The following is a 713,909-nucleotide window of genomic DNA, read 5'->3' as shown; positions in this document are numbered from 1 at the left end:
GTTGTGAATTGCTTTCAAAAATTATTATCTTCGTGATTAATCACAGCCTCAAAAAACAATCTACTGATTCTCAGTAGATTGTTTTTGTTTTTAGGATTCAAAATTTAGAATAACTCAAGCTGTTGAAAGGTTGGAGGTGGATCTTCTTTATTTCTGGCAAAGAATATTTCAATATCTCCAAACTGCTTGTCAGTGATGCACATAATAGCAACCTTACCTGCTTTTGGGAGCATAAATTTTACTCTTTTAATGTGAACTTCAGCATTTTCACGACTTGGACAATGCCTTACATACATTGAAAACTGAAATAATGTAAAACCATCATCAAGCAAAGATTTACGAAAGCGGTTGGCGTCTTTCATATTGGCTTTAGTTTCTGTCGGTAAATCATATAATACTAAAACCCACATAATTCGGTAAGCGTTAAACCTTTCGGCATTCATATCAGTTCAGGATAAGAGATCAGGCGTTTTTCCCCCGTATAACATTTATACAGTGACGTAGCAGTTGTTTTTACAGCAACCAATAATGGCCTGGTTTTATCATCTATTTTTACATCTTTGGTTGCAATTTGTAAAATAAAAGCTTTAAATTCTTTCGTTAATTCTTCAGTCTCAGGATTAACTGCCAACCATTGCATTACTAATAAGTCGACAAAAGGACGATAAGGCTCCATCAGATCATCAGCCAGACAATAAGGATTATATTTATTTTTATGAAAAATTCCGAGAACAGGAAGTAATCCAGTTTCAACAATAGCTCTTGCGACAATACTTCTGAGAACAGAATACCCAAAATTGAAAAACTGATTGGGTGAATCTCCAAAACGTTGTCTCAAAAAATCCAGACTGATAAGATACTTCCAGTAATGTTGTGCTGCAATGCCTTCCATATTGGTAATATCACCGCTTTTCACATTATTTTGGTAATCAATCATCGGTTCGTAATAATTTCCTAACCGTTTTAAAACTTCTTTTTGGTTTTCAATTTTACATTCGACCGTTTGTTTCCAAAGTTGTTTTTTGAGGGGTTCACTGGCTTCTAACTGGTCTTTGATCCGATCGGAATGTTCAGTGTGGCCATACAACGGAAGCATAATTCCGTGCGGTAAATGATGACCGTCACAACTTACCACCACCACATTATTTCCCATCATTTTTTGAATTAACTGATGTGAAATAGTAATCCGAAAATGATCCAACATCAGCAACCCCAAATCTTCCACCGGAACTTTACCTTTCATTTCTTTGGTGGAGGGTTCTAAAATATACATTTGATCATCTTTGAGTTTAAGATAAGCTGGATTACCAATATATATGGAGCGGGTGATCATAAAAAAGGATTTATGATTTTTAATTTTTTATCGACAATCATTCCATTACACATATCTTCTGAAAGTAAAATAGTACAGTCATTAAGTATTGAATCTGAAAGTATAAAAATATCACTCAATCCATAATTATATTTTAAGGTCAAAAAATAGGCATAATTATACATATCGCTATGCTGTGACAGTGGAAATACCAATTCATTAAGTATTTTAATAGTAAGTTTTGTAACTTCTTTCTTATCTTTTTTCCATTTCCTTTCAAGAATTTTTATAAATTCAAAAAGAACTAAATGAGTAACAAATGGTCTTTTAAGCAATATCTCTACCGCCTTATCTTGTTTTTTAATATCTTTATTATCAAAAGCATATAAAAGAACATTTGTATCAATCGCAATATTATCTATATTCATCAAACATTTTTTTAATTTTTTCTTTTGTTAGAATATTTATATCACCTAGTCTATCACAATCAATTTTAAGGCAAACATCGGCAATTTTGGTTCTATCCTCTGACATTGTGACTTGAAGTTTATTCTGGCTTTCCAATTCTCCAATTTTGGTTTTTGCATCGTATTGCTTTATTAGAAAAGCAATATCTTGACGAACGAAGTAACATTCAGTACCTGAAGTTTTTTCAACTTTATAAATTCTTTTAATTTGTTCTTTATTTAAATCATTCAAATTAAAAACTCTTCCTATAAATTCACCCTCTTCGGGAACATAAACTAAATCATTGGGAGATAAATGAAATAATAGTTTATGTCCCTTTTTATTTTCTAATGGGACTGAATTTAATCCTTGTTTTTGTCTTTCAATGACTTCATTCAAAGGAATTGTTTCATAACTTCTTTTTCCGTTTTTATCTTCATAAATTGCAAAAAATAAGTTAGTTCCTTTAGCCGCTTCTACATATTTATTTTTCTTATTACCTAACTGTCCAACCGAAAATCTTCCAGATCCTTTTTCAAACACTCTTACTTTAAAAATTGGCTGATGAAATACTCCTTTATTTAGCTCAATAATGTTTTTATTCATCTCTTCTATGGCTTCTGGTGTAAACGCAAGTATTTCAGGAGCGATTTCTTTCCCTTTATCATCTAAAATTCCTTTATATTTTTCTAAATGTGCTAAAAGTATTTTTTGTATACCAGTATCCGTTATTGAGTTGCTAATTTTTTTCTCATCGAAACTTATATCCAACGGTTTTCTAATTGCAGTTAATATCTCTTTACCACTAACTTTTACCCAAGGTAAATTCACTTTTGCATAAACAAATTCTTTATGCATTGACTTTCTTATCGCCCAATTCGTACCAGTCTGCTCTACTCTTTCTTTCACCTTCACGCCATCTTTTTCAACATATTTTTCATAATGATTAGTAGCTTTATTGATGACACGAAGATTTTGTTTAAAGCTTACAATGATTTTCTCTAAACTATTTTTAACTTCAACCGTAAAGTTTTCCCAAGGCTTCAAAAACTGCTTCGGAACTTCCCGTTCTACTCTTTCTCCGGTTTGAGAATGTTTGTAGACTACTTTCTCAAATTTCATCAGTTTCTTTTTCAAGTCATATCGTTTCGTGTCTGATTTAGCCGATTGATTATTAAGTAAATTCACGTGATCTTTCGTAGCACAAGCAATAACCAAAGCATCTAAAGCATGATGGCGATGATCAATTCTTTTCTTTGAAAACCCTTTTGAGAATTCTACCGGAACCGTTGGCAAATATTTCTGATGATTTTCATTCCAGGCTGTGAAATCTGTTGAGTTAGTCAATTGATTCATCCTTTCAAAACGTGGCAAGATCAATTCATTCCAAACATCATTCAGACCCCAATCTTGTTTTAATTGAGATGTTATTTTCCCATTTCCGGGTACAACATTTTTGGAATTCACTCCTTCATCTGTACCATCTTCTTCTCTCACAATATTGGAAAGAACCCTTGAAATATATTTACTGATGTGACGTGTATCATTAAGCTGACGTTGAATCATTTCTTCTGGAATATCTTCTAAAAGTAGCTTATTCCTTTTCCCTCTATTATTGGCATAATGCTTTTTAACAAAATCTTCATATTCTCCGGCTTCAAAAACTTTTACATTTTTTCCAAAACCACATTCAACGATCGTTCCTCCAAAATGTTTAATAAATCCTAAACCGATATAATTATCCTTTAGTTTATTAACCGCCGATTCGCAAATAATTTTATTGCTAAAGCTGTCATCAAAATATCGGCTTTGTGGAATAATATGTTCAATTTCATATTCTGGTGTAAATAATTTATTTAATGGGATAATCTGCCCTGTATAAGGGGACTTATACCTCTGTTCAAGCCAAAGTTTGTATCGTTTTAAATCAGATGGAGAAGGTTGTGCTGTTTTGCTGATTTTCAGAATATCATCCTCAATTTCGATATCAGATTTTAAAATTCCATCTTCATAAATTTTTAAAATCTCTTGCTGCATCGGAGAATAAGGACGGACATTTTCAACAGAATGGTCATACATCATTTCGGCCAATAAAGCTTTGATGCGAAGATTGGTATTTTCATTTTCCGTTATTCTTTTTGTGGCATCTGCTCTTTCACTTTTTGTTTGTTTCATTTCTCTTCCTAACTCAATATGAATTTCATTGAAGAAGTCTTTAGCTCCGTTTCCGTATTTCAACCAGATATCTTTTACCACACGAAGCGTTTCTGTAATCACCTGTTCTACAATCGGGTTGCGAAGCGAATGTTGTTTAAATTCTTTTAGGAATTCTTCTAAATCATCTACGGAATTCCATTTTCCAATCATTGATGCTTCTGAATGTCTTCCGTAGACAATGTATTGAGCCAACCATAATTGCAAGCCTTGGAAATCATTTTCAGCCTTAAGATGAATTGCCTTTTCTCTCACTTTATCTTTGATATTTTCATCAAATTCGCCGGTAATAATTTTCTGAACCCTATCTTTTGAATGCTCATTGATATTTTCGTAATTCCAATATTTTCCTAGTCTCATTAAAGGCAACAATTTCTTAATGGCTTTTTCCGAAAAGGAACCGTATTCACTTTTAAAAGGAGGAATTTTTTTGAATGCTTCAAAGAAAGAATTTTCATCCAGATTATTTTTCCCTGCAAAAGATTTTAATGCTTTTTCGTATTCTGTTTTGTCATTTACAGAATAGATGATGTGCCAAATTTTCTGTTCTATTTCTCTAGTTAAAAAGTCATCAGAAATACTTTCCACTTTCTTCAATCTTTCGGAAATCATTGTTTTCGTTTCGTTGCCAGGGTATTTTTTATCCTCTACAAAATTCCAACGATAGTTTTTTTCATTCAGTTTAAAATGTTTCAACAATGTTTTTTGATCAACTTCTTTCCTGTTATTTAAAAACTCAAACAGATTTTCAAAATCGTCGATTGTACTTAAAAAATCTTCGGTGACCTTAAAATCATCATCTTTTTTATAAATACTCAGATTAAAAATCCACTGCCAGATTCGGAATTCCTGATAATGCGGATTGGATTTCGGAATGGCTTTTAAAAATTGTGTATGCTCTACTCCATTTTCATCTTTATACTTCCTGAACTCCAAAGTACAGTTAGAAATAGATGACTTCTGGCTTCTCAAAGGTCTTTGGTAAAAAATAATATCCTCCATAAAGAGATGAACGAATTCTTTTTTGCTTAAAGTCAATTGATGTGATTGATTATTCCCATATAACTCCCGAATGCAATCGCTGTAGAAATCATCATTCCGTAATTCACTGTGAAATTCCTTCTGTTTTTCTAAAATCTTTTTGAGCTCTTCTTTATAAAACTTTCTTTCGATGGTACGAACCATTTTTCCTTTGATTTTTTGTTTAGGATCTTTAAGAAGAGTTTCGTAAATATATACTCCAACGGTTTTGTGAGATCTATCTATCTCCTGTTCAGTTTTAGTTTTTATTGCAATCCAATCTTTCTCTGAATCTACAGTTTTAAAAGTTCTTTTTATATCTCCATTTTTTAAAATAGATTCTGTAACAATAAATTCTTTCGTGCGCCCGATCCAATCTTCAGTTTTTACAATTTGCTTTTCATATTTCCACCCATTTTCAAAATACACATCATAAAGAGTTTTTCCTTTGACACTTTCTCCAGAATCAACAACCTTATCTACTTTTAACGTTACAAAAACTTTATCTTTTTCTTCCTCAATATCTTCACCGCGCAATTGATAATATCCACGTTTTTGATTAAAATTCAAAAGAATCCAGGCCAGTTCTTCTTTTCCTATTTTTTGAGAAAGTGCTTTTTTACGGAGATAATAAATTGTCCAGTCGTAGGGAACTTTTAAATCCTGTTCATTTGCCTTGAAATCTTCAAGCATCTCGTTGAAAGAGGTTTGAAATAGAAATGAAAATTTTCCTTCAATATTTTTCCAAGCAAGTTTGGGTTCGGTTTCAACTTTGAATTTTCCGAATCGTTTCACAAAATCAATCTGCGAAGCATAATGCTCTGGAAGGAAGTTCAAAACGTTTAAAACTCTATGAAGTCTTTCTCTTCGCAATAAAAATCTTTCACGCAATCTTCTCACTCCTCTGTAATCAGTTCTTGCAGCAGTTTGTGAAACAGAATTTCCTTTTCCGAATTCGCCTAAAATGTCCTGCGACATTGGGATAATCCGGCTTCCCATTCCAAGAATTTCACCATGTTTATTTTCAAAATCTTGTTTTATCAATGCCCAACCAATAGAATTAGTTCCTAAATCTAAACCAAGTATATTTTTAATCATCATTATTATTTTTTTAGATACCATATAAAAATAGAAATAAAAAAAATATTCGAATTACGGATTTCCATAATTATAGTAAAGATTTTTCTCCTATATTTGTCTTAATAATTTTGAAAGCAATTCACAATAAGGATTATTCCGTTGTGAAAACATTTAAGCCCCTCGTCTTCCAATACGGGGGATTTTTATTTTATCCCATACAGCTTCAGTTGTCACAGCTCTCAAAATTCACTATCTTAGTAAACAGTTACAACACATATTATTTTTAACAGTTCAGGATTCAGATTTTGAGAACATTTCTGTTTTTCGCGCCCAATTGAGTCTTTAAATGTATCCCTTTTGGGCTCAAATAAATAGTAGTAAATCCTCCTCTGTTACAATAATCAATCACTAGAATTCAATTATTAATTTAAGAAAAATGAATCAGCAATTATTCGAAAAAGTAGATCAGTACATCAGCAATCTGGTAGCCCCTGAAGATGCCGTTCTTCAGGAAACTATTCAATCACTAGATGATGCTTCAATGCCACAAATCAGTGTAACTCCAACTCAGGGTAAATTTCTCCAGGTGATGCTTCTTACCTGTAAAGCTAAGCGTGTATTAGAATTGGGAACTTTGGGAGCCTACAGTACCATTTGGATGACCAGAGCACTTCCTGCAGACGGTAAAGTGATTACCGTAGAATTTGATCCTCATCATGCTCATATTGCCTGTCAGAATATTGAAAAAGCAGGACTTTCTGATCAAATTGATTTACGAATCGGTAAAGCAATGGATGTTTTAAAAGAACTCATTGCTCACGGTGAAGAAGCTTTCGATTTTATTTTTATAGATGCTGACAAACCTCCATATACTGAATATTTTGAATTGGCATTACAGCTTTCACACCCAGGAACGGTCATCATTTGTGATAATGTCATTCGGGAGGGTAAAGTTTTGGAGGAGAATACTCATGATGAAAAAGTGAAAGGTGTACAACGTTTTAATAAAATGCTGGCTAATAACCCAAAAGTTACAGCTACTATTATGCAAACGGTAGGCGCAAAAGAATATGATGGAATGGCAATAGCAATTGTTAACTAAAATAGAAAGCACCCTACTATTTCTCATCCCAAAACCTTATTTTAGCCATCCGAAAACAGAACAATGACGACCGTAGAATTTATACAGAAACAGCTCAATATTTCCGAAAAGAGCATCAACAATACCTTACAATTATTAGCAGAAGACTGTACCATTCCTTTTATTTCCCGCTACCGAAAAGATAAAACCGGAAATCTGGATGAAACACAGATTGAGCAGATTTCAAAGATTAGCAAGCAGTTTGAAGAGATTGTTAAGAGAAAAGAATCTATTTTAAAATCTATAGAGGAACAGGACGCTTTGACCCCTGAACTTAGACAAAGAATTGAAGAAAGCTTTGATATACAGGAATTGGAAGACTTATATCTTCCTTTTAAAAAACGTAGAAAAACCAAAGCTGACACTGCCAAGGAAAAAGGACTGGAACCTTTAGCCAAAATTATAATGAGCCAAAAGAGTAATGATATTCAGTTTTTGGCTTCAAAATATTTAAATAATGAGGTCCCGTCTGAAGAAGAAGCTCTTCAGGGAGCCAGAGATATCATGGCAGAATGGATCAATGAAAATATGTATGTTCGTAAGAATCTTCGTAGATTATATCAACGTAAGGCTATTATCACCTCAAAAGTTGTAAAGGCAAAAAAAGAGGAAGAGGATGCCCAGAAGTTCTCCCAATATTTTGAATGGGAGGAAAGTCTCTCAAGAACTCCTTCCCACAGACTTTTAGCAATGTTAAGAGCTGAAACAGAAGGGTTTGTAAAGGTGAACATTGGTATTGATAAGGAAGAAGCCATTGACTTTATTGAAAAGGCCATTATCAAATCTAACAACGAGAGTTCGGAACAGATTGCCCTGGCCATAAAAGACAGCTACAAAAGACTTCTGGAGCCTGCCATTTCTAATGAAACATTACAGGAAGCCAAAGAAAAAGCTGATAAAAAAGCCATTGAAATTTTTTCTGAAAACCTGGGACAATTGCTTTTGGCCCCCCCGTTGGGAGAAAAAAGAATTCTAGCTATAGATCCTGGTTACAGAAGTGGATGCAAAGTAGTTTGCCTTGATGAAAAGGGAGATCTTCTTCATAATGAAACCCTCTACCCTCACGCTCCCCAGAATGAAACAGGAATGGCCATGAAAAAAATCCGCTCTATGGTGAATGCTTATAATATTGAAGCCATCTCCATTGGAAACGGAACTGCAAGCCGTGAAACTGAATTTTTTATAAAAAAGATTGCCTTCGATAAGCCATTGCAGGTTTTTGTAGTTTCTGAGGCTGGTGCATCCGTTTATTCGGCAAGTAAAATTGCCAGAGATGAGTTCCCAACTTATGACGTTACTGTGCGTGGCGCAGTGTCTATTGGAAGAAGACTTTCTGATCCATTGGCAGAGCTGGTAAAAATTGATCCAAAATCTATTGGTGTTGGGCAGTATCAGCATGATGTGGATCAAACCCAACTGAAGAATGAGCTGGATTCTACTGTGATGAAATGTGTAAACTCTGTGGGAATTAACATCAATACGGCCAGTAAATCTTTATTAAGCTATGTTTCAGGGATTGGAGAGAAGATGGCAGAAAACATCGTTAATTATAGAGCTGAAAATGGGGCCTTTGAAGATAGAAAGCAACTTAAAAAAGTTCCAAGGCTGGGAGAAAAAGCATTCCAGCAGGCAGCCGCTTTTGTAAGAATCTCCAATTCTAAAAATCCTTTAGATAATTCTGCCGTACATCCTGAAGCCTATGGAATCGTAGAAAAAATAGCCAAAGATTTAGGAATTAAAACCGATGAGCTAATTGCCAATAAAGAAAAAATAGCGTTGGTAAAACCTGAAAGCTATGTTACAGAAGAAATTGGAATTCTGGGAATTAAGGATATTTTAAAGGAGCTTGAAAAGCCGGGATTAGATCCAAGAAAGGCAGCCAAGGTATTTGAATTTGATCCTCATGTAAAAAGCATTAAAGATTTAAAGGCAGGGATGATTTTACCGGGAATAGTTAATAACATTACCGCTTTTGGATGCTTTGTGGATCTAGGAATTAAGGAAAGCGGACTGGTTCACATTTCACAATTGAAGGAAGGCTTTGTATCAGATGTGAATGAAGTGGTAAAGCTTCATCAACATGTCAGGGTAAAAGTAACAGAGGTGGACGAGGCAAGAAAAAGAGTTCAACTGAGTATGATTTTATAATCTATCAATTTTAAAATCAACACATTAAATATAAAACAATAGTATTGAGTACAAAAAATTTAATCTTCGATCTGGATGGGACATTGTGGGACCCAAGAGGCACTATCATTGGAATATGGAATGACGTTTTAGGCAAGCATCAGTTGATAAAACAAGAATTAAAGCCTGAAGACATGGATCAATACATGGGTTTATTGGCTCATTATATTGTCAAGGATATTGTTCCCGGAATTTCAGATGCAAGAGCTAAAGAAGTTCTTTCTGAGATTGTAGCTCAGGAAAACAAGGTGCTTCGTGTGCAGGGTGGAATCCTTTATAATGATGTTGAAGCTACTTTAAAAAGCCTAGCCAATACACACAACCTATTTATCGTCAGCAACTGTCAGGATGGTTATATTGAATCTTTTTTAGAATATTATCAATTCAATGATCTCTTTGTAGATTTTGAATCTCACGGACGAACGCAAAGGCCAAAATCCGAAAATATTCAACTCGTGATGGAACGAAATCATTTATCTATTGAAAATTCTGTATACATTGGCGATACGCAAACAGATTATGATTCTGCAACTTCCAACGGATTACCTTTTATCTTCTGTGAATACGGCTTTGGTCAACTAGACGCGCCACATTCGCCCTCCATTTCAAAATTTTCAGACCTGAAACGTTATGTTTAATTACAATCGAAAGGTTTCTTTAATAAAAAAAGGCTGCCTCCATGGAGACAGCCTTTTGTATTTGTAAGTTTTAACGTTTTTTATTTATAATCCTTAGAACTTCTTCTTGGTTCTCTTGCTTCCGGCCATTGTACCGTACCGCCTTTTTCATCCCTAGGCATTACTCTTTTTTCTCTGTTGGTAAATTCCGGATCCTCAGAAGCCATATATGCTAATGCAGCTGTTAGGATAACATTATTTTTCACCTCATCGAAGACAATTTTGTCATAGGTATCCTTTGTGGTATGCCAGGTATATCCAAAATATCCCCAGTTCAATGAACTTAGAGAAAAACCAGGTACACCCGCTGCTACAAATGAAGCATGGTCTGAACCTCCACCTCCAGGCATTCCCGGGAAGTCGGTTTTTATATGGCTTCTTACCGCCTTCGGAACTCCATCAAGCCATTTCCCTATGTAGTCATATGCTTTCACAAAACCCTGACCACTGATATTGATTACACGCCCTGTTCCATTATCTTGGTTGAAAGCAGCCTGTACTCCTTTTATAATCTGCGGATTGTCTGCTACAAAGCCTCTGGAACCATTTAATCCTTGTTCTTCACTTCCCCAGAGTCCTATAACGATTGTTCTTTTATTATTTGGATAATATTTTTTTAGAATTCTCATGGTTTCAAGCATGGTAAGAGTTCCGGTACCATTATCTGTAGCTCCCTGAGCACCATCCCAAGAATCAAGGTGAGCAGAAAGGATTACATATTCCTCAGGTTTTTCCTTACCCTTAATCATTCCAATGGTATTGAAATTTTTGGCATCAGGAAGAACTTTGGATTGTGCATCAATCTTAATTTTAGGCTGAGCTCCCTTTTCCGCCATTCTGTAAAGCATTCCATAGTCCTCTACATCAATGTCAATCATTGGAATCTTCGATGTTTTTGCTCCAAAGATTCTGTTAGCCCCCATAATACCTGTCCAGTTTGAAATAGCAATTCCTGCCGCTCCTGCTTTTTCCAATGCTTCCGGAAGGGTATTGTTATCGTAGCCGATATTTTTTACATAAGCGGTAAAATCCTTGGCAGCCTGATCTTTTTCTGCTTTTAGTTTTTCATAAAGCTCCGGGGTTGCAAATTCTTTGATCTGTTCATCGGAACGTCCGATTTTCTGATACTGAGCCATCAGTACTATTTTTCCTTTTACAGAGGGAAGCCATTTATCAAATTCAGCCTTAGAAGACACTTTTGGCAGAACAACTACCTCTGCCTCAATAGCTTTTTTAGTTGCAGGACTCCATGCCAATTGCGTTGCTGCCAACGACTTTACACGTGGAAATACCATATCAACATGGGTAGTTCCCCTTTGCCATCCTTTCCATGTTCCAAACTGCTGAAGATTAGCCTCAATTCCCCATGAACGAAGCTTTTCTGCGCTCCATTCGTTAGCTGCAAGCATTTCCGGAGTTCCTACAAGACGTGGTCCTATACCATCCAGAAGTTCGTAAGCCATACCCTCTAGCTGAGAATTATTATTTACTTCATCTACAAAACTTTTTACGATAGGGTTAAGGTTTTCTTTTGAATCCACCTTTACCTGAGCCCATGAAAATTGGGCAGCCAACACTACAGCTGGTACTGCAAAAAATCTATTTATCCTCATAATATTTATTGATTGGTTTAAAGATAAAAGAAATTGCGGAGATGGTAAAGGAATAGGGTTAAAATTTGCTTTATCTGCAAGAGATTTCGCCTTTAGCAGGAAGCCATAAGAACATAAATACAAATATCTCCTTAGAATTTACAGATAAGGAATTACACTTTAATTTAAAAGGAAATTTAAGGATACACCATTTTATCTGAAGAACTTCCGTAGTTCTCATTCACAAACGCTTGTTCCTGCTCCGAAAGCAAAATGGTATTGTTTTTATTCTCTTTTACCTGAACATTATCCCAGATGTTTTTGCTAAAATCCACTTTGGGGTTAAGCCCCTCTGCATCAGATTTTTTAAAGGTATTATAAATAAGTTCTCTACTGATTTTCTTCTCGTGTTTTACCCCTTTATAGTAAGCAATATACTTGTTCCCTTCAAGACGGGTTAACGCAGGTACATAGACCCCTTTATTCTTATAGAAATCAAAAATAAGTACAGCATTTCCCAACTGATAATCATATTCCTCTCCGGCAGCCGTTTTTCTCTTAACCATGGGGACATTTTCCTGTAAATAGTGTATTTCAAAATAGGTAATTACCTTATCAGTCTTATTAAACTTAAATTCCCCTTTTACGTCAATTCCCTCCAATGATTTAATCTTAAAAGTAATCAACTGCTCATCTCCTTCTTCAAAGATCATCCACCCCGAATACTTTGTTCCTTTATTCTTTAAATGAAATAAAACCCGGTTCAGTTCAAAATTGAAAAAATAATTCCCCATGTATTCGTGTGAAAATTCATTGGTACCAGGAGTAAAAATATCGTCTGATTTTATGTTTTTTAAATATTTTACATTGTTCAGCTGCATTTGCAGAATTCTGTCATAATCCTTTTGATATCCATCCTTATAATTGTAATAATTACTTTTACTCCATAGCTTAGCCTCAGCAATCGTCAGAAAATAAAGCTTATTATTATCACTTTTTTTCTCTTTATACACTACATCATAAACGGACGGCTCCCTGTAATATCTTTTCTTATAGTTTTTATTTACATCTTCAAAGATTTCCTTAATGTCTACGCTTGCCATTTTTACTTCATCAATATTTTTATAAGTTCTTTTCAGCTTTATTGAGGAATTAAACTTAGGAAATGTTGTATTTTGGAAGCCTGAAGCCGAGATTTCAAAATTGACAGCGTCCTGATTTACCGGAGCGTATCCATCTTCGTTTGTATAAACAATTTGATCTTGCGAAATAACTCTTGCATTCGGAACCGGAATTCCTGTTTCCGAATCCACTACTCTAATTTTTTGAGCAGAAAAAAAGCCAAAACACAGAACCAAAAAGAAATAATAATGTTTCATAATAACCTATACCATTGATGTTCCTAAAATACAAATTATCTACAACGTTTTCACAACAGGGTGTAAAAATTAATATACAGTAAATCGAAAATACTAAAGATACATGGCTTGGAATAGAAGAAAGGGCCAAGAAAGAGCAAGGCAAAAAGACACCGGTAGCATCCGAAACTCCTTGCGACTTAAAAGCTTTTAGAAAAGAATAAATCTGTGCTTTTATGATTTCTTAAAAATAAAGATATTCTTACCATGTACAGAAAAAAACTACTTTATCTGTAATGCTGGCGAAGATCAAACAGGGCATAAAAAAACCGGCTACAAAAGCCGGCTAAAGGAGAATTACTTCTTAGCTTCTTCTACAGAAACTTTTCTGAAATCCTTGAACAATTTGCTTAGTTCTAAAGCTGATTTACGAGCTCTTGTTCCAGCAGCCTTGTTTCCTTTTTCCGCTTGTTGGTTTGCCTCAGTTGTGAACGCTTCAAATTCTGCGTTGATTTTTTCAATTAGTTCTTTCATTTATTTAAAAATTTAGGCTGCAAATATAGGTTTTATGGTGATTCGAGCCTAGCTACAGTGAAAAAAATTTAGGGTAAAAAGCTATTTTTTCAACATATTTCTATCGGAAAGTCGATTTTTCTCTAGTTAACCCTCTCAAAATCTTAAAAAAAGCTGATTTTATCACCTGAGAGCAGGTTCCTGAGAGATTTGAAATCTTTTGTGACTTTTGGGTTTAAGCTTAAATAGCTTTAATATTAAATAAGAAGATCTTGTGATTTTTTGCCTATTTTTTTCAGTAAAATAATACTTTCCGGAGTGATTCTTTCTGCAAAAACAATCCTAAAATGATGACTATATTGATTTGTAAGCGAGAATGTTTCTCCTGGAGTAAACAGAACCTTATGATCTTCACAATACCTGTAGAATTTCTGCATATCTATATTTTCAGGCATTTTTCCCCAAATGCTGTATCCTCCTTGTGGCTGAGAAAAGGATGAATCCTTGGGAAAGGCCCCTCTTAAAGCCTCCAAAATCTGAGCTGCCTGCTGATGTAGTTTTTTCCTGAATGAATGCAAGTGCCTTTCATATCTGTTTTCCTGCAAAAGCCTAAGAACGAGCTCCTGATAAATTGGGGAAACGGTTCTTCCCAGAGCAAACTTTACCCTCTCAGCCCTCGAATAATGGTGCCCTGCATAAAGCCAGCCCAAGCGGATCCCGGGTGCCAGTGTCTTTGAAAATGACGAATAAATCATTACCATACCTTTCCTATCGAAGCTTTTAATAGTGGATGGTCTTTCTTTCTCAAAATAAAGATCAGAATAAATATCGTTCTCAATAATGCACAGCTGATGAACTTCCGCTATTCTTAGCAATTCCTTTTTAACCTTATCACTCATCATAATTCCTGTAGGATTATGAAAATTAGGAGTAACAATAAGAGCCCGCACGTCATTTTCAGCACAAGCTTTTTGAAAATACTCCAAATCAAAACCATTGTGATTATTCACTGGAACTTCAATTACCTTAAGTCCAAGATTAGCGATGACTTCCAATACTGAAAACACGCATGGACTATCTACTGCAACAATATCACCAGCTTTCGTTACAGAACTTAACGCAATTGTTAATGCTTGTAAAGCTCCATCTGTAATGATCAGTTCTTCAGGATTTAGCGTACAGCCGTAAATTCCCATCCGTTGAGCAATCTGTTTCCTCAGTGGTTCAAGTCCGTTGGAGGGATAATATCTGAGCAGGGATGCTCCTTTTTCCCGAATAACTTCCTGCATTGTTCTGAGGATCAGCTTTTGTGGGATCAGAAGATCTCCCGGCACCGCATTATTAAAGGAAGTTGCCTCGGCAGCATGCTTGGTTGTAAGCATCACATTCTTCATGAATACCTCATCCCTTACTACCGGACTAAGCCTTGTTCTTATATCCGAAATACCAATTTCTTTCACCTCAGCCACAAAATACCCTGAACGGGGATGACTCTCAATTAATCCTTTAATCATAAGAGATTCAAAACCGCTTTGTACGGAACTTGTGCTTAGATTATATCTTTTCTTTACTTCGCGCACGGAAGGTAAGCGGTCTTTAGTCCTCAAAATTCCTCTGCGAATTTGTTCTTCAATACCTGTCGTAAAAACTTCATATTTATAAGACTTCATCATGCTATTTCAATCTGTACTGAACAAATTTACAAAATACGCATCTGTATCGGTCATATTTTAACCATCTGTACCTATTTTGAATAAATTAATCTCATAATTTTGATAAAAAAAAGAATGGAAATCATTTCAAAATTCACCATAGGTTCAGACGAGGGAGTTGATAATCTTTTTACAATCATCAAATCTTCGGTCAGCAATACCTATAAAAATCTTATTTCAGAGGAAGACATCAAAAAATATACTGAGGAGTGGGACCCCAGAAAAATGATCAATGAACTTAATAACCTATCTAATCAACTTATCATTACCTATGCAGATCAAAAACCGGTAGGATATGGAATTTTGAAAAGCGGCTCAGGGTATCCCGGCTTTTCGGAAGAGAAAAGAATGACAGAACTCAATTTTGTTATCCTTAAGGAATATAATTCTTCGGAAATCAGAGAATCTCTTTGGAAAAAATGCAGATCCACAGTATCATTTACAGATATTTTATGGGCGAATATTCTTACAGAAGATCCTTTGCTGGAATTTTTCAAAGAAACAGGCTTTGTTATTAAGGAAAACTCAAAAATAGACCCATTCCTACTGCCATCTTATATCATAGAATTACCAATCACTAAAAATTAGAAAAAAACTCAAAAATAATCCGGATCATATAAAACTTATTCCAAGGCAAATCTAAAGACAAAAGATTTGCCTATCTTTGATTTTCATAATTTTAAAACAATGAGCGATCAACTGGAAACCATAGAAGATTATTACAAGCGTACCCGAAAGGACTTGCTGGAAATGTCATATTCAGAGCTTGAAAAAGGAAAGTCACATTTCAATATATTTCCACGAAAGTATTGTGGCTTTAAAAGCCCTTACAACCGCCGCGATTATTACAAAATCTGTTTCATGATAGGAAAAGGAACTGTGCATTATGGTGCACACAAACTTTTTATTGATCGTCCGGTTCTTTTTTTCCCGTCTCCTAATATTCCTTATTCCTGGGAGTGTGGAGATCATTTTCAGGAAGGGTATTTTTGTTTGTTCAATCAGGAGTTTTTTAATGGTAATTCAGAGTTTAATTTATTTAAAAAGACTTCCTTGTTTAAGGAATGGAGCAAGCCTTTTATCTTTCTGAATGAGGAGCAGACGCAGTTGGCCAATATGTATTTTGAACAGATGCACAAGCTGAACCATTCTGCTTATCCGTTTCGCTGCAGTGGTATTAAAAGCAATCTTGCTTCCGTATTGCATCTTGCTTTAGAAAGCCGTGTAGAAGACGTAAGCCTTGGTGAACTACCGGCCAATGTTCGCCTTTACAGATTGTTTGATGAACTGCTCAATAAACAGTTTCCCCTGGATTCTCCAGCTTATCCATTGGCATTAAAAACGCCTTCTGATTTTGCTGATCATTTGAATGTACATGTCAATCACTTAAATTCATCAGTAAAATCAGTAACCCATCTTACTACCACACAGATTATTAAGGAAAAAATGTTTGAAGAATCCAAAAACCTGCTGAAATATACCAATTGGGATATTGCCCAAATTGGCTATACTCTTGGTTTTGAACAACCTTCACACTTTAATAATTTCTTCAAAAAGCACGCTCAGGTTTCTCCTTTAAAATTCAAGAACGCTATTTAAATATTTGAATTTCGTAATTTTTACTTTGTCTTTTAAAATTGGTTTTTCTATTTCTTGAACTATTTTTGCATTGTAAAAAAAGAATGAATATGTTGAGAGAAGCATCTGAACAACGCATCAGATTAATAACCATTATGGCCTTCGTATCTATTCCCCTTTCGGGGTTTGTCACGGATATCTACCTACCCTCTTTTCCCTCCATGGCCAAGGAGATGATGGTTTCGGAAAAAGATATCCAGATTACTTTAACGTCTTACCTGCTGAGCTATGGGATTTCCCAATTATTTGTGGGTGGAATTCTGGACAGTATTGGGCGTTATCGTCCTAAGCTGGTTGCTTTATTTATTTTGATACTGAGTAGTCTTTTCATTACAATGACTAGCAGTATTTTTATAATATGTCTGCTCCGTATTCTTCAGGGAGCTGCAGTTTCTGTTCTTGTGGTGGCTACCCGTGCTATCTTTGTAGACCTCTATGATTCAGAAAAGGTAAAGCATTACCTGAGTTACTTTACTATTGTGTGGTCCTGTGGCCCTATTCTGGCGCCTTTTCTTGGTGGATATCTTGAAAAACTGTTTAACTGGCATGCTAACTTTTATTTTCTTGCCTTTTATGCAGGATTTTTATTCCTTTTTGAATGGTTCTTCAGTGGGGAAAGTCTTCCACAGAAAAAGAAACTGGATCTTTCTGAAAATATCAGCCTTTATAAGATGATGCTTAAAAATAGAATATTCATGCTGGGAATCTTCATTTTAGGATTAAGCTATTCTATCGTAATGCTGTTCAATATTACAGGACCGTTTATTATTGAAAACACCTTTCACTTTACCCCTGTTGTGATTGGGTATTGCACCCTGATTCTTGGATTCTCATGGATGATTGGTGGTTTTATTGGAAAGCGCAGACTAACTTTAGATTTTAAACCCAGAATCTTACAGCCTATTTTGCTTCAATTGATTCTGATTGCAGGTTTAATTATCACCAGTTACTTTGAAGAAAGTCTTTTCATTATGATTCCTTTTGCCTTTTTTATCCATATCTGCTCCGGAATTTTATTTACCTCATTTTTTACAACAAGTATGCTATACTTCCCTAAAAATGCTGGAACGGCAGGTGGTTTAATGGGTGGATTGGTGTATGTAATCACTTCAATAACCAGCTTTATTATCTCCATCAGCGGAACTGTGACTGAGCAAAAGGATCTTTCCTGGCGATACCTCATCATTGCAGGCTTACTCCTCGGGATTATTCTTGTCATGCACCAGGCCGTAAAAAAAGAAAAAGCAGAGAATTAATCTCTGCTTTTTTATTTGAAAAACTTGTTACTTAATGCTTTCCAGATATTTTTTCAAAATAATGGGATGACAGTGTTCCTCGTCCTTTGCTGCATAAACCAGCGTTATTTTTTCCTGATCTTTATGACGGTTTAAAAAATCTTTTCCTAGATTATTGTCATAAAGTTCTTTTCTATATTTCTCAGAGAAATCATTCCATAATTCAGGATCATGATGAAACCATTTTCTCAATTCCGAAGATGGTGCCAGATCCTTATCCCAATCATCAATCATAGCCTCTTCCTTGGTTAGCCCGCGGGGCCATAAGCGATCTACAAGAACACGATACCCATCTGTGGGGGAATAGGTTTCATAAACTCTTTTTAATGTAATTACAGACATTCTGTGGTTTTTACTAATAAAAGCAAATTTTATTCCTCACTCCTGATTTTCAATGGTCTATTTTTAAATCAATGGGTATATTCTATTTTGGAAAATACTGAATCTTTATGATTTTTCGATAGGGGTTTCAATGCTTTGTTATTTAAAATAATTCTAAACTAAGTGAAAACAAAGACACTCCAATCTCTTTCCTACAAAGGCTTTCTTAAGATTATTTTTAAAATTTAAATAAAAATTACGTAGAAATACTGAATCCAATGCAAGCGTATCTGATTATTTTTGAGTAAACAAAACTGATAGTAATGGATAGCTTAAAAAACAAACAATCATTTCTAAAAAAAGAGATGAATTCTGTAATAGTATTCCAAATGGTTTGACAGACCTGTCTTAATCAACAAGGTTACTCCTTATGACAGGAGTTGAAAATACTTTAACATCAAATTTTTACGAAATGATTATTAACAAAATCCTCAACGTCGACGATTACTATTTCGACGTGTTTATGTCGATCTCGGAAGCGCTCACCGGCTTTTCTGCCAGCGAACTACAGTCTACTGGTTTGGCAGAAACCTACTACACTCACATTTTAAAAAGTCTGGAGGGAGCTACATTCGTAGAGTTTCTCACTGTTTCCAAAAATGTTCTCGAGAAATCCCTTACCGGCGATGACCTGAGAAATACGATTAACTCAGAAATCATGGCTGATTCCGGACTGGATGAAATGGCGGGAAAAGTGATCACTGTATGGTATCTGGGAACCTGGGAAAACGCTTATGTCAATGATCTTTCTTACAAGGAAGGCCTTGTATGGAATGTCATGCATGCCCATCCGCCAGGAGCTAAGCAGCCGGGCTACAAATCTTGGAATATTAAACCTGTAAACACGAACTCATGAGCCAGACCAATAACAAAAAAGATGTGATCATTGTAGGAACAGGGATCGCAGGATCATTGATTGCAAAACTGTTGAGTGATCATGTATTTGACACCCAAAAAGGAAAAATGATCCACCGTGCAGATGCCCAAAAGTCTGACAATACCCGGAAATTATCCATTCTTATGTTTGAAGCGGGCCTGGAAGCCGGTCTGGAACTGGATTCTGTATCATCCATGACCACTTATAACGAGTATGTACGTACTTTTTACAGCAAGGAAGCCAAGGTTCCCAATTCACCTTATCCCAACTTAAAGCAGGCTCCCTCACCGGATGTTTTGGATATGGAAAAGATTATACCTCCGTTTCCTGATAAAAAAGGATATCTGGTTCAATTTGGTCCAATGCCCTTTGCAAGTGATGCCATCAGAGTGGGAGGAGGAACAACGCTTCACTGGCTGGGAACTACTCCAAGAATGCTTCCCAATGACTTCAAACTTACAGAAAAGTATGGAATTAAAATAGATCATCCGGTTTCAAAGGAAAAAACGCCGATTAACTGGCCTTTAAGTTATGATGATTTAAAACCTTATTATGAAATGGCGGAATTTGAAATTGGTGTTTCGGGAGATGTCTCCAAACAAAAATATCCTATTTCAGAAGGTCTGGATGAGTATTATGGTGATTATGTTTTTCCGATGGAAGAAATCCCTCAGAGCTATATGGATCAAAAAATCATTGATGGCCTTGCGGGAACAAGTGTTCAGCTGAATTCTGAAAACATCCCCTTATTATTGATTCCGTCTCCACAGGGAAGAAATTCTATACCCAATCCAAGGTACGGAAACACCAAAATCATTAAAGCAGAAAGCACAAACGCCGGCTACAAACTTGTTTTAGACAGCTCTGAAAAAGAAGAGTACAAAGCCCTTGGCTCTGTTTGGAATCCTTATATGGGTGAACGATGTGAAGGAAATGCTTCCTGTGTTCCAATATGTCCGGTTCAGGCAAAGTATAACGCCTTGAAAACATTGAAAAAGGCTCTCTACAAATACAATGAAAATGACAATCTTAAGCGTAATCCATATCTTGAGATCAAGGCCCAGAGTGTTGTTTATAAATTGAGTGTTGATCAGGATGACATGGAGAAAATTTCAAAGATTCATCTTAGACGATATACATCTAGGGAGAAAACAGATTTCATTGAAGAAGTTGTAGACACTTCGGATTCCATAGTAATTCTGGCAGCCAATGCTCTTGAAAATCCTAAAATTTTATTGAATTCAAAATATATTAGTAACAACCAAAACCAGAAGATTGAAAAAACCGTTGCCAACCGCAGTGATCAGGTAGGAAGAAACTTAATGGATCATATGGTAATGTTAACCTGGGGATTATTTCCGGAGCCCATTTATCCATACAGAGGCCCCGGTTCTACCACCAATATTTCGTCTTTCCGTGATGGTGACTTCAGAGGCGGTTTTTCAGCATGGATCTCTCCATTGGACAATTGGGGATGGGGATGGCCGGCATTTTCTCCGGGATCCGATGTTTCAGAATTCATTGGAAAAGGCCTTTTTGGAGAAGAGTTAAAAGCTGCATTAACGGATAGGCTTTCCAGACAGGTTTTATTCCATTTTGAGATTGAACAATTGCCACATCCGGAAAACAGAGTAACCATAAACGATCAATACATGGATGCTTTGGGCATTCCACGTCCTGTTATTCATTATGAACTCACAGATTACGAAAAGAAAGGTATGGAACAGGCTAAACTGGCTTCAGATCAAATGTTTGAAAGATTAGGAATTCAGGATTTCACCACCTATTCAGAAACAGACAAAAATACAGTCATTTATAACAAAAAAAGGTATTCCTACAACGGAGCAGGCCATATTGTAGGTACTCACAGAATGGGTTCTTCACCAGACGATTCTGTCACTAATAGCTTTTGCAAATCCTGGGACCATCCGAATTTATACATCGTAGGCGCAGGAAATATGACCACTTTGGGAACATCAAATCCTACTTTAACCTTATCAGCATTCACAATCCGTTCAGTAGAATCTATCCTGAACGATTTGGAAACTCAACTTAAAAAATAGAACCATGAGACAAAGACTTATCAATAAAACAGAACCTCAGGAAGCTTCGTTACAAGGAGCAAGAATATCAGGAAGAAATGCAGTAGTTGCAGACGCCTCCGTTTCGCTACAATCTTTATTATTCGATTCAAAAATAAGCAAGGAAGACTGGATTGACGGATTAAAACATCATAGTAAAACGTTTACTAACCTTTTGCTAAATGACCAGATTGAAGAGTTCAATCAATATTTACGTTCTCAATTTGGTACAACCATTTCAGAGTTATCCGATAAAGCTTCTTTTAATGCTAAAAAAGGACTGACAGATATTGATTACCTCCCTATTCTACAGGATCTTTTACAGACCGCTGTACTCATTGAACACTCTACTATTCCGCCTTATCTTACCGCTTTGTATTCTATTCAAGATGGAACAAATGCGCTGGCTTCGCAGATCATCAGAAGTGTGGCTGTGGAAGAAATGCTTCACTTGATTATGGTTTGCAATGTTTTAAATGCGGTGAATATTCAACCCTCAGTCAACCAGTCGCAGAACTACCCTACTTACCCAATGAAATTACCTATGAATGTTGATTTCTATGTAGGTTTAGAAACATTCTCAAGCAATAGTATTGCAACATTTATCGCCATCGAAAGCCCAAGCAATCCTTTGGTAAAAGCTCCTGTATATGAGCAGGAAACTGAAGAGAGCGCATTATTTACCCAAAGAGTTGCTGTACATGAAAACAATTTCTGGACTCTTGAAAACATGAAAGCCTTCATTATGGAAAATGTACATACCATTGGTGAATATTATGATGTTTTATTCTTTTATATTGTTGTTTTCCAAATCATGGCCTATTACAAAGAGCATGGAAGTCTTCCTCAAAGTTTCGAGGATTTAAATACAGGTGGAATATTTACAGGTGATCCGGAAAAACAGATTCGTCCTGAGCAATATTACGGAAGTGGCGGAAAATTACATTCTGTGGAGGGATTGGATGGAGTAATCGCTGTTTTTCAAGAGATTAAAGGACAGGGTGAAGGGGCAGATGACTCGATCTTTGATGTTGATCCGTCTCAGTTTGAGGAAGGGGCGGAACTGGCACATTATTTCAGATTCAAGGAAATCTTCCATGAGCACTTCTATGTAGGAGGAAATTATAAGGCTTTCATGGATGAAAACGGCATGATGCCTGTAACAACTCCACCCAATGGAAAAGAGCTGAAAGTGGACTGGGATGCAGCATATCCTATGAAGCAAAATCCTAAGTTAAGTGATTATAAAGACAACAGCGAACTCTATGCACAAGGGCTCGAATTTAATAAAACATATAAACGATTATTGGATGCCATTCAAAGCGCTGTAGAGGGCAATCAGAGAGAGCTTGAAAAATCCATCATGTACATGTATGCATTAAAGGAACAGGCTGTAGGCTTACTGAAACAACCTCTGAATTCTCAAACCAATGCAGGCCCAACCTTTGAATACACCGAATTATAATTATAAAACGAATATATCATGCTAAAACGAATAAAAGAAAATCCTGAAGCAAGGGAGCAAATGTTCCTCAAAAGTACAGGTGAAAACCAGAAAGGAGTTCTGGAGAATTTAATGACCGGATATTCAAAACTGCTGATTGATGATCCCGTAAGGCCATTTAAAGAAGAAAACCTACAGGATATTGAAAACAATGTAGATTATGGAATCCTTGCGGCATTGAATGGAACATGGGTAAGCTATAACGTTAATTATAATAAAAATGTTGCTAATCCGTCGTTAGCAAGCGGAGTACACACTACCATCATGCCCTCTCCTGGTACAAATCCAGGCACCATTCCGGGTAAGTTTAGTTTTGACTGTGAAGAGTATATTGAAAAGCTGACATTTGACCTCGTTCCTGGTGGTGTTCGTAATCGTGGTGGGGCAAGTGAATTATTTTGTGGAGCTGTGAAATATGAACAAAGCATTAAAAGCGTAAATACGATAGAAGGGCAGTCTAATTTAAAATATACTCCTATTCATGAAGAAAATGGAATGTTTTTGTGGTTAAGTGATGTATACAATCATGCTGCAACCCAAGAATCCATTGAAAGAGACCGTGGTATTCATGCTTTTTCTGAGCAGGATTTTAAAGATTATGGTTATAAGGGAGAATACAGAAATGAACCTCTTGTTCAGATCTCAAAAGATGAGAATAATAAAAAGTATATTCTGTTAAGTGAACTCCAGGAAGGACAGGAATACTACGAAATTATTCCGGCCAAGGAATTAAAACCGAGAGCAGGGATTAACGGACCTTATTTCATCCCCGACTACTCTATCTCCCGAAGCGGCGTTATTCCCCACGGCAGTACTATTACCCTATTGGGCGATATCATCACAAAAAATGGACAATATCTCGTGAATGGTTTTCCCGAGTTCCCTTATGGAGACGCAGCCTGGGAAACCGACCACCTTGCTATCTCACGTACAATGGGTGGTGCCGGAGCAAGCTCGTGTAATCCTATTGACCTTGATCAACCTGCACCTGCCTGGGTACATGAGAAACTGAATGACATAAATGACCCTGGTGAAAATAAAATCTACACCCAGCGCATTATGGCAGATGACCTTTATCCTTATTCTGTACGCCCAGACCTCCGTCTTCGTGATACTTTAAGAGGACAAGAGGTGAAAAACTATGTTCATGTTAAAATGTCCTCAAAGATGAAGACAGGGGCACAAGGAGGTATTTTAAATGTCCCGTTTGTCAACCGTTTCGTTCCTACTGTTGAAGTGGATATGCACATGTGGATTGAAACCGTGGTGGAAGATGGCAAAGAGATTCTTCAGCTTCAATATGAACAAATTGTGTTCTTCGAATTTGATTTTGGTGATGATGGCGGTACTACAAGCTGGCCTCACATCCAGGTCAATACACTTCGTAAGCTTGAGGACATTCCTGAAGATCAAAGAAAGGTCATAGAAGAGCAATTCTTTGATAAAAAGCCAGACCTGACCGTTGTTGGAGATGCAACAAATCCGCCCGCCGGATGTCCTTATCATAAAGATTAAAAATCATCACGAATAATATAAAATTAAGAGGCAGCTACTTGCCTCTTATTTGATTTTTAAAGACTATTGACTCGCATTAGAGAGGTAGTTTTATGTAGAAACAATACAGATCATCTTTCTTTTAATATTTTTCACCCTCTATTTTTTTATGCGAAAAGCTTCCAATAATTAAATTATTACCCTGATAAACAACTGAATAGAAAAATACTGCAAAATTTTTTATTATTTTTAGACACTTAGTAGTGTCTTATTTTATATATTTGCACAAACTAAAAACCATTCTATATATTTTAACACTCGGTTGAGAAAAAAATTTTCGAATACTAAGGTAAAAGCACTAAATGTAGCAGCATCACTAGAAGTCTAATGATGCTGTTTTTAATTATCAAAAAAATACTCCTTACAAATACGAACAAGACACATTCAATAGTTGTTGTATTTCAATATTACAAATGGTCATAAGCCTGATCGATAAAAAAAGACACCGCTTTTTTGATACTGTTTCGTCCATCATCAGACGTGATATCCACACCACAAAAAATATTGCTATCCACAGAAGATCTTAAATTCAAATAATAAAGTCCCGAAACGATGATAGCCATAATCGCCCGAAAATCTTTTGAATTCTCTTTAAAATAAGGATCCATCATCAATTTGAATATATATTCTCCATTTTCTTCCTGAGTATCTGTCAGTTTTTTTAATGATTTTCTAGCTTCGGATAATCTCCAGAGTAATAGTTTTTGAGCCTCTTTGTTTTTATAGATATAATCAAATTGCGCATGCAGCATTTCTTCCATAAATAATTTCCCTCCGTCATCAATCCTAGGATTTATTTTTCCAACTTCTTCGGTTGTAATCTTACTCCAGTAATCTTTGGAACGAATATATTCATCCATAAGGCCATCCATCCCCCCAAAATAAGTATAAATCATTTTTTTATCAACCCCTGCTGTAGAAGCAATATCATTGATTTTTAGCCCTGCATGACCTTTGGTTTTTAGAATTTTTCCAACAGCATCCAAAAATTTTTTTTTACTGCGTTCCGTGTTCCGAATACTGCCTGCCGTTGATTTTCTTTCCATGGTGATACATTCAATTGTACAAGTTTAAGAAAATTTAATCATTTTAAACACTAGTTAGTGTCTTATTTTGTATATTTGCATCAACTAAGAACCATTCTATATATTTTTGAACACTATCTGGGTGAAAAAAAAATTTAAAAGAATTTCGAAACACTAAGGTAAAAACACTAAAAGCAACAGCATCACTAGATTTCTAATGATGCTGTTTTATTATTTAAAATAAGAGTCTTTTCCTTAATCTTCCTGCGAATTCAGGTTCTCATAGGTTTGTTCCACCATAAAAGATATTGCTCTTTTAACCCTTTCACGTCCTTCAGGGCTATTCATGTCCAGACCACAAAAAACACTTCCATTTACAGAAGCAAACATATTCAGATAATAAAGTCCGGAAACCATGATCGCCATAATGGCCCGAAAATCTGCTGAATTTCCTTTAAAATAGGGATGAAAAATATATTTAAAAATATGTTCTCCGTTTTCTTCCTGGGTATCAATTAATTTTTTTAATGACTTTCGGGGTTCAGATAAACTCCACAGCAATAACTTCTGGGCCTCCTTATTGGTGTAAACATAATCAAACTGAGAGAGCAGCATTTCTTTGATAAATGCTTCTCCACCGTCTTTTATATCCGGTAATAACTTGTCTGTTTTATCTGTTGTTGCATTAATCCAATAATCCTGTGACCTAATATACTCGTCTATGAGGCCATCCATCCCGCCAAAATAGGTATAGATCATCTTTTTATCTACCCCTGCTGTAGTAGCAATATCATTCACTTTTAATCCTGCATAACCCTTTGTTTTCAGAATTTTCCCAACCGCATCCAAGAATTTCTTTTTACTGCGTTCCTTGTTTCGGATACTGCCTGCTGCTGATTTTCTTTCCATGATTAAACATTCAATTATACAAGTTTATGAAATTTTTACTTATTTTAGACACTAAGGAGTGTCCTATTTCATATATTTGCACTAACTAAACCATTCTATCCATATAAAACACTATTTAGATTGAAAAAAACTATGACTAATTTTGATGATGACATGGTCTGTTTTAGATCCAAAAAATGCAGACATAAGAAAAGTGATAACCATTGAAATTTCCACTCCAAAGGGTATACAAATACTGAGATGAAAGCATTAATGAGCTTGTATTTCGTGTAGGAACAGCAACAATCTTAACATTGTATGAGTACTCTTTCGTTAAAAGGCTTCTAATATTAACATTCTTATTATAGAAACTAGTTATTAAAAATAATTCGGTTTATATATTTCAATATCAATATTTTTATCCTTATTCGATATTATAAAAACTAACAATCAATTTAAACAAATTAAATCATGAAGAAAATTTTGCTATTATGTGGTCTGGTATTCCTGACTGCATGCTCAAACCCAACAAGCAAAAAGTATAATGAGGCTACCTTGGCTGAAGACCTAAAAGAAATTGGGGAAAGCAAAAAGTGGAACGAACAGGATGCAGGATTATTTGCAGGATGGATGATAAGAGCTAAACTGAAAGGTGAATCTTTAGAAAACAAGACCTATCAGGGTATCCTAGATGAGGCGAAAAAATTTAAGGCTGAAGAAGAAGCGTTGGCAGCTAAGGCAAAAAAAGAAGCTGAAGTAAGAAAGCAAAAAATGAAAGAAGCTCTTATTGTGACCATCTTTGATAAAGAATATGTTCCAAGTAACTTTGAGGCCGGAAGATTAGATGATTACAACCTATTCAAATATGCCATTCAAAATAAATCTACAAAAGAAATAAAGGCAGCTAAAATCAGCTTCAAGATTTTTAATTCTTTGGGGGAACAGATTGGAGACTCTTATAGCATGGATTTTACAGATGACAGAATTGCAGGGAATGCAACTTTTAAGGGAGATGCTGCTTTTGACTATAATCAATTCTCTAATGAAGATAAAAAAATAGCTGCTGCAAAGCTGGAAGACTTAAGTTTTGACTTTGATGTTCAGAAAATTGTATATTCTGATGGTTCGATACTTGAATAACCGTTTTAATTAGGTTAGAACCAGCTTTATCAGTTTCAAATAAATTAATAATGAATAAGTTATGATTTTTAGAATTAATTTCCTTAATTTTGCACCCCGAAAATAGGGATTCAAATTATGAAAAGAGTTGGTGAGCACAGAAAGCTTCTTGGGGTTGACAAAAATGTAACTTTAAAAGAATTAAAGGTAATTTACAGAAATACGATGAAAGATTCGCATCCTGATAAATTTGTTAATGATGAAACTGGAAAACTGGAAGCTGAAGAAAAAAGCAAGGCTGTTATTGAAGCCTATCATTTTTTGGTAAGTATTAACCAGGAAACTCAGGAAAAATACAAGGAAGAATACACTGAGACGATAACAAAATCTAATATTCATGATTTCTATTTTGAAAAGCAGATTTTGAACATTCAGCATTTGAATGGAAAAATGTATGAATATCTGGGTGTACCAAGAAATACATATATAAAAATGGTCAATGCAGATTCCCCAAGCCGTTTTGCAAGAAGACATATCTATGGAAATTTTATCTACAGAAAGGCTGGTGAAGCTATGGAAGATTAATTTTTCATTCAAAAAACAAATAAAAAGACTTTCGGTTCACCCTGAAAGTCTTTTTTTATATAAAAATAAAGGCCAGAAAAAGCTGTTCCATTTCTTTCTTTCCATTTAGCTGAAAAAATATTATTTCTTATAATATTTTAAGTCATCATCTAAACTATTATATGAATTCAATTAGAATCCTATATTTCAATTAATTATCATTAAAAATTTTATTTTTAAAATACCTTATGGATGATGTATTGAATAAAATTCAATCATTATGATGGGAACCTTCTATTAAAATACGCTGATAATTGTTATAATTAAGCCTATATTTACCAAAATTTAAAATAATGAATTATAAGCTTGAGCTCAATACTCAAGAGCCTAACTCTAAAATTGTTTTTCACAACATCTTATTTGATGCATTCAAGATTAATGTTGTTGAAAGATTTATTGGGTCTATGAAGTCTCGTCCAACACTATGTGAAGTATTATTTAAAGTCAGAACTATAGACAATGAGCTCATTAAAAGAAAGGATGACAACATCAGGGTGAAGATTAAAGGAGATGATTTTGAAACCTATCAAAAATTAGCAAGGGTTTTGAGCTCTTATGAGTACAAAAATAAGCTAATCAATAGAAAAGATGCTGAGCAGAATTACGTTCATTTCATTTTGAGCCTGGTTATTGCTAATTATAATCTGAATTAATTTTCAGTAATTAAATTCTATGGCACGGGCTCAACGCTCGTGTCCCTCTTTTTATTTATTTTCTGTTTTCGTTTTATGATCCCCTGATTATTACATAATTTTCGGGATATTTTATTATGCTCTGCTCTTGAATTCATTTTATCGGAATATATTCACCCTTTGAAAACTGAAATTTTCAATTCATACAAATGAAATTGTTGAAGCATTCAAAACAATTATGGTAAGGGAACGTTCATGAATTCAAGGTAAAAACATGTTCCTACATTCATTGTACTCTCAACAGACACTTTCGCCCCTAAACGATCCGCTATTCTTTTTACAATAGACAAACCAATCCCGGCCCCTTCAAACGCTACCGTATTAGGCATTCTTCTGAAAATCTCAAAGATATCGGTTCCATTACTCAAATCTATCCCAATACCGTTATCACGGATTTCATAGATAACCGATAAATCTTTTCTATAGCCTTTAACTTCTACAAGGGGATTTTCTTTTTTGGAACTATATTTAACGGCGTTTCCAATAAGGTTTAAAAATATTTGATAAAGTAAGGTTCTCTCCCCTGGAATTTCTATTATTTCGCCAACAATATATTTAAGATTTTCACATCCATATTGCTTCTTCGTGTTTTCTAAAATATCAATGATTTTTCTTTGTGGATTAATCATTTCAAGCTCAAAATGAATATAGGTAGACTGAGAGAGTTCATACACCTTATCCATCATCTGTGTCATAAGTTGAGTTGAGTTAAGTATATTAACTGCCAGCCTATGGAATAGCTTGTTTTTATCGTCCTCACGATTAAGAATCATATCTGCTGACAGGTTAATCATTGCCAAAGGATTTTTAAGATCATGAGTCAGGATGTAACCAAAGGTATCCAGGGCACTATTCGAACGAATAAGTTCTCTGTTCAATTTGAAGATTTCGCCTCCTCTTTGGGCAATTGCCTGCTGTATAACGTATGCTATTTTTTCAAGAAAAGCAATTTCTCGTATTTTCCAGTTAATAGACTGGCCCTTGGTCATTTTTTTCCAGCTTTCAAAAGATGTTCTTGGGCTAGGATAAGAAATGTGGCTTCCCTCAGGTTTAACAAATAGTTTTTCCGGCTTTCCGGCCCACACTTCCTCAACAATATTTTCTTTTCGAAAAAGGTAAAGAAACCACTTATTACCAGGAAGTAAATTAACCCTAATCACTCCAGGAAAGCAAATATCATTATGATACTCTGGCGGCAAAGAATTAAATTGGTTTGTAGAGAATAGACTTTCTTCTTCCTTATCCAAAAGATAATGGTCTATTATTTCTATTCTATTTTTATCGGGCGTATCCCCTATATAACTTAGCCCTCCATTATACTTCACAACAATTCCGTCAGCAGCAACAATATCCATTATCTTAGGGGCATATTTTTTCAGAACTCCCTCAAAATCATGTTGCACTAAAAGCTCAGCTTTAAGATCACGCTCCACTGCTCCCATAATCTTATGGGCACTAATCAATTCTTTTTGATGTTCCAAAAGATGATAATTTACAGCATATTGCGTTAAGAAAGTACATAAATTTCTCTGTTCGAGATCAACATGTTTAGGTTCTGTATTTTGACAGGTTACCAACCCCCAAAGTTTTTCTTCAATTATAATTGAGAAACTGGCACTCGCATTGGTATTGGTATTTCGAAGATACTGCAGGTGTATAGGCGAAAAAGCCCTAAGACTACAATAAGTTAAGTCCAGTTGCTCAGGAGAGACTCCAAGGATATCAAATATTTCTCCATCTATATCTGCGGCATTTCGGGCAGGAAATTTTAAATACAACTCACGCGCCTGTACCGGAATATCAAATTCGGGATATCGATACGATAGAAAAGAAGGGAGGTTGTCATTTTTTGATTCCGCAATCACCTGTCCACTATTATCTTCAAGAAATTGATAAACCATTGCACGATCAAAACCTGTTATTTCTTTGATCAGATGGGTCAACGTCTGCCAACAATCTTCACTTCGCTCAAGTTCTTTGGCATAGGTATTCAAATCTGTTGATTTTACAACATATTCATTACGAATCTCAATTTCAAAAAATATTTTTTCATCAAATTGATAGATGCAGAGATCATATTCTTGATTGTGAATAGAAATCCTTTGTGTAAACCTTTTAAGCGGAACAGCTGTATGCTTCCTTATTTCAGTCATCATCCATTCGCCATCATCAACCATCAAACTCAGTAACTGATCTATTGTAAGTCCTAATATTTTATCAAATGAAAGCGTCGTAATTTCAGCCGAATTCCTGCTGACTGCAATACACATATCATCCTCAAAAACAAATAAATAACCAAAATACTGGATTTTTCCGCAAAGATGTATTTGCTCTTCATGACATCCAACCTGAAGCATAAATTTCCTATTTAAAAATAAAACTGTAATATTCAAAAATCTTTAAGAAAGCTATCATTAAGAACACCGATAAACACCCTGAATAAAAGATATCGAATATATTTACTAAAATACTAACTATAGCTAAAATACAGAAATTTATTTCTTCAATTGAAATCTTAACATCATTATCAGTAAAACTCAAGATGAATTTGAAAGCTTGATTGTTTATCGTTTTCAATTCTATTTCTATAAAATCACAAACAAAGTTGTAATAAAAAGATTCATTAATTCATTTTGCTTCAACATTATAATTTTCCATTTTTCTTTCAAAAACAACTATACACTTAAATCACTTAATTTTGATTTTTTAACAAAGAAAATTTAATAAAAAAGAATTTATCTAGTGAAATTTACACTTATTATCCACTTAATTTTATTCAATTTACATTGAAACAATACAAATATGAGACAGTATAACATTGAAATTATATGATCCCCAAGTTTGGAATTCCTTTATAGAAAGGCAATTCAGTTAATGTAGTATCTGTGTCGATATACCTAAATCTTAATTTACAAAAGAAAAAAAGTGAGAGCATCATTTTTTATCATAATTTTAATTCACACATGATAGATTATTTATTTTCTTAATCATTAAAAAAATTAATCAACATAAAACACCAACATTATGGAATTACACAAGAAAATTTTATTAGGATCATTTATTTCAATGGCTATAGTATCATGTAATACTACCAATGATACTATAGATGAAAAAATCCCACAGGACCAACAATTACTTTCAGCGCTACAAGCTACTCCTCAAGCAGACATCCCGGCGGGTTTCGAAAACACCCAAATGTGTAAAGATGTTTATCTTCCAGGTGAGGATTATATTCCCGGAACAACTTCAAAAGGCGCTGTTGTTACTAATAAAAAATGGACAAATGGCAGCGTTATCACTGTAGGTCTTTACGGAGGTAGTACTTACGTTCGCAACAAGGTGATACAATATGCCAAGGAATGGTCCAAATATGCCAATATTACTTTTAATTTTGTTACCACTGGAACGCCACAGATTCGCGTAACGTTCACATCTGGTGCCGGATCTTATTCATATATAGGTAAAGATGCTCTTAGTATAGCATCCAATAAAGAAACCATGAACTTTGGCTGGTTTACTGATAGTACAAGTGACACCGAATTCAGCAGAACAGTCATTCATGAATTTGGCCATGCTCTTGGGATGATTCATGAGCACCAGCACCCTTTAGCAGCTATTCCATGGGATAAGCCAAAAGTATATGCCTATTATGCAGGTGCTCCAAATTACTGGACTCAAGCCCAGGTAGATAATAACCTTTTTGCAAAATATTCAACTTCACAGACTCAATATAGTGCTTACGATAAGCAATCCATTATGCATTATAGCATCAGCTCAACGCTGACCACAAACGGATTCAGTGTTGGTAACAATACCGCTTTATCTGCAACAGACAAACAATTTATCGCCACAGTATATCCAAAATAAGAAATCCACTTATCTCAATAAGAGTCTACCCTGTGTTAAATCGGGGTAGACTTTGCTTTTGTTTATAATTGAACAAGATATATTTCCTGACTTATGTTCTTATCTTTACATCCAATGAATCGAGAAATATATAGAACTATATATCCTCTACACCAAATTAAAAAATGGAAATAAAATTATCATTGGCTAAGCTAAAAACAATCCCAATGAATGGTTAGAAATAAAAAAGCCCCTGAAAAGGAGCTAAAAGTGACCGCAGAAGGATTCGAACCCTCACTGTCGGAGCCGAAATCCGAAGTTCTATCCATTAAACTATGCAGCCGATGTATGAGTAATAAATGATAAGCAATCTATAGGATCACTTATCATTTATTATTTTATTCTGATGATTTAGAATGTGATCTTCACTCCTCCCAGAATTTGAGCACCAAGAACTTTATATCCTTTGTACGTCTGGTATTTTGAGCTTAGAAGATTATTTCCGAGTGCGAAAATACTGAAATTTTTGTGAATTTTATACTCTGCAGAAAGATTTAAATCAGCATAGCCACCAACTTTATCGTTGGTATTCTCTGTAGATTGGAAAATCATACCCGGATTCCCCACACCCTCTATTGCATAAGAGTTTGTTGTTCTGTCACTTGCAAAAATCCCTTTGAATCCTAACAACAATTTCTTGTCTAGCATAGTATATTTTGCACCAATGCTGGCATTCACTAACGGAACGTTATAAATATTGTCATAATTCTTTAAATTATACTTGGTGAACCTTACTTCCCCGTCAATAACTAAATTTTCAAGTGGGAAATACTGTACACTTCCTTTGATATCGCTCACATTTCCATCATCATATACTGCAGAAAATGTATTGGCAAAATCATAAGCAGAACGGTTCAGGGTATAGTTATTATCGAAAATATTATTTGCCTTAAAGAACATAATATCTCTCATCTTTCCAAAACCTGCAGAGAAGTCATATTTCAGAGTTTCATCGATGTCCCCTCTCAATCCTACATAAAAATGATATTTCGTTTCTGTTGGCTTTAAATACTGGTCAGATAGCGCATATGGATTTACTTGTAAAAGATCTCCGTAGGTATTAAGCTTCAAACCTCCATCTACCCCACCATAGAACTTGAATTCTTTAGCTGCAGCAACCTGAAACTCAGCTTGCGGAAACCAGTAGGTCTTATTGTTCTTCATTTGCTCCATCTGAATATTTGAGTTTTTAGCATTCAGGAATGAGAATGAAGACCCAAGCATCAAGTAAGATTCTCCTTTTCTAAAGGTCACCTTTGGAGCCAAATTGGTATTAAAGAAATTGGATGAGTTCTTATTTCCAATTTCAAAATCTGTCTTCACAGCTTCTAAACCTACTCCTAAATCAGCATTCAGATTGATACCTGATTTACCTAGTTCAACAGCATGTTTAGAGAGATTTGCAAGAATGGAAACTTGATTTTCCTGAGCATCAAAATGATCTTTTAGGAATGATGATTTTACTCTTACGTCATTTAAAATTTCATTGGAATAAAAATCATAGTACCCATTTACCTTAAACTGATTTACTTTTTGCTTCAAATCTACATCAGCAGCCGGTTCAAGGGCATAAATACCATAATAATTATAATTATTTAATCCATATTCAGCATTCAAATTGAATTTACCTTTTTCTCCATAAGAATTAAGGAAAGCCCCGATAGTTGCTGAAGTCTGCTTTGATTTCCAATCGTAATCTTTTTTAAGACCACTGGTTGAAAGCAAGTGAACATCTGCTCCTACTTCAATTTTGTTATCAAGCACCTTAGAAACATTTCCGTCTAACAAAATTTTCCCATAGTTACCCATTCCAAACTGAACATAGTTATTCTGCGCTGTTCCGTCGAATTTTGGAGCCACGTCCTCGCCCTGGATGGTAGAAGTTTTAAAGTCTGAAACCGCTGGAACATCCGTAATGGTATATTTCACAGGGTTCTGGGACTTCTCTTCCGGCGGATAGTTTTTAATGGTTTCCACAGAAGTCTTCTTCTTCTCGATCTTCTTCACTTCCGGTTCCCTCTTTTTATTAAGAACCAGTTTTTCCTCCTTGATCTGGGAAAACGCGAACTGCGAAACCCCTAAAAATAATATGGATAATAATTGAATTTTCTTGTTCATATTTTCTTTATTTGAAAAATATAACGGGATCTATTTATTGGAAGCTATATAATTTCCCAACAAAGCCTTCCCTGACTGTTTTGAAAAAGTTTTGCCTAATCTGAATATATTAAACAGCCAAAGGCTCTGATAAACTTTTAAATTGTATTGATAATTTTTCTTTGTATTCTTTTCGGCAATATCATAGCTGTAAGAAATATCATACGGAAACCCCGAGGGCATCAATCCTAGTGTAATCATACTTCCAATCATTGGATTTCCACAGAAAGGAGTACGGGTTGTCATAGGGTGTAATGTTATTTTTGCAGCGTTGGTACTGTCATCTACAATTTCATAAATTTTGGAATGTTTTAAAATATCAAACTCTTTCTTAAGATCCTTATTGGCAACAAAAGCTTTTTGCTTCGGGAAGTCTGCCTTTGCATTTCTATACTCTTTATCAGAAACAGTATAGGCAGGTATGCAGCTCCAAAGCGAAGCAGAAACTAAAAAAGAGTATATTGTTATTTTAAACACTTTCAATTCTTATTTCTTAATCTGTTTTTTAACTTCTTTTGCTTCTGCAATAATTTCAGGGAAATCCTTGTAGTTTGCAATGATCTGGTCACAGGTATAACTTGCTTGATAATTATCTTTCAACCCAATATAATTCTTAGCCATTAGCACCAATGCCTTAGCTCCCCAATATTCTTCTGAAGCATAATTATTCGCCAGCTTAAAGATGGTCTCATTAGAAGACTTGAATGCCTTTCCTTTATTCTGATAATAAGCCTTTGCATAGAATGCTTCTGCTGCTACAGAGGTATTGGACGATTTTTCAAGGGAAGTATAAGCAGACTGAGCGTCTTTATCCTTTCCTGAATTCATTAAGCTTCTTGCCTTGATCACTTTCGCCGTTTCAATTACAGCAGCCGAATTTTTAGAATTAGCGATTACCGCATTGGCTAATTTTTCAGCTTCAGAGAAGTTCTTTTCATCTGCATACAGCTTCATTAGCTCAACATTCGCGTAGTTCTTAATACTGATATTGGAAGAGTTTTTAATACCCTCCAGATACTTTTTCGCTTCAGTGGTATTTCCTTGCGTAATGAAGATTTGAGCTAAACGAGTTTGTGCGTCATCCTGGTAATCATTCTGAATTCCAGCAACTTCCTGCAAAACAAGTAAAGCTTTAGTTGAATTATTTGTTTGATAATAACTTTCTCCTAATTCATATTTAGCCTGATATAATCCCTCACCTGTTGGATTCTGTGTCAGATACTTTTCGTAGTAAGAAATAGCATTTTTATAATCTTTCTTCGCGAAATATTGTTTTCCGGTAGATAGGTTGATCTCATCAATTTCAGAAGCATCTACATTCACTCCGATATTTCTTGCAAAGTTTTCATATCCTGAAACATCACCGTTCTTCGTAAAGATTGGTTTTGCCGCCTGAACTATTTTGGTAGCGTAGGCTGTATTTTTATATTGTTCACCCAAGGACTTCAACTCAGAAAGAGCTTTATCATTCTGGTTTTGATCAATATAATTTTGAGCTCTGTAAATAGAAGCATTGGCAATCAAATCCTTATCTGAAGATGTTTTAATTACCTTTCCAAAATAATCATTGGAATTGGTAAAATCATCCTGAGCTGCATAGGCGGTTCCAATCTCGTATTGTGCATCATCATAATACTCGGAATCCGGATATTTCGATAAAAGATTTTTTAAGTTGTTGATTTTCGCCTGAGTATCTCCTTTAAATCCTAGGGCCATTGCTTTTTGATATACAGTATAATCTGTAGCATCCTCATTTTTGTCGTAGATGGCAATTGCTTCATTCAGATCATTATTGGCGTAGTGAATATCTGCGAGACGAAGCTCTGCATCATTTTTAAATTCAGGTTTCGGATTCGTCAGATACTGCTTGAAAAACGTTTGTGCCTGATCAAATTTCTTAGATTTAAAATAAGCATATCCTAAGTCATAGGGCAATTGCTGTTTTTCAGGGAAAGTCTCATTAAGAAGCTTTTCGTAACGAACAATGGCAGACGGATAGTTTCCTTTCTGGTAATATACCTGAGCAAGCCAATATAAGGCCCTGCTGTTAAACTCTTTATTGATATTAAATCCTAAACTTCTCAGGAAATATTTCTCAGCTTCATCATAATTCCCTTTATTGAATTCTTCCGTCCCTAATAAATACGAAACTTCCTGATCTACTTTATTGATCTCAGGAGTAGAGCCCTGCAGCTTGTCAATGGCATTCAATGTTTCTTTATAGTTTCCGGAATACAGGTATGATTTCACCAATAGCGATCTCATTTCTGAAGCATTGGATCCATTCTGATTATCGTTGATATAACTTTGAATAACAGTAGACGGATTTTCAAACGGGTTACCTATATCATATCCTAATTTGGCGTACTGCTCATGAGCCAGTTTTTTCACTTTCGCATCATAATCCATCTGGTAAGAAGAACGGAATGCAGAAAGAGCCTCCTGCTTTTTATCAACAGCTAAATAGGCATTTCCTAATTGATAATAAGCATTTTGTGATAATGCAGAATTGCTGTTAAGAAGCTGGTTATAATAAGAAACAGCTTCATCATACTTTTTAAGCTGTGCTGCAACGAATCCCATTTCATACAGATCATTTTCAGATGGATTCTGCTGTACATTCAGATAATCTTTCAGATGTGGATAGGCAGAAGTATAATCCCCTTTCATGAAGTAACTTTCTCCAATGATCTTGTGAACCTCTGCTTTATAGGATTCTGAAATATTTTCGTTCAATAATGTATTCCCTTCAGAAATAGCTTTGTCATAATTCTTGTCATTATAGTACATCTGTACATAATAAGGACGCACCAGTTTTGAAAACTTATCCTGATCCTTAACGGAATCAAAATACTGGAAAGCCTTATCATTTTGTCTGTTGCTGTAATACAAATGCCCAAGCATATAGGCAATGTCACCTTTTTGAGACTGATCAGCTGTTTTATAGGCCTCTTCAAGGGCATCGGTAGCACCTTTAGAATCTCCCATCATGAATTTTGCATATCCAAGCTTTAGGATGTACTGTGTATTCTCCTCTTTCGAAAGTTGATACTGGTTCACCTTTTTCAGGGTTTCCAGTGCTTTCTCAAAATCCTTTTTCGCCAGATAATAATCTGCCAAAGGAAGATTAGCCTGAGCAAAATAAGCAGAGTTTGGATATTCTTTCATGAAAGCAGTCAACCCATCCTCAGCATGATTTTTCTGAAGAATTACCCCTATCACATTGTCAAAAAACTGAGCCGCTTCCTTTTTCGAACGAGACAAATTCTGGTTATAGAAATATTGTCTTGCGTATTCGTATTGGGAAGCGTTGTATATTTTGGTCTGATAAAGGTTTTCAGCTAGATTGAATCTATAATTTTCTTTCTGTGTAAAATATTGTGACTGTTGAGCATCGGAAATTCCGAAGTATATGACCGCAGCCGCTAAAAGTATTTTTTTTGATTTCATTCTTCTCGTATAAGAAAATTAGTCTAAATAAGTTAACGAAAATATTAAAAACTTATTGTTTAAGCAAGTTTTAACAGATTTAATACCCTAAGATAAATATTTAACAATAATAAAAACATTTCACTATTGTTTGATAAATTTTATTAATTTCGTCTGATAAAATGTAAACAATTTTAGTAAACAGCTATCAAAAATATATTTTGACCTGATACTTTTTCAACAGCAGCTAAAAACATACCATAAACATACTGTAATATGAAATTTAAGATACTTTTAGCATTAATTTTTGTAAACCTGATGCAGGCACAAAAATTAAACTTTCCCCAAACAGCTGTAACAGACTCTACTATCATGGAACAGCAAATGCCCGGTCTTGCATTACAGGTGATCTCTCAACTTCAGTCCCAAAAGTACAGGCCTGAAAATAACGTAGATTTTTTAGACAATCTTTTCCGGCTACAAATTATTGCGAAAGACTATAAAGCATCAGCAATAACCCTCGCCCAATTCCGTAATGAATTTGCAGATCATAATATGGCTGGTTATAAATTTATAGAATATGAAGTATACAGCATGGCTAAATTATATGAAGCAGAGACTAAAACCTCTTTTCCTAATGCTATTCAAACTGCATTTAATGAAAAGTATGCAAGTCTTAATGAAAAACAGATTCCCAGAATCGACTTGTCACTTAACGGAGATGTTGTCAATTACAGAAAACTTTTCAAAAAGGCACTTGACAAACAAAAAGGAAAAGAGAGTATAGATTATGGTTCTGCCCTTGCTTTATGTAAAAGCTATCTCAACTATAAAACGTTTGCCAGCATTAAACCAACGATTATAAACCTGCTTAGAGTAAAAGATAAAGAAAGGTTTATTATTGAAAACAAAGATTTCAAGACAAAAAACGGAAATACCTTAACGATAACCGTTATTAGAAAAAAGGAAAACAAATCTCCTCTTCCGGTTATTCTTACCAATAATATTTATGCCGGAGCTAATGATAGTTTTTTCGGAAAAAGAGCAGCAATCTATAATTATGTAGGAGCAGTAGTGAACACCCGTGGCAAAAGAAACAGTAATGATGAGAACAATCCGTTTGAGCATGAATCTCAGGATATCTATGAAGTGATAGATTGGGTAAGCAAACAGCCATGGAGCAATGGAAAGGTAGGAATGATTGGTGGCAGCTATCTGGGATTCAGCCAATGGGCTGCTGTAAAAAATCTTCATCCTGCACTAAAAACAATTGTGCCACAGGTTGCAGTGGGAATCGGGATTGATTATCCTGCTCAGAACAATGTCTTTATGAGCTATATGCTAAGATGGATTCAATATGTTACCAATAATAAATATACGGATGAAGCTGACTTTAGTGATTTTCCAAAGTGGGATTCTATTAATACAAAATGGTATAAAAGTGGAAAATCATTCAGGTCATTAGATACCATCAGTGGTAAGCCCAGCAAGATATTCCAAAGATGGCTGGATCATCCCGGATATGATCAATATTGGCAAAAAATGGTTCCTTATAAAGAGGAATTTGCTAAAATAAACATCCCGATCTTAACGACAACGGGATATTATGATGATGACCAGATAGGTGCATTATATTACTTTAAGGAGCATCATAAATACAATAAAAATGCTGAGCACTATATGGTCATTGGCCCCTATAATCATGGCGGGGCACAAAGCTTTGGATTCACCTATGTAAATAACAGCCCCATTGATAAGGTTGCCAGAATAAGCATTGATGATCTTGCTTTTTCATGGTTTGATTATATTCTTAAAAATGGTAAAAAACCTGAAATTTTAAAAGATAAAATCAATTTTCAGGTAATGAATACCAATACATGGAAACATGTTCCTGTTCTAGACAAAATGCATACGTCTAATCTTAAATTTTATCTTCAGGATCACAAAAGCAATCCTTCGGTATTCAAAAAACCATCTCATGTAAGTTTTACCAAGCAAATTGTTGACTTCAAAGACCGAAGCTCTAAAGATTCTTATTATGTCATCAGTAAAAAAGACAGTATTAAAACAACCAATCTGGTCTATTTTGAGAGTGAAGTATTGGATAAGGATATTATTTTTAGTGGAAATCTTGCGGGATACTTCAATGTTTCCATTAATAAAAGGGATTTTGACACAGACACTTCCTTATATGAAATTCAACCAGATGGAAAGTCTTTTTTATTATCCAACCATTTGGTAAGGGCCAGCTATTCTAAAAATAATGAAGTACGCCAACTTCTTGAACCTAATAAAATTGAGCAGATTCCAATCAAGCAATCGATATTTATGAGTAAGAAGATCAAAAAGGGAAGCAAACTCCTTTTATTGGTGGGTGTCAACAAAAATTCGGCATGGCAGATCAATTATGGGACGGGCAAAGATGTAAGTGAAGAAACCATACAAGATTCCGGAGAACCTTTGGAAGTAAAATGGTATAATGACAGCTATGTGGAAATACCTGTTTATGAAGACTAAAGGCTTTTCGTTAAGTATTTTTACCTAAATGTTCTTAACGACTGTTAACATCAAAATAAAAAATCATTACATTTGTTTTTTTCAAATCAAATATAGTTATTGAATGAGTCAACTTTTTAGAAGAAAAATCTATTCGGATACAGACACATCGACAGGGCTTTTAAGAGTTTTAGGTGTATGGGACATTGTATTTTTTGGTATTGCGGCGATTATAGGAGCTGGAAGTTTCAGTAGTTTGGGAGAAGCCGTTTTTAGAGGTGGTCCCGGTGTTATCCTTCTATATTTGATTTGTGGTTTTGCCTGTGGGTTCACCGCTTTATGCTATGCAGAATTTGCCAGCAGAATTCCTACTGCAGGTTCTGCCTACACATATGCCTATGCCAGTTTTGGGGAGCTTATCGCCTGGGTAATCGGTTGGGCTCTGATTATGGAATATTCTTTCGGGAATATATACGTAGCCTTTTCCTGGTCGGATTATTTCACTAGTTTTTTAGGCCGTCTTGGAATGCATATTCCCGATTATCTGACCTGCAGCTATACTGAGGCAAGAAAAGCTTTTCAATATGGTTCCGAAAACAAAGAACTGCTAAGTGCATGGAATACAGCTCCGTTAATCGGAAGTTTGAAATTCATTGTAGATATTCCGGCATTGGTGATCAATGGTTTGATTACGTGGCTTTGCTTTGTAGGAGTAAAAGAAAGCAAAAACTTCAATAACTCTCTGGTTATCTTAAAATTAGGAGTAATTTTATTGGTTATTTTGGTTGGTTTTGCTTACATCAACACTGAAAACTGGACACCAATAAGTCCTACAACAGGAACACCCTCATTCATGCCAAATGGTTTTGCAGGTGTAATGAGTGCTGTGTCCGGAGTATTCTTCGCTTATATAGGATTTGATGCTTTAAGTGTACTTTCTGAGGAGACCAAAGATCCACAGAAGACCCTGCCCAAAGGAATGATCATCTCTCTTGTATTGTGTACAGTGATCTATATTGCTCTGACATTGGTATTAACAGGAATGGTAGATTATAAGAAATTTGACGGCGTGGGAGACCCGCTTTCGTTCATATTTGAAAAAACGAATGCTAATGTAGCCTGGATGGAGCTTGTAGTTTCCTTTGTTGCAATTGTGGCCATTACCACCGTATTATTGGTTTTCCAGATGGGACAGCCAAGAATCTGGTATGCAATGAGCCGTGACGGGCTGATGCCTCAGAGATTTCAGAAAGTACACCCAAAATATAAAACACCATCGTATGCGACTATTGTTACAGGGATTGTGGTAGGTATTCCTATCCTGTTTACAGATAAAACTTTTATCCTTGATTTTACAAGTATCGGAACTATTTTCGCATTTGTATTGGTGTGCGCCGGGGTACTTCTTCTTCCTGCCAAGGAAAAAATTAAAGGCAGATTCCACCTTCCTTATGTAAATGGTAAAATTATTTTTCCTGTTATTTTTATTGGGGGGCTAATTGCTTTTTATTATTGGCAACCGGAATTTTTCCAGACTCTTATGAACTGGGGAGATCCTAAAGAAGGAGAATTCAGAGCTTCTATTTTCTTCTTCATTATCATCAATCTGATCTTATGCGTTGTAACTTTCATTAAGAACTTATCATTAATTCCATTGATTGGATTAAGTTCATGTCTGTATCTTCTTACAGGAATGAGTCACGAGAATTGGTTCTGGTTCGGAATGTGGTTCCTGATCGGTATGGTAATTTACTTCTGTTACGGATACAAAAACAGTAAATTGGGAAAAGAATTAAAAAACAGCTAAATAAGTAGCAAATATAATTGCGGAAAGGCAAAATAGCAAAGAGGTTAAATCCGATGGAGAAACCGATTGGCTATTTTGCCTTTTTGCTTTTTTATCCTTTCGTAAAAATCGGCAGAATTATTGCTTTAACTTCAATAGAATCAATAAACTAGACCATCATGACTGAAAGAATCAAAACATACAGAGAATTTTATCAGTTTTATCTTACTGAGCACAGTAAAACAGGAACCCGAATTTTTCACTTTATCGGAACCCTGCTCATATTTTTTGTTATAGGCTATGTTATCAGCTCCGGAAAGGAAAGGTTTCTGTGGTACATCCCGATTGTAGGGTACGGATTTGCATGGTTTAGTCATGCGGTTATTGAAAAAAACAAACCTGCCACCTTCAAGTATCCCATATGGTCTTTAATCTCAGATTTCAAGCTATTTTTTGAGCTTTTAATCGGGAAACAGAAATTTATTACGAAGACTGGTAGCCAGCCTCATTAAACTTAAATTTTTCAACAACTTACAGGATTGCAAAAAGGAAAACTTTATTGCCAATGAATCCTATGCCGTTAAAACATCCATACATAAAAAAACAGGAGCTTCTAAGTTCTAGCTTCTATTTTGAGAGTGCATTTTCACTCCTATTAAATATCCTAAAGACGGAAGGATAAAGGATAACAGCAATGGTACAACTAAGGAAAAGCCACTCCCTTCCAGCACTACAATTAAAGGAAATGCAAATGCATTATAGGCAATCAGTGCCAGAGTAAACATAAAACTATTACCACCTGCTGTTGAAAAAAGATTAAAATCATTTCCAAACTGATCAAACAATCCAGACATTATAAACAATAAAACATTTACAAAGAACACCCATAGGACAGACCTGTACGTCATTTTTTTCTTTGCATTCACATATCCCGCAAGAATTAAAAGAAGTGACATGATTCCAGAGATCGTGTAATCTACACCAGACATATCTACTTCACTCCCACTCTTTCCAAAGAAATAAATGGTATACAACAACACATTGATGATATAGATTACTGTAACAAAATTCATAGGTTAAAACTTAATATTTATAATTAATATAGTTTTTCGAGAATACTGTAATGAACGGTATTCAATATCGCTTCTACTTTTGCATCGCTGTTCTTCGCCAAAACGGGAATATAGCTAGAGAAAAGCATTGTCTTATCATTGTTAAAAGTTACAACCACTTCCTCAAGAATATTTTTATCATCCACAAAAAACTGAATTCTGTTATCTACAATTCTCCAAAAAGATAATCTCGGCTCAGAGGGTGTACAGTCGCCTACACTTCCTCCTACATAATTATAAACAGCAAAACCATCCTCCCTGAGAGCATAGTTCCTCATCAAACGGCAGTTATCAAAATCCTTTTTAACTTTCGTTTTACCCTCATAAAAGCCTGCTTCTTTCAATTTCCAGAATCCCAGGACATCTTCTCTCTTTAATTTCTGTGCATTCACAAGAGAGGAAAAAACAAAAACAAAGGCTGAGGCCAGTATCATTCTTATCATTATTTCTTATTTTTCTTTTTGTTTATTTTCTTATGATCCGAGCTTTCAGTTTGTTTATCCATATTTTCTCCAAGATCAATAAGTCCCATGGAAAGCATTGAGGCAGGATCTCCATTTTTTTCACCTTCTCTCCAGGTTTCAAAAGCCTTATCCTGAAGCCCCAAAAGATGATAATAAGCTCCCAAAATATTATATCCTTCTGTTTCACCAAGGCTTATTATTTTTTTGGAAAGTTCGATCAATTCCGGGTGAGGCTTAATTTTTTGAGCCTTAAGTTTTTCATGATCTCCTAAAAAACCTGGAGTATATTCCATCATTTTTAATCCAAAGGTATTGAGGCAAGCCTTAGCCAAACCTTGATTACAAAAACTTTCACTAATTGTGGTAAAATCATTGGAAAACAAGGCATCCAGCCCAGACATATCTTTCGTTTTATCATAATATGCAGCCAATAAAGCTGCTCTTTTCTGAGACTCTTCGGAATTTATTCTGTTATTAACCTCTGTACTGTCTTTTTTACGAGCCCATACTCCATTTTTAACCCAGTCAGAAATCCCAATAAGCTTATCTTTTTTAATTTTAAAAATAAAAACACTTTTATCAGGAATTATCACCAAGCTGTCATTTCTGGTAAAGTAATAGCTGCTAATCATTCCGCCAATTACCTTTCCGTTTCCATCAAAATTGAATCCCTTATAAAAGGTTTCATTTCCCTTCTCTTCAAAATATCCCTGTAAGGCATTATCGGCCTTTTGAGCTGAAATAATGGTTATAAAAAAAGTAGAAGTCAGTACGAATAATTTTCTCATCTGTTATTTTCTTAATAGCAATATAATGGTTTCGTTATAGGCTGCAAAGCAGCCCATAACGAAACCTCTTTAATCATTAAATTAATGTTTTATTTAAATCTCTTTTTAAAGCTGAACTTAAGTCTGTTCATCAATCCAGGTTCTATGATATCAACTCCCAGTCCAAAATTACTGTCAGCTACCGTATGATGGTCATTTCGGAACTTTTCAAATTCACTTTGGGGAATTTCAATATTAACCAATGGATCACACTCAATAGTAACTGTAGCTCCGTTTTTACTTACTTTCTTCCTGCTTTTATAATCAAAATAAGGATTATTTATGGTGCTTTCCTGAACTGTATATTTTTCTTCTGTATCAATTTTTTGATCGGTATACAGGTTAATCTCATACTTCTCTCTGTCAAAGTTATGCCAGAACGGTAAATCTTTATGCATAAAATCCCTTGCACTGGCTTTTACTACACTTCTATCGAAGTACATCAGAAAACGATTATTTTGCGGATCCATATAGTAAGGATTTTCTACGGTAGCAGAGTATTGAATCTTTATTTCATTTAACTTTTTATCATCACCAACTACGTCTATAGCAGCGTCCTTAAAGATATTTCTTATATCGGTTCCGTTTCTGTCATTAGAATAATTAAGACCATAAAAAAGAAAATTGTTCCAGCTGTCTATGATTTCCCTTTTATTAGTAATTTTAAAATATCTCCTCATCGCATTGGCACGATTCCCTTTATAAGTAGTCTCCAGATTCAGTTTTCCTGTTGATCCCTGCACATTGAAGTCTATTTTTTCATTAAGGCAGAAATAGGGAAACCTAAATGGTTTTCTTACCTGAAGTTCCTGATCTCTTTTCACTTCAAGATAATGCATAAAATAGATAAACCCTCTGTTCTCAATCAATCCGAATTCATCTCTGATAGTAGCATCAATAAAATATTCCTCACCTTTGTAGTTTACCTTTACCACCACATGATTGAAGTTCAGCAATGAGGGTAGGTAATATTTAATATAGTAATCTGTATTGAAATTCACCAGTACAACAGAAGCATCCACTCCTATATAATTAAGGATAACCTTTAGCAAAACACATTTTGCCTTACAGTCTCCCTGCTTGTTTTCATAGGTTATGGCAGGTTCCTGAGGCTTATGGCCATTCATTTCATCTGCATTGAAGATATAATAGATATGATTCTGAACATACTCTATAGCAAACCGAAGTTTTTCATCCAGATCATGAATCTCATCCAGTTTTTCCACTAAATTGGGAGCAAAATCCTTTAGGGAAGATTTATTGAAAATTTCTTCATAAAAAGGAACTATATAATTGGAAAGATCCTTCCAGTTATTGTCTGTTGCAAAGTCTATATAAGGAAAAATTTCACGGCCGGCATCTACGGGATTGATGTAATTCTGCTCTTCAATAACGAAGCGTTCACCTTTCTTTAATTGATTAATTTCCGGTTCCAGCACATTTCCTTGTTCATCTCTGAAAAACGTTTTTTTATAGGCAATGGTCTGCTCACGTTCATTAATAAATGTAAACTTAAAGCTCCCGTATGCCCAGTAATTATCCGGGCTAACCCAAACATATTTTGAAAATTCCTTTCTCAGGAAATCACGATCTGTAAAAGGCTTAACTCTTGAGTCCTCCAGCACCAGTACATCATACAATCTAAGATCTTTGATGGTAATATTAATCTTTTTATTACTGCTCAGAACTCCTCCACTACTTTGATTTTCGCTGTCGAGAACCTTAATTTTAGTATCCGGAATCTTATCTATCAGGACTCCGTCTCTCAAAACACTAATCCTATGAAGCTGATATATCTCATTTTCTTCCACAATAACATCAGAAACAGAGGCTCTTTCTAAGTTTCCAGGCTCGTTTAAGGTATAGGCCATGCAGGCATACTCACTATTTTCGTTATTGCTTGTGTAATATTTTTTGTCTAAAAAGTAACAGTAATCGCGGCCTTCATCAGTTTGTTTTCTGGCAAATTCGGAATCTTTGATGCGGTCCATAATCTCCTGGTCCCCAATATTCCCCGCCCACATTTCAGGCTTCTGTATCCTGTAGTTTTCAACTTGAATTTGATTATCCATATTTATATTTACGTATTATGTTCTTTGGTTATGATCATTAAGAACCTCAAATTAAATGATTAAAAAACTAAAAAACAATAGAAGAACTGCGACAATTCCCGAAAAAGTTCGGCATGGTAATTGCCAAGTAAGGTTTAAAATCAAGTTTATGAAAAGTATAGCAACAATTCTAAAAGGGGCAGCACCCGCATTAGCATTATTCGCAATGACACAATGTACAACTACCGCAGGAGCATCCTCAGCTGATGAAAAAACTTTCATCGTAGGACCACAAACTGCAGATTGTACAGGAGTAGCTCCTATGAAATGTCTGCAGGTAAAGGAAAAGGCATCAGAAAACTGGACTAATTTCTACACGAATATCGATGGATTTACCTATGAACCCGGATATGAATATGTTTTGAAGGTAAAAACAGAAAAAATAGCAAATCCACCAGCTGATGGTTCTTCCATCAAATACACTTTGGTAAAGCAGGTTTCCAAAACTAAAAAAGAAGCTGCAGCCAATGAAAAAACACTTATTATAGGATCACAAACTGTAGATTGTTCTGCAGGAGCCGGGCGTATGAAATGTATGCAGGTAAAAGAAAACGCTTCTGAAAGCTGGAGTAACTTCTACAGCAATATTGAAGGATTTACTTATGAGCCAGGATATGAATATGTTTTGAAAGTAAAAACGGAAAAAATTGCCAATCCACCGGCAGATGCATCTTCAATTAAATATACATTGATAGAGCAGGTTTCTAAAACCAAGAAATAATAAAAAAAACTCCGAAGAAATTTCTTCGGAGTTTTTTTTGTCTGTAAATCTGAGAAAAGAAACTTTTATCAAATAATGATGTTTCTCTTATTCAGTCTTTCTATTCTTTATTAATATCCCTGTTCTTTTTGAGGGGGTTCAGGATATTTTCCTTTGCTCACTTCTCCTACCGTGTTGGCAGTAGTCATAGCTACAACAAGATCATTCAACATATTGCTGGCTGCAGTAGGCGAATTGGGAAGAAGTACAAGATTGCTTCGGGTACTTGCTCCTACAGAATGTAAAGTATCATAATGCTGGGTAACTACAATAAGCGCAGATGCCTCGTGGGAATTGATATCCACATTGTTCAGCATTCTTACAGATTCTTCAAGACCTTTTGCAATTTCTCTTCTTTGATCTGCAATCCCCTGCCCTTGTAGCTTTTTAGATTCTGCCTCTGCTTTTGCTACAGCAACAATTCTGATTCTTTGTGCTTCAGATTCATATTCTGCAGCTGTTTTTTCTCTTTCGGCAGCGTTGATCCTGTTCATGGCATGTTTTACCTGTTCGTCCGGATCTATATCTGTTACCAGCGCCTTGATAATATCATATCCGTAGCTGTTCATTGCTTCCTGAAGTTCACCTTTTACGGCTACTGCAATATCATCTTTTCTTACGAAAACATCGTCAAGTTTCATTTTAGGAACTTCTGCACGTACGACATCAAATACAAAGGATGTAATTTGATTTTCAGGATTTTCCAAACGATAATACGCATCTCCCACCTGATTTCTTATTACCTGATACTGAACAGAAATTTTCATTTTAATAAACACATTGTCCAATGTTTTGGTATCAATCATTACATCTAATTGTTGAATTCTAAGATTCAGTCTTTTAGCAATTTGATCAATGATAGGAAGCTTAAGGTGTAAGCCGGAGTGTTTTACTCCCTGAAATTTTCCAAAACGTTCAATAATTACAGCTGTTTCTTGCTTCACAACAAAAAATGATGCAAATAAAATAATTAACCCCAATAAAATAACGGGTGCTAGAAAAATTCCCATAGTTTAAATTTTTATGATAAGTAGTTATAATCGTGTTTTTGTTAAACTATCCAAGCTCACATTAACGAGTTGAAACAGTTTTTTATAAATATACTACTTATTTTCAAACTAAACTGTCATTCCGATGTCTATTCCTTTAATTTTTCTATATAAATCTGTAGCGTAGTTATCTGTCATTCCTGAAACGAAATCGATAATTCCTAGGACTTTCTGATAATCTGTTCCGTTATCATATACAAACTGTCTTGGAAGAAGTTTTAATGCTTTTTTATCGTAGGATTTCCTTTCATCTTCAGGTTTCAGAATGGAAGGAATAAAGTGATCCAGCAATTCGTACATTACGTTATATCCTGCATTTTCAATTTCCACAACCGCCTTATGATTGTAAATTTTTTCAATGGAAAATGATTCTATGTCCTGCAAGGCACTGTTTTCAGATTTATAGATATCCAAAAGTCCTTTATCCAGATTACCCTCCAAAATTGTTTCAAAGTTCTGCTTATAGATTTCGAGGGATTTATTGATTAGGGCATTAATGGCTTTGGCTCTTAAATAAGAGATTTTTTCATTTTCATTGGAAATAGAAGCCAGTTTATTTTTAACCCTGTCTATATCATTGCTTTCGGATTTTACCAGTTCAAAGAAAAGGTTTTCACAATCTGAAGTGGATACAATTCCTAATCTGTGGGCATCCTCCATATCTATAATATTGTAGCAGATATCATCCGCTGCTTCTACCAGCCATACAAATGGGTGCCTTTTGAAGATATGAGGTTCTTCACTTTCAGAAATAAGCTGGGTTCCTTTTGCTATTTCAAGGAAGATATCTTTCTCATTTTGAAAGAACCCAAATTTTTTACGATGAATAATTCCTTTTTGCTTTGCTACAGCTTCACACGGATATTTTGCAATACTTGCCAATGTAGAAAAGGTAAGCTGAATTCCTCCCGCATCTTTTCCCTGCTGTTGCTGAGCCAATACCCTGATTGCATTTGCATTTCCTTCAAAATTGACCAAATCAGCCCATTCCTTTTCATTGAATTTTGATTTCAAATCCTTTTCATTTCTTTCAAAATAGCTTGCAATGGCATCTTCTCCGGAATGTCCGAAAGCAGGATTCCCCACATCATGGCAAAGACATGCGGCAGCAATTACATTTCCTAAATTGTATAGATAAAAATTCTTTGAATCTTCAGTAAGGTCATTTTTATAATCCTCAACAATAAATTCACCAATAATACTTCCTAAACTTCTTCCTACAGAGGATACTTCCAGGGAATGCGTAAGTCTGTTATGTACAAAAACACTTCCGGGAAGAGGAAAAACCTGAGTTTTATTCTGCAGTCTTCTGAAAGCTGAAGAGAAGATTATTCTGTCGAAATCTCTTTGAAAATCAGTTCTTGAAACCTTGGTCTGTGGATTGTTTCCTGTACGTTGATTGGTGAAAATCTGGTTTAAATTCATCATTTTTCAAAATTACTCCAAATTTTAATTTTATGGAATAGTATTTAGATTTTTATTAAAGAGATCTTTCATTCAAAAAATCTATTGCAGCAAATGTTTTTCATGGTCAAAATCCAGAAGAAAATAGCCTACATTTGGTGTACTGAAGCAGAATGAGGAAGATTCTTTTATTTCTGAAAAATAATTTAAGCATATCATTAAAATTCTTTTGTAAATGACAGACAATACATGGCTCAACAGATGGGATGATAGATACGACAGCGAACAGTTTGCGTATGGAACAGATCCTAATCATTATCTGAAGGAACAACTGAACAAATTAATCCCCGGTAGTATCCTTTTTCCCGCAGAAGGGGAAGGACGAAATGCCGTTTTTGCAGCTACCAAAGGATGGGATGTTTCTGCATTTGACATCAGTGGAAATGGTCAGAAGAAAGCTTTTCAGCTTGCTGAGCAAAACAAGGTAGGTATTGATTATCAGGTAGGAGAATTATCCACGTTGAATTACAGCAAAGAGCAGTTTGATGTCATTGCCCTTATTTATGCCCATTTTCCGGCATCTGTTAAATCTTCAATACACCAAATGCTGAATCAGTATCTGCGCAAGGGTGGTTTTATTATTTTTGAGGCTTTCAGTAAAAACCATCTTGAATATATTGCCAAAGATGAAAAAGTAGGAGGTCCAAAAGATATTGAATCTCTGTTTTCCATAGATGAAATTAAAGTTGATTTTCCAAATTATAATACAGTGGAACTTACGGAAACAGAAATTGAACTTAATGAAGGTATATTTCATAACGGAACAGGTTCTGTTATTCGTTTTGTAGGGCAGAAAATCTAGATTTATAAAAGTCTTTATTGGGGATTTTACAGATCCGAATTGAGAAACCCACCGGCATATTTTGCAAAAAAATTAGCTCTGTACACTTCTCCAATTGGGATCTCAGCATCTTCTATATATATATTATGATTATCAAATGAATCAATATATTCTGTATTAACTACATATGACTTACTCACCCGAATAAAATTTTCTCCGGACATTTTCTGATGGATTGTTTTCAGGTTCATTGCTGTGATGAGTTTCTGCTGCCTAGTATGCATTACAACATAATCCTTTAAGCCTTCTATAAACTTAATATCCGAAAAACTGATCTTGTAGAACCGTCGGTCTGCCTTGATGAATAAAAAATCTGTAGTATTGGACTCTACTGTATTTTTTATGGTATCTATAGACAAAAGCTCTGTATATAAGATTGCTTTATCTATTGCCTTTTCTAATCTTTGAGGATCAATGGGCTTCAGGAGATAGTCTACGGCTTCAAGTTCATAACTTTTCAATGCATATTGAGAATAGGCTGTGGTAAAGATAATCAGGGATCTTTTGGGAAGCATTTCAGCAAACTCCAGTCCTGTTACCATCGGCATTTCAATATCCAGAAAGATAAGATCTACGTCATTGTCCTTAAGAAATTCCAGCGCTGATGGTGCGTTGGAGAATTCACCGAGAATATCAATTTTCGAGGATTCTTCAATCAACGACCGCATTTCTGCTCTTGCCAAAGGTTCATCATCTACTATAATACAGTTCATCATACAGGAATTTTTAAATTAACGGTATATTCTTTCTCTTCAGAATTGATATTGAGTTCAAAGGTATCATTATAAAGAAGTTCCAACCTTCTGGTAATATTAGCAAGCCCAAGGCCTCCGTTTTTCTTGTCTGATACAACATAATCCGGATTTCTGGAGTTTACACATTTAAAATGAAGAAACTTATCTTCAATACTGATCTCTATTTTCACATAGGATTCTGTTCCACTGATATCGACGCTATGTTTTACGGCATTTTCCACAAAGGTGGTAAATAAATTGGGCGGTATAAAAGTCGTATTGATTATTCTTTTATCAGTTTCTGTATGAATATCAAAGGAAAAATGTTCACGTCTAATTTTTTCAAGGTTTAAAAAATTGGACAGAAAATCAATTTCTGAAGTCAATAGAGTTTTCTCTTCACTGTTTTCATACAGCTGATATCTTAGAAATTCTGAAAGTTTAACAATAACCACGGATGCTTTTGCTGGATCTGTCCTTATCAAAGCCTTTACATTATTCAGCATATTGAACAGAAAATGGGGATTAATCTGGTTTCTAAGCTCATTCAGCTCCATATTAAGGGTAAGATTACTCAGTTCATTGATTCTTTTATTATCATTGATCCACTTTTGCAAAAGTTTAATTGTGGTGGTGGTCAGAATAATGGGAATACACATCAACACTCCCTCATAGATTCCTCCTTTTTCATTCTCCCTCTGAATATGATCAATCCTGAAATCAGAAAAAAGGGTTCTTAGGCCATATCCGATAATATTAAGCCCCACAACTCCCAATACAACAAGCAATACAAGATAACTGAGGTATCGTGTTTTAAAGAAAAGCCGGGGAACAAGTATATAGGTATTAATGTACACCATGATAATAAGTGCTACATATACAAAGAATAATACATAATACTGGGCGCTTCCCGAGTAAGCATGCCAAAATCGGGCACTATACAGCAAAAAGAAAAAGAAAACAAGGAATAACAGATGTCTTCGCAATCTATATTTTCTCTCCACCAGAAAGTCCATTACAAATGTTTCTTTAAATTTCCAAGGGCTGTATTTCATAGTAGGAAGCTCGCTTTATCATTAACAAAAATAGTCATTAACGTAAATTACAACTATTTTATTATACAAAACCTTGGTTTTATTATACTAATTATGAACATCCTGGATTTTGTATAAAATACCGGCCATTTTGTATAAAAACAAATTCTCCGTTTGGTTTTCTGTATTTCTTTGTACTGTTTAAAAAATGCGCATGGAATTAACGACTTTTCACGAACTAACAAAGGAAATATCATTGGAATGTTTTTTTATGACAGAATCTCAAAAGGAAGAAAAAGTAATACAGCTTATTGATTTGCACCACTTTGTAGAATGTTTTGATCCGAAGATAAAAATACTGAACTACATTCACCATTCTATTAATATTGTAGAACAAAACGGTGAGAAAAAAGGAATCCTATTCTGTGACCTGAACCACTCTCCTGTGCCCGACAGCAATACTTCAGAAGAATTCAGAAGAAGATATGAACTTTCAGAAATCTGGTTTGTTTTTGTAGAAGAAACCTCTGCTTCTAACATGGCAAGCTATACTGATGCTATTATTGAAAACAGTCTGGATATTTTCTATGATAGAATTTTTTCATTCAATTTTTTCCAATCGATAATAAAGAGGTTGAAATAACTGGTGGATAATATCCCTCAGTGTATGCTTCCATTAATGTGTTCCCATTTTTGAAAATACATTAATAACCACTACACCAATAACGATAAGAGCAATGCCAATAATGGCCGGTAAATCCGGAACCTGCTTGAATGCTATAATCCCGATCATTGTTATAAATACAATCCCTACTCCTGACCAAATAGCATAGGTAATCCCTACAGGAATCTGACGAAGGGTTAAACTCAGGCAATAAAAAGCACAGGCATACCCTACTACGGTAACAACAGATGGCCACAGTTTAGAAAATTCTTCCGACTTTTTCAAAAAGGTAGTGGCAATAATTTCACATATAATAGCTAAAGCAAGAAAAATATAACTGCGTCCCATATGATGTATTCTTTTATGCAAAAGTACTAAAACCTACTTCCTTTTTCTCCTTTCCATCAATAAAGAATCTGTGAAAAGCTAATTGATATTTTTGCATTTGCACCCTACTCAAGGCTCTAGTGTGAGACTACACGCCACTCAAAAACCACACAAAAACATATTAGCCAAGACGTTAGCCTTAAAAAGGTTAGTATTATATCATATAATCTATCAAGGTTTCCAGATTAATACCGGAGAGAAAAGTCACTTTTTTTCCGATTTTGGCACAAATAGACAGGTCAAAATCTGTCATGGAATCTGACAACTGTCAAAAGGATCAACGTAAAAAATCACCAATAAAATAAATTTCGTTAACACAGAAATCTATTTCTCGATAAAATTTCACATCCCATTAAAACATTTTACAGTGATATTATGCATCGCATTATTTATTATTTGTTTTATCAAGTCTAATATAGAAGTCTGCAAACCGTTAACACTTTTATATTTTTTTAAAGGCAGAACAATAAATATATTAATAAATTCACAATAATACATTAACACATTGTAAACAAAAAACCAACGTAAAATTAATTAAAACACCCCTAACACACTGACATACATCATAGTATTTTACTTTGGCACGTGATTTGAAAGCTGTAATATTGCAATTGAAAGATTGATAAAATAAAGTCAAATAATTAAAAATAATACAAAATGATAACTTATATCGGTATCGCAACATGTTTAGTAGTATTCTCATCATATTTCATGACAGTAAGAAGAGAAAGAAACTAATTATTAAAACAAAAAGCCTATAGCAAAACTATACTAATTATATTGTTTTATGTTTTTACTCTGAGAAATCAGATCGCTCTTTTACCATTGAGGTAAAAGGGCCCAAAAACATAGCAAAAAGATCTTAGTTTCATAACAAATTTTAATATCCAAATGAGTAAAGCCGGACATCTGTCTGGCTTTACTTTTTATTTACAAATACCACCCCGTAGCCGTCTCTCCTCCTCTATTTTCTCGCTGGCCCAGGTATTTATTATCAATCAGGATTTTAGATCGCATTCAATAAAGCTTTATCTTTGTTAATCCAAGAATTATTTAATCGCCATCATGAATCTTTACAATCTCATTATTCAAGACAAAGAACAAGTAAACCTTAATGAAGTATTTCTTGATAAGCATAACAGGGATCACCTTGTACAGCTTATCAAGGAAAATACCTACAGCAAGGAACTGCTGGAATACGGCCTTCCGGTGAATAACAAGATCTTGCTTCAGGGAAGTTCAGGATGTGGAAAAACAATGACCGCAAAGGCTATTGCCAATGCTCTGGGGAAAAATATCATCATTTTAAATTTGAGCAATATTGTTTCATCCCGTATTGGCGAAACCTCCCAGAATATTAAGATGATATTTGATAAAGCAGCAAGAGAAAGATCTGTTCTTTTTCTGGATGAACTGGATCAAATTGGAAAAGCAAGAGGCAGTGATGATAAGGATGTGGGCGAAATGAGAAGACTGGTGAACACTTTAATCCAACTGATTGATTATTACCCCGAAGATGCTCTTCTTCTTTGTGCGACCAATCATCCTGAGATCATTGATACAGCTTTATTAAGACGTTTTCAGCTGAAGATTAATTACGAAATGCCCTCCGAGGATTTTTTAAATACCTTCTATGATAAACTGCTTGGTCAGTTTCCTGAAGAGATGAGGAATATCGAAAGAAAATACTCCGTTTCTTTTGCAGAGGCTAAGGACCATGCTTTGACCTCCGTAAAAGCAGCCTTAATAAAAAAACTGGAAGCCAAAGAAACCCTTAAGTCATGAAAGAAGACATTCTCCATAACCTCGAAATCATCAATAACCGGATAAAAAGAGCATGTGAGAAAGCAGGCAGAAATTCTCATGAGGTAAAATTATTACTGGCCACCAAAACTGTTTCCGCAGAACGTATTAAAATAGCTTTGGAAAACGGACAAACCCTGATTGCTGAGAATAAAGTTCAGGAGCTGAAAGAAAAGTATGAAGATTTAAGAGTAACCCCTCATGAAAATCACTTTATCGGGCATCTTCAGACCAATAAAATTAAGGATATTTTAAGATATGAGGTATCTTGTATTCAGTCTCTTGATCGTCTGGAATTGGCAGAAAAGCTTCATCAAAAACTAGTGACTGAAAACAAGACACTGGAAGTTCTTATTCAGGTCAATACCTCCAATGAGCAAAGCAAATTTGGGGTAGATCCTGATAAAGCCATTGAACTGATTAAAAAAGTTTCTGAATTTTCTACTTTAAAAATAAAAGGATTAATGACCATCGGGCTTTTCAGTGCTGAAACAGAAAAGGTGAGATTATGTTTTAAGATCCTAAAAAACCTACAGCTAAAAATCATCCAAGAAAATATTCCTAATATTGAAATGGATGAGCTTTCTATGGGGATGAGCGGAGATTTGGAAACTGCCATTGAGGAAGGAGCAACAATTGTACGTGTGGGAACGGCTGTTTTTGGACCAAGAATCTATCCGGACAGCTATTATTGGGATGAGGGAACAACTAAAGACAAAGGAATTTTACCGTAAAAAATCACGATGCCATTCTACTATACATTTGAAAGAGAAATAAAGGAAAGAAAAACATTAAAAGATGTTACTGATGCTGTACAGAATTCTTTTATGGAAAGAGAGGTAGATCATATAAACATTGACGGCAACATCATAACAGGAAAAGACAGTCTCGTGAAACTGGACTTTTCAAACAGATCCCCACTTGTCCTATCTCCGGGTAAGGAATATTTTATCTATAATGAGGATACAAATATTTTGACTTACAAAATAGAGTCTCTTTATCCTATCCTGTTTAATTTGATATATGCTGTCATTCTTTTCTTAATTTTACACTTCCTAGTCGGTCATTTGATGATAGAGCTTGTCATTCCGACCTTGTTTTTTATTCTTATCACCTTTGTCAACTACTTTCAACATCAATCTGTGATTGACAAAGTCTCCAAAAACCTGAATAAAAGGGCTTAAAACAGGCTTAAACTTAGTCTACAAATTCGGTATACTTTTTGATCATAAAAGTTTAATAACCAAACAAATGCATTTATGATTAAAAAATTACTCTCGGGCTGTCTATTGATGACAGTATTATTCTTTTTTTCATGTGAAAAAGAAAACACACAGATGAAAAGTGGAATTTCAATTGAAACTATTTCAATGATTACAGTACTCATTATGGGTGTAGCAATTCTGGTTGCTTACAGCTATAAGAGAAGATAGCAAAATAAAATATAACAAAAGAATCACTTTCCAGTTTTTGGGAGGTGATTTTCTTTTTATACAAAAGGATTTGTCTTTATAGAACCAGGGTTTGGAAAAAAGCCATTGGTTACACTTTATAATGAATTAATCCATACTCGTTGAGAATTATTTTGTTAAAGATTTTTATTTTTAATAGAATATGATTTAATTTTGAGATGAAATGCTTCCCTTATTATAAAGGCATTCTGATTTATGACCAATACAAATATTCTTGAAAAATGTCTGCCTGATTTTGGAAAAGAACTTATAACTGAAATTGAAAAATTCGGAATAATAAAAATATTCTCAACCAATGAGTTCATCGTAAAACAAGGGCAGTTGATTCGCTATTTACCGATTGTTTTGGAGGGGAATGTAAAAGCATACAGTGAAGAAGACGGGACACAGTTTTTATTGTATTTTATTCAGCCCGGTTCTTCCTGTATTTTTAGTTTTGTACATCTTTTTAATCAAAATCCTATTGATTTTTCAGCTATTCCTGAGGATAAATCAACCATTTTGCTTATCCCCATTGATAAAGCAAAGGAATGGCTTATCCGCTATCCATCCTTTAATAATTTAATTATCGCTGAATTTCAAAAACATTACAATGATCTGCTCCATACTACCAAACAGATTATTTGCTACAAGCTTGAAGACAGGCTTTGGGATTATTTAAAAACAAAGGCAAAGATTTCCGGAACATCTGAACTTGCAATATCCCATCAAAGCATTGCTGATGACCTGGCCACTACAAGGGAAGTAATATCAAGATTGATGAAAAAGATTGAACTGGATAAAAAATTGATACAAAATAATAGAAAAATAAAATTATTGATCAGTGACTTTTGATACTCATACTGAGAATGATGTCTTCTATATTTGTGGTATAATTTAATCAGAAACATTAATCTTAAAAACAACAACACGATGAGTGAACCAATTCAATTAGTCCCAAACAATTCTTTACTGACAAAAACACCTGAAGAAGGACGACAACTAGCCGTAAAAATGGCACGATTGATTATCAAAGTAACACAACCTGATGCTGCAATTCGTGAAAAGCTACGCCCAGTATATGCGGAAGATGCATCTATGTTGATTGCTATAGGACAAACCGTTGCCACCGAATTTGCAACCATTGCTGCTGCAAATAATTATTGGAAAGAAACCAAAGAATAAGTAGGAAGCGGCTTCACTTTGCCCGCAATGACCTACAAAAACATAAATCCCTCTCATTACTGAAAGGGATTTATTATATATTGCAAGAACCATTAACTATCCAAACTTGGGATTTATATCAATACTATTCACTACTTTTACAAGTGACATGAAGCTGAAACATCCAACAACTGAAGTTTTATGCGATCTAAATCCATTTAATTAGATGATCAAAACTAATAATCAAAATTACCTCTTAGTATTCCTTTTATTGATTCCAAATTTCCTTTTAGCTAATGCAGGTTCTCCTATGATTTGGTTTAGTTTTTTGCATTTGATCTGGATCAATTTTATAATCGGAACATTTGAAAGTAAGCTTCTTGTAGAAAAATTTAATCTTCAAAACAGAAAATGGCTGATCATTGCAGCCAACTACATTTCTATGTTTGCAGGATATTACTTCATTGCACCTTATTTTTCTTTACTCAATGGTTATCAGGATTTTTGGGGTATGAAATCAAGAGTAGGAGAATATGAACTCGGTGGTTTCTTTACCGGATTTCTATGCAGCTTTGGAGCAACCTTAATCATTGAATTTCCATTTTATTGGCTTTCATTGAAAACAAAACAGAGTGGGTGGAAGTTATTAAAACCATTCTTCTTGATCAATCTTTTTACCAATATTATCATGCTCGTTATTTATTTTGTGATAGTTGCCTTTAGTGCAAAATGGGACTAATTTCCGCTATCATCTTTTTGAAATACTGAAATATATAATACTTACAAATTATTACTTTTAATATAGTTAATTACAATACAAAAGCTCCTCCCAGAATTCTGAGAGGAGCTTTATTTATGTTAGAAAAACTCTAATTACATATAAGCTTCAATAGGCTCACAAGTACATACTAAGTTTCTGTCTCCGTAAGCTTCATCTACTCTTGATACAGAAGCGAAGAATTTGTGGTCTCTTACCCATTGTAGCGGATAAGCTGCCTTTTCTCTGCTGTATGGTTTATCCCAAGAATCAGAGATAACCAATTGTTCTGTGTGAGGAGCATTTTTCAATACGTTGTTTGCCGGATCAGCCTGTCCGTTTGCAATCTCATCAATTTCATGTTTGATGGCAATTAAAGCTTCAGCAAAACGATCAATTTCAGATTTGCTTTCAGATTCTGTAGGCTCAATCATCAATGTTCCAGCAACAGGGAAAGAAACTGTAGGAGCATGGAAACCATAATCCATCAATCTCTTCGCTACATCAGCCACTTCAATTCCTAAAGACTTGAATTGACGGAAATCTACGATACATTCGTGAGCTACTCTTCCATTCTCGTTTGAATATAAGATTGGGAAATGCTCAGCTAAAATTTCTTTTAGGTAGTTTGCATTCATGATAGCATGTCCTGTAGCTTTTTTCAGACCGTCTGTACCTAACATTTTAATGTAAGCATAAGAAATGTTAAGGATCAATCCTGACCCGTAAGGTGCTGCAGAAATACCTTCAATAGCTTCTTTAGTTCCGATTCTGATGTTTGCATTGGAAGGCAAGAATGGTACCAGGTGCTTCGCTACACAAATTGGACCTACTCCAGGACCTCCACCTCCGTGAGGGATTGCAAAAGTCTTGTGAAGGTTAAGGTGACAAACGTCTGCTCCAATATTTCCAGGACTAGTAAATCCAACTTGGGCATTCATGTTGGCGCCATCCATGTATACCTGTCCACCATGTTCGTGGATTAGGTTGGTAATTTCCTTGATGTTAGCATCAAAAAATCCGTAAGTAGATGGATATGTAATCATTACAGCTGATAAATTAGCTGAATGTTGTTCTGTTTTAGCTTTAAGATCCTCAAAGTCGATTTCCCCGTTTTCAAGGTTTTTAACAACAACGATCTTCATCCCTGCCATTGCAGCAGAAGCCGGGTTAGTTCCGTGTGCAGACTGAGGAATCAATACTACATTTCTGTGGTGATCTCCTCTTGAGATATGGTATTCTCTGATTACCATTAATCCTGCATATTCTCCCTGAGCTCCGGAGTTAGGTTGTAATGAAGTTCCTGCGAAACCAGTAATTTCAGCTAGGTCTTTTTCAAGTTCTGCAATCATTTGCTGATAACCACCAGCCTGATCTACCGGTACAAACGGGTGTACACTACCCCAATCTGCCCATGAAAGCGGTAACATTTCAGTTGCTGCGTTAAGCTTCATTGTACAAGATCCAAGAGAAATCATAGAGTGTGTCAATGACAAATCTTTTCTCTCAAGACGCTTGATATAACGCATCAATTCTGTTTCCGTATGGTATTTGTTGAATACTTCTTCTGTAAGAATTTCATCCTTTCTAAGGTTTTCTTCCGGAATACTGTATCCTTCTTTTATTTCTAATTTGAAAGTCTGCTTGTCTTTAAACTGAGCGAAAGAAGCCATTAGATAGTTTAATTTCTCCAATGTTGTACTTTCATTGATCGCAATACTTACAACTCCTTCTGTAAAATAGTTAAGGTTAAGTCTGTGGTCAAGCATCAATCTTACCAATCTTGCTTTTTCATCCTCAGCCATTACAATTTTCACTGTATCGAAGATAGGCTCTTCTACAGTCTGATATCCTAATGCTTTAAGACCATTCTTTAATGCATTTGCTTTAAAGTGAATCTGATCCGCAATATAGTTTAATCCTTTTGGACCATGGTAAACAGCATACATACCAGCCATTACAGCCAATAGAACCTGAGCGGTACAAATGTTAGATGTTGCTCTCTCTCTCTTAATGTGCTGCTCTCTTGTCTGTAGAGCCATTCTTAATGCACGCTTTCCGTACATATCCTGAGAAACTCCAATGATTCTTCCAGGAATATCTCTTTTATAGTCTTCTCTACAAGCAAAGAATGCTGCGTGAGGACCTCCGTAACCTAATGGAATACCAAATCTCTGTGAAGTTCCCACCGCACAGTCAGCACCCATTTCAGCCGGTGACTTTAATTTCACCAAAGCCATCGGATCACAAGCAACAGCTACCTGAAGATCAAGTTTCTTATATTCTACAATGTTTTCAGTATAGTCAAGAACAATACCGTTTTTCCCTGGATATTGTAACAGCACTCCATAGTAAGATGCATCAAATGCATGAGTCTTATGATCTCCTACTACAACTTCAATTCCAAGTCCTTCAGCCTTAGTATTCAAAACAGAGATTGTTTGAGGCAATACAAGGTCCGAGATAAAGAATTTATTAGCATCTGCTTTTTTCTGATCTTTAGTTCTGTTGTTGAAGAACATATGCATTGCTTCAGCAGCAGCAGTTGACTCATCCAATAGAGAGGCGTTTGCCAGTCCGAAACCTGTAAGATCACATACTACAGTTTGGAAATTAAGAAGCGCTTCCAGTCTTCCTTGTGCAATTTCTGCCTGATAAGGAGTATATGCAGTATACCAGCTAGGATTTTCAAAGATATTTCTCTGAATAGCTGATGGTAAAAGTGTATTATGGTATCCGAAACCGATATAACTTGTATAATCAGTATTTTTTGATGCCAACTCTTTAGAATGGTTCAGCATTTCGTATTCCGAAAGCGGTTCTGAGATCTCTAGATCTTTTTCTAAACGGATAGAAGAAGGGATGGTCTGAGAAATTAACTCTTCAATACTAGAAACGCCAAGTTTTTCCAACATCGCCTGTTTATCGGCTTCATTAAGAGAAATGTGACGGCTCACAAACTGTTCTGTATTCATTTTTATTTATTAGATTTTGTTTGTAAAAAGATGCGTAAAATTACAATTTTTTACACGATTGTACAACATCATAAAACCCTATATAATTCACCATGTCGTTCAGTTATTTTACATCAATTTGTTTTTAATAGCCATCAGATAGGGTTTTGTTTATTTTAAACAGCAATTATATAGATTATATAAATAATACTTAATAATACTACCTATTTGTTATCAATAAAATAGTGAAATATTCATCAAAAAACTTTAAATGATTTTCATTGATTTTTAATAAATAGGGAAATATATTAATTTCATCATTTTACAGTAAATAATGTCTTTAAATGATTAAATATGGAGGATTTAAGTTCGAATTATGTTAAATTTTCAAAGTATTTCAAAGGTCTAAAATACCATCCACACTGCTATTGATCAGGTTTTAAGATTTTTATGAAATTTTATTAATTATATTTATTCTAAATTAATATATTTGCAACATGAATATGATTGTCCCGTTTAAAGTTCAGCCTTTGGCTCCTGCGTATGCATTCAATAATGAAGAAATGTTCTGTGAAAAGAAATCTTGCTGTAAAAAATTCAAGAAAGGGAAAAGATGTAAAAAGTGCCCGGGAAGAAAGAAAATGGCCTAGGCTAGATAAACTCTTTTATTAGGACATATAAAGCAATTGCTAAAATTACAATTCCCCAGAATAACATTATAATTTTAGGTTGTCCACCTTTGTTCACAGCTGTTTTCGGCTGAGATTTAAACATATCCTCTACCGTGTTTTTGAATTTCTCAGTATCATTTTCAAAAACCTCCGTAATGGTAATTCCCTGAACTACAGTTTTATGCAGAAGTGAATTTGTTGCATGAAGCAAAAGCTGGAATTTTCCATCCTTAAATTCTGTAATCTTAAAGATTCTCTCACCATAGGGCTTCTCCAATCCGAAAGGTAGTACCTTCACTACATCGGCATTACTGGTTTGCCAGTTGATAATAATCTCCTCTCCTTTTTTCGCATGAATTTTATTGGCTGTAAAGGTCTTTATTACAGGCGGAATATTATATCTGAAACTTCTCTGATGACTTTCTAAGTTTTGGTCATAGGAATGTCTTCTGCTTTGATCACTCAACGTTTCATAAGCCTCCTGAATTTCACGAAAACGGTCTGCAAAGAAATCATCATTTTCATTCTTGTCGGGATGGTATTTTAAAGACAGCTTTCGATAAGCTTTTTTGATGTCTTCTTCTGAAGCATCCTGTGATATACCGAGAAAATAATAGTAATCTTTCATTGAGCAATACAAAAATAAGGATTTATTTTTCTTTGTGTTTGATATTTACAGTAAAAATTTTCTGGGAAAAGAGGAATAAAGAGTGGCTATGAGTTACGGTAAAATCCCCAATATAGTTGATAAACTCCCGATTGGAAAACGCAAAGACGCTAAAAGTTTTATATGGTCATTACTTTTAAGGCACGAGGATTTTATCTCCGATAAAATTTCAACGATAGCTTTTTCATTTCTAGTATGGCAAGAAATCTAAACCTAGTATTAAAATAATATTCCGCAGATTTTGCAGATGACAGAGATGATTATGTATCACTATAATCTGTGAGAAAGTAGAATCTATTCAGGAAATAAGGGGCTATTTACGATAAATCCAATCATTCACCGGAGCAATCCAATCATTGAGATCTTTAAAAAGAAACCCATGACCCAATCCCGTGCTAAGCTCTATTTCTTTAAAATCTTTAATCCCGGATCTGATAAACCGTTGTTCCTTCGATAACGGAACATGTCCTTCATCCAATTTCTCCGTAATGGAAAGAATCCTTCCATACAATCTGAAATTTTTATCTTTTTCCAAAGAATCATCTTTAAAGGTAGCCCCGATAAATACAAATTTCAATTGCGCATTCTTCTCATAAAAAGATACATACTGTGCAATATAGCCTCCCTGAGAAGTCCCCACTACTGTTATTCTTTCGGCAGGAATGCCTTTTTCCATAAGACTGTCAATCTGGTTCCTGATTTTCTCTGCATAAACCAATGGGTCCGTATTGGCTTTTCTTTTCTCAGAAATAACAATGGTATTCTGATTTTTTAGTTTGCGGAGTATTTTTTCGTATTCTGCCACACCATATTTTGGATGTTTTTCTTCAAAAGAATGGTCTTCCAGAAATTTATTATGTAAAAAGAAAATGTATTGTTTTTGTTGGGAGTTTTGAGCCAATAAGACCATCGAAAAAAATAACAGTCCTGCCACAGCCATGTTCTTGAAATTCATCATACCTGGAAATAGCTTTTAATGATAATAAAGAAACAAATTTAGTATTTAAAAGTGTTTTCAACACCTTTCTAAATAAAAAAATTCCGGCGCGGGAAGCAGAGCTTCCCGCGCCGGAATTAAACAATTTCAATTTAGTCTTTTACGAATTATGCTTCGCAGGTATTATCCTTTCTGCAGCATTTTGAAGCAAATTCTTTCTTGAATTTTCCTTTCAATGCCTCATACTCTTCATTATCCATTTCTCTGATCTTGTCAGCTAATCCAAATGGAGATTTTTCCTTGATTCCGTATTCATCAAAAATCCCCTTGATAAATCTTTTTCTTTGTATTGCTTTTTTAGCGATTAAAGCTACGCCCACAACGGCTAATGCTCCAAGAGCACCTTTTAATGCTGAATTTTTCATTTTTTCAAAATTTTAAATTTTACTACTTCTTGTTTTTTATATAGACGAATGAATTTTAATTTTACTTTACTACTTCTTTAAAATTTTCAAATTATTCGTTGTTTCTATTGAAGAATCCTCCGGAGCATTTATTTTTCCATACTTCCTTGAATTTTTCTTTTTCTTCAGGCGACCATCCCGCCATGCTCTGTCTCATTTTTCTTTCCTTGAAGTCTCTCATTCCTTTTCCAAAATGAAAACCTCCGAAAAGTATCTTACTTAAGATCAGTATTCCCATCGACTGCCAGAATGTAATGGCTTTTACTCCTAAAATTTCCGGAAGCAGACAATTCCATAGCATCATTACAATCCATGTAACGGCTAATAAAATTAATGGCGGACATAAGAATAAAAAAATCCAGCCTTTCTTGTGTTTATGATTCATAATTTCTTTTTCTAACTTTTTAAATCTTCGTATAGTCTTCTCAACCTGTTTCTCAAATGCTTCACAGCATAGTTTTTTCTACTGATGATGGTTTTGATGTTTTCTCCGTGTTCATCAGCGATCTCCTGGAGGGTTTTGTCGTTTAGTTCATTTTCTACATAAACAAGTCTTTGTTTCTCAGGAAGTTCATCCAGTGCTTCAAACAGTTTTTTCCAGATCTCATCCTGAAACATTTTCACTTCAGGACCTGCGCTATCATCCATCAATAAAATATCCTTGATGGAAAAACTTCCGTCTTCATCTTCATAAACAAAATCTTCAAGATTTTCTGTTTTCTTTTTACGATAACGGTCCGTAATTTTATTCGCGGTGACCCTGTAAAGCCAGCCTCCCACATTCACAATCTCGGAAAGATTGGTAATGCTGCTGAACTGATACCACACTTCCTGCAGAATATCTTCCGCATCCTCTGTGTTTTTCACTTTGGGACGAATATAGGACATCAGCTTTCCTCCGTAGTTGGAAACGGTCTGCGAGATGATGCTTTCTTTCTCTTTCTGTGGCATTGTTATTTTTTCGACAACCTCCATATTGCTATGACGACTGTCTTCTTGGTTTTACTTTAATAAATTTATAATATTTTTCTTAGAATTCAATTTTCCTTTTATCCATCGGCTTTCTATTTAATAAAATATATTTGTAGTCTTTACAGACTTAGGCTTCTTCTTATTTTTAGACATCTACTTTCAATCATAATAAAAAAGAAACGGAAGACCTGATATCTTCCGTTTCCCATCATTATAAAAATTTTAAACTTACTTGGCCTTATTGAAATTCTCTGCAAAGAATCCTAACATCGATTTATAAAATTCGATTCTGTTGGGCTCTTTTCCGAACCCGTGTCCCTCATCATATTTTACCATATAAGGTACTTCAAATCCTTTGGCGCGCATTGCTTTCACAATTTGATCAGACTCATTGATATTTACTCTAGGATCGTTCGCTCCCTGAACTACAAACAATGGTTTTTTAATCTTATCAATCTGGAAAACCGGTGATACTTCCTTGGCAATTTTAGCTTCTTCAGGGTTATCTAAATCATACCAGATTTGTTTTACCATTTCCTTGTAAGGTTTCCAGTATTCCGGGAATGATTCAAAGAATGTAAAGATGTTGGATACTCCTACATAATCTACTCCACAAGCATATAAATCTGGTGTTTTGATCAATCCCATCAAGGTAGCATAACCTCCATGACTTCCTCCGTAGATTGCGATTTTATCTTTATCTATCCATCCCTGGCTGATCGCATATTTTATTCCATCTTCCACATCATCCATTGCTTTTCTTCCAATCTGCTTATACCCTGCTTTTTGGAATTCTTTTCCATAGCCTCCTGAGATTCTAAAGTTCACCTGAAGTGTAGCATAACCTCTGCTTGCAAACAGCTGGCTTTCCGGATTGAACCCCCAATCATCTCTGATTCCCTGCGGGCCACCATGTGGATTCACAATTAAAGGGACTTTTTTGCCTTCCAATGCAGCTTTTGGCAGGGTTATATAACCACGAATAGTAAGGCCATCTCTACTTTTGAATTCGATAGGTCTCATTTCTGCCATATCTTCTTCTTTTAACTGTGGCATTAGGTTATAAAGAAGCTTTGTTTGCTTAGTTTTTGTATCATACTCGTAGTAAGTTCCATACAGCTTATCGCTGCCAACCACCACAAGAAGTTTATTATTATTGTCATCTGAAGAAACGATAGCAAATTCTTTATCTCCAAATTGAGATTTTAGCTTATCATCAATTTCTTTATAGAATTTACTTACCGGAACGGTTTCTCCTTTTACACCGTTATAACTAACGTAATCCAATTCATAATTTCTGTTCTTACCGGAAACGCTTATTGAACTTACGTCATATACCGGATTGGAGTAAACCTCTTTAATTACTGCATTTTTCTTTAGATCATATAAAACAATCTTTGCTTTATCACCATCAAGATTAGTAACTACATAAGCCTCGTCTTTGTTTTTTGAATTATCATTAAATCTGATAATACTGAATGTATCAGACCAATCGGTAGATTTAATCAGATTAAATTTCCCTGTTTGCAGATCTTTATAATAGGTCTTTGTTGTTAATCCGTTTTCAAGAATGGTATATCCTCTTAAATTTCCGTCTTTATCAAAAATATAGTCGTCAATAGGGCTATTGGCATCTTTATTTTCATATAATTGGGTTATTTCTCCGGTTACAAAGTTAACTTTATAGGGTTCAAAGATTTGCTTATTGTTCTTATTCATTGTAACTACAACGAAGTCTGTATCTTTTATGGGAATAATTGAACCTAGTGTAATTCCGTCAAACGGGGTTAAATCCTTAAGATTACCACCATCCGTATCAGCTGCATAAAGGTGTATATTTTCATTACCTCCTTTGTCCTGTGTATAGAATAAACGGTTTTTATTCAGCCACCCATAGGCTTTTATCAAATCGTCTTTTTCCACAATGGCTTTGGTAACTTTTCCTGTACTTAGTTCTTTAACATAGACATGATTTTTACTGTCTTTGTCTTTTTCTTTATAGGAAAGGAATTTACCATCCGGTGATATTTTAAATTGGGAAGCCTTTGGTCTTGCAAAGTAATCTTCAACTTTATACTTGAAATTTCCTTTATCATAGGAAACAAGTTTTTCAAGATTAGCTTTGGTAGACGGAAGCGTAGGATCTCCCGGAAGTTTGGATGCAGAACTCTGCGCATTAATCATAATAGCAGAAAGTACAATATAAGCTGTACCGAAAATTTTGGAATTTAGATTCATAACTTATGTTTTAAAGTTAAAACTATTCATTTAATCTTTTAATTGAAAAAAATTAAATCTTTTATATATAAGACAACCTAAACCTCAAAACGTTACATGATTTTATCAATATTTTCTAAAAAAATCAAATAAATAAAAAAAGACAGCTCTAAAAGCTGCCTTATATCTAATGTAAATAAATTCCAAAATACCAGGTCCAGACTATTAAAATAATCTGCATGGGAATCCTTTGAACGTAAAGATAATGCATCCCGGGTCCTGTATAGTCTGCCTTAAAAATATTAATCTTCTTTTTGGACGAATTGATATTAGCAACAAAAACCAATACATAAAAAACAATTAATAATATTGCCGTTATTTCCCGAATAGAAGGAATCATTAAGCCTATTCCGGCAGCAATTTCTAAAATTCCGGTACAATACACCCAAAACATTTTGCCGGGAATATATTCCGGAATCATCATGGCCATTCCTTTTTGAAACTTAAAATGTGAGAAACCTGTAAATATGATGAATACCGCCATACCAAGGTTTCCTGAGAATAAAAAGTCAGGTTTCCCCTGAAACAAGGTGGTTCCAAGCAAAGCCAATATAAATGTACCGAATAGGATTACTAATAATTTCATAGGTATTACATTCAAATAATAAGAAATCTAATTTATACTGAAGTAAGATTAACTCCCTCAGCCAGGCTTTTCACAACTATCAACCCTTTTGTAAAACCTGTATTCATATGGTCACGCCATTGTTTTTCAACCTGAACCTCCGTATGAAGTTTTGTTTTTCCCTCATAGTCGATTAGAAAATATTTTTCAAAGCACCCGTTCCACTCCATTACTTCTTTGCTTTGGGTATCTTCTATTCCATTTTCTATCATTCCCAGATGTTTAAAAACAATCTGGTTAGGCTCATCCAGACTGTCTATGGTAGAGACCATTCCATCGCCTTTATCATTGAGAAAGTAAGTCTTACCACCCACTTTCCAATCAGATTTCATAATTCCTGAGCCAAAATACTGCGTCCATACACTATATGTTTCAGTACTCCAGAGGATGTCCCAGACTTTTTGCAGGGGAGCATCAATTATTGTTTCATAAGATAGGGTTTCCATATTTTAAAATTTAAAAATTGATTACAATATTCCCCAATCCACCTTACTTACTTTTAGCTAATTAAAGCTGATTTTCCGAAAGATGCTTAATAATCATCTGAGCTTTGGGGAATTTTTCTTCAAAAAATGCTTTAAATTCTTCCGGAGAGTGAATTTCTGTTCTCAATAAGGTTCCGTTTTCATTTTCTATCAGGAAGTAGGTTTCTGTAGCATCTCCCCAATTCTGTGGAACCTCAATTCCATCATAAATTTCACCCAGATGCAGAAATTTTATTTCCTCATTAGGTATAATTTTTTCAATTCTGCTATACATCCCATTATGTTTGGGATCAAAAAACTTAATGATATTATTCTCTTCGAGAGTTCCCTCATAAAACGAACCTTCTGTAAAAGCAGTGGCCCATTGTCTGTAGGTGATATCTCCCCAGAGAACACTCCATACTTTTTCAGGTTCTGCATTGATCTCTATTTCATATGATAATATCTCCATAGGTGTAAATTTTGATTTTAATTTTGATTTAATAATAAATGATAACTCGCCGAAGTCTACCCACCGACAAAATCACCACCATTGATATGAATAACTTCTCCCGTAATATAACTGGCATCTTTAGAGGCAAGAAAAACATAAGCAGGAGCCACTTCAGACGGCTGACCTGCGCGCTTCAGTGGAGTATCTTTCCCAAATGTTGAAAGATCATTGAAGGCTTCTTTTACAAGCGGGGTCCAAATAGGTCCGGGAGCAATTCCGTTGACCAAAATATTCTTTTCCGCAAGATTATCTGCCAATGATCGGATAAAGGATAAAACAGCTCCTTTTGTAGCAGCATAATCAATCAGATGATTACTTCCCCGATAGGCTGTAACAGATGTGGTACAGATAATTCGTCCTCCTTTTCCCATCATGGGAAGAAAGTTTCTGGTGAACGATATCATAGAAATGATATTGGTATCAAATGTATCCTGAACCTGCTCATCCGAAATTTTTTCCAGACTGTTTTTTGAGGTATGAATACCTGCATTATTAACAAGAATATCAAGGTTCTTCCATACTGATTTGATCTTTTCTGCACATTTATTTCTAAATGCTTTCTTTGTAAGATCTCCTTTAATTAAAAGACATTTTTGACCTTCTTTTTCAACAAGCTTCCTGGTTTCTTTGGCATCGTTATCACTTTCCTTATAGATAATGGCTAGATCTGCCCCTTCTCTTGCAAAATGAACCGCAACTGCCTGCCCTATCCCACTATCTCCTCCTGAAATAACCGCTTTTTTGCCTTGCAGTTTTCTGCTTCCCTGATAGTCATCCCGAATGATCTCCGGAAATTGCCCATCCTTGGGAACTTTTGACTTAGATTTTGATTTGTTCTGTGTCTTCATAAGCAAACCTTTTTCTAAATAGCATCAAACAGTAAGCCGAAGTTTTTAGGAATTGTAGGCGTCTTCCAAATCCTGAATAATTATTCTCTGCATTTTCATCATGGCCTGCACTACATTATAAGCTTTTTCGTGATTGGGGTCATTCATTAATTGGATGAGTCTTTTAGGGACAATCTGCCAGCTTACTCCATATTTATCTTTCAACCATCCACACATACTTTCTCTTCCTCCGTTTGCCGTTAAGGTATTCCAATAATGGTCGGTTTGCTTCTGGTCATCGGTCATTACAACCAGTGAGATTCCCTCATTAAAGTCAAATTGATGATCGTAGGAATTATCCATACAGAATAAAGTATAGTTGTCAATTATAAAATTGGCATGCTGAACATTTTCTGCTGGTTCTGTAATGGGATGTCCTTCACTTCCATCCCCATATTTTAAGATATTTCCAATGCTTGAATTTGGGAAAGTCTGGGTATAAAGTTCCATTGCTTCTTTGGCCTTACCGTTGTTTTGGTGAATGAACATCATGGTAGGAACTATCTTTTGATCACCAGATTTTTCTCCCAGGAATAATTGCCACGTCACCCCATATTGATCCTGAACCCATCCGTATTTTTTGCTCCAAGAATAAGAGCCCAGCTCCATCAGTGCCGTCCCTCCTTTCATCAACTGATCCCAATATTTTTGAACCTCATCTTCTGTATCGCAGATTACCATGAAAGAAATGGAAGCGTTCTTTTTAAATTGTGGACCTCCATTCAATAGCATTATTCTTTGCCCGAACAGATCAATGTTCATCACAACCGGAGTGTCTGCTGTAATCTCTCCTCCAAAGACTTTACAGTAAAATTCTGCAGATTGTTTGGCATCACCATCATACCAGAGACATGGGAAAATATCTTTATTCATAATCTTAAATTTTAAAATTGGCTTTATATAGTTTAATTATTTTTTCATTGATTGATAGGTTCAGCAGACCCATATTGATGATAAATCTGCGTAATCCGTAAAAACTGCGTACAAGAATAGAAATTGTATCGCAGATAAACCTATACATGTTGGAAGTATTCATATTTTTTTATGAAAACATTAAGCAAGAAAAATCTTATGCCTTTGCCCTTAAAGAAATACTTTTCTTTATTTACAATGACACGATAAAAAATTTGACTTTACTTTTTACGCTTCTTTTAAAAAAAAATGATTCTCCTTCATATGGTCTTTTAATCTCATCATTGCGTTTTTTCCAAAACCATGAAGCTGCAGAAGTTCTTTTTCAGAATAATCTGACAGTTTTTCCAAAGAATCTATTTTTTCTTTTTTCAAGGCTTTTCTTGCCGGGATTGCAATTACACCATGAAGAAAATCCTCTTGGGGATCATAGTTTATAGCATAAATGGAATTCAAACTCTTTGACATGATAACTAAATTGATCATGGCTACAAAAAATATTTTTAGTGATTCTCTACATATTTATGGAAATTATTAAGAATAGCATACCAGCCATCTCTTTGCATTTCCACAGAATTTTGTTTTTCGGGATCGAAAACTTCAATAACCTTTGTTGTATTTTCATCTATTTTATCAAAGATCACCTCAACTTTTCGTCCATCCTCCATATGATATTTAATTTTCTCATGAGGAACAATTTCGTCGTATACTCCTTCAAAGTCAAACGCGAAGCTTTTATCTTTGGCTTCCATCCTGTTTTTGAATTTGCCTCCTACTTTCAGATCATTCTCTGAGCTGGGACACTGCCAGGTTTCATGGGCAAAGTTCCATTTTGTAATATGCTTAGGTTCATTGAAATAATTCCATACTTTCTCAACAGGAGCTAAAATTGTAATGTCTATTTTAATTGGATCCATTGTTTTACTTTTTAGTGATTTGAATAAAAGAGCTGCCCACAACAGGCACCTCTTTTATCGTTAGTTAAATATAGTAAATATAAGGTTATTTTGTATACTCTTCATTATAATTCACCATCCAATGAACACCATATTTATCCTGAAAGCTGCCAAAATAGTCACCCCAAAACTGATCTTCAAGGGGCATTTCTACATTTCCGCCCTCAGAAAGTCCTTTAAAAATTCTTTCCGCATCGGTTCTTGAGTCAGGAAAAATAGAAACATAATTGTTATTTCCTACCGTCAGCGTTTGTCCAAAGCCCGGAACAATGTCCGAAGCCATTAAAAGGTCATTTCCTATAGGTAATGCAATATGCATTACTCTGTTCTTTTCCTCGTCTGATAGATTTTCAGTGCCGGGAGCATTTCCCATTTTATGAACTTCTCCTACGAACTCGCCTCCAAAAACAGATTTGTAAAAATTGAAAGCTTCTTCAGCTGTTCCATCGAAATTTAGGTACGGATTTAATTTTGCCATGATTTTAATTTTAAATGTTATTATTTATTTGAAAATAGGTGACAAGGATTATTTATTCATCATATCAATGTCTGTAGTTTATTACGATTTTAATTGGTTAAAAAATGTTCTACTTCTTTCACCGTAAAGTTGATTAAGTTTTCATTGATGCTTTCATCAAAGTCGGCCATCATATACGTTCCATGAGTTGCAGGAAGTATCATTAACCTGGAATCTTTCACTAACCGCCCCATTGCTACCGTATGCTCCGGCTTCATTACATCTTTATCTCCACAAATGAACAATACAGGTGATTGTATGGATGTAAGGACTTCATCTTCCCAGTCTTCAAAGGTTTGCATCCTTTTGCAATCCTTATCAAAAAGGTTTTCAAGTTTTGAAAAATCAGGATTGAGATTTAAAAAATTTATTTTAAATGGTTCAGGCATTGATTCAAAGGTGGCTTCCTGCATAGCCTCAAAGAAACCATCCATCATGCCTTCTTTTTTATAAAATGCGGATGCAACAACCAATTTTTCTACACTATTGGGATGACGGTGAGCGATCTGCATCACAGTGTTTCCACCATTGCTGAATCCCCAAAACGAGGCTTTATGGACGTTTATTTCTGCTAAAAGTGCAGCAACATCATCTGCATCCTGTTCAAATGTTTCGGAAATATCGCGATGCCCACTTCGTCCATGATTTTGAAGATCAATTCCAATAAGCTGAAACTTATCTTTCAGCCTTGTAATGACTTCTTTAAAATCATACAAAATAGAAGAACCACCACCATGAATAAGCACTAATGGTTTTCCAGCTCCATAGATCTCATAATACAGCTGTATTCCATGAACGCTTTTATACCCTTTTTCTACTGGATCCATAGATTAATAATTAAGATTTTCATCCACATCATACTTCATTCCCGGATAGTTTAAGATTCTACGCATTAATCCTATCTGTCCGCAGAGATAGTCTTCACGCCCAATGCACATGCCTGCAAAATTGAGCTTTGTTTCTTTTATAAAAGGAATGTTCATTCCTATTTCAAAGATCTCATCCAGTTCTTCATCAGTTACTTCCCATAATTTCTGATATACTTTTGGAGAAATCTCATGAAAATTCTTCTTCAGATCTGCCAGACTAGGATATTGAATGTTTTCATCCAATGCTTTACCCTGAAAGAAAAGATCGTTATTAGGATCCTGTTCCTGCAGTCCAAGCACCCAGCCCAAGCCATAGCGCATATTCACAAAGTTTCCTGCCATCCATACAATGTGGTTGGTTTTGTTTTCAATTCTTTTCAAGCCATCTTCTTCCGAAATACCATCCAAAACATTCATAAAGCCTTGGGTATGCATTCTGTAAGCCGGAATGATGAGTTCTATTTTTTTTGATTTTGGGGTGTCCATTTTATTATTTTTTAAAGATTTAAAATTAGATATTGCAAAATGTAAAGGCACAGGATCTAATTTCTTATAAAACTTACTGTCTTATTCTGTTGTAGGTTTCACGGATTTAATAATATCATCTTATTGCTCCGGGCCTTCCAAGAATTCTTCGGAGATACCCCAGCTGCCCGCCATGATAAATCTCGTGGAGACAAAGGGTTGAAATATCTTTAATATTTTCTTCCTTAAAGCTTTCAAGGTTGTTCAGTTTTGTGTCCAACTTATCTTGTGATTGTTGGAGATAGGATTTGAGTTCATCAAAATTTATAAACTCTGCTTTTCTGTCCCAGGCAATTTCTCCTCTATTGTAAAATGAGAATTTTTCACTGTCCCAAACGGACTCTTCTCCCAAGATATTTAATAAGCTGTTTCTGATGTAGATTAAATGTCCCAGAATCCAGTTCATGCAATTGGCTTCATCATTAGGGAAAATCATTGATTCTTCATGGCTAATTCCCTCTGTATTTAAAGAAATTATTTTGAGGCTGCTGAATATTTGGTTTTTCACCAATTCGATCTCATTTGAAGCTGTTTCCATATTTCTAATGTGATGTTTAGGTTGATCTATTATTCTGTAGGAATCTGAGAAGCATCTGCATGCATTACTTCCCACTGATGGCCGTCAATATCTGCAAAAGCGCTTTGGTACATCCATCCATGATCCATGGATTCACTATATTTTGAGCCTCCGTTTTCAATAGCGGTCTTCACAATCTGATCTACTTCTTCACGGCTGTCTACTCCAATGGCAAGAAGAACCTGTGTGGTATCTCCTTTAGCATAAGGTCTGTTGGTAAAGGTTTGGAAAAATTCTTCTTTCAGAAACATGGTGTAGATATAATCTTCTTTCATTACTACACATATTGCTTTATCATCTGAAAACTGCTCATTAATGGAAAACCCAAGCTTTGTCCAGAATTCTCTGGTTTTTTGTACGTCCTTTATGGGTAAATTGACATAGATTTGGTTGACTTTCATTTTTGTAATTTTTGGTGTTAAACTTTAAACCAAAATTACCAAGGTGCAATGAAAATCTACTTGCCATAGGGCAAGATTTAAATTTTCTTGGGATGTGAGACCAATTCTTTACGTATTCTGCTCAGGGAAGTATCTGTAACTCCCAGATATGAGGCTATCTGCTTCAATGGGGCAAACTGTATTACTCTGGACTTTTGTTCCAGCAGATTCAGGTATCTTTTGGTAGCGGAAAGGGTAAACATTTCTACGGACCGCTGTTTGTAAGCAAAGAGTTCCTTGGACATCCATGATCTGCCCCATTCCCTTAGATTTGGAATTTTATGGAATAGTTCCTGAAAGGTATCATAATCCAGCTTCCAGCATTCGCAATCTGTAATGCAGACAATGTTTTCTTGAGAGGGAATTCTTTGAAACATAGATAAAACCTCAATAATCACTTCGTTTTCCACAAAAAAGTGAGTGGTAACCTCATTTCCATTGAAATCATTAACAAATGAGCGAGCCAATCCGCTATCCAGAATATAGTATTCATTGGCTGTTTTTCCTTCTTCAAGAATAAATTCACCTTTTTGAAACGATGTCTTTTCATGTGCCTTGAATATTTCCTCAAGTTCTTCCTGAAAGAAAAATGGGAAATCATAGCATATTTCTAAGGATTTATTAGTCATCAGCTTGTTTTTTTAAGACTTTAAAAATAGAATTTTTAATTGAATGAAGATAATAAATATTAAACAAAATAATTTTACTCTTCTTTTAAACCACATACTGTGCTGAAAATAAAATATTTTTATAAATCAAAATAATTAAACAGATGTTTTGTTTTTTGTAAAAGTATCGTAACCGTTAAATTTGAATTATCCTTTAAGATTCGTGATTTGCCATGCTCCCAGAGAAAGGGAATAATTATAGGCCTTTTTTATTTTATTGAAAATATTATCACTAAAACAAGGATAGCTGAATGCCATTGGAAGAATTAGGTTTCTTCGCATCTCCGAATACCGTCTTACCTCCAAAACGCCATGAGTTCTGTCTTTCGTCCTCAATAACTTCCTGAATATCGAAATCTGGAGTAAAATCTTTCTCGGCTGTGGTTATTATTTGATGAAGCTTATTTAAAGTATTCAGTTTATCAGAATTCCCAAGTTTAGATTTTTCTATTCCCTTTCTTAGGATACTAATACTTTCATCATAGGTATTAATTGGAACCGGAAAAGGATGACCATCCTTGCCCCCATGAGCAAAGGAAAACCTTGCCGGATCAGCAAATCTTGCCGGCCCGCCATGAATTACTTCACTCACCAAAGCCAATGATTGCATTGTTCTTGGACCTACTCCCTCCAACATCAACAGATCCTCAAAGTTCTGAGGCTGTTGTTCACGGGTAACATATAAAAGGGCCCCCAGCCGTTTAAGATCAACATCTGAAGCCCGAACATCATGATGAGCAGGAAGAATAAGCCTTGAAAAGTCTTTCATGACATCTACAGAGTCTGTATGAGAGATATCCAAAATTCCTTTTCGATTTTCTGAGGCTTCCGAATCGGTAAGGTTTAAAATATGTCCTCTGGAAATCCCACTGATTCCTGTGTGGGGTTCTTCTACAAATGAAGTTATGTTTTCAGAATGCCAGTGATATCTTCTTGCAGTTCCATCAGACTCATGCATTCCCTGCTGAATAACACTCCAGTTTCCGTTATCTGACAAAACAAAATTATGCAAATACAATTGATAGCCATCCTGAATAGCTGTATTATCCACCTTGGCAGAAAGCTTACTGGCTCTTACCAATTCGGTACCGTTGAGACCTGTCTTTTCAGCAATCTGAATAAGCTCTGACGGGGTTTCTCTGGAGAATTTTCCTTTTCCACCACAAATGTAGAGCCCCAGTGATTGCGAGTTGGGATTGATGGAACGCTTCAAGGCTCCCATAACAGAGGTGGTAATTCCTGAAGAATGCCAGTCCATCCCCATTACGGCTCCAAAACTCTGAAACCAAAACGGATCAGCTAATCGGCGCAATACCTCATCTTTACCATAATCCATGAGAATTACTTCAATAATAGAGAGTCCCAGAACAGACATACGCTCATACAGCCACGGCGGTACTTTGCCATAGTGAAGAGGTAAATCTGCTGTTCCTGAACGTTTCATTCTATTTTTAAAGTGTAAAGGTAGGTTTTATTCATCTTACTGTTTAATGATCCGGATCATTAATTATGTTATTGCTTCAGGAACTATTGAATGAGGCTTGTAAAAGAAAAACTGACATCACGCATTTCCATTTCATTTTTACCGGATTCAAGTTGTGCTTCTTTAGCATAGATCAGCATTTTTTGTTCGTAAGCATGAATGGCTTCCCATAGGGTTGGATATTTTCCTTCTGTTAAATTTTCTGATAAAATTAAAGCATCCATCAATCCGGTATTGACTCCTTGTCCTGCAAAAGGAGGCATAAGATGAGCAGCGTCTCCAATAAGTGTTACAGGTAGTGGGCGATTATTTTTCCAGGGGTGATCTAATGGAATTTTTCTTGTTGGTAATCCTACAAAAAAGGAAGTTGATGAAAATAGCTGTTGATAAATTTCATTCCATGAAGAGAATCTTTCGGAAAGAAACTGACGGATCTGTTCTGTATTGTTAAAGTCCAGTGTACAGCCATCTTTCCACTCTTCAGGTTTTTTGAATATAACCCCATAAGTCAAGGAACCGTTATTATAAGGGTTGGCTACCAATAAATTTCCCTCATAAGCTGCCATTGGTCTTTTCCCGTCACACCATTCGAAGAATTCGGGACATATGTTCTCAGGATGCGGAATATCTCCCTGAATAATAAAAGTTCCGGTTTCTTCCACTTCAGCATCAGTCACATATTTTCTTACCTTGGACATTCCTCCGTTGGCACCAATAACCAGATCCGCTGTTACATCGGGCTTGTCTTTGAAGTGAAGCAGCCATTTCCCGTCACTTTCTTCCATTTCGGTAAAATTCATATCCCAAACAACGGTATTATCATCCAGACTATTCAGCAATATTTCTCTTAAATGATTTCTGTTGATTTCAGGATTGTCATGTTGATTTTCAGGTGTAATATTTTTTGTAAACAATATATTCCCTTGTTCATCAGCAATATTGATCCCCATTGGTAATGCTATAGCGTAATATTGGTCAAGCAATCCTGCTTTTTTCATGGCTTTCTGCCCTGATTCCTGATGAAGATCCAATGTACCGCCCCAAACTCTTGTCTGTGCGTCCCTGTCTCTTTCATAGACCCTTACTTCAATTCCTTTTTGCTGTAATAAAAGAGCCATTGTTAAGCCAACCGGGCCTGCTCCAATGATGGCTATTTTTTTATGATTCAGTACCATAATTTTGTAATGTATTATTGTACTACAAAATTCCGGAATGCAATTGTATCATGCTTGTACAAATGCGACAAAATCATTGCTTAGGGTTTGTTTTCTTTTTTTGGCTTCCCTCGCAAAAACAGCGGGTGTAGTACCGCTATATCTTTTAAACTCTCTGCTCAAATGAGATTGGTCTGTATATCCAAATTCCTGTGCAAGGGCAGCAATAGAAGTCTCGGGAGCATGCCACAAACGGTTTCTTATCTGTTCAAAACGCATAATTCCGGATACATCTTTCACAGTGTGTCCGGAAGACTGTTTAAATTTTCTTTCTAACGTTCGGGCTGTTGTGTGAGCAGAATCAGCCACTTGATTTACAGGAATAGCACCATAATTTTTTCTCATAGCTGCTCCTGCTTTGAAAAGGAGACTATCTACAGTAATCTGTTCGTGTAATTTTATAAAGTATTGCTCTACCAAAGAAATAGCTTCCTCAATTTGCCCTTGGGTAATAAGATGATGCAATGCAGGGTGAAGCTGCACCACAGGGTGTTCAAATATATGAGTACCGTTTTCAGTTTTTTCTGAGGGAAGCTCCAGAAGATCAAAAACCGCCCAAGGGAAACATCTGATCCCGATAATTTCCAGTTGGTTCTGAGCATGAAAAATAGCAGGCTGATTAAGCAGTCCCATGATAAACGGAGAAGGTAAAGTCTGTAGTATTCCCTGATGAGAAATACTACATCCATTTCCAAAATGAAAGATAATTTCAACATAACCATCCGGAAGTACTGTAAATACGGATGATTCCTTTCCATAATCTCTTCTGTTATACCAAAAGCATTTTATGGTATCCCGAAGTTCTTCCGGAGCTTCAAATTCCTGATGTATATTGCAGAGCATAGTATATATATGAGCAGAATCAACCCTGTGAGTCTAGTTCCAGGTCTTTATGCTTTGCTTCCTCAAACTTTTCATTGAAAATAATTTTATTTCCAAAAGGATCATTTACAGTGAAAGAAACTGCGTCATAAAATGTTTTTTCAAATCCAGGACGGTTGTATTTGTAGTTTTTACCAATAAGCTCTTTATGGTATTCTACAACCCCCTCTCCCCATATAAAGATACTGCTTCCGGGGCTTGCATCACCATGATGCTCACTCAGGTGAAAAACCATGTTCTCTTTTTTCACCTCAATGTAAACGGGAAAATTTTCTTCAAACCGGTGTTCCCAAACGATTTCAAATCCTAACCAGTCAACATAAAATTCAAGTGCTTTCTGATAATCAAAAATTCTGAGTACAGGAATAATCTGTTCTGCTTTCATGCGATGATGTATTTATAAATGAGAAAGAATATTAATTAATTTTCCAAACGGATCTTTTACAAAAAACCGGCGAACGCCCCAATCTTCTTTGGTGATTTCATAAGTGATTTCGAAGCCTGCATTTTTCATTTTATCATAGAGTTCATCTACATTATCCACTTCAATGGAAAGATCAGGAACTTCCGTATCATTTCCCCCCTGTTCTGCAAAACTGATTTGAATTTTGGCTTCTTCATTGTTTCCTAAGGTTTTGATCCAGCCATGATCCATCAAAACATCCAGTTCCAGAATGTCCTGATAAAATTGATTTGCTTTGGAAAGATCATCCGTTTTAATATTAGCTACAATTCTTTTTACCATTTTGCACTTGTTTTTCCATTAAAAAAGGTCTTGTGAAATTACATAAAATTTCACAAGACCTAATAAATTATTGTACTGTATATTGTATTAAATTGAAGCAGCAGCTTCTAAAATCAACTGAGTAACTTCTTCAGGATGTGATGCCAATGAAGCATGTCCTGCCTCTAAAGAGATTATTTTCTTAGGCTCAAGACGTTCTGCCATTTCTTTTTCTGTTTCCGCAGGAATCATACGGTCCTGCAATGATATTTGATACCAACTTGGGCGTATTTTCCAGGCAGGTTCACCCGCTACATCTCCAAAACACTGTCCGTGAATAGGTTTTTGGGATAGTGACATCACCAATGCTTTTTCATCATCTAAATCCTGGCAGAAAGCAGATTTAAATTCATCATATTTAATCCATAAAAAACCTTTGTTATCAGGATAAATACTTGCTCCACCAGGTGACTCACGTCTTCCTAAAAGAGCTCCCAAACTGTCTCCTGCATCAGGTGCAAAGGCTGCAATATAAACCAATCCTGCAACTTTTTCATGATGTCCTGCTCCTGAGATAACGGCACCTCCATAAGAATGCCCTACTAAAAGCACTTTCCCATCTTGGGCATCAATAAGATCCTTAGTCTTATTAATATCGTCCTGTAGTGAAGTTAATGGGTTCTGAACACTTCTTACTTTATATCCTGCTTTAGTAAGTGAAGGAATAACGTATTGCCAGTGTGATCCGTCTCCCCATGCTCCGTGAACCAAAATAATGGTTAAATCTTTTTGTTCCATAATGATTGTGTTAAAATTTGATAATGATAAAGCTACGGTTAAAAATATCAGCGGACGTTAACTTAAGTTAATTAACAATCCGGCTTCTTATACGGCTGAGTGACTGCTCTGTTACACCAAGGTAACTGGCAATATGTTTCTGGGCTATTTTCTGAAAAAGAAGAGGTTGTTGTTTTAAAAGATTTAGATATCTGTTTTCCGGAGACAGGCATAATAGATCATCAATTCTTTTTTTTGCATCCAGATAAATTTTTTCACTCATCACTCTTCCGAATTGCTGCCAGTAGGCTTCTTTTTTATATAAAGCCTGCAGATGGTCTTTGCTTAGCAGCAAAATTTCACAGTTTTCAAGAGCCTGAATATTCATGTTGGAGACGGTATCACAAAGGATGCTTTCATAATCGGTAAAAAATTCATTTTCAAAATAGAATCCGAAGTTGATTTCGCGCCCCTGATCATTGATATAGAAAGATCTGATGGTTCCTTTTTTGATAAATCCCAGATATTTGCATTTTTCTCCCTGTTTCAGAAAGAAATCAGATTTTAAAAGTTTTGTGTCATGAAGCAATGCATAAAATTCTTCGAAATGATCTGAGTCAACCTGGAAAAGTTCTCCATATTTCTTATAATTGTCTGACATCATTTGGTGTTATTTAATTAGGTTTTATTTTCAAAAAAAGCCTTGCAAAAATTGAATTCACAAGGCTTTTTTACAAAAATTATTTTTATTATTGATTCAATGCTGTAAGCGCTGCATCATAGTTAGGCTCATTTGCAATTTCTGAAACCTGTTCTGTATAAATTACTTTATTGTTTTCGTCTGTAACAATTACGGCACGGCTTAGTAAACCTTTTAAAGGAGAATCTGTGATTACCACTTCATAATCATCCCCAAAGCTGCTTCTGAAATCAGAAAGCGTCTCTACATTGTTCAATCCTTCTGCTGCACAAAATCTTCCTAATGCAAACGGAAGGTCTTTGGAAACATTAATAACCACTGTATTATTCAGTTTTGAAGCTTCTTCATTAAACTTTCTGCTGGAAGCGGCACAAGTTGGCGTATCGATACTTGGGAAGATATTGAATACTTTTTTCTTTCCTGCAAAAGTATCAAGAGTCTTTACGTTTAGCCCAGAATCTACTAAGGCAAAATCTTTAACTTTAGCTCCTATTGATGGTAATGATCCTATTGTGTGTACTTCGTTTCCTTTTAAAGTGATTGTCGTTGACATAATATTTATTTTTTTAGTTTTTCAAATGTAATCAAAAATAGATTTTTTTTCTGTGTAATTAAGGTTAAATTAATCTTAAAGTGAAAATTAAAAGTCTTCCACCTGGCAATCGGTTTTTCAGACAAAACCCTTTAGCTACAGTACTGAAAAACCAATATCTATGTGATAAAAAATCCTAGTATCTAAAAATTGTAGAATTATTTAAAAAATAAATGTCAATATGTCTGTAGCTTATTCAATTATACCGATATAAACCAATATGAAATATAAAGAGGTAAAAGCCTCTTTTTTTTATGTAAAAACTCCAAATAAAACAATCATATTTAGTAAATTTGTGGGACTTAAAATTTCAAATAACAAATAACAGTATAATGTCAGAAAAATCAAAAATTTACTACACGTTAACGGATGAAGCACCAATGCTGGCTACACACTCGTTTTTACCTATTGTAAAAGCTTTCACTAAATCAGCAAATATTGAGATCGCTGTTCCGGATATTTCTTTGGCAGGAAGAATTTTAGCTAACTTTCCTGAGTTTTTAAAGGATGACCAAAAAATTGGTGATGCTTTAGCAGAATTAGGAGAATTGGCAACTAAGCCTGAAGCTAATATCATCAAATTACCAAATATTTCTGCTTCTGTTCCTCAGCTTGACGCTGCTATCGCTGAACTACAGGCTAAAGGTTTCGCAGTTCCAAATTACCCTGCAGAGCCTAAAAATGACGAAGAAAAAGCAATTAAGGCTAAATATGCAAAGGTTTTGGGTAGTGCTGTAAACCCTGTACTAAGAGAGGGAAATTCTGACAGACGTGCTCCAAAAGCTGTTAAAAATTATGCTAAAACAAACCCTCACAGAATGGGTAATTGGGCATCTGACAGCAAAACTGACGTAGCTCACATGAACAATGGTGATTTCTACGGAACAGAGAATTCTACTACATTAGAAAATGCTACAAAATACAAAATCGTATTCAAAGGGAATGACGGTGCTGAAACTTTACTAAAGGACTTCGCAGGTCTTCAGGCTGGTGAAGTAATTGATTCTTCTGTAATGAACCTGAATGCATTAAAAGTATTCGTTCAGGAAGCTATCGAGGAAGCTAAGAAAAGAAATGTACTTCTTTCTGCTCACCTTAAGGCTACGATGATGAAGATCTCTGATCCAATCATTTTCGGAGCTATTGTAGAAACTTTCTTCAAGGAGGTATTTACTAAATATGCTGAGACTTTCAAATCTTTAGATATCAATCCTAATAATGGTCTTGCTGATCTTTTTGAAAAAATCAAAGGAAATGCTCAGGAGGCTGACATCAAGGCTGACATTGAAAAAGCTCTTGCTGACGGACCTAGAGTGGCAATGGTAAATTCTGACAAAGGAATTACTAACTTCCACGTGCCTTCTGACATCATTGTAGACGCATCTATGGCTGCCCTTGTAAGAGGTGGAGGTAAAATGTGGAACAAGGAAGGAAATGAAGAAGACACTGTTTGTATCATCCCAGATCGTTCTTATGCAGGTTTCTACCAGTCTGTAATTGATGATATGAAAGCGCACGGAAAATTAGATCCAACTACAATAGGATCTGTTCCAAACGTTGGATTAATGGCTCAAAAAGCTGAGGAATATGGTTCTCACGACAAGACTTTCCAATTATCTGCTGACGGAACTGTAGAAGTTCAGGATGAAGCTGGAAATGTTCTTCTTTCTCAAAAAGTAGAAAAGAATGACATCTTCAGAATGTGTCAAACTAAGGATGCTCCTATTCAGGACTGGGTAAAACTGGCTGTAAACAGATCAAGACTTTCCGATACTCCTGCTATCTTCTGGTTAGACAAAGGTAGAGCTCACGACAGAGAGATCATCAAAAAAGTAGAAAAATATCTTGCTGACCACGATACAACAGGTCTAGACATCAGAATTCTTGATGTAAAAGATGCAATGACTGAAACTTTAAAAAGAGCAAGAGAAGGTAAGGATACAATTTCTGTTTCAGGAAACGTATTGAGAGATTACTTAACTGACCTTTTCCCAATCCTTGAACTTGGTACTTCTGCAAAAATGCTTTCTATTGTTCCATTAATGAACGGTGGTGGTTTATTTGAAACAGGTGCCGGAGGTTCTGCTCCAAAACACGTTGAGCAATTCCTTGAAGAAGGATACCTAAGATGGGATTCTCTAGGTGAGTTCTTGGCGTTACAGGCTTCTTTAGAGCATTTAGCTCAAACTCAAGGAAATACAAAATCTCAGGTTTTAGCTGATGCATTGGATGAAGCTAATGCTAAGTTCTTGGCAACCGATAAGTCTCCTGCAAGAAAAGTAGGTCAGATTGATAACAGAGGTTCTCACTTCTATTTAGCAATGTATTGGGCTGAGGCTTTGGCTAACCAAACTGCTGATGCTGAATTGGCTGCTCAGTTTGCTCCGGTTGCACAAGCAATGAAAGAAAACGAAGAAGTGATTAATGCAGAATTAATTGGTGCTCAGGGTAAACCTCAAAACATTGATGGTTACTACAAGACTGATACTTATAAAACGTATTCAGCAATGAGACCAAGTACTGTTTTAAATGAAATTGTTGACGGAATTTAATTTCTGATACTCATATACATAAAAAGCTCCTTTTTTAAGGAGCTTTTTTATTTTAAAAATAAAGCATCAAACTATTCATTACATCCCTACTCTCTGATCTGCTACCTAATTCATAAAAATTTCCGGAATCCATTCAAACCCTGTGTCTTTTTTCTTTGTAAAGCCTAGACCGGGCCAAGGCAAATGACAGGCAAATGCTCTGGTTTTGGTATCTGCCAATTGTAGGAGAAGCTTTTTTCTTGAAGCAGTAGCAATATCCAGGTCCGTATCACCGAAAAATCCCCATTCAGGATGAGGAAAAAGAATAACATCAGAATGAATGAGATCCGCAATATATATGAGTTTTTCATTCCCCGAAGATATTGTAGTCACCGTTAAACCGGGAGTATGCCCCGGAGCCAGCTGAAAACTGAAACAATCATACAATGGATTGTTAAAGTCATAGAACTTCAACTTGGGCTTAATGGTTTTTAGTATATTTTGAAGCGCGGAAATAATCTGACCGAGCAATTCCGGTTTAGCTTTCAAAGCACTATTGTTAAAATCTTTAATGGATGCATTCATCCAGAAATCATGTTCAGTTTTTGAAATGAAAATGTCGGCATTCGGGAAAACAAGAGAATTTTGCTTATCCAGCACTCCTCCAATATGATCAGGATGGGCATGAGAAATAAAAATATCAGTAATATCTTTTGTAGAGAAACCTGCCTTTTGGAGGCTTTTCAACAAAAATCCAGATCTTTCATCCGCAAAAATCCCCATTCCTGTATCCATTAAAATAAGTCTGTTCTTTGTTTTAATCAACAGAAAATTCAGAGCCATATCAATATAGTCTTCTGATCTAAAATGATCTTTAAGAATGGTTTTCAATTCTGAGACGTTCCCTCGTGGAGCAAATGAATTCATATCTGTTTCATGGATATATCCGCCTGTAAGAACAAACAGCTCCAACTCTCCCAATTTTATTTTTTTAAAACCGGATAAATCATCTTCAAGGGTTTCTGAAGTTGTCTTTGTCTCTGCAAAAACATTAGAAAAGGGAACTAAACTTAATGCTCCCGCCAATAATCCATTTTTTAATAAGTCTCTTCTATTCATATTGTAATGTGGTGTTTTTCAATTTTTATATCCAACAAAAAACTGAGCTTCTGTAATTCAGAAACTCAGTTTGAGTATAGTCTTTAATTGTTTACTAATTTCATAGAACCCTCACTGTACCTTTCTCCTACATTCGGGTATTTTTTCAGAATAGCATCAATGGTATCCAGATCGGATTGGGAAAGATCAATAGTAACGGTGGCAATATTTTCTTCCAGATACTTGATTCGCTTGGTACCCGGAATTGGAATAATATCATCTCCCTGGTTCAGTACCCACGCCAGTGCCAATTGAGTTCCTTTTACGCCCTTGGAAGCTGCAAATTCATTAATCTCATTAGCCAGTTTAGTATTATTCTCCAGATATTCCTGCTGATAGCGAGGTAATGATTTTCTGAAATCATCGTCACCAAGATTTTGGACCTCACTGATATTGGCAAAAAGTCCCCTTGCCAGTGGCGAATAAGGAACCAGGGAAATCCCTAATTCTCTGATCGTTGGTAGGATCTCATTCTCAACATCTTTCGTAAGGATAGAATATTCTGATTGTAAAGCAGTAATAGGATGAATTTTGTTGGCTTTTCTTATTGATTCTGCGGAAGCTTCCGACAGCCCGATGTATTTTACTTTTCCGGCTTTTACCAATTCAGCCATTGCTCCTACTGTTTCTTCTACTGGGACATTTGGATCAACTCTGTGGGCATAATACAAGTCTATGGTATCTATTTTTAATCTTTGAAGACTTAAATCCACAGCCTTTTTAATCCATTCCGGTGAGCCATCAAAATAGGTCCCCGGAGCACCGCTATGACTGGCTTTTCCATCCTTAAACCTGAACCCGAATTTAGTTGCAATAAAAATTTTATCTCTATTGGGAACTAAAACCTTGGAGATCAGCTTTTCATTTTCTCCGTTGGCATACATATCTGCAGTATCCCAAAAGTTAACTCCTAAATCTAAGGCTTTATGTAAAGTATTGATACTTTCCTGTTCGTCTGCAGGTCCGTAAGCAAAGCTCATTCCCATACAACCTAAGCCAATAGCAGAAAGCTGCTCACCTGTGTTTCCTAATTTTCTAAATTTCATGATGGTTTTGATTTTAATTTTATAGGACAAAATTAGAACATGAAAGATCCATATCTAGTATAGAATTCAAACTAAGAATTATAAAATTCAAACAAGGTTCATTCTTAGGGCATTTGGGGTTACTCCAGTTTGCTTTTTAAAGTAATTGGTAAAATAGGCAGGTTCTTCAAAGCCCAACCCATAGGCTATTTCCGCAATATTCCAGTCTGTATGAGTCAACAGGGCATTGGCTTCCTGAATAACTCGTCCTGTAATCTGCTGACTGGTAGTTTTCCCCGTAATCTCCTTCACAGAGCGGTTTAAAGAGTTCACATGAATAGAAAGGCTCTGTGCATAATCATTCGGGGTTTTTAGCTTTAAAAATGCCTCGGGGCTATCAATGGGGAATTGTCTTTCCAACAGTTCCATGAATAAAGAAGCCACTCTTTGTGACGCATTTTGGTAAGGTTCAAAGGTTTCTGCAGGATGCATTCTCATTGTTTCATGAATCATCAGATGAAGATAGGCCCTAAGCATATCATATTTATGAATGTAATCCGATTGAATTTCCGTCATCATTTTGGTATACAAATCCGAAAGTATTTCCTGCTGTTCTTTCTCTACAAAGAAAACCGGAGTTCCTCCAATCTTAAAAAGCGGAGAGTCCTGAAGATTGCCCAAACGGCTTCCATTCTGCAAAAATTGCTCTGTAAAAAGACAAAACCAGCCTTTCTGATCTTCATCATCAGCCTCCCAGGAGTAAGGAACAATAGGGTTTGAGAACAATAACGCCGGACGATCTACCTGAATCCATTTATCAGCATAATGAAGCTTTCCTTTTCCTATGATTAATGAAATTTTATAGTAATCTCTTCTGCTATAGGGAGACAACAGGGAACAAAATTCCCTTGAAAAAACATTAAAATGTCCCATCCCATTTGTTCCGATACACTGCAATCCCTGATCAGGAGCATTTCTTTCATAAAAACCGCTTAATGATTCTGTTGATTCCATCTATCAAAGTTATAAAATTCAAACAAATTAATTCATGAAATTACTTTATTTGAATGCAAAAAATTATTTTATTACATGGATATCTCCATCATGATTTTATCCATAAAAAAAGACCAACACGAATGCCGGCCTATTAAATAGTGAATATATATAGTTGATAATGGTCTAATCCCAATCACCATGATGCCCATGATGCTTATTTTGTTTTTTATAGTATTTTGAACGTTCCTTATAGTATTTTTCCTGCTGCTTACGATATTTCTTATAATCGTTCTTATTTCTTCCGTATACAATTACAGGATTTTGTCCTTTATAATATCTCTTTTTAAAGATGATGTATTTTTCTCGTCCAAGAATTCTTTCCAGTTCTGAATATCGGTCCCCTCTCCATCTTCCCGGGTCTACAACGTAAGCTCTGTTCCATGAATCATAATCGCGATATCTGTCATTCAGTACATAAATTTGTTTAGTCTGCACACTGGAGAGCACTAAATCTGTGATTACATTTTGCCAGTTAACATCCGTAATGCTTCTCCTGTAATCATTATAATAATCCGATTGGGCGTAGCTCATACTGAACGTACCCATCAAAAATAAGGTTAACAATAACTTTTTCATTTCATTCCTCTTTTAAATTAAACATCATGACATAGTCAATTAAAGTGCCAATAATTAAAAGGAATTGCCAATAATTGTTAATAAAAAACATAAATAACTGATTATCTTTTAAATAATTTTATAACTTATTTAAAATTATTTATTTTATTCATTGAATATATTTCGATTATATTCCTTTTGATTTTTTAAACAGCCAAGAAAGAGATGCTGCGTCTTGGACGATTAAGATGTTAATTTTGAAACATTTAGGCATTATTCATTTTTAATAATAAGTCTGTTTAAACTTAACCGCAAAAGTCACAAAAGGTTTTATTTTTTTAACACTTTAGTACACTTTAGAAAGTGTAAGGAAATACGGCACAATTAAGTTCACATAAGATGAAAATCTTTGATTTTCAACAAAACTTGAGTGTCCTTCTTTGTACACAAAGTATATCACTTAAATAGCTTAAGTATTTAAAAAGCTTTTGTATATCTTTTGTGGTTTAATAAAAAAGTTTAAACAGCTTTAATAAAAAATTCGGCTTTAACCTTCTTCTTAAATCTTTGATGATTCATCATTGTATTTATAAAATTCGTTAAGGTTTCCAAAAACTATCATTTCATATCAATTAATTTTGTAATTTTAATGGAGAGAATGCTTTCGGGAGTTCTTTATGTTATTTTTTTATCAACCAAATCTCAATAATTATGGAAAATATAAAATTTATGGTATCTCCATATCAGGATGAATTGCAGCTACTCATTGATGGGCAAAAAGCAGGTTATATGTCCATAGAGATTGACGGAAGACTGCTCGTTGTGTTTTACACCAAGCTTGACGAGGAGCGCGAGGGAAAAGGATATGCCAAGCTGCTGCTGGATGAATTGGTACGCTATGCGGAGGAAAAAGATTTGCTTGTAGATCCGGAATGTGATTTTGTCCGTCAACAGTTTGAAAATCATCCCACAAGATATAAAGACATTTGGCATGCCTAATCAGTCTTACCACCAGACTGTAAATTGTTGACTCGAATTATTTAGTTCAACGACCTCTCCAATCATTGGAGTAAGGATGTCCAGATTTTTTTCTTTTCCAAGGTTTGTTATTTTTTGTAAAGGCTCATTCCAGGGGTGAAGAGCCAGTGCAAATTTTGCAGCATGAACCGGAATTATTTTTTTTGCATTAATATCTATACTTGCCTGAATAACATCTTCCGGCAATGCATGAATATATCTCCATGCCTCCCCATATTGTCCGTTTTCAAGAATGGCATAATCAAAAGGACCATATTTTTCCCCAATCATCTTGAAATGGGAATCATAACCGCTATCCCCACCCAGAAATATTTTCTTTGTTGGGGTTTCCAGTACATAGGAAGTCCAAAGAGTGTCATTCTGCCTTAATCTTCTTCCTGAAAAATGTCTTGCAGGTGTAAAGGCAATCTTTATGTTATTCTTCAAGTCTACTTCTGTTCCCCACTCTTCTTCAATAAGCTGGTTTTCTTGATATCCCCATCTTTCCAGATGCACCCCAACCCCCAATGGAACAATAGCTTTATGGGTTCGATCCCTGATAGATTGTACTGTAGGATAGTCCAAATGGTCAAAATGATCATGTGTAATGATCAAATAATCCAGTTCCGGAATATCCTCAGGCTTATAAATATCTGAACCTTTAAATGCCTTATTAAAATATTTAAACGGTGATCCGTATAGGCTCAATACCGGGTCTATAAGAAAAGATACTCCATCAGTCTGTAAATAATAGGATGAATGCCCTAGCCAAATGAAGACATCAGTATTTTTATCAAGGGTTTTTAAATCTGTTTGAATAGACGGAATGCCTTTCAAGGGTTTCAGTAACGGATGCTTTTTACCTAAAAAGAAATCATAGGTCACTTTTGACATTTTGTAGCCCTCCGCAATAGAGGGGGTATGGCTTATATTCTGAAACTGTTTATTTCTATATAATTTTGACTGCTTTATACGTTGCAGCCTCTTTCCTTTTGGCACTCCGCCAAATGGTTTTCCGTTTATCACAATAAAATAGGTTACTATCAATAGTGCTACAATCGCAATAATCCAATAATACATCATTAGTAAAAAAATAATCATCAAAGGTATCAACTTTTATATTTACATAAAAACATGGGGTGTTTGGCATTATTTTTTTAACTAAATTTATCATGTGTTTCGGAAAATTTATTATTCATTTAAGTGATGATTAATTTTAATCTCTCTATTTTAGCAGCTTAAAAAAACTCAAAGGTATATTGAAAAATTATTCGGCAATATTCATTCTGGCTATGCTTTCGTCATGTGCATCCATTAGAAGGCACAATGAACAGCGGGCTTCCTGTATTCCTCCTGACCAGCTTAAAGAGGATGTAGACTATGCGTATGCAAAGCTGCAGCAAATGCATCCTCAACTGTACTGGTATATTCCCAAGCAGGAATTGGAACGTAAATTTGACAGTCTTAAACAAACTCTTAATGAGCCTCTTACTCCGCTTCAGTTTTATTTTAAATTTCAGCCGGTAATTGCAGGTATTCGTGAGGGGCATCTTTCGCTAAGAATTCCAAGAAAAAAGTTTACCAAAAGGGAAATCAAAAAACTAGAGCATAAAAAGGGTTTGTTCAGCCGCTTTGAATATTACATTTCTAATGATCAGATGTATATTATTCAAAACAATGACTCTATAGAAAACATACAACCGGGAACTGAGATTTTATCCATCAATAATATTCCGGTTTCAGACTATATAAAAAAATACAGAAGCCTGATCAGCAGTGATGGTTATAATACTACGTTTCAACCTTATTTTTTAAAGGATTTGTTTTTTAATTATTACACCGCAGAAAACGGACTTTCTGATAAGGCAACCATTGAGACGCTTTATAAAGGAGAAAAGCAAACCTATACCCTAAGCAGGGAGTTTAAATCCGATACCGACGTTGAAAAGGATAAGGAAATGAAGAAACGCACCGAGGATAAAAAGCTGAATGACTATGTGGCTGCCAGCAATTCTTATAACCGAAGTTTTAGATTTTTGGATAAGGACAGTACCATTGCTTATATTAAAGTGAAAAGTTTTTCAAGAGAATATTCTGAGGAATTTTATAAAAAGACATTTTCAAAGATCAAAAGCGCGAAAGCAAGTTACCTCATCATTGATGTTCGAAACAATTATGGAGGATCTCTGTATGAAATTAATAACCTGTACTCCTATTTGGCTGATAAGCCCTTCACCTTGATAAAACCATCTCAGGTTACCTCTAGGGATGTTCCTCTGAGAACCAATTATTTCAGAAAAAGTACTCCTCTGGAATTTGCATTTAAAAGCATAGCCTACCCGAGTTACTTTTTTGCTCAGGCATTCAGTACTTATACAAAAGACGGAAAGGTTTTCTATAAAATGAAAGCTGATAAACCTACAAAACCTAATAAGGAGGCTTTCAACGGAAAAGTTTTTGTACTCATCAACGGTGGTAGTTTCTCTGCTTCATCCATTATTACGGCAAAGCTTAAAAATGATAAAAGAGCAACCCTTGTGGGTGAAGAAACGGGAGGCGCCAATGATGGGACAGTTGCCGGTTTTTATTCTTATCAGAAACTGCCTAATTCCGAAATAAGGTTTCCTATAGGACTCCTCCTTGTACAGCCCGACATTAATTTTTCGGATTCTAAAAAGGGAGTGGTTCCGGATGTAGTAATTCATGAAAGTATGCAGGACATTATTGATAAAAAAGATCCGCAGCTTGACTGGATCAGGAATGAAATTTCCAGAGAAAAGATAAATTGATGATTTGTATTTATCTATTGTATTGGGACGGGCTTAGATTCAAAGTTAAATTATAAACTATATAAATACCCGGCGGGCTTTCAGCCCGCCGGGTATTTTATGCTTTCAACTCTTCCAAAAGGCTTTCAATATGCTTAATATATCTTCCATAGTAGCGGTAAAACCAAAATCTCCCACAAACAAAGAGCAAGAATAGTCCTCCTATCACACAACCGATCAGGATGAGCGCTATCTTGATCTCTCCCAGGGGCTTGGGCCAGGGTATAAATTCTAGTACAATAAGCATTTCGCACACAATGAACGGGGCAAAGCTAATGTAATAAGACAGATAATACTGTTTATTCAGATTGAGCTGATTAACCAGATCTTTTAAAGATTCATACGTTTTAAGCTCTGTATTGCTGATATCCTTATATAGTTTAAAAAACTTACTAAAAAAGAAAATCGTAACAATAAGCATTGAGGCAACTAAAACTGTTATGTACAGCTGGAATTTAAAGGGTTTACATATTGAGCAAACCATAAATGCAAAAACAAAGATAGCAATGACCCACCAAAATTCTGCACGCATATTCTTACGTACTTTTTCAAGAGGCAGATTAATTTTATTCTTTTGCTCTATGCTGATTTCCGGAGTTTCATCTACAATATCTTCGTTCCAGGCATTTTTCAATTCATCTATATTCATTGGATTACTGATTTAATGTTGGTTAATTTTATGTTGGTTTAAGATATCTTTAAGTTTATTTTTTGCACGGTTCATTTTCACCCTTACATTTCCTTCAGAGATTCCCATTTCCTCTGCAATCTCCCTTCCTGAAAAATCCTCGAGATAATAAAATATGAAAGCCTTGTCAATTGGATTCAGTTGATGAATAGCCTTATACATTTCTGCCAGACGCTCTTCCTTATCATAGTCATAATCTTCCTGAGAGATTACATAATTGGAGAGATCTTCATTAGCTATAAAGCTTCTTCTTTTATCTGTTTTAAGGAAAATAATAGCCGTATTTAGCGCAATCCTGTATAACCAGGTAGAAAACTCACTCTGCCCCTTGAAGCTTGAATATGCTTTCCAAATCTGATAAGTGATCTCTTGAAAAAGATCGTCCTGATCATCTTTTTCAGACATATACATTTTGGAAATCTTAAAAATGATTCCCTTATGTTTTTTAATCTTCTGGATAAACTCTTGCTCTAATGAGGTCATAGCTTGTTACTCTATAGAGTTAGTTTATGTTTAAAAAAATTGTTACAAAAAATAGTAAGAAAAATAAAAAACCCCAACATAAAGGTCTGTGGGGTTTGTATTTTCAATGGGTAATATTGTTATTTTTAATTCAATCTGTTTAATGCTCTTTGCAGCATTGTAATATTGATTAAGTCTAATTTGGCACCAATAATAATGATAATTAAAAGAACCAATGTCAGAAACAGGATAATAAAAATGTAAACGGATACAAACCATATCACTGTATTCAGAATATTTCCTTTAATTCCTAACTTGTTCATAAAAAACTTTTGGGATCGTTCAAACCAGGTCTTTTTCTTTTCGGTCCTGGGCTGTACTTCCACTCCATTAAGCTCATCTATCAAATGCACTACGTCATCTATATATCTTCCGTACATATAATAGATCCAGTATTTTATAATAAAGCAAACCAGCAATAACGTAATCAGAAAACTAATTCCGAAAATTGCCAGATTATAATCCATATCAAAATGAAAATTAATCTTAATCAGAGATAAGAGAAAAGCAAGCGGGATATAGGAAATATAATAGGAAATGTAGATTTCTTTCGATATAAGCAATTGGGTTTTAAGGTTAAACAGATCATAATTTGTATTAATACTGTTTTTTTGAAGCAATTTATAAAGCTTAAGAAATCGAGAATAAAAATAAACTATAAAAACAATGGTCAGAACCGTGACAAATGTTGAGATGGTCGTAATATTAGAATCTGTGGAAGCAAATGGAAAACTGGTAAGAAGCAACGGCAATGTGATCACCATAAGCCAAAACTCGGTTTTCATATTTATTTTCAGCATCTGAAGCGGAGAATGGATCTCGCGTTGTTTTTCCAGGGAAATTTCAGGAGGATCCTGTCCTGTATCTTTATTCCAAAGTTCTTTAAAGTTGTCTAACTCCATAGTGTAATCTATTAATTTGAACCCATACCTTGCTTAGCAATGATCTCCTTTAGCCTTTCTTTTGCTCTTTTAAGCTTCACTCTTGCATTCACTTCGGTAATTCCTAACTGACGGGCAATTTCTCTTCCGGGAAAGTCTTCTAAAAAGAAAAAGATCAAAGCCTTATCAATAGGACTTAGTTGATGAATAGCCTCATACATCATCTTCATATTCTTATCATCCGTATCATTATAAGGTTCCTGTCTGGCATTCAGTCCATCTATATTTTGATTTTGTATAAAACTACGTTTTTTTTCACTTCGCAAAAATACAATTGCCGTGTTGAGCGCAGTTCTGTACAGCCATGTTGAGAAATCACTCCTCTTTTGAAAATCTCCATATGATTTCCAGGCTTGGTAAATAATCTCCTGATAGAGATCATTTTGGTCGTCCTTATTATCCATATACATTTTAGAGATCTTGAAAACAACACCTTTGTGCTTTTCAATTTTCTCTAAAAATTCTTTTTCGGGTGAAGACATGATTTACACACTAATCCATAAGCAACGTTAAAAAACGCCGCCTTATTATAACACAATACTCTATTTCCAGCCATTAAGTTAAAAAAATCCTTAACAAACACAGAGATTTATTAAGGATTTTTATTTTATGTTAAATACAACTTGAGATATGGACTAGAAAATATAGTCAGTACTTAAGAAGTTGGAATCATGTTCTCTTACAATGGTATTTAATAATGTTTTGTTGGATTCTGTCAGTTTTGCTGCCACTAAAGATCTGATTGAAAATGAACGGAGTGCATCAAAAACAGAAAGTGTTCCCTCTGCACTGTCCTTTCTGCCCGTAAACGGGAATACATCCGGACCACGCTGTGCCTGACAGTTGATATTAACACGGCTTACCAGATTCACAAAAGGATCAATGAGCTTAGCCACCTCATGCGGATCTTCACTGAAAATACTCACTTGCATTCCATGGGAAGCATTCACCTGATAATCTATAGGTTCATCAATATCTTCAAACGGCACAACAGGAATTACAGGACCGAATTGCTCTTCATGATACAGCTTCATATCATTGTTCACAGGATATACCACTGCCGGAAACACAAAAGATTCTTCCGTGTAGCCTCCGTCTTTATTCAAAACTGTGGCTCCTTTAGACAATGCATCCTCAATACATTCTTTCAGATAAGGGGGCTTATTCACCTCCGGAAGCGGGGTTACTTTTACATCTTTTTCCCATGGCAATCCCGCTTTCAGTGAAGAAACAGCTTCACTTAACTTCTTGGTAAATTCTCCTGCAATCTCTTTCTGAACAAAGATTAGCTTTAGGGCTGTACAACGTTGTCCGTTAAAAGAAAGTGCGCCCAAAATACATTCACTCACTGCCACATCAAGATTGGCGTTTTTAGTTACAATCGCTGCATTTTTAGCATCAAGACTTAAAATTGCTCTTAAGCGGTTAACTTTTGGATGCAGCTTTTTCAGTCCGTTAGCCACTTTACTTGATCCGATAAAGGCCAGTACGTTGACTTTTCCGCTTTCCATGATTGGAGTAATAATTTCTGAACCTTTTCCATATAGAGTATTCACTGTTCCTTTAGGAAAAGCTTCCTTAAAGGCATTTAATAAAGGATAATGAGCCAATACCCCATGTTTTGGAAGTTTAAATAAAATTGTATTTCCCATGATCAGCGCTGGAATCAATGTTGTAAAGATCTCATTTAATGGATAATTGAATGGTCCCATACTCAACACAACTCCAAGTGGTGCTCTTCTGATTTGAGCGATGGTTCCCTCAGCTTCCTGAAAACGGGAGGATTCTCTATCCAGATCTTTAAGCGCATCTATTGTCTGATTGATGTAATCTACGGTACGATCAAATTCCTTGGTAGAATCCGCCAGTGTTTTTCCGATCTCCCACATTAATAGTTTAATGATCAGATCTCGCTGCTGAATCATCAGGTAGACAAACTTCTGCATGCATTTAATTCTTCCCTCCACGGACATCGTAGGCCATTCACCAAGACCATTATCATAGGCTTTTACACAGGCTTCAAGAACTTCCATTGCTTCATTAGGGCCAATATTCGGAATACTCCCCAATAGTTTCCTTTCCAATCCATTTTCTGTCGGAATACAAACGGGAGAGTAAATATTTTGGGTTTCGCCTTTCCACTCTACCAATTCACCATTAAGAAGATAGACTTTCTGATGGATTTCAGGAACCTTAAATTCTTCGGGAATTTCGTTTTCACTTTTAAAAATATCTTGAAATGACGCACTGTTTACTGAACTCATATTTTTAGTATTTAATAATTTGAATCTGAATTTTTGAAGAATAAAGGTAGACGTAAAAATTGATTTTAAGAATAATGATTCAATAGATTTGCTCTATTTAAAAGCTATTTGAATGAAAATTAACTCAGCTAACTAAAAAAAAGAATAATTTTGCTAAAAATAAATTTCAATGTTTTCAAAAATAATTTTCAGTACATTATTTTTCTTATCAGCAGTTGGTTTCGCTCAAAATACAAAATCAAGCAATACCATTTTGATGGGTGGAAAACCTGTACATACCTATGCTAAATTACCGGCAGTCAATAAACCGGCTCCTAAGTTTGTCCTTACGGATGTTACTATGAATGACCAGACTTTAGATTCCTACAAAGGGAAATATGTCATTCTAAATATCTTCCCAAGTGTAGACACTGGAGTCTGCTCTGCATCTGTTCATCATTTCAATGAGGAGGCAGGTAATCTGCCTAACACGGTGGTTCTTTGTATTTCTAAGGATCTGCCATTTGCCCAAAAGAGATTTTGTGGAGCAGAAGGAATCAAAAATGTGGTTATGCTTTCTGACTTTCGTTCTGATTTCGGATGGAACTATGGGGTAGAAATGATTGATTCTCCAATGAAAGGTCTTCTCAGTAGAGCTGTAGTAGTGATTGACCCATCAGGAAACATTATTTATGAAGAGCAGGTACCAGATATTTCACAAGAACCTAATTATGAAGCGGCTATTAATGCTGTAAAGGGATAAATTTCTTTTTTTTAAATAATTTAAAACCTCTGATAATATGAATGATCAGGGGTTTTGTTTTTCTTATTTGTTATATAAGGTTGGAAAATCGCAAGGATGCAAAGGTTTTTAATCTTGAAACACCTTTTTAAGGCGCAAGAAAATCTTAGATTTTCGGCAAGCTATGAGTAGAATTTATTGGCTCGCTGATATAACAGATTAGGCGGATTTTTTCCTTAAACATATGCTTAATCTCCAAAATCTGCGGGAGGTTTAAAAAAATGCAGTGAGTAAAGGAACCGGTTATTTACTTTATTTGTTGGAAATCGCAAGGACGCAAAGGTTTTTAATCTTAAAAAATCTTTATTAAGGCGCAAGAAAATCTTAGATTTTCGGCAAGCTATGAGTAGAATTTATTGGCTCGCTGATATAACAGATTAGGCGGATTTTTTCCTTAAACATCTGCTTAATCTCCAAAATCTGCGGGAGGTTTTAAAAATGAAGTGAATATAAGGAACCTGTTATTTATTTTATTTGTTGGAAATCGCAAGGATGCAAAGGTTTTTAGTCTTGAAACATCTTTATTAAGGCGCAAGAAAATCTTAGATTTTCGGCAAGCTATGAGTAGAATTTATTGGCTCGCTGATATAACAGATTGAGCGGATTTTTTCACAAGCATCTGCTTAATCTCCAAAATCTGCGGGAGGTTTAAAAAAATACACATTGTTCGATTTTATAACAAATAAAATCTCTACTCCTTATAGCAACCTCTTCTTTATTATTATTTTGCGCCTTTGCGATTCTAACTATAAAAGCTTTGTAGTTCAAGAAAAAACATTTAAGGTTCTATCAGCATATCCCCATCTTTCAAAGTTAAATACTCCTGCCCCACTTCCTCCGAGACCCTTTTCAAATCATAGTCATCGAATATCTGAGGGATATAAAATTTCTCATGAGCAAATAATCCGTAATGGATAGGAACCAGTTTTTTAGCATGTAATAAATGAGCTGCTGTAAAGGCTTCTTTTAGATTGAGGGAAGCAGGAACGGCACTATATTCCAATCCGATGACTTCAAAATTGACAACGACTCCGTTCACCGGCAGAAATGCATAATCTATGTTCTGGTTTTCTTTTCCAAGCTTCCAGAATTGGTTGTGCCATATGGTATCTCCGCCATGAAAGATTTTTGTAGTTGGGTCTTCCACAATCCATGAAGATTGAATCTCTCCCACTCCATCCATTGCAAACACCGGTTTAAAAGTAATATTATTTTCTGTAAATGTTTCATCAAGATTTAATACAATCATTTGAACATCATCAACAAGTTTTCTTACAAAGGGTTCTAATCCTGAGTAGATAATCAGCTTTCCGTCCTTCTTTAAGCATTTTCTGATAATACCTTTGTCAAAATGATCTAAATGTAAATGGGTAAACAGGATGTAATCTGCCTGTACATGATCTGAGAATTTCAGCAATTCTTCTACAGCATCTCCCAAAACAGGTTTATAGTAGGAAAAATCTTCAACGGCGTCTATCAGAATGGTTTTGTTTTGAGAGACGAGCTTTATTCCAGCCCAGTTTAACTTTTGTATTTCCATATTTCTTTTTTCACAAAGGAAGAGACTTACGGAAAGCTAAACAATAAACAAAAGTTAATTAATTCTCTTTCGGATTCTGCTTAATGAGATAGGTGTAATCCCGATGTAGGAAGCCAGATATTTTAATGGAATATTCTGAATATAGTGTGGTTTATTTTCCAGCAGATATTCGTAGAGATCCTGTGGGGTATTTTTCAGCAGAAGCATTTCCCGCTTCATGGCAGCATTCAGTTTTCTGCTCAGATAGTAGTTTTGTACGAAGCGACATTGGGGGTTAACGATAAACATTTTTTTTACCTCCTCGAGGGTAATTTCCCATGCCAGCCCTTTATTGATGGATTCATAAATAGCATCAGATCCTTTTTCTTCCACTGTAAAAATATCACCGGGAAAGTAAAACTCTGCACAGATTTCTGTATCTAGGTCTGATGTGCTATTGATATAATATTTTCGGACAAGCCCATCTTCTACAAGATAGGCTTTGTTGTCCGAGAATCTGTTTTTTCTTGAAAATTCAACTTCAGCAAATTTTTCCCAAACAGGATCACTATCCTCTACATTCAGGTGTGAAAACAATGTTTTATTAATACTTGCCAATGCTGAATCAATTATAATTTACAGTAAATTTTCATCTACAAGGTTTGGAAGGGTAACCTTTAAGTTTGGTTCAGCCTCCATTGCTCTTTTAATAGCGAAGATAGCCCCTTCATTTCTTGCCCAGCTTCTTCTGGAGATTCCGTTGTTAACGTCCCAGAAAAGCATAGACTTTAATCTTCTGTCTGCATCATCACTTCCGTCCAACAACATTCCGAAACCTCCGTTGATTACTTCTCCCCAGCCTACTCCGCCTCCATTGTGAATAGAAACCCAGGTTGCCCCACGGAAACTGTCACCAATAACATTGTGAATGGCCATATCTGCAGTAAATCTGGATCCGTCATAGATATTGGAGGTTTCTCTGTAAGGAGAATCTGTTCCTGAAACATCATGGTGATCTCTACCCAGCACTACAGGTCCTATTTCTCCATTTTTAATAGCTTTATTGAATGCTTCTGCAATCTTCATTCTTCCTTCTGCATCTGCATAAAGGATTCTCGCCTGAGACCCTACAACCAGTTTATTTTCCTGTGCTCCTTTAATCCACTGAATATTATCCTTCATCTGCTGTTGGATTTCTTCAGGGGAGTTTTTAATCATTTCTTCCAATACTGTGCATGCAATATGGTCCGTTTTCTGTAAATCTTCAGGATTTCCACTTGCACATACCCAACGGAATGGTCCAAAGCCGTAATCGAAGCACATAGGCCCCATGATATCCTGAACATAGCTAGGATATTTGAACTCTCTTCCCAAAGTCGGATTTTCTGACATTACATCTGCTCCTGCTCTGGAAGCCTCCAATAGGAAAGCATTTCCGTAATCGAAGAAGTATGTTCCCTTTTGGGTATGCTTGTTGATTGCTACTGCGTGTCTTCTTAATGTTTCCTGAACTTTTTCCTTGAATAATTCAGGGTTTTCAGCCATCATTGCATTGGATTCTTCAAAGCTTTGTCCCGCTGGATAATATCCTCCGGCCCAAGGATTATGAAGAGAGGTCTGATCTGAACCGATATCAATTCTTAAATCTTCCTGATCGAATTTTTCCCAAACTTCAACAATATTTCCAAGGTAAGCCAGGGAAACTGTTTCTTTATTCTGTTGTGCTTCTCTTACTCTTTTCACCAAATCATCAAGATTCTCATGGATTTCATTGACCCATTTCTGTTCGTGTCGAATTTTTGTGATTTTTGGATTAACTTCTGCACATACGGTAACACATCCTGCAATATTTCCTGCTTTAGGCTGAGCTCCACTCATTCCTCCAAGACCAGACGTTACGAAAAGACCTCCTTTTGGTTCTTTATTGATCTTTCTGAATGCATTTAAAACGGTAATCGTAGTTCCATGAACAATTCCCTGAGGGCCAATATACATATAACTTCCCGCCGTCATTTGTCCATATTGAGTAACCCCAAGAGCGTTAAATTTCTCCCAGTCATCCGGTTGTGAGTAATTTGGAATCATCATTCCGTTCGTTACCACTACTCTTGGTGCATCTTTATGAGAAGGGAATAATCCCATCGGATGTCCGGAATACATCACCAATGTCTGTTCATTGGTCATTTCAGACAGATATTTCATTGTCAACAGATACTGTGCCCAGTTGGAGAATACAGCTCCATTTCCACCGTAAGTGATCAACTCGTGAGGGTGTTGTGCTACTGCATAATCCAAATTGTTCTGGATCATCAGCATAATCGCTTTAGCCTGCTCAGATTTCCCGGGATAATCTGCAATAGATCTCGCTTTCATTTCATAATCTGGACGGAATCGATACATATAAATTCTTCCATAGTCTTCCAGTTCCTGTTTAAATTCAGGAATTAATTCTGCATGAAATTTTGGATCGAAGTAACGTAAAGCATTCTTTAATGCCAGCTTTTTCTCCTCTTCTCCTAAGATTTCCTTACGCTTTGGAGCATGGTTTATATTAGTCTCGTATGATTTTGGTTGTGGCAGCTGATTGGGTATCCCCTGCTGTATCTGTTCTTGGAATGTCATATTGCTATTTAAAGTTCTATGTTTAAACAATGTTTGAAGTTTTAAAGATATTCAAATTAGGAAATATAGGCAAGTAAACAAGGGAAAATGATTGATGATAAAGCCTTAGCATTACGGTTTATTTACCATTTTTGAATTTAATGTTGCATTTGAATAGATGCACCTTAATTTCCCTCCCCCGAAAGGAAAATTTTGTACTTACGAATAAGATCATTAATTAAAACAAAAAAACCTCACTGAAAATCAGCAAGGCATATATTGTAGTCGTTTAGAATCTAAGTTAAGACATCATCATTTTCTTCTTCGTGATCGTCTTGGTTATCGCTGAGGCTCCAATAATTATTTTCTTCATCTTCCTCACCTATCTCTTCCATTTTATCATCATCTTCTGCACCAGGAATATCCAGTCCTTTATCTATTTTATCGTCATCTGCATATTCATCAAAAATAGGGTTTCCATCGCCGTCAAGCGAAATATGTTTTTCTTTTTTAAATATATCTTCGTTGGGATCATAATCCATACGCTCCAACCTTTTGTTCTGTTCATTCATATTGTTTTCCGGTGCCATAATTTTTAGGTTTTAAGGTTTATATATTAAGAACAAAAATAATTCCAAGTTGCTATGAACGGTCAGAATAAACTTCCGGATTGGCACAATGGGGCATTTTTTCACCATTTAAAAAGGCTATCAAATTCTCTGCAGCTAGCCTGGCCATTCCGTTTCTGGCCTCAATGGTAGCAGAGCCAATGTGTGGAAGAACACATACGCTTGACAGCTCCAGAATTGGGTCATCTGCTGACATTGGTTCAGGATTGGTTACATCAAGCCCTGCTCCCCAGATCTTTTTTTCCACCAAAGCCTTATATAAATCCTGCTGGTGATGAAAACCTCCTCTTGCCGTATTGATAAAAATAGAATTGGGCTTCATCTTTTGAAATACTGAATAATTAAAAAGGTTGGCATGTTCAGGTATAAAATTAGCATGAATGCTCAATACATCAGAATTTTCAATTAATTCATCAAATGAAACATAAGTTGCTCCCAGTTCTTTTTCCGCTTGTACATTATGATTTCTGTTGTGATAAATAATCTTCATATCAAAGGCCTTTTGGGCTTTTTCAGCCATTTCAAAACCAATTCTGCCCAGTCCGAAAATCCCCAGTGTTTTCCCGTAGAGTTCTTGTCCTAAGGCGTGTAAAGGATCAAATGTATTCCAATTTCCATCCTTAACTTTCTGAAAGTTATAACTAGCTCTTCTGGCCACCGACTGCATCAGTAGGAAAGCAACATCTGAAGTAGCCCTGCTCAACACATCCGGTGTATTTCCAATGGGAATATTTCTTTGGGAAGCTTCTTTAATATCAACATGATCAAAACCTACAGAATATAATGCAATGGCTTTAATATTCGGACAAGTCTCAAAAAATGTTTTATCGTATTTAAAATCACCGCCTACATTTAAAATAACATCTGCATTTTGACAGTACTTCAACCATTCTTCACGAGACAGGTTCTCATTTTCAGGAACTATAATCTGTACTCCTTCTTCTTCCAACATTTTGATTCCAATTTCAGGAATCATTTTATTTATAAAGACTTTCATTGTTAATTGATTAATAGATTTAAATAAAAAACCTCACTCGCAAAAAGTAAGGTTATTCAACTTTAATATTAAAAAAATTATTTATTTTCATCCGAATGTTTTTCAGCAATTATTTTATTTTTTCCTGATGAGGAATTTCAAGATCGAGGGGTTTAATTCCATCAATTTTCATTCCGAAATGGGGTTAAAATATTTTAAATTTTGGATAAAGCTTGTAAGTTTGGATTTATGAAAAGCGAACTACAATCTGTTATATTGATAGAATTATTGATTGGTATTTCCCAACATAGGAACAAACTTGTAAGCTCCAAATTCTTCTTTTTCGAATTCTGTAGGGCCTATCTTTGTAAATCTGAATAAAACCTGTTCATCTGTAGGGCCTAATGGAATGACCATTTTTCCTCCTACTTTCAATTGTTTCAGAAGCTCTGTAGGCAAGGTTGAGGCTCCACAGGTTACAATAATTTTATCAAAGGGAGCAAATGTAGGAAGTCCGGCAAAACCGTCTCCAAAACTTTGAAATTTTGGGTATAAATGAAGTTCTCTAAGCTTATTTTTTGAGAAATCAAATAAATCTTTCTGTCTTTCCACAGTATATACATGGGCTTTCATTGCCAATAAAACTGCAGTTTGGTAACCACATCCCGTTCCTATTTCCAGTACTTTTTCTCCGGCTGTTATCTGTAATAACTCAGATTGTTCTGCAACCGTGGAGGGATGTGAGATGGTTTGATGCGCCAGAATTGGGAAAGCCCTGTCTTCATAGGCAAAGTCTTCAAAAATACTTTCGATGAAAAGGTGTCTCGGAACTTGATTCATTGCCGAAAGTACACTCTCATCTGAAATACCAATTCTGTATCTAAGATATTCTACTAAATTCTTTCTTTTTCCTTTATGTACAAACGAATCCTGCATCATTATTTAAATAATAGTTATTACGGTTACCGCTATTAGTGTTACAAAAGTAACAAAACAAACTGTACTAATCAACCTAGGCATAGTCCTTTTCTCCTATTATTTCCGCAAAAAAATAAAGCAATCAAAAAATGACTGCTTTATTTTTATTTTTTAATTCCACCTTATTGGATAAGGTCCATAAAAATCGCTGAAGGTATTATCAGCACATCTTTTTCTCACAAAAAAGTTATAATTCATTGTTTTACTTAACCCTACATAAATGGCTTTTTGACCTGTAAAAACCAAATCTCCACTTGCCGGAGGTGCTGAACTTGTTGTCAAAACCGTTTCATATGCAGAAACTCCATCATTTTCCCAGGATACTGTAGCATCAAAAAAAGAAGAATTCTCAGAAGAAGTTGTTTTTGAATATGTTGCATACCCCGGTTTTACACAAGTTGTTGTACTGCTGGCCAAAACGGTAACAGGCCCCGCCCAGTTGCTCCAGCCAATGTCTATTCCGCAGTTTTTTCTCACGTAAAGGTCATATTTATTATCTTTATATAGAGGGAGATTATAGGAATTCTTATTGGTGACAACGGTGATTCCCTTTCCTAAAGAAAAACCATGTTCCCCATACTGCACTTCATAATATCCCTCGCCCTGACTAATAATGCTCCAGGAAAGCTGGTTATTGCCTTTTTCAAATATCAAATTTGTTGGAGTTCCACATTTAGCCTGCGGGTCATACGGACTATCTCCTATACATCCTGCAGTACATAATCCACAGGAGATTACAATCGAAATTAGTCTTTTCATAGTTATTTTTGAGACCATGAATTTACTGTAATTTCTTTAATGCCTGAATATATTCCATCTTGAATATCTCCAAGTGAAAAGTCATGTATTTTATAAATGTACATTCACTATATTTACAAAAATTTAATACAGCTATGTTAAAAGCAGGTTTGGTAGGTGCCGGACACTTGGGAAAAATACATTTAAAACTTCTTAATCAATCAGATAGATATGAGTTTGTAGGTTTCCACGATAAAGATGTTGAAAACGGAAAAAAATTAGAAGCCGAATTCGGATATAAATATTTTGAAAATTTTGATGAATTGCTGGAGCAGATTGATATGCTGGATATTGTCACCCCGACAATTTACCATTATGATTATGCTTTAAAGGCAATTGAAAAAAAGCTTCATTTCTTTATTGAAAAACCGGTAACCCAAACTCTTGAACAGGCAGAGGAAATCCTGCACCTATGTCAGGAAAACGGTATTAAAGCACAGGTAGGACATGTTGAGAGGTACAATCCTGCTTTTATTGCCACTAAGGAATATATCAACAATCCAATGTTTATTGAAATTCACCGTTTGGCGGAGTTCAATCCTCGTGGAACTGATGTTTCTGTGGTATTGGACCTTATGATTCACGATTTAGATATTTTATTAAGCATCGCTAAATCTAAGGTAAAAAACATCCATGCAAGCGGAGTTTGTGTGGTAAGCAAGACACCGGATATTGCCAATGCAAGAATAGAGTTTGAAAACGGATGTGTTGCAAATCTTACCACTTCCAGAATTTCTATGAAAGCCATGAGGAAAAGCAGATTCTTCCAGAAAGATGCGTACGTGTCTGTTGATTTTTTGGAGAAAAAGGCAGAGGTTATCAAAATGAAGGATGCACCTGAAAATCCTACTCCATTTGATATGATTATTGAAAATGCTGATGGAGAGAAAAATCAAATTTTGTTTGAATATCCAAACATTCAGCCCAACAATGCGATTCTTGATGAACTGAATTCGTTTGCAGATGCTATTACAGATGATAAAAATGTGGAGGTCTCTCTTGAGGACGGAACTGAAGCATTAAAGATTGCTTTACAGATTATGAAATTGATTTCTTAATTAGTAGGTTAAAAAAGTATATAAAAGGCTGTCTTTCTGAGACAGCCTTTCTCTTTGCAATTGATTACAATAATGAAATTTTATCATTCTAAAAATGATATTTCCAACCGCTTGCAATCCCTTATGGCAAAAGGATATATTAATTTTAATTATTTGAAATAGAATCACAATAATTATCTTAAATTGCAATTCCATTTTTAATTTTAAACAGGAGGACTTTAACCTTAGCCCTATGAAAAAAACAGCATTTCTTTTTCTTTTAATTTCGGCATTTGCATCATCACAAAAACCTGAATTGGAACACAAAATAAGTGCTATTACAAAAGGTAAATATGCTATTGCCCTACTTGTAGATAATTCTAAAGAATCTGAGACTGTAAACTACAGGATCATTTCTGATATTTCCAAAGTGTTTTGGGACCATTTTAATAAGTAAAATAATAAGCTTAATTTTAGAGCGGAGAATTAGATCAATTCTTTGAATTCATCAGTATGAAAAAAGTAATATTAGCGGCGGGTTTATTTTGTTTTACATTCATCTTTTCGCAGAAGAATCAAAACTATTTAGAGATCAGCTATGGAAGTGTTTGCTGTGGCCCTCTTTCTGAAAAACCGGTTGTCAGTTTCTTAAAAGAATTTAAGAAAAAAAATCAAATAAGAAGTTTGGAAATCCTTATGCGTAAAGGGATGGGAAGAGAAGGAGAATTTAACCTGTATGTAGGTACGGATTTTCTTACAACCAATCAGAGAAGTCGCCTTGTAAGGGGAATTACGGCAGCTGTTTCCAATCAAAACAACAACAGAAAAAATGAAAACAATGGCACAGTAAATTTTGATCCGGCAGCCATTGTACGTCAACAGGATCTTATCAATGAGAAAAATTTAACTATCTATAAAAAATAAAGGAAAATGATCAAAAACATTGTAGTTATCGGAGCTGGAACCATGGGAAATGGTATTGCACACACTTTCGCACAAAGCGGTTTTAAGGTAAATCTTGTAGATGTATCTCAGGATGCCTTAGACAGAGGGTTGAAAACCATTACTACGAACCTTGACAGAATAATTGCAAAGGGAAACCTTACGGAAGACCAAAAAGCAGAAACACTAGGAAATATTACTACTTTCACAGCACTTAATGATGCAGTGGGAGCGGCTGATCTTATTGTGGAGGCTGCTACAGAGAATATGGATCTTAAATTAAAGATCTTCGGTCAAATGGATGAATTGGCTCCTGCCGGTTGTATCCTTGCAACAAATACATCTTCAATTTCCATTACTAAAATTGCTGCAGCTACGAAAAGGGCTGATAAAGTAATCGGAATGCACTTTATGAATCCTGTACCTATCATGAAGCTTGTAGAGATCATTAAAGGATACTCCACTTCTAAGGAGACTTTTGATGCCATCTATGAAATGAGCAAAACGTTAGGTAAGGTTCCTGTAGAAGTGAATGATTATCCTGGTTTTGTGGCTAACAGAATTCTTATGCCAATGATTAATGAGTCTATCGAGACACTTTACAACGGTGTGGCCGGAGTGGAAGAAATTGATACGGTAATGAAATTAGGAATGGCTCATCCAATGGGACCTCTTCAATTGGCAGACTTCATTGGCCTTGATGTATGCCTTGCCATCCTTAATGTGATGTATGATGGTTTCAAGAATCCTAAATATGCTCCAAACCCATTGCTTGTAAACATGGTAACTGCTGGAAAACTGGGTGTAAAATCAGGGGAAGGCTTTTACGATTATTCTGAAAGTAAAAAAGCTGAAAAAGTTTCAAAAATGTTTTTGAAATAATTTTAAGTCAATAATTTTATTTATCTTTGAGAAAGTTAAAACATTAAAAAAATGAAATTACCAAAGTTTTTATTGGCAGATAATTCGGAATTTCCAGAAGATCTATTCGTAGTCCACACAGAATATCCAAGATTTATCCTAAACGTTGAGGAAGAGGAAGTTGAGTGGTTAGATGATCTAGAAGGAGATGATGAAGAGACTATGGCAGACGAAGCTACGAAAGTAGTAGAAGCAGCATTCAAATGGTGTGATGAAGAGTTGGCTAAGTACGACGAAGAAGAGGAAGATTAATTAAATAACACTCTAAACATAAAAAAGGAACTCAAATTGAGTTCCTTTTGTTTTATTCTGATTTATTGAATTTCAATAATAAAAGATTGTCTTTATAAAGTTCCAGGGTATTTCCGGAAATCACATATTTGTTTGCTTTTCCCATCATATCCATAAAGTTCTGTTCTACTCCAATGTTGTTACACATCATTTTTGTAGATCCTATCTGGCCGGCAGAGAAGCTTCCTGAAGCAGGATCTATTTGGGCAGTTCCAAAATAGTTATTACAACCTGCATTTCCTGTTATCTTTTCTCCTTCAATATTCAATGTTGGAATTTTCCCTTTCACGTTGTCAGCCAAAGTCCATTTTGTATTGGCAAGAGCTGCCTGAGCTTTTCCTACTTTAGAGGCAGATGCACTGGTCATAGTTCCACATGAAGCTAATACCGCTGCTGTACATATACTTAAAAAAAGATTTTTCATTTTTTTCTTTTTGAATTAATCCAAATTTACGGATTTTATATTATTTAAACGGTTTCTATAGAATTTTATTGTTATTTAACAGTGGGTATTTCTCCTTTATTTTTCGGAAAAATACAAGTCTGGCTTCCTACATCGCATTTCTGTATTCTTACTTTCAGACCCAACCTAATAAAAGTATCACAAAAAAAACGGACTTAAAAAAGTCCGCTTTTATCTATTTTTTATCTCTTACAATTAAGATCTCAATTCTGCATTGAATTCTTTCTGGAAAGACTTAATCAGGGAATCCATTACTTCTGTGATTTCCTTTTCTTCCAATGTTTTTTCTTCGTTTAATAGCTCGAAGCTCATTGCATAGGATTTCTTGCCTTCAGGAAGATTTTTACCCTCATATACATCGAATAGGTTGATACTCTTAATGAAAGGAGATTTGTTTTTCTTCGCTGTCTGGTATAGTTCCTGGTAGTTTACATTCTTATCAATTAATAAGGCAAGGTCTCTTCTGATCTTGTTGAATTTAGGGATGTCCTTAAACTTCAATTCGTTTTTAGAACGTAATTCCTGAGCAAACTCAAGTTCAATTTCTGCATAGAAACAATCCTGATCAATATCGAAATCCTTTAAAAGTGCCGGAGCAACTTTTCCGATTCTTACCAATGCTTTTCCGTCTGCTTCATAAGTAAGGGCATCAGAGAATCTGTCATCAGATAAAGCTACTTCTTTGTAGTTGATCCCTAACCTTTCTAATAAAACTTTAACATAAGCTTTCAGATTGTAAAAGCTTACTGCTGATTTAGGCTGTAACCAGTTCTCTGCAACATCTCTTCCGGAAACAATAATCGCTAATTGTTTTCTTTCTTCGTATTTATCTTTTTTGTGATAGATCTTTCCGAATTCGAAGAACTTGATATCCTGATTCTTTCTGTTGATGTTATATACTGTATTCTGAAGAAGTCCTTCTAATAAGGATTTTCTCATGAATGCAAGATCACCACTTAGAGGGTTTAATAATTTCACAGCATCCGTTTCATCCTTTACTGAAGTCAATGAGTTATTCATTACTTCATTGAAACCAAGGCTTTGTAAAGTTCTTGCCCAGCTGTTTTCCAATTCATCCTGATCGTTGGCGCTTAGCTTAACAGGGGTAAATGAAATTTTTTGCGGGGCATCAATTTTATTGTAACCGTAAATTCTTAAAATCTCCTCAATCACATCAATTTCTCTTGTTACATCTGCTCTGTAAGCAGGAACAGAGATTTCAAAACCGTTGGGAATTTCATTTAAAACCTGAATTTCCAATGCCTTTAAAATTTCCTTTACTTTCTCTCTGTGAATTTTTGTTCCTAAAATCTGCTCAATTTTAGAGAATCTAAGGATCACATAGCTATCCTCAATTTTTTTAGGATATTCTTCCAACAATTCTCCAACTAGTTTCCCTTCTGCTATCTCCTGAATCATTTTAATAGCGTGAGTAATTGCTGTTCTTGTAATATTTGGATCTACACCTCTCTCAAATCTGAAAGATGCATCTGTATTTAAGCTGTGAAGTTTGGCTCCTTTTCTTACTGCAATTGGATTGAAGTAAGCACTTTCAAGGAATATTGTTTTTGTAGTTTCAGATACTCCTGAATTTTCTCCTCCGAAAACACCTGCAATACACATTGGATTATCTTTACCATCCTTGATCATGATTTCAGAACCGTTCAATGTTCTTTCCACACCATCCAGTGTAGTAAACTTTGTTCCGGGTTTTACAACTCCTACTTTCACTTTTTTATCTGCAATTTTATCTGCATCAAATGCGTGAAGCGGCTGTCCGTATCCGTGAAGAATATAGTTGGTAATATCTACTACGTTATTAATTGGGCTTAATCCGATTGCTTTTAGCCTGTCTTTTAACCAAGCCGGAGATTCTGCAACTTTTACATTCTCAATAACAGCTCCGATATATCTTGGACATAGCTCTGCGTCTTCAATTTCCAGTTTGAAATCATGAGTTCCCTCTCCGTTCAAAACTTCTGAAGCCACTTTGTTAAACTTCGACTTCAATTGGTTTGTAGAAAGATAAGCATTCAGATCTCTTGCAACACCATAGTGAGACATAGCATCTGTTCTGTTTGGCGTTAAACCAATTTCAAAAACCTCATCATTCGTCAATTCAAAATAGTCTGCAAAGTTCTTTCCTACTTCATATTTGGTTTCATCCAATACCATGATTCCGCCATGATCTTCGCTAAGGCCAAGTTCGTCTTCTGCACAGATCATTCCCTGAGAAACCTCACCTCTGATTTTTGCTTCCTTAATTTCAAAAAAGTTTCCAGTTTTGTCATAGATTTTTGTTCCAACAACTGCTACAGGAACAGTTTGTCCTGCATCTACATTAGGAGCTCCGCAAACGATATTCAATACCTTTCCGTTTCCTACATCTACTGTTGTTTTCTTCAGTTTATCAGCATTAGGATGTTTTTCGCAGGTCAAAACCCTACCTACAACAATACCTTCCAGACTACCTCTTACACTTTCAAATTTATCTATCCCTTCAACCTCAAGACCTATATCTGTAAGGAATTCACCGATTCTTTCAGTTTTCAATTCCGTTGTCACAAAGTCCTTCAGCCAGTTGTTTGATATTTTCATTTGTTTATCTATCTACTTTTTTAATTGGTCAGATGAAACCGAAAGGTTCGCCTGCTTTATTTTGAAACTTTTATTTGAAACATCACGCAGTTTTTACGTAATTTTTCGAGGTACAAATGTCGTGTTTTTTTGAGAAATACAGAAATTTAGAAACAACTTTAAGACAAATAATTTTGATTCATTTCTCTTCGGAAGATTAGATAAATCACTATTTTATTGGCTTCATCTTAAAAATTCTTAATTGGCAGATGGCTTAACCACTTTCTTTACACTATCGGAAAACAATACAAGTCCGGCCGACATCATGATAATATCCTTCAATACAAGACGTCCCGCTCCCGACAAATAGGGAAATCCAAACTGAGGAGTCGGATAATCTCCCCCAAGATTAGGGACATAGACTTCAGGAGTGGTAACTAGAAATGAAAGTGTAACCAATGACATTAAAAACGTTAAAGCTCCTCCTATGGCGCCTATTTTAGGAAACCAGATTCCCAATAGCATTAAAAATCCTATGATTAGAATCATTGTTCCGAGTCCGTATGAAAACACATACGTTCCATTTTCCGTATGCCAGTCAATGTTTTTCTTTACTACTTTTCCTTCCGGATTTTTGTATAGTGTATATTCTGAAACCAGCTTTTGGTCATCATTAAGGACCTTATTTCCTGCATTTTTATAAAAGAAACTCATCAGTGGGCTGTTGGCAACAAAGGGAACAATTCCATCTGCCTCATATTGAAAAGCTTTAAGCCCGCCAATCCAGGCCATAACGATGAATATTGAAATTCTCAGAAAGTTGAAGAAATAAGTATCCAGTCTTAATAAACGGTGATATAGTCTGCTGTTTTGCATATGATTTACTTTTTTTAACAAAGGTATTTACATACACAGCTCCTTAACATAGATATTTCAGGACATTACATGGACATTTTTGCCACTACTGAAATTCCTACTTTCTCTCTATATTTTTTGGGGGAGCAGCCTACAGATTTTTTAAAATACCTGCTGAAGTAAAACTCATCTCCGAATCCTAGTTCCGAGGCAATTTCCTTTATGGAACGATAGGTTAAATGAAGCAATTTTTTAGCCTCCAGAATGATTCTTTCATTAATAAGTTGGGAAGGTGTTTTGGAAAATTCTTTTTTAACGGCCTTACTTAAAGTATTGTTCGTAATACTAAGCTTGTCACTGTAAAATGAAAGTTCCTTTTCATCCTTGAAATGAATTTCCAGCAGTTTTTGAAATTCAACAGCATTTTTATTGGGTAACTTTTCATTGAAAGCAGAACTATGCTCGATACCGCTTTTTTGTTTGCTACACAAAGCAAGAATCAATTGAATATAGGTCTTGATAATGGATTGGGAAAATAAATGATCTTCAGATTCTTCTTTTTTAATATGCCTAAAAAGCTCCAGAATATAATCAAAGCTGTCCTTTGTAAGCTCTATCCCAGGATTCATGTAAATATTATTGAAAAGAAGTCCGTTGCAGGCTACTTCTTCTTTATGATATTCAATGCAGTAATAATCGCCATGAAAGAAAAGAACATTGATATTTTCATCAGATTCTGAGACTAATCTCAATTTTTGATAAGGTGAAAGAAATAGAATGTTATATCCATTATAAGAATAATTGATATCATCCACAGAAAAAACGCCCGACCCCTGCCACAAAACAACACTATAGTTTTCAGTGGTAAAATCTGAAAGAAAATCTGAGGGATGATAAGACTGTATTCTTGCTTCCATGATTTAAGATAAATTTTCTTATTGGGCATAAAAAATAAAAGCCGGAAATTTAATTCCAGCTTTTATCTATTTCTTATTTAATATTATAATCCAATTACAGGCATTGATAACATTAAGATATTTTCGTTTTCTTCAAGACCATCAAGAGGCTCAATAATCCCCGGTCTGTTGGGTTGAGACATTTTCATTGTAATATCGTCAGAACCTAAGATTGTTAACATTTCCGTTAAGAATTTGGAGCTGAATCCGATATTGATATCTTCTCCGTTGTAGTCACAAGGTATCTGCATGTCTGCCTTGTTTGCATATTCAGTATCTTCTGCATGTAAGTGAAGAATGTTTCCTGAAAGCTTAAATCTTACCTGATTGGTAGATTTGTTAGACATGATAGATGCTCTTTTGATTGCTCCCAGCAACAGGTTTCTGTTGATGGTCAATACATTTGGATTTTCCTTAGGAATTACCGCTGTATAGTTTGGATATTTTCCATCAATTAGTCTACAGATCCAGATATGCTTATCAAAAGTAAATTTAGCCATATTCTCATTGAAGTCGATTTTAACGTCTTCATTGGAACTTGCCAGAATATTTTTGAAAATATTCAATGGTTTTTTAGGCATGATAAACTCCATTGGCTCAGCATTCATAAGGTCTGTTCTTTTATAAACAACCAATCTGTGAGAATCTGTAGAAACAAAGTTGGTTTCATTTTCTCCAAACTGGAACAGAACTCCTGTCATTACCGGACGAAGAGAATCGTTACTTGTAGCAAATAATGTATTGGTTAAAGCTTCAGACAAAACACCTGCCGGCATTGTCACACTTTGTGATGCATCAAATTCTGGTAGCTCAGGGTAGTCATCAGCGTTGTCCAATGCTACTGCGAAGTTATCTTTTTCATCTAAAATCTCAAGCTGGCTTCCAGTTCCTTCCGCATTGTCCTTTACAACAAATGTTAAAGGCTGTTCCCCATATGTCTTGATAAAATCCTGAAAAATTTTAGCAGGAACGGCAAATTTACCTGAATCATCAGACTTCACCTCCAAAGAAGTTACAAGAGTCGTCTCGCCATCAGATGCTGTAATGGTAACATTATTTCCGTCTAATTCAAAAAGATAGTTTTCTAAAATCGGTCTCGATTGAGAGCTTGATATTACGCCACTTACAGTTTGCAACGCCTTCTGCAGTTCACCACTTGAAATAATAAATTTCATAGATTTATAAAATAAGTTTCTACAAATATAATAAATACATACAACAAAGAAAAAAATAATATGGAGGAGTTTTGAACAAACATCATCAATCTGTTTTAAGACCTGATATTATGTTCGCATTTCCAGGGGCTTCCACTTTTTTATCAAAAATATAGCTTTTGAAATCACTTCCATTGATTTTTCAATCCTGTATTCCAAATATAGCAGATTAAATTCAACAATCAAAGTACAAAACCTATCTTTGTTGAAAAAAGTAAAAGAGCCATGCAAAAACCGCCACTCCATAAAAGTTTTCTCAATGCTTTCCGCGGTGTTTTGATGATGATAAAAACGGAAAGGAATTTCCGGATTGAGTTTCTGGCTTTTCTTATCAATCTGTTTTTAATTTTTTATTTAAAACTATCCAACATTGATGCAGCTATTATTCTCATTGCCTCAGTTGCTGTTTTAAGTGCTGAAATTTTCAATACTGCCATTGAAAAGATCTGTGACATCGTTCAGCCTGATTTCGACAAAAGAATAGGCTTTATTAAGGATATTTCAGCAGGAGCTGTGATGTTATTGGCTGCTGTTTCTATAGTTATTGGCATCCTTGTTTACGGGAAATATATTTTTTAAGCGGTTCATCCCATCAAATTTTCATAAAATTCATATAAAGTTCCATTCATTTAATAATTTTTATTAAGTTCGCCAAAAATTCACTTTATGAAAAAGATAGTCGCTGGAATTTTAATATTGGGAACACTTTCATCATGCAGCCTTGGTGATGATACTCCAACAGGGAATAACAACAATAATATTTATGACACTAATATTGTTGGACTTTGGAAAATACAAACTGAATATCAGATTTCAGGATCCGATAAGTCAACGGTAATTCATGAAAACACTCCTGATGATTGCAAAAAAAAGGGAACCTATGAATTTCGGAATGATGGAAAGTATTATATGAATGACTATAATACAGTGGGGTCCGCTTGTCAGAAAACAGAATCCACTCTTTCCTATTTTTATGATTCTCCACAAATGAAACTTACTATTAACAATAACAGTGCTGAAGTTTTGGATCTTACCACCAGCAAACTTATCATTTTAACTCCTGCTAATTATGATTATAATGGGGACAATACCAATGACTATATAAAAACTGTTTTTTATAAATAACCCGTTCAATAAAAACGTTAAAGCCTCCTATCATTTTTCAATGGCAGGAGGCTTTTTTATGGTTGAATAGGTAATGAATATTATTATTTGTTATTGCACTGCAATTAAAATATCTACTTCTGCCTCTGCGGGGTTCATCGCTTTTTCTCCATATACTTCAAAGTCGGCTGTAAATGTTCTGCCCAAATCCATGTTCCAGATCTTGATCCACTCGTTAATAATCAGATTTTCTGATAAATTTCCTTTAGGTGTAAATTTTACATAGTCTCCACCATCAAAGGATTTACCCACCATTCCTTCCGGAATATGGTCCAGACTTGCTACTTTGCATCCAAGGATGGTGGTATAGGGTTTTGTGTGGTCCTTCTCATAATCTGTGTAGATGGAATAAACAGCATTGTCTAGCTTATTGGGAATATTCTCCACAATATTTTCTTTCATTAGCTTTTCCCATAATACAGGAATATCCTTTGCGGCCTGATTATTTTCATTGGTGGTTCTTACGGCAATTCCTATTACCTTAAAAGGCTCGACTCTTACGTTATTCATGTTTTAATTTTTCTTTTGTCTTTCACAAAGGTAGAAATGAGTTGTGACAACTGTTTGTCAGTAGGGTTTCTGATCGTATTCAAATAAGCAGGACGGAAATCTTTCGCAGATTTTAAGTTTTGGCTAAAGCCTATGGATTGGTGGTTTAAAAATAAAACGAGCTAAAGCCCGTTTCTATTGATATGATATTGTAATATTTATCGTTCTATACTTTGTCTCAATAAATTCTAAGAGATAGAGATTATACTCCTACATAGATAAACCCTTTTTTCCCGGATTTAAAAATGGTTTCGATTCTTTTGTAATCATCTACTTCGTATTCATCAGCCTGAAGAATTTCATTCTCTGTGACTTCAAAAAGCACTCCCTCTACTTGATCTTGTTCATTTCCTGAGAACTCCAGAACGGGATGATATTTCTGACCGCTTTTCCGTAATACTTCAGGATCTGTAATTTCAAGCATCCTTAGCTTATACCCAGATAGGGCGTCTTTTTTTCCTTGTAAAATTCGTCCAAAGGTTTCAAGTTGAACCTGCTCTTTCTGCAGGGTTCCGTAAGAAAATAAATGGGGCATTATAAATATTTTTCAATGATTGGAATTGCAATTTCAGCCATCGTTCCATACCCTTTTTCATTAGGATGTACTCCGTCTGCAGAAAGCAAAATTTCTTTATCGGCCAAGATTGCTGTATAAAAATCTATGTATATTAAAGAATGATCTTGGGCCACGTCCTTTAGAATTTGGTTGTAGGCAACTACTTCTTCGTTGGTTCTTACCTTTCCTGAACCTACTACTACTCCATCTATATTTTTTGAAACCGGAAGAATACTTACAAGATAAATATCCTTTGAGAACTCTTTTGCATGCTGAACGGCTTTTATCATATTGCTTTTAAATGTTTCCGGTTCTACCACCTGTACCCCTTCTTTTATAGCAAGATCATTGGCCCCATAACTTATAAAAACCAAATTTCCATCTGCTGAATTTCTAGCCTCCAGTTCAGTGGGCATTCTCTTTAATAATCCTTCTGTAGTTTCTCCACCAATTCCCAGATTAAATAAAATTAATTCATCACCATTTCCCTCGTGGAATTTTTGCAGGGCATATCTTTTTAAAATATCAACCCAGCCTCCGAAAACGCCGTCATATTCTCCATACGTTATACTGTCTCCAAAGAACAGTCCATATACAATTTTCTTCATTCAATTCGTTCTTTTATTTATTATTTAAACCAGCTCCATGGCTCAGGCTAAAAGCATTTAAAAATAGTATTCAAAGTAAAATAAAATCTTCTGAATACGCTCCATCTCTGTATGTTTTTTAACATCTTTTTTAGCAAAAACAGACAAATAAGAAGTTATAATTAAATTTCAGGCTTCTTATTTATCAATCTAAGGTGAGGCTAATATTAGAATGAGACTGAATAATTTCAATTAAGATATCAAACAACGTCTGTCCTTTTCCTTCCATCAAATCATTCAATTTTTGCTGAATCAGTTCTATATTAAACGGTTTTCCCTGTCTTATTTTATTCTCATAGAATTCTTGAGTAGTCTTAAACCCCAGATCTTCTTTTGATTTTTGAGATTCTTTCCAGACGATTTCAATTTCTTCATTGTTATCAAAAACACCGAAGCCACCGTAAAGGATATCGTCAAAGCCATCCAAGGTTCCTACTTTCCAGTCTGTATCTTTCATTAAGATATTGGAAATCTCTTCATAGAATCCTGCTAAAGACGAAAAATGACCACCATTGATGACGATCATTTTTCTTGTATTGTTATTTGAAGTATTTAAGTCCATTTGTAATTATTTGTGATGGTTCCTAACATTACTTTTTAAAATATATTTCACTTAAAAAGATGGATCAAATATGCCAGTAAAATCAAACTGTACTTGTAGGTAATAATCCCTAAAAACAGGCAAATTAAACTCTTGACATAATTGATAAGATTCTTTTCTCCAAAAAACTGGCCAATTGCTCCCACAAAATAAACTTGAAGTAATAGCACCCCTATCTGAGTTATCATTAACAGACCTGTTAGCTTTGAAAGCAACAGAAAAAATAAAAGTGCAATAAAAAATACTCCGAAAACATAGGATAGCAATACAAATATTTCAAATATATTATACCCTTTTTTGCAAAAGAATATCTTGGTCCAAATAGCCATAAAAAAACCAATAATCAGGGCAGAATATCCGAGGTGAGAATCTATCCATTTATTGATCACTTCAGTATCTAGATTATGTTCCCATTGCTGTGCTCCACCAAATCCTTTTATATTAAAAATGAGGACTTCAATATGAAATAAATGAATAATAAAAGTATAAAAAACTGCGGCAAAAACCAAAAACACAATTGGTTTTACATATTTTTCACGATTTTCTCTGAGATATTCTCTTACTGCTTTCCCCGGACGTAGCAAAACTTCTTTAAAGGTAAAAGGAAAGCCTTTGTCAAAGTGTAAAAGGTGTTGTATCTCGTGCGAAATGTAACTTGCATCTATTCTTTTGATTTCTTTCTTGGTCTCAGAAGAATTTTCTTGGTTCATTGGTTAAAGTTTTGTTTTTTTAATGTAATGATGCAAAAATATGAACTTATTGATTACATATTAAAAAAAACCTCACAGACATTGAAAATCTGTGAGGCTAATTTTTTATTTGAAGTATTCAACACCGTTTTTGAATATGTTGTGATAATTCGCGGTTGGTATATTCTTCATGAGACCCTCTGCAAAACGCTCCGGGTGGCCCATTCTTCCATAGATCTTTCCACATGGGCTTGTGATTCCTTCAATTCCGAATAATGAATTATTTGGATTGAATGGCATTCCGTGGGCAATGTTTCCATCAAGATCGATATATTGGGTTGCAATCTGCCCGTTTTCATACAACTTCTTGATTTCCTCTTCTGAAGCCATGAAACGTCCTTCACCGTGAGAAATAGGAATGGTGTATGTTTGGCCTTTCATTCCTTTTAACCAAGGGCTTTCGTCATTTACAACCTGTACTGTTACCATCTGAGAGATATGTCTCCTGATAGCATTGTGAGCCAAGGTTGGTGAGTTTTCATCCAGATCCTTGATTCTTCCGTAAGGCAGCAATCCTGATTTAACAAGCGCCTGGAACCCGTTACAAATTCCAACGATCATACCGTCTCTGTCTAGTAATTCATGAACTGCATTTCTCATTTTTTCGTTTTTCAGAACGTTTACAATGAATTTTGCAGAACCATCCGGTTCATCACCGGCTGAGAAACCACCTGAGAATGCTAAGATCTGAGATGTTCTGATCTCTTCTACCCAAGCATCAATACTTTCATCCAGTAACTGGTGATTGATATTGATTAAAGGTAAGCTGCTTACTACAGCACCTTCTTTCTGGAATGCATTCAGCGTGTCATACTCACAGTTTGTTCCTGGGAATACGGGAGCAAAAACTTTAGGCTGTGCAATTCCATGTTTTTTGATAATAATATTTCTTGGATGGATGGAGTTTGACTTTTCGTCAATTTCCACCGTGATTTTTTCTTTTTCTACTGTTGGGAAAAGGCTTTCGAATGTATTGGTGTTGGCAGATTCAAGATCCAGAATACTAGATTCAAGATTGTTAATTTTCAGAACCCCTGAATCTTTTACCTCTCCGATCAACTGAACAGCTGCTGAGCTTAATTCTTCTTTTGATTCAATGATTAAGCTACCGATATTTTTAGCTAATAAAACAGTTTCATCAGCATTAATCTCAGCACCCAATCTGTTTCCGAAGCTCATTTTAGCTGCTGCTACTGCAACTCCACCATCTTTCACTGTTTTTACAGAAACAATTTTTCCTGACTTGATGTTTTCAAAGATGAATTCATATACTTCTTTTAATGCATCATAGTTCGGAAGACCACTTTCCTGAGGAATATGGTTGAAGAAATATAACTTGTTCCCTGCCGTTTTAAATTCAGGTGAAATGATATTTTGTTTGTCTCCGTTAGCACATGCAAAAGAGATCAAAGTTGGAGGAACATTCAGGTCCTGATAGGTTCCACTCATTGAATCTTTACCTCCAATGGCAGCAAGACCAAGGTTGATCTGTGCGTCATAGGCTCCTAAAAGTGAAGCTAAAGGTTTACCCCATTTTTCAGGAGACTGCCCCAGCTTTTCGAAGTATTCCTGAAAGCTTAATCTGATATTTTTGTAATCACCACCCATGGCTACAATCTTCGCAACACTTTCTACCACAGCATAAGATGCTCCTAATAGTGAGTTTTGCTTTGATATCTCAGCATCAAATCCCCAGCTTGCCAAAGAAACGGTTTTAATATCTTTTGCTCCTAAGATCGGTAGTGTCTGCACACTTCCTTCCATTAGCGTCTGCTGGTATTTCCCGCCTAAAGGCATGGCAACAGTTGTTCCTCCTACTGAAGAATCAAACATTTCCAATAATCCTTTTTGGGAAGCTACATTTTTATCTTTTAAAATGGTGATGAAGTTTTCTGCAGTGAACGCTTTCGTTTCTGCTTTTACTTCTCCAAGGTGATTAATTTTTACTTCCTGAGATTTTGAACATCCGTTGGTATCCAAAAATTCTCTTGAAAGGTCTACAATTTTGTCTCCTTTCCAGAACATCTGCATTCTTCCTGAATCTGTTACTTTTGCTACTTCTACAGCAACAATATTTTCAGCTTCACAGAACTTGATGAACTTTTCTTTATCTTTTGGATCTACCACAACTGCCATTCTTTCCTGAGATTCGGAAATGGCAAGTTCTGTTCCGTTTAATCCTTCATATTTTAATGGCAATACATCAAGGTTTACTTCAAGAGAGTCTGCAATCTCACCGATTGCCACAGAAACTCCACCGGCACCAAAGTCATTTGATTTCTTGATTAATCTTGTTACTTCAGGATTTCTGAAAAGTCTTTGAATCTTACGCTCTTCTACGGCATTTCCTTTCTGAACTTCTGAACTCATGGTATGAATAGAGGTTTCGTCCTGTTCTTTTGAACTTCCGCTTGCTCCTCCAACACCGTCTCTACCTGTAGCACCACCTAAAATGATGATTGAATCTCCATTTTCAGGCTTTTCACGTCTTACCCAATCAATAGGAACCGCTCCGGTAACGAAGCCTACCTCCATTCTCTTGGCTTTGTAGCCTTCATCATAGATTTCGGAAACCATTGTAGTGGCTAATCCGATCTGGTTACCATAAGATGAGTATCCGTTGGCAGCTTGTTTTGTAATCGTTTTCTGAGGTAATTTCCCTGGTAAAGTTTTATCTACAGATTCTAAAACGTCAGCAGCACCTGTTAATCTCATCGCCTGAAACACAAAAGATCTTCCGGACAATGGATCTCTGATAGCTCCTCCCAAACATGTTGATGCTCCTCCGAAAGGCTCAATTTCTGTAGGGTGATTATGAGTTTCGTTTTTGAATAATAAATACCAAGGCTCTTTTTTACCATCGTATTCGGCTTCAATCTGGATGGTACATGCATTGATCTCATCAGAAATCACAAGGTTATCCAGATTTCCTGTTTTATGGAAATATTTACCGCATACAGTTGCCAGATCCATTAGGGAAATAGGTTTCAGCTCACGGCCCAAGAATTTTCTTTTTTCGATATAATCATTGAAGATAGTTTCCAATGTATGCTTGAAGTTTCCTTCAAACTGGATGTCTGACAATTCTGTTTCGAAAGTCGTGTGACGACAGTGATCACTCCAATAGGTATCTAATACTTTAAGTTCAGTTTCTGTAGGGTTTCTCTGCTCAGTTTTAAAATATTCCTGAATAAATTTCAGGTCATCTAATCCTAATGCAAAACCGTGATTGTTATAGAAACCTTCAAGCTCAGCATCATTAAAATTGATAAAATTTTCGTGAATCAAAACTTTAGAAGGTGTTTCGTCTGCAGGAATATCCAGAATGGAAAGATCTTTTTCCTGAGATTCTACTTTATTGATCAAAAGGTCCTTGATTTTAACAAGATCTGCTTCAGACACTCCTTCAAATTCGATCAGTTTACCACTTCTTACTTTTGATTTTTCATTTTCCGTCAGCAAAGCGATACACTGTTGTGCAGAGTCTGCTCTCTGATCATACTGACCAGGCAAAAATTCCATACTGAAATGGGTGTTTTTTGCAGGGTTTTCTGTGTGTAAAATATCAGTAACAGGGTCTACGAATGTGTTGTTTACCACTTTTTCAAATTCTCCGTCATTCAAATTGAAGATGTCATACACATTGTAGACCTTTACACTTTGAATAGCCGGAACAACCGCTTTTACTTCATCAAAAATTTTTGGACTTTCAACATCGAAAATTCCTCTTTTTTCTACGAAAATTCTTTTGTTATTAGACATTAGATGTCAGATTTTAATATTAGATTTATTTTTCTTTTTACTTTCTGAGTTCAGAGCATCCGTATCAGATTACGATCTGCATTGGTCGCTCATTTGGGTGTTATCATCCACCTTATAATATTGAGTACAAATTTACTCTTTTTACTTTCTTTTTCCTCAATCTTTTTTTTATAATACCAATGTCAGATTATTATCTTTTGTACCATCATTATTGGATGCATTTTTAGAAGCTCCAATCCATTCTTCTTTATTCAATACAAACTTAAAAGAATAGGGCTTTCCTTTTTCAAATTGAGAGACAGGAACCTCCAATTCATAGAGATTTTTATCCTTTTTGATCATCTGATATTCTTTATTTTCAGAATCCCAATTATTGAAACTTCCTGCTAAAGCTACGGTATTGATCAGGTTTCCGTTCAGGTTTTTCGGATGCGTGTAAGAAAAAACGATTTTATCTCCCTTTACGGAATATCCATACACCTGCTTTTTATCTGAAGTTGAAGTAAGATCGGCTACTAAACCGTCCGTCCCATTATAAAGTGCGGTAAATGTTTCAGGCCCATTGATGTTCACGATTATACAAATTCCAATATTCAGCTCAGGAAATACAGTAAACAAGCTATTTATCCCATAGGATCCACCATGTTTAAATCCTCTTTTACCATGTTCAGTAATCCAGTATTTATCCCAAAAATATCCATACCATCCTTCTTTACTATTGTTAATGTTTCTTTGGGACTCCTGTACTATTTTATCTTGTGGATTCAGTTCTTCTTTTAAAAACTTCACCATATCTCCCATTGTAGATTCGGTTTTGGAACCACCTGAACCCCATAAAAGGCTTTGTCCCACAGGCATCAGACGATAATTTTCATGATATCCATTAGCCTGAGCTTCATTTTTACCAAGTTCGAGTTTGGTATGGTTCATTCCAGCTTTTGAGAAAATATTTTCTTTTAAAAGTGTCTCATAGCTTTTCCCGTAAATATTTTCCAGCATGAGACCGGCCAACTCAAGGCTTAAATTACTGTATTTATAGTCTTTACCTGGTTCCATATCTAATGTAACGGTAGCCAGATCTTTTTTAAAGTCTTCTTTGGTATATCCTTTATTGAGTTTCTCGTAAAGAAATGCGGTTTCATCGTTCATATTTTTCCTTAAATCATCATCAATAGGAAGATTTCTTGGAAGCGCTGTTTCGTAAGAGAGTAAGTTTTTTATTTTTATGGGAACACCATTATATTCTAAATTAGGATAAGATCCTTTAAGGTATTTACGTACATCATCTTCAAGATTTATTTTCCCCTCCAGAACTGCCTGAGCCAATAACTGACCTGTAAAAAGCTTGGTAACGGAAGCTATGGAAAAATAAGTATTATCATCTGCTTTATTTCCTTTTCCTTTATCTATTTCACCAAAGTGCTTGGTGTAGATTTTTCCATCTTTGATGATTCCGACAGAAACAGAATATGCTTTGGACTCTTTTGCCACTTTCTGAGCAGCAGCATCTATGATTGAGTAGACTTTTTTATCACTTTGTGCATGGTTCTTTGCAAATGCCAAAGCAAAAATAAATATAAGTATGCTTTTTCTCATTAAGTTTAATTCGGGTTATTTTTTGAATTTATTAGGGTTATTAGAATGTTTTTTTTGGTATTCTTCTGCTTGTTTGATCTCCTCTTTCAGCCATTTTCCGAAAGGAATCATTTTATCTTCATAATTTATTGTAAAAACGCTTTTCCCATCTTCTGAAACAAAAAATTTCAGATCATCAAATGCTGCTAAGTTTGTTTTCTTATTATCATAGGTATTGATCTGATAGTACGGAAAATTTCCTTGTGGTCTTTCTACAATTTCAAAAAGAAGTTTTTTTTCATCTTCGGACATTTCATTATAAACGTTGACATAATGAACTGCTGAGATTATTTTATTGTATTTTTCAAAGAATTGAAGGATATTTTTTTCTTTTTCACTGTATTGAAATGAATATGGATAATATTTTCCATCGATATCAATATCTTTCTCTGAATGTTTTGTAAGTGGCTGAACAGTTTCTCCTTTAATATTCATCACTCCCCAAGTACCACCTACGATTGCAGGATGCTCATCATCTGTTTTCTCCCAGTCACAACCATCACAGAATACGGCATATCCATAATTAAAAGATGCTGAAAAGTCATGATTAGGCTGAATGATGGTTTTTCCATTTCTGTCTACAAATCCTGTTTTTCCATCTTTTACAAACCTCCTTAGTCCTTCTGAAAAATAGTCTGCTCCGTTATCATACAAATAAGGTTTATACAAAAAATTACCTTTTCTGTCATAAACGTATCCAAAGCTATTTTTTTCATATTTATCGTTTCTTTTCCCACCAGGAAAGAGAATGGTTTCATTGCCAATTCCCTCTTGCAGTAATTCTCCGTCTTTGATTCCGGTATAATCTTTAAATTCTGCAGGAATGATGATTTTTCCAGTCTGGTCTTTAACTCCTATTAAAGAATCTTTGGAAATAAAATACCTCAGTGCTTCTTTCTCTTTCTTCTGAGAGAAAAGCAGTACGGGAATCATTGCAATCAATAAAAGGGTTTTGTTCATGGCAGGTTAGAAATAAAAAATGCAGCCCAAAGAGACTGCATATCATTTTTATACTTTAAGATCAGCTTCCAATCCTATTAAGTCTTTATTCTGATCCAGAATCGGCTGTACTTCATTTTTGATGAACTCTTCCGTCTGAATCGGTGCAAAACCGATAAAGTTCTTCGGATCTAAAACTTCTTTTAATTTTGATTTATCTAATTTTAAAGAATCATCATTTAAAATTCTTTCGATAAGGTCATTTTCTTTTCCTTCCTCTTTTACTTTCTTGGAAGCTTCCATAGAATGAACTCTGATTACCTCGTGAATTTCCTGACGGTCACCACCAGCTTTCACTTCTTCCATGATAATATATTCTGTTGCCATGAAAGGAAGTTCTTCTTCAATGTGCTTGTTGATTCTATTAGGATACACTACAATTCCGTTCATAATGTTGTTCCAGATCAATAAGATGGCATCTACTGCCAGGAACGCCTGTGGAATGGTTAATCTCTTATTTGCAGAATCATCCAGTGTTCTTTCAAACCACTGTGTAGAAGCTACCATTGCAGAACTAGTCGTTAAAGACATTACATATTTTGCCAATGCTCCAATTCTTTCACTTCTCATTGGATTACGCTTGTATGCCATTGCAGATGAACCGATCTGGTTTTTCTCGAATGGTTCTTCAATTTCCTTAAGATTTTGAAGTAAACGTAAGTCGTTCGTGAATTTGTGAGCAGACTGAGCAATATTCCCTAATAAGGCAACAACCTTAGCATCAATTTTTCTGTCGTAGGTTTGTCCGGAAACTCCGAAAACTTTTTCGAAACCGAATCTTTTTGAAAGTTCTTTATCTAAGTGTTTTACTTTAGAATAGTCACCGTTGAAAAGCTCAAGGAAACTTGCAGCAGTTCCTGTAGTTCCTTTTACACCTCTGAAACGAAGGGTTTCAAGGAAGAAATCAAGCTCCTCGATGTCAAGAACCAAACTCTGTAACCAAAGTGTAGCTCTTTTCCCAACCGTTGTTAACTGAGCTGGCTGGAAGTGAGTGAATCCTAAAGTTGGAAGATCTTTATATTGAATGGCAAAATCTGCCAAGTTCTTCATTACGTTAACTAACTTTTTCTTTAGAATTAAAAGTCCGTCACGAATTTGAATTAAGTCTGTATTGTCTCCTACAAAAGCTGAAGTAGCTCCCAAGTGGATAATTCCCTTTGCTGATGGTGCCACATCTCCATAAGTGTGAACGTGAGCCATTACATCATGACGGAATTTTTTTTCGTATTCTGCTGCTTTATCAAAATCGATATTTTCAGCATTAGCCTTTAATTCAGCAATTTGCTCTTCTGTAATTTCAAGACCTAAGTCTTTTTCGATCTCTGCTAAAGCGATCCAAAGCTTTCTCCAGGTACGGAATTTGTTATTATGTGAGAAATTAAACAACATTTCTTCACTGGAATAGCGCTCTTCCAATGGATTTTTGTAGGAATTCATTCTTTCTTTTACTTTTTAGATGTACAAAAATACGATTTTTCGGTGAGAGATGAAAATTAGAATGCTGCTTTTGGATGGATTAAAATTAAATGATTATCTTTTATTTTTCTGGAGTTAGTTCTTTTCTTTAAGGAACACTGGTTTATGTAGTTTTAAACCATTATTATGTTAATCTGACTATCTTGCTGCGAAGTTACTGTTGGCAATATTTTTTTAGTTTCTTTCTACCAAACACAGCCTATAAAGTATTTCTTAATTCTTTCCTTTTTTTCCAGTCAAATTTATCTTTATTGTCATGATTTCGTCTGGCTAAGTCTGACAACATTTTATCAATTTTGTTCCTGGAAACCCATTGACCATTCAAGAAAACATCGGAAATCTTTCTTGTATTCTGTATATTGTCTAAAGGATTTGCATCCAATAAAACAAGATCAGCAAATTTTCCAACTTCCACTGTTCCTATTTTATCATCAATGCCAAGCCACTTTGCAGATAATCTTGTAGAAGAATTGAGTGCTTCTTCAGGAGTGAGTCCTGCTTTTACCAAAAGTTCAATTTCATCATGAAGAGAATACCCCCACACAACACCGGAACATCCTGAATCTGTCCCGGCAAGAAGAGGAATTCCAGCTTCTTTAAAAGCTTTTACCAGACGGTTATTGAATCCTATCATTTTATCCAGATAAGCAATAAATTCAGGGCTTGATTTCTCGTGGTACTGATTTGAAGTCATCCACTTATTCTGCATTAGTGGGTGAATATACTGGAACCCTTCAAGTTTAGGTATAATATCTATAGATCTGGCTTGTTCTTCAATCCGTTTAATAACAATCAAAGTAGGTGAAAGCCAAGTTCCGTTTTCTTTTGCAAGCCTTACAAATTTCTGTATATCTTCATCGCTGTAATTCTCCGATTGCTTGGCAAGTTCTTCTGCGTGCGCAACCAGATTAAAACCGGGAACAAATACCTCTTCAATTTTGCCTTTAAATGCATCAGGAATATGGCCTACTACTTTCATTCCCTGTTTTTTTGCTTCATCGGTAATCGCTTTAAACGTTTCCACATTAAGTTCTGAATATACTTTGATGAATTCGTATCCCTCCGCTTTGGCTATACGAACGGTCTGCCGTCCATCGGAAGGAGTATTGGCTATTCTTCCTGAGCCATTTCCTCCATTAATTAATGCAGCCAGAGCAATTCGGGGTCCAATAATTTTTCCTTTTATGATTTCGTTTCTCTGGGCAAAATTTTCTACTCTCGAATTGAGATCAAATATAGTAGTCACACCATTTGCTATATAGGGCATCATAATATCCTGATTATCCACGAAGAAAGTATCTCCTTCTGTGGGGTATGGTGTCGCAAAATTAATGTCTGCCACTCCGTGAACATGTATATCAATAAGCCCAGGAATAAGCCATTTGCCTTTTCCATCAATCTTTTTTGCCGATTGAGGAATATCTCCATTAATGGAAAATATCTTATTGTTTTTAATAACCAATGTTGCATTTCTAATGATCTTTTTGTCTAAAGTCATTGCAATGATATTAACATTCTTTATAGCAATAATAGCCTGTTCATTATTTTTCTGCGCTTTCAATATGATCATAGAAAACACTGATAAAACTATTAACAAATATTTAAAACATTCCTTATTCATAGTCTGCCTGTATTAAAAATTGTACCTCAAATTCAAATATTGGTAGTTTAAATGATTTAAACAGTCTCTATATTAAGAACGTTATATGCTCCTAAATATTTTAAACCTCTACTATACCGATAAATAACAATATCATCTTTTTTAATAAGCCTGAGAATTAATGTGTTTTTATTACTACTGTGTAAATGCTATCAAATATTCTATGTCAAATACATTTGAAAATACATGAAATTAAAAATCTATAAAAATCAGAATAGGAAAATTCCTACTCATATTTGAGTTATTAAACTAGTTACTTTTTTTAATACTAATCTTTGTCATACGATACAATTGTTCCGTAGCGGAGGGGGGCAAACTGGTAGGGTTCACGGTGCGGTCATTGGAAGATATGAGCGTGAAGAAGTAAAACCTCTATTGAGATGGCGACACAATTGGCGGAAGTTTTGGAGATTTCTTTGGATTATCTCGCAGGTTCTCTCCTTTTGGAAAAAAATATCGTCTCCAAGATCCTCTACATCTAAAAACTAAAAGAGAACGACAAACAACATGTCTTCGCTCCCCTTACTGCGTTTCTCAAAAAAACTAAGTTGCAAAGCATTTTATAAACAACAAAATCACTCGCTTGAGTGACCTTTGTATTACTTAATTACAAAGTAGATTTAAATTATTTCAAGCTCGTATCCTTCTTCAAATTTCATAATATCTTGTAATAAAATGGCATCTAAAGTATCTAAATTAAAGGTAAATGCTATATAAAAATTATCATTAATAAGAACTTCATTAACTTCTGTTATGGGAACTTCTGCATTATTAATTATTAATTTAGTAAACTCTGATATGCTTTTGTCCATGTCATTTACTATTGTACCAGATATAGCTAATTTCTTTATATAGTTTAAAACAACAACTCTTTTTATTTTAAAAACATCCATATTATTTTAATTTTTGTGCATTTTTCTCAGCAAAGTCAAAAGCTGCTTAGATTTCACTAGCTACAGCCTCTTGTTTTACACCTTTCCCCTTTAAAGCACTCTTATTCAATCTATATACTTATCTTAAGTAACGCTTAATTTTATTAATTCGTTATAAAACTATCCATTTTAAGAATACAAAACCAAAAACATAACTCATTTAGAAAGAAAAAAGAGTTTTAGAGACCTATCATAAATTGTAATAATAAAAAAAGTCACCCTTTCGAGTGACTTTAATCTTTTTGAAGATTTGTTTTATTGATAGATGACAACATTGTCCTTTTTAAGCTGATACCCGCTTTTTTTGTAAGGAACCAATACATATCCATCTTTTTTCCAAGCTTTTGCTTTTCCGTTTCCTGCTCTGGTAAGAATTACACTTCCTCCCTCTGCATCTTTAACGAAAACTTCAGCTTTATTTTTGTCTTTACTGAAAATAACCGCAGCAATATAATCTCCTTTTGAAGCTACTTCTTTTAACTTGATTTTTTCTTCAAAAGTTCTTACACAGTCTTTTTTGATCTGAGAGTAAGTATATCCTGCTGACCCAATACATCCGTGAGCATCTTTATCGCCACCTAGTTTGTTTTGTGCGAATACTAAAGTACCAAGGAACATTGCGCTAAGTAAAATTGTTTTTTTCATGTTGTTTTGCATTATTATGATAACTACGCTGAGTATTATTAAAAATCATGCCAAAAAAACATAAAACACATCCCTGTGAATAACTTTCTACTTATTTATTTTGTCCAGTTTATCTTTGAGTGCTTTACCTCATCAGAGCTTGTACCGATCATAATATCAAAGTCTCCTGATTCCCAGTCGTATTTCAAGTCTCCATTGTAAAATTTCAGTTTTTCCGGAGAGATATCAAAGGTTACTTTCTTGGATTCTCCTTTTTTCAAAAATATTTTCTGGAAGCCCTTTAATTCCTTTACTGGTCTTGTAATACTACCAACCATATCTCTTATATACAGCTGAACTACTTCTGCTCCATCATAGTTTCCGGAGTTGGTAACAGTAACAGATGCCTGGATAGTCTGATCTCCTTTTGGATTGGCATTGGAAACACTCATGTCTGAATAATTAAACTTAGTATAGCTTAATCCATATCCAAATGAATATAAAGGCGTATTGCATTCATCCATATAGTTTGAGCGGAACCTTTGATATTCGCATTTATCAACCAGTTTTTGATCTAGTGGACGGCCTGTATTCTTAGCATTATAATAGATAGGAACTTGTCCTAAACTTCTTGGGAATGTCATTGGAAGCTTTCCTGATGGGTTTACTTTTCCGAAAAGAACATCTGCCATAGCATTTCCTGCTTCTGAACCCGGGAACCATGCATTTAGAATGGCATCAGGAGTATCTTTTACATTTGTTAAAGCTAATGGACGTCCTGTGAACAGAATCATAGCAATTGGCTTTCCTGTCTTTTTCAACTCGTTTAGAAGGTCTACCTGAGACTGAGGGATCGTAATTTCAGATCTTGATGAAGATTCACCACTCATTTCTGCTGATTCACCAATAGCCAAAACAATAACATCTGCTTTGTTAGCGATATCAACGGCTTCTTTTAATAATTCTTCTTTTGAACGGTTGTCTCTATCAGTTTTCTTTCCGTGAGCAGCGTAGATTTCTTCTAATTTTGCATTATAATCTATGTTTGCTCCTTTAGCAGAAAGAAATTTCACTTCTTTACCGTAGTTAGCCTGAAGTCCCTGCATTAAATTAACAGAAACGTTGTGCTTGGTAGCTACACTCCATGTTCCGGCCATATTTATCGAATTATTAACCAATGGACCGATTACTGCTACCGTTCCCGATTTCTTCAAAGGCAATACCTGATTTTCATTTTTCAGCAAAACCATTGACTGAGCGGCAACATTTCTTGCAATGCTGCGGTTTTCCATACTATACACTTCTTTTGCCGCCAATTTTGCATCACCATGTTTGTATGGATTATCAAATAATCCTAAGTCATATTTTGCTTCAAGAACTCTCTTTGCTGCGGTGTCTATCTCGGCCTGTGTAACCTTTCCTTCCGATAATGATTTTTTTAATGTTGTTAAAAAACCTTCACCTACCATATCCATATCCACTCCCGCTTTCAGGGCAAGGGCAGAAACTTGCTGCAGATCTCCCATACCGTGGTCAACCATTTCATTGATTCCGGTATAATCAGTCACTACAAATCCTTTAAATTTCCATTGATTTCTCAATACTTCAGTCTGAAGCCATCTGTTTCCAGTTGCGGGAACTCCGTCAACCTCATTGAAAGAAGCCATTACTGAAGCTACCCCTGCATCAACAGCGGCTTTATAAGGTGGAAAATATTCGTTGAACATTCTTACATGGCTCATATCCACGGTATTGTAATCTCTTCCTGATTCACCGGCTCCATACAGTGCAAAATGCTTTACACAAGCTAATATGTTTGTACCATTGGCAAGGTCTTTACCCTGATAACCATACACCATGTTTTTTGAGATTTCACTTCCAAGGTACGGATCTTCACCAGAACCCTCAGAAACTCTTCCCCATCTTGGTTCACGCGAGATATCAACCATTGGAGAGAAAGTCCAGTTAATACCGTCAGAAGCGGCTTCTTTTGCTGCCACTCTTGCAGATTGCTGTACCAGATTCATATCCCATGATGCAGCTAATCCTAATGGAATCGGGAATGTGGTTTCATATCCATGGATAACATCCATTCCGAAGATCATAGGAATTTTTAAACGACTCTTTTCTATCGCTACTTTCTGAACAGCTTTAATTTTATCTGCTCCTTTTATATTAAATAGTCCTCCTACTAATCCTTGCTCTACCTTTTTTCCAATATCTGAACTTTGAGCCATCCCGGTTGTAAAGTCTCCGGAAGTAGGAAGATTCAGCTGACCTATTTTTTCATCCAAGGTCATTTTAGATAAGAGATTATCTACAAAGGCTTTCTTTTTTGCCTGATATTGTGCAGTCTGATATGACTGTACAGGCTTGTCTACCATTTCCTGAGCGGAAAACACTGGCGAAAGTGCAATGGCTGCAAGTATAATTAACTTTTTCATAAATCTATCTTCTTAAATTATTGTTTTATTTTTTGCTAACTAAATGGATATATACCCTTCTATTTTTCTTTCTTTTTAGACATCATCCATTCATACAACTGCGGATTTGAATAAGCTGAATCCCATGAATTATGATTATCATTAGGAAAGATTATTAATTCTGCTGTTGGATTTACAGGATGAAGTTTCTGATAAAATTTGAAAGCATTATCCGGAAGAACAATATCATCCAAACCACCATGAAAGATTTTCATATTCAAATTCTTAAATTGATCGATATTAGCAGTCATAACCTGATCTGTTGGTGCGCAAACTGAAGCTACAGCAGCAAACATTTCGGGATGCTCCATAGCCAGTTTCAAGGTTCCCCATCCTCCCATTGAAAGTCCTGTAAGGTATATTCTGGAGGCATCAATTTTATATTTTTTCTGAATTTCCTTAATCAAATTATAAACAGTGACTGTATCCCACCAAACATCTGCCGGACATTGTGGTGCCAGAATAGCCACGGGTTCCTTAATCAGGTTTTTATAAGTAAAAGGACTATGGGCTTTTACTGCTTCAAGATTATTTCCTCTCTCCCCCGAACCATGAAGAAAGACGATTAAAGGAACATTCCCCTTAGTCTTTTGTGGGTAATCCAGAATGTAGGAGATCTTTTCGGATCTTTTAAATTCTTTGTTTAGCTCTGCTTTTATTTCCTGAGCACTCAGCTGTAGGGAAAATGGTAGAAGCAAAAGGAGGATGTGCTTTAATTTCATACTGCTACTAGGTTTGGGCTTAGTTTTTATTTATTTTAAATGAGCTAAACTTTAATTAAATGTTTGTGGCTCTATTTTTATCTCTCGCAAATCGCATTGATTAAGCAGGTCATTGAATTTAGGTCGTATATCAATTTTACATTATCTACTAAATCAGCTAGCTTTATTATTTGATTCCATATTTGGAGGATTGAAAGCTTAATTTCTTTAATCCTTGTTGAATTTCTGGAGCATTCATAAATAGCTTCCAAAGAAATCCTGTTCTGTAGTTTTCAACCATTGGAGCTATTGTTCCCTGATCGATAGCCAGATATCTTGGGGTAAACCAATTGTTATAGTTGATGGAAGTTGCATCATAAGGTCCTGCTGAACCTATGAACTCTGGTTTTTGAGTATACATAAATCTTAGGAAATCTATTGATTCTTTTGGGGTGTAAGGGAAGCTGCTTAAAGCTGCAGTAGGGGTTATTACTCCATTATCACTTCCTGGCATATGAGCTGTATAACCAGTACTCCCGTCTTCATTTCTGGTATATCCAGCTGTGAGTCCCCAATAGTTAGGTCCATAACCTTTCCACTGCTTTGGATTTTCAACACAGTATTTGTAATCAATAAGGGTTTGATTTTTATTGATATCAAAATAATTTTTCACTAATTTATCTGATAATCCTGTTGGATCAAGACCAATATAGGAGTATTGTGCCCAGAATAATGGGCCGCCATATTCTTCGGCGTAATTGTGTTTTACATACAGAGGTAGCCCGTATTTTGTTTTATCTGTAAGGTAGGTTCCGTTTCTGGTCCAGCCTTTATAATAGGTTTCAGCATCTATAGAATGAGTAGGTGAAGATGCTGCCAGGATATAGGTGATTAAACATTCATTATATCCTTCAAGAGGAAAGTTCATTTCCCATTGATACTCTGGTGACCAATGCCAATAAAGGACTTTTTCGCCACCTTTTGTATACCAGTTCCATTGAATCCCTTTCCAAAGTTCATCACATTTTGCGGCTAAGGCTTTTTCTTCTGCATTTCCGTTTTTAAAATATTCACGGACCATCAGTATTCCTGAGGTAAGAAATGCGGTTTCTACAAGATCTCCTCCATTGTCTTTTTTACCAAAAGGAACAGTTTTCCCGGTCTCTCCATTGATCCAATGTGGCCAAGCTCCTTTGTGACGTTCTGCCTTTCCAAGAAAATCCATAATATGGGTAAGTCTCTTTACCGCTTCTTTCCTTGGAACAAATCCTCTTTCTACGCCGACAAGAATGGTTGCCAATCCAAATCCTGACCCTCCTGTTGTAATAACATGCTTGTCATTATCAGGATAGATATTATCTTCATGATAGCGTTCTCTTCCCAGCATTGAGTTTGGTTCCGCATAGTCCCAGAAATATTTTAATGCATCTTTCTGCACTCTGTCCATCAATTGTTCATCTGTAATATTGCTTTTAACCGTTTTATTTTGGACAGCTTCAGGTTTAGCAACCTGAGCATTTTTACATGAATAGGTAAAAAATAAAGAAGTTACAGCAATTGAAAGTAGGGTCCTTTTCATTGGTATCATTGGTTTACTGGTTAATAAAGTTAGAGGAGAATTTTCACTCTCCTCTAAGCTTATAATAAGTTATTTTAGTATCCAGGGTTTTGTGTAAATACACCGGCACTTTCAGTTATTGCATCAAACGGAATTGGGAACACTTCGTTTTTCCCAACTTTGAATCCATAAGAAGCGAGTACGGTAGCAGCCTGTCCTGTTCTTACTAAGTCTACAAAACGGTCTCCTTCCATAGCCAGCTCTACTCTACGCTCGTTCCAAATTGCAGTTCTAAGAGTACCTTGAGTGGAAGCAGTAGTTCCTGCCAGTTTCGCTCTGGTTCTAACCCTATCAAGATTCGTAACGGCAGCAGCAGTATTACCAAGTTCATTAGCAGCTTCTGCATTAATCAGAAGAATTTCTGCAAATCTTAATATTCTGATATTCTGAATAGATCCATAGCCACAAGCACTCTTATTCAAAGCTTTTGGTACATATACTTTTTGGTTATAAGTAGTTACAGAGTTTGCATCCCCCATCGCAATTAAATCACCCTCCGGAGTAGTTTCCCCATTTCTAAGTATCGTAAGTTCTTTTCTGATGTCACCAGGTTCGAAAGCACTTTCAAGAGCATTTGATGGAGTAAAGAATCCCCAACCAAACTGATCTCTTACTCCCTGTACTTCAGCATACTGACTTCCTTTAAATGGAGGCATACAGTCACAGTTTACTTCAAAAACAGATTCTTTTCCAAATTCTCCTGATGGTCTGAATACATGATTGAAATCTGGATCTAAATCATACCCCATAGCCATCACCTGATTCGAAGTATCATATGCTTTTTTCCAATCTTTTTTATAGAGATATACTTTTGAAAGTAGACCTAATGCCGCTCCTTTCGTTACTCTTCCCAGCTCTGAAGCAGGATAAGTTTGAGGAAGAATTTCTGCTGCACTGGTAAGATCAGAAATAATAAAATTATAGACTTCTTCTACTGAATTTCTAGGAATTTTATAGTTGGACTGAAGCCCATCAAAAATAGGAACTCCACCGTAGATTCTTACTAGATTAAAATAAATGTAAGCTCTCAGCATTTTTGCTTCTGCAACCAATCTCGTTCTTAATGCAGAATCCATTTCAATTTTTGGAACATTCGTAATCACCTGATTACAGCTGTTTACAGCCTGCCACTGTCCAATCCAATATCCTCTTACTCCCTCGTCACTAACAGTATATGTAAAGTTATCATATACATTAATAAAAGAAGCATCTCCGGGGTTAGACCCTTTAACAACGTCATCTGCAGGTACTCCAAATACAAACTGATATGGGAATGCCGAATTTTCCCAACTTCTCAGAAAGCTATAGATAGCATTAGTTGCCTGCATAGCATCCTCTTGCGTTTTGAAAAATTCGGAAGCCTCCGTATACCCTTCTTGCTTTATGTCTAAATAATCATTGCAACTAGCTGCAAGTGATAATAATGCGATTGATAAAAATATCTTTTTCATAACTCTTTCTTATTAAAATGTTAAATTAAGACCAACAGTATAAATTGCCGATATTGGATAAATGTTATTATCCACACCCATTTGTACTCTGTCTGTATTCATGATCTCTGGTGAGAATCCTTTATATTTAAAACTTGTCCAAGGATTCTGAGCACTTACATATAATCTTAATTTTGTAATAGACATAGATTTTGCAAATGATTGAGGTAAATTGTATCCTACCTGAATATTTCTGATTCTGATATAACTTCCATCTTCTACGTAAAAGCTATTTGGTGCAATAATAGCTTGATTATTGGTTGCCATCGGATAAGCATTGGATGTTCCCTCACCATGCCATCTGTTATTATAGAAATCTAAATCCCAGCTTTCATTTCCGTAACGCTGTTCTCTGTTAAAATTGTAAATTTTGTTTCCAAAAACACCTTGAAAGTCAATAGCGAAATCAAAGTCATATACATTCATATTAAAACCAAACCCGTAAGTTCCTTTAGGAATAGGACTTCCTAAAAATGTTTTATCTCTAACATCAATCACACCGTTTCCATCAAGATCTGCAAATTTAAACCCACCAGCTTGTGCTCCATTCTGAGTAGCCCAGGCATCAACTTCTCCCTGATTCTGGAAAATTCCTGCTACCTGATATCCATAATAGGAACCTACTGCCTGACCTTCTTGTAATCTGATGATTGAATTGCCATATAAGCTAGCTCCTGCATTCAAATAAGATCCATTGAAAACAGAAGTAATCTGATTCTTCAAAGTTGTCATATTTCCATACACCCCAATTTTCACATGCTCACTAATATTAGTATCATAACTAACAGAGAATTCTAAACCTTTATTATTAAAAGAGTATGCATTGGTGATATAGTTATTCCAGTTAGCAGCACCGGAAACCATTCCCTGAACAATACCATATACTACATCCTTGGTATCTTTATCAAAATAAGTAGCATCAACTTTCAACTTGTTATTGAACAATGCCATTTCTAATCCAAAATCCTTACCTGTTGTTGTTTCCCAACCAATGTTTGGGTCAATAACATAGTCAATTGTCTGTGCAGGATATCCGGCATTTCCATAATATGCACCGGCTTCTATAATACTTGTATTTAAAGTATATGCTCTCTGAACATCAGGATTTCCAAGTTTACCCCAGCTCGCTCTTAATTTTAAAAGATTAAAAACATTCTGCTCGCTCATGAAGTTTTCTTTGGAAACAACCCATCCGGCACTAACAGCTGGGAATACGCGGTATCTGTCATTCGCTGAATACTTAGAAGTACCATCTCTACGAATAGATGCATTTACCAAGTATTTTCCATCATAGTCATAATTAAGTCTTCCAAAAAGGGATTCAATCCTATCCTGATATGGAATAACATTTCTTTCTTTTGTATCAAAACCAGTTCTATAGATATCAGTTCCGTTAGAAATATCCAGAGAAGAATTGTTACCGTTATAGTTAACATTCAAAGCTTCTGCATAAGCCTGAGAGTAAGAGTTTCTGGTTCTGGAGAAACCTGCCATCAATTCCAGATTATGTTTTCCAAAATCTTTTTTCCAACCTAATGTATTATCCCAGATATAGTTTCTGGTTCTGGAATCTCTTGTTATTAATTTATTTGGTTTTTGATCAGCAACAGGAACATAGCCAAATGTTGGAGTATACTCGTACTTATTTGAATTAATATTATCAGAACTATAGCTGATTCTTAAAGTAAAGTCTTTTAGGAATTTATATTCCCCCCAAATGTTATTCAACAGTCTTTGCTCTCTGGTCTGAGATCTGAAGAGGTCCATTTTTGCTCTGGAGTTAGGGACCTTAGCCAATGTAAAATATTGGTAGTCTCCTGTAGCCGGGTTAATTGGTGCATACACAGGCGGAGATGAGTAAGCATCCAATAATGTATTATGCACATTATCTGTACGCATCTTTGAAAAAGTGAAATTGTTCCCGATTGTGATATTATCGGTTATCTTATAACTAAGATTCACTTTAGTAGTAAACCTGTTAAAGCCACTTCCTGAATTAATACCTTGTCCTGCTGCTAAATTTCCTTCATCCTGAAGATTTCCTGCACTTACGTAATAATTTAGTTTTCCAAGATTACCTGAAGCAGAAATATCGTTAGAGTTAATGATGCTTGTTCTTAAAATCTCTTTGAACCAATCTGTATCTGCTGGAAAAGAAGACCTGCCTAGAAACACAGGATCTTTTACTTTATCATTTATTAGTTTCTCATTATACAATTGTAGATACTGATCCGAATTAACCATTTTAGGAACATTCGTTACCGTTTTAATTCCTAAATAGGAGTTAAAATTGAAAACCGGTTTTTTACCTCTTCCTGTTTTGGTTTTAATAATCACAGCACCGTTAGATGCTCTTGCCCCATAAATTGCCAAACTCGAAGGATCTTTCAGTACACTCATGGATTCAATATCCTGAGGACTTAAGAAAGAGATATCGTCAGTAATCATACCATCAACAATAAAAACAGTTTTACCTGTTAAAGAACTTATCCCTCTGATATCTACCCTGGGTGAAGCTCCCGGCGCTCCGGAATTCAATACCTGTACACCAGATAATCTTCCTTGGATAGAGCTAATGGGATTGGCATTAGGTTTATTTGCTAAATCTTTAGCAGAAACGATCCCGATACTTCCGGTCACATTTTCCTTTTTCTGAGACCCATATCCAATCAAAACTACCTCTTCGATTTTTTGCTCTTTTGCAGCAGTATCTTTAGGGGTTGTCTGGGCATTGACATTCATACCAAAGTATAGAACAGCAATGAGACATGAGTACTTTAAGTTACTTTGTTTCATATAGTTTCAATTTTATTCGTACAATCAATCTTTATTAATGTTTCATTTGGAAGCAATTTATTTTCTCAAAAGAAGACATTAGCCAAAAATATAAAAAAAATCGAATCATGTTAAAATATCTTAAAAATTTAAAAACAACCCTATTTTATTATATAAAAACACATAATAAATCAATATAAATAAATAATAACACAAAATAATTATCAATTCTCAAACATATCATCAATAAAGAAATAAGATTTTTGCCAAAAAAAAGAACCAAATAACACTCCAACATTTAATATTTTGTTAAATAGATAATAGTATTTACCTTTGGTGCAGTTTTTGAAAAAAGCAATAAAAAGATCAATGAAAAAATATATCATTGCAGCCGCTCTTATCATTGGAACCGGTGCTGTTATTACTACTACCGTACAATCCTGCACTACCCTTGCCACTTCGGACATGGGGCTTTCCATTATCAAAAAAATGCTACTCAATGGTATTGATAAAGGAATGGGAGTATATACCAACAAGGAAGCCTTTTTACAGAATAATATGGTAGACAAGGCACTTCCGAAAGAACTTAGGGAGATCAACTCTATGCTGGAAAAAATTGCTCCGTCATTGGTAGCCAAAGAAAGAGATTATATTGCACAGGCAGCAGCCTATACAGTAAATACTTCAAGGCCTATCCTACAAGGTGCTGTAAACAGTTTAAATGCCCAGGATGTCACCAGAATCATTCAGGGAACTACAGCAACGCAAATTCTGAAAGAGAAGACATCTGATCAGCTTATTGCTGCCATTGCTCCAAAAGTGGATGAGAAACTAAATGAATATGGCATTGTGAAAACAATTAACACCGCTTTATCCGGAAGTAATTTTCTGGGTAGTCTTCTGGGAGGAAATAAAAACACTGTAAATGCAGGTGGACTAAGCCAGCTGGCTTCTGAACAACTGGTAAGTGGTCTCTTTAATATTATTGAAGATTACGAGCACGAGAACTCCAAATCCCTATTAGGACCATTTGGAAAATAAGAAAAATTTCGTTATATTTATATTATATTAATAATTGCAGATGGATATATTACAAGGAAATCAACACGCTAGTCCTGAAGATTTCTATAAGTCTTTAAAGGAAAAATTGGAAGATCATCATGATTTTCCGGAGGATTATTTATTTAAATTTATCATCCCTACAGACCAGGCAAAACTTACTGAAATTTATGGAGTTTTTGATGGTATTAAATTTACATTGGGAAACCGCGAAAGCAAAAATGGAAAATATACAGCCTGTAACATCAATGCATTTGTATTGGATGCCAATCAGGTAGTGAATATTTATAAAGAAGTAGCAAAAATAGAAGGCGTTATTCTATTGTAAAATTAAAAGGCTGTCCGGCAACTGACAGTCTTTTTTATTTCAGATTCTGAATTTCAATAGAAATCAATTTTAGCCCGTTAAAATATTGCAAATAATAAAAATGGCCGTTCCAATCTTTGAAACGGCCATTTTTTATCTTTATGTAGCTTTATTATTTTTCAATAAAGAACTTTACATTTTCAATAGGTCTTCCCAGCATTGCCACAGAACCTTTCACAATGATAGGTCTTTGAATCAGAGAGGGGTTTTCTGACAAAATTTTAATCCATTCTTCTTCAGAATAATTTTTATCTGCGTAATGATCGATGTACAGCTTATCTGTCTTACGAATGATATGGAAAACACTTTGATTAAGCTTCTTCAATACCGTTTTAATCTCCAAAACACTCAATGGGTCCTCTACGATATTAATGATCTCAAAAGACACTCCGTTTTCATCAAGATACTCTAATACAGCATTTGATTTTGAACAGCTTCCGTTATGTAAAACCTTAACTACCATTTCTAAATTATTTAAAAAAATTAAACTTGCTTACAACAAATTTAATAAGAATTCAATGGATGTTCTCTTAATAGTCTGATAAAAATTTGTTAAAACAAACCGTGAAGTTCTGCTTCTATCTTTTCAAGAATTAACCCAAAATCTTCAGGCTTTTCAACAAAATCCAGATCATCAACTTCAATAATTAAGAGCTTTCCTTCCGTATAATTGGAAATCCATTTTTCATATTTTTGGTTCAGTTTTGAAAGATATTCAATACTGATTGATGCTTCATACTCTCGCCCTCTTTTGTAGATTTTCTTTACCAGATTGGGAACATCTGATTTTAGATAAATCAAAAGATCAGGAGCTGAAACAAACGTCTTCATCAGATTGAAAACTGACGAGTAATTATTAAAATCCCTGTCAGAAAGAAGATTCATATCATTTAAGTTTTCTGCAAAAATATGTGCATCTTCATAAATGGTACGGTCCTGAATAATGTTCTTACCACTTTCTCTGATTTCTTTTACCTGACGGAATCTGCTTCCCAAGAAATATACCTGCAGTGCAAAACTCCACTTGCTCATATCTGAATAAAAATCCTCCAAATAAGGATTGTGATCTACATCTTCAAATTGTGCGTCCCATCCGTAATGCTTAGAAAGCATAGTGGTTAAAGTTGTTTTTCCTGCTCCAATGTTTCCTGTAACTGCAATGTGCATATTCTTTTTCCTTGTATTTACTGATTAATTGATAAGTTTTTCCACGCCTACAGTTTGAACTTCGGATACCTCTTGAATCAAATTTTCCAACGTATTGTCGGAAGTTTTTCTTTCAGCATCACCCTCATTTGGTTTTTTATCCTTATTTTCTACAGGTATTTCTGTAGATTGCGGAGGTATTTCCGGCTGAGGTTCCTGTTGTTTTTGCTGGCTGGCTGCCTTTACTTTTTCAAGACTGTAAAGATAGAGTTTGTTCCCATTGATTTCAAAATAAGAAAGGATGTTTTTATCCACAATTTGTGCTTCAGGATCTTCAAAAATGGTCACCATCCCTTTTTCAGGAACATATTTGAGGATAGAATTATTGGCAATAACCAAAATGCTATCATTTTCTCTTCTAAAGCGTTTTCCATTATCTATAGGGGCCTCAAACAGCTTTTCAAACTTAAGGCTATAGATTCTGATGTGCTTTTTTGTAAGGATATAAACTTTGGTTTCGTAAACCAGTAGATCCGTTAAATCTTCAAAACTGATATCAAAAGGAAATGAGTTGATCGTAGTTTCATTTCTGAAATTATACTGTATCAAACGTTTTGTGCTGTCATCCAATAGCCAAATCTGCTGCAAATCTTCAACGTAGGCCATTCTGATGAAGCCAAATTTCTGCTTAAAATCAAGCCGCTGGATTTCATTCATATTTTGATCTACAAATTTCATTTCCTGAGCATTTTCAGAAAACAAAGGGACATTCAAAGGATTTTGAACGCTTTGAACTTTATAAGGAACTGTAAGCATCATTTTACCAATCTGCTTCCCAAGGGAGTCATATTTGGTAAAACTGAAGTCCTTATTTTTGTAGATATATAGATTTCCGTAGTCATCGGCAAGCATATCCTTTGCTTCCTTCAGTTTTAAGGTATCTAAAGGGAGTACTTTCTGCGCCGCAGATGAGCAGAAAATAAAAATGCATATCAGATAGAGTAATCTCAAAATTCTTTTTACTAAGATAGCGCTCCTTCTGGAACGCTACCAATTTACATACTTTATTTTATTCGGATAGAAATTGTTATAAAACTTTTCCTATTTAATAGCAACTTCATAAATCTTTGGCCAGTTTTTACCTGTTACCAGCATATTTTCTCCTTTAAATGCAATTCCGTTCAGTACATCATCACTTCCTTTGGTATTTTGCTTTGCGATTTCTGTAAAGTCAAATGTACCTACCACTTCTCCGTTAGCAGGATTAATCTTTAGGATGATTGGCTTTTGCCATACGTTGGCATAAAGAAACCCATTGTGATATTCCAGTTCATTAAGTTGATCATAAGCCTGAGCGCTTCCCGCCACAGCAATGTATTTAATCAGCTTTGAAGGGTCGTTAGGATCAAGAAAATACAATAGTTTGCTTCCGTCAGATGCAATCAGGTTCTTTCCGTCATACGTTAATCCCCAACCTTCACCTAACACATTTGGATAAGCAAATTCTGAAAGAAGCTTTAATGAACTCTTGTCATACACATATCCTTTCTTGCTTTGCCATGTCAGTTGGTATACTTTGTCTCCTACAATAGTGCTTCCCTCAGAGAAATCCTCGGCTGCCTGCTTAGTAGAAGCCAAAGGAGTTGTTGTACCCAGCGTATATTTTAAGATCTGTGAAGAACCGTTTTGTCCGTCACTTTCATAGATTGTATTTCCTTCAGCCTGAAAGCCCTGTACAAAGTTCTTCGGATCATGAGGATATTCCGCTACAATCTGATAGGAAATGTTTTTCTCAGGATTCTTTGCAAATACATTGATGGTTGCATCCTGATTCAGGACTTCTCCTCCTTTTGTTTTGATATTAAAAGTTACAGCATTATCACCCAGTGTAAAAAACTTAGGATCAATGGTTAAATCTGTTGTTTCCTTATCTCCAAAACTAATGGTTACGCTTTCTGCATTCTCTGTTACCTCTTTAGGAAGTTGCAGTTTATCACCAAAGTGATATCCTTTTGTTTCCATTGAATTATTATAGTTATTCAATGTATTAAGAATCTCTTTATCCTTATTACAAGAAGCCAGTAATAAAATCGCTGCGAAACCTGCTATTATATTTTTTCTCATTGATAATCTAAATATTTCCCCAAAAATAGCAAATTTTATTCCGTATTGCCAATATTATCCCCAGGTTCACCAAATTGTAGTATATATCCGTTGTTGTCATATAGGGTAAATTCCCTCATTCATCATTCAAAAGTTTCAATTTCATAGCAAATTTTGGTCTTTGTTTTCAGATCTTCCTATAATTCATCCATTTTATCTGCATTGAAACAAAAACCGAGAGCATGGATATAAAATACTGTTGCTTCATTTAGATTTTCTGCCCAAAGCCTGGGACGAAGTCTGGTAAATTTGCTTATGCTCTTTGCTCTTCAAAGGTGTTTTTATGAATCTTCATATTGAGAGAAACCCAGATTTCATTATCTATTTTGGCTTCATTCTTAATATCCGGATCTGTGGTAAAGCCAACTTTTTTGTAGCATTCAATCGCGCCGGCGTTCCAGTCGTATACATTCAGTTCTGCCAGATCCCTATCGAAATGATTAAACCCGTATTTTAAGAGTTCCTGCATCACTTTTTTTCCGTATCCCTTTCCCCGATTGTTTTCATCCCAAATCAGGATTCTTCCCAGGAGAAATGTTTTTTCCTTTAGAAATATCTGGGCGTGACCAATGATATTATGATTGGTGAGATCAATTATTTTGAATAATGTTCTGTTTTCATCGGCTAAGTCATCCGCAAGCTGGTCTTCCGTGAGAGGAAAATGATACTTAGGTCCTGCAAACTGAAGAAGCGCTTTTTCATTCTTAATTTGTGAAATGAGTGTTGGGGCATCAACTATGGTAAAAGCCTGTAATTCTATCATCTTATTATTTTTCCAGATATTGTTTTAGGCTTTGCCCTAAAATAGAGTTCCAGCCTCCTGTAAAATTTTCTCTCGAAAAGCCATCTCCTAAGTCCTTGAAGTTTTCAATATCTTCATGGGTTAATTTTACTAAAGTTCCACTATCTTCTGGCTGGAGTTCCCAGGTTACCGTTGTTTTAAGATCTGAAAAATCGGGGTAAGCCCAAGTGTTCTTCAATTTTTTATTGGGAATAATTTCAAGAATCTCGCATTGGTGATGGTATTTGTTCTCACCTCCGGGTTCATAGAAATTAAATATATTTCCTACTTTTAATTCAAAATCAAGGATATCAAAATACCAGGATTTCATTTCGTTTTGATCTGTCAATGCACTCCAAATCTTTTCGAATGGAGCACTGATCTTATACTGAACAATGATGGGTGTATTCATATTATTAAAGTATTTTCAACCACAAAAGCCACAAAAGATTTTAATGGCTAAGTTACTTTTAGAGTTAATATTCTTACTATTGAAAAGACCACTTAAGTTTTGAAAATCTATCCACTTTCACTTTGTGAGCCCTATGCAAGTTAACCTTAATTTTAGACTTAGTTAAATCCTTTTGTGACTTTTGTTGTATTTTTTAATAGGTACAAATACCTTTTACAAAAATGTTCAATATATTATCAATGTGAAAAACCAGTGATCTTTGCTTCATCAAAATCCAACTGCATTTCAATGGTTCTCATCACATGATCATCAAATATTTTCTCTCGTTTCATTCTATGCAACTCATTTCTCTGTGCCTGGATAATCTGGCGTAAGACATCTTTATTTTCGTTAATTGCTGACACATAATCTCCTGTGGAAGCCATGCATTGGGCCTTATCTGCCATCAGCATCATTTCATTTTCGAGCTTATGTTTTTGGTGACGTACAAGGCTATTAGATACAGCCAGCTCAGAAAAGTCATTATCTAATTTATGCAAAGCTGTTTCTTTAAGTTTTCGCATCAAGATTACTTCCTGTTTTTCCTCCGGTAATTCACTTCCTGCATCTTGTATGTTTAATAGCTTTAGAATCGGGCTAAGTAATAATCCCTGCCCAACCAGTGTAATCAATATAATAACGAAGGTTACAAATAAAATGATATTTCGGTGTGGAAATGCTTCTCCATTGGGTAAGAAAGCGGGAATAGACAATGCAGCTGCCAATGAAACAACGCCTCGCATTGCTGCAAAACTGATGATAAAAGGTTCTCGCCAGTCCGGTTTGGGAACTTTTAACCTCAGCTCCTTGGAGCAAAGTCTTGGAAAATACATGAGGGCATAACTGTATATGATTCTTGTTCCGATAATAGCTCCTCCAATGACAACACTATAGAAAATTCCTTCTGAAATAGTATAATCTGTAAGTCCTTCAACTACAATTGGCAATTCAAGGCCAATCAGAATAAAGATGATGGTATTCATCAGAAATATAAGGACACTCCATACGTTTCCGGACTGTATTCTTGAGGTATGGCTCAGGTAGCAATGTGAATTGTAGGACATTAATAGCCCTCCTGCAACTACAGCCAATACCCCTGAAAAATGGAAATGTTCTGCTCCAACATACATGATGTAAGGAACAATAAGTGTGATAACAGTATCAATATTGGAGTTGGTAGGAATAATTCTTAACAACGCCCCAAATGAAAATCCTACTGCTACTCCAATGGCAATTCCTCCAACGGCCATGGTAAAGAAATCCTGAACAGCATCTCGCCAGATAAACTGTCCTGAAATAACGGCTGCCAGGGCAAATTTAAATACAATTAAACTGGATGCATCATTAATTAAGCTTTCTCCCTCCAGAATATTGGTGATTTTCTTAGGAATCTTCATATGCTTAAGAACGGAAGTAGCTGCTACAGCATCCGGCGGAGAGTTTACTCCTCCCAGCAGAAATCCCATTGCCAACGTGAGCCCGGGAATAATAGAAGATGAAAGGTAAGCTACTACGATTGATGTTAAAAACACCAACCCAAACGCCATAGAAAAGATCTGTTTTCTCCATTTATGAAAGTCCTGCCATGAAGTAAACCATGCTGCTTCAAACAAAATAGGAGGCAGAAAAATAAGAAATACGAGATCAGGCTCTATCTCAACTCGCGGCATTCCCGGAACAAAGCTAATCAGTAGCCCTGCAATCACAAGAAAGATTGGATAAGCCACCTTAAGTTTTTGTCCAATCATTACCAATATCATTACAGACAGTAATACTACAATGGATATTATAACATAGCTGTGAATCATTTTGATTTAGTTTTTTTAAGTATTATTTTTTTATTGTTAGAACTAAAAATTTCGAAAAAAAATTGGCTAAGGCAAAAACATTTTTTTATTTAAACCTTATAGCTTTCTTTTTTATCTCACGCAGATTTGGCAGATAATGCAGATTTACGTTAGACAATTTTTTTTTTATCTTTTAATTTTAAAGTACAATGTTGTTTTTCGGAGTAATAGCTGGCGGCAGGTCCGTTTCATCCAGCATATCTCTCATATCAATCTCTATGGTACGGCTGATTTGGGTGATAGGAACATCATTCGGGCTTCCTTCAAAAGGGTTAACTGATGCTTCTCCTACGCTGTCTAAAGTATGAAAGCACCATGTTACCAGCAATGAGAAAGGAATATTAAACCAAAGCGTCCACCCTTCTACCATAGTTCCCTCTCCTAGTTTGTCAAATTCTTTTAATAGTCCAAAAGGCACAAAAACAATGAACAATAACAAAAGATAGGTTGTGATGGAAGAAAAGTTTCTTGGATAGGGAAAGTTCTTAATCCTTTCGGCTTTCCCCTGACTATCGGTAAACTTCACCAATTGCTGATTGATCTGTGTCCATTGAAAGTCATTGATTTCTCCTTTTTCATAGGCCTCAGACAATTCTTTGCTTTGGCTGGCCATCAATTGTGTTGCTCTGTTCTTTTTGCTTAAGATATATTGAAGTTCTGGCTCAGAAAGGTATTTTTCCAACTCATCATCGAGCTTTGAAAGACGTTCCGGAATATCATATTTTCTCGCATATTCATCAAACTGAGATGTTCCGGTATTCTCCCAAACTCTTGGTTCTCTAAGCTGAAATCTAAGGGCGGTAAGCCACGCATAATGACGGAGAAACATTGTTTTTACTTTGTTTGAGTCTTTTGCAGCAAGGGAATCTCTCAGAATATATCCAAAGCTACGGCTGTCATTGATAATGGCTCCATAAATTTGTCTGGCTTCCCAAAGCCTGCTGTAACTGGCATTATTTTTAAATCCTACAATAAAAGCGACCGCAGTACCCATGATTGCAATGGGCTGCCAGGGCACAGAAACGAATTTCAGTCCCAAAAAGTACAGAACTGTAGGAATGGCTGCCAGTACAACTAAGGCATAAATGCTTCGCCGAGTCCAGCTGATAAATTCGCGCGCTCCAAATCTTTTTCCTGAATGCATATGTGTTATTTTTTGTGTTAATTATTTAATGATGTTTTTCGAATAATGTTTTTCATCAGGGCATTCAGCGGAAACAGTGGGGATTAGTTTTTAGTAAACGGAATATTGTTGTAAAAACCAATCTGAATCTGTCCTCTATTCCTGTTTTCCTGAATCTGGTTCATATATCCTGCTTCAATTCGCATGTTTTTATTAATGACGTATCCCAGGGCTCCATATACTCTGTTTCTGTCAAAAACAGGGCTATTAAAATGCAGGAAAATCTCGTTGTATACAGATGCATATAGTGTTTTCGGCAGCATTTCTTTTTGGGTGATCGGAATATTCAAACCTAGCATATAACGGAATCTCATTCTGAAATCATCTTCCAGAAAACGTTCTTCCAAGCGATAGCGGTGTTGAATATTAAAACGTCCAAACTTCTGTTTTGTGATATACTGCTGGAAGATCCTGTGCTCTATATTTTCTCTTTTTTCACCGTTTGCATAAGGCTGGCTCAGAATAAATCCATATCCCAACAACACATTATTATTGTTTTCTGTAAGATCATATCCAATTCCTGTGCGGATTAAAAGCTGTTCAAGATCTCCAATACCATCAAAATTTCTATACTGAACCTCATTGTGCCAGTTGAGCTTCTTACTGATCTTATTATTCCCGAAATACATATACCAGGCACCCAGATCACTTTTTTGTGCAAATGTAAAAACGGATCCCAGACCCAATACTGTAAATGCCAACTTCGTAAAAACCTTTCTCATGTTTATCAATTACTATTATCTATCGTTTTTAACAAAATTAATATTTTAAATCAATAATAGCAAGTGATATTTTAGGATGGGGCAGATAGAAGTTTTATATTAAGCCACTTTAAATCTGATACTTTAGATTATTTCATCCGGGAATCTGCTCTATCAGGATATCTTCGCGCTGTTTGTTAAAGTAAGTACAGGTCATTGCTTCCAGATTCATCACCCATCCTTCAATCCCGTTTTCTGCACAGTCATTGCAAAAGGTTATATAATCTGTTCCTCCTTGCTGATGGAGCTTTAATCTTAGTTTAAAATTTTCAAGGTTTACTTTTTCTGAAACAACAAGGGTATCATATTTACTTCCTGTCTGGGCAGACTGATTATCGGTATCAAAATATTCAGTGTTCCCATTATCAACATAGGCTGTATAGTGAGAAACTCCCAGTTCTTTTATTGCTTTAATGTAGTGAGGAAAGTCTGCACCGCTTTTAACCTTTTGATGTTCTGCTTTAATGTCGTTAATTGTAAATTTCATCTTTATATTTTTTTAATTGTTATTTTTTATATCATAAGAATGGAGATGCTTTATGGCAAAAAATCATTCTTAGCTCAAATTTAATTTTTTTTGGAATGCAAATGTATTATCAAATAAAAAACCGACAGTATAACTGCCGGTAAATTGTAACTATATATTACATACAAAATATTAATCTTATGGATGCTGCTGCATTTTAGCAGGATCGTCATAGTTTACCATCCAGTTGATTCCAAATTTATCAGTAAACATTCCAAAGTAAGCTCCCCAGAAAGTATCTGCCATTGGCATGGTCACCTGTCCGCCTTCAGAAAGCCCATTGAATATTGTTCCTGCTTCTTCTTTAGATTCTGCATTTACAGAAATTGAAAAGTTGTTTCCAGCCTGAAAATTGGAAGCCCATTCTCCACCTGTGTCACTTCCCATTAATATTGTTTCTTTAGAAATCGGAAGACTTACGTGCATAATTTTGTCTTTATCTCCCTCAGGAGTTTCTTTCCCTTCCATTGGAGGCATTTCTCCGAAAGTTCCGATGTAAGGATATTCTCCTCCAAAAACTGACTTATAGAAATCGAATGCTTCTCTGCAGTTTCCATTGAATGTTAAATAAACGTTTACTGATGCCATGATTGTTTTTTATTAGTTAAGTTTTAATGAGTATTGCTGTAAGCAGATCTTTATCTGTGCTGGTCTATCAAGATCATGTTGCCATCCGGATCTTTCAGGTAGATATGCTCCGGTCCTGAGGTTGTTTCGTCAGCCTCCTTGTCGATTTCGATGCCATCTTTCTTTAGGCGTTTTTGAATCTCACGTACGTCATCAAAGGATTCAAGATTTTGTGCATTTTGATCCCATCCCGGATTGAAAGTAAGCATATTTCCGTCAAACATTGCCTGAAAAAGACCTATCAGAGTAGACCCGTTTTTCATGATCAGGTAGTTTTGCTCTGTACTTCCCGCCATTGTTGTAAAGCCTAGTTTTTCATAAAAATCCTTGGACTTTTGAAGATCTTTTACACTTAAGCTGATTGAAAATGCTCCTAGTTTCATATGTATTGTTTAAAGTTGAAGTTAACGTTAAGGCTAAAAAGACGATCTCTTTTTAGTAATGATATTGATGGGTAAGGTTATTCAATAAGGATATAGACCTGATAATGCCTTTAGCGAGATGGGTTCTCTTTGTTCCGGTTAATTATTTTTCAAACGAGTTTTGAAGTCCAGGGTTCCATCATAGCTTTTCCAGTCTCCTATAAGTTCTATATATTGTCCTTCGATTTTCTCTGTTTTCCTATTCCATTTGAAATTATAAACAAATCGTCCCTTAAAGGCTCCTGAATGCTTTCCTTTATTCTCTTCAGACAATTCATATTCTCCAAACAAAGTTCCCTGTCTCTTAGAGTCCTTATATTTTAAAATGGTAATTTTCCCTTCAAATTTCACATAATTGGTATCTACGAGAGAATATCCCGAAACAAAATATTCCTGATCATTTTTTTTATTCTGTTCAGAAACATTGATTTTAAGTTTCAGTTCTTGCCCCTTATTCCCAATTGTTCCTATATAAGGTTTGCTGTTGTTCAGCCATGTATTTGAGATATCAGGCATCTGCCCCAAAACAAAATTGGCGGCCAGTAGGAAGATCAATAAAAATTTTTTCATACAGTGTGTTTTTATACTCCAAATTGAGCCAGGTGATGGTTAAGATGCTTTGCAAACATGTTATTCCATTCCTGAGAATTTAATTTTCCGAAAGAGAAAGATTCTTTACCATCAAAAGCTTCTGCTCCTAATTGTTGAGTCTTTTGAATAAAGCCTATCAGTCTTACTTTTTCTTCTTCAAAGTTCTTTCTTCCTGTTACTAAAAACTGAGGTGCAGTTGGAGAATCTCTTGGGTATGCCTTTTCACCTACTACTTTAGGCTTTACGAAGGTCTTTAAAATAAATTTTGCGATGGATCCCGGTTTTTTATGTTTCTCCGGTTCGTATATCATTTCATAGGTTACAGAACAGTGAGCCAGCATCTGATCAACTGTCATTTTCCCCCATAATCCATGCGTGTCTTCTATAAGTCTGTTTATTCTATCAATATAGTTTTGAGCATCTTTTGCGTCAAATACATTTTCCATATACTTTCTAATTAACTATAGACAAATATATCAGTTTTTTTGTTTGATTTTATATTGAGATGAATATTTCGTTACAAGGTTTTCGTTTCATGTTTGAAACTTCGAAAACAAGAGAGGTTTGAGAAATCCAGTAGCCTTTAATGAATAAAAAATAAAGCTTTGATGATGAGCCATAGCTAATATTCTCCGCTTGTTTTTCACAAGGGGAAAATCCTTCGATAAAGATGCTATCCTTTTTTGCAGGTAAAGGCACTTATTCTTCTTCGGAAGTCCTTTCCACGGCAATTTCTTGCGGAGCTGCTTTTTTGAAGATAAACCAAAGCTTGATTTTTAAAGCAATCCATCCTATAATGGCATACACCACCAAAAGAACGCTTAAGTGTTTCAAATACGGGAAAGTAAGTTCTACAGATCCTTTTTGAATCAATAAAATTTTAAAGGCCTGTAAAAAGGGAGTTAACGGAATGATATTGGCGATAAACTGAACAAATGCAGGCATCGCATTTAAAGGCCATGTAAAACCACTGATAATAAAGGCTGGAGATGCTATTACCATAAGGATCTGTGTTGCCTTCAATGCATCCGGAATCAATATACTGATGAATACCCCCAGAAATGAAGCTGAGCCTACAAAAACGGCTGTCAGAAGAATAAAGTTAAGTATTCCCTCCGGCATCGGAACCCTGAAAATCATATGCATAAAGTAATAGATTCCTACAATCAAAATAGAAGATATCCAGATTGGGATCACCTTGATAAGCATGGTTGGGAAAGCCCATTTTTTCATTTTTCTGTATTCCTTCACAAAAGATCCTCTTTCAAATTCAGCGGCAAAACTTACAGCCATTGCCAGCAAAATAACCTGTTGCAGTACCACTGCCAGCATCGCAGGCCACATAAAGATAAGGTAGTTTCCGGTGGTATTGAAAAGAGTAATATAGTTGGCTTTGAAAGGCTCATATTGTGTGGCAGCCTTTGCTGCAGGCATTCCTGCTTTTTGCAAGGCCTTTATGGATGCTCCGGCAGAAAATGTTCCTATGGTAAGTTGTAATGCCTTGGAAGCAAAGTTCGCCGTCAAAACATTTCCTGTATTGATGTAAACATTCAGTTCAGGGTATTTTTTCTGAAGCATATCTCCCTCAAATCGGGATGGAATGATCACAACAGCTGCTGCTTCATGTCTAATGACTTCATCTTTTATGCTCAACGGCTCCTGAACGTATTTGATAATGCTAATGCTTTTATTATCATCCAGCATTTCTGTTAATTGGTTGGACAATGGTGTATTATCCCTGTCAATAACCAGTACAGGTGTATTTTCCACTTTTCCGCTTTTGTAGACAAACCCCAGCAAGGTTGCATAAAAAACCGGTGCCAAAAAGAACACGGTTCTTAAGGTAGAATTGCCGATAAAAAGCTTGAACTCACGTTTTAAAAGACGGAAAAATTCTTTCATCTGTATATTTTAATATTTTAAATGCCAGATGGAGTCTCATTCATATTTTTTTATGAAGCAAAGAACCATCATGTTTCGTTTCAGATTATTTCAGGATTACATTAGCATTCACCAAAAGGCTTTTAGCTTTATTCATATCCTTAGGTTTTACCTTAATTTCGTAGATCGCATCCTGCAGCTGGTAGTCAGGATAAGCAGTGGTAATATCTGCATATCTTGTCAACTGTTTGATATAAACAACGCTTCCCTCCAGATTCTCTTTGTTATAAACCACCCGCATATTAACATTCTGGCCTTTTTTATATTTTGAAATTGCACTTTCAGGAACCGTAAATCTGAAGTAAGTACTTTCAGGAATATACCCGTTGAATAGAGCAAAACCAGCTGTTGCAAGTTCACCAGTATTCAGGCTTATGGTTTCTATATCCATATCATTGGTGGCAATGATATATCTTTCAGAGTATGCTACATTAGCTTCCTGCAAAGCTCCTTTAGCCTGGGAAGCCTGTCCTGCAGCCATTTCTACCTTTTCAAAACGCGTTCCGCGATTCACGTCATCCAATTCTGCTACCACCGCATCGTATTGAGCCTTTGCCCCTTGAAGTTTTGCATACACCTCATCGTGGGCCTGTGGAGACATTAGGCTGTCACGGAACATATTATTGGCTCTTTTGTAGGATTTTTGCGCAAAGTCATATTGCTCTTTCAATCCTTTATATTTTGCCTGAAGCTGTCTCAATTGGTCTGGTGTAGCTCCATTTTTTGCCATTTGTTCTTGGGCTGTAGCAGCATTTACGGCACCTTGGGCCTGTGCTATTTTAGCAGAAACCTCCGGAACGTCAAGTTGTGCCAGTGTATCTCCTTTCTTTACAGTTTGTCCTTCGGAAACATATATTTTTACAATTCTTCCGGTAACCTTTGGGGCAAAAGAAATAACATCCTTTTTGGTCTTTCCTTCCGGTTCCTTTATTTTTTCATTTTTTTTGTCGCAGCTTCCCAATAAAAACAGAGAAGCAATGAGTACAGCTATATTTTTATGCATCATTTTAATTTTTAAGGGATTAAATAAAATTTGGTGATATCCAGCTCCTGAGTAGCCCTCATCAGTTCTATTCCGGCTCTTCTCTGGTTGAAAATTGCGTTCTGGTAATCCAGTTCTGCTGCTTCGAGGTCATTTTCTGCATCAATAAGCTGTGATGATTTACTCATTCCATATCTGAATTCTTTTTCGGCCTGTACCAATGCACTTTTTGCCAATTCTTTTTGCTTGGTCTTTAATGCAATTTGTGCAGTAGCAATATCATAATTGGTTTGATTATTCGCCAGATTCAGGGTTAGCTTTTTCAATGCATCTTCTTTCTGGTTCTGCAATACTTCTTTTCCAACCTTAGCGGTTTCTTCCGCGTGCTTTCCTTCTTTTCCGTCAAAAATTTCCCATTTAAATCCAACTCCTGCGGTAATTAATGGAAAGACATTAATATTGTTAGGGCTCCAATCTAGCTTTCTGCCCTCATATCCCAGTGCGGGCACTGCCGGAACTACATTTTCAGAGCTTTTAATTCGGTTTCCGTATAGCCCGATATAGTAAGCAGAGGCCATGAGCTGAACCTTTGGAATCATCCATGTTTTCTCTGCCTTTATTTTGTAATTTGCAGCATTAATTCCATGTTCCAGAGCACGGATTTCAGCTCTTTGCTCTATTCCTTTTTCTGCGGCAAGTAATTCTACAGGAGACAATATCGGATCTATCATCCTAAGACGATCTTTATTGATTCCCGTTAAAATATAAAGCTGGGTAAGAAGTAGTTCTTTTTTCCCTTCATATTCTACTACTTTTGCATCTAAAGTTGCCTGGGCCAGTTCTATTTTCTTATGATCGTAAGGAGTAATTAAGCCATAGCCTAATGCTTTATCTGCGGTCTTTTTATTGATATCAAGTCTTTTTTTACTTTCGTCAAGAACCCTTTTAGACTGATGGATCAATGCCAGCTGATCATAGGCTCTGGAAATAGTAGCCATAACCTCATCCTTGGTTTTTTCCAAGAGAATATCCTCAGATTTCTTCTTTTCTTCAATTGCTTTTTTAAGGTATTTCACCTTTCCTCCGGAATACAGAAGCATTTTGGCATCTGCTTTGGCAACGCCTGAAAATCCGGATACATTGAAGTTGTTGTTAAAAGTTCCCTCAGGGATATTAATAAAAGGAGCCAGATTAATTTCCGGTGACGTTAGTCTTGCTGTTCCGTTAAGGTATCCTGCCTTACCACTTAATTCCAGTGTAGGAAGAAAGATATCCTTTAGTTTATGTTCGTCGAGATCGGTAAGTTTATTTTGGGTAATCTGCATTTTAAGGTTCGAGTCCCGAACCATAGCACTATCCAGAAGTTCTTTAAAATCCGGCGCCGACTGTGCCCAGCCAAAAGCAGGAAAAGCAAAAAAACTAAACGTAAAAATCAATAAATTGTTTTTCATGGTTTATGTTTATAACAAATATAATGCAAAAATTGTTAAAATGCTTACAGATTAGCAAATATAAACATGTATTTAAAATAAGTTTAAAATGCGTTTAAGTATAAAAGCTTATAAAATAAAGTTTTGCCCGATGTGTTTAAATGTTAATTAAAAACTAAAAAACTTTGAAAAAAAATTAACTCCACTTTTAATCGCTCTCTTTTATATTCTCTCAACCCATAAAACAGAAGCTTTACTGTATAAGATTAAATAAAAACAGAATTACTTATCAAAATTAAAACCTCGAATATCAGAAACGAAAACTCCCCACATCACTGTGAGGAGTTTTCTATAATTATAATAAGCTGATTTTACTTTTGAACTGCTTTTTTCATTGCAGCATCCGGACGCAAAACTCTGTAACGTACTTCTATATCTTTTGGAACATAGAATACCAATGGTAATTTACTGTTGTATCTTACAATTTCCGGTTTTAAGGTTACAAACTTTTTAGTTAGCTTTTTATCAAGACAAGCCATTAGTGTTCCTCCTGTTTCTCCTTTAGATTCTACTTCATAATAGTTGTATCCCCATCCCTGAAGATCCTGAGTTTTCATCTCTCCCATCAGGAAGTAGTTGTTACAATCCAACATTTTCTCAGCCCCTACAAAAACTTCAACTTTTAAATCATTTTCATTTTTTGCTACGGGTAGTTGAATATATACTTGCTTGTATCCTTCTTTAGCTTTTGGGAACATTTCAATTTGCAGTTTTTCAAACTTCTGAGCTTTGGTTTGTCCGAAAGCACTTACTCCTGCCATTAACACCAATCCGGTAATTAAAATTTTTGAAAATTTCATCTTTTAATAATTTTTTTAATTGATACTATTTTAATTCCAAAAACCATTCCAAAACTAAACAATTGTTTGATGTTTTTTTATTTACAATTTTCAAACAAAAAACTGCAGTAAAAAATACTACAGTTTTATGCTTATAAGTTATTCTGAAATTGCGACATTACTTCCTTTTGTATGCGCATTCATTTGCGGTGCGTAGTAATTCTGCATCGTTGTAATTCCGTTTGAGAATTTACCTGATGCATTGACCACCACGTCGTACTCAAATACATATTTTCCTTTTGGCATGTATTGGATATAGAAGTTCGTAGAGGCATCTTTTGTAGACTGATAATACCCAAGATTATTTTTCCATTGATATCCGGACAATGCATCTAATGGTTCAAATCCTGCAGCACGCATATCTTTAATATGAATAAATTCCATAGCGCGGTCTGTATTCAATATCATTCTTACGGTTACCTTATCCCCTACTTTAAGTGGTGTTTCCGGTGAAATCTTCTGAAGCTCTTCCCCGTTTACGGTTTTCACTTTTTTATAAAGCTCCTTGGTTACGGAAATATAATTTTCAGATGATTTAATCTTATCGAGATCTTCATAATACTGCCAGAATAATCCTCCCTGAACAATTCCAGGCTCTGGTTTCGTAATGGTTACTGTTGCCAGGTTTTTGTCCACAGTCTCTGTTTTTACAGCTGATTTCACATAGCCTGTTGCCTGAGTTTGAGGAACCAGTTCTTTTCCACCCCAAACGATTGTTGCTTTATCGCTTTCTGTACCTGTCCATGATTTCCCTGAATTCAGGATGGTAAAGATCACTTCTGAAGTCCCTCTTGAGCTTCCCCATGAATTCACTTCTTTCTGTGTTACCAGCCAGATCTTCATCTCCTCAATAAAGTTCTGATCATTCGATTTCAGTTTATTGAAAGCTTCCAATGCTCCTGCATGGTTGACTACTTTTGAGCCAAACCATCCCCAATCATTCAGATTCTGCTTCCAGTAAATCCCTTGTGTTTTGGTATCTGTAGAAGTTTCTTTTAGGTAGGTCATCAGTTTATCAGATACGTCTTTCACCCCATAATCATTCATTAATAAGGCAGCGCGGTGAAGCCCAAAGAATGTAAAGTCAGTAATCTTAGCCCCTTTTGCTTTTTGTTTCACCATAGATTTTAAGGTAGCTCCTTTTCCTTTTAGCGGATATTGTTTTTCCCAGTAGTTTCGGGTATCAAGATAATCAAGAACCCAATTGCTCCAGACGTTTGTATTTTTAATATCTGAATATTTACTGATTTCAGTATCTACATACTGAATTAATTTCGCTACCAGTTCTTTCTGTTCAGAACCTTGATAATCTGCCACATTATCTTTTAGCCATAAATTGATCTTTCCAAGGCTTTTAAGGATATACAATGACGTTCCGTAAGAACTTGGATATCCCGGATACCATGAGAACCCACCATCCGGATTTTGTAATGTTTTTAACTCATTCCAATCCTGACTGATAGAATTTTTCATCGTATTGGCATCAAACAAGAGCGCCAGTTTCTGCATTTGTTCATTCTCATTTTTACTATCCAATACCCAAGGTGTTTCTTCCAATAACAGCTGTTTCAGTTCCTGGTTTTTTTCAAGGTTTGAATTTAATAATCCTTTGCTTTGATATTCTTCGAAAATAGTTTTCATTTTCGGGTTGGCCTTAAATATTTCTGAAGCCAGTACATCTGCAAACCATTTGTTGAAGATGACATCTGCAGAACTATTTTGATCACTCTTCAAGCTTGGAAGCGCAAACATAATTTCCCAGATTGGGTTGGTGGTCAGCTCCAATGTATTGGAAACGTTTGAAATGGTTGTTGAGGCAGCATCTTTAAGGTTATCCAGCACAAATGTTTTGGTTTCTCCTTCTTTCACAAAAACTGGAACAGCATCAGTTACCAGCATTCTGTTCGGTAATACTGCAACGGCCTGTTGTTCTCCATCAGAATAGGCTCCTGCTTTGGCTACCACTTTTAAAATAATTGATGAGACATTGTTTGGAACTTTCAATTTCCATGTTAATGCTCCGTTCCCGTTTTCAGTCAGATCAAAATTCTGAGTTCCTGAAGCAACCCCAAATTTTGAAGAGATATTTTCGTTTGTGAATGCATCCAGAATCTGTAATTCTGCAGAGCCACTCAATTTTTTATCGGTAAGGTTTGACAATTTTGATTGTAAGTTCAATTCATCCCCTTCTCTTAAGAATCTAGGATAATTTGGCGTTACAGAGAATTCTTTCTGCGTTACCACTTCTTTTTCCTGGGTAGTAGCTCTGGCATCCTTGGTATGAGCAAGGAACATCAGCTTCCATTTGGTAAGAGCTTCCGGTGATGTGAATTCAAAGCTTACATTTCCTTCTGCATCTGTTTTCAGATTCGGGTAGAAGAATGCTGTTTCATTTAAGTTCTGACGTACAGGAACTTTTTCTAAATTCCCCTCTAAATTTCCAGCCCCATCTGCATATTTTTTTCTCTCTTCTTCCGATAACTGTCTTCCTGAATTCAAAATGTCAATTGCATTATCATCCATTCTAATAGATTCTAATCTCATTGTTGGAGGATTTTCTCTCTTCGCTGCCTTTACAGGTGCTGGAACAGCACTAGAGTACCCTCTAATTTTAACCCCAGCTGCTCGCCCTTGTAATGAATATGAAAAATCACCATCAAACCAGTTAAAATCAGGAACTTGAACATAATTTCCGTTATAGTAATCCTGTCTTTTCTGATATCTTTTCTGCAACAGATAATCCTGCATAGTGTAAGATGAAATCATAGTAAATGGTGTATACAACTTCTCCCAGTTATATTCATTTTTAGCAAACTGATCCAGAGACATATCATACATATTGGCCAATACCTCTGCATTTACTTTTTCCTTATCATTTCCGGTAACCTTAATAGTCCATTTTTCTTTTGAATTAGGTTCCAGTTTATCTCTGAAAGTAACCGTTTCTATTTTTAAAGGCTTCTCAGTATCTTTTATTTTCAGGGCTGTGCTCTGCGTCTCCACATCGTTAAATGCAACTAATTGAAACTGAAGATTAAGTTCTGATACATTTTTCTCTTTTGGAATATTGGCAGTATACTCTAAAATTCCATTTTTCAGCTGATGAATTTCTGAAATGGTTTTTCCTGATCCATCCTGAACAAAAACATTGACCCAAGCATCGGGAATTGCAGAATACACATACACTTTCGCTTTCTCTCCTCTTGTTACTTCATCCTTTGGAGCAATTATGGTAAGGAAAGTTTTTTGAGTAGGTTTAAGAGTATTTTTATCCCAAACACTAAAATATTGGGCTGATTTTATGGTGTCTTTTCCTTCAATATTGAACAATTCCAATTGATAATCTCCTGCTTCCAGCTTCCCTAAATCAAGGTTCGTTGAAAGTTGGGTGTTATCTGTTGATGCAGGTTGCTGCTTTTCAATAATTACTTTCTGCGTTTTCCAGTTTTTAATCTCATCATTTTTATCAAACATGTCGTGTGGGAACTTGCTGATAAATTCATCTTTTGAATATTTCGGTAAATTCTGAACCTCAGATTTAAAGTTATTTCTAAAAATTCTATCCGGAGCTGCCAGCTTTGACAACTTTACCTGATATGATTTTTTAAGATTTTGTTCGTTATAGTTTTTTGTTTCTACTTTAAGTTTCACATTCTCGTCACTGAAAGTATTTTTAATATCATCTGCCTTAATGTAATGGGAAACTGAAGCCACACTCAACTGTGTATTGGCAGACTGTGTTTCGCCGTTAATATCTGTAGCAGAAGCATTGATCTCATAATTATCAATCTGTATTCCTTCCAGTTTTTCATCTTTCTTCAGTTCCAAACGAATAACAAACTCTCCTTTTTCATTGGTTTTAGCTTCTCCGAGAATTGAGTTTTCGTTGTCGTCACCTCTTGGATACCACCAGAAGTATCTCCATCTGATATTATGTTTTTTAATTTCATAGTTTACCGTTGTATTGCTTAGCGCAACCCCAGAGAACATCATGGCTTTCCCTTTAAGCTCTATGGTCTGACCATATTTATATTCATCTTTTACAGGTTCAAAGGTTACTTCAAACTTTGGTCTTTTGTATTCCTCTACTCGGATGTCTTTATATCCGTTGCTTGTGCCATCTGTATTCAGATAGAAAACCCCGTTTAATTTTCCTTTTGGCAGGGTGAAACTACCATGATAAGATCCAAATTCATTGGTCTTGAAGCTCTGTGAAGAAACCTCCTGATTATTGGCATCCAATAAAGTTATTTTTTGCTGTAATCCTGAAACTACAGACTCTGTTTCCTTATTCAGCTGCGTGTTTACTACTTTGAAATATACAATCTGCCCTGGTCTGTAGATGGCTCTGTCTGTGAAGATTTGTGCCTTGGTACGAGACTCTCTGTTAGGGTTGTAATCTTCTGTATTGGTTCTGTTTCCATATACCTGCATGATCTGGAAATCATTCGTTTTAGGCTGTTGGATCAAAAAAGTTCTGTAATATTCTTTACTGGCAGTAACAGGAAGTTGGAAAACTCCTTTTTCATTGGTTTTACCCTCAGTTTTGCTAACAGAATTATTTCCTGAAAATTCATGAAAAGTAAGATTTTCACTTATAACAGGTTTTCCGTTTTCACTGGTAACCAATTTCAACTCATCTGAAAGCGAGTTTTTAGAAGACTTGTTTTGGTAAATGATTTTATTTCCGGAAACAATGAAGTAAAAATTCTGTTGAGAATCATCATCACTGGCTTTAGCACTTTCACCGCCTACTGAATATTCTACAACATAGATTCCCGATGGAAGAGGCTTAATCTCCAATGAAGTTTTATGAAGTTTATAGTCCTTAGCATCTGAAAGCTGGTAGTTTTCTTTTCTCACCAGGCTTTTTTTCACCTTTTTGAAATTGGCACTTGCATAAGAATTTTGCATATATTTCATCAATGATGTAAAATCTTCTTTTACTTCATAAATATTTAAAGAAAAATCTGTAACATTTTGAGATTCTGCTACAAAATGAATAGGTAGATTATTTTGAGTTTGCTTTTCATACTTGATGGTCAGCGACGGATTTTTAATCTGGGTTTCCTTACTTTTAATATTTCCGATGAAAGGAGATTTGGGGTACTCACTTTTTGCCTGTTCTGCAATAGCTAGTGCTTCCTTAAATTTATCTTTCATCACAAGTTCAGTCATGATATCTTCCATCACCACCACTTTGTAATCTCCCTCTACATTAGATTTAGCAAGATTCTGAAGCTGCTCAAGTTTATCTTTACATTGATTGAAATTGCAATTCTCAACCAACTTTTCTTTCATGAAATACAACTTGGAATTTCCATTGTTTGAAGCAATCAAATCATCGAAAATGACATTGATTGAAGTTCGGTTTTCTGCAAGCTCATTTTTGGTAAAAAGATTATTTTCTGATAAAAAGCCAATCTTTTTAAGTGCATACCAATCGTAAAGGCTTGGGAAGTAGGCAATATCTTTTGTCTCTGAAAACAACGTCTTATACTTTTCCAAGGAAGCCTTTTTCAGGTCCTGTTTCTGCTGATCCAGATCCTGATAGTTTTTGGTTAAATAATTTTTAAAATCGAGTTTTGACCATGTCTCAATCTGTGAAACATCCTGCGAATTGATATTGGTTCTTCCATTGATCTTCCAATAGTTCTGGTTGTAGTAATCCTGAAAAAAACCGTTCAAAAGAACTTTGTAAACCAATTTCTCTTCTCCTTTCAGTTTTCCCTCCGCACCCTGAAGTTTACTGAAGAATTTTGAAACCGAATCATTCTTTTCATCGTCTACTGTTTGCTGTACAATGCTGAACTCTGCTTTCAGGGAACGGATCAGCTGAATTGTATTATTTTCTTTCATGGCTTTGTTTTCTAGTTCCAAAATAATGGGAAGATTAGATTTATAAGCTCCTTTCTGACTATTTTCTGCTATCTTTTTCCACTGGTCGTCATAATATTTCTGTGCGAAAACCGGTGAAAAGCCCAGTGATAAAAGCGAAAGCATAAATATCTTGGAAAATCTTTTCATATATATTAAATTTGATAAATGAACATTTTAAAAATACTGAAAAAATCCGTTATAGACAGCCAAGTTTACGTATCCTTAATGGGAACTCTTTTTGCAGTATTTTTCATGAAAGAGCAAAACACATTCCGTTTGCCCACTATTCTTTTAATTTTCATCACCTATTTCAGTGGTTATCTTTATACTAAGTATCAATATACCAGGCATTTTTTCAAAATTCTGGTTTTAAATGCAGTTGCAGGAGTTGTCTGTGCCTTTCTCATCATTCACAATCACAATGAAATAAGACTATTGAAATGGTTTGTCATTGTAGTTCTTGGATTGCTATACAACAGTTTTTTTCTTGATGTTTATATCCGAAAAATTCCGTTGCTTAAAGTATTCTATGTAGGGCTAGTCTGGGCATTGGTTAATTGCTGGCTTACTCTTCCGGAATTCAGTTTGCCTATTTTTTTGATCAGTTTTTTCTACATCACAGCATTGGTACTTCCCTTTGACATTCGGGACATGAATAGTGATACCGTAAAGACTTTCCCCATGTTAATAGGCATTCAAAACACAAAGTACATTGCCTATGGTCTTGTGTTTATAAGCAGCCTTATTGGTATTTTCTATCTTAAGCCTATTTATGCTGCATCATTTTTTCTGCCCACTATTATCACCTACATTTTAATCTATTTCTCTGAAAATAAAAGAGATGACACTTATTTTTCATTCGGTGTGGAAACTTGTTCAGCACTTCCTTTTTTATTTTTACTAATAATGGAGTATTTTTGACGAATGATTATCAAGAAGCTTTCCCTTTACAATTTCAAAAACCACTCTGAGAAAAAATTTGAATTTTCACCGCAAATCAACTGTTTTGTGGGTAATAATGGTGCAGGAAAGACCAATATTCTGGATGCCCTTCATTATTTATCCGTAGGCAAAAGCTTTTTGGGAAATACAGATCTGAACAACATCAAAAGAGAAGAAGATTTTTTCACTATTGATGCCGAAATTCAGAATGAAGAAAGTGAAGATATCATTAGAATTACCCAGCCCAAGGAAGCCAAAAAAGTTATTAAAAAAAACGACAAGAGCTATGACAGGCTTGCTGATCATATTGGTTATTTGCCCAGTGTGATGATTTCACCTTATGATTCCAATCTTATTTCAGACTCAGGAGAAAGCAGAAGAAAGTTTCTGGATTCCATGATTTCTCAAACGGATTCAGAATATCTTTTTGACCTGATACAATACCAGAAAACTATTCAGCAAAGAAATGCTTTACTGAAATATTTTGCTAAAAACAGGGTGTGGGACAAAGATTCTCTAGAAATATACGATGAGCCGATCTCTCGATTTGGAACGAAAATTTTTAATAAGAGAAAGGTATTTGTAGAGCAATTAAATCCTATTGTACAGAATTTTTATCAAATTATTTCCGGAGGAAAAGAGACTGTTTCGGTGATCTATGAATCTCATCTTCTGGAAAATTCTTTTGCAGAACTTTTAAAGGAAAGCCTTGAAAAAGACCGTATGCTAACCTATACTTCCAAAGGAATTCACAAGGATGATCTTCTTTTTGAGATGGATCATGTTCTCATCAAGAAAATTGGCTCGCAGGGACAGCAGAAGTCATTCCTTATTTCACTTAAACTTGCTCAAATGAGCCTTGTAAAGGAACTTACCAAGAAAACTCCAATTCTTTTGCTTGATGATATTTTTGACAAGCTTGATGATACAAGAGTTTCTCAATTAATTGAGCTGGTGAACAGAGAAAGCTTTGGACAGATCTTCATTACAGATACACACAGAGAACGAACTGAAAGTGTAGTAAAAAAAATTAATGAGGAAAGTATTATATTTGAGGTATGATCTCAAGGATTTTTATTATTCTATTTTCACTATTATTTACGTTTTCATTCAGCCAAAAAAAGAAGAAAGCGAAAAATTTACTCGCTGAAATTCATAGATATCAGCATGGTGAAACGAATACAAGCTTTAAATCTATTCCTTTAGAGAAAAGGATATCCAGATTTCCGTTTGATAAGTCTGCTAAGGTTAAAATAATTTCCTACAATCTAAGCTATAAAGGAGCAGCGGGCTATACCCCACCGCCACCACCACCGGTAGCCAAGCAGGATTCCATTAATCTGAATACATATTATGAGAACCTTACAAAATATAAATCTGTAGAAATAGAAAATCTTATTAAGGATGTCAATCATAAAGGCATACAGGAGACAAAAACATTAAACTTATCTGAAATTTCAGAACTTAGTGATGTTCTTTATAATACCTGCCACAAATATTATGTTTCCTACACTTCTCAAAGCGGATGCTTTTTCCCAAGAAATGCCATCTTGTTTTATGATGAAAATGATAAGGTTTTTGCTTATTTTGAAATTTGTTTTGAATGCTCCGGAATAGAATCTTTTCCAAAAGACATGATGGATTCTTTCGAGACCTGCGAATTTCTTTATCCTGATCTGGAGAAGTTTTTTAAAAATAAAGGTTTAACAACCGAATACGTACCTTAAAAGTAATATGAAGAAGAAAAAGCGCGAATATCAATCCTCTGAACTTGTAAAATCTTTTGCAAGAATCTATGGTTTTGAAGATAAACTGATAGCCTTTGACATCAAGGACTTCCTTGAGGATTATCTTGATGAAAGTCTTTTCCGTGAGATCAAAAGTGTGAATATTGAAAATAAATGCATTATTATTAAAATTGATTCTCCATTACTTAAAAATGATTTTAAAATGCGTAAGACTTTCTATTTGAAAAAGTTCCAGGACAAATTTGGAACAGAACAATTTCATGATCTTCAGATATTCTAGAATTCTCTCTGTTCATCTATATTGTAAGTAAGTATTATTTCAAATTATATCACCACATGTCGAAATAATATACTATATTTAATTTCAAAATTATTTTATCATGAAAAAAGTACTTACAACAAAAAAATTATCCAGAAACAATTTAAAGGCTATTCAAGGAGCAGGGCAAATGGTGTGTTGTCTTGTAAGCTGTGGAGATACCAGTCAATGTATTTTTTGGGAACAATTACCCGCAGAATGTCCGGAGTTTCCTTATTGTCTTTAAAAAGCTATACAAAAGACTTAAATGAAGCGAGGCGATCTATTATTAAGATCGCCTCGCTTTATTTTTATTAATGTTCTTCTGATTTATTAGAAATCGTACTGCTCATCAGGTCATCAGCTTTCTTATCCAGTCCTGAGCTTAACGGCAGGAAAAACTTCAAAGGATGCTTCGTAAAATATCTAAAAATCTCCTTATAGATCTCACTCACCTGTCCGAAATTCATTTTTCTAGATCTAAAGGCAAGGAACATAGACAAACTGAAACTTACCAGGAAGTTGAAGAAACCGATTAAGAAAACTGTAACAAAAGACATCCAGAATGTATAGGAATCTACTGAGAAGTCTTTTCCGTAAAGCCCCAATGCAAAGTTTCCAGCTGCAAAGGTAATGTGCCTGATATCAAGATCAAGTCCAAAGAACATTCCTACAGGCGCTGTAGCTCCAAGAAAAACTCCGAACCAAAAATTGGAAACAATTCCCGGCCAGTTCTTAGCATAATATTTAGATAAGCCTTTGGCAAATTTTTTCCCGAAGAAACTTCTGATGGAAAGGTTTTTGGCTATCCTCTCCGGAATTTGATAGAAAACAGAGTTGTTTCCGATATTTCCTGAAATAATTCCTGAAATAAACAGGTAAAATCCGGCAATACTGGCATGCAAAATAGCCTTGGATTTAAATGGATCAAGATCCTTTAATAATTTATCTGATCTGTCTACGGCTAAATTTTGTGATAGAAACACATCCAAACCGTAAATAATGGCTAAAGCTACAGGAAAGGCAAGCAATACGTTCCCAACAAAAGCAATAAACTGGCTTCTGAAAAGCTTTGATACAAGATGGGCAAATTCAGTGTTGTTTCTTTTGTTATTGCCCTCTTCAGACAATACCTTAGTCATGGTAGCGGCAGTCATGGCCGGCTGTTTCGTTGCCAATGTAAAACCCATCAGATAAATCATGATGAACCCCATGGCATAGTTCATTGAATAGAGGAATGCATGTGAAAAATCACTCCCCGGAATATAACCGTAGAGCATTTTCAGTACACAAAGCGCTCCAACAATGATTCCTCCTCCACTGGCCTTATAGAACATCGTCATATATTCCTTTCTGGTGGAAGTGATATAGTGTGTTCCGGCTTCTGCGGTATGATTGGTAATAAGGTGAGAAATCAACCTTGTACTGTCATTGATAAGATCTGCAATATTATTCTTATGAGATTTATAGTTCAAAATATTAAAAACCAGTTGCTTGGATTTAATAAGAACATCTTCTTCGTTATCAATAACCAAGAGCTGCACGATCTCATAGATTCTATCGGTCTGCTGTCTGATCTTCAGCAAGGATTGGTTAATCTTCCCTGAAATACCATATTTAGCAGAATTTTTAAAAGCGATATTAACGAATTCCTGACATTGCCCTGCATAGATCTTAATCTGCTTATATCTACTGTCCTTGGAATGAAGCTGTAATTCAGGATCTCTTACCAGGTCTTCTGCCAGAGTTTCAAGCTCATTTTGAAGAGCTAAAAACGGGTTATCCAGATTTCTGTATTGGGGTGCCATTCTCACGACTTCCACTTCCATCGCCATTCCTGTAACCCTCCATGAAAGAATATTCATAGAGAATATCAGTTCTTTTTTTACATTGGGCTTTGTAATAAAATCTGCAGCCCCTAAAAGATTTAAAAATTCATTAACCTCATTTTCAGGAAGGTTGTGGAGAAATTCTAGATCTTTCTTGGGTCTCATACTGACATTGTCAATCATATACCATACCGTCTTTTCATTTTCAACGGGTGGTAAAACCTTATTCAGGATCCTTTTTTTCAGTTCCGGAAAAAAGGCATTTTCAGAAAGAATATTCGCCTCCGTTAATGAAAGGTTGAATGGTCTTCCTTTAAAAATATTATGAATGTAATGTTTAAAGTTTTCCGCAAAATTCGGATTACTTCTAAGAAAATTAAGCACATCAGTAAAGTCTGCCCTTTTAACGCTCTCTAAAAACTCTGCAAAAGGCTCTAAAGAAAGGGTTTCGTTCTTAAAAGAAAAGTATTTTTTAAGAACTGACTCAAAATTTGTGCTGGAATTAAAGAATTTCATTAGTACAAAGATACTATTTCAAACTCACATTCCTCATCTGTCTCATGATCCAATTATGTTTCTTTCTCAAATATGGGGATGGATTCTTTGGATCATACTTCTTTGGATTAGGCAGTACAGCAGCAATCCATGCAGCATCTGAGGCACTTAGATCTTTGGATGATTTTCCAAAATAATATTGTGCTGCTGCTTCTACACCAAATACTCCCTGTCCCATTTCAATGGAATTCAGGTATCTTTCCAGGATAATATCCTTGCTCCATACTTTTTCTATAATGAAAGTGTAAACAGCTTCTAATCCTTTTCTTACCCAGCTTCTACCCTGCCAAAGGAAAACGTTCTTTGCGGTTTGCTGAGAAATGGTACTTCCACCTCTTATTTTTTTACCTTTTTCGTTATACTTCATTGCTTTTTCAATCGCAGTATAATCAAAGCCGTCATGGTCAAAGAATTTTTGATCCTCTGAAGCAATTACCGCTTTCTTTACATTGCTTCCCATGTCATCATAGGAAATATAATCTCTGTGCAGTTTTCCGTATTCAAAAAGGCCTCCTATCTGTGTAAGGGTTATAGGCGGATTAAAAAATCGACCCCAGATAATAAAAACCACGTTCAGAACAAGAACGATGAAAATAAGCTGTTTAATTTTTTTCCACATAACTTTTAAAAAGGAAAGGCAAAAATAAACAAATACTCCGATTTACTGCAATTCTTTCATATACGTAAGCTGATATTCCGGTAAAAGTTCAGGATGAAAGATTTTAATGTAGTCTTTCAGTATCAAATCTGCTCTTACAACTCCACTTTCGAAGAAGTCATTGGCTTTTTGCTTTTCTTTTCCTGCAATAGTATAGATTTTACCTTTATTGAATACATCCAGTTTTCCGTAGAAAGGATTCATCCCCAACATTTCTTTCTTTGAAGTATGGCTTCCGGCATTTACCCAGTACTGAACACCTCCTGCTTTTGCATATACTTCCTCAAAGCTCATGGTAAGGGCTTTTTCTTCTTTATTATCTTTCATGATATAATGAGCATTGGCATCAGCAATATAATGAGCCACAGAGGTGTTTCCCCCTGGAAGATACCACACATCACCGTACATTTCATTGGCCAATACTACAGGTTTATCTTTTGCTTTTAATGCCAATTGCTTCAGATCATTATAGTTTTTTTCAACTTCCTGATATTTGGTTTCAGCTTCTTTTTCTTTTCCGAAAAACTCTCCAAAAAGCTTAATGTAAGCTGTCTTTTGCAATGGTTGCTGTTCCATATACTCATCCAAAAACACCACCTGAATCCCATTGTTTTTCAACAGTTGATATGTATTGTCAAAACTGGCGATATAATTGGTAAAAATAGCATCCGGCTTCATAGAGATGATCTTTTCCACATCATACTTCTGCTCGCTTCCCACATTTTGAATCTTACCTTCTTTAAGCAGGCTCTGAATTTTCTCAGAATAAATATATTCCGGGCTTGAAACCCCGATGATCAGATTTTCTGCTCCTAATTCTGAAATATACCCGGCCATACTTGCATTCAGTAGGATGATTTTCTTGAAAGGAGTTTGATTTTGCTTAAAATTATAAGTAAAATTCCCCGATTTCAACTCCAGATTTCCATCCTGTTCCTTGTATTGGGTGCGATTTGAGATATTTGTCCAATCTGAGGACGAAATTTTTGATTCTCTTTTACAAGCTGTTAGCGCTAAAACTGTAAATAAAAGTAAAATTCTCTGTTTCATCTTCCAAAGAACGGAAAAAAGTGGTATATTTGCAACCGTTAAACAACAAGATAACAAAAGGCCTCGTGGCGCAACTGAATAGCGCATCTGATTACGGCTCAGAAGGTTACAGGTTTGAATCCTGTCGAGGTCACTTCAAGAGACAACTATTTGATAGTTGTCTCTTTTTTTATACCTATAAACACTTATTTATCAATCTTTTAAAATGTGAGGTTTAGTGTTTAAAATTTTAAGCATAAATGCTTAGACTGTTCTAAATAAACAAACTGAAAAGTTTTTCAATAGTACTCTTTGATACAATTTTAAACAAAAAAATCCCGAATGAACGGGATTTTAATTTCTTATATTTAAATTTATTTGATCTCTACAGGAACTGAGATTTTATCCCAATCCATTGTGAATCCATTACTGTTTATTTTATAAACTAAAGCTTCTTGTGTTGTTTGCAAAGCTTTTGTTTTTACATCAACACGTAAAGCATCTTTTGCTTCTTCGTATTTATAAGCACCCCATTGTTTAGGCTCCTTGTTAAAAATCGCAGTCCAGGTTCCGCTTTGTTTAGGGATTAAGAAAAAGCTATATTTACCTGCAGGAAGTTTTTTACCCTGAACGGTAATATCCTTATCCGTTTCGAAGGTTGTTGCTTCATTGGCACCCGCACGCCAAACTTTATCATAAGCTTCTAAACCACCCCAGATTGTACGTCCTTTAACAGAAGGACTGCTATAGGCTATTGTAATGGTTGCATCTTTAATTTTCCCCGTAGCGGTAGCTGGAGGGCTGGCAGGTTTTTTAGTGTCTTGCGCAAAGGCATTTAGGGAGATTGTCATTGTCGCAACAAGTACGGCAGCAGATTTAAGGATAGTTTTCATAATATTTTTATTTGTATGTTTACTGTTGTTCGTTTTTACGAATTTACTGCTTTTCGCTTATAAAACAGCAAACCGATTGCAGAAAATATAATCACTGCTGCTGCCCCTATGACATTAAGCCACAGGAAAGAAACAATATCAAAATTATAAACGGCAATCACCGTAATTTCTGATAAAATTGCAGAAATAAATACATTCGCCCCGTTGATTTTTTTAAAGTAAAATGCAACCAGAAAAATCCCTAGTATTGGACCGTAGAAAAGAGAACCTAATACATTAACCGCTTCAATAAGGGAACCCATTTGAGTGGCAAACATAGCTACACCAATTGAGAAAATTCCCCAGGCTAAAGTATGGAGACGACTATACTTCAATTCGGTTTTCTCATCAGGAATTTCTTTTTTAAATAGTAAATGAACATCTTTTAATGAACAGGCAGCAAGAGAATTCAGTGCTGCCGAAATTGAACCCCAGCTGGCCAAAAAAATGACAGCAAACAGTAAACCGATCATCCCAACAGGCAAGGTGTTTTTTACGAAATACAGGAAAATGTAATTCGTATCCGTTTTCTCCGCATTATAGTTTGAATTATTAATAGCTTCCTCTACCCTGCCGTGAAGTGCTTTTACTTCGGTTTGTGTATTTTTAAAATCCTCAATAGTTTTTTTGAGTTGGGGAGATTGAGTTTCTTTTAACTTTAGAATTTCTTTTGATTCTGCATTAAATTTTATTTGTAAATGCTGATGTTCTTTTTCAAAAACCGCAGCCTGTTCAGGTTTTGTTTCCTTTAAATATTGATAAGAGCGTTCGTTAAAATAAATCGGAGCCGGTTTTAGAGAAAAGAAAGCGAAAAGCAAAGCACCAATCAGCAGAATAGCAAACTGCATCGGAATTTTAACCAATCCATTCAACAGTAAGCCCATTTTTGCATTGGTATTGTCTTTCGCAGTAATATATCTCCCGACCTGACTCTGGTCAGTACCGAAGTAAGAAAGAGCCAGAAAAAAACCACCAATTAAACCGCTCCAAATATTGTATTTATCTTTCCAATCGAAGTCTGTGGTGATTACATTGAGCTTTCCTGATTTCCCCGCCAGATAAAGCGCATCGTTAAAACCAATTCCATTCGGCATATTTTGGATTAGCAAATAACCTGCAAAAGCCATTGTTCCCAGAATAATGAGAAACTGTAATTTTTGGGTGTGAGCTATTGCTTTTGCTCCACCAATATAGGTGTAAATCAACAGAATACCACCTGTTAAGACATTGGTTAAATAGATATTCCAGTTTAAAACGCTTGACAGGATGATGCTCGGAGCGTAAATGCTGATTCCTGTTGATAAACCTCTGGAAAAAAGAAAAAGAAGCGAAGTGAGCACCCTTGTTTTCTTATCAAAACGGTTTTCTAAATATTCATAGGCGGTATAAACATTCAAGCGTTGAAAAATAGGGATGAAAGTAACACAGATAACAATCATCGCTAATGGCAAACCAAAGTAGTACTGAACGAAACGCATTCCGTCTGTATAAGCCTGACCCGGTGCTGAAAGAAAAGTAATTGCACTTGCCTGTGTGGCCATAATACCTATAAGCACTATATACCATGGCATTTTATTATCTGCTTTCAGGTAGGTTTCATTGCTTTTTTGGCCACGACCGATCAACACGCCGTAGACAACCACTGCAACCAGTGTGAAAATAAGAACTGTCCAATCTATATTACTCATGCCCAGAATTTAGTAAACAAATAATAAAATGCGATCTGCAATATTAGTGCAGCCACCAATAATACGTACCAGGTATTCCAATTTTTAAGTTGTTTGTTCATTAGTTTTTCTGTGCAGATAAAAAGTTAAAAAATAAACGGGCCGCCCCCACATTTCCCGCAGGCAGCTGTCTGAAAAACGATAACGGTGTATAAATAAAATTACCCTTTCCGTATTTAGCATATAAGGTTGACCCCTGCAAAGGCTCTTCATCGGTATCGTGCATTTCAAAAAGTGGTTCATACGCTGCATCCCATTGGGCAGGGAAATAAGCCCCACGCTCCTGTATCCAGCCTTTAAAATCATCTGTAGTAATTTTGTTCGGAAAGTTCAGTAACTTATGATTTGGATTTAAAAACGTAACCGCAGCATTTTCTTCGGTCACACGCTTATTAGCAATGCTGAAATTGTACATCCCCAATTTGTCAACTGTTGTATCCTGATTGGTATTATACTGCATCACCAAATTACCTCCGCCTTTTGCATAAGACCATAAAAAAGGCATCCAGCGGCCCAACTTTTTCTCTGTATTGTTTGCACGAACACCCAATACGATGGCATCATATTGCGATAGCTTGTTTTGACTGCCGTTTCCGCCAGACTCATCTATATTACCATAAAAATCCTCGTCTTTCAAAACATCTACCTGAATACCTGCAATGCGTAGAAACTCAGGAATGAAATCGCCCGCACCTTCTACATAACCTACTTTTTTAATCTTTGCCTGAATATCACCTTTCATTATGGCTACACTTGCAGGCGCAAAATATTGTAAGGAGGGTAAATGCGGATACTGAATTAACACTTGTTTTTTATTATAAGTGACTCCATCTGCAACATAATTTGCATCCAGTTGCAAACGAGCCGAATGTATGGAGGCAAGCTTAGTTTTTGGAATAACGTAATCGAAAGTAAAATCTTTCCCATTGAGCGAACTTAAATCAGTACCTCCTAATCGTTCTCCATTATACAACAGGTTTACTTTACCTTTACTGAACTGCCTGTTAGAATTAATCTTAAAATTTAAACTGAGATGTAAATCTTCATTTTCTTTAACCACATAAAGGGGTTGTGTAAATTTCAGTTCCAAAGCAGGAACAATGCGCAAGGCTTCTACCACATCACCACGTACCGGATCTAATTTTTTGAATGATAAAGGAAGTTTAACTTGAAATTTTTCTGAACCGATTTTTAAACCAAGCAAAACATTCAATGATGATTCTGCCTCAGGTAAACCTATTAAAGTATCATTTGGAACGGAGAAAGTGGCTGCATTCGCGGCTGGTTTTGCCAACCAGTAAGGTTCTGTGAGTGCTGCATCTGCAGGAATCTGAATGTCATGCTGAATGGTAATTAAAGAATCTTTTGATAGTTTTCTGTTGAAGCTTTCTGATTGATTTAACCATTTTACATCTTCTAAAACGACAGGATTTGCAGCTCTCGAAATCAGATTTAATCTGAAATTGTAATGATCCCCGGCAACAGCTTCAGCCTGATTGGTAACCACCTCACCCATAAACCCGGCACAGCTTAAAATAATACGGTCTAGAGATTTAATTTTATCCTTTTTCAGGTCTGAATCTTTGAGTCCCGTGACCTTTTTTCGCAAAGCAAGTAAAGCAGGCAAGCTCTGGTCAGGATTATTGAAATTGAAAGTGGAAATAATTTGATCCAATGATTGATCAATATCAGCGTTTCCTTGTGAAGTCCAGGTTTTAACGAGTCCATCGAAAAGTGTTGTTTTTGCGGGCTCACCGATAACATGAGAAAAATATTCAGTTCTGATACCGGCTACAGACTGTGTTCCTGCACCCTGGCTTTTATGTAAGCTTCTGCTTAATCCTGCCAATTCACCATAGCCCATTCCCAGTTGTGCATCATATTGCCCAACGGTAACTTTAAGTTGATTTTCAGCTGTCGTATTAACCCCACCAAATCGGAAAGTATTCCACAATACTCGTTTTGGCTGCCATGTATTCACATATTTTAGTTGATCTGGGAAAGCTGTTTTATCGCCTGCCAGCTTAAAAGCTTTTTCCGCAACTACAGCCGAAGCCGCGTGCTGTCCGTGACCTGCCGCAGCAGTAGGAGGAAAACGACAAATGATAACATCAGGACGGAATGTACGGATTACCCAAACTACATCCGCTGTAATGCTGTCTGCATCCCATTGTTTAAAAGTATCCGTCGTATTTTTTGAGAACCCGAAATCAATCGCGCGGGTAAAAAACTGCTGGGCTCCGTCTAGCTTCCTTGCCTCTAAAAGCTCATGTGTTCTGATTAAACCCAATGCAGCTCCTTGCTCTGTGCCTAATAAATTCTGACCACCATCTCCTCGGGTTAAAGACAAATAACCTGTTTCCACATTTTGGTCGTTGATTAACCAGGAGAGCAATCCTGTATTTTCATCATCGGGATGAGCTGCAAGGTATAAAACTTTAGGCAGCTGTTTAAGTGTTTTGAGTTCACGGTAAATTTCAGATGATTTGGAAGGCCGAACCTGCTGGGCCGAACAAAAAACCGTATAAAAGCCAAGAATAAATACAGTGCTTACTTTTTTGAACATTTGAATTTGCTTTGCAGCGCAAATATAAGTAAATCATCTTTCTTTCAAACTTAAAAGAATTAAACTGTGAATTTCATAAAAAAAGCTGTTTATTTTTTTTATTAAACCACAAAAGTTACAAAAGATTCAAACACTTAAGTGAGCTTAAGAGGATATCCTGGCGCACAATAAGTTCACATAAGTTTTAAAAATCTTTGATTTTTTTCTTCAGTGTACTTTTATGCTGTATTATTTTAAACCTTCTTAAGTATTCTAAAGTTTTAAAAAAATAAAAACTTTTGTGACTTTTGTGGTTAAGTTTAAACAGACTTTTATATACGAATCAGGGTTTTCAAAGAGAATAAAGCTACTTATGTTTTTCTAATTGTATTCTGCGTAAGATAAATATAATTAAACATGCAAAATGTTGCCACTGCCCCAAAGGTATGCCATAAAAAGTGGGTTCCGAAACTAAACCATTCCCATTTATCCGCTATACGGAAAGTGAGTGCAAAAACAAACGACAATAAAGCAAAGCCTACCCATTTACCAGCTTTCCATTGGGTATAGATTAAATAGCTTAATACCGAAAAAAGCGTAAATGAAGCCATGATTGCATAATTTACATTGATAAAAAGAGAAGAGTTATCTACCAAAATCCAATTTCTTAAACCCAACATTAGTACCAGATATACGAGAACCATTACAACAGCATAGTACCATCTGATGCTCTGAGCTAAAAAATAAAATCCGGCAGATAAACAGAGCAACATAATAGGCATCCAATCCATCATAATAAATACCGGCCATTGTCTGAATGAATGGTAAACAGTCCCCCCTATGGCGCCAACATATAATAAAACCAAACAGTAGGTTAAAAAAGGATATTCTTTAAAATTACCCTTCATTTTAATCGTCCAAAAAATGGCTAAGGCTAAAAATAATACAGCAGTTATTGCATTGAATGGCTCAGGGAAAAGCTGAGCCATATCTGTTTCTTTATATAACATGCCTCCGTCCGGAGGTATTGGATTTATTGGCATTGTCTTTTTTTAATATTATATATGTAAACCTATTTTGGAATGCAACATACAAACACAACCCATTTTACTAAACATTAGTAAAACAGATACTAAAATACTTCTTCTAAATATAGAAAAAATTATAGCACTATATACCGGGATCTACCCGATTGTATTTTATGAAAATGTTAATTCTGCTTCTTATACCAATAAATCAGGTTGATTATAAAACAAATATTATTTTATTTTTTGATTCAGTACATTTAAATATGTAGTTTCCTTGATAATAAAGAAATCAATGCTTGAGCTCTGATGTATATATTTTTCCATGATTCATATTTGGAAAATCAACGACAAATACCAAGCTCTTCTAAGTCTTTTGCTCTAGAGCAAGTTTAAAGGAAATGATCTTATTTACCAGCTCAAAGTCAGCAGACTCTCCGCAGCAGAAGGTAATAGTTCTAATTTATTTTTGACTACTGACACACTGTTGTCATGTTTCAGGTGTAAGTTTGTCTCATTAATTAATCTTTAAAAGAATAAAAATGACAAACGAAATTAGCTCAGTGCTTACCCCAACCAGTTTTCCCAACCCCACTCTTATTTCAGTCAATGGTGTAGAACTGGAAGTCTTTGAAGCAGGTAAACAGAATGTTGGAAAACCTATTGTACTCTGCCACGGATTTCCGGAACATGCTTTTTCCTGGCGTCATCAGGTGCCGGCATTGGTTGCAGCTGGTTATCATGTGATCATTCCCAATCAGAGAGGTTATGGTAGCTCATCCAGTCCGGCCGAAGTAACTGAATATGATATTGTACACCTGACAGGTGACTTGGTCGCACTACTCGATTACTTTGGATATGAAGATGCCACTTTTGTGGGTCACGATTGGGGTGCAAATGTCGTTTGGAACCTGGCACTATTGCATCCTGAGCGGGTAAATAAAATAATAAACTTAGCGTTGCCCTATCAGGAGCGTGGAGAACAACCATGGATTGAGTTTATGGAAGCAATATTTGGAGGAGACTTCTATTTTGTTCACTTCAATCGACAAGCAGGAGTAGCAGATGCTATAATGAATGAAAACACATCTCAGTTCCTCGGTAACCTATTCCGCAAAAATGTACCTCCAACACCACCAGAGCCCGGAATGCTAATGATAAATCTTGCAAAAGCAGGACATCCGCTTGGGGAACCCTTAATGGAGGACAACGAATTATCTGTATTTGTTTCTGCTTTCGAAGCATCAGGGTTTACAGGAAGTATAAATTGGTACAGAAACCTTGATAGAAACTAGCACTTAATGGCGGACGTAACCCCAATTATTCATCAACCAACTCTTATGATATATGGTGAACAGGACACGATTCCCAAATCTGAAAACCTAAAAAATATTGTTCCTAATTTGGATATTGTTAGTCTGGATTGTGGTCATTGGATTCAACAAGAAAAGCCAGAAGAAACCACCCAAGCAATTTTAAAATGGTTAGAACAACAGAATGCCTAACAAGAAAGTAGAAATATACTATCTTAAAAATGAACTGGTTGGATTGACAGTACAAAAAAACGATTGACAATTATTCGTTTATAAAGCGAGATTACTTTTATATAGATTTTTGAAATTTTATTTCTTTTTAGAAGTTGTACGCTCGCTTTTTTATTTATTCCTCCACCCTCCGAAGTCTTCTGACTTTGAGCAAGTATAAAGAAAATAACCTTATTTACCACCTCAAAGCCAGAAGACTTTCCACATCACAGCACAATATTTGAAAAATGATTACTACCAATCATTTCTCTTTATGACTTATATCCTATTTTTGTAAAAAAACTAATGGACAAATTAAGTTTTCTGGAAGTCATTGCTGCGATTGCTGTTTTTGTATCGCTGCTGCTTGCCGTATTTTTATTAACGGTAAAAACTGAAAGAAAACTGGAAAACAGATTATTTGCAGCATTCCTTATCATTAATGCCATTGATATCAGCGGACTTTTTATGCACCTTTTTGTGGATAGTTACAATATGAAAGCTTTCAAAATATCTGCCTACTTATTGACAATGCCCCTTTTCTATCTGTACGTTAATGCCGTTTGCTATTCTGATTTTACCTTAAAAAGAAAGCATTTACTGCATCTTATTCCTTTCATTGTTGTCAATTTAATTTTAGTTCCAAGACTTTATCTGGCAGAGGGGGCTGCCAAAGAAGACTTCTTTAAAATCATGTGGTACTCCCCGGAAATGCTTGTTTATCAATTCATCGGGGAACTGCAGTTTTTCTTTTATGTCATTGCCACATTCCTTGTCATTAAAAAATACAAGAAGATTTATCTTGAAAACTATACCAATCCAAACACTTTGCTATACAAATGGCTGTCTCAGCTTACAGTGATTTTTTTGGTCATCCATTTATGTATTATTTTAAAGAATATTGTAAGGTACACTCAGCATAGAGATCTGTTTATCTGGTTGAATATTGTTGCAGGAACGGTATTTTTAATGGCTGCCTGCTGGTTTATATTAAAGGCCTTAAATTATCCCGAGCTTTTTCGCAGAATTGATTCCACCATACAACCAACAAAAGATTTTGCCGAAACACTGGAAACTGAAAATAAAACTGACGAAACAAAAAACATTCAGATCGGACAGCTTAGAAATTTCATGGTTGAAAAAGAACCCTTTTTAAACCCTTCTCTCACCATTCAGGAATTGGCAGATCAGGTGGAAATTCCGGTTCGTGAGTTGTCTGTATTGATTAATCATCATATCAATCAGCACTTTTTTGATTTTGTGAATGAATATCGTATTAAAAAAGCAATGACCATTCTGAAGGACCCTACGAGAAAAGAAGTCACCGTTTTAGAAATCTTATATGAAGTAGGTTTCAACTCGAAATCTTCTTTTCACACTTCATTTAAAAAATACACGAATCAAACACCAACAGCTTTTAGAAATAACTGACAATTAAACAATTGTAAATAATCGGACTCCAGTTTGCAGATAATCGGACTCATTTTAATGAATAAAATGAGTCCGACTTTTTTATGTGGACTTTTTTCAAGATTCTCTATAGCATATTTGCATCAGATTATAAATATCAAATTAAAATTCTGACCATGAAATATTTAATCTCTACTTTATTTTTTGCCTTACTTGGGTGCAAAAGTGTCCATCCAACCAATAACCAAAATATTGAAAATGCGATTACAAAAAATGCTCTTCAGTTATTAGAAGACAATAGATTTCATTCTGTTTCTGTTGCTGTTTTTAAGGATGGAGAATCCACCATAAAGCATTTTGGGGAATTAACCATTGGAAAAGGAAACAAACCCAACGATTCTACCCTTTATGAATTAGCCTCTGTCACTAAAACCTTTACAGGTTATATAGCTGCTAAAGCCGTACTTGATAAAAAAATAAATTTAGAGGATGATATTAGAATCTATCTTAACGAACCTTATCCTAATTTAGAATTTAAAGGAGAACCTATCAAAATCAAACATCTCATCACCCATACGAGTGGATTTCCCAATTTTCCTATAAAAAGCGAAAATAAAAAGGCTTTTTTTGAGGGATTAAAACTCATCAACATTGGAACAAAACCCGGAGAAGTGTATTTCTATTCAAACACAGCTCCAGAATTAACAGCTTATATCCTTGAAAAAGTATATCAAAAATCTTTTGAGGAATTGGTCATTGAATTTGTTTTGAAACCCAATAAAATGAACCAAACCAAGTTTACACTCGATAAAAACGACAGAACAAGATTGGTAAAAGGCTATAATGATAAAAATGAGTTAATGCCTAACTTCAATAGAACCTTATGGGGTGGGATTTCAGGATTGCATTCCACCACTACAGATTTAGTGAAATATATGAAATTGCAACTTGATCCATCCAATCTTATTGTTAATGAATCTCATAAAAAATTATATAAAGAAGGTTCTGATTTTTGGGAAGGTTATCATTGGTACATCATCGAAAATAATAATGAATTAATCTATAGACATCACGGTGGCATCTACGGAATGCAAAATTGGTTTGTAATTTATCCTAAAAAAAATATAGGGATATCGATATTAACAAATACCAGTTTTAATGAAACAGGAGAAATCTTAGAAAAAGTAGTTGATAATCTGTACAATGACATCATTATAAACCAGAAAAATCAACCTACGGCTGTTAAACGGGATCAAAGCGAGGCCAGAAAAACACCATAAACCACTGATTTACATACAAAAAGAATTTATTTTCCGCTCAATAACATACGATCAAAGCTACAAAATATCATTAAGACATAAATCATGTTTTATTTTTAAACCATTTGTAAATTATTTATTTATATTTGGACTAATTATAAATAACACATGAAACTAATTTTTGAGCGTTTAAACTGCAACAAGTTTATAGCAGTATTTTTTTTAACTGCATTTTCAGTCAATAACACTGATGCTCAAACAATTATAAACGTAAAAAACGAATTAAAAGAATCAATTTCAGGAGCAAAGATCACTGTTCAAGGAAATGGAGTTATTTCACAACAGACGACAGATGGGAATGGACAGGTAACAATTTATCAAAAACCAGGCACATATATGGTTTCTATAGAAAATTTGTTATTTAGGAAAAAAGACTTTAAAATTCAGATCAGTGAAGAACGGGAAACCCTGGATGTTACCCTTTTGAAATCTGCTTATGAACTTGAAGAAGTGATTGTGGAAGGAACAAAACTTACTGCATCACAGAAAATACGTGAATCTCTATATACTCCTGAAGTCATTGATTTCAAAGAATTTAAAACAACTTCCAAAACAGTTATTGAAGCCTTAAACCTAGCCTCTGGAATGCGTATACAGCAGCAAGGCGGGATGGGCAGCGATGTAAATATTATCCTTAACGGGATAGATGGAAAGGATGTACGGGTATTTGTAGATGAAATTCCGGTTTATCTTTTGGGCCGCGGTTTTGAGTTGCAAAATCTCACCGCCAATATGATTGACCGTGTTGAAGTTTACAAAGGTCTGATCCCTGTACAGTTTGGCTCTGATGCTTTAGGAGGAGTCATCAACATTGTGACAAGACAGGGAGAAAAGGATTTTCTGGGATTAGGTTATACTTATGGTTCCTGGAATTCTCACGAAGCTACCCTCAACGCTTCCGGACATCCTTTCAAAAACAAAAAATTCTACGCCGGATTTGATGCAGTCTACCGTCATTCTGACAATAATTACTGGATGGATGATGTAGATGTGGTGGTTGATGATCTATATAATACGAAAAAAGGACGTGCCAGAAGATTCAATGATCAATATGATTTTGCATTGGCCAAAGTACAACTAGGCATTAAAGATTTGAGTTGGGCTGATAATCTGAAATTCATTTCTTCTTTTAGCCACACCTATAAAGAATGGCAGCACGGAATTACAGCCTTGCAGCCTTGGGGAGAGCCTTTTTCCAAAGAATATACAGGAGGGGTCGCTCTAAACTGGAAAAAATCTAGTGCAGAAAAAAACAAATGGCAGATTGACGTAACTGCCGGATACAATTTTGAGCAGACTTATTTCGAAGATATCTCCTCCCGAATCTATTTCTGGGATGGCAGCTATGCCCAGGGAACCAATAAGGGAGAAAGTGGCTTATACAGCCAAGGGCGTACACCCAAAATTAATCAGAACACATTCTACGCCAGGGAAAATGCATTTTTCAGACTAGGAGATCACTACAAGCTGAATGTCAATCTATTGACTACAAAAACGGAATTTACCGGAGAGGATAAAGCTGGTACAGCCACTTACAAAGAAGATCCCTTTAAGGTTCCTCAGACTCTTTTCAATAATTTTTTCGGCACCGCACTTGAATCGAAATTTTTACAAGGTCATTTGATTTCCAATACTTCTTTCAAACATTATTACAACGAGGTAAAGGGTGTTAATTTTAAGATTAACAATGAATTTGACAAAATCAATTCTTCTTCTTCTTCCGATATAGGCTTTGGTCAGGTATTCAAATGGATAGCAACACCCAAAATATCGTTCCTGCCCGGCTATGAATATACGGTTCGCCAACCTGACAGCAGAGAAATCTTTGGAGACTATATCACCACCAGCCCGAATCCTAATCTTAAATCGGCCAAAAGTCATAACATCAACTTCAAGGTGCAGTACAAAGCTTTAGACGGAAAAATTTTTACGGGGATCGGAGGTTTCTACAGAAATACAAAAGACCGTATTCTTCTCACCACTTTTTCAAATGCTCTTGCTGCTTATACCAATTTATTAAAAACATCTACTCTTGGAGCTGAATGGTTCATGGAATACAAGCTTAATAATAAAATTCGCTTTAATCTTAATGCTACCTATCTGGATACCAGATTACGGGGCGTGGATGATTCAGGAATTTTTAATGATAAATACATTGGAGCAAGAATTCCTAATACTCCATATTTATTCGGAAATGCTCAGGTTGCTTATACATTGGATCCCGGAAATAAAAGAAACTATTATTTCAGATTTTTATATACCGGATCCTACGTTCATGAGTATTTCCTTACATGGGGCATCAATGGGGTTAAATCTTCCAAAACAATCATCCCCTCACAGTTTGTCAATGATGTTTCCGTTTCTGTTCATTCTAAAAATGAAAAATGGAGCCTTGCCCTTGACTGTAAAAATCTGACCAACGCTAAAGTCTATGATAACTTCTCTGTTCAAAAACCGGGACGGAGTATTTATGCCAAAATAACGTATCAATTTAACTAAACAAAAATCATAAAAAATCAAAACAATGAAGAACAAACTAACTGCTTTAAGTTTTATGCTGCTGGCATTTGTATCTTGTAACAGTAAGGATGATGAACCTGGAAATCAGACATCTGATAACGGATCTGCTAATTTTGCCCTGATTACAAGACCGCAAAATTCCAATGGAATGTCTTTTTCAGCCTATATGCAGAAAATTGAATCTCCGGATGTAACAGGAACTATAGATAATGCAAAAGCACACGAAATCTCAGCGTCTCACTCAGGAGGAATCTACGAATTTAAAAAATCGGTATATGTGAATGATTATCAAAATAAATCAATCACAAAATGGAGTCTGTCCAATTCAAATGCCGGAGAGAAAAGAGGTTCTATTTCAGTTCCTGAGCTTGGATTTCAGGGAAATATTGCATTTAAGGATGAAAATACAGCTTATATAGGAGGATCCGGAAAGATTGTGATCTTTAATCCTTCTACAATGACCAAAACAGGAGTGATCGACTGGACCTCGATGTCAAGAGTTGGACAGGTAACTAACTTCCCTACTTCCGGAGCAAAAATTCAGGCGGATGGTGTTACCGAGATCATCATCAATGGAAATTATATGTATGCTGCATTGTATTATATGAATGATTTTAATACGTTTACTCCGGCTACGACAACTTGTGATATTCTTGTTATAGACCTGACCAAAATCAATAATTCATCCAGCAATAACTCTAATGCATTGGTGAAAATTATCACTGATACAAGAGGATCTTTTACCGGAGCGTGGAATACCGGCGGTGGTGTTTATTACATGAATAAAACGGAAACCGGAGATATTTATGTATTGTGTCATAATGTATTCGGAGGAGCCAGAAATATGATTGGAAAACCAGCTTGTATGCTAAGAATCAAAAATGGAGCTACAGAGTTTGATCAGGACTATTATTTTAATCTGGAAGCGGCATCACAAGGAAATGGTAACCCTGTAACCAATTTCGAATACTATGGGAACGGTAAATTCCTTGCTACAGTACTAGACCCTTCGAAACTGGATCCAGCCAATCCCTATTCATACAATACAGATGCTATTTTCCGTTGGTGGAGCTTTGATCTAAACACCAAAACGGCTACAAAAGTAGATGATGATTACACCATTGGCGGGAAAGTAGCAAGATGCTATTTTGCGAACGGCTTCGCTTATGTTCCCTTTGCCAATAAAACGAGCAACTACATCAATAAAATTAATCTAAGCAACTTAAGCAAAACAAAAACGGTCACTACAACAGGAATGTCTCATATTCTAAAACTAAACTAGGACCTTGTGTTGGATGGAGCATCCGAAATGCACTCAGATGCTCATCCATTACAATTCGTCATTTTAAAATTTTCACACTAAAAAATCAAATATTATGAGAAAAACCATGACCATATTGAGATATGTTTTTGCTGTTATCCTTATACTTTTCGGTATCATAGGAACATATGCCATGATTACAGAAGGTTATAATCCTCAAAGTGAGGGCATTCTTTTATTTGGAAAAACCTTTCGTCAACTGCATGATGCTATTATGATGAGCTATTTGGGGCCTTTTGTCCGTTTAGCTCAATTATTTGCAGGAATACTTCTACTGACCAAAAGATACTGGTGGATAGGTTTATTGTTCTACCTTCCCTTTGCCGTCAATATTTTTTTAATCCATATTATTCACGATATGCCACCTGCTCATCCAGGATTTTTTGCCTCAGGCATGACTGTATCTATCCTGAATTTCATTCTGGTATTCTATGAAAAAGATCGCTTGAAACAACTCGTCGTCACTCCAAAAACCAAGTAAATAAAATGGCCGCCAATCACAGAATTTACGAAGCGTTAATAGTAGGATCAGGATTTTCTGGTATTTCAATGGCAATAAGCTTAAAAAAACGAGGAATTCATTCTTTTCTTATCTTGGAAAAGGCGAACGATATTGGAGGAACATGGAGAGACAATACCTATCCAGGAGCCCAATGCGATGTACCTTCTGCTTTGTACAGCTACTCTTTTGAACCCTTTCCCGGCTGGAAAAAAAAATGGTCAGATCAGCCGCAAATTCTCGAATATCTCAAATTGAATGTAGAAAAGAATGGGCTACAAGACCATATCCTGTATGAGAAAGAGTTTTTATCATCTTCATTTATAGAAAAGGAAGGGTATTGGGAAGTGATATCCAAAGAGGGAGACACGTATGCAGCCCGATCTTTAATTATGGCTATAGGCCAGCTACATCATCCTAAAATCCCCAATTTCAAAGGAACGAATAGCTTCAAAGGAGATACCTGGCATTCTGCAAAATGGAACCACGACATTGATCTGAAAGGAAAACGTGTAGGAGTCATAGGCAACGCTGCAAGTGCTATTCAGTTTATTCCGAAAATTGTTCCACAGGTAGAATCTCTGACTGTTTTTCAGCGGAGTGCAAAATGGTTATTACCAAAGAAAAACTCGTTTTACAATGATAAAAACAGACGTTTGCATCAAAAATATCCCTTCATACTCAATTGGTCCCGCCATTCTAATAATACATTCAATGGAGTGTTTTATCATTTGATGGGACAGAACAAACTCTGGAAAAAGTTTTGGCAGGGAGTAAGCATGAGTCACCTTAAAAAGTCTGTAAAAGATCCGGAACTGTTGAAAAAACTAACACCGGATTATCCCATGGGAGCAGTTCGTGTTCTTTTGTCAGACGAGTATTATCCTGCTCTGGCAAAAGAAAATGTCAACGTTAATATCGAGGGAATCTCTCATTTCACGGAAGATGGTATTGTAACGCTTTCAGGAAGCAAGATTCCATTGGACATAATTATTTATGCGACAGGTTTTGAAAGTAACCCATTTTTGAAAGGATTGAATATCCACGGATTAAACGGAATTTCTATAAGCAATGCATGGGAGCATTCCACAGAAACTTATCTCGGAATCTCTACAACAGGGTTCCCGAACTTCTTTATGATGTTTGGTCCCAATACAAATCTGGCCCACAGTTCCGTCCTGCTTATGGTAGAAAGCCAGGCCCATTACATTACAGAATGCCTCACTCATATTTCAAGAAATAAACTGAAATATATGAACGTAAAGCCGGATTTTCAGAAGAATTTCACCCATCAGGTCAATGAAAGAATGAAAAAAAAGGCCTGGACTCTGGTAAAAGACAGCTGGTATAAAGACGGAGATGTTATCCTCAATAACTGGCCCGGAAAAGCCAAAGAATATCAAAAAATGACAAAAACGATAGACGAATCTGCCTATACTTTTTGTCCATAAAAACAACCATCAATAAACAAATACAACTAACATGGAAAAAAGTCATGTTCAAGTTATGCACCCTATATCAGATCATCAGCCAATTGAAAATAAAGATCAATGTCTGATCGATTTTCTGATGAAGAGAAGTATACAATATCCGAATAAAATAGCATTCAGTGACATAGATATTGATCTTCAGGAAACACCACTTACCTATTCAGAATTTTTATTTCAGGTAAAGAAATATGCGCAGGATTTAAAAAATGAAGAAATAGAAAAAGGAGACCGCTGCCTTTTGATTTTTAATCAGGGTATTGAATTTATTATTGCTTTTTTAGCCTGTCAATGGATTGGAGCAATCCCGGTTCCCCTTAATATTCCTGGACGGTCAAAACCATTGGATAAATGGGAAAATATTGCCAAAGAATGCCTTCCGAAAGCCATTATTACAGGTGAAAAAAGTGCGACAAGACTCAGTCAGTCTTTAAATAAATCTGAACTGCTTGGTAAAATCCCGCTTCTCAAAGTAGAAGTTAGTGATTCAAAACATTTTACAGCAGGCTTTACAGATCAGCCTGATATTCATCCCACTGCATTTTTGCAATACACCTCAGGTTCTACAGGAAATCCTAAAGGAGTTGTGGTAACACAGGATTCACTAATAAAAAATTCCAGAGAGTCTAAAAAGAATATGAATGCCACTCCGGACAGTGTGTTTGTGAGCTGGCTTCCCTTTTACCATGACATGGGGCTCATCCTATTTATCGTTCAGACAATTTATAATGGTAACAGCCTATATCTGATGAAGCCTGAAGATTTTATGAGTAGACCCCTCAACTGGATATATGCGATCAGTAAGTGGAAAGGCACCCATACCGGAGGTCCTAACTTCGCTTATCAACTGGTTGCCGATAAACTCGTACAGCTTCATCATGAGCTTAAAAAAAACAATCAGAAAACAGATATTTCTCTGGAAACTCTTAAAATGTGTGCATCAGGTGCTGAGCCCATCCGTTTTAAAACAATTTGTGATTTTCAAAATGCCATTTCATTGTTTGGCGCCCATGATCATGTCATTTCTCCCGGTTATGGTTTAGCTGAAGCTACTTTAACGGTTGCCTTAAATAAAGAAGGTGAAAAAGTAAAATGGTTAAAAGTGGATAAAGAAGCCCTGAAGAAAAATACAGTGATTCTTCAGCAAAGCGGCTATATGGAAACAGGTAGGGATTTCGATGAAAATGAAAATTCTGTATACCTGGTAGGTAACGGACAAGTCATAGATAACCATGGGATAGATATTATCGCAATTTCTGACCTTGAAAAAACTTTACCGGATTCTATTTCAGGTTTCAATATTCAAGAGCCCTATTCTATCGGTGAACTATGGTATTCAGGACCTTCTGTGACTGATGGATATTATGAAAACAAACAGGCTACTTCCGAAAGCTACTACCACTCCCTAGCCAATGATACGATCTATCTACGGACCGGTGATTTAGCATTCAAAGATGAGGATGGACAGATTTATATTGTTGGTAGAATCAAGGATCTTATTATCATCAGAGGTTTAAATTATTACCCCCAGGATATTGAACGTACTGCCTGTTATTCACATGAGGATCTAAGAATTGATGGAGCTGCTGCTTTCGCAATGAATAAAGATGGAAACGAATGTTGTTATATTGTACAGGAACTGACCCGAAGTGCTGTCCTCTCCCCCCGATTTGATGAATATGCAAAAGCCATACGAAATTCAGTATTACAGGAGCATGGAATCGTAATTGAAACCATTCTTTTTGTTGCTCCGATGCATGTTCCCCGAACAACAAGCGGTAAAATTCAGAGACGACTGGCGAAGAAAACAACCGAACTTAATGAATGGGAAAACATTTTACATATTTCCTCTTTAGGTATAGTAGCCCCTAAAAAGGAAACCTATTTTGTACAACCTAGTCTTCAGGATGATAAATTTAAAAATATCATTCAGGAATTACAGCACTTCCTCCAATCAAGAGTAGACAGCTATACCATTGACGAAAGACGTACCATCCCTCCTTATATCATGACAGAATTTTCCCGAATGGGACTGATGGGACTTTTAATTCCAACAGAAAACGGCGGGCTGGGCTGTAGTCTCAGCCAGGCAAGAATTGTAATCGAAATAATTTCGTCCACAGATTTAACATTGGGGTTATTCGCAAGCCTTCACAACTTACTGGGGCTGCATCCTATTGCAAAATTTGCCAAAGAAGAAATCAGGGATAAAGTAGTACGAGAACTGGCAGCAGGTAAAGGAACCGCCAGCTTTGCCTTGAGTGAACCGGGTGCAGGTAGTAATCCTAATGCTGGTAAAACTTTTGCACAAAAACATAACGACCATTGGATCTTAAATGGCGAAAAATGCTGGGTTGGCTCCTCTTCATGGGCAAGCTACCTGACAGTCATTGCCCATACTCAGGATGAAAATGGTAAATATTTGGGACAATCTGCATTTTTAGTACCGCAGGGAACTCCCGGGTTGAGCCATATTGAAGAGTGTATGACTATGGGAATGCGCGGTACGGTACAAGGACATTTTATAATGAATGATGTACAGATTCAAAATTCACATGTACTGGGAGAGATCGGTAAAGGGGCTGAAGTTCTTCATGAAGTGGTATCAATGGGGCGTATTGGAATCAATTCCATGTGCATTGGAATCCTGAAAACCGTTTTATCCAGATCTAAACGATGGGCCGAAAACAGAAAAGTGAACTCCGGATACCTCATTGATCAGCCTGTTGTTCTTAAACAACTGAACGAACTGTTATGGGTTCTTGAAATCATAGAAACGTATCAATCAAAACTGGTACAATGGAAAGATGAAAGACTCCTGCTTCCTGATATGCTGGTAAGCGCCGGAAAAATTTTCTCTACCGAAGAAACCTGGAAAGGAGTTGATTTTCTGATGCAGATCACAGCTGCCAGAGGCTATTCGGAACCTAATGGCATTGCACAGCTTTTCCGTGATACCCGTGTACTGAGAATATTTGAAGGGCCTACAGAATCATTAATTGCTGATCTGGGAGGACGTACTGATGCAGGAATTATGGAGGTCTTAAACTTTTTAACCTATCAGCATATAGCCATCAACCCTAAAGTTGAAACAGAAAAAATACAGATGATCAAACAGCAATTCGAACACAATATAACGGATTCTGACGGACATCACAGGAAGTTTGCCCGATATGCTTTTGGAGAAGTGCTCACCTATCAGCTGATTGCATGGATATGTCAGGACGACATCTCCTCTCACGCCAAAAACTGGCTGGAGAAAAAAATAACAACCATCATTACAGATAGTCTTGAATTTAATACAAGCCTACTTGCCAAACAACGATTTGAAAAACAGTTTAACCATGTTCTGAAAGATCACCAGACTATTTACACGCAGCCCGTTGCTCATGAAACGTCTATCCGTTCTCCTTTCCGGGATCTGCGCATGATAGAAACCCAAAACACTTCGGAAAAATCAGAAAAACAAAGTACTGCTGAGAAAGTAATATTTTTGGCTACGACAGCAGAATCCAATAGTTCAGAGTCCATCAGACAGCCATTAAACAATAAAAATATTTCAGAAATAGAAACCTGGATCTATAATTGGCTAGAAAAAGAAGCAGGAATTGAGCCGAGTCTCTTCACCCCATTCACTTCTTTTTCAGAATATGGACTTGATTCTTCATTGTCGATACGTTTTATAAGCGATATCAATACCCGATATACCATTCATGTGGAACCATCCATCATATGGAGCTATTCAACAGTCAACGAACTGGCAGCCTATCTGTGTGAGTTTGAAATCAAATCATCCGGACAAATAGCAGCCAATGATAAAGGACTGGACGATGACTTCCTGAAAGGGCTATTAGAAGACGATCAAACCTCATAATCTCAAACAACAACATATGAACACCATCAAAAAAAATAAGATCGCGGTCATTGGTTTGGATTGCAGATTTCCCGGACAATCCAATGGCCCGGATCAGTTTTGGGATGCCCTTTTACATAAAAAAGACGGTATAATCCCCATACCTTCGGATCGTTGGGATCATTCTTTTTACTACGATCCCGAAGGAGGCAAAGGAAAAACCTTTGTTGACCGTGCAGGTTTTATTTCAAACGTATTCGATTTTTCTCCCTCCAGCTTTGGGATTCCCGAAAAAGAAGCCGCTGACATCGATCCTCAGCAGCGTCTACTTATCCAGTCGTCATGGAACAGTATTCAGAATGCAGGCTATAAAATTGACGTCATCAAAGAAAAAACAGGCGTATTCTTTGGTCTGAGTTACCGTGATTATTACGATTTCGACATTGCTCCGAATGGTGTAAACGGTTATACAGCCTCTAATCCATTGGGAAATATTAATGCGATTGCAGCAGGAAGAGTAGCCTATTTATTAGGATTGAACGGGCCTGCGATTCAACTGGACACCATCTGCTCCTCATCGCTGATGACCCTCCATTTAGCGTGCCAGAGTCTGCTGAATAATGAATGTGATTATGCCCTTTCAGGAGGGGTAAACTGTATCTTATCCCCTCATGCTTTGGTGGCATTAGCTCAAATGGGAGCTTTATCAAAATCTGCTCAATGCCAGGCTTTCTCCAAAAATGCGGATGGCTATATTCGTGGCGAGGGTGTAGGAGTTCTTTTACTGAAACGCCTTGAGGATGCCGAAAGAGATGGCGATTATATCTACGGAACTGTAGAAGGAACCACAACCAACCACGATGGACGCAGCAATGGATTAACCGCTCCCAACGGCAAAGCACAAATAAAACTCATAGAAACCTGTCTTAAAAAAGCTGGACTTTCTGCCGAAGATATAGGCTATGTAGAGGCCCATGGAACAGGTACATATCTTGGTGATCCGGTAGAGCTGGAAGCTCTTTATCAGGTATTCGGGAATGCAAAGTCATCCACTGAACCTCTTTTTGTAGGATCCGTGAAATCCAATATAGGACATCTGGAACCTGCAGCCGGAGTTGCTTCATTAATCAAGTCTCTGCTGATTCTAAAAAATAATATGATCCCTGCAGGACTGCATCTGGAAGAGCTTAATCCGGGTTTTAAATGGAACGAAAAACCCATTGTTCCTGTAAAGGAAACTAAAGATTGGGAAAACGATAAAAAATATATTGGGATAAGTGCCTTCAGTATGACCGGAGCCAATGTACATGCCATATTAGGGAAAGCTCCTGAACAAACAGTAGATCATTCTTCAGTTGCATTAGCGAAGTACCCAATTATCATTTCTGCACAAAATGAAAAAACTTTAAATCAATATATTTCTTCCCTTTTATACGGTATAGACAAAAATACACCTATTTCAGATCTGTCCAATACCATGATGAACGGGCGAGAAATGTTTGAAAGGTCTATGTATGCTTATTTTGATAACACGCAAGATTTTATCAGGGAACTTGAAAACTATCAAAATGGTAATCAAAATATTTTCAACACCGTTTCACTGAAAGGAAAGAGAAAAAGAAATCAGCTTGTTTTAAATATTCGAAACTTTAATGACTTCAATCCGGAAGCTCTTCAAATATGGAGAAAAGAGGAATTGTTCAAACCGTCTATTACAAAGGTAGACCTTATTCTGACAAAATTATTCGGTAAATCACTTGCTGATCTTTCAAATAATCCTGCTACAGAAATTGAACACAAAGCGATCCGTTTTGCTCAGGCATTGATATGGACTGACCCAATTATTTCCTTATTAAAAACGGACGCTGAATTAAATACATCTGGCGATGGAGATTATCTGGGTGCTGTTTTCAGCGGATTGTTAAGCATTGAAGAAGCATTATTGCTATTTATTCTGGAAAACGGAACAAAACGGGCTCAATTGCTTGACAGAATTACCTTCCGTACAGGAACTCAACATTGGGAAAAAGCAGAAAAAGCGGCTGATAAAGAATTTTGGATTGAAAAACCAGAAGAGGCTTCGATAAAAGAGATCACAATAAATGTTCTCAATGATGCATCACTTGTTTCCGTTTCACAAACAGATGAAACAGAGCAATTATTTGATTTTTTGCTGTACAGCTATGCAAAAGGAGTTGAAATGGACTGGACACTCGTTTTAGGAAACAAAACTTTAAGAAAAGTACCCCTTCCTCCTGCTCCACTCGCTATGGCAGCCTATATCTCAGAATCGTATAGAATTAACAGCAGGAAAGATCCAAAAGCTTTCGGAAGCATTCAACAGCCCGAAAAAGAGAGCATTATTGCTTCCATTCTTCATCATCAGTTGGATGTCAAACAGAATGACAGAAAAAGCTTTACCTCATCATTTAGCCCTGAACAAGATGTCTTCATTAAAGATCATATCGTCAACGGAACCTATATTTTTCCGGGTTCAGGATATCTTTCTATGATTGTTGAGGCCTTGTTTTATCTTCAAAACAACCATCGGATCACTTTAAGAAATGTACAGATCTTTCAACCAATGAGTTTCCATTCATTACAGGAAAAAAGACAAGTACAACTGGATTTAATCTATGATAACAACGAAAAGCCATTTACAGAAAATGGTTCCTGGGAAATTAAGAGCAGAAAAGATAAGGAAGACTGGACACTCCATATAAAAGGCAGTTTTGGACTTCGCTCTGAAAATAGATTCCCCGAATCACTACTTACAATTAATGAAGCGGTTTTAACCCCTGTAGATACCCTGATGTTTTATGATCAATTAGACAATTGGGGAATAGAATATGGTGCAGAATTCCGCTTGGTTAATCAAGTGAAAGCTGATGAACAGAGCATGAAGGCTGTGATAAAACAGAATGAAATAGCAACAGATTTATTGGCTTCACCGGAACTATTGGATGCCTGTATGCATGCTTTATTTTCAGCCAAAACATTTGAAAAGTTTTCAGAACCTTTTGTGCCCTCCCGTTATGATGAAATCAACTTTTATCAGCCACTCCACGGCCCTATTCATGCTTCAGGGGTATTATTAAAAGCCGATATTGATGCTATGAAAGCACAATTCAGTTTCTGTGACCCGGAAGGAAATCCTGTGATGGAAATTACATCCATGGAAATCCGAAAAATTTTAAATGAATTTTTGAAATCCGAAAAAGACACTGAAATAGTATATGAAGAGAAATGGGAGAAGCTCAACATCAGCTTAGAAAACAATCAGGAAAACATAAATGATGATCTTTCAAAAGATCTATGGATATTCCTGAATGCTCAACAGGCTATGGAGGCATTTTCAGCTTTTGAAAAAAATACGGACAATATTCCTCAAATCAACCTGATTACAGAAAGAAATGATGCAATATTAGATAAAGACATATCAGTGTTCAACAATTTCTCCAGTCTGATGACAGGTCTGAAAGAGGATAATGAACAACTCGTTCTTTTCGCACCTCCTATCAACAACATCAAAGGACTATCCTCAGTGTTTACCACATGTAAAGATCTGCTGTTGAATTTGCCTAAAAACATGAATTTCAGACTATGTACAATTAATGGAATAGCCATCCATCCTGAAGAAGAAGTCAATCCTTTCCAGACAGCACTTTGGGGACTCGCCCGAACCATGCCTATTGAAGCGAAACAAAGATGGAAAGGTGTTATTGATATTGCATCCATACAAGAAATGACACTTTTCTCAAATGCACTGGCAAAAAATCTTTTCACTGAGGATCAGCTAGTAATAAGGGATAAAAATATTTACACTCCTGTACTTACCCGAGAAATTGAAAATCCTTCTCAAAATATTCAGCCGAAAGGTGACTGGAAAAATCCGGTACTCATCACAGGTGGGTTAGGACAAATGGGCCGTGTATTTACCGAACAATTGATAAAACTCGGATGTAAAAACATCTATTTGCTGTCCCGTAATCCATCATGGCTACAGGCAGAAGAAAGCAAGATCAGCAAACTGAACCTCAGCCAATCACAGCTTGATTTCCGAAAATATGTGAAACAATGCAGATCAGAAGGTATTTTTATTTCCGCAGTAGCAGGAAAAGTAGATTCAGCTGAAGATATGCAAGCCATTGCTGCCATGCTAAAAGAACAAGGGATTGAAGAAATCAACCTGATTCATGCAGCCGGAGCCATTACCAGAAATAAAGTTACAGAAGCCAATACGGAAGATCTGGAATCGGAATGGAAAGCAAAATATGAAGGAGCGCTGCAACTGGATCAACAGTTCGGAAGTTTCAGGATAGGATTTACCTTATACACCTCTTCTATTGCATCACTTTGGTCAGGAGAAGGAGTCGCCGGATATTCAAGTGCCAACTTACTATTGGATGGTCTTGCCATTAACAGAAATCTTTCTGGGAAAAGAACACTTTCGGTTCGATTTGGAAGATTTTCCGAAAAAGGATTGATGAAAGACGAAGAAGCAAAGGAACTGGAAATTTCAGGTATTTTGACTGTTCCTATGAGTATTGCGGTTGACCAAGCACTAGAGTTGGCCACTACATCTGCTGTTACCAATCCTGCTATTATGAACATCGACTGGAAACGATTTATTCCGTTATATCAATTGCTAAATCATAATCAGCTTTTATCATTGCTTGATCATAAAGAAACTATATCAGGGGATAAGAGAGAGCAAAATACCAATAAAAATCCTCATAAACCTTTAAGGGAAATCATTCAGGAAATGGTGGCTGGCGAACTTGAAATTGATATTGATGAAGTGGATCCCTCTATTCCTCTTTTTGAATTGGGACTGGATTCTATCCACTCATTGGGTATACGCACCGACCTGGAAGAAATGCTTGGCATCAAACTATCGGTAAGCCTCATTTACGACTTTAATACAGTTGATCTTTTAAGTCAGCATCTTGAAAAATTAACCCAAAAAGTTTCGGATACCTCTGCCGGAGATAAAAAAGAAGAAAGCGAAGAGGATCTTTTAAAGCTTCTAATGCAGGAGCTACAGTAACACCAAAACAATACTTAATGGAAAACACCAATACAGATCGTTCGGATATCCTCAGAAAAGCTCTCGAGGAAATCAGGAGATTGAAGAAACAAATAGAACAAAATCAGGATTCCCTTTTTGAGCCTATTGCTATTGTAGGGATGGCCTGCCGCTTTCCCAAAGGAGCCAGCAGTCCGGCAAAATTCTGGAAAGCTCTGCAATCACAGGAAGACCTTATTGGTCCTATTCCTGAAAAGAGAGCTGAAAATACTTTAGGCGGAACATGGGAAGGAAGCCCTTTTCTAAAAGAGGCCGGCTATTTGGAAGAAGATATTGAAGCCTTCGACCATCGCTTATTCCGTTTCTCCCCAAGAGAAGCAGAACGTACAGATCCTCAGCAGAGACTATTTTTGAAAGTCTGCTGGGAAGCTTTAGAAAATGCAGGATATGCCCCTGATTCATTACGGGGAAGTAAAACCGGAGTGTATGCCGGTGTAATGCTCATGGAATATATGCAGCAGCTCGCTAACGAAAGAAAGCTTACTGCTCAGTTTGAGCCTTATGATGTATCAGGTAATGGATTTTCATTTATGTCCGGCAGAGCAAGCTATTTCTTTGGCTTTCAAGGGCCGGGAATTACTACAGACACCGCCTGTTCCTCATCACTCGTAAGTATTGATCTGGCTTGTAAAGGGTTATGGATGGGCGATTGCAATATGGCACTTGCCGGTGGGGTCAATCTGTTGCTTTTTCAGGAATCCACTGCTTTATTTTCTTCCCTGAATATCCTTTCACCGGAATGCCGCAGCAAATCATTTGATGCAGAAGCAAATGGAACCGTTCGTGGAGAAGGATGTGGTGTTGTAGTTCTTAAAAAACTATCGGATGCTGTAAAAGCTGGTGATCATATTCATGCTGTTATAAAAGCTTCGGGAGTCAATCAGGGTGGATTATCTTCCGGTCCTACTGTTCCTCATGGTCCTTCACAGGAAATGCTGCTGAAAGAAGTCTGGAAGAAAGCCGGAATCAGCGAAAACGGCCCTGACTATATTGAAGCGCACGGTACCGGTACCGAAATTGGTGATCCTATTGAAATGAACTCCATCATCCATTTGCTTCCTAAGGAAAGGCAAACACCAGTCTATGTGGGTACTGTTAAATCCAATCTTGGTCATCTTGAAGCGGCTGCAGGTGTAGCAGGATTCATTAAAACCGTATTGGCACTGGAACACCAAAAGGTTCCCGGAAATCTGCATTTCAATACCCCATCTACCCACATCAACTGGTCTGAATCCTGTATTGAAATTCCACAAAAAACCATAAAATGGAATTCTACGGAAAAACCACGGACAGCAGCTATCAGTTCTTTTGGCTTAAGTGGTACGAATGCTCATATTGTATTAGAAGAATATGAAAATTCAACCATAAATCCTGATGAAATACTAGCGTACAATTCCCGCAAATGGCCGCTTCGTTTCAGTGCCAGAAATCAATCCTGTATCAGAGATCAATGGGAGGCTTTTGCTTCTTTCTTAAAAGAAAACGAAAATCTGAATATGGCTGAACTCTCCTACAGCCAGAACGTATCCAAAGCCGACTTTAAGGAAAAACAGGTCATCTGGGCAACGGATAAAGACGAAGCGCTTCAGATTTTAGAAACTGCCCTTACCGATGAATCCGATAGCATTTCTATAAAAGGTCTTTGGAGAAACAGCAATGATGTTTCTGAAATATCTGAGAAAAGTATGAATGGAATTTCTTTCTCAGATACCCTCACCCATCCTGACCTGGAACAGAATCTTTTTGCAGATTGGATAAAAGGCCACAAAATCGACTGGAAATCCTATTACAAAGGATGTGGCATACGAAAAGAGAATATCCCGAATTATCAGTTTCGGGAAAAAGTATTCGGGTTGAAAACCACCTGATGCTGAGCTACAATATTGAGAAAAAAGATAACATTTAAAACTATTTTGTGATAACTATAGAACAAGAATCTCCACAAGTAACACTAAAAAGTGTGTCAGAAGCTTTTGAATACCTTCAAAAGAACCTGATGGAAGAATTAAAGCTCGATGAAGATGAGCTGGAAGAACTTGAAAACGATGAAAATCTGTTTACCATAGGATTGGACTCTATTGCAATGGCTGACCTTACAGGACGCTGGAAGAAAGAACTGGGAATAGAAGTAAGAAGTACGGACTTTTTGAGAGAACCTACCTTGCAAAGCTGGGCAGAATTTATTTTTGAACAAATCAATGAACAGCAGCTTACTTCCAATGAGAATACAACCTTGAATTTATATAAAAATGATGAAGATTCACGGTATGAAAATTTTAAACTAAGCGATATACAAAACGCTTATGTAGTAGGTCGAAATGCAGAACTACCCTGGGGCGGGATAAGCTGTTACGGATATTTTGAAATGAATACCAAAAATCTGGATACAATTGCCTTACAGCTTGCCGTAAATGACTTGATCAAGAGACATGAAATGCTCCGGGTAAGGGTTGATGAAAACGGTTTCCAGAAAATTATTCCAGAAATGAATTATATCATTCCTCTACACAGAAGCAATGAAAGTAAGGATCTTCAGAAGCACCTTACTGATATCCGTGAACAGATGGAAAGCCAGATTATTCCACTGAATCAGCCTTTATTTGATCTGCAGGTAAGTGAAATGGAAATGGGAGAATGGCGAATTCACTTTGGAATGGACTTTATTGCCAGCGACGCATTGAGTCTGCGCTTGTTCTGGAGAGATTTATCACTCTTATATTCTGAGCGATTAAAAAATTCTGCTCCTCAGGAAGCTCTTCCTGAAATCAAAGCTTCTTTCCGTGATTACCTTCAGTATATCGAATTGAGAAAAAAATCTGACCGATACGAAGAAGACAAGGCCTATTGGCAAAACAGGATGAACAGCTTATCTCCTCCTCCCCAGTTACCGCTAAAAAAGCAGATCAGTGCTTTTGGACATACCGCAAAAGAATTTGCCCACTTTGAACAAACTTTAAAAAAAGAAAAATGGGAAAAATTCTGTAGGCATGCGGCACAGAAGAAACTAACTCCTACGGCAGCCTTAATGAGTATTTTCTCAGAGGTATTATCTGCCTGGGGTGCCGGACAACAATTCGGATTAATGCTTACGGTCTTTGAGCGAGATCCCGTTCATCCGGATATTGATAAAGTCATCGGTGATTTTACCCATTTGTCACTCTTAAGCATCAGCTGCACTCAACGAAGTATAGAAGAGAATGCACAGGCATTACAGTGGCAAATGCAGGAAGACCTGGAACACAAAACGTATTCCGCTGTTGAGGTTGTAAAAGAGCTTAACCGCATGAACCCTTCTGCTGATCTGTTTTATCCTGTTGTATTTACCAGTGCTTTAGGGCTAAACAAAGATGGACATGATTTGGGTGATCCATCCATGTTTGGGGAAGTAGGCTATTCGTCTTCTCAAACTCCACAGGTTTGGCTAGACTCTCAGGTCATGACTAAAAACGGCGATATGGTAGTGGCTTGGGATGCTTTAAACACGATATTCCCAGATGGATTGGTTGCCTCAATGTTTGAAACCTATACCCAAATGATTGAAAATGCAGTGCAGGATATTTCTTTCTGGGAAACAACATTAGGTGATCTGAGAACTCATGATGAGCGTGAAATCCAAAGATCAGCCAACCAAACTCAATATGATTATCCGAAACTTTTACTCCATGAACAAATTCTGGAATATTCTAAAAAAAATCCTGAAAGAGAAGCAATTGTTTTCAAAGAACATACTTATTCTTACAAGGAATTAATTGAAAAAGCCAATCATATTTCGGCATTATTACAGCGTAATCATATTCAAAAAGGAGCCAGAATTGTAGTTCAGATGCAAAAATCCTTTGAATCTATTGCTATTATTCTCGGTATTGTTCAATATGGAGCCTCTTATATTCCGATGTCGCATAACAATCCTGAAATCAGAACCGTTGAAATTATTCAGCAGGCAGAAGCACAGGGTTTTATCACGGATCAGGAATTTGATATCAAAGAACTGCAAACCGATAATTTCTTTCACCTTAAACATCATGACATTACTTGGGACTTTCTTGATTTTGAACAACCTGCTAGCCAACAGGAAGATGTTGCTTATATTATCTTCACATCAGGATCTACAGGAAAACCTAAGGGCGTAGTCATTACCCACGAAGCGGCTGTAAATACTATTTTAGATGTGAACAAGCGCTTTGAAATAAACGAGCATGATACCGTATTGGGACTATCAGCCTATAGCTTTGATTTATCAGTATATGACATCTTTGGAGTATTGGGAACAGGCGGAAAACTAATTGTTCCCACGGAAGAAGAACGTATTGATCCTATCGCATGGAAATCACTCATTGTGAAGCATCAGGTCACCTTATGGAATTCTGTTCCCGCTTTATTCAATATTTTATTGGATGCTGTTTCAGAAAACAATGACATTACCTTAGAAAAAGTCTTCTTATCAGGGGACTGGATTCCGCTTTCTACTTTTGAACGGATGAAAAAACTGCTTCCAAAGGCTAATCTGGTAAGCATGGGTGGTGCTACAGAAGCATCCATCTGGTCGAATTATTATGAAGTGCAAGAGATTAAAGAAGACTGGACCTCCATCCCCTATGGTTATCCCTTATCTAACCAGCAATTTTATGTGTTGGATGAATCAGGCCGCCCATGTCCTGCGTTTGTAAAGGGAAAATTACATATTGCCGGAAAAGGTCTCGCAGTAGAATATTGGAGACGTGAAGACTTAACCCAAAAAGCCTTTTATATACATCCTACCCTGAATATCAGGCTGTACGATACAGGAGACTATGGTCAATATATAGAGGATGGAATGATTGAATTTCTGGGACGAAAAGATGACCAGCTGAAAATCAATGGATACCGTATTGAAATTGCAGAAATTCAAATGGCATTTCAACAATGCAACCCAGTACTAGACCCTGTTATTTTACCCATTGGCGAAAAAGCAGCCCACAAAAAACTGGTAGCTTATGTGAAATCAAGCGAAGATACTTTTTCGGAATCTGAATTGAAAAAACAGCTGGCAAAATATCTCCCACCCTACTTTATTCCGGATAGTATTATTGCTTTACCTCATTATCCCGTAACAGCCAATGGAAAGATTGACCGAAATAAACTTATCCAACAGGCTGCGGAACAAACCTCATCCCGATCCGAAAAACCTGATGCAAGAAAACAGGCAATAAATTCAAAAAACGGAAGCATACATCCTGTACTGAAAGTCGTTCGGGAAGTATTTGATCTGCCGGAATTGAATGAAACGGATCAGTTCAGTGAGCTTGGTGTTTCTTCCATGGATATTATCCGTCTAGCGAACCAGCTGGAAACCCATTTTCTGGATCGTCCTACCGTAGGGGACATGGTAAGATTAAGTTCAGTAGAAGAGCTTATTGGGTATTATCTGGAAAAAAATATTCAGTTTGAAGAATTGGAAGAGACCGGTACCCATTCTGTTCCGCCTCAGTTCCTTCTTTATACCGCTGAACAAATGAAATACCTTAATGATTTGCGTTTCATCGATCAGTTAGAAAAAAGACAATCTTATAAGAAAAGTCGTATCGCACAACGTAAAGATCTTGGTACAGACAATCGTATTTCATTAGCTGATGCCCAAACACAGGATGCATACAGTGTGTGGAGAAAAAGCTATCGAAGTTTCATGGACAGAGCCATTTCGTTCGAAGAATTTAAAAACTATTTAAATCTTTGTTCTGCTCAGGCTATGGATCAAAATGCAAGGTTTAATTATGCTTCTTCAGGAGGAATATATCCTGTACAGATCTACATAACGGTCTTTAAAGATAAAGTAGAAAATATCCGGGAAGGGTATTACTACTTTGATCCATACAGCCAGGAACTGGTATTGATTTCCGATGAAAATGTCATTTCACCAACGCAGCTTAATTTTAACCATGACTGGCTTGATCAGGGAGCTTTTGCAGTACATCTGATCGCAGATATGGAAGCCGTTTATCCTATTTATAATAAAGAATCCCTGCGATTCTCTATGCTGGAAGCTGGCTTCATTTCTCAGCTGCTGGAAGCAGATGGTGCCCGTTATAATATAGGAGCCTGTCAGCTGGGAGGGTATGATTTTGAAAAGATCAGAGCCAACTTAAACCTTTCTGTACAACATTTTTACCTGAATACACTTATTGCCGGAGCCATAGACTTTCAATCCGAAAAAGCAGCAATGCAGACAGAGCGAGAATCATTTGAATGGCAAAAACATACAGATACCCTGCAATCATTAATCAATAGCTGTGATCAAAAAGAAGTAAAACTTTGGGTGGAAGAAGATAAATTAAAGTTCAAAGCCCCTGAAGGAGCACTTTCTCCCGAATTGCTTGAACAATTAAAAGCAAACAAAACTTACCTCATCGCTTATTTACAATCTGAAACCTTTCAACTGCATCAAAAACAATATGAACAATTTGCTCTGACCCCTATTCAGGCCGCATTTTTAATGGGCAGGGATAATACTTTTGAGCTGGGAAATGTTGGATCACATTATTACAGTGAACTGAAATGGGCACACCTTGATGTTGAAAAACTGGAAAAAGTAGTCAATCACGTTATCGGATTGCATGATGCCTTGAGGACGGTCATTTATGAGAATGGTACCCAAGCTGTTTTGCCACAGCAGCCCTATTATCAGATTAAAATATCCGATGAATTGCCAGAAACCATCAGAACAGAACGTTCTCACCACAAATATCCTCTGGGGCAATGGCCAATGTTCCATTTTGAAGTAAGTAAAGCCCATTCTGCAGAAACCATTTTGCACTTAAGCGTTGATCTTCTTTTACTGGATGCCTGGAGTGCCGATCTTCTGATGAAAGAAATTATTAAAGCCTATCAGGGTCAAAAAGTGCAAAAACCAGGGTACACCGTTAAACAATATATCACCGACGAGAAAAAATGGCATCTGGAACATCAACAGTTTATACAAAAGGCAGAAGACTATTGGGAATCTAAACTAAAAGATATTCCTGCGGGACCTGCACTACCCTTTATAAAACCGCTTTCTGAGATTGAAAATCCTCAATTCAGAAGATATACGTTTGCCGTATCAGATAAAGCCATTGAGGCATTAACTAAAAAAGCAGGGCAATACAATCTTAGCGCTACAGCGGTATTCGCAACCATTTTTTCAAAACTCCTGTCTCATTGGAGTGGCGGAAAAGCACTCACTTTAAATATGACTCTTTTCAACCGATTAGGACTTCACCCCGATGTTAACGAAATCATGGGTGACTTTACTAATGTGGCATTAATCTCCTATTTCCCTGAAAATGAAACAAATTTCTTACACGAAGCCAACGCTATTCAGGAGCAAATATGGCAGGCAGTAGAACACAGGGCCAAAAATGGCTTGGAAGTATTACGGGCTTTAAACAAAAACAATCCCGGAAAGGCAGTGATGCCTGTAGTATACACCAGTTTGCTAAGCAGCGAGTCCGCAGACACGGAAAACAATTTCTTCCCGAAAGGAGTGAAAGAAGTGTATGCCGTAAGCCAAACACCACAGGTGGTTATTGACCATCAAATCTATCGCAGAGGAGATGAATACCTGATCAACTGGGATGTGGTGGAAGAAGCTTTTGACCTGAAGCAGCTCGAAGAAATAGTATTACTCTATGAAACATGGGTACATCGGATTGTGAACGCCGAAAACTGGGAAATTCAGCTTAGTATAGATTCATAAAAACAAATTAAAACTACAGATTAAAACTATATGGACATTCTACAAAAATGGTTTCCTTTTAACCATAGAAAAATACGTGAGGAAAATGAAAATAAGAATGCGTTCCACTCTTCAGAAGAGCGCATTCAGGTATTTTGTTTTCCCTCAGCAGGCAGTGGGGCCAGCTTGTACAGAGCTTGGTGTAATACTGCCAATAACAGAGATATAGACTTCATCCCGGTTGAAATTCCGGGACGGGGTAACCACATTACATCACCAGCAGCGGCATCCATTGATGAACTCGTAGATGCGTTTTTATCGATTTTTCCAAAGGTAGTACGCTCTCCTTATATCATTTACGGGCATAGCTTTGGTGCAGCAGTAGCTTTCCAGGTTGCTTATACTTTGCAGGAAAGAGGTTTTCAACTACCTGAAAAACTTATCGTAGCCGGACGCCATGCTCCTCATATGAAAGATCCGAATCCCATGAGCAGTGCCAGCACCGATGCAGATATTATTGAAGAAATCAAAAAAATGGGCGGCACCCCGGACGCTATATTGAACCATCCTGAAATGTTACAGTTTACTCTTTCCCAACTCAGAGGAGACTTACGCACTCATGAATCCTTACGATATACAGGACAAAAACTTCAGATTCCAATTGAAGCCCATTGTGCTACACAGGATGATGCCAATAAAGAAATCGTAGAATATTGGAAAGAAGTCACCGCAGATGAATTTCAGATCAAGGAGTTTGAAGGCCATCACTTTTTTATTCAGGCATTGGGTGACCTCTATCTGAACTCCCTACTGGATACCATTACCCAAACAAAAAAATCACTCTCTTAAATTATTATGATTCATGACAAAGGATTCAATTCACTATAAAACAACATCCCAGATTATCCATGACGCTACTTGGCATATGGAAAATGTTCATATTTCACCGGAAAGATGGAAGATGATTCTGGATCAATCAAAAAAGCATGATTTACAGCCGGAAACCGTATTGGTTTTTGCTGCAGCACTTTCTTTAACAACCTGGCTTGATCTTCCCGATCAGGAAGCAGGCGAACAGATGAATATCATTAGTAAAAATGATTTTACATCTATTTTACTCAATCCCGTTGCCGAAAATATCGAATGGGATCAAAGTTTCCTGAAGTATTGTACCGATCTACGTGATTCTTTGGCTTCAGATCCCAATAAATCGACAGACTTGTTAGGCAATACATTTTCAGTGATTCTTCACAATGATTCATCAGATTTTAATATTCCCACAATAACATCTTCTGTTCTTATCATAATTACAGTTGCTGAAGACATACAAATCAAATGGTATGTTAATTCCGGATTTTTAAGTGAAGAAAAAGTAAAATCTCTGGCAGAAACTCACAATTGCCTGCTGAACTGGTCGTCACAGGAAAACTGGACTCAGCCTTTACCGGATCTTCTGAACCAACAGGAAAGAACAATTAGAAATGAAGTCAATCAGACTTTAACAGAGATTCAACCGAAACTTATTCATCAGGCTTTTTTCCAGCATGCTTCAAAACATCCTGAGGATACTGCCTTGTATTGGGAGGAAGATCAATCTTTCCAGATGAGCTACGGAGAACTCGCCAATAAGGCCTTGAAGCTTTCCGCAATTTTGGGAACCAACGGAACAAAACCGGACTATCGGGCAGCTATTGTATTACCAAAAGGTTCATCTCAAATCATTGCTGTGATGGGGATTCTAGGAAGTGGAGCATTGTATATTCCGGTAGGTGTAGAACAACCCGCAGGCCGTCAGGAAAAAATCTTTAAAAAAGCAGGTGTACAATTTATTGTTACTGACTCTTCAACTCTTTCTGATTTTCCTCATCTTAAAAATTTAGCACAGGAACAGCACATTACCATCATCAATATGGATGAACTCTCTGAGATAATTCCTTTGGAGGCTCCTGTCAATTCAGGTGTAGATCAATTGGCTTACATTATTTTCACTTCTGGATCTACAGGTGAGCCCAAAGGAGTAGAAATCACCCATTCTGCAGCTTGGAATACTATTCAGGATATCAATACAAAATTTAATATTACTGCTTCAGATCGAGCCTTAGCAATATCTGCCCTTGATTTCGACCTGTCTGTTTATGATATTTTCGGATTGCTGGCAGTAGGTGGATCATTAGTATTGATTCGTGAGGAAGAACGAAAAGAAGCTTTACTATGGGTAAATTTAGTTGAAAAATATAAAGTAACAGTCTGGAATTCAGTTCCGGCACTCTTTGACATGTTGCTTTTAAGTTCTTCAGCAGAAAATGACTTATCAAGCCTCCGTCTGGTATTAGTATCAGGAGATTGGGTAGGATTAGATTTAAAAGAGAGAATGCAGGAAAAATCAGAAAACGGTCAACTTGTTGCCCTTGGTGGTGCTACAGAAGCCTCTATTTGGTCTAATTTTTTTCCTGTGAAAGAGATTCAGCCGAACTGGAAATCAATTCCATACGGGAAACCCCTGGCCAACCAGAAATACAGAGTAGTGAACCATTTAGGCATGGATTGTCCGGATGGCATTACCGGAGAATTGTGGATCGGCGGAAAAGGAGTTGCTACAGGCTATACCAACAATGAAGAGCTTACCCATAGCCGTTTTGTTACTGCTCACGGAGAAAAATGGTATCGCACGGGTGATCTCGGACGTTACTGGCCGGATGGTAATCTGGAATTCTTAGGCCGCATTGATCATCAGGTAAAGGTGAACGGTTTCAGAATAGAACTCGGAGAAATAGAATCCGCTCTGAAAAGTTTTCCGGGCGTGACCCAGGCTACAGCAGCAGTGATTTCCATTAACAAGTCTGCTCATTTGGTGGCAGGAATTGTGGGAGAAAAAGTGACTGGAAGTGATGAGACTGATGATCTCCCGACAACCCCCTCTCCTATTGCCCAAACTGAATATGAGCTTCAAAAGCAGGTAGTCGCCAATTTTTTATATGAATTATTAAATCTATCTGACCATACGGTAAAAGCTACCGTCAATGATTCTGACCTTCTACTTTCAAAACAACCATTATCAGATCAGATCACACAATTAAAATCTGTACTCATTAAAGAAACAGGTATTGCTTCTGAACAATCTCCAATATTGGATATGTGGCTGAACTGGTTGCTTGAAGAAAATATTTTAATGGAAAAAGAAGACCAGCTTCTATTTGCTGAACTCAATCCCATCAATTCCGATGATTCTTTCCTGAACACTTTCAGAGAAAAGCTTAATGAACGAAAATCCTTGCTCCGTCAAATCCTTTCGAATGTTATTCCCTCCGTTTCTTTACTGGATGATGAACTTTTATCACCTGAAATACTAAGCACCCATGATAAAAGTACTTTGAAGGGAATTGAATGTATTGCCGAAAAAATAAATCAGGCAGCTGTCCAATCTGAAAAAAAGATGAAAATAGCTATACTGGGAGGACGCACAGGGATTTTAACTGAAAAGTTACTTCATGCCACTCAGAAAAGTGATATTGAATATTCTGTAATTGATGAAGGCCGTGCCATGGTACGCAGCTGTACCGACAGATTGTCTAAAGCAGGATATCAGGTGAACGGAATTGAACTGAAACACAATCAGGTTCCTGAGGAATACTGGTATCATTTTGATTTTGTAGTGGCTATTAATACACTTCACCGCTTCCCTCAACCGGATCAGGGAGTATTTATCAGCAACTTACTTTTAAATAACGGAGGAAGACTTTTAGCTATTGAAGCCGGATTACTGATGCCGATTGCTTTGATAAGCTCAGGAGTTATTGATCGTGGATTCCAACATTTTGATCTGCAACGAAGAGAAATATTCAGTCCGATGTTAAATAAAGCATCCTGGAAGAACTATTTTCTGAAAACAGGCTTTGCAAAAGTGCTTGCCGAAGAAATTGAAGATTCCTTCACCATTGTATATGATAGTTATTGTCCGGAAAACCGGCCTCAATTAAAGGAAACGCAGATACTTTCTCATATTCAGACATTATTGCCCCCCCACATGATCCCCGAAAAACTGGTTATTCTTCCGTGGATGCCATTGAGTACCAATGGAAAAATAGACCGAAAATCATTTACAGAACTGGTAAAAACCATGATAGAAGCAGATGTTCGTAAAAGTGCGGAAGATTTTGAAAAACCAACAGGAACAATGGAAGAAAAAATTGCTGAGATCTGGAAAGAACTTCTCGCATTGGAAGCCATAGGAAGAAATGATGTGTTCTTTGAAATAGGCGGAGACAGCTTATCTGCTACCCGCTTTCTCACAGAAGTGAAGAAAAAATTTGAAGTGAATCTCTCTCTGAGAGAATTATTTGGAGCGACTTTAAAAGATGTTGCCGCTAAAGTGCAAATAGAACACGTAAAGCTGCAACAGGAATTGGAAACCATGGAAATAGGAGAAATTTAATTATGATAGGAATAATAGGAGGATATGGAGAAGTAGGTCATCATGCCTGTCTTACTCTGCAACAATATGGTATTGGCCCTTTAAAAATTGGAGGACGTAACCCCGAAAAAGGAAAAGCAAAACAGTATGATGTATTACCCGAAGCCATCTGGGAAAAGGTAGACGTAGAAAGTGATGAAAGTATTGCCGGCTTTATTGCCGGTTGTGATCTGATATTAAACTGTGCTGCCCCATCCCATCGCTACTCCAGACGTATTGCCAAAATATGTTTACAGCATCATGTCAATATGGTAGATGCAGGAATAGACAATGATTATCACAGCAATCCATTAGATACCGGTGACAATATCATTGTTTATGCGGCTGGCGCTACACCGGGATTTTCAGGGTTGTTTCCGATATGGTTTGGGAAACAGTTTGACAAAGTTCATTCACTGCTTAGCTATTACGGTACTTCAGGGCAACTTTCAAAAGCCGGCGCAGAAGATTATCTGGAAGGCTCATTACATTCCAACAACGTTCCCCGTGCTGCATGGAGAAACGGTATTGTCCCGAATGTTTTATCACGAAAAAGCGGAGTTGAACTTCCTTTCTTCCCCGGAGAAGTCACCTTATTTCCTTTGTTTGATGATGAAACTCAGCTGGTAGCCCAAAGACTTTCCCTAGAAAATGGAGAATGGTATGCCGCCGTGGAGGGAGAAAAATCAATAGCAGCCCTTGACAGTGCCAGCTTTGAGTACAAAGCAAACCCCAAAGCCATGATTGAAAAACTATGCTTTGCGGTAGAAATGGATACCCTAGGCAGAAGCCCCTATTTCATTCTTATGGTTCAGCTAACCGGAGAATCAGAAGGTCGGGAAAAAACACAGACCGCAGTGTATGAGGTAGGAAAAATCATTCCTTTCTGTGGAAAAATGGCAGCGATTATTGTAAAAGCAGTACTGGACGGTAAGATAAAACCAGGATTACATCACGCTGCTTCTATTGATGATATCAATTATGTAATGGATCATCTGGAAAAAACCGATTCCACACACAGTATCCAGATCATTGACCACTCTATCGAAGAACTTTCTGTAGAGGAAGAAGGAACATTATAAAAACTAAAAAAAATGAACACGATCAAAAAATATAAATCAGGGAAAATAAGAACGGTAGTCATAGGCTCTACTTTCGGACAGTTTTATCTGGAAGCGCTCAGTAACCTGTCTGAGGACTTTGAGATCAAAGCTTTGATAGCCGGTGGCAGTGAACGTTCAAAAAAATGTGCAGAGGCATATGGGATACCTCTTTTAAACAATATTTCAGAAATAAATCCTGATGAAGTAGACCTGGCCTGCATTATTCTCCGTTCAGGAGTTATGGGCGGAAAAGGAACCGAATTTGCCCTTTACTGCATGGAAAAAGGAATCCATGTAATACAAGAGCACCCCATTCACCACAATGATCTCGCAACCTGTTTACGGGCAGCTAAATCAAACAATGTACACTTTATTACAGGTAACCTGTATGTTCATCTCCCTGCTTTTAAAAGGTTTTCCAAAGTCGCACAGCATCTTTTTGAAACAAAAAAGGTAGCCTATATCGATATAGCATTGGCCACTCAGGTATCATTTCCGTTGGTGCAGATGATGATTGATCTTCTGCCCAACCCGAGACCTCTGAACATTCATCATGTATTAAAAGATTCAGGCCCATTTCAGGTACTTACCGGTGAATGGGGAGGTTTACCCCTTACCCTTAGGGCCCATAATGAAGTCAATCCAAACGACCCCGATAACCATCAGCATTTATTGCATACCATTTCTATAGGATGTTCCGGAGGGACTTTATCTCTCACCGATACCCACGGACCTGTTGTTTGGAAAGCCCAGCTTCACATTCCGCATAATGAATTGTTGAGAAACGTCTCTGCCGAAAATCATCTGAATGAAAAAAGCACAATGGTTTTAGGACCTGAGTTTCCGCCTACCTATCAGGAAATTCTTCAAAAACAATGGCCAAGAGCTATTGGCAAGGACCTTCAGGCGATGAAAAGCTTCATCACAGGCGACAAAAAACCTGAGCAAAGAGCTCATCTGGAATTATTATGCACCCGATTATGGCATGACCTGACACATGCATTAGGATCCCCAACATTAAGACCGGAAGCATCGTATGAGCAGATTGAAATAAGCAAACTTATAGAGCTTGCAAACCATATTCCAGCCGAACCGGAAGAAATAAGCGTCTCTTAATCGGCTTTAGAATCAAATAATATGAATAACCCTATGACAACTTATATAGAATCCGTTGATGTTCAGGAGCTGATGAACAACATGCGTAAAAAGAAAATTCAGCTTTGGACCGAAGACGGAAAATTAAAATTCAAAGCTCCCAAAGGAGTATTGGAACCTAGCGACCTTGAGCAGCTCAAGGAAAATAAAATTAAAATATTAGACTTTCTTGAATCTGAAAATAAAACCATTACCATTCAGAATGATCTGCCGAACCGCTATAAACCGTTTCCCCTTACCGATGTGCAGTCAGCATATCTTCTGGGAAGAAATCCAGGATTCAGATATGGAGGAGTAGCCTGCCATCTTTATATGGAATTAAAATACAATACATTAGACCATGAGCTTGTAGAAAACATATGGAACAGATTGATTCAAAGGCATGAAATGTTACGGGCTACCGTGAGCAATCAGGGGTTCCAGAGCATTCAACAGGAAACCCCTCCTTTCAAGGTAAGCCATCAGGATGTTTCCTCATTAGCCATTCAGGAACAAGCCTTTGTTTTGGAGGAAGTTCGGGGACAGATGAGCCATCGTGTTTATGATACTGAACAATGGCCTTTATTTGATATTGCTGTAACAACCACACAATCTGAGCAGAAAAAAGAGTCCGTCCTTCATTTTTCGATGGAATTTCTTATTGCGGACTGGATCAGTATGTGGATGCTGATGGCAGAATTTGAAAAGCTTTATTTCAATCCTGATATTCAGCTTTCACCATTCAATCTTAGTTTCAGAGATTATGCCATTGCAGAAAGAGGTATACGGGAAACCCCAGCCTATGCCAAAGACCGAAACTATTGGCTGAACCGTGTAGAAACATTACCAGCAGGCCCTTCTCTGCCTGTGTCCCGCAGAGAAAACACCTCATCCAACCACTTTACAAGAAACAGTACGCTCATCGAAAAAAAGAAATGGGAAAGCTTTAAAGCAACGGCCAATTCGCATGGCATTACTCCTACTTCCGCAGTAGCTGCAGTCTATGCTTCCGTACTGGAACGCTGGAGCGAAACGGCTCATTTCTGTCTCAACCTTACCGTATTAAACCGTATGCCTCTTCATCCTGAGGTTCATCAGATTGTGGGTGACTTTACTTCGGTTAGTTTGCTTGAAGTAGATTACAGAGAACCCCAAATATTCAGTGAAATGGCAAAAAACATGAATATTCAGCTTTTTGACGACCTTGATCATCCTTTGTTTACAGGTGTTGAGGTGCTTCGTGAAATGACAAAAAAACAACAGAACGGAAGAGTACTTTTACCCGTTGTACTAACAAGCGCCATCGGGTTATTGGATACCGGTGAAGAAGCCGGATTAAAAGGACAAATCGGTGATTATAACATCAGCCAGACTCCACAGGTATTCATTGACTGCCAGGTTGTAGATACCGCACAGGGACTTTCTGTTAACTGGGATACCCGTGACGGAATTTTCCCGGAACATATGGTCAACGATATGTTTTCAACCTTTGAAAACCTACTCAACGAGCTATCAGATCATTCTGAATCATGGCATAAAAAAGAGCTTGTCATTTTACCGCCAAGACACCAGCAGGAAAGAGACCAGCTCAATCATGAACCTGCAGCACTGCCGAAAGCATTACTTCATGAACCTGTCATCAGGAATTTCAAAACTTTAGCGGACAAAATCGCCATTGTTGATCAGTATGGTTCATTTACCTATAAAGATATAGAGCAAAAAGCAGCTGCTATTGCTTTACAATTAAAACAACTGGGTTGTGGAGAACAGGATAAAGTAGCCATTACCCTTCCTAAATCCCACCATCAGGTCACCTCAGTATTGGCGGTACTTGCATTAGGAGGGGTATATGTTCCGATAGACCTCAATCAACCTGTTGACAGGCGAACAAAAATTATTAAAAATGCAGGGATCAAGTATGTTCTGACTTCAGATGAAATCACTCAGCAAGGATACGGAGTGGAAAAAAATGTACATATTATTGCTGTAGATACCTTACAAAATAGCAAAGAAGCCCATTTTGAAAAAATTTCTGCAAACATACAGAAAGATCACAATGCACCGGCCTATGTCATCTATACTTCAGGATCTACCGGTGAACCTAAGGGAGTTGTCATTTCCCATTTGGGAGCTATGAATACGATTGAAGACCTCAACAGACGTTTCAACATTCATGAAAAAGACAGCGTTCTTGCTTTATCACAACTCGGTTTTGATCTATCTGTGTATGATATTTTTGGATTGCTTGGGCTTGGCGGAACCATTATCTACCCTCACCCTGATCGTCAGCGAGATCCCTCCCACTGGCTGGAACTGATGCAAAACCATCACATCACAGTATGGAATACCGCTCCTGCCCTTATGCAGATGTTTGTTAATTTTCTGGAAACTGAAAAACAGGAAATCAGCAGTTCTCTAAGTCATTTCAGACTGGCATTATTATCAGGAGACTGGATTCCTTTGAACCTTCCCGATACCCTGAAACAGTTGGTTCCATCTGTACAACTCATAAGCCTGGGTGGTGCTACTGAAGCCTCTATTTGGTCCAATTTCCATATCTACAATGGCCTGCAGCCGGATTGGAACAGTATACCCTACGGAAGGCCGCTTTCCAACCAGGGATTCCGTATTTTGGATGAACAGATGAGAGATTGTCCGGAATGGAAGTCTGGAGATCTATTTATCACAGGTTCAGGGCTTGCACTGGAATATTTCAATGACCTTGATCTTACCCGTGAACGTTTTTTCCCACATCCCTCAGATGGAGAAAGGATGTACAAAACCGGAGATTTGGGCAGATATACTCCTGGAGGTGAAATTGAATTTTTAGGAAGAAAGGACAAACAGATTAAAATAAGAGGTCACCGTATTGAATTAGGAGAAATTGAATCTGCTTTAACCTTGCATCCGAATGTTTCCAATGCAGTGGTGATTGCAAAAAGCAATACCGAAAACAATAAAATTAAAACCTTATTCGGTTTTATCGTTCTCACAGGAAATCGATCTGATACAGACCTCACTTCCGCAATATTACAGTTTTTAGGTAAAAAATTACCATCCTATATGGTTCCTTCCCATCTTCAGGTTCTTGATAAAATTCCGGTAACCGTAAACGGTAAGGTCGATGTCAAAAAGCTGGAAGAGTTGTGTATGATTGATACAGGCAAAACCACCACAGGCATTCAGGATTTCAAAGATGAACTTGAAAAAACGATTCATGATTTATGGTGCAGCTCTCTTGGTCTTGATTATATTGACAAGCAGCAGAACCTTAATGACTTTGGTGCGGATTCTCTGATATCCGCACAAATGGCGGGAAAACTAAGAGATATTTTCGTTGAAAAAGGTCAAAATAATCTGACTTTTGATCTGATTCTAAGACAAATCCTTACTTCTCCTACCATTGCAGATCTTGCAGATTTCTTTAGAGATCAGGAAAACAATGCAGGAGTTCAGAAAAAAACTGAAGAAATTAAAAAAATAACCCGTATTGGAACACTTACCCATTTTGGAGGGGATCCCTCAGGAACACATCGTATCATTCTTCACGCCGGTGGTGGTACTTTGGAAAGGTATAAACATCTGATCCGCGAAATGGTCAATCAAAATTCGGGGGCGGTATATGGAATTTCAGTCGGGGATTTTGATGCCTATTGCGCAATAGACAGCGACCAACTAGTGGAGCGTATTGCCGATGATTATTGCGTATCCATTATTGAGAATGGAGCGAAAAAGGTACAGCTAATTGGTTATTCCATCGGAAGTATGATTGCTGTGGAAATGGCGAGAAGACTTAGCGAAAAAGGCATTGAAGTGGTAGATCTCTGTATTATAGATGCCATCCGTGTTCCGTTCAAGGTATACGATGACCTGTTTGTGGAATTCCGCTTCCTCCCAAATTTAGGGATTACTCCGGCAGATGCAGGTTTTGGGGAGATGAACGGGAAATTATTCATGAACTGGGTAACCCATACCTTGCAGGAAAATAAGAACGAGCTACCTGAAGGAGCTATTTTTAACTTACAGGGCAGCGAAGAGTTAGCTCAGGTAAGTTCAGTTTTCAACAACATGAAAGAAGTCAACCAGTCCGAAAGGTTTGATGCGTATCTTGATGCCATGAAGCGTTTATCCGGACGTGAAATGCCTAAAGAACTACTGGAAAGAACCTACCATACATTTGCCCAAAACTTTAAAGCTTCCCGATTTGTTTCTCCGCCTTATTTTGGGGATATCCGATATTTTAAAGCTAAAGACCAGCGTACAACAACGGCAACAGGCATCAATGATGACATCGTAGAACTGTGGTCTGAAATAAGTCTTGGAACACTTCAGGTTACAGATATTGAAGGAGATCATTTGGGTTGTGTAGGTGAAGAATATGCTCCGGATCTGGCAGCCCATTTAAGTAAATTTTAGAACGATAACAGAATGAAAAACTTACCTGAAAATTTGCATGCTGCCTATTTTGATGTGGATGGCACATTAGCCAAAAGCAATATTGTAGAACCTTTGTTATACATTAAAAAGCAGGTTATGCCTCCTTCCAGATATAATTTTTGGAAAATGATGCTTCCCGCTCGTTTCATGTATTGGACGATCCTTGATAAGATCAGCCGTGAAAGGTCAACAGCTTCCATCTATAGGCAGTACAAAGGTATTTCTGTAGAGAAAATGAATGTATGGAAAACCCAATGTTATCAGGAAAAATATAAGAGTAAACTATTCCCGAATGCGCTTGACACTGTCAGCGCATTGAGGGAACAGGGAGTCCGGATTGTTTTAGTCTCAGGTTCTTTAGATCTATTTTTACAGCCACTAGCCGAAGAATTAGGTGCAGAATTAATGGCATCCCGTCTGGAAACAAAAGACGGAATCTACACAGGAGAACTCGAGGGTATTGCTGTTACCGGAAAACGCAAAGCAGAGCTCATCAACGAGCACGCTCATAGTAATGAGTTCAATCTGGAAAACTGTGCTTCTTTCGGAGATTCAAGTGATGATATTCCCATGCTGTATTCAGTAAAATATCCTGTAGCCATTAACCCGGATAGGAAATTGGCTTCGTTTGCTCAAAAAAATGATTGGAATCTTTTAATATGGTCCTAGCATGCATATCTATTGTATACATATTGACAAAGCATTGAATGAAACTGAATTTCAGGAGCTCACCCGGTATGTTTCGCCTGATAAAAAAGCAAAAATCCACAGATTCCGAAAACCAATTGATGCTGCAAGATCATTATTGGGAGATTTGATCATCCGTACCATTCTATGCAAACACTATGGCTTAAAAAACGATGAAATACAGTATGAATATCAGGAGTTCGGTAAGCCTTTTCTTCCCAACCACCCTCATTTTCATTTTAATATTTCGCATTCCGGAGATTGGGTTGTAGGTGTGGTTTCAAACCATCCGATAGGCATTGATATTGAAAAAATAACGGAGGTAAAAGAAGATCTAACTTCATTAGCATTATGTACAGAAGAGCATCAAAAACTTCAAGCCCTTAATGAAATGGATCAGAACCCATTTTTTTTCAAACTCTGGACCCTGAAAGAGAGCTATGTAAAAGCGATAGGAACAGGCTTATCTGAAGGATTAAACACTTTAGAAATTACAATAAACAATGAGAATATAAGAATGAATAAGAATGAAAAACCTGTTCAGGCTTATTTTGAAACCATGGAATTGCAGCAAGGGCATCAACTCTCATTGTGCTCCCTTTCAAAAAATCTTTATAAAGAGATGCAGCTATTTTTGCTAAATGAATTCACAGAGGAAGTACAAAGCTTTTTGAGAATGTCAAAAGCCGAATTAATACCTTAAAATCGTTTTCCATATCTATGAAAAGGGGCTTGAATAGCATTCTCCCCAGGTCACACAAAGCAAACGGCGCCACTTTAAAACAAACGGCGCCGTTTTTTTAATTATTTCGGATGAAAGAACTATATTTAAACAATAATTCCCGGGGTATACCAAAGCAAATCTTTACAACAACTTTTATAAAAAATTGATCTATACAACACTTTTAAATATTGCGATTTTCCAGGGAATCATCTTAGGCTTAGTTATTTTAAAGTCTTCCCTATTCAATAGTAATTCAAATAAATATTTAGCCTACCTGCTGTTTGCTCTTTCAATGGTTTTATTGAATTATGTTTTTGAAATTGAAGGCGCATTTACATCCTATCCTCTGCTTCGTTTTCTGGACTATATTGAGTGGATATTTTTACTACCCGTCTTCATCTTCCTGTTTATCATAAACCGAATTGATGATACCGTAAAGAACAGACAAAGAACCTATTTGTACTACATTCCGTTTGTCTATTCTTCTACTTTTACTATTATTTACCATCTTAATGATATTTTAGGAATTTATAAAATCACAGGTTCAGGCATTTTTATAATCAATATCCTTAGACTGATTCAGCTTTTATTTGCTTTTATCATCATCCTGTTTCCTCCTTTTTACTCTTATTTCATGATAAGGCACTTAAAAGACCCACAAGAGAAAAAATGGGTAATTACCTTATTAACTACTCTCTATTTATTATTATCTACCTGGCTAATTACGTATATGGTTGGCTTCTTTTTTGGGATAGACATTTCATCTACCATGAGTGGGCTGGCTTTATCGGCAACATTTATCATGCACTGGACAGCCTATATAGGCATTTACAAATACAAGCTAGCCAAAAACAAAGAGGCTGTCTATCAATTTTTAAACAACGATTTGGCTATTATACACCCCAATCTGCAAGTTGCAGAAAACAGTATAACGCAAGAAAATAGCACTGCAGAAGCATACAAAGAATCTATAACGGCTGACAATCTTTATTTTCAAAAACTGGAACTTCTTTGCAAAGATGATCACATTTATACCGATAGTACCTTAAACAGAGAAAAAGTAGCTGAAAAGCTAGGCATAAGTGCGGGATATCTTTCTCAAATTATAAACACGATAACAGCAGACAACTTTGCTCATTATATCAATCAGTATCGAGTGGAGGCGGTCAAAGAAATGATTTCAAATCCGGAATATGAAAACTATACTTTGTTGACAATGGGGTTAGAATCCGGCTTTACTTCGAAGACCACTTTTTATAAAGCCTTTAAAAAAGTTACCGGCCAAACGCCAAATGAATACAAAAACACCCTCAAATAAGTACCATTTTGTCCATTTTTAAGCTTTTGAAACCCGTTCTAATTTTTATTATTTGAATTTTGCCTTTAAATAATTCAAATTACTTTTTTATGAAAAAGAACTTTTTACTGATCCTCTTTTTATTTGCTTTTTATTCTGTTAATGCTCAAAAAAACGAAACTAAAGGAGATCTGTCTGAGAAAAAAAATGAAATTAAACTGAATCTTATCTCGCCTTTATCCGGTGCCGTGGAAGCAGGTTTCGAACGGTATTTAAACAAAAATTCATCATTGGGTATCTCTGCATTTATTGTTTATGATAATACAAGAGAAGAAGATATGAATTACTTCATCTCCCCCTATTACAGATATTATTTTGGGAAGAAATTTGCTTCCGGCTTTTTTGTTGAAGGATTTGGAATGTTCACTTCCATTGATGGAAAAAAGATATACGCAGCAGACCATGTGACTTTCACGGAAAATAAAGATGTTTATGATCTTGCATTAGGTGCGGGACTGGGCTACAAACTGGTTACAAAGAAAGGATTTGTTTTTGAAGCCAATACAGCCTATGGAAGACTTATTTTTAATGCAGACAAAACAGATCACGATCAGGTTATAAAGCTAGGATTGAGCGTTGGTTATCGATTTTAATATCAACTCTAGCCAAAGCATAGCAAAGTAATTGTTTGCGATGAATAAAGTACAAGACTAAAGAATGAATGAAATCCTGACGAGAGTTGGGATTTATTTTCATGAGATAAAAATTCTGCCTATTGCATTCCGTTTTTTATTCTTTTCTTTTTAGTTTTACCAAGCTGCCAATGGTTTTTATTTATATTTGTTATCAACTTAAAATTTCTCAATCATGAAGTTAGAATTATATCAAATAGATGCATTTACAGAAGAAATTTTCCATGGAAATCCTGCATGTGTTGTTCCGTTAAAAAATTGGTTACCCGATGAAACTCTCTTAAAAATAGCCCGTGAAAACGCTGTAGCAGAAACAGCATTCTTTATTGATAATGGAAGCTCCATTCATCTGAGATGGTTTACCCCTGAAATAGAGATGGACCTATGCGGGCATGCTACCCTAGCCACAGCGCATTGCTTAGCTTCCCTCTTAAACTACGAGAAAAGCAGAATTGTTTTTGAAACCAAAAGCGGCGAATTAACCGTTGATATAAAAGACGGATTTTATTATATGGATTTCCCATCAAGAATGCCTGAAACATCTACTCTGCCTGATAATATTGCCCAATCTCTTACTATTCAACCGAAAGAAATTTTTAAATCCAGAGACTATGTTCTAGTATACGAGTCTGAGGAAGACATCAAAAAAATCAAAATCGAAAGATCTCTTTTTGATCTTATCAATCTGGATCCGGGAGGGGTTGTGGTGACTGCAGCAGGTACAGACAGTGATTTTGTTTCAAGATACTTTACGCCACAATCATCAATCCTTGAAGATCCCGTAACCGGTTCTGCACACTGCTCACTCATTCCATTTTGGTCATCTAGATTGGGAAAAGATAGGCTTTTTGCCCGCCAGCTATCAGAAAGAGGCGGCCAACTCTATTGTGAAAACAAAAATGAAAGAGTAATTGTGGCTGGTAAAGCCAGAACCTATTCCACTGGTCACCTATGGATAGAATAGCCTTATTTTGAGTTATTTATATCATAAAAAATAAAATCAGAATAGATGAATTTCTATTCTGATTTCTATTGATTAACAAACGCGCCAATCCTATTTAGGATCCGTTACACGCTCTCTGAAAAGACCTTATTTTTTTCAGACCCCACTTTTCCATTCTGATTCTTCTTTTGATCCTGCGGATATACACATACACCACCCACCCAGGTTTCCAATACCGGGATGTTTCGCATTTTCATATATTGTTCAGATTGGGTCTTCAACGAAAGAGGATCTTGTTCCAATATAACAAAATCAGCAAAGTAACCTTCATTTAATGATCCTACCCATTTATCTGCGTAGCATTGCCATGCAGCATCATAGGTAACTGCAATCAAAGCCTGCTCAGGGGTAAGACATTCGGTACTATTTAAAACTTCAATGCTTGTTGTTTTCTTTTCCATGATTCTGGTAATTGATTGTTCCATCATTCTCAAAGGTCCCAATGGGCTTACCTCATTGTCGCTGTGAAGGGTAATTCTCATCCCTACAGCAAGCGTGGAACCACAAAGATCAAGCATTTGTGCTTTCTCACCGAATATTACTTTCTTAAAAGCATATCCCCAATACCCCACATGCCCGATAAGGAAGCTTGGAGAAACTCCCATCTGAAGCATATTTGTAATTTGATCCGGAGTCAGAAGAGAGCAATGCTCAATTCGGTTACGCAGTTCGGGGCCTTTATATTGAGCAAGAGCACTTTGATAAGCATTGATGGCAAATGTTACTGCCTGATCTCCATTGGCATGAACCATCAGCGGCCAGCCTTTGCCGGCTACCACGGTATTGATTAGTGCATTATAACTCGGTGGAATTGTATGGGCAGGAATCCCCGCTTGTGGGAAATTAAATATCCCTGTATTATCAGCAGGATCACACAAGTACGGAGCGCTCTGATAGCCGGTCAGCCCTTGGTTAGAACCATCCGAAACTACTTTAACATGTCCATAATAAACAGGTTTATAATCGTCCGGTTCTGTATAAGCACCCAGATTATCTGCATCTGCCTGGCTGGAGCAAATATAGGCCCCGCCCGTTCTTACCAATTCTGTATGAGTTTCAGAATACAGCGTCAAAAGTTTTTCAAAACCTTTATTCAATCCGGCATCGTACATAAAGGTAACTCCTCTGGAATTTGCCAATTGAAATAGCTCGGTGAGATATTTATTTATATGTACACTCATCGCAATGATCTGTATCATAACCACTTTCAATGCAGGGGTCATTTCCGGACTTTCCTGCAGCTGCCCCTTCGTTTCCAGAATATACTGATCTACCGTTTTATATTGCTTTTTTATTTCACTGCTGTTTTTATATACATGCTGTAAAGCCTTGGTGTTCAGATAAAGGGTATGCATAGAAGCGCTTAGCAGCATGATAGGCTCATTGGCATTGATACTGTCCAGCACCGTATTATCAATGGTCTGTAACTCTTTTGAACCATCTTCTTTTACTATAAAAGGCATTAATGACGGATCCAGTCCTCTTCCCAAGATAACATAGCCTGGGATTTTAGGAATGTTTTTGTTTATAATGGCCCCCACAGAAGTTAGATCATATACAGGCAGTAGATCCTGCCCGTTAAAAGGACTCACATCCAGCCAGTCAGACATCATTGCCGTAGGAACCATATGAACATGGGGTTCAATAAGTCCCGGGAGTAGAGTCTGAGTTCCTGTTAATTCTCTTTTTTGATGCTTCGGATGATGTTTGAGCATATACTTGGCTACCGTATTTTTATCACCGGTAATCACAACTTTCCCATTGGCCATCCCAATAGATTCCACCGTATTTGTTGACCCGCCAATCATAGGGCGGATGGTTCCTCCGCTTATTATCAGCGCCTGTGGTTTTGGGTTGGACTTCTTTCCGAAAACGGCTTTCATTTTTGCCAGATTTTCAGAACTAAAAAGCTCTTCTTTAAGAATTTCTAAAACAGGATTGTTGCAGGCACAGTGCGTACAACCGTGTGTGTGTTTGTGTAATTTTTCCATAAAAATAATTTGGTTTGATGGTATGTTTAAGTTTAATTCTGCCGTATCTGCTTTCAATTATCGATGATTTTTATGCCCATAGAAAGATAGGCCTAGCCAACGCAAGGAATATTATCGTATTGAAATTTTATAGGGTTATTTTTAGTATATTATACTTTAATAAATATTTATGTTAAAATATTTTTCATTTATTTTCATGTATTAGTTTATTTCATAAAAATAATAAAAATATTCATTCAACTTCTTTTTTTTCACCAGATATTGATTAATTCTTTCTATCTAATATTTTAATTTACAGCATGTTTTCCGTTGAGTTCTCCTTCAGGGCATTTAATGAACCTCATTTTACTAGAAGAATGTCTCCTTAATCAGAAATCATATCCGTAAAATTTATCAATCCCATTCATTTTTTTCTAAAATAAGACGTTAAATATCAATTTTCGAAGTCTTTAAATCATTACATTAGCACAGAATTAAAATGCGCTAAGATTTCTATGAAAAACATATTCTGTGTATTGCTTCTTTCTATGGTACAACCTGTACTGGCACAAACTAAATTAGAGAAAGCAATTACCAATCTTGAGGACCATTACGATCAGGAGAAAGTATACTTACTTACCGACAAATCACAATATGCAGCGGGGGACAAAATCTGGTTTAAAAGCTTTGTATTTGATGGCTATAACCGTTCCGCATTATCTACTACTCTATTTGTTGAATTATACAATTCTGATAAAAAATTAATAGACTGGAAAACAATACTCCTTACCAATGGAGAAGGAAGTGGAGATTTTAAACTGAACGAAAACCTTCCCGAACAAGTTTACTTTGTAAGAGCCTATACGCCTTACATGAACAATTTCAATGAGGATTTTCAGATCGTTAAAGCTCTTCCTGTTTACAATCCCAGCTCACCGGAGTCACTGGTGATTTCCAAAAGTTCAGATTGGTCTGCAAAAGCCTTTCCGGAAGGAGGAAATTTCATTAACGGTATCCCTACCAAGTTTGCCGTAAGATTATCAAGCAATACTTCTCTGCCGGAAAACTGGACCGGAAAAGTGATAGATACCCAGAATCCTAAAATGCCTGTAAGCACCTTTAAATCTTTTGATAAAAACGTTGCTGCCTTTACCATAACTCCGGCTTCAGGAAAAAAATACCAGGTTGTTATCCAGGACAATGCAGGAAAAGAAAAAACAATAGATCTGCCACAGGTTGCAGACAGCGGCCTCCATCTGGACATCAACAGCTCCAAAGACGGGGTGAAATATACCCTAAAGGGAGTTAACCTGAAACAACAGCTTCAGGGCTACAAAATTGTTGGAACCATCAATAATCATCTTGCCTACAAAGCCAATATTAAGCAGCTTACCAATGAAGTATCAAGTCTTATCCCTCCAAAAATAAGTAATGGAGCTAATGCCATTTTGCAATTAGCCATCTTTGATGATCAAGACCAACTGGTAGCAAAAAGACTTTGCTTTATAAAACCTAATGATTTAAAGATTGAGAAAGCCGAAATTATTGGCCAGAGCCTAAAGCAAACCCCAAGATCTTTCAATAGTATTGACCTTTCTCCGGAATCATATTTTAAAAACTATACGGTGTTGGTAAGTGAAGATGATGGAAGCAATAAGCCTGACGAAGAAAATTTACTCAGCAGCCTGTGGTTAACAGGAGATTTTACTTCAAACATAGACAGCCCCGCACAATACTTTTCCAAAAACGCCAATGCAGAAGCGCTGGACGCTCTGCTTATTTCTGAAAACTGGAAAAGATTCGACTGGACCTCCGTTCTTAGCGGATCTGTACCTACCATTAAAACCAATTCTCAACAATTTCTTTCTTATAAAATAAAACCAATTAAAAATAATGCCCTGCTGATCAACACTCCCATAAGCCTAATGTTGAAACTGGGGAAAAACCAGCCTGTCCTTAATCAGTTTATGACGGATCAAAACGGATATGCGTATTTAAATAACCTTAACAATGATGACCCTTTGGAAGTTTCATTATTCGTAGGTTCAGAAAATGATAAAGAAGCCAATACGGACAATTTATTCGTCACGATAGAACCATTGGTTACTCCTACTCCGTTTAAGGGCAATTTCCCGTCTACAAAATACACATTAGTAAAAGGCAGTGAAAACAAAACCCTCCCTCCTGCTATTTCCAAGGCCATCAATACTCAAAAAAACAATAAAAAAATTGAGAGTGCCGAGATCCAGATTGAACAGGTAAAATTAGTAGGGAAAAAGAAGGATCCAAAAGAAGAATTAAATAAACAATTGTCCAGCGGCATGTTTAATTCCATCAATGATGTTGTGTTTGACTTCGTGAATGAAGACCAGCGTGCAGCGGGAGCAAACAATATATTAGACTGGCTGCAGGGAAGAGTGGCCGGTGTAACGCTTCAAAGAAATAGCTCAGGAATCAATGTACCCTATATTCGCAACAAGCCGGCAAAACTGTATCTGGATGAGATGATTACCGATCCTACCTTGATTAACAGCATTCCTGTAAGTAATATTGCGATGGTAAAAGTGATCAAAAATTCAGGATTACTAGGTGATGCAGTAGCCATCTATACAATGAAGGGCAATATGCAGTCTAAAAACACTGGAAAAGAAGCAACAAAAGCAAACTCAGCGATTATCAAAGGATATGATAAACCTTCCGAGTTTCTTATTGAAATGCTGGATGATGACTCTCCCGCTAAAATTGAAAATGACACCAGACAAACTCTCTACTGGAATCCCAATTTATTTGACAGCGACTACGTTCCGCCAAGAATTAAATTCTTCAATAACGACACTGCAAAGCAATTTAAAGTTTTGATCATAAGCTTTGATGAAGATGACCATATCCTTTATCAGAATGAAATCTTTAAATAATATATTGTTCTACATACAAAAGCCTTTCAGTTCTTCTGAAAGGCTTTTTTAGTATCTTTAAACAAGGCTGAAAAGAGTATTGACAGTAATTCTCCAGTGTTAAAAGACTGAATATCCCTTTATTTTACGCACTTCTCAATTCCCCCATTTCCTTTACCAGTTTCGGGTACATGGTCTGCAGGTCAGCACCTCCCTTTGGCTCGCGGTTCATCTGCCTGTCCGTACTGTCATAATGGTTCTCGGGATAAAGCTCATCTACGGTATCCCTTATTTCCGACTCATCTTCGTTGTCATGATTAGCAGAATAGGCTTCATCAGCTACATACAACAGCCCCTCTGCCCAGCAGTCTCCAATATTAAAGCTGTACTTCCCGCTTACAAATGCCTGTATATCTTTTTTAATATCATCAAAAAACGCCTTGCCTTTCAGTAGCAGCCAACAGCGGAAATAAATAAATCCGTCGTCAGAAAGATAGTCCTTAAAGATATATTTCCCATTCTCCGAACTGAATTCGCATTCCAAAACAATGGAAAGCTCCGCAATTTCAGCCGTGTAAAGGTCACTCAGCTTTTCCTGCAGGGTCTTTTCAAAAAGAACAAGCCTTTCTTTCCCGAATCTGGAGAGATACGCCGTTAGATTTTCCAGATGCTCCTCTACATCATACTCGCTCCAATGGGCGTTTTTGTATTTATTTGATTTTTCAATGGCTTCCCAGAAATAAATATCCGCTTTTTCGGTTTCAGAAAGTTCTGCCTTCTGAGGAATTTCCTCATGTTCAGGAATTTCCGTGTATCCCTTTTTGAGCTTTTGGCTGATCAGTTTTTCAGATTCCCTGATGCACTCCAATTCATCTGCAAATTCTTTAATGGTTTCACGTCCCTTGGTTCCTGTTTTTCCAAAAACTATTTTTTGGGTATTTCCCGAATATTCAACATTCCAAAATTTATCCGAGACTCCATTTTGATTGATCAAATTCTTTTTCATAAATATATAAAAAGGTGATTTAGGTATTTAAGGAATTAAACTACAAAAAAATAAGGAACCCAGCTATTTTATTCGGTTTTAGTTTCATTAAGTCTTTCCTCTCCTTTCAAGAATAAGGTGTGCGGCATCCAGCATTTTAGTGAGGTGAATGTAGGGACTTACAATATTTCTTTCCGGTAAATTATCGTAGATCCCCATTGAGAAATAGACAATACCCGACATAAAATAATCAAACTCCTTGATGCTGTATTCCCTGAAAGCCTTTTTGAAGACCAGCAGAGGATTTTGATATTCTTTCTCAGAAAGCAAGCCGAGAAGAGAGGGCGAAACACGTTCCAAAGGGGCATTCATACTCCGCTTTTTTTCCTTTAAATGAATAAGATAGCTTGCCCGTACAAACGACCGTATAGACTGGTGAAACTGAAAGATAACGGACGGATCTTCATTAATCCAGCTATTTCTCTTTACCGCATAGTTCATAATGTTGTTGAGTCTTTCCTTGGAAGCTGTAAGGTCATGAAACTGAAAGAAGGTCTCCATCAGCTGCAATCCTGAGCGTTTCTTATCCCCTGCCCAAAAGCTGGTTTCAAAGGTGGTTATCATTTTTTTCATGGGGTTGTAGGGTTGTGTTTTTGTAATAAGTCTTTTTCTCATCATGCTTGGGTGGTTTTGGATTGGGCACAGCGCATTATGCATCATGAACATTTCACGATACCTATGAAAGCAGAATTGCATTGTAATTCTTCTGTGCTAGATACTATTGGTTTTCTGTTAACGATTTTATGGGCTGTAAAGGAGGAAGCTCAAAAAATGCTGAGCCTCCCGCCCATACGAACCTAAAAATAATATGACAAAATTGTGTTTTCCTGAAAAGCCTAAGGCCGCAATGGATTGTACACCCCATTGTAACATCTCATGATACTTAATGTGAGAATGCAGGCTTAGAAAAGATAATTGTAGAAAAGCAGAACAGCATGAAAATAAAACGGCATGGGACTCTACAATATCCAATCTGAGGTACTGGTATACCTTGTATACAGATAAGGGAGAGAACCCACGCCTAGGTCGTGAGCTTCCTGCTTATCGTCTCGTATACTTTAAATTACCAGTTTTCAGATTGAGATTCTAAGCAATAGCTTCTTTTATTCGTTGAAGTATCGCAAAGCTACTTTAATGTAGCTTATCTTACAAATGTAATAAAAACAATTTAATTACGGTCGATCGGCCGTAATTTTTTATTTATTAATTGTTTCATTTGTTTATATGACAGATATAAACGAGAAAATTTGCTCATACATTACAAAAAAATGGTTGATCCCTTGGCTTCAAGAAGGCAAGTCACAAACTTCTTTTGCAAAAAACCATGGTGTTGAAGAAAGCACTATTAGAAAAATAAAAGGCGAAGGAACCTATAGAATACCTGTTGAAACACTCTTTAAAATGTGTGAAACGAGAAAGATTAGTTTATCTGATTTTTTTAAACTTATAAATGAATAAATCCCGACGAGAGTTGGGATTTTTTTATGATGAAATCTTTAAGAAATTCCGTGAAAATACGGATTGAAAGTTTTGTGGTGATTTTTATTTTTGCAGTTTACGGAAAGCCGTAAACTACAAATATGATGTATTGTGTACATTTGACATTATACAGCAATTTTTAATATTGGATAAAAGAAAACATATACTATTTATAAACTTGATTTAAAAACTACTCACCGGAAGAACAAATAGATAGAATGTTATGCGAATTGATAAGATAAATTTTTTCTTCCCTCAAAACATTAACAAACAAATAAGTATGGAACCCATAATAGAAAAAATTAAAGACTTTAAAAAAGTACTAGAAACAGAAATTGAAATTGATTTATTCAATAAGTTAATATCACATTGTCAAGATAGTACAAATCAAAATCTTATGACCCAATATATTAATAATCTATCAATAGAGGAATGGGTTGAATTGTATAGAAATTTAGATATAAATGTTACGGAATATCAAGTTAAAGAATTTTTAGATTACATGATAAAGTATTATAAAGGTTTTCATAAAATTCATGGAAAAACATATGCTGTAAGTAGAGGATTTGACAAAGAATCGGAAAATTTTGAATTTGAAAAGATTGTTTTCTATTCCATTAATTTGTAAGATTCTCTTTACTAAATAGTAACCATGAAAATAAAAAAACTTTTTATTAAAAACTTTAGAATACTTTCTGATGTTCAAATTGACTTAGAAGATGAAATCTCGTTGGTTATAGGAAAAAACAACTCGGGTAAAACTTCTATTCTTACAGTTCTGGATAAGTTTCTAAATCAAAGTGATAAGAATAATTTTTCAATTGAAGACTTTAATTTGTCCTTTAAACAACAATTGCAAACTCTTATTGAAGATCCTACAGAACTTTCTGAAGAAGAGTATCTTAAATGCTACAATGGTATTTCATTAAGAATATTAGTATTGTATAATAATACTGATAATTTCATCAATATTCAAAAATTAATGTTAGATCTTGATTCCGAAAATAACCACATTGTATTAGGATTTGATTATTATTTAAGTTATAAAAATTATTTAGGAATCAGAAAAGATTTAGCACAATATAAACATCGTGAAAATGTTAAAAAAGCTGAGGCAGAAGCTTGTAAGCCACCTAAAAAATATAATATAAAAGGATTTTTAGAATTTTTCAAATTACATTATCAAAAATATTTTGAAACTAGGAAAAAATCAATTTTTTATGATAAGACTTCACACAAAATAATTGAGGATAATTATATATTAATTGAAGACTTGAAAATATCTGATTTTATTAGTTTCAAATACATTTCAGCTACAAGAGATGTTACTAATAAAGAAACAGATAAAACACTATCATTACAAACATCCAAGATATACGAAAGAAAAGAAAATGATGAAAGTGAAGCTAAGAAAATAGATGATTTCTATGATACCATAATTAATACTGATGAAGAATTATCAAAAATTTATGAAACCTTCTTCGAAGATATAATTGTTAAAATAAAGAATTTAGGAGGAATACGTGAGAATGAATCAATATTAAGTGTACTTTCCACATTACAATCAAAAGAACTTTTAAAAGGTAATACAACTGTTTATTATAAGCATGATCTATCAGATTTGCCAGAGCAATATAATGGTCTAGGTTATTTAAACCTTATAAGCATGATCTTTGAAATTGAAATAAAAAAGTACGAATTTCAACGATCTACATTAGAAGCTCCCTCGGATATTAATTTATTATTTATAGAAGAACCTGAAGCACATACTCACCCACAAATGCAATATGTTTTTATAAAAAACATTAGAACAATTGTTGAAGATAAAATATCAAAAAAAATAAAAAATACTGATAATGTAGAATTTGAGATTTGCCGTAGTTTACAGACAATAATTTCTACACATTCTTCTCATATTGTTGCAGATAGTAATTTTGATGAAATTAAATATTTAAAAAAGACAGATACAATAACTTCTAAAAATTTAAAGGATTTAAAAAAGATATATGATGATACTGGGAAGCAATATCAATTTCTTAAACAATATCTTACTATAAGCAGAGCTGAAATTTTTTTTGCCGATAAAGCAATATTAATAGAAGGAGATACAGAACGTATACTTCTACCAACAATAATGAAGAAAATAGACATTCATTTGTCTCAATCTGATAAAGAAGATAAAAAAATCCCATTACTATCTCAAAATATTTCAATCATTGAGGTTGGAGCCTATTCTGATATATTTGAACTTTTTATAGATTTTATAGGTATTAAAACACTTATTGTTACTGATTTAGATAGTACTCGTAAAGTTAAAAAACTAAATAAAAATGATAAAGAAATCACAAAAGGTGAAGCCTGTCGTGTCGCAATAGGGGATAATTATACAAATCCAGCACTTAAATTCTTCTTAAATAATAAAACTCTTGAAGAATTAAAATCTCTCACATTAAAAGATAAATGTTTGATTAAAACAGATGATAAATGGATTCCAAATGAAAATGGCACTGTATGTATTACTTATCAGACTGATTATAATGGATATACCGCAAGAAGCTTTGAAGATTCTTTTTTAGCTATATCGCAAAATAAAAATTTAATCGTTAATAAAATAGGTAGCTTTAAAGGAATTAAAAATCCTAGACATTTTGATGATGAAAATAAAGATTCTTATGATTTAGCAAACGAATGTATTAATAAAAAAACCCATTTTGCTTTAGATATCTTATATCATAGTAATGATGATTATTCTAATTGGGAAATTCCTGAATATATAAAAGAAGGTTTGTTATGGCTGAAAGAGAATTAAAAAATGAAATAGATCGGATTTTTGATCATATAGAAAAAGGAGATAATTTTTTATTAAGTGGTGGAGCTGGAAGTGGAAAAACATATACCTTAGTACAGTGCATAATTGGAATAATTGATAAGTTTCCAAATCATAAGATTGCCTGTATCACATATACGAATTCTGCTGTTAAAGAAATTGAAGAGCGTATAGATCATAAAAACTTACAGGTTTTAACCATTCACGACTTCTTATGGAATTGTATAAAAAATTTTCAAAACGAATTAAAATATGCAATAGTTACCCTAGCTAATAATCCCTTGCAGAAAAAAATAAATATAGAAAACCCCAATATAGAAATGTTTTCCGAAGGTATTAGATATATGGAAAATCTAAATTTATCTAAAGGAATAATTTCACATGATGAGCTATTAGTAATAGCTGAATATTTATTTGAAAATTATGAAAAATTATGTGATGTAATAAAAGACAAATTTAATTTCATATTGATCGATGAGTATCAAGATACTAGCGAATTAGTGATAAGGATTTTTCTAGATCACTTCAGAAAGGGGTCAAAAAAAAATATAATAGGTTTTTTCGGAGATGCAATGCAATCTATCTACGAAGACGGTATTGGAGATTTAAATAAGTATAAAGAAAATGAAGGTAATTACTTGGTTCAAGAAGTTAAGAAGCTAGAAAATAGAAGAAGTCCAATTAATGTAATTAAATTAGCTAATAAAGTAAGAAATGATGGTCTAGAACAATTACCGCAATTGGAAAAAACGAACCCTATTCCCCCAAATATGAATGAAGATGGTACAATTAAAGAAGGGGAAATTAGATTTTTATATTCTGCGGAAAATAATTTGGATAAAGTTAGAAAATTTTTAGAATGGGATTTTAATGAGAGGGATAAAGACGGGAATTTAAAGTGTAAAGAGTTAAATCTAACTCATAATCTTATAGCAAAAGAATCTCAATTTGGATCCTTAATGGACATTTATAACAATGACCAAATACTAGTATATAAATATCTTGTCGATGTTTTCTTAAAAAATAATCCACAAATTCAAATTGATGAAAATGATACTTTTGGAGATGCCATAAAAAAATCTGGACGAGTTCCTAATGATGGTAAAATGTCTGACTTCATTAATGCAAATATTGATCTATTTAACGAAGCTAAATCATATAAATTTAATTCATTTAGAAAAATTTACCTAAATAGTGATATTCTTACGGACGATAAAAAACAAAATGAAAAAGACTTAATCAAGAAAGGAACAAAAAGAGATAACTTATTAAAACATTTATTTAAAATCCAAAATTGTATAAGGCTTTACAATGAAAAGAGATATAATGAATTTTTGAAAATTACAGATTATAAGATTAATTCAATTGAAGACAAAAAAATATTACAAAATCATATAGAAGCTCTTTCAAAAACTGATGAAAAAACGATTGGTGATGTAATTGAAAAAGCAAATGAATATAAATTGGTTTATGCTGACGATAAACTCTATGAATTTATACAAAATAAGCAATATGTTTATAATAGAATTTCTAAGGTTAAATATTATGAATTCATTAATCTATATAATTATTTAGAAGGTTTTACACCATTCTCAACTCAACATAAAACAAAAGGAAGAGAATTTGAAAAAGTCCTTGTCATATTAGATAGAGGTGGTTGGAATAATTATAATTTTGAATATGTTTTTGATGATGGAACAGTATATCAATCTTTGGTTGACGGAAAGGCAAAGACAAAATCAAAATTGTCAAATTATCCTAAAATTAAAGAAAGAACGAGCAAAATATTTTATGTTTGTTGTACTCGATCTAAAGAAAAACTAGCTATTTTTTATCATAAGCCCAAACCATCTGTTATAAAAACTGCAGTAGCTTGGTTTGGTGAAGAAAATGTTATAAACATTGATAATCTCTAGAAATTAAATATATAATTATATTTTTATATTCAAATCTCATTAGAAAAGAAAAAGTATAAAAACTTTTTCTTTTAGCTTATGAGCTAACAGAATGCAATATTATCACAAAAACAAAAAGTTTAGTATATTTATAATAGGTCATATTGAGTCAGCAAAAGTAGAATAAGTAATTTAAGCCTCTCTCCGAAGTCACCCAACTTCGGAGATTTTATTTCAAACAAGAACATATAATTCATTAAAAACCTCACTACAAGAACTGTAGGCCGTTCCAAAGTACCGCTGGGTAATACCACAACTATCTCAAGCTTCTTCCCAATTGCCGATAACTAGTTGAGGAACTACAAATACCCACTTTTCCAATGGATGGAAGCATTTGTATAAATGCCTCGCGACACTTCCAAAACTAATTTCAGACCGTTCCAAAGTGCTTCTCGGCAATTCCACAACTATCTCAAGCTTCTTCCCAACTGCCAATAACCAGTTGAGAAACCACAAATACCCCCTTACCCAAGGGGGTAGAACCAGTTGTATAAGGGGCTAGAGATACTTCCCTAACCCCCTAGAGGGTCTTCTTAACGGCCTATACCCCCTTAGGCAAGGGGGTAGAACCGGTTGCATAAGGGGCTAAAGGTACTTGCCCAACGGGCTCCAGCCCCTTATTCAGAGGGTGTCGCCCCTTATCATAGTCCCTGGAGAGGGTTATGGAACGGGGTACAGGAAGAGATGATGAAAAGACCAGCTTCAAAACACGAAAAAAAATAAAGAAAAACAGCCATGCAAGTTAATTTCATGGGAAGATTTTATCCCTGCTAACTGCCCTGTAAAGTAGGTACAACATGTACACACTTGCAGATATGTTACAGATTCTCTTTCCATACGGATTTCCGTAAGGGGGTAACGCATTAATTATTTACTTTAGCCCGTGTTAAAAAAATCACACAAAAAAGAATTAATTGTTATATTTACCAAAAAACAAATGCTTATGAAGAAAAATTTAGTCTACGGGCTTTTAGCGCTCGCCACATTATCTATTTCACTCAATTCCTGCAGAACAGATGAGATGCTGACAGGCACAGAGCAAGCACAAAAGGAGAAAATTGCCTTTTTTGAGCGCTTTGAAAAGGAAAGAAGTCTTTCCAAAAATGCAGAATCCAACAACTACGCACTCCCCTTTGCCAACTCCATGCTGGCCTACTTCAGCAATTATCCGGAAAAGAAAACCGAACTGGAAAACAAATATGGAACCGTGGATCTTAGTGTTTCCTCTCAGGACATGGATCTGGAGAATGGCAGAAAGCTACTAATATTCCCCATGCTTACAGACGGAAAGGTAACCGCAGTAATAGGCGGTGTGATAAATGAAAAAAGGGATTTTCTTTACTTTGATGTATACAAGGACAATCACCCTGACCGTTCTTTCCTGATAAAGACCTTCCAAAATCATTATAGCGCCAAGACGGTTTCACGTAATGACAGTAACAATCCCATCAACGTAGGAGATGTTATCATTATTGTCAAGAAACCACAGCTTACCAAGCCTGACCCGTTTGATGATCCGGGAGGTAACGGTGGGCACGACATGGGTGGCGGAAATGGCGACTTTACCGATGGGGGTAGCGGTGGGAACAACCCGAATACACCCAATAATACGAATCCTTGTGAGCAGACGAAAAAAATGATACAGGATTCTAAAATAGAAAATATTGTCAAAGATCTGAAAGATCATTTGAATAGCGGAACAGGAGGAGAGAAAGGATGGCGAGATAATAAAACAGGGCCTCCTACACCAACACCTCCGAATGGTCAACATAGTGTAGTTTTTGGAGACCCATCCACAATGAACGGGGGCTATCATAATCATACAGGAACAACTGTAGATATATTTTCTGCTACTGATATTGATACTTTTTTAGATATTGTAAGATATCAAAATATAGGAAATATGGGAAATGCTTATTTTGGAATAGTCGCTCCAAATGATGTACATTATATTATGCATTTCAATGGAAATCATGCTGATATACCACCAGCAGGAAGCTATAGTGAGGTAGATATTACTGTTTGGAATATAGCTATGTTAAGAAGTACTTGGAATATCCTAAATAAGGATACTTCAGGAGTGTATTGTAATAAATCAACAAATCGTTTAAATAGTAAAGGCTTAGAAAAAGTTTTCTTTGATACTCTAAAAAAAATGGGTTTAGAAAATAAAGTAACTTTACAAAAGGTGGACTCCAATAATAAAATAGCAACAGTAATTAAAAAAAATGATGGAACTACAACTGATATTCCATGTCCACAATAACAAAGAATTAAATTCGAATATTATGAAATATATATTATTAATTGGCCTTTTCATAAATCTTTCTTTTTATAAAGCCCAACAAACATATCCACTCAATACATTCCCCGATGATGTTCCCTCTGGTTCATATATGAAAGATTTAGCTAACGAACTAGCTTTCTTTACAGGAACTTGGGTAACCAATTTTAATGGGAAAAACATTACTTTAATTATTACAAAGCAAGAGCATAAAATATTCAAGGCACCTAAATCTACAGATTACCATTATCAGGATGTATTGAATGTACGTTATATAGTAAAGAATTCTAATGGAGAGCTATTACAAGATAATAATAATGTTCAAAATGAATATGATAAAAATGCAATAATTAGTATGTATGTTAATAATAACATTGTTAATTTTTATTATACAGGAACTAATTGTGGTATTGGCTGGGGAACCATAAACCTACAGAAAACTAATAATACGCAGATTTCGTGGTCTTACGAACCTAATGTTACTGTCTTAACAACAAAGAACTGTCCCGGAAATCCTGATTTAACAATTTATCTTCCGGAAACAAAAGACTTAATTTTCACAAAGCAATAGTGAGAAATAAACTGGTCATATTAGGAATATTTGCTGTGTTTTCTTGTAAGGCACAGCAAACATATCCACTCAATACATTCCCCGATGATGTTCCCTCTGGTTCATATATGAAAGATTTAGCTAACGAACTAGTTTTCTTTACAGGAACTTGGGTAACCAATTTTAATGGGAAAAACATTACTTTATTCATTACCAAAGAAGATTATAAGTATTTTGAGTTGTACACAAAAAACTATTATCAAGATATAATTTCTATAAAATATACTATAAAAAACTCTTCAGGGACAATTATACAGAATACACAAAATATGAATTTTCAACCTAACCAAATTATGCATACCATTTATAGCATGGGTACTAGACCCAGTCAAAATGCAGCAATACTTGATTATGGTGGAACAAATTGCAGTGTTGGCAATGGAAAAATTATTTTAAAAAAACTCAATGCAACACAAATTTCATGGGAATATATTCCCAATAGTACAATAATTGATCGCAGTAAATGTCCAGTTGGTACAGATATTAACATCTATCTACCAGAAACAAAAGATTTAATTTTCACAAAACAATAGTGAGAAGTAGAATGATCATATTAGGAATATTTGCTGTGTTTTCTTGTAAGGCACAGGTTATTTCTCTAGACCAAGTATCTCAGTGTGAAAGCGGAAATTGTCCAAATTACACTTCTATAAAAGATACAAATAATAGATTAAACAAGTTTACAGGAATCTGGAAAGGAAATTACACAGATGGAACGTCATATGAATTTAAATTCACTAAAGAAATAGACTATGCAGGGTATGGTGGAAAACATAGTGATTTGATCATTGGAAGAATCCAAGTTAAAAAAGCTGATGGAACAATCATAAAAAATAACTTAAATGTTTCTGATAGCTATGCTAAGATTAAAGGATTAGAGTTTGATAAAAGCTTAACCAAGTATCAACTATATTACTCAGGAAATGCAGAATGTAACGACAAAGGATATGTCTATATATCTTTCCCTGATCCTAATAATTTAAACCAAATGAGGCTTGTTTTTATACAAGACAGAGATATTGTAGCCAGTTGTCCAAGTGGATATAAAACACTAATGCCAGATGGAAAAGCTATAATACTTACCAAGCACTAAGCAAAATTTTAACCACATAAAAAAGCGCTCAAATTGAGCGCTTTTTCTATACAAATAGTTTATTTATGGCCAGATGGTCCCTGACTGTCTAGGGCTTGTCCATGGTTTTCCGGAGCAGCTTGTTCCTGGGTGAGCAGCAAGACACTCTCCTACCCACTCGCTTCCAACGGCGTGGGATTTTACTTTTTTTACGGTGCAAAAGGTAGTTCCGTTGTTGTCTTTATACAGTTGGTAATTGGGATAGGCTCCTTTAGCAAGAAGCTCAACATCACTATTTTCCTGTGCAGGATAATCTACGATGCCCCCAAGAACCCAGGCTATGGAATCTACATTGTTACCGGCGATCAGACTTTGAGGAGGCGTTAGCTTAATCTTGATTGTTGATTTTGAGCTATCTACAAATACAGAAGAAGAATAAGTAGATTCTGTAGCGCTCGCCAAAGGAATTCCCAGGAAGGAAAGCGATACGGAAGAAGATTGTTCAAACGTTTTCTGAATGCTTCTGTAATCTTCACCGGTTACTGTAATTTCTACAGACGGATAATTAGAAATGGCAACTCCGTTCAGTAAGCCAAAAGGCCCGTCAGGTCCGAATTTTGTAGCAGGATCCGGAGAGAACTTGTATCCGGAGATATGTTTTTCTTCCTCTTTGTTTCTGCTGTTTCGTTCTGCTTTACGGATAGGATCAAACCATGCCCAGTACAAATTGCTTGCAATATTAAAATCTGTAGGAAGGAAGGTAACAAGCGTAACTCCTGTAAAAGACATCGATATTTTGATCGAGTTTTTGCTTGTTGCAATATCTTCACTGAAATAATTAGCATTACCCCCAATTCCTAATGTAAAGAAATCGAAGATAGGAATAGAGAAACCTGTTTTCCCGTTTACGGAAACTCTAAATTTACTTTCAGACTCACGCGAGATTTCCATATCGATCTGAGCATCCTGAGAAGTATTTTTAAGACCATTTAAAATATCGCTCAATGGTGTTGTTACCTGAAAAGATGGTAAAAAGCGACCGTCATTCAATAGCAGCCCTCCGTTTTCTTTTTTAGGATGCTGTACATTGTTTAGTACTTTCGATAAATAGCCATTATTCATCGTTACATTGTTCTGCAAAGATATTGTAGCTCCCAGAGCATTCAGATAGTTGGCCAAAACAGGAACAATAGGTTTTCCGCTTGCCGGTGTCTTATTCAGTAAACGGTCCAAATCATCACTTTTCTGAATATCATATAAGGTAGTGGATGGCTTGGCCCAGTCTGTGGCAATTTTATCCATAATGATATCAATAGGCTGCATAGTATCTGTAGCAGGAGGAAGTGAACCATAGGCAGCCACCCAGGCACTAAGCAATGCCATTTGCTGATCTGTAGCATTTTTGTGGGCAGCATTTAGAACTGTGGTATCTTCTTCGGATAAAGAATAATTAACTTTTGAAAAAACATCAATAAAATAATTGGTGAATACCTGATCTAACTGAACCGGTTCTGTATTGGCTCTCAGGTTGGATGATATCCAGTCGTACGTTTTTTTATTAAATCTCAGGTCAATCGGATCCTGCCAGTAATAGGGAAAATTTCCTTTTCCGGTAATAGTGATGGCAGATAGATCTGTACTTAAAACACTTGATAGGATATCATTAGCCCTGTCTTTTAATTCTGTAATAATTTGTGCTGCTTCTACAAAGGGAGCAACATGTTCTGGATTTTTCATGATTAATAAGTTTTGGTTTTTTTCCTACTCTTTTATCGGCTTTTCGGAGGCTGCCATTTTTGTTCAGGGTTTCGAAGCTTCTTTTGAACATCCCAAAGTAACAGCTAAAAAAGAATGAATGTTAGCGTATAAATCTCTAATTTTCATATCAGGTGTTTATACCGTAGCCGGTAGGCATTTATACTGCAATAAAAGTGTAAGTATTTGTACTTCTACGAATTAAAAATCCAACTCATTGAAACTTTTCAACTTTGGATATTCTATTTTGAGCAAGCCATACTAAAAAATTCACTATGGGGATCGATAAAGATAACTCTACTCCATAAGCCCATGGGTAACGTACAGCATCATCAGTATATCTTGCCATTCTTGCATTGGAACCATAAGAGTTGAAGATCCAGTACATGAAAACCATGTTCTGCTTCCTTTTTGAAACACTCCCTGAATGCACGCATTTTTATTAATTCTTCAAGCAAAAGAAAATACTTAGAATGGAGCAGTATTTTATCTTTTCATTAAATTTAATGTGAGATTAATATTTGATTAAGAGTACTCTTAAAACAGCCCAAAATAAACTCTGTATAGTATAATTGTGCATCTAAAGCCTTGGTTTTGTGATGAAGCTCTATGCGTTTGGAAAGTATAATTTCTCCTTTATAACTAAACGAAAAGAAAGAAAAAATTTTAAATCCTGAATTTCTTACGGGTATAGCATATCCTGTAGATGAAATTCCCCAATCTGTATCAAATGATTTAGCCCCATTTACAGCCATTACATCTGCTATATTTTGCGTCACACAATTATCTTCATGGGCTTCAATTCTGTCTATATTTAGGAACTTTACTTTTTCGGGTAATGTATAGGTTGTTATTCCTCCTTTGTAAAATAAGCTGGCATTAGGCATTTGGGAAAAAGCAAATTGTATTAACCCTGAAGTTACCTCTTCTGCAATAGAGACCGTTTCGTTTACTGTAATAAGGGAGGTACTTATATATTCAAGTAAATTTTGTTGGAATTTCATGGCTTATGCTTTTATCTAAATTAAACTTTATAAGATCACTAAAAACGGCTTTCAAATAACGTCATAGTCATTTAAATCAGTTACAAAATAATGCTCAATAATTTCTTTAGCATTTTTGCACATCTGCAAAAGATCTTTTCTTGAGGTATCTTCAAAAATGAAATCCTCGTGAACCTCAACGATAAACTCAGTCACTTTTTCAGTATTCATTAGGTCATAGGTCATTAAATCATTCAAATTATCCAATTTACTTTCTTCCTTAAAAAAGGGAATATTACGGGAAATGGAGTTTTTAAACTGAAAAAGATGTATTGTTTCCATAATGTTCGAAATTTTGTATTCTGTGTAATTTTTTTTGCTTTAAAGAGGTCTATTACTCACAGATCACCTTTATTTTAAAATGGATTCATCTTTCGGAAATAATAATATTCTTTGTGAAATTTCTTGTGAATCAATCTACATATGCAGATAAAGGATGAGTAAAAAGGACAGAGACCATTGGTTTCTATCCCTTAGTTTATTAAAATCTCTTACCAATAGATAGGCTATTTTCTGAGTTTAATAAGCTCATTATGAAAATTGAGTATATTCAAGGGATGTTAATCACCTTTCATGGTTGATGTCTGATATTCTAAAATTTCTTTATTATAAGTATCGAATCTTTGTTTTTATCCAATACTTCAATACAAAGATGATGGTTTCTATATACAGTAAGCTATATATATTTATAATAATCTTACATATATCACACCTTTTACAAATCTTCCAGGTTTCCAAGCCGTTTTTGCTTCAATTGCTTATAAAACGAAGGAGAAAGCCCAGTTATTTTTTTAAACTGATTAGATAGATGAGCTACACTGCTATAGTTGAGCTTATAGGAGATCTCTGTAAGATTAAGCTCATCATATAATAATAATTCTTTTATTTTTTCTACTTTATTAATAATGATAAAGTGTTGCAGAGTCATTCCTTTAACCTCAGAAAACGTATTAGCCAGATAAGTATAGTCATAACCAAGCTTTTCGCTTATATAATCTGAGAAATTTTCTTTTGGAAGAGAATCTGAATAGTGAATCATTTCTATCACTACATTTTTTATTTTCTCGATCAGGATACTTTTTTTGTCATCCAATATTTCAAGTCCTGTTTTAAGCAGGTTTTTTTTCAATATATATCTTTGTTCAACGCTGATATCATCCAATAATTCTACCGTGCCCAGATCTACAACAGCATTTTTAATGCCCAATCTTTCCAATTCCTGATAGACAACCATTTTGCAGCGCAAACTTACCATATATTTTATGTACAACTTCATTACCCTTACATTCTATAAACCTTCAATTATTTCATTTCCAGTTATTTATTCAAAGTTACTCCTTTAAATTAGAAATATCTATGATTTATATAACAAATTAAAAGACTATTACAAAGCCTTCCTTTTTTAATCATCGAAATTTACAGTTAACAAAAATATTTCACAATGTCAAAAGAAAAAGACGGAAAAAAGAAATCGGACAAAACACCCCCCTCAAAATCTGCAAAAGAAAAGCGAGAAGATAAAATAAACAAAAGAAAAGATAAAGAAAACGAAGGCCGAAATGCCGGAACCTAAATGGTAACTATAAAAAAAGAAGGAATTATACTCAGGAAAACCACACTGGATTTTGAGAGTGAAGGGGTTTTGAACCCTGCTGTTATTCAGGATAATGGCAAGATACATGTGTTTTACAGAGCAGTAGCAAAGAATAATTTCTCCAGCATAGGACATTGCATACTATCAGATTATAAGACTCTAGAAATCAGGTTTGAGACCCCTATTATCATCCCGGAGTTTGCATACGAAAAACAGGGTGTTGAAGATCCAAGAATTGTAAAAATTGATGATTTATTCTACCTTACCTATACCAGTTATGACGGGATGAATGCATTAGGAACATTAGCTACCTCTAAAGACCTGAAATCATGGCAAAAAGCAGGAATAATTGTTCCTAGAATTTCCTATAAAAACTTCAAGCTTTTATCCGAAACCCAAGGAACAATAGCAGAGAAATACAAACGGTTCAATGAACTTCCACCAAGTCATAAAGACAATAAGGATGTATTTCTATGGGATAAAAATGTAGCTTTCTTTCCAAGAAGAATAAACGGTAAATTGTACTTTCTTCATCGTATAAGACCGGATATTCAGCTTGTAGGTATAGAAAATATGGAAGACCTGAATCCTGATTTTTGGAAAGATTATCTTCTAAACTTCAAAGATCATATCCTGTTATCTCCAAAGTATGATCACGAGTTAAGCTATATCGGCGGCGGATGCCCACCAATTGAAACCGAGTATGGTTGGCTAATGATATATCATGGCGTTCATGATACCATTGAGGGATATGTTTACAGTGCATGTGCTGCTTTATTGGAGCTTAACAATCCCGAAAAAGAAATCTCAAGACTACCCTATCCTCTATTCAAGCCTGAGGAAAAATGGGAATTGAAAGGTGAGGTCAATAATGTTTGCTTCCCAACAGGAACAGCTGCAGACGGTGATACCCTCTATATTTATTACGGGGCCGCAGACAAAAGAATTGCTGTTGCCTCTTTAAGTATCTCAGAATTATTGAAAGAGCTACTGCAATACGCATCATAACGGGCCATCAATTAGAAGTATCAGATTTTAAAATAAAACTAAAATGAATAAGAATATAAATTCAGACGTGGAGGAAAGGATAAAAAGACGATCTGCTCAAAACAAAAAAAACACAATTTATTATAGACCTGAGATTGTCTTCATCAGTACTTTTCCTCCTAAGGTGTGTGGTATTGCAACGTATTGTCAGGACTTGGTAAGATCTCTTCAGCTAAAGTTTAAAGAATCATTTAAAATAATTATTTGTCCTATGGAAACCGAGGATGAAAATTATCAGTACACAGAAAAGATTGAATATAGCCTTAATACATCAGATGCAATATCTTATTTGGAACTGGCTGATAAGATCAATAAAAATGACAATATCCAGCTTGTTATGCTCCAGCATGAGTTTGGCTTTTTTAATGAAACCCAAAATGGATTATCTCTTTTTCTTCAGAGCTTAAAGAAAGATATCATCATCACTTTTCATACTGTTCTGCCAAAACCGGATCAGAAATTAAAAGAAAAAGTAATAGAAATCAGCAGATTATCCCGATCTATTATTGTAATGACCGGTATTTCTTCGGAAATCTTATCCAATGACTACGATATTCCTTCTGATAAAATTACCGTAATACCCCATGGTACCCATTTATTGCCGTTTATTGATAAAATTTCGTTGAAAACAAAGTACGGCCTTAAGGATAAAAAGGTTCTTTCAACATTTGGCCTGCTAGGTTCTGGTAAAAACATTGAAACAACTTTAGAAGCATTGCCTGAAATCATTTCCAAAAATCCGGATGTGATGTTTTTGATTATTGGAAAGACGCATCCTACTATTATAAAAAATGAAGGTGAAAAGTATCGGGATTTTTTGCAGGAGACCATTAAAAGGCTTCATTTGGAAAAACATACCTGCTTTATTAATCAGTATTTACCTCTGGATGAGCTATTAGATTACCTCCAGCTTACCAATGTGTATCTTTTTACTTCAAAGGACAGAAATCAGGCTGTAAGCGGTACTTTTTCCTATGCTATCAGCTGTGGATGTCCCATTGTTTCAACGCCTATTCCGCATGCTCTGGAGGTATTAAAAGAAGACACCGGTATTATCATTGATTTTGAAGCTCCGGAACAACTCGCAGCAGCTGTGAACAGCTTATTGAAAAATGAGAATATACAGGAAAAACTACGATCAAAAAGCCTGGAAAAAATGGCTCCGACAGCCTGGGAAAATTCTTCCATTTTACATGCATTATTATTTCAGCAGCACAGCAGAAATAAAATAAAGTTAAATTATACCTTACCTATCATCAATCTTAGCCATATCAAAAATATGACAACAGATTTTGGAATGATTCAGTTTTCTAAAATCAACAAACCAGATATAGATTCGGGGTATACGTTAGACGATAATGCCCGTGCCATGATTGTTGTTTGTAGGCATTATGAATTAATCAGAGATGAATCAGATCTTGAATTGATTTCAACTTACCTGAATGCCATTAAGTTTTGCCAACAAGCTGATGGAAATTTTCTCAACTATGTGGATCAGCATAAAAAATTTGCACAGCAGAATTATGAAACCAACCTTGAAGATTCCAACGGAAGAGCCCTCTGGTCATTAGGTTACTTACTTTCACTAAAGGAAATTTTACCGCAACAGTTTTCTGATGAAGCAGAAGAAATCATACAAAAAAGTCTTCCCTCTCTGGAAAAAATCCACTCCACAAGAGCCATGGCTTTTATTATAAAGGGATTGCATTATCAAAATGCTGAAAAAAATATTCCCTTATTAAAAAAACTGGCCAACCGATTGGTAAAAATGTATCAGCATGAAAAGCATAATGACTGGCATTGGTTTGAAAGCTACCTGACCTATGGCAACAGCTTATTACCCGAAGCTTTATTATGTGCATGGATCACCACTAAAGAAGATATTTATAAACAAACTGCAAATGAGTCTTTTCAATTTCTGCTTTCTAAAATATTTATCAAAGGAAATATCCGGGTAATATCTAACAAAGGATGGCTTCAAAAAGAAACCGTAAAAAACCGTGAAACAATTGGCGGAGAACAACCCATTGACGTTGCTTATACAATCTTGGCATTATCTACATTCTACAAGGTCTTTAAGGACGAAAAATACTTCGACATGATGAAAACTGCCTTTAGTTGGTTTCTAGGCAAGAATCATTTACATCAAATAATATATAATCCTGCAACAGGAGGATGCTATGACGGACTTGAGGAAAAGAATGTGAACCTTAACCAGGGAGCCGAATCTACAGTTAGCTATCTTATGGCTAGGCTTTGCTTCCCAAAATAACTGCTAAATTAGAACACAAATGGTTTAATTTGATATTTGAAGAAGTAAGATCTAAGGTACGATTGTAATAAAAAGGTAAATTAAAAATATGGCAATAAGAACAAACCCCTGCATAATATTAGTTTTCCCCGTTGCCAGTGAAACTGTAATAATAAAAAGAGACAGCCCCAAAAGTATGGTCGATTTGATATCTATTCCTAATGACATTCTTATCCCTGTTATTACAGATATAATGGCAATGGCAGGAATGCTGAGCCCAATACTTGCCAAAGCAGAACCAAACGCCAGATTTAAGGAGGTTTGAATCTGATCACTTTTTGCAGCTCGGAATGCGGCCAAACCCTCCGGAAGAAGTACGATACCGGCAATAATTATCCCCACCAAAGACCTTGGTGCACCTGCTGATACCACAATATGCTCAACATCTTTCGAAAGAAGCTTTGCCAGTAAAACAACCACCCCTAAACATAAAATTAACAATATACAACTGATATACAACTCTTTTTTGGAAGATTTTTCAGGATCATCATGTTCAGATTCCTTTCCCGACAGTTTATTTTGTGGAGATATGAAAAAGCTTCGGTGCCTAAGCGTCTGAATCATTGTAAAGCCCAGATAAAGTCCCAAAGAAATCAGTGCAATAAAAAGCAACTGAAATGAAGTATACTCACCTCCGAGATGGCTTACCGTATAATTGGGCAGGATCAGTACAAAGATAATCACAGATGTAAGGGTAATTAACGCTGTGCTTACTCCCTGCAGTGTAAAGCTTTGTTCCCTGTATCTTAAAGATCCTATTACAATGCAGCTTCCGATAATACCGTTAAGGATAATCATTACTGCTGCAAAAACAGTATCTCTGGCAAGGGTAATGGTTTCTAAACCTTTGGCACCCATCATAATGGAAATAATTAATCCTACTTCTATTACCGTAATGGCAAAGGCAAGAAGTAAGGTTCCAAAAGGTTCACCCAAACGGTGAGCAATGACTTCCGAATGATAAACTGCAGCAAGAACACTTCCCATTAGAAACAAGGCAAGAATAGCAGAATAATAACCTGATGCAAAAACAGGGTTTCCAAAATAAAAGAGCCATGACAAAATGGGAACCAAAAATGTCCACATTCCTAAATATTTTTTTGTATTCATAAAAAACAATAATAATTTTTGTACAGTTGAAATCCTTTTTAGAGAAAATCAACCGGTTTATACTTCCATTGTGAAGAGAGCTTTTATCAAGGGTTTGAAGCTGTTAATAGATGGGTTTAGCGGAAATATCAAATAATGAAAAGAAGTAAATACGTCTGAACTTAAAACTCATATTGCCTGTTCAAAACAGTAAAGTAGCAAGGTACAAATTATCAATCACTTATCAGAATTATATGAGGCCCATTTTTCTTTTTATAGGAATAACTGAGCCTCAGAAAAAAAGAATCTGAAAGATTTTTAAAAGGTGTGATATGTGCAATATTAAAATAATAATCTATAATACAATGCACTATAAAAGAACCACCTTTGTATAGTAACAATTAAGTTATACCAAAATCCACATTATGGACACAAACCACAACAAAGGTGACAAATCTTTCAAAATTACGGAAGACTGGACTACACAGTCAAAGCAACTGAAAGAGAAATTTTCAACATTAACGGATTACGATCTAAAGCTTGAAGAAGGTAAAGAAAAAGAAATGCTTGAAAGAATTGGAAACAGGTTAAGAAAAAACCGTGAAGAAGTTCTCAATATCATTAAAGAAATTAATCTTTCATAAACTGTTTTCAGATACAGTTAGAATCTGTGAAAAAGTATATTTATCAAAGGTTTTTTAACTGGAACAGGGATAGAAAATGGCAGTTCTATCCCTTTTGTATACACTACCACTACTCTTTTTACCATTAAACTAAATGTGATGAATCATAAAGAACTTGAGAAATCAAAAGTATATATTACCAGTCATATTGTAGAGTATATTTCAAATTCTGTTGTCAGCAGAACAATATTGGAAAAACTAACCGGTAATATCAGTGCCTTATCTTTTGATGAAGGAGAAGGGCTATCAGAAAAAATTTCCCCTTTTGATGCTGTTGTGCAAGTCATTGAGGGTAAAGCAGAAATAATTATAGATGGTGGATCTTATTTTCTGGAAGACGGAGAATCTATCATTCTTCCAGCCCACAAGCCCAATTCTATAAAAGGGAATAAACGCTTTAAAATGATTCTAACAATAATAAAAAGCGGCTATGAATAAAATGAACAACATATCAAGCTTAACAAGGAAAATATTCAAAACCACTGTAGAAATTCAAAAAAAATTTCCGGAACTGTATGAGCTTTTAGACGAAACCCCTTTATTTTTTTCTGCAAAGGAAAAAAATATTACCATTAAGGATCTGAGACAATACCTCATTTCATTAAGAGTACAACAAAAATCCTTTGAAAAAGAGACCCTAAAAAAACATGATATACACTAAAGCTCTAATGAGAAAACCGAATAAACATCCAAAGAGCAGGTTTCAGCTTAGAAGTAAAAAAAATACTTCAAGAAGAACTTATTACTCTCAGTTTGTCTCCTTATTCTATATCAGGAATGCCAATGTTACCTTAGAAAAAGATGCAACAGAAATTCTTAGAATGCTAAAGGAACTACAGAATCTTAATAACAAATCCAGATTGGTATTCAGTACGCACTGCAGCTTAAGCAAACATAATCTGTGGCAGTCTGTTTTAGTCAATATAAGCGATAACATACATTATATTAAACTCCAGTTTGAGTATATGCTGGGGAATATTATTACCAAAAATAAAATTAATTTATCCATATTCTGGCAGCAAAACAAAGTCTATATTAATGATATGGAAGAGAACCATGAAAAACTAATCCAACTGGCTAATCATCTGTTACCGGAAGAAGAAAGATTATCTTGGAAAACATCCATAAGTACCTTTCATGATGAAATGTTTTCTTTGCTCATCCCGCTTATAAGTATTTGCAGGCTTGAAGCAGATTTTATAAAAAAATATACCCCGAAAATATCCAACAGAATCACAATGGATATTATCCAGAATATCCCGAAAGATTACAACTTAAAAGAGGCAAGAGAATATGAGCAGGAATATTTGAATATACTAACAGATTACAGCCATGAATTCAGTAAAAAAAGTAACTTTTGGGGCAGCTTATTAAATATACTTTCAGGAGGTATGTACAGGTTACCGTCAGAGCATACCATGATTAAAAGATGGGTTACCGGAAAAATGAAAGATAAATTCCCCAAATAACCCTTTGTCTAAACCTACAACTTATCATCAGCTTATCCTATGAAAACAGTACACCTTTTCCAGTTCAAAAATTCCATTTTCCGCAACACCCCTTTTTTTAAAGAAGAAGACAGGCTGAAAGCTGATCTTAAGGAATTCGATTTAATAGATATTGAGATAGTCACAGAATATATCGTTAAAGCACAGGACGATTTTATCTTTGAAAATACATCTATCGATCTTCTTTTATCTATGTGCAAAAAAGCTCAAAAAACAATTGAACATTACTTTGTGGCAAAACTTAATGGATATGATATGATCTGAAAAAATCATTGTGAATAGTTTTCTACAAAACCATAAACATGTATAGAACACAGACTCCTTTTGAATATTGGAGTTGTATGGAAAGACTCCAAAAAATCCCCCTAATAAAAACAGCACCATTGAAATTAATGGCGCTGCTTTATTTATCTATTATTAATTATTCTACATTGATATTTACTTATTCAATATCGAGTAAATGATTGTATCAAGAAATTGTCCGTTGTAGAATTCATTTTCCTTAAAATGTCCTTCCTTGATAAAGTTACACTTCTCCAATACTTTGGCTGAAGCCACATTGTCCGGATCAATTACAGCTTCTATAGAATGCAGGTTCATTGTAGAGAATGCGTAATTGACAACTTTAGCAATAGCCTCGGTAACATACCCTTTCCCTTGATAATCCGGAAGCAGCATATAACCAATTTCAGCCCGATAGTGTTCTGGTTTTATATGATAATATCCTATAGTGCCAATCATTTTGGGGTTATCCTTTAAGGTAATTGCCCAATTAATCATCTCATTACCGGTAATTTTTTCATCCATTATTTTGAGATGCTCTGCGGCCTCTTCAAGGTCTGTGGCTAAAGGTCTGGGAATATATTTCATTATATCCGGATCAGAACGCATGGCAAACAATTCATTAATGTCATTTACATCAGCGCGTCTGAGTTTCAGTCTGTCCGTTTCAAGTTCCGGAAATACTGAAAAATTGATTTCAAGCATATTAGTTTTATAAAGAAGTAAAAATAGAAATTTCACCTATAATCTGCTATAAAAATTTAAATTTTCCACAAACCAGGAGATCACCCCAAAAAACAAGGTGGTCTTATAATTGTACTTATTAAAGAAACAACATTAAATATAATAGTATGGCCACTAAAACATTAACAAAAAAAGCAGAACCCAAAAAATCGGCACCACCCAAAATAACTTCAAAAACACCTGCTAAAAAAAATGCAGCAAAAGAACTAAAGGATTTATTTGAAGATTCATTAAAAGACATTTATTGGGCAGAAAAAGCACTGGTAAAATCATTACCGAAAATGCAGAAAAATGCAACCGATAAAAAGCTTAAGGCAGCCATTGAAAACCATATCATGGAAACCATTGTTCACGTAAAAAGGCTTGAAGAATGCTTCAAGTCATTGAAAAAAAGAGCTCAGGCAAAAAAATGTGATGCCATGCAGGGTCTTTTGGATGAGGGTAAAAGTATTTTGGAAGAAACAAAACCAGGTGCCGTGAGAGATGCCGGTATTATAGCAGCAGCACAGAAAGTAGAACATTATGAAATTGCTACCTACGGAACACTGGCTGCCTACGCCAAAGTATTAAAAGAAGAGGTATGCCTCAAAAACTTTCTGGCAACGCTTAACGAGGAGAAGAAATGTAATAATCTCCTGACAAAAGTAGCGGATACCAGACTTAACAGCAAAGCATTATAGCAATATATATTATTTGTAAGATGAAAAAGAGATCCAATTGGGTCTCTTTCTCATTTAAAGATGATTGCTCAATAAAAAACCGTTGAGTCATAGTGCCTATTGCAGCTTATTTTATTACTTTTTAGCTACTTGTACTATTCTTTCCCTTTTCTTTCAAGAATAAGATGGGCGGCATCCAGCATTTTAGTGAGGTGAATGTAAGGGCTCACAATATTCCTTTCCGGAAGATGGTCATGTACTCCCATTGAGAAATAGACAATACCCGACATAAAATAATCAAACTCCTTGATGCTGTATTCTCTGAAAGCCTTTTTGAAGACCAGCAGAGGGTTTTGATATTCTTTCTCAGAAAGCAAGCCGAGAAGAGATGGGGAAACAGGTTCCAAAGGGGCATTCATACTCCGCTTCTTTTTCTTTAAATAAATAAGATAGCTTGCCCGTACAAACGACCGTATAGACTGGTGAAACTGAAAAACAACGGATGGATCCTCATTGATCCAGCTATTTCTCTTTACCGCGTAGTTCATAATGTTGTTGAGTCTTTTCTTGGAAGCTGTAAGGTCATGAAACTGAAAGAAGGTCTCCATCAGCTGCAATCCTGAGCGTTTCTTATCCCCTGCCCAAAAGCTGGTTTCAAAGGTGGTTATCATTTTTTTCATGGGATTGTAGGATTGTGTTTTTGTAATAGTTCTTTTTTTCATCATGCTTGATTTGTTTTCTGTTAAAAATTTTTACTGGCTGTAAAGGAGGAAGCCCAAAAAATGCTGAACCTCCTACCCATACGAAGCTAAAAATAATATGACAAAATTGTGTTTTCCTGAAAAGCCTAAGGCCGCAATGGATTGTACACCCCATTGTAACATCTCATGATACTTAATGTAGAAAACAGGCTTAGAAAAGATAATTGTAGAAAAGCAGAACAGCATGAAAATAAAACGGCATGGAACTCTACAATATCCGATCTGAGGTACTGGTATACCCTGCAACAGATAAGAGAGCCCACGCCTAGGTCGTGAGCTTCCTGCTTATCGTCTCGTTGCTTTAAAGTACCAGTTTTCAGATCGAGATTCTAAGCAATAGCTTCTATATTTTTTTGAAGTATCGCAAAGCTACTTTATTGTAACTTATTTTACAAATGTAGTAAAAAAAAACAAAAAGGATACATATAAGTATCCTAAATTTTAACTTCAAACTTAGAATTTTACAGTTAATGAATGAAATCGAACTTAATAACTGTAAAAAAGCTCTTGGTTATAGAATTTCTGAACTGAGAAAGAAAATTATAAATTCTGAAACGAATAAGCCTATTTCTCAAGAAGAACTAGGCTTAAGAACTGGACATGCAAAAAAAACAATAGGAGAATTAGAAAGAGGTAATACTAATCCCCGATATGACACTCTACTTATAATCAGCAAAGAACTCAATGTTACAGTACAAGAGCTCTTTGATTTTGATATGAAAAAATACATCAAACTAGCAAGTAAACAATGATTTAATTCAGAATTTACTTATTTATACTTTACAGTTATAATATAAATATTTTGGTAAAATGACCTCTACTTGGTGTATTAATTCAATTTACAACATGAAGATATAATCCGGAATTATCTCTAAATTATAGAATCAGATTGTTATAAATTTATTTCTTTAGCAATTTTTCAATTAACTTATACACATGTGTACCTAAATTCTTTGGATATGATTCTCCAGCAATATCAATATTTTTAGCTCTTTCAATAGCGATTTCTGTTAGTGGTAAATATTTCGCTGGGTTCGGATTTTTATTATAACCAATACCTTGTAACCCTCCTAAAACAATATCTATATGATTCTTTTTTTTAGTGACTGATTCATTTTTAAACAATTTCTCCATTTCAGTATCACTAAAAGTTTTCAGATCTTTAAAATGAAGAATTAGCCAAATTTCAAAACATGGATTACTCATCGCTAGAAAAAAATTGGACTCTTTTTTACATTCTAAAGATAATTTTTCTAAATCAATCTTATGAATCGTTTCCCAGTCGTCTCTATCAATTATAAGCCAAAATTCATCTGTATCTCTAAAAGGAAATTCACTTTTGGCATTTTTAAGCAACTTCTTAACGCTTAAGGGATCAGTACCTGAGTTCTTTGCTCTTTTTAAAGGTACTATTTCAATAATACCTGAATCATTAAAGTATTCTGACTTTCTAAAACTATTAAAATATTTTACTTCTGTTTTTTCCCCTTCAAAAGATAAAACGAAAAGCTTTTCAGCTTCTAAAAACCCGCCCTTTCTAATTAATGGTATTGCTTCTCTAGGCATAATTTTAATTTTTTGGTAAGACCGTTAGATTATCTCGATTTCCAAATTTTGGTACACCTTTATATCTACCAAACAGATAATCTTTCCTTATTTCCTTGTCAAATCTAACACTATAGTCTTCTAAAGAATAAAGCCTACTAGCACCATTCATATCTTTGAAGACAAACCAAATTTCATCCTTTCGTAGAAGCTTTTGCGTCAAAAGAGTAGACTCGTGACTTGCAACAATTATTTGACTATTAACATTCTTGCATTTAGATAAGAAAAAGTCAAAAAGGTCATATATTAAATTTGGATGAAGACTTCTTTCTATTTCGTCAATAACAAAAACGTTATCACCTTTAAAAAAATCTATTATTAATGGTATTAAATCCATAATACGTCTAGTACCATCTGACTCGTCTTTCAAATCAAATAGCTCATAACCACCACCTATTTTTTTGTGTTTTGTCTTTAGAACTTGTGCCTTTAAAATCCCATTTTTTGTAATTGAGATAGCATAGTACTTATCCTCCTGAACATTTGAAATGAACGCATTTCTTTTCTCAGACTTCTCACTCAATAAATCATTCTCAATATCCTTAATTATACTATCTGGTACATCTATCTTATCAATTTCAACATCCTTGAATTCAATACCATCAATACCTGTATCAAAGTAGTCCAACATTTCAGTAAAAAGTAGATTAAGATTTATGTCATCTAGTAATTCAAACTTTTTCCCAATACTTTTGGAATTTGGAAAAATTACTGTTAATGCATTTTGAAACCAGTCAATAACATTTAATAAATCATTTATATCTGTAACATTTTCTTTAACCTTTCTTGACCTAATTTCAGTTAAAAAAAGTTGGTTTTTAGGAGTTCCCTTTGCAATAAATTCTAAAAATTGTTTGTCATCAGCTTTCTTATTTTTGTTTAAAATAGCTAACAAATCATATTCATTTTCATCATTTTTATCTCTAGAAAAAATTTTCTTTTCAGATTTCTTGGAAATTTCAAACAACCATTCTTCAACAATCTCTTTAGAATTAAAAATAAAACCGTAAGCATAATTTTTATTCTTATGTTGAATTTCGTATTCTATTCTCGAATTTGTTTCAACATTATTTACATCTAGTTTAAAAGCATTAAAATCAATAATATCATCTATACTACTCCCTTTTAAAATCAATTGTTTTCCAAACTCAATGGCTTTAATCAAATTTGTTTTTCCAGATGCATTGGCTCCATACAAAACTGCCGTTTTAAGAGTTGCAATACCCCCAACCTGTTTAGTTTTATGATGAGATTTTAAAGTTCCTTTTCCAGGCAATAATGAGAAAAAAACTCTTTCATTAAATGACCGAAAATTTTCAATATTAAATCTAATTAACATATTTGTAAATAATTATTACTCAAATGTAGTGAAAAAATCACATCTTCAATGTGTTTTTTTTAAAAAATTACATCTTCAATATGTGATTTTTAGTATATAAACATTAATATTGCTTGAAATAACTTTCAATATTTAATTATAATTTATTATTAGAGTTTTGGCAGAGCCCATTGAATTAAACCTCAGAGTGTCTAGACATTATTTAAACACAAAATATTAAAAACCATTAGAAAAATAATAAAGATCAATGTATTTGTTAATATCTGAGGTTCATTATAAATTGTAGAATTACTAAAACTTATCTTTAGAAAATAAATTATTCTACCTGTTTATTTTATATTAGCTGTTAGGGGAAATCAATCATTAATGACCTTAAATTTTCTAACTATGCAAGACATCAAAAAAAATACTGAAATCATTTTTTTCCATCCTACTCTCCGAATCTTCCTGCCTTTAGTGTATATGAAAGATTATTTTAAAATATTGTTCAAAATCAGGAAATTTTGTGCAGCAGGGATTAAAAAAAACAGCATCTTTCAAAAGAAACTTCTAAATATTCCGTTTAATTGTTAAATTTGGCTAATGCGAAAGAATCTTTATCTCATCATCATATCATTGTCACTTACCAGTTGCTATACTTATCAGGTAAAAAAACCGGTAGATCCTGCTGCTAGCAATCAGCAGGGGCCCAAAAAGAATGCAGCAGTTAATAATGCTTCTGCACAAATGAAAAGCACAACAGCAGACTCCCAAATACCGAACGCACAACCAGCGCCTATTCCAGTCAATATTCAGGATAAGCTGGCTCCTAATAAAAATGTCAAAATTGACGTGAATGGGAAGTCTTATAAAGTAATCGTGGACCGTTGGGAAAGCGACAGTCTGGTTGCTCACCCTGTTCATCAACCTAAAAAGATTCTGAAATTCCATAAGAACCAGATCAATGCCGATAAAATTGCAGAAAAACGCTTTTCTCAGCCTATAGCTGATATTCTCACAGTAACGGCTTATGCAGGAATTGGTGCTTTAATCTGGTATCTTGTTCACTAGTTTTATCACTTTTCTGTTCATTATAGAGTCTATTTTATTCTTAAAAACGTCATGCCTTTCGGGGTATAGAAAATAATGACCTGCTTCACGCTCTCCGAAGTCTCCTGATTTCGGAGATCTTATTTCCCATCAACAATACCAAAAGCAATACTTGAAAAAATGAAATTTCAATATCTAGGTAAAGCAAAATTATTATGATGAATTTTGCTGTATCTTTATGCTACTTAACCAATAGCCATGAAAATCATTCAGTACACCAAAATTTACAGAAAAGATTGTATCGAAATCTTTAAGAGTAATATACCCAAGTTTTTTGCACCGGAAGAGTTACCGCTCTTTGAAAGCTTTCTGGATGATGATACCGAAGAAAACTACTTTGTAGTAAAAATGGATGGTCCGGTAATAGGATGTGGCGGTTTCTTTTTAAATGCCCAAAACAATGTTGCAGGATTATCCTGGGGAATGGTACACTCCAATTACCACGGAAAAGGAATTGGAAGAGCCTTAACCCAATATAGAATTGACTTGTTAAAACAAAACTACCCAACCCTGCCCTACAAAATTGAAACCTCACAGCATACCGCAGAGTTTTATCAAAAGAATGGTTTTAAAACGGTAGAGATTATACCGGACGGTTTTGGTAAAGGAATAGACAAATACACTATGATCATGGAAGTCATACAGCCATAACCCGTTCCTTGAACTCTCTGAATTCTCCCGACTTCTGAGATTTTATCTCGCAGGCATAACAAAAACATTATTTGAAAAAACAGACAGAGATTAGCAAAAGGCTGATGTATTTACCTATATTTGAGCATTATCGGAAATTATAGAACACCATAACACCTACCCCATGAAAATAAAATTGAGCTATCTGTTTATTGTCCTATATACCCTTGCAAGCTGTCAGGAAAAAACAATTGTTAATGACCTGAAATTCTCTAACTATAAAGGGCACCCCAAAAAAATTACGGAGATCGTCACTTTTGCCAATCAGAACTTTGATAAAAGCATTTCATATTACGACAAAGATGGTTTTCTTACAAAAGTTGAATCCTATAATAGCATCAATAATGAGTTTCCGGACAAAAGAGAGCTCAGTGATATTCTTATCTATGATGTAAAGAATAAAGCCAAACGTTCTTTCAAAACGATGAATGCTGAAAACAAAGAAGTAGGTGCTACAGGCTATTTTGAGAAAGTTTCCGATATGCTGTATAGAAGAGTTTCAAATGTGGATACACCTCCTATATCACTCAACAAATTATTATATCTGGACCCAAATAACTACCTTATAAAGACAGAAGAAACCGGAAACTTTAATGGAAAAACCATTCATAATATCATTATTTACACCTATACCAATGGTGCAAAAAGTGGACTGGTTTTTGAGGATGCAGCCAATCACAAAAAAAACAAGCTCACCTATAAAAATATAAAGTCCGATCCACAGGGTAATTTTCTTTATGAAGAATTAGTGGATGATCAGGGAACTTTACAGCTAAAAACAGAAAGAGAGTTTGAATATTATTAATTGGCTTTCTACAGGCAAGAGTTTAGCAAAATAATGCATTCAAGGCTTATTTAAAAACCATAAAATTCATTAAAACCAGCCCTACAAGAGCTGTAAGCCGTTCCAAAGTGCCGCCTGATAACACTACAACTATCTCAAGCTTCTTCCCAACTGCCGATAACTAGTTGAAGAACTGCAAATACCCACTTATCCAATGGGTGGAAGCATTTGTATAAATGCCTCGGGATACTTCCCAAACTAATTTCAGGCCGTTCCAAAGTGCTTCTCGGCAATTCCACAACTATCTAGAGGTTCTTCCCAACTGCCAATAACCAGTTGAGGAACCACAAATACCCCCTTACCCAAGGGGGTAGAACCAGTTGTATAAGCGGCTAGAGACACTTCCCTAACCCCCTAGAGGGTCTTCTTAACGGCCTATACCCCCTTAGGCAAGGGGGTAGAACCGGTTGCATAAGGGGCTAAAGGTACTTGCCCAACGGGCTCCAGCCCCTTATTCAGAGGGTATCACCCCTTATCATAGTCCCTGGAGAGGGTTATGGAACGGGGTGCAGGAAGAGATGATGAAAGGACTAGCTTCATAAACACGAAAAAAACTAAAGAAAAACAGCCATTCAAGTTAATTTCATGGGAAGATTTTATCCCTGCTAACTGCCCTGTAAAGTAGGTACAACATGTACACACTTGCAGATATGTTGCAGATTCTCTTTCCATACGGATTTCCGTAAGGAGGTAACGCATTAATTATTTATTTTAGCCCGTGTTAAAAAAATCACACAAAAAAGAATTAATTGTTATATTTACCAAAAAACAAATGCTTATGAAGAAAAATTTAGTCTACGGGCTTTTAGCGCTCGCCACATTATCTATTTCACTCAATTCCTGCAGAACAGATGAGATGCTGACAGGCACAGAGCAAGCACAAAAGGAAAAAATTGCCTTTTTTGAGCGCTTTGAAAAGGAAAGAAGTCTTTCCAAAAATGCAGAATCCAACAACTACGCACTCCCCTTTGCCAACTCCATGCTGGCCTACTTCAGCAATTATCCGGAAAAGAAAACCGAACTGGAAAACAAATATGGAACCGTGGATCTTAGTGTTTCCTCCCAGAACATGGATCTGGAGAATGGAAGAAAGCTATTAATGTTCCCCATGCTTACAGACGGAAAGGTAACCGCAGTAATAGGCGGTGTGATAAATGAAGAAAGGGATTTTCTTTACTTTGATGTATACAAGGACAATCACCCTGACCGTTCTTTCCTGATAAAGACCTTCCAAAATCATTATAGCGCCAAGACGGTTTCACGTAATGACAGTAACAATCCCATCAACGTAGGATATGTTATCATTATTGTCAAGAAACCACAGCTTACCAAGCCTGACCCGTTTGATGATCCGGGAGGTAACGGTGGGCACGACATGGGTGGCGGAAATGGCGACTTTACCGATGGGGGTAGCGGTGGGAGCAACCCGAATACACCCAATACTACAAATCCTTGTGAGAAAATGAAAGAGCAGAACCAAAACACAGAATTTAAAGCAAAGGTTGCAGAAATTGATAAGAAAGAAATATTTGATAAGGATAAGGAAACTGGTTTTTCTGCAGCTTATGGACAACCAAAAACAAATTATGAACCTTTGTCAAATAATAATGACAATTTAAAATTTCCACATGGAAATAAGTACTATGGATATATGCACGCTCATTTGGATAGTAAAGATGGGATAGTGAGAATATTTTCACCCGCCGATATTTTTACATTCCTTACCACTTGTGTAAGAAATGCTGAGACAAAAGGATCAATGACTGATGCATATGGCATGGTTATTACATCACAAGGTAATTATATAATAAAATATTCAGGTAATGGAAGTTTCGGTATTGGTCCAGGCACATTATCCAGTTGGCAGAGCTGGTATGATGACAAATTTACAGAATTAAATGACTCAAAAGGATTAACTCAAGATAATGTTGAGAAATTGTTTACTCAATTCATGGATGAAAAAGTAAAAATAGATGGATTGGAAGTCTACAAAAGTGATAAATCAACTGGAAATACAACCAAACTAAAATATGATAAAAATACTAAATCTGTGGTTCAAACACCTTGTTAATAAATAAATATTAAAATTATGAATTACAAATATTTAATTATACTTTTTTTTGTTGGCATTATCAATAATGCACAAACATTACCTTTAAGAACCTATACGGATATTCCTGAAAATGCTTATTTAAAAGATACCAATAATGAATTACAATATTATGAGGGCACTTGGAAAGGCACTTGGGATAACAAAACTGTTTTCATTACATTTAAAAAGGTTACAAATCAATATAATGATAATTTAAAATACTTTAAAGATTACATAATAGGTAAGTTCAAAGTTGTAGATAATAATGGAATTATATTGTTTGATAATACCAATGTTACTGATAATTTCGCAAAAATACGAGGAAGTAGAATCAGAAAAATAGATGATAAATACTCTTTAATATATAATGATTTTGATCTTTGTAATACTTCAGGTAATATTATTATCAATTTCATTGATACTTCCAAAACACAGCTTACGTGGAAAATGGCTTATGGGAGTAATATGATAACCATCGAATGTCCATATTACAACACTCAAGTTCCTGAAGCTTTACCTAAGGATATTATTCTAACCAAACAATAAGTAAAATTTCAAACACATAAAAAAGCGCTCAAATTGAGCGCTTTTTGCAATTTTTAAATCCAGCATAACACCTTCAATACTGAGTTATAATAAACAGAATTTGTTGATTATTGTAGAAATCAAAATAACCTATTTTGAAGCAATGATGATCATTCTAATTTAAAAAAGAAATACACTACCGCTGCCCATTCTTTTTTGATTCCTCTGGCATAGCCAATCGTACTGCGACTACTATTTTCTACCGTTCCATCATCTTTGATGTACCCAATGGTTGAACGGCTGCTATTTTCTACTGTTCCGTTTTTTTTAACATACCCAACTGTAGAACGGTTTTGATTTTCTATGGTCCCGTCACTTTTGATGTAGCCGATTGTTGAGCGATTTTTATTCTCGATCGTTCCATCTGACTTGATGTATCCTACCGTAGAGCGGTTGCTGTTTTCAATTGTTCCGTCTGATTTAATATAGCCTGTGGTGCTGCGGCTTCCCGATTCTATAATTTGTGCATTTATAACAGAAAGGCTGAATAGAAGGAAGCAAATAGCTGTTATTTTTTTCATGGGTTTAAATTGTAAGGGGTTATTGTTTTTTGGTTCACCTAATGTATTCAAAAATATTGATTAGTTTTTAAAGAATAGCGCCACTTATTCTTTAAGTGGCGCTATTTTGAAAGATTTCAAATTTCAAGAGATCTTATCTATTGTATTAAAACAGTAATGTTTATCGCTTAATCACTTTTACCGTTTTCACGAAGTCATTCGCTGCATTTACTTTAACTAAGTAAACTCCTGAAGTGAAAGCAGAACAATCAATTGTTCCTTTAGTATCATTGATTGCTTTCGTAAGTACCAGCTGCCCTGCTGCATTGTAAACCGTTACCGAAAGAATCTTTTGATCAAAAGAAACCGTTACGTAATCCTGTACCGGATTTGGATATACTTTCAGCTGATCTGTCTTTGTTAAAACTTCATCCACTGCTAAACTCTCCGTGGTGCAGGCAATAGGAACGAGTTCTGCTCTTTCAGCAAGGGTACCGTCCCCTAAGCTCCCTCCCTCATTCTTTCCACATGCTTTCAAAAAGCCATCATTATTTATAACGAAAGTATGAGAACCTCCCGCAGAAACAATATTATAATCGTTAGTATTTCCTACAGAAACCCAGTTTGGAATAGCTATGGACGTACTGTTACCTAGCTGTCCAAAATAATTTTGGCCACAAGCAAATATACTTCCGGATGTTTTTATCCCTACAGTATGATACCATCCTCCATCAACACTTTGAACCTGATCAGCTACAGCAGTAGGTATTAATTTTTTTGTAAAGGTTCCATTACCAAGCTGACCCTCTTCATTTCCTCCCCAAGTGTAAAGTATTCCATTAGTATTTATTGCAGCACAATGGTAGTAACCCGTAGCAATACTTTTCCAATTAGTTTCTGTTCCTATTTGTGTAGGTACATGCTTACCGTCGGATGTTCCATTACCCAGCTGTCCATAATAATTCCAACCCCAAGACCAAAGGGTACCATCAGTTTTTATGGCCACAGAAAAATCATTACCCGCAGCAATACTTTTCCAATTGGTTTCTGTTCCTATTTGTGTAGGTACAGTTTTATTGACTATTGTCCCATCTCCCAGTTGCCCTAAAAAATTACGTCCCCATGCCCAAAGGGTACCATCAGTTTTTATGGCTAATGTATGCGCCTCCCCCACGGCAATATCTGCCCAATCTGTAGCAATTCCTATTTGTGTGGGTATATTTTTGGCAACCGTAGTTCCGTCACCTAATTGACTTAAGAAATTCGCTCCCCATCCCCAGAGTGTTCCATCAGTCTTTATGGCAAAAGAAATATACTTTGCTGCTGCTATTTTCTGCCAATTCGAACTCGATCCTATTTGTTTTGGAGTACTTCTGCTTACAGTGGTCCCATCCCCCAATTCTCCTAGAGGATTAAAACCCCAGGTCCAAAGTGTCCCATCTGTTTTTATTCCTAAGGAATGAAGAAAACCAGCGTTTATTTTTTGCCAGCAACCCGCAGGAGGAAGAGTAATAAAAGATCCTCCTGGAATCCAACTGCTTTGGTCGGATCCACAATTAGATGATACCCACCAGTAGTAGGTGGTGTTAGGTAATAAATTGGTTGCATTAGCTGTTGTAGAAACAGTATTCCCATTTGCGCTTCCTATCGTTGGGCTAGTCCCGTAGCTATATACATATCCTCCATTCGGTGCCGTTGATGATGGCAACCAGTTAAGGGTAGCCGTGGTAGAAGTGACATTGGAAGTATACAACTGGCTTGGAGGATTGCAATTTGTAAGATGAGTATCAGGAGTAAGTATTTTACTTTGAATAGAAGCATCATCGTTTTTAATGTAACCGAATGTGGAACGGCTGTTGTCTTCAATCATAACGGCTGATTTGATATATTCCTCTGTATTACGACTTCCTGATTCTATAGTTTTAGCACTTACAACGGAAAGATTGAAAAGCAGGAAACAAATGGCTGCTATTTTTTTCATGGATTTAAATTTTAATAGGTTATTGTTTTTACCTCATTTGAGGTATTCAAAAATATTAATTAGTTTTTAAAGAATAGCGCCACTTAAAAAATAAGTGACGCTATGTTTAAAGATTTCAAATCTCAAGAAATCTTAGCTATTGTATTAAAATTTTAATGTTTATCGCTTAATCACTTTTACCGTTTTCACGAAGTCATTCGCTGCATTTACTTTAACTAAGTAAACTCCTGAGGTGAAAGCAGAACAATCAATTGTTCCATTAGTATCATTGATTGCTTTCGTAAGTACCAGCTGCCCTGCTGCATTGTAAACCGTTACCGAAAGAATCTTCTGATCAAAAGAAACCGTTAAATAATCCTGTACCGGATTTGGATATACTTTCAGCTGATCTGTCTTTATTAAAACATTATCAACTGCTAGATTAGCATTTGTTGGACAAGCTAGAGGTACAAAAATTTTCTTTTGAAGAGCGCTGCCATCTCCTATCTGGCCATACTCATTACGGCCACAGCCTGATAAAAATCCATTGCTATTGATAACGAATGTATGAAAACTTCCTAATGCAATACTTTGATTATCATTAGAGGTTCCTATTTGCGTTGGATTAAATCTTCTGTTTTTGGTTCCGTCTCCCAGTTGTCCATAATCATTATAACCCCATGCCCAAAGGGTACCATCTGCTTTGATCCCCATAGAAGAATGGTAACGGTTAGCATCAACATCTTTCCAATTGGTTTCGGTTCCTATTTGTGTAGGAGTCGTTTTATAGGCTGTAGCTCCATCCCCTAATTGACCATCAGAATTATGTCCCCAACCCCATAGCGTTCCATCAGTTTTCACACCTACTGAATGAAGATATCCTGCACCCACACTTTTCCAATCTGTGGCTGTTTCTATTTGAATAGGGCTGGTTATTTCTATCGTCGTTGAAATTCCATTACCTAATCTTCCATAAGTGGTACTTCCCCAGGCCCATAATGTTCCATTGGTTTTCAGGGCAAGAGTATGCTCCACCCCTGGTGCTACCATTTTCCAATCTGTAGCTGTTCCTATTTGTGTAGGTACCGTTTTATTGATAGTAGTACCATCTCCTAATTGGCCATACTCATTACGTCCCCAGCCCCAAAGGGTACCATTGGATTTTATAGCCAGTATATAATCATCCCCACTGGCAATACTTACCCAGTCTGTTGCTGTTCCAATTTGAGCTGGAGTCATTCTATTGATTGTAGTTCCATCGCCTAATTGGCCATCCAGATTACTACCCCATGCCCATAGTGTTCCATCTGTTCTGAGCCCTGCCGAAAAATAACTTCCGGCAATTATTTTCGACCAATTATTAGAAGTCCCAATTTGAATAGGAGTATCTTTTGAACTTGTAGTTCCATCTCCAAGTTGTCCATTATTATTACGTCCCCATGCCCATAGTGTGCCATCTGTTTTGAGTCCTACAGAATGAAAACCACCATTACGCACACTTTTCCAACAGCCTGTTGTAGCGGAAGGAAGTGTTTTAAATGAGCCTCCCTGCATCCAATTACTCTGGCTGGATCCGCAATGAGATGCCACCCACCAATAGTAAGTAGTGTTAGGTAATAAATTGCTCAAATTTACTGTTGTAGTAGAAGTCGTACCATCTATACCTCCTACAATTGGATTGGTACTGTAGAGGTACAAATACCCTCCATTAGGTGCTGAAGTTGATACCGTCCAGTTAAGGGTAGCCGTTGCAGCCGTAATATTGGATGTTGAAAATTGCATTGGTGAAACGCAATTAGAAGGACAGGCAGTATAAGCAAACGTATTTTTTTGAATATGGGTATCATCACCCAGCTGTCCAAAATCATTTCGTCCGCAAACTTTTAAAAATCCATCAACATTTTTTACAAGAACGTGATTACCTCCGGCATAAATCAGCATATTGTCTGAAGAGGAACCAACCTGTGCAGGTGATAAAACATTCACGGCTCCATTTGTACCGTCACCCAATTGTCCATTAGAGCTATTACCCCATGACCAAAGCGTTCCATCAGTTTTATTCGCATAAGTAAAAGTACTTCCGGCATCTATGTTAGCCCAATTGGTGTCAGTTCCTATCTGTGTTGGACTAATTTTTTGTCCTGTAGTTCCATTACCCAACTGTCCATTAGAGTTATTCCCCCATGCCCATAGTGTTCCATCTGTTTTAAGTCCTACAGAGTGACTGTTACCGGCATCTATACTTTTCCAATTCGTAGCGGTTCCTATTTGCTTTGGAGTATTCTTTGAAGTAGCGGTTCCATCACCTAACTGGCCATCAGCATTATATCCCCATGCCCATAATGTTCCGTCTGTTTTAATGGCAAGAGTATGTACTATACCTTGTGTTACACTTTTCCAATTTGTGGCTGTTCCTATTTGTGCAGGAGCAATTGTATTGGTGTTTGCTCCATTTCCTAATTGTCCAAATACGTTATGCCCCCAACCCCAAAGTGTTCCATCGGTTTTGATAGCTAACATATGATTAACTCCGGCGCTGATGCTTTTCCAATTCGTTGCTGTTCCTATTTGAACAGGGCTCAATCTGTTGACTTTAGTTCCATCTCCCAGTTGTCCATCATAATTATATCCCCATGCCCAAAGGGTACCATCGGATTTAATAGCAAATGTTTGGCGACCTCCGGCACTCACACTTTGCCAGTTTGTTGCTGTTCCTATTTGTATAGGGACCTTTCTATCAACAGTGGTTCTATCTCCTAGCTGTCCTTCAGAATTACTACCCCATGTCCATAGTGTTCCATCTGCTTTTATTCCCACTGAATGCAGGCTTCCTGCGCTAAAGCTTTCCCAGCAGCCTGAGGTAATTGGAGTTCCTACATTAATCACATTTCTAAAAACAGGGCTCCAAACACCGTCATTATCTTTAATACGGATATTAAATACATGCAAACCGTTAGAAGGTAAAGCAATTCCTGTTTTAATTAGTTGCTCATAAGTACTGTTGAAGCTACCATCGGCAGCCAATACCGGAGTTCCATTTCCGGCTCCAGGATCGGTATCCCAAAAATACTCTGCCTGTGAAAGAGATATTAGCGTAGAGGTCGGATTTTGCTGAACATTAATGATGTTCGTAAAAACAGGTCCCCAAACTCCGCTGTTGTCCTTGATACGGACAGAGAATTTATGCAAACCATTACCTGGTGTTGCAATGTCTGTTTTGGTAAGTTGTTCGAAAACGCTATTGAAATTTCCATCAGTGGCCAATACCGGAGTTCCGTTTCCGGCTCCAGGATCGGTATCCCAGAAATACTCTGCCTGTGAAAGAGCAATTAGCGTAGAGGTCTGGTTTTGCTGAACATCAATAACATTGGTAAAAACAGGTCCCCAAACTCCCGTATTGTCCTTAATACGGATGGAGAATTTGTGCAGGCCGGTACCCGGTGTAGCAATCCCTGTTTTGGAGAGTTGTTCAAATGCACTGTTGAAATTTCCATCAGTGGCCAATACAGGAGTTCCGTTTCCGGCTCCGGGATCGGCATCCCAGAAATATTCGGCCTGACTTACGAACACTTGTGCAGGGCACAATATGACCATAAGCAAAGCGATGATACTATAGATATAATTTTTCATATTGTTATATCCTTAGCTGTTATTTAGAAAAACCTGATCCGTTGATATTCAAAGTACCTCCAGAAATGGATCTAGGAGTTGACAAATAGTTGATCTGAGGTTTATTACCTACATTTGCCGGCCAGTAATTAGCCCAACTGTTAGATCCCCCATAATGTCCTGCATCATTCCTTGTTAAGTCCAAATCTGTATATTTTATATCAGGATTTCCAGCATTTTCATTCATTCCTGTTACCGTATATGTTGTATTGTTAAAATTCATATTCACGGATCCTGAATTGTTACTTTGGATCATGTTACCTTGTGTTACAAACGGATTGGTAGATGAGTTGTAGCTGGCTGTCACGTTAACATTATTATGATTATTTTGAATACAGATATTGCTTTGACCCGGCACAAAAGAAACAGCATTATTCATAATGGCAAGGTCTCCTGTGTTTGTAAGACTATTATCATATAAACCAATGTAAATAACAGCCGGATAAAAGTTGGCGGCAGCAGGTCTATAAACTGTATTGTTAATGATTTCATTAGAACTTCCGTCTTTTATACCACGTATCCAAAAAGCGTCACAAAAATTATTGTGGAACTTAAAAGCATAATAGGGTTGAGAGTTAGCTATTGCTCCTGTAGATATATTACCATAAACCTCAGCATCAGATGTAGCCATGGAAGTTTCCTGCTGGAAAGAATAGACGGTAATAAACGATGCTTTGTTAGCCGTACATATTCCATGGGAAATCTGCAAAGGTCCATTAATATTACAACCAGAAATATTGGTAGTCGTATTGGCGGTAGTGGTAGACACACTAATCAAGTCACAGTTCAAAATATTGATTGTTGTTCTTCCTCCAACTGCTGCTCCTATTGTCAGTATACCATTAATAGAGTTTACTGTCTTCAGATTGTTAATGGTAATCACTCTTCCCGCTGCCAGGTCAATGTTAACACCTCCCTGAAGAATGTATTTGCTATAATTAGTTTCAGAAACAAAAGTCAGGGATTTATTTATTGTCAAATTTTCTATATAAGCTTCTCCATTCGCTTTAGGTTGAACAATGATACGATCTCCGTTTGAAGCGGCTGTGATCGCTGCACTTATAGTAGAATAAGCTCCGCCGGCTCCGGCATTTCTAACATACAGATCGGCTGCAAAAGCCATGGTGCTCGATAGGCCTGCAAAGGCAATGATTAGTAGTTTTTTTGTCATAATCTTATAAAAATTGATTGGTTTAATAATGATATTTTTTGATTTTCAAATTGAATTCATTGAAAAACAAGGGCTTTAATCAATGAATAAACGTTGATTTTGAAAATGGTTTTTGTGGATAAAATAGAATAGCATCGTAACTTATAAGGCAGCAATATCCCTCATCTTTCTTTTCCCCATATGAATAGACAAATACTGTTTTATTTTATGACTCAGTATTATTTCTTTCTGATTTGAGAAAAATAATCGGATAAGTCATATTCTGGTTAAATACAACTTGTTGCTTTAAAGGAATTTTGAGGACTTACTGTTGTTTCAAACTGTTGGAAACAATTAATGGTTACGAATTAGTAGATACCGTATATTTTGGCTCATTTTCATGGTTTAATTAGTTTTCAGGTTTTGTTTTTAGTTTTAGTTTTTTATAACAACAACATCATCAGTTATGACTCTATGTTATTGATTGCAAAAGTATTGTTTTATTATGAATTTTAAAATAATAAATCAAGAATAATACTCATAAATACCGGATAACGGTATTTTAAAATGTAAAAAATAGAATATTAAAGAATAGCGCCACTTAAAGAATAAGTGGCGCTATTTTGAAAGATTTCAAATTTCAAGAGATCTTAGCTATTGTATTAAAAATTTAATGCTTATCGCTTAATCACTTTTACTGTTTTCACGAAGTCATTGGCGGCATTTACTTTTACCAAATAAACTCCTGATGGTAAAGCAGAAACATCAATCGTTCCTTTAGTATCATTGATCGCTTTTGTAAGTACCAACTGCCCTGCGGCATTGTAAACTGTTACCGAAAGAATCTTTTGATCAAAAGAAACCGTTAAGTCATTCTGTACCGGATTTGGATACACTTTCAGTTGATCCGACTGTGTTGAAACATCATCGACTCTTAAAACATCACTAGTAGGGCAACCAACAGGTACAAAAATTGTTCTATTAACAGTTATTCCATCTCCTATCTGACCGTAATCATTAAAACCACAGCCTGATAAAAATCCATTGGTACTTATTACAAGTGTGTTAAACGCATTTGCTGCAACAATTTTTCTATCAGTAGATGTTCCTATTTTTGTAGGAATATTTTTTGGAACTTTTGTACCATCACCTAGGTGACCATGGGTATTATATCCCCAACTCCAAAGAGTCCCATCTGTTTTGATTCCTGTGGAAGAGCCATAATAGTCCCCTTTCACACTCTGCCAATCTGTAGCTGTTCCGATTTGTGTTGGATTCAATTTACCCGTTGTAGTTCCATCGCCTAATTGTCCAGAGGAATTATCCCCCCAGGTCCAAAGTGTTCCATCGGTTTTGATGGCAATAGTATGAGAAACTCCACCAGAAGCATTTTTCCAATTTGTAGCTGTTCCGACTTTTGTTGGAATAAGTTTTTCCGTTTTAGTTCCATTTCCAAGTTGTCCATTCGTATTACTTCCCCACGTCCACAGTGTTCCATCGGTTTTAGTGGCTATAGTATGATTTACAACAGCAGCTATGGTTTTCCAATCAGTTGCTGTTCCAATTTGTATGGGGATAGTTTTGTTTATTTTTGTTCCATCTCCTAGCTGGCCATCTATATTAAGTCCCCAAGCCCAAAGTGTTCCATTTGACTTTAGAGCTACTGTATAATGATCCCCAGCAGCAATATTTGCCCAATCAGTTGCTGTTCCTATTTGTGTTGGAATATTTTTTGAAATTGTGGTTCCATCGCCCACCTGCGCACTTGCATTATATCCCCAACTCCATAGTGTTCCGTCAGCTTTAATGGCTACAGTGTGTGCGTATCCGGCTGCTATTTTCACCCAATTTTTCCCGGTTCCTAGTTGTGTTGGAGCAGTTCTCGTAATTGTAGTTCCATCTCCTAACTGTCCAGCACCATTTTTACCCCAAGTCCATAGCGTCCCGTCTGTTTTGATTCCTATCGAATGATAATTACCAACACTCACACTTTCCCAACAACCAGTTTCAGCTGTAGGAAGTGTAGTAAAGGAACCTGCGGGTATCCAATTAACCTGACCAGATCCACAATTAGATGCTACCCACCAATAGTATGTAGCGTTCGGTAATAAATTTGTCAAATTGGTTGTAGCAGCAGAAGTAACTCCTTCTATACCTCCAAGAACTGAGTTTGTGCTATAAAGATACGAATAGCCTCCACTAGGAGCTCCAGTTGATCCTGTCCAGCTAAGAGTAGCCGTCTTTGAAGTAACATTTGTTGTTGAAAATTGTGTTGGAAGAGAGCAAATTATAGGACAAGCAATAGAAATAAACGAATTTATATTATTATTAGCACCATTACCTAGCTGTCCAAAATAATTTTCTCCACAAACTTTTAAATATCCATCAATAGTCTTTACAAGAACATGATTCTCCCCCACAAAACTCTGCATATTGTCTGATGATGATCCTACTTGTGTAGGTAACGTAGTATTAATACTTCCAGTTGTACCATTACCTAATAACCCTTTGGAGTTGTTACCCCATGACCATAATTTTCCATTTGTTTTTGTGGCGAATGTAACACCGTTTCCAGCAGATATATTGTTCCAGTTTGTTTCTGTTCCTATTTGTATAGGTAAACTTTTATTAATGATAGTTCCGTCACCTAACTCACCAAAAGTATTACTTCCCCAAGCCCATAATGCTCCATTTGCTTTTAGTGCGATTGAGTGATAACCACCAGCAGCAGCACTTTTCCAATCCGTTGCTGTTCCGATTTGAACAGGAGACAATCTACTGACTTGAGTTCCATCTCCTAATTGGCCATAATAATTATATCCCCATCCCCAAAGTGTTCCATCTGTTTTGAGAGCAAAAGTATGCAGCGAACCTGGTTCTATACTTTTCCAATTAGTAGCTGTTCCTATTTGAGCTGGCACAAGCTTATTAGTAGTAGTCCCATCACCTAGTTGCCCATAATAATTAAATCCCCAGCTCCAGAGTGTTCCATCTGCTTTTATAGCAAACGTCTGATTGAATGAAACATGGATACTTTTCCAATCTGATGCAGTTCCTATTTGGGTAGGTACTTTTCTGTTTATTGTAGTTCCATCTCCCAGTTGCCCATAATCATTTCTACCCCAGCCCCATAATGTACCATCTGTTTTTAGTGCTATAGTGTGGCTAAAGCCAATACTAACGCTTTTCCAATCTGTTGCCGTTCCTATTAGGATAGGTGTATTTCTATCAATTGTAGTTCCGTTTCCTATTTGTCCAGAATCATTGCTACCCCAAATCCATAAGGTTCCATCTGCTTTTATTCCTGCGGAATACCCATTTCCTACACTAAGACTCTGCCAACATCCTGTAGGAGTTGGAGTTTCTACATTAATCACATTTTTAAAAACAGATCCCCAAACACCTGCATTGTCTTTAATACGGATATTGAAAACATGCAAACCATTAGATGGCAAAGCAATTCCTGTTTTAGTCAGTTGCTCGAAAGAACTGTCGAAATTACCATCGGCAGCCAATACCGGAGTACCATTTCCGGCACCCGGATCGTTATCCCAAAAATATTCGGCCTGAGAAAGTGCCAGTAGCGTAGAGGTCTGGTTTTGTTGAACACTAATAACATTGGTAAAAACGGGTCCCCAAACTCCACTGTTGTCCTTGATACGAACAGAGAATTTGTGCAAACCATTACCAGGTGTAACAATGTCTGTTTTGGTAAGTTGTTCGAAAACACTATTGAAGTTCCCGTCAGCGGCCAATACAGGAGTTCCATTTCCGGCTCCAGGATCGGCATCCCAGAAATACTCGGCCTGCGCAAGAGCAATTAGCGTAGAGGTCTGGTTTTGCTGAACATCAATAACATTGGTAAAAACAGGTCCCCAAACTCCCGTATTATCCTTAATACGGATGGAGAATTTATGCAGGCCGTTACCCGGTGTAGCAATCCCTGTTTTGGTGAGTTGTTCAAATGCACTGTTGAAATTTCCATCAGTGGCCAATACAGGAATACCGTTTCCGGCTCCGGGATCGGCATCCCAGAAATATTCGGCCTGACTTACGAACATTTGTGCAGGGCACAATATGACCATAAGCAAAGCGATGATACTATAGATATAATTCTTCATATTGTTATATCATTAAGTATTATTTAGAAAAACCAGATCCATTGATATTTAATGTACCACCACTGATTATTCGTGGAGTAACCAGATAGTTTATCTGTGGTTTAGTATCAGCATTTGCCGGCCAATAATTAGTCCAGCTGTTTGATCCGCCGTAGTGGCCTGCGTCATTTCTTGTTAAATCTAAGTCGGTATAGCTTACATCAGGATTTCCGGCATTTACATTCATCCCAGTTACAGTGAATGCTGTCTCGCTAAAGTTCATATTCACAGATCCTGAATTATTGCTTTGGTTCATCGCCCCCTCTGTTACAAATGGATTTGTAAATAGGTTGTAGCTTGCAGTCACTGTAGCATTATTGTTGTTTTTAATGCAAACATCGGTTGTTCCTACTACAAAAGAAGCTGCATTATTCATAATAGAAATATTTCCTGTGTTTCCATTATTTAAGTTGATGGAAAATGGTGCTATATCACCACCATAAGGGTCATAGATCGTATTATTAATAATTTCGTTGTTACTGCCTGTTTTAATAGCATAGACAAAAACCCCGCGGCAAAAATTATTGTAAAACTTAAAGTTATAGCTTGATTGTGAATGTGATAAACCAAAACTTGTAGCATTGCCGTACACTTCAATATCCGATGTTGCAAGACTACTATCTAAAGTTGTAGAATTAGCATAAATAGACTGTGCTTTATTAGCAGTAACTCTACCATGAGAAAAACTAATTTCTCCCAACACATTAGAACCGGAAATATTGGTTGTAGTATTGGCTTGATTGGTAATAACCTTATTTAAATAACAATTGTAAAGGTTTATGGTAGTTCTTCCACCAGTGGTAGGTCCGCTTGCCACTAAGCTGTAAATGGAATAGTTTCCTGAGCTTAAATTACTGATGTTTACCACTCTTCCCGCAGCCGGATTGATGGTAACGGTTCCCTGAATAAAATATTTACTATAATTGGTTTCAGAGAGAAAGGTTAGTGATTTGTTGATGGTAATGTTTTCTACATAGGCTGCTCCATTCGCTTTGGGCTGAATGATGATTCTTTCTCCTTCTGAAGCCGCTGTGATAGCCGCACTTACCGTAGAATAAGCTCCGCCTGTTCCGCCATTTCTAACATATAAATCGGCTGCAAAAGCCATAGTACTCGATAAGCCTGCAAAGGCAATGATTAGTAGTTTTTTTGTCATAATCTTATAAAAATTGATTGGTTTAATAATATTCTTGGAATTTTTCTTAAATGAACTCATACAAAAACAAAAGCCTCAATCAATGAATGAACGTTGATCTTGACATTATTTTTGTTGATAAAATAGGATAGCATCATAATTGATAAAACAGCACTCTTTCTCGCATTTTTTTCCAAAATCGATAGTGGAATACTTGTCAAGTTTTCATGACTCAATATTGTTTCCATATGATTTGAGGGAATAATCGAAGTAGTCCTATTGGTTAAATACGACTCTTTGTTCTAAAAAATTGGAGAACTTACTGTTGTTTCAAATTGTTGTAAACAATTGGTTTTGATGAATTAGTAAAGTAAATACCGGATGGTGTTATTCTTTTTCATGGTTTAATTAGTTTTCAAGTTTAGTTTTTGGTTTTAGTTTTTTAATTGCAACAACATGATCATTAACAATCTTCTATGTTGTTGATTGCAAAAGTATATTTTTCTCATGAATAACCCAATAGCTAATAAAAAATAACATCAATTTTGACATTATTAGGATATTATTATATTTTTAAAGATAAAAAATCATTTTTTTAGGAAATTAAAGAAATGGTCTCCTATCTGTTCAATTAGGCCTTCAAATATTCTATGGAGAAATTCTTTACTTTTTCTGTCTTGGCTTCTGCAGAGGTTTTACAACGTTTCTCGTCCTTTCGTTTCAATGGCTTTAATGATCCATTCATCAAAGGTTCTCCATGATTTCAATTCGTCTGAGATTTCTACATATTCATCAATGGGGTACTCGTGGCAAAAGATATCATAATTCTTTTCATCATTTTTTGTCGTGCAAAATCCCATCCAGTCCCCCATAGAACAATTTGAGCCCATCATAATAAACTCATCAATTATCTCTTCCTCTACTGCTTCAATTTCTTGCTGAACAAGGATATTATACTCTTTTAGTTCGGCCAAATTACAAATCTCAAAACTTGGTAGGTACTCCCCTATAAAAAACTTTCCACTTCCAATTTCAGCTAAAAAATGATAGTAGGATTCAGGGAGTAAATACCGGGTAAATGCTTTTATTTCTTCTAATTCACTGTAAGAAACAGGCTGAACATTAAATTTTAAGCTTTCTGATTCTACAACCTCCTGTCCATTTTTCCATTGGGAGGTTTCAAGAACGGCTTCTTTTTGCGAAACCCATTTCTTTAATATATCTAATGCGTTGATAAATTCTGTTGTCATGATGTGTAGTTATCTGATTCCCATTTTCATTTTAAAAGCATTTCATATCTGCAAATAACGCCTTCAAAACAGTTATTATTAAACGGCAGATATCATGGATATTTGCCGTTTATGTTACAAGATTATCGGTTATATTTTTAATAAGTAAGTATTTATTTTCTTAATTAAATGATGCCCTGAATTCCAGAGGAGAAACTGAGGTTCTGTTTTTAAACAGGCGGTGAAAAGATTGTGGATGCTCAAACCCAAGCTGGTAGGCAATTTCAGAAACTGACATTTCTGTAGAAGACAATAATTCTTTTGCTTTTTCTATCAATTTGTTTTGGATGTGCTGCTGTGTGGTTTGCCCGGTCTGCACCCGAAGCATATCACTGAGGTAATTTGCGCTCAGATTCAACTGTTCCGCAATAAAATGAACAGTAGGAATACCATTGATAATCAAATTATCATTCCTAAAATAATCATTGAGTAAAGTTTCCAGTTTTGAAAGCAGATCATTGTTAACCTTTTTTCTGGTTAAAAACTGACGGTTATAAAAACGATCACAATATTTCAGTAACAGATCAAGGTTAGATACCAGCAAATCCTGTGTAAAGGAATCCATATTGGTTTCTATTTCCTGTTCTACATTATCTATAATATCCATGATAGATTTTTCCTCCTTTTCTGAAAGATATAATGCTTCATTCGCTGCATAGGAGAAAAAACCATAATCTTTAACCTTTGATGCCAGTGGATAACCATGTAAAAAGTCAGGATGTATTATCAAAACAAAACCTCTAACCTCGTTCAGGAGTATGTCTTCAAACTGGAGAACCTGATGAGGAGCAATGAAATACATAATTCCTTCATCAAAATCATAATACTGTTGTCCGTACCTGCATTTTCCTCCGGCACAGTCTTTCTTTAAGATCACTACATAAAAGTCTGTAGTGACTGCACTCAGGATTGTTTCCGACTTCAGTTTTACATCGTCAAAATTGAAAACACTGATTAATGGATTTGATGGTTTTTTCAATCCTAAAAACTGATGCAGTGTACTAATTGACGAAACTTTCTCTGGGGTTTTCATATATCCACTTGGGAATTTATATATTAATATTTTTTTAAATAAAACACATAGAAACATTGTTTTATTGGTTGGATAAATTGCTAAAATATTCGTTAACAAAGATCTTTTGTCTTTCTTTAAAAATATTTGAGCAATTGAAATTAATAAGGATGCCCTTAGGACATTGCAATAGTTTCATATAGGTTAGAAAATTTATTTTTCTCGATAGTAACTCTTCCTTTAAGCATTGGTGATAAACACTCTCCAGCAATCCTCTACCCATTATTTTGTGTACTTCAATAGCGCCTCCTATTATTTCATACGTTAATTCATCTAAATATTTTTTTGTCAGCATAGCCTATGTATCTATATGGTTAAAAATAAGACTATTTGTAACCAATCCTAAGTTACTGATTTTATTTTTTCTCTAAAAGCTGTTCATTTTTAATCTGGCCGATTCCCTGCTTGTAGGTAGTCACCTGAAATTCCGGGAATCTGTTTCTGAATTTTGAATCATCGAATATATTATCGTGTTCATATCTTGGAAGCAGCTCCAGCAACTCTTTTATCTTTTGATTGAATAATGAACCTGTTTTAAATAAGAATTTTGAAACTATATTGTATTGTAAATTTTCACCATAAATTTCAGAAGCTATTCCGATAAACTCCTGATAGGTTGGATGGCTTTTGTAAACGGGAAGATGCCATGTTTGCCCGAATGCGTCAGGGGTATTTCCTATTAATGCTGTTGCACGGCTTGCATCAGGCGTCCAAATCAAGCTTCTCTTTTTATGAACACTTAAAGGGACTTTTAGTTTTTTATTTTCCTTGATATTGTCAAAAATCAACGTATTGGTAATACTTTGTGTTTTTCCTGGGCCATAAAATTCAGGAGCACGGCAAATAACCGCTTCCAGTTCACCTGATTCAATTTCTTTCAAAACCATTTCTGCCATTTTTCTTCTCACTCTTCCTTTTCTTCCCACAGGAGCAAATGGTGTTTTTTCTGTCAAAACACGATCATCTTGTGGATACATATAAGTATTATCAAAGAAAACAAGCTTTGTTCCGTTGATTTTACAAGCCTCTATGACATTATGAAGAATAAGTGGAAACTGCTTCTCCCAAAGGTCGGAACTTATTGGAAGTCCTAATGTAAAGTAGGCAATATCACTACCTTTTACTGCTTCAACAGCCTTTTCGCGGATAGATAAATCTGCAGAAAACACCTCATCTGTATCATTTATTTTTTTTGCATTTCTACTGACAATCCGGATCTCTGAAGTAAAGGTTCTTTTTAGTTCTCTTGCCAGCTCTTCGCCAATCTGCCCATTGGCCCCTAATATTGTTTGCATATTATTTATTTTTTTCGCTCAAGTTTAAACTCTGTTATTGGGTATGGCAAAGTTCAGAAGAATAGAAACAATCCGAGTATCTTAATTACAGGAAGTTGTAACAGAATCTCTGTTTTCGGAAATAGGTACTTTAAAACTTTATCAATAGTGAAGAAATACATACAAAAAAGCAGTCGTATTTTTCAATATGACTGCTTTTATTTAGATCTTACATTTGAACCTTTCTCTCCAGTTTATTTTCTGCAAACGGAACAACTACCAACGGATACTGTTCTGTTTCGATATGGCTTTTATCGAGTCCGAAATTGATATAATCTTTTACCGATAAATAACGCAAATTGTAATAGCCTTTCATGATGAAGTTCTTCCAAAATGGCATTCTGTTATCATAAGAAAGGAAGCTATCCATAATCATAAATTTAAAATCACCTATCTTGTTCTGCTGGTATGCCTGTTCAAAAGATTCTTCGGCATCTACTTCGTTATTTTCTAGCATATCATTAACTACCTGCTTGAAATAATAACCAATTCTTGGGTCTTCACGGAATCCTAAGTCCAGTTGGATATAATAAACATCATTTCTGATCACCGTATCTACAGAATACTCCTGCCCGTAGGGTACATCTAAAATATTGACATGAACAAACCAATAAATATCAGCACGCTTTGGAAGTCCAAATTTTAAAATGGAATCCATTACTGTTTTTTCTATCTTTTTTTCTGAATCTGAAGTAGTGAGATAAACTAGATTTGTAGCGTATTTTGGCAGGTTTTCATCTGTACTCAACTTGGTTAATAGCGGAAGATATTCAGACAGTTTTACAAAGGATTGAATATTGGACTTGATTTGTCTTCCTCTCCACCAAATGTACATCACCGCGAAAAGTGAAAGCCCCAGGATCAGGGTTATCCATCCGCCTTCTTTCACTTTTAAAAGATTGGCAGACAGGAAACTTAATTCTATTGCTAAGAAAATCCCTGTAATGATGATATTAAAAATAAAAGGAACTCTTTTGATACGCAGATAAGCATTAATCAGAATTGTACTCATCAGCATGGTAAGGGTAACACTTAAACCAAATGCTGCTTCCATTTTTGTACTTTCTTTAAAGTAAAGCACCATTCCTACACAGCCACACATCAAAAACCAATTAATTGCAGGAATATAAAGCTGTCCCTTCACATTACTAGGAAACAATACCATGTGCTTGGGCCATATATTAAGTCTTATGGCCTCGTTGATAAGGGTAAAACAGCCACTGATTAAAGCCTGAGAAGCAATAATTGTTGCCAGGGTAGCAATCCCTAAAGCCAGCCAGAATATAGATTTCGGAACGATATGATAAAAAGGACTTAAGCCTCCCACTTCCTCTCCTACATGGTCAAGAAGCCATGTTGTTTGACCTGCATAACACAGAATAAGGGCTACTTTTATAAAGATCCAGGTAAACCTGATATTATTTCGTCCACAGTGTCCCATATCGCTATATAAAGCCTCTGCTCCTGTGGTACACAGAAAAATACTTCCTAACAACCAAAATCCTTTAGGTTCATTAACCAGCATTTGATAGGCATAGTAAGGATTCAGCGCTCTTAGGACTTCCCAATTATTTCCTATTGCCATTACACCTATTCCTCCAATAAAACCAAACCAAATGATCATTACAGGACCAAATACTTTTCCTATTTTATCGGTACCAAACTGCTGAAACATGAATAATAGGATCAAAATTCCTACAATGACGGGAACGGTATCAAACCCCGGGACGACGGCCTGTACTCCTTCTACGGCTGACGAAACAGACATAGGCGGGGTAATAATACCATCTGCCATCAGAAAAGCACCTCCTGCCATTGCAATAAAGACAAGCCACTTCCCACTGTATCTCCGAACCAGGGCATATAGGGAAAAGATACCACCCTCTCCTTTATTATCTGCCTGCAAAGTAATGAGAACATATTTGATGGTGGTCTGGAAAACAAGGGTCCAAAAAATACAGCTTAAACTGCCAAGCGCTATGACTTCCGTGATGACCTTATGATGAAAAACCGCATTAAGCGTATACAGGGGTGAAGTACCAATATCACCGAATACAATACCGATTGCTATCAGCGATCCTGCAAGAGTAATCCTCTTATGAAAATCTGAGGAATTATGTCCAGACATATTTTATTTTTCTGCAAATTAAATCAAAATTTTCATCGAAATGAGAATAGATTTTATTTTTTTCATGTATGCCTCTAAAAGTACTCTAAAGTCCCTTTACACAATGATTTGTAAAAAATATTAGCATCTTCAATAATAACAATTTTACATCTTGCTTTCATCCAATTCTTATGCATAATTTAAAGCCGATTCAGCATTTTGAAGTTAGATTATTAATCGATAGCTTTGGTTCTGCTAATATCCACTTTCCTCCATCATGAGGCTTAGTGGTAAATAAAACCATGATATAAAATAATCCATTATGACAAAAATACAATTGTCTCTACTCATTATTACCATTACTACCTTATTTGCAAGCAACAATTTATCCGGCCAATTAACTTCCAAAGAAGTTGATGCTCTTGTTAACAATGCAATAGAAAAATTCCATGTTGCAGGGGCCGCTGTGGCTATTGTAAAAGATGGAAAAGTAATTCACAAAAAAGGCTATGGTGTAAAATCAATAGATACAAAATCACTTATTGATGAGCATACAAACTTTGAAATTGCTTCCAACAGCAAGGCTTTTACAACAGCAGCTTTATCTATTTTGGTAGATGAAGGAAAACTTTCCTGGGATGATAATGTCAAAAAATACATCCCCGAATTTAAAATGTACAATGACTATGTTACAGAAAACTTTACAATAGAAGATTTATTGTGTCACCGTAGCGGTCTTGGCTTAGGAGCTGGTGACTTAATGATGTTTCCTGACGGTACTGACTTTACCATTAAGGATGTAATAACGTCTTTCCAGTATTTTGCACCTGTTTCTGGTTTCCGGACCCAATTTAATTATGACAATCAATTGTATCTGGTGGCGGGTGAGGTTATTGCAAGAGTAGGTGGAATGAGTTGGGAAAATTTTGTTCAAAAACGCATTATGGAACCATTGCAAATGCAAAATTCTTTTAGTTCTATAAGCCAGGTAAAGGATATTAGCTTAATGGCTTCTCCACATTCCTCAGAATCCGGCACTATAAAAAAAATATCTTTATACGGAGCAATGGTAAATGGTGCTGCCGGGGGAATCGTCTCCAATGTTGATGACATGTCCAAATGGATGCTTGTTCAGCTAAACAAGGGTAAATATGGTTCGGGGTTAAACCAACAGCTTTTTACCAAAGAAAGACAAAATGAAATGTGGACCATCCATACGGTTGATCAAATTAATCCTAATCCGAGATATAACCAACATTTCAATGGGTATGGTCTAGGCTGGAATTTATCTGATATGAAAGGAAATCTAAGTGTTTCTCATACTGGCGGCCTACCCGGGATGCTTTCTATTGTTACCATGATTCCTGATTTAAATTTGGGAATTGTTATTCTTACCAACACAGAAAATGGTGGTTCCGGTGTTTTCTCATCGGTTAGTCAGACCATTATTGACAGCTATTTGGAGCTTAATGATTTCGGTTGGGTAGATAAGTATTCTGCTTATTTTAAGTCTCAAAAAGAATCAGGGGATGATGTGACCAAAAAGGTTTGGGAAACGGTAAGCAAAGCAAAAAATACAACAATAAAGAACGAAGATTTAATTGGATTGTACGAAGATAAATGGTTTGGAAAAATTGAAATCTTCTTAAAAGGAAATCAACTGTGGTTTAAATCATTCCGATCACCAAAACTCAATGGTCCAATGAGCTTTTATAAAGCAAATACTTTTGCCATTAAATGGGATTATAAAGATATGAACTGCGATGCCTTTGCCATGTTTAATTTAGATGAAAACGGAAAGGCCCAAGGCATAAAAATGAAAGGAATATCTCCCAATATAGACTTTAGCTTCGACTTTCAGGACTTGAATTTACAAAGGATTAAAAATTAATCTAAATTCAAATAAAGAAAACCAATATTGTAAAGAGGTTCTACCTGCAAGCTTTACAAAAAAATAAGGTGAGTTTAGTAACTCACCTTATTTTTTTATAGGTTTATCTTTTAATATCAATAACAACTATCTTATTATAAAAACGCTTGAGTTTCTAATATTAATTTAATTCCTTATTGGCTTTTTGGATAAAATCATTCCATTGTTTATTCAAATGCTCTATGGCATTCTTTTTTTCATTCTTATTCAAAGAAGAATAATTAATGGAATTGAAGACCAGTTTTTTCAGTGCTTTTACATCGAGTTCCCAGTACACAAAGGCTACCCAAAAATCATAGCTAAGGCCATCATACCCATACACAGAAGGATCATCGCTACTAATGGAACATTGTACCCCGTTGCTCATTAAAACTCTTGCAGGATGATTTCTCAAATCACTCACATATCCTAAAATCTGATTACTGATTGGGCTTACCTCCACCAGTTTGTTCTGCTTTTTGATCAGCTCCATTGTTTTCGGAAAATAGATCAGATTAAGGCCATGCCCAATTCTTTGGTTGTTCAGTAATGCAATATCCAGAACGTTTTTATTAAAGACAGAATTACTTTCACCTGCATGAAGAAAAAGAGGCAGTTCTACTCCATATTTTTTATTGAGTTCATTAAGCTTTACCCAATTGTCCTGAAAGAAATTAATGCTTTTACCCGTAGCCTCATCTGCAACCAGATCAAAACCAGAGATCATGTCCGGAAATTCTTTCTTAAGTTTGAAAGCAGTTTCTAGTTCTTTTTCAATTCTTTCGTTATCGAAAAACTTAAAGCTTGAGTAAATTAACTTCAGGCTAAATTCAGGATTGGACTTGTGCATTTCTTTAACAAGATCCTGTAAATCCGTAATGGATGTTTTTAAAGGATATTTTCCATGTTGAAAATCATAGAGTTCTTCAAAAATATACCTGATTTCTACATGCTGAACTTTATCTTTTGCCAGATCCTGAAAGCCCTTTAAGTAGTATTCTTTGAAAAAGGGACGGTAAGGGAGCAGCAGATTAATCCTTTGGAAGCGTTTTTCAAACTCAATCCAATAGTCTGTGTAAGAACATAGGTTATCTCGTTTAAGAGTAAGAAGTTCTATCAGTTCTTTCTCAAAATCCGGATGTGATGCTAATTTTTGATTAAGATTTACAAATCCTTTCGGAACTTTTCCATTTTCGAAAAAAGCCATCTGACCAAAGATGAATTCTTTAGTATCATCCTGATCATAAACGTAACATTCTTTATATTTTCTTGCTGCAGCAATCACCCATTTTGCGTTTGCCAGACCTCCACTATGGGTATGCAGCAGGCCTCCTTTTGGCATAGTTTGAATGAGATTAAACAGTCTACTGCTTTCTATTAATGGCTTTATTTCATTAAAAGAACTGTTATATAAAGGTATTTTTTGTTTTTTTGTTTCAGCAATAAAGTCATTTCTCAGCTGAAATAGTTTTTTATCCAATATTGTTTCAGCATCAGATAGTTTTATGTCTGCATCAAAAGCGAGCGCTTCATTTTCCTGCTCTAATAACGTCCAGTTTTGTTGATAGCCGGACTTTTCAATCGATCTATTTTGAGCTCCAAACAAAGGAAAGCCCAATAATAAAATATAAGTAAAGTATTTTTTCATAATAGTGCTGAGCTTGCATTTAACAAAAGGCTTTGTAAATACAGCTATTCAAAAATATAATTTTTTTTTATTGTAAAAGAATTTCAACCTGAAAAACAAGTAACAAAAACATTTAACGACAACATCATTTGTAATCCATGGGTTTCTCCTAGCCCCGATAGTAACGGTTACCCCGCAACAGGCAGCTGTTATTTACATGGGCGTGAGGAGTATGAGTGGATAGCGGGATAAAGCTCCCTTATAATGTAATTGGGCTACAAAATACGCAAAAAGTCTATAAAATCAATAGACTAATGTTATTAATTTTTATTCATGTGTTAAAATGAATTTTTTTGACATTTTTTTAACACTTTAAAAGCAAAACACAATATGTTGTAAATCAGAATATTAATCAACTTAAAATTGGTAAATTTTTTAAATTTCCGCATTACCCTACTAAATTAGTCGACTTATATGATATTTCTCATATACCCTATTTGCGGGGGTTCACGAATAAATAAATAATTTTGACCCAGTTAAAAAAATAAACTCTATTCTCATGAATAAGAATGACTTTAATTCTTACCTACACACTATCGTGGCTATAACATCTGTTCAACATTCGTGTTGTACGGAAAATGGTCTTTCACTGCACATTATCACTTCTAAGGACATGTGTTTTGAATCTATGATGTGTAAAATGATGATGCGATAAATCCTCGAAGAAATATGCACATTATTGTAGGAATTAAAGCCCGATAAGCTCAAGGCCTATTTAATCCGGGTACACCTCCTCTATTTTAACATTTTCTTTCTAACACCTCCCTGAAAAAGGAGGCAGGGGATCTATTTTTCCTATTGGGAAGATAAATAGTGATACACACATTCAATTTTTTAAACCTAAGATTAATATAATGAGAAAAAAACAATGCAAACTAGGTGTATTGGCCGTGCTCTTATTCGCGGAATATGGCTTTGCACAGAAAAAAGACAGTCTTTCTCAGGAGACGTCCATCAAGGAAGTAGTGGTGGTCGCTTTTGGAAAGCAGAAAAAGGAAGAAATAACGGGATCGGTACAGTCTTTAAAGACAAAGGATCTGTCTAATCTTCAAAATGGAAATGTTCTTCAGGGAATTGGGGGTAAGGTTGCCGGTGTACAGGTAATTTCTTCCGGCCAACCGGGTTCTCAGCCTACAATAAGAATGAGAGGAATTGGTTCTATCAATGCTTCCAGTGATCCTTTAATTGTGTTGGACGGGATTCCTTACAATGGTGATCTGAACAGCATTTCTTCCTCTGATATTGAGAGTATTTCCTTTCTTGAGGATGCTTCTTCCAATGCATTATACGGTTCCAGAGGAGCCAATGGAGTTATTATTGTGAATACCAAGAGAGGTAAAAGCAAAGGGCTGCATATTGAAGCGGATGTAAAAACCGGAGTCAATTTCAGATCCATTGAGGATTATTCAGTGTATACTTCACCTCAGGATTATTATACTGCATATTATAACAGGGCAAGAATTGGAGAGATTGCAAGGTTAACCCAACCAGGAGCAACTCCATCAGCCAATACCCCCCATGAAGAAGCACTTAAAGCACTAAACGGCCTGGGATACAATGTATATAATGTTCCTTTTAACAAGTTAATAAGACAAGACGGATCGTTTAACCCTGAAGCTCAATTATTGTATCAGGATGACTGGAAAAAGTTACTTTTCAAGCCTGCATTAAGGAGAGAAGCCACCGTGGGAATCAATGCCAGTGGTGATCAGCTGAAATCTTACACCTCCCTTAATTATCTGGATGACAAGGGTTATCTGATTTCTTCAGGATTTGAAAGATTCGGGATAAGATCTAATCTGGATTATACCATCACTCCAAAGCTGAAGTTAACAAGTGCCCTTTCTTATACCTACAGCCAACAGAATTTTGGAGAAACAGGTGGTTTTTCTAACCCGTTTCAGTTTGCCAGAAATATATCTCCTTTTTATCCTGTTTTTCTTAGAAATGACAATTATCAAATGGTATATGATAATGGTGGAAATCCGTTATACGACTATGGTGACGGGCAGGGTCCCAATGGAGCTACCAGATCCTATGCTGTTTTTGAAAACCCTGTAGGAAATTTACAAAAGGATAAATCTCAAACCACCAGTAATATTGCCAATATCAATCTGGGGTTAAACTATGAAATTATTAAAGGACTGGATTTCACCTATAATTTTGGAGCCTATCTTGAAAACCTAAAGAATCTTCAGTTTGGAAATACGGAGGGAGGAACTTCTTCATCTGTGGGAGGAACTATTTCTAAGGGATCTATATTTAAGTACACACTGAATCATCAGCAATTGCTTACCTATCAAAAGAAGATTGATAAGCACAGCTTTAATATCCTTATTGGTCATGAACTAAACAAGATAAAAAGTGAGGGATTCTCCGGAACAAAGCAGCAGCTTCTATTACCTAACTCATTGTCTTTTGATAATGCCGTAAAGATAACAGACCTTTCCGGAAATGGCTATGAATATGCTGTGGAAGGATATTTCTCAAGGTTACTTTATAATTATGACGGTAAGTATTTCTTTAATGCCAATATTCGTAGGGACGGTTCTTCTGTTTTTTCTCCGGAGAGCAGATGGGGTAATTTTTATGGGTTGGGTCTGGCATGGAACGTTACTAAAGAGAATTTCCTTAGAGACAATAGGGTCATTAGCAACTTAAAATTAAAGGTTTCTTATGGACAGCAGGGAAATGACAACATCCTTCTGGACAGTACCACAAGGGATTACTATGCTTATCAGGACATCTACGGAATCAACAATTTTGGGGATGACAAACCTGTTCTCTCTCTTAAAAAACAAGGAAATAAAGACTTAAAATGGGAAACCTCCAAGAACCTGAATGCCGGTTTTGAGCTCTCTCTTTTAAATAACAGAATCAATTTAAATGCTGATTATTTTGAAAGAAAGGTATCAGATATGATCTATACGCTTCCTTTGCCTATATCCAATGCGGGTTCTTATGTGAAGTATGGGAATATCGGGGACATGACCAACAGAGGAGTTCAGGCTAACATTAATGTAGATTTGGTTCATACAGAACAACTTCAATGGAATGTTTATGCAAATGCCACTCACTATAAAAACAAAATCACAAAGCTTCCTGCTGAACAAAGAAACACAGGACTTGTAACGGGGTTATTCATCTTAGCTGAAGGTGGGGACAGATATACCTATTACTTAAAAGAGTTTGCAGGGGTAAATCCTAAGAATGGAGACGCTTTATGGTACCGTACTTCCATTAATCCTACTACTCAACAGGCAGAGAAAACCATTACCAACAATTACAAGGAGGCAACCGATTATAATACAGGAAAATCAGCAATTCCAAAGGTATACGGTGGATTTGGAACGGATATTACCTACAAGAGATTCAGTCTGGCCGTTAATTTTGCCTACCAGTTTGGCGGATATGGTTATGATGATATTTACAGAAGCTTATTCCATTCTAATACTTACGGTTCTAATTACACAACTGATCTGGATAAAACGTGGACGCCGGAAAACCCAAATGCAGCCTTACCACGTGTTGACCTGACTTCTACTAGCCAGAATGATAACTCAACACTTTATCTGATAAAATCGGATTATATCAGTCTTCAGGATGTTACATTAGGATATCAGCTTCCTGATGGTTTTGCTCAGCAGGCAGGCTTATCGGGATTAAAGATTTATCTGACAGGAAACAATCTTTATCTATGGTCTAAAAGAAAGGGATATGATCCAAGAGCTTCTTTAACAGGAGTATCTGATCCATACAAATACTCTCTCTTATCAAGTGTTTCCCTTGGTTTTAAACTAACATTTTAAAAAGAAATTATGAAAACAATAAAATACTTTATAGCAGCCATAGGTATCAGCCTCCTTACCAACAGCTGTGCCAATGATCTGAATACTTTGCCGGAAAGTGATATTTCTGGTGAACAGCTGAATGACGATCAATCTAAACCTGAAAAAATACTGGGCGGGATCTATCTGGATCTTCGAAGCAACGGAGCCGCAGGTACAACTCTTCATTCCGACTTTGGAATTATGGCTATAAAAGCAGGTGCAGACCTGATGTCTAATGATGTGATACAAGCTAAAAACCAGCATTTGGGCATGTTCTATAATTATGATGCCACCAATGCCAGCAATTCGGCCTCAGAGATCGTTTGGACCACTTTTTATGCAAGGATATTTGTAATTAATAAGCTTCTTGATGATTTAAAAAATGATAATAGTTCTAAAAACAGAGCTATTAAAGGGCAGCTCCTTGCCTTAAGAGCCTATTCCTACTTTTATCTCGTTCGTTTTTACGCCAATGATTATAAAGGACACCAATCCGAACCGGGAGTACCTCTTGTTCTTACAAGCAGCAATCCTAGTCAGGGACTTCCAAGATCAACAGTATCTGAAGTATACGGACAAATCACTAAAGACATAGAAGAATCCATAGTACTGCTGGATAGCTTTGCGCGTCCATCCAGAGCTCAGATAGACCAGAGAACTGCAAAAGCCATTGCTTCTGAAGTATTTCTACAAACCGGAGACTATGCTAAGGCAGGAAAATACGCTGAAGAAAGCAAACAGGGTATTGCTTTGATGACAGAAAATGAGTACACGTCCACAGGATTTTCCACCATCAATAATCCTGAGGTTATTTGGGGGTTCCATAATACAATTTCTACGATGAGTATCGGAAACTACTATGCTTCTTTTTTCTCAATGTTTGACAATACTAATGAAGGATATGCTGGAGCTGCCCAAATCTACAAGCTGATAGATAAGCGTCTGTATGAAGCCATTCCGGAAACAGATTACCGTAAAAAGGTATTCAACGGAAGCCAGGGAGCCAAGTATACCTTTAACGGAAAGACCAAAAACTATCCTGCCTATGTGAGCTGGAAGTTTAAGGATCCTAGCCTTTTTGAAGGAGATTACATCTACCTCAGAGCCTCCTCTCTATATTATGTACAAGCAGAAGCTCTTGCAAGACAAGGAAGAGAAGCAGAAGCCAAGCAGGTATTATTTGACATCGCTTCCAAAAGAGATAAGGCCTATAACCTATCATCTAAGACAGGAAATGATCTGATTAATGAAATCATCCTGCAAAAAAGAATTGAGCTTTGGGGTGAAGGATATGCCTGGTTTGATATGAAAAGACTTAATACTCCTTTAGAAAGAATATACACAGGAACAAACCATACGTTTGGAAGATTTAACCTGACACCGGATAAATTCAGATTCCAAATACCAAATAAAGAGATTAATAATAACCCGCAAATCAAACAGAATGAATAGATAGACATTAGCAAAAATTACAATTTTAATATATTTCAAGTAAGGCACCATTTCAATACAAATGGTGTCTTTTTATTAAAATTCGGTTACTTTTCCGTGAGAAACTTGTATCGGGCAATCAAAATATCAAGAATTCCGACACAAAAATAGAAGAAGCCTCCAAACAGCATATTGGTAAGGATATCCCGGTCTGAATAAAATTTAAGCGAAAACATCGACAACAGCAAAACTGCAAACCACAGCAGCAGTTTTACAGCAAAAACACTCGCGATTCTTGCAATCATTTCCCCATCTTTTACCGTGAATGACTGAATAAGGCACTGAACTAATGTAATCACATATCCGTAAAAAAGTTCTTTTTGCTCAAACAGATCGAATGTGTAAAAATAAAGAACCGGTCCCGAAAGAATCAAAAGTCCAATAACGCCTTTCAGCAGAACGTTAGCCTTAAATTCTTTAGAAAAAATAAAGGAGGCAAAAATAAATAAAGGATACACCAGAAAAACCGAATACAACATATACTTGTAAGTCAGAAGTTCCTCCGTTTCCTTTCCATCCGAAAGCCAAAACAATCGAAAATATAAAAATGAAAGGTAGAATGAATTCAACCAAAAAACTACTGACAACGGTCTATTTCTCATAGAATATGATCATAAATTTACACATACTGAAAATAGTAAACGATCCTCAAGGAGGTTGGATGAATTTATAAAAAACAAATGACACCATTTATTTTAAATGATGTCATTTTATACAATCTTGATTTTCAATAGAAATCTCTTTTCTTTATATCTATTGAATTAAAAGCTAAAAAAATTCTAGCCACAACTATATTTATAACGCTCAATAAGTGTTTTTCGTATTCGTGTACATTATTTTCATGATTAAAGATTTTGAAACCAGCATTAAACATTGATTTAATTGGTTTATCATAGACCCACTAATTTATTATAAAAAGCAACCTGAGTCTGTATGTAAAATTTATTAAAGCTGTTTAAACTTTTTTAATAAACCACAAAGCAGATACAAAAGCTTTTTAAACACTTAAGCTATTTAAGTGATCTACTTTGTGTACAAGGAAGGACACTCAAGTTTTGTTGAAAATCAAAGATTTTCATCTTTTGTGAACTTAATTGTGCAGTATTTCCTTACCCTTTCTAAAGTGTACTAAAGTGTTAAAAAAATAAAACCCTTTGTGACTTTTGTGGTTAAGTTTAAACAGACTTATTAATAAAATCTTGAAGAACCATAAAAAAAGAATGGGAAATACATATATTTGAGATCAAAAATTATTGCAAATAACCATCACAAAATGAAATCAAGAACAATTATTTTCACCTTGTTTATTCTACTTTTAAGTCTACCCCTTTTTTCACAAACCCATACTAATACGGAATTAAAAAAAATAATAGAATCCATCATTGCAGGTAAGAAAGCTGATGTAGGGGTATCCATTATGGAAACTCCTAAAAAAGAGGTCATACAGATTAACGGAAGTAAGTTTTACCCCATGCTGAGTACTGTAAAGTTCCATATTGCTCTCTCCGTTCTTCATCAGATAGAAAAAGGTGAACTTTCTCTTCAACAAAAGATTTACATCAAAAAAGAAGAACTTCTGGAAAATACATGGAGCCCATTTCAAAAAGAACATCCTGAGGGTAATATTGAACTTACTTTAGAAGAAGCAATGAAATGGATGGTTTCCTATAGTGACAATAATCTAACGGATATTCTTCTGCGATTAATTGGAGGTCCCCAAACGGTTCAAAAATTCATCAATAGTAAAGAATTTGTCATTAAAAATGATGAAGAAGGGATGCACAAAGATTGGGACTCCCAATTTATCAATGTAACAACACCCAACGAAGCCATAAAGTTACTCGAACAGTTCTACAATGGAAAACTTCTAAACAAAGAACATACAAAATGGCTGTACACTGCCATGCTTAACAATGCATCAGGAGCCAAAAGACTTAAGGCCCATCTTCCCAAGAACTTTAAAATAGCGCATCGCACAGGAACTTCCTTTACCAACGATGCCGGAATGACAGGGGCTGTGAATGACTTCGGGATCGTTGAGCTTCCTGAGAAAAAAAGAATATACATTGCTGTTTTTGTACACAATAGCTACGAAAGTTTTGATAATACAGAAGCCATCATTGCAGATATTGCCAAGGCAACCTATGATTATTACAGTAAAAAATAAATCCATGACCCAAACAAAATTACTTCTCACAATAACTATTTCTGCACTATTATCCATCAATACAAAAGCACAGAAAACCACGCTGTATTCTCGTCAAATAGACAGCATAGTGACGGCTTCTACTCCATTGAAATTCAATGGTGTTGTTTTGGTTTCTCAAAATGGAAAAACAAAATACCTGAAAGCAAATGGCTATATGGATTTCGATAAAAAGATTCCCCTAAAAGCAGACGATCAGTTTGAAGTCATGTCAAACTCAAAGCAAATTACTGCTGTTTTGATTCTACTGGCTGCAGAACAGGGAAAGCTTGACCTACAGACCCCTATCAAAAAATACATACCTGCCATTACCCAGTCTTGGGCAGATTCAGTAACCATTCACCACCTTCTGAATCATACCCACGGAATTGTTGATCTGAATAAACCGGTCTCATTCAAAGCAGGTTCACAATTCAAATATGGAAACCTGTCCTATATGCTTTTAGGAGAAATTCTTAAAAACACAACGGGTAAAAGCTTTACAGAGCTGGCGAACTCTCTTTTTAAAAAGTTAAAAATGGAGAAAACATTTATTTATAACACTACAAACAAGCAATCTCTTGTTCCCGGTTATATGAGTGAGAACAATCAATTCAAGAAGGTTGAAAATTCCTTTTTAAATGATGACATTGCTCCTGCAGCAGGAGTTATTTCCACGGTTCAGGATCTTGCAAAATGGGATGAGGCACTGTTTAAAGGAAAACTTCTTTCTCCAAAATTTCAAAATTTAATTCTTACCCCATCTACTGTGTCCCAACACAATGTTTTCGGAAAAGAAAGCATGGGGTTTGGCTACAATATACGTTTCATTAAGGAATCTGGCCTTGATTATTACGCCGTAACGGGTCTTGGCGACGGATTTACATGCCTCAATGTATATTTTCCGTCCACAGATACCAGTTTAATTGTTCTTGAAAATCAAATGCCAAAAAACAGTGAACATTGGAGTTTTAAAGAAGCTGCCATCAAAAATGCAGTTCTGAAAAGTATAACTGCAAAATAGCTCTGACAGTATATCATCAACAACAGCATAAAAAAGGCAGTTTCTATTTGGGGCTGCCTTTTTCTTACTTCAAATATTTTATTTCCTATCAAATTTTTAGGATTGCTGGAAAAAACACTAAGATTCTGAAACAAATGACCTTGATAAGGCGCAAAGATTTCACCTCCGATAAAATTAAATATTGCATATTTTAGGTTCTAATCATTTCATTTAAACTAAAACCATTCATAATCCTTGCTGAAAATCAAGGATTTTCTTGCGCCTTAAAAAGAGTAAGCCATTAAAAATTCCCTGCACCTTTGCATTGATCCATTTTTTTTAAAATAAATTACAGAGAATTATCTTTCAATACTTTTGATTTAATCACTGAAAAAGGCTTTTCAATTACAAACCTGTACACAATGCCACCCGAAATACAGGCTAGAAAACAGACAATCAAACCTACATTATCCGAAGTCTGAATGCCAAAACGGTCAAAAATATCCTGAACAATATGAATAATCCCTTTATGTGAAAGGTAAATAGCATAAGACAAGGCTGCCAGTTGTGAGCTAATGTAAAACTTCCTCCGTGAAAGAAATGAAGACTTTGAAATAGCAGACATAACGATCATGCCATAGCTAACAGCCACCAGCGTAAACCCAAATACAGAAGCATTCTTTGAACCTTGTTCATTGCATATCCAAAATGAAAAACCCAATAACACAATCCCTAACAGAAAGAGTTTATTTCCCTGACAATGAACCATATTTTTAAAAGATGAAGAATATTGCATTAAATACCCAATCAAAACACCTGTCCCCAGTCCATCCAACCTTGTATGGGTCGGATAGTATATCTTCATGTACCATGAGCGCCAGAATTCCAAAGAATTATAATCCAGAGCAGCAATGGCTCCATCCCATGCTACCCATCTTAGCATCATTGAAAAAACAATTAAAAAAATGATTAAAACAGCAAGATATTTAAACATTTTTGTAGAGGCTAAAACCAAAATCAGTAAAGGAAGTACAAGATAAAACTGCTCTTCAATGCACAAAGACCACGCATGAGAAAATGTGCCCTGATCAATGACATCCAAGCCATAATTCTGAGTAAATGTGATGAACTTCCATAAAGGCGGCAATGCTTCCCTTTCTCTGAAAAAAGGTATGGTAAAATAGAGTAAAACAGTAAAAAAATAGGAGGGAAAAATTCTAAAAAAACGTTTGATATAAAATGTTTTCAAACGGATAGCTCCCCTACCTTCCATTTCCCTAAATAACTGACTTGAAATAAGAAAACCACTTAAAACAAAAAACAAATCAACACCCGTCCAGCCAAACTTTCCTATAGTTTCAACCCAAACAGGATGTTTAAAGGCACGATAGTGATACATTAAAACCAGTAAAATAGCTAATGCTCTCAGGTGATCTAACCCATAAAATCTTCCAGCTCGTTCTGCGCTCATATTTTTTACTGCAAATGTTGTTAAATCCTTTTGTGCTTTTTAAATAGAAGTACAGAAACCATTCAATTCAATGTCAATGGTAAAATATGGAGTCTGCATATTAACAGGTACTATTGGTCATTATTTTATTGTTATTTACTTCCTATTCATGCATTCTATTTTAAGTTTTCCTATTTTTGAAGATGATGAAAACCGGAACAGGAACCCATTTCAGACAAAATCTATACTTCCAGGTATTCTTCTGGGTCGCTTTATTTTTGTTTGGAATTGCAAGATCCTATGGTGAGTATAGCGATGGAGTTCTTAAGGAGTTGGTTATCTACAATTTCTGCCACTGGATTTTTCAGATTATAGGAGCCAATTATATTTATTATATTTTGATTCTTCATTTCTTTGACCGAAAAAAGTATGTTGAATTTTCAATCGCTCTTGTAGTAAGCCTATATACCATTTCGGTGATCAACAGGGTTTTTATTGTGTATATGGCTGAGCCTTTTTTCATCAACGAATCCAAGGACAGCCTTGCAAGTATCTTTACAGACATTGGATATCTTTTGCTGCATTATACATTTCCAATTATCAGCGGGGCATTTATCTTTATCTCGATCATGTTTATCATACGCTATAAGGACGAAAAGGAAAATACCATGAAGCTGCAAAAGGAAAAGACCGAACTGGAGCTAAAGTCATTGAAATCCCAACTTAACCCTCACTTTTTGTTCAATACCCTGAATAATATCTACTCACTTTCAATCACTCATTCTGACAAGACTTCTCAATCCATCAGCCAGCTTTCGGATATTTTGGATTACATTTTATATAAAGGGCAGAAAAAATGGGTATCTATTGCGGATGAACTTACTATTATTGACCATTATATTGCTTTGGAAAGCCTTCGGTATCCAGATAAAAGGTTAAAAGTTACAAAACAGATCCAAATAAAATCCACAGCTTCCGTTCCACCACTGCTCTATCTTACCCTCGTGGAAAATGCCTTTAAACATGGTGCCGGAAAAAGTTCAGGACCAACAGAAATAAAAATAGAAGTAGAAACCACTCAAAAGCAGGCTATTTTTAAAATTGAAAACACCTTTGAGAGTAATGAAAGCAATAATGAAAAAGGAATTGGACTGCAAAATGTAAGAAGGCAGCTGCAATATCATTATCAGACACATTTTATCTTCAATATTTCTCAGGAAAACAATATTTTTAACGTTGAAATAATCACTCCTGCACACTATGATTAACTGTATCATTGTAGATGACGAACCTCTGGCAGCAACCTTACTGGAAAACCATATTTCCAAGATCGACCATTTTAAACTGGTTGGGAAAGCCGAAAATGCCATGGAAGCCTATAAATTACTTCAGAACCAGACGGTAGATCTGATGTTCCTTGATATTCATATGCCTCACTTAAACGGAATTGATTTTTTAAGATCCCTTTCTCAAAAACCAAAAACCATTTTTACAACTGCATATCGTGATTTTGCCATTGAAGGTTTTGAACTGGAAGCTATAGATTATCTTTTAAAACCGATCACCTTTGAACGCTTTTTCAAATCTGTGGAACGTATCTTAAGAAGCTCTCATTCTAAGGATAATTTTATTATTCTAAAAACAGAGGGGATGCATCGGAAGCTTGCACTTTCTGAAATTGTTTATATCGAAAGTCAGGGAAATGACATTAAGGTGACAATGGCATCCGGTGTAAGTTTTATCTCAAAAAGTAAAATAACGGAACTGGAACTTGCCCTGGCTACAAAAGGTTTTGTAAGAATTCACCGTTCTTTTATGATCAATATAGAACTTGTTTCTGCTTACAATAATAATGAAGTTCATCTGGGAAATCATAAGATTCCGGTCGGAAGGAGTTATAAACAAGAATTTGATACTTTTATATCTTTTATATTAAAAAACAAAATATTATAGCCGTTTATTAATAATCAATTATCAATACATCATTTATATTTAGTTCTAAAATTTCGCCACTTTCAATATTTCTTTAAAGGACTTTTACAATTAAAAAGAAGTTTTCTTAAACTGCTTTTCAAGACATTACATTCAAAATTACCAAGATACCAAAAGAGAAATATTTTCATTAAAAACACATACAACAAACTGATTAACAAATAGTTAATTACAAAAAATTACTATTTAACCCATCTTAAACCTCTTATTGATATTAAAAAAATCATTACTTTTGTACAATTGACTAGAATTGCTTTTTAGCTTTTTTATTAGTAAATTTATGTCCATATTTTTATAAAAAACATTAAAATTCATTATATGAGAAAAATAATTTTATTTATTACATTCATGTTCGGTATTTCGGTTCCCTCTCAGATTAAAGTGTTGAAAAATGTAAGTTTGGTAGAAATTGGCAAAGATAACTCTGTTGGTTTATATAAAAAAGAAGACAAATTTACGATCAACTACCAGGACCTGAACACCAGCAACCTGAATACGATTAGATCTTTTTCATTTCAAAACCTGAATGGAGACGTTGCAGGGCTATATAAACTTATTCTAGATGGTTTTATATCTGTTCCTGAAGAAAATGTAGTATTGGACCTTCCCAATGACATTATTGAGCTTCATTATGAAAAGAACTATGGCCAGCCAACCGTACAATTTATCCAATACATCAACAAAAACCGTAAATACGTTGGAAAATCACAGTTTCTAACGCAAAAGCAGGTTGATAAAATTTTTGGAAGAACCAACGGTAAGTATTCTATGTATGACAAGCCTGCTGCCATTAACCAAGGCACAGCTACAAAAGGTACCAATACGGCTTCTACTGCAACCCCGGCCTCTGGTGGAAGCAAGAAAAAAGCAAGAAAATAATTATAATTTAAAAATATTGCGAAACTCATTCCATCGAATGAGTTTTTTTATTTTATTTTTGCAGAAAGACATTAAAAATTATGCCGCTTCAGATAATCAATTTAACCAAAAAATTTGGTGAACAGACTGCCCTAAACAATATCAATATTTCTATTGACAAAAATGAGATTATCGGTCTTCTTGGTCCCAACGGTGCCGGAAAATCAACATTGATGAAATCCATTGTAGGAGCACTGAAAATTGATCAGGGAGAGATTATTTTTAATGGCTTGAATATTTCCAAAAATGAAATCCAGAGTAAGAAAAAAATAGGTTTTCTTCCTGAAAACAATCCGCTTTATCTGGAAATGTATGTAAAAGAATATCTTCAGTTTGTAGCCAACATTCATAAAATATCGGAATCCAGAGTAGATGAAGTGATTGAACTGGTAGGAATTACTCCTGAAAAATCAAAAAAAATTGGCCAGCTTTCAAAAGGATATAAACAGCGTGTTGGCTTGGCCCAGGCTATCATTCATCAACCGGATCTGTTAATTCTCGATGAACCTACCAACGGATTGGATCCTAATCAAATTCTGGAAATCAGAAATGTGGTAAAAGAAATTGGCCAGCAAAAAACAGTTTTACTTTCCACCCACATTATGCAGGAAGTGGAGGCACTTTGCTCAAGAGTTATTCTTATTCATAAAGGAAATATTCTTCAGGACTGCCCTATAGATGAGTTCAAGGGTAAATTCAACAGTCTGGAAGAGGCCTTTGCCAGCTATACTGCCGTTTCAAATTAAAATAACAGATTTTAAATTATTAAGACTATATAAGGTCTGTTTTTCATATGAAAAGCAGATAAGATCTCTTTTCAACGTAATAGATTTTAATCACTTTATTTTTTACATTAAAAAAATCTGCTTAATCTGCCAGATCTACGAGATAATAATTTTTACAGATCAAGGTAAAGACTCATCGATAATCAGTAAGTATCATACATTACATAGTTTAAAAAAAATATTATAATCTAAAAACATTCTCCATCCGAAAAGGTAAATATAATGGAGAAGTTTTTGCATTAACTTTTTCATCATCATAATTCCAAAAAAATGGTGTCATATTTGATGATGTTTGAAATGTTAACCAATAACCATTATAATATGATTAAGTATTTCTTATTAGGAGCATTTACTTTAGCTCAGTTTTCTTTTGTGTACGCCAAGGAAATCCCGAATGATTTAAAAAGCAACTCCATTTCTTATCATCCTGCTTTTCAAAAAATACCCAAAACGGTAATCATTAAAACCAAAAAATTTAAGATTAGAATAGATAAGCAGCCTAATGGCAGATATCTTTATCAATCCTGGAATGCGGGTGCAAAAATAACTGCTAAACCAAGCATGATTATCAGTAATGGCGAGCTAATTCCTGATGGAACAGGAGGAAATTATTATATCAGCTTTAATAATGAGGGGCACAACTATCAGGTATGGAGAAATTACCTTACGGATTCAGCCAAAAAAGCACCTTATACATTGGTTGTTTATGATACAAATGATCAGGAAATTGTTCGTCAGGACGGACAGGTAGTAAAAAATTAATATAAGATTAGTTTGAATACATGCTGGAAGAGAAATATCTTTTCCGGCATCTTTTATTAGGCACCGGATTGGCTTAGTCCTATCATAAAACGACTGCCATCATAACTTTCTTTGGCCGCTTCATATCCGATATTAAAAATCTGTTCCAAACGGTCTTTTCCGCGTTCAAAGGTGCCGTAGGTAGCCAACTTTTGGGAAGATATAAACCAGTCACAATAATCGAATTTTACTTTTTCTATTCTGTAGGAAAGTAGATCATAAGAACGGGAGACAATGGCTTTAATGGAGTTCAGATCCTTAATCTTGGCTTCATTGGGTGGTGATACAAACACCCCAATAAGCTTATCACACTCATCCCTGATGATATCGGCAGGAAAATTATTCAGAACGCCTCCGTCACAATACATTTCCTCTCCAATAATGTAAGGAGTTGTAATTCCGGGGATAGAGCATGAGGCGATAATGGCATCAACCACTTCAAAATCTTTGTCAAAAATTTTCTGGGTCCCGCCTACCAGTTCTGTAGCTACGATTTTAACATCAATATCCAGATCACCCAATTTCATTTCATGAAAAATAGGTCTCAAATAGTTTCTGAAAATAACTGAGGAAACCAATCCCGGCTGGTTAAAAGCAAAATGCTTCCAATTGAAAAAATAGACAGAATTGAAAAAATCCAGTATTTCATCTGGTGTTTTTCCGATAGCGTGAAGACATCCCACGATAGAGCCTGCACTGCAGCACGAAAGTGTATCTATTTCTATATTTTTTTCATTTAAGAATTTTAATACCCCTGCATGAGCGATTCCTTTGGTACCGCCGCCTGACAAAACTAGTCCTACTTTCTCAAAATTCATTGAATAAATGTATGAAAACGACTCGATATAATGAGGTTAATTTTTATAAATATGCCGATTTTAAAGTTATTTTAACATAATCTTGTTTTTAATAACGAATGAAAATAATCCTTTTTTTAAAATTACTTAACTTAACTAATCATAAAATACTTTTGTTTTTTGATACAAAACTGTCATATAAAACAAAAAAATACGCCCATCAATATTCATGAGCGTATTCCATTTTAGGCCTATATTTTTAGTCTGATGGTATTATTTCAACAGATATTCCTGCATAAATCTAATCATTGCCAAGCGTTGAAAATCTACATTTTCTTTTTTCCTGAATCCATGGCCTTCGTTTTTGGCTTCAAGGTACCATACTGTTTTCCCTTGTCCTTTCAGTTTATCACGCATTTGGATAGCTTCAGAAACCGGAACTCTTGGATCATTGGTTCCCTGTACAATGAACATTGGTTTTTTAATCTTGTCAATATTATTCAGAGGAGCAATCTTGGTGAAAAACTCGGCCATTTTAGGAATTCTTTCATCACCATATTCCACTCTTCTTAGATCACGTCTGTATTCTTCTGTATTTTTAAGGAATGTATTAAAATCCGAAATACCTACCACATCCATAGAACATCTGATTCTATCCGCATATTCATACGCTGTAGCCAGCGTCATAAATCCGCCGTAGCTGCCTCCTGTAATCATAATTCTATCCTTATCCAGTTCTGGCTGCTGAGCAATCCAGTCTAATAAAGCTCCAATATCTTTTACAGAGTTCATTCTCAAATATCCGTTATCTGCCGCGATATAAGTTTTTCCAAATCCTGAGGATCCTCTCACGTTGGGATAGATCAGGGCAATTCCCATTTCATTCGAGAAATAATTGGAACCTCCCAAAGAATTGGCCATTGATTGTCCTTCCGGTCCTCCATGAATAGAAATTAAAACAGGTCTTTTTCCTGTAAATTTAGCGGGTGCAGGATAATAAAAACCTGTAATCTTCATTCCGTCAAAACTTTTCCAATCAATTAATTTTGGAATAGCCATATCTGCGGGCTGCATTTCTCCCAGCTCACTTTCCGTCCATCTTTCAATATTCTGAGAAGCAAGATTCATTTTATAGATATCTGAACCGGAATTGGCCGTTGATTGTGAAAAATAAACCGTTTTTCCATCTCCGGAAAACTTACCTCCTCCTATAAGCCCAACAGGAATTTTACTCACTGCTGCATATTTCTGTGTATTTGTATCCAAAATATACAGTTTATTGATCCCACTTTCATTGGTAATAAAAGTAAGCTTAGACTTATCTTTAGATAAATCATAACTTTCAACATTCCATGGAATGGAGCTCGTCAGATAATTATTTTTTTTAGTTTTTAAATTAAAAATGGCCAGTCGGCTGAACTCATTGTCACGATCTGTAACGTAGTAAATTTCATCCGGATTTTTCCCGAAAGAGGCATTAAGCTGAACAATTCCTTTTTCTTTTCGATCTGTAACAGGTTCTAGCTTTTTCTTCTCCAAATCGTAGATGTATAGGTAGGAATCGTTAGCAGAGACATATTCTGTGATCAATAGTTTTTTATTATCCTCTGAAATATCATTGATTCCCCAGCCACCGCCTTTCAGTTCTAGAATTGGTTGTGTTTCTTCCGGTTTTAGCGGATTCATGTAGTAAATATCACGATCTCCTCCATTTCTTTTGGTGGAAGTAAAATAAAGCCCGGAACCATCTTTTTTCCAGGTAATTCCGCCATTTTGAGACCTTCCGCCATCGGTAAGAAGTTTAGACTCCATTGTTTTCAGATTCAGGCTGTACAGCTGTCCAAATTCATTACCGCCCGTATCTTTTGAATAAACAAGATATTCTCCTTTTGTAGGTTCATAGGAGGCAGTATTCACAGGTTCTTCAAAGAATGTAATCTGTTTTCTTGCACCCATTGGTGTGATAATCTTATGCAGTTGATTCGTAGATCCAAAACGCGTCACTGCAAGAATCTCTTTACCGTTAGGATGAATATCTGCAAGACTTGCATTTCTACCTTCTGAGTATTTTTTAATGGCTTGTCCTAAAGATTTTGGAATCGGTAATATATTTTCTGCAACGAGATTTTCATTGGGAGTTACAAATTCATTTTTATTTTGTGCCTGGGCAAGTATCCCTGCAAGCATAAAAAGGGCTATGATGGATTTATTTCTCATGTTAAATTTTTACCGAAATTAGTTATTTTTCACAAAAAAACCACAGAGAAAATCTGTGGTTTTATTATAAAAGAGAGGATGTCCTCCTATTTTCATTTTAGATGTGAATCACTTCACCATAAGCTGCTGCTGCTGCTTCCATAATAGCTTCAGAAACAGTTGGGTGAGGGTGAATAGACTTGATGATTTCGTGACCTGTAGTTTCCAGTTTTCTTGCTACTACAGCTTCTGCAACCATATCAGTTACTCCTTCACCAATCATGTGGCATCCTAACCATTCTCCATATTTAGCATCGAAAATTACTTTGATGAAACCATCTGTATTTCCGTTAGCAGTAGCTTTACCACTTGCAGATAGAGGGAATTTACCAACCTTAATTTCGTATCCTTTTTCTTTAGCCTGCTTTTCAGTAAGACCTACAGAAGCTACTTCAGGGTGACAGTATGTACATCCAGGGATATTGCCATAGTCGATTTTCTCAACATGCATTCCTTTGATTTTCTCAACACAAGTGATTCCTTCTGCAGAAGCAACGTGAGCCAATGCCTGAGTTGGGATGATATCTCCGATTGCATAGTAACCAGGTGCTGAAGTTTCGTACCATTCGTTTACCAAAACTCTACCTTTATCTGTCTGGATTCCTACTTCTTCTAAACCAATGTTTTCGATGTTGGCAGCAATACCTACAGCAGATAATAATACATCAGCTTCAAGAGTAATGTTTCCTTTAGCCGTTTTTACGTTTGCTTTTACTCCTTCTCCTGAAGTGTCAACACTTTCTACAGAAGCGTTTGTCATGATTTCAATTCCTGATTTTTTCAGAGATTTCTCTAAGTGTTTAGAGATTTCTTCATCTTCTACAGGAACGATGTTTGGCATAAATTCTACAACAGTTACTTTTGTTCCCATTGTATTATAGAAATCAGCAAATTCTACTCCGATAGCTCCAGAACCTACAACAATCATAGATTTTGGCTGCTCAGGAAGAGATAATGCCTGTCTGTATCCAATTACTTTTTTACCATCCTGTGGTAAGTTTGGCAATTCTCTTGAACGCGCACCGGTTGCAATAATGATGTGGCTTGCAGAATATTCAACTACTTTACCATCTTTATCTGTAACAGAAACTTTTTTACCTTTCTGTACTTTTGCAGTACCAAGAATTACGTCAATCTTGTTCTTTTTCATCAAGAACTCGATTCCTTTGCTCATTTTGCTGGCAACACCACGGCTTCTCTGAATTACATTCGGGAATTCAAAGCTAGCTTCCACTTTATTTAATCCATAATCTTCAGCATGGTTGATATAATGAAAAACCTGAGCAGATTTTAACAAAGCCTTAGTCGGGATACATCCCCAGTTAAGACAAATTCCACCTAAGTTTTCTTTCTCGATAATTGCGGTTTTGAAACCTAATTGTGCTGCTCTGATTGCAGTAACATATCCACCAGGACCACTTCCAATGACAATAATATCGTAATTCATTACTTTAAAAATTTTTATGCGAATTTAAGGAAAAATATTGGATGTTTCATGTTTCTACAAATTGATCTTTAAATGCACAAACATGGTTGTTTTTATTCAATTTTAAATAAAAAAAGAGAACACAAAAGGCGTTCTCTTTCAATAAACTTTATTTTATATTGAGAAATTCTCAAAATCAAAATTATAAAAACGGTTGTTTTCAATTTTAAAAACTGCAAAAAAACGGTGTTATTTAGCCTGTCTAAGCAATCGTTTTTCGGTGGCAAATCTTTGATTTAAGGCTTTCATCTGATCTCTCTTCATCTGTTTGGTGGCAAGTGGATGATTAAGAATCAATTTTTTCTCAACATTATATTTTTTGGTAAGCTCCTGCATTTTAATATTTACCAATTCGCTTTTGGAAGGATGTGGAGGTTCTGGCGGACGTTTTTGGGCAGAAACACTCATTGATAAACCTAATAATAATACCGTTGAAATTAATAACTTTTTCATAATGTTCATATTTTTGAATGCTTTTAATCAATTTATTATCTATTAAATTCATTCTGGTTTACATAAAATGTACATATATCGTACCAATATCTTTTTTACAAATTATAATGCAGGTAAACATGGTACCAATTATTCTGCTGATAAACTTACAATATTGATCTAAACTTACTATAAAAAGTACATGAAAAAATAGTCTAATTATTATGAAGGCTAATGTAATTTCGATGTTCATTATTTGCTGTACAATACAGGATTATAAGTTTTTAACAATCAGATTTAAAACGACATAAGTCACATCACTATATAGAGATTTATGTTAAAAAAACACAAAATATCACTTACCAGTGTATTTTTCGGCTGTTTTTTTTATAATTTTGCCAGAACCCAATTAAAAATAAAAATGTAATGAAAAAATACATCTTGCTTCTATTTCTTGGAGTCATTTCATTAAATGCACAAGTAGGTATTAACACCACAACTCCTAACAGTACTTTAGCAATCAACGGTTCATTGAGGGCAGGTTATAGCCAGGTTACAGCCACAAGCTATACTATATTGCCTACTGATCATTATATAACTTATAATGGAACAAATAATGCGACGTTCACTCTTCCTGTGATAGGAACAGGAACTACAAGCTACACGGGAAGGATTTATAAAATTAAGAACATATCAACATTTGGTATTACCCTTCAGGCATCCAGTGGGAATACACTAAGGATTGACAATACACCGGTTGCTTCATTTGTAATTCCAACAGGAGCCTATGCGGAGGTGGTGAATAATAGTAATACTACTGGTGGAACGTGGGATCTATCATTTACCGTTCTTCCTAAGCCTAGTAACGTAGAAATTTATGGAGCACAGGTATCCATTCCGCCTCATGGAAACGGATCACCGGGCGTTAATGACTGGACAAATCATACGGTTACTACTTATGATACCGGAACGGGAACGGACATATGGTGGGTGATCAGCAAAACTTCAGTAAACAATGCTCATACCGCTTCTTATTCTAATACAAGTAGGATGACTATTGTCTATGAGTATCAAGGCACCCCCTTTAATGTAACCAATATGTACCCTATTCTTACAGCAGGAAATAATTCCAGTTTCCCTGATGTATTTACAGCATCCTTTGTAAGTCTTGCCAATAACGGTACGGGTGGAAGAACCAGACTTACAGTGTCTGTGGCCCGTGTAGACTTTATTGGAACTAACGGAACCAATAACAGTAACTGGACAGGGACTTTCTTGCTGAATCTTTTACTGGCTAGGAAATATTAGAGACTTTAATCATATATTCAAATATCACAAAAGGCTGCTTTTAAAGTGGCCTTTTATGATATTTATTGGTATCCTAACTCTACGATATAAACGGAAATAACTAATTTTTAAATAGTTTAGCAATTACTTCATCAAAGATTGGATATAAAAACCGGAATCCGCTTTTCAAGAGGTTTTCGGGATAGACATTTCTGCTTTTGAGTAATAATTCGGTTTCTGTTTTCATAAATATTGAAGCTAATTCCAACTGCCAGACAGGGGCGTTCATTCCCCATGGAATATTGGTCTGTTTTCTAAGTTTTCTCATCATTTCTTCATTAGATATGGGATTAGGAGCTGTGATATTGACTGTACCAGTAATGTTTTCATTTTGAATAATCCACTCTACCGCTCCGCAAAAATCATCAATATGAATCCAGCTTACCATTTGGTTTCCCCTACCCTGTTTTCCTCCAAGTCCTAATTTTGTAATCATCCGTAATTTTGGAAAGGCTCCTCCGTTATTTCCTAAAACAATAGAGGTACGAAGGGCTACTTTTCTGGTTTCCTCATTTTTAGTTTTAAAAAACTCCTGCTCCCAGCTTTTACATATGTTCATTGAGAAATCATCTCCAATAATACCGCTGTTTTCTGTGTTCAAATGTTTTTCTGAATGTACATAAATGGTTGCTGAACTTGCATTCAACCATATTTTGGGTTTGGTTGTACAAAGATTTACTGCTTCCTGGAGCACTTTGGTACTATCAATTCTTGAGGTATAGATTTCTTTTTTATTCTTTTCATTATACCGGCAATCCACAGATTTTCCTGCAAGATTGATGAGAACATCAGAGTGGTCAAGAATATTTTTCCATTCACCTACGGTTTTCGCATCCCAATAGATTTCATTTTCACGATTGGGTCTACGGGTTAGGATATAGACTTGATTTCCCTTTTCTGTAAAATATTTTTCAAGATTTTCACCCAGAAATCCGGTGCCACCGGCTATAATTATTTTCATTTCAATAGTTTTTTAAATTGGAGATATAAGAAGCAAAGCTTGATGCCATAATGATCTAAAAATTATCATATAATATACTTCTTTGTTTTCACTTCTATTTCAGAGCCTTCTGCAAGCATTACTGAAATAGGTTCCTGATGATTCAGGCATTCAAAATCTTTTCCGTAGACTTTATGAAAATCAATTTCTAATTGATACTCTTTTACCTCATAACAGTCCCATTTCGGGTGGCATACTTCATATTCTGAGGTGCTGTTTTCTTTTTTGGTAAAACCAAAATAATGTTCTGTAATAAATTCAAATTCTGAATCGGCCTTCATTGGTTTTGCAATTCTGTCTGTAGTCAACTGAATAGAGTGCCAGCTTTTATCTTTCCATGAGTATTTAATCAATAATTCATCTTCTTTCTCGTGAATTATATTTTTCATAGGCATGGTATGATAATTTTCCTTGTAAACAGAATTCGCCACAAAACTTAGTCCTGGTTTTGGAACTATTTCCTTGATGAAGACTACTCCTCTTTTCCAGATTCCATTTTCTTTTTTCTTTACATAAAATCTAAGGTTTACTTCTTCAAAATTCCGATGAAAAGGAATTGATATGCCTAATAGTTTTGTATTTAAAAACATGAATCCTACTAAGCTTACGTAACATTTATCTTTATAGAAATCCAGTTCTGTCCCGTCAGGCAGATATTTTAATAATAGGTCCGGATTGATCTCGTAATTGATGATGGCCAGTTTTCGCCATTCGGCTTTTAAAAAATTCATAATTGGTGTATTAGGGTATTCAATGAAGCATTCTTCTGTCTATGTTAAATTAAAGTCTCACAATCAATAGTTGTAGAGGTGGATTCTGCTTTATTTTTTATCAGCATTGATTAAGGTTTCTAAATAAATTCTTGACATATCTCAAAAGGTTTTCTTTTTATTTAATTCCGGAAATTTCTGGTCTATTCTCTCTGCCAACTCAGGAAGTCTGATGGTAGGAACTGCGGGAAAAAGATGATGTTCCATGTGATAAAACATACTGAACGTTAATTTATTTTTCCAGAATCCTCGTTGTGTCCTTGCTATATTGGGATTTTCATGGGTATCATGATGAACAGTCCATACGGCGAAGAAAGCCATCAATAATTCTCCAAAAATCATTACCAGAACGTGGTATATCAAAAAATGAACTTGAAAATAAAATACAAGGAATATGACAACGGCTATTGAAGCCAGTTCTAAAAACATATTTTTCCGGTATGTTTTGTTGGCTTTCTTCCATGTAATTTGGTGAATCAAAAACATATGCTTCGGGCCATATAGAATAGCTTCGTACCATTTCATTGAGGCTGATTTCCCTTCATAATCTTCTTCTGAAAGACAAAACTTATGATGCCTGATATGATTGAATTTCACAGCATGAATGGATGCTATCATGGTGATACTGTTCAGGTACAATGACAGCCAGGTCAGAAACTTCCCTGTTCCCAAGGCATTGTGAAAACCATTGTGAACCTGTCTGAGTGCTGTCAGGAAATAAAATCCTGAGAATGGTAATGCCAGCCAATAGTATCCATTGTAAGCTAAAAATAATGAGATCATAAGCCACGGCAGGCTGATGTTATTTTCGATCAGCATTTCTCTCACAGAAAGGTTTTTAAGGTCTTTCCATTCTACTGCTTTTATAAGTTCAATAGGCTTCATGTTTTTAATTTTTAAATGGTTGCCAAAATAATAATACCCAAAGCTGTTATTCTGAATAACATCCATGAAATAGTGGGAAGATAATTCAGTTTCATTATTTTACATCTTCTTATGTGTTCCAGAAACATGATGAACACTACCATTCCAAAGTAAATAAGAGAGAAAACAGGAGAAAAATTGATGATCAAGGCTGGAATTAAAAGAAGGGTCCCTATTAAAGAAACAGTCATCATATTTCCCAGATAATCCCAAATTTTTTCCTTTAAATAGCCTTTCAAAAATAGGGTCTGCCAAAGGATTTGTCCTAAACAAACGGAAAATTCTCTAAAGAAATTCGGGGCCAGATTCACACCAATTTTTCCTGAAAAAACACTTAAAATATAGGCTGAAAAAATTGCTACAAATGCCATATACCCTATTCTGTATTTCAAGTTAAAATCCGGTACACAAGATTGCTCTGTATATTCTTTCTTTGAAGGAATAATCTGTTTTCTATTATAGGAAACAAAGGAATACAGCTTTTTGAAAAACCAATATAGAGGTTGTATCCTGGCTATTTTTGCCAATAAAGGAAATGAATTCCCAATGATTAAAAGCAAACTGTCTAAGCCATAAACCACTTTATTTTGGCTATGATCTACCAAGGCTATCTCATTTTTGGCCCGATTAAAATCCACCAGATTTTTATTTTTCATTGATATTTCGGTAAAGGCTTCTCTACCATCTTCATCAAGCATTCCAGATTTTGTAAATCCTCGGGAATATATAGTACACATCGGACATTCATTGTCGTAGATTAATGTATGGTTTTTGAGCGTTTTCATAGGTCAGTATTTTAGGTTCTTCTATTTCTAAAGTAAAGGATCAGAAATAAATGGATAATAAAATTTTTCATAATTATTATTAATTTAAAACTTTCAGTAATTTTTGAAACTTCATTTGAAATAAAAAAGGATTTTCATCCTTTCTCGTCTATTTTAACAGGTTGGTAATTTTACCTACCAGCCAGTGGTCATCACTCTTTATGGCCAGATCCATAATATTGTTGATTTTCCCGGTTACAGAGCTGAAATCATTCATTAGCTTGATAAATTCTTTGGCTTCTTCGGACTCATCATCATCAATATTTCTTAACTCTTCCAGAAAAGAAATTACCGGTTCAATCTCTCTCTTTCTACGTTCCTTTGTAATTTGCTTGAAAAGATACCAAACATCTTTTTCTGCTACAAAGTACTCTTTTCGGTCTCCTTTTATGAATTCTTTTCTTACAATTCCCCAGTCTATCAGGGCTCTAAGATTCATATTGGCATTCCCCCTTGAAACTTCAAGCTGCTCCATTACCTCATCAGTAGACAAAGGTTTACCACTTGCCAAAAGCAAAGCATGTACCTGTGCCATCGTACGATTGATTCCCCAATTGGTAGCAAACGTTCCCCAAGTCTGAATGTATTTTTCTTTGGCTTCTGAAAGTTGCATTTTGTTTACTTTTTAAGTTTCTGATACAAATGTAATTATATTTTTTGAATTTTCAATAATTATTGAAAATTAATTTTAAAATAAATCTTCTTTTTTAAATCATATTTTAAAACATAGTATTTCAACAGGTTATATAGACTACAAAACCCGTTTTACGGATTGTAAAACGGGTTTGTTTATTAATAGTTCATTTCAAGTATTACTTAATTGCCTTATAGCTTTCAACAAGTTGTATAAATTCTGCTCTGTATCCCTCTTCATCTGTACTTTTTCCCTCCTTGGCAAGGCTTTCTATATTACTGAGATCTTTATTCTTAATGAGTTTTGAATCTCTTAAAACCAAACCAAACCATGCTACAGAAGCAGCAAATTTAAAATCAGGGCTGGTTTTTGAAATGGGTATATTTTCTTTTTGAATGACTTTACTGATCTGCATACTTTGGTTTTCTGCAGGTTTTTTATAACGAAATTTCACTGTTGCCAATTCATTTCCGAAGTCCTTTTCATGGGTTGTCGTTGAATATTTCAATTGAATTTCCTTGGGAAGAAAGTCGGATTCCACTTCTGTAGGGATAATCTCATATAGTGCTGTTACAGTATGCCCACTTCCCAATTCTCCAGCATCAATTTTATCATTTGTAAAGTCTTCATTTCTCAACTTTCGGTTTTCATATCCAATGAGGCGGTAAGACTGTACAAATTTAGGGTTAAATTCAATCTGAATCTTGACATCCTTGGCAATGGTATAGATACTTCCTGCAAATTCTCTTCCTAAAAACTTATTGGCTTCCTGCATGTTGTCTATATATGCATAGTTTCCATTTCCTTTATCAGCCAGTATTTCCATTTTGTTATCCTTATAATTTCCCATTCCGTAGCCTAGGCAAGTAAGGAAAACTCCGGTCTTTCTTTTTTCCTGAATTAATGATTCAAGATCCTTTGTAGAGGAAGCTCCCACGTTAAAATCTCCATCTGTTGCCAGTACAACTCTATTATTTCCGCCTTTAATAAAATTTTTCTGAGCCAGTTTATAGGCCAGTTCAATGCCTGCTCCTCCTGCTGTACTTCCTCCTGCCTGAAGATTATCCAAAGCTTTAATAATTGTTTGTTTTTCCTTAGCAGAAGTAGGTGCCAGTACCATTCCCGCACTTCCTGCATATACTACAATTCCTACTTTATCTTGAGGTCTTAGCTGATCCAGTAAAACTTTAAGGGAAGATTTTAATAGGGGTAATTTATTTTCTGTATTCATAGATCCTGAAACATCAATCAGAAAAATAATATTGGAAGAAGGCAGATTATTCATTGGAATATTTTTTCCTTGTAATCCTATTTTCAAGAGTTTATGATGGGAGTTCCAAGGGGCATCACTGTATTCTGTATTAATAGAAAATGGTTGTTTTTTTTCAGGCTGAGGATAATCATATGTAAAATAATTAATCATTTCCTCTACTCTTACAGCATCTTTATCAACCTTACTTCCATAATTAATCATTCTTCTAACATTAGAATAAGAGGCATTGTCTACATCAATAGAAAAGGTTGATAGCGGCTCATTTTTAGTCAGTTCAAATGGATTTTCAACTAATGCAGTATATTCTTCACTATTATAATCAATATCTTCCTTGATTTTTTCAGCTATTTTTTTTGTTTCAAGGTGATTATTATAAACCCTATTTGACTCAACATATTCTGAGCTACTAGTTATTTCCATTGCAACTGACATTTTGGGTTTCGGACATCCATTATAATCTGGTAGTCCCGGAACTGTAGGACAGGCATCATCCTTATCTAAAACTCCGTCCCCATCTGTATCCGGCCAAGGGCAACCCTTATTTTCAACGGCTCCCATCACTGCAGGGCAGGCGTCGTCTTTATCAATTACACCATCACCATCTGTATCTGGCCAAGGACAGCCATTATTTTCAATAGGTCCGGCTATATCTGGACATTGATCCTGTTTATTAGGAATTCCGTCCTGATCTTTATCTTTTTTGATACCGTATTTTTGAGGTTCCTTTGAAGTATCAGAAACTGTTTGTGTTTTGCAGCTCACCAGTAAAGCAAGACCTACTATGGTTATAAAAGTTTTTTTCATCGGTTATAAATTTCAGGGTGGAAATTATTAAAATAAATTCAAATCGTAAAACTAGAAATGTTTCTTAAACAAGAAAAAGAAATTCCCGGAGAAATTTCTTTTTCTTTATTTAGTATTATTTTTTAATGATCTTAAAAGTTTCCCAGGTGGTATTGGTTCGGATTCGAATCAAATATACTCCCTCAGGATATGATGTCATGTCAATAGTATTCTTGCTTTCTTTTAAGTTTTCCTTTCTCATAATAATTTTGCCTGCAAGATCATAAACAAAGAGTTCATCAATGACATTCGGTGATTTTATTTTGATCATTCCTCTTGTCGGATTTGGAAAAACTACTGTTTTAAAATCAGTTTGATTATCTATTTCGGTTTCCATTTTTTTATTGATATTTTCATTGGAAATCCCCCTGCTACACTCCGGAAGGGTTGCTCTTTGAAGAATTATTCTTAGCAGCAGATCGTTCAATTTCTCAACTTCATAAGAGTCAATCGTAGGTTTAATATGATTATTTCCTATCCCGCTATCATTGGTCAGAAATGTATAGGTTCCGTTTGTGAGTAACGCAAAGTTTCTCATTAAATATTCGGTTTCCTTATTGGTATCGCTTGCAGCCAAAGGAATAATGGTAATCCCTTTTTTAGCGGCCTCTTTTATTTTACTATATAATTTCCGGACATTTTCTTCCGACTGATGGGGCGGTGCATCCAAAATAAGGAACATAATCTTGGTTGAATTTCCACTGCTCCATTTCAATTCATCAATAGAAACCTGCATGGCTTCTACCACTGCTTCCGGAGCATCTCCTCCCCCTGCTGCTTTTTGTTGCTTGATAAATTCTATTAAGTTTTCAGCCTTATCTGAGAAATCAAATTTTCGGGTGACATATTCATCGCCTTTATCTCTATAAAATACGGAACCATATCTTACTTCTGTATTTTTTAAATTGGTTTCTACTTTTCTTAAGACATCCAACAATTCAGATTGTAAGTAAGAAATTTCATCCTCCATGGAACCTGTTGCATCTACTACAAAAGCCAGATCCAGTATCCTTTTTTCCAGACATGATTTATTCATCACAATCAGGTTTTGTCCATTTTTGAACTCCCTTACATCATTATTTATAATCTGACCCGCTGCATCGGATACATAATACTTTTTGGAATCTGAGCTTTCATCGGTCATAGGATTGATCCATAATTCTGCATTCCCTAAATTATCAGAAACAGCTTCCCAGATTACATTTTTCTTATCATCCAATAGCTTTATTCTTTCTCCTACAACCGGTTTTTTATCCTTATTTACCAATTGTACCGAAACTCTCCTGTCAGCAAAGAACTTCCATGTAGTTTTATATTGATCCAGACTTGGTGCTGCTATATCTTTCCAATAATTCCATTTAGAAAAATCATTTACTTCTCCTGCTGTAAGTTGTCCTGCTTTTGGAAGCTCTTTATCTTTTTCTACAGGTTTCTCTGGTAATTCTTCGATACTTTTTGAAGCCAATTCTTCAAATTTTGCCTTTTCAGCTCGTCTTAAACGTTTTGTTTTTATAATAATCACTCCATTACCAGCTCTACTACCATATAATGCAGAAGCCTCTTCGCTTTTAAGAACTTTTATATCTTTAATCCTTTCCGGTTTTATAACACTTAAAGCTTCTGGATTTACAGGTAAACCATTCACCACAACCAAAGGTTTGCGACTGCTTTCACTTATACTTCTTAGTCCCCGAATAGATACCTTTTCATCTTTTCCCGTCTTAGAAATAGATACTCCAGCAATAGTTCCACTGGGTTCTTTTGTTGCTATTCTATCACCCGAAACTGTACTTACACTGGATGATCCGTAAACATCTTTATGTTTGGTACCATATCCTGTGATGACAACCTCTTCAATAGCCCTATCTGAAGTTTCTAAATGACGTTGAATAGGTGGTGGCGGTAGAAATATAGATTGAGCATTGGGTGCTTTTAGCGGTATTGGAACAGGATTACTATTAACCGCTAATTTCTCTGTAGTAGAATTAGATTTATTTTTATATTTTTCTTTTTGAATATTCTCTTTTGTGATACTGTCTATTGATGCTATATGGTTACTTGCAACAGGTTCCTTTAAACTGCTCTGCTCTGCTATTTCCGATTTTACAGACTCTACAGTATTATTTTTGTCAAGAAAATATAAGGCTCCCAAACCAATCATCAAGCTAGCCGCAATCCCATACGGAAACCAGACAGGAATGATTCTCTTTTTCTCTTTTTTCTTATCTAGTTTGTCTTCAATCTTTTCCCAAACTTTATCAAAACCAGGAAAAACCGTTGGCTCATCTGAAAGCTTAGACGCTTCATTGAATTTTTGATCTATATGATTATTTTCCATTGTTGTAAAAGTTTTAAATGTTTTGATTTACCAAAAGTTCCTGTAGTTTTTTCCGGGCAAAATTGAGCTGCGATTTTGAAGTTCCCTCACTGATGGAGAGCATAGAAGCAATTTCCTTATGAGGATATCCTTCGATGGCAAATAGATTAAAAATAGCTCTACAGCCCTCTGGAAGGAAATTCAAAAGATTTAAGATGTCTTTTTCGAAAGAAATATTTTCTACAATTCCCTCTGAACTCCCCATAAAATTCTCATCCAGGGAAATGTGAAGGGCTTTATTAGCTCTTAATTTCTGAAGACATTCATTGACTGCAATTTTCTTTGCCCAAGGTTCAAAGGTGTCAGTATTTTGAAGCTGACCCATCTTTGTGAAGATCTTATAGAATGTATCTGCCAATACTTCCTCTATATCTTCGTCGTTTTTTAAATAGCGTCTGCAGACTGAGTACAGCTTGCCCGCCATCTTCTCATAGACTTTCCGCTGTGCATTGCGGTCGCTACGTTGGCATTCTAGTAATAATTCTCGTTCCATAGTCAGGAGTTATATTAGTATAGATGCAGGAACTTTTGTAAGGGTTGGAAACATCGTCAACTTTTTTGAAATAAAATTTTAAAATCACAATAAAGAACAAATAGATTAATTCATTATTTTATTATTCCAATCTTTATAAGATTTTACTTTTCAATACTTTTATTTTTTAACTTTTTTTTAATTTCAAATTTAACTTTTCCTCTTGTAACAAATCTCTACTAGTAACGACTATTAATGAAATAATCTTTTTATAGTAATGAAAAATGCGAAAATTGCATCATTACTTTTTGTTTTGTCTGCAGGAAGTATGATGTTTGCCCAAGATGACTTAATCAATAAGTTAAAAAACAACCACTCACAAAATGCTAATTTTCAGTTCACCACGCTTAAAGATGTTGGTGCAACTTCTGTAAAGAACCAAGGTTCATCAGGAACTTGCTGGAGCTACTCCGGAAATTCATTCCTTGAATCTGAAATGCAGAGAATGGGCAAAAAGCCTGTGGATCTTGCTGAAATCTTTACAGCAAGAAATTCTTACCATGATAAAGCGAAGTTATACGTTTTAAATAATGGAGCTATCAGTTGGGGTGACGGTGGAGAACTTCACGACGTTATCAATATGTACAAGAAGTACGGTGCTGTTCCTCAGGATGCCTATTCAGGGTTGAAAGCAGGGCAAACAACCAATAACTTCAAGGACATGCAGGGAAAATTAAAACCTGTTCTTGACAGCCTTGTCCAAGCTTCATCTAAAGGAAAGCTTTCTGACAACTGGATGGATTCTGTAGATGCTATTCTTGATGAATATTTAGGAAAAGTACCTGCTAACTTTACTTATGAGGGAAAAAACTATACTCCTAAAACATTTGCCAAGGAAGTAGTGGGAATTAATCCTGAAGATTATGTAGAATTATCTTCTTATAAAGACTATCCTTACTACCAGAAATTTGTAGTTCCAATTCCTGACAACTGGAGCCACGATTCTGACTGGAACGTTCCAATGAAAGATCTTACTGCAATTGTTGACAATGCTGTGAACAAAGGATATTCTATAGGTTGGGCAACAGACGTTTCTGAGCCTTATTTCTCATACAAAAATGGTGTAGCATATGTTCCGGACATGGATCTAGACCAGATTACTGCAGAAAACAAGCAGACTTTGTTTACAGAGCCTAAAAAAGATAAAACCATCACTGAAGATATGCGTCAGAAAGCTCTTAACAATCTTTCTACAACGGATGACCACGGTATGCACATCGTAGGTTTGGCAAAAGATCAGACTGGTAAAGAATATTATATGGTAAAAAACTCTTGGGGAGTAACGAATGACTTCGCAGGATATCTTTATGTATCAAGACCATATGTTGAGTACAAATCAACGGCTATTTTGGTTCACAAGAATGCAATTCCAAAGAGCATCCTTAAGCAGCTAAAGCCAACCAAGAATATTGGTTTATAAGAAATCACTTCTGTCATTTTTGATGACAGTTTTAGATATTTAAATCTGTTAAAAACGCGCTTCCAAACTTAAGGAAGCGCGTTTGCTTTATGAATTTATTTTCCTATCAGATGGAGAAAGTAATCTGCCAAAGAATACATTTTAGGTTGAGAACCGGCTTTGTAATCAATGATTAACCATTTATTCTGAGAGTCTTTTTTATCAAATACATAGTTTTCTTTTGGAAAATCTATTATTTTATGGTTTGTAAAAGTAATCTTGTTGGTAGCTGCTTCCTCTATTTTCGCAGAATAATAATTAGCATCATCTGCAATCGTGTAGAAATTATCTTCTCCTTGTTTTTTCTTAATGTCTTCAATTTCTTCTTCATCAGGACTGAGCATCAATATTATCGAGCTGGTGACTATGGTATCTGCTTTTACTTTATGATCTGACTTTTGGATCAATGATGGTTGTCTTTCTGTCTTTTGACAGGATAATAAGCAAGCTAATAGTGAAAAAGATAAGGTTACGAAATATTTCATATGTTTAATTGAAATGGTTAAAATGGTGTATTTATAGAGTAATTGTATCCGGACATTTGATAAGGTGAACAACCTTTTCTTTATGATTAAATGGATTTTCTGTTTGAATATATTTTCCGGTCTTTTTATAATAGAAACCAAACCATGTTAAATTTATTCTGGATTCATCAATAAATTCAAAGTATCCAACAGGCTTTTTCCTATCCATATTGTCCCAATTTTTCATCTCATCTGGTAATGGAATAATGGGAGGAAAATCAGTAAAATAAAGTTCATATTTATTAGTTCCCACCTTTTTAAGATCAGTATTCATGGAGAACCTTTCCAATACGGTAAATTGCGCACTGGTAATTGCTGATGAAATATACACCCGATTTCTTGCCGTACAGCTCGAAGACCACACTCCTTCGATTCTCTTTACAGAAATATCAGAAATTGTTTTTTTCTCCAGCAGCACAGATGGTTGCTTTCCTTTTCGTTGACCATCACAGGAAAATAGAAATAATGACATCAATATTGTCAACAGTATTTTCACCATAGTTTTTAATCTTTTCATTCTTACAATTTGTATGACATTATTGTCAACTTCTTTTAAGATAATGAGTCTACAAATAAAGGAAAAAATAGAATAAAATAAAATTTTAAAATAATTTCACCAATTAGCGAAAATTATTGTTCAATTAACAAAAAATATTACATTTGTATCAACCAACAAATTATTACAAATGAAAAACCTAAAGAAATTAGCAAAATCAGAATTGAGAAAAATCAATGGAGGAAACGCTCCGGAATGCCCAACGGGTACCCATGAATGTTATTATACGGGTAAAGATGGTTCTCAACGCTGGAGATGTATCCCAGAAACAATGAATTGCCCTTAATTTGTTTCACCAACAAAATCTACACAATATTACATTAATACCAACCAACAAATTATTACAAATGAAAAATCTAAAAAAACTAGCAAAGTCAGAATTGAGAAAAATCAATGGAGGAAACGCTCCTTCCTGTGAAGGCGGGCAAATTGCCTGCCGTCATAAAGCTGAAGATGGATTTCCGGCTTACTGGTCTTGCGAACCCGCAGAACTTGGATGTAGGTAGACTCTAAAATTACAAAACCGGTCCTCAGAAATTCTGAAGACCGGTTTTTAATAAATAGGTGAAAATTAAATATAAAATAAAGTGAATTATGTTAATTAATAGGAATGATAAAGGATGAATATTGCTACACAAGTGAATAAATTATGCTGTAAAAAATTCCTTGCTAGCCTGCTCATTCTTTACCAATTCATATTAAAATAATACGCCCATACTCTCTGCTGAAAAGTCTAAAAGTTCTTCAACGTTTCCGTCTTTGATCTTTTTTACCCATTGGTGATCCTGTAAAATAGCACGTCCTACGGCCACAAGATCAAACTCCTCATTATCAAGTCTTCTCATTAACTCTGTAAGGTCTGTTTTTTCTGTTCCCTGACCTGCAAAAGCATTCAGAAAATCGCCATTTAATCCTACAGAACCCACTGTAATGGTTGGTTGACCAGTAATTTTCTTAGCCCAGCCTGCAAAGTTTAAATCAGAACCCTCAAATTCCGGTTCCCAAAAACGACGTTGTGAACAATGGAAAATATCTACTCCGGCCTCTTTTAATGGTAACAACCAGTCTTCCATTTCATTGGGAGTAAATGCCAACCTAGTCTTATAATCCTGCTGCTTCCATTGTGAAAGACGAAGAATAATCGTAAAGTCCTCTCCTACTGCTTCTCTGATTGCTTTAACCACTTCTACAGCAAACCTACTTCTTTCCTTTAAGGTTTTCCCGCCATATTCATCTGTTCTTGTATTGGTTACTTCCCAGAAAAACTGATCGATAAGATACCCATGGGCACCATGAATTTCAAGGCAGTCAAATCCAAGATCTTTCGCGGATTTTGCAGAAGCTGCAAATTGTGCAATTGTATCCTGAATATCCTCAATAGTCATTGTTGAGGCTTTCTCCATTGGAGTTAAAGGATAGTCTTCAGACATTCTGGTATCTCCTACATGCCAGATCTGCGGTCCCATTTTACCACCATTCTGGTGTACAGTATCTATTACGTTTTTCCAGCCGTTTAAAGCCTCAGTTCCGTAGAAATCCGGAATATTCTGTAGATTTTTTGACCCAGGTCTGTTGATTACAGTTCCCTCGGAAAGAATTAATCCTACTTCTGAAGCAGCTCTTCTTCCGTAATAGTCTGCGATGTTCTGAGTAGGAACTCCATTGTCAGATTGTGCTCTGGTCATTGGAGCCATTACGATTCTATTTTTAAGCTCTAGATTCTTGTATTGAAACGGTTTAAATAATGATGATGTACTCATAATTTAAAATTGTATTTTATAATTGTTACACAAAGTAACTAATAATAGTTCGTTTTTGTATCTTTCATTGAAAAAATAGTGGTAACTTCGCAGTAACTTACATTAGTAACATTAAAGTAACGTATGAGATTTTGGTTTTATATGGCTTAAAAAAAATGTATCTCTATGAAAAAGAACGAATTAATGCAATACAGCTGTCCTCTGGGAAAGGCAATGGCCGCCTTGGGAAGCAAATGGAAACCCATCATTGTTCTGGTTATTAAGGACAGAAAATTACGTTTTGGAGAGCTTGCTGTGCGCATTAATGTCATCTCCAGAAAGGTATTGACTGATCAGTTGAGGGAAATGGAAAGTGATGGATTGATTATCCGTGAAGAATTTAAGGAACTTCCTCCAAGAGTTGAATATTCTCTTACTGAAAAAGGATTGGCCCTTCTTCCAATCTTATATCTTTTGGAAGAATGGGAGGCAAAATATCAAGTGAAAGGACTCTATGATAAGGATTGTAGTCTGGTAGATAAAAAAACGAAAAAGGCTGTCAATGTTTGATAGCCTTTTTATTAGTTCAAATTCAAGTATTTATAAGATAGTTTACATCAATTCTTAGGCTTACTTTTTAAAAATAATGATATTCATTTTTAGTCTTTCTTTATAATCAACATATTGGCAAAAGGTGTGATCTTTTTGTTCTCTGTTATTTTCAATCCGGAAGGTACGATGGCATTTTTCCAGTGTTTCCAGCTTAAAAAATGAAATGCTCCGATATTAAAGAAGATAAAGTTAGTGGCATCTCTAAATTGCTCTGAAACCACAATCAGTCCTCCTTTCTTCAAAACTCTTTTAGCCTCCTTAAAAAACAATACTCTTTTCTGATGATCTAAAACCTCATGAAGAGCGGTCACGGCAAGGATCACATCCTGAGATTCGTCTTCAAATGGCAATGCCTCTACATCAATTTTTATTTCTTTGGGATTGGGGGGAAACGTTTTTTTAGAAACTTCAATACCACTTTCATGTTCATGTCTGTTTCCATAAATATCACAAACCGTAAGTTTCAAATGAGGGTATTTCTCTTCCAATCGTCGGGATAAAGGGTCAAAACTGGCATGAATAAGGACTGCGTTTTCAATTTTGTCCCACTGGATGGTATCTTCCAAATTGTTCAGTTCATACAGATCAGAATGGTCATAAAGCCAATAAGACGCAGCTAGAGAGGCTATGATATTTAAAATAATAAGACCACTCAATCCCCATAGTAACAGGCTAAAAATACTTGAATGAAGCTGAAATGACAGTATCAGAAGAAGAATGGAGACAACAACTCCAAGCAGAATTTTTTTATAATTGAACAGAATAACTAATTTGGTAATTTTCATGGTAGTTTTTAGGATCTCTTGATTTCAAATTTACAAACTTATCCTGCAATAAAATTCACTTTATTTTAAAAAGCACTTTCAAAAAGGTAAGTATAGAACCAAAATGTAAGTATATGGTTTTTGAATTGTTTCTGGTGCAACTTTGCGGAAATATTTACATTATGAATTACAAAGAAATTGCTAAAGAAACCATTGGTCATCTGTATAAAGCCCACACAAGCATTAGAAAGTCCGGTATGGATGAGCAACTTATTGCCCTGGCAGAACTTCGTGTATCTCAAATCAACGGATGTGCTTATTGTTGTAGTTATCATGCGAAGGAATTACTCAACTTTGGCTTTGAGCAAGACACTATTAACAGGCTTCCCGGCTGGAAACACACCCATGCCTTCAATGCTCTGCAAAAGCTTGTTTTAAACTGGACTGAAGCAGTAACCAGTAATGCTAATGATTGGCATGAAATCAAGGAAAAACTTACTGAACATTTTTCTGAACGTGAAATTGTAGAATTAACTGCCAGTATCACTTTAATGAATACTTTGAATAAACTGAGGATTACTTTGGCTGAAGAAGATTAAAAAACAAGGGCTTTCAGAAATCTGAAAGCCCTTGTTGATATTATTTTAATCCCAATTAGAATATCGCAGGATATTTCTGAGGATTTGTTTCATTAAACATGGCGTAGATTTTTTCTACCATATCATCTGTAGATGGCTTGCTGAAATAATCACCATCACTTGCATAGGCAGGTCTGTGATCATTGGCAGAGATTGTCAACGGATCTGAATCCAGATATCTGAAAGCTTTTTGCTTTTCAAGAATCTGCTGTAGGATAAATCCTGTTGTTCCACCTTCCACATCTTCGTCAATCACTACTAATCTGTTCGTTTTCTTAACGCTTTCAGCGATTTCGTGAGATAAATCGAAAGGAATTAATGACTGGATATCGATAACTTCTGCAGAAATTCCTAGTTTTTCTAGTTCATTAGCAGCTTCAGTTACCACTCTCCATGTAGAACCGTAAGTTACCAAGGTAACATCTTTTCCTTCTTTTGTAACTTCAATTTTACCTACAGGAACAGTGAATTCACCTAGGTTATCTGGTTGTTTTTCTTTTAATCTGTATCCGTTCAGACATTCTACAATGATTGCCGGTTCGTCAGCCTGAAGCATTGTGTTGTAGAAACCTGCTGCTTTAGTTAAACTTCTTGGAACCAATACTAAAATACCTTTTGAAAGGTTAAGAATTCCCGCCATTGGAGATCCAGAGTGCCAGATTCCTTCCAGTCTGTGACCTCTTGTTCTGATGATCAATGGAGCTTTCTGACCTCCTTTAGTTCTATAATGTACAGTTGCCAGATCATCACTCATACCTTGTAAACAATAAAGAACGTAGTCCAGATATTGGATTTCAGCGATTGGTTTTAACCCTCTCATTGCCATACCAATACCTTGTCCAAGAATCGTAGCTTCACGAATTCCTGTGTCAGCGATACGTAAAGCACCATATTTCTCCTGCATTCCTTCTAATCCTTGGTTTACATCACCGATGTTTCCGGTATCTTCACCAAAAATTAATGTTTCAGGATATTTTTCAAAGATTTTATCAAAGTTATTTCTAATAACTACTCTTCCGTCTACGTCTTCAGAACTGTCAGAATATACAGGCTTAATTTCCTGAATATTTTCAGCTTTCCATTCAGATTGAGAATATAAGTGAGATGAGTAGTTGTCTTTTTCAACTTCTGCTACTTCATTGTACTTCTGCATCAATTGGTTTCTCTCTGCAGAGTTTGTTCCTCTTGTAGCCAATAAAGCTTTTCTTGCTAAATGGAATACATCTTTCTTAGCTTTTGAAACTAATTTATTGAAATGAGTAATATAAGTTTCTACTTCAGCGTTCTGTCCTTTAAGATTTTCTACTAAAGGTAAAACAGACTGAATTAAATCCTTGATTGCATTCTGATAATTATCCCAAGCTGCTTTCTGTCCTGTCTTAGCTTTCTTTTTGGCTTCTTCGTCAATAGCATCTAATTCTTCGGTAGTAGCAATGACTTCTTCTTTTCCATCAATTTCGATAGAATAGTTAAGAATCCACTCCTTGAATTTTACTAATCCGTCAAACTCAGCTTCCCAAGCAAGACGTGCTTCATTTTTATATCTTTCGTGAGATCCTGATGTAGAGTGCCCTTGAGGCTGTGTAACGTCTATCACGTGAACCACTACAGGAACGCTTTCTGTTCTTGCAAAATGCTCCGCTCTTGCGTAGGCATCTAATAATGCAGGATAATCCCAAGCTTTCACCTGAATAATCTCACATCCTTGGTTTTCTCCTTCTTTTCTCTGGAAACCGCTTAACATTTCGCTGATATCAGCTTTTGCTCTCTGGTTTTTTGTAGGAACTGAAATTCCGTATCCGTCATCCCAAATCGATACAATCATAGGAACCTGAAGTGCACATGCTGCATTTAATGTTTCCCAGAAGTGACCTTCTGCTGTAGATGCATCCCCAATTGTTCCGAAAGCAATTTCATTACCTTCTTTGGAAAATTTTTCTGAACCATCAAATTTTACACTTTTATAAATAGTAGATGCCTGAGCTAGTCCTAATAATCTCGGCATTTGACCTGCTGTAGGAGAAATATCTGAAGAGATATTCTTCTGTGCTGTAAGATCTTTCCAGCTTCCGTCCTCATTTAAACTTCTTGTTGCGAAGTGTCCGTTCATCTGTCTTCCCGCTGAAGCAGGTTCTCTTTCTACGCTTGTATCTGCATACATCTGCGCGAAGAAACTTTCTACTGTTAAGGCATCTATTGCTAATGCAAAAGTCTGGTCTCTGTAATACCCTGAACGGAAGTCCCCATTTCTGAAAACTTTCGCCATTGCCAGCTGAGGAAGCTCCTTACCATCCCCAAAAATTCCGAATTTAGCTTTTCCGGTAAGTACTTCTCTCCTTCCGAGATAAGACATTTCACGAGAAATCCTTCCTAACTTGTAATCTTCAAGTATCTGATTTTTAAAATCTTGAAAGGATATTTGCTGTGTTTCAATATAGGTTGTTTGCATAGCTAAGTAAAAAAGTTTTTAAATCTTCAAGTATTTTGCTAATATACACTTTTTAAATTAATTTTAATTTTTAATAATCTTTTTTAAAAATTTGATAATAAAAAAAATTGTGCTTTATTTTGAAAAAATTTGTAAAGATGGAAAAAAAATCACCTCATATACTGAATGCATCGAGCAATCTTTTAGGGTTTTCATTGATTATCATCACGTCATTGAAGATCACTAAAATCAGCCGCAGTACATATTTAGACGAATTTGCTGGTCTTGCATGTCTGCTTTTTGCATGTAGCTGCTTTTTTTCGTTCCTGGCGATTAGAACGAGAAATAAAAGGCGGGAATACACGTTTGAGAGTATTGCGGATTATTTATTTTTAATCGCTTTATTTTGTATAGTTCTAGCTGTTATTATTGTAACCCTGAAAATTATTTAATTTAAAATTTTCGCTCTATTACATAATCCAGCATAATATGTAAAGATCTTCTTGCTTCAGAATCTGGGAATTCATTAAGAATATCCTTCGCTTTCTGCTGAAAATCTTTCATCACTGTAATCGCGTACTCCAAGCCACCGGAATTTTTGACAAATTCTATCAGTTCTTTTACTCTTTTGGGGTTGTTGTTATAACGCTTAATGGTATCAAAATAGTATTTTCTATCCTTTTCGCCCGCCATTTTCAAGGTGTGAATTAATGGCAGAGTCATTTTTTGTTCCTTAATATCAATTCCTACGGGTTTTCCGATCACGTTTGAACTTAAATAATCAAAAAGATCATCCTTAATCTGGAAAGCCATTCCTGTATAGGTTCCGAAGTCCAGCATTTTTTTGGCAAGAACTTCATCTGTACTGTTGGAAAGAACTCCAATTTCACAGCACGCAGCAATTAAAGTAGCTGTTTTCTGTCTAATAATTTCATAGTAAACATCTTCCGTTATGTCCAGTTTTCTGGCTTTCTCCAATTGAAGAAGTTCTCCTTCGGACATTTCACGGATCGTTCTAGAAATCACTCCAAGCAAGTCATAATCTTTATGGTCTGTGGATAATAAAACAGATTTTGACAAAAGATAATCCCCTACCAAAACCGCAATCTTATTCTTCCATAATGCATTGATAGAGAAAAAATTACGACGTTTAAAACTTTCATCCACTACATCGTCATGTACTAGTGTAGCGGTATGAATTAATTCTATCATGGAAGCTCCACGATAGGTCTTTTCTGTAACATTCCCCACCAGCTTGGCACAAAGAAATACAAACATAGGACGCATCTGTTTCCCTTTAGTGGTAACAATAAAACGAGTTACCTTGTCTAACAAAGGGACTTTGCTCTGCATCGATTCATAAAACTTTTGCTCGAAAAGCTTCATTTCCTCATTGATCGGTTGCTTGATTTCTTCTACGATATTTGCCACAATCTGCGAATGCTGGGTGAATAATTATTAATTCTCACAAAGATAATTTTTTTCGCTCAATTTTAAGAAAAATTAATCCCTGAGTTGCTCTTTTGGAACAAAATAAAGTGACGGCTTTGTACTACCCAGCGGAGATTTGAATTTTTCTCCGGATAGATAAATTCCGGTTTGGTCTACCGCAACTCCCTCAATCTGCCCTATTGACAGGGAACTTCCCAAGTAATAATGCCTTGGTCTTTCTTTAAAGAATATTCCCGGTTCTGTTTCGGTAAAAACATCCAAAAAGACTTCTGTCTTCTTGGTATACCCCACTAAATAGAGTTTTTTCTCAAAATAGGCAGCATCAGTTACCATAAAATTCGTTTTATAGGTTTCTGCTTTTACTGCATCCTGTTTTTCATTTAATTCGGGATCTATTACATAATGCACTGTTGCTTTTGAAGCCCATTCTTTTGTAAAAAGATGAAGTTTTCCGTTGGTATAAACCATTGCTTCCGCATCATAGTCTGTATTAAAGTAAGTAGATTTATAATCAGTTTGTTCAGGATAATGGAACTTAATTTCTTTCAGCTGTCCATTTTGCAGGCTGTCTCCCTGAAACGGAACTTTATAAATGGTAAGATGTCTTCTGCTTCCATCATTGTTTCCAAAGTCACCAATGTAAAAATGGGTACCATCATTCGTCAAAGCTTCCCAATCCGTATTTCTGGCATTCACTTTTAAGGTTTTTATTACTTCTCCTGAGGTGGTATTGATCTCGAATAGTTCCGGAGCGTTTCCACTATCATTAAAGGTGAACAATTTTCCATTAAAGAAATTCAACCCGGAAGTCTCCTGAATTTTATCTTCCAAATGGTTGATTCTATATTTTTTTATTTTCAGAAAATCTGCCTGTTGGGAAAATGCAGTTTGAAAGGCAAGAAAAGCTAATAACAGAAATGTTCTTCTCATAGAGCAAAAATAAGATTTTATGTTTAAATAGGGGGAATTCTGCCGGAAGTTTCCAGGTAGATTGCGTTTGATGACATTAGATTTAAAGCAAAGCAGATGTATAATTTTTACAATTCCACCCGATTAAGTTATGTTCTAGGTTTTATTCTTTCTTCCCTCCACATTCCCTTACAACAGAAAAACGAGCTAAAAAGCCCGTCTCTCCTAATATAGATTTTATTGAATTTCTTTTTTGGTTAAGCAGTCTTTTGCTTTTTCTGATTTCTTTCTTCTTCTTTCCTTGCCTGTTTTGCAAAGTATTCTTTCTGGTATTGTCTCACTGTTTTTCCGGTTCCGTCATGCCTCCATCCCGGAGAATTGAAAATATAGTTAACTCTATCAGTAAATTTTAATCCCGGCTGTTTAATATCTTTCCAGATCTTCCTCCATTCATAAAAGAGAACAGTATCAGGCTTATTGTCCGGCATTTTTGGATAAATACCATACTTCACCGGAATATTAGGGTCTTCTTTTTGAAAAGTTCCGAATATTTTATCCCAGATAATCAAGCACATACCCATATTTTTATCTAGATACTTAATGTTGCAGGCGTGATGTACACGGTGGTGAGAAGGTGTTACCAAAATATATTCTAAAACCCCCATACTCTTCACAGTTTGGGTATGCACCCATGTTCCATATACCTGTCCTATTGCATAAGCCACCATAATATGCCAAGGATTAAATCCTAAAAATGCCAGTGGAGAAAAGTATAGATATCTGTAAAGCGGTTGCAATACCGGACTTCTGAATCCTGTGGTAAGATTAAAGTATTCTGAACTATGGTGTGTGATATGAACTGCCCAGAATGCTCTGGAACGGTGATCCACATAATGCAGGACATAGTAGGCAAAATCTGTAACAACAAAGCAGGCCAAAAGATACCAAATGCTCAGATCCCATGAAAAAAGTTTGTGATTGTAAAAGAAAAACATCACCCCCATGGCAAATGTTTTCATGATAAGGTCAAGACCAAAGTTCATCAATGCCAGATAGACATTTGTGGCAAGATCTTTTCCATTATATAATTTCGCCTCTGAAACGTGGCTGTAAATCATTTCAGCTAAAATAACAATCGCAAATAATGGAACCGACCATGCATATACATGTTCTAAACCATTCTCGCTCATTAAACTCTCCATCATCACAAAAAATTTGTGCAAAGGTAGGGTTTTAAGCTATCTATTAAGGAAAGCGTACTGTCTTTTTAAGGAAATTTTAATCGGTAGTTTTGTTGGCCAACTGTCCGCAAGCAGCATCAATATCACCTCCTCTACTTCTTCTGACCATTACTGTAATTCCTGCATTTTCAAGCTGACGGATATAGTTTTCTTCTGCTTGTTTGTTGCACTGGTCATATTTACCATCTCCAATAGGATTATATTGAATAAGGTTTACCTTGGAAGGAACCTGTTTGCAGTATTTTATTAAAGCCTTGATATCTTCATCTCCATCATTAATTCCTTTCCATACACAGTATTCAAAAGTGATCACTGAACCTGTTTTTTGATACCAGTACTGAAGTGATTCCATGATGTCCGTTAGCGGGAATTTATCAGAGAAAGGCATAATTTCATTACGCTTTACTTCGATGGCTGAGTGAAGGGACAATGCCAGTTTCACACGTAGCTCATCATCAGCAAGCATTTTGATCATTTTGGGAATTCCGGATGTAGAAACGGTAATTCTTCTTGGAGACATTCCTAATCCCTCGGGCTGGGTAATTTTCCTAATCGCTTCTACTACATTTTTGTAGTTCATCATGGGTTCTCCCATTCCCATGAATACGATATTGGAAAGCGGTCTGTCAAAATACATTCTGCTTTGGCTGTCAATAAGGGCTACCTGATCTACAATTTCAGCAACTTCAAGATTTCTCATTCTTTTGAGTCTTGCTGTAGCACAGAATTCGCAGTTTAGCGAGCAGCCTACCTGTGAAGATACACAAGCAGTAGTTCTTGTTTCTGTTGGGATAAGAACTGATTCTACTAACAGGCCGTCGTGAAGTTTTACCCCATTTTTAATGGTTCCGTCAGAACTTTTTTGAAGAAGATCTACAGAAACGGGGTTAATGGTATACTCTTCAGCAATTCTTTCGCGAAGAGATTTCGAAAGATTCGTCATTTCATCAATCGAATGGAGGTTTTTACTCCATAGCCAGTCATAGACCTGTTTCGCACGAAACGGCTTTTCTCCTAAAGATACAAAGTATTCTTTAAGCTGATCTAGAGATAATATACGGATATCTTTCATAATATTAAAGAGCCAAGTTAAAAGTAAAAAGTTTTAAAGTTTAGTATTGTTGACTATTGCAGCCAAAATATTTTTCAATTCATTACTTTCAGTCAATAAAGCTTTAAATTCTTCAGAATCATAGCCATCTAGTTCTTCTAAAACCCGAAGCCAAAAATGACTTTCTCTTGCTTCTCTTAAAGCAATTTTCACTTTGTTTTTAAAGTCAGCTTTTGAAGATCCGGCTTGGGATTCTTCATAATTAGCGCCTATTGAAGTAGCTGATTTCCCGAGTTGAAATCTTATTAATTTACTTTCAGAATATTGGGTAGTGTTCTTAAAAACTTAAGACAATTAACTCCAAATGTAAAAGTTCTGATAAGTAAATCATTTTGTCTCATTTCTACTTGTATTACTTTTAACTTGGCTCTTTTTACTTTTTTTTATAAAATTAACATTGCGTCACCGTAAGAATAGAATTTATACTTTTCTTTTACGGCTTCTTCATAAGCATGCATGATAAAGTCTCTTCCTGCAAATGCAGCAATCATCATGATCAATGTAGACTTCGGTGTATGGAAGTTGGTGATCATTGTGTTAGCTACTCCGAAATCGTGAGGTGGGTAAATGAATTTATTTGTCCAACCATTGAAAGCAGAGATTTTTTTGTTTGAAGAAACAGATGTTTCCAAAGCTCTCATTGTTGTAGTACCTACCGCACAAACTCTTCTGTGAGATTCTACTGCATTGTTGATGATAGCAGCATTTTTCTCGTCAATGATAATCTCTTCAGATTCCATTTTGTGCTTAGAAAGGTCTTCTACCTCAATTGGGTTGAAAGTTCCTAATCCTACGTGAAGCGTAACCTCAGCAAAATCGATTCCTTTAATCTCCAATTTCTTCATTAAGTGTCTAGAGAAGTGAAGACCAGCTGTAGGGGCAGCAACTGCTCCTTCCACTTTAGCGTAGATCGTCTGGTATCTTTCAGCATCTTCAGGTTCTACTGCTCTTTTGATATATTTTGGAAGTGGAGTTTCTCCTAATTCCTTTAATTTCGTTCTAAATTCATCGTAAGAACCATCGAATAAGAATCTTAATGTTCTTCCTCTTGAAGTTGTATTATCGATAACCTCAGCTACCAAAGATTCATCTTCAGTGAAGAATAATTTGTTACCAATTCTGATTTTTCTTGCCGGATCTACCAAAACATCCCAAACTCTGGTTTCCTTATCAAGCTCTCTTAAAAGGAAAACTTCAATTTTAGCACCTGTTTTTTCTTTATTTCCATAAAGACGTGCAGGGAAAACCTTAGTATTGTTGAAGATAAACAAATCTTTCTCATCAAAATAGTCTACTACATCCTTGAATAATTTGTGCTCAATAGTTTGTGTTTTTCTATCAAGAACCATTAATCTGGCTTCGTCTCTGTGCTCTGATGGGTGTTCTGCTAATAATTCCGCAGGAAGATCAAAATTAAAATCTGATGTTTTCATTTTTTAAATTACGGTTTAAAAATTATTATAATTACATGGTGTAATTTTCGGAGTGCAAATATACGACATTGAATACCCCTTTGTCAAGTATTATTTACAATCAAATGTAAAACCGTGATTTTACGGGGAGTTTCAAGGCATAAAAATATTATTTTTGGAGAAATTAAAACTCAATATGGAACCCATAAGCAAAATATACTTCATTGACAATCCGTATCCTAGCGGTCATAAAATTGAAACCTTTAGCTGGAGCGGAAGAATTGATGAATATGGATTTATTTGGTTTGATTTTCATTTAAAAACTGAAAATTATTATGCCAACGATGATGAAAACAGTGAGGAAGAAGAGGAAGGTCTGTCTGACTGGGATTCCAAAACTGTATGGGGAAACTACCATGCCTGTACATTGTCATCAAATTATTGGGGTGAACAGAGAGGAATCAGAATTAATAACCTTGATGAAAAACTGAATTTCGACACTGTGGTTAAAAATGATCTTTTCAGCAATGATCTTCCATCCGAACAACATTTCGATGATGATGACCTTGCCTTTTCTATTTATCTGTTGGGACATGACAGCTGTGCGGTGCATCAGATCCGATTTTCAAAAAAAGAAAGTAATCTGTATGACATCACATGGACGGGTAAAATAGCATTGACCTACTCGGGTGATGATGAATTTTCGCACGATTTCAAAGCGCAGATCTTCAATGCAAAATTCGAAGGTTTTCATTATCCTAAAACCTGGTCAGTAGAAAAAGCAACCGAAATATTCAAAACAAAACTTACAAATTTTGAAGAGTACGAATTTGTGGATCTGAATCCTAAAAGTAACAAAAGAGAGTATAAACTCGATAAACTAAAGTAATAATCCTATAAAAACAACAAATTAAAAATTATCATTATGAGCAAATATTCAATTGAAGCATTCATTAACGAGACCAAGGAGAATCCGCAGCAAAGAGATTATTTCGAACTGGAAACGAAGCATCTTTTAGAAATCAACCTGAATAATCAGTCTGTATGGACCAAAAGAGGAAGCATGGTAAGCTATGTTGGAAATATTAATTTTGAAAGACAAGGCATGTTGTCCGGTGGTATCGGAAATCTTTTGAAAAAGGCAATCAGTGGAGAAGGAAGTAAGCTGATGAAAGCTGAAGGAACCGGAAAATTATACGTTGCAGACTCTGGGAAGAAAGTACGTATTCTTTACTTGAACAATGAATCTGTCTGCGTAAATGGCAATGATGTTTTGGCTCATGAACAAAGTGTAAAAAGTGATATTACTATGCTTAAAAGTATTGCAGGGATGATGTCTGGCGGTCTTTTTCAGGTAAAACTTTCCGGAACTGGTCATATTGCCATCACCACTCACGGAGATCCATTGACTTTACTGGTAACTCCTGACACCCCTGTGTTCACAGATCCTAATGCCACGGTTGCATGGTCCGGAAATCTAAGCCCGGAACTGAAAACAAATGTTTCTTTCAAGAGCCTTATCGGAAGAGGAAGCGGTGAAGAGTTTCAAATGAAATTTTCAGGCCACGGATGGGTATTGATTCAACCTTACGAAGAAGTTTATTATATGGAAAAATAAAGCAGACAAACCCTAGGGGTAATTTTATATTTTCGTAGTACCTAAAGCAATAACAAATGAATACTCTGATAAAGCTATTTTTTCTGATCGTTATAATTCCTAATACAATTACAGCCCAAAAACAAAAGAATAATTACGAATACAATATAGATCTTCTTCATACGTCCAACGATGAAGTCAATGTTTCTTTTACTCCACCCAAGAACAATCTTCAACAAGGTAAGTTTATTATCCCTAAACTGGTTCCCGGGTTTTATCAGGCTATGAATTTCGGACAATATGTTTCAAATTTTGCAGCCACCGACAAGAACGGAAAAAAAATACTGACTGAACGCCTGGATAAAAACAGCTGGCTGGTACATGATCTCAGCCGAGTAAAAAAAATCTCTTATCAGATAGCCGATGGATGGGATTCTTTGGAAAAAGAATCTAATGAAGCCAGATCTGCCGGCAGTATGTTTATCAGGGACAGTGTTTTTGTCATCAACTACAATTCTTTAGTAGGATATTTTGAAGAAATGAAAGATATTCCTTACCAGATTACCATTACAAAAAATAAGGATTTCTATGCTTCCTCTGCTTTAGATTACAAACAGAAAAATAAAAATACGGATATGGTTTGGGCAAAGGATTACAGGGAATTGGTAGATTCTCCTGTTTTATATTCCGTTCCCGATACCACATGGCTCAAAATAGGTCATACCAAAGTGCTTGTATCGTTCTATAACAAAAAGGAAAGGAATTACTCCAAAACAATTGCCCACGAAATAGAAAACATACTGAAAAATCAACAGGCTTATCTTGGCGGAACTTTACCGGTCAATAAATATGCTTTTCTGATTTATTATGAATCTTCCAATGAAGACGGGTATCTGGGTGACGGTCTGGAACATTCCCACTCTACAGTCTGCCTGTACCGTTCCGGAAATATGAAATTTATTCCGCAAGCTTTAAATAGGGTTGCTTCTCATGAGTTTTTCCATATCGTTACACCGCTCAACATTCATTCAGGAGAAATTCAGCATTATGATTTTCTGAATCCTGTCATGTCTAAACATCTTTGGTTGTATGAAGGTATGACTGAATATGCTACGATTCATATGCCTATCAAACAAAAAATGATCAGTCTGGAAGATTTTGAAAAAAGCCTGGAAGAAAAGATAGAGGGTATGAAAGAATTTGACAATAAATTTTCTCTTACTGAATTGAGTGAAAACTCAATGGAAAGACAGGATCAGTACATGAATTTTTACATGAAAGGAGCGTTAATTGGAGCATGTCTGGACATAAGACTAAGAGAACTCTCTAACGGAAAAACAGGGACTCAGGATCTGATGCAGATGCTTATGAAAAAGTATGGAGAAGGTAAATATTTTAATGATGATGAGCTTTTCGATGAAATTACCAAAATAACTTATCCGGAAATACGTCTATTTTTTAAAGATTATGTAGAAGGCACCCAGCCCATTCCGTTAAAGGAATATCTGGAAAAAGCAGGCCTTAACTATGATGAAACCTCCGGAAAAGTAACTGCGATACCTAATCCCGATTCAAAACAGCTGGCTTTAAGAAAAGCGTGGATTAATCAATAAATATTTAAGCAAAAGGTGAAAGGATAAAAATCAGTTAGCAATTCTTCCGTTTATCCCTCATACCCTAAAACTCTCAAGCTCTCAAATCCATCACCTCACCCGTGGTTTACAAAAGTTTTAATATATTTAAGAAAAAAAATAGATGGACAACAGCAATTCGCGTAGAAACTTTCTTAAGACAGCTGCTTTAGCAAGCTTTGGGGCATTGGTTTTACCCAATTCATTATTTGCCTATTCCAATGATTTTAAAACAGATAAAAAGATCCGTGTCGGTTTCATCGGTGTTGGTCTTCGTGGGCAAGAACATGTAAAATTATTGGCAAAACGTAATGATGTAGAGATTGTAGCGTTTGCAGATCCAGAGAAAAGAATGCTTGCTGCTTCTCAAAAAATACTAAAGGACAATAATAAACCGGCTGCTCAGGAGTTTTCCAACGGAGAATATGACTATCGGAATCTTTTAAAATTAAAAACAATAGATGCTGTAGTCATTGCTACTCCATGGGAATGGCACCTTACCCAAGGGGTGGAAGCTATGCGTGCTAAAAAGATAGTGGGCATGGAAGTTTCCGGAGCTATAAAGCTTGAGGACTGCTGGGAATTTGTAAAGGTATATGAAGAAACTAAGGTTCCTATTTTCATGATGGAAAATGTGTGTTACAGAAGAGATATCATGGCTATTCTGAATATGGTTCGTAAAGGAATGTTTGGCGAATTGGTTCATGGAAGAGGCGGTTACCAGCATGATTTGAGGGGTGTTCTTTTCAATGATGGGGTAAACCCTTACAATTCGGGAGCTGAATTTGGTGAAAAAGGATTCAGTGAAGCAAAATGGAGAACCGAGCATTATGTAAAGCGCAACGGAGAGCTTTACCCTACCCATGGGCTTGGGCCTGTTGCCATGATGATGGATATCAACCGCGGAAACCGTTTAACAAGACTTTCCTCTTTCTCTTCCAAGTCTGTCGGATTGCATAAATATGTTGTAGAGCATGCCAAGGGCGGAGAAAATCATCCGAGCGCCAAAGTAAAATTCAATCAGGGAGATATTGTCACTACACAAATTGCCTGCGAAAACGGAGAAACCATACTTTTAACGCATGACACAAGCTTGCAAAGGCCTTATGACCTGGGATTCCGTGTGCAGGGAACTGAGGGATTATGGCAGGATTTCGGTTGGGGAGATTTCAACCAGGGGAATATTTACTTCGAAAAAACAATGAATCACAGCCACCGTTGGGATAATACTGAAAAATGGATGAAAGAATATGATCATCCCATGTGGAAGAGATTTGAAAATACAGCTGCCGGAGCAGGACATGGCGGAATGGATTTCTTTGTGATGAATACCTTTATTGAATGCATCAAGCGAAATATAGAATTCCCAATGGACGTTTATGATCTTGCTTTATGGTACTCCATTACTCCACTAAGTGAACAGTCTATTGCCAAGGGAGGACAGGTTGTTGATATTCCTGATTTCACCAACGGAAAATGGAAAACCCGTAAACCTGTATTTGGAATGACCGATGAATTCTAAAAAGACATTACTGATATTAGCAGGTGGATTGGGAAGCCGCTACAAAGGTCTTAAGCAAGTGGATGGAATACTCGATAATGGTTCGCCCATTTTGGAGTATTCAATCTTTGATGCTTTGGAAGCCGGTTTCAAAAAAGTAGTTATCATTGTCAACAAACTGATTCCTCAAAGTTATATTGAAAGGCTCAACAACATTTCAAAAGCTAAAAATTTTGAACTGCATTGGGTATATCAGGAAATCGACAGTATTCCCATTTCATTGGAGGGCTTTGATTATCCTGACCGTGAAAAACCCTGGGGAACTGCACACGCTGTTCTTTGTGCTAAATACTCTATACAGGAACCGTTTGTCATGATCAATGCAGATGACTTTTATGGAAAAGAAGCCTATCAGCTGGCTGCCCATGAAATTGACCATCACCATATCTCAGATATACAATTAGGAATGGTTGCTTACCCTGTAGGCACAACATTGAGCGGCAATGGAGCTGTAGCCAGAGGAATATGTACACTGGATGCAGAGAATTATCTGGTCAAAGTAGAGGAGCAAACTTCTATTCAAAGAATCAATAATTCTATCATTTATATTCAAAATGGAGAAAATATTAAACTGGATCCTGAGACATTGGTATCTATGAACTTTTTTATTTTCCATCCTCATATTTTCTGTGATCTGGAAGCCTATTTCTATGATTTCATCGAATCTGACCCACTGGCGAATCAGGAGTTTTATATCCCTTCTGCTGTACAAAGAATGATGGACGAAAACAGAGTAAAAGTAAAGGTAAAGACCTCTCCTTCCCGATGGATGGGAGTTACCTATGCTGATGACAAAAAGGAAATTATAAATTTTCTTACTTCAGAAATTAAAAATAACAGATACCCTGCAGATTTATGGAGCTAAATGATATTGTTTTTGAATTTATCGGTACAGATCATTATGACCTCACACCTATTACTGATGGGTTGATCAATACAACTTATCTTTTGGAAGATAAGAATCAGGGAAAAAAGTTTATCCTGCAAAAAATCAACAATCATGTTTTCAAACAGCCGGAGGTGATTGTCAATAATCATTTAATGATTAATGGAATTCTTAGATCCAATAACTATCAGCTTCAAATTATCGAACCTATCCCATCCCTCACCCATAAACTTCTGGTAGAGGATGAAAATGGCCAGCCGTGGCGTATGCTGAGCTTCATAGAAAACAGTACGACCTTTCTTACAGCTCCGTCTTTACAAACTGCATTTGAAGCAGCCAAGGCCTTCAGTTACTTTCTAAGTACTATAAATACTGAAAAGCTACCTGCTATTGAAGATGCCATTCCCAATTTCCTCAATTTTGAGAAAAGAGTTGCTGATTATAAAAACTCAGTAAAAAATGCCGATCCTCATTTGATAGAAAATGCAAAAGCAGAAATAGAACTCACCAATCATCTTCTATCCTTGCCTGATCTATGGATTGAAATGGAGAAAAACAGTCAGATTCCCAAAAGAATTATTCATGCAGATGTAAAAATCAGTAATATTCTATTTGATCACAATCATCAACCATTGGCTGTGATTGATCTGGATACCATGATGATTTCCACTCTTTTGTATGATTTTGGAACAATGATACAATCTTACACCAATATGACAAAGGAAGATGATGGAAGTGCCAGAAAGAATTTCAACCCAGAAATGTATAAGGCTGTAAAAGAAGGATTTCTATTTTATTTAAAGGAGAAACTGACACCAGAAGAATCTGAGAATCTTGATTATGCAGCACAAGTCGCCATTTATATACAAGAACTTCGTTTTTTAACGGATTACCTGAATGGAAGTACTTACTATTCTATCACACATCCTGAACACAATCTGGACAGAACAAAAAATCAGCTGGAGTTATTGAAAGGATTAAGAGAATATTTGGGATTTGAATGATTTTAAGGAATAAAATTCTTTACTAAAATTTAAATGTAATATTTAGATTCCTTCGGAATGACAAGGTAGACGGATACATAAAGCGCTCTGCTTGTCTTTCCATAGGAATCTAGCTTTATCCTCTCACTCTCAAACCCTAAAATCCTAAAACTCTCAAACCCCATACACTCCAACTCAATATTTCAACCTAGAAACTCCAGAATCCGTTTCCATTCTTCCAGTTTCTTTTCAAAAGAGACCGTATGAAGCGGGCTTGTAGAAGGCAATAAAAAAATGGGTAGTTTATAATTTTTCCCAAGCAGCTTTTGTAAATTTTTGTAAGACTTTCCACCGTTACAAAAAATAGCTTTAACATTTGGATGTTCTTCCAGCAGCTCAGCAATCTGATTGGCTTCTTCATTCTTTATTTCGGAATCCAGACTTCCTTTTCTCTCACAGGAATCAATTACGTCCCAAAGTGCAATATGATGCTTTTTTATTATTTCAAGCCTTTTGTTATAATCTTCGGTAAATTCTTCATTCAGTAATTCAAAAATTATTTTCCAGAATTTATTTTGGGGATGGGCATAATATTGTTGTTTTTCCAATGATTTCACGCCGGGAATTGATCCTAAAATCAGAATTTCAGAATGGTCATCAATAAGGGGTGAAAATGAAGAAATACGGTTTTGCATGTTCAAATATAGAAATTTTATTGCTCGCAGATTGGGAAGCTGGTAGTTACTGTTAGCCTTACCATATTAATGATATCATTGTTTAAAATTATGGAAAAACTATTCATTACAACCTCCATAGCTTACTTCTTCAAGCTCCCAGCTTCCAAATAACTCTTATCTTAACCTCAGTTTATATTAGGTTTTGGCTAAAGCCATTGAATTTTCGTCTATAAAAAAAGCGGGCTAAAGCCCGCTCCTATTGATATTTTATATTGTATATCTATAAAGTTTCCTTCAACCAGTCGAAGAATTCTCTCTGCCATACCAATCCGTTTTGTGGATGAAGTACCCAGTGATTTTCATTCGGGAAATAAACCAACTTAGATTTTAATCCTCTTAGTTTTGCTGCCTGAAAAGCTTCCTGTCCTTGCTCGTAAGGTACACGGAAATCAATTCCTCCCTGAACGATCATAATAGGCTTATTCCACTTTTCTACGAAGTTGCTTGGGTTAAATTCTGTGTAAGCTTTTGGTTGTGGTTTTTCCCATGGTGAACCAATATCCCAGTTAGCAAACCAAAGCTCTTCAGTAGTTAGATACCAAGATTTCATATCAAACAATCCATCATGTGCAATGAATGTTTTGAATCTGTTTTCATGAATTCCGGCTAGCATAAATACGCTGTATCCTCCGTAACTTGCTCCCACAGCGGCTACTCTATCTCCGTCTACATAAGATAATGTCTTTGCATAATCTGTTGCTGCAAGATAGTCTCTCATGGGTTGTCCGCCCCAGTCTTTTGAAATCTCCTCGTTCCATTTTGTACCCCATCCCGGCATACCTCTTCTGTTTGGAGCCACTACGATATAATCGTTTGCCGTCATTAAGGCAAAATTCCATCTTACGCTGAAATATTGTGTTAATGCAGATTGTGGTCCTCCCTGGCAGTATACCAATGTTGGATATTTTTTATTCGGATCAAAGTTGGGTGGATAATGAAACCAAACTCCCATTTCTTTACCATCCGAAGTTTTTACCATTTTAAGTTCAGATTTTCCTTGAGCCAGTTTAGCATAAGCTTCTTTATTGGCTTCGGTAACCTGCTTCATTTCTCCATTTTTAAGGTTTACAGAGAAAAGTTCCGTAGCATGGTTTACATCTGTTCTTCCTACTAAAAGTGAAGTTTTATTATCTGTAAAGATCTCGTTAACATCAAAGTCACCTTTGGTAATCTGCTGTACCTTTGCAGATTTAGAATCTAATGAGAAAAGTTGTTTTGTTCCTCTGTACGCAGCTGTAAAATAGATCGTTTTGGAATCTGCGCCCCAAAGCACATCTCCTGAAACACTATCATCCCAAGCTGCAGTAAGGTTAGTTATCTTTCCAGACTTCCAGTCCATGATCTTTACATCATTTTTATCTGCTTCATAACCATCTCTGGCCATACTTTGCCAAACCAATGATTTACCATCCGGACTGAACTTAGGATTAACATCGTAGCCCTTGTTAGATTCCGTTAGATTCTTGGTAGTACCCGTTGCCATATCGTAGGCAAAAATATCAGTATTGGTACTTGTTGCATATTCCTTACCGCTTTTAGGCTTTGTAACATATAAAAGCTGTGCAGAATCCGGGCTCCAGATAAAATCCTCAGCACCTCCGAAGGGCCTTTGAGGAGAATCCCAGGTTTTACCCTCCAACAGATCTTTAGCACCCTCTACTTTATCCGAAGTATTCACTACAAATACATGGTTGTATTTTCCTTCATTAAAGTAGTCCCAGTGTCTGTGGTTTAGGTCTGTGTATACCTGAGCCGTAGTTTTAGGAGTATCACTGTATTTATCCTTACCCATTAGTTTTTCTACCAAAACCTGCTTACTGAAAGCAATTCTCTTCCCGTCAGGAGAAATAACTACATTGTCAGCTTCACCAATGGTGTAGAACTCAACCCATGTTTTTCCTGCATCTTTTGAAAGATAGATTTTATCTCCTTCCTGTGCGTAAATCCCGTTTTTATCCCACTGAATCAAGGATTTTTTACCGAAATCAATCTTGGAAGACTGATGATTCAGAACATTCAGAAAGTAGTTCTCGTTTTTTGTTTTTTCTGTTTTCAGATCTACCTGTCCTACTTTATAGATAAGAGAAGCCTGATCCGGAGAAACTGCCTGCACTCCAACTTTTTTCAAAGTCCAAAGAATTTCAGGCGTCATTACTTGTTGTGCATTCATTAAAAGCGGAGCTGCCAGAGCCAGCAGACTGTACTTAAGTTTCATATGTTGATATTCATTTTTTAGCGGAATGATGAATTCTACAGATTTCAGCAATTCCTTTTTATTAAATTCAAAGATTGCCAAAGTTAATATTTAAAATAAAAATTACCGAAAGAATTAACACTAAAGTTGACATTGCAGGATAAAATAGTAAAGAAAGGAAATAAAGTGAAGAAAGCTGCTATAAGAAATTGAAAAAAGCATACAGATAAGTTGGTCAATTTACCATTACTTAAACCAGACTCTTTTACTCTTATAAACTCTGATTACTTTTTACCTACTTGTTTACAGTTCTATATTTTCCAACAAAAAAGCTCGTCAGTACAGTACTAACGAGCTTTTTATTTTTTATTTTCAAATCAATTAATCACCATCTGAGAACATGGAGTTCGCCAGAGAGGTAACAATTGACAATAGAATACTAAAGATAAATGCCCACCAGAAGCCATCTACCACCATACTGTCTATAAAGTAATCGGCAATCAGAATAATCCCTGCGTTAATTACCAAAGCAAAGAATCCTAATGTGATAATAGTCAGCGGAAGCCCAAACAAGCTTAGGATAGGTTTTACAAATATGTTTAAAACTCCAAGCACAATGGCAAAGATAATTGCAGATGAAAAACCTTCAAAATGTACTCCCGGTAAAATTTTAGTTAAAAGATAGGCAACTATAGCAGTTACAAACAATCGGATAATTAAATTCATTTCTTAATTTTTTTAATAGTTATGGGCTATATGGAGCAAAAGCCATTCCATTTTGAATAAAAAGATTTCATTAAAACTCTTTATTTAAGGAATATTTTACTCAACCTATTTTATTATCTTATTTTCATCATGGTCACCAATGAAGTGGCCACATGGCTCTCCGAATCTGAATTTTCATTCCGAACATAGATCTCTGTTCTTATCACACTGATTTTTGTTCCCCCCTTAATAACATAGGATTTTGAAACCAGTGCATCTCCCATTGCCGGACGCAGATAGTTGACCTTTAACTCAACGGTTACCACATAGCAGTCTTCTGCATAATGGCTCACAGCTGCATATCCTGATGAAACATCCACCAGAGAAGCAATCATCGCTCCGTTAAACATCCCTGCTTTTCTGGTCATCATTTCCATTTTGGGAATTTTGATGGATACAAAATCAGTATCTACTTCCAATAGTTCTGCCTTGTAGAATTTTAAAGTTTCTGAGCGGTTGAAGCTGTCTGTAACGAGTTTTCTTTTCTCTGGTGTCATTGCTTTTTTAATTTGAATGTAAATTTAAAGATTGATTTAAAAACTAAAGAATCAAAAGATCAAAAAAATGAGCCCTTAGATTTTTTTTACTAAGTCTGTTTAAACTTAACCGCAAAAGTCACAAAAGGTTTTATTTTTTTAACACTTTAGTATACTTTAGAAAGTGTAAGGAAATACTGCACAATTAAGTTCACAGAAGATGAAAATCTTTGATTTTCAACAAAAATTGAGTGTCCTTCCTTGTACACAAAGTATATCACTTAAATAGCTTAAGTGTTTAAAAAGCTTTTGTATATCATTTGTGGTTTAATAAAAAAGTTTAAACAGCTTTACTGTAAAAAATTAAAAAAAGATTAGCTTTGTGATCCATAGATTATTCCATGAGTTTAAAAAAGACATTTCTTTTTTTTAGTTTTCTGATAGGTTTCACGTTTCAGGCACAGACCCTGCATTTGTATGGAGGTACAAATCAGGATCAATATCTGGGATGCTTAAACTGTGATACTTTTGATAAAAACTCAATCTGGAACAGGTATAGTGATTATGGAAATGTATACAGTTCAAAATCAATATGGAATACCTATGGAAATTATGGAAGTACATACAGTACCTATTCTCCATGGAACAGCTATGCATCCTATCCTCCGGTTATTGTTGACCAAGATGGAAACTTTTTTGGATTTCTTACCCTGAATAGTTATAAATCTGAAAGATCAGAACTGGAACTGGCTCAGATTTTATGCAAATATCATGAAGATATCAAAGCAGACATCAACGGCTGGTACGAAAAGTTGTTTAGATAATTTCATTTTTTCATTCAAGAATCATCGTTTTTCAAATAAGCTTTCAAAATGGGTCTTGAAGTGGTCCTAATTTTTAAATAGAAAAAATATATTTAACTTATATCTCATTTATTCAAAACAATTTTTTTGATTTTACTTTTTTCATGTAACAAACTGTAAATGATAAATTTGAAATAATTTAACATAATTTAAAGAACGAGTGGTAATACGGGTTCGCATTCTTCACGAAATCCCTTAATGAAGATTTAATACGCTATTAAGAAATAAATATCCATCTTTGCAGCCTTAAAATCAAACACGCTAGTTTATTTCATGAGCATTATTTTTAAAAAGCGACTACTTATAGCGCTTGTATTACCTACTGCCGCATTATATTACGGTCAGAGTACAAAGGATTCATTAGAAAAATCCAAATCTATTGATGAGGTGATGTTGGTGGGTAGGAACCTTTCCCAAACAGCCAAAGAAAGAAAGACCCCTGTTGCAGTTTCCACTATTAAGGCAGCTGAGATTCAGGAAAAATTAGGGAATAGAGAATTTCCTGAAATTATGAAGTCTACTCCATCTGTATACGTTACCAAAGTAGGAGGTGGATTTGGGGACAGTAGAATTAACATGAGAGGTTTTGATGGGGCCAACATTGCGGTCATCATCAACGGACAACCTGTTAATGACATGCAGGGAGGTACTGTTTACTGGTCCAACTGGACCGGATTGGCAGACATTGCAAGTACTATTCAGATTCAGAGAGGTTTGGGAGCTTCTAAATTTGTAGTTCCATCTGTAGGAGGAACCATCAATATTGTTACCAAGGCTACAGATTCTGAGCAAAAAGCAATGATAAAAGGAGAAGTGGGTAATGATAACTACTCCAGATTATCTGCTATGTACTCTTCAGGTTTAAAAAACAAATGGGCAACAACTGTATTGCTTTCCCGTTGGCAAGGTGATGGTTACATCAATGGTACAAAGGGAGAAGGATATTCTTGGTTTTTCTCTACAGGATTTAAACTGAATGAAAAACATGCCTTTAACTTAATTGCAACCGGAGCACCTCAGGTACACGACACAAGAAGATCTTCCGCAACCGGAGCCAATGTAGCGACACTACAGCAGTTTGAAACTTACGGAAGAAGATACAACCCACAAACAGGGATGCTGAATGGTTCCCAATTCAATTTGGCGCCTAACTTCTACCATAAGCCGATTGCATCTCTTAACTGGGACTGGAATATTAATGATGCCTTGAAGCTATCTACAGTTGTGTATGGTTCTTGGGGACGCGGAGGTGGTGGTACCGGACTTAACGGTTCCATTAAAAATGCTGGCGGACAAACCATGAACTTTATGAATTATGGTCCTGGTGGAGATGGTACCATCAATTGGGACATGATTTACCGCTATAACCAGGGTGGTCTGGTAACAGATTATAATGGAAATAATTTCCAGAAAGGAACTTTTACTGCTCCTGCAGGTTCTCCGGGTGATTATAACGGACAATATGTAAGTACATTAAATGGAACCAGCGGTATTGTAAGAAAACAAAGTATTAATTCTCACGATTGGTATGGTGTAATTGCAGACCTTAATTACAAAAAAAATAACTGGACCTTTAACGGAGGTCTTGATCTTAAAACTTATAAGGGATCCCTTTATGACATTGTTACCGATATGTTGGGATCATCTGCCTTATTTGTTCCTAATACAGCGAATGCTCCAAAAGGATATTACATTAACCAAACAGTAAAACCTGAACCGCTTTCAAAGCTTAATAATGCTCAGAAAGTCTCTATTTACAACGAAGGTTTGGTAAAATGGGCCGGTGTATACGGAATGGTAGAATATAGCACTGAGAAGTTAAGTGCCTCTCTTCAGGGATCAGTTTCTGAGCAGTACTACAAGAGAAAAGACTATATGCTGTATACTCCAGGAAATCAGGAAACCAAATGGTATCACAAAACGGGTTATATCGTAAAAGGAGGTGCCAACTATAACATTGATCAGCACCATAACGTATTTTTCAATACAGGAGTTATTTCAAGACAGCCATTATTCAACGCTTTATTCCCATCCAATCAAAACATTTATAACGATGCGAAGAATGAAAGAATCTTCTCTTTAGAGTTAGGATATGGTTTCAAATCCCGTTATATCGATGTTAACATCAACGCATATAGAACGCAATGGGATGACAGATTTATTTCAAGAACATTCAATGCAGGAGCTGCAGATGTTGCCAACTTCTCTCAGCTAAAGCTTGGAAATGCTTATTACTATAATGCATTAAATGTTGGACAGGTACACCAAGGGGTTGAATTGGAAACGAAAGCAAGACCTTTCTCGAACCTTAGATTGAGAGGTATGTTATCATTAGGTAACTGGAAATACAAAGGAAATGCAAACTTCAACATCATTGATGTGCAAAATAACCAGGAAATAGCAGGAGCAACCGGAATTATTAACATCAAGGACCTTAAAGTTGGAGATGCTGCCCAAACAACAGCAAGCATCGGAGCTGATTATAACATCACCAAAGCTTTCAGTATTGATGCTAACTGGGAATATTATGACAAATTATACGCACAGTTCAACCCTATCAACTTCCTTACTGAAGCAGCAAGAGAAAAAGGGGTTGTAAAATTACCAAGCTATAATTTATTTGATGTAGGGGCTACTTACAAGTTCATCATTGATCAGAAGAAGTCTTTAACGTTAAGAGCGAATGTCTACAACTTATTCAATAAATATTATATTTCTGAATTAAGTTCCAATATTTTTGCAGGAGATAAAATTGCCAATGGTCCGGATGCAGGAAAAACGTATCAGGAAACAGGCAGAGTGTATCAGGGCGTTGCTAATGGCAATACAGGATTCCTAGGTTTCGGAAGAACCTGGTCTATTGCAGCCACTTTCAAATTCTAATACCTTATCATCTTAATAGGATTCAATTAAACCCGCCAGTTGTGGCGGGTTTTCTGATATTTATATAAATTATTTCTGTAATAAATGTAGCCTATGCAGATAGTCAGATTATGCCGTTTTTTATAACTCAGACTATTTAAGAAAGTCCAACCTGAAAATCGTCTGTTAAAGTAAGAACTCCCTCTGTCAATCCTTCAGAATGCGTACTAAAGCCTTTTAACTTTGAAGTTTTTCCCTTTAAAACAAGATCCAAGAGTTGTTTGTCTGAAAGTTTTTTTCCGAAAATGTCAAAGGTAATTTTAAACCCACAATTTTTGAAATCTGAGCACCCAACAGCGGTTTTACCCTTGATCAGGTTATGCTCCTTACATTTAGGGCATTTCGTTTCTTCCCAGGACTGAAGCTCCTTCTTCTGAGCGGGTTCTCTTTTTTTCTTTTCCTTAACCTCTTCTTTTTCCTCTTCCTGCAGGGTAATTACTTTCCCTTTGCCATCCACTACTTTCTTGGTGAGCTCTGTGACCATCTGAATCAGTTCTTCCTTAAAAAGATTGGCTTCATATTCACCTTTTTCAATTTTACGAAGTTTTGATTCCCATTCACCCGTCAGTTCCGGACTTTTTAAAAGTTCATCTTCAATGGTATCAATCAATTGAATTCCCGTTTGAGTAGCAATCAGATTTTTTCTTTTCTTTTCGATATACTTTCTTTTGAAAAGGGTTTCAATAATGTTTGCACGGGTAGATGGTCTTCCGATACCGTTATTCTTTAACAATTCACGCAGTTCTTCATCTTCTACCTGTTTTCCGGCGGTTTCCATTGCTCTAAGCAGTGTTGCTTCCGTATAAGGCTTTGGCGGTGAAGTTTTTCCCTGATGAATCATCGGGTCGTGTGGACCTGACTCTCCTACAATGAATTCAGGAATTGTCTGTTCTTCTTCTTTATCTTTTTCCTTATCTGTAGATTCTTCTTTAGGCTCTTTCGAATAAACAGCTCTCCATCCCGGTTCCAGGATCTGTTTACCACTTGTTTTAAAAGGAATGGTTCCTACCTTGGCCTCCACCAATGTATTGGAAATCTTACATTCCGGATAAAACACAGAAATAAAACGCTTCGCGATCAGATCATAGATCAGTTTTTCTTCCCTGCTCAGGTTTTGAGAGGGTGGAACTTCTGTTGGGATAATAGCATGGTGATCCGTTACTTTTGCATCATCAAAAACAGCCTTCGATTTAGGAATCGGAGCTTCCAGTAATGGAGAAATCAGATCCTGATAAAAACTCATTTTTCTAAGAATTCCTTCAATCTTTGGATAAAGACTTTCTGATAAGTAAGTGGTATCAACACGCGGATAGGTTACGTGCTTTTTTTCGTAAAGACTTTGGATATAATTCAACGTATTCTCTGCTGAATATCCGTATTTTTTGTTGGCTTCTACCTGAAGGCCCGTTAAGTCAAAAAGCCTTGGATTTTTCTCTTTTCCTTCTTTTATTTCAAAGGAAACAATCTCAAAAATATTTTCTTTAAGATATTCCAGTCCTTTTTCTGCCCGCTCCAATGTTTTCAACCTGTCAATAGCAGCATTGAAAATCACATCACGGTATTTCGTTTTAAGTTCCCAATACTCTTCTGTGGTAAAGGCATCAATTTCTTTCTGACGCTGCACCAACATTGCCAGGGTTGGAGTTTGTACCCTTCCTATAGATAAAACAGCCTTATTCCCTCCAAATTTCTTTGTAAAAAGCCTTGTTGCATTAATTCCCAATAACCAGTCTCCTATGGCTCTTGCATTTCCCGCCAGATAAAGATTTTTATAATCTTCCGCAGGTTTCAAGCTTGCAAAGCCCTCCTTGATAGCTTCTTCTGTCAATGAAGAAATCCATAAACGCTGAATAGGCTTGTTGCATTTTGCCTTTTGTAAAACCCAACGCTGGATGAGTTCTCCTTCCTGCCCGGCATCACCACAATTGATGACCTCATCACATTCCTCCACTAGCCTTTCAATTACTTTAAACTGATTTTCAACCCCTTTATTCGGGATCAGCTTTATTCCAAAGCTGCTGGGAATAATAGGAAGCAAAAACAGGTTCCAGGATTTGTACTGGGGACCGTAGTCGTGAGGTTCTTTAAGGGTACAGAGATGCCCAAACGTCCATGTCACGCAGTATCCGTTCCCCTCCATATAGCCCTGCTTGGATGTGGTAGCCCCTAATACTTTAGCGATATCTCTGGCAACACTGGGTTTTTCGGCAATACATAATTTCATGAACTCGGGATTATTGAAAGACTGCAAAAATCGGGATTTTTTTTGACTTTGCAAACTGGGTTGTATATGGATGACTGGCAATGTAAAGTCTTAAAAATCGAATTTCACATAATACAAGCATTTTATAGTACTTATTCCGTCAATAAATGCAGTCTGTTTTGTGTAAAAACTTAAATATTTCAATTTTAACCATCATGAAAAAATGTTTTCATTTTAATTTTAGCTGAATTTTTCGAATATGAATAAAAATTAAAATAAACATAAATCACTGAAATACTGATAATTAAACTCAGTAAATTAAAAAAACAACAAAAAGTCTATAATTTTAATAGACTAATAAAAATATATGTTCTATATTTGCAACAGAATTTAGGGAAAAGCAAAAAAATGAAACCAAATACTAAGAATAATACAATAAAGAAACATACCATCAAAATAATAATGATGATGTGTAATTGTATGCCTATACATAAAGAACTTCGTGGATGACTTTACTTTTATATGACATATTTTTAAAGGCTCTACCACGTGTAGGGCCTTTTTCATTTCAACAATTTACACATTAAAAAATTACAAAATGAGCAATTCTAAAAACAGATGGCTGATACCACTGGCATTTACAAACATCTATGTAATATGGGGAATTACGTTTTTAGCTATTTCATTTGGCTTAAAAGGTTTTCCGCCATTTATTCTTTCGGGGCTGAGGTTTCTGGTAGCAGGAATTCTGATGATTGGATATCTCCTGTCCAAAGGAGAAAAGCCAAATTCACTCATTAACTGGAAGAAAAACGCAATCACCGGGGTACTTATTCTTACGGGAGGAACAGGCCTTGTGGCTTGGGGGGAGCAATATGTGACGGCTTCGGAGGCCGCTATTTCTATAGCAACAGGTCCGTTTTGGTTTATTGCCATCGACAGAAAAAACTGGAAATATTATTTTTCAGATAAATTTATTCCGATTGGGCTCGCCATTGGATTTGTAGGGCTAATCTTATTCTTAAAAGGAAGTGTAAATTCTAGTGCTGCACATGCTGTAGCCAATGGGCAAATTCGTATCACGGCGTTTGTGGTATTGGCATTCAGTTCTATTGCATGGGTTTTAGGATCTTTATATTCTAAGAAAAATCCTGCTTCACAATCTACATTTATGAATATTGCACAACAACTTATTGTAGCAGGAGCAGCATCTTTTCTTATTGCCTTATTTAGAAAGGAATGGACCGGTTTTTCGGTCTCTGCAATCCCATTATCGGCATGGCTGGGTGTTCTGTTTTTGATCTTCTTTGGATCTATAGTCGCTTATTTGTCGTACATTTGGCTGTTGTCCGTGAAACCCGCTGCCTTGGTAAGCACCCATACCTACATTAACCCTATTGTTACAGTTATTGCTGGATGGATTGTTGCCAACCAGAGCATAAATGGAGGCCAGCTTTATGGTTTGGCAGTCATATTGCTGGGAGTACTTCTGACCAATGTCACCAAGTATTTTAAACTTTCAAAACGGTCAAAGGTCAAAATCAGAAGAGTTAGAAGATTATTTAACAGGGCAGGCAAGCGATATCAGCCTATTTAAACAGGATAAAACATCAGAATGATAGAAATCAGAAACATCTCAAAAACATTCCACCAGAAAAAACAGTCTTTCAAGGCATTGGATCAGGTGAGTCTTACTATAGATAAAGGGGATATCGTAGGAATTATAGGATTTTCCGGTGCAGGAAAAAGTACCCTGATCCGTACCGTGAACCTATTGGAAAGACCGGATGAAGGACAGGTAATTATTAACGGAAGAGACTTTACTCAATTAAGTTCCAAACAGCTGGCTGAGGAGCGAAAAAAAATAGGAATGATCTTCCAGCACTTTAATCTTCTTTCTTCAAGAACTGTTTTTGATAATGTAGCACTTCCTTTGGAACTGGATCATCTCAGTAAGGATCAAATTAATAAAAAGGTCAACGAATTACTTAAAATTGTAGGCCTTGAAGATAAAGCCCATGATTATCCAAGAAGCCTTTCGGGAGGTCAAAAACAAAGAGTAGCCATTGCAAGGGCATTAGCCAATGACCCTCACCTGCTGCTATGTGACGAAGCAACGAGCGCTCTGGACCCGGTGACTACACAATCAATTTTACAATTGCTAAGGGATATTAATAAAAGGCTGGGCATTACCATCCTTCTGATTACCCATGAAATGGACGTTATAAAGGCTGTTTGTAATCACGTTGCCGTTATAGACCAAGGAAAATTATTAGCAAAAGGAACTTTAAGCGAGATCATTTCGGATAGAGAAAATCCGGTGATCCAACAATTTATAAATTCAGACATCATGACCCTGCCACAGGAACTCAGTAACAGACTGCAGAAAGAGCCACAGGATGGTTTATTTCCGCTGGTCGAAATAGAACTTAACGAAAGCATAAGTGTTGAACAAATTCTTTCAACTTTATATAATGAATACAAGATCCCTTACAAACTTTTGAAAGCGGATGTAGAATATTTTGGAAATTCCAATTTTGGAAAATTATTGCTGCAGCTTCAGGGAGAAGCTGAGAAAAACCAGCAGGCCATCTATTATTTTAATCAAAATAAAATTCAAAATACAGTAAAAGGATATGCTTAGTGATACGGTAATTGCCCTTTTGGCAAAAGGAACCTGGGAAACGGTTTATATGACATTTGTGTCTGGTTTTTTTGGTTTTGTTTTAGGTCTTCCGGTCGGAATTTTGTTGTTTTTAACAAGAAAAGGACAACTGCTGGAAAATGTAGCCTATCACAGGACTTTATCAATTTTGGTTAATATTTTTCGTGCCATTCCATTCATTATCTTAATTGTATGGATGATTCCTTTTACAAGGATTTTGGCAGGAACTTCCATTGGGGTAAATGCAGCATTGGTTCCATTAAGTGTGGGCGCAGCTCCTTTTATTGCAAGATTGGTAGAAAACAGCCTTATCGAGGTTCCTCATGGGTTAATAGAAACAGCCAGAGCTTTGGGTGCTTCACCATTTCAGATTATCAAAAAAGTATTGCTTCCGGAAGCGCTTCCATCATTAATTAATAATGCCACCATCACTTTAATCACATTGGTAGGCTATTCTGCAATGGGTGGTGCTGTAGGAGCCGGCGGATTGGGACAGGTAGGATATCAGTACGGTTACATTGGTTATGACATTGTGATAATGAATACCGTCTTGGTTTTACTTGTTCTTTTGGTATTTATCATCCAGTTTATGGGAGACAGATTGTCTAAAAAGTTTGACCATAGATAAGCTTGGGGAGCGGAGAGTATTATAGTTTGAAAATTCTTGAGAAAAGAGTTTTGAGACTTTGAATATAAATAAGAGAAAGCCTACTCACCTACCCAATTACTTTTTAGCATTTTTGCCTTTAAAATAAAAATCAGAATGAAAAAAATAAAAATCATAGGACTATTAGCAGCCGGAGTATTACTTTTCAGTGCTTGTTCAGGAAGAAAGGATGACCCCAACTTTATCAGAGTAGGAATTACCTACGGACCAGAGCAAGAAGTGGCTGAAGTTGCTAAAAAAGTAGCCAAAGAAAAATACAACCTTGAAGTGGAATTAATTCCGTTCAATGATTATGTGGTTCCTAATGAAGCCCTGACCAATGGTGATATTGATGCCAATGCTTTCCAGCATCTTCCTTATTTGACCGAGCAGTCCAAGCAAAGAGGATATAATCTTGCTGTTGTAGGTAATACATTTGTATATCCGATTGTTGCCTATTCGAAGAAAATTCAAAATATCAATCAGTTACAGAATGGAAGCACCATCGTTATTCCCAACGACCCTACCAATGGTGGACGTTCCTTGCTGCTATTGCAGAAAAATGGCTTATTGAAATTAAAAGACGGCATCGGATTGCTTCCAAAGGTTACTGATATTACAGAAAATCCAAAGCAATTGAAAATCATGGAAATTGAAGGCGCACAAATTCCAAGAGTTTTGGAGGACAGAGATGTTGTAGTAGGTATTATCAATAACAATTTCGCTGCCCAGGCCGGTCTGGATTCTGAAAAGGAAGGTATCTTTAAAGAGGATAAAGACTCTCCCTATGTAAATCTCATTGTAACAAGACAGGATAATAAAAACAGCCAAAAAGTAAAAACCTTTGTAAAAGCCTTTCAGTCTGATGAAGTAGAAAAGAAAGCTAAAGAAATTTTTAAAGGAGGCGCCGTAAAAGGATGGAATTAAAGTTTGAGAGTTTTAGAGTTTTAGAGTTTTAGAGTTTTAGAATAAAAAACTTGAATATTGAAAAGTAATGGTGATTTTTTAAGTTGATCATTTCAAATTTCGCCTCTGTATATCATGCTTTGTACATTCTGCTAAATCTAAATTCACTCCTCTTATTTCTTCACTTTTAATAAAAGCAAACTGTCAACAAATCTGTAGGCAGTTTTTTTTATGGTAAAAAATTTATTTTCTCAATTTGAGATAATATAAAAATTTTCTTTATTTTTGCTTTAATCCAATAAAAAGGCAATATGTTAAAGAAAACCGCCATTGTAAGTTTATTCACCTTTATTTCTGTTTCTTATATGGCCCAGAACACTACTTTACCCGTTTATTTAGATGAATCTAAACCGGTAGAACAACGTATCCAAGATGCCCTTTCCAGAATGACGCTGGAAGAAAAAGTGGCTATGCTTCATGCACAATCAAAGTTCAGTTCACCAGGTGTTCCAAGATTAGGAATTCCTGAATTTTGGACTACAGACGGACCTCACGGTGTGCGCCCTGAAGTAATGTGGGACGAATGGGACCAGGCCGGATGGACGAATGACTCCATTATCGCCTACCCTGCCCTAACTGCGTTATCCGCTACATGGAATAAGAATATGTCATGGAACTATGGTAAAGCATTAGGAGAAGAAGCTCGTTATAGAAAAAAAGATATTCTTTTAGGACCCGGAGTTAACATTTACAGAACTCCTTTAAACGGAAGAAATTTTGAGTACATGGGTGAAGATCCTTACTTGACCTCCAAAATGGTAGTCCCTTACATCAAAGGGGTACAATCTAACGGAGTGGCAACCTCTGTAAAGCATTTTGCACTGAATAATCAGGAGATGTTCCGTCATACCAGCAATGTAAATGTGGATGACAGAACGCTTTATGAAATTTATCTTCCACCTTTCAAAGCAGCAGTAACTGAAGGGGATTCCTGGACCATCATGGGAGCCTATGATCTCTATAAAGGTCAATATGCCAGCCAGAATCAATATCTTTTGAATGATATCTTAAAGACAGAATGGAATTATAAAGGAGTAGTAGTTTCTGACTGGGGTGCTGTAAACAATACGGAACAAGCCATTCATAACGGACTGGATCTTGAATTCGGAAGCTGGACAAACGGTCTTTCTGCCGGAACAAAAAATGCCTACGATAATTATTATCTGGCAAAACCCTATATTGATTTAATTAAAGCAGGAAAAGTAGGAACTACTGAGCTGGATGATAAAGTAACCCGACTCCTCCGTCTTGCCTACAAAACCACAATGAACAGAAACAAACCTTTCGGAAATGTTGCTTCTGAAGAACATAAGGCAGTAGCAAAGGAAATTGGAGAAGAAGGAATTGTTTTGCTTAAAAATCAAGGAAATGTACTTCCTATAGATCTCAATAAGGCTAAAAAAATTGCCGTTATTGGTGAAAATGCCATTAAAATAATGACTGTAGGTGGTGGTTCATCATCATTAAAGGTAAAATATGAAACGCTTCCTTTAGACGGAATTAAGTCCAGATTCGGAAAGCAAACTGATGTACAATATGCAAGAGGTTATGTAGGAGATATTGGCGGAGAATATAATGGGGTAAAATCCGGACAGGATCTAAAAGATACCCGTTCTGAAGCCGAGCTACTGAACGAAGCTGTAGAGTTAGCAAAAAAATCTGACTATGTAATTTTTGTTGGAGGATTAAATAAGGCAGACTTTCAGGACAGCGAAGGGAATGACAGAAAAAGCTATGGGCTACCTTACAATCAGGACAACGTTATTGCAGCTCTTGCAAAAGCAAATAAGAACCTTGCTGTAGTTTTAGTCTCAGGAAATGCGGTAGCCATGCCTTGGATCAAAGAAGTTCCCACTGTTTTACAATCGTGGTACCTTGGTTCTGAAGCAGGAAATTCCATCGCTTCTATTTTAGCAGGAGATGCCAACCCATCAGGAAAGCTTCCGTTTACATTTCCGGTAAAACTTGAAGACAACTCTGCTCATCAGCTTGGGGAATATCCGGGAAATAAAGAAGAATTGGCTGCCGGAAAAGGAAAAGATCAGAAAAACCCCATCAATATTACTTATAATGAAGGTGTTTTTGTAGGATACCGTTGGCACGATACCAAAAATATTAAACCGCTTTTCAGCTTCGGGCATGGATTAAGTTATACGTCCTTTGAATTTGGTAAAGCAAAAGCGAATAAAACAACACTGTCACAAAATGATACCATCACTTTCACAGTGACGGTTAAAAATACAGGAAAGAAAGCCGGTGCTGAAGTTGCTCAACTATACATCAGCGATCTAAAATCATCCGTTCCCCGTCCTGCAAAGGAATTAAAAGGTTTCGAAAAGGTATATTTAAACCCGGGTGAGCAAAAGGAAGTGACTTTTACAATTGATAAGACCGCATTAAGCTATTTTGATGCCGGTAAACACGATTGGGTTGCAGAGTCTGGAGATTTTGAGGCATTAATCGGAAATTCTTCAGATGCCATTAAAACAAAAGTGAAGTTTACGTTGAAATAATCTAAACAAGAAGTGGATAGAATGAAGACGGAAATTAATTTGTAGAAATGTTTGTAAAGCAGGTTTCAAATTGAAACCTGCTTTTATATTTAATTTATCTAACATTTATTCTATTTCGCTCCCCCAGCATTTTTCTCTACATCTGTTTTGGTGTTTTCTTTTACTTTCTGGTTTCCGAAACGTTTTACAAAGGTAATATTCACTCCATACCAGTCCCATAATTCATATCTTCTTACTGTTCCTCCCTGATTGTAAGTGATATCATCAGAATAAGGTCGTTTGAAAATATTCATCAACTGTACACTGGCTTCCATTTGCGTTTTAGGAAATATTTTAGTGATGGAGATATTATGGAATACGTTGGTGTTATTAGCCTGGGTATTTCCATTGTTTTGATTGGAAATTTCCATCCACGCGCTCAGATTGATGTTCTTATTGAAAAGGTTGGTATAAGAAAGGTTAGCAGAACCACCCCAATAATTAATATAAGCTTTTCCATCAATATCATTCTTCAAATTGAAATCATGATTATCGATATAATACCATCCAAATCCGACATTTAGATTCAGTTTATTTTTAAGAAAATTCTGATTGGTATTAGCAAAAATGTAATATTTCTCAACTCTTCCATTGAAGTTTCCGGGATAAGACACATTTCTTACGCCTTCACTGGCATAAGTGGTCCAGTAATCCTGATTGGTATACATATATCTTGCAGAAATAAAATACTTTTTCAGGATTCCAAACTTCAGGTAAAGCCTGTCATTAGGGTTAGGATTCAAGTCCATATTTCCTCTGGAATACGTCCCGTCAATGGATGGTGTTAAAAAAGGATTGAATTCCGAATACCAGGGTCTCCAGATTTTTCGGTCGTAAGTAAGACTCAAATCATATTTATCTGAGAAGCTGTATTTCAGCAATAAATTAGGAAGAAAAGTGCCATAGCGATCTTTTCTTTCAGTTCCTGCTACATCTTGTCTTGTCTTAAAATCAATATATTCATATCGAAGTCCAATTCTGGTTTCCAACTTCTTAAAAAATGTTTTACTATAATTAGCATATACAGAAGTGATATTATCTTCATAATGGAACTTGTCCCCTGTAGAAAGCCCTGCATACTCAGAAGTTCCAAGACTGTATCCATAAAGGTTATTAGGGATAACATGGTTGTTGAATTCTGTTTTTGCTCCTACTTCAATAGTTCCCCAGGATTTCCCTAAAGGTTGGATATAATCCACTTTCAGGTAATAATTACGCATCTGGGCATTGTTTATGGATCCTATTTCTTTAACCTTAGGATCGTTCATTATTGTTTTATTGATGAGATCATTATTATCATTTCCGGAATAATTGGTCCCCAGATTTACATCCAGAATTCTGTTTTTCTCCTTATCATAATACTTATAAAAAGCATTGGTACCCAGGTTACGATAAAAACCGTTAGCCGTTTGATCCTGATGATAATTTACAAAGTCTTTTTTATCATAATCATACTCTCTTCCGTCAGTATTGGACCATGACAAGTTTCTGCTCTGATAATATTCCAGAACAAGCCCTATATTATTTTTATCATTCAATTCAAATTCGGAAGTTGAGGAAAGTGATGGAGTTTCACTTTTTGAAATAGTTTCATAGCTTAAATCTCTGTTCAAAGTATTGTCTGCATAAAACACAATGTTACTGGAGCCTTTTTGTACGTAATTATTATGGGCATAACTTCCAATCAGAGTCTGAGTAAATTTCTTCTTATGATAATTCAGGTTAAAGTTAGAATATTGTGTATTTTTCGTACTTTGCCTGTTACTTAGTGAAATACTTCCTTTCAATCCCTCATCATCACGTTTCTTCAAAACAATATTAATAACGGAACCAGTGGCTTCATATCGTGAAGACGGGCTAGTGATCACTTCAATCTTCAATAGATTATCCGCGGGAATAGTTTTAAGATATTCCTTTAATTCTTTTCCTGTAAAAACTGATTTTCTGTCATTAATATACACAGTTACCGACTGTCCTTCGGCCTTTATAGCGTCGCTGTTATCAATGCTTACCAGAGGAGTCATTCTCAGAACATCCCATGTTGTATTTCCGGCTACAATGGCACTGTTGGCCACATTAAAGACAGTTCGGTCTACTTTAGACTCTACCGTAGGTTTTCTGGCAACCAGCGTAACGGCTTCTATTTCTTTTGCCTCAGCCTTTACCGTATCCTTCGCAGCTTGGGTTTGAGCCAATGCCAAGGAACCCGTCAATACTGCAATTGGAAATAATATTACTTTCATGAGAGATTTTAGTTTATCTATAAGACCACTATGACCTCACATTTGTTACATCGAGAAATGCAGAAAATTGAAATAAATATCTATGCTTTAACAATTTACAAATTCACATTTAGGAATAATTTAAATAAATAACATTTATTAAGACAAAATAAATAATCAATTAACCTTATGTCAAAAACATGTGTAATAAATTATTAAAAACAATTATTTTCGAAAGTAAAATTTTAACATATTTTTTTGATTTTATTTATAAAAAAAGCCCGGATCTCACCCGGGCCGCTAGCAATAGCAAATTTACAAGGATTAAAAATTAAAAAATATGCTAGTTTAAGTTTTCAAAATACTGGATAACACCTACTTCCGGCAGATGAAGTTTATCCTTATTAAAATCAGGCTCTTGATTTTTGCTGTTTTCCAAAAATGAATTACTGAATAACGCATAAGACGGCTGCTCTGCCCAACCGTTTTTCAAAAGCTGATGGGCTTCCACAATTGTTTTCCCGTATAGTTTTCTAAAATTCCCAATATTGTACTGTGAAAATGCTCCATAATGAACAATAAATTTCAGAGACAAATCTATTGTTGTACTTAAGCTTTTACTCAGTTCCTTTATTTTTTTGTTGAATGCATTTCTCATTTTCAAAAGCATCTTTGAAATACTCTGGAACGATGGATTTTCATCGTAGCGATAAAATAAAATAGCATCTCCTTCAATTTCTGAGATTTCAAAATACTGATCATTCATGTCGATCAGCGTAGAAAGTAGTTGTCTTACAATATATTCTCCTGTATACAATTTTGTATTGAACACAAACTCGGTAAATCCGCTGAAGTCCGGAATTAAAATGATCCCCTCTTGTATATTTGTATTCTTCATAATGATTATGGATTAAAAACCTGCTGCATCCTTACAGACGAAGCAGGTTTAATTTTACTTTATTGCCATCCGCCACCTACAGAACGATAAAGAGCTGTTATGGCATTCAATCGCTGAGCTTTCAAAGAAGCCAGCTCCAATTCAATCTGAAGCTTATTGCTTTGAGCCATGATCACCTCCACATAGGTTGCTGAATTGTACTTGAATAACAAATCAGCTTTCTTTACAGCCTCATTTGACTTTACAACCAATACTTCTGCAATTTTCTGCTGTTCTTCCAGCTTTTGGATTTGCACCAAAGCATCAGAAACCTCTCCTACAGCTTTTAAGACAGATTGTTTAAAGCCTATTTCAGCCTGATCAGCCATTACCTTGGATTGTTCATACTGGGTCTTCAACTGCTTTCCATTTAAAATAGGTTGGGCAATTGCCCCGGCAACCATTCCGAAAAGAGATCCTGGAACACTGAACCATTTGCTGATCTGAAAAGCATTCACCCCACCCTGAGCCGTAATATTCAATGACGGATACATATTCACTTTTGCAACATGAATTGCGGCTGCACTTTTTCTAACCTCAAGCTCGGCAGTTTTCACATCCGGTCTGTAACTTAGTAATTCTAAAGGAACGCCTGCTGAAATATGGTCCGGAGACTGAATGGTATTCAGGCTGGCACTTCTTTCAATCTTACCTGGCATAGATCCGGTCAGCAGACTCAAAGCATTTTCCTGTGTTGCAACAGAGCTTTCAATCGCGGGAATAGATTTTAGGATCTGATCTTTTACAATTTCCTGCTGTTGTACCGCCAAGGCAGTTGTCAACCCCAGTTCCTGCTGTTTCACCAAAAATTTCAGTGTATTATCAGCATAGGTTAGGTTAGATTTTGTAATTTCTAATTGAGTATCCAGCATCAACAGGTTATAATATCCCTGAACCACAGCTGCTACCACTTGTGTTTTTACTGCTTTTGCCGCTTCCTGGGTTTTAAGATACTCTGCTAATGCCTGTTCCTTTCTTCCTTTAATTTTCCCCCAGATATCTGCTTCCCATGAAAAATTGAGGGCTGCGGTATAATCTTCCATATACCTTTTACCCATAAATTGTCCTGCCATCATCCCGTTCATACTATTATCCGAAGGGCGGTTGATATTTCCATTTGCGGAGGCACTTATTGTAGGTACATTTCCCCACTTGCTTTGTGTATAGGCCAATGAGGCAAATTCGATCTGCTTTAAGGCTACCTGCAGATCATTATTCTGCACCATAGCTTTATCAATCAACCCAACCAAAACCGGATCTTTGAAAAAATCCTTGTAACCGATCTTGGCTATGTTTTCGCTTTGCTCTACCACAATACTGTCCCCTCGAAAAGCTTCAGGCATCTTCATATCCTGCTGTTCATACTTCTGAACTTTGCAGGAAATGGCCGTCCCTGAAATGAATGCGATATATGCTATATTTTTAATTTTCATTTTTAAAATCATTTGAATTAATATTCCCAATCCGCATCTGTTACCACTCTTCCATTTATCTTTTCATGTAAAGCCTGGAATACCACGAAAAGAACAGGAACAATAAAAATCCCTAAGATGGTTCCAAAAAGCATCCCTGAAATGGCAGCGTATCCAATAGAATGGTTCCCCATTGCAGACGGACCTACTACAAATATCAATGGCAATAATCCGGTAATAAATGCCAGTGAAGTCATCAAAATAGGACGCAGACGGGCTTTGGCTCCCTCAACCGCTGATGCGATAAGGCTCTTTCCTGCTCTACGCCTTTGAATGGCAAATTCTACAATCAAAATACCGTTCTTCGCCAAAAGTCCGATCAACATAACCAGGGCAATCTGAACGTAGATATTATTAGATAGCTCTGCGAAAGTAATCCCTACAAATACTCCTGATAAACCTACCGGAATAGCGATTAGTACGGCAAATGGAAGAATATAACTTTCATACTGAGCTGATAAAAGAAAGAATACGAATACAATACACAACCCAAAAATCATTACCGACTGTGAGCTGGAACCTGCTTCTTCACGACTCATTCCTTTATAATCATACGTGTATCCCGGAGGAAGCACCTGCTTACTTACTTCTTCAACTGCCGCCATAGCCTGACCTGTACTGTAACCGGGAGCAGCCATTACCGTTAAATTGGATGAGTTGAAAAGGTTGAAACGATCTACTACCTCTGCACCTGTTACCTGCTTTAAGCTTACTAAGGTATTGATAGGCACCATCTGGCCTAGGTTATTCTTAACGAAAATTCCGTTCAGAGATTCCTTATCCTGTCTCGTTTCCGGTGTAGACTGTACCAATACTCTGTAATATTTTCCGAATCTGTTGAAGTCCGAAGCCTGAATACTTCCGTAATACCCTTGCATTACTCCCAAAACATCAGAAACATTTACTCCAAGCTGAGCAGATTTCACCTCGTCTACAAGCACTTCAAATTGCGGATAAGTAACATCAAAAGTGGTAAAAGCCACTGCAACTTCGGGTCTTTGCATCAATGCTCCCATCATTCCGTAGGAAATATTTCCTAGGTTCTGAAGCTCACCGTTGGTACGATCCTGAAGGACAAGCTCCATCCCACTGGTATTCCCGAAACCATCCACTGTTGGTGTATTGATAACCAAGAAGTTTGCTCTTTTATCCTGAGAAAGCATTCCCTGCGTTTGCCCGATAATATCATTAATATTGTTAACAGCTCCTCTTGCTCCTGATTTTTTCAGTTTAACAAAAATTGAAGCTGCTGAAGATGACATGGAACCACTGAATAAGTTTAGTCCGTCTACCGAAATTACTTTATCCACTGCAGGATTTTTCATCAAAAGATCTTCTGTATCAGAAACTACTTTTGAAGTTCTGTCCTTGGATGCTCCGGGAGCAAGGTTGGCTGTAACAATGATAAAGCTTTGGTCTTCATCCGGAATAAATCCTTTTGGGGTTGTCATAGACATCCATGCAAACAATCCTCCGAAAACAACGATCATTGCCAATGCAATCCATTTTTTCTTTAAAAGGAACAATACCGCTTTCCCATAACGGAATGTCAGCTTATTAAAGCTAGCGTTGAATCCTGCAAAGAAACGGTCTTTAAAGTTCATCTTTTCATGAGTCCCACCGTGATTTTGCTTTAAGAACAGAGCACACAAAGCCGGGCTTAGCGTCAATGCATTAATGGCTGAAATCACAATTGCAATGGCCAATGTTAGCGCAAACTGTTGGTAGAATAACCCTGTAGAGCCACTCATAAAGGCTACCGGAACGAATACTGCAGACATGATAAGGGTAATGGAAACAATCGCTCCTGTAATCTCACTCATGGCTGACATGGTTGCAGCCCTTGCATTCAGTTTTTTATGTTCCATCTTGGCATGAACTGCTTCTACCACAACAATGGCATCATCCACCACAATACCAATGGCGAGTACCAATGCAAACAATGTCAAAATATTGATCGAGAATCCGAAAATCTTCATAAAGAAGAATGTTCCTACAATAGATACCGGAACCGCAATAGCCGGAATTAACGTAGAACGGAAATCCTGAAGGAAAATATACACTACGATAAATACAAGAATAAATGCTTCTATCAGCGTATGAATTACCTGCTCTATTGATTGATCCAGTGCTTCTTTCGTTGCATATGGAATTTCATAGCTCATTCCTTCCGGGAAGGATTTTTCAAGCTCTTTCATTCTTTCCTGAAGAGCAATCTGTACTTCATTGGCATTTGATCCTGCCATTTGGAAGATCGCCATCGTTACCGAAGCTTTTTTATTGAAATTGGAAGAAACCGTATAACTGTAGGCTCCAAATTCTACCTTGGCAATATCTTTTAGTTTTAAAACAGAACCATCGTTCAGTGCTTTAATGGTGATATTTTCATACTGTTCAGGTTCGGTAAATTTTCCTTTATATCGAAGAACGTATTCCATCACCTCTTTACTTCTCTCACCCAATCTTCCGGGTGCCGCTTCAAGGTTTTGGGTCTGAATTGCGCGCGAAACATCAGATGGCGTAAGATTATAGGAAGTCAGTTTATTGGGATCCAACCAGATACGCATGGAGTAATCTTTGTTTCCGTAAACCATAGCATCTCCTACTCCCTTCACCCTTTTCAGCTCTGGTACAATATTGATCTTTGCATAGTTTTCAAGGAAAAGATCATTCATTGAACCATCTTTACTGGTCAGAGAAACCATCGCAATCATACTGTTCTGTCTCTTTACGGTGGTAATTCCCGCCTGAATAACCTCAGCAGGAAGCTGATTGGTCACCTGTGCTACCCTGTTCTGAACATTAATAGCTGCCTGATCGGGATCTGTTCCCAACTTAAAGATGACAGTGATGCTTAATGTACCATCGTTACTCGCTGTAGAAGTGATGTAATCCATGTTTTCTACTCCATTAATGGCGTTTTCCAATGGTGGAGCCACAGACCTTGCAATTGTTTCAGCATTAGCACCCGGATAGGCAGCGGTTACCATAACGGTAGGCGGCGCAATGTCCGGAAATTTTGTAATCGGCAGGCTGACCATACCGACAATCCCGAGAATAACGAGCAACACGGAAATAACCGTTGCCAGTACGGGTCTTTTTATAATTTTCTTTAACATGATTTCTTCTTACGATTTTTTCTGTTGAGCATTTTTCTTTTGTGCCACTACAGGCGTACCCGGCTGTAATCTGTCGAAACCGGAAACAATGTACTGATCACCAGCTTTAAGCCCCTTGGATACAATGAAGTTATCTCCTGCTTTTCCGTTAACTTCTACAGGTAGCATTGCTGCTTTTCCATCTTTGATAGTGAACACAAAAACCTTATCCTGAATGGTTCTGGTAGAAGCAATCGGAAGTAAAACAACATTGCTGTAGAACTGATCCAGTAAGATCTTTCCTGTATTTCCGCTTCTCAAAAGATTGTTTGGGTTATTGAACTTTGCTCTAAGAGTAATGGAACCTGTGCTTTTATTAAACTGTCCTTCCACGGCATCAATTCTTCCTGTTTCAGCATATTTTTCACCACCGGAAAGCAATAGGGATACTGCGGGCGTATTTTTAATTACCTCACTAATATTGCTTCCTACATATTGTTTCTGAAAATTATTAAAGTCGTTTTCACTTAAGCTGAAATAGGTATACACCTGATGAATATCTGACAATAAGGTAATAGGTTCCTGATTGCCGGGAGTCATCAGGCTTCCCAAACGATAATTAAATCTTCCGATAAATCCGCTTACCGGAGCTTTAATTGTTGAGAAATTAAGATTAATCCTTGCAGATTCAATGGCAGATGATGACTGGCTTACGGCTCCTCTTGCTGCATTGTATGCTGCCTCAGCCTCTTTCACCTGAATATCGGAAACCATTTTATTTCTAAAAAGTTCCTTTTTTCTATCCAAATCAATTTTAGAAGTCGAGAGATTAGCTTGTGCTGTAATTAAAGCTGCCTGAGCGCTTTTCAACTGTTCCCCGAATATCTGGTCTTCAATTTTAAACAGTGGCTGTCCTGCTCTTACATAGTCACCTTCATCTACAAAAATTTTGCTTAGATATCCTGTTACCTGAGGTCTTATTTCTACATTGGAGATCCCTTCAACAGATGCAGCATATTCTCTGGAAACAGAAGCGTCTCCCTGTTTTACTATTTCTACAGGAAGTTCCGGTGCCTGCTGTTGATAAGATTGGTTTTGGTTGTTTTTCCCACATCCCGCCAAGACGATGAGCGAGAGGAAAAATATGGTTGATTTCTGAATAAAAAATCTTTGCATAACAATAGTCCTTTTAAATTTCCGCACAAAATTCGAACGAAAAAAATTCAATAGAATTATTCAAAAAACTCCTTGTTTTGTCAAAAAGACTCCTTATTTTTAAAAACATGAGAAATATCACTTATAGACAAAATAAATAAGATATTTTCATATTTTAAATCAAAATTATGCGGTAATTTTATCAAAAAGACACCTGTAATACAACAATCTCATTATCAATACAAATCATCTTTCCTATATTCTAAAGGTGATCTTCCGGTATGCTTTTTAAAAAACTTACTGAAAGACGCCTGATCTGAGAATTTCAGTTGTGCCGCCACTTCATTCACGTTGAGATTGGGATTTTTGAGCAATAATCTGGCTTCTACAGCCAGCACCTGATGAATAATATCCCGTGGACTTTTGAGCATTGTTTTATTAATGACTTTGGTCAGATATTTTCGGCTGATAAATAGCTTGTCAGCATAAAACTGTACATTATGCTCTTCCTTGAAGTGCTCCTGAACCAGCTTAAAGAAACTTGTAGTAAGCTCATCTTCTCTATGGGTAACGATATGTGGTTTTTCAATTTTCTTAAAGTAATTGTCTATTTCATAAATAACCAGGGAAAAGTGATGCCAGATCATTTCATTGAAGTAGTAGTTATCTTTCTCCTTGTTATTCAAGATTTTCAATTCATCAAGGTGAAAATCCAGCTTTCTGTACAATTCAGGTTCGTTCCTGATAATATGAGTAGGATCCGACGACAGGCTTTTCAGGACATTATTGGATTTATAATTAAACCCTGCCTGGGAAATAAAGTCTACCGAAAAGAAAATATATTTAGCATCGTAATCATCTGCAATATTTTCCACCCAAAAGGTTTCAGCCATGGGACAAAAAACAAAATCTCCTTTTGAAACCTCATAGCTTTTATCATCAAGCCTAAAGCCTACACTCCCTTTCTGCACAAGAAAAATACAGAAATAATCTGATCGGTAAGGCATATTGGGTTTAATGATATAATTGGTTCTGTCAATTTCCATCACAACAAATTCTTTGATCCTAAGATCAAATTCTACTTGTTCCAATACTTCATCAAAAGCCAATTGTGAAACAAAACCGGGTTCTTTTTGGGGTTTTTTCGCCACTGAAAATGGGTTATGGTACGCGAAGGTAATGAAAAAGCGATAAAAGTGGTGAAAGCTAAGCTCGAAAAACGATGATCAGGTATCTTATTTGCCGTTTTCCAATTTTAGAACTTTCCTATTTACACTTCAATAAATAATTCTTTTTCGTAGCCGTTGTATTTTTCATCAATATAGCCGTGAGGATTGCAAATAACTTCTGTATTTCCTATACTATACCTGCATGGTGTATGAATATGCCCATGAATCCAGTATAGAGGCTGATGTTCAGCAATCATTTCTTCAAGATTGGAAGCATAGGCAGAAGTCAGCGGATCATTTTTATAATGTTCCGGCACCGATTGAATGCTGGGTGCATGATGGGTAACCACTATATTTTTGAGCTCTTTTGAATTTTCAAGACTTTCTTTTAGCCATACTTTTGAAAACTGATGAATTTTAAAGGTGTCCAGGGTTCTCATTTTTGAATAAGAGGGATCTCGTCTGATTTTTTTATAGTCATTCATTTTTGGCTGACAAAGCATTCCATATTTCACGGGATTTCCAAAGATTGAAAAATCAGTCCATAATGTAGCACCATGAAAACGAATGCCATCAATATCTACAGAGGAATTTTCGAGTACAAAAATATTTGAATTCTGAGCTGCTTCTTTAATTTTGTCTAATGTTTTAGGATATGAACCTTTATAATATTCGTGATTTCCCAGAACATAGATAACGGGTTTATTTACTATTTTATGTTTAATCCACTCAACACCCTTGGTTCCCAAATTAATATCACCAGCCAAAATAACCATATCCGCATTATCAAAACATAATTCTGTCTGCCCAAACTCCTGATGAAGATCGCTAATGATTTGTATTTTCATGGTGTAAAAATAATAAAGGAATGGCAAAAGTTCAAAATTGTAAAGGAATAAAAAGGTGAATAATATCCTGGGACAAGAGAAAAACCAAACATTTTCTTCCCATTTTTATGTTTCTTTATCACACCATGGTTTTACAGTTTTCAACAAAAAAAAGGAACCGACACATAAGCACCGATCCCTCATCATATAGTTTGTGTAATTTTAAGGCCGCTTATTATGAAACGGCAATTTCTCTTTGCTTCATTTTTAAGCTTTTCAATATAAAATAGAATAACATTCCGAGTGCTAAAAGAGCATACCCTATCAAAATAATGAGATTAAGACTTCCAACTGAAAATTCTGAAGGAAAGACCTGGCTCATTAACGTCATGAAAGACAGTCCGATCCCAGCACCCAGGAAGTAACTTGTAGAGCTCAAACTTGATGCCAATCCGTAGCTGGAAGGTTCAACATCCTGAATCCCCATTACTGAAAGGGCTGTAAAGCAAAATGTCATTCCAATTCCTGAGATACATGCAGCTCCCAGTAAAACAACAGCCAATGGATGTGCTGTGTAAACTGAGATGAGCAGCAACAATCCTCCCATCAACATAAAAGACCATCCAAAGACTCCCATTTGGGATGAGTTCAGTCGTTTTGAGACTTGAGGCAAAATAAACTTAGCCGTTAAAGCAGATATAATACTGAATGGAACAAGCATTAACCCTGCCGAAGCAGCGCTATATCCCATATCTTTCTGAAGCATTAATGAAATCAGGAATAAAAATCCGATGAAAAATGCTCCTAGCGTAAAAAATACAGCATTAGAAACTACCAATGAACCGTGTTTAAATAGTTTCAGATCAAATAATGGTTCTGCAACGGATTTCAATCTATAAAATACCATGACCAAAAGCAATACTGCTACCACCAATGAACCTATTACGAGGAAAGGCTGTTCTTTAATATGAACCAATTCATGTGTTCCATAAGTAAGGCTTAACAATCCAACGACCATTAATATCCCTGAGATAACGTCCGTTTTTTGTGCTGTCTCATTTTTCTCATCAGTTGGCAGGTAATAATAGGACAATATCAATGTGATTAAAAGGATGGGTACATTAATAAGAAAAACCCAGTGCCAGCTTAAATAAGTACTGATAATTCCTCCTACAGAAAGCCCACTTCCTGACCCAATAGCCGCAAAAGAGCTGAAAACTCCTATGGCCCGGTTTCTTTCCTGTTCTGCCCTGAATGTATTGGTTACAATAGACAGTGCCGATGGCATTACCAATGCGGCGCCCAATCCCTGCAAGGCTCTAAATAAGGCTAACATTTCAAAATTGGAAGATAACCCCGCTCCTAACGAAGTCAGCATAAAGATAAAAGCTCCCATTAGAAACATTTTCTTTCTTCCTATCTGATCGGAAAGCTTTCCTCCAATAATTAAAAATCCTCCAAAAAACAGTACATAAAGGGTCTGTAGCCATTGTACCGTACCTGCATCAATATTAAACTGCTCCTGAATAGAAGGAATTGTTAAATTAATAATGGCAATATCCAAAGCTTCCACAAAAGTTCCTACTGATGCTAAAATTAATATTACATTCTTCCTTGTATCCATATATTCAAATTTCCTGCAAAATTAAAATTAACAGAACATATGTGAAAATTTTATGTTAAATTTGGAACAATATTAAAATTTAAAATCACTAAAAAGAACAAAATACCTGAAATAGCAAAATAAATCATATAAAACAGAACAAATGGCAACAGAAAATTATATTCCAGACGAAAAAGACCTCTCTATTCTTAGAATTCTTCAGAAAGATGCCAAGATGAGTGTTCGTGACATTTCAGCAAGAATCAACCTGAGCCCCACTCCTACCCATGAGCGTATTAAACGTATGGAAAAACTGGGAATCATAAAGGAATACACTGCTGTAGTAGACCGCAAAAAAGTAAACAAGGGAATGATGGTTATCTGCATGATTGCCCTGAATGTTCACAATAAAAAAACTGCCGGAAAGTTTATAGAAGAAGTAGGTAAGCTGAAAGAGGTTGTTGAGTTTTACAACATCAGCGGGGATTTTGATTTTATGTTAAAAATTCTGGCTCCCAATATGGATGAATTCCATGAGTTTTTCATCAATAAACTATCGGAAATAGAAGGAATTGGCCAGACAAAAAGTATTTTTGTAATGAATAGCATTAAGGAAAGCGCCCAGATTGTATAAGCTTTAATATCTGTATTTTCAAGTTTTAAATTTCAATATTTCATCTGCACTAAAGCCTAACAGACCTCCAAACGGCATCTGCTATTTCATTGTTTCGGCAATCCAAGCCCATCTGTTCAGCAACTTTTTCAAATCAAAAATAAAACACTAAAAATCAACCAATTAAAACTTAAATCATCTACATGTTGTAGCTGTGTAGTAGGGTGTTTTTTGGTAATATCCTTCATTATTAAATATGTTTGCAGCATTAGAAAAATAAAACCCTAATGATAAAACCAGGGATTACATCTAAGAAACTTCTCCTTTACACCACTTGAATTTAAATCTTATAAAACATGAATAATGAAATAAGGAGAAGAATTTTTTTTAATACATTAAACAAATAGCACCAAGAAGACACAAACTGAAAAAAAGAGGCCTATATCAACACAAGACTTTATGATGACCCCATATCTACAGGTTAGTCAAACCAAGGATATTACATCTACATTATTTGTTTAATCATAGGAGGTTGCGCTTTTAAAGCTGCAATCTCTTATTTTTTATGCCATGATCATTTTCATACATAAAAAAGCAGTGGCATAAACGTTATACCACTGCTTCAATACACACTATAAACTTATATAAACCGGTATTCTCCGGATATTTTACAGCAAATTATTTCCAGTAATTCCAAACTGCTCCATCAAATATAGCCAATGTCTTACTGGTTGTGTCATAGCACATCATTCCAGGATATGGATTTTTTACATTCACGTGGGGAGTTGCAATTTGAGGAAGGACCAATGCTTTATCCTGAGACTCCAAGACCAAAACCCCATCTGCGGTGCTGGATGAAGCCCCAATAACAACACCCTTTCCAACCTCAGCAGAGTTATTAGCAAAAACAGCGGAAGAACTTCCAGCATCAGACAAGGGTTTCCAGATATCATTTTCGTATACTTTAACCTTATTATCTGTCACATCAAATACAAATGTTCCATTAACAAGGGCTCCAGTGGACAATCCTGAGGTAGCGGGCAGAATAAGTCCTTTAGTATTTCCAGATACATTATCGAAATCCAACACTGTACTGGTTCCATTTACCACTTGTTTCCCGATTGCTACTTGGGCAATCGATACATTAAAAACAACAAGAGCAGCTGCTATACTTATATTTTTTATATTTTTCATATTATCTTATCCGTTTAGGTTAATCATTACAGCTTCTTTCTACACATTTCCATTCGGTACCGTTATAGAGCTTTACGCATTTATCCTGAATATCATACAATAGCATCCCTTCTTTAGGATCAGCAATAGCATCCCCTATTTGTGGAGTCTGGCTCACGTGCTGAACTCTTGTAATTACAAAACCTTTATTTTTTGATTCCATGGCAAGAAAACCATTGGGAACATTTTCAGGCCATGCGTTTGCTTTCTGCTGTACTGTAATTCCGAATTTGGTAAAACCATCAGGAGTTCCCGTAGCACCCGGCTTTGTACAGAATGAATCTAATTCGTTAATAATTGTAGGAGCATTACCACACACATTTTTATCATCTGACAACCCAGTTGGCCATAAAGACGGACATGTAGCAGAGGTAGCATTGGGACCACAGAAACTTGATCCTCCGGCACCAAGCCCTACAACAGACCCCATAGCAATTGTCACAATCTGACTATCATCACTAATTACAGACCCATTTCCTCCTCCACTTACATCTGCCTTTGCAATACAATACGCTTTAGCATTAGGAGCGCCCACATATTTAACGGATGGATAGGTGGTTGACTGCTGGGTAAATGTCCCACATATCTCCACCGCACTCCAGCTACCCATTTCAATCATAGAAGTTCCGGTATAAAGACCTCCAAAACTGGGATCCCCCTGAATAACAGATCCTGTAAGAGATATAAAAGCTTTTGTTCCTAATTTGATTTTTGAATCTACCTTAGACCCGAACGTTCCAATAGTAATAGATCCGGTAGATATAACACTAGCCCCATCATTAATCTCCAGGTCTCCCATTACCTGAATCCCTGAAACCTGAAATTGTCCGGATTGAACGATAAGAGTAGCTCCATTAGGAATGGTAACACCGCTTGCCATGGTATAGTTCCCATTGATACAATATGTATTTCCGCTTGTCATAATCTGCCCGGTATAGGCCGTGCATTGGGCACTTACTACCCCATAAAAAGCGAGCATTAATAAAAAAATGATTTTTTTATAAATTTCGAAAAAATTTAAGCTATTCATATGTATTTAAGTTAAATTAACAAATTATTAGCGATTTAATATCAATTATATAACATTTTAATATCGCCGCAAGCCTAATCAACAATTAACATACCAAACTTCATTTAATCATTAAATACCAATACCATAATGCATAAAAATTGATATTTATTAAATAATATTTTTTTACAACATATAATTTGGAAACAAGTACTAAAAATCGAAAAACATTATTTTATTGATATAAAATTAACACATATCCAAGGTATTTTTTCATGTTATTTAAAATTTCAATGTTATTATCATTATTATTGATTTTTATGCAATAAAAAAAAGCAAGCTCACATTTGTGAATTTTGTTAAAAAACAAAATTATAAGTATTTTATTCGCAATTATTAACAATAACATTAAAGACATCATCTATACCACCCCGATAGTTTTAAACTATATATACTTTTTATAATTTTAAAAATCAAAATAATAGATAATCTACATCACTGTTTGCGGTAAAAATTAACATTAAAAAGCGTAAATTTGCAACATGAATAACGAGACCATTTGTGCGCTGGCTACGGCTAATGGAATAGGTGCTTTAGGCATTATCAGGGTATCTGGAGACAATGCCTTACCCATAGTTCAAAAGTGCTTTCCTGCAAAAAAACTGGAAAAACAGAAATCCCACACCATTCACTACGGATATTTTATGGATGGAGAAGAAGCTATTGATGAAATCATGCTTTCTATTTTTCTGGCTCCAAAAAGTTTCACTACAGAAAACTCTGTGGAGATTGCATTTCATGGTTCACCACACATTGGAAAACGTATTCTTGAAACGCTTATTAAAAACGGCGCCAGAATGGCTAAGGCAGGAGAATTTACCCTTCGCGCCTTTATTAATGGAAGAATTGACCTTTCCCAGGCAGAAGCTATTGCTGATGTTATTGCTTCTGAAAATGAAGCTTCCAGAAAGGTAGCAATCAACCAGTTAAAAGGTGGAATTACCAATGAAATTTCGTTATTAAGAACCGATCTTCTTAATTTTGTTTCTTTAATTGAGTTAGAATTAGACTTTGCAGAAGAAGATGTGGAGTTTGCGGACAGAACTGCATTGAGTGGGTTACTAGATAAAATAGAACTCAAATTAAATTCTCTTATTGAAAGTTTCCAGTACGGAAATGCCATCAAAAACGGAACTGCTGTAGCCATCATTGGAAAACCTAATGCCGGTAAATCTACATTGCTGAATGCCCTACTGAAAGAGGAAAGAGCTATTGTAAGCAATATTGCGGGAACAACAAGGGATACCATTGAGGAGGTTCTTCATATTAAAGGTCATGCATTTCGATTGATTGACACAGCAGGTTTACGTGAAACGGCCGATGAGATTGAAGCCATTGGAGTAAAGAAAGCCAAGGAAAAGGTTGAAAATGCTGAAGTTTTGATTTATCTAATCGACACAAAAAGCAAAGACCTGGATGAAGACTTCAGATTAATCCAGGAACTTGAAAGAGACAACCTACACATCGTTATCTGTTTAACCAAAGCTGACCTGCATGAGGGAGAATTTGACAGCTCCAATTTATTCACCAACCTTGCAGCCACGCTTAAAAATGAGTTTTCCTTTATCAGTATTTCTGCAAAAGCGAACTGGAATATGGAAGAATTGAAAGATGAATTGTTTGCTTATGTTGAGGAACTAAAATCATCAGAAAACAATGTAATTATCACCAACCAGCGTCACTTTGAAGCATTACAAAAATCTTTGGATGCTGTAAATAGGGTAAAAGAAGCTATTTCTTCCCAAATTTCTACAGAACTTCTAGCCTACGAGTTAAGGAACGCACTGGAACACCTTGGAGAAATCTCAGGAGAAGTAACGAATGATGAAGTATTGGGGAATATTTTCTCTAAGTTTTGTATCGGCAAATAGAACACGTAAACCACTGATAAACAACAAGTTGCAAGTTTTAATATTATTTATATAACGTATTGATTTAATGCAACTTATGTAATTTTGAAGTTTCGAACGCTCAAATTTTTGTCCCTTTTCTTGTCCCCTTGGCATAAAATCACAAAAATTTGAGCAAAAGAAAATAGAATGGTTATAGAATTTCATGGTCTAGTATACTCTAATGAGTATTAGATGGTCTTTAAAGATGACTATTGTATTCTATATACTCTTAATTTGGAGAAATTATTTTTTTTACAAACTCCATCGCTTGACTATTTTTAAAAATTGTAATCAATTTAAAAATTTCCAATTTCATCTGGATGAGCTAAAAAACTAAATTTTAGAATTATTTTTCACAGATTGACCTCTTCTTTGGGATGAATTTTGTATCCATTTAATTGTATTGCCCTGAATAAAGGAGTATAATGACATCCCTAATGCCATTATTGAAGCCTATGGTCTGAATAAGTATTTTTTTTAGACTTAAAAAATCTGATTATGAGCTCAAATATCAGAATTGAAAGAGTCTGCCAATATTGCGGTACAAAATTCATTGCCAAAACTATAGTTACCAGATACTGTAGTCACACCTGCAATAGAAAAGCCTATAAACTCGAACAAAGAAATAAAAAAATAGATTACACAAGGTATGCGGTTCGAAATATTGAAGAACTAAAGTACCAATCTATAAGTCCTCCGATATACCTTACGGTAAAAGAAACTTCTGCAATATTAAAATGCAGTACAAAAATGGTCTATTTCTTAATCACGACAGGCCGTTTAAAAGCTATCAACCTATCTGTGAGAAAAACAAGAATTAATGTATTAGATCTAGCACTAATTTATTAGAATCAATAACCTCCAAAATAGAGCAAAATTGACTTCATAATACTTTTGAGGACTCAATAGCTTTTGCTATAAGTCAATTTGACAAAAGACAACTATAATCTAATCCCTAATACCAAGATCATGGCAAACGTTACCCTACGCCATAAACCGATAGGTAAAGGAAGAAAAAGCTTGTATTTAGACATCTATCCCCCTATCCAAAGTGAAACAACCGGCAAGCCGCTTAGAAAATTCTATCTTAAATTATACATTTACAATCGGCCAAGATCTGAGACTGAAAAAATCCATAATAAACAAACCGTTTCATTGGCTGAGCATATACGTGCCCAGCGACAAATTGACCTTGATAACGCTGATTATGGATTTCTAAATAAAACAAAATTTAATGCCGATTTCATAGAATTTTTTCAAACAGAAGCTGACAAAAGACCAGGATCAGTGCATTGGAGTATGGCAGTTGCCTATTTTAAAAAATTTGTGGGTAACGTATTTCTATTTAAACATCTTAATGAAACACTCTGTGAGGCCTATAAAAATTATCTATTATCTTCCCCTGCGGTTGGGCGCTCAAAAAGAAAAATTCAAAAAAATACAGCGTCCACTTATTTTTCAAGATTTAGATCCGTCCTTAAAAAAGCCTATAGGAATAAATACATTTCAACAGATCTCGGAAATGCCATTTATAATATCAAAATAAATGATACCCATAGACCTTACCTTTTTAAGGATGAATTACAAAAAATGGCCGATTCTGAATGTAGCTCCCCAATTGTTAAGAAAGCAGGCCTGTTTTCTGCATTAACAGGGCTTCGCTTTTGCGATATTGAAAATCTAAAGTGGGGAAATATACAGGGAACTCCCGGTAATTATTATATACTATATAAGCAGAATAAAACTGGAAAGGCAGAATACTACCCTATTTCAGATGACACCCTTTCGCTATTGAATCCTCATGGTGAATATGATGCAAAAATTTTCGAAGGCCTAGCATATTCTGATGTAACCAAATTCCTCCCCGGTTGGCTTAAAAATGCTGGAATAAAAAAACATTTTACATTCCATGGTTTCCGTCATACATTCGCAACGTTGCAACTGACATCCGGCACAGACATCTATACTGTATCAAAATTACTGGGTCATAAAGATGTTAAGACTACAGAAGTGTATGTGAGAATTGTAGATGAGTTGACAAAAGAGGCTTCAGAAAAAATTAAGTTAGATTTGAATAAGAAAAATTAAAATATCAGTTTCTTTCTCGTATTTTTTAAATTTCATCCGATATTTTAAATCCCTTATAACAACAGCACTTAAAGCCAACAATACTTCTATTCCTCATAAAGTGGAAGCTCAGGAAGCTCTATTCTAGTTGATTGTTCTTGAATATTTTGTTCAATCTTAAATCTTATTTCTTCAACCTTATCACTAGAAAATATCTCTAATAAAATTCGCTCATCAGTAGTACTAAACTGATCAGTAGTCATTATTCCTCTTTTTAATAACGCAAGATATTCGCCTCGATTTAAAGTTCTCCCTAAAACTTTTGCTAAATCTATAATAGACGATGGAACACCTAATTCTAATCTTAAAAGTAATTTGGGAATTCTTTCTGTTAGCTTAATATCTGGTTTTAAAATCTCAGTTATACCGGCAATAATAGGAAGGACATCACAAGCTCTTGAAACTATACCTCGTATTGCACCTGCAGCAGAGTTGTCTCGGTTGTGTTGCATAAGAAGAGCCTCCATTTCCACCAATTGCATATCTGTTACCCAAAGTAGGCAAGCCATCGTTTTCTTTGACTTAGATGTAGTTTCAATATTATCCTTTGAATATCTTGAAAATGCATTTATCAACTGGGAAGGAATTCGCTGTCTTTGTATGGCGTCACTCCATGTATGTGGCTCTTTATAAATACTTTTTTTGTTTATAGGCATATATACCTGCTCCAGCTCTGTAGTAAGCTGTGCTATTCCCAATAATGCAGGATCAGAAAGGGAATCCGAAGGAATTTGTTGCAATGTACCAATGATACGAATAATTGATTCAACTTCAATTCCTGAATCTCCTGCTATTTTTCCTATTATAGTGGTATGAAAACAGCTTTCATTATCCATTTCTATTAGCTGATGATAAGTAAGTTCATTTAACGCATCATCAATGTCTCTAGAACTCCAGTCCCAAGTGTTATATTTTATTTTCTCTTGATAAGCCCCAAAACTTTCTGTTAAAAATCCAATAATTTCAGACCTGCTCATTCCTCTTTTAGACTTGGATGCAGCCAATACTCTTAACACTAATGAGCGACTATCTGTGTTCTTTGAAACAAAATTAGACTGCATGTCTTCTGGCCTTCCCAAAACATAGTCTTGCCAGTAAGTATGTTCTGCGATTGAAGTTGTTGCAATCAAAAAAGAATATCCTCTATCAGCAAATCCTAATCGACCTGCTCGACCTATAATATTTTTATATTCAGAAACTGAATAAGGAATATTACCCGGATGAGTCAGACCAGAAATGATGACCGCTTCAGCTGGAGTATTAACTCCCATAGCTAAAGTTGTAGTCGCTGCAATTATTTTTAACCCTGATTGTTTGCTTCTGAATTGATCCTCTATAACAGATCTTTCCTCAGCGTCAAGATCCGAAATATGAAATGCAACTCCCTTATTTAATGTTTGTATTAGTTTCTGAGTGGAAATAGAAGGGTCATTTTGTGGCAATAAATCGATTGCATCAGAAGCTGGCTGTAAATCTAAATTATTAGCCAAGTACATTGCACAAGCTTGTGCTTCTGATTTTGTCTCTCGGAAAACAATAACGTTTTTGCCTTCGTTGACCAACTTCTGAACCAAAGGGATTATAATATCCTGACTGGATCCCTTCCTAAAACTGGGCCTTATAAGGTTTGTTGTAATTTCATCCCCTGTATCAGATTCAATATATCGGAAATCACCATTGAGCTTTATAATTCCTTCATTTAGAGGAATTGGTCTTTCAGTATGTAATAACAGACGACCACCTAACCATCTTTCTAATCCATTTAAATCACCAATTACTGCGGACAAAGCTATAATCTGAGGTTCAACACCTTCTCTACGCTTGAGTTTTAATAATGTTAATATAAATTCTAAGTTTAAACCTCTGTTTTTATCAGCTATCATTTGAGCTTCATCCACTATGACAGTTCCAATTTGATTAAGAACATAAGGATTAGCTAATATAATGGCTGCAAACTTTTCATAAGTCATCAAGCATATATCATATTGACCTTTCATCAATGGTATAATATCATCAGTAACACTTTCTCCAGTAGCTTTGATTGTTTTAATATCAAAAGATGCATATGTTTCGTCAAAATGCCTTAATTTATCATTTACCAATGCTTTTAGAGGAAGAAGAAATACAGCTCTTTTTCTTTGTAAAACCCCAAATATAGCAGCAAGCTCTCCTACCATTGTTTTCCCAGAAGATGTAGGAGCTGATACTACAAGATGATTACCTGTAAGAATACCATAATCATTAATTGCATCTACTTGTAATTGATTTAATGACGGTATCTTCAGCTTCCATGCTTCTATAATTTCATTGGGAAATCCAAATTCCAGCAAGGATTCGATACTTGAATCCGCCAGTGAAAGGTTTCTTTCTGGAAAAGCTTCTTTGTACAGTTTACCTGGTTTAAAAATAGGGAAGCTAATCTCTTCTGTTATTTGTCCTAACAACATGGGGTTTTGCTCAGCACCTAATTCACCAGCAGAGTTCTTAACACTGGATGTAACATACTCTAGTAAACGGTAAATGCCAATTTTTTGGTCTTTTCTTACCTCATTTGCTCCTTGCAGTGCCTCTAGCAGATGGTAAGTCAATAAACCATGACCTAACTTTCCATTTTCCCATGCAGGTTCGGTAGCCTTTGAGGCAGTTAATATAACCCTGCCACTACCTGAAAATTGTTTTATTAGTTCTTCTCCCGATTTAAATTCTCTTGAAGCAAAATTCACCTCTAATGCTTTTGCTCCCATTCCTCCTGAAAAACAGCAGTCAATAATACATATTAATTGTCTCGCAGGAATATTTTTAAACCATTCTGCTAAAGTATCCAGTGCGATTGTCGTTGAACCTATATCATTAATATTTGTATCATAGGTTACTAATTCATGGGTATTTGTACCATGTCCTGAAAAAGAAAATATTACAATATCGTCCTCTGCACAATTGGATAGCTCCTTAATTCGGTATTCTATCGAATCTCTTGTTGCATTTTCATCGAACATTAAATGAAAATTTCCCTGAAGATTATCAGAAAACAAAGAATATAATGCAACTGCATCTCGTCTTGCGCAAGAAAGCCAATTTATTGAAGGGGATTGAAACCTGTCAATGCCTATAAATATACCGTGGATTTTCATTTATTAATTCAATATAAAGTAATGTATTTAACATATTACTATTCACACAAATATAATGAAAACCAAAATACATTAATTTATTGATTTCTCTCATTTTTTTAAGATTTATTCCTGTTTCCAGACTATTGAGGATATTAAACTAAATATTACCGATGACTAAATTAGATGAAAAATTGTTATAGAATTTTATACCCTCTTTTATAAAAGCTTATCTTTTATAATCTAACCAATGTAATTAAAAACATCATTCCCTAATCTTTTTAAAAACTTTTGTAATTCAATTCATTTTTAAACCAAAAAGCTCTGATAAAATTAGTTTAGGGGTTGAATACATTTATCTTTTCTTCCATTTCCATCAATCATATTCAATCTGTAGTCTTTTCCTTCGATTAATCCGGGATCTGACAGCATCGAAATTAAGTCGATTTCTTTTTCAACAACGGGAGACCCCTCATTAGATGTTCCTAATTTAACTTTATCTTCTTTAGATATTGCAATTATGACCTGTCTATCCTTTATTTTAGCAGCTTCCCGCAAAAGCATTTTTAAATCACCTGAAGCCATAGCATGTTGTCCTGGTTCGTCGAGTACCAAAATACCTAAATGGATTTGAATAGTAAAAATTCATTAATTTAAGACATCAGTTTCTTTCTCATATTTTATTTATGCTTTATCTAAAGATTGTTACTAGTATCCATAAACAATAAACGAAATATTTGTAGTTTAGAAAGGTAAAAAGTGGTTTAAAACACACATGAAATCCTTTTAAAATACTCACCATAAAAAGCTTGCAAAGCTGTTTTGACTGGTTTTGCGAAAGAAGGTAATCAAGGCTGGAGAACTGGGAGGGAGCGACTGAAGTCTCTAATAATTTGCACTTGACATCCCAGAGTTATCAATACGACCAATATCATCGAAGATGTAAATGGAAAAATCCGGAAATACACAAAGAGTAAACTTTCATCTCCTACAATATTATTGTAATTCAATCAATATTTTTGGCTTTGAGCGAAATCTCTAAAAAATGAACAATGCCTATTTATAGTTTGACTTTATTGCAGGTTTACTTTAAATTTAGTAATAGGCTCAAACTTGAAAGAGTTTTTTTAAGTTTTAATCCCATGATACTTTCGAATTTCACTACCATATTTTTGCTTATTTAATTTAAAAGGAACAGTCCCTTTAAACTATGTATTCTACGCAAATGAGTCTAATTTAGCTTTTCTCCTTTCCCAATCAGGCATCATAACTGTCAATAAATCAAAAAAATTCTGATCGTGATGTTTATGTACTATGTGACACAGCTCATGCATTACAACATATTCAATGCATCTTTTGGGAGTATGCACTAATTTGGGATTAAAAATAAGCTTATTCTTTACTGTGCAGCTTCCCCAACGTGTTGGCATGTCCTGAAAATATATGCTTTTTGGTGCCTCAAAGCGTTCGGAAAACTTTTTGATAATAGGCTTTGCAATTTCCGATATTTTATTGGCAGCTTTAGTCTTTAACCATTCCAAAAAAAAATCTCGAGCTCTATCCTTACTTCTTGTAGATACTAAAAACAAATTTCCTTTGTATGAAACTTCTTCCCTATAAGATTTTTCCACTAGAAATTTATATTGACGACCCAGATAATAAATGGAATAACCTGATTTAACTTCATAATCAAAAATTGTAGGTTCAAATTGTAGAAAAAATGATTTTTGTCTTATGATCCAACTCGCTTTTTTCAGAAGCAGTTCTTTTGTCCTATCCAAAGATATTTCGAGTGGTGCAACAACAACAACAGAAGAGTCAGGTAATATTTTTACTCCAACACTTTTGCGCTTTGAATATTTCAATTCAAATTCAATTCTTTCCTTCCCGTACTGAATACTCTCTATCATCTCATTTATTTGCGACTGCGATATCTATTAATTTCCTAGTTAATTTATCAGCTTCTTCTAAAGGAAAATCAAATACATCCATTAGATAATCACCAAAATCTAATTCAATTTTGTTAATAATATCTGTACGTTTATGCCAATCAACTATTTCATAATTTGAAATCAAATCATCAAAAACCTTAGTAATCTCCGTTTCTTTTCCCTCTTTGAACTTTTCCTGCTTTAGTAATTGATAAATAGCTACATTTCTTTCCTTTCCTTTTATTTCGTCGGGAACTTGGTATGATGATCCATTAAGTATCTGATCTCTAAAACCATTGAGCTTTTTAAGAGCCTCCAACTCTGACAAACGATTAGCTCGCATTTCTGCTATAGTTTCAGATATTAACTCTGATAACTTTTTATATAATGCGGGATTAGCATCTATGTTTATGGATAGATATTTAGCTGTAGCCGCAGCAATCTTTTCTGCTTTAGCTCTTGGACCTACAAGCTTTTCTACTTCTTCAGCAAAAGCCTCGGCATCCAAAATGTCCAGTGGTTCAACAAGGCGAATAATCTCTTCTGTAATAACATGTTGATCCAGTAGCTTTTGGAGTTGCTTCTCATATTGTGTAAAACTAACTGTATCTAAATAAAGTGAATTTGCAGCAACTCGGATGCCTGCGTATTTTTTTAAATCATCTTTGTATTGCTGAATTTCTCCCTGCGAAGAGCTATTATGAAAATCTATTGATGATAAGGCTATTTTTAGTATCCTTGCAAAAAGACTGAACTTACTATAAAAATCTTCTCTTACTGCCTGATCTGATAACAAATATACATATTCATCAATATTATGCTCATTAACTACTTGCGTAAAAAGGTTTAGTAAGTCTTTATGTACACGTGGTAATTTACCTACTTCTTCAGATATATTCGTCAAAGATCCTACAATATCTTCAGGATCAAAAGAACTATCACCCGAATAGTTTTCTAAAGCTTCTTTAAGTTCTTCCATGATACCAGCATAATCAATTATAAACCCGTAATCTTTTCCAGGATAAACCCTATTCACCCTAGCAATTGCCTGTAAAAGAGTGTGTTCCCTAAGTTTTCTACATAAATACATCACGACAGTTTGTGGAACGTCAAAACCAGTCAGTAGTTTATCAATAACGATCAACAACTCTATACTTTCCCCCTTTTCATAATTCTGAATGATCGTATTATCAATATCAGGACCGTATTTAGCTTTAAGCAGCTCAAAGTACTGTGTTACTTCTGGAGATTCAGAGCTATGTATATCTTCATTGTTTTCCCTAGTATCAGGCGCTGACATCACAACCTCAGTCTTAACTTTACCAATAAGATCAAAGCACTTTTTATATTTTACAGCTGTTAGTTTATCAGGACATACGACCATCCCTCTAAAGCCAGTGTGTATATCCTCTTCATTATACCCCCAGTTAGATTGAAAATGCTTACTTATATCAAATGCAATTTGATAAATATTCTGCTCCGTTTTTGATATAAGGTTAGCTTGACTCATTTTTCTTTTGAGATCAGCTCGATGCTTCTCTTCAAGATCTTCAATCACCATATTTACAGTATTATCCAATGCTCTTCTATTCACATCTTGAACCGCTAATCTTCCCTCATATAAAATAGGTACAATTGCTCCATCCTCAACTGCTTCAGATATAGGATAAGTATCTATGATTCCTCCAAATTTATTAGCGGTATTCTTCTGCTTTTTCATTAATGGTGTTCCGGTAAATACTATAAAGCAAGCATTTGGCAACACCTTTTCCATGTTCACATTAAATATACCATGCTGCGTTCTATGTGCCTCATCTATCAATACGAATATATTTGGACTAGTTAATTGATTTTCCTCCAGACTCCTTACAGCAGCATCGAATTTATTTATAATCGTTGTAATCACCAAGTCTCCATTTCCTTTGAGTAAACTAACTAATTGTTTTCCGGAACCAGCATTAATTACTTCAATTTCAACTTTCTTCAATGTCGCTGTGATCTGCCTATCTAAATCGATTCTATCCGTTACCAGTATGATCTGGGGATTAGGAACTGCCTCCTTTATTTTACGCGCTAACATAGCCATAGTCAACGATTTACCACTTCCTTGCGTATGCCATACTACACCACCCTTCCTTTTACCATTCCGGAGAGGTTTTATTCTTTCAATTATTTTGTTGATTGAGAAAAACTGCTGAAAACGTGCAATCTTCTTAACCACACCACCTTCAAATAGTATGAAATCTTTGATAATAGACAGCAAACGCTCAGGACTCAACAAGCCATGGATACAGATATCCTGAGCGGTCGGAGCAACGTAATGCTGGTATTTTTCTATGTATGTCGTTCGATCTTTTGAATTTCTAATACCGGGATTTGAAAAAATCTTGTTTTCCACCTCTATGCTTAAAGGTGAATTGACTAAATTATCCAGCAACTCATTGAAATGATTGTCTTTCTCCTTCCAAATCGACCAAAATTCTTCTTTTGTATTTGTTGTTGCATACTTAGACTCAAATAAACAGGTTGATAATAAAATTTGGCTATATACATACAAACTCAAAATACCATTCTCCTGTTGATTTCTTATATGTTGCGAAATAGCTTGTTTTAGCGGATCTTTAATTAGAGGGCTTTTACACTCAATAATAGCTAAGGGTATTCCATTTACAAAGAGAACTATATCTGGCCTATAGCTTTCTTTTCTACCTGTACGAAGTACAGAAAACTCTTCTGCAACATGAAAATGATTATTACTCGGATTATTCCAATCAATGTAATTTAACGTAAAACTTTTTTTGTCGCCTTCAATCGACTGCTCTAGCGCATGTCCAAAAATCAAAAGGTTATAGATCTGATTGCAGGAATGTACTAAACCTTCTGAAAGTGGTATATCTTGAATTTTTTGAATTGCTTTATCAATATTTGCCGATTCAAATTTTGTTCTCTTATTCCCTATTTTAATGTCGTTGATAAACATCAATCTTTCCCGAAGTACTTTTCCCAATATGACATTACTCTCTCTGCTATCGCGGAGCTCAAGAGACTGTTCCTGAGACAAGTAACTATAACCTAAATTTATAAGTAATTTTAGAGCTGGAATTTGTGATGTATTATCTTCTGTAAAAGCCATGGTTTATTGGTTTTAGCACATTGATATAATTATTACATTTTTAAAATGTAAATATTGAAATAAAATTTGACTATATTTTCTTCTGTGGCAAATTACGGAAATAAAAGAGAATTACGAGCAATTTGCTCGTAATTCAAGCTCCTGTAGTTCATCGCAGGGTTTTGAACATTTGTTCTATTGCCCTTTTCTTTTGCTCCATATTAGGATGCACATATAGATTTAACGTGGTACTTATATTTGAGTGCCCCAAAAGGACGCTGACAGTCTTATAATCGCAATTACTTTCTATGCATCTTGTAGCAAAACTATGTCTTAAACCATGAAACTTTATATTCGGCATATCCAGTTCATTCATAAGACTCTTGTAGTAACTTCTGTACGTTCTAGGTTCAGTCGGTTTTGAATCATTTGTAAGGACAAAAAATGATGGATTTACTACCTTCTTAAAAGGTTTTAGGATTTTTAATAGATCTTTACTGATGGGTATTTCACGATTTGAATTTTTAGTTTTTGGTGTATCGATTATTAATTCAGTTTTCCTTTCACCATCTTCTATAAGATAAATCCTCTGAATTGTTTTTCGAATACTTATTATCGCATTATCTGTATCAATATCTTCCCAGCTTAACGCACAGATTTCTCCTATTCTAATACCAGCACTCAAACAAATATAAACACCCAAATTTTTAAATGTAAAATGATCCTGAATATAGTTCATTATCTTTTTCTGATCTGACCTACTTAGAACTTCAATATCATTTCTCTCCCTTTCAGTTGGGAATTGAATATCAAATGGTACATATTCAAAAAATTTCCATTTTGCACCAAATTTTAAAATCATCTTTAGTACAATCAGGATATCCTTAATAGTCTTATGGCTCAATCCGTCTTCCAACTTTTTAATTACAAAACCCTGTACCTCTGACTCTTCGACTATATATAGTTCCCCAAAGATGGGAAGTATATGATTCTCTATCAAAAGTATATAAGCCGAAAAACTTGACTTTTTAACATATTGCTTTTTATCTATTTTCCATAGACCAATAACTTCTGATAGCTTTTTCTGTTGTTTCATTATAATTTTATTTGATTAATAACTCAAAGGAAAGAAATAAAGGAGATTTTATCTTTGGAGTAAGTATATCCTTAAGGTTCCTAATTTGAGATTTCCAGAGTTTACCGACGAATGGCAAAAGAAGAAATTGGGTGATATTTTACAATTTAAAAACGGAATAAATGCGGCAAAGGAACAATATGGCAAAGGAGTGAAATTTGTTAATGTCTCAGATATACTTAATAATGAATTTCTTACATATGATAATATTATGGGCTCTGTTGATATTGACCACACAACTCATACGAGATACTTGGTGGAGTATGGAGACATTCTCTTTCAAAGAAGTTCTGAAACTAGAGAAGAAGTTGGTACCGCTAATGTTTATTTAGATAATGATAGAACAGCGACATTTGGAGGGTTTGTAATTAGAGGAAAAAAAATCGGTGACTACAATCCTACATTTTTTAATAACCTTTTAAAAACGAACTCGTCCAGAAATAGCATAACCTCTAAGTCGGGAGGTAGTACCAGATATAATGTTGGGCAGGAAACTTTGAATTCGGTTGAATTATTTTTTCCACAGATTCCTGAACAAAATAAAATTGCCAGCCTATTGCAATTATTGAATCAACGAATACAAACCCAAAACAAAATAATTGAAGATCTAGAAACCCTAATGAGTAATCTTCGTCTTCAAATATTTAACAAAAAGCTACGCTTAAGAATTGAATCACATAGTTCATGGGAAGAATATATAATTAGCGACATTTTGACTATTGGAAATGGAAAAGATCATAAACATTTACAAAAAGGGACAATTCCTGTATTTGGTACTGGAGGAATTATGAGGTTTGTTGATGGCTTTCTCTACGATGGAGAAACAGTATGCATCGGACGAAAAGGAACAATCGACAAGCCACTGTATCACAGTGGAAAAATTTGGACCGTAGATACCTTGTTTTACACATACAATTTTAAGAATTGTATTCCTAAGTTTGTATTTCATCTTTTTAAAATAATAAATTGGCTTGCATACAAAGAAGCGTCTGGCGTTCCCAGCCTCTCAAAATCCACTATTGAAAAGATAAGAATTCAAATACCATCCTTAAATGAGCAGGAATCTATTGTAGCAATTTTAGGTAGCATTGAAGAAAAAATACAGGTAGAACAAAGGGTTTTAAAACAATTTATTCAGAACAAAAAGTATCTGTTATCACAGCTGTTCGTATAATACTATACAAACAGCTGTGATAATAATTTTTTTTTCTGTTTCTCTGTAACCTCTAATATGCACTTCTCAAGTACAATTTTTTTATTAATTGCTGAAAGAAAATTAACAATTTTTTTTTGTTCTAAAACTGATGGTATCATAATAGTTATTGATCCAATATCTGAGCTATTAACAGCAGTAAAGGTACTTCCCTGTTCAAGTGATTTCCACTTCATCTCAAAATATTGTAAAAATTGATACACATATTCTAATTGGGTATTCCCTTTAGTCTTTATTGAGCAAACACCTCGTCCAATACAAGCATTATGTTTAGATCTAGCCACATACCCAACAGGTGCTCTTACAGTTAACAATATGTCACCAATCTCACAAAACTTTGTGGGCTTACTTGTATATTGCCTAGGCTCAGAAACTCTATCAACAATATCAGCGTTTCCTTGTATGAGTGGATAACCAACATTTTCCAAGTTATATGAAGATGATTCTGGCGATTGCCCCATGTTAATATTTACAACCTCTCTTAATTTCATTTCTTTCCACTCATCGTACGAAAAGCCCATTTCATTTTTAAAAAAAAGATCACGTTCGAAGATTTTTTTTGCAAAACTAGATTTCAATACAATTAATTCTCTAAGTATTTTGTTTTGGGTTTGTATTCTTTCATCAAGTAGCGTCAGAAATCCAGAAATTTTCTGCTGCTCATTGAGCTCTGGCAGAATTATATGAAGAGAAGATAATTGACTTGAATATAAATGAACTACTGAAATACCCTGTGCTAAATTAGCTATTTCCCTTTTCTTCTTACTATTTAGATAATAGGCCAAAAAAACCCCATTAATATTATTGGATTTGATGATATTCAAATCTCCCCCTAAAGCAATACCAGACTTTAAAATACAAGAAGCTGTTGCAATATCAATTTTTGTTTCTCCAGAAGCGGGAATGATGACATCATTCTCTTCACTTAGAATTAAATCTGATTTATTAATATTTGTTTTTGATTTTATATCAATGATAACCTCTTTATAATGCGTATATAGTTCACCATACCTTATGCACTCAGTTATCCCTGATCCATCAATATCGCTTTTAGAAATTCCCTTTCCTTTTGAAAAAACAGCAATCTCACCTAATTTTTTGACTTCCCATTCCCCATTAAACTCTGGAAATCTCAAATTAGGAACCTTACTTACTTTTAACTCTTTATCCGCCATCTCGATCATTTAATTTTCTTTAGTAAAAACATTAAGGATTCAAATAAATTAAAAATCAAGACCCAGCTCTTTTAAATAACCTTCAATCTCCCTGTCCAATTCATCTCTTTTAGCTTCCAAAGATTTGATATCCTGCATAACAGCTTTAATATCTACCTCCTCTTCTGCTTCAAAAGTATCAACATATCTTGGAATATTAAGATTGTAATCATTCTCGATAATTTCATCCAGCGTTGATACATATGCAAATTTATCCTCTAAAACACCCACATCAGTCATCTCATCGTGAAAGTGCGAGAAAATGTTTAAAATACGTTGAATATGTGAGTCGCCCAATGAATTTTGGTTTTTACCGGGTACAAATCCTTTACTTGCATCGATAAACAGAACTTTTTGCTTATTAACTTTTTGCTTATTAAAAATAACAATTGCAGCCGGAATACTTGTTCCAAAAAATAAATTTGAAGGTAGCCCTATGACTGCCTCAATAAGGTCTTCTTCTAAAGTTTTTGCACGAATTTTTCCTTCTGCCGCACCTCTAAACAATACACCATGGGGAACTACAACACCAGCCTTCCCTGTATTATTCAAAGATTCAAGCATATGGGAAATAAATGCCCAGTCCCCCTTTGATTTTGGTGGCACTCCTCTCCAAAAACGATTATAAGTATCATTTAACAACTCGTCCGCACCCCATTTATCCAATGAAAACGGAGGATTTGCTACGACCGTATCAAACAGCATGAGATTGTCGCCATCTTTATGCTTAGGATTACGTAAGGTATCTCCCCAACGTATTATTGCACTATCATAACCATGTAGATACATATTCATTACAGCCAGTGCCCATGTGCTCCCATTAGCCTCCTGTCCATAAAGCGAGAAATTATTATCACCAACCTCTCGTCCAGCCTTGATCAGCAATGATCCCGAACCACATGTGGGATCGTAAATACGTGAACCAGATTTTGATTTAGTTAATTTAGCCAATAAAGTAGAAACTTCCGCCGGCGTAAAGAACTCTCCTGCTTTCTTACCTGAATCAGAAGCAAAATTCGCTATTAGAAATTCATAAGCTCCCCCTATGACATCATTATTCTCCAGATGTGACGATGAAAGATTCAAAGTGACAAAATCATTCAAAAGATTTCGTAATCTTGTTACCTTACCCTTCGCATCACCTAAATTAGAGCTATTGAAATCAATGTTCCTGAAAATATTTGAACCATCTTGTCCTCCGAGTTTCTCCCTGTTAGCCTCCTCCAGCTCAGCAAGAGCATGGTTGATCATTTCACCAATTTTAGGATTATTACGGTTTTCATATAAAAAATAAAAGCTTGACTCATCTGGAACTATAAACCTCTCTCTCTCCAATGCTCTTTTAACACGGTCCACATTTCCATCATATTTCCTCCCATATTCTTCTTTTTTTTCAATGAATACATCTGTAACATATTTTAAGAATAGCATAGTCAGGATATAATCTTTATATTGAGAAGGATCAATTGTTCCACGGAAAGTATCACATGCTTTCCATACTGTATTATTGATATCTTTTTGAGTTACTTTACTGCTCATTTTTTAGTTTTTTATATGTTACGGTGTTGATGAAATTTTCTTTTAGAACAATCAACCTTTTCTGAAGCACAATTTGCTCTTTTTTTAATGAATCTAAGTGTATGATCTGCTTTTGGGTTGCAAAATTAGGAATAATAATATCTAATTCCCCCAATTCCTGTTTAGTGATCGACGGCATCACCTGGGTATTCATTTTTGAATCAAAAATCTTCAGTGTATCCGGATGATTTAAATACCATACCAAAAATTCAGGTAAAACTTCTGGACTGGCTATGGTAAGCACTAGAAAAGAAGCACTTGCGATTGTATAGGAATACTCATTCTGGAATCTAGCGGCAAAAAAACGCCTTCCTTTCGAATTGAACAAAATCTCATTTTCCTGCAAGAAATTTTTTTCAATAGCAGGTTTAATCAAAACATTTGCTTCAAGATCTTTTCGTAAGACCCCGTCATCGCTGTAGTCCGAGGTACCGATCATTCTAACATAGGCATCAGTCAATTGATCCTCGTCATTATTAACAGTTTTGGGCACTACCATCCCAGACCGGATATTGACAATGTCTGACAATTTAAACTTTTTATTCATAGCAATTTTTTAAGCAAGTCCCCGTTCCATAAGAAACGGAGAACTTGAAAATTATTATATATCATGAGGATATTCAGGTCCCAACCAGGTTCCATATTCCAGATATTTATCATAGTAATACACCCATTCAGATATCCAGGGTATTACATCGACCAAATCCATGTATGGACGCCCCTTTAAATCAAACAGAGGATGATACAAGCAAAGAGAACCGTCTCCATTAAAATGTGTATCCACACATTTTTTTAGATTTTTCGTCTCAACGGTAACACGTTCAAATCTACCACGTAAAAATGGAGAGCACAAAATTTTAAAATAATAGTTTCTACCATTCAACAGCAGTGAACCTGTCCCTTCAAGCATCCGGCCTGTAACTTTAAAATCTATCCAGTCAAACTTTTTTTCGCATTCAAGTTTGGTCTTGAACAAAAAGCCCATCCAGTTTTTCCGAGCCAGCTCGCTAGGACTCAGCATAAAATCCATGACTCCCATTTTTAACCCCTGTTGACATGTTAATCATTCCATCTGCACTTGTGTAAGCAGTACCAGCAAGCAAAGCTGCCAATTTTTGATTTCCTTTGCGACTCTCCTCAAGTTTAACTAGCGCTTGTATATTCTCTTTATAATAACCATTTCCAAACAAGTCCTTATAATTAAACTCATTGGTTGAATTCCCAAGAAAGGTATTTAATTTTCTCTGAAAGTCCTCGACAAAGCCGACAAAGCTATTATAATGTCTATCCTCCCAAGAATCCGTGAAATTTTCTCTTTCATTTTTATCTTCATGGTTATCCACCGGATTGTAAACCGTGAACTTTACTCCCTTATACTTAAAGTCATCCGCAAGTCCCTTTAATTTGGACGCTGCATTCTTTAAAGCTTCCTGAATTGAGTGACTACCAGCATGAATCTGTGCTAGCAATGTCGTTAGCACAATGCTTGAAATCGCAGGAGTACGCTCGGTATTCTTATTTTGATAATACAAATCCCGATAGCGTTTAACTATCTGAACTGTTCTCTGCAAAGGGGTTTTTAAATATAAATCTGTAGGCAAATCTTCCGTCTCAATCTTTGCTTCCAGAAGCATACCATATCTTTCCTGAAGCAGAAAACTCGTACGATTTCTTTCAGAAATCTCATTAAACCATTCAAAATAACCCTTAGGATTTGTTCTTGACCAAAAGATTCTTTTTTTATCCAATGGAATCATCAATCTTGTATTATCTTTCATTATGATGCAACCGGGCAGTATATCCATATGAAAATCACTGTTATAGTTAATACGTACACAACGGTTTTTTTCCTGAAGAAGAGGTCTATAAGTCTCATACTCAGCAAGCACACGATAGAGTTCATCATAAATCTCTGATGGTGTATGATTCAGGTAAGAATCCTCAATATGCAGAACGATATCTAGGTCAAATTCCTTGCCAGCAAGAGGTTTGATTGTTGTTCCAATCAAAAGTGACCCTTGTGCATATACACTTATTGTATAACCCTTAAAAAAATTTTCATCTTTAGCCAAAATATCATTAACAGCCTTGTATGCCGATTTCATCTGACTTTTTCTAGTTTCATCAAGCTCCAAATTGGAAGCAATTATAGCAAGAAGTTCATCTTTCTTTAGTTCCTGCTCTGTATATCTATTTAAATTATTTTTCATTGATTAAGTATTTAGTATGTTCCCCAATTTTAGCTATTTGCTCCTCATTTTCAGTAACAATCAGTCTTTCAATCTCATTGATATCGACTAGCATTAGTTCATCTCCCGAATTTCTCGCTCTGCCCAAAAAACCTTTTAGTGCGACTTCCTGCTCCTCTGTGGGCAAAAATTCGATAATGTCATAAATTAAGACTTCATAGCACTGATGATAGGTACTGTAATTAAGGAACTTCATTATCTTAGATACTTTTTCGAATCTTTTTTTGCGAAAGATTTTCTCATCCAGGATATTACTCTCAATAAGCTCCTCCTCAAACTCCCTATCCCAGGAACACTCTCTATCAAGTTCCGACTCAAACCACTTTACCACATCCAAAGCATACTTACCCTTTACTCGAAAACGTAAATCATCCTTACTGATATCATCTGTTTTAATACCTTTATGAGGACAGTCTTCCTTATAGCCCCATTTTCTAAATTCAGAAAAGGAGTTGTACTTTTTATACACACCTCCAACGGGTTGTAACTGGTCTTTTATCCGATGCCCTCGCACCAATAAGAACTTTGAAGTACCTGGAATTTTGATTCGGATTAAATAACTGATTGAAAAACGAACATCCTGATTTCTAATTTTTGTAAAATTGGACAGCCCGTACGTATAAAAGAGGTTAAATTTGTCAATGAGCGCTTCTGTGGCTTTTTTAACAATAACCTGACCAGCAGTTTTACCGCAAACTGCCAAAATTGTTTTTACTACCATTTAAGTGGATTTTTAAAATTTATAAAAATGCTTAATGGAGTACTATAATCAATGAAAACTTGTGTAATAGATAAATAATACATAAGTTTGCAGAACGAAAACGACTATAATACTCAAATCATATGAGGTGACCAACCTCTGGTTGTATTGTAAGCTCAATACCGATTTTTGTAAGTCAATAAAAAATTTAAAACCGGATCTACGCCAATAGATTTGGTTTTTTTGTTTAGTAATAACATTACAAAGATATAAAATTTCACACAACCACCAATAAAAAATTAAAGTATTTTTTGTACTAAATTCACAATAAAAAGACAAATACCTGATTTTAAACACTTTAACTTATTTAAAAATTTAGACAAATAGATGGATTTTAAAATTTGTTTTAAATATTTTATAGAGCATTAAATATTAAATTCCCAAAGTGGATATAGAGCATTGTTCTGACATCTATTTAAATTAATTTATCCGTGAATACGAATCCCCTATCAAAAGTAGTACAGGCAATAAGGATGGAGCATTTTTCATAGCAGACTGGTTATTTTCTTCATAAAGGCATATATTAATATTTACAATTTAGATGGCTAATTGTATAGTATGAAAATGTTCAAATAGAATGTATATACATTCTATTTGAACATTTTCATACTTCTCCCGTGAACAGAGCTATTTAATTTACCGACTGATACAAGAAAGACTTTCTGTAGTATGTGTTTTTTGTCTATTTTTGAATTCTATTACTAAATCTTCTATATGAAAGAACTCGCAGATAGTATATATGAAGTTGTGAAAGACTATCGTAACCATGATAACGTATATATCACTCCGGAAAAAATACTACAATGGGGTGAACAGTTTGGAACTGATAGTAAACTAATTCTTACTGAACTAAACAATATCCTACCACAGGTTTATATTTCTAGGGAAAAAGCTAAAGAATATGTAAAGAGTAACTTGGGTAAATATTACAAGATGTTCAACTACTCTAGTATAATCCAATTTTTAATGGATACAGAGTTTATGGATGTGCAACAACCTCATAAAAGTCAACCCGCCATTCTAAAATTAATTGATGAGGTACTAAATGAGCATTATTCATTATCATACTTAGATTACTTAACATTTCCCAAAAAGCATTTTATATATTTTGATGATATACTCGCATCTGGTAGTACTATTGGCAAGCATCTAATTGAGTTTTTAGAAAAGAAGGACACAAAAAATAAAAATAATACTGATAAAATTCTTGAAAATGAAATCACCTTATCCGTATGTGTATTTTGTACTCATAGATGGGGACTTTCTTTTCAAGAATTTAGAATCAATAAGACATGCAATGAGAAGCTAAGTAAAAAGATAAATTGGTCCTGGAATTATGAAATTCAGAATCATGGAAAATTCTCAGATCAAAAACTAAATATTGCAATCCCAGTTAAAGGAAACAATCCAAAGATCAATAGTTACCTGCAAAGTTTGACCGCAACAAAATACGAAGACTATGCCTACAGAAATATTAATACTCCTCTAATTGAAACCTTTTTCACTAGTTCTTCAAATCGCATTCTATTTGAAAATATTATAACTGAAAAAGGAATTGATATAATTAATATGATCCAAGGTGCAATTTCTCCTAATATACGCCCCCTGGGACTTATAAATCCGCAATACAAGATTTTCGGATTAGGAACTCATTTTTTTACATGGCGAAATATTCCCAATAACGCTCCACTAGTATACTGGTGGCAAGTTGAAGGGCACAATTGGACACCATTATTTCCTGTTGCCAATAGAGGTTTATAAAAAAATGTTTAATTTAGCATTATGAATCCCAGCATAAGAGAATATAAAACAAAAGATATTATTTCTTTTGCAAAAACTGAAAATGAATATGGAGGCTTATCCAATATGGCTCCAGGCTATTCACTGTTTATTAATGAAGTGAATATTCAAAGTTCAGAAATTCTTTATCAGGCATGCAAATTCCCTTTATTCCCTTCAATTCAAAAGGAGATTATCGAAACAAAAAATCCTATGGATGCCAAAACAGTGAGTAGAAAATATAATCAATTTACAAGGCAAGACTGGGACAGTGTCAAATTTAAAGTAATGAAATGGTGCCTTGAAGTAAAACTAATTCAAAACTTTGATATATTTTCCAAATTGTTATTAAATACTGGGGGTAAAACAATTGTAGAATTTTCTAAAAAAGATGATACTTGGGGAGCTATTCCCACTTCACCTAACTTGCTAAAAGGTAAAAATGCCTTAGGAAGGCTTTTAATGGAGCTAAGAGAGAATATCCGATTAGGAAGGATCACTAAAGAAAGTGTAATTTTACAACCTGAAATCAAAGCTTTTCTACTCTTTGATTATCAGATCGAAGCAGTACATAATGAGGATTATTTTATTAATGATTTGGATGACATTTATGCTTACTAATTGCTAACTCAATCAAATTTGGATTCAAACCGAATTATAACTATCTTTGAAACAACTTATTACGGTTAGAATTAACGTGTGACCCATTTGTCCCTCGTAAAATATAACACACTGATAAACAATAGGTTATTTTGAACTCGAAGTTTTGTATTGGAAAGTAGATCCAAAATCTTTATAAAAACAATAAAGAAAACAATATAATGTATGCGATAAATTATATTGTTTTCTTTTATATCTTTCCCTTAAAAAAAGATGCCGTTCTCTCTTACCTACAGGAATATTTTTATGATCCTTCATGTATCTCTACCTCTACTATAATTCTATTTGATTCGGACTTGGATTAAACGGCTCATCATATTCCGTAATAAGAATCAAACCTATTTTCCCGGATTCCTGTGCTTTAACGGTCAATTTTGCGGTTTTGATCATATGATAATCTACTTTAAAACACACTTCAACACAACATATCGGATATTTTACTGAGGAATAAAATATAGCCGCTATATCTTTATAAATTACACTACATTAGTGCTTTAAAAAATAAACTTATTACTTTGTATTAATAAAAAAGCAATAAGGCTGTTTTCTTATATGTACAAATCTGTTAAGTGCAGGCATAGGACAGTAGATAATAAATCTAAGAAACTAAGTAAAAATAACTCATGAAAGTATTTTTGAATTTTATCGTTCTATTTCTGGCATTTTTCACTGGTTCTGCACAACAAACTAAAAAAGTAAAATCGGAGGATTTAAAAAGCATCTATAATATACAAGATAGTGTTTCTGTAAAAACAAGAGACGGAGCCACCCTATCTTTAATTATTGTAAGAAAAAAAGGTGATGAAACTCCCCAACCTGTAATTCTTCAATCCACAATATATGTTAGAGATACAGGTCGAGACATTGCATCATTAAAGAGATCTGTAGACAATGGCTATATAGGGGTTATTGCCTATGCAAGAGGAAAAAGATTTAGTCCTGACGAAATATTTCCATATGAAAATGACGCCAATGACACTTATGATGTTATTGATTGGATAAGTAAACAAAAATGGAGCAATGGAAGTGTTGGGATGTATGGTGGAAGCTATAATGGATTTACTCAATGGGCCGCATGCAAAACCCTACACCCTGCCCTCAAAACAATTGTACCATCAGTAGCGGCACGGCCAGGCCAAGGGTTGCCCATAGAAAATAATATTTTCGTAAACCCCAATTATGAATGGTCATTCTATGTGGGAAACAATAAGTATCTGGATACTATAGCCGGAAATGATAGAAAACGTTTTCGACAAATGCAAAAAAAATGGTGGGAAACAGGGGCTGCCTACAAAAAATTAGACAGCATAGATGGGGTTCCTAATAAATGGTTTCAGCGGTGGATAAGCCACCCATCATTTGATAGCTATTGGCAAAAAATGACACCTTATAAAGAAGATTTCGCCCAAATAAAAATTCCGGTTTTGGCATTTGACGGTTATTATAATGATGGACAAAGCTCCGGATTGTATTACCTACGAGAACTTCAAAAGTATAGTCCACAAACACCGGCCTATCTTATCATTGGGCCTTACGGACATTTTGGTACACAGAGCGGTGGAGAAAGCATTTTGTATGAATACAAGGTAGATCCGGTTGCATTGTTTGACATCAATAAAATTACTTATCAGTGGTTTGATTATATTTTAAAAAATGGTACTAAACCGGAAATCCTAAAAGACAAGATCAACTATGAGGTTATGGGTGCCAACGAATGGCGAAGTGCCCCATCAATTGATAAAATGAATGATGGCTTTTTAACGCTCTACTTAACTCACAACAAGTCTGGAAAATTCTATACGCTGAATCCAAAGAAACCTGTTAAGAAAAATTATCTTTCGCAAGAAGTTGATTTTGCCGATAGAGAAACAACAAATAATGATTATTATCCGGAACCTCTTATTCGGAAACAAATTGATACAGCCAATGGGTTTAATTTTATTAGTGAGCCATTAAAAGAATCTATGTTGATAAATGGCTCATTCCTAGGCACCATTAAAGCAAGTATTAACAAACTAGATATGGATATTGGCATAACCTTATACGAAGTAATGCCGAATGGAGAATATTTTCATCTGTCTTATTTCATTGGGCGGGCTAGCTATGCAAATGATATTACTCAAAGAAAATTACTAAAACCCAATACAATTGAGAGCATTCCATTCTCTAATACTCACTTAGTAAGTAAACGACTTAGCAAAGGAAGCAGATTATTAATCTACCTTAATGTAAATAAAAATCCTTTTTCTGAATTAAATTACGGAACAGGTAAAACTGTAACCGATGAGACCATAAAAGATGCTAAAGAACCACTAAAAGTAAAATGGTACAACGATAGCTTTGTTAAAATCCCCATATTAAGAGACTAATATCACATCAGGATAATTGCTGCAACTAGTTGTTATTTAAAACCTGTTTTTTTTTCGTATTTCCATCACGCCGGCCTTAATCAATTTAATACCAGAGTATTTTCCTTTGGCATCTTTAATAAATTCAACGGTTCTGTTATCATCATCTGACCTGAAGAACTTATTATCTGATTCAGGGAATAGTTCAATATCAAAGTCATTATAATAGAGTTTTCCATTGTTTTCAAGAATTTTAATCCCCTCATAATTCCCGGTAAAAAGCTTGTAAAAAGATCTGTTGTTTTTCACTTTCTGATGATGGTATGGAAGCTCAACATCTTTACCAAAGCATATTGCAGCCAGTCCATAGGCAAGTAAGTAAGCAGGCGACTGATTATTAGAAAGAACAATGACAAGCAAATCATCATCTGTATAACGGTTGAGGGAAGTCATGGCTCCGAAAAATCCACCGTCATGGGCAATCAATTGATGTCCCTGATTATAAAATGGATTGATCAGAAAACCATATCCGAAGTTTTGTTCGTTATATGAAGTAAACATCAATCGCTTCATTGTATCACTTAAAATTGACGTACCATACAGAGCTCTATCCCACTTTAAAAGATCATCTACTGTGGAATAGATACCATCATGCCCTATATTGAATATCCAGTTGATATAGGGATTTCTATTATAATTTTTCCCTGTTCTGGTATATCGGTCAGCCATATTGGGGATCACTTCGTCATTTGTCATAACGCCGGTTTCATGCATTTTCAATAGATTAAAAATATTCTCTTTTAAATACATCGAATAGCTCTTTCCACTTACTTTCTCTATGATACGCGCCAGCAAATAATACCCAATATTGCTATATGCAGTCTGCTTTCCCGGCGTAAATAAAAGTTCTTTTTGAGCAATAGAATTCAATACATAATCCTGAGTTAAAGAAACTTGATTAAGGTAAAGTTCATCAAAATCCATTGAAAGCCCTGACATATGGGATAACATCATGTGAAGGGTGATCTGATCACCTTTTGGAAAACCCGGAAAATAAGTATTGAGGGTATCATCCACGGATAAAAGTTTACGTTCTGCCAATTGAAGAATAGCCACAGCAGTAAACTGTTTGCTTACTGAAGCCAAACTATATTTCGTATTGACCGTTGATTTTATATTCCACTCATAATTCGCATATCCATAAGCCTCTCGTAGCAATAAGGTATCTTTTTTCACAATGAGTACAGTCCCACTGAACCCATTGATACCTGCCTGAGCGTGCATATAATTTGACAATTTTTCAGAGAGTTTCACCCGGTTCTCAGCTACACTAATTTTCACCGCCATGGTTTTGGTTTGAGAAAAGCTTTTGAAAGAGAATAAGCTAATTCCTAAAAGAAATAATAATTTTGAGTTGATCATACGTATTAAATTTTGAACATAAAATTTTTCTAATCAGATGTACGTTCTATTTTTAAGAGGGCTTCGGCTGTTATTCAATAAGTCATTTGCAATCTGTACCATTCCATTATTATGGCCTCCGCCCCAAGTTGCCCTTCCAAATATATAACTTGTTGTATACTCTTTCCATGTGCTGCAGTATTTTTTAAGTTCCTTATGAGATTTTGCTAAATATTCTATAAGTTCTTTTTCAGAGATATAGCCTAACTCGTAGCAACAACGTGCTAAAAATACACTTCTCCCATAATTCCAGCCGCTATCTTTTGCTTTTTTTAGCTGAGCGAAGTCTGTGATAACATTTTGCTCAATCAATTCAGGAACAACATTTTTTAGTTTTCTGAATAAACCTAAATAGTAGTCAAAAACTCCATCTTCATTGGATATATTTGATTTTAAAATATCAAAATAGGTATCTGAATTTTCAAACGCTCTATATACAACATCAAGATTTTCATCTTGATTTTTACTATGCAGGCTTTGGAGAATTTCTATGGCTTGATTTTGACCTGATATTCCCCAATATGCTTCAACTAACTTTGTAATATCGGATTTGTTTAAACCTGTTTCATAAGAATTCAGGTATGCCGACTGTTGCTCGGCATACATTGAACCTATGAGTAAATGATCTAACAAATAACCACTTACTGCGTTTTTATCATTTAATCTTATGCTTTTAAATGCATTTAAAAATTTCGAGAAAAATCCCATATTAAATTAAGTTATTTTTAGGTTAGGAAATTTATCTTGTAAGATTTTTACAAATTTTTCGCCAACTACCTGATACTTTGCTCTGGTTTCTAGTTGCTTTTTAAGGTTAAGCATATCTTGCGGATCAACTATATAATTCAGTCTGTCATGAATTTCAAGAGATAAAGAACTTCCATCGATGTCAAAAGAAATAATGTGTGTTTTAGGTAAATATTCTTCTGATGATTTTGAATAAACGCCTAGCTGCGATTTCAAGATCCCTCCATATTGAAGACTGGCTGTTTCAATTCTAAAATTATCAAATACAATGTGTTCATCTAGTTTGCCCACTGTATCGGTACTGAAAAAATGGAGATCGTTTCCGCTTAAAGCCCAAAAACAATCTGTTTCAATTCGTTTAAGCTTTACACCCATTGCGGATAATGCTACATTTTTTATTCCGTCAGTTACAAGTTCTTGTATTTTATGGGTTGTTGACTGGGGAACAGATGCAGAGGTAAAAGCATCAATGGGTTTACCATTCATCCATTGTGTTAATTTTGAAAAATCCTGAGCTAAAAGCTCCTGCTTGTACTGGTTATATTTAGTTCTTTCAGAATTTAAATCAATTTCTGATTTTGCGGTTTTGTGTTTTTTATTCATAATTACCATGAAAGCTACACCTGCAATTATTAATACGATTGGAATTAAAAATAATAAGTTCATTGTTTTTTTGTTTAAGTTTTTTGGGTTGAAATAGGTATTGTTTTATTTTTTAATAATTTGAACTTCTGTCTTCATGGAATCTCTTGTTAGGGTGACAGAATTTATTTTTCCATTGCTGAAATCAAATTTTAATATATTCGGATAATCCACAATTTTAAAGGTTCCATCTTTCATATACAGCAATTCATTAGCATTCTTCCCTTTAAAATATTCTAAAAATGGAGATTCAACATACAGACGGTTATTCTGTTCTACAATTTTTGTTTCCACTCCCTGTCCATAAAGAAAATCATTATAGGTTCCGATAAGTTGTTTTTTTAAATTCAAAGGAAGCTCCTGAATACTTTCATTGGATGTTTCTTTACTCCAGTTCATTAATTTCAGGATCTCTATCCGGGTTTTGTTTATGACCGGAATACGATTAGGTTTTTCCCCATTCGCAAGAATCACAAAGCCATTCCCGTCTTCCATAGTCGCAAAAATACTCCCACCTACTCCTGTATTAGAACCACTGCACATCAACCAATCATAGTTGTTATAAGCAACAGACTTTTGCCAGCCATAGCTCCAACCACCAACGGCATTTTTCAAGGCGGTTACTTTTGTTACTTTTTTGGCAACCTGATAAGAAATCACCTTGTTGTTTTTATTGCGTAAAGCATTTTGTATCTCAATAGAAAGCTTCGCTAAATCTGTAGGGGTAGACCATACTCCCGATGCGCCAATTTGTGGCGTAATTGGCAAGCCTGTTCTTATAACTTTTCCATCTTTATCGTGAACAGAGGCAACGTTTGTTGGAAATCCATTTTCATTAGGCTGTATCATGGTCGTATTCGTTAGGCCAAGGGGTGAAAAAAGATGCTCCTGAGCCAGTTCTGCGATAGATTTATTAAAGGTATCTTCCAGTGCCATTTGAACAATTACATACCCGCCGCCGCTATATTCAAAATCGGTTCCCGGTGTGAACTGGAACTCAATTTCCTTATCATACCTTGGTATTTGCCCCAACAGGCTTTGTTTTATGGTTGGAATTACATCTCCTTCGTAATAGTCTGAAAATCCGCCTTGGTTGGTACCTGAAGTATGATTAAAAAACTGCTTCCAGGTGGGAGCATTATTTTCAGTAAACTTACTTTTTGGTAAATGCCATCGTTTTAGGTATTTATCAATCGGCTCATCCAGTTTAATTAAGCCTTTTTCTTCAAGTATGTGGCAAAGAAGTGCTGTGATTGGCTTTGTGATTGATGCTGTAGAAAAAGCAGTATTTATATCCAGTTTTTCCTTAGAGTTCATTGATTTCACTCCTACCTGGCTAGAATATACAATCTTATAATTTTCAAAAACAACAAGACTAAATCCTGGAAGTTTGTACTTTCCTAATTGTTGATCAATCTTTAAGCTATCTGTGAGAAAGCTGTAATCTTTTTTTTCTGCAAAAACTTTTTTACTTGTCTGGCAACCTGAAGCCAGTGCCATAAAAATTAGTAAATAAAGGAAGCTTTTCATTGTATCGTATTTTGGATTAAAAATTTATTTCGATACAAAGATGTAGAAGAGAATCATGCGAAGCGACCGAATAAAATTAATCGATCACATTTGTTCAAAAAAATAGGTTCGAATCTTTCGAAAAAAAGTACGAATAATTACAAAATACTGAATTACATACTTTTACGATAGAAAGTTGGCGTATTTCCGGTATGCTTTTTAAAGGCGGTATTAAAAGAAGATTTTGAATTAAAACCAACTTCGTACAAAATTTCAAGGATTGTTACCTTACTTTTTGTATCGTCTTTTAAGATATTCATAGCACTTTCAATCCGATAGGTATTAACAAAGTCATAAAAATGCTGCCCTAATTGATGATTGATTAAAAGAGATAAATCCCGAACAGGAATGTCAATTTCTTTGGAGATATCCTGAATGGTTAACGAAGAGTTTAGAAAAGGTTTTTTCTCAACCATATATCTTTTCAAATTCAAGAGTTCTTCATCATATTCCTTTTCATTTACTGTTGACTGTTCACTGCTTTTCTCTTCGGAAACAATCTCGGAAACAAGTTTTAATTTCGAATCGATATTTCTAAAAAGACCGGGATTATTTAATGCCTTGAACAGATACCAACAAAAAATAAAAAGAGAAGATATCCAAAGTCCGATTTTTATCCATTCAGAAATGTATGGATAATCTGAAAATTTAAAAATATTTTTTAAAAGAGCTACCGCATATAAAATGGTCAGTACAATAGTAAACTGAAATAACCACTTATAGGAACTGATGCTTTTCCCTGCATAGTTTTCAAGATAGAGTTTCTTTGATTTTCTCAGTACTCTAAAAACAGCAATGAGGTATATAACAATCTGAAGATGTATTAAAATATGAATGAACTGGATCTCTATCATATTCTGACGATTCTGAATAAAACTGATCTTCGATGCTGTATCTACGCTATAAAAACGAGGTAGTAAAACTAGATTGACAATTAAAAAAGGAAGAAGATGCAGCAGGTATTTCGGCTTTAGCTTAAAATCTGAATAGCAGACTGATATTATATAAAGATAAAAGACCGGGATTTGCAGGAAAGCGAAAGTGGTTCTAAACATTCCCAGATTCGATGGCCCATCTGTCATCATGTTAAACAAAGGTTCACTAATATCTATTGCATTTAACAATAAAAAAACAGCAAAAAGAGAATTGCTTGTTTTGTACTTTGTTTTAAGTGTAATCAGGAAAAATGCAAGAAATAGTGAAATGAATAAAGAGATTATATTCACAATAATTAATAAATTAATTTTATCCATTTCTTACGATTCTTTGTTTATTATTAGTTTATTTTCAGACCTTTTATTATAATCTTTATAATCTCTTTAGATTTAAAATCCGACAGATGCAAATATAAAAATTAGATTGACATTTTCAGAGTTTTTTTATTATGCAAAAGAATGTCACCAATACCATTCAGAGAAGAGAGTCGTTCAGGTCACTTTCTTAAAACATACATTGAGTTTTAACATGAATCTATCAATCTCTTTTACTTTGAGTTATGTGTATTTTCCGAATTTTCATTGGTTCTATTAATTTGGTGGAAAACTTTAGATCAGTAGAAAATTTAATGCTTAGATTTACCTAATGAAGTGAAATAATATTTACTATTGAAACTATGAAAAGAATTACATTAATGAAATTTTTCCCGATTGCACTGTGTTGTTTCTTGTGGTCAACAGCTATTTCACAAACAAAACCTTATATACCTGTTTCCAAAGAACTGTATAATACCATTATGGAGAAAGACAGTATACTTTTCAGCGCTGCTAATAAGGGAGATATTGATCATCTTAAAACTTTTTTCACTAAAGATCTTGAATTCTTTCACGATATTGGTGGTTTGGCAGGGTATGAAGAAACCGTTGATAATTTTCGTAGAGTAGCTAAAAATTATGCATACACCAGAAGAATACTTGTACCAGGAAGTGTGGAAGTATATCCTATTAAAGATTATGGAGCCATTCAATCAGGATTACATCAATTCTGTCGTTTAGAAAATGGAAATATGACCAACTGTGGAACTTTTAAATTCGTTCATATTTGGAAAAACACCAATGAGGGTTGGAAAATTTCAAGAGTTGTCAGCTATGGCCATTAAAAAATATTCATCAAATGGTTTAACAAATCAACAGTAATCGGTATTCACCATCGTTTTCTACAGGCGCTCTATGAACACAAGGTAAAACCTGCTGCGTGGGATGATCCACAGCAAGGCGCCAAAGATGTCCTATCCCTAAATTAATAGGCTCTGCATTGGGTTTAGGTTCGTAATGAAGATCAAAAAAACAGTCTTTCAAGAAAGTTTCAAATTCTGCCTCTGGGCCATCATACAATTCTTTAATCTTTTCCCGAACTTCCGGAACCAAAATCTTTTGAATAGCCTGATCATTGGGCAAAATATCACTTGCTGCACCATGATAAGTACATAAAAAAGTATCGGTACTTACCGGTGAACGATCTACGTGATAGGAATACACATCTGTTGAAATAAAATCAAACTCTTCATCCCGTTCATAGTTTTTAAGCAAATTGAGGGATGGCAATGCTCCAAAATCAGTCAATGCCTGTAAATCATTCAAAATAATTTCCCGCGCAGCCTTTCCATCTTCCGATAGTTTCAATTCTAAAAGGTCTTCAACAGACACTTCTGTAACATTATCTTTTAATTGAAGTTTAGACACAATTTCTTTAAAGTCTCCATTTAAAGTTCTACCCCAGCAAAGTGCATTATTCATCCCATGAAAATCAGTATTTACCAGTTCTGAAAAACTAGAAACCATTTCAACTTGATTGTTCTCGGCAAAGGTCTTGTCCATATATTTAAGAAAAATGTCTAATCATTTAATTCCGGACAAAAATAATGAATAAAGGAATTTTATACGTTCTTCATCGGTAAATAATCACAAAAAAATAAGCGAACTGTACATCATGCAATTCAAGAATTGTGAAATAGTGTATTTTCTCTCTAAAACACTATTATTTGAATACCAATTTATATATCCCTATGTCCCATACAACAACTGAATGCTTTTATGGAAAACCGTAAAACATCCGTTGAAAATACCTGTAATTTTGGTAACAGAAAAAACGATCTTAAAAAAACAGATTCAATAAGTTGTTTTAAGAAAAATGTATATTTGCCCCCCTGTAATCAGGATATAACTTAAGAAATACAAACGTGTTTAAAGAAAACAAAAGATTTTATTTTAGAATTGATACTGAACCCAGTGAAGCGATTGAAGTTTTTGTGGGGCAAAACGCAGGGACTCAATTGAACAATGATATATTGAATGCAAAGGAGGAAGTTTTAATTATTTCTCCTTATATAGATGAAACAAAACTGGATGACCTCATCGCATTAAAAAACAGGAATATAAATGTAAGACTGGCATTTAGTGATCTGCGGCCAGAACAATACCAGAATATTCTCCGCAAGCTGATTCATCAGCATAAAGTGACCGATGTAAAGAAAAAAGAGAAAAGAGAAAGTCAGAAAAACATGCTCTTTTTATCTTCTATTGCCCTATTTTGTTTAGGAGTTTTCTCACTTATTTATTTCGGGATGCATGTGATAGATGACCTTAAAGATTCAAATAACTTTCTGGCTATCCTTGTTTCTCTAGGATCCTTCTATGGATTCTATAAATGTTGGGAAATAAAAGCCGCCGTTGAAAAAACAGAAATCTATACTTATCATTATTCTGAAACACTGAATTTCAAGTATGTTCGGAATAGCCGATATGACAACAAATTCGTTCATTCAAAAATCTATGTAATTGATCGGAAAATTGCTTATCTAGGTTCACTGAATTACACTAAAAGTGGTTTTACCACTAATTTTGAATCCCGCATCAGGATCACCCAAAAGGAAAAAGTAAATGAGTTAGTCCATTTTGTTCATGACATTTTTGAAGATAATACCAACCTTAAAAAGCATGAACTTTTTTATCTTGGAAAGAAAATCTATAGTGAGGAAATGTATTAATGTATTAAATTATCTTTTTATATTAAGTCTGTTTAAACTTAACCGCAAAAGTCACAAAAGGTTTTATTTTTTTAACACTTTAGTACACTTTAGAAAGCGTAAGGAAATACTGCACAATTAAGTTCACATAAGATGAAAATCTTTGATTTTCAACAAAACTTGAGTGTCCTTCCTTGTACACAAAGTATATCACTTAAATAGCTTAAGTGTTTAAAAAAGCTTTATTTATAAAAACTCAGCGGCCTCCAAGGAGGCCGCTGAGTTTTTAATCGTAATTTCTGAACCAGAAGAGATTATTTCTTCATTATTTTCTCCGTTACTGTAGCGGATCTTGTTGTAAGTTTAAGGTAATAAACTCCTGTTTGAAGAGAGGACAATCCTAATTGTTCCTGAGCCATGCTTAAAGTTCCCTGTTTTACAGATTGTCCGGTAGCTCCGTAAATCTCATAGGAAACCAAAGGTTCTTTGCTTTTAATATAAAGAACATCCTGCACAGGGTTTGGATAAACCTGTATTCCTGCCTGAGAAGCTGAAGTTTCTACTACTGACATCTGGCTGCAGGCAGACTTGGCATATTTTGCAAAAAAAGATTGCGATTTACCTCCCGTTACATTAACAGTCATGGTATTTACACCATCATTAGAAGCGGTAAATAACTGGTCCTGAAAAAAACCACCCAATAAATAATTGCCATCCTTATCTACTGCAATGGCCGTAAACTCATCCTGAACTTCAAAATTGCTATGAATTTCCTCTGCTCCTATCACAGCTCCATTATCTTTATTAAGACGTACTAATAAAGGATCTGATAAATCTCCGTTAGGACGTACCATGGAGTAACTTCCCCAAATATCACTCTTACTGGCCTTGGCAAATGCTATTTCGTTTCCATTAAGAACAATTTTTCCCTTCATAAAACGATACCCCACGGAACTTGTTAGCCCATCAGGAATCTTTGTCCATTTTACAGCTCCATCTGCTGTAAGCCTCATTACAAAAGGTACCTGCCCCTGATAAGGAGGTACGGGAAAGGTATAGTTTCCAAAAGTAGCGGCAGTGGTTCCTGTGTAATAACGCCCGGAAATATAAATATCTGAGGAACCTGCATCTTTTATAATGGAGTGAATTTCATCGTCCATAAAGTTCGGTAAATCTGTAGTAAATTCTTTTCGCCACAGCTCTGATCCATTACTCCCATTAAAAGCCAGCAAATAAGCATCTTTTGTAAACGGAATATTATTATAGGAAAAGCTGGCCAACGTACTTCCATAATCTCCATACATTCTTTTACCTGCCAGATAGTAACGGTTTAAGCTTTCATCATACATCAAATTCACCTTTCCATCCACTACTCCTAAGCTTAAATCTCCTGTAATAGGAAGCAGTAATGGGGTGGCTGGTGTCATATTTCCATTATCATAATTGAATTTAACTAAATAATATTGATATGATGTAGTAAAACTAGCCGGCACTGTAATTAACCCACCTAAATGAGTTCCTGCTCTAAAACCTAAAATAGCATGAATATTTTTGGAAGCATCCATATACATCATTTGGGTATCAGATTGACGTAAAGCCAGGCTTACATCTCCCTGCAACGGCTTACTCCATGCCAGTGTCCCATTAGCTGTATTAAATTTCAGCAAATGACCTGTTTTACTTCCGGGATCTACTGTATTCTGATCAACAAAATCAATAAAAGGCATAGCATGGGAATCATCAAAATGGATAGGCACTGCAGTTGGATCGCTTGCATATGCTTCATTAAGGAAGCGCCCCATTATGTATAATCCGCCATTATTATCGACCTCTATGTTCCAAGCAAATTCATTGAATCCGCCACCGCCTATAGTTCTTGACCATCTTATATTTCCCTGACAATCTGTAGAGAAGAGAAGAAGATCACGAAGTCCATAGCTGGTCACGGGTGTACCATCTAAATTTTGCCCTTGTGCCCATATACTTGCCAAATAATAAGCATTATTATTGTTATCCACTACAATATCCCTTATGGATTCGTCATCTAAATAATTAAAAAAATCTGAGTCAGTACCCGTTTGTCCACCAGCCTGTTTTGCCCATTGCCATTGGTAATTTTGGCTAAAGGATAATAATGGTAACATCAAAAACAGTATCCATAATTTGCTTTTAGATTGTATCATAAATTGTATTTAGTTATTACATATTAAGTCTGTTTAAACTTAACCGCAAAAGTCACAAAAGGTTTTATGTTTTTAACACTTTAGTACACTTTAGAAAGTGTAAGGAAATACGGCACAATTAAGTTCACATAAGATGAAAATCTTTGATTTTCAACAAAACTTGAGTGTCCTTCCTTATACACAAAGTATATCACTTAAATAGCTTAAGTGTTTAAAAAGCTTTTGTATATCCTTTGTGGTTTAATAAAAAAGTTTAAACAGCTTTATTATAAAAAGCAGTGTCCTCCGAAGAGAACACTGTTTATTTAAATAGTTGATTAATTTTTAATCAGTTTGCCTTGCAGCGATGTGTCACCCGTTTGTACAATAACAATGTAAACACCCTGCAACCAGTCAGAAACTTCTACATCTACCTCACCGGAGGATGCTTTCACTTCTTTACGGAATTTGATATTGCCCATGGCATCAAAAACTGTAACCTGTTTTGCCAGCATTTTCTCATTGCCAGTATTATATGAGATTTTCACTTTTTCCTTTGCAGGATTTGGCATTATTTTCAGAGATGAAGCTGAAGTAACACCTACTACTCTTTCGGTTCTTGTAGGAGCATCTTTACCGATAACACCAACCTGAGCAACAAACTTGCAATCTTCCTGACCCATAAACAAAATATCATCATTTCCTCCTGGGAAATTAGCATTTGGATAGAAAACCATTGGATTAGCATTCATGTCATAAGTACCTCCTGCCGGAATCGTAATCATAGATGGGAAGTAAGTACCATATCCATTAAGACTGGAAACTGTAAGGGTTACCGGCTGGTTACCACCATTGAATATGCTTCCGTGAACATTATAATGATCTCCATCCCATTTGAATGATACAATTTCAGCACTTAGTCTACATTCTGTTTCAATTCCACATTCTTTACCTGGGAAATAGTTCATTGGACCTGACTTGAATGTACATCCAAAATGTCCTATCTGCAGATTGTAAGTTCCCAATGCACCAAAGTATAATGGATGGATAACATCATTAAGTCCACTTTGGATAGAAGTTCCAAACAGCTGCCATTGATGAGAATCAAAAACACCTTTTGGACCTAAGATATAACGATCTTTACTTCTACACTCATCGTAGCAACCTGTAGGGAATACCCACATCAAGCTTTCGATACTTAATGGTACAGTTACCTGATTAGATACCTTACAACCACTTGGTGCTGTATAGATTACTTCATATACACCGCCCTCATTTACAAAAATAGTTTGTCCGGTCATTCCATTACTCCAGTTATATTCTCCTGTAGCTGGTCCTGATGCAGTTAACCTGATTTTGTATGGCTGGCAGCTTTCTTTAAAATAAGACACAGAAGGCTGTGCTGGTGGATTGCTAACAGTAACAGTAAATGTTTTAGATGCAACACAACCTCCAACTCCAGGATAACGAACTTCTAGGGTATAGTTATAAGTACCCGCTGCCAATCCTGGTGTAGTATAGCTAATTGGATATGGCGCTGATGTCCAAGGCACTACTACAGAAGAACCGTTACTCCATTGATATTGCAATGTATTATCAGTTACAATACCGTTTAATGTTACAGAACTTCCTGCACAGATATTGGATTTTCCTGATATACTAACAAATGGTGCACTTTTCAGTGTTACTATTGCCGGATTACGGCTCATACTAAAGTCTTTACAACCTTGTGCAGATATAAGTACCGGCCAATAGCTTCCTGACTGTGTAGGAGTGAAAGACATTGAGTTAGGCGCTCCAGGCACTTGTACAGAACCGTTCATCCATACATAAGCTGATGGGAAACCTAATGTTGGATTATGTACAATAGGCTGAGCACTTCCTTCACAACCTGTGAAGTTTAATGGAGAAAGGTTCCCTCCAAAATCAGCACTTAATATACTAATATTTCTCTCTAATGAGGTGTAACGACATCCCTGAGGAGTTACAACTTCTAATTTGATGCTTTTTGGCCCCGCAGTATTAAATGTAATATAAGAGTATTGTCCCGGAGCTACATAAGAAGTTCCGTCAAAATACCATGTATATGTATTAGCTGGGTCATAATTTGCCGGAGAGAAAGTAGCTACTTCACCTGCGCAAAGCCAAGCAGGAGCCACGAAGCCCGTACTAGGAACTGGCTTCAATGTAATAGTCTTCGTCACGGTACATGGAGGTATTGCTAATGACGGTGCAGACATCGTCATAGTAAATGTATATGTACCCGGCGCTAGATTATTGTAAGTAGCTGTTTGTCCGTTCTGAACAGGCAGCCCTGATCCGCTGAATGAATATACAATATCACCAGGAGCGATATCAAATATCGTAGAACTATTGTACAAAGTAACATTGTACCCATTTCCATTACAAACCTGAGTAATATTAAACTTAGGTTCATAATGTTTCTTTATTTCTCTATTGAAACTGTACCAACATGAACCGTATCTAAGACGAACAGTAACAACATGCGCTCCTGCAAGATTAGTATTAAATTCAGCTGTATTCAATCCTTGTGCACTCACCAAAGTAAGCACGCTGTCAGACCCCCACTGAATTTCATCTGGAGGAATGGTAGCATTTAGATTATTTACCTTAATGGTATTACAAGCCGTCCATTGTGGAGTAAATGATACCTTAGGAGGCGCTGTACAACCAGTACCTGTTCCACAAGACTGTATCACATTCACATTTTGTGAATAAACAACACAACCGTTGATATCTTTGGCTCTTACTCTGTAGGCTCCGAATATAGGTCCCCCTGAAATAGTGTAAGCTTCAGTATTAGCACCCGGTATATCTACACCGTCATGTTGCCACTGCCACTCAACAATATTGGTAAGTCCTGTAGAACTGTTTGCTGTAAGTAAATAAGAAAGCATCCCCGGATCACAAACGATAATATTATATACTGGTGAAATCGTAATGATCGTTTCAGGAAGTATAGTAAAGTTAGCTGTTGCAGTAGGCTTGTAGCTACATCCGTTTGTTCCGCTGTAAGATACCGTTACCAACTGAGAAATATCTACTCCCGTATTATTCTGGATATATCCGTTATTTGGGAAAGTATAGGTTCCGGATGCATCAAAATTAGCCGGATGAGTTGATCCATTACTAAAAGTGAAAGTTACACCTGTTGCTGAAGTAATAGTTCCCTGATTAACAGTGAACGTAAGATCAGAACCTAAACAAACTTTTCCAACATTTGTAAAGCTTATTACAGGAAGCTCTAATTTTGTTACAAGAATTTTAATAGTTCTTGTTTGTCCACACTTCGTAACTTTTAGGTTTAAATAAGTAGGATTCGGTGAACCTGCAATTTCATTTAAATTTACAGTAATAGCAGAAGTTCCCTGTCCTGATGCAAAACTTCCGAAGTTAGGACTATCAAAGCTCCATTCCATAAAGTCAGGAACAATACCATTCAGATTAGCAATGAATGTCTGCGTACTACTCGGGCAGAAAGGTCCCGGATTAGGTCTAATGGTGATAGATTTAAGATCTACTGCCTTAATTTTCATTCCTATTCCAGAAGAAAGACAACCTGCCACTCCCAATGTTCTGTTACGTACAGATATATCATATGGTGTAGCACCCACATTAAATATAACCGTTACCGAAGCACCGGCATTGCTCCCTTGGATCGTACCGTTTGTAACGCTCCATACAGGTACCATTCCTGGATCAACTGTACTAAGTGTATAAACATACGGTCTTCCAGGACACACTGTTCTCTCTCCTACAATGGATCCAGAAGGTGCATTTGGAGTTTCTATTACTTTAACAAAAAGTGGTTTACTTTCGCAACCTCCTCCTTGCTTAGTAGCAGTAATTACATAAGACCCGGCTACTGGGAAATCATATGTAAAAGGTGTTGTTCCTATCGGCTGTGTTACAGGTACTGATACCCCGCCTAAAGTTACAGCCCAAACAACAGGCACGTTAGGTGTTGCCGTAAATGTCTGGGTTCCTCCTTTACAAATTTCACTTTCTCCCCCGCTTATTACTACCGGCTCCTCAACAACAATCGTTTTTATAGCCTCGCCACCACATAATAATAAAGTATTAAAATATTTAGCGGTAAGTGTATAAACACCCGGCTGCGATCCTGTGAAAAGGATTTCATTTCTTTGTTGATTGAATGTCAACTGACCAGCTCCTGGCCCCGTTACATTCCAATCAATCTTAGTCGTTGGCCACTGAGGAAGTGAATATTTGTACTGTGTGTTAGCACATACTACAGCCTCTCCCAAAATTTCTGCTTTCTTTAAAATTACAGGAATTTTAATGGTAGTCCATTCTGGACAAGCACAAGCAGATCTGTACATTACATATCCAAAACCATCCTTAGGATCTACATGATCCCATTTCACTTCAATTTCATTACCATTATGGCTTACAATTGCTCCTCCAATTACTTCCCACTCTCCTTTCTCACATCCGTCCTGCACACTATATTTTTCAACACTGCCTTCGCATACAACAGAGGCACAGTTAATTTGCACAGGGGGAGCTTCAAGGATCTCAATATCTTTTTTAAAAGTATGAGAACATCCACATTTGTTGGTTACCGTTAACCTGATATGCTTTGGTCCCGCAGTAGTATAAGTAAATGAGGGTTCAAAAGCCGTTGAAGTCGTATTATTATCATCCCCAAATTCCCAAAAATAATTGACAATATCAGCCCCACCATTCTGTTGAGAAAGATTATCAAAATGAATTTCGGTATTTTTACATGCTGTTTTTTCCAGATTCATCAGTTTGAACTCCGCAATTGGAGTATTGATCTTTTCAATACAGATGTTCTGGGTTTCAGTATTTCCGTTGGTAAACGTTATTACTGCTTGTATCGCACCGCCTCCTGAGCTTCCCCAAGCGACGTCTGCTTCAGTGTTTCCAGTACCGGGAACAACTGTTAAAGTTCCTCCAGGGGCACTCCATAGTATACTGGAAATACTTCCGCCAACTACTTTGTACCTTACTGTACTGCCCGCACAGACACGGACACACTCGCCAGGTTTAATCATTGCAGAACCAATGATGTTGTTATCTTCTCCTTTCTCTCCCCGGAATTCCTGGCATCCGACTTGAGAGTTCCAGGTAAGGTGGGTTAATGTTTGAGCTTGTAGTCCCCACGGTACTAAAAGCCAACACAGTAGTAGCCATCTAAAAATGTGATGCCTACCCAAATAAGTGGTGTTTTTCATGGTTATTAAAAATGTATTAATTTTCGTTTGGAAATTAATAAAAAAAATAACGCAAAAATCATTTAATAGTGAAAAAGATACAGATTTTACACACTAAACATCAACAATATACCTATATTCATGCTTATATGTTATTTCACGCCCTTTATAGTTATCTATAAAGATCAATTTATTTTTCATTCTTAAAAGAAATCAGTGTATTTTTTTTGTTTTTCAAGCTGTTTTAAAGAAAAAATTTAACCAAATTAATGCGATAAAACACGAAATTGAAATAATTAAAAGAAAAATGTTATAAAATTTTCACACAAAAAAGCAAAACAGTTAACTTCAATTATGAAATGGATCTATTGAAATAATAATCTACCCGGAATGGTAAAAAGAGAATTGAAAAGCGTGTTTAGGTATAAGTTTAGATCGTAAGGAAAGTTAAAATTCGAAAAAAGATCTTCTATTTTAAAATTTAAGAATGGAATCCCGTAAATCTATTATAACTAATAATTTACTTGAAAAATTTCTCTGAATAAGCATACGTAAACCTTGAAACCTGATAGGGAAAGGTTTCATACAAAGAATTGCCTTCATTAAATGAGATTCCTTTTTCAAAGCTTTCCTTTGATTCCAGAAATAAAGCCTTTGCTTCTTCTCCTTTGTTTTGTTTGGCTAAGGATAAAGCTTTATAATATGTTGCATCAGCAAAACCCTTATAGTGCTTCAATGAAATATCAAGGTATTCTATTGCCTTTGAATAGTTTCCTGTCTCATACTCTATGACTCCTGAATAAAACATTTCATACGGATTTACCACATTATACTTTCTTCCAAATGAAACCGCTTTTTCCATAAACTGCCTGGACAAATCAAACTGGTTCAGTTGCAGATAGCAAAGTCCCATCCAAAATCCATAGGGATGATCCATCACAGCACCATTCTCATTTTCCTTAGACAATTCCTTAAATTCATTCAAGGCACTTATATAATCTTTCTGAAACAAACACTTTATGAATGCACGATATTCTTTATAATGATTGGTTTTGTCCAGCTCCACAGCTTTGTCCAGATACATCATCCCAAGTTCATACTTTTTTTGCTTGAACAAGGGCATTGCCTTTTGTTGCCAGAAAAAAGCTTCTTTAGGCAAAATAGCAAGAATAGAATCCAGATATTGCTGGTGCTGAACAGAAAAAATAGAAACCTTGGAATCTTCCCTGATTAGATTCAGGAAGACTTTCTTTTGTGCCTCATTCAAGTCCTTTGTCATGGTACTACTTTGTGAAAACATGATTATTGGAAAGAAAGAAAGCAAAAAGAGGATTCTCATATCGGATTTTTTTCAGCAAATTGTTGATAGGTAAAGTTATAGGGATGATCCTTGAAATCATAGGATTGATAAACTTCTTTGTATTTAGTCTTCATTTCCAATAATTTATTTTTCATCTCTGTAAAAATAAGCATTCCATATTCATAAAATATATTTTCATCTTTTCCAAATAAATGCTCCAGTAACAATAAGTCATTTTGGCACTTAAGAATGTATATGGAAATCCTGCCTAGCACCTCATGCTCCTGTCTGGAATTTAACTTTACATTTGAATACAGCTTATCTAAGTTATCAAAAATAAAATAATAAGTAAACAATGCATGCACTACCACCTCCAGCGTTCTGGTTTCTACAACATCAATATTCTTACCTATTAATAGTTCCTGTAATGATGTTTCTTTATCAATTTTAAAGAAATTATCATTCTCAAAAAGCATATTGGTTAAAATGACATGGGCAGACTGATGGGAAATATCATCAATAAAGAATATTTCATCATAATCTTCCTGATAAGAGTTATAGAAAGTAAGCCCGTGAGCATATTTATGAGAAAAAGAATTCTTATTCATAAAATCAGTATTGAAAACTACACACTTAAAGGCAAATTTTTCAAGCAGTTCAAAGCATTCAGGATTATATTTTTTTATAAATTGATACGCTTTTGCAAGGTTTTTTCTCTGCTGCTGTGTTACCGTACTGATTTCAACAGGCACTACCTGAGAATCTGCATCTGTAAAAAGAGGCTCCAGAAAAGGTAATGGATATTTCAGAAGTTCAATTTTAGTATCATCCAGATATTCAACACCTTCATAAACACTTTCAATTTTGTCACCGTTTAGGAAAACTTCATAATCAGGTTTACAGATTGTAATCTCTTCAGAAATGCAGTTGGTAGTAAACCATCCTTTTTGTGGAATATAAAACCTACCGTAAGCATCTGTTTTTAGTTTCAAATCCTGGGTGTCGCAATAAGGAAACAGTACTGAATCCAGATTGGTAAATTCTTCAACATTAAAATAAGTAAATAAAAATGGCTCTTTATAGATCGAATCATTCTCAAAATCAATAATTTCAAAAATATCTCCATTGTCATTATAAAGCAAAAACTTTATTGCTTCAAGCATTTTTTGATTTCCCTCTGATGCTAATCTTTCTATTAATGCTATCATCTTTATTTATTATTTTACTGTTTATGTAAAACAAAGGACTGTAAAAACAGTCCTTGTTATTTAGTTTTGTCCTTTTAATTCATCATTGATTACTGCACGAATTTTATCTTCCAATGTTGGACAACCATGGCAATCATCTGGTCCTGCAAGTCCTCCTTTAATAGTTGATAAAACTTTTTTCCCATCCATAGACTCTGCTCTTTTCTTAAAGTCGTCTAGTGTTAATTTTTTCATTGTAATTGTTTTTAAAAAATTCCTACTCTATAAGCTTTTCGGTTTCCGCTAACAAAATTGTTGTTTCAAATATAGATGGGTAAGTACTTTTATCAAACAGGAGTATGTATGAATTTATAAATCCATATATAACAAAACAATTAATCCAATGAAAAACAACGCATTACACGATAAAAATAAAATTTAATTAAAAAAAATTAATCCTAAAAAATTAAAAATAAACCTCATATTTATCAAAATACGGTGAGTAAAATAGAATAAGAATGATACTCAAAACCCGAAAATAGATTTTAGATTTCTATTTAATTTCATAATGCAATGAAATACATAGGGATATAAAAAAATAAAAACCACTCATTCTACCCTAAAAAGAAATGAGAAAATTTAAAATTGACGATAATAATTTTGTGCAGAGATATGCTTTTCTCTCAGTTTAAAATGTAAAACTGCCTCCAGTATCAGGAGATAAATCTAAAATTATTGACTTTATATAGTAAAAAGAACTTATTTTGCGAAAAAAAAGCACAGGAACAATGCCCAGATATCTTAAAGAAGTCATAATAACTTTAGTGGTAGTGCTTTCGCGATTGCCTTTTATTTTCAATAGCCTGGGTTCTGACTTAGATGCCTGGAGAGAAGTCTATACCGGAAAAATATGGAACGAAGAACATATTTATAATGTTTCACGATTTCCCGGGTACCCGTTTTCAGAATTTATTTATTCCTTAATATATGACTATCCTTATTGGTGTATCAATTTATTGTCAGTTCTATTTACTGCTGGCTGCTGCCTCTATTTTTTCAGAATACTGGAATTCTTTAGAATAAAGCTTTCCTTTCTCATTTCCATAACATTCTCTTTTATCCCGGTTATCTATATTAATAGCACTGTAGCCATGGAATATAATTGGTCTTTGTTTTTTTTACTCGGAAGCGCTTACTCTATTTTGAACAAAAAACTCTGGGTGGCCGCATTATTTTTTGGATTGATTGTGAGTACAAGGTTTAACAACCTCATTTTCTTTCCCGCATTTCTTTTCCTCAGCTACTACTTTACCGGACAAAAGGTCAAGAAGGTTTTTCAGTTTGTAATACTCTCCCTACTCTTCGTTGGTATTTTCTTTTTACCTGTTATTCTGAAATACGGAACTCATTTTTTGCAAAGCTCCGGAGCTTCAGAAGTTTCCTACCCTACTTTACTAAGCTTAGGAACACTTCACATATATGGAACTATTGGAATCGCAGTATTATTCTTAAGCTTAATCATACAACTTTTCAAAGGTGGCGTGCAAAAGATAAAAAATCTAAAAAAGGATCATTTCATGTTATTCTGTATTATAATGATATTATCAAATTTGATTTTCTTTATAAAATACCCATTGGAAGCAGGATACTTAATTCCCTCAATACCTTTTGTACTTATTCTTTTACAAAATATATTAGATCAGAAACTGATGAAGTTTGTATTATATGGATTACTTATTTCTCCCTTTTTCATTCATATCAACACAAAGAAAGTTGATCTTAAAGGAATTATATTTGTGAATGAGGGCTATGAGGATCAGGAACTGGAATACTGCAAGAACTTGATAAAAAAAATAGAAATACTTTCCAAAGACACACCGGCAATCTTTCATGTGGGAAATTTCTCTGAACAGATCTTACTGATGGGTAATTTTAAAAAGAATGATAAACTCAAAATAGTTAAAAACCTTACACAAAAAGATAGAAATATCATTATCAATAAAAAACATACTCTTTATTATATCAATACTGTGGATGGCAAAATAGAAAATAACCAAACCCATATGCTTGAACTACATGGAAGATTGTTCTACAAAGATTTTGAATTAGTAAAATAAATTTCAGGTTAAGAAGAATTCTCCACAAAAATTAGAAATATCTTATCTTTGTTTTTCGAAGCTTATCATTAAACTTTTATTCGAAAACATTCTACATGAAAAAAAATAGCTTTTTATTTTCTGCAAAAGGAATTCTTATTGCAGGGTTTTTATCTCTAAATACGGTAATATATGCCCAAAAAGCAGCAGATATTTCAACAATTTCTGAAAAAACCTTAAGTAGTATTCTGGAAAAAAACAGAACATATTACACGCAGGGCAAAGTTGCCGACTATATTCCTGAATTGGGGAAAATGGATGCTAAAGCAATTGCTTTTTCAGTAGTAGATAAAAATGGTAAAGTCTTTAATTCCGGTGATGTTCAAAAGAAATTCACTATGCAGAGTATCTCCAAGATCATTGCATTAATGGTTGCCGTAAACGAAAAAGGTGAAGCCAATGTTTTTGATAAAATGGGTTATTTTGGTTCTGACAGACCTTTTAATCACTTTTCAAACCTAGAAACAACAGGAAAACCACTTAATCCGATGATGAATGCAGGAGCAATCCTTACCACTTCTCTCATCTCCGGAGATGGAGAAAAACCTTTCCTTAAGATTCTGGATATGGTTCGATATATTACCAAGAACTCTACCATCGATTACAGCAAGTCTGTTTATGAATCCGAAAAATCTACAGGGCATCGTAACCGTGGAATGTTCTATCTGATGAAAAACAATGGCCTGATTTCCGGAAATGAAGATCAACTGGATAACTATTTTAAGCAATGTTCCATTGAACTAACCGCAGAAGATCTGGCTAAAATCGGATATTTCTTTGCCAATCAATGCGTTCGCTTCGATGGAGACTCTACCTATAAAAATTCAGAAATTGCCAAACTGATAGAATCCCAAATGCTGACTGCAGGAATGTACGAATTCAGTGGAGAATATTCAAGAACAGTAGGCCTTCCGAGCAAGTCCGGAGTTGGCGGCGGAATTACAGTAAGTGTTCCTGGAAAAATGGGTATCGGAGTATTCAGTCCGGCATTAGATCAACATGGAAATTCATTGGCGGGATATCATATGATTTTAGACCTTGTAAAACAGTATAATCTGAGTATTTTTTAATTTCACTTACTCCATTAAATATTCAACACCGGAAAATTAACTTATTTGGATCAACCAATTCCCTCGTGGAAACTCCATAATATGATTATTTTTTAACGTTTTTTATAAATTAAAGCAGCTTTTCGCTGCTTTTTTTATGCTCGAATTTCATATTTCCTTAATAATTTCAATACTCTTTCATAAAGTTACCTCTTTTTTAATTCACTCCTTAGCGAAGAACAATTCACCATTGAGAAAGTGAAATAATTCCCACAATGGTTAATAATACCATATAAATCAATTTAATACAAATTTGATAATCATTTTTTCCAATTTACAGCATCCATTTTTTATGGATTTTAAAGGGTAATTATTTATGTTATCTTTTCGTAATATAAAAAAAACAAATCTCTACTTTTTGAAATATTTTATTTTTTATTCCTATCTTTGCTTAACATTTCTTTAACTATAATTAGTTATAATTATAATTACACAGATTGTGCCGGCATGTTTACAATGAATAAGAAAATAAATCACATACTTTAATAGCATTTGAACAATCAATATTTTTTTGTTAAAAAATCATTATTAAATTTCATTTATGGTTAAAGATATATTATAATTTTATTATTTTTATTCATTCATAACAAATAATAAGCAATTATAGCTATTGTATTAATGTTTTGTAATAAAATAACATATTAATATTTTAACACTAAATGCAATGAAAAACTTGACCCTTACTAGGCTAATGCCTTTTGAAAAGCCGGATTACATCTTTATCTCTAGCAATTATAGAGACGATCTAAACTTGTTGATAAATAATCAACAAAAAATCTTTATAATTAACAATACAATAAAACCAATTTTATGATTTCATAAGAGAACATTGCTCTTTAATTCAAAGAGTTATGAATTTTTATGAAGTTTCTTACTAACATATCACGCCATGAAAAACTTAACCATTATTGGACTAACGCCTTTTGAAAGGCCGGATGTCAACCTTATGCCTAAATTGCATCAGGCAGGTATCTTTCCCGTTCTAAGTTTGGGACACGAATTGGCGCCTGCCGAGGAAGCCTTATGTCGACTTGCCCAATTAGATATACCGTCTTGTGGTATCTATATTTCTAACGAAAAACTTACATTGCTTCAGATTCCTGAGAAAGTGACCTTTGCGATTCTTCCAGCAGGAATGTTGATGGCCCAGAACCCAAACCTTACCTTAATTTATCAGGTAAGCAGTCTGGAAGAAGCCCTACAAGCTGAACAATCCGGAGCGCAAGGAATTATTATCAAAGGAAATGAAGCAGGAGGCCAGATTGGCTATGAATCTACATTTGTACTATTTCAGCGCATTATCAAAGAAATTCAAAGCATTCCAGTATGGGTACAAGGAGGAATAGGACTCCACACTGCTGCTGCTGTAAAAGCCTTGGGTGCAACAGGTATTGTTTTGGACAGTCAGCTTGCCTTATTTCCGGAAAGCTCTGTTCCTAAGGATATCAAAGATGTATGTTCAAAACTGAATGGGACAGAAACTAAAATCATTGCTAACCATCGTGTACTTGTGAGGCCTAACTCTCCTGTGCTGGCTGAGAATATCAATGGTGAAGAACTTAAGGAATACTTTACAGGTCTTGACATTAGCAAAAGCTATATCCCTATGGGGCAAGATATTTCGTTGGCCGTAGATCTATATGAAGAATTCAAAACGCTGAAAAAAATGACTTTTGCCTTTAAGGAAGCCATGTATGGCCACTTAAAACAAGCAAAAGCTCTTCAGGTGATTGACCAAAATAATCCTCTGGCTCAAGAACTTGGTCTAAAATATCCAATTGCACAAGGACCAATGACCCGTGTAAGCGACGTTCCCTCATTTGCCAATGCCGTAGCAGAAGCAGGAGCCTTGCCTTTTGTAGCATTATCACTACTAAAAGGTAATTCCGCAAAATCCTTAGTAATGGAAACTAAAGAGCTTGCAGGAAACAAAACATGGGGGGTGGGTATTTTAGGATTTGCTCCTCAGGAATTAAGAGAAGAACAAACCTCATACATTCTTGAAGCAAAACCGCCTGTAGTTCTGATTGCCGGAGGAAGACCAGCTCAGGCCAAAATATTTGAAAAAGCAGGAATAAAGACATTCTTGCACGTTCCATCTCCTGCCCTACTCGATATTTTCCTCAAAGAAGGAGCCAGAAATTTTATTTTTGAGGGTCGTGAATGTGGTGGCCATGTGGGTCCATTATCCAGCATGGTTCTTTGGGAAAAGCAAATTGAACGAATCTTAAAAGAAGACCATCCGGAAAATATCAGTGTATTTTTTGCAGGTGGAATCCATAATGACTTCTCAACCGCTTTTGTTTCTATTATGGCTGCTCCATTGGCTGCCAGAGGGGTAAAAGTAGGAGTACTAATGGGTACTGCTTATCTCTATACTCAGGAAGCCGTACAAACCGGTGCTATTCAGGAAGAGTTCCAGCTACAGGCTATGCAGGCCAAGGATACCGTTTTATTAGAAACAGCACCCGGGCACGAAACCCGTTGTTTAAATACAGCTTTTGCACATCATTTCAATACCGAAAAAGCTAAGCTTTTAGCAGCCGGAGCAGATAAGAAAGAAGTATGGGAGCAATTGGAAAAACTAAACGTAGGGCGTTTAAGAATTGCTGCTAAAGGTATAGAGCGCCAAGGAGATCAATTGGTTAACATCCCAAAAGATAATCAGCTTGACCTTGGAATGTACATGATAGGACAGATTGCAACAATGCACAATAAAGTTCTTTCCCTTGAAGAACTTCACCAGAATGTCAGCATAAATAATTACAATTATATACAAAATGCTACATTATCGGAAGAGCCGGTATCAAGCGAAAAACCATTGGACATTGCTATTGTCGGAATGGAATGTATTTTCCCGGGAGCTAAAAATCTTGAAGAATTCTGGAGGAATATCATTCTTGGAAAAGACAGTGTGACAGAAGTTCCGGATGAAAGATGGAGCAAGGAGCTTTATTACAATCCAGACTCAGACGGACCGGATGTTTCCCATTCCAAATGGGGCGGATTCATCCCGAAAATAGATTTTGATCCACTGGCGTTCGGAATTCCACCACAATCCCTTGCGGCCATTGAACCTACCCAATTGTTAACATTATTGGTTGCAAAACGGGCAATGGAAGATGCCGGATACGGTGAAAAGCATATCAACAGAGACAACATTTCTGTAATTATAGGTGCTGAAGGAGGTAATGACCTTGCTAACAGCTATAGTTTCAGAGGATATTATAAGCAAGTTTTTGGTGAACTTCATGAAGAAGTAAAGGAAGCATTCCCCCATACCACAGAAGACTCATTCCCGGGTATCTTAGCCAACGTAATCGCAGGTAGGATTACGAATCGTCTGGATCTTGGAGGAAGAAACTTTACTGTAGATGCAGCTTGTGCATCTTCTTTGGCAGCAATTGACCTGGCATGCCAGGAGCTCGTGCTGGGCAAATCAGATATGGTTCTTGCCGGTGGAGCAGATTTACATAACGGAATCAATGATTACCTTATGTTTTCAAGTACCCACGCACTTTCCAGAAAAGGAAGATGTGCAACATTTGATAGTGATGCAGACGGGATCGCCCTTGGAGAAGGGATTGCCATCCTTATTTTAAAAAGATATGAAGATGCCATCAATGATGGTGACCGTATTTACTCGGTGATCAAAGGAGTTGGCGGATCCAGTGATGGTAAAGCCCTTGGATTGACGGCCCCTAGAAAAATTGGCCAGGTAAGAGCTCTTGAACGCGCTTATACCCAAGCCGGAATCAGTGCTGCATCTGTAGGATTGGTAGAAGCTCACGGTACAGGAACTGTTGTTGGAGACAAAACAGAACTAAGCGCTTTAACGAATCTATTCAGCCGTTCTGGTGCTTTACCGGGGCAGACTCATTTAGGTTCTGTGAAGACCCAGATTGGGCATACCAAGTGTGCTGCAGGACTGGCTGGTTTAATCAAGGCTTCCCTGGCAGTTTACCATGGTGTAAAGCCTCCAACCCTTCACCTACAAAAACCTAATGCTTATTACAACGCACAAACCAGTCCTTTCTCTTTTCATTCAGAAACAGGATTATGGACTGAAAAGAACCGTTATGCAGGAATCAGTGCCTTTGGATTTGGAGGAACAAACTTCCATACGGTCATTGCCAACCACCCAAAACAAGATGATTCTATTGCGATGCAGTCATGGCCTTCAGAACTATTTGTATTCCGTGGGGATACTTATGAAGAAGCCAAAGGACAATCAAGTCAGATCAAAGCTTTATTGGAAATTAATGATGGCATTCCATTAAAAGATATTGCTTACAGTTTAAGCATCAGCTCAGAAAAATCAATTCAGTTCAGTATTGTTGCTGATACCGCTGAGGATCTGATGATGAAGTTAGAATTAGTATTGCTTGGAATAGAGACTAAAGATACTTTCACCGTTAATAAAAAAGAAGGAAAAGTAGCATTCACATTCCCGGGACAAGGGAGCCAGAGAATCAATATGGCCCGTGACTTATTTGTCGTTTTTCCGGCCATGCGTAAGCTTATTGATGACTATCCTGAACTTGAAAAAGTAGTTTTCCCATCAAAAACTTTTAATGAGGCTGATTTAAAGCAGCAAAAGGAAACCATTAAGGATACCCGTTTAGCACAACCTCTTTTAGGAATTGTTGATCTGGCATTAGCCAAATTCTTAGAAACATTAGGAATTATTCCGGACATGCTGGCAGGTCATAGCTATGGTGAATTACCTGCTTTATGTTTTGCAGGTGTATTTGGAGAGGATCAATTGGTAGATTTAAGTATCCAGAGAGCCCAGTCTATTTTAGATTCAGTAGAAGGCGGAGATCCGGGTTCTATGTTGGCAGCAAGTGCTACCCATGAACGTTTACAGCCGATTATTGCTAACGTAGAAGGATGCTATCCCGTTAACTTCAATGCTCCTGCTCAATGTGTTATTGCAGGAAGTACAGTGGCAATTAACAAACTCTTGGAAGTCCTTAAACAAGAGGGCATTTCTGCTAAGAAACTTGAAGTTGCCTGTGCATTCCACAGCCCTCTCTTGGCAAAATCCAAAGGTCTATATGCTGATGTATTAAAAGACGTTCCTTTTCAGGAAATGCAGATCCCTGTATGGTCTAATACGACAGCAGAGGTATATCCGTCGAGCCCATCAGAAATCAAAGAAAGACTGACTGATCATTTGGTACAGCCCGTAAGATTCGTGGAGCAAATGCAAGCGATGTATAACGATGGAGCAAGAATCTTTATTGAAGTAGGTCCCGGAAAAGTTCTTACCGGACTGGCAAAATCGTGCATTGAAAAAGATCAGTTGACCTTATATGTTGAAGACAACAGCCGTAATAAATTTACCCATTTGCTTTGCATGCTGGCTCAATATTTAGGAACAGGGCGCATCTTCAATATTGAAAAACTTTTCGATGGCCGAAGTGTTCAGCTTATAGACATCAATCAGCCTGAACTTTACAAGAAAAGCCCCGCCATTTGGCGTGTTAACGGACAAGCTGCACATCCGACAACAGGCACACTGCCTGCCAATGGTGCACTACCCATTTTAACCCCTATTTCCATGAACAATTTTACTAATAATACCCAGCCCCCTGCACCGGAAAGCTTATCTACAGCAGAACGTATGTTGCAGGAATATTTGAACAGTATGAAATTAATGATACAGGCACAGCGTGATGTGATGCTTTCCTTTATGGGACAGAATCCTCAGGTAAACCCAATGCCTGTCTATAACACCCCAATGCAGGCTCCTGCTCCGGAACGTACTATTCCTGTACAACCCGTTTATCAGGAAAGAACAGTTGCCGTAGCTGCTTCTGCAGTTGCTGTGAAACCATCTCCAACAAGAGATATTAAATCATTATTATTACAGGTGGTAAGCGATAAAACAGGATATCCACAGGAAATGCTGGGCATGGAAATGGATCTTGAAGCTGACCTGAGTATTGACTCTATCAAAAGAGTTGAGATCATCGGAACTCTTCGTAATGAATTGGGAACATTATCCAACGGCAATGCCAGCGAAGACACCGTTATGGAACAATTAGCAGGGATAAAAACCCTAAGTGGATTGGTTTCGTGGCTTACAGAATTTTCGGGTGCAGAGCCGACAACAACTCCTGAAAAAAAGGGAGCAACAGCTGAAACAACAGCTTCAAAACCAAAAACTTCATCAGCATTATCACTAGAAGATCTTCAAAATGCCATTCTGAATATCGTAAGTGAAAAAACAGGCTATCCAAAAGAGATGCTAGGGTTAGACTTAGATTTAGAAGCAGATCTTAGTATCGATTCCATCAAACGTATGGAGATCATAGCAGATCTTAAAAACAAGATCGGTTTTGGAGAGAACCTTGAACAAGCTGATGATGTCATGGAAAAACTGGCAGCGATTAAAACACTTCGTGGATTAGCAAGCTGGATCAGTGAAATGAGCGGTGAAGCCAACGAAAAAAAAGATGAAGTAAAGGAAATCACTACTCCTGAGCCTACAAATAATGGGCTATCAAGACTTCGTTTTGATATCACTCCCACAGACGCTTCTTTAGTACAAAATACTGAAGTTTTGCAAGGAAAACATTTTGCCATTACTCAGGATGAAAACAAGCAAACCTCAGCGATCAAAAGCGAACTGGAAAAACATGGAGCCATCGTAGAATTGGTAGATACGGAAAAGGATCTTTCAAATTTTGACGGATTAATTATGTTAGATTTATTCTCATCAACAGATAAACCAAGCATTATTGATCATGTTGATTTGATTAAAAAACTGGATTTTGACAAAGCAAAATGGGTATATTTAATCTCTGATATTACGGCCCATCTTCAGGAAGTAACGGATGCCCGCATATTACGTCATCACCAAGGATATCCGGGGCTTTTCAAAAGCTTAGCAAGAGAATTTGACCATACCACTTGCAGATTAATCAGTTTAAGTACACCTCAGGAAGTAGACCACATCGCTGAAATTACTTTAAAGGAAATATTGACGAATGATAAACCTGCTGAAGTAATCTATAAAAACGAAAAAAGACACAGAGTAGACATTATCCCCTCACCTTTGTCAACAAGTTTAAATGAAGCTCACATTCAATTAGATCAGAAATCAGTGGTCTTGGTATTGGGAGGTGCACAGGGAATCACGGCAGAATTGGCAAAACACATGTCTGAAGCCTATCCATGTACTTATATTCTGGTAGGAAGATCTGCGGATCCAAGAAATGAAGTTCCGGCAAAAGAACTCGAAGGAATGAAAACAAAAGAGGAAATCAGAGCATTTCTGATCAAATCCGGAAAATTCACTTCTCCTGCTGAAATAGAAAAAGAAACAACAAAAATCTTCAAAAACAATCAGATTCTACGCACAATACGTGATATGGAAGCGCTTGGAAACACCATCATTTATCAATCATTAGATCTTTGTGACGAAGAAAGCTTAAGCCATCTGATCAGCAGTATCTATGAAAAGTACAATCGTTTGGACGGAGTTATTCATGGAGCAGGTCTTTTAGAGGATAAACTGTTCAAGCAAAAGACAACATCCTCTTTCGGACGTGTATTTGATACCAAAGTGAAGCCCCTACGTGTACTGGCTGAGCAACTTCGTACAGATTGTCAATTTGTAGTATTGTTTTCAAGTATAGCATCCGTATATGGCAATAAAGGTCAGACGGATTATGCTGCAGCCAACAGTGTATTGGATGATTATGCCAATGCTTTAAACAAAAAATTAAAAGGGAAAGTGATTTCCATCAACTGGGGACCCTGGAAAGGTGCCGGAATGGTTTCATCAACCCTTGAAACAGAATATGAACGTAGAGGTATTTCCCTAATTCCATTGGATGAAGGAAAGGAAATCTTCCTTAACGAGATAAAATACGGAACTGAAAGCCAGGTGCTGATCATGTCAGGAAACAATTGGTAAACCTCTGTACAAAATAAGTATGAAAAAAACGGATGTTGCTGTAATTGGCCTATCTTGTGTCTTTCCGGGGGCACAAGATGCCAATACTTTTTGGCAGAATATTGTCAATAAAGTAGACTCTACCCAACCTGCTCCGGCAGACAGGATAGATCCGGTACACTTTAGTGATGCCACCAACCCTGTCGATCGTTTCTATTGTAAACGAGGCGGGTTTATCCCTGACTATGAATTTGATCCCACAGCATTTGGAATTTTACCTCTTGCTGTTCAAGGAACAGAACCAGACCATTTATTAACCCTTGATTTAGTTCAGAAAGCATTGGAAGATGCCGGAGTATTTCAAAAAAATATTTCCCTTGAAAAAACAGGAATTATTATCGGTAAAGGAAACTATACCGGTCCTGGAGCTACCCGTGCCATCGAAATTGTAAGAACCGGAGAACAGATTTCCTCATTATTGCAGGAATTGTTGCCTCAGGTATCTTCTGCCGATATTGAAAAAGTAAAGCATGCTTTTCAGGAACGTAAAGGACGTTTTGCTGCCGATACCGCCATGGGACTCATTCCCAATCTGGTGGCTTCATTGGTAGCCAACCGCTTTGACCTGGGAGGTGTTGCCTTTACCGTAGATGCAGCTTGTGCCAGCGCTCTAATTGCTGTAGATCATGCTGTACAGGAGCTTCAGAGAGGCCGTTCCGATATCATGATTGCCGGAGGTGTACACACAGGACAGAATGCTGCTTTCTGGAGTATTTTTGCCCAGTTGGGAGCCATGTCCCGACAAGAGCAGATCAAGCCGTTCAGCATGGATGCTGATGGTTTGTTGATTGGTGAAGGTTGTGGTTTCGTAGTACTAAAAAGACTGGAAGATGCCGTTCGCGAACAGGATAAAATTTACGCTGTCATTAAAGGAGTGGGCGTAAGCAGTGATGGTAATGGAACCAGCGTGATGAGCCCATCCGTAAAAGGTCAGTTAAAAGCTTTAGAACAAGCCTGGATCAATGCAGATTTAGACAAAAATAAAGTGGGCTACCTTGAAGCTCATGGTACCGGAACTCCGCTTGGAGACAAAACGGAACTTCAGACCTTAGCCCAGTTCTTCGGAAAAGAAGAAACTGCTCCGGTTGCCGGAATTGGGTCTGTAAAGTCCAATATCGGACATGCCATGCCGGCTGCAGGAATCGCTGGATTAATTAAAACCTGTCTTGCATTACACCACGATACCCTACCTCCAACCTTATATTGTGAGAATCCGACTTCGGATATGAAAAACACAAGGTTTGAACCTGTACAGGATGCCCAAAACTGGTCGAAGACAGGGCTTCCAAAAGTAGCCGCTGTAAATGCTTTCGGATTTGGAGGAATTAATGCACATGTTGTTCTGGAAGGCTATGATATGCCGAAAAAAGACCATGTATTAATCCTCGCGAGACCTACGCATGAAGAACTGCTTTCAGCATTACAAAATAATGAAACAACCATTGGTGAAGGACATTTCAGGGTTGCCCTATTTGACCCGACACCAGCAAGAATAGAAAAAGCAATTAAAATTGTTTCCAAAAATATCATCTGGAAAAACAAACAGGATATCTGGTACACCTCTGCCCCATTATTAAAAGATGGTGGTAAAGTAGCCTTTGTATTCCCAGGCTTAGATGGTCTGGCAAAAGGTGAAGTAGAAACGGTAAGCCGTTATTTTGGATTATCAGCAACTATAGAAACTGAAGGAGAAGGACTTTTAACAGATGCCTTAAATATCTTCAACAACTGTAGTATCCTTGATAATTCACTGAAAAAATTGGGAATTATTCCTGATATGAATGCAGGACACAGTTTAGGAGAATGGTTGGCCGGTTACTCTTCAGAATTAGCGGAAGCCAACTCTGTAAAAGCTTTAATTGACGTACTGAATCCTGAAACTTTTGAATTAAAAGATTCCAAGTTCATTGCCATAGGAGCCGGAATTGAGGTGATAAAACCTTTTATTGCAGAAATTGCAAACCTCTATGTTTCCAATGACAATTGCCCTAATCAGGTGATTCTTTGCGGAAGCAATGCAGCATTGGATGAATTGGTTCCTTTATTAAAATCAAAGCAGATCTTCCATCAGGTATTACCGTTCCAGTCCGGATTCCACTCCCCTTTTATCGCTGATAAACTAGATGTGATCCTTGCGGGTATGGAAAAAGCACAGTTCCAGCAGACAAAAATACCATTATGGTCTGCTACAACTTTAGAACCTTATCCTGCAGATCAGGCAGCGATCAGAAAACTAAGTGCCGAGCATTTGGTACAGCCTGTTCGTTTTCGTGAACTTACGGATAAATTATACGAAGAAGGCGCCAGAGTCTTCATTCAAGTCGGAACTGGCGGTCTTATCGGATTTATTGATGATACATTGAAGGGGAAAGCTTTCAGTACCATTGCTTCCAGTGTTCCTACTCGTTCTGCCCTGGCTCAGTTACAACGTGTAGTCGCTTCATTATTTGTAGAAGGAAAAACAATTGCTCTTGATTTTCTGGAGATTCAAAATCATTCGAGAAAGCCATCAGGAAAAGGCATTAAGCTTGAATTAGGCTCTCCTATTATCCGTAATTTTAAAGAAGTAAAAGCTTTGGCTCAATCTTTTGATACGCCAAAACAATATACAGCAACAGCTTCAGCTATTGCCACAAAAAGCGGTCACCCCCTGGTACAGGCATTTCAGGACAATGTGGCGGATATGATCCGTATGCAGGAAGAAGTCCTTACTTTATTCCAGAATCGTCCGGAAACCACCATTCAACGTCCCGCTCATGCTCCGGCAACACAGGTTGTTCCAAAAGTACCGAGAAGCACAACTTTCTCTAAAGAGATGTATGTGACCTTAGAAAGTCATCCTTACCTTATTGATCACAGCTTATTGAGACAGCCAAAAGGTTGGGCACATGTGGCAGATATGGAACCAGTTATTCCAATGACCATGATTTTTGAGCAGCTTGCAGAAATCGCAGAAGCAGAAATCCCTGGAACACTGGTTCATAAAATCATGAATGTAAGTGTATTCCAATGGATGAATGTAGCCAAACCTTTTGAAAAAACAGTACAAGGTGAATGGCGTTCCTCAAACCACGCCTATTTGGATATTGAAAACTTTGTCAACGCAGAAGTTGTATTGAAATCTTCAGCTGTTCCTACACCAGTTTTCAACCTTTCCATCGGTAATCTTTTACCCATCGAAAGAACCCCTGAAGAAATCTATGACATGCACATGTTCCACGGAGAAAAATATCAGGGAATTACTGAAGTTTCAGCTGTTGGAGACAAAGGAATCATCGGAAAAATAAAAGGAAACGGTGGTAAAGGTTCCTTGCTTGATAATGCAGGACAACTATTCGGGCTTTGGCTTCAGCTTACTTTGGTGAAGGACCGTATTGCATTCCCTGTGAAAATCAGAGATATTGAATTCTTCGGAGATATGCATGATCAGGAAGGTATTTTTGAATGTACCTGTATGCTGACCGAGCTTAATGATGAATTTGCCATCGCAGATATCATCCTGAAAAGAGACGGAAAAGTTTGGTGTGCCATCACCGGCTGGCAAAACAGAAGACTTGAAATTGACGCTCCTTTATGGAATGTTTCCATGTCACCATTGCACAACCGCCTTTCTGAAGAGATTGCTCCTGAAGTTTTCTTCTTCCATCAGGCTTACACCAGAGTAGCTTCATGGGATTTTATCCTGAAAAGATATTTCAATCAAACAGAAAAACAGCATCACCAGCAGTTATTACCCAACAAAAAGAAAAACTGGATGGTAAGCCGTGTGGCCGTGAAAGATGCCGTAAGAAATCTTCTTCGTCAGGAAAAAAATCATGCCTGCTTCCCGATCACCTTTGAAATCCGTTCCGATGAAGTGGGGAAACCTTACCTCATCAGTGATTTTACAGAAGACATCCATATTTCTTTGGCTCACAAAGGAAAAGAAGCCGTGGGAATCGCGAGATATGGAAAATCTGTAGGAATTGATATGGAACTGATGGAAGAGCGCAGTTCAGGATTCTATGACATGGTATTTACCGACAAAGAATTAGCCTTATTAAAAGACAGAGATCAGGCAGAATGGACCACCCGTTTCTGGGTAGCCAAGGAAGCCTACGGAAAGTTCCTCGGAACAGGGCTCAAAGGAAACCCTAAAGCCTTTGAAGTCGAACTTATAAAAGATGATCACTTGTGGATCAACAACATTGAAATCAAAACTATTAAACATAAAAATTATATTATCGGATGGACACTGTAAACGCAACATTAAAAATGAACCACGAAGAACTTTTTACTTTATTAAAAGGTTTTATTACTGAAGTGATAGGTGCTGAATTTGTAGAAGAAATGGATATTACTCCTGAAAGTTCATTCACCAAAGATCTTGAAATGGACAGCATCGAGATTGTCTCTTTCTCTGAAAAGATCAAGGCGCATTTTGGCGATCAGATCGACTTTACAGGTTGGCTGTCTTCTATGGATCTTGACCAGCTGATCAATCTTGACCTTAGTATGATCATCAATTATATCTACGAATGCCAATAATCACTGTCAATAACAGACAAGTTCATATACAGGAACTCAACAAAGGAGCCGAACAAACCGTGGTACTCATCCACGGTATGTTCAGTAACCTATCCATTTATTATTTTAATATTGCCCCTGTGCTGGCCAAGCATTTCCATGTGGTGATGTATGATCTGAAAAGTCACGGTATGAGTGAACGCTTTTTGGATGGATACGACCTTGACAACATGTCATCCGATCTGATGGGTTTAATAGATCACCTTCAACTGGAAAAAGTACACCTTGTAGGCTATAGCTTCGGAGGTCTTATTGCCCTGAAAACAGCTTTGGAATACCCTGACCGCGTGAATCAGCTCGTTGTGATGGAAGCACCGGATCCTCAGGACGAAAAAGCCCGTAACATCATTGATGAGTACAGCAAAGAATTTCTTGAGCATTACGTCGCTAATTTTACAGACACCACCAAAGTACAGATGGGTAAAAGACAAATGGAAAAGAACCATCGTATGTATGAATTTCTGTTTAACCAGACCAGCATCAAGGCAGATATGATCAAGGAAAAGCATTTCCTTGATGAAGCTAATTTCAATGAATTGAAGGCTTCCACATTATTGCTTTACGGTGCTGAGTCCAACTGCAGACCTACAGGAGAGTGGCTGCAGTCTCAAATAGGCTCGTCCGAACTTGAATTAATCCCCGGCGATCACAATATTCCGATTCAGGAACCTAATCTGATAGCGGAAACGATCGCTCAGTTTTTATCTAATATCTTAACGAAGAACCATGGCTAAATTTGCATTTATAGTTCCACCATTGACAGGACATGTCAACCCTACCCTAAGCATCGGTGCTACTCTGTTGGAAAGAGGACATGAAGTAGCCTGGATCAGCCTTGACCCTACTTTAGAGGCTAAACTTCCAGAGGGAGGAAAATTATTACTGATCCAATACGATCAGACTGACGAAGAAAAGAAAGAAAGCGAACAATACCTTGATATTATATCCAAAAAAGTAGTGTACGGAATCGACAGTGTTAAGTTCCTTTACGAAGAGGTTCTTATCCCGTTGAACAGACATTGCTATAAGGGGATTGTTGCTTTATTAAAAACATATCAACCCGATTTGATTATTGGTGATCACCAACTATTTGCGGCTCCTGTTGCTGCGAAAGCATTAGGAATCCCGTATGCCACTTCCGTTACCGCTCCGGCTGCCATCAAAATCATGAATGAGCTGCCCAAGGTACACGAATGGGAAGTGAATCAAATTGTTGCATTACAGGAAGAGTTGGGAGTGAATGAAAAACGTTCACTTGCTACTTCTGACCTTTTAACCCTTGTCTTAACCTCTACTTATTTCTTTGGTGAAATGGAAGATCTGCCGTCTCAGTACCAATTTACAGGCCCCGTTCTTACAGAGCGTCGTATCTCCTGTGAATTTGATTGGGACCGGTTAAAAGGCGCCACCAATAAAAAGATTCTGGTAAGCATCGGAACCACTTTCGATCATGATCATAAAAAGGCATTCTTCCAAAAGGTAGTGGATGCATTTAAGGATGAAGATTTAACGGTTGTAGTGGTTTCAGATCCACAGCTTTTTGAGCAATGGCCCGATAACTTTATGGTGTACCAGCAGGTTCCTCAATTGGATCTCTTACCTCATCTTGATGGCGTGGTTTGCCACGGTGGCCATAATACAGTTTCCGAAACATTATCCAATGGTATTCCTTTGGTTGTGATTCCTATTGCGTACGACCAGTCACACGTGGCAGGACGTGTGGTGCGTACAGAAGCGGGTGAGCGTCTTAATTTCAATAGATTTAAAGCCAATCATCTCAGAGAAGCTGTACAACAGATTTTAAATAATCCAAGCTACAAAGAAGCGGCCAAGAAAGTAGGTCAGTCGTTTGTAGAAGCAGGCGGTGCGGCTACAGCAGCCAACCTATTGGAACAGGCTATATCAAAGGCGTCAAAACCTGAAAAACCGGCTAAATTTTTATTCGTTATTCCTCCGTTTTTCGGACATGTGAGTCCTACGTTAAGTGTTGGAGCAAGCCTGATTGCCCGTGGCCATGAAGTAAAATGGTTCGGGATTACTCCTTTAGACAGTAAACATATTCCTGAAGGAGGTTCTTATTTCTACCCTGAAGAAGACCTTATTCCGTATCAGGAAGAAATTGCCCGTATTTTAAAAAGACAGGATGACGGACCTGCATGCTCCGGACCTGAAGTAATGAAACTGGCACTGGAAGAAACCTATGTTCCTTTCGCTAAAATGATGATGCCGGGATTAACCAGACTGACAGAAAGCTGGATGCCGGATGTAATTGTGAATGACTGTATTACTTTCGGAGGAGCTTTATTTGCCCACAAACATAATATTCCTTGTGTAACGACAACCCCAGTTCCACCAGACGTAATGGGAGATACCGAAAAAAGTGCCCCTAAAATCTGGGAATGGCAGCAAAACCTCATCAAAGATCTGCAAAAAGAAGTAGGAATTCATGAGGAAGGAATTTATATCCATTCTCATAAACTGAATATGGTGTTTACCTCACAAGCCTTTGCCGGATTTGAAACCGTTCCTTCTCATATGAAATTTGTAGGTCCGGTAAAAGGACGTCCAAATGATGCCCCATTTGACTGGGATAAACTGAACGCTTCTACCACTCCAAAGATCTTTGTATCTCTGGGAACACTATTGGTAGACATCAGAAAAGCTTTCTTTGAAAAAATTATTGCAGCGTTTGCTGACCAACCGGTTACCGTCATTGCCGCTACTCCACCGGAAATCTTTGAAGAATGGCCGGATAATTTTATTGTAAACAGCTTCGTCCCTCAATCCGCAGTGATGCAGCAAATGGATATGGTGATCTGCCACGGTGGTTTCAATACCGTTAATGATACATTCCGTAATGGATTACCGATGTTAATCACGCCTATTGCTTACGATCATTTTCATATTGCAAAATTAATTGAGCAGGCAGGCTGCGGAATCAGCATCCGATACAAAAGACTGCGTGTAGATGCTCTTCGTGAAACGGTTTTTGAATTATTGGAAAATCCAAAATACAGAGTCGCCGCTCAGGAAGTCCGCAATACATTCACGCTTGCCGGAGGAAATGACAAAGCGGTAGAACTGTTAGAAAATTTTGTACATGAACATTCAACATTAGCTTCTGTGTAGCCTATGAATCAACCTATAAAAAGAAGATTGTTATTTGGGGAACGCATGTTATTAGGGGACGGAACAGAACCTTTTAACGCGGTCATTCCTTTCAGACTGAGAGGTACCTTTGCATTAAAGGATATCCAGCAGGCTTTGGTTCAAATTCAGAACAAGCACCCTTGGTTAAGAGCTCTTATCAATCATGATGAGAAAGATATCCCTTGGTTTGATGTTCCGGAGAAATCCCTTTCCATCCCCATTCGTATTGTGGTTAGAAAAGGAGAAGATCATTGGCAGGAAGAATCCAAAAGAGAATGGCATACCCTATTTGATTATCAAAAACTTCCCCTTATCCGTTTTGTATGGATCAAAGGAGAAGGAGTTTCCGATATGCTATTTGCGTTCCATCATTGTTTATGTGATGGTGGTTCTGCAATGGCTTTTCTTCATGAGTTTTTAAAAGTGTTGGATAATCCTTCCGCAGATATTGGGGCAGAGCAGCCTATCATGGGAATTCAGGATGTAGTTCCTTCCCATATTTTAAACAGCCGCAGACAAAAGCTGAAGGCCCGTTTTATTGGCAGATTAACAGCTACAGCCATCAAATACATTCCTGTAGGCAAGAAAGCTGTCGATCGTCAGGACGATTATCTGATCCATTGGAAAGTAGATGAAAAAGTAAGCCAACAATTGATTTCCTACTGCAAGTCCAATGAAGTGACCGTTAACACGTTTTTAAGTGCAGCTTTACTTCAGGCATTTAAAAAGGTAAAAGGTTCATCCGCATTTAATAAAATTTCCTGTCCGGTAGACATCAGACGCTTTGCAACCCAGATCAAGAATGACCATATCTTCGCCTTCGGATTAATGATTGTAATTTCTTCCAACGAAAAAATGAGCTTTCTGGAAAACCTGCGCTCCATGCAAACGTCCGTAGAACGTAAAACTTCCAAGCTCAATCCTTATATTACCATGATGGTGATGGAATCCGGACATGATGCTTTAACTAATTTCACAAAGCTGTTAAAGAACGGGAAATCTTCCAACGACTGCATGTTTTCCAATCTGGGACGCATTCAGATTCCTCATGAATATAAAGAGTTTACAGTGGATACCATTTTCAGTCCGTCTGTTATTGGGCCATTGGGCAATACAACTACGCTGGTTATTTCTACTTATCGTGGAAAAATGGATTTTTCCTTTGTAGGAAGTGAAGGATATTTACCCTATACCGACGCCATGGCCATTCGTGACGAGGTGATGCAGATCATTAAAGTACAATTGGAATATATAGCCGTATCATGATCAAAAGAAAACTAATGATGGTGGAAAGGATCATGTATGTAGATCCCGAAACACCCGTAAACTGTGTATTTGCCGCTAGAATAAAAGGAGAACTTCCGGAGAAGAACTTTAAGACTGCTCTGGAAAAAATCCAGCAAAAACACCCATTACTAAGAGCTGTTATAGATACCAAGACTGAAAAATATCCTTTTTTTATAGAAGAAAAGGAAATGGCTCCTATCCCACTCCGAATTGTGGAAAGAAAAACGGATCAGGACTGGCTTCTGGAATCTCAAAAAGAATGGAAAGTTCTGTTTGAAGATAAAAAGCAACCTCTTGCCCGAGTAGTTTGGGTGAAAGGAGAAAACATTTCTGAAATTTTTTGGGCAATCCCTCACTGCATCTCTGACGGAACAACAGGAGTCACTCTGATTCAGGAACTTCTCCAGCTTCTGGACAATCCCTCTTTTGAGCTGCAGCCTTATCAGGCGTTCTCTTCAGTCAATGATTTTCTACCCCCGAATTTCAACGTAAAAAGTAAGAAATACAAAGCCAGTCTATATCTCCTTTTTGCAAGGTTCTTCTTTCTTCTCCAACGAAAAAGTAAAAAAAGAAACCTAGGAAAAGATTATGTGCTTCACCGAAAACTTGATCCTGAAACTACCTCAAAAATCACTGAGAGATGTAAGGCCAACGGAGTTTCTATACATGCTTTACTTTGTGCAGCATTCATGCAGGCATTTCAGGAAGTAAAAGGAGCTGACGCTAAGGGTAAGGTCATCAGTCCGGTAGATGTTCGTCATTTCATTCCAGAAATCAAGCAGGATCATTTATTTGCCTTTGCTCCAACGGTTGATCTTTCTTTAAAAAAAGGAAGCTCTGATCTGATCAACAATGCCCGACAGATTAAAAGTGATCTTCTCCAGAAAATAGAAAAAATGGAAGCCAGAGAACTTCTATGGATGGGTGAACAGATGCACCCGATTGTTGACCGTATGATCTCCATGATGAAATCCAGTAATGGCGGGCATGATGTGACCCTCTCCAATATGGGTAAAATCAATATTCCAAGAGATTACAACAACTTCAGTGTTGAAACCATCTTCAGCCCAACGGTAGCATTCCCATGGCTGAACTCCAACACTTTGACAACGAGTACCTACAACCATCAGATGGATTTTATATTTTTGTCCAACGAAGACTTCCTGCCCAAAGCGGAAGCCGCCACTATAAAAGAGAAAGCCATCGCGCTTATGACCGCCTCCGTATGAAATTGAAATTTAAGCCGAAGCCGCCCAAAAAGCTCAAAAAAACCACCCTCAAACGCTTTCTCATGAAGCGGACAATTTACTATGTCCTCCCGAATGTATTTTTCAATTTCATTATCGCCTATGCAAGCTTCAAGGAATTGGGATACACCCATTTCTTTTCAGGGGAACAGAATTTAGCTCGTCTTACCTTACCTATGGCCTTATTTCTACCTGTTGTCCTTACCATTGACATCCTCAAAAGAGTAACCGATGCCGCCGGACAAGGCGTCATAGAGTTTACGGTAGATGAACAGTTGAATATTAAAAGGTTAATGACCAAGCTGAGTATTCTGCATGGAATCATTACCTGTTCTCTCGTACTATCTATGCTTTTCTTAGGACAGTATAATTTCTCAAAGGATTATAAGCTGGATGCTACGGCAATGGCTGTGGTGGTGGGTGTACTGGCTGGGATTTTATCTGTGATTTTTGTGTATTTGCCGGTGTGGAGATTGAGGAGGTGGATGTGTAGACGAACGCAAGCTGTGGCTGTAGATTTAAACGCATAGTTTATTTTTTATACATCCTATATCTTTAATATAAATTCATGTACCATTACAGACTCTGTTTTATTTTCAGTGGCTTCTATTTCTAAAAAAATAGGAGAAATAAATGCTTCCCATCTGTATAAGCCTGTAACTGAATTAAGGAAAAAGAATAGCATCAAATCCATTCGATAATTCACCACAAAAGTCACAAAAGATTTAAACACTTAAGTTATTATAAGTGATAAGCATTACGCATAATAAGTACACTTTAGCTTGTGAAAATCTTTGATTTTCTTCTTATGTGAACTTTCCTATATAGTATGATTTTAAACTAACTTAAGTGAACTAAAGTGTTTTAAATAAAACCTTTTATGGCTTTTCTGCTTACAATTATTTTTTTCGATAATTCACCACAAAAGTCACAAAAGATTTAAACACTTAAGTTATTGAAGTGACAAGCATTACGCATAATAAGTACACTTTAGCTTTTGAAAATATTTGATTTTCTTCTTATGTGAACTTTCCTATATAGTATGATTTTAAACTAACTTACGTGAACTAAAGTGTTTTAAATAATCAGCTTTTGTGACTTTTGTGGTTATCTCTAACCAAGTACATGGTACATTTCATCAAATTCTGCAGATGATTTCTCTAAGTTCTACGCCATTCATAATACTTTAACATCCTTTATGCCCTATCCCCAGATAAATTTTCGTTCTTTTGCAAAAAGTTTTAATTTTTAAATAATTGCATGTCAAAGTTTGATGAAATCCGGTATTTCCATGATCATGAAGTGAATGAAGCACTAGGAAGTATAGCCCGAGATCCTATGATGAAAGCGCTGATGAGCTTTACTTTTCCAGGGGTAGACGAACAGGTTTGGCTGGAACAGTTCAAAGAGGTTCATTCTATCAGTGATTTTCAGCATCATTTTGTGGCACACACCATCCGTCAGATTCTTGCCAAGAGTTCTGAGGGCTTAACGACTTCAGGTTTTGATCAACTTGACAAAAACACTCCCTACCTTTTCATTTCGAATCACAGGGATATTGTACTGGATACGTCATTACTTAATCTGGTTCTGTTGGAAAGTGGCCATATTATGACGGCTTCAGCTATTGGTGACAACCTTGTGAAAAGAAATTTTCTAAATGTACTGGCTAAACTGAACCGTAATTTTTTAGTTCAAAGAGGATTATCTCTTCGTGAACAGCTTAAAAGTTCGCAGAACATGTCAGAATACATTGATCAGCAACTGCATCATGAAAACCGCTCTGTATGGATTGCCCAACGTGAGGGCCGTACCAAAAACGGTAATGATGCTACTCAGCAAGGAGTTTTGAAAATGCTTGCCATGGCATCCGGAGATCAGTCGCTGACCGATTATTTTAAGGCACTCAAGATTGTTCCTATATCCATTTCCTATGAGTATGACCCTACAGATTCTCTAAAAATGCCTCAGCTTTTAGCACAGCATAGAGATGAGGAATACATTAAGGGTAAAAATGAAGATTTCATGACCATGCTGAGCGGAATATTAGGACAAAAGAAGCGAATTCATATTCATGCCGGCCATGTAATCGATAAAGAATTAGATGATATAGCAGCTAATGTTGAGAATAAAAATAAGCAGCTACAGGCTATTGCACAGGTTATTGATGATTCAATTATAAAGAATTATAAGCTTTGGCCTACCAAATATATAGCCTACGATCTGATTCACAATACAGATATGTATGCTTCTCAATATACAGAACAGGAAAAACAATTGTTTATCCGAAGACTTGAGATGCGTATCTCCTCTTCTGATGCTATTTCTAAAGAGTATTTCCTTACCATGTATGCCAATCCGCTGATTAATAAAAGAAAATTGGAAGAAAACCAGTTTTAAGAAAAACATTTTCTCAGACTAATACAAATATTGATGGACACTTTTTTAAGTGTCCATTTTTCTTTATGAATACACGTTTTCACCTACACTCTATACAGTATTTTTTTTACACATCTATATTTTCCTAATCTGCTTAATCTGCACAATCTGCGAGAGAGTAAAAATCTAAGGAAACATTATTATTTTTTGCTCACGCAGATCAAGGAGATATCGCAGATTTATTAATCATGAAATCCACTAATTCAATAAAGAATAGGAAATCAACAACTTACGGTTTCCCGTAATTTTCTTCTCCTCGATGTTTGTAGTTTCGAGCATTATAAAACAAGATGTTTTTATAAGCTTTAGTTCAACAAACAACGACTATATTATGAATAAAAAAACGACTCCTGCAGATCTCTTTTTGGGAATTCTTGCATTACTACTGATCAGCGTAAGCTTTTACCAAACCTGGGTTGGGCTTCAGCAGATTTTTGGTCCGGCATCCTTTGTCATAGCCTTAGTTTTATCATTATTGCTTCTCTTTCTGTGCTGGATGCTGAGAAATGCCAAACTGGAGGGAAAACCTACAGGAAGCCTTGTGGGAATCTACGTGTTTATTGCCTCTTTCTGCTTCATTGCGAACTTCAATGCCCTGTATACAAGGTTTATGAAAACTGATATCTATACGGATGAACTTCGCGATATCAATAAAAATTTCACGGCTCTTGACAACGATGTAGAATCAAAATTAAGCTATAAATATACTAAAGCAACCACTCAGGACATCGAGACCAAGAAAAAACAGCTAATGGAACAGATCAAAGATCCGGGGAATAAAGGAATCGGAACGCGTGCCCAGCTATTGATCAAGGATATAGAAAAACTCACCAATCAAAAGATCGATTTACTGACCCCCGTTGGTGATGACTACGAAGATCTTTCTGAAAGAATGGGGAAACAGATTGATAATATTATTTCTGATCTTGCCCCTGGTGAAAAAGCATTGCAAACGAGCATCAACAATGCATCAGCCAAATGGAACAAAAGCATTCAGGATCTGCTTCTTTTATCAAAGAAAGAAAAGGATGAACTATCGCAAGGATTAATTGATGAAGCTCTTTCTGATTATAATAAACTAGGCAGCAGAGCACAGACTATTCTTGGAAATGAAAAAATTCACTTTGAACCCATGGTTTCACAGACCCAGCAGGTTGGAAAAATTGGTTTTGCCTTTGAACATGCCATTAAAAACTTTGGAATGTATCAGTTTGTGGTACTGGCAGGCTGTATTTTACTTGATTTTGTAATCGTTATCATTATTTTATTGGTTACAGATTCCGGAAATTACAATGGAAGCAATGGCAGAAGTGTATTTAACAATAAAAGAAGCGGTAAAACGATCATCCCTAATAACTAATAAGCCATGGAAACCAATGAAAATTTAAAACCTTTGTCTTTTGAAACTGAAGAAGCCTTAAAGCCCCTTTCCTTTGAATTTCAGAATGATACCCCGCAAGATTTTGTTCCTATTGCCAAGACTATCTCCAATGATCTCAAAAATAAGGAAAGCAACTTTGTGTTCTTCTTTGGAACTGCAGAATCAGGAAAATCGGTTATTCTTTCTTCTATGCTGTATTATCTCAGATCCTATGCCGGCGTGCTGAGACCCAAACTTGGGACCCCAAACTCTAAGGAAGCCAATGTACTTCTCTCTGATTTCTTTGAAAATATAAGGCAGGGAGTTCTTCCCAACAGAACTACAAGGGATCAGGTTACCCGTCTGGATCTTGTTTTTGAACCCAATAACAGATCAAAAAGAGTGGTTCCGATAGACCTTACCTTTCTGGAAACTTCGGGAGAAAACCATAAAGACATCAGGAGAGGAGGAAGCTACCATAGCAGTATAGAGACCTTTCTTAATGCCAATATTCCGCTTACATTTATTATTGTTACCAGCTATGAATCTGCCTATAAGGATGACTCCTTAATCAATGAATTTCTGGATGAATTGGAAAGAAAGGGTAAAAACTTAAAATCCGTGAATGCCATCCTTGTGATTTCCAAGTGGGATAAGTCCGGAAGAATGGATGTAGAAAGTGCAGAAGCCCTTGACAGCTTCATTTCTGATCATCTGCCAATGACTTCACAGCGCATTGACACGTATGGCCTAAGCAAAACCTATTACACCGTGGGAAGTGTGCAAAATGCAACAGGAAGCGAAAGAATTAGTCTGCTAAACCTATCCACAGCGGAAGTCCTCTCCAAATGGCTGTACAGAAGCATTGTTGGGTATGATCTGGATTATGAAGGAACATTTTGGGAACGTTTAAAATTTAGTTTTACAAATTAATGGACACTACTTATTTTTTCTCTGCATTTGGTACATTCGGGAACCCGAATGGCTTTCGGCAATCTTTTTTTCTGGGTGGAAATAAGGCTATAGCCAAGGAGATCCGGACATTTGACTTGAAAACAGATGCCATTAAGCTATTCCCTCAAACCAGTATTTATTCTATACGAAAGGATTATGCCGGTGGAAGCAACCTTATCTCCTACTCTGTTTATACGTTTGCCAAGGAGCAAAATTCCGACAGAGGCGGTACGTTTATAGGGTCAGGGTTACTTTTCGTTGGAAAAGTGGCTTCAGAAAGTCTTATCATTAATACCTTGAATGAGTTTCAGGATCATCTTGAAAAAAACAACCTTTCAGACAGCGTTATTACGGTCAATCATTCTGATCAGTTTTCCATCCATAAACCTAAGGATTTTGATAAGATAGGATTTAACCTCCGTGAAATTGATGACCTTAGTTTTACGCAGTCCAGCAACAGCTATCTTGTGGTTTATTGCGAAACCAACCCTACCCAATTACAAAGCTTCTTTAGTCAGGCCATTGACCTTCTGAATGGGTATGATACAATTTTCTTTACCCAAAGCCATGAGATTGGAGAGTTTGTAAGACAAAAAGGAATTTTCAAGATTGTAGATGTGAATGGTTTTAAAAAGGAACTGGAGCATCTTCATGAAGAAAGAATCAGAATTGTTAAAAATACCCTTGCTGATTTTGAAAGAGAAAAGGAGAACCTAAAGGATGAAAAAGCAAAACTGCTTGAAGATCTCAACAGACAGATTGCACAGAATGAGAAACGACATCAGGAAAATGGAACTAAAATAAAGGAATCCAAAAACGGAATTGAAATCATCAAAAAGGAATACGATCAATATTCAGGAAAGATTGATGAAGTAATCAAAAGTCTTACGTCCGATGGAAAGGTAGAAGCAGCCCAAAAAAGACATCAGGAAAATAAAAGGTCATTTGCCCACATCATCAATCAAAACAAGAATATAGACTCTCTTACTACCCTATCCTCCAATGTAAGGCCTCAGGGAGGTTCTATGGAAACCCGACCTTACGGAAAGAGCGTTTCGGAATTCTACAGTTCTGGCGGAAATCACGAAAAAAAAGAATTCAGGCCGGATGGGTTTAAGATTGCAACATTGATACTAACCCTTCTATTAATTGGTGTTCTCATCCTGTGTTGTATGTGGATGCCAAAAGAATATTCTGCTGTATTTACAAATATATAAGTTCTGTAAGTGCATACAATTGCTATAAAAAAGCTCCTCAAGAATACTATTGAGGAGCTTTTTTAATCTTTTGCTTTAATTTATTGTTGTAAAGAACTACCGTTTTTATCTTTTAAAATACCATATATCGCTTCCGAGATCTCCGGAAGTTTTCCGCTGTAATTATTGCTTAACAAAATGATTGTTATTTTATTTTCAACATCCGAAAACAAGGTGGCTTCAAAACTACCTGCTCTTCCATCGTGGAAATGTTCTTTTAATTTTCCTTCCTCAAATTTCACATTCCCCAATGCTGACTGGCTATCCGCAATATTAAAACTTTGACCCAGTTCATATACTGAGTTTTTGTCGACTACTTTCTGAAAATGCAGCCCATCTGCCCATTTCAACAAGTCCACTGTTGTTGTATAGGTACCACCGGTAATAGGCAATTCTTCTTTATCCGGTACTAATTGACTGTTAAATCCTTGGGCAATGTTTTTTTCATCTGCAATGGGGGTCATTATGGAAGCATTCATTTGCAAAGGCTGGAATACAAACTTTTTGATATAGGTTTTATAAGGCATCCCTGTTAAATGCTCAATAATAAACTGTCTCAAAAAAAGATTGTTATTGTTATAATCATACTCTGTACCTGGTACAAATGTCAACTTATTGACCAACATTAAATCGTTGAAAATATCCTTATCATTTTTAATTGTTTTCCAGTTTACATTGGGAATTCCGCTTGTATATTGCAATAGGTCTTTGATGGTTACTTCATCTGCCCAACCGGGAAGTTCAGGAATAAACTTAGAAACATGATCAGAAAGCTTCAACTTTCCCTGTTCTTCTAATTGAAGCAAGGCAGCTGCGCTAAACTCTTTAGTAATGGAACCTAAATGAAATCTGTATTCCTCTGTTAATGGATTGGTCTTTCCGGCATCCGAAAATCCAAGTGAAGCCTTATAAATGATCTTATTGTTTTTTGAAACCAAGACATTCCCGTTAAATATGCCTTCTGTATAAGCAGATTTCATTAACTTATCTAACTTGTTTACAGATTCTTTAAATTCTTTTGGGGTTTCTTTTCGGTTAGAATCAGAATACGCTGTTTTTGCCTGCGCAGAAAAATGAACAGGAATATAAAATAGACAGAAAAGTAGACCGTACTTTTTCATTATTAATTATTGTTTTTTAGGTTATGATATTTTCTCACCAAGGACTCATACTTTTTGGGAGTATATTCAATGATGGGTTTATTTTCTCCGTCAAATAAAATCATCGCAGTACGCTTAGGAAAATTTCGTACGTCCACAAACCATGTTATCTTTCCATTGGAGAATTTGAACGTCTTTGCATTGGTTCTGCCAATCATTATCTTTTCTGTGGCACCATTGAATTCTGCATAGAGCCTGTCTGCGATTTTCTTATGATCACTGATACAGTCTTCTGAAGCTTTAATATTTTCATTTTCCACAAAGAACAAGGCCTTGGTGGGCCTAGTGATTCCAAAATTGGCTTTATCTTCGGCAGTGGCTATCCTTACCACTTTTGAGGCACAGGAACATACAAGGAGCAACAGGATTACAAAAGAAGATATTTTCATCAGGTGTATCGTTTTTTATTTTCAAACCTCATCTAAAACCTAGAAATTCAATGATTTATAAAATTCTGTTTTCATGATGTTTTTTGAAAAATATTCTTTATTCAAAGACAATGCATTCCAAAAGAGAATTTTCTTCCCCCTGAAAGTAAACTCTAGGAAGTAATCGGGACGTGCTACAAAGGTTTTCAAGGCTTTATCAATATCTCTTTTCAGCTTTTTTTTATCATCATTCTCTGCCATGGCTATGATCCCCTTTTCACCTAATTCATAATTCCACTGGGAATTGATCAGGGCCAAAAGATAGCCATAAGCCTCATCTTTTCGTCCCAGATTTTGGTATACTTTCACCAGATCATATTCAATTCTGTGGGAGTCTTTTTCTACAGTGGTTCCACTTACACTGAATAACTGATGTTCTACAAGTGCCTTTAGGAAATACTTTTCTGCCTGCCCATAGTCCTTTTTTCCAAGAAATACGTCTGCCAGAGCATGGGATGCTGTATGGTTGATATTCGCAATTTCCTCATCAAAATTATCTTTGTACCTTTTATCAATCTTCAGGTCTGCAAAATAACGCAGTTCCTCAATATAGTTGGCAATATTGGTTCTTTCCAGCTTATCCTTAAGGTTAGAGGTATATTGTATTAAAGTGGGGTCAGACTTGTAAGGTTCATCTCTTATCAGATATCTTAGGCCTGTCCGAAGCTCATCTATCCTATAGTTATGATACAACGGATTGGCCCGTGCAACGCTGTCTATTTTCTTTCTCGTATTATTCACCTGTGAAAATACAGTGTTTGCAGTACATGTAAAAAGGATGCAGGTGAGTATGGCTTTCATTATTATTAATCTTATTTTTAAAAGTACAAAAATAGGATGAATAGAATCAAAACAATATTGTGTACATTTAAGAAGTGACAAATGCTTAACAATATGATGAGAAAAACGATAATTTCGATACTTTTATCCTTTCCATACTTTTTGGTATTTGCACAAAAGTATCCTGATCTGTTTCCTGTAAGTGACAGAAAAAAGGATATATTGGCTATTATCTTGCGGATGGAACCAATGTGGTCCCACCACAGTTTTGTAGTGCTTCCAATAATACAGACGGTTATTATCTGGTTTCCAGGGCTGAACATGAATATGATGAGTCAGGAAGAAGAAAGGAAGAACATGTTCCCGGCACTGAAAAGTATGGCCTCCTCAACAGAAAGGGAGAATGGATCATCAATTTTGAGAATAACTACAGCATGATTGGCCTCACCAATGGGTTTGTAATGGTTTTCAAAAATGATCTGACCGGAATTGTAAATGATAAAAATGAAATCTTGATTCCTATAGAATATGAAACTCTTGACCCCATGTACAGCAATCTTATTGCTGCTAAAAAGAATGGAAAAAAAGGAATAATAGACCTAGATAACAAGACCCTTGTTCCGTTTCAGTACGATGAAATTTATAGTTTTTATCTTGTAAAAAGTAAGAATCGGTATCACGCTCTCGTCAGGGTTGGAGACCAATGGGGTGTAATTGATGAAAAAGGAAAATACATTGTAGAATTAAACGATACGGAACTTGTTACCCTTACCGATACTTCTGTTATTATTCAGAAAAACGGATTATATGGTCTCTCGGACTTTAAGCTAAAAACAATAATCCCTGCCGAATATTCTGAACAGCTTTTTACCGGTGAGGAGATCCAATTTTTGAAGAATGGTATTGATTATTTTTTCAGCCCTTCCGGAAAACTGCTTAGAAAAGAAAAAGCAAATTGAAAGAGAAATTATGGTTATTTTTTAATATTTAGCAATAGCTTTTTTAATAAAAAGGACGTTTAAGTTATTTGAAAATCCATGGATTTTCCTTTATTAATATTTATATTTTGAAATGAAGAAATGAATCAAAAAATATTGATCTTTATAGCCCTTACTACAGGTATTTTCCTGTCATCGGCACAAACGTTGACATCTTCTGAGATTTGGTATGACATCATGTCTAATGGGGTAAATACAGATCGTCTTTTAACTCAAAAAGGATTCAAGCTCAAGTATTCAGGACCGAAAAAAATGGGTGGTCATTTAGCTTGCTATTTCAATAAAAAATCTGATGAATGGTTGTTTATTAATGATAATGAGCAAGGTAAAACGACACAGGTATCTTATCTTCTGCCTACTTTAAAAAAATACAAAAAAAATCAGATTGAAAAGAAGAGGTTATTAATGGGTGAAGAGGTAAAACCTATGGGGAAGACCTATCAGGAGAGCAAAATATATTACCATCTTACCTATACCTTTGAAAAAGTAGAAACCCCTCCGGCTAAAAATTAAATACAACCAACACAAAATCCAATGAAAGTACTAGCAGTCATTACCCTTTTATCAGCTATAGTTTTCAGTAGCTGCAACAAGGCGAAACAGGTTTCAGGAACCTATATTATTCAGTCGGAAATGCTTCCAAAAGTAAATGGATGTTGTGCCAATACGGAAATAATACGGCTAAATGAAGACCAGACATTCAGTATGTATCATCAAAATGACCAGGGAGATTATACCACCAAGGATTTTGCTCAGGGAACATTTCAGCTGACAAAGGGTGTTGTTTCCTTGAAGCCTGATTCTGTTAATAGCAATCTTGATCTTTCAAAGGCAACGTTTAGAAAAGACCACGCAGATCACGGTCTAGACTACCTTACCCGACTGGATAACAAAGCAAAATACCATAAAATTGATTTTAAAAAAAGCAGATTCACTCTCTATTCGGCGTGTTAATTCCGATAACTGGGAAAGTGAAGAAATAACAATCAAAAAAGACGGCAGCGTTCGCTATGTATTATATTCAGCGGGCCCATCACAACCTACGATTTCCCACACCAAAAATAAGAAACTTACCGAAGAGCAGTTTCGACAATATGTAGAAGCTATGTCTCAAAGCAGCATTTTTCAACCGGGAATAACGTCCAAAAAGCATGAAATTTCTTTGTTATTGAGCCTTTCGGAACAGAACATTCTGCTCTATGATCACAATAACATCGATAAGACTCTTTATGATTTCTGTTTTGAAAAAATACGCGGCTGGGTACAGTAGATTCATTATAAAACCCAATTGATTAGGATCCCGGTATTCCACGATGTACACATTCTGCTTCAAGAATGTTCATCATGGTTCGGTCTCCTATTGAAAAGAAATAAATCTTTCCCAACACTTTCATTTTCACAAAAAATCCCCTTCGGGGAGCACCTGTAATCTTAAGATCTGTAATATCTGCCCAGGGAAAAGCCAATACCCTGCCCAGCTTAAATACATATAACCTTGATTCATCAATAATAAAAGGCGGGGTAAGCATAAAACTATCCAGTATATTCATAGACCGGTTTACCTCAATCATTTTTTCGAAGTGTTTCTGATCCAGGCTCCCTATAACTTTCCTGTAATTTTGTATCATTTTATTCATTAATCGGGAAATAAGTAGAAAAAATAATATCCCCAATCCTGTCATCCCTCCCAGCAAAAGGTAGCTATCCCTCATTCGTGCATTATACCTTTCCGCATCTAATCTTCCGTGAAAACTCAAGGTATCAAATAGAGTCAGAAAAAAAGGAAAAGATAATACAATAACTAGAAAGGCAAGAAAAATAATCTTTATTGTACGTTGCCGCGCTTTCATACGTCTGAAATAATCTTCCCGCTTTCGGATAGTTACCTGATCTCTTTGTTCATCCAAGGAATCTGGCTCCACAAAGGCTCCCTTTTGCCCTGATCCGGAGATAAATCCAAAGAAGAGAACAGCAAGTACTATAATTATGGTAATAAAAAGAAAGGCTATCGGCATACAGATCTTTTAAATAGTAATAATTGAGTGATGAATAGTTTTCAAATTCCTGAAAGACGAACATATTAAAAAAAATTGTTATATCTGCACTTTTTGAAACCACTTAATAAATTCGAATCAAAACCACTAATAAACAAACGTTTACACTATCTCCATCAATACTCTGATTGGACTTCCAAGCCTACTATCTACCCCTTTTCAACTTGTGCAACAGAACAGTATTATGAATCAGACTCATCTTAAAATATTATCTTCGTAAAAAATTTGACAAAATGAAAAAAATAATATTTCTGGCGTCTGCTCTTCTTGTTTTAAATTCTTGTGTGGTAAGAACTGCTACAAAAGTAGTTTCGGGGGCAGTAAGCATAGGATATAAAGCGGTAAAAGGAACTGTAAACGGAATCAGCTGGGCTGTAAGCAAGGCCAAAGGGAAAATAGATGAAGACCGATTGGATGGAACCTGGAAAGTGGTAGGCGTTTATCGTGGTTCATTTGAAGATTTCTCTAAGGATCAGAACCCTGACGGTTCATTTACATCTGACTGTACAGAGAGTTTTGATCAGATTATTTTTAAGGCTAATAAATCCAAATTCAAGCCTGTACATTGCAGTTCTGACAAAGAAGACTGGGTAAAGTATTCTCTAGAATTTGGAAAAAATCCTATAACCAAGGAAAAAGAAAATTATATAGAATACAACTCCAATAATTATATTTCAGTTATTGATGTAAATAGCAAGACTATGGTTCTGGAGGGTAATCTGATCCCTAAACTGGCTTTTTCAGGCGCCAAGCTATATCTTTTGGAAAAGGTAAAGTAAAAATCTCAGCCTTTAAATAAAATATAAAAAAATGTCTGTTTCCCGATTTGAGAAGCAGACATTTTTTATCTGGATATTTTATAGTATTTCTTTCCTTACACATTCCACAGCTTCTATGGTTGAGTTTGGTAGTGTATGGTTATCTGTTTTCTATATCAACAATTTTCTTTCCCTGACTTCCCAGATAGTGAAGAACAAGTTTTTCATATACTTTATAGCCATCATCCACGTTGGTAAATATCAGAATTCCTTTTCCTGTTTTTGGCAATACAAAGGCAATACATCTTGTTCCTTTATCAGCTCCCCCATGAGAGAGTGCATAGTCGCCATTTCCAAGATCATATACTGAAAAGCCCAATCCGAAATAAACATCTTCCTTTATTTTCGATTGTTTTTTGATCATTTCCTGAAATACTTCCGGTTTCAGATCTCTTCCTTTCATAACATTAACCATAAAATTTCCATAATCCTCTATGGTCGTGTGCAGATCATCGGCAGCATTGGCTGTTTTATTCTTCTCTGTTGGGTAAGGTTCTCCCTTTTCATTATATCCAATGGCAAACCTTGATTCATCCGTATTTTTATCCCAGATATAATAGGTATCATTCATTTTAATCGGTTGAAAAATAAGCTCATGGGCAAGTTGTTCCAATGGTTTCTTGAATTTCTTTTCCAGAGCTTTTCGAAGATATTCAAAACCTTCTCCTGAGTATTGATATTTTGTTCCCGGATCAAACTGGAAATTCAGTTTTTTGTCAGCATTCATCCATCTCCAGTTGGGAAATCCTGTCTGATGGGTCAGAATAAGTCGGGTCGTCAGCTTTGTATGTCTCGGTTCATTGGCAATATCCGGATCTGTCCAATAGGGATCAAGAGGTTCATCCAGTTTCCATTTCCCCAAACTTATGAGACGTAATGCAACCATTGCGGTTACAGGTTTGGTAAGGGAAGCTACATTGAAATAGGTATTATAAGGTGCGGGAACGTTCTTTTTTATGTCTCCAAAAACCTTCACTTGTTTCAGTTCTCCGGCCTCAATAATTCCCAGTCCAAGGGTTGGTATTTTATTTTCCTTTAGCCAGTTTTCAATTTCCTGATCGTTTTCAAAAACTGTTTTCAGATCATTAGCTTCCTTGGCATGATGATCAAAGCTCAATGATCGTGTTAGCTTCCAGTCTCCATTTTCCAAAGTCCAGAGATTAGTGAACTTGGCTCCTCCAACTAATTTTTCAGGTTGATTTTTTTCTTTTTCATAAAAGACATGATCACCATTCTGAATGGCTGCATAAATTTTTCCGTTTTTATATAGTGGATAAATTTGAGTCGTTTTATCTACCAAAACTCTTTTGGCTCGATAGGTATCCGGATCTTTGCATAATCCATTTTTAAAGTCGGTCATGAATTTTCTTTTATCGGAAAAGCCATCTTTATCATGATAAAATTCAAATTGATCACCGAGCAGAGTTTCTGTCTGTTTTATATTACAGGTATTAAACCCCACTGAAAAAAGCAAACTGTCTTTCGACATAATGGTTCTGTAAAGAGGATCTGTTTTTCCTATTTGTGCATGAGCCCCACAAAAAAACAGAATAAAGAAAAAGGGAATCAACTGAGCAGACTTTGTCATTGTTATTTTTTTGACAAAGATTATATTTCCAAGTGTTTTTTGACTAAAAACAAACCCGACAAAAACCCGACAATGCCCTGACAATATTTATATCATACTGAATTTCAATCTGTAATATAATTTTTTATTTCGATCAATTTCTGCTGCATTACGAAGAATAATAAATACATTGGAAAGCACAATAAGGATCATCAGTATCAATGTAAACTGTCTCCCCAGCTTTACAAAAATGCCCAACATGAATACAATTGGTGCCATAACCGTCCATATCATCTGAACTGAAATAATCTGTCTGGCCAAGGTATTTCTCTGCTTCATTTTAAACATTAGAAGAAGCGGAACAAGAATATTCAATGGTGGCAAAAGAATGAACAACAGTGAGGAAAGGTTGATTATTTTGATCCGGGAATAATTGATATCAGATTGCTCTTCTTCTACCTCTGTTATTTGCTTATCATCTGTTACTTCGTCTATTTCGGGAGTTGCTGCAATATCCTGTAATAAGCTTTCTTCTATATCCAATGCCTGTGCAAGAGCCCTTAAGGTATGCCCTTTTGGCTCTGTACCTGCCTCTATCCGCTGAATTGTTCTTACAGAAATTTTTGACTTCTCCGACAATTCTTCCTGAGTAAGATTCTTCTGTTCTCTTGCAGTTTTTAGCTTAGACATAGTTTAATATATTCTGATAAAGGGTATTTTTAATTAATTTCTGACGGCTAATTTACAGCTTTTTCAAAATTAAAAACATAAGATCATGGAAAGAATCAGCATCCATCCATTAAGCACTATAATTATGTTATCATGGGTATTTCTCACAGCCGAAAAATAGATATTCTTTTTATTGATTTTTTATTAATTATTGATGAGAGTATTGCTCCTTGTTCTAATTAATGAGACATTTGTATAAAAATTAATTGAAATGATACCCTTTCATGAACTCTTCTTTTTTGTTCTGGCAGCGCTTGTTTTAGTGATAAGCCCCGGACCTAATATGATTTATCTGATTTCAAAATCAATAACCCAGGGAAAAAAGTCAGGTTTTATCTCATTAGCAGGGGTGGTATGTGGCTTTTTGTTTCATATTGTTATGGTATCATTTGGTTTAACGGCTGTTCTCTTGGCTGTTCCTTTTGCCTATACAGTTCTTAAGGCGGTAGGAACAATTTACCTTTTGTATCTGGCTTATCAGGCCATTAAGCCCAACAGTAAAAACATTTTTGATGTTGAGCAAAGCAATTCCCATGACGGTCCTAAAAAACTTTTTACAGTAGGCTTTTTAACGAATGTACTCAATCCAAAGGTGGCTGTCTTTTATTTATCATTCTTCCCACAATTTATCAAACCCGAATACGGTTCTGTACTCACTCAAAGTCTGGAGCTCGGCGTTGTTCAGGTGCTTGTAAGCTTTAGTGTTAATTTTGTGATTGTTCTTACGGCAGCAAGAGTAGCACTATTCTTTTCCCATAACCCAATCTGGATTAAAGTACAAAAGTGGTTTATGGCCAGTGTACTGACTTATCTTGCGGTGAAGATGGCATTTTCAAAGGCTAAATAACGGGTACTTTAAATTTTACAACATCCATTCAAAAAGATGAAGCAGCCTATTCCAACCTACGATTTAAGTGATATTTCCCAGCATTCTTTTTTTATTGAGAGAATGGAAAAACGCAGCAATAGTTCGGAATATAAGCTTTTGGATAAAGGGATACATCGTGACAATCATTATATTTTCACTTGTATGGAAAGCGGGCATGTAAGAATGATGGTGGATTTTAATATGATGGAAGCACAGGATCCTACCATTTTCTGTGTATTACCCGGACAGGTGCATCAGGGACTTTTAATGGAGGATGTTTACGGATGGTTTATAGCCATTAAAGCAGATCTCGTTCCGGATGCAGTACGTTCTGTATTTGAGGAATCTCTGGAAACCATTCAACCCCTCTCAGTTGATACAAGCTGGATTGAAAAACTAAATATTATTGCCAATCTGCTCTATGTTTCTTATTCCGATGAATCATTGACTACTTCCAAGGAGGGATCTTTAATTATCCAGTCGTTGCTTAATGCCCTTACCGGAATGTTTTCTTTTATTTATTCTTGTGAAAGCTATTCGGAAGTATCCGGTGAAAGTAGAGCCCTACAACTGACAAGAGCCTTTAAAATATTAGTAAGAAAAGAATTTAAAACCCTGAAAAGTCCATCAGAATATGCAGAGGCTTTAAATATCTCAAGAGGTTATCTTACAGAGGTTATTCGTGAAGTGACGGGAAAACCTGCACAATATTGGATTCATCAGGAAGTTTTAATGGAGGCAAAACGATTACTGGCTTTTACCCATCTTACAGTAAAAGAAATAGCCTATGAATTGGGATACAGTGATCATACTTATTTCAGTCGTTTATTTTCAAAACTGGAAAGCATCTCACCATCAGAGTTTAGGACGAAAACACAAAACAAACAATAAACCACGAATAGTCCAATCAATTCCCTGAAACGGCTATCGGTATATTTCAATTTTGCAACGTCCTTTGCAATAAAAATATTTATGTCAAGTTTACCAAAATGGGTCAATGACACGATAGAAAATGTCTGGTCCTCAAAATTTAAAACCTGCACCGTTGTCCACATAGAAAATATTTCCAATACTCTTCGTAGAGTCCGTTTTGCAACAGACTTAGAAGATATTCACTTCGAACCGGCCTATGCCATAGGAATAAGAATTAACGACCGCGATTTCCGCAATTACTCTCCTTTCAATTTTAATAAAGAAGAAGGTACTTTCGATGTTGTATTTCATCTTCATGATACCCATGCGGTGGGAAGTGATTTTGTAACCCGTCTATCCATTGGAGATCCTATAAAAATATTGATACCAAGAGGCAGGCGTTTTTTTGATGCCAATGCTAAAATCCATTTCTCCATAGGTGATGAAACTTCATTGGGAAGTTCGCTTTCTATTAAGGAGGCTGCAGAAAAATCTACCTGTTCCTACATTTGTCTTCATGAGCTTGAAGAACCAACAGCCTTGGAAGCTCTTAGTTTATATGGCTACCATGCTCCTAAAAACAACACGATGAGCATTATAGAAGCAATAAGCGACTTTCTACAGGAAGAAAAACAGGCGGTATACAACAATGATGTTATTTTTTATCTTACCGGAAATGGAGAAAGAATGTCATTGATCCGAAAATTCCTCAAGGCTAAGGATGTAGCTCCGAAGTGCATTAAATCACAAGCTTACTGGATAGAAGGAAAGAAAGGATTATAAAAAAGCAAGTCCGATTCCTGCAACTTTAGTAAGGTAAGATTGCAGGGATTTCGGACTTATTTTGGATCAACCTCATCTGTGAAGAGTTTTTTATTTCAAACCTTTTCCCAATCTTCTCACTTTTTCCAGCCATTTCACACGTTGCTCTTCTTTAGAATTTCTGATAATTCCTAAATAAGTCACCTTTACCGGTTTTACCCCACAGAATTCTAAGGTTGATTTTTTCAACTGATTAACACTTGGTTTTCCATAGACAAGCCAGTAATACCAACCCGGCTGATCTAGGGTTGTGATAATATGCGCGGTTTTCTCTTTTAAAAGTTGATCCCACCACACCGAATTTTCTCTGTATTGATAAGCAAATCCTGGAAGAAAAAGTCGATCTATAAAACCTTTCATAAGGGCAGGCAAGCCTCCCCACCACACCGGATGTACCCAAACCAGATGATCTGCCCACTTAATAATTTCCCATGCTTTTACCAAGTCAGGCTCCAGTTCCATTCTTTTTTGATAACCAAACTGTAGATTAGGATTAAAATTGAGATCAGCAATAATGATTTCCTTGATTTCTGCATCTGATTTTAAGGCTCCTTCTTTGTAAGCCGAAGCTATTCCAAAATTGAAAGATTCCTTATTGGGATGCCCGTTGATAATGGCTATTTTTTTCATTATGATAGGTTGATGTTAATTGTTTCGTAGGCATTAAGCTGTGCCAGTAATGACAATGGCTCGTGCAATTGATGGCTGAAATACACCTTACTTTCATGAGGATTTCTCATTAATTCCTCTGTATGCAAAACAGCAGACAAGGCTGTCAGTTCAGCCTGTCCCTTTGTGCTTTGCAGGCTCAGTTTCTTATTTCCTTTTTTATCTTTTACAATAATTTCAAAGACAGCCTGATCACCCTTTCCACTGGATCCGAAAATCATTTTTCTTTCCTTTAAAGATAAGATATTAAAGACCCTTAAATATTGAAAGCTGCCGAGCAGCCAGGTAATAAACTTAGAATTATAAGTCATCTTTACACTTACATTAGGAACTCTTTCTATCTTATTGAGAATGTAAAGATCGGGAACATCAAAGTTATAGGCACTCCTTTTTCCGATTCCAAAGGAAAAATCAAACGTTTCGGTATCTAAAAAATGTCGGATAGAAACAGGTTTATCGTTTTTATAATCATGGAAAGGCACCGCTACATTTTCTGCCATAAAATGAGCAGAACTTTCCCCTGCCAGATCTTTAACAGAATAGTATACGAAGAGCTTCACCTCCTGAATGCTGTCTGCGTCTTGTGAAATTGTATTAACCAGCCCCGGCACAATCCCACCCATCCAGCCGGAACTGAATACAATTCTGCTGTTTACATCTGCTTTTTCTGCAATCTTATAGGCTTTTGTCAGATCGGGCGTGGGTTTTGTAATATCCAGATAATCAATATTATTCTTGATGGCATATTGCAGAACCTGATCCGACTTATCATTTACTGAAAGAATAATCAGGTTTATTTTTTTATCAGAAATAACCTGAAAAGAAGCAGAATTGGTTACATCAATTTTCAGATCTCTATCGGACTTCCCGCCTTTTCTTCCTCCAATAAAAACAGTTACATGAGGGTTTCTTGATTGTAATATACGTGCAATTGTCTTGCCTACCATTCCGTTTCCTCCAATGATGAGAATATTATGCTCCATATCTTTTTTTTACAAAATTATAGAGCCGAAAAACCAATAAACAGGACAAATGTCTAAAAAGAAATTTCCTTTCTGATACGGCTTAAATGCCGTTGGGTAATACCCAAATAGGATGCAAGATACTGTAACGGAATCTTTTGAATATAGTCCGGATAGTTTTTTAGAAGAGCTATATAGCGTTGGGAGGCACTGTCTCTCTGAAGCTGGAAAAATCTATTCTCAAGCTCAAGGTATTCCTGCTCAGCAATGATTTTTAAAAATTTAGTCCAGTTAAGGTCATCCTGTACAATGGCATCCATTGATTCTTTTTTGAGAACCAACAGTTCTGCATCATTAATGGCCTGCATGCTTTCTTTACTGAGAGATCCCGAAATAAATGATGAATACGCCGCCATCATTGTATTAGGAAATCTGAAACAGTAGGTCATATCCTTGCCATCATCGGAAAGATAAAACGAACGGAAGATACCGGACTTAATAAATGCTACTTCCCTGCACCTTTCGCCTTCGTGGATGAAATAGTCATTTTTATTTACTTTTCTAAGCTCAAAAAGTTGTAAAAACTCCTCAATCTCACTTTCTGAAAATAGATTAAAGCTTCGAAAAAAATCATGTACCATTATTTCAAATTTCTTATACGGCGAAAATAAATAAAAAAAAATCATCCCAGAGTGGGATGATCAACCGTTTTGAATTTACTAAGTTATTGTATGAAGATATGAATGATGTTTTGTTGTCACAAAGATAAATACAGTGTAGTTTCCTTTCATCAGGGGAATCCCTAAAGTTTTATCCGTAAAAATACGGTTGTATGAATGAAAAAGCCCTGCAAGAAATACTTACAGGACTTTAGCTTATCTAACAATTATTTTGTTTAAATTAAGGGGACAGGCTCCATATCAGAGTTTAATGTTTATTTCTGATCTTATGCCTTATCATTAAAGCGGGCTTACCAGCTGTAAGAACCATTCTTTAACTTCTCCTTCCAAATGAGGTCCTATTTTTTCCTCACAAGTTTTGTGGTAGCTGTTCAACCATTCGATTTCTGTTTCTGAAAGAATTTCTTTTACAACAGTATCCTTAAAGAACGGGCAGAACGTCAGGGTTTCAAATTCATAGAATGTTCCATGAATTGTTTTCTCTGCTTCTTTCACTGCAATAAGGTTTTCATGACGAATTCCATATTGTCCTTCAAGGTAATATCCAGGTTCGTTGGAACAAACCATCCCAGGAAGAAGGTCCTGAGGATTCAGATCTTTTCTGATGCTTTGTGGTCCCTCATGTACGTTCATGAAGCTTCCCACACCATGTCCTGTTCCGTGGTTGAAGTCTTTCCCTTCCATCCATAGCGGAAGCCTTGCAATGGCATCTAAGTGTACTCCTTTTGTTCCTTTCGGGAATTTTACCATTGACAAGCGAATCAAGCCCTGCAATACCAATGTAGAGTTTCTTTTGAACTCTTCAGAAGGTGTGCCCAAAGCAAAAGTTCTTGTAATATCTGTAGTTCCTTCAAGATACTGACCTCCTGAATCTACAAGGATTGTTTCCTCGTTGGTTACCTCTTTACTTCCTTCTTTTTTTGCAGAATAATGCATGATAGCACCATTATCCTTATACCCTATTATGGAACCGAAGCTTTCTCCTACAAAGTTCTCCCCTGCAGCACGGAAACCTCTTAGTTTTTCGCCGATGGAATATTCATTCATGGCTTCTTTTCCTGCATTGTGGGTAAGCCAGTAAAGGAATTTTACCATGGCTACTCCGTCTCTTACCATTACTTTTCTGAAACCTTCCAGTTCAACCTCATTTTTCTGAGCTTTCATCAGGTTTCCAGGAACCGGAGCCTTAATAAATTGGTTATCTGCCTTTAATGTTTCAAAAATCTGCTGGTTACTGTTTGGAGAAACCAATACTTTTTCATTTTTGAATTCTTTCAGATAGTTATAGAACTCTTCGTAAGGCATCATTTTTACGAAAGAATCATCCATTTGCTTTCTGGCTGCTACTTCAAGTTTTTCCAAACCTGTGAATAGAACAGCGTCATTCTTAGTGATTACAATGTATCCTAAAAATACTGGATTGCTTTGTACATCACTTCCTCTCAGGTTAGATGTCCATGCTACATCATCCAAACTGGAGATGATATGAACGGTTGCTTCCTGTTCTTCCATCTTCTGACGGATAGCAGAAAGTTTATCAGCCACAGATTTACCTGCTCTTTCTACAGGGTGTACAAAGATGGGGTTAGTGGATGGAGTTCCTCTTTCTTTCCAAACCTCCTTTAAAAGAGGGATATCAGCAAGGGTAATATTTTTTGAATTAAATTTTTGAGAAAGCATTTCCCAATTGGCATTAGAAGCCGCTAAGGCATTTACAGCCACCTTACCTCCGGCAGGAATTTCAGAAATAATCCAATCGATATAATTGGGCGTTCCTTCTAGTCCGTCCTTGAAAAGGTCTATTCCTGAACCGTCCAATTCAATGGCAGCCTGTGTAAAGTATCTTCCGTCTGTCCAAAGTCCGCCTTTATTTTTGGTAATTACCACAAAACCGGCAGAACCTAAAAATCCTGAAAGCCAGGCTCTCTCCTGCCATTCTTCAGGAAGGTACTCACTCATATGAGGATCTGCAGAATATACTATAAATGCATCAACATTATTTTTCTGCATTTCTTCACGAAGCGCAGCAACTTTTTCCTTTGAAGTCATTCTTTTCATTTTTAAACACCGAAAGTTACGAAAAATTTGAAGTCAGAGCGTGAAATCAATGCCCTATTTTTCTTAATAATCTGTTATTTTTTCATTCATCTCAATTAATGATATCAATTGGTAAGCCTGATCATTGAATTTGAAAAAATTTGAGGCTCACAGATCTAATTTTCATATAAATGCTACGCGTTTTATGACAAATGGCAACAAGTATATTCTATTGCATGCTATTTCTTTATTTTTCTTTTAAAACTTTAAAATTTTCAGCAAATCAAACAAATAACCAAACATATTTCATGAAATAAAACCTAATTAATTATTAAAACAATAAGCTTTTGGAAAGATTATTGCTGTATTCTACGATATGAAACAGCAGAATTATAAAAATCACAGGAAGTTTTATCCACCTCATCATTTTATCTATCTTCCTTTATTGATCATATTGGAAATATTTGGAATCTACAAAATAGGGAATGATCCTGATAATAAACTGATCTGGAGCTTGTTTTCCATAGTGATCTTTCTGCTTTTTTATCTTGCGTTTATGACTAGGCAGCATTATGCGCTAGGACTTCAGAATCGTATGGTTATTCTTGAGTTCAGGCAACGATATTTTGAGATTTTCAATAAAAGATCTGATGAGACGGTTGAAAAATTAAGATTTGACCAGATTGCAGCGTTAAGATTTACGTATGATGATGAATTTAAGGAGCTTTTATACAAAGCGTTGCATGAAAATATTTCCGGTGACGAGATCAAGAGATCCATTAAAAACTGGAAAGCCGATCAACTCAGAGTTTAATACACCAACAAAATATAAGGCTATGAAAAAGTGGAGCTTTTACAGTATAACAATATTCAGCTTGTTGACCCTAACAGGCTGTACAGCGGTTGAAACAATTTTTAAGGCAGGAATGTGGTGGGGAATCCTCATAGTCTGTGTAATAGTAGTGATTCTTTTACTTATTTTTTCGAAGGGTAAAAACTCTTAACCATTTTCTATGGAGGAGAATACAGATTTAGAGAAGATCTCTCACCTGAAGCCATCTAAGATTGTGAAAATCATGAAGGATCCGGAAGCTTCTGCAAAGGCGGTACATCTCGTATATACCACCGATGCAGAAAATACCGGAATTACGCGTAAAAAAAACGGTAAAAAGTATTCTTATTACAAGGATGGTAAAAAAATAAAGGAGAAAGATGAAATCTCCAGAATTAATAAACTGGTGATCCCCCCGGCATGGGAAAATGTATGGATTTGTGCGTTGGAAAACGGGCATCTTCAGGCCACAGGTTTTGATGTAAAACAAAGGAAGCAGTATCGCTATCATCCTTTGTGGAGCGCTTTGAGAAACCACACAAAATTCTACAGAATGCTACAGTTTGGGTATGCACTCCCGGATATCCGACTTCATATAGAACAGGACCTCGCCTTGAGGAGCTTTGAAAAGCGCAAGATACTTGCCCTGATCGTCAGCCTATTGCAAAAAACCAATATCCGGATTGGTAATAATGTCTATGAAAAGCTATACGGATCTTTTGGCCTTACTACATTAAAAGGTAAGCATGTAAAAATCAAGGGACAAAAAATAACATTTTCATTTAAAGGAAAGAAAGGAGTCATGCATCATATTGATCTTCGGAGCAAAAGATTGGCAAGACTGGTACAAAAATGCAAAGAGATCCCCGGAAAGGAACTTTTTCAATATTTTGATGAGGATGGAAATCTACATTCCGTAGATTCCGGAATGGTGAATGATTACATCAAGGAAATAAGTGGTGAAGATTTTACCGCCAAGGATTTCAGAACATGGTCCGGAACAGTGAGTGCCTTGATTGCCTTTAAGGAGATTGGGTATGCAGAAAGTGATACTCAATATAAAAAGAATGTAAAAGAGGCATTGGATATTGTTGCAGAACATCTCGGAAATACCACTGCCGTTTGCAGGAAATATTATGTACATCCCGTGGTTATCAACCTTTATGAAAACAATACGATCAGAAAATATCTTGACGAATTAGAAATTATTGAAGAAAACAACGGAAAAGCCGACCTGACAAAAGTGGAAAAGCTTGTTCTTAAGATTCTGGAAAACGAGAAGATAGTTTAACATTCTATTTACTTAGGAACTCTATTTGTCAAAAACTGAGTTCTATATTCTTTAGGGGTAATGCCAGCAATTTTTTTGAATAGCTGGGTAAAATGGGATGCAGTCTGAAAATTCAGTTCATAAGCAATCTCTGCAATATCTTTACTGGAATGAAGGAGTGCCTTACTGTAATTGATATCAATCTCATTGATCCATTGTTTTGGTGATTTTTGCGTCACGCTTTTTACACATTTATTCAGATAACTTTCCGTTACAGATAGTTTATCAGCATAGTATGCCACCCGCTTTTCTCCCACATGATATTTGAACAAAAGATCCCGAAACTGAAGAGACAATTCCATGGGACGTGTAGCAGACTTGTGATGGGTATCTGAGTCTGTACTCAGCATTTTGATCAGAATAAGGTGAAGCATGGTGACTACCACATCATTTACGTTAAGATTACTGAGCCATAATTCCTGTTCCATAATGAGGAGAAGCTGCGTTATGGTACCATAAGTAAGGCTATCCAGATTCAGGAAAGGCGTCATAAAGAAAATACTGCTTTTATGCTTGGGGAGTTCCTGTTCGGATAGAATATTATTTTCGTAGGCAAGAAAAAAGCCTTCAATGTCATCTGACAATTCTACAGTTGCCGTTATTGTTCCTTGTTTAATAAAGATTACTCCTCCTTTTTCAGCATGATATTCCTTGTTTTCAAGATACTGTTTAATTTTCCCTTTGGTAACGAAAATAATAAAGTTAAAAGTTGTTCGGTACGGAATTACCGGCATTAGAATTCCTTTGAGATAATTCTCTATACGATAAAGCTGTATATCCGCATTATTGACTAATATTTTCTCCGCGATATTCGGAAGAAACAGTTTTTTGTATTGAAAATTGGATAATACTTCCATGATGAATTAATTGTTACAAATTTAATGCTGAAAATTGAATATGTTGATTGTTTTGTGTAATGTCGGATGTAAAAAGTATACATCCGACATTCTGCCTAAAACTTATAGTACACGCCTACTCTCACCCCAAACGGGCTTCCTGGTGTGTAAGTAAGATCTGTGATAGGTTCTGCTTCTCCTTTCAATTGGGTTTCTGTTGCAAACTGAGCTTCATTCCAATTCACATTGAAAAGGTTGTTCACCTGAATATTTGCTCCCCATTTCTGGCGGTTGTAGGAAAGCATCAGATCGTTTACAAAATAAGGCTTTGTCTTGATGCTGTTATCTTCCACTGCCGGTCTTTCTCCAAGATAACGGTATTGCAGTCCTAAAGAAAAGCCGTTCAGGAAGTCCCAGTTTACAGATCCTGTACTGGTCACTACCGGTGCCAGTGGAATATAATCCTGCCCTTTTTCTTCTTCAATGAATCTTCCGTGGGAGTAATTGATATCAGCATTCAGGTAAAAGTTTTCCAACGGTTGGAAGCGAATTCCCAGATCGGCACCAAATCGTCTTGATTTTCCGGATGGTTCAACTACAGCATCGTCTCCTACGTATACAAATTCCTGCTGCAGATCCATATACCAAACGGCAGGAGTAATAATAAGCGATTTGAAAGGATGTAATCTTACCCCAAAATCGGCCCCAATAGAATAAGGAAGAGTATTTTCATTTTTATTCGGAACCACTACTCTCAGATCATTGGAGTGGAAGCCCATTCCTGTTTTCAGGAACCACATTACGTTATCGTTCTGTGCATAGGAGAAGTTTAGTTTAGGACTTACCCTTGTTGCTTCCTTAGATTGTCCGGATGGTAATTGTTCTGCATCCAAAAGGTTGTGCATATTGAAAATAAAGTGATCAACTCTTAATGCCGGGTTGATTGTCCATTTTCCTGTTTTCCAAACCAATCCTGTGTAGGCATGAAGGTTGGTTTCCGTTCCGTTTACGTCTGACATTCTGTTGAGCAATACATCTCTGTGATAAACATGATTAAGCTGCAATGTATTGATATCATCATTTCTTAGCCCTATTCCTGAGGTCCAGTTGAGTGAACTGTTGGGAAGTGAGAAACTTTTGATATACTTCACTTCTGCACCGTAGATATTTCTTCCGTCTGTCTGCTGAATTTCATCTCCGTGATCTTTATCTTTTAAATAGAAAGTAAAATCGGAATAAAGGTTGAAGTTATATTTTGAATAAAATGCCATAGCATCTATCTGCTCAGAGGGAGAAATAATATGCTTAAAGTTCATCTGGAGGTTTGTTCTGGAGGTCTTCCCACCTTCGGTAGGATCTATGCTCCCCCATCTCCCAATAATCCCCTCGTCTACAGCACGTTCAGGAATCTGTCCTGACGCATTCCATGAAGAGTTGAATGTTGAAAACTGAATATTGAAATAATCATTATCAGTAAGCCATTGGTTATATTTCCCGAAAATATTGACTCTGTTAAAGTTCTGTTTTACATCAAAAGGTCCGTCTGTATAGTTGTATTCTGCAGCGATATAGGCATTTTTCCTCCCCAAATCATCATGCAGAATATTGAACATTCCCAGTACTCTTTTGGAATTAAACGAACCTCCCTCCAGCTTAATCATGCTATTTTTCAATCCGTTATAGGTTTGAAAATCGACATATCCTGCCGTATTAAAATCTCCTCTGTCCATATAATAGGACCCTTTTCCAAAGTCAATATTATTTACGGTTTCCGGGATCACGAAGTGCAGATCAGAATATCCCTGTCCATGGGCATGAGAAACAATATTCACAGGCATCCCGTCTACATTCACACTTACATCTGTACCATGATCTGCATCAAATCCTCTTAAAAAAAGCTGTTCTGCCTTTCCTCCTCCGGCATGTTGTGCAATGAATAATCCAGGCACTTTTCTCAACAGATCCTGCGCTGAATTAACCGGAAACTTGTTCAGGTCAACCTTGGTAATTGCTGATAGAAATGAGCTGTGATTAATGGCTACTTCTGAGATCTGAAATGGTTTATGCTGCAAAAAAATAACCTTACTTTTATCTTCATCATTGGTAACTACCCATTTTACCTCATCATATCCCTGACGGCTGATCACCAGTGTATCAGGAAGAGATTTAACAGGAACAGCAAAGGTTCCGTCTGTTCCGGTATGGGTATGGCTATTTCCGTGGTCGTATTTTACCAGGGCATCTGCAATGGGAAATTTGTCATCTGCATCTTTTATTAACAGTTGTTTTTCTGTTTCCTGAGCCATTGCTTTACCACTGAATGCCATTACCAGAAATACTGCTGCTATTTTAGTTATCTTCATTTTAATCTTTTTTTGAAAATGTACAATGCATGTATGATTCAAATACATTTTAGAGATATTGTACATTAAGTTTGTTAATTTTTTATATAATTTTAATCTTTTGGCTTATGAATTTTTCCTTGGAACAGTTTTCTTGAACTGTGTCAAAATATTTTTAACAAAGAGCGTAATCCATGTTCCTGCTACGAACGGGAAAGTAAGTACTCCGCCTACTGCGCCCAAGGTATTGTTGTCAACCAGATAATCATCAATGAGTACCGTTAATACCACAGCCATGAAAACCCAAACCCCGTCTATCTTTTTAAATCCTGAAAAAACGATGGCAGAAAGCACAGCATTGAACCCAAAAAGTCCCATGTGTATTTTATCAATAGGCTCACCGTGCATATGAGATACATAAGATCCCAAAATAGCTCCTAAAAAACCATATAAAGCAGCAGGTGGCGAACTGATAAAAACAGCAATAAAGAAAATGACTCCCGAAAGGACACCTCCCTGGAATATGACTTCCCCAAAGGCATTTGTACATGTAAGAAAATCATCGTAATCAACAGGTCCTGTGGCTGCAGAAATGGCTGCAGAAGGAGGAATCTCCGTGAAAGAATGTAATGCAAAAACACAAACCCACGTAATAATGATAAAAGGAAAAGTAAATACGGGAATTCTCTTTTGAATGAAGAAGTGTTGAATAATAGCTGCCAAAGCTCCACCCAGCACAATAAGAATCCAGATCAATAAAGTTGCCTGAAATACAAAAGATAATGCGACACCTACCAGCGCTGCACTGAAGCCATATAATCCGGCATCTATTTGGGATTGGTCATACCTCAGTTTCATGGCTGTAAAGGTTCCGGCCGCCGTTGAAAGCAATACCGCAACACCTCCCTGCCAGCTTCCCATAAAAATTCCTATCAGAAACAAAAGCCCGGTCCATCTGTTCTCCTGCAGCATAATCTGCCCGATTCCTTTTAAAACATTGTCTATAAAGGGTATTTTTTTTAAAAATTCGTTCATAGTTTTTTGTATAATCTATTTTATATAATGAGATATTAGATTTCAGGTTGGAGGTTATAGTTGAAAATTATTGTCATTAATTTCCACCCCATTACAACTCTCAAACCCTACCACACTCTAACCTATTTACCATCCCAGAAACACCATCCCGACTCCGCAAACCGTTACCACAGCTCCACTGACAACTCCCATATATCTTTCAAGTTTTTCGGTATTGAATAGTGTTGAGTAGCCATAGCGTCCTAAAAGAACCATACCCAGCATGGTGAGTACCGTAGTGGCTGTAAAGGAAGTAACAAGTACTGCTATTTCAGACATGGAGTGCTTTACTCCGGAATAGAATAATAAGGGAATCAAAGGCTCACTGGGCCCCATTACAAAAATCATAAAAAGGACAAGTGGTGTTACTTTTATTCTTTTTTGGGGCATTACCACTTCACTGTGATTATGCTCATACACATACACGTCATCTCCCATTACATCAAAGTGTTTATGAGGCTTATTTCTAATGGCCTGAACCAAACCATACACCAAATAAACTCCTCCAAAGATGAGCAGTGCCCAACCTGAAAAATTACCTCTGATATCCTGAAACCACGATATTTTATTAAGCTGCCATCCTAAAAATACTCCGATAAATCCTAAAACCAAAGAGCTTAATACATGCCCCAACCCGCAAACAACGGTTAAGACCGCGGTTTTCATTCCACTCCATTTTTTGGATTTTGAGATCACGATGAACGGCAGGTAATGGTCCGGTCCTGATGCTGTATGTATAAAACTTATTGAAACGGCACTTAGAAGAAGTGCCCAAACTGTACTATCCATTTTCTGTTTATTCTGTTATTACTGATTCTTTGTTAAGTTTTGGGTAAATCTTTTTTCTATTGAATATTTTTCTCGCAGATTTTGGAGATTTCGCAGATGACTATGCTTGAATTCAATACTTTATCTGATCTATCTGCAGTTTTTTTATATTCAACTATACTCTCAACCCACATAAGAATCATTTTAATTTTTTATTCCAAAGACCAGAGCAATTCCTGAATATGAAGAAAGAAATTATACATCAATTCTCCTCCATGTCCCAAAGCTCTTACTACAAAGCCATTATCTTCCATAGCAGAAACGCCAACCTCCATTTCTTCAAGGTGTACTGCCGCAGCCTCCACAATGTTTTCTATTAAGCCATTCTTGTCTACATTTTCCTTTGTGCTGTAGAATATCAAGGTTCCCTGGTGGGTATATTGTTCCAGATTTCCAATACTGCTGATGGGAATTATTTCAGGCTGAATCACCACATTATCTTTCACTACCAATTTATTTTGATGGTAGATTTCCATAAGATTTTGAAAACGTTTCAGCTTAAAAACTTCTCCATAATGTTTTCTTCCACAGGTAATAATCTCACTCATAATGATCTGGCTGTTTTCCCCGATCCGAACATTCGTTTTACTTTTAAAATTGGAATCTTCATGGGGAACAATGGGATGAGGAACATAGGCAAAGGAAGTTTCATCCTCCATTGTAACATTCAGTTCCTGAAGTGCCTTATCCTTCATATTGAAAAGCCTCTGATATGATTGTGACTGCAGTTGAAGGGATGCTCCTTTTTCAAGGGCCACATCAAGGTGATAATGGTCTCCATCCAAAATACCGGGAGAAGAGCTCATTATCATCTGATATAGTTTTTTATCGCTTTTTCGTTGTCCAACAGAAACAACCCTGAAAGGAAGTGAAACATAAAGATCCTTCACGTATGACTCCTCTCCCTTGAATCCCGCGATAATATTTAAACGACTATCCATTTATCTTACAAGGTTCGGTTCTTCAATTTCTTCTAAAAGGGCATATTTTTTAATCCAGCCGATTACTTTATCCAGCCCTTCATCTGTTTTAAGATTGGTAAATACAAATGGGTTTCCTTTTCTCATTCTTCTGGCATCATTTTCCATTACTTCCAGACTCGCACCCACATAAGGGGCAAGGTCAATCTTGTTAATGATCAATAAGTCTGATCTTGTAATACCCGGACCTCCTTTTCTAGGAATTTTTTCTCCTTCTGCTACGTCAATGATAAAGATGGTAACGTCTGCAAGATCGGGACTGAATGTTGCGGAAAGGTTATCACCACCGCTCTCAATAAGAACCAGCTCAATATCAGGAAAGCGTTCAGCCAGCTCATCTACTGCTTCAAGATTCATACTTGCATCTTCACGAATGGCAGTGTGGGGACAGCCTCCTGTTTCTACTCCGATAATTCTGTCGTGGGGAAGAAGACTATTTTTAGCCATAAACTCTGCATCTTCTTTGGTGTAAATATCATTAGTAATTACTCCAAGATCATATTTCCCGAATAATTTTCTGCTTAAACGTTCTAGTAGTGCAGTTTTTCCTGATCCTACAGGTCCTGCTACCCCTACTTTTATATATTTTCTATTTTCCATTTTCTTTAAATTTTATTTTTTTTAACGCTATGGGCGCTAATTTTTTTTGATTTTGAATATTTTTCGATCGCAAGGGCGTTTCGCTTAGCAAAGAGCACCTTATTTCATGTATATTTTTTATTAATTGAGAATATTGTAAAAGGTGCAAAGGCATTTCATTCGGCTTAGAAGCATTCATATTCATTGGGGTCCCCCGCTTTCCCTCCTTTCTTTTGTCATCCTGCCTTTACTTCCTTTTTACCTTTTCTATGACATATAAAGCCTTGAATAAAGTCTTTCATGCTGCATACATCTGATATCAAAAGCAGTATTGCATAATCCTACCATATCCCTGTCTAGTTCCATTGTTTCCCAGACTGTTTTTTCCATTACAGGATATAGGGAAAACAAAATATCCTGCCCGTCAAGCTGTCCCAGAGGAACTAGTTTTACAGCATTTGTGATCATTCCGGCAACAGAGGTATAATAGAAGCCCAGCAATGCTTCGTATAAGGGTATTTTCATTAAATAAGCATATACTCCAAACACGATACAGTAATGAGAATTGGCCTCCTTATTCTGAATTGCTTTTTCAAAGGCCTCCATAAAGGGAAAGCTATCTCTTCTTTTAAAAATCTTGATCAGTCTTAAACCCAATTTTTGGCTGGCCTGGCGGATTTCTTTAGGACATTTTATCGCATTACATTCATTGTCCAGCTTTAGCAATAATTGTAAATCTTCGTTTTCTGCTGCTTTATAGGCCAGTTTTACAAAAGCTCCGTCATTGAATTTAAGATTGTACTGAAGCATATTCTGCACAAATTCCTTTGCGGTTTCCAGATTATGTACAATTCTTTCCTGTACATAGGTTTCCAGACCGTTGGAGTGTGTATATCCTCCAATCGGAAGTGTAGGATCTGCAAGATGAAGCAGACTTGACAAAAAATTGATATTCATAGTATTATTCATCTTTTGGGGCTGCCATTTTAAGGATTTTGGTGAAGATGGTTGATCCGAGACTTCCATGTCCGTGAGGTTCTACATTGGATTTAAGAAGATTCAACAGCTTTACGGATTGTTTTTCAGGCTTGAAACCACTTGCCTCCAGCCATCTGAACATGGGCATTTCAAAAGGAAGCAGCACTTTATCCTCCTGAATAAAAAGTGGAATATGCTTGTTCCCTATTTCATAACATACCGTTCCCATTTCTAATAGAGAACCCGGTTCCATTACAATAGCATCTGTTTCCAGAACATTAATGGCTATTACTTTTTCTGTATCTTCAAAAAGAATATCTCCTTCTCGCAGGCGTTGCCCCTCCTTAAGAAACTTGATGGCGACATCAGTTCCCTGTCTGGTTTTTTTGCGTTGGATCCTTTTGGTGGTTTCAAACCATTCCAGATCAAGATAATCTATGTTTTTTTCTGAAGGATTTTCGGTTAAGTTGCCTATGGTTTGATTAATTATCATCTTTTCTCGATTTTTTTCTGAAGTCAAAGTTTTTAGAAATGCCTACTCCGAATGTTGAACCACTGATTCCCGCCACATAGCTTTTGGTCCAGCCCACCTCTTTTACTTTGGTTTGAAGCATAGAAAGCTCAGCAAATTTGAATTTCAGTGCCCAGCCGCTTCCAAGCAATATCCCGATTAAAGGATAGGCACGAAGACGGAATCCTGTAAAGTTCTGCATAGAATCTGCTGTTCCTGACACCTGCTGTCCCCAAACATAATGAGCATCCACTTGTCCTATCAACACAAAATATTTCCCAAGCATTAATGAGGGACTATACCAAATTCCTGCTTCATTTTGCTTATAAACAACATCATGATTAACAGAGTTTTGAGAATAGGCATAATTGATTCCAACAAGGTCATTATTATTGATGAAGTACCCTACTCCAAGCGGTGCACTGGAAACAGTACTGCTGCTGCTGGATGGGGTGGTAACTTTAGAGTAGTCCAATGAACCATAGACCATAAACTGTCCTTTTGGTCCGTCTTCATCACTTTTAAGCCTGTGTCCTCCCAGAAACTGGGCGTTTACATTCCCTGAAAGCATAGACAATCCTGCTAATGTGAGAGAAAAAACTGCTTTATTTAAATATTTCATTCTAAACTTATTCTATCATTATTTTAAATTTTTCTTGAATAAATCTTATAGGCATTGGAAGCCTATAAGATCAGTCAGATTTGTTCTAGAACAAGTAATACAACTGCGTTAAGGGAAGTTTTTCCGCAGGTTCACAAGTGATATATTCACCATCTACCGTTACTTTATAGTTTTCAGGATTTACTTCTATTAAAGGAGTTTTATCATTATGAATAAGGTCTGCCTTAGAAATATTTCTACAGTTTTTTACAGGAAGAATCATTTTTTCCAATTTGTAAGAGGCAATGGTTCCATTATCGATAGAAATCTGAGAAACAAAATTGGCACAAATACCAAACTTAGCTTTTCCGTGGGCTCCAAACATATTTCTGTAGATAATTGGCTGCGGCGTAGGAATAGATGCGTTAGGGTCTCCCATTTTAGCAGCAATTACAAATCCTCCTTTTACAATCATTTCAGGTTTTACTCCAAACAATGCAGGTTTCCAGATCACCAAATCTGCTAATTTTCCTTCTTCAAGAGATCCTACATATTCTGAAATACCATGTGCAATGGCGGGGTTAATTGTATATTTCGCAACATATCTCTTTGCACGATAGTTGTCGTTTCCACTATCTTTATCTTCTGCCAAATCCCCTCTCTGTTCTTTCATTTTACTGGCCGTCTGCCAGGTTCTTGTGATAACTTCACCAGGTCTTCCCATGGCCTGAGAGTCTGAACTCATAATACTGAAGACTCCCATATCGTGAAGAATATCCTCCGCAGCAATTGTTTCAGGACGAATACGTGAATCTGCGAATGCCACATCTTCAGGAATATTCTTGCTCAGGTGATGGCAAACCATCAGCATATCCAAATGCTCATCAATGGTATTGATGGTGTAAGGACGTGTAGGGTTGGTAGAAGCAGGTAGTACGTTTGGATACATGGCTGCTTTTATGATATCAGGAGCATGTCCCCCACCAGCACCTTCTGTATGAAATGTATGGATTACTCTTCCGTTGATTGCCCTCATGGTGTCTTCCAGGAAACCTCCTTCATTTAAAGTGTCTGTGTGAATAGCCACCTGAACGTCATATTTATCTGCCACTTTTAATGCGGTATCTATGGTGGCAGGGGTGGCTCCCCAGTCTTCGTGGATCTTCACTCCTAAAGCACCTGCTTCCACCTGCTCTTCAATGGGCCCTTCTGCAGAACAGTTTCCTTTCCCGAAAAAACCAAGATTCATTGGATATTCTTCTGCTGCTTCAAGCATCTTCTGCATATTGAATTTACCCGGAGTAACTGTTGTAGCATTAGTTCCGTCATTTGGGCCGGTTCCTCCTCCAATCATTGTAGTAATTCCGCTATACAAAGAGGTTTCAATTTGTTGTGGGCAGATGTAATGGATATGGGTATCAATACCTCCTGCTGTTACGATATATCCTTTTCCTCCGTGAACTTCGGTTGAGGCTCCGATAATCATATTAGGAGATACACCATCCATTGTATCAGGGTTACCCGCCTTTCCTATTCCTACAATTTTACCGTCTTTAATTCCGATATCGCCTTTTACGATTCCCCAGTGGTCAATGATTACTGCTCCTGTGATACAAAGGTCTAAAACGCCTTCATCTCTTTTTGCCGTTACATTTTGCCCCATCCCGTCACGAACTGTTTTTCCACCTCCAAAAACGGCTTCGTCTCCGTAATGGGTGAAATCTTTTTCAATTTCAATGATGATTTCCGTGTCACCCAGTCTGATTTTATCTCCAGCTGTTGGACCCAGTATATTTGCGTATTGTTTTCTGTCTACGTGTAAGCTCATCTTAATGATTTTTAAAGTTTAATTCTTCAATTTTTGCAAGGCTTATTTTTTTCTGTTCTTCAGAATTTATCTGCCCATCAACAAGGTTATTGAAGCCTATTGCTTTTTTGGTCCCTCCTATTTCCACAAGTTCCACTTCCTTTTCTTCTCCCGGTTCGAAACGAACTGCAGTACTGGCTACAATATTCAGTCTCTTTCCGAAAGCTTTTTCGCGGTCAAAGCTCATGGCTTTATTGACTTCAAAAAAGTGAAAGTGTGAACCTACCTGAATAGGACGGTCTCCTGTGTTTGTTACTTTTATTTTTACAGTTTCTCTGCCTTCATTGCAGATGATTGTACCTTCTTTTACAAAAATTTCTCCTGGTATCATGATCAATAAGGATTAACGGATTGGGTTGTGTACGGTTACCAGCTTTGTTCCATCAGGAAAAGTGGCTTCTATCTGAACATCGTGGATCATTTCTGCCACGCCCGGCATCACATCTTCCTTAGTAAGAAGATTGGCTCCCTCCTGCATCAGTTCAGCTACTCTTTTTCCGTCTCTTGCGCCTTCAAGCAAAAAATGGCTGATCAATGCTATAGATTCTGGATAGTTTAGTTTAAGGCCTCTTGCCTTTCTTTTTAGAGCAAGCTCTCCTGCCAGAAATAGCATAAGCTTCTCCGTTTCTCTCGGTGTTAAGTGCATAATATTTTTATTTAAAATTGGGCAAACAGTATCTTGTCTGCCTTGTTGTAAAGGCAAATAAGAAGTGTTCAGAAATTTAAAATTGAGAAATGAATTTCATGGATCTGTATGAGTAATACAAACCACAATTCATCATTAAAACATAAAAAGGATTAGCAGCCTGCTATCTGCAGGGCATGATACAGAATGTATCTGGGTGCTGTAATATAGGTACCGCCTTGAACAGCTGCAACCTGAGTATTATAAGAATAATCTGCAAAAAAATAGTTTAGCCATTGTTCTGCAAGTACTGAATAATCAAATTTTACCTTCTCCCAATCATTGGAATCCTGTGCATCCTGCGCATCTGAAAAACTATAGATTTCAGGTTGGGTCTGCTGATCTGATTTTTGCTGAAGAAGATGGATTTTTGATAAGACATCAGAGTATGGTTGAGTTTTCCCTTTATGTGCAAAAATACTTACACATAAAGCTGAGAAAAATAATACAAAAGAGAAAAATATGACTCTTTTTTTCATACCTGTTAATAATGATGTAAAATTAGAGTAATCTTAAAAGATGGGCTATCAAAAAATTTATTTAAAATGTTCAAAATCGCAACAAATGCAATTTTAATGAAAATTCACATTTACCCATAACATCCTTGTTTACAATATTTAACAAGAAAAAGCGAACTATGACAAATATTTTTTTGTCTCTATTCACATCATTATACTCTATTCAATTTTATTTTATCTTATTCAAAACATTAAACAAAACCCTAAAAAATTATTACTTTTTATTCTCAAATACATAATATTTACCACATATTGGTTAACAAAAAAGTTTATTTCATAAAAACAGGCGGTATTTTTTTCTTTCCTTATAATTATCGTAAATTTGTATACAACTTACTTATTTAATTTTAATAAAAATAATAAAACGTAATATGTCAAAAGCAATTTCGCAAGTACCATTAGCGGTAAATGAGCCGGTAAATTCTTATGTACCGGGATCTCCAGAAGTTAAAAGCCTTATCAATACCTACAAAAAAATGTGGGCTGAAAAGGTTGAAATTCCAATGATCATCAACGGAAAGGAAGTAAAAACTGACGAAAAAGTACAGCTTCAGTCTCCACAGGATCATGCTCATGACTTCGGATTTTATTACAAAGGTGGTATGCAGCATGTGGATGACGCTATCAACGCGGCATTGGCAGCTAAAGAAGATTGGAACAACCTAGGTTGGGAACAACGTGCAGCTATTTTCTTAAAGGCAGCTGATCTATTAGCTGGTCCTTACAGAGATATTATCAATGCAGCAACGATGATCGGACAGTCTAAAAACGTACATCAGGCTGAAATTGATGCAGCTTGTGAGTTCATCGACTTCTTAAGATTCAACGTAGAGTTCATGACAGAAATGTATTCTGAGCAGCCGGTTTCTGACAACGGAATCTGGAACCGTGTAGAGTACAGACCATTAGAGGGATTCTGCTTTGCAGTAACTCCTTTTAACTTTACGGCTATCTCAGGAAACCTTCCTACTTGTATGGCAATGCTAGGAAACGTGGTGGTTTGGAAACCTTCTGACAAGCAGGTTTATTCTGCTAAAGTAATCATGGATGTGTTAACTGAAGCGGGGCTTCCTGCAGGGGTAATCAACATGATCTTTACAGATGGAAAAGATACTGCTGAAAAAGTATTGGCTCACAGAGACTTTGCTGGTCTTCACTTCACAGGTTCTACAAAAGTATTCCAGGGAATGTGGAAAATGATTGGTGACAATATCCATAACTACAGAACATATCCAAGAATTGTTGGAGAAACAGGTGGTAAAGACTTTGTCATTGCTCACCCGTCTGCTAACGTAGAAGCTGTAGCTACTGCTTTGGTAAGAGGTGCTTTTGAATACCAAGGACAAAAATGTTCTGCTGCTTCCAGAGCTTATGTTCCTAAATCTCTTTGGGCAGATGTGAAGAAAGTAATGGAGGCTCAGATGAGCACTATTAAAGTAGGTTCTCCGGAAGATACTTCTAACTTCGTAAATGCTGTAATCGACAAAAATTCTTTCGAAAAATGTAAAGGATATATCGACAGAGCAAATGCATCAGGTGAAGCTACTGTAGCTATTGGTGGAACATGTGATGATTCTAAAGGATGGTTTGTACACCCAACTGTAATTGAAACTACAAACTCTCAATATGAAAGTATGGTAGAGGAAATCTTCGGACCAATCTTATCTGTATTTGTTTATGAAGATAAGGACTGGAAAGAGACTCTTAAAGTAGTTGATTCTTCTTCTCCTTATTCATTGACAGGTTCTGTGTTCTCTCAAGATCGTTATGCAATTAATGAAGCTTACAAAGCTTTAGAAAATGCTTCAGGAAACTTCTACATCAATGATAAACCAACAGGGGCTGTAGTAGGACAACAACCTTTCGGTGGTGGTAGAGCATCAGGAACTAATGATAAAGCAGGTTCTAAGATGAATCTTCTAAGATGGACTTCTGTAAGAAGCGTAAAAGAAACTTTTGTTTCTCCAAAAGATTACAAATATCCTTACCTAGGGTAATTCATAAGTAATAAGTAATAGGCAATGAGTAATGATTGTCTGTTCTTTCAATACAGCCTCGAAACTGAAGTTTCGAGGCTTTTTTATGAAAATAAACGGTTCAAAATGCAAGGTTCAAGGTTTAAAGTTTAAGGTTTAAAGTTTAAAGTTAGTCGGAATCAGAAAAGAGCTTTACTCCCACCACACTCTAATACCCTAATACCCTAATACCCTAATACCCTAATACCCTAATACTCTAACACTCTAATACTCTAATACTCTAATACTCTAATACTCTAACATCCATTACCTAACATCTTTTAACAAACTTTACCTATATTTTACAACTTCCCGACCCCTGTTAGGAATGGTTATTGTTTTTTTACAATTACACCCAAAATAAAATAGTATGAAAAAGTTATTGCTAACAGCTATCGGCGTAGGATTATTTGCAGTGAGCTGTGGAACCAAGGAGTCGTCAATGTCAACAAGTAACAATGATTCAATTGCAGTAGATAAGGCACAAAAAGCAATGCCTGCTACAACTGATACCACGGCTACAAAAAAGACAAATCCTGACAACCCTAAGATGAAAACAGATTCTACGTCAGCTACTTCTGTTAAATAAAATTGCACACGTTTAATTTAAAAATGGAAAATCTGTAGATGAAATGGCTACAGATTTTTTTTTTGATCTTAAGTTTTGACTAAAGTGAAATGACAATTGTATATCTAATGAAAATGAGCTAAAGTCCACTCCTAGTGAAATTTAACACTAAGATCTTTTAATCTTTTACAAAAATCACTATATTTGATTAACACCAAACATTAAAAAGTATTCGTATGAAAAAGCTATGGATCGGGGCAGTTCTTGGACTTCTTTTCCTTGGAAGCTGTGCTCAAAACAAAGAAAAAAGGGAGGCATTTAAGGATGCCCACAATAAGGATTCTCTGAGAAACAGAATGGGAGACTCTGCTGTGGCCAATTCTGAGCCGGCACCCGTAGAGACTTCGAAAACAAAAACCGACAGTACAAAAGCTAAATAAATCGCAAATCCACAGATGATCTGTGGATTTGCACTTAAAAAAACTTGACTGAAAAAAACCGGGCAATCAACCCCGATTATATTGTATCACCCTTATTCCTGTTCAGAATGGGAAATTTTAGCAGATAAAAAGAGGAACAGTGATTATCTCATAACTGCGAAATAGACACGTGTTCCCTATCTAAAGTTTCATGGTTTGGCTTGTAGCATATTGAGAATTTATCTTTGCTTTTATTTCAGAAGAAACAGAATAGCCTCGAAGATAAAATTAATGAGCTGCATGATGATTGTATTCATTCCCGTAAAACTGTCGCAAAGATAGGATAGCAACGGTATTACGTAAAATAATAGGTTATCCATTTTCGCGAAAAGCGGTAATATAGAAGGAAAACAATTATTATTTTTTAATCATTTTCGTGAAAATGAACACCTTTACCTGTTTGATTTTCAGTATCCAGATATTTAATATAAGATGACGGTGAAAAATCAGTAACCGCCTTGAATACAGCAGCAAACTTACTATGTGAAGAGAAGCCGCACTCATCAGCAAGGATGCTGATTTTATATTGCCTGTACTTTTCATCGTTAATCAGTTTGTCTACAATATAATTAATCCTTAATCGGTTGATATAGGTTTTAAAATCGGAACTTTTGTGCTGATTGATCACGTAAGAAAGGTATTTTGTATTGGTATTAAGCTCTCCTGCCAGAAAAGAAAGAGACATTCCTTTATTATTATATAGATTTCCTTTTTCAAATCCTTCAAGAAGCTCAAGCAACTTGGTTTCTGTTTCGGAGGTCATCAGAGAGTCATTTCTTTTTCTGTCTGCTTCACTGTCTTTTTCGGCAATTTCCTCTACAGATATATTTGAAAATTCAGAATGTTCAGACTGTTTTACAATCTGGCTTCTATGGCTGCTGATCATGTTCACCTGAGTTCTTATAATATTCCTAAGTTTAGAACGTTGCTTTTTTTGCTTGGTCCTGAAAAATATAATTAAGCCAACCAGAGAAACAAACAAGATAACAATGGCAGCATTCTTGGCTGTACTTATTTGTCTGTTTCCTTTGCTTGTTTTCCCGGCCAAAACACTGCTTTTCCCTACAAATTCCTGATTACGGGCAGCAATACTATCATACGCCCTTACATATTTCACAGCATATAAAGAAGCTCTGTAGCTATCCCCCATTCCTTCATAATAATCATTGATATTAGAATATACTGCTTTTTTAAGCTTCAGGCTTCTTGAAGTATCTGCTATTTTTTCTGCTTTTTTTAGATAGAGTTGTGCATCTTTCCAGTTTTTCTGCTTCAGACGAATTCCGCCCAGCCCGTTATAAACCAGCCCTAGGGTACAGCTTCCCTCTTTAATTAATTCTTGAGCCTTTTTATAATAGCTTTCAGAAACATCATAATCATTAAGCTTAAAATAAACATCTCCCAATAACTGATAGGAAGCCGCTAAGGTTTGGTCCTCATTTGGGCTGTTTATTTTCTCAAAGTTCTTTAAGGAACGCTCAATATGTTCTATAGCATTTGCATAGTTTCCAATTTCCATTTCATAGAAAGCCATTTCCTGGTTCAGCAAGCCTTCCACTTCATTACTTTTCTGAAAATCAGAAATTTGTCTTGAAGCCTCGAGTCCTTTAAATATGTATTTTTTGGCTCTCTCGTATAACCCTACCTGTCTATATTGTCTCGACAATAATCTGCTTACGCGGGCCATCCATTCAGCATCATCCATCTGATTGATAAGTGAATGGGCATTTTCACTATAGCATATTGCTTTTTTAATTTCTCCTGCATGGTGATAAAGTTCTGAGGAAAGAAAAAGACTCTTTACTTTCTCCTCCGGCTTTTGTGCCGACATATAGAGAGAGTCTGCTGTCTTGATGGCTTTGCTTAAATCCTTATAAGCAGTGATGGAAGAAGTTCTTTCACAGGCTTGGTCGAAGCTGTTCTTTTTTTGGGCAAATATGGGGATTGCTGTGATCAGCAAAAACAAAATTCTCAGTAGATTATTAGACATAAAAAAACAAATTATTATTCTATAATAATTCATCATTTTTTCACGAGGTGTCTTTTTGTTTTTTACAAAATTAACAATATTTTGCTTTTGAATGAAATATTCTTCTGAAATTTAATCATTTAACTAAAATTGCGTTTTACATTAATTTTAACAATAAGTCTAAAACAATAGATGATTTTCCTTCATATGAGCCTATACCCATAATTAAAAACAAAGTTCATTGATAATTATTTTCAATATGAACTGCTTAAATGTCATCATATTTATTACATTTGCAGGGAATAAAAAGTTTTTATGAAAAAATTAGCAATACTTTCTTCTCTATTTATAGGTGCTCTTGCTTGGGCGCAGGGAATCAAATTCGAGGAGGGCAACTTTGCCTCTGTCCTTGCCAAGGCTAAAAAAGAAAACAAATTAGTCTTTATAGATGCCTATGCTTCATGGTGTGGACCATGTAAACTTATGGTGAAAAATATTTTCCCACTTAAGACTGTAGGTGATTACTACAATTCTCACTTTATCAATGCTAAAATAGACATGGAAAAAGGTGAAGGAGTAGATATTGCAAAGAAATATAATGTAAAAGCTTTCCCTACCTATCTATTCATTGATGGAAATGGTGAAGCGGTACACAGAACACTGGGATATGTGGAAGAAAAAGACTTCATTCAGTTTGCAAAGGATGCTGAAGATCCAAACAAAAGACTTACTTCCCTGAAACAGCAGTTTGAAAAAGGAGAAAAAGATCCTGAATTTTTAAGAAATCTTGCCGGGCTTACCATGTACAACGATGCAGAATTTGCAGGCAAAGTACTGGACCGTTATTTTGCACAAAAAAAGGAGCTTGATCAGGATGATGTTCAAATACTTCTTGCAGGAACGCAAAGTACAGAAAGTCCTTTGTATAGAATCTTTCAGCAAAAAAAGAATGAGATTGTAAAATTTTTCCCGGAAGATAAGTATGAAAAGTTTGACAAAAGTATTAAACTGAATACTATTTCTAAAAAGGCTTACAATGCAGATACAAAAACCTGGAATGACAATTACTTCATAACAGAAACTCAAAAATTAATGAGTAAGGAAGATGCTGAAAAGGCTTTAAAAAGAGCGAAAGCCAGCAGAGCTTTAAAGAACAAAGATATTCCTACTTATGAAAAATTGGCTCTGGAAATCTATCAGGATTATTCTTCGGCAAGCTCCGGCGAGCTCAATTCACTGGCCTGGAACTTTTTTGAAAACATCACTAATAAGTCTTCATTAGAAAAAGCAGTAGCTTGGGCACAAGAGTCTGTAAAGAAAGATCAGAACTTTGCCAATACAGATACCCTGGCTAATCTTTACAATAAAATGGGCGACAAGAAAAATGCAAAAATGTGGGCCGAAAAATCCATTGAACTGGCAAAAAGTTCAGGAGAGGATTCTTCTGATACAGAGAAATTATTAAAAAGCCTTTAATTGGTAATCTATAAAATGAAAAAAACCGCAGATTGTTCTGCGGTTTTTTTATGTTGTATCCTGTTGATAGCTCTTTTCTGCTCCCATTAGTATTCAAAAAGAACACTTCCCCAGGTAAACCCACTTCCAAAGGCAGAAAGAAGGACTAAATCTCCTCTTTTAATTTTGCCTAATTCAATGGCTTCACTTAATGCAATTGGAATGGAAGCTGCCGTTGTGTTTCCGTATTTTTGAATATTATTAAAGATTTTATCATCTGGAAGTCCAAATTTCTGCTGTACAAACTGAGCAATTCTAAGATTCGCCTGATGTGGAATAAACATGTCAAGATCCTCAACTGTTTTCCCTGCCTTATTTAAAGCTTCCATCATCGTCTCCGGAAATCTTGTTACCGCATGTTTAAATACGAAGTTTCCGTTCATGATTGGATATACTTCCTTATTGGTTACATTTTCCGGTTCTTTTCTCATTCTGTCGCTCCAGCCAAACTTAGAACCTGGGAACTGAGTACAAAGTTCATCAGCATATTTACCTTCAGAGTGCATATTTACGGCTAAAATATCTCCTGCATTTTCATCTTCTGTTGCAGAAAGTACAACCGCTCCTGCTCCATCTCCGAAAATAACGGAAACCCCTCTTCCCTCATCAGAAAAATCCAATCCGAATGAATGAACTTCTGCTCCTACAACAAGGATATTTTTATAGGTTCCTGATTTTATAAACGCATTAGCAACACTCATAGAGTATACAAATCCTGAACACTGGTTCCTTACATCTAAGGCTCCAATGGTATCACATCCCAGCATATCCTGAAGCAATACTCCACATCCCGGAAAATAATAATCAGGAGATAGGGTTGCAAAAACAATGTAGTCGATATCTTTAGCTGTTAAACCTGCTTTCTCAAGGGCCTTTTCAGAAGCTTTGAATCCCAGGTAAGCTGCTGTTTCCTGAGAATCATTTCTATTTTTTCTGTGTCTTCGTTCCTTGATGCCAGTCCTTTCCGTAATCCATTCATCATTAGTGGTCATTAATTTTGCTAAATCATCATTTGTAACAACATTATCTGGAACATAAAATCCAACTCCTTTTATTGTACTTTTAATCATATAGTTTTTTAATTTTGGCAAAGATAAAACTTATTTAACACATACTTTTTCAAAATATTAGTATTTTTACTTTATGCCAATTGATACGATATACAGAAGCTCCCACTGCGAATGGGTAGATGTAGAGGCTCCTACTGCAGAAGACCTAAAATTTCTTCATGAAAGATACGAAATCAACAATCTTCTTCTGGAAGATACCATAGACCCTAATCACCTCCCGAAATATGAAGAAGACGGAAATGTAAAGTTCTTCCTTCTCCGCGAAAGTACAGAACTGGAAAGGAAAAACCTGAATACGATAAGTGATATCAGTACAAAGATTGCAATTTTCATACTGGATAAAACCATTATTACCATCCACAGGATGAAAACCAGAAGCATTTCTGAAACGAAAAAAAAGCTTTCGGTAATACAGGAAGAGGCTACCCCTCAAAAAATTGCCCTGATGATTGCCATACTCATCATGAAGAGCTTTGATGATGAATCTATAAGCCTGCTGGAGACTATGGACAATATTGAAAATGAGATTTTCCTTAAAAATACCAATCATACAAGCCAGATCCGAAGATTATATAAGCTAAAACGAAAGTCAGGACTGAATTCCCGTGTGCTGATCATTTCCAGTGATGCCATTGACAAATTCAAGCTCTTGAATTTACAGGATTCTGAAATTGTGGATTTAAAGGATAAACATAAAGATGTTGTAGCAGATTTTGATCATTTGAATATACAGATAACCAACCTTATTTCGATGTTTTTAGCTCTTTCTGATCAGAAAGCCAATCAGGTAATGAAAGTTTTAGCCATTTACTCAGTCTATTTCTTACCGATAACCTTTATTGCCGGAGTATATGGGATGAACTTTGATAATATGCCCGAACTTCATCATCAATACGGTTATTTCATCACAATAGGTGTCATGTTAACCGTTGTTGTCAGTACATTCATTTATGTACGACGTAAGCAATGGTAATAGCTTGAAATACAATTTCATATCATTGAAAAATAGAAAAGCTTAATTTTTCAGCACCACCAAAAACAAAATACATGAAAACTGAAGACCTCAATACCATTCTGGGAGATGATTCTCTTTCGCAGGCATCCAGGGATAAACTTATTGCCTTGCATGAGAATATTTCTGCCAAGGAATTTTCTGATCTTCTGGATCAGCACGGGAATCAGTATATAGAATTTGTACAGGAAGGAGGAGGTGTTTGGGGAAGCGCACTGGTAGGTTACCTTTATGGTCTTGAAACTTTCGGAATCCGTTTTTTGAAAGTAGCAGGAACCAGTGCCGGAGCAATCAACACGGTGCTTATTGCAGCTTGTAAAACCAAGGAAGAGCCTAAGAGCAAACTCATTAAGAATATTCTTTTTAGTTGGAACTTTGCCGATTTTATGGATGGGAAAACGTATGTAAAAACAACCCTCCATGCCATGCTGAATAATAAGGACTTTTTCAAAATCAATGCGCTTATTACAGCAGCTCTTATCATTATTCTGGTGAGTATTCCTTTTGCTGTATCCTCAGAAACCATACTGAATGCCAAGCTCATGTTTCTGATTCCTCTTGTTCCGGCTGTTATTCTATTTTTTTGTGTCAAAAAATTGTATAACAACTTCAGAAAGGAAAACAGCGGACTTAATCCGGGAAATATTTTCATGAATACCATGGAAAGAGCTCTGGATGATTTTGGAATAAAAACCGTGGCTCATCTCAATGAAAAATTTATTCAAAAGGAACGAGATCTCAACCTCAATTATCGTTACGGGAATGGTCAGGAATATTATACAATGGCTTTAAACAGTATTGAAAAAATTAAAACCAAGAATCAGGAACATATTGATCTGACAAGATATAAGATTTTCTATGACAGTGTTATCAATAATGATTATTATAAAAACAATCCGTTTTACCTCCTTCAGTCTGAATATGTTGTTATTACCACAGACATTAATGCTAAAATAAAGGTTGAACTTCCAACAATGGCCAATTTATACTGGTCTGAAGAAGAACTGAAACATGCCAGTCCTGCAGAGTTTGTAAGGGCTTCCATGTCTGTTCCTTTCTTTTTTGAGCCTTTTCAGAAAAGAATTGATAGAACTGAAGGTTCAATAAAATATGCATGGAGATACTGGATGAATACTAAACAGGAAGACATTAATCCCGTTGGTGTTTTCATAGATGGAGGCAGTATTTCTAATTTTCCTATTGATCTGTTTCATGCTGATGAAGTTTTTTATCCGAGAATGCCTCTTTTCGGGGTTCAATTGACGAGTGATTCTGATATTCTTTCTGAAAAGGGAAAAACAAGTGAACAAATTCTTAAAACCCCTTTCAGTTATGCAGGAAATATCATCAGTACATTAAAAGGATTCAATGACAAAATGTTTCTTACCAAGCACACTTTCTACCGTTTGTATAGCATACAATCTGTAAACTGCGGCACAAGCAGCTGGCTGAACTTCTTTATGAAAAAGGAAGAGAAAGAAGATCTCTTCAACAGGGGATTTCAGGCTGCCCTCGACTTCCTTAACCTATTTGACTGGGAAAAATACAAATACGAGAGGATGATGCTTACCATGAAGGAGAAAAAAATCCTGAAAGAAGAAGATACACCAACTGTGGGATAGAGATTTTCGAAAAGGACCTATCCCACAATTGTAGTAAATCATTTTTTTAATCTAAAGAGAATCTAAAAACTCCAGATACTTCGGAACACTATTTTCAATCCATTCCGAAGAAGAATCACGCTCTATACCGTAGTATACAAAAGGTTCTTCATATTTCGCTTTAATATAATCAAAGGTCAGCTCATAGGGACGGAAAAGCTCATTCATCGTGTACTTATATTCTCCTGACTCGCTATAGCCTTCTTTATCAATTCCGGCAGTGACAGCCAATGACATTTTTTTTCCCTCCAGTTTAAATCCACTGTTACTTCCATAAGCCCAGCCATACAAAACAACCTCATCAAGCCATTGCTTTAACATGGGCGGACTGCTGAACCAGTAGAAAGGAAACTGAAATACAATTTTATCATAGGATTCCATCAACGCTTGCTCCCTAGCTACATTAATTTTTCCGTCAGGATAAGCTTCGTATAATTGATGAACTGTATACTTTTCAGGATATTTGGCCAATTCCTCTATCCATCTTTTGTTAATGATTGATTTTTCAATATCAGGGTGTGTGACAATAACTAATGTTTTCATTATGTTTAAATTTCTATCGCAAAATTACGACACGTAACTTACATTTTGTACATTAGCAACCTATTGTATGGTACTATAAAAAATGTAAGTAATGACTAAAATAAAGGAAACCTCAACCAATTTCGCCAATAAGAAAGCCCTTGCTGATGAATGTCCAGAGATTTATGCCTCTAATATTATTGGAGGTCAATGGGCACTTGCCATCTGTTGCTATCTGATTAATGGCAAAATGAGATTTGGAGAATTAAAGAAACGTCTCCAAAACATTACAGAACGTATGCTGACTCTTCAACTCCGCAGATTGGAGCAAGACAAAATCATTACAAGAACGGTATATGCGGAAGTACCGCCACGGGTAGAATATGAACTGACAGATATTGGTTATAAACTAAAACCCATTATCTTAGAATTTGAAAAATGGGGAAAAGAGCATAAAGAACTTACAAAAGAAAGTAAATAATTCTTTGTTTTGTTATTTTACGTACATTTAATACTCATTAAACTCACAAATTAACAAAATGAAAAGCTTAACTTTTTTAATTACCCTCACGACTATTATTTTTTTGGGAACATCCTTACGCGCTCAAAAAATTTCCGACGGCCAGACTCTGGAAGTCAATGGGATGAATATCACATTCAACATTCTCAACAAAGAAAGTATTGAATCCGGAGGAAAGCAGTATGACCGTTACAAAGTATCTGCAACTGTGAAAAACACTTCGGACAAGGCATACAATATCAGATTGTCTGCATTTCCACAGATTGTAAGCAATACCAACCTTATAGAGCTAGACTGCATCAATGCAACCGGAGCAAGGCTTACTTCTAAAAAAATTGAACTGAAGATGAAAGCTCAGATTATTAATGTAACTTATTCAGCGTACGACAAATCCGGAAAATTTACGACCAGTACAATTCCTGTAACCGGAAGCTATTATTTTGATCCGGGTGATAGCATTAGTGATAACGCCATCTTCATTGTTCCTCAGGGTGAAAAACCTGATGTTTCCGTAAGAAATCTAAGATAAAAAAAACATGCCGACAGAAAAATCTGTCGGCATGTTTATATTGTATCAAATTATTTCCACAAAGGTTTTTGTTCTAAAACTTTTGCATGAATAGGGCAAGTTTCATGATGCGCCCCCTTCAGATATCCTGTACTCATCAAAAATTCGTTAACAATTTCTCCTCCTGTAAATTTGAATGTTTTCTTAAAAAGCTTCATCCATTCCTGTAATGTTTTAGGATGATGATGCTCCAGCCATTTTTCAAATGAACCCATTTCTTTTTGTAATTCAATAATGGTTTTGGCGTTTTCGATAGCCGCATTCACTTTCAGTTTATTTCGGATAATACCAGTGTCATTCAATAATCTTTCTCGGTCTTGCTCCGTGTAGGCTGCTATTTTTTTGATATCAAAATTGTCGTATGCCTTTCTGAAGCTTTCTTCCTTTTTCAGAACCGTTTCCCAGCTCAGCCCTGCCTGATTGATTTCCAAGATCAGCCTTCCAAATAATTCATTATCATCATGAATGGGAAATCCGTAATAATTGTCGTGGTAATTTTTGTGCAGTTCTTTTCTGCTTTCGGGCTGCATGTTCTCTATTGCTAAACAATAACTCATTAGAATATATTTTCTGTTTTAGTTAAGAATTTCTCCAGGGCATCTTTAATATCAATATCCATACGTTCTGACAGAACAATCAGCCACCATATATTTTCAGCTAACTTATGTTCCAATTCTTCAGCCGAATCTTTTTTCAGCCACGTTTTCTCATGAGACATTACATTTCTCCCGACCAATCCTGCATCAGTAAGATAAGCAAGAGCATCTTCTTCCAATGTCCATGGAGTTCCGTTACCTTTTATTTCCAGTTGATGATACTTCTCTCTGATATCCAAGGAACGTTTTATGATTTTATCAAAATTATTTGTCTCCATATTTTGTTATTTCAGGATATAAAGATAAGGCAGGATTGTGACAACTGTTAGTCAGTAGAGAAGTCTTTTTATTTTTTATAATTAAGTCTGTTTAAACTTAACCACAAAAGTCACAAAAGGTTTTATGTTTTTAACACTTTAGTACACTTTAGAAAGTGTAAGGAAATACTGCACAATTAAGTTCACATAAGATGAAAATCTTTGATTTTCAACAAAACTTGAGTGTCCTTCCTTGTACACAAAGTAGATCACTTAAATAGCTTAAGTGTTTAAAAAGCTTTTGTATATCCTTTGTGGTTTAATAAAAAAGTTTAAACAGCTTTATTGTAAAAATTAATTTCAATGCTATACTTTGCTGAAAATATTTAGTAGTTTAGGCCTTTCAAAACTTCAACGATGAAATTTCTCATATCCTTTCTGTTTTCCTTATTTCTAAGTTTCGCAAATGCTCAAAATATATACTCCAAGGCTTATGGAAACAAAAAAAATCCACCTGTAATCTTTATTCATGGCGGGCCAAGTGGAAACGCTACTTTATTTGAAGGAACTACTGCACAAAAGCTTGCTGATAAAGGGTTTTACGTTATTGCTTATGACAGACGCGGAGAGGGGCGATCCAAAGATGAGAATGCAACAATGACTTTCAAAGAAAGTTTTGAAGATTTAAAACAGGTCTACAACACCTACAAGATTAAAAAAGCACATATTCTTGCCCATAGTTTCGGAGGAATTATCGGAACATTATTTACCAGTCAGTTTCCTGAAAAAGTGAAATCACTTACCCTTGCTGGGGCATTATTTACCCAACAGGAAACCTATGATCATATCTTAAAGCAAGCCAAAGAACATTTCAAAAATGAGCCTGCTCAATTAAAAGAGATTTCTGAAATAGAAAATCTTGATAAAAATTCTGCATCCTACCGAAAAAGATGCTACGAAACAGCTAGTAAACTTAATTTCTTTGATATGCCCAGCCCTACCCCGGAAAGTGAAAATTTAAGGAAAGAATATCAAGCCGGCGAATTCTATCAAAACAATATCAGAAATGCCAACTCTCCTATCAGGTTCTACCAAAATGAGCGATTGAATAACCTTGATAATACAATTATTTTAAAAACAATCAAAAGAAAAGGTATTCCTATGTATGCAGTGTATGGGAAAAATGATGGTATATTCTCCGAGAAACAGTTCAACGATCTTAAAAATATTGTAGGAAAAGAAAACTTTAAACTTATTGATAACTGTTCCCATTATTTATTCGTAGACCAACAGGATGAATTTTTAAAATTTATTGAGCTGAAATTAAAATAAAGTGTAGTTTTGTAAAAATGTCAAATACCAAAGTTCATATGAAGACCTACAGAGCCATCATTACGATGCTTATACTGGTGTTTTCGTTATCCCCATGTTCTGTTAAAAGAAATGTTCTGGACATTTTTGACATACAATACATCAGCGGATTAAACAAGGTAAAAACGACCTCAGGACTTTCCCAAAATTGCGATATAGCTACCCATTCTTCTAAAACTTCTGTTTCAAAAACCGAAGCTAAGATTATCAACAAAAAATTCTTTTTCGCTTTTGATTCCACTACAAGCAATATTCGAGAAGAAAAGATATTTTTCAATGAATACTCAGGGCATACTACAGGTAACAGCCCTCCGAAATATATTTTATTTAAAAGACTGAAATTAAGCATGATTTAATATTTTTAAAATGCATTAATTCAAGTTTTTTATAATACAATATTAATTTCAATGAAACATACTACAAACAGCCAGTCTTCTGATTTGGCCGGATTATATACTTTATCCCTCCGAATGGTAATCGGATGGACTTATTTCTCAGCTTTTTGGCGCAGACTAATCCTTGAAAACAAGCTTATTCCTGATGAAAAGGGATATATCGGGGAAAAATTCAATCATTTTTTACCGAATGCCTTAGGAATTAAACCCGTTATAGAATATCTGGTAACCCATCCTGATGCATTGCAGCGGTCTATGATGATATTTACCATTATTGAAGCTATTGTAGGATTATTAATCATTCTTGGTCTTTTTACACGATTGATGAGCATTGGGATCTTCAGTCTTGCCATGGGAATTTTATTAGGCTCAGGTTGGCTAGGTACCACATGTCTTGACGAATGGCAAATTGGAGTTCTTGGGGTTGCAGGAGGTTTTGTTTTGTTTCTTACGGGTAGTGGGCCTTATTCTCTGGACCATTACCTGATGAAGAAAAACAAGAGTTTCACCCAAAGAAAGTGGTTTCAATGGCTGGGATCCGGGGATCTTCCTGTTTCAAAGCCTAAAACACTCGTGTTGGCGGGTTCTTTAATTATCTTTGGTCTTACTCTTTACACCAATCAGTATTTTCATGGCGGGGTCTGGGGAACACTTCATAATAAATCGGTGAAGCCAAAGCTTGAAATCTCCAATATTTCACACAATAACTCGGATCTTAAATTTGAGGTGTACAGAACAGAAGGTGCAGATGTGTATGGGTCTTTCCTTATTGGCATCCATCTTTTGGATAAAAACGGAAATATTTTAAAGGAGCTGGATCAAAAACAACTGTCAAAGTTATCTAAAGAAAGTATTAAGAATCATTATGTCGCCAAGGTAAAACCGGGAAAACACAGCCTTATAATTCCGTTGGGCGCCAAGGCAGATGTTAGTTTCAGTATTCTTGACATTCTTCAAAAGGAGGAGATTCACTCGTTGAAACTGATTGACATCAGTGGTATTGAATGGACGGAAATTATCCGATAGATTTGAATCTCATGATATAATTTGTTGGGAAACGCAAAGACGTAAGTTTTTATCTATCACATTTTACATGGTGAGGGAAGAAAACGAATTTTTGCGTCTTTGCGGTTGCCAACAGAGAAATGGTATGAGATATGATTTTCAGCTGTTTTTCAGTTTTGGATAAAGTTATACGGATGATATTATTTAATTATAAAAGCGGACTAAAGTCCGCTCCTATTGATGTTTAATGATCTAATTTTTAATCATTTAATTTTTAAACATCTTATTTTTCTGTCACATTTACCTGATAAATACATGAACTATCAGGATCCAGCTTCAGGACTTTCATTTCAAGTAAAACATCCAGCCCCATTGTATCGCATACTCCTTGTACAAAGGGTTTTATGACCGGCCATTTCAGCAGTCCTGCGATCTGAAGACTTTGTGTGATTTTATGGTAACGATCAACTCCTTTGATCATCATTTCAACTCTGTGGTCATTTAATTCTTTAAATTCAAAATTATATTCGGGACTGGATGTAAAAATTGCTCCTATAAGGATTTTTGCCGCTGCGGGAATCCCTGGTTGTAAATTGGGTTTTGTTTCTAGATTTTTCAGGGTCATTCTTGATCCTAAATCATACATAAAGGTATTGGAAAGCTGTTCAATAGCTTCGGCACCATATAGTTTTCCTGCTTGTTTAAGCAAACCTCCGTAAAAGGCTCCGGTAATATCGGAAAGCCGCTGGGTTAATTCTGTAAAGGTTTGGGGAAAGAAGTCTGATATGATCTGAGCCTGATCCATTTCGGGAAGGTAAATATCGTTTTTCCTGAAATCTGATAGAGCCCTAAAGGTTTCCGGCAGTTGTGTTGGATTCATATTTAAGTTTTATAAAGTTTTGGTTATTAGTTGATATAAATGGTTTAAATCATAAAATACAGTATCATTTTAATGAAATTCAATTATTAAATTTTTTATAATAAATACCTGCAATGGAGAAAAAGCTATAGTTCCCTACTCCATTATACAGATTTGGAAATAAGGAGCATAGGTCTTTACTTTCATATAAAAACAAGTATGACAGCTCATTTGAAGCTATGGTACAATCTGGATTTTGATTTATAAATGGGGCAGGAATATTACATTCCAATCTCTACCTTTTGAAAAGGCATCATAAGGATATGGGAATCTATTCATATTTTTTTCATTTGGTACTGTAAAGCTAAAAAAAATAAATAAATTCTCCAATAAGTGATATTAATTTATAAAAAAAGATAGTCGGGTAAGTGAGGGTATAATTAAAAAAATGTAAGCTTATTGAAACCTAAAATACACCCGGTTTCATGATCATTTTAATACAAAAAAAACCTCCGATATTTTCGGAGGTTTTTATTAAAATTTAGTGCATGGCTTCACTCAAATCTATTTTTTCTTTACTTTTTCTTTCTTTTATAAATAAGATAAACGGAATACATACTAAGAATATTACCCCGAGGTAAAGAAATACATCCATATAGGATAATACGGTTGCCTGCTTCGTTACAGATAGGTCAAGCATCTTATAGGCGGCATTCATTGCAGCATCCGGAGTCATTCCTTTGGCTATAAAGTTTGCCTTTAATGCAGCAAGCCTTTGCTGAACTTCAAAGCTATTTTCATCAAGATGAGAAATCAGGTTATTCCTGTATTTCTGTCCTGCATTGGCTATAAAGGTTGTGATTGCTGCAATCCCAAAGGATCCTCCCAGCTGCCTCATCATTCCTGTAAAGGCTGCTCCCTGACCAATTTCCTGCCCTTTCAGTGTACTTAATGAGAGAGAGGTAATTGGAATAAACAATAGTCCCAAACCGGCTCCTCTTACAATAAGCATCCAGAAAAATGCATCTTTACTGGTATCAGGAGTCAGAATTTTGTATCCCCAGAAACTATAAACAAAGAAGATGAATAACCCCAGGGAAACCAATATCTGCTGCTTGGCTCCTCTCGTCAACAATTTCCCGATAATTGGCATCATGAACGCTGTTGTTAAAGCTGCCGGAATCATCAATGCTCCCGACTGAAGGGCCGTCCATCCCAAAATACTCTGTGTATAAAGCGGAACGATAAATGTTGACCCATACAACCCAAATCCTAACACAAACGACATCACCGTTCCGATTCTTAAGTTTCCATTTTTCAATACCCGGAGTTCCACAATCGGATATTTGAAAGTAAGTTCACGCCAGAGGAATAATATAAATCCTAAGATGGCAGTTGTTGTAAATGTTACAATCATTCCACTTTCAAACCAATCTTCCTCATGCCCTCTTTCCAGAATAAACTGCAATGAACCAACGGTTAAGGCCAATAAGGCAATTCCCAGCCAGTCAACATCTGAAACCCTACGTTTTTCAGCATATTTCGGACTTCTTACAAACTGAAGCGTCATTAAAGTTGCTGCTATCCCAATAGGAATATTGATATAGAAAATATACGGCCAGCTATAGTTGTCAACAATATACCCTCCCAATGGCGGTCCTAATGTTGGTCCGATAATTACTCCTAATCCATAAATGGCTTGTGCCATACTTCTTTTTTCAATCGGATAAGATTCCGTAATGATGGTCTGCGATGTTACCAGAAGTGCTCCACCACCAATTCCCTGCATGAGTCTGAAGAACACCAGTTCCCAGATATTTGTAGCATTTCCGCATAAGAATGAAAATATCGTAAATATGATAATGGAAGCTGCAAAATAATTTCTACGTCCAAACTGCTGTGAAAGCCAGCTGGTCATTGGAACAACAATTACATTTCCAATCGCATAGGCGGTAATCACCCAACCCACTTCTGAAAGTGTAGCTCCTAGGTTCCCTTTCATTTCATTAAGGGCAACATTCACAATCGTGGAGTCCACAATCTCAAGAAGAGCACAAAGAATTGCCGTGATCGTAATGATCACTCTTCGGGCTCCATATTCTACTAATGATTCTTGCATAATTTTTTGTACAATGTATTGATGTAAAAATTTTGTAAAATGTACAATGTAAAATGTATTGATGATTCAAATTGTGCTTATATCCGGGAATTAACCGTCTTCGGCTTAATTTTTAAATCAATTGTTCATACATTTCACCTCAATACATGCATGCTATTTCAAAGAAACTTCTGCTTTCACATTCATCCCTGTTCTTAGTCTTTTTGCAATATTTTTATCAAGGTTTACAAAATCTACTTTTACAGGAAGTCTCTGAACTACTTTTACGAAGTTACCACTCGCATTATCAGGAGGAAGAATGGAGAAAGTAGCACCGGTAGCCGGAGAGAATGAACTCACCACTCCTTCAAATTCTTTATCAGGGAAAGCGTCAATTTCAATTTTTACTTTTTGTCCTTCCACCATTTTATCTACCTGCGTTTCCTTAAAATTAGCCACTACCCATTTCTGGTCATTTTTAACCAAAGCAAATAACTGTGATCCTGCCTGAAGATATTGTCCAGCCTGTGTAGATACTTTCCCTACATATCCGTCTTCTGGCGCCAAGATTACAGTGTATGATAGATTTAGTTTCGCGTTTTCTACATCTACTTCTCTTTGTTTTGCAGTAGAACTTGCTACGCTGATCTGCTGAGAGCTTGCTGCTGTCTGTGAAGAAGCGATGGTCGTTTGCTGGGCAATTTGGTTTCTTTGATCTACCAATACCTGAAACTGTTTATCAGCTGACTGTTTGGCTGCCAATGCCTGCTCATATTGCTGCTCTGTAATAGAATGATCTTTTACCAGATTAGCATATCTTTTCAGATCTTGTGACGTTTTCCATACATTTACCTTTGCTGCTTCAATCTGTGCATTTGCTACTGCTACTGCTGCCTGAGAGCTGTTAATATTTTTGGAAGTTGCTGTGGTAGTTGCTTCAGCTGTAGAAATATTGCTTTTTGCTGTGGCTAAAGCTGCCTGAGACTGTTCAAGGGCCATTTTCTGATCTCTGTTATCTAAAATAACCAAAGTATCACCTTTCTTTACAAACTGATTATCCTTTACTTTTACCTCCGCTACATATCCGGAGATTTTAGAAATTACGGGAGCCATATTTGATGCAATTTGAGCATCATCAGTCTCTTCATGATATTGTCCGTAGGTATAGGCTCTATAACCATAAATACCTCCTCCAATTACTACAGCTGCTAAAATGATAGGAAAAACTAAGCTTTTTTTCTTTTTAGGTTCAACTGCCTGTGTATTATTATTTTCCATTTTGGTTTCGATCTGATTATTTAATTGTTAAAGTTCCTGTTGTTTGTAATAGTTTTCTGTAGGCCAGCGCTGCATCTGCTTTTGCATTGATTACCCCTACGTTGGCTCCAATCTGAGCGGCGTCTGCATCCAATAGTTCCGTCATGGTAGCAAGACCGTTATCATATTTATTTTTTGTGATTCTGAAATTTTCGTTAGCCTGCTCAGCAGATTTTTCAAAAACAGCTATTCTTTTTTTAGAGTAATCTGTGTTTTGATATTCTCTGTTTACATCAAGCTTAATGTTGTCATTCAGTAATTCATCTGTAGCGGCTAATTCCTTTTCTCTAGCCTGAGACTGCTTTAATGATGAATTTTCTTTCCAGATGTTGGATAAATTATAAGAAATCCCAACTCCTACATTCACAGCATTGTAAATAGTAAGAAACTTAGGAATATCTGCTGCTACATATCCTCCGGTAAATGCCAGTGAGGGAAGGTTCTCTGCCTTTGCAGACTTTGTTCCCAACTCAGCAGCCTTTCTTTGTTGTGCCAAGGCCTGTAGATCCTTACGGTTTTCTCTGGCTTCATTCACATAAAAGTCAACAGGTTTCACCTCCGAACCTTCTTCAATATAATTTTGGTCTACATCAATTTCTGTGGTTTCAGGAAGTCCTAATAACAGATCCATATTGATATTGGCAATATTGTAATTATTCTTGGCTTCCAATAATTGAAGTTCAATGTTTGAAGTCTGGAGATTTGCCTTTAATCTGTCGTTTCTGGCAATTAATCCATTATTCTCCATTTTAAGGAAAGTTTCATCTCTCTTTTGTGAAGCGGAAAGATTTTCTTCAAAAACCTTAATAGACTGGTTAGCTTTAAACAAATTATTATAAGCCTGAGCTACATTATAAGCAATGGCAATCTTGTCATTCTCCGTACTTAATTTTGAAGCTTCTACCAGATATTTTGCAGATTGGATACCATACTTGATTCTTCCTCCGCTGTAAATAGGTACACTAAGATTTGCAGAACCATAAAGCACCTGATGTACCTCTGGCCCTCCTGCTCCACCTGATACCCCGGGAAGTTTAATATCTACATTGGGCTTTATCGGAAGGTACATATAGCTACCTGACACTTTCAATTCCGGTAGCTGTTTATTTTTAGCTTCCAGAAGATTAGCTGTAGCCTCTTCGATCTTGGCTGCATCGATCTTGAGATTCTTGCTGTTCTGGATTCCCAGCTGCACAGCTTCGTCAAGAGAAAGGTTTTTCTTCTCCTGAGCATTTGCATTTGCTATTCCTACGAATAGTGATAATGCAATCACTGAGTTATTTATTCTCTTCATAACCTAAAAGGTCTTTTAGTAAATGTTTTATATGTTTATTAAGTTCGGTATAATATGTTTCGTCAAAAACATCATCTTCTGCTGTATCATTAAGGAATTCCTTATACATTTCCTTGGCATTGAATGCATAGAATAAAGTTCCGCTTATAGTAGAATGCAATAGATAAATAGGAGGATTTTTGGTAAAAACACCACTTTTCAGTCCACTTTCCAATATTCGGGAATACATGGAAAGGAAAGACATTTTGGTTTCCTTTAAAAATGCTACAATCTGAGGATTCTCTGCATGAAGCTGTTCTCTCTGCATAATCCTGTAAAAGCATTTCTGGGTTCTTATTCTATTGGAAAACTGGTCTATTATTTTCTCAATTTTCTGCCATTCATTAAGGTCAGTTCTCTCTACAATATCCTTTGAAAAAAACTGTCCCTCATTCATCCTGTATTCAACCAATTTTTCATAAAGTTTTTCCTTAGAACCAAAATAATACGAAATCATAGAGATGTTTACATTAGCCATTTTTGCAATTTCTCTTGTGGAAGTTCCATCAAAACCCTTTTCAGCAAAGAGCTTTTCAGCTGCAAACAATATATTTTCTTCTTTTGAAATCATGTCAGTGTCCATTTTTCAGGGCGCAAATTTACATAAGTTTTTAACTGAATCAAACGTTTGATTGGTTTTTTAAGATTGATTTAATTTATCAAGAATAAAAGACAGCCTCTATGAAAGAGTAAAGAAGTCATATAAAAAGTCATCTTTAACAGGAATAATGAAGGTTATTTCAAAAATTATTTGAACATTCTAAAACAATTCAAAAAAAATATTATTTTTATCTACTTTAAAAATTTAAGATCATGAAAAAAATAATTTCAGTTCTGGCCATTGGCTTATTTACATTTACTTATGCGCAGGAAAAGCCAAAAGAGGGCGGATGTTGTGCAGGAAAGGATAAGAAAGAATGTTCTGTAAAAGATAAAAAAGCGTGTTCTGATGCTCATCATAAAGGCTGTGATGCCAAGATGAAAACAGCAGAAAATACTCCTAAGGCAAAAGATAAAAAGACTGTAAAGGAAAAAAAGGCAGTTTAAAATAACTATATCTATAAAGAAAAAAACTCCGGAAATGTTCCGGAGTTTTTTATTAAGTGCTTTTATGAATATATCTCGATAGCTTTATACCAAGGTCAGTCCAGACTATTTTAGGATTTCCATTTCTGGTAAGATGAAGATCTGCAGTATTGATTTCTTCCAGAATACTTTCAATATTCGCTCCACTGATAAATTTTGAAAAACCGGCCCAGTTGAATCCGTTGGCATTGATCTTTTTATAGACCAAATTTTCGGATTGATAATTCTGAAGAAGAGCTAGTCTGAAAATCTCAGAACAGTAGTTTAAAAAATTCTTTTGTTTTTCCCTGTTCCAGCCTGCAATTTCTCTTGCCCAGAAAATAATGCTTCTAAGGTATTCTGGTTTCTTTTTTACCATAAAGGCATCACGAACCCATTGTACAAATAATTTTTCAAACTCATTGCTCTTATCTCCTGAATTCAGCAGTTTTATAGCTTCATTCAGATTTCCCTGTGCTTCATGAACAATCTCTTTTACTTTTTCCTCAGAAACAGAAAAATTCTTTTTTAGATAATCCCCAAGGTCTTCATCATGAATTCTAGGAACCTCTACAATCTGGGTTCTGGAAAGGATGGTAGGAAGAATATCATTGGTATTTTCTGCGGTAAGAAGAATGATGGTTTTTGCAGGGGGTTCTTCCAGAAACTTTAGAAACTTGTTGGAAGCAGCCACATTCATTTTATCTGCTCTCCATACGATGAGCATCTTGGTTCCTCCTTCAAAGCTTTTTAGAGCAAATTTTTGGTTCTGATCATCAACTTCATCTGCCGAAATGAAAAGCTGTTTGTTTTCGGACTCTAAAAAAGCAGTCCAGTCATCATAACTTGCATAGGGAGATGCTAAAATCATTTCCCTAAACTCTTCGAATTTATTTTTGCTTAATGAATTTTTGTTGTCCGTAAAAACCGGAAAACTAAAGTGAAGATCAAGATGATTAAGATGCTCCACTTTTGAAGCAGCATGCTCATTTTCCTGGTTCAAAATTTCTTTCGCATAGGCCAAAACCATTGGTAATGTTCCATACCCCTCTTTTCCTACAAAAAGTTGGGCGTGGCTCACTCTGTTTTCGGTGATACTTTCTTTAAGAAGTCTTTTCAGGTTTTCCTGTCCGGCGATGTTCTCCCAATTCATGTTCCAAAGATAAAAAATCTTATTTCAATTTATAAATTAAGTCTGTTTAATCTGTCATAAAAATCCTTTGCATCTATTTTAAGGTTCTCCAAACCCTATTATAGGAAACATCAATAATCTAATTAGAATAAATTTGAAATTAAATTGTGCACAATTTAATTTTTTGGAAATACATTTGCATTGCTAATTTTAATCTAACTTAACGATAAGAATTTAGCCAATTTTAATCATCAAAATAAATTAAAAATGAATAAAGAATCCGAAGAGAAAATAAGAGCGGTTTTCCAGCAGCAGAAAGCTTTTTTCAAAACCAATCAAACGAAAGATATAGAATTCCGAAAATCCAGTTTAAGAAAATTCCGTGAGGTATTTTTAAATCATACGGATGCACTTTGTGAAGCTTTGTTTATCGATTTGGGTAAAAGCCGAAAAGAAGCTGAATATGTGGAAATTCAAATCGTCATCAGCGAGCTGGATTATTTTCTGGAAAATATAGATGAATGGGCTCAACCTACTTCTGTACCATCAAAACCACATCCGTCCGGAGCTGAAGTTATAAGTAAAATCATGTATGAGCCGTATGGGGTGAACTATATTATCGGACCTTTTAACTATCCTGTGCAGTTGACATTCAGTCCATTAATCGGAGCGTTGATTGCGGGAAATACAGCTATCCTAAAACCATCAGAAAATACTCCTCATGTTGCCAAAATCCTGGAAAAAATTGTGAAAGAATCTTTTGAAGAGTCTTATGTTGCAGTAATTCAAGGAGCTATTGAAGAAAATACACTCTTATTAAGTCTTCCTTTTGATTATATCTTCTTTACCGGAAGCCCAAATGTGGGAAAAATTGTCATGAAAGCTGCTGCAGAACAATTGATTCCTTTAGCTCTAGAGCTGGGAGGAAAGTCGCCAACCATTGTTCACGAAGATGCCGACCTTGATAAGGCGGTGGAAAGAATATCCTACGGAAAATGGATTAACTGTGGACAAACATGCGTTGCTCCAGACTATATCTATATTCATGAATCTGTAAAAAATACTTTTATTGAGAAATTCAAGGCTCATTTAAAAACTGTTTACAATGATGAATCTTTAGGAAAAATAGGAAAGATTGTGAGTCAGAATCAAATTAAGAATCTGGCCGGATATCTGGAAGCAGCTCCTGAAAAAGTGATCTATGGGGGAAATTATGATCTTGAAACCCGTCATTTTGAAGCAACTTTGATGGATCATATCACCTGGGATGATCAGGTAATGCAGCAGGAGATTTTCGGGCCCATCCTCCCTATTATGACTTATCATGACATCAATGAGGCTCTGGAAGAAATCAATAACCGTCCTAAGCCATTGGCTTTATATGTTTTTACGGAAAATCAGGAATTTGCAGATCATATTTTAAGCCATACAACAAGTGGTGACGCAGAAATCAACAGTACTATTATTCATGTAGGTTCTCATTATTTACCTTTTGGAGGGGTGGGAACTTCAGGAATGGGAAAATATCATGGAAAATTCAGTTTTGAAAGTTTTAGCCATAGCCGTTCTGTTCTTCAGGTGAAATAATTCTATAAACCCTGTTACTAAAAAAAAGACCGTTGTAGAAATATAAGCGGTCTTTTTTCTATAATAGAATTATTATTTTTCTGAATAAAAAATTGCATTTTTCTCTTAAAGAAAGGCCCTTAACAAACTTTAACCACATATAATTTTTACAATTCATTAATATTTAAGATATTTGCGCATTGTTTTAAAAATAAAGAATGAAAAAAATCTTTGTAGTATCATTCATATCGGTTGGATATTTCCTTAATGCACAGAGTCTAAGTAACTCGCCTTATGCAACATATGGAATTGGAGATGTAAAATATGATAATACGATCGAAACTGCTTCCATGGGAGGTATATCTACTGCTTATATAAGTGACTTTACGAGTAGTTTCAACTTTGCAAACCCTGCAAACAACACCAATTTCGAGCTTACGAGTATAAAACTGGAGGCAACCAACGAAAACAATTATTTCAAATCGAATTATAACGATATGAAATCTACAAAGCATTCAACTTACCTTTCTAATATTGCTTTGGCATTTCCTATCTCTTCAAGGGTAAAAATGGGGATTTCCTATCAGCCTTATAGTTCAAAAAGTTATGATATAGCAACTCAGGAGGTTGCATCGAGCGGTACTACATACTACAACGCTTTTAAAGGAAGTGGTACCTTGAATACTGCAGCAGTTGCCGTTTCTTATAAGATTAATCAGGAATTATCTGTAGGGGCAAGAGCCAATCTTTATTTTGGAGATTTATATGACCTTAATGAGTTTCGTACTTCATATTCTGAGTACATCAACGGATATGAAACGAAAAACAGAGTCAGAAACTTTAACTTTACATTGGGTACCAGCTACCAGACTTTAAATACACGTACGGATAAAAAGTTAACGATAGGAGCTACAGCTACTTTCGGGAACACGAGCAACATGACCACTGAATACATCAACAGTACCTATAGATACGCAGATGCAGCAGGAACTAAAGTTGATGAGAGTATTCTGGAACGTAAAGAAACAAAATCTAAAAACCTTCTTCCGTTACAGGCTTCTGTAGGGGTAGGATATGGAAGTGATAACCATTGGTTTGTTTCCGGACAGGTTGACTATAAAAAAGGTGAGGATATTTCTTATTTTGGAAGAACATTTGACTTCCAGGATACCTATAGAATTTCTGCCGGAGGATGGTACTTACCTAACTATAATAACTTCAGAAGTTACTTCTCAAGGGTAATCTATAGATATGGAGCTTTCTATGAAAGAGGAAATCTGAAATTAGAAGGGAACAGCATTAATAAATTTGGTATTTCAGCAGGTGTAATGCTTCCATTCAAGAATAGTAGTATTACAAGAATGAGTGGTCTTGAGATTGGTGTAGAACTAGGTAAGAGAGGAACTCTTAGTGATAATCTTATCAACCAGAACTTTATCAACCTAAAAATCGGTTTCAACTTTGCTGATAAATGGTTCAGAAAGTCACTTTATAACTAGAATGAACTTTTCAAAAAAAATAGTATATAAAAATATAGCATGCCTTTTTAGTTGTGCTATATTTTTTATATTGATATCCTGTGAGGAGGATCTTACCAAGAATAAAGGCAGTAAAAGCAAGAATTTCCCCTCACAGATCATTAATAATGCCAATATCGTACAACGTGACTCAGGTTTTGTAGTCTTAAAGGCCAAAGCACCAATTATTGAAAAATATGAACTGATAGACAGTCCATATGTGGTAGCCAGAAAAGGAATAGATATTGAGTTTTTCGATAAGAAGAAGCCCAAGATTCCGGGGAGAATCACAGCCAAATATGCCCGCATTTTTGAATATAAAAAATTCTATGAGGCCAAGGGCGATGTAAGAATCAAGACCAATGAAGGGCAAAGATTTGCCATGCAAAGTATCTATTGGGATCAAAAGAAAAATAGAATCTATACGAAGGATACAGTTTATGTGACCATGGAAGACGGTTCTACTTTGGTAGGAGCCAATGGAATGACTGCCAAAGATGATTTCTCTGAATATACCTTTTACAATAACTCAGGAGATTTTAGTTCAAAACGACTTTCTGAAAATAAAAAAACGACTCCTTAATCATGAAATTTCGGGTTATCGGGCTTATGTCTGGAACAAGTCTGGATGGCTTGGATATTTGTCTTGCAGAATTTAAGAAACAAGATAAATGGACCTTTGAGATCCTGAACACCAATACCCTGCCCTATTCTACTGATTGGGAGGATAAACTTAGAAACTCTATTCACATTCCCATAGATGATCTTTTGGAACTCCATTCGGAGTATGGTTTCTATTTGGGGCAACAGGTATCGGAATTTATTGAAAGACATCAGCTTGAAAATATCGACATGATTTCATCTCATGGCCATACGGTTTTTCATCAGCCTCAAAGAAAATTTACGCTTCAGATCGGAGACGGCAGAGCCATTAAGCTGGAAACGAATTTACCTGTTATCTATGATTTCAGAAGTCAGGATGTTTTAATGAAAGGAAACGGGGCACCTTTGGTACCTATTGGTGATGAGCTGCTTTTTTCAGAGTATGGAGCATGCCTTAATCTGGGCGGATTTTCAAATATTTCCTTACAAGACAATGATAAAAGGATTGCTTTTGATATTGCTCCCGTTAATATTATTCTGAATACATTGGCGAGGCAACTCAATAAAGGCTTTGATGAAAATGGGGATCTTGCCAGACAGGGAAAAATAAATGAAGGTTTACTCAGCCAGCTTAATTCCCTTGATTTCTATCAACAATCTCATCCAAAATCGTTGGGCATAGAATGGTGTAATCAGCATATATTTCCATTGCTTGACAATAAAGAACCTTTTGAGGCGCTTGCTACTTTTACAGAACATATTGCTCAGCAAATTTCAAATACCCTCAATAAATATAACATTAAAGATGTACTGATAACCGGAGGTGGCGCTTATAACACCTTTTTAATAGAAAAAATAAAGGCAAAAACAAAATCGGAGATCATCATTCCTGAAAAGGAAATCATTGATTATAAGGAGGCTCTGATCTTTGCATTCATGGGTGTCTTGAAAATAAACAACGAAGTAAATGTCTTATCTTCAGCTACAGGAAGCACTTCCGACCATAGCTCGGGACTAATCGCTTAACAAGTAAATGGACAGCATAAAAAAACCTTCATTTTCATGAAGGTTTTTATTTATTATTTATAAGCTTCGATCTTATCTGTCAATGTATTGATAAAGTTCTGTAATGGTTTTTCTACCATCATTTTGATAAATGGATTAAATTTCCCTTCAAACAACATCTGAACCTCAGTCTGGTTCTCATTGATAGGATTTAAAGTTGCTGTTAATGAAAAATCCAAGCTTGAGCTTGCAGACTTCAAAATAGCTTTTTGCTCAGTCACCTCATCTATTTTCAATGCAATTTCCGGCATCCCCTGTAACCCAAACTTAAAGCCATTATCTCTTGTTTCAAATTTTTGAAGACCGTCTGGCATAAAATCTTTGTAATTTTCAGGCGTTTTCAATAATTCCGACAGCTCTTTAGATGATTTATTGACAATAATTTTTCGTCCTTCTAAATTCATTTTTTATTTTTGTTTTTAGTTTCTTACTTCTTACAAATGTATAAAGTTTTTCGAACGAAAAAAAATTATTAATACCTAAGCATCCTGAGAAACTTAAAAAACTAAATAATAATCGAGAATTCAATTAAATCATGAAAAAAAACAGAAGTCTGTATAAATTCTTAATTACTCTACTACTTTTTATTCCCGTGTATTCTTTTTCTCAAACCTATCTTGATGTAGAAAAGTATAAATCTAAAATAGGAGCTCCTATAAATAATATACTAAAAAGCTTCAAGCAAAAAAAGAAGATTGAAGAGGACTCTTTTGGAATAAGTACCAAGTCTGTTCAGATTAACAAATATTACTATCTCACTTTCCATGAAACAGAGGATAATGATTCGGTAGGTTATATCACTTTTTATAGTGGAGACAAGCTGGACAAACAATATACAAGTAAAAACTGGTATAATATTGTAAAATATTACTCGGACAAATTAAAGCTGGTTGAAATAAATGTGGTTGTTCAAGGACAGAAAAACAAGTTTAATGACTACAATGAAGCCATCAAATTTTTACAAAGTCACAATATAGATGATCTGGATACCTATATGGCCTCTTTCAATACGGATGATCATCTTACTTATCATTTTATGATTAATGAAGATGTATTATATTATAAGATTGAAAGAACAGATAATAACGAGAACATCGATTCATAATATCAAATCTCTTAAAACCCGCAATAGATGGCAAAAATAAAGCTCTTAAGCAAAACATATTGTGCTTTATTTTATATATTTGCGAAGATATTGTAGTAAAAAAAAGGTAAAATACACTGGGATACAGACCTATCTCTATGTCCTTGCAAAACTCAACCCACTGATTATCAACATCCTCAATAAATATTAGAAATGTATAAAGTTTTTGTGAACGAAAAAAAATTATTGATATCTAAGCATTCCGAGGAACTTGAAAAAAACCTTGAGTATGAAAGTTTCACGACTTTAGAGATTGCATTGGATCTTCTGGAGAATACTTCTGTAAAGGAACTTAACGTTTTTGGTGAGAATATTGATGAGATCTGGCAAGAGTTTCAAAAGCTGTTCAGAATAATAGAAGCTGCCGGCGGGCTTGTGAATAATCCTGAAGGAGAAATTCTTTTCATCAAAAGACTGGGTAAATGGGATCTTCCCAAAGGAAAAATGGAGAAAGGAGAATCCAGAGAAGAATCTGCAGTAAGGGAAATTGAAGAAGAAACCGGACTGGTAGATGTAGAGCTTATGGAGTTTATTAATACCACTTACCATATCTACATTGAAAGAAACGGAGATAAAATCCTGAAATGCACCCATTGGTTTGAAATGAATTTCGATGGAGAAGACACTTCAAAACCACAGATAGAAGAAGGCATTACTGAAGTTGCCTGGAAAAACACCACTCAGATTGAAGATGAAGTTTTCCCAAGCACATTCCAGAATATTAAACTTATTGTAAAGGAGTTCTGGGCTTCAAAGGCTAAATAAACTCTATTACCTTTTCCAGAGCTATTCCTCTTGATCCTTTCAATAGTATATTTTCTGATTGAATTTTATGTTGTTGAAGATATTCAATCAAAGCAGATGTACTTTCAAAAGCAAGGTTTGATGGATTAATGGCCTTAAAGTATTTTCCTACTGTAATAATTTCATTAAATTTAAGCTCCTGAGCAAGATTAAGGATGTTTTGGTGCTCTTTTTCACTCTCCGCACCCAATTCCAGCATATCACCAATAATAATGGTTTTAGCCCCCTCAAAAGTGATAAAATTATTTAATGAAGCAGTCATGGAACTTGGATTAGCATTATAGGTATCCAGTACTAGTGTTCTGTCTTCTTTCTTTACAACCTGCGAACGCATATTGGTAGGCGTATACTTTTCTACAGCATCCTTTATTTCTTCAAAGCTTATTCCGAAGTGAAGTCCAAGACTTGCTGCAGCACAAAGATTTGTAAAGTTATATTCTCCGGTTAATTTTGATACTGCCTTTTCACCCTGATAGATCAACCCTACAAAATGGTCTTCTGAAAATGCTTCAAAGTTATAGTCTGCACTTTCTTTTCCAAATGTAATGGCAGGAGAATAACCCTCTGTTTTTTCAACCTGAATAGGGTCATTTTCATTAACTAAAATGGTTTGATGATTATCTTTAAGGTAAGCATACAATTCAGACTTTCCTTTAATCACTCCTTCAAATCCTCCAAAGCCTTCCAGATGGGCTTTTCCAAAGTTTGTAATATATCCGAAATCAGGTTTTGAAATTGTACAAAGGAATTCTATTTCTTTCTGATGATTTGCTCCCATTTCTATCACAGCCATTTCATGTTCTGGCTTGATGGAAAGAATCGTAAGAGGAACCCCAATATGGTTATTCAAATTTCCTGAGGTGTACTGTACATTAAACTTTTCTGAAAGCACAGCATGGATCAGTTCCTTGGTAGTCGTCTTACCATTGCTTCCTGTAAGTCCAATAAAAGGAATTTTAAGCAGACTTCTATGGTGGATGGCCAATTGCTGTAGAAATTCAAGAGTTGAGGGAACATAGAAAATATTCCTTGTTTTATTTTCAAATTCAGATTGTTCAACAATTACAGCCAGGGCACCCTCATCAATGGCTTTTTCCGCCAATGTTGCTGCATTAAAGTTATCACCGGAGAAAGCAAAAAAGATATCATTTTTGCCTATTTTTCTGCTATCGATTGTTACTTTATCGGCCTTCAAAAATAAAGGATAAAATTGTTCTATATTCATAGTTCAAAAATAAAAAACCTTCCGAAAATCCGGAAGGTTTTTTTTAAGTATTTTTTTTGATAAATATTATCTTCTAGTTCTAGCTTTTTCGTTAGTTCTAGCATCCTGTGCAACACGGAAACCAATCCAACCATAAGCTTTACCTTGATTTTTATATCTTCTTTGTCCCGGATCCAGCCAATATGCTGTATCTTGCCAAGATCCTCCTTTTACTACTCTAACCTCGTTAGAAATTCCGGAAGTTCTGTCTTTGCCATCTTTCTGCATTTTCACTCTACCGTTAGCATCTACAACAAAGCTTTTCTTAGGAGCGTTATACATATCGAATCCTGAAGTAGAATCTGAAGCTCTATAGTACTCTAGAGAAGACTGTCTGTCTCCATCTCTATAGTTTCTGTAGTCAGCAATTGTTTCTCTTTCGAATTGCCCAGGAAGACCTTTATATACTAATCTTCCGTCAGCTAATGTATCATATTTAATAGTACCTTCATCTACCATTTTGTAAGTTCCGTCTCCGTTTCTTACAATAGCCTGAGGCATATTTCCTCTGTAGTAGTTGAAGTCATTGTAATCTTCATCAATGATAGGTCTGTACACATCTGCAGTCCATTCTGCAACGTTACCATACATACCATAAATTCCTAGGTCGTTAGATGGATATTGTCTTACGTCTGAAGTTTGTGCAGATCCGTCGTTTTTCCATCCTGCGATACCAGAATAGTCACCTTTACCCATTTTAAAGTTTTCAAGGAACATTCCTCTCTCCTTTCCTTTGGTTCCTCTTAATCTTTCGATTTCAGGTTTTTTACCTAGGTATTGGTTGTATTCTCTATTCTTAGCCATACCAAGAGCTGCATATTCCCATTCAACTTCTGTTGGAAGTCTGAATTTTTGAACCATTGCAGAGTTTGGAGCTCTGTTTGCAGATAATAATCTCTGGTTGGTTGTTTTCATACCAGATTTTTGCTGCATTCTTTTTTCGTTGATATACCCTTGCATTTCTGGATCATTCGCTTTGAATTTATCCATGTTAAATGCAGTACCTCCTTGGTTATTGGATTCGTTGATATACAAATCCTTAGCAATAACACCTGCTTGCATCAAAGCTTTTTCGTTAGCTCTGTCTGTAAGCCATTCACAGTATCTGTTTGCCTGAGTCCAAGAAACACCTACAACCGGATAGTAATCGAATTCCGGAGAACGTAGATAGGTCTCATTATAATCGTTTCTAGCTAGTTTGTTGTCCCATAATAAGGTATCCGGTAAAGCACCGTTATAGATTTCCTTAAAACTAGGGTCACTTGGAGGGAATACATACTTCAACCATGTAAGGTATTCGCGGTATTCATAGTTAGTAATCTCAGTTTCTCCGACAAAGAATGAACTCACCTGCATTCTTCGCGGTGTGTTATTCCAATCGTGCATAACATCATCTTTCACTAATCCCATTGTAAAAGTTCCACCTTCTACATATACCATTCCCGGCCAACCCTTCTGCTTCTGTTGCTTTCCTGCAAAAAACCAACCCTGTTTTTCGTTTGGTTTCCAACCCGTTTTACTGACAAATTTTTTGGTACCACCTCCTTTACTGGTTCCGGATCCGCCACAACTGGTTAATGCAAGTGTAGAACTTAATGCTATTAATGAAAACAACTTTAGTTTTTTCATAGTCGATATAAATATTTTCAAGAGTACAAAGAAAAAATAAATTATTCAATAAATCAAATAAAGATTTGATTTTTTTGAAAAACGTTAACAATTTAATTTTATTGTATCACAATTTAATTCTAAATTTTTGATTTATTTTGTAATTTAGCAATTTCAATAATAAACATGAGACGAAAAATCACGCTTTTATCCTTAATCGCTTTTACATCAGCACTTTACGCTCAAAGAAACACCATAGAATGGAATGGTTCCAAAATTCAGGATTTTGGTGACACAAAAATAAATCTTCCAAATTTCAAAAATGAAGGTTTTTCTTTCAGCCAAAATAATGTTTTTATAGTAACTAAGCAAAAAATAGGAGAAAACCAGCTAAAGATTTCAGACTTTACCTGGGAGAGTGTTTCTAACCAGGATTTATTTGAATTAGACCGAAGCAGTCTTCCTGATCATGACATTGCAGACGTTGTTTATTATACATTAGATGGAGAAAGATATGCAAGTATTAATGTTGCTTTATTTAAAAATGTAAAAGGACGTATCCAGAGATTGTCTTCCTTTAATGTTTCAGAAGCTTCCACTCCCTTGAATACTTCAGGAGGCGTTTATAAGATAGGAACAACCGGCAATCCACTGTCTAGTGGTAACTTTTACAAAATAAAAGTTGATAAGTCCGGAGTCTTTAAAGTTACAGCACAATTTTTAAGAGATAACGGAATTAATCCCTCTTCTGTAAATCCAAAAAACATGAGAATTTACGGAAATGGTGGAAATATGCTTCCTGAGTTTAACCAAGACCCAAGATACAGTTCATTGCAAGAAAATGCAATTCAGGTAGTAGGTGAAGACGACGGAATATGGAATGACAGCGACTACGCTCTTTTCTATGCACAGGGTCCGGATGGATATAATCTTTATGATACTTCTAACGGAAACGGTATTAAGAGAAGGGAAACAAGATCTGACACCAGCAACAATTTGAAAAATATATATGATGATTTTTCATATTATTATATCAACTTTGATAAAGGTATGGGAAAAAGGGTTCAGGCTATTGACGGAACTCTCCCTCCCCAGCTTATTACAAGGTATGACAACTACCAGGTCATCAACAATGATCAGAAAAACCTTTTAAAAGTAGGAAGAACATGGGTAGAAGATTCTCCTTTCAGTTCTGAAAAGGTAATCACTCTTACTACCAATTCTCCTATTCAGCCCAATGACCTAATAAGATATAGAACGCGAGTAATAGGTTACAGATCTCAACAGAATTCTATTGAGATTAAGCTTAATGATCTTCCTCCGTTTTCTCAAACGGTTGCTACCGATACAAGCAGCTATCAGTATACTTTCTTCCCGATTCTTTATTCCGGAACAACCACCAATCTTACAGGAAACCAGATTACTTTTAAATACAATCCTAATATTGCTAAAAATCCTAACGGAACATTCTACCTTGATTATGTTGAAGTACAGTATAAGGAGAATCTGGCTTTTAATGGTTCTCAGATGAACTTCAGGGATTATTCTATTCTAAGCGGAAGCAACACAAACTATGGATTTAGTGTTTCCAACGCATCGGCTCTTGAGCAGGTATGGGATGTTACGGATATTACCAATGTAAACAGAAGGGTCAATAAAGCGGGAGCAGGATCTTTCAATTTCGGTTATATTGCTGCGGACCAGAACTTCAATAATGAGTTTGTGGCTTTTCGTGCGGATGCTGCCTTCACCCCACAGTTTGTAGGACGAATTTCTAATCAGAACCTTTCTTCATTGCAGGCCATAGACTATCTTATCCTTACTGTACCTGAAATGATGGGACAGGCACAAAGATTGGCCAATTATCACCAAACAAAAAATAACTATAAGGTAGAGATTGTAGATGTAAACAAGATCTATGAAGAGTTTGGGAATGGAAGCAAAGACCTTACTGCTATCAGAGATTTCGTAACCAAGCTGAATACTCCGGCCGGAAGACTTAAGTATGTATTTATTCTTGGGGATACCTCTTATGATTATAAAAACAGGGTTCCAAATAATACCAACGTTGTTACTTCTTATCAGAGTGAGCACTCTTCAGATTATATAGCCTCATTTGTTACGGATGACTATATTGTAATGACTCAGCCACAAACCACCTTATTTGTTGAACATAATTTACCGGATCTTCCTGTAGGCAGAATTCCGGCGGCCAATATTACGGAAGCAGGGAACATGATTGACAAAACCCTTGCTTATTATAACTCACTTCCGGGGCAATCCAGTCCTTTTGGAGAATGGCGTATGCGACTTGACTTCGTAGTGGATGACAACGGGGAAGGCGGAGGACCATTCCATAATGTAATGAACAATACATTATCCGGTCTTTTTGAACAACCAGGAGTGCAGACTCTTAAGGAATATAATGTCAAGAAATTATATCAGGATGCCTTTACTATTCAGAGTACATCAGGAGGCCCGAGGTATCCACAGGTAAATCAGGCTATCTCCAATAGTATAGGAAACAGTCTTTATCTGTTTTATTTCGGACATGGAGGAATTAACGGTTGGGCACAGGAAAGAGTATTAACCAGTACGGAGATCCAGAACTCTAATAACTTTTCTAATGTATACAGCAGATTCCCGCTTGTATCTACTATAACATGTGAGTTTACATTGTGGGATGAACCTGCAACAAATTCTGCAGGAGAGCAGTTCATGAAACTGAAGCAAGGAGGTCCGGCTTCAATGATTACTTCCAGCCGTGCTATTGGGGTAGATTATGGACGTGACTTTACAGATGTATTTACAAGAAATATATTCAAGTTAACCAGTGATGATTTTAATACTCTAGGGTATGCCCATTTAAATGCAAGAAAAGAAAAAGGAGCCAATGCCAACCACCTAAGGGTAAATTTCCTGGGTGACCCTGCCATGAAGCTAAGCAGACCTCAAAGACTACTAGCCATTGATAATATTGAAACTCCTGTTCCGGGATTAATCAGAGGATTAGACTTTGTAAAAATCAAGGGACACATCAACAACCCGAACGGAACCCTGAACAATACATTTAACGGTAGAGTTTCCATCAATATTTTTGATAAAAGATTAAATAAAAAGACCCTGAATAATAACGGGTCCTTGTCTCCTATTCTAGATTACACAGAAGAAGGAAGTGCTATTGTAAAGGCTTCTGGAATGGCTGTAAACGGTGTGTTTACTGCAGAATTCTATGTTCCAAAGGATATTAACTACGCAGTAGGAGAAGGAAGATTATTGGGATATGCAGATAATAAGGTAATGGATGTGTTCAATAACCAGTCTGTACAGGTAGGAGATATTAACCCTAACGGGGTAAATGACAATCAGCCGCCAAAAGTAAAGCTATACATGAATAACACCAACTTTGCAGATGGTGGAATCACGAACCAAAACCCAATGTTGCTAGCCTGTCTTACGGATGATACAGGAATCAATTCTACAGGATCAGGGATTGGACATGACATTACGGTATATCTGGATGGCCAAATTATCAATACGGTTATCTTAAATGATTTCTATGCCTCAGGGGAAGGAAACGGATGTTTAAATCCAAGCCTTGCCGACTATCAAAAAGGAAACGTAACCTACCCTTTCAGGAATCTGGCTATTGGACAACATCAATTGACATTTAAAGTTTGGGATATAAACAATAATTCTACAACTACTACGTTAAATTTTGAGGTTAAGGATGAGTCAGACCAACATCTGACAATAAACCGTCCACTAAACTGGCCAAATCCTTTTACCAATAAGACGTATATTCAGTTTGAACATAACTGTGATGATATCCTGGATGTGAATGTGCAAATCTACACAATCACCGGAAGATTGGTAAGAACTTTATCTCAACCGGTAGTAGCAGAACCGTTCCTACAGGGCTTTAGAACCCCTCGCCAAGCTATAGAATGGGACGGAAGAGATGATTTTGGGGCTACAGTTGCAAAAGGTACGTATATTTTTAAGATATTTGCAAAAAGTCAAAATCAAGAAAAATGCAAAGGAAGTGCTACAGCTGTAGAAAAAATGGTACTTTTGAAATAATTAATTAATACAATAGATAATAATATTAATAAAAAACTGATAATATATAAAAGACAACATATGAATTTAACTACTAAACTGCTTTTAGGATTTGGGTTAAGTGCTGGTTTTCTAGGCTATTCGCAAGATTTAGGTAAAATAAACCCTGTACTAACCGGAGCTCCTTTCCTAAGAATTGCACCAGACGCAAGATCAGGAGGTATGGGAGATCAAGGGGTAGTAACCTCGCCTGATGCATTCTCACAATTCTGGAATGCAGCTAAATACCCTTTTAGCAGAACAAGTTCTTCCGTAGGTCTATCCTATACACCATATATGGGCAAGCTTACCAATGATGTATTCTTATTATATGGTGCATTCCATAAATTCCTGGGACAGGATGAAAGATCTACCATCTCTGCAAGTATTTATTATTTCAATATGGGACAGGTAGACCTGACTCAGTTGGTAGGAACAGATGTTGCCTCAATGGGAGTATCTAAGCCTAATGAATTCTCTATTGATGTTGCTTACGGTCTAAAACTTTCTGACTCCTACTCAATGGCTGTAACAGGTAGATTTATCCGTTCAGACTTAGCCGGAGGATTCAATACAGATACTACACTTAAAGCAGCAAACTCATTTGCTGTAGATATTTCAGGATACTATACTTCCGAGAGATTCTCAAGTTTCGGAGGATATGATGGTAAACTGAATGCAGGTTTTGCCGTACAGAACCTAGGTCCTAAACTGGATTATACAGGAAACGAAGAGTCCAGATCTTATCTTCCTACCATGGCAAGATTAGGGGTTGGATATGATATGTATATGGATGATCTTAACAGAATAGGAATTAGCTTCGAAGGATCAAAGCTTTTGGTTCCAGGATCAGAATATGTAGGCATGGGCCCGGATAGACAGCCTAGATATGAAATTCCAAACGTAGGTCCAATGGCCGGTATCGGAAAATCTTTCAAGAACAAAAACAGCATCATGTATAGTGGAGCTTTGGAATATTCATATGACAATGCTTTCTCTGTAAGAGGGGGTTATTTCCATGAAAGTGAAGAGCAGGGAGCAAGACAGTTTGCAACTGCCGGTCTTGGATTGAAGTACCGTTCTTTCGGACTGGATCTTTCCTACCTGATCAATATGTCAAAAGTAAACAGTGCTTTGGATAACACACTTCGTTTCGGGCTTACCTGGAACATTGGAGATGAAACATCCAACAACGATCGTTAAGAACTGAAACAACTATATAAAAAAGCCTCATCAATATGTATGAGGCTTTTTTTATGATTAGCGCTCTACACCCGTCAATCCTGAATGGTCAATTCATTTTGCTTATTAATTTCTGAAAGACTACCATTATTAAAAAAATATAATATTTAAGTTTATAAAAGTCTCTTCTTTATGGCTATTTTGTTAAATTCAATAGCTATTTTTGTAGTATGAACTATTCGGCAGAGCTAAAAAAATTTGTAACCAGTCAGTACTTGTATTCTGCTATCAGAATTACATTAGCCACTGTTCTGCCTTGCTTGGTTCTTGCCCACTTTGGAATTTTAAAAGAATATTTCCTCTTCCCTCTTGGAACCAGCTTTGTAGCACTTACCGATCAACCCGGACCTTTTATCAGAAGAAGAAATGCACTCGCCTTTGCAATCTGCTGTTTTGTATTTGTTGCATTGATTGCAAGTCTGGTAATGAATTTTAAGCTGCTGGTTCTCCTTGAAATTGTTGTATTCGGTATGTTTTTTTCCCTGATTGGAGTGTATGGCCAGCGTTTGGCTGCTGTAGGTTCCTTATCACTTGTTGTACTGGCGATCTTTATTGATGGGCACCTTACAGGAAGTGACATTTTTAAAAGCTTACTGATCTTTGCCTGCGGATGTATTTGGTTTTTGCTGATATTCCTTATCGTAACCACCATTCGTCCTTATAAGCTGGCCAGTCAGATGATTGGAGAAAACTATCTTCAGCTGGCTGAATTTTTGAAGATAAAAGCCAGTTATTATCAAAAAAATCCTGACTTCAACAAGCTTACGACTCAGGTTATTGCAAAGCAGATTGAAATAAAAAACCTTCAGGAAGAAACCAGAGAAACCGTTTTCAAAACAAGAACCATCGTTAATGAATCTACAACAACCAGCCGTTTGTTGATGCTGATGTTTCTGAATTCTATGGACCTTCATGAGAAGCTGATGACCTCTGAAAGTGATTACCAAAAGCTACAGCAAAGCTTTGAGGACAGTATGATCCTTGTCAATATTCACGATTATCTGAATCTTCTGGCTGAAGAAATAACCAATATTGGAATTGCACTCCAAAGCGGAACAAGAGCAAAACCAATGTTTGACCTTGAACTTGAACTAAAGAATCTTAATTATAATTACTTCGAACTCAGAAATAAGCAGCTGTCCTCAGACAGTCTGGAAAACTTCATGGTTCTGCGTCAAATCCTGATGCGCATCAATGAAATTACAAAAGAGATTAATGAAATTTATAAAGTATTCTCCCAAAACGTAAAGCTGGCAAAAAGTTTATCCACCGGATTAGACCTTAAAAAGTTTATGCCTAATGAACCTAAGCTTAACTCTAAGGTTCTCAGAAATAATATTTCATTATCTTCTTCTCAATTTCGCCATGCAATAAGAATTACAACAGCCCTGTTACTGGGTTATATTTTCTCCATGTTTGATTTTCTGGGACTGGGACACACGTATTGGATATTAATTACCATTACGGCCATCCTGAAACCCGCCTACTCCATTACCAAGCAAAGAAACCTGCTTCGTCTCTATGGAACGGTTACCGGAGCTACAATTGCCTATATTATTCTGCATTTTATACATATCAACGGAGTATTGTTTGCCATTCTGCTTATCAGTATGATTATGTGCTTCAGTTTCTTGAAAGGACGCTACTTTTGGGCGGTATTATTCATGACGATCTATGTTTTCCTAAGTTTTAACTTCTTAAATCCTGGGAAAGTAAACATTATCTTCAAGGACAGGGTTTTTGATACTGCCATTGCCGGAATTATTGCCTTTGCAGTTTCTTATATTGTGTTGCCTGTTTGGGAGCATACCCAAAACCTTGATCTGATGAAAAAATCTGCTGCAGATAACCTCATCTATTTTCAAAGTGTAATTTCTAAGTTCCTAAAGGGAGATTTTGATATTGAAGATTATAAAGTAAAACGAAAAAATGCAATCATTTCCCTGGCCAATCTTTCTGACAACTTCCAGAGAATGATTTCTGATCCTAAAAATCAGCAGAAAAAACTGGAAGTCGTTCATCAGTTTGTAGCAACATCACACCTTGTTACGGCTTACACTGCATCTCTGTCTCAATACTCCAAAAACAACGAACAATATCCGGAGATAGATGCCGAGAGCTGGAGTAGAAAAATAGAAGCAGAAATGCAACAGACGTCAACTCTTTTAAACGGAGATGATGTGAATGAAGCTCTTAAGATGGAAAGCCGCCTTGAGCCGGAAGATTCTTCCATTGAAGATATGCTTATGAAAAGGAAAACCGAGATTGAGGAAAACGAAATTGTGGACAGAAGAGATCCCGACAAAATTTCCCATCTGACGGAACTTAAAAATATTCACGATATTCTGGAATTGATCTATGACGTTGCCAAAGAACAGAGAAAGGTTATCGAAAAATACAGAAGTGAAAAGCATGCTACTCCTCCACAATCGTAAAGCAATAGTCATCAAAAAATTCAACTCTGGCTTTAAATTCATCTGAGAACTGCTCATCATATACCCTGCAGCTTATTTTATGAAGATGCTTCAGCTCAAATGGCTTTACTTCATAGTTTTTCTTTAGGGACCAATATTTAGAATGATGAATTTTGTACATGCTTTCCTTTACACTCCAGATAATGGTGTAAAAAGTATCCGCTTTATCCTCCGGAATGAAACCCCGTTCATTTTCATACGTAAATTTATCAATCACCCTTAAAATCTTAGGATTGAATTTTTCTACGTCTATTCCTATCTTATTATTAGAGATCGCAATGGCTGCAAAAGGAAAGGAATGGGTAATGGAAATTTCCGCGTCATTGGGAGAAAGAAAAGGCTCTCTTTCTTTATATAAGATCTTGGAGTGAGGCTTTAAGCCTTTTAAAAGTTTACGCACCATCAATACCTCCAGTAATTTTTTAGGATGATAATCTTTTACTTTTTCGGCATTCTCCGGCTCCAGAAGTTCATTGATATCAAGTTCTTCGCTCTCATCATACTTCCAAACAAGGATTGTGGCATTATCATCAGAAAAATCTCGGTAAAGGGGCATCGTTTTTTTATTCGATAAAAATAGTGAAAAGATGTGGAAAGAGAAAATGGATGAAAGAAGAGAAGATAAGAGCAGGAAGATGGAAGTTATAATCAGCCATAGATAACACAACACCTAAATTCCTGCCCTTATTTTTTTTATTTAGACTGATGATTTACATCATTTCTATGTTCAATGATTTCAAGATTTGAATCCACAAAATAAGCGCTTCCAAATCCGTTTACATAAGAACCTTTTACCGGTTGTAAAGCAATCAGGATAAAATCTCCCATTTCAGAAATAACGTCTACTACTTTTCCGTGGGTTGCTTTAAGTTTCGCAATAACATTATTCCATGTCTCTGAATCTCTTTCTACCTGAGAAGTGGTTGCTTCAAGTGTAAGACGTTCACGGGCATAGATCTGCTTTGTGGCAGATTCATCTTCAATAAACATCACAGAGGTTTTTCTTCCTTCTGAAAGGTTTTTTGTATGCCTTGCCATAAAAGAAACCAGGATATAAAATGTATGTTCTACCTGTACAAATGGTGCATAGCTGGAATTGGGATTTCCTTCTGCATCTACAGTAGCCAGAATTACACTTTTTGTATTGGCTATCAATTCTTTTACTTTTGGAGCAACAGGTTTTGTTTTTTTCTCTGTATTGGTATGGTTCATAAGATATTATTTATCAGATAAAAGTAGTTATTTAGATTAAGACTAAATAATTTTAAGTCATGTTTAATCTCATGAAACTGAAATTCATCTGTCGTTTTTTTATCTTAATTATAAATTGTAATTTTGCCTTTCATTATCAACTGAATTTAAAATTATTCATTACATATGAGTACTACAACACAATACGTTCCTTATAAAGTTAAGGATATCTCCCTTGCAGAATGGGGAAGAAAAGAAATTACCCTTGCAGAAGCAGAAATGCCAGGTTTGATGTCTATCCGTGAAGAATACGGACCATCTCAACCGCTTAAAGGAGCAAGAATTGCCGGATGTCTTCACATGACTATCCAAACGGCTGTGCTTATCGAGACATTGGTAGCTTTAGGAGCTGAAGTTACTTGGTCATCTTGTAATATTTTCTCTACACAGGACCACGCTGCTGCTGCTATTGCTGCTGCAGGAATTCCGGTTTATGCTTGGAAAGGATTAAATGAAGAGGAGTTTGACTGGTGTATTGAGCAGACTTTATTCTTTGGTGAAGACAGAAAGCCATTAAACATGATCTTGGATGATGGTGGAGATTTAACAAACATGGTTTTTGATAAATACCCTGAATTTACAAAAGATATCAAAGGTCTTTCTGAAGAAACGACTACCGGAGTTCACAGACTTTACGAAAGAATGAAGAACGGAACTTTAGTAATGCCAGCTATCAACGTAAACGACTCTGTAACTAAATCTAAATTCGACAACAAATACGGATGTAAGGAATCTGCAGTGGATGCTGTAAGAAGAGCTACTGACGTAATGTTGGCAGGAAAAAGAGTGGTAGTTTGCGGATACGGAGACGTAGGTAAAGGTACTGCTGCTTCTTTCAGAGGTGCTGGTTCTATTGTCACAGTTACTGAAATTGACCCAATCTGTGCGCTTCAGGCTGCAATGGACGGTTATGAAGTAAAAAGATTAGATACTGTGGTAGACAATGCTGATATCATCATTACTACAACGGGTAACTTCAACATTGTAAGAGGAGAGCACTTCCTTAAAATGAAAGACAAGGCTATTGTTTGTAACATCGGTCACTTCGACAATGAAATCGATATGGCTTGGTTAAACCAAAACTACGGTCAGACTAAATCTGAAGTGAAGCCTCAGGTGGACATCTATACAATTGAAGGAAAAGAAGTAATCATCCTTGCTGAAGGAAGACTAGTAAACCTGGGATGTGCAACAGGACACCCAAGCTTCGTAATGTCTAACTCTTTCTCTAACCAGACTTTGGCACAGATCGAGCTTTGGAACAACTCTGCAGCTTACGGAAACGAAGTGTATATGCTACCTAAACATTTAGATGAAAAAGTAGCTGCTTTACACCTTAAGAAATTAAGCGTAGAGCTTGAAACTCTTTCTACTGAACAAGCTGAATATATCGGAGTAGACGTAAAAGGGCCATTCAAGCCTGAGTACTACAGATACTAAGATTTACTTAAAATATGATATTATCCCACTACCTTGAAATAGTGGGATTTTTTTATGTTCAAACCTACTGGTATTCCTTATTTTTGAAACAAAAATAACATGAAGAATTACTTATTTCTGGGGTTGGCCGGTGCTACTCTATTTTTTAACAGCTGTAGTAGCAGTAATGATGATAATGATGCAGGCGGAACTACAGAAAAATTATTATTAAGTAAGGTGACCACAGTTTATTATGACAATCCATCCAAACCTGAAACTTCCGTAGCAACATTGAGTTATAACAGTCAGGGGCAATTAATCAAAACTATATCAGAAGGCAGAGCTTCGGTTTTTGAATATGACAGTGCCGGAAAACCTTCAAAAACCACTTATTTTAGAGAAGATGGTACTTTAGATTATTATTCAGATTATATTTATAATGGAGATCAGCTGACTACGGTTAAAGCAATCTACGCTAACCCTTATAACAACAGAACGATAACCTATACTTATAATACCAACGGGCAGGTGACCTCTACCTCTCTTTGCCAATCACCGACCTGCTCCGATCCGATTGTTGATACTTATGTATATAATGGAAACAATATTTCATCAGAAATTTCAACGGGTGGAGGATCTGATTCTAGCACTAAAATTGTTTACTCTTATGATGATAAACAGAACCCCTATACCAATCTAAACAAATATCTAAAAACTACAATGGCAGGAGCTCATGTTATAAGCAAAAACAATTATCTGAATGAAAAGATAAGCCGCAAAACTACTGGTAACTGGATAGAAGGTCAAAACAGAACATCTACCATACAATACAACAGCGCAGGTTTCCCCGTACAGGTGATCTCAAAAGAAGCCAACGGAAGCCTTTCCGCTCAATATAATTACGAATATATTATCCAATAATAAACAAGCTCTCCATTCTTGGGGAGTTTTTATTTTATATAAGCTAATCCCGCTATCCGTTCATACTCCTCACACCTTGCTTTCCCTATCCTAATCCATCAAATTCCTTGCTTTTGCTGTGGAGTATCCACTTCTATCGGGGCTAAAATTTTTGTCTATGTCCCGTATTTTTCCCATATTTTCTCATAACCATACCGATGTTTGCAAAAAATGAATATATTTAGCCTTTAAACAAAACATTAATTCATGAAAAAACAAAGAGTATCGAATGCATTTGTCGCTGCATCCTGGATTGCATTGGGAGCCGGAATGGTTGGTTATATTGTAGGTCTTGTAAGGGCTGAAATGCTGCTGAATGAGAAAGGCTACTATTTCACCATCCTATTATACGGTTTATTTGCAGTAGTATCCTTACAAAAAGCGGTACGTGATAAATTAGAAAACATTCAGGTAACTGATATTTACTATGGGATCTGCTGGTTTGCAACATTATCTTCCATCATACTACTGGCCATCGGACTTTGGAATGCTACCATACTACCAAGTGAGAAAGGGTTTTATGCCTTCGCATTTCTGCTTGCTCTTTTTGGGGCCATCGCCGTCCAGAAAAATACAAGGGACAATATGCTTCAAGAATAATAAAAAGCTCTCCGAATCCGGAGAGTTTTTATTTTATAAAATCCACAATCATTTTATGGAAAATAGATATAAAAATCTAATATTATCATTTTTAGATTTATAATTTGCCTTGTTTTTCAATTATTTATATATTTATTTCACAAAATATAGATATGTATAAAAAACTTTTACCATTTATTATTTTCTTCATCACATTCCAGATAACCAAGGCCCAGAACGAATTCATTACCATCTGGAAACCCAACAATACCTCGCAATTACCATTAAGCAATCCGCAATTTCCAACTGCACTTGGTGAAAATCAGATATGGTTTCCGGGAATTGGAGATAATTATTTGATAAACTGGGAAGAAATTGGCTATCCTCAGCACAACGGTACAATGCCCAATGTAACTTCTACGGCATCTGTATTAATAGATTTTGGAACATCCCTGAATCCCAACGCCACGGAGGCAACTTACAGAGTTAAAGTATCCAATGGAAATGGAGTTTTTAAGCAAATAAAATTTTCTGATGATACGTTTTTAACCACTCAGTATTTCGACTCTCCTACCATGAAAGCAATAGGAAGTGCAGACAAAATCATAGAAGTAGAACAATGGGGAAATATCCAATGGACTACCATGAAAAGTGCATTTTCACAATGTGGTCAGCTTACTGTAACAGCAACAGATTCTCCCGATTTGTCAAATGTTACAGATGTCACCTTAATGTTTTACAACGCATTTTCTTTACAGTCCAACACTTCAATGGAAAACTGGGATACCTCTCACATTAAGATTTTTAAATATATGTTTGCCTATTCAAACAATACTTTTTTATTTACAGACAATTTCAATCCCAATATTGGTTTATGGGATACGTCAGCAGCAGAAGACATCAGCTATATGTTTATGAAAAGAAAGGCCTTTAATCAGGATCTGAATGGCTGGGATACTTCTAAGGTTACCACAATGGCTTACACCTTTGCAGAATGTAACCTTTTCAACCAGCCACTTGATCAATGGGATACTTCTCAGGTTAAGAATATGGCTTTTATGTTTCACCTCATTCCCAATTTCAACCAATCTTTAAAATCCTGGAACACTTCTAATGTAACGGATATGAGCCACATGTTCCATTTTGCCGCAGAATTTAACCAACCTCTGGATCTATGGGATGTAAGCAAGGTTACAGACATGAACACCATGTTTTCAGAAGCTTCTAAATTCAATCAGACACTAAAGACCTGGAACCTGAATTCATTAATAAGTGCAAACGGAATGATAAGAGGTACTGGAATAGATTGTTTCAATTACAGTACTACTCTATATGGATGGGCACATAATCTCAATACACCCAATAATATCAACCTTTTTAGCGTAGCCCCGCTTACTTACTCCGGAGATACTTATACCGTAAATGCAAGAAATACACTACTCAACATCAAAAACTGGATTTTCACCGGAGATACCGCTGTTGAATGTGATCGTTTAGGAACCCATGAAAGTTCATTAGACCAGCATCAGCCCTCTATTTTCCCTAATCCTGTGGATGATGTTATTCAATTCAAAAATTTATCTAATATGAAAAGTTATAGTATTCTTGATGCAAGTGGCAGAATTATTCTTAGGGAAAACCTATCGAAAGATTTTATCAATGTACAGTCTTTAGCAAAGGGCAACTATATTATTCAGATAAGTACAAAAGATAAAAACTACAATTTTAAATTCATCAAAAAATAAAAATAAGAAAGCCTCACCGTAACCAGTGAGGCTTTTATTTTTAAGCTTTACAACTATTTGTCGAAATAATTAGGATGCTGGTTTTTAATATCATCTACCGTTCCCAGTACTTTATCTTTTAAAGAATCCTGGTACTTTTGAAGTTTTCCGGCCACTTCTTCATTACCACTTCCTATAATCTTAGCAGCCAAAATTCCTGCATTCAATGCTCCGTTCAAAGCCACTGTTGCCACAGGAATTCCCCCAGGCATCTGAAGAATTGATAGTACAGAATCCCATCCGTCAATAGAATTACTGGACAAAATGGGCACCCCGATTACCGGAAGTGTTGTACAGCTTGCCACCATTCCCGGAAGATGTGCCGCTCCTCCTGCTCCGGCAACAATTACCTTTAAGCCTCTTTCATGAGCTGTCTTTGCATAATCGAACATTCTTTCTGGTGTTCTGTGTGCTGAAACTACAGTCAATTCATATGGGATATCCAGACTTTTCAGGAAGTTTGCAGCCTGTTCCATAATTGGCAGATCACTCTGACTGCCCATAATAATTCCTACCATCTTCAATTTTATTAGATGTTCAAAGATAAAAAATTTAAACCTGTCCCTAAAATTTAGTCTAAAAGTTTAAAATATAAATCAAAATAAAATAACAGATTCAAATAATCAATTGACACATTTAGTAACGAGATATAAATTCATAATTTGAATCTGTACCTGTAAAAATTAAAGCAACTGCATCCTTTTTATTTATTTTAAAACAGGTAAATTTGCCCATTACACCACGATTTCCTTGAAAGATTATAAACTTATTTTTGCCGTTCTTACTGTTGCCATTGTCTGGGGAACTACATTTTTAGCCATCCGTATTGCCGTAGAAACTATCCCTGCATGGTTTGTTGCCGGAATTCGTCAGCTTTTTGCATCTGTCATCATGCTGTTCGTTCTTCTTTCAAGAAATGAATTCAAATGGATTGGCTGGAAAAATCTAAAATATCAGATCATTTTTTCTTCCCTTATGCTTATTATAGCCAACGGAATGGTTACGGTAGCCGAAGAAAGTGTAACCAGCAGCCTGGCTTCACTCATCAGTGCTTGTGCTCCTATTTTAGTTTTTCTCGGGAGTCTTGCCATTGGTTTACAAAAATTCAGTCTTCGTGCCCTGGTTGGTGTCCTGATATGCTTTAGCGGTGTGCTTTTTGTTTTTTGGGACGGACTTAAAGATCTGGCTAATCCTGATTACAGAACAGGAATGCTTTTTCTTTTTTGTGCTATTTCGGGTTGGGCGTCCGGAACAATCTTCACCAAAAAATTAAATATTCAGAGCGGTAATATCACTCTTAATTTATTTTATCAATTTTTGTTCGCGGGAGTTGTTCAGGTTATTTTTGCGTTTCTGTTTTCAGAAAATTATAATTTCGGAAACTGGACACTGAAAAGCATCTCTGCAATGCTGTATCTTTCTATTTTTGGTTCTGTAGCAGCTTTTTTTGCATTCCATTATGCCTTAACAAAGATCTCTCCGGTACAGGTTTCTATCCTTGCTTACATTAATACCATTATTGCCATATTTTTGGGTTGGCTGATTATGGATGAACCTATCTCTGTCAAGTTTATTTTGGCAGCAGCCTTGATTATTTGTGGAGTATTTATCATCAATTACAAACCTGAAATGTTTAAAAAGCAGAAAGCAGTACAATAAAAAGATTCTTTATTGTAAGTAAAGATATAACGCGTATGTTTTTTAAGTAATAAGCTTGATGACTATAAAGAACAAAAATCTAAGATTTTCAACTCGTTTCCATTTCTAGTTTGGGATTATTTTGGTCTTATTATGAGGTTTAAAAATTAAAAATTCGATGGCTATTATCTTCTGGAATTTCTGCCTTACCAAGGTGAGAGATCATGAATCGGACAACCGGTTTACGCATTTGTAATTTGTCTCACCGTCATTTTTTTCCTATATTGTATACTCAACCTACACGATATGCTAAAAAACACATTTTTCATCTTTCTTACAAGTTCCTTTCTTTTGGTAAGCTGTGATTACAAAGAAAAGGAGAAGAATCTGACAGACAGAGAGAAACAATTATTGGAGAAAGAAAAGATATTTGCTAAAAAAGAATCCGAGTACCAGTCACTCCTGAAAATGAGAGACAGTATCTTCACAAAAAAGGATTCGGTGAAAGTTGCGGTTTGGCCAACAGAAATTTCCGGAGCCTGGAATGGAAAGGTAATCTGTACAGAATCTAATTGCAGTGATTATGCAATAGGTGATCAACGGACAGACCTTTGGGAATTCGATAATGATTCTACCCAGCCCATCACCAAAATTATCAACAATAACAATCTGGTAAGGTTATACTCCGGAAAGTTTGAAAATAATGAGATCAAACTTTCTTTCAAGACCGATTCTACAGCCAAAAAAAATGTAGAAATGAATGTTCTTCTTAATGATATTTCCGACAACAAGATCAAGGGGACCAGAACGGTTACCACTGATGGCTGTACGGCCAAGTTCTCTGTTGAATTAGTACGTTCCACAAAATAAACACCTATGATTTTACTGAGTATACATAATCTGAGTCTTCCTATCGAAGATCCGGTACTAAAGTTCCTGTTGGTACTGATTATCATCCTTGCTGCTCCCCTATTACTAAATAAAATTAAAGTTCCGCATCTGCTGGGACTTATTATTGCCGGAGCCATTATTGGTCCCAATGGTTTTAATGTATTATCCAGAGACAGCAGTATTGTAGTTACCGGAACCACGGGACTTCTTTATATCATGTTTCTGGCCGGACTGGAGATTGATATGGGTGATTTTAAAAAGAATAAATGGAAAAGTCTCACCTTTGGTATATATACCTTTATAGTCCCTTTTGTACTGGGATATTTAGGCGGGTATTATCTTCTTCATTTCTCTATGCTGACTTCTATATTATTTGCCAGCCTTTTTTCATCCCATACCCTTATTGCTTATCCATTGGTGAGTAAGTTGGGAATTGCAAAAAATAAAGCAGTAAATATTACGGTTGGAGGAACCATGATTACAGATATTCTTGCCTTATTGGTGCTTGCCATCATTGTAGGAATGTCTCAGGGAGATGTAGGAACAGAATTTTGGGTTAAGCTCTCTGTTTCCTTTATTGTCTTTGCACTGATTGTCTTGATTGTTTTTCCTATTATAGGGCGTTGGTTTTTCAAAAGGGTTGATGACAAGATTTCACAATATATTTTTGTATTGGTGATGATTTATCTTGCAGCCATGCTTGCCGAACTGGCAGGTGTAGAAGCCATCATCGGAGCATTCTTTGCAGGATTGGCTTTAAACAGGCTTATTCCTCATACTTCTTCTCTGATGAACAGGGTAGAATTTGTAGGAAATGCTATTTTTATTCCGTTCTTTCTGATCAGCGTAGGAATGCTGATTGATTTTAAGGTATTCTTTAAAAGCTGGGAAACTCTTGAGGTAGCCGGAATTATGCTTGTAGCTTCCATTGGAGGAAAATATATTTCTGCAATGGCTACCCAAAAGACCTTCAGACTAACCAAAGAAGAAGGAAAACTAATCTTCGGATTAAGCTCTGCTTCTGCTGCTGCCACACTGGCTTCCGTAATGGTAGGTTATAATATTATTCTTTCTGAAACTGAAACAGGAGAACCTGTAAGATTATTGAATGAACACGTTCTGAACGGAAGTATTTTACTGATTCTTATTTCATGTACCATCTCCTCCTTTATTTCAATGGCCAGCGCTCAAAAAATTGCAGAGGCCGATAATGAAGATACTGTTTCCGGAAACAGCCACGAGGAAGAAAACATCCTTTTGGCCATCAATCATGAGGAAACAATTGAAAGAATGGTCAATTTAGGAATTCTGATAAAAGCCCATTCCAATACGGAGGATTTATTTGCTTTAAATGTCATTAATGAAGATAAAAACGAGTCATCCGTTAAAAACGCAGAGAAACTTCTTCACCAGGCAACGGATGCCGCGGCTGCAGCTGATGTAAAACTACAGGCTCTTAAAAGATATGATAATGACGTCATCAACGGGGTAAATAATGTCATAAAAGAACAAAATATCACAGATCTTATTATTGGTCTGGAAGATGAAAAAGGATTCTCTCCTTCTTTCATTTATAATCTGTACAACGGCTATCTTCAGAATGATGATGTAAATGTATTGGTATACCATGCTGCCCAGCCTCTTTCTACCATTAAAAGGTACGCTGTAATGATTCCTGAGAACGCACATAAGGAAGCAGGATTCTTCCATGCGCTTTTAAGGGTTTGGAACATTGCCCGAAATTCCGGAGCGACGGTAGTTTTTTATGCGCCTGAAAACATTTTGGACATCCTCCAAAAGATCATTAAAAAAGCAAATATAGAAGCGGAATTTATCATTATGAATACTTGGCAGGATGGTGAAAGAACTGCTGCCCAGCTGAAAGATGATGAAGCTTTGATTATTTTCATGGCAAAACGAGGGATGCAGTCCTATATTCCACGAATGAGACTTATTCCTGAATTATTGAACAGAAACCTGAACGATAATAATTACCTTCTGATTTTCCCATTCTCGGAATATGACAAAAATAGTCCCGAAATACGATCTGTAGGAAACCACGGAGATTTTGTGGAAATTGGAAACGTGATTCAGAAAATTTTCAAATAATAACCGGCATTTTTATTCCAATTAAAATTCATATCAAACAACATTGAAAAAAATAAAGATATTTCTTCTCACAGCTACTCTGAGCGCACCATTATCCTTTGCCCAATTTGCAAAGATTGTGGACAAGGACGGCTATGTGAATGTAAGGGAAAACGGAGATGCAAAAAGTAAGATTACAGGAAAGATCAATTCGGATGAGATTGTCTATACTTTTGAATCTGATCAGCCCAACACTGACTGGCTCAACGTAGACTATAATGAAAAAACAAACGGATATATTCACAGTTCAAGACTGAAATTTATAGAATCTTATGAAAAGGTAGCGCCAGTGGTACGTGATGAAAACAAGGCTGTTTTTAAATCCGGAAATATTAAGGTAGATATCCTCTCTGAAAAGTTCAATTATAAGGAAAATAAAAAGTTCTTTTCTTCTTCAGATTATAGTGGTCAAAAAATTGAAGATCAATATAAAGGTCAGCCAATATGGGGAACTGATGGAACAATTCCTCAAACCCACTACCAATCAATCATAGTACAAATTGGGGATAGGAAGATTAAAATTCCCGGCAAAGAAATTGAAAACCTCTTTAATGTCAGTAATGAATATACCAACTGTTATTTTGATCGTAAAAATGACACCTTGTATATCACCATGCTCAACTCTGACGGTGCCGGTGGCTATGTAGCCCTTTTTAAAATTGTAAAAGGAGAATATAAGGGAAGAGTTGTAAAGATGCCTTTTTAAGTAGTAGCAGACTTAAAAAGTATAAGAATAAAAGCGGCCTATTTCAATGTTTGAAATAGGCCGCGTCTTATATTTTGAGTTAATTATTCTGCAATAACCCTCACCATTCCTTTCACCATGACAAGCTTTTCCATAAGCTCTTCTCTGGAATCTGCCAACACATTAATGTGCCCCATTTTTCTTCCCGGTTTGGTTTCTGTTTTTCCGTATAAATGAATATAAGTCTCCGGTAATTGAAGAACCTCATCCATCCCTTCATACACTACTTTTCCTTCATATCCCTCTGCGCCTACCAAGTTCAGCATTCCACTGTAGGTAATGGCGTCCGTATCTGCCAAAGGAAGATTCTTTACCACACGGTACATCTGCTCAAACTGAGAGTTTGTATTTCCTTCCTGGCTCTGGTGCCCAGAATTGTGAAGTCTTGGAGCTGTTTCGTTTACCCAGACTTTTCCTTCTTTATCAAGGAACAATTCGATGGCAAAAAGTCCAGGAGAGTTTATGGTACTTAAAAACTTCTCTGTAATAGAGTCAATCTGCTGTTGAACATCCTCCGTAAGAAGAACCGGGCAAACATTGAAATCTAACAAATTAAGTTTGGGATCTGCAACCATTTCAGTTACCGGAAAAGTATTGGTTTCTCCTCTTTCATTTCTGGCAACAATTACGGAAAGTTCCTTGTCAATATCTACCAGACTTTCAATCACAGAAGCCTCTTTCCATAGGTTTTGATAGTCATCTTCCGTTTTGATCACCTGTACTCCTTTTCCGTCATAACCTCCCGTATTCATTTTTTGAACGAAAGGTAATGGCATGATAATCTTTTCATCACTATTCCACACCACCTGAAATTCCGGACTTGGAATATCATGATTTTTATAAAATTCTTTCTGAAGAATCTTCTGCTGAATGGTTTTAATGGTATTGGCATTAGGAACCACACGAATTCCCTGTTTTTCGAGTTCAGCCAACGCATCAGCATTTACGTGTTCTATTTCAATGGTAACAACGTCTTTATCTTTTCCAAAGTTCAAAACCGTTTCATAATCATTGAAATTTCCCTGCGTAAAGTAAGAAATGTTATGGCATGGTGCATCAGAAGCCGGATCCAGTGTATAAAACTCATCATCATACTTCAATGCACTTTGTATCAACATTCTTCCCAGCTGTCCGCCACCCAGAATTCCTATTTTCATTTTTTATTTTTATTAGATTTATTTCTTATTGAATTTTATCAATTTTTAAGTATCCAAGTCCCATTGGGTTCTCCTGATTTTCAGCATCGGATTTCTGAAGAACAATAGAATACTTTTCTTTCATTTTTTCCGGAAGAATATCACTTACATTGAAAATATCATCAATATCTACCCCATGTTTGTCATCAATATGGCTTACCGCTCCCTCAAATCCCATAGTCTGATAAAATTCGGTAGCTCTTGCTCTTTTCACGATCTCTCCCATTGTTTGACCAACCATCAAGTGCTGCTCATGGAATTCTTCGAAAAACCCTCTTTTGTACCCTCCCAGATTAAGAAAGTACAATTGTTCCTCCGATGTTTTCTCGCCCTTTTCTACAATCTTTACCTCATATCCATCTGCAAATTTCACTTCCTGATAACAATCAAGGTGAATCTTTCCTTCTGCTTCTTTCCAGAAGTCTTTCATATCAGGAACCAGATCCTTAAGGTTCTCTGCAATGCCGAAAAACACATCATGCTGCTCTATATTTCTTCCTTTAGGGGTTGCCCCAAGAATAATATAAAATAATTTCATTTCACTTTTCATGCATACAAAAATACGTTAAATTTATCTTTTTCAAATGTTTGGCAGACTACTACAATAATTTTATATTTGTAGCATTAATTGTAGTATGTCAGAAATCATTATACTCTTCCTTGGCGCTATTTCCGCAGGTCTTTTAGGGTCACTTACGGGTTTAGGAGGTGGAGTTATTATCATTCCTCTATTAACGCTGGGTTTTGGTGTTCCAATGCATTATGCCATCGGCGCTTCCCTTATCTCTGTAATCGGTACTTCTTCGGGAGCAGCTGTAGCTTTCGTAAAAGAAGGTTTTACCAATATGAGGATCGGAATGTTCCTCGAGATAGCTACTACCGCAGGAGCTATTGTGGGAGCCTTAGTTTCAGGAATGCTTAACCCTAATACCATCGGAATTATTTTTGCAAGTATTCTTCTTCTCACGGTTATTTTAAACCTTAAAGGAAAGCCTGATCATCAGGAACCTTTAATAAAAGGAAGTCTGGAGGAAAAACTGAAGCTTTACGGAACTTTTCCTGATAAAGGAGTTTTAAAAAGCTACTCTGCAAGAAATACGGTTCCCGGATTTTTGATGATGATGTTTGCAGGAGCCATGTCCGGACTTTTAGGTATCGGTTCCGGAGCATTGAAGGTATTGGCCATGGATAATATGATGAAACTGCCATTTAAAGTTTCTACAACAACCAGTAACTTTATGATTGGGGTAACTGCAGTAGCCAGTGCATTGATCTACTTTCAAAGAGGCGAGATTATCCCGGTAATTGCTGCACCTGTAGTAATAGGTGTTGTAATAGGAAGTTTCATTGGTTCGAAAACGCTAATGGTTTCCAAGACAAAAAAGCTAAAAGTATTTTTTGCTATTGTCATCACCATTCTGTCAATTTACATGATGTATAACGGTATCAACAAAAGCTTCAGATAATGAAAAAGAATTTTACAGATGTAGATCTGAACCGTTCCGTAGGAAATCTTCTGAGATTGGGGGTTATTCTTTCTGTAGCCACTTCATTTATTGGCTTTATCAAGTTATTTACTGAAGGTTTTGAAATGCCTAAAAAATACACCAACCTTGTTGTAGGCAATTCTTCTGAAAAAGTATGGGGCCAGTTTTGGGACTCTTTATCCAAGGGAGAAGGAATGGGCATTATCCAACTGGGAATCCTTTTATTGATTTTCACTCCTTTGATGAGGATTATCTTTGCTTTAATAGGGTATTTAAAAGAAAAAGACTACGTATATGTAGTCATTTCCTCAATTGTTTTAGCGATTATGGCGGTAAGCTTTTTTGCAGGATACGCACACTAATTTACATTTCATAAAACTCCAATGGTAACTGATCAGGATCCTGGGTAAAGAAAAATTCTTTTCCGGTGAATTCGTCTATTCGGACTTCTTCGCAGTTTAAACCTTTTTCTATCAGTTCATTTCTTTTTTCCGTAACATTTTCAACGGAGAAAGCAAGGTGTCTTAAACCACATGCTTCTGGGCGTGACGGACGTTGTGGAGGATTAGGAAAAGAAAACAGTTCAATCACATAATGATCTCCGATAGCCAGATCAAGCTTGTAGGATTGTCTTTCTTCACGATATACTTCACGAATGATATTCAGGTCTAGAATTTCTGTATAAAATTTCTTTGAAACAGCATAATCTGAACAGATAATGGCAATATGATGAATCTTCATTGTATTTTTTAATAATCAGATTTTTATTATTTTATTTCTTTGCAATTGTCCTTTCTTCTGGTATCAATAATGTACTGAATTTTCCACTCCTCATTCTGTTTTACCAATTGAAAACTGTTGGCCCCACAATGTGAGAACTTTCCTTTCAGATAAAAAGAATAAGATGTAAAAACGCTTGCCAGACCTCCATCCGTATGAATGGCTTCTATTATAATTCTTTCTTCCAGATCATCTTTTGAAAACTTAGAAACAGAAGCTACAAAATCCTGTATGCTATCACTTTTTACAGTACCATCTTTTGTAATGGTTTGAAGAACCGCATTATCTGCAAAAGCTGATTTTATCAATTCCGTATCAGCATTTTTCATACCAAGGAACAAGTTACGGATCGGTTTTTCAATATCTTTATTCTGCTGACCGAAAGCTGAAATACTGATCAGCAGCAACAGTGCTATAATTTTATTCATAGAATAGATTTAGATAAATAAAAATAGATAAAATAAAATTTAAATTGATTAACAAATTTTAAAAATCATTTTTCTTAAATTGTGATCAAAATTATTTCATAGCTTTTATATGTGGATTATTTATCTGACTTTGGCCATACTCCTTCTGGTCATGACAATACTGCCAAAAATTCAGCATTCTCACTGGATATTCAGGGTTCCGGAATTTGCTAAAATACAGGTTACTTATCTTATCCTTTTCACCTTCCTATTAGGCTTTTTTACCAACTCTAAAGAATATGTATGGTATTACCAGAGTCTTCTGCTGGTCTTGTTTGTTTATCATAGCCATACTCTTATCAAATATACCCGTTTCTATCCTGTAAAGAAGCACAGACAGCATCACAAATCTTCCGATAAACTACATTTTATTTCAGCTAATGTTTATCAGTTCAATAAAGAATATGAGAAGTTCATTGGGCTTGTTAAAAAGCATAATCCTGATTTTTTCATGACTATGGAAAGCAATAGTGCCTGGGAAAAAGCAATGAGGATTTTAGAAAAAGAATACGGTTACCAGCATAAGGTGACCCTTGAAAATACTTACGGCATGCATTTCTATTCCAGAATTGAAATCAAAGAAGCAAAGACTCATTATTTCGTAGCTGATGATATTCCAAGTATTGAGGTACATATGAAAACAGCTGATGGTTTTTCTTTCGTTTTCTTTGGAGTTCACCCGCCGCCGCCAAGTCCTACGGAAGAAGAAACATCCAAGGAAAGAGATGGCGACCTTCTAAGCACAGCCAAATGTGTAAAAGACATCAAAAAACCTGTTATTGTAGTAGGAGATTTTAATAATGTTGCATGGTCAAGATCATCTGTGCTTTTCCGAAAAACCAGTCATCTGATAGATCCGAGAATGGGGCATTCTTTTGTTTCTACCTTTCATGCGAAATACCGTCTTTTAAGGTTTCCTATCGATCTGATGTTTCACAGTGAAGATATTTTTATTAAACAGCTGAAGACATTGGAGAATTTCGGTTCAGATCACCTCCCGGTATATTGTGAGTTTTTCATAGATCACCATAATGATGAACAGGAAGAGCTTATAGAAACAGCGACTTCTGAAGAGAAAGCAGAGGCCGAAATCATGATAGAAGAAGGAAAAAAAGAAGATGGGGAACGGGAAACTGTTGTTACTGAGGATTAAAAAAAGTGGGCTAAGTAAGGCCCACTTCTATTGAATATTTATTTTTATTTAAAATCTCATCATATCCTTCACTACTCCATTCTTTTGAGTGTGCTGTAATAATTCTGCTTCGATAAATGCTTTGATCTTCTCTTCAGAACCATTACTTGGGAAGAGAAGGTGAACATTAGCTCCTGCATCCAAGGTAAAGAATAATGGCAGTCCTGTTTCTCTTCTAAAATCCCAGATTTTATTGATGACTTCCAATGTTCCTGTCTTCATCAGAATAAAGGCCGGATCACTCATCATCATCATCGCATGAAGAGTGAGCGCTTCATGTTCCACCAATTTGATAAATTGCTCCATGTTCCCCGACTTCAGAATATCCTTCATGGGAACAAAATTTTCTCTTGCTTCCTGAAATCTTCTTTCTGCATATGGATTGGTATTCATCAAGCCATGTCCTACGGTTGAAGAAACGCTTTTTTGTCCTTCATGAATCAATAGAACCCAGTCATTAAAAATCTTGAATACCTCATGAATTTCCGTGTCAGGATATGGTACCGCAAAAAGATCTGAACTTCCGTTAACCTCATCAGTTTCTCCCCAAACCACAAGTCCATTATATAAGCTTCTACAAGCACTTCCACTTCCCAGCCTTGCTAAAAATGAAGCTTTTCTCAGAGACTCTTCATCAGAGTTTTTCCCTGTAAATGTTTCATCCAAAGCCATCAGACATTTGGCAATCGCTCCGAATCCTGATGCAGAACTGGCAATTCCTGAACTGTGCGGGAATGTATTTTCTGTTCTGATGATGTATTTTCCTTTCAATATCCACGGAAGATATTGCTCGATATTTTTGAAATATTTTTCTATTTTTTCAGCAAACTTCACTTCTTCATTTCCCGCCAGAAAAGTCTGAACAGAAAAAGATTCATCTGCTAAAAATTCCATTGTAGTATTGGTTTTACAATGGTTTAAAGTATAACTGATACTTGGGTTTGCAGGAATCTGGTTCTCATATTTTCCCCAATATTTAATGAGGGCAATATTGGACGGGCAGCTTTCTGAAACCGTCTGTGTATGAATGGTGAAATTTTCTTTTCCTATAAATTCTTGTGTTGTCATAGTCTAATTTAAGTGATAATACAGATAAAAACTGGAGATTAAATAGAGATTTTCTTCATCTCTTTTTAATACATTTTCTCTATAATATCTGCATATTTTTTAAGAACCACATTTCTTTTCACTTTCAATGTAGGAGTAATTTCTCCCGTATTGATATCAAATTCTGCCGGCATTAAGGTAAATTTCTTTACCTTCTCATAGTCGGCAAGATGGCTTTGTAATTCCTTAACTTTTTCTTTATAAAGGCTTACTATCTTATCATTTTTCACAGCATCCTCCCAATTGGTGAAAGGAATATTGTTCTTTTTGATATAGTCCTGTAGAAATTCAAAGTTAGGAACGATTAGCGCTGAAACAAACTGTCTTCCTTCAGCCACCAGCATGATCTGTTGGATAAAATTATTATTGGTCAGAAGATTTTCGATTTGTTGCGGAGCGATATATTTTCCATTGGAAGTCTTCATCAGATCTTTAATTCTGTCTGTAATGATCAGGTTACCTTTCTCATCAAACTTACCTGCATCTCCGGTTTTAAACCATCCGTCTTCTGTAAACACTTTTTGGGTTTCTTCAGGTCTGTTGTAGTACCCTTTCATGATTCCGTTTCCTTTTGCCTGGATCTCGTCACTTTCACCAATACGAATTTCTACACCCGGTAATGGTTTTCCGCTGGTAGCATGTTCAAAGTGCGTCAAAGGGAAAAGAGTTAAAGTAGCCGTTGTTTCAGTTAATCCATACCCCACAGTCACGTGGATGCCTACTGATTCAAAGAATCGGGTTACTTCAGGGGATAAAGAAGCTCCTCCACATGGTAAAAACCATAGCCTGCCTCCCATTTTATCTTTAATCTTACTAAAGACCAGCATATCTGCAACAGATTCCTTTAATTTTAATCCAAAAGGAATTGATCTTTCATTTCTTCTTAATTCTGCAGTTTCCCATCCTGTTTTTAAGGCCCAATCAAAGATTTTTTTCTTTAATGATGAACCTTCTTCTGCCTTTTCAAGAACTCCGGCATATACTTTCTGGAAAAATCTTGGTACCGCACACATGGTGGTAGGTTTTACTTCCTCCAATGCTTTTGCTATATTTTTCGGATCTTCAAGGAAATATACCCTCGCCCCTCCGTATAAGCAAAGTAAGCTCCAGCTTCTTTCAAAGACGTGGCTTAGTGGTAAAAAGGCCAATGAAAGCTCTTCTTCAAAGTTTTTAAATTTAAAAAATTCAAAGTGAGAGTCGAATGCCTTAATAAAATTCCCATGAGTAAGCATCACTCCTTTTGGGGTTCCCGTTGTTCCGGAAGTATAGATTAGCGTTGCCGTGTCGTCATTTTCTTTTTTACAGATCTCTAACTCTGAAGATGCTTTTGCAATAAAATCCTCAAGATAGAAGCTATTGAATTCTTTCTTGATCCACACTGCTTTTTTGGAAACAATAATGGTTTCAAGATTATTCTCTTCTTTATGTAAAATATCCAGACAGGCATCATACTGCATCTGGTTTCCTACCAGAATGGCTTTAGCTCCTGAATCATTGATGATATATTCCGCCTGCTCAGCATTATTGGTAGAATAAATAGGCACAGTAACCGCTCCAATGGCCATTGCAGCCAAATCAACAATCATCCATTCTGAGGAATTATCTGAATAAATAGCGACTTTATCATTTTCCTGAACACCTGCCTCTTTCAATGCATTAGCCATTTTAAAGATAATTTCACCGAATCTTTTCCAGCTTAGCTCTTTCCAGGCTTCATCTTTCTTTTTAAAGCCTATTGCCGCTTTTATAGGATGCTTTTCTACATTTTTAAGGATAATTGCCTCTGCAAGATTCATTTCTTCAGCTTTTTGTCGTTAATATAATTGTTCAGGTGAAAGTCTATACTTTCTTTTACAGGAATAAACTCATAGTTCAGTTTTTCCCTTACTTTGTGGTTGGAAATGGTGTTGAATGATGATATAGCCTCAATATTTGATTCTGTAGCCATTCTCAGTTTTGGAATCAGCCATCCCAATAATGTGTTGGCATATTTTCCGATATTCAGTTGGGATCTTGTAAGGATTCTTGCCTCTTTAAGACCTAATCGGGTTCTGATCTGTTTTGCCAGATCTGCATATTTATTATTTTCAGCAACAATGATAAATCGTTCTCCAAAAATGTTATTTTCCATCAATTGAATCGCTGTTTTTGCAACATCTCTTACATCTACATAAGCAGAACCGCCGGCAAAGGTAAAACTATTGTCTTCAAATGTTGAGAAGAGCTCCCCACTACTTTGGTTCCAGTTTCCGCTTCCTACGATCATTCCCGGATTGATGATAACAACATTCAGTCCTTCTGCAGATGCTCTCCATGCTTCCATTTCGGATAAATGCTTGGATATGGCATAGGCAGAATGCTCCAGCTTGGGATTAAACTCAGAATCTTCATCCAATTCTCCCTTTTCATTAAAGTTATCCAGCACAGCAACAGAACTTACGTGCAGAAATTTTTTAACTTCGGAACCTTCACAGGCAAACAACAGATTTTCTGTACCTTTAATATTGGTATGGTACATTTCTTTTTCATCTTTGGGATGAAAACTTACCTTTGCGGCACAGTGATAGACTTCATTCACCCCTTTCAGAGCATCTTTTAAAGAGTCAATATCATCAAAATCGACATTTACCCATTCAATTTTATTGAAAAAATCATCGGGATTCTCTGTATAAAAGCTGTATGAATGCCTTACTTCGTTTAAATTGCTGCCTGGTCTCTTGGAAGCACGTACATTTTCACCTCTTTTTAGAAGTTCCAGCACGATTATTCTTCCCAGAATTCCGGTTGCACCCGTTACAAAAACCATTAATTATTTTACTTGATTGCTGACTAAAATATGACAATATTTTCTATCCGACAATTCTTCAGGTTCCTGCAAAAGTTCCTTTGAAAAACTGCTTTTGCAAATTTGCGATTTTTAAAGCAAAATTCAACTTTATTTAACCAATATTATCACTCTGAAAACAAGAAATATGAAGCTTAAAATGGTTTAAACTTCAAGGATGATAAAAAAATGAAGTCCCGAAAGCATTCAATGATAAACTTCCGGGACTTCTTATGATTTAAAAAAATACTTTATTATTTAAGCCAAAACTACATTATTCCTTCTTGGCGCCTTATCACAAAGAACATCTGCAATACTTCGGGAGATCAGATTTCCCTCCGTAAGATTATCCAGCCAGAAAAACTCTCCTGCGGCATTGATTTCAATAAAGTAATATTGATCATCAGGGGAAACAATAATATCTATTGCACCATAATCTACATTATAAATATCCAAAAGCTCCAGCAGTTTTTCTTCAATATCCTTCGGAAGTTCTGTTCTTGTCCATTTATCTAGTAAATTGACGCCATCCTTCCTCCAATCAACCTTTGCATCTTCAAATTGCTGTGAATCCACCTCAAAAGCGTAGACATCTCTTCCTACAATGGTAACCCTAAGTTCTTTTTTCTTTTCGATCATCTCCTGAAACTGCATCGGACAATATAAAAGGGAATCCAGTTCTTCAAGCTTATCTTCTTTTACTACATTGGTAAAAACCACATTCTCTACTCCATCTTCGTAAATGGCAAAACCAGTCTGCATCTTAGCAACAACATTCTGATGTTTAAGAATAAACTTCCTGGCCTCTTCCGGGTTGTTTGTAAGACAGGTTTCCGGAACCAAGAGACCTATTTTATGAGCTAATTTCAACTGCTCCTCCTTGCTATCCAATCTCCTGTAAACACTCGGTTTACCTAGTGAATAAGCATCAATAGACTCTAGAAACCCAAATAACGTATTACGAATCTCTCCCATTGCTGCCCCGAAAAATTTAGGCTCCATTTCTTCTTTGAGGCCTTTTCCAATATTGTAGGCTCTTCGGTACCATACTGCTGAAATATCATCCAGACGATACTTTGCAGATGGTGTTTCAAGAATACTCACCCATTCTCCATCCTGAAAAATGGTAGACAATTTATTTTCTAAAGGATACAAATCAACATCAAAACGAATGACTTCACAGTGGTTATCTGCAATATATTCTGTTACTTTTTCAATTGAAAAATTATCTGCGGTATGTGTTATAATTAAAATTTTATTCATGGAAATTAATTCTTTTGATAAGGTTGTCGGCAATTCTTTCTGCTATGGGAAAACCCAGTTCCTTTTGCAGCATTCCCCATTCTCCCTGCGGATTGACTTCAAGAAAATAATATTCTCCGTCCTTTCCTTTAATCACATCAATGGCACCCATATAAAGCCCCATTTCTTTCATCATGGAGGTCAAATTTATTTTGATATTTTCAGGCAGCTCATAAGCTGACCAAAAGTAGTTTTCATCACTTACTCTCCAGTCTGCATTGGTACTGTTATTAATCTTACCTGTGAAAAATTCTCCATCTACATACATGATTCTCAATTCATATTCTTTATCAATGTAAGGTTGGAAAATCATTGGGCAATAGGCAATATCAGAAAGATGTTCCAGGGTTTCTTCCTCAATAATCATAGTAGAAATTAAGTTTTCACCACTCATGGTTTTTGATTGTACTCCGTGGAGCTTTGCAATTGCTTTTCCTGAGCAATACTGATGAAAGAATGTCGTTATTTTCTCTTCATTATTAGAAAAAACAGTTTTGGGAATGGTAAGGTGATTTCTTTCAGCAATTTTCAGCTGAAGCATTTTGTTTCCATCAATTTTCTTTTCCTTTTCAAAAGGGTTAATCCACGGAATATTTTCAAGAGTAGTGATCAGATTATAGCGGAGGCTTCCATATTCATTCTGAAAGATCTTTTCATAGTTCTGATCCAGTTCTTCAGGAACACTTATCCGCCATGCTTTTCTATGCCACACTCCTTTAATGTCATCAGAATGAATGGTTTTTCCCAATTCATCAGTAATTTCAAATGAATTTTCATTGATACTGATTTTCTGAAGATGGTTAAGCTTATCAGAATTCAGTCTGAAATAAGGAATATTTTTAGAAGAAAGGTATTGAAAGAAAAGATCAATAGTATAAAAATCCTGCGAGTGGGTGATACAGAGAATCATTTGCCAGTTTTACTAAAAAGGGAAACTTAAAGTTTAAGTTTCCCTATTATTACAATTTTGTTAATATGTTACTGTAAAATAATCATTTTATAGTAAGATTGCATCATCATCACCATCAGAAGGATATTTCATAGTATGCTGCAAATCAGCTTGAGGAGATGTTACATTGTCTATTGTAGGCTTTGTAATAGTATCCCTTTCAGGAATTGTTATAATACCTGTTCCTCCTTTTACTGTTTCAGGATCCTTAAGTTGTTTTTCAAGAAATGATGCGAAAAACGGTTTCTTTTTTGAGTTTTTGTTTTCCATAAGTAAATATGTTTGTTTTTTTGATAATCTAAAATACACAAATTTCAACTTATGGAGAAATATTTTTACGTTTTAAGAAAATTTTAACATATTAACAAAAATAACAGTATATAATTAATCCAATTCCAGAAATTGCTTAACCACATTAGCAAAATCAATAGGATTTTCAGCTTGTACCCAATGTCCTGCATTTTTCACTGTGACAATTTTAGCTTTTGGAAACTGTTGTTTTATCCCATATTCATCCTGCGGAAGAATATAATTGGATTTTTCACCGGCAATAAATAAGGCTTCTCCGTCAAAGATTCCAAATTTCACAGCATTGGAAACAAATTCATTATACTTTTCAGATAACGTTTTAAAGTTAAATCTCCAGTTTAGTTTTTTATTATCATCCCAATATAAGTTTTTTGTTAAAAACTGTATTGTGGATTTTTCAGGAATATATTGATTTAAAACAGCTTCCACATCATTTCTGGAACCCACCGTATTAAAGTCGACACTCTCTAACGCCTTTATTATACCTTGATGGTGTGGCGGATAAGCTTTTGGAGAAATATCCACTACAATGAGCTTTTCAACTCTTTCGGGGTATTTTATGGCAAACTGCATGACGGCCTTTCCGCCTAAAGAATGTCCCAGAACATGAGCCTTTTGAATACCGTAATGATCCATATAACGGGCAATATCATCCGCCAGATCATCATGAGACATATCCTCTGAATGAAAGCTTCTTCCATGATTCCTAAGATCAATTAAATGTACCGGAAGATATTCTCCAAGGTCTTTTCCAAAACTTCCCCAGTTATCAAGCATTCCGAACAATCCGTGGAATACCAAAAGTGGTGTAGCAGTTGAAGCTTCACCAAATATTTTTGAGTTTAAGATTTCCATATTTTTTAGAAATTAGAGGTGAGAAATTAGGAGTTAGATGATCTAAAGATTGTAAAAATTTCAATATTCATTTCCAATCTGATACTATTAGGGTGGAAAAAAGCATTACTTTTCTCCAAACCTTTTATCATTATTTTCTAACTTCTCTATTATTGATTACCACTTTGCCAATCTCTTCAAATAAGATTGAACCGTATTTTCAAGTCCCATATAAAGAGCCTCAGAAACTAAAGCATGCCCAATGGATACTTCCAATAGGTTGGGGATATTATCTGCAAAGTATTTTAAATTCTCTAAGCTTAGGTCATGTCCTGCATTGATTCCTAACCCAAATTCGGTAGCAGCAACCGCTGTATCATAATAAGGTTTTATAGCTTGTTCTTTATTGGTCAAATAATCTTTTGCGTAAGCTTCGGTATACAGTTCAATTCTATCTGCTCCTGTCTTCGCTGCATACTCTACAAGCTCAGGCATCGGATCAAGAAAAATTGAAGTACGGATTCCTGCTTTTTTAAATTCAGCGATGATTTCGGTAAGATAATCCAAGTGTTTTTTCGTATCCCAACCTGCATTTGAAGTGATAGCATCATCTGCATCAGGAACCAGTGTTACCTGCTCAGGCTTTACATCAAGCACCATATCAATAAAAGACTGGTGTGGATTTCCCTCAATGTTGAACTCAGTCGTAACCAATGGCTTCAGATCATAGACATCTTTTCTTGTAATATGCCTTTCGTCAGGTCTTGGATGAATGGTAATTCCCTGTCCTCCGAATTCCTGGATCTTTATAGCTGCTTCTGTAACACTTGGTGTTTCTCCCCCTCTTGCATTTCTTAAGGTCGCAATTTTATTAATGTTTACGCTTAGTTTTGTCATTTTTTTATTTAAGATATTAGACGTCAGATTTTGGATGCAGACTTACCCTATAGTATAGTAAGATTAACTTCTAATACTGACTCTTTTATTATTTTTTAAGTAAGATTTAAGACTTAGCTAGTCTATAATCTCTAATTTTTTTTTACACTTTTACACTTACCTGCATTACCTGAAGCTCAAATTCCTTTGAAGCTACCAGCAAATGATCAAAAATATCGGCCTGAATTTGCTCAAAATGTTCCCACTTTGAATCATTGGCAAAACAGTATATTTCAAGAGGAAGCCCTTGTGGAGTAATCTCTAGCTGACGAACCATTCTGGCGCCGCTTTTTTCAATATCAGGATCATTTTCTATATATTTCTGTGCATAATATCTGAAAACACCGATATTGGTAAGCTGCCTACCGTTGATATCCTTATCATTGTGGCTCACATTCTCTTTTTCTTTTTTAATCTCCTGCCTTTTTTCTTCCAGGTAATCTGCAATTAAGTTTATTTCCTTTAATCGTTCAATATCTTCATCAGTAAGGAATTTAAAGGAGTTAATATTGAAATAAATAGATTTTTTGATTCTTCTTGTATTGGATTCTGACATCACCTGAAGATTTTTGATCTCCGTGGTCAATAAATCGTAGGTAGGAATTGTAGAAACAGTTTTATCAAAATTGGTAATTTTTGTAGTCAAAAGGTTAATTTCCGTAATATTTCCTTCAATACTGTATTTGGGGATACTGATCCAGTCACCTACTTTCATATTCTTGGATGTAGCAACGTGAAGCCCGGTAACAAATCCTAAAATAGTATCTCTGAAAACCAAAACCAAAACGGCTGTTATTGCTCCTAAACTTCCTAAAATCGTTCCGCCTTTAATCCCAAAGATCAAACAGATTCCTATTACGGAAAGGACAAAGATTCCAAAGATTTTTACCGTTTCCGAGATGGCATTAAGCGTCATAATTTTGTAATAATCCTGCTTAATCACAAAGTAATTTCTAAAAGCGGTTAATGCTCTAAATAGCAACCCTGCAATCACAAAAATAGTAGCCACACCCACAATGATCTCCAGTAATGCAAAGCTTTTCGGATGTCTGTAGAAGACAGAAAGCAATGCATATCCCGCAAAGTTCAGTGCTCCCAAGTGAACTACAGAATTGGTTATTCTTGAATCATAGATTGACTTTAAAATTGGAAATTTCTCTTTATCAAAAAAGAATTTGAAAATAGTATTGACAATGAATTTAAAAACAAAATCCAAGATATAGATCATCCCTGCCAGAAAGATAAATTTCAGCATAATCTGAATAGGAAGTGCCAGATCAGGATATACGTGATCTCTCACAAAATAATGGATCTGATCGCTTATATTCTGTAAAAAATCTCGGGTATCTTGTATTTCATTTTTCATTACAGCAAATTTATAAAATTAAGAATGATGAATTTACTATTCATTATCAATTTTCATCCCAAATTTTAAACCTTTTATCAATTTACTTTTTTCATATCTTCGTTTATATTTAAAAAAATGGATACAACTATCATTAATATTCTCTGCCTTGTTTTATTATTTGTAGGAATATTGGGAACTTTTCTCCCGGTTCTTCCCGGCTTATTACTAAGTATCTGCGGATTGTTGATCTATAAATTCGGGACGGATGCTGATCTTCCGATGATCTATATTTGGGCATTTGGTATTCTTACCTTAGCTTCTGTAGTGCTGAACTATGTAATTCCTGCAAAAACGAACAGGAAATATGGAGGCACGCGCTGGGGAAGCATCGGATCTGTAATCGGAACTATTGTTGGAATATTTATTCCGATACCTTTAGGTTTCCTGATCGGAATGTTTGCAGGCGTATTTATTGGGGAACTTCTTCATGACAGCAAGGATATGAACAAGGCTTTGCAATCTACCAAAGGAGCATTAATCGGGTTTATTTATGGAACCGGATTCAGCTTTGTAGTGGGTGTGGCAATGTTTTTGGTAGTACTTCTGAATATGTTTGATATTATTTAACAAAAAAAGAGAAATCATGTTTCATAAAGTTATCATACTTAGTCTGGGAATATTCGCATTAACAGGATGTGATGCCCAAAAGAAAGCCAAGGCAACTCCAAAAACTTCTGAAATGACTACCAATACAACTCCTGATCAAAAGAACGGTATTGTTTATTTGAATGAGGGTGAAAACAAATTCCTGAAAGAATTTCAAATGAATGTTACTTTCAAGGGAATCTCTGAGGACAGCCGCTGTCCTGAAGGGGTAAACTGTATCTGGGCCGGTGTGGCTCTTGCTCAGGTTGAAGTTATGGGAACCTCTACCCGACCTATGGTTTTAAATCTTGCCAGTATGGATTACCCAAATAGGAACTATCGCCAGTCAGCCGATTTTAACGGATATACGATTACACTGCAGGAGGTAAACCCTTATCCTAAGGCAGATGGAGGAACAACGGCATTAAACGGAAAATATAAGATCGGGATTTCCATCAAAAAAACAGGGAAAACTTCCGATTCTACCACGCAATAGGCTTTTTCCCTTTGGAAACAAGATATTCATTAATTTTTGAGAATGGCTTGCTTCCAAAAAAACCTCTATAAACAGAGAATGGTGACGGATGCGCCGATTTCAGAATAAAATGCTTAGCCGGATCTATAAGTTCGGCTTTTTTTTGTGCAAAGGCTCCCCATAATACAAAGACCACATTTTCTTTTTTATCGGAAATTTCCTTGATAATAAAATTGGTAAATTGCTCCCATCCAAGGTCTTTATGAGAATTGGGGGTGTGTGCACGAACTGTAAGTGTTGCGTTCAACAGAAGAACGCCCTGCTTTCCCCAGTCATCCAGTTCCTTTGAAGTTCTTACAACTCCAAGATCTTCTTTCAGCTCAATGAAAATATTTTTAAGGGATGGTGGTGCCGTAACCTGTTCAGAAACAGAGAAACATAAACCGTTGGCCTGATAATCATTATGATAGGGATCCTGACCAATGATAACTACCTCAACATCTTCAAAGGAAGTTAGCTCTAGCGCTCTGAAAATTTGATTCTTCGGGGGAAAAACCTTTGTAGTTGCATATTCAGTTTTTACTTTCTCCCAAAGGGTTGTGAAGTATTCGGTGCTTTTTATGGGGGCTAAAATTTCTGTCCAGGTCATGCTGCAAAAATAATTAATATTAAAATAAAAGCATAGTTTAAACCTTAAATATCTTTACTTTTCTTTCGATCAGAATATAGGAAAAATAGGATAATACAATTGACAAAGCGATTAATATAAAACTATTCAACAGCTGTGAGGATACCAAAACAAATTTCTGTATCAACACTATATAATGAATAATATAGAGTGAGTAGGAAATATTTCCAAGAAAATAAACGGCATTACTTCCCAAAAATCTTTTAACAATACTATTTTCCCCATCATACAGCTGTTTAATCATTATTGCTGACAATAACGGGATAAAGAACAGGCCTTTTTCTGTATACAGCAATAGCACAGATAAAATCAATGCAATATAAATAACCAGATTTTTTCGCAATGTAATGCCTGGTAAAAAAGCAATCCCTATTCCCAGAAAATAAGAGGATATGGTTCTAACTAATGAATTCAGGCCAAAAGTAACGTCAAGATAAGCCGGAGATTTAATCATTTGCATTCGCATTTCCGAGCCTAAGTACAGGTTATCCGGAAAATATGGAAAGATCAGTCTTAAAACAAGGCCTAACACAATTAATATTTCACTGCGTATCTTGTAACGAACGATAAAGAAAAGCAGAAACGGAAATATAATATAGCAGATCCACTCGGTACTTAACGACCAATAGACGGTCCCCAATGAATAATTAGGATTAAAAAAACACTGTAGTAAAGCAGCATTAATTAAAAATTTCGTCTTTGAAGTGTCTATTAAAAATACAGCAATAAAAATAACAGATAAAAAATAGATGGGATAAATTCTGTTTACCCTTTTCTTATAAAACCTCTGTATTACACTGAAGTTTAAACTTTTAAATTTACCAGCATAAGAAATAGCCAATAAAAATGCACTTAATACAAAAAAGATATCTACGGCAACATAACCTTTCTTTACAACAGTTTGAATCAGATCAATTTTAAAATCACTAAAATGAAAAAAAGTCACCCACAATGCTACAATCCCTCTTAATCCGGTTAATGATTTTATTTCATTTTTCATAATAAATGGGTAATACCTGCCGACTTGGTTATAATGGTAAAAACTAATAATTTCAATAATAATACTAAAAATTACACCTTAAATATCTTCACTTTTCTTTCAATCAAAATATAGGAAAAATAAGATAACACCAATGAAAGTAATATTAATAAAAGGTTATTGACAAAAATAGTCTCCACAATGGTAAAATACTGCTTTCTTATGATATAATGTATAATGTACAGCGAGTAGGAAATATTCCCCAAAAGATATACTGCCTTAGTTTCTAAAAATGACTTGACAAGATTTTGTCCACTTTCAAAATAAAGATGTCTTATGATAAGGGCAGACAATAGCGGAATTAAGAACAGACCTTTTTCTACAAAGAGCAACCCTATGAAAAGGATTACTAAAACATAAATAAAGTAGTTGTTTCTTTTCATGGTAATCCCTTTAAAAGAAACAATCCCAATTCCTAAAAGGTAGGAAGAAACAGTTCTTATTAAAGAGTTTAATCCATCAGGAATATCAAGATATTTTGAAGACATCCCCCCATAGGTTGAAATGTCACCGCCAATATATAGGTGATCTGGAAGATACGGAAGTATGAACCTCAAAAGGAGACTTGCAACAATCAATATTTCGCTGCGAATTTTATAACGCATGATGAAATAAAGCATGAAAGGAAATATAAGATAACAGATCCACTCTGTACTTAACGACCAGTAAACGGACATGAGTAAATACTCGGGATCAAAAAGACATTGCACCAATGCTGCATTGATCAAAAACTTGGTGGTAGAAATATCGATTAAAAACAATGCTATAAATACAACTGACACAAAATACACAGGATAAATCCTATTGACTCTTTTTTTGTAAAAAATTTGTACTCCTTTAAAATCCAGATTTTTAAACTTCTCAGAATAAGAAATAGTCAATAAGAAAGCACTTAAGACAAAAAAGATATCTACTGCCACATATCCTTTTCCAATGATATTATCAATAAAATTATTTTTATAAATGTAAAAATGAAAAAAAGTCACCCACAATGCTACAATTCCTCTCAATCCGGTCAAGGATTTTATTTCATTTTTCATATATAATCTATAATATTGATCTGTCTGGCGATAAAGATAAAAAAAAACCTGATGGATTCAAGGAAGAATCCCTCAGAATGGATTTTTTAAACTAAAAACAACATTATCAGGATTATTTTCATCTGTTTCGTTTTCTTCCAAAACAAAATTATGCTTTAAGAGCAGCAATTGCGAATTAATATTAAGCCTATCCGTAAAAGCAAGTACATTCTGTAAGTTCAATTCATTAAATCCAAATTCCAAAACAGCTTTTAATGCTTCTGTCATGATTCCTTGATGATGATAATCTGGCAATAATTCATACCCTACCTCTGCCGTTTTTCTATCCTCCGAAAATTTCCACAGACAAATTGTTCCGATAAGATTGGGATAGCCTTTATAGGAAATCCCCCAGAAAATAATCTCTTTCTCCTGAGTTTTTCTTTTAATATGTAAAATAAACTCCAGAGCATCATAATTGGTTTTTGGAGAATTTCTTTTTACGTATTGATTAATTACATGATTACTTCGGATCTTGAGAATATCTTCTATATGATTTTCATTGATGCCGCTTAAAATCAATCTTTCTGTTTCCAGTTTCATTTCATCTTCTTTATTAAGGTTTTAATAAATTTTTCCTGTCTGTAATATAGATGCTATTCTTAACATTCTTTCTTATTTCTTTAGAAAAAAAGATCAGTATCCTATTTTTCCGGATGGTCATTCATTACCGAAATTACCATCTTCTTCTGAGCATTCAGTTGGCGGGGTTTTCCTGTTCCGTTTTTTTGATCTGAGACTGAATATCAATCAACAGAAAAAACAGCAGAAGAAGGAGTGGTTTCATGGATGAATTTTGTAAATCACTCAAATATACAGAATAATCAAAATTCTCACTAACTTTGCATTGTGTATATAGATAAAGAAGATTTAGACGAATTAGAGTTTCCGCAATTGCTCGCGGAAATTTCCCCATTTGCGTATTCTCCGAAAACAAGAGAAAAAATTCTTCAACTTCGTCCCATGGAAATTGACGAGGCGGAACTTTCATTGAAAAAAACATCAGAATATCTGTCCAGTTTTGAAAGTTCAAATGCGATTCCGTTTGATGAATATGAAGATATTGAAAGTGAGCTGAAATTGATGCTGATTGAGAATTACCGCCTGGAAAACAGTGCTTTCATCAAAATAAAATCCATCACGGAACAGATCGGAAGATTACAAAAGTTCTTCCCTACCATGCCGGAAACATTTCCTACTTTATTGGAAGAAATTTCTGTATTGGAATTCAGAAAAGAGATTATTGATAAGGTAGATAAGGTTTTTAACCGTTTTGGTGAGGTAAAAAGTGAAGCTTCTCCAACCTTAAAAGGTTTGAGAACCGAGATCCAGCATGCTAAGAAAGCTATTCAGGAAAACTTCAACCGCGCTCTTACCACCTATGGACAGAGTGATTTTTTGGATGATATACGAGAAACGATTATAGATGACCAAAGGGTTTTAGCAGTAAAGTCAGGATTTAAGAAAAGAGTTGCAGGAAGAACCCTGGGGATTTCAAAAACAGGTTCCATAACTTATATCCAACCAGACAGTGTAGTAAAGCATTACTTTAAACTTCGTGAAAACGAGGAGGAAGAGAAAAAAGAGATCGATAAGGTTCTCAGAAATCTTACAGCAGAACTGGCAGAATTTCAACCTCAGCTTTGGAGGTATCAGATTTATATCTTTGATCTTGATCTTACAAGAGCCAAGGCTAAATTTGGAGAACAGGTTAATGGAATTCTTCCGAAAATCAATCGTCATAAAACGTTGAAACTGAAAGATGCATTCCATCCGCTATTATGGTTAAGAAATAAGGTTGAGAACAAAACGATCCACCCACAGACCCTGGCCTTAACGGAACACAACAGGATTATCTGTATTTCCGGACCTAATGCCGGAGGAAAATCCATCACGTTAAAAACAGTTGGGTTATTGCAGTTGATGATTCAGAGTGGTATTTTGGTTCCTGTACATCCGAAGTCCGAAATGTTTTTCTTTGAAAAGATAATGACCGATATTGGTGATAATCAATCTATTGAAAATCATTTATCAACGTACTCTTCGAGGTTAAAGAAAATGTCCGGAATCATCCGCGAGGCTGATGCCAATACTCTTTTACTGATTGATGAGTTTGGAACGGGATCCGATCCTGAACTGGGAGGTGCCTTAGCTGAAAGTTTCATGGAGTTTTTCTATGATAAAAAGAGTTTCGCGATTATTACAACGCATTACACCAACATTAAATTGGTTATCGAACAACTTCCAAATGCTCAGAATGCAGCTATGCTTTTCAATGAGGAGACCCTAGAGCCAATGTACAAACTGGAAGTGGGCCAGGCAGGAAGTTCATTTACCTTTGAAGTGGCGGAAAAGAATAAAATCCCGAGGTTTATCATTCATTCAGCAAAGAAAAAGGTAGAGCATGATATTGTTAATCTTGATAAAACCATCGTAAAGCTACAGCAGGAAAAATATGAAGTTGAAAAACTGAAAACAGATCTTGCCGAAAGAAAAGAATCTGTAGAAGATAAGCGTGATAATCTCCAAAAACTGAATGATCAGCTTCAGCAGAAACTTTTCAATTTCCAGAAGCTTTATGAAGAAGAACACCGTAAACTACAGTTTGGAAATAAGATTGAAGCTTTTATCGACAGTTACGTAAAAGGAAAATCACGAAAGGATGTGGTAAAGGATTTCGTGAAAATTTTAGAACAGGAAAAGTTCAGGAAAATTGGAGCTGATAAAGATGAAACCAAGCGACTTCAGGTAGTGAAGAGAAAAATTACTCAACAGCTTAAAAAAGAAGAAGTCATTGAGAAAATCACTGAAACCAACGAAAAGTTGGAAGAAAAACGCAAAACTGATCGTGCAGTTTGGATGAAAATTGGCCAACGTGTCCGTATCACAGGAAGTACCAGTGTTGGAACCATTGAAAAAATTTCCAGAAACAAAGTGATCGTTAATTACGGAACCTTCAAGACAACCATTGATTCTGAAGAATTAGAGAGAATTTAATCTGTTTGAAAATGAATCAATTTGAAAATCTGAAAATGAATTGAATACAATAATGGAAGAGAGCGTCTGAGGATGCTCTCTTTTTCTTTTATAAATTATCGTGATAATTTTCCTATTTTTAGCAAAAAACAATAATTTATGAAACCATTAAAAGTATTATCAGACCTTATTCCTATACCCAGTTATACTGTAATCATCCTTTGCTTTTTCTTTCCTTTTTTCCTTATAAAATGTGGTGATACCACTTTAATGTCTATCAAAGGAACAGACCTTGTAACCGGAGTTTCCAAACAAACAATGAATGAACGGATGAAAGAAAGTTTAAAACAGAATTCGCCTTTTGGTTCAGCTTTCGAAAGTGATGTAAATCAAAAATCATCTGACTCAGATAGTGAATATTCTCCGATGGGTAAAAAAGATAACGAAAATATTGCCTCCAACCCATTTATTATTATTGCATTTTTGGTTGCCGTTGCAGGAATTATTGTACAGCTAATGAAAAGTATCAGAAAAAAACATGTGTATCATATTGCTATTTCTTTGGTAGGGCTAATATCTTTACTCACTTTCTATTTAACATTCCAATCTAAGATGGAAGGGCTAGGAAATAATAAAATAGGAATGGGATTAGGAGCCGGAGTTACCATTAGCTATGGTTTTGGAACTGCTTTTTATGTATGTGGAGCTTTATTTCTTCTCATCATTTTATTTTTCGGAGTCTTTTCTTATTATCTTAAAAATGATCCAGAAGCTATTTATGACTCATCTAATCAGAGGTCAGAATCTTAATACAAGATTTGTAGATGAAAAAATATTCTAATATGTACAAGATATATCGATCAGTATTTTTAACTGGGATTTTCAGTATTTCATCTTTTATGAATGCCCAGCAAGAAATACAAAATCCGACACAAAAATTCAGTACACTAAAAACTGATGATATTTCAAAGGAAACCCTAATTATACCGACTTATGAGACGCTGGTTTCCAATGCCAAACAAAAGCAGCCTGTCAATGGAATATTTTACAAAGTAGCCCATGACCAATACACCAATAAACATATTGTAGAGTTGAAAGATAACGCTGACACCCCTATTCCATTTATCTCTTATGAATTCAAGGAGGGAGTAATCTATTCTATTATGACAGGCAAAAGAGATATCCAGAAGTATACAAGAACAACTGAAAATTCAGCCTATATCCAGCAATTTTCTTACTCCTATCAAACCCAAATTGACTTCTACAAAAACGGTACAATCCATACCATAAGGCATTTTGCAAACGGAGTAAAATCTTCTGGCTATCCCGTAGGAATATGGTATGCCTATTCTGAAGATGGTACATTACAACAGAAAATAGATCACGACCCGCATTTCAGAATGAGTTTTTACGATCTGCTGGCTATAGGAGATTCACATGGTTTTCCTAATATAGGTATCAGCAGAGCGTTTAATGATATTCATTCCTATTGGTATATTTTCGTATATCCCCATCCAGAAGACAGGGAGAAAAAAGAGATAACGATATTGGTAAATGATAAAACAGGAGAAATAATATACAGTATCGTTGATGAACAGAAAAAGTATTTGAAAACTAAAGCTTATGACAAACTAAACCTTAGCAAAGAATCTCTGGAATGGTTACTGGAGAATGATAAGTACCAAATTCCTGATAATGAATTTTATAAATTATTTAGGGGGTATTGGTAATTTCAGTAAATACCTTTTTATTTTATCAATCCAAAAAACATTTAATTTATATATTTGGGGAATTAAAAATCTGTTATAATGATTTCAGTAAACAAAGCATTCTACTTATCCGCTTTCAGTATTTTTTCTTTAGCTTTCGTTAAAGGTCAGAATAAAGTTCCCTTTGGTGTTGTAAAAGCAGAGGAAGGATATGCCAATGTACGTGTACATAAGGATAATTATCGAAAAATTGTAGACAAGATCCGTATGCGTAAGGGCGATGTATTTGTTTATGTAAAGCCTGCTCCGGGAGAAACAGAATGGATCTGGATCAAATATCCTGAAAAACAGGATGACGACAAGCCTTTCGTACGCTATGAAACTCTTGATAAAGAAGGAATGGTCAACAAGGAACGTATTGCTTATATTGATCAGCTTCCAGCCTACACTCCATCAAAATCTAAAAACGGAAAATCATTAATTTTCACAGATAATTCTGATCCCAAAGTTCTTACTTCTCAAAGAAGCAAAGTGGTCATCGATATTTATCCGTCCAACGCCGGCTACCGTAAAAAGGAAAAAGATGCGGAAGGAAAGCTTCTTACCATTGATAAGGTAAAGCCTTGGGGAATAGGAAACGATCTTCCTGAAGGAATGACGGAAATTAAGTCTATCAGAGTACAACAACCCGGAAGAGGTTCCGTTTTTGTAAGGGAAGCCATCAAAAATATGTTCCAGCCCACCATGGATTTCAACAACATAGGGGTTACTTCTCTGGACAATGACAATATTTTCCTTTATATGATCAATGGTTCAGGAGAAAACAGATATACCACTCTTTGGACGATCAAGAAAGGAAGAGTGATCAGCCAGATTATTTATCATAATCCGGAATAAATTCATTATTTTTGCACCGAAAAAGTTTAACGCTTATTCATCACAGAAACTGGTTCTGCCTAACCGCAGATTAAAAGGGAACCGTGTGAAAATCACGGACTGTCGCGCAACTGTAAGTAACTGAAATCTTTATCAAAAGATCCACTGTGCGAGGCATGGGAAGGAGATAAAAGATGTTACAAGTCAGGAGACCTGCCTTTTCTTAAACAAGAAACTTTCGCGATTTGAAGTTTTATTGATCTGATGGATTGTTTCAGGAATTTCTTGGATTCCTGTCATTACTCTGTTGTTTTGATATTATTTCATTTCGCCTTAATTAATAATGAAATATGACTACAGAAGAAAGAATTGAAGCAGCCGAAACCAGAATCTTTAAAGCGGTTTTCCCCAACACAACCAATCATTACGATACTCTTTTCGGAGGTACTGCCATGCAGCTGATGGATGAAGTAGCCTTTATTACTGCTACCCGATTTGCAAGAAAGAGAGTGGTAACGGTAAGCAGCGACAAGATCGATTTTAAAAAACCTATTCCTGCCGGAACTATTGTTGAACTTATCGGAAGAGTTTCACACGTAGGAAAAACAAGTATGAAAGTAAGTGTGGAGATCTTTACAGAACAAATGTACTCCTACGAAAGAGAAAAAGCAATTGTGGGTGATTTTACCTTTGTAGCAATTGACGAATTCAAAAAACCAATTCAAATACTATAATAATTTTCGGGCGGCCTCTGGCCGCCCGAAAATTATCCAAAACAGCAATAAAACCAATCCAATCCTTTCAGAGAAATATGACCGGATATAGAGCTGTTTTTATTATTTTACTACTTTTTCAGTTTCCAGACTTCTGTTTAACAAAAGTTCAAATGCCTCACCCATCTCGTCCGATGCTCTGGTAATAGCATTTTCAAGCATATTTCTAATTTGCTTTTCTGTAACTCCGGCTTCTGTCCAGCTTTTTCCTGAAGTGTAAGAGTTCAGTATAAAAGGCATGATTCTATCGATTGCACAAGCAAAAATAGCATCAGGAGTATTTTCCTCTTCAAATTCCAGCCATAAATTAAAGAACTCTGTGCGTAAAGGCTCATCCAGAATTCCAAAGATCTTTTGAGCAGAAATTTTTTCCCTTTCAAATTTCCCAACCATTGCCTTCTCATCAAACAAGAAAGTATCCCCTGCTTCAATCTCTACAAGATCGTGAATAGAAAGCATTCTTATTACCCTCAATAAATCAACATCTGTACGGTTTTTAGCATATGGATAAAGGATTTGTGCCAGAATAATGATTTGCCACGAATGTTCTGCCGTATTCTCTCTTCGGGAGTCATCTGCATTATAGTTTCTTCTTTGAACATTTTTCAGGGCATCCACTGCCAGGATAAAATCGATCTCTTTCTGTATCTTCATCTTACTTTTATTTATTATATTCTTCTGCTGGATATACCTTCGTTTTGGTAACCCATTTATTATTTATTTTTTCTTGTGTGATCACCTTTACATATTTTTCATCACTCATATCCTCTTCTTTTTCAAGCACCTTATCCAGTCCCTTATTTGGAATTACTCTATATTCCGTAGTGAAAAAATTACAACACCCTGATTTTCCATAGCAAATCAAACGTTTACGAACAGGATCTGTTTCAAAAAGATCAAAATAACTGGATGCAATGTCTGTAAGTTCATTACTCTTTACAAAGGCCATCCTTGTCTTGTTGAACACATATACATCATAGGACGCACTGCTATAATTACCAAGATTTCCATTTCTTATCGCTATGTCCTCCGTTCCGTCAAAATTGAAGTCATCAAAAACCACAGGGCTTTGTTCCTTTTTTAGCTGAATCATTTTTCCCGGCTTCGGTTTTTGATCATTTTCAAAACCTAACACCAGATTATCAGAAATAAAAGTCTGCACCTTGGCATTTTTATTATCAAACAATTCTATCGTTCCTTTACCCCTACATCCGTCTTGATCACAGTTTTCAATATGAATAACCGCTTCATAATTTTTAGAGGCATCTTTTACCTCAAATTGATATTGCCCGTAACAGACAGGACCTAATAAAATAAAGGCAGATAAACCTTTACAATAATTTAAAATATTCATGGTAATAATAAATGTGAATTCAACTGTTTCTGTAAAAATCTCCTTAACAAAAATACGAATCCTGAGAGCCACCTCAAAATTCGCACAGCATTATATGTTAGAATATGAAATCAGGCATCCGGTTTTTAGGAGCTGTTCCCGCTATCCGCTTATACTCCTCGCTCCAATCCAAATCCCAAGCATGCTGTGGGGTAACCGCTCCTATCGGGGCTATGAGATCTCAATGTAAATATACTATCACTGTATATCAATTGATTCCAACTGTTATACAATATACTCACTGCAACAAAATCACTAAGATTTTCATCCTATTCAAAAACAATACCCAGGTTATTTCATTAAATTTCTCTCCCCAAAGCTGTCAAATTCTAAGGTTAAAATCCACTATTTTGCATTGAAAATGATTTTCTTAAAATTTGAATTAAAAATTATATAACTGATTATCAATTGATTAAATTATTTATTTTAAAAACTTCACTACTTTGTATTGCATAATACCATTTTATTTACATATCTTTGTAATGTAAAATTAGAATAGGCCCAACTAGCTAGGGGTGTTTTTCTAAAAATATATAACTAATTAACAAAACTTATCAAAGATGAATACTGAAAATACCAAAGCGCAAATGCGAAAAGGGATTCTGGAATTCTGTATTCTAAGTCTCATCAATAATCGCGAAATGTATGTTTCCGATCTTATAGATGAACTGAAAAAAGGAAAACTGGATGTAGTAGAAGGGACCCTCTACCCTCTCCTTACAAGACTTAAAAATGGAGAGTTTCTCTCCTACAGATGGGAAGAATCTACAGGGGGACCACCCAGAAAATATTATCAAATCACAGAAAAAGGGAAACTTTTCCTGGATGAACTTTTAAATACCTGGAATGAGCTAACCACCTCAGTAAACCAAATCACCCAACAAAATTAAAAAACAAAGCTATGAACAAGACACTCTCAATAGGACTCGCAGGTTTTTCTTTTACCATAGAAGAACACGCATATATAAAGCTCAGCGATTACCTGAACGCCCTAAGAAGCTCATTGGATGCTTCTGAAGCAGATGAGGTAATGCATGACATAGAAATAAGAATGGTGGAGATTTTCAGAGATTCTCTGGGAAAACGTGAAGTGATAAACGATACAGACGTAGAAAAAGTAATCGCACAGATCGGAACCCCTGAGAAAATTGAAGAACAGGAAGAGGCTTATTTTTCTGAAAAAAATACAACTAAAAATACAAACACAGGAAATAGTTACACAGACAAAAAACAATTGTTTCGTGATCCTGAAAAACAAAAAATTGCCGGAGTTTGTGCAGGTTTAGCTCAATATGTAGGAATGGATATTACTGCTATGAGAGCCATCTGGCTAGGAATTTTCGTCTTAGGAATCTTCACAGCAGCCATCTCTTCTTCATTAATAGGACTTCTATATGTAATCCTTTGGATCGTGCTTCCAAAAGCTGAAACAGCAGCAGATTTCCTGAAAATGCAGGGAAAGCCTATGAACTTCGACAATCTTAAGAATGAGTCTAATAAATTGGTACAATTTGCCAATGAATCTACTCAGAGGGTCGGAGAAATCTACACAGAAAACAAACCTTACATCAACAATGCCGGAAGCGGTATCTGGAATGTATTCAAGTACATCGTAGGAGGATTCTTCGTATTGATGGCGGTAGGAAGCATTATCGGAGTATTTGTATTGTTTGGACTTTTCGGAATGGATACTGATTTTCCAGGAGCCAACCAAATAAGATTTTATATGGATGATAATGGTCTGGATAAGGTACTGGCAGCCATTATGGTAATTGGAAGTTTAATTCCGGCTATTCTTTTCAGCTTATTAAGCATCAAAATCTTCTCTCCGAAAACCAAACTTAGAAATATCGGATGGGTAATAGGAGGTTTATTTCTTCTTCTAATTGGACTGGGAACTTACTTTGGACTTAGCATGGCGAAGAAAAACCTGATCTACAAGGGAAGCAAGGAAGATACAGAAAATGTAGCCATTAATACAACCTCTGATACCATCTATGTAGACATAAAGCAGGTAAGCATTCCGCAAAACTACAAGGCTTATGATGATGATATCTATTCTGACAAAAACTCAGTATATGAAGAAGATTATATCTCTGTAGAAGTAACAAGAAAACCGGATGTAAAAACGCCTTACTTGATCATCAAAAAAGAAGGAAACGGATATAACTATCCTCTTCAGCTGACTGTTCCTGTAGAAGTTGTAAACAATAAAGTTATACTTCCTAACTACATCAAGTATCCTTACGATCACAGATTCAGAGACTATAGAGTAAATTATGAACTTGTAGTTCCTCAAACAGCTGTTGTAATTCCTTTGAAAAAAGACAGAATTAATTTCGATGGAGATTTGGATGGAGACGGTATCAATGATGATGATCAGGACAACGACGAAAACCACCACGGTGTAAGAATCGAAAAAAATAAAATCACAGTAAATGGTTCTAGCATAGAATACAATTCTGATGATAAGGACAGTATCATTATCAATGGTAAAAAAGTTCCTAATAACCAGGCTAAGAAAGTAATTGATTCCGTAGCATCCGATATTAAGAAAATAAATAAGGATGTGGACATCAAAATTAAGGACGGAAAAAACGAAATTTCCATACAAACTAAATAATTAACTTTAGAGAGTGGTAGAAGATGTGAATGGATGGCAACCGTTTGAAATTCACATCCTTCTTCTCTCAAAAAAGTGAAAAAACCTAGTATTTAGTTCTCTATGTGAAAAAAAAAGTTTAATTTCGTATAGTTAAAATTCAATAACCAAACAACCAAAAACACACTCTTATCATGATACAATTTGCAATGGAATTCGTAATGAAAATCGTAGATTTAATCAACGGTTTGTTTTAAGAGCAATAATATTTCAATATATTTGTAAAAGTATAACCAATAATTGGTTATACTTTTTTTGTTTTTAATTCTAAATCTATGAAAAAGCTGATAGGCAAACTGATGTTAAAATTATTAGGATGGAAGGTCGTTCTGCAGGGCGATGCGAAAAACCTGAACAGATGCATCCTTGTGGTAGCACCACATACCCACAATATGGAATATATTTTAGGAAACCTTGCCTATTGGTCCTTAGAAAAGCCATTAAAAATAATTATTAAAGATGCCCATACTAAAGCATGGTATGGAAGTGTCGTAAGAGGACTGGGCGGAATTGGTATAGACAGAAGCCAGAAAAATGACCTGGTTAACTTTGTAGCCAATCAATTCGCAAAGGAAGACTTCAGCCTTGTGATCACCCCTGAAGGAACAAGAAGCTGGGTTCCAAAATGGAGAAAAGGTTTCTATCATATGGCCCTCGCAGCAAAAGTTCCTATTGTACTGGCAGCAGGAGATTTCAAAAGGAATATTGTTTATTTAGGTTACACCATCCCTTACGAAAGACTTGCATCCGTTCCTTTTTCAGAGATCATGCAGGAGATTGAGGAATATTATATAAAAAATGATATCGGTCCTAAAATCCCTGCCAACTGGAACCCTAATATTATGGGAACCGGAGAAGAAACCAAAAGCTAGAAATTACGTATTAATCATCTATTCAGTATACAATGAAAGGCCAGACAAAAGAAGAAATATTAGCATTTATCAATAACTGGGGGGACGTAACACTTGCGAAAACCCTTGAAATAAAATTCATCGATATTGATCTCGAAAATGAAACCCTTACCGCTACCATGCCGGTACTTCCAAGAACACATCAGCCTTTTGGCATTATGCATGGAGGAGCGAGTTGTGTCTTGGCTGAAACGTTAGGTTCAAGCCTGTCCAACATCTTCATCGATGGTGACAAATATTATGGAGTAGGAACAAATATTAACTCCAACCATTTGAGAAGTAAAAAAGACGGAGTGGTAACTGCTACCGCACGCTTTATCAGAAAGGGAAAAACCATGCATGTCTCCGAAATTGAAATCAGGGATGAGAAAGGCACCCTTATTAACCATACCACGATGACTAACAACATCATCCTAAGGTAATCAGGAAAATAATATACAAAATTATAAGGCTCAATTTTTTTGAGTCTTTTTTTGTACCAGCCATACCTCTTATTTTTATAAGGTAAATAATAAGTTCTTTGAAAATACTACCTGAAATAAACAATGTTTCATTAAAAAACAGTGCTTTTAATTTTGACATCTTTAAGACTAATAATACCTTTGCAGAAAGGAAAATCAACCTCGGAATTTCCTATATCATTTCCGGCCGGTGATTTTCAAAATCCATTCATAGCTAATGATTTATTTCAAACTTCCCTTCGATGAAGCATTGCATTCTGTAGATAAAGAAGCCCATAAAAATGCTGTCAATTTTTATTCATACAACAGCCTTACACAGGTCAATTTTAATGGAAACATCATCAAAGTTGATCAGGAGGAATTTAATACTGCTACGATCACCAGTGAATCATTAATTAATGACAACACCCGCTTCACTGCTGAAACCAAGGAAGAATATTGCAATACTTTACAACAGGTTATTCATGTTATTAAGGAAAATGATCTTCCCAAGCTTGTATATTCACGCAGGAAGATCTTCAAAGACTTCGATATCATTGATTATAAAGACAGTTTTAATAATCTATGCCAATCCTACCCCAATGCATTCAGATATCTGTTTAATGATGGTGAAAATGCATGGATGGGAGCTTTTTCCGAAGTATTGGGAAAGTTCAATAAAGCAACCCATGAGTTTGAAACCATGGCTTTGGCAGGGACCCTTCCTGTCTTGGAAGAATGGTCTGAAAAAGAAATTGAAGAACAGAAGCCTGTTACCTCCTACATTCAGAATATCCTGAAAAATTATTCAGGGCAAATTGAACAATCCCAAACCTATGATCATATTTCCGGGAATATTAAGCATCTTCGTACAGATTTTAAAACAATCATAAAGCCGGAAGACCTTGACAGAATTATCAAAGACCTCCATCCTACTCCTGCAGTTTGTGGCATTCCAAAAGACTTCTGTAATGAAAATATCAGGAAATATGAGAAGTTTCCGCGTGAGTTCTATGCCGGTTACATTAAAGTTGAAACTGAAGAAAGCGTTCTATATTTTGTAAACCTACGATGTGCAAGACTTTATAAAGATTCGGTGCATATTTTTGTAGGTGGTGGAATTACCGCACAAAGCAATCCTGAAAAGGAATGGATAGAAACAGAACTGAAATCAGAAGCTATTTTGAAAAACCTGGTTATTTCTTAATTCAAAAAAAACAAAAACCCTCTTTCAAATTGAAAGAGGGTTTTATTATCTATTATATAAATATTTGATTATTTTTTTAAACCGATTCTGCTCCAGGTATCCATCACAAAAAGTAGGATAAGACCTATAGCAGCGGCTCCTGCTGAAAATACAAATCTCAGATTATCTTCATCTGCTAAGATATCCGGTAACTGCCAGTTTATAGCATAAAGATTAATGGCCATGAATGCAATAAACACTACTAAAAATACTTTATAAAACTTCTTCATAATTTTAAAAATTAACATAATTCAGCACCAACTGTGCGAAATTTGCGGTAAATAATTTAATGGAAATTGCTAAAAGGATAATACCGAAAACTTTCTGTAGGATCATCAATGTGGCATCCCCGATTTTCTTCTCTAACCATTTGGCTGATTTCAGCACCAAATATACGAAAATTGTATTAAGAATAATTCCGCAAATAATATTAATATCATGGAATTCAGCTCTCAGGGATAAAGCCGTTGTTAAGGTTCCTGCACCTGCAACCAGCGGAAATGCGATGGGAACGATGGATGCGGCCTTTGCTTCTGTAGTTTTATTGATCTCAATTCCTAAAATCATTTCCAAGGCTATGACAAAAATCACAAAAGCTCCGGCAATGGCAAAGGAGTTTACATCCACTCCAATTAGTTTTAGGATCTTATTCCCTACAAATAGGAAAACAATCATAATTGCTCCGGCAGTAATTGCAGCCTTACCAGCTTCAATCTTTCCGAACTTCTGTTGAAGGCTTACTATAATAGGAACTGAGCCGATAATATCGATAACGGCGAAAAGAACCATAAAGCTGGTAACAATCTCTTTAATAGAGAAACCATCAAAAATTTCCATCTCTTTGTAATTAAAAATTTCGCAAAAATATGAAAATAAATTAACTATTTGCTAATTTGTGAATATAAATTAACAATTGTTTTCAAAAGTTCATCAATTCCATCAGCAGATTTAACAGGAGAATATTTCTCCATTTGTATTTTCTGCTGAAGTTTTACATATTCTTCTGCTACTGAAGAACCATTGTGCTTTTCAAGAAAAGTCTTAAACTCCATAACAGAGCCTTGGAAATACTGGTTTCTCACCTCCTGATCCAACTCCTCCAGTGTTGCAAAGAACTTCTCATAATCACCGCTATCCTTAAGATTTTCAAGATAACTGAAATAATCATTGATATCAGTTTTCAATGATTCTCTGATTTCTTTTTCTGTTTCAGCTACTGAACCTAAAGGTTTTTGGGATACGGTTTCCCTAACTAATGTACGTTTTTTTTGCCAAGTTTTAAATAACAGATAGACAATAAATAAGCCTATAAGAATGGCAATATTGGTTAAAAGAATATTCCAGTGGAATTTACTTTTTTCTTTTAGTTTAAATGAGGTCGTTTTTAGAACTGGTGTATCTACAGTTTCCAAAAGAGTATTGGTATACTCATTTACTTTTTCTACTGCAGTACGGGATTCTAAGATCTGATCATGTGAAAAAGCATTCACGGATAATGTTTTTTGTCCCAGATCTACATATTCTTTATTTGCAGGGTCAAAAAAGGCAAATTGTTCTGTCTTTATGGAGATTTCCCCAGATTTATTGGGAACAATCACATAACTGGCAGAAACTTCCCCCTTCATACCTGTAGAACCAGGAGAAACCTTGGACGTAATTTTAGGAGCAAACACCTCATAGTCCGGAGATGCCATAATTTTCGGGATCTCCATATCCGGTAAATTGCCTTCTCCTGAAACCTTAACCACAACATTTAATGGTTTCTTTGCTTCTGGTTTTTCCTTTGAAGTGTTATAAACACTTACATTAAAGTTTCCAACGGCATTTTTAAAGCATTCTGGAGCTCCTTCCGGAAGTTTTCTCACATTAAGCTTCACCTTATTGGAAACAATCTTATTTTTATTAGAATAGGTATTTACTGATGCTGATACTCCGGGAACTTCAACATATCCGGCTTCATTGGGAAATACCATAAACACTGCAAGAACCTGAGAGGCCATGTTTCCATTGCCGGATGGGTCTATTTCAGATTTATTGAAATTGACGGCATGCACGTTGATATTCTCCTGCTGTGGAAGACGGATGTTCTTTACCTTTCGGAGGTTATCCATATTTTTGGAATACACTTTAAGAACGGCAAGGGTTGGCTGATCCTGGTATACTTCCCTGTCCTCAATCTCCATATTCAGATAAACGTCATTGGAAGTAGCGCTGGCCAAGGCCCGCTTATCTACAATATCTCTGATATTAACGTCAAAAGGTTCTGTTTTGTAAATTTTGTTACTAACGGTAACCAGTACTGAACCGATTTTAATTTTTCCTTTTTTCTTGGGTTCAAGAGCTATTCTGGAAACTTTTTGGGTAATCAGTGTATTCGTTGCGGGATCAATGACGGTATTGGTAACTGATCCGCTGCCTATAATATTGAATTTCGAAAGATCCGGAAGCTGAAAACCTGTCTGCTGAACAAGGTCACTGCCGTTCAGTTCCAGAACAATGGTAAGGTTTACAACATCCTTTCCTGCATAGTCAGATTTATCAGCATCAAGGGATAGATTTACCTGTCCGTAAGTAATTACGGATGCTAGAGTAAGCAATATGTAAATCAATTTGTGCTTCATCACCAATCTTTCTCGTTGCTTTCAGGCATCGAATAAGAATTTTTGTTTAAAATTCTTCTGGCGGTTTCTTTTTCTTTTTCGTTTATTTTATCTAGGATTGCATTTTCAAGATTTTTTGGCATTTTGCCCTCATTATTTTGATCTTTCTGAGGGTTATTACCTTGGTCACTTTTGCCTTCGTTTTGTTGACCGTTTCCTTGATCCTGCTTTTGATCTTTGTCTCCTTTTTGATCTTCACCTTTGTTCTGATCATTACCGCCGCCTCCTTTTCCTGAGTTATTCTGCTGGTTCTTCTGTTGTTCTTTTTCTTTTTCCTTTAACTTGGCAATCTCATAGTTTTTTCGAGTTGCCTCACTGTATGGATTCTGCTTCAGAGCCTTTTTATAATAATCTGCCGCTTTTTCCGGCTGGTTCATCTGCATATAGGTATTTCCTAGATTATGAAGAGCTGCTGATTTATCAGGAATTGTTTGTGAAAGCTGTTGTGCTTTTTCAAACTCTGCCTTTGCATCTTCATATTTTTTACTCTTGTACAAAGCGTTCCCCATATTGTAGTGAGCCATAAAATCTTTATCGTTGGATTTTATAGCTTCCATGTATTTTGAGGAGGCTCCATCATAGTCTTTACCATCAAATTTCTGATTGCCTTCATGAACCAATGTTCTATAGTTCTCCTGCCCAAACAACAGGTTTGAGAACGAGAAAGCAACAATTAACGATAAAAATATGATTTTAGTATTCATCACTTGCAAAATTATTCCTTTATATGTTAAGAAACAGGGGTTTATTTGTTAAAATTCGGTTAAAGTAGCTGTTTTAAATCCTTATCAATAATAAAGAAAATTACAAATTAAAATCATTTTTAGGATTAAAAATATAAATTAAAAAGAAAAACAAGATGGATATCGCTAAGAAATACTGATAATAATGATTGGCATTCTGTGATTTTACTAATGTTTCAGATCCTGAAGAATTCTTATTTACAGCATCAATAATCCTGTCTGGGGCTTCATTGATGTTATTTCCATCAATGTAAGTTCCTCCCGTAGATTCTGCCATTTTCTTTAGAGCCTCTGTCTGTCTTTTTGAAATAACGGTCCCTCCGTTTACATCTGTTTTATATCCCATTAACTGGCCATACACATATTCCGGTACGGGAGCTCCTTCTTCTGTTCCAATTCCTACGGAAGTAATGTTTATTCCCTCTTTATTGGCAAGTCTTAGGGCTGCATTATCATTTCCTTCATTATCTTCACCATCACTCAGCAGAATAATCTTTCGTGATCCTTTGCTTACATTTTTGAATTTCTCAACAGCAGCCTGCATTCCTTTCAGGAAATCGGTCCCTTGAATCTGCATAGAATTGGTTTCAATACCACTGATATAAGTTTCTGCAGAATTATAATCCGTTGTTAAAGGCATAATGGAAGTTGCCTGTCCTGCAAAAATGACTATCCCAATCTTATCATTCTTCATTTTCTGCATGGTTCCTATCATCAGGTTCTTTGCTTCAGCAAGGCGACTTGGATCAATATCTTCTGCATTCATTGAGTTGGATACATCCAGCATAAAAATCACATTATTCAGCTTTTGATTGCTTTTCACTTCTTCTGAACCATTCAAGAGATCAATGATAGAGAATATCAGGAATAATGTTCCTAACAGATATAATGCAGGAAAAAACCTTATAAATTTTGAATCTTTTTCAAATAAGTTATCGTGAAAATGACTGGCCGCAAAAATTTTCCTCTTCTTCTTCCTCCATTTTAAAAAACGGATCAAAAAGGAAGCTAACAGCGGCAGAAGCAACAGTAATAACAAATACCAATAATTTCCTAACGACCAACTCATCAGCTTAAAATTTTATAAAATACCCATCTCAATAATCCATCCAGCACCAATACTCCTAAAGCAATCCATAAGAAAATTGTAAAATATTCCTCATAGTTATACAATTTAGAAACTTTTACATCGGATTTTTCTAACTGGTTAATTTCGTCATATACTTCTTCAAGACTGCTGTTTGAAGTTGCTCTGAAATACTTTCCTCCTGTTGCCTGCGCCACTTCTCTAAGGGTATTTTCATCTATGGTAACCTCAGCTTCCGTAAAGATAAGATCTCCAAAAATATCCTGCGAGGTAGGCATCAATGCATACCCATTGGTTCCAATCCCAATAGCATATACTTTTATATTATTGTTTTTTGCCAGTTCGGCAGCAAGTTGTGGCGGAATGGCGTTCTGTATATTACTTACCCCATCCGTCATCAGAATAACCACTTTACTTTTTGCTTTGCTTTTAATCAAATGATTTACAGCAACCGAAAGCCCTTCTCCAATGGCTGTACCTGGCTCCAGTCCTGCAGAATTAAGGTTTTTAATCTCCTCAATTACTACCTGATGGTCTGAGGTAACAGGAACTTTTGTAAAAGCTTCTGCAGCATAGGCAACAACACCTATTCTGTCATTCGGGCGTTTCTGAACAAACTTTACAGCAATATCCTTTAGCGCAGTAATACGGTCCGGATTAAGGTCCTTTGCCAGCATACTGAGAGAAACGTCAATGGACAGCATAATATCAACACCTTTTGTATCGTCCCTGTCTTGGGAAACGGTAAAGGTTCTTGGTCTTGCCATTGCAATGATGAGTGCAGAAAGAATGATATACTTAGATAATTTCAGTAAAAAAAGCACTCCTTGAATTCCGTTGCCGGCCTCCATATTCTTTATGGTAGGCACTTTTACACCTTTTCTTTTCTGTTTACCTGCATCTTTTATAAAAAGTGGTATAAACAGTAGAAAAAGCAATAAAAACCACGGACTGTAAAACTCAAAATCAAACATCCTTTCTTAAGTTTTCAAATTCTAAATCCTTGGATGACCTTTTTACAAAATCCCGAATATCTGCAAAGTCCTTTTCCATGGTAGGCTGATCCGGAAAGGTCTTGGCAAATTTCACCAAATCTCCTCTCAGGAAAACATCCTCAATTATTTTTTCGTTATCCTGAGAAATTGTATTGTTCTTTTTCATGACATCAATAAGATCATCGGTAAGAAGAACATCTGCAGGCAAATGATACTGCGTAGCAATAAAACTTCTTGAGATATCGATCAATTCTACATAAAACGAACGAAAGTTCCCTCCTTCAATATATTTTTTCTTTTTAAGAGACTCTAGCTCCTTTAAGGTTTGATTCGTTACGACAACTGGAGAGCTTTTGGATTTTCTTCCCCATTTTACGATCATAATAATGGCGATAATCAAAGCAATAGCAGCCAATGCCGCCAAAATATAGAATTTGTAGAGTTCCCAATAATCCTTAGCCGCCAGTTTAACTTCTTTGTTCTTCATAATATCATTAATCTGATCAGCTTTCTGGGCTGTATTAATGACATCTATTTCGTAGGGAATTGTTTTAAGAATCTTATCTCCCACTTTAAATTCTAGTTCAGGAATGGTGAATTTCCCTTCCTCAAACACAGCAAATTCTATTTTACGTTCATATGAATTGGCATTTTGGCCGATGCTGTCCTTTGTTTCTTCAAAGTGGAAAGGAAGCAGCTCATTTTTCGGAGCAGAAACCACCTGCTGGTCATTAAGGTTCTCAACTTTTATGACAAGGTGATTAATTTCACCCAGGGCAATGGTTTTCTTTTCTACATTCGAGGATAATATCTGTGAAAAAGCATTCGCACAGACTAGAAAAGATAGTATTAAAAGTATTTTTTTCAATGTTAAATAATAAAGGGCGTGCCTTATGTTTTATTTACGGTTAAAATCCGATGTTATTTTTTCTGAAAATAATTATATAATAATCTTGAATAATCCGAGCCTGTATTAATATTCATAAAACTGGCCGAACTATTGGCAAAATCTTCCTCCAACGCTCTTAACTTTTGTTTTTGAGCCTCGGCAAAAGTATATCTCCATCTTGCACTGGAAGTATTTGCCCATATTTGTTTTCCTGTCTCTGCATCATATAATAATGTATATCCTACATCAGGAATTTCGTTGTCTTTTTCATCATAGATCCGCATTCCCAATAACTGATGTTTCTTGGATGCTACTCTCAGCATTTTGGAATCATATTCATCTTCAAAATCTGAAAACAGGAACACCAATGATTTTCTTTTAAAGATTCCCATCATATATTCCATCGCTTTATCTATTTTGGATTCAGCGGGAATATAATCTGCAGTCAGGATATTGCTGATAATGGAAAGAATATGTTTTCTCCCTTTTTGAGGCGGAATCACTTTATACACTTTATCTGCAAAAAGGATCAGCCCAACCTTGTCATTATTTCCTGCTGCTGAAAACCCTAAACTGGCGGCAATTTCTGCTACATATTCTCTTTTCAGCTGAACTTTCGTTCCATAGTCCATAGAAGCAGAAATGTCTACCAAAATCATCATGGTAAGCTCTCTTTCCTCCTCCATTACTTTTACAAATGGTTCACGGAAACGTGCTGTTTTATTCCAGTCGATTCTTCTAATTTCGTCACCAAACTGATAGGGACGAACTTCGGAAAATGTCATTCCCTGCCCTTTAAAGGCACTGTGATATTGCCCCATTAAAGCAGCCTCCGTCTTTTTTCTGGTACGGATCTCTATCTGCTTTACTTTCTTTACAATATCTTTTATCTGCATACACAAATTGGGTTATGGGTTTGAGAATAAGTGTATTTTAGGGATATCCTATTGAAAAATCCATCTTTACATCTCATATCTCCGGGCCTTATTTTTAGTTTTTAAATTCAATGGATACATTCAGCCATTCGTTATCGAACTTTGGGCTGTATTTCTTATAAAAATTAATGGCTGGTTCGTTCCAGTTCAATACCTGAAATACCATTCCACTGTATTCATCAGATTTCCCATGTTCCAATGTTGCATCAAATAAGAGTTTTCCAATCTGTTTTCCTCTCATTCTTTCTGTTACTACCAAGTCTTCAAGATACAATCTTCTTCCTTTCCATGTAGAATATCTGTCATAATATAATGATATCCCTACAACCTCACCATTGAACTCCGCAACAAAGGCTCCCCAAACCGGAGATTTTCCAAATCCATCTTCGATAAAATCATCTAGGGTTACGGTTACTTCATGCAATGCTTTCTCATATTCCGCAAGCTCCCTGATTAATTCCAGCATCGAAGCGCAGTCTTCCTTCACTGCTTTTCTAATAATAACATCGTTCATTATGGTGCCTGGATTTTAGCCAAAATTCTACTGATAATCTCTTCGGTTGAAATTTCTTCTGCTTCCGCTTCAAAGGTTAAGCCCATTCTGTGTCTCAATACATCCTTGGCCAATGCTTTTACATCTTCAGGAATAACAAAGGCTCTTCCTTTTAAGAACGCGTATGCTCTAGAAGCAATAGCAAGGTTAATGGAAGCTCTTGGTGAAGCACCAAAACTGATATAATTTTTAAGCTCAGAAAGCCCATAATTCTCAGGATAACGGGTGGCAAAAACCATATCCAGAATATATTTTTCTATTTTTTCATCCAAATAGATTTGATTAATTAATTCTTTAGCCTCTACAATATCCTGTAATGAAATCACAGGGTTTACGGTAGGCTGATGGGATGTGGAAACCATTCTCATAACCTGTCTTTCATCTTCAAAAGAGGGATAATCTATGGTACACTTCAGCATAAAACGATCACTTTGTGCTTCCGGCAGCAGATAAGTTCCCTCCTGATCAATTGGGTTCTGTGTTGCCAATACCAAAAATGGCTTTGGAAGCTTCATGGTTTCATCACCAATGGTCACCTGTTTTTCCTGCATTACTTCTAACAATGCCGATTGCACCTTTGCCGGAGCACGGTTAATTTCATCCGCAAGTACAAAATTCGCAAATACGGGCCCTTTTTTTATAGAGAAATCATTGTCTTTGATATTAAAGATCATAGTTCCCACCACATCTGCAGGAAGCAAATCCGGTGTAAACTGAATTCTTGAGAACTCACCATGAACAGCATCTGCCAAGGTTTTAATGGCTAAGGTCTTTGCCAGCCCCGGAACTCCCTCAAGAAGTACGTGACCATTTCCTAGAAGCCCTATCAAAAGGCGGTCTATCATATATTCCTGTCCAATGATAACCTTGTTGATTTCTTGTCTCAGAAGAGAAAATAAGTAGTTTTTTTCTTTTACTTTTTCCGTCAATTGGCGAATATCTTCTGCTTGATGTATATCTGACATAGCTTGATTTAAAATAGGTGGTAAATTTCTGATAAATACTTGCATTAATCAACACAATCAATGCCATTTTTGAGTTAAAGTTTGTTAAATATTCTGAACACAATATCGAATGAAAAACAATATTGCTTCAGTTGTTTCACATCATTATCATTTCAAATAAAAATGTTGCGATAATAATACCGCAACATTTTTATTATACTAAATTATAAATCAGTTAAAAAAGAATTTATAAATGCATTAAAGCTTTGTGATGGTAATGGTAAATACATCCTCCGGCTTATCTACTGAATCTTCGTAAGATCCTACATTTATATAATATTCAGTTCCTGCAGTGGTTGTAATGGTCTTAGTTTCGGAACTGCCGCCACCGCCATTATCTTGTGTACCTACACAAACTAAGTTATTGCATGTACCGCTGTATATTCCAATTTTCGGATCAAAAGTAATAGTTCCCGGAGCCGCTTTAATTGTAAATTGGCCTCCATCTCCTGTAAACTTGAACCATAGTCCATCATTCATTCCATCATTTGGACATGCGGTTACAAAACCTGTATTATTAGTGGAAGACATACCATCAGTCTGTACGTAGGTATATGGAAAAACAGTTGCCTGCAAAGCTCCTGAACAAGCATCATTTGCCGGTATTGGGGGAATTGTTTTAAAAATATTATTCGCGCAACCGGTAGATTCTCCATTAGCTGAAACAGCTGTCACTTTTAAGTAGTAATTGGTATCCCGATTCAGAACAATGGATGGCGAAAGATTAAAATTAGCAGCATTTACTGTCTGCTGATTGATAACCTCTGTACCTCCGAAAGTTGTTCCTAGGGAAACCTTATAAGAAGTAGCTCCTATAACGGGCTGCCAACTAATATTAGGAGACAGAGAAATAAACTGAGCATTATTTGTAGGATAAAGTATAAAAGGACATCCTGGAGTAGAATTAGCCGTTAATCCTGAAATTGTTATTGATGATTTGTAATCAGCTCTTATCCCTCCGGGTGGAGATGCAGGATCAACAACTGCATTATCTCCTTTGTAATAAAGGGTAGAGTTTGGAATATGTGAATAAACTCGGAAAGCTTCATCAAAATTATTAATGTCAATACTTGGAGCATTTTCCTTGGCCGCTACTACTAGATTATCTGCATTATTATAAGGAAATGGCGTAGCAAAAACTACATCAACCTTACCATTATTCTTTGTTACAGCACCTGCAAAAACCTGAGTAAGCTGTGCTGCAGCTATCCAATCTGTACCTGAAGCAAATGCTGTTTTGGGAGTATGTCCCAGATAAACTGTCCAATTAGAAGAATCGGAAATAGTAGCCGATGGATCCACATAAAATGTAAGGCCGGTAATATTTCCTGCTGCATTGGCATTGATCTCCTGCTTAAGGTATATCTGTTGAACATAGGAATAGGAAAAAAAGCTGCTTACAGGCGCAGTTCCCACGTTTGTACTTCCAATATTGATATTGATTTGGGCATTAACACCCAATACTGTAAGTAACAAAGACAAAAGTAAAATTCTTTTCATTATTAATAATATTAACATCGAATATGATGCTAATTTAATAATAAAATATTAATTTTTATAATAAAAAAAATTATTCAACCTTATATTCTCATAAATTTAATGTAATATCCACAAGCTTAATGCTATATCAATAAAAAATTTACACAATCAACAACGAAATCTATTTAACACAAAAATATAATTGTTAAAATAATATTTTTAATACATATTTTAATATATTTACAGGAAATACCCACAATATGTATAAAAGGCTATTTTTTTCAAGTATCTTCCTTGCAGGTCTTTTTAAGTCACAAACAACCACGATGACGAATCTGATCTCTCAGGCAGTATATTATGACGGTTATGCAGCACCGGTCTCAACCCCTGTACCACCTGGTCTTATCAGACTTGGAAATACCCGGTACGCAAAAAAAATTACAGATGCGGAACTGGATTCTTTTAAAGCTAAGATCGCCATGAGGGTGAGCATTGGAGCATTATGTGACAATTATGACCGTCTGGGAGAGGTATTTTTGGCTATGGTTCCAAAAAACCAACCTACCTACACCATGGATGATGCCAACGTTAAAAGAATTGAAGTAGGCAGATATATCACTCCTTTCATGAACAAGAACCGAACTCCTACTGAAGTTCCTTACACCTACGATATCAGCAATCTTTATAATGTATTTCATGACAATACACTCCGAAGTACCTATGATATGTATATGGAGCTGGATGTTTTTGGAGTTCCTTATGCAGCCCAAACACAGGTTCAAGGATGTACGGGAAGAATTGATGTTTTTTCCGGAACCCTGACTTTCTTTTCAACAGATGCAGGTGCAACTCCTACAGACTATAATACGCTTGTTCCTCTGTTAAGCTATAGCAGACTTAATAATTATAACAGTACAGACGTTACAGGGGAAACAGTGAGAATTGTAAGTTTCAATTTACCCAACCCTGTTACCAACGCCAATTTCTCTGTAATATCCACTCCACATGGCGCCGATGAAGGGGGTGAGGAATATGTAAGAAGACAAAACTACACCTATGTAGATGATGTACAGGTATTAACCTATACGCCCGGCGGAATATCCTGCGAACCATTCAGAGTGTATAATACCCAGGGCAATGGAATCTACGGAACAACACCCTCTTCATTTGCTGAATGGACTGCCTGGAATAACTGGTGCCCGGGAAATTCAGTTCCTATCAGAAAATTTACACTTCCAAGCATGACTGCTGGAAATCATACCCTAAAGCATACAATACCTACCGCTGTCTTTAACCAGCAAAAGGGTGATGTTTATTTATCGGTTTATATGCAAGGGAAAAGTGATGCTACCCTGAATGTAAAGGATGTGAAAACCATTGATGTTAATATTTACCCCAATCCTACTGCTGATTTCGTTACTGTAAAATCTAAGGAAGATGTGGCCTCAATGACTCTTTTCAGTATGGAAGGTAGAAAACTTACTGAAATCTATAAAGAAAACAGAATTAATCTTTCTTCTTATACAGCAGGGATTTATTTTTTAAATATTGTATTGAAAGACGGAACTACTTTTAAACATAAAATCATAAAAAAGTAACAGATTTCAATATTTACAAGAATAGCAATTTGCTTTCAAAATCTTTATAAAACATAAAGAAATTCATAAAAAACAGTTAATAAAACAATAAAAAATCCTCTTTTGAAAAAAAAATCAAAAGAGGATTTTATCTTCATAAAAAATTATAAATATCTAAAAAGTAGAAGTTAAATTTTCTAAAACCTGTTGGTATACCATCAAATTTCCCACTAAAAAGAAAATTATAAATAATGTATTTTTTCAACATTGCAGAACTTTTACTTTAATCCCCTACCTAAAAAATTGTCATTTCCAGTTTATTAAACTATTTTTGGAGATTAAAATTTCTGCAAAATGAATTATCATTTTCAAGCACACAGACAGGTGAGAAAGAACCTTTTAGATATCCTGCAGAACACTTCACACGAAGATCTTCTGCTGATTCCGGATGGTTTCAACAACAATATCTACTGGAATATAGCCCATACAGTTGCTACACAGCAACTTTTGCATTATTACCTTAGTGGAAACCCATTCCGTATAGATAAGTACTGGATTGAAACCTACAAAAAAGGAACTTTACCTAACTTAAATGTTCAAAAATCTGAAGTAGAAGACCTAGAGTTCTTACTTACTGAGACTTCAAAGATTTTAATGAAGGATTACGATAGTGATTTCTTTTCAGACTACACTCCTTATACAACCAGTTTTGGAATGGATCTGAAGAGCATTCAGGATGCTATTATCTTCAACAACATGCATGAAAGCTTGCATTATGGCTATGCAATGGCGCAGAAAAGAGCAATTTTAGGAGAAAAATATTAATACAAAGCTGGATAAAAGAAAGCAAAAAATTCGAAGTGACAATACTTTACAAACATTTTTATTTTCAATCCTAGAGCTTAAACATAAACATTAAACAACTCAATGAAAGACGATTTTATTTTCGGGCTACGTCCCGTGATTGAAGCAATTGAAGCAGGAAAAACGATTGACAAGATCTTTGTGCAGAATGCACTTCAGGGTCCTATTTATGCTGAACTGAAGGCGATTTTAGCAAAAAATAAAATTCGTCCTAACTATGTTCCGATTGAAAAACTTAATCGTTTTACAAGAAAAAATCACCAGGGGGTGGTTGCTTTTATTTCGGATGTTCCGTTTCACAAGGTGGAAAACATTGTTCCTCAATTGTTTGAAGAAGGAAAAACTCCTTTCTTATTGATTTTGGACAGATTAACAGATGTAAGAAACTTCGGGGCCATCTGCAGAACTGCAGAATGCGTAGGAGTAGATGCCATTATTATTCCTGAAAAAGGAGCAGCACCTATCAATTCTGACGCTATCAAGACTTCTGCGGGAGGTATTTATAATATCAAAATCTGTAAGGAAAATAATCTTGCCCACGTGGTAGACTTTTTACAACAGAGCGGAATTACTGTATTTGCAGCTTCTGAAAAAGCTCAAAAACTAATCTATGATGTTAACTTTACTGAACCATGCGCTATTGTTATGGGAAATGAAGAAACCGGAATCTCCAAGGAGGTGCTGCATCATTCAGATGAAAAAATCAAACTTCCTATCGAAGGGAAAACTCAATCACTAAACGTTTCTGTAGCATGCGGTGCGATCTTGTATGAAGCTGTAAGACAGAAAATGTTGAAATAATTAATTCGATAACACAACACTTAAAAAAATCAGAAAATGAAAAACATAGCAGCATTAGCGCTAATCTCATCTATAGCCCTTGTTTCTTGTAAAAAAGAAACTGCAAAAATAACTAAAGTAGATCCAAAAACCGGAAAAACAGTAACCGTAGAAGTACCTGCTGATTCTGTAGCGAAAGTAGCAGAAAACCCGGCTATCAAAGACTCTGCGGGGATCGTTACACAATCTTTCAAGCTTGAAAAAGGGAAAACTTACCCTCTTACAACTTATCAGAGAGATGTAAAGACGATGACAGATCCACAGGGAAAATCTATTACAGCAACTACTGAATCTACGGATGAAATGAACTTTACAGTAAACGATATTAAGGGAAATGTATATGAAATGACCCTTAACCTTGTTTCTAAAAGAAGCTCTCAGTCTGCACAGGGAAAAACAGTTGTTGTAGATACCAAACTTCCTCTTCCTAAAGAAGATGATCTAAAAATGATCTGGAATATCAACAGAGCGCTTACGAGCAACAAGCTTGATATGAAGATGGATACAAAAGGTAATGTAATTTCTATTACAGGTTTTGATGCTGTTTATACAAAAGTGTCTAACGCTGTAGGAACTCTTATCAAGGATGCTAATGAAAAAGCTAGCGTTGTAGCAAGTTTAAAGCAATCTTTTAATGAAAAAGTATTAAAAGATCAATTCAGTAAAAACCTTGCTATTATTCCTAAAAAAGGAGTAAAAGTAGGTGAAAAATGGACTACTTCTGAAAATGCAGATCCAAGCGGAAGCATTAAGGTAACTTCAAACTATGTGTTGAAAAGCCTAGGAAACGGAACTGCTGAAATTACAGTATCCGGAGGTATCCCTAAGAAAACAGAAAAGAAAGCTCAGGGACCTATCACTCATAGCCTAAGCAGTGAACTTGTTCAGAACGGAACCATTAAGTTTGATGAAAATACAGGATGGATTACTAATCAGAATATCAACGTAAAAACAACTCAGATTGAATCTATTACAGACGGAAAACAATCTCAGTCTATGAAAAGCGTTTCCAATTCTTCTGTAATGGTAAACCCTTCTGCAAAATAATTGAATAACCGAGTTTGAAGATAAGAACAGGAGGAAAAACTAAAAACTTTAAACTCTGGACCTTAAACTTTAAATTTTAAAATTATGAAGTACATTCTTGAGTTAGTACTGTCTGCCATCGTTATTTTCTTTGTCTGGAACATTCTGAAAAGGATTTTCTTCAAGACATTTTATAGCTATCGTTTCAACAACAATAACGGTAACCAGGATAACAGGCAACAAGATATACACAACTCAAATAAGGATAACAACCTCAAATGGGATGCAGAAACAGTAGACTATGAAGAGGTGAAAGAGAGTAATGACAAAAGGTAAAAAATCCAAGAAATAAAAGATAATAACCAGCATGGCAAAAAATAAAAACTTAATTTATATTGCAATTTCGTTAGTAGTATTTATAGTTTTAGCATTTTTATATTCCACTCCTGTATTTTCAGGAAAACAGCTTTTTCAGCATGATATTGTACAATACAGAGGAGGAGCAAAAGAACTGCTTGACTATAGAGCCAATACCGGAAATGAAACCTATTGGAGCGACTCCATGTTCGGAGGAATGCCTACTTATCAGATGGGTAGCCAGTTTAAGGGCGACATCATCAAGAAAATCGATAGCAATCTAAATTTCCTGCCAAGGCCGGTTAATTATCTCTTCCTGCTTTTTGCAGGTTTTTTCCTTTTGGGAATGGTAGTGGTCAGAAACTGGAAATATGCTCTACTAGGAGCTACTTTCTTTGGGCTTTCCACCTATTTCTACATCATTATTGCTGCAGGACACAATGGAAAAGTAAATACCATTGAGTATTTTGCACCACTCTTAGCCGGAATTTTACTGGTTTATATCAGAAAACAATACATCTGGGGATTCATTGTCACGACCTTATTTATGGGGCTTCAGATTGCGGCGAACCACCCACAGATGACCTATTATCTATTTCTGGCTCTAGGATTTTTATTCCTGTCCGAATTAATCAGAGCGATCCAGAAAAAGACTCCAATGAAACATTTCCTTATTTCATCAGGAATCATTGCAGCAGCATGTATCATTGGTGTGGGAATGAATGCACAAAGGATCATGGCCAACTCTGAATATGTAAAGGAGACCGTTCGTGGAAAGCAAATCCTAACCAATGACAGTCATACTTCAGGAAAATCCGGAATGGATAAAGAAAGTATGCTGATGTGGAGCTATGGACAGCTTGAAACATTAAACCTTTTCATCCCAAGATTAATGGGAGGCGGAACCCAGGAGCCGGAAGGAAAGGAAATGATGAACACTGTACAGGGTCTTATACAGGAAAATGTAGGATCACAGGCTGAAATGGACAGAATTTCTAAAGGGTTCAGCGGAATGACCTATTGGGGTGATCAGCCGGGAACTTCAGGACCTGCTTATCAGGGTACTATTGTATGTTTGCTTGCTTTATTAGGATTCTTCTTTGCCTGGAAAAAGTATCGTTACTGGATTTTGGGAGCTTCAGTCCTTACCATTTTATTGGCCTGGGGAAGCAACTTTATGCCATTATCTGATTTCTTTATTGATTATGTTCCTTTTTATAATAAGTTCAGAGCCCCTTCTTCCATCTTGGTAGTTGTGGAATTATTATTTCCATTAATTGCCATCTTAGGATTATACAGATTCTTCACAGATGAAAAACTGACAGAGGAATATAAGCAGAAAATTCTAACCTATGTAAGTGGAGGAACATTAGGATTATTATTAATTCTTTTAATCTTCGGAAAATCATTACTAGGATTCTCTACAGAAAATGAGAAAACCTACTTCCCTCCTTTCCTATTGGATTATCTGGTAGATGAAAGATTTAAGCTGTTTAAAATAGATGCTATAAAGGCATTTATCTATGTAGCAATTGTGGCTGTGGCTCTATTCTTAAGCTTAAAGAAAAAATTATCTCAGAATATCGCTTTAGTAATTATTGGAGCAGTAAGTTTATTTGATCTGTGGACGGTAAACAAGCGTTATTTAAATGACGAAAACTATGTAGATAAGATCTTTGCTGAAAACCCTTTCCAGACAGAAAGCTCAGATCTGCTTGCTGAAAAAGTTCAGGGAAATCCAAACCTTGAATCTATCTTATCCAATGTCAATATCAACAAGACATTAGAAACGATTGCTGATAAAGATAAAGCACACTACAGAATTTACAACCAGACCCTTGGAGTTACAAGTGAAACAAACACCTCTTATTTCAAGGCCTCAATTGGTGGTTACCACGCTGTAAAACTTAGAAGATATGACGATGTACTGAATGAGTATATCAATAATATTGACAGTGTAAAAACCCCTAAAATATTAAATTTACTGAATGCCAAATACATGGTTTTCGGAGGTCCGGAGCAGCCACAGGTTGTTCCTAATCCAAAAGCCAATGGAAATGCATGGTTTGTAAGCGACTTAAAATTTGTAGATACACCTAATGAGGAAATAAAATCTATTGGGGTTATCGACAATAAGAAGACCGCAGTTATTGCATCGTCTGACAAGTCATATTTCAGCAACAAACCGGTTCAGGCAGATTCTACAGCATTTATTAATTTAACGAAGTATCAGCCTAACGAGCTTGAATTTAAATCACAGTCGAAAACCCCTCAACTGGCGGTATTTTCTGAGGTTTATTATCCTCACGGGTGGAAAGTTCTGGTTGATGAACAAGAAGTACCTTACATTAAGGCAGATTATTTACTCCGTGCAGTACATGTTCCTGCAGGAAATCATCATATCAGAATGGTTTTTGAACCAGAAGTGATTGAAAAAGGAAAATGGATCTCGCTTCTATGCTTCGGATTATTCATTGCATTGGCTGCCTTTGGAATTTTCTGGATGAATAAAAACAAGAAAAAAGAACTTCCTCAAACCGTTTAAGTTCAAGTTTTAATGCAGACTGTATCAAATTAATGGAACAGAAGAAAATATTGATTATCACCTATTACTGGCCTCCTGCGGGAGGTCCTGGTGTTCAAAGATGGTTGAAGTTTGCCAAATATCTTCCTGATTTTGGCTGGAAACCCATTATTTATACTCCTGAAAATCCAAGTTATCCTTTACTGGATGAGACACTGATGAAAGATGTTCCTGAAAACATTGAAATCGTAAGAACAAAAATTTGGGAGCCTTATCAATTGGCAGAAAAGCTTAATAAAAGCAATAAAAAATTTAAGGCCGGGCAATTTGATGTAGGAAAAAACCAAAGCTGGAAATCCAAGCTTTCTATTTGGGTAAGAGGAAACTTCTTCATTCCTGATGCACGAGTTTTTTGGGTAAAGCCATCCATTCAGTTCCTTGAAAAATATATCCGGGAAAACAAGATTGACACCATTGTAACTTCCGGTCCGCCCCACTCTCTTCATTTGATTGGATTAGGCCTTAAAGAAAAACTTCCCAATCTTAAATGGATTGCAGATTTTCGTGATCCGTGGACAGAAATTTCTTATTATAAGCATTTAAAATTAACCAAAAGCTCAGATAAAAAACATCGCCAGTTAGAAAGTGCTGTTTTTAAAAATGCAGATATTACTCTTGCAACGAGCTATACAGATGCCGAAAATTTCCGTAAAGCAGGTGCTCATGCCTTTTGTATTACCAATGGTTTTGACGAAAGTGATAGAAGTGAAAAGCTAAAAACGCTGAAGAATACTGAAGATAAATTTACCTTAAGCTATATCGGAGTTTTGGAACAGCTTAGAAACCCTGACAATCTTTGGACAGCATTGGATGAACTCGTAAAGGAAAATGTAGAATTTGCCAGACATTTCAGTTTAAAATTCGTAGGAAGAATTGATGATAAGATTCTTCATTCTATTGAAAATTCAAGTCTGAAGAACCACATTCTGAATTTAGGTTACCTTTCCCATGGAAAAGCTGTTGAGGAAATGCAAAATTCAGAAATATTGTTGATTACCAACTTCCCGAATGAATCATCAAAAGGGATTATCCCCGGAAAAATATTTGAATACCTTGCTTCCGGAAAGCAGATTCTCTCATTTGGACCAGATAAGGCAGATGTTTCAAAAATATTAGACGAAACCGGCGCCGGAAAGCATTTCAGTTATCGAGATTCTGAAACAGTAAAAACATTTATTCTGGAAAAATTTGATCTTTGGAAAAACGGAACCCTTTCAGAAAACACTCAGAATATTGAACAGTTCTCAAGAAAGAGCCTTACAAAGCGACTTACAGAAATTTTATCATAATAAAAGCTGGAGATGAATCTCCAGCTTTTTTGTTTTTTTAAATCGTCCATTGGTCATTCACCACAGCAATCAGATAGTATTTCCCCTGAAATTCTTCAAATACCAAGCGAAGTGTCTTCCAATCCATCTCACTGCTTTTTTCAGTTCCTTTGATATAATTTTCTGTAAAGTCATGCTTAGGATAAGCTTCCTCAAGATTATTAAGTGAATTTCCTCCCCCTACAAATTTATTCAGTGAATATTGAGAGGTTGTAAAGTCCTTGGAAAAAACCCATTTACCAAGATAATCATTAATGGTAGCCTTATAAGGATCTCCCGACCCATCCTTTGCTCCCCAGGTAAACAAGGTTTTTGTAGGTTGATATTTCTCAAAATCTGCTTTAGAAAAATGTTTATCTTCTTTTTGATCTACAAAGGCATACATAGAGAAGCTAATTCCTTTTCCAGGATGAATAAATGAAGCAAAGGTCTTATAATCTTTAGCTTTTAACGATTTTAAAACCTCATCATTAGCCAACTTCAGGGCTTCTTCCTTTTTAGCTTTATCTTTAATAATGGCAGCACTGTCTTTTTTTACCCGAACTATAGTATCAATCTCATTTGGAACTGGTTTTCCAGCTTCTTTTTTACAGGCTACAACAAGACCCAATACCAACATTGAAATAAGTAGTTTTTTCATATTTTTATTTTGTAGTAAGTAAAAAACACCAAAACTGATGCCATAAAGAGAGATGGAATAAGAGGGGCAAGATTTAAAATATAAATGGATACAATTCACAGTTCATTAATATATTTTCCCAATTACATCGTACATTTGTTATATGGAAATTTTGGATATTCTCATTATAGGAGCCGGCCCCATCGGTTTGAACTGTGCCATTGAAGCTGAAAAAAACAACCTAACGTATTTAATTCTGGAAAAAGGAACCATTGTCAATTCATTGTATCATTATCCTTTATACATGCGTTTCTTTTCAACCGCTGAGAAACTGGAAATTGACGGAACGCCCTTTATTTCTACCGCTCCAAAACCAGGAAGACAGGATGCCCTGGAATATTATCAGGGAATTGCCAGACAAAAGAACTTGAATATTCATCTGTATGAGAAAGTTTTGAATGTTTCTAAAAATAATGATGTCTTTGAAATTGAAACGACAAAGAGAAATTACCTGGCCAAAAATGTAGTGATTGCCACAGGTTTTTATGATATTCCAAATCCCATGAATATTCCGGGTGAAAATCTCCCTAAAGTAATGCATTATTATACCGAACCTTATCCTTATGCAAGGCAGAAAATTGTGGTTGTGGGTTCCAGTAATTCGGCGGTGGACGCTGCCCTTGAAACCTATAGAAAAGGAGCCGAGGTTACCATGATTATCCGTCATTCTGAAATATCAAAGAGTGTAAAATATTGGGTAAAACCTGATATTGAAAACAGAATTTCCGAGGGCAGCATTACTGCTCACTTTAATTCTGAGATAGTTGAAGTAAAAGAAAATTCTGTTGTTTTCAAAGATGAAAATAATAAGATCCATGAAATAGAAAATGACTTTGTTCTGGCTATGACCGGCTATCTTCCTGATTTTGATTTTCTGAGAAACTCCGGTATCGAGCTGAATGGTGATTGCCTGAATCCGTACTACAATCCTGAGACAATGGAAACCAATGTTTCCAACCTTTATCTGGCCGGTGTTGTTTGCGGTGGAAAGGATACTCACCTTTGGTTTATTGAAAACTCAAGAATTCATGCCAGCTTGATTATCAATTCTATTCTATTAAAAAAAGAATAAAAAAATATACCCCCAACTGAATAATATTCAACTGGGGGTATTATATTGATCTGGAAGACCTTATTTTTCGTTTAAGCCAAGGTCCTCCTCTACTTTATTCTTCTCTTTTAACATCCAGGGGATCACAAAGTAAAAAGCAACTGCAATAGCTATTGCCAATACTCCTGTTCCAATCCAAAGTATATTGAAACCTAGTTTTTCGGCAATTAATGTTCCTATATAAGGAGTAATGATAAACGCAATGGAAAAAGAAATCCCGTTCAGTCCCATATAGGCTCCTTTATTGTTTTCACCTGAGCGAAGTGCTGTAATGGTTGCCATAAATGGAAGTGTCCAGATCTCTCCGATACAAAGAAGCGTCATAGCGAACAATAACATCACCATGCTGTAGTCAAAAGCCAGCAATGCATATGACAGACCACAAAGGAGAGTTCCTATTAACATGGTAAAGGCCAAGGTGAAATATTTCTCTGCAATCTGCACAAATCCCATTTCAAGGAGAACGATCAGAAAACCACTATATCCCAAAATATACCCGATATTCTGCTGGCTAAGGTGAGCTGTATCCTTATAAAAGATGGTCAAGGTACTAAACAGCTGGAAGAAACAGATAGAGAACAACATGCATAATACACAGAATATTAAAAATTTATTGTCGCGATAAGGAGAATCCTCCTTTTTTACAATAATTGTTTCTTTTACTTTCTTCGCCTGTTGTTTAGCCAGCTTTGCACGCCCCTTGAAGAACCATATATACATTAGTCCGGCCAAAAAAGCGGCCAGGGCATTACTATAAAACAGAAACTCATAAGAAATGGCAGACAAAATACCACCCAATGCAGGACCTATGGAAAACCCAAGGTTTATCGCCATTCTATTGAGTGAAAAAGCTCTGGTAATATTTTCAGGCTTGGCATATTTCGTAATGGCTACAGAGTTAGCCGGGCGGAAAGTTTCACTCACGATACTTTGAATCAAAATGATCGCGGCCAATCCTGCCTCTGTTTTAAAAAATGGAATCAAACAGAATAGCGGTACACTAAGCAATAAACTTAGGCTCTGTACCTTGTATTCACCGATTTTATCAGTCACCATTCCTCCAAACCATGAACCAATAACAGATCCTATCCCGAAAAAGCTCAAGACTATTCCAGAATTTTCAATGCTAAAATGTAAATGATTTGTCATATAAACTCCCAAAAAAGGAAGTACCATAGAACCCGCCCTGTTGATGAGCATTACCAACGCCAGCATCCAACTCTCCTGCGAGAGTCCCTTGAAAGAACTCGTATATAAGTTAATTAATCTCACAATAATATTTGGTGGGGAAATTTAAGAATGCAAAGTTAGGCAAAATAGCCCCCAAAACCCCTTATTTATGCCTATTTTTATAAATAACATTCATAAAAATATATTATTAGCTGTATCCTAAAAAAAGAGGATATTTTTGATATACAAACCTTAAATACTTTTATAAAATTCGTAAATTGCAGTAACAACAAGGTTTTCAGCCTAAAATATCAGAAAAAACATATAAAAAAATTAACCAATACGTAAGAATGGTAACCTACGAAAATTTACACGACACCTTATCTTTTTACAGTATTGATTGCCATCAATCCTACTATATTTCTTCGGGAAACCCCATTTTTGAATTTCCAGAAGCTCCTTTCCGAATGGATTATTATGCTTTGTGCATCTGTACAGCTGGAGAGATCAGCATTGAAATAGACCGCCATCAATATAAGGTAGAAGCCAATAGCTTCCTTATATCAGCACCGTCTACTATCATAAAATTTCTGAAAACCAGTAATAACTTTATGATGAAGCTGTTGTTTTTTGATAAAAATTTTCTGATCAAAAATATTTCCAATCCTTTCATCATTGAGAAAATGGATCTTTTTGCAAAGGGATCCTACAGCATTGTAAAAACTACTGAAAAGAATTCTGCTTTGCTTCAAAATCTTCTGGACTACCTTAAAAAGAAATCCAGAAAACAGGGAAAATTCACTGAGGAAATTGTTCGTACCATTATTTTCAACCTTCTACTGGAAGCCGCTGAGATGATTGAGAGAAAAAATCTTACAGGTTCTGAGAAAGAGGAAGGAAAAAAGGACCTTTATCTCAGGTTCAGTAAATTAATACGAGAAAATATCCGGCAACACAGAACTGTTCAGTTCTATGCCAATGCACTTTGTGTTTCCAATAAATACCTTATTGAAATTATAAAAAAGGCAAGTGGAAAAACCCCTCATGAGGTGATTGATGAAACGTTACTTAAGGAAGCCTATGTCATGCTTGGAAATCCTGAGGTAACGATATCCGAAATAGCCTTTGAACTTCAGTTTAATTCTGCATCTGCTTTCGGGCGTTTTTTCAAAAAGCACACTTCTCTTTCCCCCTCTGAATACAGGATTAAGGAAAATATTCAGTCTTAGGAATTTGGGGATACTAATTCTGACATTAGGGATATATGTCGCTTTCTGAATAGAGGTACCTTTATAATGTTAATTAAAAACAATACAAAATGAGTACGATCAATTCAAAATTCGACAACGTTTTAAATACTTCTGAACAGTTTGGAAAAGTAAACCACGAACCGGATTCAAGTAAAGAAGTCCAGATTAACACTCCTGAAAAAACAATGCCTTTTTCAGACCAAATCGGGAATTATCAACGAAACAAAGGAATTCCTTTACAATCTTACGAAAACAGCAAAATCTATATTGTAGGAAGCGGAATTGCAGGGATGTCTGCTGCTTACTACTTCATTCGTGATGGCCATGTTCCGGGTAAAAATATTATTTTCCTTGATCAGCTTAATGTAGAGGGAGGTTCTCTGGATGGTGCCGGAAATGCAAAGGATGGCTACATCATCCGTGGTGGACGAGAAATGGATATGACCTATGAAAACCTTTGGGATCTATTTCAGGACATTCCTGCATTGGAACTGCCTGCACCGTATAGCGTACTGGATGAGTACCGCCTTGTTAATGACAATGACCCCAACTATTCAAAAGCAAGATTAATTCACAATCAGGGACAGATTCAGGATTTCAGTAAATTCGGACTTGAGAAAAAAGACCAACTTGCCATTGTCAAACTTTTATTAAAGAAAAAAGAAGAGCTTGATGATCTGAGCATTGAGGACTACTTCGCAGAATCATTCCTCAACAGTAATTTCTGGTTTTTCTGGCGTTCAATGTTTGCGTTTGAAAACTGGCACAGCTTATTGGAACTGAAGCTGTATATGCACAGATTCCTGCATGCAATTGATGGAATGAAAGACTTCTCATGCCTTGTATTCCCTAAATATAACCAGTATGATACATTTGTAACTCCATTGAAAAACTTTTTGGTTGAAAAAGGGGTACAGATACAGTTTGATACCTTGGTAAAAGATCTTGATATCCATATCAACACCGAAGGAAAAACTGTTGAGGGAATTATTACAGAGCAAAACGGAGAAGAAGTAAGAATACCGATCGGTAAAGAGGATTATGTAATTGTAACCACAGGATCCATGACTGAAAGTACATTCTATGGAAACAATACTACTGTTCCTGAAGTTACAATAGATAACAGCAGTGCTGGACAAAGTGCCGGATGGATGTTGTGGAAAAACCTTGCTGCAAAATCTCAAGTATTTGGAAAACCAGAAAAATTCTGTAGCCATATAGAAAAATCTTCTTGGGAATCTGCAACATTAACTTGCCGACCATCTGCATTCACAGAGAAATTGAAAGAGCTTTGTGTGAATGATCCTTATTCCGGAAAAACAGCCACAGGAGGTATTATTACCATTACAGACTCTAACTGGGTAATGAGTTTCACCTGCAATAGACAACCACACTACCCTACTCAGCCTGATGATATCCTTGTAGTATGGGTATACGCTCTCTTAATGGATAAAGAAGGGAATTACATCAAAAAAACAATGCCGGAATGTACCGGAAATGAAATTCTTGCAGAATTATGTCATCATTTGGGACTTATCGATAAGCTTGATAATGTGGTAGAAAACACCATTGTTCGTACTGCATTTATGCCTTATATCACGTCTATGTTTATGCCAAGAGCTAAGGGAGACCGTCCAAGAGTGGTTCCTGAAGGCTGTACCAATTTAGGACTGGTAGGACAGTTTGTAGAAACCAATAATGATGTTGTTTTTACTATGGAAAGTTCTGTAAGAACAGCAAGAATAGCGGTATACAATCTCCTTAACCTTAATAAACAAGTTCCGGATATTAATCCTTTACAGTATGACATCCGACATTTATTGAAAGCAACTCAGGCATTGAATGATTATAAACCATTCCTTGGAGAGGGGATTTTAAGAAAAGTACTGAAAGGAACCTATTTTGAGCATGTACTGGTTAATCGTCCTGAGGAAAAAGAAGAACATGAATCTTTCCTGACCAGATTTCAGGAATGGATAAAAGGAGTAAAAGACTAAAAATAAATCTCATGGATTTTAAAAATATAACGATAGCAGGAAGTGGTGTATTAGGATATCAGATCGCCTTTCAAACTGCCTATCACGCTTTCAACGTAACTGTGTATGATATCAATGATGAAGTATTGGAAAAAGCCAAAGGTAAATTCACTGCTTTAAGTGAAGCTTACCAGCAAGATTTGGGGTCAACAAAGGAACAACTTGATGCTACATTTAAAAATATAAGCTATTCATCAGACCTCGCGAAAGCAGTGAAAGATGCCGATCTTCTGATAGAAGCAGTTCCTGAAGATCCGACCATCAAAACGGAATTCTACCATAAGCTGGCACAGGTAGCACCTGAAAAAACAGTATTTGCAACAAATTCCTCGACCCTTCTTCCTAGCCAGTTTGCAGAAGATACAGGAAGACCTGAGAAATTTGTAGCGCTCCATTTCGCTAATGAAATATGGAAGCACAATACTGGGGAGATAATGCGTCATCCTGGGACTTCTCAGGAAGTATTTGACTCAGTAATCAAATTTGCGAAAGCTATTGGAATGGTAGCATTGCCCATTAACAAAGAACAACCGGGATACATTGTCAATTCATTATTGGTTCCTTTGCTTGGTGCTGCTGTTAACCTTTGGATTGATGAAGTGTCGGATATTGAAACAATTGACAAAACATGGATGGTAGCTACCGGAGCACCTGCAGGACCTTTTGGTATTCTGGATGTGGTAGGAATTACAACAGCTTATAATATCAATAAGATGGAGGCAGAAGAAACTCAGGATCCCTTGAAGATCAAAGCTGTAGAAAAATTAAAAGAAGATTATATTGATAAAGGAAAACTGGGAGTATTGACAGGTGAAGGATTTTACAAATATCCTAATCCCGCTTACCGCGACAAAGATTTTTTGAAATAGAATCTTATACTTCAGATTTTAAACTATTAAATAAAATCAGGACTTCATTTGGAGTCCTGATTTAGTTTATAAAATTGTATGTTGGAAAACGCAAAGACGCAAAATTATTTTTTTAACCATTTTAAGGCGAAGATTTCATCTCCGATAAAATTGCATACGGCTTATTACTAGTGATCAAAATGATGATTGATTAAGCATTACACGTGCCGGAAATCTTCGATTTCCTTGCGACTTAAAAATATTCACAAAGCATTAATTTCTTAGCGACTTTGCGTTTTCCAATAAAAAAGCAGAACTCCAAATGAAGTCCTGCTTTTATTTATTATATATTCTCTTAAATTATTATGGTTTAAAAGAATCTTTTAACGTTACTGTGCGGTTAAATACCAGTTTATCCTCTGTAGAGTCCTGATCTTTTGTAAAGTACCCTATTCTCTGGAACTGAAGAGGTTCTCCCACAGCTACATCTTTTAGACTTGGTTCTGCAAAACCTTGAATAGTAGCTACAGACTCCGGATTGATGAAGTTTAAGAAGTCTACATCTTTTTCAGCATCAGGCTGTTCTACTGTAAACAATTGGTTGTAAATTCTTACTTCAACCGGGATTGCATGCTTGGCAGATACCCAATGTAAAGTTCCTTTTACTTTTCTTAAGCTTTCTTCCGTTCCGCTTCCAGATTTACTCTTTTCATCATAAGAAGCATAGATCGTCGTAATCTCTCCATTCTCATCTTTCTCAACTCTTTCAGCTTTGATGATGTATCCTGACTTCAGACGAACTTCTCCGCCTAATTTCAGTCTGAAGAACTTATTGTTAGCTTCCTCCTTGAAGTCTTCACGCTCAATATATAATTCTCTTGAGAAAGGAACTTCTCTTGTTCCTGCATTTTCCTGCTCAGGATTGTTTTCAGTTTCTAGCCATTCTTCCTTGTCTGCAGGGTAGTTTTCGATGACCAGTTTTACAGGATCTATCACTGCCATTACACGCTTAGCTACCTTATTAAGATCCTCACGTACACAGAAGTCAAGCAACTGAATTTCGATCAGGTTTTCTCTTTTCGCAACTCCTACCTTGTCAATAAAGTTTCTGATAGACGTTGGAGTAAAACCTTTTCTTCTCATCCCTGAAATAGTAGGCATTCTAGGATCATCCCATCCTGTTACTACCCCTTCAGCTACTAGTCTTTGTAGTTTTCTTTTGGAAGTAATCATATAGGAAACATTCATCCTTGCAAATTCTCTTTGCTTGTTTTTAACCTTTCCTTCTTCGTAAACCTGATCCAAATACCAGTTATACAAAGGTCTGTGGTTTTCAAATTCCAAAGAACAAAGCGAGTGTGAAATTTGTTCAATATAATCAGATTCACCATGAGCCCAGTCGTACATTGGATATATTTTCCAAGCAGTACCTGTTCTGTGGTGAGGTTTATTCAAAATTCTGTACATAACAGGGTCACGCATATTCATGTTTGGCGAAACCATGTCGATTTTGGCACGAAGAGACATTGAACCACTTTCGAATTCTCCGTTTTTCATCCTTTCAAATAAGTCTAACGACTCTTCAACAGGACGGTTTCTGTATGGAGATTCAATTCCTGGTTCTGCAGGATTCTTTCTTTGTTCAGTAATTACTTCAGACGGCTGCTCATCAACGTAAGCTTTTTCTTCTTTAATTAACTGAACTGCCCAATCGTAAAGCTGCTGGAAGTAATCGGATGCGTACAAAACTTTATCCCATTTGAAACCTAGCCATTCAACGTCTTTCATGATAGAATCTACGAATTCCTGTTCTTCTTTTTCAGGGTTCGTATCGTCAAAACGAAGGTTTACGGGAGCGTTGTATTTTTCACCCAGACCGAAGTTGATGCAGATGGCTTTTGTATGCCCTACATGCAGGTAACCGTTCGGCTCAGGTGGAAAACGGAAACGGATCTGATCTTTATTCAAACCGTTTGCCAGATCATCTTCAATAATTTGCTCAATAAAATTGAGTGATTTTTTTTCTTCTTCCATTAAGATTAGCTTTTATTTTTTAGCAAAAAAAGTTGTACAAAGTTACGGAAAAATAAGCTTTTGTGAAAGTGATAATTTAAATAGCTTCTTCATTGTAATTCAATATTTTTTCTTAATTTAGAAAAAGCTAAAACCGTTTAAACCAATTAATAATCATGGCCGTTTATATATTAAGCAACCGGAAGATTATTCGGCATCAGGGAGAAAGAGTAGATTCTTTTTCCAATGATGAATATTCAATCCCAAATTTCAGGATTGCCAAATGTAATTTTGACAATCACAAGGAGCCTACTGCCCAAGCCAAAAAAAAGAAAAGCTACACGAATCGGAATATTTTAGATTATCAACTCTTCTCAGAACCTGAAAAACAAGGCTATGGAGAAGTATTAGATGTTCTGTTGAGTGAAAAGGGAGTTAAAAAATCTACCCTCACAGCTGATAATCTTGGCGGAACCCAAAGGATGTTCTACGAATTGTACAAAAACATGTCTGCCACCAAGGACAGAAGTGATGTGCTGATATTTATCCACGGCTATGCTTATGATTTTGATGATGAGTTAAAGGCTATTCTTGACCTCAAGAAATTATTCATTGATAATCCTGCTTCTCCTGTAGAACACATTTTATTTGTAAGCTGGCCTGCATCAAGCAGTATTGTTCCGCTCACTTATTTTGATGATAAAGCGTCAAGTATTAATTCCGGAACTTCACTCCTGAGGCTTTTCTACTTTTACACTCAATTTCTAAAAGATATTTTCTCCAACAGGGATCTTGTTCCTTGCAATCAGAGAATCCACATCATGACCCACTCCATGGGAAACAGAGTTCTTCAAAGTATGCTTTATAGCCTTAAAAGGGAAAATATTCTTAGAGTTATTGATCAGGTACTACTCTTAAATGCTGATGTGAGTTATAAAGTATTTGAAGATTCCGAAGATTCCTTCAATAAACTTCCTTTGCTTGCCAACCGAATTTCTATTTATCTGAACAGACAGGATGTTATTCTTGGGATTTCACAGTTTACCAAAAACATTCTCACCCCGCGTCTGGGCAAAAACGGACCGAGTGACATTGCTCATTACAAGGATATTGTTTCTATCATCGACTGTACTTTTGTGAAGGATGACCTGCAAAACAGCTTTAAGTTTGAAGTAGGAAACCATTGGGGCTACCTTTCCAGCTCACAGGTTCAGAACGATATTTTCCAAAACTTATATGGAGTAGATAGGAATCTTATTACCAATAGAACTAAGGATAACGAAAATATTTTCACAATTATTTCTTAACGGTTAATTAAAAAAATCCTATAAAATTAACTCAATGTTAAAGTTACTAATAACCATAAAGATGGCATAGAGATTGCCAATTCATAACATAGAGAATTACAATTTTTTTATTATGAAAAAAATTAAAAAAAAGGTTTCCTATATCCTAACATATATTAAGAAAGCCATTTTCGTAAAAGATGTGATTTAAAGTGAATATTAAATTAATAAACCCCTATACTATCCGACTGAAAAATTACTTTATTCTTTAAATACCTCCGAACAACTCTATAATTCCTACAGATACTTTGCAGGGACTTATTTTCATGATATTATTATTTATAAATGATTGGCGATAACCAATAATACATTCTGTCTTTTACATTTTATGTATTGATGTAAAAATCCTATTATTTTGTTAAAAATCAATAAAATAATTCACCATACATTGGATAATTTAAAATGATTTTGGATATTTACTTACCAATCAAATTAAAATATTTACAATGAAAAATCTAAGAAAATTAAACAAAGGAGAATTGAAAGTAATCAATGGAGGAAGACCCCCTCTGGGATGCAATAACTGGAATCCAATGGATAGTTGCTGTAGAGCATGGGCACCTGGCTATTGTGGAAACACAACCTGTCCAGATTCACCACCTCCATTTTGCTAGTTAATTTTGCCATTATATTTTGAACCTTTCTTAGAAGATCATTTCTGAAATTTCGGACGGATTCAAAATTATTGACAGAAAAAAAACTCCAATGCCTGATTTTGGTATTGGAGTTTTTCTATTATTTGGATAGCCAATTTGGCTTTAATTCATCTCTTATATCTTGAACCACAACAACTCATTTCTAAGATCCAAGCTGGATTCAAAATTATTCACAAACAAAGCTCCTGTACCTAACCCTTGCGGCATTGGGCTGTTTTTTGTAAAGGTATACTGAGCAATAGCGTTCAGACCAATATTGCTTTCCAAAGCCGAAGTGATCCACCAGCCAATATTCTGTTGTTCCGCCAACGAAATCCATTCATCCGTGCCTGAAAAACCACCTACTAAGGCTGGTTTCAGAATAATATACTGTGGCTTTATGGCTTCTAAAAGCTTCTTCTTCTCTTTTAGCTCAGTAACTCCTATTAATTCTTCATCCAAAGCAATTGGAGTTGGTGTTTGTGCGCACAATTCCGCCATATCTATCCAATTTCCTGCCTTGATTGGTTGCTCTATAGAATGAATATGCAAATCTGCCAGTTGCTGCAAAACAATGACAGCTTCTTCTTTAGTAAAGCCACCATTGGCATCAACACGAAGTTCCAACTGATCTTTGGAGAATTTTTCTCTTAATTTCTGTAGGATAACATGCTCTGATTTCCAGTCAACCCCGATTTTTAATTTAATGCAATGAAATCCTTTTTCCAGCTTATCCTGAATTTGCTCTTCCATATACCCTACATCACCCATCCAGATGAGTCCGTTGATGGTAATTGCAGATCTTCCTTCCGTAAATTCACTTGGAAAATAAAGATTTTCTCCATGTTTCAGATTCCGGACTGCCTGCTCATATCCAAACCATATTGAAGGGAATTCTTTCAGTTCTTCTTTTAAAAAATTCGGATCACTGTCAATATTTTCACACAGCCATTTTAGTTTCTCTTCATAATCAGGTCTATCATCATAACTCAGGCCTCTGAAGATTGCACACTCTCCTACTCCTTTTTTTTCATTGTCTGAAATTTCAAGGATAAAAGTTTCCTTATCAAGCAAAACGCCGCGAGATGTTCCACTCGGGCGTTTGAATTCTAATAAATATCTATGATATGATGCTACCATTTATTTTACACTGTCGATACGCATAAATTCCTCGGCTTTCTCTACCATGTCAATGCTCCCACAGAAAAACGGAATTCTCTGGTGAAGCTCTGTAGGCTCTATTTCCAGGATTCTTCTGAATCCGTCTGTAGCCTTTCCGCCGGCTTGTTCTGCAAGAAATGCCATTGGATTACATTCATACAATAATCTTAATTTACCATTTGGAGCCTGAGAATAAGATGGGTAAATATAAATCCCACCTTTAAGCATATTTCTATGGAAATCTGCTACCAAAGAACCAATATATCTGGAAGTATAAGGACGATCACCTTCTTCCATCTGGCAATATTTAAGATAATTTTTCACTCCTTGAGGGAATTTAATATAGTTTCCTTCGTTGATGGAATAGATCTTACCTGTTTTTGGGAAAGTCATATTAGGATGAGAAAGATAATAGGTTCCTAAAGAAGGATCCAATGTAAATCCGTTCACTCCATTTCCTGTTGTATAAACAATCATTGTTGAAGAACCATAGATTACATATCCTGCTGCAATCTGATTAACTCCTTTCTGCAAAAAGTCTTCCAGCTGTACAGGAGTCCCGGGTTCAGAAACTCTTCTGTAGATAGAGAAAATAGTTCCTACGGAAACATTTACATCAATGTTTGAAGATCCGTCCAAAGGATCTATTAGTACAACATATTTACTTAAATGACCGTTTTCTCCACATTTAATGTCAATAAAATCATCATTTTCTTCAGAAGCAATACCACAAACAACCTCTCTTTGAGACAAAGCCGTAATAAAAATTTCATTAGCGATTACATCAAGTTTCTGCTGTTCCTCACCCTGAATATTTTGGTTGCCGGCAGCCCCTGTTATATCTACGATTCCGGCTTTGTTTACTTCTCTGTTTACCACTTTCGAAGCCAATCTTATTGCGCTCAGAAGACGAGAAAATTCACCTGTAGAATATTGAAAATCGTCCTGTTTATCTATAAGAAATTCTCCTAAAGTCTGTAATGGTTGATTTGACATATTTTTCTTTTTACGTTTTCCCCAAATTTCGGAAAATTTATCGCATTAGGAAAATTTAATTACAAAAGAGATTACACGCTGTATTTCAAGTCAATACAAACAATATTCAACATAATATTAATGAGTTATTAAAAAATAGGTCTCCGAATTTGTTACGCCAGACTCATGAAAAATTCATATTATTTCTTTAATTATTGATTTTTAAGGAAATCTTAATTCTATCAACCCCTCTGGCTATTTCATATCTCGTTGTAAATTTATAATTTTGACGTCCGTAAAAAACTCATGTAATTTTTAATCTAACAATTTTATTTTTAACAATTTAATGAAAATTTTCAAGTTTGGTGGAGCATCTGTGAAAGATGCCGAGAGTGTAAAAAATGTGTCCATGGTTCTAAAAAGCCAAGGATTTGCCAAATGCTTGCTGGTAATTTCAGCAATGGGCAAGACGACAAACGAGTTGGAAAAAGTTGTAGAACTTTATTTCAAGAAAGATAATTATCAAACTGAGATTGAAAAGATAAAACGAAAACACATCGAGATTGCGGACGGTTTGTTTCCTGAAAATCATGCGGTTTTTGCTGAAATCAATATCTTTTTTGATGACATCGATTCTTTCTTAAGAAGAAATAAGTCTCCTAATTACAACTTTGTCTATGACCAGGTGGTAAGCTGTGGGGAAATGATTTCTACAAAAATCCTAAGTGAATACCTTAATGAAATTCAGTTTACCAACCAGTGGCTGGATGCGAGAGATTATGTAAAAACAGACAATTCTTACAGAGAGGGGGTTGTAGACTGGACAAAAACAGAGGCTTTTATTTCCAATCTGAATTCTGAAATCTGCTATGTAACCCAAGGTTTCATAGGTTCTGACGATAACAACTTTACTGTAACGTTAGGAAGAGAGGGTTCTGACTACTCTGCTGCTATTTTTGCTTATTGCTTAGATGCAGAGGCCATGACTATCTGGAAAGATGTACCAGGGGTAATGACGGGAGATCCAAGAAAGTTCAAGGATGTATCTCTTCTTTCTAATATTTCTTATGAAGAAGCTATTGAAATGGCTTATTATGGAGCAAGTGTTATTCACCCAAAAACATTGCAACCTTTACAACAAAAAAATATTCCTTTTTATGTAAAATCCTTTGTAGATCCTACTAAATCAGGAACTAAGGTAGGAGTTTCAGATAAAAACCAACAGGAAGAATCTTATATTTTAAAAGAAAATCAGGAACTTTTGAAGATTTCTACCAGAGACTTCTCTTTCATTGCGGAAGACCATATGAGCCTAATTTTCGGGTATTTATCTAAATATAAAATCAAAGTTTCCTTAATGCAGAATTCTGCAATCTCCCTGGCACTGTGCCTTGAAGATAAATTTAATCACTTAGAAGAGCTTAACGAAGAGCTTCAAAAAATTTTTAAAACTGAAGCAATTAAAAATGTATCTTTATTCACAGTAAGAAATGCGAAGATGGATCACATTGATAGATTTTACCATGAAAAAAATGTATTATTGGAACAGATTTCCAAGAATACTCTTCAAATGGTAACACAATAATATTAATTGCGACTAAACACACATGAGTTTAATTTCGAAAAACGATCTGATCAAAGCTTCCGGCTTAAGTAAAATCGGGTTCCTCAAGAATCCGGTAGCATCTGCTGTTATGAGCATTGCTAAAATAAATGAAGTAAATAGACTATACGATAAACTAAAAGACAAGGAAGGCAAAGACTTTTTCGACTCATTTGTAAGAGAAAGAAACCTAAGCTATGTAGCTTTTGAAGAGGATCTTGCAAAAATCCCTAAAACGGGGCCATTTATTTTGGTTTCCAATCACCCGCTGGGTGCTATTGACGGGATTTTGATGTGCAAGATCTTATCAGAGGTTCGTCCGGACTTCAAGGTAATGGGAAATTTCCTTTTGGAAAAGATCAAGCCTATGGAGCCTTACGTAATCGCTGTAAATCCTTTTGAAAACAGAAAAGAAGCTTACAGCAGCTCTTCAGGAATGCGTGAAACACTCAAGCATATACAAAATGGAGGCTGCGTAGGTATTTTTCCTGCGGGAGAAGTTTCTAACAAGAACAATCCTTACGGAGAAATTTTAGATAAGGAATGGGAAAAAACGGCACTTAAGCTTATCAGAATGGCTAAAGTGCCGGTGGTTCCTATGTATTTCCATGCCAAGAACAGCCGTCTTTTTTATCAGGTGGCTAAGCTTCATCCTAATTTACAGACGATCATGCTTCCGTCTGAAATGATGAATGACAGAGAAAAGCCAATCAGAATAAGAATTGGGCGCCCCATTACTGTAAAGGCAATGGATGATATGGAAACCATTGAAGAGCTTGGAGAGTTTCTGAAACGTAAGGTTTATATGATGAAATCTTACTATGAAAAAAGAAAATCACTGGCTCAAAGCATCAATCTTCAGAATTTATCTGTGAAATTCCCTCTATTAAAGGAGGAAAACATTGTTCAGAACATTATTGATGAAACTCCCTTGGAAGATATCGTAAAAGATGTTGACAAGCTGAGAGGGACGGATAAAATGTTGTTCAGCAACGGAAACTACGAGATCTACTTTACGACGTATGAAGAAATCCCTTCCATTATGAGGGAAATCGGACGTCAAAGAGAACTTACCTTCCGTGCGGTAGGTGAAGGAAGTAATCTTCCGTTTGACCTTGATGAGTATGATAAGCATTACCATCACCTTTTCCTTTGGGATAATGGTGAGAAAAAACTTGCGGGGGCCTACAGAATGGCTCTTGGTAGAGAAGTGATGAAAAAATACGGCATCAAAGGCTTCTATACAAGTTCTTTATTTGAGTTTGAGCAGGACATTCACCCTTTCTTTAAAAAGGTGATTGAAATGGGCCGAGCTTATATCTGCCAGGAATATCAGCAGAAACCTCTTCCTCTTTTCCTTTTGTGGCGAGGAATTGTACATGTATGCCTGAGAAATCCTGACCATAAATTCCTGATGGGGGGTGTAAGTATATCCAATAAGTTCTCAGAGTTTTCAAAGTCTCTGATGATTGAATTTATGCGTTCTAATTATTTTGACTCTGCGGTGGCTCAATATATTACTCCGAGAAATGAATATAAGGTAAAGCTTCGTGACAGGGATAAAAATATTTTCTTTGAGGAAATGGAGTCTGACCTTAATAAATTGGACAAAATTATTGATGATCTAGAACCTGAATTGAGACTACCTGTTTTAATTAAAAAATACATTAAGCAAAACGCAAAAGTGATTGCTTTCAACGTTGACCCTAACTTCAATGATGCCATTGATGGATTGATGTATATAAGAATCAGTGATCTTCCGGAAAACACGATAAAACCGGTATTGGAAGAGATGAGTGAACAAATCCGAAAGGAACAGGAAAATAATCCGGCTGATAATCAATAAGTTTTTTAATTTAAGTGAAAAAAGTGCGATGAATACTTGCTTTGTATACTAAAACGTGCTACTTTTGCATCACTTTAAAACAACGAAGTAAGTCAAACAAAAATATAATGGTTTCTTAGCTCAGTTGGTAGAGCAATGGATTGAAAATCCATGTGTCCCTGGTTCGATTCCTGGAGAAACCACTTTAAAACCTCTGATTAGTCAGAGGTTTTTTTGTTTTTTAGAAAATAGCCTATAATTAGTAGATATTTTGATCATCAAAAAGAGAAATTAAAATTAGGGTTAAACAGGTTAAGAGTTTTATTTGTGAAATTTTACAGCCTGTTATTCTTACTCTTAGCTATAAAATAAGACCATCGGCAATAAAAAAGTAGAAAAACTTGGGTATAATTTAAAAAAATGTATTAGTTTTGCATCACTTTAAAAACAACGAAGTAAGTCAAACAAAAATATAATGGTTTCTTAGCTCAGTTGGTAGAGCAATGGATTGAAAATCCATGTGTCCCTGGTTCGATTCCTGGAGAAACCACTTTAAAACCTCTGATTAGTCAGAGGTTTTTGCTTTTATATACTCTATGACCAGATATGACACTTTTTCGTTTTAATACGAAGGAGTACGGATACAACTTTAATGTATTTTACTTGTTACTATCCAGCAGGATCAAATCCTTAGAAAGGTTTGTATTTTCAGGTGAGATGCTTTCCGCGAGCTCTTCCCTGTCTTCGAATAGGTATTCTTTCCCTTTATGATCTGTAAGGCTGACCTGCATGGTATTTCTTTTTTGAACGGCCTTAAATGTATGAACATTGGTCCAAAGCTCAGCAGGCGTACTCCTATTGAGTATAATCTCTTTTACATACTGAAGTTTACTATTATTGAATTTATACAAAAAATAAGCTGCATATTCTTCAGTAAAGCCTGGGAACAATAAAATTCCCGAAGAATCAGATGCATTATACAACAAATGAGATTCTTTTTCGGCTATTTCATAGGAACTATCATAATAAAAGTTGGTATGTAAAAACTGCCAGTCCTGGATGACTCTCCCATTCCTCTTATATTGAATATAGGCTCGGTCTTCAATATATCTGATCTTAAAAATTTGATTGATAAAGCTCAGGTCAAAGCTTTGCATGGCTCCATCGGTATAATTGCTCACCTTTTTAAGGCTTTTAATCTCTTCATATACTATTTGATGGTTTTCTACATTTTGATCGTTTTTTGCAGCTCTAAGACCTCTCTTTATAACCTGACTATCATTTTTAGGAGCAATAGCTTTCTTTGCTTCATTTTTACATGAATATAGGATGCTTACCAGAGCAGCTGTAAAAAGCAGTTTTGACGGGGTCTTATTCATCATATTTCTTTGTATTATGTTATTCATCCGGGAGCTTTCTATTTATAGCCTTTAACTCTACGAATACGGTTAAATATAAAGGTAATTGACTTATTAAATGATGAATGAGAGGTAAATATGAAAAACTGTAGTACTTCTACGATTAAGAAAAAAGGATTACCCCTCAAAAGCTCATGCCAGAAACCCCGCGAATTAACCAAAAGCTGTTTTCAAAGAAGAAAAAAATATAAAAAATCAACAAAAGCAAATCACTGATGAACAGACCATTGGCAATGAAAACAAACCCACACAACATATTCTCGTAAAAAAGCCGAATAAAAACTTGCATGATATTATAAAATGTTATACTTTTGCATCACTTTAAAACAACGAAGTAAGTCAAACAAAAATATAATGGTTTCTTAGCTCAGTTGGTAGAGCAATGGATTGAAAATCCATGTGTCCCTGGTTCGATTCCTGGAGAAACCACTTTAAAACCTCTGATTAGTCAGAGGTTTTTTTGCTTTTATATAATTACATTATAGATGGACAGAAAATCAGATTACTTTATGGGATCTCGTTTTTTTCCAGTTTGCCAATGTATTTCTGCTTATTTTAAAATAATTAGCTGTTTGTGTATTATTGAGCTTATTTTTTATCTGATATTCCAGAATATACTGGGTTGTTTCCTGATCATAGGATCTGAATCTATGATTGCTTTCTGAAGTTCCGGACAATGTTTCGCTGCCAAATATAACTGTATTTATTTTAATAATTTCTCTGGTGGTAAGTTTCTTCTTTTCAAGTAAGTGAAGACATTTTTGTTTCTTTTCAGGATATTTTTTTTCGATGATATCATGATAGATTCTTGTATAGTTTGGTGATTGATAATTTTCCATATTCTGTTTTAATGTATTTTTCTTCTACTTTATCTTTTTCAAAAATCAAGCTTATGGTTCTTCTTTTACCATACCATACTTCATTCAAGATAAAGCAGAGTTGTCCATTTTTATATTCGTATTGATACTGACCTAACAACTTTCTTACTTCTTGCTTTGTCTTTCCATAAAATTTTATTTTCTCAACGTCAATTTTTTTAAAAGTTCTTTTTTTGTTTTTTAAGTGAAGCATTATCCTCCAATCCATCTTATTTCCGTTTAAATATTAATGTCCGTTGTGATTATATTTACTTAACCATTTATATAATGTAGTCTTCGGAATTCTATATTCTTCAATAACCTGATCTTTTTTCATGGCCCCAGTGTTCAGCTGTTCCATCACAAACGAGATGAGTTCTTTTGTGTAAATATTTTTTCTGAATACGGGTAAAGCAGTTGGTTTAGACCTAATTTTTTTATCTTCACCATCAGGTGGTGCATACAATACGAGATGCTGTGTATACATTCTGAAAAAGTCGTAGCCTAAAAGCTTACTCCATTTGAGAAGCAAATCGGTACGTATATCTTCTTCCTGATACATTTTTATAACATCACCTTCAAAGCATTTGAAAAAGTTACAGATACGATCTATTTCAATATTGCATTCTTTTACCCGTTCTAAAATTAAATTTCCAATGTGTATACTTTTGAAATCGGTTTGCACTGCTTGATTATTTTCTACTTTATTAATACCGTCCATTTAATCTTCTTAAAAAATTCTTTGGAGGCAGATAAATCAGGAACCCTCCAAAGAAATCAAAATAAATAAACTCTATGAAATCATCATTGTATTTCTGGTACAAAGCTATGGTGAAAACTGATCTTTCACAAGAAAAAGACTGTTACTATTCGTGAATAATAACATACAAAAACAATATTCAATATATTAAAAATCAATTGTTTAATATTTTATGAAAAATAATAACTCTCATTTATAAAATAAGAATTAAATTAAATCTCAGAACCAAAAAAATAAGCCTTTATTTTCATTGTCATTTCCTTAAAATTGTTCTGGAGATCAAAAAGTATTTCAAATAAAAAGCTGCTATTATCCGAGAATAATAACAGCTAAAAACACAAATAAAAAAAGATAAAAATCTCTCAATTTTCCTTATTTACAACATAGCTTGGCCTTAGGAAAAAACAGATAAGACGGGAAGTAATCATTCTATACCACCAATTTTTCTTTCCGCCCATAGGCTTTCAACCTTTTTAAATCTCTTTTAAAGTGATCAAAAATGCAGACTATGTACATTGATTAAAAATCTATATAACAAACCTATCTTTTAATTTATATTTTCACAAGATAATGCCTGTCAATATTCCTGAATTGTAACAGACAAAAGCCGGCCCTAAAGACCGACTTAATACACAATACAATGAATGCTGTAAAACACTATTCTAAAAAATTAGATTAACCATAGCGTTCACTCTTATTTAAATCTACTTAATCTCTGAAAAAGTAATATTAATAGATCTTCTTCCCAAAGACCAGCTTGAGGTAGTAGCTGCCCGAAAGCCCTCTGCCCATATTTTATCTCCAGGTTCCAGGATCATGGCAAAACTGTTGTTGATGGGTACACCTGTACCTCCGCCAGCTGCTGTTGCACCTGAAATTCCGGTTTGAGCTCCCCCATGAATAATTAATGATGCACTTCCAAAGGTTTCTATATTTTCCATTCTGATGGATGTTGCAATGGTATAAACTCCTTTTTTAACTACTGTAAATTCATTGGATAAGCTATCCCAAGTAGCAATAGCAGAATCTGCTGCTATATTCACTGTAGGAAAGGGAAATTTATAAGAAGTTCCTGCTGGTACTACGATGCCTGCATCTGCAAGACCACTCCCATTAAAGGCTGTCACCATTAAAGGGGCTCTTCCCAAATCATTAAACCTCATCCATTCATTACCATTGAAATAGTAATATCCGGTATCCACCACATTTCGGGTCTTTGGGGTAGTATTATTGGTAGCCAGAGCTTCAGTAATGTAGATAATTGTACCGGTCTGCGGACCGCTATAAACTGCATCTTTAGCTTTCAACTCACTTCCTTTCAATTTTGGAGCGATGAACCCGTCCGCTTTGGAAATATTACTTGCCTGTGATACCACTTCAAAGGTAACATTAGGTTGTGTAGTATTGATTCCAACCTGAGAATAAAGGGTGATAGAAAAAAACATACTGATCCATAAAAATAATTTTTCTTTTTTCAAAAATTGCATTATCAAATATTTATAAGTTATTATTAAAGTTGTTATTAGAATAGATTGGATAAAACACCTTGCTGTTGAATAAATGCTGATGTACTATCAGTTAATTTCGGAAAAGGTAATATTGAGACTTCTCTTCCCAACTGTCCAATTAGAACTAATCCTGGCTCCTTCTACCCATACTTTATCGCCTGGATTCAGAACCATACTTGAAGTCATATTATTTCGCTGGGTGTAAGGTCCAGGGCCGGATACAGCAACAGAGCTTGACAGTTCATTTTCAACACCTCCTCGGATAATAAGAGTAGCACCGCCTAGGGATGCAACATTCTCATAAATCAGAGATGCTGTAATGGTATAAACACCTCTTTTACTCACAGTAAGCTCATTGGATGTGCTATCCCAGGTTCCAATTTCAGGATCTACGGTAATATTCACTGTAGGAAATGAAAGTCTTTTGTAGACATTTACATTAATAATTGCAGCTTCGGGAGTTCCAGAGGCGTTAAAGGCAACTTTCGTTAATGGAGCAACTCCAACGTCATTAATGCGAATCCACTCCGTTCCGTTAAAATAATAATATCCGGCTGTAACCACCTTTCTAGTCTTTGGAGTGGTATTTGAGAGTAATAAACCCTCAGTAATATAAATAATAGCTCCTGTCTGGGCAGAGCCATAAGCTGCATCTTTTGATTTAAGTTCTGATCCTCTTAGTTTTGGGGTAATAATTCCATCTGCTTTATTGATACTACCAGGCACTGAAGAAACTTCCAAGGTTGCTGCCGGAGCATTTGTATTGATACCGACCTGTGAATACATCGTAATAGATGAAAACAGGGTACCAACCAATAAGATTACATTCTTTTTTTTCATGATTATATATTTTTAATGTTTTTTAGAATCAGATCTTAAACAATGGAAAGATGAATAAAAAAAGCCTTCGGGGAAAGTCATTCATAACGACCAGGGAACTCCCCAAAGAACTGTTGAGAATAAGTCCTAAAAAGTAAAATCTCTTCTCATCATTTAATATTGCAAAATTATCTTCAAATTTCAAACCCTACAATCAAAGGCCTGTTACTATTCGCGAATAACAACACCCTAAAACACAAATTAAAACACTCAAAATCAAAACATTAAATAACAACTAAACAAAATAATTCCCATTATATAAATTAGAATTATTTTGTTTGTTTTACAAAAAAAACCCGTCCCTAGAACGGACAGGCCAAACATCTTTATCATATTAAAAAACATGTTAAAAATATTTTATATAAAAGGATATTAGTGTAATATTATTCCAAAAATATATTCTCTCTTCTTTCACTCATACTCTTACATATAAGGGAAATCGCTAAATATTTAGCTGAGATAAACTTAAAGCGAATATTTCAAGCTCCCAACAAAAGGGCTGTTATTATTCCCGAATAGTGACAGGATTATCTGTTGTAAAATATTAATATTCAATAGACTATTAAGATTTATAACTTTCAATTATTCATAGTTTACTAAAAAACAACCCCTGATTTATAAATCAGGGGTTGTTTTTATCGAATATCAGGACCGTCTTGAGCCCTTTTCTGAAGTTGGGAGATAAAATCAGAAGGTGAAATATCCATATGCTTTTTAAAGATATTGGCAAATCTGCTATGAGAGGAATAACCGCACATTTCGGCTAAATAACTAATCTTATAGTTTCTGTATTCAGATTCTGTATAAAGTTTTTTGACGATATAATCAATCCTATGATGGTTAATATAATCACTGAAATCTGAATTTCTGTATTTTCTTATAATATAGGACAGATATTTAGTGTTGGTATTGAGATGGGATGCCATCTTAGGCCTCGAAATATTTTTATCCAGATATAAATGCTTCTGTTCAAAATCCTTCATGCTCCTCACCAGCTCTTCTTCTTTCTCTGCACTGATCTGGAGAGCAGTATCATCTTTAACCTCTGATTCCAAATGCTCCTGTACTACAGAAAGGACAGGTGAATCTGTATTTCCTGTTTTCTGTTGTTGTTTAAGATGGTCAATAATTTTTTCAAACTGTAGTTTACTTTTCTTTTTTTGCTTCTTATAATAAAAAAATAATCCAATCACAAAAACCGCCAGTACTATGGATACTGAGATTAGGATATACATATATTCTTTGAATTTATTTTTTTTGGCAAATTCTTCTTTAAAATCCTGATCGGCAAGGGTAACAAGCTCGTCCCTTTTTATAAGGTCAATAGAATCTTTAATCTGGTTAATTTCAAGCAATCCTTTATAATCATGTACATTTCTGTAGTAATTTCTGAGGTCATTGATGACAACATCAATCACTTCTTTATTTTTATTGGCAAGGGCAATTTCTTTTGCCTTTAATAGGTGAATTCGGGCTTCTTCAAACTGCTTACGTTTCATGGCAAGATTCCCCAAACCTCTGTAAAGCAATGCATTTTCATTATAATAAGATTTGATGACAGATTTTTTCAGGTTATTCTCAGCTTTATGAAATGAATAATCTGCAGAGTCAAGATTGTTTTTCTGAACATATACTTCACCAAGTTTCAGAAGTGATCTTCCTAAGAGATAGTTGGTAATATCATTCTCAGGAATTGTTTTCAGGTAGGCCTGGTTATTTTTGATCCCTTTTATAAAGCCTAATGTATCTCTATCTTCAATTTTTTGTAACGCCTCTGTTTCAAGCATCATGGCATAGATATACTTGCTTTCCAATGATCCGGACAATGACTTGCTGGCTGCCACTGCCCTGTCTATAAACTGTTTACTCGCATCTTTAAGATCTAATTTTAAATACTCGGCTGCAAGGCGTTCATTAGCCAGAGTCTCCCAATCCGGAAACTTGGCTTTTTTACTCATAGAGTCTATTTTCTTCCAATATCTAATAGATTTACTGGCATTCAGCTTTCTGGAATAGGCGGAAGCGATCACTACAAGTGATTTTATTTTTTGAGCTTCTGTTTGTGATTTTTCATAAAGAGAGTCTCCAATTTTAAGCATATGATCTACCTGTTCCTCCTTGAAAGACCTAAAATAAGCTGCATCAAATTTCTGATCATTTTTATTTTGAGATTTTACTGATGTGGTAAATAGGAAGACTGAAAGGAAAATATAAAATGGTGTATGAGTCATATTTTTTTTCAAAACAAGTTTTATAGTTTAAAAAACTTTATAATAAAGTTAAAGCAAAACTTAAAACGAGAAAACAGACTGTATCAAAAACAATCTAATCTGTGCCTTATTAAAAAGTGTTCTTCATCACAAATTTAAGTTTTTTTAGCATTTCTTATGATTTTTTATTCAACATCAACAAAAGAGCTTTTTTATGTTGATAATATCCTATTTATTAAGTCATTGCTTAAAAAAAGAATCATACGAACATGCTTAAATGGGTTAATTTGAGTACCTCCAATCCTCCATATTAATCTATTGATGCACCATAACTACTTACAAAAGCAGCCATTAAAGTTTATAATCTGCAATTAAAACATCAGCTATTCAGCCAGTTCAGACACTCGGCGATCTGCATTTTACTGATAAAAACGCCAGTATTCACTTCAGGTTCAGGAGAAAGTCTCAATTCTACTTTCTGGCTTGAGTGTTTAATAATCTCTGTAACAGCTTCTTTATTGATGATAAACTTGCGGTTAACTTTAAAAAATAAATTAGGATTCAGTTTTTGAATGATATCCTTGATGGTATCATCATAAATATAGGTTTGATGATCTTTTGTAGTAAGAAAAAGATATTTTCCAGAAGCAAAGAAGTAAGCTGTATTCTGTTCATCCACAGATTTAAGTTTATTTCCTTCTCTTACCATAAAGCGCTTCATCACCTCAGAATCATCCTGACGCAATGTAGAGATAGATCTCAATACAGGTTCAGGATCGAAATTACTAATGGAAATGAATTTTTGCAATGCTTGATGTAAATCTTCTTCTTCAAAAGGTTTCAGAAGATAATCTATGGTAAAGTGCCTGAAAACCCTCATGGCATACTCATCAAAGGCTGTTATGAAAATAATTGGAGTAAAGAGTTCAACCTGTTCAAAGATTTCAAGACTCATCCCATCTCCTAAATGGATATCCATAAAAATAAGGTCTGCGGAGTCTTTTTCGAAGAATTCTATTGCCTGTTTTTTTGACCGAAGAACCACAGTATCAGTGACTGAGACTATGTTTTGTTTATCCAATAAATTCTTCAGATAATTAACTGCCAGCAATTCATCTTCTATAATTGCAATTTTCATAACATTGCAAAAGTACAAAAAAACCGCTAAAACAATCAAGTTCAAGCGGTTTCAAGGGTTGTTAATATGAAGTGTTATAAATTAGGATTATTCTTCTTCGCACTCATCGGATATTCTATCGTATATCTCACATCATTCTGTTGAAGAATATATTCCTTACCATTGATGGTATGGGTAATTGTTTTTTGGTTTGCTCTTCTCAGATCGAACCATCTATGTCCCTCTGCTGCAAATTCTCTGAACCTTTCATCAAGAATAAAGTTCATGAAGTCTGTAGCATTCATTGGGGTAATATCATTTTGCACTGAAGCATATCCTTCAGCAGTATATCTGTTTTTTAATACCTTTGATAAGGCTTCTTTTGCCTCACTCAGTTTTCCAAGCTTCAATAATGCCTCAGATTTTATAAAATACATTTCAGTAGTTCTAAAGGATACTTTGAATTCAGAGCTTCCTTTTTTAATGATTTTATACTGGCTTCCATTTTTTTCAAAATAGATTTTGAATCTTTTATCTGTAGTGCTGTTGAATTTTGAGATCAGCTCAGCAGATGCAAAGGATAAGTTCTGTGCAGCACTGTCAAATACATCATCCAAAGCCATGATAGATTCTACAGACATATAATGATGTGGAGCTGTATTGCTAGTGTTTAAGTTGCTCAGTTCTCCTTTTATAGCTAATGCCTGATCTGCATAGGATAATGCCTTATTCCAATCATTTTCATAAAGGGCAGTTCTGGCCTGCAAAGCCAATAATGCTACTTTGGAAAATCTATAATTGATACCTGCAGACTGCTGTTGCTCTACCATAAGTCCTTCTGCCTTACTTATATCTGCATGAACCTGATTATAAACTTCCTGTACGGAAGATGGCTTCAATACTGCTTCAAGATCCATTTCAAGATTGATAGGAACTCCTCTGTCTGTAGAGGCTGTAGCGCTATTATACGGCTTTCCGTATAGGTTAACCATGTCAAAATACACATAGGCACGCAGTGCATAGGCCTCTGCAAGAATCTGTTGTTTCTCCGGAGAGTCCTGCATTGTCTTGCTTCCTTCATTGATGATTTGGTTCAGGTAAAAAACCACTGAATAAAACTTCACCCAAGGAAATTCTGCTGTTGCCGAGTCATTATTGGCATCCTTCCACATTGCAATTTCACGATAAACGTTAAAATCACTTATATTTTCATTAATATTTACCTCATCTGTACGAAGCACAGAAAGAGATTTGTGAGACGGATATTTTGCATAGGCAGATGTAAGAACCTTACGATAATCTTCTACAGTTACCGGAATAACTTTTCCCTCTGGTTGTACATCCAAAAACCTGTCACACCCTATACTGGTAAAGCTGATTACTGCTAGCGCTATAATTGTTGTTATTTTTTTCATTGTTTTCAAGTTTTAAAAAGAAACATTAAATCCTATTGTAACAGACTTTGTAATAGGCTGTGCATAGATATTACCATAGGTTTCCGGATCAAAATACCCTTCGTAGCCATTGCTGAATACAAATAGGTTACGTCCTTCAACACTTAATCTAAGACTAGTGATTCCCATAGGAGCAGTAAATTCCTTAGGAAGTGTATACCCTAAACGAATACTGCTGATTCTTACATAACTCACCTCTTTAGCCCATATATCAAGTAATCCGTAGGTATTGGAACGGTTACCGGCAAACCATTTGTTGGCCATCCATCCATCTGGGTTTGCATCCATATCAGGACTTGTAATTCCCGGCAAAGAGTTTCCTGCTTCGTATATCTCTCTTGTATAGTTTCTTCCTCTGTCGAAATCCATTCCTCTGTAAGATGGAGTACGCATTACAGTCTGCTTGAAGTTGAATGTAGCGGCAACGGTAAAGTCAAAATTATGAACTTTAAAGGTGTTGATAATTCCTCCGGTAAACTTAGGGTCTCTATCTCCTACATAGGTAAACAGGTTTCTTAATTCTTCGTTTGAAAGTTTTGTATCTACAAACTGACCCGGAAGAAAATCTGCATATACATCATAAAGTTTAAAGAAATCTGCAGCTTTTACCTTTTCATTTCCTTTCCAGAACATGGGGTTACCATTCTCATCCATCCCTGCCGTTTTCAGGGCAAACACAGCATTTACAGGAAGTCCTTCTCTTGACGGAAGCATCGCATTATCACGAGGCTGTTCGCTAAGGACATTACTCTTGTTATGAGCAAAATTGATAGTAGTTGACCATTTGAAGTTCTCCTTGTTGATGTTTCTGGTAGATAACGCCAATTCAAAACCTTTATTGGTAAGACTACCCCAGTTCATCATGGTGTATTCGAATCCGGTTTCAAGCGGAGTTTCTTTCATACTGATCATATCCGTTCCTTTTCTGTTGTAAACATCTGCGGTAAGATTCACACGGTTATTAAATAACCCCAAATCAAGTCCAAAGTTGATATTGGTTGTTTTTTCCCAACGAAGTTTATCATTTGGCGGGCTGATCACATTGATCACGTCTTCTCTCATTCCCGGAAGAATGTTTGCATAGTTGTATTCACCAATAAAGAAAGGTGAAGTATTACGGTCAATATTCCCCTGCAGACCATAAGAAGCTCTTAGTCTAAGATTGGAAACAGCTGTGATATTCTTCATGAAGTTTTCCTTCGTTACCAACCAAGATCCTGACACAGCCCATATTGGAAGATATTTATATTTTTTATTGACTCCGAATAAATTGGTTCCGTCATATCTTACACTTCCAAAGAAGGTATATTTCTGATCATATGTATAAGAAGCCGTAGCAAACATTGATGCATAAGCATTCTCTACAGGTGGCATTTCACGGTAGGTCTCATACTTCTTTTCTGCTGCAAAATTGGAGCTAGGAAAAGCTATAGGAGTTGCTGTTCTGGTATTCTTATTATAACCAAAAGCTCTGGTAAGCGTAGTATTATCTTCCGTCTTACGAAGTTCAGTTCCCGCCATCAAATCAATTTCATGTACGGAATTGATTTTTGTATTGTAGGTTCCCTGCAACTTCCAGTTATACTGAAAGAAATCATTATTCCAGTTCTGCTTGATATCTCCGGCAGGCAGGAAATAACGGTATGCACCATCTTTATAGTAACGGGTTCCTTCTTTCATCTTTCTCGTAAAGTAGGTTTCCTGTCCAGCATATTTTTCCGTCTTATTGGTATCATACTGAATACCCAACTGTGAAGTAAATCTCAGGTTTCTGGTTGCTTTGTACTCTAAGTCCAATATTGCCTTTAACGAGTGATTCTTCAGTGTATAACTTGTATTCTCTCTTTCTTCAAGGAAATTGAAAGGAATATAAGTATCTGCAAAACCATCTATATCCTTATCATATTTGTAACTTCCATCCGGATTGAAAGGATTCATGTACGGATTGGCATTTCTTGAATAGTTGATAGGACTTGCTGCAGCATCTGCATCCGTCATGAACGATTGTCTCTCGCTCTGTGTACCGAAAATAGAGATTCCTGCATTTAACTTATCACTTAGTTTATAATTGTTTTTCAGGGTTAGGTTATACCTTTTAAAACCAGTTCCAATGGTTGTTCCCTCTTCATCAAAATATCCTAGTGAGAAATAATAGTCAGAAGTATCACTACCTCCTGAAATGCTTACTCCATACTGCTTGTTGATGGCATTTCTGTAAAGTAATTTCCCCCAGTCGGTATTATTATTTCTTAATGTATTAAGCTGCTGACGCGTCAATGGATTCAAAGCATCTAAGCCTCCGCTTCTAAAATCATCAAGTTGGTTATTCTGAGTTAAAATTCTCATCACTTCTCCTTTATCAGCACGGTAAGTAAGGTCTGCACGCTTTGCAAGCATTAGCTCAAGATCTACTTTTTCAGAGGCATTCAAAAGGTTCAAACGGTCAAAATCAGGACGGGCTGTGATAAAAGTATCTGCTGAGAAGTTTAACTTCATACTTCCCTTTTTCCCTTTTTTTGTGGTAATGGAAATTACTCCGTTGGCTGCCCTCGCTCCATAAATTGCCGTTGCAGCAGCATCTTTCAGGATGGTAATATCCTCAATATCGTTAGGATTCAACCCTGCAATAGAGAAATTCTGAAGCTGGTCAATATTATCTTTATCTGTGAAGTTCGGCACGTCATTTCCCTCTAATGGAAGCCCGTCAATTACCCATAGTGGATCCTGTGGACCGGACAATGAAGCCGTTCCACGAATTCTTATTTTTGCCGGAGCACCCGGAGCACCGGTTTGAGGAGCAACTGCAACCCCTGCAATCTGTCCTGCCAGCATCTGGTCTACACTTGCTACCCCAGCCTGGCTTATGTTATCCATTTTTACCGTAGCTACCGCTGAAGTTTGCTTACGTTTTTCAATTTTCTGATATCCGGTAATGATAACCTCCTGAATTTTATTTTTGTCTGAAACCTCAGGGCTCAGCCTCACCGTATAATTTGTTTTATCCTCATTGATTAATATCATCCTGGACTCGTAACCCGGATAACTTATCAATATAGACTTTGTGCCTGCCGGTACTTCCAGTATAAACTTTCCGTCTTTATCGGCAACTGTACCTACTGATACACTTTCAATAATCCCGTCCAAATCAGTTTTTGTAGAAACAGATTGGGCTTCTATTTTTATAGATGCACCGGCAATTGCGCCGGAAGTATTACCATCTTCTATCTTTCCTGTAATCGTTTTCTTTTCCTGAGCAAACGCGACCTGAGCAGCTAAAAGAGGTAAAAGTATTAGAGTTTTTTTCATAGCTGTTTATTTATTTAAAGCCTCTTCAATACGAATAATTAAATCTGTGTAATGAGCTCTTGAAGCGTCATCACCTTTGTATCTGGTTCTATTCAGCAAGTCCAGAACTTTTTGTAATTCTGCTCTCTTATAAGTAGTTACTTCAGATACCCTTTTCATGGATGAGTAATTAATGTTTCTAAGATTTTTATCTTCTTCGTGATAATTACAGATCATTGGCATATTCAGATTATGATCTGTTTTTAACCCTTTTACTGCTGTTTTTTCGAACAATTTATTCACTGAAACAATCATCGCATCCACATAGTTCTTCTGTGCCATTTTTTCAAAAATTGTCAGGCTTCCCTTTTTATTGAAAACGGCTGTTCTTACCTGGTCAAATAGATTCTCCACGGTATAAATTTCATCCTTAGAACCTGAAACTTCATGTTTTAATTCATTTTCAAGTAACCTAAGCAGTCTGTCATCCATAAACAGGGAGTAAATATTGGCATACTGCATACCTCTTGCCAAGGTATATGGCGTCTGCTCAAATGGCCCCATTGGTGAATTTTTAACCGGATAGGTCTTCTCTGTAATTGGGTTGAAGAATAACCATTCCGGAAGGTTGATTGCATTTTTAACAAGGTAATCAACTGCTCTTCTCTGTATTTCGGCAGGAACCGGTTCGTACGCTTTTTTCTTGTTACCAAAAACAGTATTATTCAGATAGATACCTCCTACATTCGCCATTACATGCCCTGTATACAAGTCCCATTGCCCAATAGCTTCTAAATACAGCTTACCTGTTGCTGTATAATCTTTACCATCTTCATAGGTCCATTTTAAAAGATTATCTACAACCACTTTCAGGTTTTTCATTCCGTATTCGCTTGCCTTCATTGCATCATCTCCCAAATCTTCAGACTGCGAACGCGGATCTATTGTTTCCAGGTAACTTTGCTGTTCTCCGTAGAAGTACATGGGGTCATCTTGATGTTTTTCAATCAGGTTTCTCAATGCTTTTTTCTCAACAAATTCATCCGGATACCAACGATACCCCCATTCAATGGCATATTTATCATAAAGCCCAATTTTCGGAGTGATTGCTGTAACACCATCTTCCGGCTGGGCTACATAGTTGTAACGTGCATAATCCATAATGGAAGGTGCAGTTCCACCCATTCTATCTGTAAATTCCTTTGAGCGAAGTGATTCTACAGGGAATGAGAAAGATGCGCCCATATTGTGCTTCAACCCGAATGTATGCCCTACTTCATGAGATGAAACAAATCGGATAGCTTCTCCCATATGTTCATCACTAAACTTATTTCCTCTGGCTTTCGGGTCTATTGCACCAGTCTGAATTCTCATCCAGTCATGAAGAGAAGTCATTACATTGTGCCACCAGATGATATCGGCTTCAATAATTTCACCACTTCTTGGATCTACTACTGATGGGCCCATTGCATTTGACTTCGGTGAAGCCGCATAGGTGATTACGGAATACCTTACATCATCAATATCAAAGTCTTCATCCTTTTCATCCGGCATTTTTGCAATCACAGCGTTTTTAAAACCTGCCTGTTCAAAGGCAACCTGCCAATCATGTACTCCTGCAATAATTTTTTCACGCCATTGTTTTGGAGTCGCAGGATCTATATAATAAACAATTTGTTTTTTAGGTTCTACCAGTTCTCCTCTAAGATATTTCTCCTTGTCTTCATCTTTAGGCTCTAGGTTCCATCTCGTGATGAAGAACTTTTCGTCCATTTTCTGCTGACGATCATTGAAAGTCCAATGTTTTTCAGAGAAAAACCCTACTCTAGCATCTGAAACTCTAGGTTTCATAGGTACGCTAGGTAGCAATACCAGATTACTAGTAACTCCCAATGTCACCGGTAAATCTACCCCTCCTTCATTTACGGAAGTACTCAGCTGAGACTTCACAACAAGGTTTTGTGGAAATGTTTTTACTCCTTCTATATAGGAAAGACTTGATTTTACTGATCCGCCAAGGCCTACATTCGCCAAAACATCATTAAAACTCTTCTGATTTCCGTCAAAAACCTTGTTCACCTTAATGGCTACTGAAGTGGAATCATTGTTTTGTGCTTCAATATCAAACACCTCAATTACAGATTCTGAAAAGTTATCCTTAACAGATTTTGTAATGGCATCATTTTTAGGTGAAGACACTTTAGCCTCAGAAGTTTTAACCCATACTTTCTTGGCTAGTCTGTCACGGTGAAAAGAAATGATCTTATTTTCATAGTTCATTCCTTTATTTAAACCTGCTTCATTCACCTGCATAGGTACCTGAGATAGCTTGTTGACTACCAAAAACTGGCGTCCCATCAAACTGTCCGGTATTTCAAAATAAACATCCGTTTTTACCTGTATCGTATTGAAAATCCCCTTTTTATAGGTTCCTTTTTTGATCAGTTCGTCAATTTTTTTTGCTTTTTTTGATGATGAAACATCTGTTTTTTCAGCTTTGTCCTTGGCCGTTTTTACAGTATCCTTTTTCTGTGCCAGTACTGCCGGCGAAGCCAATGCTAGTCCTAGATACAGAGCAAGTCTGTAATTCTTCATTAAAATAGTCCGATTCATTCCAAATAGTAAATATCTTAGTTTCAGCTAGCAAAGCTATAGGTATAGTGAATTATTAAATAATATTAGGGAGTGAGAGGTTGTTTTTTGGGAGTGAATGGATTTTTTTATTTTACTTCATTAATGGCAAAAAACATATGAAATTTTCACCATCTACAGAAATATGAAACAGATTATTCTTAAAATACTCATAAACCTGATTCAAATAATCAATTCCGAATTTCTCACCCTGAACCACCTCTGTTTTAGGCTGCCAGGTATTCTTCACCGTAATCCCCTCCTTTTCTACGATAATAATGATTTCCAGCGGTTGATCTATTGTTGCAATATTATGTTTTATAGCATTTTCCACTACAATTTGCAGAGATAGATAAGGAATCCGTTTTTCTAAACTTTCAGGACAATTGATAATAAGTTCAAAGCTAAGTTCTTCATCAAACCTGCTTTTCAGAAGTTCCATATATTTTTGGATAAAATCAATTTCCTTGGCAACAGAAACTATATTTTCCTTTGGGGGAACAATCAGGTACCTATAAATCTTAGAAAGGTTCATGGTAAACTTCTGAGCATTATCCTTATTGATCCCAATCAGCATATAAAGCGAGTTCAATGAATTGAACAAAAAATGCGGGTTGATATTATTTTTAAGCTGCTGCAACTGATTAATCACCTCTGCCTTGTGCATTTTTTCATTTTCCACCAGCAATAAGTTTTTCTCTGTTTGTATCTTTTCTTTTTCTCTGTAGGCAATGCTGGCTGACCTTTGAAACAAAATAAAGACTGTTACAATAAGGAACAGAGCAGCCAGAAATATATAAATGGTATAGGTTTTTACTTTGTTGGTATTTTCATCAATAATAAAGTTAACGTGATTTACCACGGTATACCCATCAAAATTATCTGTTTTTAAAGGTTTTATAAATCGGGTAACTTCCACTCCAAGATATTCAGAAACAGCAGTTCTTTCTGTATATCCGGATTTTATGGTATTACATAGGGTATCTTGTGGTTTAATATCTGTAAATTCAAAAATATTTTTTCCAAGGTATTTTTTTTCCGGATGAGTAATACAAATCCCCTCCTTTGTAAAGACATAGGCATACGTATTGGAACTCTTATCTACGTTGATAAAATACTGATGAAGATCATCCAGACTTACCGTAGAGCCGTAATACAATCTATTTTTACCAGGAAGTACAAGAGAATCATAACTCACCCAATAGATACTGTCTTTGCGAGTAATCAGAAGATCTTTAAAGTGTCCCGGACCATTGTTTTTTATAGCAACCGACTTTTCTGTGCTTTCCCTATTTTTAAAAAGATCGGCTAAAGGATTGTTGCTTTCAGATTTTCCGTTTCCATTCTTATCATAATAGTACCAGCTGTAAGTTAAAAGATTTCTTTTTTTGTTTAACCCATTTAAAACCAAAGAATAGTCTTTATAATTCTTCAGGCCATCTTTTTGGATCAATTCACGAAGCAGGTATTGATAGTCTTCAATATTTCTAAATTCATTTTCTACCGATTCATATTTCCGGAAGAACGTTTTTCTTGCAAAATCCTCAGTATTTTTCCGGCTGTCTTCTGTGATTAAGAGACTTAGAACAGCAAATGCGGCCACCGCGATGAAGCAGACAGAAATTGCTGTAATGTAAACAGATTTTCGGGATAAGGTATGTTTAAATTGAATACTCAAGATCTTCTACATTGTTATTTTCCTCAAAAGAAAGATTCCGGCAATACTTATAGCAAAGCCTATTTTTGTGATTCTTCCGCAGATAATTTATTAGTTTGCAAAGATATAACAAAGATTTCAGGACCAAAAAGTGAATTAAAAATAATTGAAAACAAGTGATCAACAGGACTGTTTGGAGGGTCAAAATGTAGGGTCAAAATATTTTTTCTGAAAAATAAGTTTTTTGTATGCCTTAGAACAGGATCAGAAAAGCGATAAATCTTAAAATTAGTTAATATAGATATTCAATCAGCAGATTACGCACTTAAATATTTTGAAATTAGTTATCTTCGCCTACAAATCTAATTTGAAAATGAAGAAGATCATCTCCGGAATCTCTATTTTTTGTTCTATCATTATTTCAGCACAGGAATCAATCCAGTTCCAGGACCTCCCATTCAAGGAAATTATAGCAAAAGCCAAAAAGGAAAAAAAATTGGTTTTTATTGATGCGTATGCTTCATGGTGTGGTCCCTGTAAAATGATGGAGAAAAATGTTTTTCCTCAGAAATCGGTAAAAGACTATTATAATACAACCTTCATTAATGCAAGATTTGATATGGAAAAAGGAGAAGGAAGAGAAATTGCAGCCAAGTATGGGGTTCGCTCTTATCCTACTTATCTTTTCCTGAATGGTGATGGTGAGCTTGTTTCCAGAAATACCGGCTATATGGAGGAAAGTCTATTTGTAGCAATGGCTCAGGATATCAATTCACCGGGGAATAATAAAAGTTCACTAAAAGATAGATTTGCCAAGGGAGAAAAAGACCCTACATTCCTGATCAATATTATGAAACTTAATTCTGATACTGATTACGAATTTGCCAAGAAAGCTTCAGAAAGATATTTTGAAAACAAAAAAAGCACTGAAGAATTTTCAAAGGATGAAATTGGATATTTATTATTTTTCTTAAAATCAACCGAAGATTCCAATTATAAAGCTTTTTCTTCGAGAAAATCAGATATTATCAAGTACCTTCCGGAAGAAACCTATAACGAATTTGATGCCCAGTTGAAGCTATCAAAAGTTGTTGAGCAATCCATTGATGATAAAAATAAAAGAATCAATGATGAGTATTTTCTGAAAACAGCTGAACCCTTAGTTGGCAAGCAGTTAGCTACCGCAAAACTTAATCAAACCAAGCTCAGTTATTACGAACAAAATGCCAATTTTCCTGAGTATGAAAAAGCAGCCCTTGATTATTACAAAAACTCGGATTCATTTAATCCTGATGAGTTGTTAAGAGCAGCATGGGTATTTTTAGATCATGTAAAAACTCCATCATCATTAAAGAAAGCTACTGAATGGGCAGAAAAGTCAGTAATGAGAGGAGAAACCTCTGAAAACACTTATATTCTTGGTAAGCTTTACTTTTTAACCGGTAACAAGGAGATGGCAAAAAATTATGCAGAGATGTCCAGAAATATAGCCACTCAGTCCAACAAGGACTCTAAATTAGCAGAAGAATTATTAAATCAAATAAAATAACACATTGATGAAGTACAGAGTATTAGTAAGTGCCTTGGCCTTATTGGCAGTAGGATCTCTAAATGCACAGGAACAGAAGCAAAGCGGGGAAAAGAGTTTATACATAAAAGGAAATGCTCTGTTAGCTCCAATAGGTATTATCAATCTTGGTATAGAAAAACAAATAAGCCCTAAATATACTATTCAGGGAGATGTTCTTATCTCACCCTGGAAGTCTTTTGCAGGACATGAACTACAAATCTATTCAGTATCTGCAGAAGGAAGGTATTATTTTAAAGAAGCATTCAAGCATTGGTACGTAGGAGCCAATATTTCATTTGCTGCCTATAATCTCCAAAAATGGAGCTATTGGAAAGAAGGAACCCTTACTACAGAAGCAGGAGTGGTTTATCAAAATACCGACCTTTATCAAAAAGGATTTTCATTGATGCTAGGTATCACAGGGGGATATCAGTTTCAGTTATCTGAACGTTGGAACCTGGATCTGTATGCTACAGTCGGAACATCTCAAGGATTCTATAAAGGATATGACCGTGTAACGGGAGAACGCTACGATGGAGCTGAAAAGTTAAATAAAAGTGGTGAAATTATACCTTACAGAGGTGGAGTAATGATCTCTTACAAATTTAAATAGAACAATGAAGTTATTCGGAAAAAACCATATTATTATTTCAGTGATCACTTTTGTGATCCTTTTTTTAATGAACTATCTTGGGAATGACCTTCCAGATAAATTACAAAGAGCCTTATTAACAGCCTTTGCAGGTGTTGTGGGTCTAACCATTGGACTTTTCATATTAAATAGGGGCAAGAATGATAAAACTCCACCCCAAAATTTTGATTAATTAATCTTCATAGATTACATATTGGGTTCTGATCTTTTCAAAATCCTCTAAATCCTTTTTCCACGAAGCCTTAATTTCCGGAATTGATTTTCCAGCAATAATCTGCTTTCTGAATTCATCAGTTCCGGACAGGGTATCAAACCATAAGTTTTTCAAAAAGAAATCCAGTTGTGGATTTTTATAGTTTTGGTAGGCCTTTATTACCCACTCCAAATTCAGTTCTCTTAAATCTTTAGGATAATTGGAAAGATCTTCTCCATAACAAAGCTTCCCGTTTAAGAAAGGGTCTTTAGCTCCATAACTTGGTTTTGGAGTAAATTGGTAGGGTAAACTTTCTGTCCACGGAGAACCGTAAATCTGAAAAGGCTGCTCAGTTCCCCTTCCCACAGAAACCTGAGTTCCCTCAAAAAAACATAAACTCGGATACAGGTTAATGGCTTTATCATTAGGTAAATTAGGAGATGGTTTATCTAATATTGGGTACCGCTGTTTTTTGTGATAATTTTTCATAGGAATTAAGGTATATTTTGCCTGAACCTCATTCTTCAGCCACTTTTCACCATTTACCATTTTCCCATATTCACCTATTGTCAAACCATAGACTACAGGGACTTCGTGCATTCCCACAAAACTGGTCCATTTCTTTCTCAACACAGGACCATCAGTATATCCGTCATGTGGGTTTGGGCGATCTAACACCATTACTTCTACCTTATTTTCGGCACCAGCCTCCATCAGATAAGTTAAAGTTGAAATATAAGTATAAAACCTCACCCCAACATCCTGAATATCAAAAACAACAATATCGATCCCAGCCAATTGTTCTGGTTTTGGCTTTTTATTGCTTGCATACAAAGAAACAATAGGAATTCCTGTTTTAACGTCTACTCCATTCTTCACTTTGGCTCCGGCATCAGCGTCTCCCCTGAAACCATGCTCCGGTGCAAAAATAGATTTGATCTTAACACCATTCTTTACTAAAAAGTCTACCAAGTGAGTTTTATCACTCATTAAACCTGTTTGATTAGTAACTACACCAATTGTTTTTCCTTTTAATAATGGTAAATAAAGCTCAGGTTGGTCCGCACCGGTTTTAAAATCCGATTGAACTTGAGTTTGAGAATAATATTGGTTGAATACTCCTAAAAAAATTAGGCAAATCAGAAGTAAATTTTTAATTTTGAAATCTAAATTCATAAGCTTGAAGTTTCCTTTATATTTCTCTAGAAAAATAGCATTTTCCAAAGATAACAAAAATAACCTATCACGGGTTATCATCTTCATTGGCAGGCTTTCTGTAGCTCTTGGAATCATTGTTTCCCTGATTACTGTAGCCACTGGATTAGGTTCCAAAAAGGCTATCAAAGAGAGGCTTGCAGATTTCAGCGGACATATTACGGTAAGGTCTACCCGATCTAATTCCTCATACAATACTTCGGTTTTGGATAATCAGGGATTAAATATTTCAAAAATAAAGGGACTTCCTGATGTGGAAACTGTTCAAAAATATGCAACCGTTACAGGTATTATGCGTAATGAACATAATTTTGCAGGAATCATTTTTAAAGGAATAGGTAAGGATTTTGACAGCTTAAGGTTTAAAAAATTTCTTCTTGCCGGCACCACACCTAAGGTTACCGAAGTAGGGTTCAATAATGATGTTGCCATTTCACAAAAAGTGGCCAATGACCTTCACCTCAAGATAAATGACAGCATAGTTACTGTATTTTTAAAAACCGATCAAAAACCAATCTACCGTAAATTCAGAGTTATCGGAATCTATAGAACAGATATTAAAATGATTGATGAACAGTTCGTTATTGGCGGTATCAATCATGTAAGAAAAATTCTGGATATGAAAGGTGACGAAATTGGAGGTGTTGATATTTTCCTGAAAAACGTTAACGACATCGACAAGGATTTTCCTGACATTGAAAAACTGATCGGCTATAAAAACTATGCAGAAAAAGCCACTGAAAAATTTCCGCAGATCAATGACTGGATCAGTATTTTTGACACCAATATTGCACTAATTATTATCATTATGCTGATTGTGGTGGTTATCAATATCATTATGGTTCTTCTGATCCTTATTATTGAAAGAACAAATTCTATTGGTTTACTAAAGACATTGGGAGCCAGCAATGCACAGATCAGGGCTACCTTTATCAACTATACGCTTATCATTATGATTCCCGGGCTTTTGTATGGAAATGCCATTGGATTAGGATTAATATTAATTCAAAAATTCTTTGGAGTTATCAAACTTAATCCGGAAAACTATTATGTAAGTACAGTTCCCGTGGATCTGAACCCTATTGCCATTGTTTCCATTTCATTGGGAATTCTGGCTATCTCAGCGCTTGCATTAATTATTCCAAGTTACCTGATCAGTAAGATATCTCCGGTGAAAGCAATTAAGTACAATTAATTATTAAAAATTGATGATTATCGATCATTGAAAACTCCTTTCAATGGTTCATTATCGTCTACAAATCATACAGGGCATAGATAATTTTAAAAGCATTATCTTTGCACCGCATATAAAACATTTATGAAATACGCAAAAAATATCCTTGAAACGATAGGTAACACACCGCTGGTAAAACTTAACAAAGTGTTAGGTGAAGACTTCCCGGCGCTAGTTTTAGCAAAAGTTGAGACATTCAATCCCGGAAACTCCGTAAAGGACAGAATGGCTCTTAAAATGATAGAAGATGCCGAAAAAGACGGCAGATTAAAACCTGGAGGAACCATCATTGAGGGAACTTCCGGAAATACAGGAATGGGATTGGCACTTGCTGCCATTATTAAAGGCTACAAATGTATTTTTGTAACCAATTCTAAGCAATCTAAGGAAAAATGTGATATTCTTCGCGCTGTAGGAGCTGAAGTAATTGTTTGTCCTACAGATGTAAAGCCTACTGACCCGCGTTCTTATTACTCAGTTTCAAAAAGACTGGCTAAGGAAACTGAAAACGGATGGTATGTCAACCAATATGACAACTTATCCAACAGAACGGCTCACTATGAATCTACAGCTCCTGAGATCTGGGAACAGACTGAAGGTAAACTGACTCATTTTGTAGCAGGTGCAGGAACAGGAGGTACCATTACAGGATGCGGAACATTCTTCAAGGAAAAAAATAAAGACATCAAGGTAATTGGTGTTGATACTTACGGATCTATTCTTAAGGAATTCCACGAAACCGGAGAATTACACTACGACCATGCCTATACTTACATTACGGAAGGAATTGGGGAAGATATTATTCCTGAGAACTATGACATGGCTGTAATTGACCATTTTGAAAAGGTTACGGATAAAGATGGGGCCATCTATGCTCGAAAACTGGCTAAAGAAGAAGGTATTTTCTGTGGATATTCTGCGGGAAGCGCAATTGCTTCATTAATTCAAATGAAAGATCAGTTTACAAAAGATGATGTCATTGTAGTTTTACTTCACGACCACGGTTCAAGATATGTAGGGAAAATCTACAATGACGAATGGATGAAGGAAATGGGCTGGCTGGACTAAGCATACAAGCAAAATAATGAAAGGGCAAATCATGTCAAATGACTTTACTTTTGCTGCTTTTAATATAAAATAAAAATCAGAGCGTTGCTCTGATTTTTTTATTGTTTATTGGTATTTTCCTTTAAGGTTTTCTTTAGCAGATTATACTCTTTCTCACTCATGGATTTCTGTGGAAACATATAATTGTATTTACCTTCCAGAGAGATAAACTCATTATTACTGTCAAAATATTCAAAGTCTTTCCATTCGCTGGTTTCCTTTTCTCCATCAATATTCACTGTGAAAAAGTTCTGATCAAACCTGATCTCGTATACCTTACATCTTTCAAGCACGCTTAAATAATGATTAACCTGTTTTTTCCATCTTGAAACCTTATTGACACTTACAGACAAGAAAACGGCACAAAGCAGGAATATAAAACTCAAGAAGTATAAAATACCTTTACTGTTCTCACTTAAGCTGTCTTTCAAAAAAAATACAATGACTAAGATAATAGCAGCTGCAATGGTTGTTATAGTTTTACTTTTAGTTGTAGGTGAAAAAAGCAGACTTCCCTGGTTACCACTAAAATAAATATCCTCAAAATTCTTTCTGTCAGTTCTTAATGTAATAACCTTTTCCTCACTCATAATGCATGGTTTGTTTTAAAAAGCTACAAAACTAAGCTAAATATCTTCATATTGGTCACTTATTGCAGAAAGTTTGTTCATCAGATCCCTGTTTCTACGTTTTAAGGCTTCCAGTTTATTCAGCATATTATGAATAACCTCCAAGCCTGGCAGATTGATTTCAAGATCATAGTGCCAGTTGGTAAACTTTTCAAGATCAGGCAGGTCTTCATACATCAGATAATGAATATTGTCTTCCACCTGGATATTCAATAAGCCATATTCTACAAGGTCATCAAAAAATGTGATCTCTATATTGTATATTCTTACGAGTTCTTCCCGTGATATTCTTTCACTCATAGCCTAGGAATTTTTAAGTTGTTCAAAAAGTTCTTTCTGCTTCTCTGTAAGGTTGGTAGGCAGTTTCACTTCATAGGTTACAAAAAGATCACCGTATTCACCTTCTTTTTTGTAGATGGGAAATCCTTTTCCTTTCAATCTTACGGTAACTCCGGTTTGCGTTTCCGGTTTTACTTTTAGGTTTACACTTCCATCCAGAGTATTTACCTTTACATCACCACCCAAAACAGCAGTATACAGATCAATGATCACTTTTGTTTTAAGATCGTCACCTATTCTTTCAAAATCAGGTTCTGCAGGAATATTGAATGTAATATACAAATCTCCGCTTGGCCCACCGTTTACTCCCGGATTTCCATGCCCTTTCAGTTTAATCTGCTGTCCGTCATAAACTCCTGCAGGAATGGTTATTCTTACCTTTTTTCCGTTGATTTCAAAAGTTTGTGGATGTGTTGCTGCGGCATCTCTTAGGCTTAGATTCAGCTCAGCCTGTACATCTTTTCCTTTGAATTTCCCGGAAGCTCTTCCTCTCGAACTTCTGCCAGGGCCTCCTGCACCACCAAACATATTTTGGAAGAAATCTGAAAAATCCTCACCCTCTCCAAAATCAGCCCCTGAGAAGCCTCCCCCTCCGTAATTTTGCTGCTGATATTGTCTTTGCTGTTGCTGTTGGGCTTTTTCGTATTCCTCACCATGTTTCCAGTTTTCACCGTATTTATCATATTTAGTACGGTTTTCAGGATTACTGAGCACTTCATTTGCTTCATTCAGCTCCTTAAATTTCTTTTCAGACTCCTTATCATCGGGGTTAAGGTCCGGATGTAGTTTTCTAGCCAACTTTCGGTAGGCTTTTTTAATGTCATCTTGTGTTGCGTTTTTATCTACGCCTAGAATTTTATAGTAATCTATATAAGCCATAGAAACGATGTTTACTCAAATTTATGAAATTTAGGCTTGAAAATTGCATAGCAGAGTGTTAAAAATAAACCTATCTTTGATAAAAAGCGCCACATGAAAGAGGTATTAAAAAACTACTCAGGAATCATATTTTTACTTTTGGGAATCACTATTGGAAGCATTATAGGCATTGTAGCTCCTGGTTTTGTGGAATACATAAAACCATTGGGAGACATTTTTCTTAATCTGCTTTTTGTAAGTGTAGTACCCTTGGTATTTTTTGCTGTTTCCAACTCTATTGCCTCTTTGGAACAACAATCAAGATTCGGAAGAATCATTCTTGTGATGGCACTTACCTTTCTATTTTTTATTCTTACGGCAGCTATTTTCACTATTTGCGTAGTGTATCTTTTTCCTGTTTCAGGAGTTTCCGGAAGTTCAGAGATTGTAGCAGAGGCGGCAAGTGAAGAAAGTTGGGGAAATAGAATTGTAAGCTTTTTCACTGTGGGAGAATTTACTGCACTTTTTTCAAGACAAAATATGCTTGCACTGCTTATTTTTGCATTCTTGACAGGTTTTGCAGCCAGAAAAACAGGAGAAAGCGGGCAACCTTTCAGAGTTTTTATTGCTTCAGGATATGAGGTAATGAAGGAACTTCTTTTATTGGTTATGAAACTGGCTCCGATTGGTTTAGGAGCTTATTTTGCCTATCAGGTAGCGACATTGGGGCCGCAGCTTTTTGGATTTTATGCTAAACCTTTAGGGTTGTATTATATTGCAGGAATTATTTATTTCCTTGTCTTCTTTTCAATCTATGCATTCATGGCGAGTGGAAAAAATGGGGTTAAAAGTTTCTGGACCAATGCCATTTATCCTACACTTACAGCAATAAGTACCTGCAGCAGCTTTGCAACCATGCCTGCAAATCTACAGGCAGCCTCCAAAATTGGAATTCCCAATTCTATTGCAAATCTGGTGATTCCTATTGGTACTACTTTACATAAAAATGGGTCATCAATGTCTTCTATTATTAAGATTTATGTGGCTTTTTTAATTATTGGAAAAGATTTTTTTGATCCTGCCAATTTGCTTCTGGCTTTAGGAATTACCGTTTTTGTAAGTATTGTAGCTGGGGGAATTCCTAATGGTGGCTATATTGGTGAGATGCTGATGATCTCTGTTTATAAACTTCCCCAGGAAGCCATTCCTGCTGTAATGATTATCGGAACTCTTGTAGATCCTTTAGCAACAGTTCTAAACTCTGTGGGAGATATTGTTGCAGCTATGTTTGTGAATCGATTTGTAAAAGTCACCTGATGAAAATCTTATTATTAATACATTTTACCGGTGCTTTTACTCTACAATAGGCCTAACCTATTCACTGCGTTGTACAGGTTCAAGGTTTTCATATTCTTCAGGAGTGAAAAGTCTATAATGAACCTTAAATGTTTTTCCTAAAGGTGTTTCCAATGAAAATCCTCCCGGTCCGAAACCATCTGTTATATCGAGTGTAAAGTGCGAGTATTTCCAGTATTCAAAAAGATCGCGGTCTATCCAGAATTCATATCCGTTTATAGTTCCTATCATGGCATCATTCATCCTTGGAAAGAATCCTCCTTTTTCGAAGCATTGTGGCTGTGTTCCCTCGCAGCATCCGCCTGCCTGATAAAACATGAGTGCCCCATACTTATCTTCAAGTTCATGAATGACTTCAAGTGCTTTTTCTGTTGCAGAAAGCCTTGCTGTTTTTCTTTCCATTATTTTATTTTTTTCAAATTTAAAATTGAATCTTGTTATTAGAATAAAGAGGCTCGGCAAAGGTATTTGCCGAGCCTGCAGCTCATTGTTTAATTTGAGTTTGCAATATCCAACACAATCCGTCCATCAATCTGTCCTTTTTTCATTTTATCAAAGACATCATTAATATCTTCGAGTTTTGCTGCAGTTACAGTTGCTTTTACCAATCCTTCATTGGCAAAATCCAGAGCTTCCTGCATATCTTTTCTGGTTCCTACAATAGAGCCTCTTACCGTTATTCTTTTTAAAACTGTTTCAAAAATCGGTAATTCAAAAGATCCGGGAGGCAGTCCATTCAAAGCAATGGTTCCTTTTCTTCTCAGAACATCTATTCCCTGTTTAAAGGCAATAGGTGAAACCGCTGTAATTAATGCACCATGCATGCCACCAACTTCTTTATGCAAATATTCTCCGGGGTCTGTATTTTTTGCGTTTACCACAAGATCAGCACCCAATTTTTTCGCCAATTCCAATTTATCATCTGCTACATCAATGGCCGCAACATGCATTCCCATTGCTTTTGCATACTGAACTGCTACATGTCCCAGTCCTCCGATTCCTGAAATGGCGACCCACTCTCCAGGTTTTGTTTCTGTTTCTTTGAGTCCTTTATAAACAGTTACTCCTGCACATAAAATAGGAGCAATCTCCAAGAAGTTAACATTGGATTTTAGATGTCCCACATACCTGGAATCTGCAATGACATATTCTGCAAAGCCGCCATCTACGCTATACCCTCCATTTTTTTGGGCCTCACAAAGTGTTTCCCATCCCGTGATACAATAATCACAGCAACCGCAAGCGCTGTATAGCCAGGGAACTCCTACTGCATCACCTTCTTTTACAAAGGCTTCTGGTCCGCAAGCTACTACTATACCTACTCCTTCGTGTCCCGGAATAAGGGGCATTTTGGGTTTAGCAGGCCAGTCTCCATCTACAGCATGCAGGTCTGTATGACAAACGCCACAGGCTATTACTTTCACAAGAACTTCATATCTACCGGGTACTCTTACGGGTACTTCTTCTATTTTCAGGGGCTGTCCGTAGCCTTGAACGACGGCAGCTTTCATTGTTTTTGGAATCATATTTTATTTTTTGAATTGAGTTTTTATGGGTTATCAGTTTCCTGCTCATCCGAAAAATTCCGGATAAGAAAATTAGTATTTGCGTGAGGGATAGTAAGGGCGGCGAGGAACGAGCCGGTGCAGAATGCAATGAAGCACGAAATGAAATGAAGCCCTGCATAGCCCGACCGTTTTGCCCTGGATAAAGCCAAGGCAATCGGGCACGTCCTAAAATTAATATTAAAAGAAACCTAACTTGTTTTTGTTGTAGGAAATCAGCATATTTTTAGTCTGACGGTAATGATCAAGCATCATTTTATGATTTTCTCTTCCTATTCCAGACTGTTTGTACCCTCCGAAAGGTGCTCCTGCCGGATATGAATGATATTGATTGACCCAAACTCTTCCTGCCTCAATCTGACGCGGAATATTGTACAGCTGATGGGCATCCCTAGTCCAAACTCCGGCTCCTAGTCCGTAGATGGTATCATTGGCTATCTTTATGGCTTCTTCTTCATCTTTAAAGGTTGTAAATGCCAACACAGGACCAAAGATTTCTTCCTGAAAGATCCTCATCTTATTGTTTCCTTTAAAAATAGTTGGCTGGATATAAAATCCGTCTTCAAGGTCTTCTCCCAGGTTATTTACATTTCCTCCTACCAAAACTTCTGCTCCCTCTTCTACTCCTAGTTGAATATAAGACAATATCTTGTCTTTTTGGATCTGAGAAGCCTGTGCTCCCATCATTACCGTTTTATCCAGTGGGTTTCCTACCTTAATGGCCTTTACTCTTTCTACTACTCTTTCAATAAAGGCATCTGCAATTCCTTCCTGAACCAGTAACCTTGACGGACATGTACAAATTTCTCCTTGGTTAAGGGCGAAAAGTACAGCTCCCTCAATGGCTTTATCTAAAAATTCATCGTCTGCATCCATCACAGAATTGAAGAATACATTGGGTGACTTTCCTCCTAACTCTAATGTTACAGGAATGATGTTTTCGGTTGCATATTGCATCACTAAACGTCCTGTAGCTGTAGATCCTGTAAATGCTGCCTTGGCAACTTTAGGATTAGTAACCAATGCTCTTCCCAGTTCTGCTCCAAAGCCATTCACAATATTGATGACTCCTGCCGGCAATAAATCTCCGATGAGTTCCATTAACACCATGATAGACACCGGCGTACTTTCTGCAGGCTTTAAGACTACACAATTTCCTGCCGCTAATGCTGGGGCAAGTTTCCAAACAGCCATCAGTATTGGGAAGTTCCAAGGGATGATCTGTGCGATTACCCCCAGAGGCTCATGTACAATTAAGGACACAGTGTCTTTATCCAATTCATTATGTGATCCCTCATCTGCACGAATTACGGATGCAAAATATCTGAAATGATCTATTGCAAGAGGCATGTCTGCAGCCAGAGTTTCTCTTACCGCCTTACCGTTATCAATGGTTTCTACTGTAGCAAGATATTCCAGATTTTGTTCTATTCTGTCTGCAATCTTATTGAGGATAATGCTTCTTTCTGTAGATGATGTATTTTTCCAGGTTTGGAAGGCTTTTTCTGCTGCATCTACAGCCAGATCCAAATCTTCCTTGGATGAATGGGCTACCTGAGTGAACTTTTTACCATCCACTGGTGAAACTACATCAAAATATTGTCCTTTAACCGGTGGCGTAAATTTACCGCCAATATAGTTATCGTATCTGTCTTTAAATTCTGGACGCTGTAAAAGAGTCGTTGATCTTGGTTCTGTAATTGTGCTCATATTAGTATTGTTTATATTTTTCGATGATGCCAAATTACATGTACAACCCGAAAAAAACATAGCACAATCGTATAAAAAAGGTGCAAAATAGTATCAGGGTTCTAATTTTATCATTTTATTAACAACAACATAGGCTCATATTTTATATATTTGAAATACCAGTTTTCAAAAAATATTTAGAAATGAATAACAATAGCAAGTTTTTATTAAACACTCCTGAATTAACTCAGGAGAGACATCTATTGAGTCTTGTTGAAAACCAGACCACATTCAATCTAAACAATTGTGAATTCAGTATATACGAAACCCATAAGGCCGCTTTTGGGGTAAAACTTCACTTTGAAAACATTGCCTTTACAGCCATGCTAAGAGGGAAAAAGCATATGAAACTGGATAATAAGACCAATTATTTTGATTATTTTCCGGGGGAAAGTATTCTGGTTGCTCCTGGGGAAACCATGGTCATTGATTTTCCTGAGGCAGATGAAACGGCTACACAATGTATTTCCTTAAGTTTAAATCCTGATTTTATAGAGGATTCTCTCAATTATTTAAATTATCACCTTCCAAAGGTAGATGAGTCTTCACAATGGAATATTCAACTGGACGAATATTTTCTTTTTAATAATCAGGCCTTGGCTTCTGCAACCAATAATATTATGAGAATTGCCATGGATGATAATTCTCAAAAGGATATTATGGCTGATTTTGCACTGAAAGAGCTTCTGATAAGACTTATGCAAACACAGGCAAGAAGTCTGGTGGAAAAAAATCTTGTAAAAAACAGATCAAGAATGGGATTTGTGGTGGATTATATTAAGAGAAATCTGCACCAGAAATTATCAATTGACAGCATTGCTAAGCTTGCGTATGTGAGTAAATCCAACTTTTTTAAAATGTTTAGAGATGAGCTTGGAGTTTCCCCGAATGATTTTATTTTACAGGAAAGAATCAGCAAGGCAAAAGAGTTATTGGCAGGACAGAACAGCATTAAGGAAACTGCTTTTCAAACCGGATTTTCCGATACCAATTATTTCACAAGAGTATTTAAACAACTTGTAGGAGTTACTCCAAAAAATTATCAGAATGGAAAAATATTCTCCAGATAATTGTTTATGATGATTTGTAATTCCTAAGGTTTATTGATAAAAAATCCCCTGAAGTAAAGACTTCAGGGGTATTTTTATAATGATTAATATTTATCATTTTGTAAAGCATTCGGGTTTGCCGAAGTTTCCTTGATAGGAATAGGTAATGTATACCTATAATCACCATTAGGAAGATTCTTAACCGGAATGATGTCATCTGTAGGATTTCTGTCCATCTCTACGTTTGCCAATACTGCAAGTCTTTTCAGATCGACATAACGGTGTCCCTCAAGTGCCAATTCAATTCTACGCTCTTTCAAAATATCAGCGTAAGCAAATTGTGCACCTGTATAACTAGGTGTTACAGCAGAACCAAGGTAATTTCTTGCCTCTCTTACTTTCTGAATTAAGTCATGAGCTGTTGAAAGATTACCAGCCGCTACTTCAGCTTCAGCTAGAATGAAATACATTTCTGACAATCTGAAAACCTTAACATCATTTCTTGTAGGTGTATTTGTTTTACCAGGATATTTGTCAATAACCAAAGCGTCTTCTCTCGTAGTTCCAGCTGTTGCACTTGCATAATTAGCCTTTGGAACTGATGTTGGATCTACGTAAGCATACTTTCTGATATCTCCAGGAATATTCTGAAACAAGTTGTATAAGTTTCTTCCCCAGAACCACATTGGTGTGCCATCAATATTAGATTGGTTGGTATTCCATCTTGAACCTATAGTTCCTCCGGCTCCTAATGGAAGTCTGTTTAATGAGAAGATAACTTCACCTCTTGCTGAATCATTCCATAGATTTCTATATGGGTTGAAAGAAGATGCAATTCCATAAAAGGCAGCATTCCATTCTTTTGAACCTATTTCAGGAGCATTACCCCCTGCAGGCTTCGATGGATCTGCGATGGTAAGCTTCAAACCTGAGTTTGAAATTACTTCGTTTGCATATTGTTTTGCTAAAACTGTATTTCCTCTGTAAAGGTTAAAACGAGCCGTAACAGCATTTACAAATCCTTTATCTGTAGCATATCTTCCTCCTGCTGTAGAAGAATATTCTAATATTCCTCTTGCGTAATCTAAGTCAGCATTAATGAAATCATATACATCCTGATTCTTAGATCTAGGTAATTTAGCATCTGTAGCCGGAACATCTTTTAGAAGAATTACTCCTAGTTCGTTAGGGTTTTTCATATCAGCAGAGAAGTATGCCTCTAGCTGTACATAACAATACGCTCTGATTGCTCTGGCTTGAGCAAGGATCTCATTATATGCTTTTTGTTCATCTGTATTAGCAGGTGTAACTTTCTTTGCTCCTTCAAGCAATCTGTTCACTCTGTTAATAACTTTATAATTATTTAACCAGATCCCATCACTTGCTACACTGTTTACAGTTCCTCCAGTTACTACAGGGCTTGCTGCATCAAGAAAATGTCTGTGTAAAGAGTACTCCTGGCCTCCACTTCCTGAACCCGGCTTTACCTCATCTGTAAATACGGCTGTAAAATAGATCTCCTCAATTGGATCCAACTGAGCATATATAGATCCGTTTAAAACTTCATTTAAGTTAGCAACACTTGTATATAATTCATTCTCCTGTAATTCTCCAGGTTGTCTGATATCAAGTGCATCCTGGCAGCTGTTTAATGTAAATGCTGCAGATGATAAAGTTGCTACAACTAATATTGTATTGATAATTCTTTTCATAATTTTTCTCTATTAAAAATCAACATTTAAACCTACCGATACGGTTTTTGGGTTTGGATAGACGTTTAGTGAATACGAAGTAATTGGCTCCGGATCAAATCCTTTCCAATCTGTCCAAGTAAAAAGGTTTTCTGCCTGAACAAATACCTTGATACCTCTTACCGGTAATTTACCTAGTTGACTTTTGCTAAAGTTATATCCTAAAGTAACATTTTTAAGTCTGATAAAATCTGATCTGTGTAAAAATCTGTCTGAAGCACCTAAGCTTAGGTTGGTTGCTTTCAAAGCAGGAACATCCGTATCTCTATTTTGAGGAGTCCATGCGTTCAACAAGTCTGCAGAAAGGTTTCTGTTAGCAGCTGCACTCGGATCAAATACCCAAGACTGTAAGTTATCATAGATCCACCCTCCTTGTTGGAAAGAGAATAATGTATCAAAGAACCAGCCTTTGTGTTGGAAGTTAAATCCAAAACCTCCTGTAAATTTCGCATATCTTGACTTTCCTGTCAGTCTTCTGTCTGCAGCTGTTGGAGCTTCAGTAATGTTTCCGTTTTTATCTAAGAACTGTAGATTTCCGTTTTCACGATTTACTCCAAGGTATGGGTATAACTGGAACTGACCTGCAGGACCTCCAATAGCATTTACTACATCTCCTGCAAGGTTTTCGCTATCCATGGAAACAATTTTATTAGAGTTATATGCCGCGTTTGCGAAAATAGATAATTTCGTATTTTCGTTTCTGATCACGTTATACTTAATTAACCCCTCAATACCTTTGTTATCAAGAATACCGTCATTTCCTCTAATAGAATAATATCCTGTAGTTGCAGATACTTGAAGATCATTGAACATTCTGGATGTTCTCTTCTGGTAATAATCTACACTACCTTCAATTAAACCTTTAAAGTTATAATCTATACCGATATTCGTTTGTTTTACCTGCTCCCATTTTAAATAAGGGTTTGACAAGTTAACAAAGTTGTATCCCAAAATATTCTGATATCCTGAAATACCATCATATAGATCAAGGAAGTTATTTGGAAGTAATGCCAATGGGTTAGAGTTATCAGTCGCAATACCTAAATTCTGGTTACCAGTAGTACCGATTGAAGCTCTTAATTTCAATAATCTGAATCCTGAATTAGCCATGAAATCTTCTTTGTCGATATTCCATCTTGCTGCAACTGACCAGAAAGTCTCCCATCTGTTGGTAGGAAGGAAACGGTAAGATCCGTCTCTTCTTACAACTCCACTTACTCCATATTTGTCTTTGAAATCATAATCTACTGTTCCAAAATAAGCCAAGGTACCAGCGGTTACTTTTGTAGCACTTACAGAAGGTCTGTAAAGATTTGGTGTATCAGGGTTAAAAGGAATATAACCTGTTCCTGCACCAAATTCCCATTGTAATGGATTTAGACCATTTTGTCTCTGAGTAGTTGAATTAACATGTGCCTTGATATAATCCATATAAGCACCAGCACTAATCGTATGATCTCCAAAAGACTTATTGAATGAAATATTCGTAATACTGTTGAAAGTTAAGTCTCTTGTTGTAGAGAACTCTTCACTACCTCCATATTTAGACTGATCTCCATTGGCTACGCTAATGGAAAGGTATCCTAGTGGTGATCTTGCGAAAGTTCTTTCGTATTCCTTATATTCAATACCTGTTCTGTTTCCAATGCTAAGGAAATCTGTGATCTTATAGTTCACATTTGCATTTGCAGAAATACTTAATTCTGTAAATCTGTTTCTGATTCCTCCATTAATGTTATCCTGAAGAACCCATTGACGGTTATTAGTAGCATCAGATTTAATTGCGTTGAATAACTCACTACCATTAGCATATGGAGAAGGTCCTATGTAAGGTCTTGAAAGTATTCCACCGAATAAAGGGTTTTGAAGAGTATTGCTGGAGATTTTAGAATTCGTTTCATCATCCAACTGGTTTCTTTTGGAATATCCTAAACCAATGATAGAACCGAAAGTTAACTTTCCATTTTTAGATTTACCGTTAAGGTTATTTCTCATTGTAAATCTCTTGAAGTCTGTAGATCTTACAGTCCCTTCGCTTTCTAAGTATCCAAGAGAGAAGAAGTTATTGATATTTTCTCCACCTCCGGTAATAGACAAGTTATGCTGTTGAGAGATACCAACACGGGTAAATTGCTTATTCCAATCTGTATCTGTTCCCCAGTTATTAATCTGGTCGTTTGTTAAAGATTTTCCTTTACCTGTCTGTAAATTTTTCTGAATATATAACAACTGCTGAGCATTTGCCATATTATAGTTTGCTTCAGGCAGTTGGCTGAAAGAAGTCAATGCATCGTAAGAAACCTTTAATCCTGAATTAAATTTCCCTCCTTTTGTAGTAATTACTACAACTCCATTTGCAGCTCTGTTACCATAGATTGCTGTTGCCTGAGCATCTTTCAGGATACTGAATGTTTCAATATCATAAGAGTTCAGGTTTCTGAACTGAGAACCTGAGGTAATTACCCCATCTACCACGTATAAAGGATCCGTAGAACCATTAAGTGAGCTTGTTCCTCTAATCAGAATATTAAATTTCCCAGAACCTGGAGAACCAGAGGCTGAGTTCACTACAATACCAGGAGCAGTCCCCTGAATTGAGCTTAATACTGAGATGTTAGGTCTGTTTTCCAAGGTTTCGGCACCTACTGTTACCGAAGAGGTTGTAGTTTTAGCTTTGGTAGCAGTTTTGCTATACCCTAAAACAACTACTTCCTCAATCTTAGTTTCTTTGTCCTTACTGTTCTTAGATTCTTTTTCTTGAGCAAGTACAGCTTGGCCTGTGAAAAACAAGACTCCTGCTGTCAAAACACGCAATTTCATATTCATATTAACAGATTTTAATATATTCAAGGGGACAAATATGTTAATAAATATTAACAACATCAATTTATCAAACCTTGAAAACCCGCTACCAGAACAGGATTATCCGCATCAATCTCTAAAGAACACTAAAGAAAAAATTTAATTGCTTTTAAAACTTTAAGAAAAAACAAAGCATTTTAAACAATAAGGGAATATTAACAAAAATCAAAATAAAAATCAAAGTACTTCATTTTATTCAATAAAGTGAAAAATATAAACAACAATTAATATTATCAATGAAAAAAATTAAATACATTTTTTCTTAATTTCAATTAAAACAGGGAAAAACAGACGCTACTTCCCCATAATTCACCTCAAAAACAACCTCATAAAAAACAGGGAGACCACCTTAAAAGGCAGTCTCCCTACAGTTAAAATTAAAAATTTGTTAATATATGCGATTCAAAAATCGGTTCAAATTGATAGGCATTTCAGAAATATTTTCATGTTTCTTTTTGCCCTTTAAAAATTATATTTTCCAAAATAACTTTTATTCTTTTTCAACAAACCTTTAATGGGTTGGTTTTACCATTGTGGGTTTTGCTGAGCCGCAAGAGTTGGATTATTCACTATCTCATCATTTGGAATAGGCCATAGTATTCTGAAATCTGTTTTTGGAATCATAGCAACACCTAACGGTCCTGTATATGGAGTACCCAATGTAAAGGCAGACCCTGGAGGCGTAGAGTTAGCTACCTTAGCCGGAATACCAGGTGTAGGTACCAAATCATCATAAAGCAATCTATGAATATCCCCCCATCTCATTCCCTCTCCAAGGAATTCAATTCTTCTTTCTGTAATAATAGCATCTACAAGTTCTGTTGCATTCGCGAATGAAGCAGCAGTATATTGTTGAGTACCTGGAGTTGCCAACGATCTGTTTCTCACCATATTCAGATAAGTAATAGCTGAAGCTGTATTACCCTGTCTTGCATATGCTTCTGCCATAGACAGAATTACTTCTGCATATCTCATGATTGGAGATCCATCCGATAGATTGGTAACATCCTTATATTTATTCACATATTTCACTCCTGCAGCAGAAGTTCTTACCATTGCTGTTTCAGCTCTTCTCTTATCATCTGCCAGCCATCTTGAATTTCTCCAGATAATAGGGCTGATACATACCAAAGATCTATCTCTATACATAGATGCTAATCCGGCATTGGTACCAGGGTTTGTATTGGCTGAATTCTCAATGGAGAATACAGACTCAGAATTGTTATAATTATTAGCCAAAACGAATGGTACTTCAGGAGTAGCTGTAAGAGTATAAGCAGAACTTAGTTTTGTACCCTCGGTAAGTACCTTTGTCCAATCTCTCATATTAAGATAAGCTCTCACTTTCAAAGCGATTGCTGCTTCTTTAGTAGCTCTGGTAATTCTAGCATTACCTGATCTCGCAGATTTACTTGCGGTTAACAATTCCGCTTGATCCAAATCAGCAAGGATCTTTGTGTAAGTTTCTGCCACAGTTCCTCTTCCTATCTTAAGCGCCTCATCAATAGCAGCCGGGCTGGTAATGGCAGTGGTACGGTAAGGGATTCCGGGATGACTTGCGTTGGCAGTAAAATTATATGGGCGGGAGAAATGCTTCAATAATTCCAAGTGAGCCAATGCTCTTAGAAAATACATTTCACCTAAATAGTTATCACGTACAGCAGGTGTAATCACTCCGGTCTCTCCTGCTTTTTTCAAACCATCTATTGTAATATTTGCTTTGTTAACCAATCCATAACCATTCATCCAATAGTGTGAATTATTAGGAGAGCCTCCATCATAAGTTGCCGTATATGTCAATTGGTAAAAAGTAGCCGTATTCACCATATCCTCTCCACGTACGTCATTTTGCTCCACGTAAGCAGCTCCAAAAACATATCCTCTAGGCGTATTGGCAGCATCCGGTGCCGTTTTATAAATTCCGTTCTGTGCCGCATTATACACCCCCATCACTGCCAAATCTACATTGACTGCAGAGGTAAAGGCAATCTCCTCATACAGGTTATTATAAGGTTGTAAATCTAGAGTCTCCCTGTCTGAGCAAGAGCTCACCATCGCCATTAATAATGATACCGATAAAACAGACAACCCTCTTCTTATTATATTATTATTTTTCATTGTTATTTTATTTTATAGTGAAACATTAAAGCCCATGCTAAATACTCTCTGACGAGGAGTTCCATTAAAGTCTACCCCAGCATTCTCCATTTCAGGATCAAGTCCTTTGTATTTGGTAATGATGAATGCATTCTGAGCCTGGAAGTAAATCCTTAGATTTCTCACCCCAATAGACTTAAGAACATCCTTAGGGAAAGTATACCCTAAGCTGATCACATCAAACTTCACGAAGCTTCCATCTTCCAGGAATCTTGAAGTAGCATTACTTGTCTGGTTACTCAATGTATTGTCTCCAAATATTAATCTAGGCGTCAATCCATCTCCTGGATTTGAAGGACTTTGCCATCTTCCAAGAATTTCTGTTGAGTTGTTGTTGAAGTTCAAGGTCATCAAGTCTCTTCTTGTAGCATTGAATACCTTGTTACCACCACTGAATCTAACCGTGGTACCAAAATCAAAGTCATAGAATCTGAATTTAAGTCCAAGTGCTCCAAAATATTTCGGTAATGTATTTCCTAGTACTTTTTTATCAGATAAGCCTAATGTAGAAGATTTGCTTACATCATTAGGATTGGAAGGATCGAAAACTGCATATGAACCTTGTCCTACAAGCCCTTGAACCAAGCTTCCATCTGCCTTGTAATAAACCGGGTTACCATTCGCAGCGTTCACTCCCCAATAGTCAAATCCATAGATAGATCTCAAGGATTCTCCTACACGGATAATGTTGTTTGCGCTAGAGAAAATATCAGCATTGTTATTAGCAAGAGCCAATACCTTGTTGCTCATTAATGTCAGGTTGGCATTCACATCCAATCCGAATTTTTCAGTATTAATAACGTTGTAGTCCACTGAAAATTCAAATCCTTTGTTCTTCATATCTCCAATATTCTTGAAAATACTGTTGTTAGGTACTCCCAATGATGGAGCCAACGGAGCTTCAATAATCATGTCCGTAACTTTGTTCTCAAAATAATCAAAAGTAAATTTCAATCTATTGCTGAACAAGGCAAGGTCAACCCCTAAATCATATTTGTTACTCGTTTCCCATTTTAGATCAGGGTTATAAATTTGTGAATAGGCAACTCCAGTGTAATCCGCATATTTGTAATTGCTGAACAATCCTAAATATGGGTAATTACCAATATCTGTATTTCCAACTTTAGCATAGGAAGCTCTTACTTTAAAATCAGAAACTACATTGCTGATCTTTTCCATAAAGTTTTCCTTGCTTATTGTCCATCCCACAGACACTCCCGGGAAGTTACCCCACTTGTTGTTCATTGGTAATGAAGAAAGCCCATCTCTTCTTATGGATGCCTGTAAGAAATATTTACCTGCATAGTTATAGTTAAATCTTCCAGCATATGATAATATTCCCTGCTCTGTAATTCCTCCTCCTGACTGTGGTGTTCCCACAGAATTGGAAATAATTCCATTATTAAAGAAAGGAGTGGACAGATTTGTTCCACCGCCATAGAAGCTTTGCAGCTTTTGTTTTTGGTATTCATATACCGCTACAGCTCCAATATTATGTTTTTCTCCAAAAGTTTTATTGAATGTCAAGATATTTTGGATGTTCCCTCTTAGATAATCTGAAAAGTCATTTCTGATATATCCATTGGATCCACGTCCATCACCATGTATAGGATTCCAATATACAAACCCTTTGGTTTGCGACTGGTCAACACTCACCTGGAATCTGTAGGACAGGTAAGGTAAGAATCTAATATCTGAATAAAGAGACCCAATTAATCTGTTTACACTGGACCTCATTTTATTATTGTTAAGGGCATATACGATGTTCGTAATATTATCCCCTGCAAGCAATGCGTTTTGCCATCTACCCACTACTCTTGGATCAGTAGCATCAATGTTATACCCTGTTGGGCTTTTAGGATCAAAGATTGGTGTATTCGGCAGCTGCTTAATAGCATTGTAAATATTCCCTGAAAGCGATGATGCTCCCGTATTAAGTCCTACATAATCTGTTTTTGTAAAACTAAGGTTTGTTCCAATCTTCATCCATTCAAATGCCTGATGATCAACATTGGCTCTTGTTGAGAATCTCTGCATTTCATTAGGAATGGCAACCCCTTCCTGCTTGGTGTACCCTATGGAAGTGTAGTAACTTGATTTCCCAAATGAACCTGAAGCGGATAATGTATTATCGGTTTGGAATGCAGCTGATCTTAGAACAGCTTTCTGCCAGTCTGTATTATATTCTGTTCCAAATGCAATGGCTGACTGCCCTGCATTTGATCTTTTCTCGTTGGAAATGGCAATAAAGTCAGGTGTTTGAAGTAGATTATACAAGCCTACTGGCATTGCATATCCTGCATAGTTACTGAAATTAAGGCTTAATTTTCCTCCTTTTCCTTTTTTAGTAGTTATTAAGATCACCCCATTGGCAGCTCTTGATCCATAGATTGCTGTTGCAGCACCATCTTTCAAAACCTCAAAGGATTCAATGTCATTAGGGTTAATATCCCCCAAACCATTGGTAGCGGTTTGTCCTCCTACATCTCCGGAAAAGATAGGGATACCATCTACAATATACAATGGTGATGTTCCTGAAGTAATGGATGCAATTCCTCTAATTCTTACTCTTGGAGCCTCTCCCAAGATACCGGTTGTACTGGTAATCTGGACACCCGCAGCCTTACCTGCCAATTGCTGTTCAAAACTTGGAGCAGCAATACTCGCAACATCAGCAGCTTTAATGGATGTTACAGCGCCTGTAACTTCTTTTTTCTTCTGGGTTCCGTACCCCACCACCAAGACTTCTTCAATTTCTTTTGTGGAAACCGTGTCTTTTTTCACCTTTTGTGCCATCACGCCTTGCCCTATAAAAAAAAGGACTCCAGCGCTTAACACTGATAATTTTCCATTCATATTAACAAATTTTAAGATATTCCGATCACAAATATGTTAATAAGAAAGATCAGATTCAAATGAAAATATCCTATCAAACAATCGATTGAAGTGAAAAATATTAACTAAAAAAGAAAAATAAATTAATAAATACTGTTAAATTTAATTTATTATTGAAAATATTTAAAAGCAATTTAACTTTAACAAAATATTAACAGCAGTTAAAAAAAATACTACATTACATTAAAATTAAAAAATAAATGAAAAATATTAATCAAAATATAAATTATAAAGAAAAAAATTCAATATTTAAAATAACAATTCGTTATGATTTTAAGAAAAAATATAACAAATTGACAATTAAAATCTCCAAAAACATATAAAAAAGTAAAGCATCCCAATATTTGAGATGCTTTTTATAATTTTAAATCGAAAAATACTATTTCTTAAAACTATAGTATCTTGCCCCATTCAAAACAGGGTTTCCAAATTCGACAGAATCAAGACCAAACCCTTTGTAATCAGCATTTACAGACATATTCAACTGTTTTCTATGAAGTTTTTCATAGGTATCAAAATCAATAGCAGTTCTATTCTTTAAGTTTTCGAATAGATTCCATTTTTCTGCTACTTTTTTCCAGCTTTCAGAAATCTTACCGGCAAAAACCTTGGACTTTGATCCACTACCATAGCCAAAGAATCCAATTTCCTTTCCTGACAAATCTTCATTCTCGTTAAAAGAAGTTTGTAAGCCGGATAGGAATGCCATAAAAATGGAGGCCGTATACATATTTCCTATTTCGGAAGAAGCTCTTTGAGTCTTTTCTATTGCATCATTAATTAATTGCATATAATTTTCAGATTTTGCAACAACTTTCTGCTCTTCAGGAGTTTCATAGGGCAGTCCGTTTTCAAGACTGTAAATTTCAGTAAATATTCTTTTTCCATGGAAAGCATAAGGAAGATGAAAAACAATATATTTCCAATCCTGATAAGGTTTTTCTTTACCTGTAACCTCTTTATAATGCTGATACGCTTCTCTTATTCTATCCTGATAGCACTGATTAGAGTACTGCCCATCAAATACCGGTTCGTCTGTAAAAATCTCAATTTTATCAGGATAAACATCAGGAGCCCCACTCAGGTCTTCTTTTTTATATTGTCTTCTTGGTTTGAAAAAATCAAAAACACTTTCCGTAGCAACGCCCCAATGGTTATCAATTTCAAGAAGATCAGGTTGAGCAGACACCAGAAGCGAAACTGCACCGCCACCTTGTGTGTATTCTCCGGAGGAAGCCAGTTCATATTTTGCATAGTCGCTAGAAATTACGACTGCTTTTTTATCAGGGTTTACTCTTACAAAATCCAAAGCGTTATGAAGAGCATCTACTCCTCCTACACAGGCAAAAGTCATGTCTACAACATCACAATTTCTGAATACTCTCTCCCCAAAATCGGCTTCCAATACCTTTTCCACCATCTGCATTGCATAAGAAGCTGTAGGTTTAGCAGCATCTAAGGCACTTTCCGTTCCGAGATAAATCCTTGCAATATCTTTGGGGTTGATACTATAGTCTTTTATTAACCTTAGTAGTGCTTCTGCTGCAAAAGTAGCAGCATCTTCGTGTACGTCGGGAAGTCCCATTTTATGAAGTCCTAACCCCTTCTCCAATTTGGCAGGTTCTATTCCTCTTTTTTCAGCTAAATCTTTAATTTCCAGATATAAAGAAGGTACATAGTAGCTTGCCGCCTCAATTCCAAAACTCATAATTTTCTAAATTTTAAACGAATTTATGAAAGATAACGCAAAAAACAGCGGTAAAAACCGCTGTTTTTTATAATATTAATAAGAAAAGAAAAGCCGACCCATTCTGCCGGCTTTATATTTTACTTATAATTTTCAATTGCTTTATTCAATACATCAATTTGCTTATTGATGCTTGCTGCATTCTGTGGATTTTGTTTTAACAGTTCCATCTTTTTACTCAAACCATCTTTTAGGATTTGAACCATCATCATTTTAGCCTGTGGGTTATCTGTCATTTGATTTTTGGCATATCCTGCTATTTTAGTAATGCTTTCGGTTGCTGCCAGATTATCTGAGGTCATGATCCAGTTAAAACCTTCTTCTGCCGCTTTTCCTAATTCAGGATTTTGAAATTTAATAAATGGATAAAACACTGCTATTCGAGCAATATTTGACATTTGAGATGTCACTTTATTCTTTACAATAATAGGAAGTAATTGGGCCTGCAATTCTTCTGATGCGCCCTCAAGATCAATTTTGTCTGCAAAGCTATTTGCTTTTGACGGATCTATGGTTACAATAGCACCTAAGGAACTTCCTTTTACGGCATTTGAAACAGCACCCATTCCTTTTTCAAAGATTGGAAGATATTTTTTATCTTTTGTTTTGGCCAAAGCAGCAATAGCAGCAGCCTGCGTTAATGTTTTAGGGTCAATAGAGGCTAATTTTTCTACTTCAGCACCTAAAGCTTTCATTTGCTCAGGATTTGAAAGATCCATTAATTGCAATGCCTGAATTCTCACTCTAAAGAATGGATCCTTAAGAGCGGCAGACAATAATTTTATTGCAGCCGGGCTTTTTCCTAACTGATCTTTTATTCCTGCTAAAGCATTATACTTGTTTTTAAACTCCTTAGAGTTCGTAAACTGCATCAAATTCTGCTCCGGAGTTTTCTTATCTGTAATCTCTGCCAGTAGAACACCATCTGCATTGATATTTACTAAGTCCGGAGTTTTTGAAACATCAAAACTGAACGTATTCTTTGCTTCTGCGTTTACCCAAACATTATATCTTTTTGGTTTTCCGTTATCATACACATCAATTGCCAGAGGAAACTCAAAAAGCGGTTCCTGAGTCTGGTTAATTGTAACTGACACCTGTTTTTTTACAGGTTCAAAAGTAAATGAAGAGTTGATCTTCGGGTTACCGTTTGAAAAATACCATTGATTAAAGAACCAATTCAAATCTCTTCCCGATACTTTTTCAAAGGAAAGTCTCAGTTGATGAGCTTCTGCATTCTGATATTCATAGGTTTTCAGGTAATCATTCATTCCGGCGAAGAAAGCATCATCTCCTAGATAACTTCTCAGCATATTTAGAATTCCTCCCCCTTTCTGATAAGTCACCAGGTCGAAAACATCTTCACGGGATTCATAGTTGAATCTTACAAGGTTTTTATTAAAGTCTGATGGATTATGAATATATCTGTTTACGTCTGTCATCAGGTGATAATCTGCCTGATCTTTTCCGTATTTGTATTCATTCCAAAGATATTCTGAGTAGTTGGCAAAAGATTCGTTTACGGTAAGGTTGCTCCAGCTTTCTGCGGTAACCAGATCTCCAAACCAGTGGTGGAATAATTCGTGGGCAATCGTATCTTCCCATGTATTTTCATCGATCAGCTGCCCTGGTTTTTGAAGAATATCACTTCCATGAAGGGTTGCTGTAGTATTTTCCATGGCACCACTTACATAGTTTCTACCGGAAATTTGTGCATACTTCGCCCAAGGATAGTCATAGTTCAGCTTTTTGGAGAAAAACTCGATCATTTCAGGAGTATTTCCGTAAATCTGCTTAGCATAAGGTTCATATTCTTTTTCAATATAGTAATCAACCGGAATATTTCTCCATTTATCCTTAACAATGGCATATTCACCTACTCCCATAAAGAAAAGATAGGTAGAGTGTCTTTTATCCATCACCCAATGATCCGTTCTAAGTCCATTGGATTCTTTCTGAGAATTTTTTAAAACACCGTTTGAAAGGGTTACATATTTATCAGGAACCGTCATATAGATTTCCTGTGTAGTCTTTTGGTTGGATTTATCAATGGTAGGGAACCACGCTGAAGAAGATTCTGTTTCTCCCTGCGTCCAGATCTGCGTAGGCATATCCGGTTCTGTTCCTTGTGCATTAATGAAGTAAAGTCCTTTTGCATCATTAATGGCCATACTTCCCTGTTGTTTTACTTCGTTTGGACGGGATGTATATTTGATATAAACTGTATAGTCCTGATTTTTCTGATAGGTTTTATCCAGAGTAATTTTCAGGATATCCTCTTTATATTCATATTTTAAAGGAGATTTTTTACCATTATTATCAAGGGCAACTTCATGAATCAGCATTCCCTTTGCATCAAGTATCAGTTCATTGGTAGCGTAGAAGTACGGTGAAGCAGTAAGCCATTCTTCTCCATTCATCTGTTCTTTCTGATAATCGAAGTTTACTTTCAGCTTGGTATGCTTAAGTTCTGTTACCTTGGTATGGGTAGCTCTGTACACCTTTTCTCTTCCTGAAGTTTCAGTTTGTGCTGATACATTTGTGGAAAATAAAATCCCAAGTATAGCAATTGATAAAATGGCCTTTCTCATCTGTCTACTTTATTATTATTTAGAATTATTTTTTTATTATGATGTCGAAAATATCATTGACAAGAGTTTCGTAATCCCCTGTTTTCAATTGTTCCTTTGTTTTGGCAAAGGCTTTTTTCAATTCACTTTCGGGGTTTTCGTCATCTACTATTTCTGCTGAAGTCACTCCTTTCAATTGAAGAATTGCATTCTTAAGCATTTCAGGATCTATATTCTCTTCAATATTTATTTTTAAATACTTCATGATTTATATTTGTAATTAAACATACTATTAATGCCCTTTTCAAAAGGAATTAGAATCCATTATGGATGTTCTTTCAAATTTAAAACTTATTTTAGAAACAATAGCCTGTTTTAGGCATTTTAAGTATTTAAAAATAAAGCAGAAATCATTTTACCCTGCTTATTTTTCCGTTTTGGTAAAGGAATACGGTTGCACAATCTGTTTTTCTCTCCATATTATAAACATGGATTTTTTTGGAATCAATGCCATTCATTTCAGACAGCATTGGACTTTCCCAGTTATTGTAGAAAATAGGTTCTCTAAAGGTAAAGTGAGGATTGGTCTTCAATTCATTAGATACATCATATTTCAAGCAGATTTCTCCACTCTCAATATGGTTTTCTTGAAGAGCAATATTGAGTTTACTGAATAGTTCATGATTAAACCGGCTTGCATAAATCCATGAATTTTTAACACTCATATCAGTGATCATAAGAAGAAAGACTACGACCGCAAAAAGGCTGCTGACTGTCTTGTTTTTCATTTTAAGCTTAAGAGAAACATATATAATTCCCGAAACTATAAAAAGTGTATAAAAAAGCCTTATGGCACCAAGGTTTCGATTATCAAACCCGAAAACTGTGGGAATATAGGATGAGAAAAGAAAAATACTCAATCCTAACAATATTGAAACCAGGGAAATGATCCCAAGACTTTTAAAACGATGCATCTGGCTTTTAAAATCATACGTGGAGAATATTTTATAAACGATTGAAGATACTATCAATGCGGATATTATTTCTACAATATGAATATTTTTAATGTTCAGTAATGCTTTGTACACTCCTACAAAAAGATCTTTGAAAAACAGTTTCACGGAATAGACGGCTACCTGCACAACTCTTTTAAACTCAAAAATCTTTCCTACTTCATCTCTTTGATAGGAATTAACGAATAGCTCCGGCTGAATTACTTTCCTGAAAAGGATAATGATTCCCGACGTAAGTAGGAGGAATAAAATTCTTTTTTTATTATTCTTCATTAAAAATAAATTCAAAAGAATCAACGGAAGAAAAATTTCATAGCTCAAAATGGAGGCAATAAAAAAAAGCGAACTCAGTATTATTTTCTCGCGAACGTAAATGAAATAAATACTTAATGAGAAAAAGATAGTTGCCAGGTTTGAGTTAAGCATAATGGAAGAAAACTGAATACTGGTTCCTATTAGGGAGCATGAGTACAGCAAAGTAATCAAACTTGCCAGTTCTTTTGACAGAATTCTTTTGGAAACGCAATAAATAGCAATTAGAGAGAGAGGAAAAAAGAGAACGCCTAAAACATAGATGTATTCATTAGACTTGGAAAAAAAAATCAAAGTTCCCGTGACAAATCCGGACACCGGCCTTGCAGCCATGGTAGTAGAGTCCAGAAAAGAATAAATATAACTGAAATAAGACTCAGAAATATACTTTGATTCGTAAAGTTTACTCAGGTCGTCCGAGACTACTATTTTCTCTTTAAAAACAGCCAGGCATATATAAAGATTGTAAACAATTATTAAGATATTCAGAAATATCAGATAACTATTGTTTAATTTTTTTTCCATATCATTTTTCAAAATTTGTGGTGAAAACTAGATTCTCACAAACATCAAAAATAATAGAAATATACCAATTACAAAAGGATATTAAAAATATCCGGTGACATATTAGATTGCTACCGGAGCCTTGATCCCCGGATGTGGATCATAGTTCTCTAAAGTAAAGTCTTCAAAACTGAAATCAAAGATATCTTTAACATCAGGATTCAGCTTCATGGTAGGAAACGTTCTGGTTTCTCTTGAAAGCTGTCTGTTCACCTGCTCAAAATGGTTGTTGTAAATATGAACATCTCCAAAACTGTGAACATAATCTCCTACTTCCAATTCACAAACCTGTGCTACCATCATCAACAGTAATGCATAGCTTGCAATATTGAAAGGAACGCCAAGAAAAACATCAGCACTTCTCTGATAAAGCTGAAGAGATAATTTCCCATCTGCTACATAAAACTGGAATAATGCATGACAAGGTGCCAATGCCATATTGGGAATTTCGGCTACATTCCAAGCAGAAACGATTAATCTTCGGGAATCCGGATTTTTTTTGATCTGATCAATAACCTCGGTGATCTGATCTACAACTTTTCCATCTGCTCCATTCCAGCTTCTCCATTGTGCTCCATAAACCGGTCCCAGATCTCCATTTTCATTTGCCCATTCGTCCCAGATGCTTACCCCGTTATCTTTAAGATACTTGATATTGGTTTCTCCTTTCAAAAACCAAAGCAATTCGTAGATAATGGACTTCAAATGCACTTTTTTAGTGGTTACCAATGGAAAGCCTTTTGACAGGTCATATCTCAGCTGATATCCGAACACACTCCTTGTTCCGGTGCCTGTTCTATCGGTTTTATCAGTTCCGTTATCTAAAATATGTTGTAAAAGGTCCAGGTAATTTTGCATTTTGAAAGGAATTTTATGCTTCAAATTTACTAAAAAAGCATTCAATATTTGAATGCTTTTTGAAATAGATATCAACGTTTTGTATTAAACATTTGTATATCTGATATCTACAAGTTATTGAAATCATCTATATCATGTTATGGAACTATAATACGGAAACGCTAATTTTTTCACTATTTCCATTGATGGATTTCACTTGTCCATAACTTTGTTTATCTATAAATTTATCATTTGAATAATCAATACTTACAGGACCGAATTTTATCAATTTCTGAAATTTACTCTGGTCGATAATATCCTTTGTTCCATAATCTATGGAAATATCACCTATCGTTTTCAACTTACCCATTCTGCTGTTATCGATAATATCATCAGGCCAATAATCTACGTTAAGTCCTCCTATTTTCTTTACTTTACCTGCTTTTTCTCTGGTGAAAGCAGAATCATCCCAATAATCTATAGAAATATTTCCGATGCTTTTCAGTTTACCATTTTTGGCACTGTCCCAGCCCAGTTCGTCCCAATAATCTATTGTAATACCACCTATGCTTTTAAGCTTTCCATATTTAACTTTATCGAAAGTTTTATCATTATAGTATTCTATTTTACCATTCAGGTCCGGAGCATTAAAATCGGAGATTAGCCCATCGGAATCCAATGTAATAACAAAACCATCTACTGTAAGTTTTACGGATTCCAGGTCATAGGTTTTTCCCGAAAGAACAGCTCTTACCTGTGCATTGACAACAAATCCGGCCAATAAAAAAGCAAAGAGAAGCACATTTTTAAATTTCATCATAATAAGGATTGATTTACCAGATGTTTTCAATATTCTGATTGATATTGTTAATGGTAAACACTTCTCCCATTTTCTTGCCAAACATTGCCTTCACTAAAGGAGACTCTGCTGATACGGTCATAATTTTCTGATTTTCAAAAACAATTTCTCCCATGGAAGCCGCCACATAGAACAATCCTTTATTGGTTTTCACCAAAGCTCCGTTCTGAACTTTTTCAGAAAGGTCTGCTGTTATTTTTTGTAAAACAGCCTGTTGATTCATAACTTCATTAAGCTGACGTTGCAGGTTATTAATTTCCTGCTGAAGCATTTCTCTACCTGTTTCATATTTGTCCCCCATTGAACTTTTCGTATCGTTATTGGAGGCACGTGTTTCATTGATCAGGTTTTCAAAATACTGGATCTTATCTGTTATTTTGGCTTTGAGTATGTTTATTATTTCCTGTTTATTCATTGTAATGATACTGTTAGGTAGTGAGAGGTAAAAACCACTCATCAAAATCATAAATTTTAATTCCCCTACTAATAGAGGGGAATATAGTATATTTAAAATCCTGTAATTAGCATGTTATAATTTCAGCCAGAATTTCAATGGTTTTAATTTTCATTTTTCAAATACGGCATAGTCTGAAACCTTGAAATTAAAATCCTTGCTTTCATCAAAGTTTCTTTTAGTTTTTTCAAAAACATTTCGGAATACTCCTGATAGGTTTCCGTCTTCAATGGTAAAGTCGACCGGTTCTTTTGACATATTTAAAACGACCAGTACTTCATTTTTTCCATTTTTTCTTACGTAGGCCAAAATTTTGTCATTGGCAGTTGTATTGAGAAGATAGGTGGTAACATTTGAATCTCCACCTCTTAAAGCAGGATTGGATGTTTTTAAATCTAATAATGTTTTATAGAAATCTGCAACCTGGTAGGTTTTATTCCACTTGATGACATCTTTTTCAAAAAATTCCAGTCTTTTCATATTGGGAAGTTCCTGACCTGAATAGATCAATGGAACACCATTCCATGTTGCCGAAAATACGGCCATAGGCTTTGCAATGACAGCATATTTTTCATATTCTGTTCCGTTCCATGAATTCTCATCGTGGTTGGCCGTAAACCAAGCCCTCATTGACTGATCACCAATATTAGAGTACTGTACCAGCAGGTTTTTCAATTCCTGAAGAGGTTCATTCTTTTTGTAATAATCTGCAGATTTATGCATCCATTTCCAGGAATAGCTTGCATCAAATACTTTTCCGTACTCAGGACTTTCCAGCTCATCAAATTCGCCTAGCCAAAAGAGAGGTTTTATTTTTTCTACTTCCGGACGTGCCTGCTGCCAGAAATCAACCTCTACCCATGAGGCAAGATCACATCTGAAACCATCAATATTGGTTTCTGTTACCCAGAACTTCATGGCATCAATCATTGCGTGACGCATTTCCTGATTTTTATAATCCAGCTCTATGATATCATCCATTCCGGAAGCAATGTGAAATTTCCCATCAGGATCTTTTAAATAAAATTCAGGGTGTGTTTTTGTCCAGACATGGTCCCATCCGGTATGATTGGCCACCCAGTCTATGATGACCTTGAAACCAAGTCTGTGTGCCTCATTCACCATATCCTTAAAATCTTCAAGTGTTCCGAATTCCGGATTGATGGAGGTATAATCTGCTGCTGCATAAGGGCTTCCCAGGCTTCCTTTTTTATTCTTCTGCGCAATGGGTGTAATGGGCATAAACCAAAGTGTCTTTACTCCCATTGATTTCAGTCGGGGCATTTCTTTTGCAAAGGCTTTAAAAGTTCCTTCCTGAGTATATTGTCTTATGTTTACTTCGTAGATATTTGTGTTGTGCTTCCAGTCTTTTGGCGAATCTGTCATCTTCCCTGTATTTTTTTGAGTGGTACAGGAAACAATTCCCAGACCAATTATGGCTAATAAAATTAATTTTTTCATTAATCTATTTTTAACAAAAGTAATAATTTTGGGCAGGAAAAGGGTAAAGAAGCAGAGAAAGGCGAAAAGATAACATTGAGTTACCTCCATTCAATAAAAAGCCCCGGATTAAAATCCGGGGCCTTCATTTTGTATCTTTTATATCTTATCTTTCGTCATCATTGTCGTCCTCATCATCAAAGACATCATCGTTGTAGTCTTCGTCTTCGTCATCATCGAAGCTATCATCTTCATCTGAGAAGTTCCCTCCTGCTCCGAAGTCATCTTCAAAGCTAAAATCATCGTCCATAAGAGGCATTGCTGATTTCTTTTTAGATCCTCCTCCATTTCCACTTTTGCTAGGAGCTTTTAAAGGAACATTTCCAAACCTGAAAACGGTAATAGGATAAGTAACTCCTTTTTTCTCGTCAATAGTCTCTACAAGTTCGCAATAAAACTCCCAAAGATCCAGAAGTCCATATTGGAACTGTGCTTTGTCTCCAGCATTTTCAAAAGCTTCATCAATGTACACATCTGACATAATCTCGCCATCACCATCATCACTCATATCTTCGAGTGGGACACTTTTTACGATTGTTCCATCACTCTCTAACAGATTAAAAGCAGAAAGTTCTTCTCCTTGCAGATTGAACGCACTTTTAATTCCTAAATGTAAATTCCATAGTGTTTGTTTTCCCTTAACTTCAATATCACGGAAAATATCCTCTTTCGCATCTAATATTACGCGGATTTTGTAAACCATATCAGTTTCTTAAATTACTTTTTTGCCTTTATAATTATGATAAATCTCTGGTGCAAATATATAATAAATGAGATGTGACAAAAAAATATTTCAGGATTTTTTAAATTATTTTTTTTTCTTACATTTTGACGAAATTATTTACTTTTTTCGAGCATAAAACTGAACTTGGTTCCTTCGAGGTAAACGCTTTCTACTGTAATATTTTCGTTATGAGCTTCAAGGATATGCTTTACAATAGCTAATCCTAATCCTGAACCTCCTTCTCTTCTGCTTCTGCTGGTTTCTACACGGTAGAATCTTTCAAAAATTCTTGGAAGAATTTCTGATTTGATCCCCATTCCGTTGTCTATCACTTCTATCAGCACCTTATTTTTTAAGACGCTTGTCTTCACTATAACCCTTGCTTCCTGCCTGTTTGCATAATGAATGGCATTTGAAATAAGGTTAATAAAAACTTGAGAAATCTTTTGTTTATCAGCTTCCACAAAGATTTGTGGATGAAGGGTCTGAATCTGTAATGTGGTATTGCGTTTTTCTGCTTCAAGATCAAGTAAGTCAAAAATCTCCTTGATAAGAAGATTGACATCAAATTTTGAAACGGTAAGGTTGATCTCTCCCGCTTCAAGCCTGTTGATCATATCAAGGTCTGTAACAATGGCAATAAGCCTTTCTACAGATTTGTCGATTCTTTCAAGGTATTTATCGCGAATGGTAAGATTATCCACTCCTCCGTCTCTTAGGGTTTCTACGTAACCCTGAATGGAAAACAGAGGGGTTTTAAGTTCATGGGAAACATTTCCGATATATTCTTTACGGTAGCTTTCCATTTCTTTCATCATGTCAATTTCCGTCACTTTCTGCTGATTCAGGTCTGAAAACCTTTCTCCCAGTTCCTTGATGGTAATGTTTTCATCATGGTCGTGAACAATCTCCTGAGGAAGAATCCCGGAAAGTCCTTTTACCTGTTTTCTACCATAATAATTGAACAAAAGTTCCAATACTACACAATTGATAATAAAGATCAGGATAACAGAAATTAACAGCCCTGTTTTAAACAAGGGAGTTTCGGAATAGATGTCTTTAAGTGAGTCGAAAACGACCACCAAAAAGAGCATTACCAGAGTCAAAAGACTGGAGGCAACAAGTGTAAGTCTGTAAAATTTCAATTTTACAAAGTTTTAATGATTGAACGTAAAGTTAAGGTTTTTAGATTATTAAACGATCAGTTTATATCCAATTCCTTTTAAAGTCTGGATGGTATTGATCCCTAATTTTTCTCTTAATCTTCTGATATGAACGTCTATGGTTCTTTCTCCTACAATAACATCGTTACCCCAAACTTTTTCCAGAATTTCTTCTCTCTTGAAAACTTTCTCTGTATTGGAAGCCAAAAGATAAAGTAAATCAAATTCTTTTTTAGGAAGCAGAAACTGTTGTCCGCTTTTGGAAACCCTGAAATTATCTTTATCAATAATAAGGTCACCAATTTCGATCAGTTTTGCATTATCGGAAACCTGAGAGGTTAATTGCAGTAATGCATTTACTTTAGAAATAAGGATTTTTGGTTTGATTAGTTTTACGACATAATCGTTAGCACCCGCCTGGAAACCGGCTAATTGAGAAAACTCTTCGCTTCTCGCAGAAAGGAAAACAATCAATGTTTTTTGAAGTTCTTTCACTTTACGAAGTTCCTGACAAGTTTCGATGCCGTCTTTTTCTGGCATCATTACATCTAGGAGGATCAGATCCGGAATTATTTCTTTTGCTTTTTCTATACCTTCGTTACCATTGGTAGCTGTATAGATATCATAACCTTCCTTTTCCAAATTGTAAGACAGAATCTCTAAAATGTCCAGTTCATCGTCTATTAAAAGAATTTTTTTGCTCATCTTCTAGTTTAAGAATTCCCACAAAAGTAACTATTTTCCGTGGTCTTCCTTATTTATGTTATGTTAACTAATTATTAAAAAACATATCATCGGTTTTGGATTTCAAAATCGATAACAAAAACAGTAAATAAATACATATAAATCAAATATACGAAACTATTATTATAATAAACAAAAAAAATACAATTATAAAAAACGAACATCAACAACAAAAAGTAATGTTCATCTATTAATATAAACTTCACAATTAATTAAGATTCTCCTAAACTTTTCCTGAAAACTTAGCCCTTATTTTGCCCCTGAAAAAGAAGTAAAATGAAAAAACAACTCCAAAAGAGTATTACGCTACTTGCTTTGTTTTCTGCAGGCTTTGCTTTTGCACAGAGCCAGATATTAGAAGGCAGGGTATTGGATGAGAAAGACAACACTCCTATAGAGGGTGTAAAAGTAAAGGTGAATGATCAGGAAGTAACTACTGATATTGCCGGTTATTACTCAATCAATCTGTCACCCGGTACCAATTACATTATAACGGTAAGCTCTAACGGATACAACAGAAAGGAAATCAGTGAAGTTATTGTAAAAAATGATGGTACCACTCACCTTGATATTGTTCTAGATAAGCCTGCTACTAAGGAGAAAGAAATTGAAGGAGTTGTCATAAAATCAAATGCAAGAAAGGAAACCATAGCTTCTACCATTGGTTTACAGAAAAATTCAGGGGTAGTTTCTCAGGTTATTGGTATTGAAGCTATTAAAAGAAGTCCGGATAGAAACACGGGAGAGGTTCTGAAAAGAGTTTCGGGGGTGAGTTTATTTGATGGAAAATATATTGTAGTAAGAGGTTTATCAGACCGTTATAATCAGGCCATGTTAAATGGTATTCAGTTATCCAGTACGGAGCCTGACAGAAAGACATTTTCTTTTGACCTTTTCCCCGCCAATGTTATTGAAACACTGGTAATTAACAAAACTTTTATTCCTGAATACACAGGTGAATGGGGAGGGGCTTTGATCCAGGTAAATACTAAGGATATTCCTAACAAAAATTTCTTCAATGCACAGATAGGTGTAGGTGGAAACTCCATTACAATGGGACAAGAGTTTCATATGCAAAAAGGTGGGAAATGGGACTTTTTAGGAATTGATGACGGATATAGAAAGCTTCCGACCAATATGCCTGCAAAAAATGCATTTACGGTCTTAACGGAAGCTCAGAAAACAGAAATTGGTAAAGGATATACCAAAAACATGGGCTACAATAGCGTAGGTTATCCTGAAAACCTAAGTTTACAGTTAGACGGAGGTTTCAATACCAAGTTATTCGGAAAGGATCTAGGGGTAATTGCAGTGCTAAACTACAGCAACAACAAAAGAAGAACTGAATCTACAAACCGTTTCTTTACCATCAACAACCAACTTGCTGATACGAACTTTGATTATTTCACTGAAAAATACAGCAATGATGTTACCTTGGGTGGAATGTTGAATTTTACTTTAAAACTTAACAACAACAATAAAATTTCCATTAAGAACATCATCACCAATAACTCGGTGAACCATATGTCTTTCAGATCCGGAAAGGACTTTGAATTTGATCCTATCAACGGAACCAATATCATAGCAAGAGAAACAGGGTTTAAAAATACTACATTCTATAACTCTACTCTTACCGGAACCCATAAGATAGATGCTCTTGGCGGATTTACCGTAAACTGGTACGGAAGCTTCGGGATCTTGGACCAATACATTCCATTGCTACAACGTTTACAGTATAACCAATATACCAATATAGAAGGAAGTCCTTATCTGGCGCTTATTTCCAATGGTCTTTCTCAAAAATCAGGAAGTGTTTTCTATTCTACCCTAAGCGATTATTTATACAATGCTGGTGGTGATATTTCTAAGACATTCACTTTATTTGGACAGAAGCAAACCATCAAAGGAGGATATTTATTCCAGGTAAAAGACAGAATATACAATTCAAGACCATTCTCTGTAAGGCTTGAAAGATATAACCAAGGTTTACTGTCTCAACCTTTTGAGACCATTTTTAATCAGGATAACTTTGGAACTGACGGTAGATTTACATTCGATGAGATTGCCGGAAATCAGTACAGATATATTGCCAACACCATTCTTAATGCGGGATATTTACAGTTTGACAACAACTTTACGCCTTGGTTAAGAGCTGTATGGGGATTAAGAGTTGAGAACTTTGACCAGTTAGTGGGAAGTACAAGAAAAAGTGATGACCGTTTTGTAAACACACGTGTAACAGACTTTTTACCAGCGCTTAACTTAACATTCAAGGTAAATCCTAAGATGAATGTACGTCTTGCCGGTTCACAAACTGTTGTAAGACCAGAGTTTAGAGAGGTTTCTCCTTTGGCTTATTATGATTTTGATTTGGGAGCTACTGTAATTGGTAGTAAAAATATTGAAAGAACTAAAATTACAAGTGCGGATCTTCGTTGGGAATATTACCCAAGAAATGGGGAGATCTTCTCGGTGGCAGGTTTCTATAAAAACTTCAAAAAACCAATCGAGCTATACTTCAACCAATCGGGGGTAGGAACGAGTAACACGTTCAACTATCTTAACGTAGACAAAGCAGATGCTTATGGAATAGAGGTTGAATTCAGAAAAAAACTTGATTTCATCTCTGCACTTAGAAACTTTACACTAGGTGGAAATGCCTCCAGAATCTGGAACAGAGTAACGGATGAAACCACGAAAATAGACAGACCAATGCAGGGGCAGTCTCCTTACACCATCAACGCCAGTCTTCAGTATGACACTGAAAAATCAGGATGGTCTTCTACTGTACTTTTCAACATGATCGGAAGAAGAATTCTTTATGTAGGAAATGATCAGGTTCCACCAATCTGGGAAGCTCCAAGACCTCTTTTAGACTTCCAGATTTCTAAAAAAATATGGAAAGACAAGGGTGAGCTAAAGCTAAATGTTTCAGATATCCTGAACCGTCGTGCTAAATTCTACCATGACCTTAATGACAATGGTAAATATGACAAAACAGATGCTCTTGCTATAGAAAGAGTAACAGGTACCAATATCAGCTTAACACTGGGGTACAAATTTTAATATATCCAATAAATAATCTAATAAAAATAATTTAATTCTTTATAACATGAAAAAGTTCGTTTTATATTCTTTAATGCTTGGCGCTCTAGTATCAACTACCGCTTGTAGAAATATAGAAGAAGATGGACCTACCATCGTTCAAGGTGGTGGTAACGGAAACGGAGAGACTGAAAACCTTATTCTTTCAGGAAAAATCACATCAAATCTTACCCTTAAAGCTAATAAAATCTATAAGCTAAGAGGATTAGTATACGTAACCAACGGAGCTACTTTAACCATCGAGCCAGGTACAAAAATTGTAGGTGAAGCTGATAAAAACGGAGCTTTAATTATTACAAGAGGAAGTAAAATAATGGCAGAAGGTACTGCTGCCAACCCAATTATCTTCACTTCAGAAAAACCAAGTCCGAAAAGAGGAGACTGGGCTGGTGTTGTTATCCTAGGAAACGCACCTACTAACGCATCTTTCGGAGGTGCTAACGGAGTTGGAGAGATTGAAGGAGGTATCAACAACTCTGAAGGTCTTGGACTTTATGGTGGAACTAATGCTGCTGATAACAGTGGTATCTTAAAATATGTAAGAATTGAATATGCAGGATATGCTTTCTTACCGGATAAAGAGGTTAACGGACTTACATTCGGAGGTGTAGGTAACGGAACTACTGTTGATTATGTAGAAGTTGCTTATGCTAATGATGACAGTTTTGAGTGGTTCGGAGGAACGGTAAACTGTTCTCACCTTATTTCTTACAAAGGTCTTGATGATGATTTCGATACTGATAACGGTTTCTCAGGAAATGTACAGTTCGGTATTGCTGTAAGAGATCCTCAGGTAGCGGACGTTTCAGGTTCTAACGCTTTTGAATCTGATAATGATGCTAATGGATCTTCTCTAACGCCTCAAACATCAGCTACATTCTCGAATATGACCATCATTGGGCCAATCAATTCTTCAAGCCCAGGTTCAATCAACTCATTGTTCCAGAATGCATTGCAAATTAGAAGAAACTCTTCTATTTCAGTATTCAACTCTGTTTTCACAGGATTCCCGGTTGGTTTATTCATTGATGCCACTAAAGGAACTCCAACAGATAATAATATCGTAGGTAATAAACTTTTCTTTGAAAACAATATTATAGCAGGAAGTACAACTCCTTTAAAATTCGGAGCATCTACTTCTACTCCTACAAGCTACACATTAAACGATCTTACAACATGGTTTAATGCTAAAGGAAACACCATCCTTGCTTCTACTGCTGATGTAAAACTTGCCGGTGCATGGGCTCCTGCAGGAACTACACCAAACTTTACTCCAGCTTCAGGTTCTCCACTATTAACAGGAGGAGCGTTTACCAATCCTAAACTAGCAACTTGGTTTACTCAGGTAACTTACAGAGGTGCCGTAAAAGATGCCAACGATACTTGGTATGCAGGATGGACAAACTTCAATTTATAGAACAATATAGTAATTAGATTTTATTCAATCAGAAGCCTTCGGAAAGATTTTCCGAAGGCTTTTTTTTACTGAATGATCAAAAATGATCAACAACAGCACTATTGAATGTTAAAACGTGTTAACATTGGAAATTCAAATTTTCTTGATTCCTGAGAAATAAAATAACTCCTCATCACCATATTCGACTTAATCTACATGATTTGGTTTAAATACAGATGAAATTGATCTATTTGTTTGTTTATTTAAACTCGATTATGCTCTTATTAAACAAAACCAGACTGGAGTATAACTCACAAAAAAAGCCACCGGAAAACTCCGATGGCATTCACAAAAAACAAGTGTATAAAAAATATATACATTTCATTTAACTTCTCCAAAACAGGTTCCCATCATGCATCAGGGCTTCTATTTTAGAGATTCTGGAAACCGCTTCTGCTGAACAAGAAGCATCTGTAAGCACAATGGCAGCTTCATCACCCGTCTTAGGCCATTGCTGGTTTCCTTTTTCATCCAGTGGAAGAATACTTTGAGTTGCAAATTGCAAAGCTCTTGACAATGCATGTTCTGTAGCATAGCCGTACAATTCTGCAATCAGATTGGCTTTCTGCAACATATTTCCAGACCCGAATGTACTCCAGTAATCCTGAACATTATCATTTCCAATCAGGACATTTACTCCATATTTTTTCAGCGTTGGGATAGGCATTATTGTTCCTTTAAAAGGTACAGAAGAAGCGATTCCCACCTTTCCTGTCGCCAGTCTTTCCGCTATTTGTTCAGCTTCTTTGGGAGAAAGATGTGCCAGGGCAAATGCATGGCTTATAAAAGTTTTTCCCTGAAGTGCAGGATTTTCAATCGCCTTATCAATCAGATAATTGATTGTTTTCATTCCCGACTCTCCTACTTCATGCAGGTGAATATCAATTCCTTTGTTATGATCAAGGGCAAGCTGCACTGTAAAGTCCATTACTTTCTCGATGCTTCCGTCAATACTCAATGGATCCAATCCTCCGATAAAGCCAACACTTTTTAGCTTGGCAGCTTCTTTCATTAAAGGCGCCGAAGCCGTATAGTATACACCATGCTGTGGAAAGGCAACCAATTCTGCTTTAAAGGAATCTTTTTTATTTTCGAGAGCCTGTTCCAAATGTTCAAGAGATTGTAATCCTGACGTAGGATCAATATTAAAATGGGTTCTCGCAAAATGAGTTCCATAATGCTGTTGAAGATTAATCAACTGCTCTGCCCTGCCTACTGAAGTTTTTAGCAGTTCCGGAATGATTTCCTGTTCATAAGCAATCATATCCTTTACCGTTCTTCTTTTCGGAGAAAGAGCCTGCCATGGAAGACCATATAATGTTTTGTCCAAATGGATGTGCATATCCCTGAAAGCAGGAAGCATCAGATATCCTTTGGCGTCTATTGCATCAGAAGCAGGATTGTTCGCTTGTACAGCCTTGATCTTTCCATCTTCAATATCAATACTGAAAAGGCCTGTTTTTGTTCCGATTACCTCTTCATTCTCATATTCAAAACCTGTTTCCAGGCGGACATTTTTCAGGGAATATTTTCCTTTTGCGGTTAATTGATAGGGAAATTGCATTCTTTAATATTTTAACACTACAAAATTACACCAGCTTCTGTTGAAAACCGGTGTATCAATTATGTCTTGTTTTGTATAAATTATTCCTTGAATTGAGATGGAGTCATTCCGGTCTGAGCTTTAAAGAACTTAGAAAAACTGGCATGGTCATAAAAACCAAGGTCGTAAACAATATCTTTTACAGACATTTCCGAAACCTTAAGAAGGCGCTTTGCTTCCAGTAAAATACGATCCTGAATAAGGGATGATGCGGAAGCATTGAGATTTTTTTTACATACAATATTCAGGTAGTTGGCAGAAATATTCAGTTTATCTGCATAAAAAGAAACCGATCTTTCTGTCCTGAAATGTTCATCAATAAGATGTAAAAATTTTGAAATGATTGGATTTGAATTGTAGACTTCAAAATCCTTAAAGGCTCCCTCCATTGATTGGCTTACCAATAAACCGATCAACTCACTTCTCTTTTGAATCAGTTCCCAAAAGATATTTTCTTTGGACAATTCTTTTTGAATGGCCTGAAATTCATATAAAAAAGTTGTAAAAACCTCTTTGGAAAGATTAATGACCGGATGGTTTTGATAATAAGAAGCGGAAAAACGCAATGAAGGCAAAAAACTTTCAAACCAATCTCTGCTGATCATCAACTGATAGCCTATTGTTTCTTTTTCAATCACCCATTGATGCACCTGATCAGGAAAAACCAGATGAATCTGATGATCTCCCACTTTATATTCCGTAAAATCTATGGTATGTGAGCCTACTCCGTGTTCAAAAAGATTAATGATAAAAAAATCATGCTTGTGGGGATCATCAATGGAACGTGCCCCGTAAAGTTCATTAAACAGTAAATTGCAGCCTTTAAGCTGATTCTCGCTAAACTCCTGAATTCCTAAAATGGGAAAATGATCTGTATGATAACTCACGCTACCTGAATTTCTCTTAAAATTAATAAAATTTATGAGAGAAAAAATTAAAATAGCCACAAAAGATACGGATACCCTTTGTGGCCAAAAAAACACTAACTAAATTATATATCTAAATTTTTAATTAACAGACAATTACCTCCTGTTAATAATACTTTTTTAATCTTATATAGACTAAGGGTTTAGAAAACAACATTTCCCTGATGCACCAATGATTCTACCTCTGATATTCTTGATACTGCTTCTGCAGAGCAACTGGCGTTCAATAAAACAAAATCTGCGTTATCTCCTGTTTTAGGCCATTGCTGAGTTCCTTTATCATCCAAAGGAAGGATATTTCCTGTTGCCAATTTTAAACTTCTTGATAATAAAAACTCGGTTGAATATCCATACAACTGTGCCATCAGATTGGCTTTTTGAAGTACACTTCCGGTCCCGAAGGTATTCCAGTGATCCACAATACTGTCATTTCCGGTTAATACCGTTACCTTGTGTTTGTATAATATGGGAATGGGCATAATCATTCTTCCAAAAGGAATAGTAGAAACAATCCCGATTTGTGCTTCGGCCAGTTTTTCGGCTACTTCTTCCTGTTTGGCAGCTTCTAATTTGGCTAAAATGAAGCAGTGGCTCAGGTAAGTTTTTCCTTTTAAAGATGGGTTTTCGTTCACTTTTTTAATAAGATACTCAACTGTTTTCAATCCGGAATCTCCTGTTTCATGCAAATGAATATCTATTCCTTTTTTATTGTCCAGGGCCAATTGAACGGTAAAGTCCATCACTTTTTCAATATCTCCATCTACATTGAACGGGTCTACTCCACCAATAAAATCAATATCCATCTTGGCAGCTTCTTTCAGATAAGGAGCTGAGTCTGTATAAAACACTCCATGCTGTGGAAAAGCTACCAATTCAGCACCGAAGCCTTTCTTTTTATTCTCTAAAGCCTTTTGCAGATTTTTTAGAGACTGAAGCTTTGAAGTTGGTTCAATATTCACATGACTTCTTGCGAATGAAGTTCCTTTTGATTGTAATAATTCAATCATCTTTTCAGCTTTAAATGTTGAATTCTTAAGCATTTCGGGAAGCATTTTCTTTTCAAGCTCAATCATTCCCTTTACCCCGCCTGTTCTTTTTCTTACAGCCTGCCATTGATCCCCGTAAAAGGTTTTATCCAAATGAATGTGCATATCTTTAAATGCTGGAAGCATTAATAATCCTTTGGCATCTACAGCCTTTGCATTGGGTTGATTGGGAGCAATCCTGGTGATCTTTCCATTTTCAGCTTCTATGTAAAACAGATCAGTTCTGGTAGCAGAAACGTCTCCTTCTTCATAGTCAAAACCTGTTTCTAAACGAACATTTTTAAGGCTCAGTTTTCCCTTTGCCGAAATATTTTTTTCATCAAAAAAAGGTGATGCAGTCATGATATTAGGTATTAAAGTTAATCCTGCCATTGCCAATGCTGAATTTCTTATAAAATCCTTACGGGACATATTATTGTCTGAAGTCTTCATTTCCAATCTATTTATGACAAAAATAAAAAGAACTGTCCTGAACAAAGTGTATGGTTTATTACAAAATCTGTATGATTTATACTTTCTTGATTTTAGACTAATCCCACTGCGATATTTTTGGATTAGCAGATGGAAATTATTAATAAGTCTGTTTAAACTTAACCATAAAAGTCACAAAAGTTTTTACTTTTTCACACACTTGAGTACACTTTAGAAAGTATAAGGAAATACTGCACAATTAAGTTCGCATAAGATGAAAATCTTTAGTGTACTTCTTATAAACAAAGGATATCACTTAAATAACTTACGTGTTTAAAAAGCTTTTGTATTTCCTTTGTGGTTTAATAAAAAATTTAAACAGATTTAATATAAGAATTCTATTAATTAAGTATCCATCCATAACTTTCTTATTATTTTTGAAAAAAAAATTCTATGAAAAAAATAGTAAGCATTATTTCGATATCTGCGTCAGTCATTGTATCTGCACAAACAGGGATTAATACCCCCAATCCAAAAGCAACCCTTGATGTGACTGCAAAAAAAGAAGTTTTAACTATTGACGGATTATTGCCTCCCAGATTAACCCGTGCAGAACTTACAGAAAAAGGAAACACTTTATATGGAATGGAACAGGATGGAGCCATTATATATATTACCAACCCTTCGGGAGGAGATAATGCAAGCCAAAGAGAATATATTGAAAGTAAGGGACTTTATATCTTTGATGCTGAGGCTGCCAACAAGGAGGGACGTTGGATGTGTCTATTCTGCTATGGTATTGTATAATAAAAACATAATTACTTGTATACAAAAAGAGACTGCCTATTATGACAGTCTCTTTTTGTATTTATAAATTAGAATATTCAAATTTCCTTACTGCTTCCAGTGTCATGTCAATTTCTTTATCCTTGATTGCATCACTGATGAAATAGGTTTCATAACCACTTGGTGGCAGATACACTCCATTCTGAAGCATCTGGTGGAAGAAGTTATTAAACAAAGAATGATTGGCTTCCTGTGCTTCATCAAAGTTAGAAACTCTGTTGATATGGAAGAACACAGACATCATTGATCCTTTTCTGTTGATTTTATGAGCAATTCCTTTTTCATTTAAGATCTTTCCGATTTCAAAATCTAAGGTTTCTGTTGTTTTATTCAATCTGTTGAAAAATTCCGAATCGTTTTTAATCAGTTGAAGAGTTTTTAATCCTGCTCTCATTGCCAAAGGATTTCCACTTAATGTTCCTGCCTGGTATACACCTCCTTTTGGTGCCAGGTGGTCCATAATTTCGTTTCTTCCTGCAAAGGCTCCCACTGGAAGTCCGCCTCCGATTACTTTTCCATAGGTTACTAAATCTGCTTTAACATTGAAAAGCTCCTGCGCTCCTCCAAATGCCAATCTGAAACCAGTCATTACCTCATCAAAGATTAGTAAAGCACCATTTTCATCACAAATTTTTCTAAGGTTTTGCAGGAAATTATTTTCTGGCAATACACATCCCATATTTCCGGCAACCGGCTCTATGATTACGGCTGCAATTTCTCCCTGATTGTGACGGAATAAATCCTCAACCTGTTCAAAATCATTGTAACGAGCCAATAACGTATCTTTAGCCGTACCCGCTGTTACTCCCGGAGAATTTGGATTTCCAAAAGTTGCTGCCCCGCTTCCTGCTTTAATCAGAAATGAATCTGAATGACCGTGATAACAACCCTCAAATTTTACAATTTTATCTCTCTTGGTATATCCTCTTGCCAGTCTGATAGCGCTCATACAAGCTTCTGTTCCTGAAGAAACCATTCTGATCTGGTCTATATTGGGAACATTTTCAATGATGAATTTTGCAATTTCAGTTTCAAGTTCTGTAGGAGCACCGAATGAGAACCCTTTTTCAGCCTGTAGTTTCAGTTCTTCCAATACTTCAGGATGAGTATGTCCTAAAATAGCCGGTCCCCATGAATTGATGTAATCGATATACGTATTATCATCTGCATCCGTAAGATAAGCTCCTTTTGCTGATTTCATGAAAACGGGAACTCCTCCCACAGATTTGAATGCTCTTACCGGAGAATTTACTCCTCCCGGAATGTATTTATAGGCTTCCTCAAATAAAGCCGAACTTCTTTGGTACTTCATTTTCTATTTTTTATTGTTTAACCCTCAAAGTAAAGGGTACCATCTTCTCCTGCATAATTTTTCTGCCCATCAATAATCGTATAATACAGTTGAAAAGGATTACCGTTTTTCCAAAGCTGTACAGCCGGTTCAAACTTTCCGTCTAAAACTTTATTATTGGGAAGAATTGTTTTAAAAATTAAATTATTCTGATGATTGACATCAGGTTCTGAAATATAAACCAACTTATGGTCATCCACCAAATAGAGGTCTCTAAATTTATTAGGATATACCTCCCGTAAATTTATATCTACAAGCCCTATTAAATTTGAAGTATTCACTGTAAAAATATAGGGATTTTTTCTATAATACTGCCATCCTGTGTATGCCAGCTCTGGTGTATTCATAAAGATTTTCTTCAGTTCAGGAATATAAATTCCAACATCTGTATTACCAGACTTTATTTCTATAAAATCTCTCTTGAAGTTTATTTGATAATGATCATTGTTAAAGGGTTTCAGCATTTCAATATCATCATCACTAAGATCATCCCAGCTTAATACGATTTCTTTTCTGTCTCCACTGTAAGAAGTATCTACTCCCCATCCTCTATCATTTACCGGATATCTTTCAGGTGGGATATACTTTTCCAGACGCATTTTTGTCTTCATGGAATAATAATAGTAATCCCATCCGTCAAAAACCATAAATTTATCTCCATACACCGCTATCGGCTCATTCGAAACAAATGGCAAAACAACGGTTGAGTTTGGACCAATAACTCCAAATTTGCCAGCTTGTTCTGCGTGAAAACCTTTCACGGATTCATCATACCAGCTTATACTATTATATTGAGGTTGTACTGTAATAAATTTACCCATATCACACAATCCCCATACTTTACCTTTTCTGTAAGGAATATAGTTTTGTTCCTGAGAAAATATTGTACATGACATAAATATCAAAAATATCCAAAGATATCCAGAAGTCATATTTAATATTTTCATGGGTTTGGTAGTATTAGTTTCTTGGTTTTTTATCAATCAAATAAATCAGCTGTCCTGCAGATGGCTGTTGTCCCTCATCCATTCTGTTTTTGGCATATAGCTTGTGTAGTTTGATTCCAAATTTTTGGGCAATATCGTGCATATCCTCACCAGATTCGGCCTTGTAGGTAGCAGTATTTCCTGCAGAATTTTTAGATTCAAGGAAAACGATCTCATTTTTCTTCAACTCTTCATTCTCCAGTTCATTCCACTTCATCAGTCTGCTTTCGCTTACTTTGAATTTATTGGCAATGAATTTAACATTGGTGTCTTCAGGAATAATGATATATTTCAAGCCGTCATTCGGGTGGCTTTTGATAAGAATAGAGTTAAGAATCTCAGCTTTTGTCTTGATTTTTTCTACTCTTTTTTGCTGTTGTGCATAGGAAGTCTGCTTGTACGGAACTTCTACGGTAACCGGTTCCTTGGCTTTCTTAGTTGCCTTTCCTGGTTCCAGCTGCGCCATGAATGTTCTGTCGTCTTTCAGATCCGGATACATTTTAAGGACAGCGTACAACACTTCTTTAGAATTGGTGTTGTCGTATTCGTATAATTTATACTTTTCAATCTTCGTGATCAGGATTGAAGCATATCGTGGATTGGTTGCATATCCGGCTTTTTTTAAACCGGTAGCCCACGCTCTGTAATCCTTCATATCAAGCTTGAAAAGATTGGCGTAATATTTTCTGGTGGATAAAAATATGGAATGATCTTCATAAGACTGTCTTGGATCATCATATACACGGAAACATTCGTTGGGAGCATCGTCCGTATGTTTCATTGTTTTACCGGTCCAATCTTCTTTACATTTTATTCCGAAGTGATTTTTACCCTGCTGAGCCAATCTGCTTTGCCCGCCTCCGGTTTCCAGGAGTCCTTGAGCAAGAGTAATAGAAGCCGGAATTTTATATTTTTCCATTTCCTCTACTGCATATTTAGCAAAATTCTGAATGTACTGATCTTCGGTTGCCCAGCCCTGGGCAGAAAATTTTGATAAAACTAAAAGGCTTATTGATAGGAAAAGTCTTTTCATGTTTTTCAATTTTACTTATATAATTAAATTTCTATTCTGTTTTTCTAAAAGCAGATTTGCTCCTTCAATTCCCTGCAATCCACCTGTATGAAAGCACAAAATTCTGCTGTTTTCAGGAAAATACTCTTCATCAATTAGTTCAAATATCTTCTGCATCATCTTTCCTGTATAAATCGGTTCTAAAGGAATTTCATATTTTTCTTTAAAATCATTGATAAAACGGATATTTTCATCACTTATTTTACCATAACCTCCAAAACATGAATCTATTAGATTAAAATTATGTTTCAAAGTTAATTCAAAAATTTTATTTTCCAGTGAAGCATCGTCAACAACCTTACATCCTATAACTTTCTGATTATCTTCACAAAATTTTGAAATTCCTGCAATGGTTCCTCCGGTTCCAACTGCGGTGCAAAGATAATCAAAATCTTTTGTTTGCTCATTGAGCATCATTTTTACGCCTGCTACGGCCTCTTCATTGGTTCCGCCTTCAGGAACAATCAATGCTTCAGGAAACTCATGCTGCAGAAATTCCGTCAGTTTTTCTTTATGACGATATTCTTCCCGGGTGACAAATTTCAGGTTCATCCCATTTCTTTTAGCAAAAAGCAATGTTGGATTATCTCGCCATTTATGCTGTAATTCTTCTCCTCTTATAATACCCAGTGTAGGAATCCCTGCCAGATTACCCATCGCCGAAACAGCTGCAATGTGATTGGAAAAAGCACCCCCAAAAGTAATAACATAGGGCTTTTCCGGATTTTTTTCCAGGTAATGATTGACATTATAAAATAGTTTCCAGTATTTATTTCCTGAAATCTGTGGATGGATCAAATCTTCTCTTTTTAAGAAAAGCCTTACATTTTTATGAATTGGAATTTCCTGAATGGGAAGAGGTTCTGTCGGGAATTTTAATAGCATTTTAGTTTTTTGTACTATTCATGGGTTATTATTGCAAAAATAGGAAAAGATTTAATTTTAAATAGGCATACAATTGATCCCTAAAAGCTTTAAATTAATAAGTGGATTAAAGCCGATCCCTCTTGAATTAATATGAGAAAAGGCTTTGACATTTAATTACAACACTTTTCATCATTCTACAGATATTTTCTAAAGTTCCAGAATTTTCTCTTTTTAAGATAGTTTATGTTGTGTTCGTTAGCATAAGCTTCTCGTTCAAATGAAATTCTTCTGTAGGCCAGATAACCGTCTTTTAGTTTGAAAAACCAATAATAATATTCGATGACATAGAAAATATAGAAGAATATGATGAGCATTTCAAGCTGCTGTCTAAGATGGATTTTCTCATGATTGATAAGTACATTATTTTCCTTATCTTCGGGTTTCCTAATGAAGATAAATGGAAAAAGAGCAATGCCATTAATTTTTAGTTTTTTTAGTGGCTTTTGGCATACAATTATCATAGTAACAAATATAAAAAGTTTTTTGACTTGCTTTTAACTTATGGCCCATTATGACATCAAAGAAGGTGAAGACTTCTACTATAATGAACAGGGATACAAGGTTTTTACAGAAAAATTCCATCTAAAAAGGGGACATTGCTGTAAAAGCGGCTGCAGACACTGTCCTTACGGGTACGATAAAAAAACTGATACATTCATTAAAAATGATAAAAAAAATAAATAAAATGAAAAAATATATTTTTATTTTGTTGGCTACTGCTACGTTGGGTTTAACTTCATGTAGCCCTTTTCAGGTACGTTCTGATTATGCTGAAACAGCCAATTTCAATTCTTTTAAAACCTATAAGATAAGAATTGATGATTTAAAATTGAATGATATTGATAAAGACAGGGTTTTGAATGAACTTTCAAGACAACTTCAAAGCAAGGGGCTTCAGTCCGGAGAAAATCCAGATCTGATTGTCAATGTAAAAGCTAATCATAAGAAAGTTACGGATATCAATAGTTCTTCTCCTTACGGAATGTGGGGATGGGGCGGACCTTTCGGATGGGGTGTTGGGATGAACAGAACATGGACCACCAATTATAATGAAGGCGCATTGATTGTTGACCTCATCGATTCAAAAACCAATAAATTGGTTTGGCAGGGTATCGGAAGCGGAATTTCTGTAGATTCTCCAAAATCTAAGCAAAGACAAATTCCTGAAATTCTGGCTGAGATCATGAAAAATTATCCGCCACAGAGAAAATAAGATGTAAATCTATTATTATATATGACCAGTACTTTTTGTACTGGTTTTTTTATGGAATAGCTTTGGGAAATGTCGTTTTTTCAGATCTAATTATTTATCACAATTTATATACTGAAACGGGTATTTACTATCTATAAAGTCTGTTCTATTTCTTTAGTAGCATCCCTCTATTTAAAGCCGAATGCGGTACATTCAAAATTAACAATAATGTAATTTTTTATTCATAAAAATGTAGTATTCTTGTTGAAAATTATATTATATGAAAAAAATTATCTTATTCTCAGTATTTGCGGGACTTGCCAACGCACAGGCACCTTCGGGATACTATAACTCTGCCAACGGACTAAGTGGCGCTGCACTGAAAACGGAATTGAGCAGCATCATTAGTAGCGGTCATCAGGACAAAGGCTATGGCGGACTGTGGACCGCTTATAAAACTACAGATATTGATAAGGACTATGAAAATGACGGTTCTATTCTTGATATTTATTCTGAAAAGCCTGTGGGTACTGATCCATACAAATATACTCCGGGTACTAACCAGTGTGGAACTTACTCTACGGAAGGAAACTGTTATAACAGGGAGCATATTGTTCCTCAAAGTTTGTTTAATCAATCTTCACCAATGGTATCTGATGTTCACTTCATCAGGGCAACAGATGGAAAGGTAAACGGGATGAGAAGTAATTATCCATTCGGAAAGGTTGGAAGCGCAACGTTCACTTCTCAAAACGGATCTAAGCTTGGAAATTCGGTTTCTTCCGGATATGCGGGAACCGTTTTTGAACCGATTGATGAATTTAAGGGTGATGTAGCGCGTATGATCTTTTATTTTGTAACGCGTTATCAGAGTAAGCTTTCGTCTTTTTCTTCGGGAAATATGTTGGGAAGCTCTACATTCCCGGGACTTCAAACCTGGGAGCTGAATGTTCTTCTTGCATGGCATAATCAGGATCCTGTTTCACAGGCGGAGATTAAAAGAAATAATGCTTCTTACAGCTATCAGGGGAACAGAAATCCTTTTATTGATAATCCAAGCTACGTTAATCTTATCTGGGGTTCTCAGCAACCGACTGGTGATACTCAGGCGCCAACAACAGCTACAGGTTTAAATGTTTCCGGAAAAACGGCCAACAGTATTTCTCTTGCTTGGAATGCTTCTACAGATAATGTGGGTGTAACGTCTTATACTGTTTATATGAATGGAAGTCTGAAAACAACGGTAAGCTCTACTTCTGCTACAATTTCAGGATTAAATCCTTCCACTACCTATAATTTTTATGTGGTAGCTAAGGATGCTGCAGGAAATTCTTCTTCTAACAGCTCTACAGTTTCCGGAACAACAAATGCGGGAGGTCCTACAATTCCAACTACGGACTGTGTAAATGAAAATTTTGAAACAATTCCGGCAGCCAGTAGTACTTATACATCTAAAACATGGAGCAACAATGGTGTTTCCTGGACGGCTACAGATTCCAGAACTGACCAAACGATCAACAATAAAGCGATTACGATAAGAAATGGTTCTTTAACATCTAGCAGTCCGTCTAATGGAGGTATTGGTTCTTTAACAGTAACTACACAAATGAAGTTCTCAGGAAGCAATGGAACTTTTGATGTGAAAGTAAACGGAACGAGTGTAGGAACTATTCCTTATAGCACAACGGTTACTACAACTACTATTAACGATATTAATATTACAGGAAACGTAACGGTGAGCTTAGTCAATAATTCTGCGAGCAACAGAGTGGCTATTGATGATCTTAAATGGACCTGTTATTCTGGTGCGGCGGGAAGACAGGCGCGAAGTACTGCTCCAAGCTATAAGATCTCTCCTAACCCGGTTACCAATCAGGAAATCTTTGTAAGTGGAGATGTTCAGAGCATCAAGAAAGCCGAAATCTATACATTACAGGGTAAGGTTCTTCAGACGATTGACAGTCCTTTTAGAAATGGAAATTCAATCAAGACCAGAAATCTTGGTCAGGGTGTATACATCTTGAAACTGGATGGTTCTACGATACAGTTTTTGGTAAAATAAATCAGATATTTATTATAGAAGGCCGGTCTCTTACGAGACCGGCCTTTGTTTTTTATTATTCAATTTATTTTTATTCGTCTTTTTTAACTGGATCCAGGGTAGGATCCCAAAGTCCTAATTTATATTTTTTATTGAGGTATTTCACAGTACTGTTTCGTGATACTAAAAATTCTCTGGCGATAGCATATTCATCAAAGTTGATAGCGAAATGTTCTCTGTATTTTTTAATTTGAGGAGTAATAATAAGACTATCAAAAGACTCTTGTGCTGTTTCATTTTGATGGAGACTCAAAGAATCCCAGAGTTTTTTATTGGCCTTAAAACATGAGTCTTCTATCTGATATTCGTATTTATTGATGAAGATACCGGCTTCTGTATTTTTGTCATCCAGCTTTTTAAGAAAGGAATCTACATACTTTAGTGTATCTCCTGTAGGTTTATATTTTGCAATTACACTTCTAAGTTCATCATTTGCTTTTGTCTCTTTATTCTGGTTCTGAGAACAGGACAGAAGCAATATACACCAGGCTCCTATTAATGCTATATTTCTTTTCATTTCAAATATTTAAAACAATTATTGTTTAGGACTATTTTTTACAATATACTTTGAACTCAGAATTTTTCCCCACTTTTTATCGTAAGAAGATTACCACTTAGTAAACTTTAAACTCTTTTTCTCCTTGTGGCAGGTAAAAATATCGGTTGATGAACATTCCTCTCATTCCTCCGTCATAATCAACTTTTGCCCATAATGCAGTGTTTCCTCTTAATTGATTATCTGTGGTATCCAGCATTAATGCCACCAATCTACCCCCTGCAAAAAACTGTAATTTATACTTTTCTATGGGCTGCATTTTAAAGCTGGAAGATTGATATGCCTGATTAAGCTCTTTCCAGTTATTTTCAATTTCATTTTTGTTACTGTATCCGGACACAAATAAATCTTTGAAACTATCGTACTCAAGCTTTGCAATATTATCAATTTCTTTATTCTGATAAATGCTCCAAATCTCTTTATATTTCTTCAATAATTTTGCTTCCAGTTCTTTTTTATCCATTTTTTGAAGATCCTGTGCATTCTCAAAAGCTGAATGTAATTGATAAGGAACGTTTACTTTGACATCAAAACTTCCCTCGTAATAATTTTTCCCTGCTCCTATAAATTTATGGTTAGAATAGTTTTCAGCTATTTTTACTTCTGTAGAAGGAGTTTTAAATTCTTGTACTACAACATCTCCCTGGCTTTCATTTTTCATATCAAAAGATTCCAGATTCAATGTCAAAGAAGTCTCTTCAGATAAAGCAGCGGAATTGACAGGATACAGTCTATAAGTTATTTTTTGAGTTCCATTTTTGAAAATGAAAGGGTTGATCTCAAAGGCAGAACTGGTTGGCTTTTTAAATTGTTTAAAAGCGGGAAAGTCATTAATAAATACTTCAAAATAACATTGATTGTTCTCATATCTGAAACCATAATTGGGTTCGATAGGATAATTTTTCACCTGCTTTGATATTTCTGTGACAATATTATCTGCTGTAATATTGGGATTTTGCATAGTCTTATTTTTTTCTTGTGAACAGCTTTGTAAACTGATTAATGTTAAAAGTATTGGAATAATTCTTTTCATTTTATTTAAGGTTTAAATAATTGAATCTCATACATTGGCATTTCAAAAGGTTCTATTAATGTAAACGGAGCCGGTTTTCCTTTATTAGTAGCTGTATCAAAAACATCAGTAAATCTATTTTTAATTTTAAGCTCTCCAAGGTACGTTCCTTCAATACCAGAACAATATAATGTTTTTTTAACAAAGAGTCCTTTTCCGCCTTTATTATCAACTCCATATCTCAATCGGGATCCACATGAACCTTGAATTGTTATATTGAGTTTTCCTTGTATTGAGGTCTGTAACGGATCAAATTCAAACTCATATTTGTATGATCCTAATACCGTTGCCGTGAATTTGATCTGGTCTTTAAGCAGAACTTCGTCTTTTGCTGTAAAAATACCATTCTTTAGTTTATCAATTATGGAGTATGTATTGGTAAGAAGGCTATATTTCACATTATGTTCAAACATTATATCGCCTTTTACCTCTATAATTCCTTTTATTTCGGGTACTCCTTTATTTTTGAAATATTCTGCAATGCTGTTATTATTCTCTTTATTGAGGTCTAATTTTTTCTTAGCTACCTTATCTTTAGGATACATTGCCCCTTTTATGTCTTGTATCGTTTTCGTTATCAGCTGTAACAGATCAAACTCTTTTTTGAAACTCAATGCAATTAAAGGATCTGCTTTTATATTCACTTCATACACTACTCCTAGCCTACCGTCTTTTTGCTTTTGATAATACATTCCTGCATTGATTGCTATTGCCGGTGGAATAAGCTCTACTCCTGCATCTTCCATTCTTTTCAGAACAGCGTCTGCTCTTCTTGCCATTTTAGCAAATTTCTGAAGCTTGGTCGCAATGTTTCGGCCTCTTGTTAGGTAGATCATCAAAAGCTCTACAAGAATTCCTATCACTACAAAACCATAAATAATGGCTGCTGCTGCAAATCTCGTATAGTCGGTTTGCTTAATAAGATTGGTTTGGGTACCTACAAGGGAAAGTTCCTGCTCTGATTTCTCTACGGTACGGTTATGAATGGTATGAATTCCGTAGAAATAGCTTTTTGCCTGGCTTTCAATATATTTCAACAGGGTCTGCTCCATGATAAAGTTGGCAGGGAACAGCCTGTATATTTTATAGAATGTTGTATTCTTCAATTCATTAAGAACGTCAGAGATTCCTTGCTCCAGAGTGAAATTTTTCTCATGAAAGTAGTAAGGCATTACTTTATCTTCGCTATTGTATTGAAAGTGCCCAATCCAGATAATATCGGGATATACCCTTACTTCCAGAGTAGCGTTTTTCTTACTCGCATAATAAGCACAGCTATTGATGTAAAAGGCAAATTTATAATCAATCCCTGCAAAAGGATTGAGAAATTTCGCCAACATTAACACGTAGTTCTTGGGAAACTGAGCCTGTTGTGAAAATACAGTTTGCTTTACTTTTTCTCCTTTTTTAGGACGTAGATCTTTACCTCCAGTTTCATTGATATAGATCGTGGTTTTATCATGCTTTTCTTTTCTGAAGCATCCTTTATTTTCACGATCAATTACACTGACAGTAATTTCCTTATTCTTTTTTGCATCCGGACCGATGGTTTCATAGATCAATGCGGCTTGGTTATACTCCAAATAGCTGAAATCAATCTCTACTCTACGGTTCTTTTTATAAGCTTCTTCAGTTTTTCCTGATACAGCGGGGTTTACTTCACCATAGCCTCTCGTTTTTATTCTGTTTTTAAGAAGTCCTCCTTTTACAAAAAAATCTTTTACTGCTTGTGCTCTTCTTTCTGAAAGGCTCTGATTATAGTCCAGGGTACCTCTATCATCTGCATGCCCGGAAAGGGTCATGTCAAGGTGCTGATTGTATAATAAAAAGTCTAATATGGTTTGTAAAACGTCTCTTTCATTAGGGCGTATCTCTGCTCTATCAAAAGCAAAATGAATTCTGCTGGTCACCAGCTGAGTTTCGGAGGTTATTTTTTTTAATTTTGTACTGCCCTCTTTAAAAACCACAAAATTTTCACCATTATCATCTACATTAATTTGTCTAAATGTACATTTATGGGTATTTTTTGCATTTTTATCGGGTAGGCCTACCTTGGTTGGGGTATTTGTTACGGAACTTTCTATGCCTTTACTTACCACATTATTCTGAATCCTGAGAAAACGTCCGTGGATCTTGTCTTTACCATCGGTTACTTCAAGCCCTGATGCTGTTTTTACTCTTACGTAGAATTCTTCTTTAGCTTTAGGTTTGCCTATTTTACCGTACCATTGATAGGTATTTCCTATTTTAAGATTAATCTGTCCATCAATAACCTCTACGTTATAATAGGTAAAAATCAACTTATCGTCCTTAAGCCCTTTTCCTCCTTCTACAACTTTGTAAACGTCTACAAAAACCTTTTCACCATTCAATCCTTCTGTATCTAAACGAAGATGAATAATATGTCCGTAAGAAAACACATAACTTTGTCTTTCGTCTTCGCCTCCTTTTTGCTTACACCATGCACTTTTGATAATTCTGGGTTCAGTCCAGCCCTTTACGTACAATCCTGTGGTATTAGAGTCTCTTTTTCCGGAAAGACTTGCTTCTATATAGTAATAATAGCTTCCGCAATATTTTTTAGCAATTTTAAATTTATACCCAACTGCAGATGCTTTTTTCTCAATAACCCCTTGCCTGTCTGCCGTTTGCTTTATCCATACTACAGGTTTCTTTTTTTCTTCAGCAGTAGTACCCGGCAACCAATCATTCACCTCAAAAGTGACCTCCTTATCGGCAAAAAGTGTCACTCTTTTCCCTAGCACTGTCATATCAGGATAATAAGGACCTTTGAATTTTATTGTTTTAACTCCTTTCGCCATTTCCTTTTGTTTTTAGATTACATCAGCCTCTTCACCAGAAGGCTGATCTTTATACATTGATTCTGTGTCTACCAAAGGATTAATCTGCTGTTGTACATCCTTATTGGCATTTTTAAAGTTCTGTTGACTGGCTTCTGCCTTTTGGCCATGATCTATGATTTCTATACATGGAGTTCCGGCAACGGCACAAATTGCCTTGCTGTCTTCCAGAATTATATATCCGCCATTGCTGAGCTGTACTTTTTCATAGAATTTTTGCCATTCTGTGACCATGATTTTGCATGGTGGTGGCGGGCCTCCATTTTTTGTACAGTTCCCGAATGTATTTTTCTCAAACGTTGCTCCTCCTATTTCCTTAGTGGTAACGATCAGTTTTTTAGAGGCATTTTTATCGTTAGCATATTCTTTTTGATGGGAAAGTACTTTAAGCTTATCCGGTGCCTGCCCGAACTGACACTTGCACATCGCTCCTTGTACTACAATATGTTTTTCTGCCATAACTATTGTTCTTTATTGGATACTACAAGCCTTGTGAGGTACTGATTTCCGAATTCAAGGCGAACAAAGTTGGTGTTCATCTTGAAAGTGACTACCGTTAATGCTTTTGACGTATTTTCATCGGTTTCTACTGTTGTCTGGTAAAGCTGTGCTTTATATCTTGCAAATTTTGTTTGGCACTCTGTAGGTGAACTTTCATTGAAAACTAATCCATAGGGTAATCCTGATACCTTTTTATCTCCGTAATACTGTAGCGCATAGTATTCTTCTCCATCATTCATTTTGGCGTAGATCAAATTGAAGACCTCTTCAATATCCCAGCTCGAATATTTCCCGCCTTTACAGTTTTCACATTCAGGTTCGGTTGGCTGTATTTGTAGAAATTTTGTAAAGGTATCAGCAGTGGTCGGCAGGGAAATAAATTGTTTTTTTCCAAATAATCCCTGTAGTTTTTGGGATGTTGTTTTTTCTATAGTTCTTCTATTTTCAATCTCTGCTATCTGGGCTTCTGCCTCTGCCATCTGATCAGATGCAGGTGCTGCGGCGTCTGCTACTGCCTGTGCGGATAGAGTTTTGGATTCTTTCTGATTCAACAGAAACTCTTTAATTTCTTTTTCCAGCTTGCCTGTTGATTTGGATTGTTTTACATCAACTTCTTTCTTTGACCAGCTATCAGGTGTAATATTTTCAAGGAAAATACTAACCTTTGTACTTTTTTTTGAAATTTTAGTAAGAGTTACATTCCAGCTTGCCTGTTGAATAAACTGCTTCGGCTTTGCTCCTTTATTTAAAGCAAGTTCCAGATAAGGATTTTTGGAACCGGCATCGTATTTTAGGTTATAGAGATTAATATTGGTTGAAAAACTACCTACAGCGGTAGATGCAGCAGCATCCATACTTTCATTTTTTGTAAAATCATTTTCAAAATTAAAAATGACATTTTCCAGAATTTCTATGTTCTTGGGTACGGTAAACTCTACTTTTTGTCCGAAAGACATGCTGAAACATATTATAAAGATCAGCGTAAGTATTTTATGATTTAATTTTAGATTCATATTGTTCGTTTTTTTATTTATTCTGATATCGAAGTAACTACTACCGATATTTTCTTTTCTTCTGTTAGCATAATACTGCATTCCAGATACAATGTTTCGGGGAGAAATGTTTCTCCGTTCAGATAATATTGTATCCTGAAATCTCCCTCGTTATTCATCACCGGATTATCTGAAATAATCATTGAAAAAGGATGGTTATTGATAAAATCAGAGATGGTTCTTTCATCATTCAGTTTTCCTTCTCCTGCTATATTAACCAGATCGTATTCATCTTTTACTGGATCTACTTCTATCTGGATTTTGTACTCAGGCTCTATGGGGTTATTTACAACAGGAAAGCTTTCTTTACCCTCTATTCGGTAATTTTGCCCAAAGCTTTGATACATTCCAAAGAATAAGGTTCTGATGAAATAATCATTTTTCAGATAAAGCTTTAGTATCTCCGGTTCGTCTATTATGTTTTCAATTTTTTCACAATACTGATCTACTACAGCGCCCTCAAACTCCTTGTATACCTCATCTTTAACAGTAGTCCACCTTTCTTTAAATACTGAAAGGTTCTCGATATTATTAAACTTTCCCTGTCTATCCACACTCACCTGTAAAGGGTATAAAACCTTGGATGTTTTATATGCCAGCATATCTGCTATTTCATTGACTTCTTCTTCATTCAGATACAGATTTGAAGTTCTGTCGATCTCAAAAAAATGCAGATTATTTTCATATTTCAGCCAACGTACAGAGGTATCGTATTTCAATTCATTTTTATGATCGGCTGTTTCAATATTGATAACCACTCCATATTTTTCCAACGAACGCTCAGGTTGAAAAACAATGCTGTTTCCTCTTCCAAATTTCACTTTCTTATTTTCATCTGCAACAGCAATTCTTGGAATAAAAAGCTCTTTCTGCCCGGTAATTCCTATGAGAATCATGTCTTTTACCTGGCAGTGATTGTTGTGAAATAACTTCAAAGCGTCTGCATCCATACCATAAAGGGTGGCGATACTTTTTAGAGTTTCATTTTTTTGAATGGTATGGGTATTAAACTTCTGCATATAATGATCCTGCTTCAGAACTCTTTCTATAATTCGTTTTTTAATTTTAATGAATAACTCTTTCTCTATTCGGTCTAGGGTCCATTCCTATTCCTTCTCTTCTTGCTGACCAGTGCAGGTATTTATGCCTAAGTATTCCCAAATCAGTCTGTTCCTGAGCTTCTTTCTGATACTCTGCATATCGTTTTTGTGGAATAGACGCTCCTAGATAGGCCTTTTCCAGGTCTTCTTTCCTCTTAAAGGTATAAGGTTTTCCGTCTCCCATTACATAAGGTTCTAAACGATTTTTCACTCTTACCAGCAATTCATCCGAAGCAATGGAATAGGTTTCATTGATCATTTTTTTATCTTTAATCGGAAGGTTCTTCTGAATACCATAATCTGCCATAAAGTGCAGCGGAATGTAGCTAAACGTCTTCAGTAGCTGACGTTTACTTCTTAAAGACCAATAGAATCCGGAAGTAATGGTAAGTTCACCTTCTGCAAACCAACCTTCTCCTTCCAGTTCTTTTTTCAAGGCTTCCAGTTTGGAGGTTCCGATTCCCCATGCAGTCTCTAGTTCTTCCCATAATTCTTCTCCGTTTTCATAGGCTCCTCCTACATCACAGTGTACTCCTGGAAATGTTTTTTCTATTCCTGTACGTACTCTTGTAAGGTCAAAGTTCTCTCTATGTTCGTTTTCTGCAATAAAATGAATTACCGTTTGTGCTTTTTCAATCTTATTAAGACTCAGCTCTTCTACATCGTTGCTGAAATTGGGTACTGGTGACAAATATTTTGAGTAAGAGGAAACGGTATCGTAGATCCCGAGAAATCTGACTTTTAAAACATCAATGGTAATTCCTGCTTCTTGTAATTTTAAGCCTAAATGTCCCCACTTAGGAAGTTCCTCTCCTTCCACATCCTTTCCATCATCATCGGAATACGTGGTGGTTGTCATCCCATCATTAGAAACTGTATGGGAAGAGGCTTTATATTTTGATTTTGATATTTCATAGACAAAATTTCGGGCGGCGGCGGCTCCACGGCTAAACCCAAATACATCAAAGGTAAGCACGGCAATTTTATCGGCTTTCTTTGAGCTTTTGATGTTTTTTACCTTTTTTACAATCTCTTCACAGCCTTTTCTCACTTTGGACCTGATCCCGGTGGCACCTGTACCAAAAGCATACCCAAGAGTTTCATCTCCTTTGGCATCTTCTGTTCCGATACCTTCTATATAAATACCATAGTCTTTATCATAGTTATCCCACATACGGGCTACATTGCTCCAGTCGTTATTGTAGCTGTTATTATCACCAGGTACACCTCCATGCTTTTTATAGTCCGGAGTTTTATTTACCCTTTCTATGGTATTGGTTTTATTATTCAGAGTTCCGTCAAAAAATATCCCGATGGTAATATCCAATACTTCCTCTCTGGATATTGTTGGTGAATATCCTCCAAATTGATTATTGTGCATAGTTCTCTTTTTTAAATGGGTTCACAGGAAGTTTTTATTCTATTTTTTTGGATAACCTGATATTGGCTTTGGTAATGAAAACCTCACCCTGTTCGGTAATTAATGACAGGAACACCTTGGTATTGTCATCGTTTACTTTAATGGTAAAATCGATCTCTTCATCCTTGTCTATTTTTTGAAATAACTCAAAAATTTCCTTTTCATCAAAAGAATCTATCCATACACCATATCTGTTTTTATCTTTATCTCTCCAGTAGAAACCGCAGAATTTCGGAATAGCTCTTTCTTTATAGGTATCATCCTTGAGGCTTTTTGCAAAAAGATTTTCCTGTTCACCATTATAATTGGTAAATCCAAAATCCAGCCATACACCTCCCTCAGGAAGTACCACTACAGGTTTCCAGTGGTACTTTTGCCTGTAGACCTCATAAATATCTTCAGCCGGATATCCTTCTTTTTTGATTTTTTTCAACACTTCAGGTTTGAATGTTTTATAAGAAGGGTCATTCAGCATTCTGTCTGCAAAACCTTCTCTAAACATATATTGGGCATTTTCATATGCTTTTTCCTTAGTGATAAGGGTATCATGAGCCTGAAAAGCGCCTATTTCTTTTTGGTTTCCGGTACCTTTTGCCCATAAAACCACTTTTCCCTTTGGTGCCAATCCTACGATGAATGTACTGTAGGTTGTTCTTTTACGGGTATCCTGATCTACAAAACCTTCTTCGAAAAGCTTTTTAATTTTATCTTTATTCAGGTCCCATTTTCCGGTATAGAATTTTTTTTCTACCAGAGAATACCATGTAAACTCCAGTTGGTGTGGAAGATTCATTTTTTGGGTCTCCACGCTCATTGTTCCTCCTTCATTTCCCCAGCCAGTATTTTGTGTTCCCCAGATGGCATCAAAGCCATAGGTAAAATCATCTGCAACAATAGCTCCTTTATAAACTTCCATCGGATATTCCTGCGGTGCAGAAACAGTCCCCAACCATTGGTATTTTTCTTCCATTTTTTTATTCTGACAATTTATTGTTGAAAAACAACATACTACACAAAGAATAAGAGCCTTAATTTTATTGGTGACCATGGGACATAATCTTCTTGTTACTTGCTAAAACAAGGTTTTGTTTCTGGGCCTCTACATTAATCTTCTGCGCCTTTTTTTCTACCTTTTTCCCTACGTTCAGCTGATAAGTGTCCTTCACGGTTATCCTTATATTCTTTGCTGTTTTTATAATCGCCATATTAGAATAGTTTTGATTTTTCAGCACTGTTAAATTCCACTATTTTCCCACTTTGCATGGTCATATTTTCCACCTCGCTGAACATGGAAATTTCTCCTGCTATTTCATTGGAAGTCTCGGAATGTCTTTTAAACTCCTTATCTACCAATTCTGTTCTGTTATCCGAAGATTCTTTGATATCTCCGGAAGCTGTCTGCACAATATCTTTTCCTGCCGTGGAGCTTATGTCTTCATTTGCTGTATGGCTAATACTTGCTCCTGCATCTATGCTAATTTCTTTTCCTGCTGTAATATTGATATTTTCACCTGCATTTAAAGTAAAGTTTTTAGGAGCTTTCATATTGATGTTTCCTTTACCATCCATAAAATAGCTGTTTCCGCTAGGGTCCAGAATGGTTACACTTCCTTCATTGTCATTCAGCAATATTCTGATACCACTTCTGGTTTGTATGGATTTCAAATGATTATCGATTCCTCCGCCCAGCGCCACTCCGCCGTGGAACATCCCCCCCATTACAAAGGGTCTGTCCGGATGACTATGGACAAAATTAACCATCACCTGATCTCCTACTTCCGGAATTGCCACATATCCTCTGTTTTGAGATATCTGATCTGTTCCTCCGGCATCCGGACTCATCATACGGATAAAATGAGTTGTATCATTGGTTTGCCAATCGAATCTCACCTGTACTCTTCCTTGTCTATCCGGATCTGTATTGGAAACTACAGTGGCTATCTGTGGTTCTGCTTTTGGAATATTGTATTGGGGCCTTGGAAGAAATCCCGTATCTGCAGCTATTCCTATAAAACTTCCTTTATAATGACCAATGGTATCAATTTCATGCTCAGCTTCTGTGATCATAATCCTTGTAAAGTAAGACGTCTCGTTAGAATCTGTTTTACGCATTTGTACATCTGCCACACAACCCGGATGCAGAAACGGAACGGTTGTATTTCCTGAAATATTAAAAACATTCACAGCTTCACTTCCGGAAGCACTTTTCTGAGAATACTCTACGTCAAGGTGTGTAGTTGCCTTGATGGGTGCCATCTGCAATGCCGGTGTTTTATAGATAGAATCGTTATGGCTGTATGCTGTTTTGGCAAGGTCTCCTACATGTTTAATAGGCGTTGATCCGGAAGTTAATCTTTCATGCTTATTACTGTTGTAGCCATAAAATTTTGGCTTGGTATGAACTGCTTTTAGTTCTACCTTAATATCATGTGCACTACTTCCATAGGTTAAAACGATTGGCTTATTCTGAGGTGGAAGCTTCCCGAAATGCAGGACTTCACCATCATAAAAGAACTGCTCTCCATACGCTTCAGCCATTCTTGCCAGATAGTTATAATGGGTTTCATCATACTGACTGCTGTAGATGATCTGAGAGAAATTATTAGCATCTATTCTGATATCAAAACGGCTTTTATCAATTCCCTGCTTGATTACCTCTTCTGCAATAATTCCCATATTAACGGGCTGCATACCTCCAAAACTTTGAATATGAGGAGCACCATCCAGCAAAATGGTAGGGCTGCTACCGGTGAGTACTATGTTTCCAAGGCTCATTCTCTCCTGGCTGAAACCTACCCCCGTGATCACCCCTACAAAGGTTCTTTCAGGGCTATTGTCAATATCTTTATATGAAATAATTGCTGTAAGACGTTTTCCCAGAAATTTATTGGCATCTTCCAAAGAATGGGTTTGTCTTTCACCCAAGGTATCATGAGCTAGAGTAAGGGTAAATTCATGATGCTGCCCTGTACTTTGTTTAAGCTTAAAGTGTTTATAGTATTTGATAATTTTCCCTTCAATAACAAGGGAAAGCTTTACCAGACGGTTGATACCTGTATGATGATTTTCTGATACACCATCTGCATTCTGCGTCGGACGAAAGGATGCGGCATTTGAGTTTCCAGGTGTGTTTGACATATTGTGTTGTGATTTGTTTAAATTTTTGAAAATTATTCAATAAAACGGGAATTTAAAAAAACAAATAAAATTCCCTAGAATAAGGCTTTCCAATAGGTGAAAAAAGACCGTCTTATTAGGGACAGCCTTTTTATTTTTATATCATGAAGACTTAGCTCATTGGCCAAAGCCCTTCATAAGCTGAATTTCCGTAGCTAATACTTTCAGCACTCACTACAAAGCTAATCAGCATATTGTTGCTGTCTATTGCATCAAAATCTACTTCATGCTGAATTACGTATCCATTTTCCCATTTTAAAGAGATCAAGGTTCCCTCCTCATGAGATTTGTTGAAATTGATTTCTCCCGTTGTAGGTTTATATTTGCTGTTCAGTAAACTTTCTAAGACATCAGACTTTTCAGTTGCCTCAATGGTTACTTTGATAAGAGCGTTTGACGGATCTGATGCTACACGTCCTGAAATATCTGTAGCTCTTGATACACTGTAGTTAAGTTTTAGTAACTTCTGACCTTCACCTCCATTGAATTTTAAGATTCCTCTTGAATTTCCTGCCATATTCTTAAATTTAAATCATTAATGATAGCCCTGTATAATAGGATCTATATAACAAAGATAGACTTCATGTTCTAATTTAAAAAGTTTTAAGGCAACAGTTTCATAAATTGTAGTAGTTCTACGATTCACGGTTCAACGCGATTGAATAAAAACTAATAAAACAGTCTTAATTTTTAACATTATTAAAGAAATAATCAAAAATGTTTATAGATATAGGAAACTATTGCAATGATAAGGTTAATAACAATCAGACCCAGCAGTACATGGGTATACTTCCTTTTCTTATCTATAAAACTAAGACCCAGCGTTAAAAAAAACAGCAACAAGGTATACACTGCCGGATACATATGAAAAGCCTCAGAAAACTTTCCTTCAAAGACCAGCACAATTGCTCTTTGAGCACCACACCCAAGGCATTCTACACCCAGAAACTTTTTACTGGGACAGGTCAGCATGAAGTCTTCAATATCCATTTTTGTAAGATTCGTTATGAGGAGATTTTGGCTCTTGTATATTGATGTGGGAAAAAGCAGTCTTCTTTCATTTCAAAGGCTCCCTGAATCGCCAGATATGGATTTCTAAGAATCTCTCTCGCTACAAAGATCAAATCCGCCTCGTTATTCTGAAGAATTTCTTCAGCTTGTTCTACATTCGTAATTAAGCCTACAGCACCGGTCTTCACCATGGCTTCATTCTTTATTTGTGAAGAAAAAGGAACCTGATACCCATTAAAAACTGAAATTTTAGCCCCATGAATATTCCCGCCGCTTGATACATCCACAAGATCAACAGAATGTTCCTTTAATATTTTTGCCAATGCTACACTATCGGCAATATCCCAACCGTTTTCAGCATATTCTGTTCCGGAAATACGTACAAAAAGAGCCGTATTTTCATTCAATTCTTCATTTACTGCATCTACAATTTCAATCAGAAAACGAATTCTGTTTTCAAAGCTTCCGCCGTATTCATCCGTTCTGATATTGGAAAGTGGAGACAAAAACTGATGAATAAGATAGCCGTGCGCTCCATGAATTTCAATCACATCAAAGCCAGCCTTTACAGCTCGTTGAGCTGCTTCTTTAAAATATTGTATCTGTTCTTTCACCTCATCAGTGCTCAATGCATGGGGAATCCTTTCTGACGGGTGATAAGGAATAGAACTTGGTGCAATGGTTTCCCAACCTTCTTCAAGAGAGATCTGCAGATTATTCCACGTTGAACCTTTTCTTCCGGCATGAGCCAGCTGGATTCCTATTTTACTTTCTGAATTTTCATGAACAAATTCTACAATTTTCTGTAGTTTTTCTGCCTGTTCATCATTCCAGATTCCCATACAATGATTGGTGATCCGCCCTCTTGGTTCTACGCCTGTAGCTTCTACGATCAGTAAACCGGTTCCACCCTGTGCCCTGCTGCCATAATGCACGAAATGAAAATTATTCGCCATACCGTTTTCACATGAATACATGCACATTGGAGACATTACCCAACGGTTATTAAGCTTTACATTTCTGAATTGTATTGGGGTATATAACATTTTGTTTGTTTTAAAATTTGAACTTTATCATTAGAAGAATAAATATTGCCCACCTCATTAAAAAGAAGTAATTTTACGCCCCTTTTTTAGTCTACAATATATGAAAAAAGACATACAGATCAGTTACGAATATTTTAAAAATAGCAGTGAACTGAGCGATATAGAAAAACAGTTATTTGAAAGAGCCAAGGCGGCCCGCGAGAATGCTTATGCACCCTATTCACAGTTTTTTGTGGGATGCTCTGTGTTATTGGAAAACGGAGAAATATACTCTGGAAACAATCAGGAAAATGCAGCCTTCCCTTCCGGACTTTGTGCTGAGAGAACCACATTGTTCTGGGTAGCAGCCAACTTTCCGAATATTAAAGTAAAAAAAATATTTGTGGTTGGCGGACCTAAGGAATTTCACGAGAAAAACCCACCAATTCCTCCTTGTGGAGCATGCCGTCAGAGTTTAATAGAATATGAAACCAAGCAAAATGAAAACATCGATCTTTATTTTTCAAGCATGAATGAAGAAGTTGTAAAAGTAAGTGCGGTGAAAGATCTATTGCCTTTTTACTTTGATTCTACATTTTTATAGGAGCGAAAAGGTAAAATTGTAAAAAGACTATTGACAGTCGAAAAATTAAATGTTCAGTATTTGCTGTGATATGGATGGGGATTTATATGATTTTTGTAAATCACAGTGGATTTTTGATCAAAAACCAACAGAGATTTTGTTGGTTTTTTTATTTTTGAATGATCTTTGAAAGGGATTTGCTCGCTGGTTGGAAAACGCTAGGACGCTAAGGTTTTGATAAAATATTCTACTGATAAGGCGCTAGGATTTTATCTACAATAAAATTGAATGCTGTTGATCTCCTTTGGAATCATAAAAAAGACTGAAGAATCCCTTTTTATATTCAACTCTATAACTGTTCTCAGATTGAAAAATTTGCGAAATCTCCTCAATCTGCGAGAATATAAAATTCTGAATGGTCTTTAAAAGGGATTTGCTCGCTGGTTGGAAAACGCTAGGACGCTAAGGTTTTGATAAAACATTCTACTGATAAGGCGCTAGGATTTTATCTACGATAAAATTGAATGCTGTTGATCTCCTTTGGAATCATAAAAATAGACTGAAGAATCTCTTTTTATATTAAACTCTATAACTGTTCTCGGATTAAAAAATTTGCGAAATCTCCTCAATCTGCGAGAATATAAAATTCTGAATGGTCTTTGAAAGGGATGTTCTTTCTGGTGGCGAAAACGCTAGGACGCTAAGGTTTTGATAAAATATTACACTGATAAGACGCTAGGATTTTATCTACGATAAAATTGAATGCTGTTGATCTCCTTTGGAATCATAAAAAAACTGAAAAACCTCTTTTTATATTCAACTCTATAACTGTTCTCAGATTGAAAAATTTGCGAAATCTCCTCAATCTGCGAGAATATAAAATTCTGACTGATCTTTGAAAGGGATTTGCTCGCTGGTTGGAAAACGCTAGGACGCTAAGGTTTTGATAAAATATTACACTGATAAGACGCTAGGATTTTATCTACGATAAAATTGAATGCTGGGGATTTCCTTTGGAATCATAAAAATAGACTGAAGAATCTCTTTTTATATTAAACTCTATAACTGTTCTCAGATTGAAAAATTTGCGAAATCTCCTCAATCTGCGAGAATATAAAATTCTGAATGGTCTTTAAAAGGGATGTTATCTCTGGTTGGAAAATGCTAGAACGCTAAGGTTTTGATAAAATATTACACTGATAAGGCGCTAGGATTTTATCTACGATAAAATTGAATGCTGGGGATTTCCTTTGGAATTTATAGATCTTTAATAAAAAAAGAGACTGTTCTATTTCTAAAACAATCTCTTAATTTTTTTCACATTACAGATTAATCTTCTGTTTCTTCTTCTTCATCATCTTCGTACTGCTCCAGATAATAGCTGAAAGTAAAGTCTTCTACTTCTTCCTCTCCATCTTCCAGCGTCGTCAGAAGATCTTCAAAAATTTCCAGTTGATCTACTGTCATATTTACGAATTCAAGGTGAAGCGGCATCTCCAGGTCTCCGGTAATGGTATCGAAAAGGGCATCAAGATTATCCCCAAAGTGTTCAGGAAGCTGAACTTTTTCCTTTAACTGGGTATAAAAATCTTCATAATCACCGATGTCTGTAAAATCTATATATACTGTCTTCATATTGAACTAAATTTCCAATTTTTATTAATTAAAAAGGTTTTGCATTTTTTGCAGAAATCCGTTTCTTCATTGGTTGGATTTTTGCCTTCTGCATCTCTCATAAAGCACATTTTCTCCGGACAATGTGGTAACCCCTGGGTATGTCCCAATTCATGAATGGCAATCTTATAAAATTGCTCATCCATATTTTCCTTGCTCAATCTGAACATTGATGCCACACAGGCTTTTCCTGGTCTATATCCCAAGCCCATAATTCCAAAGTCTTTTATTTTTCCTCTGGTTGCACTAATGTCCTTTGAAGTTAAGCCAATAGTTACAAATCCATCTTTTGTTTTACCATTCAAAAACTTAATAATAGAGTCTGCTCTGTAACGGTTTCTCTCTTTATAATAAGCATTTTCCGGAAAGGCTATTGCTTCAAGAACTTCAACATTTGGATATACTTTTTTAATTCCCGCTACTACTTTTTCCAAGTTTTCAGGTTTAATATCCTGAAATGGTTGTATGAGTAGAGTTACTGCTTTCTTTTGTTCCAGATTCCTTACAGGCTTTTCTTTTTCTGAGCATGAAAGTATCAGAAATGCTAAAAAAAGTAAACCAACAAAGTTATTATTTTTCAAAATTAATATTTATAATGGTGTAAATACAAATTATATTTTTTCCCCGCTTTGTCAATTTTGCTTTTTACAATGATAATCTATTGCTTTTCAAAGCTTTTATAATGATTCTTGGTAAGATAAACATCTCCATTTTGGGTGTAGATGATCCGGTCTGCATTTCTTCCCCCACAGTGGTAGTTTACATCTGCTTCAAAATACTTTTCTCCATCCGGTAATCTTCTTTCTCTATTACCAAACTTGTCTCCACCAATTGCTTTTCCCGGAAGCACTTCACAAAGGTTTCCCTTGGATGGATTCCAGCCCTGATTTCTGGCCTCATTTTTTGTAATATAATACTCCGGAAGCCTATGATTTTGCTTTACGTAGCTTATCACCGTCTTTTCTTCAGTCAGTTTATCAATAGAAACCTGTGCTGATGATTTTCCTGTATTATATTGATCTTCCGTAGAAGTACTCCCATAACTTACCGCTTCTGTTTTTGCAGCGTTTGGATGATCTTTTTTATCGGAGATAAAACGGTTGTAGATATACATTACAGACATCCCAAATAGAAGCCCGAGACAGATGAAAAATACACCTCTGATTTTACTGTTCATTGTAACAATTATTTTATGATTCTCTCCACTCTTCAGGAATATCACAGATTGGAATAGGATCCATCTTATGTTTTGCGGCTTTATGCATTCTGTCAAATATCAGGAATACTTCCTTATCTCTTCCTTCATAATCTTCAGCCGTTTTGGTTCCATATTCTTTTTGAATTTTTTCCAATTCAGGATACGTTGCTCCAATCTGCTGTTCATCGGTTCTGTCTACGTCCCAAAGTCCGTCTGTTGGAATTGCCTCCTGAATGCTTTTAATTAAATTCAACCCTTTGGCAAGTGCATACACCTCAGTTTTATATAAGTCGGCAATTGGAGATACATCTACTCCTCCATCACCATATTTTGTATAAAATCCAATTCCGAAATCTTCAACTTTATTTCCGGTTCCACATACCAAAAGTCCGTTAAGCTGCCCGTAGTAATACAGGGTAAGCATTCTCAAACGGGATCTTGTATTGGCAAAAGCCAGTTTTTCGTTGGGATACAGATCGTCTTTTACATCAAAGGTTTTATAAAGTTCCTCAAAAGCAGGAGTCAGATCTACAGATATGATTTCCACATTTGGAAATCTTGATTTTAAATCATTCATATGGTCCTTTGCGCGGTCCACCTGATCTGCTTTCTGGCGGATAGGCATTTCGATAAGCAATGTTTTCAGTCCCGTCATTGCTGCCAATGTAGAAACAACTCCGGAATCTACTCCTCCGGAAACTCCTAGTACATATCCGTTTACTTTAGCTTTTGTTGCATAATCCTTTAACCAGCCTACAATATGGTCTATCACTTTTTGTGTCTGCATCGTTTATATTTTTTTTAGTCTATTCCAAATTCCTTAGGGTATTTTACCACCCCGTTTTTATTTTTTAATCCGTCTTTTACGAGTTCTATACCCATTCCATTTTCTTCAGGAATTTCAAACGGAAATGAAATCCCAAAATTACTTGTTTTTTCGTAACCAAACTTGGGATAATAAGTTTCATGTCCTATTAAAATAACAGATTGATAACCTAGTTCTTTAGCAATACGATGTCCTTCAAGGATAAGCTTTCCTCCAATTCCCTGATTTTGAAACCCTGGCTTCACAGAGACAGGTGCCAAGGCAAGTGATTCAAAAGCCTCTGAACCATTTTCAATACGAAGCTTTGTAAATAGAATATGTCCAGCAATTTCACTATTCTCATCTTCTGCTACCAGTGATAATTCCGGAATAAAGGCATCTGATTTTCTTAATTTTTCCACCAGAAATTGCTCTTGATGGTCACTATGCTCCATATCTCTGAAAGCCTCTTCTATCAATTGAAAAACTTTCTTATGGTCTTTTTCTTCTTCTTGTCTAATCTTTACCATTTTCTACATTATAATTTTCGCGTTTCAATTGATACCAAAAACATCTTACCCCATCATCTTCAAATTCGCTTGTATTTTGAAAGCCCAGTTTTGTTAAAATATGATTGGAACCGGCATTTCCTGCATCAGCATATGCGTATATAGTCTCCGACTTTAAATCATTAAAACCATATTCAAGAGTAGCTGTTGCAGCCTCCCAGGCATACCCTTTCCCCCAAAATTCCGGAATGAAACGATACCCTAAATCCAGTGTTTCAACATGACCATTGATAGGTTTCTTTAGTAATTTTAACCCACACCATCCTATCATCAGTCCGCTTTCTTTTTCAACAACGGCTAACCTCCCTACTCCATTTTCTTCATATTGTTTCTGGATCATCCTTAGGCCATTTTGTGATTCTTCCACGGATGTTACAGGAGTTTCAAGATACTTCATCACTTCCGGGTTAGAATCCATAAGGAACATTCTTTCAGCATCTTTATCTTCAAGTTTTCTTAAAATCAGTCTTTTTGTTTCTATTTTCATAGTATTAGTTTATTGTTCAGCTCCAAAAATAGTTACATCTGTTTTCAATCCTTTTTTTATATCTGTTTCTTTCATATTATTTCCACCTACATTTAGGGTTTGCAAAAGCGGATTTCCTGAAATATCTATTTTCTGGAGCTTATTATGTTCTACATTGAGCTTTCTTAAATTTTTAAGCAGAGTGAGATCAACTGTTTTCAGTTTATTTAAAGATAATGTTAATTGATCAATTCCTGGAGTATCTTTCAGTGAAATACCTTCCAAAAGATTATTATCTATATATAATGAAGCCAGTTTTTTCAGGTTTTCTGCTGTGAATGAAGAGGTTTTACAGCCAGTACATGAGAAAAGTTCAAGTTTATCCAGATTTTTCAGACTCATGACAGGAATCACATTATCATCAAGCATGATCATTTTTACGTTTTTAAAGAAAGAAAGATCCTCCACAGATTTGATATTTTTCTGAACCAAAAATAAATTGGCAACCAATTCAGCCTCTGAAGCCTCTATTACTCCATCTTTATTCAGATCAAAATTTTCGATAACAGCTTTTTCCAGGTTTTTATCTTTAAATTCAAGCTTTTGTCCATTGAAAAAGGCTAGCCCTAAAATAAGACTGAGGGCTGTAAATATTTTAATTTTCATCATGAATTATCTATTTAATCCTTATTTTTGTAAACTTAAATTCCATGTAAAAATAATGAAGATTTTTAGATATATTGCGCTTTCTTCTATTTTAGTTGCAGGACTGAGTTCTTGCAAAAAAGAACCCGAAAATCAATGGAAAATAGAGATTAAAGATACTGCAGGAAAGGTTGAAGTGACTGACATTTCCAAGGAATTCTACAATCCTAATATTTCGTTGGATCAGTTCAAAGCCCAGTTTCCTTGGTTTCAGGGCAGTGTTTCTGATTCAGATTTCGGAAAAAGAAGAACGGATGCAGAAGAAATAAAAATCTACAAGGAAGCTATTGGAAAAATAGATCAGACTAAGCTCCAAAAAGAACTTCAGAGTTTATTTTCCCATATAAAGCATTACTTTCCTCAATTTAAAAGTCCAAAGGTTTTTCTGTTTTCGTCTGCCTTACAGATGGTTCAGGATCCTATTTTTTATGATCAGAAAGGAAATCTTTTATTCATAGACATTACTGGCTTTATGGGAGATGGAAACGCTCATTACAAAGGATTGGAGCTCTATTTTCAAAAGTCGATGAATCCTCAGAATATTGTTCCCAAGGTTTCTCAGCTTTTTGCCGAAAATATTGTCACCGAATCTGCCGATCACCAGAAATTTATTGATCAGGTCATTGTTAACGGAAAGGTGATGATTCTACAGGATGCTTTTCTTCCTGACTTCCCTGATTATTTGAAAATGAATTATACCCAAAAGCAGTATGAATGGGCGACGACCAATGAAGCCAACATCTGGAATTATTTTGTGGAGAGCAATTTGCTGTTTGGTGATGATCCAAGATTGGGTGAACGTTTTATTGCTCCAGGGCCATTTTCAAAATTTTATACAGAGATTGACAATGAGTCTTCACCACAAATTGGAATTTTTACAGGATGGCAGATCTGTAAGGCTTATCTTAAAGAAAAACCTGAAACTAAGCTGAAAGATTTCCTGAAAATGGATGCCACAACAATCTTTAATCAGTCCGGTTATAAACCGAAACTTAAATAATAGAAAATTTAGAATTTAGAAAAAATAGAGAAATGAGAAAAACTCAGATTACGATAGATGTAGAGCTGGATGAAAACCACATCCCTGAAAATATTACATGGAACGCTCAGGATGGAGGTGTTGAAAAAGAGGAAACTAAAGCTACAATGATTTCCGTATGGGATGACAAAGCAATGGAAGCTTTAAGAATTGATCTTTGGACAAAAGAAATGCCTGTAGATCAAATGAAGATGTTTATTCACCAGATTTTAATGTCTTTGGGAAGCACTTACCAAAGAGCTACCGGTGAGGAAGATGTAGCACAATGGCTGGAAGAAATTGCAGAGGAATTTGCAGTAAAATCAGCTATTAAGTAAAATACAACACAATAAATGTAACTGTAGACCAAAATAATAATGATAAAACATTGATAAATTGGTACGCTGTTAGATTGATAAATTATAAAATATTATGAATTTTAATACAAAAGTAATTCACGGAGGGCAGCATCATGAGTCTGCAACGGGTTCTGTAAATGTTCCTGTATTTTTAACCTCTACATTTGCACAGAAAAGCCCGGGAGTACATTCCGGATACGAATATTCAAGAGCTGCTAACCCTACAAGACAGGCATTGGAAGACTCTTTGGCAAGTATTGAAAATGGAGCGAGAGGTTTAGCTTTCGGTTCCGGACTTGCTGCTATTGATTGTGTTTTAAAATTACTAAATCCGGGTGATGAAGTAATTGCTGTAGATGACCTTTACGGAGGAACTTACAGAATGTTTACCAGACTTTTTGAAAAATATCAGCTGAAGTTTACTTTCGTAAATTTTGATGATGTTTCTAAAATTGCTGATGTAATCACTGATAAAACTAAACTGATCTGGGTAGAAACTCCAACGAACCCTTTGATGAAATTGGTAGATATCAAAGCTGTTGTAGAGATTGCTAAAGGAAAAGATATTTTAGTAGCGGTAGATAATACTTTCGCAACCCCTTATATCCAAAGACCAATTGATCTGGGAGCTGATATTGTAATGCACTCAGCCACTAAATATTTAGGTGGACACTCTGACGTGATTGCGGGAGCCCTTATTGCTAAGGATGCTGAACTGGGAGACAAGCTTCACTTCATCCAATTTGCAAGTGGTGGTATTTTAGGACCTCACGATTCTTATCTTGTACTAAGAGGGATCAAAACATTGGCATTAAGAATGCAAAGACACTCAGACAATGGTCTTGCAGTAGCAAAATATCTTGAAAATCATCCGGCAGTTGATAAAGTAATTTATCCTGGATTAGAGTCTCACCCTCAATATGAATTGGCAAAATCTCAAATGAAGGAATCTGGAGGAATGGTTTCATTCACATTCAAATCCGGTAAGAAAGAAGATGCTGTTAAATTCTTAGAGAAAGTAAGAGTATTTACACTGGCAGAATCTCTAGGAGGTGTAGAATCTTTAGCTAACCACCCTGCTTTAATGACTCACGCTTCCATCCCTGCAGAAAAACGTGCTGAATTAGGAATCACTGATGATCTGGTTCGTTTAAGCGTTGGTATTGAAGATGCGGAAGATCTTATTGCAGATCTGGAAAAAGCTTTTTCTTAATACATCACAATAAACTAAAATGAGAAGGATTTAATATCTTTCTCATTTTTTATTACCACCACAAAATATCTATGAAAAATACAAGAAAAGCCATCATTTCAGATTTGCCTCAACTTGCAGAATTATTTGATCAGTACAGAATATTTTATCATAAGCAATCCGATGTTCCAGCGGCAGAAAATTTTCTTCAGGAAAGAATTGAAAACAAGGATTCTGAAATTTTTGTTGCGGAAGAAAATGGTATACTCACAGGTTTTGTACAATTATACCCAATATTTTCATCTACAAGAATGCAGCGCTATTGGCTGTTGAACGACTTGTATGTCAATGAAAATCATAGAGGAAAAGGATACTCCAAAGAACTTATTGAAAAAGCCAAAGAATTATGCAAAGCTTCCAATGCCTGCGGAATACTGCTTGAAACAGGAAAAAGTAATGACATAGGAAATCAATTGTATCCATCATCCGGTTTTGAACTGTATGACTCTGTAAATTTCTACGAGTGGAGCAATTCATAGGTTTTGTAAGATGTAAAAAATAAAGTGTATTATATCTAACATTATCACCATTCTCACCATTCTCACCTTAACTTATAATCCAAAATAATATGACAGATTTTCAAAAATATATCCAAAGATACCTGGACCTTATTCCATCCGGAGATTGGTCAACTGAATTAATAAAATCAGAAGAGAAAACAGCAGGAATTTATTCTAATCTTACTGAAGAACAATCTAAATTTGCCTACGCTGAAGGAAAATGGACACTAAAAGGCGTTTTATTACATTTATCAGATACTGAAAGGGTTTTTCAGTACAGAATACTGGCCATTGCCAGGGGGGAGAAAAATAATCTCTTGGGATTCGATGAAAATGAATATGCTGAAAAATCCTACGCCAATGAAAGATCTCTTGAATCTTTATTGGAAGAATATAAATTGGTAAGAAAATCTTCAAAAATTCTTCTGGAAACCATGAACCCTGCTGCTTTACAAAGCATTGGAACAGCCAATGGCCATGAAATTTCAGTAGAGACCATTGGAAAACTTATTGTTGGCCATAATTATCACCATTTGAATATTATTGAAGAAAGATATTTGTCTAAATTGGGATGGATGTAAATGAAACATCCATTAAAGTAGTTTCAAAACCATGTTTTACACAAGCAATATTTATTAAGAGCGGGCTTTTGTTCGCTCTTATTTATTTCCTTTTCAATGACTTTAACAAAACTTAATAAAAAATATTATTTTTGGTTAAAACAACACAAATGTCCTTTACCAAAATTTATATACATCTTGTTTTCTCTACAAAGAGCAGAACTCCCTACCTTAACACATTCTACCTAAGAATAAAGGCTTGGAAACATATTAAAGAATATGCCACGGAAAAAGAAATCTTCCTAGATATGATTAATGGATATTCAGATCATTGTCATTGTCTTATCTCCTTAGGAAGCAATCAAAGTATACAGAAAATTGTTCAATTATTAAAAGGAGAGTCTTCCTATTGGATTAATAAAAATCAACTTACAAAGGATAAGTTTTCTTGGCAGGATAAATATTTTGCTGTTTCTGTTTCCGAATCAAAATTGGATTCTGTTAGAAATTATATTAAAAATCAGGAAAAACATCATCAGAAAAAAACTTTTACAGATGAGTATCAGGAATTTATTGAAAAATATAATTTTAAAATGTAGGTTTTGGCTAAAGCCAATGAAGGTTTATAAAATTTAAAAACGGGCTAAAGCCCATTTCTATTGATGTTTTATCAACATGAAAAAATACCTTAAAATAGGTCATTACATTTGTATAGAATTAGATTGGGCATATATCAAATTCAATAGGAATGGGCTTCAGCCCATTAAATAATAGAAAAAATCATTCTGGCTTTAGCCAAAACTTAAAAACAAAAAACATCCGTCCATTTACCCCTCAATTTTTTGTACAAAATTCATATATTTTTTACCTTTATCAACTGTTTTGAATTCAAATAAAATTATGGAAAAAATAATCGAAATATTAAAATCTGGCGGAACTATTCTCTATCCTACTGATACCATTTGGGGGATTGGCTGTGATGCCACCAATATAGAAGCGGTCAATAAAATTTTTGACATCAAGAAGCGCGAGAAAAATAAATCCATGATTATTCTTGTAGAGTCTGAAAAAAGGCTTCAGGATTTAGTAGATGTTCCTGAAATGGCTTGGGAAATTATTGATCTAAGCGAAAAACCAGTGACTATTGTTTATGAAAATCCAAAAGGTTTACCTAAAGAGTTACTTGCTGAAGATGGAAGCATAGGAATCAGGCTGGTAAAAAATGATTTTTGTAAAAAATTAATTACCAAGCTGAATAAGCCTTTAGTTTCTACATCTGCCAATTTCAGTGGTGAGAAAAGTCCTTTAAAGTTTTCTGATATCTCCGAAGAAATGATAAGTCTTGTAGATTATGCCGTGGAAGAAGACAGAGATAAGGTTTCAAAATACTCAGGTTCTTCGGTTATCAAAATATGGGGTGATAACAGAATAAAAGTTCTTAGGGAGTAAAAACTTCAGGTTAATCTATTCATTTTTTAGAGCCCTGCCGGCTCATATCAACAGAATTTCTTTTTTTAGTTCTATCTTTGCAAAACCCAACTCATAAAATAGATGCTATGAATCATCAGGAATTCGCTAAAATGTGGATAAATACCTGGAACTCTCATGATTTGGAAGATGTTCTCTCTCATTATTCTGAAGATATAGAGATCACCACTCCCATGATTGCCATGGCTACTGAAGGGAAAGAAAGTTCTCTAAAAGGTAAAGAGGCTGTTCGTGAATACTGGAAAAAAGCATTGGAAAAATTTCCGGATCTTCACTTTGATCTCATCCAATCAACGGCTGGAATAGATTCTGTAGCATTATTTTATAAGTCTATTATGGATAAGCATGCTGTGGAAGTAATGTTTTTTAATGAAGAGGGAAAAATTAGTAAAATGTACGCTCATTATGAGTAGTGAACGGCATGGGTAGAAATTGACGCTATTATAAACGATGAAAATTAATCTTAATCAAAATAAGAATTTAAAACTTTTTAAAATAATTTCTGAAGCTGCAGAAAGGAACAACCAATCTGTATACATTGTTGGTGGATATGTTCGGGATCTTCTTATGAAGAGAAAGGCTTCTACGGACATTGACTTTGTGACTGAGCAAAGCGGTATTGAACTGGCCCAGAATGTGGCTAAGGACATTGATCCTAAATTAAAGGTTTCTGTATTCAAAACCTATGGAACTGCCATGATTAAGTACAAGGATCTTGAACTTGAATTTGTAGGGGCCAGAAAGGAAAGTTATACAGAAAACAGCCGCAAACCTGAAGTGGAAGGCGGAACATTGGAAGACGATCAGAAAAGAAGAGATTTCACCATCAATGCGATGGCAATTTCTTTAAATAAAGATAATTTTGGAGAACTTATTGATCCTTTCAACGGGATTGAAGATCTGGAAAAAGAAATTCTGAGAACTCCATTAGAACCTGCCCAAACCTATTCTGATGATCCATTGAGAATGATGAGAGCAGTACGTTTTGCTTCAACCCTAAGCTTTACCATTGAAGAGAATTCTTTAAATGCCATTAAGCAGGAAGCAGAAAGAATCAATATTGTTTCTATGGAGAGAATCATGGTTGAATTTAACAAGATCATGTTATCTGAAAAACCATCAGTAGGATTAAAACTGATGGAACAAACCGGTCTTTTAAAGCTTATCATTCCTGAATTAATAGAACTTAAAGGGGTAGAGGAAGTAGAAGGACAGACTCATAAGGATAATTTTTATCACACCCTTGAGGTAGTGGATAATATTTCTGTAAATACCGATAACCTTTGGCTGCGTTGGTCTGCATTACTTCATGATATCGGAAAAGCACCTACAAAAAAGTTTGTGGAAGGAACAGGCTGGACTTTTCACGGACATGAATTTTTAGGCTCAAAAATGGTAAAGACCCTTTTCCAGAGACTGAAACTACCATTAGGAAGCGATATGAAGTATGTTCAGAAAATGGTAAAGCTTTCTTCCAGACCTATTGCCCTGATTACAGATGATGCTTCAGACTCAGCACTAAGAAGGCTCTTATTTGATGCAGGAGAAAACCTTGAGGAACTTTTTACACTTTGCAAGGCAGACATCACCACTAAAAACTCTAAAAAACAGGAGAAATTCAAGAAAAACTTTGAATATGTGGCGGTTAAAATTAAGGAAGTAGAGGAAAAGGATCAGGTAAGAAACTTCCAACCTCCTATCACAGGAGAGGAAATTATGCAAATGTTTGACCTTAAGCCGGGACGTGAAATCGGTATTTTAAAAGAAAAGGTGAAAGAAGCAATCCTTGAAGGAGAAATTCCCAATGAGAAAGAAGAGGCAACCAAGTTTGTCATTGCTGAAGCAGAAAAACTGGGATTAAAAATATAATTGAATTTTACAATGTATAAAAAACGGCTGGGTATGAAACTCCAGCCGTTTTTCGTTTGCTTCAATGAGGTATATAACAAAGCCGGACGGGCTCTGAGAGCCCGTCCGGAAAAAAACACAAATGATGAAAAAATAAAAAATTATTTTTGCGTACGCCTTAGGCGCTATTCTTAATTTTTATAGAATCCGTTGGTTCCAATACCAGCAGTAAAGTTTTTCAATAGAGAACCATTGTTCGCATTGTAAACATTTACTTTACCGTCTTCCGAGAAGTTGGCATCTGCAGCAAATATTCTACCATCAATCACATCAAAACCATACACATTTCCTACAGCTGTAACAATAGGTGTAGTTGGAACAGTTGTAGAATTAACGGCCATACCATAAACTTTATTGCTATCAGTAATAAAATAGAACTTATCACTATCTGCTCTCAATTTCTGAGCTTTAGGAATTCCTGTAAGAGTTGTTGTTGTAAAAGTTCCTGCAGAAGAATTGATCTTGTAAATGTAAGAGTCTGTATTATCAGAAACCAATACATACGCGCTTCCTTTGTAAGAAATAAGGTCTTTAATAATCCCTACGCTAGGTAGTGTAATAGTTTTGCTTATAGTATTGTTAGACGGGCTTACAACACTGATTGTATATCCTGTTGCAAATGAATCAAAAGGAGGAGCCGTGTTATAACCAATACCATCTGTCTGTACAATAATATTACCTTCTGCTTCAACTACTTTTTCAGCATAACGCGGAAAACTAACACTATTTACATAGGTATTATCTGCAATATTATAGGCATTAAGCTTTCTTACATCCGCAAAGTTATTGTTCGTTACAAAATACTTATTTCCAGAGAATGCTATATATCTTGGATTATCAAGATTAGCAGTTACTGTAGCTTGTTTTCTAAATGTATAACGGTTTACAATCTCAATTTTATTAGGAACATTGGCTACCAAATAAGCACGATCTCCAAGAAAACCTATACTTTGAAGTACCTTACCAAAAGACTCTTTATTGTTATTCTCAGAATAGATGTTAGTAAATATATTCCCAAGACTATTACTCAAAAAGGTAACGTCAGAAGTAGGCTTTGTAAATCCACCCTCGTTGGAAACAAGGATTCCGTTTTCATACGTAGTTGACTTGTTAGTCTCACTATCATTATCACTGCTACATGAAACATTGAAAAGTAACATGGAAGCAAATGCAAGAGGTAAAATTCTTTTAATATTCATATATACTTAATTTTATTTTTTTAAAAATTGATATTTAAACTTACACTGTAATTTCTTTTAGGTAACGGATAAGCAAACATGGTATAATAAACTTCATTGAAAATATTATTAACCTTGAATCCTATAGTATAATCCTTATGGAACGTAAGACCAAGCCCGGCATTCATTACAAAATATTTTTCTAAGGCCTCACTTCTCTTTTCATTGGAATCCGTATAGGTAAGCCCATTAAAAAGTCCCTGAACATATACTTTTATAAACTCATACTGATAATCAATATTTCCGGTGAACTTATGGAATGGTACATACATCAATTGCTTTTTCTTCTCAAGATCCTGAGAATTTGTGTAAGTATATCCAAGGTTTCCTTTTAAAAGATGTTTACCGAACCTTTTTATATATTCCATTTGGGCCTCTACCCCGTATGATCTTACATGATCTGTATTTACAGGACTATAATATCCGGAGGAAGTTGGAAGCCATCTTATCATATCCCGGATATCCAGGTAGAAAGGAGCTACCGACATCTGAAGAGCCCCTACCTTAAACTGATTTCTCAATTCAAACTGATAGGATGTCTCCGGTTTTAGGTTCATGTTACCTCCCGGCTGCCAATATAGATCATTGAATGACGGAGCCCTGAAGTTTCTGGAAACACTCAGTCCCAAATTATACCATTGGAGGGCATTCCATTTTCCTGAAAAAGAAAACAGTACAGGTGAGCTAATTTTTCCAACAAAATCTTTTCGTATTCCGGCTTCAAGACGGAGATCTTTTAAAGGAAAATATCTTACTAATCCTGAAACAGATCCCATATTCCTGCTTACATTATCGATTCCCGAACCGTAACCCTCTCCTTTATTGAGTTGATATTCTCCAATAACATTGAAGTTCCATTTAGAATTAAAGAAATAATTAAAATCATTCTTCAGGATATAATTCTTCCCAGTTCCACCACTGGTCTGAGGACCATCAGCTTTAGCAAAGTACTGAAAATTCTCCTCTGTATAAGCTGCCTTAAAAGAGTTATTGAATTGAGTTTTATTCCAATCCCATGAGATCAGGCTTCTTACATTTTGAGTTCTGTATTTCGTTTCAGTTTCGCTATTAAAGAGGATTGGGTAATGCTGTTGCCCGTTAAAAAATTCCGAAATCCATGAAATCTGGTGGTGTGGAGTAATTTTATAGGCTGAAGCAATATTGAAATTGGTATTATAGTACTGCCCGTTTCTATTGATATAGTTTTGAGCCTCTTTTACTTCATAATCATTCTCACTTACAGAATAATTCCCAGAAGCCTTAAAGCTGAATTTTTCATTGCTATAAGAGCCTTTAAGGAAGTTATTATAGGTATTAAAAGATCCTGCTTCTGAAAATAACGTACCTTGAAATCCTTTATTGAAATCCAGATTATTATTCAGGTGAATACTTCCACCAATAGCTCCGGAACCGTAAGTGACACTTCCACCACCGGCTTTTATTCCGATCTGGTCATATCCGAACAAGGCAATATTATTAATATCTCCCTGTCCTAAAAAATTAGAATTAATATTAATTCCATTCCATACAAAAGCCGTCTGCTGAGCAGTGGTTCCCCGGAAAGATGGTGAAGAAACAGCCCCACGTCCGTTTTCCTTAATATAAACAGCAGACTGAAATCTCAGTAGCTCAGAAAGATTACTTGAATTTTTTTTGACATCTTCAGTACTAATAGTTTTTACAGGATGAAAAAGCTTCACCTTATTCATCTGACTATCAAAAATAAAAATCGTATCAACAGCTTTCTCCTGTCCAAAAAGAAAGCAGCCGTAAGACGACAAAAACAGTACTAAAGATCTTTTTATATCCATATTAATTCACTTTTCCTCCGAAAGCAATATGTTTTTTTTGATTATTATTCTGGCAGGTCTCCTGACTTTCGCTTTCTGCGCCTTCCCGTTTGTACAGTGGCTGTTTACAGAAACTTTTGTTGCGATTTACAGTTGCGGGGACAGTCTGGGGATCTCACCCAATTCCCTTTTCATTCCAATATGCTGGAAACCAAAATTTTTGCAAAGATAGCTTTTTAAATGTATTGACCAAAAAGCAGATTTATAGGTCAGTCATTACATTTTGTTGCAATCTGCATCTATGTTTGACAAAAAAAGATACATATAGATTTACTATAAATGCGCAGACAATTTTATGCAGAAAACATTATACATATAAAATAAAACAGCTGCCTCCATACGAAAGCAGCTGATTATGTATAATAAGATGTTTGCTTATTTACCGATTACTTCTGTAATTGGGTTTCCAACATTTCCACTTGGGAATTGAATTTTCAGTAATGAAGAAACGGTAGGCGCAATATCTGTCATATGATAAGCCTTGTTGCTTTCTCCCTGCTTCACTCCCCATCCCATAAAGATCAATGGAATATGTGAATCATAAGAATTCCATACACTGTGTGTAGTTCCTGTTTTAGAATATGGCGGAAGCATAGAATCATGGGAAATCAATTGAATATCACCACTTCTCTGTCTGTTGATTCCGTTGATAATTCTTTGTTTGATAGGCTCCGGAATACTTGCTTCCTGAACTTTATCTACAGAAACGGCATATAAAACAGTAGGGTCTTTTTCTAATTCTTTTACCGCAAAGTTTCTCACATCATCCAACTCAAGTTTGTTGTCTGCCAATACTTTTCTATCAAAATAAATCTGATAGTTATCAATGGCATTAACCAATTTATCAGCACCAAACTTCGCTTTCAACTTTTCATTAATATTCTTTTCAGCTCCTTCTCCGAAAAATCCGGTTGGGATTTTATGCTCTTTCAGGAATCCTACAGAATGTGCACCTCCGTGGTCAGCAGAAAGAAAAACGGTATACTCTCCTTTTCCAACTTTCGAATCCAGATAGTTGAAGAATTGTGCTAAATCCTGATCTAATCTGATATAAACATCCTCCACTTCAATAGAATTGGGTCCGAATTTATGTCCTGCATAATCCGTTGAAGCCAAATTGATTGCTAAAAAGTCTGTGATAGCATCTCCTCCTAGTTTTTCACCCTCTACAGAAGCTTCTGCCAACTTCAGAGTCAGAGTATTTCCGAAAGGAGTATAACGGATGTTATCTTTTTTCGTTTGATAGTCTTTTGCTAGATCGTTGTAAGGAAAAGTAGGTGTCTTTGCACTTCCCAATAGCCCTTCCCAAGAAGAATTATCAGGTGAACTTTCCGTATACTGATTAATTGGAAGTAAAGTATTCCAACCATTTGCTACTAATTTTTCTGGCAAATTCTGAGAGTTGAATGACTTTACCCATTGAGGAAGATCATTCATATACCATGTACTTGTAACAAAATTCCCTGTACTGTCATCAAACCAGAACGCTCCATTTGGAGTGTGTCCTGCAGGAAGAATGGAAGCACGGTCTTTCAAAGAAACACCAACTACTTTCCCCTGAAAATTGGTTGCCAGTCTTAATTCATCTGTTACTGTTGTAGACCAAAGGTTTTTCGGAGAGTGGCTTCCTGTTTTTGCATTGGTAGTCCCTACCGGCTGAACGCTGTCATCTGCAGTACAGTATACTCCTTTACCCGTTTCCTTATCCGTCCAGTCGTTTCCGGCAATTCCGTGAATTGCGGGTACAGATCCTGTATAGATACATGTGTGCCCCAACGCTGTAATGGTAGGAACATACGGAATGTGTACATTATTTAAAGAATATCCTGTATTCAATAATCTTTTGAAACCGTCATTTCCATATTTATTGTAAAAACGGTATAGATAATCCCAACGCATTTGATCCACTACCAGACCTACAACTAATTTGGGTCTTTCCAATTGAGAATTTCTGTTCTTCTGCGCATTGATTGTAACTACGGACAAAAAAGTAGCTGCCGCAATTGAAATGTTCCTAAGCATCCAAGTAAATTTTTATTGATCACAAATTTAGGGGTTTTGAAAGTTTTAGAGTATGAAATTTTATTTAAATTTGATCTTTATTCAATTCTCTAACCCAATTCATCATGATTTTAGGAGTATACTGGTACTTTAAATTCCCTGAAAATCTATACCATTTCAAGTTTTTCAGGTTTTTTGAAGGTTACGGAGGCCATGCAGATAATGAAGCAGAACTGGTTGCAAGAGTTCAGGTGAGCAACATTGAAAACCTCATCAGGCAACTTGAAGAATTGAAATTACAGTTCAAAAGAACGTATTTATCGCTTGCTATCAAAGAGGATCAGCTTATTATTAGTATTGGAGATCATCAACTTTTCGATTACCATTTTCAGTTTGCAAAGAAAATAGAAGATGTGTTGATCCAAGAAAACGCAGAATTATTGGGTTCAGACAGCCCCTTTAAAGCCCAGCTCAATAAAAACTATCCGCCGAAAAGAGAAGATTTTGAAAATATTGAATATCGGTTTATTCAAATTGTGGGTTCGGAATTTAAAAAAAATAATGCTGAAAACCTCTCAATAAGAATCGACTGCAATCTGCCCTTAGCAGATAAAAAAAACTTCATCGCTGATCTGATCCCGATATGTCAGGAAGAAAATATCAATGTATTCTATTACAAAGATTATGATTTTAATAATCATTGTAATCTAATGCTGTTTTTCAGCAATGGACAGCAGAGGAAAGATGCTATTCAGACTGTTCATGTTAATTCATTCGGAAACAAGGTAAGGCAGCTCAGTCAAAAATATTCACTTCATTTCGGTCATTTTGGAGGATTAAGCAACTATCCTCAAAACGGCCCTCATATTGAACTGATGATAGATGAGGAATATATTATAAACAAAAAATAAAACCATTTTAATTTAATAGTATGATTAAGTTTAAATATGTCATTTTGTACGTGGAAGATGTGGAGCAATCCATGAACTTCTATAAAAACACCTTTGACGCTGAAATAAAATTCATTACTCCGGAAAAAGACTATGGAGAATTACTTACCGGAGAAACCAGTCTATCTTTTGCTTCCATCAGCTTAGCTGGCTCAAACCTAAAAAAAGGTTTTCTATCCTCTAAAACAGAAGCAAAACCATTTGGAATAGAACTTGGTTTTGTGACTGATAATGCGGAAGCCTTGGTAGAAAAGGCGGTTAAAAATGGTGCCGAACTGTATGAAGATATCGCAGTAAAACCTTGGGGGCAGAAAACAGCTTACATTAAGGATCCTGACCATTATTTAGTAGAAATCTGTACTGAAATTCAATAAATATTCTTCTTCGTGGAAATAAGAAAACTACAAAAGCTATCCTCCAACCCCAGCCTGAATTGGGGACATAATGGATATACAACAGATAAAATTTATTCTGTTTCTTCTATAGAATACTCCAATTCCTTTGAATTTACTTTAAGGGAAAAGTCCTTGTCTTATACTAAAAACTGGAAGACTGATTCTGATGAACTGGAAGAACTGAATGCCATCATTGAAAAAGACAACTCCTTTGGAGTGTTTGCAGATGGTGAACTCCAAGGCTGGATCATTGGTGAGCACAGAATATGGAACAATAGTTTTTATATAGAAAATATCCTTGTTAATGAAAAATACAGAAGACAGGGATTCGGAATTATACTGATTAAAAACGCCATCAAAGAAGCCCGAAGCCTCAACTGCCGGGTCATTGAACTTGAAACCCAGAACACCAACTACCCTGCCATACAGTTTTACAGAAGAATGGGATTCAATATCACAGGACTGAATACTAGATTATATGATAACCCTGATGAAATTGCTCTTTTTATGACTTTAGATGTTGATTAATTCTAAAATTAAAGACACTATTTTTAATATCATTTCTCAATAATCGTTTTATTTTATTTATTTAAATTAAAACACTTGCCGGTGTCTTATTTTTTTTATACTTTAGTTATCAGCAAATTAAAAACATTAATTACTATGAAAAATTTAAAAAAATTAAAGAGAAGCCAATTGGTGTTAATTAGCGGAGGAGATACAGCCTATGCCTTTTGTTTAGATGGCGTTTGTCCTCCAACCCACGGATCCTATTATTGTAGCGGAGATATCTGCTACAGATCAACTGGTGGAGGTGGTAATACTGGAGGAGGCCCTGGTGGTGGAACCCCTTGCCATGAGCCACAACGTTTCTGTCAGGAATGGGAAACAGGATGTGGATGTCATTATTAAAGTTAGTTGTTAGATAAAAATTAGGGCGGTTTTTTACCGCTCTTTTTTTGTGCAATCTAAAAAAAACCGGAAAGGATAAAAAAGGAAGCCAATAAAAAATTCTTTTACAAAAAAAACCGCGCCTTGGTGGCGCGGTTTTCATATATATAATTCTGTAAATTAGAATTTAAGATCTCCATTCACTTCTCTTACTGCATTTGCAGCTTCAGCGAATTTCAATTGCTCTTCAGCAGTCAATGTTACGTTTACAATTGATTCTACACCGTTTGCTCCGATGATAGCAGGAACACCTAGGCAGATATCGTTTTGTCCGTACTCACCCTCAAGCATTAAAGAACAAGGGATCATTTTCTTTTGGTCACATGCAATAGCCTGAACCATTACAGAAACAGCTGCACCTGGAGCATACCAAGCAGAAGTTCCTAATAATTTAGTAAGGGTAGCACCACCTACTTTAGTTTCTTCAATTACATATTTTTGTTTTTCTTCGTCTAAGAATTCAGTTACAGGAACACCATTTCTTGTAGCCTTGCTCAATAATGGAAGCATACCTGTATCACTGTGAGCAGCGATTACCATACCATCAACATCAGAAATTGGAGCTTCTAATGCTTCTGCCAATCTATATTTGAATCTTGCAGAGTCTAAAGCACCACCCATTCCGATGATCTTGTGCTTAGGAAGACCTGAAGTTTTGTGAACCAAATAAGCCATAGTATCCATTGGGTTAGAAACCACAATGATGATTACTTCCGGAGAGTGTTTTACTAAGTTTTCAGTAACTTCTTTTACGATACCTGCATTGATACCAATTAATTCTTCTCTAGTCATTCCAGGTTTTCTTGGAATACCTGAAGTGATTACTGCTACGTGAGAACCTGCAGTTTTGCTGTAATCTCCTGTTGTTCCAGTAATTTTTGTATCGAATCCGTTAAGAGACGCTGTCTGCATCAAATCCATTGCCTTACCTTCAGCAAATCCTTCTTTAATATCTACCAAAACTACTTCTGAACAGAAGTTCTTCATTGCGATGTATTCTGCACAGCTTGCTCCTACAGCGCCTGCACCTACTACAGTTACTTTCATATTGTTACTTTTTAAATTATTTATTTTTGTTAGTTAAGTTTAAAATTGAAACTCCCCAAATTTAATAAATCCTGAAAAAATGAGCAATTTTTCAGAAATTTAATTAGAATTAAAAGAAATTAGTTGACGTTCAGTAAAAACGTGTATAGTTTTTTCGCTCCGGAAAGCACTTCATGATAGTTTTCCTCTGCAACTTCCGTGTCCAAAACCTCTTTAAAGTTCTTCCACATAGGTCCGGTATTCTCCTGATAGCATCCAAAGAAATTAAAAGTTACCTCATCAAAACCTTCCGTTTTAGAAAGCTGTTTTGCAATAACGTTTCCGCCCAAAGTAGAACCTTCAATCACATACATCGCCCCCAAAGCTTCATTTTCATTCTCAAACTCCAAAGGGTGAGAAACAGCCTTATTTTCCAGAGAAAGACTTTCAAGATCCTTTTCAATAAGGGAAAGCTTCTTTCTGTTTTCAAGCTGAAGTTTTTCAGCATACTTCTCAGAAAGACTGTTGAATATTTTATCTTCACTGTGAAGAAGCATCAGGTAATTGGTATGGATGATCTTTTTATAATCTTCTAATGTGAAAGTTTTATTAAAAATCTTTTCAGAATTAAAAAGCTTCTCAGCTGCATCGTGATATTCTGCTGTATTTTGTTTAAGATATTCTGATACCATAATAACGTTTTAAAAGTTTCTCAAATGTAAGGTTTTTTGAACGTTAAAATGAAGGAAGTCCCCTCTTTATTGCTCTCATAATCTACATTTCCTCCTATTCTTTTCATGATTCGGTGTACTATGGATAATCCTACTCCATTTCCTTTAAATTTCTTCGCATTATCCATCCTGTTGAAGATTTTAAACATCTTATGCTTCTCTTCCTCAGGAATACCGATTCCGTTATCTGAAATCCTGTAAATAATGGTTTGCCCGTCTTCCGTCCCTTCAATTTCCACCTTTGGCTGATCTTTATGGGAAGAATATTTCACTGCATTGTTGATGATATTCAAAAACACCTGATGAAGCAGGGTTTTATCTGCCATTACATCCGGACATTCCTTAATGATAATTTCACTTTTAGGACTTCCGTAAGTCATCTTCGCATTTTCAGAAATCTTGTAAATGGTATTCAGGGTAGTAAGGCTCTCAAGCTGAATATCGCTATGCTTGGCCCGGCTGAGCTGAAGCACATCTTTCATCATTTCTGCCATATTATCAATTTCTTCAATGATGGTATTGATCTTTGTTTTGCTCTTCTCAGAATCATCAGTAAGGTTCCCCAAAAGCATTTGGGCATTCAATTTCATCACTGTTAAAGGCGTTCCCAAATCATGAGAGATTGTATAAGAAAAGCTATCCAGTTCTTCATTCACCTTTTTAAGCTCATCATTAAGCCTTTTGATCACATTATAGTTCTTATGAGAAGTTTCCAGAATCAAATCTCTTACAGCCTGCACCGCACTTACATTTCTGGAGTTCCATCTCTTGGAATGGCCTTTAATATTCTCTGTAAAAATCTGGAATGAGGTTCTGGGAGAAACCATATGCTTCTCTTCCCCATTCTCAGAAAACACCTCTATTTTTTTTTCCGGATTACCAGCCCAGTTAATATGTTCGTCAAACTCTTTACGGAACCAGATCAGCATTTCATTTTTATCTCTTTCGATGAAGTAAATAATGATTCCGGCGGCATTTTCAGATAGGTTCAGTTCTTTCCCATGATTTCTAAGGAAACTTCGGTTGATATAAATACGATCGGTTGTATTTTCCAAAGCCCACTGTCCAATTTTTTTAATTTCATCAATGGCAGGAGTTGTTCCATCGGTAACTATATTTTCATCCGAAACAACGGCCAGACCATCTGCTTCCGGTAAATTTTTGATATCCGGTTTACTTTCAACAAGAGAATCAAATAAATTATGATGCTTTAAAAATTTTGTTTTCAGCTGAGACAGTTTCTCATTCACTTCAAGACGATAGTTCAGTTCTTTTTTTGATTTAAAAGAAGAATAGGCATTGGCTGCCAGGGCTGTAAATATCCCTGCCTGCACTCTGTCTTCAAGATCCACGTGTTTGGGCTCTACATTTTGACAGGTCACCAGCCCCCAAAGATGGTTATCGATAATAATGGAGACACTAAAGCTGGAGGAAACACCGGAATTGATCAGGTATTGCCTATGCACAGGAGACATCCCACGCGATGCTGAAAAACTAAGGTCAATATTTGTATTGATTTTACTCACAACAGGAACCGTCTCCGTATGTACATTACTGAATATTCTTTTTCTTTTTTTAAGATAAAGTTCACGGGCTTGTCTTGGAATATCAGATTCAGGGTAGTGAAGCCCAAGGAAACTTTCCATATTCTCATCTTTCTTTTCGGCTATAACCTTTCCAGAGCCGTCCATCATAAATTTATAGACCATCATTCTGTCATAGTTCACCACTTTGGTGAGTGTTTCCAGTAAATGGTTCCAAAGTTCCTTTTCGTCATCTATGACATAAAAATTGTCATATTTATTGGAAATTCTTTTATCAGGATTCACTAAAACCTCTTCAAATTCCAGAAAAATAAAACCTCCGCTTCTGAACACAGAAAAATGATATTCTTTATCCTTAATAAAGATTTTATCAAAATACGTTTCATTTTCTCTTCTGGTGAATCTGTTCAGTGATGTATAGATATCTGAATCTATAATAGGTTGAAAACTTTCCGGAAAGTCCGAAAGTTTACTGTCGAACAACTCGTCTAGGTTTCCGATTTTAAATATATCCGATATATTCCTGCTGAAAAAAGTAATGGAATGGGACTCCGCATCAATGCCAATCAAATAACCAAAACTTTGTATAGAGCCTGGAATATGGATGGGTTCATCGTGGCATTCTACAAAATTCATATAACTATTCAGTCTATCAATCAAATATAAGGCTTTTTTTAACTGTATTTTTTTTGTGGTATTTTTTTTTCCTCCACACGGATGGTTCTATGATTTTACTTGAAAAAACAGCATTAAAACATTCTCCTTTTTCAAGTAATTTTAATAGGATATCTCTAAAATATACGAAAAAAAATACAATATCTATGTTTTTAACTATTAACCCTGATTCATAACATGAATTAAGGATTATTAACCAGAATAATTGGTTTATTTAAACATTTTTAGCTAAATTTATATCACCAAATAATGAATATGAACAAAATCTATTGAATTATTCACAATAAATTCAAGATAATAATTAAATACAAATAATACTATTATGAAAAAGTTCCCATTAATTTTATTTTCTTTGGTCCTATCTGTAGGATTATGGAATCCCTCCGAAGCATGTACACGAGTAGTATACAAAGGTCCCCAAAATACCATTCTTACCGCCCGTTCTATGGATTGGCGTGACGAAATCCCGGCTAATCTGTGGGTTTTCCCAAAAGGAATTGACCGTACCGGACAAACCGGACCCAAATCTGTAAAATGGTCTTCCAAATATGGCAGTATCATCAGTTCTACATGGGATATTGCTTCTGCTGACGGAATGAACGAAAAAGGACTTGTGGCCAATATGCTGTGGCTAGGGGAATCACAATATCCAAAATTCGATCCCAAAGGAGGTAAAAAGGGGCTTGCCATCTCATTATGGGCACAATATTATCTTGATAATTTTTCAACAGTAAAAGAAGCAGTGGATTTTTCAAGAAAAGAACCATTCGTGGTAGTAAGTGATTATATTCCGGGAACGGAAAGATTTACCACCATCCATCTTTCCCTTTCTGACGCGTCAGGTGACAACGCTGTCTTGGAATACATCAATGGGAAACTGGTTATTCATCATGACCCGTCTTATACGGTAATGACCAACTCTCCTATCTTTGAAGAGCAGCTTGCTCTTAACAATTACTGGAAAGGGATTCCGGGTACCGTAATGCTTCCGGGAACCAACCGTGCAGCAGACAGATTTGTAAGAGCTTCTTACTATGTGAATGCGATTCCCAAAACGGCCGATATCCGTACCGCTGTAGCCAGTGTATTCGGGGTGATCAGAAACTGTTCTGTACCCTACGGTATTACTTCTCCCACAGAACCTAACATTTCTTCTACAAGATGGCGTTCTGTTTCGGATCAGAAGAATTTAGTCTATTACTTTGAAACTGTTTTTACCCCCAACACATTCTGGGTAGACCTTAAAGATTTTGACCTTAGTGCAAAAGGAAAGGTAATGAAACTGGATCTAAGCAATTATCAGACTTATCACGGCAAATCAAATACTGATTTCAAAGAAACTCCATCATTTAAATTCTTAGGTTTAGAATAATTTAAGCCAAAACAAAAAATGTAATCCTTAGGTATTCTGATCTGAAAAACACAGTCGGAAATACTTAAGATTTAGAAAATCGTGAATGCAGATTCAGGATTAGATAGGTGATCATTTCCTTCCTTTGGAGAAGTACAAATCGAAGAGTTAACGGAAGGATTTAAGCAGAAGAAGCATTATTATTTACCAGCACATTCAGTGCCTGAGCTCCGCTTTTTAAGGGTAGAGATAAAGCTTTTATGTTTAAAATAAAATTCAAATAAGCAAAAATTAAACAAATAGATATGGCCTTTTTTTCATTTAAAAAGAGAAGCCTGTTCCTGTGCATTCTTATGGGCTGGTTTTCAGCTAACGCACAGATACAGGATTCTTTACAGACCAAACCCCAACAACAGGAAGAAGATAATGTAAAATATCCGCAGCTTCAGATTAAAGGCCTTTTTCAGGCCCGTTATCTGGTGGGTATGAGCAAGGATGTAGATGTAAACGGGCTTCACCATTCTGATGGTTCCGGAACGAGCAATAATTTTATGCTCAAGTACATGAGAGTTCAGGTTCGTGCCCAGATCAGTAAACGAACAGAAGTTGTTGCCCTTGCTAACTTTGCCGATTTTAAGAACGATCCTAAAAGCAGAGTTCTAGAAAACGCCTATCTGAAGTATACATTCAGCCCCAAGTTAGCTTTTACCGTAGGACAGTTCAGGCCCTGGTTCGGGATAGAAGAAACTTATCCTATTGACATTATCAAATCTCTTGACTGGTCTAACCAATATTCTGAATTTGGAAAACTGGGTTGGACAAGCTTCCAGATCGGGCTTTCTGCAACAGGACAACTTAAACTTGGTGAAATTCCTTTTCAATATGCTGTTTCCGTAGTGAACGGAAATGGAAAAAACCAGATTAATGACAACGACAACGGAAAACAATACTCTACCCGATTGCTTTTCGGATTATCTAAAAAATACAATTTCAATGTCGGCCTGAATGGAGGTATTGGTGAGGTTTTCAGCAAAAAAGTATATGCGGTAGGAGTTGATCTAAGTTCAATGATTCAGTTTGACCCAAGATGGAGTCTGGATATGCAACTGGAAGCTAAACAGGCTACCAATCATATTCTATACAATTCTATTGCTCCTGAAGCAAGACCGGATAATCCGGATCAGTATCTGGTGCGCGGTGTTTATTTTCTTCCGAATGTGAGATATGAAATCAATCACAAAAACCTGAGTGCCTTTGAACTGTCTTGTCGATATGAATACCTTGACACGAATTTCAGAATGGCTTCCAACCCAAGACAAACCATTACACCAATGGTAGGCCTGGAGTTTCTGAAAAATTATGGTGCCAGAATTCAGCTGGGCGTTCAGTTTGACCGTTACAAATATCAAGTAGAAAATACATCTCAATACAACAATAATCTATTCATTGTTCAAGTACAAAGTAGATTTTAAACGATTAAATAGTTAGTATTATGAAAGAAATTAATATTAAAAACGTAGCGATCACATTTGTTGTTGCGTTGATTATATGGTTCATTCCGGCTCCCAAGGGGGTAGCCGAAAATGCCTGGCATTTGTTTGCCATCTTTGCGGCCACCATTTTAGGAATTATTTTAAAAGCAGCTCCTATGGGCACCATGTGTATGATGGCCATTGCATTTACAGCCCTCACGCAGGTTGTTGCTCCGGGAGATGCCGGAAAATCAATTACAAAGGCACTTTCCGGATTTGGAGATAAAGTGATCTGGCTGATCGGGATCTCATTCTTTATTGCCAGAGGATTTATCAAAACTGGTCTTGGGAACCGTATTGCCTTTTTATTCATCAGGGTTTTTGGTAAAAGTTCATTGGGATTAGCCTATGGACTGGGACTTGCCGATGTTTGTCTGGCACCCGCTATTCCGAGTAATACGGCAAGAGGTGGAGGAATTATCTATCCTATCATGAAATCTATGGCGATAAGCTTTGACTCTGTTCCTGAAAAACCGGAAACTCACAGAAAACTGGGTTCATTTTTAACATTGAACAGTTATTATATGAATCTTATTGCTTCATCTATGTTCCTTACAGGGACTGCAAGTAACCCGATGTGTCAGAAGTTTGCAGCCAACCTGGGAATAGATATTACATGGATGTCTTGGGCAGCTGCGGGTTTTGTTCCCGGTGCGGTAGCGTTCTTTGTAGTTCCGTTGGTACTGTACAAATTATATCCGCCTGAATTGAAAAAAACAGGTGATGCCCCGAAAATGGCTGCTCAAAAATTAAAAGAAATGGGTCCCATTTCCAGAAACGAATGGTTGATGCTATTGGCTTTCTTTATTCTGTTGGCTCTTTGGATATTTGGTGGAGCACTTTCTATTGATGCTACTACAACAGCATTTATTGGATTAACATTATTGTTATTAACCTCAGTATTAACCTGGGAAGATGTAAAAGGTGAAAAAGGAGCATGGGATACTATCGTTTGGTTTGCCGTATTGGTTATGATGGCAAGTTCTTTGAATGAACTGGGCTTCATTGGCTGGTTCAGTAACCTTATCAAAGTACAAATCGGAGGTTTAAGCTGGCAAGTGGCTTTCCCTGTTATTATTGTAGTCTATTTCTTCAGTCATTATATTTTCGCAAGTGCTACAGCCCACGTGGCTGCCATGTATGCCGCATTATTGGGTGTAGGAGTTTCTTTGGGAATTCCACCAATGTTATTGGCTATGATGCTAGGTTTCATGGGTTCAATTTACGGAGTACTTACCCATTATGGACACGGCCCGGCTCCGGTATTCTTCGGAAGTGGATATGTAGACCTAAAAGCCTGGTGGGTAAGAGGTCTTGAAATAGGAATTGTTCTATTAATTATCTACATGGTTGTTGGAGGTCTTTGGATGAAAGTTTTAGGATATTATTAATTATTAAATCAAATATATGTTATCAACATTGTTAAGAAAAATGCTGATGTGTCTCACGGGACTTTTTCTGGGGTTCTTCCTGCTGATTCATTTTCTGGGTAATCTCCAGCTGTTTCTTCCGCAAGAGCAGGCACATTTACAATTTAATGCCTATTCGCATTTTTTATCAGGAAATATCGTTATCAAAATAGTTTCTTATGTTTTGTATGCCAGCATCATTCTGCATGCGGTAGATGGTTTATTCATCACTTTAAAAAACAAGAAATCAGGAGGCGGTTATCAGGCTGACAAACGTGGAAGAGCCAGTAAATGGGCTTCCAGAAATATGGGAATTCTGGGAACATTAATCCTGATCTTTCTGGTGATTCATTTTCAAAACTTCTGGTACGTTTACAAATTCGGAAATCCACCTTTGGATGAGAATGGAAATAAGGACTTATACATTTTGGTAGTAACGGTTTTCAAGGAATGGTGGTACGTTCTTATTTATGTCCTTTCCATGATTGCCCTATGCTATCACCTAATCCACGGAATACACAGTGCTGTAAGAACTCTTGGGCTATACCACCCTAAGTTTGTAAAATGGTTCAAAACCATTGGGATTGCTTATTCAATCGTCATCAGTTTAGGTTTTGCGCTGATGCCCATTTATGTATTCTTTACTTACCATTAAACAGACCTATCATGATTTTAGATTCAAAAATACCACAAGGCCCATTGGAACAAAAATGGGATAACTATAAAAAGAAAGCTAAGCTCGTTAATCCGGCCAACCGTAAAAAACTGGATGTTATTGTTGTAGGAACAGGTCTGGCAGGAAGTTCCATTGCTGCTTCTTTAGGTGAAATGGGTTACAATGTCAAGTCATTTTGCTTTCAGGACAGCCCCAGAAGAGCACACTCTGTGGCAGCACAAGGTGGTGTAAACGCCGCTAAAAACTATAAAAATGACGGTGACAGTGTCTACAGAATGTTTGTAGATACCCTAAAAGGAGGTGACTTCAGAGCACGGGAAGCCAACGTTTACCGAATGGCAGAATGCTCCCTAAACCTCATCGATCAATCCGTAGCTCAAGGGGTTCCTTTCGGACGTGAATATGGTGGTTATCTTAATAACCGTTCCTTCGGAGGGGTTCAGGTAAGCCGAACGTTCTACGCCAGAGGGCAAACGGGACAGCAACTTCTTTTGGGAGCTTATCAGGCCTTAATGAGGCAGGTAGGAAAAGGCTCTGTTCAATTATTTTCAAGACATGAAATGCTTGATCTGGTTACCATTGATGGTAAAGCCAGAGGAATTATCGTAAGGAATTTAGACACAGGAGAAATTGAAAGACATGCAGCCCATGCTGTAATACTGGCAACAGGAGGTTATGGAAAAATCTATTACCTTTCTACATTAGCCATGGGATGTAACGGCTCTGCTATCTGGAGAGCCCATAAAAAAGGAGCTTTAATGGCTTCCCCAAGCTGGATTCAGGTACACCCTACTTCCCTTCCGCAATCGGGAGATTATCAATCTAAATTAACATTGATGTCCGAGTCACTGCGTAATGACGGTAGAATCTGGGTACCCTTGAAACAAGGTGAAAACAGGTCTCCCAATGATATTCCTGAGAGTGATAGGGATTATTATCTTGAGAGAAGATATCCTGCTTTTGGAAATTTGGCTCCAAGAGATATTTCATCCCGTGCAGCGAAAGAAAGAATTGATGCAGGATTTGGAATTGGTCCTCTGAAAAATGCGGTGTATCTTGATTTTTCCAAAGCCATCAAGGAACAGGGCAAGGATAAAATTCAGGAGAAATATGGGAACTTATTCGATATGTATCTTAAGATTACAGGATATGACGCCTATAAAGAACCAATGATGATTTCTCCATCAGCACACTTTTCAATGGGTGGACTTTGGGTAGACTATGAACTGATGACTACTGTTCCTGGATTATTTGCTTTAGGAGAAGCTAATTTTGCAGACCACGGAGCCAATAGACTGGGCGCCAATTCTCTTTTACAGGCTTCTGTAGACGGTTATTTCATTGCTCCTTATACTATTGCCAATTATCTGGCTAATGAAATTCATACGGGAAAAATTTCACCGGATGCTCCTGAATTTGAAAAGGCTGAAAATGCAGTTAAAAACCAGATTCAGGATTTGATCAATATCAAAGGAACTAAAACTGTTGATTATTTTCATAAAACATTAGGAAAGCTCTTGTATGATTATTGTGGATTGGCAAGGACTGAAGAAGGTCTGAAATATGCCATTCAGGAAATAAGAAAATTAAAGCAGGAATTTCACAAGGATGTAAGGGTTTCCGGACAAGGTGATATGATGAATACAGAACTGGAAAAAGCAGGTCGTGTTGCTGATTATTTTGAGATTGGAGAATTGATGTGCTATGATGCCTTAACCCGTAATGAATCCTGTGGAGCACACTTCAGGGAAGAATACCAGACCCCGGATGGCGAAGCACTGAGAAATGATACAGATTATCAATTTATCTCTGCATGGGCATGGACAGGTGAAAACGGCGAGCCTGAACTAATCAAGGAACCTTTGATCTTTGAAGAAATACAGCCAACGGTAAGAAGTTACAAATAAAAAACAAAAATTATGGATTTACACCTTAAGATATGGAGACAGAAAGATAGAAAAAGTGAGGGAAAATTGGTCAATTATGATCTAAAAGGCTTAAACTCCCACATGTCTTTTCTGGAAATGCTGGATACTTTAAATGAAAAACTGATCACCGAAGGAGATGAACCTGTAGAGTTTGATCACGACTGTCGTGAGGGAATCTGTGGACAATGCGGAATGATGATCAATGGTATTGCACACGGTCCTCTAAAACATACTACAACATGTCAGCTTCACCTACGCTCTTTTAAAGATGGTGAAACTATTTTAATAGAACCTTTCCGGGCAGAGGCTTTTCCGGTGAAGAAAGATTTAAAGGTGGATCGTTCTGCCTTTGACAGAATTATTTCTTCCGGAGGTTTTGTATCTATAAATACAGGGCAGGCTCCCGATGCTACGGCTATTCCAGTTACTCACCAGACTGCTGAAGAAGCTTTTGATTCTGCTGCCTGCATTGGATGCGGGGCATGTGTTGCCACCTGTAAAAACGGAAGTGCTGCGTTGTTTACTTCAGCAAAAATTACGCATATGGTATTACTTCCCCAGGGTAAAGAAGAAAGAAGCAAGCGTGTTCTGGATATGGTTTCGCAGATGGATGGCGAATTATTCGGACACTGCTCTAATACGGAAGCCTGTGAAGTGGAGTGCCCACAGGGAATTTCAGTACTGAATATTGCCAGAATGAATTTTGAGTATAACAGAGCGTTGTTTTTTAAGAAAAAAAACTAGTTCAAATAGAAAAGAGGGCCAATGGTCCTCTTTTTTGTTATCAGTGGCACGTTCTTTTATTTATCCCAATTATTTTTTATCCTCTACAATATTCTTGGGATCATTATCTTTTTGGGATCATTTTCATCGTACATAATCTCTATGCTGCCATGTTGGGGCACAGAGGAAAGGTTAAGTAGGTTGACAATCTTTTTGTAGACAGCAATATGTTCATTTCCTCTAAAATCCTTAAAACTAACCTGAAACATAAGTTGTGGCTGATCATTGATAGTTAACCCTGTCTGGGTAACACTGAGTATATTGGCTTCTGCATTTCTTCCCGAAAACAGAATGCGCTCTTCTTTTTTATTTTTAAAAAATTTCCCGAAAATAAGTTGAAAGGTCAGCACAAAAATGATTGTCATGATTCCACTGAAAATAATGGGATGCATGAATGTGAGAAACTGCCATCCAAAATCAAAGGATTCTCTCTGATAAAAATAATAATACAGCCCCACTACATAAGCTATCAATAACAGGACAAACAGGCATCTTAAAATCATACCTGACTTATTGAATTCTACTTTCTGATCACTTAAAACAAAGTAAGGTTCCTGTGATGTATCGGGATTCAGCAGCAGCTTTACCGTGCCTCCCAAATCAAATCTTTTTTCCTGTGGTTTGGAGTCATGGAACATCATTTCATGCTCAATCGAGATATTCCTAAGGTTAGGAAATGAAAGAACAAGTTGAACAACATTCATATTGGATTTCGGAATGTATTTAAGAAGCTTATAGCCAATGATTTTCGCATCTCTTGGCGTTCCGTTTTTCAGAATGGAATGAATTGTATTTTTCTCCTTAAAGGTTTTTATAAAAAGACTATTAATAAAGAAAATAATCACATACAGCCATATCAACAAAGAAAAACCGAGATACCCATAGCTCACAGCTAATGAATTTCTCGGTTCTGTTGCTATTTCCTCTGTCATCATATAAATGAAAATCGGAAATGGTATGCAGAAAAAAAGGATAAAGATTCCCCAGAAAATGATCATAAATTTCATAACTGTTATTTTGCGGTGCGAGATAAAGTTATGACATTATTATTTAATGGGCTTCTCTTCTGTTAAACCTCTTTCTCAAAGTAAAGTCTATAGTATTTTCCTTTGTCATCTTCACCCATTTCAAGCTTCTGCCTGTCTCCGTGGATGTAGATGTGGAAGTTTTTATCTAGCTTAATGATACTTTTGAAGTGTCTCTGGGTCTTTTTTACCGCTGCTTCACTTATTGGAAACTCTTCTGCAATATTCACCTGCATATCCTGTTCGTAATCGGTTTTAAAGTTGACAAAGCTTTCAATTACATGTTCATCTCCCAAAACCTCATTCGCAAATTCATCCAGCTTAAACTCTTCTTTTTCCTTGAAGAAGTTGATGGATTTATTCAGGAAATCTGCCTGATCAGCCTTTGAAACCTCAAATTCCTGTGGTAGTTGCTTTGTGATATAGTCTTTGTACACCATTAGAGCTTCCTGAGTGTGGAAGTACTCATCATCACGTTGTTTTACCTTTAAGAAATCCTCGAACCAGTAATACATATCACCGTTTTTGTTGTTATCAACTACAGAAAGTACGTATCCGGTGTCTTTATTATTATTGTAGATCAGGGCTGCTTTATCAATTTTAGATAAACCAATTCCCATATCTTTTTCTATGTCAAATGTTTCATCCTGTGGATTAATTTTCAGGAATGATTCTCTTTTTTCAGTTTTGAAAATTCCGATCTTGTCTACTCTATCCGGACGGTCACTTTCATCTTCAAAAAGAACAATGAACAATTCTCCTCCCTGAACTCTTGGGTTTTCAGCCGCTTCGAAAAGATGTTTTGCAATATTTTCAGATTCCCAAATAAACTTGGACTTATCTTCAAAAATTTCAGACACTGCACTGTAAACCGGGTTATTCACCAGGTAGGTATCACTGTAAAAATGGAAAGTTTCTTCTGATTTGAAAGAACCTAAAAAGTAATTCTCAAGCATTTCTGCCATCCCCTCCTCAAGCTTCAATTCCTCCTGGGAAAGTGTTAAAGATTCTCCGTTAATCTTATTTCCGACTCTGTGTACTATTATTTTTGAAAACATCTTCTGAATATTTGGACTGCAAAGATATTCATTCTATTCTTTATTCGAAACTTAAAAACAGGAATGATTTTGTTTTTGAGTTGTACAGAATTTTTGAACCTTAAAAGTCACAAAAGCTTTATTTTAAAATACTTTAGTTCACCTTAAAAGTTTAAAATAATACTACAAAATCTTTTACCTCAAATAAATTAAGTGTTATAATTTTTTGTGGTTTAGCTTACGGTTAAATTCTTTCTATTTAAAAGTGTTCCTACTTTCCAATTTGATAAAACCCTTATCATTTTGAAATGCTTTCGTCATATTAAAACCTCAACCAAAACAACACAACACATTAAAAATCAAATAATTAAAACAAAACAACATTCAACGGAATACCATTGGCTTCATCATTTGAAAACATGGAAAAAATGGACTTGAAAACATTAAACAGAATAGACAAACTAAGAAGGTTAAAAAGCAGGGGACCTAAGACTCCCAAATGGCTAAAGCCTTACCACATGCTTTTTATCGCCTTTTTAACCATTTTCATTTTTGGAGCTATTATAAAACTACTTGAGCAAAACCACATTTAAAAAAATATAATATGAACTATTTACAGGCCGTACAGGAAATCACAGAACTGGTTCCTGATTTTGAAACTGAACTTAAGGAAAATAAAAACCCAGGTTCGTATAGTGTTATCAGGACATTCACAGAGCGCATTAAAAACATGATCCGCCAGAATGACAGTAATCTGCTACTCAAAAGCTTACAAAAGATGGACAAAATTTACACCGATGGTGATGTCACATTAAAAAATGCAATTGAGAACACTTTTATCTATTCTTTGGACAATTTTACAGCTTTTTGCAGTAAGGAAGACAGAAAAATGATATTTAGTCATATTTCTTCTAGCCTTAAAAGCAGCTATTCGAGACAAATTTACACTCACGGTACATAAAGCTTTTATTACATTTTTTACCCGTTTCATTACAAAGTGTTTAAATTAAACAAAATTAAAAATAACTCACAATCAATAGATTATGAAAAATAAAATCAGAAAAATTTCAGACTGGAAAACCTGGAAAACAACGACTAACAGACACAATTCTGAGATATTACTCACTCACATCGCTGTCATCGTTGGTGTATTTATTATTGCGGCCTGCCTTTAAATTTTGGTATACATTTAGCTTCAATAAAAAGTGTTTGAAAAATTCTTAATTATGATGAAAGTACAAATGCAAACTATTAATCAAAAAATAGCTGTTGAATACTTAAAATTTTTCTATCCGCCACTTCGCAAGGAAATCATGCAGTTATCTGTACATGATAATTTTGCAGGAATCATGCAGGCAACCGTTAATTATCTGAAAGGCCTGCTGCAGGAATCTAAGATCAACATTATAGCCCATCACATCAAACTTATGGACGGACTTTACAGGAATGGAAATTCTTATGTAAGAACCATGATTGAAAACATCTTCATAAGATCTTTTGAAAGCTTTAAAAAGCACGCAAAGATCCAACATTGGAAACTTCTTTATCATTATATGCCTGTGAGCTTCCAGATAATTTATAATGAACAGCAGAAGCAGGATCAGATGTACTTTGGGAAATAATCAGCTTTTATAGAGACGAAATCTCAAAGGGTGTAAACTGACAGGGTTGCTTACCATGTCTTCCGATATCTTTTATCGAAAAAGAGCAGGGAATATATGTTGTAGCAGTTTGATTCTTTTAACTTTTTTTGCCATTTCGTCTTTTGCTTTCCTCTTATAAAACCCTTACTTTTGCAAAAAAACCAATGAAATACTCTTTTTATGCTGCTGCGATGTTATTATCCCTGATCTCATGTGGGAACAATGACAATATAATAGATGATCCAAGGCCAATTGATCATGAGATCCGAAATTTTGAATTCAAGAGTTACGCGGTAAAAAATACGGTTTTGTATACCGGTTCAATGGGGCAAAAATCATCTCCTGATGAATCTTATTTGAAAAACTACTGGAGTACTTATCAGGAGCCTGCCTGGAAAATCATCAGCCTTGATTTGAAAAACAATTCTATAAAATTGATTTCAGGAAATTCAGCGAATATATCATATCCTATTAAAATCGTTAATGACTCTGTATTAATTAATGATAGCAGCAATAAGCCTAATTATCTAGGAGATTTCAATAAAAACAATGCAACATTTACTCTAAAAAGGACTTTCAGGTATATCAAAAAGGCTCCAAGAGATCATGGAGCGCTATTTATTAGCCAAAATACAGATTTTGGGATTACTCAATATGAAAATGCTTTTGGGACTGTTTTTACTTCTCCATCGGAAATGACAGAAGCAAATGATACGGTTCTTTGGAGCAATATAGAATATCATTACAAATCATTGTAAATTATACTTATGTTAGAAAAAGAAACTCCCCAAACAGATTTTTTGCTTGGGGAGTTTTTTATTTCAATTGATAGACCCTTATGGCTGAATAAGGAGCCTGATCCATCTCTACTTTATACATTTGTCTGTTATTCAAAGAATCGGCAATTTCCATATCTGCACTAAAGGTATCTTCGGCTTTCAAATTATCAACATGGACTGAAAACCAGTCTGAATAAGTATTGGAACCTTTTATCATGATAGGAAATTTATCTTTCCAGATCACTTTACCCTCTGTTGTTTTTATGGATAGTATTCTTCCGCTTTTACCAATATTCTTGAAAGAAATCCTCTGAACATTAGATCTATTTTTCATGGAATATTCTTGCTCCATTTTTCCTTCTTCAATAACTGGAGCATTCAGGGTATAGATATCCCTTATTTCGTATTTGCCATACTCATCAAAGAAGTTTGTCCCATTTCGTTTTTCTTCATCCATTTCTCTGATATTCTTAGGTATGGCGTTGATAAAATCTTTTTTTGTGAATCTATAAACTGTTGCTGTGTCTTTCTGATTTTTATATAAATCTACAATCCCGTAGTAATTGAGATCATACGTATCCTTCTTGACCAATTCTTTACAAACAATCTCATTTCCTTCTATTCTTTCAATCTTTAAAGCTTTCCCTTCATACACCATACTTCCAAGGCGTTTAAGAATATAAATCTGATTTGGATTGATATTATCAACGCTGCTTCTTCTAAAGTCGCCCTCATATTTAATCATTCTTTCATCAACCTTTGAGGTCCGATAATCCATGATGATTTTCTCTCCGAAATAATAAAAATAAACATACGGTACAAAAACCGCCAAGGCAATCAAAAGATATCCAGTCTTAAAGCCCTCTCTTTTTTCTTTTACAACATGGGTATATGACAGGGAATCATGTAAACCGGTTTTCCAGAAAAAAGAAACTGCATTGAAGGGTATATTCCTGTAAAGGCTTCTTTTGAAGATATCTGATATGGATGGCTTTTCTGCGGTATCATTAATTACTCTTGATTCTGTAAGAAATTTCGCCGGTGTAGAGCCAAACAGAATTTCAAAGAAAGGATAGTAGATCAATCTTACAATAGCAATTAAAATAAGTGCGCCAAATTCATTGTTTAGCTTTTCCTTAAAAAAAGAAATTTTGATAAGATATGCCTCAAACAGATTGAAAACCAATGGACAGAAAACAAGTAAGATAATAAATGTGTCTATCAAAAAATGGAAAAACCGCTGTATTTTAGGAGTATCTTTTATAACTGTAGATGTTTCTGTATGGGCTATATTCAGTACTTTTTTACTCTTTATGAGGGTAAGGATTTTATAGCTTAAAAAAATATACAGGGCGGCTATCACAGGATAAAAATACATCATCATTCCCATGCTTGATCCTATTTCTGTTTCTATCTTCTTTTTGGTGTAAAGGAAATAAAACAAGGTATTAAACATTCCCTGAACATTCGAAATCAAGATGATTGAAAACACAAATGCAATTAACCGAGTATCTCTTTTTTTAAGCAAAAATATAATACTGCCGACAAGCAATAAGGATAGTAAAAAGACTTCCCAGACATCAAAAGCATTCTTTGTAACGCCTATGAAAAGTGTCATTGGCTTCAACAACCAATATAATCCGACATATTTTCTTTCATCAGAAATAAATCCAAGACTGTTTTTAATGATGTTAAAAGTACTTATTGATAATATCAGTCCAAGTACTGAAACAACCAATGACGAAAATCCTACAAAATAATATTGCTTTTTAGAGTAAATATTCTCCATATAATTGATATTTCGGTAAAAATATAAAAAAATCCCAAGGCTTTTGCCAAGGGACATTCTTTTGATATTTCTCTAATAAAAACAGAAACCTACTTTTATTTTTTTACAAATACATTTTCAATGATCTGCAGTTCTTCTTTTTTCAGTTTTGAGGTCTTTTCAAGCTTTGCAATAAAAGTGGCTACTTCTTCAGGCGTTGAAGGTGAACCTAAATTTTCTCCCTTAGCATTAAATGAGTCTGCTAACACTTCTCCTTTAGGGTTTAAAATCAACCAAAAAGGAAGTCCTGCATTTTCTCCTTTATATTTATTCATGAGCGCCTGGCCGCCGGGATTTTCAAGAGATTTCTTTTCTCCTCTTTCCTGAACGTCTACATAAGCCGTAACAAACTTCTTCTCAAAAAGAGGTTTCGTTTCTGGAAGATTCATATTCTTTTCCATCACCTTACACCATTTGCACCACGAAGCATGAAACATTAACAGAACATTTTTATTACCCGATTTTGCTTCTGTAAGTGCTTTATTTAATACCACATCTGCTTTTTCCTGTGCTGTTCCTAACTGAAATAACAGTAAGGTAACCACTACCATAATCTTAGAATATTTCATTGAGTTTTATTTTTATGCTCTACGAATGTAGGAATTTTACAAGAAAAAGATTGTTCATTTATTTTAATTATTTTAAGTAAATAATTAAAGTAGAATACAAAAACTATATCCCTAGAATCAGGGGTTCTCTCCAATACGGGAAATTAATTACTTTTACATCCTATTAAAATAACACAGGAATGAAGAAGATTGGAATGTCAATCATTATAGCTTTGTCTTCGATGCTGAATGCTCAGACTCAACAACAGGTGGATGCCTTTTATGGAGCCATCAGCAGTAATGATCTATCCTTGGTAAAAAAGTTAACAGAACAAGGATACCCTATTAAAGCCGTTCTTTCTGATCAGATTTTACCTGTAAAGGCTGCTATCTGGAAGAAAAACTTACCAATGGTAGAATACATGGTATACAAGGGTGCCAATATCACGGCAGACAAAACCCTTATTGATACAGCCATTGAGTATGGAAGTCCTGAGATTACGCGTTATCTTCTCGGTAAGGGTATCTATGCTCAAAATGCATTGTATACTGCTATTTTTTATGAAAATTTTGAAATTGTAAAGGAATTATATATTAGCCATCAACCTCAGAAAATTGAAAGAGAAGATCTTGGAAAACTTCTGTTGCTATCTGTAAAGAACAATGATCTGGAATTTATAAAGAAGATTCCTCTGAAAGGTAAAGATTCTCCCATGAATCATTTTGACGAGGATGGGTACAATGCCTTGCTGTATGCCGTAGAAAAGAATTATACAGAGATTGCGAAATATCTTTTGTCTCAGGGAGCTGATAAAAAAGCCAGAGTCTCCTTTGAAACAGATAACGGAATTGTTGAGGGAAAGACTGCTTTACAGTTTGCAAAAGCCAATAAAAATACAGAACTTCTCAAGCTTTTAAAATAACCCACCACCATCACCACAATGAAAAAACTAATACTCCTTATTTCGGCATCCATTTTTTTAAGTTGCAATAAAAACTCAAAAACAGAATCAAGCAAAGTAAACCATGCTACTCTGGTAGTGGCTACTGAAGGCCAAGTTTTCAACTTTAATCTTGACGAAAATAAAATTGTCTGGCAATATAAAAGTGACATAGACAGCGCCGGTAACCGAAATCTTTTTGCAGTGGATGGGCAGAATATTTTTATGCCTTTTGAAAGCGGGAAGCTTATTAATTTTGATATTAACACGGGTAAAATCATTTGGCAACAGCAGATCTACGGTAATGGTGACCAACCATTGGATATGAGCAATGATGAGAATGAAGAAGCAAAAAGACTGAGTTCACGGATGCCTTTGTTTATGGCAAGTCCCTTGGTAGACGGACAGAATATTCTAATGGCATCAACGGGACAGCCCTCAGAAATTAACAGGGCATGGCTCTATAATTTCAACAGGGCCAATGGTACAAAAAACTGGCTTAGTGAACTGCCAACAATATACAATTATTTTGCTCCTGTAAAATATAGGAACTCCTACTTTGTAAATTCTGCTGTTTTTCTGAAAAAACTGAGCCCTCAAAATGGGGTAAATACTTCGTACGGAATGTTTGACGGAGATGTAGAAATTGTAGGACAACCTTTACAGCATAACGAAGTCAACCAATTTGACCGTCCCATTTACAACCCAATGTATACCGATGGCAATACTCTTTTCATTGGAAGTGAAGCAGGAACGATCTATGCCCTGAAACTTGATAAAGACGGCAATCTCCCTGATGGAGATATTTCTGATCCTAATAATACGTTCATTAAAAATCCCAAGGTGTTTAAATGGATCTACAAAAATGAAAAGCTTGTAGCCAAAAGAAGCCATATCCTCTTTTTTGAGGACGGTACTTTATACACTGAAATGAGAATATCTTCTAACAATGAATCCAATCTTCTCGCCATTAATGCAGAGGACGGAAATCTGGAATGGGGACAAATTCTTCCGCCTGATGTTTTGAACTGGACTATCAGCAATGGTAAAATCATTGGGAATAACATGAATACTCTTTTTTATATAGACACGAACGGAAAAAATTTCACTAAAGTCAAAATTAAAGACAAACCCCTTTCCGGGATTGAATCTATTGATGCCACACACTTTATATATGTTACCCAAAAAGGAATTGAAATTTTTGATACCCAAACCCAAACAGCAAAATTAGTCATCGCAAAAAAATTCAATGACAATGAACACAACAATCTGCAAATCAAGTACATTTCAAAATAAATAAGAATTTATAAAGTATACTATTGAAAAGCATCAAATATATAGTTGACAAAACGTTCCATTATTTAGGCTTTGTGCTAACGATGGTTTTTGTGGCTTGCCTGTTATTTTGGATCAATAATTATCGCTATTTTATCTATGCATTGATTGTTACTGTTATTATTTTTTTATTAAGAAACTCTACAAAGACAGGCTGGAAAGCAAAAGGTGAATATTTTTTAATGTTATTGGCCTTAATTTATTTCCCATTGCTTACTCTGATGTCTGTTTCACCTTTTTTAAAATTTAAGGAGTTTCAATGGACACATCCCGAATGGCAGCAAACGAAAGGGCAAGTATTATCTTATAAATCTGAATGGGAAACCCCATTTAGGAGAGTGAGTGGATATGCTTTTATTGATGTATCTTATCAATATACGCTCAATCATAAAGTCTATACAAATACAGAACAGAAAGCCGAAAAAATGTATTACCCAATATGGGAAAGTAAGGAAAGAATCCAACTATTAAAGGCGAAGCTTCTACAACAAACAAAGCAGCAGATTGATTCTCAAAAATGTATACTTCTTTATGACGTAAACCATCCTAAAGAAAGTAGATTCTTTGTCTCCCGCTCACTTTTTTATCTGCAGGGATCAGCTATTTATGCATTTTCTATCTTTATTGGAGTTTTAATGGTCTTGCTCATCATTAATCTATTTTTTTCATTCAAAAATAAGAACACAATATGAAAGGTTTCAATTCAGAAAAAATAATTTGCTCTAAAAAATGAAAACAGTTATGATATATATACTGGTTAGGTTTATTATGCTGGCCATTCCTTACTTTGCTTGGTTTGCTTTGTTTGCCGAGGCAGGATATAAACGTCAAACGTACGATCTGGACCTCATTCCGTTGTATGTTTTTTTCTTTTTGGGAGGATTGATAGGTATTGAAACTCTTTTCCGGATCAACAGAAAGGAAAAGGCTAAATATTTATCTAACATTTTACTTTTGACATTTTTTATTTTTTTGTATTTTGTTTTACCGCACAGAGATCATTTTAATTAAACAAAAACACCCTTATTTCTTTTCAGACCCTAATATAAAATCCCATCTGAGAGGAGCTAAAAACTAAAAACCTACAAATAAGATGAAACTAAATATTAAAAAAAAATCCATTATACTCTGGTGTATCCTCATCATTGCCGTTATTATTTTGCCTGATATCAGAATGTATTATCAACAGTACAAATTAAGATCTGAAAAACTTCCGGAAAAATATAGGTCTTACACTACACTGGATAGCCTTAAAGATCCTGATTATGAAATATTGAAAATATATGGAGGCTTTAATGAACCTGTACTTCAAGGAAATGACAGTACAATTATCATCATTTCCGGAAGTAGAAAAGATTCAAAAGACGGTGGAGAAGATGTGGTAAATAAATGGTACAAAATAAACCTGAACGGCCAGATAACAGATTCTTTGCAATACAGTTACAATAGCCTAAACTCTCCACACAGCTATCAGACTTTTAATGATTATATTGTAGACGTGGACCAAAACACCTATTCTAACTGGATTAAAGATGGTGATACAATTCATTATCCCTATAAAAATATTACTGAGAATAAAATATTTTCAGTTTCTGAAGCACAAAAAATCATTGCCGATAAAGAGTATATGTATGATGATATTATTCATTCCGATACAGTTGATAATGATTACAAATACAAATTAACGGTGCTTAAGGATGATGTATGGAACTATTTTTATACTGAAAAGAGCTGGACAGATTATCCGGCCTACAAAACGAATAAAAAATCAATTCAGTATGATAGGTCTACTTACAATATAGATAGCCAGCCCAATATTATTAAAAGAGATTTTGTTCATAAAGAAAAATGGGCAGCCCGTTCTTTTTGGGATCTGAAAAATTTTAGTTGGGGATCAGGGAATGGTTCTGGTGGTGATGGCTGGACCGGTACAAGTTATTTTTCGATTACAATGCCAAAAAAAATGCTGCATTACAAGCAGCACGTTTCTATAGACTATCCTAATGAGAACTTAAGAGATCCTTTTTCTTATTTTATTTACCAGCCAAAAAACGGAGCTTACCTGTTATTGATTGATACCCAAAACCAAGTTTATTATCTGATAAGACCTAAGAAGTGAAAAACAAATCAGGGCACTGTTTCCACTCCTGAAAACTTAAGGATACCTTTTTCATCTTTCAACCAAAAGATAAATTGTGCTCCTTCATGTCCGTCACCCATTTCATTTTGACGATGGGTGGTATATAGTACAATATAATTTCTGTCGCCAAATGCAGGGTCATCCTGGTCAATTGCAAACTTAATTTCCTTACGTTTCAGTCTCTCCAACAAATCCTTGTTAAAGATATTGTCGCTATGTTTACTATAAAAAGTTTTTTTATTCACAAAAGCATTGTTTTCCGGAGCTGTTTCAAAGCATAAATAGCAATATACCTTTTGAGTCGTCAGTTGATTCAGTGCCGCATAATCCTTTTGAGATATAAGGGTAATTATCTTTTGGGTAAATTGTTCTGCCTTGGTCTGGAGGTTTTGCTTATCCTTTGAAGTGTCTTGTCCAAAGGAAATCAGTGGTAAGCATACCGCAAATAGTAATGCTATGTATTTTGTTAAATTCAGTTTCATATTATCCGTTTGCTTTGTAAGATTGGTTATTATATAATAAAGCTGTTTAAACTTTTTTATTAAACCACAAAAGATATACAAAAGCTTTTTAAACACTTAAGCTATTTAAGTGATATACTTTGTGTATAAGGAAGGACACTCAAGTTTTGTTGAAAATCAAAGATTTTCATCTTATGTGAACTTAATTGTGCAGTATTTCCTTATACTTTCTAAAGTGTACTAAAGTGTTAAAAAAATAAAACCTTTTGTGACTTTTGCGGTTAAGTTTAAATAGACTTAATTTTAGCAAGGAAACCACCAATGTAAAGAATATATTCTGTTATTTTTAAAAAAAATATTAATATGACCATCAGAAATCCCCTCTTTATCTTCTCTTAGCCTAATCGCCTGAAGGGTTCCCTCACCGTAAACATCCAGGTTCCCTATGTTTCTGATTGCATTGGGAAATATCCGTTTAAGATCATTGATGGTAGACTTAGAATCTATTTTTATTCCTTTGTACAAAATATAATTTCCGTTGATAAATTTAAACTCTTCTACTGCTACTTTTTGGCCGCTGTTTTCAAAGCGTGATCCATTTTTATACAGATATTTATCATTCATTCCGTTATTTTCCGGAGTCTCAAAAATATAAGTACAAGGTTGTTCTTCGGATAATAGCCTTGTACTATCTGCCTTTCCGAACACTTTTCCAAAGTCATTAAGACTAAAAAACCTTTTCAGCTTACCATTAAACATTATATCCTGCTCCAACATTACTTCATCCAGAGTATCTTTTTTAATCTCCGTAGCTTTAGAGATATTTTGAATAGCAGAATCGGTTTTAACTTCTGTTTTCTGTATTTCACTTTGAATGACCGGATCCTTTTTGCTCTCTTTTTTTTGATTACAGGATTGGAATAAAATAACAACCAGTATAGTTGAAAGGTATTTCATATATTAGTTTTGTTTGTGATGATATAAAGCCCGACAGCATGGTATAGAGTACACAAAAATACAGTAGCCATCACCTATGGAGCGATATTATAAAAATTGAATTGTCATGAGTTTTTTATGCTTTGTAACAAAATAGAATTTCGCAAAACATTACTTATTATTGATTATTAATGTAGATTATTATTTTGCTTATAAAGTTCGTCATCTGTTTCTTTCAGAAAATCAAGGTAGCTAAAATTGGCAGGTTTGCGCTTACGGTATTCCAGATATTCTTTATAGTATCCAAATGCTCCTCCCAGTCTCGAAGTTAAAAGGAAGGTCTCATGAGCGCTAATTGCATCTATATATCCCACTTTCTTTCCTTTACTGTTAAATCGGGATAAAACCAGATATATTGTATTATTCTGGTAACAATTAAAAACTCTGGCTCTTTCTTCATTTTCTTTGCCATCATCAAACACCAGATTGAATTTTTCCTTTTTAATGAGTAAATAATTCAATACTTTCTGAAAGCTTTCTTCATTTTCAATAGTAAGCGTAAATCCGTCCAGATTATTTTCTTTACCTTTTCCATAAAAACGGATCATACTTTGGGCAAAGGAGTCTGTATCGGGAGCTTTTTCGATTTCAATTTTGGCAAAATTTAATGACAGTTTACCATCATCCACAGCATTAGACAGATAAGAGGAATATTGGGCTATCTGAGTTCCAACTCCTGCATCGGAAGCTGTTAAATCAAACTTTTTTAATTCTTTCTGTTTAACGGGGAGTATAAGTTTTTCCAAGTCAAACTGCTGGCCTTGGTATGACTGAAATAAAAACGTCATACTTACGATTAAAAAGAAAAACTTCAGCTTATTCATATTTTTAAATTTCTTGTTGAAAAATGAGCGAATAAGGTACAAAAAATAGATTGGACATTTGGTTTATAAATAAGATGAAATACATTTTTGCACAGTTATATGGGTTCAAGAATGTATACTCTTTTAATAGGCTTTATTTCCTGAAATAGTTAGGGTATGTCCGGTACTTATCGAAGGGCAGCATCTGCCATCTTCTTCAGCATATTCCAATTTTTTAACTCTAATTTTTCCATTACTGATCTTATCAAAACTGAACAAATAGTCGGGCTCGTAGCCGGCAATTACTTTCATCTTGCTCCCGGTATTCTTGTACAATGATAATCCTTGCCCTATAATAGCATTTCCTCCCTCAGGTGCCACAGACCAATAAATGGCTACATCATCTATTCCATCGCCTGTAAAGTCTCCTGCATAAGGTTCCTGAAGATCAATGACTCCACCATAGGTTTTAAGAATATTGGGCAAATAATCTTCAAATTGCTTCATGGCTAATTTTACGGCTTCTTCTTTTGAAATTCCGTTTTTTGAGGATTTTGATTCTTCTGATTTGGTTTTTGTTTCCTGAGAAAGCTGTTGTCTTTCTTTTGGCTCCTCTTTTTGTCCTTTATGATCTGATTTGCTACAACCTGTCAACACTGCTGTCAGACAGATTATACCGATAATTTTTTTCATATATTTTGTAGTGAATCTCTGGTTATTTATGGCTCTAAAAATTGCTGATATAAATATACAGTAATAGAATAATATGATAAAAGCAAACCCGGCGGTAAACTTTGTTTACCGCCGGGTTAATTTATAATTAAATGTTAGTGTTTACATTTATTATTTTACTTCTTCGAAGTCTGCATCCTGTACGTCTTCTGCTCCGGCATTGCTACCTCCAGCATTTTGAGCTCCAGCATCAGCACCAGGTTGTTGACCTGCTGCATACAATTCTTCAGAAGCTGCCATCCATGCTGCATCTAATGCCTCAGTTTTAGCTTTAATATCATCAGAATTTTTAGCTTCGAAAGCTGTTTTCAATTCAGCATGAGCTGTTTCAATTGCCGCTTTTTTGTCAGCAGAAAGTTTCTCACCGAATTCTTTTAATTGCTTTTCAGTCTGGAAGATCAATCCGTCAGCTTTGTTGAAGATTTCAACTTCTTCTTTTCTCTTCGCATCAGCTGCAGAGTTTTCCTGAGCTTCTTTTTTCATTCTTTCGATTTCTTCGTCAGAAAGACCTGAAGAAGCCTGGATTTTGATAGTTTGCTCTTTACCAGTTCCTTTATCTTTAGCAGATACACTTAGGATACCGTTTGCGTCAATATCGAAAGTTACTTCAATTTGAGGAACTCCTCTTGGCGCTGGTGGAATATCCTGAAGATCGAATCTACCGATTTCCTTATTATCGTTGAACATTGCTCTTTCACCCTGTCCTACTCTGATGCTTACAGCCGGCTGGTTATCAGAAGCTGTAGAGAATACCTCAGATTTTTTAGTTGGGATGGTAGTGTTTGCATCAATTAGTTTTGTGAATACAGACCCCATCGTTTCGATCCCTAAAGAAAGTGGTGTAACGTCTAGAAGTAATACGTCTTTTACGTCTCCTGTTAATACACCTCCCTGAATAGCTGCACCAATAGCAACAACTTCATCCGGGTTAACTCCTTTAGATGGTTTTTTACCGAAGAATTTTTCTACTTCTTCCTGAATAATAGGGATTCTTGTAGAACCTCCTACCAAGATTACCTCATCGATATCAGAAGTTGATAAACCTGCATCTTTTAATGCTTTAGCAACCGGCTCCATAGATCTTCTTACAAGATCAGCAGATAGTTGTTCGAATTTAGCTTTAGTTAAAGTCTTCACTAAGTGTTTAGGACCTGTAGCTGTAGCTGTGATATAAGGTAAGTTGATTTCAGTTTGTGGTGAAGAAGATAACTCGATTTTTGCTTTTTCAGCAGCTTCTTTTAATCTTTGAAGAGCGATAGCATCAGTTTTTAATTCTACTCCTTCTTCAGCTTTAAACTCGTCAGCCATCCAGTTGATGATCACATCATCAAAGTCATCACCTCCTAAGTGCGTATCACCATTTGTAGCTAATACTTCAAATACACCATCTCCTAAATCAAGGATAGAGATATCAAAAGTACCACCACCAAGGTCATATACTGCGATTTTTTGATCTTTGTGGCTCTTATCAAGACCGTAAGCTAACGCTGCAGCTGTAGGCTCGTTGATAATTCTTTCTACTTTAAGACCTGCAATTTCACCAGCTTCCTTAGTAGCTTGTCTTTGTGCATCGTTGAAGTATGCAGGAACAGTAATTACTGCTCTTGTTACTTCTTGTCCAAGATAATCTTCAGCAGTTTTCTTCATTTTCTGAAGTGTCATTGCAGAAATTTCCTGTGGAGTATATTCTCTGTCGTCGATTTTTACTTTTACTGTATCGTTTGGTCCGCTTACTACTTCGTATGGTACTCTTGAGATTTCCTTTGCATCTTCTTTAAAGTGAGTTCCGATAAATCTTTTGATAGAGTATACTGTTTTCTTTGGATTCGTTACAGCCTGTCTTTTTGCAGGATCTCCTACTTTTCTTTCTCCGTCTTCTGTAAATGCTACGATAGAAGGAGTTGTTCTTTTCCCTTCTGCGTTAGGAATAACAACAGGGTCTTTACCCTCCATTACAGCAACACAAGAGTTGGTTGTTCCTAAGTCAATTCCAATTATTTTACTCATAATATTTTATATTTTTTCTATTTTTAATTTTATTTACACTCTCTATTTCACAATATCTGTACCATTCAAAAAATAGTGACAAAATGACACAACAAAAATAAAACCCCGATTAAATCGAGGTTTTACATTCATTAATATGGAAATTTTTTCATACTATGGAATCATAATTTACATAGTATTCTGCTCTCCCTGTTTTAGAATATGTGGCCTAGTGATATCCAAGATCAGATGGCATA

At 35.9% G+C, this 713,909-nt stretch carries 610 protein-coding genes, 5 tRNA genes, 2 pseudogenes and 2 riboswitches; of the genes and pseudogenes, 260 read left to right on the top strand and 357 right to left on the bottom strand.

Going from position 1 to position 713,909, the window contains the following annotated elements; all coding sequences use genetic code 11:
- Positions 1–104: 104 nt before the first annotated feature.
- The 4 genes from cas2 to cas9 are packed head-to-tail and all read right to left on the bottom strand — an operon-like array spanning position 105 to position 6,094.
- On the bottom strand, positions 105–443 hold the full coding sequence (gene cas2 / locus C7D53_RS06440; RefSeq protein WP_106915524.1) for a CRISPR-associated endonuclease Cas2: 339 nt from the start codon (positions 441–443) through the stop codon (positions 105–107).
- Entirely contained in the window at positions 440–1,333 is an 894-nt protein-coding gene (gene cas1, locus C7D53_RS06435) for a type II CRISPR-associated endonuclease Cas1 (protein ID WP_106915523.1), read from the bottom strand. Before cas1 ends, cas2 begins: the two co-directional genes overlap by 4 nt.
- Entirely contained in the window at positions 1,330–1,740 is a 411-nt protein-coding gene (locus C7D53_RS06430; RefSeq protein ID WP_106915522.1) for a PIN domain-containing protein, read from the bottom strand. The genes cas1 and C7D53_RS06430 overlap by 4 nt, the downstream gene beginning before the upstream one ends.
- The gene (gene cas9 / locus C7D53_RS06425; protein WP_228422207.1) at positions 1,727–6,094 is read right to left on the bottom strand and encodes a type II CRISPR RNA-guided endonuclease Cas9; all 4,368 of its coding nucleotides are present in this window, start codon (positions 6,092–6,094) and stop codon (positions 1,727–1,729) included. The genes C7D53_RS06430 and cas9 overlap by 14 nt, the downstream gene beginning before the upstream one ends.
- Positions 6,095–6,509: 415 nt before the next feature.
- Between cas9 and C7D53_RS06420 the strand changes: the two genes are divergently transcribed.
- From C7D53_RS06420 to C7D53_RS06410, 3 genes are all read left to right on the top strand, one after another.
- Entirely contained in the window at positions 6,510–7,175 is a 666-nt protein-coding gene (locus C7D53_RS06420; RefSeq protein ID WP_106915521.1) for an O-methyltransferase, read from the top strand.
- 63 nt (positions 7,176–7,238) lie between these two features.
- On the top strand, positions 7,239–9,362 hold the full coding sequence (locus tag C7D53_RS06415) for a Tex family protein (protein WP_106915520.1): 2,124 nt from the start codon (positions 7,239–7,241) through the stop codon (positions 9,360–9,362).
- Positions 9,363–9,406: 44 nt separating this feature from the next.
- Complete coding sequence (locus tag C7D53_RS06410; protein WP_162926102.1) at positions 9,407–10,039, top strand: HAD family hydrolase; 633 nt, start codon at positions 9,407–9,409, stop codon at positions 10,037–10,039.
- Positions 10,040–10,119: 80 nt separating this feature from the next.
- On the opposite strand, the gene C7D53_RS06405 is transcribed toward C7D53_RS06410, so the two are convergent.
- The 4 genes from C7D53_RS06405 to C7D53_RS06390 all read right to left on the bottom strand — a co-directional run bounded on the left by C7D53_RS06405 (position 10,120) and on the right by C7D53_RS06390 (position 15,214).
- Positions 10,120–11,691 (bottom strand): M20/M25/M40 family metallo-hydrolase, encoded by a 1,572-nt coding sequence (locus tag C7D53_RS06405; RefSeq protein WP_106915518.1) that lies wholly within the window; start codon positions 11,689–11,691, stop codon positions 10,120–10,122.
- Between the two features lie 176 nt (positions 11,692–11,867).
- Positions 11,868–12,983, bottom strand: coding sequence for a hypothetical protein (locus C7D53_RS06400; protein WP_162926101.1), 1,116 nt, complete (start codon positions 12,981–12,983; stop codon positions 11,868–11,870).
- A 402-nt stretch (positions 12,984–13,385) separates the two neighbouring features.
- Complete coding sequence (locus tag C7D53_RS06395; RefSeq protein ID WP_076351451.1) at positions 13,386–13,562, bottom strand: histone H1; 177 nt, start codon at positions 13,560–13,562, stop codon at positions 13,386–13,388.
- A 236-nt stretch (positions 13,563–13,798) separates the two neighbouring features.
- Positions 13,799–15,214 carry an aminotransferase-like domain-containing protein gene (locus C7D53_RS06390; protein ID WP_106915516.1) on the bottom strand — a complete coding sequence of 472 codons (1,416 nt, stop codon included), beginning with the start codon at positions 15,212–15,214 and terminating at the stop codon, positions 13,799–13,801.
- Positions 15,215–15,328: 114 nt separating this feature from the next.
- Here C7D53_RS06390 and C7D53_RS06385 point away from each other — a divergent pair, with 114 nt between their 5' ends.
- The 3 genes from C7D53_RS06385 (at position 15,329) to C7D53_RS06375 (ending at position 18,147) form a co-directional block, all read left to right on the top strand.
- Complete coding sequence (locus C7D53_RS06385) at positions 15,329–15,841, top strand: hypothetical protein (protein WP_106915515.1); 513 nt, start codon at positions 15,329–15,331, stop codon at positions 15,839–15,841.
- Positions 15,842–15,940: 99 nt separating this feature from the next.
- The gene (locus C7D53_RS06380; RefSeq protein ID WP_106915514.1) at positions 15,941–16,852 is read left to right on the top strand and encodes a helix-turn-helix domain-containing protein; all 912 of its coding nucleotides are present in this window, start codon (positions 15,941–15,943) and stop codon (positions 16,850–16,852) included.
- A gap of 89 nt (positions 16,853–16,941) precedes the next feature.
- A complete protein-coding gene (locus tag C7D53_RS06375) occupies positions 16,942–18,147 on the top strand; it encodes an MFS transporter (protein ID WP_106915513.1) in 1,206 nt (401 codons plus the stop codon).
- Positions 18,148–18,174: 27 nt separating this feature from the next.
- Here the strand turns inward: C7D53_RS06375 and C7D53_RS06370 are convergent, their stop codons facing one another.
- Entirely contained in the window at positions 18,175–18,528 is a 354-nt protein-coding gene (locus C7D53_RS06370; protein ID WP_106915512.1) for a DUF488 domain-containing protein, read from the bottom strand.
- Positions 18,529–18,937: 409 nt separating this feature from the next.
- Between C7D53_RS06370 and C7D53_RS06365 the strand changes: the two genes are divergently transcribed.
- From C7D53_RS06365 to C7D53_RS06350, 4 genes are read left to right on the top strand one after another with little or no spacing between them, the layout of a single operon-like run.
- Positions 18,938–19,423 carry a hypothetical protein gene (locus C7D53_RS06365; protein ID WP_106915511.1) on the top strand — a complete coding sequence of 162 codons (486 nt, stop codon included), beginning with the start codon at positions 18,938–18,940 and terminating at the stop codon, positions 19,421–19,423.
- Positions 19,420–21,507, top strand: a complete 2,088-nt coding sequence (locus tag C7D53_RS06360) for a GMC oxidoreductase (protein WP_106915510.1) — start codon at positions 19,420–19,422, stop codon at positions 21,505–21,507. The genes C7D53_RS06365 and C7D53_RS06360 overlap by 4 nt, the downstream gene beginning before the upstream one ends.
- A gap of 4 nt (positions 21,508–21,511) precedes the next feature.
- A complete protein-coding gene (locus C7D53_RS06355) occupies positions 21,512–22,990 on the top strand; it encodes a ferritin-like domain-containing protein (RefSeq protein WP_106915509.1) in 1,479 nt (492 codons plus the stop codon).
- Positions 22,991–23,008: 18 nt separating this feature from the next.
- Positions 23,009–24,544: a peroxidase, FMP-type gene (locus C7D53_RS06350; protein WP_228422205.1), complete on the top strand. Its 1,536-nt coding sequence runs from the start codon at positions 23,009–23,011 to the stop codon at positions 24,542–24,544.
- Between the two features lie 446 nt (positions 24,545–24,990).
- Here the strand turns inward: C7D53_RS06350 and C7D53_RS06345 are convergent, their stop codons facing one another.
- Together C7D53_RS06345 and C7D53_RS06340 are read right to left on the bottom strand one after the other, a co-directional pair.
- Positions 24,991–25,629 carry a TetR/AcrR family transcriptional regulator gene (locus C7D53_RS06345; protein WP_106915508.1) on the bottom strand — a complete coding sequence of 213 codons (639 nt, stop codon included), beginning with the start codon at positions 25,627–25,629 and terminating at the stop codon, positions 24,991–24,993.
- Positions 25,630–25,863: 234 nt separating this feature from the next.
- Complete coding sequence (locus C7D53_RS06340) at positions 25,864–26,517, bottom strand: TetR/AcrR family transcriptional regulator (RefSeq protein WP_106915507.1); 654 nt, start codon at positions 26,515–26,517, stop codon at positions 25,864–25,866.
- Between the two features lie 450 nt (positions 26,518–26,967).
- On the opposite strand from C7D53_RS06340, the gene C7D53_RS06335 reads away from it, so the two are divergent.
- From C7D53_RS06335 to C7D53_RS06325, 3 genes are all read left to right on the top strand, one after another.
- Complete coding sequence (locus C7D53_RS06335; RefSeq protein ID WP_106915506.1) at positions 26,968–27,636, top strand: hypothetical protein; 669 nt, start codon at positions 26,968–26,970, stop codon at positions 27,634–27,636.
- 117 nt (positions 27,637–27,753) lie between these two features.
- A complete protein-coding gene (locus C7D53_RS06330; protein WP_106915505.1) occupies positions 27,754–28,200 on the top strand; it encodes a KTSC domain-containing protein in 447 nt (148 codons plus the stop codon).
- Between the two features lie 332 nt (positions 28,201–28,532).
- Positions 28,533–28,892: a prevent-host-death protein gene (locus tag C7D53_RS06325; protein WP_106915504.1), complete on the top strand. Its 360-nt coding sequence runs from the start codon at positions 28,533–28,535 to the stop codon at positions 28,890–28,892.
- 215 nt (positions 28,893–29,107) lie between these two features.
- On the opposite strand, the gene C7D53_RS06320 is transcribed toward C7D53_RS06325, so the two are convergent.
- Entirely contained in the window at positions 29,108–31,288 is a 2,181-nt protein-coding gene (locus tag C7D53_RS06320; protein ID WP_106915503.1) for an ATP-binding protein, read from the bottom strand.
- Between the two features lie 667 nt (positions 31,289–31,955).
- Between C7D53_RS06320 and C7D53_RS06315 the strand changes: the two genes are divergently transcribed.
- Positions 31,956–32,798 (top strand): M12 family metallopeptidase, encoded by an 843-nt coding sequence (locus tag C7D53_RS06315; RefSeq protein ID WP_106915502.1) that lies wholly within the window; start codon positions 31,956–31,958, stop codon positions 32,796–32,798.
- 250 nt (positions 32,799–33,048) lie between these two features.
- Here the strand turns inward: C7D53_RS06315 and C7D53_RS06310 are convergent.
- The 4 genes from C7D53_RS06310 to C7D53_RS06295 form a co-directional block, all read right to left on the bottom strand.
- Positions 33,049–33,120, bottom strand: a tRNA-Arg gene (locus C7D53_RS06310).
- A gap of 68 nt (positions 33,121–33,188) precedes the next feature.
- Positions 33,189–34,955 carry a TonB-dependent receptor gene (locus tag C7D53_RS06305; RefSeq protein WP_106915501.1) on the bottom strand — a complete coding sequence of 589 codons (1,767 nt, stop codon included), beginning with the start codon at positions 34,953–34,955 and terminating at the stop codon, positions 33,189–33,191.
- 30 nt (positions 34,956–34,985) lie between these two features.
- A complete protein-coding gene (locus tag C7D53_RS06300) occupies positions 34,986–35,471 on the bottom strand; it encodes a hypothetical protein (RefSeq protein ID WP_106915500.1) in 486 nt (161 codons plus the stop codon).
- 9 nt (positions 35,472–35,480) lie between these two features.
- Positions 35,481–38,444 carry a tetratricopeptide repeat protein gene (locus C7D53_RS06295; RefSeq protein ID WP_106915499.1) on the bottom strand — a complete coding sequence of 988 codons (2,964 nt, stop codon included), beginning with the start codon at positions 38,442–38,444 and terminating at the stop codon, positions 35,481–35,483.
- A gap of 255 nt (positions 38,445–38,699) precedes the next feature.
- Between C7D53_RS06295 and C7D53_RS06290 the strand changes: the two genes are divergently transcribed.
- The 3 genes from C7D53_RS06290 to C7D53_RS06280 all read left to right on the top strand — a co-directional run bounded on the left by C7D53_RS06290 (position 38,700) and on the right by C7D53_RS06280 (position 43,217).
- The gene (locus tag C7D53_RS06290) at positions 38,700–40,940 is read left to right on the top strand and encodes a CocE/NonD family hydrolase (RefSeq protein ID WP_106915498.1); all 2,241 of its coding nucleotides are present in this window, start codon (positions 38,700–38,702) and stop codon (positions 40,938–40,940) included.
- Positions 40,941–41,043: 103 nt separating this feature from the next.
- Positions 41,044–42,726 carry an APC family permease gene (locus C7D53_RS06285; protein WP_106915497.1) on the top strand — a complete coding sequence of 561 codons (1,683 nt, stop codon included), beginning with the start codon at positions 41,044–41,046 and terminating at the stop codon, positions 42,724–42,726.
- Positions 42,727–42,884: 158 nt separating this feature from the next.
- Positions 42,885–43,217, top strand: a complete 333-nt coding sequence (locus C7D53_RS06280) for a DUF962 domain-containing protein (RefSeq protein ID WP_106915496.1) — start codon at positions 42,885–42,887, stop codon at positions 43,215–43,217.
- Between the two features lie 108 nt (positions 43,218–43,325).
- Here the strand turns inward: C7D53_RS06280 and C7D53_RS06275 are convergent, their stop codons facing one another.
- The 4 genes from C7D53_RS06275 to C7D53_RS06260 all read right to left on the bottom strand — a co-directional run bounded on the left by C7D53_RS06275 (position 43,326) and on the right by C7D53_RS06260 (position 47,180).
- On the bottom strand, positions 43,326–43,778 hold the full coding sequence (locus tag C7D53_RS06275; protein ID WP_106915495.1) for a hypothetical protein: 453 nt from the start codon (positions 43,776–43,778) through the stop codon (positions 43,326–43,328).
- Positions 43,779–43,801: 23 nt separating this feature from the next.
- Positions 43,802–44,260, bottom strand: a complete 459-nt coding sequence (locus C7D53_RS06270) for a lipocalin-like domain-containing protein (RefSeq protein WP_106915494.1) — start codon at positions 44,258–44,260, stop codon at positions 43,802–43,804.
- Positions 44,260–45,069, bottom strand: coding sequence for a hypothetical protein (locus C7D53_RS06265; RefSeq protein ID WP_106915493.1), 810 nt, complete (start codon positions 45,067–45,069; stop codon positions 44,260–44,262). Before C7D53_RS06265 ends, C7D53_RS06270 begins: the two co-directional genes overlap by 1 nt.
- Before the next feature lie 89 nt (positions 45,070–45,158).
- Complete coding sequence (locus C7D53_RS06260) at positions 45,159–47,180, bottom strand: DUF3857 domain-containing protein (RefSeq protein WP_106915492.1); 2,022 nt, start codon at positions 47,178–47,180, stop codon at positions 45,159–45,161.
- A 148-nt stretch (positions 47,181–47,328) separates the two neighbouring features.
- Here C7D53_RS06260 and C7D53_RS21140 point away from each other — a divergent pair, with 148 nt between their 5' ends.
- Together C7D53_RS21140 and C7D53_RS21245 are read left to right on the top strand one after the other, a co-directional pair.
- Positions 47,329–47,940, top strand: a complete 612-nt coding sequence (locus C7D53_RS21140) for a DUF4377 domain-containing protein (RefSeq protein WP_228422203.1) — start codon at positions 47,329–47,331, stop codon at positions 47,938–47,940.
- Between the two features lie 109 nt (positions 47,941–48,049).
- Positions 48,050–48,124 carry a hypothetical protein gene (locus tag C7D53_RS21245; RefSeq protein WP_394337077.1) on the top strand — a complete coding sequence of 25 codons (75 nt, stop codon included), beginning with the start codon at positions 48,050–48,052 and terminating at the stop codon, positions 48,122–48,124.
- Between the two features lie 298 nt (positions 48,125–48,422).
- Here the strand turns inward: C7D53_RS21245 and C7D53_RS21240 are convergent.
- Together C7D53_RS21240 and C7D53_RS06240 are read right to left on the bottom strand one after the other, a co-directional pair.
- A pseudogene (locus tag C7D53_RS21240) lies at positions 48,423–48,989 on the bottom strand (SPFH domain-containing protein); the annotation flags it as partial.
- Between the two features lie 108 nt (positions 48,990–49,097).
- Positions 49,098–50,453, bottom strand: a complete 1,356-nt coding sequence (locus C7D53_RS06240; RefSeq protein ID WP_106915585.1) for a deoxyguanosinetriphosphate triphosphohydrolase — start codon at positions 50,451–50,453, stop codon at positions 49,098–49,100.
- Positions 50,454–50,667: 214 nt separating this feature from the next.
- On the opposite strand from C7D53_RS06240, the gene C7D53_RS06235 reads away from it, so the two are divergent.
- Complete coding sequence (locus tag C7D53_RS06235; protein ID WP_106915490.1) at positions 50,668–51,294, top strand: class I SAM-dependent methyltransferase; 627 nt, start codon at positions 50,668–50,670, stop codon at positions 51,292–51,294.
- Between the two features lie 26 nt (positions 51,295–51,320).
- Here C7D53_RS06235 and C7D53_RS06230 read toward each other — a convergent pair whose 3' ends face one another.
- Together C7D53_RS06230 and C7D53_RS06225 are read right to left on the bottom strand one after the other, a co-directional pair.
- The gene (locus C7D53_RS06230) at positions 51,321–52,046 is read right to left on the bottom strand and encodes a LytR/AlgR family response regulator transcription factor (RefSeq protein ID WP_106915584.1); all 726 of its coding nucleotides are present in this window, start codon (positions 52,044–52,046) and stop codon (positions 51,321–51,323) included.
- Positions 52,046–53,122, bottom strand: coding sequence for a sensor histidine kinase (locus C7D53_RS06225; RefSeq protein ID WP_106915489.1), 1,077 nt, complete (start codon positions 53,120–53,122; stop codon positions 52,046–52,048). The genes C7D53_RS06230 and C7D53_RS06225 overlap by 1 nt, the downstream gene beginning before the upstream one ends.
- A 193-nt stretch (positions 53,123–53,315) precedes the next feature.
- On the opposite strand from C7D53_RS06225, the gene C7D53_RS06220 reads away from it, so the two are divergent.
- A complete protein-coding gene (locus C7D53_RS06220; protein WP_106915488.1) occupies positions 53,316–53,744 on the top strand; it encodes a hypothetical protein in 429 nt (142 codons plus the stop codon).
- Positions 53,745–53,777: 33 nt separating this feature from the next.
- Here C7D53_RS06220 and C7D53_RS06215 read toward each other — a convergent pair whose 3' ends face one another.
- Positions 53,778–54,113: a DMT family transporter gene (locus tag C7D53_RS06215; protein WP_106915487.1), complete on the bottom strand. Its 336-nt coding sequence runs from the start codon at positions 54,111–54,113 to the stop codon at positions 53,778–53,780.
- 1,104 nt (positions 54,114–55,217) lie between these two features.
- On the opposite strand from C7D53_RS06215, the gene C7D53_RS06210 reads away from it, so the two are divergent.
- The 6 genes from C7D53_RS06210 to C7D53_RS06185 all read left to right on the top strand — a co-directional run bounded on the left by C7D53_RS06210 (position 55,218) and on the right by C7D53_RS06185 (position 59,309).
- Positions 55,218–55,937 carry an AAA family ATPase gene (locus C7D53_RS06210; RefSeq protein WP_106915486.1) on the top strand — a complete coding sequence of 240 codons (720 nt, stop codon included), beginning with the start codon at positions 55,218–55,220 and terminating at the stop codon, positions 55,935–55,937.
- Entirely contained in the window at positions 55,934–56,689 is a 756-nt protein-coding gene (locus C7D53_RS06205) for a YggS family pyridoxal phosphate-dependent enzyme (protein WP_106915485.1), read from the top strand. The genes C7D53_RS06210 and C7D53_RS06205 overlap by 4 nt, the downstream gene beginning before the upstream one ends.
- A 9-nt stretch (positions 56,690–56,698) precedes the next feature.
- Positions 56,699–57,139, top strand: a complete 441-nt coding sequence (locus C7D53_RS06200; protein ID WP_106915484.1) for a hypothetical protein — start codon at positions 56,699–56,701, stop codon at positions 57,137–57,139.
- 483 nt (positions 57,140–57,622) lie between these two features.
- Positions 57,623–58,261 (top strand): Crp/Fnr family transcriptional regulator, encoded by a 639-nt coding sequence (locus C7D53_RS06195; RefSeq protein ID WP_106915483.1) that lies wholly within the window; start codon positions 57,623–57,625, stop codon positions 58,259–58,261.
- Positions 58,262–58,339: 78 nt separating this feature from the next.
- Complete coding sequence (locus C7D53_RS06190; protein WP_106915482.1) at positions 58,340–58,591, top strand: hexameric tyrosine-coordinated heme protein; 252 nt, start codon at positions 58,340–58,342, stop codon at positions 58,589–58,591.
- A 205-nt stretch (positions 58,592–58,796) separates the two neighbouring features.
- Complete coding sequence (locus tag C7D53_RS06185) at positions 58,797–59,309, top strand: hypothetical protein (protein ID WP_106915481.1); 513 nt, start codon at positions 58,797–58,799, stop codon at positions 59,307–59,309.
- 134 nt (positions 59,310–59,443) lie between these two features.
- Here C7D53_RS06185 and gcvP read toward each other — a convergent pair whose 3' ends face one another.
- Complete coding sequence (gcvP, locus tag C7D53_RS06180; protein WP_106915480.1) at positions 59,444–62,302, bottom strand: aminomethyl-transferring glycine dehydrogenase; 2,859 nt, start codon at positions 62,300–62,302, stop codon at positions 59,444–59,446.
- Positions 62,303–62,778: 476 nt separating this feature from the next.
- On the opposite strand from gcvP, the gene C7D53_RS20860 reads away from it, so the two are divergent.
- Positions 62,779–62,931 (top strand): hypothetical protein, encoded by a 153-nt coding sequence (locus C7D53_RS20860; RefSeq protein WP_162926100.1) that lies wholly within the window; start codon positions 62,779–62,781, stop codon positions 62,929–62,931.
- A 1-nt stretch (position 62,932) separates the two neighbouring features.
- On the opposite strand, the gene C7D53_RS06175 is transcribed toward C7D53_RS20860, so the two are convergent.
- The 27 genes from C7D53_RS06175 to tpx (C7D53_RS06045) form a co-directional block, all read right to left on the bottom strand.
- Complete coding sequence (locus C7D53_RS06175) at positions 62,933–63,580, bottom strand: J domain-containing protein (protein WP_106915479.1); 648 nt, start codon at positions 63,578–63,580, stop codon at positions 62,933–62,935.
- Between the two features lie 352 nt (positions 63,581–63,932).
- Positions 63,933–64,577, bottom strand: a complete 645-nt coding sequence (locus tag C7D53_RS06170; RefSeq protein ID WP_162926099.1) for a lipase family protein — start codon at positions 64,575–64,577, stop codon at positions 63,933–63,935.
- 146 nt (positions 64,578–64,723) lie between these two features.
- Positions 64,724–64,981 (bottom strand): hypothetical protein, encoded by a 258-nt coding sequence (locus tag C7D53_RS06165; protein WP_106915477.1) that lies wholly within the window; start codon positions 64,979–64,981, stop codon positions 64,724–64,726.
- A gap of 91 nt (positions 64,982–65,072) precedes the next feature.
- Positions 65,073–65,405 (bottom strand): hypothetical protein, encoded by a 333-nt coding sequence (locus C7D53_RS06160; protein WP_106915476.1) that lies wholly within the window; start codon positions 65,403–65,405, stop codon positions 65,073–65,075.
- An 11-nt stretch (positions 65,406–65,416) separates the two neighbouring features.
- Positions 65,417–65,971 (bottom strand): RNA polymerase sigma factor, encoded by a 555-nt coding sequence (locus C7D53_RS06155; protein WP_185126679.1) that lies wholly within the window; start codon positions 65,969–65,971, stop codon positions 65,417–65,419.
- 249 nt (positions 65,972–66,220) lie between these two features.
- The gene (locus C7D53_RS06150; protein WP_106915474.1) at positions 66,221–68,230 is read right to left on the bottom strand and encodes a S9 family peptidase; all 2,010 of its coding nucleotides are present in this window, start codon (positions 68,228–68,230) and stop codon (positions 66,221–66,223) included.
- A gap of 166 nt (positions 68,231–68,396) precedes the next feature.
- Positions 68,397–68,855 (bottom strand): DoxX family protein, encoded by a 459-nt coding sequence (locus C7D53_RS06145; RefSeq protein ID WP_106915473.1) that lies wholly within the window; start codon positions 68,853–68,855, stop codon positions 68,397–68,399.
- A gap of 32 nt (positions 68,856–68,887) precedes the next feature.
- Positions 68,888–69,340, bottom strand: a complete 453-nt coding sequence (locus C7D53_RS06140; RefSeq protein WP_106915472.1) for an SRPBCC family protein — start codon at positions 69,338–69,340, stop codon at positions 68,888–68,890.
- Positions 69,341–69,401: 61 nt separating this feature from the next.
- Positions 69,402–69,830, bottom strand: coding sequence for an SRPBCC family protein (locus tag C7D53_RS06135; RefSeq protein ID WP_106915471.1), 429 nt, complete (start codon positions 69,828–69,830; stop codon positions 69,402–69,404).
- Positions 69,831–69,886: 56 nt separating this feature from the next.
- Positions 69,887–70,720 carry an SDR family oxidoreductase gene (locus tag C7D53_RS06130; RefSeq protein WP_106915470.1) on the bottom strand — a complete coding sequence of 278 codons (834 nt, stop codon included), beginning with the start codon at positions 70,718–70,720 and terminating at the stop codon, positions 69,887–69,889.
- Positions 70,721–70,765: 45 nt separating this feature from the next.
- On the bottom strand, positions 70,766–71,632 hold the full coding sequence (locus C7D53_RS06125) for a VOC family protein (RefSeq protein ID WP_106915469.1): 867 nt from the start codon (positions 71,630–71,632) through the stop codon (positions 70,766–70,768).
- Between the two features lie 267 nt (positions 71,633–71,899).
- Entirely contained in the window at positions 71,900–72,157 is a 258-nt protein-coding gene (locus C7D53_RS06120) for a helix-hairpin-helix domain-containing protein (protein ID WP_162926098.1), read from the bottom strand.
- A gap of 17 nt (positions 72,158–72,174) precedes the next feature.
- Positions 72,175–72,588, bottom strand: a complete 414-nt coding sequence (locus C7D53_RS06115; protein ID WP_106915468.1) for an SRPBCC family protein — start codon at positions 72,586–72,588, stop codon at positions 72,175–72,177.
- 85 nt (positions 72,589–72,673) lie between these two features.
- Complete coding sequence (locus C7D53_RS06110) at positions 72,674–73,105, bottom strand: VOC family protein (protein WP_106915467.1); 432 nt, start codon at positions 73,103–73,105, stop codon at positions 72,674–72,676.
- A gap of 89 nt (positions 73,106–73,194) precedes the next feature.
- A complete protein-coding gene (locus tag C7D53_RS06105) occupies positions 73,195–73,971 on the bottom strand; it encodes an alpha/beta fold hydrolase (RefSeq protein WP_106915466.1) in 777 nt (258 codons plus the stop codon).
- Between the two features lie 3 nt (positions 73,972–73,974).
- Positions 73,975–74,499, bottom strand: a complete 525-nt coding sequence (locus tag C7D53_RS06100) for a hypothetical protein (protein WP_106915465.1) — start codon at positions 74,497–74,499, stop codon at positions 73,975–73,977.
- Between the two features lie 115 nt (positions 74,500–74,614).
- Entirely contained in the window at positions 74,615–75,076 is a 462-nt protein-coding gene (locus C7D53_RS06095; RefSeq protein ID WP_106915464.1) for a hypothetical protein, read from the bottom strand.
- A 29-nt stretch (positions 75,077–75,105) separates the two neighbouring features.
- Positions 75,106–75,516 carry a VOC family protein gene (locus C7D53_RS06090; protein WP_106915463.1) on the bottom strand — a complete coding sequence of 137 codons (411 nt, stop codon included), beginning with the start codon at positions 75,514–75,516 and terminating at the stop codon, positions 75,106–75,108.
- 77 nt (positions 75,517–75,593) lie between these two features.
- On the bottom strand, positions 75,594–76,184 hold the full coding sequence (locus C7D53_RS06085) for a Crp/Fnr family transcriptional regulator (protein ID WP_106915462.1): 591 nt from the start codon (positions 76,182–76,184) through the stop codon (positions 75,594–75,596).
- Positions 76,185–76,455: 271 nt separating this feature from the next.
- Positions 76,456–77,667, bottom strand: coding sequence for a DUF763 domain-containing protein (locus tag C7D53_RS06080; protein WP_106915461.1), 1,212 nt, complete (start codon positions 77,665–77,667; stop codon positions 76,456–76,458).
- Between the two features lie 83 nt (positions 77,668–77,750).
- Positions 77,751–78,881, bottom strand: a complete 1,131-nt coding sequence (locus C7D53_RS06075; protein ID WP_106915460.1) for an FAD-dependent oxidoreductase — start codon at positions 78,879–78,881, stop codon at positions 77,751–77,753.
- Between the two features lie 48 nt (positions 78,882–78,929).
- Positions 78,930–79,763 carry a helix-turn-helix domain-containing protein gene (locus C7D53_RS06070; RefSeq protein WP_106915459.1) on the bottom strand — a complete coding sequence of 278 codons (834 nt, stop codon included), beginning with the start codon at positions 79,761–79,763 and terminating at the stop codon, positions 78,930–78,932.
- Positions 79,764–79,782: 19 nt separating this feature from the next.
- Positions 79,783–80,187, bottom strand: a complete 405-nt coding sequence (locus C7D53_RS06065; protein WP_106915458.1) for a glyoxalase superfamily protein — start codon at positions 80,185–80,187, stop codon at positions 79,783–79,785.
- A 12-nt stretch (positions 80,188–80,199) separates the two neighbouring features.
- On the bottom strand, positions 80,200–80,547 hold the full coding sequence (locus C7D53_RS06060) for a VOC family protein (RefSeq protein ID WP_106915457.1): 348 nt from the start codon (positions 80,545–80,547) through the stop codon (positions 80,200–80,202).
- Between the two features lie 87 nt (positions 80,548–80,634).
- On the bottom strand, positions 80,635–81,324 hold the full coding sequence (locus C7D53_RS06055) for an alpha/beta hydrolase (protein WP_106915456.1): 690 nt from the start codon (positions 81,322–81,324) through the stop codon (positions 80,635–80,637).
- Positions 81,325–81,391: 67 nt separating this feature from the next.
- Positions 81,392–81,967, bottom strand: coding sequence for a Crp/Fnr family transcriptional regulator (locus C7D53_RS06050; protein WP_106915455.1), 576 nt, complete (start codon positions 81,965–81,967; stop codon positions 81,392–81,394).
- 85 nt (positions 81,968–82,052) lie between these two features.
- Positions 82,053–82,556, bottom strand: coding sequence for a thiol peroxidase (gene tpx, locus C7D53_RS06045; RefSeq protein ID WP_106915454.1), 504 nt, complete (start codon positions 82,554–82,556; stop codon positions 82,053–82,055).
- Positions 82,557–82,927: 371 nt separating this feature from the next.
- On the opposite strand from tpx (C7D53_RS06045), the gene C7D53_RS06040 reads away from it, so the two are divergent.
- Positions 82,928–85,147, top strand: a complete 2,220-nt coding sequence (locus tag C7D53_RS06040) for an NADP-dependent isocitrate dehydrogenase (RefSeq protein ID WP_106915453.1) — start codon at positions 82,928–82,930, stop codon at positions 85,145–85,147.
- A 105-nt stretch (positions 85,148–85,252) separates the two neighbouring features.
- Here C7D53_RS06040 and C7D53_RS06035 read toward each other — a convergent pair whose 3' ends face one another.
- From C7D53_RS06035 to C7D53_RS06020, 4 genes are all read right to left on the bottom strand, one after another.
- Positions 85,253–86,245, bottom strand: coding sequence for an MBL fold metallo-hydrolase (locus C7D53_RS06035; RefSeq protein ID WP_106915452.1), 993 nt, complete (start codon positions 86,243–86,245; stop codon positions 85,253–85,255).
- 83 nt (positions 86,246–86,328) lie between these two features.
- Positions 86,329–87,330: an aldo/keto reductase gene (locus C7D53_RS06030; protein ID WP_106915451.1), complete on the bottom strand. Its 1,002-nt coding sequence runs from the start codon at positions 87,328–87,330 to the stop codon at positions 86,329–86,331.
- 87 nt (positions 87,331–87,417) lie between these two features.
- Entirely contained in the window at positions 87,418–88,323 is a 906-nt protein-coding gene (locus C7D53_RS06025; protein WP_106915450.1) for a helix-turn-helix domain-containing protein, read from the bottom strand.
- A gap of 165 nt (positions 88,324–88,488) precedes the next feature.
- Positions 88,489–88,941, bottom strand: a complete 453-nt coding sequence (locus tag C7D53_RS06020) for a hypothetical protein (protein WP_106915449.1) — start codon at positions 88,939–88,941, stop codon at positions 88,489–88,491.
- A 690-nt stretch (positions 88,942–89,631) separates the two neighbouring features.
- Here C7D53_RS06020 and C7D53_RS06015 point away from each other — a divergent pair.
- Complete coding sequence (locus tag C7D53_RS06015; RefSeq protein ID WP_106915448.1) at positions 89,632–89,919, top strand: GNAT family N-acetyltransferase; 288 nt, start codon at positions 89,632–89,634, stop codon at positions 89,917–89,919.
- 6 nt (positions 89,920–89,925) lie between these two features.
- Here C7D53_RS06015 and C7D53_RS06010 read toward each other — a convergent pair whose 3' ends face one another.
- Positions 89,926–91,038, bottom strand: a complete 1,113-nt coding sequence (locus C7D53_RS06010) for an MBL fold metallo-hydrolase (protein WP_228422201.1) — start codon at positions 91,036–91,038, stop codon at positions 89,926–89,928.
- A gap of 158 nt (positions 91,039–91,196) precedes the next feature.
- On the opposite strand from C7D53_RS06010, the gene C7D53_RS06005 reads away from it, so the two are divergent.
- Positions 91,197–92,726 (top strand): S41 family peptidase, encoded by a 1,530-nt coding sequence (locus tag C7D53_RS06005; RefSeq protein ID WP_106915446.1) that lies wholly within the window; start codon positions 91,197–91,199, stop codon positions 92,724–92,726.
- Positions 92,727–92,823: 97 nt separating this feature from the next.
- Here C7D53_RS06005 and C7D53_RS06000 read toward each other — a convergent pair whose 3' ends face one another.
- The 5 genes from C7D53_RS06000 to C7D53_RS05980 form a co-directional block, all read right to left on the bottom strand.
- Entirely contained in the window at positions 92,824–93,414 is a 591-nt protein-coding gene (locus C7D53_RS06000) for a hypothetical protein (protein WP_106915445.1), read from the bottom strand.
- Positions 93,415–93,426: 12 nt separating this feature from the next.
- On the bottom strand, positions 93,427–93,936 hold the full coding sequence (locus C7D53_RS05995) for an RNA polymerase sigma factor (protein WP_106915444.1): 510 nt from the start codon (positions 93,934–93,936) through the stop codon (positions 93,427–93,429).
- A 125-nt stretch (positions 93,937–94,061) separates the two neighbouring features.
- On the bottom strand, positions 94,062–94,877 hold the full coding sequence (locus C7D53_RS05990) for a hypothetical protein (RefSeq protein ID WP_106915443.1): 816 nt from the start codon (positions 94,875–94,877) through the stop codon (positions 94,062–94,064).
- Positions 94,878–94,888: 11 nt separating this feature from the next.
- Positions 94,889–95,398 carry an RNA polymerase sigma factor gene (locus C7D53_RS05985; protein ID WP_106915442.1) on the bottom strand — a complete coding sequence of 170 codons (510 nt, stop codon included), beginning with the start codon at positions 95,396–95,398 and terminating at the stop codon, positions 94,889–94,891.
- A 153-nt stretch (positions 95,399–95,551) separates the two neighbouring features.
- A complete protein-coding gene (locus tag C7D53_RS05980) occupies positions 95,552–97,180 on the bottom strand; it encodes an NADP-dependent glyceraldehyde-3-phosphate dehydrogenase (protein ID WP_106915441.1) in 1,629 nt (542 codons plus the stop codon).
- A gap of 169 nt (positions 97,181–97,349) precedes the next feature.
- Between C7D53_RS05980 and tpx (C7D53_RS05975) the strand changes: the two genes are divergently transcribed.
- A complete protein-coding gene (tpx, locus tag C7D53_RS05975) occupies positions 97,350–97,922 on the top strand; it encodes a thiol peroxidase (RefSeq protein WP_106915440.1) in 573 nt (190 codons plus the stop codon).
- A gap of 817 nt (positions 97,923–98,739) precedes the next feature.
- On the opposite strand, the gene C7D53_RS05970 is transcribed toward tpx (C7D53_RS05975), so the two are convergent.
- The 7 genes from C7D53_RS05970 to C7D53_RS05940 all read right to left on the bottom strand — a co-directional run bounded on the left by C7D53_RS05970 (position 98,740) and on the right by C7D53_RS05940 (position 105,423).
- Positions 98,740–99,501, bottom strand: coding sequence for an MBL fold metallo-hydrolase (locus C7D53_RS05970; protein WP_106915439.1), 762 nt, complete (start codon positions 99,499–99,501; stop codon positions 98,740–98,742).
- Between the two features lie 54 nt (positions 99,502–99,555).
- Entirely contained in the window at positions 99,556–100,098 is a 543-nt protein-coding gene (locus C7D53_RS05965) for a Crp/Fnr family transcriptional regulator (RefSeq protein WP_106915438.1), read from the bottom strand.
- 18 nt (positions 100,099–100,116) lie between these two features.
- The gene (locus tag C7D53_RS05960) at positions 100,117–102,102 is read right to left on the bottom strand and encodes a urocanate hydratase (protein ID WP_106915437.1); all 1,986 of its coding nucleotides are present in this window, start codon (positions 102,100–102,102) and stop codon (positions 100,117–100,119) included.
- 275 nt (positions 102,103–102,377) lie between these two features.
- Positions 102,378–102,671: a hypothetical protein gene (locus tag C7D53_RS05955; protein ID WP_106915436.1), complete on the bottom strand. Its 294-nt coding sequence runs from the start codon at positions 102,669–102,671 to the stop codon at positions 102,378–102,380.
- 52 nt (positions 102,672–102,723) lie between these two features.
- On the bottom strand, positions 102,724–103,707 hold the full coding sequence (locus C7D53_RS05950; protein ID WP_106915435.1) for a 2-hydroxyacid dehydrogenase: 984 nt from the start codon (positions 103,705–103,707) through the stop codon (positions 102,724–102,726).
- A 264-nt stretch (positions 103,708–103,971) separates the two neighbouring features.
- Entirely contained in the window at positions 103,972–104,622 is a 651-nt protein-coding gene (locus C7D53_RS05945; RefSeq protein WP_106915582.1) for a protein-L-isoaspartate(D-aspartate) O-methyltransferase, read from the bottom strand.
- 153 nt (positions 104,623–104,775) lie between these two features.
- Positions 104,776–105,423: a hypothetical protein gene (locus tag C7D53_RS05940; RefSeq protein ID WP_106915434.1), complete on the bottom strand. Its 648-nt coding sequence runs from the start codon at positions 105,421–105,423 to the stop codon at positions 104,776–104,778.
- 134 nt (positions 105,424–105,557) lie between these two features.
- Between C7D53_RS05940 and C7D53_RS05935 the strand changes: the two genes are divergently transcribed.
- The 5 genes from C7D53_RS05935 to C7D53_RS05915 all read left to right on the top strand — a co-directional run bounded on the left by C7D53_RS05935 (position 105,558) and on the right by C7D53_RS05915 (position 108,614).
- Positions 105,558–106,520, top strand: coding sequence for a Gfo/Idh/MocA family protein (locus tag C7D53_RS05935; protein ID WP_106915433.1), 963 nt, complete (start codon positions 105,558–105,560; stop codon positions 106,518–106,520).
- Between the two features lie 232 nt (positions 106,521–106,752).
- The gene (locus C7D53_RS21235; RefSeq protein ID WP_106915432.1) at positions 106,753–106,956 is read left to right on the top strand and encodes a hypothetical protein; all 204 of its coding nucleotides are present in this window, start codon (positions 106,753–106,755) and stop codon (positions 106,954–106,956) included.
- A gap of 56 nt (positions 106,957–107,012) precedes the next feature.
- Positions 107,013–107,423, top strand: a complete 411-nt coding sequence (locus C7D53_RS05925; RefSeq protein ID WP_106915431.1) for a hypothetical protein — start codon at positions 107,013–107,015, stop codon at positions 107,421–107,423.
- Positions 107,424–107,432: 9 nt separating this feature from the next.
- Positions 107,433–108,323, top strand: coding sequence for a 3-hydroxybutyryl-CoA dehydrogenase (locus tag C7D53_RS05920; RefSeq protein ID WP_185126682.1), 891 nt, complete (start codon positions 107,433–107,435; stop codon positions 108,321–108,323).
- 51 nt (positions 108,324–108,374) lie between these two features.
- Positions 108,375–108,614 (top strand): hypothetical protein, encoded by a 240-nt coding sequence (locus tag C7D53_RS05915; RefSeq protein ID WP_002977986.1) that lies wholly within the window; start codon positions 108,375–108,377, stop codon positions 108,612–108,614.
- A 52-nt stretch (positions 108,615–108,666) separates the two neighbouring features.
- Here C7D53_RS05915 and C7D53_RS05910 read toward each other — a convergent pair whose 3' ends face one another.
- The 5 genes from C7D53_RS05910 to dnaN form a co-directional block, all read right to left on the bottom strand.
- Positions 108,667–109,077 (bottom strand): META domain-containing protein, encoded by a 411-nt coding sequence (locus C7D53_RS05910; RefSeq protein ID WP_106915429.1) that lies wholly within the window; start codon positions 109,075–109,077, stop codon positions 108,667–108,669.
- A gap of 234 nt (positions 109,078–109,311) precedes the next feature.
- A complete protein-coding gene (gene pheT / locus C7D53_RS05905) occupies positions 109,312–111,714 on the bottom strand; it encodes a phenylalanine--tRNA ligase subunit beta (RefSeq protein ID WP_106915428.1) in 2,403 nt (800 codons plus the stop codon).
- A gap of 237 nt (positions 111,715–111,951) precedes the next feature.
- Positions 111,952–112,569, bottom strand: a complete 618-nt coding sequence (locus C7D53_RS05900) for a DUF417 family protein (RefSeq protein ID WP_106915427.1) — start codon at positions 112,567–112,569, stop codon at positions 111,952–111,954.
- A 65-nt stretch (positions 112,570–112,634) separates the two neighbouring features.
- Positions 112,635–113,465, bottom strand: coding sequence for an AraC family transcriptional regulator (locus C7D53_RS05895; RefSeq protein WP_106915426.1), 831 nt, complete (start codon positions 113,463–113,465; stop codon positions 112,635–112,637).
- 83 nt (positions 113,466–113,548) lie between these two features.
- Positions 113,549–114,679 carry a DNA polymerase III subunit beta gene (gene dnaN, locus C7D53_RS05890; RefSeq protein WP_076351230.1) on the bottom strand — a complete coding sequence of 377 codons (1,131 nt, stop codon included), beginning with the start codon at positions 114,677–114,679 and terminating at the stop codon, positions 113,549–113,551.
- A 264-nt stretch (positions 114,680–114,943) separates the two neighbouring features.
- Between dnaN and C7D53_RS05885 the strand changes: the two genes are divergently transcribed.
- Together C7D53_RS05885 and C7D53_RS05880 are read left to right on the top strand one after the other, a co-directional pair.
- On the top strand, positions 114,944–115,297 hold the full coding sequence (locus C7D53_RS05885; RefSeq protein WP_106915425.1) for a diacylglycerol kinase family protein: 354 nt from the start codon (positions 114,944–114,946) through the stop codon (positions 115,295–115,297).
- A gap of 87 nt (positions 115,298–115,384) precedes the next feature.
- Complete coding sequence (locus tag C7D53_RS05880) at positions 115,385–115,843, top strand: lipocalin family protein (protein WP_106915424.1); 459 nt, start codon at positions 115,385–115,387, stop codon at positions 115,841–115,843.
- A gap of 90 nt (positions 115,844–115,933) precedes the next feature.
- Here C7D53_RS05880 and C7D53_RS05875 read toward each other — a convergent pair whose 3' ends face one another.
- The 17 genes from C7D53_RS05875 to C7D53_RS05795 form a co-directional block, all read right to left on the bottom strand.
- The gene (locus C7D53_RS05875) at positions 115,934–116,392 is read right to left on the bottom strand and encodes a GyrI-like domain-containing protein (RefSeq protein WP_106915423.1); all 459 of its coding nucleotides are present in this window, start codon (positions 116,390–116,392) and stop codon (positions 115,934–115,936) included.
- A 241-nt stretch (positions 116,393–116,633) separates the two neighbouring features.
- On the bottom strand, positions 116,634–116,966 hold the full coding sequence (locus C7D53_RS05870; RefSeq protein WP_106915422.1) for a gamma-glutamylcyclotransferase family protein: 333 nt from the start codon (positions 116,964–116,966) through the stop codon (positions 116,634–116,636).
- Positions 116,966–117,595 (bottom strand): SGNH/GDSL hydrolase family protein, encoded by a 630-nt coding sequence (locus tag C7D53_RS05865; protein ID WP_106915421.1) that lies wholly within the window; start codon positions 117,593–117,595, stop codon positions 116,966–116,968. The genes C7D53_RS05870 and C7D53_RS05865 overlap by 1 nt, the downstream gene beginning before the upstream one ends.
- A 184-nt stretch (positions 117,596–117,779) precedes the next feature.
- Positions 117,780–118,196 carry a ribonuclease inhibitor gene (locus C7D53_RS05860; RefSeq protein WP_106915420.1) on the bottom strand — a complete coding sequence of 139 codons (417 nt, stop codon included), beginning with the start codon at positions 118,194–118,196 and terminating at the stop codon, positions 117,780–117,782.
- Positions 118,197–118,243: 47 nt separating this feature from the next.
- Positions 118,244–118,945: a DUF3667 domain-containing protein gene (locus C7D53_RS05855; protein ID WP_106915419.1), complete on the bottom strand. Its 702-nt coding sequence runs from the start codon at positions 118,943–118,945 to the stop codon at positions 118,244–118,246.
- 105 nt (positions 118,946–119,050) lie between these two features.
- The gene (locus C7D53_RS05850; protein WP_106915418.1) at positions 119,051–122,746 is read right to left on the bottom strand and encodes a phosphoribosylformylglycinamidine synthase; all 3,696 of its coding nucleotides are present in this window, start codon (positions 122,744–122,746) and stop codon (positions 119,051–119,053) included.
- A gap of 168 nt (positions 122,747–122,914) precedes the next feature.
- Positions 122,915–124,342, bottom strand: a complete 1,428-nt coding sequence (locus C7D53_RS05845; protein WP_106915417.1) for a serine hydrolase — start codon at positions 124,340–124,342, stop codon at positions 122,915–122,917.
- Between the two features lie 15 nt (positions 124,343–124,357).
- Entirely contained in the window at positions 124,358–125,341 is a 984-nt protein-coding gene (locus C7D53_RS05840; RefSeq protein WP_106915416.1) for a WG repeat-containing protein, read from the bottom strand.
- A 48-nt stretch (positions 125,342–125,389) separates the two neighbouring features.
- A complete protein-coding gene (purB, locus tag C7D53_RS05835) occupies positions 125,390–126,817 on the bottom strand; it encodes an adenylosuccinate lyase (protein ID WP_106915415.1) in 1,428 nt (475 codons plus the stop codon).
- A gap of 238 nt (positions 126,818–127,055) precedes the next feature.
- Entirely contained in the window at positions 127,056–128,426 is a 1,371-nt protein-coding gene (locus C7D53_RS05830; RefSeq protein WP_228422199.1) for an amidohydrolase family protein, read from the bottom strand.
- Positions 128,427–129,136: 710 nt separating this feature from the next.
- Positions 129,137–129,409: a hypothetical protein gene (locus C7D53_RS05825; RefSeq protein WP_106915413.1), complete on the bottom strand. Its 273-nt coding sequence runs from the start codon at positions 129,407–129,409 to the stop codon at positions 129,137–129,139.
- 294 nt (positions 129,410–129,703) lie between these two features.
- Complete coding sequence (locus tag C7D53_RS05820) at positions 129,704–130,093, bottom strand: hypothetical protein (RefSeq protein WP_106915581.1); 390 nt, start codon at positions 130,091–130,093, stop codon at positions 129,704–129,706.
- Between the two features lie 95 nt (positions 130,094–130,188).
- Positions 130,189–132,516 carry a beta-glucosidase BglX gene (gene bglX / locus C7D53_RS05815; protein WP_106915412.1) on the bottom strand — a complete coding sequence of 776 codons (2,328 nt, stop codon included), beginning with the start codon at positions 132,514–132,516 and terminating at the stop codon, positions 130,189–130,191.
- A 59-nt stretch (positions 132,517–132,575) separates the two neighbouring features.
- Positions 132,576–133,277, bottom strand: a complete 702-nt coding sequence (locus tag C7D53_RS05810; protein WP_106915411.1) for a carboxylesterase family protein — start codon at positions 133,275–133,277, stop codon at positions 132,576–132,578.
- A 166-nt stretch (positions 133,278–133,443) separates the two neighbouring features.
- Positions 133,444–134,835, bottom strand: coding sequence for a glucoamylase family protein (locus C7D53_RS05805; RefSeq protein ID WP_106915410.1), 1,392 nt, complete (start codon positions 134,833–134,835; stop codon positions 133,444–133,446).
- Between the two features lie 74 nt (positions 134,836–134,909).
- On the bottom strand, positions 134,910–136,325 hold the full coding sequence (locus C7D53_RS05800) for a RagB/SusD family nutrient uptake outer membrane protein (protein WP_106915409.1): 1,416 nt from the start codon (positions 136,323–136,325) through the stop codon (positions 134,910–134,912).
- A gap of 12 nt (positions 136,326–136,337) precedes the next feature.
- Positions 136,338–139,160 (bottom strand): SusC/RagA family TonB-linked outer membrane protein, encoded by a 2,823-nt coding sequence (locus tag C7D53_RS05795; protein ID WP_106915408.1) that lies wholly within the window; start codon positions 139,158–139,160, stop codon positions 136,338–136,340.
- Positions 139,161–139,508: 348 nt separating this feature from the next.
- Here C7D53_RS05795 and C7D53_RS05790 point away from each other — a divergent pair, with 348 nt between their 5' ends.
- Both C7D53_RS05790 and C7D53_RS05785 read left to right on the top strand, forming a co-directional pair.
- Complete coding sequence (locus C7D53_RS05790) at positions 139,509–140,180, top strand: DUF4197 family protein (protein WP_106915407.1); 672 nt, start codon at positions 139,509–139,511, stop codon at positions 140,178–140,180.
- A gap of 40 nt (positions 140,181–140,220) precedes the next feature.
- On the top strand, positions 140,221–140,526 hold the full coding sequence (locus C7D53_RS05785) for a DUF493 family protein (RefSeq protein ID WP_106915406.1): 306 nt from the start codon (positions 140,221–140,223) through the stop codon (positions 140,524–140,526).
- Between the two features lie 151 nt (positions 140,527–140,677).
- Here the strand turns inward: C7D53_RS05785 and C7D53_RS05780 are convergent, their stop codons facing one another.
- From C7D53_RS05780 to C7D53_RS05685, 19 genes are all read right to left on the bottom strand, one after another.
- Positions 140,678–141,028, bottom strand: a complete 351-nt coding sequence (locus C7D53_RS05780; RefSeq protein ID WP_106915405.1) for an ArsC/Spx/MgsR family protein — start codon at positions 141,026–141,028, stop codon at positions 140,678–140,680.
- An 89-nt stretch (positions 141,029–141,117) separates the two neighbouring features.
- Positions 141,118–141,732 (bottom strand): deoxynucleoside kinase, encoded by a 615-nt coding sequence (locus tag C7D53_RS05775; RefSeq protein ID WP_106915404.1) that lies wholly within the window; start codon positions 141,730–141,732, stop codon positions 141,118–141,120.
- Between the two features lie 24 nt (positions 141,733–141,756).
- The gene (locus C7D53_RS05770; RefSeq protein ID WP_106915403.1) at positions 141,757–142,722 is read right to left on the bottom strand and encodes a hypothetical protein; all 966 of its coding nucleotides are present in this window, start codon (positions 142,720–142,722) and stop codon (positions 141,757–141,759) included.
- Between the two features lie 90 nt (positions 142,723–142,812).
- On the bottom strand, positions 142,813–143,835 hold the full coding sequence (locus tag C7D53_RS05765) for a glutaminyl-peptide cyclotransferase (protein WP_106915402.1): 1,023 nt from the start codon (positions 143,833–143,835) through the stop codon (positions 142,813–142,815).
- Between the two features lie 292 nt (positions 143,836–144,127).
- A complete protein-coding gene (locus tag C7D53_RS05755; protein ID WP_106915401.1) occupies positions 144,128–144,637 on the bottom strand; it encodes a GNAT family N-acetyltransferase in 510 nt (169 codons plus the stop codon).
- Between the two features lie 4 nt (positions 144,638–144,641).
- A complete protein-coding gene (locus tag C7D53_RS05750) occupies positions 144,642–145,067 on the bottom strand; it encodes an SRPBCC family protein (RefSeq protein ID WP_106915400.1) in 426 nt (141 codons plus the stop codon).
- A gap of 236 nt (positions 145,068–145,303) precedes the next feature.
- Positions 145,304–146,914, bottom strand: coding sequence for a Na+/H+ antiporter (locus tag C7D53_RS05745; RefSeq protein ID WP_106915399.1), 1,611 nt, complete (start codon positions 146,912–146,914; stop codon positions 145,304–145,306).
- Between the two features lie 178 nt (positions 146,915–147,092).
- Positions 147,093–148,097: a bestrophin family protein gene (locus C7D53_RS05740; protein WP_106915398.1), complete on the bottom strand. Its 1,005-nt coding sequence runs from the start codon at positions 148,095–148,097 to the stop codon at positions 147,093–147,095.
- An 83-nt stretch (positions 148,098–148,180) separates the two neighbouring features.
- On the bottom strand, positions 148,181–148,858 hold the full coding sequence (locus C7D53_RS05735) for a DUF2490 domain-containing protein (protein WP_106915397.1): 678 nt from the start codon (positions 148,856–148,858) through the stop codon (positions 148,181–148,183).
- A 133-nt stretch (positions 148,859–148,991) separates the two neighbouring features.
- Positions 148,992–149,384: a DUF1398 domain-containing protein gene (locus C7D53_RS05730; RefSeq protein WP_106915396.1), complete on the bottom strand. Its 393-nt coding sequence runs from the start codon at positions 149,382–149,384 to the stop codon at positions 148,992–148,994.
- Between the two features lie 177 nt (positions 149,385–149,561).
- Complete coding sequence (locus C7D53_RS05725; protein ID WP_106915395.1) at positions 149,562–150,011, bottom strand: VOC family protein; 450 nt, start codon at positions 150,009–150,011, stop codon at positions 149,562–149,564.
- A 50-nt stretch (positions 150,012–150,061) separates the two neighbouring features.
- Entirely contained in the window at positions 150,062–150,433 is a 372-nt protein-coding gene (locus C7D53_RS05720; RefSeq protein WP_106915394.1) for a VOC family protein, read from the bottom strand.
- Positions 150,434–150,571: 138 nt separating this feature from the next.
- On the bottom strand, positions 150,572–151,042 hold the full coding sequence (locus C7D53_RS05715; protein ID WP_106915393.1) for a hypothetical protein: 471 nt from the start codon (positions 151,040–151,042) through the stop codon (positions 150,572–150,574).
- A gap of 11 nt (positions 151,043–151,053) precedes the next feature.
- On the bottom strand, positions 151,054–151,509 hold the full coding sequence (locus C7D53_RS05710) for a DUF1569 domain-containing protein (RefSeq protein WP_106915392.1): 456 nt from the start codon (positions 151,507–151,509) through the stop codon (positions 151,054–151,056).
- Between the two features lie 253 nt (positions 151,510–151,762).
- Entirely contained in the window at positions 151,763–152,965 is a 1,203-nt protein-coding gene (locus C7D53_RS05705; protein ID WP_106915391.1) for an ABC transporter permease, read from the bottom strand.
- 85 nt (positions 152,966–153,050) lie between these two features.
- A complete protein-coding gene (locus C7D53_RS05700; protein ID WP_106915580.1) occupies positions 153,051–154,007 on the bottom strand; it encodes an HlyD family secretion protein in 957 nt (318 codons plus the stop codon).
- Between the two features lie 11 nt (positions 154,008–154,018).
- Positions 154,019–155,437 (bottom strand): TolC family protein, encoded by a 1,419-nt coding sequence (locus C7D53_RS05695; protein ID WP_106915390.1) that lies wholly within the window; start codon positions 155,435–155,437, stop codon positions 154,019–154,021.
- Between the two features lie 350 nt (positions 155,438–155,787).
- Positions 155,788–156,276, bottom strand: a complete 489-nt coding sequence (locus C7D53_RS05690; RefSeq protein ID WP_106915389.1) for an ecotin — start codon at positions 156,274–156,276, stop codon at positions 155,788–155,790.
- A gap of 138 nt (positions 156,277–156,414) precedes the next feature.
- Entirely contained in the window at positions 156,415–162,342 is a 5,928-nt protein-coding gene (locus C7D53_RS05685) for an alpha-2-macroglobulin family protein (RefSeq protein WP_106915388.1), read from the bottom strand.
- An 18-nt stretch (positions 162,343–162,360) separates the two neighbouring features.
- Here C7D53_RS05685 and C7D53_RS05680 point away from each other — a divergent pair, with 18 nt between their 5' ends.
- The 5 genes from C7D53_RS05680 (at position 162,361) to C7D53_RS20855 (ending at position 165,430) form a co-directional block, all read left to right on the top strand.
- On the top strand, positions 162,361–163,116 hold the full coding sequence (locus tag C7D53_RS05680) for a UbiA prenyltransferase family protein (RefSeq protein ID WP_106915387.1): 756 nt from the start codon (positions 162,361–162,363) through the stop codon (positions 163,114–163,116).
- 3 nt (positions 163,117–163,119) lie between these two features.
- On the top strand, positions 163,120–164,199 hold the full coding sequence (recF, locus tag C7D53_RS05675) for a DNA replication/repair protein RecF (RefSeq protein WP_106915386.1): 1,080 nt from the start codon (positions 163,120–163,122) through the stop codon (positions 164,197–164,199).
- Complete coding sequence (locus C7D53_RS05670) at positions 164,196–164,864, top strand: hypothetical protein (RefSeq protein WP_106915385.1); 669 nt, start codon at positions 164,196–164,198, stop codon at positions 164,862–164,864. The genes recF and C7D53_RS05670 overlap by 4 nt, the downstream gene beginning before the upstream one ends.
- 7 nt (positions 164,865–164,871) lie before the next feature.
- On the top strand, positions 164,872–165,165 hold the full coding sequence (locus C7D53_RS05665) for a hypothetical protein (RefSeq protein WP_076351152.1): 294 nt from the start codon (positions 164,872–164,874) through the stop codon (positions 165,163–165,165).
- A gap of 100 nt (positions 165,166–165,265) precedes the next feature.
- Entirely contained in the window at positions 165,266–165,430 is a 165-nt protein-coding gene (locus C7D53_RS20855) for a bacteriocin-like protein (RefSeq protein WP_162926097.1), read from the top strand.
- Positions 165,431–165,497: 67 nt separating this feature from the next.
- On the opposite strand, the gene C7D53_RS05660 is transcribed toward C7D53_RS20855, so the two are convergent.
- The 3 genes from C7D53_RS05660 to C7D53_RS05650 are packed head-to-tail and all read right to left on the bottom strand — an operon-like array spanning position 165,498 to position 169,275.
- Positions 165,498–167,528, bottom strand: a complete 2,031-nt coding sequence (locus C7D53_RS05660; RefSeq protein ID WP_106915384.1) for a recombinase — start codon at positions 167,526–167,528, stop codon at positions 165,498–165,500.
- Between the two features lie 13 nt (positions 167,529–167,541).
- Positions 167,542–168,186 carry a monofunctional biosynthetic peptidoglycan transglycosylase gene (gene mtgA, locus C7D53_RS05655; RefSeq protein WP_106915383.1) on the bottom strand — a complete coding sequence of 215 codons (645 nt, stop codon included), beginning with the start codon at positions 168,184–168,186 and terminating at the stop codon, positions 167,542–167,544.
- Between the two features lie 42 nt (positions 168,187–168,228).
- A complete protein-coding gene (locus C7D53_RS05650) occupies positions 168,229–169,275 on the bottom strand; it encodes an ABC transporter substrate-binding protein (RefSeq protein ID WP_162926096.1) in 1,047 nt (348 codons plus the stop codon).
- 59 nt (positions 169,276–169,334) lie between these two features.
- On the opposite strand from C7D53_RS05650, the gene C7D53_RS05645 reads away from it, so the two are divergent.
- A tRNA-Arg gene (locus C7D53_RS05645) sits at positions 169,335–169,408 on the top strand.
- 220 nt (positions 169,409–169,628) lie between these two features.
- Here C7D53_RS05645 and C7D53_RS05640 read toward each other — a convergent pair.
- The 4 genes from C7D53_RS05640 to C7D53_RS05625 form a co-directional block, all read right to left on the bottom strand.
- Positions 169,629–170,147: a DUF2911 domain-containing protein gene (locus C7D53_RS05640; RefSeq protein ID WP_106915382.1), complete on the bottom strand. Its 519-nt coding sequence runs from the start codon at positions 170,145–170,147 to the stop codon at positions 169,629–169,631.
- Positions 170,148–170,182: 35 nt separating this feature from the next.
- Complete coding sequence (locus C7D53_RS05635; protein WP_106915381.1) at positions 170,183–171,874, bottom strand: sodium:solute symporter; 1,692 nt, start codon at positions 171,872–171,874, stop codon at positions 170,183–170,185.
- 100 nt (positions 171,875–171,974) lie between these two features.
- Positions 171,975–174,479, bottom strand: coding sequence for a PIG-L family deacetylase (locus tag C7D53_RS05630; protein ID WP_106915380.1), 2,505 nt, complete (start codon positions 174,477–174,479; stop codon positions 171,975–171,977).
- Positions 174,480–174,829: 350 nt separating this feature from the next.
- The gene (locus C7D53_RS05625) at positions 174,830–175,501 is read right to left on the bottom strand and encodes a hypothetical protein (protein WP_106915379.1); all 672 of its coding nucleotides are present in this window, start codon (positions 175,499–175,501) and stop codon (positions 174,830–174,832) included.
- A 524-nt stretch (positions 175,502–176,025) separates the two neighbouring features.
- On the opposite strand from C7D53_RS05625, the gene C7D53_RS05620 reads away from it, so the two are divergent.
- The 22 genes from C7D53_RS05620 (at position 176,026) to C7D53_RS05520 (ending at position 217,682) form a co-directional block, all read left to right on the top strand.
- Positions 176,026–176,778, top strand: a complete 753-nt coding sequence (locus tag C7D53_RS05620; RefSeq protein WP_228422197.1) for an alpha/beta fold hydrolase — start codon at positions 176,026–176,028, stop codon at positions 176,776–176,778.
- 6 nt (positions 176,779–176,784) lie between these two features.
- Positions 176,785–176,988 (top strand): alpha/beta fold hydrolase, encoded by a 204-nt coding sequence (locus C7D53_RS21130; protein ID WP_228422195.1) that lies wholly within the window; start codon positions 176,785–176,787, stop codon positions 176,986–176,988.
- A 324-nt stretch (positions 176,989–177,312) separates the two neighbouring features.
- Positions 177,313–178,437 (top strand): helix-turn-helix domain-containing protein, encoded by a 1,125-nt coding sequence (locus C7D53_RS05615; RefSeq protein ID WP_106915378.1) that lies wholly within the window; start codon positions 177,313–177,315, stop codon positions 178,435–178,437.
- Positions 178,438–178,592: 155 nt separating this feature from the next.
- Positions 178,593–179,696 (top strand): serine hydrolase domain-containing protein, encoded by a 1,104-nt coding sequence (locus tag C7D53_RS05610; protein ID WP_228422194.1) that lies wholly within the window; start codon positions 178,593–178,595, stop codon positions 179,694–179,696.
- Positions 179,697–179,843: 147 nt separating this feature from the next.
- Positions 179,844–182,234, top strand: coding sequence for a TonB-dependent receptor (locus tag C7D53_RS05605; protein ID WP_106915377.1), 2,391 nt, complete (start codon positions 179,844–179,846; stop codon positions 182,232–182,234).
- Positions 182,235–182,259: 25 nt separating this feature from the next.
- Positions 182,260–183,537, top strand: a complete 1,278-nt coding sequence (locus tag C7D53_RS05600; protein ID WP_106915376.1) for a DUF4374 domain-containing protein — start codon at positions 182,260–182,262, stop codon at positions 183,535–183,537.
- A gap of 106 nt (positions 183,538–183,643) precedes the next feature.
- On the top strand, positions 183,644–184,057 hold the full coding sequence (locus C7D53_RS05595) for a hypothetical protein (RefSeq protein ID WP_162926095.1): 414 nt from the start codon (positions 183,644–183,646) through the stop codon (positions 184,055–184,057).
- A 5-nt stretch (positions 184,058–184,062) separates the two neighbouring features.
- Complete coding sequence (locus tag C7D53_RS05590; RefSeq protein ID WP_106915374.1) at positions 184,063–185,526, top strand: flavin-containing monooxygenase; 1,464 nt, start codon at positions 184,063–184,065, stop codon at positions 185,524–185,526.
- Positions 185,527–185,557: 31 nt separating this feature from the next.
- Entirely contained in the window at positions 185,558–189,436 is a 3,879-nt protein-coding gene (locus C7D53_RS05585) for an AMP-binding protein (protein WP_106915373.1), read from the top strand.
- Between the two features lie 16 nt (positions 189,437–189,452).
- On the top strand, positions 189,453–194,465 hold the full coding sequence (locus tag C7D53_RS05580; RefSeq protein WP_106915372.1) for a beta-ketoacyl synthase N-terminal-like domain-containing protein: 5,013 nt from the start codon (positions 189,453–189,455) through the stop codon (positions 194,463–194,465).
- Positions 194,466–194,482: 17 nt separating this feature from the next.
- Complete coding sequence (locus C7D53_RS05575) at positions 194,483–196,372, top strand: type I polyketide synthase (protein ID WP_106915371.1); 1,890 nt, start codon at positions 194,483–194,485, stop codon at positions 196,370–196,372.
- Positions 196,373–196,419: 47 nt separating this feature from the next.
- On the top strand, positions 196,420–202,215 hold the full coding sequence (locus tag C7D53_RS05570) for a non-ribosomal peptide synthetase (RefSeq protein ID WP_162926094.1): 5,796 nt from the start codon (positions 196,420–196,422) through the stop codon (positions 202,213–202,215).
- A gap of 30 nt (positions 202,216–202,245) precedes the next feature.
- Positions 202,246–203,043, top strand: coding sequence for a thioesterase II family protein (locus tag C7D53_RS05565; RefSeq protein WP_106915369.1), 798 nt, complete (start codon positions 202,246–202,248; stop codon positions 203,041–203,043).
- Positions 203,044–203,056: 13 nt separating this feature from the next.
- Positions 203,057–206,626: an amino acid adenylation domain-containing protein gene (locus C7D53_RS05560; protein ID WP_106915368.1), complete on the top strand. Its 3,570-nt coding sequence runs from the start codon at positions 203,057–203,059 to the stop codon at positions 206,624–206,626.
- Positions 206,627–206,628: 2 nt separating this feature from the next.
- Positions 206,629–207,726 carry a saccharopine dehydrogenase NADP-binding domain-containing protein gene (locus C7D53_RS05555; protein ID WP_106915367.1) on the top strand — a complete coding sequence of 366 codons (1,098 nt, stop codon included), beginning with the start codon at positions 206,629–206,631 and terminating at the stop codon, positions 207,724–207,726.
- 12 nt (positions 207,727–207,738) lie between these two features.
- Positions 207,739–208,863 carry a Gfo/Idh/MocA family oxidoreductase gene (locus C7D53_RS05550; protein WP_106915366.1) on the top strand — a complete coding sequence of 375 codons (1,125 nt, stop codon included), beginning with the start codon at positions 207,739–207,741 and terminating at the stop codon, positions 208,861–208,863.
- Positions 208,864–208,884: 21 nt separating this feature from the next.
- Positions 208,885–213,297, top strand: a complete 4,413-nt coding sequence (locus C7D53_RS05545) for a non-ribosomal peptide synthetase (protein ID WP_106915365.1) — start codon at positions 208,885–208,887, stop codon at positions 213,295–213,297.
- A 12-nt stretch (positions 213,298–213,309) separates the two neighbouring features.
- A complete protein-coding gene (locus tag C7D53_RS05540; RefSeq protein WP_106915364.1) occupies positions 213,310–213,987 on the top strand; it encodes an HAD family hydrolase in 678 nt (225 codons plus the stop codon).
- A gap of 1 nt (position 213,988) precedes the next feature.
- Entirely contained in the window at positions 213,989–214,708 is a 720-nt protein-coding gene (locus C7D53_RS05535; RefSeq protein WP_106915363.1) for a 4'-phosphopantetheinyl transferase family protein, read from the top strand.
- 184 nt (positions 214,709–214,892) lie between these two features.
- Positions 214,893–216,047, top strand: a complete 1,155-nt coding sequence (locus C7D53_RS05530) for a helix-turn-helix domain-containing protein (RefSeq protein ID WP_106915362.1) — start codon at positions 214,893–214,895, stop codon at positions 216,045–216,047.
- An 89-nt stretch (positions 216,048–216,136) separates the two neighbouring features.
- Entirely contained in the window at positions 216,137–216,679 is a 543-nt protein-coding gene (locus tag C7D53_RS05525) for a DUF3575 domain-containing protein (protein WP_106915361.1), read from the top strand.
- 214 nt (positions 216,680–216,893) lie between these two features.
- Positions 216,894–217,682, top strand: a complete 789-nt coding sequence (locus C7D53_RS05520) for a PhzF family phenazine biosynthesis protein (protein ID WP_106915360.1) — start codon at positions 216,894–216,896, stop codon at positions 217,680–217,682.
- Between the two features lie 104 nt (positions 217,683–217,786).
- On the opposite strand, the gene C7D53_RS05515 is transcribed toward C7D53_RS05520, so the two are convergent.
- Positions 217,787–219,712 (bottom strand): amidohydrolase, encoded by a 1,926-nt coding sequence (locus C7D53_RS05515; RefSeq protein WP_162926093.1) that lies wholly within the window; start codon positions 219,710–219,712, stop codon positions 217,787–217,789.
- 494 nt (positions 219,713–220,206) lie between these two features.
- On the opposite strand from C7D53_RS05515, the gene C7D53_RS05510 reads away from it, so the two are divergent.
- Complete coding sequence (locus C7D53_RS05510) at positions 220,207–222,606, top strand: hypothetical protein (RefSeq protein ID WP_106915358.1); 2,400 nt, start codon at positions 220,207–220,209, stop codon at positions 222,604–222,606.
- A gap of 124 nt (positions 222,607–222,730) precedes the next feature.
- On the opposite strand, the gene C7D53_RS05505 is transcribed toward C7D53_RS05510, so the two are convergent.
- Both C7D53_RS05505 and C7D53_RS05500 read right to left on the bottom strand, forming a co-directional pair.
- On the bottom strand, positions 222,731–223,591 hold the full coding sequence (locus C7D53_RS05505) for a DUF4240 domain-containing protein (RefSeq protein WP_106915357.1): 861 nt from the start codon (positions 223,589–223,591) through the stop codon (positions 222,731–222,733).
- Positions 223,592–223,678: 87 nt separating this feature from the next.
- Positions 223,679–224,248 carry a hypothetical protein gene (locus C7D53_RS05500; RefSeq protein WP_162926092.1) on the bottom strand — a complete coding sequence of 190 codons (570 nt, stop codon included), beginning with the start codon at positions 224,246–224,248 and terminating at the stop codon, positions 223,679–223,681.
- 606 nt (positions 224,249–224,854) lie between these two features.
- Between C7D53_RS05500 and C7D53_RS05495 the strand changes: the two genes are divergently transcribed.
- The 8 genes from C7D53_RS05495 (at position 224,855) to C7D53_RS05460 (ending at position 233,878) form a co-directional block, all read left to right on the top strand.
- The gene (locus C7D53_RS05495; protein WP_106915355.1) at positions 224,855–225,088 is read left to right on the top strand and encodes a transcriptional regulator; all 234 of its coding nucleotides are present in this window, start codon (positions 224,855–224,857) and stop codon (positions 225,086–225,088) included.
- 301 nt (positions 225,089–225,389) lie between these two features.
- Positions 225,390–225,737 (top strand): hypothetical protein, encoded by a 348-nt coding sequence (locus C7D53_RS05490; protein ID WP_106915354.1) that lies wholly within the window; start codon positions 225,390–225,392, stop codon positions 225,735–225,737.
- A 24-nt stretch (positions 225,738–225,761) separates the two neighbouring features.
- Positions 225,762–227,918: an ATP-dependent nuclease gene (locus C7D53_RS05485; RefSeq protein WP_106915353.1), complete on the top strand. Its 2,157-nt coding sequence runs from the start codon at positions 225,762–225,764 to the stop codon at positions 227,916–227,918.
- Positions 227,900–229,852, top strand: coding sequence for a UvrD-helicase domain-containing protein (locus tag C7D53_RS05480; RefSeq protein ID WP_106915352.1), 1,953 nt, complete (start codon positions 227,900–227,902; stop codon positions 229,850–229,852). Before C7D53_RS05485 ends, C7D53_RS05480 begins: the two co-directional genes overlap by 19 nt.
- A gap of 982 nt (positions 229,853–230,834) precedes the next feature.
- On the top strand, positions 230,835–232,157 hold the full coding sequence (locus C7D53_RS05475) for a hypothetical protein (RefSeq protein ID WP_162926091.1): 1,323 nt from the start codon (positions 230,835–230,837) through the stop codon (positions 232,155–232,157).
- Between the two features lie 22 nt (positions 232,158–232,179).
- Positions 232,180–232,746, top strand: coding sequence for a hypothetical protein (locus tag C7D53_RS05470; protein WP_106915350.1), 567 nt, complete (start codon positions 232,180–232,182; stop codon positions 232,744–232,746).
- Positions 232,746–233,318, top strand: a complete 573-nt coding sequence (locus C7D53_RS05465; RefSeq protein ID WP_106915349.1) for a DUF6705 family protein — start codon at positions 232,746–232,748, stop codon at positions 233,316–233,318. The genes C7D53_RS05470 and C7D53_RS05465 overlap by 1 nt, the downstream gene beginning before the upstream one ends.
- 11 nt (positions 233,319–233,329) lie before the next feature.
- The gene (locus tag C7D53_RS05460) at positions 233,330–233,878 is read left to right on the top strand and encodes a DUF6705 family protein (RefSeq protein ID WP_106915348.1); all 549 of its coding nucleotides are present in this window, start codon (positions 233,330–233,332) and stop codon (positions 233,876–233,878) included.
- 63 nt (positions 233,879–233,941) lie between these two features.
- Here the strand turns inward: C7D53_RS05460 and C7D53_RS05455 are convergent, their stop codons facing one another.
- The 5 genes from C7D53_RS05455 to C7D53_RS05435 form a co-directional block, all read right to left on the bottom strand.
- Positions 233,942–235,594, bottom strand: coding sequence for a hypothetical protein (locus C7D53_RS05455; RefSeq protein ID WP_106915347.1), 1,653 nt, complete (start codon positions 235,592–235,594; stop codon positions 233,942–233,944).
- Positions 235,595–235,826: 232 nt separating this feature from the next.
- Complete coding sequence (locus tag C7D53_RS05450) at positions 235,827–236,000, bottom strand: hypothetical protein (protein ID WP_162926090.1); 174 nt, start codon at positions 235,998–236,000, stop codon at positions 235,827–235,829.
- Positions 236,001–236,115: 115 nt separating this feature from the next.
- A complete protein-coding gene (locus C7D53_RS05445; RefSeq protein WP_106915345.1) occupies positions 236,116–236,616 on the bottom strand; it encodes a CinA family protein in 501 nt (166 codons plus the stop codon).
- 51 nt (positions 236,617–236,667) lie between these two features.
- Entirely contained in the window at positions 236,668–236,937 is a 270-nt protein-coding gene (locus tag C7D53_RS05440) for a heme oxygenase (RefSeq protein ID WP_106915344.1), read from the bottom strand.
- Positions 236,938–237,370: 433 nt separating this feature from the next.
- Positions 237,371–237,931 carry a helix-turn-helix domain-containing protein gene (locus C7D53_RS05435; protein ID WP_228422192.1) on the bottom strand — a complete coding sequence of 187 codons (561 nt, stop codon included), beginning with the start codon at positions 237,929–237,931 and terminating at the stop codon, positions 237,371–237,373.
- A 165-nt stretch (positions 237,932–238,096) separates the two neighbouring features.
- On the opposite strand from C7D53_RS05435, the gene C7D53_RS21205 reads away from it, so the two are divergent.
- The 3 genes from C7D53_RS21205 to C7D53_RS05425 are packed head-to-tail and all read left to right on the top strand — an operon-like array spanning position 238,097 to position 241,568.
- Entirely contained in the window at positions 238,097–238,228 is a 132-nt protein-coding gene (locus tag C7D53_RS21205; protein ID WP_262497853.1) for a hypothetical protein, read from the top strand.
- Positions 238,229–239,257, top strand: coding sequence for a glycoside hydrolase family 130 protein (locus tag C7D53_RS05430; protein WP_106915342.1), 1,029 nt, complete (start codon positions 238,229–238,231; stop codon positions 239,255–239,257).
- Positions 239,258–239,300: 43 nt separating this feature from the next.
- On the top strand, positions 239,301–241,568 hold the full coding sequence (locus C7D53_RS05425; protein ID WP_106915341.1) for a glycosyltransferase: 2,268 nt from the start codon (positions 239,301–239,303) through the stop codon (positions 241,566–241,568).
- 51 nt (positions 241,569–241,619) lie between these two features.
- Here C7D53_RS05425 and C7D53_RS05420 read toward each other — a convergent pair whose 3' ends face one another.
- Positions 241,620–242,717, bottom strand: a complete 1,098-nt coding sequence (locus C7D53_RS05420) for a calcium:proton antiporter (RefSeq protein WP_106915340.1) — start codon at positions 242,715–242,717, stop codon at positions 241,620–241,622.
- Between the two features lie 404 nt (positions 242,718–243,121).
- Between C7D53_RS05420 and C7D53_RS05415 the strand changes: the two genes are divergently transcribed.
- The 5 genes from C7D53_RS05415 to C7D53_RS05395 all read left to right on the top strand — a co-directional run bounded on the left by C7D53_RS05415 (position 243,122) and on the right by C7D53_RS05395 (position 245,151).
- Positions 243,122–243,340, top strand: coding sequence for a hypothetical protein (locus C7D53_RS05415; protein WP_106915339.1), 219 nt, complete (start codon positions 243,122–243,124; stop codon positions 243,338–243,340).
- 138 nt (positions 243,341–243,478) lie between these two features.
- A complete protein-coding gene (locus tag C7D53_RS05410; protein WP_106915338.1) occupies positions 243,479–243,817 on the top strand; it encodes a cupin domain-containing protein in 339 nt (112 codons plus the stop codon).
- Positions 243,810–244,040, top strand: coding sequence for a hypothetical protein (locus C7D53_RS05405; protein WP_106915337.1), 231 nt, complete (start codon positions 243,810–243,812; stop codon positions 244,038–244,040). Before C7D53_RS05410 ends, C7D53_RS05405 begins: the two co-directional genes overlap by 8 nt.
- Positions 244,027–244,848 carry a hypothetical protein gene (locus C7D53_RS05400; RefSeq protein WP_106915336.1) on the top strand — a complete coding sequence of 274 codons (822 nt, stop codon included), beginning with the start codon at positions 244,027–244,029 and terminating at the stop codon, positions 244,846–244,848. The genes C7D53_RS05405 and C7D53_RS05400 overlap by 14 nt, the downstream gene beginning before the upstream one ends.
- Positions 244,849–244,887: 39 nt before the next feature.
- Positions 244,888–245,151 carry a heme oxygenase gene (locus C7D53_RS05395; protein ID WP_106915335.1) on the top strand — a complete coding sequence of 88 codons (264 nt, stop codon included), beginning with the start codon at positions 244,888–244,890 and terminating at the stop codon, positions 245,149–245,151.
- 174 nt (positions 245,152–245,325) lie between these two features.
- Here C7D53_RS05395 and C7D53_RS05390 read toward each other — a convergent pair whose 3' ends face one another.
- On the bottom strand, positions 245,326–245,874 hold the full coding sequence (locus tag C7D53_RS05390; protein WP_106915334.1) for a GNAT family N-acetyltransferase: 549 nt from the start codon (positions 245,872–245,874) through the stop codon (positions 245,326–245,328).
- A gap of 146 nt (positions 245,875–246,020) precedes the next feature.
- Between C7D53_RS05390 and C7D53_RS05385 the strand changes: the two genes are divergently transcribed.
- Entirely contained in the window at positions 246,021–246,593 is a 573-nt protein-coding gene (locus C7D53_RS05385) for a YciE/YciF ferroxidase family protein (protein ID WP_106915333.1), read from the top strand.
- 134 nt (positions 246,594–246,727) lie between these two features.
- On the opposite strand, the gene C7D53_RS05380 is transcribed toward C7D53_RS05385, so the two are convergent.
- A complete protein-coding gene (locus C7D53_RS05380; RefSeq protein ID WP_106915332.1) occupies positions 246,728–247,297 on the bottom strand; it encodes a hypothetical protein in 570 nt (189 codons plus the stop codon).
- Positions 247,298–247,803: 506 nt separating this feature from the next.
- On the opposite strand from C7D53_RS05380, the gene C7D53_RS05375 reads away from it, so the two are divergent.
- Complete coding sequence (locus C7D53_RS05375) at positions 247,804–248,085, top strand: helix-turn-helix domain-containing protein (protein WP_106915331.1); 282 nt, start codon at positions 247,804–247,806, stop codon at positions 248,083–248,085.
- Positions 248,086–248,233: 148 nt separating this feature from the next.
- Here C7D53_RS05375 and C7D53_RS05370 read toward each other — a convergent pair whose 3' ends face one another.
- Both C7D53_RS05370 and C7D53_RS05365 read right to left on the bottom strand, forming a co-directional pair.
- Positions 248,234–248,899 carry an RloB family protein gene (locus C7D53_RS05370; RefSeq protein ID WP_106915330.1) on the bottom strand — a complete coding sequence of 222 codons (666 nt, stop codon included), beginning with the start codon at positions 248,897–248,899 and terminating at the stop codon, positions 248,234–248,236.
- Positions 248,900–248,903: 4 nt separating this feature from the next.
- Positions 248,904–250,277: an AAA family ATPase gene (locus C7D53_RS05365; protein WP_106915329.1), complete on the bottom strand. Its 1,374-nt coding sequence runs from the start codon at positions 250,275–250,277 to the stop codon at positions 248,904–248,906.
- 582 nt (positions 250,278–250,859) lie between these two features.
- Between C7D53_RS05365 and C7D53_RS05355 the strand changes: the two genes are divergently transcribed.
- From C7D53_RS05355 to C7D53_RS05335, 5 genes are all read left to right on the top strand, one after another.
- Positions 250,860–251,327 carry a hypothetical protein gene (locus tag C7D53_RS05355; protein WP_106915327.1) on the top strand — a complete coding sequence of 156 codons (468 nt, stop codon included), beginning with the start codon at positions 250,860–250,862 and terminating at the stop codon, positions 251,325–251,327.
- A 237-nt stretch (positions 251,328–251,564) separates the two neighbouring features.
- Positions 251,565–252,017, top strand: coding sequence for a GNAT family N-acetyltransferase (locus C7D53_RS05350; RefSeq protein ID WP_106915326.1), 453 nt, complete (start codon positions 251,565–251,567; stop codon positions 252,015–252,017).
- 163 nt (positions 252,018–252,180) lie between these two features.
- A complete protein-coding gene (locus C7D53_RS05345) occupies positions 252,181–252,861 on the top strand; it encodes a hypothetical protein (protein WP_106915325.1) in 681 nt (226 codons plus the stop codon).
- Between the two features lie 817 nt (positions 252,862–253,678).
- Complete coding sequence (locus C7D53_RS05340) at positions 253,679–254,971, top strand: hypothetical protein (RefSeq protein ID WP_162926089.1); 1,293 nt, start codon at positions 253,679–253,681, stop codon at positions 254,969–254,971.
- An 18-nt stretch (positions 254,972–254,989) separates the two neighbouring features.
- Entirely contained in the window at positions 254,990–255,538 is a 549-nt protein-coding gene (locus C7D53_RS05335; protein WP_106915323.1) for a DUF6705 family protein, read from the top strand.
- Positions 255,539–255,687: 149 nt separating this feature from the next.
- On the opposite strand, the gene C7D53_RS05330 is transcribed toward C7D53_RS05335, so the two are convergent.
- The 11 genes from C7D53_RS05330 to C7D53_RS05280 all read right to left on the bottom strand — a co-directional run bounded on the left by C7D53_RS05330 (position 255,688) and on the right by C7D53_RS05280 (position 273,974).
- The gene (locus tag C7D53_RS05330) at positions 255,688–256,098 is read right to left on the bottom strand and encodes a 5-fold beta-flower protein (RefSeq protein ID WP_106915322.1); all 411 of its coding nucleotides are present in this window, start codon (positions 256,096–256,098) and stop codon (positions 255,688–255,690) included.
- Between the two features lie 160 nt (positions 256,099–256,258).
- Positions 256,259–258,058 (bottom strand): RCC1 domain-containing protein, encoded by a 1,800-nt coding sequence (locus C7D53_RS05325; protein ID WP_106915321.1) that lies wholly within the window; start codon positions 258,056–258,058, stop codon positions 256,259–256,261.
- A 159-nt stretch (positions 258,059–258,217) separates the two neighbouring features.
- Positions 258,218–261,667: an RCC1 domain-containing protein gene (locus C7D53_RS05320; RefSeq protein ID WP_106915320.1), complete on the bottom strand. Its 3,450-nt coding sequence runs from the start codon at positions 261,665–261,667 to the stop codon at positions 258,218–258,220.
- Positions 261,668–261,686: 19 nt separating this feature from the next.
- Positions 261,687–262,877 (bottom strand): hypothetical protein, encoded by a 1,191-nt coding sequence (locus C7D53_RS05315; protein WP_162926088.1) that lies wholly within the window; start codon positions 262,875–262,877, stop codon positions 261,687–261,689.
- A gap of 656 nt (positions 262,878–263,533) precedes the next feature.
- Complete coding sequence (locus C7D53_RS05310) at positions 263,534–266,977, bottom strand: RCC1 domain-containing protein (RefSeq protein ID WP_106915318.1); 3,444 nt, start codon at positions 266,975–266,977, stop codon at positions 263,534–263,536.
- 19 nt (positions 266,978–266,996) lie between these two features.
- On the bottom strand, positions 266,997–268,172 hold the full coding sequence (locus C7D53_RS05305) for an autotransporter outer membrane beta-barrel domain-containing protein (protein ID WP_162926087.1): 1,176 nt from the start codon (positions 268,170–268,172) through the stop codon (positions 266,997–266,999).
- A 674-nt stretch (positions 268,173–268,846) separates the two neighbouring features.
- Positions 268,847–269,401 carry an SMI1/KNR4 family protein gene (locus C7D53_RS05300; protein ID WP_106915316.1) on the bottom strand — a complete coding sequence of 185 codons (555 nt, stop codon included), beginning with the start codon at positions 269,399–269,401 and terminating at the stop codon, positions 268,847–268,849.
- 160 nt (positions 269,402–269,561) lie between these two features.
- Positions 269,562–270,473 (bottom strand): helix-turn-helix domain-containing protein, encoded by a 912-nt coding sequence (locus C7D53_RS05295; protein WP_106915315.1) that lies wholly within the window; start codon positions 270,471–270,473, stop codon positions 269,562–269,564.
- A gap of 61 nt (positions 270,474–270,534) precedes the next feature.
- Entirely contained in the window at positions 270,535–270,807 is a 273-nt protein-coding gene (locus tag C7D53_RS05290; RefSeq protein WP_106915314.1) for a GxxExxY protein, read from the bottom strand.
- A gap of 61 nt (positions 270,808–270,868) precedes the next feature.
- Positions 270,869–271,807 (bottom strand): NAD-dependent epimerase/dehydratase family protein, encoded by a 939-nt coding sequence (locus C7D53_RS05285; RefSeq protein ID WP_106915313.1) that lies wholly within the window; start codon positions 271,805–271,807, stop codon positions 270,869–270,871.
- A gap of 208 nt (positions 271,808–272,015) precedes the next feature.
- Positions 272,016–273,974, bottom strand: a complete 1,959-nt coding sequence (locus C7D53_RS05280) for a KUP/HAK/KT family potassium transporter (RefSeq protein ID WP_106915312.1) — start codon at positions 273,972–273,974, stop codon at positions 272,016–272,018.
- Positions 273,975–274,275: 301 nt separating this feature from the next.
- On the opposite strand from C7D53_RS05280, the gene C7D53_RS05275 reads away from it, so the two are divergent.
- The gene (locus C7D53_RS05275; protein WP_106915311.1) at positions 274,276–275,844 is read left to right on the top strand and encodes a serine hydrolase; all 1,569 of its coding nucleotides are present in this window, start codon (positions 274,276–274,278) and stop codon (positions 275,842–275,844) included.
- A gap of 160 nt (positions 275,845–276,004) precedes the next feature.
- On the opposite strand, the gene C7D53_RS05270 is transcribed toward C7D53_RS05275, so the two are convergent.
- The gene (locus C7D53_RS05270; RefSeq protein WP_228422190.1) at positions 276,005–277,510 is read right to left on the bottom strand and encodes an amidohydrolase family protein; all 1,506 of its coding nucleotides are present in this window, start codon (positions 277,508–277,510) and stop codon (positions 276,005–276,007) included.
- A gap of 893 nt (positions 277,511–278,403) precedes the next feature.
- On the opposite strand from C7D53_RS05270, the gene C7D53_RS05265 reads away from it, so the two are divergent.
- Together C7D53_RS05265 and C7D53_RS05260 are read left to right on the top strand one after the other, a co-directional pair.
- Positions 278,404–281,358, top strand: a complete 2,955-nt coding sequence (locus C7D53_RS05265) for a SusC/RagA family TonB-linked outer membrane protein (RefSeq protein WP_106915309.1) — start codon at positions 278,404–278,406, stop codon at positions 281,356–281,358.
- Between the two features lie 9 nt (positions 281,359–281,367).
- Positions 281,368–282,831, top strand: coding sequence for a RagB/SusD family nutrient uptake outer membrane protein (locus C7D53_RS05260; protein ID WP_106915308.1), 1,464 nt, complete (start codon positions 281,368–281,370; stop codon positions 282,829–282,831).
- A gap of 86 nt (positions 282,832–282,917) precedes the next feature.
- Here C7D53_RS05260 and C7D53_RS05255 read toward each other — a convergent pair whose 3' ends face one another.
- Complete coding sequence (locus tag C7D53_RS05255) at positions 282,918–283,472, bottom strand: hypothetical protein (protein ID WP_106915307.1); 555 nt, start codon at positions 283,470–283,472, stop codon at positions 282,918–282,920.
- Between the two features lie 671 nt (positions 283,473–284,143).
- On the opposite strand from C7D53_RS05255, the gene bla reads away from it, so the two are divergent.
- Both bla and C7D53_RS05245 read left to right on the top strand, forming a co-directional pair.
- Positions 284,144–285,037: a class A beta-lactamase gene (gene bla / locus C7D53_RS05250; protein ID WP_106915306.1), complete on the top strand. Its 894-nt coding sequence runs from the start codon at positions 284,144–284,146 to the stop codon at positions 285,035–285,037.
- Between the two features lie 4 nt (positions 285,038–285,041).
- Positions 285,042–286,079 (top strand): serine hydrolase domain-containing protein, encoded by a 1,038-nt coding sequence (locus C7D53_RS05245; protein WP_106915577.1) that lies wholly within the window; start codon positions 285,042–285,044, stop codon positions 286,077–286,079.
- A 328-nt stretch (positions 286,080–286,407) separates the two neighbouring features.
- On the opposite strand, the gene C7D53_RS05240 is transcribed toward C7D53_RS05245, so the two are convergent.
- A complete protein-coding gene (locus C7D53_RS05240) occupies positions 286,408–287,529 on the bottom strand; it encodes an acyltransferase family protein (protein ID WP_106915305.1) in 1,122 nt (373 codons plus the stop codon).
- 182 nt (positions 287,530–287,711) lie between these two features.
- On the opposite strand from C7D53_RS05240, the gene C7D53_RS05235 reads away from it, so the two are divergent.
- From C7D53_RS05235 to C7D53_RS05215, 5 genes are all read left to right on the top strand, one after another.
- Complete coding sequence (locus C7D53_RS05235; RefSeq protein ID WP_106915304.1) at positions 287,712–288,776, top strand: sensor histidine kinase; 1,065 nt, start codon at positions 287,712–287,714, stop codon at positions 288,774–288,776.
- Positions 288,769–289,461 (top strand): LytR/AlgR family response regulator transcription factor, encoded by a 693-nt coding sequence (locus tag C7D53_RS05230; protein ID WP_106915303.1) that lies wholly within the window; start codon positions 288,769–288,771, stop codon positions 289,459–289,461. Before C7D53_RS05235 ends, C7D53_RS05230 begins: the two co-directional genes overlap by 8 nt.
- Before the next feature lie 357 nt (positions 289,462–289,818).
- The gene (locus C7D53_RS05225) at positions 289,819–290,379 is read left to right on the top strand and encodes a hypothetical protein (protein WP_106915302.1); all 561 of its coding nucleotides are present in this window, start codon (positions 289,819–289,821) and stop codon (positions 290,377–290,379) included.
- 80 nt (positions 290,380–290,459) lie between these two features.
- Entirely contained in the window at positions 290,460–291,164 is a 705-nt protein-coding gene (locus C7D53_RS05220; RefSeq protein ID WP_106915301.1) for an ABC transporter ATP-binding protein, read from the top strand.
- 360 nt (positions 291,165–291,524) lie between these two features.
- Positions 291,525–291,965, top strand: coding sequence for a hypothetical protein (locus C7D53_RS05215; RefSeq protein WP_162926086.1), 441 nt, complete (start codon positions 291,525–291,527; stop codon positions 291,963–291,965).
- A gap of 56 nt (positions 291,966–292,021) precedes the next feature.
- Here C7D53_RS05215 and C7D53_RS05210 read toward each other — a convergent pair whose 3' ends face one another.
- The 4 genes from C7D53_RS05210 to C7D53_RS05195 all read right to left on the bottom strand — a co-directional run bounded on the left by C7D53_RS05210 (position 292,022) and on the right by C7D53_RS05195 (position 296,996).
- Positions 292,022–292,822 carry a patatin-like phospholipase family protein gene (locus tag C7D53_RS05210; protein WP_106915299.1) on the bottom strand — a complete coding sequence of 267 codons (801 nt, stop codon included), beginning with the start codon at positions 292,820–292,822 and terminating at the stop codon, positions 292,022–292,024.
- 252 nt (positions 292,823–293,074) lie between these two features.
- Positions 293,075–295,018 (bottom strand): S9 family peptidase, encoded by a 1,944-nt coding sequence (locus tag C7D53_RS05205; protein WP_106915298.1) that lies wholly within the window; start codon positions 295,016–295,018, stop codon positions 293,075–293,077.
- 97 nt (positions 295,019–295,115) lie between these two features.
- On the bottom strand, positions 295,116–296,504 hold the full coding sequence (gene lpdA, locus C7D53_RS05200; RefSeq protein WP_106915297.1) for a dihydrolipoyl dehydrogenase: 1,389 nt from the start codon (positions 296,502–296,504) through the stop codon (positions 295,116–295,118).
- A 228-nt stretch (positions 296,505–296,732) separates the two neighbouring features.
- The gene (locus tag C7D53_RS05195) at positions 296,733–296,996 is read right to left on the bottom strand and encodes a hypothetical protein (RefSeq protein ID WP_228422188.1); all 264 of its coding nucleotides are present in this window, start codon (positions 296,994–296,996) and stop codon (positions 296,733–296,735) included.
- Positions 296,997–297,401: 405 nt separating this feature from the next.
- On the opposite strand from C7D53_RS05195, the gene C7D53_RS05190 reads away from it, so the two are divergent.
- Positions 297,402–298,283: a hypothetical protein gene (locus C7D53_RS05190; RefSeq protein ID WP_106915295.1), complete on the top strand. Its 882-nt coding sequence runs from the start codon at positions 297,402–297,404 to the stop codon at positions 298,281–298,283.
- 100 nt (positions 298,284–298,383) lie between these two features.
- On the opposite strand, the gene C7D53_RS05185 is transcribed toward C7D53_RS05190, so the two are convergent.
- The 8 genes from C7D53_RS05185 to C7D53_RS05150 form a co-directional block, all read right to left on the bottom strand.
- Complete coding sequence (locus C7D53_RS05185; RefSeq protein ID WP_106915294.1) at positions 298,384–299,283, bottom strand: TIGR01777 family oxidoreductase; 900 nt, start codon at positions 299,281–299,283, stop codon at positions 298,384–298,386.
- 65 nt (positions 299,284–299,348) lie between these two features.
- Complete coding sequence (locus C7D53_RS05180) at positions 299,349–300,053, bottom strand: YqjF family protein (protein WP_106915293.1); 705 nt, start codon at positions 300,051–300,053, stop codon at positions 299,349–299,351.
- A gap of 141 nt (positions 300,054–300,194) precedes the next feature.
- A complete protein-coding gene (locus tag C7D53_RS05175; RefSeq protein WP_106915576.1) occupies positions 300,195–300,977 on the bottom strand; it encodes a fatty acid desaturase family protein in 783 nt (260 codons plus the stop codon).
- An 11-nt stretch (positions 300,978–300,988) separates the two neighbouring features.
- Positions 300,989–301,801 carry a DCC1-like thiol-disulfide oxidoreductase family protein gene (locus C7D53_RS05170; RefSeq protein ID WP_106915292.1) on the bottom strand — a complete coding sequence of 271 codons (813 nt, stop codon included), beginning with the start codon at positions 301,799–301,801 and terminating at the stop codon, positions 300,989–300,991.
- 148 nt (positions 301,802–301,949) lie between these two features.
- Positions 301,950–302,453, bottom strand: a complete 504-nt coding sequence (locus tag C7D53_RS05165; protein ID WP_106915291.1) for a GbsR/MarR family transcriptional regulator — start codon at positions 302,451–302,453, stop codon at positions 301,950–301,952.
- 199 nt (positions 302,454–302,652) lie between these two features.
- Entirely contained in the window at positions 302,653–304,551 is a 1,899-nt protein-coding gene (locus tag C7D53_RS05160) for a YfbK domain-containing protein (RefSeq protein ID WP_106915290.1), read from the bottom strand.
- Between the two features lie 115 nt (positions 304,552–304,666).
- On the bottom strand, positions 304,667–306,928 hold the full coding sequence (locus C7D53_RS05155; RefSeq protein WP_106915289.1) for a T9SS type A sorting domain-containing protein: 2,262 nt from the start codon (positions 306,926–306,928) through the stop codon (positions 304,667–304,669).
- Positions 306,929–306,941: 13 nt separating this feature from the next.
- Positions 306,942–307,460: an RNA polymerase sigma factor gene (locus tag C7D53_RS05150; RefSeq protein ID WP_106915288.1), complete on the bottom strand. Its 519-nt coding sequence runs from the start codon at positions 307,458–307,460 to the stop codon at positions 306,942–306,944.
- A 256-nt stretch (positions 307,461–307,716) separates the two neighbouring features.
- Between C7D53_RS05150 and C7D53_RS05145 the strand changes: the two genes are divergently transcribed.
- Complete coding sequence (locus C7D53_RS05145; protein ID WP_106915287.1) at positions 307,717–308,919, top strand: C1 family peptidase; 1,203 nt, start codon at positions 307,717–307,719, stop codon at positions 308,917–308,919.
- 95 nt (positions 308,920–309,014) lie between these two features.
- Here C7D53_RS05145 and C7D53_RS05140 read toward each other — a convergent pair whose 3' ends face one another.
- On the bottom strand, positions 309,015–309,443 hold the full coding sequence (locus tag C7D53_RS05140; RefSeq protein ID WP_106915286.1) for a hypothetical protein: 429 nt from the start codon (positions 309,441–309,443) through the stop codon (positions 309,015–309,017).
- Positions 309,444–309,474: 31 nt separating this feature from the next.
- Complete coding sequence (locus C7D53_RS05135) at positions 309,475–309,999, bottom strand: hypothetical protein (RefSeq protein WP_106915285.1); 525 nt, start codon at positions 309,997–309,999, stop codon at positions 309,475–309,477.
- A gap of 169 nt (positions 310,000–310,168) precedes the next feature.
- Here C7D53_RS05135 and C7D53_RS20850 point away from each other — a divergent pair, with 169 nt between their 5' ends.
- Both C7D53_RS20850 and C7D53_RS20845 read left to right on the top strand, forming a co-directional pair.
- The gene (locus tag C7D53_RS20850) at positions 310,169–310,324 is read left to right on the top strand and encodes a bacteriocin-like protein (RefSeq protein WP_162926085.1); all 156 of its coding nucleotides are present in this window, start codon (positions 310,169–310,171) and stop codon (positions 310,322–310,324) included.
- 61 nt (positions 310,325–310,385) lie between these two features.
- Positions 310,386–310,544: a bacteriocin-like protein gene (locus C7D53_RS20845; RefSeq protein ID WP_162926084.1), complete on the top strand. Its 159-nt coding sequence runs from the start codon at positions 310,386–310,388 to the stop codon at positions 310,542–310,544.
- Positions 310,545–310,736: 192 nt separating this feature from the next.
- On the opposite strand, the gene C7D53_RS05130 is transcribed toward C7D53_RS20845, so the two are convergent.
- On the bottom strand, positions 310,737–311,798 hold the full coding sequence (locus C7D53_RS05130; RefSeq protein ID WP_106915284.1) for an NADH:flavin oxidoreductase: 1,062 nt from the start codon (positions 311,796–311,798) through the stop codon (positions 310,737–310,739).
- Between the two features lie 165 nt (positions 311,799–311,963).
- On the opposite strand from C7D53_RS05130, the gene C7D53_RS05125 reads away from it, so the two are divergent.
- On the top strand, positions 311,964–312,347 hold the full coding sequence (locus C7D53_RS05125; RefSeq protein WP_106915283.1) for a winged helix-turn-helix transcriptional regulator: 384 nt from the start codon (positions 311,964–311,966) through the stop codon (positions 312,345–312,347).
- An 89-nt stretch (positions 312,348–312,436) separates the two neighbouring features.
- Here the strand turns inward: C7D53_RS05125 and C7D53_RS05120 are convergent, their stop codons facing one another.
- Positions 312,437–313,174: a class I SAM-dependent methyltransferase gene (locus C7D53_RS05120; RefSeq protein WP_106915282.1), complete on the bottom strand. Its 738-nt coding sequence runs from the start codon at positions 313,172–313,174 to the stop codon at positions 312,437–312,439.
- A gap of 161 nt (positions 313,175–313,335) precedes the next feature.
- Between C7D53_RS05120 and C7D53_RS05115 the strand changes: the two genes are divergently transcribed.
- Positions 313,336–313,752, top strand: coding sequence for a carboxymuconolactone decarboxylase family protein (locus C7D53_RS05115; protein WP_106915281.1), 417 nt, complete (start codon positions 313,336–313,338; stop codon positions 313,750–313,752).
- Positions 313,753–313,807: 55 nt separating this feature from the next.
- Here the strand turns inward: C7D53_RS05115 and C7D53_RS05110 are convergent, their stop codons facing one another.
- The 7 genes from C7D53_RS05110 to queA all read right to left on the bottom strand — a co-directional run bounded on the left by C7D53_RS05110 (position 313,808) and on the right by queA (position 322,365).
- On the bottom strand, positions 313,808–316,240 hold the full coding sequence (locus tag C7D53_RS05110) for an alpha-ketoacid dehydrogenase subunit alpha/beta (RefSeq protein WP_106915280.1): 2,433 nt from the start codon (positions 316,238–316,240) through the stop codon (positions 313,808–313,810).
- Between the two features lie 432 nt (positions 316,241–316,672).
- The gene (locus C7D53_RS05100; RefSeq protein WP_106915278.1) at positions 316,673–317,650 is read right to left on the bottom strand and encodes a polyprenyl synthetase family protein; all 978 of its coding nucleotides are present in this window, start codon (positions 317,648–317,650) and stop codon (positions 316,673–316,675) included.
- A gap of 72 nt (positions 317,651–317,722) precedes the next feature.
- Positions 317,723–318,601: a hypothetical protein gene (locus C7D53_RS05095; protein WP_106915277.1), complete on the bottom strand. Its 879-nt coding sequence runs from the start codon at positions 318,599–318,601 to the stop codon at positions 317,723–317,725.
- A 236-nt stretch (positions 318,602–318,837) separates the two neighbouring features.
- The gene (locus C7D53_RS05090; protein WP_106915276.1) at positions 318,838–319,782 is read right to left on the bottom strand and encodes a sterol desaturase family protein; all 945 of its coding nucleotides are present in this window, start codon (positions 319,780–319,782) and stop codon (positions 318,838–318,840) included.
- A 76-nt stretch (positions 319,783–319,858) separates the two neighbouring features.
- Positions 319,859–320,893 (bottom strand): 23S rRNA (adenine(2503)-C(2))-methyltransferase RlmN, encoded by a 1,035-nt coding sequence (gene rlmN, locus C7D53_RS05085; RefSeq protein WP_106915275.1) that lies wholly within the window; start codon positions 320,891–320,893, stop codon positions 319,859–319,861.
- Between the two features lie 33 nt (positions 320,894–320,926).
- Positions 320,927–321,145, bottom strand: a complete 219-nt coding sequence (locus tag C7D53_RS05080; protein ID WP_262497858.1) for a four helix bundle protein — start codon at positions 321,143–321,145, stop codon at positions 320,927–320,929.
- A gap of 170 nt (positions 321,146–321,315) precedes the next feature.
- The gene (gene queA / locus C7D53_RS05075; protein WP_106915274.1) at positions 321,316–322,365 is read right to left on the bottom strand and encodes a tRNA preQ1(34) S-adenosylmethionine ribosyltransferase-isomerase QueA; all 1,050 of its coding nucleotides are present in this window, start codon (positions 322,363–322,365) and stop codon (positions 321,316–321,318) included.
- A gap of 154 nt (positions 322,366–322,519) precedes the next feature.
- Between queA and C7D53_RS05070 the strand changes: the two genes are divergently transcribed.
- The 6 genes from C7D53_RS05070 to C7D53_RS05045 all read left to right on the top strand — a co-directional run bounded on the left by C7D53_RS05070 (position 322,520) and on the right by C7D53_RS05045 (position 329,023).
- Positions 322,520–323,233: a hypothetical protein gene (locus tag C7D53_RS05070; protein WP_162926083.1), complete on the top strand. Its 714-nt coding sequence runs from the start codon at positions 322,520–322,522 to the stop codon at positions 323,231–323,233.
- Between the two features lie 36 nt (positions 323,234–323,269).
- Entirely contained in the window at positions 323,270–323,962 is a 693-nt protein-coding gene (locus C7D53_RS05065; RefSeq protein WP_106915272.1) for an AIM24 family protein, read from the top strand.
- A 56-nt stretch (positions 323,963–324,018) separates the two neighbouring features.
- The gene (locus C7D53_RS05060) at positions 324,019–325,554 is read left to right on the top strand and encodes a M61 family metallopeptidase (protein WP_106915271.1); all 1,536 of its coding nucleotides are present in this window, start codon (positions 324,019–324,021) and stop codon (positions 325,552–325,554) included.
- Between the two features lie 142 nt (positions 325,555–325,696).
- Positions 325,697–327,094, top strand: coding sequence for a Gfo/Idh/MocA family protein (locus C7D53_RS05055; protein WP_106915270.1), 1,398 nt, complete (start codon positions 325,697–325,699; stop codon positions 327,092–327,094).
- Positions 327,084–327,998, top strand: coding sequence for a nucleotidyltransferase family protein (locus tag C7D53_RS05050; RefSeq protein WP_106915269.1), 915 nt, complete (start codon positions 327,084–327,086; stop codon positions 327,996–327,998). The genes C7D53_RS05055 and C7D53_RS05050 overlap by 11 nt, the downstream gene beginning before the upstream one ends.
- Positions 327,989–329,023, top strand: coding sequence for a phosphotransferase enzyme family protein (locus C7D53_RS05045; protein WP_106915268.1), 1,035 nt, complete (start codon positions 327,989–327,991; stop codon positions 329,021–329,023). The genes C7D53_RS05050 and C7D53_RS05045 overlap by 10 nt, the downstream gene beginning before the upstream one ends.
- 182 nt (positions 329,024–329,205) lie before the next feature.
- On the opposite strand, the gene C7D53_RS05040 is transcribed toward C7D53_RS05045, so the two are convergent.
- From C7D53_RS05040 to C7D53_RS05025, 4 genes are all read right to left on the bottom strand, one after another.
- Complete coding sequence (locus C7D53_RS05040) at positions 329,206–329,697, bottom strand: DNA-deoxyinosine glycosylase (protein WP_106915267.1); 492 nt, start codon at positions 329,695–329,697, stop codon at positions 329,206–329,208.
- A gap of 262 nt (positions 329,698–329,959) precedes the next feature.
- Complete coding sequence (locus C7D53_RS05035) at positions 329,960–331,954, bottom strand: S9 family peptidase (protein WP_106915575.1); 1,995 nt, start codon at positions 331,952–331,954, stop codon at positions 329,960–329,962.
- Positions 331,955–332,314: 360 nt separating this feature from the next.
- Complete coding sequence (locus tag C7D53_RS05030) at positions 332,315–332,659, bottom strand: phage holin family protein (RefSeq protein WP_106915266.1); 345 nt, start codon at positions 332,657–332,659, stop codon at positions 332,315–332,317.
- A gap of 113 nt (positions 332,660–332,772) precedes the next feature.
- Complete coding sequence (locus tag C7D53_RS05025; protein WP_106915265.1) at positions 332,773–333,195, bottom strand: PaaI family thioesterase; 423 nt, start codon at positions 333,193–333,195, stop codon at positions 332,773–332,775.
- Positions 333,196–333,575: 380 nt separating this feature from the next.
- Between C7D53_RS05025 and C7D53_RS05020 the strand changes: the two genes are divergently transcribed.
- The gene (locus C7D53_RS05020) at positions 333,576–333,998 is read left to right on the top strand and encodes a hypothetical protein (RefSeq protein WP_106915264.1); all 423 of its coding nucleotides are present in this window, start codon (positions 333,576–333,578) and stop codon (positions 333,996–333,998) included.
- A gap of 312 nt (positions 333,999–334,310) precedes the next feature.
- Positions 334,311–336,920 carry a TonB-dependent receptor gene (locus tag C7D53_RS05015; protein ID WP_106915263.1) on the top strand — a complete coding sequence of 870 codons (2,610 nt, stop codon included), beginning with the start codon at positions 334,311–334,313 and terminating at the stop codon, positions 336,918–336,920.
- Positions 336,921–337,056: 136 nt separating this feature from the next.
- Here C7D53_RS05015 and C7D53_RS05010 read toward each other — a convergent pair whose 3' ends face one another.
- Positions 337,057–339,183, bottom strand: coding sequence for a type IA DNA topoisomerase (locus C7D53_RS05010; RefSeq protein ID WP_106915262.1), 2,127 nt, complete (start codon positions 339,181–339,183; stop codon positions 337,057–337,059).
- 577 nt (positions 339,184–339,760) lie between these two features.
- On the opposite strand from C7D53_RS05010, the gene C7D53_RS05005 reads away from it, so the two are divergent.
- The 5 genes from C7D53_RS05005 to C7D53_RS04985 all read left to right on the top strand — a co-directional run bounded on the left by C7D53_RS05005 (position 339,761) and on the right by C7D53_RS04985 (position 345,952).
- A complete protein-coding gene (locus C7D53_RS05005; protein WP_106915261.1) occupies positions 339,761–340,759 on the top strand; it encodes an EamA family transporter in 999 nt (332 codons plus the stop codon).
- 18 nt (positions 340,760–340,777) lie between these two features.
- Positions 340,778–341,806, top strand: a complete 1,029-nt coding sequence (locus tag C7D53_RS05000) for a methionine ABC transporter ATP-binding protein (RefSeq protein WP_106915260.1) — start codon at positions 340,778–340,780, stop codon at positions 341,804–341,806.
- On the top strand, positions 341,799–342,455 hold the full coding sequence (metI, locus tag C7D53_RS04995) for a methionine ABC transporter permease MetI (protein WP_076352223.1): 657 nt from the start codon (positions 341,799–341,801) through the stop codon (positions 342,453–342,455). The genes C7D53_RS05000 and metI overlap by 8 nt, the downstream gene beginning before the upstream one ends.
- 135 nt (positions 342,456–342,590) lie before the next feature.
- Positions 342,591–343,400, top strand: coding sequence for a methionine ABC transporter substrate-binding lipoprotein MetQ (metQ, locus tag C7D53_RS04990; RefSeq protein WP_106915259.1), 810 nt, complete (start codon positions 342,591–342,593; stop codon positions 343,398–343,400).
- 290 nt (positions 343,401–343,690) lie between these two features.
- A complete protein-coding gene (locus C7D53_RS04985) occupies positions 343,691–345,952 on the top strand; it encodes a glycoside hydrolase family 3 C-terminal domain-containing protein (RefSeq protein ID WP_106915258.1) in 2,262 nt (753 codons plus the stop codon).
- Between the two features lie 110 nt (positions 345,953–346,062).
- On the opposite strand, the gene C7D53_RS04980 is transcribed toward C7D53_RS04985, so the two are convergent.
- The 8 genes from C7D53_RS04980 to C7D53_RS04945 all read right to left on the bottom strand — a co-directional run bounded on the left by C7D53_RS04980 (position 346,063) and on the right by C7D53_RS04945 (position 358,495).
- Positions 346,063–348,234: an outer membrane beta-barrel protein gene (locus C7D53_RS04980; protein ID WP_106915257.1), complete on the bottom strand. Its 2,172-nt coding sequence runs from the start codon at positions 348,232–348,234 to the stop codon at positions 346,063–346,065.
- A gap of 322 nt (positions 348,235–348,556) precedes the next feature.
- Complete coding sequence (locus tag C7D53_RS04975) at positions 348,557–349,111, bottom strand: DUF2652 domain-containing protein (RefSeq protein ID WP_106915256.1); 555 nt, start codon at positions 349,109–349,111, stop codon at positions 348,557–348,559.
- Between the two features lie 59 nt (positions 349,112–349,170).
- Entirely contained in the window at positions 349,171–350,583 is a 1,413-nt protein-coding gene (locus tag C7D53_RS04970; protein ID WP_228422186.1) for an efflux transporter outer membrane subunit, read from the bottom strand.
- Positions 350,584–350,600: 17 nt separating this feature from the next.
- Entirely contained in the window at positions 350,601–353,741 is a 3,141-nt protein-coding gene (locus tag C7D53_RS04965) for an efflux RND transporter permease subunit (protein WP_106915254.1), read from the bottom strand.
- A 9-nt stretch (positions 353,742–353,750) separates the two neighbouring features.
- Positions 353,751–354,896 carry an efflux RND transporter periplasmic adaptor subunit gene (locus C7D53_RS04960; protein WP_106915253.1) on the bottom strand — a complete coding sequence of 382 codons (1,146 nt, stop codon included), beginning with the start codon at positions 354,894–354,896 and terminating at the stop codon, positions 353,751–353,753.
- A 215-nt stretch (positions 354,897–355,111) separates the two neighbouring features.
- The gene (locus C7D53_RS04955) at positions 355,112–356,026 is read right to left on the bottom strand and encodes a helix-turn-helix domain-containing protein (protein ID WP_106915252.1); all 915 of its coding nucleotides are present in this window, start codon (positions 356,024–356,026) and stop codon (positions 355,112–355,114) included.
- 119 nt (positions 356,027–356,145) lie between these two features.
- Complete coding sequence (locus C7D53_RS04950; protein ID WP_106915251.1) at positions 356,146–356,892, bottom strand: metallophosphoesterase; 747 nt, start codon at positions 356,890–356,892, stop codon at positions 356,146–356,148.
- Between the two features lie 214 nt (positions 356,893–357,106).
- On the bottom strand, positions 357,107–358,495 hold the full coding sequence (locus C7D53_RS04945) for an MFS transporter (RefSeq protein ID WP_106915250.1): 1,389 nt from the start codon (positions 358,493–358,495) through the stop codon (positions 357,107–357,109).
- 142 nt (positions 358,496–358,637) lie between these two features.
- Between C7D53_RS04945 and C7D53_RS04940 the strand changes: the two genes are divergently transcribed.
- Positions 358,638–359,108: an Lrp/AsnC family transcriptional regulator gene (locus tag C7D53_RS04940; RefSeq protein ID WP_106915249.1), complete on the top strand. Its 471-nt coding sequence runs from the start codon at positions 358,638–358,640 to the stop codon at positions 359,106–359,108.
- A gap of 657 nt (positions 359,109–359,765) precedes the next feature.
- Here the strand turns inward: C7D53_RS04940 and C7D53_RS04935 are convergent.
- Together C7D53_RS04935 and C7D53_RS04930 are read right to left on the bottom strand one after the other, a co-directional pair.
- Entirely contained in the window at positions 359,766–360,281 is a 516-nt protein-coding gene (locus C7D53_RS04935) for a hypothetical protein (protein ID WP_106915248.1), read from the bottom strand.
- Positions 360,282–360,300: 19 nt separating this feature from the next.
- Entirely contained in the window at positions 360,301–361,299 is a 999-nt protein-coding gene (locus C7D53_RS04930) for a hypothetical protein (RefSeq protein WP_162926082.1), read from the bottom strand.
- 572 nt (positions 361,300–361,871) lie between these two features.
- On the opposite strand from C7D53_RS04930, the gene mnmE reads away from it, so the two are divergent.
- From mnmE to C7D53_RS04920, 3 genes are all read left to right on the top strand, one after another.
- On the top strand, positions 361,872–363,260 hold the full coding sequence (gene mnmE / locus C7D53_RS04925; protein WP_106915246.1) for a tRNA uridine-5-carboxymethylaminomethyl(34) synthesis GTPase MnmE: 1,389 nt from the start codon (positions 361,872–361,874) through the stop codon (positions 363,258–363,260).
- A 519-nt stretch (positions 363,261–363,779) separates the two neighbouring features.
- Positions 363,780–364,130, top strand: coding sequence for a helix-turn-helix domain-containing protein (locus tag C7D53_RS21230; protein WP_123910834.1), 351 nt, complete (start codon positions 363,780–363,782; stop codon positions 364,128–364,130).
- Between the two features lie 120 nt (positions 364,131–364,250).
- On the top strand, positions 364,251–365,369 hold the full coding sequence (locus C7D53_RS04920) for a site-specific integrase (RefSeq protein ID WP_162926081.1): 1,119 nt from the start codon (positions 364,251–364,253) through the stop codon (positions 365,367–365,369).
- A gap of 86 nt (positions 365,370–365,455) precedes the next feature.
- Here the strand turns inward: C7D53_RS04920 and C7D53_RS04915 are convergent, their stop codons facing one another.
- The 5 genes from C7D53_RS04915 to C7D53_RS04895 form a co-directional block, all read right to left on the bottom strand.
- Complete coding sequence (locus C7D53_RS04915; protein WP_106915244.1) at positions 365,456–368,539, bottom strand: DEAD/DEAH box helicase; 3,084 nt, start codon at positions 368,537–368,539, stop codon at positions 365,456–365,458.
- 312 nt (positions 368,540–368,851) lie between these two features.
- Positions 368,852–369,133, bottom strand: coding sequence for a hypothetical protein (locus C7D53_RS04910; protein WP_106915243.1), 282 nt, complete (start codon positions 369,131–369,133; stop codon positions 368,852–368,854).
- Positions 369,134–369,735: 602 nt separating this feature from the next.
- Positions 369,736–370,428, bottom strand: a complete 693-nt coding sequence (locus C7D53_RS04905) for a M48 family metallopeptidase (RefSeq protein WP_106915242.1) — start codon at positions 370,426–370,428, stop codon at positions 369,736–369,738.
- Between the two features lies 1 nt (position 370,429).
- Complete coding sequence (locus tag C7D53_RS04900; protein WP_106915241.1) at positions 370,430–373,582, bottom strand: type I restriction endonuclease subunit R; 3,153 nt, start codon at positions 373,580–373,582, stop codon at positions 370,430–370,432.
- Positions 373,583–373,730: 148 nt separating this feature from the next.
- Entirely contained in the window at positions 373,731–374,657 is a 927-nt protein-coding gene (locus C7D53_RS04895) for a tyrosine-type recombinase/integrase (RefSeq protein WP_106915240.1), read from the bottom strand.
- Positions 374,658–374,742: 85 nt separating this feature from the next.
- Between C7D53_RS04895 and C7D53_RS04890 the strand changes: the two genes are divergently transcribed.
- Positions 374,743–375,870 (top strand): restriction endonuclease subunit S, encoded by a 1,128-nt coding sequence (locus C7D53_RS04890; protein WP_106915239.1) that lies wholly within the window; start codon positions 374,743–374,745, stop codon positions 375,868–375,870.
- A gap of 2 nt (positions 375,871–375,872) precedes the next feature.
- Here the strand turns inward: C7D53_RS04890 and C7D53_RS04885 are convergent, their stop codons facing one another.
- Genes C7D53_RS04885 through C7D53_RS04860 form a run of 6 tightly spaced genes read right to left on the bottom strand, consistent with a single transcriptional unit; the run spans position 375,873 to position 381,671 of the window.
- On the bottom strand, positions 375,873–377,084 hold the full coding sequence (locus tag C7D53_RS04885) for a restriction endonuclease subunit S (RefSeq protein WP_162926080.1): 1,212 nt from the start codon (positions 377,082–377,084) through the stop codon (positions 375,873–375,875).
- A gap of 48 nt (positions 377,085–377,132) precedes the next feature.
- Positions 377,133–378,662 carry a type I restriction-modification system subunit M gene (locus C7D53_RS04880; protein WP_106915237.1) on the bottom strand — a complete coding sequence of 510 codons (1,530 nt, stop codon included), beginning with the start codon at positions 378,660–378,662 and terminating at the stop codon, positions 377,133–377,135.
- On the bottom strand, positions 378,652–379,248 hold the full coding sequence (locus C7D53_RS04875; RefSeq protein ID WP_106915236.1) for a restriction endonuclease subunit S: 597 nt from the start codon (positions 379,246–379,248) through the stop codon (positions 378,652–378,654). The genes C7D53_RS04880 and C7D53_RS04875 overlap by 11 nt, the downstream gene beginning before the upstream one ends.
- A gap of 54 nt (positions 379,249–379,302) precedes the next feature.
- The gene (locus C7D53_RS04870; protein ID WP_106915235.1) at positions 379,303–379,731 is read right to left on the bottom strand and encodes a hypothetical protein; all 429 of its coding nucleotides are present in this window, start codon (positions 379,729–379,731) and stop codon (positions 379,303–379,305) included.
- Positions 379,709–380,911, bottom strand: coding sequence for a nucleotidyltransferase domain-containing protein (locus C7D53_RS04865; protein WP_106915234.1), 1,203 nt, complete (start codon positions 380,909–380,911; stop codon positions 379,709–379,711). The genes C7D53_RS04870 and C7D53_RS04865 overlap by 23 nt, the downstream gene beginning before the upstream one ends.
- Entirely contained in the window at positions 380,901–381,671 is a 771-nt protein-coding gene (locus C7D53_RS04860) for an SMODS-associated NUDIX domain-containing protein (protein ID WP_106915233.1), read from the bottom strand. Before C7D53_RS04860 ends, C7D53_RS04865 begins: the two co-directional genes overlap by 11 nt.
- A 753-nt stretch (positions 381,672–382,424) precedes the next feature.
- On the opposite strand from C7D53_RS04860, the gene C7D53_RS04855 reads away from it, so the two are divergent.
- From C7D53_RS04855 to C7D53_RS04845, 3 genes are all read left to right on the top strand, one after another.
- Positions 382,425–383,471: a phosphoribosyltransferase-like protein gene (locus C7D53_RS04855; RefSeq protein ID WP_106915232.1), complete on the top strand. Its 1,047-nt coding sequence runs from the start codon at positions 382,425–382,427 to the stop codon at positions 383,469–383,471.
- Between the two features lie 21 nt (positions 383,472–383,492).
- Positions 383,493–384,110 (top strand): NADAR family protein, encoded by a 618-nt coding sequence (locus C7D53_RS04850; RefSeq protein ID WP_228422184.1) that lies wholly within the window; start codon positions 383,493–383,495, stop codon positions 384,108–384,110.
- Between the two features lie 662 nt (positions 384,111–384,772).
- Positions 384,773–386,518, top strand: coding sequence for a CocE/NonD family hydrolase (locus C7D53_RS04845; protein WP_106915231.1), 1,746 nt, complete (start codon positions 384,773–384,775; stop codon positions 386,516–386,518).
- Between the two features lie 36 nt (positions 386,519–386,554).
- Here the strand turns inward: C7D53_RS04845 and C7D53_RS04840 are convergent, their stop codons facing one another.
- The 5 genes from C7D53_RS04840 to C7D53_RS04820 form a co-directional block, all read right to left on the bottom strand.
- On the bottom strand, positions 386,555–387,919 hold the full coding sequence (locus C7D53_RS04840; RefSeq protein WP_228422182.1) for a serine hydrolase domain-containing protein: 1,365 nt from the start codon (positions 387,917–387,919) through the stop codon (positions 386,555–386,557).
- A gap of 33 nt (positions 387,920–387,952) precedes the next feature.
- Positions 387,953–388,666, bottom strand: a complete 714-nt coding sequence (locus tag C7D53_RS04835) for a DUF1266 domain-containing protein (protein ID WP_106915230.1) — start codon at positions 388,664–388,666, stop codon at positions 387,953–387,955.
- Positions 388,667–388,672: 6 nt separating this feature from the next.
- Entirely contained in the window at positions 388,673–389,371 is a 699-nt protein-coding gene (locus tag C7D53_RS04830; RefSeq protein ID WP_106915229.1) for a hypothetical protein, read from the bottom strand.
- Between the two features lie 42 nt (positions 389,372–389,413).
- Positions 389,414–390,877: a serine hydrolase domain-containing protein gene (locus tag C7D53_RS04825; RefSeq protein WP_106915228.1), complete on the bottom strand. Its 1,464-nt coding sequence runs from the start codon at positions 390,875–390,877 to the stop codon at positions 389,414–389,416.
- Positions 390,878–391,029: 152 nt separating this feature from the next.
- Entirely contained in the window at positions 391,030–392,169 is a 1,140-nt protein-coding gene (locus C7D53_RS04820) for a helix-turn-helix domain-containing protein (RefSeq protein ID WP_106915227.1), read from the bottom strand.
- A gap of 359 nt (positions 392,170–392,528) precedes the next feature.
- Between C7D53_RS04820 and C7D53_RS04815 the strand changes: the two genes are divergently transcribed.
- Positions 392,529–393,011 (top strand): nuclear transport factor 2 family protein, encoded by a 483-nt coding sequence (locus C7D53_RS04815; protein ID WP_228422180.1) that lies wholly within the window; start codon positions 392,529–392,531, stop codon positions 393,009–393,011.
- 19 nt (positions 393,012–393,030) lie between these two features.
- Here C7D53_RS04815 and C7D53_RS04810 read toward each other — a convergent pair whose 3' ends face one another.
- On the bottom strand, positions 393,031–393,729 hold the full coding sequence (locus C7D53_RS04810) for a DUF1826 domain-containing protein (protein WP_106915226.1): 699 nt from the start codon (positions 393,727–393,729) through the stop codon (positions 393,031–393,033).
- Positions 393,730–394,091: 362 nt separating this feature from the next.
- Here C7D53_RS04810 and C7D53_RS21125 point away from each other — a divergent pair, with 362 nt between their 5' ends.
- Positions 394,092–394,898, top strand: coding sequence for a phospholipase D-like domain-containing protein (locus tag C7D53_RS21125; protein ID WP_228422178.1), 807 nt, complete (start codon positions 394,092–394,094; stop codon positions 394,896–394,898).
- A gap of 293 nt (positions 394,899–395,191) precedes the next feature.
- Here C7D53_RS21125 and C7D53_RS04795 read toward each other — a convergent pair whose 3' ends face one another.
- The 5 genes from C7D53_RS04795 to C7D53_RS20840 form a co-directional block, all read right to left on the bottom strand.
- Positions 395,192–397,060: a T9SS type A sorting domain-containing protein gene (locus C7D53_RS04795; protein WP_106915225.1), complete on the bottom strand. Its 1,869-nt coding sequence runs from the start codon at positions 397,058–397,060 to the stop codon at positions 395,192–395,194.
- Positions 397,061–397,377: 317 nt separating this feature from the next.
- Complete coding sequence (locus C7D53_RS04790) at positions 397,378–402,282, bottom strand: PKD domain-containing protein (RefSeq protein ID WP_106915224.1); 4,905 nt, start codon at positions 402,280–402,282, stop codon at positions 397,378–397,380.
- A 499-nt stretch (positions 402,283–402,781) separates the two neighbouring features.
- A complete protein-coding gene (locus tag C7D53_RS04785; RefSeq protein WP_106915223.1) occupies positions 402,782–403,600 on the bottom strand; it encodes a tetratricopeptide repeat protein in 819 nt (272 codons plus the stop codon).
- On the bottom strand, positions 403,597–404,769 hold the full coding sequence (locus C7D53_RS04780; protein WP_106915222.1) for a hypothetical protein: 1,173 nt from the start codon (positions 404,767–404,769) through the stop codon (positions 403,597–403,599). The genes C7D53_RS04785 and C7D53_RS04780 overlap by 4 nt, the downstream gene beginning before the upstream one ends.
- 60 nt (positions 404,770–404,829) lie before the next feature.
- Positions 404,830–405,003, bottom strand: coding sequence for a hypothetical protein (locus C7D53_RS20840; RefSeq protein ID WP_162926079.1), 174 nt, complete (start codon positions 405,001–405,003; stop codon positions 404,830–404,832).
- Positions 405,004–405,512: 509 nt separating this feature from the next.
- Between C7D53_RS20840 and C7D53_RS04775 the strand changes: the two genes are divergently transcribed.
- The 14 genes from C7D53_RS04775 (at position 405,513) to C7D53_RS04710 (ending at position 432,202) form a co-directional block, all read left to right on the top strand.
- Positions 405,513–406,865, top strand: coding sequence for a hypothetical protein (locus C7D53_RS04775; RefSeq protein WP_162926078.1), 1,353 nt, complete (start codon positions 405,513–405,515; stop codon positions 406,863–406,865).
- Between the two features lie 95 nt (positions 406,866–406,960).
- Positions 406,961–407,974 (top strand): glutaminase A, encoded by a 1,014-nt coding sequence (glsA, locus tag C7D53_RS04770; RefSeq protein ID WP_106915220.1) that lies wholly within the window; start codon positions 406,961–406,963, stop codon positions 407,972–407,974.
- A gap of 928 nt (positions 407,975–408,902) precedes the next feature.
- Complete coding sequence (locus tag C7D53_RS04765) at positions 408,903–415,943, top strand: type I polyketide synthase (protein ID WP_106915219.1); 7,041 nt, start codon at positions 408,903–408,905, stop codon at positions 415,941–415,943.
- A gap of 19 nt (positions 415,944–415,962) precedes the next feature.
- Positions 415,963–420,222: a type I polyketide synthase gene (locus C7D53_RS04760; RefSeq protein ID WP_106915218.1), complete on the top strand. Its 4,260-nt coding sequence runs from the start codon at positions 415,963–415,965 to the stop codon at positions 420,220–420,222.
- Positions 420,210–420,509, top strand: coding sequence for an acyl carrier protein (locus C7D53_RS04755; protein ID WP_002977699.1), 300 nt, complete (start codon positions 420,210–420,212; stop codon positions 420,507–420,509). Before C7D53_RS04760 ends, C7D53_RS04755 begins: the two co-directional genes overlap by 13 nt.
- On the top strand, positions 420,500–421,282 hold the full coding sequence (locus C7D53_RS04750; protein ID WP_106915217.1) for an alpha/beta fold hydrolase: 783 nt from the start codon (positions 420,500–420,502) through the stop codon (positions 421,280–421,282). Before C7D53_RS04755 ends, C7D53_RS04750 begins: the two co-directional genes overlap by 10 nt.
- Positions 421,275–423,677, top strand: a complete 2,403-nt coding sequence (locus C7D53_RS04745) for a glycosyltransferase (protein ID WP_106915216.1) — start codon at positions 421,275–421,277, stop codon at positions 423,675–423,677. Before C7D53_RS04750 ends, C7D53_RS04745 begins: the two co-directional genes overlap by 8 nt.
- A gap of 3 nt (positions 423,678–423,680) precedes the next feature.
- Positions 423,681–424,964 (top strand): condensation domain-containing protein, encoded by a 1,284-nt coding sequence (locus C7D53_RS04740; RefSeq protein WP_106915215.1) that lies wholly within the window; start codon positions 423,681–423,683, stop codon positions 424,962–424,964.
- Complete coding sequence (locus C7D53_RS04735; RefSeq protein ID WP_106915214.1) at positions 424,961–426,214, top strand: condensation domain-containing protein; 1,254 nt, start codon at positions 424,961–424,963, stop codon at positions 426,212–426,214. Before C7D53_RS04740 ends, C7D53_RS04735 begins: the two co-directional genes overlap by 4 nt.
- A 62-nt stretch (positions 426,215–426,276) precedes the next feature.
- Complete coding sequence (locus tag C7D53_RS04730; RefSeq protein WP_228422176.1) at positions 426,277–426,762, top strand: M48 family metalloprotease; 486 nt, start codon at positions 426,277–426,279, stop codon at positions 426,760–426,762.
- 730 nt (positions 426,763–427,492) lie between these two features.
- Complete coding sequence (locus C7D53_RS04725) at positions 427,493–428,632, top strand: 1-acyl-sn-glycerol-3-phosphate acyltransferase (RefSeq protein WP_106915212.1); 1,140 nt, start codon at positions 427,493–427,495, stop codon at positions 428,630–428,632.
- A 370-nt stretch (positions 428,633–429,002) separates the two neighbouring features.
- Positions 429,003–430,031 (top strand): hypothetical protein, encoded by a 1,029-nt coding sequence (locus C7D53_RS04720; RefSeq protein WP_106915211.1) that lies wholly within the window; start codon positions 429,003–429,005, stop codon positions 430,029–430,031.
- 6 nt (positions 430,032–430,037) lie between these two features.
- Complete coding sequence (locus C7D53_RS04715) at positions 430,038–430,964, top strand: hypothetical protein (protein WP_106915210.1); 927 nt, start codon at positions 430,038–430,040, stop codon at positions 430,962–430,964.
- Complete coding sequence (locus tag C7D53_RS04710) at positions 430,964–432,202, top strand: hypothetical protein (protein WP_106915209.1); 1,239 nt, start codon at positions 430,964–430,966, stop codon at positions 432,200–432,202. The genes C7D53_RS04715 and C7D53_RS04710 overlap by 1 nt, the downstream gene beginning before the upstream one ends.
- 80 nt (positions 432,203–432,282) lie before the next feature.
- Here the strand turns inward: C7D53_RS04710 and C7D53_RS04705 are convergent, their stop codons facing one another.
- From C7D53_RS04705 to C7D53_RS04695, 3 genes are read right to left on the bottom strand one after another with little or no spacing between them, the layout of a single operon-like run.
- Positions 432,283–433,362, bottom strand: coding sequence for a serine hydrolase domain-containing protein (locus C7D53_RS04705; RefSeq protein ID WP_106915208.1), 1,080 nt, complete (start codon positions 433,360–433,362; stop codon positions 432,283–432,285).
- 2 nt (positions 433,363–433,364) lie between these two features.
- Positions 433,365–433,790: a hypothetical protein gene (locus C7D53_RS04700; protein ID WP_106915207.1), complete on the bottom strand. Its 426-nt coding sequence runs from the start codon at positions 433,788–433,790 to the stop codon at positions 433,365–433,367.
- A gap of 39 nt (positions 433,791–433,829) precedes the next feature.
- A complete protein-coding gene (locus C7D53_RS04695; protein WP_106915206.1) occupies positions 433,830–434,630 on the bottom strand; it encodes a hypothetical protein in 801 nt (266 codons plus the stop codon).
- A 230-nt stretch (positions 434,631–434,860) separates the two neighbouring features.
- Between C7D53_RS04695 and C7D53_RS04690 the strand changes: the two genes are divergently transcribed.
- The 4 genes from C7D53_RS04690 (at position 434,861) to C7D53_RS04675 (ending at position 436,877) form a co-directional block, all read left to right on the top strand.
- On the top strand, positions 434,861–435,568 hold the full coding sequence (locus C7D53_RS04690; protein ID WP_106915205.1) for a WG repeat-containing protein: 708 nt from the start codon (positions 434,861–434,863) through the stop codon (positions 435,566–435,568).
- A gap of 120 nt (positions 435,569–435,688) precedes the next feature.
- Complete coding sequence (locus C7D53_RS04685) at positions 435,689–436,120, top strand: hypothetical protein (RefSeq protein WP_106915204.1); 432 nt, start codon at positions 435,689–435,691, stop codon at positions 436,118–436,120.
- A 21-nt stretch (positions 436,121–436,141) separates the two neighbouring features.
- Entirely contained in the window at positions 436,142–436,561 is a 420-nt protein-coding gene (locus C7D53_RS04680; protein WP_106915203.1) for a lipocalin family protein, read from the top strand.
- Positions 436,518–436,877 carry a hypothetical protein gene (locus C7D53_RS04675; RefSeq protein ID WP_106915202.1) on the top strand — a complete coding sequence of 120 codons (360 nt, stop codon included), beginning with the start codon at positions 436,518–436,520 and terminating at the stop codon, positions 436,875–436,877. Before C7D53_RS04680 ends, C7D53_RS04675 begins: the two co-directional genes overlap by 44 nt.
- A 22-nt stretch (positions 436,878–436,899) precedes the next feature.
- On the opposite strand, the gene C7D53_RS04670 is transcribed toward C7D53_RS04675, so the two are convergent.
- Positions 436,900–437,622 (bottom strand): hypothetical protein, encoded by a 723-nt coding sequence (locus tag C7D53_RS04670; RefSeq protein WP_106915201.1) that lies wholly within the window; start codon positions 437,620–437,622, stop codon positions 436,900–436,902.
- Positions 437,623–437,894: 272 nt separating this feature from the next.
- On the opposite strand from C7D53_RS04670, the gene C7D53_RS04665 reads away from it, so the two are divergent.
- Complete coding sequence (locus C7D53_RS04665) at positions 437,895–438,440, top strand: hypothetical protein (RefSeq protein ID WP_106915200.1); 546 nt, start codon at positions 437,895–437,897, stop codon at positions 438,438–438,440.
- Positions 438,441–438,579: 139 nt separating this feature from the next.
- On the opposite strand, the gene C7D53_RS04660 is transcribed toward C7D53_RS04665, so the two are convergent.
- Both C7D53_RS04660 and C7D53_RS04655 read right to left on the bottom strand, forming a co-directional pair.
- Complete coding sequence (locus C7D53_RS04660; RefSeq protein ID WP_106915199.1) at positions 438,580–440,067, bottom strand: serine hydrolase; 1,488 nt, start codon at positions 440,065–440,067, stop codon at positions 438,580–438,582.
- Between the two features lie 87 nt (positions 440,068–440,154).
- Entirely contained in the window at positions 440,155–440,736 is a 582-nt protein-coding gene (locus C7D53_RS04655) for a helix-turn-helix domain-containing protein (RefSeq protein WP_106915198.1), read from the bottom strand.
- 250 nt (positions 440,737–440,986) lie between these two features.
- Between C7D53_RS04655 and C7D53_RS04650 the strand changes: the two genes are divergently transcribed.
- The 3 genes from C7D53_RS04650 (at position 440,987) to C7D53_RS04640 (ending at position 443,338) form a co-directional block, all read left to right on the top strand.
- Positions 440,987–441,622, top strand: a complete 636-nt coding sequence (locus tag C7D53_RS04650) for a LysE family translocator (RefSeq protein ID WP_106915197.1) — start codon at positions 440,987–440,989, stop codon at positions 441,620–441,622.
- Positions 441,623–441,658: 36 nt separating this feature from the next.
- A complete protein-coding gene (locus tag C7D53_RS04645) occupies positions 441,659–442,534 on the top strand; it encodes an AraC family transcriptional regulator (RefSeq protein ID WP_106915196.1) in 876 nt (291 codons plus the stop codon).
- Positions 442,535–442,615: 81 nt separating this feature from the next.
- On the top strand, positions 442,616–443,338 hold the full coding sequence (locus tag C7D53_RS04640) for a siderophore-interacting protein (protein ID WP_106915195.1): 723 nt from the start codon (positions 442,616–442,618) through the stop codon (positions 443,336–443,338).
- Positions 443,339–443,428: 90 nt separating this feature from the next.
- Here C7D53_RS04640 and C7D53_RS04635 read toward each other — a convergent pair whose 3' ends face one another.
- The 4 genes from C7D53_RS04635 to C7D53_RS04620 all read right to left on the bottom strand — a co-directional run bounded on the left by C7D53_RS04635 (position 443,429) and on the right by C7D53_RS04620 (position 447,737).
- Entirely contained in the window at positions 443,429–444,007 is a 579-nt protein-coding gene (locus C7D53_RS04635; protein WP_106915194.1) for an NAD(P)H-dependent oxidoreductase, read from the bottom strand.
- Positions 444,007–445,029, bottom strand: coding sequence for an NAD-dependent epimerase/dehydratase family protein (locus C7D53_RS04630; protein ID WP_106915193.1), 1,023 nt, complete (start codon positions 445,027–445,029; stop codon positions 444,007–444,009). The genes C7D53_RS04635 and C7D53_RS04630 overlap by 1 nt, the downstream gene beginning before the upstream one ends.
- 53 nt (positions 445,030–445,082) lie before the next feature.
- Entirely contained in the window at positions 445,083–445,649 is a 567-nt protein-coding gene (locus C7D53_RS04625; protein ID WP_106915192.1) for a Crp/Fnr family transcriptional regulator, read from the bottom strand.
- Between the two features lie 318 nt (positions 445,650–445,967).
- Positions 445,968–447,737 carry an aminopeptidase P family protein gene (locus C7D53_RS04620; protein ID WP_106915570.1) on the bottom strand — a complete coding sequence of 590 codons (1,770 nt, stop codon included), beginning with the start codon at positions 447,735–447,737 and terminating at the stop codon, positions 445,968–445,970.
- 364 nt (positions 447,738–448,101) lie between these two features.
- Here C7D53_RS04620 and C7D53_RS04615 point away from each other — a divergent pair, with 364 nt between their 5' ends.
- A complete protein-coding gene (locus C7D53_RS04615) occupies positions 448,102–448,539 on the top strand; it encodes a DUF6526 family protein (RefSeq protein WP_106915191.1) in 438 nt (145 codons plus the stop codon).
- A 199-nt stretch (positions 448,540–448,738) separates the two neighbouring features.
- Positions 448,739–449,848, top strand: coding sequence for a DNA topoisomerase IB (locus C7D53_RS04605; protein WP_106915189.1), 1,110 nt, complete (start codon positions 448,739–448,741; stop codon positions 449,846–449,848).
- Between the two features lie 8 nt (positions 449,849–449,856).
- Here C7D53_RS04605 and C7D53_RS04600 read toward each other — a convergent pair whose 3' ends face one another.
- The 13 genes from C7D53_RS04600 to C7D53_RS04540 form a co-directional block, all read right to left on the bottom strand.
- Positions 449,857–450,744 carry a helix-turn-helix domain-containing protein gene (locus C7D53_RS04600; RefSeq protein WP_106915188.1) on the bottom strand — a complete coding sequence of 296 codons (888 nt, stop codon included), beginning with the start codon at positions 450,742–450,744 and terminating at the stop codon, positions 449,857–449,859.
- 95 nt (positions 450,745–450,839) lie between these two features.
- The gene (locus C7D53_RS04595; RefSeq protein WP_106915187.1) at positions 450,840–453,086 is read right to left on the bottom strand and encodes a TonB-dependent receptor; all 2,247 of its coding nucleotides are present in this window, start codon (positions 453,084–453,086) and stop codon (positions 450,840–450,842) included.
- A gap of 105 nt (positions 453,087–453,191) precedes the next feature.
- Positions 453,192–454,100, bottom strand: coding sequence for an urea transporter (locus C7D53_RS04590; RefSeq protein ID WP_106915186.1), 909 nt, complete (start codon positions 454,098–454,100; stop codon positions 453,192–453,194).
- A gap of 126 nt (positions 454,101–454,226) precedes the next feature.
- Positions 454,227–454,928, bottom strand: a complete 702-nt coding sequence (locus C7D53_RS04585) for a hypothetical protein (RefSeq protein WP_106915185.1) — start codon at positions 454,926–454,928, stop codon at positions 454,227–454,229.
- 191 nt (positions 454,929–455,119) lie between these two features.
- On the bottom strand, positions 455,120–455,908 hold the full coding sequence (locus tag C7D53_RS04580) for an urease accessory protein UreD (protein ID WP_106915184.1): 789 nt from the start codon (positions 455,906–455,908) through the stop codon (positions 455,120–455,122).
- Positions 455,909–456,547: an urease accessory protein UreG gene (gene ureG, locus C7D53_RS04575; RefSeq protein WP_106915183.1), complete on the bottom strand. Its 639-nt coding sequence runs from the start codon at positions 456,545–456,547 to the stop codon at positions 455,909–455,911.
- A gap of 246 nt (positions 456,548–456,793) precedes the next feature.
- Positions 456,794–457,483: an urease accessory protein UreF gene (locus C7D53_RS04570; protein ID WP_106915569.1), complete on the bottom strand. Its 690-nt coding sequence runs from the start codon at positions 457,481–457,483 to the stop codon at positions 456,794–456,796.
- A 4-nt stretch (positions 457,484–457,487) separates the two neighbouring features.
- Positions 457,488–457,997, bottom strand: coding sequence for an urease accessory protein UreE (ureE, locus tag C7D53_RS04565; RefSeq protein ID WP_106915182.1), 510 nt, complete (start codon positions 457,995–457,997; stop codon positions 457,488–457,490).
- Positions 457,987–458,637 (bottom strand): hypothetical protein, encoded by a 651-nt coding sequence (locus tag C7D53_RS04560; RefSeq protein ID WP_106915181.1) that lies wholly within the window; start codon positions 458,635–458,637, stop codon positions 457,987–457,989. The genes ureE and C7D53_RS04560 overlap by 11 nt, the downstream gene beginning before the upstream one ends.
- Before the next feature lie 85 nt (positions 458,638–458,722).
- Complete coding sequence (ureC, locus tag C7D53_RS04555) at positions 458,723–460,444, bottom strand: urease subunit alpha (RefSeq protein ID WP_106915180.1); 1,722 nt, start codon at positions 460,442–460,444, stop codon at positions 458,723–458,725.
- A gap of 1 nt (position 460,445) precedes the next feature.
- A complete protein-coding gene (gene ureB / locus C7D53_RS04550; protein ID WP_106915179.1) occupies positions 460,446–460,814 on the bottom strand; it encodes an urease subunit beta in 369 nt (122 codons plus the stop codon).
- A 12-nt stretch (positions 460,815–460,826) separates the two neighbouring features.
- Entirely contained in the window at positions 460,827–461,129 is a 303-nt protein-coding gene (gene ureA, locus C7D53_RS04545; RefSeq protein ID WP_103290300.1) for an urease subunit gamma, read from the bottom strand.
- Between the two features lie 152 nt (positions 461,130–461,281).
- Positions 461,282–461,647, bottom strand: coding sequence for a hypothetical protein (locus C7D53_RS04540; protein ID WP_106915178.1), 366 nt, complete (start codon positions 461,645–461,647; stop codon positions 461,282–461,284).
- A 410-nt stretch (positions 461,648–462,057) separates the two neighbouring features.
- Here C7D53_RS04540 and pruA point away from each other — a divergent pair, with 410 nt between their 5' ends.
- The 3 genes from pruA to C7D53_RS04525 all read left to right on the top strand — a co-directional run bounded on the left by pruA (position 462,058) and on the right by C7D53_RS04525 (position 464,709).
- Entirely contained in the window at positions 462,058–463,683 is a 1,626-nt protein-coding gene (gene pruA / locus C7D53_RS04535; RefSeq protein ID WP_106915177.1) for an L-glutamate gamma-semialdehyde dehydrogenase, read from the top strand.
- Positions 463,684–464,071: 388 nt separating this feature from the next.
- A complete protein-coding gene (locus tag C7D53_RS04530) occupies positions 464,072–464,290 on the top strand; it encodes a cytochrome C551 (protein ID WP_106915176.1) in 219 nt (72 codons plus the stop codon).
- A gap of 215 nt (positions 464,291–464,505) precedes the next feature.
- Positions 464,506–464,709 carry a hypothetical protein gene (locus tag C7D53_RS04525; RefSeq protein WP_106915175.1) on the top strand — a complete coding sequence of 68 codons (204 nt, stop codon included), beginning with the start codon at positions 464,506–464,508 and terminating at the stop codon, positions 464,707–464,709.
- Positions 464,710–465,112: 403 nt separating this feature from the next.
- Here C7D53_RS04525 and C7D53_RS04520 read toward each other — a convergent pair whose 3' ends face one another.
- Positions 465,113–466,738: a tetratricopeptide repeat protein gene (locus tag C7D53_RS04520; RefSeq protein WP_162926077.1), complete on the bottom strand. Its 1,626-nt coding sequence runs from the start codon at positions 466,736–466,738 to the stop codon at positions 465,113–465,115.
- Positions 466,739–467,032: 294 nt separating this feature from the next.
- On the opposite strand from C7D53_RS04520, the gene C7D53_RS04515 reads away from it, so the two are divergent.
- Positions 467,033–468,193 carry a thioredoxin family protein gene (locus tag C7D53_RS04515; RefSeq protein ID WP_106915173.1) on the top strand — a complete coding sequence of 387 codons (1,161 nt, stop codon included), beginning with the start codon at positions 467,033–467,035 and terminating at the stop codon, positions 468,191–468,193.
- 86 nt (positions 468,194–468,279) lie between these two features.
- Here C7D53_RS04515 and C7D53_RS04510 read toward each other — a convergent pair whose 3' ends face one another.
- A complete protein-coding gene (locus tag C7D53_RS04510; protein ID WP_106915172.1) occupies positions 468,280–469,302 on the bottom strand; it encodes a 3-oxoacyl-ACP synthase III family protein in 1,023 nt (340 codons plus the stop codon).
- 73 nt (positions 469,303–469,375) lie between these two features.
- Here C7D53_RS04510 and C7D53_RS04505 point away from each other — a divergent pair, with 73 nt between their 5' ends.
- Together C7D53_RS04505 and C7D53_RS04500 are read left to right on the top strand one after the other, a co-directional pair.
- On the top strand, positions 469,376–470,275 hold the full coding sequence (locus C7D53_RS04505) for a magnesium transporter CorA family protein (RefSeq protein ID WP_106915171.1): 900 nt from the start codon (positions 469,376–469,378) through the stop codon (positions 470,273–470,275).
- Positions 470,276–470,349: 74 nt separating this feature from the next.
- Positions 470,350–471,936, top strand: coding sequence for a patatin-like phospholipase family protein (locus tag C7D53_RS04500; protein WP_106915170.1), 1,587 nt, complete (start codon positions 470,350–470,352; stop codon positions 471,934–471,936).
- Between the two features lie 51 nt (positions 471,937–471,987).
- Here the strand turns inward: C7D53_RS04500 and C7D53_RS04495 are convergent, their stop codons facing one another.
- The gene (locus C7D53_RS04495) at positions 471,988–472,518 is read right to left on the bottom strand and encodes an NAD(P)H-dependent oxidoreductase (protein WP_106915169.1); all 531 of its coding nucleotides are present in this window, start codon (positions 472,516–472,518) and stop codon (positions 471,988–471,990) included.
- Between the two features lie 91 nt (positions 472,519–472,609).
- Between C7D53_RS04495 and C7D53_RS04490 the strand changes: the two genes are divergently transcribed.
- Both C7D53_RS04490 and C7D53_RS04485 read left to right on the top strand, forming a co-directional pair.
- On the top strand, positions 472,610–472,978 hold the full coding sequence (locus tag C7D53_RS04490) for a winged helix-turn-helix transcriptional regulator (protein WP_106915168.1): 369 nt from the start codon (positions 472,610–472,612) through the stop codon (positions 472,976–472,978).
- A gap of 58 nt (positions 472,979–473,036) precedes the next feature.
- A complete protein-coding gene (locus C7D53_RS04485) occupies positions 473,037–473,546 on the top strand; it encodes a hypothetical protein (RefSeq protein ID WP_106915167.1) in 510 nt (169 codons plus the stop codon).
- 50 nt (positions 473,547–473,596) lie between these two features.
- Here the strand turns inward: C7D53_RS04485 and C7D53_RS04480 are convergent, their stop codons facing one another.
- Entirely contained in the window at positions 473,597–474,142 is a 546-nt protein-coding gene (locus C7D53_RS04480) for a DNA-3-methyladenine glycosylase I (RefSeq protein ID WP_106915166.1), read from the bottom strand.
- A complete protein-coding gene (locus C7D53_RS04475) occupies positions 474,142–474,459 on the bottom strand; it encodes a nucleoside triphosphate pyrophosphohydrolase family protein (RefSeq protein WP_106915165.1) in 318 nt (105 codons plus the stop codon). Before C7D53_RS04475 ends, C7D53_RS04480 begins: the two co-directional genes overlap by 1 nt.
- Positions 474,460–474,855: 396 nt before the next feature.
- Here C7D53_RS04475 and C7D53_RS04470 point away from each other — a divergent pair, with 396 nt between their 5' ends.
- From C7D53_RS04470 to C7D53_RS04460, 3 genes are read left to right on the top strand one after another with little or no spacing between them, the layout of a single operon-like run.
- Positions 474,856–475,770 (top strand): alpha/beta hydrolase, encoded by a 915-nt coding sequence (locus C7D53_RS04470; RefSeq protein WP_106915164.1) that lies wholly within the window; start codon positions 474,856–474,858, stop codon positions 475,768–475,770.
- Between the two features lie 17 nt (positions 475,771–475,787).
- The gene (locus C7D53_RS04465) at positions 475,788–476,165 is read left to right on the top strand and encodes a hypothetical protein (protein ID WP_106915163.1); all 378 of its coding nucleotides are present in this window, start codon (positions 475,788–475,790) and stop codon (positions 476,163–476,165) included.
- Between the two features lie 51 nt (positions 476,166–476,216).
- The gene (locus C7D53_RS04460; protein ID WP_106915162.1) at positions 476,217–477,230 is read left to right on the top strand and encodes a TQO small subunit DoxD; all 1,014 of its coding nucleotides are present in this window, start codon (positions 476,217–476,219) and stop codon (positions 477,228–477,230) included.
- A 262-nt stretch (positions 477,231–477,492) separates the two neighbouring features.
- Here C7D53_RS04460 and C7D53_RS04455 read toward each other — a convergent pair whose 3' ends face one another.
- The 5 genes from C7D53_RS04455 to C7D53_RS04435 form a co-directional block, all read right to left on the bottom strand.
- A complete protein-coding gene (locus tag C7D53_RS04455; RefSeq protein ID WP_106915161.1) occupies positions 477,493–478,089 on the bottom strand; it encodes a hypothetical protein in 597 nt (198 codons plus the stop codon).
- 520 nt (positions 478,090–478,609) lie between these two features.
- Positions 478,610–480,187, bottom strand: a complete 1,578-nt coding sequence (locus tag C7D53_RS04450; RefSeq protein ID WP_106915160.1) for a DHA2 family efflux MFS transporter permease subunit — start codon at positions 480,185–480,187, stop codon at positions 478,610–478,612.
- Positions 480,188–480,340: 153 nt separating this feature from the next.
- Complete coding sequence (locus C7D53_RS04445) at positions 480,341–481,444, bottom strand: HlyD family secretion protein (protein ID WP_106915159.1); 1,104 nt, start codon at positions 481,442–481,444, stop codon at positions 480,341–480,343.
- Positions 481,445–481,460: 16 nt separating this feature from the next.
- Positions 481,461–482,777, bottom strand: a complete 1,317-nt coding sequence (locus C7D53_RS04440; RefSeq protein ID WP_106915158.1) for a TolC family protein — start codon at positions 482,775–482,777, stop codon at positions 481,461–481,463.
- Complete coding sequence (locus tag C7D53_RS04435; protein ID WP_228422174.1) at positions 482,761–483,387, bottom strand: TetR/AcrR family transcriptional regulator; 627 nt, start codon at positions 483,385–483,387, stop codon at positions 482,761–482,763. The genes C7D53_RS04440 and C7D53_RS04435 overlap by 17 nt, the downstream gene beginning before the upstream one ends.
- A 242-nt stretch (positions 483,388–483,629) precedes the next feature.
- Between C7D53_RS04435 and C7D53_RS04430 the strand changes: the two genes are divergently transcribed.
- Positions 483,630–483,863: a hypothetical protein gene (locus tag C7D53_RS04430; RefSeq protein WP_106915157.1), complete on the top strand. Its 234-nt coding sequence runs from the start codon at positions 483,630–483,632 to the stop codon at positions 483,861–483,863.
- A 52-nt stretch (positions 483,864–483,915) separates the two neighbouring features.
- Here C7D53_RS04430 and C7D53_RS04425 read toward each other — a convergent pair whose 3' ends face one another.
- Entirely contained in the window at positions 483,916–485,034 is a 1,119-nt protein-coding gene (locus tag C7D53_RS04425) for a DNA polymerase III subunit (RefSeq protein ID WP_106915156.1), read from the bottom strand.
- A gap of 240 nt (positions 485,035–485,274) precedes the next feature.
- On the opposite strand from C7D53_RS04425, the pseudogene mdlD reads away from it, so the two are divergent.
- From mdlD to C7D53_RS04405, 4 genes and pseudogenes are all read left to right on the top strand, one after another.
- Positions 485,275–486,600, top strand: a pseudogene (gene mdlD / locus C7D53_RS04420) (NAD(P)-dependent benzaldehyde dehydrogenase MdlD); the annotation flags it as partial.
- Between the two features lie 197 nt (positions 486,601–486,797).
- Positions 486,798–488,078, top strand: coding sequence for a hypothetical protein (locus C7D53_RS04415; protein WP_106915154.1), 1,281 nt, complete (start codon positions 486,798–486,800; stop codon positions 488,076–488,078).
- Position 488,079: 1 nt separating this feature from the next.
- On the top strand, positions 488,080–488,679 hold the full coding sequence (gene lptC / locus C7D53_RS04410; protein ID WP_106915153.1) for an LPS export ABC transporter periplasmic protein LptC: 600 nt from the start codon (positions 488,080–488,082) through the stop codon (positions 488,677–488,679).
- A 2-nt stretch (positions 488,680–488,681) separates the two neighbouring features.
- Entirely contained in the window at positions 488,682–489,725 is a 1,044-nt protein-coding gene (locus C7D53_RS04405) for an anhydro-N-acetylmuramic acid kinase (protein ID WP_106915152.1), read from the top strand.
- A 53-nt stretch (positions 489,726–489,778) separates the two neighbouring features.
- On the opposite strand, the gene C7D53_RS04400 is transcribed toward C7D53_RS04405, so the two are convergent.
- Entirely contained in the window at positions 489,779–490,168 is a 390-nt protein-coding gene (locus tag C7D53_RS04400; RefSeq protein ID WP_106915151.1) for an orotate phosphoribosyltransferase, read from the bottom strand.
- Positions 490,169–490,299: 131 nt separating this feature from the next.
- On the opposite strand from C7D53_RS04400, the gene C7D53_RS04395 reads away from it, so the two are divergent.
- Complete coding sequence (locus C7D53_RS04395) at positions 490,300–490,869, top strand: hypothetical protein (protein ID WP_106915150.1); 570 nt, start codon at positions 490,300–490,302, stop codon at positions 490,867–490,869.
- A gap of 192 nt (positions 490,870–491,061) precedes the next feature.
- Positions 491,062–491,673, top strand: a complete 612-nt coding sequence (locus tag C7D53_RS04390; protein ID WP_106915149.1) for an NUDIX hydrolase — start codon at positions 491,062–491,064, stop codon at positions 491,671–491,673.
- Here the strand turns inward: C7D53_RS04390 and C7D53_RS04385 are convergent.
- Positions 491,666–492,937, bottom strand: coding sequence for a UDP-N-acetylmuramoyl-tripeptide--D-alanyl-D-alanine ligase (locus tag C7D53_RS04385; protein ID WP_106915148.1), 1,272 nt, complete (start codon positions 492,935–492,937; stop codon positions 491,666–491,668). The two genes, C7D53_RS04390 and C7D53_RS04385, sit on opposite strands and share 8 nt — an antisense overlap.
- A 66-nt stretch (positions 492,938–493,003) precedes the next feature.
- Entirely contained in the window at positions 493,004–494,605 is a 1,602-nt protein-coding gene (gene gldJ / locus C7D53_RS04380) for a gliding motility lipoprotein GldJ (protein WP_106915147.1), read from the bottom strand.
- A 165-nt stretch (positions 494,606–494,770) separates the two neighbouring features.
- Between gldJ and porU the strand changes: the two genes are divergently transcribed.
- The 3 genes from porU (at position 494,771) to C7D53_RS04365 (ending at position 502,362) form a co-directional block, all read left to right on the top strand.
- Entirely contained in the window at positions 494,771–498,667 is a 3,897-nt protein-coding gene (gene porU, locus C7D53_RS04375) for a type IX secretion system sortase PorU (RefSeq protein WP_106915146.1), read from the top strand.
- Between the two features lie 60 nt (positions 498,668–498,727).
- Positions 498,728–499,888, top strand: coding sequence for a type IX secretion system outer membrane channel protein PorV (gene porV / locus C7D53_RS04370; RefSeq protein WP_106915145.1), 1,161 nt, complete (start codon positions 498,728–498,730; stop codon positions 499,886–499,888).
- 209 nt (positions 499,889–500,097) lie between these two features.
- On the top strand, positions 500,098–502,362 hold the full coding sequence (locus tag C7D53_RS04365; RefSeq protein WP_106915144.1) for an FUSC family membrane protein: 2,265 nt from the start codon (positions 500,098–500,100) through the stop codon (positions 502,360–502,362).
- Here the strand turns inward: C7D53_RS04365 and C7D53_RS04360 are convergent.
- Together C7D53_RS04360 and C7D53_RS04355 are read right to left on the bottom strand one after the other, a co-directional pair.
- Complete coding sequence (locus tag C7D53_RS04360) at positions 502,343–502,957, bottom strand: 4'-phosphopantetheinyl transferase family protein (RefSeq protein ID WP_106915143.1); 615 nt, start codon at positions 502,955–502,957, stop codon at positions 502,343–502,345. The genes C7D53_RS04365 and C7D53_RS04360 overlap by 20 nt on opposite strands.
- Before the next feature lie 137 nt (positions 502,958–503,094).
- On the bottom strand, positions 503,095–503,613 hold the full coding sequence (locus C7D53_RS04355; protein WP_106915142.1) for a pyridoxamine 5'-phosphate oxidase family protein: 519 nt from the start codon (positions 503,611–503,613) through the stop codon (positions 503,095–503,097).
- A 165-nt stretch (positions 503,614–503,778) separates the two neighbouring features.
- Here C7D53_RS04355 and ahcY point away from each other — a divergent pair, with 165 nt between their 5' ends.
- From ahcY to C7D53_RS04335, 4 genes are all read left to right on the top strand, one after another.
- Positions 503,779–505,092, top strand: a complete 1,314-nt coding sequence (gene ahcY / locus C7D53_RS04350; RefSeq protein ID WP_106915141.1) for an adenosylhomocysteinase — start codon at positions 503,779–503,781, stop codon at positions 505,090–505,092.
- A 99-nt stretch (positions 505,093–505,191) separates the two neighbouring features.
- Positions 505,192–505,992 carry a hypothetical protein gene (locus C7D53_RS04345; RefSeq protein ID WP_106915140.1) on the top strand — a complete coding sequence of 267 codons (801 nt, stop codon included), beginning with the start codon at positions 505,192–505,194 and terminating at the stop codon, positions 505,990–505,992.
- Positions 505,993–506,238: 246 nt separating this feature from the next.
- Positions 506,239–506,631, top strand: coding sequence for an inner membrane protein YiaA (yiaA, locus tag C7D53_RS04340; protein WP_106915139.1), 393 nt, complete (start codon positions 506,239–506,241; stop codon positions 506,629–506,631).
- A 152-nt stretch (positions 506,632–506,783) separates the two neighbouring features.
- On the top strand, positions 506,784–508,355 hold the full coding sequence (locus C7D53_RS04335; RefSeq protein ID WP_106915138.1) for a BspA family leucine-rich repeat surface protein: 1,572 nt from the start codon (positions 506,784–506,786) through the stop codon (positions 508,353–508,355).
- A gap of 53 nt (positions 508,356–508,408) precedes the next feature.
- Here the strand turns inward: C7D53_RS04335 and purE are convergent, their stop codons facing one another.
- Positions 508,409–508,912, bottom strand: a complete 504-nt coding sequence (gene purE, locus C7D53_RS04330; protein WP_106915137.1) for a 5-(carboxyamino)imidazole ribonucleotide mutase — start codon at positions 508,910–508,912, stop codon at positions 508,409–508,411.
- Positions 508,913–509,144: 232 nt separating this feature from the next.
- Here purE and C7D53_RS04325 point away from each other — a divergent pair, with 232 nt between their 5' ends.
- The 4 genes from C7D53_RS04325 (at position 509,145) to C7D53_RS04310 (ending at position 513,777) form a co-directional block, all read left to right on the top strand.
- Positions 509,145–510,053, top strand: coding sequence for a DMT family transporter (locus C7D53_RS04325; protein ID WP_106915136.1), 909 nt, complete (start codon positions 509,145–509,147; stop codon positions 510,051–510,053).
- 285 nt (positions 510,054–510,338) lie between these two features.
- Entirely contained in the window at positions 510,339–510,902 is a 564-nt protein-coding gene (locus C7D53_RS04320) for a hypothetical protein (protein ID WP_106915135.1), read from the top strand.
- 6 nt (positions 510,903–510,908) lie between these two features.
- Positions 510,909–513,032 carry a cation:proton antiporter gene (locus C7D53_RS04315; RefSeq protein ID WP_106915134.1) on the top strand — a complete coding sequence of 708 codons (2,124 nt, stop codon included), beginning with the start codon at positions 510,909–510,911 and terminating at the stop codon, positions 513,030–513,032.
- A gap of 43 nt (positions 513,033–513,075) precedes the next feature.
- Positions 513,076–513,777, top strand: coding sequence for a DUF2147 domain-containing protein (locus tag C7D53_RS04310; RefSeq protein ID WP_106915133.1), 702 nt, complete (start codon positions 513,076–513,078; stop codon positions 513,775–513,777).
- 83 nt (positions 513,778–513,860) lie between these two features.
- Here C7D53_RS04310 and C7D53_RS04305 read toward each other — a convergent pair whose 3' ends face one another.
- Both C7D53_RS04305 and C7D53_RS04300 read right to left on the bottom strand, forming a co-directional pair.
- Entirely contained in the window at positions 513,861–514,973 is a 1,113-nt protein-coding gene (locus C7D53_RS04305; RefSeq protein ID WP_106915132.1) for a 5-(carboxyamino)imidazole ribonucleotide synthase, read from the bottom strand.
- A 25-nt stretch (positions 514,974–514,998) separates the two neighbouring features.
- Complete coding sequence (locus C7D53_RS04300) at positions 514,999–515,550, bottom strand: DUF1543 domain-containing protein (protein WP_106915568.1); 552 nt, start codon at positions 515,548–515,550, stop codon at positions 514,999–515,001.
- Between the two features lie 97 nt (positions 515,551–515,647).
- On the opposite strand from C7D53_RS04300, the gene C7D53_RS04295 reads away from it, so the two are divergent.
- Positions 515,648–516,478 carry a sulfite exporter TauE/SafE family protein gene (locus C7D53_RS04295; protein WP_106915131.1) on the top strand — a complete coding sequence of 277 codons (831 nt, stop codon included), beginning with the start codon at positions 515,648–515,650 and terminating at the stop codon, positions 516,476–516,478.
- Complete coding sequence (locus C7D53_RS04290; protein WP_076352345.1) at positions 516,478–516,861, top strand: DUF1634 domain-containing protein; 384 nt, start codon at positions 516,478–516,480, stop codon at positions 516,859–516,861. Before C7D53_RS04295 ends, C7D53_RS04290 begins: the two co-directional genes overlap by 1 nt.
- A gap of 1 nt (position 516,862) precedes the next feature.
- Here the strand turns inward: C7D53_RS04290 and gloA2 are convergent, their stop codons facing one another.
- Together gloA2 and C7D53_RS04280 are read right to left on the bottom strand one after the other, a co-directional pair.
- Complete coding sequence (gene gloA2, locus C7D53_RS04285) at positions 516,863–517,240, bottom strand: SMU1112c/YaeR family gloxylase I-like metalloprotein (RefSeq protein ID WP_106915130.1); 378 nt, start codon at positions 517,238–517,240, stop codon at positions 516,863–516,865.
- Between the two features lie 26 nt (positions 517,241–517,266).
- Positions 517,267–517,707, bottom strand: coding sequence for a nuclear transport factor 2 family protein (locus C7D53_RS04280; RefSeq protein ID WP_106915129.1), 441 nt, complete (start codon positions 517,705–517,707; stop codon positions 517,267–517,269).
- A 151-nt stretch (positions 517,708–517,858) separates the two neighbouring features.
- Here C7D53_RS04280 and C7D53_RS04275 point away from each other — a divergent pair, with 151 nt between their 5' ends.
- The gene (locus tag C7D53_RS04275; protein WP_228422172.1) at positions 517,859–518,899 is read left to right on the top strand and encodes an endonuclease/exonuclease/phosphatase family protein; all 1,041 of its coding nucleotides are present in this window, start codon (positions 517,859–517,861) and stop codon (positions 518,897–518,899) included.
- 48 nt (positions 518,900–518,947) lie between these two features.
- Here the strand turns inward: C7D53_RS04275 and C7D53_RS04270 are convergent, their stop codons facing one another.
- The 9 genes from C7D53_RS04270 to C7D53_RS04230 all read right to left on the bottom strand — a co-directional run bounded on the left by C7D53_RS04270 (position 518,948) and on the right by C7D53_RS04230 (position 528,565).
- Positions 518,948–520,006: a diphosphomevalonate/mevalonate 3,5-bisphosphate decarboxylase family protein gene (locus tag C7D53_RS04270; RefSeq protein ID WP_106915127.1), complete on the bottom strand. Its 1,059-nt coding sequence runs from the start codon at positions 520,004–520,006 to the stop codon at positions 518,948–518,950.
- A 65-nt stretch (positions 520,007–520,071) separates the two neighbouring features.
- Positions 520,072–521,841, bottom strand: coding sequence for an AMP-dependent synthetase/ligase (locus C7D53_RS04265; protein WP_106915126.1), 1,770 nt, complete (start codon positions 521,839–521,841; stop codon positions 520,072–520,074).
- Complete coding sequence (locus tag C7D53_RS04260; protein ID WP_106915125.1) at positions 521,838–522,851, bottom strand: NAD-dependent epimerase/dehydratase family protein; 1,014 nt, start codon at positions 522,849–522,851, stop codon at positions 521,838–521,840. The genes C7D53_RS04265 and C7D53_RS04260 overlap by 4 nt, the downstream gene beginning before the upstream one ends.
- 276 nt (positions 522,852–523,127) lie before the next feature.
- Positions 523,128–524,132: an MvdD family ATP-grasp ribosomal peptide maturase gene (locus C7D53_RS04255; RefSeq protein ID WP_106915124.1), complete on the bottom strand. Its 1,005-nt coding sequence runs from the start codon at positions 524,130–524,132 to the stop codon at positions 523,128–523,130.
- On the bottom strand, positions 524,125–525,081 hold the full coding sequence (locus C7D53_RS04250) for an MvdC/MvdD family ATP grasp protein (protein ID WP_106915123.1): 957 nt from the start codon (positions 525,079–525,081) through the stop codon (positions 524,125–524,127). Before C7D53_RS04250 ends, C7D53_RS04255 begins: the two co-directional genes overlap by 8 nt.
- Before the next feature lie 87 nt (positions 525,082–525,168).
- Entirely contained in the window at positions 525,169–525,390 is a 222-nt protein-coding gene (locus C7D53_RS04245; RefSeq protein ID WP_106915122.1) for a microviridin/marinostatin family tricyclic proteinase inhibitor, read from the bottom strand.
- A 114-nt stretch (positions 525,391–525,504) separates the two neighbouring features.
- A complete protein-coding gene (locus C7D53_RS04240) occupies positions 525,505–526,284 on the bottom strand; it encodes an alpha/beta fold hydrolase (protein ID WP_106915121.1) in 780 nt (259 codons plus the stop codon).
- Between the two features lie 156 nt (positions 526,285–526,440).
- On the bottom strand, positions 526,441–527,160 hold the full coding sequence (locus tag C7D53_RS04235) for a pyridoxine 5'-phosphate synthase (RefSeq protein ID WP_076352357.1): 720 nt from the start codon (positions 527,158–527,160) through the stop codon (positions 526,441–526,443).
- 142 nt (positions 527,161–527,302) lie between these two features.
- Positions 527,303–528,565 carry a mechanosensitive ion channel family protein gene (locus C7D53_RS04230; RefSeq protein ID WP_106915120.1) on the bottom strand — a complete coding sequence of 421 codons (1,263 nt, stop codon included), beginning with the start codon at positions 528,563–528,565 and terminating at the stop codon, positions 527,303–527,305.
- Between the two features lie 117 nt (positions 528,566–528,682).
- Here C7D53_RS04230 and C7D53_RS04225 point away from each other — a divergent pair, with 117 nt between their 5' ends.
- Entirely contained in the window at positions 528,683–529,174 is a 492-nt protein-coding gene (locus C7D53_RS04225) for a DUF456 domain-containing protein (RefSeq protein ID WP_106915119.1), read from the top strand.
- A 16-nt stretch (positions 529,175–529,190) separates the two neighbouring features.
- Positions 529,191–529,688, top strand: a complete 498-nt coding sequence (locus C7D53_RS04220) for a hypothetical protein (RefSeq protein ID WP_106915567.1) — start codon at positions 529,191–529,193, stop codon at positions 529,686–529,688.
- Here the strand turns inward: C7D53_RS04220 and C7D53_RS04215 are convergent.
- The 4 genes from C7D53_RS04215 to C7D53_RS04200 form a co-directional block, all read right to left on the bottom strand.
- On the bottom strand, positions 529,675–530,316 hold the full coding sequence (locus C7D53_RS04215; RefSeq protein WP_106915118.1) for a uracil-DNA glycosylase: 642 nt from the start codon (positions 530,314–530,316) through the stop codon (positions 529,675–529,677). The two genes, C7D53_RS04220 and C7D53_RS04215, sit on opposite strands and share 14 nt — an antisense overlap.
- 37 nt (positions 530,317–530,353) lie before the next feature.
- The gene (locus C7D53_RS04210) at positions 530,354–531,355 is read right to left on the bottom strand and encodes an acyltransferase family protein (protein ID WP_106915117.1); all 1,002 of its coding nucleotides are present in this window, start codon (positions 531,353–531,355) and stop codon (positions 530,354–530,356) included.
- Between the two features lie 71 nt (positions 531,356–531,426).
- Positions 531,427–532,434, bottom strand: a complete 1,008-nt coding sequence (locus C7D53_RS04205; RefSeq protein WP_106915116.1) for an acyltransferase family protein — start codon at positions 532,432–532,434, stop codon at positions 531,427–531,429.
- A gap of 72 nt (positions 532,435–532,506) precedes the next feature.
- On the bottom strand, positions 532,507–533,016 hold the full coding sequence (locus C7D53_RS04200; protein WP_106915115.1) for a GNAT family N-acetyltransferase: 510 nt from the start codon (positions 533,014–533,016) through the stop codon (positions 532,507–532,509).
- 306 nt (positions 533,017–533,322) lie between these two features.
- Here C7D53_RS04200 and C7D53_RS04195 point away from each other — a divergent pair, with 306 nt between their 5' ends.
- From C7D53_RS04195 to C7D53_RS04175, 5 genes are all read left to right on the top strand, one after another.
- Positions 533,323–535,470 (top strand): endonuclease MutS2, encoded by a 2,148-nt coding sequence (locus C7D53_RS04195; RefSeq protein WP_106915114.1) that lies wholly within the window; start codon positions 533,323–533,325, stop codon positions 535,468–535,470.
- A 138-nt stretch (positions 535,471–535,608) separates the two neighbouring features.
- A complete protein-coding gene (locus C7D53_RS04190) occupies positions 535,609–536,259 on the top strand; it encodes a hypothetical protein (RefSeq protein ID WP_106915113.1) in 651 nt (216 codons plus the stop codon).
- 32 nt (positions 536,260–536,291) lie between these two features.
- Positions 536,292–537,179, top strand: a complete 888-nt coding sequence (locus C7D53_RS04185) for a hypothetical protein (protein ID WP_162926076.1) — start codon at positions 536,292–536,294, stop codon at positions 537,177–537,179.
- A 78-nt stretch (positions 537,180–537,257) separates the two neighbouring features.
- Entirely contained in the window at positions 537,258–538,055 is a 798-nt protein-coding gene (locus C7D53_RS04180) for a hypothetical protein (protein ID WP_228422170.1), read from the top strand.
- Between the two features lie 33 nt (positions 538,056–538,088).
- Positions 538,089–538,269, top strand: a riboswitch (cobalamin riboswitch).
- Between the two features lie 115 nt (positions 538,270–538,384).
- On the top strand, positions 538,385–538,768 hold the full coding sequence (locus C7D53_RS04175) for an acyl-CoA thioesterase (protein WP_076352366.1): 384 nt from the start codon (positions 538,385–538,387) through the stop codon (positions 538,766–538,768).
- Positions 538,769–538,870: 102 nt separating this feature from the next.
- Here the strand turns inward: C7D53_RS04175 and C7D53_RS04170 are convergent, their stop codons facing one another.
- Both C7D53_RS04170 and C7D53_RS04165 read right to left on the bottom strand, forming a co-directional pair.
- Entirely contained in the window at positions 538,871–539,461 is a 591-nt protein-coding gene (locus C7D53_RS04170) for an HD domain-containing protein (RefSeq protein ID WP_106915110.1), read from the bottom strand.
- A 7-nt stretch (positions 539,462–539,468) separates the two neighbouring features.
- A complete protein-coding gene (locus C7D53_RS04165) occupies positions 539,469–540,161 on the bottom strand; it encodes an XAC2610-related protein (protein ID WP_162926075.1) in 693 nt (230 codons plus the stop codon).
- 599 nt (positions 540,162–540,760) lie between these two features.
- On the opposite strand from C7D53_RS04165, the gene C7D53_RS04160 reads away from it, so the two are divergent.
- The 5 genes from C7D53_RS04160 to C7D53_RS04140 all read left to right on the top strand — a co-directional run bounded on the left by C7D53_RS04160 (position 540,761) and on the right by C7D53_RS04140 (position 545,420).
- Positions 540,761–541,090: a PadR family transcriptional regulator gene (locus C7D53_RS04160; RefSeq protein WP_106915108.1), complete on the top strand. Its 330-nt coding sequence runs from the start codon at positions 540,761–540,763 to the stop codon at positions 541,088–541,090.
- Between the two features lie 11 nt (positions 541,091–541,101).
- Positions 541,102–542,823, top strand: coding sequence for a PspC domain-containing protein (locus C7D53_RS04155; protein WP_106915107.1), 1,722 nt, complete (start codon positions 541,102–541,104; stop codon positions 542,821–542,823).
- Positions 542,824–543,137: 314 nt separating this feature from the next.
- Positions 543,138–543,734 (top strand): 1-acyl-sn-glycerol-3-phosphate acyltransferase, encoded by a 597-nt coding sequence (locus tag C7D53_RS04150; protein ID WP_106915106.1) that lies wholly within the window; start codon positions 543,138–543,140, stop codon positions 543,732–543,734.
- A 32-nt stretch (positions 543,735–543,766) separates the two neighbouring features.
- Positions 543,767–544,195, top strand: coding sequence for a PaaI family thioesterase (locus tag C7D53_RS04145; protein ID WP_106915105.1), 429 nt, complete (start codon positions 543,767–543,769; stop codon positions 544,193–544,195).
- 256 nt (positions 544,196–544,451) lie between these two features.
- Entirely contained in the window at positions 544,452–545,420 is a 969-nt protein-coding gene (locus tag C7D53_RS04140) for a chorismate-binding protein (RefSeq protein WP_106915104.1), read from the top strand.
- Between the two features lie 68 nt (positions 545,421–545,488).
- Here the strand turns inward: C7D53_RS04140 and C7D53_RS04135 are convergent, their stop codons facing one another.
- The 11 genes from C7D53_RS04135 to C7D53_RS04085 all read right to left on the bottom strand — a co-directional run bounded on the left by C7D53_RS04135 (position 545,489) and on the right by C7D53_RS04085 (position 555,825).
- On the bottom strand, positions 545,489–545,689 hold the full coding sequence (locus C7D53_RS04135; RefSeq protein WP_076352749.1) for a hypothetical protein: 201 nt from the start codon (positions 545,687–545,689) through the stop codon (positions 545,489–545,491).
- 4 nt (positions 545,690–545,693) lie between these two features.
- The gene (locus tag C7D53_RS04130; protein ID WP_106915103.1) at positions 545,694–546,296 is read right to left on the bottom strand and encodes a MarC family protein; all 603 of its coding nucleotides are present in this window, start codon (positions 546,294–546,296) and stop codon (positions 545,694–545,696) included.
- 44 nt (positions 546,297–546,340) lie between these two features.
- Complete coding sequence (locus C7D53_RS04125; RefSeq protein WP_106915102.1) at positions 546,341–548,080, bottom strand: BatD family protein; 1,740 nt, start codon at positions 548,078–548,080, stop codon at positions 546,341–546,343.
- Complete coding sequence (locus C7D53_RS04120) at positions 548,080–548,823, bottom strand: tetratricopeptide repeat protein (RefSeq protein ID WP_106915101.1); 744 nt, start codon at positions 548,821–548,823, stop codon at positions 548,080–548,082. The genes C7D53_RS04125 and C7D53_RS04120 overlap by 1 nt, the downstream gene beginning before the upstream one ends.
- Before the next feature lie 100 nt (positions 548,824–548,923).
- Positions 548,924–549,931 carry a vWA domain-containing protein gene (locus C7D53_RS04115; protein WP_106915100.1) on the bottom strand — a complete coding sequence of 336 codons (1,008 nt, stop codon included), beginning with the start codon at positions 549,929–549,931 and terminating at the stop codon, positions 548,924–548,926.
- The gene (locus C7D53_RS04110) at positions 549,931–550,923 is read right to left on the bottom strand and encodes a VWA domain-containing protein (protein WP_106915099.1); all 993 of its coding nucleotides are present in this window, start codon (positions 550,921–550,923) and stop codon (positions 549,931–549,933) included. The genes C7D53_RS04115 and C7D53_RS04110 overlap by 1 nt, the downstream gene beginning before the upstream one ends.
- On the bottom strand, positions 550,916–551,812 hold the full coding sequence (locus tag C7D53_RS04105) for a BatD family protein (RefSeq protein ID WP_106915098.1): 897 nt from the start codon (positions 551,810–551,812) through the stop codon (positions 550,916–550,918). The genes C7D53_RS04110 and C7D53_RS04105 overlap by 8 nt, the downstream gene beginning before the upstream one ends.
- Before the next feature lie 53 nt (positions 551,813–551,865).
- Complete coding sequence (locus C7D53_RS04100) at positions 551,866–552,729, bottom strand: DUF58 domain-containing protein (RefSeq protein WP_106915097.1); 864 nt, start codon at positions 552,727–552,729, stop codon at positions 551,866–551,868.
- 94 nt (positions 552,730–552,823) lie between these two features.
- Entirely contained in the window at positions 552,824–553,282 is a 459-nt protein-coding gene (locus C7D53_RS04095) for a GNAT family N-acetyltransferase (protein WP_106915096.1), read from the bottom strand.
- Complete coding sequence (locus tag C7D53_RS04090; RefSeq protein WP_106915566.1) at positions 553,282–554,286, bottom strand: AAA family ATPase; 1,005 nt, start codon at positions 554,284–554,286, stop codon at positions 553,282–553,284. The genes C7D53_RS04095 and C7D53_RS04090 overlap by 1 nt, the downstream gene beginning before the upstream one ends.
- Positions 554,287–554,523: 237 nt before the next feature.
- Positions 554,524–555,825: a hypothetical protein gene (locus C7D53_RS04085; RefSeq protein ID WP_106915095.1), complete on the bottom strand. Its 1,302-nt coding sequence runs from the start codon at positions 555,823–555,825 to the stop codon at positions 554,524–554,526.
- Positions 555,826–556,064: 239 nt separating this feature from the next.
- Here C7D53_RS04085 and C7D53_RS04080 point away from each other — a divergent pair, with 239 nt between their 5' ends.
- The 7 genes from C7D53_RS04080 (at position 556,065) to C7D53_RS04050 (ending at position 564,341) form a co-directional block, all read left to right on the top strand.
- Complete coding sequence (locus C7D53_RS04080; RefSeq protein ID WP_106915094.1) at positions 556,065–557,402, top strand: peptide-N-glycosidase F-related protein; 1,338 nt, start codon at positions 556,065–556,067, stop codon at positions 557,400–557,402.
- A gap of 333 nt (positions 557,403–557,735) precedes the next feature.
- On the top strand, positions 557,736–558,206 hold the full coding sequence (locus tag C7D53_RS04075; protein ID WP_076352382.1) for a DinB family protein: 471 nt from the start codon (positions 557,736–557,738) through the stop codon (positions 558,204–558,206).
- Positions 558,207–558,308: 102 nt separating this feature from the next.
- Entirely contained in the window at positions 558,309–559,046 is a 738-nt protein-coding gene (gene rlmB / locus C7D53_RS04070) for a 23S rRNA (guanosine(2251)-2'-O)-methyltransferase RlmB (protein ID WP_106915093.1), read from the top strand.
- A gap of 36 nt (positions 559,047–559,082) precedes the next feature.
- Entirely contained in the window at positions 559,083–560,132 is a 1,050-nt protein-coding gene (locus tag C7D53_RS04065) for a DUF6263 family protein (protein WP_106915092.1), read from the top strand.
- Positions 560,133–560,216: 84 nt separating this feature from the next.
- Entirely contained in the window at positions 560,217–560,447 is a 231-nt protein-coding gene (locus C7D53_RS04060; RefSeq protein WP_106915091.1) for a hypothetical protein, read from the top strand.
- A 31-nt stretch (positions 560,448–560,478) separates the two neighbouring features.
- Positions 560,479–563,013 carry a YfhO family protein gene (locus C7D53_RS04055; RefSeq protein ID WP_106915090.1) on the top strand — a complete coding sequence of 845 codons (2,535 nt, stop codon included), beginning with the start codon at positions 560,479–560,481 and terminating at the stop codon, positions 563,011–563,013.
- Between the two features lie 32 nt (positions 563,014–563,045).
- Entirely contained in the window at positions 563,046–564,341 is a 1,296-nt protein-coding gene (locus tag C7D53_RS04050; protein ID WP_106915089.1) for a glycosyltransferase family protein, read from the top strand.
- Positions 564,342–564,378: 37 nt separating this feature from the next.
- Here the strand turns inward: C7D53_RS04050 and C7D53_RS04045 are convergent, their stop codons facing one another.
- Positions 564,379–565,020 carry a hypothetical protein gene (locus C7D53_RS04045; RefSeq protein WP_106915088.1) on the bottom strand — a complete coding sequence of 214 codons (642 nt, stop codon included), beginning with the start codon at positions 565,018–565,020 and terminating at the stop codon, positions 564,379–564,381.
- Between the two features lie 142 nt (positions 565,021–565,162).
- On the opposite strand from C7D53_RS04045, the gene C7D53_RS04040 reads away from it, so the two are divergent.
- Positions 565,163–566,131 (top strand): YpdA family putative bacillithiol disulfide reductase, encoded by a 969-nt coding sequence (locus tag C7D53_RS04040; RefSeq protein ID WP_106915087.1) that lies wholly within the window; start codon positions 565,163–565,165, stop codon positions 566,129–566,131.
- A 60-nt stretch (positions 566,132–566,191) separates the two neighbouring features.
- On the opposite strand, the gene C7D53_RS04035 is transcribed toward C7D53_RS04040, so the two are convergent.
- Entirely contained in the window at positions 566,192–567,385 is a 1,194-nt protein-coding gene (locus tag C7D53_RS04035) for an MFS transporter (protein WP_106915086.1), read from the bottom strand.
- 305 nt (positions 567,386–567,690) lie between these two features.
- On the opposite strand from C7D53_RS04035, the gene C7D53_RS04030 reads away from it, so the two are divergent.
- From C7D53_RS04030 to C7D53_RS04020, 3 genes are all read left to right on the top strand, one after another.
- Entirely contained in the window at positions 567,691–568,569 is an 879-nt protein-coding gene (locus C7D53_RS04030; protein ID WP_106915085.1) for an AraC family transcriptional regulator, read from the top strand.
- 89 nt (positions 568,570–568,658) lie between these two features.
- Positions 568,659–570,587: an oleate hydratase gene (locus C7D53_RS04025; protein ID WP_106915084.1), complete on the top strand. Its 1,929-nt coding sequence runs from the start codon at positions 568,659–568,661 to the stop codon at positions 570,585–570,587.
- Positions 570,588–570,598: 11 nt separating this feature from the next.
- The gene (locus tag C7D53_RS04020) at positions 570,599–571,495 is read left to right on the top strand and encodes a 3-hydroxyacyl-CoA dehydrogenase (protein ID WP_106915565.1); all 897 of its coding nucleotides are present in this window, start codon (positions 570,599–570,601) and stop codon (positions 571,493–571,495) included.
- A 342-nt stretch (positions 571,496–571,837) separates the two neighbouring features.
- Here the strand turns inward: C7D53_RS04020 and C7D53_RS04015 are convergent, their stop codons facing one another.
- A complete protein-coding gene (locus tag C7D53_RS04015; RefSeq protein ID WP_106915083.1) occupies positions 571,838–573,508 on the bottom strand; it encodes a glutamine--tRNA ligase/YqeY domain fusion protein in 1,671 nt (556 codons plus the stop codon).
- A gap of 155 nt (positions 573,509–573,663) precedes the next feature.
- On the opposite strand from C7D53_RS04015, the gene C7D53_RS04010 reads away from it, so the two are divergent.
- Entirely contained in the window at positions 573,664–574,794 is a 1,131-nt protein-coding gene (locus C7D53_RS04010; protein WP_106915082.1) for an alpha/beta hydrolase, read from the top strand.
- A 485-nt stretch (positions 574,795–575,279) separates the two neighbouring features.
- Positions 575,280–575,447, top strand: a complete 168-nt coding sequence (locus C7D53_RS20835; RefSeq protein ID WP_162926074.1) for a bacteriocin-like protein — start codon at positions 575,280–575,282, stop codon at positions 575,445–575,447.
- 156 nt (positions 575,448–575,603) lie between these two features.
- Here the strand turns inward: C7D53_RS20835 and C7D53_RS04005 are convergent, their stop codons facing one another.
- Complete coding sequence (locus C7D53_RS04005) at positions 575,604–576,608, bottom strand: o-succinylbenzoate synthase (protein ID WP_106915081.1); 1,005 nt, start codon at positions 576,606–576,608, stop codon at positions 575,604–575,606.
- A complete protein-coding gene (gene fbp / locus C7D53_RS04000) occupies positions 576,609–577,625 on the bottom strand; it encodes a class 1 fructose-bisphosphatase (protein ID WP_106915080.1) in 1,017 nt (338 codons plus the stop codon).
- Between the two features lie 325 nt (positions 577,626–577,950).
- Between fbp and C7D53_RS03995 the strand changes: the two genes are divergently transcribed.
- The 4 genes from C7D53_RS03995 (at position 577,951) to C7D53_RS03980 (ending at position 581,582) form a co-directional block, all read left to right on the top strand.
- Positions 577,951–579,189 carry an aspartate kinase gene (locus tag C7D53_RS03995; RefSeq protein ID WP_106915079.1) on the top strand — a complete coding sequence of 413 codons (1,239 nt, stop codon included), beginning with the start codon at positions 577,951–577,953 and terminating at the stop codon, positions 579,187–579,189.
- Positions 579,190–579,211: 22 nt separating this feature from the next.
- Complete coding sequence (locus C7D53_RS03990; RefSeq protein WP_106915078.1) at positions 579,212–581,053, top strand: lysophospholipid acyltransferase family protein; 1,842 nt, start codon at positions 579,212–579,214, stop codon at positions 581,051–581,053.
- A 109-nt stretch (positions 581,054–581,162) separates the two neighbouring features.
- Positions 581,163–581,235, top strand: a tRNA-Phe gene (locus C7D53_RS03985).
- A 274-nt stretch (positions 581,236–581,509) separates the two neighbouring features.
- A tRNA-Phe gene (locus tag C7D53_RS03980) sits at positions 581,510–581,582 on the top strand.
- A gap of 109 nt (positions 581,583–581,691) precedes the next feature.
- On the opposite strand, the gene C7D53_RS03975 is transcribed toward C7D53_RS03980, so the two are convergent.
- Complete coding sequence (locus C7D53_RS03975; protein WP_106915077.1) at positions 581,692–582,438, bottom strand: hypothetical protein; 747 nt, start codon at positions 582,436–582,438, stop codon at positions 581,692–581,694.
- 368 nt (positions 582,439–582,806) lie between these two features.
- Between C7D53_RS03975 and C7D53_RS03970 the strand changes: the two genes are divergently transcribed.
- Positions 582,807–582,879: transfer RNA gene (locus C7D53_RS03970), tRNA-Phe, on the top strand.
- Positions 582,880–582,947: 68 nt separating this feature from the next.
- On the opposite strand, the gene C7D53_RS03965 is transcribed toward C7D53_RS03970, so the two are convergent.
- The 11 genes from C7D53_RS03965 to C7D53_RS03915 form a co-directional block, all read right to left on the bottom strand.
- Positions 582,948–583,289: a transposase gene (locus tag C7D53_RS03965; RefSeq protein WP_106915076.1), complete on the bottom strand. Its 342-nt coding sequence runs from the start codon at positions 583,287–583,289 to the stop codon at positions 582,948–582,950.
- Positions 583,246–583,536, bottom strand: coding sequence for a hypothetical protein (locus C7D53_RS03960; protein ID WP_162926073.1), 291 nt, complete (start codon positions 583,534–583,536; stop codon positions 583,246–583,248). The genes C7D53_RS03965 and C7D53_RS03960 overlap by 44 nt, the downstream gene beginning before the upstream one ends.
- Before the next feature lie 18 nt (positions 583,537–583,554).
- Positions 583,555–584,028, bottom strand: a complete 474-nt coding sequence (locus C7D53_RS03955; RefSeq protein WP_106915074.1) for a transposase — start codon at positions 584,026–584,028, stop codon at positions 583,555–583,557.
- Positions 584,029–584,771: 743 nt separating this feature from the next.
- Positions 584,772–585,554: a hypothetical protein gene (locus C7D53_RS03950; RefSeq protein WP_106915073.1), complete on the bottom strand. Its 783-nt coding sequence runs from the start codon at positions 585,552–585,554 to the stop codon at positions 584,772–584,774.
- Between the two features lie 87 nt (positions 585,555–585,641).
- Positions 585,642–586,415, bottom strand: coding sequence for a hypothetical protein (locus C7D53_RS03945; protein ID WP_106915072.1), 774 nt, complete (start codon positions 586,413–586,415; stop codon positions 585,642–585,644).
- Between the two features lie 674 nt (positions 586,416–587,089).
- A complete protein-coding gene (locus C7D53_RS03940) occupies positions 587,090–588,685 on the bottom strand; it encodes a helix-turn-helix domain-containing protein (protein ID WP_106915071.1) in 1,596 nt (531 codons plus the stop codon).
- 358 nt (positions 588,686–589,043) lie between these two features.
- Positions 589,044–589,802, bottom strand: coding sequence for a LytR/AlgR family response regulator transcription factor (locus C7D53_RS03935; protein ID WP_106915070.1), 759 nt, complete (start codon positions 589,800–589,802; stop codon positions 589,044–589,046).
- A gap of 74 nt (positions 589,803–589,876) precedes the next feature.
- Complete coding sequence (locus C7D53_RS03930; protein WP_106915069.1) at positions 589,877–591,196, bottom strand: RagB/SusD family nutrient uptake outer membrane protein; 1,320 nt, start codon at positions 591,194–591,196, stop codon at positions 589,877–589,879.
- A 12-nt stretch (positions 591,197–591,208) separates the two neighbouring features.
- Complete coding sequence (locus tag C7D53_RS03925) at positions 591,209–594,541, bottom strand: SusC/RagA family TonB-linked outer membrane protein (protein ID WP_106915068.1); 3,333 nt, start codon at positions 594,539–594,541, stop codon at positions 591,209–591,211.
- Between the two features lie 6 nt (positions 594,542–594,547).
- Complete coding sequence (locus C7D53_RS03920; RefSeq protein ID WP_106915067.1) at positions 594,548–597,133, bottom strand: zinc-dependent metalloprotease; 2,586 nt, start codon at positions 597,131–597,133, stop codon at positions 594,548–594,550.
- A gap of 112 nt (positions 597,134–597,245) precedes the next feature.
- On the bottom strand, positions 597,246–598,829 hold the full coding sequence (locus C7D53_RS03915) for a histidine kinase (protein WP_106915066.1): 1,584 nt from the start codon (positions 598,827–598,829) through the stop codon (positions 597,246–597,248).
- Positions 598,830–599,181: 352 nt separating this feature from the next.
- Between C7D53_RS03915 and C7D53_RS03910 the strand changes: the two genes are divergently transcribed.
- From C7D53_RS03910 to C7D53_RS03900, 3 genes are read left to right on the top strand one after another with little or no spacing between them, the layout of a single operon-like run.
- Entirely contained in the window at positions 599,182–600,357 is a 1,176-nt protein-coding gene (locus tag C7D53_RS03910) for a thioredoxin family protein (protein WP_106915065.1), read from the top strand.
- 7 nt (positions 600,358–600,364) lie between these two features.
- Positions 600,365–600,991 (top strand): DUF3575 domain-containing protein, encoded by a 627-nt coding sequence (locus tag C7D53_RS03905; protein ID WP_106915064.1) that lies wholly within the window; start codon positions 600,365–600,367, stop codon positions 600,989–600,991.
- 4 nt (positions 600,992–600,995) lie between these two features.
- On the top strand, positions 600,996–601,202 hold the full coding sequence (locus C7D53_RS03900; RefSeq protein ID WP_076352406.1) for a hypothetical protein: 207 nt from the start codon (positions 600,996–600,998) through the stop codon (positions 601,200–601,202).
- Here C7D53_RS03900 and C7D53_RS03895 read toward each other — a convergent pair whose 3' ends face one another.
- Positions 601,203–602,399: an exo-beta-N-acetylmuramidase NamZ family protein gene (locus C7D53_RS03895; RefSeq protein WP_106915564.1), complete on the bottom strand. Its 1,197-nt coding sequence runs from the start codon at positions 602,397–602,399 to the stop codon at positions 601,203–601,205. It lies immediately after the preceding gene.
- A gap of 4 nt (positions 602,400–602,403) precedes the next feature.
- Here C7D53_RS03895 and C7D53_RS03890 point away from each other — a divergent pair, with 4 nt between their 5' ends.
- Positions 602,404–603,633: an ABC transporter permease gene (locus C7D53_RS03890; RefSeq protein WP_106915063.1), complete on the top strand. Its 1,230-nt coding sequence runs from the start codon at positions 602,404–602,406 to the stop codon at positions 603,631–603,633.
- A gap of 123 nt (positions 603,634–603,756) precedes the next feature.
- Positions 603,757–604,740 carry a PLP-dependent cysteine synthase family protein gene (locus C7D53_RS03885; protein WP_106915062.1) on the top strand — a complete coding sequence of 328 codons (984 nt, stop codon included), beginning with the start codon at positions 603,757–603,759 and terminating at the stop codon, positions 604,738–604,740.
- 98 nt (positions 604,741–604,838) lie between these two features.
- Here the strand turns inward: C7D53_RS03885 and C7D53_RS03880 are convergent, their stop codons facing one another.
- Genes C7D53_RS03880 through C7D53_RS03870 form a run of 3 tightly spaced genes read right to left on the bottom strand, consistent with a single transcriptional unit; the run spans position 604,839 to position 606,626 of the window.
- On the bottom strand, positions 604,839–605,369 hold the full coding sequence (locus tag C7D53_RS03880; protein ID WP_106915061.1) for a hypothetical protein: 531 nt from the start codon (positions 605,367–605,369) through the stop codon (positions 604,839–604,841).
- Positions 605,370–605,405: 36 nt separating this feature from the next.
- Positions 605,406–605,708 (bottom strand): chaperone modulator CbpM, encoded by a 303-nt coding sequence (locus C7D53_RS03875; RefSeq protein WP_076352410.1) that lies wholly within the window; start codon positions 605,706–605,708, stop codon positions 605,406–605,408.
- A 3-nt stretch (positions 605,709–605,711) separates the two neighbouring features.
- Complete coding sequence (locus tag C7D53_RS03870; RefSeq protein ID WP_106915060.1) at positions 605,712–606,626, bottom strand: DnaJ C-terminal domain-containing protein; 915 nt, start codon at positions 606,624–606,626, stop codon at positions 605,712–605,714.
- A gap of 93 nt (positions 606,627–606,719) precedes the next feature.
- On the opposite strand from C7D53_RS03870, the gene C7D53_RS03865 reads away from it, so the two are divergent.
- Positions 606,720–607,922, top strand: a complete 1,203-nt coding sequence (locus C7D53_RS03865) for a dicarboxylate/amino acid:cation symporter (protein WP_106915059.1) — start codon at positions 606,720–606,722, stop codon at positions 607,920–607,922.
- A gap of 57 nt (positions 607,923–607,979) precedes the next feature.
- Here C7D53_RS03865 and C7D53_RS03860 read toward each other — a convergent pair whose 3' ends face one another.
- The 3 genes from C7D53_RS03860 to C7D53_RS03850 all read right to left on the bottom strand — a co-directional run bounded on the left by C7D53_RS03860 (position 607,980) and on the right by C7D53_RS03850 (position 611,236).
- The gene (locus tag C7D53_RS03860) at positions 607,980–608,363 is read right to left on the bottom strand and encodes a DUF779 domain-containing protein (RefSeq protein ID WP_106915058.1); all 384 of its coding nucleotides are present in this window, start codon (positions 608,361–608,363) and stop codon (positions 607,980–607,982) included.
- 89 nt (positions 608,364–608,452) lie between these two features.
- Positions 608,453–609,487 (bottom strand): alcohol dehydrogenase AdhP, encoded by a 1,035-nt coding sequence (gene adhP / locus C7D53_RS03855; RefSeq protein WP_106915057.1) that lies wholly within the window; start codon positions 609,485–609,487, stop codon positions 608,453–608,455.
- A gap of 219 nt (positions 609,488–609,706) precedes the next feature.
- Positions 609,707–611,236 carry an aldehyde dehydrogenase family protein gene (locus C7D53_RS03850; protein ID WP_106915056.1) on the bottom strand — a complete coding sequence of 510 codons (1,530 nt, stop codon included), beginning with the start codon at positions 611,234–611,236 and terminating at the stop codon, positions 609,707–609,709.
- A gap of 182 nt (positions 611,237–611,418) precedes the next feature.
- Between C7D53_RS03850 and C7D53_RS03845 the strand changes: the two genes are divergently transcribed.
- Positions 611,419–612,345, top strand: coding sequence for a helix-turn-helix transcriptional regulator (locus C7D53_RS03845; protein ID WP_106915055.1), 927 nt, complete (start codon positions 611,419–611,421; stop codon positions 612,343–612,345).
- Between the two features lie 83 nt (positions 612,346–612,428).
- On the opposite strand, the gene C7D53_RS03840 is transcribed toward C7D53_RS03845, so the two are convergent.
- The 15 genes from C7D53_RS03840 to C7D53_RS03770 all read right to left on the bottom strand — a co-directional run bounded on the left by C7D53_RS03840 (position 612,429) and on the right by C7D53_RS03770 (position 634,437).
- Positions 612,429–614,036, bottom strand: coding sequence for a RagB/SusD family nutrient uptake outer membrane protein (locus tag C7D53_RS03840; protein ID WP_106915054.1), 1,608 nt, complete (start codon positions 614,034–614,036; stop codon positions 612,429–612,431).
- 12 nt (positions 614,037–614,048) lie between these two features.
- Positions 614,049–616,901, bottom strand: a complete 2,853-nt coding sequence (locus C7D53_RS03835) for a SusC/RagA family TonB-linked outer membrane protein (protein ID WP_162926072.1) — start codon at positions 616,899–616,901, stop codon at positions 614,049–614,051.
- Between the two features lie 561 nt (positions 616,902–617,462).
- Entirely contained in the window at positions 617,463–619,055 is a 1,593-nt protein-coding gene (locus C7D53_RS03830) for a RagB/SusD family nutrient uptake outer membrane protein (protein ID WP_228422164.1), read from the bottom strand.
- A 12-nt stretch (positions 619,056–619,067) separates the two neighbouring features.
- Positions 619,068–621,950: a SusC/RagA family TonB-linked outer membrane protein gene (locus tag C7D53_RS03825; protein ID WP_106915052.1), complete on the bottom strand. Its 2,883-nt coding sequence runs from the start codon at positions 621,948–621,950 to the stop codon at positions 619,068–619,070.
- 418 nt (positions 621,951–622,368) lie between these two features.
- Positions 622,369–623,697: a hydroxymethylglutaryl-CoA synthase family protein gene (locus C7D53_RS03820; RefSeq protein ID WP_106915051.1), complete on the bottom strand. Its 1,329-nt coding sequence runs from the start codon at positions 623,695–623,697 to the stop codon at positions 622,369–622,371.
- Between the two features lie 119 nt (positions 623,698–623,816).
- Complete coding sequence (locus tag C7D53_RS03815) at positions 623,817–626,327, bottom strand: M1 family metallopeptidase (protein ID WP_106915050.1); 2,511 nt, start codon at positions 626,325–626,327, stop codon at positions 623,817–623,819.
- 25 nt (positions 626,328–626,352) lie between these two features.
- Complete coding sequence (locus tag C7D53_RS03810) at positions 626,353–626,571, bottom strand: hypothetical protein (RefSeq protein WP_106915049.1); 219 nt, start codon at positions 626,569–626,571, stop codon at positions 626,353–626,355.
- 145 nt (positions 626,572–626,716) lie between these two features.
- The gene (locus C7D53_RS03805) at positions 626,717–628,156 is read right to left on the bottom strand and encodes a hypothetical protein (protein WP_106915048.1); all 1,440 of its coding nucleotides are present in this window, start codon (positions 628,154–628,156) and stop codon (positions 626,717–626,719) included.
- A gap of 102 nt (positions 628,157–628,258) precedes the next feature.
- Positions 628,259–629,053, bottom strand: a complete 795-nt coding sequence (locus tag C7D53_RS03800; RefSeq protein ID WP_106915047.1) for a thymidylate synthase — start codon at positions 629,051–629,053, stop codon at positions 628,259–628,261.
- Positions 629,054–629,198: 145 nt separating this feature from the next.
- On the bottom strand, positions 629,199–629,852 hold the full coding sequence (locus C7D53_RS03795) for a hypothetical protein (RefSeq protein ID WP_106915046.1): 654 nt from the start codon (positions 629,850–629,852) through the stop codon (positions 629,199–629,201).
- 13 nt (positions 629,853–629,865) lie between these two features.
- On the bottom strand, positions 629,866–630,306 hold the full coding sequence (locus C7D53_RS03790; protein WP_106915045.1) for a hypothetical protein: 441 nt from the start codon (positions 630,304–630,306) through the stop codon (positions 629,866–629,868).
- A 150-nt stretch (positions 630,307–630,456) separates the two neighbouring features.
- On the bottom strand, positions 630,457–631,806 hold the full coding sequence (locus C7D53_RS03785; protein ID WP_106915562.1) for an alpha-amylase family glycosyl hydrolase: 1,350 nt from the start codon (positions 631,804–631,806) through the stop codon (positions 630,457–630,459).
- Positions 631,807–631,951: 145 nt separating this feature from the next.
- Positions 631,952–632,548 (bottom strand): IS1096 element passenger TnpR family protein, encoded by a 597-nt coding sequence (locus C7D53_RS03780; RefSeq protein ID WP_106915044.1) that lies wholly within the window; start codon positions 632,546–632,548, stop codon positions 631,952–631,954.
- 134 nt (positions 632,549–632,682) lie between these two features.
- Entirely contained in the window at positions 632,683–633,714 is a 1,032-nt protein-coding gene (locus C7D53_RS03775) for a sensor histidine kinase (protein ID WP_106915043.1), read from the bottom strand.
- 48 nt (positions 633,715–633,762) lie between these two features.
- The gene (locus C7D53_RS03770; RefSeq protein ID WP_076352431.1) at positions 633,763–634,437 is read right to left on the bottom strand and encodes a response regulator; all 675 of its coding nucleotides are present in this window, start codon (positions 634,435–634,437) and stop codon (positions 633,763–633,765) included.
- A gap of 315 nt (positions 634,438–634,752) precedes the next feature.
- Between C7D53_RS03770 and C7D53_RS03765 the strand changes: the two genes are divergently transcribed.
- Together C7D53_RS03765 and C7D53_RS03760 are read left to right on the top strand one after the other, a co-directional pair.
- Complete coding sequence (locus C7D53_RS03765) at positions 634,753–637,542, top strand: outer membrane beta-barrel protein (protein WP_106915042.1); 2,790 nt, start codon at positions 634,753–634,755, stop codon at positions 637,540–637,542.
- Between the two features lie 46 nt (positions 637,543–637,588).
- Positions 637,589–638,998, top strand: coding sequence for a hypothetical protein (locus tag C7D53_RS03760; protein WP_106915041.1), 1,410 nt, complete (start codon positions 637,589–637,591; stop codon positions 638,996–638,998).
- A 364-nt stretch (positions 638,999–639,362) separates the two neighbouring features.
- On the opposite strand, the gene C7D53_RS03755 is transcribed toward C7D53_RS03760, so the two are convergent.
- The 3 genes from C7D53_RS03755 to C7D53_RS03745 all read right to left on the bottom strand — a co-directional run bounded on the left by C7D53_RS03755 (position 639,363) and on the right by C7D53_RS03745 (position 643,044).
- On the bottom strand, positions 639,363–640,601 hold the full coding sequence (locus C7D53_RS03755; RefSeq protein WP_106915040.1) for an amidohydrolase: 1,239 nt from the start codon (positions 640,599–640,601) through the stop codon (positions 639,363–639,365).
- Between the two features lie 80 nt (positions 640,602–640,681).
- Positions 640,682–641,527, bottom strand: a complete 846-nt coding sequence (locus C7D53_RS03750) for an AraC family transcriptional regulator (RefSeq protein WP_106915039.1) — start codon at positions 641,525–641,527, stop codon at positions 640,682–640,684.
- A gap of 182 nt (positions 641,528–641,709) precedes the next feature.
- Entirely contained in the window at positions 641,710–643,044 is a 1,335-nt protein-coding gene (locus C7D53_RS03745; RefSeq protein ID WP_106915038.1) for an amidohydrolase, read from the bottom strand.
- A 432-nt stretch (positions 643,045–643,476) separates the two neighbouring features.
- Between C7D53_RS03745 and C7D53_RS03740 the strand changes: the two genes are divergently transcribed.
- The gene (locus C7D53_RS03740) at positions 643,477–643,830 is read left to right on the top strand and encodes a hypothetical protein (protein ID WP_106915037.1); all 354 of its coding nucleotides are present in this window, start codon (positions 643,477–643,479) and stop codon (positions 643,828–643,830) included.
- A 61-nt stretch (positions 643,831–643,891) separates the two neighbouring features.
- On the opposite strand, the gene hemL is transcribed toward C7D53_RS03740, so the two are convergent.
- From hemL to C7D53_RS03715, 5 genes are all read right to left on the bottom strand, one after another.
- A complete protein-coding gene (gene hemL / locus C7D53_RS03735) occupies positions 643,892–645,181 on the bottom strand; it encodes a glutamate-1-semialdehyde 2,1-aminomutase (protein ID WP_106915036.1) in 1,290 nt (429 codons plus the stop codon).
- A 17-nt stretch (positions 645,182–645,198) separates the two neighbouring features.
- Complete coding sequence (locus C7D53_RS03730) at positions 645,199–646,167, bottom strand: hypothetical protein (protein ID WP_162926071.1); 969 nt, start codon at positions 646,165–646,167, stop codon at positions 645,199–645,201.
- Between the two features lie 13 nt (positions 646,168–646,180).
- On the bottom strand, positions 646,181–647,239 hold the full coding sequence (locus C7D53_RS03725; protein ID WP_106915034.1) for a glucosaminidase domain-containing protein: 1,059 nt from the start codon (positions 647,237–647,239) through the stop codon (positions 646,181–646,183).
- 15 nt (positions 647,240–647,254) lie between these two features.
- Positions 647,255–648,163 (bottom strand): 1-aminocyclopropane-1-carboxylate deaminase/D-cysteine desulfhydrase, encoded by a 909-nt coding sequence (locus C7D53_RS03720; protein ID WP_106915033.1) that lies wholly within the window; start codon positions 648,161–648,163, stop codon positions 647,255–647,257.
- Between the two features lie 176 nt (positions 648,164–648,339).
- Entirely contained in the window at positions 648,340–648,666 is a 327-nt protein-coding gene (locus tag C7D53_RS03715; RefSeq protein WP_106915032.1) for a hypothetical protein, read from the bottom strand.
- Positions 648,667–648,706: 40 nt separating this feature from the next.
- On the opposite strand from C7D53_RS03715, the gene C7D53_RS03710 reads away from it, so the two are divergent.
- The 3 genes from C7D53_RS03710 (at position 648,707) to C7D53_RS03700 (ending at position 651,459) form a co-directional block, all read left to right on the top strand.
- Positions 648,707–648,889, top strand: a complete 183-nt coding sequence (locus tag C7D53_RS03710) for a DUF5522 domain-containing protein (RefSeq protein ID WP_034745671.1) — start codon at positions 648,707–648,709, stop codon at positions 648,887–648,889.
- A 1-nt stretch (position 648,890) separates the two neighbouring features.
- Positions 648,891–649,418, top strand: coding sequence for a DUF4136 domain-containing protein (locus C7D53_RS03705; RefSeq protein ID WP_106915561.1), 528 nt, complete (start codon positions 648,891–648,893; stop codon positions 649,416–649,418).
- Between the two features lie 259 nt (positions 649,419–649,677).
- Positions 649,678–651,459: an endonuclease gene (locus C7D53_RS03700; protein WP_106915031.1), complete on the top strand. Its 1,782-nt coding sequence runs from the start codon at positions 649,678–649,680 to the stop codon at positions 651,457–651,459.
- A gap of 70 nt (positions 651,460–651,529) precedes the next feature.
- On the opposite strand, the gene C7D53_RS03695 is transcribed toward C7D53_RS03700, so the two are convergent.
- The 13 genes from C7D53_RS03695 to namA form a co-directional block, all read right to left on the bottom strand.
- On the bottom strand, positions 651,530–652,015 hold the full coding sequence (locus C7D53_RS03695; RefSeq protein ID WP_106915030.1) for a hypothetical protein: 486 nt from the start codon (positions 652,013–652,015) through the stop codon (positions 651,530–651,532).
- Positions 652,016–652,112: 97 nt separating this feature from the next.
- Positions 652,113–653,015: a hypothetical protein gene (locus tag C7D53_RS03690; protein ID WP_228422162.1), complete on the bottom strand. Its 903-nt coding sequence runs from the start codon at positions 653,013–653,015 to the stop codon at positions 652,113–652,115.
- Between the two features lie 77 nt (positions 653,016–653,092).
- Positions 653,093–655,948 carry an OmpA family protein gene (locus tag C7D53_RS03685; protein ID WP_106915028.1) on the bottom strand — a complete coding sequence of 952 codons (2,856 nt, stop codon included), beginning with the start codon at positions 655,946–655,948 and terminating at the stop codon, positions 653,093–653,095.
- A 12-nt stretch (positions 655,949–655,960) separates the two neighbouring features.
- On the bottom strand, positions 655,961–656,446 hold the full coding sequence (locus tag C7D53_RS03680) for a DUF4280 domain-containing protein (protein ID WP_106915027.1): 486 nt from the start codon (positions 656,444–656,446) through the stop codon (positions 655,961–655,963).
- Between the two features lie 2 nt (positions 656,447–656,448).
- Positions 656,449–657,501: a hypothetical protein gene (locus C7D53_RS03675; RefSeq protein ID WP_162926070.1), complete on the bottom strand. Its 1,053-nt coding sequence runs from the start codon at positions 657,499–657,501 to the stop codon at positions 656,449–656,451.
- A 17-nt stretch (positions 657,502–657,518) separates the two neighbouring features.
- Positions 657,519–658,559, bottom strand: coding sequence for a hypothetical protein (locus C7D53_RS03670; RefSeq protein WP_106915025.1), 1,041 nt, complete (start codon positions 658,557–658,559; stop codon positions 657,519–657,521).
- 46 nt (positions 658,560–658,605) lie between these two features.
- Positions 658,606–660,021 (bottom strand): T6SS phospholipase effector Tle1-like catalytic domain-containing protein, encoded by a 1,416-nt coding sequence (locus C7D53_RS03665; protein ID WP_106915024.1) that lies wholly within the window; start codon positions 660,019–660,021, stop codon positions 658,606–658,608.
- Between the two features lie 34 nt (positions 660,022–660,055).
- Complete coding sequence (locus C7D53_RS03660) at positions 660,056–661,030, bottom strand: DUF2931 family protein (protein WP_228422161.1); 975 nt, start codon at positions 661,028–661,030, stop codon at positions 660,056–660,058.
- A gap of 64 nt (positions 661,031–661,094) precedes the next feature.
- Positions 661,095–661,265, bottom strand: coding sequence for a hypothetical protein (locus C7D53_RS20830; protein WP_162926069.1), 171 nt, complete (start codon positions 661,263–661,265; stop codon positions 661,095–661,097).
- Between the two features lies 1 nt (position 661,266).
- On the bottom strand, positions 661,267–663,198 hold the full coding sequence (locus C7D53_RS03655) for a type VI secretion system Vgr family protein (protein WP_106915022.1): 1,932 nt from the start codon (positions 663,196–663,198) through the stop codon (positions 661,267–661,269).
- Between the two features lie 151 nt (positions 663,199–663,349).
- Positions 663,350–663,754, bottom strand: coding sequence for a type VI secretion system tube protein TssD (gene tssD, locus C7D53_RS03650; protein ID WP_106915021.1), 405 nt, complete (start codon positions 663,752–663,754; stop codon positions 663,350–663,352).
- A 194-nt stretch (positions 663,755–663,948) separates the two neighbouring features.
- Complete coding sequence (locus C7D53_RS03645; RefSeq protein WP_106915020.1) at positions 663,949–664,227, bottom strand: DUF2752 domain-containing protein; 279 nt, start codon at positions 664,225–664,227, stop codon at positions 663,949–663,951.
- A 14-nt stretch (positions 664,228–664,241) separates the two neighbouring features.
- On the bottom strand, positions 664,242–665,294 hold the full coding sequence (namA, locus tag C7D53_RS03640) for an NADPH dehydrogenase NamA (protein ID WP_106915019.1): 1,053 nt from the start codon (positions 665,292–665,294) through the stop codon (positions 664,242–664,244).
- Positions 665,295–665,394: 100 nt separating this feature from the next.
- On the opposite strand from namA, the gene C7D53_RS03635 reads away from it, so the two are divergent.
- A complete protein-coding gene (locus C7D53_RS03635) occupies positions 665,395–665,877 on the top strand; it encodes a cytidine deaminase (RefSeq protein WP_106915018.1) in 483 nt (160 codons plus the stop codon).
- Between the two features lie 1,308 nt (positions 665,878–667,185).
- Here C7D53_RS03635 and C7D53_RS03630 read toward each other — a convergent pair.
- The 7 genes from C7D53_RS03630 to C7D53_RS03600 form a co-directional block, all read right to left on the bottom strand.
- Positions 667,186–667,491 carry a barstar family protein gene (locus C7D53_RS03630; RefSeq protein WP_106915017.1) on the bottom strand — a complete coding sequence of 102 codons (306 nt, stop codon included), beginning with the start codon at positions 667,489–667,491 and terminating at the stop codon, positions 667,186–667,188.
- Positions 667,488–668,111, bottom strand: coding sequence for a Zn-dependent protease (locus C7D53_RS03625; protein WP_228422159.1), 624 nt, complete (start codon positions 668,109–668,111; stop codon positions 667,488–667,490). The genes C7D53_RS03630 and C7D53_RS03625 overlap by 4 nt, the downstream gene beginning before the upstream one ends.
- Before the next feature lie 77 nt (positions 668,112–668,188).
- Entirely contained in the window at positions 668,189–668,707 is a 519-nt protein-coding gene (locus tag C7D53_RS03620; RefSeq protein WP_228422157.1) for a ribonuclease domain-containing protein, read from the bottom strand.
- A gap of 13 nt (positions 668,708–668,720) precedes the next feature.
- Entirely contained in the window at positions 668,721–669,515 is a 795-nt protein-coding gene (nadE, locus tag C7D53_RS03615) for an NAD(+) synthase (RefSeq protein WP_106915016.1), read from the bottom strand.
- A gap of 14 nt (positions 669,516–669,529) precedes the next feature.
- Complete coding sequence (locus C7D53_RS03610) at positions 669,530–670,063, bottom strand: GNAT family N-acetyltransferase (protein WP_106915015.1); 534 nt, start codon at positions 670,061–670,063, stop codon at positions 669,530–669,532.
- Positions 670,050–670,589: a GNAT family N-acetyltransferase gene (locus C7D53_RS03605; RefSeq protein ID WP_106915014.1), complete on the bottom strand. Its 540-nt coding sequence runs from the start codon at positions 670,587–670,589 to the stop codon at positions 670,050–670,052. The genes C7D53_RS03610 and C7D53_RS03605 overlap by 14 nt, the downstream gene beginning before the upstream one ends.
- A 9-nt stretch (positions 670,590–670,598) precedes the next feature.
- Entirely contained in the window at positions 670,599–671,237 is a 639-nt protein-coding gene (locus tag C7D53_RS03600) for a leucine-rich repeat domain-containing protein (RefSeq protein WP_106915013.1), read from the bottom strand.
- Between the two features lie 52 nt (positions 671,238–671,289).
- Here C7D53_RS03600 and gldB point away from each other — a divergent pair, with 52 nt between their 5' ends.
- From gldB to C7D53_RS03555, 9 genes are all read left to right on the top strand, one after another.
- Positions 671,290–672,273, top strand: coding sequence for a gliding motility lipoprotein GldB (gene gldB / locus C7D53_RS03595; RefSeq protein WP_106915558.1), 984 nt, complete (start codon positions 671,290–671,292; stop codon positions 672,271–672,273).
- 32 nt (positions 672,274–672,305) lie between these two features.
- Entirely contained in the window at positions 672,306–672,629 is a 324-nt protein-coding gene (gldC, locus tag C7D53_RS03590) for a gliding motility protein GldC (protein ID WP_106915012.1), read from the top strand.
- A gap of 94 nt (positions 672,630–672,723) precedes the next feature.
- Positions 672,724–673,863, top strand: a complete 1,140-nt coding sequence (locus C7D53_RS03585) for a cystathionine gamma-synthase (protein ID WP_106915011.1) — start codon at positions 672,724–672,726, stop codon at positions 673,861–673,863.
- 71 nt (positions 673,864–673,934) lie between these two features.
- On the top strand, positions 673,935–674,381 hold the full coding sequence (locus tag C7D53_RS03580; RefSeq protein WP_106915010.1) for a GNAT family N-acetyltransferase: 447 nt from the start codon (positions 673,935–673,937) through the stop codon (positions 674,379–674,381).
- Between the two features lie 89 nt (positions 674,382–674,470).
- Complete coding sequence (locus C7D53_RS03575; protein ID WP_106915009.1) at positions 674,471–674,983, top strand: DinB family protein; 513 nt, start codon at positions 674,471–674,473, stop codon at positions 674,981–674,983.
- A gap of 149 nt (positions 674,984–675,132) precedes the next feature.
- Positions 675,133–675,561 carry an IS200/IS605 family transposase gene (tnpA, locus tag C7D53_RS03570; RefSeq protein WP_106915008.1) on the top strand — a complete coding sequence of 143 codons (429 nt, stop codon included), beginning with the start codon at positions 675,133–675,135 and terminating at the stop codon, positions 675,559–675,561.
- 298 nt (positions 675,562–675,859) lie between these two features.
- Positions 675,860–676,411, top strand: coding sequence for an L-threonylcarbamoyladenylate synthase (locus C7D53_RS03565; RefSeq protein ID WP_262497857.1), 552 nt, complete (start codon positions 675,860–675,862; stop codon positions 676,409–676,411).
- A 107-nt stretch (positions 676,412–676,518) separates the two neighbouring features.
- A complete protein-coding gene (locus C7D53_RS03560) occupies positions 676,519–676,863 on the top strand; it encodes a nuclear transport factor 2 family protein (RefSeq protein WP_106915006.1) in 345 nt (114 codons plus the stop codon).
- A gap of 37 nt (positions 676,864–676,900) precedes the next feature.
- Positions 676,901–678,319 carry a CCA tRNA nucleotidyltransferase gene (locus tag C7D53_RS03555; RefSeq protein WP_106915005.1) on the top strand — a complete coding sequence of 473 codons (1,419 nt, stop codon included), beginning with the start codon at positions 676,901–676,903 and terminating at the stop codon, positions 678,317–678,319.
- 170 nt (positions 678,320–678,489) lie between these two features.
- Here C7D53_RS03555 and C7D53_RS03550 read toward each other — a convergent pair whose 3' ends face one another.
- The 3 genes from C7D53_RS03550 to pafA all read right to left on the bottom strand — a co-directional run bounded on the left by C7D53_RS03550 (position 678,490) and on the right by pafA (position 683,468).
- A complete protein-coding gene (locus C7D53_RS03550) occupies positions 678,490–679,557 on the bottom strand; it encodes a hypothetical protein (RefSeq protein ID WP_106915004.1) in 1,068 nt (355 codons plus the stop codon).
- A gap of 20 nt (positions 679,558–679,577) precedes the next feature.
- On the bottom strand, positions 679,578–681,407 hold the full coding sequence (locus C7D53_RS03545) for a TonB-dependent receptor plug domain-containing protein (protein WP_106915003.1): 1,830 nt from the start codon (positions 681,405–681,407) through the stop codon (positions 679,578–679,580).
- Between the two features lie 34 nt (positions 681,408–681,441).
- A riboswitch (cobalamin riboswitch) is annotated at positions 681,442–681,617 on the bottom strand.
- Positions 681,618–681,821: 204 nt separating this feature from the next.
- Positions 681,822–683,468, bottom strand: coding sequence for an alkaline phosphatase PafA (pafA, locus tag C7D53_RS03540; protein ID WP_106915002.1), 1,647 nt, complete (start codon positions 683,466–683,468; stop codon positions 681,822–681,824).
- Between the two features lie 104 nt (positions 683,469–683,572).
- On the opposite strand from pafA, the gene C7D53_RS03535 reads away from it, so the two are divergent.
- The 4 genes from C7D53_RS03535 to C7D53_RS03520 all read left to right on the top strand — a co-directional run bounded on the left by C7D53_RS03535 (position 683,573) and on the right by C7D53_RS03520 (position 685,704).
- Positions 683,573–684,358, top strand: coding sequence for a hypothetical protein (locus tag C7D53_RS03535; RefSeq protein ID WP_106915001.1), 786 nt, complete (start codon positions 683,573–683,575; stop codon positions 684,356–684,358).
- Positions 684,359–684,378: 20 nt separating this feature from the next.
- Positions 684,379–684,771 carry a VOC family protein gene (locus C7D53_RS03530; protein ID WP_106915000.1) on the top strand — a complete coding sequence of 131 codons (393 nt, stop codon included), beginning with the start codon at positions 684,379–684,381 and terminating at the stop codon, positions 684,769–684,771.
- A 12-nt stretch (positions 684,772–684,783) separates the two neighbouring features.
- Positions 684,784–685,320 carry a GNAT family N-acetyltransferase gene (locus tag C7D53_RS03525; protein WP_106914999.1) on the top strand — a complete coding sequence of 179 codons (537 nt, stop codon included), beginning with the start codon at positions 684,784–684,786 and terminating at the stop codon, positions 685,318–685,320.
- 135 nt (positions 685,321–685,455) lie between these two features.
- The gene (locus C7D53_RS03520; protein ID WP_106915557.1) at positions 685,456–685,704 is read left to right on the top strand and encodes a hypothetical protein; all 249 of its coding nucleotides are present in this window, start codon (positions 685,456–685,458) and stop codon (positions 685,702–685,704) included.
- 159 nt (positions 685,705–685,863) lie between these two features.
- On the opposite strand, the gene C7D53_RS03515 is transcribed toward C7D53_RS03520, so the two are convergent.
- The 3 genes from C7D53_RS03515 to C7D53_RS03505 all read right to left on the bottom strand — a co-directional run bounded on the left by C7D53_RS03515 (position 685,864) and on the right by C7D53_RS03505 (position 689,680).
- Positions 685,864–686,790, bottom strand: coding sequence for a malate dehydrogenase (locus C7D53_RS03515; RefSeq protein ID WP_076352473.1), 927 nt, complete (start codon positions 686,788–686,790; stop codon positions 685,864–685,866).
- A gap of 119 nt (positions 686,791–686,909) precedes the next feature.
- The gene (locus C7D53_RS03510; RefSeq protein WP_106914998.1) at positions 686,910–687,461 is read right to left on the bottom strand and encodes a biliverdin-producing heme oxygenase; all 552 of its coding nucleotides are present in this window, start codon (positions 687,459–687,461) and stop codon (positions 686,910–686,912) included.
- Positions 687,462–687,481: 20 nt separating this feature from the next.
- Positions 687,482–689,680 (bottom strand): ATP-binding protein, encoded by a 2,199-nt coding sequence (locus C7D53_RS03505; protein ID WP_106914997.1) that lies wholly within the window; start codon positions 689,678–689,680, stop codon positions 687,482–687,484.
- 361 nt (positions 689,681–690,041) lie between these two features.
- Between C7D53_RS03505 and C7D53_RS03500 the strand changes: the two genes are divergently transcribed.
- From C7D53_RS03500 to C7D53_RS03475, 6 genes are all read left to right on the top strand, one after another.
- The gene (locus C7D53_RS03500; RefSeq protein WP_106914996.1) at positions 690,042–691,091 is read left to right on the top strand and encodes a linear amide C-N hydrolase; all 1,050 of its coding nucleotides are present in this window, start codon (positions 690,042–690,044) and stop codon (positions 691,089–691,091) included.
- Positions 691,092–691,375: 284 nt separating this feature from the next.
- Positions 691,376–692,542: a porin gene (locus tag C7D53_RS03495; RefSeq protein WP_106914995.1), complete on the top strand. Its 1,167-nt coding sequence runs from the start codon at positions 691,376–691,378 to the stop codon at positions 692,540–692,542.
- A 20-nt stretch (positions 692,543–692,562) separates the two neighbouring features.
- Positions 692,563–693,993: an anion permease gene (locus tag C7D53_RS03490; protein WP_106914994.1), complete on the top strand. Its 1,431-nt coding sequence runs from the start codon at positions 692,563–692,565 to the stop codon at positions 693,991–693,993.
- Between the two features lie 16 nt (positions 693,994–694,009).
- Positions 694,010–694,666 carry a succinate dehydrogenase cytochrome b subunit gene (locus C7D53_RS03485; RefSeq protein ID WP_106914993.1) on the top strand — a complete coding sequence of 219 codons (657 nt, stop codon included), beginning with the start codon at positions 694,010–694,012 and terminating at the stop codon, positions 694,664–694,666.
- 11 nt (positions 694,667–694,677) lie between these two features.
- Positions 694,678–696,594 (top strand): fumarate reductase/succinate dehydrogenase flavoprotein subunit, encoded by a 1,917-nt coding sequence (locus C7D53_RS03480; protein WP_106914992.1) that lies wholly within the window; start codon positions 694,678–694,680, stop codon positions 696,592–696,594.
- 12 nt (positions 696,595–696,606) lie between these two features.
- The gene (locus C7D53_RS03475) at positions 696,607–697,359 is read left to right on the top strand and encodes a succinate dehydrogenase/fumarate reductase iron-sulfur subunit (protein WP_106914991.1); all 753 of its coding nucleotides are present in this window, start codon (positions 696,607–696,609) and stop codon (positions 697,357–697,359) included.
- A gap of 83 nt (positions 697,360–697,442) precedes the next feature.
- Here the strand turns inward: C7D53_RS03475 and C7D53_RS03470 are convergent, their stop codons facing one another.
- Together C7D53_RS03470 and C7D53_RS03465 are read right to left on the bottom strand one after the other, a co-directional pair.
- Complete coding sequence (locus C7D53_RS03470) at positions 697,443–698,405, bottom strand: hypothetical protein (RefSeq protein ID WP_106914990.1); 963 nt, start codon at positions 698,403–698,405, stop codon at positions 697,443–697,445.
- A gap of 62 nt (positions 698,406–698,467) precedes the next feature.
- Positions 698,468–699,481, bottom strand: a complete 1,014-nt coding sequence (locus tag C7D53_RS03465; RefSeq protein WP_106914989.1) for a nucleoid-associated protein — start codon at positions 699,479–699,481, stop codon at positions 698,468–698,470.
- A 583-nt stretch (positions 699,482–700,064) separates the two neighbouring features.
- On the opposite strand from C7D53_RS03465, the gene C7D53_RS03460 reads away from it, so the two are divergent.
- The 4 genes from C7D53_RS03460 (at position 700,065) to C7D53_RS03450 (ending at position 701,861) form a co-directional block, all read left to right on the top strand.
- Entirely contained in the window at positions 700,065–700,421 is a 357-nt protein-coding gene (locus tag C7D53_RS03460) for a DUF7674 family protein (RefSeq protein WP_106914988.1), read from the top strand.
- Between the two features lie 82 nt (positions 700,422–700,503).
- Positions 700,504–700,635: a hypothetical protein gene (locus tag C7D53_RS21200; RefSeq protein WP_262497851.1), complete on the top strand. Its 132-nt coding sequence runs from the start codon at positions 700,504–700,506 to the stop codon at positions 700,633–700,635.
- Between the two features lie 51 nt (positions 700,636–700,686).
- Complete coding sequence (locus C7D53_RS03455) at positions 700,687–701,082, top strand: DUF7674 family protein (RefSeq protein ID WP_106914987.1); 396 nt, start codon at positions 700,687–700,689, stop codon at positions 701,080–701,082.
- Positions 701,083–701,267: 185 nt separating this feature from the next.
- Positions 701,268–701,861, top strand: a complete 594-nt coding sequence (locus C7D53_RS03450) for a hypothetical protein (protein ID WP_162926068.1) — start codon at positions 701,268–701,270, stop codon at positions 701,859–701,861.
- A 58-nt stretch (positions 701,862–701,919) separates the two neighbouring features.
- Here C7D53_RS03450 and C7D53_RS03445 read toward each other — a convergent pair whose 3' ends face one another.
- Together C7D53_RS03445 and C7D53_RS03440 are read right to left on the bottom strand one after the other, a co-directional pair.
- On the bottom strand, positions 701,920–703,671 hold the full coding sequence (locus C7D53_RS03445; protein ID WP_162926067.1) for an RDD family protein: 1,752 nt from the start codon (positions 703,669–703,671) through the stop codon (positions 701,920–701,922).
- Between the two features lie 95 nt (positions 703,672–703,766).
- Complete coding sequence (locus C7D53_RS03440) at positions 703,767–704,279, bottom strand: thioredoxin family protein (protein ID WP_106914984.1); 513 nt, start codon at positions 704,277–704,279, stop codon at positions 703,767–703,769.
- A gap of 179 nt (positions 704,280–704,458) precedes the next feature.
- On the opposite strand from C7D53_RS03440, the gene C7D53_RS03435 reads away from it, so the two are divergent.
- From C7D53_RS03435 to C7D53_RS03415, 5 genes are all read left to right on the top strand, one after another.
- Positions 704,459–705,181 (top strand): ankyrin repeat domain-containing protein, encoded by a 723-nt coding sequence (locus C7D53_RS03435; RefSeq protein WP_106914983.1) that lies wholly within the window; start codon positions 704,459–704,461, stop codon positions 705,179–705,181.
- 18 nt (positions 705,182–705,199) lie between these two features.
- Complete coding sequence (locus C7D53_RS03430; protein WP_106914982.1) at positions 705,200–706,495, top strand: outer membrane protein assembly factor BamB family protein; 1,296 nt, start codon at positions 705,200–705,202, stop codon at positions 706,493–706,495.
- Positions 706,496–706,518: 23 nt separating this feature from the next.
- On the top strand, positions 706,519–707,226 hold the full coding sequence (locus C7D53_RS03425) for a hypothetical protein (protein WP_162926066.1): 708 nt from the start codon (positions 706,519–706,521) through the stop codon (positions 707,224–707,226).
- Positions 707,227–707,275: 49 nt separating this feature from the next.
- Positions 707,276–707,545 (top strand): hypothetical protein, encoded by a 270-nt coding sequence (locus C7D53_RS03420; protein ID WP_162926065.1) that lies wholly within the window; start codon positions 707,276–707,278, stop codon positions 707,543–707,545.
- 82 nt (positions 707,546–707,627) lie between these two features.
- Positions 707,628–708,653 (top strand): hypothetical protein, encoded by a 1,026-nt coding sequence (locus tag C7D53_RS03415; RefSeq protein ID WP_162926064.1) that lies wholly within the window; start codon positions 707,628–707,630, stop codon positions 708,651–708,653.
- An 8-nt stretch (positions 708,654–708,661) separates the two neighbouring features.
- Here C7D53_RS03415 and C7D53_RS03410 read toward each other — a convergent pair whose 3' ends face one another.
- The 5 genes from C7D53_RS03410 to dnaK form a co-directional block, all read right to left on the bottom strand.
- Positions 708,662–709,156 (bottom strand): hypothetical protein, encoded by a 495-nt coding sequence (locus C7D53_RS03410; RefSeq protein ID WP_106914978.1) that lies wholly within the window; start codon positions 709,154–709,156, stop codon positions 708,662–708,664.
- A 282-nt stretch (positions 709,157–709,438) separates the two neighbouring features.
- Positions 709,439–710,092 carry a hypothetical protein gene (locus C7D53_RS03405; RefSeq protein ID WP_106914977.1) on the bottom strand — a complete coding sequence of 218 codons (654 nt, stop codon included), beginning with the start codon at positions 710,090–710,092 and terminating at the stop codon, positions 709,439–709,441.
- A 167-nt stretch (positions 710,093–710,259) separates the two neighbouring features.
- Positions 710,260–710,955, bottom strand: a complete 696-nt coding sequence (locus tag C7D53_RS03400; protein WP_106914976.1) for a hypothetical protein — start codon at positions 710,953–710,955, stop codon at positions 710,260–710,262.
- A gap of 123 nt (positions 710,956–711,078) precedes the next feature.
- Positions 711,079–711,627, bottom strand: a complete 549-nt coding sequence (locus C7D53_RS03395) for a membrane lipoprotein lipid attachment site-containing protein (protein WP_106914975.1) — start codon at positions 711,625–711,627, stop codon at positions 711,079–711,081.
- Positions 711,628–711,777: 150 nt separating this feature from the next.
- Entirely contained in the window at positions 711,778–713,673 is a 1,896-nt protein-coding gene (gene dnaK, locus C7D53_RS03390) for a molecular chaperone DnaK (protein WP_106914974.1), read from the bottom strand.
- Between the last annotated feature and the right edge of the window lie 236 nt (positions 713,674–713,909).

This window comes from Chryseobacterium aurantiacum, from assembly GCF_003020585.1.
Lineage (GTDB): Bacteria > Bacteroidota > Bacteroidia > Flavobacteriales > Weeksellaceae > Chryseobacterium > Chryseobacterium aurantiacum.
This window is presented reverse-complemented; position numbering and strand designations above follow the sequence as displayed.

Coding starts and splice junctions, on each gene's coding strand:
- C7D53_RS05720 (WP_106915394.1), bottom strand. CDS start 150,433: ATGAAACTAGGAGCATTTTCAATCAGCTTAAGTGTAAAAGATCTTCAA.
- C7D53_RS03675 (WP_162926070.1), bottom strand. CDS start 657,501: ATGAATCTAAAATTAAATCATAAAATACTTACGCTGATCTTTATAATA.
- C7D53_RS05765 (WP_106915402.1), bottom strand. CDS start 143,835: ATGAGAAAAAATATAATAGCAGGTTTCGCAGCGATTTTATTACTGGCT.
- C7D53_RS04315 (WP_106915134.1), top strand. CDS start 510,909: ATGATTTTACTGAGTATACATAATCTGAGTCTTCCTATCGAAGATCCG.
- C7D53_RS04580 (WP_106915184.1), bottom strand. CDS start 455,908: ATGGATAGTCGTTTAAATATTATCGCGGGATTCAAGGGAGAGGAGTCA.
- C7D53_RS05025 (WP_106915265.1), bottom strand. CDS start 333,195: ATGACACCAGAGAAAAGAAAACTCGTTACAGACAGCTTCAACCGCTCA.
- bla (WP_106915306.1), top strand. CDS start 284,144: ATGAAATCAAGAACAATTATTTTCACCTTGTTTATTCTACTTTTAAGT.
- ureB (WP_106915179.1), bottom strand. CDS start 460,814: ATGATACCAGGAGAAATTTTTGTAAAAGAAGGTACAATCATCTGCAAT.
- C7D53_RS05520 (WP_106915360.1), top strand. CDS start 216,894: ATGAAGTTAGAATTATATCAAATAGATGCATTTACAGAAGAAATTTTC.
- C7D53_RS06285 (WP_106915497.1), top strand. CDS start 41,044: ATGAGTCAACTTTTTAGAAGAAAAATCTATTCGGATACAGACACATCG.
- C7D53_RS05010 (WP_106915262.1), bottom strand. CDS start 339,183: ATGAAATTATGTATTGCCGAAAAACCCAGTGTTGCCAGAGATATCGCT.
- C7D53_RS04810 (WP_106915226.1), bottom strand. CDS start 393,729: ATGGACAAGACCTTTGCCGAGAACAATCAAGTTGAAATGGTTTCTAGT.
- C7D53_RS20855 (WP_162926097.1), top strand. CDS start 165,266: ATGAAAAAAGTACTTACAACAAAAAAATTATCCAGAAACAATTTAAAG.
- C7D53_RS03995 (WP_106915079.1), top strand. CDS start 577,951: ATGAAAATTTTCAAGTTTGGTGGAGCATCTGTGAAAGATGCCGAGAGT.
- C7D53_RS05155 (WP_106915289.1), bottom strand. CDS start 306,928: ATGGAAAATAATCATATAGATCAAAAATTCAATGAAGCGTCTAAGCTT.
- C7D53_RS06185 (WP_106915481.1), top strand. CDS start 58,797: ATGATCAAAACTAATAATCAAAATTACCTCTTAGTATTCCTTTTATTG.
- bglX (WP_106915412.1), bottom strand. CDS start 132,516: ATGAAAAAGTTAATTATACTTGCAGCCATTGCACTTTCGCCAGTGTTT.
- C7D53_RS05995 (WP_106915444.1), bottom strand. CDS start 93,936: ATGACCTCATTAGAGCAAGAGTTTATCCAGAAGATTAAAAAACATAAG.
- C7D53_RS06065 (WP_106915458.1), bottom strand. CDS start 80,187: ATGAAAGCAGAACAGATTATTCCTGTACTCAGAATTTTTGATTATCAG.
- C7D53_RS05635 (WP_106915381.1), bottom strand. CDS start 171,874: ATGAGTAATATAGATTGGACAGTTCTTATTTTCACACTGGTTGCAGTG.
- C7D53_RS04435 (WP_228422174.1), bottom strand. CDS start 483,387: ATGATTTCAAAAGAAGAAAATATATTGTTTGCAGCTGAAAAGCTCTTT.
- C7D53_RS03705 (WP_106915561.1), top strand. CDS start 648,891: ATGAAAAAATATATTTTTATTTTGTTGGCTACTGCTACGTTGGGTTTA.
- C7D53_RS04975 (WP_106915256.1), bottom strand. CDS start 349,111: ATGAAGAATACAAATATACAAGAGGGGATCATTTTAATTCCGGACTTC.
- C7D53_RS06370 (WP_106915512.1), bottom strand. CDS start 18,528: ATGTCTGTAATTACATTAAAAAGAGTTTATGAAACCTATTCCCCCACA.
- queA (WP_106915274.1), bottom strand. CDS start 322,365: ATGAAAACATCAGATTTTAATTTTGATCTTCCTGCGGAATTATTAGCA.
- C7D53_RS06050 (WP_106915455.1), bottom strand. CDS start 81,967: ATGATGTCAGACAATTATAAGAAATATGGAGAACTTTTCCAGGTTGAC.
- C7D53_RS03545 (WP_106915003.1), bottom strand. CDS start 681,407: ATGGATATAAAAAGATCTTTAGTACTGTTTTTGTCGTCTTACGGCTGC.
- C7D53_RS05130 (WP_106915284.1), bottom strand. CDS start 311,798: ATGAGTACATCATCATTATTTAAACCGTTTCAATACAAGAATCTAGAG.
- fbp (WP_106915080.1), bottom strand. CDS start 577,625: ATGTCAAATCAACCATTACAGACTTTAGGAGAATTTCTTATAGATAAA.
- C7D53_RS05820 (WP_106915581.1), bottom strand. CDS start 130,093: ATGAAAAAAACAATTTTACTTAGCGCAATGTTCCTTGGTACTTTAGTA.
- C7D53_RS03420 (WP_162926065.1), top strand. CDS start 707,276: ATGATATATATACTGGTTAGGTTTATTATGCTGGCCATTCCTTACTTT.
- C7D53_RS05745 (WP_106915399.1), bottom strand. CDS start 146,914: ATGATTCACAGCTATGTTATAATATCCATTGTAGTATTACTGTCTGTA.
- C7D53_RS05095 (WP_106915277.1), bottom strand. CDS start 318,601: ATGAGAAGAACATTTCTGTTATTAGCTTTTCTTGCCTTTCAAACTGCA.
- C7D53_RS06070 (WP_106915459.1), bottom strand. CDS start 79,763: ATGCTCTGCAATATACATCAGGAATTTGAAGCTCCGGAAGAACTTCGG.
- C7D53_RS06290 (WP_106915498.1), top strand. CDS start 38,700: ATGAAATTTAAGATACTTTTAGCATTAATTTTTGTAAACCTGATGCAG.
- C7D53_RS05365 (WP_106915329.1), bottom strand. CDS start 250,277: ATGTTAATTAGATTTAATATTGAAAATTTTCGGTCATTTAATGAAAGA.
- C7D53_RS06025 (WP_106915450.1), bottom strand. CDS start 88,323: ATGGAATCAACAGAATCATTAAGCGGTTTTTATGAAAGAAATGCTCCT.
- C7D53_RS05740 (WP_106915398.1), bottom strand. CDS start 148,097: ATGCATTCAGGAAAAAGATTTGGAGCGCGCGAATTTATCAGCTGGACT.
- pafA (WP_106915002.1), bottom strand. CDS start 683,468: ATGCTTAGGAACATTTCAATTGCGGCAGCTACTTTTTTGTCCGTAGTT.
- C7D53_RS04440 (WP_106915158.1), bottom strand. CDS start 482,777: ATGAAGAGAATAAATAACTCAGTGATTGCATTATCACTATTCGTAGGA.
- C7D53_RS04150 (WP_106915106.1), top strand. CDS start 543,138: ATGAAAAAGCTGATAGGCAAACTGATGTTAAAATTATTAGGATGGAAG.
- ureG (WP_106915183.1), bottom strand. CDS start 456,547: ATGGAAAATAGAAAATATATAAAAGTAGGGGTAGCAGGACCTGTAGGA.
- C7D53_RS04760 (WP_106915218.1), top strand. CDS start 415,963: ATGAAAAAAACGGATGTTGCTGTAATTGGCCTATCTTGTGTCTTTCCG.
- C7D53_RS03840 (WP_106915054.1), bottom strand. CDS start 614,036: ATGAAAAGAATTATCAATACAATATTAGTTGTAGCAACTTTATCATCT.
- C7D53_RS03935 (WP_106915070.1), bottom strand. CDS start 589,802: ATGAAAATTGCAATTATAGAAGATGAATTGCTGGCAGTTAATTATCTG.
- C7D53_RS04950 (WP_106915251.1), bottom strand. CDS start 356,892: ATGAAAATACAAATCATTAGCGATCTTCATCAGGAGTTTGGGCAGACA.
- C7D53_RS04205 (WP_106915116.1), bottom strand. CDS start 532,434: ATGAAAAATGAAATAAAATCCTTGACCGGATTGAGAGGAATTGTAGCA.
- rlmB (WP_106915093.1), top strand. CDS start 558,309: ATGAAAGACGATTTTATTTTCGGGCTACGTCCCGTGATTGAAGCAATT.
- C7D53_RS03395 (WP_106914975.1), bottom strand. CDS start 711,627: ATGAAAAAAATTATCGGTATAATCTGTCTGACAGCAGTGTTGACAGGT.
- C7D53_RS04225 (WP_106915119.1), top strand. CDS start 528,683: ATGGATACAACTATCATTAATATTCTCTGCCTTGTTTTATTATTTGTA.
- C7D53_RS21235 (WP_106915432.1), top strand. CDS start 106,753: ATGAAAAAAACAGCATTTCTTTTTCTTTTAATTTCGGCATTTGCATCA.
- C7D53_RS05455 (WP_106915347.1), bottom strand. CDS start 235,594: ATGAAAAATCCAGAACATGTTGCTCCCTTTGTAGAAGCAGCACAAATT.
- C7D53_RS03600 (WP_106915013.1), bottom strand. CDS start 671,237: ATGATGAAAATTAAAATATTTACAGCCCTCAGTCTTATTTTAGGGCTA.
- C7D53_RS05125 (WP_106915283.1), top strand. CDS start 311,964: ATGAAAAAGAACGAATTAATGCAATACAGCTGTCCTCTGGGAAAGGCA.
- C7D53_RS03690 (WP_228422162.1), bottom strand. CDS start 653,015: ATGCAAAATCCCAATATTACAGCAGATAATATTGTCACAGAAATATCA.
- adhP (WP_106915057.1), bottom strand. CDS start 609,487: ATGATTCCAAAAACAATGAAAGCTGCCGTCGTTCAAGGCTACGGACAG.
- C7D53_RS05435 (WP_228422192.1), bottom strand. CDS start 237,931: ATGAAGTTGTACATAAAATATATGGTAAGTTTGCGCTGCAAAATGGTT.
- C7D53_RS04720 (WP_106915211.1), top strand. CDS start 429,003: ATGAATAAAAAAACGACTCCTGCAGATCTCTTTTTGGGAATTCTTGCA.
- C7D53_RS04085 (WP_106915095.1), bottom strand. CDS start 555,825: ATGAAAAGAATTTTACTTTTGTCTTTGTTACTTACAGTATTGGGTGTT.
- C7D53_RS05450 (WP_162926090.1), bottom strand. CDS start 236,000: ATGTACTGGATCTTCAACTCTTATGGTTCCAATGCAAGAATGGCAAGA.
- C7D53_RS05870 (WP_106915422.1), bottom strand. CDS start 116,966: ATGCCCCATTTATTTTCTTACGGAACCCTGCAGAAAGAGCAGGTTCAA.
- C7D53_RS04010 (WP_106915082.1), top strand. CDS start 573,664: ATGGCCGTTTATATATTAAGCAACCGGAAGATTATTCGGCATCAGGGA.
- lptC (WP_106915153.1), top strand. CDS start 488,080: ATGAACTTTTCAAAAAAAATAGTATATAAAAATATAGCATGCCTTTTT.
- C7D53_RS04670 (WP_106915201.1), bottom strand. CDS start 437,622: ATGCCGATAGCCTTTCTTTTTATTACCATAATTATAGTACTTGCTGTT.
- C7D53_RS20835 (WP_162926074.1), top strand. CDS start 575,280: ATGAAAAATCTAAGAAAATTAAACAAAGGAGAATTGAAAGTAATCAAT.
- C7D53_RS05180 (WP_106915293.1), bottom strand. CDS start 300,053: ATGAATTTTTTAAAAGCCGAATGGCGAAAACTGGCCATCATCAATTAC.
- C7D53_RS06195 (WP_106915483.1), top strand. CDS start 57,623: ATGACCAATACAAATATTCTTGAAAAATGTCTGCCTGATTTTGGAAAA.
- C7D53_RS06320 (WP_106915503.1), bottom strand. CDS start 31,288: ATGCTTCAGGTTGGATGTCATGAAGAGCAAATACATCTTTGCGGAAAA.
- C7D53_RS04940 (WP_106915249.1), top strand. CDS start 358,638: ATGGCAACAGAAAATTATATTCCAGACGAAAAAGACCTCTCTATTCTT.
- C7D53_RS04480 (WP_106915166.1), bottom strand. CDS start 474,142: ATGAGTTATTGTTTAGCAATAGAGAACATGCAGCCCGAAAGCAGAAAA.
- C7D53_RS03555 (WP_106915005.1), top strand. CDS start 676,901: ATGAAAATTAATCTTAATCAAAATAAGAATTTAAAACTTTTTAAAATA.
- C7D53_RS04060 (WP_106915091.1), top strand. CDS start 560,217: ATGAAGTACATTCTTGAGTTAGTACTGTCTGCCATCGTTATTTTCTTT.
- C7D53_RS05355 (WP_106915327.1), top strand. CDS start 250,860: ATGCGAAAGAATCTTTATCTCATCATCATATCATTGTCACTTACCAGT.
- C7D53_RS05560 (WP_106915368.1), top strand. CDS start 203,057: ATGACAAAGGATTCAATTCACTATAAAACAACATCCCAGATTATCCAT.
- C7D53_RS05885 (WP_106915425.1), top strand. CDS start 114,944: ATGCAAAAACCGCCACTCCATAAAAGTTTTCTCAATGCTTTCCGCGGT.
- C7D53_RS06030 (WP_106915451.1), bottom strand. CDS start 87,330: ATGAAATTTAGAAAATTAGGAAACACAGGTGAGCAGCTTTCTGCTATT.
- C7D53_RS05390 (WP_106915334.1), bottom strand. CDS start 245,874: ATGCTTGAAATCAATTTTTCAGTATTTCCGGAACTTGAAACGGACAGA.
- C7D53_RS03875 (WP_076352410.1), bottom strand. CDS start 605,708: ATGAGTGAAAGAATATCACGGGAAGAACTCGTAAGAATATACAATATA.
- C7D53_RS06415 (WP_106915520.1), top strand. CDS start 7,239: ATGACGACCGTAGAATTTATACAGAAACAGCTCAATATTTCCGAAAAG.
- C7D53_RS05295 (WP_106915315.1), bottom strand. CDS start 270,473: ATGAAAACCCCAGAGAAAGTTTCGTCAATTAGTACACTGCATCAGTTT.
- C7D53_RS05110 (WP_106915280.1), bottom strand. CDS start 316,240: ATGCAAACAACCTATATTGAAACACAGCAAATATCCTTTCAAGATTTT.
- C7D53_RS20860 (WP_162926100.1), top strand. CDS start 62,779: ATGAATATGATTGTCCCGTTTAAAGTTCAGCCTTTGGCTCCTGCGTAT.
- namA (WP_106915019.1), bottom strand. CDS start 665,294: ATGTTATATACCCCAATACAATTCAGAAATGTAAAGCTTAATAACCGT.
- C7D53_RS03430 (WP_106914982.1), top strand. CDS start 705,200: ATGAAAAAACTAATACTCCTTATTTCGGCATCCATTTTTTTAAGTTGC.
- C7D53_RS05230 (WP_106915303.1), top strand. CDS start 288,769: ATGATTAACTGTATCATTGTAGATGACGAACCTCTGGCAGCAACCTTA.
- C7D53_RS06020 (WP_106915449.1), bottom strand. CDS start 88,941: ATGAAAAAGTTATTGTTAACCTTATTTTTGATGGGTACGTTCAGTATG.
- C7D53_RS03760 (WP_106915041.1), top strand. CDS start 637,589: ATGAAAAAGTTCGTTTTATATTCTTTAATGCTTGGCGCTCTAGTATCA.
- C7D53_RS05800 (WP_106915409.1), bottom strand. CDS start 136,325: ATGAAAAAGATATTTTTATCAATCGCATTATTATCACTTGCAGCTAGT.
- C7D53_RS05005 (WP_106915261.1), top strand. CDS start 339,761: ATGAGCAATTCTAAAAACAGATGGCTGATACCACTGGCATTTACAAAC.
- C7D53_RS05630 (WP_106915380.1), bottom strand. CDS start 174,479: ATGTTCAAAAAAGTAAGCACTGTATTTATTCTTGGCTTTTATACGGTT.
- C7D53_RS06140 (WP_106915472.1), bottom strand. CDS start 69,340: ATGGAAACCCTATCTTATGAAACAATAATTGATGCTCCCCTGCAAAAA.
- C7D53_RS03405 (WP_106914977.1), bottom strand. CDS start 710,092: ATGAAATACCTTTCAACTATACTGGTTGTTATTTTATTCCAATCCTGT.
- C7D53_RS03885 (WP_106915062.1), top strand. CDS start 603,757: ATGAAATACGCAAAAAATATCCTTGAAACGATAGGTAACACACCGCTG.
- C7D53_RS04245 (WP_106915122.1), bottom strand. CDS start 525,390: ATGGAAAACAAAAACTCAAAAAAGAAACCGTTTTTCGCATCATTTCTT.
- C7D53_RS04345 (WP_106915140.1), top strand. CDS start 505,192: ATGAAGAATTACTTATTTCTGGGGTTGGCCGGTGCTACTCTATTTTTT.
- C7D53_RS05910 (WP_106915429.1), bottom strand. CDS start 109,077: ATGAAAAATCTTTTTTTAAGTATATGTACAGCAGCGGTATTAGCTTCA.
- C7D53_RS04165 (WP_162926075.1), bottom strand. CDS start 540,161: ATGAATATTTTAAATTATTGTAAAGGTTTATCTGCCTTTATTTTATTA.
- C7D53_RS04710 (WP_106915209.1), top strand. CDS start 430,964: ATGGACACTACTTATTTTTTCTCTGCATTTGGTACATTCGGGAACCCG.
- gloA2 (WP_106915130.1), bottom strand. CDS start 517,240: ATGAAGATTCATCATATTGCCATTATCTGTTCAGATTATGCTGTTTCA.
- C7D53_RS03480 (WP_106914992.1), top strand. CDS start 694,678: ATGATTTTAGATTCAAAAATACCACAAGGCCCATTGGAACAAAAATGG.
- C7D53_RS05030 (WP_106915266.1), bottom strand. CDS start 332,659: ATGAATTTAATTATCCGATTGTTTGTAACTGCTATAGTTGCCTATCTT.
- C7D53_RS04730 (WP_228422176.1), top strand. CDS start 426,277: ATGAAGCGGACAATTTACTATGTCCTCCCGAATGTATTTTTCAATTTC.
- C7D53_RS05375 (WP_106915331.1), top strand. CDS start 247,804: ATGAATGAAATCGAACTTAATAACTGTAAAAAAGCTCTTGGTTATAGA.
- C7D53_RS21230 (WP_123910834.1), top strand. CDS start 363,780: ATGAGCTCAAATATCAGAATTGAAAGAGTCTGCCAATATTGCGGTACA.
- C7D53_RS04320 (WP_106915135.1), top strand. CDS start 510,339: ATGCTAAAAAACACATTTTTCATCTTTCTTACAAGTTCCTTTCTTTTG.
- C7D53_RS03830 (WP_228422164.1), bottom strand. CDS start 619,055: ATGAAAAATAATAATATAATAAGAAGAGGGTTGTCTGTTTTATCGGTA.
- C7D53_RS04595 (WP_106915187.1), bottom strand. CDS start 453,086: ATGAAGATAACTAAAATAGCAGCAGTATTTCTGGTAATGGCATTCAGT.
- C7D53_RS03700 (WP_106915031.1), top strand. CDS start 649,678: ATGAAAAAAATTATCTTATTCTCAGTATTTGCGGGACTTGCCAACGCA.
- C7D53_RS05335 (WP_106915323.1), top strand. CDS start 254,990: ATGAATTACAAATATTTAATTATACTTTTTTTTGTTGGCATTATCAAT.
- C7D53_RS03880 (WP_106915061.1), bottom strand. CDS start 605,369: ATGAGTGAGGAAAAGGTTATTACATTAAGAACTGACAGAAAGAATTTT.
- C7D53_RS04030 (WP_106915085.1), top strand. CDS start 567,691: ATGGTAACCTACGAAAATTTACACGACACCTTATCTTTTTACAGTATT.
- C7D53_RS03835 (WP_162926072.1), bottom strand. CDS start 616,901: ATGAATATGAAATTGCGTGTTTTGACAGCAGGAGTCTTGTTTTTCACA.
- C7D53_RS05900 (WP_106915427.1), bottom strand. CDS start 112,569: ATGCAAAACAGCAGACTATATCACCGTTTATTAAGACTGGATACTTAT.
- C7D53_RS06305 (WP_106915501.1), bottom strand. CDS start 34,955: ATGAACAAGAAAATTCAATTATTATCCATATTATTTTTAGGGGTTTCG.
- C7D53_RS03645 (WP_106915020.1), bottom strand. CDS start 664,227: ATGGATATTGAAGACTTCATGCTGACCTGTCCCAGTAAAAAGTTTCTG.
- mtgA (WP_106915383.1), bottom strand. CDS start 168,186: ATGTGGAAAAAAATTAAACAGCTTATTTTCATCGTTCTTGTTCTGAAC.
- C7D53_RS04660 (WP_106915199.1), bottom strand. CDS start 440,067: ATGACAAAGTCTGCTCAGTTGATTCCCTTTTTCTTTATTCTGTTTTTT.
- C7D53_RS05480 (WP_106915352.1), top strand. CDS start 227,900: ATGGCTGAAAGAGAATTAAAAAATGAAATAGATCGGATTTTTGATCAT.
- C7D53_RS21205 (WP_262497853.1), top strand. CDS start 238,097: ATGTCAAAAGAAAAAGACGGAAAAAAGAAATCGGACAAAACACCCCCC.
- C7D53_RS05980 (WP_106915441.1), bottom strand. CDS start 97,180: ATGAGTTCAGTAAACAGTGCGTCATTTCAAGATATTTTTAAAAGTGAA.
- C7D53_RS04390 (WP_106915149.1), top strand. CDS start 491,062: ATGTATAAAGTTTTTGTGAACGAAAAAAAATTATTGATATCTAAGCAT.
- C7D53_RS03630 (WP_106915017.1), bottom strand. CDS start 667,491: ATGAAGACAGTATATATAGATTTTACAGACATCGGTGATTATGAAGAT.
- C7D53_RS06200 (WP_106915484.1), top strand. CDS start 56,699: ATGCCATTCTACTATACATTTGAAAGAGAAATAAAGGAAAGAAAAACA.
- C7D53_RS05145 (WP_106915287.1), top strand. CDS start 307,717: ATGAAAAATGCGAAAATTGCATCATTACTTTTTGTTTTGTCTGCAGGA.
- C7D53_RS04585 (WP_106915185.1), bottom strand. CDS start 454,928: ATGGATAGTACAGTTTGGGCACTTCTTCTAAGTGCCGTTTCAATAAGT.
- C7D53_RS04115 (WP_106915100.1), bottom strand. CDS start 549,931: ATGAGTTGGTCGTTAGGAAATTATTGGTATTTGTTATTACTGTTGCTT.
- C7D53_RS04465 (WP_106915163.1), top strand. CDS start 475,788: ATGTCAAATACCAAAGTTCATATGAAGACCTACAGAGCCATCATTACG.
- C7D53_RS03910 (WP_106915065.1), top strand. CDS start 599,182: ATGAAGAAGATCATCTCCGGAATCTCTATTTTTTGTTCTATCATTATT.
- gldB (WP_106915558.1), top strand. CDS start 671,290: ATGAAGATTTTTAGATATATTGCGCTTTCTTCTATTTTAGTTGCAGGA.
- C7D53_RS05210 (WP_106915299.1), bottom strand. CDS start 292,822: ATGAATTTTGAGAAAGTAGGACTAGTTTTGTCAGGCGGCGGTACCAAA.
- C7D53_RS03800 (WP_106915047.1), bottom strand. CDS start 629,053: ATGCAAAATTACCTGGACCTTTTACAACATATTTTAGATAACGGAACT.
- C7D53_RS04125 (WP_106915102.1), bottom strand. CDS start 548,080: ATGAAGCACAAATTGATTTACATATTGCTTACTCTAGCATCCGTAATT.
- C7D53_RS04840 (WP_228422182.1), bottom strand. CDS start 387,919: ATGATCAACTCAAAATTATTATTTCTTTTAGGAATTAGCTTATTCTCT.
- C7D53_RS04055 (WP_106915090.1), top strand. CDS start 560,479: ATGGCAAAAAATAAAAACTTAATTTATATTGCAATTTCGTTAGTAGTA.
- C7D53_RS04740 (WP_106915215.1), top strand. CDS start 423,681: ATGAATCAACCTATAAAAAGAAGATTGTTATTTGGGGAACGCATGTTA.
- C7D53_RS05035 (WP_106915575.1), bottom strand. CDS start 331,954: ATGAAACTTAAGTACAGTCTGCTGGCTCTGGCAGCTCCGCTTTTAATG.
- C7D53_RS04930 (WP_162926082.1), bottom strand. CDS start 361,299: ATGCTCGCTTTTTATGGGGTAGTAAGTGCCCAATGCACGGCCTATACC.
- C7D53_RS03805 (WP_106915048.1), bottom strand. CDS start 628,156: ATGGAAAAAAAATTAAACAATAGTTATCTGATATTTCTGAATATCTTA.
- C7D53_RS06380 (WP_106915514.1), top strand. CDS start 15,941: ATGAGCGATCAACTGGAAACCATAGAAGATTATTACAAGCGTACCCGA.
- C7D53_RS03560 (WP_106915006.1), top strand. CDS start 676,519: ATGAATCATCAGGAATTCGCTAAAATGTGGATAAATACCTGGAACTCT.
- C7D53_RS06365 (WP_106915511.1), top strand. CDS start 18,938: ATGACAGGAGTTGAAAATACTTTAACATCAAATTTTTACGAAATGATT.
- C7D53_RS06060 (WP_106915457.1), bottom strand. CDS start 80,547: ATGGTAAAAAGAATTGTAGCTAATATTAAAACGGATGATCTTTCCAAA.
- C7D53_RS04450 (WP_106915160.1), bottom strand. CDS start 480,187: ATGCAAGAATCATTAGTAGAATATGGAGCCCGAAGAGTGATCATTACG.
- C7D53_RS04120 (WP_106915101.1), bottom strand. CDS start 548,823: ATGAATACTAAAATCATATTTTTATCGTTAATTGTTGCTTTCTCGTTC.
- C7D53_RS04130 (WP_106915103.1), bottom strand. CDS start 546,296: ATGGAAATTTTTGATGGTTTCTCTATTAAAGAGATTGTTACCAGCTTT.
- C7D53_RS03515 (WP_076352473.1), bottom strand. CDS start 686,790: ATGAAAGTAACTGTAGTAGGTGCAGGCGCTGTAGGAGCAAGCTGTGCA.
- C7D53_RS05830 (WP_228422199.1), bottom strand. CDS start 128,426: ATGATCATATTGAAAGCGCAGAAAAATAATGAACAGGCTATTATTGCT.
- C7D53_RS03740 (WP_106915037.1), top strand. CDS start 643,477: ATGAAAAAAATAGTAAGCATTATTTCGATATCTGCGTCAGTCATTGTA.
- pheT (WP_106915428.1), bottom strand. CDS start 111,714: ATGAAAATATCAAACAACTGGCTGAAGGACTTTGTGACAACGGAATTG.
- C7D53_RS04875 (WP_106915236.1), bottom strand. CDS start 379,248: ATGAATAAAAAGTTTAAATTGTCAGACATTGTCAATATCCGGTCTGGG.
- C7D53_RS03710 (WP_034745671.1), top strand. CDS start 648,707: ATGGCCCATTATGACATCAAAGAAGGTGAAGACTTCTACTATAATGAA.
- C7D53_RS05395 (WP_106915335.1), top strand. CDS start 244,888: ATGAAAACAGTACACCTTTTCCAGTTCAAAAATTCCATTTTCCGCAAC.
- C7D53_RS04780 (WP_106915222.1), bottom strand. CDS start 404,769: ATGATAGCATTAATAGAAAGATTAGCATCAGAGGGAAATCAAAAAATG.
- C7D53_RS04525 (WP_106915175.1), top strand. CDS start 464,506: ATGAAAAAGCTATGGATCGGGGCAGTTCTTGGACTTCTTTTCCTTGGA.
- C7D53_RS03950 (WP_106915073.1), bottom strand. CDS start 585,554: ATGCAATTTTTGAAAAAAGAAAAATTATTTTTATGGATCAGTATGTTT.
- tssD (WP_106915021.1), bottom strand. CDS start 663,754: ATGGCAGGAAATTCAAGAGGAATCTTAAAATTCAATGGAGGTGAAGGT.
- C7D53_RS05750 (WP_106915400.1), bottom strand. CDS start 145,067: ATGAATACACCCATCATTGTTCAGTATAAGATCAGTGCTCCATTCGAA.
- cas9 (WP_228422207.1), bottom strand. CDS start 6,094: ATGATGATTAAAAATATACTTGGTTTAGATTTAGGAACTAATTCTATT.
- C7D53_RS20840 (WP_162926079.1), bottom strand. CDS start 405,003: ATGAAAAAATTAACACTAGACGACTTTAAGAAAAGAGCAGAGTCTATG.
- C7D53_RS06170 (WP_162926099.1), bottom strand. CDS start 64,577: ATGATGAATTTCAAGAACATGGCTGTGGCAGGACTGTTATTTTTTTCG.
- C7D53_RS05600 (WP_106915376.1), top strand. CDS start 182,260: ATGAAGAACAAACTAACTGCTTTAAGTTTTATGCTGCTGGCATTTGTA.
- C7D53_RS04215 (WP_106915118.1), bottom strand. CDS start 530,316: ATGACCTGGACAGAAATTTTAGCCCCCATAAAAAGCACCGAATACTTC.
- lpdA (WP_106915297.1), bottom strand. CDS start 296,504: ATGAATTACGATATTATTGTCATTGGAAGTGGTCCTGGTGGATATGTT.
- C7D53_RS04240 (WP_106915121.1), bottom strand. CDS start 526,284: ATGGAAATCTTAAACTCAAAAATATTTGGTGAAGCTTCAACTGCTACA.
- C7D53_RS03680 (WP_106915027.1), bottom strand. CDS start 656,446: ATGGCAGAAAAACATATTGTAGTACAAGGAGCGATGTGCAAGTGTCAG.
- C7D53_RS04560 (WP_106915181.1), bottom strand. CDS start 458,637: ATGAAATATTTAAATAAAGCAGTTTTTTCTCTCACATTAGCAGGATTG.
- C7D53_RS05300 (WP_106915316.1), bottom strand. CDS start 269,401: ATGACAACAGAATTTATCAACGCATTAGATATATTAAAGAAATGGGTT.
- C7D53_RS06235 (WP_106915490.1), top strand. CDS start 50,668: ATGACAGACAATACATGGCTCAACAGATGGGATGATAGATACGACAGC.
- C7D53_RS04735 (WP_106915214.1), top strand. CDS start 424,961: ATGATCAAAAGAAAACTAATGATGGTGGAAAGGATCATGTATGTAGAT.
- C7D53_RS03580 (WP_106915010.1), top strand. CDS start 673,935: ATGAAAAATACAAGAAAAGCCATCATTTCAGATTTGCCTCAACTTGCA.
- C7D53_RS06210 (WP_106915486.1), top strand. CDS start 55,218: ATGAATCTTTACAATCTCATTATTCAAGACAAAGAACAAGTAAACCTT.
- C7D53_RS05945 (WP_106915582.1), bottom strand. CDS start 104,622: ATGCAGGATTCGTTTGTACATAAAGGAAAAAGAAAGAATTTAGTAGAA.
- C7D53_RS05925 (WP_106915431.1), top strand. CDS start 107,013: ATGAAAAAAGTAATATTAGCGGCGGGTTTATTTTGTTTTACATTCATC.
- C7D53_RS05775 (WP_106915404.1), bottom strand. CDS start 141,732: ATGCACATTGCAGTTACAGGAAACATTGGAGCAGGAAAAACAACTTTA.
- C7D53_RS05160 (WP_106915290.1), bottom strand. CDS start 304,551: ATGAAAAAAACTTTTATAACCATAGTAGGTCTTGCTTTACTGGTGAGC.
- C7D53_RS04620 (WP_106915570.1), bottom strand. CDS start 447,737: ATGACTTCAAAGGAAAAAGTTGCTGCGCTTCGTGAAGAAATGCAGAAA.
- C7D53_RS03505 (WP_106914997.1), bottom strand. CDS start 689,680: ATGAATTTTGTAGAATGCCACGATGAACCCATCCATATTCCAGGCTCT.
- C7D53_RS06175 (WP_106915479.1), bottom strand. CDS start 63,580: ATGAAAGATTACTATTATTTTCTCGGTATATCACAGGATGCTTCAGAA.
- C7D53_RS05940 (WP_106915434.1), bottom strand. CDS start 105,423: ATGAAAAGACTAATTTCGATTGTAATCTCCTGTGGATTATGTACTGCA.
- cas2 (WP_106915524.1), bottom strand. CDS start 443: ATGAATGCCGAAAGGTTTAACGCTTACCGAATTATGTGGGTTTTAGTA.
- C7D53_RS04485 (WP_106915167.1), top strand. CDS start 473,037: ATGAAAAGCTTAACTTTTTTAATTACCCTCACGACTATTATTTTTTTG.
- pruA (WP_106915177.1), top strand. CDS start 462,058: ATGTCAAAAGCAATTTCGCAAGTACCATTAGCGGTAAATGAGCCGGTA.
- C7D53_RS05205 (WP_106915298.1), bottom strand. CDS start 295,018: ATGAGAAATAAATCCATCATAGCCCTTTTTATGCTTGCAGGGATACTT.
- C7D53_RS03930 (WP_106915069.1), bottom strand. CDS start 591,196: ATGAAAAAAATAACAACAATTATAGCGCTAGCAGTAATCAGCTTTACC.
- C7D53_RS03900 (WP_076352406.1), top strand. CDS start 600,996: ATGAAGTTATTCGGAAAAAACCATATTATTATTTCAGTGATCACTTTT.
- tpx (WP_106915454.1), bottom strand. CDS start 82,556: ATGTCAACGACAATCACTTTAAAAGGAAACGAAGTACACACAATAGGA.
- C7D53_RS05985 (WP_106915442.1), bottom strand. CDS start 95,398: ATGTCTTCACCCGAAAAAGAATTTTTAGAGAAAATTGAAAAGCACAAA.
- C7D53_RS05320 (WP_106915320.1), bottom strand. CDS start 261,667: ATGAAAAATTATATCTATAGTATCATCGCTTTGCTTATGGTCATATTG.
- C7D53_RS03960 (WP_162926073.1), bottom strand. CDS start 583,536: ATGGATTGGAGGATAATGCTTCACTTAAAAAACAAAAAAAGAACTTTT.
- C7D53_RS05410 (WP_106915338.1), top strand. CDS start 243,479: ATGAATCATAAAGAACTTGAGAAATCAAAAGTATATATTACCAGTCAT.
- C7D53_RS03940 (WP_106915071.1), bottom strand. CDS start 588,685: ATGACTCATACACCATTTTATATTTTCCTTTCAGTCTTCCTATTTACC.
- C7D53_RS04645 (WP_106915196.1), top strand. CDS start 441,659: ATGAAGCAGCCTATTCCAACCTACGATTTAAGTGATATTTCCCAGCAT.
- C7D53_RS20850 (WP_162926085.1), top strand. CDS start 310,169: ATGAAAAACCTAAAGAAATTAGCAAAATCAGAATTGAGAAAAATCAAT.
- metQ (WP_106915259.1), top strand. CDS start 342,591: ATGAAAAAAATAAAAATCATAGGACTATTAGCAGCCGGAGTATTACTT.
- C7D53_RS03620 (WP_228422157.1), bottom strand. CDS start 668,707: ATGAACAGTAAAATCAGAGGTGTATTTTTCATCTGTCTCGGGCTTCTA.
- C7D53_RS05175 (WP_106915576.1), bottom strand. CDS start 300,977: ATGAAGCCTATTGAACTTATAAAAGCAGTAGAATGGAAAGACCTTAAA.
- C7D53_RS05935 (WP_106915433.1), top strand. CDS start 105,558: ATGTTAAAAGCAGGTTTGGTAGGTGCCGGACACTTGGGAAAAATACAT.
- C7D53_RS03695 (WP_106915030.1), bottom strand. CDS start 652,015: ATGAAAAGAAATATAGCATTAATAGGAGCCTGGTGTATATTGCTTCTG.
- C7D53_RS05565 (WP_106915369.1), top strand. CDS start 202,246: ATGGACATTCTACAAAAATGGTTTCCTTTTAACCATAGAAAAATACGT.
- C7D53_RS04475 (WP_106915165.1), bottom strand. CDS start 474,459: ATGGAGACAAATAATTTTGATAAAATCATAAAACGTTCCTTGGATATC.
- C7D53_RS04080 (WP_106915094.1), top strand. CDS start 556,065: ATGTATAAAAGGCTATTTTTTTCAAGTATCTTCCTTGCAGGTCTTTTT.
- C7D53_RS03745 (WP_106915038.1), bottom strand. CDS start 643,044: ATGAAGACTTCAGACAATAATATGTCCCGTAAGGATTTTATAAGAAAT.
- C7D53_RS05715 (WP_106915393.1), bottom strand. CDS start 151,042: ATGAAAAAATTTTTATTGATCTTCCTACTGGCCGCCAATTTTGTTTTG.
- C7D53_RS04260 (WP_106915125.1), bottom strand. CDS start 522,851: ATGGTTTTTGTAACGGGTGCAACCGGAATTCTGGGAAGAATAATCGTG.
- C7D53_RS06225 (WP_106915489.1), bottom strand. CDS start 53,122: ATGAAATACAGCCCTTGGAAATTTAAAGAAACATTTGTAATGGACTTT.
- C7D53_RS05970 (WP_106915439.1), bottom strand. CDS start 99,501: ATGGAAATACAAAAGTTAAACTGGGCTGGAATAAAGCTCGTCTCTCAA.
- C7D53_RS06375 (WP_106915513.1), top strand. CDS start 16,942: ATGTTGAGAGAAGCATCTGAACAACGCATCAGATTAATAACCATTATG.
- C7D53_RS06265 (WP_106915493.1), bottom strand. CDS start 45,069: ATGAGAAAATTATTCGTACTGACTTCTACTTTTTTTATAACCATTATT.
- C7D53_RS03495 (WP_106914995.1), top strand. CDS start 691,376: ATGGCCTTTTTTTCATTTAAAAAGAGAAGCCTGTTCCTGTGCATTCTT.
- C7D53_RS03795 (WP_106915046.1), bottom strand. CDS start 629,852: ATGATGAAATTTAAAAATGTGCTTCTCTTTGCTTTTTTATTGGCCGGA.
- C7D53_RS04700 (WP_106915207.1), bottom strand. CDS start 433,790: ATGAAAATATCTTCTTTTGTAATCCTGTTGCTCCTTGTATGTTCCTGT.
- C7D53_RS04220 (WP_106915567.1), top strand. CDS start 529,191: ATGTTTCATAAAGTTATCATACTTAGTCTGGGAATATTCGCATTAACA.
- C7D53_RS04795 (WP_106915225.1), bottom strand. CDS start 397,060: ATGATACAATCTAAAAGCAAATTATGGATACTGTTTTTGATGTTACCA.
- C7D53_RS05735 (WP_106915397.1), bottom strand. CDS start 148,858: ATGAGAAAGGTTTTTACGAAGTTGGCATTTACAGTATTGGGTCTGGGA.
- C7D53_RS06010 (WP_228422201.1), bottom strand. CDS start 91,038: ATGATTATTTTTTTACTAATGATGTATTATTGGATTATTGCGATTGTA.
- C7D53_RS06355 (WP_106915509.1), top strand. CDS start 21,512: ATGAGACAAAGACTTATCAATAAAACAGAACCTCAGGAAGCTTCGTTA.
- C7D53_RS06120 (WP_162926098.1), bottom strand. CDS start 72,157: ATGATCAATTTAGTTATCATGTCAAAGAGTTTGAATTCCATTTATGCT.
- C7D53_RS05955 (WP_106915436.1), bottom strand. CDS start 102,671: ATGGCACCGGAAAACAATATGAATGAACAGAACAAAAGGTTGGAGCGT.
- C7D53_RS05345 (WP_106915325.1), top strand. CDS start 252,181: ATGAAAATAAAATTGAGCTATCTGTTTATTGTCCTATATACCCTTGCA.
- C7D53_RS05240 (WP_106915305.1), bottom strand. CDS start 287,529: ATGAGCGCAGAACGAGCTGGAAGATTTTATGGGTTAGATCACCTGAGA.
- C7D53_RS05555 (WP_106915367.1), top strand. CDS start 206,629: ATGATAGGAATAATAGGAGGATATGGAGAAGTAGGTCATCATGCCTGT.
- C7D53_RS04895 (WP_106915240.1), bottom strand. CDS start 374,657: ATGAAACAACAGAAAAAGCTATCAGAAGTTATTGGTCTATGGAAAATA.
- C7D53_RS03440 (WP_106914984.1), bottom strand. CDS start 704,279: ATGAAATATTCTAAGATTATGGTAGTGGTTACCTTACTGTTATTTCAG.
- C7D53_RS20830 (WP_162926069.1), bottom strand. CDS start 661,265: ATGGCGATTATAAAAACAGCAAAGAATATAAGGATAACCGTGAAGGAC.
- C7D53_RS03725 (WP_106915034.1), bottom strand. CDS start 647,239: ATGAAAAGACTTTTCCTATCAATAAGCCTTTTAGTTTTATCAAAATTT.
- C7D53_RS03470 (WP_106914990.1), bottom strand. CDS start 698,405: ATGAAATTTATGATCATTTTCTGGGGAATCTTTATCCTTTTTTTCTGC.
- C7D53_RS03785 (WP_106915562.1), bottom strand. CDS start 631,806: ATGAAAAAATTAATTTTATTAGCCATAATTGGTCTGGGAATTGTTTCC.
- C7D53_RS04855 (WP_106915232.1), top strand. CDS start 382,425: ATGAAAGAACTCGCAGATAGTATATATGAAGTTGTGAAAGACTATCGT.
- C7D53_RS04750 (WP_106915217.1), top strand. CDS start 420,500: ATGCCAATAATCACTGTCAATAACAGACAAGTTCATATACAGGAACTC.
- C7D53_RS06205 (WP_106915485.1), top strand. CDS start 55,934: ATGAAAGAAGACATTCTCCATAACCTCGAAATCATCAATAACCGGATA.
- dnaN (WP_076351230.1), bottom strand. CDS start 114,679: ATGAAATTTATTATTTCAAGTGGTGAACTGCAGAAGGCGTTGCAAACT.
- C7D53_RS06155 (WP_185126679.1), bottom strand. CDS start 65,971: ATGCCACAGAAAGAGAAAGAAAGCATCATCTCGCAGACCGTTTCCAAC.
- C7D53_RS06385 (WP_106915515.1), top strand. CDS start 15,329: ATGGAAATCATTTCAAAATTCACCATAGGTTCAGACGAGGGAGTTGAT.
- C7D53_RS06335 (WP_106915506.1), top strand. CDS start 26,968: ATGAAGAAAATTTTGCTATTATGTGGTCTGGTATTCCTGACTGCATGC.
- C7D53_RS03990 (WP_106915078.1), top strand. CDS start 579,212: ATGAGTTTAATTTCGAAAAACGATCTGATCAAAGCTTCCGGCTTAAGT.
- C7D53_RS04715 (WP_106915210.1), top strand. CDS start 430,038: ATGGAAACCAATGAAAATTTAAAACCTTTGTCTTTTGAAACTGAAGAA.
- C7D53_RS04860 (WP_106915233.1), bottom strand. CDS start 381,671: ATGGTAGTAAAAACAATTTTGGCAGTTTGCGGTAAAACTGCTGGTCAG.
- dnaK (WP_106914974.1), bottom strand. CDS start 713,673: ATGAGTAAAATAATTGGAATTGACTTAGGAACAACCAACTCTTGTGTT.
- C7D53_RS05220 (WP_106915301.1), top strand. CDS start 290,460: ATGCCGCTTCAGATAATCAATTTAACCAAAAAATTTGGTGAACAGACT.
- C7D53_RS03765 (WP_106915042.1), top strand. CDS start 634,753: ATGAAAAAACAACTCCAAAAGAGTATTACGCTACTTGCTTTGTTTTCT.
- C7D53_RS05405 (WP_106915337.1), top strand. CDS start 243,810: ATGAATAAAATGAACAACATATCAAGCTTAACAAGGAAAATATTCAAA.
- C7D53_RS05260 (WP_106915308.1), top strand. CDS start 281,368: ATGAAAACAATAAAATACTTTATAGCAGCCATAGGTATCAGCCTCCTT.
- C7D53_RS05540 (WP_106915364.1), top strand. CDS start 213,310: ATGAAAAACTTACCTGAAAATTTGCATGCTGCCTATTTTGATGTGGAT.
- C7D53_RS04605 (WP_106915189.1), top strand. CDS start 448,739: ATGGAGGAGAATACAGATTTAGAGAAGATCTCTCACCTGAAGCCATCT.
- C7D53_RS05090 (WP_106915276.1), bottom strand. CDS start 319,782: ATGGAGAGTTTAATGAGCGAGAATGGTTTAGAACATGTATATGCATGG.
- C7D53_RS06135 (WP_106915471.1), bottom strand. CDS start 69,830: ATGGAGATATTATCATATGAAATAGAGATCAATGCAGAACCTGAAAAA.
- C7D53_RS04335 (WP_106915138.1), top strand. CDS start 506,784: ATGTATAAAAAACTTTTACCATTTATTATTTTCTTCATCACATTCCAG.
- glsA (WP_106915220.1), top strand. CDS start 406,961: ATGAAAAAAAATAGCTTTTTATTTTCTGCAAAAGGAATTCTTATTGCA.
- C7D53_RS05350 (WP_106915326.1), top strand. CDS start 251,565: ATGAAAATCATTCAGTACACCAAAATTTACAGAAAAGATTGTATCGAA.
- C7D53_RS04445 (WP_106915159.1), bottom strand. CDS start 481,444: ATGGAAAATAATAATACACAGGCAGTTGAACCTAAAAAGAAAAAAAGC.
- C7D53_RS05805 (WP_106915410.1), bottom strand. CDS start 134,835: ATGAAAAGGACCCTACTTTCAATTGCTGTAACTTCTTTATTTTTTACC.
- C7D53_RS05430 (WP_106915342.1), top strand. CDS start 238,229: ATGGTAACTATAAAAAAAGAAGGAATTATACTCAGGAAAACCACACTG.
- C7D53_RS05400 (WP_106915336.1), top strand. CDS start 244,027: ATGATATACACTAAAGCTCTAATGAGAAAACCGAATAAACATCCAAAG.
- C7D53_RS05650 (WP_162926096.1), bottom strand. CDS start 169,275: ATGAAACAGAGAATTTTACTTTTATTTACAGTTTTAGCGCTAACAGCT.
- C7D53_RS05235 (WP_106915304.1), top strand. CDS start 287,712: ATGATGAAAACCGGAACAGGAACCCATTTCAGACAAAATCTATACTTC.
- C7D53_RS04820 (WP_106915227.1), bottom strand. CDS start 392,169: ATGGATAAAATTAATTTATTAATTATTGTGAATATAATCTCTTTATTC.
- C7D53_RS04015 (WP_106915083.1), bottom strand. CDS start 573,508: ATGGAAGAAGAAAAAAAATCACTCAATTTTATTGAGCAAATTATTGAA.
- C7D53_RS04825 (WP_106915228.1), bottom strand. CDS start 390,877: ATGAAAAGCTTCCTTTATTTACTAATTTTTATGGCACTGGCTTCAGGT.
- C7D53_RS03610 (WP_106915015.1), bottom strand. CDS start 670,063: ATGGTAAAGATTAGACAAGAAGAAGAAAAAGACCATAAGAAAGTTTTT.
- C7D53_RS04590 (WP_106915186.1), bottom strand. CDS start 454,100: ATGAACGAATTTTTAAAAAAAATACCCTTTATAGACAATGTTTTAAAA.
- C7D53_RS06405 (WP_106915518.1), bottom strand. CDS start 11,691: ATGAGGATAAATAGATTTTTTGCAGTACCAGCTGTAGTGTTGGCTGCC.
- C7D53_RS05525 (WP_106915361.1), top strand. CDS start 216,137: ATGAAAAAGAACTTTTTACTGATCCTCTTTTTATTTGCTTTTTATTCT.
- C7D53_RS05580 (WP_106915372.1), top strand. CDS start 189,453: ATGAACACCATCAAAAAAAATAAGATCGCGGTCATTGGTTTGGATTGC.
- C7D53_RS04175 (WP_076352366.1), top strand. CDS start 538,385: ATGACTACAGAAGAAAGAATTGAAGCAGCCGAAACCAGAATCTTTAAA.
- C7D53_RS04185 (WP_162926076.1), top strand. CDS start 536,292: ATGTACAAGATATATCGATCAGTATTTTTAACTGGGATTTTCAGTATT.
- C7D53_RS05590 (WP_106915374.1), top strand. CDS start 184,063: ATGGCCGCCAATCACAGAATTTACGAAGCGTTAATAGTAGGATCAGGA.
- C7D53_RS03450 (WP_162926068.1), top strand. CDS start 701,268: ATGAAATACTCTTTTTATGCTGCTGCGATGTTATTATCCCTGATCTCA.
- C7D53_RS05960 (WP_106915437.1), bottom strand. CDS start 102,102: ATGACATTCCAAGAACAGATACAGCAGGGGATACCCAATCAGCTGCCA.
- C7D53_RS04075 (WP_076352382.1), top strand. CDS start 557,736: ATGAATTATCATTTTCAAGCACACAGACAGGTGAGAAAGAACCTTTTA.
- C7D53_RS04140 (WP_106915104.1), top strand. CDS start 544,452: ATGATTTATTTCAAACTTCCCTTCGATGAAGCATTGCATTCTGTAGAT.
- C7D53_RS03500 (WP_106914996.1), top strand. CDS start 690,042: ATGAAAAAGTTCCCATTAATTTTATTTTCTTTGGTCCTATCTGTAGGA.
- C7D53_RS04280 (WP_106915129.1), bottom strand. CDS start 517,707: ATGAATAAAATTATAGCACTGTTGCTGCTGATCAGTATTTCAGCTTTC.
- C7D53_RS04050 (WP_106915089.1), top strand. CDS start 563,046: ATGGAACAGAAGAAAATATTGATTATCACCTATTACTGGCCTCCTGCG.
- C7D53_RS04100 (WP_106915097.1), bottom strand. CDS start 552,729: ATGCAGATAAAAGATATTGTAAAGAAAGTAAAGCAGATAGAGATCCGT.
- C7D53_RS04250 (WP_106915123.1), bottom strand. CDS start 525,081: ATGATTCTCTGTATCACCCACTCGCAGGATTTTTATACTATTGATCTT.
- C7D53_RS04915 (WP_106915244.1), bottom strand. CDS start 368,539: ATGAAAATCCACGGTATATTTATAGGCATTGACAGGTTTCAATCCCCT.
- C7D53_RS04290 (WP_076352345.1), top strand. CDS start 516,478: ATGAAAAAGAATTTTACAGATGTAGATCTGAACCGTTCCGTAGGAAAT.
- C7D53_RS03810 (WP_106915049.1), bottom strand. CDS start 626,571: ATGAAGTATTTAAAAATAAATATTGAAGAGAATATAGATCCTGAAATG.
- C7D53_RS05710 (WP_106915392.1), bottom strand. CDS start 151,509: ATGGAAAATGTATTTGACGCAAAAGATGCTCAAAACTATATTGATAGA.
- C7D53_RS04500 (WP_106915170.1), top strand. CDS start 470,350: ATGAAAACTGAAGACCTCAATACCATTCTGGGAGATGATTCTCTTTCG.
- C7D53_RS04960 (WP_106915253.1), bottom strand. CDS start 354,896: ATGCAAAGATTTTTTATTCAGAAATCAACCATATTTTTCCTCTCGCTC.
- C7D53_RS03860 (WP_106915058.1), bottom strand. CDS start 608,363: ATGGAAAGAAAAACAGCAAGGCTTTCTGCAACAGAAAAAGCACTTGAA.
- C7D53_RS03820 (WP_106915051.1), bottom strand. CDS start 623,697: ATGAGTTTTGGAATTGAGGCGGCAAGCTACTATGTACCTTCTTTATAT.
- C7D53_RS03400 (WP_106914976.1), bottom strand. CDS start 710,955: ATGAATAAGCTGAAGTTTTTCTTTTTAATCGTAAGTATGACGTTTTTA.
- C7D53_RS06345 (WP_106915508.1), bottom strand. CDS start 25,629: ATGGAAAGAAAATCAACGGCAGGCAGTATTCGGAACACGGAACGCAGT.
- C7D53_RS05195 (WP_228422188.1), bottom strand. CDS start 296,996: ATGAAAAAGTTATTAATTTCAACGGTATTATTATTAGGTTTATCAATG.
- C7D53_RS05825 (WP_106915413.1), bottom strand. CDS start 129,409: ATGGATGTTTTTAAAATAAAAAGAGTTGTTGTTTTAAACTATATAAAG.
- nadE (WP_106915016.1), bottom strand. CDS start 669,515: ATGCAGACACAAAAAGTGATAGACCATATTGTAGGCTGGTTAAAGGAT.
- metI (WP_076352223.1), top strand. CDS start 341,799: ATGCTTAGTGATACGGTAATTGCCCTTTTGGCAAAAGGAACCTGGGAA.
- C7D53_RS04600 (WP_106915188.1), bottom strand. CDS start 450,744: ATGGAAGTATTATCCAATTTTCAATACAAAAAACTGTTTCTTCCGAAT.
- C7D53_RS03685 (WP_106915028.1), bottom strand. CDS start 655,948: ATGGCGAAAGGAGTTAAAACAATAAAATTCAAAGGTCCTTATTATCCT.
- C7D53_RS03670 (WP_106915025.1), bottom strand. CDS start 658,559: ATGCAGAAGTTTAATACCCATACCATTCAAAAAAATGAAACTCTAAAA.
- C7D53_RS04400 (WP_106915151.1), bottom strand. CDS start 490,168: ATGAATTTAGAAGGACGAAAAATTATTGTCAATAAATCATCTAAAGAG.
- C7D53_RS05845 (WP_106915417.1), bottom strand. CDS start 124,342: ATGAGAAAAAGCATACTTATATTTATTTTTGCTTTGGCATTTGCAAAG.
- C7D53_RS04270 (WP_106915127.1), bottom strand. CDS start 520,006: ATGACAACACAAGAATTTATAGGAAAAGAAAATTTCACCATTCATACA.
- C7D53_RS03520 (WP_106915557.1), top strand. CDS start 685,456: ATGAAAAATTTAAAAAAATTAAAGAGAAGCCAATTGGTGTTAATTAGC.
- C7D53_RS04845 (WP_106915231.1), top strand. CDS start 384,773: ATGAAAGTATTTTTGAATTTTATCGTTCTATTTCTGGCATTTTTCACT.
- purB (WP_106915415.1), bottom strand. CDS start 126,817: ATGAATTCCTACAAAAATCCATTGGAAGAGCGCTATTCCAGTGAAGAA.
- C7D53_RS04835 (WP_106915230.1), bottom strand. CDS start 388,666: ATGGGATTTTTCTCGAAATTTTTAAATGCATTTAAAAGCATAAGATTA.
- C7D53_RS06220 (WP_106915488.1), top strand. CDS start 53,316: ATGGAATTAACGACTTTTCACGAACTAACAAAGGAAATATCATTGGAA.
- C7D53_RS06000 (WP_106915445.1), bottom strand. CDS start 93,414: ATGAATATAGATGAATTGAAAAATGCCTGGAACGAAGATATTGTAGAT.
- C7D53_RS06295 (WP_106915499.1), bottom strand. CDS start 38,444: ATGAAATCAAAAAAAATACTTTTAGCGGCTGCGGTCATATACTTCGGA.
- C7D53_RS04470 (WP_106915164.1), top strand. CDS start 474,856: ATGAAATTTCTCATATCCTTTCTGTTTTCCTTATTTCTAAGTTTCGCA.
- C7D53_RS06125 (WP_106915469.1), bottom strand. CDS start 71,632: ATGAATAAAGATATTTTCCCATGTCTCTGGTATGATGGTGATGCCAAA.
- C7D53_RS04530 (WP_106915176.1), top strand. CDS start 464,072: ATGAAAAAGTTATTGCTAACAGCTATCGGCGTAGGATTATTTGCAGTG.
- C7D53_RS05115 (WP_106915281.1), top strand. CDS start 313,336: ATGAATTACAAAGAAATTGCTAAAGAAACCATTGGTCATCTGTATAAA.
- C7D53_RS05595 (WP_162926095.1), top strand. CDS start 183,644: ATGACCATATTGAGATATGTTTTTGCTGTTATCCTTATACTTTTCGGT.
- C7D53_RS04640 (WP_106915195.1), top strand. CDS start 442,616: ATGTCAAGTTTACCAAAATGGGTCAATGACACGATAGAAAATGTCTGG.
- C7D53_RS05150 (WP_106915288.1), bottom strand. CDS start 307,460: ATGGAACGAGAATTATTACTAGAATGCCAACGTAGCGACCGCAATGCA.
- C7D53_RS05165 (WP_106915291.1), bottom strand. CDS start 302,453: ATGCAACTTTCAGAAGCCAAAGAAAAATACATTCAGACTTGGGGAACG.
- C7D53_RS04965 (WP_106915254.1), bottom strand. CDS start 353,741: ATGTTAAAGAAAATTATAAAAAGACCCGTACTGGCAACGGTTATTTCC.
- C7D53_RS20845 (WP_162926084.1), top strand. CDS start 310,386: ATGAAAAATCTAAAAAAACTAGCAAAGTCAGAATTGAGAAAAATCAAT.
- C7D53_RS05490 (WP_106915354.1), top strand. CDS start 225,390: ATGGAACCCATAATAGAAAAAATTAAAGACTTTAAAAAAGTACTAGAA.
- C7D53_RS04980 (WP_106915257.1), bottom strand. CDS start 348,234: ATGAAAGTAATATTATTTCCAATTGCAGTATTGACGGGTTCCTTGGCA.
- C7D53_RS04395 (WP_106915150.1), top strand. CDS start 490,300: ATGAAAAAAAACAGAAGTCTGTATAAATTCTTAATTACTCTACTACTT.
- C7D53_RS05315 (WP_162926088.1), bottom strand. CDS start 262,877: ATGACAAAAAAACTACTAATCATTGCCTTTGCAGGCCTATCGAGCACC.
- C7D53_RS03865 (WP_106915059.1), top strand. CDS start 606,720: ATGAAAGAGGTATTAAAAAACTACTCAGGAATCATATTTTTACTTTTG.
- C7D53_RS04020 (WP_106915565.1), top strand. CDS start 570,599: ATGGATTTTAAAAATATAACGATAGCAGGAAGTGGTGTATTAGGATAT.
- C7D53_RS05330 (WP_106915322.1), bottom strand. CDS start 256,098: ATGAAAAAAATAACAGCTATTTGCTTCCTTCTATTCAGCCTTTCTGTT.
- C7D53_RS04635 (WP_106915194.1), bottom strand. CDS start 444,007: ATGAAAAAAATAGCCATTATCAACGGGCATCCCAATAAGGAATCTTTC.
- C7D53_RS05510 (WP_106915358.1), top strand. CDS start 220,207: ATGAAAAACATATTCTGTGTATTGCTTCTTTCTATGGTACAACCTGTA.
- C7D53_RS03510 (WP_106914998.1), bottom strand. CDS start 687,461: ATGGTATCAGAATATCTTAAACAAAATACAGCAGAATATCACGATGCA.
- C7D53_RS05700 (WP_106915580.1), bottom strand. CDS start 154,007: ATGCATAAAAATATAGCTGTACTCATTGCTTCTCTGTTTTTATTGGGA.
- C7D53_RS05535 (WP_106915363.1), top strand. CDS start 213,989: ATGCATATCTATTGTATACATATTGACAAAGCATTGAATGAAACTGAA.
- C7D53_RS03965 (WP_106915076.1), bottom strand. CDS start 583,289: ATGGAAAATTATCAATCACCAAACTATACAAGAATCTATCATGATATC.
- cas1 (WP_106915523.1), bottom strand. CDS start 1,333: ATGATCACCCGCTCCATATATATTGGTAATCCAGCTTATCTTAAACTC.
- C7D53_RS04180 (WP_228422170.1), top strand. CDS start 537,258: ATGATTTCAGTAAACAAAGCATTCTACTTATCCGCTTTCAGTATTTTT.
- C7D53_RS04135 (WP_076352749.1), bottom strand. CDS start 545,689: ATGAAGAAGTTTTATAAAGTATTTTTAGTAGTGTTTATTGCATTCATG.
- purE (WP_106915137.1), bottom strand. CDS start 508,912: ATGGTAGGAATTATTATGGGCAGTCAGAGTGATCTGCCAATTATGGAA.
- C7D53_RS05185 (WP_106915294.1), bottom strand. CDS start 299,283: ATGAAAATAATTATAGCCGGTGGCACCGGATTTCTGGGTGAAAATCTT.
- C7D53_RS03485 (WP_106914993.1), top strand. CDS start 694,010: ATGTTATCAACATTGTTAAGAAAAATGCTGATGTGTCTCACGGGACTT.
- C7D53_RS05585 (WP_106915373.1), top strand. CDS start 185,558: ATGGAAAAAAGTCATGTTCAAGTTATGCACCCTATATCAGATCATCAG.
- C7D53_RS04200 (WP_106915115.1), bottom strand. CDS start 533,016: ATGAAACTGGAAACAGAAAGATTGATTTTAAGCGGCATCAATGAAAAT.
- C7D53_RS03780 (WP_106915044.1), bottom strand. CDS start 632,548: ATGGTTTACAAAATCCGCGTAATATTAGATGCGAAAGAGGATATTTTC.
- C7D53_RS04570 (WP_106915569.1), bottom strand. CDS start 457,483: ATGAATATCAATTTTTTGTCAAGTCTGCTTCATCTTGCAGATCCTACA.
- C7D53_RS05325 (WP_106915321.1), bottom strand. CDS start 258,058: ATGAAAAAAATAGCAGCCATTTGTTTCCTGCTTTTCAATCTTTCCGTT.
- C7D53_RS04880 (WP_106915237.1), bottom strand. CDS start 378,662: ATGAGCAGTAAAGTAACTCAAAAAGATATCAATAATACAGTATGGAAA.
- C7D53_RS03550 (WP_106915004.1), bottom strand. CDS start 679,557: ATGAATATTAAAAGAATTTTACCTCTTGCATTTGCTTCCATGTTACTT.
- C7D53_RS06150 (WP_106915474.1), bottom strand. CDS start 68,230: ATGAATCTAAATTCCAAAATTTTCGGTACAGCTTATATTGTACTTTCT.
- C7D53_RS03895 (WP_106915564.1), bottom strand. CDS start 602,399: ATGAATTTAGATTTCAAAATTAAAAATTTACTTCTGATTTGCCTAATT.
- C7D53_RS04540 (WP_106915178.1), bottom strand. CDS start 461,647: ATGAAAAAAAGAGTCATATTTTTCTCTTTTGTATTATTTTTCTCAGCT.
- C7D53_RS06130 (WP_106915470.1), bottom strand. CDS start 70,720: ATGAAGACACAGAACAAATCAAAATCTAAGTCAAAAGTTCCCAAGGAT.
- C7D53_RS05840 (WP_106915416.1), bottom strand. CDS start 125,341: ATGAACAAAACCCTTTTATTGATTGCAATGATTCCCGTACTGCTTTTC.
- C7D53_RS04090 (WP_106915566.1), bottom strand. CDS start 554,286: ATGTCAGATATACATCAAGCAGAAGATATTCGCCAATTGACGGAAAAA.
- C7D53_RS04785 (WP_106915223.1), bottom strand. CDS start 403,600: ATGAGAATCCTCTTTTTGCTTTCTTTCTTTCCAATAATCATGTTTTCA.
- C7D53_RS05420 (WP_106915340.1), bottom strand. CDS start 242,717: ATGAATACAAAAAAATATTTAGGAATGTGGACATTTTTGGTTCCCATT.
- C7D53_RS04510 (WP_106915172.1), bottom strand. CDS start 469,302: ATGATTAAAAGTACAATAAAAGGAGTTGGATTTTATGTTCCAGATAAT.
- C7D53_RS04685 (WP_106915204.1), top strand. CDS start 435,689: ATGAATCAAAAAATATTGATCTTTATAGCCCTTACTACAGGTATTTTC.
- C7D53_RS04230 (WP_106915120.1), bottom strand. CDS start 528,565: ATGAAAAATGAAATACAAGATACCCGAGATTTTTTACAGAATATAAGC.
- C7D53_RS06325 (WP_106915504.1), top strand. CDS start 28,533: ATGAATTATAAGCTTGAGCTCAATACTCAAGAGCCTAACTCTAAAATT.
- C7D53_RS05215 (WP_162926086.1), top strand. CDS start 291,525: ATGATTAAGTATTTCTTATTAGGAGCATTTACTTTAGCTCAGTTTTCT.
- C7D53_RS05625 (WP_106915379.1), bottom strand. CDS start 175,501: ATGCCAATAAATCCAATACCTCCGGACGGAGGCATGTTATATAAAGAA.
- C7D53_RS05310 (WP_106915318.1), bottom strand. CDS start 266,977: ATGAAGAATTATATCTATAGTATCATCGCTTTGCTTATGGTCATATTG.
- C7D53_RS04970 (WP_228422186.1), bottom strand. CDS start 350,583: ATGAAAATTAAAAATATAGCATATATCGCATTCATTTCAGGGACGGCC.
- ureC (WP_106915180.1), bottom strand. CDS start 460,444: ATGAGCTTACACGTAGACAGAAAACAATACGCAAATATACTGGGTCCA.
- C7D53_RS03770 (WP_076352431.1), bottom strand. CDS start 634,437: ATGAGCAAAAAAATTCTTTTAATAGACGATGAACTGGACATTTTAGAG.
- C7D53_RS04430 (WP_106915157.1), top strand. CDS start 483,630: ATGAAAAAAATAATTTCAGTTCTGGCCATTGGCTTATTTACATTTACT.
- C7D53_RS06085 (WP_106915462.1), bottom strand. CDS start 76,184: ATGACTAATAAATCCTTAGAAATATGCTATGATTTCCCATTTTTCTTT.
- C7D53_RS06315 (WP_106915502.1), top strand. CDS start 31,956: ATGGAATTACACAAGAAAATTTTATTAGGATCATTTATTTCAATGGCT.
- C7D53_RS05665 (WP_076351152.1), top strand. CDS start 164,872: ATGAAGAAGAAAAAGCGCGAATATCAATCCTCTGAACTTGTAAAATCT.
- C7D53_RS06165 (WP_106915477.1), bottom strand. CDS start 64,981: ATGAAAAATTCAGCATTAAAAGGTGCTCTTGGAGCATTAGCCGTTGTG.
- C7D53_RS05950 (WP_106915435.1), bottom strand. CDS start 103,707: ATGAAAGTCTTTATAAATAAAATGATTCCTGAAATTGGAATCAAAATG.
- C7D53_RS04790 (WP_106915224.1), bottom strand. CDS start 402,282: ATGAAAAACACCACTTATTTGGGTAGGCATCACATTTTTAGATGGCTA.
- C7D53_RS06115 (WP_106915468.1), bottom strand. CDS start 72,588: ATGGATCCAATTAAAATAGACATTACAATTTTAGCTCCTGTTGAGAAA.
- yiaA (WP_106915139.1), top strand. CDS start 506,239: ATGAAAAAACAAAGAGTATCGAATGCATTTGTCGCTGCATCCTGGATT.
- C7D53_RS05705 (WP_106915391.1), bottom strand. CDS start 152,965: ATGAAAGAATTTTTCCGTCTTTTAAAACGTGAGTTCAAGCTTTTTATC.
- C7D53_RS04025 (WP_106915084.1), top strand. CDS start 568,659: ATGAGTACGATCAATTCAAAATTCGACAACGTTTTAAATACTTCTGAA.
- C7D53_RS05190 (WP_106915295.1), top strand. CDS start 297,402: ATGAAAAAATACATCTTGCTTCTATTTCTTGGAGTCATTTCATTAAAT.
- C7D53_RS05270 (WP_228422190.1), bottom strand. CDS start 277,510: ATGAAAAAATACTTTACTTATATTTTATTATTGGGCTTTCCTTTGTTT.
- C7D53_RS06075 (WP_106915460.1), bottom strand. CDS start 78,881: ATGGTACTGAATCATAAAAAAATAGCCATCATTGGAGCAGGCCCGGTT.
- C7D53_RS05895 (WP_106915426.1), bottom strand. CDS start 113,465: ATGGAAGCAAGAATACAGTCTTATCATCCCTCAGATTTTCTTTCAGAT.
- C7D53_RS05135 (WP_106915285.1), bottom strand. CDS start 309,999: ATGAAAAGATTAAAAACTATGGTGAAAATACTGTTGACAATATTGATG.
- C7D53_RS04885 (WP_162926080.1), bottom strand. CDS start 377,084: ATGGCGGATAAAGAGTTAAAAGTAAGTAAGGTTCCTAATTTGAGATTT.
- C7D53_RS05505 (WP_106915357.1), bottom strand. CDS start 223,591: ATGAAAAAGAATTTGATCAATCAAAATGGAGTCTCGGATAAATTTTGG.
- mnmE (WP_106915246.1), top strand. CDS start 361,872: ATGAATAACGAGACCATTTGTGCGCTGGCTACGGCTAATGGAATAGGT.
- C7D53_RS05275 (WP_106915311.1), top strand. CDS start 274,276: ATGACAAAAATACAATTGTCTCTACTCATTATTACCATTACTACCTTA.
- C7D53_RS04830 (WP_106915229.1), bottom strand. CDS start 389,371: ATGAACTTATTATTTTTAATTCCAATCGTATTAATAATTGCAGGTGTA.
- C7D53_RS03905 (WP_106915064.1), top strand. CDS start 600,365: ATGAAGTACAGAGTATTAGTAAGTGCCTTGGCCTTATTGGCAGTAGGA.
- hemL (WP_106915036.1), bottom strand. CDS start 645,181: ATGAAGTACCAAAGAAGTTCGGCTTTATTTGAGGAAGCCTATAAATAC.
- C7D53_RS05225 (WP_106915302.1), top strand. CDS start 289,819: ATGAGAAAAATAATTTTATTTATTACATTCATGTTCGGTATTTCGGTT.
- C7D53_RS04210 (WP_106915117.1), bottom strand. CDS start 531,355: ATGAAAAATGAAATAAAATCATTAACCGGATTAAGAGGGATTGTAGCA.
- C7D53_RS04300 (WP_106915568.1), bottom strand. CDS start 515,550: ATGAAATTATTTTATATTATTCTTGGGGCAACCCCTAAAGGAAGAAAT.
- C7D53_RS06215 (WP_106915487.1), bottom strand. CDS start 54,113: ATGGGACGCAGTTATATTTTTCTTGCTTTAGCTATTATATGTGAAATT.
- C7D53_RS04275 (WP_228422172.1), top strand. CDS start 517,859: ATGACAATACTGCCAAAAATTCAGCATTCTCACTGGATATTCAGGGTT.
- C7D53_RS04665 (WP_106915200.1), top strand. CDS start 437,895: ATGAAAAAAATAATATTTCTGGCGTCTGCTCTTCTTGTTTTAAATTCT.
- C7D53_RS05385 (WP_106915333.1), top strand. CDS start 246,021: ATGGCCACTAAAACATTAACAAAAAAAGCAGAACCCAAAAAATCGGCA.
- C7D53_RS04745 (WP_106915216.1), top strand. CDS start 421,275: ATGGCTAAATTTGCATTTATAGTTCCACCATTGACAGGACATGTCAAC.
- C7D53_RS05610 (WP_228422194.1), top strand. CDS start 178,593: ATGAAATATTTAATCTCTACTTTATTTTTTGCCTTACTTGGGTGCAAA.
- C7D53_RS04045 (WP_106915088.1), bottom strand. CDS start 565,020: ATGAAAAAACTACTTATTTCAATGTTGGTATTGGGTCTTGTTGTAGCC.
- C7D53_RS04755 (WP_002977699.1), top strand. CDS start 420,210: ATGGACACTGTAAACGCAACATTAAAAATGAACCACGAAGAACTTTTT.
- C7D53_RS03465 (WP_106914989.1), bottom strand. CDS start 699,481: ATGTTTTCAAAAATAATAGTACACAGAGTCGGAAATAAGATTAACGGA.
- C7D53_RS04625 (WP_106915192.1), bottom strand. CDS start 445,649: ATGGTACATGATTTTTTTCGAAGCTTTAATCTATTTTCAGAAAGTGAG.
- C7D53_RS05860 (WP_106915420.1), bottom strand. CDS start 118,196: ATGGACTTAAATACTTCAAATAACAATACAAGAAAAATGATCGTCATC.
- C7D53_RS04870 (WP_106915235.1), bottom strand. CDS start 379,731: ATGGATTTTATGCTGAGTCCTAGCGAGCTGGCTCGGAAAAACTGGATG.
- C7D53_RS05640 (WP_106915382.1), bottom strand. CDS start 170,147: ATGAAAACTATCCTTAAATCTGCTGCCGTACTTGTTGCGACAATGACA.
- C7D53_RS05285 (WP_106915313.1), bottom strand. CDS start 271,807: ATGCAAACAATATTAGGGGCCAATGGGCAGATTGGCGAAGAGCTGGCA.
- C7D53_RS05440 (WP_106915344.1), bottom strand. CDS start 236,937: ATGGAAACAATACATCTTTTTCAGTTTAAAAACTCCATTTCCCGTAAT.
- C7D53_RS03635 (WP_106915018.1), top strand. CDS start 665,395: ATGAAAAAAGACATACAGATCAGTTACGAATATTTTAAAAATAGCAGT.
- C7D53_RS05040 (WP_106915267.1), bottom strand. CDS start 329,697: ATGCAAAACCGTATTTCTTCATTTTCACCCCTTATTGATGACCATTCT.
- C7D53_RS05305 (WP_162926087.1), bottom strand. CDS start 268,172: ATGACAAAAAAACTACTAATCATTGCCTTTGCAGGCTTATCGAGTACT.
- C7D53_RS05670 (WP_106915385.1), top strand. CDS start 164,196: ATGATCTCAAGGATTTTTATTATTCTATTTTCACTATTATTTACGTTT.
- C7D53_RS03870 (WP_106915060.1), bottom strand. CDS start 606,626: ATGGCTTATATAGATTACTATAAAATTCTAGGCGTAGATAAAAACGCA.
- C7D53_RS04765 (WP_106915219.1), top strand. CDS start 408,903: ATGAAAAACTTAACCATTATTGGACTAACGCCTTTTGAAAGGCCGGAT.
- C7D53_RS04920 (WP_162926081.1), top strand. CDS start 364,251: ATGGCAAACGTTACCCTACGCCATAAACCGATAGGTAAAGGAAGAAAA.
- C7D53_RS05685 (WP_106915388.1), bottom strand. CDS start 162,342: ATGAAAAGATTTTCCAAGATATTTATGCTTTCGCTTTTATCACTGGGC.
- C7D53_RS04365 (WP_106915144.1), top strand. CDS start 500,098: ATGAACTATTCGGCAGAGCTAAAAAAATTTGTAACCAGTCAGTACTTG.
- C7D53_RS04425 (WP_106915156.1), bottom strand. CDS start 485,034: ATGAATTGGGAGAACATCGCCGGACAGGAAAACCTGAAAAGACTTCTT.
- C7D53_RS03460 (WP_106914988.1), top strand. CDS start 700,065: ATGAACTATTTACAGGCCGTACAGGAAATCACAGAACTGGTTCCTGAT.
- C7D53_RS04160 (WP_106915108.1), top strand. CDS start 540,761: ATGAATACTGAAAATACCAAAGCGCAAATGCGAAAAGGGATTCTGGAA.
- C7D53_RS05245 (WP_106915577.1), top strand. CDS start 285,042: ATGACCCAAACAAAATTACTTCTCACAATAACTATTTCTGCACTATTA.
- C7D53_RS04265 (WP_106915126.1), bottom strand. CDS start 521,841: ATGAATCTTGCAGAGGCAATTATCCTTAAAAATGTAGAAAAGCATCCT.
- C7D53_RS04490 (WP_106915168.1), top strand. CDS start 472,610: ATGACTAAAATAAAGGAAACCTCAACCAATTTCGCCAATAAGAAAGCC.
- porU (WP_106915146.1), top strand. CDS start 494,771: ATGAGACGAAAAATCACGCTTTTATCCTTAATCGCTTTTACATCAGCA.
- C7D53_RS04040 (WP_106915087.1), top strand. CDS start 565,163: ATGGAAATTTTGGATATTCTCATTATAGGAGCCGGCCCCATCGGTTTG.
- C7D53_RS06160 (WP_106915476.1), bottom strand. CDS start 65,405: ATGAATCATAAACACAAGAAAGGCTGGATTTTTTTATTCTTATGTCCG.
- C7D53_RS04460 (WP_106915162.1), top strand. CDS start 476,217: ATGAAACATACTACAAACAGCCAGTCTTCTGATTTGGCCGGATTATAT.
- C7D53_RS06340 (WP_106915507.1), bottom strand. CDS start 26,517: ATGGAAAGAAAATCAGCAGCAGGCAGTATCCGAAACAAGGAACGCAGT.
- tnpA (WP_106915008.1), top strand. CDS start 675,133: ATGTCCTTTACCAAAATTTATATACATCTTGTTTTCTCTACAAAGAGC.
- C7D53_RS05000 (WP_106915260.1), top strand. CDS start 340,778: ATGATAGAAATCAGAAACATCTCAAAAACATTCCACCAGAAAAAACAG.
- C7D53_RS06110 (WP_106915467.1), bottom strand. CDS start 73,105: ATGGCAAAATTAAATCCGTACCTAAATTTCGATGGAACAGCTGAAGAA.
- C7D53_RS03815 (WP_106915050.1), bottom strand. CDS start 626,327: ATGAGAAAGGCCATTTTATCAATTGCTATACTTGGGATTTTATTTTCC.
- C7D53_RS03575 (WP_106915009.1), top strand. CDS start 674,471: ATGACAGATTTTCAAAAATATATCCAAAGATACCTGGACCTTATTCCA.
- C7D53_RS04035 (WP_106915086.1), bottom strand. CDS start 567,385: ATGCTGGCGTTGGTAATGCTCATCAACAGGGCGGGTTCTATGGTACTT.
- C7D53_RS06015 (WP_106915448.1), top strand. CDS start 89,632: ATGGAAAATATAAAATTTATGGTATCTCCATATCAGGATGAATTGCAG.
- C7D53_RS05255 (WP_106915307.1), bottom strand. CDS start 283,472: ATGAGAAATAGACCGTTGTCAGTAGTTTTTTGGTTGAATTCATTCTAC.
- C7D53_RS03435 (WP_106914983.1), top strand. CDS start 704,459: ATGAAGAAGATTGGAATGTCAATCATTATAGCTTTGTCTTCGATGCTG.
- C7D53_RS04630 (WP_106915193.1), bottom strand. CDS start 445,029: ATGGAGCATAATATTCTCATCATTGGAGGAAACGGAATGGTAGGCAAG.
- C7D53_RS03730 (WP_162926071.1), bottom strand. CDS start 646,167: ATGAAAATATTAAATATGACTTCTGGATATCTTTGGATATTTTTGATA.
- C7D53_RS06190 (WP_106915482.1), top strand. CDS start 58,340: ATGAGTGAACCAATTCAATTAGTCCCAAACAATTCTTTACTGACAAAA.
- C7D53_RS05615 (WP_106915378.1), top strand. CDS start 177,313: ATGGACAAATTAAGTTTTCTGGAAGTCATTGCTGCGATTGCTGTTTTT.
- C7D53_RS05660 (WP_106915384.1), bottom strand. CDS start 167,528: ATGAAATTCTTTAATTCCAGCACAAATTTTGAGTCAGTTCTTAAAAAA.
- C7D53_RS04170 (WP_106915110.1), bottom strand. CDS start 539,461: ATGAAGATACAGAAAGAGATCGATTTTATCCTGGCAGTGGATGCCCTG.
- C7D53_RS03850 (WP_106915056.1), bottom strand. CDS start 611,236: ATGAGCACAATTACAGAACCAAGATCAACGACTCTTTTACAGCGTCCA.
- C7D53_RS04850 (WP_228422184.1), top strand. CDS start 383,493: ATGAATCCCAGCATAAGAGAATATAAAACAAAAGATATTATTTCTTTT.
- C7D53_RS04515 (WP_106915173.1), top strand. CDS start 467,033: ATGAAAAAATTAGCAATACTTTCTTCTCTATTTATAGGTGCTCTTGCT.
- C7D53_RS04900 (WP_106915241.1), bottom strand. CDS start 373,582: ATGGCTTTTACAGAAGATAATACATCACAAATTCCAGCTCTAAAATTA.
- C7D53_RS04905 (WP_106915242.1), bottom strand. CDS start 370,428: ATGATAGAGAGTATTCAGTACGGGAAGGAAAGAATTGAATTTGAATTG.
- C7D53_RS06350 (WP_228422205.1), top strand. CDS start 23,009: ATGCTAAAACGAATAAAAGAAAATCCTGAAGCAAGGGAGCAAATGTTC.
- ahcY (WP_106915141.1), top strand. CDS start 503,779: ATGAGTACTACAACACAATACGTTCCTTATAAAGTTAAGGATATCTCC.
- C7D53_RS05445 (WP_106915345.1), bottom strand. CDS start 236,616: ATGAAATTCCAACAAAATTTACTTGAATATATAAGTACCTCCCTTATT.
- C7D53_RS04005 (WP_106915081.1), bottom strand. CDS start 576,608: ATGGTAGCATCATATCATAGATATTTATTAGAATTCAAACGCCCGAGT.
- C7D53_RS06430 (WP_106915522.1), bottom strand. CDS start 1,740: ATGAATATAGATAATATTGCGATTGATACAAATGTTCTTTTATATGCT.
- C7D53_RS04155 (WP_106915107.1), top strand. CDS start 541,102: ATGAACAAGACACTCTCAATAGGACTCGCAGGTTTTTCTTTTACCATA.
- C7D53_RS21200 (WP_262497851.1), top strand. CDS start 700,504: ATGAAAAATAAAATCAGAAAAATTTCAGACTGGAAAACCTGGAAAACA.
- C7D53_RS05340 (WP_162926089.1), top strand. CDS start 253,679: ATGAAGAAAAATTTAGTCTACGGGCTTTTAGCGCTCGCCACATTATCT.
- C7D53_RS04095 (WP_106915096.1), bottom strand. CDS start 553,282: ATGAACGATGTTATTATTAGAAAAGCAGTGAAGGAAGACTGCGCTTCG.
- ureE (WP_106915182.1), bottom strand. CDS start 457,997: ATGATAATTAATCAAACCATAGGCAACTTAACCGAAAATCCTTCAGAA.
- C7D53_RS04065 (WP_106915092.1), top strand. CDS start 559,083: ATGAAAAACATAGCAGCATTAGCGCTAATCTCATCTATAGCCCTTGTT.
- C7D53_RS05755 (WP_106915401.1), bottom strand. CDS start 144,637: ATGATAGAATTACAGGCTTTTACCATAGTTGATGCCCCAACACTCATT.
- C7D53_RS05170 (WP_106915292.1), bottom strand. CDS start 301,801: ATGAAAACGCTCAAAAACCATACATTAATCTACGACAATGAATGTCCG.
- C7D53_RS05120 (WP_106915282.1), bottom strand. CDS start 313,174: ATGAAAATTACCAAATTAGTTATTCTGTTCAATTATAAAAAAATTCTG.
- C7D53_RS05460 (WP_106915348.1), top strand. CDS start 233,330: ATGATCATATTAGGAATATTTGCTGTGTTTTCTTGTAAGGCACAGGTT.
- C7D53_RS04255 (WP_106915124.1), bottom strand. CDS start 524,132: ATGAATAAAATTTTAATTATAACACATACCGCAGATAATTTTTCAATT.
- C7D53_RS04305 (WP_106915132.1), bottom strand. CDS start 514,973: ATGAAAATAGGAATTCTGGGTGGCGGACAGCTGGGAAGAATGTTGATA.
- C7D53_RS05865 (WP_106915421.1), bottom strand. CDS start 117,595: ATGAAGAAAATTGTATATGGACTGTTCTTTGGAGACAGTATAACGTAT.
- C7D53_RS21140 (WP_228422203.1), top strand. CDS start 47,329: ATGAAAAGTATAGCAACAATTCTAAAAGGGGCAGCACCCGCATTAGCA.
- C7D53_RS05055 (WP_106915270.1), top strand. CDS start 325,697: ATGGACAACAGCAATTCGCGTAGAAACTTTCTTAAGACAGCTGCTTTA.
- C7D53_RS03825 (WP_106915052.1), bottom strand. CDS start 621,950: ATGAATGGAAAATTATCAGTGTTAAGCGCTGGAGTCCTTTTTTTTATA.
- C7D53_RS05855 (WP_106915419.1), bottom strand. CDS start 118,945: ATGAACCAAGAAAATTCTTCTGAGACCAAGAAAGAAATCAAAAGAATA.
- C7D53_RS05605 (WP_106915377.1), top strand. CDS start 179,844: ATGAAACTAATTTTTGAGCGTTTAAACTGCAACAAGTTTATAGCAGTA.
- C7D53_RS06095 (WP_106915464.1), bottom strand. CDS start 75,076: ATGGAAACAGCTTCAAATGAGATCGAATTGGTGAAAAACCAAATATTC.
- C7D53_RS04695 (WP_106915206.1), bottom strand. CDS start 434,630: ATGAAAGCCATACTCACCTGCATCCTTTTTACATGTACTGCAAACACT.
- C7D53_RS04190 (WP_106915113.1), top strand. CDS start 535,609: ATGAAACCATTAAAAGTATTATCAGACCTTATTCCTATACCCAGTTAT.
- C7D53_RS03445 (WP_162926067.1), bottom strand. CDS start 703,671: ATGGAGAATATTTACTCTAAAAAGCAATATTATTTTGTAGGATTTTCG.
- C7D53_RS03455 (WP_106914987.1), top strand. CDS start 700,687: ATGATGAAAGTACAAATGCAAACTATTAATCAAAAAATAGCTGTTGAA.
- C7D53_RS06260 (WP_106915492.1), bottom strand. CDS start 47,180: ATGGATAATCAAATTCAAGTTGAAAACTACAGGATACAGAAGCCTGAA.
- recF (WP_106915386.1), top strand. CDS start 163,120: ATGATTATCAAGAAGCTTTCCCTTTACAATTTCAAAAACCACTCTGAG.
- C7D53_RS05730 (WP_106915396.1), bottom strand. CDS start 149,384: ATGAAATTTACAATTAACGACATTAAAGCAGAACATCAAAAGGTTAAA.
- C7D53_RS06100 (WP_106915465.1), bottom strand. CDS start 74,499: ATGGACACCCCAAAATCAAAAAAAATAGAACTCATCATTCCGGCTTAC.
- C7D53_RS04405 (WP_106915152.1), top strand. CDS start 488,682: ATGAAATTTCGGGTTATCGGGCTTATGTCTGGAACAAGTCTGGATGGC.
- C7D53_RS03410 (WP_106914978.1), bottom strand. CDS start 709,156: ATGAAACTGAATTTAACAAAATACATAGCATTACTATTTGCGGTATGC.
- C7D53_RS06040 (WP_106915453.1), top strand. CDS start 82,928: ATGTCAGAAAAATCAAAAATTTACTACACGTTAACGGATGAAGCACCA.
- C7D53_RS05485 (WP_106915353.1), top strand. CDS start 225,762: ATGAAAATAAAAAAACTTTTTATTAAAAACTTTAGAATACTTTCTGAT.
- C7D53_RS03475 (WP_106914991.1), top strand. CDS start 696,607: ATGGATTTACACCTTAAGATATGGAGACAGAAAGATAGAAAAAGTGAG.
- C7D53_RS05780 (WP_106915405.1), bottom strand. CDS start 141,028: ATGGTAGTTAAGGTTTTACATAACGGAAGCTGTTCAAAATCAAATGCT.
- gcvP (WP_106915480.1), bottom strand. CDS start 62,302: ATGAATACAGAACAGTTTGTGAGCCGTCACATTTCTCTTAATGAAGCC.
- C7D53_RS05475 (WP_162926091.1), top strand. CDS start 230,835: ATGAAGAAAAATTTAGTCTACGGGCTTTTAGCGCTCGCCACATTATCT.
- C7D53_RS04945 (WP_106915250.1), bottom strand. CDS start 358,495: ATGGATACAAGGAAGAATGTAATATTAATTTTAGCATCAGTAGGAACT.
- C7D53_RS03945 (WP_106915072.1), bottom strand. CDS start 586,415: ATGAAAAAAAAGAATGTAATCTTATTGGTTGGTACCCTGTTTTCATCT.
- C7D53_RS05550 (WP_106915366.1), top strand. CDS start 207,739: ATGAACACGATCAAAAAATATAAATCAGGGAAAATAAGAACGGTAGTC.
- C7D53_RS05515 (WP_162926093.1), bottom strand. CDS start 219,712: ATGGAAAAATTACACAAACACACACACGGTTGTACGCACTGTGCCTGC.
- tpx (WP_106915440.1), top strand. CDS start 97,350: ATGTTTTCAAAAATAATTTTCAGTACATTATTTTTCTTATCAGCAGTT.
- C7D53_RS05620 (WP_228422197.1), top strand. CDS start 176,026: ATGACAAACGAAATTAGCTCAGTGCTTACCCCAACCAGTTTTCCCAAC.
- C7D53_RS03790 (WP_106915045.1), bottom strand. CDS start 630,306: ATGAATAAACAGGAAATAATAAACATACTCAAAGCCAAAATAACAGAT.
- C7D53_RS03605 (WP_106915014.1), bottom strand. CDS start 670,589: ATGAAAATAGAAACAAAAAGACTGATTTTAAGAAAACTTGAAGATAAA.
- C7D53_RS04815 (WP_228422180.1), top strand. CDS start 392,529: ATGAAAAGAATTACATTAATGAAATTTTTCCCGATTGCACTGTGTTGT.
- C7D53_RS04865 (WP_106915234.1), bottom strand. CDS start 380,911: ATGAAAAATAATTTAAATAGATATACAGAGCAGGAACTAAAGAAAGAT.
- C7D53_RS03955 (WP_106915074.1), bottom strand. CDS start 584,028: ATGGACGGTATTAATAAAGTAGAAAATAATCAAGCAGTGCAAACCGAT.
- C7D53_RS05470 (WP_106915350.1), top strand. CDS start 232,180: ATGAAATATATATTATTAATTGGCCTTTTCATAAATCTTTCTTTTTAT.
- C7D53_RS04495 (WP_106915169.1), bottom strand. CDS start 472,518: ATGAAAACATTAGTTATTGTCACACACCCTGATATTGAAAAATCAATC.
- C7D53_RS06395 (WP_076351451.1), bottom strand. CDS start 13,562: ATGAAAGAACTAATTGAAAAAATCAACGCAGAATTTGAAGCGTTCACA.
- C7D53_RS05280 (WP_106915312.1), bottom strand. CDS start 273,974: ATGTCTGGACATAATTCCTCAGATTTTCATAAGAGGATTACTCTTGCA.
- C7D53_RS06055 (WP_106915456.1), bottom strand. CDS start 81,324: ATGGAACAAAAAGATTTAACCATTATTTTGGTTCACGGAGCATGGGGA.
- C7D53_RS06145 (WP_106915473.1), bottom strand. CDS start 68,855: ATGAAATTATTAGTAATCCTATTCGGTACATTTATATTGGCTTTGCTT.
- C7D53_RS05500 (WP_162926092.1), bottom strand. CDS start 224,248: ATGATGAGAAAAAGACTTATTACAAAAACACAACCCTACAACCCCATG.
- porV (WP_106915145.1), top strand. CDS start 498,728: ATGAATTTAACTACTAAACTGCTTTTAGGATTTGGGTTAAGTGCTGGT.
- C7D53_RS03655 (WP_106915022.1), bottom strand. CDS start 663,198: ATGTCAAACACACCTGGAAACTCAAATGCCGCATCCTTTCGTCCGACG.
- C7D53_RS03415 (WP_162926064.1), top strand. CDS start 707,628: ATGAAACTAAATATTAAAAAAAAATCCATTATACTCTGGTGTATCCTC.
- C7D53_RS05415 (WP_106915339.1), top strand. CDS start 243,122: ATGGACACAAACCACAACAAAGGTGACAAATCTTTCAAAATTACGGAA.
- C7D53_RS06230 (WP_106915584.1), bottom strand. CDS start 52,046: ATGAACTGTATTATAGTAGATGATGAACCTTTGGCAAGAGCAGAAATG.
- C7D53_RS05050 (WP_106915269.1), top strand. CDS start 327,084: ATGAATTCTAAAAAGACATTACTGATATTAGCAGGTGGATTGGGAAGC.
- C7D53_RS04415 (WP_106915154.1), top strand. CDS start 486,798: ATGAAAAAAATCTTTGTAGTATCATTCATATCGGTTGGATATTTCCTT.
- C7D53_RS03660 (WP_228422161.1), bottom strand. CDS start 661,030: ATGGAAGAAAAATACCAATGGTTGGGGACTGTTTCTGCACCGCAGGAA.
- C7D53_RS05725 (WP_106915395.1), bottom strand. CDS start 150,011: ATGGCATCAGTAAACGTTTATTTAACATTCAATGGAAACTGCAGAGAA.
- C7D53_RS03490 (WP_106914994.1), top strand. CDS start 692,563: ATGAAAGAAATTAATATTAAAAACGTAGCGATCACATTTGTTGTTGCG.
- C7D53_RS04110 (WP_106915099.1), bottom strand. CDS start 550,923: ATGTTTGATTTTGAGTTTTACAGTCCGTGGTTTTTATTGCTTTTTCTA.
- C7D53_RS06420 (WP_106915521.1), top strand. CDS start 6,510: ATGAATCAGCAATTATTCGAAAAAGTAGATCAGTACATCAGCAATCTG.
- C7D53_RS05575 (WP_106915371.1), top strand. CDS start 194,483: ATGGAAAACACCAATACAGATCGTTCGGATATCCTCAGAAAAGCTCTC.
- C7D53_RS03665 (WP_106915024.1), bottom strand. CDS start 660,021: ATGCACAATAATCAATTTGGAGGATATTCACCAACAATATCCAGAGAG.
- C7D53_RS05810 (WP_106915411.1), bottom strand. CDS start 133,277: ATGAAATTAAAGCACATCCTCCTTTTGCTTCTACCATTTTCCCTACAG.
- C7D53_RS04360 (WP_106915143.1), bottom strand. CDS start 502,957: ATGCCCCTTTACCGAGATTTTTCTGATGATAATGCCACAATCCTTGTT.
- C7D53_RS06270 (WP_106915494.1), bottom strand. CDS start 44,260: ATGATAAGAATGATACTGGCCTCAGCCTTTGTTTTTGTTTTTTCCTCT.
- C7D53_RS03975 (WP_106915077.1), bottom strand. CDS start 582,438: ATGAATAACATAATACAAAGAAATATGATGAATAAGACCCCGTCAAAA.
- C7D53_RS03720 (WP_106915033.1), bottom strand. CDS start 648,163: ATGCTATTAAAATTCCCGACAGAACCTCTTCCCATTCAGGAAATTCCA.
- C7D53_RS04680 (WP_106915203.1), top strand. CDS start 436,142: ATGAAAGTACTAGCAGTCATTACCCTTTTATCAGCTATAGTTTTCAGT.
- C7D53_RS05265 (WP_106915309.1), top strand. CDS start 278,404: ATGAGAAAAAAACAATGCAAACTAGGTGTATTGGCCGTGCTCTTATTC.
- rlmN (WP_106915275.1), bottom strand. CDS start 320,893: ATGAAAGATATCCGTATATTATCTCTAGATCAGCTTAAAGAATACTTT.
- C7D53_RS04655 (WP_106915198.1), bottom strand. CDS start 440,736: ATGTCTAAGCTAAAAACTGCAAGAGAACAGAAGAATCTTACTCAGGAA.
- C7D53_RS05045 (WP_106915268.1), top strand. CDS start 327,989: ATGGAGCTAAATGATATTGTTTTTGAATTTATCGGTACAGATCATTAT.
- C7D53_RS06280 (WP_106915496.1), top strand. CDS start 42,885: ATGACTGAAAGAATCAAAACATACAGAGAATTTTATCAGTTTTATCTT.
- C7D53_RS05060 (WP_106915271.1), top strand. CDS start 324,019: ATGAATACTCTGATAAAGCTATTTTTTCTGATCGTTATAATTCCTAAT.
- C7D53_RS05140 (WP_106915286.1), bottom strand. CDS start 309,443: ATGAAATATTTCGTAACCTTATCTTTTTCACTATTAGCTTGCTTATTA.
- C7D53_RS04520 (WP_162926077.1), bottom strand. CDS start 466,738: ATGTCTAATAATCTACTGAGAATTTTGTTTTTGCTGATCACAGCAATC.
- C7D53_RS05380 (WP_106915332.1), bottom strand. CDS start 247,297: ATGATGAAAAAAAGAACTATTACAAAAACACAATCCTACAATCCCATG.
- C7D53_RS03920 (WP_106915067.1), bottom strand. CDS start 597,133: ATGAATCGGACTATTTTAATGAAGAATTACAGACTTGCTCTGTATCTA.
- C7D53_RS05680 (WP_106915387.1), top strand. CDS start 162,361: ATGAACATTTTAAAAATACTGAAAAAATCCGTTATAGACAGCCAAGTT.
- C7D53_RS04935 (WP_106915248.1), bottom strand. CDS start 360,281: ATGAAAAATATAAAAAATATAAGTATAGCAGCTGCTCTTGTTGTTTTT.
- C7D53_RS05790 (WP_106915407.1), top strand. CDS start 139,509: ATGAAAAAATATATCATTGCAGCCGCTCTTATCATTGGAACCGGTGCT.
- C7D53_RS04725 (WP_106915212.1), top strand. CDS start 427,493: ATGTCAAAGTTTGATGAAATCCGGTATTTCCATGATCATGAAGTGAAT.
- C7D53_RS05690 (WP_106915389.1), bottom strand. CDS start 156,276: ATGAAATTTTCAAAAATTTTAATTACCGGATTGGTGTTAATGGCAGGA.
- C7D53_RS03755 (WP_106915040.1), bottom strand. CDS start 640,601: ATGCAATTTCCCTATCAATTAACCGCAAAAGGAAAATATTCCCTGAAA.
- C7D53_RS05370 (WP_106915330.1), bottom strand. CDS start 248,899: ATGCCTAGAGAAGCAATACCATTAATTAGAAAGGGCGGGTTTTTAGAA.
- C7D53_RS04455 (WP_106915161.1), bottom strand. CDS start 478,089: ATGAATCCAACACAACTGCCGGAAACCTTTAGGGCTCTATCAGATTTC.
- C7D53_RS04505 (WP_106915171.1), top strand. CDS start 469,376: ATGCCAATTGATACGATATACAGAAGCTCCCACTGCGAATGGGTAGAT.
- C7D53_RS04985 (WP_106915258.1), top strand. CDS start 343,691: ATGTTAAAGAAAACCGCCATTGTAAGTTTATTCACCTTTATTTCTGTT.
- C7D53_RS03530 (WP_106915000.1), top strand. CDS start 684,379: ATGATTAAGTTTAAATATGTCATTTTGTACGTGGAAGATGTGGAGCAA.
- C7D53_RS06105 (WP_106915466.1), bottom strand. CDS start 73,971: ATGGATCCAGTAGAAAAAGGGTATAAAAGCGTTCATGGAATACAGCTG.
- C7D53_RS06360 (WP_106915510.1), top strand. CDS start 19,420: ATGAGCCAGACCAATAACAAAAAAGATGTGATCATTGTAGGAACAGGG.
- C7D53_RS05875 (WP_106915423.1), bottom strand. CDS start 116,392: ATGAATAACGTAAGAGTCGAGCCTTTTAAGGTAATAGGAATTGCCGTA.
- C7D53_RS05785 (WP_106915406.1), top strand. CDS start 140,221: ATGGATATATTACAAGGAAATCAACACGCTAGTCCTGAAGATTTCTAT.
- C7D53_RS04235 (WP_076352357.1), bottom strand. CDS start 527,160: ATGACAAAACTAAGCGTAAACATTAATAAAATTGCGACCTTAAGAAAT.
- C7D53_RS21130 (WP_228422195.1), top strand. CDS start 176,785: ATGGCGGACGTAACCCCAATTATTCATCAACCAACTCTTATGATATAT.
- C7D53_RS05065 (WP_106915272.1), top strand. CDS start 323,270: ATGAGCAAATATTCAATTGAAGCATTCATTAACGAGACCAAGGAGAAT.
- C7D53_RS05915 (WP_002977986.1), top strand. CDS start 108,375: ATGAAATTACCAAAGTTTTTATTGGCAGATAATTCGGAATTTCCAGAA.
- C7D53_RS05695 (WP_106915390.1), bottom strand. CDS start 155,437: ATGAAAAACAATTTATTGATTTTTACGTTTAGTTTTTTTGCTTTTCCT.
- C7D53_RS06080 (WP_106915461.1), bottom strand. CDS start 77,667: ATGAAACGTTCAGGAACAGCAGATTTACCTCTTCACTATGGCAAAGTA.
- C7D53_RS06275 (WP_106915495.1), bottom strand. CDS start 43,778: ATGAATTTTGTTACAGTAATCTATATCATCAATGTGTTGTTGTATACC.
- C7D53_RS05990 (WP_106915443.1), bottom strand. CDS start 94,877: ATGGAGTTAGACAACTTTAAAGAACTTTGGAATAAAGATACAGGACAG.
- ureA (WP_103290300.1), bottom strand. CDS start 461,129: ATGCACTTAACACCGAGAGAAACGGAGAAGCTTATGCTATTTCTGGCA.
- C7D53_RS06090 (WP_106915463.1), bottom strand. CDS start 75,516: ATGAAAGTCAACCAAATCTATGTCAATTTACCCATAAAGGACGTACAA.
- C7D53_RS05425 (WP_106915341.1), top strand. CDS start 239,301: ATGAATAAGAATATAAATTCAGACGTGGAGGAAAGGATAAAAAGACGA.
- C7D53_RS04145 (WP_106915105.1), top strand. CDS start 543,767: ATGAAAGGCCAGACAAAAGAAGAAATATTAGCATTTATCAATAACTGG.
- C7D53_RS05850 (WP_106915418.1), bottom strand. CDS start 122,746: ATGTCTAATAACAAAAGAATTTTCGTAGAAAAAAGAGGAATTTTCGAT.
- C7D53_RS03925 (WP_106915068.1), bottom strand. CDS start 594,541: ATGAAAAAAACTCTAATACTTTTACCTCTTTTAGCTGCTCAGGTCGCG.
- C7D53_RS04385 (WP_106915148.1), bottom strand. CDS start 492,937: ATGAATATAGAACAATTTTATCCTTTATTTTTGAAGGCCGATAAAGTA.
- C7D53_RS04295 (WP_106915131.1), top strand. CDS start 515,648: ATGTCAGAAATCATTATACTCTTCCTTGGCGCTATTTCCGCAGGTCTT.
- C7D53_RS06240 (WP_106915585.1), bottom strand. CDS start 50,453: ATGAATTTAAACCAGATTTTCACCAATCAACGTACAGGAAACAATCCA.
- gldC (WP_106915012.1), top strand. CDS start 672,306: ATGAGAAAAACTCAGATTACGATAGATGTAGAGCTGGATGAAAACCAC.
- C7D53_RS04615 (WP_106915191.1), top strand. CDS start 448,102: ATGAAACAGCAGAATTATAAAAATCACAGGAAGTTTTATCCACCTCAT.
- C7D53_RS04650 (WP_106915197.1), top strand. CDS start 440,987: ATGATACCCTTTCATGAACTCTTCTTTTTTGTTCTGGCAGCGCTTGTT.
- gldJ (WP_106915147.1), bottom strand. CDS start 494,605: ATGAAAAAACTAAAGTTGTTTTCATTAATAGCATTAAGTTCTACACTT.
- C7D53_RS05020 (WP_106915264.1), top strand. CDS start 333,576: ATGAGTTTAAAAAAGACATTTCTTTTTTTTAGTTTTCTGATAGGTTTC.
- C7D53_RS04355 (WP_106915142.1), bottom strand. CDS start 503,613: ATGAACCATACCAATACAGAGAAAAAAACAAAACCTGTTGCTCCAAAA.
- C7D53_RS03535 (WP_106915001.1), top strand. CDS start 683,573: ATGATTTTAGGAGTATACTGGTACTTTAAATTCCCTGAAAATCTATAC.
- C7D53_RS05880 (WP_106915424.1), top strand. CDS start 115,385: ATGAAAAAGATAGTCGCTGGAATTTTAATATTGGGAACACTTTCATCA.
- C7D53_RS03715 (WP_106915032.1), bottom strand. CDS start 648,666: ATGATAATTGTATGCCAAAAGCCACTAAAAAAACTAAAAATTAATGGC.
- C7D53_RS05495 (WP_106915355.1), top strand. CDS start 224,855: ATGACAGATATAAACGAGAAAATTTGCTCATACATTACAAAAAAATGG.
- C7D53_RS03845 (WP_106915055.1), top strand. CDS start 611,419: ATGAATAACAATAGCAAGTTTTTATTAAACACTCCTGAATTAACTCAG.
- C7D53_RS06035 (WP_106915452.1), bottom strand. CDS start 86,245: ATGAATAGAAGAGACTTATTAAAAAATGGATTATTGGCGGGAGCATTA.
- C7D53_RS05290 (WP_106915314.1), bottom strand. CDS start 270,807: ATGCTGACAAAAAAATATTTAGATGAATTAACGTATGAAATAATAGGA.
- C7D53_RS05015 (WP_106915263.1), top strand. CDS start 334,311: ATGAGCATTATTTTTAAAAAGCGACTACTTATAGCGCTTGTATTACCT.
- C7D53_RS06330 (WP_106915505.1), top strand. CDS start 27,754: ATGAAAAGAGTTGGTGAGCACAGAAAGCTTCTTGGGGTTGACAAAAAT.
- C7D53_RS04705 (WP_106915208.1), bottom strand. CDS start 433,362: ATGAAAAAGTACGGTCTACTTTTCTGTCTATTTTATATTCCTGTTCAT.
- C7D53_RS03585 (WP_106915011.1), top strand. CDS start 672,724: ATGAATTTTAATACAAAAGTAATTCACGGAGGGCAGCATCATGAGTCT.
- C7D53_RS06390 (WP_106915516.1), bottom strand. CDS start 15,214: ATGATGAAGTCTTATAAATATGAAGTTTTTACGACAGGTATTGAAGAA.
- C7D53_RS05795 (WP_106915408.1), bottom strand. CDS start 139,160: ATGAAACAAAGTAACTTAAAGTACTCATGTCTCATTGCTGTTCTATAC.
- C7D53_RS05545 (WP_106915365.1), top strand. CDS start 208,885: ATGAATAACCCTATGACAACTTATATAGAATCCGTTGATGTTCAGGAG.